Source organism: Bradyrhizobium sp. Ash2021 (assembly GCF_031202265.1).
Taxonomy (GTDB): domain Bacteria; phylum Pseudomonadota; class Alphaproteobacteria; order Rhizobiales; family Xanthobacteraceae; genus Bradyrhizobium.
Genome location: NZ_CP100604.1, coordinates 1,532,501 through 2,437,586, shown reverse-complemented (window position 1 = coordinate 2,437,586; position 905,086 = coordinate 1,532,501). Strand labels below are relative to the sequence as shown.

Genomic DNA, 905,086 nt, shown 5'->3' with positions numbered 1-905,086 from the left:
CGCCGCTCAGTGCGAGTATAAATTCTCGTCGTCGGGTGGGAATTGCCATGTGACCCTCCCACGGGGGTCAGGGGAGGATATCACGCTTGACCAAGGAACGAACAATGCTTTTGCGCTGCGAAGGTCTGGAGCCGCCCATGTCTCAGTTGGGTCAAACGCTACCAATTTCGCATGTCCGCACAGAGTCCGCTTTACCCTCAACACCGGACCTAGGCGAAACGAGTGAGCACGTCTGTTTCGTGCCACGAGCGGTCATCGGCCCGCATCCGCGCGCTTCAGCTTCCAGGGACGCGCTTGCTTGCCTCGAAACGAGCGTTGGCTTCTTCGAACATGCGTCGGGTTCGTTCACCGTCGGAGTGATGCTCAAGCAGGGTCAGAGAGTCCCACTCGCTCCGCTCGGCGCCGGGCGCCGTTTCGACCCTGTGCCGGCCACTTCTGGTTTACTCCGAACAACGGACATAATTTAACCGGCCCGGCTGGTCCGTTTCGTGCCAATAAGCGACATCGCGTTCACCTAAGGACACCTCGGAGGCGCGCCAATGCCGCGCCGCAAGCAACGCAACCGGGATCAGCAGCCCGAGCTGCGGCTTGTAGATCAGCAGGCCGAGCAATCCGCCAGGCACGGGGCCATGAGCGCCAGCGGCGTGGTGAGCAGCAGGAGCACCGGCGGACAGCTGTAGTGATAGGCGTCGAGGGACGCGCCCACCACCGCCTGCCCGAAAACGATGTTTGGTAAACACGAGGTTGATGGATAGATATGATTCGCCGTTTCGATGAACCTCGCCTTGCTCATGTCCGATGCTGAAAGGTTCCGACAGTGCCGCACTTAGGGGTTACTTCGAAATTTCAATTGCCAGTCGCATTTCAAGTTTTAGCGTGTCGATAGTCGTGCGGATTTTGGCCGAGCTCCATCAAACCGGCCATGCGTACCCCGCGATAAGGGACCGCCGCTCTACCCTAGGGCGACGGCCCCGCGTCTTTCAGAACTAGCCAACGCTCTTGGTACAGGCCTGACAACCCCCAGGGGAGAAATATGGCCGACAAATTGATGCAGCCCACGTGGGACCCGCTCGTCCTTGCGGCGCAACTACAGAAAATCGCGAAACAAAGCCAGACATTGATGCAACGTTTCCTGTCTAATCAGCCGGCCGCGATCAAGCTTGGCATTGGTGACACGGCGAGCCTCGGGTTCGATTTTTTCGAGCTCATGACGAAGATGATGATCAACCCGGCGGTGGTCGCGAGCGCTCAGATCGATCTATTTAACGACACTTTGAGAGTTTGGCAAAAAGCCGCCCAACGCATGCTCATGCTGCGTGCACACGAAGCCGATGCGCCGAAAGATAAACGCTTCAAGCATCCGGAATGGAGCGAGAATGTCATCTTCAGCTTTGTGAAAGAGAGCTATCTCGTTGCTACGAAGTCGATTCTTTCGGCAGTCCGCGAAGTCAAAGGCATGGACGACGCCACCGCTCGCAAGGTCGATTTCTACACTCGCCAATTCGTCGATGCTTTGTCGCCTTCCAATTTCGTCGCAACAAATCCGGAGGTCCTCACCGCAACCCTACAGTCTGGCGGGCAGAACCTGCTACGTGGCTTGGAGAATCTTCTCGTCGATCTGGAACGCGGCAATGGTCGGCTTTCGATTACGATGACGGACCTGAAGGCTTTCCGCCTCAGCGAAAACATCGCAACGACTCCAGGAAAAATCGTCTACCAGAACGAGCTCATGCAATTGATTCAATACAGGCCATCGACGCAAGAAGTCCGAAGGCGGCCACTGCTCATCGTGCCGCCGTGGATCAACAAGTTTTATGTTCTCGATCTACAGCCGAAGAATTCCTTCATTAAATGGGCGGTCGATCAAGGCCACACGCTATTCGTTATCTCCTGGGTAAATCCCGATCAGAAGCTCGCTGAAAAAAGCTTTGAAAATTATATGCTCGAGGGACCTTTAGCGGCGCTAGCTGCGATCGAGTCAGCGACCGGAGAGCGCAACGTCAACACGATTGGATATTGCCTCGGCGGGACTCTACTCGCCTCAACGGCTGCATATTTGGCCGCGAAGGGCGACGACCGTATCGCAAGTGCCACTTATTTCGCGACGCTCGTCGATTTTACCGACGTGGGTGACATGGCCGTCTTCATCGACGAAGAGCAATTAGTTTCTCTCGAAAGACGGATGCAGGAGCGCGGGTATCTGGAAGCTCAAGATATGGTGACGGCGTTCAATATGTTGCGCGCGAATGACCTGATTTGGTCTTTCGTCGTCGACAATTACCTGCTCGGTAAGGAACAAATGCCCTTTGACCTTTTGTTTTGGAATTCCGATTCGACACGGATGCCAGCGGCAATGCATTCGTTCTATCTGCGTAAGATGTATCAGCAGAATCTCTTGGCAAGGTCTGGTGGGATCAGCCTCGCCGGTACGCCGATCGATCTGTCGACAATTAAGACGCCGACCTTCATCCTGTCTACGCGCGAAGACCACATTGCGCCATGGAAATCGACCTATGCGGCGACCCGCTTGTATTCCGGGCCGGTCAAATTCGTCTTGTCGGCTTCGGGCCATATGGCTGGCGTGATCAGCGCGCCAGGCAGCAAGTGTGACCACTGGGCGAACGACAATTTACCGCCGAGCCCTGACGAATGGTTCGCTGGCGCTACGCCTCATCTGGGGTCGTGGTGGCCGGTCTGGGACGAATGGGTAACGCAACTCGACTCGGGCCGCGTTCCTGCGCGTGAACCTGGCGGTGGCAAGCTCACGATTATCGAAGACGCGCCGGGCTCTTACGTGCGGGTGAGATGGGCAGCGTAGAAAACAAAGTTGCGGCTTACCGATTTCTTCGGCGGGTCATGAACTGACCAGAAGCGACATCCGTGTCGAGTCCGCTTAGCCCTTATTTAATTTATCAGCAGACATGCGTTGGGCCAAGCGGTCATCTCATCGGTCGCGTAAGACCATGACCTTGTCGACGCCAAACGATGCTCGATGGTGGCAGGTCCATTTTCTCGCAGGTGGCATATGTCGCAATCGGGCAGAATTCTCGCTGAGCACTTCCGTTGATGGCACTTTTCGGTCATGCCGCCGTGGCCGCCCTATGTCCGTTGTTGGGGGCAGAGCGGAAAACATATGCTCCCGTTGAGCTTTTCAGCTTTTGGTAGAGTCGAGATGTGGCGCGGTGGCTTTAGGTAGAACATATCTGTTGCCGCCTCTTTCGTCTGGCGGTGCCTTAGTGGTTCAGCCGTGACTCCGTTTCCACATCCCGCTCATCGAACCGGACAGGCAGATCTCCCGCATCCGGCTCTCGGACAAGACTTCACGCCTTCGCTTTCGCGTGCAACGCCGTCTGCAGTTTCTGAACACTCCTCGGAGTTGATAGGTTGCCCAATCTCCAGGTCCTTCGCCACGTATTGCGTCTGTCTTGAACTGAGGTCCCTTCCCTCCACCGGAGTTACCCGGCTTTAGCGGTACTACGAACCTCTCCGCCACCCCAAGGCGCCCGGCCTGTCCCTCACGGGCTTCCGGTTGGTCCTCGCTGACCACGCTTTGGGGCTTCCCGTGTTTCGTACGCTTTCCTTGTGTACATGCTGTCGCCACTACCCCGGCGCAGCGTCTGGGCGTACTGCTTCGCTCACTTCACCCAGTCGTATCAGCCTTCCCCGAAAGGGTCGTCGGGTCGGCCTGCGCATTGTCCTTTTCGAGGCTTGCTCGGCGTTCACTCGCGTTACGGCCTGCACACTCGCGCTGTCACCAATTCGTGACACGCTAATTGAAGGCTTCAGCCACTTCGTTACCTCCATGACTGCCCCGATTGCTTCCGGCTGGAGCGGTTGCCGGGTGGGGCTTGCACCCACTGGAAAGCGCCGCCTTTTCACGGCGCACACCCACAGCGGACTTCGCCGCGAGTAACACACTCAGCCCCGCGGCAACATTTCATCAAAGGGCTCGATTGGCTCGTTGGCCTCGTTGCGTCTCTCTATTTCGTCGCGACATTCACGCCCTTGAGGCCCTTCGCGTCGATTGCCTTCTGCACCACGCCGCTCTGCTTTGCTTCGTCTAGAATTGTCGCGAGCGCGGCCTGCGCTGCGGCAGAGCGGCCTTTCGGCAGCGCGGCTGCCACGCGAACCATCGCAAAGGCGCCCGGCACGATCGTGGCGCCAGGCAACGCCTCGGCGACAGGATACCCAACGCCAGAGTCCGCCCCAAAGACGTCCGCCTTGTGGGAGCGCAGCAGGTCCGCTGCGTCAGCCGCAATGGTCGGGCTTAGCGGGATGCGGACGATCTCGGCGGCCTTGATCTCCCGCGTCAACACGCGGTCGGAGGGAGCGCCGCGGATGACGCCAATCTTCACACCTGCCTTGTCGACGGAGGCGATATCGGGAAATTCCTTTCCCGGTGCGGCGACATAGACAAGGCTGATGACCCAAAGGTCCGCAATGGAATCGGCCTTGTCCGCGGGAACAAGGACGCGTGCCGCGATGACGATGTCCCATTCGCCCTTGCCGAAGCTTTGTAGATAGGCCTCGGGGTTCGGATACATCACCGGTTCAACGGCCGCGCCGAGCTTCTGTCCGATGAACCTCGCGACGGGCTCGGCCACGCCACCGATCACCGTGATGGCAATCGTGCCAACGCGCAGCTTCCCGCCCGGCGCGATCTCCAACGCGGGCGTCGTCTGCCCGAATGCCAGGCCAGACAAGCCCACCAGCAATGTAATCGAGAGAAGAATTTGTTTCATGTGCGCGGCCGCTGTAAAAACTCAATCGCTACTCTACCCGCCCATGATTATCAGGGAAACTAGGCAGTATCCTGTTCAACGGAATTGATGGTCCGAGGCCCGTTTCTGATGCTGTGGACGGCTCCTCCACCGGTACGGAAGTGTCAGGGTCACCGCTAGGTGGGGTGTCAATGATCGCATCAAGCTGGCGAACTAACGTCGATCTATCTCGCCCTCAAAGGGCTTCCCTTTCCACTGTGCTCTCGCTTGCCCCTGATACTGCTCTTTGAGAGCTTTGCCCTCGGGCGTTGTGGTGAATCAGTTGCTGACCTTGATCGCTGATGATGATCGAAGGGCGCTCAATTGAAAACCTGCTTTTGCCATTTCATCGAATGGGACAGCAGTGCTGGCTTGAAGAGCATCGCCGCCAGTCACATGTCATAGGAATCGGGGATCGTTGGCCCGACACACTGGCAACGCACCCACCGGCCTCATTGAAGGTCGCGTGCGTCCAAATAAGAGCGAGCACGGGCTGCGTTCGAGCACCGCTCGACACAGTACCTCTACGCAAACGAAACGGCACGAGCCGTCGAGGGAGACCTTGGCGGCTTTTTGCGTGTGGCCAGAATGCGAGGCCATGGCCGCAACGGTAACCGAGCGGCTTTGGGAAATCGGTGATATCGTCGGGGTGTTGAAGGCGTGGGAGGCCGCCCAAGTGAGGCGGTCTTAGCTGGGAGGAAGGCCATGGAATGGTTTAGCCGGAAAACATCGATAGCGGGTACCCAAATTTCCAATTGGATACTCGTTCTGGCGGCTCTCGTCGTAATCTGGATTATCTATCGCTCTGCAACGTGACGGTGGCTGCTTCCCCTTACGCCGTTGCTCACGGCGCTCCAGCCATGCGAAAATCTCGCTGTTAACGCAATGGATCTTGGAGGCGAGGTGCTTGTCAGTGAGCTTCGCTCGACCGTAGTAGACGATGACATCGCAATCGGCAGCGCCGCTGACCGATGTCTGCTTTCGGGAGAAAAACAGACATCCCATTTTAAGGGCGTCAGGACCGTTTTTGACCCTATGTATGGTCCGGCCGCGCGTTGCAAGAGGTTTCGTCAACCTGGCAGATGCGGTCTTGCATCAATGTATCCGGCCTCTGGTTGGTGTCCCTGTCGCAAACCTATTGGCTGGCGGTTGACCGAGAATCGGGCGATGCTGATCTGTAATGAGAGATCTTGTCAGGCTCATTGTCTGGGCGGTTGTCGATCTGTTTCGGTCGCGGGCAGCGATCGAGGCAGAGATTTTAACGTTGCGGCAGCAGATCATTGTTCTGCGACGAACCGCCCCCAAGAAACAAACCTTTCGGTGCCATCGACCGATTGGTGTTCGTTGGTCTCTATCGTCTCTTCCCTCGCGTTCTTGATGCGCTTGCGATTGTTAGGCCCGGGACCGTAGTCAAATGGCACCGTGCGGGTTTCCGTTTGTACTGGCGCTGGAAGTCGCGACCTCGTGGTGGCCGGCCACCAGTTCCGCTGGAAATACGCAGACTGATCCGCGAGATGAGCATTGCCAATCCTCTGTGGGGAGCGCCCCGGATCCATGGAGAGCTACTCAAGCTCGACATCGCGATCGGACAGACGAGCGTGGCTAAATATATGGCCAAGCGGAGAGGTCCGCCGTCCCAAGGGTGGAGGACGTTCCTCCGCAATCATGCCGACGGTATCGCCGCGATCGATCTGTTCGTCGTGCCGACAATCTCGTTCCGTCTGCTCTATGGTTTGTTGATCATGGGGCATGGCAGACGACAGGTCATATGGTTCGGAGTAACGACGCATCCGACCGCGGAATGGATCGCAAACCAGATAACAGAAGCCTGCGGATGGGAGCAGCTTCCCCGCTATCTAATCCGCGATCGGGATGGCGCGTATGGTGAAGTTTTCATCCGACGGATTCGATCAATGGGCATTCGCGATCAGCCGACATCGCCGCGTTCCCCATGGCAAAACGGATACGCCGAACGCCTGATCGGTTCGATCCGACGGGAATGCCTTGACCACGTTGTCGTGCTCGGCGAGTGCCACCTCCGTCACCTGCTGGTGTCATACATGAAATATTACAATGGCACGCGCACGCATCTCTCCTTGGAGAAGGATGCGCCGTTCTCGCGCGCCGTCGAACGGGCTGGGCAGATTCTTTGCCGCCCAATTCTCGGCGGGCTGCACCACCAATATGTCCGGATTTGATTTCGACAGGCACAACGGTTTCCGGCTTAACAATCGCCAACGCATGGCGAACGCCAAGCCGATAGAGGCAAACAAAAATCAATCGGTCGATGGAGCTGAAGGTTTGTTTCTTAGGAGCGGTTCGCCGCAGAACGTTTATCTGCTACCGCAACGTCAGAATTTCCGCCTCGAGCGCTGCCCACGACCGAAACTGATCTACGACCATCCAAACAATGAGCCTGACAAGATCTCTCATCCGGCAACAGCATCGCCCGATTCTCGATCAACTGCTAGTCAGATTGAGTTTGCGATAGGGACAGGGGTGACTGTTGAGATTGTCGGACGCCTGAACGCACTGCTTGGCGAGCAGGCATTCCCCCACAACGTTCGAGGAGTGTGGGGAAAGATGGTAGCGAGAGAGGGAGCCGCTACCAAGAGCTAGATTTCTTCAACGAAAACAATGAATCGCATCGCGCGACGTCGTCTGTGTCTGGTGTCCGTGATACAGGATCTCAGGTGTCGTAGCTAGCCTCGCGGCGAGGGATGTGGACAGCCATCGGAACGCGACATCCTGCGCAGCAGGGAATGTATCGCAGAGCCGTCCATCAGGCTCCCCAGTCAGGCCGATTTTCCAGCGCTTTCCGGGGGTGGTCGGCCGCCTGCCTGGGGCGGGAGGGTACTGAGCCAGATCAAGGCCGCCTGCCGGTCACTGAAATAACTCAGGAATTCGGAGCGACACAGGGGATGTAGAGCACCTCAGTGCAGCACACTGCAAGCTTGCCGGGCGCGCACTGGAACATGTGCGCAAAACAACATCAGTGACAACGAAAGCGTCGACGTGGGCACAGCATGGCGCCGCATGACTTAGGACATCCGCCGTTCGGGCACAGTTTGGCAACGCTCAAGTCAAGGTCGGGCGGCGCAGCGGGAAACCGAACGACGACGGGCGCAACGTAGCCATCGCATTGAACTGCTCCTCCGGCGCTGCCGTCGCGGCCTGCCCCTGCCTTTCCTCGGCCGACGTGACCATGGCCTCCACGTCGGCGGAAAGCGCGCCCTGAGCGTCTTCTGGAGACATGCCCGAGTTGTCCTCCGCACGGACGTGCTCCGGCTTCTCCACGCGCGCGCCAAACGCGTGACGGAGCACGGCGAGTTCGGTCTCGGTGACCTTCCCCACCCACCCGCCTTCGCGCCCGTTCCAGTGGAGGCCCGCCGCCTCGAGCCTCTGACGGTTCGAGGCCGATGCGTTGCGGCCGAACCGCACGAAAGTCTGGATATTCGCTACATCCGCAAGGTTCGGACGGTCGTGGACGACGTCCTGGCTCAGCTTCGATAGCGACGACAGGAGGGCCTGGACCGGCACTTGGCTGAGGTCCCACCGTTCAACGGTGGCACCCACGAGCTCCATCATTTTCGCCTTGTTCGTTGCGACCAGATGCGAAATCTCCTGACCGATGCGCGCTTGCTCTTGGCAAAGCAGCGCGATCTTGGCCTGGGCGTGTTCGATTTCACGAGCGAGTTTGGCGGTCTTCTTCATGCGATCGTCCTCCATCCACGACAATACGAAACCATGGATGTTGAAAAACGCCAAAGGCGAATTGATCGCGGCTTGCGATTTTCAAAAAACTCTGGGACGCTCAATATACTAAATTGGGAAAAGGATACGTTGGTGGCGATTGCGTTCGCGAGAGCTAGGCCGATTCCGCTCACCGAGAATGACGGTGCGACGCGAGAGTTCGCCTATGTGGGCCGTACCATCATGACGGACCCGCGCGACGGCATACCGCCTTTTGACTATGCTCACCTGCGCCGTGATCTCGCTCACGTCGAGGTGGTGCTGCCTGCGCATGCCCCTCAGGCCTTTGCCGACCCTGCTGCTCTTGCTTTCGCGCTCGACATGGCCGAGATCCGGAAGGTTCGGACGCCATTGTGGAAACGCGAGCGCCTACCGCAGGTCGTGATGTCGGTCATTATCGCTCTGCCTCCCGAGTTCGAAACATCCCTCCACGAAGCAAGTGTGATCGCGCGGAGGATCCTTGTTTCTGCCTCTCGTTCACATCCCGTTCCGATCCACATCGCGATCCACCAGGCACCGATCAATCGTCACGGTCACGGGGATATCGGCTTCCGTTCGATAAATCCCGATGGGACCTTCGGTCTGAAGATTCCGGACCTGTTCGCCCGCTTCCGAACTCACGGTGCGGAAGCCAACGTTGTGGAAGGAACCGGCTGGCCGGATCTAGCCTGGGAAACCCAGCAGAGCTTTTTCCTCGAGCGCGGGATAGAACTCGTGGTCGACCCGTTCGCGCCGGCGCCCGAGCGGCATCTCGACATTGAAATTCCCGACGAGTTGACCACCCAGTGGGTGAACAATCATCGCCTGGAAAAACGCTACGCCAACATCCGTCTGATCAAAGGAAGCCCCACGCACCTGATCGAGATCCTGTTGAGAGGACGTTCGACCCTCCGGGTGCTCGAGCTGCACCGGCTGTGCGCGCGATTCATCGACAACGATGAGGACAGACTCGCGCAGGTGGATCGAATTCTGATCGACCAAAACGTTATTACGCTGGTCGATACGACGGGAGCGCAAAAGCCCCGTTATGTGACGACCCGGCGCATGGCGCGGCTCATCTACCGGGCGGTGGAGATCATCGATCGTGCCGGCGACAAGATGATCGCCGTCACCGGGCCCAATCACGATGCTGTAGTTGCGCAACTCTCCGACAAATTTGCGTCCGAAGGTCAGCGGCGCGATCCACCATTGATCCTGGGCCGGTCCCTTTCCGACTGCGGCGCGATCGCCGATGCGCTCGCGGAACACAACCCGGTGGTTGGCACGCTCGACATGGTCATGGGCGAGTCCGACAAGCGCGCAAGCCGCAAAAAGGACGTTCGCATGAAGGCCGGACGCGCCATCATCGTCCCACATGCCGAGCTGGTCGACGATCAAAGGTTGGCTCGACTGCTTCTTGCGGTGGATCGCGCTGGATCGAAGCTATTTCTCGGCCATGACCAAAGCCGCGAGACCGGCATCGTTTGCAGGTATCTCGCCGCTGATATCGCCGATCGGTCGGCCCGGCCGGCCTTCGAGCCTGCCATCCCTCGGCACGCGGACCAAGCGCGCGAGATCGAGCGATTGCTGCGTTCCGGCCTGATGCGTCGTGCCATCGCGACGATGGCCGACCTCGACCTTCTGAATTTCCGCTCGCGTCCGGACATCCACGTCGGCGACACCGCACCGCTCGCAGTCATCGACGATCCACGGGGGATCGAGAGCATCAGCGATGCGATCAGGATGAACAGCGTGCGCGCAGGCGCGATCGAAAAACACGAAACACTCACTGGTCCGCGGGGCGAAGTCAAACTCCCGCTCGGTGAATGGGTCGTCACCACCGGACGACGCGGTCTTCCTGCTGCGCTGGATGCGCATCAGTTGGCGCGAATCGTCGCCATCGACGCGAAGGCGAACTGGATCGACGTCTTACCGTCGGGGCGACGTAACACGGATCGATTTCAGATACGATCCGGCCATCCGCCCCGCCGCCGCTATCACGATCCGGGATGCCTGGGACGCGCCGCCCGATACGGCCATGGTCATCGAGCTGACCGATCCTCACCGGGTTTGGTCCGCCCTACTACTGGCGGCGACCCGTGTCGACTATACGCAGCTCTATATCGATCCGACGATCGCTCGAACCTCGGCCGAACTCGTCATTGCGGCGCGCCGTTCTCTTCCTTCGGCCCCTCCATCGCATCGGGTCCTCCGGCCGGACAGCGACGCGATGATTCGGAAAATACTCGACGATTTCGATCCTTTTCCAGCGGATGTCGCGATCCAGCCGGAGCTGCCGCCACCCCCGGTTGGCTTTGCCGAGGAGGTTCGTCAGCGCGTGATGAGAAATGGCCAGACAAGGTTGGCCTATGGGCTCCTCCACGAACATGTGGCGACGGATAATCCTGATAGTGGGAAGAATGTTCAACGCTTGTTTGGCCTGTGCAGCAGCGAGCTGACGAAATCGATCATCCTGTATCTTGCCGATCAGGACGAAGTCCCGGACTTCGACGAATTCGATCTTCCACTCGAACTGGTCGAGCTCGAGCCGCAGCATTGGACGCCGTGGGAGTTGTACAAATTCGAGCTGGATCTTAATCTGATGGCAGTCCGGGCCGCCGGCTGGGGATTGCTGCCGCCGATCACAACGAACCGGCGCCCCCTTCACGCTCTGCGTGACATTGATCCCGCGACCGAACTCTAAATCGAACGCGACCGCTCCTGGTGGTCGGCCGCCGCCCAAGCCAAGCCCGGATTGTCCGCTTAGCGCCAACAGCGGTCAGTCGACGACTGGTTAGTTTGCGGCAAAATCCGACAGATTCAGTGGACTGCGCGGCCGAAATTGACGTGTCTAGGGCGCGCGCCACTGCAGAAGGCTATGCGGCGGATCAGAATCTGGATAATGCTCGAACACGCCTTTAACGTCTCTTCCAATCACAACTTCCTGCATCGGATCGCCCAACAGGTTGCCTATCATCCGCACGCCGCCGGCGTGCGGCAATTCAACAAGCACGGCAATGTAAGGACCGTGGTTTTTGAGCGACGCGTGCGACGGATGCCAGACCCGCTCCCAACTGAAGATGCGGCCGCGCGGCTCGACTTCAGTCCATTCGGGATCGAACGCGTGACAGCGATGACAAACCCATTCCGGCCCGAATTGCCATGTCTGGCAATGGCTGCAACGCTGTACCAGTAGCCGATTATGGCGCAAACCGGTCCAGTAGGGGGCTGACAAGCCGTCCGGCTCAGCCACCGGAATTGGCAGGCCCAAAGGAAGATAATACGGGCCTGTCGTTTTGCTCATAGCGTCGCATCCGAGCCGAACAGAAGATTGCTAACCGGCGTGACCATCGGGCCGCCGATCACCATGGCCACATCATTCCGCGGCACCTGGTTGGTCGACGTACCTCGAACCTGGCGAATGGCTTCGAGCACCAGCTCAAACCCATGCATGTAGCATTCGGCAAGATTGCCGCCGCTGGTGTTGAGTGGGAGACGCCCGGAGGGCGCAATAAGGTTTTCGAGGGTGAGGAAATCATTGGCCTCTTCCGGCTTGAAAAAGCCATGCTCTGCCAACGCCATGACGACGCCGCCGGTGAAGTTCTCGTAGCTTTGAACCACGCCGACATCAGAAGGACCAAGGCCAGCCATGCGATAGAGGTCAGGCGCGACGGTTTCGAAACTTGCACTGGCGTAGAGCGGGGAGTTGTGAGGGATGGCTCCCGTGCGATATCCGGAACCGAAGGCCGCGCCGAGCACGTAGACCGGTTTTCGGCGAAATTCCCTTGCGCGCTCCTCGGATATCAGCACGAGGGCTGCCGCGCCGTCATTTTCCATACAGCAATCGTATAAGTGAAACGGCTCGGCGATCCAGCGCGACGCATCATATTTTGTCGCATCCAGCGGTTTGCCGTGCATCACGGCACGAGGGTTCGCTTGCGCGTGGTGATACGACGCAAGCGCGATCGCGCGCATCGCTTCCTGCTGGACGCCGTGCTCGTGCATGAAGCGCTGCACCCGCATCGCGAAACGTTGTGGCGGCGCCAGCACGCCGTACGGCATCAGATAGGCCTTATCACCCGAGATGGTATCGATCCCGGTGGTTTGCCCGAAACGGCCATATTGCCCTTGACTGAGCGATCGAAACACCACCACGCAATCGGCGAGACCGGCGACGATGGAAGCGGCGGCATTGGCAACAGCCGCGCAGCAGCCACCGCCTCCCCCGCCCCACTGCATCGTTGCGGTACGCAGCCTGTGCGTCCCCAGCGCGGCCGCCAGTCGCGAAGCTTCGCTGCGATCATCGCTGTAAGATGAGAACCCGTCGACTTCGCGCGGATCAAGCCCAGCATCCTGGCAGGCCGAAAGGATCGCCTTCAGCGCCAGTTTGAATTCAGGATCAGGCGAAGCACCATGGCGATAATACTCGGTTTCGCCAATTCCGATGACAGCCACGCGTCCCCTGAGCGTGCGCTCTGTCCCCGTTCGGCCCATTACGCTTTGACCTCCGCGGATGCACGCGGTCGCGTTTGATCGCCAAACGCACCGGCTGCCGAAAGACGCGCCAGGTGGTCTTCGTCATAGCCGAGGATCTCGCGGATGACTTCGTCGGTGTGTTGACCAACCGCAGGTGCCGCGACGGGATCCGCGACCGGCGTTCTCGAGTAGCGAATCGGCAACCTGACATTGGGTACCCAACCTGCCTGCGGATGCGGGATACGGGTTACCAGCTGGCGCTCTCTTGCTTCCGGCGAACGAATGGCCTCGCCGACGGTGCGCACCTGCCCGCACGGCACCCCGGCCGCCCGCATCCGCGGCTGCCAGTACGACCACGGCTGCCGCGCAAACGCCTCGCCGAGGATCGCGAACAATTCGTCCCGCCGGCGAATTCGATCGGATCCCGTTGCATATATTTCAGCCGACGCCAGGTCGGCGCGGTCAATCACCTGCGACATCAGGCGCTGATAAATCTTGTCGTTACCGCAGTTGATGTAAAATGATCCGTCCTGCGCCTGGAACACGCCCGACGGACAGGTGTCCGGACTGGTGTTGCCATGCCGCTGGGTATCGACGCCGCTGAAAAGGTGTTGCAGCGTCGCATAGCCGGTCATCAGCACGGCATTATCGAACAGCGAAACCTCGATCGCTTGACCTCGGCCGCTGCGTTCGCGTGCGACCAGCGCGCCGAGTATCGCGTTACAGGCCATCATCGCCGTGCTGATATCCATCACTGGAGACAGTGCGCGCACGCCTTCGCGATCGGCATAGCCGTTCATGGAAACGAAACCGCTCTCCACCTGCGCGATCGGATCAAATCCCAGCCGGTCCGCGAACGCGCCCTCGCGCCCATAGGCCGACACCGAGCAGTAGATGATCTCCGGCCTGAGCTTGCGGCAACTGTCGTAGTCGATCCCCAGCCGTTGCGTAACTCCGGTAGAGAAATTCTCGACCACCACATCCGCCGTGGCGACCAATTCACGCACGATTCGTAGTCCCTCCAGCGACTTTAGATCGATGCCGACGCTGCGCTTGTTGCGATTATTCCAGAGAAACGGCGCACCGTGCTTGAGGTCGGGATGCATGGGCGGGTAGCGGCGGAGATCGTCGCCCCGGCCGGGCGCTTCGATCTTGATCACGTCGGCGCCCATATCGGCCAATATCATGGTGGCAAACGGTCCGGCGATAAAATGCGAGAAGTCGACCACCCGGATCCCCTCCAGCGCCTTCGGCGCGTCGGCGGGACGAGGCTCGTGTTCAGGAAAATCCGCTTCAAGGTTATCCAGCATTTCTATATCCTCGTCCTTTTTCGCGGAATTTTTGAATCAATTGTTTTTTGACGACTCGACCATGGAGCATCCGCCTTCATTGAGCGGACGGAACGCTTCCGGCCCGGTCAGGACACCTACCTGCTCCAGCAGATCCCATTTGCCATGCGAAGCGGAAGGCGCTTTCACCTTCAGAATGTACATGTTGTGAATGGCGCGTCCGTCCGGACGCACAACCACCGGCCCGAACAGGTCGTCGTCAAGAGGCGTTTCCTTCAATTTACGGATCACCGCCGGCGCGTCGTTTGTTCCTGCAGCGAGGGCCGCATTCAGATAGGCGCGCACGGAAGAATATACGCCGGCGTGAAACGCGGTGGGTGACTGATCATGTTGCCGCGCGATGAACCTCGCCGACCAGGCGCGGCTCGCATCGTTCAAGTTCCAGTAGAACGGTTGCGTGATGATGAGGTCCTGCGCGACCGCGAGGCCGCTCGATTCCACGTCATTGGTCGTGGTCAGCAGCGCTGCAAACGTACGACCGTTCTGTTTGAGACCGAACTCTGACGTTTGCTTGATCAGGTTGACGGTGTCGCCACCGGCGGTCGCGAACGCAATCACATCGGCTCCGGCACTGTCCGCCTGCAATATGAAGGATGCATAGTCGGGGCTGTTGATGGGAACATTGAGCGATCCGACGACGGATCCGCCGCTGGCCTTGATCACTGAGGTTCCGTCGCGAACCATGGATTTACCAAGCGCATTATCGGTTGCGATAAAGTACCATTTCTTGCCGCCGTGGCTTACGAGATAGTTGCCGATCGTGTGAGACGCGGCCCAGGTGTCGAAAGTCCATTGGATCGTGTTGGGGGAGCAGTACTTCCCGGTCAGAACGGACGACGCCGCGCTTGAGGCGATCAACGCCGCCTTGGTCCCGCGAACGACCTCGTTGACCGCCAGGCCGACGGCCGAGTTCGGCACGTCGGCGACCGCATCGACGTGATCCTGATCGATCCATCGTCGCGCGATGGCGGCCCCGACGTCCGCCTTGTTCTGATGATCGGCAGCGATGATCTCCACGGCAAAGTCGGGGTGCTGCTTCGTGAAGTCTTCGGCAGCCATTTTTGCGGCTGTGACCGATCCCTCGCCGCCATTGTCGGAGTACGGGCCGGAAGCATCATTGAGCACACCGATCTTGATCGATCGCGTCTCCGCAAAGACAGGCGACGACAGACCTATTGCAATCAGCGTTATGGTCAGCAGCTGTGATGGGTTTTTCAAGTTTCCTCCCCGAAATCGTTGATTGGTCCGTTCAGATATCCAGGATGAGCCTGGGTGACTTTGAGCCGGAGCAGCAGATCATGATGGTCTTGTTGGCCTCTTGCTCCTCCTTGCTGAGAAACAGATCCCGATGGTCCGGCACGCCTTCGACGACCCGCGTCTCGCAGGTGCCGCAAACGCCCTCGGCACAGGCGTAGTTCACCGAAATTCCGGCTTCCAGCAGCGCGTCCAGGATCGTCTGCCCCGCCCGAACAGCGATCGCGCGTTCGCTCCTCGCCAGCTTCACCTCGAAGCCCCCCTCCGTCACCGGCTTTTCCCTGGCCTTGAAGTACTCGACATGGACGTGGCCGGGGGGCCGATCGGCGGTGGCCGCTTCGAATGCCTCGAGCATCGGCACGGGGCCGCAGCAATAAAGATGTGCATCCGGACGTGCGGCTTTGACGATCGCGGAAAGGTCGAGCATTTGAGCCGGCGGTTCCCCGTCGAAGTTCAGGTGCAGGTTCGGATGAACGTCGGGTCGAAGGTTTTCCAGATCATCGAGGAACGCCGCGGTGAGGCGGGTCCTCGCCGTGTAGAACAGCTCCCAGGAACGACCGAGCGCTTCAAGGCGACGGATCATCGACAATAACGGGGTGATACCGATACCGCCCGCGATCAGGATCGAATGGTCGGCATCTTCCTGCAGAGCAAAATTGTTGCGGGGATGCGAGATCGTGATCACATCTCCAACCCGCATGGTTTCGTGAATCAGTTTTGAGCCGCCTCGGCTGGCCGCGTCGTTGTTGACCGCGATAATGTATCGGTTCCGTTCGTTCTGCTCGTTGACCAGCGAGTAGCTGCGGATCATCCCATTCGGCAAATGGAGGTCGATGTGAGACCCGGCCGTGAACGGCGCAAGATCGCCACCGTTCGGACTTATCAACTCGTATGAATTGATGTTCTCAGCCTCAAGGCTGATCCGCTTGACTCGAACCGGCACTACGCTATCCGGCATGAAGGTCGTCCTATACCTATATAGCTATCGAAGCGACGCTTCTTGGCTTCAAAAGTTCGGTTGACGCGAGGATTGCTCGGTTGGCGGCCTGATGAACTCACACGTCGTACCCGAAATCGGCGCCGAGCTGCGGGCGCATGAACTCGGCGCCGACGTCGACCCAGGAATCCTCCGGTGGCAATCGCAGGGACACGGCGCGCACCATGAAGACGTCGGGCTCGGTCACGCCTTTCGGCTTGGTGCCATGGTCACGATAGGCTCCGAGCAACTCGAGCAGCATCCGCCTGGTCATCGCTATGCCGGTGTCGCTGGAACACAAGGTCTCCTTGGTGCGATCAAAGATCGGCGAAACACCACTTTGGCATGCGCCATCCTGCACCCACAGCCCCGGCAACCCCGAGAACCAGGTTGTCTGCTGCGCGCCGTAGTCGAACTGGAAACCGTTTTGCGGGTTGTATTTCGTCCAGTAGTTCGCGTACGGCACGGTTACGGGCTTTTGAACGAGCGAATGGCGACTGGCGTGCCCGCTCTCGCGACCATTGTGCCCCTCTTCAAAGATCTTGCGCGTCTTCGGCGCCAATGGTTGCGACGGGTGATACGAGAACATGATGCAAAGCGTGTTCTCGTCGTCGATCGGCACCCAGGCATGGCCACTCAGATCGGGGAAGGGAGATAACGGCGGAACCAACGTATAAAAGGGGAGCAGGAACTGGTTGACCCGCCAATACAGGGTGTTGGCATCGTAGTTACGCCGGGCCGCAATGCTCATGCCAAAATCCTGCTTGATGCATTCAAAGGTCGGACGCAGGTCCCGCTTCTGAATCCACGCACTGGTTGTGCCCTGCGCGTCCAGTCTTCCATGCAGCAATGGCGCATGAGCGGAATCGATTTCGCCTTCAAGGGCCTGCAACCAGTTGCATTCCTGAACCCGCACCGAGATGTGCACCTGATCCTGCGGGACCAGATTCCATTCCAGGTTCGGCAATGGCGGAGGATTGGCGGCCTCCGGGCCCATGTAGGTCCAAAGCATTCCGTTTCGCTCCTGACAGGGATAGGCCTTGATCCTGGCGCGCTCCTTGAGGCGGCTGCGCGCCGGCTCAGCCGGCATGTCGGTCACCGCGCCGGTCACATCGAATTTCCAGCCGTGGTAGACGCAGCGCAACCCGCAATCCTCGTTTCGCCCAAAGATCAGCGGCGCGCCGCGGTGCGGGCACGCCTGGTCAACGAGACCGACCCGGCCTTCGGTATCCCTGAATGCAACCAGATCCTCCCCCAGCAGCCGGACACGTTTCGGCTGCCCGTCCTTGACGAGATCGGCGGAAGGCAAAAAGGGAATCCAGTAAAGCCGGAACAGGTCTCCAAGGGGCGTCCCTTTGCCGACCCTGACCAATCTTTCATTGTCTTCGCGCGAAAGCATGACTTTCCTCCGTCAGGTCTAGCGGTGCATTCAGGGCGTCTGTTTCGCGTTGCGCAGGAGCGCGGCGATGCGGGCCGACAATCCGGGGTCGCGAACGGCCCAAAGCGGATCTGAGTTGGTGAGCGGTTTTCGGGGAATCGGCGGCTGCTTGCCTGCCTCCACGAGGTCAACGATCATTTCGACACGTCGTTGCTCGAGTTCCTTCAGTACGTCCTCGACGACAAGGCCTTCTGCGCTGCAGCCGGGCAGTTCGGGATAGTCGAGCCGCAGCCTCCATTTACCGGCGTCCGTTTCTACCGCCTCGGCTTCCAGCAGATAAGGAACCGACAAAAGCTCGCGCAGGTTCACGCAATCCTCCCGGCAGGCAGGATGTGGCCCGCCTCACATTTCATACGTATACGTATTACATCAATGATCCGAGCCACGCAAGCTCGAAACGCGCTCGGATCTACGAATTTTAGCGCGGCTCTAATCGCTCGTATCTCACCCGGGGTTGAGGGGTGACGGCCAAGCTGCTAACGGCTGTTGGCATGGTAACCACCTCAGATAGATCGAAGGTCGGGTCGAAAGGCATGTCAGCCGACAAGGAGATGAAATCCGGTTCGGCTGCGGATATCGCGCACAACTGGCAGCTCGAAGGCGGCATCGGATTTCTGCTTCGGTTGCTCGAAGCCCGTTACGACGTACTCTACCAGAATCTGACGCGGCAGAGCGAAATCACCCCCCGGCAGTTCGGCGTACTGATCGCCTTATATCAGCAGGGCCCCCTCACGCCGTCGGTTCTCGCCGAACGCATCAGTTGCGACCGCAACACGCTGAGCGAAATGCTCAAGCGTATGGCGGCACGGAAACTGATTTCAAAAAAGAAAAATACCGAAGACCGCAGGTCTATCCAGGTTCAGATCGCGGCCAAGGGAGAGGCTGCGCTTTTGGCAGTCATTCCCGCTACTGCCGAGTTGCAAAACGTCATGCTGGCGCCGTTACGCAAGGAAGATCGGGCGCATTTCCTCAAATGCCTGCTGGCGATCGCCAAGGCTTCCCCTTCGGATTTGCCTGAGCCATCGGAAGATTGATGCCCTGCGTCATCGGCGCAACCGGGATAGATTCAGACGCGCACCTTCCCGAATGCGCCCGCCTCCGCAAGGCCGACGATCGCCTCGGCGGACAGACCGAGGTCCCGAAGAAGCACCTCATCGCGGTGCGCGCCGACGCGGGGTATTTCACGCTTCATGGCAGTGTCTGCGCCTGACATCTTCCAGGGCGCATTGACTCCGACAAATTCACCCGCTCCATCCGCAATCGTCGCAAATGCGCCGCGCTGCAGCAGATGCGGGTCGGTCAGCGCCGCGCCGGGATCGCGATATACGGCGGACGGAACTCCGGCCTTATCGAGCGCGGCTATGCATTCATGTACGGTGTGGCGCTCAGTCCACTTCTCGATGACCCGCATCATCGCGGTCCAGTTCGCGCCGCGGCCGGGCACGGTATTGAACCTGATGTCTTCGACAAGCTCAGCCTGCCCGGTCAGCTCACACAAGGCGGCGAAGTTTCGAGCCGTAATCGGCGCGATCAGGATGTCGCCATCCAGGGTCCGTACCGGACCATAAGTCGGACGCGATGCGTGGACCGGAAACTGAGCCTCCTGCAACTCGTATACCAGCAAGTTCAGCATGCAATCCATTAACGCCACGTCGATCCGCTGGCCTTCGCCGGTCCGCCCGCGCTGCACCAGCGCAGTCTGGATCGCGGAGAAGCCGAAGATTCCTCCGAGTATGTCCGCGACGAAGATAGCGCCGGTCGCCGGCCGATCCCTGTCGCCCGCGTATCGCATCAGCGAGCGATCGAAGCCACTCTCGGCATGAACAATCATGGCATAGGCGGCCCGCTCCGCGGCAGGGCCGGTTTGGCCATAGCCGGAGATTGAACAATAGATCAGACGCGGATTGATCTTTCGCAACGCCTCATAGCCGAGGCCGAGTCGATCCATTACACCCGGGCGGAAATTCTCGACCAGTATGTCGGTTTCCGAGATCAGCTGATGCACCAGCTTGATCGCCTCGGCACTTTTCAGGTCGAGCGCCAGGCTGCGCTTTCCCGCATTGAGTTGGCCGAAATAGGCGCTGTTGCCATCACGCAGCGGCGTGCGCAAACGCATGTCGTCGCCCTCGGGTGGCTCGATCTTGATCACGTCCGCGCCGACGTCGGCGAGCAGCCGGGCACAATAGGGCCCGGCCAGCATGATCGAGAAATCGAGCACGCGAATGCCTTCGAGCGGCATCGTCTTGGTCCCCTCTTGCATCGTTCAACTCCTATCGTGGCAGCCCAAGGCCCCGTTGCGCGATCAGACTGCGCTGAATTTCGTTGGTCCCGATGCTGATGACCCACATCAGGGAATGGCGGAGGTTTTGCTCAAATCGGCCATTGTCGAGTGCGCCCGGCATCTGCTCGGAAAGTGTGGCGCGCATGCCGAGAATATCGAGCGCGGCTTCGCCAAAGCGCTCCATTAGTTCGCCGGAGAACACCTTGCTGATAGCGCCATATTCAGGCGGCGTAATCCCGTCGGCTGCGAGTTCCGCGCAATGCACCATCAATTGACGACCGACTTCGATTTCAGAAGCGAGCGTTGCCATTCTATCACGGACGATCGGATCATCACCAAGCGGTCGCGCGCCGCTCCCCTGCGCCAGCGCATGTTTGCGCAACTGCTCGAAGGCATGGGCGACCTTGAGCACAATGCCGCCGCCGACGAGGCCCCGCTCATAGGCCAGCGCGCCCGTCAGCACCTTCCATCCGCCGTTGACTTCGCCGACGAGGTTTTCCAGGGGAATCCGGACATTGTCGTAGAAGATATTGGCAAAGGTGCCGTCATACATGGTGGTCGCCGGCCGGATGGTGATGCCCGCCGCGTTCATCGGGACGATGAACATACTGATGCCCGCATGCGCCGGTTTTGCCTCGGGATCGGTCCGCGCCGCGAGGAACATGTATTTTCCCCACCAGGTCGTGGTCCATATTTTCTGTCCGTTGATTACCCAGGAATCGCCGTCCCGCACCGCGCGGGTGCGCAAGGCGGCCAGATCCGAACCCGCTTCGGGCTCGCTGTATCCCATCCCGTGCATAGCTTCGCCATTCAGGATCTCCGGCAGATATTTCTGTTGCTGAGCAGGACTGCCGAACATCATCAGCGCGTTGGCCTGAATGGCCGCACCAATTCGCGGCGCCTCGCCCCGCTCCATGGTTTCCATGAAGGCGATCTGCTCGAGCGGCGTGCGCGCCTGGCCGCCAAATTCCTTCGGCCAACCCAATCCGATCCAGCCGGTCTTGCCGATATCGCGCGCAAATGGCGCATCGAACTCGCGCTTGGAGAACGGCCTGGTGTCGAAATCCGCCTTGCGCTCGCCGGACCAATTTTGCCCGAGCCATTCCTGAGCCTGCGCGCGGAACGCGTTTGCCGCGGGCCCAAGATTGTATTGCGGCAGGCCGGTGCCGCCCTGGTCGAATAGAAACAAGCCCAGGCGCCGCCGCGCCTCCGTCGCGCCGCCGAGCGCAACCGTATCAAGATGCACGCGCTTGAAATGGCGGGGCGCCTGATGTTCCTCGGCATAGCCGATGGCGCCCAACGTATGCTGCGTTTCAAGCGAGACCCGCCGCAACGCATCGCACCCGAAGGCGACAGCGGCATTGGCGAAATAGCGCCAATCCCTATCTTCGCAATCGTGCAGATGCGCGGCATGATCGAGCGTCAGCCGCACACCTTCCAGGGCGATCAGGCCGTTCGCAAGCTTGTGCTGGATCGCCTGGAACTTGCCGATCGACTGCCCGAACTGCTTTCGCTCCTTGGCATAATCGACCGCGAGGTCAAACGCCGCTCGGGCAGCGCCGTACGCGCGCCCGGCGAGCACCAGCTTGGCTTCAAGCAGCCGGTCGTCGAGAACCGCGGACGCCAGGTCGATGCGACTCGCTGGCGCCTGTTTTAGGCGGATCTCGTAAAGCCCCGAGGCGCCCATCGCGCGCGTTGCCTCCAGCTCGACGCCGGGTCCGTCCAAGCCAACGATGGCGACACCGGATTCCTCGACAGGCACGACGAGGTGTGTGCAACTCGCCGCAACCTCGACAAAGCGCAGCAGCCCGCTGGCGCGGCCGTCGACAAGCTGAATGGTTCCGGCATTGGTATCGGGGTCGCGCGCGCCGAACGAGAACGCTACGCACGCCGTCCCGTCATGCAGTTCTTTGAGCAGAGCGACCGCCGCTTCCGCCTGACAGCCGGCCAGCGACAAATTGGCCAGCGCAGCCGACCACATCGGCGCAGGACACGCCGCGCGGCCAAGTTCTGCTACGACCACCAGGATCTCGCGAAGCCCCCCTTCGCTGAAATCGCAACCGAGTGAGGCGATACCCTGCCCGACAAGCCTGCTCCAGATCGCTGAAACAGAGTCCGGCGAAGACGATTGCTTCGCCGCCGCCTCGGCGTTCCAATGCTCCTCGAGAAACCCACGCAGGGAATCCCGGAGCATCTCCCTGACTTCCTGGCTCGGAAGCTGATTCTGATCCATGCGACGAGCTATTTCTGGCCGAATTTCGGCTTGCGCTTTTCCTTGAACGACACGGTCGCTTCCTTGTGATCGGCGGTTTCGAAGGTGACTTGCTCGAGCGCCATCGACGCTTCCAGCAGCATGTTCACCCGCTCCTTGACGATCTGGTTGATCGACAGCTTTGTCCAGCGGATGGCCCAGGTGGGGCCGTGGGCCAGATCCAGGGCAATCTCGCGCGCTTTCGCCAGCACTTCGGAACGGGGCACGACGTGATTGACCAGCCCGATCCGCTCGGCTTCGGGGCCCTTCAGCAGCGTGCCGCGAATGAGAAACTCCTTGGCCTTGTTGATGCCGATCAGCAGCGGCCAGATCACCGTGCCGCCGTCGCCGGCAACCAGGCCGACGCGCGAGACATGGGTATCGCCGATGCGGGCATCGTCGGCCATGATGGTAATGTCGCTCAGCAGCGCATGGGTCGCGGCAAGGCCGATGGCGTCGCCGTTGATGGCGGCAATGATCGGCTTGTCCAGTTCGAGCTGCCGGGTCACGCCGCGGCGACTGATCATGGGATCATGCACCTCGCCTTCCTCGAGAACATCGCCACCGGGCCGCTCCGACATCGCCTTTACATCGCCCCCGACGCTGAAATAGTCGCCGGCGCCGGTCAACACCACCGCACTGACGGCATGATCGTCTGCCAGATCGTCCCAGATCGTTCGCAGCTCACGGATCAGCTTCTGGTTGATGGCGTTCCGCGCTTCGGGCCGGTTGAGCGTGACGGTCGCCACCTTGTCCGAAACCTCAACCTTCAGGCATTCATACCTGGCATAGCTAAACATGTTTTCTCCCTGTATTCGTTCGATTGGACGGTGGCCTTGCGGGCCGGTTTCCGCTCACTCAGCGGCGCATTCCCGGCTGAATTTCCGCCAACGCGACGTGAAGCGACATGGAGCCCGGATCCTGCTCCAGCATCCGCTGAACGGATTCCAGATGGATCCGCATCAGTCGGGCGGCAGCCAAAACATCGCGCGAGCGAAGCGCTGACAGGAACTGGCGACGCTTATCGGCAAGCCGCGGTGTCGCCGCGCCGCTCGACGCAACCTTTGCATAGACAAAGCGCATGTGAATCTCGGTGACCGAATCCACGATCATGGCGATCACCTTGTTCCGAGTCGCCATTGCCAGCAGTTTATAAAACTCTCGTGAGCACTCGACCCGATCGAGCAGCCGGCCTTCGCTCGTCGCGAGCTCGGTGCGCTCTATATTTGCTTCCAGCGCCTCAAAATCCGCCTGCCGCGCATTGGCGCAGGCCAATCGAACGACCAGATCGATGACTTGGATTCGGGCTTCCGACAATTCCCGCACCGATATCGTGCCCAGGCTCAGCATGTCCCGCATGACGTCGTTCATCCGGCTGGTGTCGCCTTCCTGAACGAAGGCTCCTCCCTTGACGCCCTTCTGCAATCGCAGCACGCCGGCCATTTCCAGGGTGCGCAGCGCCTCCCGCAGCACGTTGCGACTGACGCCGAGCTGCTGAGCGAGATCGCGCTCCGGAGGCAACTTGTCGCCCGGCTTGAGAACGCCAAGCGCCAGTTGCTCGCGGATCCTTTCACAGATTTCCTCGAACGCGCGCCGGGTGTGAATCGGCCGGAATTGCACTGGGCTTGCCGATGCGGCCGCGCGGGGATCGGTGGATCGGTCGCGCCGGCCGAGGACGGGCAATCGGGGGGAAGCGGCTTTGCGGGGGCTTGACTTTGTCATCATGGCGGTGATTATTAAATGGTTCACCCATTCAATGGAAGCACTTTTTTCGCTTCTCGCCAAAAGACCGAGGTCTTTTCATGAGCTTCACCGAAGAGACCGCTTTCCGCGACAGCGTCAGGAAGATGGTCGCCAGGCACGTTGCGCCAATTGCCGCCGAAATCGACGAGACCGATCGCTTTCCGCTGGAGCTCGTCAAATTGTTCGGCGAAATGGGCCTCATGCAACTTTGGGTGCCGGAGAAATATGGCGGCCCGAACGGCAACTTGACCATGGTCTGCATCGCCCGTGAGGAAATATCAAAGGTCTCGCCCGCCTGCGCTTCGATCGCCGGCCTCAATTCGATGTTCATCATGCCGCTGCTGCATTTCGGCTCGGAGGAGCAGCGGCAGAAATATCTGCCCATCATTGCCGGCGGAGGCATCGTCACCGCAATCGCGATTTCCGAACCGCAGGCCGGCTCCGACGTCACTGCGATCAACACGCGCGCAAAAAAAGACGGCGATTGCTACATCCTCAACGGCCGCAAACAATGGTGCAGCTACGGCGTCGCAGCCGACTACATCGTGGTTATGGCGCGGACTGGGGACGGCCCCGGGGCGGACGGAATTAGCGCCTTCATTGTCGAACCGCAGAAGATGGCAGGCATTACCTTCGGACGCCACGAACGCAAGATGGGTTTTCGTGGCGCGCCCAATACACCGATCTTCTTTGATAATGTCCGGGTCCCCTTGGAAAACCTTGTCGGAGAGGAAGGCAAGGGTTTTCGCGCGTCGATGCGGGCGCTCGACCTCAACAGGCCGACTATCGGGGCTCAATCGGTCGGGCTGGCGCAGGGCGCGCTTGACGTCTGCATCGCCTACGCCAAGGAACGCAAGCAGTTCAAGAAGGCCATTTCTGAATTTCAGGGTATCCAGTTCATGCTGGCCGACATGGCCATCCAGATCGAGGCAGCCCGCGGCCTCGTCTACGAATGCGCACGCGCCGGCGACGCCGGCGACTGGAAGCGCCTCAATGTGCTCGCCAGCATGGCCAAGTGCTTTGGCAGTGACATGGCCATGAAGGTCACCACCGACGCCGTTCAGATCTTCGGGGGCTATGGCTACACCATGGATTACCCCGTCGAGCGCATGATGCGCGACGCTAAACTGACCCAGATCTTCGAGGGCACCAACCAGATCCAGCGGGTGGTAATTGCCCGCGAACTCCTGAAGTGAAAAGAATCTCTGCAACGAAACAATGAAGGAAACGACCTTGACGCGAGCCGCAATCCGCATCTGGGGAGCACTGGCCGTCGCCATGCTCCTCGCCGTATCCTCCGCCCAGGCGCAGAAGGCGTACGGCCCCGGCGTCAGCGATACCGAGATCAAGCTCGGCCAATCGACACCGCTCAGCGGCCCCGCCTCCGCTTTTGGGGCCGGCGCCGGACGCGCCGTTGTCGGTTATTTCGAAATGCTCAACGCGCAAGGCGGCGTGAACGGCCGGAAGATCAATTTCACTCAACTCGACAACGCCTATGCCGCCCCCAAGGCCGTCGAGCAATCACGCAGGCTCGTTGAAGACGTCGGCGTACTGGCGGAGATCGGCACGATCGGTACGGCACCGAACGTCGCTATCCAGAAATATCTGAATTCCAACCAGGTGCCGCAGTTGTTTATCACCGCTGGAGGACGTCGCTTCAATGCCCCGAAGACGTTCCCCTGGACGGTGCCGCTTTATCCTGATTTCGAAACAGAAGGCAGAATAGTCGCCAAGTATATTCTGAGGGTCCGTCCGGATGCCAAGATCGGCGTGTTCTATCAGAATGACGACTTCGGGAAGGATTACGTCAAGGGTTTGCGCGCCGGCCTCGGCGCCAGGGCCTCGCAGATCATAGCTGAAGCCTCCTACGAGCTCGCCGATCCGACGATCGATACGCAGATCGTTCAGCTCAAGGCGGCAGGTATCGACACGCTGATCGAACAATCCGCGGCCAAGGCCGCCGCGCAATCGATCCGCAAGGTTCACGAACTCGATTGGAGTCCGCTCCACATCATTGGTGCTTCCTCTGCATCGGTCGAGACCGTCTTGAAACCGGCGGGCCTCGAAGCGTCCAAAGGGTTGGTGACGACGCAGTTCCTCAAGCAGCCGGGCGATCCAGCCTGGGCCAATGACGAGGAGGTAAAGGCATACAAGGATTTTCTGAAAACCTATGCACCTGCCGCCAACCCGGACGACTATTCCGTGTTGGTGGCCTACATGAATGTTCATGCTGTCACGCTGGCCCTGAAAAAATGCGGCGACCAGCTTACGAGGGAGAACCTGATCCACCAGGCGACGTCACTCGATGGCGAAAGAATGCCGTTGATGCTGCCCGGTATCACAATCAGCACGAAGCCCGACGACTACACCCCGTTCAGGACGCTGCGAATCGCCACCTTCGACGGCACCAGCTGGACGCTGTCCGGCGATCCAATATCGGCCGAATGAGGGTGTGGAACACTCCTGATCGAGGAGATGGAGACCGGCGCGGTGATCAAGCCCGTTCTGCTGATGGACTAATCATCAATAACCTCTGGGGAGAGACGTGATGCAGGATTCCCGCGTCGACGAAGCAATCGCCAGCCACAAGACCTACGGCAACCTCGAGCAACAGCATGCGCTGTTTTCCATGCTGCGCAGCGAAGATCCGGTGCATTGGACCGAGCCGAACGGTTATCGGCCGTTCTGGACGGTTTCGAAGCACAGGGATGTGATGGAGGTCGAGAAGCAAAACGACAAGTTCATCAACGCGCCACGCACCAAGCTCCTCTCGATCGAATTCGAATCGAAGGTCAAGGAAGCCATGGGCGGACGGCCGATGCTGGTCCGCGCCATCAATCAAATGGATAACCCCGACCACGCCAAATACAAGAAGCTCACCCACGCATGGTTTCAACCAAAGCAGGTTCACTTGCTCGAGGAGAGCATCGGCAGGCTCGCCCGTGAAAGCATCGACCGCATGCTCGCATATGGCGGCGCGTGCGACTTCTACAACGATGTCGTGGTGCGGTTCCCGCTGAAGGTCATCATGCTGATCCTCGGCATCCCGGACGAGCACGGCCAGCACCTTCTTGACATCACAAGGGCCTATTTCGGAGGTGGCGACACAGAGATGCAGCGCGGCAGCGATCTGATCGGCGCGACCATGGCCTACATGGATTTCTTCCGCGGAATCGCAAGGGAGCGGCGCAGTCGTCCTACCAATGACGTGGCGACGCTGATTGCGACGGCCGAGGTCGACGGCAGCCTGATCGGCGAATTTGAGGCATCGTCCTACTTTGTCGGGGGGGGGGGGGGGGGGGGGGGCCCCCCCCCCCCCCCCCCCCCCCCCCCCCCCCCCCCCCCCCCCCCCCCCCCCCCCCCCCCCCCCCCCCCCCCCCCCCCCCCCCCCCCCCCCCCCCCCCCCCCCCCCCCCCCCCCCCGTTTTTTAATGATACGGCGACCACCGAGATCTACACTAGGCGCGAATCGTCGGCAGCGTCAGATGTGTATAAGAGACAGGCGCCACCCTGGCGGGAGGCTTGCTGGCGTTGATTCAGAACCCGGACGAAATGCAGAAGCTGAGGACGAACCCGGATTTGATTCCGGCAGCGGTCGACGAGATGGTCCGCTGGGTCTCGCCGGTCAAGCATTTCTTCAGGACGTCGACCGAAACCTACACGCTTCGTGGCAAGACAATCCGGCCAGGAGATCATCTCATGATGGTGTATCCGTCGGCAAACCGGGATGACGAAGCGTTCGATCGTCCATTCTCCTTCATTGCCGATCGCAATCCAAACCGCCATGTCGGCTTCGGCTTCGGTATCCACGCCTGCATCGGCATGTACCTCGCCAAGATCGAGATGGTGATCTTCTTCCGCGAGCTGCTGACGCGAGTCGACTCGATCGCGCTGACCGGGGAGCCTGCCTGGATCGAGACGTCGTTTTTGGGAGGCCTGAAACGATTGCCCATCAGCTTCAAGGCGTCTGAAGCAGCGGCTGCCTGAGCGGCGACAGTGCTGACCTGGAACTTCGGAGTCGGTTGCTGAGGGCGGCCACTTGGCTTGCCTCCCGTCAATCCTCGGAGCACGTTTTGTTGCCGCGAATGTCCGCTTCGCGCCAGGAGCAGCCGGTCATGCCGTCGGTATTAGAGACAAGGCCGCTCCGACCCAATTCATCCGTCTTCATCCTGCGGTGATTAGAGCATTTTCCACTTAGAGCGAAGCATACCCGGAATTGCGGAAGTAGTTGGCGCATTCGTCTGGGGGAAAGATGTCGAGCAGAATGGCAATTCTGTTCCAGAGGCTTTCGACGGATCGCTCTGCGGCTTTTCGTAGTGCGGCTTTGAGTTTGGCAAAGAGCTGTTCGATCGGGTTGAAGTCCGGCGAATAGGGCGGCAGATAGAGCAGCCTTGCGCCGGCGACCTCGATCGCCTCGCGTATCGCGGGCAGCTTGTGGGAGCTGAGATTGTTCATCACCACAATGTCGCCTGGTTTGAGGGTCGGCACCAGGATCTGCTCGACGTAGGCGAGGAAAGCATCGCCGTTCATTGGGCCGTCGATGACGCACGGGGCGGTGAGCGCGTTTGTGCGCAGCCCCGCGACAAAGGTCGTGGTTTTCCAGTGGGCATGCGGGACTTTACTGATCAACCGTTCGCCGCGCGGTGCCCGACCGCGCAGTCGTGCCATGTTGGTTGAGGTGCCGGTTTCGTCAATGAAGACCAGGCGTTCGGGATCGAGCTTGGGTCGATTTTCGGCCCATGCCGTCCGCGCCGCGGCGACGTCAGGCCGATCCTGCTCCGCCGCGCGAATGCTTTTTTTGAAGCTGATGCCGTGGCGGTCGAAGAACCGCCAGACCAAACCAAGCCCGGCCTTATGCTGACGCTCCGCCAGTAGACGGCGCTGGATTTCCTCCAGAGTCAGGTCGGGTTCCTGCTTCACCAATCCAAGTAGCCACTCCTCGTGTTTTCTCAGCGGAGACCGGCTCTGGCCTTTGTTGCTTTTGGCTTCAAAGCTTCCGGTCTCCCGCCAGCGTTTGGCCCAGCGGATCGCCGTCGAATCTCCAATAACAAATTGGCGGGCGGCGGCCCGCGCAGCCGCACCGCCCTCAACTACCTGGATCACTCGAACTCGCAGATCGTTCGAATAGCGTCCGCTCGTTCCTCGGCCCTGCGTCGGACATCGTGGGTGCGTTGCCGGAGAATACGCTGGTGCTAACCGACTCGTTCCGGCAGCGATGTCTCCGTGACGACCTCGATTGGCAGCGCGACATCCGTCCCCAGGTCGACAGCTTCCTGCGCGCGAAGGTCGTGCAGAGCCCGAAGCTGCGCCTGATCCTCGACGCTCATGCTTCAGTCGCCTTCATCTCCGGCGCGGTGCTGGACGTGAAATCCGGCGTGGCGGTCGAGCTGGTGCAGAAAGGCAGGGTGGGCTCTCGTCTGTGGCGCGCCGACGACGGGTCGGAAAGCGGGGCGCCTGCCTTCCAGATCGCGGAGCACAAGCTTGGCGACGGACCGGAACTCGCCGTCGCCATTAGCGTCGCGCAGTCCGCGGAAGCCGCTGCGCGCCTACTGCTTCGCATCCCTGCCGAATGTCGGGCGGTTGATCGAATTCGCGTTAGGTCCGAGCCAGCGCAGCGTGCTGGGCGGAGACCACGCGGCGGCGCTCGCCGAATCCGTGGCCAATCATCTGCGCTCGCTGAAGGGAAACGAGATCGACGTCGTCGCGCACGTTTTTGCGGCGGCACCGAACGCGCTGCTCTTCTATCTTGGCCAGCAGCACCAGGCGATCGCACCCTGCGTGGTCTACGAGTACGACTTCGACCGGCGCGGGAAACCCACTTATCCTACTGAGTCGAAGGACGCAGGCAGTGACGCCGAGAATCAATTAATTGAGAAGATTCAAGTTTGGCGCGGAGGTGCTGACATGGGTAGTGGAAGGAACATTGAGACACGATTTGCGGGGCATGTGGAGGACCTTTCGAGCGTGCTCGGGTACGCGGACCGGGTTGGCCCGCTGCGCGACTATTGCACCGATCCGATGGCGGGAGGGTTCGGCTGAGTGGTTATCGTCGCGCTTTGCCCGCCTACGCGCTCGCGTCGGACACAGCCAGCTCAAGCCGGAATTGCTGGCGGAGGAATGGTTGTTAATCGAGTGGCCTTTAGGCGAAGCCGAGCCGACCAAGTATTGGCCGTCGACGCCGCCATCCGATATCGGCTTCCGTGAACTCGTCGACTTCGCCAAGCTGCGCTGGCGTATCGGCCGCGACTATCTGGAACTCAAGCAGGAGGTCGGGCTTGGGCACTTTGAAGGGCGCGGTTGGCGCGGCTTCCATCATCACGCCACGATATGCATCGCAGTCTACGGATCCATTTTGGCGAGAATGGCTCGATCAGGCCCGGCAAGCGCTCTATCAGAGTTTCGCCGCTCCAGAATGATCCCGTCGTCATGGCCGATCGAGTGCGCTTTCGCGCGGCTCATGGATCTCCGCGGGGTTGCGACGCGTTACGACAAGCTCGCCAACAACTTCCCCGCTGGCGTCCTTATCGCAGCAAACACAAAAACTTAATACAACTTCGGATTGACAAACCTTGTTGCATCGCCCTAGTCTTCAGGAAAATCCTGAGAGGGATTGATGAGGTTCAGCGTTTTGAACTCATCAACTTTGGACGGGAGCGGGCGAGTGAACACGATAATCGTTGGCACGGCGGCCAATCTTCTTTTTGGCTATCAACCGGTATGGAACCCGAACGGCCAAATCGCATCGCCATTCTTCGTGCCGCCCAAGCAGCCGCTGAGACCGCAAAACCCTGTCACCACGCAGTCCGATTTCCAATACTGGTCCGCCACGCCGTTGATCACGCTGCACAACTCCGCCCAGTCTCTGGTGTCCGATATCTACAAGTACGACGTCCTGGCAGTTTCCAACGTCCCGCAGAACATCGATGTCCCTTCCGGTCCGCTCTCTCTGAATGATGCAGACAGTGCGGCGGCGCTCGCCGCAGCAGCCGCGTTTCTCGGCCTCGATTTTAGCGGGCCGGGCAACTACATGCTGGTCACTTACGAGCGTTGCGTCTCGACGACTTCCGGGGACTATACGGACGGAGATGCATCGAAAGATCGCCGGGACATCCTGACCGCCGAAGCCGCGGCCATCGTTGACGCGCTTCCCAAGGCCAGTGAGCCCGTCTCCGGCTCGCCGCTGTATGACAGCAAGCTCACTCTCGCTGACGCGAAGAAATATCTGGAGGCTGTTGGACAGCTCGGCACGCATTTTGTCACCAAGGTGTTCAATGGCGACAAGCTTGTGCAAGTGTTCGTTTATGGTGACGATGAATTCAAATACTTGCAGACGCAGTTTCAAATTGCAGCGACGAACCAGCCCGACGGTAGTCTGGCAGTGTCAGGTATTCTTGCCAACAGTTGGGCAATTTATACTTCACCTCGCAGCGGCACGGAAGGGTTCGTCAAAGCTTATGGCAAACTGACCACGATTAGTCGTGACCCGGCCCTTACCGGTGCTGTCGCAAACGGGAAGTGGGCCAATGGTTACGTCCCGGACGGCACGCCGAGCATCTTCGCCGCCTCCAACAACTACTCTCTCTTCAAGGCATTGACCGTGGAGGTACCGTTTGCCTGCCAATTGACGCCCTTGGCGGACTTGATGCCGAGTGCCTTGGTTGAGGGGCCTTGGGATCGTCTGGTTGCCGGCGGACTGATGCAAAAATACGGCAACGAGGTGGTGATCCCGCTGCGTCGTCCGCTCAATTACGATTGGGCAAAGATCTTCCCACAGACAAGCGATTCCTGGGCTTCGGGCATCGTGACCCCTGTGATCGACATCTATCAGGAACGGGTGGATCTGGCCCAGGTCAAGCTGATGGGAGCCGAAATCATCGGAGAATCCTATCCGCTGCAGAGCTTTTCCTGTTTCGCGCAGGTTTTGCAAGCCTCATCGGCCATAGGGGCTCCGCCGATCGAACTGCCGTCGGACTCGATCACTCTGGTGGCGCAAATCATCGACACCACGCAAGCACACCAGACCCCGGTTCTGGTCATGAGCAGCAACGGCCTGCAACAGCTCACCGTAGCTTGCCAGGACATGTATGGCGCGCTCATTTTCCAGAGCAACGGCGCGTCGACCGAGCGCAAGACAGCGCTGGACGGCTTCCTCATGGAAACAGGCGGGAAGCCCGATCCGGTCACGCACCGCTACACGGTCGATTTGGCTGTCGTGTTGACCGACCCGCCAAGCGAAAGCGTGTTGGAGGACCTTTCCCAGAGCGTCGAGTTTTCGGTCGTCGCCGGTGAGTCGCTGCTGCAGGCGCAAGGCACGGATGCTGACATCGTAAGAGGCCTGGAGGTCGCGTATCTGAACTGGCTGGCGCGGATCATCCCGGCGGACACCACGGACGAAGTGCTGGCCAATGCCAGGGTGCGCGCACTTTACCTCGCAAATTCGGTGGCCACTTTCGGCGCGAATACGGTCTTCGTCCCTTACGTCGCCTACGACAGCTATACCAAATATGTAAACGATCTGGTGACCCAGGCCATCACCCTGAGTGGCCAGATCGCCAGCTATCAGAACCAGCTGATTACAACCGTCTCACGCTTCCAGGTGATGACCTCCATCTCCGCAGTCAACGACAACGTCCGCGCCATCGGGGGTGTCCTGGTGCAGTATTTCCAGGCGCTGGCCGACGGCCGGAGCTCGATGGATCAGTATTATCAGAACATCATCGACCAGCTGGATACTCAGCTGCAGAATACCCTGCAGAATATCGTCCAACTGACTCAGCAGCTCAGCGAGCAGCAGGCTCTGATAAGCAATCTCGGTTCCCCTCCCGGCGTCATCCAGCAATTTGAAAAGGACTATGTCGATTATGAGAAAGATGAGGTTTTCAAGGCCGTAACGGGTATTGTCACCGGGCTATTTAGCCTCGGAGTGGCGTTTGCGGGCATTCCCGGCGCCGCGGCAAAAGGCGTTCTCGATGCCTTGAAGGCTTTGAAGGATGTCTATGACAAGCTCCAGGCCGTCATGCTGGTGGTCAGCCAGCTCAGCGTGATCGAGAAGGTCGCCAAGAACATCTCCAAAATCAATGAATTGGCGAGTTCGATCCAGACTGCGTCAGATGCAGGTGATATGCAGATGCCGAGCCTGGTCGATATGCAGATGATCCCGAACAATGTCGAGGCCGCGCTCGCGAATGTGCCCACGAACGGCAAGCTGCAGCAGGACAAGGCTAATCTGATTGCGGCTGTCAAGAACCTGGCGATCGTGGGGACCGCATTGTTGAGCGCGCAGGCTCAGGCCAGTCAGTTGTTGGTCGAGATCGCCAACAATCAGCGGTTAAAGACGATAAACGGTCAGCAGCAGGCCAAGATGTCTGCCTTGACCAACTCTCTACACCTGTCCAATCCCGGCGTGCCGCCAGATCTGGCCAAGATCGATCTGATCGGTATGACCGGGCAGTTACAGTTTCAGCTCAAGCAAGTGCTGAGCACGATGGCAAAGGTTCTGGAGAACCAGAACGGGGCGCTGCAGTTCAGCTATTTTGGCGATCCCGTCCCGATTACCTCCTTCTCGCTGAACCAGCTTCTGGCTGTGATTTCCAATCAGGATGCCAGCATCGTCAACGCCATTCAGAATCTCAACCCACAGCCGCAAAAGGTTGACGGTCCCATTACGGTCAAGGTCAGCCCGATCCCTTATAAGGAGATGATCAACGGCAGCTTCAAAAGAATTTCGGTACATCTTTCCGATCCGGGCTTCCAGAACTACGTCATGGTCCGGATTGACCGCGTCGTGCCCCGGATCATTGGCGTCAAGTCTACAGCCTCGGGGAACTATGAAATTGCGCTGGACACACAGGCCCAGCCTTTCACCGACCGGGATCTGGAACGGCAAACCCGCACCTTCGCGTCGACCCGCCGTGCGTTCGGCCCCTACGTCTACGACGTCAAGACCGGTGCTGCGAAATTTGGCACCAACATAGGAACCTTCGCCGACAAGGTGACGCATCTAACGCCCTTCACAGACTGGAACATCGGTTTTCCGGCAAAAAGCACGAACAAGGACATCGAGTTCAACGATCTGCTGATCGATATCGAACTCGATTTCCACATTACGGCGATTTACAATGATCCAGTGGCGGCATTGCGCCGGACCATGATGCGCGCCCTTGCAGCGCGCAAGGTTGTGCCGATGGCTTTTCTGGCTGGCCCGCAGGCAGACATCGAAAAGACGGTTGCGGCCGCCATTCCGGATTCATCGCCGACCCTGGCCTACCTTGAAGGCCAGATGTATCAGAACCAAGCCGTTCTGAACGGCTGGGACGCCGCATTCAGTATGCTATCGGGGCCCGTCAATGCCTTCCTGAACCAGCAGTTCCAGGCCTATTTGAAGACGCTGAACCCAAACAATGACAACGGTCTGATGACGATCCAGGCTTCCTATTTCGGGACGCCTACGCCGGTTAGGCAATTCTGGATCAGCCAGGTCACCGAACTCGAGATCGATCTGACGAACCCGCTCCTGCAATTTATCGCAAGCTCCGACCAGGCGACGGTGCAGCAGTACATCAAAGGCGGCTCGGTCAAGGCCGGGTCAGTGGACGTCAACGGCACCGCGAGCGTGGACAGCACGTTCATCCCGGGGGATGCCAGCCTGCCGTCAGGCCCGCTGACGTTTACGGTGGATCTGTCGACGAATGAACTGGTGATCTCTACGCCGGCTGTACTCGGCAATGGCCTTGGTAGCATCTATCTGAGCAGCTCCGGGACCTTGCCGTCTCCCTTGCTCCCGGGTAATCCCACTTCCTTTACTAACGAATACTTCATCGTGGGCTGGTCCTCCGCGGCAAGCAAGACCCGCATTAAGTTGTCCGCCAGTGCCGATCCGGGCGCCGCAGCGATTAAGCTCACCGACGTCGGCAGCGGCACGCAGACCCTGACCCTCGGCGTATCCTGGAGTGCGCCGGCTGTCGTCGACACCAGCAAATCGCCTTACGTCTTCGCTAACGTCCAGCTGTCCACTATCAAGGGCATTGTTGTGCCTCCAGAAGGACAAGGCGATAAGGACGATACGCTGACCGTCACGCTGGATTTTCCGACCGGCTCCTTCGTGCTGCGCAACATTCATGTGGATCCGCCCAATTGGGATCCCTCAAAGTATGCGACACAGATTTCGGACGCGATCGCCAACTATTACGCGCAGAACGAAATCAAATTCAACGTTCAAACGATCAATACCAAGGATTTGGGCAGCGACAAGGAGCTTACGCCGACCAAGTTTGTGCTGCACGCCATGAACACCAATGCGGGTAACAACGTGCTGCAGTTGCTGATGGCGACGACGGGAAAGATCCAGAACCTGCAATCGCTGGCGCTGACCGAGCCGGTTGCATACGATCCCGCCGCCCCCATTGCGGGATCGAGCAACTTCATGATTTCCCTCATGATCAGTTCGCAACTGACCTTCCAGCATATCTTTGTCGACAGTTTCAACAGAGGCTCCACGAACTTCGAGGTCGTGGCGGTTGCTCCGCCCAAGGATTACGAGGCCTGGAGCGCAAAGATGCAATCAGGGATCGTCAATGCACCGGTGCCCTTCAAGGAGAGCTATCAGGTTGACGGGCACAAAACACAGTTCCGGATTTCGGAGCAGTCGAACAATCTGGCATGGAATATTTCCGGTCTGACGTTTTTGCGGACGCAGACGGACGGGATCGCCCTGTCTTACTCCAACGGCACGGCAAACCCGCCCACAGGCGGCACTAACGTGAATTTCGAATACCGGCAATACCTGTATATGCCGGGTAACCAATATTTTCCGGGATACTGGTACTGGACGAATTGGAAGGGGGCATCGGCGACGGCGTATGTCACTATGGCCGGCGTCTATCCTCTGCAAGTCTTCAACGAGGGAACAAATCAAGTGGTCAAGTTCTCGACCACCAATCCGACGGTTACGGTCGACAAGTCCAGCGACCTCAGCCCCACCGGAGCCTGCGAATGCAACGACAATGACGTCAAGATCGCATTGATGTCGGCGTTGTCTGATGCGGTGCCGGCCCAATTGCAGGCGAATATGAACCAGATCAGCTTCAAAGCCCTGTCGATCATGGCTCTGGAAAGCCTGCTGTTCCCCGCCAATCAACTGATTGCAATGTCCACGGCCAAGGTGCCAGCGGCGGCCCTTGTGGTCGGCAGCTTCTTGGCACAGGTCCGCAAGCCCAATGCCCCCTATACGGTAACCGTTCCTGCCTCGGCTGGTGCGATGGGTTCGTTCGGCGGTGTCAGTTTTAAAAGCGGGACGACGATCAACAGCGCCACCCAGAGCAACATACCCGCTAAGTTCAACTTTACCTACGGCCCGATCAATCCGGCTATCGGTGGTCAGGTCAACTACACGATCGATATCGAGAAGGGTACTGTCAACCCGCCGTTGATCGCGGTCGTCTATCAGCCGGACACGACCACAAATCCGCAGAACGTCACGCTGCTTCTGCCGGGGTACCCCATCCCCGCGCCGGGAATCTGATGTCCGATTGGCAGGCTGTCATGGGTATCGGTTGAAGAACGTGAAGCAAACAGCACGCTGATAGAGAGCGCGATGAGCCAGCAGGCCTTACCCGGAATGGCGGCGCTTCTAGCCGCGATGGAGGAGAGCCCATCGGTGCCCGATGGCTGGGATGTGGTGCTTAACCTGTCCCAGCCGGCGGTGCAATCCTTGGTGCGGAGCAATTGGCATGGGAAATCGCCGACGGACTACTCGCTGGTTTGGGTGGCACCGGTTCCGGTGAACGGTCAGTACGATGTTGTCGAAGTGGAGACGGATCTGCCGCCTCCGGCGGTCAGCTTGAGCGTGACCGAACAGGCAGTGCATGTCGGCTTTGGAATTGGCAGCGGAACGCTGCGGTCCGGCAAGGCACCTGCTGAGCTCGTGTCGAGCTCGCGTGACGCACGCTCGGTCGTCGAGAGCGGTGAAGTTTCCTGGGCGGCTCCGGTTGAGATCACACGACAGAATCCGCTGCAGCTGGCCGGGTTGTTACCGGTGGGCGTCGAGGCGGCAACCGGTGGCCGGAATTTTTCGATAGGGCTGAGCCTGGCAGACGGCAATCTGACATTGTCCGGCTCCAACACGGCTGGCATTTCCAGCCTGGCCATGGATCAGAACCTGGGAAAATGGCTGGCCGCGGAGACGTTGGGTGGTCAGATCGGAACCCTCACGCTCCAGGATGGCGCTGGAGCGACAGTTCTGACGCCGGCCAAGGTCACGGCTCGCGTTGCGGCCTCACGCGACGGCCAACCCGTGCTTCAGATCATGACCGCCACGTCAACCGGCGCGACGGCACCGGTCGGGAGCGATCCTGTACCTCATCCTGACAGCTATGACTTCAGCCTGATCGTCTGTTCCAAGGCGACAATGACCATGATCGCCAATGGCTACAATCTTGGCACTGGCATCATCAAGCTGGCTTCCGTGCCGCCGCAGGACGGACGGCTCCACTGGTTCGCCCAGGTTCATGAGCCGATGGTCTTCGAGGGTACGTTCGGCAACCAGGATGGAAAGATCTATGTCACGGATCATTCCAAACTATACATGCGCTTTGGCGGTTCGACCGACCAGGGTTTGAAACTCTTCACCTATATCGACCCCAGCTCGACGATTCAGTTGCAGCTGGACCTTGCGGCGCATTACCCCACCCGCATCAGCGGTACGGGTGCGGATCAGGTCGTCGGCCTTCAGGAGGGGGCACAGTCGGTGACTGCCAACGGCTTCTACGAAGCGATTGTGCAGCCGCGGCTCGAGACATTCCTGAACGGCGACATCAAATCCGACATGTCCAAAGTCCGGATGACCGCCCTCAGCGATCTTGTCCTGCGCGATCTGGCCCTGTCCGGGCACCGACTGCAGTTCGAAGTCGCTGCGCTTCCGGCAGAATTGCTGATCGCTGGGAGTCTGAAACCCGACGCCTGAGCTCCCGTGCTGCGAGAGAGACCCCCCATAATGGCCGATGCTCCGACGCTCAACTACCTTCTGGGCCAAATGGCTCAGGACAAAGAGGTGCTCAATGGTTGGGATGCCGTGCTCAATGTCCTGGAAAGCTCGATCAACAAATTCTTCCAGGTGCAATTCCAGAGCATGACGTCCAACTCCCAGCAAATGACGGTTTCGCAGGTTTTCTGTGGTCCAAGACTCACCAGCTCGCATGGCGACTACTGTGTGGTCACGCAATTTTCGTTCACGCTTGGCCCGCCAAGCTTTGTCTTCACCGGCGGTTCGAATACGGTCACAGTCACCCAGGCGATCGTATCGGGCAGCACCCGCTCAGGCACCATGCCCGTCGCTTCGGGATTCCAGCCGGCGTCCTGTGGTTGCACCCCAAATGACCCCCGTGTCACCTGGGGTCCGGCTCAGAGCATCGACGTTGGTGCTCATCCAGCGGTCTCGGCCCAAGTCCAGCTGACATCCGTAACCGGATTGATCAATGCCACCACCCATACGGTTGTGCTCGATTTTGCGAATGGCGTTTTCACGGTCAACAACGTCGTACTCAAGGGCGTCACCTCTCAGGAGCTTTCGGATCAGATCAAGAGCTGGTTTGCCACTCATGGTGTCAAATATCAGCTGGCATCGCTCGATTTTTCCGCCGGCGGCTCCATCCCTTCACTCACACCAACGCAATTCCGGTTCAATGTGCTTCAAACGAACTCGGGTAATATTATCGTTCAACTCCTGATCACGACGAACGGCAGCCCGGCCGCTGGAAACCCGATCGTGCTGGAGCCGATTCCGACGGCAAGCGGTTACACCTGCACTTTGATGATCAGTTCCCGGATTGTCTTCAAGGACATCTTGTGCGCCGGGTTCAACGGTGCCGGTAAACCCTTCCAACTCTACCCCCAAAGCCCGTCGCTTGCGGAGGGGTACAGCGCCTTTATATCGCCGCAGATGCACTTTGCCGGTTCCTTCAGTTATGGCAGCTGCTGTGACCGGACGACGGTCACCTATAGTCTCTATCTTGGCGGAACCTACTCGGGAACCGCGACAAACGGCTTTTACCTGTATCAGTCGATTACTCCCGGCGGCAATGTCGGAAACACAATCACTGTATCGGCTAACAATCCAGTCAGCCTGGTGGGCACCGGGGCCTCCCAATCTATTCAGATCACCCCTCAACCCCCCTCCATCAATGTCACCGGAGGAGCTTCAGGCACCGTTAATAGTCAGCTTCAATCGATTCTGAGTAACGATTTCCAAGGGGCGATGGCCGGTATTTCCTTCGGGGCGGTAAGCTATTTTGCTCTGCGCAACATCCTGTTTCCGAGTAACCTGATCAGTATGGGCGTGGTTCAGGTTCCGACCGATCTGTTAATCGTTGGCACTTTCCAGCCCAATTGATCAGCAGCATCGACGCAAACATGGATGTGACCGTCAATCTAGGGGACCCTGTCGATCTTTGGGCTGGCTTGGAACCTCGATTTTTTTCTTCGGGACTCCCGTGGCGCCTCCCTCAAGGCAAGCCGTTGCGTACCGAGATCCCGAGCATCCCGTCAGACCGTGTTGAATGGGATTTCCCGTCATTATCCCTTCACGAAAGTGTAGCGGACCTCCTGAGTCATATTTTCGATTATTCCGTCAGCCCGATGGTTGGTCTGGAGGGGCCGCACTCCGTGACCGCGGGCGCTCTGATGGCGGGAAACTCGTTGGCCGAACTGGAGGCGCGGCTGAGAATGGACCTCACAGTCCGGCCGGCAACGGCACATTTACTTGTGCGCCTGAACGGCAGGCGCGGCACTCGATACTACACGCCGGAATGGCAAGGTCTCAATCGCAAGATCAAGATCATGCAATGGCTCACGCCGGAGGGGCGCAATGCCATGGCACGTCTCAGGCTTCGTGAAACGCGCCATGAGGGGCATGAGTTTTATGGCGATCTCACGGCCGGGCAGGCAAGACGCTACGTCGGGTATTTTCATGATCTGGGAACGCACATCGTCCGCTCGATCAGCTATGGCGAGCGTCTGTTTCAGGTCTTTGAAGTCAGTGAAGACCTTCTACCAGGACTGAGAGACTCCGTCGCCCGCGAGCCGCAGTACCAAGTTTGCGGTCCAATTGCTTTCAGCGTGGCGCAGTTCACGCGCCCGCCTTGGGTGACAAACGCCAGTCCGATCCTGTCGGCAAGCGGAAGCACTTGTGCGCAGCATGTTGCGCATCACGAGATCTGGATGAGTGACAGGCCGGAAGAGCCACGCTCCCTGCTGTCGCCGCGAGCGGTGCCGACATCCAGCCGGACAGCGGTATTGGACATGCTCCCAGCACAAAGCGTCGTCGGTGTCAGCTTTGCGTGTCAGGCACTCTACCTGGAAGATCATAGAGCAGATGCCTGGAGCCGCATCATGCGGGCAGGGCTGTGCCAGCGGTTTCCCGCAGTGCGTCTTTCCGGTTGGCGGATCCGCGAGCAATTTCCGCTCGCAACGTTTATGGCAAGTGCCGCGCTTGCTGGCGAAGAGGCGCTTTGCAAGCCGGCGCAACCAGTGCTTCCGGACATAGCTTTTGCGCTGGATCTGACTGCTCCAAGCCGGATCAGACAACCATCTTCGGATTGCCTCGCTCTCTTCGCCGCGACTGATCCTGGCACCGGCAGGGCCGCCGAATTCGAAATTGATTGCCCGGCATTCGATCCCGAAGGATTGAAAATCCCGTTTCTGGACGGAGCATTGTGCTTCGTGGATCTGAAGGGTGAGAGGTCATGCCTCGTTGAAGGTGTATGGCTCGGACGTACGGACGGCGGTAGGCCAAGCATCAAAGGAGCTCCGGCGGAGCCCAATGCGGCGGTGTTGACCCGCCATGCCTCGCAACTCGCAGCCTATCTGCGTCTGATGGGCCAGATGCAGGGGGCGGGCTTGCCGCCCGGGGCAGGTGTCTCAATGAGGCGGTGTGCCGCCTGGCTCGCTGAGGCCACATCAGGAAACACGAGCCTTGTGCAGCTTCGCTGGCAGGCCTTGGTGGTTGCTCGTGGTGCCGGTCAGAGTGAGCCAGGCGCCCTTGTGTTGAGCCGTGCGCTGAAGACCAATTTGGCTCAGTTGCTCAAATCCTGCATGGATTTGCTAGCCTTGCATCCTGATAGCCGGGAGCTCAGAGCTGCCGCGCACAGCGTAGGCCGCGGGCTTCGCGCATTTCGCAACAGCCTGCCCTACACGTTGGAGGTCGCGGAATTGGATCGGAGAAGCCTCACGGCAGGCGAGGCCCTACAGCGAAGGTTCGCCAGTCTCCGAAACGCGCCGGCTCTGCCAGCGCAGGCCGCTGCCGCGTTTTCCGCCGGCGCAACGCTCTGCCTGCCAGCTGACCTGCGCCTGATGCCGCATGCCATCGTTCCAGGTAACGAGGCTTACGCAATGCTCTGGAATGCTCTCCTGGGGCTGCGGGCACGCTACTCCGAATGCAAAGCAATCCTCTTGGCCATGCAATGCCGGACGGCGGAGGCGGTCGATCTGCTGGAGCGGGAGGTCATCGACTGCCGGGATGCTCCACCAAATCCGGTGAGGGACGTTCTGACCTCGCTTGACGCGCTTTCCGGCACCCTGCCTCACATTAACGCGGCAGACCGGGACATGCTGCTGACGGAAATGGCGGAGCTTCTGGAACTGAGCAGATCCGCCCGTCTCCTACCGATCGCAAGCACGGGCGGCCCGGAGGGATTGGAAGAGATCGGGCCGCAACTGCACAGACTCCTGCTTGTGCTCGAGGTCTTGCAGCTCTGTCGATCTGCGGGCATCTCCCTAGCCGCTTTAGACAGCCTGGCTCCCATCCTGCTCGCCGCCCGCATGGACGAGGCATTTACGGCAACGGCCGAGCATCGGCAATCCGCCTAAACGCGAGGGTCAAGTAATGACCGCCGAAGGCAAATGAATTCGACAAGGCGATGTCGGCTTGCATCGGAGACGTCCGGCCGGAGCGCTCGCCATCCGGGTCCGGATTCGATCTATTCCCGATCAAATCTATTGCACATGGAGCCTGCTGTCGCTGGAGGGCGAGAACGGTAGCTGCGGATTCAATTGCACTTGCGGCCCCCATGCAGTGTCCTATCGCGGACTTACAGGCACTGACCCTGATTTTGCCGGCATGAGTGCCGAACAATTGGTTTATCGCCTCACTCTCGATCGCATCGTTGAGTTCTGTTGCCGTCCCATGAGCATTGATGTGCCTGATATCGGCCGGAATAAGACCTGCGTCATCCATGGCAGCCTGCATTGCGCCGACCATTCCTCTGAGCGTCGGTTTGGTCAGCGTTGGGGTGTCCGAAACCGCACCAACTCCGCAAATTTCCGCCATGATCTCTGCGCCGCGCGCCCGCGCCCGATCTTCCCGTTCCAGGACGAGTACGGCGGCAGCCTCGCCGATCACAAAACCGCTGCGGTCTATTGAGAAGGGCCTCATGATGCCGACGGATGGATCGGTATCGGGGCTCATGACCGACAGAGCATTCCAAGCAGCGAACAATTCGAATGTCGGAAATGCCTCGGCGCCCCCGGCAAGGCAGATTTCCATCTCCCCCTTCCGCATAGCTTGAACCGCCTGCGCAATGGCATGGGCCGATGCCGCACAGGCGGTCACATGCGCCTGCGAGTCCCGCTGCAGGCGATAGCGGGCACAAAGCGCGGCAGTGGGGCTGCTCAGCATCATCTTGATGATCGACGTCGGCCGGATCCTCTGATTTTGAGAGATCCGCAGCACAGAGTCCTGTATCGCCGCTCCCGGGCCGAAAGCCGAGCCCATCATCACACCGGTAACCGGACCGATCTCCGCTGGGTCAAGCCCGGCTTGTTCGAGCGCCTCATCGGCTGCAGCCATCGCCATGAGGCTGACGCGATCGTAAAGTGAACGTTCTGATCTCGGGATCAGATATTGCCCGTCAAAACGAGCCAGTTCGGCCCCAAAATGGCAATTCAGAGCAGCGGTATCGAAGCTTTCGATTCTGCGAACGGCAGATCTTCCGGAAAACAATCCATCCTCAAAGACGTCTCGGCCAGACCCAAAGCCCGACAAGATCCCAATGCCGGTGACAACGATGCGGGCGATACCATTTCCAGTTTCACCCATCGGCTTTCGCCGGGTTTGATTCTCGGTATTTCACGATCAGTTCTTCGGTGAGGCGCAGGATGTCTCCCAGATTATGAATCTGATCCCGGCGACGCTGCAATTCAGAGGTGACCGGCGCGTCGAATTTTTCTTCGATCTCATAAGCAATTTCGAAGAAATCAAGGGAGTCGATGTTGAGATCTTCAATCGTTTTGTAGTCGTCCAATTGCTCGGGTGGAACCCCCAAGAAGTCCGCAATAATGGTGATGATCTCGCTTTTCATGAACTTCTACCCCGCGATGCTGAGCTACATACTGTCTTTCAACGGAGCTTGGAAGACGGGTCAGAAATGGAAGGGGCAAACTCATCTTGAAATAGCGACGTTGTCTTTGCAGCACCCCAGATAAGAACGTCATCGTATTTGATCTTATCGAGGGTATCAAACCCCTGACGAGACAGGCTTGCGGCAAGGGGGCCTAGATCCCAGTGCACATGGGCTTGAAGAGTGTGGATCGGCAGTTTCACGTTTTCTGCGGCCCATTGTGCTTTTGCAGACCCTTCCTCAAACCACAAACATAGGATCAGGCGCCCCGTCGGCACCAGAATGCGCCATGCCTCACTGAAATAGGCGTCTCTACGCTCCTGTGTGTGGGTTGGAAGCAAGACTCCGGTCGACAGTATGACCGTAGCCACACTTTGATCGTCATAAGGCAAGTGGCCGGCATCTGCACGGCTCAGCCCGAATGTTCCCTCGCGTTGAGCTTCCGCCACCATGTTAGCGGACCAATCCACGCCGGTCGCGGCGTATCCTTTCGTCCGCAGGGCTTGGAGCATCATGCCACGCCCTGCCCCAACCAGTAGAACAGGATCAGTCAACCAGGTTGCCATCCTCTCGATATGGTGGGGCCGCAATCCGTGACTTGCCCGCTCGGCATCCCAGACGACGGCCTGGTTATCCCAAAATTGCCGTTGAATTTTGCGTGCAGCAATGTCGAACCGCTGTCGGATCGAAGGGTCGTCATACAATGGAAGCGGCGGGTCACTCTTTGACATCGGCCAATTCCCGGGCAATCGTCGTTCCTATGCTGACCAGTGTCTGCCCTCCGATCAAAGCCGTAATGGGCACCGCGATCCCGAATTCACGATCGATAAGAAGTTGGAATTCCACGGCGGCCAGAGAATCCATCCCCATTCGGCCGAGCGCGGATTCTTTGGAGAGATGATCATGCGGACACTTCAGGATCTCAGCAAGCAGAACGCGCAAGTGATCCGCCAGTAGCCTTGCACGTTTGCCCGCTGGATGCCGGGACAGTTCGGCCCGAACGTCCCGTCGGGTCGCGACAACCCCCCGGACTTCGGCCAGAAGGTCGGTCATCTTGTCCGTCCTTGCACAGCGGGGATCATATCGCATCCAACGCTCGGCATTGATCGCATGGGACAGGCTGACTTGAGGCAGTCCCGATAGAAGAGCGGCCCCCAAACCCGCCAGTGCTGTCGCCGTGCTCATGGGAGGAAGGCCGGCCGCCTTGAGGTGAGCGGTCACAACAGGGCCTGCCGCCATGCCGGTGCCCGCAATCGCCCCGAAATTGACGCTGAGAGCAGGCAGACCGGCGCTGTGCCGCGACCAGGCCAGACCATCGAGATAGGCATTGGCGGCAGCATAGTTTGCCTGCCGCGGATTGCCGATGATCGAGCTCAGTGATGATGCCAAGACAAAATGATCCAGTGGCAGATCAAGGCTCGCGATATGAAGAGCGTCGGCGCCGTCCGTTTTGGGCGCCAATACCAGTCGAAGATCCTCGACCGTCATTGCTGCGACGGGTTGGTCAATGGTCATGCCGGCCCAGTGAAAGATTCCAGCCAGCGGCGCGTCCGAGGACGTGATGCGCACCAGAAGAGCCCGTACCGCCGATTTGTCGGTCAGATCCAGCCGCTCAACGGTTAGCTCGCCTCCCTGGCTGGAGAGTTCGCGCGCCAGCGGAGCCAGCATGGCCTGCGGAGGCCGCGATCGGCTTGTCAAAATGATGCGGCCAGCGCCGCGACGGACAAGCCAGAGTGCAACTTGCTGACCGAAGCCGCCCAATCCGCCCGTGATAAGATAGCTCTTGGTCCGATCAAAATTCGGCGATCGCGCCGCAGCGTCCGCAAAGGAAATCGCACTCAGCCGCGGCAGCAGCCGGCGCCCATTGCGGAAGGCGACTTCACTGCTTGGGCGGCAGGCGGAGATCTCTTGCGCAACAGCCTCGTGCCACATCTCTCCTCGGGCGACATCGATCACCGTGGTGTTGGTTTCGGGAACCTCATTGAAAAGTGTGCGCCCGAGTCCCCATGCCGCCGTCTGCTCAGGTTGAATGCTAAGGTCTTGCGGACACGCGGCCTGGGCATTTCGTGTGATGAGATATACCCGCCCGCGAGACGGATTTGTGCAGAGGGCGATAAGATCGCCCAGCCTGTCTGCAAGAGGCCGGGGGCCGTCAGGGACAAGCATCGCAGTGGCGTCAACGCCGCCGACCGTCGTCACGTCCGCCCCCGCGGCCATCAGCGCGTGCCGCAACAGGTCCTCCTCCTGCCCCTCCGGTGCGACCACCGCGATACGGCGTCCCTTAGCCGGACTACCCTCGGGCTGCGCCTCCCGCCATCGCGTAATCAGGGACATGTCAGGTGGTAAAACTGTTTCTTGGCGTGGCGTCAGGGGGTTGACAATAATCTCCTCCAGTTGCGCCAGGCATTGGCCTGCGGAGTCATAGAGGCTTGCATCGAAACAGAAACCATCAGCGTTGGTTTGTCTGAGGGTTATCCAGGCCCAGAGATGTTGCACCAGAGGTGCGTGAAGGGTGTAAAAGCGGATGAAGGTCGGGACCAACGGGTCGCGGACGAAGGTCAGCGCTAGAGCGGCCTGGAAGATTCCATCGAGCAAGCAGGGTGCCTGTTGAACGCCTCCCTCCTGTAAAACCGAGCGATTGATAGCTAGCTGCGCGAGAAGCGCCGTGCCATCAGCGGCAAGAGAGAGGCGCTGCAAGACTTGAAAAGACGGGCCGTGACCTATCCCAAGCGCTGCAAGCCGCGCATGATGTTTTTCCGAATCCAAACGATGCGGCGCCAGGTCAGTCAGCTCCGAGATGGGCCGCGCCACGGGCTGTCTTCCGGGAGAGGCGATCCTGGCTGTGAGAACGCGAACTGCTTCCTTCGGGCAGGCCGGATTGTAGGCGAGGGTTTCCAAGCCACCGTTCATATGGCGGCTATCCAGCACTTGTCCCGTTTGCCGGTTCAGCGGGTATGGATTTTCAAAGCAGATGTCCGACAGACCTACCGGCAATGCCGGGCCCGGACCTTTTTTGACGGCGAGCGCGGTCTGCAATGCAGCCTCCATGGCGGCCGCTCCGGGAAGAATTGGAACCCCTTCTATTCGATGGTCGGAAAGAAATGCGAAGACCTCCTGGTTGAGATCGGTAATCCAGCTCTGCGGCACGATGGAGGGTTCCGCCCAAGGGCTGCCACCCGCGTTGCGCAAACGATCCCGGACCTGGACATCAGCCTCATGCCAGAACTGCTGGCGTTGCCAGCCGGTTGCGGGAAGGCTGCAGATTTTTCCAGCCGGAGCCACGCGCAGCCAATTGAGCGGTCCGCCGCTCGCATAGACACGGGTCAGTGCTTTACGAATTGCCAGTTGTTCGTCGTCTTCCCCGTCCAAAGTAGGGATGATGGTAATGTCTTGCGCTTGATCGTTCGCGGTTTTTCTTATGGCCGCGCGCAGTACGGGCCCGGGACCCAACTCGATGCAATGGGTTGCGCCCAAATCGAAAGCTGTTTCGAGCGCTGCATGAAACCGCACCGGGCCACGCACGTTTTTCAACCAGTACCCCGCTCCCATCACGTCATGACCGTGGCCGGAAATATTCTTTGCCGTTACGCTGGACACAAGCGGGATAGCCGGAGGAGTGGGATCAAGCTCCTCCAGCCGTGCCTGAAGCTGGGACAGGATCGGGTCCATGTCCGCGCTATGATAGGCGATGTCGGCGGGCAGGCGGCGGAATGGTACCTTGCGGAGGCCCAGATTTTTTTCCGCTTGTGAAAGCACCCTCTCTGACCCGGCAAATGTAATAGACCGGCGGGCATTGAAGGCGGCAATTTCCAGCCTTGGAATCTCGGTGCAGAGCGTATGAGCCTCTTCGTCGCCTATCGCGGCAACCAGCAATCCCCCTCTGCCTGCCTGCTGGTCCTGCAATTCGGAACGGGCCCAGCAGACGGAAAGGGCCTGATCTAACGTCAAATGCCCGCTGCAATACGCGGCCGCGACTTCACCCGCAGAATGTCCGAGACAAATATCGGGATCCAGTCCGTATGCGGAAAGCACCCTTACCAGACCGGCCTGCAGGGCGAAATTGACCGGCTGCGCGACACGGCACCCCCGCAGGGCGCTGGGATCTTCGTCTTTGGTCATCGCGTCTATTAGCGAGAAACCGGCCAAAGGATGAAAAGCGGCGTCGAGTTCTTTCAAGGACTCGCGGAAGACGGGTTCCGAGGCCCATAGACACCGTCCCATTCCGGACCATTGCGCCCCCATGCCAGAAAAAACGAACAACGCACGCGGGACTCTATCGGTCGCAATCCTGCCCTGAAGCGCGTCCCTTGTCTCCAGAGCCGTGCGAATTTGCGCAACGATTGATGCCGGCGCCTCACTCCGGTCTATCCAGATTGCGCTGCGAAACTGTCTGTGGCCACGGCGCCTGGCGAGCGTGTATTGCAGATCGATCGGTGAGACGTCGGTTTCAATCTGCTCCGACAAGCGAGCGAGCCAGTCCGACAGAGCTTCCGCTGATTGAGCGGAAAACGGTAGCATCAAAGAGCCGCTTTGAGCCGGAGCACTCGCCAGCGGCTTGCTGGGCCCGGGCGGCGGACCGAGGATCACATGTGCATTGCTTCCGCCATAGCCAAAAGCGTTCACTGCAACATGCGGCGCTTTCAAAGGCTCAGGGCCCCCCGATAACCGCAGATTGAGCGCCTCGAATGGAATATCCGGGTTGGGGAATCCCACCAGCAAATGAGGAGGGATCCGGCCCGATTGCAGGATCAGCAATGCCTTGATCACGCCCGCAACGCCCGCGGCCGCCTCCAGATGTCCAATATTCGCCTTTACGGAGCCTATCGGTAGCGCCTCGCTTCGCGCGCCTCCGCCATAAACCGATCCGATCGACCTTGCTTCGATCCGGTCTCCCTGCACAGTACCGGTTCCATGAGCCTCCACATATCCGATATCGTTAGGCGTCAGACCCGATGCCGCCAGAACTTGGCGCATCAAGTCCTCTTGTGCCCGACCGCTCGGCAACGATATGCCAGCGGTGCGTCCGCCATGTCCGGTGCCGATCGCTTCGATGACAGCGTAAACACGGTCGTTGTCGGCGCAGGCGTCGGCAAGTGGTTTCAGCACCAGCATGCCGCAGCCTTCGCCCCGTCCATAGCCATCGGCGAGGTTCGAAAATGGCTTCGAGCAACCGTCCACGGCGAGCAGTCCGGCTGCGGACATCGCAATCTGATATTCCGGACGGAGCATAAAACTGACACCGCCGGCAAGCGCCATGCGACAGGCACCGGTTTGCAGGTCGCGGACAGCGGCAGCGAGAGCCGTGAGGCTCGACGCGCAGGCTGTGTCAACAGTGAAGCTCGGGCCACGCAAATCAAGCGCGTAGGACAGCCGGTTCGCGAGCATCGTCAAGGTCGACCCGGCGGCTGAGAACCGCCCCAGCGCACTTCGCGCCGGGGCGGAAAACTGGTTCAATAAATGATCGGTCGTGAAGCCGCCGACATAGACGCCGACGGCCTGTCCAGAGAGCGCGTTCGGGTCTATTGCTGCCTGTTCCAGCGCTTCCCACGCCACTTCCAGAACAAGCCGCTGCTGCGGATCTAGAAAGGCAATTTCGTCGGTGGAAAGGGCGAATACGTCCAGGTCAAAACCACGATAGTCATAATCAATAAAAGAGCCACGTCCGGTCGCTGTCTTGCCAGCGGCCATATCTCTGGTGACATACCGAGCATTTGACCAACGATCCGCTGGAACATCGCCGCAAAAACAATCTGCTGCCAGGAGTCGATCAAAGAATTCAAATGACGACTTCGCATCACCCGGAAATCGTCCCTGAAAGCCGATGATGGCAATTCGGGACATCGGGTCAGAGGCAAGGCGTGCAGCAATTCATCAAACAATCCTAACTTGTGTATATGTCAAAGGCAACCTGGAAATAGTCTTATTGGAGCGCCGCTTTCATGGCGCCCGCCAAGCCCGGCGATGACGACGTAAGTATGTCAGCCCACTCAAAATCGTTGCTACACCGCGCGTTTCAGCGCGTCGGCGAGGTCGGCTTTCTCCCACGAAAATTCGCCGCAAGGACGTCTTACCCTTTCGACCCCCGCGACGCGAAAACACGGCGCACGTCGAGGTCGTTGGCAAAGATGCTGAGGGCGACGTCGCCGCCCGCCGGCGGCGCGGCGAGATCGGCCGCCGCGCCATATTCCATACGCGCGAACCAGCCGGCGCCACGGACGCGATCCGCAGCAACCCCGAGCACCGCGGCGAGGTCGTCCGATGCGACTGCGGCTTCACCCACCGGCTCCTCCGCGACCGCTGCGGCGCGGCAGCCAAACGTGTACCACCGGTCGTTTTCGGAAAGCCTTATCCTATCGGTACAATTTGAATTTTCTGCGTTTCGAGTGTTTTTTGCGGAGAGGGAGCGCGAGGTGCTCGGCATGGATATTGGTCCTTCCGAAGCCGAGACATTCTGGACGGCATTCCTGCGCAAGCTCGCCCGCCGCGGCTTACGCGGTGTCAAGCTCGTCGTCTCCGACGCCCACGAGGGCATCAAGGCCGCCGTCAGTAAGGTACTCAACGCCACCTGGCAGCGTTGCCGCGTGCACTTCATTCGCGCTGGCGCATGCCGGCAAGAGCGGGCGGCGCGTCGTCTCCGCCTTCATCGCCACCGCGTTTGCCCAGGACGATGCCGAGACCGCACGAGCGCAGTGGCGGAAGGTCGCCGATCAGCTCCGCCCCAAGCTGCCCAAGCTCGCTGGCTTCCTGGATGAGGCCGAGACCGACGTGCTCGCCTATATGACGTTCCCGCCCCAGCATCGAACCAAGCTGCACTCGACCAATCCGATCGAGCGCCTCAACGGCGAGATCAAGCGGCGGACCGAGGTCGTCGGCATCTTCCCCAACGAAGATGCCATCGTCCGTCTCGTCGGCGCGATCCTGCTCGAACAGAACGATGAATGGGCCGTCCAGCGTGCCCGTTACATGACGCTGGAAACCATCGCGCCGTTGAGCGATGATCCAACCGTCAGCCTTCCGGCTATCGCCAGCTGACCTGCCCGGCTCTTGCCGGTGAACGCGGTGACCCGCCGCCAGTTACACCACGCACGGGGACACGATCCTCGATTTCCTCTTTAAGAACGACTCGATTTCGTTTTGAGAACGACTCGAATCTCCATCTAGCTGACACATCTAGCGAATTTCGCCTCGATTTTTTCAACGATTTTCGAGCGCGAAAAAACCGAGGGGGGTCTCTTGCTTCGGCAGCGGCCACCACGCTGCACCCTCTTGCATCGAGATGGGCCGAACTTGCCCAGAAGCTATCTTCAATGCTCGTGGTCTGACTTCTATGTCGGAGATCCGTCAGGTTACTGTTGGTGCGTCGTTGAGATCTCCGCCTTGTGTCGTGGGTCGACGGGGCTTCGCGCGAGCATCCGAGGTGACCGGATCGAGAACCTCGCAGAGAGGCGCGGTCGCGGCCCTGCCACACGATCTGGTTAGCGTTCACAAGAATTCGTCCCGCGGCAATTTTGCGAAGGCGAACGATGTCCAACAGCCTGATCGCGGGGCGACCATCGTCGGTGCTCCGCTACCGGACCCGTAACGGGCCATATCCACACTCAGGATCTCGGGCGATCCGCAGCGGATCGAGCTCGGGCAGCCAGCGCAAGATCGACGCTTGAGCGCTTCCGTGGCACGAGTTGCCCTTGCGCTGTCCGCTCATCTCCTGGATCAATCGGCCAAAGAAGCGATCTGCCGTTCCAAGATCCTCCGCGCAGCTGCCACTCACCACCTCGGCGAAAAGCTCTAGAACAATGTTTCCGACACGTGCGGGCTCGTAAGCGATCGCAATTCCCGTCAGCTGCCAGAGCATGACCGGCGGCATCGCATCGGTGGTCAAGAGCAGCTTCTCGATATAGGCACGATGATCGTGCCGCCACGTGCGCCACATGCTGTCGTTGTACGCAGTCGCAAAGTGCTCTGGCGGCATGGCGTCGACATTGAGCTGATCGAGTTCAATCGTGGCGGTCAACCGTTTGAGAAATTCTTGGACATCTTCCAGCGTCAAGGTCGCGGTCAACATTGCTCACTCTCCTGTTATCGCGGCAATTCAGTTCGCCTCACGCATCTTCGGCGTCCGTGCCGCCTGGATCCGACAGTATTTGCTCAGCTGGCAAGTCCCAAACGCCAGAGGGAAGCTAACCGAGTTAGCTTTTCTCTGGCGAACTTCTCCACACATCTTTGTTTCCGCGCGCAAAACGGATGGCCAGGGGTTGAGCATCAACGACCCGCTGATGTGGAAACCCTCTACCGGGATTGGCAGATACCCTAGGCACCCTAAACGGAGTGTCTGATGGGTTGGACGCGCGCAGCCGAAACACAAGCTCCTTGTGTACCCGAGGCCGCTCGCAACATTTCGCTTCAAGTTGGCTGCAGCGAAGACGTAACCCCCGGAAGCACCGTCAACGAAGTGCACGTGATTAGCTCGCGTGGGTGATGGCACGAAGCACGTAAGATTTGCGGCCAACCGTCGATGCGTTCCAAAAGAGCATGCGCCGACACGGCTGATCTGCGCGAAGCAACCCGCCTGATCCGTCTGTTTGGGATCGAAACCCTGGGCTGATGTCGATTGAGAGGTGCTATCGGCTGGGCGCGGATGCGCCCATTTGCAGTTCTTTACGACGGTAAACTCTCGTCTTGGCGCGCGATGGCCCTAACTTGCCGGTGCCACATTCAGACCGTGTAAGGATCATACGCCATGTCACGTCCGCCCATTCCGCCTTTCAATCGCGAAACCGCCATTCAGAAAGTCCGGCTCGCGGAGGATGGCTGGAACGGCCGCGATCCGGTCCAGGTTGCGCTCGCTTACACCATCGACAGTGTGTGGCGAAACCGCGCTGAATTTCTGTCCAGCCGCGCCGCCATCGAGGCATTTCTGGCACGCAAATGGGCGAAGGAATTGAACTATCGGATTGTGAAGGAGCTCTGGGCCTTCCGACAATCGCATCGCGGTTCGCTTTGCGTACGAATACCACGACGATGCGGGAACTGGTTCAGGGCTTATGGAAACGAGAATTGGGAGTTCGATCCGGACGGTCTGATGCGCAGGCGGGTTGCCAGCATCAATGATGCATCCGATTGCGGAAATGAAACGGACGTTTTACTGGCCGATTGGGCGCAGACCCGATGACCAACCCGAACTCAGCGCCTTCGATTTTTGAATCGTAGATCTTCGCGGGTGCGACCACCTCCCATACGAGAATTTACACAGCTAAACGGCGCTTACGCTCGCATCGCATGCCCCCCTAAAGGCCCCTCGGAGATGGTCGATGCGACCGGATAGAGTTCAGAGCGAGCCGGCCGGCGTAACGACGGGAAAGTCCTTCTCGGGATCGAACACGTTATTGAAAAAGTTCGTCAGAGAGTACATGGCCACCAGCGCGACGATCTCCATGAGGTTCGCATCCGTGTAGCCGGCATCGCGGACGGCTTTCAGTTCGGCGTCAGTGACGTGCCCCCGGCTCTCGATGACTTTGTGGGCGAACTGGACCGCGGCGTCCCGCTTCGGATCGCTGGCATGGCCCTTTCGGGCGAGGATGATCTCGTTACCCGGCAGCTTGGCCATATGCTCGGCCGTGAAGCTGTGAACTGTCAGGCAGTAGTTGCAGCCGTTCACCTCGGAGACTGCGAGGCCGATGCTGTCGCGCGTCTTCACGTCGAGCGCCTTGCTCAAGGCGCCGAGCAGCACGGCCCATGCGTTGAAGGCGATCGGGCTGTGCGCGAACGTCGCCATCATATTTGGGGTGAAACCGATGTTCTTGGTGAACGTCTCAAGAGTCGGCTTCGAATCGGCCGGCACATGTTCCGGCTTTAGAATCGCACATCTTGGCATCGTAGTCTCCGTAAGTTACTGGATTCGTAGAAAATTATGCGAAGTGCAGCACGTCCGCCAGGGGCAGGCGCGGCTTCTGCGGCCAGTTCCCCGGGCGCTCCGGCCCCACCGACAACAACATCACCGGCACTTCGTCATCGGCCAGGCCGAACTCGCGGTGCACCGCTTCGTCATCGAAACCGATCATCGGCGTCGAACCTAGGCCCAGCGAACGAGCCGCGTAGATCATTGCGGCCGTGCCGAAGGTGGCGGAGCGCATTGCCTCGTCGCGCTGGCGCTGCGGCTGATCGAAATACAGACCGCGCGCCGGGATTTCCCATTCCGGCACCATCTTTGCCGGCATGATGCCCGCTTCCACTACTGGCGCCAGGCGCTCCGGAATTGTGCTGGAGTCGGCCAGCTGGCCGACAATAATGAAGGTAACAGCGGCTTCCGTGATCGCGGGCTGATCCCAGGCGATCGGACGCAGCCGAGCTTTTGCTTCGGACGTGCGAACGGCGATAAACCGCCAGTTCTGCAGGTGAAAAGATGTCGGCGCGGAGGTGCCTACACGCACCAGTTCGCGGATTTGCTCGTCGCTCATCGTGGCGGTGGTGTCGTAGTATTTGGCAGAGCTGCGGCTCAAAATACATTCGATAACTTGGTTGGTCATGGCTGTCTTCCATCAGGCGGTGGTTAGGAGCCTCCTTTGCTCCGGGCCAACGCTGGTTTCGAGACGCGGTTTGCTCAATTAAATGCCCAAAGGGATCAAACCGAGGCGGATATCCCATCGGTCCATCCACGACATCGCACGCCGCAGGTTGTCTCGTTGAGGTCGAGCTTCACGTGCTGCAGGTATAGAGGGGCGTCTCGTGGGTCGCTCACGCGAAGGACTGCACTCTTCGGGCCTACGCGCCTAGTTCCTCGCCCAATTTGAACCGAACACGAGACCGCATTACGCGCCCCCGCGCGCCAGACGGCGCCATTCTCCCGGCGTCATCCCCATCTTGTCGGTGAACACGCGCCGGAATGCCGATACGGATTGATACCCGACCGCCCCGGCCACAGCCTCGGTGCTGATCGTCGGCTTCTTCAGCTCGTTGGCGGCCAGGCTCATCCGGATATCGACTAACAGGTCCGCGGCCGAGCGGCCCAACTTTTCCTGAAAGTGCCGCATGAAGGTGGCGCGTGACATGCCGCACAAGTCAGCCAAATTGAGCAGATTCCAGGGCCGGGTCGGATCGGCCAACATGGCTGAAATGGCCGGGGCCAGTCGTGGATGGCCGGCCACCGCCAACAATCCTTCCGGAGCTTGATCGGATTCGCTTGCCGCGCGCAGTGTCAGTGTGAATAGCGCCGAGGAAAGCGCATTGAGGATGGCGTTGCTGCCCGGCTTGTCGCCGGCGGACTCCATCCGCATCAGCCCGACGAGATTGGCAAGGTGGTTCGCGGCGGACCCGACGCCCTCTTCATCATCGCCGTCCATGGCCCGCACCACCAGATCGGTGGGCAGGTAATTGCGGATCAGCCGATCATGGGGCGGCCCGATGAAAAATCGCCCGCACAACATGTCCAGGCGGTCGCCCTGGCCATCATTTGCGCCGAGCATCCATCCGGCCGAACGCTGGCTACTGTACGTTGGCCCCGGCGTATGCCCGCTGCCATCGTGCAGCACGTGCGCCGATCCGTGAGGCAGCAGCACGATATCTCCGCCCACCAATTCCCTGGTCGTCCGTGTCTCCGGATCCTCGATAATGGCGCGGCCCTTGAGCACGACGTGGTAGGGAATTTCATTCGCCGCGGACCGGGGCCAAGCCACACGCCATGGTGCACCGTAGGCGCAGCGGACCTCGAGCTGGCCGGTGATGGTGATCATTTGCAGGAGATGGCTTAGCCAATCGACTTGGGACATAAGATCTCGCTACCTTGCCCGGATCGCGTAGGATAGAGACCCGCCGCACGAGTCCTGAAGACGGACCTGCACTAGCGGTTAGCCGAGTTGCTTTCGGTAAATGATAAAACCCGAGCGTTCGGCGATCCGATCGTAAAGCTGCATGGCGTTGTGGTTGGATTCGTGCGTCGACCAGTACACCCGGGACGCCCCTCGACGTCTCGCCTCGGCATAGACATGCTCGATCAGCGCGCGGCCGACTCCGCCGCCACGTGCGTCGTCCGCGACAAACAAGTCTTGAAGATAGCAGTAGTCGCCCGTCGTCCAGGTGGATCGATGGTAGATCGAATGCACCAGGCCCAATGCCTGTTCACCGACCATGGCGAGCGCTGCCCACATCGGCTCGACCGGGTCCAACAACCGTGCCCAGGTCTTGAGCGTCACCGACTCGGGGATATCCACCTCGTAAAATCGTTGATAGCCCTTCCACAGCGGAAGCCAAATATCAAAATCGTTGTTGGCAATGGCTTTAATCTCGACTGATTGCATAGGATGCTCCTGAAATACCTGTAACGTCCCTACGCCCCGGCGGTCTCCGTAGCAACCGTCATCGCTCCATCCCCTGTGCCGGTTAAGGCTCAATATTCTATCCGTGTAAGTGAGGTGCGAGGAGCGTGAGAAGATGGAGCCGGTGCTCCATAGGTTGACCCCGCTTCAACTCGTCAAACGGGGAGGGCAGAACCGCTCGCCCTCCCCGAGTCCTCACGGACGAACATCGCCAACGTCTCGACCCTCGACGACGCCGTCGCCGTCTTCAACCCGCTGTGCGCCTGTTCAACCCCGAACGCGCGATTGGCTCCTCAGGCGCGTTAAAGACTGACGTCGTTAGCAGGACAGCGACAGCGAGGACCCAGTAGTACCAGGCGTCGAGCTCAGTGAATTTGAAGGCAAACGGAGCGATCACGAACACGGCCCCGACGGCGCGATCGACCCAAAGGTGCAGCCAGTAGGGAATGATGCGGACCAGCCCGGTGGGATGGTCGGTCAGAGCGGCCAAGAGCAGCGCGGCGACACCGACAGCAACCGAAAGCCACATTGCGACCGGTCCGCTCTGGCCGAGCTTCAGCCCGAACGGAGCTGCTATCAAGACGATCGCGACGGGATAATCGATTAGGTAGGCGTGGATAGACTTGGTGATGAAGCGGAACGACATCAGTGACTCCTATGTGTTTGGTTGCTCGAGCGGATCCTTGCGACGCGGCGAATGCAGCCACCCAAGACGACGATCACGCCGCCCTATGCTGGCAAGCACTCCGTACAGCCCCACGGGCCAGCCCGGTTAGACGCCCAGAAAGGTTATGCCGACACGCCAACCATTAGAAATGCCCGGTCGTTATAGTTTCCATTCCACTCGCCCGGCGCCATAGAAGCGGGTTAGTGCGGCGTTGAGAGTCTGCCAGTCCAAGAGCGGAGTGAACCTCAGGCGCACGAGGCGACGATGCTTCAGTGTCCGGCTGTCGAGGCCAGGAAAGACTGGGGAAGATCGCTCGGACCGTACTATACGTCATCCACTTCATTCCCGGGCACCCCACACAGGTTCGCGACGGTTGCCGCGCGTTATGCCGAGAGGCAGCCTTTCGACCTTTGGTGTCGCAGCTGTCAGGCGACCTCCTCGATCACGAGCTCCCTTCCGTTGAACGAGATCGCGGCACCGGCGCGCATGCCCTCCAACTCAGCATAGATCGGTGCCTGGGTGGAGATGCCCCTGATCTCGTTGCCGTCGCACACAAACTTGCCTGTCGACACGGCGATAACGAAAAGCCGTCCGCCGAGCTTCGCGGGTGGGCGTGCGCTCAGGGTCAAGTCCTCCTGCTCGCCTCGAACAGGAACCATGTGCGACGTTCCGCCTCGTCGATCCAGTTTTCGATCAGGCTGGCCGTGGCGGTAACCTTGGATTCGAGCTCGCATTGCGGTCCCGTCAGATCGATCAGCTTCACAGCAATTTCCCCGACGGAACACGAGTTCGATCACTCGTCTGGCTGAGTTCAGAGCATGTTGACGTCAGCGCGCCTTGCCGAGCACGAAAGTGAAGGGAACAGTGAAGAGCTCATCGCCTCGGTCGTCACTGACATGCAGAACCCAGTCACGCCAATCGTCGCGGCTGCGCTCGCAGGTGAAGGATTCCACGACGCGCGTCGCATGATCCCGCGCCTCAGCGAGATCATCCACTACGGCGCCGCAATAGTCGACGAAAACTTTCCTCGTATTGGAGCAATGGAAATAGACCTGGGTCATGTTCGGCCTCTTTCAGTGGGACGACTGCTAACCAGCCGCTGCATCTTCAGCTCTTGGGACCCGCAACCTGTGAGAACGACGCACCTTCCTTCGCTTCAAGACAACATGAGTTGCGCCGGCGGCACGTTGCTCGGATTCAGTCAATGGAAAGGTAATTAGGAAAGAAGACCCTTCGGCGGCGCAAGACACATGAACGCGGCCACCCAGACTGCTGGCCAACTCGTCGACGATCTTTAGCCCGCGACCGCGCACAACGAGATCAGATGCCGAGCCATTGTCAGAGACCGCGCACCTTACGACGTTACCTGCAAGCGGCAACTTCACTTTCGCTTCCGGACGTCTATCGTCGAATCGAGCATGTCGTGCCACATTGGTGAGCAGCTCGGATACGATCAACCCAAGCTTCCAGCAGCGTTCGCCCTCAAGCCGCAAATCATCCGCCGAACACAAGAGACGTATACTCCGCCGGTCCAGTCGGTATTTCGTGATCGAGAAGCAAATATGCTGGAGATACCTTGCCGCGTCGGTCAGGTGCCCAGGATCCGGCATGCGTAGTGCCTTGTGAACATCAGCGTAACCATGCAGGAGGTCTACCACATCGAGGAGCGCGGCCTTGACTGCCACGTTATCCGACTCCACCGCTTTGGCTGAAATCGTGCAGATAGTGCTAGTGAGCTCGTTATTTACTCTGTGGTTCAACTCACGAAGAAGTAGCGATCCATCGGGATCCGGTAACGGTGCAATGTGCTTTGTCATTTCGGGCTCCGTGAGAGATTGGAACGTGGCACCGAGCAGGCGGCAGAACCTTGCTTCCTCTTGATGCTGCTTAGAATGCCTGAGGCAGCTTTCAGTATCTTGTCCATTGCTGATGCATTAGACGGTTGATTTGGGTCGGGTTGGTCGAGAGCAGTAGTCGTCGGTAACTTTGAGCTATTCGCACAGTATGACTGGACGGGCTTGCGCCAGCAGCCGTTTTCAGAGGCTCGTCAAGCGTCGGCGATCAATGAGGCGATGTCCTCGAGCGGACGCCGGCTGAAGTCCTTCGCGAACTCGCCCATGATCTTGCCTCTCAGGTCGCGGTGGAAATGCTTGCGCATCTCCCCCAGGGTTCTGGGGTCGGAGACAAGGACGAGGTGCTCAATGGTCCCGTCCAAGCTGAGCTTGTTTAGGAATGCGGCCGTAGCTGCCGCGAAGTCGTCCTCGTCGAGCCGCCTGCCATCGGGGTTGGCAGAGCCAGCGTGATGGCGCGTACCCGAGCCTGAGTGGGCGGGCGCAGGCGGAGCCGCCGTGATCTCGACCAGGTGCACCCCAGGTTTCACACCCGAATTGCGGAACAGGCGGACCGTCTCGCCGTCAGCGACTGCTACTGTCGTACCGGTAGGTAGAATCATCGAAAGACCTCCTGTTCACGATCCTGCATAAACGCCGGCGGGCTATGATACTTGCATGCCGGGTCTCTGCGGCACCTCTTCGATAAGCTCCTGACGCGAAGCTCCCCAGAGCAGGGCAGTCCCAACGACGGCTGAAACAATCGACGCGGCGAACACGGCGATCTTGGCAGCCGAGACGGCGGGAGCGCTTGGAAACGCCTGCCCGGCGATAAAGAGCGACATCGTGAAGCCGATGCCAGCGAGGGCTCCCGCCCCGGCCAACTGCCGCCACGTGTACTCTGCCGGCTTGATGGCTATGCCTGCGCGCACGGCCGCAGCAGCCGCGAGGAAGACACCGACCGGCTTTCCTATGGCGAGGCCAGCGACGATCGCGGCCATGAGCCAGCCATGCCCAACAAAGACGCCCGGATTGATCGCCACGCCCGCATTCGCCAGTGCGAAGATCGGGAGGACAGCGTAGCTCGACCGCGCGCCGGCGTGCCGCAGCAGCCGGTCGGTGGGCGATTCAAGTCTGTCGTAGATTGCGTCGAGCGCGTGCAGCGCCGGGGTGGAGGGGCCGTGCCTGAGAACCTCACCCTCGTGCCGGGCCTCGGAGGCGATGATGGTGCTGGCCTGCGTCATCAGGGCAGCCAGGTTGGCGGGCGGGCGCGTCGGAACGAACAACGCCAGTACCACGCCAGCCAGCGTCGCGTGGAGACCGCCCGCGTAGACGAACGCCCACAACGCGACGCCCAACAGGATGTAAGGCGAGAGAAGGTAGACTCTCGACCGGCTCATCAGCGCCAGCGCAACGACCACCGCCGCGGCCGCGGCCAGGTAGCCCGGATGGATATCGCCGGAGTAGAACACAGCGACGACGACGATCGCACCGATGTCGTCGACGATGGCCGTCGCGGTGAGGAAGATGCGCAACTCGACGGGAACGCGGGCACCCATCACGGCGATCAAGGCGATCGCGAACGCAGTGTCGGTCGCCATCGGAACGCCCCACCCGTGCGACCACGGCCCCGCAGGGATGACCAGCGCATACAGAAGCGGCGGCACGACCATGCCGCCGAGCGCGGCAGCGATCGGAAGCGCGGCGGAGCAGCGGCTCGCGAGATGACCAACTGTCATCTCGCGCTTCACTTCCAATCCCACGACGAGGAAGAACACCGTCAGCAGGCCGTCGTTGACCCAATGGAGGATGGACATCCGAAAGGCTGCGTCGCCCAAGCTCACGCCGAGCTCCTGGCGCCAGAGCGCTTCGAACGCCGGCCCGATCGGCGAGTTCGTCAGGACGATCGCCGCCACGGTCGCGAGGACCAGCAAAATGCCGGCGGACGGGCCCCAGCTCGCGAAGTCCAGGGCCGCCGTGCGGACACGGTGCCCGAGCGTGCCAAGCATCGCGTCGACGAGAGAGCTCTCGTCCCAGGGCCCGTCGTAGCGCCGGCGATTGATGTAGAAGGTCGGCGTGAACCTCACGCCGCTTGCGCGTGAGCTTGCGATGTCCGCCTCCACCCTCGCCCTCGCGCGCCGCACGGCGTCGCTGTCGCCGAGCGCGAAGTCGGCGTTCACGCCGAGGTCGGCGGCCACCGCGACGAGGTCGTCCTCTGTGAGCTGCATCGACCTCGTCATCAGCTTGATGTGCGCGGACCAGAACGCCTCGGGCGTCTGAGCCAGCTCAGCGAGCTCGGCGGCCCGAAACGAAAGGCTGTTGTCCGTGAGCGGCCTGTGGCGGAAGGCGTAGCCGACGCGGTCGCCAAGTTGGTCGCGTGCTTGCGCGATGCGCTCGTTGGCAGCCCTGCAGTGCGGGCAGGCGTAGCTGCCGTACTCGACGAGCGTGATCTCGGCATCGGCGGGGCCGAGCACGTGGTCCGTCTCGTGGTCGACCGGACGGTCGAGGCGGCCGGGCGGGATCATGAGCTGCATCGCTGAACCGGTCTCCAGGTGTTCGCGCCGGCTACGACGTCGGCACCAGCCGTCGCTGGGTTGATGACGTGGAATACGCCGCCGCTGGGTGACGGCGTGTACGCGATCTCCGTGCCGACGATGCTGCCGGGGAGCCCGGCTGCTTGCACGCGCGGCAAGAAGAGGCGCACCAGCGTGCCGGCACCCCGCTCGCTCTCTATACAGACCGCGCCGTCTCGTCCTTCGGCGAAGCGCTGGACCTGGTGGAGCCCGAGGCCGGTGCCGCTGCCCGCGGGTTTTGTCGTGAAGTACGGGGTGAAGGCCTGCGAGAGGACCTCCTCGGGCATGCCCTCCCCGTCGTCGGCGACGACAATCTCGACGAACCCCCGCGCCGCGCCAGAGGAAGGTTCGACGTTCCGCGCCGCGACGGTGATCACGCCGCCGTCCGGCATAGCATCGGCCGAGTTTCGGCAGAGGTCCAGCAAAGCAAAGTACAGCTCTTCCGGGTCGGCATTGAAGGCCCATAAGTCAGAGGCGATCTCGGTGCGGACTGTGATGTCCGGACGCAACGCCCAGTCAAGCGTTCCCGCTATCGCTGCGAGGCGACTGCCTGCGACAAACCCGTCGATCGACTTGGGGCGCGGTCGCGCGGCGTCGAGGAACTGCCGGCTGAGCAACGCGCCTCGCGTGATCGCCTCCTGCATTTTGCCGACGATCACCTTTCGGTATGCGGCGTCGCTCTGACACTCGAGAAGCCGCAGGCCGCTGCCGATCACAGCGAGAAGGTTGTTGATGTCGTGGACCACGAATTGCGCCACGTCCCCGATCGCCCTCGCCCCCTCCGGCCCGCGGGAGGAGAACACGCCGCGCGTGTCGGACCGTGGGGCGGTCCGGCCCAGGACCCCGGAGATCTCGCCGTCGCGCCCGACGAGCGGGATCTCGACGCACCTGGACGCGATGAGGCCGCTGCCCTCATCGCGGACGCTCCGCACCCTCGCGCTGAATGCGCGCTGTACTCCAAGCGCGACGCCGGCGCTGTCCGCGAGCACGACGACATCCTCCAGCGGAGGGCTCTCGACCACGCCGGGGAAGGAAACGTCGGGTGTCTGTTTGATCTGCATGTCGGACCTCCTGGCTTGCGATCGTTCAACGGAACGCCGACTTCGGCCCGTACACGAGGGCGGGCGACGACAGCTCGAAGAATGAGTCTATGACGGTCTAAAGGAAAATCACCTCTCGCCATGGAGTCGATAGCCGACCGTTATCGGAATGGCTGAGAGACGCTTGGGCGCTGCGGCGAATCTCCATCTGTCTTGTGCTCAACGACTGGGCTTCCCACACTCGTCGATTGAAGTGCCTCATGCCTATCCGATCCAGCGCCGTTGCCCGACGGCCCTGAGGAGGAGCGGCCGGTCCCCGGGGGAAGGACCGGCCGCGGGCGAAACACGGCGAAGGGAGGGATCGCCGCGCGCCGAGCACTTGAGAAGCTGTCCGCCTCCGTGAGGCAAATTGGTGTCCGACGAGGAACGTCGGTGCGAGTGAAGCAATCCAAATCTCAGCAAATCGTGCCGAATGCGTATGCCCTTGGATAGACCACATTCGCGATGAGAAGTTACCTGCGAGCAGCCAAAGAGAACGCGACGTCGCTGATGTCGATCGAGACCGGCACCCTTCGGCTGCGAAGCGCCAATTTGAAAAACGCCCCTGCCAATAGTCAGCCGCACGGTCTTCGAGCTTGAGTCCCACCTGCAGACGAAACTGTTCAACCGAGCCGCAAGCTCGTCCTTAACCCAAGCGACGATCTTCCAACAATCGACGCCATGATACATTGCGCTCTGAGTTGACGAGCTGGTTGACATTTCACCCTAAGCTCCCCTGCCATCCTTCTTACCGAACACGCAGCGCCATGCCGCAAGCCGCTCAGTCGGATGCTGATTCATCCAGTCGGCGAGCTGCGGTGCGCCCATTAGGCAGGACTGCATCGAGACGTCAGCGAAGTCCGAGGTGGTGACGGTCTGCTCGTGGCAATTTGCCGAAGAAGACAAACTGCAGAGCACGGCGATGATCGCGATCATGATAGGATCCCCTCGCCGCGATGGACGTCTGCGCCGATGCGCATATGGCTTGCGGATGCCTTGTCCCGCTGCTCGCGGACGGGATTAGACGACGGAAAGACGCTGTCGTAGATCGCTCGGGCTTCTCGAATAAGGCGAGCTCGCTCCCGCTCGGACTTTGGGACAAATGGAATAACCTCACCCATGTTTTCACTCCTATTATATTACAGTGATCATTCCATCTGGTCCATTTAGGTCCGTTGACGCCGACTTCGAAGCCCCGCGCAGGGAGGGGATAAAAAACTCGTGACGGGGTCGGATGTTGTAAGGCAGCGCTCATTTAGTTCGGTCGAGTCAGCACGGCGCCGCGGCGATCTGCGAAAATCTTCTTCGTGTTGGAGCGGTGGAAATAGAACTGGGTCATGTTCAACCTCGTTCGAATGACACTCCGATTGGAAATAACGAGGCGTTAGCGTCAGGGCTGTCCTCAACCAGACGGCCCGTGGTTATGAGCGGGAAGATGATCATCTGCGGACCTCGTGCTTTGTCATTGTCAGAGAATAGTGAGGGTCAGCTGCCGCATTTCGTCGCGAACAGGTCGTTAAAAGCGTTAATCACGGAATCGAGCGCAGTTAACAACCACGCGCCGTCGACGCGGTCAGCAGCGGCTTGCCGCAGCATCACGGACTTATAAAATGAGGCGGCGTAGGCGCGACAAGTCTTCTCGTTGTCGACCGCATTAGCGGGTTTGCTGTGTACAGTCGCCGAGACCGCGCGAGCGGCGTTAACATCCTTGTTTAACGTGGACTCCGCCGCAAGCCCGGGAAGTGTAGATGCATTGATCAGAGCAGAAGCGATGAGAACAGTCATTCTCCTCATGAGCGGACTCCAGAACGCGAGTTGTTGCGAGGAGATTTACATTTCTGCCGTTCTGTCTTCTATTGCACGCGAGTAGTTCAGGGTACGGCTGTAGTTGCGCCACATAAACCTTGGCTTAGAAAAGGCGAGTGACGGTTTCGGATGCCGGCGGAGCGGCCGCCGCCCTCGCCCTAAAAACTCACGAACAACGCCGGGATTGTAGCCAGCCAAATGCGGATCGCGAAGCTCCAGGAGTTGACGGGAATGTTCGCTACAGTGAACCACTGTTCTGCTATTGACGCGACCACGGTAATGCTTCACCCGAATTTCCCGGCGCTTCGCCAGTTGCGCTCAATTCTCGTGAGCCGATATAGCGACTGAGCCGACGAAACAGTAGCCGCGTCCGGGGATGTTGACGATGAAGCGATTCCCATCCTGACCGTCACGCAACGCGCGACGCAGCACTGACATATGAACCGTGAGGTTGGCGGGCTCAACGAAAACATTGGCCCAAACGCGAGCCATCAAGTCCTGCTTGCTGACCAACTCTCCGTGGCGTGGCCGCCGTCGCCGGGCTCGGGCTCATCTCGATGACCGTGGGCGCCGCCGCGAGGAAGGAGATCTCGGAGGGTCTGCTCGTGCGCGTCCTCGCTGACTGGGACATGGGCGAGGTCGAGCTGCTCGCCGTCTTTCCGGCGCGCAAAGCTGCAAAGCCATCCGCGCGTGCATTCGTCGACTTGCTTGCTTCAAGTACCGTCATGATCTTTCCTTCCGCTCCGAGTTCCCCTCGGGACCAGCGGGCATGGCGCTTATTGACCCGCGTGCGCCGCCGTAGCGAGTAAAGCCGGGCAAATCGCTCCGAATTGCTGCTAAAAAGAAGGAGGATCCGCGTCCGCCGTATCCGGCAGGACCAAGGGACGGCTGGCATTTCTCGGGCGATGGAGTACGATTTCTCCAGGCTGGAGAGAGGCTGCGCGTGTGGCACACGAAGAGCTTGATCAGCCGACTTCAAGCCGAAGCCCGACGCCGGAGTCTGACAGATGGTGCAGCAGTCGCTGAACGTCGCGTACTCGGACGGCAGCTCTCAGGTGTTGTGGGAGGACGGCGAGCGCGTGTTCAGCCGTGGCTGGCGACTGGACGACAATGGCAACCGGCTCGCCGTGCTGCTTGTTGCCCCTGCCGCCGACCAACCGTCCCGCTCAAGACTCGATCGCCTCACGCACGAATACGAGCTGAAAGATGAGCTCGACAGCGCATGGGCGGCGCGGCCGTTGGCCCTCATGCGAGACGCCGGTCGGACCGTGCTGGTGCTCGATGATCCGGGCGGCGAGCCGCTCGACCGTTTGCTCGGTGGGCCCATGGAGGTAGGACGCTTCTTGCGCCTGGCTATTGCTGTTACCTCGGCTCTGGGCAAGCTTCATCAGCGCGGGCTCATCCACAAAGACATCAAGCCAGCTAATATTGTGGTGGACTGCGCGGATGGACACGTGCGGCTCACCGGGTTTGGCATCGCATCGCGCCTGTCCCGCGAGCGGCAGGCGCCCGAGCCGCCCGAGACCATCGCCGGTACGCTTGCCTACATGGCACCCGAACAAACCGGGCGGATGAACCGCTCGATCGACGCCCGCAGCGATCTCTACGCCCTCGGCGTCACTCTGTACCAGATGCTCACGGGCGTTCTGCCCTTAACGGCGGCCGATCCCATGGAGTGGGTGCACTGCCATATTGCCAGAAAGCCGGTGCCGCCAGGGGAGCGGTTAGAGAGTGTCCCAGCGCCCGTCTCGGCGATCATCATGAAACTGCTCGCCAAGACACCCGAGGATCGTTACCAAACCGCCGGCGGTGTCGAGCGCGATCTGCGACGCTGCCTGGCGGAATGGGAAGCGCGCCGCCGCATCGATGACTTCCCGCTCGGCCTGCAGGACACGCCGAACCAGCTGCTGATCCCCGAAAAGCTGTACGGACGAGATCGTGAGATCGCGACGTTGCTTTCCTGCTTCGATCGCATCATCAAGACCGGTGTGCCAGAGTTGGTGCTGGTCTCAGGATATTCCGGCATCGGCAAGTCCTCAGTCGTCGACGAACTACACAAGGTGCTGGTGCCGTCGCGCGGCGTGTTCGCGTCCGGAAAGTTCGACCAGTACAAGCGCGATATCCCTTACGCGACACTGGTGCAGGCTTTTCAAAGTCTCGTCCGGCCTCTCCTCAGCAAGAGCGACACCGAGTTGGCAAGCTGGCGACACGCGCTTCTAGAGGCGCTGGGATCGAACGGGCGGCTCATGATCGACCTCATACCCGAACTCACGCTAATCATCGGAGACCAGCTACCGATTCCTGAGTTGCCGCCACAGCGGGCACAAAGCCGTTTTCAACTCGTATTTCGGCGCTTCATTGGCGCATTTGCCCGACCGAACCAGCCACTGGCGCTCTTCCTCGACGACCTGCAGTGGCTCGACGCGGCGACGCTTGATCTGCTGGAGGACCTGTTGCGGCCAGATCTGGAGCACCTCATGCTGATCGGTGCCTATCGCGACAACGAAGTCGCTGCGGCCCATCCGCTAATGAGAAAGCTCGACGCCATCAAGGCCGCCGGCGGAAAGGTCGCGGAGATCAGGCTGTCGCCGCTCGACCAAGAGCACCTTGGGCAATTGGTTGCGGACGCTCTTCGCTGCGAGTTAGCGCGCGCTGCGCCGCTTGTGAAGCTGGTGCACGTGAAGACCGGCGGCAATCCGTTTTTCGCAATTCAGTTCCTGTCTTCGCTCGTCGAGGAAGGATTACTCACATTCGATTATGATGGCGCGCGCTGGTCCTGGGATATCGACCGCATTCACGCCAAGGGCTACACCGACAACGTCGTTGATCTTATGGTCGGGAAGCTCACCCGCCTGCCGACCGAGGCGCAGAATGCATTGCAGCAGCTGGCTTGTCTTGGAAACATCGCCGAGAGCACAGCACTTTCGATGGTCGTCGGGATTTCGGAGGGGCAGCTCGATACGACTCTGTGGCCGGCCCGCCATCAGGGGTTAGTCGAGCGTGTGGCAGGCGCTTACCGGTTCGTCCACGATCGCGTTCAGGAGGCCGCCTATGGGCTGATCCCGGAGCAACTGCGCGGCGAGGCGCACCTTCGAATAGGGAGACTGCTCGCGGCGCATACGCCTCCCGAAAAACCGGAGAAGGCGATTTTCGATATCGTCAATCAGCTCAATCGTGGGGCGAGCTTAATGACCTCGATGCAGGAGCGCGAACAGCTCGCCGCGCTCAATCTGCTCGCGGGCGAGCGCGCCAAAGCCTCAACTGCGTACGTCTCGGCGCTGAACTATCTCACCGCCGGTGCCGCGTTGTTGGCGGAGGATTGCTGGGTGCGCCGGCGCGAGCTCCCCTTCGCGCTGGAACTGAATCGGGCCGAATGCGAGTTCCTGACCGGTGCGCTGGCGGAAGCGGAGCAGCGCCTGGAAGCGCTTTCGGCTCACGCCACAGATCCGGTCGAGCGAGCGACCGTCGCGTGTCTGCGCGTGGATCTGTACGTGACCCTCGATCAGAGCCCCCGCGCGGTCGCCGTCGGTCTCGATTTCCTCCGGCATCTCGGCATCGAGTGGTCGCCGCATCCGACGGCAGAGGAAGCGCGCCGCGAATACGAGCGGATCTGGTCAACCCTCGGAGACCGGCCGATCGAGGCGCTTGTCGAGCTGCCTTTGTTAAGCGACCCGGCATCCCTCGCAACCCTCGAGTTTCTGACCAAGCTCGCGTTGCCTGCCTTGTATACGGATGCAAACCTGCTTTCCCTAGTCAGCTGCCGGGCAGTCAACCTTAGCCTCGAGAGTGGCAACTGTGACGCATCGAGCTTGGCCTATACAGTGCTTGGCTTCGTCGCTGGGCCACGCTTCGGCGACTACCAGGCCGGATTTCGATTCGGGCAGCTCGGCTATGATTTGGTCGAAAAGCGAGGCCTAAAGCGCTTCCAGACCAGGATTTATTTCAACTTTGGGAGCTTGGCGATTCCTTGGACGAGACATATCCGGGGCGGCCGCGATCTGGTGCGTCGCGCGTTCGAAACCGCAAACCAAAGCGGTGATCTCAATTTTGAGGCGTCCTGCTACACCCACCTGAACACAAACCTTCTCGCAGCGGGCGATCCACTCGATGAGGTGCAACGCGAAGCCGAGCGCGGTCTCACGTTTGCGCTGAAGATGCGCTTCCGTCTGGCCATTGACCGCATCCGAACCCAACTCGGATTGGTTCGGACTCTCCGCGGCTTGACGCCGACATTCGGCTCATTTGACGAAGAGGGCTTCGATGAGCATCTCTTCGAACACGGTTTGGCAAATAATCCAGGTTTGGCGCTGGCCGAGGGCTGGTACTGGATCCGCAAGATGCAGGCGCGCTTCTTTGCCGGCGACAACGCGGGCGCCCTCGAGGCCTCAGGGAGGGCGCAACGGCTGCTGTGGACATCACCATCAATGTTCGAAACGGCGGAGTTTAGCTTCTATGATGCGCTTGCTCATGCGGCGTCATGCCATCGCGCCCCTCCCGAGGAGAGGCAGCAACATTTTGAGGCTCTTGTGGCCCACCACAAACAACTCGAAGTATGGGCGGAACACTGTGCGGAAAACTTCGAGAACCGCGCTGCGTTGGTTGGTGCGGAGATTGCCCGGATTGATGGCCGCGCGTTCGATGCCATGAACCTTTACGAACAAGCCATCCGTTCGGCACAGGCAAACGGCTTTGTCCACAACGAGGCGCTCGCCAACGAGTTGGCGGCGCGCTTTTACACCGCGTGCGGCTTCGAGCAAATCGCGCACCTATATCTGCGAAACGCCCGCGACTGCTACCTGCGCTGGGGCGCGGACGGCAAGGTGCGCCAACTCGATGCGATGTATCCGCGCCTCAGAATGGAAGAGCCCGCACCTGCTTCGACAAGCACGATCGCAGCGTCGATCGAGCAACTCGACCTCGCAACGGTGATCAAGGTGTCGCAGGCCATATCGGGCGAGATCGAGCTGGAGAAGCTGCTCGCAATTCTTATGCGCACGGCGCTTGAACAGGTCGGTGCTGAACGAGGCTTGTTGATTTTTTCACGCGGGGCTGAGCAGCGGATCGCCGCCGAAGCCACGACCGATGGCGATTTGGTGACCGTGCATCTGCACGACGAGGACGTGGCTGCGACAGCGCTGCCGGAGTCGGTGCTCCACTATGTCCTGCGTACCCGGGAAAGCGTTTTTCTCGACGATGCGTCATCTCACAATCTATTTTCTGCCGATCCCTACATCGTTCAGCGTCGCGCGCGTTCCGTTCTTTGTCTACCGTTGATCAACCAGCGAAAGTGCATCGGCATTCTCTACCTTGAGAACAATCTCACCCCGAACGTGTTCACGCCAGGCCGCGTCGCTCTATTGAAGGTGCTTGCGTCGCAGGCGGCGATCTCGCTCGAAAACTCGCGGCTTTATGACGACCTAGCGGATCGGGAAGGGAAGATTCGGCGTTTGGTCGACGCCAACATCATCGGGATCTTCATCGCCGACCGCGAAGGTCGGATTATTGAGGCCAATGACGCGTTTCTACGTCTCGTAGGATATGGCCGTGAAGACTTGGTTTCGGGCCGCGTGCGCTGGACCGAGCTGTCCCCGCCCGAATGGCGCGAGCGCGACGTACTCTCCCAGGCTGAACTAAACTCAACCGGCATCGTTCAGCCCTTCGAGAAGGAGTATTTTCGGAAAGACGGCAGCCGCGTTCCGGTGCTTGTGGGCGCCGCGCTGTTCAAGGAAGTAGGCGACCGCCTTGCGTTCGTCCTCGATCTGACCGAGCGCAAGCGGGCCGAGGACCGGCTGCGCCGCAGCGAAGCCTGGCTAACCCAAGCACAGAGGCTAAGCCGTAGCGGAAATTGGGTCTATAGTGCGACAACGAAGCTGTATATTTATTGGTCCGACGAGAGCTACAGAATCTGGGGGTTTGATCCGCTGCAGGGCCTTCCAAGCCGTGAGGATATGCGGCAACGCATCCACCCAGACGATCGAGACCGAGTGAGGGAAGCAGTTCAAGAAGCAGTGCGCCAGAAAACGGATTTCACAGCCGAGTTCAGAATCTTACTTCCTGATGGAACAGTCAAATACCTTGAATCAACCACCCATCACCTGTTTTCTTCCGAGGGCGCGCTGTTGGAGGGTATGACCTCAACCGTCGATGTGACGCAACGCAAGCGTACCGAGCTAGCCTTGCGTGAAAGCGAGCGAAGTTTGCGCTCGGCGATTGACGGGATACCGGGCCTCGTTGCGATCTTGGCCCCGAATGGTGACCTCGAAGCCGTAAATCGTCAGATCTTTGAGTATTGCGGCCAGTCACTGGAAGAGCTGAGGAACTGGGGCACAAATGGAACGATACATCCCGATGACCTTCCCCATCTCGCTGAAGTCTTCACAAAATCGATCGCCGCCGGCGTTCCCTATGGGACCGAAGCACGCGTGAGGCGCTTCGACGGCGAATTTCGTTGGTTTGAGATCCGCGGCATTCCGGTCCGGGATGCCTCCGACCGCATTGTTCGCTGGTATTCTCTGCTGACTGACACCGAAGATCGCACACAAGCGTTAGCGCGGTTGCAGCAGATGCAGTCAGATTTTGCCCACATCAACCGCGTGAGCATGATGGGAGAGTTAGCAGCGTCGCTGTCGCACGAAATCGCGCAACCGATCGCCAGCGCACGCAACAACGCCCGGGCGGCCCAGAATTTTCTGAAGATGCAGCCGCCGGACCTGGGCGAGGTCAGGGAAGCACTTTCCTGTATCGTCGGAGATGCTGGTCGGGCCGGAGAAATCATCGATCGCATCCGAGAGCAAATCAAGAAAAGGCCGCCGCGAAAAGAGTGTTTTGATCTCAACGTGGCAATCAAGGAAGTGATCGTATTGGCTCGAAGCGTGACCCTCAGGAATGGCGTTTCGGTCCAGACTCGGCTTACGGAGGGACTACTTTCGGTTCCGGGGGATCGCGTTCAGCTGCAACAGGTCTTGCTGAATCTGATTCTGAATGCGGCTGAAGCAATGGGTTCGATGGAGGAGGGGGCGAGAGAGCTGTTGATCAGCACAGAGGAGGATCAAGCAGGTGTCGTCGTGGCCGTGCGCGATTCCGGACCGGGCGTTGATCAGGAGCATCTCGACCGGGTCTTTGACGCCTTCTACACCACGAAGCCCAGTGGAACGGGCATGGGGCTGTCGATCTGCCGGTCTATCATCCACGCTCATGGCGGCAAGCTATGGGCGGAGGCGAACGAACCCCGCGGCGCCGTGTTCCAGTTCACCTTGCCGGGAGCGGAACGGGAGCTCAGGACCCCTCCTCAGGCGAGCCTGCCGACCTGAGAGCCGCGCAAACACATCGTGTGAGATGGTCCTCATCCACCGGCTTACGTAGGTAACACAAGACCCCATCGTTCAGGGCGCGAGCCCGGTCAGCATCATTGGGAAAGGCCGTCACGAGAATTGTCGGTATCGCGTTGCCCGTGTCGATAAGGCGCCGGTAGAGTTCGAGCCCGGTCATGGCAGGCATATGGATGTCGGCGATCAGGCAGGCTGTTTCGGCAAGCCGCGGGGAGGCGAGAAAATCGGCCGCAGACGAGAAAATGTCGACCGTATAGCCGAGCGATCTCATGAGCCTGAACATGGACTCACGAAGGAACCGATCATCTTCAACGACCGAAACCAGTACCTTTTTCATTATACCGCCCATGGCCGTTCGCTGGACGCGTCTGCGGGCATACAACTATCCAATTATAGTGACGCTCCGCATCGAATTGCTTGATATCTGAGAGAATGCCACCAGTGTGCCGCCTGTGCCCCGTAAACTTTGGTTTATCTGGACGATGATTGCGAAGCCAATCCGGCATGGCTTGTGATCGAGGCTTCCGCCGGACGAAAGCAGTCGCGGGATCGCAGCGGGCGAACTCTAAGACTCGTCCGAGCGCCCTAAGCCTTGGTATCATCGTCCCGCCCCCTTTGGATGCCCGAGCTCAACCTGCGCTCAATTGAGCCGTTGGTGGCAATCCTCTTAGTCCTAGTGCACCCGAAATGCACACAGGCCAAAAGGAGAAAACAATGCCTTACCGCTTGGAAAGTCACGGGTCTGACAAGGCCATGCGATGCGCAGTCTGTGAGGGCAAGTTTGGACTCGTCCGGCATTATTCGTGGCGAACGCCGCTTTGCTCCAGGAAGTGCGTCGATCGCTTCAAGGCGCGCCGCCAAAGTGATCACAATTGGATGAGCTGGTTCCAATTCGCTTTCGACCAGTCGCCCAAAAACCGCGCGAGGGCGTCATGACGCTTCAGATCTCACAACGAGGCAAGGAATATTTGAAGACAGCGCAGACTTTGCTTCGCACTGCCAAAACCATGACGGACCAAGCCATTGCGGCTCAGCTTAAGGCTCTTGCCGACGACTACGAGCGGCGAGCCGAAAAGGCTTCGCTCGACGATGCAGCCAACGCATTGTCTGGATCTGCCGAGCGCTGAATACGAGTGGCATACATGAGCTGATGGGCAGCTTCCCCCAGCAGCTACGGGCCGATCAGAGATCGAACTTCAGCCGGAAATCGAGCCGAGCGTCGGAGGGGAACGAGTTGTGTCAGCGCGCGAAAGCTTTGGTGTACCCGGCGCGCATCCTTCAGAAAAAAGGGGCTGTTCAGGTTCCAGGATTGGGATTAGAAATGAGCGGTGTTGCCGGACCTGCAAACCAGATGCGGGCTGATTTTCGCGATCTCTCCCGAGTGGCAGCGATGTCTGACGCAACCTCCACCGTGTTGGTCATCGACGACGATCCGGATCTCCGTGCGTCGGTCGGGCGCCTGCTGCGATCGCTCGGCATTAACGTCCAGCTATTTGCCTCCATTTCCGACTTCCTCAAGTCCGATCCACCGGATTGCCCCGCCTGCCTGGTGCTCGATATCAGATTGCCCGGCCAAAGCGGCCTCGATTTCCAGCGCGAGCTGGCTGCGGCAAACAGGGAGATCCCGATCATCTTCGTCACGGGCCACGGCGACATACCGATGTCTGTGCAGGCAATGAAGCGGGGTGCGATCGAGTTCCTGACCAAGCCGTACCGCGACCAGGATCTTCTCGATGCCATTCAGCTTGGCTTGGCCCACGATCGTGCGCGGCGGGAGAAGGACAAGGACATGGTCTCCCTTAGGCAGCGTTTCGCCTCCCTAAGCCCCCGGGAGCGCGAGATCGTAATTCAGGTGGCGCGCGGCCGCCTGAGCAAACAGATTGCCCACGATATCGGCATCGCCGAAGCCACGGTGAAGGTGCATCGCAGCAGGGCGATGCAGAAGATGCAGGCCGGTTCGCTTCCAGAACTCGGCCGGATGGCTGACAAGCTCAAGCTGGTGCCTGACACGCCGCAACGCTCTTAAGGTGTGCGTTTTTGCGCGATGTGCTATTCGCGCGGCCGGACGAGTTAAGCAGTCGCGCAATCTCCAAAGCAAACCAGGAGGAAAGGCCGGCGGGCGCTACGCCGCCGACCTTTTCTTGCAACTGCCGGCTCGCGGGTCCAGTTCATAGCACTTACAATCTGCCGCCCGATTGAAGCCGCCTCCCGGCTTGTAAATCTAGGTTTAGGCAACGCAGCCAAATCTGTCATTGCGCGCCACCCGCGTGGAATAGCTCGCAGCACTCCAAATCGTCAGATTACGGGTCACTAGCATCTTTGCGGGGATTAGCCTTGCAAAAGCAAGCGAGGTCATGATGCGATCGACTGCAGCTTTCGGACGCCTGGAGCAATTTCATCTCGAACCGGAGCTTGACGTCGGACGCGCCGGCGCAACACCAACAGAAGTTTCGTTCGGATCGTTTCGGCTGCTTCGAACGCAGTTCCTTTTGCCGGAAGGCGACAAGCCCGTGCCTCTCGGAAGCCGCGCTCTGGAAATCCTGATTGCTTTGCCAACCCGACCTCGCTGAAGGCGACGACCAGGCGGCCGTTGACAGTCACCGAGGCCGCCTTCCCCCTCTTGGTGAACGACCACGAACGCCCGAGTCCGGACGGGGCGACGCAAGGCTCGTCAGCATAGTCCGCAGCAACTTGACGGAGAACAACCCATGGAGCTTCATCAAGTTCGCTACTTCCTCGCCGTCGCGTCCACACTCAATTTCACCCGCGCAGCCGAGCAGTGCAATGTCACGCAGCCCGCCCTGACCAAGGGGGTACAGAAGCTCGAGCAGAGGCTCGGCGGCGAGTTGATCTACCGCGAGCGCCAGTTGACGCAGCTCACGGACCTTGGGAAGGAAGTCCTTCCGATGCTGGAGCGCACATTGGCCTCGGCAGAGGCGGTGCGTCGCAGAGCCCAGGAGTTCCAACGCAAGGAGGTCGCGCCACTGAAGATCGGCCTCGCCCCCTCCATCTCGGCGTCGCTCGTCCTCGATCCGATCGCGGAGATCGCAAAGTTCGTCCCTGGACTTCACGTCGAGCTGCGCGAGGGCGCAGCGGAGAAGCTCGTCGAGCTCTTGCTTGAGGGGGAAATCAACGCCGCAATGGTCGGGGACGTGCAGGACATGCCCGCCCGCATCGACGACTGGTTGCTGTTCGAGGAGCGCTACGTCGCGGTTCTCGCGCCGACACATCGGCTCGCAAACCGTCTCTCGATCGGCATCGACGACCTCCGCGAGACCGTTTTGCTGGAACGCGCCGGATGCGACGTCGTCCCGAAGATCCAACGATCGTATTTCCCCGATGATCCGCTCCAGCTCGGCTACCGCAGCGGTCACGACTTGCACCTGCAGCACATGGCCGCGGCTGGCTTCGGCGTGATACTTGCTCCTGAGCACATGCCGCGCCTTCCGACACTCAAATCCATTCCGCTCGAAGGCGATCCGGTTTCGCGGGAGGTACGGCTGCTGGCTGTGCAGGGGCGCCGCTACTCGCCGGCGCTGGACGCTTTCGTCAAGGTCGCGCGGCTTCGCGACTGGTCGGCCGTCGATCGCACGGCGTGAAATCGTGGAATGTGTCCGGCATCCGAGGAGAGCATGCGGCGCATGCGTTCACTGCGGCTACTTCACAAGACACCTAAAATGCGTCGCGCGGTTCAGCGGTATCGTTTTCGTCGTGCCAAAAGCCGTGCGCGAATGGGCCTGGGCTCTCAGGACAGCATCGCCTGGACAGCCGCCTCCAATCTGTCTGTGCAGCTACGTACAATTCAGCCGCAGAGCATGCGACGCGCCCGCCGGACGGTGGTGAGATGCCACCGATCGACTTCAGCAACCAACGCATCAAGCGGTTGACCTTCCCGGACTCAAGATTCGCCAATAGGTCGGTGAGAACGGGCGCGGCGTGGCTCGAAGCGCAGCGGCAGCACAGCGAGAACGAGCGCACCGGCGCTCGGGACCAGAGACGAGCCATCGCAGAGACCGTCGCGAAACTCCAACGCTGAACGACGCGACCAGAACGCGGCAGGGCGCTGGCCGCGTCGACCGCGCAATCAAGCGGACGGGTGCTGGCAGCGTGGAAGAGAAGGCAGAAGACCAGGACGGCATGGAACAGGCCGAGCACGACCTCCTCGCCGACCTTAGGCGAGCGCGCCGCTCACTTCGTCTTCAGGACGTGGATGACCCCCCGGCGGTTGCGCGCCTGACGCCAGGGCAAAGAATAGCGGACGCGGTCGCCACCGTCATGGGATCGTGGAGCTTCATCATCGTCCAGAGCGCGATCCTGTTGGTCTGGATAACCGCCAACCTGGTCGGTGCGATGAGGGGCTGTGACCCCTACCCGTTCATTCTTCTCAATCTCGCGCTTTCGTTCCAGGCCGCTTACGCGGCGCCCGTCATTATGATGAGCCAGAACCGGCAGCAGGATATCGATCGCAAGGCCGCGGAGAACGACTATCGGATCAATGTGAAGGCGGAGCTCGAGATAGAGTTGCTGCATGAGAAGATCGACCAATTGCGTGAGCGCGAAGTCCTGAAGCTAACGGAGGCCGTCAGGATGCTGACCGAACTGCTGGAGCAGTCGGCGTCGGATCCACGTGAGCCCGATGCGGAAGGCGGACGGCCGTCATAACGCGCGGCTATCGACTTCATGGCGTGACGTCATTTCCCATTCGCCGCGCGGAGTACCATGCTTCACGGTACGTTGTGAGCGGCAACCTTTCGCCGCCACAGCGAAGTCGAACAAGGGTCCAACAAACAGGAGTCTACAAATGTCAGTCCAGCAGCCGGTTCTCACGCCGCCCCACGGCGGCGAGACGGTGACCTCGAGCGGGGGCTCGAGCGTCGAGATGAAAGTGGAGAGCAGCCAGTCCGGAGGCGAATATGGCACAGTCATGTGGACGCTGCGGGCCGGAGAGGAGCCGCCGCTGCACACCCACTCGCGCGAGGACGAACTGCTCTATGTGGTGGAGGGGAAACTAATCGCGCGGGTCGGCGATGCCCGTATCAAGGTGGGGCCGGGCGCCTACGCGGCTCTTCCCCGCGGTGTGCCGCATACGATCGAGGTGGTCGGCGATCAGGCGACCCTGCTGCTCACCTTCGTGCCGGGTGGACTGGAGCGCTTCTTGGTCCCACGGAAAGGCGAGCAGCCCGATCCGGCCGCTTTCGGCCTGACGTTCCCCTAGGGGCAGCGACCGCGGCGTGCGGCGTTCGTGACCGCGCGCGCGGGCCCGGGCGCCGGCCGCTCGCGACCGCGCCAGACGATTGATTCCACACGCCGGCACGGAGGAAATCCGCCATGGTCACTCGCGGTTTCACAGGCCGCCAATCCGGATCCGAACCATCGGACCGGATTCCCCCGGGACAGCACCTCGTCGACAATTTCCCGGTGCTTACGGCCGGCCCCACGCCGCGGATCGAGCTTGCGGACTGGATTTTCACGCTGAAGGTCGGACCTCGTCCGGTCAAAGCGTGGAGCTGGTCGGAGTTCAACGCGCTCCCTCGAACCAGGATGACGCGAGACATCCACTGTGTGACCTCGTGGTCGAAGCTCAACACCGCCTGGGAGGGCGTGGCCGTCGACGACATCCTCGCCGACGCTGGCCTTACCGCACCCACTCCGTTTGCGCTCGCACATTGCTACGACGGATACTCCACCAACGTGCCACTCGCGGACCTCACGGGCAAGGCGATGGTCGCGCTCAGGTACGAAGGCCAGCCGCTGCCGCGCGACCACGGGGGGCCGGCGCGCCTGCTCGTGCCGCATCTCTACTTCTGGAAGTCGGCGAAGTGGGTGAACGGGCTTCAGTTCACGGAGCGTGACGAGGCCGGCTTCTGGGAGTTGCGAGGGTACCACATGTACGGCGATCCGTGGCATGAGCAGCGATACACGAATGACTGAAGCGATGGCCGCAACCGCGCGATGGCAGAGCTGCGCGATTGTCGAGATTGCGACGAGGACGCCGGCTATCAAAAGCGTCTTTCTCCGCCTCTCCGAAACGTTCGACTACACGGCAGGACAGCACGTTGACGTGCGGCTGATTGCGCCCAACGGCTACACTGCCATGCGCAGCTACTCGATCGCCTCGGACCCGAGCGATTCCAAAGTGATCGAGCTGGCCATCGAGCGCCTCGTGGACGGCGAGGTCTCACCGTTCTTCCACGACGTCGCCCAAGTAGGCGACACGATCGAGCTTCGCGGGCCGCTTGGCGGACACTTTCTCTGGCCGGGGGCTTCCAATAGACCAGTGCTCTTGATCGGCGCCGGCTCTGGCGTCGTGCCGCTCATGGCCATGATCCGGTATCGGAAGGCCAGCGCCGAACCCGTGCCTGTCGCGCTGTTGCTCTCCTCCAGGACCTGGCGTGAGGTACCGTTCAGGAACGAGCTCCTCGAGTTCGAGAGGTCGCTTCCCGATTTCGCGCTCGCCTTGGCGCTGACACGCGAGCCTGCGACGCACCGCACCGACTTCAGCAGGCGGATCGACGCCAGGATGGTAGCGGAGGTCGCGGCGCGGCTGCCTGAGTCCCCCGGCTGCGCCTTCGTGTGCGGGTCGAACGCCTTCGTCGACATCGCGGCGGACGCCGCGCTCGCTTTGGGACTGGAAGCCGGAGCGATCAAGACCGAACGCTATGGCGCTTGAGAGACGATCCCTCTCGCTTTGCGAGAGGCTAGTTTTCGCAAACGCCAAATTATCCACTCGGCCAGCGTCAGCTACGGTCATACCGGCGCAAGGAGACGTGTCGGTGAAGGAAACGGGAGCCACGCGGATGATGTCCAAAATGATCGATGTCGACGGCTTGAAGGTCTTCTGCCGTGAAGGCGCCGCGCCTGGCCGGGACACTTCGACGTCGAGATCGACTGCGTTGCAGCATTCTAGAAGCGGGATACGAACATGTTTTCAGTGATTTTTGAGGTCCTCCCCAATAAAGAGAACTGGGATGACTACCTCGACAACGCCAAGATGCTGCGCCCCGAGCTGGAGCAGGTCGAGGGCTTCGTCGACAACATCCGCTACAAGAGCCTGACCCGCGAGGGCTGGATCCTTTCGCTTTCGAACTGGCGGGACGAGAAGTCGCTCATCCGCTGGCGCACCCGCATGCGCCATCACGAGGTCCAGCAGAAGGGCCGCGACGAAATCCTCGCTGACTACCACCTTCGCGTCGGCCAGATCACTGCTGACAATCAAGTGCCGCCGGGGTGCGCCCTCACCGAGCAGAGGCTCGACGAAACCGAAGTTGGGGAGGGAACAACGGTCACACTGATCAACGCGACTCGCCCCGCGGAGTGGAAGCAGACAAACAACCCATACGATTGCGCCCAGTGGCTCGGCCTGAATCCGTGGGCCGCCGACAGCACGTCCTGGGACATCTTCGACGCCGTACTCACGCCCGGCGAGCTGATTCTCCTCATATCCTGGAAGGACGCCGCTGCAGCGCGGGCCTACGAGGACGCCTACGCGCCGAATGACAAGGCAAGGGTCCGGAGAGTGCGGATCGTGCGCGACTACGGGAAGTACGACCGTCGCGAGGCGCCTCAGTACTACGCAGATGCCAAGGGCGGCGAGACCCTCCACGCCTGACACCGCTCCGTCGGGAAGGGCCGACCTACTGCGAGTTCGACCCTGCGTTCACCCCGGGCGCGAGCTGTGGGGGAGCCAGGGTCGCTCTCGCGAGGTGACAGCGACGAATACGATCAGGGAGACCCGCCGAAATGACGAGCGCAGTGGACGAGCGAGGCGCCGGGGCATCGCGGAAATTCCGGGTTCTGCTAACGGCGTCGCTCCTCTCGTCCCTCATCGTGTTCGGCTCGAACATCGTAGCGGTCTCGCTGCCTTCTATTGAGCGGTCGCTCGAAGCGTCCTTCACTGTCGTCCAACGGGTGATCAGCGCTTACGTGCTCATCGTCTTTAGCGAGCATGAGACTGGGCCGATGCGCGCGGAGGCTCCCGCAAAGATGCCGTGTAAACTGATCGACTGCCACGACCCGCTCTGACGGGCCAACCACGAGCCCTGTCAAAATCTGAAAGGAAAGCACGATGACGAACGCGAACGACGATCGAGCTCCCCGCCCACAGGCTGAGATGGCCGGCGACCTTGACGGCGCTGGCGCGCTTGAAGGCCGAGCCGGCGCATCGGTGTTCTCGATCGGCGGCCCCGACGGCAGGGGCGGCACGGCAGCGGGGGCGAACCCCTACGAGTTGCTAAGCGCTTCGCTCGCCGCGTGCACGGCGATGACGATACGGCTGCAGGCGCGAAGGCGGAAAATCCCGCTGTCCCACGTCAAGGTAGCCGTGTCGTACCACCATGGCGGGGATGGTGGCCGCGACTCCTTCGAGCGCTCCATCAGGCTCGAGGGAAACCTAGGCGACGAGGAGCGCGCCCAACTGATGCAGGCTGCGATCATGTGCCCCGTCGGGCGGACGCTCGGCCTCAACGCCGACATCCGCACGAACGATAACGTCGGCGTCGGGCCGACGGCAAGCTATGATGACGACTTGAGCGAGCTTCCGATCCCATACATCGACCCCGACTAGTGTGCCGCGAGAAAGTCCGCGAGCGCCACGGCGTTGTTGCGCTCGGTGTCGCGCGCGCCGAAGAGCAGCGTGACTGTGCCGTCGATACAAAATCCGTCAGGTGCTCGACTACGGCGTGATTGGCGCGGAGCTCCTCGAAGTATCGCTTGTGAAACTCGCGCCAGCGGTTCGGGTCATGGCCAAACCAGGTCCTGAGGCCGGTGCTCGGGGCGATGTCCTTCAGCCACACGTCGACGCTGGCATGCTCCTTCGTGAGCCCGCGCGGGCAGATGCGGTCGACGAACACCCTTGTGCCGTCCGAGGCTTCGGGCGGCTCGTAGACGCGCTTGACACCAGGCCGCGGGGACCGTCGAGACATTGGATTCTCCAGCCCTCCCCTCTCCAAAGGAGGGCACCTCGCATTAGGCTGCCTTCGCGGGACTGACCTCGGGAAAATCGATCGGGGTCTGTACCGCATTGTTCATGAAGTTGGCCAACAAGAACTGGGCAGTCAGCGCGATCAGCTTGACGATGTTGGCGTCTGTCCGAAGGCGACCGCAGCCTGGCGCTTGGGATCGCTCGAGCGGCCCTCCCTGTTCAGCTCGATTTCGTCCGCCGGGATTTTGCCCAGGTTGCCCGCGATGAAGCTGTGCGCGGCCAGGCAGTAGTCGCCCCCGTCCGCCTCCGACACCACCAGCGCGATCCCGTCTCTCGTCTTGACGTCCAGCGTCTTCGCAAACGATCTCATCATGGTAGCCCAGCCGGAGAGCGCGTTCGGGGCGCGTCGCGCCGCGGCGGTCATATTTCTTGATCATGCAATCGATAACAGCAGGTCATCGGCTGAGCACCGACCGGCGCACTAATGTCACGTGTCCCGGACTTCGTCCTCAGCTGCGCCCGACTCGCCGCGCGGACCGGGGAAGAGCTGGCGGCGCGGAGCGCCCTTCACCCTCAGATTCTGCCGGGAAGTATCCATGCGCTTGGCGAAAGGCACGGAGAAAGCTGCTGCAGCTCCTATAACCGACCGCCCGCGCGATCTGCTCAACTGAAAATGTCCTCGCGCCGAGCATATCGGCTGCACGCTTCATCCGCATTTGCCGGAGCGCGACCATTGGCGAACATCCGATTGCGCGCACAAAGCGCGCCATGAATGCGGATCGGCTCAAGCCAGCCTTCTGCGCCAAGGCGATGACAGAGTGATCGGCCGATGGTCGCGCCACCATATCGGCGAACGCAAGGGCAATTTGACGGTCACTCAGGATAGAAAAGCGTTCGAGCCAAACGCTCGTCGAATTCAGACTCCGACGGACGAGCGTGACGAGGACCTGCTTCAGGATGGCGGTTGTCATCGCCTGCATTCCAACCTGCCGGCCGCTGATTTCTGCCAACGCAGCCTGCAACTTTGACCCCAGTTCATCGCCGGGTTCGAAGCGCTCAACGATCGGCGTGGAAAGGCCTGCAAAGAGGTCGATCGACGAGCCGTAGGTGGCGCGAAAGTACCCACAGATCAGCACGACCATCGGGTCGACGTCCCCGGCGACGAATCGCTGGACACGCTCGCCGGCGCGCGGATCCCATTGCGCTTCGACCACTTTCACTGTCTTGGCCGCTGTGCGGTCGTCGACCTCGATGTGAAACGGCTTCTTGGCCGGTGTGATGACAAGGGTGTGAGGTACGAGAGAAAATGCGGAGAAACCACCCACGACCATTCGTCCGGTTCCGGAAAGATTGTAATGGATAGCCGGCGCGTCCGCGCTCCCGAATGACAGGCGCCAACCTGGACTCACCAAACACTCGATGAGCCCAATGACGTCGACATCCAAGGTCGCCATCAGCACATCGAGAACGGATCGAGGCAATGCAAGATTTGGACGATCGGACACGTGTTTCGGACCCTCGGTTTGAGCTGGTGTTCTAGTCTTAGGCAGGACAACGCGGTCGATGCGAACCGCAGTCATTGCTCGATGGTACACTCAGACCTGCAAATCTTGGTACTGTTTTTTGGCTAGGACGGTGCGCATCTGCTCGCCATGACCAGCGGCCGGGGCCGATGCTGGGGTCTCTTTGACGAGCTTGAGCGTGCCGCGCTTGCTGCGGCCCTCATTCCGACCGTTCAGAACTGAGACCTTAGGAGATCCTAAATGAGCAAACAGCGTCGGTGAGGACACTTTCCGCAAGACGCGGGTCGACAATTCCGACCCCGCGCACAATATCCGTTTCCGCGGAAGCTCCGCAACAAACCGCTTGTCCATCGCCCCTGCCGGCAACGAACTGGAGCGGTCCGAACTAAGGCAAATCTTTCGAGTATGAGTATGCAGCTTTATCAGGTGCGATATTTCTTAGCCCTGGCGAGGACACTCAATTTTACGCGGGCTGCGGAGCAATGCAATGTGACGCAGCCGGCGCTGACAAAGGCGGTGCAAAAGCTGGAGCAAGAACTCGGTGGCGCGTTGATTCACCGTGAACGTCACCTCACCCAGCTCACCGAGTTGGGCGAGATGATTTTGCCCACGCTGGAGAAAATACTTGCCGCCGCGGAGGCGGTCCGGCTCCAGGCGCGAGGCTATCAAAAGAAGACAATCGCCCCGCTCAAGATCGGGCTGGTGCCGTCAGTCTCCGCCGCACTCATCACGGAATTGCTGTTGGAGCTCGCCAGGATCATCCCCGACCTTCGAGTCGACCTGCGCGAGGCGGATGCCAATGGGCTCGTTGCGATGCTTTTGGATGGCGAGATCAATGCCGCACTCGTCGGTGACGCCGTGGAGCTACCTGAGCGTATCGACCGCTGGCCGCTGTTCGAGGAGCGGTACGTGCTCGTCCTGTCGCGGAAACATCCGATGGCGAGGCAAACCGTTATCCCGCTCCAAGACTTGCATGAGGCGGTATTTCTCGAGAGAGTCGGATGCGACGTCGCTGGCCGATTCAAGCAGGCTTGTTTTGCCGACCATCCAGGTCCTAAAGTTGTACACAGGAGCGCTCAGGAAAGGCATCTTCAGCAAATGGCATCCGCCGGTTTTGGGGCCATCTTGGCGCCAGAGCACGCTCCGAGGCTACCGTCACTCACCGCTATTCCAATTGAGGGCGACCCCGTCCGGCGCGAGGTGCAGCTTTTGGCCGTAGCGGGGAGGCAGCATTCGCCGGCGCTTGACGCCTTTATCAAGGTTGCTCGTGTTCGCGACTGGACGAGTGCGCTGGACAAACTCCGCCGCACATCTGCCCCTGCCTCGAACAAGGACAATGTTCGCAAGGCTGACGCACAAGGTGCAGGCTCCTTGATCGAAATCACGGGCCCCGGCCCCGCCTCCTCATGCCCGAGCTTGTCACGGGCATCCAACCTTCGTTGCTGAAGTGACGCGAAGTCGTGGATGGCCGGGACAAGCCCGGCCATGATGCAGTTGCAGTCGTCGCGCGTAGCCTCTTGAATTTATTCGTCTCATTTCCGGTCAGGCTCTAAGGGCGAGGCTTGGGCCCATCCAATTCGGACAGGGCAGCAAGCACGGTTTCGGTCGTCGCTCCCGTGATGGAGTCCGGCCCGACACACGCTCGACGGATGATCCCTCGTTGGTCGAGGACATAGGTGGCCGGCATTGGCAACATCCAAAAGGAGAAGCCATGGGGAGCGGAGAGATCAAGGCCGCGCTGCAAAAGACGGCTCTTTATCTCCGCCGGCACCACGCACACCAGGCCGAACGAAAGGCTCACCCCAAGATCTAGGTCGGAGAGGATTTCCAGATCCAGTCGGTGATCGCGTTTGAAATTGCGTGGCAAGTCTCCAGTCTCGGGCGTTATGGCAATTGCTCTGGCGCCGGCAGCGCGGATACTGGGGGTGGCCCCGTGAAGAGCACGTAGTCCAGCTGCGCACAATGGGGACCAAGTCCCGTAAACGAAGGTGACGATCAACGGAGCAGTTTGTCGCAATTCCAAAGATAAAACGAGCTTTCCATTTGCGTTGGGGAGAAGGAAATCGGGGGCAGGTTCGTTTGCCTTCAGGGCGCCGTCAGGAACGCCCACCTCTCGCAGCCATGATGAAAGCAGCTGGTCGGTGCGGATGTCCAGCGTGCGAAAGGCGCTCAAGGTCTCTGCGGACGCTTCGATCGGCGTACTGACCGGGCGCCCCTTCGAAACTTCGTCGTCCATTTTGGTTCTCCCCCCGACGGTGCCCCTCGCGGCACCTGTTCGCCTATGATTCTTGCATGGTGACCGTGCGTTCCAGAAAACGAAAATTCAACTTTGGAATGGTAGTCGTTGACGAATAAACGGTAGGAATAACCGGCGGCCGTTTATCGCGATGTGCGGCGGCGCAAACGAAGCACTAAGTGCCGCTTCCGTAGAGGAGGCCGCGACCGATGTCTCTTATAGTCACCGCGCCCGCGCTCCTGCATACCGATCGACACAATGAGGAGACAAAGCCAACCATGGAGCGGGACGAACCCGTACGCCATGATTATCCTCCGAACCGAGTCCATCGGGAAGTTCACTGCGAATAACTTCGAGCGAGGACGATAGGCGTCGGAGCAAGGACGATATCGTGAAGTCGGACTGAATTCGTAGGAGCTCGAATGCGGTAAGTGCGGACGTCACCCAGTCGTTTTCCCGAGTCTGCGGCTGTCCGTTCGCGCCCTCTGTTCCAGCCGGGAACGTCGCGTGTCAGGCACGTGCCTTCTGGCGTTGCGTCACCTCTGGTCGCGAACGGAGACAGGCGCGCCTTCCTGCCGCGAGATGTATGCGGCAACGAAAGAACACTTCTCGGTCAAAAACTGAAGAAGGCGACAGATGCAAACTACGTTCGCTATCAAGAGTCGTCTATTAAAACGATAACTAGAAAGAATTTGGGCCGGGTACCCACCTCGCCTACTCTGCTGTCAGCAAGCAAAGAGCAAGTCGCTGGATTTTACCGCGCTCGCCGAGACCCGCTCGTAACACTCGTGCCCTCGTTGAGAGCGACCAACGTCGTCACGTGAATCCGCAAACCGCCGCCAAGGAGTATCGTATGCCTTATCGTTCCCTGTTTCCGAGTGCCAGCTCGATTGCGGCGCTGTCAGCGCTCGCTTTCTTCGCGAACGCTACGCCCGCATCCGCTTACGAATATTGCCGCCGTCATGTCACTGGATTCATGCTCGGATGCAGTTTTGACACCATGGAGCAATGTTATACGACGGAATCCGGCATCGGCGGCTATTGCCAGCGCGATCCGTTCCGGCCGCCGGCCAATGCATTCGCATCCGCGCCGAAGACCCTGTACATGAGTACGCGAGGGCATCGCGCGAAGATCTCGAGCAAAAGCAAATAGCGCGAGGGGTACGGCAAGTACTCAAAGCTCTTTTCAAAGCAGGAGGCCTGACGATGGCAACGATTACAGAACGCGCGATCCTGGCAGGGGGTTGCTTCTGGGGAATGCAGCAACTGGTGCGGCGCCTGTCCGGTGTCGTTTCAACGCGGGTTGGGTACTCTGGCGGCAACGTCAAGAACGCCACGTATAGCAACCACGGCACGCACGCAGAAGCGATCGAGATCACGTTCGACCCGAATCAGACGAGCTTCCGCGACCTGCTGGAGTTCTTCTTCCAGATCCACGACCCGACGACGCCCAACCAGCAGGGAAATGACTGGGGCACAAGCTACAGATCGGCGATTTTCTACACGAGCGAGGAACAACGCCGCGCCGCCGAGGACACCATTGCCGACGTCGAGGCCTCAGGGCTGTGGCCGGGCAAGGTCGTGACCGAGCTCTCGCCCGCTGGCGATTTCTGGGAGGCGGAACCCGAGCACCAGGATTACCTGGAACGCTATCCGAACGGCTACACCTGCCACTTCGTCCGCCCGCATTGGAAGTTGCCGCGAAGGAACGCCGCCTGACGGCGGCCGCGGCGTCTGTGGCCTGCGGCGGGTGCAGCCTCACGGCGTGTGCATCAGCGCAATCGGTGAAACCAAAGGAGAGACCAAATGACCACGGATAAGATCACTCAGAACATGGAAGTGATTGCCGCGGACGGCGTCCACGTCGGCACCGTCGACGGTGTCGCCAACGGGCGCATCAGGCTCGCGAAGCGCGACAGCGGCGAGGGCCAGCACAAGGGCCACACGCATTTCATCGACCTCGGGCTGGTCGCCGACGTCGAGGGGCAGAGGGTTCGCCTCTCCGCAAACGCGGCGGTGGCCGTGACGTTCGAGGAAGAGCCGTCGGGAAAGCCCGTCTGACGAAGGAAAGCCCGATGACCCTGACCACGCGCAAGGCATAGAAGGCCGCCTCGACAGGGATTGAAGCCGTTGCGCTGTGCCGCGCGAGCAAAGGAGACCCCCATGAAATTATCGAGGACCGTCGGCCTGGCTGTCGCCGTCTCGCTCCCAAGGTTCCTGCCCCCAACCCACCCGTAGGATTGCGCCATGATGGCAACAACCGAAACACTTCGCGGCGTCCTGCGCACTTCGCGTGGCCAACCCATCCTCAAGCTGCGATCCGCGGAGCAACGAGCTTCTCTTGCCCTCGATCTTCTTTCGCTGGGAAGCCGCGCGGCACTGGGGGTCTCGTTCCTGCTGTCGGTTAGCGACCGGCTCGGGCTCTCCGGCAATCCAGGCGAGCGCGGAGTTTCCTGGGGAACATTCGAGCGATTTTTGGGCTACGCGGCCAAGGTAAATGCGTTCGCACCAGCATGGATGATACCCTTTCTCGGCACGGCCGCGACGGTGCTTGAGTTCCTATTTGGCGTTACGCTGGTACTCGGACTCGCGCTGCGGTGGGCCGCTTTCGGCAGCGCGGGCCTGCTCTTCCTATTCGGTTCAGCCATGGCGATCTCGTTTGGGATCAAGTCGCCATTCGACTACTCCGTATTCGCTGCGATGTGCTGCGCCCTATTTCTGGGTCTCGCCGGCTCAAATCGATGGACCGTCGACTCTTTACTGTGATGCTCCACGAGGTTGAGAAACGTGCAATAAGGTCTACGCATTGCGGAAAGACGTCGGGTTCACTGGCGAGCAAATCTTCGTATTGTTCCGTTACACTTTTGGACACTCGATGATTGACGTACTGGCCATACGACAGACCTATCTCCTCAGCGAAATCTTCGGCAATACCTTGTCGTCGGTGCATCCGTCTATCCCTTCAATGCGGGCTACAACCCGACAGGCCCGCTAGGGGCACTCGCGCTTCGACTCGGCGACGACCTTAACGATTACGTTGCGCGGCCGCGCCACCTCTGATCCCAATAAAAAAAGGACGCTCCCAATGAAAGGTGCCGGAAAGATCGGCGCGTTTATCGCGGTGCTCGTAGTTGCGGTAGCAAGCGCGAATCGCGGCTACGCACAGGACGCCGAGCACGGAAAAACCATTTTCAAAGCTTGCGCAACATGCCATGCGACGGATCATGCCAATCGCGTCGGGCCGGGCCTGGGGGAAATCATCGGCAGGAAGGCGGGTACCGTTCCCGGCTTCAGCTATAGTAACGCGATGAAGAAGTCCGACATTGTCTGGGATACGAAGATGCTCGATGCGTATCTGGAATCGCCACAGCAGGTGGTTCCCGGAAACGGGATGCCCTGCGCAGGGCTGAAGAACCCGACGGACCGGACGGACCTCGTTGCCTATCTTGCTACGTTGAAGTAACGGAGCGAGGCGTCAGCAAGAGGCCATCCATTCGCACGCTAGACATCGATACAGCCGACCAATGTGTGCGGGCGTCCAAATTGCGTGATTCTCTGTCTGAAATCCTCACCGCCATGCGTTACGAGCGTGTTGCCTGTGCGCTTCGAGAGCAGCGGCGGTTACGCGGTGCGCTTCCCTACCTAAACCGACGGGGCGCACGCGCGCAGCGCTATTAGAGCGGGATGAATTTAGGTTGAGGCATAACCCGCGTTTTCGAAGTAATTGGCGCATTCCTTTGGTATGAAGGCTGGAAGCAACTGACCGATTGCGTCCCAGACGGCCTCGACGGTTCGTGCAGCGGCTTTGCGCAGCAGATGCTTGAGCTTGGCGAAGACCTGCTCGATAGGGTTCAGGTCGGGCGAATATTTCGGCAGAAAGAACAGCTTGGCGCCCCGTGAGCGGATGAGCGCTCGCACGGCTTTACTTTTGTGACTGCCGAGATTGTCCATGATGACGATGTCACCGAGCTGCAGGGTCGGGAGCAGAACCTTGTCGACGTAAATTGCGAAGCTCTCACCGTCGATCGGGCCATCGAGAACCCATGGTGCCTCGATCCGATCGTAGCGCAATGCGGCCAGGAAGGTTGTGGTCTTCCAGTGGCCGTGCGGGACTTTGGTTGTGAGCCTGGTGCCGCACGGCGCCCAAGGTGGCCATGTTGGTCTTGGTCCAGGTCTCGTCGATGAAGACCAGGCGCTCAGGATCGATCTGGCCCTGATACTTCTGCCATTGCGCGCGCCGGCGGGCGACGTCAGGACGGTCGCGTTCGCTGGCGACGACGCTTTTTTTGAAGCTCAGATTCTCGGCGTGGACGAACTCCCAAACTGACCGATAGTCTACCTTCAGCCCGCGCTCGGCGAGTTCGGCGACAAGCCCGCGCAGGGTGAAGTCCCTTACCCTGGTGCGCTCCAGCAACCAATCACGGTGCTTCCCCGAAATCTTCTTCGGCTTGTGCCCACCCATCTGGCCCGGCGCAACGCTGCCGGTCTCTCGGAAGCGCCGAACCCAGAGAATGGCCGTGTTGACGCCCACCCCAAATTGCGCCGCCGCCCGGTGGCAGGACAAACCACCCGCATCGACCGCCGCAACGACCCGCTCACGAAGATCCATCGAATACGGTTTGCCCATCCATGCTGACCTCCTCCAGCCAGCATGTCGAATCAGAGCCGCCCTGATTTGGGAATCCCAAATCGAATCAACCTAACCTCATACCGCTCTAGGCAACGATGCCCCGCACTTATCGAATGCATGTCCAAACAGAATTTCCAATTTCGCCGGCTGCGTCCGATCCTGAGGCCCACTGGGTCGGCCGAACTCGCGGCCGCCTCGATATCGAATGAAGCCATTGCGCCAAGCCACCGTGCCGCGCGCGGGCAACAAAGGAGACCGCCATGAAATCACCGAAGACTATTGGCCCAGCCGTTGCGGTCTTGCTGGTCGCGGCCACCGTGACGGCGCTCGCGTAGATGAGCGAAGCGGCTCCGGCCGGTCCGACCGCGAACGTGGTGGACGCTGCTGCCGCCGCCCTACACCGAGCAGCTTCTGGAAGCGAGGTCACACTGTTCTGCCTTCGCTTTCGCAAAACCATCCATGGCCCCTGGCATTCGATGTCGAACGGGCCTCATCGCCGCAGCATTTTCCGCAAAGAGAGCGAAAGCAATCTTGTACCTCAACCTACCCCTTCACCCATAGGAATCACCATGACCGACGGAATAACCATGGTCAACGCCGTCATCGAATGCATCCTGAGCCGCAGCTCCACCAAGTACTACGACCCTGCCGCCACCTTGAGCGACGACCAAATCCGCGAGTTGGTGCGAATCGGGACCACCGCGCCGACGTCCTTCCACTTGCAGAACTGGCGCTTCATCGCCGTACGCACGCCTGAAGCCAAGGCTCGGTTGCGTCCGATCGCTTGGGATCAGCCCGCGATCACCGAAGCAGCCGTTACCTTCATCGTCTGCGGCCGGTTGGCCGATTCCAGCGTAGTACCAGAGCGTCTGGCACCGCTGGTGGAAGCGGGCATCATGCCGGAAAATATGGTGCCGGAATGGGAAATCCCCGCACGCGATCTGTACATGGAGTACCCGCAGCGCCAGCGCGACGAAGCAATACGCACCGGCACGTTCGGCGCGGCGGCGATGATCTATGCGGCCCGCTCGCTGGGCCTGGGTTCGACGCCGATGATCGGTTTCGACGCCGAAGCGGTGCACCGCGAGTTCGGACTGGCCGAGGACGAAGTGCCGGTCATGCTGTTGTCCGTGGGGCCGGAGCGTCCGGGAAACTGGGCGCAGAAGCCGCGCCGTCCGGTCGCCGATGTGCTGGATCTCGTATGAGTATTGGTAAAGCCCGCAACTTACGGAAGACTACGATGCCAAGAAGTGCAGCTCTAAAGCCGGAACAAGTGCCCGCCGATTGCAAACCGGCTCTCGATGCGATCACCAAGAACATCGGGTTCACCCCAAATATGATGGCGACCTTCGCGCAGAGCCCGATCGCGTTCAACGCGTGGGCCGCCCTGCTCGGGTCCTTGAGCAAGGCGCTCGACGTGAAGACGCGTGACAGCATCGGCCTCGCTGTCTCCGAAGTGAATGGCTGCAACTATTGCCTGACGGTTCACAGCTTTACGGCCGAACATATGGCAAAGCTGCCGGCCGATGAAATCATTCTCGCTCGGAAGGGCCATGCCAGCGACCCGAAGCGGGACGCCGCCGTCCAGTTTGCGCGCAAAGTCATCGAGACCCGCGGCAAACAACGTGTTCGGTCCCGAGAAGGACTTTCCCATCGTTACGCGAGCTGGCTCGATCTGAGCTCTATCCGGTCGCATCGACCTTCTCCGAGGGTACCTGGAGGCGTCGCGTGATGCGAGCGTAACGCCAAAGCCCAGATGCACCCAGGAAAGATTCTCGGGAACGCGTCTGGGCTTTTCGTATGTACCGACAAGGCTAGGATAATTTTAGCACCACATCAGGATTCCACGATTATCTCGGCGGCCGAGCATGCAAAACCATATACAGCTCCGGAGGATCGAATGGCGAAATCAAAGAGAGTCTCTCTCCGTCGAGATTTTTTCAAACCAAGGGTGACGAGCGGTCGATCATCATTATGACGGCCGGCCCTTTGGCGAAGCAGAAGTTTGTTCCGCACCGTTGATTTTTGCACGCCGAGTAGATGGCATCGATTCCATAGCCGAAGGTCATTGGACCATCGATTTTCGCTGCTCTATTTTCGCTCATCTGCAAAGGAATTCTCAAAATGACGGCATCCCATTCGTCGGGAGGTTGATGATGATGATGATGATGAAGGCGATCGTGGTAACGGACCAGGCTGCGGGAACGGCCGGGATGAAGCTGGCGGAGCGGCCCGAGCCGAAGGCAGCGATAAACGACGTCGTCGTTCAGGTTCATGCGTCGGGATTCACCTGGGATGAGCTGACGTGGCCCCCGACCTGGACCGATCGCCTCGATCGTGACCGAACACCGTCGATCCCTGGGCACGAACTGGCCGGAGTCGTCACCTCGCTCGGCTATGGCACGACGGGGCTGTCGGTCGGACAGCGTGTGTTCGGCCTCACGGACTGGACTCGTGACGGCACCCTGGCCGAGTATGTAGCAGTCGAGGCGCGCAACCTCGCGCCGCTGCCTGGCGACGTCGACTTCACGGTCGGCGCGAGCCTGCCGATGCCAGGCCTGACCGCTTGGCAGGGACTGTTCGAACACGGCCGTCTCCGGGCCGGGCAGAGTGTACTCGCGCACGGCGCGGCCGGCGCAGTCGGTTCGATGGTAACCCAGCTCGCACGTGAGGCCCGCGCCTACGTCATCGGCACCGGACGCGCCGCCGACCGTCAGGCGGCGCTCGACTTCGGCGCGCAAGAGTTCGTTGACCTCGAGAACGACGCCCTGAAAGACGTCGGCACAGTCGATCTGGTTTTCGATGTCTTCGGCGGCGACATCGGGAAGCGGTCCGCAGCCCTGATTCGAGCCGGAGGAACGCTGGTGACCATCGCCGGCCCGGCCGAGGCACGGCCCGCCAACGGCTTGGCGGTCGATTTCGTCGTCGAGTCCGATCGTGCCCAACTGAGTGAGATCGTCCAGCGGGTGCGGGACGGACGACTGCGGACGAACATCGGCAACGTTTCGGCCCTCGACGAGGCCGTCGCCGCCTTCAACCGGACCGAGCGACGCAAGGGGAAGACGATCATCCGCGTTCGTCCATGCGACACGCGCCCATCGATGCAACATGAAGACAAATAACCAGGAGACAACTCCCATGAAAGCAATCGTTGTGACGGACCAGGCTGCGGGAACGGTCGGGATGAAGCTGGTGGAGCGGCCCGAGCCGCAGGCAGCGATAAACGACGTCGTCGTTCAGGTTCATTCATCGGGAATCGTCCCGACTGAGCTGGCGTGGCCCTCGACCTGGACCGATCGCATCGACCGTGACCGAACACCGTCGATCCCCGGGCACGAGCTGGCCGGAGTGGTCATCGCCCTCGGATATGGCACGACGGGTCTGTCGGTGGGACAGCGGGTGTTCGGCCTCGCGGACTGGTATCGCGACGGCACTCTGGCGGAGTATGTAGCCATGGAGGCCCGCAACCTCGCGCCACTGCCGGGCGACGTCGACTTCACGGTGGGCGCGAGCCTGCCAATCTCGGGCCTGACCGCGTGGCAGGGACTGTTTCAGCACGGCCGCGTTCAGGCGGGGCAAAGCGTCCTCGCGCACGGCGCGGCCGGCGCAGTCGGTTCGATGGTGACGCAACTCGCACGAGAGGCCGGCGCCTATGTCATCGGCACCGGACGCGCCGCCGACCGCCAGAAGGCGCTCGACTTCGGCGCGAAGGAGTTCGTCGACCTTGAGAACGACGCCCTGGAAGACATCGGCGGAGTCGATCTGGTGTTTGATGTCATCGGCGGCGACATCCAGAAGCGGTCCGCAGGTCTGATTCGAGCCGGAGGAACGCTGGTGACCATCGTCGGACCGGCCGAGGCGCGGCCCGCCGACGGCTTGGCGGTCGATTTCGTCGTCGCGTCCGATCGTGCCCAACTGGGTGAGATCGTCCAGCGGGTGCGGGACGGACGACTGCGGACGAACATCGGCAACGTCTCGGCCCTCGACGATGCCGTCGCCACCTTCAACGCGACCGAGCGACGCGCGGGGAAGACGGTCATCCGCGTACGTCCGTGAGCGACACGCGCCCATTGATCCGTGCAGCCGGACGATTGCAGTCCAGGTCGGCTGGCTGCGTCCTATCAGCCCCAGCTACCGAGAGGCATGCATGGCTTTCACGTTAAAGATCAACGGCACACCTCATGAGGTCGATGTCGACGGCGACACCCCGCTTTTGTGGGTGCTTCGCGATGTGCTCGGCATGACCGGGACCAAATTCGGCTGCGGCCAGGCGCTGTGCGGCGCCTGCACCGTGCATCTCGACGGCCAGGCGGTCCGCTCCTGCCAGACGTCGGTCGACAACGTCGGCGGCAGCGCGATCACCACGATCGAGGCGATCGGCCAGACGCCGCAGGGCGCGGCCTTGCAGAAGGCGTGGCTGGAGCTGGAGGTTGTGCAGTGCGGCTACTGCCAGTCCGGCCAGATCATGTCTGCAGCGGCGCTGCTGAAGGACACGCCGAAGCCGACGGATCACGACATCGACGCCGCCATGTCGGGCAATGTCTGCCGATGCGGCACCTATCAGCGCATCCGCGCTGCGATCAAGCACGCTGCGGGAGTTTGAGATCATGGATGGGCCTATCCTGAGACAGCAGATTGCCGACGAAACAGCGGTGTCGAGGCGCGCCATTCTTCAAGGCACAGGTTTGCTGCTTGGTTTTGCGCTGACCGGTGCAAGCACGGAGTCCGTCTTCGCGGCGCCTGCTTCGTGGGTGGTCCAAAACGAGGTCACGGGCACCTTCGCGCCGAACGGATTTATACGGATCAATCCAACCGGCACCGTGACCCTGGTCATGCCGATGGCCGAGATGGGTCAGGGGGTTTACACTGCGCTCTCGATGCTTCTGGCCGAAGAACTGGAAGTGGGGCTTGACCAGATTCAGGTTCAGCATGCGCCGGCAAATGATGCGCTTTACGCCAACTCGTTCCTGCACATTCAAACTACAGGTGCTTCCTCCTCTGTACGTGCCTTCTGGACGCCGCTGCGTCAGGCAGGCGCGGTGGGTCGCAATCTGCTGATTGCAGCTGCTGCCAAGCGGTGGAATGTCGATCCAACGACTTGCCATGCCAAGAACGGCGTCGTTTTCAATGCGTCCGGCTCGAGGCATCTGAGTTACGGCGAACTTGCGAAGGCTGCCGCGAAATTGCCCGTGCCGCCCGCGGCAAGTGTTACATTGAAGGACCCGAAGGATTTCACCCTGATCGGTACGCGTGCCAAGCGCGTGGATTCATCGATAAAGGTCGATGGGCGCGCACTCTACGGCATCGACGCACGATTGCCGGGTATGAAGGTTGCGGCGGTTGCTATTTCGCCTGTGCTCGGTGGCAAGGTGAAAACGGTGGACGAGAAGGCCGCGCTGGCAGTGAAGGGCGTCCGGCAGGTGGTCAATATCGATGAAGCTGTTGCCGTCGTGGCGGATCACATGGGTGCGGCGAAGAAGGGGCTCGAGGCTGCCGCCATCACGTGGGACGACGGCCCGAATGGCAAGGTTAGCAACGCCGATATCGTCAAGCAATTGGAGGAAGAATCCAAAAAGCCGGGCGCGGTTGCCCGTAACGATGGCGATGCAGGGAAGGCTCTTGCTCAAGCGGTGCACCGGCTCGAAGCCGTCTATCAGGTGCCTTTCCTGGCCCATGCGGCGATGGAGCCGATGAACTGTACTGTTCATCTTCAGAAGGATCGTTGCGACATTTGGGTCGGGACGCAGGCGATGGCGCTCACGCAGTCTCTGGTGGCCGAACTCACCGGCCTGCCAAAGGCAGCGATAAAAATTCACAATCATCTGATTGGTGGTGGCTTCGGCCGAAGGCTGGAGGCCGATGGGACGGTGCTGGCCGTCAAGATCGCCAAGCACGTCGATGGCCCGGTGAAGGTGATCTGGAGCCGCGAGGAAGACATCCAGCACGATATGTATCGGCCGTACTATCTCGATCGGCCGTCGGCCGGACTTGATGCGGCCGGCAAGCCGGTTGCTTGGATGCATCGGATCGCCGGCTCCTCAATCGCCGCTCGCTATATTCCCTTTTTGTTCAGGGACGGATTAGACCTCGATGCCGTAGAAGCGGCGGCCGAGCCGCCCTATGCGCTGCCCAATATCCACGTCGACTATGTTCGGGTCGAGCCCCCTGGTGTCCGGACGGCTTTCTGGCGCGGCGTCGGACCGACTCACAATGTTTTTGTGGTCGAAAGCTTCATGGATGAGCTCGCGCATGCCGCGAAGCAGGATCCTGTCGCTTATCGCAAGGGATTGCTTGGTCACAATCCACGAGCGCTTGCTGTTCTGTCCCTTGCCGCGGAAAAAGCAGGGTGGGAATTACCACTTCCCGCACGGCATGGCCGCGGGATTTCGGTACAATTCGCATTCGGAAGCTACATGTCGCAGGTCGCCGAGGTCGAAGTGGCAGCCGATGGCTCTGTCAAAGTCAAGCGGATCGTCTGTGCGGTTGATTGCGGTATGTACGTCAATCCCGATACGGTCGAAGCGCAGGTTCAGGGTGGAACGCTTTTCGGGCTGACCGCCGCGCTTCTTGACTCGATCACCTTCAAGGATGGACGGGTTGAGCAGAGCAATTTCGACAGCTATCTGCCGATGCGTATCGACGAGGTGCCGGTGGTGGAGATGCACTTGATTAAGAACGCAGAAGCTCCAGGTGGCATTGGTGAAGCTCCGACATCCATTGTCGGTGCTGCAGTGACCAACGCGATCTTCGCCGCCACCGGCAAGCGCCTTCGCTGCCTGCCGATCGATAGGGATTCGCTGAAGTCGTCGTCATAGTCCTTGCCCGTCATCCCGTGCGCGTCGCAGCGCGCACGGGATGACGGAGCCGACTGGCCCTAATGGGACGATCCCGCGAGATGCACCACCCGAGGGAATGGCCTCAGATAGTACGGCGCTGCGAGGATTGTAGCAAGGAGTTGCTCCGGGAGTGCTCGATGGCCGACGGTGCGATCCGAGACATCCTGGAACGGTCGATAGATGAGTTGCCCGATGAGCTGCGCACCGTGTTCGTGGCTTGCGTTGTCGATGGCATGACGCCGCAGCAATTTGCCGAGTTGTCTGCACTCACATCGGAGACGATAAATGCACGTCTGCTTATCTCATATTCTGGGAGGTTGGCTTTCTTCCCGGGCATATTACGCCCACAAACCCGAAGGTCCATTTGGCCGGCATTGGCGAGGCCGACGATTTTCGCCTTCGAGCTCTGCCTGCAGCAGGAAGGAGGAGAGTCCGACGAGTTCAGCCGCACGCGAACCGAGCCGACCACCTTGCCGCCGGCATGGGTGACGATCTCGCTGGTACAGCGCGTAGCCGAAAGCATAGTCGGCGGTGAGGAAAAACCAGATGTCACCGCCCGTCTTCACCAGCACGCCGGTACCGACCGCAAGCACGTGGGTGTCGAAAGCCCAATGGAAGCCATAGGGCGAGCAGGCGGTGCCGGTGATGGCCGAGGTCGCCGCTCCCACCACGAAGTCGATTTCTTCTTTTCCTTGGAAAGCTCCTGCGCCGCGAGCCCCACCGACGAGGTCGTGAGCTCGGTGACGATGTCGACGCCCTCGTACCAGCAGCGCGAGATCCGGCTTGTTCCGGTGGTCGGCGGTGACCAACTCGACTTTCTGGCCGAGCACCTCGCCGCCAAAATCTTCGATCGCCATCTTCGCGGCAGACCGAATATTTGCCGCCATAGTCCGCATAGACACCGGACTGATCGTCAGCACGCCGATCTTCACGCCCTGTGCCGATGCCGGCGCGGCCAGCAACAGGCTGCACGCCGTCGCGCATGGGCGTCACCGCACTCACCCTGCCGCGGCCGCCGTCGTCTGGCTCGGCTTGCCCTCGTTCTTGCCTTCCGCGAGGTTGCGCACCACCATGTAGAAGATCGGAGTGAAGATCAGGCCGAACAGCGTGACGCCCAGCATGCCGAAGAACACGGCAACGCCGACCGCCTGGCGCATCTCCGAGCCCGAGCCGGTCGACACCACGAGCGGCAGCACGCCGAGGATGAAGGCGAACGACGTCATCAAAATCGGCCGCAGACGGAGACGGCAGGCCTCGATCACGGCTTCCAGCCGTGGCTTGCCCTCGAGCTCGATGTCGCGCGCGAACTCGACGATCAGGATCGCGTTCTTCGCCGCAAGCCCGACCAGCACCACGAAACCGATTTGCGTCAGGATATTGACGTCCTGCCCCATGATGCGCACGCCGATGGTCGCAGCGAGCAGGCACATCGGCACGATCAGGAGAACGGCGAACGGCAGGCTCCAGCTGCCATATTGCGCCGCCAGCACCAGGAACACGAACAGCACGCAGATCGGGAACACATAGAGACCCTGGTTGCCGCCGGTGACCTGCTGGTAGGACAGGTCGGTCCATTCGAACGAGAAACCGCTCGGCAGCGTTTGATCGGCGAGCTGCTTGATGGTGTTGAGGGCGGTCGTCGAGCTCGTGCCGGGCGTCGGCTCGCCCTGCAGTTCGGATGCCGCGTAGAGATTGTAGCGCGCGACGCGGTCGGGTCCGGAGATGTCGCGGAAATCGACCACGCTGCCGAGCATGACCATGTCACCCGCCGCATTGCGCGTGCGCAGCCGCGCGAGGTCGGAGGTCTCTTTCCTGAACGGCAGATCGGCTTGCGCGGTGACGTGATAGGTACGACCGAACAGGTTGAAGTCGTTGACGTAAGTCGAACCGAAATAGGTCTGAATCGTATCGTTGATGCTGGCGATGGGAACGCCGAGCTTCTGTGCCTTGACCCGATCGATGTCGACGAACAGTTGCGGCGTATTCGCGGTGAAGGGCGAGAACACCGAGGTGAGGTTCGGCGACTTGCGCGCGGCGGCGACCAATTCGTCGGTTGCGGCCGCCAACAACTCAGGACCGCGACCCTGACGGTCCTGGATGCGGATGGTGAAGCCGCCTCCGGTGCCGATGCCGGGCACCGCAGGCGGCGGAATCACGATGATGAAGGCACCCTGGATGCTCAGCAGCCGCTGGCGCAGATTGTTGGTGATGACGGTCGCGGTCAGCCCCTTCTTGAGGCGCACTTCCGGCTCCTCGAACACCGGGAACAGCGCCGCGGCGTTGCCGGCCTGCGTGCGCGTCGCGCCCGAGAAGCCGGCAAAGACCGCGACGCGAACGATACCCGGCGTATCCAGCGCAATCCGCTCGATCTCGCGTACCACTTCGGTGGTGCGCGCCAGCGACGCCGCGCCCGGCAATTGCGCCGAGATGATGACGTAGCCGCGATCCTGCGCCGGAATGAAGCCCTGCGACGTTGTCGCGAGCAGCCAGCCGGCGCTGCCGATCAGTGCGACATAGATCACGAGCATCACAGCCTTATGCCGGATCACGAAGCCGGCCACGCGCGCATAGCCGTGCGAGAGGCGGTCGAAGACGCGGTTGAAGAGGCCGGTGAAACTTTCCCAGCCGCGGGCGATGATGTTCCAGCGTGCCGGCGGCCGCTTGTCCTCGTGTGGAACCAGGATCAGCGAGGCCAGCGCCGGTGACAGCGTCAGCGAGCAGAAGCAGGAGATCGCGGTCGCCACCGCGATGGTGACGGCGAATTGCTGGAAGAACTGCCCGGAGATCCCGCCAAGGAACGCGGTCGGCACGAACACCGCGCACAGCACCAGCGCGATTGAGACCAGCGCCCCGCCGACCTCCTCCATGGTCTTGAGCGCGGCATCGCGCCGGCTCATGCCATGCTCGAGATGCCGCTCGACGTTTTCCACCACCACGATGGCGTCATCGACCACGATGCCGACTGCCAGCACAAGGCCGAACAGCGTCAGATTGTTGATCGAGAAGCCGAGCGCCGCCATCACAGCGAAGGTGCCGACCAGCGACACCGGGATAGCGACGATCGGGATGATCGCGGGCCGCCAGCCCTGCAGGAACACCAGCACCACAATGACGACGAGCGCCATGGCTTCGTAGATGGTCTTGATCAGCTCATGGACGGATTGCGCGATGAACTCGGTCGGGTTGTAGCCGATATTGTAGTCGAGCCCTTTGGGGAAGCTCGCCTTGAGCGTGGTCATCGTATCGGAGATGTTCTTGGCGGTGGCCAGCGCGTTCGATCCGGGCCGCTGTGTCACCAACATGCCGACCGCCGACTTTCGCAGCAGAAAGCTGTTGGTCGAGTAGGACAGCGCGCCGAGTTCGACGCGGGCGACGTCGCGCAGGCGCACCGTGCGGCCGTCGGAGCCGGCCTTCACCACGATGTCCTCGAATTGCTTTGGATCCTTCAGGCGGCCGGTAAACACCAGATTGGGCTGGAAGGCGCGGTCCGCGATCGGCGGCTCCGCGATCTGCCCGCCGGTGATCTGCAGGTTCTGCGAGCGGATCGCGGCCGTCACCTCGGCCGAGGTCAGGCCGAGATTGGCTATGCGGTCGGGATCGAGCCACAGCCTCATCGAATAGTCGCGGGCACCGAAGATCTGGATATCGCCGACGCCGTCGAGCCGCAGTAACTGGTCACGGACCTGCAGCAGCGCGTAGTTCGAGATATAGAGCTGGTCGAAGCTGTCGTCGGGCGACAGCATGAACACGACCATCAGGATGTCAGGACTGTTCTTGCGCGTGACGACGCCGTTGCGCTGCACCTCGTCCGGCAGTTGCGGCTGCGCGATTGCGACGCGGTTCTGCACCAGCACCTGGGCCTTGTCGAGATCGGTGCCGAGCTTGAAGGTGACGGTGATCGTCAATTGCCCGTTCGAGGTCGCCTGGCTGTAGAGATACAGCATGTCCTCGACGCCGTTGATCTGTTGCTCGATCGGAGCGGCGACGGTGTCGGAAACGATTTGCGCCGACGCGCCCGGATATTGCGTGGTGATGACGACGGTCGGCGGCACCACTTGCGGATATTCGGAGACCGGCAGCGTGGTGTAGGCGAGCGCGCCGACGATCAGCAGCACGATCGACAGCACCATCGCGAGGATGGGCTGGTTGATGGAGAGCCTGCCGAGATTCATGGCTTGGCACCGGCCGGGGCTGGAGCGGGACGCGGATTCACCTTGGCCCCGACGCGGGCGCGCTGCAGGCCGTCGACAATCACTTTATCGTCCGCCTTCAGGCCATCGCGGATCACGCGCAGGCCTTCATCGAGCGGCCCCAGCACCACAGGCTTCGCTTCGACCGTGTTATCGGCCTTGACCACGAACACGATCTTGCGCGACTGATTCGGTGGCAATCGCCGTATCCGGCAACAACAGGGCCTCATAGGGCGCGCTGCCGATCAGCCGCACGCGTCCGAACTGCCCCGGCAGGATCGAGAGATCCTTGTTCGGAATCACGGCGCGGCTGCGCAACGTCCCGGTCGAGACGTCGAGCCGGTTATCGATGAAATCCATCTTGCCGTCGTGCGACGGCTTGGTTTCGCCGGTCAGCTTCACCTGCACCGGGTTCGGGGTGTCGCGCGAACTCGGCCGCTTGCCCTCGAACCAGAGCCGGTTGTTCTTCAGGTAGGTCGCCTCGTCGACGTCGAAGTAGACGTAGATCGGATCGAGCGAGACGATCGAGGTGAGCAAGGTCGCGCCGCCCTCGCTGCCCTGCACGAGATTACCGATGCTGACGAGGTGGCGACTGGCGCGGCCGGCGATCGGCGCCAGTACATGGGTGAACTCGATGTTGAGCTGCGCCGCCTTGAGCGCACCTTCGGCTACGGTCTCGGCGGCGTGCGCCGCCTGCAAGGCCTGGCGGCGCTGGTCGACGACCTGTTCGGAGACAGCGCTGGTCTGGACCAGGTTCAGGCCGCGGTCGAGGTCGCGCTTGGCAAGCTCGGCCTTGGCGCGCGCATCAGCAAGCTGGCCGTCGGCCTGCTTGGCGACGGCTTCGAACGGCCGCGGATCGATGATGTAGAGCAGGTCGCCGGTGTGCACCATGTCGCCGTCCTTGAACTCGACGCTGTTGACGAAGCCGCCGACGCGAGCGCGGACCTGGACCTCCTCGATCGCCTCGAAGCGGCCGGTGAACTCGTCCCAGTCGGTGACTGTCCGTTTAACCGGTTGCGCCACCGTCACCGGCGGCGGCGCGCTCGCCTGCGATTGCGCCTTCTCGTTGCAGCCAGCGAGCGCCAGCGCGAACAACATACCGATCGGTGCGCCGCCGTATCGTGGAAGGCGACGAAACGAACCGTGATCGCGCCGGGTCTCCGGAGCCGGATTCTCCGTTCTCTCAGTCGCACTCACTTCCGTCTCCTCGAGGACCTAGAATGTTGTAATTGAATTGGACAGGCCGACACTGCTACCGTCAGCCGGTCTCGATAAAGGCAGCATCATTGTTTCGCACCGCTGTTCCAACGCCGACCTCGGACTTGATATCAATAGCGCCGCCGCTCTCTTGGACAAATTGCTGGACGTGGCCGAGACCGAGACCCGAGCCTTGCCAAACCGGCTTCGTCGTAAAATTGGAACCTTGCCGAAGCACTTCGTCCGCCATAGCGCTTCCGTTATCCGCGACGATGATTTCTACCACCCCAGTCGACGCTCCTGGACGCAGCACTCTGTTCTTCGCAGAGATTACGACCTCGCCACCGTCTTGCAGCGCTGCGCTTGCATCGCGGCACAGATTGCGGAGCGCGAAGTAAACATCCCCTGGATCGGCCACAAAATCAGAGAGAGTTTGGGCAATCTCAGTATGAAGTGACCGACCAGGACCGACGGCGTGCCGCAAATCCTCCGCTGCCGCGACAAGGTCCCGCCGGGTCGTAATGTCAGTGTGTCCATGGCGTGACGATCTCGATTGCGTCGTTGCTTTGCATATCGACCCCTTGCCTTTTCAATCTTCCACCGTGTTCCACGTGTCGATCGCGGAACCGCAAGTTTCGGCACGACGATGCTAGGAGAATGACCTTGCAACGCCGGCTAGGGAAATCACCTCTCGCAATAGAGTCGATAAACGATCGTTATTACCGCTCGCCGCGCGGCGTGATGCCGTAGCGAAGAATGCCACGAGCCGCATGGCACTCGAAGCAGACGTTTCTATTCTGCAGAGACTTCTAAGCCGCGTTCAGTCGCTGAATCGGCAATCAATGCCGTCGCGGCCGCGGCGTCGATGGCATCGATTCCATAGCCACGGGTCATTGGACCATCAAGCTTCGCGGTCGTATTTTTGCTCGTCCGCAAAAGAATTCGGAAGATGACGACATCCCACACAAAAGGAGTGGACGATGAAGGCGATCGTCGTAACGGACCAGGCTGCGGGAACCGCCGGGATGAGGCTCGTGGAGCGGCCCGAGCCGCAGGCCGCAATCAACGACGTCGTCGTTCAGGTTCATGCGTCGGGATTCACCTCGGGTGAGCTGACGTGGCCCTCGACGTGGACCGATCGCCTCGACCGTGACCGAACACCGTCGATTCCCGGGCAGGAGCTGGCCGGAGTGGTCACCGCTCTCGGCTACGGCAAGACGGGGCTGTCGGTGGGACAGCGAGTGTTCGGCCTCTCGGACTCGTATCGCGGCGGCACCCTGGCGGAGTATGTGGCCGTCGAGGCACGCAACCTCGCGCCACTGCCGGGCGACGTCGACTTCACGGTGGGTGCGAGCGTGGCGATGCCGGGCCTGACTGCGTGGCAGGGACTGTTCGTGCACGGCCGCCTTCAGGCAGGGCAGAGCGTCCTCGTGCACGGCGCGGCCGGCGCAGTCGGGTCGATGGTGACGCAACTCGCACGATTGGCCGGCGCCTACGTCGTCGGCACCGGACGTGCCGCCGATCGTCAGAAGGCGCTCGACTTCGGCGCGCAGGAGTTCGTCAACCTTGAGAACGACGCGCTGGAAGACGTTGGCAGAGTCGACCTGGTGTTCGATGTTATCGGCGGCGACATCGCGAAGCGGTCCGCTTGCATGATCCGGCCCGGAGGAACACTGGTGACCATCGCCGGGCCGACCGAGACGCGGCCCGCCGACGGCTTGGCGATCGACTTTGTTCTCGTGTCCGATCGCGCCCAACTGGGTGAGATCGTCCAGCGAGTGCGGGACGGACGACTGCGGACGAACATCGGCGACATCGCGACCCTCGACGATGCCGTCGCCGCTTTCAATCCGACCAAGCGGATCAGCGGGAAGACGATCATCCGCGTTCGTCCGTGAGGACTTGGGGTGGGCGAGCGGCTCTGCCCTTCACCTTGCCCGCCATTTCGGAACAAAACTGGGCACGCGGATCATCGGCCAATACGACAACAACGTCGGCTTCGGCCAGAGTCGCGTACTGCAGGTTTGGACGCTATCTGAACCGACGAGCGCTCTGCTCGTAGGCAATAACTGCGGAGAAGAGAATGCTGCTGCCTCGTCGACCGGTTCCCGAACTGCGCGTGCCGACCCTTGCTCATGGCGACTTTGATCTTGCTGCCGACGCACCGAAGCTATTTACGTTGATATCATTTTATCGCGGGCTCCATTGCCCGGTCTGTCTCAAGTATCTGCGCGACCTAGAATCGCTGATCCCTGAATATGAGCGACGCGGCACCAAGGTTATCGCCGTCAGCTCTGACGTTCCCGAGCGCGCTCAGGAAATGGTGAGCAAGGTCGGCGCCAGCTTGCGATTCGGATATTCGCTGCCGCTCACGGTTGCTCGCAAATGGGGACTCTATATTTCGTCGTCGCGTGGAAAGACATCGATTAATATCGAAGAGCCGCCGCTATTTTCGGAGCCAGGCGTATTCCTCGTCCGCCCGGACGGTACTTTGTATTACGGAGCAGTTCAAACAATGCCATTCGCACGTCCGCTGTTCTCGGAATTGCTTCAGGCGATCGACTTCGCCATCGCCAAAGATTATCCGGCGCGTGGCGAGTATGACGGCCCTCTCTGAACGTCCGTCGACTTGGCGGCTAACGCCAAAGGCCGGACGCACCCACGGAAAGAGTCTTGGGAACACGTCTCGGCTCCTCGTATGTGTCGACAAGTCTAGGAGGAAGGAAGAAAGTGACGCTCGATCATCCGATTTTCACACGCTGGCCGGCGCAGCACCCCCATCGGCTGCAACTCTTTTCCGCCCCGACGCCCAATGGGGTGAAGGTCGGCATCATGCTTGAGGAAACGAGCCTCGAGTACGAGCCGCACCGGATCGACATCTTGGCGAACGAAAGCCACGACCCGACCTTTCTCGCGCTCAACCCCAACGGCAAGATTCCCGCAATCTACGACCCCGACGGACCGAGCGGCACGCCGCTCGCGCTGTTCGAATCGGGCGCGATCCTCCTCTATCTTGCCGACAAGACGGGACAATTTATCTCGGCCGATCCGAACACCCGCTACGAAACGATCCAGTGGGTGATGTGGCAGATGGGCGGAGTTGGGCCGATATTCGGCCAGGTCGGCTTCTTCAACAAATTCGCCGGCAAGGCCTATGAGGACAAGCGCCCGCGCGACCGCTACGCAACCGAATCAGCGCGGCTGCTCGGTGTCCTCGACGAACGGCTCGCGGGGCGCGACTGGATGATGGGCACTGACTACAGCATCGCCGATATTTCGCTGCTCGGCTGGGTACGCAATCTGATCGGCTTTTACGAAGCGCGCGAGATCGTCGGCTTCGACCGCTTTCTTCATGTGCAGGCGTGGCTCAACCGGGGCCTCGCGCGTCCGGCGGTGCAGCGCGGGCTGGAAGTGACGGCGGTTTAGAGAGGGGTGAATTGATGTTGCGAGGAGTGATCGGCGAACGGACACGGCGGCCCGGCTTCGGGCTGCTGGCCAATGAGCTCGCGCCGCGAATCGCGCGACCTAACCTGAGGGATTAGGTCGTGAGCAGCGTGTCCCTGATCCTGACCGACCGCGGCCTCGCGCTCTCCGAGCCTAAGGCCGTCGGCGCGCAGGGCGGCACCAAGGTGCTCGCCGCGTCGAGCCTGGGCAGCGGCCTCGTGTTCGTCAGCAGCGCCGTCGTCACGGTCGCGCTCGCGGCGATTGGCCGAGACATGCGCCTGTCGCCGCTCGACCTGCAATGGGTGATGAACGCCGAGCTCCTGCCGCTCGCGGCCCTGACCTTGGTCGCCGGCGCTCTGGGTGACCGGTTCGGACAGAAGCGGATCTTCCTCGCGGGGATCGCTCTCTATGGCCTGGGCGCGGCCGCGATTGGTTTCGCGCCGAGTTTCGTCCTGCTCATCGTCGGCCGGTTCCTGCAAGGCTTGGGCGAAGCCTTGATCCTACCCAACGGCCTTTCCATGCTCGGGCAGGCCTTTCCCGCCGACAAGAAAGCCCGTGCGGTCGGCATCTGGTCCGCCGCCGCGGCTGTCGCCAGCGGCGTCGCGCCGGCGATCGCCGGTGCGATCCTCGATCACTGGTCCTGGCGGACGACCTTTCTGATGCTCCTGCCCGTAGTCGCCGTCGCGCTGGCCGTCGGCACCGTGTGGATACCCAAGGACTCCCCGACCAGCCACGCCCGGGTCGACGTCGGTGGCGCGGTCTTTTCGACCGTCGGGCTCGGCGGGCTGAGCGCGGGGCTGACCAGCCTGACCAACGGTTCCGGTCTGAACCTTTGGGTGCTCGTCACGCTGATCGTCGGTCTGGGCGGCTTAGCCTGCCTCGTCGTGACCGAACGGCGATTAGGCGACAACGCCATGCTGCCCCCGTCCCTCCTCGCCTCGCGGTCGGTCGTCGGCGCGAACCTGTTCACCGCGCTCCTCTACGGAGCGTTCACGGTCATGCTAACTTTGATCCCGTTCGTGATTATCCGGGGCGCGCACCTGCCGACGCTGGTGGCGGGCCTGGCCTTCATTCCCCTGCAAGTGCTGATTACGGTCGTCTCGCCGCTCGCCGGCATGCTCTGCCGCCGGTTCGGCCGGCGCTTGCCATTGTTCACCGGCGCCGCCGTCGTCGCCTTGGGATGCGCTATGGCGCTCCGTGTCGGTTCGAACGCGACCTATTGGGCGGATATCTTCCCCAGCATCCTGTTGCTGGCGCTGGGCATGAGCCTGGCGATCGCGCCGTTGACGACCCTCGTCCTCACCTCGGTCAAGTCCGATCGCGCCGGAATCGCGTCTGGTGTCAACAGCGCGGTCTCACGCGCCGGGTCCCTCTTCGCCATCGCCCTGCTCGGCGGCGTCCTGCAGCAGGGCGGTCCTCAGCTGTTCTCAGGATTCCACATGGCGATGGCTGTCGCCGCGGTCGCGTGCGTTCTCGCCACGCTCGCGGTTTTCATTATCGAGCCGGGGCCCCACGTCGACTTCATCCCGCGAGACTGACCGTTCGGTGTCCGTAATCAGCAGGCCGGCGAGGCCGGGAGGAAAAATGAAGAACGAAGACCAACCTATAGGCAGAAGGAGAAAGCCCATGAAGATCCGAACCATCACCGCCGCCGCCTGCGCCGCCCTCGTCTTCTCGATGGTCGGCCCCATCTACGCCCATGATAGCGAAGCGCAAACCGTCACGAAGAACTTCGAGGCGGCCATTCCGAATATCTCTGGCAAGTCACTGATCGTCGTGGAAGTCGATTACGCGCCCGGCGCGGCCTCCGTGCCCCACACCCACGCGAAGTCGGCTTTCATCTACGCCTATGTGATTTCGGGCGCGATCGAATCGAAGGTGGATGACGGCGAGACGCGCATCTATCGGGCGGGCGAGAGCTGGTCCGAACGGCCGGGCGCTATCCATTCGATCAGCCGCAACGCGAGCAAGACAGAACCGGCAAAGCTGCTCGCTGTCTTCGTCCTCGACACCAATGACGACCCTCTGACCACGCCCATCAAATAAACCTTCAAGAACAATGCGCAGATTCGCTACTTTGGACGAACTGTGAACACGGGGTCAGAACAAGAGTTGCTCAGAATCGATGGGATGGAAGGCTCTCGCTCCGCCGGTGCTAGACCGACGATGTTCGATTCTCGGTGCTGAGACGCAAGCTACTTGCAGGCCTCGGAGGTGCCGCAATTAGCGGCGTGACGGCGAGTGCTGTCGGGCGGGCTACAGGCGAGAGCCAGATCGGCGTCTCGCCGGTGCAGTCAACGGTCGGAAATCAGCGGCGGTGCAGCGCGGTCGACGCTTATCTGCGTCCGCACCTCGCCTCGGGCCGCGTCACCCTTCTTACCGGCAAGACCGTCGTTCGCATCCTCGTCGAGAACAAGCGGGCCGTTGGCGTCGAGCTCGTCACGCCCGAAGACATGCTGGCCGAGCCGAAGGGAGATAACATGGCGCTCACCCAGCGCATGCGGCAGACCCACAACGTCTGCGACGAGCATGGCGGTGTCCCCACGGCCAGCCTGATCGAAAACTGGATCGACGAGGCGGAACGTCGCACATGGTTCCCGTTCGAGGCGACCAGGAGAGCTTAACCCCGAGCGCACGCCCACCCGCGAAGCTCGGGTGACTGCCTACGCTCCCCCTCTTGGGCTTTGACGTTGGACTCGTTCGCTTGAATTGGTATTTTGTAGGCGGCTACAGAACGTTCTCCATCGATACGCGGCCGTCCAGCACGATGCGCAGCTCGTGCGATTTGGACCTGCCATGTTTGTGGACTCTACGTCTCATCGGCTGGCCTGGGCGACCTGCGACTGGCTCATGTCGGGGCTGAATAAGTCAAAGTTGCCAATGACCGCTACTGAGAGAAGCCCTTATCGTTCAGCTGCCCTCGGCATAACGCACGGCGACCGTCGCGAACCTGTCTGGAGTGCCTAGGAGTGAGCGGACGACGTATGGCACGGCCCGGGCGATCTTCCCAAGCCTTCCCTGACCGACAGCCGGACACTGAAGCACCGTCGCGTCGTGCGCCTGAAGTTCACTCCGCCCTTGGACTGGCGGTCGACGCTCAACGCCGCACTAGCCCGCTTCCATGGCGCCGGACGAGTGGAATGGAAACCATAACGACCGGGCATTTCCAACGGTTGGCGTGCCGGCATAGCTTTTCCGTGCATCTAACCGGGCTGACCTGTGATGGTTGTGCGGAGTGCTTGCCAGCATAGGGCGACGTGATCGTCCTCTTGCCTGGATGCACTCTCCGCGTCGCAAGGACATGGTCGAGCAACCAACAACGTAGGAGTCACCGATGTCGTTCCGCTTCATCACCAAGTCTATCCACGCCTACCTGATCGATTATCCCGTCGCGATTGTCTTGATCGCAGCGCCGTTCGTACTGAAGCTCGGCCAGAGCGAACCAGTCGCGATGTGGCTTTCGGTTGTTGTCGGTGTGGCCGCGCTGCTCTTGGCCGCCCTGACCGACCATCCCACCGGGCTCGTCCGCATCATTCCCTACTGGCTGCACCTTTGGGTCGATCGCACCGTCGGGGTGGTGTTTATCATCGCACCGTTTGCCTTCAAATTCGCTGGGCTCGACGCCTGGTACTACTGGGGCCTCGCTGCCGCTGTCGTGCTCACGACGTCAGTCTTGAACGCGCCTGAGGAGCCAGTCGCGACGCGTTCGGGACTAGACAGGCGCACAGCGGGTTGAAGGCGGCGACGGCGTCGTCGAGGGTCGAGACGTTGCCGATGTTCGTCCGCGGCCGTCCGTCACGAACCCGCGCGGCCTTCGCCCTAGTCGTAGCCTACCTCAGCCGCGCGGGTATTGTGGAGGCCGACGAGTTCGGCCGCACGCTTGGAATCTTCGCCGTGACGGCCGTCGAGGGTGATATACTTGGGGCTTAGGCCGGGATCATTCTTGATAGCGCCGATGGTAGAGGGCTTGCACGGTGCAAGCCTTGGGGCGGTGCGGCCGGATCGCGCGGCTGATATTCAAGGGGTTTAAAATGGACGCGTTTGCTCAGCCGCAGGACCGAAGCGCCACGATCGGGCCGCGCTTCGACCATTTGGCGCTGGCTCCCGCAACGGCGGCCATTAGCTACCCTTTTCTACTCCGGGCCTTTCATGCCGTCGTCGGCACGCAGGCCACAACGCCTTCGCCCCTCGCAATTGTCGGTGCGACCTTGATCCTGGCCGTGGCGTTCGTCGTGCCGTTTGTCGCGCTCGCGCTCGCTTGCCGACCCGACGCCGATCCAGGGGCGCGGCGGCTCGCCTATGCCGGCGTGGCGGCCCCAACGCTCTATGTTTTTCTTGGCGTCGTTCAGGCCCTGATTCACAGCCCTATCCCCGACGAAATCGTGTGGTGCGTGCTTTGGCTCGCAATCGCGATTTGGTCACAGAACGCCCGCAATCCCGTCGCTGCAACGCGGCCGACCGTGGGGCGCTGGCGCATCGTCCACGGAATGACGGCGGTGCTCTTGTCCCTATACGTGGCGTTCCATCTAGCCAATCACCTGTTTGGGTTGATCGGCCCCGACGCACATGCGGCCGTCATGAAGATCGGCCGCGTTGTCTACCGCTCTGGCGTGGGTGAACCGCTGTTGGTCGCGGCCATGCTTTTCCAGATCTGCACCGGCCTGTTTCTGGCATGGCGTTGGAGTGCCGCCCCCCGGGGCTTCCATCGGACATTTCAGGTCGCCTCGGGGGCCTACCTCTCGCTGTACATCCTCGGGCACATGAATTCGGTTTTCATCTACGCTCGAATCTTTCTCGGTATACCGACCGATTGGAATTTCGCGATCGGAGCCCCGACCGGGCTCATTCATGACGCATGGAATATCCGTCTGTTGCCTCATTACGCGCTCGGTGTGTTTTTTGTCCTAAGCCACCTTGCCTCGGGATTGCGGGTGGTGCTGATCGCGCACGGCGTCGATCGACGCGCCGCAAATCGCCTTTGGGGCGCGGGCGTCGCTATAAGCGCCGCTATCTCAGCCGCGATCATCGCGGGTATGTGCGGTGTTCGGATCAGCTAGGCGATGGCGGCGGCCGGCGCTGGCTCGCGGCCAAGGGCGAACGCGGCCACCACCACGGCGGCAAACAGCTTAGAACGCGTTCATTGCCAGCAACTACTTTCGTCATGAAATAAACCTCACCTCTGACGGGGACCGGCGCGAAGCATCAGCGCCGCACAGGCCCAAATCATTACCGTCCATTTATCCGCACCCCGCTGCGAGCCCCTTTAGTTCATCGCGCGCCCCTCCAAAGGCGCGCGGGCATCGAAGCTCAAGCTCACGGCAGCCGATATTCGGCGTGGGCGTACCAGAAGAACCGACGAGGCAGGCCTCCGGAGCGGAACGTGAGGCGTTGGACACGGGGCCTTCGGTTGCATCCGACGCCATGCTGTCGGTGGCGACGAACACGGGCGTGCGCGACGGTGTCGTGCCCAACGCGGTCGGTACTCGCCCAGACTTCCCTTATTACCGCGACCCCTTCAACGCGAGCGGTCAAGTCGGCCTTCACAAGCGGAATTATGCCCGCAGCAAACCCGCCTACTAACCTCATCTGCGCGGGCGAGTGGAGCGTGAGGTGGTCCCAATCCGATCCGCTGTGTCGTCTTGGCATTTCGCATCTCGAAAATTTGAGCCAGTTGGTTGCCAGCTGCTGAAAGCGATACCGCGCCATGAGGAGGTGCGACCTTCCCATCATTCGCAAGGCCCTCGTGGGCAGGGCCTAAACCTTGGTGTGCTCTTCTCAGCGAAAGGTCTGGTGAGGATCAACCTCTGTGCAATGGTTTGGCCCATCTCTCGGAGGCTACGGTTGGGTATAACGGCCGATGTGTTGAGCGGTAAGAGAAATAGGAGGGGTTCATCAATGACAACAATGGGTGCAACTGCATTTTCGGGTTTTGCTCGTAGGACGGCTGAGTTTGTCTCCGACTTCGCCAGGGTCATTCACAACCTGATCATGGACGTGCGCGACAGCTACCGACCCGGGCTGCACTGCATGCGTGGCCCCGGCCCGAAATGGCGCGCCAAGCAGCAGTCCCGGCTAAGATTCGATTCTGGATCTGTACCGACGACCCGGCAGCGCCAGATGTCGCCAGTGTACGCAAGCCGTTGTGACGCGGCTCATTCCACCCGATAGCCAGCCAAGGAAAGAGATTCATGCTCGCTCGCCGAGCGACCACCCGAGCTTGGATGTTGCTCAGCGTCGCCACCTGTTGCATCGCATTGCTCGGCCTTGTGGCCATGCCGGGCCGCTCGGCGTGTGCCGGCGCCGCCCTCGAAGAACGCCAATTGCCGATGAAGTTCAGCTGGGTCGCTTGCCAGCCGAATTGCCGAGGCTGGACCAGCGCAGTCGGCATCGTGACCGCCGAGACCCCAAGCGATTTCGATGCTTTCGCGCGCGATCATCAACTCGAGGGCGAAACCGTCGTGCTGGATTCCGGCGGCGGCTCGGTCAACGACGCGATCGCGCTCGGACGGCGGTTCCGGGCGCTCGAAATGTTCACGACCGTCGGGGTGAGCGTGCTTACCCCCAGCGCACATGGCGAGCGCGCCCACGTGTCGCCGGAGGCCTACTGCGAATCCATGTGCGTTTTTCTGCTGCTGTCGGGCAAGTCGCGTTACGTGCCTGAACAAGCGCATGTCCGCGTGCATCAGATCTGGATGGACGACCGCGCTGACAATGCTCGGGCCGCGAGCTACAGCGCAGATGATCTCATGACCGTAGAGCGCGATATTGGACGTCTCGCCAAATACACCTTCGACATGGGCGGCACGGGTGACCTGTTGGCACTATCGCTGAACGTGCCGCCATGGGCAGACCTTCATGAACTGTCTCGGGAGGAATTGCGACTGACCAATCTCGCCACCACCGATAAAATTGCTCAGCTGGGCAGCCCGTACGCGGCGGTGGTCAAGCTGACGCCAAATTCGGTGCAGGCTCGCTTCGTGAGCAGCGCGGTTACAACCGAGACTAATCCAGAGCCAGCTAAATCAACCAAGTCGGTTCGAGCGTCGGGACGGGCGGGCGGCATGAGCACAGCGGGCCCGCCCGGACAAAGAGTAGCCGGTAGTCCTCCCTGACGAACTCCTAAGGCTTCCCACAGGAGCACCGCGGGGCAAAGCGGAAGTCGCATTTTCGAGCCGTGAGGTCCGTTGATGACCGACCCATTGCGAACATCGCCCCTTTTTGCGGCATATCTGGCGTTGCTCGGGTTGCCTGTACAATGGCCTTCCTCGGATATCAGGGGGAATTGATGAGGCGGCGGGACTTCATAATCGGGTCGGGATTGACCATCCTGCCCATAGCTTCGCAGGCCCAGCAGACCACGATGCCTGCAATAGGTTTTCTAAGCAGCCGGTCGTCGGGAGAGTCGGAAGCAGTAGCCGCAGCCTTCCGTCAGGGCCTCGCCGATGGCGGATATATCGTCGGGCAAAACGTTTCGATCGAATACCGCTGGGCAGAAGGCAGATATGACCGTCTACCTGCATTAGCGGCCGAACTCGTGAGCCTGCATGTTGCTGCGATTCTTTCTGCCGGGGGGCCGCCATCTGCACTCGCGGCAAAAAAAGCCACAACAACCATTCCAATCATTTTCTCAGCAGCCGATGATCCGGTCGGACTCGGTTTGGTGGAGAGCCTTAGCCATCCCGGAGGCAATATTACCGGCATGAATTTGTTCAACGCAACTCTAAGCGCCAATATCGCACTCATGCATGAAATCGTGCCAGCGTCGAGCACGATTGCTTATCTAACGAACCCGATCGGTCGATTTGGCCGGCAAGTCTCGACCAGCTAGAAGCAAGATTTTTCAGCACCCAGGCTTGTGCTTCACTCTGCGCAGACCAAAGGCTCCAGCGCGCATGCCTGCGTACTGGGGCCGCTTCTTTTGGCTATTTGCAAAATTCCAAAACAGGCCGCGCATCGCGCTCGGCATCCAACACAGCCTCAAGAGCCACGATGGCAACGCCGTCTTGATCGTTGGCGAGGCGCGTCCGGCGCGTTGGCGATTGAAAGAAGCCACCGACTGATGCGGCGGCCATATTCGCCAAATTGCGACGGAACTTTTCAGGGAGGATTAGGTTCCATTCCCTAGATTAGGTTGGCTGCATCTCGACGCGCCTGATAGTGCGCGTCAAAAACGCGGCTCGGTGATTACGACAGTTCGAAATGCCGGGTTAGGGAGCGGAAACCTCTTATTCAACGGGGCCGACAAAGTCCGCTCGACCAGACTGCCTCGTTTGCAGAAGTAGATCAGTCAGACATTTGACGGCCTCGGTCAGTCCAAGGACCTCCCGCGTTCGAAGTTCATCAATCTTTTCGTGCAAGAGCTCGATTTCTAGTTCGGCCTTGACGTTGACCCTATAATCGTTGTCCGCCGCTCTTCGATCGATATCTTGCTGCCTGTTCTGACTCATCATGAGGATCGGCGCTGCATAGCCAGCCTGAACCGAGAGGGCGAGGTTCAACAGGATGAATGGAAACGGGTCCCAACTCCTCGCCGCGGCGACGAAATTGATCGAAACCCACGCAACGAGGAGGACGGTCTGGACGATGATAAACTTCCAGGAGCCCATGACGCCTGCGACCTTGTCTGCCACACGCTGGCCGACTGAGAGCGACTCCATCGGATCGCACGTGTCAGTCGGACGAAGGCGCAATGAGCGGCGCAGCCGCCGCAATTCGCCGAGCAGTTCACGATCAGTGGGCTCGATGCTGTCGAGTTCCGGTTCTACGGATTTGATGGTCCTGCTCCTCATCCGTACGGCGGACGCGTCACGCAGTCTATCATATTTCCAATCAATCGCGTTGAGACGACGCCACATCGTCCGAGTTATTGATCCAACCAGCCTGTACGCGCGCGTCGGTCCATAGCAGCGCAAAGTAAGTTTTGGAATTCATGGGAGATCTCAGCGCCGCATCTACCCAGTCAGTGCGTTCGGTAATTAAATTCGGCGACCACTCGGGTAAAGCTATCATATCGATAACCGGTAGGAATGCTCCGTGAAGTCAGCGTCGAAGCTCCCCGATGAAGAAATCCGTGAACGCGCGCGCAGCGGGCTTAATGGTCTTTCCGCTCACGAACAACGCATTGACTTCCATCGAGCCGAAGTCCCAGTCAGACAGAATACGAGTGAGCTCACCGCTTTCCAACTCAGCCTTCGCACTGATGAGGCTTGAGGCGACGATACCCAGCCCAGCCTTCGCGCCGGCGGTGCAAGCGCTGTCGTTTGCAATCGAATGAAGCGCGCCGGCCGGTTGAGGAATCTCGGTATTGGAATTTTGAGAGTCGCCGGATTCCAAACTTGGTCGAAAGACTTTGCGCGAAGACCCTGCTTGTTGCCGATCTCGTAGTTTGTCGTTACGAGGCTAATCCAAGCATTGTCAGTCATGCACACCCCAAGAAAATGCCACTGTCGCAAAACTCCTGAGGTTTGCGACGTAGTGATTCACAGACTTTTGCACCGCCCGAAAGTCAGGATTTCCGCGACATTCAACCGCGTGACCGTGGAGGAGGGCGCTTCATACTCAAAAGCTCCGTCACATCATGCCGATCATCTGCGGATGAGATAGCAACTTTCAGCCATTTCCCGTCAGGGTATGTTCGGGCTTCATCGTAGAGCTTGACCAGTTGCGAGCGCCACCCATAACGCCGCGCCTCAAACTTCTCTCGCTCTGCTCCCCCCAAGACCACCTCGACCGAAAACAGCCTGTATTCCGGCAGGAATGTGCAGAATGCCTTGGACTTCTTATAACGCAGGGACCAACCGCGCTTCTTGCCACGATAGAGCCAATCCGGCGCGAAAACACCGGGGTAGTATGCCTCGATCCAGTTCCGCAGTTCGGCCCAATGCCCGAACGCCTTCGGCCCGATCCAGTCGCGGACAGTGTTGTCATCGGGCGGTGCTGATTTGTCGGTGATCCTGTCGCCGATCTGGGGGGACTGTTCCATGCCGCTTTCCTTTACACCGCAACTTTATCACGTAAGCATCAGAAGACTTGGTGGCCTGCACCTTGATCTTGCGCAAGGGATTTGTCGCACAATTCCTGGGTTTTGAATCGGTGTTGCGCCTGATATTTTCTTGCGTCCTCAGGTCGGTATTGATGCGTGGGCGGATTGCCCTTCAAAGCAGAAAGCCAGGCCGCGGATTCGTGGACACGGAATCTGGACTCCCGGCACTGTGCGTCTAACCGGGCTGACCCGTGACGGTTTTATGGAGTGCTTGCCAGCATCGGGCGGCGTGATCGTCCTCTTGAGCGAGCCGCCGGAAAGCGTCCCGATCAACATGCTGATCTCGATTGCCGGTACGCCGCTGGCGCAGTCGGCTCGGATCGAGGCGTTCGAATTCGTGCGCATCGTTGGGCTCGCGCGCATCATGATGCCGAAATCGTTTGTTCGGCTGTCGGCAGGCCGCTCGGCAACGACCGATGAAATGCAGGCGCTATGCTTCTTCGCCGGCGCGAACTCGATCTTCGTCGGCGATACCCTGTTGACCGCCGGCAACCCGGAAGCCGAAGTCGACCCCAAGCTGTTCGATCGGCTGGGTCTGTCCGCGATGTGAGGGCCGGGACGCTTGCCAAACCTGCGAGCTCAAAGCTCTGTGCACGACGGGCCGCGAACGGCGTATCGCGCGTTGGGAGCACGAAGCTGCGCTCAAAACGGTTCAGCAGCGGCTCGACCAAGACCCCGGCAAGATGACTTTGCACCGGCCGACTGCGGAGCATCCGTTCAGAACCATAAAGGACTGGGTGGGTGCGACGCACTTCCTGATGCGGGGACGACACAAGGCAGCGACCGAGATGGCGCTCAATGTGCTCGCCTACAACATGAAACGTGCAATAGCGATTCTGGGGTGCCGACCACTGCTGCAGGCGATACAGACGTAAGCGACATTTACAACGGCGCCGGGCGGTCAGAACTTTCGTTCGCCACCCCGATCGAACCGCTGAACGAATGCCGGGCGTTCTCGACCTTTCAACGACGGACGCGATGGCAGGCCTCGGTCGTGGAACGTCAACGTCGACGAAAGCAAGCTGGATGACCAAATCACGTTCCTCAAGACCGAGACTCCCCATCAGAAGGCGCTGGCACGCGTTAGCAGAGAAACTCTCCGACGTGCAAGGTGTATGTGCCCCCCGATCGTATAGCTGCAGGAGTCAATCTTTTGGGATTTCTCTTGTGCAGAAGCCTCCACAAGCGAAGCTAGTATTAGGGTCGCCACAAACAATACGCGCATTCCTTTCATCCGTCGCTCGAACGGCATTTCAACTAGCGCCTAACTAATAAACCAGAAGGGCCACACGTCCGCGCGTAACATACTGCTAAAACAAACCACGCATCAGACACTTTGATATCGGTCACATGCCGATTTTGATGCCCGACCTTTACCTACGTTCAATTGAGCCGCCGATTGCGATCGCCTTAGCTAGGCGTGCGATGGCGTTCTACTATCGCCGCCTTCCTTGGGCGTTTCCTCCCTCAACTCTGCCGCTTGTGGCAGCGCAGCCGGCCTTTCTTTCTAGCCCAATCCCGAGCGTCCGGAGAACGTCGATAGCTCGCATCATTTAAGAAATCGATTGTAACCCAGCGCTGCATTGCCACCGCAAGATCAACTGAGCGCCGATAGGCATTCTGTAAATCGGCGCCAGACGTTGAGCCCAACGCGCAAGTCCGCAGGTGCCCAATCCTAAACTTAAGGATCGCAGCCTCAAGCCAATTTACGGCACTGATGGACATCCGTGCAATGGTCCGGTCCATCTATCTGTGATTGGCTAGAGTTCGAAAGCGTTATGCAGTTCGAGCTGAGACAATGGAGGCGAAGTGGTGGCCCACGATTCTTTCGTTCCGTGACACCATTTAGATGACGGGACGAATACTGACGTTCAATTGAGTTGCTAATCGCGATCGTCCTAAGCTGCATGCGTTGGAAAAGCGCACGAGCTCATGAAGTGCGATTGTGAAAAAAGGATGATCGACGAACAGCTGCGATAAAGCCAAGAGGAGACTACAATGCCCAACTGCTCCGAAAGTCTTAGATCTGACAGAGCCCCGCGATGCGCAGTTTGTGATGGCAAGTTTGGTCTCGTCCGCCACTACGCGTGGCGTACCCAGCTTTGTTCTAGGAAGTGCCTTGATCGCTGTGATTCGATAACTGCAATACGAGTTCGTAGAATGTTTCAGCTATCACAGGAGCAACCTTGAATATTGTTCTAATATCTCAGTTGGCAGCGGCCGTCATCGGCGCGTTGTTTGTGGCATACAACTTGTTTCATTACGTACTTTTTCTTTTGGTGACCCGACCGAAGGACGCGAGCAAGATCGGCCACCAGCTGAATGAATTCGAGCGGCGCCAACTGATTGAGTGGACACCAAAGCCGAACGACTTTCTCAAGCATGACGACGAAAAGCGCACATACGATGACGTGTTCGGCACGTATCGCGACGAGCAATCGAACTACAGCACGTGTGAGTTTCCCCGATTGGCATTTTCGCACCCTTACGAGGCCGAATATGCTCTTTTGAAGCCGAAAGACGGGATGCGATTCCTAGATCTCGGATGCGGCTCCGGCGCGGCAGCCGAATACCTCGCCGGACGGAGCAATATCGAAATTGTGTGCGTGACCAATTCATCCGTGCAGGCGGAGATCTGCCGGCGGAAGTTTGCGAGACCTGGCGGGCGTGGACAGGTGATAGTCATCGTCTTCGACAGCCTCGATCTCCCGAACGAACACTTTGACGGCATCTATGCGCTCGAGTCGATTGGCTACACCAAAGACCTGGACGCGTGGCTAGCTAGGTGCTGGCGGATGCTCAAGCCGGGAAGACGGTTGCTGATCCATTCGCCGGGGTCCCTGGATCATTGTCGCCGTACCAAGGATTACCTGAGTGTCACCGCCTTCTTCGAGAATTGGCGCTACAATTTTGTCGGAGCCAATCTTCTCGCTACAAGATGCGCCGACTTGGCTTCAGTCCAATCCAGTATCGGCGACTACCATTCTTGGCCTGGGGAATAACCTGGAACTTCATTCAACACATGCTGTTGTGGAAGTACCGGTTAAAAATGCGCACATTCGTGGAACTGGAGCGAATCATTTGGCGCACGTCGAAGGTGTTTGTGTTTGGCAACCCGTACAACACAGTGCTGGCCACCAAACCCACAGCACTATCTTGCTCCCAAACTCATACATCGGAAGCAGTGGCTGGCGTTGCCGAGATTGATCACGAGGTCCGCGCATCAATACCGGCCTCGTGATAATCGCGGTATTCTGCGTGTATCTGCGTTCCTCCTAGCCGCCAATGACGTCGGCTTGGCCCAAGTTCGGGCCTGTGGCCAGTTGTGAAGGCGCGACTTCCGTTGTTGGCCCGTAGCTGTCGCGTCGCGGCCATTGGTTCTATGTCGGCTTATGGACCTCAAGCAGCGGTCCGAGGATGCCTACAATTCCGCCGCTGTCAGGGGATGAGCAGACATCTCGGGTACGCGGCAAAAATGACGCGAATGACCCTGGCTGTGTGAAAACGCGAAATCTCGCCAAGAGCAGAGAATCTAGTTCTCAGATTCCGCGGCACTGCAGTTCAGTTTGCTCTTCACCTACCCAGAGCGATGCTTACGAAGGAATACTTTTCTCTGCAGTTTGCTCGACGCAGCGTTTTTACACAGCCAAGACCCAGAGCGGTCATGGAGGCTCAGAGTCCGCCCTCGTGTTCCCTTTCGGCCTTCATTCGGCGAAGCGGCCCGGGACGGCAGGCTCAAAAGCCGGGGTCGCGGTCGTATCGACGGGTGCGGCAACCTCTATCAATCGGTAGCAATTCCGTATTTCAGAACTTTTTTTTGAAGGCATCCTGCCCCATCTGCAAAACGGCGATGTCTTTCCCTCTCTTACCTCGGTCCGGCATCCGGTCGGCGACGTGGCGCACGACAAATCCACCGTAGGAGCGGCGTTATGGTCAAGGACGGCGGCGCGTTGGCACGCGCAACCTCGATTGGTCCAAGGGGCGGCAACGGGAGTCTCTGCAGATGCGGCTGGTAGCATTCCTCGCTACGGCATCACGCGGCGGGGCGGCAATAACGATCGTCTATCGACTCTATGGCGAGAGGTGATTTCCCTCGCCGGCGTCGCAAGGTCATTCTCCAAAGCATCGTCGTATCGAAACTTTCAGCGCCGCCACCGATACGCGTCGCCAGATTGAGAAGCCAGGAGGCTCGATATGCAAAGCAACGACGTAAACGCAGCCGCAGTGAATGGTAAAGAGGCCGCCTATTTGGGTGTGCCGTGGGAGGATGCCTACGGATACGCACAAGCGATCAAGGTCGGTGACACGATCCATGTCGCCGGCCAACTCAGCCACGACGAGAAGGGGAACCTGATCGCGCCTGCTTCTCTCGATGAATCCGGCAAGCCGGCCGAGTTCTCGATGATGGAACAACAGATGCGGGCGACCTACGCCAATGCCGTCAAGCTTTTGGCGCGCTTCGGGGCAACGCTGGACAACGTCGTCGAAGAGACGCTCTATGTCCTCGATGTCGACGCCGCATTCGCCGCCGCGGGCAAGGTACGCAAGGAGTCCTACGGCACGGCACGACCTCAGTGCGCCAGTAACCTGATCGGTGTGACGAGACTGGCCTTTCCTGAACAGCTCATCGAAATCACCTTCAAGGCTATGCTGTCGGGAGCAGAAGCGAAGCCGCGGTGATAAATCCCCGATGTCTGGAGTTAACGAAATCATGATACAAGGACCTGGAACCGCGAGGGTGTGGAGCCTCAAGAGGTTGTTCCCGGCCAGGCCGAGTCTGCTGATGGGCGGCTTTGAGTCGAGACTGCCATGAGGACGGTGCCAATTGTAGCGGTGAAGCCATCTTGGCAGCTCGGTGGCGCGTTCTTTTGAAGTGTTGTAAGCTTGGGCATAAGCCCATTCACGCAAGCTGGTTTGGATGAAGCGTTCGGCCTTGCCGTTGGTCTTGGGCGTATACGGCTTAGTGCGGATGTGCTTGAGACCAAAGCGCTTGCAGGCTTTGCGGAAGGCAAAGGATTTATAGCAGGAGCCGTTGTCCGTCATGACACGCTCGACCGTTACCCCGAGGCTCGCATAGTAGGCGACGGCCGCCTTGAGGAAGGCGATGGCACATCCTCTTTTCTCGTTCTTCATGACCTGACTGAAGGCGATGCGGGAAGCGTCGTCGATGCAGACATGCACGTACTCCCAGCCTGGCCCCTTGCCACGGGAGCGCAGGTTGCTTTGGCCGGTTCGATCGCCGGTGATGCGATGGCCGATCCGGCTGAACTTGCCGAGCTTTTTGATGTCGATGTGAATCAGCTCACCCGGGTTCTCGCGCTGACAACGCCGGATCGGCTCGGCCGGCTCCAGCGCTGAGAGCCTGTTGAGACCCAACCGCCGCAGGATCCGGCTGACGGTCGCCGCCGACACACCAACTTCGGCGGCGATCTGCTTGCCGGTGTGGCGCTGCCGGCGCAACGCCTCGACGGCAGCGCACGTGGCAGGCGGGGTTTGGCTTGGCAATGAATGAGGTTTTGAGGAGCGATCTCGCAGTCCACCGACACCTTCCACGCGGAAGCGTTCAACCCATTTGGCGACCGTCTTCGCTGTGGTGTTGAATTGGCGGGCGGCCGCGGCCTTCGTCATGCCGCCCTCGATCACGATCCGCACCATCGCCTCTCGACCTTTCGGCGTCAGAGGCGCATTCTGATGGGTGTCCATTCGGTTCTCCCCGGAATCTGAAGCTTCAGCAACCTCAGCTTCCTCGGTCAGGGCCGAATGGACAACCTCCTGAAAGCTCGATCCCCGCCGAGCAAGCCACAGTGTTGTGATCAGGCGATGTCTCTCATTGGCACGAACCGGACCAGTCGGGCCGGTCTCGCGATGTCCGTTGATCGGGGTACACCGGAAGTGGCTGGCAGAGGGTCGAAACGGCACTTTTGATCCATAGGCGACCTCGGTCAAGCCCATGAGCCAAGGTTGGATGCCTTGCCCACTGGAGAGTGCGATGAGAATGTTCCTGCTTGGAGCGAGCGGCAGAACAGGAAACTTGGATCATTGAGCGGGGCTCTCGCGCGGTCACGAAATCACGGCAGTCGTCCGCTCCGCGCTAGTCGAGGAACCGCGCGGTCACCTACACATCGTCGTTCGGAATCCGTCGCGCCCCGATGATTTGGCACCGAACCCTTGCAGACCATGAAGACGTGATTTCCTCCCTCGGTCAACGCTCCCACGTGACTGTGATCATCATGAACGATATTCATCTGGCTTGGCCCGCTCCAGAGCCGACGAGACGCATCCAAACAAAGCATCCTCATTACGCGACTTGGTCAGGTAGCAAATGATGCCATCAGCCAACGCACGAGCCCGAACGCTCGTCGACGTAACCGCTCAGGACCGTTGGAATGGCATAGCCCGATTCCACCAACCGACGATGCAGCTCAATCCCGGTCATTCGCGGCATATGGGCGTCCACGATCAGGCAGGAGGTATTGCGAATATTCGGGCAGGATAAAAAAGCCAGCGCGGATGGGAAAGCATCGACCGTGAACCCCCGCGATTTCATCAGACGCGCTATAGCCTCGCGAAAGTCCTCATCATCATCGATGATCGAGATCACGGTCTCCGTAGGCAATTCGGCCTCCTGCATCTTTCAAGAGTAGGACCGCGCATGCTAGTGCTCCTGGTGGGCGGGCAGCGTGAATTGAAAAATGGCACCTCGGGGCAGATTGGCGGTCACCCACAACCGCCCCCCATGGGCCTCGATGATCGACCGGCAAATCGACAGCCCCATCCCCATCCCGTGCACCTTGGTCGTAAACTGCGGTTTGAATATCAGATCGATAGCGCTCGGCTCGACACCCTTCCCCACGTCTTCCACCGACACCATCAGACTGCCGGAGTCGTATACTTTAGACCTTAAGGAAAGTACCCGGTTCCCATCTTCAGTGGCCATTGAATCGATCGCGTTCGTGATCAAATTCACGAGCACCTGCTGCAGCTGAACCTGGTTGCCCTCTATCGGTGGGAGCGATTGGTTGTAGTCGGCTTGAACCGCTACCCGATGCGTCTGCAGGTCGTCGCGCAAGAGCGCCAGAGTTTCGCGGATCAGATTGTTGACGTCGAGCGAGGTCCGGGTTCGCGCATCCCTCTTGAAGAGCGTCCGAATATTCTCGATCACCGCGTCCGCACGGTGCGCGTTGTTCACGATTGCCTGTAATGCGGCTTTGGCCTCATCGATGTTGGGCGTCGCGCGATCAAGCCAGCGCAGGCTCGTACTGGCGTTCATAAGCATTGCCGACAATGGCTGCTTGATCTCGTGCGCAACGGTGGCTGCGACCGCGTCCCCCGTCAGCAGACGCACCTCGCGCTCGCGGCGTTGGGCAAGGACTGCGCGCAGCAGTTCACCGTATAGCATTGTGACTTCTTTCATCAGGATGAGCAGCACAAAGCTGCCGGAAAGCACGCCGTAAATTCGCCCGGCATACCAGCCGACGCTAAAGCGGTACGGGATAGGAAAGGCGGTGAGGGCGATCTCGATGATGTATGCGAACAAGACCAACATCAGCCAGAGATCGAGCACCGAGCGGTGCCGCAGCCATAGCAAGACAAGCGCGACGACGAATAATGCCGCCATCGGTCCGATCGTGTAGTACCAGAGATAGGAAACCTCCGCCGTGTCGAGCATGATGCGCGGGAGGAGCGCATGGCCTGCTGTAACGAAAACTGTTGCGCAACAGACGAGCGCAGTAACTGATCCGACAGTCGTAAGGACCCTCGCACGAATGGAGCGTGGCGACAGCCACTCCATCGGATCGGCATCCTTCAGCAGTATATAGACGATCGCGAACAGGGCGAAGCCCACGTGCGATAGGACATAGAGCCAAACCGTACTCTGGAGGCCGCCGCCAAGGCCGCCCTCCGGTGCCAATACGCCTGGAAATGTGAGCGTCCAAGGAATTGCGATGAGTGCCGTCAGGAAATAGCCATTCGCCAGTGCGAGGAGCGCATGCGAGCGTAGGACGGAAAACTGCGCGAAGAGCAGGGCTGCGGTGATAGAGTCGATGACGAAAATCGCGGTGCCGTAGGCGGGTATAAAGGCGTCAACCCGCCTGAGTGGCAGGCCCGAGAGCGGGCCTGCCACGATGACAAAGACAACGAGCAGCACTAGCACAACGCCAAGCGCGAACCGCCTTTGAGCGACGCTGGGCGAAAGATTCGAGAGTACAAGCTCATGCGCCTGTAATCCGGCCGCTGACCTTTCCATGAACATATTCGCCTCACGTCGAAAGCCCGCGATGGGCGGCAATTCCGAGTTCGCCGGCCTCTAATTCGAAATCAGAGTTCCAGAATGTGGTGCCTTTCCCTACCCACCATCTGCCCGACGAGATCGTCCGATCTCACTAGCCCAAAGTCGCAGGGAGCCTCGACCACAGTCTAATGCTAGCGACCACCTTCGACAATGCCGGCACGACGCGAGTGCAATTGAGCGATATGGACGTCGCTCTGACCTACCCCTGCCGAAAGATGCGCAGCCCGCTAATGAAGTTGAGTGGAAGAGGCCCCGGATGTGCACGGGGGAAGGACACGAGAGCTTCACTCGGGGCCCGCTCGCGCCGGAGGTGGGCTGACCAGGCGCGGTCGTTAGCTAGCTCAATCTCAGGACAGCGATGCCGAGGTCGAAATCGTCGCGATGATCAGATCTGCGGTAAGCGCGCTGCGAACGGAGCCAGCGTCGTAGGCCCCTGTGCGTTGACCTTTTCAGCTCGTCGTCTGCGCGTCGTCCATTCGTTGATGACTCGGGCGCGGGCCTGATCGCCCGACAAGTCGAGGCGGTCGATCTGATCTTCGATCAGGAGGGCGGTCCCTGGAATCTCGACGGGCGCGCCGACCGACCAGGGCAAATCGCGGCCATCTTCCTTCGGGTTGGCCTTTCCGAAGGGGATTTCGCAGCAGGTCTCCTGGTTCGGTAGCCGGCTCCAGTCCGTACGCCGGCGCGGCGGCCGCAAGCGTATGCCCGCGCGATGTGGTGCTGCGCCAGATCACGTCCGGCGGCACTGGCTGGGCATTCTCCCATAGGGCGACGGCGCGACCGCGTGCGTCGGCGAGCGCGGCTTCGATCCGTCCCTGGCCGGCCCTGGCGATACCGCCATCTCCCTCCAATTGCTCGATGGCATCGCGGAGCATGGCATGGACGAACGTCCCGAAGACGTTGGGGTCCAGGGTCACCGGCTCGTCTGCGTCCTCTGGAGCCTTCCATCCGAGACCGTAGCGCCAGACGAAGCGGATCGGATCCCGCAAGAGCATATTGAACGACGTCGCCGACAGCGGCCGCTCGAACAATTTGGTCAGTCGCGGATGCGCCGGCGTGATCAGGCCGTGGTGCGTCGTGATGTCATTGCGATGCCAGTCGCGCCAGCACGCCAGTCCGGAGATGGCGATCACGGTTGAGGAATTTCGCCTCGATTTTTTCGCCGATATTTGAGATCGATAAAACCGAGGGGGTTTTTTTCGTCCAAGACGTTCAATCAAAGCCAAGGGATTGACGCCACCCGCGTTGCGCAGTCAGCGATCAGGCCGGAGCCTTGAAGTCGTAAGAGATGCGTCCGGCCGGCAGGTAGAACAACGCGATGACAGCTCCACCCCTCACCTCGGGATGGTGCCGGCTGCCGGGATCGGGCGCGGTCCAACCAGGTCCCTGCCACCCCTGCAGCCCCTTCAACTCGGCGCCCTTGTCAAGGGGAACGACCAGGTTGAGTTCACCATAAGGATGGCCGTGATACTGCCCGCGCAACACATCGTGATCGTCATCGTCCCTGAAGCGGCGCGCATCGGCGCTGTTCATGTAGACAGCGGTGATGCTGAACTGGAACGTTTCCGGCGTCGGCTCCAGGATGCGGCTGCGTCGGTAATTCGGGCCTTCCACCTCATGGTTCGCCGCCCAGCCTTCCTCGACCCCGATCTTGATCAGGCGAGCCAGATCCTGATAGAGCCCGCTGTCTTCGCCGTATGTCTCGTTGAGCCAACGCTCCATCTTGGCGCCGGGCGTCATATCCTTGACCTCCCGCAAGAACGGAATGCTGCGCTGGATCAATTCTTCTCGGCTTCCCATGGCCGTCTCCTCTTTCGATTGAGTCTCACGATTCGAATCCGACGAACGTGGCGAACTCATCAACCTCCGCCCGCGGCATCAATCTTTCCGTCCCCTCAACCCTGCCGCGGCCGATGGAGATGCCGAACACCACCACCTGCTCCGCTGGGATCGAAGGCAGCGGACGGAGGATCCGGTGATACTTCGAGAACGTCTCCTGCGGACAGGACTGAAGCCCACGCCCCGCCGCCGCCAGCATCACGTTCTGCACGAACATTCCGAGGTCAAGCCAGCTCCCGACTTCCAGTCGGCGGTCGATGGTCACGATCAATCCCACCGGTGCGCCGAAGAATGTGTAGTTCTTCGCGGTTTGTCGCCTCCTAGCCCCGACATCGTCTTGAGCGATCTCGAGCGAACCGTAGAACCTTCGTCCGAATTCCCGTCGCCGCTTCAGATACAGATCGGGTAAGTCGCTGGCGTAATATTTGTATTCCGACACGTGCTCGTCGCGGGAGTTTTCGTGCGCTTCCAGCAGCGCCGCCGACACCCCATCCTTTGCCGCGCCCGCGAGTACGTAGACGTACCAGCGCTGGATGTTTGCACCACTCGGCGCGAACCGTGCCACGCGGAGAATCTGCTCGATGGTCCGTCGCGGGACCGGAGCGTCGCAGAATTCGCGACATGCGAAGCGTCCGGCGATGATCTCGTCGATCCGGCTCCGCGCAACCGTACCCGCCTCACTCACGCCAATCACGGCTGCTTCAAGAGCGGACAACTTCCCTCCTCGTCAGCCGAACCTGAACGCGTTCCTCGTCACTCCGACCATTGATGCAGCGTTCGATCGCCAACAGCGCATCGATCCGCCGCACGACCTCGACCGCGGTGCGTGAGAGCGGGATCTCCTTTCTACCGGCGGCCCTGCGACGCTCATTCTCTTCGATGTCGGCCATAGCGAAGAACGGGCGCCGCGCATGGACCCAAGATGCCGCCTTGTGACTCCCCAAAAATGCAAAATCGGCCGGATTTTGGGCTCAGCCCGCGCTTCTCGGTCGACAGCTCAGTTGTGGATTCCGCCAGTCGATCCCTTCCAGCATATAGGCCATCTATCCCGCATGAACAGGGTGAGCGCAGTATTGTGGCCCGGAGATTATTCGTTGGTGAAGCCTACCACCGGACAATTCACCAGATTCCCCGTCGTCTTCACCGGCCCCCCCGCAGGGCTCACCAGTAAGCCTGACGCACTTTTGGCTTCGAGATCGTCGCCATCAGTGATCAGTTTCCGTTGATCCTTCGAGATAGCCTCCTTGGTCCACTCGGCCAGTCGTACGTCCCACATCGGAGAGTATCCGGCGCTGATCTCCTTGAAGTGCGCGAGGATGTCGAGCGAGGGCCCCTCCCCGCTGAGGGCGCTGTCAAGCCCCTGGCGGTTCGGATCTTTCACACCCATCTTGCCGTTCACGATCGTATAGATCACCTCGGTCGCGCCGCTCTGAAGAATGTCGCTTTCCGCCGGCGCAAAGGTGGACGACTCCAGCGTGGCCGACTCCTCGGAGTTGGCGTCAAAACTAAGATAACGCAGGTGTTTACCGTTCGCGAAGCCAAACCGAAGTTTCAAGTCAACGGTGCCCTTATCAGGACAGATGCTCGCCACGGAGTCCGTCACGACAGAGTAATCAGGACGGCCGTTGCAGAACGAGAGTTTCTCGGGTCCGACATTGAACGCGATGACCGGAGCATTAAAGACAATGTCCTCACTGTTCGTCACCCGAACCAATGGGCTGTAGTGCGCATCCCCGACAGACCCGGCTCGGGCCGTTTTAGGAGGATAGACTTTGGGCGCCTCTCCGACCACTAAGCTTTGGGACGGCGAGAAATCGATCCGGCCCGATTTGAACGTGAGGTTACCAGAGCCGTCCATTTCCCCAACCCGTGTGCTCGTCAGGTCTTTGGCCTTAGCGAGACTCGGCGCCCATGTGAGCCCCATCTTTTTCGAAGTAGCAAAATCACTTACGTCGGTAAGCACGAACCAAACGGTTTCTCCCGAAGAAAGACGCCCTCGATGGAGCGGCAGCGTCACCACCTCTCGTACGAGGTCCACTTGGCCCGACATAAGGAATTGCTTTGTGATTTTTTTGTCGGCAGCTGGATTGGCCGCTAGACTCCCTTGTGGTGCCGAAAACGACACCACAAAAATCATCATCGATCCATAAATACATCTGTCGAGCTTTTTGCTAGGTTTCATGATGCCACCTTTTTTCTGCATCCAGTTTTACCCACGTCCGGTAGCATTCAAGCGAAGTTGGCTAACGATCACTAGGGACGCGCCTAGTCGTCGGGCGCGTCCCTAGCCGCAAGTCACTTCTTCAGTCCGGGATAGCCTTGCACATAGATCCAGTCAGTCGCCTTGGCAGGGATGTGGCAGCCTAGACAATCTGACCGAAAGTTCGTTGAGGTTGTTTTCACCGGGTTATTTGCGTCGAACCACGACCAAGCCCAACCGTTGCCCCATAGCTTATTATCGGGGTGGCTGTTCTTACTGTCCTTCACCATCATGAACCAGCCTTTGAGAATGTCTTGATGGCTGACCGTCCCAGTCGTCATATCCGAAGTGGCCGCGTCGTAGACTTCCTTCACTAGAATCGAGCCATCAGGGAACTTGCCGGTGGCGCGATAGGCAGCGACAGATCCGGGCGACGCGTAGACGACGTGCATCCCTTTAGCGCCCTTATCACCTGCAACAGACCAGCTCCCAAGGAATTCGTAAGTGGTTCGGTAGTTCTTCGGGATATGAATGTTGCCCGCCGCATCAACGAGTTGTTCTTGCGCAGCGGCGGGCTGGCTATCTGCGGGCTGTGAGACAAGGCACCCGACGGTCACGACGATGAACGACGCGGACGCTACGGCCGCACTTCTGAGGAATTTCATCGCGGTTTTCCTTATTTTTTCATAGGCTGGTCTGACGGCACCGGTACATGGTCGAGCAATGCATAGAACTGCGTCCATACGTCATCTCGTTTCGCACTTGCAATGTGGCAGTAGGCGCATTCCTCGATCGGGCGGACTTTGGCAGTGGCCGCCTTGGGCTCATGGTGGTTGAAGTTGTAGTAGCCCCAGCCATTGGTGGCCTTATATCTCTTGGAGTCCTTGACAGTCACATCCGCCCCGTTGAAGGGACCGGGGAAGAATCCGTGCCCCGATGGCTCGGCTCTCGAACCATCCTTATCAGTGGCGGGCAACATGAGCTGCAGCTCCTTCACGAAGATTGTTCCTTCGGGAAATGCGCCCGTTTTCGTGTAGATCTCGTAGGAACCAGGCTCGATATATACGTTATGAAATTCAGGGAAGTTTGCTTGGGGAGGGTTTAGAAAATTGGGCGTTAGTGGCGAACCAACATAAACCCATTCGTGAAAGTTCTTTGGCAGAATAAGGTCGCCATCTTTCGTGTATTCAGGAAGATAGCGACCGGTGGCATGCCAATCGTCGGGTGGTGGAAGCTGCGGTTGCTGCGCGTAGACTGCGGTTGCTAAAGCGCCAGCGCTGAGGACGGCGGACAGTGCTAGTATTGTGCGTCTCATGATCTCTCTCCTCTGACCAGCTGTACGCCGCCTAATGAGGTAATGACGGCATTCGTGCGCATGTGGTCTCATCAACTACGCACAGGTTAGATTAACGTCGGTGCCTAGATACGAAAGCAATAAAGGGGCATGAAATTAATGCCAGCCGGGAATGACGCCTCGGCGAACTATGGATGCTTGGCACGGGGAGCTTCTGGTCCCTAACGCCGAAATGACTCGGGATGCGCCGGCGTGAATGCCACTCTCCGGCCTCACTGATGAGCCGGTGCTCTTGCGATCTGCAGGTGAGGCGTTGACGTCTCTGGTTCTTGTAGTTTCAAATTGGGGCAACCGGTCCTTCGGAAGTGGCCAAACCAATTTTCCGGCCGCTGTCGGTACAGACAGGCGACACCAATGTCGAAAGCCACTCTCCGATCGAATCTGCCTCGTGCGTCGCTTCACTGGCTGCTTTCATTGCAGCCCGAAATGCTTCACTTCTGTAACGGGCCTCGATCAGTCAATCACTGTTTTGCGTTGTCCACTCGCCGGGATCTCGCTTCTGTACGGGGTCGGCGCAAGGCCGCCACCCGATGGGATTGGAAGAGGATAATGCTGGCCTCTCTAATCGGGGTGATCGTCATGTCACCGCGAAGCGCACGGCCTAACGCGATCCATTGTTCCGGCGAAGGGACTTCGCTTCGAAAAGACCTGTCGTCGAGACCTGTCCGAAAACTGCTTGCGCGCTTCTTGTTGAAGGAGGCTCCTTCGGCAAGCATGCGATGCACGATCACCGCCAGTCGGCAGGTGAGCCCACGTTGGCCTTGCTCATGCCGACGCGCCTGGCGGTCCGCATCGCCCGGCTCTTCAGTTGTGAACAGCCCTTGAGCGGCTTGGTCAGCATGATATGGGCGGCATCGCTGAGTGCCGTGTGCAACGAACCATCGCCGACTTTGCCGATCCCCGCCGGTGTAGTCGATCTCGCCGAAGTGACGCTTCTTCAGCGTCCAGGATAATCTCGCCATCGCGACGGCGTTTGCATCTGGGCGCTGTGCGCATCATGCAAGGCTTCGAAGCCGAGGCCGTGACACAAAAGCGATACGCTCGAAACGAATTTTGAAGCGACCAGCCTCGCCGCGACCGCGCGCGACGCTCGAGAACATCCGCTTTGTCCGGCCGGGCCTCGCTCGACCAGGTGCGCGGGCCGCGACCAAAGCGGTTAGCAAGCGCGGAGTGCCCCTGTCAGCCGGCCAACGCCAGCGCCCCGCTATTACGCGCGATCGTGGAGAACGCACCGGCGCTGCTGCTTGATGAGACGACTTCAGCCGCTCGACGGCCGCATCGTCGAAGAGGTTTTCTATTCGGACCTCACGCAAGGCACCGGTCTCTATGCCTGGTTCGCAGCCCTGCAACTCAGCCGTCGCTACGGACAGGACGGCAAAGCCGCCTCGGCGATAGTTGCATTAGAACGGGCGTGGGTTTCCCGAAAGGGACTCAGACGCTCGGCTATACGTGAGCTGCCTCACGCGGCGCCCGATCATAACCAGGGGGCATGCAAATTATAACCAAGACAAGTGCGAAGTGCTCCGCGTGATGCGCTATGGTCGAGCGACGGTCAGAGGAAATTGCGATGGACGATCTGGATGTATCGGCAAAGTGTCAAGCAAGCCATCCGATGCACGGAAGCGTCGGTAATAGACAGTTGTGTGCGGATTTAGTGCCGGAGCAAAGAGCGTTGACGACGCTCAACAGGACGTTCGCTACGGACGATAACAATTGTGCGGCCCAACCGTACGAGCGTCATTTCCGCGACTCTCTTGAGCGCCTACACGGGGAGCAGCGTTATCGCGTGTTCGCCGACATCGAACGTATCTCCGGCCGCTTCCCAGCCGCCAAATGGCGCCGGTCTGACGGAACGGTTACGGAGATCACGGTTTGGTGCTCGAATGACTATCTCGGCATGGGACAACATCCTGAGGTCGTGAGCGCGCTAACCGCAACGGCACACCGCTGTGGCGCTGGAGCGGGTGGAACGCGCAACATCGCCGGAAATAGTTCGCCCTTGGTTGATTTAGAGGGCGAGCTTGCTGATCTGCATGGCAAGGAAGCGAGCCTCGTCTTCACCTCCGGCTACGTATCGAACCAGGCCAGCATCTCGACGATCGGTAAGCTGATCCCAGACTGCGTGGTCTTATCTGATGCATTCAACCACAATTCGATCATCGAAGGCGTCCGTCAGTCAGGTTGCGAAAAGCGGATTTTCCGCCACAACGATCTCGGTCACCTCGAGGCGCTGCTGCGCGAGGCAGGAGACCGCCCCAAGCTTGTCGTGTTCGAGTCCGTATACTCGATGGATGGCGATGTGGCCCCGATTAGCGGCATCTGCGACCTTGCGGACCGGTATGGCGCGATGACGTACCTCGATGAGGTTCACGCGGTCGGCCTCTACGGCGCTCACGGGGGCGGGATCAGCGAGCGTGACGGCGTGATGCACCGCGTGACCGTGATCGAGGGTACCCTCGCCAAGGGATTCGGTTGCATTGGCGGCTATATTTCGGCGTCGCGATCGATATGCGACGCGGTGCGCAGCTTCGCGCCCGGATTCATCTTCACGACGGCACTCCCTCCACCAATTGCTGCCGCAGCCCGTGCGTCCGTTCGTTACCTGAAGCACTCGTCTGCCGAGCGCGAAGCACACCAACGGCAAGCCGCCGCAACGAAACGGGCGCTCCTAGCCGCCGGGCTTCCAGTCCTCCCGACCGAAACCCACATCGTGCCTGTAATTGTCGGCGATGCGGAATTGTGCAAGGCGGCAGCCGATCGCCTTCTAGAGCGCCACGCCATCTATATCCAGCCGATCAACTATCCGACCGTTCCCCGTGGGACGGAGCGTCTGCGCATCACGCCGTCGCCATATCACGGGGATGCCCACATAGCGGAACTCACAGCTGCGCTCGCTGAGACGTGGGACACCCTCTCCCTTGCCTGAGAACCGTACTTGAGAGCGCCACCTTCGCAGAAGGCCGTCTTCTTGAGTCTCCTGGTGTTCGGGCGGCGACCGGTTCCGTGTTGGGCCTATTTGGCCACTGTCATGATGGTGGCTTGAAATAGTGGGCAGCCCCGAAGAACTGAACGTCCTCATCCTCTTGGGCGATTCTCCCCAACGGCCCCGCCTTTCGCTCAATCATGCTGATCCAGACTCGTTCATTTCGACAAGCCGTCCAACCGGGCGTTCGAAAACGATCCGAACGAGACAACGGGTAACCGGAAATGAAAATGGATATCACGCAGCGGCGCCATTTCCTGATCGAGGATCTATCCGTCGCGCGCGGCGAGCGCGTGGTGTTTGGCGGGGTCTCTTTGCGACTGGGCTCGGGCGAAATCGCCGAACTGACCGGTCCCAATGGCGTGGGCAAATCCACACTTTTGCGCGCGATCGCCGGTTTCTTGCCACTAAGATCCGGCTGCATGTCATGGGCGGAATCCGAAGCCACGGATTCAGCGCCGCTGGCAGAGCGCCTCCACTACGTGGGCCATCTCGACGGGCTGAAATCGGCGTTGACCGCCCGCGAAAACCTCGAGATCGGCGTGGGAATCTTTGGGCAAGGTCGGCTAACCCCGTTAGAGGCGCTGGACCGTATGGAGTTGGCCCACGTTCTCGATCTGCCTGTCGGCTATCTCTCCGCGGGGCAACGTCGCCGTATCGCATTGGCCCGACTCCTGATTGCCGATCGCCCTCTTTGGCTGCTCGACGAGCCGCTAACCGCGCTCGACCGGCACGCACGCGCCTTGCTGAAGGCTATTGTCGCCGACCATCTCGGAAGCGGAGGATTGATGCTCGCCGCGACCCACGAACCACTCGGTCTGCCGGGGACAATCCAAGTCAGGCTCGGAGCGAAGTGAGGGGCGTCCCGTTGGGGCGCGGCCGGCATCCCCGTAGCCGTCGAGGTCGGGAGAGAAGAAGTCTCGCTCCTCTTCCGGTTTTTCAGGAGCGGTCTCGACGCGATGGCGACGCCGGACGTGGGCCATGATCCGTATTCTCCTTGTCGTTTTTTTTCGCGACCTCATGCTGGCGCGTCGCATCGGTGGAGGCGGAGTTCTCGGCCTGGTCTTCTTCCTCAGTCTCGTGACGATCGTGCCTTTCGCGATCGGACCAGACATGCGCTTGCTGTCGCGCATCGGTCCAGCCATTCTGTGGATAGCGGCGCTCCTCGCGAGTCTATTGGGCCTTGACCGTCTGTTCCAGGCGGATCACGAGGACGGGTCGCTGGACCAGCTGTCGCTATCGCCGGCGCCGCTAGAACTCATTGTTCTGGTGAAGTGCGTGGCCCACTGGTTTGTCACTGGGCTGCCGCTCGTGATGCTCTCGCCTTTGTTTGGCCTGATGTTGAACTTGGACGACTCGGAGCTCTGGGCGGTGGCAGCAACGTTGTTGGTTGGTACGCCGACTTTCACCTTTCTGGGAGCAATCGGTGCAGCCCTTACCGTCACGCTGCGGCGCGGTGGTCTTTTGCTGTCGATCCTCGTCGTGCCACTGGCCATACCGGTGCTGATCTTCGGTGTCTCTGCGGCGCAGAGTGGCACGGTGCCCTTTCTGACGCCCTTTCTGGTCCTCTGCGCGCTCGGACTCGGATCCGTCGCCCTCGCTCCGATCGCCGCGGCCGCGGCACTTCGCGGCGCGGGAGAATGACGAGCGCATGCAGCGGAAAGGGTGTGCTTCCGGAGGCGCTGGCGTGGAACGACTCCGCGCGTCTCCGAAGCTAAGACGGCTTGACCATCGGGAAATGCCTACAGCAGAGTATCGGCGTCTAACACAGCCGCGAGCCGATCCCGCTCGGCTTGGCTTAAGGGCACTGCCGGCGTGGACCGCCGGCGGCGCAATCCGTACAGGAGAGCAATCCCGCCCGCTACGAGCACCAAAGCCGGCATTCCCCAAAGGAAGGCGGTTTCCAACTCGAGTGGTGGTTTCAGCAGGATAAAGTTCCCGTAACGCTTCACCAGAAAGGCGCTGACCTGCTCGTCGCTCTCGCCGAGATTAAGGCGTTCGCGCACCAGCAGCCGGAGATCTCGCGCGAGTTCTGCTTTCGAATCGTCGATCGACTCGTTTTGGCAGACGAGGCAGCGCAGCCCGGCGGAAATAGCCCGCGCGCGTGCCTCAAGTTTCGTGTCGGGCAGGACCTCATCCGGCTGCACCGCCCTTGCCAAGCTGGGCGCGAGGCCTGCGAGTACGATCGAAAACAGAAGGATGCGACGAAGCGAGGTCATTCGGCGGGCTGCGGCGCTGTGGTGTTGGCGGCAGGGCGGACGCGAGCCGCGTGGCGCGCGAAGCCGATTCGGATGCGTCTATCGGACAACGACACGATCCCTCCGAATGCCATGATGAAGGCGCCGATCCAGATGGCTGTCACCAGCGGCTTCCAGAACATGCGCGCATCGATCGAACCATCCGGGTGCTGGTCCCCGAGCGAAATGTAGATCTGACCAAAACCTAGGGTCACGATGCCTGCCTCGGTGACGGTGGTCTGTCGTGCGGGAAAGCTGCGCTTGGCGGGCTCGACGGTGGCCACGGCCACCCCTCCCCGGCTGATGACCGTACGGGCCAGGACTTCGGAATAGTTCGGGCCCGGTCGCGACCGAAGATTCTCTATGGTGGCCTGATAGGGGCCGAGATCAATCGCCTGCCCTAGCTTGGCAGTCGCGATCCGCTCCACGCCCCAACCGGTCGCCGCCAAGCCCATAAGTGTCACGCCAAGGCCAGCGTGAACGATCGCCGCACCCCAGGCGGAGCGCGGTAGCCCGACCGCGCGGGCCAGCATCACTCGTGCGGGCTGCCCACGCGCCCAAATACGCGACGCCACATCAACGAACGAACCGGCGATGAGGTAGACGGCGAGGCCAAGACCTACCGCGGCAAGGGCGGGGCCGCCTCGGATGAAGGCAACGAGCACAAGAGCGACCAGGAGGCCCCCAAAGGCCGCGACCGTCACCCGTTGCGCCGCACCGAGCAGGTCGCCACGCTTCCAGGCGAGTGACTGACCGAGCGGCATCAGCAAAACGATCACCGCTGCTAGCGGACCGAGCGTCAAATTGAAAAACGGTGCGCCGACCGAGATCGTGTCCCCGGTCAGAGCCTGGAGCACGAGCGGATAGAGCGTGCCGGTCAGCACCGTGGCGCAGCAGGTGGTGAGCAGCAGGTTGTTGACTACGAGCGCGCTCTCACGTGACACGGGCGCGAACAGACTACGCTGGCTCAGCGAGGGCGCGCGCCAAGCATAAAGCGCAAGGGAGCCGCCGATGAACGCGGTCAGGATGGCCAGGATGAAGACGCCGCGCGCTGGGTCGCTTGCGAAGGAATGGACGGAGGTCAACACGCCTGAGCGCACCAGGAAGGTGCCTAGCAACGATAGTGAAAATGTAAGTATCGCCAGGAACAGTGTCCAGATCTTGAGGGCTTCGCGCTTCTCCATGACGGCAGCCGAATGCAGGAGCGCGGTACCCGCAAGCCAGGGCATGAGCGACGCGTTCTCGACCGGATCCCAGAACCAGAACCCGCCCCAGCCTAGGGTGTAATAGGCCCAATACGAGCCCATGGCGATACCAAGCGTCAGAAAGATCCAGGCAATCAGTACCCAAGGTCGAACGTAGCGCGCCCAAGCGGCGTCTAGTCGGCCGCTGATCAGCGCCGCCACCGCGAACGAGAACACGATCGAGGAACCGACATAACCGAGGTAAAGGAGCGGCGGGTGTATCGCAAGGCCCGGGTCTTGAAGTAGCGGATTGAGGTCCTGACCTTCGAAGGGCGCCGGAAACCGTCGCGCGAAGGGATCGGACGTGAACAGGATGAAGCAGAGGAAGGCAAGGGATATCCAGCCTTGGACCGCTAGCGTATTGGCACGCAGTTCCCTCGCCATACCGCGCCCGATAATCGCCACTGTCGCTCCGAAGGCCGCGAGGATCAGAACCCAAAGCAGCATGGATCCTTCGTGATTGCCCCAGACGCCGGCGATTTTGTATACAAGTGGTTTGGCGGTGAGCGAGTTCTCGGCGACGGTTACGAGACTGAAGTCGGACACCACATGGGCGTAAGTCAGTGCCGCGAAGGCATAGCCCAACAATAGGAACTGGGTGATTGCGGCCGGGACCGCAATGGAAGCGAGTCCAGAATCACCACTGCGGGTCCCCCAGAGCGGCAGAACTGACTGAAGCAGCGCGACGGCGAGAGCCAGAGCGAGCGCGTAATGTCCGGTTTCGACGATCATTCTTCCGATTCCATCGGTTGCGACGTTTCGCGGAAGGCCGCGCTATTGCGCTCGCGCGGATCTTTCGTTGCGCCAAGTGTCTTGTTGCTTGAGTTTGTCGGCTACGTCCTTCGGCATGTATCGCTCGTCGTGTTTGGCGAGCACAGTATCGGCATGAAAGAGGCCTGGACCCTCCACCGTGCCCTCGGCCACCACGCCCTGTCCTTCACGGAAGAGATCCGGCAGCAATCCAGTGTAGTTGACCTTGATGTCGTGCTTCAGGTCGGTCACCGCGAAGGCGACAGTCGACGATCCACCATAGGTAAGTGAGCCACGTTTCACCAGGCCGCCGATGCGCAGACGAGTTCCTCGCGGCGGCGCCTCTTCGGCCATCTCGGTCGGCCCGTAGAAGAAGACGATATTGTCGCGCAATGCAAACAGGACGAGCCCTGCCGCGATGGCCAAAGTGAAGCCTGCTGCGCTGATGATAGCGAGGCGCCTGCTCTTTTTTCTGGTCAATATCTACCCCTTCAAACCAAGCTGCCTGACAAGTTCATCGATGCGTGCCGGCGCTTGCGCATCGCCTGCTAACTGGGCACGTGCGGTTGCGACCGCCGCCTCGGCCTTCTGACGTTCATCCAATACGACGTAAGACCTAATCAGTTGCAGCCATCCCTGAAGGTCATGGCCGTTCTTCGAGAGCTTCTCGGCGAGCCCTCCCACCATCCCGCGGATCGCGTCGCTCCGCTGCTCCGGAGGAAGCGCTGCGATGTCAGCCCGGGTTTGGCCGGCGTGGCGGGGTTCTGCGTTTGATTGCGTCGCCCCAGAAAGCCCATCCAGATGTTGGCGGATGGCATCCATCCACGGGGCGTCGGCCGGCGTATCGGCCTCCAGCGCCTCCCAGAGTCGTCTCGCCTGATCTTTGTCGCCGTTTTGCTCTATTGCGACCGCATGGAAGAATCGCGCTACGGGCTGTTTGGGATCGTCCGCGAGTGCTTGGTCAATGGCAGCGCGTGCTTCTGCAGTTACGACGCCGTCGGCGGCCATCGTCAGGGCCTGCCCAAGAGCCGCGCGCTCCAGCGCATTCTCGCCGAGCAGCCGCAGCGCCGCCGTATACGCACGCGCCGCATCCTGAAACCTTCCCATGCGCAGGTAAATTGGCGCGACAACCCGGAATCCACGGCCATCATTGGGGTCGGCTGCGAGGCGCGTTTCGACTTCGGAAATCGCGGTAGCGAGGGTGAAGTTCCCACCCGTGCGCCTCGATGCGGTCGGCATGTCGGGCTGGCTGGGAGCGCCGACTTTGAGATACGACGCGAGCGCGACGAGCGGTAGCGCTACGACGATCGCCAAGACCGCAGCAGCGCGTCTCGGCTGCCAGCGTCGCAACACCCGCGGCCGGCTCTCCGACGCGGAGTCGAGTGACGCGAGCAGTCGGCGCCCGATCTCGGCACGCGTCGCCACGGCATCCTCGGGCGCTACGAGTCCGCAGCGGACGTCATCATCCGCCTCGGCTAGAAGTCCGCGGTAGAAGGCCACGTCGGAATCGTGAGCGTCAAAGCCCGCGCCCCGCTTAGAGAGCGACCGGGCCAGCACTAGCACGACCGCGGATGTCATCATTGCAAAGACGGTCCAGAGCACGTTTCAAGGCCTCCGTTCGTTTTCGCCATTACGTAACGCACCACGTTTTCGGGCATCCGCCGCTCTTGAAAATCGGACTGCTTCCGGGCGTGCCGCTTCCATGGTCCGATCGGTCACTTCTGAATAATGTAAGTGGTTGGAAAACCACGCCGCTGAGGCAAGAAAAAACTGTTTTGCATCTGTCGCGCAGGAATGGGGAGCTTGGAAGGTAGCCGTCATGGACGCTCTGCCTCGGCAATTGCGGCCATCAAAGCAGGTCGGCTTGCGTCCGAGATGCCACCAACCAGCTTGTAGGCGATTGTGCCATCGCCCTTGACCACATAGGTCTCGGGGACGCCATAGACGCCGAAATCGATCCCCGTTCGGCCGGACCGGTCAGTGCCGACCTGTGCGAAGGGATTCCCGTTGGCGGCGAGATAAGCTAGCGCGTTTCTGGGATCGTCCTTGTAGTCGATGCCGGTAAGCTTTACCCCCTGTCGCTGCAGCGTCCGATCGCTCGCCAGCGCCATCAGCGCCCCTTGTTCTTTCCGGCACTCGACACACCATGACGCGAACACGTTCACGATTGTCACGTGCCCCCTCCGCAGATCGGCGCTCGACAAGCCAAGTGGACCGAGCGTGGAAAGCCCATCGAGCGGTCCCAGCGCAAACTGCGGTGCTGGCTTGCCGATCAAAGCGGAGGGCACGAGCGACGGGTCTCCGGCGCCGAGCCGCACCAGGAGTAATGCCGCAATTCCGAAGAACACCAGAAGCGGGATAATCACCCACAGGCGGGCCAGTGCGCGTCGAGGGGCCGTGGCGTTCGCTGGGAGATGAATCGAGGCTGGGATGTTGCTCATACGCGGCCGCGCGGATCCGAGTGATCAAGTAGCAGGCGACGCAAGGTACGGAGCTGAACGCGATAGTCGATGAGGACTGCCGCGACCATCCCGGCTAGAATGGTTCCCGTCACCAGAAAAGCCACCGTGATGAATCCGCCATGCTGTACCATGATCTGCTCAGGACGCCACTTCGGCAGGCAGCATGCGAGCCATCGCAGGTTCGACCGCAGCCGCCAGCGTAATCGCAAGCCGCCGGACTCGGCGCCGCATGATCTCGTTACGGACCGCCATTACGTGGAGAGTCACGAACAAAAGCGTGTATGCGAGCGCCATAACGACTAGCGGCCATAACATGGAGCCAGTAATCGCCGAGCCCTCCATCCGAAATACCGACGCCGGCTGGTGGAGAGTGTTCCACCAATCAACTGAGAACTTCACGATCGGGATGTTGATGAACCCCACCAAGGTCATGATCGAAACTGCTCGTGCCGCCCTACTCGGGTCCTCGATAGTCTGCCAGAGCGCGATCAGGCCGAGATAGATGAGAAACAGAACCAACACGGAGGTGAGCCGGGCGTCCCAGACCCAATATGTGCCCCACATCGGTTTGCCCCAGAGGGAGCCTGTGACGAGGCAAATGAAGGTGAAAGCTGCGCCAAGCGGCGCAGCCGCCTTTTGCATTGCGTCGGCAAGTGGATGACGCCAAACTAAGGATCCGAGCGCGGACACCGCCATGAACGTATAGGCAAGCATCGCTGCCCAGGCGGCGGGGACGTGAATGTACATGATCCGCACCGTCTCGCCTTGCTGGTAGTCGGGTGGCGCGGCGAATGTTCCAAATAGGCCAAGTGCGAAGGCGAAGGCTGTCGAACCCCAAAGCCAAGGCAGCAGCTTTGCGGTGATACGCAGGAAATTACCAGGATTGCTATAGGCGGTGAAGCTCAGATTCAAATTTCCCATCTCCTCGAAGCCAACCTGCAGGCCGGGAATTCGTTCGCTTCCGGCTGCGGCTCGCGACGAAGGACCGTGCCATTAGGCCGTCTGCTGGCGGATGAGCATTGCATCACGCCGGAGACGATTTCGCAAATTACCGTCAGTTATCATTTCGATGCCCAGTAGGCGCCCGGAGAGTCGAGATCTCCATCGCGTGGTGAGGCAGATGATAAGAAAATCATCGCGGCCGGCGCTCTCGACGACAGCTCGCCTGCAATCTGCCGGAAGGTCGTTGGCTGAGACGGCGTCGCTAGTGGTCTGATTCATTCGGACGATTCCCATCTATTCCATCCTCGAGCCCCATACCGACCTGATCAAACGAGGCAAGGTGCGCACGCCGGTCGAGTTTGGCGACAAGGTCTTGCTCGCCGAAGGCGCAGCGGGCTGATCACGCAATACGAGGTGCTGAAGGGCAATCCACCCGACGAGGTCCAACTGGCATTTTCCCTCCAGCGTCACAGGCAGTCTTTTGGTCGGGCCCCGCAACTGTACGGCTCTGATCGTGGCTACTTCAGTGAGCAGAACCTCGCCTCGTGCAAGCACGCTGACGTTAAAGTGGTGTGCATTCCGTAACGTGGCGGCGAGCGCACGAACGACGGGAGGCATATGAGAAGAGTGCGGTCTTCAAGGATGGTCAACGCTTTCACGCCAGCGTCGAGGCACGCATCGCTGTTTCGAGGCCGCGGCACGAAGCACTGCCTCGCCGAAGGACGCGACCGTTTCGAACTGTGGGTAGGCGCCGCCGTGCTCGCCAGCAATCTCGTGCGGATCGCAGCACAGCTTGCGCGACGGTCGCGCACGCGAAAAGCTGCTTGATCGACACCATGGCCCGCCCCGGTCACTCAAAGTGACCGCGGCTCAGCGCATCCCAAGCTAACAAACGGCGCGCAACTCAGTACCGCACCGAAAAAATCGTCCACTACGCGCTTTCCGATTCTGGCATTCTCCGTCACTTTTTACCCGTTCTATCGGCATAATTTGAATCAAACCCCCTAGGTTCAGCCATTTCACGACAGAACTGGACTGGTGCAATGGCGGTACCTGATTAGATGGCCAGAGCCGTTGAACTTCAGCGGCTCAAATTGGCCAGAGAACAACAGCAACCGAACGGCAAGTTCGACGATTGGTCGACGACCATTCGTTCCTTGAAGGGCAGTACGACACGAGGCCGAGTGATTCTGCCGGGGCCACCTCGCCGGATTCAGAGGGAAAACGCCCCTCCGCGGTAGCTCGGACTAATCATTCATGCGCCCGGAGCCATCGACTGAAAGACTTCGTCGCGCAGACAGAAGTGGTGGAAGAGAGCCGCGGCTGCATGCACGCCGGCAACCCAGAGGATGGCGTTACCGAGGGCGGTGTGTATTTCCATGATCAGCTGCCCCAGTCCATGCGCCTTCGCGATTTGGGGGGCGATGTCGAATCCGAGAAGGGTGACGGGAATCCCCTCGAGCCAGGTACCGACCACCGCCGTTGCTGGAATCGCGATGAGGAGCGCATAAAGCGCGAACTGGACGAGCTTCGCGGCCGCAGCCATCCATCGCGGCATCGGCAGCTTCGCGGGCGTGCTGTCGATCAGCCACCATAGCAGCCGCAGCACGACGACAATGAAGACGAGCACCCCGAGCGTCTCGTGAATCCTGCGGAGCCCGTCCGCGGCTGCGGAATAGAGCGAATTGCGGTCGCCCTTGCTCAGCACATAGGCGGCGAGAACCAGCACGACGGTCAGCCAATGGAAGGCTTGGGCGCCGGCGCCGTAGCGAGAGGAAGTGCTGCGCAAACCGATAATCTAACTCCGATCTTAAGCCCGCTGCAGCGGTTGCTGAACGGTGGCGGCGCGTCGCCAGAGATTTGAGCGCTTGGTAAGCTAGCCGGTTCCCCCTCCCCGCCGCTCTACTTCACCTTATGACGAACCCATCGCCCAGGGGTCCTCAATCGGTGTCCGAGCGTCCGGCACTCTTCAACCCGGACTGCAAGGAGATGATCATTGCCGCGGCCGCGGAGATCGGGGGGCATCCGCCAAAAAGTCAATTGGCTTCCAAATTTGCAAGCCGTTGACACATATGAGACCGATCTGCAAAGATCGGACGGACAACCCCGAGCGATTCAGATACGATCCAATCCACCTCACATCGGGCTGAACAACTAGTTGCGGTGACTCGGCGTCTCCCCGTGCGCCCGGCCTGTGTCGTCGGGCCCATCGCGGTTTTCGAGCAGGATTCGTTCGGCGGCGCCCGCAAGATCGTCATATTGGCCGCTTCGCAGCGACCACATGAACGTGCCAAGCGCTATGGCACCGAGCGCGAGCGCAACGGGAATCAGGAAGAGGTAATCCGTCATCGGGCTTTCTCCATCGCTAGCGCCTGGCTGGAGATATCGCCAGGGGGGCGGCCGCGAGCAGCTCCTTGCGCGAGCGCCAGCCATGCAGCCGCAGGGCATTGGCGATCACGAGCAGTGACGAGGCCGACATCGCCACCGCCGCCACCAGCGGTGTCACATGGCCGAGGATCGCGATGGGCATTGCAACGGCATTGTAGCCGGTGGCGAAGATGAGATTCTGGCGCACGAGCTGCCGCGCATTGCGCGCAACCGCAATGGCCTGCGGCACGGCAAGAAGACTATCGTGCAGGAAGACGAGGTCGGCGGCATTGCGTCCGACATCGGCGGCGGTGGCCGGAGCCATGGAGGCATGGGCGGCGACGAGGGCGGGCGTATCGTTGAGGCCGTCACCGACCATCAGCGCGCGCTGTCCCGCTGCCCTCAGGTCGACGATGTGTTTCGTTTTGTCAGCAGGCGAGACGCCGGCGCGATAGGGAAGTCCGAGATCCGACGCGAGACGGCGCACCGATTCGTCGCGATCGCCGGACATGATCTCGACGCGGCATCCTTGATTGGAAATGGCGAGCACGGACTCGCGGACATCCGGGCGAAGATCGCTGTCGAATTGGAAGGCCGCGCACAGTCGCCCGTTCCCGGAGAGTACAACGCCGGCAGTGCTTGATTGTTCGGCTGCAACCGTCAGTGCCCAGTCGGCCCGGCCGAGCCTGTAGATCGTCGTGCCGATGGTGGCTTGCATTCCAGAACCCGGCTGCTCTGAAACATCGTTCAGCCCCACCGGCGTGATGGCGTTGTCGCGTCCCGCGGCGGCCAGCGCTCGCGAGTAGGGATGGCGTGAATGGGCCGCAATGGATGCAGCGATCGCAAGCGCCGCCGGATCGATGGCTTTGCGGTTGATGAGCTGCAAGCGATCCAGGGTTAACGTTCCGGTCTTGTCGAAAATCACGGTGTCGACTTCCGCGATGCGCTCCAGCGCGCCGCCGTCCTTGACCATCACTCCGCTGTCGAACAGACGCCGCGCGGCGACGACCTGCACCATGGGCACGGCAAGGCCGAGCGCGCAGGGGCAGGTGATGATCAGCACCGCGATGGCAATGGTGGCTGCGCGATGCAGGTCGCCGTCTACAATCATCCAGCCGATGAACGTCAGCAGCGCCGTGAGATGCACGACCGGCGCGTAGAGCCGCGAGGCGCGGTCCGCGACGCGCCGGTGGACCGAGCGCCCGGCTTGGGCTGCTTCCATCATCCGAACCATTTCGGCGAGGAATGAATCGTTCGCGGCAGCCGTCGCGACGATGGTGAGGGGGGCGGTCAGGTTCAACGTTCCCGCGGATAGCATCGTGCCCGGTGAGACCGGTTGCGGCAGGCTCTCGCCAGACACCAACGCGCAGTCGATCTCCGATTGTCCCGTTTCGATCCGGGCATCGACAGGCACGCGCTCGCCGGCCGCCAGCAGGATGTGCATATCCGGCTGGATCTCGTTCACCGGCAGATAGGCATGGGTACCGTCGTCCTGCACGACAAGCGCGCCGCGCGAGGACAGGCGGGCCAGCCCTCGGACGGCGGTTCGTGCGCGCTCGCGCATCATGTGATCGAGCGTGCGGCCGATCAGCAGGAAGAAAAGCAGTGAGATTGCCGCGTCGAAATAGGCCTGTGATCCGTGATTGAACGTCTCGCAAAGGCTCATGCCAAACGCAAGCAGCACGCCGACGGAAATGGGAACGTCCATGTTGGTACGGCCATGGCGCAGAGCGCGCCAAGCGGAAACAAAGAATACGCGGCCCGAATAGATAAGCGCGGGGAAGGCGATCAGCGCAGACATCCAGTGAAACATGTTCCGCGTCGAGACTTCCGCGCCGGACCATACCGACACCGACAGCAGCATGATGTTGCTGGCGGCGAAACCTGCGACCGCCAGCGCGCGGATCAGCTCTTTCGGCGTCTCGTCGGCCTCCTCCGCGCCTGCATCGTGAAGATGTGCGTCGTAGCCGATCTTGTTGAGCGTCTCGATGAACGGTGCGGGCGGTTTGTGCGCCTGCCAGCGGATCGCGACGCGCTTGGTCGAGAGATTGACGCGCGCGTTCTCCACACCGGGAAGCGGGCCAAGCGCCGCCTCAACCTTATGAATGCAGCCGCCGCAGTGAATGCCGGGAACGGAGAGGTCAGTCTGGCGGACGCCCTCGCCAACCGTGCGGCTTGCGAGCAGCACTTCCTCATTCACGGTGTGAGGATCAGGCATGGCAAGAGCCAGCTCAGCGCCGGGCGCACAACAACTCATCGGTCCTCCGTTTCCGCGCGCTGCCGGCAATCCGCCGGCGGCGTGTCGTTATATTGCCGCTTCGACTGCCACCGCAAAGTCTCGCGCTCTTGCGGCTCGTTGTACAGCAGGATTCGTTCGCGCCGTGATAACCCCGCGTTATGAATAGCATGCCCCTGGTGTATTCCCCGCGAGCGCGCCCAGTAGGTACACTGGGACGTCGGCTGCGGTACGCAGCTGGAGACGTTGGTGACAACGCGTACCGCGAGCCGAACCTCTTCGTCGCCACGACAGCGGGGAGTCTCGGATTGGATCCACGTCCGGGGATCCCACTTGAAACAATAGGCCATGCCCGCAAGCGGCGCCAAACGTAGGAGAATTACATGGGTTGCCCTCGATCGTCGACCTTGGTCGAGCGTCAAACGCGCTACGTGATGTTGGCCAAGGTGGCAGGCAAGGACACCCGTACGGTAGTCAACGCGCTCATCAAGCAGACGAAGAAGCTACCAAAAGAGCTGTATAAATCCCTGACCTGGGACCAGGGCAAGGAACTGACGGATCATCGGCGCTTTACGATGGCGACCAACATCGATGTCTATTTTTGCGACCCGCAAAGCCCGTGGCAGCGCGGGTCGACCGAGAATACCAATGGCCTGCTGAGACAGTACTTTCCAAAGGGCCGACTTGTCGGTGCATTCACAAGCCCATCTGAAAAAAGCGGCTCGTCAGCTAAACGAACGACCCCGTGAGACCTTGCAATTTGAAACGCCGGCAGAGAGATTCAATGCCTGTGTTGCGTCGACCGGTTTAGCCGGCACGGTGAGAAGGGTCACGCGGCCTGAGGCAGGGTGAGGACGCAGATAAGCGTCGACCGCACTGCACGGGATCGCGATCCATGTCGCCCCTTCGATCAGCGCGATCGACGCATCGATGTGTTCGGCGAGATAGCTTGCAACGACGCAGCCGGCGGCGCCCGCGCCGACACTGACAATATCGTAGACTTCCTCGGACATCAGTGTCTTGCCCATTCGTGCAATTCACGTCGTTCGATCGGCGGGAAGCGGGCCGAGCGCCGCTTCGACTTTCTGGATAAGGCCGCTATCGTGAATGCCCGGCACCGAGAGGTCCGTCTGGCGGACGCCGTCGCCGATGATGCGGCTTGCGAGCAGCGCTTCCTCATTCGTGGGGATCGGCCATCGCGAGAGCGAGTTCAGCGCCGGGCGCACAACAGCTCATCGGCACTCCGTTTCCGCACGTCGCCGGCATTCCGCCGGCGGCGTGGCGTTATATTGCGGCTTCGACCGCCACCGTGCGATAGGCGTGCCAGGTGCCGTGCCCGAGCAGGGGAAACACGATGATCAGGCCCAGCATTCCGGTGGCGAGGGAGAGCAGGAACAGTGCAAGCACAATGGCGCCCCAGGTCAGCATCACGGGCAGGTTGTTCCAGACCAGCGCCATACTCGAGCCCATGGCGGTGAGGGCGTCAACGCGCCTGTCGAGCATCATTGGAATTGAAAACGCGCTGATGGCAAACGAGAAGGCCGCGAACAGTCCGCCGACGGCACTACCGACAATGAGCATCGCCCAGCCAACCGGCGTGGTGAACAGCATCGGTGCGATATGCTCGAGACTGGGAAAAGGCACCAGGCCACAGAACAACGCATAGATGAGCACCGCCGCGCGCATCCATGTAATCATCAAAAGACACAACAGGACGCCCGCGAACAGGATCTGTCCGCCGCATCGCGGCCTGACGAAGATCATGCTCGCGAGACTGACAGGCAGGCCGGCGGCGAGGCGGCGGCTTTTTTCATACAGGCCGATTGCGAGGATCGGGCCTACCACCATAAAACCCGCAAATGCGGGAAACAGGATGTAGTCCCAGCCGAGGCGAAACAAACCACCGACGAGGGCGACAGACGCGAGTAAGATCAGCAGTCCGTAGGAGAGGCTCGTCATCGGCTGTACGGTCAGGTCCTGCCAGCCTTTCGCAAGCCATGTGAAGGCATCGGTAGGAGCAAGCAAGCGATGCCAGCGGTTTTTCGTGAGAAGCGGAGGCACGACGGTCGGGATGATGGTCATGCCGATTACTCCAACAGTGCTTTGGTTGTCATGGACGGTTTCGATGAACACGACGAGGTCGCCGCGCTGAAGCTGGTCGCGCCGTTGCCTTCGCCATGCCGGCGATGAGCGACGCAATTCGGCTGAGAGGAGACGGCCACATAAAGCAGATGCGCGTTGGCGGCGGCCAGCACGATCAGCCCGAGGGCGACCGACAGCCAGACGATGGACTTGGTCTGCCATCCGCCATGCGATGCCGCCGCGCCGCTCATGGGGTGGGCATCCTGTGATCGAAAAGGTAGAGCGCGAGGATCTTGCGATCGAGCGGAGCCAGGCGGCCTTCCCATGATGGCATGTGGCCCTGCCGGCCACGCCACAGTGTGTTCGTGATCGTCTGCGCATCGCCGCCATAGATCCAGAACTTATCGGTCAGGTTCGGTGCGCCCACGTCGCTGTTGCCCTTGGCGTCCTCGCCATGACATGCGGTGCAATTGGCAGCGAAGATCTCCTTGCCGGCGTTCACGTCGCCGGGCTTTGTGGTCTTCGTGGTGGATGGATCGGAGAGGGAGCGCACGAAGGCCACCACCTTGTCGACATCGGCAGGTTGGAGGATCTGATCATGGCCGAAAGCCGGCATCTGCGAGGTGCGGCTGTCGGGATGCGGCGAGTTGATGCCGACGCGGATGGTCTCGGCAATGACTTCCGGATTACCGCCCCACAGCCATGAAGTGGTGGTCAGATTCGGGAAGCCGTGGCCGCCCTGTGCGTTGAGCCCATGGCACACGGAACAATTGTCGCCAAACAGAGGGCGTCCGGTCTGGCGCACGATATTCATCAGCGCAGGATCGGCTTGAATCTCCTGATAGCTTTTGGCCTCGATCTGCTTGGTCCATGCGCTGCGGCCGAGGGCGGCTCGCTTCAGCGAGTCCCGCACGATGTTGCGCTGGTCGAGGCCGAGCAGTCCTTTGGTGTAGCTGACGCCGAGTGGCCACGCGGGCATCAAGACCCAGTAGCCGACCGAAAAGACAAAAGCGATCAGTAGGAAAAAGTACACCGCGCGCGGAACGGGTGTGTTCAATTCCTTGATGCCGTTCCACTCGTGTCCGGTGGTGAGATAACCGGTGTAGTTGTCGCGCTCTTCTACCGCCATGGCCTATCCTCATTGCGTAGGACCGACTTCGCGGAGTGATCGAACACCTTCTTGTTCGACGGCCAATAGACGTAGGCGACGGTGATGATCGAGAGTGCGATCAGATAGAACAATCCGAACGACTTCGAGAACCACACCAGCGTACCGTGTCCGAGATCCATGATCACCTCGTAGTATTCGCGACGGATTTGTGCGCCGCGTCGGTCAGGTGGCCGAGCACCTGGAGATAGGCGACCAGCGCGTCCATCTCGGTGAGTTCGCTGGGCTTGCTGTCGAACGCGCGGATGTTGGTGGCCTTGCCGTAGCGTCGGGTGACGCCATCGGCGTAGGGCGAATCCGGCGCAGCCTGGCCGTAGGCGTCCTTGCTTGCATTCGCGATCATTTCATCGGTGTAGGGCACGCCGACGGTGCGCTGGGCCTTTAGGTGTGCGCCGAGATCATCAGTGCGCAGCGTCGTGTTCAGCAGCCACGAATAGGCGGGCATGACGGAGACGGAAAGTACATCGCGCGGGTTGTTGAGGTGGGTGACGTGCCATTCGTCGGAATATTTGCCGCCGATGCGCGCGAGGTCCGGTCCAGTGCGCTTGGAGCCCCACAGCATGGGATGGTCGTATTTCGATTCAGCGGCGAGCGAGTAGGGTCCATAGCGTTCGACCTCGTCACGCAGGGTGCGGATCATCTGCGAGTGGCAGGCGTAACAGCCTTCGCGGATATAGATGTTACGGCCCGCCAGTTCGAGTGGCGTGTAGACGCGCATGTCAGGCGCGTCTTCCACCGTCTGGTGGATGGTGAAGAGCGGCGCGATTTCCACGAGGCCGCCTATGCTGGCTACGAAGATGATGCCGAGTGTGAGTCCGATGGCTTTACGTTCCAGCCGATAGTGCAATCCGAACATGCGGCTTACTCTCCCGATTGAAGGACGGTCGGGCCGCTGCGCACCGGCAATGGCATGTCGGTTGCGAATTCGTGCACCTTAAGGATACCGGTTCTGATCGTCATCCAGATGTTGTAGGCGCCAACGATCGCACCGATCAGGAACAGCAGGCCTCCGATGGCGCGCGCGATGTAGTAGGGATGCATCGCAATCAGCGAGTCGACGAAGGTATATGCGAGCGTACCGTTCTCATTGTAGGTCCGCCACATCAGCCCCTGGATGATGCCGGAATTCCACATAGCGAAGACATAAACGACGGAACCAGCCAGCGCGAGCCAGAAGTGCACCTCGACAAGCCGCCTGGAATACATGCGCTCACGTTTCCAGAGCCACGGCACGATAGCGTAGATCGATCCGAACGTAATCATCGCCACCCATCCGAGCGCGCCGGCATGGACGTGGCCGATGGTCCAGTCGGTGTAGTGGGAGAGCGAGTTCACGGGGCGGATGGCGAGGAATGATCCTTCGAAGGTGGTGATGCCGTAGAACACCGCAGCCACCATCATGAAGCGGAGCGTCGCATCATCACGCACCTTGTCCCATGCGCCATTCAGCGTCAGCAGCGCGTTGGCGGCGGACGCCCACGAGGGAATCAGCAACATGAGCGAGAACGTCATGCCCAGCGTCTGAACCCATTGCGGCAACGCAGTGTAGTGCAGGTGATGCGAGCCCGCCCACATGTAGAAGAAAGTGATGCCCCAGAAACTGATGATCGACATCCGGTATGAATAGATCGGTCGTCCGGCGCGCACCGGGAGGAAGTAATACATCATGCCGAGGAAGCCGGCGGTCAGGAAGAAGGCGACCGCGTTGTGGCCGTACCACCATTCGATCATCGCGTCCTGCACGCCGGAGAATAGTGAATAGCTCTTCGCGCTGCCGAAGGAGACGGGGACAGCGAGATTGTTGACGATGTGTAGGATCGCTATCACCAGGATGAAGGCCATATAATACCAGTTGGCCACATAGATGTGCGGTTCCTTGCGGCGCGCAAGCGTGCGCAGGTAGAGGACGAAATAGGCAACCCACACCACCAGCAGCCAGATGTCCGCGTACCACTCCGGCTCCGCGTATTCCTTGGACTGCGTAACACCCATCATGTAACCGGTGATGGCGATGAGGCAGAACAGATTGTAGCCGAGCAGCACGAACCACGGGCTGAGTTGATCGGGCAGGCGTGCGCGTGAGGTCCGCTGCAGCACGTAATAGGATGTGCAGATCAGCGCGTTGCCGCCGAAGCCGAAGAGCACGCTTGTGGTGTGAACGGGACGCAGCCGTCCAAAGCTCGCCCAGCCAGCATCGAACGTGAAGTCGGGCTTCACCAAAAGCCATGCCACCCAGTCGCCGATAAAGAGGCCGAACACGGCCCAGATCATTGCGAGAATAATGCCGACTTTTGTCGGATCGTCGTAATAGCGGGTGAGGCGTTCGTCGTCGGGCTCGGGATCGTAATAGATCGATATGACTTTGAAGATTCCGGCGAGCGCCGCGATCGCGATGAGTGCGCCGTGAATGCCAAGCGGATCGTCCTTGCCTGCGATGCCAAGTATCAGTCCGCACAGCGCGATCCCGCACAGGATCAGCAGCGCGTACTGACGTTCTGATTTGGTCAGCTGTCCCATCATTGTCTTGGTGCCCCCTAAAACCGGAATCGCGATGCAGTCCGCGTTGAAAAGTCAAAGGTCTGGTCAAATCGCCTCGTGGAGAACGCCGGGCGCCTGCGCCAGCCACCGATCCCGTCTAATTCGCTCCGCCGCACGGCATCGCCCGACGGGTTCAGCGTTTCGCCGATCAGGCCGAAGACTTGCTTTACGCCGACCGCCTCGAGGACGTCGACGAGGGCTTCTGCGACAGTACGCGACATGGATCATCTCCGCGGTTGATCTGCTTTCGTCGAAATGGCGGCCGGGTCCTGGCCGATGCCCCGGCGTCACTGCCAAAGCCTTGCGCTCTTGCACTAGCGGCTCGTTGTACAGCAGAATCTGCTCGCGCGGTGATAACCCCGCGTTATGAATAGCGTGCCCCTGATGTATGCCCAGCAGGTACACTCGGAGGTCGGGTGCAGCACGCCGCGAGACACGTGGTTGACAACGCGAACCGCAAGCCGAACCGCTTCGTCGCCCGCGACGGCCGCGATCGTGTGAGTTAACGCCGTGCCGCTCCACCCGTGCTCTGCGGTCGGACAGGAAGGGTATCCGCCTGTCGCGGCGCATATGCGAGGAGCTCCGATCACGTGGTGACGCGGCTGAACGCATCTACGCCAGGACTGTCGGCATGCCGATCATGGATCGCATGTACAAGGAATAAGCGCTGGGCGAAGCGCCCGCGCAGATGGAGGCATTGGCGACGAAGATCCGTCAGGCGGACGCGTTCGCATTCGTTGTCAGCGAATTCAACTGGGGAGTCCAGCCACGCCTCAAGAATCTCTGAGAAGCATATGTTTGTACTGCACCGTCTCTTTTTTGCGCGAAACGTCGATGGCATCGATTCCATAGCCACAGGTCATTGGACCGTCGAGTTTCGCCGCCTATTTTCATGCTTGTTTGCAAGGAGGTCGAAGCATGAAGACATACAACAAAGATATTGAGGCAGTGTCGCAGCTAACGCCAGAACAGTGCCGGGTCACGCAGCAAGCCGGCAGAGCGACCGTTTCGGAACGAATACCCGGACAACAAACAGGCGGGACTCTAAGTCGATGTGGTGTCGGGCGAGCCACTATTCGCGTCCGTCGATAAATTCGACAGCGGTACCGGTTATCGGTCGAGACTGCAGTCCCGCTTGCGCTCTCCTTCACCGATTTCGACGGAGGAATGTAGAGAACCTCTTTGTTGTCGCTGCATCCGCTTATCCCTTCAATGCGGGCTACAACCCGATACGCTTTTAGGGGCATGCTCGCTTCGACTGGGCGACGACCTCAACAATTACGTTGCACGGCCGCGCCACCTCTGATCCCGATCTAAAAAAGGATATTCCCAATGAAGGGTACAGGAAAGACTGGAGTGTTTATCGCGGTGCTTGCATTTACGGGAGCAACCGCGACTCCCGGCTACGCACAGGACGCCGAGCACGGAAAAACCATCTTCAAAGCTTGCGCAGCATGCCATGCGACGGATCAAGCCAATCGCGTCGGGCCGGGCCTGGAAGGAATCATCGGCAGGAAGGCGGGTATGGCTCCCGGCTTCCGCTACAGTGATGCGATGAAGCAGTCCGACATTGTCTGGGATGCGAAGACCCTCGATGCGTATCTGGAATCGCCACAGAAGGTCGTTCCCGGAAACAGGATGACCTACGGAGGGCTGAAGAACCCGACGGACCGGACGGACCTCGTTACTTATCTTGCTACGTTGAAGTAGCGACTCGTTGAGCGGGGCGTCAGCAAGACGTCATCCATTCGGACGTTACGTCGCTTCGCCGTCATTGGTTCCAGTGAGAGTTTTTGCGGGCGGTCCTACGATTGCCGCCAAAGACGTCATCGGAAACTACCGAAGAACCCGCATGACAGGTGCGGACAACACCCCTTCTTCCGTTGAGGCGGACAGTCGAATTCATGGAGTAGAGTTGTTCGACACTGCCTAAACAAGTGAGGTTCCTTCCGTTAGGTTTTCCCTTACTCCCTGGGCTTTCGCGATCCCGGTCTGGCTGACGGCAGTCCTGAATTGTATGTGAGCTTCTGGCTTCCGCTCAAAATGCCGTCGACGGCGATAATAACGGTTGCGCTCATAGCCGAGCGAACTTGCGGCCAGGCCCTGGAGAAAAAAGTCTTTCGTGTAATCGCGAGCATCATCGGCGTTGCAGTTTGGATTGCAATAACGGCGCTTTTAAACATCCGATCCCGAGGGCCCGATGGACGAGACAACCTTCCGGGGGATCATGAACGAGGACGCCATGGCGACCGAGAAGCGGGCCGAAGGCATCCGCGTGTTCGCGCACGACCTGCGGACGCTCCGCCGCAGGATCGCCGAACGCCTTCGGTGAGGTCCGCGACGACGGCAAGACAACAACCAACGGAGAGCCGCGATGATCGTGGTCCTCCACCAACGTCCTGGGCTGCGAGCTCGGCCATTGCGTAGGCCATCACTTGGTTGAGCCGGTCGTGCACGTTGAACGTCTCGAAGATCGGCGCTGTAAGGGAGGCGAACAAGTCGAGCGCCGGACCGTAGTTGGCTCGGAGGGACCCGCATGCAAGCACCAGCGCCGGCTTGCCGTCCCCGACGGTGTGCCGCTGCGACGACCCCGGTGTGAAGCTGCCGTTGTTGTGCTTGCCGGCGTTCCGCGGTGCGGTCGCGTGCTCCGTCGCGGCGACCGTCATTGCTCGCCCCGGCGCGACGATCACCAGCGTGAGCGGCGTCAGGCGTATGGGGATTTCGTCGTCCAGGAGGATGAATCCGGCGTCTCGAAGACAGTAGTCGACGATGGAGGCGCCGGTGCGGGCGACCCGCCGCAAGCGCGCACTCCGACGGCCTGACGAAGGCGACGTCCAACGTTGTCATCAACTTGTCGAGGTCTTGTCGCGATAGCGGGGCCCGGCGTTGGCCTCGGCGTGCTCGACGGTAGCGACATCCACGTGCCCACGGGCGCGACGCCAAAGGACGGACCGAGCGCCGGGGTCGCGATGATTGCCGGTGATCTTTCCGAAGCGCTGGACGTGCACCGTTACGAGATCGGCGAAGGCGAGGCATCATTTTCGCTCGTCTGCGGTTGCTTCCATGCAGTTTACGATCCGGGACTAGATCTCTTTGCTTCGCTCGCTTCGCCGGTAGTCGAAACCTTTGATGCGTATGATCAGCTCGACCGGCTCATGAGCTATGCGATGGTTGAACTTCCCGCGCGCGAGATCGGCGGGGACCCAATGGCGTCGGCGCTGTTCAAGCTCATATTGCTGGCCCTGCTTCGTCGCAATCTGACTTCTGCAAACTCTGGGTGGAGCACTTTTCGCGTTTGAATGACCCGCCGATAGCGCGCGCGTTTGCCGAAATGGCATCACGTCTCGCGACGGACGGACTTCAGTGTTCAGACCCTGTGCAGACCGGTATGGTTGATCCGCTCGACGTTGATGGCGAGATTCGCCGCCGCGTTTGGTGAATCGCCGATGCCCGTCCTGAGACGTGTCCGCATGCGGCATGCGACTGGCCTGCTGGCTGCCAATGCATTGTCCATCGAGCAAGTTGCACTTCACGCGGGGTATCAGAGCAGCAGCAGCTTCACTCGAATCTTCCGGAACCACTAGGGGACCGCCCTTCAAACTATCGGTCAGAAGCGAAATGCATCTTCGGTTGCGTATCGGATTGAAGAGGACGGCGCCCCGAGTGATTGGGGCCATGACAAGAGCAATGCGCAGATTCACGCTACTTTGGACGAACTGTGAACACGGAGTCAGAACAAGATTTGCTCAGAATCGATGGGATGGAAGGTTCGCTCGCCGCCGGTGCTGGGTCGGCGTCAATTAGGAAGGACAAACGGGGACCGTTTGAATGGAAGAGATTTCTACTCGAGCGCTATCCTGACCTCCCGCGGGGGCCGTTGGCGTCTGAAAACTCTAGACGCGGCCGCCTGAGAGAATGAAAACGATAACGATCCTGCATTTCTAACGGCGCACAGACGGGAATACCCTCCTCGTACACCTCATCGATACTCGGTGGCAGCACGGGTGGCCCATCGATCACAATGCGGTCGATCCGCCATTCGCGTGCGCAGCCCCTACTCTCGATGTCCCAAGAACTCGATCGAGCAGCCCAGCATGCAGGAGTTACGTCATGCCCTGTCGCTTCATCACAAAATCTATCCACACCTACCTAATCGACTATCCTGTTGCCATCGTCTGGATGGTCGCGCCATTCCTGCTGAAGCTAGGCAAGAGCAGTCCTGTCGCGCTGTGGCTTTCGGTGGTGACCCGCGTCACGCCACTGATGCTGCCGGCTCTCACGGACCACCCGACGGGGCTCGTCCGGGGCATCCATTACTGGCTGCATCTTTGGGTGGACCGCGCATTGGGTGTGGTCTCCATCATTGCCCCCTCCGCTTTCCATTTCACTGGGCTTGACGCCTGGCACTACTGGGTTCTCGCCGCCGCGGTCTGGCTGACGACCTCAGTTCTCAACGCGCCCGAGGCGAGCGCCGCCCATGCCCGGTTAGAACAGCCCGAAATCCGGATCGCCTTCATTCCACTGATCGCGACGACGCGGGCTCTGGCGCGCCTGATCGGACGTTCCCGTGCGATGCACTATCTATACCAGGGCGATCTGATTGTGGCTTCCGAAGCTCAGCGATGGGGATTGATCGACGAAGTCCGCGAGCCGTCGACTCTTAGAAAGCGTGTGCAGGCCTATGCTGAGGAACTGGTAGGGAATGCTCGCCGGCGTGCCTCCTTTACAGACTTCGCGCCAGTCGTGGTGATTGCGGAAGGCATAGAAGATGATTTTGCAGGATGCCCGATGATTCGGGAGCGCCTTTTGTGATCAATCGTTTCCGGATCGGCACGCGCAAAAGCGTTATGGCGCTGGCGCAGACCAACGAAATCGCACGCCGGCTCACCGCGGCGGCTCCCGACCTCGAGGTCGAGGTGGTCACACTCGACACCGCGGGCGATATCGACCAGATCAACAAGCTTCTGCCGCATGGCGGCAAGGGCGGCGCATTTGTCGCACAAATCCGCAATGCTCTCCTTGCAGGCGAGCTGCAGGCGGCAATGCATTCGCTCAAGGACATGCCAGGGAACGAGGAAACGCCTTCACTCGTAGTTGGCGCGACCCTGTCGCGCGACCCTCCGGGTGACGCGCTGGTGCTACGCGCTGGCGTTTCGCTCAATGAGATTAGGCGCACGCGCGGCAACGGTTTCAAAATCGGCACCAACGCGGTGCGACGCGCTGTTTATGCGCGGCGGCTGTTCCCCGAAGTCGAAGTAATCCACTTTCGCGGCGCCGCCGACACGCGCGTGCGCAAGCTCGATCAGGGTGAAAAGCAGCGGCTGCCCGGCGGTGCGGTCGGGCCGGCGGATGCGCTGATCATGGCGCGTACGGGGCTCGAACGCCTTGGTTTCTCCCACCGAATCGCTTACGAATTTTCGATAGCTGAGATGCTGCCTGCGGTCGGACAAGGTATCATCGCCGTGGAATGCGTGGCGGCGGATTGGCAGACAAGGCACCTGCTTTCAAATATCGATGATGTGGTCGCGCATGCGTGCGCCGACGCCGAACGCGAGGTGCTGTGGATGCTCAACGGCCATTGTAACTCGCCGATCGCCGGCTTTGCTAGGATCGACGGCAAAACGATATCGCTCAGCGCTTCGGTGCTTGACGAAACCGACGGGCTGATCATCGGAGCTTCCCGCTCCGGTCCCGCAAACAGGCCGCGCGAGCTTGGTCGCGCGGTGGCGTTCGAGCTACTGGCGAAGGGCGCGGCGGAGATCATCGAACGCAGCCGGCCAAAGTGAGTTGAGCCGGAACCTCGCGGCCAGTAAACGCGCTCCTGAGTCCGTGACCAGCTACCAGCGAGCGCGGCTGCGCTTCGCGCACAAATCCGGAATGACAAGTTGTGGGCATCGTGGGTCGCTCGAAAACGCCCTTTTGCAAACTCATCATACTTTAGGCTCGGCTGGAGGGTTTGCTGCGGCTCGCGAGTGAGGATATCCGCGCAATCGTCTCCACGCCCAGCATCCCCAACCACCTGCTTCAGTCCAAAGCAGGCAGCGCAACAGCCCAAACTATGGGGGGTCGATTTTGGGCCCTGATGTGGAACGGCCCGGGCTGCAAGGTCTTTCTCTGGTTGACGGTCTCCATCGACATCAGCGAGGTTGCTCTTTCATAACGGCTTCCGCCAGATACTTTCCGCTCTTGCTTTGAAGACTCGGTGGCTATCTTGAGCGACAACGCAGCAATTTTACTCGCCGAGGGGCGCACCAACCGTCGGCACAGTTTGCTAACCTGAGCTATTCGCTCCGATGCTGCCGTGCGCTGGCAACCTACTCCGCTGCAAGCTTGCGATATCGTAGTGACAAACCAAGGCGCTCTCACGCATCGACCAGTGCTTTAGCGAGCGCGTCGATCAGCGCGTCATCGTGATAGGGCGTCGGCGTGATACGCAGCCGCTCGGTGCCCCGCGGAACCGTCGGATAGTTGAGGCTAGATATAGATGCCGTGCTCGGCGAGCAGGAGTGCGCTCGCTTCCGCGCATTTCTCCGAATCCCCCACTATCACCAGCACAATTTGCGTGTCGGTTGTCAGCGGCAGGCCGGCGGCAGTCAGTCGCGCGGATTTTGAGACAAATCGGGTAGCCTCGCCCAAAATCGCTGTTATTGAGTTATGCTCGTCATTCCTTGTGCTGAGGTGGGATTGCTGACGCCGACTTTGAAGCCGCGAAGGTGGTCACGAAGGAATAAAAAATGCGTGACGGGTCCGAATATTGGAAGGGCAGGCCTTCGTCCGGATCGGCCGAGATCGCTTAAAGAATTCTAGCCTGCACCGCTGCCCTTCCACCTCCTGTACGCTTCCAACCGGTTTCTGCCGATCAAGGTGCGAGCTTTCATCGACCTTGCCGCCGAGGGCTGAAGAGAGTCTTCGCGGGGCTCCCGCCGTGCTTTCTAACTGGGACATGTGCGCTTTGGCCCAAAGCATGGCGACCTCAATTCGGCTCGCCGAGCACGAAAATGAAGGGCACAACGAAGAGTTCATCGCCCTGGTCGTCGCTGACATGCAGGACCCAGTCATGCCAATCCTCGAGGCTGCGCTCGCTGGTAAAGGATTGCACGAGACGGGTCGCGTGATCGCGCGCCTCAGCAAGATCGGCCACCACGGCGCCGCGGCTATCGAGGAAAACCTTCTTCGTGTTCGAGCAGTGGAAATATACCTGGGTCATGTTCGAACCTCCTTCAAAATGCGACGGTCCACCACGATACCTCAGCGTTGCTGGTGTCCTCGATGGCGGGATACGAAAGATGGAATCGGTGATGTCTTGGAAGATTTAGAACCACATCCAAGTCATTATCTGCGCACCTTGTAGATTGCCCACTGCCGAGTAGTAGTAGGGCTCAATCCTGACATTTCGTGGCTCCGAAATGCACCAGCGCACGCCGAACAGCTGGGCAATCCGGCCGCCTAGGTCCGAGAGAGTTGGAAAACCCAGCTTTAACTGCGCGTGGGCTTTTGCGTTCTCGGCGATCGTCTGCTGCGAGATGCTCACAACAGACCCCCGCGCCTCGACCGGCGGCTGGAGGGACTCGAACGCCTGCAAGTCCTCGCGGCAGGAAGAGGCGCACCAGCGTGCCGGTATCCCGCTCGCTCTTTATCCGGACCGCGCCGCCGCGTCCTGCGGCGAAGCGCTGGACCTGGGGGAGCCCGAGGCCGGTGCCGCTGCCCGCGAGTTTTGTCGTGAAGTACAGGGTGAAGGCCTGCGAGAGGACCTCCTCGGTCATGCCCTCCCCGTCGTCGGCAGGGGAATCGCATATGGAAAAGACCTTAGATGTGCTGGTACCGCTCGGCCCAACCCCGGCAAGGAGACAAACCGACCGTTCACACTTCGATTCTGTCTCGTTCTCGATCCGATTCCATGCGAGCTTCCCGGCAACTGCGACCGGTGCGAGGCCAAGCAACGGAAGAGACTCAGAAATTCCATATGCGATTGCCCTGCCGTAGTCGGCGACGATGATCTCGACGAACCCCCGGACCGCGCCGGCGGGCGGCTCGATGTTCCGCGCCGCGACGGTGATCGTGCCGCTGTTCGGCATAGCATCGGCCACGTTTCGGCAGAGGTTCAGCAAAGCGAAGTACAGCTCTTCCGGATCGGCGTTGAAGTCCCATAGGTCGGGGGCGATCTCGGTGCGGACCGTGATGTCCGGACGCAACGCCAGGTCAAGCGTGCCAGCTATCGCTGCGAGGCGACCGCCTGCGAGAAACCCGTCGATCGACTTGGGGCGCGGTCGCGTAGCCTCGAGTAGCTGCCGGCTAAGCAACGCGCTTCGCGTGATCGCCTCCTGCATTCTGTCGACGATGGCCTTTCGGTACGCAGCATCGCTCTGGCACTCGAGCAGTCGCAGGCCGCTCCCGATCACGGCGAGAAGGTTATTGATGTCGTGGACGACAAACTGCGCCACGTCCGCTATCGCGCTCACCCGCGCCCGCCCGCCAGCGGCGACCGCGCCTCGCGTGTCGGACCGCGGGCTGGCGCGGCACAAGATTCCCGAGACCTCGCCGTCGGACCCGACGAGCGGGATCTCCACGTACCTGGACGCGATGAGGCCTCCACCGCCATCGCGGACGCCCCCCACCCTTGCGCTGAACGCACGCTGCATTCCAAGCGCGACGCCGCCGCTGTCCACGAGCACGACGACATCCTCCAGCGGCGCGCTTCCGACAGAGCCGGGGAATGAAGCGCCAATTGTCTCTTTGATCTGCATGTGGGACCTCCTGGCCTGCGATCGTCCAACGGAACGCCGACTTCGGCCCGTAGACGAGGGCGGGCGATGATGGATCGAAGATTGAGTCTATGACGGTCAAAAGGAAAATCACCTCTCGCCATGAAGTCGATAGCCGACCGTTATCGGAATGGCTGAGCGACGCTTGGCGCGCTGCGGTGGGAGTGCGGTGCTTCCCTCTGCGCCGCCTCGCCGGAGCGGAACTCTCGGCGACCGCGGGGAGGTGTCCACGTGCCTATCCTCCGGGCAGGCCTATATTACACGCGGTTATCGAGATCATAGCTTTACCAGCCGATTCCGCGGCAATAACACTGGTGCCGCGAGCGCGGTCGTGAGCCGAAGCGCCGGCGTACACCCCGCCGCAATCAGAATTGCGAGTATAACCATGACCCAGAGCATCGCGGGAGAGCCCGCCCCTGAACTCGCAATCCCCTACCGGATCGATGCTGAGGGAAAGGAACGCCCGCCTCTCACTCTGAAGGAGCTCGGTGCGCGGCACAGGCTTCTCCTTTTTCTACCAGGATTGGTGCGGTGGGTACCACCCGCACGGATTTCCAACTCTCCAGGCGTTGGTTCAAGACCCCGCACCGAGTACGTCGGGATCGCCAGTCCAGACCGCTTTCGAGGGCGCCTACGTCAATACGCGCGACAAGTTACCCTTGGACCAGCGGCGCTACGGCCTCCGGAGTCCCTTCGGCGACGAAGGCCGTTCGTCGCTCGGCGTCCTTCCCACCACGATGGAAAGCCGCATCGAAGTCGCGATGCTCGCGGTTCGGTCACCCATAGCGCCGCTTCGCCGATGCGTTGTTGGTATCAATAGCAGATGCGGCAAGCTCATCGCGACTGCCCGTGACCCGTGTCGGCCCGAGCGTCATTATATGCGTGGGCCTGACCGTAAATGGGTGGCCAAGCATGGTGTCGTAGTTGACAAGCGCCCTGCACGCGAACGTCCCCGATGTTGATCGGCAACCGTACCGGTTCAGGACGAATGCCGGCCGTTACTGGACCGCTCGAACCACATGGTCTGCTTTAGCTAGTTAGGAGAACTATCATGACAAAGCGTTCGCTTCTCATCACGGCAGCGAGTTGCTTCATTTTCTTTGCACCGGCAGCATTCGGGCGCTCGGCGTACGACGGCTCCTGGGACCTCGTCTTCGTGACGCAAAGAAAAACCTGCGATGCCAGTTACCGCTTTACTGTCGATGTGACCAACGGAATTATCACGCATCCCAATCTCGTGAGATTTCGAGGTTACGTTGCAAATCCGGCGCGGTTCGCGCTTCGGTGACGGTCCAAGATAAATATGCCACGGGTGCGGGCAAATTATTCGCAACGCCGGGTCAGGGGACCTGGAGCGGCCACTCAGGAACGGCGCGATGCTCGGGTTACTGGACGGCGCGACGCAATTGAAGGACGCAACGGCGGCACGCGACTGTGGCGCGAATGCTGGCAGCGCCAAGGCATCTTACGGAGAGGAGCGATTCCTCTGTGAACTGGAGACCATAATGAAATGACAGTTGCCAGAATACTAGTCGGCGCTGCAGTCCTGCTTGGCTTGCTCTCAACTGGCCTCGGCAGGACAATGCGGTTGGAGAAGCCTCATAACCGGCCCATGAGCGCGCCCATCTGGTCGGGTGAATCCGCACCCATAGATACTAATCGGCTAGCTCTGGTGATTGGCAATTCAACCTATCCCGATGCCGGCTCTCCTCTTCCCCAAATAACACGCGATGCGGAAGGTTTGACAAATGCTCTTCGCAAGGACGGCTTTCTGGTCGACGCGGTTGACAATGCGACGCACCCCGACATGACGCGCGCAATCGATCATCTAAGGGCAAGAGTACATTTGAACTCAATTGTGTTGGTCTATTTCGGAGGTTACGGTGTCCAATCTGACGGACAAAATTATTTAATCCCAGTCGACGCGAAGATCTGGAGTGAAGAAGATGTCCGTCGACAAGGCGTAAGCATTGACCGTCTCCTTTCGCAACTCAAGACATCCGGAGCCCGCGTCAGGCTCGTCGTCATTGAGGCCTCACGCCGCAATCCTTATGAGCGACGCTTCAGGAGCTACTCACATGGACTTGCACCCATTCAAACGAGTGAGAACGCGCTCATCCTGAGCTCAGCAGCGCCTGGCCAGGTCGTCGAAGATCCGGATGAACTACATAGTCAGCTGATGACCGCTCTTCTTACGCAGATGGATTCTTCGAAGATGATCGAGGAGGTATTCAACAACACCCGAAACGCAGTGATGGCTGCTACTCAGGGCCAACAGATTCCAGCTGTGTCATCTACGCTAACCGAGAGCGTTAATCTTCGGCCGGCACGGAGCGGCGCTCCCGTGTCCTCCGTCGGCTCTGCAGCTAGCGGTCCCCGCGAGTGATCAAACAGATTTCCGCTGACTTCCAGATCAAAGGTCAAGGCTGACTTCCCGTGGCGGTTGCCACTCAATCATCTCCGCCTTTGTTTGGAACCTCCAACGCGCCCTGGCGCCGTCCCAATTCGATGACGCCGCATCACTGAAGGTCTTTTCCGCGTTTCATGATCGTCTGTTCCTGCAATGTCCTTAGCGACCACGATGTTCGTCACGCCGTAAATACGGCCGACGACGCGCTGCGAAATGCCAAGCAGATCTATGACTGCCTTGGCTGCAGCGCTGAATGTGGCCGCTGCGCGCGCACCATCAAGACGATCATCGACGAGGCGTCCAGGGAATGCGCACTAGCTTGTCAGGCTGGCTGCCCACATCGCCGGATCATGGATGACGCGCAGGATGAGCCCAATGCGCACCCTGTGTGTACCGAAAACTCAAACCCGGCCGTAGTGGAGATGAAGTCCGCCCAGGACGGCAAGTGAACTGACCACACCGGTTCGCTGAACCGGGCGAGAAACCGGCGCATCCTTATCCAAGGCCAAGTGCGTCCGCGTCTCATTATAGTAGCGAGCGTAAGATTTCAGAATCCGGCGCAGCTGTGCCTCGCCCAGGACAATGATGTGGTCCACACATTCACGCCGGATCGATCCGATCAGCCGTTCGACAAAGCCATTCTGCCAGGGTGAGGCCGGTGCGACAGGCTTGTCCCGGATGCCCATGGCACGCAGTCGACGTGTGACGACAGTGCCGTAGATCCGATCGCGGTCTCGGATCATGTAACCGGGAGCCCCGTCCCAAGGAAAGGCCTCCGTTATCTGATGCGCAACCCATTCAGCGGTCGGATTTGCTGTGACGTTGATCCAGACGATATCTCTACGGTCGAGCCGGACGATGACGAACGCATAGAGCAGGTCGAAACCGATCGTTGGAACAACGAACAGGTCCATGGCGGCAATGTCCGGCGCGTGGTTGCGCAAGAAGGTCCGCCATCCCTGGCTGGGCGGCGCCTGTCGCTTGACCATGTACTTGGCGACGCTCGACTGCGCGACCTCAAACCCGAGCTTGAGCAGTTCGCCGTGAATGCGTGGCGCACCCCAAAGCGGATTCTTGTGTGTACCGAAAACTTAAGCTCTGGCGTAGTGGTGATGAAGTCCGCCCAGGACGGCAAGTGACCTGACCACACCGGTTCGCTGAACCGAGCGAGAAGCCGGCGCATCCCTGTTCAAGGATCGATGCGTTCTGACGCGATTGTAATAGTCGGCGTAGGATTTCAGGACCCGACGCAAATGCATCTCGCCCAAGACAACGATGTGGTCCACACACTCGCGCCGGATCGATCCGATCAGCCGTTCGGCAAAGCCATTCTGCCAAGGCGAAGCTGGTGCGGTGGGCTTGTCCCGGATGCCCATGGCGCGCAATCGGCGTGTGACGACGCTGCCATAGATCCAATCCCAATCGCGGATGAGGTAGCGCGGAGCCTCATCCCAAGGAAATGCCTCCGTGATTTGACGGGCAACCCATTCTGCGGTCGGATTTGCTGTGACGTTGATCCAGACGAGGTCTCTACGGTCGAGCCGGACGATGACGAACGCATAGAGCAGGTCGAAACCGATCGTTGGAACAACGAACAGGTCCATGGCGGCAATGTCCGGCGCGTGGTTGCGCAAGAAGGTCCGCCATCCCTGGCTGGGCGGCGCCTGTCGCTTGACCATGTACTTGGCGACGCTCGACTGCGCGACCTCAAACCCGAGCTTGAGCAGTTCGCCGTGAATGCGTGGCGCACCCCAAAGCGGATTCTCCATGCTCATCCGCCGGATCAATCCGCGCAGCTCTGTGTCGATCTGCGGTCGCCCTCCCAATGGGCGCGACTTCCAACGCCAGTAGGAGCGAAAGCCGGCCCTGTGCCAACGCAGGAGCGTCTCGGGCCGGATGATGGAGAGAACCTGCAGGACTGACGGAAACCAGCGATACAGCTGGATAAAGAACCAGCGATCATGGTTCGCGAGCCGGACGCGACCATGCAGCCTTCGCCTCAAGACAATCAACTGATGGCGAAGCACCGCGTTCTCAGCCTGAAGCCGCAACTTCGACTTGAATGGCGAGGCCAGCACGGCCAGAACGAAACAGAACAGCCCAATCATTCCGCCAGCTTAGGCGATTCCATCACGGCATCAAGTCGGATAAGGTTTTCGGTACGCACAGGTCTCGAATGCCGATCGACCGAACCCGACGGAGAAAGATCTCGCCATAGGCTCGATCTCGGTCCCTGATTAGGTAACGAGGGATTTGCTCCCAGCCACAGGCTTCAGTGAGCTGATTGGCGATCCATTCGGCCGTCGGGTGCGCGGTCACCCCAAGCCAAAGGATTTGCCGCCGGTCATGGCCCATAATGAGCAGTCCGTAGAGCGGCCGGAACGAGATCGTCGGCACGACGAAGAGGTCCATTGCGGCAATGCCCTCCGCATGGTTGCGAAGAAACGTCTTCCATCCCTGCGAGGGAGGGCCCCTCCTCCGCGCCACGTACTTGGCGACGCTGGTCCGGCCGATGTCGATGCCGAGCTTCAGAAGCTCTCCATGAATTCTCGGTGCCCCCCACAACGGGTTGGCGATGCTCATCTCGCGGATCAGCCGGCGAATTTCCAACGGTACGGTCGGTCGACCGCAGCGGCGCCGCGATTTCCAGCGCCAATACAATCTGAAACCGGCACGGTGCCAACGGATCACAGTATCCGGCTTCACAATCGTCAGCGCCTTGATGGTATTCGGCGCCAAACGATACAGCCCAACAAAGATCAGGCGATCCATGGCACTGAAGGCCAGTCTCTTCGGCTGGTGCCGTCGCTGGATGTTAAGTTGATGACGAAGGATCAGGATCTCAGCTTCCAACGAGACCCGCGACCGGAACAATAATACCAGCACCGACCAGACCAGGCTGTAAGCTTCTCTCATAAGGCAGAAGCATTGCGCGATTCGGCCTCACATGCCAGCCGGATTAGGTTTCCGACAGGGACAGCTTCAACGACCACATTGATTTTGACCTGCACGACGCGATTCAGGACTTGCTCGACGAAGGAATGCCGGAAGAAGGCACGTCTGCTTACGGCATTGCGCAGCAAGTCATTCATACGGGTTACGATTCGTTGAACCCAAAGCAGCATACTTTGTACGACGCGGTCGTTATTCCTGCGCTGACAAAGCGTGGCGAAGAGCTCAAAGATATACAGATCATTAATTCCAACCCTGATTAGGCTGATCCCTCCTTCCGGCGCTGCACGGTTGTCACTTTTGAGAATTTGAGCGAGATAGTATGGCTCTAGAACGTCTCTCATTGGACCAAATTGACGAGTGCCAATTGCAACGGCTTATCGAGTCGTCCGTGAAGAACCCTGATTTCAGACTGGATTGGTCGACGGCGCGGCGAAGAGAGCGGCCAGGATTTGGCGCAACAAAATCCTGAGCCAGCGGATCAGGCGGCGGAAGTTGTAGCCGACGGCGGCGAGGACGGCGTTGTTGGCGTCGCCGCGCCGGAACCAGAGATAGTTGCGGCCCATGCGGTGCTCGGCTTTGAGATGGCCGATGACGGGCTCGACGGCGGACCTGCGGCGGAGTTCGCGCTTGATCTGCGGCGTCACCCCTCGCTTTTGCCCCGAGATGAAGACCCTGAACTTGTAATCGGGCGGCGCATTGTGGCCGCGGTAGCCCTTGTCGGCGAGGATGCGCGCGATGGTGTTGCCGACGAGCGCTTCCATGTCCGGGATCACGGTTTCCAAGGTGTGGCCATCATATGGATTGCCGGGCAGCGCCTTCACATGGGTGACGAACTGGCCGCCCTTGCAGTGCTTGAGGGTGGTGGCAACGCTGACCTTGACGCCGAACTCGTAAGGCCGATGGGCCTTGCCCTTGCCGATGCATTCGACTTCCGGCGCATGCAGGGAATAGACCTTCGGTCCGCGTTGACGTTGCTGCTGCTCGCGCACGCGCCGCGCCAGCAATAGCAGCTGTGCGAACGTCCCTTCGAGCCCGCTGTTGCCCTCGATCTTGCGGCCGATGTCGCGGATGACGCGGCCGAGATAGGTGCGCAGCTTCTTGAGCATCCGGTTGGCACGCTTGAACTGCTTGGCGTGGGCATAGCGCTGATGCTGGATCAGGGCGAACTTGCCCAGGCGCGCATAGGACTGGCGCAAATCTACCCCGTGGCGCTGCGCCAGCCGCACCAGTTTCTCGCGCGCCCGGTTCAGAAGCTTCGCGTCGGTGGGGAACGTCACGTTCTTGGGCTGCACGGTGGTATCGACGATCACCCGTGACAACTCGGACGGCTTGATCGCCTTGGTTCTGGTGGCCACCGACAGGCTCTCCTGCAGCAATGCCTGCAGCCGCTCCTCGCCCATCCGGTTGCGCCAGCGCGTCAGCGACGAGCGATCGAACACCAGCCGGTGCTGGAAGAACTCCTCGCCGCAGAAGAACTGGTAATAGGGGTTCTCGACCCAGCGCTCGCACAGCACCTCGTCGGACAGGTCGTAGGTGTGCTTGAGGATCGCCAGCCCCGCCATCAATCGCGTCGGCAGTGGCGGGCGGCCGGGATCATCCGTGTAGACCGCCCCGAACTCCCGTTCCAGGAACTCCCAATCCACCGTGCGCCCCAGCGCCACCAGCGGATGCTTCAGGTCGATGATCTGGTCGAGCCGAGAGCGGAACAGATCCTGCTCTCCTGTCTCCCGCCGTTCCGGTGGTCGCATCTGGTCCCCCGCCAAAACATCCAAAGGCGAGTGAATCACAAATCAAATTTGCAAGGAATCCCCTTCCGCACACCCGATTCCCGGCAAACTCGGTTGCCCCAGCCTGCCGTTTCCAGATTCTAAATCAACGACTTGGGAATTCTTCACGGACGACTATCGACGGGGCAGGCTGCCGAAACGCGCGATATCGAGTACAAGCGCGAGAGCTACGATGGTTTCTTCCCCCCTTTTCTGCCTACTTACGAGTATTGCTCTTTGCGCTTTGCAAGCGCCTTCTGCAGTTTGACGTCTTGCGCTCGCTGATCGTCGCGCCAGGCGTGAACTGTTTTCAGATCCCCGCATTCTGCTTTTCGCTTCGCTCGAATCAAAATCAGCGCAAGCCGCCAAATTTGCTTGCTCGACAATTTTTGGACGATCTCCGATTGCTCCTCAGAAATAAATTTCGGCCCGTACCGCGACGAGACGTCCTTTTTGGTTGAGTGCCCAAAGACAACAAGCCGCGAGCGCTCGCTGAGGCCTTCGAGGTCATCCAGAAACCCCTTGAAGGTATGCCTGCCTGAATAATTGACGAGACCTGCGCGATCCATCTCCAGCTTCTCGATGCCGTAGGTGAAGGCCTTGGTCAGGACGTGGCTCCACTTAATCTCGCCGGTGTTCTTGACGTAAACTTTCCAGTCCGGAAACAGCCATTGCTCATGGGCTTCGATTTCAATGTCCTCGAGCTGCTCGGCTGAAAGCTTGTGACGACCGCCGAGCCCGGCGACTTTGCGGTCGATGAACGCAGCCACTATGGCGTCCCGACGCTCCACGATTCCGAGCCTTACAATGAGCCAGTGGATCGTGACCCAGCGAAATGCACTCGGCGACTTGCCCCGGGTGCCACCTGTCTGCGGATCGAACCGGTCCTTTTCCTGCTGTTCGATGGACAGGGGCGCATAGCGGAAGTGCAGCTTGCCGTACAGATCGAGGATATCCCGGCAACGAAGTTGTGCGATTTCCGAGGGGCGCATGCCGCACAGAACTTCGATCAGCTCGGCCCAATAGAAATAGTCCTGAATGAAAGCCGTGCCCGGCGACCAGCGCCGCGCAACACCATGGCAGCCCGTAAACGGAGGCGAAGCGAAAAATTTGTACAATTCGTCGGGCTTGAACGCATCGCGCTCCGCGGCCGGAGGGTTGTATTTCGAGACTGATTCGAAATTTGGTGCCCGCCCGTAGGCGAACCAATGCTCGATGGCGAATTTCCAAAAGGCATTCAGGCCGCTTTCGTAGCGGCCCTTGAGCGTGGTTTCGCTGACACGCTTTAGCTTGATAGCTTTTCCATTTTTCTCCCGCGTCCAGCCGTTCTCCGCAGCCCATTGCCAACGGAAGTAGAGGCTACGCTCCGACGGCGAGAACCCCCGCGCTGTAGGGATCGCAGGTAGCGCCTTCTTCACCTTGAGCAGATGCTCGCCATTGAAGTCGAGCATCACCGGATCGCCGAGCAATTCGATCAGAAATCGTACTACCGGTTCGATATCGCTGTCGGCGCGGCGATCGCCTTCCTGCTGCTCGCGGGCATCGAGGAATTCCGTCAAAACATCGGACATCGTTCGACGGGTGTAGCGATCCACGGAAGCCGTGCTTGTCGCCGGGGGCCGCATATCGGTCGCGGCGGCAGTCGCCGGTGGCGAAGGAGCGGGCGAAGCTGCGGCCGCGTACAGGGCGCGCTTTTGCTCAAGCCGGTACAAGACGGTCGACGATTTTTCGCGCTCATTGCTCGCGCGTGAGTTTTCCCGGACCAGGGCGACGAAATGCTCGTCCCAACCCGGTACCACCTGGTCAGGTTTGCGCCCGCCAAGCCGCACCCGATACTGCGCCTCGAAGGCAACCCCTTGGAACGCGGCGCGATCCACTAGGTCCTCCTCGCCACGAACCGGCTCGACCGCCAGCGCCTGCAGCCTGGGCCACAGCGCGAGCAAAGCCGATTCCGGATCTTCCGCCACTTTCACGCTGAGCATCCACGAGGCAATTCTGGCTGCCCGCAACTTCGCGGTTTTGTAGTCCGCAGTACGCAGGCTGATCCGAAACGCTGACCCCGATTTTGGCGAGAGGCAAGCAGGCAGCCGCGCTCTAAACAGATATCTGCCGTCACGGCGAGAGATGAACGCTGAGCGTGACAACGAAAAACCCCACTGTGTCCAAACCATGAGACACAGGTCACGCCGCCTTGGCGGAATGAGCCGTTTTCGTTGAATTCGTTGAAGAATTTCGGCAGTTTGGAGCTGCCTAGCTGTTGGTAGCGAGAGAGGGACTCGAACCCCCGACCCCAGGATTATGATTCCCGTGCTCTAACCAGCTGAGCTACCTCGCCACGGTTCACCGGCGCGGCCAACTATACCGCATTCGCGAACGCGCGGCATATAAGGAGTGGCTCAATGACCTGTCAAGCAAAGCCGACCGTCCAGCCAAGTGTCTGCAAAACGGAGTTATTTCGGCCGGATCGTGGGATCGCCACCGGGGCTGCCGGGCGGCGGGATCACCGGCGTGTTGCCGATATCGGGGGCCGGCGCGCGCATATCCGGATCGATTCCCGCGGGCGGGCACAGCACCCCGTCCGACCGGGCCAGTTTATCGCCCAGCGGCTCGGTCCGCTGGCCGGTCGTTGTTCCCTCGGGGACGACGATACCGGGGTGCGGGGCCTGCCGCATCGGTGCGCAATTGGCGGCGTGCTCAGCCGACGGCGGGGCTGTTTGTGCCGGCGGTGTCGCCGGCGCAGGCGGCGCCTGGGCCGCCGCCATGCCGGAGGCCACCATCAGCACACATGAAAGAAGCAGCGCGTGTTTTGTCCTCATGGGGAGAAAACGGCCCGCGCTCGCGCTGGTTCCGCCAGAATTTCAGGATTTGCGGAAGCGGATCAGCGAAAAATGCCCCATCGGCGGCATCGGCCGACGCTCGGCCAGGCTGACGCCGCCATGTTTGGTGGCCCAGTCGGTCAATCGCGCCCAAGGAAATTCCGGCCGCCAGCCGAGCCGCCGCGCCAGCGGCGCGAACGCCAGTTCGAAGACACGGCGCGGCCCGCTTTCGGCGCCGATGTGATTGACCAGGATCAGTTCGCCGCCGGGTTTCAGCACACGGATGAAATCATCCAGCGTCGCTTCCGGATCCGGCACCGCCGTGATGACATATTGCGCCACCACCGCGTCGAAAAACGAATCCGGAAACGCCAGATTCTTGGCGTCCATTACCGCCAGCGTTTCGACATTGGTCAGGCCGAGCGCACGCACGCGCTGCTGGGCCCGGCGCAGCATCGGTTCGGAAATATCGACGCCGCATAATTTTGTGCTGCGCGAATAATCCGACAGCGACAATCCCGTGCCGACGCCGACGTCGAGGATTCTGCCGCCGATCTTGTCGGCTTCCGCAATGGTCGATTGGCGGCCGGCGTCGAACACCTTGCCGAAGACGAGGTCGTAGACCGGCGCCCAGCGCCCATAAGCCTTTTCGACCCCCTCGCGGTCGATGTCCCCAGCCATTCCCTGCCCCGAACTCTTTTATCCGCGCACGGCTTCAGCGAGCGGAGGTGGCGCGATGGCCTCCCGCGCCCCCCGCGCCGCCGCGTTTTTCGCGGTCGCGCTCTTGATGAATCCGCCGCCGAGCACGCGCGCCTGCCCCGAAGGCGCGTCGTAAAACACGCAGGCCTGACCCGGCGATACGCCCTCTTCGCCGGCGACGAGTTCGACCTCAAAGCCGCCCTCCACCGCGCGCAACCAGGCCGGCTGCGGCGCCCGCGTCGAGCGCACCCGCACGAACATCTCGATGCCGTCGCCGATCACGTGCTCCAGCGCGCCGTCGCCGATCCAGTTGATGTCGCGCAGCGCGATGCGGTCCATCCGCAGGGCCTCGCGCGGCCCCACCACGACGCGGCGGCTGGCGGCATCGAGCCGCACCACGTAAAGCGGCGCGCTGGCCGCGATGCCCAATCCCTTACGCTGGCCCACGGTGAAATGAACGATGCCCCGGTGCCGGCCGATGACGCGGCCGTCGAGGTCGACGATGTCGCCGGGCTCGATCGCGCCAGGCTTCAAGCGGCCGATGATGTCGGTGTAGCGCCCGGTCGGCACGAAGCAGATATCCTGGCTATCCTGCTTGTCGGCGACCTCGAGATCGAAACGCCGCGCCAGCTCGCGCGCCTGCGGCTTGGTCATGTCGCCGAGCGGAAAGCGCAGATAGTCGAGTTGCTCGCGCGTGGTCGCGAACAGGAAGTAGCTCTGGTCGCGATCGGAATCGGCGGCGCAAACCAGCGCGCGCGATCCATCGCTTAAGGCGCGCGATGCGACATAATGGCCGGTCGCCAGCGCCTTGGCGCCAAGCTCGCGCGCGGTCGCCAGCAGATCGCGAAACTTGATCGAGCGATTGCACTCGATGCAGGGCACCGGCGTCTCGCCAAGCGCGTAGCTGTCGGCGAAATTGTCGATCACCGATTCCTGGAAACGGCTCTCATAGTCGAGCACGTAATGCGGAATGCCGATCCGCTCGGCGACGTTGCGGGCATCGTGGATGTCGCGGCCGGCGCAGCAGGCGCCCTTGCGGTGGGTGGCCGCGCCATGGTCGTAAAGCTGCAGCGTGATCCCGACCACGTCGTAGCCCTCGGCCTTCAGCAAGGCAGCCGTCACCGAGGAGTCGACGCCGCCGGACATGGCGACCACGATCCTGGTGTCCTCTGGGCGGCCTTCAAGATCCAGACTGTTCAGCATGACAGGGGTCATCGACTTAAATCGCGAGCCAACGCCTCGCGGAAAGAGTGAAAAAGCCTTTTACACATAAGGCCTTATGGCATCTTTCGGCCTTGTTGGGCCGGATCGGAAGCCGCTCTTTAATATAGGCCGTATTCCCGGGAGGCAATCAGCCGAACCTGTTTTGGCACGCCGGAGACGGCAAATCTTGCCGCCGGGCAGAAAAGGAGGCCACGGCGACGTCTCTGAAGTCCACCCCCTTGGCTATCAAGCTATTGAAAGTACAAGGTATTTTTTGGAAACCGCCGATGGCCCGGTCCTTGCTGACTGGTAGTTGGAAGTTTCATCGCGAGGATCGCCTGTGGTCAGTGTCACGTCAGAAGCATCGTCAAACCTGTCTTTTCAGGGCACGACGCAGCGATCCACCCGGACCGACTCGGCCCAATCGCAGAATAACGACAGTTTCTCGGCGCTGGTCGACAGCAATACTTCCGCCAGCAACAGCGACAATCGCCGGCAAGACACCGGCCGCCCGCAAAACACCAGCGCGCCTGCGCCCGCCCCGCGCCGCGCCGACGATCGGGCACCGGCCACCGACAGCGCATCACGCGACAACACTGCGGCGGCCGACAGACCGGCGCGAGACAATGCGGACGACCAGAATGCCGCCGCCAGTGCGCCCGCCAATACCAATGCGGATGCCAACGCCGCCGCCAATGCCGATGCGTCCGGCCGCGCGAAAGCGAAATCCGCCTCGAATTCCGACGATACGAAGTCGACGTCAAAATCAAAATCGTTCGCCGAAACCAGCTCGGCGAAGGATCAACCCCAGGCAAAGCAGGGCGGCGCGGTCGCAGCGGCCGTCGGCGCCGTCGCCACCGCAACTCCCGTCGCCCCAGCGCCGACCACTGTCCCTGCTGCGACAACCTCGACGGCCGACAAACCCACCGCTCCGCTTGCAATCGCCACGGCCGCGATAGCCGCCACCGCGGCAATTACCGAGGCCGCTCCAGCTGCGACATCCGCGGTAACCGGCACCGACGCCAGCGCATCAACGGCTGCAACCGCAATTGCGGCCAAGGCCGCCGATTCCAAAATCGATCTGCACGCCGCATTTACCGCGGCCCTAAGCGCGCAAGGCGCGGCCGGCGACGCCGCCGCGACGACCGGGGTTGCGTTGGCAGCATCGGTTGCGACCGGCGCTCCGGCAACGTCGAAAGCCGCAGCGCCGGCGAAAGGCCCGGTCATCGCCAAGGAAGGCATCACAATTTCGGGCGATCAGAACACCGCAACCGGCACGACGGGCGCTCCCGCAACGGCCGCGCCCACCGCAATCGTTCCCGGCGTCACCCAGCCCACCGCGGTCGCCGGCAAACAGAAGGCCGAAGGCGGTGTCGTCGACGCCGTCAAGACCGACGCATCGGGCAATTCCACGCCGCCTTTGGTCGCCAACGCCGCCGCCAATGGAGCTTCCGCGGCTGCCGATGCCGGACAGAACTCGGTCAACGTATCCGACAACAGCCTGCAGGCGGCGGGCGCGCTGCAGCCGCAATTGCAATCGCCGACCGCCGCTCCGGTCGCCGCGTCACAACTGACGGTCACGGCCGCGACCAACGGGGCCGTGCCCCTGAGCGGCGTGGCCATGGAGATTGCGGCATCGGCCAAAAGCGGCAAGAGCCGCTTCGAAATCCGGCTCGATCCAGCCGACTTCGGCCGCATCGATGTCCGCATCGATGTCGATCGCAACGGCCAGGTGACGTCGCATTTGACGGTCGACAAACCGGAAACGCTGTCGCTGTTGCGGCAGGACGCGCCCCAGTTGCAGCGCGCGCTGGATGACGCCGGCTTCAAGACCGGCGGCAGCGGCCTTCAATTCAGCCTGCGCGACCAGTCGTCATCGGGTCAGAACAGCGGCAACGACAACGGTCGCAACGCGCACCGGCTGGTGATCAGCGATGACGACACCACCCGCGCCGCAGTGACGGGCCGGACCTATGGCCGCATGCTCGGATCGAGCAGCGGCGTCGACATCAGGGTTTGAGGAGACGGACATGACGACAACAGCAGCAGCAGCAGGCGCAAACGCGGCCAGCCCGGTGGTTTCGGGGACGACCCCCCAAACCTCCTCTTCCAGTTCGTCCGGAAGTTCGCTGAGTTCAACCACCGGCGCCACGCTGGCAGGAAACTTTCAAACCTTTCTGACGCTGCTGACGACGCAGCTGCAAAACCAGAATCCGCTCGATCCGCTGGACACCAACCAGTTCACGCAGCAATTGGTGCAATTCGCAGGGGTCGAGCAGCAACTCAAAACCAACGATCAGCTGACAACGCTGGTGTCGCTGCAGCAGACCGCCCAATCGACTCAGGCGCTGGGCTTCGTCGGCAAGACTGCGGTGGTCGATGGCAGCACCACGGCTGTTAAGAATGGCAGCGCGACCTGGGAGCTGAGTGTTCCGACCAATTCCAACGTCAATATCTCGATCACCAATAGCACCGGGCAAACCGTCTTCACGGGCGCCTATGGCGTCAACGCCGGCAACCATCAGCCCTTCACCTGGAATGGCAAGGGCAACGATGGCACCCAGTGGCCGGACGGCCAATACAAGCTGACCGCCACCGGGGCGGACAGTTCCGGCAATACCGTCGCGATCTCTACCCAGATTCAAGGCGTGGTCGATTCTGTGGACCTCACCCAGTCGCCACCTTTGCTGTCCATCAATAACCAGACCTATACGGTCAACCAGATCAAGAGCATCGCGCAGTAGCCTGCGCGGCCCGGACAACCATCCGTTCGTTCAGATCCTGCTCCGGCCCGGCCTCCTCCAGAGGCCGGGCCGCATGGCATTACGGTCATTTTCAAGGAGATTCGTATTGAAGCCTTGGGCTTAGGCAAATTTTAAGTCGCTCGGCGTAGGTTGTTAGCTGTGAGTTCAGTGGTTGAGAGTTTGTGAGTACGCCATGACAGAACCCCATCGCCCGAGGGTAAAATACGTCATCGGGCCTGACGGCAGTCCGTTAACAATTGCGGACTTGCCCGCGCCCGGGACCAAACGGTGGGTGATCCGCCGCAAGGCCGAAGTCGTTGCCGCGGTTCGCGGCGGCCTGCTCTCCCTTGAGGAGGCCTGCAGCCGCTACACGCTGACGGTCGACGAGTTCCTCTCCTGGCAGTTTTCCATAGACCAGCATGGTCTGGCCGGCCTGCGGACCACCCGCATCCAGCAATATCGCCAGTAAGCGCGCCCAGAACCCGAAAGATTTGATGAAAATCGGCCTTGTCTTGCAAGGCCGATTTTTTTCATGCCGAACTTTCCCGCCAGGTTTTAACCGTCGTTAACCATATCGAAACCATCCCCTAGGCAATAATTGCCCAGTCGGTCCTTGGGGCCGAATCCCTGGGGGCAGTTGGTGCAAAGTCTCGTTGCTTTCCTGAGAGGTCTGGGTGCGTCACGCTTGATGGCGATGGTGGCGGTGACGACCGCGCTGCTCGGCTTCTTCGCGTTTGTCATCATGCGCGTCACCACGCCGCAGATGACGACCCTGTTTACCGACCTTTCGACCGAGGACTCCTCCGGCATCATCAAGGAGCTGGAACGGCAGGCGATTCCCTTCGAGCTACGCAACGAAGGCGCCGTCATCATGGTACCGAAGGACAAGGTCACCCGGCTGCGCATGAAGCTGGCAGAAGGCGGCCTGCCCAAGGGCGGCGGCGTCGGCTACGAGATCTTCGACAAATCCGACGCGCTGGGCACCACGAGCTTCGTCCAGAACATCAATCATTTGCGCGCGCTGGAGGGCGAACTCGCCCGCACCATCCGCGCCATCGACCGCATCCAGGCCGCGCGCGTCCATTTGGTGCTGCCGGAACGTCCGCTGTTCTCGCGCGAAACGCCGGAGCCGTCGGCCTCGATCGTGGTGCGGGTGCGCGGCAGCCTGGAGCCACAGCAGATCCGCGCCATCCGCCACGTAGTCGCCTCCGCCGTCAACGGACTGAAGCCGCAGCGGGTATCGATCGTCGACGAAGCCGGTCAATTGCTCGCCGACGGCGCCTCGGGCGAGGGCGACAACGCGGCCGGCGACGAGCGCCGCACCGCCTTCGAGAAGCGGATGCGCAACCAGGTCGAGGCGATCGTCTCCTCGGTGGTGGGCGCAGGGCGCGCGCGCGTCCAGCTCTCGGCCGACTTCGACTACAACAAGGTCACCCAGACCTCGGACAAGTTCGATCCGGAAGGGCGGGTGCTGCGCTCCAGCCAGACCCGCGAGGAATCCTCGGCGACCGCCGAAACCAACGGCCAGGTCACCGTCAACAATGAGTTGCCGGGCAACCAGAACAACAACGGCGCGGCACAGGCGCGCGACCAGAGCAAGAAGAGCGAAGAGACCAACAATTACGAGATCTCCCGCACCACCAAGACCGAGGTCACCGAGGCCGGACGGGTCAACCGGATCTCGGTCGCGGTGCTGGTCGACGGCAGCTATTCCAAGAACGAAAGAGGCGAGATGGTCTATGCCGACCGCACCAAGGAACAGCTCGACCGGATCGCAGCCCTGGTGCGCTCGTCGATCGGCTTCGACCAGAAGCGCGGCGACCAGGTCGAAGTCGTCAATCTCCGATTTGCCGAAGCGCCGGCCGTCCCCCCGGTGGCCGAGCCGACCGGCCTGCTCGGCATGCTGCAATTCACCAAGGACGACGTCATGTACGTCATCGAGCTCGGCGTGATGATGCTGCTCGGCCTGGTGGTGCTGTTCATGGTGATCCGGCCGCTGGTCAAGCGAATCCTGGCTGCCGAAGTCGTCCCGACCCCCGCCCCGCTACCCGCGCTGACCGACGCTCAATCCGCGGAGGCGCCCGGCCAGGCCCTGATTCCCGGTGGCGCCGCCCAATTGATCGACGTCGCCCAGGTTCAGGGCCAGGTCCACGCGCAAGCCGTGCATCGGGTCGGCGAACTGGCCGAGCGAAATCCGAACGAAACCGCTTCCATTGTTCGTCAATGGCTCAGCGAACCGGTCGAGTGATCTGACATGGCCGTACCGCAAACCACCAACGCCAACGACATCACCACCGTCATCTCGGCGCTGGCGAGCCGTCAGGCCAGCCGGCCCAAGGGCAAGCCCCTGACCGGGCCGAAGCGCGCCGCCATCCTGATGCTGGCGCTGGGCGAACAATATGGCGGCAAGGTCTGGGCGCTGCTCGACGACGACGAGGTTCGCGAGCTGTCGATTCACATGTCGACGCTCGGCACCGTCGAGGCCGACATCGTCGAAGACCTGCTGCTCGAATTTGTTTCGCGGATGTCCGCGTCCGGCGCGCTGATGGGAACGTTCGACGCCACCGAACGGCTGCTGCAGCAATATCTGCCCGTCGAGCGCGTCACCGGCATCATGGACGAAATTCGCGGTCCCGCCGGCCGCAACATGTGGGAGAAGCTCTCCAACGTCCAGGAAGAGGTGCTCGCCAACTACCTCAAGAACGAATACCCGCAGACCATCGCGGTGGTGCTGTCGAAGCTGAAGCCGGAGCACGCCGCCCGCGTGCTGGCGATCCTGCCCGAGGATCTGGCGCTCGACGTGGTCGGCCGCATGCTGAAAATGGAAGCGGTGCAAAAGGAAGTCATCGAGCGCGTCGAGCAGACGCTGCGCACCGAATTCATGTCCAATCTGTCGCAGACCCGCCGCCGCGACGCCCACGAAGTGATGGCCGAAATCTTCAACAATTTCGACCGCCAGACCGAGACCCGCTTCATCACCTCGCTGGAAGAGGAAAACCGCGAATCCGCCGAACGTATCAAGGCGCTGATGTTCACCTTCGACGATCTGATCAAGCTGGACTCCGCCTCGGCGCAGACGCTGATGCGCAATATCGACAAGGACAAGCTCGGCATCGCGCTGAAGAGCGCCAACGAGGAGGTCCGCAGCTTCTTCTTCGGCAACATGTCCTCGCGCGCCGGCAAGATGCTGATGGACGACATGGCGGCGATGGGACCGGTCCGGCTGCGCGACGTCGACGAGGCGCAGGCGCTGCTGGTCAATCTCGCCAAGGACATGGCGGCCAAGGGCGAAATCACGCTGACCAAGAACCGTGCCGACGACGAACTGGTGTACTGATGGCCGCACCCGCAAAATTCCTGTTCGACATGGACTTCGGAGTGCCCGACAAGGCGCGCGAGAAGCCCGCCACGGCGTCCGAGATCGCGCAGAACATCGCGTCCGCCGAGGCCCGCGCCTATCGCGACGGCTACGACGCGGCGCAGCGCGAGGCAAAGGCGGAAAGCGACCGCCGCACCGCGCTGGCGCTCGAAGAGATCGGGATCGCGATCAAGGGCATCGCAACGCGCTTCTCCGGCGTCGAAACCCGAATGGAGACCGAAGCGGTCGACGTCGCGGTCGCGGTCGCGCGCAAGCTCTGCAACGAGCTGATTTCCGGCGAACCGCTGGCCGAAATCACCGCCCTGGTCGCCGATTGCTTCTCGCATCTGGTCTCGACGCCGCACCTCGTGGTCCGCATCAACGATTCTCTCTACGAGGCCGCCCGCGAAAAGATCGAACGGCAGGCCGCCCAGAGCGGCTTCGAGGGCCGGCTCGTGATCCTGGCCGAGCCGGAGATCGCAACCGGCGACTGCCGGATCGAATGGGCCGACGGCGGCGTGGTGCTGGAACGCGCCGCCATCGAAGCCAAGATCAACGAACTTGTCGGGCGCTATATGGCGTCCCGCGATCAGGCCGGGTAGCGGCCATGAGGATTGAGCCATGAGTGACACCGACGCACAGGTTCCGCTGCCCGATCTCAACGCCGCCAATCCGGGGCCGGTCGACGACATCTCCTATAATGAAGACGAACAGGCCTCGCGCATTGCCGCCGATCTGGAGGCCGTGTTCGACGTGCCGGTACAGGTCTCGGCCGTGCTCGGCCGCTCCAAGATGGATGTCGGCGAGCTCCTGAAGCTCGGACCCGGCACCGTGCTGGAACTGGATCGCCGGGTCGGCGAAGCCATCGATATCTACGTCAACAACCGGCTGGTGGCGCGTGGCGAGGTCGTGCTGGTGGAAGACAAGCTTGGCGTGACCATGACGGAAATCATCAAGGCGGAACGCAACTAACGTTTTTGACGACACGCGCATGAGCGGCGCGAACAGACGAACAGGAGATTATCATGCGGCTTCTCATCGTTGGCACCCTGAAGGGCCAACTTACGACCGCCACCAAGATCGCGATGGACAACGGCGCGTCCGTGACCCACGCCGAGGTGATCGAGCAGGCGATGGCCGTGCTGCGCGGCGGCAAGGGCGCCGACCTGCTGCTGGTCGATGTCGCGCTCGACATCCGTGACCTGGTGATGCGGCTGGAAGCCGAGCACATCCACGTGCCGATCGTGGCCTGCGGTATCTCCAATGACGCCCGCGCTGCGGTCGCCGCCATCCATGCCGGTGCCAAGGAATACATCCCCCTGCCGCCCGATCCCGAACTGATCGCCGCGGTACTCGCTGCCGTCGCCAACGATTCACGCGACCTCGTCTGGCGCGACGAGGCGATGGGCAAGGTGATCAAGCTGGCGCAGCAGATCGCGGGCTCCGACGCTTCGGTCATGATCACCGGCGAGTCCGGCACCGGCAAGGAAGTGCTGGCGCGCTATGTCCACACCCGCTCGGCCCGCACCAAGCGGCCGTTCATTTCGATCAACTGCGCGGCGATCCCCGAGCATCTCCTGGAATCCGAACTGTTCGGCCACGAGAAGGGCGCGTTCACGGGTGCGGTGGCGCGGCGGATCGGCAAATTCGAGGAGGCCACCGGCGGCACGCTGCTGCTCGACGAAATCTCCGAAATGGACGTGCGGCTGCAATCGAAATTGCTGCGCGCGATTCAGGAGCGCGTCATCGACCGCGTCGGCGGCACCAAGCCGGTTCCGGTCGATATCCGCATCATCGCGACCTCGAACCGCAATCTGGCGGACGCGGTGCGCGACGGTACGTTTCGCGAGGATTTGCTGTTTCGCCTCAACGTCGTCAACCTGAAGATCCCGCCCTTGCGCGATCGTCCGGCGGATATTCTCGAGCTGGCGCAGCATTTTGCCAAGAAATATGCCGATGCCAATGGCGTGCCGCTGCGCACGATTTCCGCGGACGCACGGCGGGTGCTGACGTCCAACCGCTGGCAGGGCAACGTTCGCGAGCTGGAAAACACCATGCACCGTTCGGTGCTGATGGCCCAGGGCGACGAGATCGGCGCCGACGCCATCCTGACGCCCGACGGCGACCGTCTCGATCTCGCCAAAACGCCGCCCGCGGTAGCGCATGCGACATTCGCCGCCGAACAGGTCACGCGCGCCCTCGTCGGACGTACGGTCGCCGATGTCGAGCGCGACCTGATCCTGGAGACGCTCAAGCACTGCCTGGGCAACCGGACCCACGCCGCCAACATCCTGGGGATTTCGATCCGCACGCTGCGCAACAAGCTGAACGAATATGCCGACGGCGGCCTGCCGATCACGCCGGCCGGCTCGGGCGAGTATGCGCGGTTCGTGGCGGCGGGCTAGTCGTACTTTCAGCCGTCATTGCGAGGAGCACTTGCGACGAAGCAATCCATTCTTCTTTTTGTGGATCGATGGATTGCTTCGCGGAGCCTGTCATCGGGCGCGCGTTCGCGCGACCCGTTGGCTCGCAATGACGTTGATGGAGTCGTAACGTCCCCTCACGAATAACTCGGCGCATCCGGCTTGCGGAAAATGTGAATCGGATCGCCCGGCTCAAGGTGCAGATCGCGGCCGGTAAACATCGCATAGGCGTATAGTGCCAGATAGGCGATGGCGAGCGCGCCGACGCCGTAGAATACCCAGATCGCAAGACGTTTCATCAGGTAACCGCACCGGGTTGAGCCTGCCTTGCGACCTGCCGCAGCCCGCTTGGCGGGGCGAAGGCCCGCCGCATCTGACTGGCGAAAGCAATTTGCAGGAGCTTGCGTTCCATGCCGCGATCTCTCTTCGATGCCGATGCAGCCACGAGCCTTCTAATGCGTGGAGCCTGAAAAGGCCACGGCGGCCAAACGCCTGTGACCGGCTCCGGGTCACCGAATGTTCACCTTTTTGTTCCGTGAATCCGTTTGCTTCTCAACCCTTTGTTGCTAATCTACAAAAAAACAACGGGGGAGCGATCATGGCCTATGTCCAAACCAGTGGCACACATTCGACGAACTCATCTTCATGGACGCAGATACCCGGCCTCAGCCTGGTCATTCCCGAAGGCGTCGGGACGACCGCGATCATCATCCTGAACGTTCCCTGGCCATATGCAGGCGGCGACAATTATCCAGGCGGCAGTTTCGGCATTGAGGTGAATGGTAAGCTCTCGCCGGTGATTGCCGGGTTCACCTACAATGTTGTGAACGGCAACGCCCGGGTACCGACGACGCTGGTCGTCGGCATTCCCCTGGGCAACCAACCGCAGACCATCACTGCGGTATGGCAGAACGTGCGCGGCAGCAACGTGACCATCGATACGCCGGCGTCGCTGACTTCGATCATGGACTAGCGCGCTCGGGCGACGCAGCCTTCCGGGTCTAACGCACAACACGCCGGGTCGGGACGCTGACCTCGGCGAGCCGGAGCGCATCCTCGTCCTGATCGATCGCCACATATTGCCCGTGCCAATAGGCTAGCGCCGCACTGCGCGCTGAGACCTCGACATCCAGCACGCGTCCGATGATGATCGCGTGGGAATGCCGCTCGACGATCTCTTCCACCCCGCAATCGATCGCAGCCAGGGCGCCGACCAATAGCGGCACGCCGGACGCACGCGTCGACCATTCCGCGCCGGCGCCCTTCAGGCCATCCTTGCCGGTAAACCGCCTTTCCAAACCGCTGGATGTGGGCAAGGCGGTGGATCGCAGTTTTACGGCGGCGGCCGCGGGATCCAACTAGCACGACCGCATCGGCACCAGCAAAAGGGCCGGCGTCGAATGCCGGCCCTTCCGATTCGTCCTGCGGAGACCGCCTATCCCGCCGCGACCTTCTGCGCCGGTGCGACATTGACCGCCAGCTTGCCGTAACGATCCTTGAAGGCCTCGGTATCGATCTCCTCGAGCTGGATCGCGCCGCTCATCACGCCCTTCTTCCAGGCCTCGTGCTCGGGATCGTTCTGGAATTCCGGCATCACTTCCCTGGCGAACAGTTCCAGCGAGTCGCAGATGTGCCCGTGGCTGTTCTTGCCGGCCTGGTTGAGCAGGATCACCTGATCAATGTGCGAGCTGCGGAACCGGCGCAGCTTCTTGCGGATGGTTTCAGGCGATCCGATCAGGCCGCCGCGCAACGCCGCCTCCTGGGCTTCCGGATTTTCCCGCTTCCACTTGTTGTACTCGTCCCACATGTTGACGGTGCCCGGTGCCGGACGCGCCCGGTTCTGGCCCTGGCCGTAATAGCGCAGCGCGAACTGGAAGAAGGTGGCGCCATCGGCGCGCGCCCGCGCCTCCTCGTCGGTCCTGGCGCACATGAAGAACGACACCAGCGCCATGTTCGGATTGATCTCGTAGTCGGCGAGCTTCTTCAGCCGCTTGGTGATCGCATTGTAATAGGCGTGCACCCAGGCGTGCGCCGCGTCAGCACTGACGAACTGGAAGCCGAGCGCGCCGAAACCGTGCTGGCCCGCGCGTTCGATGGTCGGCAATTGCGAGCATGCCATCCACAGCGGCGGATGCGGTTTCTGGACCGGCTTGGGCACCACGTTGCGCAGGGGAATGTCGAAATATTTGCCGTGATGCTCGGTGCCGACTTTCGTAAACATCGGGAAGATCGCCTGCACCGCTTCCTCGAACACTTCCTTCTTGGTTTCCATGTCGCGGCCGAACGGCGTCAGTTCGGTGATCGAGGCGCTCTCGCCCATCCCGAATTCGCAGCGGCCGTTGCTCAAGAGATCGAGCACCGCGACGCGCTCGGCAACGCGCGCCGGATGATTGGTGGTGAGCTGAAAAATGCCGTGGCCGAGCCGGATTTTTTTGGTGCGCTGGGAAGCGGCGGCGAGAAAGGATTCCGGCGACGGCGAATGCGAATATTCCTCGAGGAAATGATGCTCCACCACCCAGGCATGGTCGTAGCCGCAGCGGTCGGCGGTCTCGAGCTGCGTCAGCGCGTTCTGGTAGAGCTTGAGCTCGTCGCCCTCTTCCCACGGGCGCGGCAATTGCAGCTCATAGAAGATGCCGAATTTCATGACGTTCGCTCCCAAGGCCGTTTGCTGGACCGCTTGTTGTTTTCGGTCAGTCTATTCGCGGCGCGGGCCAAGTCTAGTCTTCCAAGTCTAGCCTCGGTTGTGAAACTCCAATTCCGCGCTGCGGAAGTCGGCTTGATTGGAGCGCGCGAATGGTTAGCTTGTGGCGCGTGAGTCGCGGCCGCGCTCCGCTGCCCGCCTCACCCTCTGCCGAGATCCCATGACCATTTTTACGCCGCATCAGGACTCCGCGCTCAAAGCCGTTGCCGACTGGCTCAAGGCAAAGCCTGGCAAGAACGGCACGCCGCCGGTGTTCCGGCTGTTCGGCTATGCCGGCACCGGCAAGACCACGCTGGCGCGGCACATCGCCGACGCCGTCGACGGCGAGGTGAAGTTTGCGGCCTTCACCGGCAAGGCAGCGCTGGTGATGCGCAACAAGGGTTGCGACAACGCCTCCACCATCCACTCGCTGATCTATCGCGCCCGCGAATCCGGCGTCGAGCAGCCGAGCTTTGAACTCTGGGACGACGCGCCGGCCTCGAAGGCAAAACTGATCGTGATCGACGAATGTTCGATGGTCGATGCCGAGCTTGGCCGCGATCTGATGTCGTTCGACTGTCCGCTGCTGGTGCTCGGCGACCCCGCGCAATTGCCGCCGATCCAGGGCGGCGGCTTCTTCACGGATTGCGAGCCCGACGCGATGCTGACCGAAGTGCACCGCCAGGCGCAGGACGACCCGATCGTGCGGATGTCGATGGATATCCGCGAGGGCCGCGAGCTCGAGATCGGCCGCCACGGCGAAAGCGAAGTGGTCACGCGCAACGAATTGGATCCCGATCGGGTGATGAGCGCCGACCAGGTGCTGGTCGGGCGCAACAACACCCGCCGCGCCTACAACATGCGGGTGCGGCAGAAGCAGAACATCGAGGATCCCTTGCCGGTCGCCGGCGACAAGCTCGTCTGCCTGCGCAACAACCGCAAGAAGGGCCTGTTCAACGGCGGGCTGTGGCGGGTGAAATCGCGCGCGCAGTCGAAGTCGAAGATCATCACCATGCGGCTGTCGCCGGACGAGGACTTTGGCCACAAGGTAACCAAGGTCTCCGTGCGCGGCGATTGCTTCGGCGGCGCGATCGAGACCATCCCGTGGGAACAGCGCAAGCCCTATGACGAGTTCGATTACGGCTATGTGCTCACGGTGCACAAGTCGCAGGGCTCGCAATGGGACGACGTGGTGCTGTTCGACGAAAGCTTCGCGTTCCAGGACAGCCGCGCCAGGTGGCTCTATACCGGCATCACGCGCGCGGCGAAGCGGCTCTCCGTGGTGGTGTGAGTTCGTTGCTCCGTCTCGCCCCCGCAGACGTTGCGCAGGCGCGATTTTATTCACGAAACCGTGTGCTTCGGCCCGTAACAAAACCCGCCTTTCTCCGTATCTAGGGGCATCGGAGCGAGCCGCGGCGATTGCGAAACGCGGCTCCCGGTCTAGACTGCTCCCCAACCACCACCCCACGAGGAAACCATGTTCCGTAGCCAATTCAGCCGTCTTTCGCTGTGTGCCGCCGCCATCGGGGCACTGGCCGTCGCCGCCTTCACCGTTGCGCCCTCGCTTGCCGCGGAAGATGCCGTTGTCATCCCCGCCCCCGCGACCGACGCGCAGGCGGCCGGCGGGATCCAGACCGCGGTGATCGCGGGCGGCTGCTTCTGGGGCGTGCAGGGCGTGTTCCAGCACACCGCAGGCGTGGTCAATGTCGTGTCCGGTTACGCCGGCGGCGCCAAGGCGACCGCCGACTACAGCACGGTCTCCACCGGAACCACCGGCCACGCGGAATCGGTCGAGATCAAATACGACCCGAAGAAGATCTCTTACGGCAAGATTTTGCAGATCTTCTTTTCCGTCGCGCACGATCCGACCCAGTTGAACCGCCAGGGCCCGGACTCGGGCACGCAATATCGCTCGGCGATCTTCACCACCTCCGACGAGCAGAAGAAGGTCGCGGAGGCCTATATCGCCCAGCTCAACGCCGCCAAGGTCTACAAGAAGCCGATCGTAACCAAAGTGGGCCCGCTGGAGGGGTTCTATCCGGCGGAGGCCTATCACCAGGACTACCTGACGCTGCACCCGAGTCAGCCCTATATTGCCTATAACGACATCCCGAAGGTCGAGAACTTGAAGAAGATCTTTGCGGACAACTATATCGAGAAGCCGACGCTGGTGAGCAGCGCGAAAGTCACCAACTGAGGAATTAGTTCCCGTCATTGCGAGCGAAGCGAAGCAATCCATGCCGCAGCAAGCGGAGAGATGGATTGCTTCGTCGCTTCGCTCCTCGCAATGACGATCCAATCTGGAGGAGATTCCATGTCCGACACCAGAACGACTGCCAAGGTCGAGAAGAGCGAGGCCGAGTGGCGCCGCGAACTGACGCCGATGCAGTACGCGGTGCTGCGCGAGAAGGCGACCGAACGGCCGTTCTCCGGCGAGTACGAGCATGAGCAGCGCCAGGGCACCTATACCTGCGCCGGCTGCGGGCAGACGCTGTTCGAGTCGGATGCCAAGTTCGATTCCGGCTGCGGCTGGCCGAGCTTTACCGCACCTGCGGCGGATGGCCATGTCGACGAGGAACGCGACGTCAGCCACGGCATGGTCCGCACCGAAGTGCTGTGCTCGAAATGCAATGGCCATCTCGGCCACGTCTTCGAGGACGGCCCCGGCCCGACCGGCCTGCGCTACTGCATCAATTCGGCCGCGCTGAAGCTGCAGCCGAAATAACCTGCCTTTCTGTTCGAACGTATTCGAACTTGTCCTTCGCCCCGTGCGACCAAGAGCTGGTCGCGCGGGGTTTTCTTTTGCCTGAACGCTTCTTTCGGTTTGCCCGGCGCGCAAACAGGGAAGGTATTCGATGTTGCACATATCCAAACGTCTGTTGCTCGGTCTCGGCCTTGCCGGCCTCATCATGGAGAGCGTTGTGGTCCAGCCCGCCTTTGCCGCCGATAAGGTATCGCTGTTCAAGGTCATCACCGCGAAGGATGAAGTCGTCATCGGGCTTTCGGACGACGAGCTGGCACAGGTCGACGGCAAGAATGCCGGCGGCATCGCCAAGATGCTGGTCGCCAAGGGCTCGATGAGCGTGTGGCAATACGCGGTGCACAAGTCCGCGTCCGGCGATCTCGAACAGGCGCCGCTGCACAGAATAGGCCTGATCGCCACCGACTCGCTGCGCGTCGAACCCTATGCATCGCCGCTGAAGGTGCTGCCGATCGACGATACGAGGAAGTGACGGCATAGCCGTCATTCCGGGGCACGCGAAGCGTGAACCACGATGTGCAATTGCACATCGGGGAATCTCGAGATTCCGGGTCTGGTCCTTCGGACCATCCCGGAATGACATTCTCTCACTGAATTCGGCGGATCGACCCTGAGCCCTCGCGGTCCGGAATCTGCTTGGTTCCGGCCCGCGAGGGCGTAATATCGCTCCGTGGGCCGCCGTCGCGGGAGAATGCCATGTCGCTTGGGGCGATACTCATCATCATCCTGATTATCGTCCTGCTGGGCGGCTTCAGCGGCCGGATCGGCGGCTATGGCTACGGCATGGGCCATTCGGGCATGGGTCTCGGCGGCGTGATTTTAATCGTCCTGGTCATCCTGTGGCTGCTCGGCAAGCTGTAATTCGCATAGACCATTGAAATAACAGGATTATTTACGGTCGCCGTGGAGCCATGCGCGGATTCATCATCACCCCCGATATGCGCCGTCAGGAGTCGCATTTCTGTCAAACAGGCTTATATTGGGGCCTGAAATGACGTGCACGGCGCGCCGCCGGGATGCGGCCGACCGTCATCCAATCCCCATACGCTCTAACGCAAGAGCCAAAAAGATTGAGGTCACAGACCATGCGTCCATTCAGTTACGATACCGCCGCCGAACTGTTTCCTGCCGCGATCCGCAAGAAGAAGCGGGCGGGCTTTGCATATCGGCGTTTTGGCACCGCGGCCGAAGCGGTTCGCTTCGCGATCGAGGAACTGCCGGCGGACTCGCTGAACGGCGCCTATCTGCAGGTCGAGGAGGCCCGCTTCGACCAGAGCGGCATCCGCACCCTGTATGAGAGCGAAGCCTTTCCGCTGCCGCGCCGTCCCCGTGCGCCCGCGCCTTCGGATGCCGACGCCGACGCCGCCTGATATTTAGCGTCGCTGGACGTCACTGCCCTCGGACCTGGTCCGGGGGCTTTGTTTATTGGCGCGGCTGCTTGTCCATCCAGCGCTTCAGCATCCGCACATTGCGGACATTGGCGCGGAACATGACATCGAAGGCGTCGCCCGCGAGCGGCACCATTCCGACCACGCCATCCACCGCCACATTGGCCAGCATCCTTGCGGTGATATGCCAGGGCGCGCCGAGAGCGCGCGCCTCGCGCACCAGCCACAGCGAGATCGCGGTGGTGATGAGATCGCCGATCACCGGGATCAAACCGATAATGCCGTCGATGCCGTAGCGGATATTGGTGCCGGGCAGGATGAAGGCGACGTCGAGCAATTTCGCCAGCGCATCGAGCCGCGCCAGCCGCTGCTCGCGGGTGAGATTGCCGAACGGATTGGCGCTCGACGTGCCGAAATTGAACCGGAATCCCTCGAACTGCGGATGCAGCCCACTTTCCGGGATTTCGCGCCCGTCCTGGTCGATCACCTTGCCGCGTGCCTGCGCGCCGCCGAAGGGCGGCCGCGAACGCGTGCGGTTGGGGGAATAGATTTCGTCGTTGGACATGGCCATCAGATGGTAACGCCAAACCACGGCGCAAGTTGCCTTACATTACCACCCTGTCACCTTCCCCGCGCCGCTGACGGCGTCAACCCCAAGCGACGGCTGCCAATCCCGTCATTGCGAGCGCAAGCGAAGCAATCCATGGGGCGGCAAGCCAAGTGTGGATTGCTTCTTCGCTTTCGCTCCTCGCAATGACGTTCATGGAATTTCCTGATTCAAATTTCAAACAGCTGCCGACACGCCTTCGCGTTCTCGCGGCGCGACGCGCCCGAAGTTTTGCACGAACCTTGTCCCTCGAGAAAAGAGGGAGCAGGGAATGCCGGGTGCGCGCTGCACCCGCGGTCTCGTGTGCAAGATGCACAAAGGAAAACGCACACGAGCATACAGGTTCAGCGGAAACACTCCGGCATTCCCCGCGCAATGGTTTTACGGCTTATATCGCGCTCTCCCCGGCGACGAATTCGTCTTGTCACCGTCACTGCCGGCTTAATGGCGGAATCGAATCCGGTCGGATCGAACTCACCACCGACAGCTTGGCACCAGCAACGGGTGTCGGGACCACACGGTTTTGCCGTACGCTTTGGCGTCGTTCGTCCTGCGCGCCGTTGCTCGCTCACGGAAAACCGCCCTGCGAACACACTTGCGCGCCGACGCTGCCGCGTCCACCGCATCCCCTCCCACGTTCGTGACGACGCGCGACCGCCCCTCTTGCCGGGAAAGGACGGGGCGAGCTGGTAGCGCTGATTTGCCCGACGGGGCAAGCGGAATATTTTCTCAAGATAGGCTTGACAGAAAATCACTGATTTGCCCGACGGGCGCGTTTCACCTCTCGGTTAAGATGACGTCGAAATCACCGGCTGCGGTTCGTCGACATATTTATGCACCAGCCACGACGAGATCGTCGCGGGGACAAGGCCGACGATACCGTACAGGAAGAACTGCACCACGCCGGAGTCCGACCCGCGCGAGCCATAGAGCAATTCCGCCGCGGCGAATCCGATCACGCCTACGATCAGCATCCGCAGCATTGGGCGAATCCGCGGCATGTGCAGCAAAATGTCGTCCACCGCGCCGACCATCAGCCCCGGCACGATACCGAACAGATAGCTGAAGGGCAGCGTCTTGACGAAGGTTGCGAAAAACTTTCCGACCTCTCCCCAATTGGCCTGGGTCCAGTATCCCGACGACACCGTGGTCGCGAGCAGCAGCAGGAACCCGCCGAAGAAGGGGCCTATTGCGGCGAAGATCAGATAGCGTTTCATGTCGCCCCCTCAAACTCAGGACCTGATGCGCCCTCAGTCTTACGATGCTTTTGCGAAAAGTTCGACAGGCTTCAAGCATCATCCGGGACGAAGAAGGAAGACGTGGATGCCCGGCATGACGCGGAGATCGCGGTATGAAAAATGGGAACGTCAGGCGGTCGCAGATAACGCCCCAGCCCTACTCCCCCCACGCCGCGAACGCGTCGTTGAACGCGCGTTCGCCGGGGGCGCCTTTTTCGATCGCGATGATGGCGCGGCGCTGGTTGACGTAGACCAGCGGCACGTCGAACCACGAACGCTCCTTCAGGAGCTGCAGATTGCGCTGGCGGTCGGCGTCGACATTGGACAGGCCGACCAGGAAGAAGCCGTCGGTGACTTTCACCGCGAGCCCGGCCAGCGGCGTGCCGCGCGCCTGCTCGTTGGATTTCATCAGAATCCCGGGCACGTTGCCGACGCCGCCGCCGGCGAAATCCTGCGGCAGGATGAAGGTCAGTTCGGCGGTGTGGCTGGCCGGCAGCGAGGTGTCGGTATTGCGGCGGAACGACATCGTCATCTTGAACTTGCGATCGGGAATTTCGATGTCGGCGCGCACGGCGATGTCGGCCTTCTGGTTGCCGCTCGCCTTGATCGGTTCGGTGCGCCAGATCACCGAGCCGACATATTGCTTGCCCTTCGGGTCCGACGGATCCTCGTCATACAGCACCACGCGCTGCGCCACCGGCGCTACCTGCTCCGACGAGCCGGGCTGGCCGACGCGATCGGCGATCTTCGGCTTCGACTGCGGCGCCGAAGCATCCTTCGGCGCTTCCACGGCGGGGGAAGATTTGAACAGGCCGCTAACGATCGTGACGGCCGACTTGCCCCACAGGATCCCGGCGCCGACCAGAATCAGCACGATGCCGATCGCGATCGCGCTCTTGAACGGAAACACCGTGCCGGCGCGCGCGCGCTTTCTCAGCTCGCGATCGCTGCCCTGCCCGATCCGCGAGCGCGGCTGCGGCGGCGGCGGCATCTGCTGCGGCGGCGGCGCGTAGCGATCGGCTTCCTCGATCGATTCGTCGTAGGAATAGGGCGCTTCCGGATCGGCGCCGCGGTTTTCCATATTCGGCTCGAGCCGGTCGAATTCCGGCGAGGGCGAAGGAACGTTGGCGTAGGTTTTCCGCGCGTTGCGGCTGGCTTGCGCGGCGGCGCGGCCGAGATCGTCGGCGTCGGCGGCGATGTCGCGGAAGCCGCGCACGCCCAGCGGCTGCGGCATTTGCGGCGCGGAATTGTCGGGGCCGCGGCGCGGCGCGCCGGTGCGCTCACGGGTCGGCGGCAGTTGCGGGTCCTGCATCCCGGCCGGCGGCTGCGGACGCGGCGGCGCGGGCGGCGGGGTGTCGGGGCGCAGATTGCGCGGCGGGCGCTGCGGGTCGCCCTCGCCGAGCGGCGGGCGGGCATCGCGCGGCGGCGGCGGTCCCGGCGGGCGCGGACGGGGTGCCGCCGAAGGTGGCGGTGCCGCCGATGACGGGCCAGACTCCGGGCGCGCATTGGCGCGGCGGAACGCATCGCCGCCCCGCGCAGCTCCGCCGCCACCGGGGCGCGAGGCCTCGCGGGCGCGCTGGGCGGCCTCGGATTCGACCTTGCGCACGGCCTCTTCCAGCGACAGCCGCTCGCGGGTGATTTCGGATTCGGACAGCGGCGGCTGCACGCCGCGCAGCTGCGCGATCAGCGCGGCGCGGGCCCGCTCGTAGAGCGCACGGCGGCTCTCGCCGGGGGCACTGGGGTCCAGTCCGGCAATGGCGCGGGCGATCAGCGGGTAATAATCAGCCATAACGACTCAACAATGCGGACTTATGGGTAACAACTCGTTAAGCCTCGAACGGGTTTTGAACCAGAATAGTATCTTCGCGTTCGGGGCTGGTGGAAAGCAGGGCGATGGGGCAGCCCACCAGTTCCTCGACCCGCCGGACATATTTAATGGCCTGGGCCGGCAGATCCGCCCAGGAACGGGCGTTGGCGGTCGGCTCCTTCCAGCCCTCGATGGTCTCGTAGACCGGCACCACCCGGGCCTGGGCACCCTCGCCGGCCGGCAAATGGTCGATTTCCTTGCCGTCCAGCATATAGCCGGTGCAGACCTCGATGGAGTCGAATCCGTCCAGAATGTCGAGTTTGGTCAGCGCCAGGCCGGTGATGCCGCAGGTGCGGACCGTTTGCCGCACCAGCACCGCGTCGAACCAGCCGCAGCGCCGCTTGCGCCCGGTGTTGACGCCGAATTCCTTGCCGCGGCGGCCGATCTCCTCGCCGATCTCGTTATTCAGTTCGGTCGGGAACGGGCCCTGGCCGACCCGGGTCGTATAGGCCTTGCAGATGCCGAGCACATAGCCGACCGCGCCCGGGCCCATGCCGGTGCCGGTCGCCGCCTGCGCCGCCACGGTGTTGGACGAGGTGACGTAGGGATAGGTGCCGTGGTCGACGTCGAGCAGCGCGCCCTGCGCGCCCTCGAACAGGATGCGTTTGCCCTCGCGGCGCTTGAGGTCGAGCAGCCGCCACACGGTTTCGGCATAGGGCAGAAGCTTCGGCGCCAGCGCGGTCAGCTCCTTCAGGATGCCGCCGCCGTCGATTTCTTCCAGATTGAGCCCGCGGCGCAGCGCGTTGTGATGCGCCAGCAGGCGGTCGATCTTGTGCGGCAGGGTGTCGAGATCGGCGAGGTCCATCAGGCGGATGGCGCGGCGGCCGACCTTGTCCTCATAGGCCGGCCCAATGCCGCGGCGGGTGGTGCCGATCGCGGTGGCGGCGTTGGAGGATTCCCTGAGCGCATCGAGTTCGCGATGCAGCGGCAGGATCAGCGTGACGTTTTCGGCCACCCGCAGGTTATCCGGGCTGATGGCGACGCCCTGGCCCTTCAGCTTGGTGACTTCATCGAGGAAGGCCTGCGGGTCGAACACCACGCCATTGCCGATCACGGCGAGCTTGGACGGCCGCAACACGCCGGACGGCAGCAGCGCCAGTTTATAGGTCTCGCCATTGATGACGAGCGTATGGCCGGCATTGTGGCCGCCCTGGAAGCGCACGACGATGTCGGCCTGCTCCGACAACCAGTCGACGATCTTGCCCTTCCCCTCGTCGCCCCACTGGGCGCCGACGACGACAACATTGGCCATTTCGAAAGTGTTCCCTGCAACTCAAGTTGTTTCAGACATGACCTCGCCGGAAAAGAAGTGCTCAGTCTTTCCGGATCATGCGGTAGCGTGCCCAGCCAAAACACGGCCGGGGGGCCGTTCGCATGCAAGGCAGCCCAACCGGATAAAGGAAGCGGGTGATCTAGGCAAGCAAGAAGGGGGCTTTTAGGCCGCTTTGGATGGTATCCAACCCATTGATATCCCCCGAAAATTTATGGCCGCGCCAAGGCGGTGCGGCGGCAGGGCGCGAACACGGAGCGATCCCCCGGATGTCCAAAACGACGCGTGCGACACAGGCGCTGGAAAAGCTCGGTGTCAAATTCAGGCTGCACACCTACGCTTACGATTCCGACGCTGACCGCATCGGCCTGCAGGCCGCCGAGGCGCTCGGTGTCGAGCCGTATCGGATGCTCAAGACGTTGATGGCCGAGGTCGACGGTAAACCCGTCTGCGTCGTGGTGCCGTCGGACTGCGAAGTCAGCATGAAGAAACTGGCCTTAGCGTTCGGGGCCAAGGCCGCGAAGATGATGCGCCCGGACGACGCCGAACGGCTCACCGGCTACCATGTCGGCGGCATCAGTCCGTTCGGCCAGAAGAAACGCGTACCGGTCGCGATCGAGCAGGCCGCGCTCGGCCACGCCACAGTGTTCGTCAATGGCGGCCAGCGCGGCCTGCAGATCGAACTCGACCCTAGCGACGCGGCGAAGGCGGCGGGCGCGATTGTGCAGGCGCTGACGGCGTGAGTGTCAGCGCCTGACGTCCGTTGCTCAATTCGGTTTGTCTTCGCTGGCGAGGCCAACGCTGACGAAATCGGCGAGCCCGGACAATTCCTCCTCGGAGATGTCGTTGATCGTCAGGCGAAGCTGCATGATCGCCAGATCGATCAGATGCGCGGCAAACGAAGCGCCCGTGGCAATGACGATGCCGCGCTGCTCCACCAGTACCGCAATGACTCCACGCAGACTGCGGGCACTCACTTCGTCCATGTGTCTTGCTTTCATCTTGGCCATCCCGGTTGCTGTGTTCATTGGAGCGCATCGGCGGGAACGACGCCGACCGGCGGAACGTAGGGCAGCTCCACGCCGGCCTCGAACAGCGCGCTGTTGCGCCGCCGCGCCTGCCGCAATTCGATCGCGATGTTCATCGGCGGCGGCACCAGCGTCACCGAGGCTTTCGGCCACGGCGCCGGGTTCGGCGAAACGCCGGTGAAGCCATAGGCCGCGGCCATTTCCAGCGCGAGCAATTGCAGCTCCAGCATCGCAACTCCCATACCCGCGCAGGCGCGCGGGCCGGCGCCGAACGGCACATAGGCATCGGTGGTGTAGCGCCGCGTCATCAGGAAGCGATCGGGCTGCTCCCAATGCCTGGGATCGCGCTGCAATTGCCACGGGCAGATCAGCAGCGAGGTGCCGACCTTGAGATCGCGCCCGCCGAACGAGACCGGCGCCATGACCTCGCGCGAGAACCACCAGGCGCTCGGATAAAGCCGGCACACTTCTTTCACCAGCGTGGCGCTGACGTCGGCGCGCCTGACCGCCTCGACGCGCAGCTCGCCATTGTCGCCGAGGCACTCCGCCGCCTCGTCGGCGACCTCGTCCATCAGGGCCGGCTCCGCGGCCATGTGGTACAATAGCCAGGCCGCGGTCGATCCGGTGGTGTGGTGGCCAGCCAGCAGCAGCGTCAGTATCTCGTCGTGGAGATCCCGGTCGCTCAAGCCGAGCGCCTCGAGATCCCTGAGCGCGCTGGTCGAACCGGCGCTGGCGCGCAGACGCTGGACCACGGTCGACATCGCAAGCTTGGCGCAGACCCGGTTCTTGTTGCGACGATACCAGGCCAGCGGACCAATCGGCAGCACGCGGAACATCTCGTCGGCGAGATCGTCCTCGATCGTTCCGACCGCCTGCACCAGCGCCTCTTCGTCGCCGGAGGAAATCACCTGCGCGCCGAACACGGCGATACAGATCGTCCGCAGCGCCAGCGTTGCCGTGAAGCGATGCGGATCGAACGATCCGAGACGAGCGATCCTGGCGCCGACGGCGCGGATCTCAGCGCACATCTGCGGCAGATATTTTTCGACGGCGCCCTTGGCCATGTGCTTTTGCAGCACCGACCGCCGCCGCTTGTGCTCCTCACCATGCAGCATCAGCGAACTCTCGCCGAGCACGGGCGTCAGCTTCTTGATCAGCCGGCCTTTGCCGACCTCGGTCTCCGGCGCCTTCAGGATCGGCCGGATCAGATCGGGATCGTTGACCAAAAGGACCGGGCTTGGGCCGAGATGCAGTGGCTCGAGCCCCAGCGGCGCGGCGTTGCCGCGCTCCAGCAGAAACTGCAGCGGGTCACGCCGAAATGCTCGAACGTCCGAGAACATGTGTGGCATCGGTTATCTCCAGTTGCCGTCCAAGATCGAGAAATTTGCCAAGGCCCGGATTGTCGCCTTGGTTGACCGGGATTTCGCCGGCGACCGCGGTCAGCGAGCGGCCCCGGCTGTCGGCGCCGATCACTTGCGGGGGGCCGAAGCGTCGAGTGCGGATGTTCATCCGCTGTAGGAAACGCTCGTAGCTGAGATCGGCCATCGCGACCAAAGCCTCGGCGCCGCGCAGTTCCGCAAAGCGGAACATCAGCGCGTAATTGAGCCGCGCCGACCATGCTTGGGCGGCGGCCGGCAGGACGCCGAACCGGCTGATTTCCCAGACGTTTCGCCGGTTCGGAAAGCGCCGCACCGCGAGCTGGGGAAACACCGACTGGGTCAGATAGGGGTAATCGGTCCGGATTGCGCGGAAGCCGCCGACGAGGTCCGATCCGAAAAACAGCAGGCAGTGTTCGGTGTACCAGGCATCGAACTGGTCGCGCTCGACCTCGCCGATGGTCGAGAGCATCCAGCCGCAATGGTCGACGAACAGGCGCTTGCGGAGCCGGAGCATCGCCTGCACATGGGCAGGGTCAAGCTCTTCGGTGGTGAATAAAGCATGGTACCGATCGAATGGGTGCGGCATGCCATGTCTCCAGATGACGGGATCATCTGGAACAGAAACTGGAAATTGTGATACCCCCTAAAACCGGGGGTTTTAGTAAAATGGTTCTGGAAGAAGCGATCTCCGCTATCGAGTCATCGGATACGATGGACGAACTCCGCGTGTCGCTGCATCGCATTATTCAGGACTACGGATTTTCGGGCTTCGCCTTCATCGATGCAGGCCGGCCCGAACTCGATCTGCCCTACTACACCGGCACCTATCCGCCGGCCTGGGAACGCGCCTACATCCAGAACGATTTCGTGCACACCGATCCCGCTTTGGCGCGGGTGCGCCGAACCAACACGCCGTTTCACTGGGGCAGCCTGAAACTCCCGGAACGCCAGGGAAGGAAACGGCCTCCCGAAGTGAAGATGATGGACGCAGCCCGAGACCATGGCTTCAAGGAAGGCTTCGTGGTGCCGTTTCACTATCGCGACCGGCTCGGCGCCATCCACTCCAGCTCGACCGTGTTCTTCTGGGAAGACGAGCCACGCTGGTTTCAAAAACTGTTCACCTGCCACCGCAATGAGCTGCATTTGCTGATGATCTACTGGGTGCAGCGGGCGATGGATATCGTCAACCGCGATCAGCGCAACGCGCCGACCATTTTGCGGCCGTCCGACGAGGCGGCGGCGATCCAGCTCACGGCGCGCGAGAAGGAAGTGATGGCCTGGGCCGCGCGCGGCAAGACGGTTGCCGATACCGCGCAGATCCTCGGGATTTCGCCGGAGACCGTCGAAGGCTTCATCAAGCAGGCGCTGCGCAAGCTCGATGCGTCGAACAAGACGCACGGGGTCGCCAAAAGCATCGCGCTCGGGATCATCGACCTGTGAGCCGAGCGTGCCGGTGGAACATTTACAGGTTGGGTTCCAGGCGATTTACGTCCTATGATTGCGAAATCGTGCCATTTCTGGCAACAATAGAGGGAGGTTAGACGGGTGATTGGCATGCGATCGTTTGAAACGATGCGCGGAACGCGTCGATGACGGACAACCCGACCGATGCGCAAACCGACCGGTTGATAAGAGCGCGATTGCGCGAGATCGGGCTTTCGCAAGCCGATCTTGCCGAATTGCTCGACGCGGCGTTTCAGTCGCCGGCGAAGAACGGCGACAGACCGGCCGGGCCCGACGCCGGCCGGCTGGCCGAGGTCGCCGCCGCGCTTGGCCTCCCGGCCCGCCTGGAAAAAGCCGCGCCCTCATCGGCCGAGAGTTGGGGATCGCAGCAATCGCTCCTCGAATTGCGGTTGCTGCGGGCGTTCTGCGAACTGCGCGATCCTCGTGCCCAGCGGATGCTGGTCTATCTCGCCGAGCAGCTTGCGACATGCGCGGGGCGCAGCCCCGGAGATGCGGGCTAGCGCTGCGGTTTCAGGCTGGATCGGGCTTCGCGCATAGTCGCGATGCATCTCCGCCATTGATGAATGGCGAAAATCCGTGTCTGTGACGCAGGCCGGGCGAACCTTCCGGCTTGGCGTCTGTGCCGGGCGGGCCGCGGCGTCATGAACCGGGCCTTTCGCGAATGTCTGCCATCGAACCCGCCTCGCGCAGTGCTGCCGGAAGCTGGATCGCCAACCAGCCTTATCTGCTGCTTTGCATCACCGCGATGTGCTGGGCCGGCAACGCCATCGTCGGCCGCCTTGCCGCAGGACATATTCCCCCGGTAACGCTGTCGTTCCTGCGCTGGTCGCTGGCGTTTCTGCTGATTCTTCCCTTTGCCTGGAAGCATCTGGTGCGCGACTGGGCCGCGATCCGCGGCCGTCTCGGCACCATGATCGTGCTCTCCCTCACCGGGGTCGCCGCCTTCAATACCCTGCAATATTGGGCGCTCGAGCACACCCAGGCGCTGAACACACTGCTGCTGCAGTCCGCCGCACCGCTGATCGTAGCCCTATGGTCGCTGATCCTGCTCGGCATACGGCTGACGCTGGCGCAGGCCTGCGGCGTTCTGCTGTCGCTGGCTGGCGTGCTGGTGATCCTGCTGCATGGCGACCTGACCACGCTGTCGAACATCGCGTTCAACAAGGGCGACCTGATCTTCACCGTGGCGCTGGCGATCTTCGCGCTCTATTCGGTGCTGACGCTGAAGCGCCCGCAGATCCATGGGCTGTCGTTCGTCGGCTTCACCTTCGGCTGCGGCGCGGCGTGCCTGATCCCGCTGTTCATCTGGGAACTATACGCGCGCCCGGTGATGCAGATCGATACCGCTAACCTGCTGACGCTGGCCTATGTCGCGCTGTTTCCCTCGACGCTGGCCTATCTCTGCTTCAATCGCGGCGTGCACCTGATCGGCGCCAACCGCGCCGCGCCGTTCTTTCACGTGGTGCCGGTGTTCGGAACCGTGATGTCGATCGTCTTCCTCGGCGAGCATCCGCAGGCCTTCCATTTCATCGGCTTCGCGCTGGTGCTGACGGGCGTCTTCGCGGCGTCGCGGAAGCCCAAAACCGTCTGATCGGCCGGCTGCTTCGCGGTGACTCATGGCGGCAAATCCGCTATCTCTTGACCCCGCTTCGCAAAGGTCTCGAGATGGCGCGCGCCAGCAATCTGATGATCGGAACCCTGACGCTGGCGTTGATCGCCGGCTCGCTCAGCGGCTGGCTCGGCTATCGGAAATACGCCGGCCTCAAGGGCGAAACGCCGTTTCGGGTGATCTTCGAAGGCTCGGCGTCCGGCGTTCGCAAGGGCAGCAGCGTGAATTTCGCCGGCGTCCGCGTCGGTGAAGTGGTGTCGCTCAAGCTCGATCATCACCGCGTGATCGCGATGACGCGGATCGACAGCAATACGCCGATCCACCGGGATACCCAGGTAGGCCTCGAATTCCAGGGGCTCACCGGCATCGCCGCGATTTCATTCACCGGCGGCTCGGCCGACGCGCCGCCGCCGCCGGCGGGCCCGGACGGCATCCCCGAATTGACCGCCGATCCGGAAGGCACGATGGGCATGCAGGAGAAGATCCGCGTGGTGCTGCGCAACATCGACAAGGTGATCGCCGATAACGAAGTCGCGGTGAAGGATACACTGCAGAATTTCGAGTCGTTCACCGCGCAGCTTTCGAGCAACGGTCAAACAATCACCGACATCATCGACGCCGCCCTATCCGGCGTCGATGCGGCGGACTCAGGCATGACCAAGACAGAAGCTTTCCTGAAGAATCTCGGCAGCGACAAATATGGCGGCGAACTGCTTCCGACCGTGATTTCGCTGCGCGAATTGATCGAGAGTTTTGACAAGAAGTCCGGCGCCCTGATGGCCGACACCCGCAAGATGCTCGGCGACATCAGCCAGTCCATCAACAAGGCCGACCAGAAACTTGGCGGCCGCGGCGGCAGACGCTAACGTGCGCGCTACCGACAAGCAAAAATAACGAAAGCGCCCGACGTGCTCGACAAAACCCTCGACAAAGCCAATGTGACATCCGATCCGCCGGCTATCGTGAATCGCGCCAGGAGCGCGGTTCCGCGCGCCCTGAAGCGCTACCTTTCGCTCGACGATTTCGAGGCGACGGCGCGGCGGCGACTGCCGAAATTCCTGTACGGCTACATCTCGGGCGGCGCCGAGACCGATGCTGCGATGCGCGACAATCGAAAAGCCTTCGACGAATATGGCTTCGTGCCGCGCGTGCTCAACGACGTCTCCGGCCGCGACCAGACCACGACCCTGTTCGGCAAGACCTACGCCTCGCCGTTCGGCATTCCGCCAATGGGCTCGTCGGCGCTGTGCGCCTATCGCGGCGATATCGTGCTGACGCGCGCAGCGGCCGCAACCAGTTTGCCGATGATCCTGAGCGCCTCCTCGCTGATTACGCTCGAGGATGTGCGCCGCGAAAATCCGGCCGCGTGGTATCAGGCCTATCTGGCGGGCCTGCCCGCACGCATCGAACCGCTGGTCGATCGCGTTGCCGCGGCCGGCTACGACACCTTCGTCGTCACCGCCGACGTGCCGGTGCCGCCGAACCGCGAGAACAACATCCGCAACGGCTTTCAGGTGCCGCTCGCGATCACGCCGCAGGTGGCCTGGGATACGGTCACGCACCCGCATTGGCTGTTCGGCACCTGGGCGCGCACGGTGATCAATCACGGCATGCCGCATTTCGAGAACATGGACGCCAAGCGCGGCCCGCCGGTGCTGTCGAAAAACCTGATGCGCAATATCGGCCACCGCGACCAGCTTGCCTGGAAGCATGTCGAACTGATCCGCAAGCGCTGGAACGGCAAGCTCGTGGTCAAGGGCATTGTCTCGCCCGCGGACGCGCGCATCGCGCGCGAGAGCGGCGTCGACGGCGTGATGGTCTCCAACCATGGCGGCCGCCAGCTCGACTACGCGATGTCAGCGTTGCGCACCCTGCCGGAGATCGCCGCGCTTGCCAACGGCATGACGGTGATGCTCGACGGCGGCATCCGCCGCGGCACCGACGTGATCAAGGCGCTGGCGCTCGGCGCCGATTTCGTCTGGGTCGGCCGGCCGTTCCTCTATGCGGCGATCGCCGGCGGCGAAGCAGGCGTGCAGCGCGCCATCAACCTACTCCACGCCGAGATCGACCGCGACCTGGCGCTGCTCGGCATTCGCAGCATCGGCGAGATCACGCCGGATCTGGTGCGGAAGTTTTAGACTCTTCTCCTTCTCCCCGCTTGCGGGGAGAAGGTCGGGATGAGGGGGACTCTCGACGGGCTCGCTGGTCGAGAGTCCCCCTCACCCGAAATTCAAGCTGCGCTTGAATTTCGACCTCTCCCCGCAAGCGGGGCGAGGTGATCGAGCTTCGCGCTATCGTTCAATCGAGGGTAATCCAAATCGCATCGCCCTCACGCATAGCGCGCCGCTCCCATGCAGATGGCGGTCACCGCGAGCAGCGCGGCGGCGAGGCGCTGGGCCGTCGCGATGCGTGAGCGTGCGGCGGCCTCGCCGGCGGTCCCACTGCGCAGGCTTCTGATCGCGCGACCGGCGATCAAGCCTTGCACACCGGCAGCGACCAGCGCGGCGACGGCGCCGATCGCAAGGATTTGCTCGGCCGTGCCAAACGAGCCCTCATGTACCAGATGGCCGAGATAGCCACCGGTCAGGACCGCGATCACCGCCGCCCCCATTTGTGGCCGGAACAGCTGCTCGCCGCCGACACCGCCGGTTCGCGCCAGCGTAAAGCTCGATCCCGCCCAGAACACCGATGACAACACGTGAAGGGACAAGGCTATGATGAGTACGATCTGCATGACACCGCTTTCGAAATGGTCGTTGTAATTAGATATACACAATGTATATTTAATTAGTCAAAAGGATGGCGGATGCGACGACGCGCCTATGTGAGTTCCGTTCGGACCGCGGCCGCGGCGGAAAAGCGCGACCGCGTCATCGAGGCGGCGGCCAGGACGCTGCGCGAGGATGCGAGCATTTCGAGCTTCTCGCTGGACAATGTGGCGAAGGCGGCCGGCGTGACGCGGCTGACGGTCTACAATCAGTTCGGATCGCGGCGGGGATTGCTGGAAGCCGTGTTCGACGACATCGCGCGCCAGGGCGGTCTTGAAGGGATTGCCGACGCGATGGCGATCGCTGACCCGCATGCGGCGCTCGACCGCCTGGTCGAAATCTTCTGCGCCTTCTGGAACAGGGATCCTGCCGTCGGCCGGCTCCATGAAGCCATGGCGACCGATCCCGAATTCGCCGCTGCGCTGATCGACCGCAACGAGCGGCGGCGAAGGGGCGTCCGGGTCCTTGTCGACCGCATCGCCGGAAAAGCCGCATCGCGCCGCGCGCGACAGGATGCCGTCGACACGATCTTTGCGCTGACGAGCTACGCCATGTTCGCGATGCTGAGCCCCGGCCGCTCGGTGGACGACGTCTGCCATCTCGTGCAGTCGGCCTGCCGTGCGGCACTGCAGCCGCTGGCGCGCTGACCTCCCTCGCCCCGCCCTTGCGGGGAGAGGGTTGGGGTGAGGGGCTCTCTCCGCGAATGTTGGTGCCGATTTGTGGACCTGTACCCCCTCACCCGGATCGCCAAGGCGATCCGACCTCTCCCCGCAAGCGGGGAGAGGTGAAGCGATCTGCGTATGTCATCACCCTACCCAATCTTGAACTTGCTGTACGCCTCCGCCGTCGCGATGATCACGTGTTCGGCGCAACCGTTGCGGCGATGCGGGTCGCAGCGGTTTTCGTAATCCGAAGACGTCATCATGTCGATGAAGTCAGCGACGGTCGGGTAATACACCAGCGCGACATAATCCCATTGATTGCCGTCCTGCTCGCCGAGTGCGACCGCCTTGGCGTCGCCGGTCCACAACAGCGTGCCGCCGCGCGCCTTGATCATCGGCACGGTCAGCGCGCTGTAACGCAAATAGGCGTCCCAGCCCGAGCCGTCGCCGTCGAGCGAGCGCGCGTGAAACCGCATCAGGTTCATCATCACGACCTGCCCTTGATGCTCGAGCTCCTTCAGCCCCTTGATATTCAACAGATCCACGCCCATGACGCGCTCCTGACAGCATTCGCGAATTCAGCACATTGTAGCATTGCATGTGCGGGACTTGTCTCGCGACAAAAATCCGGCACAACTCGGCGCAAGACAATGAGCAATCCCGCACCCACGCCACCCGTCCGCGATCCGATCCGGTGGCTCAACAACCAGCCCTATCTGCTGCTCAGCCTGACTTCGCTGTTCTGGGCCGGCAATATCGTACTGGCGCGCCATGTCGGCGACCATTTGCCGCCGATCACGCTGACCACGATCCGCTGGTTCGGCGTCTTCCTGATCCTGCTGCCGTTCGCCTGGCCGCACCTCAAGCGCGACTGGCCGGTTCTGCGCGCCCATCTGCCGCTGATGCTGCTCCTGTCGGCGATCGGTTTTGCCTTCAACAATGCGATTTCCTACTGGGCCATGCAATACACCCAGGCGCTGAACGCGCTTCTGATCCAGTCGTCGGGTCCGCTGTTCGTGGCGCTGTGGTCGCTGATCCTGTTCGGCGTGCGGCTGACCGGCGCCCAGCTCGCCGGCATCGCGATCTCGCTTGCCGGCGTGTTGACCATCCTCCTGCGCGGCGATTTTGGTGCGCTCGCCGGCATCGCCTTCAACAAGGGAGATGTGATGTTCGGCGCCTCGCTGGTGTCGTTCGCGCTCTATTCGGCGCTGATGCCGCGCCGGCCGGTGACGCATCAGCTATCACTGATTTCCTTCACCACCTTTTGCGGTGCGCTGATGCTGCTGCCGTTTGCGGTCTGGGAATATTCGACCTTGGCGGTGCTGAAATTCGATTTCCTGACGCTGGCGACGCTGGCCTATGTGCTGATCTTTCCCTCGACGCTGGCCTATCTGTTCTTCAACCGCGGCATAGCCCTGATCGGCCCGAACCGCGCCGCGCCGTTCTTCCATCTGGTGCCGGTGTTCGGTTCGGCGATGGCGATCCTGCTGCTCGGCGAACAGCCACGGCTGTTTCACCTGTTCGGCTATGCGCTGGTGCTGGCCGGCGTCGTGATCGCGTCAAGACAAGGTTCGGCGAAGGTGCGGATCGATTGATGGGTCTCGGACGCGCAGTTTCGTAGGATGGGTAGAGCGCAGCGAAACCCATCACCTTCAATATGGCGGGTTTCGCTGCGCTCTACCCACCCTACACAGGCACGTTACGCCGCGCGGACCTTGACCAGGAATTCGTCGACCGCGTTGCGCAGCTTGCCGGACTGGTTGTCGAGTTCGCGGGCATTCGAGAGCACTTCGGTTGCCGCCTTGCCGGTGGCGGACGCCGCCGACGTGACGCCGCCGATGTGCGCGCTGATCTCGCTGGACCCTGCCGCGACCGACTGGATATTGCGCGCGATCTCGCGGGTGGCGTCGCCCTGCTGGTCGATCGCGGTCGAGATGCTGACGGTGATCTCGCTCATCTGCGCGATGGTCTCGGTGATGCCGCCGATCGAGGCCACCGCCTCGCTGGTGGAAGCCTGCATCGCCGCCACCTGCGCCGAAATCTCCTCGGTCGCTTTCGCGGTCTGGTTGGCCAGCGCCTTCACTTCGGAGGCCACGACCGCAAAGCCGCGGCCGGATTCGCCGGCGCGCGCCGCTTCGATGGTGGCATTGAGCGCCAGCAGGTTGGTTTGGGCGGCGATCGAGTGGATCAGCTTGACCACCTCGCCGATCTTCTCGGCGCCGGTGGACAGGGCGCCAACGGTGGCATTGGTGCGTTCGGCATCGCCGACCGCCTTGCTGGCGATCTCGCTCGAGCGCGCCACCTGCCGGGAAATCTCGGTCACCGAACTCGAAAGCTCTTCGGCTGCGGCCGCGACCGTTCCGACATTGTTCGACGAACTCTCGGAGGCCGCGCCGACGGTCGCGGCGCGCGCGCTGGCGTCGCTGGCGGTCGCCGTCATCGACTGTGCGGTGGTCTGCATGCCCGCCGCCGCGGTCGACACCGAGCGGACGATGCCGTTGACGCTGCGCTCGAAATCGCCAGCGATATTCTCCATCGCGGTGCGGCGCTCGGCGGCAGCGCGCGCCTGCGTTGCCGCCTCGGTCTCCTCGAGCCCGCGGATCCGCAGCGCGTTGTCCTTGAAGATCTGAACCGTCGCCGCCATCGCGCCGACCTCGTCGCCGCGGCCGAGGCCGGGAATCTCGCCGTCCAGTTTGCCGTCGACCAGCGCCTGCATGCGGCCGCCGAGCATACCGAGCGGCCTTGAGATGCTGCGGCCGATCACCCAGGCAATGCTGCCGGAGATCAAGGCGATGCCGAGAATGGCGAGGCCGAGCAGCCACGCGATCGGCGCCAGCTTGGCATCGAGATCGTCGAGATAGGCGCCGGTGCCGAGATACATGTCCAGGCCGGGGACGGCGACGGCATAGCCGATCTTGCGGATCGGCTTTTCCTGGCCGGGTTTCACATATTCATAGGGCAGGAGGATTTCGCCCCTGGCCTTGACGCCTTCCATCAACTCGCGCGAGAGCATCCGGCCATTGATCACGACGTCCATGCGGTTGGTCCCAACCTGCTTGGGATCGGGCGCCATCATGGTGATGCCGTCATAGGACGTGCCAAAAATGTAGCCGGCACCGTTGTCGTAGGTCATCGCGTTGGCGCGCTTGCTGAATTCGGCGATCGCGGCTTCCTTGGTCATCTGGCCGGCATCGACCTGCTTCTTGTAGCTTGTGCCCAGGTTGCGGACCATTTCGACCATCGACCTGGTCTGGTCGATGCGCGCGTTCAGCATCTCCCGCTGCATCAAATAGCCTGCGAGCGCGCCTGCAATGCAGAGGCCGAGCAGCGTCACACCCACCAAAATGCCGAGTTTGGGGGTGATCTTGAGGTTGGTCAGCTTCACGGGGGGTCTCCGGGAATTGGCGCGCGCGATGCGATTGGTGGATTGATTCACCTCACGCTATCGTGAGACCCTTTAGCGCTTCCTTACGATCGATCTCAGTAGAAGTCCGGACGAGGAAAAACAATCATGGCTTCAAGCAACCGGCGATTGTAGAGAAAGCCGGTGAGGTCGCGTAATAAGATGAGGGCGGCGGCGAACTGCTGCACCAACCAACACCGAAACATCAAATCGGGAGCAGGAAATGTCGAAATTCAGGGTGGTGACGCCGAAAGGCGCGAGCTTCACGGTCGCCGGTGGCGGCTACGGCTATGAAAAGGAGGCGCTCGACCCGATCGGCGCCGAGATCGTCGAGGCGCCGGCCAACGAGGCCGAGTTCATCGCCGCGGCCAAAACCGCCGACGCGATCTACGCCAAGGGCATGCGGATCACGAAAACCGTCATCGACGCTCTGGAAAACTGCAAGGTCATCACGCTCGGCAGCGTCGGCGTCGACAGCGTCGACGTCAAGGCCGCCACCGCGCGCGGCATCCCCGTCACCAACATCCCCGATACTTTCATTGAGGAAGTCGCCGACCACGCCATGATGCTGCTGCTCTCCGGCTTCCGCCGCCTCGTTGAGCAGGACAAGATGGTCCGCACCGGCCGGTGGTCCGAGGGCCGCCCGGCGCTGCTGAAGATCCCGCGGCTGATGGGACAAACGCTCGGCTTCATCTCGTTCGGCCGGGTCGCACGCGCGGTCGCCAAACGCGCCGCACCGTTCGGGCTTCGCATGATGGCCTACGATCCCTTCATCCAGGAGACGCTGATTTCAGACCATGGCGTGATCCCGGCGACCCTGTCGGAGGTGCTGTCGCAGTCCGATTTCCTGTCGATGCATGCGCCGGCGCGGCCGGAGGTGCATCACATGCTCGGCGAAAAGCATTTTCGGCAAATGAAGAAGAGCGCCATCTTCATCAATACCGGCCGCGGCGCCACCGTGGACGAGGAGGCGCTGATCAAGGCCTTGCAGGAAGGCTGGATCGCGCACGCCGCGCTCGACGTGCTGGAGACGGAGCCGCCGTCGCACAACAATCCGATGCTTTCCATGGAAAACGTGACGCTGACCGCCCATGTCGCCTCGGCCTCGGCGCGTTTCGACGAGGCGCGCAAGCGCCGCGTGGGCTACGAATTGTCACTGGTACTGTCAGGCATGTGGCCGGTAAGCTGCGTCAACCCGTCGGTGCTGCAAAACACCTCGCTTCGACGCTGGCAGCCCGTCAGCATGGATCGCGGTCCGAACAGCTAGGGCGTGATGCGTTTCACTTGAAGCGGCGCGGTCCACTTCTCCCTCGCCCCGCTTGCGGGGAGAGGGTCGGGGTGAGGGGGACTCTCCGCAAGTTAAGTGTGTGGAGAGTCCCCCTCACCCGGATTGCACCGGACGATGCTTCGCATCGCCGAGGCAATCCGACCTCTCCCCGCAAGCGGGGCGAGGTGACCCGAACGCCATTACGCTCTAGCGGCCTGACCGCGATCCCGCACTGGCCGCTTCAGCCGGCCGGGGCCATGATCACGGCCTTGTCCTTGGGCCAGCGCACGCGCCAAGCGAATGCGATATCCCTGACCTCGCCCGGCTTGGCCTCGAACGCCCATTCGAGCACGCCGCGTTTGTCGCGCAGATTGGTCGCGGTCGGCGCCGTCGTCGCCGGCAGCATCTCGACCACGATGTCCTCGTTCTCGCTGACCGGCAACTGATCCTCGATCGCAATTTTGATCGGGAAATCATGGCCGTTGCGCACGCTGGTCTTGAACGAACGTTCGTCGGTCTTCGACGTCGTCACGATCAGGCCTGCCGAACCCTCGTTGCGCCTGACGACAGAGCGTTCGATCTTGACCTTGTCGTCGGCGCCGAAGCCGAGCCGCACGGTTTCGTCCTTGCCGGCACCCGCCATCTGGCCGCGGCCGACGAATACGCCGTCGCGATAGATCGCAATCCGGCCCGGCAGCAGCGGCGCGTCCTCGCCTTGCTTGAAACTTGCCTCGAGAAACGCGGTGGGATCCGTGACCGGCACCGCGCGGACCGCGAGTTCGGGCGCAATGGTCGCGGTCGACACAAGCAGGCTCTTGGCGCCCTCGCTGGCGCCGACGCTGACGCGGCCCGAAATTTTGAACATCACCTGGAAGCCGCCGACTTCAGCCACCGCCTGCTGCTCGTCGGCTCGTTTCCCGCCTTGCTCGGGCGCCGCCGACTCCGGCATCGGCGCCGGCATCGCGCGAAGTTTTGCATCCGAGAGCGAGCTCACCGCACCCATCGGCCGCGGCGGTTGCGGATATTGCACGATCAGCGAATTCAGCTCGGGCGCGCTGCCGCCGCGTGCGGTCCGGACGGTGGAAACGGCGAGCGCGACATTCGACCAGTCCTCGCCGGTGCTCTGGGTGATTTCGGCGCGCCGCACCAGTTCGAGCGCGGGCTTGCGGTCCTTCGCGCCGGTGTCGAGCCTTGCGTCGTACAGCGGCGCCCAGCGCGCATTGCGCACGGTGTAGGTCACCCGCAGCGTCGCCCTGGTCGCAGCAGCAGTCGCAAGATCGATCCGGACCTCGAGCTTGCGCGGCGGTTTCTGCGCGCGATCGGATTCCAGCCGCGCGATGTCGCGGTCGATGTCGCGCTGCTTGCGCTCGGCGTCGCGGATCGCGCTGTCGGCGCTTGCGACTTCGTCGGCGACCGCGGCAAAAGCCGCGCGCCATTCGGCGATCGGACGCGCCTCGCCCTTCTCGCCGAGCCCTGCCGGCGAGGTTTCAGCAAATCGCTCGGCAAACTTGCGGCGCGCGGTGGCGGCATTGATCGCACCATCGAGATTGGCGCGCTCGTCCTTCAGCGCTTCGATGCGCTTGTCGAGTTCCGGCAGATTGACCGGCGGCGCCGCGCGCGGCGGCCTGGTGTCGATGGCGCCGATCGTGAGCTTTGCACCCGCCTCGCCCTCGACGCGCAGCGAGGACGGATCCAGCGTCAGCGGAAAATCTTTTGCGACCAGCGTGTTGTCGCCGGACGGAAGATCGAGCGTGATGAGCCGTGTGACGCTGGCGCCATCGGGATAGACTGTGACGGCATCGACCGCCGAGCTGGCGTCGACATCGGCCGCCCACACCGGACCGGCGGCCAAGGCGGCCACAACGACCAGACTGGTCGTGACAAGACTGTTCGCAATCGTTCGCATCAATTCCCTCCCGCAAATCTCTGGCCGCTCCGGTGGCGCCGGACGCGTAAAAGTCGCACCACCACCTGTGATGAGACGTTGCGATCTAGGAACTGGTTCGATTGAGGTAACCGTAAGGCGCCGCCAAGGCAGCGCGGGGGCGCCGGCGGCGCGGAATGACGCGGTCGACAAAACCGTCGGCGGCGGGAAGTAATTCGCCCTCCCCTGGAGGGTGAATTCGCCGCGTCTTAAAACACCAGCGGCTCTAGAATACTAAAGCCTTGGCCTGCTTGACCTGCGGCAGTCCCTGCACCTTGGCAAGCACGTCGGCGGGTACCGCGCCGTCGATTTCGACCAACGCGATGGCGTCACCGCCCTGCTTGTGCCGGCCGAGATGGAAGGTCGCGATGTTGATCTTGGCATCGCCGAGCAGGCTCGCGAACGCGCCGATGAATCCCGGTTTGTCCTCATTGGTGACATAGATCATCGACTTGCCGAACTCGGCATCGACACGGATGCCCTTGATGTCGACCAGCCGCGGCTTGCCGTCGTGATAGACGGTGCCGGACACCGCCCGTTCCTGCCGCTCGGTCGTGACGGCGACCGTGATCAGGCTTTCATAGTCGCTCTGCGCGGCGCGGACGATCTCGTCCACCACCATGCCGCGCTCCTTGGCGACGACCGGCGCCGAGACCACGTTGACCTCGCCCAGCATCGGCCGCAGCAGGCCCGACAGTACCGCCGAGGTGATCGCCTTGATCTTCATCTCGGCGACATGGCCCTCATAGGTGATCTGGACTTTCAGGATTCCGGTTTCGGTGAGCTGGCCGGCGAACGAGCCGAGCTTTTCGGCCAGTGCAATGAACGGCTTCAGCTTCGGCGCCTCTTCGGCCGTGATCGAGGGGAAGTTCACGGCGTTGGAGATCGCGCCGGTCAGAAGATAGTCAGACATCTGCTCGGCGACCTGAAGTGCGACGTTCTCCTGCGCTTCGGTGGTGGCAGCGCCGAGATGCGGCGTGCAGATCACGTTGGGATGGCCGAACAGCACGTTCTTGGTCGCCGGCTCCTCGACGAACACGTCGAAGGCAGCGCCGGCGACATGCTTCGAGTTCAGCGCATCGACCAGCGCCTGCTCGTCGACCAGTCCGCCGCGGGCGCAGTTGACGATGCGCACGCCCGGCTTCATTTTCGCCAGCGCCGCGGCGTCGATGATGTTTTTGGTCTTCTCGGTCAGCGGCGTGTGCAGCGTGATGAAATCGGCGCGCTTGAGCAGGTCGTCGAGCTCGACCTTCTCCACGCCGATATCCTTGGCGCGCTCGGGCGACAGGAACGGATCGAACGCGATCACCTTCATGCGCAGGCCGAGCGCGCGGTCGGCGACGATCGAGCCGATATTGCCGCAGCCGACCACGCCCAGCGTCTTGGCGGTGATCTCGACGCCCATGAAGCGGTTCTTCTCCCACTTGCCGGCCTGCGTCGAGGCGTCGGCCTGCGGAATTTCGCGCGCCAGCGCCAGCATCAGGGTGATGGCATGTTCGGCGGTCGTGATCGAATTGCCGAACGGCGTGTTCATCACGATGATGCCCCTGGCGGTGGCGGCCGGAATCTCGACATTGTCGACGCCGATGCCGGCGCGACCGATCACCTTCAGCTTCTTCGCCTTCTCCAGGATTTTCGCGGTCGCCTTGGTGGCGGAGCGGATCGCAAGCCCGTCATAATCGCCGATGATCTCGGCGAGCTTGTCCTTGTCCTTGCCGAGATTGGGCTGGAAGTCGACCTCGATGCCGCGATCCTTGAAGATCTGCACGGCGGCGGGTGAAAGCGCGTCGGAAATGAGAACTTTGGGTTTGGACATGGGAGCGATCCGTTGATGGACGAATTAATTTGAGATCGTCACCCGCGGGCGAAAGTGCGAAGCACGTCTTCGCACTAGAGACCCGCGGGTCCATCTTTTTTAGATGGATGGCCGGGTCAAGCCCGGCCATGACGATGATGAGATGACGCTACTTACGCCGCTTTCGCGAGCGACGACTTCATCTCGGCAAAAGCCCAGTCGATCCACTGCGTCAGCAGCGCGACGTCCCTGGCTTCCACGGTGGCGCCGCACCAGATCCGCAAGCCCGCCGGTGCATCGCGGTAATGCGCGAAATCGTAACCGGCGCCTTCCTTCTCCACGAGCGCGACCAGCTTCTTGGAGAAATCCGCCTGCGCGTCGGCGGAGAGCGACGTGATCGCGGGATCGATCACCTTCATGCACACCGAGGTGTTGGACCGGATCGCCGGATCTTTCGCCAGGAAATCGATCCACGGCGTCTTCGCCTTCCAGTCGGCCAGCACCTTGGTGTTGGCGTCGGCGCGCGCGATCAGGGCCTTGAGGCCGCCGATCGTTTTCCCCCAGTGCAGCGCATCGAGATAGTCTTCGACGCACAGCATCGACGGCGTGTTGATGGTCTCGCCCTCGAAAATGCCTTCGTTGAGCTTGCCGCCCTTGGTCATGCGGAAGATCTTTGGCAGCGGCCAGGCCGGCTTGTAGCTCTCGAGCCGCGCGACCGCGCGGGGCGACAGCACCAGCATGCCGTGACCGGCCTCGCCGCCCAGCGCCTTCTGCCAGGAGAACGTGACGACATCGAGTTTTTGCCAGTCGAGGGCTTGCGCGAACGCGGCGGAAGTCGCGTCGCAAATGGTGAGGCCTTCGCGGGTGGCACTGATCCAGTCAGCATTGGGGACGCGGACGCCCGAGGTGGTGCCGTTCCAGGTGAAGACAACGTCGGACGCCTGATCGACCTTGCTGAGATCTGGAATCTCGCCATAGCCGGCATGCAGCTTGGTGACGTCCTTGAGCTTCAGTTCCTTGACGATATCGCTGACCCAGCCCTCGCCGAAGGATTCCCAGGCGATGGTGGTGACGGGCCGCGCGCCGAGCAGCGACCACAGCGCCATCTCGACCGCGCCGGTATCGGAGGCCGGCACGATGCCTATTCTGTAATCGGCGGGCACTTCAAGCACTTCGCGCGTCAGGTCGATCGCGAGCTTGAGCTTCGCTTTACCGATCTTCGCGCGATGCGAACGGCCAAGGGCTGCGTCTTTGAGATTTTCGGGGGTCCAGCCGGGGCGCTTGGCACAGGGGCCGGAGGAGAAATGCGGCACATTGGGCCGCGAAGCGGGCTTCGCTACAGTCATAATCTATCCTTCCAGATAGTAAGCCTCCCGTTGGGGGGAGGTGTCCCGCCGCGGTGCATAAGGGAAACGACTGGAGTCGTCAAGGAGCTTCGGAGGGATCCGGTACGCCCCGGAAATCAGTGTGATCTCTGGGGATCGGACATGACCCGGGGATCACAACGGGTTGATGCGGCGCCGCTGACCTGCGGCACCGGCCGCGCTAGAGAGCGAGAACTACCTCAAGGATTTGCCGAAGCCGCCGCGCAACTTTGTGCGCGGACCAAGCTTCAGAATCTCAAGGTCATGCCGACATGGCTTCGCCCGAATCCGAGCCGCTCGTAAAACCGTTGCGCATCGACGCGGGTCTGGTGGGTGAGCAGTTCGACCAGCTTGCAGCCTTTGGCGCGCGCCTCGGCGACGGCCCATTGCAGCAGCTGTTCGCCGATGCCGCGGCTGCGGCAATGGCTGGCGACGCGAACGTCCTCGATCAGCGCGCGCGAGGCGCCCTGCGAGCTCAGTCCCGGCAGGATGCAGAGCTGCAGGCAGCCGACCACGGCCCCCTCGCCGTCCACGGCGACCATGAGCTGGAGGTTCGGATCGCGCTCGACCGTCTCGAACGCCTCGAAATAGCAATCCGGCAGCGGATCTTCGAGCCGCTCCCGCGCGCCGCCGAGCCGATCGTCCGCCAGCATTTTGACGATGATGCCGACGTCGTCGCGGCGGGCGCGGCGGATGGTGACCTGCGAGATCGGTGTCATGAAATTTTCCGGTAAGATTCAGCGGGCGGGCGGCAGCCCGAGCGATTTCTCGGTCTCGCCGATCCAGCGGCGCACCGCGGCATAGCCGTCGAGATGAAAGCCGCCTTCATGCGCCACCCGCGTATAGGCCAGCAGCGAAATGTCGGCGAGCGAAATCGCGTTTCCGACCAGGAACGGCGTGATGGCGAGCTGGTGCTCCATCCGCGCCAGCGCCGCGTAGCCGCGCTTGACCTTGTCCGGATCGAGATCGGAGGCCGGCCGGCCGAGATAGAGCATCTGGAAACGGCAGACGGCGATATAGGGCTCATGGCTGTATTGTTCCCAGAACAGCCACTCGTCCATCCTGGCCTGCGCGAAGTCATCGGCGGGAATGAGATCGCTGCCGCGCGCGAGATATCGAATGATGGCGTTGGACTGCGCCAGCGTGCGGCCGTCCTCGAAATCGACGGTCGGCACCTGCCCCGCGCTGTTGAGCTTGAGAAACTCGGCGGTGCGCGTCTCGCGCTTCAACGTATCGACGGCAATCCAGCTATAGGGCAGCGCGAGCTTGTCGCAGACCCATTTCACTTTCAGGCAATTGCCCGAATTGGTATCGCCGTAGATTTTCATCGATCGCACGCTCCCGGGCGGGAGCGGCATCGGACCAGCCGCGTTATTCCCTGTCAAGCCGATACAGGCCGCAGGTCAGAACCTGTAGCCGAGGCCTGCACGGACCGTGTTTACGCTGGTGTCGACGCTGGAAGTGAAGCGGACGTACTCCCATTCGGCGCGCATGAAGAGGCCGCCAATCACGTTCACGTCGACGCCGAGGCCGGCGGAGTAGCCGTAGACGAGGTGATTATGCACGGCATCCGTCGCATTCAATGTCGCCAGCGCGGTGAAGGGCCCGGATATGGTGCGGCTGACCGCGTCGTGGACGGTGACCGAATGCGAGATGTCGGCATTGCCGAGCGCTACTCCGCCGAACAGATAGGGCAGGAAGCAACCCCATGCATAAGCGGCGCGAGCGCGGAGCGTCGCCATGTCAGAAACCGAGATCGACGCCGATGAGTCGACCGCAACACTGTGGAAGAAGCCGTCTGATAATGCGCTGCCGCTGACGAGAGCCTTGGTCGCGTGATTTGTACCGCCGAACGTGCCGTGCAGGTAGCTCCCCTCCAGGCCGATGACGACGTCGTCCCATTGCCAATTATAGCCGGTAAAGCCGCCGTACCCCGACGAACGCGCCGATTGCTTCGCGAGACCGAGATTCCATTGCGAGACCTGCATCTCCTGGATCACGTTGTGATCGAGCAGGGCTGCCAGCATGTTCGCGTTCGAACCGGCGAAGTTTTCGTCGGACGATCCGTAACCGCCCTGTCCGCCGATATAGAAGCCCTGCCAGTTGACCTTGCTCGAGGTCAGCCCGTCGGTGTAGCTCCCGCGCAGAATCGGAAGATCGGAGAGATCGGCGGCGCGCGCGCCGGTCACCGCCCCGAACATCATCGCCGCCAGCAGAAATCTACGCATCGCAACACTCCATCGGACTCTCTGAACTCGGCGCTGATCATCGCTCGTTAACCTTAACCAATCGTTGTCGCAGGCTTCGATTGGCGCGATGTTGTTGCAAAACCGGCGCGCCACTTCGCGCGAGCGCCTCGCGCCGGATCGCCGGCCGCGGCAAAAGCAAACGGCGCGGGAAAATCCCGCGCCGTCGGCGATCGTTAACAGATGAAAGGCTGGATTAACCTTTGCGCACCAGCGGCGGCGCGTAGACCGGCTGAGGGCTGTCGAGATTCCAGCGCACGCCGAGCTTCAGGTCATGCGAGGTGATGTTCTTGAACGTCGTCGGGTTGTTGACGTTGTTGGTGCCGTCGAAGGTACGCAGATCGCCCGTCAGACCGTCACCCATGTCGAGATAGCGATACGCGAGTTCGACGGTGAAGTTCGGTGTGACCTTGTAAGCGAGACCGGCATGGACCGCCCAGGCAAAATTCCACTTCGAGACGTTGTCGCCGAAGGCGAGGCCCGGCAGCGCACCGCCGCCGAGGTTAGTGATGCCAGCATCGGTGAAGTTGTTGATCGAGACCCGCGCGCCGCCGACGCCGGCGCCGATGAACGGGGTCACGCACCACCATGTGCCGAGATCGACATAGGCGTTGGCGAGCACGACCCACTCGTTCTTGGTAGCGTGGTAGGTGTCGGTGCCGACGCCGCCGGGGAAGGTAATGTGGTCGCTGCCTAAGAACTGGGAATTGCCGCGGTATTCACCGGTGACGTCGGCGCGGAACCAGTTGTTGACCTTGTAACCGACGCCGAGGCCGAAGATGCCGGCGGTGTTGAAGCCGAGGTTTTGCACCGACGAGGTGTTGCCGGCGTCGAGCACGTTGTTCAGGCGATCGACGCGCTGATTGCTGAAGCCGATATCGCCGCGCAGATACCAACCGCCGAAGTCTTCGACGACCGGCGGCGCATAAGGAACTGCGATCGGCATGTCGGCTGCAAACGCGACCGACGACAACAGGGATGCCGCGCCAGCGGCTATGAGGAACTTAACGCTACGCATTGGCTTTGTCCTTTTGGCCGGTGAGGCAGACAAAGCCTCACATCGAAAAATCCACGGCCGGACGATGGCACTAAATGTTTAAGCGGCACTTAACCCTAATTTTTAAGGTTGATAATCCGTGAGGATTTTTTCGCGCGATGCGTTTGCGCCGCGGAATTGATGCATTTTGCAGCACGCAAAATGCCGAAACCGCCATACATCCTAACGATGTGTTGATAAAATATAGCCCGTAACGAAGGAGAGCCCGCGCCGGCGCGCGGGCTTAACGCAGGGATTTGGGCATCTTCGGCAGGAACACCGCGAGCAGCCCGAGCGCCGGCAGGAAGGCGCAGATCTGATACACGAAGGCGATGCCGGTGTGGTCGGCGAGCTTGCCGAGCACCGCCGCCCCCAATCCGCCGATGCCGAAGGCGACGCCGAAGAACACCCCGGAGATCATGCCGAAGCGGTGCGGCATCAGTTCCTGCGCAAACACGATGATCGATGACGTCGCCGACGACAGGATCAGGCCGATGAACACGGTGAGCACCGCGCCGGTGAACAAGCCGGCATAGGGCAGCGCCAGCGTGAACGGCAGCGCGCCGAGGATCGAGAACCAGATGACGTATTTGCGGCCGAACCGGTCGCCGAGCGGGCCGCCGAAGAACGCGCCCGCCGCGTTGGCGGCGAGGAAGACGAACAGATAGAGCTGGGCGGCCTGGGTCGAGACGCCGAACTTGTCGATCAGGTAGAAGATGTAATAGCTCGACAGGCTCGACACGTAGAGCTGCTTGGAGAACAGCAGCGCGACCAGCACGATGAGCGCGGTTCTGACCCGCCGCTGGTCCGGTGCGTCCGGATGCCGCTCGACCGTCGCAAGCTTCCGGGTCGCGATCTGCGGCCGGTACCAGACGCCGATCCGCCACAGGATGACGATCGCCAGGAACGCGATCGATGAAAACCAGGCGATCGAGGGCTGGCCGAACGGCACCACGATCAATGCCGCCAGCACCGGCCCCATCGAGGTGCCGAAGCTGCCGCCGAGCTGGAACACCGATTGCGCGAAACCATAGCGCCCGCCCGAAGCAAGGCGGGCGATCCGCGCCGACTCCGGATGGAACACCGCCGACCCCAGTCCGACCAACGCCGCCGCGATCAGGATGACGCCGTAGGCGTGCGCGACGCTCAGCAGTAGCAGGCCGAAAAACGTGAAGCCCATGCCGATGGCGAGCGAAAACGGCTGCGCCTTCTTGTCGGTGAAATGCCCGACCACCGGCTGCAGCAGCGATGCCGTGAACTGGAACGCCAGCGTGATCAAGCCGATCTGCGCGAAGTCCAGCGCGTAACTGTCCTTCAGGATCGGATAGACCGACGCGATCAGCGACTGCATGGTGTCGTTGAGGAAATGCGAAAAACTGATTCCCGCCAGCACGACATAGGCCGGCCCCGCCGCGGCCGCCTTGACGGCGAAACCGGGCGTCACGTCCGGCACCTGCACGACCGGTGCTGCCTCGGAGACGACGACGGGCTTGTTCACGGCAATATTCCCGGGAAGATTCGACAGCGGGACATATTTCCTACGCCGCAGGCGCGGCTGCGACCAGCACCATTAGCCGATGGCAGCGATGCGCTCAGGCCGCCGCGGCCTGGCCGAGCGCCGAGACGATGTGGTCGACCACTTCCTCGACCAGGATGCGGTCGTCGCCCTCACCCATCACGCGGATCACGGGCTCGGTGCCGGACGAGCGGACCAGGAGCCGGCCATGGCCGTTGAGCCGATTTTCGCCGTCGACAATCGCCGACTTCACTTCGGCATCGTCGAGCGGCTTGCCGCTGCGATAGCGCACGTTCTTCAGAATCTGCGGCAATGGATCGAAGCGATGACAGACCTCCGATACCGGGCGGCGGAGTTTTTGCACCACCGCAAGCACCTGCAGCGCGGCCACGAAGCCATCGCCGGTGGTGGTATAGTCCGACAAAATAATGTGACCCGACGGTTCGCCGCCGAGATTGTAGCCGCCGCTCAACATCTGCTCGAGCACATAGCGGTCGCCGACCGGCGTGCGCACCATCTCGATGCCGTGCCCTTGCAGGAAACGCTCAAGCCCGAGATTCGACATCACGGTGGAGACAACCCCCGGCCGCGAGAGCCGGCCGTCTTCCTTCCAGCTTTGCGCGATCACCGCGAGCAACTGGTCGCCATCCACCACATGCCCGCGCTCATCGACGAGGATGACGCGATCGGCGTCGCCGTCGAGCGCGATGCCGATGTCGGCGCGCATCTCGCGCACCTTGCGGCTCAGCGCCTCCGGCGAGGTCGATCCGCATTCCTTGTTGATGTTGAATCCGTCCGGCTCAACCCCGATGGCGACGACATCCGCGCCGAGCTCCCACAGCGCTTCCGGCACCACCTTGTAGGCCGCGCCGTGCGCGCAATCGATCACCACGCGCAGGCCGTCGAGGCTGAGGTCGCGCGGCAGCGTGCGCTTGGCGAATTCGATGTAGCGGTCGTGGACGCCGTCGATGCGGCGGGCGCGCCCGAGGCTCGCGCTTTGCGACAGGCGGCGGGCGATCGGCTCGTCGAGCAGCTGCTCGATCTGCCGCTCGACGTCGTCGGACAATTTAAAGCCCTGCGGACCGAACAGCTTGATGCCGTTGTCCTCGAACAGATTGTGGGAGGCGGAAATCATCACGCCGAGATCGGCGCGCATCGACTTGGTCAGCATCGCAACCGCCGGCGTCGGCATCGGGCCGAGCAGCAGCACGTCCATGCCGACCGAGGTGAAGCCGGCAACCATCGCGTATTCGATCATGTAGCCGGAGAGGCGCGTATCCTTGCCGATCACGACACGATGGCGATGGTCGCCGCGTTGAAACACCAGCCCTGCCGCCTGCCCCACCTTGAGCGCGAGCTCCGGCGTGATCAGCCCATTGGCACGGCCCCGAATCCCGTCGGTACCGAAATATTTGCGGCTCATGTATCCCCCAAGCTTCAAGACTTCCCAAGCCGTCCCGGCAAGAAGCCTCGAATGCCCACCATCATAGCGTGCAGAGGCCTTATAGTCCCTCAGGCGCTAAAATGACTTCAAAAAATATGATGAATCATTACCGCCTGAAAATGGCAAGGTTTGCACCTAACCCATTGTAAAATAAGGAATTACTATCGGAAACCCGCGCTGCGGCGAGCCGTCGCGGGCATCTACCCCTCAAGTACTACCCCCGGCGCTTGACGTGATGGTCGCCCTTCGACGGCGGCGGCTGGGTGACATTGACAGGGTCCGAGCCCGGAAAAGTCTCCTCCAGCCCCTCCTCCAGGGCGTCGTCCAGCTGGCGCTTTTCGGCGTCCTTTTCAGTTTCCTTTCGGGCTCCCTTGGCGGCTTTGGAAACGGAAATTGGTCCGGTCATTGGATGTCCTCCCGGCTTGCAAGGCTACGCAAGGCGCGCGATTTGGCTCGTGGACCAACCATGCTAGATGACAAGCCAGTGAAGAAATACAAGAAGGGCCGGGACGTCCATGAAGCATATTACCTGCATTGAGGATCTGCGGCAGCTGCACAAGCGCCGCGTGCCGAAGGCATTCTTCGATTATGCGGATCGCGGCTCCTATACCGAAGACACGCTGCGCGCCAACCACGACGATCTCCAGCAGATCAAGTTCCGCCAGCGCATCCTGGTCGACGTCTCGAAGCGAGATCTGTCGACCACGATCCTCGGCGAACCTTCGAAAATGCCGCTGATCCTGGCGCCGGTCGGGCTACTCGGCATGCAGCATGGCGATGGCGAGATTCACGCCTGCCGCGCCGCGCAGGCCGCCGGCATTCCGTTCACCCAGAGCACGATGTCGATCTGCTCGATCGAGGATATCGCGGCCTCCGTCGACAAGCCATTCTGGTTCCAGCTTTACGTGATGAAGGACCGCGGCTTCATCAAATCCCTGATCGAGCGCGCGATCGCCGCCAAATGCAGCGCGCTGGTGTTGACCGTCGACCTGCAGGTGATCGGGCAGCGGCACCAGGACATCAAGAACGGCATGACGGTGCCGCCGGAATGGTCGCTGTCGAAGCTGCTCGACTTCGCGAGCAAACCCTCATGGGTCGCCGGCGTGCTGCGCGGCAAGCGCCGCAGCTTCGGCAACATCGTCGGTCATGTCAAAGGCACCGAGGATCTCACCAAACTGTCGGAATGGACCGCGTCGCAGTTCGACACCTCGCTGAACTGGAAGGATATCGACTGGATCCGCAGCATCTGGCCGGGCAAGCTGATCCTGAAAGGCATTCTGGACGTCGAGGACGCCGAGGAAGCCGCCAAGACCGGCGCGCAGGCGCTGGTGGTTTCCAACCATGGCGGCCGCCAGCTCGACGGCGCGCCGTCGTCGATCGAGGCGCTGCCTGAAATCGTCGACGCGGTCGGCTCCAAGATCGAGATCATGTTCGACGGCGGCATCCGCACCGGCATGGATGTGATGCGCGCGCTGGCGCTCGGCGCGAAGTCCTGCATGATCGGCCGCGCCTATGCCTACGGGCTCGGCGCCGCCGGCGAGGCCGGCGTCGCCAAGGCGATCGACCTGCTCGCCAAGGAGCTCACCACGACCATGGGCCTGTGCGGCGTCAACACCATCGCCGAGATCGACGATCGGGTGATTGCGGTTTAGTCACACATCAATGGTGGTCCCGGCCTTGAGCCGGGACCCCCCGGTGTAACAACAAACATCGGTGGTTATGGGTCCCCGCTTTTGCGGGGACGACGCGTTGAGAGAGTTTGGCAGCCTCACATCGGCGGCGTGATCCCGTCGCGGCCGACATTGACGCGGTTGGCTTCGAGCACGCCGTCGTCCTTTTTCACCGCACCGAAGATGATGATCTTGGCGCCGGGCTTCAGCTCGGACTTGTCGCCGGCGACGAAGGTGACGATCGGCGTATCCGGCGGCACCACGACCTTCTTCTCGCCGTCCTTGTATTTGACCAAAATGTTCTGGCCGTCGGTGCCCTTGACCGTCTGGGCGACGGTGGCGTTGGTCATGGTGCTGCCCGGGCGCTGATCCCAGGGCCGGAAGCCTTCGGCGGCGCCGCGCTGATTCTCGGGGAAGATATGAACAGCGACCGCCTTCTGGGTGCCGTCGGGCTCCGGCATCGCGGTGACGCCGATATAGGAACCCTCCTTGATTTCCGACAGCGCGGTCTTGGCGACGCCGAACACCGCGACATTGTCGGTCATGCGGACCTTCATGTCGGTGCCTTCGCGCGACTTGATTGACAGCATGGCGCCATCGACGGCCTCGATGGTGCCGCGAATGCGAACCGGCGGCGGTTGTTGCGCCCAGGCCGCCGTTCCCAACAGAACAGCAGATATCAGCGACGCCGCGAGCACGCGCGGCAGCAGCGAAGAAATCGTCGACATGGTGTTTTCCTCCCAAGGCGGTTTCAGCGATCCATCCCCCGCAAACACCGGGAGCGAGTACCTATTCCCGTGCGGCTCTCGTCATTCCGGGATGGTCCGAAGGACCAGACCCGGAATCCCGATCCGGGCTCGTGCTAGCGCACGCCCCGGAATGACACTTTGCGTCACATCGGCGGCGTCAGCCCGTCGCGACCGACGCTGACGCGGTTGGTCTCGAACGAGCCGTCCGGCAGCTTTTTCATGAACGCGATCACCTTGGCGCCGGCCTTGAGGTCGGATTTGTCGGCGGGGACATAGGTCACGACCGGCGTTTCGGCCGACACCAGAACTTTCTTCTCGCCGTCCTTGTATTTGATCAACAGCGTGTGACCGTCATTGCCGACCACGGACTGATCCACCGTCGCATTTGTCATGGTGCTGTTGGGACGCAGATCGTAGGGCCGCGAGCCCTCGCCGGTGCCGCGCATGGCTTCCGGGAACACATGCACCTCGACCGCGTTCTGGCTGCCGTCCGGTCCGGGCACCGTGGTGGTGCCGATGAAGGAGCCGACCTTGATATCGGACAGCGAAATTTTGGTGATCCCCACCACCTGCACGTCGCTGGTCATGTGCAGCTTGACGTCCTCGCCGCTGCGCGACTTGACCGACAGCACGGCGCCGTCGACGCCTTCGATGGTGCCTCGAACCCGCGACGGCGTCGGCGGCTGCTGGGCGATCGCATAAAGCGTCGAGGCGGCGACCATTGCGACGGCGACGAGCGGGCGAATGAGGGTGGAACGATGGGAAGGCATACGATTCTCCGGGGGCGGGGCACGGGGCATATTGACCTAACACTGGACCCCAGCATCGCAATGATATTCCCGCTCAAAAGAGCGCGATCAGCAAGAGCGGGAACCGGTTTTGGGTCGAATCGCGCGGCACTTACCAATTAAGAGAAGGCGTGATCGTTTCACCGCTTCACACACCGGCGGATCACGCGTGCGTGAGATCAGCCTCGATCAGCGCACGAAGTTCTGATGTGACCTGCGGCCGCTGCCCGAACCACAATTCGAACCCGCGCACCGCCTGGTGCAGCAGCATGCCGAGCCCGTCGGCGGTCCTCAATCCCCGCGCCCGCGATGCTGCCAGCAACGGCGTTTCCAGCGGCACATAGACGAGATCGGCGACGACGGCTTCCGCCGGCATCAGGCCGACATTCAATTCGAGCGCGGGCTGGCCGTGCATCCCGAGCGACGTCGTATTGACCAAAAGCCCCGCGCGCGGCAGCAAATCGCCGATCGCTTCCCACGCGACCGGCAACACGCGCGGGCCGAATTGCTCGGCCAGCGCGCCGGCGCGCTCCAGGGTGCGGTTAGCCAGATGCACGCGCTGGATGCCGCGCTCGATCAGCCCGAATACGACCGCGCGCGCCGCGCCGCCGGCGCCCAGCACCAGCGCATCCGTCGCCTTGTCCCAGCCGGGCGTGCCGGCATCGAGATTGTTGATAAAGCCTTCGACGTCGGTGTTGGTCGAACACAATTCGCCGTCCTGGAACCACAGCGTGTTGGCGGCGCCGACGGCGCGGGCGCGCGCGTCCGGCTTGGACAGCGCCAGCGCCCGCTCCTTGTGCGGAATGGTGACATTGGCGCCGACAAAGCCGCGGAGCGAAAGCCGAAAGACAAAATCCCCGAACTCGTCGGGCGGCACCGCTTCGATGACGTAGCCGCCCTCGATGCCGAGCGTTCGCAGCCAGTAATGATGGATCAGCGGCGAGCGCGAATGCGCCGCCGGCCAGCCGATCAGACATGCGGCGCGGGGTCTTGTTCCTGATGTCATGGCTGTCCAATCGGGCAAGCGGCGTTCGCTGTCAATGCTATCGCGCCGTCGCGGCGACGATCCCGCTCAGCGCCAGCGCGATGGCGGCGGCAAACCAGATCGCGGCGAGATTGATCCAGTGATAGGCGAGCGCGCCGCACAGAGCCCCCGTCACCAGCGCCGCCCACAGTAACAGGTTCGGCGCCCAGGCCCAGCGCGCGCCGCCGGTCAGCGCCGCCGCTACCAGCTGGCCGACCTTGACCAGCGCGCCGGTAACATAAGTGAGGCCGAGCCCGGCGCCGCCATCGATCTGGAACACCGCGTTCTCAAGCCCCATCGCCAGCACGATGGTGGCAACGGCGACATTCGGCAGACCGAACGTGTAGGCGAGCGCGGCGCCAGCAAGCAACAACGCCTCCGTCAGCAGCACCAAGGGCTGGCGATGGGCGCCGCGGCCGAGCACGATCAGGCTGCCGGCGGCAGCGCCGATCACGAACAGCGCGATCAGCCCGAGCGCCACGGCCGCGTTCAGCCAGTGCCCTTCGGCCAGGCTGACGCCCATCCGCGTCGAGTTGCCGCTCATGAAGGAAACGAACAGGCCGCCGAGATGCAGGAAGCCGATGGCATCGACATAGCCGGCCAGCGCGCTCAGCGCACAGGCGAGCGCGACGTTGCGGCGGGAATCAAGCACGGTGGTCTTGCGCACCAATCGTCGCGCGCAAGCTAGCGTTGGCTTTGGCCGTCTGTATTGCCAATGATCATGCCCCCGCTTCCAGGGTCATGATCTCTGCAACATTTACGCCGCGACCCGGTGCGCGGCGATGATCTGGTCGGCGGCGCGGCCGGTGACTTCGGCCATGCGGTCGAAAGCCCGCGTAAAGCCGCCGGCGCCGGCGGTGGCCGAGCGCAGCTCCACGATCAGATCGCCGATCTCCGCCTCCGGCATGGTGGCGCGGACGCAATCCCATCCGGGCCAGCCCTCGCGGGTATCGAAGCCGAGGATCTGGCCGCGCCGTGCCGACAGGATGGCGTTGATCTTCGCGGTGGCATCGGTCGGACAGACGATCTCAACCTGGTGGATCGGCTCCAGCAGCACTGGCTGGCACTGCGGCAGCGCCTCGCTCATGCCGATCCGCGCCGCGGTGCGGAACGCGAGATCGGAGGAGTCGACGCTGTGGTAGGAGCCGTCGGTCAAGGTGACGTGAAGGTCGATGACGGGGAAACCGAGCGGCCCGCGCGCGAGACCGTCGACCACGCCCTCTTCGACCGCGCCGATATAGTTGCGCGGCACCGCACCGCCGACCACCTTTTCGTGGAATTCGAAACCGGTGCCGCGCGGCATCGGCTTGATCTCCAGCACCACGTCGCCGAACTGGCCATGGCCGCCGGACTGCTTCTTGTGCCGGCCGCGCTGGGTGATCGCCTTGCGGATCGTCTCCTGATAGCCGATCGCGGGCGGCTGCGATTTGACGTTGACGCCGAAGCGGTCCTTGAGGCGCTCCAGCGCGACGCGCAGATGCATCTCGCCCTGCCCCCACAGCACGATGTCGTGGGTGCGCGGGTTCTGGATCATGGTCAGCGACGGATCCTCCTCGTTCAGCCGCTGCAGCGCCTGGCCGAGCTTGACGTCGTCCTTGCGATCGGTCGCCGAAAGCGAAATCGCCAGCACCGGCGGCGTCGGTTCGAGCGTCACCAGCGCCGGCGGCGCGGTCTTGCCGCTCGACAGCGTATCGCCGGTCTTGACGCCATCGAGCTTGCCGAGCGCAACGGTTTCGCCGGCCTCCGCCGCGGCGCGTTTGGTATCGTGTGCGCCGTTGACCGCCAGGATACCCGATACCCGCCCGGCTTCGCCCGACGAGGATTGCAGCGTCGCGCCGTCATCGAGATGGCCGGCCAGCAGCCGCGTCAGCGACAGCTTGCCGCCGTGCTGCAGGTGCACGGTCTTGAGCACATAGGCCAGCGCATCCTTTTGCGAGGTGGCGCCGAGACGCTTTGCGGTCTCGGCAATGCCGGGCGCTTCATGCCGCAGAGCCTTCATCAGCCGCAGCACGCCGTTCTCGCGGGAGGCGGCGCCGAGCAGCACCGGACAGATCAGCCCCTCGCGCAATTCGCGGGCGAGATCGTCGAACACCGCGTCGCGCGGCGGCTGGATGTCTTCGAGCAATTGCTCCATCAGCGCGTCGTCGTGATCGGCGAGCTTCTCCAGCATCGAGAACCGCGCTTCCTTTTCGCGGTCGAGATTGCCGCCTTCGAGGTCGACCACCTCGGAAGGCTTATGTTCGCGGTAGACAAAGGCGCGCTCCAGCGCGAGATCGACAAAGCCTTCGATCAATTCGCCGTTCCAGATCGGAATTTGGCGCAGCACCAGCGGCACGCGCGACGCCGGCTGCAAGGTCGCGAGCGTCTCGCGGATGCGCTTGTTGGCGCGATCGATCTTGTTCAGGAACAGAAAGCGGGGAATACCGAGATCCTCGAGCTCGCGCAAAATGATCTGCAGTTGCGGCAGCTTCTTTTCATCGGCTTCGCAGACCACGACCGCGGCATCGACCGCCGGGATCGCGGCGCGCATGTCATGCGCGAACTCGATCGAACCGGGACAATCGATAAAGGTATAGTTGTCGCCCATGAAACTCGTGGTGGCGGCGGTGAGGCCGGTGCCCATCTTGTGGTGGCGCGCCTCGGGGCTGGCATCGCCGACGGAGGTTCCGGCATCGACGCTGCCGGCATTACGAATGGCGCCCGTCCGCGCCAAAATTGCTTCTAACAGTGTGGTTTTACCGCTCTGGAAAGGGCCCACCAGCGCAATGCACCGTGGACCTCGGGGACTTCTGACGTCCTGTCCCATTGCCGCCTCCTCATCTGGAGCTCGGCCCTTGATTGGGTCGGCGCACTGATGCTCCGCCCGTCCCGGCGATTTGGCAAGGGAGAAAAATTCGCTGCGGTGCATCCTTAAGGGCTGGCTCCAGGCGCCCCAGCGTCATTGCGAGCGCAGCGAAGCAATCCATCTAACCATGCGAAGAAAGAATGGATTGCTTCGTCGCTTCGCTCCTCGCAATGACGGCGAGGGACAAGATTACCGTCCCGGCCTAAGTTCCAGGCTTTCCAGCCCGGCAGCGACGTTGACGCCGACCTGGCCCTGCAAGCTGAGCGGCTGCAGCGCGATCGAATTGTTGGAACCGCCGACCAGTACATTGCCGCCGACGCCGACGCCGAGCGTCGCGCTGCCCTGTGTGCCGGCATAATCGCCGGTGAGGTCGCCCGGCCCGAGCCGCGCCGCCGGCGCAAACACGCCCCAGGCCAGCGCCGATTCCTGGGTGATGCCGAGATCGAGACCCACTTTACGGATGGTCGCGATATAGCGGTCGTCAGGCACGCCATCGACCCGCAGCACACAACCGAGATTGGTCACGGAACCGACGACGAAACCGACGCTTGCGCCGCCGCGGCACTCCAGAACGCCGACCTGCACGCGTTGCATCGGCGCTTGCGCGTTGGCTCCGGCGATGGATGCGGCCAGCATGGTCAAGCCGGCACTGGCGAGGATGATGAAGCGACGCATGAAGAAATCTCCGGCTGAAAGCTGCGATGCGAGCAAGAGAACAAAAACGGCGCCGTGCCCGCGGCGCTAGCTGTTCTATGCCACAACGGAAGCCCCGGTGCCAGATTTTGGCCATTGCGCAAATAAAAAAGAGGCCCGCTTCCGCGGGCCTTTTTCGTTACCTTATATTTCTTCAGCCGCGATGGTGATGCCGGTGATGATAGTGCCGGCGGCCGCCGCCGAACTGAACCGGCTGCAGCTCAAGGCCGGCGACACCGGCGGCGACGTTCAGCCCGGTCTGCCCCTGCACGCTGATCGGCTGCAGGGCGTAGGCATTGGCCGGACCGCCGACCAGGAAATTACCACCGCCGCCGATGCCGACCGAGGCATTGGCGCCGACGCCGCCATAATTGCCGGCGAGATCGCCGCGCGCGAGCCTGGAGTTCGTCGCATTTACCGCCCAGGTGAATTGGGTCTGCTCGGTAATGCCGAGATCGAGACCGATCCGGCGCACGGTAGCGATATAGGGTTCGGGACGGCGGCCTTCGCTCTGGAACACGCATTCGAGGCTGGTGACCGAGCCGACGACGAAGCCGACATTCTGGCCGCCCTGGCATTGCAGGATGCCGGCGCGCACCGGCGGCATCGCGTTGGCGCTGGCGATCGATGCCGCGAGGGCCGCGATGGCGATACTGAGTGTCGAGAGTCGCATTGGTAGTCTCCGCTTGATGAACTGAAATAGCGGAGCGGACAGGAAGGAAGCGCCGTGTCCAAAACAAGGCGCTTCCAAAAAGATGCCTTCAAAACATCAGGGTTCGACGTGTGATGTGATTTGACACGCCTTTTTTCCGACGCGATTTCTTGGCGCGAACCGGAACCCATCCCGCTATCCAGGTGCGGGACAGGCTTCGCTTGAAAGCGCTCTATCTCAAATTGCCACAAAAGCGCTGGATGCGCTTGCAGGCGTCTTCGAGATCGGAGGTTTTCGTCGCATAGGAAATCCGGAACGCCGGTCCCAGACCGAACGCGGAACCCTGCACCACGGCGACGCCTTCGTTCTCCAGGAGCTCGGTGACGAAATCCTCGTCATTGGCGAGCACCCTGCCGGACGGCGAGGTCTTGCCGATGGTGCCGGCGCAGGACGGATAGACGTAGAACGCGCCTTCGGGCCGCGGGCACTCGATGCCCTTGGCCTGGTTGAGCATCGACACCACGAGGTCGCGGCGTTCCTTGAACACCTTGTTGTGCACCGGGATGAATTCCTGCGGACCGTTGAGCGCTTCGACCGAGGCCCATTGCGCGATCGACGACGGGTTCGAGGTCGATTGCGACTGGATCGTCGCCATCGCCTTGATCAGCTCCGCCGGGCCGCCAGCATAGCCGATGCGCCAGCCGGTCATGCAATAGGCTTTCGAGACGCCGTTCACCGTCAGGGTGCGGTCGTACAGCTTCGGCTCGATCTGCGCCGGCGTCGTGAACACGAAGTCGTCATAGACCAGATGCTCGTACATATCGTCGGTCATCACCCAGACATGCGGATATTTCACCAGCACGTCGGTGATCGCCTTCAGCTCGGCACGCGTATAGGCCGCGCCGGTCGGGTTCGACGGCGAACAGAGAATGATCCACTTGGTCTTCGGCGTGATCGCCTTTTCCAGATCCGCGGGGCTGAGCTTGAAGCCGTGCGCCGCCGTGCAGACGACCGGAACGGTTTCACCGCCGGCGAGCGCTACCATCTCCGGATAGCTCACCCAATAGGGCGCGGGAATGATGACCTCGTCGCCGGGATTGATGGTCGCCATCAGCGCATTGTAGAGCACCTGCTTGCCGCCGGTGCCGACGATGATCTGGTTCGGCTTGTAGGTCAGTCCGTTCTCGCGCTGGAATTTGCCGATGATGGCTTCCTTCAGCTCGGGGATGCCGCCGACATCGGTATACTTGGTCTTGCCGGCCTCGATCGCACGGATCGCCGCCAGCTTGATGTTGCCGGGGGTGTCGAAATCCGGCTCGCCGGCGCCAAGGCCGATGACGTTGCGTCCCGCCGCTTTCAGCGCGCGTGCTTTATCCGTGACCGCGATCGTCGCGGACGGCTTCACACGGTCGAGCGCAGCGGACAGGAAGGGCATCATCATCTCCTGGCAAACGTCGTGAACACGGAAATCCACGACTCTATTTGGATGGGATCGATGCACCCTAAGGCGCTGGACGCTGCATCGCAAGAAGCTTGGCCCGAAACCTCAAAACTTTAGAGATACATCAATGCCGGCCGCCGGATTTGCGCAACATTCGGAAAAATTCCGCGCCGAAATGACTCATTTCTGGCAATGGCTTGCGGCCTCGCCACCAGCCTGATCGACCGAGCGCATCTGCACCGATTGCTCCGAGATGTGCCGCAGGCCGGCTGGCCCGGACCGGCCGCGCGACTGCAGCCCGGGCCCCGCACGCGGCGCCCGAACCGGGCCGGGCACGATAGGAAAAGATCCAGCCGGACGTCCGCTCGGCGACGATGATCGCGTTGCGATCGTATTCGCGCGCGGGCCGGACCGGACCAAGACTTCCGCGACAAGGCTTCCGCGACAAGACTTTCGCGACAAGACTTTCGCGATTCCGAATCGGCCAGCCGGCACGGTTCGTTGCAGCGCGTCGGCGCCGAGAGTCGCGCAAGCGTGATCTGATTTGTTTTGGTGTGTTAGTGGAATCATTCTGCGCGCGTGCAGTGCGGTAGAGGTTTTCGACTTTTTCCATTGCGAACCTCTTGCGACGCACCCGCATCGGCATCATTGTTTAGCTGCGTTGCGACGCGACAAGATGAATCCTTGGCAATCCCTGCGCTGCGTGCAATGCGCTCGATCGATCGAATGAAATCCGAACAGATGTACACGCTCTATTCGATGCAGCGCTCCGGTAACAGCTACAAGGTCCGCCTTGCGCTGGCGCTGCTCAACGTGCCGTATCATGCGATCGAGATCGACATCCTGCGCGGCGAAAGCCGCACGCCGGATTTTCTGGCGAAGAACCCGAGCGGACAGGTGCCGCTATTGGAAGTCGCCGAAGGACGCTACCTCGCCGAGTCCAACGCCATCCTCTGGTACGTCTGTGGCGGCACGCCGCTGGCGCCGGAATCGCGGGTCGAACGCGCCGAAGCGCTGCAGTGGATGTTCTTCGAACAGCACGCGCTGGAGCCCAACATCGGCGCGGCCTATTTCTGGCTGTCGCTGGTCAAGGGCGGCCGCGACCTGCAGACCCACGCGCTGGAAGACTGGATGGAGCGCGGCTATGCGGCGCTGCAGGTGATGGAAAACCACCTCAAGACCCATCAATATTTTGCCGCGGACCAGCTCACCGTCGCCGATATCGCGCTGTACGGCTACACCCACGTCGCCGACCGCTGCGACTACGATCTGGCGACCTTCCCGGCGATCCGCGCCTGGCTGCGGCGGGTCGAGCAGACCCCCGGTTTCGTGTCGATGGACTGGAGCCCGGAGGCCGAGATCGACGATCCCGCCCGCCTTGCCGCCGGGGCTTGATCGTCCGGCGGCCGTTCGGCCGAAAACGCCATAGACGTTAACAATGGCGGAACCAACGTTAACCTTTGCGGCGATTTGGCCATTTTCCGGGCGGGAGCCGCCGCAATGTTGCCCGCGAGGATTGCGAGATTGCCTGACGTCGCGGGTGATTCGTCCGCGTCCTGAAGGATTCGGACCATGATAAGGTCGCCCGGCACGGCCGGCTTCGAAAGCCGCCTTGCGCCTGTCGCCTCTTCCCGATTGACCAACGCCATTGCCGCCTCGCTGGCGATCGGTGCGCTGTCGCTGTGCCTCGCGGTCGTAATGACCGTGCTCTCGATCAAGGTCAGCATGGCGATGCCGATTTCGATGTGATCCCGGCGCTTTTCCGTTTGTACCTTTGGCACGGCACTACGCGATGATCGGCATCGCGATCGGTCCATGATGAAAACACCTGTCGGACTAGTGACCGTCGGGCTGACGTTGGCGATCCTGCTGGCGGCATCGCTGCTGATCGCCACCGGCACGCATGGCGAAAGCCGCGATCCAGCGGCGCAGGTTCTGTGGCCGGCCGCGAAGTGACGCGCCAGCAACGCATCAGCGACGATCGCCGCTTCAACTCCATTTGTGGAAGATCAAAAACGCCCCGACGGCGATGAAGCCAAAGCCGAGCGCGTGGTTCCAGCCCAGCGGCTCCTTCAGATACAACACCGAAAAGCAAGCGAACACGACCAGCGTGATCACCTCCTGCATGGTCTTGAGCTGCGCTGCCGAATAGACCGCGCTGCCCCAGCGGTTGGCCGGCACCGCCAGCCAGTATTCGAACAACGCAATTCCCCAGCTCACCATGATGACGAGCGGCAGCGGGCTTTGCTTGAATTTCAGATGACCGTACCAGGCGAAGGTCATGAAGACGTTGGAAGCAAACAGCATCAGGATCGGCAGGATCGACGGTGAAATGGTGGGCATCAATATCCTCTTGGCTCGGTCACGCGCGCTAACGATCAGGCATGGAACCCTGTTCCACCGGCGCGTTCCATTATCATTTCATTTAAAAACCGCGAAAGTTTTGCCTGACCGGTCAACCACCGCTTCAGGATGCGACCTCAAAAAGCCGCAGCCCCTGGAAATATCTAGGGAAATATCCGGCAAACTGCCCGCCTCATTCCGGGAGACGACGAGGATGGGCATGCAGTTCGACTGGCGTGCAATCTCCGGTCCAATTTTGACGACGGCGACGGCGTTGACCGCCTTCTTTGTCGATCGTCATGTCGTTGCCGTGCCCAATCCGGCTCCATTGTTCGTCTGCATCGTCGCCTTCGCAAGCTCCGTCAGCGGCATCGCCTCCGGCCTGGTCAGCGCCGCGATCGCGGTGGCTTCCTCGGCGCTGTTCTTTCTCAATCACCGCGCGCTGCCCGGCTACGACATGTCGGACATGGCGCGGATGATGATGCTGGCGGCGACGGCCGCCGGCACGGCTGCGATCACCGGCCTGTTGCGGCAAAAATGGATCGAGGCGTTCGCAGCCGAACAGGCACACCACGCCACCTCGATGCGGCTGGCGGCCGCGCTCGACGAGGTCGACATCGGCATCGTGCTGCTGGATTCCGATACCCGCGCCGAATTCATCAACCGGGCCTTCCGCGACTATTTCGCGCTGTCCGACGCGCAGGCCGACTCCAAGCCGCCGTTCATCGCGCTGATGTATCACGGCCGCGACACCGGCGCCTACGAACTGCCCGAGGACGAATTGAGCGCCTTCATCGCGCGGCGGACCGAGATGATGCGATCGGGCGATTCCACCCCGATCAACATCAATCTCGCCGACGGACAGGTGCTGCGCTTCAGCTGCACGGCATTGCCGGACGGCGGGCGCATGCTGAGCTATACGCCCGTCACCGATCTCGTCCGTCATACCGACGATCCCGCGCAAGCCGACTATCTGCGGTCGCTGCGCCGCGGCAGCGCGCGCAGCCTCGCCCGGCACTTGCGCGCTGCGGAATAAGCGCGCCGCGCAAGCTGCATCCCGCACGATTGATCGGGCTCACGCCTGCCTATAGTAAAGGCCGGCGCCATATTCGCGCGCTACCTTCCTTGGAAATGCAGGAATACTCATGTCCAGCGATGTCACCGTTCGCTTCGTCACCCGGCAGGACTACGAGCAATGGCTGCCGCTGTGGGACGGCTACAACGCATTTTACAAACGATCGGGACCGACCGCGCTGGCGGGCGAAATCACCGCGATGACGTGGGCGCGCTTCTTCGACGCGTACGAGCCGGTGCACGCGCTGGTGGCCGAGAGCGGTGGTGAACTGCTCGGGCTGACGCATTACCTGTTTCACCGCTCGACCACGGCGATCGAGCCGACCTGCTATTTGCAGGATCTGTTCACCAGCGAGGCCGCGCGCGGCAAGGGCGTCGGCCGCGCCCTCATCAATGGCGTCTACGAGCAGGCGACGCGCGCCGGATCGTCCCGCGTATACTGGCAGACGCACGAAACCAATCACACCGCGCAGTTGCTCTACGACAAGGTAGCGGAAAAATCCGGCTTCATCGTCTATCGCAAGATTTTCTGACGGCGTTCCCCGGACGCTGCGCAGCGCGTGAGCGGTGCGCTGCTGATCCGGGGTCCATCTATCGTCTGGTGTGATCGGTCCCGGCTCTGCGGAGCAGCGTGAAGAACGCTGCACCGCGTCCGGGACACGGCCCACTTCGCAGCCCGCCTGTGGATAAGTCCAGTTGTCACGGCCGCGTAATAAAGCGCGGCTAGGTTGCGCCTCGCGTATGATCAGGCCCCCCGTCTCAGATCACGCGCCCCAAGCGGCCCCCGTCAGTCGCCGCGTCTGACCGGGGCCGCATCTTTTTGCGCTACACTCACAAGCAATTGACGGCTGCGGGCGACCGGCCTGAGGCCCCACGGTATGACCGCACCTTGCAGCGCCAAGGCGCGGGCGCCACACTATGATCCTGTCCCCTGCCCCTCTCTTGCCCACACCCTACTGGATCATCCATGCAAATTCGCAATCTCGGCGGCTCCGGCCTGCGTGTTTCCGCCGTCGGCCTCGGCTGCAATAATTTCGGCCAGCGCACCGATCTCGAAACCTCGCGCAAGGTGATCCACAGGGCAATCGACCTCGGCATCACGCTGTTCGACACCGCCGACATCTATGCCGGTATGGGCGGCTCCGAGACCGTGCTCGGCGCCGTGCTCGGCGATCGCCGCAAGGACATCGTGCTGGCGACCAAATATTCCAAGCCGATGAGCAAGGACGGCACCAGGCAGGGCGCCTCGCGCCGCTACATCATGTCCGCGGTCGAGGCCAGCCTGACGCGGCTGAAGACCGATTACATCGATCTCTACCAGCAGCACGATTACGATTCCTTGACGCCGATCGAGGAAAGCCTGCGCGCGCTCGACGATCTGGTCCGCCAGGGCAAGGTCCGCTACATCGGTAATTCGAATTTTCCGGCGTGGCGGATCGCCGAGGCCGAGCACGTCGCGCGCGCGATGAATGTCGGCCGCTTCGTTTCCTGCCAGGACGAATACAGCCTCGTGGTGCGCGGCATCGAGAAGGATCTGTTGCCGGCGGCACAGCAATACAATCTCGGCCTGCTGCCGTTCTTCCCGCTGGCCTCCGGCCTGTTGACCGGCAAATACCAGCGCGGCGCCGCCGCGCCGGAAGATACGCGGTTCGGCAAGGCGCCCGCGCTCAGGGATCGCTACGTGACGCCGCGCAACGAGGACATCGTCGAGAAGCTGCAGGCCTTTGCCAAGGCACGCGGCCACAGCATGCTCGAACTCGCCTTCTCCTGGCTGGCGTCGCGCCCGCCGGTCTCGAGCGTGATCGCCGGCGCCACCCGCATCGAACAGGTCGAGCAGAACGTGAAAGCGATCGACTGGGCGTTGAGCGCGGAGGAGATCGCCGAGATCGACGGGATCACGAAGTAAGTAAGTTCGTCATTCCGGGGCGTCCGAAGGGCGAACCCGGAATCTCGAGATTCCGGGTTCGCATCTTCGATGCGCCCCGGAATGACGGCCTTATGCCACCAATCCCTTCATCGGCTTCACCGGCGCGCTGTCGGGAAAAACCTGCTCGGCCAGCACGCGTTCGCCAAGGCCGAACTGGTCGTGCAGCACGCCTTTCATGACCGCGCGCAAATCGGCGGTCGGCGCGAGGTCGCGGCCCTGATAGAGATTGGCGAGCTTCAGCCCCGGCCAATCCGCGATCATCCTTCCGCCTTTCACCGCGCCGCCCGCGAGCAGCGCGATGGTGCCGGTGCCGTGATCGGTGCCTTCGGTGCCGTTGATGCGCGCGGTGCGGCCGAATTCGGTGGCGACCACGATCACGGTGTCGCGCCAGCGCTCGCCGAGCCCGCTTTCGAATTCCGCCAGCGCGCCGTCGAGCCCGGACAAGAGCTGAGCGAGCCGGCCGACCGGGCCGCCTTCATTGGCATGGGTGTCCCAGCCGTCGAAGGCGAGCGCGCCGATCCGCGGACCGTCATCGGCCGCCATCAGTTTGGCCGCGCCGCGCGCTACCAGCCGCATCGCGGCCACGCCGTTGGTGCCGGGTTTCGGCTTCATGTCGTCGCCCTGGGCTGCCTTGTCGAGCTGCAGGCCCTGGGTCAGCGCCGTGGCCAGCGCGGGATCGCGGTGTTGATAGAGTTCGGCAAGCCGCATCGCGGTGTCGTCGGCGGCCTGCGGCAGCGCGACCGGCGCCCAGCCGACGGTGGGTGCCGAGCCGCGCAGCACCAGCGGCGTGGTCGGACCGACCGCGAGCGCACGCATCACCCGGTCGCCCCTCGGCAAGTTTTCCAGCGCACGGTTGAGCCAGCCGGACTGCACCCGGCCCGGCCCGGCAAAGCCGCTTTCGAGCACATCCTGGCCGTCGAAATGCGAGCGGTCGCGATAGGAGGTCGCGACCGCATGGATCACCGCGGCCTTCTTCTCGCGGTACATCCGCGCGAACGCCGGCATCGCCGGATGCAGTGCGAAGAACGAATCCAGCATCACCGCCGCATTCAGCCCATCGGTCCGCAGCGCTATCGAACCATGCAGGCCGGCATAATCAGGGTCGCCGATCGGAGCCACGGTGGCGAGCCCGTCGAGCGCGCCGCGCAGGATCACGACGACCAGCCGCGGATCGCGGCCGTCGGCGGCGCGCGCGAATTTCGGCAAATAGGCCCAGGCCGCAAAGGAAGCGCCGCCGAGCAGCAGCGCGCGGCGTGACGTGGCCGATGCCATCGGGCTTTCGCAGCAATCCATCGTCATCTCCTCTGGAATTCCGGCGACATCAGCAGCAGCGCCAGCGCCTGCTGCCGCGACTCCGCGCGCTCGATGGTCCGCCGCGTTTCCGGCGAGGCGGCGTCCGCCGCGACCAGTTCGAGCAGATCGCGCGGATCGATCCGGTCGGCGAGGTTCGAGGCGATCTGCGCAGAAATATCGAGACGCAGCTTGATGCCTTCGGGCGCGGCCCAGGCCGCGTTGGTGTCGGGAAACCCGTTTGGCCCGGCGGGCGACCATAATGGCTGGCCCAGCACGTTGAGGCCGTTGAGATAGCGGCCGGCATCTTCCGGATTGCGCGCCAGCAGCCGGCCGCTGGCGACCAGGAATTCGTAAGGCGAGCGCAGCTTGGTCAGCGGCGCCTGCCAGGCCTCATCGGAATCCACAAGCCCCGTCGCCAACGCCTTGAGGTCGCCGTCGCTTTTGGTGAACACATCCTGCAGCCGCGCCACCAGCGAAGGCGGCGGCTCGTCGGCTGTGAAGTGACGGGCGAATTTAGTGGCGACGAACTTTGCGGTGGAGGGATGGCGCGCGATATCCGCCAGCACCGCCTCGCCCTGCGCCACGCCATTGGCCTCGTAGATTTTTCCCATCACCCGTTGCGCGCCGGGCTGGTGCGCATTGGCGTTGAACACGAAGGTGCCGGGCGTGCCGAGCTGGCCTTGCCGTCCGGCATAGGTCCAGCCGGTGATGATGCGCGCCAGCGACGTGACGTCGTCCTGCGAATAGCCGCCGCCGACGCCGAGCGTATGTAGCTCCATGATCTCGCGCGCGAGATTTTCGTTCAGGCCGCGGTTGCGGTTGACCCCGGCGCGCGAATCCGGACCGAGCGATTGCTGGTTGTCGAGGAAGAACAGCATCGCCGGATGCTGCTCGACCGCCTGCAGCATGTCGACGAAGCGCCCGAGCACATGCGGCCGGATCGCCTCGCGTTCGAACGAGCCCGCCCACATCCGCGCCAGCGGGCCCTTGTTGGCGGAGATGCAGAAATGATTGGACCAGAACACCACCAGCCGCTCGGCGAATCCGCAATCGGCGATCGTCGCGCGCTGCAGCCGCGCCAGCGCCTCGGCGCGAAACGTCTTCTGGATGATGTTGAGCGGCTGCGGCGGCGGTTTTGCCGCGGCAGGCTGCATCGTCTCGGCCGGCGCCATCGTGGCACTGGCGCTGCCGTTCTCGGCGGTCTGCATTGCCATTTCTTTGGCAGATTCTTTAGCCGGTTCTTTGGCCGTGATGTCCTTGGCGATGCTGGAGAGCGAAAGGTTTCGCCGCTGCACGCGCGCATCCGGCGATGCTTGCTGTGGCGGGCCTTCGGTCGCGGTTGCCGGCGCGCCCGACTTCGACGCCGCGTCGCGGGCCTGCTTGATCTCGAACTGATAGTCGAACACCGCCTTGCCCAGCGCTGGGGTCGACGATAGGCCGGGCACTTCGAGCAGCACGCCGTTGGGGCGGGAGAGTTCGGCCTTGACGAAGCCGCGCGGATCGGAGGCGGCGTTGACGAAATCGCCCGACGCGCCGCCGCGGGCACCGAAACCGAAGCGATTGAGCGCAACGAGCGCGGCTTGCGAATCGCGGGCCATCGGATTTCCCTTGAACCATTCCCGGGCGTATATTGACGCGCAGTATAACGCGCTTCGAAATGAACCTGAGATTAATTCCGCAGCGGGACGCGGCCCAGATTCATGACAAATCGGTTAGAAAATTCGCCCTCGCGCCGCCTCGCCTGCGCCGGCTGCGGCACCGAATTCACCTGCAACCCGTCGGGTCCGTGCTGGTGCGCGGAGGAGACCTTTCTGCTGCCGATGCCGTTCGACGGCAGCGACTGCCTGTGCGCGGATTGCCTGCGCCAGAAGGCGAAGCAGGCGGCAGAAGCGGCTTCGACGTGACCGGCCGATGGAACATCCGTGCCGTCCTGCTCGACATGGACGGCACCCTGCTCGACACCGAAAAAGTCTATTTCGAAAGCCTGATCGCGGCGCTGAATACCTGCGGCTTCACCGATGACGTCGCTCCGCTGTGCCGCGCCATGGTCGGACTTCCCGGCCCCGACTGCGAACGCCTGTTGATCGATCGTTACGGCGACGACTTTCCGCTCGCCGAAATCACCAAAGCCTTCGTCGCCAGGCGGGATGAATTCATCGGCGCCGGCCTGCCGCTCAAGCATGGCAAGATCGAGCTGCTCGATGCGCTGCAGGCGATCGAATGTCCTTTTGCGATCGTAACTTCGTCGTCGCGACGCACCGCCCACGAGCACCTGACGCTTGCCGGAATCCGGTCGCGCTTCGACACCATCCTGACCCGTGACGACGTCACGCGCGGCAAGCCAAGCCCCGATCTGTATCTGCTGGCGGCGGCACGACTTGGCGTGAAGCCGGAACTTTGCGTCGCCGTGGAAGATTCCAATCACGGCGTGACCGCCGCGCACGCCGCCGGCGCCATCACCATCATGGTGCCCGACATGGTGCCGCCGACCGAGGAGTCGCGGGCGCGATGCGTTGCAGTGCTGTCCGATCTCAACGCGGTGCGGGCGATGCTGCTTGACCGCGGCGGGCTTGCGCGGCGCGCGTAACGGCCGTCATTGCGAGGAGCGAAGCGACGAAGCAATCCATTCTTTCTTTACGCTGTGAGATGGATTGCTTCGCTTCGCTCGCAATGACGTGGAGCGCGCTGGACGGCTGTCAACTCCCGGCGCGGCGCCGTGTCCGCATGGCGGCACTGGTCAATGAAGCGGCGGCCTCGCCGGCGGTCTCGATGTAGGAGGGATCGCGATGCAGGAGAACGACGGCGAAGGAACCATCCAGCAGCAGCAATATCTGCCGCGCGAGCCTGGACGCCTGCGCGATCCCCTCCGCCTCGAAGGTGACGCGCAGCCAGCTTTCGAATTTCTTCTTGTGCGCGGCGCCGATCTTGATCGCGGGGTGGCCGGGCATGTTGGCAAGCTCGGCTGAGGTGCGCAGAAAGCCGCAGCCTTTCCATTTCGGATGCCGGGCGGAGCGGGCCAGATTCTTGAAGATGGCCTCGATCCTGGCCGGCAAGCCGCCACGGCTCTCGGCGAACCAGCGCTGGAACAGCGCCAGATTGGGCTGGTCCCGGCCACCGAGATAGGCCGCGATCAAATCGTCCTTGCTGTCGAAATGATAATACAGCGTGCGCTTGGTGACGCCGGCGGCAGCCGCCACCGCGTCGACGCTCACGCTCTTGATGCCCTCGCTGTAGAACAGCTTGCTCGCCGCCGCGATGATGCGTTGACGTGTATCGGTTTCGGATCGAGCCATGCCGGGTATGTATACCAACCAGTGAATATACACAACATCCGGCGCATCGTACGGTGGCTTCCAATCGAACCAGGGAGACCACCACCATGTCCGACGCCGTGCTGCTCGACACCAAGGACGGGATCGCGCTCGTCACGCTGAACCGGCCGGAAAAACTCAATGCGCTCAATTACGAACTGATCGACCGGCTGATGGCGCTGCTGGACATCATCGAGGTCGCGTCCGAGGTGCGCGGCATCATCCTCACCGGCGCCGGCGACCGGGCGTTTTCCGCCGGGGCCGACATATCAGAATTTTCGGCAAGCCTGCGCCGGGGGACCAATACCGCGATCCGGGACTTTGTCCGGCGCGGGCAAGCCATGACGGCGCGGCTCGAAGCCTTCAGGAAGCCGGTGATCGCGGCGGTCAACGGCATCGCATTCGGCGGCGGATGCGAGATCACCGAGGCGGTCCATCTCGCCATCGCCAGCGACAAGGCACGGTTTGCGAAGCCGGAAATCAATCTCGGCATGCCGCCGACCTTTGGCGGCACCCAGCGGCTGCCGCGTCTGGCCGGACGCAAGCGCGCGCTGGAACTGCTGCTGACCGGCGAGCCCTTCCCGCCGGCGCGGGCGCTGGAGATCGGGCTCGTCAACAGCGTCGTGCCGCACGACGAACTGCTGCCGGCGGCGCGCGAACTGGCGGGGCGTATCATGCGACATTCGCCGCTCGCGGTCGGCAGCATCATCACCGCCGTCACGCGCGGCCTGAACATGGGCATCGCCGAAGGGCTTCTGGTCGAGAGCGAACAATTCGCCGCGATGGTGCCGACGCGCGATCTCGCCGAGGGGCTTGAGACGTGGGCCGCGCGTCCGCGGTAGGAAGGTGCCGGAGGAGAGTGCTAAACCGCATACCCCGGCGATTTCCGCGCCATGCCGTCGAACGCATCGAGCAGCCGTTCACGCCATGCATAAACCGGATCGTCCTCGGCGAGCAGCTTGAACGGACTGACCACGCGCGCCCACTGGAACGGGCCGAACACGATATAGTCGGCATAATTCGGCGCCGCGCCGCCGAGATAGTTTTGCGTCCGCAGCGTCAGCCGCAATGGATCGAGCGATTTGCGAAAACCCTCAACCGTTTTGTCGCGGCCGGCTGTGACTTCTTCCAGCGGCTTGCCGAAACGGGCCTCGCGGGTCTTGCGGAAATAGGCGGCGTCGACCGGCTTCAGATGCGCGGGGATGTCGGCGACGATCAACGGAAACATGCCGCCCATCACGGTGACGTCGCCCCACCAGTTCAGCATCCGCGCCATGGCGCGGCCGCCCTCGCCGCCGAACAGCGACGGCCGGTCCGGATAAGTGTCTTCGAGATAATTGGCGATCACCCAGGAATCGACGATCGGCTTATCGCCGTCGAGCAGCACCGGCACCTTTTCGGATTGATGCGGGGCGATCGCGGCCTTGTCGGTAAAACACCACGGGATCGTTTCCGCCGACAACCCCTTATGCGCCAGCGCCATCCGCGTCCGCCAGCAAAACGGACTGAACGGACGGGCGTCGTCACTGCCGACGAGTTCGTAGAGTTTGAGGGGCATCGATTAATCCTCGCGCGGGCGTCGGACAAGAACCGTCATTGCGAGGAGCGCTTGCGACGAAGCAATCCATTCTTTCTTTGTGCCGCTCTATGGATTGCTTCGCTGCGCTCGCAATGACGTTGATAGAGTGGTGCCGATGTCCTACCGCACCACCGCTGCGGTTTGCCCGAACAAGAGCTTGCGCTCTTCCTCGGTGCGGATCGCGGGCTGGCCGAAATTCGGATTGACCTCCTTGGCGAGGGCGTAAGCGCGCATCGTGGCCGGCCGCTCGCGGATGGTCTCGAGCCAGCGCTTCAGATGCGGAAAATCGTCGATGTTCTGCTCCTGGTTCTTGTAAGGCACGATCCAGGGATAGCTTGCCATGTCTGCGATCGAATATTCGCCGGCGATGAATTCGCGATCGGAAAGCCGCTTGTTGAGCACGCCGTAGAGCCGGTTGGTCTCGTTCACATAGCGGTCGATGGCGTATTTGATCTTTTCCACGGCGTAATTTCGGAAGTGATGGTTCTGGCCGGCCATCGGCCCGAGCCCGCCCATCTGCCAGAACGTCCACTGGATCGCGTCGTAGCGGCCGTAGAAATCAGCGGGCAGGAACTTGCCGGTCTTCTCGGCGAGATACAGCAGCATCGCGCCGGATTCGAAGATCGAGATCGGCTTGGCCCCGCCCTTCGGCTCGTGATCGACCATCGCCGGGATCCGGTTGTTCGGCGCGATCGCCAGAAACTCCGGCTTGAACTGATCGCCCTTGCCGATGTTGACCGGGAAGATTTTGTAACGGAGGCCGGCCTCTTCGAGGAACATCGTTATCTTGTGACCGTTCGGCGTGGTCCAGTAATGGAGGTCGATCATGGGACGATCCTGGGCTGATGAAACCGTGCATCGCAAAAGTGGATGCCGATGCATGAATGTGGTCGGATCGTGCGCTCAAGTCAATGGTATTGGCATGACGCGCGCGAAAGTGATGGGCGGCCTCGCGCGTCCGCCATATTGAGCTGATGCACGATTGGACCTAAGCTCACCGGCCTGATTGCGGATTTCACGACTGAAATTATCGGGGTAGTCAAATGACCAGGGATCTGGCGCGCCGGGATTTTCTGAAAGCTTCAGCTGCATTCGCCGGCGCCGCCGCCGCGAACGCGTTTTCATGCGTCGAGATCGCCAGCGCCGCGCCGATCGAGGTGCCGACGGTCGACAAGCTCTCGATCCGCGTGCTGGTCGACAGCAGTTTCGATCAGTTCTTCCGCCCCAAGCAGGCCAACGGCGTGTCGATCGTGCCGATGGCGCGCGGCGCCGATTTCCGCAAGACCCTGCATAATGAATGGGGATTGTCGCTGTGGCTGGAATCGCAGGCCGCGGGCGCCCAGCGCACCCTGATGCTGGATTACGGCTATACGCCCGACGTCCTCATCAACAACATGGAGCTGGTCGGCGTCGACCCGTCGAAACTCGATGCGCTGATCGTCAGCCACGGCCATTACGATCATTTCGGCGGCTTGCTCGGCTTCCTCGACAAATTCCGCGACAAGCTGCCCGCCGACGTCAAGCTCTATGCCGGCGGCGAGGACAATTTCTGTCATCGCGTCAATCCGACGGCGACCAAGGGCCAGTTCTCTGATTTCGGCGCGCTCGATCGCCGCCAGCTCGCCGCGCAGAAAGTCACGACTGTATTGTGCGAAACGCCGACCGTGATCGCCGGCCATGCGTTCACGACAGGCAAGATCACGCGGCGCAGCATGGAGCGCATCCTGCCGCAGACCTGGGTCGAATTCGGCATCAAAGATGGGCTGGGCTGCAATGCCGGCCACTATCTGCCGGCCGAGATGGAAGGCAAGATCGTGCCCGACGAGCACATCCACGAGCACGCGACCTGCTTCAACGTCAGGGATATGGGCCTGGTCGTGATCAGTTCCTGCGGCCATGTCGGCATCGTCAATTCGGTCAAGCAGGCGCAGGAAGTCTCGGGCATTCAGAAAGTTCACGCCATCGTCGGCGGCTTCCATCTCGGACCGGCGCCGGCGGATTACCTCAAGGAGGTCGTCGCCGAGGTCAGGAAACTCGATCCCGACGTGGTGATTCCGATGCATTGCAGCGGATTGAATTTCGTCCAGGAGGCCACCGCGCAGATGGGCGACAAGGTGCTGGTCACCACCACCGGCAGCCGCCTCACCTTCGGCATATGACGTTTCGCGCCGCCTGCCGGGTCGGCGTCAGCCTGTGGCTGATGTTGGCGCCGGCTTGCGCCGGCGACGCACCGGCGCGGTCGGCTGCGGAAATCATGGACATCCTGATGTGGAATCGGGAGCTGGTCGGCGGGCCGTTCGAGCTCACCGACCAGACCGGCCATACCCGCACCGAGCGCGACTTTCGCGGCAAGCTGATGCTGGTCTATTTCGGCTTCACCTATTGTCCCGATATCTGCCCGACCGACCTGCAAGCGATCGGCCTCGCGCTGGACAAGCTGGGCAGCAACGCCGCCAGCGTGCAGCCGCTGTTCATCACCGTCGACCCCGAGCGCGACACGGCGGAGCATCTGGCGCAATATGTGCCGATGTTTCACCCGCGCCTGATCGGCTTGACCGGCAGCCCCGAGGCGATCCGCAGGGCCGCCGACGCCTACAAGGTCTATTACGCAAAAGTCCCCCTCGGCAAAGCGGCCGACGACTACACCGTCGATCACACCGCCTTCATCTATCTGATGGACCGCGACGGCAATTATCTCGGCTTCTTCCCGCCCGGCACCACCGCCGACCGCATGGCGGAAATCATCCGGCCGCGGCTTGGTGAACCGGCAAGATAGCGCGCCTGACGATGTCCTTCCCTCGTCCGCTTCAACCCCAACGGCGGACATCTCGCACCATGGCCGCCTCGCCCAAGATGAATTGGCGGCGGCGACGCCCAGGAGGTGAAACCGCGCTCGCGCGAGGCATCATCCGGTTTCGCTGATCACAACGTAAGACAAATTTTTCCGAAATGACTCTGCGAAACCTGATGCCGGAACGCAGCCGCGATCGCATCCAGCGGGAACGTTGAGTCGATGATCGGCTGGATGCCGTTAGCGTCGATCGCGGCGATCATCTCTTGCTGTTCCTGGCGAGAGCCCACGGTGATGCCCTTGATCGTCACGTTCTTGGACATGGCCAAAGCGGTAGGGACATCTCCAGCAACCCCGGTCAACACGCCGATCAAGGAGATATGACCGCCGATCCGGCAGGCGTGGATCGACTGGGACAGGGTTCCGGGGCCGCCGACTTCGACGACAGCGTCAACGCCCTGCCCGGTAGCCAAAGCCGCCGCAGACCGACCCCATTTCGGATCGCTCTTGTAGTTGATCAAGTGGTCCGCACCGAGGTCTTTCAAACGCGCCAGCTTTTCATCGGACGACGAGGTTGCGATCACCGTCGCGCCAGCGGCCTTGGCGAACTGAACTGCAAAGATTGAGACACCGCCGGTCCCTTGGGTCAACACGACATCTCCCGGCTTGATCCGCGCCTCGACCATCAGCGCGCGCCACGCGGTCAGGGCGGCGCAGGGCAAAGTGGCCGCCTGGGCAAAGCTCCACCCCTTGGGCAGCCGTGTGAACGCCGTGGCGGGCATGGCTACATACTCGGCGGCGAAGCCATCTATGTGATCCCCCGGCACTCCCCTGAGCCGGTCGCCCGTTGGACCACCTGACGTCCAATTCGGAAAGAAGGTTGAGAGAACATGATCTCCCGTTTTCACGGCGCCGACGCCATCGCCGATGCCCACGACTTCGCCGGCACCGTCGGACATCGGGATGCGGCCGTCGGCCGTCTTGATCCTCCCGGAGACGACAGCGAGGTCGTGAAAGTTCAACGAACTGGCGTGCAGTTTGACCAAAACCTGCCCTGGTCCGGCGATCGGTTCGGAGCGTCCTTCGACGACGATCTTGTCGAGCCCCCCTGGGGCCTTAACGGCGGCGACCTTCACGGGAAGTTTGTCTCCAGTCCCTGGATTTCAACGCTTCGCAGAACTCGGTCTGGAAGCCGATCGCAGCTGAGCCGCTACTTCACCGGCTGAGAGTAAAACAAACCGGCTTTTGGCAACGCCTTTTGCCCCTTGGTGGGTTCCAAAGGCGCATCCGCGCGTCTTGCCAGTTCTTCTCGCAAAGTCGGCGGCTTGTAGAAATGAAGCAGACCTTGGCCGGTTTCATCTACTCTAGTCGTTGATTTCGGCAATGTGCGCCGCTCACAGCCGGGAATGACGGTCTGTAGGCCCGCGGATGTACGTTCGACGACAGTCATGTTGATGCTCCAAGGCGATTGCCGCAAATTCAGTGTGACACACAGTTCAACACTCAATAATAGTTTTTCGCAGGCTTCCCCCAGGAAATAAGCAGGAGCAGATCGAGGCAGCGCGCCCTGGTGTGACTACGGCTTCCTCGCGACGTTAAGTGCCGCGTTCTCAATGTCCGCTTTCGCCCCGATAGCGACCAGATATCGAATACTGCAGCATGTCCGTTTTGTGCCATAAGCCGACATCGTGTATTATTCGATCACTTCGTCGGCCAACGTCAGCAGTCGAACCGGCGTCGCGTCCTAGCGGCCTGGGGTTATTGTTTCCTCTGCGTTGACGCCACGACTCCGGAACGGCTAAGCTGTATTTCCGCGTTTCGGCAATCTCCAATTTTAGGTTTCCTTTTACCATGCTCATTGCGATTCCTAACCTTCTTACGCCGCAACAGGTTGCGTACGCGCGGCAAAAGCTCGACGCGGCGAACTGGACCGACGGTGCGGCCACGGCTGGTGTTCTGGCGAAACAAGTGAAGCGGAACCGGCAGATCGACCAGAGCGCCCCCGTTGGACGCGAAATCGGGCAGATGATTGTGAAGGCGCTGGGCAGCAACGGGACCTTTTTGTCTGCCGCGCAGCCGCTGAAGGTGCTGCCGCCGAAGTTCAACCGGTACGAAGGGGGGAGCACTACGGGGCGCATATTGATAACGCCATTATGGACATCCCCGGCCCCGGGGGGCTGCGCATGCGCGCGGACCTCTCGATGACTGTGTTCTTCTCTGAACCCGGGGAATACGACGGGGGCGAGTTGCGTGTGCTGGACACGTATGGCCACAAGGCCATTAAACTCCCGGCGGGACATGCCATCCTCTACACCGCCACGAGCCTGCACGAGGTGACGCCGGTCACGCGGGGGATCCGCACGTCCTCTTTTTTCTGGATACAGAGCCTGATCGGCGATGACGCGCGGCGGTCGATGCTCTACGACCTGGGCGAAGTTATCGGTTCGCTGGCGGCAACACATCCCGACCACCCGTCCGTCTCGGGATTTCTGGGCCACTATCACAAGCTGCTGCAGCGTTGGACGGAACTGTGAACGGGCAGGGGGCGGGCTTGCGCGTGTAGGGGGTAGCGCGGGACTCCCCGCCTCGGCCCCGGCCGGCGGCGTCGCCGCATGTCCGCCCCAAACGTCAATGGGCGGCATCATATCGGCTGGGCGGACGCCTTGACTAGGGGATGGCAACCTTGCCGGTGGGTACGACCGAGTCTGCTTAGGGTCAAAAGCTGAAAAGCTCAATGCGAGCATATGTTTTCCGCTCTGCCCCCAACAACGGACATAGAGCGACCACGGCGGCATGTCCGAGTTGTGCCAATGGCGGTCAAACAACCCGAAGCCTGTCTTTCGACTATTGCTTAGTTGAAGCGGCTTGGATGCATTTTTTCGTCACTGCACCGTAAGGGGAGTCAATACTGCCGGTGGCGCCTTGCGCGGTAACTTGTTTGATGTGGCCCTTGGGACAGCTTCTATCGTCGACAAGCACGACCGTTCCTCTATTCATCATCATCGGTTCTTTTTTGAGCACCGTCTGAGCAATGCCGGAACTGCTTAGCACGAAGAGCAGGGCCACACCGGCTGATGCGATAATGGCTTTCATGACATTCTCCCAATTCAAAATTGAAGCGCGAACGTTGGGGTCTGCGGAGTTCTTGGTTGCGCTCGCAGTATCAACCTCATCTTGGAACGCATTTTGTATCGCGCTGAGGGACGCCAGGCAGCGGATTGCCGTGTGTTACGGTTACCAGTTTGATCTTGCCTTTCCCGCAAGTACCATCATCGACCATGACCGAGGTCCCATTTCTCAAGTCCATCGGTTCTTTTTTGACAACGATCTGGGCGCTGCAGGTACCACTCGCGGCAGCAAATAAAATGAATGCTACTAGTCTCGCCATGAACATTTTCATATTCATTGAAGGTACACGGTGCGCCGGTTCGCCAACTAGACTGTCACAACTTAAAAAAGTGGCTGTCCAACTCAACGAAGATCGGCCTGACGTGAAACGCAAGTTCTGGAGCGCGGAGGACGCCCGTTCATCTCATTACCTCCGGTTGCGGTTATCAGCTTAATCTTTCCCCTGCCGCATGTTCCGTCGTCCACCAAGATCGTCACCCCGGTTCTGAGTTGGCCTTCCATCGGTTCTGTTTTGACAATTACTTGGGCGCTGCAAGTGCCGCCCACAGCAAGTGCAACAGCGAACGCTATCAAGCCAGTAAAAAGCATTCTCATGTATCCCCCCATATCGACTATTGCTTCGTTGAAGCGGCTTGGATGCATTTTTTCGTCACTGCACCGTAAGGGGCCGTCACGACGCCTGTGGCAAGTACCGTAGAGATCTGTTTGAGTTGGCCCTTGGGGCAGGTTCCGTCGTCGACAAGTACGACGGCGCCTCTATTCATCATCATCGGCTCTGCTTTAAGCACGGTCTGGGCGTTGCAGGAGCCGCTTGCCAATAACAAGGCGAAGGCCGTCGAAACGAGCATCGTATGCATGACCGCCTCCGTGTTGGCTCAAATTTAGCCATGTTCGAAAAACGCTAACGCTACGCCTTGAGGTTGTAAATGGGCGGAGGCCATCAAAAAGTCGGCTGCTCTCGATGTCCGAGCTGGGTCAAATCCGGAAATACTCACCGCGAGTAGATGTTGTCAGCTTTACCCCAAGGAGCGGACATCGCCGAGCGAAAGCGCCACGTCCGAAAAGTGCCAATAACGGACTCCGGTACCGCAGCAAATGGCATCATCAATCATCTCGTCAGCACGCAGCAAGAAGGGCTCGGGAATGGTTAGACCAACTGCCTTCGCGCTCGCCGGGCGGCATTGAAGCTGGTGACAGGGAGGTCACCGGTTTTGAGCGAATTCCCCCTCACCAGTAAAAAAATGGCCAACTGCCGGCATTAGATGGCCGCCTCGGTCTGCGCGTCGAAAACGTGAAGCCTGGAACGCCGCATGGCAACGCGCAGCTTGTCGGCCACCCTCACCCTCGCGGTCGGCTCGACGCTCGCCACCATGATACTCTCCCCGACCTTCATATCGAGCAGGATTTCCGAGCCGAGTTGCTCGACCACCTCAATCACCGCATCGAAGCACGGGTAGTCGAGATCAGCGCTACCCGCCACGGTGAGGTCCTCCGGCCGCACACCGAGTATGACCTCGCGCCCGATATGGCCGCGCAGGCGCTGCGCGATCTCGTCCGGCAGCTTGATGCGCAGGCCGGAGTTCTCGGCGATCAGCGATCCGTCCGCCTCGGTCACCGTAACGGCGGCGAAATTCATGGCCGGGGAGCCGATGAAGCCGGCGACGAACTTGTTGGCGGGCTGATTATACAGCTCGAGCGGCTCCCCCACCTGCTGCACCACGCCGTCCTTCATGACGACGACCCGGTCACCCAGCGTCATAGCCTCGACTTGATCGTGGGTAACGTAGATGGCGGTGGTGCCGAGACGCAGATGCAGCTTCTTGAGCTCAACGCGCATCTGCACCCGCAGCTTGGCATCGAGGTTCGACAGCGGCTCGTCGAACAGGAACACGCGGGGGTGGCGCACGATGGCACGGCCCAAAGCCACCCGCTGGCGCTGGCCGCCGGAGAGCTGCCGCGGCTTGCGCTTTAGCAATTCGCCGATGCCGAGGATGTCGGCCGCCTCGCGCACGCGCTTCTCGATCTCGGGCCTTTCGAATTTGCGCATCTTCAGGCCGAATGCCATGTTGTCGTATACGCTCATATGCGGGTAGAGCGCGTAGTTCTGGAACACCATGGCGACGTCGCGGTCCATGGGCGCAAGTGCGTTGATCACGTTGCCGTCGATTGAGATATCGCCGGAGCTGATCGCTTCCAGCCCGGCGATCATCCTGAGCGTCGTGGTCTTGCCGCAGCCGGACGGTCCGACGAACACCACGAACTCCTTGTCGCGGATCTGCAGATTTACGTCTTTGACAGCGTGCACGCTCTCGTAGAACTTGTTGATCCCCTTGAGGACGACCTGTCCCATTCGCTCACCTGCCTCCCAAGCATGCGCGCTTTTCAATCCCCATGATCCGGGGTGCTGTCAGCCCTTCACCGATCCGGTCAATCCCGCGACGTAGTGCTCGACGAAAAACGAATAGGCGATAGCGACCGGGATCGATCCGAGCAGGGCGCCAGCCATCAGCGGCCCCCAGTAGAATACATCGCCGCGGATCAGCTCCGATGTGACGCCCACCGACACGGTCTTCTGCGCAGGCGAGGACAGGAAGACAAGTGCATAGATGAACTCGTTCCACGACAGCGTGAAAGCGAAGATGCCGGCCGAGAGGATGCCTGGAATCGCCACCGGGATGACGATGTAGAGCATGGCCTGCCAGCGCGAGGCTCCGTCAATGCGCGCGCATTCCTCGAGCTCCCTGGGCACGGCCTTGAAGTAGCCCATCATCAGCCAGGTGCAGAACGGAATAAGAAATGTTGGATAGGTCAGGATCAGCGACCAGGGCGTATCACCCAATCGATAGTTGCGGATGATCTCGGCCAGCGGAATGAACAGCAGCGTCTGGGGCACCAGATAGGTAATGAAGATGGCGGTGCCCAGGCTGCCGGCAAATGGAAAGTTCAGCCGCGACAGAGCATAGCCGGCGAACACGCCGCACACGAGCGAGATAGCGGTTGACGCGAGCGCGATGAACGTCGTGTTCCACAGCCACGATGCGAACAGCGTCTCCTCGAACAGGTACCTGACATGGTCCCAGGTCGGTTTCCAGGTCCAGAACGGATTGTAGTTGATCGAATTCCAGGGCCGGTAAAGCTCGCCGTCCGGCCGCACCGAAGTGATCACCATCCAGTAGAACGGGAACAGCAGGAAAAGCAGGAACAGCGCCATGGGGACGTAGAAGAACACCCACTTTCGCCAGATTGCACCTTCGATCATGGCTCAGCGGACCTCCACGCGGCGGATGTAGAGAAGTTGGATGATGACGACCAGAAACAAGACTGGAAACATTGCGAGCGAGATGGCGGCGCCCTCGCTCAAGAGGCCGGTGCCGATGCCGATCTGATAGGCGTAGGTGGCGAACAGGTGCGTTGCGTTGGCTGGTCCGCCGCCCGTCATCACATAGACGATCTGGAAGTCGGCGAACGTCTGAATCACCGAGAACAGCACCACGACCATGGTCACGGGCAGCAGCAGCGGCCAGGTGATGTGCCAGAATCGCTGCCACGGCTTGGCGCCGTCGACGGCGGCGGCCTCGTTGAGTTCGGGACTGATGGTCTGCAGGCCGGCGAGCAGGCTGATGGCGAAGAACGGCACCCCGCGCCAGATGTTGACGATGATGATCGAGATCATGGCGAGGTCCGGATCGCCCAGCCAGTTGATCCGACCGGTGATCAAGCCGAAATGGTAGAGGAGCCAATTGAGAACGCTGAACGTCGGGTCGAACATCCACTTCCAGGCGAAAGTCGAGAGCACGGTCGGGATAATGAAAGGCAGCAGGATGAAAGCACGGGTAAAAGCCTTGCCGCGGAAATTACGGTTGAGCAGCATGGCCAGCCACAGCCCGAGCGCCAGCTTGAAGACGGTGGTCACGCCCGTATAGACGAAGGTGTTGTAAACGGAGGTGCGAAAGATCCCGTCATTGAAGATCTTGTAGAAGTTAGCGAGGCCGACGAAGTCGCCGGGCATACCGACGCGCGAGCTGGTGACCGACAGCAATATCCCTCGAATGAAGGGATAGGCGATGAACATGCCGAGCAGCACGATGGTCGGCACCAGCAGCACGAACGCCAGCCAGCGCTCGTCCTCGAGCAACCGCTGTCGCCGCGGAGGGGGCGCCTCGCGGAGCGTGGTGGCGGAAACCGCGCTTATCGCCATGTTCGATCCTCGTCGGCCGGAAGATTCCCTTGCTCCCCACGAAAAATGGGGCGGGGGAGGCTTAACCTCAGACGTAGACCTTCGTGAGCTCAGCCTCTGCCCACTTCACGGCATCCTCGGCGGGCATGCCCTGGACGGCCTTTGCGTACATATCAATGATGATGTACTTGGTTACGACCTCGGCTGCCTTGCGCGTAGAGGGCCCTTGGTAGCCAGCAAAGCGCCCTGTGCGCGCCGCTTGCTTGTAGGGCAGCATGATCGGGTCGTCGCCCCACAGCTTGTGCTTTTCCCAATCCGTGGTCGGGCCGACCGAGAAGCCCTTCTGGGAGACGAACCACTTGTCGTAGACGTCTTTGGAGTGAATCCAGCCAAGGAATTTCTTCGCCGCATCCTGGTTCTTCGAATAACCCATCAGGAGGTTCGAGAACGGGACGTGATAGCTGAACTGCCCGCCGGGGCCCTTGGGCAGCGCGGCGTGCAGGATGTCGTCCTTCAGTTGCCCGCCTGCCTCCGTCTTGTAGGTATCCGGCTTGCGCAGAGCCTCGATGTAGATCGAGGCGCCATTGAGCGTGGCGCTGCACGTCCCCGACAGAAAAGCGCGGTTGTTGTTGGAATCGTCCCAGGCGAGCCCGCCTTCATCGTGGGCGTCCTTCCAGAAGGCCACCATGAACTTCACCGACTCGACCGTTGCTGGGCTGTTCAGCACAACCGTCTTGCCGTCTGCTTCGACCTCTTTGCCGCCCCAGGACCACAGGTAGGGGTAAGCGAAGGCGGGCGCATCGCCGAAGGTGTGACCCAGCGTTTGGCCGATGGGCCGTCCCTTTGCCTTCAGCTTCTTGCCGGCCTCGCGATACTCTTCCCACGTCTGGGGAAATTTTCCATCCGTGTAGCCGATCTCGGCAAACCAGGACTTTCGGTATGCGATCTGCAGGCCGACGATGCACCACGGCACTGCGATCCATTTCTTGCCGTCATTGGCGACAGCGCGGGATGTTTCGTAGAAGCCGCCCTGGCCCTTGCCGAGTTCCTCAGCGATGTCGCTGACGTCTATGACGCTCTCGCCGTAAAGTTGCCCCCAATTGTTGAGGACGCAGATGACGTCGGGGCCCGACCCCGACTGGATCGCCGAGGTGACGCGGGCCTGGATGTCGTTGGCGTTGATGGTCTCGATATTGAGCTTTATGCCGAGCGCCTTCTCGCCCTCTTTGGCGATTTCGTTGCGCAGAAGCTGATCTGACGCCGGAACGAAGTCGGTCCAGCGCAGCCAGTGTACCGTCGTGCCCTGTGCAAAAGCGGGCGCGCGGCCGGTGGCCAGGATGCCGGCCATGCCGCCCACGAGCGCGGTACCGCTCTTGAGGACGTGACGTCGGGTTACTGTCGTCATGCATTCCTCCCTCGGTGTGTCTGAGCTGATGCCCTTTGGCCAGTCTTACGCCGGCTTCGAGTCCCTTTCAGTCTATCGCGCCTCCGTGGTTCAACGCATGCGCACGCGACAACGTGCGCAATACGTTGGCTCGATGATCATTTGTTGGTGTTCCACTTGCAGCGCCGTGGCGGCGAGTTCGCCGCGAAACAGGGCGAATTCTTTGCAGAGCAACGGCGCGATTACATCGCTCCAAGTCGTAATGGCGATACCACGGGCGGCCTGGATCGCGTCGGCGCTGCTGCCAGCGCATGAACCCTACCCTCATAACGTTCCCTCCCGCGCAGCGACGGTCTTGCCGTGGCCAAGCGGGTTTTCCCCGTCTTATATAAAGTTCGGTACCTGAAGCTGGCGCGACGTCATTGTCGCCCGTCGCACCAGGAAATCAAGTGCTAGCTTTGACGCGCCGGCCATGGTCTCGCTTCGTGAACCGGCCGGCCACCAAAAGTACCGAACCTCTTACATAGGATACTTCATCTGAGGCGACTACAGATCGCCCATAGCTCTCAATAAGAGGCGACCGAGCTTCCGGCCAGCAACAGCCAGCTTCCATAGAGGATGTAGTAGCTCGCGACCGTCGTGATCAGCCGGTTCGCCCAGGTGCGAAACTGCGCATCGCTCATGGCTTCGAGAATCCGCCGCGCCAGGCTGGTGCCGAGCATCGAGGCCGCGATCGCGACACCGGCCAGCACCGGATCGAGGGTTGCGGCCTGGTCGATGATACCGCCGAAATAGATCAGTTTGGTGAAATGGCTCGCGACCTGGCAGGTCGCCTTGGTGGCGACGATTTCGCGGCGGCCGAAATTGCCGCCGAGAAAAAACGTATCCAGCAGCGGACCGGAGACGCCGGTCATCAGCATCAGCCCCATGCAGAGCGAGCCGTACAGCGCGCCCTGCCAAACACTGTCGGGGTTCGGCTTGATGTTGGCCGGCATCAGCCGCGCCATGAACGGCGTCACGCCGAGCAGAAGCAGCGCCACCGGCTTGTCCGGCACGTAGCGGGTGATCGACCACGCGCCGAGCGCGAGCGCGCATCCGATCAGATAGACCATCACCGGCCGCCAGCGGATATGCGCGCGCCACAGGAAGGCGCGCCAGCCGTTCGACGCCATCTGCGTGATCGCATGCAAAACCATCGCGGTCGGCAATGGCATCAGCGCCAGCAGCACGCCGATCAGGATCAGCCCGCCGGCCATGCCGAACAGGCCCGACAGGAACGCGGTCGCGACCATCAGCAAGCCGAGCGCGGCGATCAAAAACGGCGTCATCAGAATCTCCGCCGTCATTAGTGCCGCGCTTGGACTGACTGCGCAAACTGAGTTATCTTGCTCTGGCATCAGTTTTCCTGAGGGTTATGTGCGGCGGCTGCTCTTTCTCAACGGTATCAAGGCGTTCGAGGCCGCGGCGCGGAGCGGCAGCTTCGCTGCGGCCGGCGCCGAGATGAACGTATCGGCGGCGGCGATCAGCCGGATGGTGCATCTGCTCGAAGAGCGGCTCGGCGTCGCCTTGTTCGAGCGCAAGGCCAACCGGCTCGTGACCACCCCGGCCGGCCGCGCCTATCAGAGCGGGCTGACGCCAATCTTCGATGCACTGGCAAGCCTGACCGCGCAGGTCACCGCGCCGGCCAGCGTCCGGGTGCTGACTGTCGGCGTCGGACCGACCTTTGCGATGAAATGGCTGATCCCGCGGCTGGCGGATTTCCGCAAACAGGAGCCGGACATCGAGGTGCGCATCACCACCGGCGGCGCCGCGGCACCGTTCGGCGACGACTGGAGCTGCGGCATCAAGCTCGGCGACGGCGAGTGGCCGGGTCTGGTCGCCGAACCGCTGTTTGCCGGCGATCTGTTGCCGGTGTGCACGCCGCGGCTGGCCGGCCCGTTGAAACGGCAAGCCGACCTGAAGGGGCCGAGCCTGTTGCGCGTCGCCCATTCGCCGGACGATTGGCCGTTATGGCTGCGCGCCGCCGGAATCTCGCGGGTCACCGCGCGCGGACCGGAGTTTCAATTTTATGGCCAGGCGCTGCAGGCGGCGATCGACGGCCTCGGCATTGCGATGGGCATCCGCCCCTATATCGACGACGACCTCGCCGCCGGACGGCTGGTCGCGCCATTTGCGCTCAGCGTGCCCAAGGGCATGCGCTGGTATCTGGTCTATCGCGACTTCCGCACCGGGCAGCGCGATTTTACCGCGTTCCGGCGCTGGATCATCCGCGCCGCAACCGAGCCCGCCAGCCGCGCCAGGGGCCAGCGCCATGCCGGTTGAGCGGGTCGAAACGCTGGTGATCGGCGGCGGCCAGGCCGGGCTGGTCATGAGCCACCGGCTCAAGCAGCGCGGGCAGTCGCATCTGGTGCTGGAGCGGCACCGGATCGCCGAGCGCTGGCGCAGCGAACGCTGGGACGGCCTGAAGTTTCAGTTTCCGAACTGGTCGGTGCAGTTGCCGGAGTTTTCGTTTCCGCACACCGAGCCCAACGCGTTTGCGAGCACCAGCGCGATCGTGGATTTCATCGACGCCTATGCCGCGTTCGTCGCGCCGCCTATCCGCTGCGGCGTCGAGGCGACGCGGCTGCGACGCCGCGACGGCGCTTCCGGCTTCATCGTCGAGACCACGGACGGGGCCATCGAAGCGCAAAATGTCGTCGTCGCCACCGGCCCCTATCAGCGCGCCCAGATCCCGGATTTGTTGCGCGACGACGCCATCTTTCAGGTCCACGCCAGCCGATACAAAAATCCCGAACAACTGCCGCCGGGCGCGGTGCTGGTGGCCGGCGCCGGCGCGTCGGGGGCGCAGATCGCCGAAGAGCTGCATTGCGCCGGCCGCCGCGTCTTTCTCTCGGTCGGCCGCCACACCCGCCTGCCGCGCCGCTACCGCGGCCGCGACCTGATCTGGTGGCTGAGCGAACTCGGCATCGACCAGACGACGACCGAGCAGCGCGGGCCGTCGCGGTTGCTGCCGGTGATATCGGGCGCCTATGGCGGCCACACCATCGACTTCCGTCGCTTCGCCGCCTGCGGCATGACGCTGCTCGGACGGCTGAAGGCAGCACGCGATGGCGTGCTCGAGATCGCACCGGATCTCGCCGAAAGCCTCGCCAACGGCGACGTCGTCTACGCCACCTTCCTCAACATGGTGGATGCGCACGTCCAGCTCCACGGTCTGGATTTTCCGGACGAACCCACAGCCCGCGCCCAGTTGCCAAATCCGCCTTGCGTCGATGCGCCGTTGTCGCGGCTCGATCTTGGCGCCGAGAACATCCATGCGGTGATCTGGGCCACCGGCTACGGCGTCGATTTCGGCTGGATCGACGTCCCGGTGCTCGATGCGCACGGCGAACCGGTTCACCGCAACGGCATTACCGACATACCCGGCCTGTATTTCCTCGGCCTGCAATGGCTGGCGCGGATGAAATCCTCCTTCCTGTCGGGGGTCGGCGACGATGCGGCCGTGCTCGCCGATCACATTGCCGGACGCGGCTGAAGTTCCCCTTCCTCCGGCGCACACCCCGCTTGCGGCGAAAAATCGCCGGGACATGTGAACCCCTTCACAAAAGCTTCGGCCCGGTCGTGCTTCCCTTGATCCCGGACAATCACAGGAGTCGCGACATGATTTACGGCGGCTTTGAAATTCAGTCGTTCGAGGCGGGGAGCGGGCTATGGCACGCCAGGATTCAACGGGCCGATCAAGAGCCGGTCGTCATCGATGGCATGCCGTTTCCGACGCTCGAAGTCGGCTTCGCGTGGCCCGATCCGGATGCGGCGGTCGCGGATGCGAAAGCTCACATCGACCGGCTGGAGCGGCGCTATGCGACGTCCCGGACGATGCGTTCGAGCGAACCCACGACCTCGCCATAGGCGGCTGGAAAATGGTTGCCCCGTACATGGTTGCCCCCCTGCCGCAGCTTGAACCCGAGCAGCCGCCGCCCTCTTCGGCGCCCGTGATGTCGAACTGCCCGCAATGCAACGCCGACCTCGCGGTGCTGAGCATCATCCCGGGCCGCGGCGGCGCCGAATACTGGACCATGCGGTGCACGAAATGCGGCGGCATCCATCTCGATATCGTCAAATCCTCCGCGCTGCCCCGGGATTCCGGCGACCTGCGTATCTGACCAGATTGTTGCGGCTCATTGCGCGGCCGCCGGCTTTCCCTCCGGCAAAACTCCGGCGGTACTGAGGGCGATGCGGAGCATGCGGGCCAGATCCAGCTTCCGGTACGGCTTGGCGAGCAGCAGCACGCCGCGGTCCAGCCTGCCATGATGGATGATGGCATTTTCGGTATAGCCCGACGTAAACAGCACCTTCAGCGCCGGGCGTCGCCGCATCATCTCCGCGGCAAGCTGCCTTCCGTTCATCCCGCCGGGCATGATGACATCGGTGAACAGCAGGTCGAAGGGCGCGCCGCCAGCGGCGATCGCAAGCGCTTCGGCGCCGTTGCCGGCTGACAGGGTGGCGTAGCCCAGGCTCTGGAGCTGGGTGGTGACATAGGCGCGCACCAGCGGGTCGTCCTCCACGACCAAAATCGTCTCGTTGCCGCCTTCGATCTCCGATGTCGGCGGCTCCGCCGCGAGCGACTCCCGCCTTGCATCGGCCTGCGGCAGATAGAGCCTGAATGTCGTGCCGTAGCCCTCTTCGCTGTAGACCTTGATGTGTCCGCCGGATTGCTTGACGAAGCCGTACACCATACTCAGCCCGAGCCCGGTGCCCTTGCCGACTTCCTTGGTCGAAAAGAACGGGTCGAACACCCGGTCGCGGATCGCCTCGGGAATTCCGCTGCCGGTATCGCTCACCGCGATCATGACATAATCCCCCGCCTGGACGTCGTTGGCGGCGGCGTAGTCCGCGTCAAAACTCACGTTCTTGGTTTCGAGCGTCAGCTTGCCGCCGTCGGGCATGGCGTCGCGGGCGTTGATCGCAAGATTGAGCAGCGCCGAACTGAGCTGGCCCGGGTCGACCAGGGCCTCGCAGAGCGAGGGCGAAAGTTTCGATACGATTTCGACGTGCTCGCCCAGCGCCGGCCGCATCAGCCGTGAGGATTCGACGATCAGCCGGTTGATGTCGGTTTCGTGCGGTTGCAGCGGCTGCTTGCGGGCGAAGGCCAGCAGATGGCCGGTGAGTTCGGCGCCGCGATCGGCGGCCTCGCTGATCAGCCGGGTGATGGCGGCAAGATTCGGCTTGGCGGCCACGGCCTCGGCGAGGATTTCGATGGTGCCGGTGATCACGGTCAGCACATTGTTGAAGTCGTGCGCGATGCCGCCGGTCAACTGGCCGATCGCTTCCATCTTCTGGGCCTGCCGCAACTGTTCCTCCGCCGCGACCCGTTGCGTGAGATCCCTGACGAAGGCATTGAATACATAGCCGCCGCGCCGGCGCAGCGCCTTCAGGGAGACCTCGACCTTGAGCGTGTGTCCATCCTTGCGCATGGCCTCGACCTCAAAGCGCGAACCACCGGCCGCGTTCTCCGCGTTGCGGATCAGCCGCTCGGTCATGGTCTCGAATTGCGGCAGCAGCGCCTCCGGCAGCATCAGCTCGGTCGGGTGCTTTCCCATCGCCTCCTGCCGCGACCATCCGAAGATCGCCTCGGCCTGCGGATTCCATTGCAGGATGCAGCCTTGCTCGTCGGTCTGAATGAACGCCTCCAGGGCGTTTTCGATGACGTCCCGCGCCATCTGCTCGCTTTCGAGCAGCGCCTCCTGCGCGATCTTCTGCGCGGTGATATCGCGCACAACCTTGGCGGCGCCGATGACCGCTCCCGACTGCGACCTGATCGGAGCGATGCCGAGCGACACGTCGATCCACCTTCTGTTCTTGTCGACGCGAACGGTTTCGCGGTATTCGATTTTTTCTCCGGCGCGTATCTTGTCCAGGATGCCGCGGACCTCGTCCCGCAGCGGCTCCGGCACGATGATATCGATGTGGCTTCCGATCGCTTCCTGCGCGGAGAATCCGAACAGGCGTTCGGCGGCTGGATTCCAGCCGGTGATGATGCCGTCCAGCGTTTCGGTGATGATCGCATCGTTCGAGGATTCCACCGCGGCGAGGAAAAGCTGCTCGTGCTCGAAGGTACGGCGGCGCTGCTCGATCTCCTGATTGAGCGCCGCCGTCTTCGCCCGCGACTCCGCCGCCATGCCAGCGAATGCATTGGCGAGCACGCCGATCTCGTAGCCGCCCCCGGCCGGCAGCGCGACCGTCTCATCGCGGGCAAACCCCTCGACGGCCTTGGTCATCTGCACCAGCGGCCGCGTCAGCGAGCGGGCGACGATCAGCGCCACCACGAACGCGCAAAACGTCGCGATGGCGCCGCCCAACAGGCTGGAGTCGCGCACGGATGTGGCGGCGGCCATCAGCACCGAATACGGCACCGTCTGGATCACCGCGACCTGCGGACCGTCGGCGAGGTGCACGAACTGCACGGCGAACCCGAAGCGCCTGCCGGCCCGGTTCGCAATCACGCGCGGCCCCGAATCGCCGCGCGCGAGGATGCCTGCGAAATCCGGAAAATCGTCCTGGATATGAACCGGCTTGCCGGACGCAAAGCCGAATTCGCGGGCCCGGTCGGGATGCACGAGGAAGTCGCCCTGAGCGTTGACGACATAGCTCCGTCCGCCCTTGACCGCGCTGGAGCGGATCCGGTCGAAGGCCGGCCGCATGTCGACATTGATGATCATGATGCCGAACGGCCGCCCGTCCGGCGCACGCACCACGGTTGCGACCCGCAGCACCGGAATGCGCGGCGGTTCGACAGTGAGGTCGACCGGCGAGACATAGACCCCGCCCGGCGGCAACGCGATGGTTTGCCTGAAGGCGTCCCGATCGTCCTTGCGCTGCAGTTCACTGTCGGGAACGACGCGGACGGCGCCGCCGGGACCCGAGCGGTCGACCCGCACCAATTCGTGCCCGTCGTCGACCCCGATGTAGCGGAATTCGTAATAATTCGGCTTGGGGGCCAGTTCGGCGGCAAAACGCTGCCCCAGCCGCTTCCTCGACTCCGCTTCGACGGCGGCGGCGGCCGGATCGGTGCCGCGGGCAAGATGCGCCGTCATGATGTCGATGACGGCGACGGCCGAGCGAAAGCCGATCACGTCGGCATGCGCGCCGCGGACCGAGGCCGAAAGCTCGTTGGCGAGCAGCTGGGCGTGAGTATCGATCCGGTCCAGGGCCCGGGGCCGGGCAAAATCGGCGATATTGCGATAGGTCAGCAGCCCGACCGCGGTTGTCGCCAGCAGCACCAACGCCACCATCGCAACGGTCAACCTGGTCGACAACCTCATGGATTGTCCTCTGCGCGACGCCTCGATCGACGTCCGCACCAATGTGCCCCCCGATTGGTTCCAAATCAACCGACCGCATCGAACGCGACGTGGCTGAAGCTTCAAGGCGTCACCGGTCATCGCGCGGCGTGCGGCGCCGGTTCCGCGCGTCCCCCGAGCGTGCTGACAGCTGCTGACAACGGCGCGCAGCAGGCGCCGGACGCGGCAGGCCATATCAACCGGTTGAGATCAGCGTACATTCCGCTATTTCCCCGAGGGGCATTTGCCCTTTTCTCGCCGCCGGACTCGCCCCATATTCCCGGCATGGCGAAGAATCCCGACACTCCCAAAAAGCCCGGCAAAACCCCGAAATCCAAAGCACCAAGTTCCAAGGCACCAAGTTCCAAGGCGTCGAGGCCCGACGTGCAGCCGATCGGACCGGCGCTGGCGGAACTGCTCAATCCCGCGATCAATCGGGGCGATGCCGGCATGGGTTCGGGCACCGGCCTGCAGCCGCCGCCGGATAATTCCTGGGATCGCCGCGCCGGTGGCGAGGCCGCCGCGCATCGCGCGCGGGCGTCGACCAAGGGGACCAACGAGGATGTCGCGAAGCGCGATGCCTCGGCCGCAGGGCCCGGCCTCGACGAAGCTCCGCAGGCCAATTACGGCACCTCGGCGACGATCCCGACGCTCGACCCCGAGCTGGCAAGGCAACTCGGTTTCACCACCGAGGAGGAAGACGCCGCAGCGTTAGCGCGGCCGCCGCGCAACAAGATGGAGGCGCTCGGCGTCGCCGCCACCGCGGATGCGCTCGACGCGCTGATTCGCGACGGCCGTCCGGAGTTTAAGGGCGAAGACGGCCAGGTCAGGATCTGGACGCCGCACCGCCCGCCCCGCCCGGAAAAGTCCGAGGGCGGCCAGCCGTTCGTGATCAAGTCCGAATACGAGCCGAAGGGCGACCAGCCGACCGCGATCAAGGAATTGGTCGAGGGCATCCAGCGCAACGACCGCACCCAGGTGCTGCTCGGCGTCACCGGAAGCGGCAAAACCTACACCATGGCCAAGGTGATCGAGGCGACGCAGCGCCCCGCGATCATCCTGGCGCCGAACAAGACGCTGGCCGCGCAGCTCTATGGCGAGTTCAAGAGTTTCTTCCCCGACAACGCGGTGGAGTATTTCGTCAGCTATTACGACTACTACCAGCCCGAGGCCTATGTGCCGCGGACCGACACCTATATCGAGAAAGACTCCTCGATCAACGAGCAGATCGACCGCATGCGCCATTCGGCGACGCGCGCGCTTCTGGAACGCGACGACGTCATCATCGTCGCCTCGGTATCGTGCATCTACGGTATCGGCTCGGTCGAGACCTATACCGCGATGACCTTTGCGCTGAAGAAGGGCGAGCGCATCGACCAGCGGCAGCTGATCGCCGATCTCGTCGCGCTGCAGTACAAGCGGACGCAGGCCGATTTTACCCGCGGTACCTTCCGCGTCCGCGGCGACGTCATCGACATCTTTCCGGCGCATTATGAAGACCGCGCCTGGCGCGTGAACCTGTTCGGCGACACCGTCGAGAATATCGAGGAGTTCGATCCGCTCACCGGCCACAAGCAGGACGATCTCGAATTCATCAAGATCTACGCCAATTCGCACTATGTGACGCCGCGGCCGACGCTGGTGCAGGCGATCAAGTCGATCAAATCCGAATTGAAGCTGCGGCTGGACCAGCTCCACAACCAGGGCCGCCTCCTCGAGGCGCAGCGGCTGGAGCAGCGCACCACCTTCGATCTCGAAATGATGGAAGCCACCGGCAGCTGCGCCGGCATCGAAAACTATTCGCGCTATCTCACCGGCCGCCGCCCCGGCGAGCCGCCGCCGACGCTGTTCGAATATGTCCCCGACAACGCGCTGGTGTTCGCCGACGAAAGCCACGTCACGGTGCCGCAGATCGGCGGTATGTTCAAAGGCGATTTCCGCCGCAAGGCGACGCTGGCCGAATACGGTTTTCGGCTGCCCTCCTGCATGGACAACCGTCCGCTGCGCTTCGAGGAATGGGACATGATGCGCCCGCAATCGGTCGCGGTCTCCGCCACGCCAAGCGGCTGGGAGCTGAACGAAAGCGGCGGCGTGTTCGTCGAACAGGTGATCCGCCCGACCGGGCTGATCGATCCGCCCGTCAATATCCGCCCGGCGCGCACCCAGGTCGACGATCTCGTCGGCGAGGTCCGCGCCACCGCGCAGGCGGGTTACCGCAGCCTGATCACGGTTTTGACAAAGCGCATGGCGGAAGACCTCACCGAATATCTGCACGAGCAGGGCATTCGCGTCCGCTACATGCACTCGGATATCGACACCATCGAGCGCATCGAGATTATCCGCGACTTGCGGCTCGGCGCCTTCGACGCGCTGGTCGGCATCAATCTGTTGCGCGAAGGCCTCGACATTCCCGAATGCGCGCTGGTCGCGATCCTCGACGCCGACAAGGAAGGCTTTTTGCGCAGCGAGACGTCGCTGATCCAGACCATCGGCCGCGCCGCGCGCAATGTCGACGGCAAGGTGATCCTCTATGCCGACCAGATGACGGGCTCGATGGAGCGCGCCATCGCCGAGACCGACCGCCGCCGCGAAAAGCAGGTCGAATACAACACCCTCCACGGCATCACGCCGGAGAGCATCAAGAAATCCATCGGCGACATCATGAACAGCGTCTACGAGCGCGACCATGTGCTGGTGGAAATCGGCGACGGCGGCATGGCCGACGATGTCATCTCAATCGGCCACAATTTCGAAGCCGTTTTGGCCGACCTCGAAACCCGCATGCGCGAAGCCGCCGCCGACCTGAACTTCGAGGAAGCCGCCCGCCTGCGCGACGAAGTCAAGCGCCTCCGCGCCACCGAACTCGCCGTGGTCGACGACCCCACCGCCAAACAGCGCGCCGTGCAGAACAAGGCCGGCGCCTATGCCGGAGCGAAGAAATACGGCGAAGCCGCGAATTTGCCCGCCAGCGCGATGAAGAAGCGCGGCGGCGGTGCCTCTTCCCCCTCGCCCCGCCCTTCACGGGGAGAGGGTCGGGGTGAGGGGCGATCCACGGGCGGTGTCAGCGCGACTTCAAAAGTCCACAAACCCCATCTCGACGAAATGCACGGCCCCGAGTCCCTGCCCTACCGCCCGAACCGCGCCAAGCCGTCGCGTGATGACACCGACGCCGGCAGCGGCAGCAAAATCTTCCAGCCAACCGACTCGCGCCAATCTGGCCCCGAATTTGGACCGGCGCCGCGATCGAGCGGTGGTGCACCGGGACATCGGGGCGGGTGGAAGAAGCGGTAGAGACGCAAGAAATCACTTGACGCCACACATCCTAGGCTTGCAAATCTTTTAGCGTGCGCTCAATAATGGTGTAAGGCTTGGGGGAGAGCATGTCAGGAGGAAGTGGCGGCGGCGGCGGTGGAGGCGGAACGTTCGTTCCTAAGAAACAAACTCGCGGTGGAGGGGACGCGGCGGGAGGGGATCGATGCAATATCAAACTTCAGATTCCCCTTTCAGCCACCGATCCTGCCAACATAAAAAAGATATCAGTCGGTTCAGTTTTGGATGTCGCAGTTCGCCGATCACGCGGTACGGACTCAGTAATCGCAGTCATACCAACCGGCCGAGCTTACGTCGGTACGATAGCCTACGCTGACGTTGAAGAGCTGATTGATTGTATTAACGAGGGCTTTGAATACCAAGCGACAGTTCTGAACTTGTCCGCAACCAGCGTCAAAGTTTTAGTTGCTCGCAAATGATTGTCGTTGGCGGGGTGTACTCGGAGTACTGTTACCAACCAGATTGGAATCAAATATTCGGCTCTGGAGGAAGAGGTGCCGCCGCATTAACTCGATTGGGCGTCGAGGACGTAAAACTGTTTACGTGTCTTCCCGAAAAGTCGAAGAAGTCTGCGCAAGCTACTCTGGCTCCCTATGGTGTTGAAATCGAAGTTCGGCCTTCGGCCGCCTTGTACGAATTTGCATATTTGCACCCATTATCGGAGCCGACTCTCGCTCCCAATCCTGAAGTGGCAGATGCTGCAGAACCCATATCGGGCGACGTCGTCCTTGCTTACGGAATGCTGGAGGGACTACCCGCAATAAGCGCTAGACGCGCAATTTTTGATCCGCAATCAGAGACCCGCTGCAAATCCCCTCGAGATTTTATCCACGCAAAGGAAATTGCTCTCGTTCTCAATCAACGAGAGCTCGAATTGATTTTCGGTTCCGAGGCTCCTGAAAAGATAGCCGAAGCAAATGTCCACGAAGGAACTGTATGCTGTGTAGTAGTCAAGCGAGGCCCGTTTGGCTGCACCGTAATTGATAAGAACGGCGTGCATTCTATTCCAGTATTTCCAACAAAATCGGTTTTCAAGATCGGCTCGGGCGACATATTCTCAGCATCGTTCGCCAAATTTTGGGGCATCGACAATATGAACGCTCCGCAGGCGGCTGAAAACGCATCAAAATGCACTTCGCTATACTGTGACACTCGGAGTATTGACTCATTATCGCTATTAAGTGAATTCAGCGGACAATCTCTTAGTGTCTGTCCGAAAACATGTTGAATCATCGGAATCATTTGTGATTCAAGGGAGGCGGTCCGAATCTGAAGGAGCGCCGATGTGGACGAAAGAGAACCGCGGTCGTTACGACCGCAGCCGGCTACGCTATCCCAGCGATTTGACCGATGAGGAATGGGCGTTTGTGGAGCCGCTGATTGCGTCAGCCAAGCGAGGCGGCAACAAGCGCACGGTGGATGTGCGTGAAGTGGTCAATGGTCTGATGTATGTGCTGAGCAGCGGTTGCCAATGGCGAGCGATCCCGAAGGATCTGCCGCCGCGCAGCACGGTGCACGGTTATTTTGACTTGTGGACTTGGGACGGCACGCTCGATCGCATCCATCACGCGCTCTATGTACAATGTCGGGAGTTGGCCAACCGAGAACCCAGCCCGAGCGCCGCCATCATCGACAGTCAAAGCGTCAAGAGCGCGGAAAAAGGGGGGCGTGGATTGACCCGCATGGCTACGATGCGGGAAAGAAGATCAAGGGCAAGAAGCGCCACATCCTAGTCGATACCCAGGGCTTATTGCTCCACGCCCTTGTACATTCGGCGGACATCCAGGATCGAGACGGCGGGGTGTTGGTGATGGCCACTCTGTTTGGCCTGCATCCATTCCTGCTGAAGCTCTATGCCGACGGCGGCTACCAGGGGCCGATCTTTCAGTCCGCCGTTCGCAAAATCCTCCGGCAAATCGACGTGGAAATCGTCAAGCGTTCCGATACAGCAAAGGGCTTTGCGGTCTTGCCCAAGCGATGGATCGTCGAGCGCACCATCGCCTGGCTCAATCGCTGCCGCCGCTTGGCCAAGGATTGGGAGTGTCTCAACCGAAAGGCCTTGGCGTTCTTGCGCCTTGCCTCAATCCGCCTCATGCTCAGAAAGCTCTGTCAAAAAACAGCATGATCCCGGACAGACTCTTAAATTCCAACGTAGACCGCATGTGTATTTGGCCGGACCGTTTTTCTCGTTAGCCCAAAAATTTTTTATTGAACAAACGCGGACCGCTCTTTTGGGTTTGGGCGCAAAAGTATTCTCCCCCATGCATGAGGTCGGCTTTGATCTTCCCGTCGAAACGATTGCGACGCAAGACCTCCAAGGCCTCGAACAATGCTCGGTAGTTCTGGCGCTCGTTACCGACTTAGATCCGGGCACAATATTTGAAGTTGGTTATGCTCGCGCCCGCAACATTCCTGTCGTTGCGCACGGCGAAGGCGTCAAGGTAGAGCACTTGACCATGATAATTGGCAGCAGATGCATCTACAGCGAGGATTTCTGTTCTGCAGTTTATAATGCGGTTTGGGCAGGTATGTAATGGAAGTCCTTCTGTTCTCTGGTGGCATCGAGTCCACATGCTTGGCTTTTATGCGAAGACCAGACGTTTGTTTGACCGTTGACTATGGGCAAGTTATTGCGAGAAGCGAGATCGCTGCCGCAAGAAATATCGCTGATTACCTAGGTCTGCATCATGAAACATTGACGGTGGGCTTGTCGAATTTGGGAAGCGGTCAACTAGCCGATCGCCCTAAAATCCCTCAAGCTACGATCCCGGAATTCTGGCCGTATCGCAACCAAATGCTGGTGACGCTCGCAGCTATGAAGTTTGCGGATCAAGACAGCTTGGTAATCTCAATCGGAACTGCCAAAGGAGACGCATCGCACCGCGACGGCACTTCTGAGTTCGTCGAAAAGATGAGATCGGTTCTCTTGATGCAGGAAGGCAGCGCAACACTGGTAGCACCCGCGGTCACCCTCGAATCAATTGATCTGTTGCTCAAATCAAATATTGATGGGGACCTGCTAGACATGACCTTTTCCTGTTTCGCGGCAGACTATCCTTGCGGTCGTTGCAGAGGATGCATTAAGAACGAATATCTTCGAGCCACCTATTTTGACCATCGTCCGAGTTGCCACTAACACTCGCGGGTGCACCAAGAGATTGGGACGGGTGCAAGAAGCGCAAGCCGGTCCGGTGACGCTGGCAATTCAATAGAATTCGGCTACGCTGGCGCCATGAAACTCGGCTTTGAAGAATCCCAGTCGTCCTATTCCAGCGGTGCGCAGAACGCCCGCACATGGACCGAAGCCTGGGTCAGCGCGTGGGCGTATTGTCCGCACTGCGGCAACGCCAGGATTTCTTCGTTTCCAAACAACAGCCCGCTCGCTGATTTCTTCTGCACCTCCTGCCGCGAGGAGTTCGAGCTCAAAAGCCAAAAGGGCAAGTTCGGCAGCAGGGTTGTCGATGGCGCATTCAAGACGAAATGCGAGCGCCTGGCTGCCAGCAACAATCCAAACCTTTTACTGATGAACTACGATCTGAAGTCACTCGCGGTCGTCAATCTCTTCATTGTACCGAAGCATTTTTTCGTCCGCGAGATCATCGAGGAACGAAAGCCGCTAAAGGCTACTGCGCGGCGCGCGGGCTGGATCGGCTCCAATATACTGCTCAGCCGGGTACCTGAGTCCGGCAAGATTCATATCGTACAGAAGGGTATCGTCCGCGAGAAAGACCTCGTTCTCGCCGAATGGCAGAAAACGCTTTTCCTCAGAAATGAATCGCCGGAGACACGCGGCTGGCTGCTCGATGTTATGAAATGCGTGGAGTCGCTCGGGAAACGCGATTTCACGCTTGAAGAAGTCTATGCCTTCGAGCGGCATCTGGGTGACCTCTATCCCGGCAACCAGAACGTCAAACCGAAGATACGTCAGCAACTTCAATATTTGCGTGACCGCGGATTTATTGATTTCATTTCGCGAGGAAGTTATCGTTTACGAACCTAGGAGACCTGCATGGCCTGGTTTCTCAACTTCTACAAATGCGATCGATGCAAGCGCCGATGGACCGATGAATGGTCCTGTATGTGCGACGACGAGTGCCCGCATTGTGGTAGACGGGACATGACGCCGTACAATAGCGAGGAACTGACCACACTGATCGAGCAGGAAGGCAATGAGTTCATCGTGCTTTGGTCGCCCGAGACGGCGGAGCACGATCCCGACTACCGCGAACTTGGGCGTTTCCCGACCCGCGAAAAGGCGTTGGAGTTTTTGTCCGCTGACGGGATCTGAAGTGCGTCATTCCGGAAGCCGCGCAAGCGGCTGTCTGGAATCCACGCTCCCGATCGTGGTTACGGATTCTCTGATGTGCAATTGCACATCATAGCTCGCCGTTGCGCGGCGCCCCGGAATGACGGCGCAGAGAAATCACCCCACGCTCACCACCCCCACCGCCAGCAGCGACAGAATAAACACCGTCGTCAGCAGTTACAGCGACGCCGCCGGCCGGGTGCGCCATTGCGCGATCTTTTCGGCGAACGACAGGTTGGCGTCGAAGAACAGCGGCTCGTGCGCGTACTTTAACCGGTTTGGAAATTTTGCCGCGAGCCAGGGCGTGAACAGCGCGTAGAAGATCGTGGACAGCACCACGAAGATCGCGGCGCCACCTTTCTCGCCGACGATCTCGCGCCTGCCGGCAAGCTTGAGCATCAGCACGGCGATGGCGAAGGTCGGCAGGCCCTGGAAGATGGCGGTGAGCGCAAAACCTTCGAGCCGGTTCGAACGGGATCTCGATTCGGTGATGGCATTCATGGCGGCATTCCCTGTGAGCAGACCGTCCTCGGCGAGGACCGTCGTTCCTGAATGCCAGTCTGGCTGCTTGCGCTGGCGCGTGCCGTGATGCGCGTCACGCATCGTTTTTAGAGAGGCTCGTCATTCCGGGATGGTCCGAAGGACCAGACCCGGAATCTCGAGATTCCGGGTTCGCGTCTTCGACGCGCCCCGGAATGACAGGGAAAGAATCACCCCGACCGTCGGCTGCTGGTGTTCTGCACCATGTTGCCGTGCGCGGCCTGTTCGCGGATGTTTTGCTTTTCGTCGTCGCGATGGCCCCTGGTGGTGTCGAGGGGAACGGCGGGCGCGCTGCCGGGGCCCTTGTGGCTGCGGTTGTCGTCGGGAACGGGCAGGATGGTGTCGGTCAGCGGCTTTGTCATCGATGGTCTCCGTTACGCAACGAGAGAAACGCGGCACGCATCGGCGTTGTTCCCGGAAATTCCTGAGTACCCATGCCCGTCAGCACCCACAAGCGCTTGTGTTGCCCGACGGGCAAATCACGCTTTTGCTCGGTCCAGTGCCGCCAGCAAAAATATTCCACTTGGCGCGTCGGGCAAATCAGCGCTACCAGCTCGCCCCGTCCTTTCCCGGCAAGAGGGGCGTATCGCGATCGTCACGAACGCGGGAGGGGATGCGGTGGACGCAGCAGCGTCGGCGCGAAACGGTGTCGCAGGGCGAGTCTCTCGTGAGCGACCAACCGGCGCGCAGGACGAACGGCGCCAAAGCGTACGGCAAAACCGTGTGGTCCCGACACCCGTTGCTGGTGCCAAGCTGCCGGTGGCGAGATCGATCCGACCGGATTCGATTTCGCCATCAAGCCGGCAGCGACGGTGACAAGACGAATTCGTCGCCGGGGAGAGCGCGATATAAGCCGTAAAACCATTGCGCGGGGAATGCCGGAGTGTTCCGACTGTACCTGTATGCTCGTGTGCGCTTCTTTGCACAATTTTGCGCACGAGACCGCGGGTGCAGCGTGCACCCGGCATTCCCTGCTCCCTCTTTTTGAGGGAGAGCCTTCGCAAAGCTCGGACGCATCGCGCCGCGAGACGGCGGACGTGTATTCGCTCTTTGACATTTGAATCAGAAATTCGTGTGAGGGCGCACGGAGGAAAAGTGCACGGATAAGCCTCGTCATTGCGAGCCACCAGGTCGCGCGAATGCGCGCCCGATGACAGGCTCCGCGAAGCAATCCATTTCACCGCGCAAAGAAAGAATGGATTGCTTCGTCGCTTCGCTCCTCGCAATGACGGATGCAACAGCGCTACAGCTTCTCCTGACCCGCCGGCGGCCGGCCCTGGCCCTGCTGCTGCTTTTCCTGCTCCTTGGCGCGGTGGCGGCCGTAGAGGCAGCCGGCGGCGGCGCCGAGCACGCCGTGATGGCCGGCATAATGACCGGCGACGCCGCCGACCGCGGCGCCTTTCAGGCAGCCTTTTGCATCGGCCGAAGAAGTCGAAACCAGCGCCAATGCGGCGGCGGCAAAAATGGCGGCTGCGGTTTTCATGACGCGGTATCTCCTGACGGGGATGTCGCATCGTTAACGGCTATTGCGCTGGAGGGTTCCACGCTGCCACGCTTACAGCTGTCATCGCCCGGCTTGACCGGGCGCCCAGTATTCCAGAGACGCCAGCAATGGAATCGAGAGGCCGCGGCGTACTGGATCACCCGCATGCGCGGGTGATGACGATCAAGTGTGGAGCGGCCCGCCGTTCAGCGGCCGGCGCGCCCGGCCAATGGTGCATTTTCACAAATCACTCTTTTTAGTTGTGTGAACCTTTTTTGCCCTGGTGACGTCCAACGTGTGCTTCCTTTTGCCGATTGATCCCAAAACCGTTCCGGCCACAATGCAACCGTTCCAAGCGAGTCGGATCGAACGCCGACGGAGAACGAGATGTCTGCGGATCTTCACCGTCAGCGCGTGCTGAAATTTCTCGAGGTCTTTTATTCCGGCGACATCGAAGGCGCGCTGGCGCGCTGCACCGACGACATCGATTTCCTCGCCAACGCCCCGGTCGACATCCTGCCGCATATGGGCCACCGCCACGGCAAGGAAGCGATGCGGGAGATGTGGACCACGGTCAACGCCCGCTATTCCGAGATGCGCTACGAGGCGCCGATCCTGGTCGCCGAGGGCGACAAGGTCGCGACGCATATCAGGGTGTTGTTCCGCAAGCGCAGCAATGATCGGGTGATGCAGTTCGACATCGCGGCCTTCTATACGCTGCGCGACGGCCGCATCGCCGAGATCCGGGAGATCATCGACACCTTCGACCTGGTCCAGCAGGTGCTCGAACGCGACGTCACCGCGGTGCTGACCGGCGGCGAGCCGGACGGGATCTAGGTCTCCTCGTCATTCCGGGATGGTCCGAAGGACCAGACCTCAGGTGCGCAATGCGCACCGGGGAATCTCGAGATTCTCAGGTGCGCAATTGCGCACCTAGTTCGCGCTTTCAGCGCGCCCCGGAATGACAGCGAAAGTTGCGGAGAGGCCCCGGAATGACAGCACCCTTTAGAAATTTCCCGCCGCATTGAACCTCACCGCGCTCGCCGTGACTTACCACTGGGCTTGTTGCGGATATCGGGGCTGAAGACGAAGCATGAAGATCGCGTTGCTGGCTTTGCTGGGATTGGCATTGGGGGCGCTGGGTGGCGCAGCGCTCGGGATCGGGGCCGGGCTGGCCTGGGTCGAAATCTTTAAAACCACGAGTTTTGAAGGGTATAGCGGCATGCTGGTGTTCTTCACCTTCATGCCGCTGGGGACCGCGGTCGGCGGCATCGCCGGCGCCTTGTTGTTCGGCATGATCGCGATCCGGGACGCCGAAATCGCCATCGAACGCGAGCCCGCACGGCGAAGTGACCGGTAAATGCCCGTAACCGTTGCATTTGTGCAATGCAAAAATGTCAATTGTATTTTGGCCAACTCACCCTATTGTTAGTACACTAATGAATTGCAGCCCCCTGACGCCGCGTCAAAGCTGACGCCCGCAGGCAGGTCGCTGTTTTAGCAATCCAGTCTTGGGAACCACCGCAAATGACAGAGCACAGTCTCTGGCGTTTTTCGCGCGCGTTTCACCGCGCGATCAATGAGCGCCAGTCCGCAGATCTCGAAGCCCTGCTCGACGAGGAGGTCGACTGGGCGATCTATGGCCCGATCGACATGTTTCCGTTCTTCGGCTCACGCCGGGGCAAGGCGGCCGTGATCGAGGTGATCCGGCAGATCGCCGACAATGTCCGCATCCGTCGCTTCGATCGCGAGTCGATCATGCTGGGGACCGATTCGGCATCCTCGATGATGCGCTATTCGCTGACCGCGCTGGATTCGAACAAGCCGATCAGCTTGCGGATCGCGCATTTCGCGCAGTTCAAAGGCGGCCGGCTGACCAATTTCCGGGTCCTGGTCGACAGCTTCGATCTGGTCGAGCAGACCGTGGGCTATCCGATCCATTTGCCGCGGATGGCGGTGTAACGACCGTACGCCTGCCCGCCATAATTTCGCACCAGAGCCGACGCATGTTCGGCGGCATCTGGAATGCGGGCGGGTAATGACTCCCTCAACACGATTTCGCTGGGCAAGGCTGCCGCTGCTGGTGGCCGGCTTCAGCCTGGCCACGCTGCTGGCGGCGGCTGCGCAGACGCCCCCGGCGGAAGACGATGCGGAAGAACCCGCGGCGGAAGCCACAGTTCCCGACGTCAATGACGCCGATATCATGAAGGACATCGACGTCAGCAAGCTCGACTGGAGCCAGCTCAATGTCGACGCCTCCACCCTGACCGGCCCCGCCCCGAAAGGCCGTGCCGCGCCGAAGACCGCCGGCGCCGAGGCGTCGTGGTCGTCGAACGCCAGGCCGGACGGCTCATCCGCCGTCTCGGTCAAGCAGTCGGTCTCGCCGTTCCTGGACACGCGGATCGGCGCCGACATGACGGTCGCACGGCAAGGCACGCTGACGGCCTCGGAAGTGCTGTCGGAAAAACTGGCGAATGGCGGCAGCGTGCCGCAATCCTCCGGCACCGCCTGGGCGGCGATCACCGCACCCGGGGTCGGCTCGATCTGGGACAAGACCGCGGTCGAAGCCCGCGTCGATCCCGGCCAGGACCAGAGCAAGCTCGGCACCTCCTTGAGCAAATCGCTGCCGCTCAACGAGCAATATTCGGTCACCCTGCAGAACGACTATCATTTGATCCAGCAGGGCATCGTGCCGGTGCCCGGTATCGTCAGCCGCCCGGTGCGCAGCTACGAAACCGACCAGTCGGCCAGGCTCAGCATCACCGATACCGGCACCAGCTTCACGGCCGGCCAGACGCTGTCGACCAACGACGACAAATGGCTGCGCAAGGTCGGCGCCGAGCAGAAGCTGTTCGACGGCGTCACCATCTCGGGCTCGATCGGCGAAACCGCGCAGGGCACCGCCAACAAGAGCTTCAGCGCCGGGTTCAAGCGCAGCTGGTAGTTAAACCTATACCATTCCGCCATTGCCCAGGAATGATCCAGCCTTGCCGCATATTGGCCCAGATGCGGTCAAAATCGGCAGCCCTGATAGCACCGTTCACTTCGTCGTGCGGGGGACGTCCGCGCTCGCTCAAATGCGAAACAGAGGAATAGCCGATGAACGCTACCATTCGTTCCGAACAAGTTGATGCACCCGAGGATGTCGTTGACAGCAATCTCGCTGCGGTCTCCGAAGTCGAGGCCGGGATCCGCGATTTCGTCCGCAACGATATCGCCTATCTGCGCCGCCCGGCGGCTGCCAGCCCGGAAACGGCGCCGCTCGAGCCCAACACCGAGGCCACCGTCAACAACGTGAACTCGCTGATCCAGCGCGTCGCCGGCACCTCGCTCGCCGAAATCGAGAAGCTGATTTCCGAACTGGAAAGCCTGCGCGACCTGCTGCATGCCGAAGGCCAGCGCGTCCAGCGCGAAATCTCCGGTTACGCCCAGCTCAGCCAGGCTGCGATGAAGTCGACGCGCATGATCGCCGACAACGTCACGCAGTGGAAACGCGCCGCCGACGGGCTTCGCAACAGCTAGACCCTCCCGTCTAGACTTGACCTGCCGCCGCCTCCTGCTAATGGAGCGCGGCGGTTTCGTTTGGCTAAAAATTGATTTGAACTTGCCGGCGGTGAACTGCGACCAACAGCAGGCGCCCGCACCAGGGCTTCAGATTTTGGGCTTCAGATTTTGGGGATATTTTTGATGGAAAGCGTTCGGCCGGACAATACCGATCCGATCCCGTTGCGGCATTCGTCGCACAGCATGGGCACCATCCTGATCAGGTTCATCGGACTGCTGGCCGTAGCCGTGGTGGTTCTGGCGCTGATCTGGAGCCGCTGATTTTTCGCGCGCAATGATGGCGTTCCCGTCCCGGATTCCGATTCCCGGACGCGCCCTATTCAGCGTCTATGGTTAGCAAATCCTTAACCTATCGGCGGGCGAAAGACGTGCTCTCGAGCGTGTAGCCGCCGTCGGCATATCCTTTCACCACCATCGCGGTGGTCAGCATCACCCCCACGGTGACGGTTGCGAAGATAAAGCCGACAAATTTCAGGCTGCTGCGATCTGCCATGGTCGTCCCCTGGGCAAACTTTCCCCGGGATCCATATGGCAGGGACAAAGTTCAAAATGCGTTAGCAAAAAAACGGTTCCGCGGAATCATCGACTGCGCCGAAACGCGGTAGCCAGGCGGTAACCATGTTGGCTTCAGGAACCCTTGTTCCGCCGCGGCACGAAAGCCGTCGCCAGAAACGAGAACACCACTTCGCCGTGTTGGTTGGTGCCGGTGTTGCGGGCCTGCAGGATGCCCCATTGGGGACGTTTCTCCGACGTTCGCTTGGTCTCGACCTGGTTCGAAAAGCTGATGGTGTCGCCGGCCAGCACCGGCTTGATCCAGCGCAGTTCGCGAAAGCCCGGCGACGGCCCCCACACCGCGACTTCCTCGCCGCACGCGGTCGCCTCTTTCGCCTGGCGCTGGCCGTCGGCGACCAGGAGCTTCATGCACACCGCGGCAACATGCCAGCCAGACGCCGCCAGTCCGCCGAACAGCGACTTGCGTCCCTCCTCTTCGTCGAGATGGAAACGTTGCGGATCGAATTGCGTGGCAAACTTCTTGATTGAATCCGCCGTGAAGGTGAACGAGCCGAACTCGCGCAGTGCGCCGATCTCGATATCTTCAAAGAAACCCATCGCGTGCTACTCCGCCGCCCCGGTGCGCCGGCTCACGATGATCGGCGATTCCATCTCGCACAGCACCACGCCGGCGGCATTGCGGATCGTGCCCTTGAACGTCACGATGCCGGTCTCGGGACGGCTGCGCGAAATTCTGGCGTCCGCAACATCGACGTCGAGCATCAGATCGTCGCCCGGGCGAAGCGGCGCCAGCCAGCGCATCTCGTTGACCCCGGGCGAGCCCAGCGACGCGGTGCGGCCGATAAAACCGTCGACCAGCATCCGCATCATGATCGAGCCGAGATGCCAGCCCGATCCGGAGAGACCCTTGAGCATCGACTTTTGCGCTGCTTCCTCGTCCAGATGCATCGGCTGCGGATCGTACTCGGCGGCGAAGGCGAGAATTTCCTCCCGCGTGACATGGCGCGGGCCGAATGTGCCAAAACGGCCGGGCTTGAAGTCTTCGAAGGTGAGCGTGGTCATGATCGGGATATAATGGAGGGAAGCCCGATTGTGGCCGTTATTTGCAGCAATCTCAACCCGCCCACTCGCATGGCTCGTCCCTGACTTGCCCGAACCGGTATTCGGAGGTAGCCCATTGCCCTCAGGCACAGCTTGGACGCGAATCATATTCGACCTGCCGGGAGAACCACCGATGTTCGATTTTCAGGACCTGTTTCAGTGGGACCGCTTCATTACGCCCACCATTATCAAGACCTTCTACTGGCTGGTGATCGGATTGATCGTACTGTTCGGCATTTCCGGCATCTTCTCCGGCCTCGCCGCCATGGCGATCAGCCCGTTCGGCGGCTTCATCCTGCTGCTGTCGTCGATCGCCGGCGTCATCGTCGGCGTGGTGTTTTCACGCATCGCCGCGGAATTCATCCTGATCGTGTTCCGCATCAACGAGCACCTCGGCGCGATCCGCGACCAGGGGCAGATGCGTTAGGGCTCTGCCGTCATTGCGAGCCACCGGGTCGCGCGAATGCGCGCCCGATGACAGGCTCCGCGAAGCAATCCATCTGGCCGCGCGATGAAAGAATGGATTGCTTCGTCGCTTCGCTCCTCGCAATGACGCTTTAAGCTTCGACGTCTCAATTATTAAACCTGAAATGCATGACGTCGCCGTCGGCGACGACATATTCCTTGCCTTCCAGCCGCAGCTTGCCGGCGTCGCGCGCGCCGGCTTCGCCGCCCAGCGCGACATAGTCGGCATAGGCAATGGTCTCGGCGCGGATAAAGCCTTTTTCGAAATCGGTGTGGATCACGCCGGCCGCCGCCGGCGCCTTGGTGCCGCGGTTGATGGTCCAGGCGCGGGCTTCCTTCGGGCCGACGGTGAAATAGGTGATGAGGTCGAGCAGCTGATAGCCGGCGCGGATCAGGCGGTCGAGGCCGGCCTCTTCCAGACCGAGCGTGTCGAGGAACTCGGTGCGCTCCTCACGCGACAGCGTCGCGATCTCGGATTCGATCTTGGCCGAGATCACCACCGCGACCGCGCCCTCTTTCCTGGCATGCTCGAACACCTGCTTCGAAAAGCCGTTGCCGTCCTTGGCCGAGCCCTCCTCGACATTGCAGACATACAGCACCGGCTTTGACGTCAGCAGCCCGAGCATGCCAAAGGCCCGCTCTTCCTCCGGCTTGCGCTGGAGATACCGCGCCGGCTTGCCTTCGCGCAACAGCACCAGCGCGCGGTTGACGAGATCGAGTTGCTCCTTGGCGTCCTTGTCGTTGCCCTTGGCCTTCTTGGAGAGATTGTCGACGCGCTTTTCGAGACTGTCGAGATCGGCGAGCATCAGCTCGGTTTCGATGGTCTCGATATCGGCCAATGGCGCGATCTTGCCTTCGACATGGGTGATGTCGGAATCCTCAAAACATCTCACCACATGCGCGACCGCATCGACCTCGCGGATGGTGGCGAGGAACTGGTTGCCGAGACCTTCGCCCTTGGAGGCGCCGCGGACGAGGCCGGCGATATCGACGAAGGTCAGCCGCGTCGGGATGATCTGCGCGGATTTGGCGATCTCCGACAGCTTGTCGAGCCTGGGATCGGGCACCGCGACCTCGCCTACATTCGGCTCGATGGTGCAGAACGGATAATTCGCCGCCTGCGCCGCGGCCGTCTCGGTCAGCGCGTTGAACAGCGTCGATTTGCCGACATTGGGCAGCCCGACGATACCGCATTTGAATCCCATAATGTGTCCTGAAGTCCGTTGCTGACGGTCGGCGGCGCGTTACGCGGCGCCGTCATCGCCCTTGTCAAAAATTCCCTTGGCCTGCAGTGCCAGGTGCACCCTGTTCTGGAACGTCGAATCCTTGTCGGTCGTGAGCAGACCGGCATTGTCGGCGACCGCCTCGCACAGCGCCTCGACCCAGGGCCGATCGCTCTTGGCGAAATCCGAAAGCACGTGGCCGTGCACCAATTCCTTGATGCCGGGATGGCCGATCCCGAGCCGCACCCGGCGATACTCGTTGCCGATATGCGAGGAGATCGAGCGCAACCCGTTATGGCCGGCAATGCCGCCGCCGATCTTGACGCGCACCTTCGCCGGCGGCAGTTCGAGCTCGTCCTGGAACACGGTGATCTCGCCGGCCGCAAGTTTGAAGAAATTCGCCGCTTCCTGAACCGCGCGCCCCGACTCGTTCATGAACGTCGTGGGCTTCAGCAAAACGACGCGTTCGCGATCGAGCGTGCCCTCCGACGTCTCGCCCTGAAAACGGCGGCGCCATGGTGCAAAACCATGACGCCGCGCAATCTCATCGACGACCGCGAAACCGATGTTGTGCCGGTTGTTCGCGTATTTCGCACCGGGGTTACCGAGGCCAACAAAGAGTCGCATGACGCGGCATCCCGCGTCCGCTTACTTCTTCTTGTCGCCACCACCGGCAGGCGCCTTCGCACCCGCCGCCGGAGCCGCAGCACCCGCCGCAGGCGCAGCCGCAGCCGCACCCGCCGCCGGAGCAGCACCGGGCGCCGCAGCAGCGGCCGGACCGGCCGCAGCAGCAGCAGCCGCAGCCTTCTGTTCTTCAGCATAGCCGGACGGCGGCACGATGGTCACGAGCGTCGCGTCTTCACGCGACAGCGACTTCACGCCGGCAGGCAGCTTGATGTCGGACAGATGCAGCGAGTGGCTGATTTCCAGCGTGCCGGCATCGGCTTCGATGTACGGCGGAATGCTCTCGACCGAGCATTCGATGTCGATGGTGTGGGTGACGACGTTGATCGTGCCGCCGCGCTTGACGCCGGGCGAGGCGTCGCCGTTCATCACGCGCAAGGGAACGCTGACGCGGATGGTGGCGCCTTCGCCGAGCCGCATGAAATCGACATGGATCGGGAAATCACGCACCGGATCGAGGTGGAAGTCGCGCGGAATCACGCGGTGCTTCTTGCCCTCGAGATCGATATCGTAAATCGTGGTCAGGAACCGGCCGGCCAGGATGCGCTGGCGCAGTTCGGCATCGTCGACCGAGATGGTCACGGGGGGCTGGTTGTCACCATAGATCACTCCGGGAACTCTCCCGGCGCGACGCTCTGCCCGGGCGGCCCCCTTGCCGCTCTTCGGACGTGCGGTCGCCTTCAATTCCTTGACGGTCGCCATTGTGCTTAAGTCCTTGTTTTCTAAAAAGTTAAAGGCCGCATCGCGGCCCGGTAGCGTCCTACAGCAAGCCTCCAGGGGTGCGGGGGCTGCGGACGTGGCGGGCTTTTAGCCCCAAAGAGGCGAAATGACAAGGAAATGCGGGGATTTTTATGGAGGTTGGGGCCCGAAATGGCCCCGGGCTCGTCATTGCCGGGCTCGACCAGGCAATCCATCCTCCTACGCAAGGATTCTTCTGAAAATTGATGGATGCCCGGGTCAAGCCTGGTCAAGCCCGGGCATGACGAGGATAGCGAAGAAAGCCCCTAGCCGCCGGTCTTCATGCTGCCGGTATCCGGCGCCGAGGGCGCAACCCCGAGCTTGGCCTCCAGCGCCGCGATCCGCGTTTTCAGCGCCTCGTTTTCCTCGCGCGCCAGCCGGGCCATGTCCTTGACCGCGTCGAACTCCTCGCGCTTGACGAGGTCGAGATCGCGCAGGATGCGTTCGGCCTGATTGCGCATCACGGAATCGACCTCGCGCTTGACGCCCTGGGCGGCGCCGGCGGCATCGTTCATCAGGCGGCCGATCTCGTCGAAAAACCGGTTGCTGGTCTGGGTCATCTGGAACGCTCCGCTCGCTGCAAATTGCAAAATGGGTAGCCAAGGATTTGGTAGCTAAGCCGAGACAATGGCGATCCGGAGGCCACGGTTCAAGGCCGATGTGATGCCGGTTCGCCTTGTCATGCTGCGGTTTCCTTGCAATCGTATTCAGCGCCCACCACCAAATCAGAATCACAAAACACAAAGAAACGCCCATGATCGACCAGCAAATCGACATCCCCACCAAGGACGGCAAAACCACCGCGTTCATCACCCACCCCGAACGCGGGGGCCCGTTTCCCGTCATCATCTTCTACATGGACGCGCCCGCGATCCGCGAGGAACTGCGCGACATGGCCCGCCGGCTTGCTACGTCCGGCTATTACGTGATGCTGCCCAATATGTATTACCGTTCCGGCGCCATGGAGCTCGGGCCGATCAATCCGGATCCGAATTCGCCCGAGCGCAAGCGCATGTTCGAACTGATGAACTCGCTCAGCATTCCGCTGGTGATGGAAGACACCAAAGCGCTGCTCGCTTACGCCGACGGCCAGGCTGCCGCCAACACGAAGATCGTCGGCACCGTCGGCTACTGCATGAGCGGGCAATACGCCGTCAATGCCGCCACGCATTTTCCGGAACGGGTCAAAGCTGCAGCTTCGATATACGGCGTGCAACTGGCCACCGACCGGCCCGACAGCCCGCATCTGGCCGGCCAAAAGACCACGGCCGAGCTTTATTTCGGTTGCGCCGAGACCGATGTCTACGCGCCGATGGAGATCGTCGAGAAGGTCAAGCAGCAAATGAAGGCCGATGGCGCCAATGCCGAGGTCGAGCTCTATCCAGGCACCCATCACGGATTTGCGTTTCCAAAGCGGCCGGTCTACGACCGCGACGCCGCCGAGCGGCACTGGGAGAGGCTGCTGGCGCTCTATCGCCGCAATCTTTCGTAGATTTAGTACCCGATGCCCTTCCTCACCATCACCTTTCCGGTGTTCGACCCGATCGCGATCTCGATCGGGCCGTTCGCGATCCGCTGGTATGCGCTGGCCTATATTGCCGGCATCGTGCTGGGGTGGATCTACGCGCGTGCGCTGATCAAGAACGAAAGATTGTGGGGCGGGCCGGCACCGATCTCGCTGGTGCAGCTCGACGACTTCATCCTGTGGGTCACCGTGGGCATCATCCTCGGCGGCCGCACCGGCTACGTGCTGTTCTACAATTTGCCGTTCTTCATCCAGCATCCGGCCGAGATTTTCGAATTGTGGAAGGGCGGCATGTCGTTCCACGGCGGCTTCCTCGGCTGCGTCGCCGCGGTGATCCTGTTCTGCCGCGCGAATAATCTTCCGATCCTGTCGCTCGGCGACGTCACCACCGCGGTCGGGCCGATCGGGCTGTTTCTCGGGCGGCTCGCCAATTTCATCAACAGCGAGCTGTGGGGCCGGCCGGCGGATTCCAGCGTGCCGTGGGCGATGGTGTTTCCCAACGGCGGACCGCTGCCGCGGCACCCCAGCCAGCTCTATGAGGCCGGGCTCGAGGGCATCCTGCTGTTTGCGATCCTGGCCGTGATGATCCGGATGGGGGCCCTGAAGCGGCCCGGCCTGATCCTCGGCAGTTTCATTGCGATCTATGGTTTTGCGCGGATTACCGGCGAATTCTTCCGGGAGCCCGACCCGCAGCTCGGATTTCTGTGGGGCGGCTTGACTATGGGTATGCTGCTTTCCGTGCCAATGATTATTGTCGGCGCTATCATTATTGTGACGGCTTGGCGCCGCAAGGCGCCGGAGCCTACCTAGAAATCGATTTAAGGCAGGCCGTTGACCGAATATTCGCCGCTGCAGTCCGAGATCAAGAAGCTGATCAAATCGTCGGGGCCGATGCCGGTCTGGCGGTACATGGAACTGTGCCTGATGCATCCCGAGCACGGCTATTACGTGTCGCGCGATCCGCTGGGACGGGAGGGCGATTTCACCACCGCGCCAGAAGTGAGCCAGATGTTCGGCGAATTGCTCGGGCTGTGGGCGGCGTCGGTCTGGAAGGCGATCGGTTCGCCGCCGATGTTGCGGCTGGTCGAACTCGGGCCCGGCCGCGGCACCATGATGGCGGACGCGCTGCGCGCGCTTCGGGTATTGCCGCCGCTGTACCAGTCGCTCAGCGTCCATCTGGTCGAAATAAATCCGGTGCTGCGCGAAAAGCAGCGGGCGACGCTGTCGGGCGTGCGCAACATCGCCTGGCATGACAGCATCGACGAGGTGCCGGACGGCCCCGCGGTCATCTTGGCCAACGAATATTTCGACGTGCTGCCGATCCACCAGGTGGTGAAGCGCGAGACCGGCTGGCACGAACGCGTGGTTCAGCTCGACGACAGCGGCCGGCTGGAGTTCGGCGCCGCCGCCGAGCCGACGCCGCGGTTCGAGGTGCTGCTGCCGCCGCTGGTGCGCGCGGCCCCCGTCGGCGCAGTGTTCGAATGGCGGCCCGATGCCGAGATCATGAAGATCGCCAGCCGCGTGCGCGACCAGGATGGTGCTGCGCTGATCATCGATTACGGCCATTTGCGCAGCGACGCCGGCGACACCTTTCAGGCCATCGCCCGTCACAGCTTCACCGATCCCCTGAAGAATCCCGGCCAGGCCGACGTCACCGCCCATGTCGATTTCCAGGCGCTGGTGCGCGCCGCCGAGGATCTCGGCGCGCGCGTCCACGGCCCGGTGACGCAGGGCGAGTTTCTCAAGCGGCTCGGCATCGAAACCCGCGCCGTCACCCTGATGGCGAAAACCACCCACGAGGTTTCCGCCGATATTTCCGGCGCGCTGAAGCGGCTGACCGATTCTGGCCGCGGCGGCATGGGCTCGATGTTCAAGGTGCTGGCGATCACCGAGCCGAACCTCACCGAGCTTGCGGGCCTGAGCGATGCAGCGGCGGCTGGAGCCGATCGGCCATGACCTTCGGATCGTCGCTGCTCTCGGCCATTCCGGGCCTCCGTCACGCCTTTTCGACCCGCGAGGGCGGCGTGTCCGGCGGCATCTATGAAAGCCTCAATGGTGGGCTCGGTTCGAATGACGATCCGGCCCATGTCGCGGAAAATCGCCGCCGGATGGCCGCGCAGATGGGGGTCGCGCCGGAGCACTTCCTCAGCGTGCACCAGATCCATTCGCCCGACGTGGTGGTGGCGACCGGGCCATGGCAGGGCGACAAGCCGCGCGCCGACGCCCTCGTCACCCGCACCGTAGGCATCGCCATCGGCGTCACCGCGGCCGATTGCGGACCGATATTGTTGGTCGATCCGGCCGCGCGGGTGATCGGCGCGGCGCATGCGGGCTGGAAAGGCGCGCTGACCGGTGTGCTCGAATCCACCGTGGAGGCGATGGAGAAACTCGGTGCCGACCGCAGCGGCATGCTCGCCGCGATCGGCCCGCTGATCCGGCAGCACTCCTACGAAGTGGGCGGCGAATTCGTCGAGCGCTTCCTGGACGCCGACGCTGAAAATGCCGTGTTCTTCATTCCCTCGGTGCGCGACGGACACGCGATGTTCGATCTCGCCGGCTTCATCCGGATGCGGCTGGAGAATGCCGGCGTGTTGATGATCGACGACATCGGCGTCGACACCTATTCTGACGAGCGTTTTTATAGCTACCGGCGCTCGGTGCATCGCGGGGAGACGGATTACGGCCGGCACATTCATGCGATCGCGCTGGAGCCGTAACCCCGGCAGAAGTCCTTCAACTTGAACGAAAATCTTCCCGCCGCCGTCAACACCGGTCTCACGCTCAATTTACCTTTGTGTCCCCCCTGCCCTAGACCTTAATGCATTTTAACGATATCGCAGGGACCGATGAGGGACACGATCGCCACCCTGAGCCGAATTCCGTGCGCGGCCATTGCCGCGACGCTCCTGATGCTCGCCTGCGGGCTCGGCGGCTGCGCCAGCGGCGGGGCGGTCAACGACTCCTTTGCGATGGCCTCCACTGGCGGGGCCGCCACCGTGGCCTTCGAATCGATCGACGGCCCGCCGCCGCCGGTGTTCGACCGCATGGTCGGCGTGCTCGACAGTGAGTCGAAGCTGCGGAATCTCTCGATCGTGTCGCGCGAAAGCGGCGCCTCCTACCGCATACGCAGCTATCTCTCGGCGCAGGTTGTTCGCGGCAAAACCATGATCGCCTGGGTTTGGGACGTCTATGACAACAACCAGCAGCGCGCGCTGCGGCTGTCCGGCGAGGAACCCGCCGGCAAGGCCGGACGCGACGCCTGGGCCGCCGCCGACGACCTGGTTTTGCGGAAAATCGCCCAAGCGGGGCTGAGCGGCCTCTCCGGCATGATCAACGGAACGCCGGCGGATGCGCCGCCCGCGGCACCGGCGCCCGGCCGCCGCGGTCCGGCGGTCGCAAGCGCCGAGCAAACTGAGCCCGGATCGGGCAGTTTTAGCGTTAGCTCCCTCAGCTACACCGGACATTAGCCAAATCGCCGGGGTGACGGCCATTTTTGCCCGGGAAAACCGGGGCAATGGGTTGCCAGCCCGGCCACATTTGATATGACCTCGCTCGTCGAAACGCGCTGGTTTTGAGGATCCCTCGATATGCTGAACGTCGTATCCAGCAAGGCGCGAGGAGAAGCGTCGATGTCGGCCAAGAATGGCTCGATCAAGCTGGTCGCCGGCAACTCCAATCCCGCGCTGGCCCAGGAAATCGCCAACTGGCTGCATTTGCCGCTGACCAAGGCCGTGGTCCGGCGCTTCGCGGACATGGAGATTTTCGTCGAGATCCAGGAAAACGTCCGCGGCTCCGACGTCTTCATCGTCCAGTCGACGTCGTTTCCGGCCAACGACCATCTGATGGAACTGTTGATCATCACCGATGCGCTGCGCCGGGCTTCCGCGCGCCGCATCACCGCTGTGATCCCCTATTTCGGCTACGCCAGGCAGGACCGCAAGGTCGGTTCGCGCGCGCCGATTTCGGCCAAGCTGGTCGCCAACCTGATCACCCATGCCGGCGTCGACCGCGTCATGACGCTCGATCTGCACGCCGCCCAGATCCAGGGCTTCTTCGACATCCCGGTCGACAATCTCTTCGCCTCGCCGGTGATGGTGCGCGACATCAAGGAGCGCTTCGACCTCGCCAATTTGATGGTGGTGTCCCCCGACGTCGGCGGCGTGGTGCGCGCGCGCGGGCTCGCCAAGCGGATCAATACGCCGCTGGCGATCATCGACAAACGCCGCGAACGCGCCGGCGAATCCGAAGTCATGAACGTGATCGGCGACGCCGCCGGATTTACCTGCATCCTGATCGACGACATCGTGGATTCCGGCGGCACGCTGGTGAACGCCGCCGATGCGCTGCTCGCCAACGGCGCCAAGGATGTCTACGCCTACATCTCGCACGGCGTGCTGTCCGGCGGCGCCGCCGCCCGCATCGCCTCGTCGAAGCTGAAAGAGCTCGTCATCACCGACTCGATCCTGCCGACAGAGGCGGTGGTCAAGGCGCCCAACATCCGCACGCTCTCGATCGCCGCACTGATCGGCGAAGCCATCGGCCGCACGGCTGCGGAAGAGTCGGTGTCGAGTTTGTTCGACTGAGGGGTCGCGACCTCTCCACGTCAATGCGAGCCACCGGGTCGCGCGAATGCGCGCCCGATGACAGGCTCCGCGAAGCAATCCATCTCGCCGTGCAAAGACAAGCTTGGATTGCTTCGCCGCTTCGCTCCTCGCAATGACGGCCTCATGACATGCCTTCGCGATCTCGCCGCGCATTTCGCGCGAGTTTTGCTTTGAACTTCCCGCCCTCTCCAATCAGAGGGCGCAGGGAAAGCCGGGTGCGCGCTGCACCCGCGGTCTCGCGTGCAATATGTGCACAAGAACACGCACACGAGCATACAGGTTCAGCGGAGAACATCCGGCCTTCCCTGCGCAATGGTTTTACGGCTTACTTCGCGCTCTCCTTGGTGAGCCGGGCTCTTTTGCCACCATCGCCCGCAGAAGCTTTGCTCTGCGACTTGGCGCCAGCGTCGGGCGCCAGGACCACACGACTTCGCCGTCCGCATCGGCTGCGCTCGTCAGTCGCAGCTTTCGCGTCCATCGCATCCCACCGCGCGTTTCGTGACGATCGCGAGCCGCCCCTCTTGTCGGGTGAGACGCGCGGAGAGAAATCACTGATTTGCCCGACGCGACAAGCGGAAAATTTTTTGAGCGAGGTCTGGACAGGGCAAATCACGTTGAAATGGCTGAACAAATTAGGCTGTGCGCGCACGGGTCATAGAGCCGATGCGAGGCGCAATCCGTGGATGAGGCGACCCGTGGATCGTTGGATCGCAATCAAACAAGTTGGCCACTGATGCGCCGCCAGGCAGCGCGTTCAGCGTTCGGTCAAACAGTCTTATCGGTCTTCGCGCGGCTTGCGTTTACCGAGCAGACCAGCGAGCAACCTGCGCGGCCTGCTCCGCCGTGCCTTTCAAGCATTGGCGCGCAGCCTCGATCTGCGCATCGGTTGCACCGTGACTTCGCGCCCACATTTCTGCTGCCGAAGCTGAATACTTTGCCACGTAAACCCGAACCATCGCGCAAGATACTCGCTGCATGAAGCCTCTCTCTGCAAGCGCCTCGGATGAAAGAGATAAGGTCAGCGCAACAGCGCCAATTCCACGCATCAGCATGGTGCCCCCGTCGGTGCCTATGTGAATACCCCAGGGGCAGAGGACCAGACTCGTTTCTGATGCGCAAATTAAACTGAAGAGCAGAATGAACTGTCACCAGGAATCGGTGCAACTGCGAGGCAATCAAAGCAGCGCCCAAAAAGGTTCCCGCACGGAACCGATCGGCCTTACTCTAGTCTGCTCTTCCCTCAATACTGTTTGACTGTTTCCAAAAGTCTTTTTCGGCATGGGACAAAGTCCGTTTGCCGCCCACCAACGGACACCGTCAGCTCCACCGCGCCACGCCCGAAATGCCTATAGCGGATGTCATTATTTCTCCGGATCACCAGACTAGCCCGGCATGCCTGCCTCCCGCAGCGCCGCGATCATTTGATTGCGGATGTCCGAAGAGCGGGTAGGAAAAGCCTCTTCCGCATGAGCCGCGCGAAAGTCAGGCTGTGACCTCAGCAGTCGCGCAGCCGCCTGTTGGGCTTCGACAACCCGTCCGGCGCGAACGGCGTTCACGATGTAGGCGCCCAGCGTATGAGCATTCGCGACAACCTGAATTGATTTCGTCGCCGACGCGCAGCCTTCCTCGTAGCGGCCAAGGCAAAAATACGCGAATGAACTTCCGTTCCAGGCGCTTATCCTCAGCGGGTCGAGAGGACTGAGCCTGATCATCCGGTCGAAGCTCTCAATCGCGCGCTCTGCGTCACCACACATCATGCTGACCCATCCCCGGCTGTACCATGCGATCGCGAGATTCGGATTGAGCTCGACCGCCTGCTCGACCATGGATGCGCCCCGATCATATTCGCCGCCGAGATAGGTCAGCACATGCCCGGATCTCGCCAACGTAAATGCGTCGTCATCTCCCACTCTCCACGCCAAATGAGCAAGCCGAACGGCTTCGGCGCGCTTTTCGGAGGTCAAAGGCACGCCGCTGATGCCCTGTTCAAACATCAGCGTTGTCGCAGCCATCGCAAATGCGGGGCCGTATTCGGAATCCTGCTCATATGCCTTGCGGAAAAACTCGCGTGCCTCCTCAAGCGTTCTCTTGTGCGTCAGCGCCATGCCCCGCAAGAAGCAATCGTAGCTGTCGAGGCTCCCGGTGGGTTTCTGCCTCACCCGCTCGATCTCCGCCTGCTCGAGTTTTGGAGCAATCAAGCCGATGACCCTCGTGGTAACCTGGTCCTGCAGGTCGAACACGTCCTCGAGCGCGCCGTCGAATTTGTCCGCCCATAAATGCCTGTCCGTCGCCGCCTCGATCAGCTGCCCGGTAATCCGAACGCGGCTACCTGATTTCCTGACGCTTCCTTCGAGCACATAGCGCACGCCGAGTTCGCGACCGACCTGCTTGATCTCGACCGACTTGCCCTTGTAGGTGAAGCTCGAATTGCGGGCGATCACGAACAGCGACTTGAACCGCGACAGCGCGGTGATGATATCTTCCACCATGCCATCGGCGAAGTATTCCTGCTCCGGATCGCCGCTCATGTTCTGGAACGGCAGCACGGCGATCGAGGGCTTGTCGGGAAGTTGCAGCGGTTTCCTGCCTTCGATGGCGGAAGCGGTGGCGGCCGGCGTCGTTGTCGCACCGGCCGGATGCACTGCATATATGCGAACGGGCCGCGAGATGTTCTTGACCTGCTGCTCGCCGCGATCCTCGAACGTCGCCTCGACCTTGCCGTCGACTTCGCTATGGATTTTCCCGGATATCAGGATGCTCCCGGGATCACAGAGGGCTTCCAGCCGTGCGGCCACATTAACCCCTTCACCGTAGACGTCGCCGCTCGCCTCCACGATGACATCGCCAAGGTTGAGACCGACCCGCATCCGGAACGGGCCGGGATCGCGGCTCAGACCGTCCTGGATGGCAATCGCGCACCGCAGGGCCGCGATGGGGCTGGCAAACTCGGCCAAAAAGCCATCGCCAGTGGTCTTGATCAACCGTCCATTGTGCTCGGAAAGGCGCGGCTCGATCAACTCGCGCCGCAGCCGGCCAACGCGGGCATACGTGCCTTCTTCGTCGCGCTCCATCAGCGAAGAAAACCCGACGACGTCTGCGGCCAGGATGGCCGCCAGCCTGCGTTGAACCTGCTCATCAACCAACGGTTTCACCTTTCGGAAAATATCGCGCATCAAACCATGATGAGAGGCAGTCGGGCTAGGCCTAATGTCCGGGATGAGAGAGAGAGAGAGAGAGAGAGAGAGAGAGAAGCGGACGTCAACCGGCACGCTGCCCTCCTTGCCAAGGGACCCTGCTGCCCGCCCTCGCCGGTTCGTCACTCAAACCCCGGCCGCGGCACCAAATTCATCAGCATGTTGACGTAGCCGCCATCGACAATGATCTCGTCGCCATTGACATAGGACGCGCGGTCGCTGGCGAGATACAGGATGGCGTCGGCCATGTCCTGCGGCATACCGATGCGGCGTGCGGGAACGACGGCCTTGCGCCGTTCCGTGACGCCCGGCGTATCGTAGAACGACTGGCTCATCGGCGTGACGACGAGGCCGGGGCTGACGACGTTGCTGCGAATGCCATGCGGCCCCCATTCGTTCGCAAGCTGACGCGACAGCATGATGACCCCGGCCTTGCTGACGCTGTAGGCGCCGCTCGCCCCTGGGCATGGCTGCCCGCGATCGACGCGATATGGACCAGACTGCCGCGCCCGAGCTTTCGCATTGGCCGGCCGAAGGTTTGGGCGCAGAGGAAATAGCCGGTCAGGTTGACGGCGAGAACCGCGTTCCATTCGGCCAGCGACAGGGTGTCCAGCGCTCCCGGCCGCAACACCGCCGCGGTGTTGACCAGCACGCTGCACGGTCCCAGCGATTTCTCGATTGCTTCGGATGCGGCGGTCACGCTCTCGACGCTGGTGGTGTCGCATCGCGTCACGACATGCTCGCCGCCCAATTTGCGCAGCTCTGCGCCCGTCACCTCCAGGCCGCGTTCGTCGAGATCGATCGCCGCGACATGGGCGCCGGCGCGGGCGAGGCTCACAGCGGTGGCGCGGCCGATGCCGCCACCGCCGCCCGTCACCACACAAACGCGGCCCGAAAGTCCAAGCCAATCCGACGAATCCTGCCCGGTCATGCGATCACTCTTGGTTGGTGAGCTTATGCCGGACAGCTTAGCCGAAAGCGCAGGCCAACCAAGCGGGATTCGGATGCCCGATTCGAGCGCGCGTCACGCTCCCGTATTTGAACCCGGGCCAGACTGCCGATACAGTGCGGCGGCAGTATTTTGTACAGATCTGGCGTTTGGCGAATGGGTTCTAACGCGGCACCACGAACGGAGCAGGTCCGATGACCGCGCCCGGCACGCCATCCGACCTGCCCCTGCCCCAGCCGGTGGTTCAGGATTTGACCCGCGCCGCGATCTTTCTGGTCGTCACGATCAACCCCGGCACGACGAACAGAGCCGTCGTCCGGTCGTTTTGCAGCGATCTTGCGGCGCTGGTCCGTGCGGTTGGCTTCCGCGATATCGAGGGCAACCTCTCCTGCGTGATCGGGATCGGATCCGACGCCTGGGACAGGCTGTTCGGCCAACCGCGGCCGGCGGAACTGCATCCGTTTCGGGAAATCCAGTCCGGCCCGCGCCATGCGGTTGCAACACCAGGCGATCTTATTTTTCACATTCGCGCCAAACGCATGGACCTCTGTTTCGAGCTGGCGACGCATATCATGATCCGGCTCGGCGGAGCCGTTGCGCCGATCGACGAAGTGCATGGCTTCCGCTATTTCGACGACCGCGATCTGATCGGCTTTGTCGACGGAACGGAAAACCCGACCGGACAGGCCGCGATCGATGCCGCCTATGTGGGAGCCGAAGACGCCGCCTTCGCCGGCGGCAGTTACGTGATCGTGCAAAAATACCTGCACGATCTGGCTGGCTGGAATGCGCTATCCACTGAAGCGCAGGAGCGCATTATCGGCCGCACCAAGCTGTCCGACATCGAGCTCGACGACGCCACAAAGCCTAGCTACGCCCACAACGCGCTCGCCAAGGTCGTGGTCGACGGCAAGGAAATCAAGATCATCCGCGACAACATGCCGTTTGGCCGCGCCGCCGAAAAGGAATTCGGCACCTATTTCATCGGTTACGCGCGGTCGCCGCGAACCATCGAGCAGATGCTCGACAACATGTTCGTAGGCCAGCCCGCCGGCAACTACGATCGGTTGCTCGATTTCAGCGTTGCCAAAACCGGCAACCTGTTCTTCGTGCCGTCGGCGACGTTCCTGGAAAATATCGCCGACGATCAAGCTGCGGCACTTTCGCCTGCGCCTGCCGTTCCAGCACCAGAGCCGGCGCTGCGGCGCGCGGGTTCGCTCGACATCGGTTCGCTCAAAGGAGATCCTGCGTCATGAATAATCTTCACCGCGAGCTTGCCCCGATTTCCGACGCCGCGTGGTCGGAGATCGAAGAGGAAACGTCGCGCACCATCAAGCGCTATCTGGCCGGGCGGCGCGTCGTCGACGTGCTGGGACCGGGCGGCATGGCGCTTTCCGCCATCGGCACCGGGCATTTGCGTAATCTTGCCGCCCCCGGCGACGGAATTTTGGCGCGGCAGCGCGAGGTCAAGCCGCTGGTCGAACTGCGCGTGCCGTTCGAGCTCGATCGCCAGCAGATCGACGACGTCGAGCGCGGCGCCAGCGATTCGGATTGGCAGCCCGCCAAGGACGCCGCGCGGCTGCTGGCCTTTGCCGAGGACCGCGCGATCTTCGAGGGCTACACCGCCGCCGGCATCGGTGGCGTCCGCGAGGGAACCAGCAATCCGGTGCTGACCCTTCCGCCCGACGTGCGCGCCTATCCCGACGCCATTGCCCATGCCCTGAGCAAATTGCGGATCGAGGGCGTTAACGGTCCCTATTCGGTATTGCTGGGCGCCGATGCCTATACAGCCCTGAGCGAAAGCAGCGATCACGGCTATCCCGTGCTGCGGCACATCAAGGGCCTCGTGGACGGCGAAATCATCTGGGCGCCGGCGATATCAGGCGCATTCGTGCTGACGACGCGCGGCGGCGATTTCGCACTGCATATCGGAGAGGATGTGTCGATCGGCTATTCGGGCCATGACGACAAGACGGTCCGTCTCTACCTTCAGGAGACATTTACGTTCCTGCTGCTGACGACCGAGGCCTCGGTTGCGTTGACGGCCAGGGACAGCAAAGCCAAGGCCGGATGTTGATCGAGGGCGCCTCGCACGCATCCATTTCACGCTTCAAACAGCGGAGACATTCGCAGACAGCGTTTCGCGATCTCGCGGCCTATCACGCCCGAGTTTTGCTTTGAACTTCTTGGCCCTCTGCAAACAGAGGGCGCAGGGAAGACCGGGTGCGCGCTGCACCCGCGGTCTCGCGTGCAAAATGTGCACAAAAGCACGCACACGAGCATACAGGTTCAGCGGAGAACATCCGGCCTTCCCTGCGCAATGGTTTTACGGCTTACTTCGTGCTCTCCCCGGTGAACGGGCTTTCTTGCCACCGTCGCCCGCAAGAATTGCTTCTCGCGAACTTGGCGCCGGCATCGGGGCGCCAGAACCACACGACTTCGCCGTCCGCGTCAGCCGCGCTCGTCAGTCGCAGCATCCGCGTCCACCGCATCTCAACCCACGTTCGTGACGTTGCGCAACGCCCCTCTTGTCGGGTGAGACGCGCGGAGAAAAACCACTGATTTGCCCGACGGCACAAGAGGAATATTTTTATCGGAGGGGCTGGACAGTTTTTGAGTGATTTGCCCGTCGCGTTATTTTGTCGCGGCCATATTGCAAAATTGCGCTTGCGTGCGGGGCGACGCAGATGAGGTTTCGTCATGTCGGCCTGAAGGAAATTACGCTGTACATCATGTGACGGGAGGTGCGAGCCGAACCGCTGTGAGTAAAGTGCACCGTTACCGTAATTCAAAACGAGGGACAGAAGCCCCGCGCCAATGTCTCAGTTGGGTTATTTGCGTCGGTTCGTTCCGCCGTTGACTACTTCCGATCTTCCGCCAACGACGGACATCAACCGACCGGCCCGGTTCGTCCGTTTCGTGCCAATGGGCGACATCGCAGGCTTGGCCTGATATGAAAGAGGCCGCCAACTGGGGTGGTCTACGAGGCAGGTCTATGCCGACAGATAAAGAAGCTTCTCGCATCTGGCGCGGTCGGATCAGGGATATCCTGAACGGGCAATGGGATCCGATTGGTGGGTGTCCCGCCGATGAATACGATGGCTACGTTGGCACCATCGCCGCCATGGTTCGCGATAATGCGACGGACGCCGCTCTGATCAAATATTTGGAATGGGCCGAATCTGTTCACATGGGCTTCGGCCGATTTGATCCGGAGCGCGCCAGGACGGTCATCGCATCAATAAGAGCACTTGGCACGGCTCCGTAGCAAAAGGGACCACTCCTGCCGAACGTCTGCTGCCGGTCAAAATGCGAAATACTCAACCAGCGCTGCGGCGTCACCACGTCATTGCGAGCGAAGCGAAGCAATCCATCGCGCGGCATACGCGGAGAGATGGATTGCTTCGTCGCTGCGCTCCTCGCAATGACGGGGAGACGTCGGAATTCAGCCCGTAGGGCGGGTTGGCCGTAGGCGTAACCCGCCACTCTGTCGTCGGCGAAACGGCGGATTAGCTTTCGGCTCCAAACCGCCCTACGCACTATGAGGGCACGGCGGTATAGCAAACGAAAGTCTTAGCGTGCGCGCTTCGCGCGCTCGAAGATTGTCGTCGCCACTCCACCGCCCGACGAGTGCGGGTCTGTGAAGTGCAACTCATCGCCCCTGACACCAAACGAACGCTTGGTGTTCTTGCCGTCCCAGTTAGGAAACGTCGCACGCTCGACCTGAAACGTGAAACTCTTGTCCGCCGCATCGACGACGTAAGTGCCGAAATGAGCGAAGCTTCCAGCAACGACGGCCTTGCTCTCATCTGCCGTACCGCTGGAACGGTTTCCCGACGCGAACTTCGGGAGGTCACCGGAAATGAAGATGATTGAATATCGCCCGATCGCATCGAACACCAGGTGGCCCTTTGCATTTGGGCCATAAGCGTCGAATTTTTTACCGTCCCGCTCGGTTACGACCGAAACAAGCGTCCACGTGCCCACCAGGTCCTTCGGATCGTGGCTAACCGAGTGGGTGAGTTTGGAATTGACCATGGACCAACCTCCTCTTTTCCCCGGAAAATGCACTCCGGATCACGCACGATCTTCAAGTGAACGTTTTGCGGCAGCGAAGGCACCGATAATCTGAGGCGTCAGATAGATCGGAAGTTGGACCAGCGCGAAGTAGAGCCACGTCAGCTCCGGCAGGGATGATCCATATTGGGCGGCAGCCATGAGTCCGACATTGCGATGGCCGGTTGCAAAGCCCGTTATGAAGGCATCGTCCGCACCCATGGCGCGAAGCACGACCATGCCAATTCCGAGACTGGCGAGCGCGACGATGAAGGCGACGGCGGACAGGCCGAGCAGCAGGAGGGGCTCGCTGAATATCTTCAAGACGACTCCGTCGAACATGGCGAGACCGAACAGCGCAAAGACCAGCAGGTTAATGCCTGCGAGTTCGTGACGGAAACCTTGGAGGCGCGCGTGACCGAGCCACAGCCTCAAACCCGTCGCAGCCAGCGCCGAGCCGCCAATCATGACCAACAGGTTGCGGCCGAGAACGAAGCTATCGATCGGGATGGCCGTCCCGGCCACCCAGCTTACCAGGAAAGGCGCGGTGAACGGCTGGATCGACATTGTGGCCAGCAAAAGCAGAACCGGGAAGGTCACGTCCATGCCAAGCACCACCGCCACCGCCGGTGTGGCCATGATGGGCGCGGCTCCGGCCTGCAAGCTGAGCGCCAAAACAAAACCGGGGTCGAACCCGTCTCGACCGACAGTGTTCAGGATTGCCCAGAACAGGGCGGGAATGACGAGCATCGCCCAGCACGTCGCGGACAGCAGTCTGAGAGGCCGTGTGAGGTTTTGCCTCGCATGGCTCAGGTCAAGCTGAGCGAACGCATTGACGAGGAATACCGCGATCATTAACGGCAGGCCTGGCCTGAGCGCCACACCCAACCCCGGACAAATCACGGGAACGAACGCACCGACACACAACGCGATGGTCATTCCCCTCGCACCCTGGGTGCCCACAATTGACAGCAAGGTTCGCAGCCTGACCATCCAAGGTTCTCCCCAGGGACCGGCATTGACATCGACGCAACCCGTAACCTCCAGGCTTACTGCCTTACTGAGATTTACATCGATGGCTTCCTAAAGCGGAAGCTCGTTTTGCACATGGCTCCTAACGGACCTCACGTTTCCGGCGCGACAGGGTGGAGTCTATCGGCAAGCTCACAGCATCAGCTGTGCGCCGGCCAGTGCCGGTCGCGGAACCAGGGGCGGTATTCCGACATTTTTGCGCGCTGCGCGGCCGGCGCGTGACGCTTGCAGGTCGAGGCTTCCTCGCTGTTCTCGGGCGCCCCCCACCGCAGCTCCACGCAGTCGTTGGGATTGTAGGCCATCTCCAGATCCACCGCGCGATCGAGCACGTCCTTGACCGATAGCGTCCATTGCGAGCCGTCGCTGCGGGTATAGGTGATTTTTCGCGACGCCAGTTCGGATGCCAGCACGCCCTGCAATTCGTTCTTCATGTCGGCCACGCTTTTGCCGGGCGGTATCGCGTAGCGGTCCGCCCGCCGCGCAAAGCGATCGGGGAATCCGCGCACCACGTCGATCGCGATCAGCACCCGGAAATCGCGCGCCGGGGTCGAGTAATCCTCCCAGGCGCCGGAGGTCGCAAAGATCGCCGCGCCGTCCGGCATGGTGGCGTCGCCGGTGGCCTTGGCCTGATATTTCCGGCCGTTTTCCACCGCCGTGACCCGCGTCCTGATCTGCTCGGAGAGGCTTGCGATGGCGTCGGTCATCGCGCTTTGCGGATCGAGCGGCTCCGGCGACATCACGTCGTCCATGCGATCGTAAAATTCCTCGACGGCGATTTGCGACTGCTCGGGCGAGAAATCGCCGTATTGCGGATTCCTGGCGATTTCGGCGTTGCTCTGCCGCCGCAACGGACCGTTCTTCTCGCGCGTGATCGGGCGGAAGTGCTTGAACCCGGGGCTGCCGAGCGCGGGTTCGTGCGCGAACAGGAAATTGCCGCGCCAGAAACGCTTCCGCGTGATCGAGCCGTCCGGCTCGGCGTCAACCGCCAGGAAGACGCCCGGCGTGCCGTTCGCTTCCGGCACGCGACGCACCAGCATCAGCACATGGCCGTAGGGGTCGCCGTACACAGTCCCCGGACGCAGCGCCTGCTGGTTCAGCGCCACGGTGTAGAAATCGGCGTTGTCGTCGCCCGCGCGCACGGAGCCGGTATGGACGACGTCGCCGACGTCGCGCAGATATTCGCCGAAATTGGTCGGGCGCTTCGGCGCGGGCGGCACCGGCTTCGCAGGCGGCGTTGCGGACGGTTCGGCCGGCGGCGGCGACCGGCCAAATAAACCCAGCAGGCCGGGCGTTGGCGGAGGCGGCGGAGCAGCATCAGCCGCGACCGGCGCGGCGTCCTTCTCCGGCGGCGGCGGCGGCCGCGTGACCTCGGGATGCTCGACGTCGAACCACTGGTAGCACTGCGGCGGCCTGCCGCCGACGCCGCGCGAGCAATTGGTATAGCCGAACGGCAGCCCCATCTTGAAGGCAAAATAGGCGCGCAGGAAATAGACGAAGTCGGCGCAGTCGGGACGAAGACCGGACTTTGCATTGTCCTCGCCGCGGCCGAGATAATTGAACAGGAAATTGCGGGACTGGTCGCGCAGCACTTCGTGCCAGGCTTTCCAGGACAGATCCTGGTCGACCGGCGCGTCGAACAGTTTTTCGATCCATGCCGAGAACAGCGCTTCGTTGGTGCTGTTCCAGCCATTGTTCACCTGCCAGATGCTTCCCGCCGGGATGCGCACGCCTTCCGGCTTGCGCGCGCTGACGACGATGTCGCGGGTGACCGGGCTGCAATCCGCCGATGCAGGGTTGCGTTCCAGCTTCGCGTGCCAGGTACCGGCGGCAGGTGCTGCGACCTCGGCGAACCAGGAATAAGGCGGCCCGCCGCGCCGGTCGGACGGTTTGACCGCGACGCTTCCATCGGGCGCGATCAGCGACAGCACGCCCTGGACCGGCTTTTCGGCGACGACCATGACGCGCAGCGGCGCACCGGTCCAGGGCGCCCGCGGCGACGGCAAGACGGTAATCTCGGCCGGGCTGGCGCAGGCCTCGGATGCCGCTGCGGCCCGGGATGATTCCGCCATCGAGAAGAGCAGGACGAAAAATCCGCCTGCGATCAGCGAGAATGCCGTCGCAGCGGCAGCAAAGCGGCGCGCAAGAAGCATTTGACTGTAACCCCGTAAAGGACTCGAAACCTGCATTGCCCGGCGGGCTTGGGCGCAGGATAGCGAATTAGCAGGGACAAGTCAGCGGAATTGACTAGACTTCGGCATCGGTTCGCGGCCGCCAGGCGACGCTGAAATGGACTGAAAAGGACAGAGAAGAATTGCATGCCTTTGCTGGTTCCAAGCGGCGAATTGAAAATTCGGCCAGATCGGATTGCAAGTCGGATTGCAAGTCGGATTGACATCATCTTCAAAACGTTGACGGGGGCCTGCATACGGGTTGCCTGCGTTTGGTCGCTGGTTGTGGGTTCCGTGGCCAACGCTGCCTCGCCGACACCGGTGGCGGCTGAAAAGGGCATGGTGGTCAGTGCACAGCACCTGGCGACGAAGGTCGGCGTCGACATTCTCAAGCGCGGCGGCAGTGCGATAGATGCTGCTGTCGCGGTGGGATACGCCCTGGCAGTGGTCTATCCGGCCGCCGGCAATCTGGGCGGCGGCGGCTTCATGACGATCCGGTTTGGCGATGGACGAAAGACCTTCCTCGATTTTCGAGAGAAGGCCCCTCGTGCGGCGAGCCGGGACATGTATCTGGACAAGGACGGAAAAATCATCAAAGGCCTGAGTACGATCGGCTGGCTGGCAGTTGGCGTCCCCGGCACTGTGTCTGGTCTGGAGTATGCGCGGAAAAAGTACGGGACGATGACGCTTGCAGCGTTGATCGAGCCGGCGATCAAACTGGCCGAGGAAGGATTCACGCTGCAGCAAGGCGACGTCGACATGCTCGCTACGGCGACCGAGGATTTCAGTAGACTGCCAGCTACCGGCGAGATTTTTCTCGACAAGGGACTGCCTTTTGTGGCCGGCCAACGGCTGGTGCAGCGTGACCTTGCAGGCACCTTGCGTTCGATCAGAGAGCAGGGCGTTGACGGCTTCTATAGGGGCAAGACGGGGGCGGCCATCGTCAAGGCTGCCCGGGCAGGCGGCGGAATCATCGATCAGGAAGATCTGGATCGCTACGAGACCCGTGAGCTCGCGCCCGTCGAGTGCGATTACCGGTCCTATCACGTGATCTCGGCACCCCCGCCGAGCTCGGGCGGTGTTGCCATCTGCGAGATGCTGAACATTCTGGAGGGATATCAACTCCGTGAGTTGGGTTGGGGATCGGCGCAGGCGCTGCATTACGAAATAGAGGCGATGCGCCACGCCTTTGCCGATAGAAGCAGTTTGCTGGGGGATCCGGATTTTGTCAGCATTCCGATCCGGGAGCTGATCGACAAGCGGTATGCGGCAAAGATCCGGGATGCGATAAAGCCCGACAAGGCCGGAATCTCCGGCGATATCAGGCAGGGTGTTGCGCCGCACGAAGGCAGCAACACGACGCACTTCTCGATCATCGACGATGCCGGCAACGCCGTTTCGATGACATATACGCTCAATGACTGGTTCGGAGCGCGGGTCGTTGCATCAGGCACCGGCGTGTTGATGAATGACGAAATGGACGATTTCACGCCAAATCCTGGTGTCGCCAACGTCGACGGGTTTGTCCCGGGAGACGCGAATGCCATCGCGCCGGGCAAGGCCCCCCGAAGTTCGATGAGCCCAACGATTGTCACCAGGGACGACAAGCCCGTCCTCATTCTCGGCACGCCGGGCGGAGCGCGCATCATCACGACCGTCCTGCAAACCATCCTGAACGTCGTCGATTTTCAGATGAACGTTCAGGAAGCCGTCGATGCCCCCCGCATCCATCAGCAGTGGCTGCCCGATGTAACCAATACGGAGCGATACGCCCTTTCACCCGACACACGCAGAGTGCTGGAGAGCATGGGGTATCGGTTTGAGGATTCGCCGCCGGCCAACCACGTATCCGCGATCATCGTCGGTGCGCCGAGTCTTGGCGGAACGGCAATCGCTCGAAACAGGTTCTACGGTGCGAACGATCCGCGTGGCGGCACCGGACTGGCGCTGGGGTATTAGAGCACTTGAGTTGAATTGGCGCCCGCGTTCAGGTCCGCCCCGCTTGCGGGGAGAGGTCGAATTGCGAAGCAATTCGGGTGAGGGGGACTCTCCGCGCACTGAACTCGTGGAGAGTCCCCCTCACCCCAGCCCTCTCCCCGCAAGCGGGGCGAGGGAGAAGACCATTCGCGTCGACCTAATCTCACCCACTTCAGGCCGCGCCGGTCAGCTTGCCCAACCAGCCCTTGGGCGCCGCTTCCGCGGGAGCCTCTACAACCCCTCCGACAACTTCGCCGAACGACTTGAAAAACTCGCCCGCCAGCTTCTTTGCGGTGGAATCGATCAGGCGCGCGCCGAGTTGCGCCAGCTTGCCGCCGATCTGGGCAACGACCTCGTAGTGCAGGATCGTGACGTCAGGGCTTTCGGATTCAAGCCGCACCGCGGCGCCACCCTTGGCAAACCCGGCGACGCCGCCGGAGCCCTCGCCCGAGATGCGATAGGAGTTCGGCGGGTCGAGATCGGACAGCGTCACCTTGCCGCCAAAAGTCGCCTTCACCGGGCCGACCTTGAAGACGACGGTCGCGGTCATTTCGGTCGGCGAGGTCATGTCGAGCGACTGACAGCCGGGGATGCATTGCTTCAGGATTTCGGGATCGTTGAGCGCCGCCCAGACCTTTTCCTTCGAGGCCGGGATCCGCTGGCTGTCGTTCATCTGCATGTTCGGCTCCTAGCTATTTGCAACAGGGTTGGGGGCGCGCTGGCCGCGGCGGCGCTCGACGGTGATTTCAGCCAAGATCGACATCGCGATCTCCTCCGGCGTGATGGCGCCGAGGTCGAGCCCGGCCGGCGCCTTGACGCGATCGATCGCTGACGCGTCGACGCCTTCCGCGATCAGCTTTTCGCGCAGCGCCGCCATCTTGCGGCGGCTGCCGACGAAGGCGCGGTATTCGGCGTCGGTTGTAACAGCCGCGCGCAAGGCGGCTTCGTCACCCCGCCCTTGGGTCGAAACCACGATGAAGCGCCGCGCCTGGTGCAGTTTTCCGAGCGCAAAGCCGTCGACGAGTGCGTCAGCGTCCGGCACCGCGACCAGATCGGCCGCGGGCGCCGCCAATGTGACGTGATAGCCGAGCTGCCGCGTCTGCGCCGCCAGCGACATCGCCACCGGGCTGGCGCCAAAAATCAGCAGCGACGGATGCGGCAACACCGGCTCGACGAAAATATCCATGGTGCCTTTACTCGGGCATAGGTTGCTGGCGAAGCGGATGCCGCCGCGGGCCTCGCCGGGCTTGACGCCGAGCTCGGCGAGCAGATCTTCCGGCTGCACCGACACCATGCGCGGCTCGCCGTCGGCCAGCGCCTCGCGCGCCGCCTTCAACACCGCGCCGCGCGCGCAGCCGCCGCCGATCCAGCCGGCGACGATGGTGCCGTCGGGCCGGATGATCGCTTTCGCACCGGCTTTCGCCGCCGTCACCGACACGGTGCGCACCACGGTTGCCAGCACGAACGCCTGTTCGGCGGCTTTCATCTGCGCGACCAGATCCATCACTTCGACATGCGCGGTCATCGGAGCCTCCCAAAGTTCCTCCCTCTCCCCGCTTGCGGGGAGAGGGTTGGGGTGAGGGGGAGTCTCCACAGACCGTGCTCGCGGAGAGTCCCCCTCACCCGCGCCTTTGGCGCGACCTCTCCCCGCAAGCGGGGCGAGGTGAACTGAATCCGCGGACAAACTGACTCAAACAGGAACATCTCGCTCTAAAACCTCGCCAGATAGGGTTCGAGCGCGGTCAGGCTTTGCAGCGTATTGGCCGGCGCGTAGAGATCGACATGCGGCAGCGCGGCCTGGATGCCTCTGGCCTCGGGCGTGTAGCCCTGCCACGCCATCATCGGGTTGAGCCAGACGATGCGGCGGCAGCGGCGGCCGAGGGCTGCCATCTCGCGGCCGAGCAGCGCGGCATCGCCGGTCTCGTAACCGTCGGACACGATCATCACCACGGTACGCGAATGGATCACGCGGGCGGCGTGCCAGCGGTTGAAGGTCTGCAGGCTCTCGCCGATTCTGGTGCCGCCGCCGGCGCCCTGCGCCATGATCGAGAGCCGGTCGAGCGCGCGCGCGGCGTCCTTTTCCTTCATGGCGTCGGAGACATGCGCGAGCCTTGTGTGGAACAGGAACGCCTCGGCCTCGCGAAACTCGTCCAGCACGCCGTGGATGAAGCGCAGGAACACGCCGGTATACATGCTCATCGAGCCGGAGGCATCCAGCAGCATCACGAGGCGCAGCGGCTTTTCCTTGCGCTGCCGTTTCACCAGAGCGATCGGCACGCCGCCATGGCTGATATTGCCGTGAATGGTCCTTCGCAGATCGAGCCGGTAGCCGCGCCGCCGCGCCAGATCGCGCCGCGTCAGCCGCGTGCGCATACTCTTTGCCAGTTGCGCCGCGACCGCGTGCGCCTCCTCGATCTGTTCGGGATCCGCCATCTTGCGGAAATCGACCTCGGCGAGATTTTGCGCGCGTGACGCGCCTTCCATGCGGCCTTCGCCGGAGCGGTCGTTGCCCGCGCCATCGGCAGACGGAACCTGATCCGTGGCACTGTCGCCGCCGGCGCGCGGCTCGGACCGATTGTTCGCCAGATTCTTCAGCGACGGATTGTTGGCTGCCCTGGCCGATCCCATGGTGACCGATCGCGATTTGACCCGCTTGCCGAGCCAGAACGCATCAAAAATGCCATCGAATTTTTCCCAGTCGGATTTCCGCGCCGAGAACAGATGCTTGAACGCCGAGCGCAGCAGGCCCGGTTTTTTCGCATAGCCCGCGGCCATCAAGCCAGCCGCGTCCTGCCCTTCGGCGAGGCCGACCGCAAAGCCGCTGTCGCGCAGGGTTTTGAGAAACGCGGCCAGCTTCCCCGAGACGAGGCGGGAAACCTCGTCGAGCTCTTCATAACCTGGGTTGGTGCCGCAGCAGCTCATGCGACCTTCCCCAACAGGCGTTCGCTGACTTCGCGGGTCATGCGCGACTTGTCCTCATGGGTTTTCAGGAGGCACATCAGGGTTTCGTGCACGGTCTCGGGCGCGTCGTGCAAATCGTGGACATCGAGCCCGACCAATGCCGCCGCCCAATCCAGCGTCTCGGCGACGCCCGGAACCTTGCGCAGCTCTTCTTTGCGGACGCTTTCGACCATCCACGCGATCTGCAGCGACAATGATGCGCTGGCGCCGGATATCCGCGCCATGATGATGCGCGCCTCGCGGTCGGCGTCGGGATAGTCAACATAGTGGTAGAGGCAGCGGCGGCGGAGCGCGTCGGACAATTCGCGGGTGCCGTTCGAGGTCAGCACCACATGCGGGATCGTGATGGCCTTGACCGTTCCGAGTTCGGGGATCGAGACCTGGAAGTCCGACAGCAATTCGAGCAGGAACGCCTCGAACTCGTCGTCGGCGCGGTCGATCTCGTCGATCAACAGCACCGGCGGGGTGTCGCGCCGGATCGCCGCCAGCAGCGGCCGCTCCAGCAGGTATTTTTCCGAAAAGATCTGGTCCTCGACTGCATCAGGGTTGTCGCCGCGATGGGCCTGGATCGACAGCAATTGTCGCTGGTAGTTCCACTCGTACAGCGCGGCCGATTGATCGAGCCCCTCATAGCATTGCAGGCGGATCAGCTCGGTCGCGTGCGCGGACGCCAGCGCCTTCGCCACTTCGGTCTTGCCGACGCCCGCCTCGCCTTCCAGCAGCAGTGGGCGCCTGAGCAGTTGCATCAGCGAGATCGCGGTCGAAAGCTCGCCGTCGGCGATGTAGCCGGAGGCGGCCAGCGCTTGCGCGATCTCATCACGGGTTTTCATTGGCGGTGCATACCTTGTCGTCTCGCGCGCAGCGTAAATTCTGAAGCGACCCAGTTTCCGGTCATTCCGGGATGGTCCGAAGGACCAGACCCGGAATCTCGAGATTCCGGGTTCGATGCTTCGCGTCGCCCCGGAATGACTGCCCGGGGTAACGACGTTACGCGAACACTCCCAGGTTCTTCGCCGCCTTCCAGTTGCGCCAGAAATCGTGCGGCATCTGGATATGGGTGCTCCCCAGGAACGAAAACGCGTCGTTGACGGCGTTGGAAAACGCCGGCACGCCGCCGACATTCGGGCTTTCGCCGACACCCTTGGCGCCGATCGGATGATGCGGCGACGGCGTGACGGTGAAATCGGTCTCCCAATGCGGGGTCTCGACCGCGGTCGGCATGAAGAAATCCATGAACGAGCCGGTCACCACATTGCCGTCGTCATCATAGCGGATTTCCTGGCCCATCGCGATCGCGAACGCCTCGGTGAGGCCGCCATGCACCTGGCCCTCGATGATCATCGGGTTGATGCGGGTGCCGCAATCATCCAGCGCGTAGAAGCGCCTGATCTTGTAGACCCCGGTATCGACGTCGATGTTCATGACGCAGATATAGGCGCCGAACGGATACGTCATGTTGGGCGGATCGTAATAGCTCACCGCTTCCAGCCCGGGTTCCATGCCCGGCGGCACCGAATTATAGGCCGCCCAGCAGATGTCCTTCATCGACATCGTCTTCTCCGGCAGGCCCTTGACCCGGAACCCGTCGATATCCCATTCGAGGTCGTCCTCGTGGACCTCGAGCTTGTAGGCCGCGATCATCTGCGCCTTGGCCTTGATCTTTCGCGCGGCCATCGCGATCGCCGCACCCGCGACCGGCGTCGAGCGCGAACCGTAGGTACCGAGGCCGTAAGGCGCGGTGTCGGTATTGCCCTCCTCGACCATGATGTCGTCGGCCGGAATGCCGATCTCGGTGGCGATGATCTGCGCCCAGGTGGTCTCGTGGCCCTGGCCCTGGCTCTTGGTGCCCACGCGCGCAATTCCTGCTCCCGTGGGGTGAAGGCGGATTTCGCAGGAATCGAACATCGCGATTCCCAAAATGTCGCAATTCTTCGACGGACCGGCGCCAACGATCTCGGTGAAGAACGACACGCCGAGGCCCATGATCTCGCGGGTCTCGCCGCGCTTGAACGCCGCACGCTTTTCCGCCTGCTCCTTGCGCAGGCCGGCATAGTCGACCGATTCCATCATCTTGCGCATCGCGGTGGCGTAATCGCCGGAGTCGTATTCCCAGCCCAGCGCCGAGTGATACGGGAACTGCTCCGGCTTGATGAAGTTCTTCAAGCGCAATTCGACAGGGTCCATGCCGAGCTTTTGCGCCAGGATGTCCATCCCGCGCTCGATGCAGTACGCCGCCTCGGTCACCCGGAACGAGCAGCGATAGGCGACGCCGCCCGGCGCCTTGTTGGTGTAGATGCCGTCCACCGACAGATGCGCGGTCGGGAAGTCGTAGGACCCGGTGACGATATTGAAGAAGCCGGCCGGCCATTTCGACGGGTCGGCGCAGGCGTCGAACGCGCCGTGATCGGCCAGCACGTGGACGCGCAGTCCCGTGACCTTGCCCTCCCTGGTCGAGGCGATCTCGGTCGTCATGTGGTAGTCGCGCGCGAACGAGGTCGCGGTCAGGTTCTCGATGCGGTCCTCGACCCATTTTACGGGCTTGCCGGTAACGATGGACGCTACCGCGGCGCAGATATAGCCGGGGTAAGCGCCGACCTTGTTGCCAAAGCCGCCGCCGATATCCGGCGAGATCACATGGATCTTGTGCTCGGGAATCTTGGCGATCAGAGCCACCACGGTGCGGATCACATGCGGGGCCTGGAAGGTGCCCCAGATCGACAGCTCGCCCTTGATCTTGTCGAACGAGCAGACGCACTGGCAGGTCTCCAGCGGCGACGGATGGGTGCGGTGATAGGAGATCATCTCCTTGATCGTGACATCCGCCTTCCTGAAGGCGGCGTCGGTCAGATCCTTGTCGCCGACGGTCCATTCGAAGATATGGTTGTGGTGCCTGCGCGGGCCGTGTGCGCCCGATGTCTTGCCGGCGAGATCCTCGCGCAGCACCGGCGCATCCTTGTCCATCGCCTTGAACGGATCGATCAGCGGCGGCAGCGGCTCGTATTCGACCACGACCTTGTTGATGCCGTCATCGGCGGCATAGCGGTCGGTCGCGACCACAAACGCCACTTCCTGGTTCTGGAACAGCACCTTGCCGTCGGCCAAAACCATCTGCACGTCGCCCGCGAGCGTCGGCATCCAGGCGAGGTTGACGGTCTTCAGCGTCTCCGCGGTGATGACGGCGAGCACACCCGGCACCTTCAGCGCCTCGTCGCCATTGATCGACTTGACCCGCGCATGGGCATGCGGCGAGCGGACGAAATCGCCGTGCAGCATGCCCGGCAGTTTCAGATCGTCGACGTAATTGCCCTTGCCTTGCGTGAATCGGATGTCCTCGACCCGCTTGCGCTTGCAGCCCATGCCTTCGAGCTTGGCTTCACGTTGTTCCCGCGTGGGAGTCATGTCGTTCATTCCGCAGCCTCCTTGAATTCAACGCCATTGATCCTGGCGGCGGCGTACTGGATCGCCTTGACGATGTTCTGGTAGCCGGTGCAGCGGCAGATATTGCCCGATATGCCCATCCGGATTTCTTCTTCCGTGGGCGACGGGTTTTCCTTCAGCAGCCGCTGCGCGCGAACAATCATGCCGGGGGTGCAGAAGCCGCACTGCAGGCCATGCATCATGCGAAAGCCTTCCTGCAGCGCGTGCAGCGAGCCGTCGGCATTGGCCATACCCTCGATGGTGGTGATGTCGGATCCCTGGGCCTGCACCGCGAACATGGTGCAGGATTTTACCGACATGCCGTCGATATCGACGGTGCAGGCGCCGCAATGCGTGGTCTCGCAGCCGATATGGGTGCCGGTCAGCGCCAGATTTTCGCGGATGAAATGCACCAGCAGCGTGCGCGGTTCGACGAGGCCTTCGACCTCGGCGCCGTTCACCTTCATGGTGATGTGGGTTTTTGCCATTTGTCCCTCCCCTAACCAGCTTTGGCTGCAGCGCGGGTCAGCGCCCGCGTCACCATGATGCCGCCGACATGTTTGCGGTATTCGACGGGACCGCGGGCATCTGCGGCCGGCGCCATGATCGCGACCGCTGCGGCAGCGGCCTTTTTCAGCGTCGCCGCATCGAGGCTGGTGCCGATCACCGCCTTGGCGGCGTCATCGGCGAGCAGCGGCGTTTCCGACAGATTGGTGAGGCCGATTTTGCAGGTGGCGACCTTGCCGCCCGCCATCGTCAGCACCACCGCGGCCGCCGCGGTGGCGTAATCGCCGACCTTGCGCTTCAGCTTTTCGTAGGCGTAGCCGTGACCGGCCGCGGGCACCGGAATCGAGATCGCGGTCAGGAGTTCGCCGGGCTCGAGCGCGGTGAAATAGGCGCCCTGGTAGAACTCGCTTGCCGCGACATCACGCGCGCCCGACTTGCCTTCGAGCCGGTAGCTCGCGCCCAAAATCATCATCAGCGCCGGCATGTCGTTGCCGGGATCGCCGTTGGCGACATTGCCGCCGATGGTGCCGCGATAGCGCACCTGGGGATCGGCGATCACAGCAGCGGTTTCGTGCAGGATCGGCAGTGATTTGGCGATTTCGTCCGACGCCAGCAATTGGTGCTGGGTGGTCATCGCCCCGATCACGATAGTGTTGCCGTCGCGGCGGATCCCCTTGAGGCCGTCGATGCCGTGCAGATCGACCAGATGCTCGGGGGTGGCGAGCCGGAGCTTCATCATCGGGACCAGGCTGTGGCCGCCGGCCAGCGGCCTTGCCTCGTCGCCCAGGGTCGAGAGCAGTTTGACCGCGTCGGCGACCGTCGCCGGCCGGTGATAGCTGAATGGGCCAGGAATCATGGGTCTCCTCCATTCGTCCTTTGCGCTTTTGAAATTGGCGCGGACTTTGGGAGGCAGGCTGTCCCCGGTTGTTTTCGCGTGCAATCGCAGGGGCACAAGGTCAGGAAATTCGCACGAATTACGGATAAGCGCGCACGAAATGCGTCAGCCCTGGCGACCTAATGGGCTTCCGTCATCCTGAGGTGCGAGCGCAGCGAGCCTCGAAGGATGGATGAGCAGCCGGGCTGTCGCCCTTCGAGACGGCCGCTTCGCGGCCTCCTCGGGGTGACGGGGATGGAGTGGAGCGCGCTGCCCTAACTCAAGCGTGGCGCCGGGCGAGGCCCAACCGCGCCTTCACCTCGGCGATCTTGGCGCGGCTGACCGGCACGCGGTGCGGCGACGGGCCGTCGAGTTCGACGATCGCGCCGTCGCCCTCCTTGCGGACAAGGGTGACGTGGGGGATTGCGATGATGTGGCTGCGGTGCACCCGGACGAACAGGCCGGGGTCGAGCTGGGCCTCGGCCTCCGAGATCGACCACGGACACATCCGCTCGCGGGTGCCGTCATGGACCTTGGTGTAATGGGCGTCGGCGCGGACGCTCCTGATATCGGCGGTAGCGATGAAGTGGGTGCCGTCGGCGCCTTCGACCGGCAGCCGGGGCGCGGGTGCCGCGCGGGGCGGCTGGCCGATGCCGCCGAGCGGCGTTGTTGCCCGCAGCCGCGGGCTGGTGGGCGCGCTGCTGGCGTCGGCCGACGGAACATCAGCCGCCAGCATGGCCGGACCGGCGGCGACCATATCGGCCTGTGCCACAGATTTTTTGCGCGGGTCCGGCACCAGCGACAGCAGGAAACCGGCCGCGATCACGAAGCAGAGCAGCGCCACCACCAGCGACAGCATTTGCGACGACGCCGCCAGTCCCTCGATGTGGTGATGCGATCCCTCCGACGGCGCGACCAGATGCATGCCGGCCATCGCGGTATAGTGCATGCCGGACACCGCAACCCCGAAGGCGACCGCGCTCAACGCCAGTTGCACGCCGCCCTGCCGTGCCAGGAACGCACGCAAGCCGCCATAGGCCGTGACAATCGCGATTCCGACCGACAGGACGACCATGGCGGCGTCATGCGTCATTCCGAAATCGCCGGACAGCCCGTGCATGCCGACATAATGCATGCTGGCGATCCCGAGCCCGAGCAGCACCGCCGAGGACGCCACGCGCAACAGCGACGGCTCGCCGGTCGAGACAAAAAACAGGGAAATGCCGACCACCAGCGCGCAGATCAGGAACGATACGATGGTCGGCAGCACCAGATAGACCGTGCCCGACGGCAAGGGTGCGGCCAGCATGCCGACGAAATGCATGGTCCAGATACCGATGGCGAGGAAGAACGCGGCGCCGGCCAGCAGCAGCCGATGACTGGCGTCCGGCGTCCCGCGGATGCGCGCAGTGAGGCCGAAGCCGGTGTAACCACCCAGAATCGCGATCACCACCGAGAGCGCGACGAGATAGGGATCGTGTCCTTCGAACATGATCTTATCGGCCGCCCGTCTCCACGGGCATGCCTCCTCCCGTCGCCGACCTTACATGGCCGGCGGCGGGAATGACAATCAACCGATTGTGGAGGTTTTGCCTACACAATCCCCGCCGCGACCTGGCCGCGCAGCCGCTCCAGGCTGAGCAGCGTGTTGGCGCAGGCTTCGGCGACCTCGATGCCCTTGGTCGCGAAATGTTTACGGAAGAAATCGAAATGCGCGGCGCTTTCGTGGAAGTGCTGCGGCGTCAGCACCGCCGAAAACACCGGCACCTCGGTGCGCAACTGCACATCCATCAGCGCCTTGATCACGGTGTCGGCGACGAACTCGTGGCGATAGATGCCGCCATCGACCACGAGTCCGGCGGCGACGATCGCGGTGTAGCGCCGGGTCTTGGCGAGTATCTGCGCATGCAGCGGGATCTCGAACGAACCCGGCACCTCGAACACATCGATGTTGGTGATGTGGCGCGCCGCGCTCTCGGCCAGGAACGCGATGCGGCATTCCTCCACCACGTCGCGATGCCAGGACGATTGCACGAAGGCGACCCGCTGCGGTTTGGCAAAACGCGGATGCGCCGGCGGGTGCGCGGGAGGTTCGGGGGTTTGGCTTTTGGGGTTTTGGACTTCAGGCTCTTGCAACATCTGATTCATGGCTTTCCTCTTTCAGGACCAGAATCAGGGCACACGGAACGAAACAGCCACGCGCGAAAGCGCGGCTGCCGCAACCGTTCTCTTTCATCCGGACTTTAACCGTCGGCTTCGGATTCGCACCGAATCTGCTGACCCTTTTTCTCTGGTTCCCCAGAGAAGAAGGCGCTCGCGGGCTTGGGCAACGTCACCCTTACCGCCGGTGGGGATTTTCACCCCGCCCTGAGAACATCGGCTGCCCGGCTGGGCGACCTGCCCGGATTATGTCGAACCGGAGCTGTGCCAGCAAGAACCTTCACTATGGGTAATCCGCATGTGCCCATGACGCCAAAGCGAAACTGGGCGATACTCCAGACGGCCTTTGGCCGGAAAAATTAACGATTAAGGCGGGAACCAACGCGCTGAGCCGGCCTGAGCACAATCCGATTCCGGTTTGTTCTCATGACAAGAGTCAACGCACGCGATCAACTGTGGACGAGCGCCGCTTTCGTTGTGGACGGACTCGGGGTGCGGTTGCGCGGATTCCGCAAATCACATCACTTCATCCCGGCAGGCCTCGGGGGGACCCAGGGGATTGCAGCCGGCAGCAGCGCATCGTTTGGCGCGTTCCGGCGCCGTGTGCGTATCAACAGATTTAAAAGAACAAGGGTCGAGACGGCATGTCCCTCCTCGAAGGCATAATTGATTCCCGGACCAATCCGCTCGCGGTCGTCGAGGATATCGCCGCCAATAACAACTGGGCGTTCGAGCGTTCCGGCGAAGACGAAGTTACCATCGTCTCCAAGGGCGACTGGACCGATTACCAGCTCTCCTTCACCTGGATGGCCGAGATCGAAGCGCTGCATCTGGCCTGCGCCTTCGACATGAAGATTCCGGCCGCGCGGCGACCCGAAGTGCAACGGCTGATCGCCGCGATCAACGAACAATTATGGGTCGGACATTTCGACATCTGGACCCACACCGGCATGATCATGTACCGGCAGGCGCTGCTGCTGCCGGGCGGGCTCACCGCCTCGGCCGCGCAATGCGAGAGCATGCTGGTCGGCGCCATCCACGCCAGCGAGCGCTACTACCCGGCGTTCCAGTTCGTGGTCTGGGCCGGCAAGACGGCGCAGGAAGCCATGAGTGCGGCGATGTTCGACACCGAGGGCGAGGCGTAGGGCGCGTTACGCCGGCGTGCCCGCCACATATCCGGTGTCGTCCCTGCGAAAGCAGGGACCCATACGCCGTGACGCCGAAGTTTTCGCAAAATGCTTGTAGCGCCTTCAGCGCTTCACTAGAACCGCTGGTGGCTATGGGTCCCCGCTTTCGCGGGGACGACGAGAGTAATTTGTGGTGACACCTCCAAAAACTCACAACCCTTTGCAAAACGTTCACGGCACCATCGCCCTTGCCGGCGCAGGAAAAATGGGCGGCGCGATGCTGACCGGCTGGCTGGCGCAGGGGCTCGATCCCAAACGTGTCGTGGTGATCGAGCCGCATCCGTCGGCCGAGATCAACGCGCTGGCCGCCAAAGGCGTTCGCCTCAATTCGCCGGCCAAGCAAGTCGGCGAAGTCGACACGCTGGTGGTCGCGGTGAAACCGCAATCGTTCCGCGAGGCCGGCGCCGCGCTGAAAGCATTTACGGGACCGTCGACGCTGGTGGTTTCGATCATGGCGGGCACGACTATCGCGTCGCTCGAAGCGGTCTGCGGCGGCAGCGTGGTTCGCGCCATGCCGAACACGCCGGCCGCGATCGGCCGCGGCATCACGGTCGCGGTCGCGGCCAAAAAGGTCAGCGCCGCACAGCGTGCGATCGCCGACGCCTTTTTGCGCGCCACCGGGTCGGTCGAATGGGTCGCCAGGGAAAGCCTGATGGATGCGGTGACAGCGGTGTCCGGCTCGGGCCCGGCCTATGTGTTCCTGCTCGCCGAAGAACTGGCGCGCGCCGGCGTCGAGGCCGGCCTGCCGGCCGAGCTCGCCACCAAACTGGCGCGCGAAACCGTCGCTGGCTCCGGCGAATTGCTGCACCGCTCGGACCTCGCGTCGGCCACGCTGCGCCAGAACGTGACCTCCCCCGGCGGCACCACGGCGGCGGCGCTCGACGTGCTGATGGGACCGAACGGGCTGCAGCCGCTCTTGACGCGCGCGGTGGCCGCGGCGACGCAGCGTTCGAAGGATCTGGCGAAGTAGTTACTGTTCGCGATCGTCATCCTGAGGTGCTCGCCGTCTTCGGCGAGCCTCGAAGGATGACAGCCACAGTGCTTGCGGCCCATCCTTCGAGGCGCGCAAGAGCGCGCACCTCAGGATGACGATGAGTGTGCTGCTATTTCGCCCCAAACCGCTTGTTGAATGCCTCGACATTGACGAGGCCGCGGGCGTGGTGGCCGTCGCCGATCTTGCGCTCGCCCTCGAAGGCCTCGACCTCGAAGCGGATCACGCGGCGCTCCACCGCGATCACTTTTGCCGTGGTCCGCACCGTGGCGCCGACCAGCGAGGCGCCGAGATGGCGGATATTGACTTCGGTGCCGACCGTGACCCAGCCCGGCGCAAGAAACCTGCGGATGGCGTCACCGGACGCTATCTCCATTTCCAGGATCATCATCGGCGTCGCGTAGACCATCGGCATATCAGGCACGAAATGCCCGACCGTGCGCTCGACCGGCACGACCAGCGTTCGCTCGGCGCTCATGCCAATCCTGATGACGTCGCGTGCGTCCATGATGATCCCGATGCGCAAACACACTCCGCTGTCATCCCGGCCTCGAGCCGGGACCCATACCGCGCGATGCCAATGTTGCGCGATGCTGGAGCTACCGCCCACGCTAACAACAGGCATTGGTGGTTATGGGTCCCGGCTCCTGATGCGCAATTGCGCATATCGGCCGGGACGACGCGTGGTGAGAGCTGAATTACTTCTTCGCCGCCGCCGCGCGCTCAACAAAGGTCTTGCCGCCCTTCATCTTGTGGGCCAACGGGGCTTCGTTGATCTGGATCACGACCGCGTCGGCATCGACGCCGAGGTTTTTCACCAGCGCCTGGGTGATGTCGCGCATCATGCCGGCCTTCTGCTCGTCGGTACGGCCGGCGGCCATGCTCACGGTAATCTCAGGCATTATTGTCTCCTCGTTCCCGTTTCTTTTCGTCATGGCCGGGCTTATCCCGGCCATCCACGATCTCTTCTATCAAACAAGACGTGGGTGCCCGGCACAAGGCCACGGCTGTCCGGTTTAATTTTGGTGGACAGGGCGCATGGCATTGATTCTTCTGTGTTCCAAGCGTTTGGCGACGTTTTGGGACACGGAGAAGGATCAAGCCATGCAGCATCACAATAGTGTATTCCACAGCGTATTGAAGCAGGTTCCGTGGCATCGCTTTGATCAGCTTGTGGATGAGCACGGGGCCGACAGGTGTTCAGCGGCCTGTTCGCGCATTTGGTCGGGCAGCTCACGCGTGGGCTCAAGCGCAAGACCGGCGAAGCGGTGCACCTGATCGATTCGAGCAGCCTTCGTCTGAGCGCGCTGAGCAAGGACTGGGCGAGGTTCTCGGCAGGTGTCTGCGGCGCCAAGATGCACATCGTCTATGACCCCGACGCCGTTTGCCCGATCTATGCCGCTGTCACGCCGGCCAACATCAATGACATCACTGCCGCCAAGGACATGCCGATCGAGGCCGGGGCCACCTACGTGTTCGACCTCGGCTATTATGACTACTCCTGGTGGGCCAAACTCCACGCCGCGGACTGCCGGATCGTGACCCGGCTCAAGAGCAACACCAAGCTTCACGTGGTCCACAAGAATGCAGTCGCGGCAGGCTCAAATATTCTTTCTGATCGCATCGGCCATCTGCCGCAACGTATGGCACGCAACCGTCAAAACCCGTTCCAGGATCCCGTCCGCGAGATCCGCGTGCGCATCGACACCGGAAAGATCCTGCGCATCCTCACCAATGACCTCGATCTACCGGCAACCGATATCGCCGATCTCTATAAACGCCGTTGGCAGATTGAGCTGTTCTTTCGTTGGGTCAAGCAGACCCTCAAAATCAAGCAGTTCATTGGACGCTCCGAAAATGGCGTGCGCATTCAGATCGCAGTGGCTCTGATCACCTTCCTACTGCTGCGCCTGGCACACACCGCCCAGCGAGCCGTTCACAGCCTGCTCACCTTCACCCGTCTGGTGCGCGTAAACCTTATGCACAGACGACCGATCAACAGGCTGCTCCTTCCACCGCCTCCGATCATCAAAGATCAGCGACAGTTGAGCCTCAGCCTATGCTAAAATTAAACCGGACAGCCGTGGCACAAGGCCGGGCATGACGCGCTGAATGAATAGCTATCCCCACTTCACGTCATGGCGCGCCAGCACTTCGCGCACTTTTGCGACGATCTCGTCCTCTTTGCACGAAAACTGCGCCGGACGGGTCTCCCGCCATTCCTGGTTGGAGGCGATCGCGGCGGCCGCCTTGGCGCCCTCGATCAGATCCTTGATCTGGATTTCGCCGCGCGCCTTCTCATCCGAGCCCTGGATGATGACGCAAGGCGAGTTGCGGCGGTCGGCATATTTGAGCTGGTTGCCCATGTTCTTGGGGTTGCCGAGATAGAGTTCGGCACGGATGTTCGCGTTGCGCAGCTGCGCGACCATCTTCTGGTAATCCGCGACGCGGTCGCGGTCGAACACGGTCACGACCACGGGGCCAAAGTCCGGCGTGGTGTCGAGCTTGCCGAGCATCGTCAGCGCGGCCTGCAGCCGTGACACGCCGATCGAAAATCCGGTCGCCGGCACCGGCTCGCCGCGAAAGCGCGAGACGAGACCGTCATAGCGTCCGCCGCCGCCGACCGAGCCGAAGCGCACGGGGCGGCCTTTTTCGTCCCTGGTTTCGAGCGTGAGTTCTACTTCGTAGACCGGGCCGGTGTAGTATTCGAGGCCGCGCACGACGGAGGGATCGATCTTGATTTGGTCGGCACCATAGCCGGACGCCGCAACCAGTCTGCTGATTTCGTCGAGCTCTCCGCGGCCCTCCTGGCCGATCTTGCTGTCGCGCAGCCGCGCATCGATCTGCTCGGCTTTTTCATCGGTTCCGATCGCGCTGATCACCAGCGCGATATCATCGGCTTTCAATCCGGCGCCCTTCGTAACGTCGCCGGACTCATCCTTGCGACCTTCACCCAGCAACTGCTGAACTCCGGATATGCCAAGCCGATCAAGTTTGTCGATCGCGCGCATCACAGTCAGCCACTGACCGTCATCGGCAATGCCGAGCGCGTCTCGCACTCCATCGAGCACCTTGCGGTTGTTCACCTTCACCACATAGCTGCCACGCTCAATGCCCAGCGCTTCCATCGTATCCGCCGCCATCATGCACATCTCGGCATCGGCGGCCGGCGAGGCCGAACCCACCGTATCGGCGTCGAACTGCATGAACTGGCGGAAGCGGCCGGGGCCGGGCTTTTCGTTGCGGTAGACGTAGCCGGCGCGGTAGCTGCGATAGGGCTTTGGCAGCGCCTCAAAATTTTCCGCAACATAGCGCGCCAGCGGCGCGGTCAGGTCGTAGCGCAGCGAGATCCACTGCTCGTCATCGTCCTGGAACGAGAACACGCCCTCGTTCGGCCGGTCCTGGTCGGGCAGGAACTTGCCGAGCGCGTCGGTGAACTCCATCGCCGGCGTTTCCACCGGCTCGAAGCCGTAGCGCTCATAGACCTCGCGGATTTTCTCCACCATCTGCCGGGTGGCGGCGATGGCGGCGGGGCCACGGTCTTCCAGCCCGCGGGGCAGGCGGGCGCGGAGTTTTTGCGGTTTTTTGGGTTTGTCGGCCATGGGCGGGTGGTACCAGCCGAGGCGCGATGCGGCAACCGGGGCTGTCCATTAGTACGTCGTCATTCCGGGGCGCGTCGAAGACGCGAACCCGGAATCTCGAGATTCCGGGTCTGGTCCTGCGGACCATCCCGGAATGACGGTGCTTCGGTCACAGCACCTTTCTGATCCAGTCGTGCGGGTCGGCCGCGCGACCGTACTGGATGTCGACCAGCTTCTTGCGCATCCCCATGGCCACGGGGCCGGCAGCACCCCCGCTGATGAGAAAATCGCCGCTCGCCGAACACACCTTGCCGATCGGCGAGATGACGGCCGCCGTGCCGCAGGCAAAGGCCTCTTTCAGCTTTCCGCTGGCGGCATCCTTGCGCCACTGGTCGATCGTGTAGGTCTCCTCGCGCACGCGGGTGCCGGAATCCCTCGCGAGCGCGATGATCGAATCGCGGGTGATGCCCGGCAGGATCGTGCCGAGCGGCGGCGTCGAGAGCGAACCGTCTTCGAACACGAAGAAGACGTTCATGCCGCCGAGTTCCTCGATGTAGCGGCGCTCGACCGCATCGAGGAAAACCACCTGGTCGCAGCCGTGATCGATGGCCTCGGCCTGCGCGCGCAGGCTCGCGGCGTAATTGCCGCCGCATTTGACGGCGCCGGTGCCGCCGATCGCGGCGCGCGTGTAGTTCTCCGACACCCAGATCGACACCGGCGCAGGTCCGCCCTTGAAATAGGAGCCGACCGGCGAGGCGATGACGGCGAAGATGTATTCCGCTGATGGCTTCACGCCGAGGAAGACCTCGCTCGCGATCATGAAGGGCCGCAAATAGAGACTGCCCTCGCCGCCTGGAATCCAGGCGCGGTCGATGCGCACGAGCTGCTCGACCGCCTCGATGAACACTGGCTCGGGCAGCGGCGCCATCGCCATGCGCTCAGCCGAATTGTGGAAGCGCCGGGCGTTGGCGTCGGGGCGGAACAGGTTCACGCCGTTGTCGCGCTTGTAGGCCTTGAGGCCTTCGAAAATCTCCTGCGCGTAGTGCAGGACGGCTGTGGCCGGATCGAGCGGGAAATTCGCGCGGGATTCGACGCGCGCGCCATGCCAGCCCTTCGCCTGATTGTAGCGGACCACGGCCATGTGATCGGTGAAGACACGGCCGAAGCCCGGGTCCACGAGCCGTGCCGCGCGTTCCTTCTCAGGAGTCGGATTCGCCGCAGGCTGGATTTCGAAGTTCAAACTCATTTTCTTGCTTTCCGCTGTCGAAACCGGCGCGATTGCTGGCGCCGGCCTGTCTCTCCGGGCCTGCCGGCTTAATAGGTCTGGACTTCACCACCACCAGCCTTGCGGCCGGCTTCCATCGTCAACAGGTCGCAGACGACATGCTTTTGCGGAATGCCGAAGTCCAGTATGTTTGTCGAAATGCCGCTCGACAATCGCACGGTGGTCAAATTCGCGGCCCAAACCGCCATTGCTGAGTCTTTCCGGCCGCCTTAGATGTCATCACGATCGAAACGATCTAATATTTCGTCGCTGCTGGTAGTTTTGTAACATTGAACCCAAGATATGTCAACATGACTGACATAAATTTTTCAGGCCCGGCCGGAGCACCCGATTCGAAGGGTGTGGAGGGGGCTGGCGCGCATTCCCGCGACCTGCGCTGGGACATCATCGAGCTGTTGTTCTTCGCCTACCGGGATTTTGTCGGCGACGCCGACCATGAGCTGGAGGCTTTCGGCTTCGGCCGCGCCCATCACCGGGTGATGCATTTCGTCCATCGCTATCCGGGGCTGAAGGTCGCCGATCTCCTCGACGTGCTGCGCATCACCAAGCAGTCGCTCGGCCGGGTGCTCAAGCAGCTGCTCGATGAAGGCTATATCGTGCAGAAGACCGGCAATAACGACCGGCGGCAGCGCCTTCTTTACGCCACGGCGAAAGGTGAGGCGTTGGTGGGCAAGCTCGCCGGCCTGCAGACCGATCGCATCAACCGGGCCGTCGCCGATATCGATCCGGCCGGCGTGGAAACCGTGCGCCAGTTCCTGCGCGCGATGATCGATCGCGACGATCCCGACAAGGTGCTGGAAACGATCTTCGGCAGCGGCAGCAAGAAACCAAGGGAGTGATCGTGGCCCAGGGGCTGACAAACGCCGCAACAACGGCGGGGGCGCCGCTGCAGCCGGCCGACGACGCCCCGCATCTGCTGCTGGTCGACGACGACCGCCGCATCCGCGACCTGTTGTCGCGCTTTCTCTGCGGCGAAGGCTATCGCGTCACCACGGCCGCAAGCGCCAACGACGCGCGCGCCAAACTGCTCGGCCTGCATTTCGATCTGCTGATCCTCGACGTGATGATGCCCGGCGAAACCGGGTTCGATCTCGCCCGCTTCATTCGCGCCTCGTCTTCAGTGCCGATCATCATGCTGACCGCGCGTCACGAGGCCGAAGCCCGCATCGAGGGCCTGCAGATCGGCGCCGACGACTACGTCGCCAAGCCGTTCGAGCCGCGCGAGCTGGTGTTGCGGATCGGCAATATCTTGAAGCGCACCGCGCCGCCGCCGGTGGAGACGCTGGAGCAGGTCGCGTTCGGTCCCTACGTGTTTCATCTCGAACGCGGCGAACTGCGCCAGGGCGAGGAGATCATTCACCTGACCGACCGCGAGCGCGAAATGCTGCGCATTCTTGCGGCAGTCCCCGGCGACACCGTGCCGCGTGCCGCGCTGACGGGCGGCGGCACCGTCAACGAGCGCGCCGTCGACGTGCAGATCAACCGTCTGCGGCGCAAGATCGAGAAAGATCCCGCCAATCCCTTGTTCCTGCAGGCGGTGCGCGGCATCGGCTATCGCCTGGTCGCGTCCCCATAGAGGCTTTTGTTTTGACGCATTTGCTGCCGCAGATAAGTCTACGCAATCTGCGGCAACTTGATTGCTATCCGAACCGGTATCCACTTCGCTCGAAAACGCTATAGAGTCAGCCAGCATGAGCACGCTCGACACCGGCCTGACCCTGATCCGCAACGCGTCGCAGCGCGTCTCCGCGGTCAATGGCTGGATGGGCAACGCGTTCAAGGGCTGGATGCCGTCGGGGCTCTATGCCCGCGCACTGCTGATCATGATCGTGCCGATGGTGATCCTGCAGACGGTGGTGGCGTTCGTGTTCATGGAGCGGCACTGGAACACGGTGACGCGGCGGCTGTCGGCCGCGGTGGTGCACGACGTCGCCAGCCTGATCGACGTCTACAAGGGTTACCCGCAGGACAAGGACCGCGCGCAGTTGCGCCGCATCGCGCAGCGGATGCAGCTGGTGGTCGATTTTCTCCCGGTCGGCGACATGCCGCCGCCCGGCCCGAAACCGTTCTTCTCGCTGCTCGACCAGACGCTGTCGGTGCAGCTCGGCCGCCAGATCGGCAGGCCGTTCTGGATCGATACCGTCGGCAATTCGAATCTGGTTGAAATCCGCATCCAGCTCGACGATTCCGTGATGCGGGTGTTCGCGCAGCGCAGCTCCGCCTATGCCTCGAATTCGGAGATCTTCATCTTCTGGATGCTGGGCACTTCCTCGATCCTCCTGATCGTCTCGGTGCTGTTCCTGCGCAACCAGATCAAGCCGATCCTGCGGCTGGCCGATGCCGCCGAAAGTTTCGGCAAGGGCCGCGAGGCGCCGAACTTCCGGCCCCGCGGCGCGCGCGAAGTGCGCCGCGCGGCGCAAGCATTCCTGGAAATGAAAGCGCGCATCGAGCGCTCGATCGAGCAGCGCACCGCGATGCTGGCCGGCGTCAGCCACGATTTGCGCACCATCCTGACCCGCTTCAAGCTCGAACTCGTCCTGATCGGCGACAGTCCCGAGGTCGACGGCATGCGCCGGGACGTCGACGAGATGTCCGGCATGCTCGAGGATTATCTCGCATTTGCGCGCGGCGACAGCGGCGAGATCGCGCAGCCGACCGACATGACGCTGGCGCTGGAAGAATTGCGCAGCGACGCCGAGCGCAACGGCCACACCGCGACGGTGGCGTTCCGCGGCCTGCCGGTGGTGACGGTGAAGCCGGCCTCGTTCAAGCGCTGCCTTGCCAATCTCGTCTCCAATGCTGCAAGGCATGCCAACACGATTTCAATCACCGGCCTGCGCGACCACCGTTACCTGACGGTGACGATCGACGACGACGGACCGGGCATTCCGGCGGACATGCGCGAGGAAGTGTTCAAGCCGTTTCTGCGGCTCGACGATGCCCGCAACCAGGACGAGGGCGGCACCGGCTTAGGCCTTGCGATCGCCCGCGACATCGCGCGCTCGCATGGCGGCGACATCATGCTCGGCGACAGCCCGATGGGCGGCCTGCGGGCGGCGGTGCGGATACCGGTGTAAATCGATTTGCAGCTCGGTGGCCTCATCCTTCGAGACGCGCGAAGACGCGCTCCTCAGAATGACGGATAGTACGGACCTCATCCTGAGGAACTTGCCAACGGGTCCGCGCGAAGCGCGGCCCGATGATAAACTCCGCAAGCGTCTCGAAGGATGGACGCAACACACGGACTCGCGGCCATCCTTCGAGACGCGGCGAAGGCGCCGCTCCTCAGGATGAGGTCCGAGATAACTTCACAGCCTCTCAGGATGAGGACCTCAGTCCCTCATGGTGAGGAGTGCAGCAAAGCTGCGCGTCTCCGGACGATGCTTCGCATCGCCTTGAGAACCATGAGGCCCGGACACGTGAACGACGCTACTTCGGCAGCTGCGGGATCTGCTTCGGCATCATGGCCTTCAGCTTTTCCATATCCTTGACGTTCATCTTGAGGCCGCCGGGCATCACGATATCGCCGGGCTTCTGGTCGGCCTTGCAGGCGCCGAGCCACTTCGCCTCGATCGACGTCGTTGAGTCGCGCGTTCCGGCGGGACCGCCCGCGCTGTGCGAGGTCGACTTCACGGTATAGGCGGAATTGAAGTCGCCGATGATTTCGGAATGCGAGGTGATCGACATGCCAGCGATGCCGCAGACGGAATCGCTGACATAGCCGGTCGCGGTCTTCTGGATATCCTGCTTGGAGCACATCTCCTTCGCCATCGGCGAGGCCGCAGTGCTCATGTCCTTGTCGGTGGTCTCGTCGGTGCAGTGCTGCATCGTCATTTCCGGCATCGGGGATCCCGTGTGCAGCACCTTCATTTCCCACAAGCCGGCCTTGCGGACCGGCAGGTCCACCGCGCGGGCATCGCCCGCCGACAGCAGCGCCAGCAGGCCAAGGGCCGAACCAAATGAAACAAGCTGCCGCTTCATCGCCCGCACTCCCGGCTGATTTTTCCTGCGCATGGTCCTTTCGGAAGACCGGTTCTCACGTTGCGCCAACGCGGCCCTCCGGGTCCGGATCATGCTCCAGGCGAAGCGCCTCAGTAGAGCGAGCGCAGCGGCCGCGCATTGGCGCCATAGGGCACCCAGCGACAGGCGAACGAAATGTAGCCGCCGGGCTGCGGATCGACCGCGAGGAATTTCACCACCTTGCCGTAATAGGCGCAGTGATCGACCGCGAGCTGGCGGGCGTCGGCCTGGGTCGCCATCGAAAAGGCAATGATGCCGCCGGTATCGTTGCCCTTGAACGGCGGCACCCAGTCGGCCCGCGCCGGCGCGCCCGTCAATATTCCGCAGATCGCAACCAGGCTCGCCGCCGTGATGATTCGCATTGCAAACTCCATTCGCTCCGCCGCACCTTAAAGCCCCTCGGCGGCCGTGAAAAGAACGGGTGGCGGCCGGCGTGCGGAGTCTCCGCAGGTGTTGCCGCGTTGCACTTGACCTTGCCCGGGCTTCACGGCACCGTCCCCTCCGTTGGATCATCGGCGGATTCCCCATGCGCAACCTGTTCACCTCCCTGAAAACACTCGGCATTGGCGCTGCGTTCGCGCTGCTGGCCTTCGGCCATGCGGCCGAGGCCGCCAACCCGATGGAGCTGAATTTCGGGCTGTTCGGGCCGAAGTATGACGGGCGCGTTGCGGAATGCGAGAAGGCGCTGGGGACCATCACCTCGCAATTCCACGAGAAAGAAAGCACCTTCTGGAACTCCCCGCTGACCATCACCTCCTATGGTCGGATCCATGAAATCGCGTTCCGGCCCTGGCAATCCGACAATATTCCGCGCCGTTATTGCAGCGCCGACGTCATGACCAGCGACGGCAAGCTGCGCACGGTGCATTACTCGATCATCGAGGACGGCGGCTTTGCCGGTTTCGGCCAGGGCGTCGAATGGTGCGTCACCGGACTTGATCGCAACTGGGCCTATAATCCCGGGTGCAAGTCCGCCCGGCCCTGATTCCAGCCTGAATTCTGCCGACAGACGCGGCCGGCCCGATCGTTTTTCGGGCCCGCTGGTATTTTGTTCTTGAAATGTTCCGGTTCCCTGCTAGGCTCGGGGGCAGTCGAGTAGGGGGTGCTGTGATGTTCCGACCGGCCATGATTTCACGATTTCTCATTTCCCTTGTCATTTTCTCCCTTATCATCTTCGTCGGCGTCTTCGCCGGGACGGCATCCGCCCAGGACCGCCGGCAAAACGCGCCCGGCGAATTCGATTTTTACGTGCTGTCGCTGTCGTGGTCGCCGTCGTTCTGCGAGGAAGCCTCTGAACGCGGCAATAGCGGGCGCTCGCAGGCGCAGTGCGGCGGCAGGCCGTTCTCCTTCGTGGTGCACGGCCTGTGGCCGCAATATGAGCGCGGCTTTCCCGAATATTGCGAGCGGCCCTCGCCGCGGCTCGAGCGCAATATCATGACCTCGATGCTGGATTTGATGCCGGCGCCCGGGCTGATCTTCAATGAATGGGACAAGCACGGCACCTGTTCGGGACTGGGCGCGCGGGCCTATTTCGAGACCATCCGCAAGGCCCGCGCGGCGGTGAAAATCCCCGAGGAATTCCTGCAATTGTCGGAACCGAAGACGATTGCGCCCGACGATCTCGAAGCGGCCTTCATCAAGGTCAATCCGGGACTGAGCAGTTCGGCGATCTCGGTGACCTGCAACCGCCAGCGCCTCAGCGAAGTACGGATTTGCCTGAACCGGGATCTGCAATTCCGCTCCTGCGAGGAAATCGACCGCCGCGCCTGCCGGCGCGACCAGGTGCTGATGCCGCCGCTGCGGGGCGGCTGAGATCTCCCGCCACCGTCATGCCCGGGCATAGCAGTCTGCCGTGCGCAGACTGCGTGACTTGACTGCGCCCCGGGCATCCACGTCTTGCTTTGCCGTGCCTGCCAAAGACGTGGATGGCCGGGACAAGCCCGGCCATGACGCGTAGAAGACACTAACGTCTTCTCCAATTTGGTCAGCCGAACCCAGATGAACTACCGACACGCCTTCCACGCCGGCGGCTTCGCCGACGTCATCAAGCACATCGTGCTGGTGCGTATCCTGACCTATCTGCAGGAAAAGCCGGCCGCCTTTCGCGTCATCGACAGCCATGCGGGCGCCGGGATCTACGATCTCGGCGGCGATGAGGCGCGCCGCAGCAGCGAATGGCTGACCGGCATCGCCCGGGTGATGCAGGCGCGGTTCTCAGAAAAGGCCCTGCCGCTGGTTACGCCCTATCTCGATATCGTCCGGGCCTTCAATCCGAAAGCCGACTTGAAAGCCTATCCCGGATCGCCGCTGATCGCGCGCGCCATGCTGCGGCCGCAGGACCGCCTCACCGCCTGCGAGATCGAGCCGAATGCCCGCAAGCAATTGGTCGGCGCGCTGCGCCGCGACACCCAGGCGCGGGTGGTCGATCTCGATGGCTGGACCGCATTGCCGGCCTTCGTCCCCCCCAACGAGCGCCGTGGCCTGGTCCTGATCGATCCGTCGTTTGAGCAAAAGGACGAATTCGAACGGCTGGCCGACGGTTTCACCGAGGCCTACGAAAAATGGCCGACCGGCAGCTATCTGCTGTGGTACCCGGTCAAGAGCCGGCGCATCACCGACGGCCTTGCGCGCCATGTCGCCGGCGTGGCTGAAACCAGCAAGCCGGCCGGCAAATGCCTGCGGCTGGAATTCAGCGTCGCGCCGCAGGAGCCCGGCGGGCCCCTCACTTCCACAGGTCTCCTGATCGTCAATCCGCCGTGGACGCTGGCCGCCGAGTTGAAGACCATTTTGCCCGAGCTGGAAAAGCCGCTCGGCCAGGGCGGCGCCGGCCGGTTCAGGCTCGAGACCCCCAAACACTAGGTACCCCCAATGGGCTGAAAATTGCGATTGAGGCGTAGTCAATTTACGCGAAACCGTATTATGCTCAGCGCGTTGAGACTGGCTTTACGTTCCGCTTCCGCGAATGGTTGCGGCGGAGTGACAAGGCCTCAAAAAAATCCAGGCCGATCGGTGGCGTGACCGGTCGGCTCAGGTGGCCAAGCTTCGGACAGCGAATGTCCGGTCGGCCGCTACGCGATATTTGCGTAGCGGCGGAAAAGTGCGGGGGAGGAGTTCCCGATGGCCATGACTGGTACGGTCAAGTTCTTCAATGGAGAACGCGGCTACGGCTTCATCAAGCCCGATGACGGCGGCCGCGATGTATTCGTCCACATCACCGCCGTGGAGCGGGCTGGATTGAAGGATCTGACAGAAGGACAGCGCATTACGTTCGAGGTCGAACCGGACAAGAAGGGCAAAGGCCCCAAGGCGGTCAACCTGGTGATTTCATCGTGAGCCGGGGCATGATCCGGAAAAAGCCTGCCCCGCACTTGATGCGGGGTGGATTCCAGTTTTCCGACGCGACAAACGCAAAACGTTTGCGCGGAGATCATGCTCTGAACACTCGCCGATGAAAGCGGACTGAGTTATTGGCTGTTGAGATATCTGCCGCGCCTGAGCTCGCTGCTCAGATGGTGGAGGCGTGCGTGATTTGGCCGCCCCCGAGGCGCCCGCCACCACGCTGTCCACGCGACAAAAAAATCCCGGCGGCTTGATGCCGCCGGGAGGTTGGAAGCCCGATTTTCTTGTTCTCAGAAGTGGTAGTTCACGCCGGCCCTTATCAACCCGAACCGGTAACTGTTCGACGCGCCTGTAATGACGAAGTTGCTGTCGGCCAGATCGACATAGAGATATTCGACCTTGGCGCTCCAGTTCGGCGCAAAGCCCATCTCGCCGCCGATGCCTACGGTCCAGCCGGCATTGGTATGGGATTCCGACAGGCCGAAGGTGGTGGCGCGGAGTTCGCCGAAGGCGAGGCCGCCGGTGCCGTAGAACAGGACGTTGCCGAGCGCATAGCCGACCCGGCCGCGCACCGTGCCGAACCAGGGGTTGGCGAACTTCCACGGCGCAAAGGTATCGTCCGCGCCGGTCGCCTGGATGTCGCCTTCGACACCGAACACCCACGGACCTTGCTGCCAATTGTAACCCGCCTGGACGCCGCCCGCGACGCCGGACGGCTTGGTCAGGTTGTTGTCGACCGAACCCCAGGCATAGCCGAGGTTGCCGCCGAGATAGGGACCGGCCCAGCTATAGGCATTGAGCGGCTGATTGACGGTAAGGGGCGGGCGCGATCCGTAATTGAGGTCGGCCGCCTGCGCCGACATGGTCCAGCCCGCGGCGATCAGCGCCAACGCGCGCAACAGAAACCTGCTCATCACTCAACTCCACCACGCAACGGCCGTGACCGCCGGCTGGAAGCCGGCATGGTTACGGAACTCCAGCCTTTTCGCGTAAGATTTATCGAGAGTTTTAAGTTAATGGGTTGTTAAGCGGGGTTACCGGGCCGCTCATCATTCTTAAGAATGTGTTACCCGGACGCGGCCTCCCCCGCCCCGCGACCGCTGGCGATGTGGGACCCCAGCGCTTAATTGAGGCCCATGGATCACGATTCTGCCGACCACCCAAAAACGCCCGCCCCGCAGAAGGCAAGGCGCGGTTCAAAGCCGGATCTGCCGCCGCAAGACCCGGCGCTGCTGTCTGATGATTTCGACCCTGCCATTGCGGCCACGGATGAGGACGACGAGGCCCGCCTTCCGGAGGCGCCCGACGAGCCCGCGGAGGCGATCGGCGAGGGTCCGCTGGCGGTCGGCCATGCCGCGATCGAGAACGCGGTCCGGCTGGCGCCGACCTCGCCCGGCGTTTACCGCATGCTCAACGTGGCCCACGACGTGCTCTATGTCGGCAAGGCGAAAAACGTCCGCAAGCGCCTGTCCTCCTATGCCCGCGTCAACGCGCCCTTGCCGGCGCGCATCCTGCGCATGATCGCGGCGACCGTCACCGTCGAGATCATCTCCACCTCGACCGAGACCGAGGCGCTGCTGCTCGAAGCCAATCTGATCAAGCAATTGCGGCCGCGCTTCAACGTGCAGCTGCGCGACGACAAGTCGTTTCCCTATATCCTGATCACCGGCGACCACTGGGCGCCGCAGATCCTGAAACATCGCGGCGCGCAATCGCGGCCGGGACGATATTTCGGACCGTTCGCGTCCGCAGGCGCCGTGGGCCGCACCATCACGGCGCTGCAGCGCGCGTTCCTGATCCGCTCCTGCACCGACGGATTCTTCGAAAGCCGCACGCGCCCTTGCCTGCTCTATCAGATCCGCCGTTGTTCGGGCCCCTGCACCGGCGAGATCGATTTCCCCGGCTATACCGAGCTCGTGCGGGAAGCCAACGACTTCCTTTCCGGCCGCAGCCATCTGGTGAAAAAGGAGCTGGCCGGCGAGATGGAAAAGGCCTCGGCCGAACTCGAATTCGAGACCGCGGCACTCTACCGCGACCGCCTCGCCGCTCTGTCGGCGATCCAGTCGCAGCAGGGTATCAATCCACGCACCGTGGAAGAGGCCGACGTGTTCGCGATCCATCAGGAGGGCGGCTATTCCTGCGTCGAGGTGTTCTTCTTCCGCACCGGGCAGAACTGGGGCAACCGCGCCTATTTTCCGCGTGCGGAAAAATCGTTCACGCCGGAGGAAGTGCTGGCCTCGTTCCTGGCGCAATTCTACGACGACAAGCCGCCGCCGAAACTGATCCTGCTCTCGCACGAAATCGAGGAAAGCGCGCTCCTGGCCGACGCGTTGTCGGTGAAAGCCGGGCACAAGGTGGAGGTCTCCACCCCCAAGCGCGGCGAGAAGAAAGAGCTGATCGCGCACGCCCTCACCAATGCGCGCGAGGCGCTCGGCCGCAAGCTCGCCGATACCGCGACGCAAGGCCGCCTGCTGGAAGGAATGGTCACCACGCTCGCCCTGCCGCATACGCCCAAGCGCATCGAGGTCTACGACAACAGCCATATCCAGGGCACCAACGCGGTCGGCGCCATGATCGTGGCGGGGCCGGACGGTTTCATCAAGAACCAGTACCGCAAGTTCAACATCAAGTCGGAGGGCCTGACGCCGGGCGACGATTACGCGATGATGCGCGAGGTGCTGGAGCGGCGCTTCAAGCGGTTGTTGAAACCTGTGGATGGCGGCGCCGCGAAGCCCAGGCCGGACCTCAAGCCGGACCTCAAGGCGGACGACGATTCGTTTCCGCAATGGCCCGATCTCGTCATCATCGACGGCGGCCGCGGGCAACTGAACGCGGTCCGGGAAATCTTTGAAAACCTCGGGCTGACCCAGGTCTCGCTGCTGGCGGTCGCCAAGGGTCCGGACCGCGACGCCGGCCGCGAAACCCTGTTCATGCCGGACCGCGAGGCCATCAAGCTCGAGCCGCGCGACCCCGTGCTGTATTTCATTCAAAGGCTGCGCGACGAGGCACATCGGTTCGTGATCGGCTCGCACCGCAAGCTGCGCAAAAAGGACATCCGCGAGGCCGGCCTGCAGGAAATTCCGGGCATCGGCCCGTCACGCAAACGTGCCTTGCTGCACCACTTTGGAACGCTGAAGGAGATCGAGCGGGCCTCGATCGCCGACCTCGGCAAGGTTCCAGGGGTCAGCGCGGAAAGCGCCCGCAAGATTTTCGAGTTTTTCCACGCCCAGCCGGGTTAAAGGGGGCCTTGAGTCACACCGGCGTCGCCTGCGACCGATCATCGTAGGCCCGCCCAGTTGACCTTCACGCCTCAGCGGTATTGGTAAGACGGATGAACATCGCCACGACAAGGGGACAGGGCAAGACCATGTCCCTCCCGAATATCCTGACCTACGCCCGCATCGCCGCCATCCCGGTGGTGGTTGGCTGCGTTTTCTGGGAATCCATCCTGGACGGCCCGATGTGGCTGCGCTGGGTGGCGCTGGCCGTGTTCATCGCCGCCGGAGTTACCGACTATCTCGATGGCTACTATGCACGAATCTGGGATCAGCAATCGGCGTTCGGCCGGATGCTCGACCCGATCGCCGACAAGCTCCTGGTCGCGTCCTGCCTGTTGATGCTGGCCGCCGACAACTCGATCCATGGCTGGACGCTGTGGGCCGCGATCGTGATCCTGTGCCGGGAAATCCTGGTCTCGGGCCTGCGCGAATATCTCGCCGGCCTCCGGGTCAGCGTACCCGTTACCAAGCTCGCGAAGTGGAAGACCACCATTCAACTGGTTGCGATCGGCTTTCTGATCGCCGGCGAGGCCGGCGAGCAGATTATCCCCGCGACCACCCTGATCGGCATCGTGCTGCTCTGGATGTCGGCGATCTTCACGATCTACACCGGCTGGGATTATTTCCGCGCCGGCATCCATCACCTCATCAAGGAGGATGAGGGATGAAGGTCAAATATTTCGCCTGGGTACGCGAGCGGGTCGGCATGGCGGAAGAAACCGTCGAGCCGCCGGCGGATGTGCGGACGGTGGGCGACCTGATCGGCTGGCTCGCCAAGCGCGGCGAGAGCTATGCCCATGCGTTCGAGACGCCGCGGGTGATCCGCGCCGCGATCGACCACGCCCATGTCAAGCCGGATGCGGCCATCGCCGGCGCCCGCGAGATTGCCTTTTTCCCGCCGATGACCGGCGGCTGACGCATGATCAGGACCCGGAGGGCCACGTCAGTGCAAAGTGGGAACCGGTTTTCCCTCGTGACAAACGCGGAACGCGTTTGCGCGGAGATCATGCCCAATAAGAAGCTCTGATGACCGCCATCGCGACCATCCGCATCCAGGAAGCCGATTTCGACGTCGGCCAGGAGATTGCGGCGCTGACCAGGGACCGCACCGATATCGGCGCCGTCGTCAGCTTCAGCGGCATTTGCCGCGGCAGCGAAAACGGCGAACCGATCGCAGCCCTGACGCTCGAATATTACCCCGGCATGGCCGAGGCCGAAATCAAGCGCCATGCCGACGAGGCGCTGTCGCGCTGGCCGCTGACCGGGCTGACCGTCGTGCATCGGGTCGGGCGCATCACGCCCGGCGAAAATATCGTGCTGGTGCTGGCGGCATCCCAGCACCGGCAGGCGGCGTTTCAGGCTGCGGAGTTTTTGATGGATTATCTGAAAGCCAACGCCCCGTTCTGGAAGCGCGAGGAAGGCCTCAAAGGCTCGAGCTGGATCGAGGCCCGCGGCCACGATGACGCCGCAGCAGAGCGCTGGACCAAATCCTGATGGCCAAACCCAGCAAGGCGCCGGCCAAGCGCGGCCGTGCCGGTTCGACATTCCCAAAGGTCGGTTCCGGCGAATTGCTGACGCTGCTCGATTTCGTCCGCTTCGCGGTGAGCCGTTTCATCGAAGCCAAACTGGCGTTCGCGCACGGCACCACCGATCCAGTGGCCGAAGCTGCCTTCCTCGTATGCGAAACCCTGCATCTGCACCCCGACCAGTTCGAAGCCTTCGCGACCGCGCGCGTCACGGTGGCCGAAGGCAAAAAGATCCTCGATTTGATCGAGCGCCGCGTCACCACGCGAAAGCCCGCCGCCTATCTCGTCAACAAGATCTACATGCGCGGCCTGCCGTTCTATGTCGACGAGCGCACCATCGTGCCGCGTTCCTTCATCGGCGAATTGCTGGACTCCCATTTCGGCGGTGACGACGAGCAAGGCGGTTCGCTGATCGACGATCCCCTGTCGGTGGAAAGCGTGCTCGATCTCTGCACCGGCTCGGGCTGCCTTGCGATCCTGGCCAGCCGGAATTTTCCGAACGCGGCAATCGATGCGGTGGATATTTCCAGGGACGCGCTCGAGGTCGCCGCGCGCAATGTCGGCGATTACGGATTGGAGCATCGCCTGGCACTTCACCGCGGCGATCTGTTCAAGCCGCTGGGCGACAAGCGCTACGATCTCATCATCACCAATCCGCCCTATGTCGATGCGGAAGGCATGGCCGCGCTGCCCCGCGAATGCCGCGCCGAGCCGAAGCTTGCCTTCGACGGTGGCGCCGACGGGCTCGATATCGTCAGACGCATCCTCGATGAGGCCAAGGCGCACCTGACGCCGCAGGGCGGGCTGTTGTGCGAGATCGGCCGCGGCCGCCAACAGCTGGAGGACGCCTACCCGCAATTGCCGCTGCTGTGGCTCGACACCGAGGATTCCGACGGCGAAGTGTTCTGGATCGGCGCTGCGGATCTGTAATCGGTAACTTGCCCTCGAAAGCGCCCGGTCGAGCGGAAATATCGCCGCCGCCGGCGTTCCCGCCACGCGCCGAAGCTGATAGTTTGATGGGCAGCACCAACCCGTTCAAACCCGAAGAGGCCTCCATGTTGGACAAGAGCCCCCACGCCGCCGTCAATGTTCCGAACGATCTCGCCGCGCACTGGATGCCGTTCACCGCAAACCGGGCGTTCAAGAAGAGCCCGCGGCTGCTCGCCGGCGCCAAGGACATGCATTACATCACCGTTGACGGCCGCAAGATCATCGACGGCGCCGCCGGCATGTGGTGCTGCAACGCCGGCCACGGCCGCAGCCAGATTTCCGACGCGATCGGCAAGCAGGCCGCCGCCCTCGACTACGCGCCGCCGTTCCAGTTCGGCATCCCGCAGGCGTTCGAACTCGCCAGCCGCATCGCCGATCTGGCGCCCGATGGCCTCGACCACGTGTTCTTCTGCAATTCCGGCTCGGAAGCCGCCGACACCGCGCTCAAGATTGCGCTGGCCTATCACCAGATCAGCGGCCAGGGCGGCCGTGTCCGGCTGATCGGCCGCGAGCGCGGCTATCACGGCGTCGGCTTTGGCGGCACGTCCGTCGGCGGCATCGTTGCTAACCGCAAGATCTACGGCTCGCTGCTGTCAGGCGTCGACCATCTGCCCCACACCTACGACCGCGAGAAGCAGGCCTTTACCAAGGGCGAGCCGGAATATGGCGCGCATTTCGCCGACGAACTGGAGCGGCTGGTCAATCTGCACGGCGCCAACACCATCGCCGCCGTGATCGTCGAGCCGATGGCGGGGTCGACCGGCGTGCTGCCGGCGCCGAAGGGTTACCTCAAGCGGCTGCGCGAGATCACCCAAAAGCACGGCATTCTCTTGATCTTTGACGAGGTCATCACCGGTTATGGCCGGCTCGGCTTCGCGTTTGCCGCCGAACGCTACGGCGTGACGCCTGACATGCTGACCTTCGCCAAGGGCATCACCAACGGTGCGGCGCCAATGGGTGGCGTTCTGATACGCGGCACCATCCACGACGCCTTCATGAACGGCCCGGAACATATGGTCGAACTGACCCACGGCTATACCTATTCGGCGCATCCGATCGCCTGCGCGGCGGCGCTCGCGACCCTCGATATCTACCGCGACGAAAAGCTGTTCGAGCGGGCCAACAAGCTCGAGGCGAAATTCGCCGACGCGGTGATGTCGCTGCGGAGCCAGCCCGGCGTGGTCGATATCCGCACGGTTGGCCTCACCGCCGGCATCGACCTCGCGCCGCGCCCGGACCTGCCGGGCAAGCGCGGTCTCGACGCGCTGAACAGCGCCTTCCACGACAACGACCTGATGCTGCGGGTGGCCGGCGACACCTTGGCGCTGACGCCGCCTCTGATCGTCACCGAGGACCAGATCGGCGAGATCGTCGACAAGGTCGCCAAGGTGATCCGCGCGACGGCGTAAGCTACTTACCTCGCCCCGCTTGCGGGGAGAGGTCGAAATTCGCGCCAGCGAATTTCGGGTGAGGGGGTACAGGTCTATCGATAGATCTCGCTCGCGGATGGAGCCCCTCACCCCAACCCTCTCCCCGCAAGAGCGGGGCGAGGGAGTAGACCGCCGGCGGTTCCACCTCCCTCAAAACAACACTAGCCCACCGAATCAACATTAATGCTAAGGTTGCAGCGCTCTCGAGGAGTGTGGCGCGCGACATGATTCGCATTTCGACGATTTTCATCGCCATCTGCATGGTGCTGGTCGCGGCTTCGCTTGGCCTTGTGCTGTATTCGGTGGCGGGCATCAGCGGCACGGAATCCGCGATCGTGGCGCTGACCGCGCTGACCTTCCTGATCCTCTACAACGCCGTCTCGATGCGGCTGCGCGACCGCAGCGATGTCGGCGGCCAGATCGCGGACCTGTCGCGCGGCACCGCCGACCTCGCCCGCCAGGTGGCGGAATTCGGCCGCCGGCTCGCCGCCGTCGAGGGCCGGGTGGTGTCGGCGAATTCCACCAATGCCGACCGCATCCAGGCCGTGGTCGGTGAAATCAACGAACTCGGCGTGCTGGTCAAACAGCTCGCGGTCTCCGTCGCCAGCCATGACGACATGCTGTCCTCGGGCGTCCCTGCCCCCGCCCCGGTGAGCCAGCCCGATTTCGACCGTAGCGGGGCGCCGCTTGCCACCCCGGCTGGCGAGGCGGCAGCTGACATCGCAGCCGCGGTCATCAATGCCACGCCGGCGCCGGTTGCGGTTGCCGCGGAGGCCGCCGCGCCCTCGCGCAGCCAGCAAGGGCTGCTCGCCGCGGTGAAAACCGCGGTCGAGGAAAACCGGCTCGATATCTATCTGCAGCCGATGGTGACGCTGCCGCAGCGCAAGGTGCGCTACTACGAGGCGGTGACGCGGCTGCGCGACGACAAGGATCAGGTCATCGCCGCCGACGACTTCATCGGTGTGGCCGAAGCCGGCGGCCTGATCGGACGCATCGACCACATGGTGATGCTGCGCTGTATCCAGGTGCTGCGCCGGTTGATGGTGCGCAACAAGGATGTCGGTGTGTTCTGCAACGTGTCCGCCGCGACGCTGGGCAATCAAGCCAATTTCGCGCAATGCCTCGATTTCCTCGAGGCCAATCGCGCGCTGGCGCCGTCCTTCGTGCTCGAATTCAAGCAGGCGACGTTCCGCAATCTCGGCGCGACCGAGACCGAGCATCTGGCGGCGCTGTCGCAGCGCGGTTACCGTTTCTCGATCGACCATGTCAGCGATCTCAGGATCGAGCCGCGCGAACTCGCCGATCGCGGCGTCCGCTTCATCAAGGTGCCGGCGGCGCTGCTGCTCGACCCGAAGCAGAGTTCGGCATCCGATATTCACCCCTCCGACCTTTCCGACCTGCTCGGCCGCTTCGGCATCGACCTGATCGCCGAAAAGATCGAGGGCGAGCGCGCGGTGGTCGACCTGCTGGATTATGACGTGCGGTTTGGGCAGGGTTTCCTGTTTGCACCGCCCCGGCCGTTGCGGCCGGAGGGGGCATCGCCTACCGCCGGGGCCGCTCCGAACAAGGCTCAGGACCCCCAAGCATCCCAGGCATTGGCACCCAATGGCTCCAGCAATCCCGCCCCTACCGCCATCGATCCGCCACCGCGGGCGACCGGCAATGCCGCGCTGGCGCGCCGCGCCGCCGGACCGGGCTAACCGGCGCGCGATACCATGACGTCACTTCGATTCGTCGAGAAATTGCGCGACCTCGTCGGTAGCGTCGAGGTCGTGCTCTCCGACATCTGGGGCGTGGTGCATAACGGGCTCGAGGCCTTTCCCGAAGCCTGCGAAGCGCTGCACACCTACCGCCAGCAGGGCGGCACCGTCATCCTCATCACCAACGCGCCGCGGCCGGCCGATTCGGTGCAGCGGCAATTGCGCAAGCTCGGCGTCGCCGACGACACCTACGATGCGATCGTCTCTTCTGGCGACCTGACCCGCCACTTCGTCGCCGGCCATCCGGGCAAGAAAATATTCTGGCTCGGGCCGGAGCGCGACAGTTCGATCCACCGCGGGCTTGATGCCGTGATCGGTCCGCTGGAGCAGGCCGATTACATCATCTGCACCGGCCTGTTCGACGACGAAACTGAATCCGCCGAAGACTATCGCGCGATGATGCTGCAGGCGCTCGAGCGCAAGCTGCCGCTGATCTGCGCCAATCCCGACATCGTCGTCGAGCGTGGCGACCGCCTGATCTATTGCGCGGGCGCGATCGCCGAGCTTTATCGCGAACTCGGCGGCGAGGTGATCTTCTACGGCAAGCCGCACCGGCCGATCTATGAGCGCGCCATGCAATTGGCCGCCGAGCAGCGCGGCCGTCCGGCGGCGCTCAACCGCGTGCTGGCGATCGGAGATTCGGTGCGGACCGATCTTGCCGGCGCCCACGGCTTCGGCATCGATCTGCTGTTCGTGACCCGCGGCATCCACTCCGAGGACTTCGAAGGCATCGAACAGCTCGACCCGGCCTCGGTGAAGGAACTGTTCGGCCACCCGCCCAGGGCGCTGATGCGGGAGCTGCGGTGGTGAGGTAGCGGATACGTCCGCGGACGTCATCCTGAGGTGCGAGCCTCTTCGGCGAGCCTCGAAGGATGAGAGGAACGATCGGTGCTTGCAGCCCATCCTTCGAGGCGCGCAAGAGCGCGCACCTCAGGATGACGACGGAGCAGGTGGGGGCGTGGCGCCTTACGCCGTCGCCATGTCCGGGAAGACCGCTTCGATCTTGGTCTTCAGGGTCGCCGCATTGAACGGCTTGACGATGTAATTGTTCACGCCGGCCTTCTTGGCGGCGATCACGTTCTCGGTCTTGGATTCCGCCGTGATCATGATGAACGGCGTGGTGGCCAGATTGGGGTCGGCACGGACTTCCTTGAGCAGGTCATAGCCCGTCATCGGCTCCATGTTCCAGTCGGAGATCACGAGCCCGTATTTCTTGCCGCGCATCTTGTTCAGCGCCTCGGATCCGTCCGAGGCATCGTCGATGTTTTCGAAGCCGAGCTGCTTCAGAAGATTCCGGATGATGCGGATCATGGTGTTGTAGTCATCGACCACCAGAACCGACATGGACAAATCAACCGCCATCTTCTCTCCCCTACTCGACGCTACGCTACAAACAATAAAGGGCTGCGCGACCCGCATTCCTGCCCCCACCTCTAGCAGCATGCGTTAAACAGCCCGTTAACCGGCCCGTGTCGGATTGTACCCGTTTTGATGCGATTCCAGCGGCTTGACTTCACCGGCGCCGCCACGTCACGGTCCGGCCGCATCGATCCAATTCCTGAAGAATCCCGGAAATGACGACTGGCTTTACCGTTATCCGCGACACCACCCCTGCGAACGCCATCCCCCGCGGCGCCGTGGTGGCGATGGGCAATTTCGACGGCGTCCATCTCGGCCACCGTGCCGTCATCGAGGCCGCCCTGCAGATGGGCCGCGCCCATGGCAAGCCGGCCTTTGCGGTGACCTTTGAGCCGCATCCCCGCAGCTTCTTCAGCCCCAACAGCCCGCAATTCCGCCTCACCGACGAGGCCAACAAGCTGCGGCTGCTGGCCGGAACGGGCCTCGCCGGCGCCGTGGTGATGACCTTCGACAAGACCCGCGCCGGGACCTCGGCGCAGGATTTCATTCACCATGACCTGATCGGACGGCTCGGCATATCCGGCATTGCGGTCGGCTATGACTTCCATTTCGGTAAAGGTAGGGTCGGCTCGCCCAGCCTTCTGGTCAGCGAGGCGCCGCGGCTCGGCATCGAGGTCGATGTCCAGGCCCATGTCGACATCGAGGAGCGGCCGGTTTCCTCCAGTGCCATCCGCATGGCGCTGGCCGAGGGGCAGATCGCGGACGCCACCGCCATGCTGGGCGGGCCATGGTTCGTCACCGGCGAGGTGATCCATGGCGAGAAGCGCGGCCGCGATCTCGGCTTTCGCACCGCCAATATCCGCCTCGACAAGAATTGCAGCCTCAAGCACGGCATCTATGCGGTGCGGGTCGGACGCGGTGCCGAGCGCCTCAATGGCGTGGCGAGCTTCGGCCGCCGCCCGACCTTCGACAATGGCGCGCCCTTGCTCGAAGTGTTCCTGTTCGACTTCGAGGGCGATCTCTATGGCGCAGTGCTCGACGTCGCCTTCATCGGCTTCATCCGCGACGAACTGAAGTTCGACAGCATCGATGCGCTGGTCCGGCAAATGGATGACGACAGCGCCAAAGCCCGCGTGGCCTTGGCCGCCGCGCCGGACGCGTTTCCCAGGCTCGGGGTGATCTCTTAAACCGCCGGCGCCCCGGGGCCTTGCGATTCCCCGGCTGGCTGCTATGGAAAGCGCCATGTTTGCGCGGCGCACCATAAGCATTAGCGGCCCGGCTTCCGCCTGAGCTTTCGGCTCTGCGCAAGACCGGGATTTTCCTCGTTCACCCGCGAATGAATCGCGTATCCCGCGCCTTTCCGAGCCAAATCAGAGCATTCATGTCCGACAAGCCGCAAAAATCCCAAGAATCCAACCCAACCGACTATTCCAAAACCCTGTTCCTGCCGCAGACCGAATTCCCGATGCGCGCCGGCCTGCCCAAGCGTGAGCCGGAAATCCTCAAATACTGGAACGAGATCGACCTCTACGGCCAGCTGCGCAAGGGCGCGGAGGGCCGGGCCAAATTCGTGCTGCATGACGGCCCGCCCTACGCCAACGGCAACATCCATATCGGGCATGCGCTGAACAAGATCCTGAAAGATGTCGTGACCAAGAGCCAGCAGATGCTGGGCTTCGATTCCAACTACGTGCCGGGCTGGGACTGCCATGGCCTGCCGATCGAATGGAAGATCGAGGAGGAGAATTACCGTTCCAAGGGCAAGCAGAAGCCCGACTTCCGCGACTCCGCGGCGATGGTGGCGTTCCGCAAGGAGTGCCGGGCCTATGCGGCGCACTGGATCAACGTGCAGCGCGAGGAGTTCAAGCGGCTCGGCATCATCGGCGACTGGGACCATCCCTACGCCACCATGAGCTATCCGGCTGAAGCGCAGATCGCGCGCGAGCTGATGAAGTTCGTCGCCAACGGCACGCTGTATCGCGGCTCCAAGCCCGTGATGTGGAGCGTGGTGGAGAAGACCGCGCTGGCCGAGGCCGAGGTCGAATACGAGGATTACACCTCGGATATGGTGTGGGTGAAATTTCCGGTGACGTCGCCGGCCCATGGCGCGCTCGCCAATGCCAGCGTCGTGATCTGGACCACCACACCCTGGACGCTGCCCGGCAACCGCGCCATCAGCTTCTCGCCGAAAATCGCCTACGGCCTCTTTGAGGTCACCGATGCGCCCGCGGACAATTGGGCCAAAAACGGCGACCTGCTGATCCTCGCAGATGCGCTGGCGGAAAGCGTGTTCAAGCAGGCGCGCGTCACGGCCTACAAGAAAGTGCGAGATTTGCCGGCCGATACGCTCGACGCGGTGGAATGCGCCCACCCGTTGAAAGGTTTTGGCGGCGGCTACGAATTCACCGTACCCTTGCTGGCCGGCGACCACGTCACCGACGACACCGGCACCGGCTTCGTGCACATCGCGCCCAGCCACGGCCGCGAGGACTTCGACGTCTGGACCGCGAATACCCGCGAGCTGGACGCACGCGGCGTCAACACCGCGATCCCCTACACTGTCGACGAGAACGGCGCCTTCACCGACCACGCCCCCGGCTTCACCGGCAAGCGCGTGATCAACGACAAGGGCGAAAAGGGCGACGCCAACGAGGCCGTCATCAAGGCCCTGGTCGAGGCCGGCAAGCTGCTCGCGCGCGGACGCCTGAAGCATCAATACCCGCATTCCTGGCGCTCCAAGAAGCCGGTAATCTTCCGCAACACGCCGCAATGGTTCATCGCGATGGACAAGGACATCGTGGATGACGGCAAGGCCAGGCCCGGCGACACGCTACGCGCACGCGCGCTGCACGCGATCTCGGTGACGCAATGGGTGCCGCCCGCGGGTCAGAACCGCATCAACGGCATGATCGCGGGCCGGCCGGACTGGGTGATCTCGCGCCAGCGCGCCTGGGGCGTGCCGATCGCGGTGTTCGTGCGCGAAAAGGGCGACGGCTCCGCCGAAATCCTGCAGGACGAAATCGTCAACCAGCGCATCGTCGAGGCGTTCGCAGAGGAAGGCGCCGACGCCTGGTACATGGACGGCGCGCGCGAGCGTTTCCTCGGATCCCGCGCGGGCGAGGACTGGAAGAAGGTCGACGACATCTGCGACGTCTGGTTCGATTCCGGCTCGACCCACGCCTTCGTGCTGGAAGACCGCCAAAATTTTCCACAACTCGGCCATATCGTCCGCAAGGTCGACGGCGGCCAGGATACCGTGATGTATCTGGAAGGAAGCGACCAGCATCGCGGCTGGTTTCATTCCTCGCTGCTGGAAAGCAGCGGCACCCGCGGCCGCGCGCCCTATGACATCGTGCTGACCCACGGCTTCACGCTCGACGAGAACGGCCGCAAGATGTCGAAATCGCTCGGCAACACCGTCGAGCCGCAAAAGGTGATGAAGGACTCCGGCGCCGATATCCTGCGGCTGTGGGTCTGCGCCACCGACTATGCCGACGACCAGCGCATCGGCCCGGAAATCCTCAAAAACACGATCGAGACCTACCGCAAGCTGCGCAACTCGATCCGCTGGATGCTCGGCACGCTGCATCATCTGAAACCGGGCGACGAGGTCGCCGGCGCGGAAATGCCCGAACTCGAACGGCTGATGCTGCACCGGTTGTGCGAAATCGATGCCGTCGTGCGGCAGGCCTACGAAAACTTCGATTACAAGACCGTGGTCGCGTCGCTGTCGAATTTCATGAACACCGATCTGTCGGCGTTCTACTTCGATATCCGCAAGGACGCGCTGTACTGCGACCCGCCGTCGTCGACGACGCGCAAGGCCGCGCTCACGACGGTCGATATTCTGTGCGACGCGATCCTGAAATGGCTGGCACCTATCATCAGCTTTACCGCCGACGAAGCCTGGCTGATGTATCGGCCCGGCGGCTGCGCTTCGGTGCACATGCTGCCGTTCCCGCATCATCTGGCCGGTTACCGCGACGATGCGTTGGCCGCGAAATGGGAGACCATTCGCGACGTGCGCCGCGTCGTCACCGGCGCGCTGGAGCTCGAGCGCGCCGCCAAGAACATCGGCTCGTCGCTGGAAGCCTCGCCGCTGGTCTACGTTTCCGACAAGAAGATCCTCGACACGCTTTTTGATATGGATCTGGCCGAAGTCTGCATCACCTCGAATGCGATGGTGACCAATGACGATGCGCCGGCGAGCGCGTTCCGGCTCAACGACGTTCCGGGCGTCGGCGTCGTGGTCGAAAAGGCTGTCGGCACCAAATGCGCGCGATCGTGGAAGATCCTGCCGACCGTGGGCGAGGACGCCGAATACCCCGACGTCTCGCCGCGGGATGCGCAGGCCTTGCGCGAATGGAAGGCGCTGGGAGTGGCTATCTAAACGCTATCGTCGTCCCGGCGAATGCCGGGACCCATAATCCCGGACGTTCGAGATAAATACGAGATGATGATCGACGGCCTTTCAAAACTGAACCGACACGGCGACGCGATGAGCGCAATTGCGCTCACGCTGGGGGTCCCGGCGTTCGCCGGGACGACACCGGATATTATCTCGGCGGTCACACGATGACCCCTCCCCTTCGCACCGGCGTCCTCGCGGCCATCGCCACCCTGATCGTCGACCAGGCCTCCAAGCTCTGGCTGCTCCACGCGTTCGATATCGCCCATCGCGGCGCGGTGAAGGTAACGCCGTTTTTCGACCTGGTGCTGGCCTTGAACCCCGGCATCAGCTTCGGCTGGTTCCAGAGCGAGAGCCCGGCGGCCCAGATCGGGCTGATGGCGGTCAAGGCGGCGGCGGTGATCGTTCTGGCGATCTGGATGGCGCGGTCGCGCACCCTCTTGGCAACGCTGGCGCTCGGCCTGATCATCGGCGGCGCCATCGGCAACGCCATCGACCGCTTTGCCTACGGCGCGGTGGTCGATTTCGCCCTTTTCCACGTCCAGATCGGAGAGAAAATCCTTAACTGGTACGTGTTTAACCTTGCGGATGTGGCCATTGTTGCCGGGGTGGCGGCCCTATTGTATGACTCCTTCCTGGGGGTACCCGCCGCAAAAGCGCCCTGATCCCGGCCGATACGGACCCTCAAAGCGGTATGTTGCTTGCAGGAGCGGAACGACGCCGTAAGCCCGGCGCGCCTCTTGCGGAAATCTTGAATGGGAACAGCGTGATGCGCGAGACCGAAGCCAGCTTCCGGATTGTGCAGAATTCGTCGAGGACGCTGCAGCGCGCCCTGCGTCTTGCCGTCATCGCCATGGGCGTCGGCCTTGTCATGACCGCGGGCGCCGCCAAGGCCGGCGACGACGACGAAGACGACAAGACCTTCGAGGAAAAGATCATCGAAGGCATCATGAAGGGCATCGGCGGCACCAACATGGAAAACCAGGGCATCGACTACCGCGAGCGCTCGCCGCTGGTGGTGCCCCCCAAGCTCGATCTGCCGCCGCCGGCTTCGACTTCGGCCGAGGTCAAGGCGCCGAACTGGCCCAAGGACCCCGATGAGCAGCGCCGCAAGGCCGCGATCGCGGCCCGCAAGAAAGCCAACAAGGATCCGGTCGAAGCGGCCCGTATCCTGACGCCAAGCGAATTGGCCAAGGGCAAGACCAGCGAAAGATCGTCAGGCGGCGATTCCGTCGACCAGCCCGGCGGCAATCCCGGCACCAACGCGATTCTCAGCCCCTCGCAGCTCGGCTATAACGGCGGCTTCAGCGGCCTGTTCGGCGGCAGCAAAACCGAGACCGCGCCGTTCAAGGGCGAGCCGACGCGGGAGTCGCTGACGCAGCCGCCGGCCGGCTACCAGACGCCGTCCCCGAACTACGCTTACGGGACCGGGCCGAAGGAATCGCTGAACAAGGAATACAATCCGTCCCAGGGCAAGTATGGCGAATAGTTAAGCTTGTCTCGCAGCTTCGTGACATTGCCGGGTTGCCGCGCGGTGTAGCATGCCGCCGTTTTATCCCGAACGCTTGGGTTCGGGCTTCCAGATAGGTCACGATGTCCTCGCACCGGTTCGCCGTTTCACTCTTTGCATTGATCTCGACGCTCGCTTTCTCCACCGGCAGCGTTCCCGCCCAGACCACGGTGACGTCGGAACGCCCCGCCAGCTTCACGCTCGGCAATGGCCTGCAAGTGGTGGTCATTCCCGACCATCGCACCCCGGTGGTCACGCAGATGATCTGGTACAAGGTCGGCTCCGCCGACGAGACCCCCGGAAAATCCGGACTGGCGCACTTCCTCGAACATCTGATGTTCAAGGGCACCAGCAAGCATCCCGCCGGTGAGTTCTCCCAGACCGTGCTTCGGGTCGGCGGCAACGAGAACGCCTTCACCTCAACCGACTACACCGGCTATTTCCAGCGCGTGCCGCGCGAGCAGCTCGGCACCATGATGGAATTCGAGGCCGACCGCATGACCGGCCTCATCCTCAAGGATGAAAACGTGCTGCCGGAGCGCGACGTCGTGCTCGAGGAATTCAACATGCGGGTCGCCAACAACCCGGATGCGCGGCTGACCGAACAGATCATGGCGGCGCTGTATCTCAATCACCCCTATGGCCGCCCCGTGATCGGCTGGCACCAGGAAATCGAGAAACTCGACCGCGAGGATGCGCTGGCGTTCTACAAGCGCTTCTATGCGCCGAACAACGCGATCTTGGTGATCGCCGGCGACGTCGACGCCAAGGACATCCGTCCGATGGTGGAAAAGAATTTTGGCGAAATTCCCGCGCAGCCGGCCATTCCCGCGCAGCGCGTCCGTCCGCAGGAACCGGTACCGGCGGCGCCCCGCACCGTGACGCTGTCCGATCCGCGCGTCGAACAGACCGGCTTGCGGCGCTATTACCTCGTTCCCTCTTCCGCCACGGCTGCCGCCGGCGAAGGGCCGGCGCTTGACGTGCTCGCGCAATTGATGGGCGGCGGCGCCAATTCGTACCTTTACCGCGCGCTGGTGATCGACAATCCGCTCGCGATCAGCGCCGGCGCCGGCTACCAGGGCACCGCGCTCGACCCGACGCAGTTCTCGATCTCGGTTTCGCCGAAGCCCGGCGTCGAGTTTTCGCGAATCGAGCAGGTGATCGACAAGGTGATATCGGACGTGGGGCAAAACACCGCCCGCGCCGAGGACCTGGAGCGGGTCAAGACCCAGCTGATCGCCGAGGCGATCTACGCCCAGGACAATCAGGCGACGCTGGCGCGCTGGTATGGCGGCGCGCTCACCACCGGGTTGAGCATCGACGACATCAGAAGCTGGCCGGATCGGATTCGCGCCGTCACCGCCGAACAGGTGCGCGACGCCGCGAAAAAATGGCTCGAGAAAAATCGTTCGGTGACCGGCTATCTGATCAAGGATCCGACGCCGAAACGCGAGGAGAAGCGCTCGTGAATTATTTCCTCACACGGCGCGCCGCCCTGATCGGCGGCGCCTGCCTCGCATTCACGGCGCTTTCAGCCGCGCCCTCGCAGGCCGCGGCCAAGATCCAGCGCCTGGTTTCCCCCGGCGGGATCGAGGCCTGGTTCGTGCAGGACGCGACCGTGCCCTTGATCGCGATGGAATATGCCTTCGGCGGCGGCGCCACCCAGGACCCAGCCGGCAAGCCCGGCGTCGGCAACATGGTCGCCGACCTGCTCGATGAAGGGTCCGGGGATCTCGATTCCAAGACCTTCCACGAGCGCCTCGACCGCCGCGCGATCGAATTGAGCTTCTCGTCGACGCGCGACTATTTCCGCGGCTCATTGCGGATGCTGAAGGACAACAAGGACGAAGCGTTCGACCTGTTGCGGATGTCGCTGACATCGGCGCATTTCGACCCGACCGATGTCGAACGGATTCGCGCCCAGGTAACCTCGGGGCTGCGGCGCGACTCGACCAACCCGACCGCGCTCGCCAGCCGCAAATTCCTCGAAGTCGCCTTCGGCGATCATCCCTACGGCCGGCAGGCAACCGGCACGCTGGACAGCGTGCCGAAGATCGATGTCGCCGACATGAAGGATTATGTCAGCCGCGTGCTGGCCAAGGATACGCTGCGGGTCGCCGTGGTCGGCGACGTCGACGCCGACACGCTCGGCAAGCTGCTCGACAAGACCTTCGGCACGTTGCCGGCCAAGGCCAATCTTGCAGCGATTGCCGATGTCGTGGCCACCAAGCCGCCACAGCGCGCCTTCATTCCGCTCGACGTGCCGCAGACCGTGGTGACGTTCGGCGGTCCCGGCATCAACCGCCACGATCCGGATTTCATGGCCGGCTATGTCGTCAACCACATCCTCGGCGGCGGCGGCCTGTCGTCGCGGCTGTACAAGGAAGTCCGCGAGAAGCGCGGACTGGCCTATTCGGTCTATGAATCGCTGCTCTGGATGGACCACTCCGCGCTGTTCATCGGCAACACCGGCACCCGTGCCGACCGCGCCGGCGAAACCGTCGACGCCATCGAGAAGGAAATCCGCCGCATCGCCGAGGAAGGCCCGACCCAGAAAGAGCTGGATGAGGCAAAATCCTATTTGAAGGGCTCGCAGATGCTGGCGCTCGATACCTCGTCGAAGCTGGCGCAGGCCCTGCTGCAATACCAGCTCGACAAGCTGCCGATCGATTACATCGAAAAGCGCAACGCCATTGTCGATGCGGTGACGCTGGATGACGCCAGGAAGGCCGCGCAGCGGCTCTGGGGCCACGGCCTGCTCACCGTGATCGTCGGCCGCGCCCCGCAGGCGGCCGCGCAACCGGCAGCGGCGGCACCGGCCGCGAACTAGCGCCAGACTCCCCGGACGCGGTGCAGCGCCTCTTTGGCGGTGCGCCGCAGAGCCGGGACCCACGCTCCCTTTCCCACGATGGACCCCGGATCGGCCGCGCACCACGCCGCAAGCCAAAGCGCGTCGAAGACGCGCGTGAACGCGCTGATGGCGTTGCGCAGCATCCGGGGAACGTATCCCTCATCCTTCAGTGATGCAGGCAAAGCAGCTATGGTGCAGTGGACGATTCCCACTGTGCTTCCGGTGAACGCCATGCTGCGGGTTGCCCGCGACCTTACGATCGACGAGAACGACATCGAGATCGGCTTCGTCCGCGCTTCCGGACCGGGCGGGCAGAACGTCAACAAGCTCTCGACCGCAGCCCAATTGCGTTTCGACACGCGCAAGATCACGCTCCCCGAGGACGCTACGGCGCGGCTCAACCGGCTCGCCGGCCAGCGCATGACCAAGGACGGCGTGATCGTGATCCACGCCCAGCGCTTCCGTACCCAGGAACGTAACCGCGCCGACGCCGTCGACCGTCTGCTCGAGCTGCTGCGCGAGGCCATGGTGAGGCCGACACCGCGGCGGGCCACCAAGCCGACCTTCGGATCGAAGCAGCGCCGTCTCGAAGGCAAAAAACGCCGCAGCGACGTCAAGTCGAAGCGCGGTTCGGCGCGATTCGACGATTGATAGAAATCCGACGGGCGGACAGGCCTTCACCGTGGCGGAAAAACTCCGGCCGACGCGCGACCGGAGTTTCTCGTTTTCGAAAGCGAACCCGTCGAAGGGCGCGGCGCTCTAGTTGCGCTTGATTCCGGTCGCGGGATCGGTGGCTGCACCACCAGTCCCCCTGACCGCTCCGCTACCGGCGCCTACGGTACCTTTCGCACCGGTCTTTGCGTTGACGCCGGCCTTTTCTCCGGCAGCGCCCGCCTGCGCATCGAATTCCTCGTCACCGCTGCCGGACGCTCCGCCCTGCATGTTGGTCTTGCCCTGCGCGCCGCCGCGGATACGGGTGTCGGATGACGCACCTTGCGCCAGCACGGGGCCGGCGAGCATGGCCGAGATGGCAAGCGCGACTGCTGAGGCTTTCACTAACTTCATTCACTTCTCCCAGTTTGAGGGGATGAACAGTCCGGCAATTCGCTCCACCGCTCGCCTGGACCTGACCTGCTCATCGCCCCGAATAGCGTGTCGCGAGCGGCGCGTTCGCGATGCAAGCCGCGCCGTGTGGTCATCGTTTAGAGATTTCGGGGTCATTTCGCGAAACCTTGGCCACGGACCAACCCAATATGCGGCAGTCCGCCGCCCTGTCTCGACGCCGTTCACAAAAACTCCGCGAAAATGCCCTTTGACACATCCAATCCGATGGCGGCCGGCCAACTACGGAGGATCGCGCCACCAAGGCAAGCCTCGGATCGACGCTCGGATCGACGCTGGACCGCATCGTCGATATCGGCCACCCGGCAATTGCGCGCGGCATAGCGCCGGACGTCGGGCTGCGCCGCCGCAATCAGCGACAACAGGGCTTTTTCGTCCCGCACCGCGCGGCGTCGATCAGCCCTGGGGGGCAGCGTCCGGTTGGCGCCAGTGCCGTCATGACGAGGAATGCTTTCGGCCGACCATGGCGCACATCGGGCAGAACCCGACAAAATAGAGCCGCCCGGACGCCGTTTCGGTTCGCGGGTCATCAGATTTTTTGCAGAACGGCCATCCCGGCGAGTTCGGGAACCGGTTTGGCCAAAGAGGGTTGGCCGAAGTCATGACCGCTTTTGTTCTGCGGTGAAACAGCCCGCTACTACCACCGCTTGTTTGCGGCGACCTAAAGTCTGCGCACGCCAACGGTGATGCACATGACAAGGCTGCGCGCGATACGGGCGATCGGGCCGGGATTCTGCGGCGCGTTGCTCGCCGTGCAGACCGCCGGCGCGCAAATGCCGCTGCCGGCGGCCAAGCCGCCCGATGGGGCGACGCTGTTCAAGCAGCAATGCGCAACCTGCCACACCACGAACCCCTCCGACCCCATCAGGCAAGGTCCGTCGCTATTCAAGATCGTCGGCAGGCCGGCAGGCAAGATGGACGGCTTTCACTACTCCGCCGGCTTCGCAAAGGCCGACTTCATCTGGGATGAGGCCAGGCTCGACGCCTGGCTGACCAATCCGCAGCAGATGATTCCCGGTGCCGTCATGGCCTATCGCCAGGCGAAGCCCGAGACCCGCGCCGCCGTCATCGCCTATCTCAAGGAGCTGAACTGAATGGCAAAACCCGTTCACTCGATGATCCGCGTGCTCGACGAGGCGAAATCGCTGGATTTCTACGCGCGCGCCTTCGGGCTCAAAGTCGCCGACCACCTCAAGTTTCCGGATTTCGCATTGATCTATCTGCGACATCCTTCCTCGCCCTTCGAGGTCGAACTCACTGTCAATTTCGATCGCAAGGAAAGCTATTCGCTGGGCGACGGCTACGGCCACCTTGCCGTCGTCGTCGATGACATCGACGCCGAACACGCCAGATTCGAGCAGGAAAAGCTGTCGCCCGGACCGCTGCGCGACTTCAAGCATGACGGCAAGACGCTGGCGCGCTTCTTTTTCGTCGCCGACCCCGACGGTTACAAGATCGAAGTGATCCAGCGCGGCGGCCGCTTTGGTTAATTGAAATCAACAAGCATTCAACGGAGGACACCCATGAGAGAAGTCGATCGTCGAAGCAAATATAATCGCCGCGTCTTTCTCCAAGGCGCAGCCACGACAGTGCCGGCAGTTGCTATCGCAACAAGCGCGGGCCTGGGGATCACCGACGCCTGGGCGGACGATGCGACCGCGCTCACGCCGGCGACGCTGAAGACGCTGTTGAAGATGGCGCGCGATATCTATCCGCACGACTTCCTCGGCGACAGCTACTACATCACCGCGGTCAAGCCGTGGGACGGCAAGGCGGCGAAAGATCCCGCGGTGAAGTCGTTGATCAACGACGGCGTGGCGCGGCTCGATCAGGAGGCCAACGACCGTCACAAGGTTCCCTATACCGGGGTGCAATGGGAAGCCGATCGCGTGGCGCTGCTGCAGCGCATCGAGCAGACCGCCTTCTTCCAGCAGATCCGCGGCGACCTCGTCGTCTCCCTCTACAACCAGAAAGAGGTTTGGCCGAAGTTCGGTTACGAGGGCTCGTCGGCCGAACATGGCGGCTACATCAATCGCGGCTTCGCCGATATCGACTGGCTGCCGAAGGCTTGAACCCCGCGCAACTGATGGTGAGGAGGAAAAAAAATGGCAAAATTCGATCTGAATGACAGCGGCGTGGTCGTGATCGTGGGCTCGGGCGCGGGCGGCGGTACGTTGGGCAATGAGCTCGCGCAAAAGGGCGTCAAGGTCGTGATCCTTGAAGCCGGCGCGCGCATCGAGAACCAGGACTTCGTCAACGACGAATGGGAGAGTTTTAGCCAGCTCGCCTGGTCCGACATGCGCACCACATCGGGGAGCTGGCGCGTGGCCAAGGACTTCCCCAACGTTCCGGCCTGGATCGTCAAGGCGGTCGGCGGCTCGACCACCCATTGGGCTGGCGCGTCGCTGCGCTTCGACGAACACGAATTCAAGATCAAGACGACCTATGGCGGCATGCCCGGCGCCAATCTGCTGGACTGGCCGATCACGCTCGCCGAAATGGAGCCGTGGTACGCCAAGGCCGAAGACAAGATGGGCGTCACCCGCACCAACGGCATTCCCGGCCTGCCCGGCAACAATAATTTCAAGGTGATGGAAGCCGGCGCCAGGAAGCTCGGTTACAAGCAAGTCCATACCGGCCGCATGGCGATCAACAGCGAACCGCGCGACGGCCGCGGGTCCTGCCAGCAGATCGGCTTCTGCTTCCAGGGTTGCAAATCCGGTGCGAAATGGTCGACGCTCTACACCGAAATTCCCAAGGGCGAAGCCACCGGGAATCTCGAAGTGCGCCCCAACAGCATGGCGATCAAGATCGAGCATGATGCGTCCGGCAAGGTGACCGGTGTGGTTTATGCCGACGGGTCCGGCGCCATGCAGCGCCAGAAGGCGCGCGTGGTGGCGGTTGCCGGCAACTCGATCGAGAGCCCGCGCCTGTTGCTCAACAGCGCTTCGACCCTGTTCCCGGACGGCCTTGCCAATTCCTCCGGTCAGGTCGGCCGCAACTACATGCGGCACATGACCGGCAGCGTGTATGCCGTGTTCGAAAAATCGGTCCATATGTATCGCGGCACCACCATGGCCGGCATCATCAGCGATGAGGCGACGAACGACCCCAAACGCGGCTTTGTCGGCGGCTATGAGATGGAGACGCTGTCGCTCGGCCTACCCTTCATGGCCGCGTTCCTCAATCCGGGCGCGTGGGGACGATCGTTCTCGAGCGCGATGGAAGCCTATCCGCGGATGGCGGGCATGTGGCTGGTCGGCGAGGACATGCCGCAGGAAACCAACCGCATCACGCTCGACCCGAAGGCGAAGGACAAGTTCGGCATGCCGGTCGCGAGCGTGCATTTCGACGACCACCCCAACGACCTCGCGATGCGCGATCACGCCTACAAGCACGGCTCCGCCGTCTACGAGGCCGTCGGCGCCACCGTGACCTATCCGACGCCGCCCTATCCCAGCACCCACAACATGGGCACCAACCGGATGAGCGAGAAACCGAAGGACGGCGTGGTGAACAAGTTCGGCCAGACCCACGACGTCAAGAACCTGTTCGTGTCTGACGGCAGCCAGTTCACCAGCGGTGCCGCCTGCAACCCGACGCTGACGATCGTGTCACTCGCGATCCGCCAGGCGGACCACATCGCCGGCGCGATGCAGCGCAAGGAGATCTAGGTTCGCTCAAACCAAAGCGGCTCTGTCCGGAACGGGACAGGGCCGCTTCCTTTTGGACGTGAGCAAATTCTATTCGGCGGCGTCGAGAATGGCCGCTTCATTGCGGTGAAATTCCGGGACGGCGACGGCGTTTTTGGAGCGATAGATCAGGCATGAGCAGCGCAGCAGCGACGCGAAATTATTGACCTCGCCATGGTGGTCGAGGACTTCGTTGTGCAGCGTGGTGAGGAATTTTGCGAGGCTCATGCCCTCCTTCGCGGCGATTTCCTCCAGCGTGTCCCAGAACGACATTTCCAGCCGGATCGAGGTGCAATGGCCGCCGATCCGCAGCGATCGGGTCTGCGATTCATAGTCCCGCTGAGGCTGGTGCGCGAACAGATGGCACATGGCGTTCCTCCCGTCGGATTATAATTTTTCTAAACGATATACCCGTGCCCGCGACCTCACAATCCCGGGCAGGGAGCACCTTAAATCAATGTCGAACATCAGCATCTTCAAGGCGATAGTTCGCCTTCATCCCCAGCGGGGAACGAATTCCGCCTGCCGCCCATGCATTTGCCGTCATACCCGCCTAGAATACGCACCACGCCTCGAATCGTGACCGAGACCCCATGCCCGTCCGCCAGCTCCCCGAACAGGTCGTCAACCGCATCGCCGCCGGCGAGGTGGTCGAACGTCCTGCGAGCGTGGTCAAGGAACTGGTTGAAAACGCCATCGACGCCGGCGCCAGCCGGATCGACATTTTCACCGATGGCGGCGGCCGGCGGCGGATCGGCATCACCGATGACGGCGGCGGCATGACCCATGCCGATCTGGCGCTGGCGGTCGATCGCCACGCCACCTCCAAACTCGATGACGAGGATCTGTTGCGGATCCGCACGCTCGGGTTCCGCGGCGAGGCCCTGCCCTCGATCGGCGCCGTCGCCAAACTCGGCATCACCACGCGCCACGCCAGTGAACCCCATGCCTGGTCGCTGTCGGTCGAAGGCGGCGCGAAATCGCAGATCATGCCGGCAGCCCTTGGCCAGGGCACCCGCGTCGAAGTCAGCGATCTCTTTTATGCGACGCCGGCGCGGCTGAAATTCCTCAAGACCGACCGCACCGAGGCCGAAGCGATCCGCGAAGTAGTGCGGCGCCTCGCCATGGCGCGGCCCGACATCGCCTTCACGCTGGCCGGCGAGGAGCGCGCGCCGGTGACCTGGGCCGCCGCCCTGCCCGGCGCCGCGGGCCGGCTGACGCGGCTCGGCGATATCCTGGGAAGTGACTTTCGTTCCAGCGCAATCGAAGTGCGCAGCGAGCGCGAAGGCGTCGTGGTCGAAGGCTTTGCCGCCGCGCCCTCGCTCACGCGCGCCAACGCGCTCGGCCAGTATCTGTTCGTCAACGGCCGCCCGGTGCGCGACAAGCTCATTCTCGGCGCGGTGCGCGCGGCCTATTCCGATTACCTGCCGCGCGACCGCCATCCCGTGGTGGCGCTGTTCGTGACGCTGCCGCCGCAGGAAGTCGATGCCAATGTGCATCCGGCCAAGACCGAGGTCCGGTTCCGCAACGCCGGGCTGGTGCGCGCGCTGATCGTGCACGCGCTGAAGGACGGGCTTGCTCGCGAAGGCAGGCGCACCGCTGCCAATACCGATGGTGCTGCGATCTCCGCGTTCCGTCCGTCGCTGACGCCACGCCCGGCCAATTGGGACTGGCAGCGCTCGCCGGCCTATCCGGTGAGGCCGATGCCTGGTTTCGACGCCTCGGCGGCAACCGCCTTTGCCGAGCCGGGCCAGGCCGCATTCGACGTCGGCACGCCGACCGCCGATGTTCGCTTCCAGGAGCAACCCGCCGCCGACCTGCTCGACCGCCCGCTGGGTGCGGCGCGAACGCAGATCCACGAGACCTACATCGTGTCGCAGACCCGCGACGGCTTGATCGTGGTGGACCAGCACGCCGCCCATGAGCGCATCGTCTATGAGCGGCTGAAGGCATCGCTTTCGAAGAACGGCGTGCAGCGGCAGATCCTGCTGATACCGGAGATCGTCGAGCTCGACGAGGCGACGGTGGAGAAGCTGCTGGACCGGGCCGAGGAACTCTGCTCCTTCGGGCTCGCGATCGAATCCTTCGGCCCTGGTGCTGTCGCAGTGCGCGAGACGCCGTCGCTGCTCGGCAAGGCCAATGCGAGCGGCCTGCTGCGCGACCTCGCCGAGCATATGGCGGAATGGGACGAGGCGCTGCCGCTGGAGCGCCGGCTGATGCATGTCGCCGCCACCATGGCCTGCCACGGCTCGGTGCGCGCCGGCCGCCGCCTCAAGCCGGAAGAGATGAACGCGCTGCTCCGCGAAATGGAAGACACGCCGAATTCCGGCCAGTGCAACCACGGCCGTCCGACCTATGTGGAACTGAAGCTGTCGGATATCGAGAAATTGTTCGGGCGAAGGTGATGACCTCCGCTGTCATCGTCCGGCTTGACCGGACGATCCAGTACGCCGCGGCGGTCGAGATAACATCGAGCTCTCTGGAATACTGGATGCCCCGCCTTCGCGGGGCATGACGAGTTAGGGTTGGCTTTTCAAAAACACGAACTCCGTATCGTCATAGGCCCGCCGCTCCAGCTCCTCGAAACCCTGGGGCGCGGCGAATGCCGCCGCCTTCGCTTCCTCGACCACGAGCAGCGCGCCCGGCGTCAGCCAGCCGCCATCGCGCAGCGAGATCAGCGCCTTGTCTGCCAGGCCCTTGGCGTAGGGCGGGTCCAAGAACACCAGCGAGAACGGCTCGACCGGATGCGCCGGGCCGAGATCGGTGGCATCGCGGCGATAGACTTTTGTGACGCCGCCCAAGCCCAGCGCCTCGACATTGTTGCGCAACAGCGCTCTCGCCTCGGCGCCATTGTCGACGAACAACGTGAATTTGGCGCCGCGCGACACCGCCTCGATGCCGAGCGCGCCGGTGCCGGCGAACAGGTCGAGCACGCGCGCGTCCTCGATCGGGTTGTCATAGGCGTGGATCAGAATATTGAAGACCGACTCGCGCAAGCGGTCCGCGGTCGGCCGGATATCGCGCGAGGATGGCGACGCGAGATTACGGCCCTTCAATCGTCCACCGACGACGCGCATTAACGTGCACTCGACGGTTCGGGGCGGGAGGTGCGCCCCCTCTCCCATAGGGAGAGGGTTGGGGTGAGGGGGTACGGTCTATCGATAGATCGTAACCCCTCACCCGGATTGCTTCGCAATCCGACCTCTCCCGATGGGAGAGGTGAAACTGAACTCGCTGCAAGCTCCGATCGCAAGCGCATCGAAAACGGCTCTACTCGTCCCGCGGCTTCAAATCGCGCTTGCCGTGATAGCCGCGCTGGGGGCGGCGCGGCGGGCCGTAGCCATTGGCCTCTTCCTCGTTGCGGGCACGGGCTTCGTCGCTGCCGGTGCGTTGTACCAGCACGCGGCGGCCCTTGCGGTCGGCGATCAGCGCGCTCTTGCCCAAAGGCTTGAACGGTTTTTTGCCGCGCGGGGCCGCATCATCGGCGGGCTCGTCATTGGCCTGGCCGGGCATCGGCCGGTTGAAATCGGCGCCCGCAAGGGCTGCGATCTTTTCGCCGAGCTGCTCGCGCAGCACCCGGGTCTTGACCTCCTCGACCTGGCCCTCGGCAAGTTCGCCGAGTTGGAACGGGCCGTAAGACACCCGGATCAGCCGGTTCACCTCGAGGCCGAGATGCGCCATCACGTTGCGGACTTCGCGGTTCTTGCCTTCGCGGATCGCAAACACCAGCCAGACATTGGCGCCCTGGTCGCGCTCCAGGGTCGCATCGATCGAGCCATATTTGACGCCATCGACCTCGACGCCCTTCTTCAACTCGTCGAGCTGCGCCTGGGTGACCTCGCCATGAGCGCGGACGCGATAGCGCCGCAGCCAGCCGGTGTCGGGCAGTTCGAGCGCACGCGCCAGCCCGCCGTCGTTGGTCAGCAGCAGCAGGCCCTCGGTGTTGAAATCGAGCCGGCCGATCGAGATCAGCCGCGGCAGGCCTTCCGGCAGATTGTCGAACACCGTCGGCCGCCCTTCCGGATCGGCGTGCGTGGTCATCAGGCCGCGCGGCTTGTGAAACATCCACAGCCGCGTGCGCTCGCGCGGCGGCAACGGCTTGCCGTCGACGGTGATGACGTCGTTGGCGGTAACGTCGAGCGCCGGCGAATTGATGACGCGGCCGTTGACGGTGACGCGGCCCTGCGTGATCCATTCCTCGGCGTCACGGCGCGAGGCCAGGCCAGCGCGCGAGACCACTTTTGCGATGCGCTCGCCGGATTTCTTTTCCTTCGGCGGCCGCGGCCCGCGCTTTTCGAATTCAGTCGTGCGCTCGCGATAGGCGCCACGGCCGCCGAACGCCGGACGTTTTGCAAAAATCCTGCTGTCGTCCTCGTTCTCGCGGCGCGGCCGATCCTCACCGGCCTCGCTGCGCGGATGTTCCTGCCAGTCGGTGCGGCCTTCCGGGCGCTGACGCGGGCGGTCGAATTTGGGACGGTCCTCGCGGGGACGGTCCTCGCGGGGACGGTCGAATTTCGGACGCTCACGAAACGGGCGGTCTCCGGACGGGCGATCGTCGCGCGGCTTGTCGTAGCGAGGTTTGTCAAAACGCGGCTTGTCGAAATTCCGCGCACCGTCACGCGGCGGGCGGGAATCGCGTTCGCCACGATCATCGCGCTTTTGCCACGGCTTGGAATCGCCGCGATCTCCCGCGTCGCGATTCCGGCCACCGTCCGGGCGGCTGCCAAAATCCTTGCGCGGACCACGGTCCGGCGCGCCACGGGAGAATTTCTTGTCGCCGCCAAACTTGCGGTCGGGGCGATCGCCATCACGCGAGGGCCGCGGGCTGTACGGGCGATCGCCGCGCGGCCGGTCGCCGTCCTTGCGAAAACCTTCGCCGCGCGGGGTATAGGGCCGCTTTTCGCCATCGCGGTCGCGCGGCGTGTAAGGCTTTTTATCGCCGAATTTCCGGTCGGATGATCGCGCGGCCGGACGGGCATCGTCGCGATCCCGGCGCGGCGCGCGGTCGTCGCGATTGAAGTTCGGACGATCGCCGCGCGGCGTGTACGGGCGCTTGTCGCCGCCACGGTCTTCGCGCGGCCGAAATTCCTTGCGCGGCCCACGATCGGGACGATCGCCGGCGGGACGGTCGTCGCGATTGAAGCGCGGCGGCCGCGGCGCGTCGCCATAATCGCGGCGCGGCGGACGATCGTCGCGATTGCCGGCGTAAGGCTTGCCGCCGCCGGCATAAGGCTTCTTGCCGAAGGATTTGGCGCCGTCGCTTTTGCCGGCAAAGCCGCGCTTGGCGAATTTCTTCTCCGGTCCGCGCGCGGCGCCGGAACGGCCCTTGCCGCCGGACGGGCGGTCACGCCGGCCGCGGGAATCGTTGTTTTTATCATCATCGCGGGGCATGAATGGTCTCTCGTAAACGAATGAAATGGCGATCAGGCTGACGTGGATGGGCTGTCATAGCGATAACGCGCGCGCACTTGGCTCAAGGCGCATTCTCACGCAAAACCGGTATCCACTTTTGCTGAAGGCGCACCTCATAGCAGGTTTCTTCCGATGATACGAGGCATGACCGCCCCTTCTTTCATGGATTTGGCCCTGAAAACCGCCGAAAACACCGGAAAAGCGGGTGAAGTTCCGATCGGATGCGTGATTGTCAGGGGTTACGACGTCATCGCCACCGCCGGCAACCGGACCCTGACCGACCGCGATCCGACCGCCCATGCCGAGATTCTGGCAATCCGGCAGGCGGCCGAGGCCATCGGCACCGAGCGGCTGGTCGATTGCGACCTCTATGTCACGCTGGAGCCGTGCACGATGTGCGCGGCCGCGATCTCGTTCGCGCGGATCCGGCGGCTGTATTACGGGGCGGCCGATCCCAAGGGCGGCGCGGTCGATTCCGGCGTGCGGTTCTTTGCCTCCCCCACCTGTCATCATGTCCCCGAGGTCTACTCCGCGGTCGGCGAGACCGAGGCGGCGTCGCTGCTCAAGGAGTTTTTCAAGGTGAGAAGGTAGGCCGCGCTTTTCAGCCGTCATTGCGAGCCACCGGGTCGCGCGAACGCGCGCCCGATGACAGGCTCCGCGAAGCAATCCATCTCGCGGCATACCGCATAGATGGATTGCTTCGTCGCTTCGCTCCTCGCAATGACGGGAAAATTACGCCGCCGTAAAAAACTCCCTCAACAATTTCGCCGTCACCTCCGGATTCTCCTCCGTCAGAAAATGTCCGGAATCCACCGGCGCGCCCGAAACGTTGGTCGCCCAGTTCTTCCAGGTGTCGAGCGGCGTGGCGGCGGCGCTGGCGACGCCGGCGTCGCCCCACAGGGCCAGCATCGGGATCGTGATTTTTTTGCCGGCGTCGTGATCGGCCTTATCGATCTCGTAATCGGCATAGGCGCCGGCGCGATAATCCTCGCACATCGCATGCAGGCGGGAGGGATCGCGGAACGGCGCCAGATAATGTTCCAGCGCGCGCGGATCGATTGCAGCAAGCGTTTTCGACTTGGTCTGGCTCGCCATCTTCTGCTTGAGGAAGAAATCCGGATTGCCTGATATCAGGGTCTCCGGCAGCGGATAGGGCTGCGCCAGAAAGGTCCAGTGATAGATCTTCAGCGCGTAGAGCCGGTTCATGCGCTCCCAGTAATTATAGGTCGGCAGGATATCGAGCACCGCCAGCTTCGACAGACGCCCGGGGTGATCGAGCGCCAGCCGGTACGAGACGCGCCCACCGCGGTCGTGGCCGGCGAGCGCGAAATGGACGTGGCCGAGTTGCTCCATCGCCTCGACCATCGTCTTCGCCATCGCGCGCTTGGTGTAGGGCAAATGCTCCTTGTCGCTGTCGGGCATGTCCGACCAACCATAACCCGGCAGGTCCGCGATGATCAGCGTGAATTTGTCAGCGAGCTGCGGCGCGACGCGGTGCCATTGCACATGGGTTTGGGAAAATCCGTGCAGCAGCATCAGCGGCGGTCCCTTGCCGCCGACGCGCGCGAAGATGCGCCCCGCTGAGGTGTTGATCCATTCGGAGCCAAAGCCAGGAAACAAATCTGCGAGATCGGGCATTGCGTTGGTACTCCCTGGCCGGCACGCCGTTGCTTCAAACTTTGTTTGCCGTTGCCGCTGGCATGTCGCGGGTTTATGCCATTGCCAGGCCCAACCAACAACAAACCGAAACGAGGAAATGCCATGTCGATCGATTTCGAGATTCCGGCCGAAGCCAAGGCGATCCGCGAAAAGGTCCGCAAATGGGTGCATGACGAATGCATCCCCGCGGAAAAGGAACTCGATACCAAGCCGCTCGCCGAGGTACTGGGTCCGCTGCGGAAGAAGGCTCGCGCACAGGGCCTGTGGTGCCCGTGGGTGCCGAAGGAATATGGCGGCATGGGCCTCGGCCCGCTGGCCAACGCGCTGGTGCAGATGGAGCTCGGCGAGAGCATGCTCGGCGCGCTGTCGATGAACACGCAGGGCCCCGATGACGCCTCGATGATGACGATCCTGGCCCATGGCACGGAATATCAGAAGGAGAAATTCCTAAAACCCCTGCTCAACGGCGACAAACGGATCTGTTTCTCGATGACCGAGAAGGCCGCCGGCGCCGACGCCACGGGCATGCAGACCACAGCTGTGAAGGACGGCAACGAGAATTACGTTCTCAACGGCGAGAAATGGTTCTCCTCGTCCGCCAGCGTCGCCGACATGGCGCTGGTGATGGCCAAGACCGATCCGAACGCGCCGCGGCACAAGCAATATTCGACCTTCCTCGTCGAACTGCCGAACCCCGGCTACAAGATCAAGCGCAATGTCGCGAACATGGCGCTCGAGGGACCGCATGACGACGTGATCCATGGCGGCCACTCCGAGATCGAGATCAGGGATCTGAAGGTGCCGGCCGACAATCTCGTCGGCGGCGAAGGCAACGGTTTTGCCATGGGCCAGCACCGCCTCGCCTATGGCCGGTTGCGCCATGGCATGCACAACGTCGCCAAGGCCCAGCGCGCGCTCGACATGGCGGCCGCGCATGTGACCAAGCGCTCGACCTTCGGCACGCTGCTCGCCGACCGCCAGGCGGTGCAGTTCATGCTCGCCGACTGCGCCAGCGAGCTCTATATCGGCCGGCTGATGCTGCTGCATATCGCCTACAAGGCGGAAAAGGGCATGGACATAAGACAGGAGAATTCGATCGCAAAGATCTTCCATGCGCACATGGTGCACAAGGTGATCGACACCGCGATCCAGCTCCACGGCGCGCTCGGCTTCAGCCAGGATACGCCGCTCGCCAAATGGTACACCCAGGTCCGCGCGCAACGGCTGGTCGACGGTCCCGACGAAGTGCACAAATGGCGGATCGGCAAGAACGTCATCAAGGCGTTCCGCGAGCACGGCACCACGGCGAGCGCAGCCGGTGGAGATTTGCTGTAACGTCATTGCGAGCCACCGGGTCGCGCGAATGCGCGCCCGATGACAGGCTCCGCGAAGCAATCCATAGCGGTCCAAGCCGAGGAATGGATTGCTTCGTCGCTGCGCTCCTCGCAATGACGACGCTCCAAACATGCCTTCGCGATCTCGCCGCATGATTTGCGCGAGGTTTTCCTGAAACGTCCCGCCCTCGGAACTCAGAGGGCGCAGGAAATGCCGGATGCACGCTGCACCCGCGGTCTCGTGTGCAAACATGCACAAAAAAACGCACACGAGCATACAGGTTCAGCGGAGGCAATCCGGCATTCCCTGCGCAATGGCTTTACGGCTTATAACGCGCTCTCCCCGGTGAACGGGCTTTCTTGCCACCGTCGCCATGCGGATCGCTCCACACAACTTGACGCCAGCGTCGGGGCGTCAGGACCACACGACTTCGCCGTACGTTTCAGCGCCGCTCGTCAAAGGCACATCCGCGTCCACCGCATCCCACCGCACGTACGTGACGATCGCGAGCCGCCCCTCTTGTCGGGTGAGACGGGCGGAGAAACACCACTGATTTGCCCGACGGCACAAGCGGAGAATTTTCTTGGCGCGGGCTTGACAGGTTTTGGGTGATTTGCCCGTCGGGCAGTTTGGCGAACGGTGGCGAGGCCATTGCGAGCCAACGGGTCGCGCGAACGCGCGCCCGATGACAGGCTCCGCGAAGCAATCCATAGCAGTCCACGCCGAGGAATGGATTGCTTCGTCGCTACGCTCCTCGCAATGACGGCGGAGGTAGTGTCAGCCCTTCGCGCGCTCCTGCTCCACCGCCTGCCAGGCGATGTCGCGGCGGCAGAAACCGTCCGGCCATTGGATGCGGTCGACCGCCTGATAGGCGCGTTGCTGCGCCTCGCTCACCGTCCTGCCGGAGGCGCAGACGTTCAGCACGCGGCCGCCATTGGCGAGAATGGCGCCGTCCTTTGCCACCGTGCCGGCGTGGAAGATTTCGACACCCTCGATTTTAGCCGCGTCATCGAGCCCCTCGATGCGCGTGCCCTTGGCGTAGTCGCCGGGATAGCCTTTGGCCGCCATCACCACCGTCAGCGCCGGATCGGGAAACCAGCGGAGGTCAAAGTTCTTCAACTGGCCGTCGCAGGAGGCGAGGAACGCCGGCACGATGTCCGACATCATCCGCAGCATCAAGACCTGGCATTCGGGATCGCCGAAGCGGACGTTGTATTCGAACAGTTTGGGTCCCTGCGCCGTCAGCATTACGCCGGCATAGAGTATGCCGCGGAACGGCGTGCCGCGCGTCTTCATGCCGGCGACCGTCGGCAGGATGATCCGCGCCATGATCTGGTCGTGGATCTCGGGCGTCACGAACGGGGTCGGCGAGTAGGCGCCCATGCCGCCGGTATTCGGTCCCTGATCGTGATCGAACACCCGCTTGTGGTCCTGCGCTGTGGCCAGCGCGATCGCGGTCTCGCCGTCGCACAGCGCAAAGAAGCTGATCTCGCAGCCCGATAAAAATTCCTCGATCACGACCTCGGCGCCGGCCGAGCCGAATCCGCCTTCGAACATCATCGCGATGGCGGCTTCGGCCTCGGCCAGGGTTTGTGCGACGACAACGCCCTTGCCGGCGGCGAGGCCGTCGGCCTTGACCACGATCGGCGCGCCCTGCGCGCGCACATAGGCCAGCGCGTCGGCAGAGTTACCGAAACGCCGGTAGGCGCCGGTCGGAATGTTGAATTCGCTGCAGAAGTCTTTGGTGAATCCCTTGGAGCCTTCGAGCTGGGCGGCGAGTTTGCTCGGTCCGAACGCCTTGATCCCGGCGCTCGTGAGGTCGTCGACGATCCCGGCTGCGAGCGGCGTCTCCGGACCGACCACGACCAGATCCACCGCGTTGCGTTTGCAGAAATCGATCACTTCAGGATGATCGGCGACATCGAGCGCGATGCATTCGGCTTCCCGGGCGATCCCGGCATTGCCCGGCGCGCACCATAGTTTCGTCAGCAGCGGAGACGCCGCGATCTTCCACGCCAAAGCGTGTTCGCGGCCGCCGGAACCGAGCAGAAGGATGTTCATGACAAGAGCCAGATGCGGGAGGTGGAGGTTCTAGCGCGTGATGATTTCGGGTTGAATCGGTGCCAGCGCTCGGGTCACCTCGCCCCGCTTGCGGGGAGAGGTCGAAGCCGAAGGCTTCGGGTGAGGGGGACTCTCCGCGCACTGAACTCGTTGAGAGTCCCCCTCACCCCGACCCTCTCCCCGCAAGCGGGGCGAGGGAGAAAGTTGACCATTCGCGTCAACCTGAACTCATCATGTTCTAGTCGGTCGCACAAAACTCCCTCCCCCTGCAAGGGGGAGCGTCACGCTTGTGCAGAGGAGTTTCGCTCAGGCCTTCCCGCCCGAAGCCGCGATGATCTCCTGCAGCGTCGCGACGTGGCGGGCGAAGGCGCCGCGGCCGGCGGCGGTGGCTGTCACCGTGGTCTGCGGCTTCTTGCCGACAAAGGCCTTCTCGACCGAGACATAGCCGGCCTTGGCCAGCGTCTCGATATGGGCGCCGAGATTACCGTCGGTGGCGCCGGTCAGCTTTTTCAGTTTTGAGAACTCAAGCCCCGTGGTCGCCGGCAGCACGTTGAGCGCCGCCATGATCCGCAGCCGCAGCGGTTGATGGATAATATCGTCGAGCTCGGCCATGGCGCTAGCTCCGACGCATCCAGAGGCCGCCCAACATCAGCCCACCGCCATCGACGAACGCCATCCACAAGTCGAACCAGTCGCCGACCAGGAAGTATCCGACCAGCGCCAGTGCGCTGATGCATAGACCGATCACGACAAAGGCTTGTCCGAACCAGAGCCCGGCGATGATGTAGAGCAGCATGAAATAGATCGGCCAGAACGTGCCCATCTGGCGCGGCGTGAAGTGGCCGAGCACGCTCGTGCAGAGGAAACCAAAGGCGAAGAATAACAGGAACGCGATCAGCATCCTGACATCGAAGGTCCGAATGCCGGTCTTGGGATATCCGATGGTGCTGATCGTAAACGAGCCCGCGACGCCCGCGACGTTCAGCGCGGCCCAGAAATAGCCGGCCTGACGCGGCAGCAAAAACGAGCCGAGATAGCCGGCAAATACCAGTGCCCCCCACATGATCAGCATCAGGCTGGCGAGATTGTAGATCCGCGATTGCCGGACGCGGCGCGTCATCTCGTTGATTTCGGCGAGCGCCTCGGAGGCCTCGCGGCTGTCGATCATGTTGCCCTCCCCCGCAACATCGCCGCTATGACCCCGCCATGGTGCGTGTGGCGACATCTTCGGCGATGAGGGATACCGCCTTCGGCGCGGCGACGATACCCATGTGGTTGATGCCGTCGAGCACCCTGACGTCGACCGCGACCTTCGCGCCGCGCACGGCTTCGGCGTATTTGTCCGTAAACATCAATTCGTCGTCGGCGCCGGAGATGATGGTGAGCGGTTTTGTCGCGGCGGCGAGATCGTGGCGGAAATTGCCCCGCACCGCAAAGTTGCGCATCAACCGGTCGGTATAGGTCGACACCAGCGTCTTCCCGGAGTTCGGCGGCACCGCAAGCGCCAGCACCGGCAGCGCCTCACAGCAGGTGATCCCGAGCTTGCGCAGCGCCAGCAGGCCGAGGATGCGCGGGATATCGGCGCTGGCCCAGCCGCCGGAACTCGGCCGGGTGGAGGGAGCATCGTAGCCGAGATAGGGCGCGAGCAGCACGAAGCGCTCGAACAGGTTCTGAATCGGCGAGCCCGCCACGCGCAGTGTAAAGGCGCCGCCGGCCGAATGGCCGATCAAGGTCAGCGGCGCTGACGGCACGGTCTTGCGCAACACCGCGACGAAGTCGGCGAGATCGTCCTCAAGCTGGCCGACATAGCCGATATCGCCGCGCGTGCCTGACGCGCCGTGGCCGCGCATATCGACCGCAAAGGATTCCACGCCATGCGCAGCCAGCGCCTGCGACAGCGCATGGATAGTGCCGCCGCTGGAGCCGGAGGAGCCATGAATCACAATCGCCACGCGGCCGGTCGGCGTGCCACCCGCCGCGTAATGCCGGAAGCCGAGCCAGCTGCCGTCGCGGCCCTGGAACCGTTCAATCGCTGGCAGGCTGGAAAGATCGACGGTGGCTCGCGCCCGCGAGATCGATTGCAGTTCCGGCACCGGCTGCAGTGGCGTTGCCAGCAAGGCCAGCACCACCAGCGCCAGCACGCCGACGCCGCACAAGGTCCATTTCAACAGGTTCAGTGTGCCTCGTATTAGCTTGATGGCCATACCTTCCTCCCTACTTACAGAGTACTCTGTACCACAGAGACAATAATACGACAAGGTCCGGATTGGCGGGGATAACCAAAAGTCCCTACCTTGCGCCAAAGCCCGGAAAGACCGAATCGATTGCCGATGCCGCCAGCGGAAAACCTGATCAACGCGCCTGAATTCACCGTCTCGGAACTCTCCTCCGCGCTGAAGCGGACGGTGGAGGACAATTTCGGCCATGTCCGGGTGCGCGGCGAAATCTCCGGTTTTCGCGGGCCGCACTCCTCCGGGCACTGCTATTTCGCGCTGAAGGACGAGAGCGCCAAGATCGAGGCGGTGATCTGGAAGGGCGTGCATGCCCGGATGCGGTTCAAGCCGCAGGAGGGGCTTGAGGTCATCGCGACCGGCAAGCTCACGACCTATCCGGGCTCGTCAAAATACCAGATCGTGATCGAGGCGATCGAGCCGGCCGGGATCGGCGCGCTGATGGCGCTGATGGAAGAGCGCAAGAAGAAGCTCGCCGCCGAGGGCCTGTTCGACGAGGCGCGCAAGCAATTGCTGCCGTGGCTGCCGGAAGTGATCGGCGTCGTCACCTCGCCGACCGGTGCGGTCATTCGCGACATCCTGCACCGGCTGGAAGACCGCTTTCCGCGCCGGGTGCTGGTGTGGCCGGTCAAGGTGCAGGGCGAAGGCTCGGCCGAACAGGTCGCGGCCGCGATCCGCGGCTTCAACGCGCTGCCGGCAGGCGGCAAAATCCCGCGGCCGGATTTGCTGATCGTCGCGCGCGGCGGCGGCTCGCTGGAAGATTTGTGGTCGTTCAACGAGGAGATCGTGGTCCGCGCCGCCGCCGACAGCATGATCCCGCTGATCTCGGCGGTCGGGCACGAGACCGACATCACGCTGATCGATTTTGCCGCCGACAAGCGCGCGCCGACACCGACCGCGGCCGCCGAAATGGCCGTCCCCGTGCGCAGCGAATTGTTCGTCGAGGTCGAGAGCCTGGCGCGGCGCACGATGATCTGCTGGCAGCGCGGCCAGGAGAGCCGCCGCAACGAACTGCGCGCCGCGGCGCGCGCGCTGCCGGGGCTAAGCGAGTTGCTGGCGATCCCGCGGCAGCGGCTGGATCATCTGGGCTCTGCGCTGCCGCGCGGATTGAAGGCGAACACCCATGCGCATCATCGCCGCTTCGCGCAGATCAGCGCGGGGCTCACGTTGCGCGTGCTGCACGGACAGGTCTCGCAGGCGAGGCAGCGCCTGACCGTCTCCGGCGAACGGATGAGGCTTTCCGCCCGCGCGCTATTGCGCAACCGCAGGGATCGCTTTGCCGGGCTGGAGATCAGGCTGAAGGCCTCGAAGCTCTCCAATGCGCAGGCGCAACGGACCAAAATCGCGCGGGAACGCGAGCGCACGCAACGGCTGGCCGAGCGCGCCCGCCGCGCGCTGGTGACTGCCATGCAGCGGCTCGAGGCGCGCGTCGCCCATAGCGGCCAATTGCTGTCGGCGCTGTCCTATCGCGGCGTGCTGGCGCGCGGTTTTGCATTGGTTCGCGACGAACAGGGTCGCGCCGTGCACGCCGCGGCTGCGGTCGGGCCGAGCGCGCATCTGTCGATCGAATTCGCCGACGGCCGCGTCGCGGCGACCGCGGATGCGGACCGGCCGGCGGCGACGTCGGCGCCGGCGAGCGAGCCGAAGGTGGTCGTGCAGGAAGCGAAGACGCTGGCGCCCAAGCGCGTTGCAAAACCGGTCGACCAGGGAAGTTTGTTTTAGGGGGGGGTGAACCTTCACCCTCCGCTGGAGGGACCCTGGAGGGGGAGGGTAAGGAGATCTACCGAGCCAGCCACTCCGCGACGCGCTTTTGCGAGTCGGCGCGCGCATCCGTGTCGGTGCCGACATGGCCGTGCTCCGGCACCGCGGCGTCGGCGTTGCCGCCGACCGCATGCAGCGGCAGATTGGCGCGGTCGAAATCATGGGCGGCGCCGGGATAGACTTCGATCCGCGTCAGCGCGGTGCGGCCGCGCGCACCGTCGACCATCTGGCGGCAGGCCGACGGCGAACTGATGTCGTCCTTGGCCCCGATCAGGAGCAGCGTCGGCACCCGCGCGCTCCAGCCGAGCCCGGAGGAACTGCGGCAGTCCGGATAGAATGCGATCGCCGACCGGAATTCCGGCGCGGTGCCACGCGACGACTGCGGCCGCACCGCCCACAATAACGCGCTGGCGCCATTGGCCCATCCGATCAGGCTGATGCGGTCATGCGCGGCCCAGGGCTGCTGCGCCAGCCATTGCCGCGCCGCCGTGATGTCGGCGACCCGCTCGCGGCGTGCGCGCACGTGCCGCTCGTTGACCCGGCATTGCGGGCCGAGCTCGCGCGAGCCGTAGCTGTCCGGCAGCAGCACCGCATGACCGGTCTTCAACAATTGTTCCGACCAGTCGCGGTAGCGCGGCAGCACCGGCTCGGAATGTCCGCCCAATCCGCCGCAGCCATGCAGCGCGATCACGGTGGGAAACGGCCCGTCGCCGTCCGGCTTGTAGAGCTGGGCGTGCAGGGTCAGATTGGCCGCGGGGATGTCGACCTGATGCGGCGCGGGCAATGCCGCCGCATCCGCGGCGAAAGCCAGCGCAAAGGTCGAGGCAACGGCCGAGACAATGGCCAGTATAAAATGCGTCAGGAATGCGGTTGCTGACCGAGGGCGCATCGGGTCTGGCCGGATCTTGATCGCGCTGGAAACGCAGCGAACCATGGGCGCAAGGCTATCATGCGAAAGGGGCACAAAATCATCACAAGTAGGTGGGTTTCGGGGGCGGACACTACGACCTATTTATGATAGATCGAATCTCGAAAATACACTTAAGGCCTCCCGAACGGGCCGGGCCTATCGGAGAATTAAACGGTGCTGAATAAATTCGGTCCCTCGGGCAGTGGCGAAGCGCAGGTGCAATATCTGGACGGCGATTTCCGCGTGATCTCGCCGGGAACCTATGTGCGCTGCGCGATCACCGACACGCGGATCCCGCTCGACGAACTGAAATACTGGAGCGTCGATTTGCAGGAAGCCTATGCTGTTCCCTCTGCCGTGCTGCAGCGGCATTTTCCCGGCGCGTTGAAGGCGTGATTTTTGTCGTCCCGGCCCAGTGCGCAATTGCGCACAAGGAGCCGGGACCCATAGTCACAGGTCGTCGTGGTTATGCCAAGCTGATGCGCCAGCTGTTCTCAGTTATTAACAGCGGTGGTTATGGGTCCCGGCTCAAGGCCGGGACGACGACTGTGAACGTATCAATCGCGAAATTTCCTGTCGCGCGCCTGAAACAGCCGCTCCGTCACGAACTTCCGCAACAGCGCCGCGTCGTCGAACTCCAGCGTCACCGCGAACGGCACGATCGCGCGCGCCCAGCCGGGCACTTCGCCATTTGTCTGCAGCCGCGCAAAATCCTTTTGCGTCGTCACCGGCGTCAGGGTGTCGCGTTTGGCCTCCGCGATCAGCGCCTCGATCTCGCCTTGCGAAAACGAATGGTGATCGGCGAAGGCGCGCTGCCTGACCGGTTCGATCCCGCTGGCGCGCAAGGTTGCGAAGAAGCGGGCGGGATCGCCGATGCCGGCAAAGGCCAGCACGCGCTTGCCGCGAAGCGACGCGACCGACGCGTCATCGGGTTTTAGACGCGCGCGCAGCACCGGCTTTCCGCGCGCCGTGAGTTCGGACGCCACCGCCTCGGCAGCGGCGCCCTGGCCGACAATGACCAGCGCATCGGTGCGCGCCAATTGCGGCCGCAGCGGCGCGCGCAAGGGGCCGGCCGGAAGCACGCGGCCGTTGCCGAGGCCGCGGTCGCTGTCGATCACGATCAGGGAGACGTCCTTGGCCACCGACGGGTTCTGGAACCCATCATCCATCAGGATCACGGAAGCGCCTTGCGCGCGCGCCAGCGGCACGCCGTCGGCACGCTCGCGCGAGACCACCACCGGCAGGGCGGCGGCCATCATCAGCGGCTCGTCGCCGACGTCGCTGGCCGCATGCCTGACGGGATCGACCCTGACCGGGCCGCGCAATTTGCCGCCATAGCCGCGGCTGAGCACGACCGGCGTCTCGCCGAGATCGCGCAGCAGTCCGGCCAGCGCCAGCACCGTCGGCGTCTTGCCGGCGCCGCCGACATGATAATTGCCGACGCAGAGCACGGGAATGCCGGCATCGAGACCATCGCGCTGCAGGCGTTTGGCGGCGATGGCGCCATAGAGCGCGCCGAGCGGCCTCAATAGATGCGATTTCCAGGAAGGCGGGCCGTGCCAGAAGCCCGGCTCACGCATTCGCGGCTCCCATTTCGAGCCGCAGCTGCAACAGATAGGGCTCGAGCGCCGCAAGCGTGCGTTCTAGCGCGCCGCCGAGCTGTTCGACCACGCGCTCGGAGGCCGCCAGCGATGCTTCGCGCGCCTTGGGATCGGCCAGCAGCTGGCCGAGCTGTTTCACCAGCGCCTCCTGGCTATCAGCCCGTCGCGCGCCGCCGGCCGCATCGAGCGCTTCGTAGACATCGGTGAAATTGAAGACATGCGGGCCATGAACGATCGCCGCGCCGAGCTTGACCGCCTCGATCGGATTTTGCCCGCCATGTTCGATCAGCGACCCGCCCATGAACACGATCGGCGCCAGCCGGTAGAACAGGCCCAGTTCGCCCATGGTATCGGCGACATAGATATCGGTCGCCGCCGTCGGCAATTGCTCGCGCGAACGCAAGCTTGCGTGCAGGCCCAAAGCCTCGATAGTGCGGGCGACGGCCTCGCCGCGATCGGCATGGCGCGGCACGATCACGGTCAACAATCCCGGAAAGAAGCCGGCCAGCGTCTTGTGCGTCTCCGCCAGAATCTCTTCCTCGCCGGGATGCGTGGATGCGGCGACCACGATCGGGCGGCCGCGTGTCATCGCCATCAGCCGCTCGAGCTTTGCCGGATCGGCCGGCGGAGCCGGAACATCCAGCTTCAGATTTCCGGTGGTCACGACGTTGCGGCTGCCCAGCGCCGAAAAGCGATCCGCATCGAGTTGCGACTGCGCCAGGCAGACATCGAACCGGCCGAGCAGCGCCGAAATCGTGTTCGAGACCCGGCGCCAGCGCGGAAACGAGCGCTGCGACATCCGCCCGTTGATCAAGACCATCGGCAGCCGCCGCGCCGCGCTCGCCAGGATCAGGTTCGGCCACAGGTCCGATTCGATGAACAGCGCCAGCGACGGGCGCCAGTGGTCGAGAAACCGCGCGACATAGCGCGGCGCGTCGTAGGGCACATATTGATGGATGACGTCGGGGGGAAACCGCTTGGCGACGATCGCCGCCGACGTCACCGTACCGGAGGTCAGGAGGATGCGGAGATTCAGCGCCCGCAGCTTCTCGATCAGGGCGGCTGCGGCCAGCACCTCGCCGACGCTGGCGCCGTGAATCCAGACCAGCGGTCCGTGCGGCCGGACGTCGTCGCTCATGCCGCGCCGTTCGCCGACCCGCGCCGGATCTTCCTTGCCGAGCTTGAGCCGCCGCTTGATCAGCGCAGGCGCCAGCGGCACCACCGCGAACGACAGTTTCCGGTAGACGCGCAACGTCATCGGTAGCGAATTAGCCAAGCGCTGCCTCCGGACGCCCGACGGCTGCATAGGCGCGGCGGGTCGCTTCGTTCAGGTAAGTTTCCACCTGCAGCCGCAGTTTTTCCATGGTCTCGGCGTCGGCGTCAGGCGGCACGTATACGGCATCAATACCTACCACTGCGCCGCGCCCGAATGGCAAATTGATGGTAGACGAGTCCCAGTTTTTCAGCCGGAGGAACCGGCTGGTGACCATCGCAAACGGCAGGATCGGCCGTCCGGACTCCCGCGCCAGCATGATCAGGCCGAGGCCCACGACCCGCGCGCGCTTCGGCACGTCGGCGGTGGTCGCTACATTCCAGCCCTCCTCCAGCGCCAGCACCATCTCCCTGAAGGCGCCGACGCCACCCTTGCGGTGAAAGGCCCCGCCATGATCGCCGGAGCCCCGGATCGTGCGAATGCCGAGCCGTTCCGCGGCGATCGCGTTGAATTCGCCGTCGCGATGCCGCGAGATCAGCACCTTTGCCCGGTAGGACTCCTTGGTCTTGATAAACGGCGTCATGAAGTGTTGGCCATGCCAGAACGCGAGGATCGCCGGCATGAGCGGCTCGACCTGCTCATAGACATCGACCGGGTCGTAGCTGAACCGGTTGGTCAGCCAGACCAGCCGCAGATATTCGGCCGCGAGGAAACCCAGCGCGCGCTGAACCCAGCTGCTGCGCAGCAAATCGCGAACTAATCTTTTCAACGGGAGGGCTTTGCTTCTTGACCCGGATCCAGCAACCGGTGGAGGTGGACCACGAAATAGCGCATGTGGGCATTGTCCACGGTCTGCTGCGCCTTCGCCTTCCAGGCCGCATGAGCCGAAGCGTAATTGGGGTAGACGCCGACGATTTCGACCTGATCGAGATCCTTGAACGTCGTGTGTTCGAGATCGGTCAACTCGCCGCCGATGACGAGGTGAAGCAATTGCGGCTGGGCACTATCTGGCATGATGGTCTTTCCTAAACGAGATGCCCGGCAAGCAGCACTGGTCGTGAGTAAAGGATTTCAGGCGCGTGTCGGACGTGTTCAGGGCAACGGACGGTTTCGAAAATGCTCGACAATGCGTGCATGACGATCGTGTCCCGCTGCCACCAGCACCCCGTGCGCCACCTCCCGGCGATTGTACTCGATCGTGTCCCCCGAGAGCGCCGTCATCCTACCATTCGCTTCCTGCACGATCAAATTGGCCGCCGCAAGGTCCCAGTCGCGGCTCTGGCCGCCCGCAAAAGCGGCATCGAGGCTGCCCTGCGCGACCCGGCACAGCCGCAGCGCCAATGAACCGATTCGCGGAAACAGCGTGATTTCTTCCGCAGACGGGCTCAGCCGCTGCACCAGCGGTTTGGGGCCGGCCATGCGGGAAAAATCCAGCTCGGTGCCGGCGGTCGCCGACACCGCAACGTCGTTGAGCGTCGCGCCCTGCCCGCGCGCGGCAAAGAAAAACTCTTCGCCGACCGGCGCGAACACCGCCGCCAGCACCGGTGTTGCGCCCGCCACCAGCGCCACGCTGACGCACCAGTCTTCGCGGCCCGCGAGATAGCCGCGGGTGCCGTCGATGGGATCGACGATCCAGACCAGCGGCTTGCCGAGACGCTGCTCGTCGTCGACGCTTTCTTCCGACAGCCAGCCATAGTCCGGCGTCGCCGCGCGCAGCCTGCGTTCAAGCAGATCGTTGACGGCGATATCGGCCTCGGAGACCGGCGACGAGACGCCCTTGGTCCAGTTCTTCAACTCGGTGCGAAACAGCGACAGCGCCAGCGCGCCCGCCTCCCGCACGGTGTCGGTCAGCAGGGCGGCATCGCGTGCGCTGGTGTTGTCGATCGTGTCAGCGTCCGCCAAGCGTCAAACCCTCGATGCGCAGCGTCGGCGCATTGACGCCGTAGCGGAATTCCAGATCGTTGGCCGGGACCAGCGATTTGAACATCGGCAGCAGATGGCCCGCGATCGTCACTTCGCTGACGGGATAGGTGATCTCGCCGTTCTCGATCCAGAAGCCGGACGCGCCGCGGCTGTAGTCGCCGGTGACGCCATTGACGCCCGAGCCGATCAGATCGGTGACGTAAAATCCCTGTTTAATATCGGAGATCAGCTGTTTCGGCGTCAGCTCGCCCGCTTCGAGATGCAGATTATAGGAAGACGGCGACGGCGACGACGATACGCCGCGATGGGCGTGCCCGGTCGTGACCATGCCGAGCTCGCGGGCGGTTGCGGAATCCAGGAGCCAGGTGGTCAGCACGCCGTCATCGATGATCGCGAGCTTCTTGACCTTGACGCCCTCGACGTCGAAGGTCTGCGAACGCAGGCCGCGCACCCGCAGGGGATCGTCGATGATGCGGATGTTGCCGGCAAACAACTGCTCGCCCAGCCGGTCTTTCAGGAAACTGGTCTTGCGCGCGATCGATGCGCCGTTGACCGCGCCGACGAGATGGCCGACCAGCGATCCCGCGACCCTCGGATCGAACACCACGGGCACCTTGCAGGTCTCGACCTTGCGCGGATTGGACCTTGCAACCGTGCGTTCGCCCGCCCTGCGGCCGACGCTTTCAGGCGAGGCGAGATCGGAGGCATGCGGCGCCGACGTGAAATCGTAGTCGCGCTCCATGCCGGTGCCGTCGCCGGAAATCGCGGTCATCGAGATGCCCTGGCTCGAGCGCAGATAAGAGCCGTGGAAACCGGTGGAGGTCACCAGCACCATGCCACCGATACCGCTCGAGGCGGACGCGCCGCCGGATTTGCTGACGCCCTTGACCGCGAGGCCTGCGGCTTCCGCCTCCATGGCGCGGCGCTCGAGTTCCGACGTCGACGGGACCTTGCGGTCGAGCAAATCGAGATCGGGAAATTCGCGCGCCAACAGCGACGGATCGGCGAGGCCGACATATTTGTCGTCGGGCGCAACGCGCGCCATCGCCACCGCGCGCTCGGCGAGCTTGGCGACGCCATCGCCGCTGATGTCGTTGGTCGAAACCACCGCCTGGCGCTTGCCGACCAGCACGCGCAATCCGACATCGTCGCCTTCGGAACGCTCGGACTCCTCGACGCGCCCGTCGCGCACTTCGACGCCCTGCGACACGCCGCGCACCGCCACCGCGTCGGCGGCGTCAGCGCCCGCGCGCCTGGCGGCCTCGACGAGGCGCTGCGCCAGCGTCGAGAGCGCGGATTGGTCGAACAGGTCGGAGGTCGCGTCTTTCGACGAACGCGGCGAAGCCTTGGATGGTGAAGCCTTGGATGGTGAAGCCTTGGATGGTGAAGAGTTCACAAACAAAATCCCTGACATTGAAGCGGGCGGGAACGCAGATCAGCAGGCCCACCAGATGTGCCTGATTCACAGGGATTTCAAGCATTTTGCGGCCGGAAAAGCCAAACAATTTCGATAATCAAGCAAGGTCTCGTCAATCATGTGAGCCAAGGTCTTGTCAATCATGCGAGCGGATGAAGGGCAGGTCACGGCGGGTTAACCAGTCTTTTTAAGGCGAAACGGAAACAGCTCCGCTAAGGTCTCAGCTATCGACCGGGAACATAATCCTGGCGGGGAGACTAAAGCCGTGAGGCGTCAAACATCAACAAGCGGGATCAATCCCGCCGGGTCGAGCCGTGTCATGCGGCTCGACCCTCTTTCTCTTCCGCTCAGCTTCCATGCGCAGGATACCCGCGCAGACGGCGGCGTGCGGAGAATCGAACTTCACCGCGAACGCGTCGTGCTGCACCGTGCCGTCCAGGGCATGCAGATGGCCGTCAACGTTCGCGTCAGCGACTTTCTCGGTGTTGCCTTGCGCGGCCTCGACGACGCGCAGATGCTGGTGCTGGTCCATCGCGACCCGTCATTGAACATCCCACTCGGCGTGAGCTCCGACCGCGAGGAGATTACTTCCGCCTGGCAGATGTGGAGCGACATCTTCCAGCTGCCGCAATTGCCGGAAGACCAGCCGAGCGAACCGGCGGTCCGGCGCCGGCGTCACAACGCGATCCGCGCGCGGCGTCCGAAATTTCTGGTGCGGCGCCGCGGCGGCGACCTGCTCAACCCTGCGAATATCCATCAGGGCGAGCGCGAGATCATCGCGCGGGATTAGGGCGGGTAAATCAGGCTTCTGCAAGCGCGGCTCGCTGATTTCCGATTCGCACCGAAAGCGACCGAATTATTGCATCGCCGCGAAATGACGCGATGTGCCATGTGCGGACATCAACCACTGTTCGGCGCAGTCGTCACGACCGTCCGTCAACACTATCCGATACTCACCTCTTTCCATACTCCGTGAATACGTAGTCGCGGTTCTGCACCACCGTGTGGCACGCGAACCCGCACTTCGCGTCGTTTTCCTGGGGCGGATTGTCCGCCACGGTGGCGGGCTTAAACGTATCGGACGCCGCGTCATAGTCGAACGCACCCCATCCCCATCCGCCGCTGTCCGCGAACCTCTTGCTGTCCTTCACCATGAAATCAACGTCATGCTGGGTACCTGGCACCGTTGGCTGACCGGGGTACGCCTCTTGTTTTTTCGGGTTCCAATGAATTTTCGCCATCTTTGCGCCGTCTGGGAAAGGCTTGCCAATGTCGGGCACGCCCTGCCTATAGGCGTCGATCATCACCGGATTGCCAACGATCGCAGCAATTACGCCTTCGTTCTCACTGATCGCGATCACCGGCCAGTCCTCGTATCCCCTGAACTCAGAGAACGCGAGCCCATTCGGCACTTGCACAGTGTATTTGTCCTGCGCGGAAATCGCGACACCGGCCGCCAAGACGGCGATCGACACTGAAATAACCAGACTGATCGGCGTGCTTTTCTTCATTGTCGCATCTCCCTCATTCGGTTTAGCGGCGGATAACCCTTTGCTGGAAATCGCCTCGTCGCATCGCCTTCTCCGAGGCTCGGGACTGCGCCGAACTGCAGCAAATCATGTCATCGTGCAGCGTCAGAATCCCTTCATTCCGTTTGGACTTGAACGGCAGCACCGTGGTTATCGGGAGTGCCGGGAAGGATCACCAGGTAGCGACGCGGGATCTTGTCCTCGCCACGCACTAACTGGCGGATTGGTCCGATTGCATTAACAACGGCTGCGCCCGCGGGGTTGGTCATGAATCCTTGCAGTGGTTCGAGAACGCCGGTCCCCGACGGCTCACTCGCCAGCGCAAGCAGATATGGCTTTCCTGGCTCGAGCCCGGTGACCGCGGCCTCTAATACTTGCACCAAGCCCTGATCCGACAGCGAAACGCTGGTGGGCGCTTTCTCCTCTTTGTTTGCTCCCGGCAGCGCGAGCCACAGCTGCGCCGATTGGCCAGCCACGCCGAGTGGCTGCAGGTTGTTGGTTCCGAGACCTTCGGGGATGACCATCATTCTGGTCATTGCCGCGTTGAGGGTGCCGCTCACCGCAGGCACGGCATCGGGCACGTATACGAGGGCTTGCGGAGCTTGGCCGATCGGACTAGTCGCGATCACTTCGTTCTTTAGTGTATCAATTGCGGCTACCTTATCCTCGTTCTCGAGGCCGACATAGACTCGCGTGCCGTCCCCGGATGGCCAGATACCGTGCGGTAACTTACCCACCGGAATGGTCGCGACCTGCTCAAAATTGTCAGTGCGGAACACCTTAATTTCGTTGAGTCCGCCGATAGTGACATAGGCGAACATGCCGTTGGCATTGCGCACGATATTGACGTGGTTGGTGATCGGACCGGTGTCGAGGGTCTTCAAGAGCGCGAATGGCGGTTGCCCATCGAACACTTGGGTCTTGCCGGTGTCTTTCAGGGTAAACCAGACCTGCTTGCTGTCCGGCGTTGCGGCGATGTTGGGACAGAACGGGCTGGCTTGCGGAACCCTGCCGACGATTTTGTGATCGGCAACGGTGATGACTTCGGTCTCTGGTGTAAAGGATGAGCAGACATAGCCGTATTTGCCGTCGGGGGAGAAGATCGTCATGCCCGGACCGTTGGGAACGGTAATCCGTGTCTTCTCCTCGTAAGTTGTGCCGTCCAGTACGGAGACGTAGTTCTCGCCGCGGACGACGACCCAAACCTCACTGCCATCCATGGTAAAGAACGGTTCGTGCGGAGAGCGCCCAACATAAGTTATGTGCTTTACACTATTGGTCGCGGTATCGATGAAGATCACCGCATTCGAGCCGATGGCGACAACGGCAATGGTGCGATGATCGGGCGAAAACCCCATGCCGTGCACCAACAGCTGGCCCTTATAGAGCGGACTGAGATTGGCCGGCAGCGGATCGCCGAGACGGATGGTGCCAACGAGCTTGTTGTCGACGGGATCGGTGACGGAGACGGTGTTCGAGTACTGTTCAGCGGAGTAGACGCGATCTTGATGGCTGATGGGAATGTCGGGATCGGAAGCGGCGGACGGCGCCTGACCGGCGACGGCGTAGCGGGCACCGATAAGAGCTGTCGTGAGCAACAGAACGACCACAATTGAGCTGCGTCCCATATCACTGCTCCTTTACCAGATGTTGTGCATTACTCGATTTTCGAATCGCTCATTGCCGCGGGCGGGATTTGATCAGGCGACGGTACCGACGGCGGCAGTGCTTGGCCCAGCGACAACCGCATCGCAGTGATCTCTTGCAGCTGGGTGACGATGATTTCCTGAGCCATGCGCCGGAGTGGCTCATTGCGTCCGTAACGGAGTTCGGCCTGCGCCATCTCAATCGCACCCTGATGGTGGGGCACCATCATCGCCACAAAGTCGGTATCGACATCGCCCGACGGCCTGATACCCATGTCGATCATCATCTTTGTCATCGCGCTGACATTCTCGGCGAGGTACGGAGCCTCCGCGGCAGGCGCGGAACCAAAAGGCTTCGCGCAGATTGCTGAGATGTAGTCTGCAAGCGATTGCGGGTTGTTCGAATAGACAGTCAGATATGCTGCCGCGGCAACAGCGCCGACCGCGATCGCCGCGAGGTGTGAGCCTACTGACAAGCGAAGGGTTGGCGACACAGCGGTGCCTCCGGCCAGCCGCGACCGCGACAACGTCTTGTGCGGCCCGCGGAACATTACGCGGGTAGGGTCGTTCAACGCGTCACGGTTTCGAATGGTTCCATACGTCCGCGAATGGTGGCCTTTCTCGCGTGCTGCAGCGGCTTCTCCCGCGCTGCTGGTAGGCGGCCGTTGACGGTCGATGAGGCTGCTTACGTTGATCTAAATCAAAAACAGGACGGCAGCGTAGCAAGTTCCCGACGTCTCTTATGGGTCATTCGCGACCGGGGTCGAGCCAGCGGCAAATCCGGACAACAATTATCAGGGCGAGCGCGAGATCATCGCGCGAGATTGAGGCGAGCAAATCAGGTTTCTGCAAGCGCGGCTTGCGGATGTCCGATTCGCACCGAAAGCGACCGAATAATTGCGCCGCCGTGAAATGACGCGATGTGCCACGAACGGACGAACTCTAACCTGCCTGCTGTGGGAGCGAATGATCGAGGAAGAAACGCAGCATTTCCCTCGTGGCGTCCGGTCCTCGCGGATCAGTGTAAGAGCCAGCAGGGCTGCCTCCCGACCACGCGTGTCCAGCTCCATGGATGTTCCAGTGCTCAAAAATTCCGCGTCCGCTCGCATCGGTATGGATCGTGCGGGTAAAGGCGTGTCCTCCGGGTACCCGCCCGCGATGCACCTTCTTTTGCGTGTTCGTTGTTCTCATAGACTGCTCAAGAATATGATCGCCGTTGTTTGGATGCACTGTGATGTCGCGATCACCGTGAAAAACAATGGTCGGGACAGGTGGCCCGTCACCTAGAATTACCCTGTCATCGGACCCGCCACCTTGTCGCATGGCGACAAACGCAGAGGGAAGGTCAATGGCGGCCCCACAGGCGAGGCCAGAATGTACGCCGATTGCCGCGTACAGATCGTTGTACGTTGCTCCCATGATAGCAGCAGCGGCCGCTCCGGCCGACAGTCCACCAACGTAGACGCGTTTTGGGTCAACCGAATAGTCGCGCATGATTCGGCGAGTGATGCCCGCGATAAGCGAAGGTTCACCTCTGCCCCGCTGCTGGTCGGCTGTGCGAAACCAGTTCCAGCATTTCGCCTGGTTTGCCTCGCTGCGCTGTGCAGGATAGACCACAAAGCAAGTTTGTTCTTCTGCGATAAAATTCATCCTCGTACCGGCGGCGAAATCATCTGGCGACTGGGTGCAGCCGTGTAGCATGACGACCAAAGGAAGCGGTTCCCCCTGATAACGGCTGGGGATGAAGAGCCTGTAGGCACGGCTTCCCGCAGGATTGCTGTAGGTACCGTCGATGAACCTTGCGCCCTCCGGCACGATGTCCCGCGTGGACAGCGGGGCGCGCTTAATCACACTTCGCATTCCGAGCCCGGAGCGCTCCTTTGTGCGATCGAGCAACGCGCCGAGCATGCGCGGTTGAGCGGTTGTGACCCGCGCTAAGTGCGCACTATCTGTCTCCTCAATAGTATTGGCCTTCGCGTCAATGATTGGCGGCTCGCGTCCTGTAAGAGCGATGCCACCGGTGGTGCGCGATGTCGCCTCTGGTGCGCTCTCACCGCGAAGCATGCGCTGAAGGAGTGCGGTGGCCTCGACGAGTTGGCCCGCGCGCGTGAGGCGTGTGGCTTCGCGAACTATGTCCTGTTTTAGCATCGCCTTCACCGCGTCCTGTCGGCGAGAGCGGCCTTGACCGCCGGACTGGCATGCAAAGCTCCCAGCACGGAGATTGAGGCAATCGTCGCTCGAGCAAGCTCGGGTGTGACGTCTTGGGCGATAGTGGCAAGGCCTAGAACATTGATGTGCAGCTTCTCGCCGGCTCGCCGCGCCGCTTCGAGATCCTCGCGGCTGTAGTTCCGCAGACCGAGGTCCAGACTTTTTCGTGCCGTGGACTGCTTGACCACGTCTGCGTGGCGTTCGAGCTGGTTGCGGATTGCGGTCCGAATGAAGTCGGTACGGTTCGAGTAGAACCCTTCCTGCACCATTAAATCGACGTGACCAAGATCGACATAACCAAGATTGATCGTGATTTTCTCGGTGTCAGCGGGCTTTGGTCGGAGTTCGTGGACATTGTCAGCCATGATTGTTACCATCCATTCACCATCTACATGGATGGTATATGGATGTCTGCGAGCGCCTGTCAAGTGCGTACCCGCGTCAGAAGCGATCCAGCCAATGACCGTTTTGGGTTATTCGCGACCGGGTCGAGCCAGCAGCAAATCCGGTCATGTCCGCTGTGTCGCTGAAAGCGGACGTAAGGCCAGAGCTGCCGCGTGCCCCCAGTATGTGAGTGAACCTTCTGGTTAGATGGTGGACGGGGCGTATGAACGCTTTACACGCTCGCCCGCATCACCGCATCCACCAGCAATCCCGCAAACAGCAGCAGCCCCGCGTCGCGGTTGGATTTGAAGATCCGCAGGCATAGCGCGGGATCGCTGATCTCCAATCGCCTGATCTGCCAGACCAGATGCGCCGCGAACGCGGCAAGCCCGATCCATGCCGGCCATCGCGCCCCCGCCAGCACCAGCGCAATGCCGATCAGCGCGACCGCGAGCGTGTAGAACACTGCCAGCGCCCGATGGGTGCGCGCGCCGAACAGGCGCGCGGTGGATTTGATGCCGATCAGCGCGTCGTCCTCGGCGTCCTGATGCGCGTAGATGGTGTCGTAGCCGATCACCCAGGCGATCGAGCCGGCATAGAGCGCGAGCGCGGTCAGGTCGATCCGTCCGAGGATGACGGCAAATCCCATCAGCGCGCCCCAGGAGAAGGCCAGCCCAAGCACGACCTGCGGCCACCAGGTGATGCGCTTCATGAAGGGATAGACCGCGACGATGATCAGCGAGGCGATGCCGGTCATGACCGCGAAGCGGTTGAATTGCAGCAGCACGAGCAGCCCGATCAGCGCCTGCAGCACCAGGAAGGCGAGCGCCTGCGGCACGCTCACCTGGCCAGCCGGTATCGGCCGCGACCGCGTCCGCTCGACTTTTGCATCGAGATCGCGATCGGTGATGTCGTTCCAGGTGCACCCCGCCCCGCGCATCACAAAGGCGCCGATGAAGAACAGCACGACGACGAGGGGCAGTTGGCCGATTGCGCGCGAGACGTCGGCAGCCAGCGCCGCCGACCACCAGCATGGCATCAACAGCAGCCACGATCCGATCGGCCGGTCGAAACGCGAGAGCCGCAAATAGGGCCGCGACCACGACGGCGCGCGGGTGTCGACCCAGTTGCCGGTCGCATCGGCGACGCGGGCGGTGGCGTCGCTCATCTTGGACAGGTCATCGCGTGAGAACGTTGCCGTTCAGCGTATCGAACGTGCTGCCGCCCTTTTGCGTCGGCGTCGCTTCCGGAGCCGACGCCGAGGAGCCGAGCACTTCGCTCAGGCTCGGCGCGGCCGGCCCACGCGTCTGCGCCTGCTGCGCCACCGCGCAGACCTTCTTCAGCATTCCTTCGGTGTTCTTGTGGCCGGCCTTGAGCTGATCGCCGATCTGCGGCGGAATTCCGCATTTGGCCGAGTTGGCTTCGATGTATTTGATCATCTTGATTTCGGACTGGCCGAAATTTCCGATCAGCTTGCAGGCCTCATCCGGTGGCGCATGCCGCTCGCTCGCGGCCTTGATCAGCTTGCCGCGCTTCTCCGCCTCTTCGCGCAGGGGAATGAACCCTTTCATGCAAGCGTCCGCCGCACCGCCGGATGGCGGCGCCGGTCCGCGCTCGAACGCCGAGCCGGAGATCGGCGCGGCTCCGCCGGAGGGAAATGCGGACGGCGTAGCGCCGATGGAGGCCGATGGCGCTGCGCCGTTAACCGGCGGAAATGCGGGATCGTTGGGCTGGACGGATTGATTGGGCAGCGGCGCCGGGAACGCGCCCTGCGCGAAGGCCTGACCAGCATGGATGGTCACGGCTAAGGTCAGCGGCACAATCAGGCGACGGATGATCACGGGTGTTTCTCCGGCAAGGTCCAGCGGGCCCCAACGTCTTTCGATCGAAGCACGACTTGCGATAAAGCATTTTACGATTGCTGGGGCCCCTTAACAACCCGTCGAATTGGGCAACAGCGCGGCGCAGGGCCGCGCTGCGGTCAAAAATCGCCTCTGGATTCTAACGCTTTAGGCTAAAAGCGGCGCCGATCGGGCCATTAGCGCCGCCTGAACTCGACTTTCGGGCCCCGGCCTGTTGGTCGACGCCGAAGGCGGCCGAATCGGGCGCGCTGTCATTGCCGCCGCGGGCGAATCGTCCTGACCGGGCAGCGGAGCGGCAAATGCGCCCCGCGCGAAAACCTGACCCGCTTGAAGGGCGACAGCGGCAGGGGTCAGAGGCACAATCAAGTGGCGGATCATCAAAGCCCCAGCGGTCTTGCGGATCGAAGCAGGATTTCCGAATAACGGCGTTTTACACCTAGAAGGCGGCACGGATTGGACCTCGCAAATGCCTGAACTCGACTTTCGCGCCCCCCGTTTGTTCGTCGATGCCCCCTTGAGCCCGGGGCAATCGGTCACGCTCGAGCGGAACCAGAGCAACTATCTGGGCAACGTGCTGCGGCTTTCCGCCGGCGAATCGATCCTGGTTTTCAACGGACGCGACGGCGAGTGGCAGGCCGAGATTGCGGGCCGCAAACGGCCGGACAGCCTGACGATCACAGCCCAAACCCGGCCGCAGGATCGCCTGCCCGACATCGCCTATGTGTTCGCGCCGCTGAAACATGCGCGGCTCGACTACATGGTGCAGAAGGCGGTCGAAATGGGTGCGTCGTCGCTGCAGCCGGTTTTGACGCGATTCACCCAGGTCTCACGGGTCAATGGCGAGCGGATGCGCGCCAATGTCATCGAAGCCGCCGAGCAATGCGGCATCCTGAGCCTGGCCGAGGTCGCCGAGCCCGTGCCCTTCGATCGCTTCCTGAGCCAGCGCGAGAGCACGCGGCTGCTGGTGTTTTGCGACGAGGCCGCCGAGGTCGAAAATCCGTTGCAGGCGCTGCAGGGAGCCGCGGCCGCGGCCGGGATCGACGTCCTGATCGGCCCCGAGGGCGGATTTGCCGAGGAGGAGCGCGCGCTGTTGTTGCGGCAGCCGCAAACCTTGAGGCTTGCGCTGGGACCACGGATCCTGCGGGCCGACACCGCCGGCGTCGCGGCGCTGGCACTGGTACAGGCGGCGCGTGGCGACTGGGGCGGATCGGGCTAGCCAAATCCGGCTAAAATCGTTAACGCACCCGGTCATTAAGCCACTGGCATTAGGCCACTTGGCCAATCGCTGTCGAAACCCCGCTTTGGCCGTGCTAAGGGCTGCGCCAGCCGAGCCCTTGGAACCACCGCAACCCCTCTGGAACCCGATTTTCGGGACTACTTGGACGTCGAAATGACCGTGACCGCCGCCGTCAGTGGTGCCACCGGGTCCGCCGCATGGGCGGACGCACTGCTGTTGTCTTTTGCGCAGGCCGGTTACATCCGGGCCGAGCCCGCCATCCTGCAGCCGGCCGAGCCGTTCCTCGATCTCTCCGGCGAGGACATCCGCAAGAGCCTTTATCTGACGACCGACCCCAGCGGCGAGGAGCTGTGCCTTCGTCCCGATCTCACCATTCCGGTGGCGCGGGACTATCTGGCCTCCGGCCAGGCCGGGCAGCCCCAGGGTTTCAGCTATCTCGGCGCAGTGTTCCGCTATCGCGGCGGCCAGCCGAGCGAGTTCTTGCAGGCCGGCATCGAATCCTTCGGCCGGCAGGATCGCGCCGCGGCGGATGCGGAAATGCTGGCGCTGGCGCTGGAGGCGACCACCGCCTTTGGGTTGAAGGATGTCGAAATCCGCACCGGCGACGTCGCGCTGTTCAACGCACTGATCGACGCGCTCGGGCTCTATCCGGTCTGGCGGCGGCGGCTGATCAAGGATTTCAACCGCAAGGTCAGTCTCGCCGAGGATATCGAGCGGCTGACGCTGGCGACCGCACCCGGCCGCAACGAATATGAGGGCGTGCTGGCGGCCCTTGCCGGCTCCGACCGCAAGGCGGCGCTGGCGCTGGTCACCGACCTGATGTCGATCGCCGGCACCACCAATGTCGGCGGCCGCACGGTTGCCGAAATCGCCGACCGCTTCCTCGAACAATCGACCTTGAAGGGCGGCGCGCTGCCGCGCGATGCGCTCGGGATCATCAAGCGCTTCCTTGCAATCGCAGGCGATCCCGATGACTCGATCGCACAATTGCGGGCGCTGGCCGAGGACGCCAAGCTCGATATCACTGCTGCGATCGATCAGTTCGAAAGCCGCGTCGGCTTCATGGCCGCGCGCGGCATCGACACCGGCCTGACGCGTTTTTCCACCTCGTTCGGGCGCGGCCTCGATTATTACACCGGCTTCGAGTTCGAGTTGCACGCCAGGGGCAATGGCCTCGAGCCGCTGGTGGCGGGCGGCCGTTATGATGGATTGATGACCCAGCTCGGCGCCGCCTCCCCGATCCCCGCGGTCGGATTCTCGGTCTGGGTCGAAACCTTGACGCAGCTGGGCATGCCCGCGCGCGGGGAGCAGTCATGAGCGCGCCCTTTGTCCTCGCGGTTCCCTCCAAAGGCCGCCTGCAGGAAAACGCCGAGGCGTTCTTTACGCACGCCGGGCTGTCGCTGGCAAAACCGCGCGGCGCGCGCGACTATCGCGGCACCATCGCGGGCCTCGACCATGTCGAGATCGCCTATCTCTCGGCGAGCGAGATCGCTTCCCAGCTTTCGCGCGGCATGGTGCATCTCGGCGTCACCGGCGAGGATCTGGTGCGCGAAAGCATCGCCGATGCCGACGAGCGCGTTCTGCTGATCGACACCCTGGGCTTCGGCAGCGCCAATGTCGTGGTCGCGGTACCGCAGGCCTGGATCGACGTCCGCACCATGGCCGATCTCGACGACGTCACCACCGGCTTCCGCGCCCAGCATAACCGGCGGATGCGGGTGGCGACCAAATACATCAACCTGACCCGGAGCTTCTTTGCCGCCCACGGCGTGGTCGACTACCGCATCGTCGAGAGCGCCGGCGCCACCGAAGGCGCGCCCGCGGTCGGCACCGCCGAGATGATCGTCGACATCACCACGACCGGGGCGACGCTCGCCGCCAATGGTCTCAAGGTGCTCGACGACGGCGTCATCCTGCGCAGCCAGGCCAACCTCGTGGCCTCAAAGGACGCCGACTGGTCGAGCGAAGCGCGCGAAACCGCGCGCGTCATCCTCGATCACATCGCCGCCCGCGCCCGCGCCAGCAAGTACCGCGAGGTCCGCACCCGTTTTGCCGGCTGCAACGACGCGCTGCTAACCGAAGCGCATAATCGTTTCGGCGTGGTCGCGCCGTTCGGCGGACCGACCTCTTCCGGAATGCTGACGCTGCACTGCCCGCCGATGCACATTTACGCGCTCGGCAGCTTCCTTCGCCAGCATGGCGCCGACACGGTTTCGGTGGCTTCGCTCGACTATGTGCTCGACCGCGAAAACCCGCTGTTCGCAAAACTCGAGGCGTTCCTGCGGCCGTGAGGCGTTTTCGTTCATGGTTGCGACAGCAAGCGGCGAGTAGCATATGCTGCCATGGGAACTTTGGAACCTGACCGATGATGCTGGGTACGGACGTTTCTAGCCTGTCGACCACCGCGGCCAATGCTGCGGCGCAAGGGCTGTCGATCGTCGTGCCGCTGTACAACGAGGCCGCAGGGCTCGCACCGTTGCACGAGCGGCTGGTCGGCCTCGCCAAAACGCTGAGGGGCCGTTACCGCCTCGTCTGCGAAGTGGTCTATGTCGATGACGGCAGCGCCGACGCCACGCTCGCCATTGCGCGCGGCCTCGCGGCGGATGCGCTCGACGTCCAGGTGGTGTCGCTGTCGCGCAATTTCGGCAAGGAAGCGGCGCTGATGGCGGGACTCGACCATGCAAGGCGCGGCGCGGTCCTGTTCATGGACGGCGACGGCCAGCACCCGCCGAGCCTGGTCGAGAGGCTCGTCGGCCACTGGATCGATGACGGTTACGACGTCGTCTATACGGCGAAGGCACATCGCGACAATGAATCGTTCCTGCGCCGGCTTGCGGTGCACGGCTTCTACGCGCTGATCAATTGGGGCGCGCGGCAGAAAATCCCCGAGGATGCCGGCGATTTCCGCCTGCTGTCGCCGCGCGCAGCCGCCGCGCTGAAGCAGCTTCCCGAGCGCAACCGGTTCTTCAAGGGGCTCGCGACCTGGATCGGTTTCCGCCAGATCCGCGTCGACTACGAGCCGGCGCCGCGCGCGCATGGCGTCACCACATTCAGCGCGGGCCGGCTGGTCGGCCTGTCGATCGAAGGGCTGACCTCTTTCTCGGTGGCGCCGCTACGGTTTGCCAGCCTGCTCGGCGTCGTGTTGGCGGCGGGGGCTTTCCTGTTCGGCCTCTCCATCCTGTGGGAGGTCTGGACCACCGGAAAGCAGGTTCCCGGCTATCCCTCGCTGGTGATCGGCCTGATGACCATCGGCGGCGTGCAGCTCATCATGATCGGCATTGTCGGCGAATATATCGGCAAGATCCTGTCGGAGTTGAAAGCGCGTCCGATCTATTTCGTTGCCGAACACAGCGAGAAGCGCGCTGAAGCCGAACCGGCTGAACGCGATGGCGAGCGGACCGCCGCCGAATGAACGACGCCGCGCCTTCGCGCCGGATCTGGCTGTGCGCCGACGATTACGGTCTCAGCGAAGGCGTCAACCGCGGCATTCGCGACCTGATCGCGCGCGGCCGTCTCAATGCGACATCGGCGATGGTGGTCGGTGCCGCGATCGGCCGTGACGAGGTCGCCGCACTGCAGCGCGTCGCCGCCGACCGTCCGCGCTGCGCGATCGGGCTGCACGCGACCCTGACAGCCCCGTTCCGTCCGCTGACGATGCACTTCCGGCCGATCGACGGCGGCATGTTTCTGCCGTTTCCGAAGATGTTGCGCGCAGGCCTGTTGCGGCGGCTCGATCCCGAGATCATCCATGCCGAGCTGATGGTCCAGCTCACGGCGTTCAAGGATCTGTTCGGCCGCGACCCGGATTTCGTCGACGGCCACCAGCATGTGCAATTGTTTCCGCAGATCCGCGACGCATTTCTGCAAGCCGTCAGGGAAGCCGCGCCCGGCGCCTGGGTTCGTCAGGGCGGACGCCGGCAACCGCTGGCACAACGGCTCGGCGCGCCCAAGGCGCTGGTGCTCGACGTCCTGAGTGCGCAATTTCGCAAGAAGGCTTCGCGCGCGAACATCGCCTTCAACCCCGCCTTCGCCGGTGCCTACGATTTCACCGGCCAGCCGGATTTCGGCGTGCTGATGCGCCAGTTCCTCGATTGCTTGCCGGAGGGCGGCCTCGTGATGTGCCATCCCGGCTTCGTCGATGAAACCCTCGTCAGCCTCGATGCCCTGACCACCCAGCGCGAAGCCGAACACACGTATCTGGCAGGCACCGATTTCCCGGCGCTACTGGCCGCGAATAATGTTACACTGGATTAATATCGGTGAGGAAAGCCGGGCGGCCGTTTTGTCGCATACCGAAATTTAATCCACCCTCCCACTACTTGCGAACACAAAGCCCGCCTACATCTGCAGCGCGCTTCGACACCCATTCGACGCGAGGGAGAAGGCCATGACACCGCAAGAACGCCAACTGATTGACGATCTTTTCGACCGGCTCGCCAAACTGGAGAACACCCCGCGCGATCCCGAGGCCATGTCCGCGATCATGCAGGGGCTGCGCAAGGCGCCCAACTCCGTGTACGCGCTGGTGCAGACGGCGCTGGTGCAGGACGAAGCGCTGAAGCGCGCCAATGCCCACATCCAGGAATTGGAAGCGGTGCTTTCGCCTGAACAGAATCAATCCGGACAAGGTCAATCCGGCGGCTTCCTCGATTCGATGCGCGACGCAATCTTCGGGCAAGGCCAGCCGCCGCATGGTTCGGTGCCCAACGTCCGCGCGCCCGATATGGGCAGCCGCCCGGTATGGAACAGCGGCCAGGTGTTGCAGCAGTCGCAATCGCCCGGACAATATAATCAGCCGCCGTATGGTCAGTCCCAGTCCTATGGCGGCCAGCCTTATGGCGGTCAGTCCTATGGCGCGCCTCAATCTCCGATCGGCGGTGGCGGCTCGTTCCTGGGAACCGCGGCTGCGGCCGCGGCCGGCATGGTCGGCGGATCGCTGCTGCTCGGCAGCATCCGTTCGATGATGGGCGGCGGCGGCCATCAAGCCTTCGCCGATTCTACCGGACTTGGCGGCAGCCAGAAGCCGTGGAGCGATCAATCGGGCAGCGACCTGGCGCGGGATGCCGGGATCAACGACATCGGTTCCTCCGGACAGCGCGCCGACGATGGCTCCAGTTCGCGCGCCGGCCTGCTCGACCAGGGGTCGAACGACGACGACAACGACAACGACATGGATCACGATTCCGACGGGTTTGATGACGACGGCGGTTCTGACTACGCCTGAGCCGATTCATCCCTCAAAAAGAAAACGGCCGCTCGATCGAGCGGCCGTTTTTGATTGAGTTCCCCGCAATCAGATGACGACGACTTTGGTGCCGACGCCGACGCGGCCGTAGAGATCCATCACGTCTTCATTGCGCATCCGGATGCAGCCGGACGAGACGTTGGTGCCGATCGTCCAGGGCTCGTTGGAGCCGTGGATGCGATAGAGCGACGATCCCAGATACATCGCGCGCGCGCCGAGCGGATTTTGCGGACCGCCTTCCATGTGCCGCGGCAGGTCGGGACGGCGCACCAGCATTTCCGGCGGCGGCGTCCAGGCCGGCCATTCCTTCTTGGCCGAGATCGTCTTGACGCCGGACCAGGTGAAGCCGGGCCGGCCGACGCCGATGCCGTAGCGCAACGCCTTGCCGTCGCCCTGCACCAGGAACAGGAACTTGTTCGGCGTGTCGACGACGATGGTGCCGGCGCCTTCCTTGCCGTGATACTCGACCACCTGCTTTTCATATCTGGGATCGAACGGACGCTGCGCGGGATCGGCCGCTTCTTCCTGCTGCGGCATCGATTGCTGCGGGTCCATCGGCGGCAGCAGCGAACGCCGCGCGCCGTATCCAGGCTGCTGCTGATACATCGGCTGCTGCAGGTTGCCTTGCCCCGGTCCGTCGCCGAACAGGAATTCGATGAAGCCGCCGCCCATGTTGGAGCGTTCGGCGGAGGCCATCCGCACCGGCGCCGGCGGCGCGGGCTGATTGGCGTAGACTATTGCAGGTTCGGGAAGCGGCGCGACATCGATCGCCAGTGCTTGATGAGGACCCGCAACCAGGAAGGACGCGCTGGCCAGCAGCGCAAGGGACATTTTCTTCATCGACGTACTCTGTACTGTTTCGTCACTGTTCAGTTCTTGGGAGCGTCTGAACGCCGCCGTTGCACGCGATCAATTAAAATCAAAACCGCATCGGTTTGGTAAACGGAAACGGCGTTTCGATTCACCACGTCGTCAATCGCGCGCGGATTTGTCCGGTAGCGTTTATTTTGAGTGAACGCAGGCCGCGGATGGTTAATCGATGGTGTGCAGCGGCGGGCAAAGACGCGGCGGCCTGTTCCCGCGCGTGAACCTCACGTTAAATCGCATCTGCGTAAAACATTGGGAGTGAAGGGGTGGGAAAAAACTCATGTCGGTCAGTCGCAAGCGTTTTCGTATTGAAGAAGCCATTATGGGCGAAGTCCCAATGTCCGCCGACGGCGAGGACATCGGCCCGATGCATCGCGAGATCATGGCCGAGCTCCGCTCCATCCGCGCCCAGATGGCCAACGGCACCGGCCGCGCCGCGGTGACCGAAACCGCCGAAGCGTCGGTCGCGCGCGAGGTTGCCGAAGCCCACACGCTCCTGGAAACCTATCGCGCCCAGATCGAGCAGTGCGAAAAGCTCAAGGTCGAGCTCGACCTGATCCACGACGCCATCAACCGCACCAAGCGCGAAATCGCAACCCTGCACGGCAAGAGCTTCGACGGCGGCGAAATGGCCAAGGTCAATGGCGAGCTCGGCGCCGTGGTCGGCGGCACCGAACAGGCCACCCAGCAGATTCTCGAAGCCACCGAGGCGATCGATCAGGCTGCGACCGCGCTGTCCAAGAACACCTCGCCGGACCAGCAGAAGCTGCTCAGTGAGGAAATCCAGGAACGCGTGATCTCGATCTTCGAGGCCTGCAACTTCCAGGATCTCACCGGCCAGCGCATCAGCAAGGTGATGGGTGCGATGAAGTTCATCGAAAGCCACATCACCGTGATGATGGAAATCTGGGGTGGCGTCGACGCCATCAAGGCCCACGCGGCGCCGATCGTCGATCACCGCGAAGGCGACGCCAAGCTGCTCAACGGCCCGAAGCTGGACGGCGACGTCGGTCACGCTTCCCAGGACGACATCGACGCGTTGTTCGACTGAATTTTGGACGCGTCGGGGCAACTCCCGGCGGCACCGTCCTCCGAACGACGAAACGCCGGCGCGATGCCGGCGTTTTTTTATTGGAACGCTTGGTTTACGCCGTCATTCCGGGGCGCCTCGAAGAGGCGAACCCGGAATCTCGAGATTCCGGGTTCGATGCTGCGCATCGCCCCGGAATGACACGTCGGGAATCACGCCCTTGGCGCGCAGCGGACATAGACCATGTTGCCGTAGCGGGTCGCGGCATCCTTGTCGATGAAGCGGGTGATCAGGACGCGGCCGTCGAACGAGACGATCTCGCGGTCCTGCTCGCCGGGGGTCGGCCCCGCCGGACCGATGTAATTCTTGCCGCTCGGGCTGCCCTTCAGCCGCAGTTCCTGCGGCGTCGCCTGGTCGGCCAGATGCATGACCACGCCGCCGGACTGGCCGGCGCCGATCACGTAGGGTTGCCTGCACTGGTCCTTCGCCATCTTTTCGGTGCGGGCGCGATCCGTCGGATTCTGGAACGAGGCGAGGCCCCAACGGCCGACGATTTCGTCGGCCCGGATGCTCGCCGGCATTTCCGGGGCGACCCCGGGTTCCGTCGGTTCAGCCGTGGTGTTCGACGATAGCGACGGCAGGCTCATGCTGCCGCACGCCCCCAGGAATATCGACAGCGCCGAGGCGGCCGCCAGGTTGGCAACCGCGCGCGCATTCCGTAACCCGATCATCGCATTCCCCCGAGCAATTTCCCGGCCGCACCCGTCATGCAGCCAAGCGCAAAACGTCAGCCGGAGCAATGACGTCCATTAAAATACGTCGCCGCTCCGATTTGGTTTCCCAGTGAGCATCCTATATTGGCCTCACCAAGGCCTTAAACCCTCTTGCTTGACAGGATCGGCGCCAAGCCATATTCCCCGACCCACAATTAGCACTCCAATACCATGATTGCTAAAGGCGTGGGGCCTCCTGCCCCGCGGTGTCGACCAGCCGGCATTACGCGCCAGTCTCAATGAACCAGACCTGAAACCAAGCCTCCAAGAGGAAATGTCATGGCTAAATCCACATTCCGTCCGCTGCATGACCGCGTCGTGGTCAAGCGTATCGATGCCGAAGAGAAGACCAAGGGCGGCATCATTATTCCCGACAGCGCCAAGGAAAAGCCCTCGCAGGGCGAAGTCACCGCGGTCGGCCCGGGCGGCCGTGACGAAGCCGGCAAGCTGATCCCGATCGATCTCAAGGTCGGCGACCGCGTGCTGTTCGGCAAATGGTCGGGCACCGAGGTCAAGCTCGACGGCGAGGAGCTCCTGATCATGAAGGAGTCCGACATCATGGGCGTGCTGGCCTGACAACACACTGACCTCACCCTGAGGAGGCAGCGAAGCTGCCGTCTCGAATGGTGACATTCCACAAGCTCATCCTTCGAGACGCGGGCCAAGGCCCGCTCCTCAGGATGAGGTTCATTTCCCAGGAGCAATCAACCATGGCCGCCAAAGACGTTAAATTTTCCGGAGACGCCCGCGATCGCATGCTGCGCGGCGTCGATATCCTCGCCAACGCAGTGAAGGTGACGCTCGGCCCCAAGGGCCGCAACGTCGTCATCGAAAAGAGTTTTGGTGCCCCGCGCATCACCAAGGACGGCGTCACCGTCGCCAAGGAAATCGAGCTCGAGGACAAGTTCGAGAACATGGGCGCGCAGATGCTGCGCGAAGTCGCCTCCAAGACCAACGACACCGCCGGTGACGGCACCACCACGGCGACCGTGCTGGCGCAGGCGATCGTGCGCGAAGGTGGCAAGTCGGTCGCCGCCGGCATGAACCCGATGGACCTGAAGCGCGGCATCGACATCGCGGTCGCGGCCGTAGTCAAGGATATCGAAAAGCGCGCCAAGCCGGTCGCGTCCTCCGCCGAGGTCGCCCAGGTCGGCACTATCTCGGCCAATGGCGACGCCGCCATCGGCAAGATGATCGCGCAGGCGATGCAGAAGGTCGGCAACGAAGGCGTCATCACTGTCGAGGAAAACAAGTCGCTCGAGACCGAGGTCGATATCGTCGAGGGCATGAAGTTCGACCGCGGCTACCTGTCGCCCTACTTCATCACCAATGCCGAGAAGATGACGGCCGAGCTCGAGGACGTCTACGTGCTGCTGCACGAGAAGAAGCTGTCCGGCCTGCAGTCGATGCTGCCGGTGCTCGAAGCGGTGGTGCAGTCTGGCCGCCCGCTCCTGATCATCGCCGAAGACGTCGAAGGCGAGGCGCTGGCGACGCTGGTGGTCAACCGCCTGCGCGGCGGGCTCAAGGTCGCCGCCGTCAAGGCGCCCGGCTTCGGCGATCGCCGCAAGGCGATGCTGGAAGACATCGCGATCCTGACCGGCGGTCAGCTGATCTCCGATGAGCTCGGCATGAAGCTGGAAAGCGTCACCATCAACATGCTGGGACGCGCGCGCAAAGTGGTGATCGACAAGGAAAACACCACGATCGTCAGCGGCGCCGGCAAGAAAAAGGACATCGAAGCCCGCGTCGGCCAGATCAAGGCGCAGATCGAGGAGACCACCTCGGACTACGACCGCGAGAAGCTGCAGGAGCGTCTGGCAAAACTCGCCGGCGGCGTCGCGATCATTCGCGTCGGCGGTGCGACCGAGATCGAGGTGAAGGAGAAGAAGGATCGCGTCGAGGACGCCCTCAACGCGACCCGCGCCGCGGTGCAGGAAGGCATCGTGCCCGGCGGCGGCGTGGCGCTATTGCGCGCCAAGAAGGCGGTCGGCCGTCTCACCAACGACAATTCCGACGTCCAGGCCGGTATCAATATCGTGCTGAAAGCGCTGGAAGCCCCGGTCCGCCAGATCTCCGAGAACGCCGGCGTCGAAGGCTCGATCGTGGTCGGCAAGATCCTCGAGAATAAGTCGGAGACCTGGGGCTTTGACGCCCAGACCGAGGAATATGTCGACATGGTCACCAAGGGCATCATCGACCCGGCCAAGGTGGTGCGCACCGCCCTGCAGGACGCGGCTTCCGTGGCCGGCCTGCTGGTGACCACCGAAGCCATGGTCGCCGAACTGCCGAAGGAGCCGGCGGCTCCGATGCCGGGCGGTGGTGGCGGCGGCATGGGTGGAATGGGCGGCATGGGCTTCTAAAGCCCCCGTCCGTTACCTCTGATGAAATCGAAGGCCGCCTCCGGGCGGCCTTCTTTTTGGCTAATGACATCGAGGTTTGGTAACTACGACCATACCGATTCTGTCCTTTCGAGGAATTTCAGATGCGCGCGCTCCTGCTCTGCCTGTTCGGTCTGGTGACGGCCTCGCCGGACTTCGCCTTGGCCCAGATGAAACTCCCCTCCAAGGCCGCGCCCGGCGCCAACGAGGTTAGATATTTCACCTCGATCGACGGATTGATGGACGGCAATGCCGACGTGGTCCTGAAGGAAACCCGCCAGGGCAAGAACGTCACCGCGGCCGTGCTCGATGTCTGCTACCCCGCCGAGAAAGGTTCCGACCGCAAGGACCGGTTTGTCGCCAACCTCGCCGTCAACGGCCAGAACCTGACCGGCGCCACGCAAACCGTCAGCGATAAACTGCCGGTCACCATCAAGCTGACGCGCAAGCCCACCGGCGACAGTTTCGAATTCCGCGGCCAGATCACCGTCGGCCAGACCGTGACCGAGGTGACGTCTTCGGACAATTCCGATCTCAGCGAGAAGGAGTTTCTCGACAACCAGACCACCGATGACGGCATCACGCCGGCTCCTAAGGACTTTACCGAGGTCTCGCCGGAATCAGTCGGCGTGCGGGTCAAGCTCGACGCGGCGCTGGACTACCTGAAGAGCCTGAAGGGCGAGGCCGTCGAGGTCGGCCTTGGCAGCCTCACCGTGTCCTGCGATGCGATGCGCGCCGGCGAGCAGACCATCAACCTCACCGTCGATCCCGATCACGCCGCCGCCCTGATCGCCAGGGCGAAGTCGGCGCCCGGCGTGATTGCGGCCGGCTGGACCAGCGGCAGCATGGAGATGGATCGCACCATCCGCTTTGCCGCCGCGGAATGGCGCGACGGCGACAAGATCAACAAGGACAAGATCGCGTCGGCGGTTTCCAGCGTGCTGGCCAGGACGCTTGCGGCGAAAGCGGACGCCGCGGCGTGGAACGCCAATACCGGAAAACTGAAACTGACCTTCAAGCGTCCGAGCCAGGTCTATCCCGCGCTGGGCCTCACCGAGAGCGTCGAGATCACGGCGCTGGTGTCGCCGGACAAACCGGGCGCATCCGACCGGCTGATCCTGTGGATCTCGAGCCCGGTGATCACGACATCGGACGAAGCTGCGGGTCCCCGGCTGAACCTGTCCGAAGAGTCCAGCGGCGACGAGGAAGGCGGCGAGCCCAAGAACGACAACGGCTCGGTCGACGCGTTGGCCAAGGAGTTCAAAGGCCAGCGCTGGGATGCCGACAAATCGGTCTGGAAATAGGCCGTTTTCATAACTCCCGGGACAGTTTCCGAGCCTTCTCCGTTCCGATTTGGATCGGAACGGAGGCTCTATTTATTTTTGACGCGTTTTCTTCACGCGAACCGGTATCCACTTCGCTGGAAACGCTATAGAGCACTTGCGCCATGCCGTCAGCGCGTTTGACACGCTGCGCCATTGCGGCAATGAACCATCTCCGTACACGGGTTCCAGGGGTTCAGGCCGAATGGCGCGTTATGATGTAGTGGTGATCGGCGCCGGCCTTGGCGGCTTGACGGCGGCGGCGATCCTCGCACGCGCCGGACGCAAAGTGCTTGTGATCGAGCGCAGCAACTCGGTGGGCGGCGCGGCGTCGAGCTACAAGTCCGGCGATCTCTTCATCGAAGGTTCGTTGCAGGAAACCAGCAACCCTCAGGATAGCAGAGATCCCAAGCACGCCGTGCTGACGCGCGCCGGCGTGCTCGATGCCGTCAAATGGATCCCGGCCGGCGCGCTCTACGAAGTGCGCGGCGGCCCGCTCGAAAAACCGTTTGTGCTGCCGGACAATTTTGCCGCGGCGCGGACTGCGCTGACCAAGCGATTTCCGGCGGCGCGGGCCGGTATCCAGCAACTGCTCGACGAAATGGAGAGCATCGCGTCCGCGGCGGCCGCAGCCTCATCCGACGAAGCGCCGCAGTCATTGTCGCAAAAACTCGATCAATTGTTCGGCGACAATGAAGCCGTCAAATGCGCGCTGGCGGCCAATCTTTCTTATTTCCACGACGACCCGGGATCGCTGTGGTGGAGCTTCTTTGCCAGGGCGCAGGGAAGTTACCTTTTGAGCGGCGGACGCTTCGTGCAGGGCGGCTCGCAGCGGCTCTCGAGCGCGCTGGCCCGCGCCGTTCGCACAGCCGGCGGCGAGGTGATGGTGCGCCGCGTTGCCTCCCGTATCGCGCTCGACCCGCAGGGCCGGACCAGCGCCATCACCCACACCGCCAAAGACGGCAGCGACGCGCAAATAGCGGAATGCACGCGGATCATCGGCGGCGCGGCGCCGGCCGCGCTGGCACCGCTGATGCCGGAAGACGCGGCGGCGAAATTGACCAGAGGCCACGCCGGCCTGACACCGTCGATTTCACTGTTCGCGCTGACGCTCGGGCTATCGAAGCCGCCGCGCGAATACGGCGTCACGGCCTATTCCACGCAATTGCTGCCGGACGACATGCAGCGGCTGGCCGATTACGGGCGCGGCGCGACCTTGATGGCGGACGAGCCCACTGAGCGAATGCCGCCGATGTCGATCGTCGATTACGCCGCGATCGATTCCGGCGTACCCGCGCCGCCTTATGTGTTGTCGGTGTTCGGGCCGGACTGGCTGTCGAACTGGGACAGTTCGGATCTGGATGCCTATCGCGAGAAGCGCGGGCGGTGGCAGCAGGCGATGCTTCGCTATCTCGACAAATTCTATCCGGGCATCGCCTCGGGCGTGGTCGCATCGTCGTTCAATACCGCGCTGTCGGTGCGGCAATATCTCAACGCGCCCGATGGCGCCGTTTACGGATTTGCGCCGACGCTGCCGCCCCTGAACGGGCACGCCCCGGTCCGTTCGCCACGCACGGCGGTATCAGGACTTTATCTCGCGTCGGCCTTTGCCGGTTTCGGCGGCTATACCGGCGTGGTGCAATCCGGCGGCGCCTGCGCCGACATGATTTTGGGCGAGACGTGAAAAAGGTGCCGCTGAAGGCGCCCGACGCAGCACCTTCACGTCATTGCGAGCCAACGGGTCGCGCGAATGCGCGCCCGATGACAGGCTCCGCGAAGCAATCCATCTCGCCGCACAAAGGAAGAATGGATTGCTTCGTCGCTTCGCTCCTCGCAATGACGCCCCTAATTTCGACCACGGGTCTGCGGCCCCCGCGGCGCGATGCGCCCTTGTCGTCCCGATGCAGGCGCTGGACCGAACTCAGCCGGGCTGTCGCGGCCCGGCAAATGTACTAGAATTCCCTGAAGGAGATCACTGATGGCTCTCAAGGTCCCGCCGCCTCCCGCCGACCGTTTTCGCCTTCATCCAGTCGAACCGCGTCGTGCATCGATGTTCCGTTTCGCGCTGCTGACGGTTTCCTGCGCCGTTGAGATCGTCCGTCTGATCGACCGGTTTGGTCGAGGTCGCGCGGTTTCGACTTGAAAGAGGAAGCTCGCTGGCGCACCGACATCGAATCCCTGGTCTTCCCGATCAGGGATCAAGCCGCGACCTGTGCCGTTCACCGCGGCGCGTTTCGGACGTTGCTGGGTGCGGAACCGACGCCGCAAGCCTGCCTTGCCTATTTCGGGGAATTCGAAGACGCATTCAGAGCGGCCGCCAGCCTCAAGATAGCGCGCAAATGCATCCCGGCCGGCACGAATCTTCATCTAACGAGTCGCGACATCGCCCGAATATTGCTAGAGTCGAACCAAATCAACCGCGGAGAACAACCATGACTCAGTCCCAGGTCACGCATTTGCCCGTCGCGGCCGGCCAGGTTGGTCGGCTTGCCCAATCGCTGATGGCAATGATGCTCGGCCTCTTCATCGTGGGCGTCGTGGGCTTCTCCAATATCGATGTCGTTCACAACGCCGCACACGACGTGCGCCATTCGAACGCTTTCCCCTGCCATTGATCAGGTCGCATGGGCACCTTTCGTTCGATCGTGTTTGCATCGGTGATTGCCGGTTTCACCGTTGGCCTGATCGTTACCGGGCTCCAGCAATTCGGCACGGTACCGTTGATTTTGAAGGCCGAGGTCTTCGAGAAGGCGGTCGAGGCTCATCAAGGCGCGCACGCCGCGGCAAGTCCGCAGGAAACGGTCGCCAGCCACAGCCATTCGGACCATGTGCACGCCGCGGAGGCATGGGAGCCCAGGGACGGGCTGGAGCGCAACGCCTACACTGCGGCCGCGAACGTGCTGACCGCCATTGGTTTTGCGCTGCTGCTCGCCGGCTTCTTCTCGGTGCGGAGCGGCGCGACGGGCGAGAGCGTGTCGTGGCATGAAGGCTTGATGTGGGGGCTGGCAGGCTTCGTCGTCTTCACGATCGCCCCCGGAATTGGTCTGCCTCCGGAATTGCCGGGCGTGCCAACGGCACCATTGCTGTCGCGTCAGATCTGGTGGGGCGTGGCTGCGCTGGCGACGGCAGCGGGCCTCGGGCTCGTTGTTTTCCGCCGGTCCGTGCCGGCCTCGATCGCAGGACTGATGCTCATTGTGTTGCCCCATCTGATCGGGGCGCCGGAACTTGAACATGTCGACACCAACGTGCCCAGTTCACTGTCCCACCAGTTCGTGGTTGCCGTGACGCTGACGAGTCTGGTGTTCTGGTCCGTGCTGGGCGGCCTGACGAGCATCGCTTTCGCCTATTTCGACGGAGAAAGCATAAAGCGGCGTCTTCGCGCCTGAGGCGATCACCTCACGGCATCAATGCCAAAATCCGGGGGATGCGAGGTGGGGCCGTCACCGCGTCATCAGAGCGGACCGAGGATGGCCCATCGAGGATCACAAAATTCCTTCACGGCCGCCGTGACGCCGCTGCTGATGATGTCCCGGCGTTCGGGCGATTCCATCTTGAGCTCTTCGTCCCGGTTGATGATCGAGCCCGCCTCGAGCAGGACCGCAGGCATCCGGGTTTTTCTCAGCACGATGAGCTGATCGTAGCTATAGACGCCGGTTTCCCTGTTCAGCAGCGGGTGCTGGTACCGACCCATGATGGCCTGGGTATATTGCTGGGCATATTGCAGGCCCTCGGCCTTCATTTCCTTGCCGACCAGTTCGGCAAACGAGAGGCTGGTCTTGAAGTCCGGATTGTCGCGGGAGACGAAGACGGAATAACCGCTGAAGCGGTCGCTGAAATGGCTTTTCTTGCCCTCGAATTCCCAGTTCTCGAGGAATGAGTTGGGCACGGAATCATGGTGGATCGACAGGAACAGATCGGCTTGCAGTTTGTTGGCCGCGTCGACTCGCCTGACCAGGCTCGGCCTGGCCTTGCCCTCGGTCACGAGCAACCTGGTCCCGGCAAAGCCTTCGGCCTTCAATTTCTCCTCGATCCGCCGCGCAAGCCGCAGGTTGAAGAGGAACTCGGCGACGTTGCGGGCGCTGATCGCGCCTTCCGAATCGGCAGTATGTCCCACATCCAGAACGATCCGGAATTTTTGGGGATCGCACGTGGATGCGACCGGTTTCAAAGCGGAAGGGCTCAAGGCGACCGGCCCGAGGGCGGCAAGCTTTACAGTGTGGCGCTTTGGCGCCGCGGCGGACTTCGCCAAAGTGGCTGACTTTGGCGACGCGACGCGCTTTGGCGATTTGCTAGGCTTGGACGGACCTTTGAAGACATCCGACAGCCAGCCGGCTTCGCTGACCTCGATCGGCAGAAGCACCAATGCGGCCATCGCGGCGATGATGGTGCAGCGGCGGGGCGAAACGCCAATGCACGATCCGGCGAATTTTCTCCCTGACGACAGCAATGCCTGCCTTCCCCGGAGTGATTTTCCGTGCGCGCCTGACGGCGGCACAAGACGGCGCCAGCGGGGATTATGAACCATGAATTACCGGTTGCAAGCGGCCTGATCGCGAAACCCAAAGAGTAAGTTTGATTGTAACGTTGTCGTCACACGATCCGCTCGGGATCGTCACGTTGCGGAACCCGGCGAAACGCGGTCCGATCGGCGGCTGCCGACGTCACCTCTTTTGCCGCGCCTTGATTTCGTCGAATTTGGCAAGCGCCTCTTCAAACTTGGCATTGAAGAGCCACATCGCGTCAAGAATCTCGCGGTAGGTCGCAGACGTTCTTGCCCTGTCGGCTTGTCCAAAGGTGAAAATGCTGTTGTTTCGCAGATATCCCATGATCCTCGGGTCGGAAATTCTGTAGTTGACCAGGTCGCCTGACTTGAGTCCAGACCTGGTCGGAGCGGGAATAATCTGGATCAGCTCAAAGAGCTTCATTTGATCGATCGGATTTGGCAGGGTTTTCACGATCGTCGCTACCTGCGGGAAAATATCGGCGTGGGCGCTCATCAGGGCATCCCGCACGGCGGTCCAGTGGTTGAACCGGTGATCCAGATTGCCGGCCCGCGCCTCTTCCCTGTCGTCACGAAGGCTCAGCGCAGGATCAAAGGCGGCTATCGAGGTTTTGATCGCGGCCCACTTCCTTCGCCCGTTTTGATCTTCGGATGGGCCGGTTTGCAGACTTCCCTTGTAGGTATTCGAGCGCGCATTCCCGATGTTCTGATTGCCGTTTGTCTCGGCAAAGAACAGCCCCAGGCTGATGCGGCCCGCCGCTTCGGCACCGGCCGCATCGAGGCCCTTGGCCCGCGCGATAGCCGTTCCCAAATCGACCACGTCCTTGAATGGCGTATCCGATTTTTGCGCGTTGGCGGGCGGCGCCTGCATGAGGTCGAACAGTTTCCTGTACTGATCGAGCAGCGGCTCAACGCCGGCGTCGAGGTACGCCGGAGGGATTCCGTATTTGTTGGGCCCGCCGATCCTGGACGGAAGCGCGTCGGTGAGGTCTTTGTATGTGCTCAGCATGTTGTTGCGCGCAAGGTAGAGGGCTTGTCCCGGCAGGTTCGGCAGCCGTTGATTCGAATCGATCTGTGCGCGCCGCTGGCCCAGGATCGATTCGAAGTCGCTTGCGGCCTTGTTATACGCTGCGAGTGCGTCCGATTGCTTTTTCGTGAGCGTGCCCGGCTGACCCATGGCGGGGGACATCAAGCCGAGAATGCCGATGGCGGCCGGGACGAGCAACGCCGTCGTATTGATGGCCGCATCGATGGCGACGGAAACCGGCGGCGTGAAGAAAACTCCGAGAGCAAGCGCAGCCGCGGGCGCAGCAGCGGCATGACTTCTCATCCCCATGGCGGTCTCCCAAAATTTCACCGGATATTACTCATTGGATCGTAAACAATGAATGCGCCGCTTGGCGAGACGAAAGCCGCAAATCCGATGTAATCCACGCTTCCGGCACGAAGCTGAGGCAAGCACTGCCTTGGCGCAGGACCGCGCTTGAGGGAAGAGCGGACATGGTTCCTTGCCTGAGGGGTCCGCTTGTGATCCGGTAGCGAGCCCAAGACACGCCTTGGGAAGCAAACCCTGCGAAAGATCATGAGTTTCTTCGATCGACTGAAGACAGCAGCGGCAGCCGAGTGGCGGGCCTACACCGGGCACCCCTTCACGAACGCCCTGGCCGACGGTTCGCTCACTGAGGCGGCGTTTCGCCACTACCTCGTTCAGGACTATCTGTTCCTGATCGAGTTCGCCCGCGCCTACGCGCTCGCCGTCTACAAGTCGCCCAAGCTCGCCGACATGCGCGAAGCGGCGGCCGGCCTCTCGGCCATTCTCGACGTCGAGATGAACCTGCATGTAAAGCTCTGCGCCGGCTGGGGGCTGTCACCCGCCGATCTCGAACAGGCCCCTCCGGCGATCGAGATGCTGGCCTATACACGCTACGTGCTCGACGCGGGAATGCGCGGTGATCTCCTGGCGCTCAAGGTGGCGCTTGCGCCTTGCGTGATCGGCTACGCCGAGATCGCGACGCGGCTCGCCGCGCGACCCGATGCAAACGCTGCAACGAACCCCTATCGCGACTGGATCGCCGAGTATGCCGGCGCGCCATATCAGGAGGTCGCGGCGAAAGCGCAGGCGCACCTGGAAGGTCTCGCCGATCTCTACGCCACGCCGGCCCGCGAGGCCGAGCTGATCGCGATTTTCAAGGAAGCCACAAGGCTCGAAGCCGACTTCTGGGAAATGGGCTGGCGCGCTGCTGGCGGATGCTCAGGCCGGGAGGAAGCCTATTAATCCGCTCACCGGGGTCGTTGGATCATTGTCGGCGTGAGGAGGATTATCTGAGCGTCACCGTCTTCTTCGACAACTGGCGCTACAATTTTGTCGGCGCCAATCTTCTCGTCTACAAGATGCGCCGACTTGGCTTCAACCCGATCCGTTATCGGCGACTGCCATTCTGGGCCTGGGGCCTCACGTGGAACTTCATTCAACACTTGGTGTTGTGGAAGTATCGGCTAAAGATGCGCACATTCGTGGAATTGGAACGGATCATTTGGCGCACTTCGAAGGTATTTGTCTTCGGCAACCCGTACAACACGGTTCTGGCTACCAAGCCCGAGGCAGCATCTTGCTCCCGGCAGACTCTTGCATCCTCAGAAGCATTGGGTGGCGTTGCCGAGACTGATCGCTAAAGCGACCCTCCGTTCATTCCGGCCGTGGGCCGACATGCCTAAGGAGCTTCGAGGTGCGTGGTGCTTGATGGATTGGAAAACCTGCGCGACAGATGTTTTCTCCAATCGTTCAGCCATGTCGGGTTTTGCAGCATTTGGGAAAAGTGAGCGCTGATCAGAGATACTTGCCGTAGTCCACTAACGGTAGGCTGCAATATGGTCTCCATTTTCAATTTTCGATCTACGGAGACAAGCTCCTATCTCGCGCGATTAGAAAAAATGCGTGAGGAGGGCTATGCGAGGGGTGCGCACGAAGCAAGGATGTTTCTGCTCGCCGCAGGAAAGTACTATCAGCCGCCGCAAGCTCATGATTGGATAAACGAAGCAATCGAGGAGGGCCGCCGCGAACTTCAAGCCCAGAGCCCCCTCGAACGCGAAATCGCGACCTGGGATTTGGCGTGCCGGACAATGTTTTTGCAGATGACAATCCGGGACTGGTCAGTTCGAGGCACGAAAACGTCCTGAGGGGTTTCCCGGGTTCTACTGGATGCCCTTATAGTTCCGGGACGGAACTTCCTTGCGCGGCGTCATTCTAAAAAGCTTTCTCCGGTTCATTTCTCGGCTCACCATCGAAGGAGAGCGGCCCAGCAACCGGGCCATCGCATGGCCTCGATGTGTCTTCGTCGCTCCTCGCCCGCGCCAATGAGATGATTGAATGAGGCGGCGACTTCCGTTATTGGCACTTTTTCGGACCTCACGCGATGTCCGACTTGAGTCCGCAATGCGCGCCAAAGCGGACCTCCGTCGACGCCTCTCGATTTATGAGTCCACGCCCTAATTGGTATTGAGCCGAAAGCGCAGTGTCGTCGCCCCGACAAACGACACGACGTCGCCCTGCCGCTTCCAGGTCGCCGCATCGCTCAGCGCCGCGATCAGATCGTCGTCGGCCTGCGCCCGCTCCGGCGGGCAGGGACGACTTTCCATCTCGCCGATGACGAAAATCACGGTATTGCCCGCCACCGAAAACTGGCCCTTGCCGCCCTTGCACCAGAGTTCGAGGATCACCTCGCCGCTGTCGCCGATATCGAGGTCCGGGACGCGTTTCGACCCCGGCATGCGCGCGGCTTCCAGGGTCATTTCCATGCCGAACGGAAAACCGTCATCGGCGTGCGCCGGGCCGGACATCGGAGCGACCGACAAAAGTGTCAAGGCGACAGCCGTCTCTCTCCAAATGCGTGCGACTGAAATCATATAATCCCTCAAAATCGTCCAACCTGGATTCTTGTTTTGACGCGTTTTCTTCACGCGAACCGGTACCCACTTCGCTCGAAAACGCTCCAATAGTGCGCCGCCGTTCTATTGGATGTGCCTGACGTTGACCAGATTGGCGGCGGTAAAAAAATATCCAAAAAAAACAGGTCCCCGCGGGTTGCCGCCCGCGGGGATCCTTGGTTGTTCGCGCGTCGAAGGCGGTCTATTTCAGGACCATCGCCGTGAACGGATAGACATAGGCCTGCAACATCACGAGCAGGCCGACGAGACACGCCAGCGCGATCGAGTGCTTGAACACGAAGCGCAGGATGGTGCCTTCATGCCCATACCAATTGGTCGCCGTGGAGGCGACGACGATCGATTGCGCGTCGATCATCTTGCCCATCACGCCACCGGACGAGTTGGCGGCGCCCATCAGCACCGACGACAGGCCGAGTTGTTCGGAGGTGATCTTCTGCAGATTGCCGAACAGGATGTTCGACGCCGTATCCGACCCCGTCAACGCCACGCCCAGCCAGCCAAGCAGCGTGCCGAAGAAGGGATAGAGCACGCCCGTTGCGGCAAATGCCAGACCGAGCGTCGCGTCGACGCCGGACAGGCGCGTCAGCGTGCCGATCGCCAGCATCGCCGAGATCGTGATCAGCGAAATCGCGCACAGCTTGATGGTGCGGCCGTATTCCCCGATCATCCTGGCCGGCGAAAACCCCGCCAGGAAGCCGGAAATGATCGCGGCGATCAGCATGCCCGTGCCGGTGAACGACAGATAGGTGAAGGCGAAGACGGCACCTTCCGGCGTCGGCTTCGCCGCCACCGGCGGCACCTTGTTGATCATGTTGTGCAGATCGGGAACCGGATAGTTCCATGTAAAGATCGAATTTGCCCAGGTCTTGAACGCCCCATTGCCCCAGATCAGCATCACGACGCAGACGACGATCCATGGCAGCAACGCGCTCCACAGTTCGCCTTGCGTCAGCTCGGTCTTGTCCATGGGCTTCGGCGCCGTCATCGTCGCCGCCGATTCATCCCTGCCGCGCAGCGCCGGCGACAGCCAGAGTTGCTTCGGCTGCCATACCCTGAGGAACAGGATCAGGCAGCCCATCGAGATCAGCGAGGCGCCGATATCGACGATCCAGGGATTGATGTAGTTCGAGATCACGAATTGCGGGATCGCGAACGTCAGGCCGGTGACCAGGATCGCGGGCCAAACATCCTTCATACCGCGCCAGCCGGCGAACGCCCACACCACCCAGAACGGCACGATCAGCGAGAACACCGGCAATTGCCGGCCGACCATCGCGCCTAGAATATAGGGATCGAGACCGGTGACCGAGGCGAGGCCCTGGATCGGCGTGCCCAGCGCGCCATAGGCGACGGGGGCGGTATTGGCGATCAGCGACAGGCCGGAGGCGGCCAGCGGCGAGAAGCCGAGGCCGATCAGAACCGAACCGGTGATGGCGACGGGCGTGCCAAAGCCGGAAGCGCCCTCGAAGAACGCACCGAACGAAAACGCGATCAGCAGCAATTGCAGGCGCCGGTCTTCGGTGACGCCGCCGACGGTGCGCTTCAACAGCTCGAATTGGCCGGTCGCCACCGTGATCTGATAGAGAAAGATGACGTTCAGCACGATCCAGCCGATCGGGAAGAACCCGGCGACGATGCCGAGCAGGGAGGCGCGGATCGACATCCCTGCCGGCATGGTGAAGACAAAGATCGCGATCAGGTTGGTCAGGATCACGGCGATGATGGCCGCGATATGCGCCTTGACCTTGCCGCTGGCGATCAGCACCAGCAGCGTGACCACCGGAATTGCGGCGGCGATCGTCGACAACGTGGCATTGCCGAGCGGATTGTAGATTTGATTCCACATATTGCGGATCCTCCCCACGCCATCATGCAGCGCGCCGGCCAGCGTGAACGGTCTGGCGCGCCTGGCGTGATCGCGGAGGTGTCCCGGTGATGTGCGAAATCTGCCTGCGAATTTGGCAGCGCCAAAAATCGCTCACAAAGCCGCGAAATCCAAAGGTCCCCCGCCCCTCGCCGTTACCGCCATGCTAGGGTTGAGTCGAATGCCGGGACAAGCGAACGCTTGCATGCCAGAGCTACGACTTTAGTCTAGAGCACCCTGATTGTCCCGATTTCTCAGGCCTTTGCAGCCATCCCCCGGAGACGATAATCCGTGAACAACATTCGCTCGACACTCGCGACGGTGTGGCGCATCGCCATCCCGTATTTCCGTTCCGAGGATAAATGGGCCGGCCGCGGCCTGCTCGCCGCAGTGATCGTCATCGAGCTGGCGCTGGTCGGAACCGACGTGCTGGTGAACCAGTGGCGCAACCGGTTCTACAACGCCTTGCAGGCGAAGGATTGGGACGGCTTCGTCCGGGAAAACATCATCTTCTGCGTTCTGGCCGCCATCTCCGTCGTGCTTTCGGTCTACCAGCTCTATCTCAATCAGTGGCTTCAGATCCGCTGGCGCAACTGGATGACCACCCAATATCTCGGCGAATGGCTGCACGACGCCAACCACTACCGCATGCAGCTTCAGGGCGACGCGGCCGATAACCCCGATCAACGCATCACCGACGACGTCAAGCTGTTCGTCGGCCAGACCCTCAGTCTCGGCGTCGGGCTGTTGAGTTCGATCGTCTCGCTGGCGTCCTTTGTCGTGATTCTCTGGGGACTGTCGGCGGAGGCGCCGTTGCACATGTTCGGCAACACGTTCGCCATCCCCGGCTACCTGGTGTGGGGCGCGCTGATCTACGCCATCTTCGGAACGGCCCTGACGCAATGGATCGGCTCGCCGCTGGTCCACCTCGATTTCCAGCAGCAGCGCCTTGAGGCCGATTTCCGTTTCAACCTGGTGCGGGTCCGCGAGAACTCCGAGCAGATCGCGCTGCTGCAGGGCGAAGGCGCCGATCGCGCGCGGCTGTCGGAGCGGTTCGGCCGCGTCGTCGCCAACTGGTACGGCATCATGAGCCGGACCAAGCGATTGACGGCGTTTACCCAAAGCTACTCGCAGGCCGCCGTGATCTTCCCCATGATTCTCGCGGCACCGGCCTATTTCGCCAACAAGATCCAGCTCGGCGCCCTGCTGCAGGCCGCCGAAGCATTCGGCAAGGTCCAGGAGGCGCTGTCCTTCTTCGTCTCGATCTATCGCACGATGGCGGAATGGCGCGCGGTCGTCGCCCGTCTGGACGGATTTGAGAAGGCGATCTCTGGCGCTGCAGCGCTTGCGACCAGCCCCAGCTCGATCGGGAAATTGTCGTCGCCGGGCGGCGAAATCGACCTGCGCGAGCTTCTCGTACGCCTGCCCAATGGCGCACCCCTGGTCGCGGCGAAGAGTCTCAGCCTGCGGCGCGGCGAGCGCACCTTGGTCACCGGTCCGTCCGGCGCCGGCAAGTCGACCCTGTTTCGCGCCATTGCCGGCATCTGGCCGTTCGGCAGCGGTTCGATTTCAATTCCGGCGAACGCCTCGCTGATGACGCTGCCGCAAAAACCATACTTTCCGATCGGGCCACTGCATGCGGCGATCGTCTATCCGGCCGAAGCCGAAACCTTCGGCCAGGACCGGGTCCGGGATGCCCTCACCCAGGTTGGCCTGCCGCAGCTTGGCCCGCGGCTTGAGGAGGAAGCGCACTGGAACCGGATGCTCTCGCTTGGCGAGCAGCAGCGGCTTGGGCTGGCGCGCGCGCTGTTGCATGCGCCGCAATATCTGTTCCTCGACGAAGCGACCGCTTCGCTCGATGAGCCCTCGGAAGCGGCGCTCTACCGTTTGCTCGAGGAGAAATTGCCGCGGACTGCCATCGTCTCGATCGGGCATCGCTCGACGCTGCAGGCGTTCCACCAGCGCAATGCCGTGCTGGTTCGCGACGGCGATCAGTTCGCGCTGAAGGATGCCGACGAGCGTGCCACGACGCCGTGACGACGCTACAACCAGCGCCGCGGCCATGACTGGCGGCGAAGCCAGCGGTGCCAGACATAGGCGAACGCCGCCAGCAGCAGCGCGCCGGCAAGCACCGGCGCCAGCAGGAACGACCATGGCAGATTGTTGGAAACCACCAGCAGCGGGTTGATACCCGCCGGCGGGTGAAACGTTCCTGTCAAATACATCGCCAGGATCGACAGGCCGACGGCTGTGGCCGCCGCCCAGGCCTGCGGGCCGGTCAATTTCAGGACCGCAAGGCCGACCAGGGTTGTGACGAGGTGCCCGCCGATCAGGGCACGTGGCTGCGCCGGTTCCGCTTCCGGCGATCCGATCACCAGCACGATCGAGGTCGCAAACGGGATCACGAACAGCGGATAATGGGCGGCGACGGAGAACCACTCCATGGCGCCGATCGCGATCGCGCCGCCAAGGCCCGCAACCGCTCCTGCCAGGATGTTGCGGTAATCGATGCGGAAACTCGCATGGCTCGCCGCGCGCCGCCAATCCCATTTCATCTTCACGCAAACCGGTCCCCACCCCCTGATCAAGTCCGAGGGCATGCTTCGTTCGAAAACGCTATAGCAGCCCCCGCAAAAGAAAAGGGGCGGCAGATCGCTCTGCCGCCCCCATATCTTCGACTTGGAAGATCTTCGACAGGAAGATCTTACTTCAGGTTGCTCACCGCGGTCAGGTCAGCCGAGAGCTTGGCGATGCCGGTCGCGCCGCACCAGTTGGATTCGAACCCACCCGGGTTGATGAGCGAAACGCTGCCGGCCGTTGCGACGCGTGCAGTGAAGTCGCTGGTGAAGGCGTTGCAGGCACCCTTGGAGAGGTTGGTGTCGGAATAACGCAGATCCAGCGTGAACACCTTGTAGGTGAAGCCGACGCCGAGGTTCCAGGTGTTGTAGCTCGGCTCAGGAATACCGGCGGCGAAAACCGTGCCGGGGCCGGTGCCGTAGAAGCGATCAGACGTCCCGAGCCACTGACGGCCGAACTCGCCGGAGACGTACATGCCGACGCCGCTGGTGCCGAAGGTGGTGCTCGGCGCGGTCCACTTGCCGGTGATCGAAGCGTAGTTGCCCCAAGCGCCGAGGTTCAGGAAATTCGGCGAGTAGTACTCGTTGGCGCCGATCGAGAACTGGTCGTTCAGGGTCACGTTGACCTTGGCATAGCCTTCATAAAAGCTGGCGTTCTTCTTGGCGAAGTTGCCGTTGATCGGAAGACCGCCGGTGACGGGGTCGGAATTGCCGAACGGGCTGACGGCGCAGCTCGCGTCCGAACCGGGAATGCCCGAACCCGGGACCGCGGCGGCGTTGAAGCAGGTCCCACCCGGATAGATGTAGCCCCAGACACCGAAGTCGAAGGCGAACATGCCGACGGTCGGGCGGATGCCGCCGTAGATGTCGATTTCAGCTGCGGCGCGGTTCGGGAACGAGATGCTCTCGCCGGAGGCGCCGACGTAGAGCTGGAGGTCCTTGTTAATGTTGTAGCGGGGCTCGAAGTAGGCGGCGACCGACGGCTTGTGGTTCGACTGGGTGACACCGCGGAACACGTAGTCGTTCATCAGCGCGCTGCCGAAAGCGACGTCCCAGGGATCGAACGGTGCCGGCGGCGGCGCCTTGACGGCCTTGACGGCCATATCCGCAGCAAGAGCCGAGCCCGATACCATTGCCAGCGCCGTTGCTAACAAAGCCAGTTTCTTCATGACGATCCCCATCACCTTATAAAACAGTCCCGTTCCGGCGCCCCCAGAGGCATGCGATAACCGACTGCAACCAAATTCCCTAACCTGAAACCAATCTGGAACGCGCCACCCCGCTGGTGAAGCAAAAAAGACAAGCATCTGCTGACTTTTTAGGCGTTATGACCAATTCGGGGAATGTTGTTGCCGGGTGTTGCATTCCCACAACAATCTTGGCGCTCTCCGTGTCGGCTGGGCGACATCTGGAACCAGGAAAAACACCGGCATGTGCACGGGGATGCCGCACGCACCGAATCATCCGGTCCCGTGAAGGCCTCGGCCTCAGCACTCTTTTGTTTGAGCATGATCTCCGCGCAAACGCTTCGCGTTTGTCGCGAGGGAAAACCGGGACCCACTTTGCGCCGACGCGACCCTCCGGGCCGGATCATGCTCTGGGAAAGTGGATTTCATGAAAAAGGCCGCAGCGCTGAATGCTGCGGCCTTTTCATCGAGTTCTGCTCGCTGAACCGCTGCTAACCACCGCCGTCGGAACCACCGGAAGACCACGACGTGGATGTTGGCGTGGGGCTCGCTGAGGGCTCGCTTGGCGTAGCCCAACTGTGGGCGACGGCCGGCTCGGGGGCCGGTGCCGGCGCTGCGACCGGGGCGGCGGGTTTAGGAGGAGCGGGCTTGGGAGTAGCAGACTTGGGAGTAGCAGGCTTGGGAGCAGCAGGCTTGGGAGCAGCAGACTTGGGAGCAGCCGGCTTGGCGGCGGCCTTCTTCGTTTTCGCAGAGCTCTTCTTGGCGGCCATCTTCGGCGCGGCCTTCGACTTTTTGGCGGATTTCTTGACGGATTTTTTGGCGCCCTTCTTGGCCTTCGCCGATTTCCTAGCCGATTTCTTGGCGGCCTTCTTCGAAGATTTCTTCGCGGCTTTCTTCTTCGCCGTTACAGCTTTCTTGGCCTTTTTGGCCTTCTTGCTTTTCTTGCTCTTCTTCGCTTTAGCCATTGTGATCCTCCTGTTGCCGCTGATCCGTGTCCGTCGAGCGCTTCGAATAGTTCGCTTGGCCCAGTTCGGGATGACGCTTCTTCGAAGCGCCTTCCCGTTCTATTTTTTTGTCTGAGCATGATCTTTCGCAAAACCGGTAGCCATTTTGCGCTAACGCGGCCCTCCGGGTCCGGATCATGCTCGGCTGATCGATCAATTCAATCCTGGCCGCGAACCTCCTGTCGCCCAATCGAGAAGCTCAATCGTGTGCACCACAGGAACTGACGTGCCGCTGGCAATCTGAATCATGCACCCAATATTGCCCGCAGCGATCATGTCCGGTTTGACTGTCGCAATATTGGCGACCTTGCGGTCGCGCAATCTGCTCGCAATGTCGGGCTGGAGAATGTTGTAGGTCCCCGCCGAACCGCAACACAAATGGCTCTCGGGCACATCTTTCACCACGAATCCATTCTTGGAAAGCAATTCTTTCGGAAGCGCCGTGATTTTCTGTCCGTGCTGCAGCGAACAAGCCGAATGATAGGCGACGGTGAGGTTGCCGTTTTGCGCTGAAGGAAGCAGCTCGATGCCGGCGAGATATTCGGTGATATCCTTTGCCAGAAGGGATATTCGCGCAGCGGGACCAGCGAATTCGCGGTCCTCGCGCAGCATGAAACCGTAGTCCTTGATGACGGTGCCGCAGCCCGATGTCGTCACCAGGATGGCGTCGAGGCCGCCTTGTTCCAGCTCCCTTTGCCACACCGAGATGTTGGCGCGGGCGCGCCCCAGCGCGTCGCCATCGTGCCCGAGGTGATGGGTCAGCGCGCCGCAGCATTGTTCGTCCTTGACCAGCACCACCTCGACGCCGTGCCGCGTCAGGAGATTGATCGCAGCCTGGTTGATGCGCGGCGCCAGCACCTGCTGGGCGCAGCCCTGCAGCAGCGCGACCCGCCCGCGCCGCTCGCCAACCGCCGGAAAGACGCTGCCGCCAGCGGGTCCCGGCGCCGGCAGGCCGTTCGGCGCCAGCGCCAGCATCGCCTTGATCCGGCGTAGCAGGGTCGGCGAGGCCGATCCGGCTTTGGGGATCGGCAGCAGGGCCGCGAAGGGCCGGCCGAGCCGCGCCAGGATCATGCTGGCTCGAAACAGGCCTGGCCGCGGCAGCACCCAGGCCAGCACTTGGCGCAAGAGGCGTTCGGCCAGCGGCCGTGAGAAGTCACGCTCGATCCTGACCCGCGCCTGATCGACCAGATGCATGTAGTTCACGCCCGACGGACAGGTGGTCATGCAAGCAAGGCAGGAGAGGCAGCGGTCGATGTGCTTGACCACTTCCGCCGTCGGCGGCCTGTCCTTTTCCAGCATCTCCTTGATCAGATAGATCCGGCCGCGCGGGCTATCGAGCTCGTCGCCGAGCAGCACATAGGTCGGACAGGTCGCGGTGCAAAAACCGCAATGCACGCAGGCGCGCAGGATCTTGTCGGCTTCGGCGATATCGGGATCGGCCAGTTGCGCGAGTGAGAATTCGGTTTTCATGTCGCGACCGCCCGGATCAACCGGCCCCGATTGAGGATGTTTTTGGGATCGAAGCTCAAGCGAACGCGCTCGCTCAAGGCAGCGAGGCCGCCGGCTTGCGGATGGAACACATCGACATGGCGCCGGACCTGTTCGGACGCCCGTATCAGCGTCGCATGGCCGCCCGCGGCGTCGACGCGCTGACGCACCAGCGCCGCCTGCGCGTCGGCTTTGGGCGGCAGCGCAGCCCAGATCAGCCCGCCGCCCCAGTCATAGATGACGTCGCCGCCGCTGTCCCGCGCCAGCGCCTGACCGAGCGCGCCGCCGGAAGCCGGCGGGCAGACGATCCGCCACACCGGCCACGCCCCCAGCGCCCCGCCGGCGGCGAAGGGCTGTACGTCGCGGATGGAACTCCAGACCGCCGCGGAGGCGCTATCCTGCAGGATTTCCACGCCCCCAAACGGGGCAAGGGACTTGCCGAGCGAAATCGCACGATGCGCGGCGGATGCCGCAATGCCTTCCAACCGCAGCAGCGTGACCGCCTGGCCCGGCGAGCCCAGCCCGGCCAGCGCCTCTGACGCGGGCCGGAACGCCGAATTGGGCAGATGCGCCGCGCCGGAGACGTCGAATGGCGAGCCCAGCGCCGCCGTCATCGCGCGGTTGGCGGTGACGTCGTCGAGCGAGCGCAGCATCAGGGTGCGTTCGCTCTCCGGCTTCGGCATCACCTTCAGCGTCACCTCGGTCATGACCGCGAGCGTGCCCCACGACCCGCAAAGCAATTTGCAGAGATCGTAACCGGTGACGTTCTTCACCACCCGCCCGCCGGTCTTGAAGCTGTCGCCGAAGCCGGACACCGCATGCGCCCCAAGCAGATGGTCGCGCGCACCGCCGGCCTTGATGCGCCGCGGGCCGGCGAGGCCGGCGCCGATCATGCCGCCGATGGTGCCGATGCCGGGCGTGCCCAGCAATGCGGAAGTGTCGACCGGCTCGAACGCGAATTGCTGGTTTTTCGAATCAATCAGCGACTGCACGTCGGCGAGTGGCGCGCCCGCCTGCACCGTAATGATCAGCTCGTTCGGTTCGTAGGCGGTGACCGCGTTCAGCTCGGAAAGATCGAGCAGCGCATTGGTCGCCATCGGCTGGCCGATCAGGCGCTTGGAGCCATGACCGATGATTTCCAGCGGCTGGTCGCTGGCGATCGCCGCGCGCACCACCTGTTCGACGTCGGCGGCGTTACGTACTTTGGAGGTGTCCATCGGAATCTCTAGACGATTGCGCGCAGCGGCGACTTCCGCAACACGAAAGCCGACGCTGCGAAGCTGCCGACAGCTGCAACCGCCGTCAGCAACAGGGCCTTCGCAATCGCATTCAGTGCGACCGCGTGCAGCAGGATGGCGGAACCGATCAGGATCGGTGGATGGATGAGATAGACGCCGAACGCGTTGTCGGAAAGCCACCGCGCGACCGGCCCCTGTCGGTCGAAATGTCTTCGGTAGACAGCAAGCATCAGCAAACCCATTCCCACACAGACAAGCGCTTCCCACAGGCATTTTCCGGCACTGACCGGATTGAAGCCGCCGGCATATTGCGCCGTCTCGCCCTGCAAGCCACCGCCGAACAAGATGAGCGCCGCAAATAGCGGGATTGCAAGGGTCAGTGCGAGCGATGCCCATTGGATGCAAAAACGTTCGGGAAGCTCGGTGATCCAGTGGCCGCGAGAGCCGAACGCGCCGGCCGCGAACATCAGGATATATTGCGGAAAATCACCGGGATGGACATTGAGCACCGATGCCCCCTCGGACATGCCGACACGGACCAGAAACGTCGAGGCCGCCATGATGGCGATGAAGATCGCCACTGCTGCCCCATCCCGGCGATCGCCGGCAGGCTCGATCCGGCTCTCTTTCCATCCGGTCAGGCGGATCAGGCCGTAGATGATCGCAAACACGAGAAGTGCCGCGCAAAACCACATCGGCCCGGTTTCCGACAGCCACTCCCCGTCCTTGAGGTGAAGCAGCCATTGGTGTCCAAAACCCCCGCTGCCCCAGGTCCGGGACAGGAAGTATTGGGTGAGCGGTCCGATCACGAGCAAGTACAATAGCGTCGGCAATCCGAGCCGGACAAGGCGGTCGCGGAGGAACCGCGAGAACCCCTTCCGGTCATAGGCGGCGGCGGAGAAATAGCCGGCAATGAAGAACAGCGCGGCCATGAAAAACGCCTGCAGAAAGCTCTGGTAGACCCCGAAGAAAAGCGCGGTGCCGAGACCCGTCCGCTGACGATCGACGTAATACCAGTTTCCGAACGGACTGTAGGTGTCGCTCGCGTGCATGCTGAGCACCAGAATGATCATCGACCACCTGATGTTGTCGATGAACAGCAAACGGGATGCGCTTCGCGCGTCGGTCACCGCGCCGGCCGTCTCGCCCATCGGGATGTCGGTCATCGTGTGCCACCGGGGATCGTGCCCCGGGCCCTCAAAACCTTGGCAATTCAGGGAACGCCAGCTTGCCGCCGTGCACATGCACGCGGCCGAGCTCGGCGCAGCGGTGCAGGGTCGGAAACACCTTGCCGGGATTGAGCAGGCCCTGCGCGTCGAACGCGCATTTCAGCCGCTGTTGCTGGTTGAGATCGATCTCGCTGAACATTTCCGGCATCAGATCGCGCTTCTCGATCCCGACACCATGCTCCCCGGTCAGCACGCCGCCGAGTTCGACGCAGCAGCGCAGGATATCGGCGCCGAACGCCTCGGCCCGCTCCATCTCGCCGGGCTGGTTGGCATCGTACAGGATCAGCGGATGCAGATTGCCGTCGCCGGCATGGAACACGTTGGCAACGCGCAAATCGTATTTGACCGAGAGGTCGCGGATGCGCGCCAGGGCCTTCGGCAGCGCGCCGCGCGGAATGGTGCCGTCCATGCAGAGATAGTCGGGCGAAATCCGCCCCACCGCCGGAAACGCCGCCTTGCGGCCGGCCCAGAATAAATTGCGTTCAGCTTCCGAGTTGGAGATCTGGCAGGTGGTCGAGCCGCAGCTCTGCGCGATCGCCTCGACGCGCCGGATCAATTCGTCGACCTCCACGCCGGGGCCGTCGAGTTCGATGATCAAGAGCGCCTCGACATCGAGCGGGTAGCCGGCATGGACGAAGGCTTCGGCGGCGTGGATCGCAGGCTTGTCCATCATCTCCATGCCGCCCGGGATGATGCCGGCGCCGATGATTTCGGCGACGCATTGGCCGGCCGCCTCGACTTGCGCGAAGCCGACCATCAGCGCGCGTGCGGTTTCCGGCTTCTGCAGGATCCGCACCGTGATCTCGGTGATGACGCCGAGCAGGCCTTCGGAACCCGTGATGATGCCCATCACGTCGTAGCCGCTGGTTTCCGCGGACTTGCCGCCGATGCGGAGGATCTCGCCGGTGATCAGCACGATTTCGCAGCCCAGCACGTTGTTGGTGGTCATGCCGTATTTCAGGCAGTGCACGCCGCCGGAATTCTCCGCGACATTGCCGCCGATCGAGCACGCAATCTGCGACGACGGGTCGGGCGCATAATAGAATCCGGCATGCGCCACCGCCTGGCTGATGGCGAGGTTGGTGACGCCGGGTTCGGTCACCACCACGCGGTTGTCGAAATCGATCTCGCGGATGCGCTTGAATTTGCCGAGGCCCAGCAGCACGGCGTCGGCCAGCGGCAGCGCGCCGCCGGACAGCGAGGTGCCGGAACCGCGCGGCACTACCTTGATGCCCTGCTCGAAGCAGTATTTCAGGACGCGCGACACCTGTTCGGTGGTGTCCGGCAGCACCACGACCATTGGCGGCTGGCGATAGGCCATCAGACCGTCGGACTCGTAGGGGACCATTTCGGCCGCGCTGTCGATCACGCCCTCGCCCGGCACGATCGCCCGCAAGGCGGCGACGATGGCGTCGCGACGATCCAGAACCGCCTGATCCGAAGCCGGCATCATGATGGCCATGCGTGTTCCCTCCAGGCCCCGCGCTTTATCGAATTGTCACGACAAATCAAGCACGTCTGCCCCGGTTTGGGTAGGCCATCCGGAAGTCGGATTGCCTCCCTCCAGGCGGAGAGTTCTCTCTGGGGCAAGCCTGCCATGCCGAAACCTGTCAAGGTTTCGTGGCTTGTCCAATCGAAGCGGGCCATGCCACAAGCAACCGCACCTCTATCCGGGAAAAATGAAGAGCACCCCATGACAAAATTGAATTTCGGCGCGCTGATTGTCCTCACCTCAATGGCTGCCGCATCGGGCGCGCTGGCGCAGGACGCCGCCGCCGGCAAGACCTCGTTCAACAAATGCCTGGCCTGCCACGCGATCGGCGAAGGCGCCAAGAACAAGGTCGGTCCCGAGCTCAACGGCATCGACGGCCGCAAGTCCGGCACCGCGCCGGATTACAACTATTCGGATGCCAACAAGAATTCCGGCATCACCTGGAACGAGGCCCAGTTCAAGGAATACATCAAGGACCCGAAGGCGAAGATTCCCGGCACGAAGATGGCGTTCGCCGGCATCAAGAACGAGAAGGAGATCAACGATCTCTGGGCGTTCATCTCGCAATACGACAAGGACGGCAAGACGAAGTAGCTCTGCTCTCGTCGCCTATTTGGCCGCCGCCGTGCTCTGCGCCATCCGGCCGATCATCGCCTCGATCTCGGAAACGACCAGATCGGGCACCGCGTTCTGCACCATGTGGCCGACGCCGGGCAGCACGATTAGCCTGGCGTTCGGCGCGGTGGCGGCGAGCGGGCGCGAATGGATGCTGGTCGATACCGTTTTGTCGGCGTCTCCAGCCAGAATCGTGATCGGGGCCTGGATCCCGGCGTAGCGCGGCGCCTGTTCGGCGACCGCCGCCTTCAGCGTCACCAGATCCCGGGCATTGGCGAGAAACTCGCGCGGCCGCAGCAGCAATGGCGTCGCGGTGCCCTCGACAAATCCGTCCGGCATGGTCTGCGGCAGAAACACGCGGCGGGCGCCGGGTTCGGCGACGAAAGTGCCGAGCGGCAGCGTGATCGTGTAGGCGAGCAGCGGGCCGATCACGGGCAGGGTGACGACCTCATTGTAGCGTCCGACCCCGCCCGGCCAGGGATAGGCGACCGGCGCCACCATCACGAGCCCGGCAACGCGCTGCGGATAATCCAGCGCCATGCGCAGGCCGAGCGCGCCGGCCCAGGAATGCACCACGAAGATCGCCCGACCGACGCCGAGTTTCGCCAGTGCCTCCTCGATCATCCGGCCCTGGATTTCAGGGGTCGAGTCCTCGAGACTGGCGCGCGTACTCCAGCCGTGTCCCGGGCGATCGATCAGGATCACGCGATGATTTCTCGCCAGCCTGTCGCCGACCGGCTGCCGCATCACCTCCAGATTCGAGCTCGCGCCATGCAGCATCACGATCGGCGGGCCAATCGCGTCCCGCGGGCCGATATCGACGACGTGGAGCGCGGCACCCGCCACCTCGATCATCCTGCCCTGGACGGGATGGGCGCGCTCCGCGCGCAAGACGCCCGCCTGCGTGACCAGCGCGAGGAACGCCAGCGCTGCCACGACGATCACTGCCACCATTGAACATGTCCGGATGATCTTGTGCACCCATCAGCTACGGCTGCGGGTGGTGCGGGTTTCGAGGCAGCGGGCCGTCTGTTTGCGTCAAGTCAGATTGTGTCAAGTCGGAGTCCGTCAAGTCGGAGCGGACCACGCGCCGAAGAGTTTTCCACAAACCGGCCAACCCTGTGGATAGCGGGGTCATACAGGCGTCATCGGCTCTTTTATACGATCGCGTTAGCACTTTCGCCACGGGACGGCGCGCCTGATCGGGGGCGGTTGATGCCGAACCTGTACCCAAAATCCACAGGAACGCGGGCGGAGGCCAAACATTGTTCCACGGTACCATCGGAGGACTTGCAATGATCACCGACCCCAACGAAAGAGCCATCGACCAGATCGTGGCGGCCTGCAACGGCGACCTCCGCGGCGCGCTGAAGGCGCTGCTGCTGGTCAACGAGCATCTCGAGGCCGAGCTTGCGCAGATCTACGCCGCCGCCCGGGGCGAATTGACCGGCGGCAGCAAGCTTCTGCACTAGTAAGGCTCTGTCCTGGCAAGGCTCTCTCCTAGCAAGGTTCTGCCTGGATTGTGGCTTGTCGCGTGTTCTTCCCGCGGAGCGGTTCGCGCTATGACGCGCCGTCTTTCTCGGCGGCAGGATCATCCTTCGGGCAGACGCCGATGCTCGAGCGTGCGAGTCTGGCTTCCGCGGCGGATCGGTACGGACCGTCTCCGAGCCAGAAATTGCCGCCGCCATACCGATAGATGACCAGATTACGGGTGACGATATCGCATTTGCTGGTCGCGCGATTGCCGACCACCCAATAGAACCCATCCGCAAATAAGGTTGCACCGGTCGCGACGATCATCGCGCCGGCGAGCAGCAATGATTTCATGGCTTCGCTCCGGCACGCTATTCACAGCGAACACAGGCGCGATAGCGAGAAACGTTCCCGCTCACAATCGGTCGTCTTAATTCTTGGTTGACCACGCGCTTCGCGGGTCGATCCATTTGGGCACGATCTGTCACGAAAGCCGTGCGCTAGATATCGCGGCCTTCGACCTTTTCGCTGAGCGTCTTGACCAGCTCCGGCACTTTTTCGAGGTGCGGATTGACCGCCAGCGCCTTGCGGAAGGCATCGAGCGCGCGCTTGTCGTCGCCGATATCCTGCATGATCATGCCGAGCCCGGCCAGCGCCCCGAAATGACGGGGTTCGCGGCTCAGCACCTGCTCGATGTCCTCGAGCGAATGGGTGTAGTCGTTCCTCAGGTAGTAAAGCGTCGCGCGCCGGTTCCAGGCTTCGATATAATCGGGACGCAGTTTGACCACGGCATCCAGCAGTTTTAGCGCGACATCCATCTGCTGGGCGTCCATCGCGGCCTTGGCGCGCACCATCAACAGGGCCGCGGTATCGCTCGGGGTCTGCAGCCACAGCGCCCAGATCCGGGCCTCGACATGCTTGGCGCTGGTCTCATCCGGTGCTGCCTTGAGCGCGCCGAACAGGAAATCCAGACCACGGGTGCGATCGGCGCCGACCTTGGGCAGCTTGCTCGGCGCTTCCGGCAACTTCTTCTGCTGCTGGGGTGGCGGGATGACCCTTGGGTCGTCCTGGGCGGACGCCACGGCGGGCGCGGCAATCATCGCCGCAGCGAAGATCGCAATCCGGCAGCTCCATGCACGCGGGAATCGAAAAGCCATGCCCGAAGTCTAAACGTGGAAAATCGCGCTGCAAAGCAGCACGTCGTCAAAGACCTGTGAAGCGAGACGGTGGCGCGCGATTCCCGAAACGGGAACTCAGCCCTGACGGGCCTTGAAGCGGCGCTGCACCTTGTTGATCACGTAAACCCGGCCCTTGCGGCGGACCAGACGGTTGTTGCGGTGGCGGCCGCGCAGCGATTTCAGCGAGTTACGGACCTTCATGGGACAATCCTGATGCTTTGAAAGGCCGTGTTGGAGGCCGAACCGAGTTGATGCCCGAAAGTGGCAAAATGGGATTAATCCCGCCAGCGGCGATCCGCCCGGGATGAGCGGTTTCTAAGCCATCGCATGGCCGAATGTCAATCAACCACTCGCAAAGCCCCCAATCTGCCTTGTCCGGCCGTTATGAAATTGATTCTCCAGCTTTTTTCGCCGGGAAACAGCGTCAATTAGCTCAGATTTTGCACCCCGGCGCCGGCCCGACCCGTATAAGAGGAATCACGTCGGTCGAGCTGACGACCACGCCTCCCCCGATTGGAACTGACCTCCGTATGACGACCGCTCCCCGGCCGACCGTTAAAGCTGCCGTCCTTACGCCCGAAGATCTCATCACCGCTTCCGCGGCCGACGCCGGAATCCTGTTGCCCGCGGGCGTCAGGCCGTTTCGGCTGAACTGGCCCTATATAATCGGGATCGGCGCCTACCACGCCGTGGCGCTGATGGCCTTCCTGCCCGGCTATTTCAGCTGGAGCGGCCTGATCGTCGCCATCCTGGGCACGCATCTGCGCGGACTGTTCGGCATCAACCTTTGCTATCACCGGCTGCTCACCCATCGCGGCCTCAAATGTCCGAAATGGCTGGAGCACGCGATGGTGGTGATCGCGATGTCCTGCCTGCAGGAAACCCCGGCCCGCTGGGTCGCGATCCACCGCCGGCACCACCAATTCGCCGACGAGCAGCCCGACCCGCACAGCCCGCTTGCGGGTTTCTTCTGGAGCCACATCGGCTGGATTCTGGTCGATCAGCCGGAACTCGCCCGGCTCGGCATTTACGAACGCTATGCCAGGGACATCCTGCGCGATCGCTTTTACGTCGCGCTCGAACGCCACAACTGGCTGGTCTGGATCAATCTCGGACAGATGCCGCTGTTCTTCGGCGCCGGATTCGCAGTGGCCTGGCTATCGGGAGAAGCAACGACCGATGCGGTACGGACCGGACTTGGCATTCTGATGTTCGGCGTCTTCGTCCGCACCGTGCTGGTTTGGCATATTACCTGGGCGATCAATTCGGTGACGCATCTGTGGGGTTACCGGAACTACGAGACCGACGAGGACAGCCGCAACAACCTCGTCGTCGGCCTGATCTCCAACGGCGAGGGCTGGCACAATAACCATCACGCCGACCCGCGCTCGGCCCGCCACGGTCATCGCTGGTGGGAGATCGACAACACCTGGCTCACCATCCGCGTCTTGGCGCGGCTTGGCCTTGCCACCGACGTGGTGGCGCCGAATGCGCATCTTGCCGGGCGCCCCAAGGGCGGCAGGCTGACAACACGCGGATCGACCGGCGTCCCGGCCGAATGAAGGTCAGGCCGCCGTATCCAGCGGGAACTCAACCATCGCCTCGCCGGTCGCGACCTTTTCGCCGCTCTGGTTGCGCACCACGACGTCGATCAGCACCCAGCGCGAATTCTTCGTCACCTGCTTGGACTTGACGATGCCGCTCGGTTGGATGGTGTCGCCGGGCCGCACCGGTTTGACCCATCTCGTCTCCAGGCGGCGGTGGATGGCTCCACGCGGGTAGGCCCAGTCGGTCAGCATGCGCGAGATCAGCCCGAAATTGTTCATGCCGTGCATGATGATGCCGCCGAAATTGGTCTTGCCGAAACTGCCCTTCATGTAGTCGTCGTCGAGATGCAGCGGGTTGTAGTCGAGCGAGGCGTCGCAGAACAGCCGGATGGATTCGCGGGAGACCGCGAATGTCGGCCCGTCGATGGCGTCGCCGGCGTTCAGGTCTTCGAATGTGGTGGTCATGATCTTTTCCCTCACATTGGCCGGATGGTCTGGCCGCGACCGGAACAGATCACCTCGCCATGCCCGTTGAAGAAGACGTTGTCGTGCACCACGAACAGCCGCTCGCGCTTGATGAACTTGTCGAGCGCGCGGGCCTGCAAGGTGATGACGTCGCCCGGCCGCGCCGGGATGTTGTAGCTCCAGGACTGCCCGGCATTGACGGTGCCCGGACTGCGCATCCAGTCATCCGCCGGCGTGCAGGAGAACATCAGCAAGATATGGATCGAGGGCGGCGCGATCAGCCCGCCATAACGCGTGGTCTTGGCGTAAACCTCGTCGAAATAGATCGGATGGGTTTCGCCGACCGATTTGCAGTACAGCTCGATCGCCTCCCGCGTCAGCGTGTAGGGAATGGTCTTGCGCGGCTCGCCGGGAACGATGTCGTCCCAGACTTTTCGAAGATTGGCGTCTTTCCAGAAATCGGTCTCAAAGGCCTCCGCCTGCGCCATCGTGTCTCCTCCCCTGTTTCGACAGAGCGAACAACATTTTCGACTGGCCGACAATAACGTCGGGTTCGGCCCGATGTGGAGCGCCTAAGACTCGACGCGGCAAAGGTTGCCCCGGACGCCGGGCAGCAGGCTTGGTGCGGAGCACGCCCGCGCAAGGAGCCCCACGCGATTAGCAGGACGGCGGTCGGTTTGCAGGTTCTTCCGCACAAGAGCAACCGTGGCAAAAGAAATGCCCGAAGTTAGGGGCAATGTCAGCGAAAGCTGGCGCGTAAAGCGCGCTTTATGGCAGCTTGGAGCACGACCTCCTTCGGTCGTACCTTCGTGGTTCGGGTAGCCATCATGGAAATTGAAGCAATGCATCTCGCGCATTTTACGGTGCAGGACATCGACCATGCGGGATCGCTCACCCTAAACGGGCCCAAGTCGACGATCGAGATTTATTCAGATGATTTCTTTCATCTAACAGAAGAGCAAATGCGTTGTGTGCGCGGCGTCTCGAAAGACGGTGTCAGCATTTCCGCGATTAATTGTGTTGGTCCGGGTGTTCCCGGAACGCAAACGTACCACGGACGAAGAAAGCGCTTTATGTCGCTGGTACCCAATTTCGTAGTGCTGGGGCCCCGCCATCTAGAACCGCAGCAAAGCAACATCGCCTCGGTGTCATTTTCGTTCACAGCCGCGAATGAGCTATTTTACGATTGGGGTACGTTCGGCCAAATCATACGGAAGCACCGCCTTTCGTTCGGACAGTTGCGAGAGATACTGAGGGCGGTAAGCGGAGCCCCCAAGCGCCGCCGACGTGGCGGACATCTTGATTTATTTTATAGGTGGGACCGTGGTCCCATCATCGAGATCGAGACGACGATGGGAACATTGAAAGCCTGGAACGCAACCTCCGAGAGATTTCCATCGCCCTCGGGCATTGAACTACGCAATCGCGTGCGGGTGACATGCGATTTCGCCGTATCGCGAACGCTCGAAGGCACGGTTGACGCGCTATACGAAATAATGCCGTTTTTTGAGCTCGTCTCGCAGTCCCGGCAAAATATCGAAAACATTGCGCTTACGCATGTGGAAGCGCCTGAGCGGGAGTTGCCGCTGGCGCTACATCTAGTGAACCTCGAACACACATCAGTCGAGAACCTTGAGCCGACCGACGCGCTGGTTTCAGGCGGGCTACAACCTGAGGAGTTTGGCCGAACACTGACGGGCTGGATCAATACCATGGCCAGGCGCAGAACCGCGCGCTACCGATTCGTGCAGGGTTTCCGACGAGGCCACAAATATGAGATCGACCGGCTTGTCGGTGCGGCAAACGCATTCGACTTGCTGCCTAGCTCGGATTTCGACAAGAGCGCCAGCCTGCCACCGGAGGTCGAAGCACTCCTGAGCGGGTTTGAACACGAGGTCAAGGCACGGGCCAAGTCGAGCAGCCAGGTGAACAACTATCGTGATCGCATCTTAAATTTACTCGGGCTCAACCGAGGCTTGAACCTACGCAACAAAGTTTTCCAGCGTTACGCAACACTGTCTCCGGTGCTCAAAGGCAAGCTTGCCGGGATGGAAGAGATCATCGGGTGTAGCGTCAGCGCGCGTAACTTTTATGTGCACGGCACGCCAACGAAATTTTCTGCGGTCGATCTTCACGCGCTATCGATATTCTTCACGGATACGCTGGAATTTATCTTCGCAACGACGGAGCTTCAACTTTGCGGCTGGAGCGCGGAACGCTGGGCGAAAGAAAGCTACAGCCATAGCCGCCTCAAATGGTACATCAGCAACTTCCCGGTCAACAAACAGCGCGTGGAAAGCGCACTATCGGTCGCGGCATCGGGCAACGTCTGAGTTTTTGCAGTTGATTAGGCCGAAATGGCCGCGGAGGACAGCAATTCTGTCGCGCATCGAGAAGCATCCAATTGTTTTGGCTCGGCTTTTTCTGCCGCCTTGCGAAATTTATTATATAGTATAATCAATTTGCCAAACCGTAAAATCAAGCCGCTGGGAACCCCGAAATGCCCAAGCTGAAGCTGCCCAATATTGAAGACGTCGTGGCGATCGACATCCACACCCATGCCGAAGAGCCCTGCGGCATGCATGGCGACGACGGCTATGATGATTTTCAGGCGCAGATGGCCGACTACTTCAAGTCGCCCCACAAGCATCCGCCGACGGTGCCGGAAACCGCGGCCTATTACCGCTCCAAGAAGATCGCGGCGGTGATCTTCCCCGTCGATGCCGAGCGCGAGACCGGCTTCCGCCGCTACAATAATTACGAGATGCTGGAAGTAGCTTCCGAAAATCTCGACGTCCTGATCCCCTTCGTCAGTATCGATCCGCACAAGGGCAAATTGGGCGTGCGCGAGGCGCGGAAGCTGATCGAGGAGTACGGCGTCCGCGGCTTCAAATTCCATCCGACCATGCAGGGCTTCTATCCGAACGACCGCCTGGCCTATCCGCTCTATGAAGCCATCAACGACGCCGGCGCGATCGCGCTGTTCCACACCGGCCAGACCGGCGTCGGCTCAGGCATGCCCGGCGGCATGGGGATGCGCCTGAAATATTCCAACCCGATGTACATGGACGACGTCGCGGCGGATTTCCCGGATCTGAGGATCATCCTCGCCCACCCGTCATTCCCCTGGCAGGAAGAGGCGCTGTCGGTCGCGACCCACAAGCCGAACGTCTATATCGACCTCTCCGGCTGGTCGCCGAAATATTTCCCGCCGATCCTCGTGCGTTACATCAACTCGATCCTGCAGGACAAGATGCTGTTCGGCTCGGACTGGCCGGTGATCACGCCGGACCGCTGGCTGGCGGATTTTGCCAAGCTCGACATCCGCGACGAGATCCGGCCGAAGGTATTGAAGGCCAACGCGCGGCGGATTTTGGGTATATAAGCGACGCTGCATCACCGGCCGGCTGTTGAGCGGGATCGTGACCTGTGACGAACTTCGCAAAAGCCGCTGCCTTGGTCGCCGCATTCCTGACCGGAAATGCGGCCGGCGGCGTTGCGGCTGAATCCTCCCCGATCGTCGTCGAAATCGAGAACCCGCTTGCCAGCCCACATCCGCTCCAGGGTTATTTGAGGCAGGCCGGCACTGCAGGCCCCTCGCCAGCCGTCGTGCTGCTGCATAGTTGCAACGGAAATTGGGCGCGGCTCGACGAACGCTGGGGGAAGCGGATCGCGTCCTGGGGCTATGTGACGCTTACCGTGGACAGTTTCGGTCCGCGCGGCATCAAGAACTGCGACGACAGCCCTCCGCTCGATCTGGCCACGGACGCCTACCGCGCCCTGAACTTTCTGGTGCGCGCGCCATTTGTCGATCCGGATCGCATTGCCGTGCTGGGTTTTGCGCAAGGCGGTCGGGTGGCCCTGATGTCGGTCGAACATGGCGCCATCGAACAGACGTCGCCGAACAAATTCCGGGCTGCCGTCGCTTTTTATCCGCCCTGCGGCCCGTTTAGGGGCGATGTGACCGTTCCCACCCTGATCCTGATCGGTGAGCGCGATGACCTGAACCCCGCGGCAGCCTGCCGCGACATGGTCGATGGCCGCGACGATATGGGAATATCACGACGGCCGGCCAAGGGCGTTCCGATCAGGCTTATCGTCTATCCCGGCGCCTATCACGCCTTCGACGCGCCCAACCTCAAGACCTCGACAAACCTCGCGGGACACCACCACGAGTTCAACCAATCGGCGACCGATCAATCGATCGCGGCGCTCCACGAATTTCTCGACGCCACGATCGGTCCGAAAATGGCAGAAAAGTGAGGTTTGCGAGGTGAGCATCAAAGCCGTCGTGTTCGATGCCTATGGCACGCTTTACGACATCCAGTCGGTCGCCGCCGTCACCGAACAAGAATTTCCGGGCTACGGCGACATCATCACCCAGATCTGGCGCATCAAGCAGCTCGAATATACCTGGCTGCGTTCGCTGATGCGGCGTTATGAGGATTTCGCGGTCGTGACGCGGGAGTCGCTCGCCTACACTTTGCGATGCCTCGGGCTGAAATACGACGCTGACGCGTTCGAACGCATCATGGACAAATATCTGCATCTGGATCTTTATCCCGACGCGCTGGCTTCGCTCACGGCGATGAAGCCCAACAAGCTCGCCATTCTCTCCAACGGCAGCCCCGGCATGCTCAACGCGCTGGTGAAGAACAGCGGGCTTGAGAGCGTGCTCGATGCGACCATCAGCGTTGACGCGAAGAGAATCTTCAAGCCTAGTCCGGACGCTTACACGCTGATCGAATCCACCCTCGATATCCCGCCCTCGGACGTGCTGTTCATATCCTCCAACCCCTGGGATGCCTGCGGCGCCAAGGCCTTTGGCCTGAACGTCGCATGGATCGAGCGGGTGACGCCGGAAGCCATGGCGCTGGCTTGCATCGAGAGCGAGACCGTCGCCCCGCTCACGATGTTCAAGGCGATCCGCACCCAGATGGACGAGCTCGGGCTCGATCCCGATTACCGCATCCGCGCGCTGTCCGAATTGCCCGGTCTGATTGCCCTGAGGTCCTGAAGCATGAGTCTTGAGTCCGTCCGCGCCTTCTTCGCCGAGAAGGCGCCCGAAATCTCCGTGATCGAATCGGCCGTGAGTTCCGCCACCGTGGTGCTGGCGGCCGAGGCCTATGGCGTCGAGCCGGCCAGGATCGCAAAAACGCTGAGCCTGCGGATCGGCGAACGCGTCGTGCTGATTGTCGCCGCCGGCACGTCGCGGATGGACAACAAGAAGGTGAAGGCGCTGTTCGGGGGCAAGCCAAAGATGCTCGGCCTCGACGAGGTCGCCGAGATCACCGGCCACGAAGTCGGCGGCGTCTGTCCGTTCGGACTGAAGACGCCGTTGCCGGTCTATTGCGATGAGTCGCTGAGGGCGTTCGATGTCGTGGTGCCGGCTGCGGGATCGACCCACAGCGCAGTAAAAATCACGCCGGCGCGGATGGCGGAGCTGACATCGGCCGAATGGGTCGACGTCTGCGAGCACAGACCCGAACGCGAAGCGCCGGCCTACTCGTCATCGTCAGAAGGCGAAGGTTGCACCGGCTGCGGCTGAGCGGCGCGCGCGCGTGGCTGTTGTTGGGGCACACGTGGCGGTGTCGGCTGCTGCGCGCTGGCGTTCGATTCGAACACCGCGCGGCAATTATTCGATAGCTGCGGCGTATTCTGCCGCAAACAGCTCACGATGCGGTTGACGTCCGGGATCTGATCGCCGCAGAGACGCCAGACGTCGGGGGTGCAGGCCATCTGCTGTTCCCAGGTTCCGCGATACTCTTCCGAAAACGCCGGATTTTGAGCGGCCATTCCACCGCCGATTGATACCAGGAGGCTCAGGACGATCCGCTGCATCTTCATGCCGGGGTTCCCTTCTTCGAATCCAGTTGACGCGCAAGTTCCACGCGGTGGCGGTGGAGTGGTCTCAACCCTGTCAATCGAATGAGGCCGGGCAAGGTTCGCGGCGCACAAATAAATGTGAAGCCATGTCCCCTACTCCACCTTGCCGATCTTTTTCACCGCTGCGATCAGCCGCGCCGAGTCCTCGGCGACGAATTTTGAAAACTCCGGCGCGTCAAGGTAAGCGACCGGGCTGCCCGCGGTCTCAAAGGTCTTGATCACTTCCGGCGCCTTCACGGCCTGCGCCATCGCTTCGCGCAGCCGCGTCATGATCGGCGCCGGCAAGGCGCTTTGCGCGAACAGCCCGGCCCAGATGTAGAACTCGACATCCCTGTAGCCGAGTTCCCTGAACGTCGGCAGATCGGGAAAACTCTGGACCCGCTCGGCGCCCCAGTTCGCCAGCACGCGCATCTTGCCGTCATCGACCTGTTGCTTCAGCGTACCCGGCGCCGAGGCCAGCGCCTGCACCGTGCCGCTGAGCAACGCGGTCAGCGCGGGCCCGGCGCCGCGAAACGGCACGTGCAGCAATTTGATGCCGGCGCTGGCCGCGAACATTTCCATCGCGACATGCAGCGTGCCGTACGGACCGGACGAGCCGTAGGGAATTTGTCCCGGACGCTTTTTGGCGTCGTCGACCAGATCCTGCAGGGTCTTCCACGGCGCCGAGGCCGGCACCGCAAGCAGCGTCGGATCGGCCAGCACGCGCGCGACCGGTGCGAATTGCGAGACTTCGTAGGCGACCGGACGGTCGAACAGCCGGTCGGCTTCGGGCAGCACCGCCAGCGACGACAGCGTCATCAAGAGCGTGTAGCCGTCGGCATCGGCGCGCGCGGCCTGCGCATTGCCGATCGATCCGCCGGCACCGCCGGCGCGGTTGTCGACGATGCAGGGCTTGCCGAGGATGCGCTCCAGCGCCAGCGCCACCGGCCGCGCCGCGAGATCGGCCTGGCCGCCGGCCGGAAACGGCACGATCATGGTGATGTTGCGCGAGGGATAGGGAGTTTGCGCGAAAGCGCCATACGAGAGCGCGGTGTGCGCCAGCGGCAACGCCGCGGCAACTTTCAAGAGTTCGCGGCGGTTCATCGGCAGTTTCTCCCCAGGGATTTTGTTTTGGTTTGTGAAAAGAGAGCCTAGCCGAAACCGCAGCCATTGCGATAGCCGCGCGTCTCTTACCCTCCCCTGGAGGGGCCAAACAAACGGCGCGACGCGCTTACCTCTTCCTCCCCTTCGCAAAATGCTTCGCCAGAAAATCCGCCAGCACCTCGACGCGCGCGGGGCGCGGGCCGCCGGGAGGCGTCACCAGATGCACGGCGCCTTCGGGCTGCTTCCAGCCTTTCAGGATCACCTCGACCTCGCCTGAAGCGATCGCCTCGCCGACGATGAAGTCCGGCAGGTCGGCGATGCCGAGCCCGGCGAGCACCGCCGGCAACAGCGCTTCGCCGTTGTTGACACGCAATTGGCCAGCCGGCCGCACGCTGGCTTGTTCGCCAGCCGCGTTGGTGTAGTGCCAGACGCCGGCCGTCGAGAGATAGGCGTAGCCAAAGCATTTGTGCTGCGCGAGATGCATCGGATGCGTCGGCCGGCCATGGCGTTTCAGGTAAGACGGCGCCGCTACCGTGTAGCGCGGCGTCGCGCAGAGCCGCCGCGCGATCAGGGAAGAATCCGGCAGCCGCGCGATGCGCAGGCCCGCATCAAAGCCTTCGCCGATCAGATCGACCGTCGCGTCGCTCAAATGCAGATCGATCGAGACCTCGGGATAGGCGGCTAAAAACTCCGGCAACAGCGGCGCCACCGCCTTGACCCCGAAGGTCATCGGCACCGCGAGCCGCACCAGCCCGCGCGGCGCCATCGATTGCGACAACGCCTCGTTCTCCGCCGCCTCGCCATCGGCCAGCAAGCGCGTCGCGCGCTCCGACAGTTTTTGCCCGGCATCGGTCAGCGCGAGCCGCCGCGAGGTGCGGTTGAACAGCCGCGCGCCGAGCCGCTCCTCCAGCCGGCTGACCGCTTTCGAGACCGTGGCCTTGGACAGCGCAAGCTCGGCTGCGGCCGCCGCAAACGACCGTAATTCCACGACTTTTGCGAAAATCGCGAGGCCTTCAAAGTCAGGGAGTTTTGCCATCTGGGGCGGCCTTAGGTTCTATTTTGGAAACAATGAGTTTCAATAGTTTCTATTTCTATACCACAGCGGGAGGCATATCCAAGCGCTATCGGAATTCAAGTTACGGAGAAATCTCATGACCAGGAAGCTTTCAGGCAAGGTTGCCCTCGTCACCGGCGGCTCGCGCGGCATCGGCGCGGCGAGCGCCCGGGCGCTGGCCAATGAAGGCGCCAATGTCGCCATCAGCTATGTCGCCTCCCCCGACAAGGCCGAAGCGGTGGTTGCGGAATTGCAGGCCAGCGGCGTCAAGGCCCGCGCCTACAAGGCCGACCAGGCTTCGTCCGCTGAAGTCGATCAACTGGTGAAGGACGTCGCAAAGGATTTCGGACGGCTCGATATCCTCGTCAACAATGCCGGCGTTGCCGTCGGCGGACCGATCGACGATGCCAATACCGACACCGCGGCGCTGGCGCGCCAGGACGCGATCAACGTCCACGGCGTCATTACCGCGATCCGCTCGGCCTCGAAGCTGATGGGCGAAGGCGGACGCATCGTGACCATCGGTTCGGGCATCGCAACCCGCGCTTCGTTCCCCGGTCTTGCCGACTACGCCGCCACCAAGGCCGCGGTCGTCGGCTACACCAAGGGCGCATCGCGCGACCTCGGACCGCGCGGCATCACCGTCAACGTGCTGCAGCCGGGCTCGATCAACACCGACATGAACCCGGACGACGATCGCGAGTTCGCCGACGCCCAACGCAAGCAACACGCGCTGCAACGCTTCGGCACCGCGGAAGAGATCGCCGCCGGCGTCGTGTTCCTCACCAGCCCCGAAGCCTCGTTCGTGACCGGCACGGTGCTCAATGTCGATGGCGGCTTCGGCGCCTGATCCGAACGACCGTCAAGGCCGGGCGCGGTACGCCCGCCACCCCCTGTCATCATCCAAAACGATAAGGAATATCCCATGATCGAACTCAGACCTTTTGCAAAACTCGGCGGTGCCGATCACGGCTGGCTGAAGGCGAAGCATCACTTCTCGTTCGGCAGCCATTATGACCCCAGCAACGTGGGCCACGGCAGCTTGCGCGTCTGGAACGACGACGAGATCGCGCCGAACTCAGGCTTTCCCGCCCATCCCCACGCCAACATGGAAATCATCACCTATGTCCGCGAAGGCGCGATCACGCATCAGGACTCCCTTGGCAACAAGGGCCGCACAGAAGCTGGCGACGTCCAGGTGATGAGCGCCGGCAGCGGCATTCGTCATTCCGAATACAATCTGGAGCCGGCAAAGACCAAGATCTTCCAGATCTGGATCGAGCCGACGACGCAAGGCGGCCACCCGACCTGGGGCGCCAAACCGTTCCCGAAGTCGGATCGCTCCGGCAAGCTCGTCACCATCGCCAGCGGTATCGACGGCGACAAGGATGCGCTGCCGATCCGGGCCGATGCGCGGGTGCTCGCCACCACGCTGAAGGCCGGCGAGAGCGCGGAATATGCGCCGGGGAAAACCCGCAACCTCTATCTGGTCCCGGCGGCGGGCAGCGTCGAGGTCAACGGCGTCCGCGTCAACGCCCGCGACGGTGCTGCGATCCGCGGTGAAGCCAAGCTCAGGATCACCGCGCTGGAGGATTCCGAACTGGTGCTGGTCGACGCGGCGTAGGCACCCCCACCCCTCATGCGCGGGCAATAGCCCGCGCATGTCATCTCGCAAGAACAACCACTACAAACTTAACGGAGAACCATCATGGCCAAAGTACTCGTCCTCTATTATTCCGCCTACGGTCACATCGAGACGATGGCGAACGCCGTCGCCGAAGGCGCCCGCAAAGCCGGCGCCACCGTCGACGTCAAGCGCGTGCCCGAACTGGTGCCGCCGGATGTCGCGAAAGCGTCGTATTACAAGGTCGATCAGGCGGCGCCGGTCGCCAAGGTCGAGGATCTCGCCAATTACGACGCCATCATCGTCGGCACCGGCACGCGGTTCGGCCGGATGAGTTCGCAGATGGCCAATTTCCTCGATCAAGCCGGCGGCCTCTGGATGAAAGGCGCGCTGCACGGCAAGGTCGGCGGCGCCTTCACCGCGAGCGCCACCCAGCATGGCGGCCAGGAGACCACGCTTTTCTCGATCATCACCAACCTGTTGCACTTTGGCATGACGATCGTCGGCCTGAACTACGGGTTTGCCGGCCAGATGAAGCTCGACGAAGTCACCGGCGGCGCCCCCTATGGCGCGACCACGATCACCGGCGGCGACGGCAGCCGCCAGCCGAGCGAAAACGAGCTCGCCGGCGCGCGCTATCAAGGACGGGTGATCGCGGAGACCGCGAATAAACTGCATGGCTGATGCGATAGAGGCGGCATTCTCATTTGGGAATGCCGCCCCCATTTATCCGGAGCGCGATCAGCAAAAGTGGTGCCCGGTTTTGCGTCCGATCGCGCTCTCTTTAAGTAAGCGCATGATCTTGTCGCCAAACCGCGGACACTTTGGCGGATCATGCGCTGGACGATGGGTTATCGCTATGGTCGAAATTCTTTTCATGGCTCAGCTGGTGCGCAATCCGCTGCAGGCGATTGCACGGCGCTGGTGGTGCCGCAGCCTGTTCCGCGCCACGCGCGGCGCGCGCCGCTGCCCGGAATGCACCAAATCGTGAAGCTCGCGTGAGGAATTCGTGATAGGCGATATGCCTTCACGTTGACCGCGCACAGGATTCAGGCATGAGCAACATATCGCAAGCCCCGTGGCCGGAATTGCCGACCGCGGCGTGGCGTGACACCTATGCGACGGTTCAGCTGTGGACCCAGATCGTCGGCAAGATCCGGCTGACGCGGTCACCCTGGCTCAATCATTCCTGGCATGTCGCCCTCTACGTCACCCCGCGCGGGCTGACGACGTCACCGATTCCGGACGGCGCGCGAGCGTTCCAGATCGACTTCGATTTCATCGATCACGCCTTGCGCATCTCGGCCAGCGACGGCGCGGAGCGGCAGTTCGCGCTGGCGGGGCAGTCGGTCGCGAGCTTTTATGCTGCGGTGATGGCGACCCTCAAGGAGCTCGGCATCGCCGTCACCATCGACGAAATGCCGAATGAATTGCCGGATCCGGTCCGGTTCTCGCAAGACAGCGCCCATGCGTCCTACGACCCGGATGCGGTGCGGCGCTTTCTGCAAATCCTCGTGAATTGCGACCGCGTCTTCAAGCAGTTCCGCACCGGCTTCCTCGGCAAGGCAAGCCCGGTGCATTTCTTCTGGGGCAGTTTCGATCTAGCGGTAACGCGCTTTTCCGGGCGGCGCGCGCCGCGTCATCCCGGCGGCGTGCCCAACCTGCCCGACGCGGTGGCACACGAAGCCTATTCGCATGAGGTCAGCAGCGCCGGCTTCTGGCCGGGCGGCGGCGCGATCGACTATCCCGCGTTCTATTCCTATGCCTATCCCGAACCCGCAGGCTTTCGCACGACGAAGGTGAAGCCGGACGCGGCGTTCTTCAGCGAAGCGCTGGGCGAATTCATCCTGCCCTATGATGCCGTGCGTACCGCCGTCGATCCCGACAAGGCGCTGCTCGATTTCCTGCAAGGCACTTATGAAGCGGCGGCGATCTCGGCGAAATGGGATCGCGATGCGCTGGAATGCGCGCCGGGCCAGCCCGGCGTAGTGCGGCAGGTTTAGTGCTGCAGCTCCGGCTTGGTCACCGTCTGCCTGATTTCCATGCCGCAGTCGGAGCATTCATAGGTGAAGTCGATCTTCGCCATGCTCCAATGCGGTTCGACGTCCTTGACGTACATCGGAAGACCGACGCAGATCGGACAAATAATGAAGGCTGGCTCGGCGTCTTCGTGATGGTGAATATAGGCTGGCATGTCGGTTCTCCCCACGGAAGCACTCACCTATCGCCCTTGACCCGGACAGCAGCTTACGCCTCCGCGGTTGCCACAATCATGAACTCTTGCGAACACAGGAAGAACGACCGCACAATCCTGCTGAGTGTGGCAGATCTGCACGACCGTGACTCTTTTGCAACGGACGTCAGTTCTCTTCGCGCGACGCCGGTTTGCCAAGCGCGCGTTTCAAAAAGGCGGTGAGCCGCGGATATCTGCGCAGTTCGCGCGCGGTGCGATAGCGCAACGCATGAGGCAATCCGCGCCAGCTCAAGGCCGCGCTGACATCGACCAGCGGCAACCGCGTGACGCCGAAGCGGCGCTTGTACGCATAATTGCCGGTCGAGAAGTCGAATTCCCGAACGCCGTCCTGGTGCAGCGCTGCCATCGTCCGCTCGATGATCAGCCGGCCCGGCGAACAATTCGACCATTTGTCGCCGGCATTGCTGATGCGGACCATGACGTAACGCGAACCGCTGCGGATGCCGAGCAGCGTCGCCACGACTTCGTCGCCGACCGTGAGCGCCGATACCAGGGCGTAACCGCTGCCGACGCCGTCGCGGACCAGATTGCGGTAGAACGCGGCACAGGCTTCGTCGTTGAGGATGAAGTTGAGGCCGAGGCTTTGCATCCGCGTGCCCTGCTGGACTTCGGTCGTCGAGAGAATTCGCAACGCCTCATGATGATCGGTGACGAAGCTGAAGCCTGCGGCCGGGTCGCGCGTGAACACGCGCCAGCTCCGCTCCAGCTCCTTGCGCACGGTTTTCTCCAGCGTGTAGCGCCAGCCGTCGTAGTCGTCGCCGGTGGTGACGACATTGCCGTTGGCCGCACACGGACCAGCGTCCGCGAGCAGCGCCAGCGGATTGGGCCGGCCGCCGAGATCGGCCGGGACCTTGCGGAGACGGATCAGATCGGCGCCGGGCATTTTACGTAAGGCCGCCCGTAAATCCCGCCACAGCGCGCGTGCGGCGTGGGCGTCGCGCGGTGCCGCATTGCCCAGGATCGGGGCGTTGTAATCGGTGAGATCGAGATCGGCGAATTCGATGATCCGCATGCCCTTGTGCCGGCGGCGGATCAGCGGCAGCAACGCCGCCTGCTCGCCGCTCGCGGCATCGGTGACGACGGCAATCAACGGCTCGACACCATCGGCACCGGCAAAGGCGCCATACCACGCCTCGTACCATTGCGGATGCTGGAACGGCGTCGACGGGTTGATGTCGTTCCAGCGCGCCGTGGCTTGTTTCCAGTCACGGACCAGTTCGACGCGGAAGCTACCCGCGCGGGTCTTCGGCCGCGCGTCCAGCTCTACCAAATGTTCCGCCAGCACCGTCATCGTCGGGACAATCCGCTCACGCCGCCTTCGGCAGGTCGACGATCTTGCCGGGCTGGGCGGCATCGAGGCGGAAGTCGATCGGGCGGCGTACGCTGCGCTCGCGCTTGACCCATTTGCCGTCGCGCAACAGCTTCTGCATCACCGCCTTGGCGAAGAACGACGGACCGCGCAGATTGCGCGTCTTCGGCGTGTAGCCGAAGCGATGGCGCAGCATGCCGTTGGCGAGGTTGACGATCTCGTTCCGCCGGATCTCCTCGTTGGTGTAGGAGATGGTCATCGAGACGCTGAAGGTGTCGAGGTTCTCGACCCGATGCGGCGCGTTCATCTGCCAGCCCAGCATCTGGCCGGGACCGATGTCGAGCACCTTGGCATGATCGTCGTACCATTCCTTGTAGGGCAGATCGACTTCGACATTGAACAGCGCAATGTCTTCGAGATGTTGCGGTGTGATGAACGGCGCGGTGTTGGGATAGACATAGACGCGCTTGCGGCCGGCGATCTGCACCAGGCTCTGTCCCGGCAGGTCGGCATGGTAATAGACTTGCGCGTCGGGTGACGAGATCAAGATGCTTTCCTGATGGCCCTTCGGCATCTGGAAGCCAGGCACCTTGGCGACGATTTCCTCGAACATCTTGTCGACCAGCTTGCGGTAGCGGCTGTCGACCGCGCCGACATCGCGCATGTTGAGCCAGAGCCCGCCGCGGGAAATCGCATCGATGACTTCGCGCCCCGAGAGATTGCCGATATCACCCTCGCGCCACAACTTGCTGGAGCCGCGGGCGCCGGTCTGCACCAGGCTATAATGTTCGCGCGGATAGCCTTTGATCAACTTGGCGAGATCGTCCATCGAGAACGCCGGCGACTTGTGCATTTCGTGCTCGAGCCGGATCGGCTGATGGCTCCACAATTCGGAATGCGTCTGGTCCCATTTGTTGAAGATCTTGCTGGTCGTCATTGTCGCGCTCCTGTTGACTTCCTGTTCCATTGCCGCGGTGACCGCGATTCCGGTTGTCCCGAAATCCTGGGGTCGCCGCCGAACCTTTGGCCGCCCGATGTCCCGTAATGAGACGGCCGGGCAATCCCTGCGATCAGATTGGCAAGAACGGTGCCGCCGAGGGCTTGCGGCCGCTTACCGGAAGCTAATGTCTGCGCTGTATGGCTAACGGAGATGTTTTTGGGAAACTTCGCAGCGCTACGATGACCTCAGACCCCCGATATCGGGCGCTGTTTCTTGGCGCGGGACCGCAGATGCAGTGCGGCGTCGGGCATTTTACGCGCTTGCTGCAAGAGCGGACCGAAAAGCGCGATCCCGGCAGCAGCACGACGTTAACTCTGACGCGTACCGAAGGCACCTTCGGTGAGAGCTGGCGCGCCGTCGGCTCGGCACAGAGCGTGGTCTGCAACTTTCCCATCGTGGCCTGGAAGCGCGTGATCCTGGCCCCGCTGCTGGCGCTCGCGATGGCGAAGCTGCGACGGCGCAAAATTGTCCTGATTCAGCACGAATGGGGCGGCCTGCACTGGCTGCGCCGGCTCACCTACATTCCGGCGCTGTTGTTGGCCGACAGCATCATCATGTTTTCACCGCTGGTGCGGCGTGAGCTCGCCGACGATCCCCTGGTGGGCTGGACCGCCGGCAAAAGCGTGCTGGCGCCGCTGCCGCCGAACATCGAAGCGCCCAAGGAAACAGCAGATTCGGAATTGCGCCGGCGCCTCGCCGCCGCCCGGAAAGCGGGCCGGCTGGTGATCGGTCATTTCGGATCCATTTATCCGGCCAAGCAACCCAATGCGTTGCTCCATATCGGCGCGATATTGAAGGCGCGCGGGCTCGAGCCGCTGATCGTCTATATCGGCTCGTTCATCCGCGGCGTCGACAATGTCGAGGAGGACTTTCGCGCCCGCGCCGCCGAGCTCGGCATCGCCGACGACGTGATCGTCAGCGGCTTCGTCGCCTCCGACCAGGAGGTGTTCGGCCTGTTCAATGAGGTCGACGCTTTCTGCTATCCGCTCGATGAAGGCCTCACGGCCCGGCGCTCCAGCGTCCTCACCTGCGTGCCATCCGGCCGGCCGCTGATCGTGACCGGCCCTGCTTGGCCCGACGAATTCGACCATCACCGGCGTTTCAAGCAATTGATCGACCGCGGCGCCATCGTGCTGGTCCCGCGCGGCTCGGATGACGACGCCTATGCCGACCGGATCATTGCGGCGCTCAAAACACCGTCGACACAGGCGCCGTTCGATTTCGACGGATGGTGGCAGGACGCGGCGAAGGCGATAAGTGTAAAGACAACTTAAGAACTCCCTCAAACAGAGTAACTGTGCTACTCTGCTACACTACTGGTCAACGGCCGAGCGCTGGAAAATGCGAATCCTGAGCTGCACCCGGTTCTGTTGACACCTGCTTAAGCTAATCCAGCCTGCTGCTCGAACTCCATAGGGCTCAAATATCCGATCGTCGAGTGCCGGCGTTTCGGATTGTAGAAGCGCTCAATATAATCGAAGACGTCAGCCTTGGCGTCATCCCTCGTTCGGTACACTCTGCGCGTAGTCCGCTCGGTCTTCAATGACGAGAAGAAGCTCTCCATCGCCGCGTTATCCCAGACGTTGCCTGACCGGCTCATCGAGCAGACGACGCCGTGATCGGCCATCAGCCGCTGGAACTGTTCGCTGGTGTATTGGCTGCCGCGATCGGAATGATGCAAGAGCGCGTCCGGTTTGCCCCGTCGCCAGATCGCCATCACCAGGGCGTCAGTGACGAGCTGGGCCGTCATCGCTGCGTTCATCGACCAACCAACCACACGGCGGGAGAAGAGATCGACGACAGCGGCAACATAGAGCCAACCCTCCGCTGTCCACACGTACGTGAAGTCAGCGATCCATTTGCGGTTGGGAGCGGACGCATCGAAGCTGCGGTCGAGCACGTTGGGAGCGACGGCGGCGACCTGCCGCTCACCCAGATCGGGCGGCAGTCGCCGCCGTCGTGGACGGGCTTTGAGAGCCTGTAGCCGCATCAAACGCTCGATCCGATGCAGTCCACACAACCCGCCTTCCGCCAACATGTCGTGCCACACTCGCCTCGCGCCATAGGTTCGATCGCTGGCGAGGAAACTGGCGCGAACCTTCGCGCCCAACTCCTCATCGCTCCGGCTGCGTTGGCTGCGCGGCCGTGTCAGCCAGGCATAGAACCCACCCCGCGAGACACCGAGCGCCCCGCACAACCATTCCGCCGGCCAGATCCCCCGGTGCTTCGCGATGAAGGCGAACTTCATGTTGATTCCTTCGCGAAGTAGGCCGCGGCTTTTTTTAGGATGTCCCGTTCGGCTCTCAGCTTGGCGACCTCGCGCTTGAGCTGCGCGATCTCCAACTGCTCCGGCTTCATCTGGCCCTGGCCGGGGAATGCATGCTGCGGATCGTCCGCCAGCTGCTTCACCCAATTGCGCAACTGCGTTGGATGAACGCCAAGGTCTGCTGACGCCTGCGCATACGACACGCCGCGCTCCTTGATCAGGCGTACAGCCTCAAGCTTGAACTCTCGCGTAAACTGCCGTCTCTCCATGACACACCTCCTGCTCCATAAAACACCTAACTCGGTGTCCTCGGAACCGGGTGCAGCTCACGTCGTCAACCCAAAGACGGTGAAAATGGCGAACAGCAGCACGAACGATCCCGCTATGATCTTGAGCGCGATTGCTCCTGCATCCTTTAAGATTGTGCGCTCTCGATTGAGTTGCTTTTCTACTTCCGACGCTACTGCCACTTCGATTCGCCTGTCCAAATCGCTCACTGTAGCCCCCAAATATCAATTTTAGATTGTATCTCTAAGTGCTCATACTTTACACCAAGATTCAGTTGTGAAAAGGTTATCGGTGATGCCGTCGAACGAATGAACGTCACGCCCGCGCGCGAAACCGCGCCAGATAGTGCAGGCCGAACATCGCGACCAGGAACGTGAACCACAGCGGATCGGCGCGGTCGAGGAAGAAGCTCTCCATCGACGACAAATAAAGCCCGAACAGCCAGATCCGCAGAAACACCATCGCCAGCGGACCGTTGTTGCCTCCCTCGTCCGTGCCCTGAAAATCGCGCAGCGGCTTGACGACGATCGCCGCCATCAAAAGCAGCAGGCCGGGCAGACCCATGCCGAGCGTGCTGTCGAGATAGCCGTTATGGCTGTGCGAGGCGTAGGCCGCCCATTCCTTGCCTTCCGGCAGGTTCTGGATGGCGCTGCTGCCCCAGAACGACGCGAAGCCGTAACCGGTCGCCAGCCGTCCCTGCAGCGATTGCACGGCAAAGGTCCAGATGTCGAGGCGGCCGGTGAAACTCGAATCCAGCGGCAACAATTTTGCAATTTCGGCGAGGCTTTCGCTCATCACCGTTCCGACGCTGAGCAGGTTTAACAGCAGCAGCGGCGTCAACAGCATCACGGCACGCGGCCAGAATGAACGAACCACCGAGGTCAGCGATGTCAACAGCAGCACCGCAAAGCACAGGCTGAACGAGCTCTTGCCGGCGGAATAGAACAGAAACAGCGACGACAGGCCGACCACCGCAACCCCGGCAATCCACCCGCCGGCCCGGATGAGGTAGATGCCGAGGAAAAGCAGCATCGCCATCATGGCGGCCGCCATGTTCTTGTGGCCGAACGACCCGCGCCAGTTTCCCGCGAGCTGCGGCTCCTGCAGATCGGTCGCCTGATGGATCGAAAGATGCGGCGCCAGCAATATTCCGAGATAGCAGATCGCCAGCAAGGCCAGCGTGGCGGTACTGAACCAGCGCATCATTTCAGTTTGCGATTTCGCCAGCAGCGGCAGCGCCGCCGCGACCGCGACGACGCAGGCCGACAAAGTGAAGCGCCGGATCGACGTGCTCGGGTCGAACGACAGCACGACCGTCAGGCACAACCAGCCGGTAAACAGCACGAACGCCGGCGACAACAGCGTCTTGAGCCCCTGGATGTTGTCGTGCATGGCGAGTGCGACGGCCAGCACCGCGAGGCCGCCGAATGCCGCATAGGTCATCACCTCGTTGCCGGTCGTGACGTCGCCGATCTGCATGGTGGAGAGGTCTTCGAACGGCCGCAGCGTCACCCACGCCAGCAGCAAAGCGCCGACGAACACGGCGCCGCGAACGATGTCCATCACCTGCTGGCGCCGGATCTCGCCGACGACGGCGTGGACTTGCGAGGTGGTGACGAACTGGCTCACGAGACGATCTTCGAGGCTTTGTAAGGCTGCGGCTCGATGCCGATCGCGGCCAGCGCGCCGCCGACGGCCACCGTCATCGGGTGCATGGCGATGCTCGGCTTGCGTTCGGCCAGAAACGCCCGCACCGCGTAGGTCAGCGACAGCGGCAGCGCCGCGAACAATTTGAGACCAAGCCTGATCCGCGACCAGGCCGTCGGCGTCGCCTTGCGCTGGACGTGATAATTAATCGCACCGATCCGCAGGCCGCGCGTGATCAGCCAGCTCAGGCTGGTCCGGCTCTGTGGCACGGTCTCATTGATGGTGGCCTCTGACACCCAGTGAAATCCCATGCCGAGGCGCCGGCAACGGTAGAAGAAATCGGTGTCGCCGCCGCCGAGGAAATTGAAGCGCAGATCGAAGGCGGGTGCGCCCACGCGCGCGAACACCGGCCGCCGGATCAGGCAGTTGCCGCAGCCATAGATCACCGGCACCGGGCCCGAGCTGTCGTAGGCCGGCGCAAAGGCCGGATGACGGCGCAGCCCGCGCTTCAGCGCGTCATCGAAATTCGGCAATACCGGCCCGCCCACCACGTCGGCGCCCGTCGTCTCCGCTGCTGACACCATTAGCTCGAGCCAGTCCGGTGAGGCGATTTCATCATCGTCGATCATCAGAAAATCGGTCGCCGCGGGGAACGTCGCCAGCGCGGTCTCGAACGCGGCGTTGATCGCATGACAATTGCCCTGGCGCGGCTCAACGACGCAGAGCCCCGGAAATTTGCCCGACGCCAGGAATTCCGCCGCAACCGGAACGCTCTCGGTCCGCAGCGCGTCGTTCTCGACGATGACGACCGCAAAGCGGCGGCCGGTGCATTGCCCGGCAAGCGACTCCAGGGTCTGCCGCAGGTGCTGCGGCCGACGGAAACTTGGAATGCAGACCACGATCTCGATCGAAGGATCGAGCGCCGGCGAGATCGCCACCCATGCGCGCGACGCATCCGGCGTGGTGTCAACGTCTTCGGGCAATCCGGTCGAAATCTGGCTCATGGCGAATTCTCGGCGGCTGTCTGTCATCGTCCCGAAACGGGATCGCTCCGCGATATCGGGACATCGTCGTTCCGGCACGATGGTTCGTTCCGGGAAGCTCTCGGAACCCAAACGTTACAAGGGCATTGTTGCAATATCCGGTCCGGCAGCGCGCCTTGCCGCGCCGATTTCTTGCGACGGTTAACGGACGGCGTTAACCCGAGCTAAACAGCGCGGGCCGGGGCATCAGCGGCTGAACAGTTGCCTGAACAGCTGCTGCGACCTCGGAAACCGATCGTTGTCGATCTGCGTGGGCCACAATCCATCGACGTCGAAATAGGCCGCATAGCCGATAATGGCTTCGTTCTTGACGAACCAGTCATGCATCTGCTGGACGAAAAACGGATTGTCGCCGGCATTGCCGACGCCCCATTCGGGATAACTCATGCGCTTGCCGTGCCGGACCGCAAAGTCCCGGTGCCACTCCAGGCCGAACGGTGCTTTCACATAGAAGAGGTCCCATCGCTCCTCCACCGAGCCTTCGTGCTTGAAATCGTAGACATCGAGGCCGATGGTGTTGACGACGTCGTCGCCGGGATACGCCAGATCCGCGGCGCTGTCCTGGGCGCCCCACCCCGGACACCAGTCGTAGCTGAAATCGGCGGAGTGTTGCCTGAATATTCCGACCACGCGCCGGAACGCCCTGATGTAGTCGGCCTCCTGGTCCTTGGCGAACCACGGCATGGTTGAAAGATTCATTTCCCAGCCGAGGCGGATGATTGCCTTTGGCTGCGCTTCGGCGATCGTGCGCGCCGCCGCATCGAATTCGGCATCGTGAAGGCCATTGGCGACGTCGGCGAGCGGCGTCCCTTTGACCGTCAGCGGCACCGACCAAACCACGTTCCGCGCCGGGTTGAGCTTTTTCCAGATTCCCGGCACCCAGCCGAATTTGTAAAGATCGTCCCAGGTCGATTGCCCATAGAAGTCGACGCCAAGCACCGACGACGGCTCCTGCTTCAGCCACTTCTCCCAGGCCTGCAGCATGCGTTCGCGACCCACCGGCCCCCAATCGACGAACGCACCCGCAAACTTCGCCGGGTTTGAGAATCCGCGCGACGCGGCACGTGCGTCACTTCCAGCCGAGGCAAGGCTGCCCAGTACGAACACCATCAGGACAAGTGCCGGCCATTTGGACCGATGCCGATGGCGGCGCGTTCGATCAGTTCGACGCATGGTCTGCGCTCGCAAATTTCCTCAAGAAGACTGAAAGCCTTCGTCCGACTTCAACGGACCCCTTTGCCGTGAGATGGCCGGCGTCGAACTGCATGGGAACGCGGTCATCCGCGAACTCGTCGCAATGACCATTGTGGCAAACGGCGTCATAGACCGAGAGGTAGGTCGCGCCACGCGCGGTCACCATCTCTCGCATCGCCAGATCGCGCTCCCGAATGCCGGGCGTGCGTCGGGCGTTTGCCGACGCGGGGCTGTCGCGCAGGATTTCGTCGGCGAGTAGCCGCGGCAGCGCCGCGTCGTATTCGACGATCGGCCCGAGCACCGTGACGTCGACGCCTCTCGACTTCAATATCTCCAGCGTGGACGACAGGATCGGCAGGTCTTCGTCTTTCCACGATGCGGCAAGAAGAACCTTGTCGATTTTGTTATTGACGAGAAAATCGTCGAACACATACTGCATCAGGGTTCGGCACACCCGCGTATCGTATCGCGATCCCGGCAGCACGGCCGGCCGGCAAAGGCTCGCGGTGGCCTGCATGATGTTCACTTCCGGCATCGCTGAAGCCAGACCGGACCAGAGATGCGCCGCATGGCTGTCGCCAACGAGCAGATAATTCGGCCGCGTCGAATCCAACTTCATGCAGGTCTCGGCGTCGAACTGCTGGCGGTTGGTCAACAGGAAACAGTGCCCGGTGCGGAACTGGGTTGAGGAATCGTAGGCGAGATAGGCACCGATCTCCACGGCGCGATCCGGAAAACGCGACGGCGCCCCGCCGACGATCAGCGTCAATCCACACAGCGTAAACACCGCCGCTATCGCTGTCGACGCCGCACCGAAAGCCGCGGCTTTGGACGTCTCGCGCGCCAGCGCACGGAACGGGAGCTCAACCAGTTTCCACGACAGATAGGCGATACCGACCGACAAGACGATCAGCGTCAGCTTGGCTGACGCGGGCGAGTCGGCCGAGAACAGCGCGTCGGTGCGCTGGAACACCGTCAGCGGCCAATGCCACAAATAGAGCGAATAGGAGATCAGGCCGATGAATACGATCGGCGACAGCGACAGCAACCGTCCGACCTGCGAAATCCCGCGCTCGCTGGAGGCAATGACCAGGGTAGCGCCAACGCTGGCGAGCGACGTCATCAGAAGCAGCGGCGCCGATGACGATCCGAGGAAAATGACACCGAGCAGGAGCAACAATCCCGTGGCACCGCAGAGATTTCGCCAGAACCCGGTTTCCGGTGCCGGGATAAACCCGATCGCAAGCAGTGCGCCGAGCGCCAGCTCCCACGCGCGAAATGGCGTGAGGTAGAAGACAAAGGTCTGGTTTCGATAGCTGACCGCGAGCGCGGCGGCCAAGGAGAGCGTGGCGGCGACCGCAAACAGGAGTTTTGCGCGCCTTGGCGCAAACCGGTAGGCAAGCAGCATCAAGAGCGGCACGATGAAGTAGAACTGCTCCTCGACCCCCAGCGACCACGTGTGCAACAACGGCTTGGTTTCGGCCGCCGCCTCGAAATATCCAGCGGTCTGCGCGAAGTAAAAGTTCGAGACCGACGCGACCGCGCCGGCAAGGCTCCTCGAATAGTCCTGCAACTCGACCGGCAGGCAATAGACATAGGCCAGGACGCTGGTGACCAGGAACATGACGAACAGCGCGGGCAGGATGCGCAGGATCCGGCGCTTGTAGAAATCGCCGAGCGAGAACGATCTGTTGCGAATGTCGGCGTCGATCATGCCGCAGATCAGATAGCCCGAAATAACGAAAAAGATGTCGACGCCGACGAAGCCGCCCGAGAAGCCGGGAACGCCGATGTGGTAGAACAGCACGGGCAGGACGGCGAGCGCCCGCAGGCCGTCGATATCGGCACGGTACTTCATGGCGCGGACGCCGGTTCGGAGCCGCCCGCGGCGAAGGCCGTCGCCGTGCCAAAAGCGGACATCCCGGACAGTCCGGTTGTGCCGAAAAGAACTGACCTCGCGGCCCTGATGCCGCCCGCGAGTAAATTCGGCCGGAAATGCGACCCTATCGTCATGCGTCCATACCTTCGCCGAACCACCTCGGCGATACCGGCTCAGGCTCTGCAAATTCCGGGCAATGGCAGTTCAGTGCGGCTGCGGCGCGCGAATGCGGCTTGAACGATGGTTACCACGCGCGGTTAACCGTCACGCGATGGTTAAGCGCGCGCAAAGTTAACCACACCAAACCGCAGCAATCGCGCGCGGCGCGGTCCGGCATCGATCTTGCTCATTGACTGGCACACGGAAACGGCACCCAGAGAACTGCTCGTGAATGTTATCGCCAGAGAGACCTGCGAGATGAATTCCGTCGCGTTGTTAACCCCAACCTACGGGCGCGACCTCGAGCTCTGCACGCTGCTGTGCGAGAGCGTGGATCGTCACGTCATCGCGTTCTCGAAGCATTATCTGCTGGTTCCCGACTGCGACCTGCCGCTGTTCGCCCATCTCGCCAGCGAACGGCGCGTCGTGATTCCGGCGTCGGCCTACCTGCCGGGTTGGCTGCGGCCGCTGCCGCGCATCATCCAGCGCAAGCGGCGGCAGTTCTGGTGGTCATTGCGGGCAAAGCCGGTGAGCGGCTGGCACGTCCAGCAATTCCTGAAGATCGCCGCAACGATCTCGCTGCCCCACCAGCGCTATTGCATCCTGGATTCAGACGTTGTGTTTTTTCGGGATTTCGACCTGTCGCGTTTTGAGTACCCGAATCCGATCCCGCTTCTGACCATGGAGAACGCGGTCATCGCGGCCCAACCGCGCCATTCGCGCTGGGTCGATACCAGCCATCAGCTTCTGGGATACCCCGCACCGACACTCCCGGCATCCGACTTCATCGGACACATTATAATCTGGGACCAGCAGACCACGCGCGCCCTGACTTCCAGAATCGAGTCCGTGACCGGACTCGACTGGATCGACGCCCTCTGCAAGACCCGCGAGTTCTCCGAATACATGCTGTACGGATATTTCGTTGAGAACGATCCGGTTTTTTCCGCTGTCCATCGCGCCGTCCCGACCACGCCATGCGTCAGCTATTGGGAACAGCCAACGCTGAGCAAAGGTGAACTCAAGCGGTTGCTCGAGAGCGCCAACAGGCACGACGTCGCGTTCTCGATCGCATCCTTCTCCGGCACACCGGTCGAAACCATTCGCGCAGCGATCGCCGAGAGCGACGCCATTCTTGCTCCCTTAGCCCTCACCGACGAACCGGCGGGGCTAGCAGCCCTATGCTGATCGGGCAAGCCAGTATCAATCTGACCGCCAACATCCTCTCGGCGTTGCTGGGACTGTTGAGCGTTTTCATATTTACCCGGCTGCTGTCGCCGCATGATTATGGCATCTATCTGCTTGGCACAGGCTTCGCCGCCGTCGTCAGCGTTTTCCTGGTCGGCTGGTTCCGGAATCTCATTCTCAGCGGCCACGCGCGCAACGACGGTACCGACGTCCGCGGCGTGGTGATTTCGGGATATTTGATCTGCTGCCTGACCGCGCCGATCGCGTACGGATTGGGGCGGCTGCTCGGGCTGGACCCGACGGCGGCACTGGCGGCGGTGGTGCTCTCGGTCGCGATCGGCCTGTTCGAACTGACCCAGGATCTGGTTCGCGCCCGGCTGATGGCATTCTCGGTCATGAAGGCTACCCTGGTCCGCGCCGTCGCGGTGCTCGGCCTTGGCGTCGTCGTGGCGCTCGTCAGCCCGGCCGGCTTCATGCTGTTGCTGTCGTCCGCGCTGGCCTATCTGATCGCGGTGCTGGTGCAGTCGCGTACCGCCTGGCGCGGCACGACAATCACATTCGACCGTGCCCGTCTGGCGACCCTGGCGAAGACGGGCCTGCCCCTGACGCTGTCGCTGACCCTGCTCGGAATTTCCAGCGTCACCGACCGCTTCATGATCGCCAATCTGGTCGGCGCCGCCGACGCCGGAAAATATGTCGCAGCGCTCGACCTGGTCCGGCAGACCCTGATGATGCCGGCGATGAGCGCCGCCGCGGCGTTTTTCCCGCTCGCGGTGCAGATCCACACCAGGCAAGGCGACGCGGCGGTACGCTCGCATCTCGCCGAATGCGTCGAACTGCTGCTCAGCATCACCCTGCCGGCCTGCCTCGGCTTTGCGGTCATTTCCTCCCACGTCGCCAACGTCATTCTCGGCGCCGACTTCCGCGAACTGGCGGCGCAGACCATGCCGATCGTCGCCGTCGCCGTGATCTTCCAGATCCTGACGCAGCAATATCTGCATGCAAGCTTCCTGCTGTCGGGCCGCAACGCGTTCTATCTGATCAACACCGCCTCGATCATCGTCGCCAATGTGATCCTGACCTATGTTCTGGTCGACCATTACGGCACCGTCGGCGCGGCCTGGGCACGTCTCGGCGCCGACGCCTTCGGATTTGCCGGTGCGCTGCTGCTCAGCCGCTTTGCCTTCCCGGTTCCGCTTCCGCTCGGCCGGCTGGCCTTGACGGTGATCGCCGGACTGGTGATGGCGATCATCGTCGGCGCGCTCGACCGAAGCTTGCATGTTGCGGATTTGGCCGCCTGCGCCGTGCTGGCGGGCGCCGGGCTCGTCACCTACGCCGCGCTGTGCTGGCGGTTCGACATTTCCCGGATTCGCGGGCGCCTGAAGACCGGCGTTGCGATGTTCCGGACCAAATTCGCAAACATCAACATTGGATGAACCAATGACCAAGACATTAGCTCTCAATCCTGCTCATGCGTCTCCCGCCGACAAGGCAGTCAAGCCGGCGCCGACGCATCCGCAATCCCTGCTCGATCTGCCACCCGGCGAGGCGCGGCAGAGCCTGTTGACCGTTCACAGCATTCTCGAGGCGAGACTGCCCGCGGCCGGCCTTGCGATTTACGAGGCCGGCGGCGGCTCGACCAGCTTCCTGCCGCTCAACGTGCTGCGCCGCGCCCACGTCACCGTGGTCGATATCGACGAGGACCAGATCCGCAACAATGATTACGCGCAGGAGACGATCCTCGGCGACATCCAGACCTATCGCTTCGCACCCGACAGTTTCGATCTCGTCATTTGCTACAATGTGATCGAGCACGTGCCCGACGTCGAAGCCGCCCTGCTCGGCTTCTGCCAGTCGCTGAAGCGGAACGGCATGATCCTGATCGGCGCGCCGAATCCGAGATCGCTGTCCGGCGTCGTCACCAAATACTCGCCGCACTGGTTTCATGTCTGGTTCTACCGCCATGTGCGCGGCGACAAAAACGCCGGCCTGCCCGGCTGCGCGCCGTTCCCGACCCACTTCCATCCGCTGGTCACGCTGTCGAATCTCGAAGCCTTTGCCGACAGGCACGGCCTGCAGATGATCTATCGCAGGCAATACGAGAGCCCGCGCTATCCGGAAATGCGCCGGCGCAAGCCGTTGTTCGCCGCCCTGGTCGATGCCGTCGCCACAGCGATGAATTCTTTCCTGCCCGGCAAGACCGACGTGCGGCACGGCGACTACCACGTGATTTTGCGAAAGCGATGAAAATGAACGCGATGTTGTCCGAGGCACGGGTGAAGGTCAGCCACCGGCTGGCGATGCATCTGCACGTCGACCTGGTTAGGCTGCGCAATGCCACGCCGATGGTCAGCTTCACCTTCGACGATCTTCCAAGCAGCGCGGTGACCACCGGCGCCGAAATCCTCGAAGCGCATGGCGCGCGCGGCACGTTCTATGTGTCGGGCGGCCTGGTCGGCGTCAACACCCCCGACTGGGACTCCGGCGACGCCGCGGATGTCGTGTCGCTGTATCGTCGCGGCCACGAGATCGGCTGTCATACCTTCTCGCATCGGCGCGCCTGCGATCTCGACGAGCTGTCGCTGGCGGACGAGATCGCGCGCAACCGCATTTATTTTCGTTCGCTCGATCCCTCCATCGAGATCGGGACCTTCGCCTATCCGTTCGGCTACGGATCGTTCGCCCGAAAGCAGATGCTCAAGGACGCGTTCGTGTCCTGCCGCAGCATCGTCCCCGGCGTGAACTGCGGCAGCGTGGACATGCAGTTCCTTCGCGCGATGCCGCTGATCGATCGCCAGATGACCCGCGACGGGATCGAGCGCGCCTTCGACGAGGCGCAAGAGAATAATGGATGGTTAATTTTCTACGGCCACGACGTCGCCGAGAAGCCAAGCCCCTATGGCTGTTCGCCGGCACTCGTCGATCACGCCCTCGAGGCGGCGGCGCGCCGGAAAATCCCGGCCCTGACCATGGCGGAGGCGCAGCGATGTGCCCGCGTTTAAACGCTTTGTTTGCCATTTCGGTGAATAGTCCCTCAATGAGTATGGTTAATTTTCCTGTGTGCGTTGTTTCCGCGGTGGCCTGCAGCGCGCGTGGCGTAACCCGAAGAGTAACCCCTCAGCCGAAGCGTGCGGCAGTTGGAATGGAAGCTGGGGTCGATGCTTATTTATGACGAGCCGATAAACCAGGCCAAACCAGACGCAATGCCCGCGCCGGTATCGGCGTCTGCCGGTTTCAGCGTGCTGGATCTGGCCCAGTTGCTGTGGCAGCGGAAAATCGCGATCGCCTCGGCGGCGCTGATCTGCGCCTGCGTCGCGGTCGCGATCGGCAAAAGCCTGTCACCGAAATACACTGCAAGCGCCCAGCTTTACGTCGATCCTCGCGAATTGCAGCTGGTCGATCGCGAACTGACGCCGCGCGCCCAGGATATTTCCGGCCTTGCGATGGTGGTCGAGAGCCAGGCGCGCCTGATCACCTCCAACAATGTGCTGCTGCAGGTGATCCGCGACACCAGTCTCGACACCGATCCCGAATTCGGCGGCACCGGCGCCAAAGGCATATTCGCTTCGCTGCTTGGCCTGTTCGGGATCGAGTTCCGCCCGACCGCCGAGCAGCAGAAGCTGGTCCAAATGGGCGCGCTGGAAGCGCTGAACCGCCACATCAATGTGAAGAAGACCGACCGCACCTTCATCGTCGACATCGACGTCTGGTCGTATGACCCGGCAAAGGCGGCGATGCTCGCCAACGCGATCTCCAAGGCGTATCTCGCCGAATCGAAGCAGTCGCAGGCCACCGCCGCAAGGCGCGCGACCAACGACCTCTCCGGCCGGCTGAAGGAATTGCAGGAACGGCTCCGCAACGCCGAAAACACGCTGGCGGTTTACAAGGCACAGAACAATTTCGTCGGCACCCAGGACACGCTGATCAGCGACCAGCAGCTCTCCGCCAGCAACCAGCGACTCGCCGCGGCGCGGGCGCTGACGCTCGACGCCCAAGCCAAATACGACCAGATCGAAGCCAGCCGCCGCGCCGCTACCGACGCCGGCGCGATCCCCGAGGCGCTGCAATCGCCGACCATCGCCAATCTGCGTGCGCAATTTGCCGAGGCCAAGAAGCGCCAGGCCGAGTTGCAGAGCGAATTGGGACCGCGGCATCCCGCGCTGCGCCAGATGGACAAGCAGGTCGAGGACCTGCGCCGAACCGTCAATGAAGAAGTCGAGCGCTACGCCCAATCGGCCAGGAACGATCTCACCCGTGCCCGCGACTACGAGGCTTCGCTGAACAAGGCGCTCGAGACCCAAAAGCGCCAGAGCGTCCAGATGAGCCAGGCCTCGGTGCGGTTGCGCGAGCTCGAGCGCGACGTCGAGGCGAGCCGCGACGTCTATCAGTCGTTCCTCAAGCGCTCGCGCGAAACCGAGGAACAGGAAAGCCTGAACACCTCGAGCGCGCGCGTCATCGGCGATGCCACCGTGCCGCAACGACGCACCTTCCCGCCGGCGATGAGCCTGATCGCGATGATCGGCTTTGTGTTCGGCGCGCTGGCCGCGGCCGCCTGGATGATCGCCATCGACCGTCTGACGCCGGGCGCAGGCCCGCTTCAGACCAAGGCACCGCTCGCCCCGGAGAAGCAGACCGTTGCCGCGACCCCGAAGCAGCCGCCTGCCACACCAGCGCGAGCTCAGCCCGCGGTGAGCCTGATCGAGAAGCCGCTGATTGCCCAGTTGCGGGAGTCCGACGTAATGCGGACGCTGGGCGGAATCCTGGCGACGGGCAGCACGGCCGACGTCACCCGGCTCGGCTGGCCGACGCTGCGCGCGGGCTTGCCGCTGATGACATTCCCCAACACGATGCGCGAAATCCGCGCCACGCTGGACAACCGCACAGCCGCCAAAACCGCGCCCGTGATGGCCGCGATCGGTGCAGCCGCTGGCGATGACCGCAGCATCGTTGTGCTGAACATTGCGCTGTCAGCCGCGCGCGACGGCGCCAAGGTGCTGATGATCGACGCCGATCACAAAGCGCACATGCTGACGGACAAGGTAAGCCACCTCGGCAAGCGCGAACCAAGCCGCCTCGGCTGGCTCAGCATCGGCAGCAAGGCGTCGCGCGCCATCGAGACCGTAAACGGAATTTCGATCCTGCCCGCCGTCCAAAGCGCCGATGCGAGGGTGCGTGATGTCAAGGCAGGCGACGCCATCCGCAACGCGATCGAGCAGGCGCGTGCCGCCGGCGGCTACGACCTGATCATTCTCGACGGACCAGCGATGCCGTGGAGCGCGGCCGACCGCAATCTCATCGGTATCGCCGACGGCCTCGTCGCGGTGCTGGCGGTCCATCTCGATATCAACGACAGCATGGAATACATCATTGCCGCCCTCGAGGGGGCGGAGCGCAAGCTGGTCGGCGTCATCCTGAACGAACTCAACCCCGCGGTCGTCAGCCGTCAGCAAGACCAGCAATATGCGTGAGCGTCGCGTAAATCCCGTCGGGAGAGCCGCTACCGCCAGCGTGCCCCGCATCACATTGGGCGGGCTTCGGCTCGCCGTGCTCGATCTCGAGCAGACCGCGAACTTCATGATCGACATGGTGTTCCCGCAACGCCGGACCGATCGCCCGCTCTATCTGACCTCGGCCAATGGCGAAGTGCTGGCGCGCTGTTCGACCGAGCCGATGACCGATCGGTTGTTTCGCGCCGCCGACCTGATCAATGCCGACGGCCAGCCGCTCGTCACCGTATCGCGGTTCAAATCATCGACACCGCTTCCCGAACGCGTCGCGACCACCGACCTGTTTCACGTCGTCGCCCGCAAGGCCCAGGCGACGGGATTGACCTTCTACATGTTCGGCGCGGATGAGGCGGAGAATGCCGCCGCCGTCGCCAATGTTCGCAGCCGGTATCCCGCCCTGAAGATCATCGGCCGTTCGCACGGCTATCTCAAGGGCGATGCGCTGCGCGCCAAGGTCGATGAAATCAACGCGCTGGCGCCGGATTATCTGTGGGTCGCGCTCGGCGTGCCCTATGAACAGGCCTTTGTCGAGGAATACGCCGCGCGCCTGTCCAATGTCGGCGTCATCAAGACGTCGGGCGGATTGTTCAACTTCCTGTCCGGCAGCCGGGCGCGCGCGCCGCAATGGATGCAGGGCGTCGGGCTGGAATGGGCCTGGCGCATCTGGCTGGAGCCGCGCCGCCTGTTCTGGCGCTACCTGACCACCAATCCGCGCGCGCTCTATCTTCTGTTCAACAAGAGCCGGCCGTCGGTCACCGACCGGACGGGCGACTGATGAGCGACCGTCCCGCCATCCTGGTCACGGGCGGCGCGGGCTATATCGGCTCGTATTGCTGCAGGGCGCTGGATGCGGCCGGCTATCAGCCGGTTTGCTACGACAATTTTTCCACCGGCCACCGCTCGTTCGTCACGGGCGCCCTGGTCACCGGCGACATCGCGGACAAGGCCACGCTCGCGCACACCTTTGCCCAACATGACATCACCGCCGTCATGCACTTCGCTGCGTCAAGCCTGGTCGGCGAATCCGTCGTCGATCCGCAGAAATACTACCTCAACAATCTGGCCGGCACGCTGGCGCTGCTGGACGCGATGCGCGCGGCGGGCTGCAACCGCCTGGTGTTTTCGTCCACTGGCGCAGTCTACGGCAACGCCGACAGCCAGGCCCTGTCAGAAAATTACGCCTGCGCGCCGATCAACCCGTATGGCGCCTCAAAATGGATGATCGAGCGCGTGCTGGCGGATTATCGCGCGGCTTACGGGCTCGGTTCATTCGCACTGCGCTATTTCAACGCCAGCGGCGCCGATCCCTCAGGCGGTATCGGCGAGCTGCGCGAGGTCGAAACCCATCTCATTCCCCGCGCCATGATGGCATTGCAGGGGCACGTGCCCGACTTTGCGGTGTTCGGCGACGATTACGCGACACCCGACGGCACCGCGATCCGCGATTATATCCACGTCACCGATCTGGCGGCAGCCCATGTGCTGGCACTCAAGCTGCTGCTGCAGGGACATTCGGGCGGCGCCTTCAATCTCGGCACCGGCAAGGGATTTTCCGTGCGCGAGATCCTTGGCGCGATCCAGGCCGAGACCGGACGCGAGGTGCCGCATGTGGTCAAGCCACGACGCGTCGGCGACCCGACCTACCTGGTTGCCGACCCGTCCGCCGCGCGCGCGACATTGAATTTCAAGCCCGCGCATTCGGATCTTGCGACCATCATCCGCACCGCCTGGGCCTGGCATAAAAAGGCTCACCCGCTGAAGACGGGTGAGCCTGTTCGCGACTCGGCGAGCCTGTCGCCGGCCGCCTGAGTTACAGCGGCTTGATCTGGACCTTGCGGAACTTGACCACGCCCGAGCCGTATTGAAGCGCGACGTGCCCGCTGGCGTGTTTTGAATCCTGGGCGTCGACGGTCTTCTGGCCATTGAGCACAACGACAAAGTGCGGGCCCTGCGCGGTGATCTCATAGGTGTTCCATTTGCCGGCGGCCTTCGGCATCGGATCGACCTTGCCGACATCGACGATGGCGCCGGTCCCATAGCTGGGGTCTGGCCGCTTGTCGAAGATGTTCACCTCATAGCAAACCTTGGAGTCGATCTTCTTGGTCTCCTCGCAGCGGATGAAGATGCCGCTATTGGCGTCCTCGTCGGTCCAGAACTCCGCCCTGATCTGGAAATCCTTGTAGGGATTCTTGGAGACGAGATAGGACAGGTCCTTGCCGTCGAGCTTGTCGGCGACCAGCGCGCCGTCTTTCATCGCCCAATTGGCTTTTCCGACCTCATCCCAGTCGCCCATCTTGCTACTGTCGAGCAGCGTGATCCAGCCATCGCTCTGGCCGGACGCCACGCCTGAAAATTGAAAGGCGGCGACGCCGATCAAGAGACCCGCCGCAAGTGCCGACAAACGCTTCATGTAGAGTGTCCTCCCTTGTTTTGGTTGGCCGCAACGTAGCACCGCGACGCTCGGCGTAAATCCCGTTCTACATGCTGCAGTTGCGTTGTACGAGGTTACTATTGTCGCATCACGCATGCAGGTCTGCGTCTTGCCTCGCGGGAACGAGACCGGCTAGCATCGGAGACAACAGAGATGAGCGGGTTTCAGCTCACGGCATCGGCAAAACGGAGGAAACCATGAAGGCAACAAACCGGTTTTGGCGATATCTTGCGGCGCCGCTCGCTTTCGCCGGCATGCTGAGCATCGGCTCCGCCGCCGAACTCAATCCCGCCGCTGTCATCTACAAATTGCCGGACCAGATTCCATGGAGTCCGGTCGACGCGCGTGGCGGACAAAGTGCGGTCGTTGTTGGCGATCCCACCAAGCCGGGCTTCTACATGGTCTACACCAAATGGACCAAAGGCAACCATTTCAGCCGCCCGCATTTCCACCCCAACGATCGCTACATTGTCGTCCTGCAGGGCACCTGGTGGGTAGGATCCGGCCCGAAATTCGATCCCGCCAACACGACACCGATGCCTGCCGGGAGTTTTGTGACGCATTTCGGCAAGCAGGTGCACTGGGACGGCGCCAAGGATGAAGACGCCGTGTTGCTGATCATGGGCGAAGGTCCGGCGACCTCGACGGCGGCGGAAGAGAAATAACCGCGGCGCAAGTGAGCCATCGAGGCCCCGTCATCCGCTTGGACTTCATGCCGCCTGTGCCTGCCAGCGCACATTGCGCCGGCCGCGGATACGGCTATCATCGGCGCCAGGAAGGGATTTCGATGATGCATCCGGCTGCAAAACTGCAATTTGAGCGCGTTGTAGACGAGTTTGTGCGTTGGCGGGCGCTTGGCGAGGACGAGCGGCCGCCGGCCCCGGCATGGTGGTGGGGTCCGGCGATGGAGGTGCAGGATATCTCCACGAAGCTGCCGCCGGGCAGCTCCGCCCGGCTGGGATTGTCCGATGGCGCGAGCTACGCGGCGGGCGCCAAAGTCCTGTTTCAATCGCTGGCCGGCCAGACGTTCCAGCCATGGCCATACGATTTCTCGCGCAAGGTGGATTCCACCGATTCCGATGTCCGCGACCTGCATCCGCAGCCGTCAGACGACAGCGCTTTTCAGGCTTGAGCGTGGAATGGCGTGTTCCGGCGCGGCGCCGCCTTCGGGCTGAAGCGGCGGCGAGGCAAACCGCGGCGCGGCGCGCAGCAGATCGGCCATTTCCCGGGGCGGCAGCGGCTTGCTGAACAGGAACCCCTGCATTTCGTCGCAGGAATGGTCGCGCAGGAACGCCTCCTGCTCGACGGTTTCGACGCCTTCGGCGATGATCGTCATCCCGAGCGCCTTGCCCATGCTGATGATCGCTTGCGCGATGGCACGGTCCTCGGAATCATCCGGCAGGTCGCGAACGAAGGAACGGTCGATCTTGATGGTATCGATCGGAAACTGCTTCATCAGCGACATCGACGAATAGCCGGTTCCGAAATCGTCGATCGCAAGCCGGATGCCGCGGCTCGGGATCGCGTCAAGCACCTTGATCGCCCGCGATACGTTGCGCATCACCATGCTTTCGGTAACCTCGAGCTGCAGCAATACCGGCGACATGCCGCTGGCCAGCAACGCCTCGTCGATGTCGTGCAGCAGATGCGCGTTGGCGAATTGCCGCGGCGAGAGATTGACCGCCATCGTCACCGGCCGCAAGCCGCGGCGCTGCCAGGCCATATTCTGCGCGCAGGCTTCCTTCAACACCCAGCGCCCGATCGGGACGATCAGCCCGATCTCCTCGGCGAGTGGAATGAATTGCGCCGGCGACACCATGCCGAGGTCGGGATGAGTCCAGCGCAGCAACGCCTCGACGCCGGTGATCTGCCCGCTCGCCATATCGACTTTCGGCTGGTAGTGCAGCGAGAACTGGTCGCGCTCCAGCGCACGGCGCAAGGCGGTTTCCAGTGTCAGGCGCTCGATCGACTGCGCCTTGATCTCCCTGGTGAAGAAGCGGAAACCGTTTTTGCCGTCTTCCTTGGCAAGATACATCGCCATGTCGGCATTCTTGGTCAGCGTCTGCATCTCGGCACCGTCGGACGGGTACATCGCGATACCGATCGAGGCCGTGGTTTGGCATTCGTGACCGCTCAATTGCAGCGGCTGGCTGAGCGCGGACAAAAGCTCGCCGGCGACGCGTTCGACGTCATGGCGTTCGGCGGCTTCTTCCAGGATGACGACGAATTCATCGCCGCCAAGCCGTGCCACGACGTCGCTCGCGCGCAAGGCGCTGCGCAGCCGGCCCGCGATCTCCACCAGCAACATATCGCCGGCGTCGTGCCCCAGCGAGTCGTTGATGACCTTGAACCGGTCGAGATCGATGAACAGCAGGGCAAATTTCCGGCGATAACGGCCTGCGGCATCGATCGCGTGGCGAAGCAATTCGTTGAACATCTCCCGATTGGGAAGATGGGTCAGGCTGTCGTGCGACGCCAGATATTCGATCCGCTCGTCGGCGTTGCTCTTCTCGTCGGCGCGGTAGAAGCTCTCCAGCGCGAACGACACGTTATCGGCGAGCCGCTGCAGGAGTTCAGCGAATTCCGGCGTGAACGTGTCCTTTTCGGTTGCGACGAAAATCATGATGCCGGCCACCCGGCCGCGTGCGAACAACGGAAAGGACGCGCCGGACTTTGTCCCATCGCTGCGAGCTCTGGCATGGAACGCCCGGGTATGCGGATCAGCGAAATAGTCGTTGATGATACAGGCCCGCCGTGAACGGATCGCCCTGCCGCAGGCTCCGCGCCCTTCCGGATGCGCTGCATTGACCGACAGGGTGACCTGGCGTGCGCCGTCTGCGGTCGGTCCGGCAGTGGCGACGATGTCCAGATAGTCGCTGTCTGATCTCACCAGCGCTATGGTGGTGGAGGTGAACTTGCCGCCAGTTGCCGCCGCCTCGCAGACCAGCTGATACAGTTCGCTGCGAGATCCCGCCCGCATGATTGCTTCGTTGGTGGCGCTGAGCGCCGCGAACATGCGCGACAGGCGCTCTTTCTGCTGGTCGGCTTTTGCTTTTTCGTCGACGCGGTCGAAATTATCGAGCGCGAACGCGACGTTCTCCGCAATCCGCGCCAACAGCGCGATGATCTCCTCGTCAGCCGCCCATGATTTGCCGACCGAGAACATCAATACGCCGACGCTCTCGCCGGCCTTGATCAAGGGAACCGCGACGCTGGCAACGACGCGGGTCTCGCGGCCGGCCTGTTGCCAGGGCCCGCTGTCGTGGTCGACGCAAGGCCGCTGCGTCCGGAACGCCTCGCCGCAGATGCCCTTGCCGAACTCATGGTCGGGATCGATCGAGAACCGGGTCCGTGCGATCAGATCGAGGCTCTCGCCGGTGGCGGCGGCCAGCTTCAGCCAGATCGAGCCCGGCTCGGCCAGCAGGACGGCGGTGGCCACGGATTTCCCGCTGTGGACGGCGGCATCGCAAACGCGCTGGTAGAGCTCCTGCTCGGTCTTGGCGCGAAGAATGGCTTCGTTGGTCGCGCTGATGGCGCCGAACATCCGGGCGAGCCTTCGCATCGCCCGCTCGCTGTTCTTGCGCGCCGCCTCATGGTCGAAATTGTCCAGCGCAAATGAAAGGTTCGCCGACATGCGCTCGAGCAGCGTGACGATCGGGCGATTGATTGACCCCGGCTCGTGCCGGGTCACGAGCAACACGCCGACGCTGCGCCCATTGCAGGTCAGCGGCAGCGCAGCCGCCGCGCCGACATGCCCGGCGCGCGCTCCCCGACGCCAGGCCAGCGAACGCGCGTCATTCAGGAAATCGTTGCTGATGGACACTTTCTGGTCGCGAAAGGCCTGCCCGCAGACCCCGGACCTCTCAGGCGTATTGGCAGCAATCAAAATATCGATGCTGCGCAGCCTGACGATATCCTCGCCGAAGCCGGCAGCAAAGCGCAGCAGGCTGGTCTCCGGCTCCAGCAAAAAGACAGCCGTCGCCAGGAAGTCTCCGCTGGAAAAAGCGGCTTCGCAGACCTTCTCGTACAATTCCTCTGGCGATTTTGCGTACAGGATCGCTTCGTTGGTTGCGTTCAACGCCGCGAATGTACGCGCGATACTGGTCTTCAACGTCCTCAAGCTCCCCCAGCAGGCAACACGGCCGGCCCCTGGGGGATTTATGCGGAGGAGACGCCTAAATGGACGTTATTGTCGGCTCCAAACCGCGATTCAGAGTAAATGCAACGCCAACAACGAGGCCAGAAGCCCCGAAGAACTACGGTTCCGTTGAAGAATTCGTAACCCTGCCCTCGGCGACGGCTGCCCGCGCGATTTGCCAGGCAGCGCCGCGGCCGGTTTCGCCCTGTGAAATTCGCAGCGCACGAGGCCGTGCCGACGGCATGGCCACCCGGATATTCTGCCCTTGCTCCCAAGCCATCGCTTTGAGACCATGGCGCCGGCGACAACAAACAAGACCCGCCTTTCGCGCGGGCGCCAACGAGGAAATCCCATGCCGATCGTCCAGGCCGACCGTCTCGCGCGCATCGGCACCGCGCTGCTCAGGGCCGCCGGCGCGTCGGACGAGGAAGCCAGCGCCGTGGCGGTCGGCTGCGTCAATGCCAACCTCGCCGGCCACGATTCGCACGGCATCATCGCGGTCCCGACCTATATCGACCGCATCAAGGCCGGCCATATCGTGCCCGGCGCGAAATGGACCATCGTGCAGGAATCGCCGACCACCACGGTGATCGACGGCCATTGGGGTTTTGGGTTTCACGTCAACGCCAAGGCGATGGCGCTGACGATCGAGAAGGCGAAGACCGCCAACGTCGCCGCCTGCACGGTGTTCCGGCAGAGCCATGTCGGGCGGCTCGCGCATTATCCGATGATGGCGATGCGGGCCGGCATGATCGGAATTGCCACCGCCGATTCCGGCCGCTCGCCCAAGCATGTGGCCCCGTTCGGCGGCCGCGAGGCCCGGCTTGGCACCAATCCGATCTCGATCGCGGTACCGTCGGATCTCGAAGCGCCGTTTTACCTGGATATGGCGACATCGGCGGTGGCCGCCGGCAAGATCGCGCTCGCCGTCGCGCGCGGTGACGAAATCCCGACCGGCTGGATCATCGATGCCGAGGGGCGGCACACCACCGACCCCAGGGAATATCGCAAGGGCGGTGCATTGCTGCCGCTCGGCGGCAGTGAGGGCTACAAGGGCTCCGGCCTTGCCGCCATGGTCGAGGTGCTGTGCGGCTTGCTGACCGGGCTCGGCTTCGGGGTCGAACCGACCGGGCGTCACAACGACGGCTGCTTCATGGCTGTGTTCAACGTCGCCGCGTTCCGTCCGCTGCAGGATTTCAAGAAGGAAGTCGCCGAATTCGCGCACTATCTGAAATCCACGCCCCCCTCGGAAGGCTCGGGCGGCGTATTCTATCCGGGCGAGGTCGAATATCTGCGCGAGCAGAAGCGCAGGAAAGAGGGCATCGAGATCGAGGACGCGACCTGGGACAAACTGAAGGCGCTGGCCACCGACTACAAGCTCATCACTGAGCTCGATCTGAAGTGACAATTCGCTTGGCCTACCAAGGGAGAACAACATGACACGGCAAATGGCGCTGGTCGGCTTTTTGCAGGCGCAGAACTGCACCAACCTGCCGAGTTCATGGCGGCACCCGGAATCGCGCGATGATTCGATGTCGGCCGACTATTATCAGGAGATCGCCCGGATTCTCGAAGCGGGCAAATTCCACATGGCGTTCTTCGACGACCGCCTGGCGATGCCGGACCGCTACCGCAGCGATCACGCCCATACCGTGGAATACGGCATCCGCTGCGTGAAGATGGATCCGATCGTGGTGCTGACCACGATGGGCATGGTGACCGAAAAGCTTGGGCTGGCCTCGACCTGCTCGACCACCTATTACGAGCCGTTCGACGTGGCACGCCGCTTCGCCACCCTCGACCTCATGACAGGCGGCCGCGCCGCCTGGAACGTGGTCACCTCGGTCAATGACGGTGAAGCCCATAATATGGGCAAGGACGCGCACCTCGACCATGATCTCCGTTACGACCGCGCCGACGAATTCATGGAAGTCGTGCTCGGCCACTGGGACTCCTGGGAAGACGGCTCGCTGATCATCGACAAGAAGAGCGGACGGTTCGCCGATCCGACCAAGGTGAAGCGGCTCGATCACAAGGGCGCGTTCTTCAAATCGCGCGGGCCGTTCACGGTGCCGCGCTCACAGCAGGGTCATCCGGTCGTCATCCAGGCCGGCGCTTCCGGACGCGGCCAGCGCTTTGCAGGCCGATGGGGCGAGGTGATTTTCACCGCCGCGCGCAATCTGGCCAATGCCAAACAGGGCTATGACGCGATCCGCAACGAAGCCGCCAAGGCCGGCCGCGATCCCGACCAGATGTTCCTGTGCAATCTGATCACGCCGGTGTGCGCGGCGACCAAGGCCGAGGCCGAGGACAAGATGGCGCTGATCGGCAAGCTGCCGCTGGAGATCGATGCGCTGTCGCTGCTTGCGGAGGGACTGAATTTCGATTTCGGCGCCAAGGGCATCGACGAGCCGCTGACGACGGAAGAACTGCAGGGCATGCAAGGCATGCTCGGCATCCGCGACGGCGTGCTGAAGACCTCCGGCAAAACCAATCCGAGCACACGCGATTTCATCACTTTCTCCGGCCGCGGCCAGACCCAGGACGCCATTGTCGGCGGACCGAAGGAGATCGCCGACAGGCTGGAAGAAATGTTCCTCGGCCGCGGCTGCGACGGCTTTGTCATTGCCGCGACCTATGTCCCCGGCTCCTATGCCGACTTCGTCAACCATATCGTGCCGGAATTGCAGCGCCGCGGGCTGTTCCACAGGGATTACACCGGCAAGACACTGCGCGAAAATCTGGGCTTGCGGCGTCCGGCCGCCGGCGCCTGGAAAACCCGGCCGCAAGCCGCGGCCGAATAAGAACAAGAGGAAATTTCATGCGTTGGCTCAAATTCACCGCCGCCGGCAAGACATCCTGGGGCGTCGTCGAGGGCGACAAGGTGATCGCCGTCAGCGGCGAGCCCTTCGGCGAATGGCAGCGCGCGCCGCAATCGCATGCGCTGAAGGACGTCAAGATCGAACTGCCGCTGATCCCCCGCACCTTCTATTGCGTCGGCCTCAACTACCTCAAACATCTCAAGGAGGCCGCCGACAAGGCCGGCACGGTCCCGAACATCCCTGACAGACCTGAGATCGGCTATCGCGCCCAGAACGCGCTGATCTCCCATGACGAAGACGTGGTGATCCCGGCGACCGCGACCGAAAAGATCCACTACGAAGGCGAGCTCGTCGTCGTGATCGGCAAGAAGGCCAAGCATCTTACCGAGGCCGACGCGATGTCCTGTGTGTTCGGCTACACCATCGGTAACGATGTCAGCGAACGCACCTGGCAGAAGGCCGATCGCGGGCTGTGGCGGGCCAAGAACGCCGATACCTTCAAGCCGATGGGCCCGTGGATCGAGACCGATGTCGATCTCGCCGGGATGGAAACGGTCATCCGGGTCAACGGCAAGGAAACCGGCCGCTTCCACACCAACGACATGATCTTCGGCATCGTGCCGTTCATCGTCGAGTTGACGAAATATTTCACGCTGTGGCCGGGCGACGTGATCTGGATGGGCACCGACGGCGCCTCGCCGGACCTGAAGGCTGGCGACGTCGTCGAGATCGACATCACCGGCATCGGCACGCTGCGCAACAAATTCGTCGCCGAGAAGCGATAGCGCATGGGCCGCCATTCCACCGCGCATTATTTCCTTGAGGGGCTGGTCGATCTCGGCGTCGAATACATCTTCGCCAATCTCGGCACCGACCATGTGTCGCTGATCGAGGAAATGGCGCGCTGGGACAAGGAGGGCCGCAAGCACCCCGAGATGATCCTGTGCCCGCATGAAGTCGTGGCGGTGCATATGGCCGGCGGCTACGCGCTGGCGACCGGGCGCGGCCAGGCCGTGCTGGTGCATGTCGATGCCGGCACGGCGAATGCCTGCATGGCGATCCAGAACCTGTTTCGCTACCGTCTGCCGGTGATGCTGTTCGCCGGCCGCGCGCCGCATACGCTGCATGGCGAACTGACGGGATCGCGCGACAGCTATGTGCATTTCGTGCAAGACCCCTTCGATATCGCGAGCATCGTCCGCCCCTATGTCAAATGGGAATATTCGCTGCCCTCCGGCGTCGTGGTGAAGGAAGCGCTGGCCCGCGCCAGCGCCTTTGCGCAGAGCGATCCGCCCGGCCCGGTCTACATGATGCTGCCGCGCGAAACGCTCGCGGAAGAATGGGACGAGGCCGCGATGCCGGCCTATCCGCCGGCGCGTTACGGCAGCGTGCACGCCGGCGGCATCGAGCCCGCGCGGGCCGACGCAATCGCGAAAACCCTGATGGCGGCGGACAACCCGGTTGCGTTCGCAGCCTATCTCGGCCGCAAGCCGCAGGCGGTGGCGATACTCGATCGGCTGGCGCGCGCGACCGGCGTCCGCGTCGCCGAATTCAACTCGATCGACCTCAATATTCCGCAGGATTCGCCGTGCTTCGCCGGCGCCGATCCGCTGCCCTTGCTCGAGCACGCCGATCTCGGCTTGCTGCTCGATTCCGACGTGCCGTTCGTGCCGAAATATGCCGCGCGGGCGAATGCGATGAAATGGATCCAGATCGATATCGATCCGTTGAAGTCGGATTTTCCGATGTGGGGATTTCCGACCGATATGCGGATCCAGGGCGATTGCGCGGTGGTGCTGCAGCAGGTGCTCGGTGCGGTCGAAGCCCGCGCCGATGACGCCTATCGCAAGCGCATAGCCGAACGGATCGCGAGCTGGAGCAGCGCGCGCGAGGCATCCGCAGAGCGCCGCGCCACCGCCGGCGCCAATCAAGGCGTCGCAGGCGCGCTCAACCCGGCCTTCGTGTTCGCGACGCTGAGCGCAAAGCTGTCGCAGGACGACGTAGTCCTCAATGAAGCCATCCGCAACGGACCGGTCCTGCAGGAACACGTGACCCGAACCCGGCCGCAGAGTTACGTTGGCCTTGCCGGCGGCGGCCTGGGCTTTAGCGGCGGCATGGCGCTGGGGCTGAAGCTCGCGCGATCCGATCGCCGCATCGTGCAGGTGATCGGCGACGGCGGATTTCATTTCTCCTCGCCGGACAGCGTCTACGCGGTGGCGCAGCAGTACCAGATACCGATTTTCACGATCGTGCTCGACAATGGCGGCTGGCAGGCGGTGAAATCGGCGGTGCAGCGGGTTTATCCGAAGGGCATCGCCGCCGAGACCGACCAGTTCCAGTCGCGGCTGATGTCCGGCCGCCAGGGCGACCGGCGGGATTTTTCCGACGTGGCGAGAGCATTCGGCGCCTACGGCGAATGCGTCACCGAGCCGGACGAGCTTGCGGCGGCCATCGATCGCGCGTTTGCGGCGCTCGATGACGGCAAGGCCGCCGTACTGCATGTTCACGTCACACGACTTTGAATTTTCGGTCATTTTAAAGGGGCCAACGCCATGAGAACGCCGGGCCGGGATTTCCTGATGGGCGCGTGTCTTGGATTGCTGGCGATCATCGCTCCTGCCTCCGCGCAGGAAGACCCGTCGAAATATCCCTCACGCGCCATCCACATCATCGTCGGCTTCGCCGCCGGCGGCGGCAACGACATCATCGCGCGCGTCTTCGGACAGAAACTGTCCGAAAGCCTCGGCCAGCCCGTCATCGTCGAAAACAAGCCCGGCGGCGGCGCGATCGTCGCGACCGAATATGTCGCGAAATCCGCGCCCGACGGCTACACGCTGCTGATGAGCGCCAGCGGCATATCGATCAATCCGGCCGTCTACGCCAGGCTGCCCTATGACGCGGTCAACGACTTTGTCGCGGTCTCCGAACTCGCCTCGTTTCCGCTGATCATGGTCGTCAACGCTTCGTCGCCGATCAAATCGGTGGCGGAGCTGGTGACCTATGCCAAGGCCAATCCCGACAAGATGAATTATGCGAGCTCATCCGCCTCGTTCCAGCTCGTGACCGAGCTGTTCAAGCAGAAGACCGGCGCGCCGATGCAGGTCATTCCCTACAAGAGCGCCAACGAGTCGGTGCTGGCGGTCATTTCAGGCCAGGTGACCACGACCATTGCGGATGCCGGTCCGGTCCTAAGCCAGGTCAAGGCCGGAACGGTGCGCGCGCTCGCGGTCGCGGCGCCCAAACGGATGGAGGATTTGCCTGATGTGCCGACCCTGAAGGAGGCCGGCGCCGACGTCGACGCCGTGCTGTGGAGCGGGATTTTTGTGCCGAAAGCCACGCCGCCGGCGATCGTCAAAAAGCTCGAGGGTGAATTGATGCGAATTGCAAAACTGCCCGACGTGATCGCACGCCTGAAACCGCTCGGTATCGACACTGTCGGCAATTCATCGAACGAGTTCGCGAAGATCCTGGCAGCCGACCTCGCACGGTGGGGTGCGGTCGCAAAGGCCAGCAACATCAAGATCGAGCAGTAGCACCGGTTCGTTTCGGCAAGATCAGCTCGACGATGACGGTGGCGACCGCAGCGACCGCGATATTGAGGATCAGCGCGCCAAGCCCGACATAGAACACATAGCTGGCCCCGCCGAGATCGATGGTCGCGAGCGGTTTAAGCCCATTGCTCCACGCCGTCCACGACCCCCAGCCGATGCCGGTCGCCCAGCCGAGCAGCAGACCTTCGGCGCGGAACCAGCGCGTGAACAATCCGAACACCAGCGCCGGAAAGGTCTGCAGGATCCAGAGGCCGCCGAGCAGTTGCAGGTCGAGGGCGTATTGCGTCGGCAGCAACAGGATGAAAGCGAGCGCGCCGACTTTGACCACCAGCGACGCTATTTTTGCCACCGCCGCCTCCCCGGCATGGCTGATGCCGGGATTGACGTAGGACTTCCAGACGTTGCGGGTAAACAGATTGGCGGCGCCGATACTCATCACCGCCGCCGGCACCAGCGCGCCGATCGCGATCGCCGCAAACGCGAAGCCGGCGAACCATGACGGGAACAATACCTTGAACAGCATCGGCACCACGTCGTTGGGCGAGGATACCTTGATGTGGGCGGCATAGGCCATGTAGCCGAGCAACGCGATCAGGCCGAGCAGCAACGTATAGGCCGGCAGCAGGATCGCATTCTTGCGAATGGTATCGGCGGATTTCGACGCGAAGATACCGGTCAGCGTGTGCGGATACATGAAGGCGGCCAGCGCCGAACCCAGCGCCAGGGTTGCATAAGACAGCATCTGCTCCGGCTGCAAAATGAGCCCGGTCGCGCCGCCTTTTGCGGTGAAGGCATCGTTGGCCGCAGCAAACACCGCGCCATAGCCACCGAGTTTTGCCGGCACCACGACCACAGCCACCAGCACCACGATATAGATCATGATATCCTTGACGAAGGCGATCAGCGCCGGCGCGCGCAGACCGGAGCTGTAGGTGTAGAGCGCGAGAATGATGAAGGCGGCGACGAGCGGCAGTTCACCGGTCAGTCCCATCGCCTTGATCACCACGCCCATGCCGATCAGTTGCAGGGCGATATAGGGCATGGTCGCGACCATACCCGTCATCGCAACGGCCAGTTCGAGCCCGCGCGAATTGTAGGTGCCGTGGACGACATCGGCCGCAGTGACATGGCCGTTGGCATGCGCCTGCTTCCACAGCACCGGCATGACCGCGAACACGAAGGGATAGACGATGATGGTGTAAGGCAGCGCAAAGAAGCCGTAGGCGCCGACCGCATAGACCAGCGCCGGCACCGCGATCACGGTGTAGGCGGTATAGAAATCACCGCCGATCAGGAACCAGGTGATCCAGGTGCCGAACTGGCGCCCGCCCAGTCCCCATTCATCGAGGTGTTCGTTGACCGGACCGGCTTTCCAGCGCGCCGCGAAGAAACCCATCACGGTAACGAGCGCAAAGAAGAAGATGAAGACCGAGAGCGAAACCCATTCGATCTGATCGGCCATGGCCAAGCCCCCTTCCCTCAAGGCGCTTGGTCAGGCGTACGACCGCGATAGACCAGCCAGATCAGCAGCGAAGAGATCGGCACCCATGCGAGCTGGTACCAGTAGAAAAAGGGAAATCCGAACAGCGACGGCTCGGCGAAATTGTAGAAGGGCACCCATAACAGGCCGATAAACGGCGCCAGCAACAGGATCCACATGGCGGACTCCAGCCTCGCGCCGGCGTCTTCGGCCAGCGTTCCCGATACCCAAACGTTCTAAGGAACGGATCGTTGCGTCACAATCTGGATTTGCGTTGCTGCAGTGCGACGCCGGAAGATGTGATCGGCCCTCCGGGCCGGAAATTCGTCCTCAAAAATGAGGACAGGCAGAAAACCCAATGGACGATAAAGTCCAGGCAGCAATCCGCCTTCACCCAACCCTGGATGAGGAGAACGCCATGGGCCGACGCAGCAAGTGTGCATTGACGATCGAGGCAGCCGTTGCGAGCCTTGTGAGCGCTGAATGGATGCGCGTCGCTGCGTCCAACCGTCGGCCGTTATCCGCAGGAAGGGATCGCGCCGATCTCTCACACCCGCGACACCCCCGGCCCGATGGCTTCCACCATGGCCGATTTGGCGCTGCTCGACCGCGCGCTGGCCGGCGGCGGGGCGATCACGGCGGCTAGCCCGAAGCAGATACGCATCGGGATCGTCAAAACCATGCTGGCGAATCTGGACGGCGATACCGAAGCGGCATTCCGCGCGGCAGTCGATAAACTCAAATCGCAGGGCGTGACGGTCATCGATGTCGAGATGCCGAAACTGGCCGAGCTCAACGGCCAGGTCGGATTTCCCGTCGCGCTCTACGAGGCCTATGACGACATGGTGGCCTTTCTCAAGCGCAGCGGCACCGGCATCACCATCGAGCAACTGGCGAAAGGGATCGCAAGCCCCGACGTGAAGGGCACCTATGACGGGCTGGCCATTCCGCGCAAATTGCCCGGCCCCGACAACACCGTCGTCGATGCCAAGCCGGCTTACGACGCGGCCATGAAAACCGCCCGGCCCGCGCTGCAGGCGCTCTATCGGGATACATTTGCAAAGGAGAAGCTCGACGCCATCGCATTCCCGACCACACCGAAGGTCGCGATACCGGCAGAGCCCGACGCCAGCAGCCTCGCCAACTTCATCCTCTTCATCCAGAACACCGACCCCGGCAGCAATGCCGGCATTCCCGGCATCCAGATCCCGATCGCACTTGGCGCATCGTCAAAGCTGCCGGTCGGGCTCGAACTCGATGGGCCCGCGGGAAGCGATCGCCGGCTGGTGGCCATCGGCATGGCGTTTGAGAAGGTGTTTGGACGACTGCCGGCGCCATCGGCGCACTAGACGCGGCGTCAATGCTGCCTGGCGAACAGGCTGGCGACGCCGCTTCGGCGGCGTGCGCCGAGCCTGCCGAAGATGCGGTTCAGATGGGTCCGGATGGTCGAGATTTCGACTTCAAGCCGATGCGCAATCTCCTTGTCGCTGAGATCGTCGGCGATCATGCGCGCGATCTCGAACTCGCGTACTGAGAGTTTCAGGATCGGCGATTGACCGTAAGGCTCCGCCGCGGCCGACCGCCCGAAGCGCGGGCGACAGCACCCGGCTTTCTGCAGCGGCGATTTACATGACCGACAGCCAGCCTAACTGATTATGGCGGCCATGTGGAACCGGCGGAACGGATCGCGACCAAAAGCGCAACCCGCCCGACAAACCGACATCAGAATGCCGGACCCTGCCCGTTTCTGCCGTAGGTAATGCGCGGGGTTTGCAGCGTACCGTCCGGCTGCTTTTTCGCCGCGGCCACGAAGATCCTGGTGCCGGGCTGCACCTCTTCCCGCTTGCCCATTTCATAGGTGACAACGATGGTCTGGGGCGTCACCAGCAGCTTCTTCTCGCCGTCCTTGTATTTTACCGACAAAACCTGACCGTTGACGCTGTTGACGGCCTGCTCGACGTTGGCATTGGTCATCTTGCTCTTGGGCATCAGGTCCCAGTCATAATGGCCCTCACCGGTGCCGCGCATCGATTCCGGGAAGATGTGGACCTCAATGGCTTTCTGGGTGCCGTCTTCCTGCATCATGCCGGCGGAACCGACGAACATGCCCGGCTTGATGTCGGCCATTTTTGCCGGAACGATCGCGACAAACAGCGGATTGTCGGTCACCGTCAGCTTCAGCTCCGCGCCGTCGCGATTCTTGACCACATAGACCGGGCCTTCGATGCGCTCGACGGTGCCGCGGATGCGGACGGTTTCCTGCGCTGAAGCCGGCAGGACCATGCAGATGGAAATGAAGCTGGCGGCAGCCAGTACGCGTCGTGCCATGCCGGACATGGTCATCCTCCCTGGTTTTGAATGGCTCGTTGACGGCCCATTATTGAAGCGAACGCCGTCTGTGCAACCCCAGGGGGTGAACAATATTCCCTATTCCGGCTTGATGCCGGCGTCCTCGATCACCTTGCGCCAGCGCGCTTCCTCGCCGTCAAAATAGCGATCGAGCGCGTCCGGCGGCTGCGCGACCATGACGAGGCCTTCGTTGACGCCGAGTTTCTTGAACGCCTCGGATTGAACGGCCTTTGCGGCCGATTTGTTGAGACGGTCGATGATCTCGGGCGGAGTCTTGGCGGGGGCGTAGAGGCCATACCAGGCTTCCGCCGCGTAGCCGGGAACTCCGGCTTCCGAAACCGTCGGCAGTTGCGGGAAGGCCGGCGAGCGTTCCGCCGACGTCACCGCGATCGCGCGCAACTGGCCGGCCTCGACCAGCGAGGCCGCACTTGCCACCGTAGTGAACATCACCTGGATCTGCCCGCCGATCAGGTCGGTGATCGCGGGCGCCGCACCCTTATAAGGCACCGTGGTCAGATTGACTTTGGCCATGTGCTTGAACAGTTCACCCGCCAGATGCGCCGATGTCCCGGTGCCGTAGGTGCCATAGGAGAGCCTATCCGGCTCCGCCTTTGCCGCCGCGATCAGGTCCGCAATCGACTTGATCGGGGAAGCGGGATTGACCACCACGATGTTGAAGGAGCGCGCCACCAGCGCCACCGCCGCGAAATCATAGTGCGCATCATAGGGCAGTTTCGCCTGCAGGCTCGGATTGACCGCGTTCGCGAACGTGCCCATCAGCAGCGTATAGCCGTCAGACGCGCTGGTCGCGACGCTCTGGGTACCGATGATGGTGCCTGCCCCCGGCTTGTTCTCGATGATCACGGAGACGCCGAGATCCCGGGCCATCTCCTGCGCCAGCGTGCGGGCGACCACATCGGTGCCGCCGCCCGGCGCGAATGGGACCACGATCTTGATCAAGCGATAGGGATAGCCTGCCGAAGCCGGGCCATTCAGCAGCGCGCATGCTGCAAGCGCGAACAAAACCGATTTGAAAATTCGAGATGACATGCAAAGCCCGGTTGCCTGAGGAGACTCCTTCATACACTGGCGCGCTAGGCAAGGAAGGATGATGGTCATGACGCGGCGGGCACGTGCAGACGGAACAGCCATCGACTAGCATCCGCGCCAACGACAAGAGCAACAAATATCAGGGGAGGATGACATGAGGCACTGGCTGGCTGGACTGATGCTGTTGATTGCGCCCTCGGCGTTCGCACAACAGGCGGTCCCCACAATCGCTTTCGACTCCGTCCCCAACCCGCTGAAGCTGCCGCCGAACATCTATTTCGGCGAAGTGTCGGGAGTATCGGTCAATTCCAAGGGTCATGTCTTCGCGCTGTCGCGCGGCAACACCTCGGGCCCCGCCTACGCTGCCGCGGCGACGCAACTGCTGGAGTTCGACGCCAAAGGCGCGTTCGTCCGCGAGATCGGCAAGAACCTGTATGCGTGGTCGTTCGGGCACACCGTCAAGATCGATCCCCAGGACAATATCTGGGTGACCGACAAGGGCTCGGACATGGTCATCAAGTTCGATCCCGAGGGCCGCGTCGTCATGGTGTTCGGCCGCAAGCAGGAAGCCTCCGACGAGGACACCGCGCCGCTGAAACATCCAAAGCCGCCGCTGCCCGCCGAGGATGGCCGGTTTCGCCAGGTCACGGATGTGGCCTGGGACAAGGCCGGCAACACCTTCATCAGCGACGGCTACATCAATTCGCGCGTCGCCAAGGTGGACAAGGACGGCAACTGGCTGAAGTCATGGGGCGACCGCGGCAAAGAGCCCGGTCAGTTCAACACCCCGCACTCGATCGCGACCGACGCCAACGGCAATGTCTACGTCGCCGATCGCGGCAACCACCGGATCCAGGTATTCGACGGCGACGGCAAATTCCTGCGCCAGTTCACCATCGACGTGCCGGTGCCGCAGGGCGCAAAACCTGCGATCGGCAAGATACCGGATGAAGCGATGATGGCCGGCGGCACGTTTTTCCCCGGCTCGCCCTGGTCGATCTGCATTACACCGCCACCCAATCAGGTGCTGTACAGTTCCGATTCATGGCCCGGCCGCATCTACAAACTGACGCTCGATGGCAAAATGCTCGGCGTACTCGGGCAGTCCGGCAAGCAGCTAAAGCAATTCGGCTGGATCCATGCGATGGCGTGCCCGTCGGAGAATGTGCTGTATGTGGCGGAGCTGTTGAACTGGCGGGTACAGAAGTTGTTGCTGAAGCCGTGATGCCCCGGACCTATCACCGTCATTGCGAGGAGCGAAGCGACGAAGCAATCCATTCTTTCTTTATGCGGAGAGATAGATTGCTTCGCTTCGCTCGCAATGACGAAGGAGAGAGCCCTAAATCATCCGGGCTACGGCCGGAATCTTCCGCAGCATCACCGTGAGCCCCCAGCTCAGTGACAGCGCGCCGGCGAACACGACGGCGGCTTTCACTTCCGCCGGCCACGAATATTCATACACCGCGTATTGCAGCCAGATGATGAAGATGTAGTGCACGAGAAAGATGCCGTAAGCCGACGGTCGCATCGCATCGAGCAGGCTGAGTCTGGATTCCGCCGACCGCAACCAAATGGCCAGGACCGTAAACGTCATCGCCGCGCTGAACAGCGCAAAGACGAGACCGTAGCCGGCTCGCCATGACCGCGGCGGCGCGTTGAAATCCGCCACCCAATTGTGGTGCGCATAGACCAGCAACAGGATCGCGCCATAGAACAGCAGCGAAATGGCGAGCCACGCCGGCCAGCGTCTTACCAATTCGCCATTATCCGCAAGTATGCCGGCCTTGAGACTGACGGCGCCAACCCCGACTCCGGCGAGGAAATAGCCGGCGTAGAGCAGGATCCGGCTGGTCTGGATCGGAAGCGGGTAGCCGCCCGGCTCCAGCCAGCCCGTATCGCCGAATATCAGGTGCATCGGCAGATAGACCACGACCGAGAAGATCAGAAAACTTATGAAGGCCGTCACCGGCCGGTTGCGAAGAGCAAAGATGACCCAGCCCAGCGCCGCGACAACACGCGGCGCAACCGACCACACCGCGGCGGCGATGAAATCCAGCGCCAGCAGCACCCACAAAAACCACGCCGGCCCCGAGGGCCAGGGTCCGACTGTCAGCGTGTGCCACCAGAAATGCAAGAAGTTGAAGTCGGTCGTGCCGGGCAAATGATAGCGCAGGAAGGTGGGATAATAAGCGACCGGCATCAGCACGAAGATCGAGATCAGGAAGGGCACACCGAGCCGCCAGGCACGATTGCCCAGGAAATTGGCAGCGCCCCGTCGCGTCAGGCTGCCGTGAACGAACAGGCCGGAGATCAGGAACATGCAGGCCATGAAGAAACTGTCGTTGAACAGCACCACCAGATCGAAGCCGAGCCAGCGCATTTTGTCGCCGGTGCCGAAATGGGTGTAGTTGACGACGGAATGGTGGATCAGCACCAACAGAATGATGAACGTACGCGCACGATCGAGCGCGACGATGCGTGCCTTCGCCCTGGTGCCCTGATTGTTTGCGTTGGTCTTGCGCAGCATCCATTCAGCTCCAGGTGAGCTGACGTTCGATCATTTTTCGAACGCGTCGTAAACCAGCTTCTTCAGATTCACCTCAACGTGCATCCGCCCGGACGGGGCATCTTCCATCAAGACAAAAAACATGTCCAGGGCACGGTCGACCACGATATAGACGCCGGTGGCGCCGTCCCATTTGATCTCGCCAGGCGAGCCCGGCGGCGGCGGCACCGCATTACCGGGATCGGTACGGACGCCGAAACCATAGCCGAAGCCGAAACCGTCGCCGGGATAGTAGAAATAATTGCGCGCGACGCCCGAACCCGGGCCGATATGGTCGGTGGTCATCGCCGCGAACGCCGCCGGGCTGAGATAGGTCTTGCCGTCCAGGGTGCCGCCGTTCAGCAGCATCTGCCCATAACGCGCGAAATCGGCGATGGTCGAGACCATCCCGCCGCCGCCGGATTCCCACCGCGTGATGTCGAGCGAATTGCGCTCGACATGGCGGTCGCGGCGCAGCGGCTGGGCATAGCGCGCCCGCTCGACCGGATCGGTCAAAAAGAACTTTGTCGTGGTCATCCCCAAGGGATCGAGCAGCTGCGTCTTTTCGAACTGATACAGCGACTGCGCCGACGCGACCTCGATGACGCGGCCGAGCACGTCGATGGAATGCCCGTAATCCCACAGCGTGCGCGGCTGCTCGGCCAGCGGCACTTTGGCGATCCGCTCGGCGAACCCGGCATTGTCGAAATCGCCGAGATAGATGCTGCCATAGGCGGCCTTCACCAATCCCTCGCCATAGAAACCGTAGGTGATCCCTGACGTATGCAGCAGCAGATCCTCGATCGTGACCGGCCGGACCGGCGGCACGAGGTCGAGCACCGGATGACCAGTAGCGTCCTTGCGCTCGACGCCGACTTTCACACCGGCGAATGATGGAATGTACTTGGCTACGGGATCGCCCAACGCGATCTTGCCGCGATCGACCAGCATCATCGCCGCGAAGCTGGTGATGGTCTTCGTCACCGAATGAATCGGAAAGATCGCGTCCGAAGTCATCTCGATGCCGGCGTCGACATCGCGCTTGCCGAAACATCTGAAATAGACCGGCTTGCCGTGACGCTGGATCAGGACGACGGCGCCGGGAATGTTTCCTTTCGCGACCTGGTCGTTGATGAAATCATCGATGCGGGAAAGCTTGTCGAGCGACAGCACCGCGTTTGGCGGCGGGCCGAATTCGGCGGCGGATAGCGAGGTCGTCATCGAGGTGAATGCGATCGCGGTATATAGCGTCACGTAACGGCCGGGTAACGCTGATTTGCACATGAACATCCGCTGGCGTTCCCATATTTGTCGAGCGAAACTTATGGCATTGCCGCACGCTGTGGCAACGTCATTGCGAGCGAAGCGAAGCAATCCATGTCGCCACAATGAAAGAATGGATTGCTTCGTCGCTTCGCTCCTCGCAATGACGGCCAAAATCGCGTCATCACGAATACGGATTGATCAGCTTCTGCAGTTCGGCGCTGTGATGCGCGAGCATGTCGATAAAGGTCCTGACCTTCGCCGACAGATGATGGCGATGCGGATAGACCGCGTTCATCGATAATTCGACCGGCCGATACTCAGGCAACAAACGCACCAGACGGCCGGATTCGAGATCCTCATGAACCAGAAAACCCGCGGCAAGAGCTATCGCGTGGCCGTGCAGCGCCGCCACGCGTAGCGTCTCGCCGCTATTGGAGATCAGATTGCCGGATACCCGCACCGATGCCGGCATACCCTTGCGGTCGACGAACCGCCATTCGTCCTGATAGGGATAGTTGACATGGCGAACGCAATTGCGCTCCGACAAGTCGGACAATTGCTCCGGCCGGCCGTATTTCTCGACATAGGCATGCGAACAGCACAGCACCTGCCGCCAGGTGGCGAGGCTGCGCACGATCAGGCTCGAGTCCGGCGGCTGTGTCATGCGGATCACTACATCGTATCCCTCGTCGATCATGTCGACGTTTCGCTCACCCATGCTCAGATCGACCTTGGTGTCGGGATATGTCGAAAGGAATTCGGCGACCACCGGCGCGATGAATGGCACGATGTGGGTCGCGGCATAGATCCTCAGCGTGCCGCGCGGCGTCGATTGCTGGGCGCCGGCGATATCGTCGGCCTGCTCGAGATCGGCGAGGATCTGGACGCAGCGGTCGTAATAGGCCTTTCCGATTTCGGTGAGGCTGACCTTGCGCGTGGTGCGCTGAAGCAGCCGCGCGCCGAGCCGGTCTTCCAGCGACTGGACGTGGTTGCTCACCATCGTCGTCGACATGTTGAGGCGGCGCCCGGCGGCGGAAAACCCGCCGCTATCAACCACCCGGACAAAGGCCGTCAGACTGGTCAAACGATCCATCGGCAAGTCTCCGATTATCCGCTCTCACCGGATAATGCTTCCAGTTTTCCCGGGATTATCACATCGCCAATGACATTGCATCTTCAGGGCGTACCCGGCGCCCTCGTGGGAGGACGCTCCCCAGCTTCCCAGAGGATGCCATGTCGACCGCTTCTTATGTCACTGATATCAAACCGAAAATTAGCCTTCGCCCGTCCCGGAAGGCGGTCAAGCGCGGCGCTCTGGCGCTGGCCCTGGCGCTTGGAATCGCCGGCGCGGCGGATTTTGGCTACGGCTACCTCACCACGGGCCGGTATCTGGAGTCGACCGACGACGCCTATGTGAAGGCCGACTCCACGATCATCTCGCCAAAAGTCTCCGGCTATATCGCCCAGGTGCTGGTCGGCGACAACGAGAAGGTCAAAGCCGGCCAGTTGCTGGCCCGGATCGACGATCGCGATTTCAAGGCCGCGCTCGACCAGGCCCATGCCGACGTCGATGCTTCGGAAGCCGCCGTACGCAACCTCGATGCGCAGATTTCGCTGCAAGCTCCGATCATTGAGCAAGGCACCGCCGACGTCGCCGCCGCCGAAGCCAATCTGCAATTCGCCCAGGAAGAACGGGCCCGCTACGACGGGCTGATGAAGACCGGCTCCGGCACCATCCAGCGCGCCCAGCAGACCGACGCGGCGCTGCGCGAAAAGATCGCCCAGCTCCAGCACGGCAAATCGGGCCTGCTGGCCGCGCAGCGCAAGGTCGACGTCCTCACCACCGAACGCGCCAAGGCAGTCGCGCAACTCGATCGCGCCCGCGCGGTCGAAACGCAGGCGGCACTGAACCTTTCTTACACACGGATCACCGCGCCGGTTGAGGGCACGGTCGGCGCGCGGTCGCTCCGGGTTGGCCAGTATGTGCAGGCCGGAACTCAGTTGATGGCGGTCGTTCCGCTGGATGCGGTCTATGTGGTGGCGAATTTCAAGGAGACCCAGCTCACCCATGTGCGCAACGGCCAGCCGGTCGAAATCAATATCGACAGTTTTCACGGCACCAAACTACGGGGCCATGTCGACAGCCTGTCGCCGGCCAGCGGTCTCGAATTCGCGTTGCTGCCGCCCGACAACGCCACCGGCAATTTCACCAAGATTGTGCAGCGGGTGCCGGTGAAGATCGTGCTCGACGATCACAAGCTGACGGGCCTGCTGCGCCCCGGCATGTCGGCCGAGCCGACCGTCGACACCAAGGCGACCGTGCTGGCCGAGCGCGAAACCAGGGCCGGGCTCGCTTCCGACCAGCCCCGCCCACCAAACGGCGGCTAAGGGCGTCTGTCAGCTCAAGGATTATCCAATCTGACCGGACAATCCTTTCGCATTTTCCGTGATTATCGAAACCAGCCGCCTAATGCATCATGCCTCCCAAGCAAGAGGAGACCGCCATGACCACATTCCAGCCCGCCCTCAACGCCGTTCCCGCCGGCATCGGCGCGCCCAAAGCCGTAGCGACCCCGGGCAAGGCGACGCCGGCGATCTCCGCAAAGACCTGGATCGCGGTGATCGGCGCCACGCTCGGCGCCTTCATGGCGGTGCTCAACATCCAGATCGTCAACGCGTCGCTCGCGGATATTCAGGGCGCGATCGGCGCCGGCATCGATGATGGCGGCTGGATCTCGACCTCCTATCTGGTCGCCGAGATCGTGGTGATCCCCTTGAGCGGCTGGCTCGCGCAGGTGTTCTCGATCCGCATCTATCTCCTGACCAACGCGGTGCTGTTCCTGCTGCTGTCGATGGCCTGCGCCTTTGCGCAGGATCTGCCGCAGATGATCGTGCTCCGCGCGATCCAGGGTTTTACCGGTGGCGTGCTGATCCCGATGGCGTTCACGCTGATCATCACGCTGCTGCCGAAGGCAAAGCAGCCGGTCGGTCTGGCGCTGTTCGCGCTGTCAGCGACGTTCGCGCCGGCGATCGGCCCGACCATCGGCGGCTATCTCACGGAAAACTGGGGCTGGCAGTTCATTTTCTATGTCAACCTCGTGCCGGGCGCGATCATGATCGGAATGCTGTGGTTTTCGCTGCAATCGAAGCCGATGAAGCTGTCGCTGCTCCGCGCGGGCGACTGGCCCGGCATCATCACCATGGCGATCGGCCTCTCCGCGCTGCAGACCGTGCTCGAAGAGGGCAACAAGGACGACTGGTTCGGTTCGCCCTTCATCGTCAAGCTGTCGGTGATCGCAGCCATTGCGCTGACTGCGTTCCTGTGGATCGAACTGACCGCGAAAAAGCCGCTGTTGAACCTGCGCCTGCTGTTCCGCCGCAATTTCGGCTTCGGCATCCTAGCCAACTTCCTGCTCGGCGTCGCGCTCTACGGTTCCGTATTCATCCTGCCAGTCTATCTGTCGCGCATCCAGGGCTACAATTCCGAGCAGATCGGCATGGTGCTGGCCTGGACCGGCCTGCCGCAACTGTTGCTGATCCCGCTGGTGCCGCGGCTGATGAAGCGCTTCGACCCACGCCTCGTGATCGGCATTGGCTTTGCGCTGTTCGCAGTCTCCAACTTCATGAACATCTACATGACCAACGACTACGCGGCTGATCAACTGTTCTGGCCGAATGTTGTCCGTGCCGTTGGTCAGGCCCTTGTGTTTGCTCCGCTCTCGGCGGTCGCGACTGCCGGAATCGAGGCGGAGAATGCCGGGTCTGCGTCCGCGCTGTTCAACATGATGCGCAACCTCGGCGGCGCCATCGGCATCGCCGCACTGCAGACGCTGCTGACCAAGCGCGAGCAGTATCATTCCAATGTCTTGATGCAGTCAGTGTCTGTGTTCGAACAGGCGACCCGCACCCGGATCGAACAACTGACTCAGTATTTCACGAACCACGGCGTGATCGACCGCGTTGACGCCGTGCATCGCGCTTATGTCGCGCTCGGCCATATCGTGCAGAAGCAGGCCTTCATCCTGGCCTTCAGCGATACCTTCTATCTGCTCGGTGCCGCGCTCATCGTCGCGCTCATGGCAGCCCTGCTGCTGAAGAAGCCGGACCATCTTGAAAGCGGCGGCGCCCACTAGGATTATCCGCGTCAAACCCTGAAGAGGAGAACGACCATGAAACCCCGCATGAACTACTACCAGGCCGCGCCCGATACGCTCAAAGCGCTCAGCGCGCTGGAAGCTCAGATACAGGCTTCAGGTCTCGAACAGTCCCTGATCGAACTGGTCAAGACCCGGGCCTCGCAGATCAATGGTTGCGCCTACTGCATCAACATGCACACCCAGGACGCTCGCAAGCACGGCGAAACCGAACAGCGGCTGTATCTGCTGAATGCGTGGCATGAATCGCCCGTCTACACCGACCGTGAACGCGCCGCATTGGCGTGGACCGAGGCGGTGACCCTGATCTCGGAAACCCACGCGCCCGATGACCTCTATGAAGACGTCCGCGCCCAGTTCTCGGAAGCAGAGACCGTCAATCTGACCATGCTGATTGCGACCATCAACGCCTGGAACCGGCTCGCGATCAGTTTCCGCGCGGTGCCGCCGGTGAGGGCGAAGGCCGCGGTGGCGTAAAGCATCGCGAATGGCGACCTCATGGTTCGAGACGCGCGGCGCTGCCGCGCTCCTCACCATGAGGAGGTGGAGGACCTCATCCTGAGGAGCAAGCGCCAGCGTGCGTCTCGAAGGATGAAGCCACCGAACTGCAATGTACTCCCGTTACACCGCCGTCGCCTTGGCGAAATCGACATAGATCTCGCGGAGCCGGTCCGTCATCGGGCCCGGCTTGCCATTGGCGACCTTCTTGCCGTCGATCGTCACCACCGCCTGCACGAACACGGTGGCGCTGGTGATGAAGGCTTCCTTGGCGGCCAGCGCCTCCTCGACCGAGAAGGCGCGCTCCTCGACGCGGAGCTGGCGTTCTTCGGCGAGTGCGACCACCGCCTTGCGGGTGCAGCCGGGCAAAATCGCGCTGCCATTCTGGCGCGTCACCAGCACGTCGTCCTGGGTCAGAATGAAGGCCGATGACGAGCCGCCTTCGGTGACCTTGCCATCCTCGATCATCCAGGCCTCGCCGGCGCCCGCTTCCGCCGCGGCCTGCTTGGCCAGCACCTGCGCCAGCAGCGCCACGCTCTTGATATCGCGCCGGGTCCAGCGGAGGTCGGGCACGGTGATGACGCCGATGCCGGTCCTGGCCGACGGCGCGCCAATGATATCCTTGACCGAGGTGAACATGATCAGCGTCGGCTTGACGCCTTTTGGGAACGCAAAGTCGCGGCCGGTATCGGCGCCGCGCGTCACCTCCAGATAGACCATGCCGTTGACGAGGTTGTTGCGCGCGACCAGTTCCTTCTGAATTTCCTGAATCCGCGCCGTCGTCTCCGGCAATTCAAGCTGGATTTCGCCGACCGAGCGCTCCAGCCGCGCCAGATGCGAGGCATTGTCGATCAACATCCGGTCGAGCACCGCGGCGACCTCGTAGATGCCGTCGGCGAACAGGAATCCGCGGTCGAGGACGGAGACCTTGGCCTCGGACATGGGCACGAACGAGCCGTTGACGTAAGCGATCTGTTCCAAAGCGAGGTCTCCTGGGGGCGGGGAAAGGGGTTGCGGCAATTCCTATACGCAAATTGTTAACGCCGATAAACCCTCCTCACGTCATTCCGGGGCGCGCGCAGCGCGAGCCCGGAATGACAGAGTGTTAATGCGACAAAATCTTCGACAAAAACTTCTGCGCGCGGTCGCTGCGGGGGCTGCCGAAGAAATCGGTCTTCAGCGCGTCCTCGACGATTTCGCCCTGGTCCATGAAGATCACCCGGTGCGCGACCTTGCTGGCGAAACCCATCTCATGGGTGACGACCATCATGGTCATGCCCTCGCGGGCGAGATCGACCATCACGTCAAGCACCTCGCTGATCATTTCGGGATCAAGCGCCGAGGTCGGCTCATCGAACAGCATCGCGATCGGGTCCATCGCCAGTGCGCGGGCAATCGCGACGCGCTGCTGCTGACCTCCGGACAATTCGGCCGGGTATTTGCGGGCGTGGTCATTCAGCCCGACGCGGTCGAGCAGTTTTGCAGCCTTGGCCATCGCCTCGTCATGCGACCGGCCCAGCACCTTCTCCTGCGCCAGGCACAAATTCTCGATGATCTTCAAATGCGGGAACAGCTCAAAATGCTGGAACACCATGCCGACGCGGGCGCGCAGTTTCGGCAGGTCGGTCCTGGGATCGTTGACCTTGATGCCGTCGAGGATGATCTCGCCGGCCTGAAACGGCTCCAGCGCGTTGACGCATTTGATCAGCGTCGATTTTCCAGAACCGGACGGACCGCACACCACCACCACTTCGCCCTTGGCGACGCTGGTGGTGCAATCCTTCAGCGCCTGGAAACTCGGCCCGTACCATTTATCGACGTGGCTGATCTCGATCATGCGTGCTTCTCTACCGGACAATGGCGATGCGTGCCTGCAGGCGCCGGACGCCAAAGGACGCGAAACAGGAAATTGCGAAATAGACCACGGCCGCGAACAGGTACATCTCGACCAGCCGGCCGTCGCGCTGCGCCACCTTGCTGGCGGCGCCGAGGAAGTCCGGGATCGAGAGCACATAGACCAGCGACGTATCCTGGAACAGCACGATGGTCTGCGTCAGCAGCACCGGCAGCATGTTCCGGAACGCCTGCGGCAGCACGACATAGCGCATCGACTGGGCGTAGGTCAGGCCAAGCGCGCTCGCGGCGGCGGGCTGTCCTTTCGAGATCGACTGAATGCCGGCGCGCATGATCTCCGAGAAATACGCCGCCTCGAACAGGATGAAGGTGACGAGCGAGGAGGTGAACGCGCCGACGCGGATCGGCCGCGACGATCCGGTCACCCATTGCCCGATATAGGGCACCAGGAAATAGAACCAGAAGATGACCAGCACCAGCGGCAGCGAGCGCATCAGATCGACATAGAGCCCGGCGATGCGGCCGAGCAGTCTGTAGCCTGAGAGCCGCATCAGCGCGATCAGCGTGCCGAAGATCAGGCCGCCCAACGCGCCCAGCCCCGTCAGCGTCAGCGTGAACGTCATGCCGTCGAAGAACAGGTAGCCGAGCGAGCGGCGGATGACGTCGAAGTCGAAATTGGCGAACATCAGCTATTTCCCCGTGATGTAGCCGGGGATCGCTATGCTGCGCTCAAGGAAGCGCATGGCGATGACAACCACGATATTGATCAGGAGGTACAGCACGGTAGCACCGGTGAAGGCCTCGAACACCTGAAACGAAAATTCCTGCATCGCCCGGGCCTCGCCGGTCAGCTCGATCAGGCCGATGGTGATCGCCACCGAAGTATTCTTGATGGTCGAGAGAAATTCGGAGGTCAGCGGCGGCATGATGATCCGGAACGCCATCGGCAGCAGCACATAGCGATAGGTCTGCGCCGTCGTCAGCCCGAGCGCGGTCGCAGCCATCTTCTGTCCGCGCGGCAGGGAGTTGACGCCGGCGCGGGTTTGTTCGGCGACGCGCGCGGACATGAACAGGCCGATCCCTATGACCGCGGTGTAGAACGGCGCATAGGGCATCTGCTTCAGCCACAGCCCCCACTCCTGCGGCACGATTTCCGGCAACACGAAGAACCAGATGAACAGTTGCACCAGCAGCGGCATGTTGCGGAAGAACTCGACATAGGCAAAGCCGATCCGGGACGCGGCCTTCGACGGCAGCGTGCGCATGACGCCCACAACCGCGCCAAACACCAGCGCAATGATCCAGGCGCAGAGCGAGGTCTCGATCGTCAGCAGCAGCCCGGACAGCAGCATGTCGAGATAGGTGCCGGTCCCGTTCGGGGCCGGCTCAAAGAAGATGCTCCAGTTCCAGTGATAGTTCACGCGAGCTTTCCGTGCGCCAGGGCTACGCCGTCGACCGGCTCACATCGCCTTGTAGGAATCCGGATCTGGAGAATCCGACGGTTTCGAAAATTCATGCTTCAGCTCCGCGCCGATCGGCGTGTTGAGGTTCAATCCCTTGGGCGGGATTTTTTGCATGAACCACTTGTCATACAGCTTCTGGCCGTCGGCGCTCTGGTACAGCGCAGCGGTGGCGGCGTCGACGACCTTCTTGAAATCCGGATCGTCCTTGCGCAGCATGATGCCGTAGGGCTCGGGCTTGGAGAACGCGTCCGTGGAAATGACGTAGGCGCCGGGATCTTTCGACCCGGCGACGAAGCTGGCGAGCAGGATATCGTCCAGCACCGCCGCAACCGCACGATCGGTCTCGACCATCAGGAACGATTCGGCATGCTCTTTCGCCGGGATGATGTTGATGCCGAGGCTGCGGGCGGCGTTGGCTTCGGTGAGTTGCTTGATGTTGGTGGTGCCTGAGGTCGAGGCCACCGATTTGCCCTTGAGGTCCTCGATCGAGCCGAGCTTAGAGGACTTCTTCGACACGAAGCGGGTCGCGGTCAGAAAATGGGTGTTGGTGAACGCCACCTGCTTCAGCCGGTCGGCGTTGTTGGTGGTCGATCCGCATTCGAGGTCGATGGTGCCGTTGGCCAGCAACGGGATACGGGTCGACGACGTCACCGGGTTGAATTCGACCGCGAGCTTGTCGAGCTTGAGATCCTTCTTCACGGCGTCGACGATCGCAAGGCAGATGTCGATCGCAAAGCCGATCGGCTTCTGGTTGTCGTCCAGATAGGAGAACGGGATCGACGAGTCGCGGTAGCCGATGGTGATGGCGCCGGTTTCCTTGATTTTCTTCAGCGTCCCCGTCAGCTCTTCGGCGTTGGCCTGCGCGGCGCAGAAAGCGGCGCCGATCACGAGCCCAACCATACGCAGGCGTTTCATTCGTCTCTCCTCGCTTGGATGGCGGCAATAATGCACAAATCGGGCCGGAAAAGAACGCAACTTTCGGCCGCCTCACGACCCAGGACTTCAGAAGTTAGGACTCCAGAACTTAAGATTCCAGAACTTAAGGCCCATGCAATGGTCGGGCCATTGCATGGGCCAGCAAGCCCTCAGCGTGGGTCAGGACGCCGTTATTTGTAGGAATCGGGATCCGGCGAGTCCGACGGTTTGGCGAACTCGTTCTTCAGCTCCGCGCTGATCGGCGCGTTGAGGTTCAAGCCCTTGGGCGGGATCTTCTGCGTGAACCACTTGTCATAGAGCTTCTGCCCCTCGCCGCTGGTATAGAGCGCCGCGGTCGCGCCATCGACCACCTTCTTGAAAGCGGGATCGTCCTTGCGCAGCATGATGCCGTAGGGCTCGGGCTTCGAGAACGCGTCCTTGGAGATGACGTAGTCGTCCGGCGCCTTCGATCCGGCGACGAGGCTCGCCAGCAGGATGTCGTCCATCACGAAGGCGACCGCGCGGTCGGTCTCGACCATCAGGAAGGCTTCGGCGTGATCCTTGGCCGGGATGATATTGACGTTGAGGCCGCGCGCGGCGTTGGCTTCAGTCAGCTGCTTGATGTTGGTGGTGCCCGCCGTCGAGACCACCGACTTGCCCTTGAGATCGGCGATCGCGTCGATCTTGTTTGCCTTCTTGGAGACGTAGCGGCTCGCGGTCAGGAAGTGGGTGTTGGTGAAGGAAATCTGCTTCTGGCGTTCGGCATTGTTGGTGGTCGAACCACATTCGAGATCGACGGTGCCGTTGGCCAGCAACGGGATGCGGGTCGACGAGGTCACCGGATTGAGCTTGACTTCGAGCTTGTCGAGCTTGAGCTCCTTCTTCACGGCGTCGACGATCTTGTAGCAGATGTCCATCGCAAAGCCGATCGGCTTCTGGCTGTCGTCGAGATAGGAAAATGGAATCGAGGAATCGCGGAAGCCGAGCGTGATCGCGCCGGTTTCCTTGACGTTCTTCAGCGTTCCCGTCAGCTCTTCGGCGTTGGCCTGGCCGGCCGAGAGCGCGGCGGCAAGCGCGTAACCGATGATGTACTGGCGTTTCATAGGTGTACTCCTTGTCTGGTTGGTATCGATTGTGTGAGAATCTCGCCGAGAACCGGCGCGATGTAGCGGCGAAACTGTTCGGGGTTCTCGCTCATCGGGAAATGACCGAGCTGCTCCATGATCTCGACGCGGGCGCCCCCGATGGCGGCCGCGGTCCGCTTGGTGTCTTCCGGCGTACAGGAAAAATCATACTCGCCCGTGAGCAGATAGAGCGGGCATACTTTAGTATCGATTGCCTCGACCCGGCCGCGCAAATCGCCGTCGACCCGGTAGAAATAGAGATCGCCCTTGAATACGCCGGGACCGCCCTGTTTGTAGCCCCATAGCGTCTCCATCCGCGAGGCTTGCGGGCTCTGCGGCGCAATCAGGCCGGATACCAGCGCGGCGCAAATCTCGCCGCCATGGATATCGGGGCGGTTCAGCCAGGTGGTGTCGTACCAGGGGGCCTGAAAATCGGCGGCTTCGAGCCCGATCAGCGCGCGGAATTCGGCGGCATGGTCGATCGCGAGATTGAGCACGATGCGGCCGCCGATCGAACACCCCATGACCACGGGCTTGTCCAGCTTCAACGCGCCGCAGAACGCGCGGATCGTCTGCGTGTAGCGCGCGGTGGTGAGCTGATATTCCTCGCCGCTCCAGTTCGCCGGCGGATTGGACTTGCCATGCCAGGGCATGTCGAAGGCGATGATGCGGAAGTTCTTTGCGAACTCTTCATCCGCCAGCAGATGCCGCCATTGCCGTCCGTCGGAGCCCGCGGTGTGCAGGCACACCAGCGGAATGCCTGCGCCGTTCTCTTCGAAATAGATGCGATGCATCGCGCCATCGATCTCGACATGGACGTAGCGGCCGACCATCGGCTCGATGGCACCGTTCACGACGACACCGTTGCGGCATCAAGCCGCGGCAGCGCCAGCAGGTCCTTGAAATACTGCAGATGCGCCATGAAGGGGTGCAGATCGCCTTCCAGCACCGCCTCCCCGCGTTTGGTCAAAGCGAGCAGATCGTGCCACCCCGGCTTCGGCATGGCTTGCCAGTATTCGGCCCATGCGGCTGATGTCGCACGATACGAGAAACGCCAGGATCGCATCAACACCGGCGCTTGTGTCAGGTCGGTGATCCGGCCGGCCCGGATCGACACGTGGAATGGACGACCCATCGGACCGAGCAGGCAGTCGCAGTCGAGAAACCGGCCGTGCATGACCAGCGCCGGAGTTCGTTCGAGCAATGCGGGAATTTCAGCGAACGCCTTGATAACAGCGGCGTCGGAAGCATCCGAAAGTGGCGTCATGCGATTTGAGGCAGAGGTCCTGCAATGCCGGCATTGGCGGCGCATGATGGCCTGAAAGCCCGGGCTCCCGCAAGACGCTGTGGCCTTTAGCTTACCTTGATAATTGCCTTAGCCGAATTCGCCTTGGCGGGCTGCGCCATCGCCCGCGCCAGCACTTGCGCCTCCTTTTTCAACATCTCGGCCAGTTCCACCTCGCGCCGCCGGATGCGGTCGCTGGAAGCGCCGATGCTCAGCGCCGCCACCACCTCGCCGGTATCGTCGCGGATCGGTACGCCGACCCCACCCATGCCGGGATAGGCGGCATCGATCAGCACGGTGTGGCCATGCTTGCGCGCCGCCACGATCCGCTCGCGCAAATATTTCGGGGTGATACGCGGCGATTTCGCCAGCCGCGGTACGATCACTTCGATGATCGCCTCGATCTCGGCATCTGGCAACCATACCATCAAGGCGAGGCTGCCGGCGCCGACACCGAGCGGCCTGCGGCTGCCGATCTGCAGGTAATTCGGCTGCAGCGGATGGCTGCCGACCGAACGCGCCAGATACAGCGCCTCGACACCGCTGCGCACCGACAACAGCGCGGTGTCGGCGGATTTCTCGGAAAGCCGCAGCAGGCTCGGCTGCGCCAGCTCGGCGATATCGACCGAACGCCGCGCGCCGACCGCCATCACTCGCGCCTCCTGCCCGAGTTCATAGGTCTTGGCGCCGGCGACGCGGCTCACAAAACCTTCCTCGATCAGGGAGGCAAGGATACGCAATGTCGTCGCCTTGTTGAGCGATGTGGCGTCGGCGATCTCGGTCAGGCGCAGCGGCGAACGTTGCGCCAGCACCCGCAGGATCGCGCACACTTTCTGGATCGCGTTGAACTTGTCGGGCTGGCCCGGCACGAGTTGCGGCTTCTTCTTGCCCGCTCTCGCTGGCGTCTGCACGGTGGACGCGTTCATGCCGCCCTGCCCTTGCGCATCGCGCTGGAAAAGCGCGGGCAGATTTCTTCCGCAAACCGCGTCATCAGCGGACTTGGCGTCGGGTAGTAGTCGATGAAATGATGTTCCAGCAGCCAGGCGGCGTCGTAGCCGAGCCGATGGCCCAGCGCGCAATCCGCCATCAGGTCGGGATAGAGTTGCTGGTCGGGCACGCCGGCCACGTCGGCCGCGGCCGCCTGAAATCCGAACCGAACGTCCTGCATCGATCGCCTCTCCACTACTCCCCTGATCCTAGAGAGAGCGGCGCGCGCGCGACAGAGCTTTATTTCGTCCAACGAAACTCCAAACCGAAATATTTACCGATATTGCGGCGCCCCCTGTTCACTTCTGCAATAATATTCCGCTAGGCGAAACCATCATCCGCGGACGTTCGCCGGATCGTGACCAGCGCACAGAGGCTCACGACGGCGCAGAACGTGAGGTAATATCCGGGCGCGAGGTCGCCGAACAAGGCAAAGCTTCCCATCCAGGTCATGGTCGCCGGCGCCATGCCGCCGAATATCGTGACACCGATGTTGTAACTCAAGCCCAGGCCGGTGGCGCGCGTTGCCGGCGGAAACAGTTCGGACATCAGCGCCGCGAGAGGCCCGAAGTAAATGGCCTTCATGGCGCCGAGGCAAAGCACGACCAGAAGGATCACCATCGGTGTCGGCGTTCTCGTCAATATCAGAAAGGCCGGAAAGACTGAAACCAGCAACAGCAGACAGAGCGCGATCATGTGAGTGGTGCGTCCGATGCGGTCCGAGATCATTCCTGCGATCGGCGGCAACAAGGTGACGGCAACGCCGGCGGCCAGCGCCGCCAGAAACCCGACCGACGGCGGCAGCTTCAGCGTTTTGACCACATAGGTCGGCATGTAGACGATCAAATAGTTGACCGACGTCGTCACCGCGATCGCGCCGATTCCGAGCAGCACACGAAGCTTTTGCTCTGCGAACACCTTAGCCACCACGGATTCGTGTTTGGCAGCCGGCGGCGCGGTCGCGTCATCGATATTGTTTCGGATGTAGATGCCGATCGGCCCAATCAGCACACCGAACAGGAAGGGAATGCGCCAGCCCCAGGATTGCAGGTCGGCGGGGCTCATCGCCGAGGTGAGCCAGGCGCCGAATCCCGACGCCAGCAATCCGCTCAGCCCCTGGCTCGCGAATTGCCAGCTTGCGACGAAGCCACGCCGGTGCGGCATATGCTCCACCAGAAACGCGGTCGAGCTTCCGAACTCGCCGCCGGCGGAAAAGCCCTGCACCAGACGCGCGAGGATGACCGCGATCGGTGCAAGAAGGCCGATGGTCGCGTAGGTCGGCATCAACGCCAGCGACAGCGTACCGAACGTCATCATGACGATCGAGACCATCAGCGACGCCTTGCGGCCGTAACGATCGGCATAGGCGCCAAGCATGACCCCACCGATCGGACGCGCCAGGTACGACAGTCCGAACGTGCCGAAGGTCAGCAGCAGCGACGTCGTCGGATCGTCATTCGGGAAGAAGGCTTTCGACACATAAATGGCAAAATAGCCGTAAACGGCGATGTCGTACCATTCCAGCGCGTTGCCGATCGAGGTGGCGACGATGAGTTTTGTAACGTCCTGTTGTTTCGGCACCGACGATACTTCACGCCCTTCGACCGCGGAAAACGCCATCTACAATCCCTTTCAGTGATGCTGGTCTGTTTCGCTCATGTCCTCCAGGACTTGGGCCAAGACTTGGGCCAAGACTTGGGCTAAGACTTGGGCTAAGACTTGGGCTAAGACTTGGGCGGCTTCTCACCCAAATCCCAGAACAGACCGGCCATGATGGCCAGCGCTTCCTCGGTGACGGGCAGCAGAATGTGTTCGTCCGGCGCGTGTTGCGAGCAGCCGGGATAGGAGTGCGGAATCCAGATCGTCGGCAGGCCGAGCCCTTCGGCAAAGACGCCGTTGGGCAGCGAGCCGCCGATATTCGGCAGGATCGCCGGCGCCTTTCCCGTGGTCTGCCGGATCGAGTTCGCCGCCCAGGTGACCCAGGGGCTGTCGAAATCGGTGCGCGACGCGCCAAACCGCTGCTGCCCGCTGACTTCCACCATCGGAAAGCCGCCTGCGTGCAGATGTGCCCGAACCGCGTCGACCACCTTTTCATATTCGGTGCCGACCACGAAGCGAAGCTGCAGGACGGCGCGCGCCACCCCCGGGATCGCGTTCGCCGGCTGCTCGATATTGCCCGATGACATCGCCAGCACTTCCAGCGTGTTCCAGGCATAGACGCGTTCGGCGGCGGACAGGCCATCCTCGCCCCAGTTCTCGGAAACCTGCGGCTCATCCGCCGTGGGCTCGACCTCCACATCGGCAAGTGCTGCACGGATCTGGTTCGAGATGCGCGGCGGCTTCATCACATCGAGCTTCATCCGCCCCCTGTGATCGACCAGCGAGGCGATGGCGTTTGCCAGGATGGTCGCGGGATTGGCGAGCAGGCCACCCCAATTGCCGGAATGATTGCCGCCTTCGCGCAGGTTCACGTCGAGATGGATTCGCACGCCGCCACGGCAGCCGAGGAAGACGGTGGGACGATCCGCCGTAAGCCGCGGACCGTCGGAAGCGAGCAACAGATCGGCCGCCAACTCATGATGCAGTGACTGACAGACCTGCGCCAGATCCGGCGAGCCGATCTCCTCGCTGGTCTCGATGATGAACTTGGCATTGAAGCCGAGCTTGCCGCCGCGGGCCTCGCGGACGGCGCGCAGCGCCGCCATGTTGATGCTGTGCTGACCCTTGTTGTCGGCGGTGCCCCGGCCATAGACGCGATCGCCTTTGGTCGTGGTCTGCCACGGATCAAGATTGTCGCGCCATTCGCCGACCATGCCGCCGACGACATCGCCATGGCCATAGGAGAGGACCGTCAACAACGAAGGATCCTCGCGATAGTCTGCCAGCAGATACGGGCCCTTGCCGATCGGCGACTCGATCACCCGGGTCGAAAACCCGAGCTCTTCAAATGCAGGCTGCAGTCCTTCCACGAGATAGGCGCGCAAGGGATCGCCCGGCAAAGGTTGCTGGCTCTGTGTCTGAAACCCGACCCTGCGGTTGAGCTCGGCAAGAAACTCTCCGGAGTGAAGATGCTGACGTGCACTTGCGATCGCGTCGTCTCTGGTCGCCATGGTATTCCCTCGCACTCTATATGAATCTGGTTCAGTCCCTATTATCGAGATATCAAGACCACCGGAAGTGCTGCTTCAGCAAATGGGTCTTGCCAAAATGCACGGGAATGCAACAATTCGCCGTTGGAAACGCCACTTATGAAAAAACAAATCCGGCTCAACGCCTTTGCCATGAACTGCGTGGCGCATCAGTCGCCCGGGCTCTGGACCCATCCGCGCGACCGCACCATCGACTACAACCGGCTGCCCTATTGGCTCGATCTGGCCAAAACGCTGGAGCGCGGCCGGTTCGACGGCCTGTTTCTCGCCGATGTGCTCGGCGTCTATGACGTATTCGGCGGTAGCCCGGATGCCGCGCTGCGCAACGCCACGCAGACGCCGGCGAACGAGCCTCTGATGCTGATCCCGGCGATGGCGGCGGTGACGCAAAATCTCGGCTTCGGCGTCACCAGCAATCTGTCGTTCGAACCGCCCTATCCGTTCGCGCGGCGGATGTCGACGCTGGATCATCTGACCGAGGGCCGGATCGGCTGGAACGTGGTGACCGGCTATCTCGACAGCGCCGCGCGCGGCGCCGGCAAGGACAAGCAGACCGCGCATGACGACCGCTACGAGATCGCCGACGAATATATGGAGCTGGTCTACAAGCTCTGGGAAGGCAGCTGGGAGGATGGCGCGGTGCTGCGCGATCGCGCGCGCGGCATTTTTGCCGATCCAGCCAAGGTGCACCGCATCGAGCACGAAGGGAACAACTATCGGCTCAATGCCATCCATCTGAGCGAGCCGTCGCCGCAGCGGACGCCGGTGCTGTATCAGGCCGGCACCTCGCCGCGCGGCCGGCAGTTCGCGGCCCAGCACGCCGAATGCGTTTTCATGTCGGGGCCGTCGGCAAAAATCATTGCGCCGCGCGTTTCCGGCATCCGCGAACTCGCCGCGAAGGTTGGCCGTAACCCCGCCGAGATTTTGATGTTCAGCATGATGACGATCATCCTTGGCCGCACCGAAGCCGAGGCAAAGGCGAAATACGCCGACTATCGGAGCCACATCAATCCCGAGGGCGCGCTGGCGCTGATGTCGGGCTGGACCGGCGTCGACTTCTCGAGCTACGACCTCGACCAGCAGGTCCGCCACGTCCAGAACGACGCCGGCCGCACTGCGCTGGACAACGTCACCCGCGCCGATCCGGACCGGGTCTGGACCGTGCGCGAGGTTGTCGAACATGTCGGCATCGGCGGCGCCGGACCGGTCGTGGTCGGCACGCCGGAAAAGGTCGCCGACGACATCGAGACCTGGTTCGAAGCGACCGACGTCGACGGCCTCAACGTCGCGTTTGCGACCTCGCCCGGCGATTTCGAAGATATCGCCGACATGCTGGTGCCGGAACTGACGCGGCGCGGGCGCTACAAGGATGCCTACACCAGCGGCACGCTGCGCGAAAAACTGTTCGGCGCCGGGCGCGCTCGGCTGACGGCGGAGCATCCGGCAAGCCAGTATCGGCCGCATGTGGCCGCGAAGGCGGCCGAGTAGAGTGTCTCCGTCATTCCGGGATGGTCCGAAGGACCAGACCCGGAATCTCGAGATTCCGGGTTCGATGCTTCGCATCGCCCCGGAATGACTGGGATCAATTGACCGCGTTATTGACCACCACCTCGATCAGCTTCGCGCCCGGGCGGCTGAACGCCGACTTCAGCACGGACTTCAGTTGTCCGGGATCGGTGACCTTGGTCGCCTCCAGCCCGAGCGATTTTGCGATCCCAGTAAAATCCACCGGCGGATCGATGAAATCCATGCCGACGTAATGGTCGTCGCCGTGGAACGCGAGCAGCCGCTGCTTGATGATGCGATAGCCGCCATTGTTGACGATGATGAAGGTCAGCGGCAGCTTGTGGTTGGCCGCGGTCCACAGCGACTGGATCGAATACATCGAACTGCCGTCGCCGGAATAGCACACCACCGGCCGGTCGGGATTGGCGAGGCTGACGCCGACCGAGGCCGGCAATCCCCAGCCGATGCCGCCGGAGGCCAGCGCGTGATAGCCGTAGCGGTCGCGATGCGGCCGCAGCGCCAGCATCTGGCGTGACGACGTCAGGCCTTCATCGACGAGGATGGCGTTATCAGGCATCGCCTCGACCACCTGCAACGACAGCCAGTCCGCATCGATCGGCGATCTATCGCTGGCCTTCGCGATCTGGTCGACCAGCATCCTGCGCTTCGCGGTCCAGTTCTTCGACGCCAGCGCGGCCAATCCCTGCTTGGCGCGCGTCTCGAGCGCGCCGCCGCCGGCCGCTTTCAAGGTCGGAACCAGCGCGCGCAGGGTCTCCTTTACGTCGGCCTTCAGCGCGATCTCGACGCCGTAATTCTTGGCGATATCCCAGTCGTCGAGGCCGATTTGCACGATACCCAGCCCGTCCGGCAACGGATCGATCTCGCTGTAAACCGACATCCGCAACGGATCGCCGCCGAGCGCGATGATGAGATCGTACGGCTGCAGCGCATCGCGGGCGATCTTCTGGACCCGCGCCAGCGCGCCCATGAAGCAGGGACTCTCGGACAGGAAGTGTGCGCCGTAAGGCGTGGAGGATTGATAGGCCGGGCAGCCCAGTGTCTCCGCAAGCTGGGCGGCCTCCTGCAGCGCGTCGCTCTTGACGATCTCGTCGCCGACAATGATCACCGGCCGCGCGGCTTTGAGGATGCGCGCGGCCAGCGCCTGCAGCGATTCATCCGAAGGTTTTACGCGGGTATCGACCCGGGTGGAGCGGCCGAGTTCGATGCCGGCTTCCGCGTTCAAAATGTCGCCCGGCAGCGAGATGAACACCGGCCCGGTCGGTGGCGTGGTTGCTATTTTGGCGGCGCGGCGCACGATCCGCGGCAAATCCTCCAGCCGCGTCACCTCGACCGCCCATTTCACCAGCGGCTCGGCCATCTGCAGCAGCGGCCCATACAGCACCGGCTCCATCAGCCCGTGGCCCTGCTCCTGCTGGCCGGCGGTCAGGATCATCGGCGTGCCCGTAAACTTCGCATTGAACAGCGAGCCCATCGCATTGCCAAGGCCGGGCGCGACGTGGACGTTGCAGGCGACGAGCTTCCCCGAGGCGCGGCTAAAGCCGTCGGCCATCGCCACGACCAGGCTTTCCTGCATCGCCATCACATAGGTGAGGTCGGGATGGTCCTTCAGCGCGTGCATGATCGGCAATTCGGTGGTGCCGGGATTGCCGAACAAATGCGTGATGCCTTCGTCCTTCAGCAAAGCAAGGAATGCCGAACGCCCGGTGATGCGATTTTTCATGTCCCCTCCTGCCCGCGGCCCGTTGACCTGCGGGATGAGGGCACATGATCAAACCTGCGCGGCCGAGGCAATGGACGACGGTCATGGCTGCCCTGCGCTGCCGAATTCCCCGACAATCGTGTCCCGGACGCGTGCGGACCAGCTGGCGCCACTAGAACATCCCCTCTTGATTGACGCGCTTCTTCTTTTTCGAGCGTTGCCAGACTACGCCCGGAAAACCTTTCAGCGGCACCAGCGGCTCGCCGGTATAGGCCCATTCCTGCAGCTCCTCGATCGCGATGTGATAGAGCGGCTGCCGGCCGGTGCGGCCCGAAAACAGCGCGCGCGGAATGTTCACCATATGCGGCGAGCGCGCGCGTTCGTAAAACAAGGGGGTGCCGCAATGCGTGCAGAAACTACGCACGGTCTTTGTCGCCTTGTCCTCGTAGCGCGTGATTTCGGCTTTGCCCCTGGTGATCCGAAATCGCTTGCGCCAACTTCCGACATAGGTCGCATAGGCAGCGCCGTGCGCGCGGCGGCTCGAGGCCGAATGATCGTGCCAGGCCCAGCGCGCGGGGACGTCGATCTCGAAGCCAACTTTGCCGCACAGGCATTGGCCTGACGCAATCCCCGCTGCTTTTGCCATTTGCGCTTTCTGTCTCAGCCGTCATTGCGAGGAGCGATAGCGACGAAGCAATCCATTCTTTCTTCGCTGATAGATGGATTGCTTCGCGGAGCCTGTCATCGGGCGCGCATTCGCGCGACCCGTTGGCTCGCAATGACGGTGGGGCTTCAGGCCTGCTCCAATTCATCATGCGCGGGATAGTCGGTGTAGCCGGCCTCCTCCCCGCCATAGAACGTCGCGCGGTTGTAGGGCGTCAGCGGATAGCCGCGCTGCAGGCGCCGCGGCAAATCCGGATTGGAAATGAAGATGCGGCCGAACGCGATCGCGTCGGCATGGCCTGCGGCGATCGCGGCTTCAGCCGTTTCTCCGGTAAAGCCGCCGGCGGTGATCAGCACGCCCTTCCAGATTGGCCGGAACAGCACCATCGCCGACGGCACGTTCTGATGGTTGACCTCGGCACGGCCGGCGCCGCTGGAACGCGGCTCGATGAAATGCAGGTAGGCCAGCCCGAGCGGATTGAGCGATTGGACGGCATGGGTGTAGAGCGGCATCGGGTCGCGTTCGCCGCTGCCGTTGGCCACGCCGTAGGGCGACAGCCGCACGCCGACGCGGTCGGCGCCCCAGACCTCGACCACGGCTTTTGTCACTTCCATCAAGAAGCGCGCGCGGTTCTCGATCGATCCGCCGTACTGGTCGGTGCGCAAATTGGTATGCGATTGTAAAAACTGCTCGATCAGATAGCCGTTGGCGCCGTGAACCTCGACGCCGTCGAACCCGGCCTTCAACGCGTTCTTCGCGGCTTGCCGGTAGGCGTCGATCACGCCGGGGATCTCGCTGGTCTCAAGCGCGCGCGGCGTCTCGTAAGGCACCGCCTTGCCGTCGGCCGTGCCGGTCTTCAAATCAGGAATCGCTACAGCTGACGGTGCGACCGGTAGCACGCCGCCGGGCTGGAACGAGGAATGCGACACCCGCCCGACATGCCAGAGCTGGAGCAAGATCACGCCGCCCCTGGCGTGGACGGCATCGACGACTTCCCGCCATCCCGCGATCTGCTGCTCGGTGTAGATGCCGGGGACGCCGGGGCTGCCGAAACCGGTGACCATCACCGGCGATGCTTCGGCAATGATCAGCCCGCCCGGCGTCGCGCGCTGGGCGTAATATTCGACGTTCAGGGGCCGCGGCGCCAGAGACGGCTTCGCCGCCCGCATCCGCGTCAGCGGCGCCATCACGAGACGATGCTTGAGCTGGTACGGGCCGATCTTGAGCGGTGAAAACAACGACGGAAAATTCATGCCTGCCCCGGATTTTCTTCTATGATCTGGATATGTAACCGGTTCATCTTGTTCGTGAAAGCCGTCAATGGCAAAGCCGGGGAACGAAGATCTCCTATGCCGGTTCATGCATGGTAGGTATGGCGCCAGCCCGATAGCTGCACCGCATAACTGTCCGGAGGAAATTCCATGCCCCATGCCGCGATGTCGTCCAATCATGTTGCCGTAATTACCGGAGGCGCGTCCGGCATCGGGCTCGCCGCCGCGAAGCGGTTCGCGCAGCTCGGCATGAAGGTCTGCATTGCCGATCTCGGCGCCGACCGGCTCAAGGAGGCCGCGACAAAACTGGCATCGGCCGCGCCAGGCGGCGCCGACAGCATCATGACCGCGACCGTCGACGTCAGCCGTTTCGACGAGGTCGCGGGACTGGAAGCCATGGTGCAAAAACGGTTCGGCGGTACCGACATCCTGATGAACAATGCTGGCATCGGCCCGGACAGCACCAGCTTTGGCCCGCTGGAGAACTGGCAGCGCATTCTTGCGGTCAATCTCTGGGGCGTCATCCATGGCACGCAGGTCTTTGCGCCTCACATGATCGAACGTGGCCGTCCCGGCCTCATCATCAACACCGGTTCCAAGCAGGGCATCACCACCCCGCCCGGCAATCCCGCCTACAATGTCTCCAAGGCCGGCGTGAAAGCCCTCACCGAGGCGCTGCAGCATGAATTGCGTAACATTGATGGCTGCAGGATCAGCGCGCATCTGATGATTCCCGGTCATGTCTTTACGGGTCTCACCTCGCGCGGCCGCACCGAAAAGCCTGCGGGCGCCTGGACCCCGGAGCAAACCGTGGACTTCATGATCACGCGCATCGACGCCGGGGATTTTTATATTCTTTGCCCCGACAACGACGTGCCGCGGCAACTCGACGAACGGCGCATGCTGTGGGCGGCCGGCGACATCATCGAAAACCGCCCGGCATTGTCGCGATGGCATCCGGATTATGCGGAGGCGTTTGCGAAATTTGTGAAGGGTTATTAGCTCGTCATTCCGGGGCGTGCGAAGCACGAGCCCGGAATCCATACTCACGATCGTGGCTATGGATTCCGGGCCTGCGCCAAGAGGCGCATCCCGGAATGACGTCGTTATGTTGAAATGGCTTCGCACAAAAATTTGCTTTGCAAACACAGCTTCGCGATCTCGCGGCTCAATCCGCCCGAGGTTTGTTGTTCACTCCCGCCCTCGGAAATCAGAGGGCGCAGGGAACGCCGGATGCGCGCTGCACCCGCGGTCTCGTGTGCAAACATGCACAAAAAAAACGCACACGAGCATACAGGTTCAGCGGAGGCAATCCGGCATTCCCTGCGCAATGGTTTTACGGCTTATAACGTGCTCTCCCCGGTGATCGGGCTTTCTTGTCACCGTCGCCTCGCGGATACTTCCGCAAAGCTTGACGCCGGCGTCGAGGCATCAGGACCACACGACTTCGCCGTCCGCATCGGCCGCGCTCGTCAGTCGCAGCTTCCACGTCCACCGCATCCCACCGCGCGTTTCGTGACGATCGCGAGCCGCCCCTCTTGTCGGGTGAGACGGGCGGAGAAACACCACTGATTTGCCCGACGCGACAAGCGGAATATTTTTTCGGAGGGGGCTGGACAGGTTTTTTTGATTTGCCCGACGGGCGCACTCAGACCGCAGACCGCCTGCGAAGCGTTCACGTCAGCCCGAGCAGCAGCGCCGTTCCGATCGGCGTTCCCCAGCCGGATACCGCGTCGAAACCTTTGGTGGCCTTAAAGCCCTTGTTCGGTCTCGGTCTGGTCGTGTTGTTACCGACGGTGACGTCATGGCAAACCAGTTGCCCCAGCGGACCACCGTGAGATGCCTGCTGGTAGAGCAGCCGCGCCAGAAAGCGCCGCCGTTGCCTGCGCGGAAGCAATGCGTTGACGCGCGCGATAAGCGCCGCCCACAACGGCGTCGACGCGCTGGTGCCGCCGCCGTAATCGTGCTTGCCTTTAAAGATCATGTCATATCCGGGCGATCCGGCGAGTGCTGCGACATCCGGCACCACGCGGCCGTTTTTGCTGTTCTTGTTCACTGATTTTATGTCGGTCTTTTGCCAACCGGGACGGTCAAAGGTGCTGCTGACCCCACCGCCTGTCGCGCCGCCAACCCCGCGGATGCGTTTACCCTTGCCCACGCGCCATACTTTTTCGACCGTTTTGCCGGACTTGTGGCCTATCATGGTCCCGCCGACCGCAAGGACGAACGGGCTTGAACCTGGGAAATCGACATGCGCCTGCATGTCGTTTTGCATATCGCCGGAACCGTCGTCGCCCGCGGCGCCACACACCGTGATACCCAGCATCGCAGCCTTGGTCAGCGCCTCGTTGATGGCATTCATCGCGGCCTTCGACCAGCCGCCTCCCTCTTCGGAGGCGCCCCAGCTGATGGACAAGACCACCGGCTTGTCGTCAATCGCACGATTGATGAGGTCGACCCATCCTTTCTGATGATCCCTCGCGAAGTAGACGGAAATGTCAGCCTTCGGGCACAGCCCCGCGATGATCTCGACGTCCATCATCACTTCGCCGGTCGAATCGAATTCGTCACGCTGCTTCGGCGGCTTCATCCGCTCGATTTGCGCCCTGGTGGGAACCGGCGCGTCGATCGAAATGGTTTTGACCTTGGGGACGGCTCGCTTGTATTTCTTGCAATACTTCGCGAGGTCTTCGGCAAAATAACCGCCGCCGAATTCGGCGACCGCGATCCTTTGACCGGCTGCATCGCCGGGAGGAAAGTGATAATGGCGCTCGATGTCGATCGGTTCGAACTTCCTCAAACGAAGCGCGCTCCTTGCCGCGGCCCTTGCAGGCCGCCGCCTTGCGACACGTCGCTGGCCAAATCCCAGTATCGCCTTCACGATTTTCCTCAGTGAGGGAGGCACCTTGTACTCGCCCTCGCGATCACGGAATTCGCCCTGCTCGGCGCTCTTGTACATTGCCAGACCTGGACGAAACGCAGCCTCCATCTGCGCGACGGTGCCGCTGACTTTGATGCAGCGTCCGGGGAGCGACACCTCCTCGATTTTCAGGCCCCGCTCGCGCAGCACCTGCGACACCTTGTCCGCGTCTCGTTTTGAGGCGCCATATCTGGCGTTGAACTCGCGGACGGACAGCGGACGGCTGGGGAGTTCGTCGGCACCGGGCAGCTGCGGCCCGCGAAGCATGATGGTGACCTCAACCGGCGATCCCGGGTCGGCAGGGCCCATTCTCCTGGCGCCCTTTGCCGGCGGGCGATAGCTGTCCCGGACCTTGACCGGGGCCTTCGCAGCGCGCGCCTTTGCCTTTGCGGCGCGGCCGCGCTTGGCGCTTGTCGCCTCCACCTTTCGACTGGAGGCTGATTTCGGCAGGGATCTGGTCCCCGCCCCTGCTTTCTTGCGCGATGCCATCCAGAGCCCCCTGCCCTCGACTCGCCTCTGAGTTGTAAGCTATCGTTCATCCCGGCGTGCCGTCAATTGTCGGCAGGCGCGCAGCCACAAAGAAAGCCCGCGGATCATTTGCCGCGGGGCTGGACTAGCGCGACGGCTGTGGCCGTCCTTCATTGATCCAAAGGTGTTTGAAAATGCGCTCCCTTTTTGCCCGCCTCCATCGACGATACGGCCAGCGGATGACCGGCGTGAAACGTCAAAGGCTCGTCAGCGCAAAAATGAACGAACCGTTGCACCACCCAAGCGTCGATGCGGAAGCCAAATCGCTGGCCTTAAGCACTACGCTACGTCCCACGGTCGCCATCGTCGGAGGAGGATTTGCCGGCTTGATGGCGGGATATGCATTAAGGCGCCACTGCCAGGTGACAGTGTTCGAAGCCCGCAGTCGCGTCGGAGGCCGGGTCTGGAGCAAGACCAAGTCCAGCGGCATCGTCGAAGCCGGCGGCGAACTCATCGGCTACAACCATCCCCTGTGGCTGAACCTCGCGAAAGACTTCCAGCTCGGACTTTCCGTCAATACATCCGACGACAACTTCGACGCTCTGGCGCTGAAGGCGCCGCTCTATCTCGGTGGCAAGGAGCCGTCGGAGAAAGAGCTGAAGCAGGTCTACCGGCAGATGCAAACCGCCATCAACCGGATCAGCAAGAAGGCCACCAAGGTCGATCCATACCAGCCATGGCTGGCCAAAAATGCGCAAGAGCTGGATGAGATGTCATTATCTGCCTGGTTCGACGAGTTGAATTGCTCGGACCTCACCAGGCTCGCACTCGAACAGCAGTTTTCGAACGACGCCGGCGTGCCGACCAGCCGGCAGAGCTTTCTCGCCAATCTCGCAGTCGTCGCCGGTGGCAGGCTCGGCGATCAACTCGATGCCTTTTTCATACAAAGCGAAGCCATGCGTTGTTCTGAGGGTAATGGCGCGCTGGCCGATCGTCTTGCCGCGGAGATCGAGAAGGCCGCCGGCGAGGTACGCCGCTGCACCCCGGTCGATTCCATCCTGATCAACGAGGAAGATGTGACGTTGGAGGTTCGCACGGGGCGTAGCGCCAAAGATCCGGACCAGGCGTGCATCTTTACCGAACTCGACAAGAAGCAAACGATCACGGCCGACTATACCGTGCTCGCCATTCCGCCGAGCCTCTGGCCGGCTGCCAAAGGACGCAAGATCACAGTCATGCCGAAATTGCCCCGCGCGTCCTATGTGACGATGGGCACGGTGGTGAAATATCTTAGTCCACTCAGGCAGCGTTTCTGGATCAGAGAAGGCCTCGCACCGACGTCAACGTCGAACCAGTTCGGAGTTACCTGGGAATCCACGGACAATCAGATCGCTCCGCCCGGAAGGGATGTCGGGCTCAGTCTGTTTGCCGGCGGCGCGGTCGCCCAAACGGCGCTGCGCAAATGGAGACATGGCGGACAGCGCGAAATCGACGATTTTTATGCGGCGAAGATCGGCGCGATATACGATGGCTATGTTTCCAACCGTTCAGAGCATCCGATGGAGTTCATGGCATGGCCCGACGACCCATGGACCGGCGCGGGCTACTCGTGCCCCGCGCCCGGCGAGGTTTGCCGGGCCGGGCCGCTGCTGCACGAGCCTTTCCACGAGCGCTTGTTCTTTGCCGGTGAGCACACCTGCTTCGCCTATTTCGGTTACATGGAAGGCGCATTGCAGTCCGGCCGAAGGGCTGCCTGCTCGATTCTCCACGCCGTCGGCCGGCAGCAAAAGCAGGCTGGCACCTCGGCAAGGCAGGTACGTGGTTCGGCTTCAAAGCGAACGCGCGCCGCGCGACGTTAAAGCGTTTCCTGCTTGTGGCCGCATTGCTTGCAGACGAATTTGACGCGGGTCGCGCCCTTTTCCGCCTGCAGGCGGTTGGGCGCGCCGCATTTGCCGCAGGTGGTCTCGATCCTCGTATTGCCCTGTTTCACGATCAGGGCTTTCTTTTCCATGGTCTCGCGGATCAGGCGCTCGGCCTCCTCGCGCATTTCTTGTTTCGACATCGGCCGCACCTGTCATGAAGAACGCTCGCTCTGCAGTATAGCATGCACATGTCAAATTGCTATTCCGTGTGCGTTCCGCACCGGGACGCGGCCCGGTTCGGCCGCCCCGGCAGCACGACGGCGTCGGCTCACGGGCGGCGATGCCGCTGTCCGACATCGGACATCCATACTGACAGAAGTGGCGCAAGCATTTCCGCATATGAACGGGATCACACTCACCGGTCATTTAAACTTGAACAGCAGGAATGTTGTCGAACCATCGCTGTTTTGTTAGCGTGCAAGTATTGCATTCTACTATCTCTGGTTTGAACCTGGCTGAAGCGGCATTTGCGGCGGCCGACAGCGATCCGAAGATGATCCAGCCGTCGTAACCATTGTCGATTCTGCAACCTGACCTGCAACTGTCCGGCTCTCTCAAAGCCCTTTGGAATTGTTGCGATTCCGAGTCCATTTTTAAATTGACTAACATCATGGGAGACGAGCATGAGTGCCCAACCTGCCAAAATCAGCAATGCGGTCGAGCTTCCCAACAGCGTCCATCAATTGCCGACCGGATCGAAAGCGATGCGCCGCACCAGCGAGCAGCGGTGGATCGAACTCACCGTCGGCGTTCGCCGCAGCCAGCAGTTGCCGGACCTGTCCAGTCTCGACGACAAGCTTCCGGGAGCGCGCACCTACATGACCCGCGATCAGCTCGCGAGCCAATACGGCGCGGACGAAAAATCCGTCGCGGCGATCGAGGCCTTTGCGAAGGCCAACAACCTCGTCGTCACCCACAAGGAGACGGTCTCGGCCCGGATGGGCCTTGCCGGCACCGTTGCCGATGTCAGCAAGGCCTTTGGCGTCACGCTGTTCGACTACTCGCATCCGAAGCTTGGTGACTTTCACGCCCGCACCGGGCCGGTGCACGTGCCGCCGGAGGTCGCCGACGCGATCACCGGCGTCTTCGGCCTGAACAATCATCGCGTCCTGCGGCGTACGTTGCAATCGCGCACGGTGGAGGCAAGCGCCGCCCACGCCGCGAGGGCCTGGTTCATCCCGACCGAACTCGCCGACATCTATAATTTCCCCGCTGGAGGCGCCCAGCAGCAATGCATCGGCCTGCTCGAGTTCGGGGGCGGCGTCGACACCGGCGACCTCACCAGCTATTTCCAGACGATCCAGCAACCGGCCCCCGACGTGCAAATCGTCGCGGTCGACGGCGTTTCGACCGATCCGGGCTCCGACCCCAACTCGACCGGCGAAGTCATGCTCGACGTCGACGTTGCCGGGGCGCTGGCCAACGGCGCGAAGATCGTCACCTATTTCGGGACGTTCGACGAGAAGGGACTGGTCGACGTGCTGGCCAAGGTGGTCAGCGATTCCGCAAACGACCCTTCGGTGATCTCGATCAGCTGGGGTTGGGACGAGAACGAGAACTTCAACAACAGCGGCGTCATCTGGTCGCCGGCCGCGATCGCGCACTGCAACGCGAGTTTCCTGGCTGCGGCGCATCTCGGCATCACGGTGTGCGTCTCCACCGGGGACGACGGCGCGGAGGCACAGATGCAGGACGGCCGCGCGCATGTGAACTATCCGGCGACCAGTCCCTATGTCCTTGCGGTCGGAGGAACGACGCTTCATGTCCGCAAGAACGCGAGCGGCACCAAACAGATCACCGAGACGGTGTGGAACGATCGCGGAGGCGGCACCGGCGGCGGCGTCAGCGACATCACGCCGGTCCCGGCCTGGCAGAATGGCAAGGTGGTCAAATCGATCAACCCCGGACATTTCGCGGGCCGGGCAATTCCCGACGTCGCGGCCGATGCCGATCCTGCGACCGGCTATCTGACGAAGTCGAACGGCAAGCTCACGGTGGTCGGGGGCACCAGCGCTTCCGCGCCGCTCTGGGCCAGCCTGATCGCACGCATCAACGCGACCATGGGCAAGCGGGTCGGCAACTTCAACGCGCTGCTCTACAGCAAATTCGGTCCGAACAACGTGCTGCGCGACATCACCGCCGGCAACAATGACGTGGAAGGGCTGCTGAACGGCCAGTACCCGGCAGGCCAGGGATGGGATGCGTGCACCGGTTGGGGCTCGCCGGACGGCAAGAAGCTGCTGGCCGCGTTCCAGGGCAACCCGACGAGCTGAAGCGTTTTCGAACGGGGGATGTCAGGCGGTTACGAACCGGCCGTGCGCGCAAGTGCCGGCCGGTTCGGCTTTGCGGCCTGTCATCGGCCTGAGACCATCCTGATTGATGACTTCAGGTACGGCGCAAATCGTCCCCGGTTCAACCGACCGGGCGTTGCTGCGTCAGCATACCCGCAAAAATCTTCGCAAAAGTGTGAGCATCGCCCGGCCATCTGGCCGACAGGTAATTGCGATCGCGAACGACAAAGGCCGGCGTCGCGTTGTCGAGGGTGTCACGCTCAAGGCCGGACGTCTTGCGGCGAAAGTGCGGATCGGTCCGCGACACGTCGCAAAAATCTTCCGCGCGGGCCAGCGCGCGCGTTACTTCCTGCTGCACCGACATAAAGCCCTTCGGCTGCCCGGCCTGCTCCAGATAGGTGCGGTAATAATCCGGATCCCAGAACCGGGTGATCCGCGCCACCGACCAGGCGCTGTTCTCGAACGCCCAGGTCAGCGCGGTGGTCCGATATCCCCGCAGCACCGACTGCCCGGTCCGCTTCGAGCGGCTGCGCGCCGCCAGCAGCACGCCGTGGCAGATCGCCGCCACCGGCTTTGCCGCATCGAAGCAATCGGCGACGATGTTCTGCAGGATTTCGCTTTCGAGATATTCGCGCATGCCGCGCGCGCGATGCCCGCCGGGCAGCAGCAGCGCATCGTATTCAGCGGGATCGATCGCATCCCAGCGCCGTGGCGCCAGATAATTCGGGTCCGCGATCATTGCAGCGTAAGCGTTGCGCGCGTCGCGGTTGGCCCGCATCAGAAGCCCGACCAGGGGAAGATTCCGCAACAGCGGAATGGCGCCCCAGGGATCGAGGCCCCGCCCCGTCAGCATCATGTCGTCGGCGGCCGCGGGCCGTCCATCCGGCGTCGCGAAAACGACCGTATGTCCGGCGCGCGCGAGCACGAGCCAGCTCACCGCCGCCTCGCTTGGATCGAAATCCCGCGCCGGTAAGGGTACAAGGACGCGCGCCGCCATGGTTGCCTCCTTGGAAGGTGTCAGCCTCTCACACTGTCAGCACCGTCGATCCCGTGGTCTTGCGTGCGCCGAGATCGGCATGGGCCTTGGCCGCGTCCTTTAGCGGATAGGTCTGGTGCACCTCGATCTTGACCGCGCCCGACTTCACCACCTCGAACAGCTCGCCCGCCATGGCGACGAGGTTTTCACGCTTGGCGGCGTAGGTGTTGAGCGTCGGGCGAGTGACATAGAGCGATCCCTTCTGCGCCAACAGGCCGAGGTTGAGCGGATCGACGTTGCCGGAGGACGCGCCAAACAGCGCGGCGACGCCGAGCGGCGCGAGACAATCGAGCGATTTCAGAAACGTGTCCTTGCCGACGGAATCATAGACCACGGGCACCTTCTTGCCGCCGGTGATCTCGTCGACACGTTTGACGAAATCCTCGCGCGTGTAGACGATGGTGTGGGCGCAGCCATGCGCCTTGGCGAGCTTTGCTTTTTCATCGCTGCCGACGGTGCCGATCACGGTGGCGCCGAGATGTTTGGCCCACTGGCCGAGGATCAGGCCGACGCCGCCGGCGGCGGCGTGCAGCAAAATGGTGTCGCCGGCCTTCACGCGATAGGTCTGGCGGATCAGATATTGCGTGGTCAGGCCCTTCAGCATCATCGCGGCCGCGGTCTTGTCGTCGATGCCGTCGGGCAGTTTCAACAGGCGATCGGCCGGGATCAGCCGCGCTTCGGCATAGGCGCCCATCGGGGCTGCACCATAGCAAATGCGGTCGCCGGGCTTGAGATCGGTGACGCCGGGGCCTACTTCCTCGACCACGCCGGCCGCCTCGCCGCCGAGCCCGCTCGGCAGTTGCACCGGATACACGCCGGAGCGGTTGTAGATGTCGACAAAGTTCAGCCCGACCGCGGTGTGGCGGATGCGCGCCTCGCCCGGCCCGGGCTTGCCGAGGGCTACTTCCTCCCAGACCAGAACTTCGGGGCCGCCGGTCTGATGAAAACGGATGGCGTGCGTCATGGAATGGCTCCTTCAGGTGAGGTGAACGACAGGGAAAATTGTTGCGGCGGCTCTAGGTCTCGACGATGACGTAATTGTCCTCGACATGGACCGGAAAGGTCTCGGCGACATACGGGCCCTTTTCGAGCCCCTCTGCCAGCACTTCGCCGCTCTCGACCGCGACCGGATACGACCTCACCTTGACCCGCTGCGGATCGAACCAGGATTGGCCATTGCGCATGTCGAATTCCCAGCCGTGCCAGGGACAGCGCAGCAATTCACCGACGCGCGAGCGCTGGTAGACGCCGGGCTCCGGCGAGGTCAGCCGCGCCACGCACGCCGCCTTCGCCAGCGGCGCGCCTTCGTGCGGGCAGCGATTGAGCAGCGCAAAGAATTCGCCGTTGACGTGGAAGATGACGATGTCGCGTCCTTCCACGCCGAACACCTTGTTGCCGCCAAGCGGGATATCTGAGGTGCGGGCGACGATGTGCCGGGTCATGTACTCACGGTTCTTGTTTGACGCGTTCTAGAACTTGTACACCGCGCGGGCGTTGCTGCTGAAGATCTTTTGCCGCTCGATCTCCGTCAGCGGCGTCTTGAAGGCAAAGCGCGGATCGTCGAAGTCCCAATGCGGGTAATCCGACGAGAACAGCAGGCGATCGACGCCGACCCATTCGATCAGCGAGCGCAGGTGTTTTGCTTCATCCGGCTCGTCGATCGGCTGGGTCGTGAACCAGAAATGCTCCTTCACATATTCCGACGGGCGCCGCTTGAGGTGCGGCACCTCGCTGCGGAAGCGGTCGAAATGCCGATCCATCCGCCACATCGTCGACGGGATCCAGCCGAAGCCGCCCTCGATGAACACGATCTTGAGTTTCGGGAAACGCTCCGGAACGCCTTCGAGGACGAGACTGGTGAGCATCGACCCCATTGTATGCGCATTGGACTGATGCTCCTCGCAATAATAGGACGGCCAGCCGCCGCCGGTCGGCGCGTGCCCGCCATAGCCGCCGACGTGAATGCCGAGAGGCAGGCCGAGCGCCTGCGCGCGTTCGTAGATCGGCCAATAGCGCCGGCGGCCGAGCGGCTCGTTGGCGCGCGGGCAGACGTTGATCTGTACATAACGCCCGGTTTTTGCGCAGCGCTCGATCTCGGCGATCGCGAACTCCGTGTCGTCCTGCCCGGCGAGGATCGAGGCCTTCAGTCGGGGATCGCGGTCGGACCAGAATGCCAGCTGCCAGTCGTTGATGGCGCGCTGGATCGCGGCGCCGAATTCGAGGTTTTGCTGCGAGAAGATGAAGAGGTCGAGCACCTGCAAAATGCCGAATTCGACATCGAGCGGATCGAGGTGCTGCTTCTGCATGAAGGCGAGATCGGAGCCGGGCGGCCCGCCGGTCGGCGGCCAGGCGTCGCGCCGCGCAATCAGAGGCGAGGAGCGCGGATAGGGCGTGGTGCCGATATAGGGCGTGCGCAGATGGCTGCCATATTCCTTCAGATGCTCCTGCCAGCGTTTCGACATGAACTGATGCAGGTCAGTGTGCGAATGCAGGCTCGGATGCACGTCGCAATCGATGATCCGCACCCGGCTTTTGGCGGCGACTTCCTGCTCGAGAATGGGGCGGTCGATGACATCACTCATGCGATCCTCCTTTTATTCCGGATCATGATCTCTTCGGAAAACCGGTATCCACTTTTCCGGATCATGATCTATTACGAGTCAAGCTTGAGCCGCGGAAAGGTTTCCAGCGGGTTTTCTTCACACATGCGCGAGGCGATACTCTTCGGCAGATACGGCGGCATCGGGTCGTCGCCGTCGAACTGCCAGTGCGGATAATCCGACGCGAACAAGAACATCTTGTCGGAGCCGATCTGCTCGATGATGTCAGCGACGCCGGCAGCATCCGGCGGGCCGTCGAACGGCTGCATGGTGACACGGATGTGATCGCGCATGATCGAGGCCGGCTCGCGCTCGACCCAGGGCACCTCGACGCGCACGCCGCGCCAGGTCTTGTTGGCGCGCCACATGAAGGCCGGCAGCCAGCTCACGCCGGATTCCATCAGCACCACTTTCAACCCCGGGAATTTGCCGAACACGCCCTCATAGATCAGGCTCAAGACTTGCGCCTGGAACGCCTGTGCTTCCGCGAGATAATATTCGTAGCGATAGGACGGCCAGCCGATCGAGCTCGGCGCGCCCCAGTACTGGCTGCCGGCATGGATCGCGATCGGCAGTTTGTATTTCTCGGCCACCTGATACACCGGCCAAAAATGCCGCCGTCCGAGTAGCGTCTCGCCTTGCGACAGCACCAGCACGGAGACGAAGCGCTCATCGGCGGCGCGGCGCTCGATTTCCTCAACCGCGAGATCCGGCGCCTGCATCGGCACCACGATCGAGGCGCGCAATCTTGCATCCTTCGCCAGCCATTCGGCCGCGATCCAGTCGTTGATCGCCTTGCAGAAGCCGGCCGCCATATAGGGATCGAACACCGCCTGCGCGCCGTAGACCACATTGCAGATCGCGTGGCTCGAACCGAGCTGGTCGAACGCGCCGCGCTGCACCATCGCGAGATCGCTGCCGGGCTTGCCCTCGGCGGGCCGCCAGTCGGGCCGGCCGGAAAGCGGCATCGAGGGCGGATAGGAGTTGAGGTCGAGGCCGTCGATCGCGCGGCTGACCACCTGCTCTTTCCAGTGGTCGTCGAGATAGGGCAACAGCGTAGTGCGGGTGCCACCCACCGCGGGATGAATATCGCAGTCGATCCGCGTCGCCGCCATGGAGGGTTCCTCAAGACTTTGTTTTTGGCGAACGATGTGTCGCAGGCGCAAATGTGCCGCCGATGGTTGGCAAGAGCAAGGGTCTAACTGCGGAGCCGGTCTGTCCGGACGGTACACCGGCGCGGCCTTCGCCTGGTTTCGGAACCGATATTTCGGGATTGCGTGTGATATCCCTCACTATTTTGGATTGCGCCGCATGCTATCGACGGCAATCCCGCATTCCAGACGCCGAGGAGGCAAAAATGAAGCTTGGAAAATTGGCAGTCCTGACAGTTTCGCTTTCGCTGGCCGGCGGCACCGCCGCCTCCGCGGCCCCGACCACGGTATCGGGATCGACGGCACTGGCATTGGCCGGCGTGGTGGCGCCCTATTCGCTGTTGCCGTCCGCCGAGAAGAAGGCAGTGGCGGCGTTATTCGAGGGGAATTCCAAAATCAGCTACGCCAAGAAGATCACCGTCACCGCCGACAAGATCGTGTGCCGGACCTCCAATGTCGATATCACCGCGCGCTCCTGCGAACTGACCTTCAAGACGACCACGCGCAACCTGAAGGGGCGTAAGGCCAACGAGATCTACGCTACCGAAGTGATGGCAGGCGTCCCCTCCGACGGCGCCGCCGGATCGATCTTCGAGGCGCTCTCCAAGCTCTCCTGCACCCTCGATCCCAAGGTGATCAAGGAAAACGCCGGCGGCGGCGCCGACTGCACGTTCGAGCCGGGGAACTAGAGCGTTTTCGAGCGAAGTGGGCACCGGTTCGCGTGAAGAAAACGCGTCAAAACAAGAATCTAGAGGATGATCGGTTCTGATTCAATCAGAACCGATCATGCTCCAGGCTCCGGAAAAAGTGCCGAACTGGCGGGAATCGCCCGCAACTGCTATCGATGCCCGATCGATTCAGCAGGGAGCGAATATTCCGCATGCGAACGCGCCGTAACGCTGCGCTTCGAAGCTTGCGGTTGATGCTCGCAGCGAGCGTCGTCTTTCCCTTGTTGCTGTTCTGCTATGCATCCTGGGCGAACTACCGTACCGCCTTCAGCCGCGCCGATGAGCGGATCAAGCAGGGGCTGGACCTCAGCGCCGAGCAGGCGCTGCGGGTGTTCCGCTCGATCAACGTGACGTTCGACAGCGTCGAGCAGATCACGCGCGGACGCACCGAGCAGACGCTTCGCATCAACGAAGCCGAGTTGAGCGAGCGCCTCAAGCAGTTTGTCAACGCGCTGCCGGACATCGGATCGGTCTGGATCCTGAACGCGCAGGGCGACGCCATCGTATCCTCGCTGTTCTTCCCGGTTGCACCGGCCGCGAACGCGCCCGATCGCGCCTATCTGAAAAGCCAGTTGGCCCCGGATTCGAACCTTCATGTCGGCGAGGTGCAGCGCATCCGGATGACGGGCCGGCTGATCGTTCCCGTCAGCAAATGGCGCACGGACACCTCCGGAACCTTCTCCGGCATCACCGAAATCTCGGTGCTGCCCCAGGCCTTCGAACGGCTCTATGAACCGCTGGCCGAGCGCACCAGCGCGAGCTTTGCCCTGATCAGGGACGACGGCGCCGTACTCGCGCGTTACCCGGTGCCGACCACGACCGGCATCAAGCTCGACGCTTCCACCGGCTTCGGCAAATTGGTTGCGCGCAGTCCTGAAGGCGGCCAATACACGTCGGTTTCCGGTGTCGACGGGATCGAGCGGCGATTTGCGGCGCGCAAGCTCGAGGGATTCCCACTCTATGTCACTTCGAGCCTGGCAACCCGGGATATCGTGCAGGGCTGGCTGTGGCAGATGGCCGGCCATCTGGTCTACGGACTTCCCGCGACCGTCTTTTTCATCGTGCTAATCCTGCTGGCGATGAAAACAACCGGCCAGCTTTATGACGAGGCCGAACGGCGCGAAGCTGCCGAAGCCAGCCTCCGCCAGGCGCAGAAAATGGAGGCAGTCGGGCAATTGACCGGCGGCGTGGCGCACGACTTCAACAATCTCTTGACCATCATCCTCGGCAATCTGCAGCTGGCATTGCGGCAGACGCCGGAAGGCCGGCAACAGCGGTTATTGACCAACGTTTATCATGCCGCTGAACGCGCGGCAGAACTCATCAAGCGGCTGCTGGCGTTTTCGCGCAACCAGCCGCTCAATCCGCGTCCGATCGACGCCAACCGGCTGGTGGCGGATATGTCCGATCTTCTCGGCCGCACGCTGGGCGAGACCATTCTCATCGAAACCGTCCGCGGCGGTGGGCTATGGCTGACGGAAGTCGACCAGGCGGAACTGGAATCCGCGCTGCTCAACCTTGCGATCAACGCACGCGACGCGATGCAATCGGGCGGCAAGCTGACGATCGAAACCGGCAATGCATCTCTCGATGAGGCCTATTGCGAGACCGTGGACGGCGTGAAGCCGGGTCAATACGTCATGATCTCGATGACCGATACCGGCACCGGCATGTCGCAGGAAGTCATCAGCAAGGCGTTCGATCCATTCTTCACCACCAAGCCGGCCGGTACCGGGACCGGTCTCGGCCTTAGCCAGGTCCATGGCTTCGTCAGACAGAGCGGCGGCCACATCCGCATCTACAGCGAACCGGGCGAGGGAACGACAGTCAAGATTTACCTGCCCCGCAGTTTCATCCGGCGCGCCGAAGCCAAAAATGAAACCAAAACTCCCGAGAGCCAGAAAGGCAGGCTGGAAACGGTCCTCGTGGTGGAGGACGATCCGGACGTCCGTTCCTACGTGACGGAAACATTGCGCAGCCTCAATTACGGCGTCCTCGAAGCGCCCGACGGCGAAACCGCGCTTGCCCTGGTTCAACGGCCCGGCCCGATCGACCTGCTGCTGACCGACGTCGTGATGCCCGGAATCAACGGCCGCGTGCTTGGCGACGCCGCAAGACAACTTCGCCCGGGGCTGAAGATACTCTATATGACCGGTTACTCCCGCAACGCCATCGTGCATCAGGGACGGCTCGATCCCGGCGTCTCGCTGATCCAGAAGCCGTTCTCGGAGAGTGCGCTGGCTTCCCGCGTTCACGGAGTTCTTTCGACGGCCGAAAACTGAGCGGGCGCCGGTCGCACGAAATTTTCCGCTCCGCTACACCTGCGCCTGCGGCGGATAGTAGATCGGCGTCTGGGGATCGCGGTGCCAATCGTATTCGGCCGCCGAAACCGCGTTCTCCGCGACCGCGCGTCCTGCCATCCGGGAGACCAGATAAAATCCCATGTCGGTGCCGGCCGAAACGCCGGCGGAAGAGACATATTTTCCGGCATCGACCCAGCGCGAGACGCTGTCCCACAGCACTTTCGGGCCCCACAGCCTGACCGAATCGAATGCCCCGTGATTGGTCGCGGCCGGCAGCCCGTCGAGCAGCCCGGCGCGCGCCAATACTCCGGCCCCGGTGCAGACCGACGCGATGATCTTCACCTTGGCATCCATCGCGTGGACCCATTCGAGCAGGGCCGCGACGTCGGCCGGATGATCTTTTTCATCGAGCAGCGGCCAGGTTCCGCCGCCGCCCGGTATCATCAGCAAATCGAGCGGCTCCTGCAGCGCCTTCTTGAAATCCCAATCGGGCGCCACGGATGGTCCGTTGATGCTTTTGACGTTGCAGCCGTCCCGGCTGATCAGGACGATTTCGAACGGATAGGGCGGCGGGTCCGAATAGCCGGTGCCGAGGAAGCGCGCGATCGAAAACGCCTCGGCGAAACCCCAGACGTCGATCGGCTCGAAATTCGGGTAGACGAATATGCCGATTCTCTGGGTGCGCGGAAATACCGGGCTCGTCATCTCACCGTCCTCCTGATTGCCGTAGCGCAATGGGTTCCTCAATCTGTTCGTCCTGGTGCCGGCGTTGCCAGAATGGCGATCCGCTCCAGCGTTGTTCCATTCGATAGACGTCGCGTCTGTCCTGCCGGTAGCGCGCGTATTCGGCTGATATGATCTTTCGGTATTTTTCAGGTCCGCCTTCGACGCCCCGGATTGCGTCGAGCAGTGCGAAGGCGCCGAGCTTGCCGGTGCGCAGCGCCTTGAGGATTCCAGCCGAGGACAGCGGATCCCAACTCGACGCGGCATCGCCGACCGCCACCCAGCGCGGGCCGCTGACCGTATCAAGGCAATGCGAGCGCGCCGACCATGTGGTGATCCGATCGGGAACGTCCGCCTTGAGTGCCCGCGCAGCGGTCGCCGGCGCCGCGCGCAGATGCGCCAGCCAGCGCTCCCGCCGCGCGAGACCGTCGCAATGAACGATGTCCGCATCGCTCATCCAGACCAGCACCAGTTTTCCGCCGGGGACCGGGGACGAGTACCACCATCCGTTCTCGCAGGCCTCGACCAGCGTCGCGCGATCGGGCAAGACTTTTTCGCGCAGCCGCACGATCGCGGCGATGCCGACCAGCCGATCGGCAAAGTGCGGGCGATGGCCCAGCGCCGCGGCGAACCTCGCCGACCGGCCGCTCGCATCCACCACGAAATCGGCGGCCACCGCGAGCGGCTGGCCGTTGCGGCAGAGCGTCAGCCGCCACCCGCCGTCCCTGCCCTGCGCCACGCCTTCAAAGCGCGTGGCGCGCCAGATCACGACGCCTGCGGCTTCGGCGGCCGCACGCAAGGTCTCGTTGAACGCGGCGCGGTCGAGATGCCAGGCATTGCCGCGCGTCGAGAGCATGAACTCATTGGCGTGCGGACGGTCACTGCCCCAGCACGCCATGGTCTGGACGGATTCGAGCACGCCGTCGCGTGCGACCTCGTCCCAGCAGCCAAGCCCTTCCAGAAGCTGTCGGGCGCCGGGCGCCAATGTTTCTCCGACATGCCAATCGGCAAGCATTTCCGCTTCGACCAGAAGAACCCGCAAGGTCCGATCGAACTTCTTCAGCTCAATCGCGGCAGCTGCGCCGGCCGGTCCGCCTCCCAAAATGACGATGTCGTAGAATGGCGACCGCACCGGCACCTTCATGAGGTCGGCGCATCCGGTACGGCAAACTGGTATCCATTCTTGCCCTGGATGATAAAGCGCAGCGATGCCCATGCCGTGACCATCGCGAGGTCACCGGAATTGGTCACCGATGTGGGTGACCACGGCAGCGACCCGAAATAGACGGGACGGTGCACCGGCCACCAATAGGTCAGTTGCGTCATCGTCGCGACCGGATCGCCGGTGTTTTCCGGCGCGATGCTGTTCCATTCGCGATAGGTGACGTCGATCGGCTGGTTGGTGCATTCGTTGAAATCGGACTGCCAGGGAACGGCGCTGTATTTCGTCAGGTCGCCCGGCTCCAGGCCTTCCTCGAGGCTTGCGTCGGCCGGTTGGCTGAGCTCTCCCTGGGTGACCGTCCGGGACTGATGAATCCGGTAAGGTCCGGAATAGATCGCGGGGTTGCGCATGATCCAACCGGCTTCGGCACCCGGGCAGAATGCGCCGCCCAGCGCCGCCGCCAGCGCGCCGCGGTCCAGCGCTGCCCCGGCGCTGGCAACCAGCGGCGGAGGTATGATGTCTTCCTTGCTCTCGTCGATGAACAAGCCGTCCGCCCATTGCTTGAGCAGGAACAGCATGGTGTCGGTGAGGCGGAAGAATTTCGAAGGTGCGACGTTCGAGATCGGATTGTCGCCGCACAGGAGCGGCATCGCGAAAAGCTTGTATCCCGGCTTGTTTGGATTGGGCGGCGCGAACAGGTCGTTTTCCTGGCCGGCCTTGCGCAACACGCCGTAGAGAAATTGCCGCATGTCGTGGCGGCGCTTGCGATCCGCTTCCGGCTCGCCATCGAATGGCGGTACCGACAGGTCGTTGAAATCGAAATTGCCGCCGGGGTTGGAGTTGTGCGGATTACCGCCGGTCAGCGGATCCTTGTCGATGAAATTCTGCGCGTCGAGCGGACGCATCAGGATCGGCAGAATATCGCGGCCGAAATACGGGCGGAACGCGGGATTCCAGTGCGCCAGTCCCCGCCAGATCTTCAACCCGGCCGCATCCTGCGGGACCTTGGCCGCCCCGTCATTGGGCGGCACCCCGTACAGATACGGCACATAACCGAACCGCCGGACGGCGATGTCGAACAGCAGATCGTCCATGGTCACGACATCGAGCGCCTGCGGCACGTAGCGGGGATAGCCGACAATCACCCAGGCCGGATCGATCGACGCCGGCATCGGCCCGGGATCTCCGGGGGTAACCGGATTGCCGTCGATCGCCACGACCGTGCCGACAAATCGCGCGCTGACCGGCCCGTCGGACGTATCGTCAAACCAGCCGTCATTATTGGCATAGGCTTCGATCTTCGGATTGCCGAAGCCGCCCAGCATCGAGCCGGAATTCCCGAATCCGCCGAGCACCAGCAGCCGGTTGGCTTTGGCCTGTTGCGTGCAGCGGAGCTCGCCGAGACTGCTGATCGAATGCGGCGTCAGTTCCGGCGGAAAGCTGGTCGGCCCGGCGCTGCGATTGTCGAAAACGGAATGCTGTGTGCCCTTGAAGCTGACGCTGCGCGGGCCGGGATCGATGATGAGACGCTGCCGCTCCTCGTGGTTGGTGATGTCGGCGTTGCGGAGCGCGTGATCGGCGGTATAGCCGTGCTCTCCCTGCGTCTCATCGAACGTGTACCAACTCGATTTCTTGTTGGCGAGATAGGCGGTCCACTGGATGTCGTCGACCTGGACCGTGAGCAGCTGACCGTTGCGCTTGTTCACGATGTCGACCTGATCGCCGATCAAAACCTCGCGGCCGCCAGGAGATTTGTCGTCGTAGACAAAAACGCGAAACCGTGCCGCCTGACGCAGGATGCGAAGCTCGGCGTCCTTGAAATCGGTGACGCCGACTTCGTTGCCCTGGGAATCGAGGATCGGGTTGCCGCTGCCGTCACACAGGATCGGCAGTTGCCCGCCTTGGTCGGGCGCAATGTAGAAACCTTCCGGGCTGTTGCCGAGCCGGGCGATGCCGATTGCGGGATGAATACGAAATGTTGCCATGGCGGGCCTATTGTTGGTTCGATGTCGAGGGTCGATCGAAGAAGTTGAGCGAAACCGCGTCGATTTTCAGCGCGTCGGCCGCCGGCGTACCATCCGTGTTGAGAACCACGAGATTGACGGCGAACGATGTCGCGCCCTGGCTGGCGAGGCGCTTGACCGCATCGGTGGCATTGAAGCGGATGTTGCTGGGCGTCTTGTGCGGCCGCGGGCGCAGATCGAAGCGATCGGTCCGCGGCGCCGGCACGTCGCAATGTCCGGGCCCTCCGATACAGACCCCGGTGAACATGCTGGCGAGCCCGACATAATTCGGATTGCCGCGGGTCGGCGTGGCGACGCTTGCGTCAGGCGTATTGAGGAAGGCCCTGATGTGGAAGCCCGGCCGCGCCACATATTGCACGGCATGCAGCCTGATCTCGGCCCGGCCGTGCAGCGCGATCACCTTCGGATGAACCGCTGCGGCGACAGACTGGAAGCGCTGGATCGGGACGGCGCTGTTGGTGAGGAACGATTTCGAGGCCATCATGTATTCGTAGCCGAGCCGCGAAATGCTGTAGGTGCCGTCCACGGTAAAGTTCCACGGCGGCAAGGGATCGCCGGGATCGTCAGGCCCGCCGCCGGGATGGCGCCGCTGCCATTCCGACCAGAGCCTGTCGCAATTGCTGTGATGGCCCCAGAAGATCGGATCGAAGGCTGTGGTCCCCGGATCCTGCATGTCGCCGTAAAGCGCTTCGTTCGGCGCGACGTTGATGAAGGGATTCTGGCCACCGGAGAAATTGTGAATCAGATTATGGATGGTCTCCAGCGAGCCGAAGAACTGGTTGCCCCTGCTGCCGCTGCCGAAATCGAAAAAGTCGTCGATCCCCAGGATCCGCTCGACATCGTCCGGCGTCGGATAGGCCTCGAAGATCAGGCTCGCATTGCCGCCGGGCCAGCGTTTCCAGTCAAACAGCGGGTTGATGTCGCCAAGGACCGTCTTGATCGCCTCGTCGCTGGCGGGGTCGGCGCCGTACTGGATGCCGGCATCCTTGAAGAGGCGCGCGCCCGAACTGTAGCTCGTGCGCAGTTTGGCGCGCAGACCGTCCAGCACGGCCTGCGGGACCTTGCCGCCGTCGGTCAATTTGCGCAGTCCGTCGTCGTCGATCCAGCATTGATAGGCCGGCGGCACGTAACCATTGTCGTTGGTCGCGGCGCCCATGTCGTCGAGCGAGGCCTGCACGTTCTGGCTGTCCGCGGCCCAGTCCCAATAGGGCAGCGTCACGGTCGGATCGATATCCTGCAGGCGTTTCTCGAAACCGTAGAGATAGGCGCGGTGCCAGGTCAGGAACTGCTCCCAGCCGTGCTGGCACTGATTGGCGTGAATACGCGCCCAGTAGGCAAAGCTGCGCTCGTCCTGGGGATACGCATCGAGCGATTTCATTTGCGCGATCGCGGCGCGCAGCCGGCGCAATTCCTCGTCCGGGAGGTGCTCGACATTCTTGCGCGCTTTCACGCTGCCGGATTCGTCGGCCAGTTGGTTGGTCGGCCCCTCGAACAGCGGATGCGGCGCGTGTCCGGCCGCCAGCGCGGTACTCATCTCGCTGACATGCGCGGCCTGGACGCGACTGTGATCTTCATCCGCGCCGGGACACCCGTCGGCGATCCACTGCGCGATGAAGACGATGTCGGCTCCGGCGACCCGCTTGCCGCCCCAGGGAAGCGGCGGAAACTGCGTGCCGTCGAACGGGAATTGGCCACGCAAGCCGCGCACCAGTCCGGCTTCCGCCGCGCCGCCCGACGCGGGCGTCGCTGTATGGCAATGATCCTCGCCGTGACAGCACAATGGCGCGGCCGCCGGCGCCGCGGCTGCCGCACCGCCTGGGCGCATCATCGCGATACCGTAAAGCTCGAAATTTCGCAGCTCCGGCAGCGGCAGGTTCCAGAAGCGCGGATGATTCGAATAGGTGGCGGTGGACGTACCCGCCGCCGCATCCATGATCGCCCGAAAGCGCTGATGACGCGACGGCGGCTCCACAACGTTCGATTCCGGCATGATCTTCACCTCTGGCTCGGCGAAATTTTTGCGGTCACGGGCGGCGCCGCGACGCGGAAGGGCAACACGTAACGCGTTCTACAGACGCCGCTCGCGGCGGCGCGACCGGCTCCGTCCTTGCGTCGCAGACGCGACGATCAATCTCCTGGCGGCGAAACGTTCCAACCGATCAGCAATCTGCGGCGCGGATCGCGAAAATCATAAATAACGCACTAACATCAAAACTATTATGACCGAAAAAGACAATTTAAGGTAGCGTCAAGCCCGGCAACCGTCAACGTGCATTCACGCCGGCGGCGCCGAGACGAAGCGGCGAATCGGGCACGCAAAGGATTGGTCGATCCGGCTTGTTGATCGGCGTCAGCATTGACGCGCGCATGAACGAGACTTCGCCCCAACCATGCGAACGGTTTGATCGCCGCGATCAATCTGGAGCCGGTGAACGCACGTCCGCGGATTTGGTTCGTCGCGCGCGATACCGATCCCTGCCGCCGACAAACGGGCGCGCTCGATTCGCAGGCCTCGCACTGGCGACGGCCGGATCGGTCTGGGGTGTTACGCGCGGGCCGACGCCAATGGCCGACCGAGCCAAAGTCACCGCCCTCGGCCCGGGAATAGCCGGCCGAGCCAGGCGGTCACCGGGAAAACCAGGCGAAACCGACCGCCGGTCAACTGTCGGGGAATTTCCGGGATTGCGGTCGGTGAAGCATAGAATGGTGGGCGCGACAGGGATCGAACCTGTGACCCCTACCATGTCAACGTGGGGGTCGCGCGCGCATCTCGTTGATTTCTATTCGCTTTCGATCAGGCCGGTGACGGCTCGTAAAGCCCTATTTTCGCGCTTTTTCGCGGATTTGTGGAAGTCTCGTGGAAACGCCCCTGGCGCGACCGGAGCCTTGTCGTGAGCGCCGGAACGCCACCCAAGGCAGGCAAGGCCCTGATCGATCGCCTTCCGCCGGACAGGCGAAACGAACTGATCATGATCGGCCGGGAAGCGCTTGGCCGCTTCGGCTACGCCTTCCAGGAGGTTTTCGACGGCCACCTTGCCCTGTTTGATTACCTGGCCGCGCGGGGCGCCACCGCGGTCATGGTTGGCCGGATGCTGGCCGAGGTCGGCATCGCCCGGGAAGACGGCACCCCGCTGCCGGCCGGGACGGTCAGCAGCGCCCTGTCCCGCGCGCGAGAGCGTGCAGTTCCCCACCCGGACGCGCCCCTGCACGCGCCTGCACGCCCCGGCATGCACATGCAGGTCCCTGCAAAGGCCGGCAACGCCCTGCAACATCCTGGAGACCAACGCAGTGAGGTCCGATCTCCTGCGGCCCTTCCAGGACGTTCGGCTTCCCCGCCGCCGGCCGCATCCCCGCACTTTCCCGAAATTCGGCTGTCGCCGAATTCGCCGGCTGCCACGCAGGTGCCGGCGGTCACTCGCCGCTCAGCGGCCCTTCTTGAGAAGTTACGGAGCAAGCAGGATGACGACTAAGAAGAAGACCGTGCATTTTCACCCCGCCGACCTGGTGGAGGTTGTCGCCGACGGCACGAGCGTCGGCAAGTCGACCGTCGCCAACCGCCTCTGCCATCTCTTTCGCGAAGCGGGGCGGCCGGTGACGCTCGTCAGGATCGAGACGGGGCGCCGCCAGACCGCGGAGACCGGCGCCGCGAACAAGGAGGTCTATATCAAGACCGAAGACTTCGCCACGGCCGCAAGCCGTACGGGCGGCTTGTCCGGTGTCCTCACCGCTCTCTGGGACGAGATCCTGGATATCCCGCGAGCGGGCAGCGCCGTGGTGGTCGACTGGGCAGGCGGCAGCAGCGCGCACAGGCTCGACGTCCTCGCGAGCACCGGCTTCGACACGACGCTGGCGGGGCTGGGCGTGCGGGGCCTGTCGATGGTGCTGACGACGTCGTCGACGGAGTCGATGACCCAGGCCGGCGCCTACCTGTCGGGCATCGAAACGGTCGCCCCCGGTCTGCAGCGCGCGCTCGTTCTGAGCGGCCGCGCCGGCAATTTCGACTTTCCTCTCCTCAGCGAGCAGGCCGAGAGTTTGACCCGCCTCCGCGACAAGGCGGGTGAGATTCCGACCGTCACCATTCCGCGCGTCGCCGGCAGGGCTCTCGAGACGTGCGCCGATGCCGGTCTCGATGTCGCCAACGCCATGATGATGGATGGCGATGCGCTGGCGCGTCGTCTCGGCATCGATCTCTTCCGCTCGCGCGCGTGCGCTTCCGAACTGGCCTTGTGGTGGCGCCTCACCGGAAACACGCTGGCCAGGATCGCGGAGCGGGCGGATGGCCATCCCGCCGCGTAGGCTGGCCCGCCGCGTGGCCTTCCTGCTTCGCCAGCGTGAACATCTGCGCTCGCAGGCGGCCGCCTTCGTGCTTCGATACTATCGAAAGCACAGGCGGCTGCCGGCCGGCTACGTCACGACGCTTCTTCCAAGCTCCACCGTGCGACGCATCCGCCTTCGCGGCGAGATCGAGCACATGCTCCGCATTTCGCGCACCTTGATTAAATTGGAAGACATTCTCTCATGAATTTGGAAGTATGCCGCAGTGCTCTTTTGCATAGGCTTGACAAGCGCCCCGTGGACGCATATTGAACCTTCAGTCATGCCACAGTGATGTTAGGCATACGGGAGGCAAGCTTCATGCGTATCAACCTCGACGAACTCTCGCCCTACCAGCTGCTGTCGACCGCGGAGGTCGCGGAAACCTTGGGCATCAGCGCCGGATCGGTGCGCAAGGCGGAGAAGGACGGCCGGCTCAAGGCGATCAAGGGATTCCGCGTCCTGTATTTCTCGGTCAAGGCGGTGCGCGACTTCGTCAGCGTAAACGGAAGCTCCGCGCCGGTCTCTCCCGCGGCGCAGGACGCCGGCGACGATGCCCATCCGATGGACATGACGCGCTGATGGCATACGTCAAGGTCCATCAGATCGGCGCGTATACCGTGTTGCGGTACCACGACACGCTCTATGTCACCGTGTACGACGCGGAGAAGAAGCAGCCGATCTGGCGGTCGCTGCACACGAGCGATTTCGCGATCGCCGCCGTGCAATCCCTGACCGAACGCCGTGCCGACGGCCACGTGGAGATGGTGCGCTGATGGCGTACACCAAGATCCATAAGATGGGCGAGTACGCCGTGTGCAGCCACGACACGACGGATAACCTCTACGTCTACACGTACGACAAGGAACAGCAAAAGTCGTTCTACCGAACCCTGGGCACGACCGATCTCGAAGGGGCGATCGCCGCCGTTCGATCCCTGGTCGAGCGCGGCATCACCGGCGATCCGAAGGATGCGCTCGTGCAGAGGCCGCTCCGCACGGTGACCGAAGTGCTCGAATTCAACCGTCCGAAAGCCGAGGCCCAGGCGTCCGCCGAATTCAACGGCATCGCGATCGAGCGCATGAAGCGTCTGATGGGCGGTTCGATGCTGCAGCACATGGTGCCCAGCACTTTCGAGTCCTTCCGTGACGCCGCCATGGCGGAGGGCATCGTCCTGTCGACCGTCGACCGGACGCTGACGGTCTTTCGCAAGGCCTGCGCCGTGGCGGTCGGCGAGCGTCGCCTGCCGCGACATCATGTGCCGGAGGTGCCCTATTTCTGCACCAAGAATGATTTGCGCGCGGCGCGTCCCAAGGGTCGCGTGATGGAGATCGAGGAGATCGCCGCGGTCATCGACGAGGCCCAGTTCATTCACTTTTTGATCTGCCTGGTCTGGCTCGCCAATCTCGGTTGCCGCATCGGCGCCCTGCTCGACGCGATCGCGGCGCAGATCGATTACCGCCGCGGTCTCGTCGATCTCAATCCCGCCAGCCGCGTCCAGACCAGCAAATGGAGGCCGACGCTCGCCATTCCCGAGACGCTGGCGCCTTGGACGGTGGGTCTCCTGCCGGGTCATCTCGTGCAATGGCGCGGACAGCCGGTCGGCGAGATCGACACCGCCTTCGAGGCCGCCTGTCGGCGCGCCAAGCTCGCGCCCGGTGGCAACACCTACTCCATCCGCCACGCTCTCGGTCGCTACATGCGTTCGAAGGCCGTCGAGGACGAACAGATCGCTCTGTGGCTCGGTCACATCCAGCCGCCGCAGTCGAACGAGACCACGCTCATCTACTCGCCCTTTTCCCCGCTCTATCTCCGGGAAGCGAAGCTGACCGCCGAGTCTTTCGTGCGCGAAATCGCTCGCCACTGCCGCCGTCACGATCCGCTGCAGCCGCCGTGGATGAAGGCCTAGGAGATCGACATGACCCGCAAGGCGAAGACCGAAAAGAACTACCTCGACCGCGCAAGACGGATCGCCCAGGCTGAAAAGAAGGCCGCGGGACGCAAGCTCGGTCCCGTGGAGCTCGTCAAGGCCGTGATGGCCAAGGACCTGCGGCCCGCGAGCGTCCGCCAGTACCGGTCGGCGCTCATCTTCAGCATGACTGCGGCGGCCAGGCTCCAGCCCGAAGACGCAGCCGCCCTGAACGCCGCCATCGCACTGCTCCGCGACTGGCGCGCCCAAGGCAGCACCACCGCCAAGCGCACGTCGCAGTGGAAGCAGAAGGCCGACGTCGCGGACGACCTGGTGCGGATCCGCTATCGCGCGCTCTCCACCATCAGCGAGAACGCCGATAAGCTGGTCGCCGTCCTGGACTGCGGCGAACTGACCGGCGCGCGGTTCGTCGAATGGCCGACCGCCGTCTTCGGGCCGAGCACGGCGGCGGGCTACGCGTGGGAGCTCGTGCTCGTGAACGGCAAGAACAGCAACGGCAGGGCGCACGGAGAGACGCGGACGCTCCGGTGGACGGAGTTGCCGGATCATTTCGTCTCGCAAATGAATTTCTGGACCGCCGTGGCCAAGGCCGCCGCATCCGAAGGACGCTTCGATACCCTCCAGGATACCTTGGAATCCCTGATGCGCAGGGTGACGAAGGCGCTGTTTCCGCGCCGCACGGAGACGGAGCACCCGACCTTGTCGTCGGCACGTCATGCGGCGGCCGCCCGGTTCAAGGCGACGTACGTCTCGACCGCAACCGCCGAAGAGGAAAAGTTGCGCGGGCTCGCCATGGTGGCCGCCCTGCTCGGGCATGCCTCGGACGCCACGGCGACGGAGCACTACGCGCGCGCGGATGGCCGCAACGGCCGCTATCCGGTGCCGGTGCCCGACGCCCTCGAAGTCGCCCGGGTCCGCCGCCGCTATTACGAGCTCGATCTCGGCAAGGATCCGAGCCTCGACACCGCCGGCACGGATTAGTGCGTGTAGCAACATCGAAGCGAGTCGATGCCCAACGCTATCAATCGAAATGAGATCTTCGGCGTCACGTCGGGAGATGTCGCGTTTCCCATCAGATCGGCCAGGGTCATGCAGCCGGCAGGACGACAAGGAGATCAACGAGTGACGGAACACCGCGTCAGCCTTCGCATGCCCTACTTCCAGGCCTACAAGCTGTACAGGGGCCGGAATGAGCTCGGCGTGCGCCTCTCGGAGAACGTCTCCATCATCGTCCGTGAGGTCGATCCGATCGAGGCGCCGATCGCCTATCGCATTCATACCGATGATGACTACGTGTCCGATCGTCTGCACGAAGTGCGATCGTTCGAAAGCACGTGCTGGTGGCCGCTGATGGCACATGATGGTCCCGTCAGTGTTGCCCGCTTCATCGAATTTGCCGCCAAAGGCAAGCTCGGCACGTTCCTCGCGTTCGACGAGCCGCCGAAAATGGGCCAGCGCGACGGCCGGACTTTTCAGGAATTCGAATGCGCCTTTCCGATGCACCGCTACGGCGAGTGCGACAAGGAGCGTCAATTCCTGCTGACGTCGCGGGGAGCCAAACGGCTTGTGTTCTGCGAGGGCCACGTCTACGTCAATGTCGGCGCGCCTGTCTGGTACGTGGCCGAAAAGCCGACGCTTGGCCGGATCGATGTCTGGTTGGGTCACGATGCGCTCGATCGCGCCAAGACCAATGTCTGGACCGCGGGACCCGACAACTACATGCAACACTATTGTTGCGAATTTTCCCGCGCGTATGGACTGGGCGAGATCGACGCCGAAATCGAGCGGTTGGCGGAACCGCACACCGAAATCTGTTTCCGGTCGCGCATCGAGACAGTGCTGCATCTCGAGATTCCCGAGCGCACGGCGCGCCTCTGCGCTCGTACGCTGTTCGAAACCATCCGGCATTATACGGAGGACGAGGCATTGCGAGCGGCCGTGCCGCTTCTCGCCGATACGGCCGGCATGAAAACAGCGCCGACGGACAGCGATCTGTTCCGCGTGCTCGAGCAGTATTCCCACTTCAAGGACCGCTCTCTGATTCAGGGGTATCGGAGCTCGATCAGCGCGGCACGCGACATCGTCAGACGCCTGGAGAATCTCGGCTGCACGCCCCTCGCTCAGGAAGATGAGGATGCCCTCGCGGCGCTCGGATCCTGAGGCTCAACGCCCATGATGAGTGACACAAAAGGAGACCCCATGCCGACCCCGCAGTTCTTTTTCGCCCAGCCTCAATTTCGCGCGTCCGCCTCCGACCTCTCGCTTGCCTTGGCGAGCGAATACTATCGCTTCGAGATCTTCGCGACAGCCGAAGATCGTGACGCACACTGCGGGCCTACGGCACACCCCGACGTCAGGTACGTGCGGGCGACGATGGAGGACATCCCCCATCGCGCCATTGCGAGTTCGCGCCCGTCGGCTCCGTTGCGCACGATCGGCGCCGGATAGTCCGGAAACACGCCCGGCATCGGCGGCAGGTTGCCGACGTATCGGTTGATCACGCGAAAGAGGGCGATGATGGCCGCCTGGTTGGTGGTGATCGAGTAGAGATTGCACACGATAAATCAGCCTCGCGCGTTGCGGATTACCCTGTCGCGCATTTCGCTGGCCGAGATCTCTCCGGACTCGAACAAGGCAAGCTGTTCAAGGCAGTACGGGGATAGCTGCCCTCCCTCCATGAGAGTGATGGCGACGGCGTTCTTGACGCTGTTCGCTCTGGATATGCGATCCAGGTCGAGCGCAGAGGCGTCCACTGCCAAACGATTCTGCGCGCCGTCCAATGGCGGTCCGGACTTATTCATGACGGGCTCCTGGGAAGCAAAGTTTCGCACCATCCGCCGCGGGGCGCCAGACGTGACAGACGACCACCACATCGTCAGACGTCCGGTCGGGGGTGGCGCGGCTGCCACGCAAGCTGGAGCAAGGTCGCCGACGGGCGCCGCCCCGTCTTGGCGCATTTGCCGCAGCGCAGCCGGCTGGCCAGATCGTGCACGAAGGTGGTCGGCGGATGCTTCAAGGCCGCAAGATCGACGTCGTTCGGCGTCTTGCAGCGCGCGCACTGGATCTCCAACCAGGGAAAGCCGCCATTCACGGCCTGGTCGATGGTCGGGGACGGATCGATCGGCTCGCCGTCGCTCCACATCCGCTCGTTCCAGCTTTCGCAGAGCAGCTTGTCCACCTGCCGGATCATCGCTTCGCCCTTGGCCCGCATCTCCGCGGACTGCGCCGCCAGTATGTTGGCCATTGCGCGTGCCTTGCCGAGCTCCTTGCTGAGCGCCTTGCGGTCACCGCCCGACAGCGGCGTGGGATGGTATTTCGGCGCCATCCGGACATCCGAGCGTAGAGAAATCGGGCCGGCAATCCTGGGCGGACTAGAGGTCGATCAAGCCGCCGTCGACGAACAGTTCGGCGCCGGTGGTGTAGGTGGCATCGGCGGCAAGGTAGAGGGCCGCGGCGGCGACTTCGGCGGCGGTGCCGGTGCGGCCGAGCGGAATGCGGGTCTTGGCCCCCTCGATGAAGTTGTCCTTCTGGGCCGGTGTGAGGCCGCCCTTGTCGAGGATCGGGGTGACGATCGGGCCGGGGCTGATGGTGTTGACCCGGATGCCGCGCGGCGTCAGTTCCTTGGCGAACGTGCGGCCGAACGAGCGCAGCGCCGCCTTGGTCGAGCCGTAGATCGTGCTGCCGCCCAGGCCGCCGGCCGCGCCGGCCACCGAAGCGGTCAGAATGATCGCGCCGCCGTCCGGAATGACCGGAACGGCGTGCTTGAGCAGGAAGAATGCGCCCTTCACGTTCACGTTGAACTGGCTGTCGTAGAAGGCCTCGTCGACCATCTCGATCGGTGCGAACTTGGCGATACCGGCGTTGACGAACAGGACGTCGATGCGGCGGTGCCTGGCGTTGACCTGGTCGACCAGGGCCTTGGTGGCGGCCACGTCGCTGGCCTCGGAGACCAGCACCTCGATCCCTGGCAGCGCCGCCTTGGCGGCCTCTACCGAGCGCTCGCTGGAGCCGGTCACGATCACCGTCGCACCTTCGGATTGAAAGAGTTTGGCGGTCTCCGCGCCGATGCCGGAGGTGCCGCCGCTGATAAGGGCGATCTTGCCGTCGAGCTTTGCCATGAAAGGCCTCCTGACTTGAGTGGGTTGCCGTGACCGAGAGATGGGGCGGCGCGCGGCGCGGGCAATGGCGCCGCCGACCGGCTTTTTCCACGCACTACTGTGATTCAGCGTCTTCGGGGCCGATTCACAGCCAAAGGAAACGACCGCGAAGAAGTCGTCTCCAAAGGCGCAGCGCAAGTCGGCCTAGACCAAGCCGATCGGGGCGATCCTGATCGATGTCCGCTTTCCATCAACGGGGACGGAAAAGCGGACATCGTCTCTAACTTCGCTCCTGCGGGAGCGAATGCTCGAGGAAGAAACGCAGCATTTCCCTCGTTGCGTCCGGTCCGTCCGGACCGGTGTAGGAGCCGGCGGGGCTGCCTCCCGACCATGCGTGTCCGGCTCCGTGGATTTCCCAGTGCTCGAGGATTCCGCGTCCGCCGGCATCGGTATGGAGCGTGCGGGTGTAGGCATGCCCTCCCGGTACCCGCCCGCGATGCACCTTCTCCTTCGTGCTGGTCGCACCGATGGACTGTCGGAGAATTCGATCGCCGTTGTTCGGATGCACCGTGGTGTCGCGATCGCCGTGGAAGACGATCGTCGCAATGGGCGGGCCGTCCCCCGGCAATGCATCGGACCCGCCGCCTTGCCGCATGGCGATCAGCGCGGAGGGAAGGTCGGTGGCGGCCCCGCAGGCGAGTCCAGAATGTATGCCGATCGCTGCGTACAGATCGCCGTATCTCGCTCCCATGACGGCGGCGGCCGCGGCCCCGGCCGACAGTCCGCCGACGTACACGCGTTCAGGATCGACCGAATGGTCGCGCATGATCTGGCGGGTGATGCCCGCGATGAGCGAGGGTTCGCCGCCGCCGCGTTGCTGGTCGGCCGTGCGAAACCAGTTCCAGCATTTCGCATGGTTCGCCTCGGCGCGCTGCGCGGGATAGGCCACGAAACAGGTTCGTTCTTCCGCGATGAAGTTCATCCGCGTGCCGGCGGCGAAATCCTCCGGCGACTGCGTGCAGCCGTGGAGCATGATCACCAACGGAATGGGCTGTCCGTGATAGCCGCTGGGGATGAAGAGCCGGTAGGCGCGGCTTCCCGCGGCATTGCCGTAGACGCCTTCGACGAACCTGGCGCCGTCCGGCACCATGTCGGCCGTGGACGGTGGGGCGCGCCTTAGCGATCCTCCCAGCCCGAACCCGGGGAGGTTCTTGGCGAGATCTCTCGGCGTGCGAAGCGTGCGCGGCGGATATCTCTTCTCGGCGGCATTTGCCTTGGCGTCGATGGTCGGCGGCTCTCTCCCTGCAGGGGCGAGGCGGGCGGTCGTACGCGATGTCGCGTCTGGCGCACTTTCACCGCGAAGCATGCGCTGGAGGAGCGCGGAGGCCTCGACGAGTTGGCCGGAGCGCGTGAGGCGTGTGGCTTCGCGAACAATGTCCTGTTTCAGCATCGCATTCACCTCGTTCTGTCGGCGAGAGCGGCCTTGACCGCCGGACTGGCATGCAAAGCTCCCAGCACGGAGACAGAGGCAATCGTGGCGCGAGCAAGCTCGGGCGTGACGTCCTGGGCGATACTGGCGAGGCCCAGAACATTGATGTGCAGCATCTCACCGGCCCGCCGCGCCGTCTCAAGATCCTCGCGGCTGTAGTTCCGCAGCCCGAGGTCCAGGCTCTTTCGGGCCGTGGACTGCTTGACCACGTCCGCGTGACGTTCAAGCTGGTTGCGGATTGCGGTTCGAATGAAATCTGTACGGTTCGAGTAGAACCCTTCCTGCACCATCAGATCGACCTGACCAAGATCGACATAACCAAGGTTGATCGTGATTTTTTCGGTGTCAGCGGGCTTTGGTCGGATTTCGTGGACGTTGTTGGCCATAGCTTCACCATCCTTCTATCATCTGCCTGGATGGCATATGGATGGTTTCCGGCGCCCTTCAAGTGCACCGCCCGTGGCTGCCCCTCCTGAGATCACGCTAACCGGTCTCAGGCAGGCATTCCGGGCAGGTGTCGCCGATAGAGCCGGGCACGTGGTCGATCGCCGCCACCGCCAGCCCCGGCGAGACACCGGGCGGCGGGTCCTCGCGGGCGACGAGAAGGGCGCGGTCCCTCGCGTGCGGATCGGCACGGTCCTTCAATCCAGCCGTGCTCCTCGCACTCGCAGATGGCGCCGGCCTCGAGCAGGACGGAGTTAGCCCATCCTTCGATCGTCCGGATGGCGGGCCGTTTCTCCTTGAGCATCGGCATCCTGATTTCTCCTTGCGTCACGCAATCCTCGAGGGGCTCCGTCTTTGTGGACTACCGAGGTGGCTGGACGCATTATCTGCCGCCCGATCCTTGGCCGACTGCTCCAGGCGCGCAACGAGACGCTCTACTACGCGGTCCTGATGTCCGACCCGGCCACCTACATGCCGCTGGTCTATACGCCGACCGTCGGCGAGGCCTGTCAAAAATTCGGCCATATCTTCCGCAAGCCGCGCGGCGTGTATCTGCCGATCAGCGCACGCGGCCGGGTGAAGGAGCTGCTTTCCAACTGGCCGGAAAAGGACGTGCGCTTCATCGTCGTCACCGACGGCGAGCGCATCCTCGGTCTCGGCGATCAGGGTGCCGGCGGCATGGGCATTCCGATCGGCAAGCCGACAGTTACCTAACTTTCCAGACAGCTCCAACGTCGAAGGCGCATGCCGGATATTGATCTGAATCAAGAGAGTGGGTTTTGACCCAGAATGCGCAACCGTCAGTGATGCATAAGCCAGCGTAGCCCAGATGAGCGAAGCGACATCCGGGACAACTCCAACCCCCGGCCCCGGATATCGCTGCGCTCATCCGGGCTGCGCTTGCTGAGCTAATTGCTGCCATCGGTCGCAAGCCGCAGGAACTGCCGCTTCATCGCGTTGACCTTGGAGATATAGGCCGCAACGAGGTGGTCGCCGCAGTGCTCGCCGGCCATCATCTGAAAGTGACGGCGTGCGTAAGCTGTGGCGGGACCCGCGCCGCAGAGATGGATAAAGGCAGCAAGATTCTGCTTCTGCCGTGGGCTTGCCGTGTCATGGCCGACGCTGGCGAGAACCGCCGCCACATTGCGGTCCAGATACACGGACGCGAGCTCAATGGCATGGCCCGGGATCGCGCGAACATAGAGGCTGGTGAACCCGCAGCCGGTATCCGTGACCGCGTTCTCTCGGATACAGGACCGCGCCGCCTCGGCGTAGGCGGCATCGGTCATCTGGTAGAGGCCGACGGCGCTGGAGGCGGGCTGGTAAATCGCGAAAGGATTCAGGCTCAATTGCCGGCGCCAATAGGTGCGCGCCACCGGATTGCCGGTGCTCTCGACTTGCGCCAGCGCGGCCAGCAATTCAGGCGTGATCGTGTGGGTGGAATAGGCGCGGAAGAGCGGCCCATATTGCCGCCACGTCTCGGCCGGCTCCTTGTCGAGCCCGTTACCGACAAAGAAGAACAGCTCGGTCGGCTTGCGGATCACGTGATAGACGAGGTTCATCAGCACGACGACCGCAAGCAGAATTGCGACGACGCCTGCGATCCGAGCCGCCCGCGGTGCTTTCGCGAGCTTCCGTCGCGCCCACCGTACGCCCCGCCGCCAGCGGCGAAGGCGAGGGAGGAAGCTCTTGCTTTTTCTTGACATGCGTTGTGTGGAAGTGCGCAATCATGCCCCAGATATTGCCGCCATGGACTTGTTCGTTGTTCCAACGATCGGTTTTGACCTGCTCTATGCCTTCGTCATCGTGCGCCTGGACCGCAGAGACCTGGTCTGGATCAACGTCACAACGAACCCGACGGCAGAATGGGTTGCCCGCCAAATCACCGAGGCATTTCCCTGGGACGGGGCGCCGGACTACATGATCCGAGACCGCGATCGCATTTATGGCACCATTGTCACCCGTCGATTGCGCGCCATGGGCATTCGGGACAAGCCTACCGCACCGGCTTCACCTTGGCAGAATGGCGTTGCCGAACGGCTGATCGGGTCGATCCGCCGCGAGTGCTTGGATCATATCGTTGTTTTTGGCGAGGCCCATCTACGCCGAATCCTGCGTTCCTACACGCGCTATTACAATCCTGCATCACAACACCATCTGTCTATGTGATTGAAGAGAAGAGGTTTTGCTGATCGGGATGCGATCCCGTGGGGTAATTTGGGTTCTGCCTCGCGCGATGAACGACGCGCTGAGCCGCCGGTTCGCCGAGCGTTGATCGGCTGAAGATCCACGGACCATCCGGCAGAGGATGACCCCCTTCGATTTCGCCCGCTTCGGCGGCGAGCCTAAGCGTCTTCGGTGCAATGCCGAGCAAACCCGCCGCCTTGTTCAGATTAAGCCATGGCTCGTTGCCATCCGGCGCGGGCCGAAAGACCGGGATCTCATGATGCGACCTGAGCGCGGTGACCCGTTCCCGTGTCCAGCGATTGCCGTGGCCGGTCACCAGGCCGTTCCGGTTGAGGATGCCGGCAATCAGATCATCATTGGCGATGCGCACCAGCAGCCGGACGGCGGCGATGATGATGTCGGGCGAGGTGCTATTGCGCTGGCCGCGTCGTCGTCGCGGCACTCGAATCTCAGTGTGGATGCCGCCCATCCAATGAACGACGAGAATGACCTCGGCCGCGTTGTCGTCGATATCGGCGACGACCTCCTGGATAACAGTCCGCACGATGCGCTTTTTGAGCCGCGCGTCGGCCGTCGGGGCGGACCAGATGGCCTCCAGATTGCCTGCCAGGGTGGCGAAGGAGGATGGCGTTTTCTGCGCGCGCGGGTGTCGCCGCGTCGTGGGTGGCGATCTTCGACTCGACGTCGGCAACGCGACCGAGCGCCGTGTTCCAGCGCGCCTCCAGTTCGCCCGCCACGAGGCGGTTGGCCGGGTCGGCGGCGTCGTATTGGCGGAAGGCGCGCTCAGCCGCATAGCGCGCCGCCTCCAGGTCGCGCAGCAGCGCCGCCCGAACCTGGTCTTGTCGGTCGGCGGCCTCAGCCTCGGCGGCCACCGCCGCCGCGATCGCTCCAGGTTCGACGACCTGAAGCAGGGCCGCTGCGATGGCATCGTCGACCCGCAGCCCGCCGAAGGCGATGCAGCTCGGCTCGCCGGTATCAAGCCGGCCACGATGGCAGGCATAGCGGGGAATGTTGTGCTTCGTGCCCGTGTAGCAGGCGACCAATTTGCGGCCGCAGCGACGGCAGCGGAGGAGGCCGGCGAGCAATGCATCGCCGTGCTTGGCCGCGCCGTGGTGCCGACCCGTGGGGACGTTGTCGCTGATCATCCGGCGGATCGCCTCCGCACGCTCCCAGTCCACATAACCCTCATGCGCGCCGGGCTTTAGCGACAGCCATTCAGTGCGCGGTCGCGTGCGGCTTGTAACCCGCACGCGCGTGCCATCATAGCCCGTCACCGCACGGGTCTTACCATAGGCATAGGCGCCGCCGTAGGCCGGATTGCTGATGACGCTGTAGATCGTGGCGTAACAGGGCCGGCGCCAGACGATGTCGCCGTTGGTTCTCCGGCTCGGCAGATCGAGCCCGTGCTCATGGAACCACAGCAGAGCCTGGCGCGCGCTGCCGAGTTCGACCACCTTGTCGAACACCAGCGTGATCGCCTCCTGAACACGCCGGTCGGGATCCTTCTCCAGCCGGTCGCCGGCCTTCACGAAGCCGATCGGCGCACCGACGACGAGTTCGCCGCGTCTGGCCTTCTCGTAGCGGGCGGACAGCGAGCGTTGCCGCAGGAGATCGAGTTCGTATTCGTTGAGGCTCCCCTTGAGGCCAAGCAACAGCCGGTCGTTGCCCTGGCGTGGCGCGTACACCGTCTCCTGATCAATCAGCACGGTGTCGACGACGCGGCACATCTCGATCAGTTGCTGCCAGTCGCGGCTGTTGCGGGCAAAGCGGGAGACCTCGCGCGCGCAGACGGCGCCAACCTTGCCGAGGCAAACTTCCGCGACCATCCGCTCGAAGCCCGCGCGCTGAACGGAGTCCGCCGCCGAGCGGCCGAGATCGTCGTCGATCACCTCGATCTGCGACCAGCCAAGCGCCATCAGCCGATCCCGCATGGCGTATTGCAAGGCGCTGCTCTCCCGGTTGTGCAGCACCTGATGGGCCGATGATTGCCGCACATAGAGCAGCGCTTTGCGCTCCAGATGATGGGGGTGGATCTTGTCAGAGATCATGACCGGCCTCCATCATTACGGCCGTCCTGCTCTTGTCCGCATGCTCCAGGATCAGCTGCGCCATCAGGCTGGTCAGCGTGTCTTGCACCTCTGCCAGTAGCTCCGGCCAGTCCGGCGGTCCGATGAGACCGCCGGACTGGCCGCTTGCGAACAGGTCCATTTGCGGCGCCTTGCGCCGCCGATCCTGCATGTTCCGGCTCCGCTGTACTGGCAGCCGGCGCGCCTTTGTCTTGGCTGACATGGTCCTCTCCCCGATTCTGATCGCGAGAGGTCTTGATTGCGCCGGAAAGCGGGGCATTCGATGATGCGGTGCGCGCCTTCAACACATCCGTCAGAAGGCCCGATAACGTCAGCAGCGCTGATGAACTGACATGAGGTGCGGCGGCTAAGACCGGTGCATCCACGCAAGCCGCGCGATCGAACATCCAGGCCGGAATCTCAAACCACCGAGCGGCATCGGAGCCGCTCAGCGTGCAGCGGAATACAAGGTCACCCGCCTTGTCCAGCTTCTGATGGACAAAAACCGGCAAACCGAACCATGGATGCCACCGATACAAAACCTCGCGAAAGCCGGTCCTGTGGGTGTTATCAAGCTGCGTTGTACAACGGCACGCGCCCCCATTTGTCATTGAACAAAGACGCGCCGATATCACGCGCCGCCGAGACAGCCGGACGCATTCTCTGTCGCCCGATTCTGGGCGGACTGCACCATCAATATGGCCGGATTAAATTTACGACAGGCACAGGTTATCGAGGCCTATTTGGGCAGGCGGCACCGGCATGCTTAAGGTCGAAAACCTCAGGGTTTCCTATGGCCATATCGAAGTGCTGAAGGGCATTTCCTTTGATGTCGATCCGGGCGAAATCGTGGCCCTGATCGGCAGCAACGGTGCCGGCAAGACCACGACGCTGAGTACGATTTCCGGTCTGCTCCGACCGACCTCGGGCAAAATTACCTGGAAAGGCGAGACGATAAATGGCGCGGCCGTGGAGAACATCGTCAGCGCCGGCGTCGCCCATTGCCCTGAAGGCCGTCGTATCTTTCCCGGCCTCACGGTGCGCGAGAATCTGATCACAGGCACGGCATCGCGCTCTTACAGAAAATCTGAAATCGAGGCCGATCTGGCGCTGGTGCTCGACCTGTTTCCGCGCCTGAAAGAGCGTTTGACGCAGGGAGGTTGGTCGCTTTCCGGCGGCGAACAGCAGATGCTGGCCATCGGCCGCGCGCTGATGAGCCGCCCCAACCTGCTGATGCTGGACGAACCATCGCTCGGATTAGCACCCATTGTGATTGAGCAGGTATTTGACAAGATCCTGGAACTCAACAGGCGTACCGGCCTCAGCGTCCTTCTGGTAGAGCAAAATTCGGCGATGGCGCTCGATATTTCCGCGCGCGCCTTCGTGATGGAGACCGGCACGATCACACTGTCCGGGCCATCAGCGACCCTTGCCGACGATCCGCGGATTCGCGAGGCATACCTTGGAGGCTAGGGCCGAGCATCCGTCTCGATGTCCAATTTTTGTCTAATCAGCAGACCATTCGGAACCTTGAACGATAGCTGTACGCTAATAGCGTCGGTTGGCTTCGTTGAAAACGTTCGCTTTGAGCGCACCTCAATCATGACCTTGCGATGTGGCTCGACATAATCGACGCACTGTCTATTCGCCACTTGAACCAAATAGCCATCGCTAGGCTTCACTTTGCCGTGGCCCGGTTGCCGCCGCGGAAAAAGTGGCACGCCAATTGCTTCATTGCGAGCAACATAGAGGAGCTCGCATTTTGGTCGACGATCTGAACTTGAATAAAATATCACGCCGTACCGCCCTGGCTTTACCCCTCGGGTTAGCCGCATCATCCAGCACCATCTTCAACAGTTTGGCCAAGGCCGATCAGCCGGTACGAGGTGGCACGATGGTGATGATCGTGCAGCCCGAGCCCTCGACGCTCGCTCACTATGCCGTGACCGCCGGCAACATCCCGCCCATCGCCACGCAGATTTACGAAGGTCTTGTGACATACGACTGGGATCAGAATCCTCAGCCCAATCTCGCGACATCTTGGGAGACCGCGCCCGACGGCAAATCCATCATCTTCAAGCTGCGCGAAGGCGTTGTATTTCACAACGGCAAGCCTTTCACGAGCGCCGACGTCCAGTTCTCCTTCATGGAGATTTTGAAGAAATACCACCCCTTCGCGCCGCTCCTGCTCGCCGAGCTGACGGGCGTCGACACCCCTGACGAAAAGACTGCGGTTCTGCTTCTCGCCAATCCCGCGCCCTATCTCATGAAGGCACTCGCTGGGCGCGATCTCCCGATCATGTGCAAATCGGTTTTCGAGGGAACGCAGATCCTGCAGAATCCGTCGGCCAACAAGCCGATCGGCACCGGGCCGTTCAAATTCGGGCAATGGGACCGCGGACAGTTCGTGCGGCTTGACCGCAACGAAAAATACTGGAAGCCGGGGCTGCCCTATCTCAACCATATCATCGCGCGTTTCATCCCCGATGCCGCGACGCGCTCTGCCGCGCTTGAGACCGGCGAGGCGCATTTCGCCGGGTACAGCGCCGTCAATTACGCCGATCTCGCGCGGATGAAGACCAACCCGATGCTCGATACGACGATGAAAGGCTATGAGATGACGCCCGCCTTGAGCGTGCTCGAACTCAATGCCAAACACCCGCCGCTCGACAAGAAAGAAGTGCGCCAGGCCATCGCCTATGCGATCGATCGCAAGGTGATCCTGCGCGATGTCATGTATGGTTACGGCAAGCCGGCCACAGGCCCGCTCAGCAGTCTGTTCAAGACCGTCGGGTTCTATACCGACGATGTGCGCAAATACGACGTGCCCGACCGTCTCGACATTGCCAACAAGCTGCTCGACGGCGCGGGCCTGCTGCGCGGCGCAAACGGCATGCGCTTCGGCATGCATCTCGAAGTCAATTCATTCGGCGAGCAATGGCTGCGGCAGGCCGAATATCTGAAACAGGCGCTCGCGATCGTCGGGATCGATCTGACGCTGCGTTCGGAAGACACCGCCACCTGGTTGCGGCGCGTCTATACCGATTACGATTACGACATTAACGAGCCCTTCCTGAGCCAGGGCGTCGATCCGGTCTACGGTCTAAACAAGCAATATCTCACGTCGCAGATCCGCAAGGGTGTGACCTTCGTCAACGACAGCTTTTACGCCAATCCCGAATTCGACGGCATTCTCAACGAGGCCATGCGCGAGCCAGATCACGACAAGCGCGCCGTGCTGTACAAAAAGGCGCAGCAAATCCTTGCCGAGGATTGCCCGCTGGTCTGGCTCATCGACGTGCAATATGTCTCGGTCTTCAATCGAAAGCTTCACGATCACACAACCGGGCCGCTCGGCACGCAGCAAGCTTTCGAACGGGCCTGGCTGGAAACGTAGACCATGCGATTCGCCCTCTATATGGGATACCGGCTCGCCACCGCGCTGCCGGTGATCTTCGGCATCATGGTGCTCAACTTCCTGTTAATCCATCTCGCGCCGGGCGACGCGGCTTCCGTGCTCGCCGGCGAGAGTGGCGCTGCGACGCCCGAATATATGGACGCGCTGCGCCATAAATTCGGCCTCGACCAATCGATCGGCATGCAGTTCGTGACCTATGTCTCGAACATGGCGCATTTCAACCTCGGCTATTCCTACCGCAACGATGCCGATGTCAGCAGCCTGATTCTCGAACGGCTCGGGCCAACGAGCCTGCTGATGTTGACGGCTTTCGGCACCGCTGTGGCGCTCGGCATCATCCTCGGTCTGATTGCCGCGACCGGACGCAATTCCTGGCGCGACAACATCATTTCACTGATCAGCCTCGTCGCCTATGCGACGCCCGGATTCTGGCTCGGGCTGATGATGATCGTGATTTTTTCGATCGGCCTCGGCTGGCTGCCGACAAGCGGATTCGACACGGTCGGTGCCGGTCACGAGGGCTGGGCCGAGGTTTGGGACGTCGGTCGCCATCTCGTGATGCCCGCCGTCTCGCTCGCGCTGTTTTACCTCGCGCTTTATGCGCGCCTCATGCGATCGTCCGTCCTGGAGCAGACCGGCATGGACTACGTCACGACGGCGCGCGCCAAGGGCCAGACCGAGCGTCGCATCATGACGGGTCACGTCCTACGCAATGCGCTTTTGCCTATCGTGACGATCGCCGGCGTTCAGGCCGGCAATCTGATCGGCGGCTCCATCGTCGTGGAAACCGTCTTCGGCTGGCCAGGCATCGGCGCGCTTGCCTTCAACGCGCTGCAATCGCGCGACCTCAATTTGCTTCTCGCAATCTTCTTCATGTCAGCCTGCCTGATCGTGATCATCAACCTCGCCGTCGACGTGATCTACGTCATGCTCGACCCGCGCATGGAGATTTGACATGTGGGCGGGCTTCGCGCGGTTCGCGCGCAATCGGATGGCACTGTTCGGCGCAGCCGTGCTGCTGTGCCTGCTCCTGCTCGTCGTGTTCACGCCGGTGATCTACCCCGATGATCCGTTCAAGCTCGTTGGACCCGCCTTGCAGCCGCCGGGCGGGCGCTTTCTGCTCGGCACCGACACGCTCGGCCGCGACGTCGCGTCGGAAATCGCTTACGGCGCGCGCACTTCGCTCATCATCGGTGTCGGCGCGACCCTCGCCGCAATTGTCTTCGGCGCGGTGGCCGGAGGGGTCGCCGGCTATTATCGCGGGCGCACCGAGACCGTGCTGATGCGCATCACGGAATTCTTCCAAACCATCCCGGCCTTCATCTTCGCTCTGTTGATCGTCGCTATCCTCTCACCCTCGGTCTGTAGCGAGATCATCGCAATCGCCGCAGTCTCCTGGCCAAGCATCGCGCGACTCGTGCGAGGGGAATTCGTGTCGCTCGGCGGCCGCGAATTCGTGCAGGCCTGCGCGGGCCTCGGAGCGAGCGATGCGCGCATCATCTTCAATCACATGCTGCCGAACTGCGCCTCCTCCATCATCGCGGTCGGTTCGCTGCTGATCGGCACTGCTATACTGCTCGAAGCCGGATTGGCGTTTCTGGGCCTCGGCGATCCCAATGTCATGAGCTGGGGGTTAATCATCAGCGCGGGGCGCGCGGTGCTGCGCTCGGCCTGGTGGATCTGCACCTTTCCGGGCATCGCGATCCTGCTCACGGTGCTCGGTATCAATCTCATTGGCGACGGGCTCAACGAAGCCCTCAATCCGAGGCTGCGTGAGCGATGAACGAGACTGTTCTCGAACTTGAAAAGCTCACGATCGCTCTGCCGCCCGGCGCCGACCGCGCCAACGCCGTGAGCGATATCGATCTCGTTTTGCGCGCCGGCAAAGTGACATGCCTGATCGGCGAGAGCGGATCGGGCAAATCGCTCGTCGCGCGTTCGATCCTTGGCCTGCTGCCCCGCCCGCATGTGCGCGTCGGGAGCGGCCGTATCCTGTTCGAAGGCCAGGATCTCGCCATCGCGCCGCAAGACAAGATGCGCGCCATTCGTGGCGCAAAAATCGGCATGATCTTCCAGGAACCGATGACGGCGCTGAACCCGCTGCACACGATCGGCCGCCAACTCGATGAAGTGCTGCGCATCCATACGCCACTCGGGAAAGCCGCACGCCACGCCCGCGTGCTCGAATTGATCGACGGCGTCCATCTGCCGGAACCCGGCCGCATCATCCGTTCGTTTCCCCACCAATTGAGCGGCGGTCAGCGCCAGCGCGCGATGATTGCCATGGCTTTGCTGCTCAATCCGCGGCTGTTGATCGCCGACGAGCCGACGACCGCGCTCGACGTCACGACCCAGGCGCAAATCCTCTATCTGATCCGCGAGCTGCAGCGCGAGCACGGCACATCTGTTCTCTTCATCACGCATGATTTCGGCGTCGTCGCCGACATTGCCGATGAGGTCGCGGTGCTGCAGCGTGGCACCTTGGTCGAACGCGGCACGGCCGCCGCCGTGCTCGGCGCGCCGGGCCATCCCTATACCAAGGCCTTGATTGCCGCTGTGCCAAAGCTCATGCCGCCGACCGCGCGGCCGGCGAATACGCAACCGTTCATCATCGAGGCGCGCGATGTCGCCAAGACCTATGGCACGCGAGGCCTGTTTGGCGGGCGTGTCACGCATGCTCTGGCCGGCGTGGCGATGGAACTGCGTCGCGGTGAGACACTCGGCCTCGTTGGGGAAAGCGGCTCAGGCAAGAGCACTTTGGCGCGCGCCATCACGCGGCTCATGCCGATTGACGGCGGCGAAATTCTGCTTGGCGGCGCGGATATCGCCCAGCTCTCGCGCCGCCAGCTCCGCCCGGTCCGCAAACGCGTGCAAATGGTGTTTCAGGATCCCTACGCTTCGCTCGATCCGCGCCAGTGCATCATCGACATCATTGCGGAAGGCCCCATCATCCACGGCACCCTGCCCGCCAAAGCCCGCGAGGAGGCGCAAGCGCTGCTCGGCCTCGTCGGGCTCGACCCGTCGGCCGCACGGCGTTTTCCGCATGAGTTCAGCGGCGGCCAGCGCCAACGGATCGGCATTGCCCGCGCGCTCGCGCTTCATCCGGAAGTGTTGGTTGCGGACGAGCCGGTCTCGGGGCTCGACGTGTCGGTGCAAGCGCAGGTGCTCGCTCTGCTCGCCGATATCAAGGCGCGGCTGCATCTCAGCATGCTGTTCGTGACGCATGATTTGCGCGTCGCGCTGCAAGTCTGCGACCGCATCGCCGTGATGAAACAAGGCCAGGTGGTCGAAGTGGCGCCGACCGCCGAGATCTTTTTCAATCCGCAGCATTCCTATACCAAGGCCTTGTTCGCCGCCGTGCCTGGGGGCACCTGGCAAGACCGGAAAGCGTCATGACCTCGACCGAAGCCTTTGTGCCGGGCCCGCGCACGCATGTGCCGGGTGCAACGACGGGGCCGCTCGCCCGCCTCAGTTTCGCGGTCAAGGATCTGATCGATGTCGCCGACGTGCCGACCGGCGGCGGCAATCCCGACTGGCCCCGCTTCGCCGCAACGCCGTCCCGTCACGCATGGGTCGTGCAGACCCTGCTCGATGCCGGCGCGTCAGTCGTGGGCAAGACGATCACCGACGAAGTGTCGCTCGGCATTCTCGGTGAAAACGCGCATGACGGCACGCCGTTGAATTCGGCGGCGCCCGGCCGCGTGCCGGGTGGCTCGTCGAGCGGATCGGCATCGGCCGTCGCCGCCAAGGCCTGCGATTTCGCGCTTGGCACCGATACGGGCGGTTCAGTGCGCGTGCCGTCGAGCTTTTGCGGCCTTTACGGCATCCGGCCGACGCATGGGCGGATCGATTTCACCGGCATTGCCGTGCAGGCACCGGGCAGCGATACCTGTGGTTGGTTCGCGCGCGATGCCGCGACGTTCGCGCGGGTTGGCGAGGTTTTGTTCGGAAGCGCCCTGCCCGCCACGCTACCCACGACGCTGTTGGTGGCCGCGGATGCCTTTGGCTTCGCGGATGAAAATGTGCAGCAGGCGCTCGCGCCTTCCGTCGGCCGTCTCGCGGCGCTGATCGGCAAACGACGCGATGTCACCTTGGCGCCGCAAGGCCTTTCGGTCTGGCAGCGCGCACAACGCGTGCTGCAAGCAAGCGAGGCCTGGCGCACGTTCCAGCCCTGGCTCGACGGCCAGAATCCGCGGCTTGCTTTCAGCGTGGCGCGGGGCTTGTTGCAGGGCTCTGTCATGACCGACGCGGAGCGCAACGCCGCGAGCCTGATGCGGATGGAAGCCCGCGCCCGGCTCCGCATGCTGCTGCCATCAGACACGATCCTCTGCCTGCCGACGACGCCGTTTCCGGCGCCGCAGAAAGGTCTGCCGCTTCACCAACTGGACCCCATGCGCGAACGCATCAGCTGCCTGACCAGCCAGGGCGGCCTCACCGGCGTGCCGCAGGTCAATCTTCCGGGCGCCACGGCCGATGGCGCGCCGGTGGGGCTTTCGATCATCGGCGCTCGCGGGTCGGACCTCGACCTTCTGCGTGTTGCTGTTGCTTTCGAAGCGCAGGCCGCCGAGAACGCGTAGACGGATCCCCTGGAGAAGAGCGATGAATTTGGAGAATGAGACGGGCAGCTTTGCACTCGGCGATTTTGCCGTGGAAAAAGGCGGTGTGATCCGCGAGGCCCTGCTCGCCTGGCAACGCTTTGGCACGCTCAACGACAAGCGCGACAATCTCATTCTCTACCCCAGCAGCTATTCCGCGCGTCTTGCGGATATGTCCTGGCTGATCGGACCGGAAGGCGTTCTGGATCCCACGCGCTGGTGCATCATCGCCGTGGGCATGTTCTCGAACGGGGAATCGTCCGGCGCGGCGGAGACGCCGGATTATCCCGCGCTTGTCACCGTCGCCGACAATGTGCGGGCGCAACACCGTCTCGTCACGGAAATGGTCGGCGTGGACAAACTCGCCGCCGTCTATGGATTTTCGATGGGCGGTATGCAGGCCTATCATTGGGCGGCGCTCTACCCCGAAATGGTGGAACGCGCCTTCGTCGTCTGCGGCAGCGCCCGCACGGCCGATCACAACAAGGTTTTTCTGTCCGGCCTGTTGCGCACGCTCGAAGCCGCGCCCGAGCATACCGGCAATGGTCGCTTTTCGAGCGAGCCGGTGCTGGCGCTTAGGGCTTTTGGCCACATTTACGCCGGCTGGGTGTGAATAGGCGTGGGGGTCCGGTGCCGATCGGCAAGCTAAGTCCTTGACATCACTAATCTGGGTGGGGTCATTCCGTCGCGCCGGTTCACACTCCAGGTTAACCTTTGCCTGATCGCGGTTGGCGACCGCCTGCTGATATTGCGCCTGGGCCGCGACGGCGTTCGCGTCGAAGACCTGTTTCTGCTCCACCGAGACCGACAGGTCGTCGAGTTTGCGGCGGCGTTCTGCCTCGCTGCATTCTGGGCTGTGGCCTGAGCCTGATCGACCGCCGCATCGGCCAACTGGAGGGCGATCTTGTAGTTGGTCGGGTCGATCACCAGCAGCAAATCCCCCTTGTGCACGAACTGATTGTCGGCCGCCGATAGCTCGACGATGCGTCCCGTGATCTCCGGCGCCATGGTGACGACATAGGTGCGCACCGTGCCGTCGCGTGTCCAGGGCGCGCCCATATACGCGTCCGCCAACAGCAGCAGGTCTCCTTACGCATTGAGGTTGGCATTCAAGCTGTCGTTTACGTTCGCGGTGCTCCTGTTTCAACCCAATTCCACCTGTCAGCCGCGCGATAAAGAGATATCGTCAGGACGCACGTGAGCGAGATAGCCGTCTGGGCGCACCAGCACCGAAGCGAAGTTAGCGAGCAGCCCATCATTGCCTTCGGGCGCCAAGTTAACGTTTGTGATCCATTCCGCATTCGAAAGGGTTTCTCTATCCGGCGCACGTTGCAACCGAACCCAGCGGCCAGCCTCGAGAAAACGGTAGAGTGCCGTCCGCGAACCCTCCTCCAGCACGAGATCCATGTCGGGAAGACGCTGTCCGCTTACTCCGTTCCGATGCTCCCAGCCCGGATCCGGCCGGAAAAGCGGCTCGGGATAGGCCACTCCGAAGCCCGAACCTTCACCAGCGAGTTGACGGTTGACCTCGTGTACACGCAGCAAATCCTCGAACGCGCCCCGCAGAGCAAGCGCGGAAGGATCGAATTTGCAGAAGAGAGCAACCTGGGCAAGCGTGTTGCGGCGGAGTACCTCGCCGACCGGCCGGCGCTCTCGTTCATAGGTGTCTAGCAACGCCTCGGACGCGGTGCCGCGTAGAACGCTCGCCAGCTTCCAGCCAAGGTTCATTGCGTCCTGGATGCCGACGTTCAGGCCCTGGCCGCCCATTGGGGCATGGATATGGGCAGCATCGCCAGCGAGGAAAATGCGGCCGTTCCGGTAGTGCTCCGCGAGCCGCGTTTCGTCGGTGAAGCGTGTGAGCCAGACCGCATCGCGCGGGCGAAGATCCGTCCCTCCGATGCGGGCCGCGGCGGCCGCAAGTTCAGCGAGCGGTATAGGCTCCGTGACGGAAACGGGTGCACCCACCACGACCCTGTGATGTACAGCGTTGCCGCAGGACACCACAAACAAGACGCCGGCTTCGTTCACCACCGTGAGCAACGGTTGTGGCGGTGGCGCGTCGAGCACGGCCTCTGCCAACATGAAAGCATGCTGTGCTGGATGGCCGCCGAAATCGATGCCGGCCGCACGCCGCATGAAGCTACGAGCGCCATCAGCTCCGACGACGTAGCGTGCAGAAAAACGGAAGGACGCCTTGTCGTTTCGGCCTTCAAGGACAACGCCGTCTGCAGATGGCTCTGCTGTTTCGACGACATGGCCACGCCTGATATCCACACCAAGTTCCAGCGCCCGCTCTTCGAGCAGCGCCTCGGTCGTCGCCTGAGGCAGGAACAGCATAAAGGGAAAGCGCGTGTCGAACACCGAGAAGTCCAATGGCGTGCTAAGTCCAGCGTAATGGCCCTTCGGGATCGGGCGGCCGCGCGCGAGGAAACGATCGGCGAGCCCGCGTAGGGCGAACACCTCTAGGGTCCGGCCTTGCATCGCCAGTGCACGGGACTGAGTGACAACATCGGCGCGTCGCTCCAGCACCGCGACTTTCACTTTCGCTAGAGCGAGTTCGCAGGCAACCCACAGCCCGACGGGACCAGCGCCCACCACCAGGACATCGAATTCGTTGCTCAAGAATTGGTACTCCATCTATCTGCCCAAAAGAGCCAGTGCACAACGATGTCCGGCCAACCTCCAGACACGGCCTGTTGATAGGTGTAGGTCTGGACTGGAAACAAGATTGCTACTAGCTAGGCGATCGAGAACGCGCCGTTTCCCAAACGAGGACAGTAGAGGCTCACAAATGCGCGACCTCAACGATCTGTTTGCCTTTGCCAAGGTCGTTCAGCACGGTGGGTTTAGCGCCGCAGCGCGAGCGCTGCACGTGACCAAGTCGTCGCTCAGCAAGCGGGTCGCGAGGTTGGAGGAGTGCTACGGAGTACGCCTGATAGAGCGGTCAACGCGCAGCCTTCGGATCACGCCCGTCGGGCGTGCCGTGCACGAGCAGTGCGAGACAATGGTAGCCGCTGCGGAGGCCGCCGCCGTCGTCGCGGCCGAGGCCAGCGCGCTTCCTAGAGGTACAGTGCGGGTCGCATGTCCACCCGGTCTGCTATCAAACATTATGACACCGATGCTATCGGGCTTCATGGCGGCTTATCCGGAGGTACGGCTGGCACTCGCTGTCTCAAACCGGAGAGTCGATCTGGTGGAAGAAGGCTTTGACGTCGCGATTCGCGTACGCGAACGGTTGGACACAGATCAAGATCTCGTGGTCCAGCAGCTCGGCGTAAGCAGGCGGATTCTCGTCGCGCAACCGGCGCATCTATTGCGACGTGCGCCGGTCTGCGCGGTGACTGATCTTCCAAACGGGCCGCTGCTCGCTGGCCGGGATGAAGTGATCGATGAGCGTTGGACTCTGTGGCGCGAGGACGGCGAAGAGGCCTTTGTAGACTTCATACCGAGGCTTGCCTTTAGCGACCTACAAGTTCTTCTGGAGGCGACCTTGGGTGGAGCGGGGATCGCGCTGCTACCGAAGATCCATGCCCGTGAAGCTCTCGCCACCGGGCGCTTGGTGCACATCTTGCCGGCGTGGCGTGCGCCGGACAGCATCGTCCATATGGTATTCACGAGCCGACGCCGGATGGCGCCGGCAACCCGGGCTTTTGTCGAGTATGCGGCGAAGGAGCTTAGGCCGAAATTGTCAGCCGACGAAGGTCAGGTTTGCTTCTGATAGCTGAACGATAGCTATTTGGCGCAAAGCGGACCCAAGCGTAATCGCTTTAATCTGGTTCGCCGGCGGGTGTGAAGGTCCGCACTACCTCGTAGACGCCGGGTTCAAACTTGGCGATCGTTAGCGCTTCCTGAAGGAAAGGAAGAGGGACAGGGTCCTGACGCATTGCCTGATAATCGTTGATGCTCCGCCATTGTGCATACATCGTGACCTTCGTCCCGTCAGTGCTGCGATGGAGGCTGGCAGAAACAAAGCCTGGTGCCCGACGCACAACCTCCGTGGCTTCGATTAGAAGTTCAACGAGCCGTCGCTGGTTTTCCACGTCAACCGTGAACACATTGATCAGGGTCATTACATCGCTTCTCGCAGAAATCGTGGTCATAGTGTCGCTTCCTTCAGAGATTAGGTCGGAGCTACGCCGCCACTAGCCGACATGGTGCGCTCCAAGCTCGAGGCTTATCGCAGTCGGTTAGAAGGCGTCGCCAAATCCTTCGGAAGTCAAGAACTTCAACTCAGAGCGAAGTTTCGCCGCGCGCGCGGAACCGAACGCCTTTTCAAAACGGCCTTGCGCCTTTTGCCAAAGCTGCATCGCCTCTTCGAATTTCGCCACCCCGGCGGGCGTGAGAACTACCCGCTTGACCCGGCGGTCTTCTGGCTCGACCCGAAGCCTCACCAAGCCATCGCGCATCAGCGGACCCAAGGAATGGCGCATAGCCGACAGATCCATCAGCAGACTCTTGGCGAGCCCCGCCATGGTCGGACTGCCGAGATCATAAATTTGGGTGAGCAAGCTGAACTGGGTTGCCTTCAGGCCGCTCGGCTCGAACACGGCGTCGTAGAGCCTTCCCAGACGTCGAGCGGCTTTGCGAAGCGAAGCGTTGTTGCAGTAGCTCAGCATTTCCGCCCCTGCAGTGGTCTTGGTCGCACGGGGCTTAATGTCGTTTTTCACGGCCGATCTCCGTAGTCACGACATGAATTATAGCGCTCGGGGAGCGCCGAGGAAGTGGTGGCATATGCCAACACGCATACCTGCAGGTGGCGCCGTGCGGCGTGATCACGACTTTTCACCTTCCCATGATGTCCCCTGTAGCCGGCTTGCATAAGTAGCCTATGCCACTAATAATAGGTGGCATATGCTACTATTCCAAATCGGCAAATAGGAGACTTCGAGTGTCTGATCGAAAAAGAACGGCGGTGGTGACCGGAGCTACGGGCGGCATCGGCGCCCTGTACGCTGCCGGCTTGGCCGAACGGGGGCACGACCTGCTCCTCGTCGGCCGTCAACAGAAGACGCTCGACGTGGTCGCCAAAGCGGTCAAGCAAAGAACAGATGTCAAAGTGGACACCCTCGTCGCCAACCTTGCCGAGGCGGAGGATCTGGCGCGCGTCGAGGCGCGGATCTCGAGCGATCCGACAATCACCGCCCTGATTAACAACGCTGGCACCGCAAGCTTCGGTCCATTCGCCGCGCTGAGTTCTGACGCATTGGATGAGACGACCGCGGTTAACATTACCGCGTTGACTCGTCTCACCCGCGCAGTGCTGCCAGGCTTCCTGGCGCGCGGCACCGGTTCCATCGTCAATGTCGCATCCGTGCTGGCCTTCCATCCGTGGCCCGAGTTCGGCGTCTACAATGCTTCCAAGGCCTACGTCGTGAGCTTTTCGCAAGCCTTGCAAGGCGAGGTTGCAGGCAAAGGCGTCCTTGTGCAGGTAGTCATTCCGCCGGCGGTCGACACCGACTTCTGGAACAAGGCCGGACTGCCTGTCAGCAATCTTCCCGTCGGCGCGGTGATGAAGCCGCAACAGCTGGTGGACGCGGCGCTGAAGGGGCTGGATCGGGGCGAGAACTGGGTTTTCCCTTCGTTGCCTGACCAGGCCGTCTGGGATGATCACCAGAAGACGCGCCAAGTGCTGGTCGGCGGCCTGATGAATGGCGCGCTGGCGGCGCGATACGCGGCTTAACCGAAAGCCGGCACCCGGCGGGGTCACTTCGGCGAATGCAGATTCCGGCCGCGCCGCGGCCGCTACCTGGGTCAACCGGCAACGATGATGCGCGGACGCGCTCGCCGAAGCCGGCGCTGAAACGAAGCGAGGTTAAACGTGAACAATTAATCGCTGCGATGCTACGGCGATTTGCGCGCCCCATGCGCTATCCTCCGGTCGGGCAGCCCCTCTCGTTGTCCTCATGACAGTTGCATCGGGCTGCCGTGGACGAAGCCGCGGCACGGGCCTTCTTTTCAAAATTCGTTGCTGCGCAGAATGCGCATAACGCGGACGATGTGAAATCCATGCTCTGGAATTCGCCGAGCATGCTCTGGTTTTCGCGCGGCGGCGAAACCAGAGGACGCGATGCGGTCGCCGCTCGGTTCAAGGAGTATTACGAGGGCACGTGGCATCTCGAACCCGATATGTCGCAGTTTCACGTAGCGGCGATCTCGGACGATGTTATGCAGATTCTTGTCCCGATCGTTTTCACGCGCGGCCTTCCAGCAAACCGCCTCAAGACAACACCTTTCTCATCAGCCAAACGTTCGTTCGCGATGCAGATGGTTGGCACGTCGCTTCCATCCTGCCGATTGCAAACACCCAGCTCAAATAGCCGCGGAGCGTTGCATCGCGACAGGCCGGGCGCACCGCAGCGGCGCCTAACATTCGCAATGCGGCGACGAGCACGACGCTCACACGGAAATCCAACTACGGAGTTTAAAGGATGACGATGGCGGCAACAACGAAAGCGGTAAACGTCGATGGTGCGCGCGTCGCATATCGAGTGCACGGGCAAGGTCCCGCTGTCGTACTCGTAAACGGTACGGCCGCGCTGGATGCGCATTGGGGTCCGGTGATCGCAGAGCTCGGCAAACACCGGACCGTGATCAGTTTGGACTACTCGGGCTCCGGAGACACGACGGATGATGGCAGCGCACTTAGCCTGCAAAAACTTGCGCGCCAGGTAAGGGAGGTGGCCGGCGCGGCCGGCGTGAGCCGGTTCGATCTAATCGGTCATTCCCTCGGAGCGGCGATCGCAATTCAGCTTGCAGCCAGTTCCGCGGATCTGGTCCGATCACTCATTGTGGTCGCCGGCTTTTCGCGGGGCGCAGAGCCGCGGCTCAAGCTTCAATTCGAGCTCTGGCTTGACTTGCTCCGGACCAACCGCGACGCATTTCTCAGGCTACTCTTGCTCTCCGGACTCACGCCGGCGTTTGTTTCGAACGCGGGCGCCTCGACGATCGAGGACATGATCAAAGGCTACGTGCCTCTCGCCAATTGGGAGGGGATCGCACGTCAAATCGAGCTCGATCTGGCTGTCGATGTGAGCCGACAAGCCGAGAACGTTACAAGTCCCACGCTTGTAATCAACTGTGCTTACGATCAGATCGTCACGCAGACGCCCGAGTTGGCTGCGATCATTCCCGGTTCAATGTGCCGACAGATCAGTGCCGGGCATCTGGCATACTTCGAGGCGGCCGACGAATTTCTGTCCTTGGCTACCGAGTTTTTACGCCAGCACGACTCCTAGCTATTGAGGAGATCGTTATGACAGCGGCTTCAAAGCCGCTTTTCATCCCATCATGTCAGCGAGAAGACGATGAGCGGCGAAAAGATTCCGCCTAACGCGAGCGACTGCGATGACCAGCAGAAACACGTTCTGGCCAACCTTGTGAAGCGAGGCGCCGCTGGCCAGATCGAGCGGCGTGGATTCCTCCAGCTCGCATCGGCAATCGGCATTGGATCGGCATTCGCGGCCGCAATGGCCGATCGCGCGATGGCGTCTCCCCAAGTTAGGGCCAGGGCGGACGCAACATCGAGGCTTCCTATGACTATATCGTAATGGGGGCCGGTTCCGCAGGCTGCGTGATCGCGGCCCGACTTTCCGAAGATCCTGCCTGCCGCGTCCTGCTGATTGAGGCGGGGGGCGCCGATATCAGCCGGCCCGCTCTGCAAACCCTCGGCGCTCTGGCCAGCCAATTTCGGAACCGATGCCGATTGGGCCAATCGCACAGTACCGCAGGCCCAAGCCGCAGGGCGCGTCATCGACTGGCCCCGGAGGAAAGTCATCGGGGATCCAGCAGCATCAATGCGATGATCTGGGTGTGGGGACACGCCGCCGATTTCGATCAATGGGCCTATGCGGGCGATCAGGGCTGGGACTATGCGAGCCTGCGGCCGGTCTCAAAGAGCATCGAGACCTGCGCGCGGCAAACCTCCAGCGGCGAGCGCGGGTCTCACGGCCCCATGCATGTCGGGCCAGTCGCTGAGACTAGCCCGCTGACGGTAAGTTTCCTCAAGGCTGGTGAGGAAATGGGGCACGAGGTCTTGGAGGGTGTCAATGCGCCCTTACGCGATGGTGCCGGTTTCATGGATTTCAATATCAAGGATGGCCGGCGCTTCAGTGTTGTCCGCGGCTACCTGCTCCCTGCGCTTGAACGGCAGAACCTGACTTTGCTGACCCGTGCGCGCGTTGATGCACTTTCCTTCCAGCGGAGCCGTTGCACAGGGATCCGGTTTAGGATTGGGACGGAGCAATTTGAGGTTAATACCGATAGGGAAACCGTCCTGTGCGCCGGAGCGATCGAGTTACCCCGGCTGCTCATGCTTTCGGGCGTCGGCAATGCCGAAGAACTTCGCCGCTATGGGGTCTTCAAGATCATCCATTCATCACGGCCTTCGTCGCCGAAACGAAGGCACCGATGGCAGCCGCATCCCGCGCCGAGAGCCAGCTTTTCTTTCGAAGCACAAAGGAAGCCTCGACACCGGATGTACATGCTCTGCTTGGCGCTGCTGTGGTGGGTGTTCCCCAAATCAAGCCGAATGAGGCTTTTTCGATAGGGCTTGGGCTTCTCAGGACGCAGAGCCGCGGGCGCATCAAGATCACCTGCGCCGATATAAACGCGCCGCTTCTGATCGATCCGAACTATCTTTCCGCGGGAGCCGATCTTACCGCACTGTGCGCAGCAGTTGAACATTGCCGTGCGATCGGGTTAACGGCCGGACTGTCTGAATGGCGCAAGCGAGAGACCGGAGAGATTCCCTCTGGGAAGGCCGGAGTGAGTGAATATGTTGCGCGCAATATCTTGCGCCATGGGCGTCCATGAGGGGGCCGTCGTGGACCCGTGTTCATGACGTGGAAAATCTGCGCGTCGCGGACGCGTCGATCATGCCGACCATAACGAGCGGTAAAACAAATGCCCCGACGATTATGATCGCGGAGCGGGCGGCGCAAAAATGCTGACGGGGAACACACGCACGACTACGCTTCCAAGGAGCGCTTCTGGTCTCCGCGTTACATCCAGCACAGCGCTCATATTCCGCCCGGCCGCGACGGGTTCTTTGGCTTGGTCAAGAGCTTGCCCGCGACGCTGCGCTACGAGAACTACATTGCGGCGGCGACCGGCGATTTCGTCATACTTCATGGGCGGTTCAGCGGTCATGGCATGCCGGCCGCGTGAATCGTCGCCGACATCGTTCGCATAGAGGACGGAGTGCTGGCGGAGCATTGGGACGTCATCCAGGACGAGGCCACGCGTGAACAACCGCGCAGCGGCCTCCCGATGTTCGGCGATAAATTCCCGGCCTAAGCGAGACTCATGGCAAACACAAAATTCATACCCGAGTCCTACGACATGTCCCTGGTCTCCTCGAAGTTGATATCCCCCACAGAGCGGTCGGCTGGCTTTTCATTGCACGAGAGGAAGAGAAGCCCGCGTCTCGCTCAGGATTTCTTTCGACAGCTTCTCATCGTCGACGATACGGGCGAGTACCATTGCGCCGACCATGGCCGACCAGGCCGCAATCGCCGCGCGCCGCTTTTCGCGAGGCGTGTCACCCTCTGCCTCGGAACCGAGATGACCGATCCGGCGACGGATGGCCTCGGTCATGCTGTGTCGGAGTTCGGCTGAGCCGCGCGCGGCTTCCGTTCCCAGGCTCGAGAACAGACAAGAGGTTGCCCGGTCATCGCGGTGCTTAACGTTGAGATAGCCGTCGGCATATTGCGCCGCCGGACGGCGCGGACTGGCCCTGTCCGGAGCCGGGGGCAGCGCGTGGCCGACAGCCTCTGCGATCAACGCGTCCTTCGAAGAAAAGTACCCGTAAAAGGCGCCATGCGTCAGACCGGCGTCTTTCATGACCTCCGCTACCGTGACGTCGTCGAAGCCGCGCAGCCGGAACAGGCGCGCCGCGGCGGCCAAGATCCGTGCCCGATGTTCAACGACCTGCTCTCTGCTCACTTTCATGTGTGCGTCTCCGAACCCCTTGACTCTATACATTACAGCTATCATGAATATAATCATGATGACTATCATTAATAGGAGTCGATAGATGCGCTATCGTTTGGCCGGAGTCGCGTTTCTTCTTGTCGCAATGATAGCGCCAGGTGGACATGCGTCCGCTGATGAGGCCGAGGCACGCACGTTCTTTGGCAAATTCGTCGCCGCGCAAAATGCCCATAACGTGAGCGACGTGAAAGCCATGCTCTGGAATTCGCCCCACATGCTTTGGTTCGGGCGAGGCGTCGAGACCAGAGGGCCCGACGCCGTCGCCGAACGTTTCAAGGAATACTACCAGGGCACATGGCATCTCGAACCCGACATGTCACAATTTCGCGCGACCGCGATCTCAGACGACGTGATGCAAATTCTTGTCCCGATCGTTTTCACGCGAGGCCTTCCAGGCCAGCCATCGCAGGACAACAAGTTTCTGATCAGCCAGACGCTCGTTCGCGATGCAAAGGGCTGGCATGTCGCCTCCATCATGCCGATCGCAAATACGCAACTGAAATAATCGCGGCGGCCGGTCGCCGTTTTCGCGGAATCACGACCCCGTGACGTAGCGTAACAATCCGCCTCTTGCTTCAGAATATAGATGCAGGAAAAGGCACGTCGAAAGCTATCACAGAGGTATCCAGATGAACCGACGCACATTCGTGAGCATGGCGGCTGCGGGGGCAGCGAGCACTTTTTTCCTGGGAACCGCCGCGGCGCAACCCGCGCCGAAAGCCCGAAACGTCGTCCTTGTGCACGGCCTGTTCGCCGACGGGTCATGCTGGTCCGAGGTGATCACACGATTGCAGTCAGCGGGGCTCAATGCCACAGCCGTGCAAAATCCCCTGACAACGCTGCCTGAAGCGGTGGCCTCGGCAGAGCGCGTGCTGGCGCGGCAGGATGGTCCGACGGTCCTGGTTGGGCATTCCTTCTCCGGAATGATCGTGACCGAGGCCGGGATGCATCCGAACGTGTCGGCTCTTGTCTATGTGGCGGCGCGGGCGCCGGATGCGGGCGAGGACTACACGGCGTTGGCCAAGACATATCCGACGCCACCGGCGTCCGCCGGAATTGTCTTCGACGGCGACGAAGGACGTCTCAGCGAGGCTGCGTTCTTGCGCGATTTCGCGGGCGACCTGCCGGAAGCAAAGGCGAAGATCCTCTATGCGGTCCAGCAGCCGTTTCAGAAAGCTCTGCTCACCGGCAAGACGACGCATGCGGCCTGGCGGTCGAAGCCGAGTTTCTATGCCGTTTCCACGGAAGACAGGACGATCAATCCCGATCTCGAACGCTTCATGGCCAAGCGGATGGGCGCCAAGACGATCGAAGTGAAGGCGAGCCATCTCTCGTTGATCTCTCATCCCGACGAAATTGCCCAACTCATCTTGGAAGCCGCAGGATAGCGGCACTCAACACGGAGGCGTTCCTTTGATTCCGAAGCTCGTATCAGCGCGTGCTGCACAGTTTTGCGAACTTCGGAATCGGGAGACATTCACACCAGCACGGTTCCGCCGTCCACGACGATGACCTGACCGGTGCCGAAGCCTTCGCGCATTAAGTAGACATAGGTTTGTGCGATGTCGGATGCTTCACCGACGCGGCCGACCGGAAGGGTCGCGCCGATGTCGCGATACATCGCGTCGCGATCGGCCTCGGACATATTGCTCCACAGTGCGGTCCTGACCACCCCGGGCGAGACTGCATTGACCCGAACCGGCGCAAGCTCGATCGCGAGTGCGCGTGTGAGCGCTTCCATCGCGCCGCAGATGCTCGCCGCCACCGTCCATCCCTTGCGTGGGCGCAGGCTCGCGATTCCCGTGGTGAGAACGATAGAGCCTCCCGGCCGGATCAACTTGCCGGCATATTTTGCCGCCGCGAACGCACCCCAGAAGCGCAGATTGAACGCCTGCTGCGCCTGGTCGAGCGAGGTGTCCGCAAATTCGCCGAGTTGCAGCGTTTCGCCGGCGGTGAAGACCAGATGGTCGAATGCGCCGATCCGGTCGAACACGCCGCGTACCGCCTCCTCGTTCGAAAGATCGAGAGCGTGGCCTTCGGTGCCGGCGGGCAGGGTTGCGAGCGCGTTGTCGACACTGCGTTGCCGGCTCGAGGCTACCACGATCGTGGCACCATCCTGCGCGGCGGCCTGTGCGGTCGCCAAGCCGATGCCGGATGTGCCGCCGAGAATCACGATGCGCTTGTCCTTCAAGGTCATATCCATCTCCTGTTATCTCTGAAAACCTTCCGCGTAAGCGCAAGATAGGGCTGGACTTTCATTGCGGCGAGCGCATCTTTGTCATCCTGAGCATGACAAGGAGTCATCTTTGGATCCGCCATTCGATAGCCGCCTGCTGAGCGGGCTCGGCGTGCTGGCCGCCGTGATCGAGGCCGGCAATTTCGTGCGCGCGGCCGGCGTGCTCGGCCTCACACAGTCCGGCGTCAGCCGCGCCGTGGCGCGACTCGAACAGCGTGTCGGCGTGCGCCTGCTTGATCGCACCTCGCGTGCTGTGACGCTCACCGACGAGGGCCGTCGCTTCTACGCGCGCGTTGGTCCCCTGCTTACCGAACTGGAGGAGGCCGCGAGCGATGCTGCGCGTGCGTCTGTCACTGTGCGCGGGCGGCTGCGTATCATGGTCGATCCGATGTTTGCGCGGCTCGATCTTGGCGCCAGCCTTGTCGCCTTCCTTGACGCCCACACCGAACTGTCGGTGGACCTCACGGTGCGCGACCGGCTCGGCGACCTGGTCGCCGAGGGGTTCGACGTCGCGGTCCGTTTCGGCGAGCCCGAGCCGTCCGCTCTTGTGGCGCGGCGGCTGACCGACACCCGCGTCGTGACATGCGCGGCGCCTAGCTATCTCGCGCGCCACGGCCGGCCGGCGCGCCCGCAGGATCTGATAAAGCACGAATGCATCATGTTTCGCGATCCGGCGACCGACCGGCCGTTTGCCTGGGAATTCTGGCGCAAAGGAAAAATTCTGGCGGTGCAGGCCGCCGGCCGTCTGACATTGAATGACGCGGGCGCGTTGTTGGCGGCGTGCCATGCCGGCCTAGGCGTTGCACAGATGCTCGAACTCGGTGCCGAAGGGTTGCGCGACGGCAGACTGATGGAGCTATTTCCCGACTGGAGCGGTGAGCGCTTTCCGCTTTACGTTTTCTATCCATCGCGACGGTTGCCGCCGGCGAAAGTGCGCGCCTTTGTGGATTTCGTCGTCGCGTTGACCAAGGGTGCATGAGTCCCTTCAAGACGACCGCGGACGCTATGCAAGATCCGCCAGGCTTCGTGCTGGCGGTCATCGTTTTCTGTAAAATGACGTGGTCACACAAACCCCAGCGGAGGAAACGCATCAGCGGCGCTAGAACAATTCGGCTTTTACCCGAGGAAGACTTTTTCAAAACTATCTGCCAAAAGCCGACATCAGGGGTAAAGGGCGAGTAGCAGCATAAACTATATTGCACTCAGTTTGTCGCGGCACACTCATCCACCCTGCTCGCGCCCGTAAGGCTTGTGAAGAAAACGGCCGCCTTCCGGCAAGTCCGTCGCCGTCGACTGAGGCGGCCTTACTCGTCCGGAAGCGAATGCTGGAGGAAAAAACGAAGCATTTCCCTTGTTGCGTCCGGTCCTCGCGGATCAGTGTAGGAGCCCGCAGGGCTGCCTCCGGACCATGCGTGTCCGGCTCCGTGGATATTCCAGTGCTCCAACATTCCGCGTCCACTCGCGTCGCTCAGGATCGTTCGGGTATAGGCATGCCCTCCGGGTACTTGCCCGCTATACACCGTCTTTTGTGTGCTCACTGCTCTCACGGACTGCTCAAGAATCTGACCGCCGTTGCCTGGATGCACGGTAGTGTCGCGATCGCCGTGAAAGACAATGGTCGGGACAGATGGTCGGTCATCAAAAATTACCTTGTGATTGGGCCCGCCTTGTCGCATCGCGACAAGCGCAGAGGGAAGGTCCGTGGCAACCCCACACGCAAGGCCAGAATGTATGCCGATTGCCGCGTACAGATCGTTGTATGTTGCTCCCATAACAGCCGCCGCAGCCGCTCCGGCCGACAGTCCCCCAACGTAGACGCGCTTACGATCAACCAAGTAGTCATCCATGATTTGGCGAGTAATGCCCGCGATAAGCGAGGGTTCACCTCTGCCTCGCTGCTGGTCAGCTGTGCGAAACCAGTTCCAGCATTTAGCTTGGTTTGCCTGGCTGGGCTGAGCAGGATAGACCACGAAGCAATCTTGTTCCTCAGCGATGAAATTCATCCTCGTGCCAGCGGCGAAATCATCCGGCGACTGGTTACAGCCGTGAAGCATGACGACCAAAGGAAGCGGTCGCTCCTGATAGCGGCTCGGGATGAAGAGCCTGTAGGCACGACTTCCCGCGGGACTGCTGTACATGCTTTCAATAAACCGGGCGCCCTCCGGCACGATGTCCGGTGTGGACAGCGGGGCGCGCTTAATCACACCAGGCAGTCCGATCCCAGAGCGCCCCTTTTTGCGATCCAGTAACGCCCAGAGCCTGCGCGGTTGAGAGGTTGCTGGCTCTAATTGCGGATGATTATCCGTCTCCTCTATGCGATTGGCCTTTGCGTCAATGATTAACGGTTCGCGTCCTGTAAGAGCGATGCCGCTGCCGCTGCGCGATGGCGTGTCTGGCGCACTATCCCCGCCAAGCATGCGCTGAAGGAGCGCGGTCGCTTCAACGAGTTGGCCCGCTCGCGTAAGGCGTGTCGCCTCCCGAATGATGTCCTGGTTCAGCATCGCCTTCACCGTATCTTGTCGGCGAGAGCGGCCTTGACTGCCGGACTGGCATGGAATGCTCCCAGCACGGAGACTGAGGCAATGGTGGAGCGCGCAAGCTCGGGCGTGACGTCTTGAGAGATGCTGGCAAGGCCCAGAACATTGATGTGCAGCATCTTGCCGGCTCGCTGCACCGCTTCGAGATCCTCGCGGCCGTAGTTCCGCAGACCGAGATCCAGGCTTTTTCGGGCCCTTGACTGCTTTACGACGTCGGCGTGACGTTCGAGCTGGTTCCGGATCGCCGTCCTGATGAAATCGGTACGGTTCGAGTAGAACCCTTCCTGAACCATCAGATCGACGTGACCAAGGTCGACGTAGCCAAGATTAATCGTGATTTTTTCGTTTTCGGGCGGCTTGGGCCGAAGTTCCTGGACATTATTCGCCATCGTGTCAACATCCGTATGCCATCTGCATGGATGGTATATGGATGTCCGGACATCATTTCAAGTGCTTGGCCACCTTTCTATTTAGATTTTTAGACCCTTACGCCCTGCGTCTCCCAATAGGGACTACGCACCTCTCGTCTTAGTATTTTCCCGAAGGACGACATCGGCAGTTGCTCGACGAAATCGACTCTCTTCGGCACTTTGAAACTCGATAATGATCCCTTGCAGTGCGCGATGAGATCGGTCTCGCTGACAGAGTAGCCGGGCTTCTTCGTCACGACAGCCACGACGATTTCGCCCCAGGTTGGATCCGGGGCCCCCACGACCGCCGCCATATGCACGGCGGGATGCTTGTAAAGAACATCCTCGATGTCGTTCGGGAAGATATTTTCGCCACCGCTGATGATCATGTCTTTCTTGCGGTCGACGATGTAGAGAAAACCCTCTTCGTCAAAGCGGCCCATGTCGCCGAGCGTAAAGAAGCTGCCGCTTCGTGCGCCCGCCGTCGCTTGCGGATTATTGAAGTACTCCCGGATCAGCGTCGCGCCGCCGATATTGATTTCCCCGATGCCGCCTTGCGCGACGGACTTTCCGTCCTCATCGCGCAGTTCGACGAACATGCCGATCACCGGCTTGCCAACGGAGCGAACCTTGCGCCCCTGGTCAGAAGGGTCAAGGTTGGTCACCAGACCGACCTCCGTTCCGCCGTAGAATTCGTTGAGCCCCGCCTTGGGGAGCCTTTTGATCAAGGCGTCCTTGGTATGGGTGAGAAGCGGAGAACCTCCACTGATGACCGAATGCAGCGACCCGAGGTCGAACCGGTCAATCTCTTCACTCGTAACCATGAGCGCCCACATGGTGGGGACCATAAAGGTCCATGTGGCCTGATGCCTGTCGATGAGCCCGAACACATTCGCCGGCGTGCTGTCGCCGGTGACGATGACCGTTCCGCCCCGGAACAACTGGAGCAGAGCGAACAACGCCGGCGCCTCGTGAAACAAGGGAGCCGCCACGAATTCTCTGTCGTCCGGGGTGATGCCATAGATCGTGGCCATCCGCCGCAGACAATCGGCAAATTCGCGGTGCGGATTGACACACCCTTTCGGGAAACCGGTCGTACCCGAGGTGTAGCCCTGAAAATAGCATGCGTCGAGATCGGCAGGTACGGCGGGATCGACTTCAAGGCCGGCCTCGACAAGGCGCTCATACGAATGAACCCGCGGCACGCCGTCTCCATCGGTCACGATGTAGTTGCTGCCGATCGAAGGTAGCTTGTCCCGCAGCGCGTCAACGGTCGGCATGAATGCCGAATCGAACACCAATGCCTTTGCGCCGGAGTGATTGACGACATATTCGACTTCACTGGCAACGAAGCGAAAATTGAGAGGCACCACGGCGACGCCGAGCACGGCGGCCGCCTGATAGAGTTCGAGATAGCGACCGCTGTTTTGCAGCAGCAGCGCGATCCGGTCGCCGGGATTAATGCCTCTTTTCGAAAGAGAATTGGCCAGGCGGCACACGCGCGACCATAGCTGCGCGTAGGACTGCTCACCTTCGGCGGAGATGATCGCTGTCTTTTGCGGCGTATACGTCGCGTACCAACGTAGCGCATCGCCAATCCGGCTCGGCATGCTCACTCCCTCGATGTTCTCTGTTATTATTTCGAACGGCCGTTCAGTCTCCCGTCGACGAAACCCGTCGCGGTGAAGGGGGCCCGACCGACCTCGGACCCCACCACGGCTTAATCGGGCAAGTTGTAACCAACTTCGGCAAGGCCGATCAGATCTCCGGTCGAGTCCTTTGCCTCGATGGCGATCTGAACCCAGTTCTTGCCTGGTCCGTAGTGGTGCTTGCGCCTGACCTTTCCGGTCGCCGTCACGGTTTCGCCGACCTTCACGGGCTTGGTGAATTTTGCATCCACGAAGCGAACGCTACCGCCCTGCTTGTTGACGACGCCCCACACGCGCGTGACGACCGAGGTCAAGGTCGACATCGTCATCATGCCGTGCCCGACCGTCTCGGGAATGCCGAACACCTTGGCGCGAGAGGCCCATTCCTCGTTGGTGTGGACCGGATTCATGTCGAGCGAAGCCAGCGCATATTGGTCGATCGCCGACTGAACGTAGGATTGCTTCACAACCGCGAACTCATATCCAGACTCAATCTGGCTGAAGGTCGGAACTGTCATCTGAAAATCCTCAATCAAGCGTTGGCGAAGCGGGCAACATCGGCCTGCGTCTGGGGAAGGATCAGCGAGCACCACCAGCGCGCCTTGAGCACGCCCTTTTCGTTGCGGAAGTCGAGAAGCATCTGGAGATACGGCTTGTTTCTCTGGACGAACTTGTCCGCCGTGGTGACGGTCGTCGTGATCACCTCGCCGTAACGGAACGCCTCGACGATTTCGATGCGCTGCTGCGGGTTGCGGGCGCCGGGCGTGCGAATCCAGGTTCCGATGCCCTTCTCGCCGAGACTGTAGAAGGCAATCGTGGTCACGAAGACTGGATGCTGCAAGACCTCACCCGTCGGGGAGTTTTGCCGGGCATAGGCCGGATCGATCATCAGCGGATCGGTTTCGCCGCAGGCGCGGTTGTACGACACAATGTCTTCTTCGATGATCTCAAACGTGCGCAGCGCGGGACCGGACTCGCCGACGGTCGCCTGCTCCCACGTCTCGTAGTTTGCCCAACCGATCATGAAATCGCGGGAAAAGTGCCGCTGTTTGTCGGTCTCAATGTACTTATCCAGCCGAACCGGTACGGGCATCGCTTCCTCATTCAAAGTTCAGTTGCTATTGTTTTTGAACAGTCGTTAGGTTTTTAACTTACCGAACGTTCGTTAGAAAATAAATGCCGCAAGAGAGCGAAAAGTATCATGGCCTCTAAATTGACGACGAAGCCGAAAAAACAGCGCGCCAACAAGGAGGTAGCCCCGCCCCGGGACGGCCTTACGAAAGGCATGCAGGCGCGGGAGCGGATTATTTCCGTCGCGGAGACCCTCTTCAACAAACAGGGATTCGATGGCGCATCCATGCGCGACATCGCCGCCGCCGCCAAAATGCAGCCGGCCTCGATGTACTATCACTTCGGATCCAAGGAAGAATTGCTGTGGGCGGTCTGGGAGAAAGGCGGCATCGAGCTCCTGAACCGGGTCAACGAGGCGATCGCGCCCGTAACCGATCCCTGGCAACGCCTTGAGACAGCCTGCGTGGCTCACGTCTCCGGCCTATTGGACTGGCGGCGGGCGAACCAGGCGTTGTTCGTGATGCCGCCCTGGCACTACCCCGAAAGCATCAAGGATCGCGTCATCGCGCTGCGCGACGAGTACGAAAGCATATTCATCCGTCTCATCGACGATCTGCCGCTGAGCCGCGATATCAACAGACAGTATCTTCGCCTGACCATGATTGGCGCGCTTTCGTGGACGCTTTTCTGGTTCAAGAAGGAAAGAGACGACGCGCCGGCAGTGATCGCAAAGCAAATTCTATCGCTGTTGCGCTCTGGATTCGGTCAAAACCAAAAAGTGCGATGAGGTCGATTATTCCGCAGTACGACCACGAAATTTCATGTGACTCGGTCCGCCGTCCATGGACGCGCGCTCAAGATGGCGTCCCGCCAAGCTTGCCGACGCTGGAGATAAGCAGTTTCACGATCGGTGATTTGTTCGCCTTGTGGTGCGCGATGACCAAGTCAACGGTCGGCGCCTCCCCCCTCACCGGACGTGTGGCTATTGATTCAGGCAGATACCGTTTCGTGTACGCCGGCAGCAGCATGACCGCACGTGTCGATGTGATCATAGATATTGCATGAACGACATTGTGGACTTCATGTTCCGGCTTGAGATCGACACCGGCTCGGTCGAAATATTCCAAAACGGCACGGCGGACCGCAGGGGCTGCTTTGGACGGAAGACAGAACACTTCATCCCCGATATCTTCCGGCGCAACAGTCGCTTGCGTGGAGAAGCGGTGGTCACTCGGAAACACGAACACCAGAGGATCAGTACGCACGCGCGTGCAAGCCAGGTCTTCCATGTGCTCCTCCCGTCGGATGAAAGCCGCATCGAGCTTGCGCCGGATCAAGGCTTTCGCGAGCACAGGAGAATAGTCGCTCGACAGACGGAGATCGATACCGGGAAACTCCTCGCGAAGAACGCCGGTCACTTCAGGCAGCAAGCCGATTTCGGCACCTGACATGAATCCGAGGGCAAAGGTAGGTTTCGGAGGTTGAGCCGCGCGAAGGGCCGCTTCCTTGGCTGCATCTGCCTGAAGCAGCGCCATTCGAGCGTGATCCAGAAAAGCCTTGCCCGCCGACGTAAGCTCAATGCCTTGAGCGCTGCGGGTCATTAATTGAGTGCCGACTTCCTGTTCGAGATCTCGTATCTGCCGGCTGAGAGAAGGCTGGGACGTATTGAGGGTTTTTTCGGCGGCAACAGTCAGGCTGCCCGCATCAGCGACGGCGATGAAATAACGCAGATGTCGTAACTCCATCGTAGCCTCCCATGTCTCGCAAGCATGGGGCCAGCTTACAAAGTCTTTTTCACGGCTACCAGCGCTCTCTATAGCAAGCGACTCTGTACGCATGGTCTGCCTGGCAGGCAGAGAGCGTGCTGCGGCCCTGATCCGTGGGGCCCGGCGCGAAGTCCAAGGCGTTGCCCTATTGGAGCGTGAACATGTGTAAAGCCATTCGGGCGTCGCTGTTATTTCTGCTGGTCACGGCGGGATTTGGCGAGGCCGCGGCGCAGTCCCCCACAAACCAGACGAGAGCAAGCGGCATGGACGCAGACATCGCGAAGATCAAGGAAACGCTGCTTGGAGACTGGGAGAGCATCGCACCGGAGGTCCGGCCGAGCAAAAATCCGGACGGCCCGCTCAAGCCGTTCTACCTCAAGCGCACCTTCAAGTATCTCCCCTCCGACCGGTTTGAACTGGAGGTCGTCAATTCGGCCGACCCTTACGGTGCGGTGCCGCTCGCACGGATCAAGATCGGCGGGCACATGCTGTGGCAGGGTTCTCACCCGATCGTCGCAGGCGCGCAGAAGGTCGATTTCATCGCCGACGAGAGCTACGAAGTCACCCCCCTCGTGCAGGGATTTGCCGACGTGCTCAACAAGGTCGCGTCGGCAGGTTACGCTCCTTGGGCGGTCAACTCGTCTCAAAGCATATTCGGCAAGACCTTCGTCCCCTTCGGCCTCAAGGAGGGGACCAATTTCATGGAGTATGATCTCGTCTATGTCAGAGGCGATCTCCTGTTCTGGGGGGCGCGCAACATCGATGGCCGCGGCTTTGACACCGAGCAGAACCGTCCCACCAACCTGCAGATCCCGCTAATCAGAAAATAAGCGGAGCCTGCAAGAGATTTGATTCCTTGAGCAGGTTCTTTCATGGCTGGTTCGACACAGGTCGAAATCCCTTCGTTACTGGGCAGAGTGGCCGTCGTAACGGGCGCGACGGGCGGTCTCGGTCATGAGACGGCTATAGCCCTGGCCAAGGCCGGTGCGCAGGTCATTCTGACCGGTCGAGACGATCGAAAGGGGCAGTCGTCCCTCGATAGGATCCGCCGCGAAGCGACCAGCGCCAATGTGAGCTACGAACCTCTCGATCTAGCCAGCCTGGCGTCGATCGCCGACTTCGCACGGCGAATGCACACCTTGCAGTCCCTTGACCTCCTGATTTGCAATGCGGGGGTCATGGCCCTGCCCCGCCGGCAAATTACGGCCGACGGCTTTGAGATGCAGTTCGGAACGAACTATCTCGGCCACTTCGCGCTTACTGCCCGGTTGCAGCCGCTATTGCGCCAGGCTGACGCACCAAGGGTTGTCAGCGTCAGCAGTTTGGCGCACCGGACCGGATTCATCGATTTCAGTGATCTGCAGGGCGCCCGCCTTTACTCGCCATGGAAGGCATACGGGCAATCGAAGCTCGCGATGTTGATGTTCGCGCTCGACCTGCAGCGGCGGAGCGACGCGGCCGGCTGGAAGCTGACACGCATTGCCGCCCATCCAGGGTTTGCACGAACCGGTCTGTTCGCGAGCGGTCCGGGCGGTCTTCTCTCGCTTGCCACGGATTTCGCGGCACCATTCTTCGGTCAGTCCGCTCCGGATGGGGCTCGCCCGATCCTGTTCGCGGCGACAAGCCCGGAAGCCCAGCCCGGCGCTTACTACGGACCCGGAGGAATGGTGAACTGAAAGGCGCCCCGGCCAGAGCCCTGATCATGCCCCAAGCGCGCGACACGGCAACCGCTGCTAGGCTCTGGGACGTTTCCGAAACTCTGACAGGCACATCGTTCGAATAGCGAATGGTCTACTAACGCCGCAATCGCTGGCAAGGGAGCGTAGTCATGGTCAACATTAGCGCTGACCGTCACGTCCAAACCGCCCTGACCGCGTTCGATACCCTTTTTAACAAGCGCGACTACGCCGCCGCCGAGCACTTCTGGTCTCCGCGTTACATTCAGCACAGCGCACATATTCCGCCTGGCCGTAACGGGCTCTTTGGCCTGGTCAAGGACCTGCCCGCAACACTGCGCTATGAGAACCACCTTGCAGCTGCAACCGGCGATTTCGTCATCCTCCACGGACGATTCAGCGGTCACGGCCTGCCCGCGGCGTGGGTCGTTGCCGACATCGTCCGCATGGAGGGAGACGTACTCGCTGAGCATTGGGATGTCATCCAGGACGAGGCTACGCGGGAGCAGTCGCGCAGCGGCCTTCCGATGTTCGGCGACCGTTTCCCGGAGCAACCATGAAAATCAATACCGACCGGTGGAAAACGGATGCCGAACAGGGCGGCAGCAATCGGTTGCTGCGAGAAATAGCGTCCCACATTTCCGAGCGTTCGGATGTGCTCAATTTAAAAGGATCGCCGCAATTCCTTCACGGCCTTTTCAAAGGCACCGACGTCATCGAGCAAGACGGCCTGCAGCATCGCACCTTGAAAGAGCGCCGTCGTTTCGATCGCCCGGCGCTTCGGCTCCGTAACACCGGCTCGCTCGAAAGCGCGGGCCAACCAGTCGTTGGCGGCAGTGAAATAGCCTCGCGCAGCATTCGCGACGGACGGCGGGAGGCTCCTCGCTTCGGTTCCCAGAATCCCACACAGACACATTCCTTCGCCGCGCTTCAGGGCCGCGAGAAAGATCGCCCGCATCGCATCGATCTTGGCCGCGAGGCTCCGCTCGTCGTCCGGCGGGCCGAGCATGGCAAGAAACCGCTTTTGATAACGCGCGACCACCGCACTACCCAACTTTGTCTTGGTCGGAAAGTGATAATGGACGCTTGCGCTCTTGATCCCGACATCGCCGGCGATCTGACGAAAGCTGCAGGCGTGAAAACCGCCCGCGCGCATGCGCTTTTCGGCCGAATCCAGAATTGCTTCGCTGATGTCCATCTCTACCTATCAAGTGATAGATAGAGATTGACGCGCTGTCAAATCATCGGTTAGCCTATCTATCGATAGATTGGAGAGGAAAACTATGGAAAACGTGAAGCAGATAGCCCTTCGTGCGTTGACGGGTGCATTCATCGACCGGGATCCAAGCGTCGTGGACCGCTATTTTGCGCCGGATTATATCCAGCATAATCCCTCGATTCCAAACGGGGCAGCCGCCATTCCCGGACTCATCGCCAGCCTAAGCAAGGATTTTTCCTATGAGCCGGGCATGATCGTGGCAGAGGGCGATTTGGTGATGGTGCACGGCCGCTACGTCGGTTGGGGACCGAAACCAATGATCGCAGTCGATATTTTCCGCGTAGCGAACGGCAAGTTGGCCGAGCACTGGGACGTGATGCAGGAAGAAGTACCGGCGTCCGCGACGGCGAGCGGCAACCCCATGTTCAGTCCGATTGCCAGCGGTTCGTGAAGGACCAAAAGCAAGCAAGCTTACTTCGATGATGGCTGGCAACGCGCGCTTCTGAAGAGTCCCCGCCACTGCGTGGGGTCCGCCAATTGCTAAGAATAAGGACCCCACTTCGGCGGCGACGTTGGTGATCGTGATGGCAAAACGGCACATCTTCAGCAGCCGAATGCAGCACATATTGCGGCTGACCGATGAGCACACTCCCGTTATCAAGACCATTCAAAAGAATCCGCTGGCGGCGACGCGGTGCAGGCTTGATGCGCCATCTGAGGAAATGACCAACCCGCCGCCCCGCGAAGACGCCTATATGATCGTCATGCAAATAAACGGGACGAATTCCCGGGAACTTTGGCTGGACGGAAAGTCGACGCGGACCGAACCGCTCAGTGCAGGCGGCGTCGTGTTCCACGATATGCGTCAAGTCCCCCGATTCTATTTCCACGACCCTCTCGACTCCGTGAATTATTTCTTGTCACGCAAGACCCTGGATTCGATCGCGGACGATGCTGACGCTCCGAGGATTTCCGATCTGAAGTTTACTCCGGGGGTCGGCGTCATGGATCCTGTCGTTGGCGAGCTCACACGCCTGCTTTTGCCGGCGTTCGACAGCCCCGACCAGGTGTCGCGGCTCTTCGCGGATCATATCAGCCTGGCCTTGGGCACTCACGTTGCACAGGTCTACGGAGGCATGAGAAGCGTCGTCGCGCCCCCGCTAGGCGGTCTCGCCACATGGCAGGAACGACGCGCGAAAGACATCATGAGTGCAAACCTCCGAGGAGACATTTCTACTGCGGATGTCGCGAGCGAATGCGCGTTGTCGGCCGGCCATTTTGCCCGCGCGTTTCGGCGTTCGACAGGTCTGTCGCCTCACCAGTGGCTACTCCGGCGCCGAATTGATGAGGCCCATGGATTGTTGCTCGACCGCAGGCGTTCGCTTGCCGAGATCGCGCGTGCTTGCGGCTTCGCCGATCAAAGCCACTTCACGAAAGCCTATGCGCGTCTGCGTGGCATCAGCCCGGGTGCATGGCGGCGACAGCAGGAAATTAGTCCGAAGTCCTGATGCGAATCGAACTGACCAAACACGTTTCCTTTTTACAAGAGCCCGCACGCAGCAACCCTTAGCCTGAAAAAAGTTCCGGGAGTGCCAGTTGGGTACTGCCATATGGCACACGGAAGCCTTTGTACCCATCCAGACGCTGGAGCGCGGCGCTCGTCCCGTCGGTTCATGTCGTCTGTCGTCGAGCGCGAGCCCGCTGCGGACGACTCTTTGGCAACTGAATAAGGGAGAGCAATCATGCAAAGTGCTTCGACCTACCGTGCGGTGCAGGCCGTAAGCCCAGGCAAGCTGGAGTTGACCGAGAAGCCCCTTCTCGATCCGCCCGCGGGCCATGTCCGCATCCGTGTCGAGGCCTGCGGGGTGTGCCATTCGGATACCATAACAGTGGCCGGCCTATTGCCGATCGAGTGGCCTAGGGTGCCCGGCCACGAAGCTGTTGGAAAAATCGACGCCATCGGCGACGGCGTTGAAGGCTGGAGAGTGGGCCAACGCGTCGGCGTCGGCTTTCTTGGCGGTAGCTGCGGCTATTGCGAGTATTGCCGCGATGGCGACCTTGTGAATTGCGTCAACCAAGCTTTCACCGGCGTGCAGCACGACGGCGGCTACGCAGAGGTGATGATCGCCAAGGCCAGTGGGCTGATGGCTGTTCCGGACGAACTGTCGTCGGTCGATGCCGCGCCGCTGCTGTGCGCCGGCATAACGACCTTCAGCGCGCTGCGGAACTCTCCCGCGCGCGCCGGAGATCTGGTCGCCGTGTTCGGCGTCGGCGGGCTGGGTCACCTCGCCGTGCAATACGCCCGCCACATGGGATTTGAGGTGGTAGCCATCGACCAAGGCGCCGACAGGGCCGAGCTTTCGAAGAAACTGGGCGCGCACCACTATATCGACGGCTCCACCACCGATGTCGCCAAAGCGCTCGAGGCGCTTGGGGGCGCGGTGATCGTGTTGGCTACGGCTTCCGGAGGCAAGGCGGTCGCGGCTGCTCTCGGTGGCTTGCGCCGCGGTGGCGTCGTGATTTCGCTTGGCGCTACCGACGAGCCTATCGAGCTGTCAGCTTTTGAACTGCTGTTCAAGAGCCTGGGCGTCGAGGGCGCGCTGACGGGGACCCCGGCGGCCGGCGATGCAACACTCAAGTTCAGCGCGCTCAGCGACGTCGCCGCCATGGTCGAAACCATGCCGCTGGAACGCGCCGCGGAAGCCTACGCAAAGATGATGGCGGGCAAAGCGCGGTTCAGATTGGTTCTCACCATGTCTTAGGCGGGGCAAATGCAACCAGTGTCCCTTGCGGAGGTAGTATGAAAAACGACCTGGACGTGAAAGCTATCACCAAGAAGTTTTTTGCCGCCTACGACGCCCATGATGTCGATGGCATGCTGGCTCTTTGCGCAGACGGCGCGCAAGGACGGTACCTTCCATATGGCAAGAAAAGCGTCATGCCGATCCGAGGCGGCCTTGAACAAATCTGGCGCGGCTTGCTGGGGGCGGTGCCGGATTTCGGAGTCGAAGTAGACGAGATGATCGAGGCCGAAGGAAACATCGTCGTGGTACAGGCGCTGCTCGGCGGAGCGATGCCTGCGGATGTCCCCGACCTTGTAACCAAAGGCAAGTCCGACCGCATCGCTCATGCGTACATCATTCGCTACAACGCGGACGGCAAGATAACACGCCTGGATTGCTATTGGGACAACACCGCCATCAACGCCATCATGGCGAGCAAATTGTAGGGGAGTTCCGTCGAAAGACGGGATTTGGTCGATCCTATCGAGTAGCGAGACGCACGGCATTTCGACCTCGAGAGGCAGAAATCTGACGGCAATCCTGACATTCAGGTGAGGACGTGATGAACCAATTCCAGAAAATATTCGACGCGCAGAAGGCGCTTTTCGGCACGGGCGTTACCCGCACCTACGAATGGCGCGTCGATCAGCTCGACCGCATGGCCCGCATGATCAGGGAGAACGAGGGGCGCTTCCAGAAGGCGATGGCGAAGGACTTCAAGACCGCTTCGCAGGAATACATATTCGAGACCGCGGCATCGGCCGGCGAGTCGGAAGTCCAGAAGAGTCAACTGAAGGAATGGATGAAGCCGGTCGAGGCGCCGGTGCCGCGCTTCCTGGCCAAGACCGGTCACAAGGGGATGATCTACCGAGAACCGTACGGTGTGGCGCTGATCATCGGCCCGTTCAACGGACCGTTGCTGCTGCTGATCCGTCCGGCGCTCACCGCGCTTGCGGCCGGCAACACTTGCATTCTCACCCTGAGCGAAGCGCTCCCGGCAACGACCGAAGTGCTGCTTGAGCTTGTCCCGAAATATTTCGATCCCCGCGCCGTGACTGCAGTCCCGGGCGGTAAGGAGACGAATACCGACCTGCTGAAGCTGCCCAACGACTTCATCTTCTTCACCGGCAGCAGCTTCGTCGGAAAGATCGTCGCACGGGCGGCGGCGGAAACCCTCACGCCGGTTCTGCTCGAACTCGGGGGTATGAACCCGGCGGTCGTGGACGAGACCGCAAACATCCCCGACGCGGCCAAGAAGATCGTTTGGGGGGCGATGGCCTGGGGCGGGCAATGGTGCACGTCGCCCGGCTACGCTTATGTCCACGAATCCGTCGCGGACGCCTTCGTCGCCGAGGCCAAGAAGGCGTTGGTCGAGCTCTTCGGTAACGACCCGAAATCAAACTCCGACTACTCGCGCGTCATCAACGCGCGCGCGGTTGATCGACTGGCCTCGCTCATCGACCCCGCCAAGGTGATCGCCGGCGGCAAGTCGGATCCGAAAGCGCACTATCTCGATCCGACGCTTCTCTATCCCATCACCTGGGAAGACAAGATCATGGAGGACGAGGTCTTCGGCCCGATCTTGCCGATCCTGACCTACAAGTCCTTCGACGAGGCGATGGCGCGAATGGCGGCGACACCACGAGCGCTCGCCGGCTACATCTTCAGCCGCGATCAGAAAACCATCGACCGGTTTATCGGTCAGCTTTCCTTCGGTGGCGGCGGGGTGAACCTGGTGAATGTTCACTTGTTCGTCGAGACCATGCCGTTCGGCGGCACAGGATCGGCCGGGATGGGTCACTATTATGGAAAATACGGCTTCGACGCGCTCACCCATGCCAAGTCGATGCTGATCTCTCCGCCCGACGTTGCGATCGAACACCTGTACTCGCCCTTCACTGACGAAAAGAATCAGGCGCTGGCAGGGTGGTTTGAGTATTGAGACGATCATGGCCTTGGCACGTTTGAAATCGGTGGCTGGTGTTGCAATTCCGGATACGGCGCTGTGCAATGCCGCCGTCGACCTGCTGGAGTCGAGTTCGCCCGAGTTTCTCTGCACTCATTGTCTGCGAACATACATTTTCGGCAGCCTCGCTGTCCGCGGCCTCGGCCGTTCTGTGGTCGATGAGGAAGCCGCTTTTTGCGGGGCGGTTTTGCACGACCTTGGACTGGTTCCTGCTTACCGCCGCGACAATCGGTTTGAGGTGGATGGCGCGGATGCTGCTCGCCAGTTCTGCTCGAAGCATCAGGTGCCGCCAGAGCGCGCCGATCTGGTTTGGGAAGCGATCGCGTTGCACACCTCTCCGGGAATCCCCACTCGGTTGGCAAGCGAGATAGCCTTGGTCCACCTCGGCGCCGGGCTCGATTTCCTGGGTCTAGGCCTCGATCAAGTGCCGCCGCAGTTGGTCGAGGAAGTGCTCGAAAGATATCCGCGGATGAACTTCAAAGCCGAGTTTCGAAATCTGTTAGTGGAGCACTGTCGGCAAAATCCGGCTGCCCAGGTCTTGACCTGGACCGACGATGTCGCGCGCACCGCCGGCTGCACACTGCAAGGTCAGCCAATTCCGACGGCATCACAATTGATGTCGGCCGCGCTGTATGACGAGTGACCCGGGTCGTTGGCCAGCTTTCTTGGATCGCGTTAATGGGAAGCAGCGCACCGGTGGGTCCCACATCGCCGATTGCACTGATGGTTTGAAGGTGTGGTTTCTTGCCCGCGATCACCGCCCTCGCGGCGGGTGATACCTGTATTCTCAAGCTTTTCGAACAACTCAGCGTGACGCCCGCGCTACTTGTGGAGCTGGTGCCACATTATTTCGATCGGCGCGCGGTGGCTGCCGTGACGGGAGACCGGGAAGAAGTCACTAAGCTTCTGAAGCTTCCTTTTAACTTCATCTTTTTTACCGGCAGCACGAAAGTCAGCAAGATCGTGATGAGGGCTGCGACTGAAAACATCACGCCGGTCCAGCTAGAACTCGGCGGCCGGAATGCGGCGCTGGTGAACGAGACCGCCAACATTGCGGACGCGGCCAAGAAGATCGTCTGGGGTGCAATGGCCTGGGGCGGGCACCCGCGACGACGCGAGTCGCGATTCCTTCGGCTGCGACGCGGTTGATTTCGCCAACGATCACGGCCCAGACTTCAGCGGGAAGACTGCCAGCGCTTACGAAGTCCAACAGGGTGCGGGCGAAGACCTGATCCGCGACCACCGCCTCCACCAGCGTTCGCACGTCCACTCGTTGCACGATCTCGGCCATCAACGGCAGCAACTGGGGCGTAGCGGAGACTGAACTCACGAGCGTCCGCAATGATGCGTCGGCCGCTATCCCGACTACCGCGGCATATAGCTGCCTGTCGCCGCGGGCCGACTCCGCGACGGCCTTGATGGTGTCCTTAACCGCCTTATCGTTCTTCGGGACCTTGACGTTGAACTCAGCAACTCCTTCCTGCTCTTCTCGTCCGCGTTGCTTGCGCTTCCGCTCCGCATCAGTCTCGGGCGGCGCCTCGCCTTCTCCGGCTTCCTCCGGTTCGCCGGACAGCAAGGCGGCGCAGACGAACGCCTCGACGGGCTTGAGACCCAAGCGCGCGAGCTGACGGTCGGACGGTATCTTCCGACGCGCGCCGCGCCCCTTCGGGGACGGCTCATCTTGCTCGCCGGCGGTCGACCGATCAGAGGTGCGTGATTTCATGGTGCTGTTCGTGACTAGTCACGTGACCAGTCACACTCCTTCCTCATCGGCAATCAAAGGTTTGGACATCACCTGCCTTCCCGGCACGTCGGTCCACCGCTGTCCGTCGGGCCGGCAACGCGATGGTGATGACGATCACGGCCTGCATCATCCATCGCGTCAGTTGGCGCGTTGCGGATTGTCACGGGCATCCAGGATCACCTCGACGATGCGTGCCAGCCGGCGCATCGACCCGCCCGGCCAGAGGCCGGCGATAATGTCGAGCTCGGTCGCGTCGAACGGCGCGATCCATTCGGGCGACAGCCCGCGCCTTTCGACGATGGCCGACGTCACGCCGGGAAGCACAGCGGTCAGGTCGTCCGCGCGCGGATCGGGCATCTCAAGGATACGGAGGCGGTCCAGCAGGGCGGGATGGAGCGCCCCTGCATCGTTCGCGGTCGCCAGCCACAACACCCGGTGGAGGTCCACTTCTCCCTCCAGATACGGGTCGAAGATGCCGGAGGAGTTGAGCGGCTCGAGCATCGAGAGAAGACCGTCGACGAGGTTGCCGTTCTGACGGCCCTCGCCGACCTTGTCGATCTCGTCGAGGACGATGGCAGGGTTGGCGACGCGGTGCTGCCGGATCATCTGCAACGGAACGCTGGCGCGGCCGGTCGACCACTGGCGCGAGGTGCCGTTGAACGAGGAGTCGCTGACGCCACCGCACGCGAAGACCCGGTGCGGCAGGTGCAGTTCCTGGCAGATGCGCAGGCACAGCCAGGTCTTGCCCGAGCCCGGTTTGCCGACGAGGATTGTCGGTCGCCACGCGGCGGTCCGCGAGCCGGCGGTGTCGCGCAGCACGACATCGATGATCGCGCGCGCGTGCGGGGCCTCCGCGACAAGCTTTCGGTAGGCCTCTCGGACATCCCTGGTGCAGACAAGCGGTATCGGTTCGCCCAACATCCCTTGAAACTCTGCCTGCATCTCCCGCGCGGCGTTGGTCTTGCCCTCCGCGATCGAGCGCACGACGACAACGGCTTCCTTGCCCACGTTGCGGCCCCTGGCCAAAGCGTCGGCGCGCGCCACTACGGCGCGTCGCGTTTCCGCCGGCGTCGCAACCGACCGGCGCCAGAGGCCGCCAAAGCTGCGTTCCTCGCTTTCTGCGCCGTCGTCGCGCACCACGGTGACCGTAGCGAGCGCGTGGGCAAGCCCAGCGGCCACGTGATCCAAACGGGATGCAACGGGTTCGTTCATCACGTCGTCGACGTCGGGGATCCGCGGCGAGACGTTGGGCAACAGCGCGAAAGGATGTGCGATGGCAGAACGCTCCGCCCAAGCAAGAGATGCGACCATCATCGGCCAGAACGTATTGCGGCCGATCCTGGCGACGGCGAAGCCGGCGGACCAGGATGCGATCCTGGCGGCGGCCGTCGGATCGCCCTGATGGGCCGCATACAAGTTTAGCCGCAGCCTGACGGCGCGAACGATGTCCGACAGGCATGCGGCGACCGGGTCCTCGGGGTCGTCCGGCAGCGACAGCATTTCCACCTCGTCGAGCAAATCGATCACGCCGGGCACTGAGAAGCGCCGTCCCGCCATCATGTCTGCGACCAATCGCATAAACCCTTCGACGAACGGGAGCGCGGCCGCGTGCGTCAGCATGAGGTGGGTAGCCCAGGCTGCGTAGTCCCGTCTCAGATCCTCCCGTCGCGTCGCTTCCGGCGAAAATTCCGCGACTCGGCCGGGGCACAGCAGAGATGCGAACGTCTCGCAGCTGTCGGTGCCGGAATCGACGAAGGGCAGCCGGACGGGCATCGCGCGCAGTAGATCGGCTGTCTCATGCGCGACGACGACGGCATTGTCGGAAGGGTTTTTCTCCGAGATTTTGGTCGCCGAGGTATGGCCGCTCATGCGTCGCTCCGCAAAGGCGCGCAGAATCGCTTCGGTGGTCTCAACGAGGGCTACGATCCCTTCGCCCTTGGTCGCGCCGGCGGCCGACCCCCATCGCCCATAAGCCGGAAATCCGGGGAGTTGCACGTCGGCGGCGTACGCCAGCGCCGCCGCGGCGGCGAGCAGCCGCTCGTCAGCATCGGGACTGCGCCGCGAGTGGCAGGCCGAAAGACCGGCAAGCTGTACGGCTCCGGCTGCGCCCGATGTCCAGGCCATGACCATGTCGAGCTCGACAATGGTGTTTCCGATCAGTACGCGGGACTCACGCGGTGCAATCGTGAAATCTCGCGCAAGCACCTCCCGAAGCCGAATTAGGTCATCTTCATCAACGGAGATACCATCGAGCGCTTCTCGCGCATCGTAGGAGTTCGCCAACGGCTGCGTCAGCCAGTTTTGCGACATCCGTCCGACAGCGCCGAAACCATCGCCGAACGGCGGGCCGAGCATGCACAGCGCATCGGCAATCGACGGCAACGAGCCGTCGAACAGGACAGCGCGACCGCGCTCAAGGAGCGCGTCGGACAACGCGACCGTATAGGTCGGCACTTGCTCCGGGCCAGTATTGAGGCTCGCCGCGTTGCGGGAGCCGTACGGGCGCACAGCCTTACTCACGGCGGCCTCCACGATCTTCCGTCGCATCGGTATCGTCGAACGCAGCATGGTCGAAGGAGATTCCAAGCCTGTAGTAACGTGTGAGCGTCCGTACCCAGCGTCCGCTGGCGTCGGCGGCCCAAAGCTGCGACGTCCGCGCCGGGCGATTTCCGAGCAGGGGATGGCCTGCGACGAAACCGGATAGACTCAGACCGACGGGTGTCAGTACGCAGCGCCAGTCGACGATCAGCGGCGCGCTCGCGAACTCCTCCGCGGTGGGCCCGGTGCCGGCGCGGATGCGGTCCAAGTCGTCCGCCAGGCGCCGCAGTGTCGCCGGAATCGTAATTCCGGTGTTGCACGGAAGAAGGAAAGGGAAATTCTTGGTCAACATGACGGTTCTCGGTTGTGATCATAACGACGGCGACGGTGCCGAGGGGGACGGCGGCGACGGTGGTGGCGGCCGAGCCCGCTCGTGCAGCGGCGGCTTACGTGCGCTCCGCGGACGGTGTTTCCCGATCGGTTTCATGAGCCCACCTCAATGACCAAAGTCGGGTCGAAATCCGCATTCTCTCGGCCGTACCCGTGCGGATTCGCGATCACCCTCGTCGGGCCGACGCGGTAGTCCGCGCTGTCGTGGACGTGCCCGTGGATCCAGAAGTCCGGCGCCTTCGGCGTCGCCGCGACGAGCGGCCCGACGCCGGCCTGTCGCCCGGAATTCAGCTCGTCGAGGAACGTACTGGCGAATGCCGCGCTGAGGATGTCATTCTCGAACCGTGCGGCGACGGATCCGACGTGGGGCGCGTGGTGGCTGACCGCGATCGTGGCGAGCCCGTCGAACGGGGTGCTGAAGGTCTCGACGAAAAAGGCCCGCGAGGCCGCGTGCAGCAGCGCCGCCTCCTGCGGCCGGAAGCGCTCCCACGGTTTGCGTTTCCAGCCAATCAGGCGGTGGTCGTTCATTCCGACGCGCGCGGCATGCATCGCTGCGGGCGCGTTGCTGTCGCCAAACATGCGATAGTCGGTCCACAGCGAAGCGCCTGCGACCCTGACGGTGCCGTCGCCGACGACGATGCAGTCGTTCTCCAGCAGATGGATATTGAAGTTAGGCGCGAGTGCCCTGGCGAGCGCGAGCTCCTCGCCTAGGAACCGCCGGTAGTATTCGTGGTTGCCCATGGTGAAGACGACGGGCACCGCCTCCGGCACGATGCGGCGCAGCGTCACGAATGCGTTTTGCGCGCCTTCGGCGACGTCGCCGGCGACGATGACGAGGGCGACGTCCTTGGCGACCGTGATCCGCTTGAGGGGAGCGACGCCCGCGTGAAGGTCGGAGAAGATCTGAACTCTCACGGCTTGCCCTCCCCTTGTGCGTTGCCCGCAGCGCTCCGGTCGCGACGGCGACGGATGCCTCCGCGGCCGCGCTCGGAAAAGGCACGGCGGATGTTTTGGGCCAGCCACGAGGTCGCGAGACGGCGCCGGTTGACGGCGTCGAGCGGCATCTGCCGGAGCATGTGCGACAGCACGAGCGCGGCGCCGGCGCTGCCGGCGAGCGCGGCGTTGAGCAGCACCGTCATGGTGACATCGCTCGCCGGCGTGATCGCGAGCGGCCGCTCCATCCGAAGGGCCAGGCGGATTGCGCTCGGCGCGTCGCCGCCGATCGCCGCCTGCCAGACCTCGATGGTAGAGGACATGCGCCGCATGCATTCGGCGACGACGGCGCGCTCGGTGGGACCGAAGCGATCCGCAGGCACCGTGCGCCACAGTCGGAGCCCCTCGGCCCAGGGGCCGCAATGGGCGTACGCCCCGGCGGCGTCGCCGGCCCTTTCATCGATGTTCTTCATACGCTTCACGCAAAGTTCTCCCGTTCGCGCCCTTGGGGCACGTCGACCGTCGCCGCGGACGGCGTCGTTTCTGTTTCTGAAAAATCTGGAGCAGCTCGGTTAGGAGCTCTCCCCTCGCCACGCCGGAGCGTGCCATGGCTCGCCGGGCCACACCCCGCCACGCCGCACCTTGCCGCGCCGTGCCGGGCCTTGAACCTAGTCGATGAGCACCTCGAACCGGCCGTACTTGGGCCGCCAGTCGCCGATGCCACGCATCGCTCCCGCGATCTTCATGAAATCCACCACCTCGGACCGATTCAGTTCGGTGGTCAGGAACGTGGCCGAGATCACGGCGCTCCATTCGGGGAAGCGCGGACGGGTCCGCATGGGGCGCGCCCTGAGGACGCGGACACCCTTGCGCAGCCGGAACCGTTCGTCCTTCCACAGCTCGCCGAGGTCGGTCGGTCCGTCGTAGACCAGCATCGCCGGTTCGTTGACGACGAAGCCGGCCTTCGCGGCGTCGCCCTTCCTGGTCCGCGTGATGGCGCCCTTGACGAAGGCCGCCTCGATCGCCTCCTGCGGCAGGCACGGCAGCTTGTCGGTGAGCCACAGACCTCCGTACCATTCGCGGCGGGCGATCTCCTCGTGGTCGGCCCTCGTCTTGAGCTTCTTGCCGGTGATGGCGGCGAGGCTGATGGCGCGTTCGTCGAGCGGATCGGCCAAGGCGCCGTTGTGCATGAGCAGCGGGCACACGCCCCTGATCGGGATCTGGATCGTCTCGATGGTCATGACGCGTCTCCCTTGCGCATCGGGTCGAACAGCGGAGCGCGTTCGACGAAAGCGACGTCGGCCAAGACCGGCACGAAGTCCGTGTAACCGCGGCGACGCAACGCGTCGGTGTTGACGAGGTGGCAGTCCGAGCACAACGTCGTCAGGTCGGCGGCCAGCTCGTGGCCGAAGTTCTCGTAGGTCCGGTGATGGACCTCCAGCCTGGCTTCGTCCGCGCCCTGGTTGCAGATGCGGCAGCGGAAGCCCGATGCTGCGAGTTCGGTCAGACGCGCGGCGCCGCTCTTCCAGGCGTCGCTGTTGATATGAGCCGCGTAGTCCGGGCGACGGGCGACTTGAGCTCCGCGCGGATTGGCCGGATCATCGCCGGCGCGCGGCGATTCGTCGGTCTCGCCCGGGAGCGTCGAGGTGAAGAGCACCCCCATGCCGATCAGGACGGACATGACGATTGCGACGTTCGCGGACGACAGCGGCGAGGCCATCGTGGCCGGGCGCTCGGCGGTCGGCGGCACGGAAGCCGCGGCGCCGACGATGCGATCGCGGACGGATTGGTCGGCCGGGCCGGTCGTCGGAGAAGGGCTGAAGTTGGGAAGGCACGTCATTCGGTGGGTCCTCGTTGGTTGGTCGTTGTCGATGGCCCACCATTGCACATCAGATCGAACATTGCACTAAATAGGCACAGTTGTGGTTAACGGAATGCAAATAGCGGCAGCACGGGCATGGCTGGGCCTGTCGCAGGCCAAGCTCGCGGAGCGGACCAAGGTCGGTCTCCGGACCCTCAAGCATTTTGAGGCCGGCGAGCGGCTGCCCTACGACCGGACGATTGAAGCGCTCGTCTCCTATCTGGAGAAACGCGGCGTCGAATTTCTGATGCGAGGCGAGGTCGGGGTCGGAATCAAGGTCGTCAAGATCATCGAGGATGCCGGCGACGCGGACCCGTGAATTCTTCGTGACCCTACGGTTCGAGGGTCGGCCGAGCACGGCCGCACCAGCAAGCGGCGTGGGCGCAAGATGAGACCAAGGTCTCGAACCCGGCTGGGCTATGCATGGCACGCACGACCCTGACAGGAAACCGGCTGTAGATCGGACTGCTCAGCGCGAACTTCGCATCCTCGTTTTCATCGGCGGTCGGCATCAGACAGGCATCGAGTGCCGCGCAAGACTCGAATCATCTCGGCATAGCTGTCCCTGTCGTAAACCTTATCCGGCTGGCGGGTAGCAGCGAATCGGGCGATGCTGTTGCGGGATGAGAGATCTTTGCAGGCTCATTGGATGGATGATCGTCGATCTAATCCGGTCGCGGGCAACGCTTGAGGCAGAGATTTGGACCTTGCGCCAGCAGATAAACGTTCTGCGACGAGCTGCTCCAAAGAAACTCTCCTTCAGCGCGATCGACCGATTGGTATTCGTTGGTCTCTACCGGTTATTCCCTAAAGTTTGCGATGCGTTGGCGATCGTGAAGCCAGACACCATTGTCCGCTGGCACCGCGCTGGGTTCAGATCGTACTGGCGCTGGAAGTCGCGACCTTGTAGCGGTCGGCCGACTGTGCCACTGGAGATACGCCGGCTGATCCGCGAGATGAGCATAGCCAATCCGCTGTGGGGAGCGCCGCGGATTCATGGCGAGTTGCTCAAGCTTGGCATCGACATCGGCCAGACCAGCGTCGCCAAGTATATGGCCAGGCGAAGGGGCCCGCCGTCCCAAGGCTGGAAGACATTCCTGCGCAATCATGCCGACGGCATCGCGGCGATGGATCTGTTCGTCGTACCGACGATTTCGTTTCGCCTGCTCTACGGTTTGTTGATTGTGGCGCATGGCCGACGGCAGATTTTGTGGTTTGGCGTCACAGCACATCCGACCGCAGAATGGATCGCAAATCAAATCACGGAAGCTTTCGGCCGGGAACAAGCCCCCCAATATCTGATCCGCGATAGGGATGGGGCCTATGGCGAGGTCTTCATCCGACGGCTTCGATCAATGGGCATTCGCGATCGGCCAACGTCGCCGCGCTCCCCGTGGCAAAACGGATATGCTGAAAGGCTGATCGGTTCGATCCGCAGGGAATGCGTTGATCACATCGTGGTGTTTGGCGAACGCCATCTGCGTCAAGTGCTTCTATTGTACATGAATTATTACAACGAAACGCGCACTCACTTGTCATTGAACAAGGATGCACCGAGCTCGCGCGCCGCCGAGACAGTTGGACGCATTATCTGCCGTCCGATCCTGGGCGGATTGCACCACCAATATGCCCGGATTTGATTTGCGATAAGGACAATGGACCACGGCAAACATACCTGTATGTACCGACAACTTAAACGCGGGCGTAGCGGTGATGAAGTCCGCCCAGGATGGCGAGTGAGCTGATCACACCGGTTCGCTGAACCGGGCGGGAAACCGGCGCATCCTTGTTCAAGGATCCATGCGTTCTGACGCAATTGTAATAGTCGGCGTAGGATTTCAGGACCCGACGCAAATGCATCTCACCCAAGACAATGATGTGGTCCACACATTCACGCCGGATCGACCCGATTAGCCGTTCGACAAAGCCATTCTGCCAAGGCGAGGCTGGTGCGGTAGGCTTGTCCCGGATGCCCATGGCGCGCAGTCGGCGCGTGACGACGCTGCCATAAATGCGATCCCGGTCCCGGATCATGTAGCCCGGAGCCTCGTCCCAAGGAAATGCCTCGGTGATTTGGCGGGCAACCCATTCTGCCGTTGGGTTCCTTGTGACGTTGATCCAGACCAGGTCTCTGCGGTCCAGTCGGACGATGACGAAGGCATAGAGCAGGTCAAAACCGATGGTTGGAACAACGAAGAAGTCCATGGCTGCGATATCCGGCGCGTGGTTACGCAGGAAGGTCCGCCATCCCTGGCTTGGTGGCCCTCGCCGCTTGACCATGTACTTGGCGACGCTTGATTGAGCGACCTCAAACCCAAGTTTGAGAAGTTCGCCGTGGATGCGCGGAGCGCCCCAAAGAGGGTTCTCCATGCTCAGCTGCCGGATCAACGCGCGCAGCCCCGCCTCGATCTGCGGCCGGCCTCCCAAAGATCGTGACTTCCAGCGCCAATAGCAGCGAAAGCCAGAGCGGTGCCAGTGGAGGAGCGTCTCGGGACGGACAACCGTGACGGCCCGAAGGATCGACGGGAACCAGCGGTAAAGCAGGATAAAGAACCAGCGATCATTGTTGGTAAGCCGGACGCGGCCATGCAGCCTGCGCCGCAAAACAACCAACTGATGCCGAAGCACCGCGTTCTCAGCCTCAAGTCTTATCCTCGACTTGAATGGCGAGGCCAAGACGGCCAGGACGAAACTCAGAAGCCCGATCATTCCGCCAGCTTAGGTGATTCCGTCACGTCATCAACTCGGATAAGGTTTTCGGTACACACAACCGAGGCGCTTGCCTGAAACGCTGAAGTGGACCGAGCTTCGTCGAGCCATTTGCCTCGAATGATAGCCTAGAAGCACAATCCAACCTCATTCCCATTTGGAATAACTCACATTACGAGTCCCGACCGTTCGGTCATTTTCGGGCCAATAAGCGCGTTCGGCGCCTGTCCGCCTCCTTGCAATCGTATTGAGCACTTATTCCTCGCTGCTTAGGGCGAGCGCGAAGCTCTGGATGAGCGGCGCCGCAAAAAAACACGACCGGAAGCATGACCAACCAGGCCAGCCGCCGATCGCACTTCGAACGGCATAGCCGTCGGTGAAACCTGGGAGGGTCGCGACGAGATCGATGTCCTTGATCGGATCGGTCGATGAGAGGGGATTCATGCGTTTCCCTGTCGAATGTAATGGTCTAATCGGATTAAGCAATTACTGAGGCGCCACACCGCGTGGAAAGTCGGAAGCGGTAAGAGAATTTTCGTCGATTCCGTCAGATCTGTTCACATCGCCCTCTTCTCGATACAGTAGATCTCAGCAACGTTGCAGCGACGCACAGCCGAGTCAGCCAGACCTCAGGTCATCGCTAAATTGGAATATGGATTCGCCTGGCTCACATTGAGCGCATCGCTCGGCCAGCTTGATTATTTCCGAGCGCGCTTTCTCGTCCTTCACCTTCATGAAGGCCGCAACAAGGCGAAGCGACTCATCGATTCTCCTTTCGCGCTCCTTGCTTCTCATAAATCCTCGGTGCCTAGGGGCAGATCAGTTGTTGTATTGGTTTGTAGTTCCGCACGCTGGAAGTAAGTTCTGTTTGAGAGAAATCGCACCCAATCACCTCTGGTCATGAGTGGACAACCGTCGCATCCCGCCTGCTGATTATCTTGATGCAAGCGTGCTTTGCATCTGCAGCAAGTTCGACATTGGAAAATGAAAGCGTGCGGTCATTGATCGATGGCAGTTGTCCCAGACTCTCGGTGTTTCCTCGACCGAAAAGCCTCCGGCGGGCATGCCGGAGGCTTCCTTGGAGGTTAACGTTGGTCGAGAGACTCCTTTGCTGCTGGTGGCCCGCCACGATGAATTTGCCGGCGGAAAATTCCAGATCCTTCGCATCGGATTCCATCAGGTGTGCGGCGATACGCTTGCCCTTTTCGACGATTTTCTCCGCGGCGAAATGTATTGCTGAACCGCCCACCACTGTGGAGCGCGAGCCGTTGGTGCCCATTCCAAAGGCCACCTGATCGGTGTCGCCGTCGACAAAATGGACGTCGCGTGGGTCCAGCCCCAAACGCTCATGCAGTATCTGTTTAAAGGTCGTCTCGTGTCCCTGCCCTTGATTCTTGGTGCCCATCAGCAATTGCGCGCTACCGCTCGTGTCGAAGCGGATCTCCGCAAACTCCGATTGGGTCGGGGTCGCGGCTTGCTCAATCGCGTTTGCTACACCAATGCCGCGCAAGAGGCCGCGCTCCAGCGACACTCGACGACGGCATTCGAAGTTGGCGTAGTCACCCACTTCGAGCGCGAGATCGAGGTTTCCTGGAAAGTCGCCACAATCGTAGTAGCACCCCAGCGGGTTCTGATACGGCATAGCGGCCGTTGGGATAATATTGAGACGCCGCAATTCGAGGCGATCGATCTTCAGCTCGCGCGCCGCGTCGTCGATCAGGCGCTCAATCAGGTAGATCGCCTCCGGCCGGCCGGCACCGCGGTAAGGCGCCGTATTGCTTGTGTTGGTCAGAACGCCGATGACCGCGACGTATGCGGCTGGAATGTCGTAGACGCCCGTCACGGTCCCGATCATCATCGAGGGCACCAGCAGACTGCGGTCGGACGCAACGTACGCGCCGATATTTCCGACGAGCTTCAGCCGCAAGCCCACGAAGCGATAAGCCTCGTCGAGCGCGAGCTCGATTTCACCCACGCTGTCGCGGCCGTGTTCATCGGCGAGAACGGCCTCGGAGCGATCGCAAGTCCATTTGACGGGCCGGCCAAGTTTCTTGGCTGCCCACAACACCAGGCGATGTTCGACATATTGCCACCCCTTGCTGCCGAACCCGCCGCCGACATCACCGCTAACGACGCGAATCCTGCTTTCCGGCACACGGAAGACTGCACTCGCCAGCATGTTGCGGACTCGATGCGGATACTGGCAGTCGGTATAGAGGGTGTAGCGTTCATCCCCCGCATCATAAGCGCCCAGCGCGCCACGGGTTTCCATATACTGCGCATGCACCCGCGTGATGACATAGCGTCTCTTAATTACATGCGCCGCCCGCGCGAAGGCTGCCGAGGCCGCGTCCTTGTTGCCTTTCTCGGAGATGTTGGAAATGTTGTCTGGACACTTGTCCCAGACCCGCGCGGCGCCAGGCTGGTCGGCCTCTGCCGTTGAGGTGACAGCCGGCAGCGGTTCATAATCTACGCCGATGAGCTCTGCAGCATCCTTCGCTTGCGCCAGGGTCTCAGCGACAATCAGGGCAACCGGATCGCCGACATAACGGACACGATCAACCACCAGAGCGGGACGTTGCGGCGCGAACATTGGCGAGCCATCGGGCCGTTTGCGCGGCATGGTGGCCTTTGGCATTCCAAGCCCGTCCGCCTCATAATCAGACCCGCTATAGACCGCGAGGACACCCGGCGCTGCTTTGGCCGCGGCGGTGTCGAGCCCAAGGACACGGGCGTGCGCGTGCGGCGACCGGAGCACCACCGCGTAAGCTTGACCTGACAGATTGCGGTCATCCTGGAATCGACCGCGCCCGCGCAGCAGCCGGGCATCCTCGAACCGCGGGGTTGCTTGTCCGATACCGTATTTTTCCATGCGAAGGCCCGCTTCCGCGTTGTTTCAGCCGAAGGCTTTGGCTGAGAGGCTTTTGTCCGCCCTCTCCAGGGCAGCACACAATGACAGCGAAATCAAGAAAAAACGATTTTTTATAAGAGAATAAAAATGCATCGATTTTTCATTGACCCAAAAATGCTTTCGCTAGTCGCTCGTCTTGCATGAAGCTGCGCCATTCATTTCCCTGCACGTCGTGGACGATGCGCCCCAACGACATGACATAAGCCCGGTCGGTGATTTCGATTGAGATCCCGACGTTCTGTTCGACGAGAAGGATGCCCATGCCCCGCGCGCGCAGATTATGCAGCACTTGCAAGATCTCTTTCACCACCTTGGGCGCCAAACCAGTGGATGGTTCGTCAAGTATCAATAGGTCCGGTTGCAGCAGGAGGCCGCGGGCGATCGCAACCATCTGTTGCTGACCGCCGCTCAGCAATTCGACGCGGGTACGCTCGCGTTCGCCGATCATGGGAAACAGATCGCATATGTCATCCCACGTGAAACGAAGATCGCGCCCGCGATGCTTCCGTCCGGCCTCCTCGGCCAAGCGCAGATTGTCACGAACGGTGAACTCGCCGAATAAGCGACGGTTTTCCAATAACGCGGCCATCCCGTGCCGTGGTCTGGCGTGAGCCGGGAAGCCGGTGATATCGATGCCATTTTTGACGATGCGGCCCCCGTGTGCCCTATTCAGCCCGCAAAGCGCGCGGACCAGCGTGGTCTTTCCGGCACCATTGGCACCGACAATGGCAACCGCCTCGCCCTTTAGCATCTTGAGGGAGATATCGCGCAGTATGACCAGCGGACCATATCCTGCAGTGAGTCCCTCGACAGTCAGCATGCTTCATGTTCCCAAATAGACTTCGCGGACTTTCGCGTTACGCTGAATTTCCCCCATGTCACCGCTGGCGATGATCTCGCCGAAGTACAGGACTCCGGTTCGTTTGATCCCGAGCGATCGAGCATGGTCCAGCATGGCGCGCGCATTCAGTGACTGGGTCGGAGCGATATGGAATACACATTTCCGCTTCAGCTCCGCGGCGGGCCCCAATCCGGATAATGCGATATGCGGCAATTTGACAGCATTCGTGAGGCCGCCCACCGCCAGCGTATTGGCGGTTTGTCCGGGCCCTATGATGGCGATAACCTTTTTCTCCATAGATCAAGCCGTTGGCTTTGCTACCGGCAGTATCAGGATTTGTGGCATCGTCTTCCACGATCAGCTTGATCGGTCGGCCTTTGAATCCGCCCGAGCCGTTGATGGCCTTCTCGGCCAACACCGCACCGTTGCGTTGATTTATGCCGGTCCAGGCTCCGGCGCCGGTAAGGGGCAGGATAACACCGATCTTTATCGGATCGCCGGCGGCTTTTTGCGCGTTTACCGGATTCGCGATGAGCACCGAGCACATGCAATGGTGAGAGCGCTCAATTCCCGAACTAGTTTCGACTTCATGCTGACCTTAAGCCTCTCTGCCGATGTCTATGCACGGCGTTCCGATTGACGCCGCGGAGATTTCAGCGGCAGCCGCAAACACGTCACATCTCGGCGAGTTGAAGACTTTGACGATCCGGTATTTTCCGCGGCATCGGTTTTGATGGTGCGGGATACAGCCCGCGACAGTAACCACCTTGGGCGCGGCACAAACCGAAGTGCGCTCCATCGTCGATACCAAGATGGATACGCTCCGCGACCAGCCGGGCAATCTGCTCATTGAGATGGCTGCCGAGCGGAACGCTGATCCTCTCATCCAAACGATCGCTCCGCAGCGAAAACGGTACGGCATTCCACCTCCCGATGGCAGTCCGTGTTGAGAAAACGGGATCAACTGCTCTCGGACTTAAAAACACATAAAATCACAAAAATAAACGTAAAATCGATTTTAATCGTACTTTTGATAAAATGAAGAAATGGATGGCGAAATGCAGCCGCATGCGGTATGGAGCTTAAAGTGTGTTGGGTGTCGCTTTACACGCCATATGCTGTGAGCCGACCACGCGAGGTTCGAGCCGTCTTTCGCGGGATGTGAGGTTTGAGCGTTACGCAGGAACGCACCTACTCATTACAGATTTTCTGCCTAGAATTTGCCCTGCTCGATTTGGTTCACTGAGTCGAGTATCGTTGGACAAAGCAAACACCATGCCAAAGGTCAATAAAACCAAAACAAAAAACAAGGGCGGCGAAACACTGGCCTCGTCCGCCTACGAGCGATTGCGCTTCGACATCGTCAGCGGCACTTACGAACCTGGTACGAAGCTGCTCATACGCGAGTTATGCTCGCGCTACGAGATCGGCCTCAGTCCGGTTCGCGAAGCATTGAATCGCGTCTCACGCGACGGGCTGGTTCAGCAAAATGATCAGCGTGGGTTTACGGTCGCACCGCTCTCGGAAGATGATCTCGAAGACATCAACAAGACCCGCTGCTGGAGCAACGAGGCCACTTTGCGAGCATCGATCGCCAACGGCGATCAGGCCTGGGAAGAGCGTGTTCTTATCGCGTTCCATCGTATGTCGCGCCTGCCCGGTCCAGCCGAGCGCGACAGCGGCCCGATTGATCCCGCCTGGGAACAAGCACACCGCGCGTTTCACACCGCGCTGATAGACGCTTGCGGTTCCAAGTGGCTAATCGATTTCTGCGAGCAGCTGTTTGACGCCGCGGACCGCTACAGGTTTTTGTCTCGGAAACATTATCAAGGCAGCCCTCAGCGGCGAGACGACCATCGTCTGATCATGGAAGCTACGCTGCAGCGGAATGCAGACGAGGCGACGCGACTTCTAAAAGAGCACTTTACGGCAATGCTAGAGTATGGACGAATTGAAGTTCGGCGGCTCAACGCTTCTCAAGCAAAACTAACCAAGGCCACAAAAATCCGAACGAAGTCTGCCAAGGCTGATAGGGCATCGGTTTCCAAACCTGCCTGAACACGAAATTGTTCGGCTCGTCCTATTCCATACGCTCGGCTAGGTTCGCATCGGGCGTTTCATGATGCCCGGGTCACGATGATCGCACGCATTCGACGAACCGGGATAGCCAAAAGCTATCCATTATGGCGGCTACGATTTCTTTTGATTGCTGGCGGATTAAGGAGAATGACGGTCACGATCAAAACGATGCCGCTTGCCTGCAGGATGGTCGGAATCTTTTGAGAGATCGCGACGTCCCAGACAAACGCCTTTATGGCGATGAGCAATGTAAACGGCGCAATCGCGACCGCGCCTAACTGGGAAGTGGCATGGAACCAGAAGAAGAAAGGGACGGACGTGATGACAACGGCCAGGACAACCAACCCCAGAACATTGGTGTCCGAGACTGCTGCAGGAATGTCATGGAATACAAGGGCCAGAATCGCCAGTTCGATTCCGCCTATCGCCAGCTGCCATCCTGTGAAACCAGTCATCGAGATCGGGCACCCCCATTTGTTGATCAGGATGACGCCCAGCGCCAGTGAAAATGTTCCACCGACGGCCGCCGCGATCCCAATCGGATCAAGCGATCCGCTTCCTTCGCCGATAATCAAGGCAAGGCCGAAGGTGCTGAGCGCGACACCCGTGATTTTAGCAGTCGTCAGTCGCTCGCCCAGAACGAACCAGGCCAGCAGCATTATGAAAAGCGGGAAAAGCGCCTGCACGCTTCCTGCAGCTCCTCCTGAAAGTCTGGATACCGCAATAAACAACAGCCCGAAGAACAACCCCGCATTCAGCGTCCCCAGGAGAACCAACTTGCCGTAGAACGCGACGGCAGGAATCTCCCGTGAAATAAGCAACAGTGGAATTGCTCCACCCAACGCGCGAACGGCTCCGACGAACAGCGGATTTGGCGGAAGCATCGTCGTCCCCACAACGACGCTGCGATGGCGGCTGCGAGCCTCGGGTTCATGACGGATGCTTCGAAGGCTTCCGCGGTATCTTTACACGGTGCATCACCATTGCGGACGACATTGGCAATGTGGCCCGGCGCGGTTCATCGCGGACACACGCGGATGCAGCTTGATTCCTCCCACCTGATGCTCACCGCAATCACTCGAATCCCTTCAGGATTTCGGGATAATCGGAAGCAGAAGGTGCGACGGATAACAACTGTGCCTTGAGCGATGGTTCAATCACCAAGGTCGGTTACTACTCCTCCTGGGTTTTCCGTCAAAGCGAAAGTCGTAAAGTATTCGATCGCCGGATAGTTCGAGTAGCGAGAAAGGATGCCCGCAAGCCACGGGCCTTGATAAAATCGACGGGCGTCGTCGATGGTCTCCCATTGATAGACACCTCCAGCTGTTCCGCTCTCGTTCCATATGAATTGCTTTCGGATCAGTCCCTTTACCTCACCGAAGTTGATTGCGATCCTCAGGAAGTGCGCACGGCATTCTTCCTTTCCGATGGACGCGGGTAATTGGTATCTAACTATCGCAGTGATCATCGGGTCATCCTTTCGCCGGCTTATCATCCGATGACTTTGTCATCGGATGATTCGATGGTGATGGTAGCCGCCAAGCGGAACGGCTAGAGCGTCTTCGTTCGATCCCTCTCGCGCGGCCCGCGCCGTCTAATCGAACATCTCGAACCTAATCGTCGAAACTATTCGGCTTTTCGCATATGGCGCGATCGGGCAATTCTCCGTGCATCGGACGCGCCATTCGGGAGCGTCCAACAAGGAAGGAATTATCGTCATGTCGTCCTCCGTCTCCGTTTCACATCGTGCCTAACGTTTCTTCATTCCGGGCACTTCTCTCTCGCGTAAGCAGGACGTAAGCAGGCGGGAGAAAATCGGCGCGTGTTTTCGGATGGGAACGTCGCTTGTGTTGCTGAGATTTCCAGCTGCTTCAGCGGGATAGCGTAGAATAGCGTGCCCTATCGCATTTTTCGGATGGGCACGTTATCTTGCTCCGAAGGCAAAGGTCACACGCTCGAATCGTGTCGGGTGCGTGCTGCCCTCTACCTGCGAGTCTCAACCCGATGTCTCCAGACTCTACGCGAAAGGAATCCGCCCGACTATACTGGGCGCACTGGCGTTCCTGTTTATCGCGATCTTCAGCTTCATAATTCGACGGCGGAGGCCACTGTCCGCATCTTTCCGCCCGAATACCTCCGTTGGCGCGGGGCGGAGCGGAATGGATGTTCGATGGACAGGGTGCGCGCGGCAGACGGCAGGTTTCGGTCGCTACCGCCGCGCGACGCAGCGTATCGAAGCCATGTCCCGGTCATCCCCTATTCCGCCGCCTGCCTGACGTGCCGCGCCGTCGGCGTGCGCATGGTCACGAGTTCTTCCGCAGCGGTCGGGTGAAGCGCGATGGTGGCGTCGAAATCGGCCTTCGTCGCTTTCATCTTCACGGCGATGGCGACCGCCTGGATGATCTCGGCGGCTGCGTCGCCAACGATGTGGCAGCCGAGCACGCGGTCGCTCGCGCCGTCGACTACGAGCTTTATCAGCACGCGAGTGTCGCGGCCGGACATCGTTGCCTTTATCGGGCGGAAGGTGGCCTCGTAGATGTCGACGAAGCCGAACTGGGCGCGCGCTTCGGTTTCGGTCAATCCAACGGTGCCGACCTCGGGCTGCGAGAACACTGCCGTCGGGATCGTCGCGTGATCGACCCGCGCCGGACGCTTGCCGAACACGGTATCGGCAAACGCGTGACCCTCGCGGATCGCGACCGGCGTCAGGTTGTGGCGGTGGGTGACGTCGCCGATCGCGTAGATGTGCGGCACCGACGTTTTCGACCAGCCGTCAACGGCGATGCCGCCGTTCTTCGGATTGATGGCGACGCCGGCCTTCTCAAGACCGAGATTAGCGACGTTCGGATGGCGGCCGATCGCAAACATCACCTGCTCGGAGGCGATGCTCGAACCGTTCGACAGATGCGTGGTGAACTCCTTGCCGTGACGATCGACTTTCGTCACCGTGCAGCGGGTCAGGATGGTGATGCCGCGCTTCTCCATCTCGGCGCGCACATGAGCTCGAACGTCCTCGTCAAAGCCGCGCAAGATATTGTCGCCGCGATAGATCACGGTGACGTCGGAGCCAAAACCGGAGAAGATGCCGGCGAACTCCAGCGCGATATAACCGCCGCCCTGGATCACGACGCGCCGAGGCAGCTCTGGCAGATGGAACGCCTCGTTCGAGGAGATCACGTGCTCGATGCCGGGGATCTCGGCGCCATGGTTAGGCGCGCCGCCCGTCGCGATCAGCACGTGATTGGCCTTTACCGTCTCACCGGTCGCCAAGCGCAAGGTGTGCGCATCCTCGAACACCGCACGCGCCTTGACGACACGCGCGCCGGACTTCTCGACATTGACGGTATAGGCCGCCTCAAGCCGCGCGATCTCCTTGTCCTTGTTGGCGATCAGCGTCGACCAGTCGAAGCTCGCTTGCGGAATGGTCCAGCCGAAGCCTACGGCATCCTCGAGCTCCTGCTGGACATGCGAGCCGATCACAAACAGCTTTTTCGGCACGCAGCCGCGGATCACGCAGGTACCGCCCATCCGATACTCTTCGGCGATCATCACCTTAGCGCCATAGCTGGCAGCGATGCGAGCGGCGCGAACCCCGCCCGAACCACCTCCAATTACGAAGAGATCAATGTCGTGTTCAGCCATAGCTCACCCGCGTACCTTCAGCTCTTGCTATCGAATCTTACGTTTCCATTCAGGTACATTCGATAAATGTCTCTCGGAAATCGATTCCAACCAATCGGTGGAATACCGACCGTTGCTCAATCGGCGTAGAGGGTCAGACTGGAAGACCTAGCACTTTCAGCGTCTCAGCCCGCGATGCCCGAGGGCGCCGATTGGCATAAAGCGCCTTTCTCAAGTCGACGATGCGCTCAGCGTTGCATTTCGCCATCGAACCGTCTGCGTTCAGGAAGCTGTTCTCGAATCCTATTCGGCAATGCCCCCCAAAGCGGCGGCAGTTACCAAGGATTCGGTCTCCGATGCACCGAATGCACATACAGACCAGTCGAAGCGGCTCGAGCCTCCGTTGTCCCGGACCATGTCCACGAACGGAACGAGCTCGGTGGGATCGCTTTCTTGGTTTTTCTCGTACCTGCCGAGCGGAAAAATGACCGAATGACGTACGCCGGGCACTATCTTCCGTTCGATGAGGTCAAGCAGATGACCGAACTCCGTAACGCTGTAGATGATGTGCTGGACTGCAATCCCGTTCATGAACGCCCACAGATAAAGCCCAGCCGCGGACGTTTCGCTGGCATAGTCGGGTACCAACTCCTTCACTGCGATGCTGACAGCTTCCGGACACACCGCCCGAACCGCCTCGATCTGCTCGGAGGGCGCAAATCGTCCCACCGATTCCGTCGTTATCTGCAAGATCAGTTCTGCCCCGGCAGCTTTCCGTACAGCAGCTATGGCCGTGAGATAGCGTGTTGGATCCAGCGAGTGCTCCCCAAGATCGTCCCTAACATGCAGATGCAACGCCTGTGCGCCGGCTACGGTGCAGGCGGCCGCCTCCCGCGCAATATCCTCTGCCAAAATCGGGATGCGCGGATGATCCCGCTTCGTCTTCCGCGCTCCGTTGGGCGCAACCATGATCGAGAGGCTGTTCATTCTCACTTCTTTCGGTACGGCACCACCACCCGACTTGCGTCGCCTTCTTGTCCAGGCCTTCGACCGCGACCATGTGCCGCTCGGCGGTGCCGACGTACTTGCGGGCCTCGGTGTACTCAGGCGAGTGGTAACATTTCTCCGCGGCTTCCAGGTTCGGGAGCCTGACCACGACGCTCCGCTCGAAAGCTGCCCTTTGTACAAGATCTGGCCGGTGGAAGGCCTCAGGAACTTGGTCAGCAGATTGAAGCACGTCGTCTTGCCGGCCCCGTTCGGCCCGATCAACGCATGAATACTGCCGCGTCGCACCTTGAGGGCGACGTCGCGCACAGCGAAAAAGCCAGCAAATTCCTTGGTCAATCCGCGTGTTTCAAGGATGAAATCGTGGGCCAAGGAAGACGTCTCCTGCTTTGAGGTTTTCGCTGGCCGAACTGGTACAGCATTTTGCATTTGACTCAAGGGCAAAATGATTGTCCTATAGGTAAAAGTGAGGTTGCAGATAATGACTGGCATTGACAGCGCGAAGGCCATTCCCGGCTACTACGACAGTCCTTGGCCGACCGAATGTGGGGGTCCGCGTCGACAGAAAGCCCCGCGTTCGGCGGGTCTGAATCTGTCCTCATCCTCAAAATTGAAGCAGACGTCGCGCGACAATGGCGAATGGAACGTGATGACCGTCCAACGGGCGCCGGGCGAAATCTTTCTTATGTATAACAATCACATTGACTCGCAGGAGAAGTACGGCGGTGTCGAGCGCATCGATAGCGTGTCGCTGGAAACCATCCGAAAATCCCCGCGACTACCCTCTGGAGGGCATACCTGGTGCGGCGGGATCGTCGCGCACGCAAACGGGTTCATCTACATCAACAACGGGGATCGATGCTTCAAATTAGATCCCGACTGCCACGTGGTGGCTGAGCGGAAGCTTCCGCAGGATTCGGCTTATAATAGTTTCCTAGTTATGGCTGATGGCCGTCTCGTTATGAAGAATATCGAGCGCGACGTTGGTAGGAAGTCAAAGTTCGTCGTTCTCGAGCCCGATCGTCTGGAGCAGGTCGGTCCCGAAGTGGACATTCCCGAGAACTCGATGGGCCGCATCGCGATGGACTCCACCGAGAATGGACAGATTGTCTACGTTCCAGGACGTCATCACTTCTACCGATACCTCTACAAGAAGGACGAGTTGTCTTTGGATGCCGATTGGCAGCCGCGCTACAGAACGCTTCCTGACGATCAGCAATCGTTTTCTTGGGATAGCTGCCTCTCAGACGGGGGGTGCTGGTTTCTGGACAATGGCGACAACGAGGCCAATGTCACGATTTTCAGCACGCGTCCGTTCGGAACCGAGCGACCGAAGAGAGGGTCCGTATTCAACGGCCTCGCTTCGAGCCCTCAGAAGCTGATGCGAATCGATATTCGCGATCCGAGCCGAATGGTTACCCTTGAACCCTTCGGCCTGCCGCGCGGATCAATATTCAGCCCACCCGCGTTCGATCCTGTCCGCAAGATTGCAATAGCGTTCGACACCGGAAATGGGCGCCTAGGAGCGTTTCGCTACAGTGACGGGAGGTTCGAGCAATTGTGGGCCAGGCCATGTCGGATTTCCATGCAGCTCGTCCTGTTCTTGGACACTGGCGAGGTTGCGGTCAACGATTTCCGGAATGGCTTCGACGAGATCGTCGTTTTCGACGTCGAGACCGGAGAAGAGAAGGGCAGAGTCGCAACGGAAAGCCGAACCGCGAACGGGATGTTCCTCTCCTCGGGCTGGAATCGCGATGTCCTGTATTGCTCGATCGGGTCGATTGCGCGGGCATACGTCGAATAGATCGTCAAGAACAGGGACCAGAATCACCGTGTCATTCGATTGGAAAAAGCTGCTTACGTCCAACTGGCCGGAAAAGGTATATAGCTATACGGAACGCGACACCATTCTCTATGCGTTGGGTGTAGGGTTCGGCCAAGACCCTCTGGATACGAACGAACTCGATTTCGTGTTCGAGAAGACAGGAAAACTGAAGGCCGTACCTACGCAAGCTACCGTAATCGCCTGGGATGACGCGCCGATCATGGATATAGGCATCAATACATTGATGGCCGTGCATGGGGAGCAAAGCGTAACCCTCCATAAGCCCCTTCCAACGGCCGGGACTGTGGCGGCGTCGATTCGCTTCCCGGCGATTTTCGACAAGGGGGCGGGCAAGGGCGCGGTCATACTTATCGAGACCACAATCCGTGATCACAATACCAAAGAGCTGCTTTGCACGAACAGGATGACGGTGTTTGCCCGTGGCGACGGCGGCTTCGATGGCCCGGAAGGATCTGCGCCATCTGCTCATCCAATTCCCGAACGGCAGCCGGATGCGGTCATCGACTTTAAGACACGTCCGGACCAGGCATTCTTGTATGCTCTTAGCGGCGATCGAAATGCGCTGCATCGCGATCCGGTCTTTGCGGCGAATGCCGGCTTTCCGCGTCCGGTCCTGCAGGGGCTCTGCACTTACGGGGCTGCTTGTCACGCTATCCTGAAGAGCCAGGTTGGGTACGACGCTGCCCAAATCGCGGAGATCGGTGGACGGTTCTCTGCACCTGTCTTTCCGGGAGAGATGATACGCACTGAAATCTGGCGCGACGGATCCGTGGTTTCCTTTCGCTGCAAGTTGCCCGAACGGAAAGATGCTGTCGCATTTAATAACGGCAAAGCAGTCCTACGCGAGCAATGACTTAGTTTTCCTCGGAGCGCGTCTGCTTGGGAGCCGAACCAAGCCGGCGCGGATCCGCACCCCGACGTGCCTCGTAAGTACAGTAATCGATGAATATCCATGAATACCAGGCCAAGGCCCTGCTGCATGAATTCGGGGTGCCGATTTCGCGCGGCGTGCCTGTCTTGAAGGCCTCGGATTCGGAAGCGGCGGCCAAGGCGCTTCCCGGCCCGATCTGGGTGGTCAAGAGCCAGATTCATGCTGGCGGCCGCGGCAAGGGCAAGTTCAAGGAAGCCTCCGCCGGCGACAAGAGCGGTGTGCGCATCGCCAAGTCGGTCGCCGAGGTCAATGAATTTGCCAAGCAGATGCTGGGCGCAACGCTCGTCACGGTGCAGACCGGACCGCACGGCAAGCAGGTCAACCGCCTCTACATCGAGGAAGGCTCCGAGATCGACAAGGAGTTCTACCTCTCGATCCTGGTCAACCGCGAAACCTCGGAAGTGTCGTTCGTGGTCTCGACCGAAGGCGGCGTCAATATCGAGGACGTCGCGCACAATACGCCTGAAAAGATCATCACCTTCTCGGTCGATCCGGCGACCGGCATCATGGGCCATCACGGCCGCACGGTGGCGAAGGCGCTCAATCTTTCCGGCGATCTCGCCAAGCAGGCCGAGAAGCTGGTGTCGCAGCTCTACAACGCCTTCACCGCCAAGGACATGGCGATGCTGGAAATCAATCCGCTTGTCGTCACCAAGCAGGGCCAGTTGCGCGTGCTCGACGCCAAAGTGTCGTTCGACGACAACGCGATGTATCGCCATCCCGAAGTCGCGGCGCTGCGCGACGAGACCGAGGAGGACGCCAAGGAAATCGAGGCGTCGAAATATGATCTCAACTACGTCACGCTCGACGGCACCATCGGCTGCATGGTCAACGGCGCCGGCCTCGCGATGGCGACCATGGACATCATCAAGCTCTACGGCATGGCGCCGGCGAACTTCCTCGACGTCGGCGGCGGCGCCGACAAGGCCAAGGTCACCGCGGCGTTCAAGATCATCACCGCCGATCCGAACGTGAAGGGCATCCTGGTCAACATCTTCGGCGGCATCATGAAATGCGACATCATCGCCGAAGGCGTGGTGGCCGCGGTCAAGGAAGCCGGCCTGAAAGTGCCGCTGGTGGTGCGGCTGGAAGGCACCAATGTCGACGCCGGCAAGAAGATCATCCGCGAGTCCGGCCTCAATGTCGTGCCCGCCGACAACCTCGACGATGCCGCGCAGAAAATCGTGAAGGCGGTCAGGAGCACCGCGTAAAATGTCCGTTCTGATCGATAAAAACACCAAAGTCATCTGCCAGGGTTTTACCGGCAAGAACGGCACGTTCCATTCCGAAGCCGCGATCGCTTACGGCACCAAGATGGTCGGCGGCACCTCGCCGGGCAAAGGCGGCTCAAAGCATCTCAATCTGCCGGTGTTCGATACCGTTGCCGAGGCGCGCGACAAGACCGGCGCCGATGCATCCGTTATCTATGTGCCGCCGCCCGGCGCTGCGGATGCGATCTGCGAGGCGATCAATGCGGAAATTCCGCTGATCGTCTGCATCACCGAGGGCATTCCGGTGCTCGACATGGTTAGGGTGAAGCGCTCGCTGTCGGGATCGAAGTCGCGCCTGATCGGGCCGAACTGCCCGGGCGTGATGACCGCCGGCGAATGCAAGATCGGCATCATGCCGGCCAACATCTTCAAGCCCGGCAATGTCGGCATCGTCTCGCGGTCGGGCACGCTGACCTATGAGGCGGTGTTCCAGACCACCCAGGAAGGCCTCGGCCAGACCACCGCGGTCGGCATCGGCGGCGATCCGGTCAAGGGCACCGAATTCATCGACATGCTGGAGATGTTTTTGGCCGATCCCAAAACCACCTCGATCGTGATGATCGGCGAAATCGGCGGTTCAGCCGAGGAAGATGCCGCCCAGTTCCTCAAGGACGAGGCCAAGCGCGGCCGCAAGAAGCCGATGGTCGGTTTTATCGCCGGCGTCACCGCGCCTCCCGGCCGCCGCATGGGCCATGCCGGTGCGATCATCTCCGGCGGCAAGGGCGACGCCGGATCCAAGACCGCGGCGATGGAATCGGCGGGAATCACGGTCTCGCCGTCGCCGGCGCGGCTCGGAAAGACGTTGGTCGGAGTACTCAAGAGTTGAAGGAAGCGGCCAATACGGCCAGATGGCTATTTTGCCATTGGGAAACGACGCATTGCCGCCGGGCCGAAAGGTCTTATGTTGAGTAAAATCCCGAACTCGTGAAGTATCGGCGACGTCGTCCTACGGAAAGGTCCCCCTTATGAAATGGAGCAATCGGCTCCCGAGCCAGAGCGAGGTCTACAATCTCAAAAAAATTGAGATCGTTCGTGCCGCGGCGCGGTTCTTCAGCCGCTTCGGATATCACGGGACCACTCTGGCGGACGTCGCAGTTGACCTTGGAGTGACTAAGCAAGCCCTGTACTACTACTACAGCGACAAGCAAAGCCTACTCTTCGCTTGCGCCATAGCGGCGCATCGCGGCGCCTTGGATATACTTGAGGAGGCGAGTGCGCAGAAGCTTAGCGGAAGCGAAAAATTGGCTAATCTTCTGCGGCACTATGCGATCCATGTCGCTGACGGAAACCTTCAGTCAATTATGTTTCTGGACAGCTCGGCGCTGAAGCCCAAGCAATTGGCCGAAGTCATGGATCTTCGAGACAAGTTCGACATCGGCATACGGAAGATCGTGGAGGAAGGCGTTGCCGACCAGTCCCTGCGCAACGGAGACCCCAAGATGATGTCGTTTTCGGCGCTGGGCGCCGTGAACTGGATCTCGCGTTGGTATAAGCCAGAAGGATCTCTCCCCATCGGAGAAGCGGCAGCGACTATCGTGGATTTCGTCATGGGTGGCATAGCTGCTCCTTTATCGGGCAAGCGTTCCGAACGTTTGATCAAGGGGCACGCCGATAGCAAAAGGCCCAACTCGTCGAAAGGTCCCTAAGGGGTAGGCGAGCTACTCCGAGCCCGCCAAGTGGATCGTCCTGGGGTTTTGCCCGGTAACAGTTGCGCACGTTCTGCAATCATATGCCAAAAGTCAGCTTTGGGCATTGACCGTCGCGCCTCGATGAATTTCTTCGCCTTCTCTCCAACCGTGATCCGCAGAGCAGGTTCCTCGCCTTCGATCGCGCGTTCCACTTCTTCCGCTAATATGGTTGGATCGCTGCCGGATTCCCGTGTGCTGGCTTCGAGGGCGGCTGGGTAATGCTTACTGCATATCGATGCCGACCAGGAATTTCATTCGGGCCTCGAGATCAACATCCAGGGCTTGGGCTCCTAGGACCACAATAGCCACTTCTGCCGGAAGACAGGTCAGAAAAGCCTATTACCGGGCGCAAATCGTCCTTTCCGAGGACCCTTCCCTCATCCGCAAGTTTGACCTTTTCACGATTTTACCCTACGGTAAAATAACTGTCGACACGTCAAATTCCTCATGACGCCTGCGGACACGCTGGTGCGTCCCGCTTAGATCGGCAAAGCGCGAAAAGAGGCTAATTAACAGGGCAGAGAAGGGCGGCGCAGATGCTAGATACATTTTGGAACCATTTCGAAAGGCGGGTGCACGAGTCGCCTGACGCTGTCGCAGTGGCCTTTCCAGGGAAGCCCGACTGTTCCTATGTTAAATTGCGGACACGCGCGATCGGCTTGGCTCGGAGCCTGATGTGTGGCGGCCTCGAGAAGGGCGACCGTATCGCTTTCGTGGCGGCAAATGGTCCCTGGTTCCTGGAATGGCTGCTCGCGTCGGCATATGCGGGTTTCACCCTCGTCCCGATCAATGTGCGGTTGTCGCAGGAGGAACTCGATTTCGTTGTTCACGATGCATGTCCGAAGCTTGTCGTTTGCGACGCGAAGAGGCGGGAGACCCTTGAGGGCATCGAAGGAATCTCGACCATGCTTCGCGACGTCGAGCGGAGCGACGAGAACGTACCATCGACAGACTTGAGCCTGCTAAGCGAGGCGCTTCCGCAGGATCCAATCCTGCAGATCTATACCTCCGGCACCACAGGTCGACCCAAGGGAGCCGTCATCACGAACGGCAACATCTCGGCCGGAATCTCCCATTGCATTCCTTGCCTAGGACAAATCGCCCCCGAAGACGTGGTTCTGGTTTGTCTTCCGCTCTTCCATATCGCCGGCATTGCCTTCACGATCTACGGACTGGCTGCAGGCGCGAAGATCGTCGTACTACCGGATATTGTCGCCGAGAACGTGGTCGACGTGATCGTCAATTATAAAGTAACCGCCTCGTTGCTTGTTCCGGCCGTCATTCGAATGATCGTACAGGTCCTCGAAGAGCGGCCGCGAGACGTCTCGTCATTTAAGACGTTGGTGTTCGGTGCCTCGCCGATGCCTGAAGAACTCATCGCTCGCACCCAACGCGTAATGAGGGCCGACCTCTACCATGTGTATGGACTCAGCGAGACCAGCGGAATCGTCACGTGGCTGGAGCCGGAGCAGATTCGAGCCGGACGCCGCCTACTGTCCTGCGGGCGCGCATTTCCCGCAGGTGAAATCGGGATATTCGATGTAAGCGGTCAACGGCTACCATCTGGGCATATCGGAGAAGTCGCCTATCGCGGGCCGCAAGCGATGGCCGGTTATTGGCGCCTCTCCGAAGCCACAGCATCGACGATCCGTGATGGCTGGTTGTTCACCGGTGACGCGGGGTATCTGGACGAAGAAGGCTATCTCTTCCTCGGCGATCGATTGAAAGATATGATCAAGAGTGGTGGCGAGAACGTCTATCCGGCCGAAGTCGAGAATGTGATTTTGCAGCATCCCGCGGTCATGGATTGCGCAGTCGTGGGATTAGAAGACGAAAAGTGGGGAGAGGCGGTAGTCTCCGTCATTGTTGAACAACCCGGGTGTTCGCTTACGCTCGAAGAATTGCGGGAGTTTGGTCGCAAGTCGCTCGCCGGCTACAAGTTGCCCCGGCGGTTGATAAAACTAGAGGCATTGCCGCGAAACAGTTCGGGGAAGGTTCTTAAGCATGTCTTGCGAGATCAACTGAAGTCGTTGGTTCCTGACAAGGTGTAGGGGAACCGTCGGTTCCCCCATCCCGGATCCAGTCAGTTGCCGTCGCGTGCTCCCCGACGGGACTCAGCGATGTTGGTGGAGAGCGTTCCGATTTCGATCCTATCGAACATCCGCGCGCGGAAAATATCTACGGCGCGAACGCTCAGCGAGTAGTCGCGCGCTATCTCCGCGACCGTCGATCCCTTGCTCAATTCTCGCAAAATGTTCCGTTCTCGAGGGCTCAACACATAAGAACCTGGCGGTTCCGTTGGAGCGTCCGTTAGCTCTGACAGCGGAATAAGGGAAATCAAGTTCTCGGATGCGTCGTGGACTTCGATCACGTAACCGCCCCACTCGGTATCTCCGAGCAGTTCGTTGCGGATGGCCTCTGCCCGTTGCAACGCTTGCGCTGCACCGGCGAATTCGTCTCCATGGCTATCAGCATAGACGATGTCGCCTCTGACCACGTCGAAAAAAAATCGCAAGACCGCTCTCCTGATTGAGCGGGACCCAACAGCGGGTCCCGCTACAGCTTCTACAGTATCATTGCGGGCCAACGTACGGACATCCGCCTTCCTTCAAAGGTCGAAATGCTTCTTCCCCCGGAATCGTGCGGACCAACCTGTAGTAATCGAACGGTTCCTTGGACTCGGATGGCGCTTTTACCTGAAACACGTACATATCGCGCATGACCCGTCCGTCCTCTCGTATCCGTGCTCCTTTGGTGTAGAAGTCGTCGATCGGCATCCGCTTCATTTCCGCTACGACGGCCTTCGCCTCGTCTGTGCCTGCATTCTTTACCGCCTTGAGATAGTGCAGTACCGAGCCGTAGACGCCTGCTTGGATCATGTTAGGCACCATGCCCTGGCGGAGCTTCATGAAGCGTTCGCTCCAAGCTCGCGTTTCTGCGTTCAAATTCCAATAGAAGGCTTCCGTCGTGACAAGACCTTGGGCGAGTGTGAGACCCAGGGAATTGACATCGTTTATATTAACGAGAATGCTCGCCAACTTCTGACCAGATTGCGTAATTCCGAACTCGGATGCCTGCTTGATCGCATTGATAGTATCGGCGCCGGCATTCCCAAGGCCGATCACTTTCGCATTAGAAGATTTGGCTTGGAGCAGGAAGGACGCGAAATCGCTGGTTCCCAATGGATGGCGGGCGACGCCGACGACCTTTCCGCCACTGGCTTCAACAAAGGAACGCAAATCTCGTTCGATCGAATGGCCGAATGCGTAGTCGGCTATGAGCAAAAACCAACTGTCTGCTCCCTCTTTAACCAGTGCCGATGCGCCTTTCGCCAACGCGTAGGTATCGAACGTCCACGCGATTGCATTCGGGGAACATGCCTTTCCGGTTAGATCGGAAGAGCCGGAACCTGAATTCAAGAATACCCGGTTTTTTGTTCGAGTCAGTTCTTGGATCGCGAACCCCACGGATGAGGTGGGCACGTCTGCAATCGCGTCAACGCCTTGGCGATCGATCCATTTTCGCGCGATCGACGAGCCGACGTCCGCTTTGTTTTGATGATCGGCAAATATAATCTCGATAGGTTTGCCGAGGACGGTCCCCCCAAAGTCTTCGACGGCCATCTGCGCAGCAATGACTGATCCCCGGCCTGTAATGTCAGAATAAACGCCGGATTGGTCGTTCAGCACGCCGATGCGGACCACGTTGTCTGAGATCTGGGCCAGAGCCGACGCGCATCCGCCCAATACTCCACTTAGCACTGTCAAAATTCCGATGAATCTGTCGATCCTCATTCGTCTCTCCCCCTGCATGCATGATAGCCGTGGATCCGGCCGCCGCTGACGCCGGTTGGGCAGCGCGGCGGCCAGAAACCGCTCGGCGTCAGGCCGCGTCGAAGTAGGCGGGTTTGCCTGCGATCCAGAATTCACCCCATAGCCGGCCACCGCCGTCGACGTTCAACGTTTCGCCTGTAATGAATTTGCCGGAAGGTGCCGCCAGGTAGACCATTGCTTCGGCGACGTCCCAACCCTCGCCGCGTCTCAACATCGGGTTCGAGCGGTTGAGCATGTCGAGGGCCGCAGGCGGATAATTGTTGAGACCTTCCGTCTCGATGCCGCCCGGCGCGACGCAATTGACCCGGATGTGGAACGGCGCCCATTCGACAGCGACGGTGCGCGTGAGCGCAGCAACGCCCGCTCTAGCGGCACACGTGTGCGCAACACCCGGCTGTCCCCGATCGACGACGGTTATTATGTTGACGATCGAACCCGGCCGGGAACTGTCTCGCCAGTGGCGGCCAGCCGCCTGCATCATGTTCCAGGTGCCGGTGAGATTGGTTTCGATGACGGCATTCCAGCCTTTGGCGGCGAAGTCGATCGCGGGCTGCGGAAACTGTCCGCCGGCGTTGTTCACCAACACGTCGATGCCGCCGTGTTCGCTGAAGAGCTTGTCCATGAGCGCCGCAGGCTCGTCCGGATTTCTGATATTGCAAGCGAACGTTTCGACCTTAAGTCCCGACGAGCGCATCGGCGCGGCGGTGAGTTCAAGGCGCTCGGGCTTCCGGCCGCAAATCACAACTGTCGCGCCGAGGCGGCCACACAGCCACGCCATGGTTCTTCCGATACCGGACCCACCACCCGAAATCAGGATCGTTTTACCGGCCAGCAGATCGTTGCGGTAAACGCTCTCGCGCTTCGCGAGCTGTTCATCGGTCATTCCATAGACTTGCTTTGAATCCGGCGTGTCGGTGGCTTTGTTCATCTAAGTTGCTCCTTCAAGGGTGGGACGGATGAAGAGAGCTTCGCTCAAACTAAGATTTGACTCAAGGGTAAAAATACTGTCTTGTCGTCAAAGACGCGCGGGTACTACGCTCGAGCGACATTTACGAAATGACGGCATTGCCCGCGCGCCTAGCGCGGTTGCCGAGTGGCTGATTTTTGCGTCGGCCGGAGCGAAGAGGAGCGACTATGAGACTGGGCAGCGTGAATTACGAAATCCGGGGTAAGGTCGCGATTCTAACCATGGATGAACCCAAGAAGCTGAACGCGTTGAGCGCGGGAATAAGAGCAGGACTTCTCGAGGGTCTTGCGAAGGTCGATGCCGACGATGCAGTTCGGGTGGCAATCATCACCGGTAGTGGAGAAAAGGCGTTCTGCGCGGGCGCAGATATTGGAGCGTTCGATTTCGATCCGGAAAAGGCACGTAACTTCATGGCAGAGACCTTCGAACTGCTGTCGGCGCCAGAGAAGTGCAAGAAGCCGGTGATTGCCGCCGTCAATGGCGTCGCTTTCGGCGGGGGCTTCGAGTTGGCGATAGCATCGGACTTCGTCATAGCGTCGGACCGAGCCAAGCTTGCCGTTCCCGAAATTAAGCTCGGATTGCTTCCGGCGTTTGCGATTGTTCGCCTAGCGGACATCGTTGGTCGCGCGAAAGCGAAGGAACTGAGTATCCTCGGCGAGCCGATCGGAGCGGAAGAAGCCCGTGCACTTGGTATCGTTCTCCGCGTCGCGCCGCATGAAAAGGTTCTCGATACGGCAGTCGAGTTTGCCAACCAAATCGCCGAAAGGCCAAGGCTATCCGTGCAAATGGCCAAGTCCTTCTATAATCGTGGCCTAGGTGGCGACGAAATGCGCCACACCCTCGACGGATTTCCATACCTGTTCATGCATCACGACGCTCGAGAAGGGATCGCCTCCTTCAAGGAAGGTCGTCAGCCCAAATTCAAGGAATAAGCGCCCCACGGTGGGCCGCGCGCTCGGTGGCAAACCCAGCAAGAGGAACTCGACACCGATGGCGCCCCCTAGGATTCCTGAGCGATACGGTCATTTCGTGTTCGCCGTTCTCCAGGCCGGCGTAACGACTTGCATAACGGCGGCCGTTTCCTCCAGGTCGAGCTTGGGCGATCCGTCGTTCGGAAAGGTATGGGTCGGTTCTTGGTTACTGTCTTGGGCTCTAATGGTTCCGATCGTCTTGATGGCTGCTGATCCCATCAAGAAATTGGTCCGCTCTATCATGGGCGGCTGAGATAGCTCCGGCCACGAACTCGAGCGCATGGCGTTTCGAGAATGGTCAGGGGCGTGTCGTTCGAGCGGGAGCTCGAACGCAATGCTGTCTCATGGCCGCAGTTGTGCCGCGTAAGCCGCGTTTCCTCCCTAGACTTCCCGGTGGTCGATCGACCACCGGGCTTTTTTCTAGGTAGCACCGCCGTCGGACTTCGGTGGGAGAGACGGGCCTCAGACCTCGCGGGCGGACGTCATTTAATTCTAGCAGTTTGCTGAAAAACTCAGAATAGATGTGACGTTGAGCAACAATCGAATCGAAAAACGGCCGTTTCTTGAATCTATCGTGCGTTTCGCGCTCGGTTCTTGAATCAAAGTTGCTCATGGCCTCCATGAAAACTCTTTTTCCGCAAACTGCTAGGACGCAATGCCGGTGCCGGTTCTGGCTCCGGAGACCAGAGCTTAAAGCTAAGGCTGGTGAAGATATTGTAACCTCGCGTTACCGTCGCCTTGTCCACCGGCATGCCGCCAGCCGCGTCGGCGTGCACATCCGCTACGGCCCAGACGTTCGCCACGCAAGGCCCGAAATCATAACTGAAACGCGCTCCCGCACCCCAGACGTTGTAGCGGTTCACGTTGATCGCATAATTATAATAGGCGCTGGAGGTGTCGTCGGAAACCTGGCCGTAATAGTAACCGACAGGCCCAACACCCAGGCCATCGAACTCGTCCTAAGACGACGCGGAGACGACCTTACGCGCGAGAACGTCATGAAGCAGGCGGCAAGTTTCGATCATGTCTCGTTGGATCTGTTCCTGCCGGGCATCGAAATCAACACGACCCCGACGGACTACGACGCGATCAAAGACATGCAACTCATGCGTTTTGAGGGGGCCTCTTGGAAGCTGATCGGAAAGTTAATTCGGGAGGCTCCAAAAGGGTGATGACCATGCGGCGCGTGCGGAAGGGGCGCTGTTCCGCCGCTCCCAGCCGTCCGACCCTCGACAGGGGCTGGGCTGCCATCATTCAGGAACCGAATATATCAAAGTCGATTCCTGCTGCTACCCGATCGTAAGGGAGCACCGCATGTTCGGCGCTCACGGCGTTCGTAGCAGGCCCGCCCCAAAAAAGCGTCTCCCGGCGACGCACTTGCGTCGAATTGACCCGATCGGGGATTCCCGCACAACCCTAAGGACTTTGAGATGGAAGGTATGCGTTTTCTACCCCTACTGGGACGCATAATGATCGGGCTGCCGTTCCTGTTCAGCGGCTTGGGCAAGGTCGCCAGCTACTCGGGCGTGGTCGCCATGATAGATGCCGCCGGCCTGCCGTTCGCTCCTCCTGGGTGGGTTATTGCGGTCCTGGTCGAAATCGGCGGTGGGCTGCTGCTTCTGCTTGGATTCCGCGTAGGTCCCGTGGCGATCGTCGTCGCGCTTTTCACGCTGGCAACGGCGATCGTCTTCCATCGCAACTTCGCCGACCAGAACCAGATGATCCATTTTCTGAAGAACGTCATGCTGGCCGGCGGTCTGCTGCAAATCGCCCATTTCGGCGCCGGCGCGTTCAGCCTGGATGCCCGCGGGAGCTAGGCCGCCGGCTCGGAGTTCACAAAGGTTGCGTTTCCGAGGGTGACGGTCTTCGCATATACCTTCGTTGTCAGCATTAGGGGACGTGACATGTCGAAATTCGTTCTCATCCACGGTTCGTGGCACCCCGGAGAGAACTGGGGTCCGGTTGCCAAGCGGCTCGAACAGCAGAGCCACTCGGTAGTGGCACCGACGGTGCTTGGACACGGCTTGAACGTCGACAAGCGCGTCGATCACGCCCAGCAGGTCGACGACCTCGTCGCGCAGATCGTGAAGGCCGGCCTGCGGGACTTCGTCCTGGTCGGGCACTCCTACGGCGGCACGATCATCGCCCGGCTTGCGGAGGAAATTCCCGATCGGATTCGCCGGTTGGTGTTCTGGAACGCCTTCGTCCCGGAAAAAGGGCATTCGTTGAACGACGAGGTGCCTCCTCACTATCGCGCGCTGTTCGAACTATGAGCCTCACATGCAACCACTAGGAAAGATTGCACACCTGAACCAACGTCCCTCCAGCTAATTCCAGCGCCTGACGTCGTCGCGCAACAAGTTGAACGAGGTCAGGTGGCAGAGCCAGTTCGTCCTTGAACGCGGGATGTTGGGACAACCTGGACGCCCACGCAGCGAGGCGCGGATGAAGCGCGGCCAAAGGATAACCTGCCAGATCCAGCCTGTTGACGTAGACCAGCCAAGCAATATCGAGGACGGAAAGAGTCTTACCCATGAAATACGGTTGCCCGCTCAGTCGGCGATCAAGCTCGGTGAACGCCTCTTGGAACTTCAGCGCCGCGCTCTGTGCAGCACCGTTCGAGATGCCGGTCTCAGCAACGTCGCGCCAAAACTCGATTTCCACGTCAAGTCGTTTATCGGGTACGCCTCCCACCGTGCCGGTCCCGAGCCGCCCGTAGCGGTCGAGGTCGTCGGAAGATTTGGGAGGGCGCACCGGCGCGATAAGAAAGCGGAAACTGATCGTTCGCAGGTCGAGATGAAGGTCGTTCTCATGCCGGAGTAGCCTGCTGATTTCGTCTCTGGCGGCCGTCGGGATAAGCGCAGGCTCGGGAAACAGGTCCTCTAGATAAACGAGGATATCGTTGCTCTCGATGTGGACTGATCCGTCGTGCACCAGAACGGGCACGAGTCCGCGAGGATTTATTCCAAGAAAATACTCGCTGATGTTCGCGTTCTCGGAGATATTGATATGGTGCGGGACGTATTGAATGCCCTTGTAATTTAGGAACATGCGCACTTTCTGGGAGCAGGATGACGTATGAGCATGGAATAGATGTAGTCCGCGCAGGCTGAGGACTTCCCGCGTCTTTATGTCGGCGTCGTGTAATCGCATGTTCTCCACCCTTACCGGCCGAAGCCGAACAACGCTACTACGCCATGCTGGAACAACCGGCCATGGCGGCGTAACTTAAACCAAATTGCCTCCGGCAAACCCGGCGCGGTTCACTGATCCGCTCGATGCGTCGCCCACCAAACGGTTGAAGCTTGAGAAAAACCCGTCGGCCATCTTTGCAGCAACAGGCTCGATCAAGCGAGCCCCCAGTTGCGCAAGTTTGCCGCCGATCTGGGCATCGGCGCTGTATCGGAGGAGGGTTCCGCCATCCCCATCTTCCAACGTGACACGGGCTATCCCCTTACCGAAGCCCGCGGCCAAACCGCCTTGGGCTTCACCACTGATGACATAGCCGTTGGGCGGATCGATTTCCGATAAGGTAACCCTTCCCTTGAAACGTGCCTTTACCGGCCCGATCTTCGCAGTAACGGTGGCTTCGAAGCTGTCCTCACCGGTTCGCTGCAAATCTTCGCAACCGGGAATGCACGCGCGCAGAACTTTCTCGTCGTTCAACGCCTCCCATACTGTTGAGCGAGAAGCCGGAATTAGTTGCTCACCTTGTAACTGCATCGTTTCACCTCAGATGACGCTGCACGCTTCTGCAAAAGCCAGACGCGGGCTCCGCGGAAATAGTTTCGAAGGATCGCCATAGCCGATACCGCAGAGGAAATTGACGCGGACTCGCTGGCCGGAGAAAAACGCCTGCTTTATCTTTTGCGGATCAAAGCCGGACATCGGCCCGCAATCGAGGCCCAGCGCACGAGACGCCATAATCGAGTAAGCTCCCTGCAAACTGCTATTGCGGAACGCGGTGTCCTGGATCAATTCCGGCTTGTCATGGAACAACTTCGTAGCTTCCGGCTTGTGCGGGAAGAGCGCGGGTAATTTTGCCGCGAAGTCGAGGTCGTAGCCGACAATCGCAATCACCGGCGCGGTACGGGTCTTCTCCACATTACCTGGGCTCACCGCCTCGACGACTCGTTGCTTTGCGGAATCGCTGAGTGCAAAAACAATGCGGGCCGGCGAGCTGTTCAGGCTTGTGGGACCAAATTTCATCAGATCATAGAGCTGGCGCAATTGCGCTTCGGTCACTGGCTTGTCCTGCCACCCGTTATGGCTGCGCGCCGAGTTGAACAACAGGTCGAGCCCTGCTTGGCACAAGGACATGACGATCAAGCCTCTTGGGCAATAGGGTTGCGCAATACGCCAAGGCGCTCGATGGAGACTTCGCAGATGTCGCCCGGCTTCATCCAAAGGGGCGGCTTCCGTACTGCGCCGATCCCGGAAGGCGTTCCCATCACCAGAAGGTCGCCGACTTCCAGTGTCATGCATTCCGAAAGCAGAGCCACAGTCTCCGCCACGTCGAACACCATGTCGTCGGTCTTGGCGTCCTGCACCAAATGGCCGTTCAAGCGGGTTTGGATCGTGAGGCCCTTCGCTCCGGGCGGCAGTTCGTCCGCGGAAACGAATTCGGGTCCAAAGCCGCCGGTGCCGTCGAAGTTCTTGCCCACGGTCCACTGCGGCGTGCGGGTTTGATAGTCGCGAATCGAGCCGTCGTTGAACACGCTGTAGCCCGCGATGTGCGACAACGCCTCGTCGCGCGTGATATGGCGACCGGTTTTGCCGATGAATGCAACCAACTCGCCTTCGTAATCCAGCTTATCGGAGCAACGCGGCCGCATCATAGGATGCCCGTGGCCAACGAGCGACGTTGCCGCACGAAGGAACACCACCGGATAGTCCGGCTTCTGAAGTCCCGCTTCGGCGGCATGATCGATGTAGTTCAATCCGAGGCAGATGATCTTTCCGACACGCATTGTGGGTGGCAACAGCGCGACGTCTCCGGCCGGCCGCCAGGCATTCTTCGGCGCACCGCCAGCCAATCCTGCCAGTCGATCCAGCTCGTTGGGCCCCTGTCGCAATACGTCTGCGACGTCTGCTGGCTGGTTCGGCTCGAGTTGCGTCAGATCCAGGAGCCGGTCACCCACGCGCAACCCGAGACTTTTTTTCCCTGCATTGTCGAAGACCATGAGCCGCATTTAGTCGTTCCTCCAAAAACTCATGCCGAAATGGCCGCGGCCACCGCTCGCCGGGCCAACACCGAAACCAAATTGGCCCGATAATCTGCCGACGCATGGAGATCGCTGTTAAGACCATCTGAGTCCACCGTGATACCGACGAGCGAAGCCGGCGAGAATTCGCGTGCCAGTGCTGCTTCGAACGCCTTTTGCCGAAACACTTTCGGACCGGCACCCGTCACCGCCACAGCTATGCCGGCTGGCCCCTCGGAAACGAACACGCCGACCACCGCGTAGCGCGAAGCCGGATTGCGAAACTTGATGTAGGCGGCACGACGAGGCATCGGAAAATCTATTCGTGTCAGAATCTCGCCGGGCAATAGCGCCGTCGTGAACAGATCGACAAAGAAATCGTGAGCGTCGATCGACCGCCGATCGGTGATCATCCGGGCATCCAACGCAAGAGCCGCCGCCGGCAGATCGGCCGTCGGATCGTTGTTCGCGAGCGAACCGCCGATAGTGCCGCGATTGCGGACGAGCGGATCGCCGATCATTGCAACCATGCGCGCGATCGACGGCAGTACGGTCCGTACGAGCGGCGATTCCACGATTGCCGCGTAGCGTGTCATGGCTCCGATCGAAATAACCTGCCCAGTTCTCTCAATTCCAGTCAGTTCCGGAAGGCCGGCGAGATCGATCAGCGCCGACGGTGACGCCAGCCGTTGTCGCAGGGTCGGGATCAGAGTCTGGCCGCCAGCCAGCAGCTTGCCGTCCGCCTCCTGCTGCAGGAGCGCGGAAGCCTCGGCCAGGGTCTTCGGACGATGGTATTCAAACTCGTGCATCGAGTGTTCCTCAGCCGCGCATAGCGACAGCGCCGGCCTGAATTGCCGTGACGATATTTTGATAACCGGTGCAACGGCAGATGTTGCCGTCCAACTGATGGCGCACGGTTTCTTCATCAAGATCGGGGAAATGCCGGACCATGTCGATGGCGTGCATCACCATACCCGCGGTGCAGAAACCGCATTGCAGACCATGGTGATCGCGAAACGCCTCCTGCATCGGATGGAGCTTTTCTTCGGTACCGATCGCCTCGATGGTCAAGACCGTGGCACCATCGGCTTGCACCGCAAGGACAGCGCAGGATTTCACACTGCGGCCGTCGAGATGCACCACGCATGCGCCGCACTGGCTGGTGTCGCAGCCCACATGTGTTCCGGTCAGTTTCAGATGGTCGCGCAGGAAGTGCACCAACAGAGTTCGGTTTTCGATTTCGCGTGTTTCGCTCGTCCCATTCACGTTGATCGTTACGTTCCGCATGATAACACTCCTCAGATGAGACCGCTGTAGGAACCGCCGTCGAGTTGCAGATTCTGGCCGGAGATAAAGCCGGCCTGAGCCGAACAAATGAAAGCGCAGGCATCGGCGAATTCACTCGGCAATCCGAAACGCTTGGCAGAGATGGTTTCGGCAATTTGACTGCGTGCCTCCTCCATCGAGATGCCTTGCTCCTTCATCATCCGTTCAGCCATGAAACGCTGGCGTCCAGTATCGATCCGCTCCGGCAACAGATTGTTGATGGTGACGTTGTCGCGAGCTGCCTCGTGCGAGATCGACTTGCACAATGCAGTCAGGCCGGCGCGGGCCGCCGTCGAAAGACCCATGCCGGGGGCAGGCGACTTGACCATAGCCGACGTAATGTTGACGATGCGGCCGAAGCGCCGCGCCCGCATGCCCGGCAATAGCGCCTTGATCAGCAGGATGGGCGCCAGCATGTTGCTTTCCAGTGCAGCGATCCAGGCGGCCCGATCCCAGTCCTCGAGCTTTCCGGGCGGTGGACCAGCATTGTTATTGACCAGTATGCCGGCTTCGGGACACGCATCGATCAGGCGCTGGCGCCCCTCTTCCGTGGCGATATCGGCGACCACCGCATGGGGCCGGCGACCGCTCGCAGTTTCGATCCGCGCCGCGGCTTCCTCTAACGGCGTTTTGTTGCGTCCATTGATGTAGACGCGCACGCCTTCACGCGACAACGCCGTGGCGCAGGCTTCGCCAAGACCCCGCGAGGAGGCGCAAACGATGGCCGACTGGTCTTTTAGTCCGAGGTCCATGATTTTTCTCTACCGTGTGAGCGCGCCGCGGCGGAGCTGTGCTGGCAGACGCTCGTCGTTGCCAAGCGCAACGCTGCGGATTGCGGGATTGTCTTGCGGCTGATGACCGATTTGCATCCTGGGCGCGGGCACGGGCTGGACGGTGTTGCGCAACCGGCCGACTCCGGTGATCTCCACCTCGACGACGTCCCCAGCGGTCATTGGACGCGAGTTGGCCGGAGTTCCGGTCAGAATCACGTCGCCGGCTTCAAGTGTGATATGCCGCGCCAAATCGGCAATCAGGTAATCGATGCCGAAGATCATCTCGGCGATCGGAGACTCCTGCACCAGACCACCGTTGAGGTAGGTGCGCAGTGTGGACTGGCGAACATCCAGACCCCGGACAATGCCCGGACCGAGCGGGCAGAATCCATCGGCGCCCTTGACGCGGACCATGCCTCCCATATCGGCATCACGCATATCGTGCAGGCTGACGTCGTTTGCGACCGTGAAACCGGCAAGGCAGTCCCACACCTGCTCCGGCGCGACGTTGCGCATCGGTCGACCGACAATCGCGGCCAGCTCCCCTTCATAATTGAGGAATTTGTAACCGTCGGGAAGGCCGATCTCACCATCATGATTGTTGATCGCCGAAAGCGGCTTCTGAAAGAAGGTGGGTGCCTGCAGCCCGTCGGTCTTGCCGAGCACCTCGAAATACCGCGACATGTAGTTGGTGTGCACGCACAGGATTTTGGTCGGCCGACACGGCGGCAGATGCTTCACCTCGTTCAGCGCAACCACACGGCCGTCGTCGAGCCGTAAGCCGTCCGAAGCCGGAACGGCCCATTGGGGGCTGCCACCATGCAGCACCCGCCGCCGTTCGATGCGGTTGCCTTCGAGAACGTTCATGCCGCTGCCTCCGATGCGGAGCGGATGGCATGCCACACGCGATCGCTGGTCGCCGGCATGTCGAACCGCAGCACGCCCGCGGCTTCAAGCGCATGCATGATGGCGTTCATCACTGCCGGGAGTGAGCCGACGCAGCCGGCCTCGCCGGCGCCCTTTGCACCAAGGGGGTTCAGGCTGGTCGGAACGGGATTGCTTTTCACCGTGATGTGACTGAACAGATCGGCCCGCGGCATCGCGTAGTCCATGAAGCTCGCGGTCAGAAGCTGACCGGACTCTTTATCGTAGACGACACGTTCCATGAGAATCTGACCGACGCCTTGGGCAATGCCTCCGTGTATCTGCCCCTTCAGGGTCATCGGATTGATCACAGTTCCAACATCGTCGACGATCACGTAGTTGAGCAATTTGACTTCGCCGGTTTCCGGATCGATCTCGACTTCGCTGATATGGCAGCCATTCGGGAACGTATCTTTGGCCGGCGCATAGGTTGCCGATTCATACAGCCCGCCATCAAAACCAGGCGGCAGCTTCAGGGGCAAGTATGAGGCGACCGCGACGTCCTTCAACGTCATCGAGCGATCGGTCCCCGTCACGAAGAATCTACCGTCGGAAAACTCCAGATCCTTCGCATCGGACTCCATCAAGTGTGCGGCGATACGCTTGCCCTTTTCGACGATTTTCTCCGCGGCGAAATGTATTGCTGAACCGCCCACCACTGTGGAGCGCGAGCCGTTGGTGCCCATTCCAAAGGCCACCTGATCGGTGTCGCCGTCGACAAAATGGACGTCGCGTGGGTCCAGCCCCAAACGCTCATGCAGTATCTGTTTAAAGGTCGTCTCGTGTCCCTGCCCTTGATTCTTGGTGCCCATCAGCAATTGCGCGCTACCGCTCGTGTCGAAGCGGATCTCCGCAAACTCCGATTGGGTCGGGGTCGCGGCTTGCTCAATCGCGTTTGCTACACCAATGCCGCGCAAGAGGCCGCGCTCCAGCGACACTCGACGACGGCATTCGAAGTTGGCGTAGTCACCCACTTCGAGCGCGAGATCGAGGTTTCCTGGAAAGTCGCCACAATCGTAGTAGCACCCCAGCGGGTTCTGATACGGCATAGCGGCCGTTGGGATAATATTGAGACGCCGCAATTCGAGGCGATCGATCTTCAGCTCGCGCGCCGCGTCGTCGATCAGGCGCTCAATCAGGTAGATCGCCTCCGGCCGGCCGGCACCGCGGTAAGGCGCCGTATTGCTTGTGTTGGTCAGAACGCCGATGACCGCGACGTATGCGGCTGGAATGTCGTAGACGCCCGTCACGGTCCCGATCATCATCGAGGGCACCAGCAGACTGCGGTCGGACGCAACGTACGCGCCGATATTTCCGACGAGCTTCAGCCGCAAGCCCACGAAGCGATAAGCCTCGTCGAGCGCGAGCTCGATTTCACCCACGCTGTCGCGGCCGTGTTCATCGGCGAGAACGGCCTCGGAGCGATCGCAAGTCCATTTGACGGGCCGGCCAAGTTTCTTGGCTGCCCACAACACCAGGCGATGTTCGACATATTGCCACCCCTTGCTGCCGAACCCGCCGCCGACATCACCGCTAACGACGCGAATCCTGCTTTCCGGCACACGGAAGACTGCACTCGCCAGCATGTTGCGGACTCGATGCGGATACTGGCAGTCGGTATAGAGGGTGTAGCGTTCATCCCCCGCATCATAAGCGCCCAGCGCGCCACGGGTTTCCATATACTGCGCATGCACCCGCGTGATGACATAGCGTCTCTTAATTACATGCGCCGCCCGCGCGAAGGCTGCCGAGGCCGCGTCCTTGTTGCCTTTCTCGGAGATGTTGGAAATGTTGTCTGGACACTTGTCCCAGACCCGCGCGGCGCCAGGCTGGTCGGCCTCTGCCGTTGAGGTGACAGCCGGCAGCGGTTCATAATCTACGCCGATGAGCTCTGCAGCATCCTTCGCTTGCGCCAGGGTCTCAGCGACAATCAGGGCAACCGGATCGCCGACATAACGGACACGATCAACCACCAGAGCGGGACGCTGCGGCGCGAACATCGGCGAGCCATCGGGCCGTTTACGCGGGATCGTCGCCTTTGGCATTCCAAGTCCGTCCGCCGCGTAATCCGCCCCGCCATAGACCGCGAGCACACCCGGCGCCGCTTTGGCCGCGGCGGTATCGAGCTCAAGGATACGGGCATGCGCATGCGGCGATCGGAGCACCACTGCGTAAGCTTGACCTGGTAGATTGCGATCATCCTGGAACCGGCCGCGTCCGCGCAGCAGGCGCGAATCTTCGAAGCGTCGAGTTGGTTGTCCGATACCGTATTTTTCCATGCGAACGCCGCTTCCGCGTTGGGCAGCCGGAGGAGGCTCCCGCTGATAGACTTCTGATCCCAATTCACCACACGAGCGCGAATCAGTCAACTAAATAATCGATTGTATGGATGAACTAGATATTAAATCGATTTTTCTAGCCTAAGAAAGCCTTTGCGAGCCGCTCATCGGACATGAAGCCGCGCCATTCATTTCCGTCCACGGCGTGGATGATACGGCCCAACGACATGACATAGGCGCGATCTGTGATTTCGATCGCGATCCCGACGTTTTGTTCGATGAGAAGAATTCCCATGCCCCGCGCACGCAGATTGTGCAGCACCTGCAAGATCTCCTTCACCACCTTGGGCGCCAAACCGGTCGATGGTTCGTCAAGTACTAGTAAATCCGGCTGGAGCAGGAGGCCGCGGGCGATCGCCACCATCTGCTGTTGACCGCCGCTCAGCAATTCGACGCGGGTACGCTCGCGTTCGCCGATCATGGGAAACAGATCGCATATGTCATCCCACGTGAAACGAAGATCGCGCCCGCGATGCTTCCGTCCGGCCTCCTCGGCCAAGCGCAGATTGTCACGAACGGTGAACTCGCCGAATAAGCGACGGTTTTCCAATAACGCGGCCATCCCGTGCCGTGGTCTGGCGTGAGCCGGGAAGCCGGTGATATCGATGCCATTTTTGACGATGCGGCCCCCGTGTGCCCTATTCAGCCCGCAAAGCGCGCGGACCAGCGTGGTCTTTCCGGCACCATTGGCACCGACAATGGCAACCGCCTCGCCCTTTAGCATCTTGAGGGAGATATCGCGCAGTATGACCAGCGGACCATATCCTGCGGTGAGTCCCTCAACAACCAGCATGCCTTAGGTTCCCAAATAGACTTCGCGGACTTTCGCGTTGCGCTGAATTTCCCCCATGTCACCGCTGGCGATGATCTCGCCGAAGTACAGGACATGAACCCGATCCGCGACCCCCATCAGTTCCATATCGTGCGACACAAGCAGGATGCTGGTCCCTTCGGCGTTGAGTAGCTCAATCCAGCGCCGAAGATTGGCGATCTCGTCCGCATTCAGCCCGGACGAGGGTTCGTCCAGCATGAGGAGCTTAGGTTGGCCGATGACAGCCCTGGCAATTTCGAGAATGCGCCGCTGTCCGGCCGGCAGGGTGCGCGACAATTGATTGCGCACGTCGGCGAGGTCGAATTTGACGCATATCTCCTCAGCCCGTTCGCGAAGGTGGCGCAGGTCGCTCCTTGACCGCGGCAGCCGGAGCAAATCTTCGATCATGCCGCTGCGGGTGATCTTGCAGGCTCCCACCATGATGTTCTCAATCACGGTCATCTGTTCGAACACCTTCGGTGTCTGGAAGGTTCGTACCATGCCGGCTTTAGAGCGTTCCTGGATCGAGGTTCCCGACAAGTCGCGCTTGCCATAGAGCACACTGCCATGGCGGTGAGCGATGTATCCGCTGACGATGTTAAAAAGTGTCGTCTTGCCTGATCCGTTAGGGCCGATCAGCCCGACAATATCGCCCACCGGAACTGAGAACGTGACGCTCCTGAGGACCGCGAAGCCACCGAAGCTGTGGCCCAACCGATCGAGCGCAAGGAGATCCGCCATGTCGCTCATGGTTTGGCCGCGCGTTGGCTGACACGTTGCCAAAGCCAAGCCAGAGCGCCCATCAAGCCGGTTGGCATCAGTACGACCACGCCGACCAAAGCGAGCCCGAACAGGATTTGATGTACATTCCCGAAGCGGCTGAGCAGTTCCGGCAGCAACGTGATGAACAAAGCTCCAACCACCACTCCTGGCAACGAGGTGGCTCCGCCGAGAACCGGGATCAAGAGAAAGCTGATCGACGTATCGATACCGAAGCTCTGTACGCTGACGTACCCACCATAATGGGCGAACAGGCTACCTGCGACGCTCCCCATCACTGCGCTCAGGATGAATATCCGTGTGCGCAACCATTGCAGGTCGATCGCCAGGCTGGTGGCGGCTTCGGGTGCGTCCCGCATCGCCCGCAGCATCAAGCCATTCCTGCTGCGGGTCAGATTATGCGCGAGAAGCAGGCAGAGCGACATCACCGTCACCACGAGATAGTAGAAGCGCAGCGGCGTATCGAGAACGAAGCTGAAGAGTTGCAACTTCGGGACGCCCCCGATACCGAGCGTCCCCCCTGTCAACCAGCTCCATTCGTAAAACAGCGCATTTGCAATGATACCGAGAGCCAAGGTCGCCAACGCGAGGAAGTAACCGGTCAGGCGCAAGATCGGCCATCCGACCGCCAGCGCCAGCAGAGCCGATAGCACGATGGCGATTGCGCAGCCGCCGAGAGGCGAGCCACCAACCTGTACCGTGACGTACGCAGTCGAATAGGCGCCAATGCCATAGAAAACGGTCTGCCCCAGGTTAACGATCCCGCATTGGCCGAGCAGGAGCCCGACGCCCAGTCCGGCGATGGAGTAAATGCCGGTGAAAACCAGCAGGTCGACAAGATGGCGAGGTAAGAATGGGGGCAATGCCAGGCTCAGTGCAATAACCGCCGTAAGAAGAAGCGCGCGCGACATGACTGGTCACCCCCCTGCCCTTCCGGCACGGCCCAAAAGCCCGTTCGGCATTACGATCATGATGAGGATGAGCAGGCTGAAAGTGATCACGTCTTTATAGCTGGACGAAACGCCCATGATTACCAGGGCTTCGACAACCCCCAGCATGAGACCACCAAGTGCCGCTCCGAGCGGGTTAGTGAGACCGCCCAGGATCGCAGCCGCAAATCCCTTGAGCGTCAATTGCAGGCCGACCATGTAGTCGACCGGGATGATCGGCGTGATCAGGATGCCGGCGATAGCGCCCAGCAGTCCACCAAGCATGAAAGTGAGTGTGCGCATCAGCGCGACGTTGATGCCGATGCTCGCGGCACCATCCGCATCGATCGACGCCGCCATCATCTTGAGGCCAATCGAGGTGCGGCTGTAAAACTGTCTCAGGCCCAATGTCAGCAACGCGCTGATCACAATCAGCCAGATCGCGTGTTCCTGCACGACGGCATCCATGACGATGTAAACCTTGCCGCTGCCAAAACCCGGCAGAAGATGGCTCTCTCGACCGAAAAAGAACAGAACCGAGGCGGCGATCGTCAGGCTGATGCCGATTGTCAATTGCAGATAGCTGTCTTCCGGCGCATTGTTGCGCATCAGGTGTCGGATAAACGTGATCTCAATCAGGGCGCCAATCACAACGCCGCTTAAGCATCCGGCAACGATAGCCAGCCAGTAGGGCCATTGATGTCCTGTCATCAACAGCACAACGACGATTGCGCCGACGACGCTGAATTCACCCTGCATCGCGTTTGCCACGCGACTGCCTTTGAAGATGGCAGCAATTCCTATCCCGATCAAGGCGTAGACCAGGCCATTGGTGATGCCTGCTAATAGCGATTGCGCAACGAGGCCAACATTCATTTCATTTCCCCGGATTGCGCCGAAGCCAACATGTCCTTGCGAAACTACGCCTACTCTTTCGCCTTGAACGGAAGACGTGTGAATTGACCCGCCACCAGCTTTGAAAAGATGAAATCGGACAGCTTGATGCCGTTGAGATCAGCCGCCGAAAAATCATACGCGCTCATGACGCCTGAATAGGGGCCCCGCAGCGCCTCGCACAGCTTCTCATTGCCCGCATCTGGCCCGACCTTGTCGAACGCCGCGAGGAGTATGTGAACGGCATCCCAACCCATCGCCTCGCTGATCTTCGGCAATTTGTTGTATTGCGCTTGGTACAGCGCGACGAACTCTTTTTGGTTCGGCAATGGGTCCTCGCCCACCAGGAATTCGGGGAACGCAACATTATCTGCAGCGTCCCCCATGCTCTTCGCGATTTCGTAGTTTGCCTGGCCGGCAGCGGCAATGATCGGAAGCTTGACTTGCAGCTGGCGGATGCTGCGGATCGGGACACCGGTGATGCCTATGACGAAGATCCCCGCCGGGCTGCTGGCGCGGATCTTGGCCGCTTGCGTCGTGGTGTCGGTTGCCGAGATTTCGAATTTCTCGGTGGCCACGAGTTCGATTCCGTAGCTCTCGGCATATTTGCGAAGTTCGGTATACACCACGCTACCGTAGCCGGAGTCGTACAGCACTCCGGCTCGTTTGATCCCGAGCGATCGAGCATAGTCCAGCATGGCGCGGGCGTTCAGGGACAGGGGCGGAGAGACATGGAACACGCATTTCCGCTCCAGCTCCGCCGCGGGCCCAAGTCCGGACAATGCAACCTGCGGCATCTTGATAGCACTCGTGACGCCGCCTACCGCCAGGGTATTGGCTGCTTGTCCCGGTCCTATGATGGCGATGACCTTTTCTCCGTAGATCAGGCCATTCGCTTTGCTGCTGGCAGTATCAGGATTTGTGGCGTCGTCTTCCACGATCAGCTTGATCGGCCGGCCTTTGAATCCGCCCGAGCCGTTGATGGCCTTCTCGGCCAATACCGCACCGTTGCGTTGATTTATGCCTAACGAGGCTCCGGCGCCGGTAAGGGGCAGGATAACGCCGATCTTGATCGGGTCGCCGGAGACTTTTTGCGCGCTTGCCGGGTCCAAGATGAGCGCCGACCACATCGCAATGGGGAGAGCGATCAATTTTCGAAAGAGTTTCGACATCGTGTTGACCTTAAGCCTCTCTGCCCATCTCCGGGCACGGCATTCCGATTGAAGCCGATACAAGGATGAATCCGCTTCGCGACGGGCGGGGCAGTTTGCGTATTGAAACGGCTGCCAAGCGGGATGTTGACCTCGCATCCAATCATCGCGACGCAGCGAACCCGTCCGGCAATGCCCTCCCAATGGGAGACCGCATTATTCAACGGCGGCTCCCATATACTGAAAAACACATAAATTCGACTAAGTAAAGAACAAATCGATTTTTTCATGTTTTCAGCCAAGAATGAAGAAACGGGTGGTGAAATGAAGTCGCATGCGGTATGGCAGTAAGCGCCGTAGTTGGGAGCGGACCGGCAAGGTTCAAGCAGGATACGAGGTCTTGGGGGTAGCCGGAACGCGTCGATTTTCTTCTTACAATTTGCCTCGTTCGATTTTGGATCACGGCGATCGAGGATCGTTGGACAGCAACTGCAATGCTGAAGACCAAAAAACACAAAACAAAAAGCAAAGGTGGCGAAACGCTGGCCTCATCGGCTTACGAGCGGTTACGCTTCGACATCATCAGTGGCATTTACGAACCGGGCACGAAGCTGCTCATTCGCGAATTGTGCTCGCGCTACGAGATCGGCCTTAGTCCCGTTCGCGAAGCATTGAACCGCGTTTCACGAGACGGCCTGGTTCAGCAAAATGATCAGCGTGGGTTTACGGTCGCACCGCTCTCGGAAGAGGATCTCGAAGACATCAACAAGACCCGCTGCTGGAGCAACGAGGCCGCTTTGCGAGCATCGATCGCCAACGGCGATCAGGCCTGGGAAGAGCGTGTTCTTATCGCGTTCCATCGTATGTCGCGCCTGCCCGGTCCAGCCGAGCGCGACAGCGGCCCGATTGATCCCGCCTGGGAACAAGCACACCGCGCGTTTCACACCGCGCTGATAGACGCTTGCGGTTCCAAGTGGCTAATCGATTTCTGCGAGCAGCTGTTTGACGCCGCGGACCGCTACAGGTTTTTGTCCCGGAAACATTATCAGGGCAGCCCGCTGCGGCGGGACGACCATCGACTGATCATGGAAGCTACGCTGCAGCGGAATGTAGATGTAGCGGTGCGACTCCTAAAGGAGCACTTTACGGTAACACTTGAGTACGGACGAATTGAAGTTCGACGACTCAACGCTGCACAAGCAAAGCTGACCAAAGCCGCAAAGATCCGGACGAGATCTTCAAAAGCTGGCGGGACATCGGTTTCCAAGCCTGCCTGAAAATGGCTGGGGTGTGCCATTTCAGCTGTTTTGCCTCCCTCGCATGGCACTCCTATGATGGTTCTCGCTCGCCTTCGATAAGCTGGGATACCGGAGCTTCGGGAAAGGCGGGACGAGCTGCAAAATCTCTTGCACTCAATTTATCGGTCCGCGCCGCATACCGATGGTAAGGCTTATGGCCAGGCACAGGATGCTCTCCAGAATAGAGAAGACCTAACGTTTACGGATTCCGAGATTGATGCATTCCTTCCTGGACCGCTGAAGCGGAAAAGCAGTTAAGCGGGGTCCCGGTATATAAGCCCCAACATACACGCAACAGGTCGTCGATTGGGATTTGGCCGTGCCCCACTACTTGCGTTTCGTCCGGCAACTGGAGCAGCTGGAGATGCAGGTGTTGCGAGCGTCAATGGCGCGTGCGGCAAACGCCGCACCGGGCTCTCGTGTTGGGGTGGACGGCCCCCTACGGCATCAGCTGTGCCAGAATGAGGTCGTCGAAGATCTCAAACAGAGGAGCCGCCCGTGGAGAAGCTTAAGCTTCCGAGTCAAAGGTTCCCACTTCGTTCTTTCTTGAGCGACACAGCGGCCGATATCGGATGAAAATGGATGGACAAATGGAGGCAGACATGCCAATTTAATCGGATGGAAATGGATGACAGAATGGCAGCGGCCTTCAATCTCGATACATTGCGGATCACGCCCGAGACTCTCTCGCGAACCGCCGAGATCGATGAGTTCAAGGGCGCCTGGCGTGCGATCGGCCGCATCGCGCCAGAGCGGCTATCGGGACTCCGTCGGGTCGCGACAATCGAGAGCATCGGCTCATCAACGCGCATCGAGGGCGCAAAGCTCAGTAATCGTGACGTCGAACGGCTGCTGTCCCACCTCCAAATCGGCTCATTCACCACTCGCGACGAGCAGGAGGTCGCAGGTTACGCGGAGGTCATGGACACGGTCTTCGATCGTTGGGACGCTATTTCGCTGACCGAAAATCACTTCAAGCAGCTTCACCGTGATCTGCTGGCTCATTCAAGCAAGGACGAGCGCCACCGTGGCGCGTACAAGACACTGGCAAATCACGTCGAAGCCTTCGACCAGGATGGCAAAAGTTTGGGCGTTGTGTTCGCGACAGCATCGCCCTTCGACACGCCGCGGCTGATGGCTGAGCTCGTGTCGTGGGTGCACGATAGGGAGAACGACAAGACGCTACATCCACTGCTGATCATCAGCATCTTCATTGTCGTCTTCCTCGAGATTCATCCCTTTCAGGATGGCAATGGGCGCCTGTCACGCATCCTGACGACATTGATGCTGCTCAGAGCCGGTTATGCCTATGTGCCCTACAGCTCGCTTGAGAGCGTAATCGAGCAGAGCAAGGAAGCCTACTATCTGGCCCTTCGGAGAACGCAGGGTACAATCCGCACGCCGGAGCCGAACTGGGATCCGTGGATAGAATTCTTTTTGCGCGTTTTGCAACAACAGAAGCGGCGCCTGGAAACGAAGATCGAACGCGAACGGCTCATTCTTGGCGATCTGCCCGATCTGTCAGTCCAGATTCTAGAAATAGCGCGCGGACGTGGGCGGGTGACGGTTGCTGAAGCCGTGAAAGTGACCGGAAACAGCCGCAATACTGTGAAAGACCATCTCAAGGCACTCTCGGACCAGGGCCACTTGACCCGTCACGGGGCAGGTAGAGGAGTTTGGTATGCGCCCGCTTGAACGAGGATCAAGTACCGAAATGCGCAAGTTAATGTGCGACGCCGGTCTGCGATACGCTACGCCAGCCTTGGACATCGTTCGCCGGGACTCATCGGCTCTATCCGAATATTCACCGCTGATTCCGATTGCTCGCGCGTGGCATGGCACTAATGCTAGTTGCGATCGTGCACCCGGCCATGAGCGGCATTACGATGGAAGAAGCTGTTCGTCAGAAAAGCAAGAGCATCACCCGGCACAGCGAGCCGGAATTGACGCTCGCGCCACAGGGCGGCAGCGGCCCCGATCCGCGCCTCATCGAATTCGTGCGCCTGCTGGCTCGCCGCGCAGCGCGGGAATGGTACGAACAAATCGCCGAGGAGCGCCGCCCGAAACGCTCCTGACCTTGCAGGAGATCGTTTCATGAAGGTCGCACTCTATGCCCGCTACTCCAGCGACAACCAACGCGACGCCTCGATCACCGACCAGTTTCGCGTCTGCCGCGCCTACGCGGAGAAGCAAGGTTGGCAAATCGTTGAGGAATATTCCGACCACGCGATTTCGGGTGCATCGCTTCTGCGTGCCGGTGTTCAAGCGCTGATTACCGACGCTTTGCGCGGGCGGTTCCAAGTAGTGCTGGCCGAGGCGATGGATCGCCTCTCCCGTGACCAGGAAGACATCGCCGGCGTATTCAAGCGAATGGCTTACGCCAACGTAAAGATCATTACGCTATCCGAGGGCGAGGTCACGCACCTGCATGTTGGCCTCAAGGGCACGATGAACGCGCTCTTTCTCAAGGACCTCGCCGACAAAACGCGCCGAGGGCTGCGCGGCCGCGTCGAACTCGGCAAGTCGGGTGGTGGCAACTCCTACGGCTATGACGTCGTCAAGCAATTCCAGACAAACGGCGAGCCGATACGCGGCGACCGCGTTATCAATACGGCAGAAGCCGACGTGGTACGCCGGATCTTTCGTGACTATGTCGTTGGCAAGTCGGCGAAGCGGATCGCTGTTGAGCTAAATAAGGCTGGCATCGCGGCACCCGGACGTAGCGATTGGGGCTTCAGCACTATCAATGGCAACGTCAAGCGCGGTAACGGCATCCTCAACAATGAGATGTATATCGGCCGTATCGTCTGGAATCGTCAGCGGTTCATCAAGGACCCCGAAACCGGCAAGCGCCAGGCGCGTCCAAACCCAGCAGCCGAATGGATCATTCAGGAAGTACCAGAGTTGCGCATCGTCGATGATGGGCTCTGGAACGCCGCAAAGGCGCGACAGGCTGCCGTCAAGACAAAGCGCGAGGACAATGGCTCCGAGGTGCAAAACAGCTTCCGTGACCGCCGCCGCCCAAAATACATATTCTCGGGGTTGATAAAATGCGCTTGCTGCGGTGGCGGATACGCCATGATCTCGGCTGACCTCATCGGCTGCTCGACGGCGAGAAACAAGGGAACCTGTGATAACCGGAGGAGTATCCAGCGAGAGCAACTGGAGGCGCGCGTGCTGAATGCGCTGCGATATCACCTGATGGACCCCGCTCTGTTCAACGCAAAGATGGTTCAGCTTAGGAGCCGGAAGGCCGAACTCGAACGGCTGCTGGTTGACGCGGAAGAGCCACCGCCCCTGCTGCACCCCGAGATGGCAACCTTCTATCGCGCACAAGTCAGCGCTCTGCACGAGGCGTTGCAGGCTGATACCGAGGCAACTCGGCTGAAGGCTGGCGAGGTCCTGCGTTCCCTCGTGAAGGAGATCGTCCTCACGCCCGAGGCCGGGGAACTGAAGATCGACGTCCGGGGCGATTTGGCCGGAATCCTCGCGGTTTCTCTGAAAACGAAAACCCCAGCCACTGGGGCTGAGGTTTCGCAATTTGAGATGGTTGCGGGGATAGGATTTGAACCTATGACCTTCAGGTTATGAGTTTCATACACACGGTTTTCGCTGCTCTGCGAACGCGCCGCACGCCTTACGCTATCCTACCACAACTTATTGAGCAGGCTTGATTTATTCTCGTGCGCCCTCGTACCTTGTTTGCGAAGCGCTACGCCATGACTTTCGTCGCACCGCTTCCACGACGCTTCCACGAAGCATCGTCTGATCGGAAAACTGAAGGTCGGAACGTTTCACGAACGAGTACAGGCATGGCAAAAATTAGGATCACCAAACGGACAGTCGAGGCTCTCAAGGCCGCACCGAAAGACTTCATCGCCTTCGATACCGATCTTCCGGGATTCGATGTGCGCGTCATGCCGAGCGGTAAGCGATTCTTTCTGGTGCAATACCGACGTCATGGCCGGACGCGCCGGGTCATGATTGGGCAATTCGGCATCGTGACAGCGGAGTTGGCGCGCCGCGAAGCAACAATCAAGCGTGGCAGCGTTGAGCTGGTGGACTGATCGGCGAAAGCATAGTCCCCATTCCTCCGTCAGATCAGTTGAGAGACGAAGGCCGCGCGGCGCCGGCATATCGCCGAAGTTCAGGCTCTAACACCGAAAATTCTTTCGAATCGAGCCTCTCGCAATAGAGCCGTCCCCGATTGATTCGACTCAGCGAGTTCTTGGATCGGCTCCCACAGAGAAGATAAAGCAATATGGCGGGCGCGCTGTCGCCCGCCATATTCGTTTAATATATCAGAAGGTGAATCTTAAACCCACGGTCGGGTCGAACGTAGACGTGGTCAGATAAGAGAATGCAAAACCACCGTTGACCTTGGAGTAGGCAATGCCGGCGTAAAGCATCAGATTCTTTGTCCACTGATAATCGGCTCGGAACGAGACCACCTGCTCATTGCCAGAACAGTTGAAGAAGGCGCTGCTCGAGCAGCTCTTGCTTGAATACGACGGCGCCACGATACCGGGAATAGCGTTCACGCCCAATCCGAAACTGTTTTGATCATAGCGATAATAGGCAAGCGCGAGCGATAGATGTGAATCATATTGATATTTACCCGCGATGAAGCTAATATCAACCAAACGATCTCCGCCGGTGAAGCCATAGTTTACGACCCCAGTCGCGATTGAAGCGCTGGTTGAGAAAACCGGGCCAATTTGGTAGTCTCCAATCGTTGTATGTCCCGGCGCGAAACCTCCGTCGGCTGGATTGGAGAAATCGAGACGTTGGTATCCACCACTCAGCGTAAACTTCGACTCGGACGTAGCCAGCACGCCGCCTCCACTGAGATCGAACACATACTTCGCAAGGAACCCGTACATATTGGTGTCGAAGACGCGTGCGCCGAGAAACTGCGAACCCAAATTAGCTGGGCCGGCCAGCGCATTGACCAACAGCATATCGCTGACGTGACCGGCGATTAAGTCGATAGAGAAGTTCGGACGTACAAATCCGATAGTTCCCTGAAAGAAGTCTTTTGCGTTCGTGTTTGGATGCCCATACATAAGTTCGGTACGGATCGGGCCCCAGCTGTTGAGATATTTTATTGAATCATCGATACGAGGGGTTTCCGCGCTGCCCTGCCCCGCCAAGAGACCGACGTAACCGAAGAGCGAGAATCCGTACGAGGCGAGGGGATCGTACGCGCCCAACATATCGAGCGCAACAGCATTGTTGCGACCGATATGTATTGTGCCCCACGGCTTGCTGTCGAAACCCGCCCAAGCTTCGCCGTTCAGAATTTGCCCAGCACGAGAGCCGTCACCATTCATCGACTGCAGGTTCAACGGAATGCCGTTCATTCGTTGGGTGCTCTTGAGCGCATCTGAAATGTCGCCGGTGGTTGGATTGAAGCCCATTTCCGCCCTGGCGATAAATTTTACATCAGAGGTTATGGGTTCTTCAACTTTGACACCCAAGAAGGATTGAAGTGATTGGCTGGGAGCGAAAAGCCATTGGGGGCTTCTATTCCACGGGGTAATCAGCGACGAGGACGTAGTGGCACCACCTGCATACGGCGCTCCGTGTTGTTCATATTGCCCCGAGACATCGATAGCGCCGATCAGCGTAATGCCATGCCAAGTGAGATCCGGCATTACTGGCGGCGCCTTCAAAACCAGCCCATCCAGATCCGCGGCGCTGGCGCTGGCGACAAAGCCAGCCGACGCAACAGCACACGCGAAGCTCTTCCCGGTGCCGCGTATGATACTTTTAACAAATCTCGACTTTGAACCCATTGCAGTTAACCCCCCTATTGGCCGCTTCCTTGTGAAAGTTCTAGATCGTACCGCTGATTGTGGAGATGTCCGCGACCACCGCATGGGGCCGGCGACCGCTCGCAGTTTCGATCCGCGCCGCGGCTTCCTCCAACGTCGCTTGGTTGCGGCCATTGATGTAGACGCGCACGCCTTCACGCGACAACGCCGTGGCGCAGGCTTCGCCAAGACCCCGGGAGGATGCACAAACGATGGCCGACTGGTCTTTTAGTCCGAGGTCCATGATTTTTCTCTACCGTGTGAGCGCGCCGCGGCGGAGCTGTGCTGGCAGACGCTCGTCGTTGCCAAGCGCAACGCTGCGGATTGCGGGATTGTCTTGCGGCTGATGACCGATTTGCATCCTGGGCGCGGGCACGGGCTGGACGGTGTTGCGCAACCGGCCGACTCCGGTGATCTCCACCTCGACGACGTCCCCAGCGGTCATTGGACGCGAGTTGGCCGGAGTTCCGGTCAGAATCACGTCGCCGGCTTCAAGTGTGATATGCCGCGCCAAATCGGCAATCAGGTAATCGATGCCGAAGATCATCTCGGCGATCGGAGACTCCTGCACCAGACCACCGTTGAGGTAGGTGCGCAGTGTGGACTGGCGAACATCCAGACCCCGGACAATGCCCGGACCGAGCGGGCAGAATCCATCGGCGCCCTTGACGCGGACCATGCCTCCCATATCGGCATCACGCATATCGTGCAGGCTGACGTCGTTTGCGACCGTGAAACCGGCAAGGCAGTCCCACACCTGCTCCGGCGCGACGTTGCGCATCGGTCGACCGACAATCGCGGCCAGCTCCCCTTCATAATTGAGGAATTTGTAACCGTCGGGAAGGCCGATCTCACCATCATGATTGTTGATCGCCGAAAGCGGCTTCTGAAAGAAGGTGGGTGCCTGCAGCCCGTCGGTCTTGCCGAGCACCTCGAAATACCGCGACATGTAGTTGGTGTGCACGCACAGGATTTTGGTCGGCCGACACGGCGGCAGATGCTTCACCTCGTTCAGCGCAACCACACGGCCGTCGTCGAGCCGTAAGCCGTCCGAAGCCGGAACGGCCCATTGGGGGCTGCCACCATGCAGCACCCGCCGCCGTTCGATGCGGTTGCCTTCGAGAACGTTCATGCCGCTGCCTCCGATGCGGAGCGGATGGCATGCCACACGCGATCGCTGGTCGCCGGCATGTCGAACCGCAGCACGCCCGCGGCTTCAAGCGCATGCATGATGGCGTTCATCACTGCCGGGAGTGAGCCGACGCAGCCGGCCTCGCCGGCGCCCTTTGCACCAAGGGGGTTCAGGCTGGTCGGAACGGGATTGCTTTTCACCGTGATGTGACTGAACAGATCGGCCCGCGGCATCGCGTAGTCCATGAAGCTCGCGGTCAGAAGCTGACCGGACTCTTTATCGTAGACGACACGTTCCATGAGAATCTGACCGACGCCTTGGGCAATGCCTCCGTGTATCTGCCCCTTCAGGGTCATCGGATTGATCACAGTTCCAACATCGTCGACGATCACGTAGTTGAGCAATTTGACTTCGCCGGTTTCCGGATCGATCTCGACTTCGCTGATATGGCAGCCATTCGGGAACGTATCTTTGGCCGGCGCATAGGTTGCCGATTCATACAGCCCGCCATCAAAACCAGGCGGCAGCTTCAGGGGCAAGTATGAGGCGACCGCGACGTCCTTCAACGTCATCGAGCGATCGGTCCCCGTCACGAAGAATCTACCGTCGGAAAACTCCAGATCCTTCGCATCGGACTCCATCAAGTGTGCGGCGATACGCTTGCCCTTTTCGACGATTTTCTCCGCGGCGAAATGTATTGCTGAACCGCCCACCACTGTGGAGCGCGAGCCGTTGGTGCCCATTCCAAAGGCCACCTGATCGGTGTCGCCGTCGACAAAATGGACGTCGCGTGGGTCCAGCCCCAAACGCTCATGCAGTATCTGTTTAAAGGTCGTCTCGTGTCCCTGCCCTTGATTCTTGGTGCCCATCAGCAATTGCGCGCTACCGCTCGTGTCGAAGCGGATCTCCGCAAACTCCGATTGGGTCGGGGTCGCGGCTTGCTCAATCGCGTTTGCTACACCAATGCCGCGCAAGAGGCCGCGCTCCAGCGACACTCGACGACGGCATTCGAAGTTGGCGTAGTCACCCACTTCGAGCGCGAGATCGAGGTTTCCTGGAAAGTCGCCACAATCGTAGTAGCACCCCAGCGGGTTCTGATACGGCATAGCGGCCGTTGGGATAATATTGAGACGCCGCAATTCGAGGCGATCGATCTTCAGCTCGCGCGCCGCGTCGTCGATCAGGCGCTCAATCAGGTAGATCGCCTCCGGCCGGCCGGCACCGCGGTAAGGCGCCGTATTGCTTGTGTTGGTCAGAACGCCGATGACCGCGACGTATGCGGCTGGAATGTCGTAGACGCCCGTCACGGTCCCGATCATCATCGAGGGCACCAGCAGACTGCGGTCGGACGCAACGTACGCGCCGATATTTCCGACGAGCTTCAGCCGCAAGCCCACGAAGCGATAAGCCTCGTCGAGCGCGAGCTCGATTTCACCCACGCTGTCGCGGCCGTGTTCATCGGCGAGAACGGCCTCGGAGCGATCGCAAGTCCATTTGACGGGCCGGCCAAGTTTCTTGGCTGCCCACAACACCAGGCGATGTTCGACATATTGCCACCCCTTGCTGCCGAACCCGCCGCCGACATCACCGCTAACGACGCGAATCCTGCTTTCCGGCACACGGAAGACTGCACTCGCCAGCATGTTGCGGACTCGATGCGGATACTGGCAGTCGGTATAGAGGGTGTAGCGTTCATCCCCCGCATCATAAGCGCCCAGCGCGCCACGGGTTTCCATATACTGCGCATGCACCCGCGTGATGACATAGCGTCTCTTAATTACATGCGCCGCCCGCGCGAAGGCTGCCGAGGCCGCGTCCTTGTTGCCTTTCTCGGAGATGTTGGAAATGTTGTCTGGACACTTGTCCCAGACCCGCGCGGCGCCAGGCTGGTCGGCCTCTGCCGTTGAGGTGACAGCCGGCAGCGGTTCATAATCTACGCCGATGAGCTCTGCAGCATCCTTCGCTTGCGCCAGGGTCTCAGCGACAATCAGGGCAACCGGATCGCCGACATAACGGACACGATCAACCACCAGAGCGGGACGCTGCGGCGCGAACATCGGCGAGCCATCGGGCCGTTTACGCGGGATCGTCGCCTTTGGCATTCCAAGTCCGTCCGCCGCGTAATCCGCCCCGCCATAGACCGCGAGCACACCCGGCGCCGCTTTGGCCGCGGCGGTATCGAGCTCAAGGATACGGGCATGCGCATGCGGCGATCGGAGCACCACTGCGTAAGCTTGACCTGGTAGATTGCGATCATCCTGGAACCGGCCGCGTCCGCGCAGCAGGCGCGAATCTTCGAAGCGTCGAGTTGGTTGTCCGATACCGTATTTTTCCATGCGAACGCCGCTTCCGCGTTGGGCAGCCGGAGGAGGCTCCCGCTGATAGACTTCTGATCCCAATTCACCACACGAGCGCGAATCAGTCAACTAAATAATCGATTGTATGGATGAACTAGATATTAAATCGATTTTTCTAGCCTAAGAAAGCCTTTGCGAGCCGCTCATCGGACATGAAGCCGCGCCATTCATTTCCGTCCACGGCGTGGATGATACGGCCCAACGACATGACATAGGCGCGATCTGTGATTTCGATCGCGATCCCGACGTTTTGTTCGATGAGAAGAATTCCCATGCCCCGCGCACGCAGATTGTGCAGCACCTGCAAGATCTCCTTCACCACCTTGGGCGCCAAACCGGTCGATGGTTCGTCAAGTACTAGTAAATCCGGCTGGAGCAGGAGGCCGCGGGCGATCGCCACCATCTGCTGTTGACCGCCGCTCAGCAATTCGACGCGGGTACGCTCGCGTTCGCCGATCATGGGAAACAGATCGCATATGTCATCCCACGTGAAACGAAGATCGCGCCCGCGATGCTTCCGTCCGGCCTCCTCGGCCAAGCGCAGATTGTCACGAACGGTGAACTCGCCGAATAAGCGACGGTTTTCCAATAACGCGGCCATCCCGTGCCGTGGTCTGGCGTGAGCCGGGAAGCCGGTGATATCGATGCCATTTTTGACGATGCGGCCCCCGTGTGCCCTATTCAGCCCGCAAAGCGCGCGGACCAGCGTGGTCTTTCCGGCACCATTGGCACCGACAATGGCAACCGCCTCGCCCTTTAGCATCTTGAGGGAGATATCGCGCAGTATGACCAGCGGACCATATCCTGCGGTGAGTCCCTCAACAACCAGCATGCCTTAGGTTCCCAAATAGACTTCGCGGACTTTCGCGTTGCGCTGAATTTCCCCCATGTCACCGCTGGCGATGATCTCGCCGAAGTACAGGACATGAACCCGATCCGCGACCCCCATCAGTTCCATATCGTGCGACACAAGCAGGATGCTGGTCCCTTCGGCGTTGAGTAGCTCAATCCAGCGCCGAAGATTGGCGATCTCGTCCGCATTCAGCCCGGACGAGGGTTCGTCCAGCATGAGGAGCTTAGGTTGGCCGATGACAGCCCTGGCAATTTCGAGAATGCGCCGCTGTCCGGCCGGCAGGGTGCGCGACAATTGATTGCGCACGTCGGCGAGGTCGAATTTGACGCATATCTCCTCAGCCCGTTCGCGAAGGTGGCGCAGGTCGCTCCTTGACCGCGGCAGCCGGAGCAAATCTTCGATCATGCCGCTGCGGGTGATCTTGCAGGCTCCCACCATGATGTTCTCAATCACGGTCATCTGTTCGAACACCTTCGGTGTCTGGAAGGTTCGTACCATGCCGGCTTTAGAGCGTTCCTGGATCGAGGTTCCCGACAAGTCGCGCTTGCCATAGAGCACACTGCCATGGCGGTGAGCGATGTATCCGCTGACGATGTTAAAAAGTGTCGTCTTGCCTGATCCGTTAGGGCCGATCAGCCCGACAATATCGCCCACCGGAACTGAGAACGTGACGCTCCTGAGGACCGCGAAGCCACCGAAGCTGTGGCCCAACCGATCGAGCGCAAGGAGATCCGCCATGTCGCTCATGGTTTGGCCGCGCGTTGGCTGACACGTTGCCAAAGCCAAGCCAGAGCGCCCATCAAGCCGGTTGGCATCAGTACGACCACGCCGACCAAAGCGAGCCCGAACAGGATTTGATGTACATTCCCGAAGCGGCTGAGCAGTTCCGGCAGCAACGTGATGAACAAAGCTCCAACCACCACTCCTGGCAACGAGGTGGCTCCGCCGAGAACCGGGATCAAGAGAAAGCTGATCGACGTATCGATACCGAAGCTCTGTACGCTGACGTACCCACCATAATGGGCGAACAGGCTACCTGCGACGCTCCCCATCACTGCGCTCAGGATGAATATCCGTGTGCGCAACCATTGCAGGTCGATCGCCAGGCTGGTGGCGGCTTCGGGTGCGTCCCGCATCGCCCGCAGCATCAAGCCATTCCTGCTGCGGGTCAGATTATGCGCGAGAAGCAGGCAGAGCGACATCACCGTCACCACGAGATAGTAGAAGCGCAGCGGCGTATCGAGAACGAAGCTGAAGAGTTGCAACTTCGGGACGCCCCCGATACCGAGCGTCCCCCCTGTCAACCAGCTCCATTCGTAAAACAGCGCATTTGCAATGATACCGAGAGCCAAGGTCGCCAACGCGAGGAAGTAACCGGTCAGGCGCAAGATCGGCCATCCGACCGCCAGCGCCAGCAGAGCCGATAGCACGATGGCGATTGCGCAGCCGCCGAGAGGCGAGCCACCAACCTGTACCGTGACGTACGCAGTCGAATAGGCGCCAATGCCATAGAAAACGGTCTGCCCCAGGTTAACGATCCCGCATTGGCCGAGCAGGAGCCCGACGCCCAGTCCGGCGATGGAGTAAATGCCGGTGAAAACCAGCAGGTCGACAAGATGGCGAGGTAAGAATGGGGGCAATGCCAGGCTCAGTGCAATAACCGCCGTAAGAAGAAGCGCGCGCGACATGACTGGTCACCCCCCTGCCCTTCCGGCACGGCCCAAAAGCCCGTTCGGCATTACGATCATGATGAGGATGAGCAGGCTGAAAGTGATCACGTCTTTATAGCTGGACGAAACGCCCATGATTACCAGGGCTTCGACAACCCCCAGCATGAGACCACCAAGTGCCGCTCCGAGCGGGTTAGTGAGACCGCCCAGGATCGCAGCCGCAAATCCCTTGAGCGTCAATTGCAGGCCGACCATGTAGTCGACCGGGATGATCGGCGTGATCAGGATGCCGGCGATAGCGCCCAGCAGTCCACCAAGCATGAAAGTGAGTGTGCGCATCAGCGCGACGTTGATGCCGATGCTCGCGGCACCATCCGCATCGATCGACGCCGCCATCATCTTGAGGCCAATCGAGGTGCGGCTGTAAAACTGTCTCAGGCCCAATGTCAGCAACGCGCTGATCACAATCAGCCAGATCGCGTGTTCCTGCACGACGGCATCCATGACGATGTAAACCTTGCCGCTGCCAAAACCCGGCAGAAGATGGCTCTCTCGACCGAAAAAGAACAGAACCGAGGCGGCGATCGTCAGGCTGATGCCGATTGTCAATTGCAGATAGCTGTCTTCCGGCGCATTGTTGCGCATCAGGTGTCGGATAAACGTGATCTCAATCAGGGCGCCAATCACAACGCCGCTTAAGCATCCGGCAACGATAGCCAGCCAGTAGGGCCATTGATGTCCTGTCATCAACAGCACAACGACGATTGCGCCGACGACGCTGAATTCACCCTGCATCGCGTTTGCCACGCGACTGCCTTTGAAGATGGCAGCAATTCCTATCCCGATCAAGGCGTAGACCAGGCCATTGGTGATGCCTGCTAATAGCGATTGCGCAACGAGGCCAACATTCATTTCATTTCCCCGGATTGCGCCGAAGCCAACATGTCCTTGCGAAACTACGCCTACTCTTTCGCCTTGAACGGAAGACGTGTGAATTGACCCGCCACCAGCTTTGAAAAGATGAAATCGGACAGCTTGATGCCGTTGAGATCAGCCGCCGAAAAATCATACGCGCTCATGACGCCTGAATAGGGGCCCCGCAGCGCCTCGCACAGCTTCTCATTGCCCGTTTCCAGAGCTCCTCTTGCTCCGGGGAAAGCGAGCCCGGCACCCCGCGCGGCTCATGGATCGTAGTGAATACGTCGAGCAGATACGGAAACGTATGGATGACGCCGCCCGGATAGAAATCCCGGAATCCGAAAAGGCCTCCATACGCGCCGCAGGCGTCGTAAGGGAATATTGCCTTCAAGGCCGGATGCTGCTGGGCAGCCGCGCGCCATTGCTCGCCGGCATATGCGGAGATACCGACCATCCCGACTTTGCCATCGCACCAGGGTTGTTTGGTGATCCACTCGATGACATCGTAGTGATCCCATTGTTCGTCTTGAAGGCGCCCTTCCGATTTCGCAGCACCGCGTGACTGCGCAATGACGTGGACGTACCCTTCCGCGACGAACCGCCGCGTATCGCCGCTTCAATCGGACCGAACCATAACGGAGAGTATGCCGGCTGGGGAGGAAGCGCGTCCGACATATCAGGCCCCTGCATGTCCTCGTTATGGAGTGCGCAGGCGTAGAGCACGGGGAATTTTCCCGGAGCGTCGGGGCGATAGACGTCGATGGCCAGTTTGACGCCATCGCGCATCGCGACCATGTTGTCTCGCCCCTCGATGAGGCGCGTCGTGTTCGAGCCCTTGCTCATGCTCCCATTCTCCTCGTCGCACTTCGCGCATGCTTTGATCCGGTGTAGCCACAAAGGGGCCGAAGGCCGTACTCGACAATCGCGGCCTCGGCAACTGGGCATCTCTGATGATTGCTCGCGTGAATCCGACGAGCTGGACGCGGCTTTAGGTACCTACGACTTCGCTGTCGTAGACCACCACTTCAGAGCCCTCCGGAATTGAATCCAGGTCGGCCGGACCGCCCCATGGACGGAATCCCTCGTAGGCGATCTCGCGTCGAATCTTTCCATCCCGCATGAAGAAAACGTGAGTGATCCGACAGCTGCATCTACTTCCGATGGGGAATAGCAGGTTCGGCATCTGGTCTCCCACGATCTGGACGTCTGCGATCTGATCGTCGAACACGTACTCCTCGGTAGCGAACCGTCGGAGTGCCGTGGTCTTGTTGTATTTCACTGTCTTGAAGATCCCAATGTAGTTTTTCTTGATCTCGACCGGATCGGTCATGATGATGCCGCGCAGCGGGGCTTCCCAGATGATGTCGTCGGCATAGAGAGCAATGGCCTTGTCGACACTTTCCGGGGTTTCATTGTGAAAGTGCGCTTCCACCACATTCAGGTTCCGCTCGATCACCTGCTCCCGAGTGAGATCCTTGTCCTTAACACCCTCGAACATCTGCACTTTCTCCTGAACCTCTGTTGGGCCTGTCTCTGTCAATAAGCCACCGTATCATCGGATCGCACTTGAGTCCACACAAAATCGTTCATTCCTACATTATTGTAATATAATCGATCTTTTATAGGCAATATAGCGACCTAAAGGCGCCGCTAGCCCGAAAAATCCGCGTAGGTATAGGGGCTGTGTCGCGGCACGAAGCGGATCCACGTTGCGTGAGGAGCGTTTGCCGCTCGACTGCGCTTTCGATGGCGATCCCGCTTCCGCGGACACAACGACCTAAATAGGCTTAATGCCGCTCAGGTAGCTCCACCGCGCCAGGTCGGAAGCGGAAGCCAGGGGTGCGCGCCCGACTCGCATTCCTTCGCAAGCGTCCGATTTATATTCGCGAACTTGTGCCCGAGCTGGACGTCAATCGCTCCATCATCACCTTCTCTATGGCCCATCACTGGCACACCGCGCTCCGACAGAAACGCGATGGTCTCCGCGACCCGCCTCGAGCTTCACCGCACCGCAGTGAGTCTCCTTGAGGATCCGCGCCGCGGAATCAAACGCCTGCTCCTTCGACGCCTCGTAGGAGCCGAACAGCGTGTCCACCAGCACAAGCACGTGCCGCGCGCTCTGAGCGCGTCTCATTCAAACCAGCGCATCGGCCGCGTCTTTGATTGCGGCGTAGATTTCATTGAGGTCCGCCGCCGTGACGCAATAAGGCGGCATGACATAGATGGTGTCGCCAAGCGGGCGCAGTAGCAGATTGCGGCTGTTGAAAAAGGCCTGAAGCCTCGGGCCGCTGCTGGCAAGATAACCTTTGTCGCACCCTATCAGATCGAGCGCCGTGACGGTACCGGTCCTACGGACGTTTCCGAAGCGCGCGTCAGCGCGGAATGGTTCAATTCCTTTTTCCTGCATCGCAGCTACGGAACCGACGCGTTCGCGGGATTCCCGATTTTGCCAAAGATCCAGGTTTGCTTTTGCGGCGGCGCACGCCACCGGATTCGCCGTATAAGAGCTCGAGTGAAAGAACGTTCGTGTCCGATCTTTCGAATAGTGCGCGTCGAAAATGTCTGCGCGGCAGAGCGTCACCGCGAGCGGAAGCGATCCACCCGACAGACCCTTTGAATAGCAGGCAATATCCGGCGACACGTCCGCCTGCTCGCAAGCAAACAATGTGCCCGTGCGACCCCAACCGGTCATGACCTCGTCAGCAATGAAGAGAACCTTTGCTACCTCACAGATCCGCTTCATTTCCCGCAGCACCCAGGCCGGATACATCAGCATCCCGCCCGCGCCCAGCATCAAAGGCTCTACGATAAAAGCAGCTGGATTTTCATCCCGGCACGCAGCTTCGAGCGCATCAAGCGTCGCCTGTTCATGGCCCAAAGCCGGGAACGGGACCGAGGTGACGTCGAACAGAAGCGGTCCGTACGCCGCGTTGAAGACGCCTCGGGCACCGACCGACATCGTCCCCACCGTGTCGCCGTGATACGAGTGCTGCATCACAACAATGCGTGAGCGCGGCTCGCCAATGTTATGCCAGTAGCCGAGCGCCATTTTCAGCGCCACTTCCACGCTGGTCGATCCGCTGTCGGAAAAGAAGACGTAGTCGAGGCTGCGGGGGACAAGTTTCAAAAGCAGCGCAGCAACCTCTTCGGCCGGTTCGTGGGTGTGGCCGGCGAAGATAATCTGGTTGAGCTTTTCTGCCTGCTTCTGAATGGCGCTGACGATGCTTGGATGGCAATGGCCGTGCGTCACCACCCACCAGGATGCGATTGCATCGATGATGCGTCGCCCGTCCTCCGTGTAGAGATAAGCGCCCTGCCCGCGCACAACCTTTGTCATCTCGTGCTGAAGTGCGTGTTGCGTGAACGGATGCCAGATAGGCGACTTCTTGACAGTCATAGCTTGAAATCAGCGCGGCGGAATGAGGCTTTGAACGCGGCCTGCAGTGTGTCTGCCGTGAGAGGAGAAAGGCTGGGCAACTGGCCGAGCCTCCGTACCCGTCCGATCTCACAAATAGCGCTCTCACTGTCGGAATTTCTTTCGCCAATGAATGCGATTCCGAGAATTTCGATCTTGCGATTTCGCAGCGCTTCGACCGACAACAGCGAGTGATTGATGGTGCCCAACACAGTGCGTGCGCACAGCACGACCGGCAGGCGCCATCGCGCTAAGACGTCGATGTAAAGTGTGTCGCGATTGAGCGGCACCATCAGCCCACCCGCGCCCTCGATCACCAGCGGGCGCACCCCGGTATCCGGCACGTCGAGCGACTCCGCGTCGATGCGAACTCCGTCAATTTCCGCGGCAAGATGAGGCGAAGCGGGCGTTTCAAGGCGGTAACGCTCCGGCACGATGCGATCGTCAGAGAGTCGACCCAGCCGCGCGACGAGCCGGGAATCGGTCTCTCCTTCGAGCCCGGCCTGAATCGGCTTCCAATAATTCGCGCCGAGAAGATCGGCGAGCCCTGCGGAGAAGATCGTCTTGCCGATCTCGGTGTCCGTGCCCGCCACCACGATCCGCTGGCTCATCGTGCCTCGCCCCCCGTCTCCTCGGTCAGGGCATCGAGCATCGCACGCACGTCATTCTCTACGATGTTAAGCGTCAGGGAAATTCGTAACCGTGCCGTGCCCGCCGGCACGGTTGGTGGCCGTATTCCACGAATATCGAACCCGCGAGCCTGAAGGGCGGATGCCAGCGTCATCGCACGCGCGTTGTCGCCAACGATGTACGGCAGGATCTGCGAGCCCGAGAGACGCCAACCGCTCCGTGCGCCGATTTCGCGATGTGTGAACGCGATCAAGTTGGTCAGACGTTGCTGCCGTTCCGGTTCGTCCTGCAGAATCGATAGCGCCTCCCGCACTGCCACGGCCGTCAAAGGGGACGGCGCGGTGGCGAAAATAAACGGACGGCAGCGGTTGACCATGAAGTCGCGCAGCACGCGTGGCGCGGTGACGAGCGCACCGGCCGCGCCCAGCGCCTTGCCGCAAGTATGTACGACCACCAGATTTTCGCGCCCCTCATAGGGCGCGGTCAGTCCTCGTCCCTGCTCGCCGTAGACGCCGGTGGCATGGGCCTCGTCCACCAGGAGGAACGCATCGTGCTTGTCCGCGATCTCGACAAGCTCTGCGAGCGGCGCGAAATTGCCATCCATGCTGTAGAGACTTTCGACCACGATCCAGACGCGGCCCACTCCGCCTTCCCTTCGCCAGTCGCGGATCGTGTCTTCGACCGACTGCGAGTCGTTATGGGTGCTCACGCGAAAATCGGCGCGGCCGGCCCGTGCGCCTTCGTGAATACTGGCGTGCACGAGAGAATCGAGAACGAGCAGATCGCCCCGCTGCGGCAGCGTTGTCAGGACAGCAAAATTTGCGACATACCCACCGCCGAAAAACAGCGCTGCCTCCGCTCCGAAAACCCGGGCGGCTTCTGCTTCGAGGCTTTCGTGCTCCTCGCAGTTTCCGCGCAGAAGCCGCGATCCGCCGGCCCCGATCGGCGTGCCGGCCTCAAGAGCCGCCCAGACTGCTTTTTTCATACGCGGCGCGCTCGCCAGCGCGAGATAATCGTTCGAGGCAAAATCGATGCCAGCGCGGGGCTTGAGGCCGCGCAGCCGGTCATCGTCTTTCAAGGCATGCAAGGCTGTGACATAGCTGGCAACCTTGTCCGCATGGATTGGGATCATTGTTCACTTCCAGGAAAGTCATCGCTCGCGCTAAGCCTTTGACGACCAATAAAAACGAAAGCTCCCGCACCGGCCTCGCGGCTTTCAACCTGGCAATATGTGATTTTCTTTGTCGACCAACACAACGCGCGGTTTGAACGCTTTTGCTTCGGCCTCCTCAAAGGAGGCGTATGCAACAATGATGACCTTATCTCCAATCATCGCAAGTCTCGCGGCCGCACCATTCAACCCTATCATGCCCGATCCTTGGGGCGCCTCTATCACATAGGTGGCAAAGCGCGCGCCAGTTTCGATGTTGTAGATTTCGACACGTTCATTGATCAAAAATCCCGCAGCGTCCAAAAGCGCACGATCAATCGATATCGAGCCCTCATAATGCAGATCGGCTTGGGTCACCGAGGCGCGATGAATTTTGCCTTTCATCAAAGTAATTTGCATTTGTTACCTACACTCGAGCTTGGCGCTGGCTGCGCGTTGACTTGCTTTGGTTAAGACGGGATTTGATTCCGAGTCGATCCAGCAGACCCGCATCGCGTTCACGCTGCGGGTTTTTTGTGGTCAGCAGCACATCGCCAATGAAGATCGAGTTCGCGCCGGCCAGGAAACACAGCGCCTGCAGTTCATCGGTCATGTATTGCCGCCCGGCAGACAACCGTACGACGCTCTGCGGCATCATGATGCGGGCGACCGCAATCAACCGCGCCAGCGCGATCGGGTCGGGACGTTCCGCCGTGTCGTTGACCAGCACGCCCTTGACCTCGTTCCAGAGGTTGATCGGCACGCTCTCCGGATGGCTCGGGAGATTGGCGAGCAACACAAGCATGCCGAGCCGGTCCTCGACGCGCTCGCCCATACCGACAATCCCGCCGCAGCAGACTTTGATGCCGGCGTCACGCACCTGCGCAAGCGTCTCGATGCGATCCTGCAGCGTGCGCGTAGAGATGATCTTGTCGTAGAATTCAGGGGACGTGTCGACATTGTGGTTGTAGAAATCGAGTCCGGCGTCACCCAATCGCGCTGCCTGCGCCGGCGTCAGCATGCCGAGCGTGACGCAGGTTTCCATGCCGAGAGCTTTGACCGCGCTGACCATCTCGCAGACCTGGTCGAGATCGCGGTTTTTCGGATTGCGCCATGCCGCCGCCATACAGAAGCGAGTGGCGCCGGCGTCCCTGGCGCGCTGCGCGGTGGCGACCACATCTGCCTGATCCAATAGCCGCGTAGCTTTCAGACCAGTGTCATAATGCGCGCTCTGCGAACAGTAGCCGCAATCCTCGGGGCAGCCGCCGGTCTTGATGCTGAGCAGACTCGCTGTCTCGACGTGGTTGGGATCGAAGTTGCGGCGATGGATGCTCTGGGCCTGAAAGGTCAGGTCGGCAAACGGTAATTCATAAAATGCTTCAGCTTCGGAACGGGTCCAGTCGTGGCGGACGTGCTCTTTCGGGTTGCCTTCGGTCTGGTCGGCTCTGTGGACAGGGGTCATGAGATATGCCTCGATGATCATAGATAATTGAAGTAATTATCTATGATTTTTGCCATAATCTCAGCTTATCAGGAGAGAAGCGAAGTGCACGTGTTTTTATGATAGATAATCTATGATGGTCGACGGGGAGAACATGACGACAGCGGATCGTATCGCGCGAGCGATTGGCGAACGCATTGTCAATGGCACCCTGCAGCCGGACGCTCCGCTGCGGCAGGACCATATCGCGCGGGAATTCAACTCAAGCCACGTGCCGGTGCGTGAATCATTCCGGCAACTGGAGGCTCAACATCTTGCCGTCAGCGTGCCTCGTCGGGGTGTGCGGGTCGCGCCGCTTGATCCGAACTCGGTTAAAGAAATCGCCGAGATGCGCGCGGCGCTGGAAGTGGTCGCGCTGCGGCATGCCGCGCCGAAGCTGACGCCGGCCCATTTGGCACGCATCGAATTGGCCTTGATCGAGGGCGACAACGCCGAAACGATTCAGGATTTTGAGGCCGCCAACCGCGCCTTTCACCATGCGCTGGTGGTGTCCTGCGCCATGCCGCGACTTCTCGCCAGCCTCGACGGCTTGCAGCTTGCAAATTCCCGGCTGGTGTTCGCGACGGCGCGCAGCGCCGGCTGGCAGCCGCGCTCCAATCAGGATCACCGTTTGATTCTGGAAGCACTGCGAAAGCGCAATGTCGAGCAGGCCTGCAGCCTGCTCGCACGTCACATTCAAACCATCGAACGTCTCACCATTGCCGCGTCGTAACGCGGGAACGATCGGTCTGGCGTGTCCGCGTTGCGGCGCGATGAGTCTTTTCGGCATGTTCATCTTCGACGCCGAAATCCGAGGAGTCCCGAGCGATTGAGCCTCGTCAATCCTGGAAAGTACCAGTGAAATTGGCGTTGCTTCAGGCTCGATGGCAAGATACTCATGCGGCCGCATTGCACCTCACCCTATGGCAAGCCATGATCCGCCACATTGTCCTGTTCACCGCTAAGAACAAGGCCGACATCGACCAAATGCTCGACGGTCTATCGGTTCTCACCACGATCCCACATGCGCGCCGGCTTGAGGTCGCTCGCAACCGAAAGGCGGATCAACTCGGCAACGACATCGACGTCGTCGTTTATGGTGAATTCGACAATGAGACGGAACTCGCGGCTTACAAAGCGCATGATCTATACCAGGAATCGATCAAGCGGGTGCGACCACTCCGGGAATTACGGTTCGCGGCCGACTACGACATCACGGCAGATGCGCGTTTCGGCCCAACGGTGAAGACGAGCTAAGTTACCCCAGCGCAGCGCACTCAATTGGCAGGGGGTTAATCTGACGATCGAGCTCAAAAGTGCGCAGGCCCCAAAAGAGGGCTGCCCTCGTTGGGATGGGGAGCACAAGTCGGAAAATATCTCCCCGCACGCCCCTCGCTTATGGTGACGGTGGTCTGATGCACGCCCGCGAACTGCATTGGATCGAGCCTATCACTGCGATGCGATGTCTCGCACATCGGCCGCACCTCACGTTTCTCGACAGCGCTGCTAGACACGAGTTGCTTGGGCGCTATTCATATCTGGCCTGCGACCCGTTCGGCACCTACGTGATCGCCGACGGACAGCCGAGTTGCAACGGAGCGGTGCTCGAGGGCGATCCATGGGAGGCCCTTCGCAACCTTCTCGCCACATACCCGCAAGAGCATCGCCCAAACCTCCCTCCGTTCCAGGGAGGTGCGGCCGGCTTCTTTGCCTACGATCTGAACAGGACACTGGAGCGATTGCCGCCCCCAGCAATTTCCGGACAGGGAATCCCGCAAGCGATTCTTCATTTCTATGATGTAGTGATCGCTTACGACCATCGTGACGACAAATGCTGGATCATCTCTACCGGATGGCCGGAGCAGGATCCCGCACGTCGCAGCGAGCGCGCACGCCGTCGAGCCGATGAGTTTGCGGCGCTACTTGCCAACCCAAGGTCGCCGCAGAATGATTCTTGCAACACAGCAAGCGAATGGCGTTCGAACTTCAGCCGCGAGCGCTACGTCGCGGCCGTGCAGCGCGTCATCGACTTAATTCTGGCGGGAGACGTCTTCCAAACCAACATCGCGCAGCGCTTCAGCGCCAAGCTGCCGACCTCGTTCGACCCGCTCGCCTTCTACTGCCAGCTGCGATCATTGAACCCTGCGCCCTTTGCAGCCTTGCTGCGCTATGGCAAGCTGACTATCGCATCCAGCTCTCCAGAAAGGTTCCTCAAGCTCGACGGGCGGCAGGTTGAAACCCGACCTGTCAAGGGCACAATCGCGCGTTCCGCCGACCCGAAGGAAGACCAGCGCCGCGCTGAATTCCTGTTTGCGTCCGAAAAGGACCGTGCCGAGAACATTATGATCGTCGACCTTCTCCGTAATGATCTGTCACGCGTTTGCACTGCGCATTCTGTCGAGGTCCCCGCGCTGTGTGACCTCGAATCTTATGCCTCGGTGCATCACCTCGTGTCGGTCATTACAGGGAAACTCGCAGGAGACCACGACGCCGTTACCTTGCTAAGAGCTTGCTTTCCCGGCGGCTCCATCACCGGGGCGCCGAAGGTACGATCGATGGAAATCATCGCCGAAATCGAACGCATAGCACGAGAGGCTTATTGCGGGGCGATCGGCTTCATCGGATTTAACGGGTGCATGGACACAAACGTTGCGATCCGAACCGTAACGATCGACGGTGGCTTGGCTGTCTTTCACGCGGGCGGCGGGATCACGGCGATGTCGGAGCCAGAGGCCGAATACGAGGAGACGCTCGCCAAGGCGCAGCGCATCTTTGACGCATTTCGCGCCGGGAATTCCGGTGCGTCATGATTGCGATCATCGACAACTACGATTCCTTCGTCTTCAACATAGCCCGCTATTTCCGCGAGCTCGGGGAAGCAACAGAGGTGATACGAAACGACGTGATCAGCGTCAGCGATCTTGTTCGGCTCAGGCCACGCGCAGTGGTCATCTCGCCGGGCCCCTGCACTCCAACCGAAGCCGGGATCTCCACAGCCGTCGTCCGTGAGCTCTCTGGCCGCGTCCCGATTCTCGGCATCTGCCTCGGACACCAGTGTATTGGGAGCGTTTTCGGTGGACGCATCGTACGCGCACGTCGTCCCATGCACGGACAAGCCTCGCATGTAACTCATGACGGCCGAGCACTGTTCGAGGAGCTCCCATCCCCACTTTGCGTTGGGCGCTACCACTCTCTCATAGTCGAGCTCGACGAGTTGTCCCCTTCGCCTCTCATAGTGACGGCGCGTTCGGACGAAGGCGAGATCATGGCTCTCGCACATCGCCAACAGCCGACCTATGGTGTACAGTTTCACCCGGAATCGATACTTACCCAATATGGGCACATGCTGCTTAGAAACTTCCTGCGACTCGCAGGGACGTAATGCACGTGGGTCGAAGACACAGTTCTGCGCGCAAAATGAGGTTAATTGTGCGTCCAGGGCTCAGCGCCGTGCAGTTTTCACAAGCTGGAACGAGCGGATGTGGAGCGACGGCGAGCCTATCGATCCGTCCCCCACTATCGACCAGGCCATGAACGGCGGTTTTCGCCGGTTGGAAATCCAGTGCGCGCGGAGGCCGAGTGGACCCGGGGATTTTCACCCCGAGTCCCTCACAGATTCCGGACTTGATACTCTCGCATCATCCGGCTCGTGCCACCGCTTGAAGGCTGCCGCCTTCCGTTGAATATCGGGCTCCTCCCGTTGCCGGTTGACCCAATCTCAACGGCGATGACCTGCTCGCTTCGCTCCGCGGGCATTACCCCGTTTCATCACTACTACCAAGCAGTCCGCCCCTGGTCGGCGCATCGGTACTTTCGGCCTCGCGGTTTTGGCCGCTTGTGCCTTTTCCCTTGCCATCGCCGTCCAGGTTCTCAAAGCCCGAATGAGAGTCACGCCTCCTCAACACCGGACACCGCATGGCCAATACGTAGGTGTCAATCGGCGTTGGATTGGGGCTCTGACTCACATTTGATGAAGTTTGAGTGCGGGCTCGCGTTGGTTTCACAAGGGAATCAACATGATGCAGCGAGCCCTACGTCCGTCGGCCCTGGTCCCTCCTGGGTTTGTCGTGGAAAGCGCGGTCTGGGACGGAATGACAACGGTGATCACCGTGCGTCCGACAGGTGACGCGGGTCTCTGTCCCGGATGCAAAGCAATTTCTGGGCGCATCCACAGCCGATATCAGCGACGTCTCACCGATCTGCCGCTGGCTGGGCGACCGGTTCGGCTCATGGTCGTGGCGCGCCGCTTCCGATGCGATACTACTCTGTGCGCCCGACGTATTTTCACCGAGCGCTTCGATGATGGCATTCTGGCGCCGTGGGCGCGGCGAACGACACGGCTCGATTTTGTCTTTCACCACCTTGGTCTTGCTTTGGGTGGTCGGCCAGCGGCAAGTTTTGCACGCCGGCTGATGATGCCTGTGAGCAACGATACCTTGCTTCGCGTCGTTCGAAGGCACGGATGTCCGCCCTTTGCCGCGCCGAACGTTATCGGCATCGACGACTGGGCATGGCGGCGCAATCAACGCTACGGAACAATCATCTGTGACCTTGAGCGGCGACGACCGATCACACTTCTACCCGACAGAGAGCCCGCTACTGCGCAGGCCTGGCTGGCAGAGCAGCCGCAAATTGCTGTGATCGCGCGCGACCGCGGTGGCGGGTACGCCCTTGCCGCGACCAAGGCACTCCCGCATACCACACAGGTAGCTGATCGGTGGCATCTCATGGAGAATGCCAGTCACGCTTTCCTCGATGCGGTCCGCAAATCCATGCGTCAAGTCCGCGCCGCGGTCGGCTCCGCCACGATAAACCCCGACCTGCTTACCGCTGCCGAGCGTATCCAATATGACGGCTATCTACGGCGTGAGGACACCAACTCGGCAATCCTCAAGCAAGCCGAGACTGGCGTCTCCATCAAGGAGATCGTACGGCTCACAGGACGTAGCCGGGGCCTCGTACGCCGGGTGCTCCGCGGTCAGCGATCCGATGTGTTCAGGGTCCGCGAGAGTTCGCTTGAATCCCATCTGCCTTGGCTCGACGCGCAGTGGGCTGCGAGTCATCGTAACGGTGCCGACTTGTGGCGTTGCCTCAAGGCGCGGGGATTTAGGGGCTCATTACGGGTTGTTGCAGAATGGGCGACACGTCGTCGACGCGCCGAAGCAGCTGATGATAAAAGTCTACAACGCGTACCGTCCGCCAGAACCATCGCCCGGCTGATGACTACGGGCCGCGATACCCTGTCAAAGTCGGAGACCGTCACCATTGCGGCGATCGAGCATGGTGTTCCTCTGCTCGTGGAGGCTCGAGAGGTCATTACCGCCTTCCATACGATGATCCGCAAGAAGTCTCACGCAGACCTTGACCCCTGGCTGGAACGAGCATGCGTAAGCCTCGTGGCGTCTTTTGCCAACGGCCTCACCAAGGACAAGGCCGCCGTCAACGCCGCGATCACGACGTCATGGTCTAACGGCCAGACAGAGGGCCAAATCACCAAGCTCAAGCTCGTTAAGCGTCAAATGTACGGACGCGCCAAGCTTGATCTGCTTCAGGCCCGTCTCATCGGCGCTACGTGACCACGACCGCACCAAAATTGCGTCAGAGCCCCATTCCAATGCCGATTGACACGCTGACATCGATGAACTTAGCCTCATTCGTAGTTTGCTTTACTGCCGCCATTCTGGCTCTCCCTACACTTGCTTCCTATGAAGATACACTTCGCCGATTTGCTGCTCGCTCTCGCGATTGCTGACAGCGAAGCCCGCAACCCCGCCAGCGATTGCGGTTCGCGCCGCGGCAAGGCCACGTTCCCGGCTTTCGGCGCCGATGCCGAGGCCCTCCGCCAGAACTGTCGAAACTTCGGTGATCCCAACGAATCCCAGCAGCGTGCGTAAATGCGGCTCTTGATAATCGCGCGCGCGCGCCGGACCGGTACTGTGAACGCCGCCGCGCGTCAGGATCAACACCGCGCGCTTGTCGCGCAACAGCCCGATTGGCCCTTCCGGCGTGTAGCGAAATGTGCGCCCGGCACGCACCACATAATCGAACCACGCCTTGAGTTGGCTGGTGATGCCGAAGTTGTACATCGGCGAGCCGATCACGATTAGTTCGGCTGCTTCAAGCTCCTCGATCAGGGCATCCGATAGCGCTTTTGCCGCTTTCTGTGCTGGCGTGGATGCCTCCGGCGTGCGGATCGGAACTACGGCGTCGTGCGAAAGGTGCGCCAGCGGTTCGCTGCCGAGATCACGATGCACCACTTGGCAGGACGGATCGAGCCGCTTCAGCTCGGCAACCAGTTCGCCGCTCAGTTGATGTGACACCGACGGCCTCTGCGGACTGGAATCGATGCGAAGGATCTGCATGGTGTACCTGCTCTCTCGTGGAAGAGGACGATTGGATTGACGGGTGGGTTGCCCTGCCCCTTCACGGAGCAAAATGGCCCCTTCCCATCCTGATGGGAATTGCGCAAACTGTGCGACTAGTTCACACCGCGGGTACGAGATTCAATGGACCGGCTTACCAGCATGAAGGCCTTCGTCACCACCGCCGATGCTGGCAGCTTCAGTGAAGCTGCGCGCCGGCTCGCAATGTCGCCCAGCATGGTCACCAAGCATGTTGAAGCGCTCGAACACCGGCTGGGCGTGCAACTGCTGCATCGCTCAACGCGCCGCCTGGTGCTAACCGAGGCGGGCGCCGAATACCGGGATCGCTGCCGGAACGTTTTGGCCGAGGTCGACGAGATCGAGGCCAGTGCATCGGCCGATCGGCTGGAGCCGCGCGGCCTGTTACGGATCAATGTACCGGTGTCCTTTGGCGTACGGCATATCGCACCACTGCTGCCCAACTACGCCCGGCTCTATCCAGCCATCACCGTCGAACTCGGGTTGAACAACCGGCTTGTTGATCTGGTTGAGGAAGGCTGGGATATCGCCGTACGCTTCGGGTCCCCGGCGAGTTCCGCACTGATTGCGCGCCGGCTCGGCGTCTCACGCATGGTAGTCTGCGCCGCACCGGAATATCTAGCCGCACATGGCAGTCCCCGTACGGTCGCCGATCTGGCGCAGCACAATTGCCTGCGTCACGCCCCCGCCGGCATCGCCACGGCCCTGCCCTGGCAATTTCAGGGCCCCTATGGATCCGTCGCACAGCATGTCTGCGGCAACCTGCTCGTCAGTGACCCGACCGTGCTACACACAGCGGCATTGGCCGGCCAGGGCATCCTATTCGAACCAACCTTCCTGGTCGGCGAGGATCTCGCCAAGGGTCGGCTGGTCGAAATCGTCCTGGATCAGACACCGCTGAGCATACCGATTCATGCCCTCTGGAGTCCCGGACGCCGACTCTCGTCCAAGGTGCGCAGTTTTGTGGATCTCCTTGCTGAGCACATGCGACCAGTACCGCCCTGGGACCGAGAGCTGCCACGATTGATCGGCCAAGATGACGCATCGTCCTGATAGGCCTTCTTGCAACCGCACTCGATGAACGACACCAGTGCACCCGCTCGGTTCGAATCGCTAAGATCTCGGCGCCCAATTCACGTCAGGCGCCAAGCCGTCCAAAGCCGGCATCAGGGGACACGAATCAGCGGCGATAGCGACGGTTCAATGTTGGCGCGTTGCCCGACGGGGTCGAGCGAGGGAGCGGCTGAGACGAAGAAACTCTTAATCAGCATTGCCATCCCCGCGACCAAGGCCGGGATGGCGGCCACGGTGAAGACCGTCCCAAGCTCCCATCCAAAGGAGAGCAGTATACCGCCCGCCATCGAACCCAGAACAGAGCCAAACCGTCCGACTCCGTGGGCCCAGCTCACGCCGGTAGCTCGATTAGCCGTTTGATAATACCCCGCGGCCAGGGCGTTCATTCCTATCAGAGCTCCCGCCGCGCCGAATACCGCGGCGACGAGAAGCGGCGGGTAAGCCGTAGATACTCCGAGAAGGGCAGTGAAGACCGCCGCCAGACCATAGAAGCCGGCCAGAACCCAATGCGGATTGAACCTGTCCATCAACCGGCCGATGACGATGGCGCCTATCGTTCCTCCAACGGCGAGAGTCGTCGACATGAGGGAAGCGTTCTTCGACGAAAAGCCGGCGGAAGTGATCAGGATCGGGAGCCAACTCGACAGTAGGTAGAATACCAGAAGGCCGATGAAGTAGGCGACCCAGATCATCACCGTTCCGATCGCCAGGTCCCTTGTGAAGAGCTGGGCAACGGGAGAACCTTTCGGCCGCAGCACAGCCGCGAAGCGCGCGCCGGCGAAGTTCGTCTCCGGCGAAATGCGCCGCAGCTTGGATGCTATCTCGTCGGGTGCAACGTTCTTCAAGGTGAGGAAACGGACGGACTCCGGAAGCCAAGCCCATAGCGCCGCAGCCAGCACCAGGGGCATCGAGCCAGTCAAAATCAAGAAGGGCTGCCAACCGTAAGCATCGACCATCAGAAATGCGACCAAGCCAGCCGTCGCGGATCCTACCACGAAGCCACAGAACATGAGCGTAACGAGTGAGGACCGACGGCATTCAGGGGAAAACTCGGCGGTCAACGCGACCGCAATCGGCATCGCGCCACCAAGACCTATTCCCGTGAGGAAGCGCGCTCCAATCAGCATTTCGATCGACGTGGCGAAAGCCGACGCAATCGTCGCTATGGCAAAGAAAAGAGCGTCACGGCGATCGCGAAAAGGCAGCGTCCAGCCGTTTGGGACCGACCCTGATTACCTAACGCTGAGCAAATCATTCGACCTATCGTTCAGGATGCATGTTGTGTCCATCGGTGACTGTAAGCCCCTTGTCCTGGCTTCAGGGCGCCGCCCACCCGGCACCCGGACCTTGCAATCAAGCACGTGCACCCAACGAAGATCGCTTCGGTGTTTGGCGGATCGACCAAGGCGACCGGCCTTTGCACATCCCCGCCCCCGCTCAACAAATCTGTGTCCCCCAGAGTGCATCACCTATTGATCAACCAATCCCGCGTAACGAAGCGAGGTTCTGATTTGTTCGTAGTAGCTTCCGCTCATCTGGAAAGTATCGAACTTCACCGACATCCGCTGTATCTTATTCTCAAAGAGGTCCAACGCCGTGCAGCCGTGTAATCCGGTGCGGTCGAGACCGGTGTAGCTGTGAATACCGCCAGCTTTCCATTCAAAGCCGCCGCCGGATGCACCGCCCACCACGTGAATAATTGTCGATCCGCGGCAATCAGGAAGCCATTGCAGCGTCTCCTTCAGCAATCTCGCTATCAGGTCCCGCCCCCTCAACTGAAGGGTTTGGTTGAAATTCGGATAAAGCACCGGACCTTGATGGATAAGAGGATTCACGTAAGTCGCATCGTGGGTAAAGAACGCGGAGATGTCGTCAGCGGAGCCGTGCGCTAGGGCGTCGTGAAATTTGGTCGCAAATTGTAGCATCTCAGGCGAAGCCGAAGGGCGCCCCGTTACACCAGTAGCTAGAGCAACTGCGCCAGGAGGTGCCGGCGGCGGGCTGTGCCGGGGTTGGCCGCCCGGATGGATGGCTCCGAGCGGAAACGCGACGCCAGTGGTAACAGCCGGACCGACGATATCACTCTCACCGAACTCTCTCGAATCCCAGTAATCGGTATCGCGCGCGATAAGCCCGCCGTCGATGTCGAACATCGTCAGAATAGTGAATCCGTTTGTTCCCCAAAGAGTGTCTTTGAGATTGACGTATTCCGCTATGGCGCCGTAACGCATGTCACCGGTGACGTGAAATACTCTCGAAAATCGCCCAGCACCCAGTTGGGCCGCCACTTTGTTGATGATCCCCGTCGCAAAGCTGGCGCTGTTGATCGCCGAATAACCGACAACGTTGAAACCCACTATAGCATCTTGATAGACTGTCTGATCCGAATTCAAGAAATGCGATGCGAAGCCTGCCGCATCACCGAGGTCTTTCGCCTGGTAGAACGATCTGAAAAACGCCCAAGCCTTCTCGCGTTGTACCTCAGCCTGAATTCCGTTGTCTAATTCTGCCTGAATCCCTGCGGCAGCCATTGCGGGAGATCCAGCGCCACTCGCTACCAGTATCGCGGTGGGCACCCCCATTGCAGCCGCCGATTGCAAAAATGTCCGCCTTCCAATTTTCATCATGGTCGTTCCCCCATCAGTTGGCCTCGATCTGCATGCGCTGCCGGGCCCGTTGCGGAGTAAAATAACTCCTTCCCATGTTATAGCTCCTTCCCATGTTCAGGATAATCGTTCGAAGTGTGCGATCAGCTCACACCAGAGGCACGAGATGAATGGACCGGCTTGCCAGCATGAAGGCCTTCGTCACCACCGCCCATGCTGGCGGCTTCAGTGAGGCTGCGCGCCGGCTCGCGATGTCGCCCAGCATGGTCACCAAGCATGTTGACGCGCTCAAACACCGGCTGGGCGTGCAATTGCTACATCGCTCAACGCGCCGCCAGGTGCTAACCGAGGCCGGCGCCGATTACCCGGATCGCTGCCGGTACGTTTTGGCCGAGGTCGACGAGATCGAGGCCAGTGTATCGGTCGAGTGGCTCGCCTCATCGCGATATCAGGGCGAAACCTGCTCTCGCGCTGCTCGGTTGAGCCGAGCATGCCGGTCTCAAGCGGCGATCCTCGGCGTCCGGTCTTCATCGACGAGACCTGGATCAAGACCAAGATGATTCGGCTGCGCGGATGAGAACCAAGTGCGAGCGCGTGCTGGGCTTTGCGTCGCTTCCGTTAAATCTTTCTCGACACGGATCGGGAGACCACCAAGGCTTGATATTGCGAAGGGGAGACGCCTGTCTCCCTGCGAAACAAATGCCGAAAGGAACTCACATCTTCGTAGCCGACGCGCAAGCATATCTTGTCGACACTCATTTGCCCCGCCTCCAGCAGCCGTTTCGCGAATTCGATTTTCATCTCCTGCATGTATCTACCCGGGGTCCGTCCGGTGGCCTTTTGTGTTTCGGCATGGAATAAGGGCTCTGACTCACATTTGATGAAGTTTGAGTGCGGGCTCGCGTTGGTTTCACAAGGGAATCAACATGATGCAGCGAGCCCTACGTCCGTCGGCCCTGGTCCCTCCTGGGTTTGTCGTGGAAAGCGCGGTCTGGGACGGAATGACAACGGTGATCACCGTGCGTCCGACAGGTGACGCGGGTCTCTGTCCCGGATGCAAAGCAATTTCTGGGCGCATCCACAGCCGATATCAGCGACGTCTCACCGATCTGCCGCTGGCTGGGCGACCGGTTCGGCTCATGGTCGTGGCGCGCCGCTTCCGATGCGATACTACTCTGTGCGCCCGACGTATTTTCACCGAGCGCTTCGATGATGGCATTCTGGCGCCGTGGGCGCGGCGAACGACACGGCTCGATTTTGTCTTTCACCACCTTGGTCTTGCTTTGGGTGGTCGGCCAGCGGCAAGTTTTGCACGCCGGCTGATGATGCCTGTGAGCAACGATACCTTGCTTCGCGTCGTTCGAAGGCACGGATGTCCGCCCTTTGCCGCGCCGAACGTTATCGGCATCGACGACTGGGCATGGCGGCGCAATCAACGCTACGGAACAATCATCTGTGACCTTGAGCGGCGACGACCGATCACACTTCTACCCGACAGAGAGCCCGCTACTGCGCAGGCCTGGCTGGCAGAGCAGCCGCAAATTGCTGTGATCGCGCGCGACCGCGGTGGCGGGTACGCCCTTGCCGCGACCAAGGCACTCCCGCATACCACACAGGTAGCTGATCGGTGGCATCTCATGGAGAATGCCAGTCACGCTTTCCTCGATGCGGTCCGCAAATCCATGCGTCAAGTCCGCGCCGCGGTCGGCTCCGCCACGATAAACCCCGACCTGCTTACCGCTGCCGAGCGTATCCAATATGACGGCTATCTACGGCGTGAGGACACCAACTCGGCAATCCTCAAGCAAGCCGAGACTGGCGTCTCCATCAAGGAGATCGTACGGCTCACAGGACGTAGCCGGGGCCTCGTACGCCGGGTGCTCCGCGGTCAGCGATCCGATGTGTTCAGGGTCCGCGAGAGTTCGCTTGAATCCCATCTGCCTTGGCTCGACGCGCAGTGGGCTGCGAGTCATCGTAACGGTGCCGACTTGTGGCGTTGCCTCAAGGCGCGGGGATTTAGGGGCTCATTACGGGTTGTTGCAGAATGGGCGACACGTCGTCGACGCGCCGAAGCAGCTGATGATAAAAGTCTACAACGCGTATCGAAGCCGTCTGTGGTCTGAACCAGCTCGCTGCAAAGCAGGCTGATATCGGACAGCACGCTCAACAGGCGCTCTCGTGCCGCTCCGTCGATATCTTGACCCGTGCCGATATCGGAGGCTATGCGATCAACGAAATTGACGATCTTGTCGCGGCCGTTCAGGATTTCGGCCACGAATCGGGCGATCGTGGTATCCGAAGCGGTAAGCTCGGAGTTCAATCGACCCAGCAATCCGGACGGCTGGGTCAGCGAGTGCTTGATCTTTTCGCCGAGCGTGAAGCGGAAGCGCGATTGCCTGAAGGCCTCGATGGTCTCCTTGATCTTGGAAATGGCATCCGAGACGAACGAGTCGTCGCGGGAGTGCGCTTCGATCGCCAGGACGTTGGCCGGCGTCAGGGGAAAGCCCCGCTTTCTGTTCTCTTCGACGACCTGGACCAGCTTGAAGTAACTTGCGAAAGGACCTCTGCCGCCGATGCTCTCGACCAGGCTCACGGCCGCGACATCCTCTGCTCTGAAAAGGGCGGCAGGCAGCGCGCCGGCGAGCAGAAGATTGCGCCGCGCCAGCGATCGATCGTCGTCTTGCTCGGAGAGCGATTGGGCGATGGATATTGCTTCACCGCGCTGCTCCGCCAAGGAGAAAACATCCTGGCCGGTCAACGAAATCGTTCGCCCGGCGGCCGACGCAAGACGAAACTCGGCCGCAGCGTAATGGAGGTCGGACGATTTGAGGACTTCAGAAGCCGCCATGTGTAGGTGGAACGCGAGTCCATGCTCTCCCAGGGCGAAGAGTTCATCCAGCCGTCTCATGACGTCGTCACGCAGCGGATCCGCGACCGGAGACACCGCCGGCTTGGCCGGTTCGGCCGGGGACGGTGGCGGCGAGAAAGTCGTTTCGGGATCGTAGGGCTCGGAAATTTCGCCGATCGGCACGTCGATGACGCTTTCGAGCGGGCCGTCGGCCTCGACGGAACGGTCGATCGGCTCTGCCGGTGGATCGGCGACGACTACGTCGATTTCGGCAATGACTGGCGAAACGGCCGAGATGCTTTCAGTAGAAGTTCGTGGGAGCAGATTGATTGCCGACTCCGCCAAACCCAACGTCTGACGCAAGAGAGCGTCGCGCCGGTCAATCAAAGGGTCTGTTTGATCGCGAGCCTTCTTGGTGGGAAGCGTGGCCATGAGATTAGCGATTTCGGCGGCCAGCGACGTCGCTTCCGCCAGACGCGCGTTTGCTTCTTCGCACAGCGATGCCACCTGCTCGAGGAGTGGTCCATCGACAAGCTCGGCTACACCGAAAAGCGCTGATAGGAGCGCTGGAGCGTTCAGGCCTTCACCATGGAGTTCGTTGAGCTCATCGGACGCACTTGAAACCAAACTTCTCAGCGCCGCGCGAACCTCTTCCGTCGATAGCAGCGTGGGCTTGAGACGGATGAATGTGGTATGCACGTCTTCCAGTCGGATCAGTTGGTGGCGCAGCGAGATCAGCAAATCATCCCTCGGACCGCGGCTACCCGCATCGGCAGATAGCGCCGCGATTTCCGACCAGATCGTCCGCCATCGGTCCTCGGACCCTTCCAGCGTGTCGCCCGGCGGCGAGATCGAATCGTCGCTTTCAAGGCCGTGGCCGTCGGGCGCCTCGTCCGCTGCAGCATCTTCGCTTGATGACGACGCCTCGGGCGGCGATACGTCGAGGGTCTCTGCGCTCGGCTGCGGTTCGAGGACGACCGGTCGCCGGAGGGATTGGGGAATGACGGTCGACTCGAAAAGCTCGCCGATCGTGACGTCTTCGAATTCCTTGAACGGGCCGAGAACGGCCTGCAGGTATCTGGCGACTGGCGCCAGATCTTCATTCTTTTCCAGTCTAATCAGACCGTCCGCAGCTTGCGAACATTTCGCGTGCCATGCCAAGTGGCCGGGTGCACCGAGCAATTCGCCGACCACGACCGTCAGATCGCCACCAATCTCCCGGACTTGCAGCGCCTCGAGGACGTGCAGGTGCTTCTCGTGCCTTGGAAGGGGCTTTTCTTTACGGACCCGCTTGACCAGGTCGCCGTACTGCCGCCGCACCTGGTTCTTGGGCAGTCCTCGGAATGTGTCTTCCGGGAAGAACTGGCGCTGCACGACGATGGCGAACGACGGATACTTGAGGGCCTCGGTGTAGAGCGCCGGCAGGTCTTCCGCAGCGGGCTTCTCCTCCGGCCAGGGAAATCCGGTGACGGACCTTATCCAGACCCTGTCTTCGTGCATCCTGCGCACGTCCGCGTTCACGAAGTGCATCACGCTTGCGAGAAACGCTTCATCCACCCAATCCGGAAGCGGAGCCGATGGGCTTCTTAGCTTCGCCAGCAGGGCATCCACCGGGTCCACATCCGGATCGGAGTTTGAGCTCTTCAGTAAAGTCTCTGCGAACAGCTTTGGCATCGTTTGCGACGCTGGGGCCATGACTGGAGGTTGAGTATTGGGGAGGCAAGCGGATCGATTGGCTTCTTCAACGAGCTTGTCATTCATCCCGTTTCCCCCAAGCCACCGAATTCATTAGCATCAACTTCAGCGAGTATTCCAACATATTTTTTCTGGCCAAGCGCAACGTCTACGTCCGCTTTTCCCACACGGCGGAGGTACGGGCAGTTGCGTGCAACGCAGCTATAGATCATTGAGTAGGCCGAACCGCTTTGAACAGTTCGCATCGAAGATGCGACCTCTTTCTTTGCTTGGGATGCGCGCCGATTAGCATTCGACCGCCTATGCTTTCGGAGCTGCGCGCCCCAATTCTATGTTCCTTTTCGATAAGGATTCTCCAATCCACCCACGCCAGGAACAAGAGACCAGCGGAACAATGTCAGCCGACCTGATCTGGTCTGTGCAGAAAGGTTCGCCCGTGGTTGCAAATACCACGTGATACGCTTGTTAAATGGCGCCCGAGCGTCCTGCGGTTTTACTCTCATGTCACTTTCAACCGCTCCCAGAATAAATTTCGCACGTCCAGTCATAAAATGCTCATTAAGCTCTCCGAAGATTTCATCTGGGAGAATGCAGGACAAGAACCACTCGCTTGTCAGCCCCAGATCTGAGACCGCGTTGTTATGACCGATGTGAGCGCCCCATTCCGTCCGCCCTTTCCTGCTGGATGCGGCTTCTGCCGAAAACAAAAATTTACGAGAGTTGCCGCTGCCTTCAGGAAGAAGGGCGACTCTGTCGTCGTGCAAAGTCGCCGATCCGAGAAGAACGGTCCGGCTCCCACTGACGCTCTCCGCTGGATCGAAACGTCTTTCGCTACGATGAATGCAAGCATCAAAATACAACCATCTTGCAATTCGCACCAATGAGTCGCCCCGAAGTCGGGGTCCGGCTCTGCTGCCGCTTTGGCAAGAGCGTTTCCCGTTTGAACGATTGCGACTAGCCAGCAAGATCGGAGATCGGAACCCACTCGTCGTTCTTGCCACCGAACCGTTCCTTCCATCGCCGCTGAAGCTCTGCACGATCTAACGTCCAGCCTGTCGCCTCGAGATAACGGAGTCGAACCAGCCCGGAGATCGCATTTCCGGAATCAAGCGGCTCGCCCCCGGAAGCGAGCGTGTCGAACGCTTCGATTTCGGCAGTCGACAATCCCGCGCACGGGTGTTTCACAAAGCAAGACCGGAGACCGAGGCGAATTGCGCGCGGGATCGACCGCAAGAAAGCGGTGCTGCCGCCTTCTTCCGAATCGTCCCTTTTGGACCTCCGCAGTTCTTCGGCGGCGGCCTTGTACTTCTCCCAGTCGATAACGGAATCAGCGAAGAAACAGTCGCTCCCCTCGGCCATAGCGCAGAAGACCTCGTCTTCGACACGGTCAACGTCCTCGATCAACGAGGCAAGCAGCGCCCCAAGCTCGTGGGCAGACCATTGCGAGACTGGTTTTCGAACAAGTGCGCGCAACTGTTCCTTCGTGATAGAAAGTTCGGACTGAAGGCCGCGATGACGTTCTTGCGAGCTCTTCTTCAGAAGCTCACGGGCGGTCCGTTGAGATATCGTTGCGTATATTAGGTCGCAGTCCACGAAGTAGTCTTCCGACCCCGCATATTCATGCAGAGCAAGACCGAGCGGCAATTTCAGCATCGAGCTCACGAGATCATCGAAAAACGACACGTAGTCAGCCGCCATCAGTTTGTAGGCCTCGCCGTAACCGCCTGTCGCATCATCCAGGAGAGACTCGATCTCGTCCGCATCCAGCCGCTCCCCGGAAGGTAGAATTTCTTCCTCTGCCGCGAGGCGCTCGATTTCGATCTGCCGGAAAATATCGATTTGATGCGACCAATCCCCATCGCCCCGATTGGAATAGGTCAACTCGATGATAAGCCTGTTTTCCGCCATCGCCCGTGTTCCCGTCGACTGAACTTCCGGGACCGTCGCTCGTGTTCTGAAGAACCACAATCCCGACCGCTGCTAAAACGGTGGAAACTCGGGGAACGTCGCGCGTCCATCTCTCGTCAGCACTTTGGGAGTCGCGCACTCTTGCCCCATCGCCCTCGCTGGCGGAAATCTCTGAGACAATGGGGCCGCGAGCGAACCTTTTTGGCTCGCAAGTCTAACGGAGAGATGGCATGATGGGCTTGCCGCGGTGCTCCACCGTGGTGCTCCACCGCCAAAATCCGGCGGTTCGGGAAACGCCTGATTTTGAAGGACTTTTTCGCTGCCGAAAATCGGTGGCGGAGAGGGAGGGATTCTCTGCCAGGGTCCCAAGGACCTCGAAAAGTGCAGGAAAAACAGCGTTTCCGGACAACCGCGGCGGGTTGTGTGTACCGCCAGTATGTACCGGGGCCGGCAGCTCAGTTCAAGCGAATTCGCGCGAATGGTAAACGCTTCCCCAACGTCGTTCGCGCCAGAAGCGGGCGCTCGATTTCGGTCATTACGAGGCGGCGGGTCGTTCAAAGCTGAAGTCCAGTTAGGTTCTCCCAGACCGTCTCACCTTCCTGGTGCTGGCCTGCGGTTTCGGCACTTTGCCCGTGTCGACCGGAATTTGCTTCAGCCGATCGACAAACCATCGGCCGGCGGGACCTGGCGGCGACTTGGTCTGCCACACCACCGACATCGTGAGAATCAAACCATCCGGCGGCACGTCCTCGATGGGCAGCACGGAAAGGCGCCCCTCTTCCAGATCCTTGCGCACGACATGCAAGGGCATGCCGCCCCAGCCGAGACCGTTGAGCAAGAAATGATGCTTGGCGAAGAGGTCGGCAAGCCGCCAGGTCGAGGACGACATCACGCCGAATTCGCGCCCCAGAGACAGTTCCGACCTATCGGTGAGCACGATCTGAGTATGTTTTCCGAGAGCTTCCTTGGAAATTTTGCCGCGATGGGAAGCCAGTGCATGATCGCGGGCCGCCACCATCAGAAACGCGATGCCCGGCAGCCGCTCATAGGTCAGCGTATCCGGGATCGCCGGGAGTGATCCGATCACGCCGATGCTGCAACGGCCATCAAGCACGGGCGTGATGGCACCGCCGAGGGCCTCGACATAGATGCGCAGCGGCACCGCCGGGTATTTCTGCCGAAACTCCTTGGCCACTTGGGTAATCGCGTCGATCGGATAGAAGACGTCGATCACCACGGACAATTCCGGCTCAAGACCCGCGGACATGCCCTTGGCCCGGGCCTTCAGCAGATCGACCCCTGTGATGATGCTGCGCGCATCGCCCAGCATGGCCAGTCCGGCCGGGGTGAGTTTGGGATAACGGCCGGAGCGGTCGAACAACTGCACGCCGATCTGTTCCTCGAGCTTGCCGATCGTCTCGCTCACAACAGACTGTGCGCGCAACAACTTGCGGGAGGCAGCAGAAAAGCTTCCTTCGTCGACCGCGGCGATGAACGTTCGCAATTGGTCGAGAGAGACAGCGTCGAGCATGGGACCACCCTATCGGCCAAACCGATACTTGGCCGCATGATATACCGCCTGACGGCAGTCATATCAATCATGGAGGTCCTGCTCTGCTCAAAGCGCCCACTGATCTTCCTGGTCGCTCAGATCGCCGCCATTCAGGCGCCGGGCGATCTCTTCGCTCATCACGGCATCGGTTGCGGTCGCGATCACGATGCCGTGCGCGGTGACGATCTCGCGGCCCCTTGCCTCAAGCGGGAAGTGTTCCGGTCGGAGCGGCGAGCTTTTGTCGGACCCGACCCGGGACTGCGGCGCCACGGTGATATGTCGAAATAACCGAACTTCACACGATCCGAACATTGGCTTTCTCCATCTTAAGTGATCAACCAGATTATCTCTCCACCGCTCAACGCCTGGCGCGTACCGGAGCATCCTGCAAGACACCCTGGTTATGCAGCCGGCGGCCGATAGCGGCGATATTGCTCTCGCCGACGCGCAAGGCTTCTGCGTTGGTATGCACGGAGTAGTATCCGGCCACGAGATCGTAGGGGTGCTTGACCGCGGCGCCGAGGATGAAGCCGGCATCGGAGCGCGCTTCAAACGTGATCGCTTGATCGCTTTCCTCAAACACGGCGACTTCGCCCGCCGATACCTGCTCCGGCGTCGCCACGATCCCCTGATGCGATGCGATCCAGGCGACGTCGTGCCCCTTGGGCGGCTGGAAGGTCCAGCGTTCTCCGGCCTTGAGGCGTACGTCGAGATACGTGATGCCTTGAGGCGAGGCGACAATGCTTTTCACACCGTCATATTCGCCTGCGATAACCCTGGCGGGACCGACAAAATGGAAGTCGAAAACGCCAAGGTATTGGCTTTGCGGTTCGGCAAGTTCGAGCTCGGGCGGCATCGCGACCCAGAGCTGAAAGCCCTTGATCCGCTCGGTGCCGAACATTTCGCCGCTATGCCAAACGCCACTGCTGGCGCGCATCCATTCAACACCGCCGGTCTCGATGACGCCTTCGCGGCCGGTGGTCTCCTTGTAGGAGGCCTGTCCGGCCAGAATGACGGTCAGCGTCGCAATTCCCGAATGGGGATGAAAGCCGAATTTAGGTGCGGTCGCCGGATCGGCGTCGAAGTAGTCAAGAAACACGAACGGCTTGATCAGCTCACCAACGTCGCCCGGACTGACCAGCCGGGTAACGCGCCCATGCGAGTGTCCACGCGTACGCAGAGCAATCTGCCGGGACGTCTTCTCAGCGCGATTCTGACGCGTGAACACTGCATCGGTCTTCATTTTCATTCTCCAGAAGATTTGGTTGTCTCTAGGCTTCAAAGCTCAACCCTTGACCCGGTGAAGCAAGGCAACGAGTTCGTCGCGGCGCAGATAGACAACCAGCGCGTTGAGGACTCCCAGGACGATCGCCGGGACCGGACTGGTGTGCAGGACGAGCACGTGGGTTGCCACGGCGCCGATCATGGTGCCGCCGAGCCATAGGGCGCCGAGCGAAGCCAGGCCGGGAATTAGCAGCGCGACGGCGCCGACCACTTCCACGACGCCGGTCACGACACGAAACCACTGACCGAGTCCGATTTGCGCGAACAAGTCGACCATGAAGGGAACGCCGGCCAGTTTGGCAACGCCGGCCGCAAGGAAAGCCACCGCGATGATGCCCTGCAACGTCCAGGTGCCGATACGACGGGAAGGACGGGCTGATTGGATAGAAACTGCGCTCATATTGGTCTCCATTGGGTGTGAGGTTGAAAGGTGAGGAGAACCTAAGAGGCGGACTGTCCTGGCAACACTCGATTTATTTAGATAATATCCATCGGTTTATCCGATATATCGCCGGGTCGCGCGCGATCGATGTCCGGCGTCGGTAAATTCCTGCGGGATGGCGATGGCGGCAATCCCCGGAATCTCCTCCAGTGCGAGCGCGCGCGGCATCGAGAACGGGACTTCACCTTGGCTCGTATACGCATATCTGGTGATCAACTAAGAGCACCGCTGTGCGTACCGAGAACTCAAACACGGGTGTAGTGGTGATGAAGTCCGCCGAGGACGGGGCGTGAACTGATGATGCCGGTTCGCTGAACCGGGCGAGAAATCGGCGGATCCTTGTTCAAGGATCGATGCGTTCGGACGCTATTGTAATAGTTGGCGTAGGATTTTACGATCCGGCGCAACTGCATCTCGCCCAGGACAATGATGTGGTCCGCACATTCACGCCGGATCGATCCGATCAGCCGTTCGACAAAGCCGTTCTGCCAAGGGGAGCCTGGTGCGGTGGGCTTGTCCCGGATGCCCATGGCACGCAGTCGGCGTGTGACGATGCGGCCATAGATCCGATCCCGATCGCGGATCAGGTAGCGCGGAGTCTCCTCCCAAGGAAATGCTTCCGTTATTTGACGTGCAATCCATTCTGCCGTTGGCGTTGCTGTGACGTTGATCCAGACGAGCTTTCTGCGGTCCAGCCGAACGATGACGAAGGCATAGAGCAGGTCGAAACCGATTGTTGGAACGACGAACAGGTCCATGGCGGCGATGTCTGGCGCGTGGTTATGCAGGAAGGTCCGCCATCCCTGGCTGGGCGGTCCTCGCCGCTTGACCATGTACTTGGCAACGCTCGATTGCCCGACCTCGAACCCGAGCTTGAGCAGTTCGCCGTGGATGCGTGGCGCTCCCCAAAGCGAATTATCGATGCTCATTTGCCGGATCAGTGCGCGCAATTCAGTATCGATCCGCGGTCGTCCTCCCCGTGGGCACGACTTCCAACGCCAATAGCAGTGAAAGCCGGCCCTATGCCACCGAACGAGCGTCTCGGGGCGGATGATGGTTAGAACCTGAAGGATCGACGGAAACCAGCGGTAAAGCAGGACAAAGAACCAGCGATCATTGTTCGTAAGCCGGACGCGACCATGGAGCCTGCGCCGCAAAACGATCAACTGATGCCGAAGCACCGCGTTCTCAGCCTCAAGCCGTACCTTTTGACTTGAATGGAGTCGCCAAGATGGCCAGGACGAAGCACAGAAGCCCGATCATTCCACCAGCTTAGGTGATTCCGTCACGTCATCAACTCGGATAAGGTTTTCGGTACACACAGGCGTTTGTGGCGTCGGCGCCCGGGCGCTGGAAGCCGATTGGGGGTCAAATGGCGCGCCGATTTACAGCCTTGCGGCCGGCATGGCTCATTTGGACAACGATCGGCATGCTGGAATATTTCCTCGCGACTTCGATGACGCGGCCGAGCGCCGTTTCGTTACGGTCCGAATAAAGCCCGAGATCGCCGGGCGAGACCCTGCCCTGGCGATTCGATTTTCCAGGGTTAGATTTCCGATGGATAGCGGCTCGAATAAACGGCTCATTGTTCGCTCCTAAAACCGGGTTGACGTTCTGGTAATGGAGAGGGTGTGACCGATCCGTGCTCGACAGCGATCAAATGAGTCACCTTCGGTACGTAATCCCTATGAAAGCGATGGACCTCGTCCTGTAATACGCGGTCAGCGTTGGTAACTCGCTCATGCTGCCGCATATGCTCCGTCCAGGAGTCCACCAAAAACGTCTCGACGAAACGTCCCTCTACCGCCGCGTCTTCGAACACGCCCCATTCGAATGCGCCGTCTCTACGCCGCTCACGCTCCAACTTTGCGATGGCACGCAGGAAAGCTTCGCGATCAATCGGCATAACGTCGTATTCCACGGTCACCATCACAGGTCCGCGATCGGGCTCTATGGATTGCGACAATACGGGGGTCGGCCAGTGCATGGATGGCGTAAGGTCGACGCCCGCGGCTGTCTGAAGCTTCCAGCGCCACAACAGCGGAATCGCGAGAATGCCGGCAGTAGCGGCAATGAAATGGGTCATGGGCAGACCAGCGATATGGGCCAACCAGCCCCAAATGATGCTACCGAGAGTAAAACCGCCGAACTGGAACGTGACGAATATCGCAAGGCCCCGACCACGCACCCACTCCGGCAACGAAATCTGGGCGGACACGTTGATCATCGCGAGAACCGCGATCCACGACAGGCCTGCAATGAGGCACGCGGTCAGCGCTATTGCCGGCTGCCGAGCGACCCCAAACAGGACTAGCGCAACGGTGGTGCCGATCGCTCCCCCCACTGCTAGAAGATCCGCGCCGAGCCAAGTCTTCAGCAGAGGCAGAACGAAGGCGCCGCCGACCGCCCCGACGCCGATTGCACCAAGCAAAATGCCGTAAAGCTGTGGTCCTCCAGCGAGTTGGTCGCGCGCGACAAGCGGCAGGAGCGCCCAATAGGCAGATGCAAAGGGAAAGAAGCCAACGGAGCGGACTATGGTCGCGCGCAGGTGTGGGTTGTAACGCGCATGACGAAGGCCGGCCCGCATCGCTCCGCCGAAGCGTTCGGGCGGTAGATCACGCGCCTTGTCGCTGGACCGCCACCAGAGCAGGGCTGCAATGACGCCGATGTTGCTAACTGCGTTCAGCCAAAAGGGCGCGACCAGCCCCCACGCGGCGATCGCAAGCCCCGCAAGAGCGGGACCGATCGCGCGACTGATATTGAACCCAATGCTGTTAAGCGCGACCGCTTGCGCTAATTCTCGCAGTGGCACCAATTGCGGAACGATCGATTGCCAAGCAGGCGTCGCAAGAATCGCCGTAGTACTGACAAGGAAGGTAAATCCGAGCAAGATCGCCGGGGTAACCCATTCGAGCCAGATCATGTATCCCAGAATCGCAATCAAGGCCGTCGCCAACATCTGTACGACGAGCAGCAACTTGCGGCGATCGACAATATCGGCCAACGTCCCGGCCGGGAGCGCGAAAATCATCATCGGGAGCGATGAGGCAACCTGGACCAGGGCCACCACTGCCGGATTCGGATCGAGGCTGGTCATCAGCCAGCCCGCGGCTGCATTCTGCATCCATGTCCCGATATTGGAGGCGACGGTCGAGGTCCAAAGGACGGAGAACGCCGCATATCGGAACGGACTCAGCAAAGACCCTCGATTCGACGGCGCGGACGAGGTTTCAATTTGCTTCTCATGCTGGGCATCAGACATGGCGACTTTCCGAAGGTCGTGCGAAATATTAGTGGCGATACTTCGGTTGTGTGTACCGAAAAGCTTAAACGCGGACGTAGTGGTGGTGAAGTCCACCGAGGATCGGACGTGCCGCGATGATTCCGGTTCGCTGAACAGGACGTGAGATTGGCGCATCCTTGTTGAGCGACCGATGCGTTCTGACGTCGTTATGGTAGCTTGCGTAAGATCGCAAAATTCGACGCAAATGCGACTCGCCCCAGACGATGATATGATCGAGACACTCGCGGCGGATCGATCCGATCAGCCGCTCGGCATAGCCATTCTGCCAGGGTGAGGCTGGCGCAGTGGGTCTGTCCCGGATGCCCATGGCCCGTAGACGGCGTGTGACAACAGCACCGTAAATGTGGTCCCGATCGCGGATCATGTAGCGCGGAGCCTCATTCCACGGGAATGCTTCCGTGATCTGACGCGCAACCCATTCCGCTGTTGGATTTGTTGTGGTGTTGATCCAGACAAGGTCTCTGCGCTCCAGCCGAACGATGACGAAGCCATAGAGCAGTCTGAAGCCCATGGTCGGGACAACGAACAGATCCATCGCGGCGATGTCGGGCGCGTGATTACGCAGAAAGGTGGACCATCCCTGGCTTGGTGGCCCGCGCCGCTTGACCATGTACTTGGCGACGCTCGACTGCGCGACCTCAAATCCCAGCTTCAGCAGTTCGCCATGGATGCGCGGAGCGCCCCAAAGCGGGTTCTCAATGCTCATCGACCGGATCAGCATCCGCAACTTTGCCTCGATTTGAGGCCGCCCTCCCAGCGAGCGCGACTTCCACCGCCAGTAGTGGCGAAAGCCCGCCCGATGCCAACGCAAGAGCGTCTCGGGACGGATGATCGTGAGAACCTGCAGGATCGAAGGAAACCAGCAATACATCCGGATCAAGAACCAGCGATCGCTGCTCGTCAGCCGGACCCGGCCCCCCAGTTTACGCCTCAAAACAATCAACTGATGTCGAAGTACCGCATTCTCCGCCTCAAGCCGGCCCTTCGACTTGAACGGCAAGACCAAAATGGCCATTACGAAATGTAGAAGCCCGAGCATCTCGCCAGCCTACGCGATTCCGTCACCTCATCAACTCAGATAAGGTTTCGGTACACACCGCCGGGCGCTGCAGCGCGCCATCCCGGATCACCACTTCGATACCGCTGCGATGCCAGACGCCGTCGATGAGCTCACCCATGGGATTCACTCCTGCGCTCGGTATTGACCAGCGGAGCCACCCCGGTCCCGATCAGTTCGATGGAACGCTGCATCGCGTCGGTCTCCAGCATTGCCGAACTCATTTGGAACGTGACGCGGGAAACATCGCCTAGCGCCTTGCTTGCCGCGAGAATCTTTTCGGCGACGGTCTCCGGGTCGCCGATCAGGAACGCGCCTTCAGGCGAGCACATGGCTTCGAACTGACCACGGGTCGCGGGTGGCCAACCGCGCTCCCGCCCAAGCTCGGTGAACCAATGCGCCCAACCTGGAAAGAAGGCGTCCTTCGCCGCTCGCACGGTGCCTCCGACAAACCCGACGGCATGTACGCCAACTTTGAGCGCATCGGACGAGTGGCCGGCTTTGTGGCCGGCTTGTCTGTAGAGGTCGACGAGGGGACGGAAACGCTCGAAGCTTCCCCCGATGATGGCGATCATCAGGGGCAGACCGAGCGCGCCCGCCCGCATGAACGATTGCGGCGTACCGCCGACACCAAGCCAGATCGGCAATTTCTCTTGCTGCGGTCGAGGAAAAACGCCCTGGCCGCTGAGCGGTGCGCGGAAACGGCCGCGCCATGTCACATGAGTCTCCTCGCGCAACCTAAGCAGCAGGTCGAGCTTCTCCGCAAACAGCGCGTCATAATCGTTCATCGAGAAACCGAAGAGCGGATAAGCTTCGACGGACGATCCTCGCCCAACGACGATTTCGGCACGCCCTTTGGAGATAAGGTCGAGGGTCGCAAAGTCCTGGAACACGCGTACCGGATCGTCCGCGCTTAATACTGTAACGGCACTCGTCAAGCGGATGCGCTTTGTGCGAGCGGCCGCGGCAGCTAGGATTACCGCCGGCGCCGAATCGAGGAATTCCTTTCGGTGATGTTCGCCGATACCGAATACATCGAGTCCGACCTGATCCGCCGTCTCGATCTCGGCCAGCAGATCTTCCATCCGCCGCTCGGGCGGCATTGTTCTGCCGGTCAGCGGGTCAGCTATGGTTGCGACAAAGCTGTCGATGCCGATTTCCATCGCGCTGCGTCAGCCTTTCGCGTGTCGGGCGTCGATGCTGAAAGATCCCCCGCCGAACGCCGTGATCTGCAACAAGCCGCCGATCATCGCGATGTTCTTGAGGAAATGGATCATTTGGTTCTGATCCGCGAAGTTGTTGTGGAAGAACAATGCCGTGGCCAGGGTAAACGCCGCGACTGCCAAGCTGACGATGCGGGCTTGATAGCCGACGAGCAGCAGGACACCGCCGCCCACTTCGACAACAATCGCGATCACGCAGCCGAGCAATGGTGCGGGAAGACCCACGGACGCGATATAGCCCTGTGTCACGGTAGGGGCCGCGATCTTGCTTAGCCCACTGAGAATAAATACGGCTGCGATCAGCAACCGGCCGATGGCGGAAAAGGCTGTCGTTTGGGTCACGTCTGTAGGTCTCCGTTGCTCCAGCGATATTTCATTGATGTCTTATGCAGCGAGCGTTTCGATCTGCGCTTTTGCCTGCGCGACCGAGGCGGCTTTCGCTTCTTCGCCTAGATTGAGGCCCTCAGCGCGAATGATCGTGACGTCCGTAAGGCCGATAAAGCCGAGAACGCCGAGCAAGTAGCTCTCCTGATGCTCGAGAACGGCGGCCGGGCTTTCGCCGGTATAGATGCCGCCCCGCGTGGACGCGACGAAGACCTTCTTTCCCTTTAGCAGGCCCTCGGGCCCGTTTGCGCCGTACTGAAACGTGCGGCCGGCGACGCACACTCGGTCGATCCAGCCTTTCAGTTGGGAGGGGACGGAAAAGTTGTACATGGGAGAGCCGATCACGATGATATCGGCGGCGAAAAGATCGTCGACGTACGCGCCTCCAACTGCCAAGTCCTGGCCGAGGGCCGGATTGCTGACCTCACCACCTTGAAACACTGCCAGATGCGCATCCGAGAGGTGCAGGCTCGCGTCGACTACCAGGTCGCGACGGATAATGCGTGCGTCAGGGTGAAGCGCCTGTTGCTTCGCCACGATGGCGGCAGTGAGAGCGCGGCTGACCGAATAACCGCCGAGAATGCTGGAATCTATGTGAAGGATTGTCGACATGAGAAAATTCTCCAAGTTGTGCGGCGTGTGAAAGCCCTTTGAGGCGCAGGCATGCCTGGCTAACTGACACGATTGCCTAATCGGTAAAACTGGGTATATTCCGATGCAATCCATCGCCGTGACCGATGGAAGGTGGCTTCTATGCTCGATGGGGTATCGCTCGATCAACTACGAATCTTCATTGCGGCCACCGATGAACGCAGCTTTTCTGCCGCGGGGCGGCGGCTGCGGCGGGCTCAATCTGTCATTAGCGAAACGGTGAGCGGACTGGAGACGCAGCTCGGAGTCACCCTGTTCGATCGCTCAGGTCGGTATCCTCGGCTTGACGACAAACATCTCCGCAACAGCGCGAAGCGGTCGAAAGACTCGGCAAACTCCTTGTCCTGATGGGGGACCAATGCGGCTCATTTGCGTTGTCGAAAAACTCGACCGGCTTGCACCATTGGTGCAGACGGCCGTGATGTTCGCCGCATCACCAGCGCCGGTCGGGATATTCTTGACCAACGCGCCCGCCGTGGGGCCAGGACAGCGTAGCCGGCGATTTGGTCTAAAATGCTGTGGCTAGGTATAGGTAGTCAATTCACCTGGGCGGAACGCCGCGTGGCCGTATGGTCTCAACTGGTCTGTGGGTTCGTGGAGCCGCACTTTTCGTGATGATCGATGGAGTTTGTCGATTTGCGCGATATGCCGAGCGCCTTCACGTTGTTGATGAACTCCGCCGGGCTCTGGGTCTGCACACCATTCGCGACTCCGGCCTGGTGATCAACGAAGAGCACCATCGCTTCGCTTGCAGTGAGTCGGCCGTATGTTCATGTAGTCCTGTCTACTCATGGTAGCACTGTGAAATAGCACTCTGTTAGTCAAGAACTCTCGCCCAGCGGGGCGGCTCAGCCGTGTAAATCTTCGCCTCCACCGACATGCCGGGAGATATCCAGCGGAGCGCTTCCCCCGGATCGTCAAAGGTGATTTTAACCGGTACGCGCTGAACGACCTTGACGAAATTCCCGGTCGCGTTCTCGGGTGGGAGCAGTGCAAACTGCGATCCCGTGCCGCGCTGAAGGCTGTCGACGCGTCCCTCGAGTCGAAGGCCGGGGAAGGCGTCAACCCGGATCGTTGCGCGCTGGCCCGGACGAACGTCGGCCAGCTGCGTTTCCTTGAAATTCGCGGTGATATAGAGCGTATCCGGAACGATTGAGAACAACGTCTGCCCAGGCTGCACGTAGTTGCCCGCTTCCACCGTCTTGTTCGCAACACTGCCACCCTCCGTGGCACGGATTTGGGTGTAGGACAGGCTGAGCCGAGCCTGCGCCAAAGCTGCCTGCTGGCGTTCGATTGTGGCCTTTGCCTGAACCAGCTGGGTCTGAAGCACAGCCTGATGGGCGCGTGCGGCATCGAGCGCCGCGAGGTCGTGTTGCCAGGTGGCCCGGCGTTGGCCTACGTCCGATTCCGCCTGCTGCAGGCGTTCGACCGTTCCGGAGCCCGTCGTCGCGAGCGACTTGTAGCGGTCCAGCTGCTGCTGCGCGAAATCGAGCACGGCCTGGTCACCGTCGACAGCCGATTGGCTTTCCGCGACGATGGCTTGCTGCTCCTTGATCTGTGCTTCGATATTCGACGCATTTGCCTCGGCGCTCTTCAAGTCCGCATTGGCCATATCCACGGCAACCGCGAAGTCCCTTTGATCTAGTTCGATAAGCAAATCATCGTGGGCGACTTTCGAATTGTCGTTGACGTGCAATCTGGAAACATAGGCGGCAACCTTGGGCACGATCGAAACCACATGCGCGTTCACGTACGCGTCGTTAGTGCTGACCTGCCAGAAGCCTGGCACATAGAAGTAAAGTCCGACAGCGGCGACCAGGAAGAGAATGGCACCGGTCACGAGTGATCTCCGGCTCGGCCGGATGCCATGCGATGACGGCGCTTTGCCGGCTGTTGCGGGCGGTACTGGTGGGCTGGATGTTTCCCTGAGGACGGTCTGATCGCTCATAGCGGTTTATCTCTACTCTTGAATTGAGAGTCTCATTTCTTCGTCGCCCCAGGCGTCGGCGGTATGATCGGCACCAAACAGAGCGTGATGAAGCCGATCAGGGCCATGAACAGAAAGGCGTCCGCATAGGCCAATGTCGCGGCCTCGCGGCCACCGACCTCGGCAAGCAATTTGGTCGCGACATCATGGCTCTTCAGAGCCGAATAGCCGCCGCGCGCGGCGACCATGTTCGACGCCGTCGTCATCCAGTGCTGCACGACCTGGCTCGATGCTCGCAAATGATCGAACAGGCGCGCGGAATGCAGGGTTTCGCGCCGTTCGACCAGAATCGTGATCACGGCGACGCCAAGGGCGGCGCCGAATTGGCGGAACGTCATATAGAGCGAAACACCGTCGAGAAGCTTTTGCTGTTCAATCCGGGCAACGGTCCCGCTGCCGACGGACGGCAGCAGCGATGAAAGGCACAAGGCATAGAGAACCAGCGGCAGATAGAAATAATTGGCCGGCGTGTCCGTGGTCAGGAATCGATTGATCAGCAGCATCGACGCGATCAAGCAAACCAGCGCGCCGCAAATCGTCTTGCGCTGACCGTAGCGCGCCACGACGCCGACGACCAAAGGACGGACCGCTGCTGCCGTCAAAGCATAGACTGCCATGACCTGGCCGGTTTCCGTCGCGCTCAGCGGGTGCGAGGCGACGTTGCGCAGGAACTCGGGAAGCATATAGAGGCTGCCGGAGAGGATCATGCCGGTGAAAATGCCGATCAGGGCGGACGACAGCACATAGCGATCGAACAGGAGCTCAAGGCCAAGCAGTGGCGCGGGGTTGCGCGGGCTGGTCTGCCAGATCGCAAACAGGATCAAGGCGGTCGCGCCTAACCAGGCGAGCATGCGGATCCGCGGCGATCCAAACCAGTCGTCGATCTGGCCGCGGCTGAGGATGATTTGCAGCGAGACCAGCGTCACGACGATCAGGATGATGCCCAGCCAGTCGGTCGGCCGTTCCGAGCTTGTCACGGGCAGATCTGGAAAATAGCGCAGCAGCAGCCAAATGGCGACGGCCGCGTAGGCTAGGTTTGGAACACAGATTAGCCGCCAGCTCACATGATCGGTGATATAGCCGCTGAACAGCATCCCGAAGGCACTGGACAGATAAAGCATGGTGGAGACGCGCATCAGCGATTCGCTGCGCATCGGCTTCGGCAAAAGCATGTAGACGGTGCCACGCCACCAGACAACCAGGCCCGCCCCCGCCAACCCCTGGAAGGCACGCGCAACCAGCATGGTCTCGAAGCTGTCTGCCGTCGCACTGACGACCGAAGACGCGGCAAACAGCACGACTGAGCCGATCAAATAGCTCTTGTGGCCAATGTAGCCGGCGAGCCAGACGCAGACCGGCACGCCCAGGAACAGCGCTGAGCTGTAGACGGTGAGACTCCAGCTCGCTTCGTCGCCCGAGACGCCGAAGCTGCCGGTGATATCGGTCAGACAAAGGTTGATGCTGTCGGCAGTGTAGAATTCCATGCCGGTCGTAAAGCCCAGCCCCAGCAAAAGCATGTTGAGGTGCCGCGGGGAAAAGGCCGGCATCGCCGGGGTTTGGGGCGAGGCCTCAATTGCTGTTGATGGGGTCAGCTCGGTCATCGCACAACGTCATCCCTGCAAATCGTACCAGGCCACTAAAATGAATGCGCCAACAAGGCCAAGATGCTCGAAGAACGAATTCTCGGTCGCATATCGTTTCGGCAGTGGCGCATCCCAGAAGCGGTTCGCCACAAGCGTCGCGGCCAAGGTGAAGGCTCCGAGCATCAGCGCGCCTGCCCAACGGAAGAGGCCGCTCAGCACCAGCAGCGATGCTCCAATCTCCATCGCGATCACCATGATGGCAAGCGGGGTCAGCGGCCTCAAGCCGAATTGCTTCATTTCGTCGAGCGCAGCGCGGAAGTCGAGGCCCTTGGTGAAACCACCTTGCAGATAGGCGCTACACAGGCAGAGCAAGGCTATCCAGTGCAGCGCAGGCGTGCAGAACAAGGGCGCCAGCTTGGCGACGATCGCTGCGTTGAGCGTATAGAGCCAGCTCATCCCAACCTCGCTAAAGGCTATTCGCGAGCAAAAATGATCTCCTATTGCAGCAGCAGATCGACTTTCGAGTCATGCCCTTCGTCAATCAGCCGATCAGAACGATGAGCGTCATTTCGTACCTTCCGTTTGACGCCGCGCCCAATTGGTCAGGCGGTGGCGGTGTTTCACCGTGAAGCGATTTGAAGAATTGATCGAATTGATATGGATACACCCGAAAAGATAGCGATCGATGCCAGATAGAGACCCACGAACCAAAACAAATCTTTTCGCCACCCGCTCATGATTCCCAGCCCTCCTCGGGAGTCTTCCCGCGGAACACGTGATATGCGAATGCCGAATACGCCAGTACGATTGGCGTGACGACGACCGCTCCCGCCAGCATGAATACGTGACTCAGCGTCGCCGAAGCGGCCTCCCACAGCGATAGCTGGAAGGGCACGATGTATGGGAAAATCACAATTGCGAGTCCCGCGACGCCGCAAGCGAACAGGATCAAGCCCTGCAGGAACGGGCGAATTGCGGGCTCTCGTCCGACCGAGCGAAGGAGGACCGCCACCACCACGAAAAACACACTGGTGATCATCCCAAGAACAACTGGATACGCGGCCCAAGCTGCTTGAACCCGGGGCTGCACCAGGATCCCGGCGATACAGGTGACGACGGCAAGCCCGGCAAATATCGGCGTACCGACCGACAGGCTGCTTTCAGCAAAGTGCTGCAATTTGGCGCTTGCTTTTAAATGAAGCCAACCCGCTCCCAACACCACGTAACCTGAAAGCACCGCGACGGCGGTGAGCGCACAAAACGGGCGGAACACATCGAAGACGCTTCCCGAGAAATGTTCGCCGGTGACGGCGACACCTTGTATCAACGCGCCGACGATCAAGCCCTGGAAGAGCGCGGCCAATATAGAGCCGATGCCGAACGCGACATCCCAGATCCGGCGCCCACGGTCGACCTGATAGCGGAACTCGAATGACACGCCGCGAAGTCCCAAACTCAACAACATCGCGATGAGGGGAATATAGAAGGCGGGCAGCAAGATGCCGTAAGCGATCGGGAAACCCGCCAGAAGGCCGACACCCGCCATAATCAACCAGGTTTCGTTGCCGTCCCAGGTCGGCGTGATCGAATCGACCATGCGATCACGCAGTGCCTCGTCGGGTTGGAAGAGTAGCAACGCACCGACACCGAGATCGAATCCGTCTAGTAGCACGTACAGCGTCATGGCGAAGGCAATGAAAAGCGCTGAAAGGAGAGGTAAGTCCATAGCAGCTACTCCGCCGGCACGATGTTAATAACCGCGGGACTCAGTGCCGGCTTCAGCGAGCCGGTCGGTTCTGCATATTCAGGTGCATGCTTCGGACCGCGTCGGATGAACCGCACCGTGAAAACGAGAAATGCGGCCATGAACAGCGTGTAGATGCAGACAAATGCAATCAATGTCGAAAGCAGGACGTTCGCAGGCACCGGCGAGACCGCGTCTGCCGTTCTCAGAATACCCCAGATGACCCAGGGTTGCCGACCGGTTTCGGCAACGTACCAGCCGCCCAAGGTTGCGAAGATGCCTGATGGCGTCATCGCTACCAGCGCCCCCAGGAACCATCGGGTGGTGTAGAGCCGTCCCAAATAGCGCAGCCACAGAGAGGCAACGGCGATCCCGAACATGAGAATGGCCGTCCCATACATGACTCGGAAGCCATAGAAAACCAGACCCATGGAGGGCTGCCGCTCGACCGGCGTGTTGGAGAGACCGTCGACCTCCCCGTTCAGGCTATGAGTAAGCCAGATACTTCCCAGGTACGGTATGCCCAGCGCAAATCGGTTGCGCTGCTTCTCCTGGTCTGGAACGATAATCCAATAATACGGAGCGGGAGACTCCGACTTTTTCTCCCAAAATCCTTCAGCTGCCTGCATCTTCGAAGGCTGCAGCTCCAGCATTTTCCCGTAAAGAATGTCGCCGAGAAAGACCTGACAGGCGATCAAAACAGTCGCGAAGGCGGTTCCCAAGGAAACAGTGCGTCGCCCAAAATCAAGATGTTCGCCGCGGAGGAGATACCAGGCGCCTATACCCGCAACCAGGAACGATCCGGTGATATAGGCCGCCGCCAGCATATGCGGCAGACGGTACAGCCACGAAGGGTTGACGATAACGCGGAGCCAATCGGTAACCACCACCCTTCCGTTCTCGACGCTGACCCCATCGGGTGACTGTATCCAGCTATTCGCCGACAAGATCCATGATGCCGACAGCAAGGTGCCCAGGGCGACCATGCATGTCGCGAAGAAGTGCAGCCTCGGGCCGACGCGGTTGAGGCCGAATAGCATGATGCCCAAAAAACCGGCCTCGAGAAAAAACGAAGTTAGAACTTCCAAGGCTATCATGGGGCCGATGGCTGGACCCGCCATCTGGCCGAATTTGGCAAAGCCCAGACCGAATTCGAACGACAACACGATCCCCGTCACGACGCCGACGCCAAAGCTCATGGCAAAAATGCCGAGCCAGAACCGGTAGATCTGCAGATAGAGCGGATCTTTGGTCTTGAGCCATAGCCCCTCGACAATAGCCAGGAATGCCGCAAGCCCGATCGACATCGTCGGAAAAATGATGTGGAAGCTCACGGTGAACGCGAATTGAACACGCGCCAAAAGTTCGGAATCGATCGTCATCGTCCTGCATCCGGAAGTTGCTTCGAGTTGAAAATCCAAATAGCCACAGCGATGAATGCCGCCAACGAGGCTAGGGACACGGACAGGCCGAATACGCCGATGATCCCGAAGAAGAACCCGACGCCCGCGAGAGCGACGACACAATTCTTGATCAAACCCGTGTAACCCATCGTTTCCTTCCGTTGCTCCTCAGCGAAGCGCTCGTCGGCAAGCTCCAAGGTCTACCAACGCTGTCATACGGCCCAGCAGGCGCAGCCCAGCGCGCCCCAGAAGCTCTTCAGGTCGGAGATCGGCAGACGTTTAGACCATGCTCGCGCGTGATCGTGACCGTGAATATCGCAGAGGTTTCCGCACCCGCATGCCTGCATGGTACGTGCGCTTACGGCTTGCGCCTTACCATCATCGGCTCCGACCCAGTTTCCGTAGCCGCCAAAGTTGCGCACAGGCGACCAATCTGGCATGGCTGGCGGCGGCGCCGATGTATCGAGCGATTTGAAGATTCCAGCTCCATAGACTATCCGCCCGCCGACGATCGTCAGTTCGCTCGTCGTGTCGGCGATCGCGCTCTCCGCGCACGAGAAGAAATCCCGATCCGGAATGATCAGATCGGCGAACTGTCCGACTTCGATACGTCCCTTCTTTCCTTCTTCTTTGGAAAACCAAGTGACGTTCTCCGTCCACATCCGCAAAGCCGTGTCGCGGTCCAGACAATTGCGCCGCGGATAGATCCCGAGGCCGCCGACGGTTCTACCGGTGACGAGCCAAGCCAGACAGACCCAAGGATTGTAGGAAGCCACGCGCGTGGCGTCGGTGCCGGCCGAGATCTTCACGCCCCTGTCGATGATCTTCTTGATTGGTGGAGTCGCCTCCGCGGCTCCGAAGCCATAACGCTCGACGAAATATTCGCCCTGATACGCCATGCGGTGTTGAACGGCGATACCACCGCCAAGCGCCGCGATTCGATCTATGGATTGGTCCGAGATCGTCTCTGCGTGGTCGAAAAACCAGTGTAGCCCGCTCAGCGGTGTATCCTGATTGACCTTCTCGAAGACGTCGAGCGCTCGCGAGATCGTCTCGTCGTACGTCGCGTGCAGCCGCCAAGGCCATTGATTCTGGACGAGGATGCGGACGACTTCCTCGAGTTCACGCTCCATCTCCGCAGGCATGTCAGGGCGCGCCACGCGAAAATCCTCAAAGTCGGCTGCCGAGAACACCAGCATCTCGCCGGCTCCGTTATGGCGAAAGTAGTCGGTGCCCTGCTTATAGCGCGATGTGCTGGTCCAATTCAGGAAGTCGGTCTTCTCGCCCTTCGGCTTTTGGGTGAATAAATTGTAGGCGAGGCGGATCGTCAACTGACCTTCGTCGCTGAGCTTCTGGATGACCGCGTAGTCCTCGGGATAGATTTGGGAGCCGCCACCAGCGTCGATCGCCCCCGTTACGCCGAGCCGGTTCAATTCGCGCATGAAATGTCGGGTCGAATTGATCTGATACTCGAAGGGGAGCTTCGGTCCCTTGGCGAGCGCGGTATAGAGGATATTTGCGTTGGGCTTGGCCAGCAAAAGACCGGTCGGATTGCCGTTCGCGTCGCGCGCTATCTCCCCGCCTGGCGGCTCCGGCGTATCCTTTGTGTACCCGACTGCGCGAAGAGCGGCGCCGTTCAACATGGCACGATCGTAAAGATGCAGGATGAAGACCGGCGTGTCGGGCGCGGCTGCGTTCAATTCTTCGATTGTGGGCAGACGTTTCTCGACGAACTGATGTTCGGTGAACCCACCGACCACTCGGACCCACTGCGGAGGTGGGGTGATCGCTACCTGCTTCTTCAGCATAGCCATCGCGTCGGCCAACGACCACACTCCGTCCCACCGCAGCTCCATATTGAAATTCAGGCCGCCGCGGATGATGTGCAGATGGTTGTCGATCAGGCCCGGCAGAACCCGGCGGCCTTTAAGGTCGATGACCCTGGCGCCGGTGCCGGCAAAAGCGAAGACTTCGCGGTCGGAGCCGACAGCGACGAACTTGCCGTCCTTGATCGCCACCGCGCTGGCCGAGGGATTAGAACGGTTCAGCGTTTCGATAAGTCCGTTATGTAACACCAGGTCTGACGGCTCGGCAGTCATGAGAGCTTCCTTTCGTTCGCGTCGGCGACGGTAACGCGCCTTGCCCCGTACCGCCCCGAAAGTACGCCGAAGAGGTGATTGATGGTCTGGATTACTGCGCGGCGCTGCGAGACCACCTTCCCGAAAGCAGCTGCCGTCCGATCGGAATCACCGGCTCGCCCGCCAAGATGCCCAACAATCCGACTAGAGCGACCACCGGCGGAGCCGGTGAGCGGACCGCAAAAGGCTACAGATGATTCCGACCAGAACACTTTTCATGACATGCGCTTCGGTGCCGCCATGGAACGAGAGCGGAGCTGCGGATCGGCCGATGAATCGAAGCTTTCATTCGCCGGGTTTGGTCCGATACGCTGGCCATGCTTGACGCGCTCTGGCGCCTTGTGCACGTGCGTATAGGCATAGTCCACGCCCATGCCGTATGCTCCTGAATGCTCCCTCACGATGCCCATCACCGCATCGTAGGTCTCTCGGCGCGCCCAATCGCGCTGCCACTCGAGAAGTACCTGCTGCCACGTCATCGGTACCATGCCGGCTTGAACCATCCGATCCATCGCGAACTTTTGCGCGTCTGCCGACGTGGCGCCTGACGCGTCCGCGACTATGTACATTTCGTAATCAGTGTCATGCAGGCAACTAAGGGCAAAGGTGTCAACGCAGACCTCCGTCCAGAGGCCCGCGACGACGATCTTCTTGCGGCCCTCCGCTGCATGCTTGTCCAACGCATCGCGGACGTTTTGATCGTCCCAGGAATTCATAGAACTTCGTTCGAGGATCTGGTTCTCGGGAAACACCGCAAGCAATTCGGGATAGGTGTTGCCGGAGAAGGCGTCGGATTCGACCGTCGTAATGGTCGTAGGGACCGCAAAGACTTTCGCAGCCTTAGCCAGACCGACGACATTGTTCTTCAGCGTCTGTCGATCGATGGATTGCACGCCAAATGCCATCTGCGGCTGTTGGTCGATGAAAATGACCTGACAGTTTTTGGGGGTCAGAAGTTCGAGATATTTCGACATCGTGTTCTCCTTCGGGATCTTGAAGCCAATGAATTGAACTTTCGGCGAGAATTTCATCCACCTGCGCCGGAGGGCTTTGCAGCCTGCCTGCGCGCTACATCGGCGGCGGTTATCCCTTCAAGCATCAGTCCGTAGCCGGTCCCTTCGTCGATAAGCCGTCGGAGCCTCTGTGTGAGAGCGATGCGAGTATAGCTGCTTGTGAGCGGCGGCATCTTCGCAATACCTTCGGCTATCTCGCGCGCGCGAGCAAGCAAGCCGGTTGCCGGCACGATCTCGTTGACCACGCCCCACTCTTTCGCGGTCTTGGCGTCGAGCTTCTGTCCAGTCAGAAGGAAGTAGCGGCCCCGGATCGAGCCAATCACTTCTGGCCAGAGAAGGTGCAAGCCGTCACCCGGGGTGATGCCGAACTCCGGATGAGGAAAGTCCTGAAATACGGTTTCAGGTGTCGCAATTACGATGTCGGTGAGCAGGGCATATTCACTGTGAAGCAGGACTGGCCCGTTGATGGCTGTGATCATTGGGACCTCGATGTCCAGTATATTCATGAGGACCTTTTTGCCCTCGCGATAGATCTTGTCGTAGCCGATGGGGGTGAAGAAATCGAAGCCGTCTTGCGTAATTGAATCCATGAACGCGCCGCCAGTTCCCGTCAGGATCACGACCCGGTTTTCTCTGTCCTCTCCGATCGTATGGAACAGGCCGACAAACTGTTCGTGCGTGAAACCGTTGAAGACGAGCTTGTCCCCGTTCGTATGCAGTACGACCTCCAGTACGCCGGTGCGCGAACGCGTGAGGCGCGCGTTCGGGAAAGAGTTGCGGTAATCTTCGAAGCGTGACATTTGAGTTCTCCAGTATGGTTCGAACCAACTCCGTTGTAGTGGTGTACCGGCCGGAAGCGTTCGCCAAATGCAGCGAACCTCGAAAGAACTATCGACCGGTGTGACGCGACTTGATATGCGTTTTTTGCTCTGGTCTTCAGAGCGACGCACTGTCAAGGTGGATCGGAATTTCGTCCACCGCGCGCGTCGGCTGTTTTCCTCGAGGCAGTTCGATGAGCCTTCGCGACGGGGACGTCATAGGGTCCGGATTGAATTTCCTTGTGGCTTGGAAGCCCAATTCGAGTTCTGCAAGTGTTGCAACTCGGAACTCATTCGGATGCCAAGTCCAGGATGTTCGTGCGCGCCGTGAATGACTTGGAGTGGCTGGTGAAGGTCGTGACCTGCTATGGCTGGCAGAACCGCCTTAATATTCGCGCCACTCTGGTGCCTGACAGTGGCCGTCAGACTCCACGATAAAGGCACACCAGCGGACGTCCGAAAACTCGCGTTACGTTCTTCCGTCTCGATATGGTCGCTCGCGTTGTGCATGCGCGTTTCTCCTGAGATAGGTAATCTCGAAAGATTGCAAGGCGCAAGGTGGAGCGGTCGGCGCGAGAAAGCGAGTTAAACGTTCTAAAACGTTGTTAATCGTGTTGGGCAGTGCACGCACGACCGTGCGTAGCTTCAGAGAGAGGGAACCTGACGAGCCAAGCCAGAAACGATCGTCAGGACGAGGCCGCGCTGATGGAGGTTGCCCAGCGCCGCAGCAATGCTGATCGCAAGCTGCAAAAAGCGTCTGACCTCCATCGGTCTGGTTAAGTGCAGCTCGAGCGGCTCACCGCCGGGATCCTCGATCACCAACGTGATCTGACCGCCTTCGCGGATGAACTCGAGCGGTCGTGCTGCCCATTCCTCGTCCAGCCCGTCCTTCATTCCGCATTCGTGAGCGAGGCGATTGAGAGTGTCAGGCCTCGGGTGCCCGGCGGCAGACAACTCCGCCAGCGCGGCACTGCGGTTTCCGTCCGTACCTAGGCCCCATCTTCGGCAGAAGACGCGGTCCCCGCTCTCCCATACGACCTGGAAATTGTCGTCCCCGCCCCCGTTGAGTCAACTAAATTGGGCGGATTCAACTGCCGACTTCACTACTGCGGCGATCGACGCAGTGCGGGATTGGAGGATTCTGCGATCCTACCCGCCGGTTGGCTAGACCCAGCTTAACATGGCAAGTGTGCCACCTACGGTGCGGTTTGTTGAGCGCGATTGGCCTCGAGCCATTTTACGATGCTGGCCGCAGCATCGCCGTAGAAGGTCCGATAGAGATCTTCGCTGACGTAGCCGATGTGTGGCGTTGCGAGGATGTTCTCCAGCTTCCGGAAGGGATGATCGGGAGGCAGCGGCTCTACGTCGAATACGTCGATGGCCGCGCCGGCGATCCTTCGCGCCTGCAGCGCTTCGACCAGGGCCGCCTCATCGACGATCGGACCGCGTGACGTGTTCACGAATCTCGCCGTAGGCTTCATCAGAGCGAACTCGGGTGCACCGATCAGGCCCCTGGTGCGGCCGCTCAGGACAAGATGCACCGTGACGAGATCAGCTTCGCGGAACAAGGTCTGCTTGTCGACGAGAATTGCACCCATGGCGCTGGCCTTCTCCTCGGTCAGGTTCTGGCTCCAGGCGATCACCTTCATGCCGAAGGCGAGACCGATGCGCGCGATTTCCTGTCCGATGTTGCCTAGCCCGACGACCGCGAGGCTCTTTCCCCGCAGGTTCGAGCCGAGGCCGGTCTGCCACCCACCGGCCCTGAGCGAAGCAGCCTCCCGGTCGATGCGTCGCATGCAAGACAGGATCAGCGACCAGGTGAACTCGATGGTCGGGGTGGCATCGTAGCCCGTTGCGGTAACGGCGATGCCGAGATCGGCGGCGGCCTTCGTGTCGATGGAGGCGTTTCGCGGTCCGGTTGACGCTATCAGCTTGAGCTTCGGCAGCTGTCGCAGGGTCTCCTTCGCAAGCGGCGTGCGTTCGCGCATGACGCACACCACCTCGAACGGCCGCAGGCGTGCGACGACGGCGGCCGGATCAGCCAGATGATCGTTGAAGACCGTGATCTCCGCGCGCTGCCGCACAGCGGACCAGTCGGCGAGTTGCAGCGCGACGTTCTGATAGTCGTCGAGGATTGCCACCTTCATGGAAGTCCTCCGTCAACTGCGATCGGCGGTAAAGAACTCAGTCAACGCTCGGGCCACTGTCCTGGGGTCGTTCTCCATCGGAATGTGTCCGGCCGACTTGATCCGAACGAGCTTCGTGTCCGGAATCTCGCGGGCATAACGTTCGGCATAGTCGATCGTCTGGAATGGGTCATCCTCGCCCCACACCAGAAGCTTCGGCGTCTTGGACTGCAGAAGGGCCGGCAGCATCTCCATGGTGTGGCGGTGGTCGGCGGCGCCCGCGAGCGCCAGCCACGAGCGGGCAACCCGCGGATCCCGCCAGGGATCAAGATATTCGTTGAGCTCGGCTTCGCTTGCGGGACGACCAATCGCTTTCACAACGGACACACGGCGCGCGGCGAGAACGTCGTCCCGCGTTGTTGCGGCAGCCACTGCCGGATCCCGGAAGCGGGCAACGCCAGGCACCGGCCACGAGTCGTACATGATGCCGTTCACAACGGCTACCCGCGGCACCTCCACGGTTCCTGCGAGCGCGAGATGCTGTGCGACGCCTCCTCCGATGTCATGGCCAGCGACCATCACCGCCCCTTTATGCCCGAGCGCTGCGAGGAATCGCACTAGCCAGGCGGAGAGGTGCGGAACTGAAGCCTTGCTTACGGTGAGTTCGCCTCCGGAACAGCCGAAGCCGGGAAAATCGACCGCCACCGGCCGGAGACCAGCAGCGGCGATGCCTTCGAGGACGGGCTGCCAGACACGGCTCCAATAGGTGCCATGAAGCAGCAGCACCAAGGGGCCGCCCTCGCCAGCGGTGAGATAGCTGATCGGAACGCCGCTGACATCGACGGTCTCGCGCTTCGTCATCGGATGATCCTCTTCGCATGGTCCTTGCCGAGCCCGACGACTTCGTAGTGCTGCATGGCGTGTTCGAGCTTGGTGAAGACATCCTCGTATCCGAGCGCCTCGCCGTAAGGATCGACGTAGGTGTACCCGCCCGTCACGTGGAAGAGCGTGGCCATCTCCTTGACGTCGTCCGGAACGACGAGCGTGTGCGTCTCGCCGGGCGGCTCGAACGCATAGTCCCCAGGGGACGCTACCCAGTCGTGCTCGAGGTACCGCCAGCTTCCGCGCAACGTGAAGGCATGCACGGGTCCGGAATGTCTGTGGCGCGACAACACACCCGAGGACCGGACCCGAAGGATGTTGATGTAGTAGCCTTGGCTCACATTGAGCACGAGCGGCCTGAAGGCGACGGTCGGCGATTGCGGGACCCATTCCCGTTCATCCCCGTCAAGCTCCAGCGCAGAGCCAATGAATACATCCCCCACCATGCCGATGGGCTGCGGTTTCTGGTAAGCGATCTTGCTTTGATCGATGGGCCTGCTTCCAGACGCCTGCATGTTTTCCGACGAGGACTTCATCGCTGTTCTCCTTCCATCGCGTGAAACGACGTTCTATCCCTCCGTCAGGCCACCGACGCCGTGCTCGCTGTTTGCCCGAAAAGGATCTTCTTTCCCTCTTCCGTAACCGCAGGGCGGCTCGAGTATGGTTCGCCTTTTGCGTAGGCTCGTTGCGTGCCGGGGCGCTGGCGCACCGCATCGAACCAGCGCCGCAGGTTCGGGAAGTCGTCCAGATTCTGCTGCTGGCGCTTCCACGGAACGACCCATGGATAGGATGCCATGTCGGCGATGCTGTAGGTTTCGCCGACGATGAATGCGCGGTTTTCGAGGTGGCGATCGAGGATTCCGTAGAGACGGTTCGTCTCCTTGACGTAACGGTCGATCGCGTACGGGATCTTGGTCGGCGCGTAGACCCCGAAATGGTGGTTCTGTCCGGCCATCGGCCCTAAGCCACCGACCTGCCAGAACAGCCACTCCATCGCGGTCTTGCGGCCACGGGTATCCTTTGGAAGGAAGCGGCCGATCTTCTCGGCCAGATACAGCAGGATGGCGCCCGACTCGAACACGCTGATCGCCTTGCCTCCGTCGGCCGGCGCAGTGTCGATGATCGCCGGCATGCGATTATTCGGCGAGATGGCGAGAAAGTCGGGCCTGAACTGATCTCCGGCGCTGATGTCGACAGGATGGATCGCGTACTCCAGCCCAGCTTCTTCCAGGAACATCGTGATCTTGTGGCCGTTCGGCGTAGGCCAGTAGTAGAGCTCGATCATCTTCCGTCTCCTTGTATGCCAAGTTCGAAGGCCGCCCCGCGCAGCAGCGAGGGCGGCCTCGGTCGCGCATCAGGCGGCAGGCTTCAACTTACCTGGGGCAGTCCACTCAGCGCCCTTCATGAACGAGTCGTTCGGAGTCTCGGCGAGGTGGTTGGTATAGTTCGAGATCAGCTTGGTTGCGGCGAGAACGAGCACGTCGAGCACTGCACGATTGTCATAACCCGCGGCCTTGAAGGCAGCGACGTCGGTCTGGCTCACCACGCCACGCTGGCGAGTGACTTTTGCGGCGAACTGGCGCAGCGCCTCAAGTTTTGCGTCGGCGATGGGACGGCCTTCGCGGACAGCCGCGATGGCCGCGTTGTCGACCTTCGCCATACGCGAGAGATTTGTGTGACCCGCCATGCAATAGGTGCATTCGTTCTCGTAGATGATCGCAAGGTAAACAATGTTGCGCTCCTGCGGCGTGAAACTCGTCTTCTCAGCGATGCCCCAAAGTGTGCTGTAGGCCTCAAGCGCCGCCGGGCTCTGGGCGAGAACGCGGTGCAGATTGGGCACGAAGCCCCAGGCCTTCTGGACGTTGTTGAGAATCTCGGCAGATGGCGCCGGCGCCGTGTTCGCGTCGTAAAGTGTAAAGCCGTTTATCATTTCTCTTCTCCTTTTTTGAACATGGAACAACGTGGCCTCACAGTGAGCCTTTGCCCTACGCAACGGCAGACATGATGCGGAGATATGCTTCATTCCGGTTGGGAATAGACTTCCCCGCTTCGAGCAACGCCTGATTCCGTTGAACGAGAAAACTCTGCTATAGGAGCTTTTCTATCGTGATTGGCAGATCCCGTATGCGTTTGCCGATGGCGTGGTAAACAGCATTCGCTATCGCCGGTGCAACTGATACGGCTGTAAGCTCGCCGAGGCCTTTTGCGCCCAACGGACTTGCCTCCTCATCAAATTCGCCGACAAATAGGGTTTCTAGCTCTGGGATGTCGGCGTTCGTCGGCACGAGATAACCGGAATAGTTGCGATTGAGGAAACGCCCAAGCACCTGATCCATCTCAGACTGTTCCATAAGAGCCTGGCCTACTCCCCAGATGATTCCACCGATCGCTTGGCTGCGGGCTGTCTTTGGGTTGACAATGCGGCCGGCGTCGTATGCTCCGACAAGCCGATTCAGGCGCACCACGCCGAGCTCTGGATCGACCCGAACCTCTGCAAAAACCGCGGCAAAGCTGAAGATCGCCTTCGGCCCATTTGCCTCCTCGACCGGATCGTACTTGCCCTCCCCGACCAGTTCGGAGAGACCGCTGCGCGCTAGGAGTTCGGCGTAGCTTACTTTTACGTTTCTTGCCGCGGCTGAAATGAACCCATCTGCCAGCGTGACCTCCTTGGCGACTGCGCCCGCCAACGGAGCATCGCGACCACTCAGCGCCAGTTCGATCGCTTTATTGCGCGCAGCCTGCGCCGCCAGCATGACGGATGCCCCTGCATTCGCCATCGTGGCGGAGCCGATGGACGCGTGTGAGGCGGGCAATCTGGTATCCCCGAGTCGCACGGATACTTTGTCAAGCGATATGCCTAATCCATCGGCCGCGATCTGTCTCATTACCGTGTAAGTCCCCGTTCCCAGATCGTGGGATCCGGTTTCGACCAAAGCCGTGCCGTCGGCGAGGATGATCACTCGCGCCTCTGCCGGCCAGCGCCAGTGCGTGTAGATAGCACCGGCCATCCCCTGGCCGATCAGATGACGACCATCTCGCATCGAACGCGGCTTGGGCGAGCGCTTGTCCCAACCGAACCGCGCAGCACCCTCCATCAAGCACTCCCGCATCGCGCGACTGGAGTACGGACGGCCGCTATGAGGGTCAAGCTCCGCATCGTTGACTAATCTCAACGCGACAGGATCCACACCGCTCGCGTAGGCAAGCTCGTCCATGGCGCTTTCCAGCGCAAAATGGCCCAATGCCTCGTGCGGAGAGCGCATCGCAGTCGGCGTGTTGCGGTTTGCGTGGACAATCTTGTGGTTGGTTGAAATGCCACCACTCACTGCCCATAGCGACCTTGTCGACAGGGCCGCGTATTCTATGTAGTCATCGAAGACGGAAGTAGCGGAGACGCTCTCGTGGCGAATGCCAGTAAGTTTTCCGTTCTCGCGAGCGCCGACTGCTATGGTCTGCACCGTCGCCGACTGATGGCCGACCATCGAATACATTTGCGCCCGGGTCAACTGTAGGCGCACTGGTCGGTCTACCGCTTTCGCGGCAAGTGCAGTCAGCAGCGTGTGGGGCCAGACGTATGCCTTGCCGCCGAAACCGCCTCCGATAAACTGGCTTACGACAATGATCTTCTCGAGCGGCATCCCGAGCACGATCGATATGAGCTCGCGAGCCCCGAAAATATGTTGGGTCGTTTCATACAATGTGAGTGTACCGTCGCTTGCCCACACCGCAGTCGTGGCGTGCGGCTCCATCTGGTTGTGATGTCGGTCGGACGTGGTGTAGGTCTGCTCGAGTCGAATAGAGCCGTCGGCGATTCCTTTCTCAGCGTTTCCGACGGACGATGAGACCGGCCAAAGGAATTGTGGCGGGTCCACGGCCTCCTTGACCATCTTGGGGCCGAAGAGAACTGGGTCGCGTGTCTCGTAGCTCACCTCAATGAGTGTTCCAGCGTGCGCGGCTTGGTCAAGCGTTTCGGCAATGATCAATGCGATTGGCTGGCCGGCGTAGTGGATATTGTCATCCTGGAGGGGAAGATAGGACTGGCCATGGGGATGGAGGTGGCTCCACGGTCGCGGCGTCGATTTCATGCGCGGCATGTTGCGGTAAGTGAAGACTGCTACCACACCCGGAGCCCTTTCGGCTGCTGCGGTATCGATGGACACGGCGCGCCCGTTTGCGATCGTGCTCTGGACGATTGCGCCATGCGTGGCGCCGGGGAGGAAGATATCGGCGGTGTAGGCGGCCGCTCCGGTGACCTTGAGGCGTCCGTCATAACGCGAGACTGGCTGTCCGATGGTGGTCATGCGCGCGCTCCTGCGGTTTGCAGCGCGCGCAGAGCGACGCGCTGCGCAAGTTCGATCTTGAAAGCGTTGTGGGCATGGGGACGGACGTCGGCAAAGGACGTGGCGATGGCAGCTCTCAGCTTATCGGTTTCATCCAACGCAATCCCGCCCAATGCTTCTTCCGCTGCAGCGAGCCGCCACGGCCTGGGAGCAACTCCACCCATCGCCAACCGAACAGAGCGAATGCGTTTGTCATCCGTGGCTACCGCAGCCGCCGCAGATACGAGCGCGAACTCATACGACTGACGGTCGCGAAGTTTCAGGTAATGCGAGGCTCGACCCTCGGGCCTGCCTGGCACCTCGATCGCAAGAATCAAATCGCCGCGCTCGAGCACGTTATCCCGCTCTGGCGTGTTGCCCGGCAGGCAATGGAAGTCTGTAAACGGAATAGATCGCTCCCCCGACCGCCCACGAATCAGGACGATCGCGTCCATGGCCGCGAATGCGACGGCCACGTCAGAGGGGTGGGTGGCGATGCAGGCATCGGACCATCCGAAAATTGCATGATTGCGATTGACACCGTGGAGAGCCGAACAACCTGAGTTCGGCTGCCTCTTGTTGCAGGGGGGACGATCCTCATCACGAAAGTAAGCGCAACGAGTCCGCTGCATGATGTTGCCGCCAATCGACGCCATGTTCCGGAGCTGACCCGAGGCCGCGAACAGGAGCCCTTCGGCAACCACCGGAAATCGCCTCCGTACCTCCATGTTCGCCGCGACGTCGCTCATGCGAGCCAATGCGCCGATACGGATGCCCCCTCCCGGCAGCGGCTCGATCAGCGAGAGGTCCGACAAGCCATTGATGTCCATCACGCAGTCGGGGAGCGTCAGGCGATCTTTCATCAGGCCAATCAGGTCCGTACCTCCGGCAATGAACGCCAGCCCAGGATGGCCAGCATGCGCGGCAATTGCGGTCGCCGCATCGGGTGCATACGAAAGGCTGAAGGGGTGCATGGCTCAATTCCTTGCCGCCGCTTCCACGGCAACCACAATATGCGGGTAGCACGCACAACGGCACAGATTTCCGCTCATTCGCTCGCGGATCTCCTGGAGCGAAAAATTGCTCATAGTAAACGGCTTGGCGACATCTTGTGTAGCGGCACTTGGCCATCCCGCTTTTGCTTCTTCAATCATGGCCACGGCCGACATGATCTGCCCCGCGGTACAGAAGCCACATTGGAACGCATCATGTTCTATGAAGGCCGCCTGCGCCGGGTGAAGCTCTCCGTTTAGCTCCAATCCCTCGACCGTGGTGATACGTTTGCCTTCTTGCATTGCGGCCAAACACATACAAGAGAGCACGCGGCGGCCATCCACGTGCACCGTACATGCTCCACATTCTCCGCGGTCACAGCCCTTCTTCGTCCCGGTTAACGACAACGCTCCGCGCAGGGCGTCGAGAAGTGTCGTCCTCGGCTCGACAAGTGCGGTGCAGTCCCGGCCGTTGACCGTTAAACGCACCGGTCTCACGGCAAACGCTTCGTTTCCTGCTGGCGACGAATCTTTGGCGACGTGTTGACCGGCAGGAGTGATCGTGTCGGACTTGCTCATGCTACATTCCTCTCAATTGCACGCCCGTTCCTATCATCGCGCGGCGTCCGAGCTCGTTCGAACTCCATATCCGAGGCGTTCGCGAGCGTTCTGCATGACCTGCAGTGGCTGACGAAGATCGTGACTGATTACGGCAAGCAGCACCGCTTCGAAATTCGTGACCTTCTGCGGCCTCGGGGCCGCCGCCGTCATGCTACGAGTTGCGGCCCGCGTTCCGATGCGGAATCCTTGTTTACCTTCCGCAGCCCCGACCTGGCTTCTCGTCTTTCACATGTGCGTTCTCCTCTAGGGCAGGTCCGAAGAACACGCCGCAGGGACTAACGTCGCGCGACTTCACCTCCGTGGCGAGTTAAACGTTCTAAGATTTTGTAAATCCTGACGCGTACGCTGAAGCCATGTACTTGGAACCCGGCCGGCGGAGGTCGGGTCAATCAAACGTCAAATGTCGCGACGATTGCGCAAGATGATCAGCTGGACGATGAGATCATCGTGAGGCATAAAATAGAAGGCCAGGACAAGCGGCTCCGGCAAACCACGCTTATCAAAATTTCCATCAATTTCGCCAGTAACAACGAAGCTATCGTAATGCTCCACCACTCTTGTGACCGCGATCGTCAGTCTTTCGCCGATAATGTCCCGCTCTGCCCAGCGTCTGATGGCCGCTTTGCCCCAGTAATCAAGTAGTTGATCGTTGACAAGCGCATCGTCAGCAAAGGTGACCATAAGTCGATCCAAATCGAAGTTGTTTGTCGCCTCGACGAAGGCAGCAACCAATGGAGGGAGCTCGATTGGAGGCTCGCTGGACGATGAAGGATGGCTCGGCATGTTTTTCACAATCATCAGGATAGGGCACTTTCAGGCCGTACGATGCGACGGGCCGGCCGTGCGGCGCCCCACCGCTTCAGTGCAGAACTAGAGCTCTGACGGCGATATCTCGGCGTGCCTCGGATAGTCGATATAGCCTCGCCTGTCGCCGCCGTAGAACGTCGACCGGTCATAGTGGTTTAAAGGCAACTTATGCCGCAGCCGTTCGGGAAGATCCGGATTTGCGATAAAGTGGCGGCCGAACGCGACGAGGTCCGCGTCGCCGGCCGCGATAATGGCCGCGGCGCTCTCACCGTTAAATCCGCCGGCAGCGATCAAGGTGCGGCTGAATTTCCCCCGCAGTTGTTGCGCGGCAACCGGGGCCTGCCCCTTGGCAATCTCCTCGATGCCCTTGATGCGCGGCTCGATCACGTGAAGATAGGCGACGCCCAAGTGATCAAGCTGGCCTGCCACATAGCCGAAAGTCGCGGCCGGATCGCTGTCCGACATCGAGCCATAGGTGCTGCTCGGCGAGAGCCGCACGCCCACGCGATCGGCTCCCCAGACCGAAATCGCGACCCGGCTGATCTCCAGAAGGAAGCGCGCGCGGTTTTCGATGCGACCACCGTATTCATCCGTGCGCTTGTTGGTGCCGTCCTCGAGGAACTGATCGGGCAGATAGCCGTTCGCGCCGTGAATCTCGACACCATCGAAACCTGCGCTCAATGCGCGCTCGGCACCAGCACGAAACTCCTCGACAATCCCCGGAATCTCCTCCAAAGCAAGCGCGCGCGGCATCGAAAACGGCACTTCTCCTTCTTTGGTGTAGGCATAACCTTCCGCCGCGATCGCGGACGGCGCAACCGGCGCCTCGCCATTGGGCTGTAGGTCGGTATGCGATTGGCGGCCGACATGCCATAGCTGCAGGAACATCCGGCCGCCCTTGGCATGAACCGCATCGGTGACGCGGCGCCATCCCTCGATCTGACTATCCGAGTAAATACCTGGCGCGCCGGCATAGCCATAGCCACGGATCGAGATCGGCGTCGCCTCCGATATGATGAGCCCACCTTCTGATACGCGCTGGGAATAATATTCGACCATCAGGTCGCTCGGAATGTCGCCTGGATCGGAGCGCATCCGCGTCAGCGGCGCCATCACGACGCGATGGGAAAGTTGATAGGGGCCAATCCTGGCCGCCGAGAACAGCATGCTCATAGTTTGCTCCCTGTCGGTTTGAGCGACACGGCGGATGGTCGCCATTTCACGGCATCAGCCGCGTCCGGGAGTAGCGCGACGGGATCGAGCCGTGCTTTTTCGTGAATACGGTCCGCGTCGTGCTGGCGATGGCTTGGCAGTCCTCATTACGTCTCTCCGTCCCGACACGGCCGCTGGCGTCCCGCATGGGTATTCTTCTCGCAGATGAGGAGCCGGTAATAACCCGATTGCTCGCTTAAACGTCGCGCAATTCTCCTGCGAAGGCGAGTTAAACGTTCTAAGAAACTGTTAAACGTGGAGACGCCGAGATGACCTTGGACGGGAAACGTCGCCCGCAGGATATCGCGGCGGCTGCGCAGAATGATCAATTGGACGATGAGTTCATCGTCCAGCACGAAATAAAAGGTCAAGGCAAGGGAGTTCGACAGACCATGCTACTCATCGTTGGCGGTAACGATGAAACTGCTGTGGCGCCTCACGACGTGCGCGACAGCGATCGTCGGTTGCTCACCAATGAGGGGGTCCGTCCCTGATAACCGATCTTGCCTCGGTAATCACGAAGCTCATTGCTGACGAGCACGGCACAGGCGAAGTGGCCATCGTCCGGTCGAAGGCGTTCGTGGTGTCTTGAAATTCGGCAAAAAGCCGAAGATCCAGCAGATCCCTAAGCGGCTCCGCTGTATGGACAAGGACGTTATCGAGACTCTCCGCCCGTCTAAAATTATGGGTGCGGCTCTTCAAGGAGCCCAAGCGCCGCCCTGAGATCCGCGGTCTCGAAACCTTCCGTGAAACGTTCGAATACACTTGCCAGGCATCGACGAGCTTCGGCCAGCTTGCCTTCACGCTGCAGCAGGCTGGCAAGTGTCATCGCCGACCTGAGTTCAAGGCTGAGCGCATGTTGTGCCTGCGCCTTTGCTATCGAGTCCTTCAAACAACTCCTAGCGGCCTTATGGTCCTTGCGCGCTGCGAGGATTTGCGCCTTGATTCGCAGCAGTTCTGGTACGTCAAATTCGGCACCTGTATCCGTCGACCGGGCAATTGCGTCATTAACCGTTGCGAGCGCTTCTGTTAACCGCCCGACCTTTCGAAGCCCGTCTGCGAGCGCGCCCATGAGGGTGGTACGAATCACATTATACTGTTCAATCTGCATAAGCTCCAAAGCTTCCCTCAACGACTCTATTCCTGCCGGCACCTCATTTCTCGCGATCTGCAGTTCTCCCTTGAATCCGATGCCCGCGGCCCGATAGGGTGCTAAAGAGTGTCGTCCAGCGAAAGCTATCAACTGTTCCACCAACTCCCAAGCCGTCGTGAGATTCCCGGTCCAAAAAACAACCGAACCGCCATAGAGAAGGGACGTACAAACGGATACGGGATGGCTTCCGCCGCGGCTCATCTCATCGATTGCATCTTGCGCCATTGTCATGGCCCGATCAGGAAACCCGCGCAGCCACAAGACTCGGGCGAGAGCCACCTTGGCCCCTATGCGATTGACGCTCCCGAAGTAGTTGGCATGGTGTGAACCGCTTTCGGCAGCAAAAGACATTCCATTTTCGAGGTGAAACTGAGCAGCGACTTGATCTCCACTCAAGTAATAGGAGACACCCGTCATCCAATCGGCCCAGATAAGGCCAGCGGGGTCCGAAATTGCTTGTGCTACGCTCTTTCCTTTGTCGACAGCCGCTCTGGCGCCGCGAAGATCACCTTGTCGGACGAGAAGCAAATTCAAGCTCGCCAAGAGCTGCAATTGGCGCGACCTGTCCTCGAGCGCTTCGGCAAGCGCGAGCCCACGCTCGATTGCCGTGCGAACGTTGGGGTCATTTCCGCGCGTGTGCATCGACGCGAGTGCCAGCGATTCCTGGAGGATCATCTCCGTTCTGGTAGAGTTGCCGGCATCGTCGAGAGCCGCCAGAGCGCTTTCGCAAAAGCGCCTGCACTCTTCCAGCAGAGACAGGCCCAGCAGCAGCGGCGCCGATTGCGCGACGAGAGCCACTCCAAAGGTGGGATCGTCACGATCGGACAATGCCCACTCCAGCGCCGCACGCACGTTTCCTATATGCGGAGCGTATTTTGAAAGATTGTTTTTGCCGATCCTTGAGCGCGTGATGTCATCGCTTTGGAGAAAGGCGGAATAGAACTCTGCATGCCGCCGGGCGACGCGAGCTTCCTCCCCTCGATCGGCAAGCTTTCCTCTCGCGTAGGCGCGCGTCGTGTCGAGCAAGCGATAGTATGTCGAGCCGGATATCCAGCTTGTGGAGATCAGCGACTTCGCGAGCAGGCTGTCGAGAGCATCTGTAGTGCTCGCCTCTTCGCCCAGCGTTTCGGACGCGACAGAGCGGGCCGCCTCGATCGTGAAATCGCCCACGAATACCGAGAGCCTGCTAAGAACGGTCCTCTCCAGCTCGGGCAGTAGATTGTAACTCCAATCGAGCATAGCGTTCAGGGTCTGGTGTCTGGGCAGCGCGGTCCTGCGTCCATGCCAGAGCAGGCTGAAGCGATTATCAAGCAGCTCCGCGATTCCGCGAATCCCAATAGAACCGGCACGACTGGCGGCGAGTTCGATCGCGAGCGCGATACCATCAAGTCGACGACAGATCGTAGCGACAATCGGCGCTTCAATGTCGCTCAGACCTGCTCCGTGGCCACCAGCTGCGGCCCGTTCCATGAATATCTGAGCAGCCGGATAGCTCAGCACTTCCGTGGCGGTAAGATCGGCATGCCCGGGCGGACAAGCAAGGGAATACAAAAGGTGGACGTGTTCACCTTCGACACGCAGCGACTCGCGGCTGGTCGCGAGGATATGCGCTTGCGGTGCCTCGCTGACGACCCGTTCGGCCAACTCAGCTGCCGAATCGATCACGTGCTCACAGTTGTCGAGGATCAGGAGGACCTTCTTGTCACCTATAAAGGCCACAAGGCTCCCGAATGGATCATGAGCTTGGATCATGAAGCCAAGCGCTGAAGCGACTGCCGTGGGAACGAGCCGGGGATTCGTCAATAAACTCAGATCGACGAAGGAGACGGCGCCGCCGAAGCCGTTCAGCAATGCATGCGCGACCGAAATCGCGACCGTGGTCTTGCCTATGCCGCCCGGACCGACGATGCTCACGAAGCGCTCTGCAGCGAGCTGCTCCGATACGGCTCGAACAGCTTCTTCTCGACCGACCATCCGCGCCAATCGCGGCGGCAGCTTTCTGAGCTGCTCACCGTCCGAACTTCCTTCCGCGACCGTCAGCCGCCCGGTCGAACGCGAAACGGGCGCGACGAAGCAATAGCCGCGACCTGTAACATTCGAAATGTAACGAGCGCCGTGCTCTCCATCGCTCAGCGCTTTCCGGAGGGTGGCAATCTGAACACGGAGATTGGACTCGTCCACAGTAACATTCGGCCACGCTAAGGAAATTAGCTCGCTGTAGCTGACGACCTCGCCAGCCCGCTCCGTCAAGACGATCAGGACGTCGAGCGCGCGCCCTCCCAGCGGTATCGTTTCAGCTGCCCTCTTCAGCATCCTGCCGGCCAGTAACAGACTGAACGGGCCAAAGGAAAGCACGTCCCCGGGCTGAACATTGCGAAGACCGTTCATACAAGCATTCCCGCTGTTGGCTCGGCATCGTGGATCGACATGGGAAGCCGCCCGCGCAGAACCCGCTTCATTCTACTGCCCGATGCCCACTCTGGGCCAGCCGGGTTGGCTGCATCTTCATGGAATCCGAGCACACTCCACGAAAGGCCAAAAGCGCAATCGAAACAAAGACATAGCATGGATGGTATCCCCTCCTTCCCTAACCGCATATTCCGCGCAGGAATAAGCTTTATTACGATGACCGCTCTGCCCGAATCCTTCCATGCACGACAGCTAGGTTCTCACTTGCTGTGCGTCTTTTCGGCGGAGGTCTTTCCATGACATCGAAGCACTCGGTAGTGATCGTTGAGCCTGTTCGAACGGCCGTCGGAACATTCGGCGGTACGTTGAAGGATATTCCTGCCGTCGAACTGGGCGCGGCGGCCATCAATGCCGCTCTTCATCGATCCAACCTGCGGCCTGACGAGCTCGGCACGGTCGTCATGGGAAACACGGTGCAGGCCGGCAACAAGATGAATCCCGCGCGCCAGGCAGCGATCCACGGGGGACTTCCGGTCCAGGTACCTGCCATGACGGTGAATCGCGTCTGCGGCTCCGGCGCACAGGCAATCGTTTCCGCAGCACACGAAATCCTGATGGGTTCGGTGGATGCAGCCGTCGCCGGCGGCATGGAGAACATGGACACAGCTCCCTACCTGGTCGCGCGCGGCCGATGGGGCCACCGCTTGGGCGACGGCAGCCTCTACGACAGCGTGTTGCGCGACGGCCTCAACGATGCCTTCTCTGACGCGCACTCGGGCTGGCATACGGAAGACCTGGTCACAAAGTTTCAGATCAGCCGCGCAAAGCAAGACGAATGGGCCCAGCGTTCGCATACGCGCTTTTCCGCCGCGCAGAGCGCCGGCAAATTCGAGGGCGAGATCGTGCCCGTCGACGTTCGCGCCCGAAAGGGACCGAGCACGTTCCAGGTCGATGAGCATAACCGCCCGGACGCGACGATCGAGGCGCTGGCCAAGCTGAAGCCGGCTTTCCGCGATGGCGGCACGATCACCGCGGGCAATGCCCCCGGCTTGAACACCGCCGCAGCGGCGATGGTGCTGGCGGGAGAGGATTGGGCCGCCAAACGCGGTCTGGCGCCGATTGCCAAGCTCGTGTCCTACGGCATCGCGGCGGTCGAGCCGGGCATGTTCGGCCTCGGCCCGATCCCCGCTGTCAGACAGGCGCTGGCGCGCGCCGGCTGGAGTAATGTTGACGTCGATCGCATCGAGATCAACGAAGCGTTTGCCGCCATAGCCCTTGCGGTCATGCAGGAACTCAAGCTGCCGCCCGAGATCGTGAATGTCGAGGGCGGCGCCATCGCACACGGCCATCCAATCGGCGCGACCGGCGCCGTGCTGACCACCCGTCTCCTCCATTCGATGCGCCGGGACGGTCTCAAGAGGGGTATTGTCACGATGTGCATTGGCGGCGGCCAGGGGATCGCCCTGGCCCTCGAGATGATCGGTTGAGGATAACCATAGGAGCCTCCCATGGCCCTCCTTGTAACAAGTGCCTCGGGCGCGAATGGCTCGGGTTACGGCAAGTTGTTAGCGTTCGATGCGAACGGCGAGTTGCTAGGCCCTTTCAGTGAGGACCACCGGATCATCGACCCGCGCGGGGTCGGCGTCGACGGTTCATTGCTCTTCCTCAACAGTGGCTCGGACCGCATTCTGGGGCTCGATGGCAAGGCGCGTGTGGTGCGCGACACCGGCGTTATACCCGGGCTTAACCCAGGCGGCGGTAATTTCGGACCAGATGGGCGGTACTATGTCGGATTGCGCGCTGCGCGGACGATCATGGCGTTTGCGCCGACGCTCGACGGATCTGGCGAAGCTGTGCTTCCGACTGCAGTGGTCCCGTTCCCCCGCGGTTTCGCCTTCGGACAGGACGGCACTCTCTTTCTCGCATCCGGCATCGGCCCGGGCGGCGAAGGCGACAATACCATTCTGGCGTTCGATCAGGAGTGGAGGATCAATCCTTCTTGGAAGGTCGAAGATCCGGATCTCAGTCCGCTCGATCTCACGATCGCGCCAAGCGGAAACGTGGTCGTCAGCAGTGAACAACCCTTTGGAGATCCGAACGCAGTGACGACCCTCCGCGAATATGATCGATCCAACGGCCGTCTTGTTCGCGTCCTTGCTGCAGATCGCGGGCTCGGGTTCAGGAAGCCGCGCGGCCTACGTTTCGGGTCGGGCGAACATCTGTATTGCGTGGCCCAGGACGAAGTCGTCGCGTTCGATTTCGCGACGGGTAAATCTCTAGGCGCCGTGGTCAGGCTGCCGGGCCTCAACGGCCAAGCCGTCATCTTCTTTGGATAGGGAGGAAAAGGATGGACGCGTCGGAAACAGGGCAGCGGTTCGCGCATGAGCAATGGCCGTACGAGCCGAAATTCAAGCGCGTCAATGGCTGGCGCATGCACTACGTCGACGAGGGCGCCGGCGACCCAGTGGTTCTCCTGCACGGCAACCCGGCTTGGGGATTTCTGTACCGGAAATTCATCAAACCGCTGACCGCGGCGGGCAGGCGCGTGATCATTCCGGACATGATCGGCTTCGGGCTGTCCGAGAAGCCTGTCCGGGAGCAAGCCCACACGCTCGACGGACACATCGCCAATCTGACCAGCCTCCTGCGACAGCTCGATGTGCGCAACGCCACCATCGTCTGTCATGATTGGGGCGGCCCCACCGGTCTCGGTTTTGCCCTATCGAATTCGGACCGCGTCCGCGCCCTAGTCATCATGAGCACGTGGGCATGGCCACTACCTCCGGCCGAATTTCACAAGCGCATTTTTCCTTGGCGCATGATGCATGCGCCCCTTGTCGGGCCCTACCTCCTCGGACGGCACAACGCGCTTGCCGGTCGGGGGATGTACCTTTCCGTCGTCGACCGCAAGAAGTTCCGGGCAGAAGCCCAGAGCGTCTATGAGGACATCCTGCCCGATCCGGGATCGCGTCTGCTCACGTGGACTTGGCCGCGCTGGATCCCGCTCGACGAAAGCGCTCGCGGCCTGGCTCGCTTCGAATGGCTGGAACGCGAGCTGAGGAAGTCGAAACTCCCGACGCTGCTGGTCTGGGGGCGCGAAGACGAGGTCTTCGACTACAAGACGTTCGCGACGCGCTTCAAAGAACTCTTGCCGCATGCCGAGGGGCCCGAGTTGGTGACGGGCCGGCACTTCCTGCAGGAGGATTCCGGCGAGGAGATCGCTGGCAAGATCAACCGTTTCCTGGACCGCATCGAGAGAAGGCAGCCATGACAGCAATTCAAGTCGTCGAAAATCCGGCGCTCGAAGGCAAAAGAAGAGCGCTGGTGCTCGCGGAAGACCGCGTCGGACACTACGCGGAATTCCGAGAATTCTTCGTCAAGCAGTTCTCTCTCGACACGAACGCCCTGTCGCGTTCCGGTTACGTGCGGGCACCCTCGGGAATGATCTACGCGCTTGCCTTCATAGGTCGCAGCGGAGAACCGTTTCCCGACGGGATCGAGATCTACGCCCTGCCCGACGCGCTGGAACCGTTGAACGACCCGGAGGTCGACGCCGATCTTTGGGCGATGCTTAGGTGGATGATCGCGGGCGTCGGCGGCGAATGGCGCATTGAGGACCTGGATGCGACTGGCCGGCTGTACCAGTTGAGCACGGCTGCGAGCGCGTGATGGCCTGCGGCCGCTATCCACGTCCATGGAAAATGCACCGCAGTAGCACCTCAAGATGGGGCGCGGCGACGACGGCGATGCTCGCCACGGCGCTGCCCGTCATCGCATAGGCCAGCAGAGCGTCCCTGGCCGTTCCGGACAGCGCCTGGGCCGCTTCGAGCGCGATGGCTTCCGCGCGGGCCATCCCACCGGAATTGGCTGTGGCGGTTCGGACCGGCATCGCGGTCTGGTCTTCGTAAGTGTTCATAGCTTCTCTCCTCGGCGGGCTCGGACACGTACAGAGATGGCCAATTCCCGCCCGGCATGGCAGATAGAGCGGAGCTATATCGCTCATTCCTGCGGAGAATAGGATGGATCGTTTGGCTTCGATGGAAACGTTCGTGCGGGTCGTTGAGACGGGCTCCTTCTCAGGAGCGGCCCGACAGCTTCGAGTAGGACAACCAGCTGTCTCGAAATCGGTCGCGCAACTGGAGGAATATCTTGGAGTCAAGCTGCTGACTCGCTCGACGCGAGGACTAACGCCCACCGAAGCCGGGCTTAGTTATCTTGAGCGCGCCAGGCGGGCGCTCGAAGAAGCGGCCGAGGCCGAGCTCGCCGCGCGCGGAGCGGGAGCGGGTCTCAAAGGGCGATTGCGCGTCTGCGCCGCCGTCACGTTCGCGCGGATCCATCTCATTCCGATGTTGCCGCAGTTCATGGCGCAGCATCCAGAACTGGATCTCGAGGTGGTTTTGGACGATCGTCAGATCGACCTCGTCCAAGAGGGTATCGACGTGGCTCTTCGGATGGGGAAGATGATGGATTCGACTCTGACAGCTCGCCGCATCGCAAGGTGCAAGCGGCTCGTGCTGGGTACACCCACCTACTTCGATCGGGCGGGCACGCCGTCGACACCGAGTGAACTGAGCAAACACCAGGCCGTCGTTTATCTTCAGGGAGAAGGCAGCGTATGGTCGTTCCGACGCGAAAGTACGGAATTGGCCGTTAGCGTTCAAAGCCGATTGCGGGTAACCGCTGCGGAGGGCGTGAGAGCCGCCGTGCTCGCCCATGCAGGACTGACCATAGCGTCGGAGTGGATGTTCAGCCCTGAGCTGCGATCTGGGGCAGTCCGTGCGATCCTGTCGGAATGGAGTCTCCCGCCACTCGACCTGTGGGCGGTGCTTCCGACAGGCCGCGCGGCGACCGCCAAGGCGCGCGCCTTCGTCGACTTCTTCGAACGTTCATTCAACGCTTAAGTCCGGGGAATTCGGACCTTACTGTCAAAGGTCGGCTGGACGCGGATCGCGATGCAGCGGTTGCCCGGAATGTTTCTCGTCGGAGCAGACGGGGCATGAGGCGGAGATCCCGGTCAACCGCGTGCTCTCATGTCGCCGGGGCCGCGGCCGCCGCCTAAGCGGTAGCGCGGCTTCATTGCTCGGCGCGCGCGGCTTAGCCACGCCTATCACGCCAGAGCATCGCACTCTGCTGATAGCCATGCGTCGCCATCGACACCCAGTCGCCCCGCACCCAACACGCGCCCAGCGGCGCGTTGTGGGAGCTGGCCGCGCTCCACTCTATCGGCCTGCACGCGGTACCAGAATGGAGAAGCGAGACCCGCGACCCGGAACCGATGCCACCTCGATGCGATGACCTAGAATCAGGATGGCTTGGCGTACTATGAAAAGGCCAATGCCTGAGCCCTCGCATCGTCCGGGATCGAGGCGGGTGAATGCGTCGAAGATCTTCGGAATCTGCTCGCCGGGAATTCCGACACCAGTGTCGTACACATCGATACGAATACTCGCTTCGAAACCCCTGCAGCCAATAAGGATGCGCCCACCTGGTCGGGTATATCTGATCGCATTACTGACCAAGTTCCGCAGGGCGGCGCCAAGAAGGAGGTCATCACTCTTGATCGAGTCGTCGATCGGCACCACTCGCATGCAAATGCCCTTGCTCAGAGCTGCATGTTCGTGCTCGCGACGGACCTGGCGCAGCAACTCATGAACGCTGACCGGCCTGAGCTGCGGCCGCGCCGCGTGAGCTCGAACCTGCAGCACAGTCTGGATCTGCTCCAATTGCTCCTTGAACCGGTCGACCGCCTTTCTGCTGCAATGCAACCACCTCTGCTCGGAGCTCGTTCGGACTCCGAGATCAAAGTAATCGTAGGCGGTCTGAATAGCCTCAACCGATCGAAGGAGATCCTCGCCGGCTATCTTCAGCAACATCGTCTCAAGCTTCGAAGCATAATGCTCTCCCGACGTAGCGGCCGTGCTCCGGTCTGCTCGGCGCACGACGATACTGTCTGCGAGGGGTCTCTTTTCCCGCTCTGCCGTCCCAAGACGACTTCCTGTCCTGTGCATGCGCGTTCTCCCGCGGAAGGGTGCCCCCAAGAACCGGTTGCAGTGGCAAGAGTCGCTCGATCGTCCTCCAATGGCTAGTTAAACGTTCTAATAACCTGTGAAATCGGATACGGCGTGCCTCACCTTAGCTCCTCCCGCGGGCGGCCCTCTTTGGGACGCGGTAGTGACGCGGAGCAGATTCGACCACAGCCCCGTCGGAGAGAACGGTCGCCTGAGCGCTTCCGAGGTTGAGTCCGACGGGCCGTCGCAATCGACACGGATCGTCGCTCCAAGCTCCGTTTGCACCTACGGGAACCGGTCACAAGCGACCTGAAGGCATGACGTTCTTTGATTCGCCTTGCATGGGTCGATAATCGGGACCACCAGCAAATGCTTCCTTACAGGTAAGGCGGAGGATCTCTAGGAATGCCTTGGCCTAGAGCGCGCTCAGGCCGCCATCGACCACAAGATCGGCACCCGCGACGTCGCTGCTTTCATCCGAAGCAAGGAACAGAACCGCAGCGGCTAACCAACGTGGTGAACCACTATGGCAACTGCATCGTCACGACGGACGTCGACGGCAATTTCGACAAGCGCGGCCTACCCGATTCGTTCGTGCTCGCCTTCTGTTTTACGACCCACGGCAACCTGCTCGTGCAAGTGATTATCGTCCGTAACCGATACGACATCTGAACGTGCGAAGCCTTGCCGCTGTCCCTGCGACAAAGTCATCGAGCGCTTGAGGCGTGGCTTGCGGCAGCCATTCAACTACCAAGATTAACATCTTCTCACAAAGCTAAACGCCCCTCCGCAAGGGAACTGTGCAATGCTGCGGTGCCTGCTCCCGGAATACTCCTATGGATTCCCACGCGAGGACCGTCCCATGCGCAAGATACCCAGCGGCATACTTGATGGCGTTACGGTTCGGATGGAAGGCCGGCTCGATCGCACCGTAGATGACGGCCAAGGCGCCTCACATCAGGTTTCGGAGTTCGAATCCGTGTTGCTCGCGATAGCCGGACACGATCTTCGCCAGCCGCTCCAGGCGATCCAAAGCGTCCACGATTTGCTGGGAGAGGGCGAACGAACCGAATCAGAGCTGCGCGCATTGAGCAACAGCCAAACCGCCATCGATCGATTGAGAGATCAGCTCGATCAACTGCTCGGCGCATTGCGCCCTTGCCCCACAAGCTCCGGGAGGTCCGAGAGCTAAGCATCCCGACGCGGACGCATGTCCAACCCCGAATGCGATTACGTCGGCCCGCAGGCGGCACCGGCGCCCCCACCCGGTCCGCCTGCCCCCACGCCTTCACATCTTCGGTGGTAGACGGGTTGCGGGCAGGCAGACCGACACGCGCTCGCGGTACGACCAGAGATCGTTACCCCAGAGCGCCAACACGTAACCGCAGCAGCGGCCTAGACGGCGGCTGCGGAAGCTGCCGCCTAATCATCAGGCAAATTGTTAAAAAAACAACGATTTAAGACTAGAGCGACCAAACCCTTGACGCTTTCCCGACGCGCTGCGGGCTCGAATTAAATGGGATTTTTGTCCGGACCCTTTCGCGTAGGGCAAGTCACCACTCATTCCTCAAAGGAATAGTTTCCGCCTCCCAAATTCACCGGCGCTTTTTGGCTCGAACACTGCTATAATTCTATAACGAGCCGCGAGTGCGATCCGCGTCGGATTGGAGGCTGCATGGATAAATCCGGCTTGCACACCCCCTCCCTCCATTACGGGCCAAGACTCGGAGAAGCGCTCGGTCTCGAGGATGCGCCCGCCATCGTGACGCGAACGCTGGGTCAATCCGAGATTGCCGTTACCGACCTCCAAATCAAGAAGCCGTCAGGCATGCTGTCGGCCGCTCTGCCGCGTATCGACGCCTTTATGGTCACCTTGGTCATGACCGACGCCGCCAAGAATTGCTATTGGGAGGACGGTCGCCACGTTTCATCGGCGCCGCTTCAGGCGGGGCAAATCCTTATCAGCGATGTGAGGCGGGAGCCGCGCGTGCTGATGGACAGAGTTGCCCACTCCGTCCTCTTCTATCTGCCCAGAGCGGCAATGGACGCTCTCGCAGATCAGGCCGGCGCACCCCGCGTCGACGAACTTCAGTATGAACCTGGTGCAGGGATCTCGGACGAGACAGTCAAGCATCTGGGCCTATCGCTGATGCCAGCGTTTCGCGCGCCCGATCAATCCAATCGTCTGTTCATGGATCATGTTATGCTCGCTTTCGCGAGCCATACCTTGCAAAAATACGGCGGAATCCGAATGCTTTCGAAGCCTATCAAGGGTGGGCTCGCGCCATGGCAGGAGCGATTGTCGAAGGAATTGATTGCGAACAATCTGTCTGGTGCGATTTCACTCGAAGAAATTGCCATTGCGTGCGGCCTTTCGGTTGGCCACTTCTCGCGGGCATTCCGCAAAGCGAGCGGCCTCGCTCCGCACGCCTGGCTGCTTCGTGCGCGCGTCGAATCGGCAAAGGTCATGCTTCGAGATCGCGATGCATCGCTTTCCGCGGTCGCTCTCAGGTGCGGTTTCGCCGATCGAAGCCACTTCACGCGCGTATTCACCAAGCTCGTGGGCATAAGCCCTCGCGCCTGGGGCAACTTGACGAATGAGTGAGACGCCGAGTACTTCGCGCACTCGATCCCGGAGCGAGCTGACCGAGTTCGGCGCACGTCTCCCAAAATCGGACAACCAAGCGAGCGCGGAGCGACCAGCTTGTGGGTCGCGAGCCCGCGGTAACACTCGTTAGCCGGCTGTGTACGATTGATGCGTTTTGTGAACGATTGGCACACAAATGGCTTTTGCGGGCAAGCGACTAGCTTATTTTCCGCGCTAAACCTTTACCTCATACGGCAAGCGGCTTATCGGCAAACTTGGTATTGCGAACCTGCACCCATGCTCGCTCTTAGGAATTCCCATAAAGGCGAGGTCGTCGCCTTCGGTCCTTTCAGGCTGCTCGTGGCCGAGAGGTTGTTGATGAGAGGCGAAGAGCCGCTTTCGATAGGCGATCGAGCGCTCGATCTTCTGATCGCGCTCGCGAAGCGGCCTGGCCAAGTTCTCACTCTTAAGGAGCTAAGCGCGGCGGCTTGGCCTGGCATTGCGGCGGAGGACGCCAACCTTCGCGTACATATCGCCACTGTCCGCAGAGTGCTGGGCGATGGTCGGGATGGGGCGCGTTACATCACGAACGTGGCCGGCAGGGGCTATTGCTTTGTCGCGACGGCTCACCAATCGGAGCAATGGGCGGCAGCATCGACCCGGGCAATCCAGAGCCTGCCTCCGCGCCTACAACGGATGATCGGTCGTGACGAGAACATCGACTCCGTGAGATCGGGGGTTATTTCCCAGAGATTCGTGAACATTGTTGGCGCTGGCGGCATGGGCAAGACGACGGTGGCCATCGCCGTCGCTCACGCGATGACGAAGGTTTTCGACGGCCGGATCTGTTTCGTGGACTGTTCCGCTCTGGAGGACGGCGCGCTCGTCGTTCCGGCCGTTGCATCGGCTGTCGGTTACCACGCTCAGACGGAAGGCTCTCTCCCTGCGCTGGTGGCTTTTCTCGCCGACCAAACACTTCTTCTCATTCTTGATAGCTGCGAGCATGTCGTGGACACCGTCGCAGCTCTGACTGAATCCCTCTTACGCGATGCCCCTTTCGTTCACATTGTCGCTACAAGTCGCGAGCCACTGCAAGTTCTCGGTGAAACTCTCTACTGGCTTCCGCCGCTTGAATTTCCACCGGACGAAGCGACCATTGCCGATGTTCTTTCTTTTCCGGCGGTCCAGCTTTTTTTGGAGCGAGCGGCGGCCGGTGGTTACACTGAAGCCGTTGGACAGGCAGACGCGAGCATCGTCGCGAGTATTTGCCGCCAACTCGATGGTATTCCGTTGGCGATCGAGTTGATAGCCGGTCAAGTAAGCAGATACGGAATTCGGGGCGTTTCCGGACTGATCAGCGACCGGCTGGCGCTGTCTTGGCAAGGTCGTCGTAGCGCGTCGCGACATCAGACTTTGCGGGCGACACTCGATTGGAGCTACGATCTCCTATCGGAGGACGAGAAAACAGTTCTCTGCAGATTGTCGCTTTTCGTCGGGCCCTTCACCCTACAAGCCGCACAATCGGTGGCAGCCGAGCCGGAGGAAGCCGCACCGCACTTCATCGGCACGGTTACCAAGCTAGTCGACAAGTCGCTCCTTTTGGCGTGCTCTGGCGACGACGCGGGCTCATATCGCCTTCTGGACACGTCGCGGGCCTATGCCGCTCTGAAACTGGGCGGACGAGAGGCGCAACGCACGATCGCAAGACGCCATGCGATCTTTTTCGCCGAGAGCCTAGAGGCGACCCGTCCTGATTTATTCGAAAACCGGCGCAGCCAAACGCACGCCGGTAAGATCGGAGACGTAAGAGCGGCGTTGCAGTGGAGCTTTTCGCCGTCAGGTGAAGCGGCGGTGGGAGTCGCCCTCGCACTCCGCGCCGCCGTCCTCTTCCTGAACTCGTCGATGTTGAGCGACTGCCAGCATTGGTGCCGAAAGGCCATCTTAGCACTGGACGACACAAGTCGGGGAACCCGAAGTGAGCTGACGCTACAAGTCTCGCTCGCAATGTCGTCGATGTTCGCTCAAGGCGACAGCGGAGAGGTCGATCAGGCCTTGGAGCGCGGAATCGCACTCGCCGAGTCGCTGCGGGAAACCGATCAGCTATTGCATCTGCTCGCCGGTCGGAATCTCTTTCAAATGCGAGCCGGAGATTTCGCGGGCGCGCGCGCTGCCGCGGAGCGCTACTCAGCCGTGGCCGCCGAGTTGGGCGGTGCGCGGGAGAAGGTGGTAGGCGATTGGATGCTAGGGGGAAGCGACCATCTCCTCGGGAACCAAGCGGAGGCGCAGCGCCATTACGAAAGGGGTTTCGAGCGCGCCGCGGCAACCGGATTGAGCCGAAGTCACTACTTCGGCTTTGATCACGAATTGTGGGCTCGCATTGGACTTTCCAGAACCCTGTGGTTAAGGGGCTTCCCAACCAGCGCAGCGCATTTTGCTCAGCGCGGCATCGATTTCGCGCGACGAGACGGGCATCCGGTCACGTTGTGCATATGCTTGATCTATGGCTCCGAGGTCTTTCTTTGGCGTGGCGATGAGGAGGTTGCGCAAGAGCTCATCGACGAACTGATTTCCGTTGCCGAGAACTATTCGCTGGTCCCTTATCATGCGTGTGGGCTCGTTAGATTGGGTGAGCTTCTTGTCGCGCAGCACAAAGCGGCTGCAGGCATCGAGCATCTCCGCCGTGCACGCACGATTCTGTCCACCGAGCGGAATTATATTCTGTTTCCGACGATTTCCCGCACTCTGACGGACGGATTGCTCCAAGAGGGCAGGCCACAGGAGGCGCTCGATGTCATCAACGCAACCGTTGCGAATGCAGAGCGCGGCAACGGGACCTTCGAACTCCCCGATCTGCTTCGCATTAAAGCCACAGCGCTCCTGGCGCTGTCCCCCCGAAACTTGGCAACCGCGGAGACACTGCTGACGGCGTCACTGGACCTTGGCAGACAGCAATCGTCTTTGGCTTGGGAATTGCGTTCCGCGATTTCGCTATACCACTTGTGGACCGAGCAGGGGCGCGCGGAAGCGGCGCGCGACGTGCTGTCGAACATGTATAGCCGATATACGGAGGGGTTCGAGACGGCAGATCTGCGCGCCGCCCGCACGCTCTTGTACGGCTAAGCATGGTTTCAGTGCTTTTCAATTCAAACTTGAGGCTCACCGAGCGGGACCTCGAATTTTCCCGGCAGCACCTAGCACCGAGCCTAACTGAGGACGCTCTGTACGGTCGTTGAGAGGCCGCCAATAGCGCTCAAGGATCGCGGAGATAACGTTTGCCATGCGGAACGATCACCCCGGGACCAAAATTGAACCAAGCGACGATCACGTGCGGCGTGGGGATGATTTGCGGACGGATGACGTTCTCTGGTTTGGCCCGTTCAGCCTCTTCCTCGCTGCACGACAGCTCAAGCGAGACGATGAATCTGTCCCCGTTGGCGGTCGTGCACTTGACGTACTGATCACTCTGTTGGCGCGCGCAGGCGAAATCATCTCAAACAAGGAACTGGTGGCGCGCGTCTGGCCCAATGTAATCATCGAGGAAGCCAATCTCCGCGTGCATATTGCTGCGCTCCGCAAGGCACTCGACGACGGCATCGGCGGTGCTCGGTACATATCCAACGTCGCCGGGCGGGGCTATTGCTTCGTGGCGTCGGTTACGCGTACCGAAGCAACGCAACGTCTCCCGACACTTGCCTCTGCCGCCTTGGGGCGAATTCAAAGGTTACCTGGTCTTCCGACAAGGATGGTCGGTCGGGAAGAGTCAGTCCGGACGCTGCTGGGCAAGTTGATGACCTGTCGCCTCGTGACCATCGTCGGCCCGGGGGGCGTCGGGAAAACCACGGTCGCGGCCGCCGTCGCCCACGCGCTCGTGGAGAGCTTCCAGGGTGCCGTTTTCTTCGTCGACCTGGGTGCCCTGGCCGATCCGTATCTGGTACCCACTGCCGTAGCAACCGCGCTTGGCTTGATGATGACACTGCAAGATCCACTGCTCACCCTGATCGGTGGCCTACGGGACAAGAGAATTCTTCTCGTACTCGACAATTGCGAACATCTCATCGATGCCACGGCCCAACTCGGCGAGCGCATTTTGAATGAGGCGCCGCAAACCCACATCCTCGCAACGAGCCGCGAGGCCTTGCGGGCAGAAGGCGAGCATATCCACTTGTTGTATTCACTCGATACTCCGCCGGATCATCCCGACTTACGGGCCTCGGAAGCCCTTAAATTCCCGGCCGTTCAACTCTTCATGCAGCGTGCCGTCGCAAGCGGCCATCGCCCGGAGTTGTCCGACTCCGACGCCCCGGTCGTAGCGAACATCTGCCGTCGGCTCGATGGCATCGCGCTCGCGATTGAGCTTGCCGCAAGCCGCGTGGGCTCGCTTGGGATTGGCGGGACGGCGGAATTGCTGGATAACCGGTTCAGAGGCGTCTGGAATGCGCGGCGGACCGCCCTGCCGAGACATCAGACTCTCCAGTCGATGCTCGATTGGAGCTATAACCTGCTTACCGAACCGGAGAAGCGAGTCTTTTGCAGGCTCTCTATCTTCGTCGGTGAATTCACGATCGCCGCGGCCTGCGATGTCGTGGGCGATGACGAGCTCGACGATGAGAGCATCACGGAATCCGTCACCGCTCTAGTGGCGAAGTCTCTTGTTTCGACGACGCAAGTCGGACGATCGATATACCACCGGCTCCTCGACACGACGCGGGCTTATGCCCTTCTGAAACTAGCGGATCGGAGAGAGACGGACCGACTGGCCCAGCGGCATGCGGCCACGTTTCGCAGATATCTTGGGCACGGCAACATTTTCCAATCGGCGAACGATGAACACCTCGTGGCGCAGATCGGCAACATCCGAGCGGCGATCGACTGGGCGCTGTCCGCCGAGGGCGACCGAGTGATGGCGGTCGAAGTGGTTGCTTGCGCGGCTCCATTGCTGAACAGGCTGTCCTTGCTCAACGAATGCCGCGTTTATAGCGAGCGAGCTCTTGTCCTAGTCGACGAGACCTTCCGAGGCACGCAATGGGAAATGATTCTGCAAAAGGAAGTAGCCCTATCTTCGATGTTCACCAAAGGTAACAGCAGCCGAGTCAGATCTGCCATCGCACGAGGGCTCGAGCTGGCCGAACACTGGGACGACCGCCCTCATCAATTCGAGCTTCTGGCTGGCCTTAACATATTCCTTACAAGAATCGGGGATTTCCAAGGAGCCCTCGACGTAGCGCTGCGGGCGATGCCTATCGCACAAGCGGATAAGACCCCCATCAGTCTCGTCACGGCCGAGTGGATGCTCGGGGTCTCGCATCACCTTGTCGGGAATCAGGAAGCCGCTCAGCATCACTGTGAGAGCGGCATGGTCCAAGCCGCCGCGCTCGGCGGACCGGCGTCGAGGTTTTTCGGGTACGATCATCGCGTTCGCGCACTAGTCGCGCTGGCGCGTGCCTTGTGGCTCCAAGGAAACTCTCGTCAGGCACTCAAAACCGCACAGCAAGCTATCGATGAGGCGGCTGATAAAGACGAACCGGTTTCAGTCTGCATATCGTTGATCTACGGCTCGCCCGTCTTCCGCTGGATGGGCGATTTGGACCGTTCCGAATATCTCGTCGATCGGCTCGTTGAAAACGCGGAGCGGTATTCGCTGGCGCCTTATCAAGCCGTAGGCATCGCACTGAAAGGTGAGCTTGCCTTAGCTAGGGGCGAAACGGAAGAGGGACTTCGGCTACTGCGGGAAGCGCTCGAGGTGTTGTACGCGGAACAGCACAACGTTCTGCTAACCGTTTTCACCGCCTCCCTTGCCGAAGGTTTACTCAAGGCCGGTCAGTTCGAGGAAGCGCTCCTGACCATCAACGGAGCGATGAGCCGACCCGCGGGCTTCGGCTCAACGTTCGACATGGCCGAACTGTTACGCTTAAAAGCCGAAGTGCTCGCGAAGATGCCGCAAGGAGACCGCGACGCCGCCGCGAAACTCCTGAAAGAGGCCATGAGGTCTGCGCACGAGCAGTTCGCTTTAGTCTACGAGTTGCGTTCGGCCACGAGCCTGGCGCGATTGTTCTTCGATGATGGCCAACGAGACGACGCGAGAGGCGTCTTGAAGCCTATTTACGATCGTCTCAAAGAGGACATCGAAACGCCGGATCTCAAATCGGCCAGCGACCTGCTCGCGACTTTAGGATAGTCATTTCGCTATCGCGCATAGGCCTTCCGGTATTCGAGCCTTGATCTCCGTTTTCTCATTCCTGGCCGGATATTTCTGCTCGGCAGAGGCCTACGCGCTTGGTGATCGCCACCTGCTGGGCGGCTCGTGCTCAGCGTAGCAGCATTTAACACAATCTTACGACGTTAAGCTCGCTCAGATCGCGGTATCGCGCAACGTTCGCTTCACGCCATCTGACTTACCCGCTGGCCTTCGTCTAGACTCGGGCCAAGTCCAAGACGGCTACGAAGAGTGAGTTTGGACCGGCAAGCCGTCCACACACGCTCGCGCGACGAGTTGCCGTGCGCGTTTGTGGAGCGATCGCCGATGCGAAACAAGGAGTATTACATGTCTCGTCTTTCCGTTCCCGACAGAGACTGCGCAACCGGCCGAGCGGCCGAATTGTACAGTCAGATCAAGGCCGCCGTCGGCAACGTACCGAACGCCTCCGCCGCCATCGGGGCTCGCGGTCGGCGCAAACCGTGCTCAAGGCGACGATCCCGGTCAGCCGCGCCCCGCGGGTCGCGATCGTCTTCGTAAGCGTCCAGGCTATCGTTCTCTCCGACGGGACGATGGTCGACCTGCCCGCGGGCCACCCAATCGACCACAGATCGCTCGCGACCAAGCAGCGGGTGGGCGGCCACACAGGCTCGGGCAACCGCGCGGAGGCCAAGCCAAAGTGGCCAGGTTGTGGATCCCTGATACAACCGCCGCAGGAGATGCAGCGCACAAGATGGCCCGCGGATCAACGCGAGTACCGACCGGCAGCAGGACGCCGGCGGGAGTGGAAGCTCACCCCTCGGATTAGACGTGCAAGCAGCCCTGACCATTCCGCCATGGAATAAGCGCTAGTCTGGCGAACTGGCTACCTCGCATGACGGTCTCCTTTACCTTCCTTCGCGTGAGTTCAACGAAACGGCGGCCCCGCCGTCCTTCGCGCAAAGCAACGGAGACCGTCATGTCACTTCAAGCCAAACTCGACGCTTTCAAAGCCAACTTCGAGGCCGGAAGGCCGCCCTACAATGTTCCTCCCGCGGTCATCGAGACCATGCGCCGCGCGACCGCCGAACTGATCGAATCGGAGGCCGCCCAGCGCGCCAAAAGGGCCGGTGACGTCGCTCCGTCTTTCTCGTTGACGGATCCCGAAGGAAACGTCGTCAACTCGGTGGACCTGCTCAAGCGCGGTCCATTGGTCCTGAGCTTCTACCGCGGCGTCTGGTGCCCCTACTGCAACATGGAGCTGCAAGCGCTCGAAGCCGCGAAGCCGGCGTTCGACAAGTATGGTGCTTCGCTGGTCGCAATCTCGCCGCAGACCGCTCCGAACAGCCGCAAATCGGCGCGTCAGAACAAGCTCTCGTTCCCGATCCTTTCGGACGTGAAGGGCAAGGTCGGCGCAGCGTTCGGTCTGCGCTTCCATCTGCCCGATTACCTGGTCGAACTCTACAAACAACTCAAGAACGACCTGCCGACCTTCAACGACGATCCGAGCTGGACGCTGCCAATGCCAGCCCGTTACGTCATCGGTCAGGACGGCATCATCCTCTATTCCGAAGTCAACCCCGACTACACCCGTCGGCCCGAGCCGGAAGACATGATTCCGGTCCTCCAGCGCCTGACCTCCGTCAAGGCGTAACGACGTACGAGGCGGCCGATGGCACGCACACTTCCAGCGTCCATCGGCCGCGCTTTTTCAATCGAATTTTCAAAGGAAAACTCCGATGTCCAAACTATTCACTTCGACCAAGGTCGGGCCCTACGAATTGACGCATCGCGTCGCGATGGCGCCGCTCACGCGGATGCGCTCCGATCCCGGTGATATTCCGAACGGACTGATGGTCAAATATTACACCCAACGTGCGTCGCAAGGCGGCCTGATCGTCTCCGAAGCGACGCCGGTCTCGACCCGCGGCAACGGTTATGCCGGGGCACCTGGCATCTACTCGGACGCCCAGATCGCAGGATGGCAGCGGGTCACCGACGCGGTCCATTCCAAGGGCGGTCGCATCTTTCAGCAATTATGGCACGTCGGCCGGCAATCGCATGTCGACCTGCAGCCGAACGGCGACGCACCGGTTGCCCCCTCCGCGATTGCCGCCGAGGGCTATGCCTACACCAAAGCAGGTGAAGTGCCGTTCTCGATTCCGCGCGCCCTCGAGCTGCACGAAATCCCCGCGATCGTCGAAGAATTTCGCGCCGGCGCCGAGCGGTCGCTGCGTGCCGGTTTCGATGGTGTCGAAATTCACGGCGCGAACGGCTATCTGCCCGACCAGTTCCTGCAGGACGGAACGAACAAGCGCACTGACGAATACGGCGGCCCCATCGGAAACCGGGCGCGCTTCCTGCTGGAGGTGACACAGGCCACCATTTCGGTCTGGGGAGCCGACCGAGTGGGCATGCGCATCTCTCCGAGCGGCACGTACGGATCGATGTCGGACAGCAATCCACGGGCGACCTTCGGATACGTGGCGACCGCGCTCGATCGCTTGGGCATCGCGTACCTCCATGTCGTCGAGCCCCGCATCAAGGGTACCGAGGAGATCGCTTTCGGCCAGGCTCCCGTCGCGGTCCAGCATTTGCGGCCGAAGTTCTCGAGAACCTTGATCGCTGCCGGCGGCTTCAATCCGGCCTCCGCGGAAGCCATCGTCGCGTCGGGCGACGCCGACCTCGTCGCCTTCGGGCGGCACTTCATCTCGAACCCGGACCTGCCCGAGCGTCTGCGGCAGGGACTGCCGCTCAACGCTTACGACCGATCGACGTTCTACGGCGGCGACTCGCAAGGCTACACCGATTACCCGACGGCCAAGGCCGCCGCCTGACCAGCCGCTGACCTCTCTGCGCGTGAGGGTGGATGACGCCGCCCGCAATCGAGCGATGTTGGTCCTTAGCCGGCGAGCCTACCATTCGCCGGCGATTGCGTGTCGCTGCACTTCCACGGACGACCGACGGCCCACTCGACTACGACGGGCTGCGAGGTGGGACGATTGCGGTGCCAAACGCTAGATCGGCGAACGAGGCAGGATCTCGGCGATCGGCACGGTCCGCCCGTCCAAAATCGATCGCGATACGGCGACCATCACGGCAATGTTGCCCAAGATCTGCTCCTCGGTGAACGGATAGGACGCTTCGCCTCCGAGCGATAGCGCGAACCGCTCGAGATTGGCCCGCACGGCATCCTTGCCGGGCAGCGTCGTGACTATGGGCCCGAACGCGCGACGCTGTGCGGTCAGCGTGCTAGGACCGGATTGGTCTGGATGGGACGCGTCACGGACTTCAGCCCACCCTTCGCTGCCGAAGACCGCGAGCCGCGAATAGAACGGCGTGGCGAGCACGGTGGAGAAGTAGCCAGTAGCCTTGGACGCAAAGCCGACGTGTACGGATACAGTGTCTGCGTAGCCCGTGTTTTCAATGCGCGTCGCAGGAAATGCCGTCACTGTCTCGACAGGGCCGAACAGATCCAAGAACAGGTCCGTCAGGTGGATACCCGTCGCCGTCATCGCGAGCGGCACCTCACCCTGCGCGCTGACCCGCCAATTCCCGCCGGCGATGCCACGGAGTTTGTCGTGATGGAAACACGCCTCGACGTGCATGATCGTTCCGAAGAAGCCATCGGCCAGCAACTTACGCAGTTCGTCGATCGCCGGCTCGAACCGGCGTTCATGTCCGACGCCGAGGCGAACTCCTGTGGCGCGACACGCATCGAGCGCTCGTCTGACCTCCGTCACGTCGAGCCCGATCGGCTTCTCGCAGAAGACGTGTTTGCCCGCATGAGCCACCGTTACGATCTGTCGCGCATGCAGCGAATGGGGCGTGGCCAGAATGACGAGATCGATGGAAGGATCGGCGAGAACCCGAGCGAGATCCGTCGTGAAGTCCGCGCCATATTTTCCTGCAAGTGCCCGTTGCTCATCACGGCTTCCGACCGCCTGCACTATATGAATGACGTCGGATCCGATCGTCTGCCGCAGGATGTGCTGACCCCACCATCCCAGGCCGACGATCGCTGCCTTTGTCGCACGAGTTCGGGCGGTCGACGGACTCACGCTTTGAACTCCATCACGTAGAGCCCGCCATTGTAGTCGGTGCTGTAAATGAGGCCCGACGCTTCGACGAAAACGTCCGCGGATTGAATGACCCTCGGTCGACCAGGTCGGGTATCGACGAGACCGTTAGGAGCCGGGGGGACCAACGCGCCAACCTCACGAGGTGCGTAGCGGTCGCGGATGTCGAACACCCGCACGCCGGCGTTTTGGTACGTCGCGAAGATCAGTTCGGAGCTTATGAAGCTGCCCGGTCGGTTTTCATGCAGATTATGAGGGCCGAAATGCCCCGGCTTCGCCTTGTAATCGATGTCCGACGGCGACTTGAAGGTCGAAATGCTCACCGGGTTGGACGGCTCGCGGACGTCGAACAACCATATCAGCTTCTCGCCGTCCTCCTGATGATCCAGCACGGCCTCGTCAAGCACCACCAGCAAATCGCGATCGGGCAGCGGCAGGCAGTTATGGGTACCTCCACCGAACGGCGGAGACCAATTCTTGTGAGCGATAAGCCTCGGTTCGGTTCGATCCTTGACATCCAGGATCACCATCCCGGCATCGCGCCAGGCGAGATAGGCCGTGTCGCCGTGGACGATGGGGTGATGCAAGCCCTGCCTGCGCGAGGGATCCGCCACGGTGGCCTCGCCCGCGGCGGCATTCATTCCCGGCAACCAGTACCGTCCGACCTCCTTGGGACGGGCAGGATCGCTCATGTCGATCGTGATGAAGATGTAGTCGGTGAAGCCGTCGATCAGGGCCGACGCATAGGCCCAACGCCCGCCGGTATACCATAGACGGTGGATGCCGCCGCCCTCGATCGGCATGAACCCTATCTCACGCGGCGCTTCGCCTCGCGAGATGTCGTAGACGGCGAGACCTGCCCGCCAGTCGGGAGGCCGCCGGCCGATGTCCGCCGTGCCGACCTTCCTCCCGAGTTCTCCCTTGTAGTAGGCCTTCTCGTCTTGAAACTCCGGGGCGGCAAACATGTCCTTGGCATTGATGACGAGGAGCAGATCGTCCTGCGTCTGGAGGTGAATGTTCCAGGTGTTCTGAGCAGCAGCGACGTAATGCACTGTCTTTGGCCGCGTGGGATCCCTGACATCCACGACGCTGAAACCCTTAGAGAACATGTGGCCGATATACGCGAATCCGCGGTGCACCATGAGTTGCACACCGTCCGGACGGCCGCCTTGATCGCAATGCCCGATAAGCCGCATGTTGCGTGCCAGTTCGGGGGCCGGAAGATCCTGACTTCCCATGTGACGTACCAAGCTCCTAGGCTGAATGAAGAAATGCGGACGACGCAGTGTGCTTGAGAATGCCCCGAATGCTGTGGAACTCACACCAATGCGCGTCGTCGGCCCCATTTCCGGGCGACGCATGAGCGAGCATGTATTCTCCGAGGCTGCGCCCTTGGGCCACGGCCCTCCCGGCGATCGGCAGACGCTCACGCTCGAAGCGAGACAGACCTTCGAGCAAATTCGGATGGCTTGCGAGCGAGTCTGTCAGCACCTCCGCGTCCGTGCCGCCCTTGGCGATACCCATGCCGATGTGAGGCCGAGCGACCGCAGCGGCGTCGCCGATCAGCGCGACGCGGCCGTACACCATCCTCTCGACCAGCAGATCGTAGATCGGCGTAAAGAAGGGTTTGGCGACGCAAAACAAAATATCGCGCATCGGAGGAGGCAGGAACTCCCGCGCGTCTTCCTTGAGACGTGCGATGACATCGGCTCGGACCTTCGGCGGGGGGATCGAAACGGCGTGGTACACCCCGTCTTCGTCGACCAGTATATTGTCCAAAGCGGCTCGGTCGACCGCCCGATACCAGACCCAATTCCACCGACGATGGCCAGGCCGCAGATCGTTGTCCGGTCCGGCGATCGGATAGCCGATATTCTTGTTATGAGGCGGCAAGAAGAACGCGAACTTGTCGAAGACCGCAGCGTGCGCCTCTTTCGGAATGGCGTCCTCGTCAGCAAGACCACGCCATACCACATAACCCGCGTAGATCGGCTGAATCTCCGGGGCGAACATGTTGCGCACGACCGAGCGAAACCCGTCAGCGCCGACGAGCAGATCACCGGTCACTCGTTCGCCGCTCTCGAAGATCGCCGTCACGGAGTCCGCGTCCTGCTCGATGGCCTTCAGATTGTAACCGAGATGATGCGTGCCTTGAGGAATCGTGGCTCGCATAATTTGATGCAGTCGATCCCAGGACGTGACGATCTGTTCGTAGGGTAGTCGCTCGATCACATTCCCCTGGGAATCCAACGCGACGCGTTCGTGGACAGTGACGCCCAAGTCATTCAATTGTGCGCTGCTTCGCTCCAGCGACTGTATGAGATCGGGATGGGTGACGATTCCCGCTCCACGCCCACGAAGTTCGACATCGCTACGCTCGTATACGTCGGTCTCCCAGCCGGCCTTCCGCAGAAGTGAAGCTGCGAAGAGACCCGACATCGAGCCGCCGATCACGATCGCGCGGCGTGAAGATGAAGACCCGTTTTTGCTTGTCATCGTGAAGCTCCTCTCAGTCTTTCCGCATGTTGGAGAAATCGTACAAGCTCATCAGAACGACCCCGAGCAATGGTGGGCCCACGACCAAAATGAGCGAGGCAACCGACCAACCGCCGATCTCGACCATCTTGCCGAAGAGGTAGCCGGCGAAGGGCCCCGGGAGATAGAACGCCGCAAGAGCGACGGCTCCGGCGTGTCCGATCTGGCTCGGATCCACGCTTCGCTGCACGACCGCCATGAACCGCGTGAACAGGAACCCGCTCATCGTCAGGCCGAAGATCAGCGACAGCAACAAGTGAAGCTTGAATTGAGGGAGACCGTCGAACAGAACGTAGCCCGCTGTCGCCATCAGCAGAAGGCCGCCGATGATGCACTTATCGCTGACCTTATCGCCCAGCCAGCCGCCGACGACTCCGAGCATGGCCCCGATGCCGTACATGCCGAGCGCGGCGCCAGCATCCACGACCGAGAAGCCCAGCTCGGTGTGAGCGTAGCTCGCGTAGAGCGCCGAGTACGAAAAGAACGAGAACCCGACGAGCCCGAAGGACACGGCGCTCAGTAGCAGGTTGCGGGTCCAGATCGACTCGGTCGTCCTCCCTGCTTCCCTTACCATCGAGGGGCTCGGGCCGGCGTCGGTGAATTCCAAGGGAATGACGATCGCGGCGATGACGGCAACGACGATCCCGGCTACTCCGTAAACGTAAAACGAGGCCGACCACGAGTTGGCCCAACTTTCGAGCCGCGTGCCGAGAACCGGCCCCAGGAACGCACCCAAGCCGAAAAACGTTTGCATCGCGCCCATGGCGGCGCCGCGTCGCGCGCCGAAGTACGCTCCCATGCACGCGAAGACGGCGCCCACCTGGAGCGCCTCCCCGACGCCCGTGAGGGCCCGCAACACCGTCAGGCTGACGAACCCGGTGGCGAACGGTGTTAGCAACGTGAACAGCGAGTAACAGACAAGCCCGCCCAACAGAACGTAGCGGCGCCCGAACTTGGCCATGAACCAACCGCTCAGGGCAGCGAAGATCGCCACGTTGACCGTGAAGACAGTGCTTGCAAAACCGGCTTGTGGAAGTGTGAGAGCATAGTCGGAGCGAATGCTCCCCAACAACGCTGGAAAGACTTGTCGGTCCATCGCGTTGAACATGTACGAGACGCCTAGCAGCAACACCAGGCCGACCGCTTGCCGCGTACTGGCTGGCCGTAAGTCCGAGTCCGCGATCGGCCGAGACATAGCTTCGTTCGTCATCATCGTTTCGTTCCTCCAGCGTTTCTTATGTTTTCAGATTATTTCTATTGCGCGACCGGCATTTCGAATTTCAGCGAAGCCAGCTTCTTCAGAAGGTCGGCGTGCGCCGATTGGCTCAAGGGAGTGAGCGGCGGCCGCACGATCTTCCAGGTCGTTTTACCGGTGTAGTGCGCTAGTGCGCTCTTCATGGCCGGTATCAGCTCGAACGACTGAAAGGTCCGCCGCACCTCGTCCACCTGCGCTTGCAACGGCCGCGTCTGGTGGCTGGGCTGATCGCCGCTGAGCGCTCGGAACAGGCTACTGATCGCGGCCGGGTTGATGTTGACCGTCGCGCTGATGCAGCCGGCGCCACCGATCGAGAGCGCGTCCGACAGGAAGATTTCGCTTGCGGGAAAGACGTCGAAACCTTCCTCGGCGAAATTCTCGATCATCGCCCGCGAGTTGGCCCAGTCTCCGGAGGAGTCCTTCGCGCCCGCTATCGCGCGCGGATAGCGCTTGAGGAGCCGCTCGATGAGCGACAGCGTGATCGGCACCTGGGTTAGTTGCGGAATGTGATAGAGATAGATCGCCAAGTTCGGCTCGGCGACGGCATCGATGACTTCCGCGTAGTACGATAAGATGCCCTCTTCGGAGACGTTTTTGAAATAGAAGGGCGGCAACATCAGGACCCCTGCCGCGCCACTCTGGACCGCGTGCCTCGTCAGACGGATGGCATCCTTGACGGAGCATGCGCCCGTCCCCGGCATCAGCCTGTCCGCCGGAATGCCGGCCTCGATCAAGCCGTCGGTCAGGGCGATCCGTTCATCGGTACTGAGCGAGGCGGCCTCAGAGTTCGTGCCGAAGATTGCCAATCCAGCGCCGTTGTCGAGGAGCCACCGGCAGTGAGCTAGGAAAGCGGGAAAGTCCGGCTCGCTCTCCTGATCGAACGGCGTCAGCACAGGCGCGAGGACACCACTGAGCCGATTTCTTTCAACGTTGGCTTGTCTTGACATGTGTTTCCCTCTTCGATTCACAAAGCGCTCTCGATGCCGTTGGGCGCGACGCTTTCGCTTTCCTGCCGATGCTTGATCACCGCATTCGTTCGGGGGAGGCCCATAGCCAGAACCTGAGCCAGGTGCATGGCGGTCCGACCGGTCATGTGCTTGACCTGCTCGCGGCAGCTAAAGCCGTTCGTCATGATCACGGTCCCGGCAAGCTGCTTGCGGACGTTGGGCGCGAGGACCAACTCGGCTACGTTGCGTGAAAGCTCGGCATGATCCGGATTGAAACCGAACGAACCGGCCATTCCGCAGCAACCGCTATCGAGCCACATCGTGCGCGTGCCGGCTCTCTCGAGCATCGCGACGTCGCCTCGATTGCCGAACAGCGATTTCTGGTGACAGTGCGTGTGGACGAGCACGTCGACTTCAACAGATGGCGGCTTGTAATCGTGCTCGAGCAGGAAGTCGCCCAACAGGAAGACACTGCGCGAGATCCTCTGGGCTCGAGGATCGTTGGGAAACAATTTGGGCAACTCGTCCTTGAACACGGACAAGCATCCCGGCTCGAGACCGACGATGCCGAGAGGCCGCTCGCGCTCCGCGTCCAGCATGGGAGAGAGGACGTCGACGACATCCTGCAGCCGGCGCTTCGCGAGCTCCAGATAGCCAAAATCATACAGCGGGCGACCGCAGCATAGGCGCCGCGTCGGCAGGATCGGTTCGAAGCCCGCGTCCCGAAGAACCGCCACGGCTGCCTTCGCGACCTCCGGCTGGAAGTTGTCGCAGAACGTGTCCAGCCACAGAATTACTGGCATCTTGTCGCCGGGAGCGGCCACCTGATCCGAGAGAAATAAGCGACGAAAGCCGATTTCGGCGAATTTCGGAGGGGTGCGGTCGGACGCGACGCCCGCGACCCATTTCGATACGGACGCAAGCAACGGCGCATTCGTCATGAAGTTCGTGAATCGCGGTGCTGCCGCGGCCAAGGGAGCCCAGTCGCCGATGCGTCCCATCGACCAAGCCTGACGCGGGCGTGACTTCTGCTCGTAATAGTGAGATAGAAATTCGGCCTTGTACGTCGCCATGTCGGTGTGCGTCGGGCAGTCGCTGCGGCAGCCCTTGCAGCTCAGGCAGGTGTCCAGGGCTTCCTTGACGGCTTCGCTCTTCCAACCGTCCCGTACGACTTTCCCCTGAAGCATCTCCCACAACAGCCTGGCCCTGCCGCGCGTCGAGTAGCGCTCTTCGCCGGTGGCCCGGAAACTCGGGCACATCGTCCCGCCCTTCGCTGCGCGGCACTTCCCCATGCCCACGCACCTCTCGACCGCGCGCTGGAAGCCGTCTCCTTCCTGGCTCCGGAACGTCATGTGCGTGGATATAGGAACGACCTTGTAGTCAGGGCCGGCGCGCAGATTCTCGTCGACCCGATAGGCGTCAACCACCTTTCCGGGATTAAGGAGACCGTCAGGATCCCAAATGCGCTTGAACTGGCGCATCGCATCCGTCAGTTCGTCGCCGAACATGATCGGCAGGAACTCGCCCTTGGCCTGTCCGTCGCCGTGCTCGCCGGACAGGGACCCGCCGAACGCGACAACGAGCTCCGAGGCCTCCCGAACGAAACTTCTGTATCGCTCGACCCCTTGCTTCGTCCGAAGATCGAACGTGATGCGCGCGTGTACGCAGCCGTCGCCGAAATGCCCGAACAGAGAGGTCCGGTATCCGTACCGCGCCACGAGCGCATTGAAGGCGCGGAGGTAGTCCCCCAGCCGATGCGGATCTACGGCCGCGTCCTCCCAGCCAACCTGCGGGTCGGGGACATCAGGATCGATTGACAACTGCGTGGCCGAAGCGCCGTTTTCGCGGATCGACCAGATCCGCTGTTGCATGGCACGATCCGTCACGATCCGCGTGGTCGGTCTCGGACCGCCCGGTCTGGCCCGGAAATAGGCGGCCGCCCTCTCGGCCTGTTCGCTTGCCTGGATTTCCACGTCCGCCCCGAATTCGAGCACGACCCAGGCATCGCCGGGCGGCAAAAGGTCGATTTCCGCCTGAGCGAGATTGCGCGCCTGAAGACCCCGAATGATCATCCGATCGAGCCCTTCGACCGCGATCGGCCGAAAGCGCTCGTACTCAGGAACGGCGTCGGCGGCGAGGTAGATGTCGTCGAAGCCGAGAACCAACAGAACCCTGTGGGGAGGGCTGCTGACCAAATCCAGAGATGCCTTGAGGATAAGCGCACATGTACCTTCGGTCCCGACCAGCGCGCGAGCCAGGTTGAACCCGTTTTCCGGGAGAAGCTGATCGAGATTGAAGCCGGACACGCGCCGCTTGATCGATGGAAACCTCTTCCGGATTTGGTCGGCATAGCGATCTCTCAGATCCCTGAGATCGCGGTAGATCTGCCCTTTGCGTCCTCCAGCGTGGACGATTCGGTCGATTTCCTGCTCGGTCGTAGGTCCTACCCAGAACCGCTCTCCATCATAAGTCATGATCTCGAGGGCGCGGACATTCTCCAGCGTCTTACCGGCCATCACCGAATGAGCGCCGCACGAATTGTTGCCGATCATTCCTCCCAGCGTGCAACGGCTGTGGGTGGAAGGGTCCGGCGCGAACGTCAGGCCATGATGTTCCGCCGCAGAGCGCAACGTGTCGCAGACCACGCCAGGCTCGACGAGCGCGGTCTTAGACGCGGGATCAACTTCCAGAATACGACTGCAGGCCACCGACAGATCAAAAACCACGGCTTCGTTGACCGTCTGGCCGCTCATCGACGTGCCAGCACCGCGAACCAATAACGGCGCCCGATTTTCGTGACAGATGGCGACGCCTCTCACGAACTCATCTACGGAACGCGGCACGACGACGCCGATCGGCACTTGCCGGTAGTTGGATGCGTCAGACGCGTAGACGGCCTTGTGCGCGGTATCGAAGCGAACCGCCGAACCAAGCGCGCTGCGGAGCGCATCGTGAAGGTGGCGCCAGTTCCTGCTCATGCGCCGCCTCGAATCCGTTTCAGGAATTCGACGAGCGCTTCCCCGATCTCGTGCGGAGCATCTTCCGGCACGTAGTGCTTGGCTTCGACCCCGACCACCGTTTGGTTCGGCCATTTGAGACAGTGCTCGCGTGCGGCTCCAGCCGTTCCGTGTCCCTGCGAGGCGTCGATGAAGAGTTTGGGAAGGTGCGAGCTCGCCCCCATCCAGGCGCTGTAGCGCTCGACCGCGGCGTTCATGTCGGCCGGTTCGCCGTCGAATGGAATGTCGCGAGGAAACATCAATGTCGGCAGGCGCGATTCCGGCACGCTGAAAGGTGCGCCATAGACCGCTTTCTCTTCGACGTTCAGCTCTCGGATGACGCCGTATTCGAACAGCATCTTCTCGACGAAGAAGTTGTCGCGCAACACGAGGTCCTCTCCTTCGGGGCCACGCAGACGCCGAAAGATCTGCTGCCGCTCAGGAGGCATATCGGTCCATCGGCGGGGGCGGACCATCGCCTCCATGTAGGCGATGCCGGAAACGCTACCGGGATAACGACAGACTCGATTGAACCCGAGCGCGGCGCCCCAATCCTGCACTACGAGCACGATATTTCCGGCCAACGCCAACTCGTCGAACCACGCGTCGAGATAAGCGACATGATCGAAGAAGCGATAAGCGCTCCGCGGCGATTTGCCGGATTGGCCGAAGCCGATCAGATCCGGTGCAAGCACTCGCCCGAAGGGCACCGCATACGGAATGACGTTCCGCCACATGTAGGACGAGGTAGGGTTTCCGTGAAGAAACACGATCGGATCGCCCTGCCCGACATCGACATAGGCCATCTCGGCGTCGAGCACGGACAGTCGTTTCATGTCGTACGGGAATGCGGGGCTTATCGGTCGATGCTGCACTGCACTGTTTCGATCGAGCATCCAATTCCTCCCTGAGATCGTGACCGCGCTTCCTTGTTTCGATCGTCCTCAAACGAACGGAGCGTCTCTTAGCGCAACGTCGACTTGACTCGCTGCGGACTCAAACGCAAAGTTTTCAGGTTGAGCATGAGCTTTATGAATGCATCCGCGCCGCCTCACTCCTTCAATGTCGTTGCTGGTGGCGTTCGAAGCGGCCGCCCGGCATCTCAGCTTCACGCGCGCGGCGAACGAATTGTCGCTCACTCAAAGCGCGATAAGCAGGCAGGTTGCTGCGCTCGAAGCCCTCTTGGAAGTCACCCTCTTCCATCGCGAAGGGCGGCAGATCGCGCTCACAGAAGTCGGCGCCATGTATCAGCGCGAACTCTCGGGCGCGTTGCAACGCGTGCGGAGCGCTTCGCTGCAAGCGATGGCATATCGGAACGGACGCGGCTCGTTGCACCTTGCCGCCCTTCCTACCTTTGCAAGCAAATGGCTTATGCCGCGCCTGAAGGATTTTTATCAAAGGCACCCGGACGTATTGATACACATCCACTCTCGAATCGGTCAGTTCGATCTTGAGCTCGCCGGGATGGACGCTGCGATCAGCGTCGGGGATGGATATTGGCGCGGCTTGGCTTCCTATCAACTGATGGATGAGCAACTTCTTCCGGTCATCAGCCCAGCTTTGGCCGCAGGCAAGCCGATCAACACACCGGCTGATCTTGCGCGCCACCTCCTGCTCGTGGTGACGGGCAGACCGTTGGTCTGGCGGCAATGGTTTCATCGCCATGAACTTCCTGATGCTGCCATGCGACTGGGACCTCAGTTCGAGCTGACATCGCATCTCGTTCAAGCCGTTGCGGCGGGACTTGGTGTGGGGCTTGTGCCGAGTTGCCTGGTGGAAGACGAATTACGGGATGGCTCATTGAAGCTGGCGATCGACTCTCCGTTGCAAACCGGCCTGGGTTATTACCTTTTCGTACCGCCTTCAAAGGCGAACCTGCCGCACGTCTCCGCGTTCAAATCATGGCTCTTGGAAATGAGATCTCATGCGAGCTCTCACATTTGAAAGCTCGAATTCGCCTCAGTCTGATGAACGATCGCGCACGAGACTAGTCCCTTTTGGAGGACAGGTCTCCATTCCGATAAGGAATAACACTTTATCGCTCCTCAAATCCGCATCGGTCGTGAGGCGGCGTGAGGTTCTCTGGAGCGGTACAACAACAGGCCGCTGATCATCCCGTTCCGCTAGGAGCCTGTCCGAATAGTGGCTGTTCAATTCTGAGCGAGTCTGATTCAACCTTGGGCGATGAGCAAGTATTTTCGCCCCTGGAATATCGATCAGACGCTGCTTCTGCCGCCGAATGTGCAGGACTTCGTGCCGAAAGGCCATGTCTCGCGGTTTATCGTTGAACTGGTGCGGGAGAGCCTCGATCTCAAGGAGATCACGGGCAGCTATGTGAGCGGGCTCGGGCAGCCGCCGTTCGACCCGCGCATGATGGTGGCGCTTGTGCTGCACGGCTATGCGAGTGGGCTGTATTCATCGCGGCGGATCGCGAAGGCCTGCCGCGAACGGAATGATTTTGTAATGATTGTCGCGCTCGATCCGCCGGATTTTCGCACGATCAGCGACTTCCGCAAGCGGCATTTGAAGGCGCTCGGCGCACTGTTCCTGCAGGTTCTGAAGTTGTGCGAGACGGCAGGGCTGGTCAAACTCGGCCATGTCGCGCTTGATGGCACGAAGATCAAAGCGAACGCGTCGAAACATAAAGCGATGAGTTATGAGCGCATGAAGAAACGCGAGGCGGAATTGAAAGCCGAGGTCGCTCGCATGCTGGCGGCCGCTGAGGCGGCGGATGCTCAGGAGGACGAGACTTTCGGCAAAGACAAACGCGGCGACGAGCTGCCGGATTGGGCTGGCGACAAGGAGAAGCGGCTGGCGAAGATCCAGCAGGCGATGGCGGCGCTGGAGGCCGACGCCAGGCTGGCCGCGGAGGAAGAGCGTCGCATCGAGGCCGAAAAGGAACAGCAGCGCCAAGCCGAAGGCCGCAAGAAGCCGGGCAAACCGGCGGCGCCGGCATCGGACCAGCCTGATCCCAAGTCGCAACGCAACTTCACCGATCCGGAAAGCCGCATCATGAAGTCGAAGGATGGCTTCGTTCAGGCCTATAATGCACAGGCCGCCGTCGATGCGGGCGCCCAGATCATTGTCGCGCACGAACTGACGCAGTGCGGCAACGATCAGGGCCAGCTGGTGCCCCTGATCGAGGCCATCGAGAACAATCTCGGCCGCACGCCGGAGCAGGCCTCAGCGGACTCCGGCTACTGCAGCGAATCCAATCTCGAAGCGCTCGAAGCACATCGCGTCGACGGCTATGTCGCGCCTGGACGCGCCAAGCACCCGACAGCCGCGAACGGAAAAATCGGCGGACCGCTGACCCAACGGATGCGAAAGAAGATCGACGATGGCGGCTTCGAAACGCCCTACCGATTGAGAAAGCAAGTGGTCGAACCGGTGTTCGGACAGATCAAACAGGCGCGCGGCTTCCGCCAGTTCCTGTTGCGGGGTGTCGAAAAAGTGCGTGCCGAGTGGGCCATGATCTGCACCGCCCACAACCTCCTGAAGCTGTTCACCCTCGCAAAGGCTGCCTGAGCCGGCTAACATGCCAATAAATGCCCGTCGCAGCACCTATCTGGACGGACTCCTAGGGCTTGATACGCGACCGGCGCGGCGCGCCATACTCTGGCGCGCCACGGTTTTCGTCCAGAATTAGAGCGCCGCCGGCACCACATCGGCGTGCCTCGGATAGTCGATGTAACCTCGCCCGTCGCCGCCGTAGAACGTCGAACGTTCGTAGCGGGTCAAAGGCAAATTGCGCCGGAGACGTTCGGGCAGATCGGGGTTGGCGATGAAGTGGCGACCGAACGCGACGAGATCGGCGTCGCCGGCCGCGACGATGGCGGCGGCACTCTCACCAGTGAAACCGCCAGCTGCGATCAGGGTGTGGCTGAATTTTTGCCGCAGATGCTGGGCTGCGATCGGAGCCTGGCCCTTGGCGATCTCCTCGATGCCCTTGATACGCGGTTCAACCACGTGAAGGTAGGCGATGCCCAATCGATCGAGCTCGGTCACGACATAACCAAAGGTCGCGGCCGGGTCGCTGTCCGACATCGAACCGTAGGTGCCGCTCGGCGCAATGCGGACACCCACGCGATCGGCGCCCCAAACGGAGATCGCAGCTTGCGTTATTTCCAGCAGGAAACGAGCGCGATTCTGGATCGAGCCACCATATTCGTCAGTGCGTTTGTTGGTGCCATCTTGCAGAAACTGGTCAGGCAAATAGCCGTTCGCACCATGGATCTCTACGCCATCAAAACCGGCGCGCAGTGCGCGCTCGGCGCCGGCACGAAACTCCTGGATAATCCCTGGAATCTCTTCCAGCGCGAGCGCACGCGGCATCGAGAACGGGACCTCGCCTTCTTTGGTATAGGCATAGCCTTCTGCCGCGATCGCGGACGGCGCGACCGGCGGCTCGCCGTTGGGCTGCAGATCGGTATGTGACTGTCGGCCGACATGCCACAGTTGCAGGAAGATCCGGCCGCCCCTGGCATGGACAGCATCGGTGACGCGACGCCATCCATCGATCTGATGATCCGAATAGATGCCCGGCGCGCCGGCATAGCCGTAGCCACGGACCGAGACCGGAGCAGCCTCAGAAATGATCAGGCCACCTTTCGATGCACGTTGCGTGTAATACTCGATCATCAGGTCGCTCGGAGTATCGCCTGGATCAGACCGCATTCGCGTCAGCGGCGCCATCACGATACGGTGGGAGAGTTGGTAGGGACCAATCTTGGTCGACGCGAATAGCTTGCTCATGGTTATCTCCTTCAGGTTGATGACGACAGCCGATGGTCGCTGGACGCAGCGCCCCATCAGCCGCCTCTCGGGAAGTGCGATGGGATCGCAATCGCGCTTCCTGTTTTCCGCTATCAGACCTTGACGGCGGCAGCCCGCTGCAGCACCGGGATCATGTCTTCCGGCTCGGGCCGATGCGTGTAATCAGGGTTCACTTCGGAGTAGAGGATCGTGCCGTCCTGGCCGATCACGTAGCGGGCCGGCATCGGCAGGGTCCAGCTCGGATCGTCGTTGAACGTGGGCAGATCGTTCTTGAGGTGCTTGTAGAGCTCAGTCAGATAGTCGGGCAGATCGAACCGCAGGCCAAACGCGGCACTGACCTTGCCCTTCGTATCCGACAGAATCGGGAAGGAGAGCTTGTTCTGACGCACCGACTTGCGGCTGTTCGGCGCGGTCTGCGGCGAGATCGCGAGCAGCGAGGCGCCGTACTCGTCGAACGCTGGCTTGACAGCCTCCAGCGCCTGCAATTCCATGTTGCAGTAGGGGCACCAGACGCCGCGATAGAAGCTGACGACGAGCGGGCCGTTCTTCAAAAGTTCATCCGAACTGACGATGTTGCCTTCGGGATCCTTCAGCGAGAAGGACGGAGCCACGTCGCCGGCTTTCTTGGCGCGCTTCGCGGCGCCGGAGGCGATCAGCTCGGCGGTGGCGCGATGCATGGTCTCGATCACGGAGCGAGGAACGTTGTATGGGGGCTTGCCGGCTTCGAAATCGGCTTTGAAAGCATCGAGTTTGGCTTGCAGTGACATGGTCGGTTCTCCTTTGGGTTTCGCGTGGGCCTATGGATCGAACTCACACGAAAGAACCTAAAGGAGACCGGCATGGAGGGTGGCGGGGCCCTTGGACTAGACCCTATTCCGCCTGGGAATAAGGACTTCAACAGCCACGGCAAATGACCAGCTTTTGATCGAGTTCGACATCGAGATCCTGTTGCTGGCGCTCCCAGGCCGACAGAACCTCGCTCTGGGGAACGTCCGCCCGTCCAGGTTGCCGATGACCGATCGGCGCGGGCCAGGGCGAATGCGAGGAAAGAACGGCTGGGTTGTTTTGATCGGACGCTGCAGCAGGCGAAAGTAGACCGGACAGGACAACGCCGGCAACAAGGGCTGCGGCAACGCTCGTCGAGCGATTCTTGTTCGAGGTGGACATGCTGTGACACTCCTTCTCGCGGGCTCAGCATGAGCAACTCCGCTTACGGGGTCACTTTACTCAGCGCTCCGAAACAATGAATGCTAGGTAGGATCGAAGAGATGCTCGTTTGTCTCGCCGATTCGGCGGACGGGCATTCATCGCGATTTAATCCCGGTTTTCGATTATGGGTTAAAGCTGCGTTCGAAGAAATCGACAAAAGCCCGTGCTTTCGCGGTCGCCGCTCGCCCGGTCGGAAATACCGCCCAGAGATCGAGAGGCGGAAGACTCCATTCCGACAGTACCGCATGCACGGCGCCAGAGCGCAGTTCCGGGCTGAACATCCATTCGGATGCAATGGTAAGCCCGGCATGGGCAAGCACTGCGGCTCTAACGCCTTCGGCTGCGGTCACCTTCAACCGGCTTTGAACCTTGATCGCCGCTTCAGAACTATCGCGCCGAAACGACCACACGCTGCCTTCGCCTTGCAGATACACGACAGCCTGATGCTTGCTGAGATCGGCCGGCGTCGCGGGGGTGCCGGCGCGCTCGAAGTAGCCAGGCGCACCCAATACCATTCGCTTGCATCGACCGATGCGGCGGACTGTCAGCGCCGAGTCCGGCATTTTTCCCATCCGCAACCCCAGATCGATACCCTCCTGCACGAGGTCGATCTGGCGGTCGTCGAGCACGACTTCCAGGCTGAGGTCCGGGTGTTGAGCGAGGAATTGCGGCAACAGCGGAATGAGGTGAATGCGAGCAAATGTGACGGCGGCGCAAACGCGCAGCCGTCCCTTCAGCCCGGTGCCGGCGCCGCGCGCGGCGAGCTCCGCCTCGTCGGCCTCCTCGATCGCGCGCTTGGCGCGTTCGAAATAGCCGAGTCCAGCCTCGGTCGGTGTCAACCCGCGTGTCGAACGAGTGAGCAGCTTGACGCCCAAATAGTTTTCAAGCTGGGCAACCGTCTTCGAGACCGCAGGTTGCCCGACGCGAAGCTGCCGCGCGGCGCCGGAGAAAGACCCCGTCTCGACCACGCGGATGAAGGTCTCCATCGAAGCCAGGCGATCCATCGTTATTCTCCCCTATTCTTCCTGGGAATGAGCGATATTGCCCAGTCCTGTCTGCCACGGCAGCGGAAAATTGGCCATGTCTTAGCACGACCCGAGCGGGCGCTTGGGCGAGGACGGAGACGACCGATGATCCCCTATGGAGAATTTGACGCCAACCACTCCGAGGCTGCGTCAGCCGCTTTCCGCTCCCGGCGGCACACGAAAAGCATCGTCGCCGGGGCGGTACGGACGCTCAACCTGACCGTTGCCGATGCGCTCTATACCTACGCTGTGACAGGTAGCGCCTTTGCAACGCTGATGCTGCTCGCCGCGCCGCATCTGGGGGTATTTGTGCTCTGCATCTTCCACGGGAAGGGATGAGCCAGCGCCCTGGGATGAGTTAGCTCTGTTGGGACAAAAATGGGAGCTGGTACAAGCGGCCGGTTGCGTCGAGATCCTCCACCCTCCAATCACCGCCAATGCCATCGATCATCCACCTCAGGAGCGCCCAGAGGTCGGTATCGATGTCTTTCTCGTTCAAGGGCTCCAATGCGTCGGCGAGCGCGTAGATTTCGATTCCGTCGGGAAAATGCTCACCGCTGCGACCAACGAACACGAGCGAGTAGATCATCCCGGAAGGCGCGCGAACATAACCCGGCCGCGACAGGCTACCAGTATCGAGCGAGAAGCGCCGAATGAAAAACTCCCGAAATTCCGGGTAGTGGCCGACGCGATCTTCCACGAGTACGAGCGCTGTTCTCTTGCCGTCGTGGCTGGGCTTTTCGACAACTGCGCGATCTCGGCTCCCGAATCGCCGCGCCGATTTCAACCGCCCGCATGATGAGCATGCCTATGCCGGAGCGCGCCTTCGCGATACGGCTTGCCGTCCGCCGTGCACCAACCACAAGAGGTGCGATAGCGGCCACGGTAACTGCCGTTCCCAATCCCATGGCCAGCGTTGAGCCGGCCCCGGTCCAGAACAGATCCTGCGCCAACGCGAAGATCAATACGATGATCGCGCCGGAGCAAGGGCGTAATCCGACCGCGACCACCGCCGACAGACCGCGCTGCCAACCGCCCACGCCGGCGAACTCCGTAGGCTCCGGTCCATGTGCGTGCGGCCAAGCCGACCCAGGGCGCGGGAGCGCGAGTCAGTTATGATTTCGGGCCTTGCGTGGCGAACGTCTGGGCAGTAGCGGCTGTGCACGCTGACGCATCTGGCGGCATGCCGGCGGACAAGGCAACGGTAGCGCGAGGATACAGTATCTTCACCAGCCTTAGCGTCCGCCCGCGAGGTCTGAGGCCCGTCTCTCCCACCGAAGTCCGACGGCGGTGCTACCTAGAAAAAAGCCCGGTGGTCGATCGACCACCGGGAAGTCTAGGGAGGAAACGCGGCTTACGCGGCACAACTGCGGCCATGAGACAGCATTGCGTTCGAGCTCCCGCTCGAACGACACGCCCCTGACCATTCTCGAAACGCCATGCGCTCGAGTTCGTGGCCGGAGCTATCTCAGCCGCCCATGATAGAGCGGACCAATTTCTTGATGGGATCAGCAGCCATCAAGACGATCGGAACCATTAGAGCCCAAGACAGTAACCAAGAACCGACCCATACCTTTCCGAACGACGGATCGCCCAAGCTCGACCTGGAGGAAACGGCCGCCGTTATGCAAGTCGTTACGCCGGCCTGGAGAACGGCGAACACGAAATGACCGTATCGCTCAGGAATCCTAGGGGGCGCCATCGGTGTCGAGTTCCTCTTGCTGGGTTTGCCACCGAGCGCGCGGCCCACCGTGGGGCGCTTATTCCTTGAATTTGGGCTGACGACCTTCCTTGAAGGAGGCGATCCCTTCTCGAGCGTCGTGATGCATGAACAGGTATGGAAATCCGTCGAGGGTGTGGCGCATTTCGTCGCCACCTAGGCCACGATTATAGAAGGACTTGGCCATTTGCACGGATAGCCTTGGCCTTTCGGCGATTTGGTTGGCAAACTCGACTGCCGTATCGAGAACCTTTTCATGCGGCGCGACGCGGAGAACGATACCAAGTGCACGGGCTTCTTCCGCTCCGATCGGCTCGCCGAGGATACTCAGTTCCTTCGCTTTCGCGCGACCAACGATGTCCGCTAGGCGAACAATCGCAAACGCCGGAAGCAATCCGAGCTTAATTTCGGGAACGGCAAGCTTGGCTCGGTCCGACGCTATGACGAAGTCCGATGCTATCGCCAACTCGAAGCCCCCGCCGAAAGCGACGCCATTGACGGCGGCAATCACCGGCTTCTTGCACTTCTCTGGCGCCGACAGCAGTTCGAAGGTCTCTGCCATGAAGTTACGTGCCTTTTCCGGATCGAAATCGAACGCTCCAATATCTGCGCCCGCGCAGAACGCCTTTTCTCCACTACCGGTGATGATTGCCACCCGAACTGCATCGTCGGCATCGACCTTCGCAAGACCCTCGAGAAGTCCTGCTCTTATTCCCGCGCTCAACGCGTTCAGCTTCTTGGGTTCATCCATGGTTAGAATCGCGACCTTACCCCGGATTTCGTAATTCACGCTGCCCAGTCTCATAGTCGCTCCTCTTCGCTCCGGCCGACGCAAAAATCAGCCACTCGGCAACCGCGCTAGGCGCGCGGGCAATGCCGTCATTTCGTAAATGTCGCTCGAGCGTAGTACCCGCGCGTCTTTGACGACAAGACAGTATTTTTACCCTTGAGTCAAATCTTAGTTTGAGCGAAGCTCTCTTCATCCGTCCCACCCTTGAAGGAGCAACTTAGATGAACAAAGCCACCGACACGCCGGATTCAAAGCAAGTCTATGGAATGACCGATGAACAGCTCGCGAAGCGCGAGAGCGTTTACCGCAACGATCTGCTGGCCGGTAAAACGATCCTGATTTCGGGTGGTGGGTCCGGTATCGGAAGAACCATGGCGTGGCTGTGTGGCCGCCTCGGCGCGACAGTTGTGATTTGCGGCCGGAAGCCCGAGCGCCTTGAACTCACCGCCGCGCCGATGCGCTCGTCGGGACTTAAGGTCGAAACGTTCGCTTGCAATATCAGAAATCCGGACGAGCCTGCGGCGCTCATGGACAAGCTCTTCAGCGAACACGGCGGCATCGACGTGTTGGTGAACAACGCCGGCGGACAGTTTCCGCAGCCCGCGATCGACTTCGCCGCCAAAGGCTGGAATGCCGTCATCGAAACCAATCTCACCGGCACCTGGAACATGATGCAGGCGGCTGGCCGCCACTGGCGAGACAGTTCCCGGCCGGGTTCGATCGTCAACATAATAACCGTCGTCGATCGGGGACAGCCGGGTGTTGCGCACACGTGTGCCGCTAGAGCGGGCGTTGCTGCGCTCACGCGCACCGTCGCTGTCGAATGGGCGCCGTTCCACATCCGGGTCAATTGCGTCGCGCCGGGCGGCATCGAGACGGAAGGTCTCAACAATTATCCGCCTGCGGCCCTCGACATGCTCAACCGCTCGAACCCGATGTTGAGACGCGGCGAGGGTTGGGACGTCGCCGAAGCAATGGTCTACCTGGCGGCACCTTCCGGCAAATTCATTACAGGCGAAACGTTGAACGTCGACGGCGGTGGCCGGCTATGGGGTGAATTCTGGATCGCAGGCAAACCCGCCTACTTCGACGCGGCCTGACGCCGAGCGGTTTCTGGCCGCCGCGCTGCCCAACCGGCGTCAGCGGCGGCCGGATCCACGGCTATCATGCATGCAGGGGGAGAGACGAATGAGGATCGACAGATTCATCGGAATTTTGACAGTGCTAAGTGGAGTATTGGGCGGATGCGCGTCGGCTCTGGCCCAGATCTCAGACAACGTGGTCCGCATCGGCGTGCTGAACGACCAATCCGGCGTTTATTCTGACATTACAGGCCGGGGATCAGTCATTGCTGCGCAGATGGCCGTCGAAGACTTTGGGGGGACCGTCCTCGGCAAACCTATCGAGATTATATTTGCCGATCATCAAAACAAAGCGGACGTCGGCTCGTCGATCGCGCGAAAATGGATCGATCGCCAAGGCGTTGACGCGATTGCAGACGTGCCCACCTCATCCGTGGGGTTCGCGATCCAAGAACTGACTCGAACAAAAAACCGGGTATTCTTGAATTCAGGTTCCGGCTCTTCCGATCTAACCGGAAAGGCATGTTCCCCGAATGCAATCGCGTGGACGTTCGATACCTACGCGTTGGCGAAAGGCGCATCGGCACTGGTTAAAGAGGGAGCAGACAGTTGGTTTTTGCTCATAGCCGACTACGCATTCGGCCATTCGATCGAACGAGATTTGCGTTCCTTTGTTGAAGCCAGTGGCGGAAAGGTCGTCGGCGTCGCCCGCCATCCATTGGGAACCAGCGATTTCGCGTCCTTCCTGCTCCAAGCCAAATCTTCTAATGCGAAAGTGATCGGCCTTGGGAATGCCGGCGCCGATACTATCAATGCGATCAAGCAGGCATCCGAGTTCGGAATTACGCAATCTGGTCAGAAGTTGGCGAGCATTCTCGTTAATATAAACGATGTCAATTCCCTGGGTCTCACACTCGCCCAAGGTCTTGTCACGACGGAAGCCTTCTATTGGAATTTGAACGCAGAAACGCGAGCTTGGAGCGAACGCTTCATGAAGCTCCGCCAGGGCATGGTGCCTAACATGATCCAAGCAGGCGTCTACGGCTCGGTACTGCACTATCTCAAGGCGGTAAAGAATGCAGGCACAGACGAGGCGAAGGCCGTCGTAGCGGAAATGAAGCGGATGCCGATCGACGACTTCTACACCAAAGGAGCACGGATACGAGAGGACGGACGGGTCATGCGCGATATGTACGTGTTTCAGGTAAAAGCGCCATCCGAGTCCAAGGAACCGTTCGATTACTACAGGTTGGTCCGCACGATTCCGGGGGAAGAAGCATTTCGACCTTTGAAGGAAGGCGGATGTCCGTACGTTGGCCCGCAATGATACTGTAGAAGCTGTAGCGGGACCCGCTGTTGGGTCCCGCTCAATCAGGAGAGCGGTCTTGCGATTTTTTTTCGACGTGGTCAGAGGCGACATCGTCTATGCTGATAGCCATGGAGACGAATTCGCCGGTGCAGCGCAAGCGTTGCAACGGGCAGAGGCCATCCGCAACGAACTGCTCGGAGATACCGAGTGGGGCGGTTACGTGATCGAAGTCCACGACGCATCCGAGAACTTGATTTCCCTTATTCCGCTGTCAGAGCTAACGGACGCTCCAACGGAACCGCCAGGTTCTTATGTGTTGAGCCCTCGAGAACGGAACATTTTGCGAGAATTGAGCAAGGGATCGACGGTCGCGGAGATAGCGCGCGACTACTCGCTGAGCGTTCGCGCCGTAGATATTTTCCGCGCGCGGATGTTCGATAGGATCGAAATCGGAACGCTCTCCACCAACATCGCTGAGTCCCGTCGGGGAGCACGCGACGGCAACTGACTGGATCCGGGATGGGGGAACCGACGGTTCCCCTACACCTTGTCAGGAACCAACGACTTCAGTTGATCTCGCAAGACATGCTTAAGAACCTTCCCCGAACTGTTTCGCGGCAATGCCTCTAGTTTTATCAACCGCCGGGGCAACTTGTAGCCGGCGAGCGACTTGCGACCAAACTCCCGCAATTCTTCGAGCGTAAGCGAACACCCGGGTTGTTCAACAATGACGGAGACTACCGCCTCTCCCCACTTTTCGTCTTCTAATCCCACGACTGCGCAATCCATGACCGCGGGATGCTGCAAAATCACATTCTCGACTTCGGCCGGATAGACGTTCTCGCCACCACTCTTGATCATATCTTTCAATCGATCGCCGAGGAAGAGATAGCCTTCTTCGTCCAGATACCCCGCGTCACCGGTGAACAACCAGCCATCACGGATCGTCGATGCTGTGGCTTCGGAGAGGCGCCAATAACCGGCCATCGCTTGCGGCCCGCGATAGGCGACTTCTCCGATATGCCCAGATGGTAGCCGTTGACCGCTTACATCGAATATCCCGATTTCACCTGCGGGAAATGCGCGCCCGCAGGACAGTAGGCGGCGTCCGGCTCGAATCTGCTCCGGCTCCAGCCACGTGACGATTCCGCTGGTCTCGCTGAGTCCATACACATGGTAGAGGTCGGCCCTCATTACGCGTTGGGTGCGAGCGATGAGTTCTTCAGGCATCGGCGAGGCACCGAACACCAACGTCTTAAATGACGAGACGTCTCGCGGCCGCTCTTCGAGGACCTGTACGATCATTCGAATGACGGCCGGAACAAGCAACGAGGCGGTTACTTTATAATTGACGATCACGTCGACCACGTTCTCGGCGACAATATCCGGTAGTACGACGATCTTCGCGCCTGCAGCCAGTCCGTAGATCGTGAAGGCAATGCCGGCGATATGGAAGAGCGGAAGACAAACCAGAACCACGTCTTCGGGGGCGATTTGTCCTAGGCAAGGAATGCAATGGGAGATTCCGGCCGAGATGTTGCCGTTCGTGATGACGGCTCCCTTGGGTCGACCTGTGGTGCCGGAGGTATAGATCTGCAGGATTGGATCCTGCGGAAGCGCCTCGCTTAGCAGGCTCAAGTCTGTCGATGGTACGTTCTCGTCGCTCCGCTCGACGTCGCGAAGCATGGTCGAGATTCCTTCGATGCCCTCAAGGGTCTCCCGCCTCTTCGCGTCGCAAACGACAAGCTTCGGACATGCATCGTGAACAACGAAATCGAGTTCCTCCTGCGACAACCGCACATTGATCGGGACGAGGGTGAAACCCGCATATGCCGACGCGAGCAGCCATTCCAGGAACCAGGGACCATTTGCCGCCACGAAAGCGATACGGTCGCCCTTCTCGAGGCCGCCACACATCAGGCTCCGAGCCAAGCCGATCGCGCGTGTCCGCAATTTAACATAGGAACAGTCGGGCTTCCCTGGAAAGGCCACTGCGACAGCGTCAGGCGACTCGTGCACCCGCCTTTCGAAATGGTTCCAAAATGTATCTAGCATCTGCGCCGCCCTTCTCTGCCCTGTTAATTAGCCTCTTTTCGCGCTTTGCCGATCTAAGCGGGACGCACCAGCGTGTCCGCAGGCGTCATGAGGAATTTGACGTGTCGACAGTTATTTTACCGTAGGGTAAAATCGTGAAAAGGTCAAACTTGCGGATGAGGGAAGGGTCCTCGGAAAGGACGATTTGCGCCCGGTAATAGGCTTTTCTGACCTGTCTTCCGGCAGAAGTGGCTATTGTGGTCCTAGGAGCCCAAGCCCTGGATGTTGATCTCGAGGCCCGAATGAAATTCCTGGTCGGCATCGATATGCAGTAAGCATTACCCAGCCGCCCTCGAAGCCAGCACACGGGAATCCGGCAGCGATCCAACCATATTAGCGGAAGAAGTGGAACGCGCGATCGAAGGCGAGGAACCTGCTCTGCGGATCACGGTTGGAGAGAAGGCGAAGAAATTCATCGAGGCGCGACGGTCAATGCCCAAAGCTGACTTTTGGCATATGATTGCAGAACGTGCGCAACTGTTACCGGGCAAAACCCCAGGACGATCCACTTGGCGGGCTCGGAGTAGCTCGCCTACCCCTTAGGGACCTTTCGACGAGTTGGGCCTTTTGCTATCGGCGTGCCCCTTGATCAAACGTTCGGAACGCTTGCCCGATAAAGGAGCAGCTATGCCACCCATGACGAAATCCACGATAGTCGCTGCCGCTTCTCCGATGGGGAGAGATCCTTCTGGCTTATACCAACGCGAGATCCAGTTCACGGCGCCCAGCGCCGAAAACGACATCATCTTGGGGTCTCCGTTGCGCAGGGACTGGTCGGCAACGCCTTCCTCCACGATCTTCCGTATGCCGATGTCGAACTTGTCTCGAAGATCCATGACTTCGGCCAATTGCTTGGGCTTCAGCGCCGAGCTGTCCAGAAACATAATTGACTGAAGGTTTCCGTCAGCGACATGGATCGCATAGTGCCGCAGAAGATTAGCCAATTTTTCGCTTCCGCTAAGCTTCTGCGCACTCGCCTCCTCAAGTATATCCAAGGCGCCGCGATGCGCCGCTATGGCGCAAGCGAAGAGTAGGCTTTGCTTGTCGCTGTAGTAGTAGTACAGGGCTTGCTTAGTCACTCCAAGGTCAACTGCGACGTCCGCCAGAGTGGTCCCGTGATATCCGAAGCGGCTGAAGAACCGCGCCGCGGCACGAACGATCTCAATTTTTTTGAGATTGTAGACCTCGCTCTGGCTCGGGAGCCGATTGCTCCATTTCATAAGGGGGACCTTTCCGTAGGACGACGTCGCCGATACTTCACGAGTTCGGGATTTTACTCAACATAAGACCTTTCGGCCCGGCGGCAATGCGTCGTTTCCCAATGGCAAAATAGCCATCTGGCCGTATTGGCCGCTTCCTTCAACTCTTGAGTACTCCGACCAACGTCTTTCCGAGCCGCGCCGGCGACGGCGAGACCGTGATTCCCGCCGATTCCATCGCCGCGGTCTTGGATCCGGCGTCGCCCTTGCCGCCGGAGATGATCGCACCGGCATGGCCCATGCGGCGGCCGGGAGGCGCGGTGACGCCGGCGATAAAACCGACCATCGGCTTCTTGCGGCCGCGCTTGGCCTCGTCCTTGAGGAACTGGGCGGCATCTTCCTCGGCTGAACCGCCGATTTCGCCGATCATCACGATCGAGGTGGTTTTGGGATCGGCCAAAAACATCTCCAGCATGTCGATGAATTCGGTGCCCTTGACCGGATCGCCGCCGATGCCGACCGCGGTGGTCTGGCCGAGGCCTTCCTGGGTGGTCTGGAACACCGCCTCATAGGTCAGCGTGCCCGACCGCGAGACGATGCCGACATTGCCGGGCTTGAAGATGTTGGCCGGCATGATGCCGATCTTGCATTCGCCGGCGGTCATCACGCCCGGGCAGTTCGGCCCGATCAGGCGCGACTTCGATCCCGACAGCGAGCGCTTCACCCTAACCATGTCGAGCACCGGAATGCCCTCGGTGATGCAGACGATCAGCGGAATTTCCGCATTGATCGCCTCGCAGATCGCATCCGCAGCGCCGGGCGGCGGCACATAGATAACGGATGCATCGGCGCCGGTCTTGTCGCGCGCCTCGGCAACGGTATCGAACACCGGCAGATTGAGATGCTTTGAGCCGCCTTTGCCCGGCGAGGTGCCGCCGACCATCTTGGTGCCGTAAGCGATCGCGGCTTCGGAATGGAACGTGCCGTTCTTGCCGGTAAAACCCTGGCAGATGACTTTGGTGTTTTTATCGATCAGAACGGACATTTTACGCGGTGCTCCTGACCGCCTTCACGATTTTCTGCGCGGCATCGTCGAGGTTGTCGGCGGGCACGACATTGAGGCCGGACTCGCGGATGATCTTCTTGCCGGCGTCGACATTGGTGCCTTCCAGCCGCACCACCAGCGGCACTTTCAGGCCGGCTTCCTTGACCGCGGCCACCACGCCTTCGGCGATGATGTCGCATTTCATGATGCCGCCGAAGATGTTGACCAGGATGCCCTTCACGTTCGGATCGGCGGTGATGATCTTGAACGCCGCGGTGACCTTGGCCTTGTCGGCGCCGCCGCCGACGTCGAGGAAGTTCGCCGGCGCCATGCCGTAGAGCTTGATGATGTCCATGGTCGCCATCGCGAGGCCGGCGCCGTTGACCATGCAGCCGATGGTGCCGTCGAGCGTGACGTAGTTGAGATCATATTTCGACGCCTCGATTTCCTTGGCGTCCTCCTCGGTCTCGTCGCGCAGCGCCGCGACTTCGGGATGGCGATACATCGCGTTGTCGTCGAACGACACTTTGGCGTCGAGCACGCGCAACTGGCCCTGCTTGGTGACGACAAGCGGATTGATTTCCAGCATCGCCATGTCCTTGGCGGTGAAGGCGTTGTAGAGCTGCGACACCAGCTTCTCGGCCTGCTTGGCGAGATCGCCGGAAAGATTGAGCGCCTTCGCCACCGTGCGGCCGTGATGGCCCATGATGCCGGTCGCCGGATCGACCGAGAAGGTGATGATCTTTTCAGGCGTATTGTGCGCGACGTCCTCGATATTGACGCCGCCTTCGGTCGAGACCACGAACGACACTTCCGAGGTTTCGCGGTTGACCAGGATCGAGAGGTAGAACTCCTTGTCGATCTCGGAGCCTTCCTCGATGTAGAGGCGGTTGACCTGCTTGCCGTGCGGTCCGGTCTGCACCGTGACGAGCGTTGCGCCCAGCATCTGCTTGGCAAATTCATTGACCTCGGCGACCGACTTGGCGATGCGCACACCGCTCTTGTCGCCGGCGGAGGCTTCCTTGAACTTGCCCTTGCCGCGGCCGCCAGCATGAATCTGGCTCTTGACCACCCAGATCGGGCCGGGAAGCGCCTTGGCCGCCGCTTCCGAATCCGAGGCCTTCAAGACAGGCACGCCGCGCGAAATCGGCACCCCGAATTCATGCAGCAGGGCCTTGGCCTGGTATTCATGGATATTCATCGATTACTGTACTTACGAGGCACGTCGGGGTGCGGATCCGCGCCGGCTTGGTTCGGCTCCCAAGCAGACGCGCTCCGAGGAAAACTAAGTCATTGCTCGCGTAGGACTGCTTTGCCGTTATTAAATGCGACAGCATCTTTCCGTTCGGGCAACTTGCAGCGAAAGGAAACCACGGATCCGTCGCGCCAGATTTCAGTGCGTATCATCTCTCCCGGAAAGACAGGTGCAGAGAACCGTCCACCGATCTCCGCGATTTGGGCAGCGTCGTACCCAACCTGGCTCTTCAGGATAGCGTGACAAGCAGCCCCGTAAGTGCAGAGCCCCTGCAGGACCGGACGCGGAAAGCCGGCATTCGCCGCAAAGACCGGATCGCGATGCAGCGCATTTCGATCGCCGCTAAGAGCATACAAGAATGCCTGGTCCGGACGTGTCTTAAAGTCGATGACCGCATCCGGCTGCCGTTCGGGAATTGGATGAGCAGATGGCGCAGATCCTTCCGGGCCATCGAAGCCGCCGTCGCCACGGGCAAACACCGTCATCCTGTTCGTGCAAAGCAGCTCTTTGGTATTGTGATCACGGATTGTGGTCTCGATAAGTATGACCGCGCCCTTGCCCGCCCCCTTGTCGAAAATCGCCGGGAAGCGAATCGACGCCGCCACAGTCCCGGCCGTTGGAAGGGGCTTATGGAGGGTTACGCTTTGCTCCCCATGCACGGCCATCAATGTATTGATGCCTATATCCATGATCGGCGCGTCATCCCAGGCGATTACGGTAGCTTGCGTAGGTACGGCCTTCAGTTTTCCTGTCTTCTCGAACACGAAATCGAGTTCGTTCGTATCCAGAGGGTCTTGGCCGAACCCTACACCCAACGCATAGAGAATGGTGTCGCGTTCCGTATAGCTATATACCTTTTCCGGCCAGTTGGACGTAAGCAGCTTTTTCCAATCGAATGACACGGTGATTCTGGTCCCTGTTCTTGACGATCTATTCGACGTATGCCCGCGCAATCGACCCGATCGAGCAATACAGGACATCGCGATTCCAGCCCGAGGAGAGGAACATCCCGTTCGCGGTTCGGCTTTCCGTTGCGACTCTGCCCTTCTCTTCTCCGGTCTCGACGTCGAAAACGACGATCTCGTCGAAGCCATTCCGGAAATCGTTGACCGCAACCTCGCCAGTGTCCAAGAACAGGACGAGCTGCATGGAAATCCGACATGGCCTGGCCCACAATTGCTCGAACCTCCCGTCACTGTAGCGAAACGCTCCTAGGCGCCCATTTCCGGTGTCGAACGCTATTGCAATCTTGCGGACAGGATCGAACGCGGGTGGGCTGAATATTGATCCGCGCGGCAGGCCGAAGGGTTCAAGGGTAACCATTCGGCTCGGATCGCGAATATCGATTCGCATCAGCTTCTGAGGGCTCGAAGCGAGGCCGTTGAATACGGACCCTCTCTTCGGTCGCTCGGTTCCGAACGGACGCGTGCTGAAAATCGTGACATTGGCCTCGTTGTCGCCATTGTCCAGAAACCAGCACCCCCCGTCTGAGAGGCAGCTATCCCAAGAAAACGATTGCTGATCGTCAGGAAGCGTTCTGTAGCGCGGCTGCCAATCGGCATCCAAAGACAACTCGTCCTTCTTGTAGAGGTATCGGTAGAAGTGATGACGTCCTGGAACGTAGACAATCTGTCCATTCTCGGTGGAGTCCATCGCGATGCGGCCCATCGAGTTCTCGGGAATGTCCACTTCGGGACCGACCTGCTCCAGACGATCGGGCTCGAGAACGACGAACTTTGACTTCCTACCAACGTCGCGCTCGATATTCTTCATAACGAGACGGCCATCAGCCATAACTAGGAAACTATTATAAGCCGAATCCTGCGGAAGCTTCCGCTCAGCCACCACGTGGCAGTCGGGATCTAATTTGAAGCATCGATCCCCGTTGTTGATGTAGATGAACCCGTTTGCGTGCGCGACGATCCCGCCGCACCAGGTATGCCCTCCAGAGGGTAGTCGCGGGGATTTTCGGATGGTTTCCAGCGACACGCTATCGATGCGCTCGACACCGCCGTACTTCTCCTGCGAGTCAATGTGATTGTTATACATAAGAAAGATTTCGCCCGGCGCCCGTTGGACGGTCATCACGTTCCATTCGCCATTGTCGCGCGACGTCTGCTTCAATTTTGAGGATGAGGACAGATTCAGACCCGCCGAACGCGGGGCTTTCTGTCGACGCGGACCCCCACATTCGGTCGGCCAAGGACTGTCGTAGTAGCCGGGAATGGCCTTCGCGCTGTCAATGCCAGTCATTATCTGCAACCTCACTTTTACCTATAGGACAATCATTTTGCCCTTGAGTCAAATGCAAAATGCTGTACCAGTTCGGCCAGCGAAAACCTCAAAGCAGGAGACGTCTTCCTTGGCCCACGATTTCATCCTTGAAACACGCGGATTGACCAAGGAATTTGCTGGCTTTTTCGCCGTGCGCGACGTCGCACTCAGGGTGCGCCGCGGCAGCATCCATGCGTTGATCGGGCCTAACGGCGCCGGCAAGACGACATGTTTCAATCTCCTGACCAAGTTTCTGAAGCCCTCCGCGGGCCAGATTCTGTACAAGGGACAGGACATCACCGCGATGGCGCCGGCCGACGTGGCTCGCCTCGGGCTCGTGCGCTCGTTCCAGATATCGGCAGTGTTTCCGCATTTGACGGCGCTGGAGAACGTCCGCGTCGCTCTGCAGCGGCAGCACGGAAGCTCGTTCGATTTCTGGCGCTCCAAGACGGTGCTCGACCGTTTTAACGGCCGCGCCCAAGAACTGCTCAACGATGTGGGCCTGAGCGAATTCGCTAACACGCCGGCGGTCGAAATGCCCTACGGACGCAAGCGTGCACTCGAAATTGCGACGACACTGGCGCTCGATCCGGAGATGATGCTGCTCGACGAACCGATGGCGGGTATGGGCCATGAGGACATTGACAAGATCGCCGCGCTCATCAAGCGCATCTCGGCCAAGTACACCATCCTAATGGTCGAACATAATCTCTCCGTCGTCGCGAATCTCTCCGACATCATCACGGTGCTGACGCGAGGCCAGGTGCTGGCGGAGGGCAATTACGCCGAACTATCCAAGGACGAACGCGTCAAGGAAGCCTATCTGGGGGCGGGTCATGGCTGAGGCAGAATTGACAGACGCCCCCGCACAGGCTGCCTGCACCGAGGTGCTGTCGGTCAAGGATCTGCAGGCCTGGTACGGCGAATCCCATATCCTTCACGGCATTGAATTCAACGTGAAAGCTGGCGAGGTGGTGACGTTGCTAGGCCGCAACGGCGCCGGCAAGACCACCACGCTGAAGTCGATCATGGGAATCATGGGCAAGCGTACGGGTTCAATCCGTTTCGACAACCACGAGATCATCCGCACCTCATCTGACAGGATCGCGCGGATGGGAATCGCGTTTTGCCCCGAAGAGCGCGGCATTTTCGCCAGCCTCGACGTGCGCGAAAACCTGCTGCTGCCGCCGATCGTGCGCCCCGGCGGCTTGTCGCTCGATCAGATTTTTGATCTGTTTCCGAACCTCAAGGAACGGCTGAACAGCCAAGGTACAAAACTTTCCGGCGGCGAGCAGCAGATGCTGGCGATCGCCAGAATCCTGCGCACCGGCGCCCGCTTCCTGATGCTGGATGAGCCGACCGAGGGGCTCGCGCCCGTCATCATCCAGCAGATCGGCCACACCATTTCGCGGCTGAAGTCGGAAGGGTTCACGATCCTTCTGGTCGAACAGAATTTCCGCTTCGCTTCCACCGTCGCGGATCGCTACTACATCGTCGAGCACGGCAAGGTGATCGACGGTTTTGCCAATTCCGAGCTGTCGTCCAACATGGACAAGCTCCACACCTATCTCGGCGTCTGAACCGAGCTAACCGAGGTTGAATTCGAGGCAAACCAATGCATGCTCTCTACGCACAGCTTCTGGTGGGACTAATCAACGGTTCGTTCTATGCGCTGCTAAGCTTAGGGCTCGCGATCATCTTTGGCATGCTCAATATCATCAATTTTGCGCACGGTGCGCTCTACATGATGGGAGCCTTCTGCGCCTATTTCCTACTGAGCTTGTGCGGATTCGGGTATTGGTGGGCGCTGTTGATCGCGCCGATAGCAGTCGGCATTTTCGGCATGTTCCTCGAACGCACCATGCTCAAGTGGCTCGCCGGGCTCGATCATCTTTATGGGCTGCTCTTGACTTTCGGCATTGCGCTGATGGTGCAAGGCATATTCCAGAACTATTTCGGCTCGTCTGGCTTGCCCTATGCGATCCCGGATGAACTTAAGGGCGGCATGAATCTTGGCTTCATGTTCTTGCCGATCTACCGTGGTTGGGTTGTCGTCTTCTCGCTGCTGGTGTGCTTGGCGACATGGTTCTTGATTGAAAAGACGCGTCTTGGCGCCTATCTGCGCGCTGCCACCGAAAACCCCGCGCTCGTACGCGCTTTTGGCATCAACGTTCCGCGAATGATCACACTGACCTACGGGCTCGGCGTAGGCTTGGCCGCGCTTGCCGGCGTGCTATCGGCGCCGATAAACCAAGTACGCCCGCTTATGGGCGCCGATCTTATCATCGTCGTCTTCGCGGTGGTCGTCATCGGCGGCATGGGTTCGATCATGGGTTCAATAATCACCGGCTTTGCTCTCGGAGTGATCGAGGGAGTGACCAAGTATTTCTATCCCGAAGCCTCCAACACCGTGGTGTTTGTCCTGATGGTGCTGGTGTTGCTAGTGAAGCCAACGGGACTAACCGGGCGAGCGACCTGACATGACAGTAACGACCGACGATGCCCTGCCGATGAAGCCACGGGCGATTCACGACCAGACGGTCATATTTGTGGTGATGGCGGTCTCGCTTTCGTGCGTTCCCTTCACGGACATCTATCCAATCTTCGTCATGCAAGCACTTTGCTTTGCGCTGCTTGCCTGCGCCTTTAACCTACTAATCGGCTTCGGTGGTCTGCTGTCGTTCGGACACGCGATGTTCCTCGGCACGGCCGGTTATGTGTCAGCGCACGTCTTGAAGGTTTGGGGCCTTTCGCCGGAGCTCGGCGTTCTTGTCGGCGTAACCGCATCCGCTGCGCTTGCCATCGTTACTGGCGCAGTCGCGATCCGTCGCCAGGGAATCTATTTCGCCATGATCACACTTGCTCTGTCCCAACTGGTCTATTTCCTGTACCTGCAGGCGCCGTTCACCCATGGTGAGGACGGTATCCAAGGCGTCCCTCAAGGCCGTTTGTTCGGGATGTTTGACCTCTCCGACCCGACAATCCTCTATTATTTTGTTCTGGTCAGCTTCTTGAGCGGGTATCTTTTTGTATTTCGCACGATTAACTCTCCATTTGGCGAAGTGCTAAAATCGATCCGGGAGAACGAGCCGCGAGCAATTTCCCTCGGTTACAAGACCGATCGGTACAAGCTCCTCGCCTTTATCCTTTCCGGAGCGCTGGCTGGCTTCGCGGGGTCTCTCAAGGTGTTCGTCGCGCAGAACGTGTCGCTGACCGACGTTCACTGGTCTATGTCCGGCGAAATCGTGCTTATGACGCTGGTCGGAGGGCTCGGCACCATCTTCGGTCCAGTGATTGGCGCCTTCGTGATAGTTGCCATGCAGCAGTATTTGGCCGGCTTCGGGCAGTGGGTTACGGTTATCCAGGGCGTGATATTCGTGGCTTGCGTACTGATGTTCAGACGGGGTATCGCCGGCGAAATAGCCAACGCCTTCGTGGGTGCCCGGCGCAAGATATAGCGTATCGACGAAGGGGGCTGCCGTCCGCGTTCGAGATCTTCTAGTTCCTGCACTTTACGAGCAGATGCGCGGTGTCGCTTGCGCCGGCCCAGCATGCCAATCGCTTTCTGATAATGTCTCCCACCGTCCTGACGATGAGGGATTGCGTTCTGTTCTCTTGCACGGCAATCGACCAAGTGATCGACAATCGACTTACGGGTGAGTTCCATAGCTTGTCGATCGCGTGTTCCGCCAACGCACAGGACGGAACGATTGTGTACCCGTCGCCGTTCCGAACCAGATCCAGCATCGCCGGGTGGCTGTCGATCTCGAGCACCTGCGGTTTTATCTTGAGGCGCCGGAAGGCTGCCTCGATCTTGCGTCGAAGGCCGTTGCTCCTGCTCGGAAGAATAAGTCGGCATTTCGCAAGATCGGACAGCCTGACGGGCCGAACTTCAAGCGGGCCGGGATGCGAGCGTGGCTCCGTTACTTCGAGGAGGTGCCCACCGTTGCCGTGCGCCTCCCTTAGTTCAACCAGGTCTTTCTCGATCACTACGGCAAATTGCCCCCGGACCAATTCGCGGAGCCAACGCGCTCGTAACTCAACCGGGAAAGCGACGGTAGCGGAGCCGACGCTTACCAACCGTTCAGCAAAGAGCCTCTGCCCTCCTTGCGACCTCTCTCCCGATTGGAATCGCTGATGTCGCAGCCGGCGAAGGGGCGTTGCAGACGTGGATCGTTCGCTTGGTACGGCGAATGAGAAAATCGTGCACCAGAGTGCCGTCATTCATGACAGCTTGCGCACGAACACCGGGAGGGTGATCGTGCAGGTCGCTCGCCCGCAATTCGGGGCAGTACTTCCTGCATTGAGCAAGATATCGGGTCTTGAACAGCGAATTCATGAGTTCGTCCGAACCCGAACGAATGTTCTGACGCATGACGCGCCAGAAGCCGGGATACGTGAGGGTTTGGAGGCTGTCGGCAGCACTGAACGCAAAACGACTGTAGCCTTCGCGTTTCAGACTCAGAACAGCATTCGGACCGACCGTCACGCCGCCATCTATCATGCGCGTCAAATGGACGCCAAGAAACGGCAGCGCCGGATCCGGTACTGGATAGATCAGATGGTTGACGATCCGGTTCTTATCCGACCCCAACCGATAATACTCGCCCCGAAACGGAACAATCCTGAAATCGTCTTCGATACCGCACCACTTGGCGACCCGATCCGCGAACAGCCCCGCGCAAGCGATCAGCTTCCGTGCACGAGTCTCCGTGTCATCGGTTGCAATGACCACTTCGTCGATCTCTTCTCTCACCGAGATGACCTTTTCACCCAGTCGAATTTCACCACCGCTTGATGTGAACTCGACTGCCATTGCGCGCACGATGTCGGTGTAGCTCACTATCGCCGTCGAGGGGATATAAAGGGCTCCAAGGCCGACGATACGCGGCTCGCGCCTGCAGAGTTCTGCCTGGTCGATACGCTCGAAGCCAATAGAGTTCGCTGCAGCTCTTTCCTCCAACCCCCGCAGACGTTCGAGCTCGACTTGATTGGTCGCCACGATCAACTTACCGCAGCGTTCGACCGCGATGCCGTGTTCGTCACAAAACCTGAGGGTCGCTTCGGCCCCTTCCTTGCAGAGGGTCGCCTTCAGGCTGCCAGGCTGGTAGTAGACACCGGCGTGAATGACACCGCTGTTCCTGCCGGTCTGATGCCTCGCAAGATCGCCTTCCTTTTCGAACACGACGATCTTGCTTCCCGGTTGACTCAGCAACAGCGAACGAGCCGTCGAGATGCCTACAATCCCGCCTCCGATGACGGCATAGTCATACGCCATCAGAACGCTCGATGGTCGCGCGTGGCTTCCTCTAGGGCGGCCTTCATGCTCATGAAGCGCTCGTCCAGCGCCAATGGATTTTCCCGATTGAGCACGATGGCCTTTGCCCGCGCCTCGCCTCCACGGATGACTTCGATGGCGTTAGCCTCGATGCCTTCAACTACCGCCTTGCCGACGGCCTCCGCGGGCTCGCGCCCGAAACCCAGATCGGCCCCTGCCTTCGAACTGGCCATCATCGGGGTGTCGGTTGCTACAGGGTAGACCGTCATGACGTGGACACCCTCACCCTTCAGCTCTCGACGGAGAGCTTCGCCGAACCGTGAGAGCCCCGCCTTGGCCGCGGCGTAGGTCCCGTAAAACGGCACACCGGTCAGGGCCGCAGCGGAAGCGATGTTGACGACCAGCGATTCGCCGCTCTTGCGCAGGTGCGGCAACGCCTCCCTGACGAACAGAATCGGGGCGACCAGATCCACCTCTATCATCGCGCGGATGTCGGCTTCTGATATTAGCTCAAGACGCCCCGCGCGTACGGCGCCCGCGTTATTTACGAGGATGTCCAGCCCCCCAAGCCGGGCGACCGCTTCCGACAAGATGCAACGACGATCGATATCCACCGTCACGTCGCCGGCCACGAAGTCCACTTTATTTCCGCCGGCAGAGAGCTTTGCCGCCGCTTCCGACAATCTTGTCTCTCCACGGCCAACTATGACGATGCGGGCGCCGCTCGCGGCCATCGCTTCTGCGATGGCAAACCCGATGCCGCTGGAGCCGCCGGTTACGAGCACTCGCTTGTGTTTCAGTTCCATCGGTAAGAATCCTTTGTCTTGTGAAGTCGGGTACAATGTCCGAGCATCAGGATTGGTTGGCGCCGGCCAGGGGAAGTTGATGCCAAGTCGATGTTGCGGCCGCAATCAGCACGCCCGCGGCGTCGAACATCTTCGCCTCGAGGTAGTTGATCGTCCGGCCCTGCTTGTTGAATCTAGCTTCGCAGGTAACCGCACCGGCGCGCACCGGCCGCAGGTACTGCACTTTCATCTCCAGGGTGACTCCGGCTCCGCCCAAGGCATGATTGAGGAGATGCCCCATTGAGATGTCGAAGATGGTCGCGATGATACCGCCGTGCAGCGTACCTTGCGGATTTTTGAGGAAATCGCGCACCCGAACGGTGACGACGCAGGTGTCGGCACTGAACGATATATCCGCACCAAGCAGCTTTGCGAGAAAGAACGTCTGGAAATCCTGATCATACGAACGTAGGGCTTCGGCTGCGACAGACGAAAACTCCGTTTCGTCTATCGTCTTCTTGATACCGGCCGAAGTCGATGAGGGTTCAGCGTGCATGTTCGACGGCCAATCTGCCTAGGGCGAACTGCGCTATCAAAGCAGCCACCTCCTTGGGTTTCTGATGCACAATCCAGTGGTCGTTTTCAGCAAACCGGCGCACCGTCAGGTCGGGCACCACCTCTTGCAAGAGGTCCGCATTGTCAGGGGTGAAGTAGACGTCTTTCTCGCCCCATATGACCAATGTGGGTACCGAGATGACGGTGTCTGGCAGGGATCTAGGTTCGTTATCGTCACCGCTAGGTGGACCGCTCTTGTTCGCGCGATAGTAATTGAGACCGGCGGTAAGGCTTCCGGCGTTATTCCAAAGAGCTATGTACTCGGCGGCCTCCTCTTCGGTCATCGTTCCTGATGCACGGTGAGGGTCGATGATCTCGCGACGAAATCCCGCGAAATCTTTCCGCGAAACCAATTCCTCGCCGCGCGGGGAGCGGAATGCGAGCATATATTTGCTCGCCGCCGCCTGCGCTTCGCCTTTTCGGAGTTCTCTATCGAATATGCCGGTGTGTGCAGTGTTGATAATTACGAGCCGGTCCAGCATCTCAGGATGCCGTATCGCCATCTCCCATGCGATGAATCCACCCCAATCGTGACCGACCAAGGTTACCTTTTTGCAGCCCAGCGCAGCAATTGTCTGCACGACGTCCTCGACAAGTTCTTTCACGGCATAGCCGTCGAGGCCCTCGGGTTCTCCTGAAAGATTGATACCTCTCGTATCAATCGCGATGGACCGGAATTGATCGCCGAGTTCCTTCATGATCGTGCGCCACGCGCCCCAATATTCGGGAAAGCCGTGAAGAAAGAGAATTGGCGCGCCAGCCCCTTGCTCTACGTAGTGCAGGCGGACGCCGTTTACGGCCAACGTTCCGTGTTTTAGGGAATACACTTGTCAGAGTCCCTTGAGCTTGCTGTAGGTTTCACGGGTCGCCACGATAACGTGCTCGACGACACCGTCGACGCGATGGGGATTGGCGGATTGCACGTACTCATCGGATGTCATCATGTCGATGAACGCGGCGCGAGAGGGATATCGGACTAGCGCGACGAAATCCCAGACGTTGTTCTGGGCGACGCCCAACGCGACGGCTTCCGCTTTTCCAGCCCAGACAATGGTGCCGCCGCGAGCCTTGATCATTGGGGCGGTCGCCGCGCTGTATCTTAGATACGCGTCCCAGCCTGACCCTTCGCCGCTCGAAGCCTTCTCCTTCAGACGCACAAGGTTGAGCATCAACACAGGCGCGTCGTCCGGCAACGCTTCGAGGTCTTTTACATTGAGGTCTTCGATCGCCATTCCGGTCTCCAATCGTTATGCTTCCGCGCTCTTCTGCAATCTCTTGAGCACGAATTGCCGGCACGCCCTGAGCACTCTCAGTGAGACTTCTTCGCTTGCGACGGAACGGGCCATAGTTAGCCCTCCGATGCAGATCGCATGGATTGCGATGGCGTGGTCGACGTCCGCTTGGTCCCCTAGCGAGTCGGCAACTTTGGCAGCTACAGCGAGCATCCCCTCCTCATAGGCCTTACGAATCTCGTTGTGGCTTCTCCAGATCTCCGAACCAGCAGCCACGAAGGGACAACCTGTTTCGGGGTGCTTCAGATGAGCATTTCCGAGAGCCCGCGCGAGAAGAAGGCCGATACCTTGGTTCGTCGACAGGTCCGAAACTCCCACGATCCACCGTTCGGAGGTCTCGGCTGCGGCGGTCAAGAAAGCTTCGGCGAGCAAGGTTTCCTTCGACTGGAAGTGGGCATAGAAGGTCCCGTGCGTCAGTCCCGCGTCCCCCAAGACCTTCGAGATCGTCGCCCCCTCTATTCCATCGATAAGGAAGCGTTTCGCCGCCGCGTCGACGATGCGGGTTCGCGTTTCGACTTTCTGCTCTGCGCGCTTGGTCATTTTGATTTCTCCCGGTTCGTCTTCTCAGGCAGAGATGTTCATCCAAGTCGTCTTCATCTGGGAGAATTTTCGGAGCGCATGCATCGATCGGTCGTGCCCGATGCCGGACTGCTTAAAGCCTCCGAAAGGCACGGTGTCATCGCTTGCGTCGTAGCAATTGACCCAAACCGTCCCGGACTGCAGCTTGCGAGAAACTTGGTGTGCCGTGGCGAAATCCTTCGTCCACACGCCGGCGCCGAGACCGTAGATCGTATCGTTTGCGATCCGAAGCGCGTCGTTGGCGTCATCGAAGGCCAGGACGGACAATACCGGTCCAAAGATTTCGTCGCGCGCGATCGTCATTTCCGATGCCACGTCATCGAATATAGTCGGCTCGACGTAGAAGCCGCCTGTCTCCGACCTGACTTGATTGCCTCCCAGGGCGAGGCGCGCGCCCGCGTTCACGCCGCTCCTGATGTAGCCGAGAACGCGATGCATCTGCCGCTCGTCGACTATCGCGCCCATTTTAACCTTCGGATCGAGCGGATCGCCGGCTTGCATCGTCTTGCCGATCGTTATCACCTTCTCGAGGAATTCGTCTTTGATGCTCTTTTGGACGAGCAGCCTCGACGCCGCCGTACACATCTCTCCTTGGTTGAAGAAGATGCCGAAAGCTGCGGCTTTGGCTGCTACGTCCAAGTTAGGAGCGTCAGCGAATACGATGTTCGGAGACTTGCCCCCGCACTCCAAGCTCAGACCCTTCATATTCGATTGACCCGAATAGCTGAGAAACAGCTTCCCTACCTCGGTCGAACCCGTGAAGCCCACGAAATCGATGTCCGAATGTAGACCAATCGCCTTCCCAGCCGTCTGTCCGAAGCCGGGCACGACGTTCAATACGCCGGCGGGAATTCCGGCTTGAACCGCCAACTCGGCGAGAAAGATCGTCGACAGTGGCGATTGCTCAGCAGGCTTCAACACCACGCTATTGCCGGCAGCCAGCGCAGGTCCCACTTTCCAGGCGGCCATGATCAGGGGGAAGTTCCACGGCACGACGACGCCGACGACGCCGATCGCCTCCCAATTGACCAAAGCGAGCACCTGCGGCCCTGTCGGAGCAATTTCGCCGTAAAGCTTGTCAATCGCTTCGGCCGACCATCGGATGGAGTTGGCAGCCGTCCGGATGTCGACCGCAGCGGAAAAGCGGATCGGCTTGCCCATATCGAGCGTTTCGAGCAGCGCGAGCTCTTCGCTGTTATCAACGAGGAGATCGGCGAGCCGAAACAGCACCTTCTTTCTTTCCTTCGGCGGCATGTCACGCCAGACGCCCGCATCAAAGGCCCGACGGGCCGCCGCGACAGCGAGATCGACATCCCTTTCCGCGCAGGCCGCGACCGTGGTCAGGACGCCTCCATCTATGGGACTTCGGCATTCGAATGTCTCGCCCGACACCGCCTTCACGTATTTTCCGTCGATGAAAGCGTCGCTTCTAAAGACGAGCGTTTTCGCCAGGCGGTGCCAATCTTGGGTGTCGGGCTTCATTGTTTCGAGCTTTCTTATCTGTTCGTTGATCGGCCTTCAGGCCTTGACGTTCGGCTGTTCCGCTAGGAGTCGCTCACGCAATGCGGCCTTCAAGACCTTTCCCGAGGCGTTTCTGGGAAGATCTTCGCCGTCGATTACCGTGAACGCATCCGGTATCTTGTAGTCTGAGAGTTGTGTGGCGCAGTAATCCCGTATCGTTTCCAGCTCGGAGCCGATGCTGCCGACCACGAATGCGTGCGACTTTTCGCCAAGGACTGGGTCTGGGCGGCCGACCACGGCCGCGAAGTCAACGAGCGGATGGTTCATGAGTACGGCCTCGACCTCGGTCGAGTAGATCTTGAACCCGGCCCTGTTGATCATGTCTTTCTTGCGGTCGCCGATGAAGACGTAGCCGTCGTCGTCTACCCAGCCGACGTCTCCCGAACGCCAGAAGCCGCCACGCAGACTATCCTCGGAGCCTTGCGGGTTACCCCAGTACGACGCAATGACGCTCGGTCCGCCGATCCATAATTCGCCGGACCGTCCGGCGAGGACTTCGCGGCCGATTTCGTCCATGATCCTGATTTCTGCGCACGGCAGTGCCCGGCCGATGCTTTGCTGCCGAAGCCGACTGGAATCGGAAGGTACCATCGTCGCCGTTACGGCGGCCGTCGTTTCGGTCGCACCGTAGGCGTGGAGCAACTTCAGTCGCGGAAGCGTCGCGGCAATTGCATCTATCGTTGCGGGTGGCATAGGCGCACCGCCGAAGGCGACCAGCCTCCAGGCGGTCAGGTCTCGGCCCGAGAGATCGACCTTCATCAGGACGAGATTGACCATAGCCGGCACCAGGAATGCATATGTGCATTTCTCTGCGACCGCTAGGTCCACGAAATCGGCCGCCCGAAACTCGGGCATCAGAACAAGGCAGCCCCCGACATGCAGGACCGGATAGATGACGGCAGCCATACCAGTGATGTGGCTCGCAGGAACGGCGACAACGCTGCGGTCCCCCTGCTTCAACTCAGCAACTCTTTCGAAGGACATCGCCGAATGAATGAAGCCGATCTGCGTGATCGAAGCTCCCTTTGGCTTGCCGGTGGTGCCGGACGTGTAGACGATCGCCGACACCGCCTCTTCCGCCGCGGGCGTGGCGACGAAATTCGACAACTCACGATCGGAGAACGCCGCTTGATAGGCAAGCGACTCGCCGTTTCCATCCCCCACGACGATACGGATGCGACACGCGGGCGTCTCCGACACTGGCGGGATCTGATCCGTCAACGCCGTTTCGAACACGATTGCAGTCGCCCCCGAATCGCGCAGCGCATGCAGTATCTCTCTATGGCGCATGCGGATATTCAGGGGGACGGCGACGACCCCGATCCTCGCGCAGGCCAAAAGCATCTCCACGAACTCGATGCGGTTTCCGAGAGCGAAGGCGACACGTTGGCCGTCCTTCAGTCCCAGAGATCGAATTCCTGACGCGACCAGGCTCACCCGCACGTCGAGATCTCGGTAGGAGAGACGATCGGACCCCGCTACGAGGGCTTCGCCGTCAGGAAACCGTCGGGCGGCCGAAGTGAATAGATCGTCCAGCGTCGCGGGACGGTCCGCGAAACACTTCACGACCCTCTCCGCCTGCCCCTCGAAATGGAACTCCCGCCGGACCGAGGAAGGTCCATTCGAGGCGATTTGAGAGGTTGGATTTTCGAACATCTGCATCATCAAGCACTGTCAAAGTGATATTGGCATGTTGCCTATCATGCGAAATTACAGGAAGCAAGGCCGGCACGAATAAGTTTACGCATTGATTCAACTACATTTTCTCAATTTCGTCAGAATTCATATTTTATATATCATGCGAAATTTGACAGAACTTCGCCTCCATGGCACGAGTCCGGCCTTCATCAGGGAGGAAACAAATGATCGGATCGCGCACGCTTTTTTCTGCCGCCACCGTTCTCGGCGGGCCGATTTTTTCGTCAGGACAGGCTTTCAGCCAGATTTCCGACGATGCGGTGAAGATTGGAGTGCTCAATGATCAGTCCGGCCTTTATTCAGACATCACCGGGCAAGGGTCCGTCATCGCAGCGCAGATGGCGGTAGAAGACTTCGGCGGAACTGTGCTGGGCAGGCCGATCAAGGTGATCTTTGCCGACCACCAGAACAAGCCTGATGTGGGTTCGGCCATCGTCAGGAAGTGGATCGACCAAGACGGCGTGGATGCCATCGCCGACGTGCCGACTTCTTCCGTCGGATTGGCCGTCCAGGAGATCACTCGCGAAAAGAAACGCGTGTTCCTGATGTCCGGGCCGGGCACGTCCGATCTGACCGGCAAGTCTTGTTCTCCGACCGGGATAGCGTGGACGTATGATACCTACTCGCTGTCCAAGGGACTGGTCTCCGGCCTCTCGTCAAAGGGATACAAGAGTTGGTTCATTCTGGCGGCCGACTACGCTTTCGGTCAGGCCATGCAGCGCGACATCACAACATTCGTCGAGAGTTCGGGAGGCAAGATCGTAGGCGGTGTCCGTCATCCGCTGAACACGCCGGACTTCAGCTCTTTCCTGCTCACCGCCCAATCCTCGAAAGCGAACGTTGTAGCGCTGGCAAACGCCGGCGGCGATACTGTCAATGCCATCAAACAGGCGTCCGAGTTCGGGCTTACTCAGGCGGGCCAGACACTCGCCGGACTCTTGGTGACCATCACGGACATCAATAGCCTCAGCCTGAAGACGGCAGAAGGCCTGGTCGTAACGACTTCCTTCTATTGGGATATGGACGACGAAACGCGCGCCTGAAGCAAGCGGTTCATGGCGCGAAACGGCGGCAAAGTTCCCAATATGATGCAGGCCGGTGTCTACGGGGCCGTTCTGCACTATCTGAAGGCGATCAAGGCCGCAGGTTCTGACGAAGCGCTAACCGTGGTCGATCAAATGAAGAAGATTCCGATCGACGACTTCTACACGCACGGCGGCATGGTCCGTGAGGACGGCAGGGTGCTGCGCGATATGTATGTGATGCAGGTCAAGAGCCCCGCGGAATCCAAATATGCGTTCGACTTCTATAAGCTCCTATCCGTCATTCCAGGCAACGAAGCATTCCGACCTCTCAGCGAAGGCGGTTGCCCTTACGTGAAGAACGCTCGGGCGAACCAATAGGTTGGCGGACGAGAACCCGCGCCCGATAGCCGGGCGCGCGACGTTCCGAGTGACGGATCCGCGGAACGTCGTTTGAGCTTACACCTCGGAGATCGACAACATGATCGACATCTACACGTTGTATGGCGCTCAGATTTCCAACTATAGCGCCAAGGTCCGATCTTATCTGATCTATAGGAACATCCCCTTTCAGGAAGTGGTCGCGTCGAATTACGTCTACGACAAGCTCTTGGTGCCGACGATCGGGTTCAGGATGATGCCTGTGGTCAGAACTCCCGACGGCAGGCTGCTGCAGGACTCCACCGAAATCATCGATTCATTGGAAATGCACTTTCCCAACGCGCCGGTCTACCCGTCGGGCGCTCGCCAGCGCCTTGCCGCTCTACTGCTCGAGGCCTATGCCCACGACTGGGTGCGTATTCCCGCGATGTACTACAGATGGGGATTTCCCGAATACAACCACGAATATCTCATCCGGGAATTCGGTCGGATGTACGAGCCGACGCTCAGCCTGGAGAGTCAGGCGGCTCTGGGCGATAGCAGCTCGGCGTGGACGCGGGATCGTCTGCCGGCGCTCGGTGTGACCAAAAGAACCATCCCTCAGTTCGAGGCCTGGACCGAAAAACTATTGGGCTGGCTGAATGCGCACTTTGACCGCTACCCTTATCTTCTCGGTACGAAGCCGTGTACTGCCGACTTCACTTTCATGGGGCCGCTCTACGGGCATCTGTATCGCGATCCGTATTCGCATGCGCTGATCAAGCGCTCGGCGCCAAGCGTCGTTCGCTGGGTCGAGAGGATGAATTCCGTGCCCGCGAGCGAAGGGGCGTTCCTACCCGACGATGAGGTGCCGGCATCGTTGCTCCCGATGCTTCTCCACGCTTTCGAGGAATACGTTCCGGTGGCCTACGACACTGTCGAACGTGTGGCCGCTTGGATCGAGGGCCACCCTGGAGAGCCCGTTCCCCGCTTCCTGGGCACGCACAAGTTCACCATCGGCGGCGTCACTGAGGACAGGAATGTCTGGACTTGCATACAGTTCATGATCCAGAGGCCGTTGGCAGCGTATCAGTCGGCCAAAGATGCTGACAGAGCCGAAATGGATTCGCTCCTTTCGTCGATAGGACCAAACTGCGGCCTGGACTTCAGGGTGGCTCGACCAGTGAAACGGGAGCACTACAAGTTGGTGGCAGCGTCATGAGTGAAATGTACAAGCTCTACGGAACCCCTACATCGTACTATACGGCGAAGGTTCGCGCGTATCTGCGGTATAAGGCAATTCCCTACGAAGAAATCTTGACCACCGAAGAGGTATACCGGAACGTTATCGTCGCTCGCACCGGCGTCTGGATGATTCCGACCCTCGTCACGCCAGACGGAAAGGTGGTACAGGATAGCACTGAAATTATAGACCTCTTAGAGGATCGCTACCCACAAGCGCCCGTCCATCCCGTCGAGCCCTGGCAGAGGCTCTCCGCCCTCCTGATGGAGCTCTACGGGGACGAATGGTTGATAATGACCGCGATCCACTACAGGTGGACCAAACCTGAAAACCGCGAATTCGCGATCGAAGAATTCGGAAAGCAAGCGCGCCCTACCGGCTCTCCGCAAGAGCAGCGGGAAGCCGGGCTCGAGAAGGCCCGCATCTTCGGAGGCTGGGTCGGACTCTTCGGAATCGACGCCAATACGGGGCCGGCGATCGAGGAGGCCTACGAGGAATTCCTCGGAGCCTTGAATGAACATTTTCGAGATTATGAGTTTCTCTTCGGATCGCGGCCTTCGATCGCTGATTTCAGCTTCTTCGGCGGATTGTACGCTGTCCTAAATCGCGATCCATTGTCGGGTCGGCTCATGAAGAGCATTGCTCCGAGAGTAGTTCAGTGGGTCGAGCGTATGCTTGAGCCGAAACCGAGGAGCGGAGACTTCTTGCCCAACGATCAAGTCTCGACTGCATTGAATCCGATTCTGCGAGCAATCTTCCATGACCAATTTCCCGTTCTGCGCGAGATCGTGGATCGTGTGGATTCATGGTCCCGGGACAATGCGGGGGTCCCCTTTCCAAAGACCATCGGCCTGCAAGATTTCGAGCTGAGAGGCAGGAGGGGATCTCGATGCGTGTATCCCTATCCGCAATGGATGCTCCAACGAGTATTGCAGCACTATCGATCGATCGACCCTTCGCAAAGGAAAGCTGTCGACGCCCAACTACGCGACCTCGGAGGCTTTAATCACATGCAAATTGAGATACCGCAACCGATCGTGCGGTCCGAATTCAGGTTGCGCCCGGCAGCGACAAACGAAGCATGAGGTCGTTCGGCCTTGATCTCCTCCTTACTCAGGAAAGTCGGCTAAAGCGCAAGGGCGCGCGGATCCAGAACCTGCGGCGAGCCGGAAGCGCGGTTCGCCTAACTGTTTGCATGGATCCACCGAAACGTTGATGCTCTGTTCCGAGCGTGAGGCGCTTCCATTGGTGAAGGAGAGGTCGATCGTCCAATCCCGTCAGTGAACAGGCTCGAAACAGAATGGCGGAAAGGGAGGGACTCTCCTCCGATCGGAGGCGCCAACCCCTTCAATTAAAGTTTATCCTTCATTTCAGGAGTTCCCGGACGGCCGGTGCTACACCGAGGTGCTCCACCATGCCGACGATCAAGATGCCGACTCCGCGAAAACGCCCGACCTCGCAATTTTACTGGTTACGCAAGAAGGTGCCGTCGGGGTTGCGCGCCCTGGTCGGCAAGACCGAGGTATGGGCGAGCCTCAAAACCAAGGACGAGCGGAAGGCCAATATTCGGATTGGGGCTGTCAACGCCGCGATCGAGGCCGAATGGGGCCGCCTCCGAGCCGGCCGGCCGTCCACCCGGGACCACGACCTGGAACTCGAACCCGCTCCCTTCAAGCTCACCCACCAGGATCTGCACGCGCTGCGCGCCGCCGCGCACCTCAATATCCGCGACGCCTGGATCAAGGAGCCGCCGACCGGCTTCCGCAAGCTCAGGCTGTCCTGCCGGGATGATCAGTCCCTGCAGGAGGACGCCGAGCAATGGCTTGAGAGCGGCGGATACGAGGCCTCGATGGAGAACATCGAGCGTCTCAAGCCACTGCTAGTCAGAGCCAGGAACGAGGCCACCAAAGATGTCGAGCGCGCCCTCGCCGGCGACTATCGGCCGAGTCCGGAACTCGAGGGCGCACCGCGGCGCACGACGCCCGCGCTCGACTTCATCAGGGCGTTCGAGGAATTCGCGGTCAAGGGCGGCCTTAAGGGCGGCAAGTTCGGGCCCACGGCGAAGCGCTGGCGGCCGAAGATCAAGGCGTTCTGCAATTTCCTGGGCCACCGCGACCTGAAGCACATTACGACCGGCGACGGTTACGATTGGATAGACCGCCTGATCGAGAACAAATATGCGCACAAGTCGATCAAGGACGTCTGGGTGGCCGCCCTGTCGGCTACCGCCGGCTTCATGGTGGAGCGGCGCAAGCTCGACCAGAACCCGTTTCTGCGGCTGAAGGTCCGCGAGGACAAGTCGGATGCGACCGCGACCGAAGCGCAGCAACAGCAGCCGCCGCGAAAGGGCTTCACGCCGGAGGAAGCCAAGCTCATCCTGACCGGCACCCTCGCCGCTCCGAGCCCTCTAATTTCCGTCGAAATGAGGGCGGCGCGGCGCTGGCTGGCGTGGCTGTGCGCCTACAGCGGCGCACGCGTCAATGAGCTCACCAGCCTGCATCCCGACGACATCTCTTCCGTCACCAACAGCATCTGGTGTATGACCATCAAGCCGTCGCTCGAAAAGACGGCGCAATGGCGCGTCGTACCGATCCATTCGCACGTGATCGAGCAGGGCTTCCTCGCCTACGTCGAGGAACGCCGCAAACGGGGCAAGCCGCTCTTCTACGATCCGGATCGCGGCCGCGGCGGCAAGTCCGGCAATCCGCAGTTCAAGAAGGTCGCAGAACGGATCGGCGAATGGGTGCACGGCCTTGGCATCCCGGTCGGCGTGAAGCCGAGCCACGCCTGGCGCCATCTGTTCAAGAGCGTGGCGCGGCACGTCGGGATGGATCGCGAGGTCGAAGGCTTCATCACGGGTCACCGTCCGAAGGATTCGAACGCGGGCAACGACTACGGCGACCGTTGGATCAGGACGATGTCCGCGGAAATTGAGAAGTATCCGCGCTTCAGGATCGCCGCCTTAGACAAGTCGCCTGCGCCTCACAAGAGACATCGTCGGACCAATGCCGAAGTCGTCGCCTCCAAGGCTGTGAGGGAAAAGCGCAAGGTAGCGCGCTCGGTCGGAGCGAAATAAGCGGGTCAGCCGAGAGAGTGGGACTCCCTTCCCCCATGCCGCGATCGAGCTAAAATCGCCGAAAAACAAGGATTCCAAGAAAGACCGGTCAAGTTTTGTGACCACCGCTGTGTACCACTGTATAGGCCGCTCGAACGGTCAATCTCGATCCATTTCGAGGCGTCTGAAGGGACGGGCAGTGCTCGAGAACCACTCTTGAACAAGATGACTTGCCGATCCGTACTCGACAACTCCAGCCATGCTGGGGCAGTCCAGGGGCACAAACAGCTGGAATTCTGCGCCGCAGGAGAGCGGCCGCGCAAGCCTTCACGCCGTCGCTGCGGGACTGAACGCGCAGGGCATCCCGACGGTGCGCGGCAAGGGCAAGTGGCGGCCCGCACAGGTGGCGCGCGTCCTCGCCAGAGGCCTCGCCAGAAAAGAAGGTAGTAAGAAAAGCAAACGCCCAAGGATGTTGGGGCGAGTGGCCGCCGCTGTTCTCTTCCGCTGATGGGGTAATCCACCGGTAGATGAAGCCGCCTTTGGTCGCGTTCACCTATTTTGATCCGGATGACGGCCGCGGAAAAATCTGCCGTGACGCCACATCCGACATCATTTGCCGACTTAATTCGTCCGCTGGACTGATGTACTCTGAAATGTTCCTCAAATCCTCGGCCAGTTCGCTCTCGCGCTCCATATCTTCCGGCTGCAGGTCCTCGCCCAGATCGAATGTGGTGAACTCGAGAAAGAGGTCGATGTCGCCAACCTCTGCTTCGCCTCGCTCCAGGCTGCCGAAAAGACGGATGGCTTTCAATTTCACGCGCTCTGCCGGGTCTGCGTTAATGTGATCAGCCCAGTCGAGCACTCGATCAAGAATTGCGAGAGCAATCTCGCGTGGGAGTGGTGGCCGGTCAACGTGCTGTGCGAGCGCCATACCTTTCCGGCTAGGAACGAGTTTGTCAGGAAATATCCATTCTTCCACCACGAGCGTCTTGTGGATACTTTTCGCCTCCGAAGCGGATACGTTCAATGAAGCCTCGATCAGCTCAGCAGTGATCTTCCGTTCTGCGATTACGGGCAGACCATTTTCCCAACGGGGCACGTTTTCATGTTCAATAAAGGCCTTAAAGAGATCGCGGAACTTTGAAATATCGATCCCCGCGATCTTTTCTGGAAATTTCATGCGCATTCCACTTACGTTTCGAAACTGTCCTTGCGCTTGCCCCATCCCCGAAACCCGAACCAGGCCATGACGCCGACTATAGCCGCGACCATCGTGAAGATGAATGTCCGGATCGGTTCAATCTGCTCGATCTGATACCTCGCCCACTCGATCCCGCTCGCATCCACAGTCCAAGTGTCTTGGAGCACCCTGATTGGAACGGGGCGGATCCGGGTGGGCTCGAATTTGATGTACGACGTCACCTCTAGAGTGACTTGGGCCTTCCCCGGCTTCAGAGGCTTGACGTCCCAAATCCAAGTAATCGGGTCTGGTGACAAAATCGTCCTCATCTTGTCGCCCCGAAGCGTAATCTGCAGTCGGTCCGGCGGCCCGGTCAATTCCGCAGATACGTCGCGCGCTACACGTACGGTGGCGTCGCGCACCTCACCTTCAAAGCCGGTAAAGTATGATGCGGTCTGCTGGTGTTCGTTGGTTTTGATCACGACTTGGACTGCGGTCGAATCTCCGAGCGACAACTTCTCTGGCCTGTTGTATTCCACTGGAAAGCTCTTCATCTTGCTGGCAATGGTCCCCGCGAGATTCTTGGAGTCGTTATTAAACCGCAACGCTTCAGCAAGACTTTCTTCTAGATCTGGAGGAGCAAAATCGTGGTGTGTTGGACGTGGTGGGACATCCTTCGATAGTCGCAAGGGTAGGATGGTCAAGAGCGAGCCTATTAATGCGACGACTGCAATCACGGAGAAAATCAGCGAGTTTCGTTTTGGTGGTTGAACAGACTGCAAATTGACGTCGTTCGGGCTCACACTCGTCTTTGCGTGCTCTGAGAGAGCCTCACCAGAAATCCAGTACCCTCTTTGAAAATGCAATGAGCTATTAGAACTCAGGCCCTTAAAGACTACCTGTTGGTCGGGTGCAATTGCCCCCCCTTCGCATGTCAATACGAAGCCTTTTTCCTCCATGTCTCGAACTACATCAATTTGTCCCGCCAGTTCGTCCCTCAACGGACTGACGGCCAATTCTCCGGAAGACGGCTGAAACATCACGCAAAGCCCCGTAGCTGGCTTTCCGCTCCGGTTGGTCACGCCAACTAGCCATTCGTACTTCACGCTAACCTCCCTACAAGGTCTCTGAAGCCGCTCGCGCGCGATGTGGCTACAAAACCTATGCGTGTGCATGCCGGTAATCAAGCGTCAAGCTGTATTGCACCCGATCCTGAGCCGCCCGCTGCACAAATCGTTATTGAGCACGCTGGTAAGGGATCGGATGACGGACGCTATCACCGCTGCACGCCACGACGACATCCAGATGATCGACAGCACTTCGGTTCGTGCCCACCGACAGGCTGCGACGGCAAAAAGGGCGCGCAGACGCAGATCATTGCCTGGGTCGCTCCCGAGGCCGGCTTCCTCCGAAACAATCAGCGTCCCGCGCAGCCGATGGATGCGCGGACCGAGACGCGATAGGCCGGCGATCACCCTCCGCCAACTCGGTTCAGTGCGCACATGCCATTTCAAGCTACATGCTCCCGTGCCCTCCAGCGTTCGGCGACTGAAGTCGGACGGGAACTACGAGAAGTTGCATTAGGACGATGATCATGCTGAAATGGATCTCATAATTTGGGGCTTTGAGATGAAATGCTTCTCGAAGGTAGCGCCGCTGATGGCTTTAGTTTGCCTTGCGGCGAATTGCCTTGCGGATGAGCCCTCGAAGTACATGTTTGAGCGGCCCGTACCAAGAAAGGCTTACGTACTTTCCATCAGCGACTACGACCATGAAGACAAACTTCCTAGCTCGATCAAAGACGAGACGACCGTCAAGGCAAAGTTAGCCGATCTCGGCTTCGTTGTTACCATCGCTACCGACGAGGCAAAGCGGAATGCAGACGGATTGCGGACGGATCTGAAGTTCTTTTTCAGCTCGGTCAAGCGAGGAGATATCGTCCTGTTTTACTATTCAGGACATGGGTTCTGGTTCAGGGGACGAAACTTCATCGTCCCATCGACAGCCGACAACGCCGATCCGCCAAAGCAACCGGGGAGTGACAGTCCGGTCGATCCAGAGGACCTCAACGTTTCCGTCGCAGAAGTCGTAACGATCATTGACCACGTGGGAGCTGGCCAAGCAACGATCGTGATAGATGCATGTCGCGACGCCCCCAAGTTTCCAATGTCGAAAGCCGACGCCCTTCAGAAGAAGGTAGATCTCTTGCAAGGTGCGTCATCTCTTCTTTTCTTTGCCGCGCAGGAGGGTTATTCCGCTGAAGGAAGCGGCAGCGAGACTCAAAACAGCAAATATACCGGCTACTGGTTGAAGTATCTTGATCAATCTGGACAGCCCATTATCGAAGCCCATCGACTGGCAACCATTGCAGTCCAACTTGCGACACAAGGTAACCAGATTCCCGAAGTTGGCGGTGTGTATACTGGTGCTCTGTATCCCGCCCCCTCACTCCAAGTGCTTGAGGAGGAAAAAGCGAGCTGGCAGGCTATCCTGACAGCCGGGACGGAGCAGGATGCCAACTTCTATGTTCGCCGCCTGCCCGGGTCCCGATACGTGGCGGCCGCTCGACAGTGGCTTGTAGATCGAGAGAAGGAACCCAAGAAAACATCTACTAGCCAGATCAATCCTCTCGCCGTCGAGAATGTCGGTAAGTTCTCTACCGTCATTAGTTCGCGCGTGTTTCCAGTGGATGCAAACAAGTCAGGCGCGACCCTAGCTACAGTGGTTCCTGGACTTACCGGGAATCTCGAGTTTGCTGGAGCTCAATCGTCCAACGTTACCGAGGCAGGAACTTTTTCGAAGCCTTTCGTCACGGCGCGGGCGACGATCAGCACGTTCGATAGGCCGAGCCTCTCAGGAACGAAGAATTTGACCCTGAACAAAGGCGACAGCTTTACCGTTAGCAACTTCCTGAGAGTCGGACAGACGAATTGGATCGAAGCATCCAGTCTTGACGGAAAGACACTATACATTCCCGACGCAGCCGTTCCCGACCTACGCAACCTGGCAGCGGCTAAAACGCGCACCGCGGATGTTACTTTTGGCAGCGGCGATATTCTATCTCCTCCAAACTTCGCCGCCCTTTCGAGTACTGTCAGCGAACTGGGCGCGAAGAACATAGTGGGTGTCAGCATCCGTATTCGACCACCCTCCGCTGCGGATCAGTCTTACGCGGCTGAGTCCTCACGATTGCGCCTGACAAGAATCCGATCGCAATTGATGGGTCTCGGCATTCAGAATACTCTCATCGGTGGGATCATCGAACAGGGCAAAGGTGACACACCTGAAAATGCGGCCCGCGTAACCATGGCCATAAATCGGGAGTCAAAATGAAGAGGCGACCGAGACACGCGTTCGACGTCGCTCAAATACTTATTGCGACTGTGTCAGTTAGCCTAGCGATGCTTTGCTCGCTTTCTCACGCCGACGAACTAACGGCGGACCAGCTCAAGGGCTCGTCCCCCTATCTCGAGGCAGCCCGTCGTTACCTGCAGAGCACCGACCGGAAGATCATCGGTGGGCGCGCGGCACCTCAGGGGACTTTCAAATGGCAGACCTCCCTCCAGGTCTCATGGATACCCGGCGGGGTGGATGCTCACTTCTGCGGAGGATCGATTGTCGCCCCGGACTGGATATTGACGGCCGGTCATTGCATGGAGGATTTGAAATCGACCGACGTTCGGATCGTAGCGGGGACGACTGACTTGAGGAAGACCGGTCAGACGCGAAGCGTTAGGCGGATCATCATCCACGACAAATATGCAACCGACGACTCGCACCTGGTGGCCGGTCCGCATCCTATCAACGATGTTGCCTTGGTCCAGGTCTTCAAACCCTTCGAGATGAACTCGCAGATTCAGCCGCTACCCCTAATCGACGCTGCGACCGAGGCGTCGGTTGCGCTTCCCAATGCCGAAGTTACTGCTTCGGGTTTTGGTTTGACGAAGGCCAGCGGAAAGCCAGTTCCCGGCTTGCTCTTCGTCGATGTTCCATTTCGCAGCCGAGAGGAATGCAATCGTTCGCAGAGCTATGACAACGCCATCACGGACGGAATGCTCTGCGCCGGCGCGAAGAATAAGGACTCCTGCCAAGACGACAGCGGCGGGCCTTTAACCTATCATCCGTTCAAGGACGATGCGGTGCAATTAGGAATCGTCGGCTGGGGCGACAAGTGCGGCGTTCAGAACAAATTCGGCGTTTACACTCGCGTGACCGCATATAGGGATTGGATTTCTGCGTGCATGGCCGATCCTAACGACACGGCGAAGTGCCCACGCAAATGACGACCGACCACGATCGGATGTCAAGCGCGCTTAATGCGGCCTGATGTTCTCGCACTGCCCGAGCACGCGAGTCGTCACTCCCGAGCCGGGGACAAAGGAATAACAGGAGCCAAACTCTTTCTTTTTGGCTGGGTCTTGAGCAAATTGTTTTATCAGTAACCTTCGATCACTTCGCGACGTCCCATCGGGATTGAACACTTCGTTGCGAGCCTTTCCTTTGAACGCTTTAGGTACGCACCATCCGACCAAGGCAACGGTATCTGTTGTTTGCATCGCTGGGATTAGCTGGTGTTCGATGACGTCATTGCACGCGTCCCATGAAGTAAACTCCGAGGATTGCGTCGACTGGAGTGTCCACGGCCTATTCTCGCTGAGAGCCGGCGGCGTCACGAAGAACATCACGATCATCAGAAAAGCATCGGCATCCATGAGGTTCATCTTCTGCGATTGATGGCCGTTTCGAGATTCACGATCGATTGCTGCAGCCCAAGAATGTCCAACCGATTTTGAGTGGCGGCCGAGACGCCCGGTCCAGCGTTGACGCTGGAGTACGGCGTTCCGCCCGGAAGGGTACGAATCGGCCTTCTAGGAGGATTATCTTCGGCAGTGAAAAGTATCGCGACGGACTCATCGATTTTGTACGATCCCATCGCTCCGAGAAAGTCGGTTCCGAATGGCTGGTTATAGGTGAATGAGCCGCTACCATCCCATGTGGCAACGATCTGAGAATTGTAACTCGGCTTGTCGATTTTCGTCAGCTTGCTTATGTCGCCCTCGGCAGCTGCGGCTGTGCGCGATAACCAGTCGTAGATTCCCAGGTTACTGGCCAATGCATGATAGCTTGCGCTATCGCGCCGACATGGTAACGGATATTTAGAGTCGTCCAGTAGTTGACCGCTTTTCACGATGTAGCTGACGCCACCATCGGTGTGACCCTTCATATCGTATTCGGCACCAGGCCCCGCACCCGCCACCCATGTATTGAAGAATGGCACTGACACGCTGCTGCTTTTGCCGGTTAGGCCTGCGCGAAGACTGACCTCCGAGTCGACCTTCGGGGTAACGGTTATACTGATCGCCCAGGGATGGGCTAGGAAGGAGGGATGATAGATCTTGGCATCCTGCAAAGCGAACCGCAATTCGCATACGGCGTGAGCTACGATTTCCCGGACCGGCAACATAAAATTGCCCGGCATCCCCGGCACTTGAGCACAGCCGCCCATTGCGGCCGCAGCACACAACGATGCCGCTCCGTAAGCGATGCGTACGCTCGCCATTTCATAAGCCCCCACTATCAGAAATTGTATGGGGCTTTTATCGGTCTGTAAACTAGAATTGCACCTTTCTCGATGCAAACCGCCAGCCAGTCATTACTCGTGTGCTTCTGAATCCTCCCCAACGCGGCACACTTGCAGCGGCGACCCGCTACGTCACGGCCTGACTTCCGCCAACACGAGTGCTCACGTCTCGCGTTTGCCGCGGCGGGCAGCCTGATCGAGTTCTACCGTTCCTTCGCCGACGGGCTGAACCAGCATGCGAAGGCGGCGACGCCCGAGCACTAGAAAGGTCCTGGCGCTAGACCCTCGCCGAGAACCGCGTGAAGGCGGTCAGAGCCTGCTGCCGGGGCTCCACGTCACGAAGGTAGATCTCAGTCCGCAGGAAAGCTATCTCGTCCTGCAGCACGGTCTCGCAGACGTCGACGTACCAACTCTTCGGTCTGCCGTCGCTGCCATCGGACCACTTGTAGCCGCGGCGCTTCAACGAGTCCTTCAGTTCGAACGGCGATTGCTCGGCCCAGACGCGCACCGTCGGCCTGCGGGCGGTCTCCAACAGCAGCGCGAGCGCCGGCGCGCCGGTCGCCGGCAGTTCGAACGCGAGGACCTCCAGCAGCGCGTGGCAATCGTCGACGGCGCGGTGGGCGGCATGGAAATAGCCCGCGCCGTTCAGCAGATAGCCGAGTTGCGCGCCCGCGAAACCGTGCTTTCTCCACTCGATCTCGGTGGCGCTACAGGCCCAAGGCTTCTGTTCGAACCCCGGCCAATAACGTTCGGCGAATTTCCGATCAAACCCACTATTGTGTGCGATCGCGATCACGGCGTCGTCGACGAACGCCGCCACCGCCGCCTCGTCTATCCGATGTCCGGCAACCATCTCGTCGGTGATTCCGGTTAGCGCGGTGATCTCGGATGGAATCGGGACCGACGGCTCGTTAAAGGCGGAGAACGTGTCTCTTAGGCCGGCGATACGACCGTCCGGAAAGTAGTCGAACTTGACCATCCCGAGCTCGATGATCTCGTTTTTCTGAGTGTCGAGGCCCGTGGTTTCGGTGTCGAGCAGCACGGCGGTCCGCGTGTCGTGACCGATGAGTGGCACAGACGGAATCCTTGGAGTCAGCCGTCGCAGGACGCGATAGTCGGCCGACCGACTTAGAGCGTCGGCCATGGCGGCCAGGCTGATGGTGTCTTGAAACATCGCGTTCCGAACGAGCGGCGAACGAGTGGATCCTGCAAAGGCGTAACCTACCCGCTGCGTCGGCCGCAAGGTATCGAAAAGACAAGCAATCCGCGGGCTTTTCGTGGATATCGGCCCGATCTGCTCGCGTTGCGGGCAACGGGTGGGCCGCTCGGGATCACATCCTGTGCCGCATGCCGATCGTGCTCGACGCCGTCCATTCGACAGTATTCAATGCGCAACGAGGTCCATAGGCCTCGGGGAGACGACCGAATCATGCATCGTCGCGCGGAGAGGCTTGCCGAACGGTTCAACCAAGCCAGTACGCAACGGATGGCGAAGGGCAACGAGCGGGGCGCTCCGACCGAACCTCTCTTCCACTACACGTCAGTAGCCGCGCTGGCGGCCATCATCGCTTCGGAGACTTTCTGGTTCACCAGCGTCTATCACATGGACGACGATCAGGAATTGTTGTTCGGGTTCGGGATCTCGCACGCTTTGCTGGCGGCCGCGCTGGAGCGCGAGGACGCCAACGTGAAGGTCTTTCTCAAGCCTCTCGTCGAAGACGTCGGATTCACAAGGATCAGGAACCGGTTCGAATTCTACTCCGCCAGCTTCGGCCAGAAGGACGACGCCAGGCAGTGGACCGACTACGCCGACGGCGGCAAAGGCGTCGCGATCGGCCTGGCACCGAAGTTCTTCGGCTTCGTCAAGAAGGAGGACTACGAGCCTTGGGAAAAGACCTTCCTCGGGAAGGTCGAATACGGCGAGCCCGCGGCGAAGGTCCGCCACGCCGCCATCGTCGACAGCGCCGTGCAGACGATCAAACAGGCCCACAAGCAGGGACTACTGCTGAAGGCGGAGGACGAGGAGGCGTTCCTGCATCTGATGGCGGCCTACATGTTCGTCGAGATTCTTTGGAATTCAGTCACGACCAAGTCCGACAAATGGTCCCATCAGATCGAGACGAGGCTTCTGGCCGTCAACGATCTCAAGGACCCGCACATCGAGATCAAGAACGCGCCGGCGCGTCCGCGCGTCGAGATTCCGCAGCCGCTCCTGAAGGCCAACATCACCGAAATCATGATGGGGCCGAAGGCGGACGACGACGCGAGAGCAAGAGTTCGGCAGTTGTTGGACGACAGCGGACTTGCAAGCGTCTCGATAACGTCGGCATCAGCGACCTAGATCAATCAAATCGGCAAACCAAGTTGCGGTTCGTCCCGATCGTCGTCCTGCAGCGAGGAGAGCGAGACGCCGAGAAGCCGGACCGGCTTTAGGACGGGGATTTCGTGCTGCAGCAAGGCTGTCGCGAGGTCTTCGAGATCGCTGCGGCTCGCGACAGCGATATCCCCGATGGAATCCAGCACCTCCCGGAGCTCCGCCACTGCGGCGTCCGGAGAGAGGCCCGGCGGCGGATCCTGCCGAGCGATGTCGACGGCGTGATCGCGAGCGTGCGGATCGGTCCGGTCCCGAGCCCATGCTCGACCTGGCCCGGCACATCGTCGACCAGAAATCCGGATCGTTCGAACCCGAAAAGTTCGAGGACCAGTACGAAACCGCACTCGTCGAACTCATCAACCAGAAGCGGGCCGGCAAACCGATCGTGGCGAAGGAACGACCCAGTGGCGAGAACGTCGTCGACCTGATGGAAGCCTTGCGCAAGAGCGTCGGCGGCGCAGCGGCGGAGATCAAGGCTCCGAAGAAGCCGGCCAAGAAAGCGAAGAAGGCGACGGCCGGCCAGAAGGAGATGCTGATGCCGATCGCCGGCAAGAAGGCGCCCGCAAAGGAGACGTCGGCGAAGAAGCCGGCCGCGGGGGCCAAGCGTAAATCGGCATAGCGCCTGTTATTTTTTCGAGTAGATCAATTCGTCGAGACGGCATGCGGCCCGATAGATCGTTCCGCGACGATTGCTGCTGCGCGGGTCCGTCCCCTGTGCCCGATCCAGGCAGTCGAGAAGGATCGTCCGGATGCTCTCGAGGTCCTTCGCCTTCACCGTCGTCGGTAGAGCTTGCGCTGCGGCGGCGAAAACGACGTCCTCGTCGACGTCCGTCGGTGCCTTGATCTCGCCCCGCGCTAGTTTCCCGCGTAGGGCTTCGGCCTTCCCGGTGGATTGGCGGAAGGCCGCATCCTTTCCGGAGAGCCGGTCGACCAACGCGTCGCGCGAGGACGGATAGGTGGCGACCTGTTTACGCAGATCCTCTGCGACGTCGCCGGCGGTCGACTGCGTCTGGTCGACGTAGAACCACACGGGAAACCACTTGCGCTGGGCGTGGGCCTGAAAGTGGATGTACTGCATCGGCTCGGCGACCTTTTCGTTCCGCAGGAAGTTGCGGACGACAGCGTCGGGCGTGACGTTCTCGCGGATGACCTTCGTTCGCTCCCTTTCGACCTCCGAAACCGGCTCGACGTCTCCGATCAGCCTGAGCGCTGGCGCGCCCTTCTTCTCGTCGAATTCGCCTTCGCGCACGAACTGGATGCTCGGAAGCAGGGATTTGTCGATGAGGAATTTGCCGCTGGTGCCGGCGACCTCGCCGGAGTCGAGATCGATCGTCGCTTCCTTGCCTATCGCGACCCGGTTCATGCGGGCGCTGAACTCGGCGATCGCCCGCTGCTCCCGCGCGGCGATGATCTGCCTGAGTTCGCCCGGCTTGATCAGGCGGGTCTCCCCGACGTAGCGGAAGTAGATGCCGCCTTCCTTGACGTCCTGACCTACGTTCTTGATGGCGACGACGGGGCGGTGATCGTGCTTCTCCACATACAGAACGCCGACCTGCTTGCCGCCGAGCTCGATGAGCCCCTTCGTGACGTGGGGGACGGGATCGAGGGCACCTACCAGGATCCTGTTGATGAGCGAGATATCGGATCTCGTGAAGACGTCGTCCGCGAGCCCGTCGGCTTGGAAGGTCGCGTCCGTGACCCCGAACAACAGGTAGCCTCCCTTATTGTTGGCCAGGCCCGCGATTGCGCGAAGCGCTTTCGAGAAGCGTTCCTCCGGCTGGAGCCGGAAGCCGGCTTTGCATTCGGTACGATCGGTCTCGCCGCCGGTCAGTCGCCACGTCCCGGTCTCGCGGACGAACATGGAGCGGAGGATTCGTATATCGACGGGGGAAGGCGCGGGAGGCTGCTTGGTGTCCGAATCTTCCCAGGCGGATATGAACGCCTCCAGTTCTTCCGGAGGGGCTTCCTCGACGGACGCCCCGTACTTGCCCTTCTTGATCTGGGTGATGCGTCCGGAGCTGATCAACCGGTCTGGCTTGTTAAAGTAGAAGTGGATGACGTCGTTCCGCCAACCCTTCCGCAGCATCGCCTTTACGATGCCGATCTCGCCGTCGGACAGATTGCGCTTTTTGGCCATCGTCGCCCCTCCCCCGCGCGGCCTCCATGTCGCACTCTACGCGACCGTCGAGGCGGAGCGGCAAGCGGGAGCAGGCGATTCGCGCAAATTATAATTGACCGCCGTTGCTACCGGAGGATGTCGGGGCTGCGCAAGAGCACGGAGCTATAGCCGGGGACGTCGCCGACGCTAACCCGGGACGTCCGGCGGACACTCTGGGCAGGTATTGCCGATCGAATCCAGCACTTCGCGAACCTCGGCGACCGCCTGATCTGGAGACCAGCCGTCCGGTGGCTCCTGCCTGGCGATATCCAACGCATGCTCGCGCGCATGCGGGTCGGCACGCTCGCCCAGCCGTGCTCCTCACATTCGTGGATGGCGCTGGCTTCCTGCAGCACGTGGAGGGCCCAGCCGCGCAGCGTCCGGATCGCCGGCCGTCGTTCTTTCGTCATCAGCATCGAGATCACTCCTGCCCGGGACGAATCGTTCCGCCCACCTGCGCGTTCCCAGCGGTTAGCACGGGTCAGGGATTCGCCATCGGCAGAGCTTCCGCTTGCCCCCGTGTTCCGTGACCTGTGCAAAACGCGACACCGCCGATTGGCCGCGCGCTCCTTGCCGGCCGCGGCGCAGCGGCGTTAGGCGCCGCGGGCGAATCATCGTCCCAAGTGCTGGCGCAGCTGATCGCGGAGGTGCGGGTAGGCAAGGCCGAGCAGCTCTGCGACGACCCGCCAGTCGACAGCACGGAAATACCGCGTCGGATGGAAACTCACTTCGACGCCGATGACGCGCGGAGGTACCCAGAGAGATGGCGACGGAGTCTGGAGTTCCCATACCGAAGCTCCGCTGACGGCCTTCAGATTCGGAGCCTCCCGCTCGCCTCCATCGAGCTCGTCGACGATGGCGCCGTATTCGAAGAACAGATCGAGGTCGCCTGGAAGCCTGTCCGGCGCGCCCTCCGGAGCGACCGCCAGCCGCGACGCGTAGGCGGATAACGGCTGATAGGATTTGATGCGAGGGTTTTTGTCGCGGATCGCCGATCTAACGTGCCGCCTGTGCCCAGATTGATGGGATCTTGCGCCATATATCCATATTGCGAGGCCCGCACCAGCGGTGAGGGGTGGGCTGAAACGAAAATCCGGAAGCCTAGGGGCTCAACAAGCGGCTTGGCCCGCTGTGCCTTTTTTCCAACGAGTATGACGGTGCGCAGCTTCGGCAGCATCGGTAGCAAGCCTCTCAGAGCATCTACGCCTGCCGAAAGCTCTGCCTTGGTTATCTTGCGCGTGCCGTTCCATCCGGGGACCACGTTCCAGATAATCGTGCGGCCGCGGCACAGGTTCGCCTCTCTCATAAAGTCAAAGGTTGCTTTCGCCGTCGGATCGTCATTGTTGCGAGAGATGAATCCGGACCCCTTTCCGCCCGCAGATGTCATTCGCCCAGGTTTCTCGAACAGAAAAAGCATATCGGCGTTTGCGCCGCCATCGAGCGGATCGAAATTTGGAAACTCCCAATCCGGATGCGCCTTTTCAAGCTTCGCAACAAAGCACGTAAATCGCACAATGTGCGGATCGCGCAACATCGCCTTACGCAGCGCGACGGCTTCGCGCGAGCGAAGAGAACGAGCACAATCGGAAGCTTCACCGATCACAATTCATGTCCATCCCAGGCTTTAGCTGACGGAACGCTAACCGTGAAATAGTGCATGGTCAAAGAGGTATGACGTGTCGTTTCCTCGGAGCGGCCTAGGTCTGGATTGGTTAAAAAGCGGAAACTGCGGCGTTGCGGCGGGACACTTTGCGCCAATCAACGGACATCGCCAAGGTGCCTCGGCATGTCCGAAAAGTGACCAGAACCGGACCTTGCATTTTATTGACTTTGCACTGACGGGTTTAGTTGCTCGCCGACCATCGAGAGCAGCGACGCCTGCGCCTCGGCATAGGCCTTGTCGCCTGGATGGCGTGGCCTAGCCGGCGGCGGATTGAACGTCACATCCGGCAGCGGCAGCGGGTTGCGGCCGTTAAGGTAAAGTTCGATCAGGGCTTCGTGGAGCGCGTGGAGGAATCCGAACATGCGCTTCATCTCGTCGATGTTGGTCTTCGCGAGGAACGGATCGATCTCGGAGACACCCTGCTTGTTGTGCGCGAGATGGTCTCGGACTTCGCCGTAGACGGGCTCATAGACCTTGCGCCACGCTTTGACCTGCTTCCGTAGCTCGCGCACGTCGTCGATGACGGTGTGGTGCCGGTCCTTGACGTAGTCGCCGGCCTGCTGAGGCGTGATGACTTCTTCTTTACGCTTGCGGAGGGCGTCTCGGCCAAACTCCGGCAGGTTCTGCTCGACGGCCTTCAGCAGGAGGTCGATGTTGTGTGCGGACTTCTGATCGAAGATGCGGCCGAGCCAGATGAAGGTCGACACGAACAGGGCGTGGTTCGTAGTCAGCCAGAACATAGAATTGCGGTTCACGGCCGCGAGGACGTCGGTGCGCTTGGCGAGCAGATCGCGGATCCCGAGGTAGGCGAAGAAGGTCTGCTGGGCGGCCTCTTCCTCCTTCCGGAAGATCTCGATCTCCTCTTGGACGTCGGCCGGCGTCGGTGGAAGGTAAGGCTTCTTTTCGGGCATCTTCTGTGCGCACCATCTCAATCCGGCGAACCTGCAGATTTTCGCGAGCTTCGGGTGCATGACGATCTCAATACTGGCTGATCGGCGGCAACGGCTGGCCGAGGAATACCATCCAGGCGTCGAAGACATTCTGCAGGATCGACGACAGCGCGCGGCGGTCGCCGTCGTTGGTCGCGACCACGATCTGCTCGACGCCGCCATACTTGCCTTCGCCCCAGCGGCATTGACCGAATCCGAAGCCGCCCGGAGCAATGTCGTTCGACACATCGATTCGGCCTGTCCGCGGGCGGTGGTGCTTGAAGGCGACGGAAACGTCCCGCAGCAGATACACGTCGGCGACGTGCTTGCCGTTCCGCAGGAATTCGCACTTCGCGTCAATCGCAATGCGGACGGGACCGACGTCGGGGAACGGCGGTGTCCATTCGTGCTGCACGAATTCGGCCAGATGATGCAGCATGTCGACGGCTTGGCGGGCAGCCAGTTCGACGTTCTGGCGCGACGTATCGAGAGTGTCCGGACTGCCGGCCTCCAGCGCGGCCGTCAGGGCCCGCTCGGCCTCCAGATAGCTCCTGAGAGAGGGCCGGACTCGCCGTTCGATATGGTCGAGAACCTGCTGCATGGGACCGCATTCTTATCCGATCTTGAAGACTTTGCCGAGAAATGAAAAATCCATCCTGTTGGGAAGCCGGGGATGTCGGAACCAAGCCGGGCCATTCGCACGCGATGCGGCGGGCGGCTCAGCGCAGTTCGTCCTGGAGTTTGCCAGCCGGGGGAAGCGGCAACGACGGTTTCGCGTCGCGTTCGCTCCGCCATTCCACAGGCCGGAGATCCTGCAGGTTGATCTTCTTCAGAGACGATGCCGGGCTGTCGGAGATGACGACCGGCAGCCAGCCGCGCTCGGCCAGGCCCAAAAGCCGCTGGTACCAGCCTGCATAAGTGTAGCTCCATCCTTCTCCCTCGCCGGCGAGCCTCGCGAAGCGCGTCACGAACTTAGCAGCCAGGGATCTCGCATCGTCGTTCTCAGCATCCCGCCAACCGAAGAAACGGTTCTCGTCTCCGGACGTGTAGCGCGCGCTCAGGCTTTCCGACTGCGTTTCGCTGAAATCCGAATCCCGGAGGTAGCCGCCGTGATTACGGTAGAAGAGCGAGTCGGGTCCGATCCAGCAGCGCCAGTGGTTTCCGCTCGGCGACATGAACGGCATTACCCGGATCTTCTGATACCCGCGTCGGTGCAGTTCGCCGACCATCACAAGGACTCGCACGGCGCGGCGGACGTGAGCGTCGGGATGTTGCGGCATGACTAATCCTCCCGATGCTCAACCGTGCCGCTTGGGCCATCGATCGACGAAGGCGGAGCTTAGACTTGCCATCTTCGCAGGCAGTTCCGGACCGCCCGTCGTGAGTCCGAGGTAGAAGGCTGCGCGCGTCGCGCCGACATACAGGTATTTGTCGAAGAGATCGGGCATGCGCTCGGCGAGCCCGTCGACTCCCACGAAGAATACGCCTTCGAACTCAAGTCCCTTGATGTGCTGCACGTCGAAGACGCGGACATCGTTTTCCTGCCCCACCGACTGGCCATGGACGCAGGCGACGGCGTGCAGATTCTTGTCCGCGAGCGTTGCGTCGAGAGCTTTTGCGAGCGGCTCGACCTCCGCTTCTTCGTTCACCAGAATCGCAATGGAAGGCAGCGAGCCCGTCAGATCCTCGATTTCGCCGATGCGCTGAGCCAGCCACGCGCAGATGGCATGACGTTCGTTCAGTCCCACCGCGAGGACCGGCGGGACGCCGTCGTTGATCACGTGCGCGGGCAGTTGGGTCTCGGGCGCAGGTCCCGACAGCAGGGCGATTTTGCGCGCGAAGTCGTTCAGTTCTCGGCTGTGACGGTACGTTATGTTTATGGCGCGCACATCGATATCCGCGAAAACCCACTTCAGCTCGTCGACGGAGCGGCTGCCCCAATTCGTGACGCGTTGATTGAAGTCGCCGCATGCCAGAAAGGACCGTGTCTGCGGATCGCACAGGTTCGCCATGCAGGCCAATTGCAACGGCGAGAAGTCGGTCGCTTCGTCGACGACGATCTGGTTGCGGAGGACATCCCGGACGGATTGGAGGATCGCGTGTTGCCCGCCCGATACTTCGGCGGCGACCGCCCGGTTGGAAAGCATCGCGTTCGCCGTCCGCAAGGTCGCGAGCAGGACGACATCGGCCTCCAGCGGGGACAGGTCCGTCGCCGCGAAACCGTCGGAGCGGTACCATCGTTGTTCGCCCTGTCTCTCGCGTCGGAACCTGCGGTAGCGGGCCGAAATGCCGACGATCAGTCTCCGCATGGGATTTGCGAACCGGCGTGCGGACGATTGGACCTGTAGCCTCGCACCGAGGGCGCGCAAGTCTTCCGCAGTCGGCATTCGGCCGTCGAGCCAGTCGACGATCTTGCGGTTGCGGCTTTGGCCGGCGAGCGAGCGACCGGCGGCGGCGACGCGCGACTGTGCACGGATCGTTCGCATGTACGCCTCGAACGCGGCGTTTCTGGCGTCGGCCGGCGGCGGCGCATCCTCGTCTTCGTCGATGTCGGCGTCGTCGGGTTCTTCCGGCGCATCCGTCAACGTCGCCAAGAATGCGATGAGTTGGGAAAGCAAGGTCGGATCGCGCCTTAGCTCGACGGAGAATGCGGTTCTGATCTGAAGATCGGTCTCGGTCTTGATCCTGGTTGTCAGCGTACGAACGTCTTCGGCCACCTCGCCGATCGTGATGACCGCCGCGGGCGACATGTCGTCCGTCTCCTCGATCGTTCGCACCAGGCGCCTGCCTATGCGCGATACTTCCTGATCCCTGTCACCGGAGAGTATCTTGGCGTGTTGCGCGAGTTCCGTCCTGAATGCCTGCGTTTGCCAGCGTTCGAAGTCCTCGAACCAATCGATCTGACGGCCGATCGTCTCGGACTGCAACGGATCGAAGCCAGCCTTGAGGACGAAGGCGCCGGACCCCGTCCCGGCGCGCAGGATGCCGAATCTGTTTCGGGCAAGTTCGCGCCGGTAGTCGTCCCATGTCTGCAATCGTGCGTCGGGCGCTGCGATACCTTCTCGCGCGAAGGCTTCCTTCAGGTAGAGCTTCAGCAGCTCCGTCGGTGTGAACATCAGCCAACTGCCGGCATGTCCGTTGGCGCCGGCGTGCGACCTCGCGACAAGCGCCGTTTCGCTCTCCTCAAGAAATTCCCTATCGAGCTTCAGACCAAGTCTCTTGATCAGCGTGGTGGTCTTGCCGGTTCCCGGCGGACCTAGGATCACCAGCCGGGTGTCCAGCGGAAGGCGGAAGATCTCGTCCTGGTACTGATCGAGCAGAGGTTGGTCCCGCAATCCCATCTTGAGGATGGCGTTGCGGCGCAATCCTTCCAGGACGTTGTCGGCTTCCCGTCCTTCGGCCAGAAGGGCTTCTAGGATGTCGGCGGTCTCCGCCGCGCCGGCGGATTGGAGCAACTCCCTAAGTGACGTGACCGTGACGGGACCGTAGCCGCCTCCCTGCAGCACCGTGTCTCGCGAATCCCATCGATTGTCCCTGAGCGCCGGTTGCAGGACGGCGCGCTCGGCGACTTCGAAGTTGCGCGTACCTTTGGGAGTCCGAACATCCTGATCGCCGCCGACCGGCAGCGATGCCATTCGTCCGATGGGCGAACGGTAGCTCGCCATGGCATGACGTTCGTTCGAAAGCGTTCCAGCGCGCGCGATGAAGTAGACCGTTTCCTGGCCGTCCTCGTCCCGCAGGACGAGACGGGCGATCGCCGGTTCGCGGGCAAGATCGACGAGCTGCTTTCTCTGTTCTGCCGAGATGTCGCTGATGTTCTGGACGGCGTTGGCACCGGTCAACGTGTTGACGACGGCAAATGATTCCGCACCTCCGGCGCGGGCCTCGCCGAGCTTCGTATTGGCCATGTCGGCGATGTCCGTCAGGAAGCCCAACGTGTCGTCGGCGATGTTGGAGAGCCACTCTCTCTGGTTCGGCCCGCCGGCATCGGACTCGGCAGCGTTCGGTTTTTTCGCGGATATCTGCGCCATTTTCCCCCCGGCATGGACGATACGGCGGGAATGTCGCCGTCTTCTCTGGTTTTCGGGCCAAAGATACCGGCCTTTCGCTCGAAAACCGAACAAAAAGTGCAGTTTCCCGTCGATGCTCGCACTGATAGAGGGCTGTTTTGCCCGCGGCTGGCCGGCCAGTCCCCTACTGGCGCTTGCGACCGCTACTCCGACCACTGCTGACGGAAGATCCGGCGCCGGCCGCGGGCCCCGCCGGCCGCGCTAAATTCCAGGGGGCCGCGCTTTTTTCAAAGAATTCGATTTTTCAAGGATTCAATCTTCAAGGATTCGTTCTTCAAGGATTCGAAATTTGGCGCGTTTTCAAGGATTCATTTTTCAAGGACTCGATTTCAAGGATTCGAATTCCCGAAATTTTTCTCAGGAAACTCGTTCTCCCGGACGGCGCGGCGGACGTTCAGCGACATGGTCAGGCTCCGGGCCTGGGCGGCCATGATCGCCATGCCGTTCACGCGCTTTTTTCAAAAAAATTCGATTTTTCAAGGATTCAATCTTCAAGGATTCGTTCTTCAAGGATTCGAAATTTGGCGCGTTTTCAAGGATTCATTTTTCAAGGACTCGATTTCAAGGATTCGAATTCCCGAAATTTTTCTCAGTGTCTGTCCGAAAACATGTTGAATCATCGGAATCATTTGTGATTCAAGGGAGGCGGTCCGAATCTGAAGGAGCGCCGATGTGGACGAAAGAGAACCGCGGTCGTTACGACCGCAGCCGGCTACGCTATCCCAGCGATTTGACCGATGAGGAATGGGCGTTTGTGGAGCCGCTGATTGCGTCAGCCAAGCGAGGCGGCAACAAGCGCACGGTGGATGTGCGTGAAGTGGTCAATGGTCTGATGTATGTGCTGAGCAGCGGTTGCCAATGGCGAGCGATCCCGAAGGATCTGCCGCCGCGCAGCACGGTGCACGGTTATTTTGACTTGTGGACTTGGGACGGCACGCTCGATCGCATCCATCACGCGCTCTATGTACAATGTCGGGAGTTGGCCAACCGAGAACCCAGCCCGAGCGCCGCCATCATCGACAGTCAAAGCGTCAAGAGCGCGGAAAAAGGGGGGCGTGGATTGACCCGCATGGCTACGATGCGGGAAAGAAGATCAAGGGCAAGAAGCGCCACATCCTAGTCGATACCCAGGGCTTATTGCTCCACGCCCTTGTACATTCGGCGGACATCCAGGATCGAGACGGCGGGGTGTTGGTGATGGCCACTCTGTTTGGCCTGCATCCATTCCTGCTGAAGCTCTATGCCGACGGCGGCTACCAGGGGCCGATCTTTCAGTCCGCCGTTCGCAAAATCCTCCGGCAAATCGACGTGGAAATCGTCAAGCGTTCCGATACAGCAAAGGGCTTTGCGGTCTTGCCCAAGCGATGGATCGTCGAGCGCACCATCGCCTGGCTCAATCGCTGCCGCCGCTTGGCCAAGGATTGGGAGTGCCTCAACGGAAAGGCCTTGGCGTTCTTGCGCCTTGCCTCAATCCGCCTCATGCTCAGAAAGCTCTGTCAAAAAACAGCATGATCCCGGACAGACTCTCAGGAAACTCGTTCTCCCGGACGGCGCGGCGGACGTGAGGTTCGGGGTGTCGGGGCCATCAGCGCACTGCAAGAGTTGAACTGGCTACGTTCGAACCGGCGCGGCGCTGCTGCGGGGTCACCTGGCGCGAAGCCCGGAAGGCCTCGGCGCGGAGCCGCTTTGCTTTCTGCGCTTTACGCCAAGCTTTCGTGACCGGCGGCCCCGCATCCCCCTTTTCGCGATAACCCCGGTAGTGGCCGTAGCTGCGAGCGCCAAACGTATGTTTGCTGAACATGTATCCTCCGCTGAAGCCGTGACTTGGGCGAGGCCGAAAGAGCGACCTTTCGCACTTCCAGTTATATCAAGCCTCCGATAATATCGGAAACACTTAACTCCAGAGGAATTTTGCGTGAGCAGGGGGCCGGGCTACGTCGAGCGCAAGATCGTCGAGCTTTTCAGGCGTACGAAGCGTATGGAGCTTCTGTCCACGTACGATGTCTGCTGCGAGGTGTTCGAGACGCACGAGATCGAGAAGAAGCATCGGGTTTCGGTTCTCAGGGCCATGAAACGCATCTCCGGGAGCGGCGACGTGGACATCTGGCGGATCGTGCTCAAGGGGCAACCGGACGACGTTTGGTTCAATCATGGCGAGCAGCCGGCGCCGGCGCCGCAGTATCGAAGCATCGTCGGTCCCGCGACCAGCGGTCGCCCGCGGAAGCTGCCGAAGAAAAAAACATAGCGCCTTGGAGGAAGCCGTGAAAGCCGACGATCCGCGCCTGGAACGGGCGCACAAGGAGATGAGTGGCGGAGGCCGTCAAGCCAGGCGAAGCTGTCGGGATTTAGTTCGCCGGTGAGGAGTAGGTTGGGGCCGTTAATGGCATCAGATCGGAAGATCTAGTTGAGGTTCGGCCAGATCTTCGGTCGCGAGCGATGACAGGGAGACGCCTAGCAGCCGGACCGGTTTGGGGGCGGGCATCTCGGCCTGCAGCAGGGCGACCGATAGGCGTTCGAGCTCACCGCGGCTAGATACGACGACGGGCACGGACCTGCTGCGGGTGATGATCTCGAAGTCGTTGAACTTCACCTTCAGGGTTACAGTCCGGCCCCGGGAGCCCTTCTCCTCGCAGTGCCGCCAGACCTTGTCGATCAGCGGGTGCAATTCGGCGATCATGGCGTCGAATTCGGTGAGGTCGCTCGAGAAGGTGTTCTCGGCGCCGACCGACTTCCGGATCCGGTTCGCGCGAACCTCCCGATTGTCGACGCCTCGCGATATCCAATAGTAGTAGGCGCCGGCCTTGCCGAAGTTGGCCTGCATGAACTCCAGCGTCTGATTCCGCATGTCGAGGCCGGTGTGAAGGCCGAGCGAATTCATCTTCGCGCTGGTCGCCGGTCCGATGCCGTGGAATTTGCCGACGGGCAGGGCCTCGACGAACGCTGGTCCCATCTCGGGCGTGATGACGTACTGGCCGTTCGGCTTGCGGTGGTCGGAGGCGAGCTTCGCCAGGAACTTGTTGTAGGAGATGCCGGCCGACGCGTTGAGGCCGGTCACCACTTTGATCTTCGCGCGGATTGCGAGCGCGACGTCGCGCGCCAGCGGAATTCCCTGCAGGTTCTCCGTGACGTCGAGATAGGCCTCGTCTAGCGACAGCGGTTCGATGATCGGCGTGTGCTCGGCAAAGATCTCGCGGATCTGCTGCGAGACCGCCTTGTAGACCTCGAAGCGCGGTTTCACGAAGACCAGGTCTGGGCATTGTCGCTTGGCCGTCACCGACGGCATGGCCGATCTGACGCCGAACTTGCGGGCTTCGTAGCTCGCGGCCGCCACGACGCCGCGCTCGCGGGATCCGCCGACGGCGACCGGCTTGCCGCGAAGATCCGGATTGTCCCGCTGCTCCACCGATGCGTAGAAGGCGTCCATGTCGACGTGGATAATCTTCCGCTGGCGTGGCTGCGGCTCGGCCTGGCCATCATCATCTTCGTCGGTCACGTCGCGGACCCGGCCGGATCTTCCTTGACGCCGCGGGCCACAATCCTGAGCGAGCCGTCCGACAGCGGGCGCTGCAGCTTAAGGGCCTCGTCCGGAGGCGCCGTCATCCAGGTCTCGATCTCCTCCGGCGTAGTCAGGATCACGGGCATCGCTTTTGGGTGGATGGCGCCGACCTCGGCGTTCGGCCCCGTCGTCAAGAACGCGTAGAGGTCGTTGGTGGTCTCGCCCTCCTTGACCTTCCGCACCGACGTCCAGTTCGTCCAGACGCCGGCGAAGCAGGCGAGCGGACGGCTCTCTTCGAGAGCGAACCAGACGTCGCCACCTTCGGCCTTGTTGAACTCGCTGAAACTATTGAACGGCACCACGCAGCGGTGCTCCGGACCCAGCCACCGCGTCCAGTGCTTGCTCTGCACGTTGCGGATGTTGGTGGTGCCACCGTCCGGCTCCATCCGGAGCAATTCCTTGAAATCGACCTTCTTGCCCTTGGCCTGCAGCTTTTCAGCTCGCTTCTTGGTGGCATCCATCAAGGCCTTTGATGACGATGGCATACCCCACCGCGCGGTGGCGAGCTCGCGGCCGTCGGCGCCGGCGCGCACGATCGGCGCCGCATAGTCCGGGAAGACGCCGGGCATCGGCGCTAGGTTGCCGACGTACCGATTGACGACCCGGAACAGCGCGCTGATGGCCGCCTGATTGGTGGTGATCGAATAGAGATTGCAGATGTGGACGGCCCCCCACTTGTCAGGATTGTAGCAGACTTTTGGCCAGATCGCTTGCTATCAGATGTCCGGCCTGTTTGCGCGGACAATGCCCGCTGGCCGAGATGGTGTTCGCTACGCACGCTCCAAGCACATGGGCGACATTCTTGGTGCCAGTGTAATCTTCGGAAGCTCGCGCGTATCGACCGATCGGTCCTTCCATCTACTGCGTCCTGCAAGTTCGTGGGCAATCCGCCGAGCAACCTTGCTCGCGGGCCGATTTCAGATCAAGTCGGCATGGTGGCTACCGGCTGGTTGTACACGCCGCCCGATATCATCAAGCGCCAAGCGATGCGGGCAAACTTGTTGGCCAAGGCCACCGCGACCAACTTTGGCGGCTTTCGCTCCAGCAGCGAAGCGAGCCATGGTGTGGGCTTATGACGGCCCTTTCGGACATGCCTCAGCAGTGCGGTCGCACCGACGATCAACGTCGATCGCAGTATAGAATCTCCGGCCTTTGTGATGCCGCCGAGCCTTTGCCGGCCGCCAGTTGAATGATCCTTAGGTGTCAGCCCGAGCCATGCCGCAAAGTCGCGACCCGATCTGAACGTCTCGGGCGGCGGCGCCTTCATGCTGAGCATCGACGACCCAATCGGACCGACGCCAGGAATTGTCGCAATACGCCTGCTAATGTCATCCTCGCGATGCCACTTCATCAGCTTGGCCTCGATCTTCGCCAAGCGAGCTTGGACCGCGGCATACTCGTCCGCCTGAAGGCGGAAGAGATCCCGCGCCATTTCCGGCAGGCTATCGTCTTCGAGCACACGTTTGATGAGTGCCGCGACGTTCTGCCGGCCAGCGGGGCCGACGATACCAAACTCAGCGGCATAGCTCCTGAAAGCATTGGAGAGCTGCGACTTCACGCTGACCAGGCGTTCCCGCACGGTCATCAACATGCAAGCCGCTTGCCGTTCCTTCGACTTCACCGGTACGAACCGCATGCTGGGCCGGGTGACCGCCTCGCACAGCGCCTCGGCGTCGGCCGCGTCGTTCTTGCCACGCTTCACGTAGGCCTTCACGTATTGAGGAGGAATTAGCTTAACCTCGTGCCCGAACGATTGGAGCAGGCGCCCCCAATGGTGCGAGCTGCCGCACGACTCTATGGCGACGAGAACCGGCGGAAGCCGCTCGAAGTAGCGGATCATCTCGGCTCGCCGAAATTGGCGCCGGACAACCACTACCTCATTGTCATCAACACCGTGAAGCTGGAACACCGACTTCGAGGTATCCATGCCGATACGAACGGGAATATTCATTAAACTTTCCTCTCATCTTTCTGTGACGCCTAGAGCGCCATAAAACCGTGGGGATGAGAGGCCGTCCACACCAGCACATGTTCAGACGTCCGGACGGGGATGGCGCGGCTGCCAGGCCAATTGTAGCAGGGTCGCTGCGGGGCGTCGGCCCGCCTTGGCGCATTTTCGGCAGCGCAGACGGCTTGCGAGGTCGTGCACGAAGGTAGTGGGTGGATGTTTCATGGCAGCCAAGTCCACGTCGCTCGGCGTCTTGCAGCGGGAGCACCGGATCTCCAGCCACGAGAAACCTCCGTTCACGGCCTGGTCGATGGTCGGCGACGGATCGATCGGCTCGCCATCGGACCAGATTCGCTCGTTCCAGCTTTCGCAAAGCAGCCGGTCGGCCTGCTGCAGCATGCTTTCGGCTTTGGCTCGCATTTCGGCCGACTGCGCCGCGAGGATGTTCGTCATCGCCCGCGCCCTCCCAAGCTCCTTCTGCAGAGCCTTGCGGTCTCCTCCGGACAACGGCGTCGGGTGGTGCTTCGGGGCCATCCGGGCGCCCTCGTACTCAGGTGCGAATAGGCAGAGCGTCCAGGCGCACTAGGCCGCCCTAGTAGTAACTCGGACGCGTGTGCCCGACTGAAGGTCGTGGACGATCGCCGTCGGCTCGACGGCCATCGCGATTTCGCAGAGATGGCGGTGATGGGTGAAGTAGACCACCTGTCCCGTGGCGGCCATGCCGGCGAGCAGACGAAAGGCTTCTTCAGCTCGAAAATCGTCGAACGTCTCCATGATGTCGTCTGCGAGAAATGGTGGGGGAACCTGAGCTCTTGCGAATTCGTGATACCCGGCTACGCGCAGCGCCAAATACAGCTGGAACCGCGTGCCTTTCGACAGCTCGGAAGCGATCTTCGAACTGCCGTCGGATCCCTTGGCGATCAGAAGCTCGCTTCCGTTCGAAGGTTGGGTGACGAGCTCCGAGTAGGCACCTCGACTGATCAGCGCGAAGGATTCCGACGCGCGCGTCATCATCGAGCTCCGATGACGGTCGCGATAGGCGCGCAAGGCCCTGTCGGCCGCGGCCGTCCCGAGCTTCAGCCTGAGATACGCCAATGCCTTGTCTTCGATCGTGAGTAGGACCGTCCGCCGTTTCCCTTCCAAGATCGCGACTGCGGCATCGCCGCCGACGGCGCTTATCTTGTCGTCCGCCCTGTTCCGCGCAGAGAAAAGGTCGCGGCTCCGGGCGTCCTCGTCTTCGAAGCGGCTTTTCAGAACGATCATCTCGGCCTCTAACGAGCCCCGATCGACTTTCTCGAGGATGGTCTCGGCCTGCTCGATGGTTTCCGCCTGCGTCCCCTCGAGCAGTTCGTTGCGGACCTCGATCGATCGCGCCTCGAGATCGGACCTGCGCGCGAGCGCGCGCAGGCAAGCATCGACCTCCATCAAGGATCCGACTCCGAAGTGACCCATCATCAGGCTCGCTTGCGCCTGCATTTCCGCGGTTTCGTCCGCGAGCGCGCCAGCCCTGCCCAGCTCGACCGCGAGCCGCGATTCCACCTCGCGCCGTCTGTCGGTCGTCTTCGCGGCGGTCGCGATGCAGTCCATCACGGCCTGGCAGAGTCCGAGGGTGTCCGAACTAGGTGACAGCTCCGTCGAAGCGGCGAGCGCATCGACTTCGGTCCGGAACTGGATTTGGTCCCGCTGCATCTTCGCGATCCGGTCGGTCAATTCCGTCCGCTTCTCCAGGGTCGACTCCAATTCCGAGAGCGCTTCCAGCGTTTCGCGCACGACCGCCGTCGCAGGCCGGATTTCGCGCTGGCCGAGCCAGCAGGTCGCGCAGACTTCTTGCCAGTCCCTGCTCCACGCTTCCTCCGCCAACCGGGCGTCGCCAAGTCTCTTCTCGCGAAAGCTCAAGTCGCGCCGTCGATCCCCGATCGTCGCCCGCAGGTTCTTGGCGTCGACCGCGCGGTCGAGCGCCGCCTGGCCGGCCGCCAGCATCGCGGCGATGTCGTCCGCCTCGGAGATATCGACACCCGCCGAACGCATCGCCTTGGCAATCCGCTCCCGCGTACCGTCCGTTTCGATCTTCGCTTCACGACATTCGCGTTCGGCAGCCAGCAGTTTTCCGTTGGCCTCTATTGCCCGGTCACGCTTTCGTATCCACAGACTTAACCCGGCAAGGCCGATGCTCATTTCGAGACCGTGTCCGATCGCGCGAAGGGCGTTCTCGATCTCTTCGGCCAATTCCGCGCGTTTCCGTAGGCTCGCCTGCAATTCTCGTCCGGTCTGCTCCAGAGCCGCCCGCGCCTCTGCTCGTTCCAGCAGGGCACTGTTCAATTCAGCGACGCGAGCGGTATGACTGAAGCGCTGCTCCGTGATCAGATCGAGCCTCCGCATCGCGGCTTCGAACGTGACGGCCGTTTCTGCATGCAACTCCGCTTTGTGAATGGCCCAGGCGGCTTCGCGGGCGGTCCGAGCTTCGCCGGCGTCGTTGTCGCTGACGACGCCCACTACGGAACGGAGCGCATCGATTTTCGTATCCAGGCGTCTAGCCTCGGCGGCGAGGCGATCCTCCTCGCCTTGCCGCGAGGCGATTTCGAGAGAAAGGTCCGCTTCGACCGATGCCCAACGCTGAAGTTGGTCTTGCGCCGGCACGGATGTCGCGCAAAGCGTATTCCTGTCGCCGGTCCAGGGAAGCAGTTCGATGAGGCGGTCGCCGAGTTCGTCCGCGCGCTCTCGGCATATGCGATCGGCCGCGCGCGATCGTGCTACATCGTCTGCCTGACGGGCCATCGCGATGGCTGCCGTCAATGCGCCGGTCGTCGTTTCGTCGAACCCACCGTCACGGTCGTCGATCCTTGCTTCGGCCTCCGACAACGCCTCGAGCGCCTTGTCGACTTCCGTTTCGGCCGTAGCGAGAGCTGCTTCGACGCCCGATCTCCGCTCCATCAAATCGCGAAGCGGCCCGGTAACCGCCGCCGGCAGAACAAGTCGTGCGGGATCCTGCTCCGAAGCATGATCGATGCGGGCCAGCACCCGCGCGACCGTCTGTTCGGCGGAGCCCAGGCGGAGACGACGGTCGGGTAGATCCTTTTCCGCCGTGACGTACCGCGCCCGCAACTCCGTCAGCAATTCGATGCGGTTCTGCAGCCCGCACGCGGAAGCGTTCACGACGAGGCGTTCGAGTTCGTGGCGCAGATTGCCGATGGTCTCGGTGACCGTCTGTGTCTGCGTCGCGAGCTTCGTCTGCCGGAACATCAACGCCGGAAGGTCGTCGGTCCAAGTCGATGGCACGTCGGGCAACGAGGCGAGCGGTAGCAACTCCGCCCGAAGCGATCGGAGGGTCTGCAGCCTCGGCAGCGCATTGATGAAGCGTTGCACCTCATCGACGCGGGCCTGCGTGCGGCCGCGCTGGACGAGAGCCTCGGTGTAGGCCGAGGACGCTTCGTCGCGCTCGATGACGAGCCGCGAGTATTCGGACGCGAGCGTGTCGATCCGATCCCGCTCTTCCTTCAGGGCCGCGAGTTCCTTCTTGAGCTCGACAAGGATCCCCGATCGCTTTCCCGACCGGAAGAACCCTTCCGCCTCCGCTCTCGCGGAGCCGAGCCGCTCGCTCAGATCGGCGAGCCCCGCCGTCGCCGAGAACAGCAGATGGCCCAGATCACCCTTGCTTGCGAGAATACTTTCGCCGCCGGCCTCAAGCGTCGCGTCGTCGAGACAGAACATCGTCTGGTACGCGTTGCGGTCGAGACCTCCGAGTTCTCCGAGCAGCACGGCGTCGGCGGCGGGATTGCCGGCATCGTCCAGCAGGCTGTTGTGCGGCAGCTTGAGCCGGGAAAAGCTACGGACGGTTCCGAGGATCTCGAGGTCGGCTTCGATCCGCATTGTCGGATAAGGGTGCAGAAAGTTGAACCGGCTCTGAGGGTGGATGCCGTAAAACAGGTCCATGCACGCTGACAGAGCGGTGGATTTACCAGCCTCGTTGGGTCCGTAGACGATGTGCAGGTCGGGCGCGCCGACCGGGCGTTCTCCGAAATCGATGACCGCATCAGTGAACTTGCCGTAGCGTCGAAGCCCGAGCTTTCGAAAGCGCATCAGCGTACCTCCTGCGAGCTGCCTGCTGCGAGACGCGCCAGCACCTCCTCCGATCCCTCGCTGGCGAGTCGGCCGACGAGCAGGTCCAGGCCGGTGTCGTCCGGAGCCAGGCTGCGTCGACATTCCGGAGGCAACTGCGCGAGAAGGTCGCTGACGATACCGTCCGCTTCGGATCGGAAGGCCTCGGAGCCGACGATTTCGTCGCTCATCGTCCTTCGCAGCGTTTCGACGGGGTCAGCGCTCTCCGCCGAACCGACCGCCAGCCGTCGGCAGTCGGTATCGATCTTCTCGATCCACACGTTGCCTATCGCTTCCGCCCGGGCCTCGGCTTCGGCGCGCAGGAGATCGGCATCGCGCCGGATGGTCCAAGCCAGGGACGTCGTTCCGGAAACGGCAAGTCGCGCGACGAGGTGATCGGATGCCGATCTGTCGGCCGCGTCTCCGAGCGCCTTCTCGAGCCGAGCGGCCAGGTCGGACCACGACGCCGCCCCCGAGGCGTCGACGGCGACGCGTTCGAATTGCGCCAGCCCAACGATGCGCTCCTCGAGGGTGACGGACCCGTCGTCCAGTACGCTGGCTAACGTCACCGATTTGGGACCCTGCTCGCCGACGTCGCGCCCTTGCGGAATCCCCGGCATCACGACGGTGCAGGGGCCCTCGGTCGTCGAGCGCTTGTGGATGTGCCCCAGCGCCCAGTACCGGAAGCCCGAGGCGAGGAGGTCCGCCGTGCTGCACGGCGCGTAGACGTCGTGAGGCGGCGAACCGTCCAGACTGGTGTGCATGAGTCCGATGTTGATGGCACCGGCGACGGGCGGCCGGTACTTGGCGAGAAGGCTTTCCGGGGCCTGCGGCCTGGCGAAGCTGAGTCCATGGATCGCGATCGGTCTCTCTCCGCGATCCCGCGGGATCTCGACGGTGTCGGCCCGACCGCCGAACAAATGGACGTTTTCGGGAAGGACGAGTTCCTTCGTTATCTTAGACAGAGCGTCGTGGTTGCCCCGGATGATGAAGACCTTGATGCCTGCCGCATCTAGGCGGCGGAGTTGCTCGGCGAGAAAGCGCGCAGTCTTCATCGAAGTCTGCTCGCCGTCATAGAGGTCGCCGGCCAGCAGGAGTGCGTTCACCTGCTCGTCGAGGCACAAGTCGACGATACGCGAGAAAACCTGCCGACTGGCGTTGCCGACGAGTTCCGCCAGTCGCGGATCGCGCAGCGCGAGCGAACGCAACGGCGAATCGAGATGGACGTCGGCTGAATGCACGAAACGGTAGGCGGCCATAGTTACAACTCACTCCGGTCGAATCAGCGAACTCTACCGCCTCGCGGAAATTGTCATTGGGTTATCGGAGACAAGCAGAGGTCGCCGACCTCGATATCCCCAGCGCTTTGTCGCGACTGCATTCATTCGAACACCGGCCAGCAGCCGTCCTCTTCATGGCGCGCCGTGCGCTGCGTGCAGGTATTGTCCAGGAGCCGCTGGCCGACGTCCCTCCAGATCGCGTCCGGACCGTACAGGCGGGCCGCATCGCCTTTCTGGATTTCGACGGTGCGCCCGCAGCGCCGGCATGACACCCGCAGCACGTGCTGCGGGATATCGACGAGCGGTCGCATCCGGACGCCGGGTTTTGACCGCATGTCGTCCGCAGGAACGTCCCGTAGGATGGACTCCCAGTATTCCGGTGGCAGATCGTCGTCCGGAGCCAGCCCGCCCACGGGTGGGGCCTTCCTGCCGACGACAGCAGCCAACTTCTCGATCTGCTTGGGGGTCGGCATTCGCCAGCTCGCGGGACGGTTGGTCATGCCACATTAGAACATATGGAGAACGAAAGAGTCGAGTCCCGCTGCGGGGCGGCGGCAGTTGGGGAAAACCCGGTTTATTTGACGGCGGCCCTTGCGGAGTGATGGCAGCCTGGCTATCTCACATCACACACGTGAGGATAAAAATGATTCTGAACATGGCCCAGATGGGCGGCGATGATGTCCTGTCCGGAGCGACGACCGGGCGAATGGTTTTAGCGGATCTGCTCAAGGCAACGGCCAGCGAGCCGCCGGTGGTCACGCCCGTGCTGTTGAACTTCGAGTGGGTGAAGGTCGCGACGTCCAGCTTCCTTCGCGAGAGCGTCTTGGCGTTCCGGGACGCGATCCGGAGCCGCCGCTCCAACTTCTACCCGGTGGTCGCCAACGTGAACGCCGACGTGCGCGAAGAACTCGAAGACCTGCTGAGCCGGCGGGGCGGCGTCCTGATGTCATGCGTTGCACGCAACGACGAGGTCGTCGAAGCGGAGCCAATCGGAGACCTGGACCCGAAGCAGCGACTGACGTTCGACCTGGTGCAGCAGCGCCGCGAGACCGACGCCGGCGAATTGATGCGCGATTTCGCCGCCACCGACCCCGTCAAGAGTCCGACGGCTTGGAACAACAGGTTGGCGAGCTTAGCTATGCTCGGTTTGGTTGCAGAGATCAGCCAAGGCCGATCGAAACGCTATAAGCCTATTTTCGAAGGGGTTTGATTTAGAAGGGGTTTAAGTTATGGGAGCGGATTTCCTGGAAAAGGCGGCTCCGCAATTCGAGAAGTGCTGGGACAAGGGGCGCCTCGACCTCGTCACCCAGGATCTTTTCACGCGTCTGCCGACGACGAAATCGCGGGCGTTCGAAGCCACCCTGTTGGGATTTGCCCCGGTGAAGAAGGGCGAGAAGATCACGATCGACAAGGTCGGTAGCGGGCTCTTGGTGTCGCGCGGGCACACCGAGCTCGCTCTCAGCGAGGACGCTCCCGTCGCGGTGGTCGAGGCGATCGAGGCGAACTGCGGCGTTGCGCAAGGCATCGTAGACGAAGTCCATGAGATGGCCGGTGTCGTGGAGATCTCCGTATGCATCGCCCGGCCGCAGTAGGCGTGCGCAAGAATACAGGAATGCACATCGCCGAGCGCAAGCTCAGGCACGATAGCTTACTCCATCAGCCGTCCCTCGGATGCACAGGATGTGCCGAAAGGAAACTGTGCGGCGGCCTGGCTATCGAGGCCGACGTTTGGAGCTGCCTCAACTTCTGTTGCAACGATCCGGGCAAATGCGACCGCGTCTGCCGGAACAATCCCGACTATGCCTTTCGCGTGCAGGAGATCGGCGGCTTCGAATTGAAGCTGCCGCAGGCGCCGCTTCTGCAGGCTCCGGTTCTGCCTCTCGTCGTTCCGGAAATCTTCCATGGCTCGAAGCGCAACCGACACTTTTCGCCGGCTCTGGCGAGCGTCTCGCTCTACGGCATGTTCGATCGCAAGGAAGGCTTGCCGAAATACCGCACGCGGGCCGAGCTCAGCGAAAAATTCAAGATCTCGGCCGATACGCCGCTTCTGCTCACCGCAATCCAACGCGATCGGCCTTTGGAAAGATGGTGGGAGCTCGGACAGGCCCGGCGGACGGTGATCATTCAGGCCGCCCGGGATTGCGGTGCGGTGTTGGCGACCACGCCGAACTACAGCCTGTTCGTGGACCGGCCGCGCTGGGACGACTTGCACGCGATGAAGCGCATCGCGCTGGCGCACGGTGAATTCCTGCAGGCCGGAATGCCGGCCGCGCTGCACGTCAATGGGCGGACCGAATGGGATTTCGAGCGGTGGGCGGAGTTCATCATCGCGCACCCGGAGGTCACACACGTCAGTTTCGAATTCACGACGGGGACGGGGCGCCCCACCCGTCGCAGGCACCATGCGGCTTGGCTGTGCGGAGTGGCAAAAACGGTGGGACGGCCGCTGCACCTTCTCGTCCGCGGCGGCAGCGAGCTGCTGCCGGAATTGTGCGCAGCGTTCGCCGGCGTCACGTTCCTGGAAACCACGGCGTTCCTCAAGACCATGATGAGGTTTCACGCGATCCGGGCTGACACGGTGAGTTGGTGGCCCTACCCCACCGCGGCAAAGCAGCAGTTGGATGACCTGTTCGAAACCAATTGGGAGATCTGCCGTGATGCCATCGCCAAGGTGATGCGCCGCGATCTCTCCTCCGCGCCGGCGGCCGCAGTTGCCTGAGGTCGCAAGCCTGACGTACGCCGCGCTCGATGGGATCGCCTTCGCGGCGTCCCGCGGACGTCTCGCCGATACGCCTGAATACTCCGCGACCGACCTTGGTCCGCTGATCGAAATGTTTCAGTTGGCTCGCACGGGCCTCCTGCCTCCACCAGGCTCGGCGCCGTGGCTGCGCTTGAACGGGAGCGAGGCGATCCTGCGCGCGATCGCAGGCAACGCTGACGGATGGGCGTCGACGCACGGAAGCGGCACTGGGTTCCTCGGATGCGCTGTGGTGCAGACGGCACCGAAACGGTGGACCTCCTTTAAGCTGGAAGCGCACAAGGCGGCGCTCACGGCAGGTTTTCCTCCGCAAGCCGTCAGCCGTCTGATGGGCGCCATGGGAGAGATCGTAGACAACGTCTTGGAGCACTCCGAGGCCGCTGGGACCGGCTTCGTCGTCTTCGGCAGTCGGACCGGATCCTTCGAATTCGCGGTCGCCGACGACGGCATCGGAGTGCTCGCCAGTCTTCGATCGAACGCGGAGTACGCCTATCTGACCGACGAGGGCGACGCTTTGCAATGCGCCCTGACCGACGGCGAATCGCGGTTCGGTAAGGCGGCAAAGCGGGGTACCGGATTCAGCACGCTCTTCAGAAGCCTGGTGAACATGAACGCCTCGCTTCGATTCCGGTCGGGCGATCATGCGCTGAGCATGCACGGCACGTCGCCGACGCTGGTCAATGCTCACGTCGCTAGGAAGCCGCGTGCATCCGGATTTATGGTCTCGGTGCGCTGCGCGATCTGAGCCCCACTTCATTCGCGGCATCTATTGGCTCGACTGGGACCCGTTTTGCATACTCCTTAGGCGGCACTATTCATCACCCTGCTTGTCGAGGCTACCGAGTCGTCGGTCGGTCGTTCGCATCACGTTACGTACGCTCGACGGTCTCGACACCCTCTGCGATTTGAGCGGAACAGTTTCTGCTAGAGAGGCATCTCTCCCCAGACAAGCCTATGTGCGCCTCCATTTTCACCTATTCATCCACAGAGATCAGCCTTAGTTCCTTACGACACGTTGCCGCAACTGCCGACGGGTCAGACAACCTAACCTTCAGAACGTTCTCGATGATTTTGGCCGGAAGACAAAGCCCAAACTTGAGCGCTGCCCCGAGGTCGTCCGGCAGTCTTGGATGAACTGAGTCAGTATCGATGCTGCGCAAAACCTTCGCAACGCCAGTCAGATCATTGCTCCGGAGGGTTATGCTGAGATCGTCGAAACTGCTGACAGCCAGACCTTGTGCGGTGAGACCTGCCGCGATCGATGCCGTCGCTGCGCCGCCGGCAAACGTCCAGATCAGGATGCGACTGTTGCCAGATGTCACGATCGGAAGAGTTTCCGCGTCAACAAAGTGAAGACGGTTCCGGATTTGAGCCAGTGCCGCTTCTGCGCGCCGCGATAGACGGCAAGTGGGTTTAGCACCCGCCACAATGCGTTCCATCGTTCTACAAATAGCCTCGGACATGACCCGGCTCGAGCCAAGCCAGCGTGAACGGCCACCGCTTTCATAGGATGCGACCGTTACCACACGGGCTCGCCAATCAACATTGGTGACCTTCCAGCTCCTGCCCGCCAGCGACAGGACAGTCGGCTCGCCGGTGGTGGTCCGAACGAGGCTGGCGGGATGCACTGTGCCAAGGTCCGCCAATCCATGCCGAACCAGGAGCAGTAGAGGTTCGCTGAATACGGCAACCAGATCACTAAAATGCCGTCTTCCGAATTCCTTTTCTCCTTTGACTCCGAGTCCAAGGATCCCTGCATCCTCCGCCAGGATTCCACTTTCGAGCATATGCGCCACGATAGCAGTACGGTCAGCCGCCGGAACGGCGTGAACGGCATCCCCGAGCCAGCCAACGATGTCCAGGCGCGGAATACCGTGAAGCTGAAGCGTGAGGGCCATGATCTGCTGCGCGAACAGGTGAGCTGGATGCGCGGGCGGCACGACCGGATCAACTTTCCCCTCTCGCCACATGGTGGTCAAGGCAAGTGAGACGAGCAGCTCCTCATCGTCGGTCGCAAGAAAGAGACAGTTCCTCTTTGCGCCACTTCTGCGACCAGTCCGACCCATGCGTTGCAGGAACGATGCGACGCCCCGCGGTGCCCCAACTTGTATTACACGGTCCAGATCGCCGACATCGAGGCCAAGCTCGAGAGTCGAGGTCGCCACAATGACACAGTCCGGCTCCTCGGCGAAGGCGCTCTCGGCTTGACGCCGTTCGTCGAGCGATAGCGAGGCATGCGAAACAAATGTTCTCACTCCGGCCGACCGGAGGCCTGCCGCGATTTCTTCGACGCGTGCCCGGCTCTCCGCAAAGACGAGGCGGCGCTCGCCACGATGTAGACGCGCAATGACGGTAACCGCATTGCTGAGTGAGCCGACATAGTCGGCAGTTACATCGCCGTCGGTGGTCGGGCTTGATTGACCTACAAGGTGGCCCTCGCGTTGCATCGAAAACCAATTCAAGAGATCCTTGGGGTTCCCCACGGTGGCCGTCAGTCCGATCCGCTGCAGACGACGCCCTGTCAAGCACTCGAGCCGCGCGAGCAGGAACATCAAATGCCAACCGCGGTCATCGCCGGCGAAAGCGTGGAGCTCATCGACTACCACAGCACGGAGACCTTGAAGGAAAGGCGCATGCTCGATCCGCACCGAGATCATCATGGCCTCGATCGACTCTGGCGTGGTGAGGAGGATCTGGGGTGGGTCGTGAAGCATGCGCCGGCGCGCGGGCTCCCCGACATCACCGTGCCAAAGACCGACGCGCATCCCGAGGAAGCTCGCGTAACGTTCGAGCCGCGGCGCGATGTTGTTCAGGAGCGCCTTGAGGGGACAGATGTAGAGCACCGAAAGGCCGCGCCATTCTTGCGCGGCGATGCGCGAGAGTAGTGGAAAAACTGCGGCTTCGGTTTTACCCCCCGCTGTTGGAGCAAGAAGGAGCACGTTGTCACCAGCCATCACGGGCGTGACCGCCTCGGCCTGGGTTGGCCGTAAGTTCGTCCACCCAAGTGTGCTGACGATGTGATAGCGCAACGCGGGGTGTAGGTCGTCGAAGGCCTCTGTCACAACTAGAGCTCAACGTCGTCGATGTCGGCGGCTCCTGCGGCGGCGCGCTCGGCGCTTGTCATCTCTCGCTCGTCGAGAGTAGGTGCGTAATGCCGACGGGGATCAAAATCCACGAACTGATCGACGCGATCAAGTACTTCGGCAACCAACTTGCGAAGATAGAGGCGCGGCGCGACACCGGCGCGGCCACCGAGCTGTCCGGCGACGCCGTGCGCCAAATCGACGAGGTACTGGTCGTTGACAGTTGCATTGATCCTGTCCGAGTCTCGTGCCTGCTCAGCAAATAAATCACGGACGCGACGACCGACTGTGGCGAGAGCATCAAGATCGAAGCCAGGCAGGCGAACCTGGACGGCCCGCGGGTTGTCGAAGCGAGCTTCGGTGGCAAAGTCCGTATGGAGCCTTTGTGCAAGCGGTGGAAGGCGCTGCACGCCCTGGGGACCTTCGAAGAAGGCGGTGGTACCTGTCACAACGAGGTACAGCCCTGAATAGTGACCGCCGTCGAGTTCGTCGAGGAGCTGACGGAGCGCATTAAGGCCTTTCTCGCGTGTGTCGGCCCGCATACGCTGCAGCGTCTCGGCCTCGTCAAGGACGAGGACAAGACCGGCCCTCCCGCTGTCGCGAAGGATAGTCAGCAAGCCGGCAAGGAAATGCATCGCTCCGAATGCGTCGAGGTCGCCCTTGACACCTGCTGCGCGCTTTACCGCGGCCGCGACGTTGGGTTGACCACCAAGCCAAGCGATGAGCCCCTCCGAGAGCGCAGAATCGTCTGCAAACATTGCGCGGCGGTAGGCGCGGAGGACCGCCGAGAAAGCAGGCGCTGTCCGTGCTATGGCAGCGAGGCGGCGCTCCATCAAGACCTCGGTGGCCCCCGCCAGCCCTTCGGCGTCCTTGCGATCGACGCGGCCCTCAGCAAGGACGTCCTCCTCAAGGGTGTAGAACCAAGCATCAACAGTCGGACGCAGAGCTCCTTCCGACGTGTCGGACGTAGCGAGGCGCTCGACAAGGCGGCGGTAGACGGTCTCCCACCTGTGCAGCGGAGTTTCGGTCTCGTTTACCTGAACCTCCGCGGTCGCAAAGCCCGCAGCGCGCGCACGCTCCTGCAGCCAGCGCGCCATGAACGTCTTGCCCGACCCATATTCGCCGCGCACGGCCTTAAAGGTTCCCCGCCCGCCGGCGACGGCGGCGAGGTCAGCGTCGACAGCGGCTTCGAAGCGCTCCATGCCAACGGCAAAGGCCGCAAGACCCTCGTGCGGCACCGTCCCACGGCGCAACGCGTCCAGAATCGCCGCCCGCCTCTGCGCACCAATCACAGATCACCTCCGAGCATAAACTGCGTTTTCAGGAGCGCCTCGTCGAAGACGATGTCCTCGCCATCGTCCTTTAGGACTTGAGCCTGGTCGACATTCAGGACACGCCGCGCCGCGCTAACGAGTCCGCTGAGACGGAAGATCGGCATTTCCACTGCTTGGGACAAGCCAGCACGCGTGATGCGCCCGCCTCGCAGCGCAAGACTGGTCAGAAGCCGATGAACCATATCGTCGGCCGGCGCAGCGCGGCCTGCGAGGCGACGCTGTGCCGCATAAGTCTCCGAGGCAAACAGGGCATCAAGCCAGGCCAACGTCGGTGTAACTTGGACCGGCGTTCCCTGAATGGCGCTCGACCGGCTGCCCTCAGTGAACAAATCCTCTTGGCGGGACTCTCGCGGCCGACGACTCGGCGGCGGAGGTAGCACCTCGGAGGTCGATGACATCAAATGAGCCACATCCTCTCCACGCCACCACGACGGTTCCGCCGGTGGAGCTTCCGTCCAGCCAGTGGGTATGTTGCCCGGTGAAAGCACGGCGACTGGAACGAGCACCTCCTGCGGGCTTACGCCGCCGTGATAGCCACTCCGCTTTGCTGCGAAGCGGACCCGCTCGCTCCAGGGAGCGACGATCGATTGGCCGCCGTCGGGTGAGCGGACTCGGCCACCTGACAATTCGATTTCGTTTTCTCGCGGCGGCGTGCCGGCCGAGCGCCAACGATCGCCAGAGCCGCCGTCGAATTGCATCGTTCCCTCATCCAGCACGTGGCCGTGGTCGCCCGTCACGATAACCACACGTCCGGCGACGCGGGCTGCGTGAAGAAGCGCATTCACCTGCCGGAGCCCTTCCGCGGTCCATGTCAAGTCCAATTGATCGCTTCCGGAGAGCTGAGCGTCTACGGCGTTGTGGACGACACCGACGACGCGTTGTTGCGGGTCAGCAACGGCCATCCTGAGGTCGTCACCTAGCTCCGGGCCAGCGCCGATATCTGCTTTGTGGAAAAGCCGGGGCGGCCGCCCCGCTTGAGATACGCCAACAAGTGATGCATTGGATGCGAATCCGGCCCGCTCTGCGGCCTGATTGCCGGTCGTTAGCATCCCGCACAGCAGGCTTGCCCGCGACACCGCGGTTACCGACGGCAGGGCAGCTACGGCGACAAGTGTGCCGCGTCGTGACGTCTGCACCAATTCCGACCAGCCGAACCCTATCGTCTCGGCAAGCCCGCGCCAAACAGCGAAACTCAATCCATCCAAGACCAGCAATAGAACCGGAGCGTCACTAGCCAGGGGCGCAACCACCGTGGTGAGCACGCGCTCGATGGGCAAGGGCACTTCGCCCTGAGCGCCGGCAGCATTCCACTCTCGAAGCATCGTCGCGAAGATACGATTCTGTTCCTCCCGCCTCGCCATTATGGTCTCGGCGAGCCGGGCATAGGCCGCAGCGACATCAGGAAGCCTGTCGCCGGAGCGGATCGCGTGACGCGCTCGGTCAACAAACCCTCCGTCGCCCGCATAAGCCGCGGCGGCTTCCGACACGTTGCGCCAAGCGCTTGCTGGCCGACCCGCGAGCCATCTGACTAAGCGGGCCGCCATCACCAGCCGGTCAATGCGGCTACGGTTCTCTCGGGCTCGATCGTGAGCGCTCGCACGACGCGCAAGGTCCCACGCCGCCGCCGCATCGTCGATGCGCCCCGTTTCGCAGGCCTTATTGATTGCTGCAGCCGCCTCCTGTATCCGTCCATCCAGGCCCAGCTGGAGCGCCGGACTCAGCGCAGCGTCGGTATCCGCACGAATTTCTGCCAAGATTGTTGCGGTGCGGCCTTCGACTGCGACAACGGCGGCGTCCGCGTCCCGAGCCATGCGGTCCAGCACCCGACGGCCTGCCTCGGCTAAACCGCGTGCTGCGTTAGGGTCTATCCGCACGCCGCCGAACAGAGGCTCAAGCCGCACGGCTGCGTCGCGCAGCGCTTGCCGTGGTTCACGCTCACCGAACACGACGCCGCAAGCCAGCGCGACCGCAAGCGCATCTGCACCGTGACCGGCGGCGGCTGCCGAGAACACCAGCCCCGCGGCGGCGCCACCCTCTGCGGCAATACGCGTCGCGACCGCATTACGGGCTTCGTCCGGCAGGCGCGCAAAGCGGTCGAGAGCAGCCGGGTCCAGGCTCCAGTCCAGCAGCGCGGCGGCGTCCGCCCGGCCATCGGGTAGACCGAGCACGCTTTTAAGCGCCGCTTGCCACGCGCTTTCGAGATCGAGCACACCACCGGCCACTGGTGGATAGCCGCCGATTGGAGGCCGATCGAGAAGCAAGTCGGCAAGCCACCGATGCAGACGCAGCCTCGGGTCAACGTCTCGGGCCCGGAAGGCGCCGCGGAGCGCGGACCATCGGTCGGACTGCTCAAGGCGGGCACGCGGAAATCGGGCCATGACATCATCGGCTAATGTCGCCGTATCGAGTGGCGTTACGACGACCACCCCGTCGTTGTCAGCACCCTCAGTCGCGTCCAGTCGGTCCCGCAACTCAAGTTCGGACGGACACCACGCAATTCGGAATCGTCGTCCGCCTCGCTCCACGATCTCAGGCCACAGGAGTCGGACAGGTGACCGCATAGCGAGAATTCGCGCCCCGGCGTCCCTTTGCAGGAGATTGTCGATGGCGCGCTCGATCTCAGTGACGTTCGGAGCCAGGAGATGACTCAACCTTGCCCTCCTTGTCGGGGACGTGTCAGCCGCCAGGCGATCGCCAGTTTGCTCGCAGGCTCAGCGGCTAAGCGTTCTCGCAACACATCCAGCGCTGCCATGGCTTCCACGGCGCCGAACACCGTTGTCTGCTGTTCGGTTACGACTTCTTCGCCTTGAGCTGGTGGCGGGGGAGACGTGGGCATCGGCGTAGATGATGGGGTTGGCGTTGGCGAAACTTCCCGTCGGCCCGAATCCGCGAGAAGGCGCGTTGCACGCTCTTGTATGTCGCGAAGCACGACCCTCAAGTCTACTACATGTTCGTCTGCCTCCAGAGCCTCGGCGAGCTTCTCGCGCAGTCCCTCCGCTGCAACCCGGCGATGATCAGCCAAACCAATCGCGGTTTCGATAATGTGCCATGACGCGGTCGAGACGGCGCCGCGCAGATCGCCGACGGCGGCGAGAAGCCGCGACACCGCGGCCTCGCTTGTTTCCAATGTTGCGGTCGCGAGCATTTCGACGGTCTTGAGGGGAGTGGCGGCGCTCACGACGTCACTCACGAGCGCCTGGGAAGAACGGATCGTCGTCAACCGAGACGACGTCGCAGGAATGTCGAGAGAGTCTGCCCGCGGCCGAAGATCTCGTAGCAAGTCCGCGAGCTGTCCACGCTTCTCGCCCGCTCTCTCCTTCACGTCGGCGGCCAGTCTTGCCATGGTCGCTCCCTTGCGCACTTCGCCGGCGACCAGCCCGAACAGTGCTGACGCTCGTTCGCGCGCTTTCGACCATGTGGCTTCGTCGGGAAGTGGCTCCTCGCGCAATTCAACAGAGTCGTCGATACGGTCGAGTGACGTCTGCGCCGGAGCTCCGTTTCGCGCCAGGCTCCGGTCAGCCTGAGCAGCGAAAGCGAGGATCACGAGGTTCTGCACCTTCGGCTCGAGCCCCATTGGCCGGGGCTCGTTCATCCATTCCCGAAGTCTACCGACTGTGAACGGGCCACCGCCCGCACGCGAATGTTGCCGAGCGAAATGCTCAGCCCAATGTGTGGAGAGTTGCAGATGGGTTTGACTCATGACGCCGATCTTCAGCGGCACGGCGACGGCGCCGAGGTGTCTGCGATCGGCATGATCCTCGATCAAAACTCGCTGGTTGGGTTCTCCCGCTGCTCGCTGTACCTGCTCCAAAACCCGTCGGAGGACTGCATCGCGAACTTCGCCCTCAAATTCGGGGTGGGCCGGGTAGCGGTGTTCAAAAAGCCGGTCGAGCAGGGCTGATGCCGCCGATTTCATGTCGGCGCCCACCGGCATCTGCGGGCGGAAGGTACCTTCCAGCGAAACGAGCCGCTCGTCAGCCTCTACGACCGTTCCGACACAGCCATCATTGTCGGGCCGAATTCCGTAAGCCGCTTCCAAACAGGCCCGGATACGCTGGTGGAGGGCGCTCTGCTGGCTGCGAAGAATGGCGCGCGCCTGCTCCCGATCACTCGCGGATAGATGGCGTGCGGCTTCAACCAGCCTGTCGCCGGCGCCGGCGAGAAGAAAGTCGATACGAACCAGCGTGCCGAGATCCTTCATCGCGCGGTCGCTCAGGTGCGAGGGCTGCCAGACTACGCCACCTGATGCGTTTTCGTCGTTGAAATTTCGTGCATGTGCCAAGTGATCCGCGGGCGGCCGACCCCTCGGGTCGAAAGGCATCCCCAGAACCAGCACCGGTGCCCCGCCACGTCCGCGAAGCCGGTCATAGCTGAGTTCCCGGACTACCTCAAAATAGAGGTCCACTTCGCGCCGCGTCCCGCGCCATAGGTGCTCGTAGGCTCGAAACGCCTGCGCGCTAAGCAGCGTGTTGTCAGTGGCAACCCCAAGCGTATCAAATAGGATTCGTTGCAGCTTGCTTCGCCGCGTTCCATCGTTGTCTGCCTGAGCAGCGTTTGCGAGAATCGGTTCAATGTCGACGCCGCTGATCTGAAGCGACACCGTCGGTACTTGGTCGTCGCTGACCCTGATCTCGCCGACCCGTGTCGCCCAGCTCCGGAGCTTCTGCAGAACGATACCGCCCTCGCCCCCCGCCACGGGCGACACCACCGACCCATGGTTCAGCGCTGCCAACCGCGGTGCCGTGAGCGCCCGAAGTGCAGGCACCTCGGGAACGAGCGCCGCGAGCAGAAGCGTCTTCAAGAGCCGTGCGTCATTGTCGAAGCGACGATTCACCTGAGGATCGGCCTGGCCGTCCTGCAGCTCCTGCCACGTGACGTGATGCTCCTGCTCCAGCAACGGCTGCAGCTTCTGGTTCCAGAGCTTTTTGGCATTGTCGAACTGGATGCGCATCCCTTCCGAGAAGGGCTGGTCGCCCGTCGCTAGTTCGTCCCAAAGGTCGCCGACTGGGATTAAGTTGCCGAGCCGCAATTCTCCGCGCTTCTTTACAAGTAGGGTCAGCATCAGCTTTAGGGCTGTTCGCTCGCGCTGCAGGACAGATGACGCCGCAATCAGCGCCTGTACCAGTGCCGGACTGAAGGGGTAGACTTGCCTGAACAGGTCGCGCTCGCCATCCGAGCCCAACAACGTGTCCAGTACCTGCTGCCGTTGGCGCATCACACGATCGAATTCGGTGTCGATCTGCTGTTTTGCTGTTTCATCGATCGGGACCAGAAGGCGCCTCTGGACAATCATGGGAAGATTCCGATCCTCCAGCTTCACCTTGTCGAAGCGAGCTTCCCAGTGCTTCAAGGTGTCCAGGAATCGAACCTCGAGCGCGCCGGCATGGTGATCACCGATCAACTCACGCAGATCGCGCTGGCGAGCCACGAAGGAGATGATGGGGATTGGCCGCTCCGACCGCTGCGCCTCGACGAGCTTCGACAGTTTCGAACCTTCGTTGGAAACGAAATCGACGTCTCCGGCGCGCGTTGCCAGCCAAAGGATCAGCTCATCAAGGAACAGTACGACCGCGTCGTAGCCGAGCCGCTGGGCGTGTTGGCTCATAACCACGAGGCCGCGGTCAATGTCGAGGAAAGCCTCGCCGCGCGTAGCGGCGACATCGGTATAGCTGTGGAAGAAAGAGGCGATTAGGTCACCGACGAGACGCTGGCGCTCCTCACCCTCGGGCGCTTCGGCTGCGGCGGACTCAAAAGATGCGGAACTCCATTCCGAACCGAAGTCGCCCCAGCCGTCGGCGCCGTTCTCCTGGCCCTCGTTCAGACTCCGGAAGAATGCCTCATCTCCAATTGTCGTCCGCAAGTGTCGCGCATCGTCGAAGAGCTTTTCGCCGAGATAGAAGCCAGGCACTGGCGCATTGGGATGAAGTCGCCGGACAAGGTCGGCATAGCCACCGAGAATAGCCGTTTCGACGTCCCGCGCCCCGATCATATGATACGGCACCATCAGGAAGCGCTTCCCGTTCAGGATCGACTCGTGCCGGTTGACGACATCGGCAAGTTCCGGAATGCCGCGTGCCTTCACGTTCCCGGCAAGAAGCAGGTCCAGCACGGCCATGAAATGCGATTTGCCTGATCCGAAGGAGCCGTCGAGATAGCAGGCGGCACTGCGGCCGCTGTCGATGCTGCCGCGGATGAAGCCGAAAGCCTCGTTGAATGCGCGCGCGAGCTGGGGCGTAACAACGTAGTTTTTGATCGTCTCTGCAGCTGCCGCCTCGGTGACACCCTCCGACAGCTTGAGTACGAAGTCGTTGGTCTGGACCCGCTCGGGGATGTGGATCAGGTCGCGAAACAGCGGGCTCATGCAGCAGTCCTCCGTCCGCGACCACGCCGAGCCGGAGCCGGCGGCGTCCAGGCGCGAAGATCGTCAAGGGTTAAGCCGAGCTCGCGCGCCTGCTCTTCCACGTAGCCGAGGAAGTAGTCACCCATGCGCAGCCCCGTTTCCGGATCGATATCATTGTGCCACTGGCGAAGCCAAGGGACGAGTTCCAAAAGGCCGGCGAGCAGCGGCATCAGACGCTCCGCCGGCCAACCGTCGGTCTCCCGGCGTTCCACGTACCAGCCAGCGATCGCGCGGGCGTGGGCGAGATGGTTGTGGCCGGCCCAGAGGACGGGCAGGCTAGGGTCGGCGTCGCGGGCGCAGTGGGGGAAGGAGAAGAAGCGCTCTTGCGGCAGGTCATGACCGCCGCGCAATCGCCAAAAAACTTGAGACTGGAAGTCGGCGGTCTTGTACTTGGGCGGCACCGGAATGTCGCCGACTTCGGTCTGCTTGCGCCGCTTCGCCTCAGCAGCAATGAGAGCGTCGGCTGCCTTCTGCGCGTCCTCCGCGCCGAGTCCGGCAGCCATGCGAGCCGCATAGACCTCTGCCACCTCGCCCTCGTCGCGAGGATTCATGCGGGCCCATGCGGAGCGGACGAACTCGTCGCGGTGCGCGACCACCTCGGCATCAATCGCGTCTTCGGCCCGCTGCTTGTCCCAGGTCGCCTCCCAGTCTGCGCGCTTCCGCAAACCGCTGTCGGTGTAGCGGAGCGCAGCGAGGAACGGCACTGACTCAGCTGTCACTAGTTCCGCTACGAGCGCCTCAAGATCAAATCCAGCGCGGCCGACGTAAATCTCAGCGACGGACAGGAAGTCGGGATCGGGCCGAGCGGCGTCGGCCAGGGCCCGAGCGGAGAGGACGTGCGGGTCGTGGGCAGGCCAAAATCGGACCTCCTCCAATCGGTCGAGCAACCAAGCGCGCAGGGCGTCGCGCTCCATGTCCTCCCAGGTTGGCGCCGACCAGCGGCGCTTGTATTCGGGCTGCTCGATAAGACCGATGGCGGGATCGGACTCAATCAAACCGATGCGGCGCTGGACCACTGCGCGGTAATCCGCCGGCCAATGAGCGGGCAGCTCTGTGATGGGCATCGAGCGGTGGCGCTCGAACCACACGGTCTCCAATTCGCCGGCCGCCATGCGCCGGGCCATAACGATCTCGAACGCGCGTTCGCCGAGGCGCAGTGGCGGCGGATTCGGGTATTCCAGCATGTCGCTAAGAAAGCCGTAGAGGCTGTAGCAGCGCCAGTCGAGCTCCTCTTGGAGCGCAATCATTCGATTGTGTATCACCTCAGCCTCAGAGCGGGCAATGTCTAGTGCTTTACGGGTCGGAATTTCGCGCAGGCTCAAGATTGCCGGTAAGTGTTGCTTTAGTTGCTGAGCCTCGAAATCGAGGGCACGGGCGAAATCAAGGGGACGTTCAGCGGGGAGAGGAAATTTGTGCAGAATCGCCCCAGTAATTTCGCGGAATTTCTCCCAAGGTTCGGCTGCAATACCACCCCGAATTCCGCCATTTCCCTTATCGTGGCAGACTTGCTTTAGCCAGAAACAAGCAGTCGAAGAGTTCAATATGCCGACCAACTCAATATGCTGGTCTTTACTGTTGCCGCTGGGAAGATTGATGACAGGCGCCGATCGGTTAAAGACGACCCCGCCATTGTGCACGATGAAGTGGTTATGCGTTCCAAAAAAAGCGAAAGTTATATAGATGTCGTGTTGCGCCCTTTCTCTCGGAAACTGGTGATAATCATACCAAGGCCGTCCCGTCTCGTAATAGGTTTCACCGGTAAAAGTTCGCCTGTTGCGCAGGTTCGTTCGAAGAGACCAAAACCAGGCGAGTGAAGGATCCCATGGCGCCTGAACCCAGCTTCGAAATCCTTCATCAAATGGAAAGAGAATGTGCTCGTCGGGTAATGCCGCCCAGTCTCTTATATTTTCACTGCGAATGTGCAGCTTCGAATACTTCGAAGAACTATTTCGCTCAAAAAATCGAGTCGGGTGAACAAAAGCTTCATCGGCATGAGTGTCTTGGTAGAAGCCGACTGAGGTAATCTGCTCGCCCAACACAGTGTGAGCAGCCTCTTCGATGGCTGCCTGCACTTCAGAGGCGCCGCCACCTGCCAGGCTCCAAGGGTGTCGCGCCAGGACATCACGTGGTGTGTCCTCGGTACTGATAAACTCGCTTTCGCTCTGCACTGCATCGGTCTGCATCAGGATGGCTGACCAAACCAGCCCTTGGGCCGGGTGCTCAGGGGCCACGGGCTCGCCCCGAATTCCGCGCACCGTCCTCACCACAGAGGCAACGGGAGCGCAATTGCGTCCGAATAGTATCGCCGTCGGTGTCCCGTGACCGGGAATATAAGCTCCGGAGCAGTCCACTACATGCGTCAAGTCGAGCTTGGGCAACACATCTTCGATCAGTTTCTTCCCAAACTCACGCTTCATGAAGCTATTTGCGACGATCAGGCCCACGAATCCCGCGGCTCTATCCCGCGTCCCCTCCTGCGCTAGGTCGAAGAAACGCTCGGTGAACGGGGCACCGAGGCCGTAGGTCCTATGGCAGCTGTGGTAGATCTCACGGTATGCCTCCCGCATGGCCGCGTCCTTCGGTGTGATGTAGGGCGGGTTACCGACGACTGCGTGGTACTGCCTGCTTAGAATGGTGTGGAGTTCAGCAATGTCCTCGGCTGCGTAGTGGTGACGTGGAACGCGTCTAAAGCCGTCTTCCCTACCGCCGAGCTCATTTCGGAAGAAGTGCCGCCCGTGTAGGAGACTGTCGCCTGTAGCTAGTTGGAAACGAAAATCCGGAGCAGCAGCAAGGCGCGTTTCACCTGACGCTTTCAACGCAGCGACGAGCAGGCGGAAGCGGGCAATCTCGACTGCGAAAGGATTAAGGTCGACGCCAGCTACCGCGTCGAGCGCACGTTGGGCCTGCGCTGCTGGCGGCATGTCCGGCGCGTGTCGCTGCCATTCCTCCAGCAGTCGCGCAAAGGCGCCGAGCAGAAAGTGTCCAGAGCCGCAGGTCGGGTCGATCATCCGGACCTGCGCGTACCCGAATTCCCGGATCGCAGGCTCCAGCGTGCGCGAAAGAATCCATTCTTCCACGAATTCCGGCGTCTGCAGCAGCGCGTACCGCTTGCGCGCCTCCTCGGACAGGTCCTGGTAGAGATCACCTAGGAAACGTGTGTTCCAGTCGGGTTCGGTGAACTCGTGCACGAGTTCGCCGGTCTCTGCTGAGCGGTTCCGAAAAAAGTCGAAAAGGGCGATTGCCCCGTCGCCCGAGACCGGAAGCCGGAACAGCGGATTGTGCGTTGGGTCGAACAAACCGGCTAAGCCGGGATAGTTCGCGACCTCTGCGAAATTGGCCAAGAGATACTCGGCATCACTGTCTTCCGGCCGAGTGCGGAACCACTCGCGCTGGCGGAGCTGCGCTATCTCCAGCCGCTCGCCCGGGCCCGCGATGACGGGACGGTCGAGCAGGCAGTTGTCCTCCAGAAAACGAAGAAACACGAGCGCTAAGATCCAATGCACGGCCGCCTGGTCCAGCGCGGCACCAAAGAAGGTCTCGAACGTGTCGGCGGTACGCTTGGTGTCTCGCGCCTGCTGCCACTCGGCTTCAAGCAACGCGCGGCCGACAGAAGCGCTGTGATAGCTGCGCAGGTCCGCTTCCAGTTTCTTTCGAAGCTTCTTGAGGTCTTCAAGTAGCCGCTTTGCATCTATCATTGCCGAGTCCATCTCCCGCGATTCTTGTTTGCCTTTTACGAAGCCGGAAATTCGCGAATCGCCGCACGCCGTTGTTATGTCAGGAAAGCATTTGATACACACGTTCCTGCTACGCGGCGCTGCGGCCACCGGCCCGGTGTGCGTTTTTGAGCCAAGACTCTGTCAGTCTGGTCCAGTTAGCGGCGGAGATAACGGGCAGCACGTTTCCATCGATCTGCGGAGGTCCGTGCTCGGCCTGTGGAATCAAAAGCCAGATGCTCGGGGGCCCGCCAGCGGCGCCCGAAGCCTGGGAGAAGGCCACGAGCATATCCATCAGGTCATAGCGCGCGATAAGGCCAGGCCGGGTCAGGAGGGCTGGCCCGCGCAGGCCGAGAACCTGATCTTTGACGCGCGGCGCAGCCCGAGAGGCGAGGCGAAGAAGATTCTTGAAGTCCGCGCTGTCGCGCAAGGCAGCATCGGCGGCGAGCGCCTTGGGCCACTGAACGCGTCTCGCCTCCGCCTCCTCCCGCATGGCCCGGAGCATCAGGCGCTCGAGACTGACCTGCTCCCGCGGGAAGCGACGAATAATCTCGGCTTCGGCATCACGCGCGTGGGGCGGCTCGACCGTGAGGGCGAGGAAGATCCCACGGTCGGCGGCGTATGCGATCTTGTCCTCTATGGCTCTCGCATCGAGGACTTCGAGCGTGGCCTCCGGTGCCGGGGCGAGGGTCGGATGACGGTTGATTGAGATCGTGCCGGTGCTGGTGTCGGACACCGTAGGGCTATAGTAACCCGCCTCTCCGCCGGGCGGTTCGCGCCAGATGCGGTCGGCATTCGCTTCCTGCAGAAGCGCGTCCAGGTCCGGTCGCGGCGGAAGCGGGGAGGCCTCGGGGAAGCGGCCGCGCACGCGGGCCCTGATGTCCTCTTCCCGCAAGATATCCGCGCCGGCGAGCGTCCCGAGAGCCAAGCGAAGAGCTGTAACCGACGGCATGCCGCGCGGATAGAGTTCGCCTCGCGCCGAAAGGGCGGCGCCTTTCGATGCTGCCACGGCGAGGCGGAGACGACGGTCAGCGCCAAGCGGGCCCGCCCCGTCGGGAACGGGCACAACACCAAGCTCGTCTTCGACACGGCCGGGGCTCGGAAGGGGGTCTTCGGCGGCGAGAGCATCCGCACAGCGGGCAAGACGGCGCGCATATTCCACGGATTCTGCAGACAGTGCGATTAAGGTCGGGCAACCGTCGGCATCGGTGTATGCGCAGAACCGGATGGATGACACGTTTGCTTCAAGTTCGATGACTGCCCGGATCGTGCCCCGCGCGCAGCGGTATCGTTGCCTTTCGTGGTCTTCGACCGATCCGCGCGAGGCGAGCAGCTGAGCTGCCAGTTCATCGATGGTCGCGATGCCCTCAGCGGCTGTCAGGAGCGTGGCGATCTCGTCGCGAACGGCATTCAACTCGGGATTTCTGCGCCAACGCTCACGCGCCACTTCTATCGCATCGGCGACCGCGCTTCGGGCAGTTCCCACCGCGGCGGCCACCTCGCCTGCGCTGGGCCATAGCGGAGCGTCGTCGTCGATGCCGAGATAGTAGGCCAAAATCCGATCTTCAGGCCGTTCGTCCCCCGCCGGCCGGCGCGGCAGAAGCTGCTCTGCAAGGCGGTCCACGCTCGCACGTCCGCGATCATCGTCGGTAATTCCGCCAGGCACGAGATCGGGTCGAAGCTGGGCTAGGCGCTTTGCGCGCTCACGGATTTCGCGCCGGATGCGGTCGCCGACACCGGTGAGGTAACGGAACTGAAGACGGGGAACCCCGAGCAGTTGATGAACGGTGTGGATTCCCATTTGATCGAGAACGGCGCGCGCCTCGACGCCGTAGCCGATCTCCGCGATGCTGCTTGTGCGGTCGAGCCGGCGAGCGACCACCTCGATGCTATCGGCGGACGACGCAACACGATCTAGAGGTGAAAAAGCGTTCCGCCAAGCACGTAGCATCTCTTCGGCGTTGCCAAAACGCTCGGCGGGATCACGACGCAGCGCACGCGAGAAAAAGACCGTGAGTCCATCGCGGAGCGCGGGATCAAAACGATCGACCGCAATCGTCGCCTCGTCCTCGGTGAGGCGCGGATCTGTCAGGCCGTCACCGAAACTTGGGGGCGTAGTTGTCAACATCTCGTGCAGGGTCACGGCGACGGCGTATCGCTCAGCATGAAGATCCCAGCGAGGAGGGCGTCGATCCCGCAGGAACGGGTCGAGATAGGGTCGGGTCCCAGCGGTGATGGTCTCAGCCGGTGCGCGCGAGAGCGAAAAATCGAAGAGTACCAGGCGATAGGGGCCGCTTCCGCCCACCTTCGCGAGTCCAATATTGTCCGGTTTCACGTCGCGATGAGCAATACCTTCATGCTCAAGATACTCAACCGCCGACAGAAGATGTTCGCCGAAGCGAAGCATGAGATCGAGAGAGAGCGTGTCGTCTCCACGTATCCATTGAGAAAGAGTTTTCTCGCCAGCCCGCTCCATGAGGATCGCTGGGCGACCTGCGGTCGTGACCTCTCCGATGAAGCGGATAATGTTCTGATGGTGGAGACGACGCAGAATATCTGCCTCAGCGCGGATTCGGTCGGCATGAGCGTCGTCAAGAGCAACCTTCAGTATCAGCTCTTCGTCGTCTTCGCCTTCGCGCACCACGAGGAGCACGTCAGCACTGCTGCCGCGCGCGAGCCGGCGCTTGACGATCAGGCCGCCATCGAGGCGGTCACCGGGACCGGCTGTTGCTGGATCGACCGTGGCCGCTGGAGTGGGCTCTTGCGGGAGGGCCTCCCTCTCTGCCTCGGCGAGGTAATCCAGAAACTCCCGTCCATCTCGCGGCCGGTCTCGAACGATGGGCGCCGTTGACGCGCGCACCATTTCCTCAAGCCAACGTCCCGCACCATTCATGGCACCGGAGAGAAGCAGCCCGTTGCCCTCGCGCAGCCGACCTGGCAGGTCAAGCGGATTGGCTACGGGAGCGCGGCCGGTGAGGATATGGTAGGCAATAGCACCTAGGGAAAAAACGTCGGAGCGACCCGCTCCTTCATCCCCGCCCGAGGCTGCCTCGGGCGCGAAATAAATCTTGGAGCGGTCAGCGAGGTGGTCCTCAACGTGCATCGTACCGAGGGTCATCGCTGCGCCGACGCTCGTTCCTTCGCCACGACTGGCCACCTGCCAATTCATGATCTGGAGGCGCGGCAGGTCGCTCTCGGGGTCCCGTACAATGATGCTTTGAGGCGCGAGGCCACGGTGAAAGAGGCGCTTGCCATGCGCGTAAGCCATCGCCTCGCCGAGCTGACGGATAAGACCCAAGCGCTGACTGAGGGCGAGGCCGACGAGCTTCTGGCTCAAGTAACGATCGAGGCGGACGGCGTTGGGATCGTGCTCGAAGACTAGAGCCGGGCCTAGCTCCGCCTCGCGATAGTCGAGGACACGTTGGATGCCAGCGTGCTCTACGCCTTCCAGGACTCGGAACTCCCGCTGCGCTGTGCGCGCCAAGCGATCCCGCGCCTCGGGAGTGGCGGCGCGTGCATAGGGGTAAATCCGCACGCGCCTGTTTACGCCCGTGGCCGCGTGGCGCGCGGCGAAGTCCTGCCAGTTCTGGCCCTCGCCCAGGAGCTGCCCGAGCTCATAGTCGCCAACGCGGCGGCCACGCCCTGGGGGCCGAATGCCGGCCTGCTCGATTGCCTGTACCCAAACTCGGATTGCTGACGGGTTGGGAGGATTGCCTCGCCCCAATCCGAGTTCGTCCGCACGAAGGAGAGTTCCAATAACCCCAGCATCGCCAGGCGAACCAGGCGCGCCTCGAAGTACGACCCGCTTCTCGGTGCCGGGATCGAGCGCCGGACGCTGATGAACAGCAGACAAGAAAATGAGTGGTTCGATCCAGGGCGCAGTTCGCGATCCACCTCGGCTTACAATTGCCGGCTGCCGCCGCAGGACCGAAGCGAGCCGCTTCGCTTTTCGGTTGGCGAGAGGCAATGGATTGTCGGTCGTGACTTGACGCCCCTCGGTCGTCCAGGTCCAGCTGTAGGCATCACCACGCAGGCTACCCGGCCGCGATTTCACCTCGATCAGGACTAGGCCGACGGGTGTCAGAACAAGGGCATCGACCTCGTTCACGCGTCCCTCGTCGTCGATGAACTCGAAATTGGACCACGCCCGCCACGGCTCGTGATCGGGCAGCCGGTCGCGCAGGAAGTCCAGCGCTTCCCGCTCCCACTCGAATGTAGACTGGCTGACTGCCGTCCAACGACCTGATTTCATGGATGCAACCGACGTTCTGCCCAATCCTTGTAATGCAATCTGGCTATTCCAAAACCAAGCCCACTGCAATCAATCCGGTAGCGCGCGGAGCCTGCTCACGACGGTGAAGCGCCGAGGCGAGTGAAGCTGTTGATCGACCTAAGGGCGCAGGGTCGGCCCATCTGCAGAACGTGCGGGGTACGGCTGCACATCACACGGTGATTGAGTGGAACATAGCATGGCCCTGATTGCGGACTGGATTACCTGGGGCCGCCAAAGTGCGATACGGCCCGGATCGGCATTTGTGGCACGGCAAATCCGCCCGTTACGGCGAAAGCCTTTGCGGAAGAGTAAAGTGTTGGCCCTGGCCCTGATGCTGCTGTGCGGCAGCGCCGCTCTCGTATCAAGCTGGCTCGGCCCCACCCGGACGGCGTACCCGTCGCCCTGTTCTTCGGCCTCTAGCCATCACGGCTTCTTCCACTTCAACGCCCGCGCCACGGCGTTCTCTATAACCTGCCAGGCCTTCAGATCGTTGGCGGCGGCGGCGTCTTTGACGAGCTGGATGAGATCGGGGTGCATGTAGGTCAGCATGGCCTTGCGACCGTCGCGCCTAGTCGATTCCTTCAACTTCATCGCTTTCTTGGCCATGTCCGTCGGCATCCTTCTGGATGATCTCGAACGGATACTATCAGGCGGCGGCGGCGGCGCTAAGCCTCGGCCGGAGCAAAGTTGTTGATGACCGGACCGATACGAATATCGACTAGATATCTAGTAGATATCTGTTAGATATCTTTTTGCTTGACGCGGCTGGGTTTTTGTGATCTAAGTTCGACCATCCAGACGCCTTTTTCCGCATCTGATCACCCGTCCAGTCGGCGGGCGGCGGCGCGTGCTCGTACCGTCGATCCACGAAAGCGAGGATAGATGAAGACGAAAAATCTGTTCATTGGGTTCAAGTCCAGCAGGGCGATCCCGGTCCGCAACGGCCTGACCCGCGACTTCCTCGTTCAGTCGACGCTCGACGGCGGCGTATGCCGGATCGACTACCAGCCGGTCCCGCGCGCCGAAAGCAGCATCGTTCCCCGCGGCACCATCATTTTGGAGCGCTCGGACGGCCGCTTCGCCATCGACATCGTCCTCGACGGCGGCCCCGCGTGCGGCCAGGCCGCAGAGCTTCTGGAGGTCGCGTTCGCGCGCCAGTGCTCGGGCATCATGGTGGTCGACGCGAACGACATCATGGCGGAGCCGCGCCTGTCCTCCGCGCGCGAGGTTTGGAACTACCGCAACATGCGCATCCACGCCGATGACCGGGCGGAGATCGTGGGCGCGTTGGAGAACGAAGGCCCCACGACGCTCGCCCGTCTTGGGGAGATTGCCATGACGCGAAGCGACACACGGGCGGCGATCTACGCGATGGCCTGCGACGGCACGATCGAGCTGGATCTGCGCTGTGGACTCGGTCCCGACGGCTTGGTGCTCCCCGGCCGTTTCGGCGGCTCGACGACGCTGTTGACCGCCTTCGGCGCCTGAGACTTCTCGGAATTCCGGCCTGTAACGGCCCGCGCGGCCGAACGTCCGCGCGGGCCGGTCCGTCATTGCCGCGACGTTCGCCCGTCGTCCGGCACCGCCGGTCGGAAGGCGGCATGCCGTCGCGCGCGACCCATTCCCTGCCACAGGAGCACACATGCCGACGAACAATACGAATCCTTCGGACGACTGCCCAAGCACCATCGTCATCCACCGCCCGTTCGGCGGCGTTAACGGCTACCGCCGCATCAGCGACCGCGCCACGCGCGTCGTCGTCCATGCGTTTCCGATGGCCGAGCTATCCAGGGTCGCAGCGGCCGGCTATCTGAATGCGGCGGGCGCCTATGCCCTGACGGACGGCAAGGTAGCGTACCTCGGCGAGACCCGGCGGCCGTCCCGGCGCCTGTCCGAGCACGCTGCCGACCCGGCGAAAAATTTCGCGCGCGAGGTCTTCGTCGTGGGCGGCTGCCCGGGCGCGGCCTTCGAAAAGATTCTCGTCGTCGATCTCCAGTTCCGTCTGACCCGGCGGGCTCTCGCCGCGGGGGTGGTCACCGTCTGGAAGCAGGCGAACCCCGCGGAGCCCGATTTGAGCGATGCGGAGCGTGCCACGCACGACCGAATCGCCGCCGACGCGCTACGCCTGCTCCACGACGCCGGCTGCCGCATCTTCGACCCTGTCGTCGGCGCGCCGGCGCCGATCCGCGAGCCCGCGCCGACTGAAGAGGCGGTTCCGGAAGAGGCCGTGGACGCCGTGGATTCCGAACCGATTTCGATCGGGGTCTCTACCGTGCCCTTGGGCAGCTCGGAGTTCGAGCTGCGTTATTCGGACCTGTGGGCCCGCGGCTACTGGGCAGCCGGACGGTTCGTGGTATCCGCCGGATCCGAGGTCAGGCAGGCGATCAACGGCAGCGTTCAACCGCTCACGCGCTCGCGCCGCGAAGATCTGACGGCGGCCGGTGTGCTGGCGCCGATTCCAGGCGTCGCCGACCGCCGCCGGCTCACCGTCGCGGTCGCGTTCCCCTCCTTGTCGATCGCCGCGAAGGTTTTGGCCGGCGCGCACAGCGCGGGGCGTTGGGTGCCCCGCGATTCTTCGACGGCCGTGCTGCTTACGTAGCGATTACGGCTTCGTCCGCCCGGGACGACTGGGCAGGAGATTGCTTCGGGAAGAAATCGTCGAAAAGTCCGAAAGGATCCGAACTGTTCCTTGATCTGCTGCGGAGTTTCGCCGGCGCGCGCTACCCCGCGGCGGCGATCTCGCCGCGCTGTGACGACCAACTCGAATTTGACCTTGAATCCGGGCCGATCGGCCCATCGACGATGACGAGGGCGCGCACGTGAAGAAGTCCCAAGGAACCGAACAGCATCGGATCGGCTTCTCGAAAAAGCTTTCGGGATGGCGCGCTGCTTATCTGGACGACGAGAGCGGCGTTCCGGATTCCGAGGAGGAAGGCGACGACGATCAGGATTCCAAGGTATCACCGCGGCCGGCGGCGATATCCGCCGTTGTCGGCGCCGCGTTCGACGCTTCAGTGTCCAAGGACCTGCGCCGGCGCCTGAAGCACAATCAGGCTCTCGCCGTCGTCGTGGTCGTTCCCACACTGGCTTGGGTCGTTCCCGCGGCGGCGTACGCGAAGTCCGTCTTCGGCACGCGCTGGTGCATGCACACGCGCGAGGGGTCGGACCGCAAGCGCAACTCTTCCGTCGGCTCGGACGAAGTCGCGCGCGATCTGAGCCGCGGCCGGTGCGTGATGGGCATCGCCGTCGACGCGAGCCTGCTTCCGGCGGCGCTGAAGACCGCCGCCGACGTCACGATCCGCATCGCCGCGCCCGACGGCGCCGTGCTGCGACGCGCGATCACCCGCTTCGCGCGCCGCTCGCCGGGCGAGCTTCCCAAAGGACTGGCCGCCGGTCTCGACCTGTTCGAGATCGTCGCCGCGTTCCGGCCGGCCACCGGCCCGCGCGACATCGTCCGCCGGCTCGAAGCCGCGACCGGCGCCGGCCGCGGAAACTCCGCTCGCGTGCCGGACCTCGGGAACGCGGTCGAATATGGCGCGGCGCGTCTCTGGGGCCTGGATCTGGCGCGCGACATCGCGACCTTCCGCGAAGGCGGAATCTCGTGGCGGGATGTCGATCGCGGCGTCTGCCTTCATTCGGCGGCCGGCATGGGCAAGACGTTGTTCGCGCGGGTGCTTGCGAAGGCGTGCGGGGTCCCGCTCGTTGCGACCAGCGTCGGCGAGTGGTTCGCCGACGGCCCCGGATATCTGGATTCGGTCATCAAGCAGATGCGGGGCGCGTTCGCCCGCGCCGCCGCGCTGGCATCGCCCTGCTGCATCCTCTTTCTCGACGAGATCGACGCGCTGCCGGACCGCGAGACGTTGTCCGCGAGAGGTCGCGACTGGTGGATGCCCGTGATCACCGACGCACTCCTGCTCCTCGATTCGGCGATCGACGGCCGGGCCGGGATCGTGGTCGTTGGCGCCACCAACGCCATCGAGCGGGTCGACCGCTCGCTGCTGCGGCCTGGCCGCCTCGAGAAGATCGTCGAAGTTCCTCGACCGGATGCGGCGGGCGCGGCCAACATTTTGCGCTTCCACCTCGACCAGGATCTCCGCGGCGAAGATCTCCGCGGGATCGGCGCGCTGCTCGACGGATCCACCGGCGCGGAGATCATGCATACGGTCCGCTCCGCGCGTCGGGCCGCGAGAAACGCCGGGCGAACGCTCGCGATGGAGGACCTGCGGCGCGCGGTGCTTCCGGCCGACGCGATTCCGTCCGCGCGTCTATTCCGGATGGCCATCCACGAGTCCGCGCACGCCGTCGCGGCGCTCGCGATCGGCGCCGGCACCGTCCGGCACGTCGTGCTTCGGACCAACGGCGAATCGGCCGGACGCACCGTCATCGATTTCGGCGACGACGCGCTCGAGACGCGCGGCGGAATCGAGGACCGCGTCGTGATCGGGCTCGCCGCGCGCGCCGCCGAGCGGATCTTCACCGGCGCGGTGTCGATCGGGAGCGGCGGAGCTCCGAATTCCGACATCGGCAACGCCACGACGATGGTCGCATCGATCCACGCCTCCTACGGCATGGGCGAGGATCTCGTCTATCGCGGCGCCGGCGACGATCTGCTGCGCGAACTGGCGCTCGATTCCGACCTGCGCGAGCGCGTCGCGCGGCACCTGCGCGAGCTCGAGCAACGCGCGGAACGGCTCGTCGAGGCCAACCGCGACGCGGTCCGCGCGGTGGCTGAGCGGCTGGCCGCGGAGCGCTTTCTGACCGGCGCGGAGGTGGCGGACATCGTGCGCGGCCTGCTCGTCGCCGAAACGGGAATCCTTTGAGGCGAGGACTTGGCGACGGAAGGAGACTGAAATGGCGACGAGACCGAGGCGCATCGTCGCTCGGCCCGACCCCAAGGATTGGGGCGACGACGAGCTCATGACCCTGGCGGAAGCGGCGAACCTGATGTGGCCGCTCGGCCCGCTCTCCGCGTCCTCGTTGCGGACCGCGTACCGGAGCGGCCTGCTGGAGACGGTCCTGCTCGCGCGGAAGTTGATGACGACGAAGGCGGCGCTGCGCGGGATGACGGAAGCCGCGCGGCGCCCGGCGCGGGAGCGGCCGTGAGTCTCCGCCGCGCGCCGGAATTCCGCGGCGCTCGCGCCGAAGGGGGCGGCGGCGCCGGCGCTCCCGTGCCCTCTGGACGGAAGCCGCGGCATGGTGTTGGAAAAAGAGGTCGCCGCAAGACGCCGAAGCGCGTCGCGCGTCGACCCGACCCGGACCAGTGGTCCGAAAACGAACTGCTGGCGCTGCACGAAGCGGTCGCGCTGCTGTGGCCGCGCGGTCCGCTGACGGTGTCGAGCCTGCGGACCGCGATCGCGAAGGGCCATCTCGGCCACGCGCGGATCGCCGGGCGGCTCTACACGACGCGCGCCGCGCTCGGGGCGATGTCGGAATGCCGACGGATCCCCGAAGGCGGTCGTCCGTCGGAAGCGGACTGGGAGGCGCATCTCGCCTCGCTGCTGCCCGGAAAGGGCGGCCGCGGCGGGTAGGCCGACCGGAACATCGAAGATCGGAACGCAACGTTGGCGGAGGCGCGATCGCGCCGGTCCGTCGCCCCGGGGACGCATGTCCCGCGACGAGAGAGGAGAAGAGCCGATGCCGACCACGGACGACGCCCGCCTCCTGCGCATCGCACGGTCGACCCGTCCGGACGGACTGGACCTGACGGTCGCCGAGGCCCGGGCGATGACGGGCGAACTGTTCAGGCGGACGTTCGGCGTCGCGGGGCTGAACGAGGTGCCGCTCGTCCATACGGGCCGCTTTCTCGATCGCGCGCCGCGCGGATTGCCCTGGTACGTCCGGTTCGAGGCGGCACCGGAGGAGCCCGGCGAGAAGGACAGGAAGCAAGACCGCTATGTACTCAAGGTCAAGGCGCCGCAGTTGGCCGAACCCGAGGCGGGAGGCGGCCTCGCGGTCGCGCCGCGGGTCTACGTGCTGGAAGCCAAGGAGCCGGACGCCGCGCGGCTCGAGGCCCTCGTCTTCCTCGCGCGCAGGTCGAGCCGTCGCATCCGCATGTCGAGCTGGCCGATCGAACGCATCGAATCGCTGTCCTGCCGCGACCTGCTGGAGAGCTACCGGACGACGAATCTCTGTCCCCGGCCCGACGGCAAGGAGGACGCCAACAGGAAGAAGAAGACGCGCGAGACCTACGACCAGGCCGTGCGCGTCTTCCAGCGGGTCTTTCCCGAACTGGAGATCGGCGATCTCAAGGGCGACTGGCTCCCCCGGGAATACGAACTGCGATCCGGCCGGCCGGCGACGTCGCGCTATGCCGACCTCAAGACGGTCCAGTTGTGCCTGAACGGGCAGCTCGGGGCGGACGGGGCGGACTACCGGGTGAAGTTGCACAATCCCGATCCCGGCAGGCTGGCCAAGGGCGCCTGGACGGTCGACGAGTACGACCGCCTGCTGAAGGCGGCCGAAGGCTGGGTGTTCGAACCCGGCGGCGCGCCCAAGATGGTCGACGGGCCGGACGGTCCGGTGCAAGCGCGCCGGCCCGCCCATAACCGGGGCGCCTGGCGGCGCGCCATCGAATTCCTGCCCTACACCGCCTCGAGGCACGGCAGGCTGCCGCCAACGCGCTGGCTGCCGCCGGAGGTGGAGCCCTCGGACGGCCTGCCGCTGCCGAAGGACGACCGTCCCTGGATCGAGGTGACCGACGATCTGATCTATTATCACCGCGACGGCGACGTCGCCTACCACGGCAACAAGGGTCGGGCCGGCAACGTCGTACCCGTGGCCTTCGCGCCGACGGTGCGCCGCTGGTACGAGGAGGACATGGCGAAGAACTACGAATTCGTCTTCCACAAGTTCGACGGCCGGCGCTACCGCGGACCGAAGCTCGGCTGGCAGACCTTCAAGTGGATCGTGAGGGACGCCGGGATCGTCGGCCGGCGCATCCCGCACCATCTGAAGGATCTCGCCAAGGAGTGGGCCGAGGCCGCGCGTCTGCGGCTCGAGGCCTTCGCGGAGCACGCCGACACCTCGGCCGAGAAACTGTCGGGGACGTACGGCGACGCGCTGCGCACCGCGCTGCTGCAGGAGGCGGCCGAGGGGATGACGCAGGCCGGCTGGCGCGCGAACGGCGCCCGCCGGGCGGCCATCGCCGGCCGCTTCCGCGACCGGGCCGAGGCGCCCCGTCCCGAGCACGAGCCGGCCGGCAAGCGCGGCCGTCCCGCGGGCAAGCGCGCCTGAGCCGCCGGGCCCCGCGCCCTCGCGCGACCGCTCCCTGTTTCGCATCCCCTCTTCATCCCTGTTTGCATCGCGCCGGGCGGCCCCCTGTCCCGGCGCGCCTGGCTTTTCAAGGCGGCTCGGGGCGCGGGATCGGGCGGCGTTCGTCGCCGCGCCGTCACCGCGATCCCGCTTCGTTCTCGAAAGTGCGCGGAATCCCCCGGAATTCGTGCGCGTTGGGCCTTTTCTACGGCAAGCCGCAAACCTCTATGCAGTATTGAAATCGCACATTTTTCGCGGCGGTCGCCGCCGTTCCGGGGCGTTTCGGGGCGCCGAATCGGCCCCGCCAACTCCGGATCGTAGCCGCTCCGTCGCCGCTCCGACGTCTTCGCATCGGGGCGAAGAATCAAAAAATCTCGATCGACGTGATATCCCTTCATTGTGGTGGGCCCGCGCGCCTGGCGGTCAGCTACCTCCCCAACCGCGGCCGCCGAGACCACGCTCGTTTCGGTAAAGCTTCCGTGATCGTCAATTCCCCCGTCCTCACTGAATTGCCTCGATTTTTCCGGATCGCGCGCCTGGGCTGCGCGGAGTCGAGATCACGCTGACAACGCGGCTCTTTTCGCCTTCGGCGTGCATCATCCGCGCGTTCGAGTCCGGAGCGCGCCGGGAGGTCTCCGGCGCCGAAGGACCCGTGCCTCGGTCCCCTAAGGAGACGCATTTCGCCGAAAACCGGCTGGGCGACATCCTCTTTCTTCGCGCGTGGTGTGCCGATCCGCGCTCGTGACCGTTTCTGCCCGCCCGACGAGTCCTAAGTCTGATCGAAGCCGCAAGGGCCGGCGACGCCCGGCGTTCCGCTCCCTCGGAGCCTCGCCAAGAGCATCCCCCGATTAAGGACTCGCGATCTTGCGCTCCAGGGGCGCACGTGACCGCTTGGCTCGCAGCGAGCCTGTCCGGAAACATCCGTTCTCACGCAACGATGAAGGCGACTTCGAAGGCCCACATCCCGACAGGGGGAGGCTTGGCTGGACGCTTCTTCGCGGGTTCGACTACGTTGCCCAGATGAACACGCGCCTCCCACCGTTGCCAGGCACGGCGGCCGCCGGATCTTGGCGCATGCAAAACGCCGACAAGGTGATTGCGGACGGGCGTCTCGCGACCTTCGCCATCCTGGGAAGACCCACGCTCGACAGCTTCGCTCTCATCGGCACCGGCTTCTACCTTCAAGGCATGGGAGGGTTCGCCACGGCGGCCCATGTAGCGCTCGAAGCGGAGCGGCATCTCGCCGAGATGCCGGACTCGGTCGGTATCGCGCGCACCCTGCCGAACGGCCGGACCCACTTTCTTCCGATCTGGAAATTCTTCGTCCACCCGACCGCCGACGTCGCATTCGGCATTCCTCGTTACGAATTCGTCGACGACGCGTCCGGGAACGTCATTCGGCCTAAGGTCCATTCGTTGAGCTCGCAGCCGCCCCCGATCGGCACGCCCATCAGTACCTGGGCCTATCCTCTTCACGCGGTCGTCGACGCGGATGAAGGCAGGGTGTTCAGGCTGCAGCCCGATTTCTACGACGGCCTTTTGGAAGAGCGGTTCGAGGATCGCGGGCCATCGGTCAAACTGACACCGCCTTATTTCCGTACCAGCATCAATCTCCATGGCGGGTCGAGCGGCGGACCCGTGTTCGATGCCGACGGGAAGGTCTTCGGGATAGCCTCGTGCGGCTACGACGGAGCGACCGACATCGCGTTCGTGACGCCCGCGGGTTCGCTTCTGGATCTGGAGATAGCAGCATATCTCAGACTCCTTCGCGGGCGGACCAACGATAACCCTGCGGCTTCTCGCCGAGCGCGGTCTGATCGCGACGGATGCGCTCTCGGCTTGCTCTTCGAAGGAGAGCGAAGGCGATGTCTGAAGAGGACGTCGAGATCTTAACGACCGCGCTGCAGGCGACGGGCACGATTGCTCCTCAACGCATAAAATGCGAACCTGACCGAGCCTCGATCTTTTGGAAGATCCGCGCATGACCCCGGCCGAATTCGTGGCTCGCGAGAAGGACAGGCGCGAAGTCTCCGCGTGGTTGCTGCGTCTCGTTCCGCCGAACGGTCGCGGCTCACCGCTCACCGATCTACCGCCCGAGCTGATAGGGATGTTGAAGCCGGTTTTCCCGTTCACACTTGGTAGCGCGCCGGACATGTATCGAGCGCTTATGGAAGATACCGATTGGGCGAGAGACGCCTACGCCCGGTTGGCGAAGAACTTTCCCGCCGACGTGAGCACGAAGCTGCAGCTCTCCGACCTGCTCGCGGTCGGTGCGGTTCACGACGCTGAGTTCAATGGGTTCGTCGAAGACTGCAGACCCGGTCATGCGATCTGCGTTCCGAATGGCGCCCTGATGCTCATGTCGTTCGCCGCGGAACTCTATTCCTTGAACCTGCCCCCGCTCATTCAGCAGACCGTCATTCTGGGGGACTATTGCTCCTGCGGCTTTGAGGACCGGCCGCAATTTCGGACGATGCGGGCCCTCCGGCGTCACGAGACAAAAGACCCCCTGGCGTCGCTCTATCCGGACAGAATAGCTGGCGAGCTCGACTTCCTCTTCAAGAACTATTCCGAGATGGGGGTGGCGGGCCCACCTTCGTTCTTCTCCGAGTTCGGCATCATGCCGTTGTTTCCTAACCAAGCGCGTTTCGGCCATCCGCTCGAGACAGGCAATCATCTTCGCGAGCACGCGATAAGATTTCTATTGTTGCACGAGTGCGGGCACGTCCTGAACGAAGATTTCGGCGAAGGGCATTCGCACGACGACGAATTCGCGGCCGACGAACGCGCCTTCGAACTCGGCATCCGCTCGGCCAAATGCAGACAGGCGGTCGTTGCGAGCCTGCTCGGTGCCTTGCTCGTACTCGCGATCGGACGGCGGCTCGAAGCCTTCGAGCGGAACGCGACTTCGTCGCATCCGCCGGCACGGCAACGATTGGACCGGCTGCTGGCTTTCGTCCGAAACACCGCTCTTCTGGGCTTTTTTCAGCGTCGGTTCGCGCTCCACTGCCTGCGAGAGTTGGAGCGGCGCGATGCATTGCTCGCGGAAACCTCGAAGGATTACAGAGAATGGGCCAGGAGCACCAACACGATCACGACCGTCATCGAGGGGTGTCTGCGAAATAAGAGCGATGCGGATTTCATGGACCAACTACCGAGGTGGTTGGTGCAGGCCCCTCCCAGCCGCATTTTTTCGGTCATCGCGGCGTCCCGGATAGAATTCGAAAGACGATTGCAGAAGAATCCCGACGACGAAGATGCCGCCGCGGCCATCCGCATGTTGATGAAGATCTACGACGCGGCCGGCGACAATACGACGTCCACGCTTTCGATGAAGCTCCAGAACGCCTATTCGGGGGAGATCCGCCGCTCGGCGCGCTCGCGCCGCTAACGGGAGATCTTAAGCCAGTTCGCGGCTATATCCTCGAACTCGTCCGATCCGCTCAGCCAGGCCGGCACGCAAACCCCCTCCCGTTCGCCGAGGCTCCGCCTGACGGCCTCGCCGTAGGCGTCGGCATAGAGCAACGAGCATATGACCGCGTCGTTCGCGTACCTACGCATGTCTTCGCTGATGAAGGTCCGGCCCCGCACCACGACATTGAACCAGATCTTCACCGCTTCCGCGAAGCCATACTCCCTTCCCAAGCGGGTCATCGCACGAATGCAGAGGCGCCACCTCTGCCGATCGTCGGAGACGTATCGCGGTCGCCGGAATCTCAACACATGAGCTCCCTGCGAGTAGTCGAAAAGGCTCGTCACCCGTACCGATCCCTGCGTCATCGAATCGGTGGTCGCCTCGATGACGCTCGCGCCGTCGCCTAGATACATCGCGGCATGGGACCATTTCGCGTCTTCGGAGTGATAGCCGCCCCACTCCTGCGTCTTGACGATCATTTCGCTCATCTTATCCGGCGCGCACTCCCTCGCGAGCATCAGGTCGCCTGGAAGAAGCGCCGAAGTGTCGACGATCTTGCCGAACTGCCGGGTTTTCAGCGGTAACGCGCTCAGGACGACGGCCTTACCCTTCGGATCGGCTCCCGGCTCGAGCTCGATCACTGGAACATCGAGCGGCTCTTCGGCATCGGAGGCCTTTCTCTCCCGAGCGCCATCGCCACCACGGCCGAATGCATGCCGGCGCGTTTCGGCTTCCCGGAGAGCGTCGGATCCCAAGGCGACGCGAACCACCGTTCCGGCATCGACGTCCCATTCGACGGCCACCGCGGCTCCGGGCAAAATGCCATACTCGGCGAACGATTGACCTCGATAGCCGTCCAAAACGCCGGGTACGAAGCAGAGCGTGTCCTCGACGTCGGTCAACGTCAAATATGCAAGCGAGTCGTCCACTACGCGTCCGACCGTTCCGACTGAAGTCGCAAGCGTCATCCGGCTCCCTCCCGACCCAAAAAATTGCGCAACCCAAATAGAGCCACGGGTGTTCGACAAACAAGGGGGCAACCGGCCGGCCCGACGCATTAAACCGGGAGCCGTCGCTCGGATCGAGCGCGGCCGAGCGGCGGCCGGGAAGAAATACGAAGTCCCCCATCGATTTCGAACGATGCGGGCACGGATTCAGATCGACCCGAAACGCCTTCGATCGCCTCGACATTCGAGTCGAGAATCGCACCGCAACGTGGCACAAAGCTGGTGGAGAGTGCTCCACCGTGGTGCTCCACCGCAAAAATCCGGCGGTTCGAGAAATGCCTGTTTCTGAAGGACTTCTGCGCTGTCCGAAATGGCTGGCGGAGAGGGAGGGACTCTCACCCCCGTTACATATCGCTCCCGGAGCGCTGGCCTTCTGAATATATGCGTCCATGGGAGCCTAGCCTGCTGAGTCGCCCGAAGACTCCCGCTTTCCGATGAGCTTGATTCTGTCCCCCACCGGGTGCGCACGATGAATGAGCCGGTCAACATCCTCCTGCCAATGCGGCGCATAGACAAGCACCGTTTCGTATAATCCGGCTGCAACCAGAATATTGCGCAGGAATTCCTTGCGCTGTCTCATGAAAGATGCGGCTGTGCCCCCAGTTTGTCGACCATCCATCACCACGTATGGCTTGCCCTCTGGAATTCGAATCACGAGCGCCGGCTTGGTCTGCGAATCGAAGTACTGGAGGTCGCCGTCTTCGTCGAAGCTAATAAACGACATCCCTTTCAGATGGGGTTCTTTCGCTAGGACCTCCTGAGTTGCCAAAGATTTCAAATAATCATCTGTCGACCCCGGCGACACGGATTGCACATTCGCGCGCCGCTTTGCGGCTTTCCTCGTCTTCTCCAACTCTTCCGCAAGTTCATCGATCGTGATTCGGCCGGCCCACACCTCGTCGAGTAGTTCCCGCCGGCGTGATGGTTCGTGCGCAGCGATGCGTGCGATGTTCTCGACCGAACCCAACGGCAGCCGCCCGCCTGGAGGAAGGTCGGTGATGCCTTCGGCTTCCAGGAACTGCGACGCGGCAATCATCCGCCGCAAGCTGTTGTCAGACAGCTTAGTCTGCTTCGACACCTTCTTAATATACTTTTGGCGCTCCCCCCTTCCCAACTCCAGGTAGGGTTTTACGTGGGGCCGGATGTAGGCGAGCCAGTTCGGAAGCTTGGGTTTGCCGACCATTATCAGTTCTTAAGGAAGAGCGAATCGAATGAGGCACGATGCCTAACATCTGTTTCGCTTGCAATGGGTTGGAGGCCGCGTATAGTAAGTCAGGCAGATAGGGCGCTGCCGTACTCTTGGAGATCATAGATCCTAGGACCGCAAGAGAGAAGACAGGCTACGGTATGCACCGCGGTGATTACGAAAGGGCTGGCGTTACCGGCGTTACCATCGGAGTAACGAGGGGCTCGATGGGCTTTGCTTCGGAAACCTGTTCGGCTCGCTCGACAACCTACGCGCAGCCGATGGGCGCAATGGCGCAGCTCATCGATGGCGAAGAGGCCCACGACGGGGTTCGTGGAAAGTTCGTGGAAATCATCTTTTCGCAGACCGGGCGCCAGACGGCTAAGTCATTGAAGAAGATGGTGGGCGCGACAGGGATCGAACCTGTGACCCCTACCATGTCAAGGTAGTGCTCTCCCGCTGAGCTACGCGCCCTAAGTCGTATTGGGTGGGGTCCGTATATCGGCTCCAAAGCGGGCAGGCAAGGACACCTGAGAGCTATTTGGAGCCTTTAATTGATGCTTTTGGGGACCGAATCAGGCCGCCAGCATCTTGTTCACTTCGTTGACCAATTCGCGCAGGTGGACCGGCTTTGACAGCACCTTGGCATTTTTCGGCGCCTCCGAATCGGAATTGAGCGCCACTGCGGCAAATCCGGTGATGAACATGATCTTGATGTCGGGATCGAGTTCCGAGGCGCGGCGCGCCAGCTCGATGCCGTCCATCTCGGGCATCACGATATCGGTGAGCAGCATCTCGAACGGTTCCTCGCGCAGCCGCTGATAGGCCGACATGCCATTGTCGTGGGGCGAGACCTGAAATCCGGCGTTTTCCAGCGCCTTGACCAGGAAGCGGCGCATGTCGTTGTCGTCTTCGGCGAGGAGGATTTTGTGCATGGGGTTTGTTCGTCGAATCCGGCTCATGAAATTGGGTCCGCACACTAAGCCCGATAGAGGGTAAATTTCGGGTGAAAGGCGATGGCGTTATGTCGGTGGCCTGCTCAGCTATTTCTGTACCGGAATCCGCCCCAAAGCAATCAAGACGGGCGTTTCGGCGCATTAAGACATGTTCCAGCACGTTTGCGACGTTTTTCACTTGGCAGATTGGTTGTGATTACCGACAATGTCTCTCATAAAACCTCCGATTTTCTGGCAGAATCGCCTGACTCAGGAAGCGCGGATCAAGGGACGGCGCCCGACGATGACCGAGTTTGATGGCGAATTGTCGCCTCCGTTCGAGATCGTGGAGCCGGCCGACTGGCGGGCGCCGATCATCTTCAATTCCCCCCATTCCGGTTCGGTCTATCCGAGCGAATTCCTCGACGCGTCGCGGATCGATCTGCCGTCGCTGCGCCGCTCCGAGGATTCGTTCATGGACGAATTGATCGCCGATTTGAGCGATCGCGGATTCCCGACTGTCCGGGTCAATTTCCCCCGCTCCTATGTCGACGTGAACCGCGAGCCCTATGAGCTCGATCCGCGCATGTTCACCGGGAGACTGCCGAGCTTTGCCAATACGCGCTCGATGCGGGTCGCCGGCGGGCTCGGCACCATCCCGCGCGTGGTCGGCGACGGCCAGGAGATCTATCGCGAGCGGCTCAGCGTCGATGAGGCGCTGGGACGGATCGAGGGGCTCTACAAGCCGTATCACCGCGCGCTGCGGCGGCTGATCAACAAGGCGCACCAGGCCTTCGGCACCGTGATCGTGGTGGATTGCCATTCGATGCCGTCGGTCGGCGTGTCGCGGGATGAGCCGCGGCGGCCCGATATCGTGATCGGCGACCGCTACGGCACCAGTTGCGCGGGCCTGCTTCCCGATATCGTCGAGGAAATCATGAGCGGGCTCGGTTATTCGATCGGACGCAACAAGCCCTATGCCGGCGGCTTCATCACCGAGCACTACGGTAACCCCGCAAGTGGATTGCATACCGTGCAACTCGAACTCAACCGCGCGATCTATATGGACGAGCGGCGGCGCGAACGCGGGCCGCGGTTCGCGCAAGTCGTCGCCGATTTCGCCACGCTGGCCGATGCGCTGGCGCAGGTCCCGCTCGGCGATCTCGGCCCGTTCCAGGCCGCGGCGGAGTAGAGGCTGCGTCGCTCTCTCTGCATTCGTCATTCCGGGATGCGCCTCTTGGCGCAGGCCCGGAATCCATAACCACGATCGGGAGTATGGATTCCGGGCTCGCGCTTCGCGCGCCCCGGAATGACGAGACAAGAAAAAAGGGCCGCTTGAATGAACAAGCGGCCCAAGTCTAGGGAGGAAACGCCCAAGGAGGGCAGCGATAGCGCGAGGCGCTACCGCACCGCAACAATATGCGGCCGCGCTGCACAAAACGCAAGTGATTTCGAAACAACTCCTGTGCAATCTCGGCCGGGCTGGCAGTTGTGCAACAGGTCGGCTGAGTTCCATTTTCATAAGCAAAATCAAGGTATTGTGCGAATGGATCCGTGAAAACCCGTGTGACGGCGGGGCCACAATCGATAAAATCTCGACTTCGTGAATGGCCGTGACATCGAAAATGCATGGCTAAAACGAACCTGATTCGAAAGCCGGAAGTGGCCGATGACGGTAGGATAACGCTCCGTTAACCGTGCGCGGATCGCAGGATTGAGATAGGCAATAGCGCTCCGGATTCTCGCTCCGCATCGTACGCCCTAAGGAACTGCCGTGACGGTCATCGATTTTACAGCCTTCATCGGCCGCCTTGCGACCGCTTCCGGCGAAACCATCCTGCCGTTTTTTCGGACATCGCTGTCGATCGACAATAAAAGCGCCAGCGATTTCGATCCGGTCACCGAAGCCGACCGCGCCGCGGAAGCGGTGATGCGGCGGCTGATCAAGGCCTACTTTCCCCTGCACGGCATCGTCGGCGAGGAATTCGGCAATGAGCGCGAAGACGCCGAATATGTCTGGGTGCTGGATCCGATCGACGGTACCAAATCCTTCATCGGAGGTTTTCCGATCTGGGGCACGCTGATCGCGCTGCTGCACAAGGGCACGCCGGTGTTCGGCATGATGCACCAGCCCTTCATCGGCGAGCGCTTTTCCGGCGATAGCGGCTCGGCGCATTACTCCGGACCCTCGGGCGAACGCAAACTGACGGTGCGGCGCTGCGCGGCGCTGAACGAGGCAACCGCCTACACGACAAGCCCGCTGTTGATGAATGCCGCCGACCGCCTGGCCTTCGGCCGGGTTGAGGATGCGGTGCGGCTGACGCGCTATGGCGGCGATTGCTATTCCTACTGCATGCTCGCCGCCGGCCATCTCGATCTCGTGGTCGAGACCGAGTTGAAGCCTTACGACATCGCCGCCCTGATCCCGATCATCACCGGGGCCGGCGGCGTCGTCACCACCTGGGACGGCAAGCCCGCGCAAAACGGCGGCCGCATCATCGCCGCGGGCGACCCGCGCGTGCATGAAGCGGCGATGAAGCTGCTCAACAGTTAGGGTTCAACGACAGCCTACCAGGCCAACTGCTTGCGCAGCATCGCGCCCAGAATATTGGAATAGTCGTCCGTCCAAATCGCGCTGGACAGGTCGGGCTGCAACGCTGTCCAGCTTTCGGCGACGGCGCCGACATCGCGCGGGCCGCGCCCCAGCACGATCACCCGGGCGTTGGCGTGCAGGTCGGTGAAAATTCCGCCGGCCGCCCGGTCCTCCCTGAGAAAGGCCACCAGCCCCAGCGACTGCGCGACGTTCGCAACCACGGGCGCGAGATCGAGATGGCGATTGGAGATGTGGGCGAGGATGACGCCGTGCGGCGATAGTTTTGCAAGGTAGCCGCGGAAAGCCTCGCGCGTCAAAAGGTGAACCGGGATGGCATCCGACGAGAATGCATCCAGCACGATCAGATCATATTGGCCGGAAGCAGCCGGCAGGGTCAGCCGCGCATCGCCAAGCATGATCGAGGCGGCGGGCTCGCAAGCCGACACGAATTTGAAGAAATGCGGATCGCTGGCGATCCGAACCACCTCCGGGTCGATCTCGAAGAAGTCCCACCGCTCCGAACTCTTGCGAAGACAGGCAAGGGTCCCCGTGCCGAGTCCGATCACCGCCACACGATCGAACCCGCCCAGCGCGGTGCGCGCGGACCCGATGCTTTCCGCGAACGGACCGCCTGCATAATAATAGGAGGCCGGCGCCGGCGGGCCGTCGATGGACGTACCGTCGTCGCTGCGCAGGAGCTGCGCGCCATGAATCGTGGTGCCGTGATAGAGCAGGCGCGCCTTGCCGTCGGCGGTTTCCACGACCTTGTGAACACCAAAGAAACTTCGCGCGGTTTCGATCGGGGCCAGCCCTGGACGCCAGAACGCCGTGATCGTGAACCCCAGCATCACGAGCGCGAAGAAGCGCATCGGCCGGTTCCGCTGCAGCAGCATGGCGGCGGCCAGCACGGCGGAAGCGACCTGAAACGGCAGTTCAAGTGTCGCCGGCAGCTTGAGGCGGGTGAACCACCAGACCAGCACCAGCACCGCGCTCAGCGCCAGCCACGGCAATGCTTCCGCCGCTCCCTTGCGCGCGCCGGTGAAGAAACCCGGCATGCACAACAGCGCGGCGGCGATCAGGATCGGATATTCGTAGTTGCCGTTGAATATCTGCGGGGCCAGCAGGCCGGCGAATGCGCCGCCGATCACCCCGCCCAGCGAGGTGAACAGATAGAATTCCGTCAATCGCTGCGCGCCCGGACGGCGTGCATAGACTTCGCCATGGCACATCAAGGTCAGCAGCGCGAATGCTGCGAGATTGAGCAGGATCGTCGCTACCCAGTAGACCTTGTCGCCGCCGATCAGGCTGACGGCGAGCGGCGCCACCGCAAACGGGACCAGCCAGACCACGGTCGTATGCGCAATCCATGGCCGCTCGCGAAAGATGGCGACAAAGGTCAGCAAGTAGATCGCCAGCGGGACCACCCACAGGAACGGGGCTGCCGCGATATCGGTGGTGATATGCGCTGTCACCGCGACCACGAGGCCTGACGGAATCCCGGCAAGCACCACCCATCGCGCCCGTTCGCCGATACCGGGTGCGGAATCATCCAGCGGCTTTTGCCGTGTCGCGGTGCTGGAGCCGGTATCCCCGGCGAATAGTGCGGCGGCTGCGACCAGAACCGCCAGGATCGCGAATCCAGCCGACCAGATCCGCGTTTGGACGCCGAGCGTCAGCCAGGGTTCGATGACGACGGGATAGGCGAACAGCGCGGCGAATGAGCCCAGATTGGACGCCGCATAGAGCACATAGGGGTTTTCGGCCTGCGGATGCCCGCTCGCCGCGAACCAGCTTTGCAGCAGCGGCGCGCTGGCCGACAGCGTGAAGAACGGCAGGCCGATCGAAACCGCGAACAGACCGAACAGCCACAGCGCGATCCTGCTGGACGGCGGCGCGCCCCATCCGGCAGCAATGCCGATCGGCAGCGTCACCGCGGTCGCGCCGATCAACAACAAATGCAACAGCGCGGCGCGGCGCGGCGACAACAATCGTCCGAGAACATGCGCGTAGCAGTAGCCCGCCAGTAACGCCGTCTGGAAAAACACCATCGCCACCGACCACACCGCCGGCGCGCCGCCGAGCCGCGGCAGCACCATCTTTGCGAACATCGGCTGGATCGAGAACAGCAGCAGCGCGGAAACGAACAGGGTAGCCGCATAAAAATAGGGAACAAGGCGGCCCGCCGCCGCGCGCGGATTGACCGACGCCAGAGTCTCGGAAGAGGCGCTCTCAAAGCTCGACATCGTCGCCACCGTTGCAATGTATGCGTGCACGGTAGCCGTCGGCCCCTAAGCAAGATTTAATACATGGCCCCGAAATGCCCGGATTGGGGCATGCGCGTCAGACGCTGACCCGAACGCCCGCCACGGCGACAGGGACAGCAACCTCTGGAATGCGACCGCGGCAAACGGCATACTGATTCCCGCCACGGACGACAACGCCGGTTTTAAGGGCCTGCGCCGCAAAAGATCCGTGCCTGGGGGCTCGCATGAGAATCGCACGCACGCTGGTGGCTGGATTATTGCTGCCGCTGTTGACCGCAGCAGCCTTCGCCCAGGATTTCCCTGCAAAACCGATCCGGCTGATCGTGCCGTTTCCCGCCGGCGGCCCCAACGACATCATTGCGCGCATCGTCGGCCAGCGCATGTCGGAACTGATCAAGCAGCCGGTGCTGATCGACAATCGCGGCGGCCAGGCCGGCGTGCTCGGAACCGATGCGATCGCGAAATCCGCGCCTGACGGCTACACCATCGGCATTGTCAGCGCGAGCGCCTTGGCCATCAGCCCGGCGATGGAGAAAGTCGCCTACGACCCGCAGAAAGATCTGGTGCCGGTCACGCTGGTGGTGACCGTGCCGGAGATGCTGGTGGTCGCGACCAACGTTCCCGCCAACAACATGAAAGAACTGGTCGCACTGGTGAAGGCGCAGCCCGGCAAGCTCAGTTTTGCTTCCTCCGGTCAAGGCAGCCTGCCGCATCTGGCGGGCGAACTGTTCAAGCTGACCGCCAAGCTCGACGTCGTTCACGTGCCCTATCGAGGTGCTGCACCCGCCATCAACGATCTGCTCGGGCAGCAGGTGCAGATGACGTTCCTCGATCTGCCGGTGATCCTGCCGCACATCAAGGCCGGCGCGTTGCGCGGAATTGCACTTGGCGCGCGCGAGCGCGCGCCGACGGCGCCGGATGTACCGACCACCGCCGAAGTCGGCATGCCAGATCTGTTGATCGAAAACTGGTACGGCATGATCGCGCCGGCGGGAACGCCCGAAAAGTTCGTGGCCGCCTTGAACCGGATCGCCAACGAGGCGATGGCCGATCCGGGCGTCAAGTCGAAACTCGCCGATCAAGGCCTCACCACCGCCGGCGACACGCCGGAACATTTCCGCGGATTTATCGACTCTGAAATCAAGAAATGGGCTGATGTCATCAAGAAAGCCGGCGTCGAGACGACGAAGTGACCGGTTGTCATTGTCGGGCGCGACGGGTTGATCGAGCGGCACGAGCCAAACACCTCACGTCACCGCTTCGCGCAAAAATTCCGCCAACAGCTTGGCCGGGCGCGGCAGCGCCTTGAAGCTGCGGGCGCAGATCGTGAGCTTCCGGTTGGCCCAGGAATCGCGGATTCGGATCATCATGATCGGCATCGATCGCGCGCAGCGCCTGGCCGCGGTTTCCGGCATCACGGCGACGCCGACATCGGCGGCGACCATCTGGCAGATCGCGTCGAAATCGCGCATCCGGGCCCGGAATCGCAGGCGCGCCCCCAACCGCGCGGCGTGCTTGGAGATGTGGACCTGCAACGCGGTCGACGCCGTCAGCCCGACGAAGTCGCGGCCGGTCACCTCCACAAAATCGATCTGGCGGCGGTTGGCGAGATCGCTGCGCTTTGATGCCACCAGCATCAGCCGGTCCTCGCTGAATAAAAAGCGTTCGACGCTGTCCGGCAGCGCGTGTTCGGCCGCAAAGCCGAGATCGGCCGCGCCGGTCGCAATCGCGGCCGCGATATCCGCGCTTTCGCGTTCCTCGACATCGACATTGATATCCGGATGTTCGCGCAGGAACGCGGCGAGCGCCCGCGGCAGATGCTCCGAGAGGCCCGAGGTGTTGGCGAGCAGCAGCACGCTCGCCCTGACGCCGCTGGCGAAGGCTGAAAGATCGCCGCGCATCGCCTCCACATTGTGCATCACGATCCTGGCATGATCGAGCAGGCTTTCACCGGCCGTGGTCAGTTCGACGCCGCGGCGACCGCGCTTGAGCAGCGAAACGCCAAGCGCCGCCTCCAGGCCCTTGATCCGTTCGCTCGCGGACGCCAGCGCCAGATGAGCGCGCACAGCACCCTGCGTGATGCTGCGCGCGTCGGCCACCGCGATGAACAGTTGCAGATCGACCAGGTCGAAACGCATGGTGCACCTATTTGCCTTCGGCATGGACGAAGGCTATGTCCGTAATCTCCAGATTGTGCCGGTAACGCCGATCGGTCAATGTGCCCGGATGGTCGATTCCCTGTTGCTTCTCATCACCGCCGCCTTCCTCCTGGCTGGCTTCATCAAGGGCGTGCTCGGGCTCGGCCTGCCGACGGTCGCGATGGGCCTGCTGGCGGTGACGATGCCGCCGGCGCAGGCGCTGGCCATCGTCATCGTGCCGGCGATCATCACCAACGTCTGGCAGACCTTTTTCGGCCCCTATCTGCGCGACATCGTCCTCAGGCTATGGCCGCTGATGGTCGGCACCGCCGTCGGCATCTGGCTGAACAGGGGAATGTTGACCGGCCCCTACGCGCCCTATGCCGCAGTCGTGCTCGGCGCGCTGCTGGTGATCTATGCAATCATCGGCCTGAGCAAGTTCCGCTTCAAGGTCGCCCGCAGCGACGAGAAATGGATCGGCGGCATCGTCGGCCTGATGACGGGCGCGATCTCTGCGACGACCGGGGTCCAGGTGATCCCGTCGATGCCGTTCATGCAGGCGATCGGCATGGAAAAGGACGAACTGGTGCAGGCGCTCGGGGTGTTCTTCACGGTGGCGACCGTGGCGCTCGCCTTCAACCTCACCACGGCCGGCCTGCTGACGGCCGCGACCGCGCTGCCCGGCGCGGTGGCGATGGTGGCGTCCTTCACCGGGATGTTCATCGGGCAGGCGGTACGAAACCGGATGCGGCCGGACGTATTCCGCCGCTGGTTCCTGATCGCGATGATCTTCCTGGGAATCTATCTTGCCGCCAGCGCGCTGCTGAAAATCCACGGCTGAAGAATAAAATCAGCCGTCACCGCCCCTGAAGCATCGCGACGCGGACGCCGAGATAGACGAACATCCCGCCGAGGGCGCGATTGATCCAGGCGATGACGCCCTGCGACTGCCGGATGCGGCCGGCGGCCCTGGCCGCGAACGCCGCCAGGCCGAAGCACCAGAGCGTGCCGGTGGAGATGAAGATCAGGCCGAGCAGCAGGAAGGCGAGCGTCTTGTGCGGCGAATCCGCCGCGACAAATTGCGGCAGGAACGCCAGAAAAAACAGCGCCACCTTCGGATTGAGGGCGTCGGTGAGTACGCCCTGCCAGAACACGCGGCGCAGCGATATTCCATCACCCGGAACTGCGACCTCCGCAACCGGGCGCGGACGCGACAGCAGCATCTGCAGGCCGCTGAAGAGCAAATAGGCCGCGCCGACCAGTTTCAACGCCGCAAACGCCGCCGATGACGCGATCAGCAGCGCCGACAGGCCGATCGCGGCGCCAAAAACGTGGACCAGACAGCCGCAGCTGATGCCGATTGCGGCGGCCGCCCCGCCGCGCCACCCCAACTGAATGCTGCGGCCGACGATATAGGCGGTGTCCGGACCCGGCACGACGTTGAGCATCAACCCGGACAGGACGAAGAGCCAGAGTTCGTGAATGCCGAGCATGATACGGACTTCCTCGCCTCACCCCGCCAGCCAAAGGGGTGCATTGCTTAAATTTAATATGACGGCCGGACCGGACTTCCGCCACATAAGCAGCTTTATAATGATTGGATTCCGGCGACCAACGACGTATTACGGCGGTCATCTGAACATTCTGGGGCACAGGAGAGATGGAGAGACGTCTGGCTGCGATCGTGTGCGCTGACGTTGCCGGCTACTCCCGCATGATGGGCGCCGACGAGGAAGGCACGCATGCCACCTTCAAGGCGCATCGGACCGCGATTTACCCGATCATTCTCAATCATGGCGGCCGGGTCGTGAAGAACACCGGCGACGGCTTCCTGCTGGAGTTTCCCAGCATCGTCGGCGCCATCGAGGCTTCGATCGCCATGCAGTCCCTGATGGCGGAGCGTAACAACCACCTCCCCTCCGACCGGGTCATGCAGTTCCGCCTGGGCATCCACATGGGCGATGTCATGGCCGATGAGGAAGAGGTGTTCGGGGACGACGTGAACATCGCCGTCCGGCTTGAATCGGTGGCCACGCCCGGCGGCATCGCGGTTTCGGCCAAGGCCTATCATGAGGCGGGAAGGCATCTCGGCACCGCGTTGGTCGACGCCGGCAGCTACCGTTTCAAGAACATTGCCGAGGCGGTCGCGGTCTGGACCTGGGAACCGACGGGGATCGACAGCAGCCGCAGCCTGGCGCCGAAGGACACGACGAACCTCGCGGCCCAATACCGGACGGCGATCGTCGGCGTGCTGCCATTCGCCAATCTCAGCGACTCGACCGACGAATATTTTTCCGACGGACTGACCGAGGACCTGATTCACGCGCTTTCGCTGCAATCCTTCTACCGGGTGCTGAGCCGGAATTCGACCTTCTCGTTCAAAGGCAAGAACCAGAGCACGCGCCTGATCGCGCGGGAAATCGACGCCAGCTACCTGATCCAGGGCTCGGTGCGGCGCGCCGCATCCAAAATTCGCGTCACCGCCGAACTGATCGCGCCGGAAAGCGGCGAGCAGTTGTGGAACGGCCGGTATGACCGGGACATCGGCGATCTCTTCGCGATGCAGGACGAGATCACCACCAGCCTGTCGGCGGCGGTCGCGGCCGAAATCTATCGCGCGGAAGCTGCCGCGCCGCCCCGGGCGTCGTCGAACGATCTGACCGCCTGGGACCGGTTCCTGAAGGGGCTGTCCCACTATTATCAGGGCACCAAGGCGGATTTCGAAACCTCGATCGCCCTGTTCAAGGAAGCTATCGCGCTCGATCCGACGCTTTCGATCGCCCGCGCCTATCTGGCCACCATCATGATCCAGGGCACCCAGTTCGGCTGGATCAAGAGCACGCGCGAATTGTGGACCACGGCGATGAGCCTCGCCGAAAGCAGCGTCAGGCTCGATCCACGCTCGTCCTTCGCATTCCAGATCCTGGCCTACCTGCACGCGACGGAAGGCCATTACGAGGCCGCCATGGACGCCTCGCGGCGCGCCGTCGAGTTGAACCCGTACGATATGGGCGCCCGCGGCGTTCAGGGGATGTGTCACTTCGTGATCGGCGAGCATCGCCAGGCGATTGCGCTGTTTTCGATGGCGGCCCAGCGCGGCAACAGCGATCCCAGATATCAGTTCGCGGCGACCAACGCGTTCAGCCACTATCTGCTGGGGCAATATGACGCTTCGCTGTCCTGGGCGCGCGAGGCGCTCTATGTGAATCCAAACCATCTGCAGGTGCTGGCCGTCAGGGCGGCGGCGCTGGCGCAATTGGGACGAACCGAGGAGGCGGTGAAAGCCGCGGGCGATCTGCAAACCAACTATCCCGGCATCACCGTCGAGCGGCATTTGAGGAATTTCCGCTGGAAGCTTGCCGACGACGTCGCGCATTATCGCGACGGACTTGTGAAGGCCGGCGTGCCGCTCGGCAAATTGACCCTCGTCAAGCCGACGCCGAAGCTTGCAGCGGATTCCTGAGGGCACAGGTTTGGCGGCGGGCCCGTCCGATCCTCAAGCCTTCGGTTGACACGGCTTCGAATTCCGCCAAAACTCATGTGCATCCTGAAGTAGTGCGTCGCCGGAAAATTCGCCCTTCGGGAGCTTCATTCACTTCAAATCGAGGCGCGTTCCCTTTTCATCATTCGCTGCTTTCTAGGATTTGGATCCATGCAAGACCAGCCCATCATTCCAGGCCAGCCGCCCGCCGCGCAGATCACCGTTTCGCCCGATAATCCCTGCCCGTTCCTGCGCGGGCTGGTCGCGGGCGGCTATGTCGACGGCCACACCGTCCCGCTGCAAAAGCTCTGCAACACCATCGAGGCCGCCAGCGGCGAACGGGGCGCGAAGGAAAAAGTGGTGGGCATGGAGACCTACATGGTCGCCGTCGGTGCCAATGGCCTGAGCCCGCTGCGCCTGCTGAAGAGCGCGACCTCCGGCGCGGATCTCGACGAGCTGCGCAATGGTCCGCTGGACAAGCACGGCGCCGGTTCACGCATCCTGGATGCGACCGCGCATGTGCATGAGGACGAAATCGACCGTCTCGCCACCTTCGGGAAAGATTGCAAGGATCCGTCCGGCGGCACCGAGCGCGGGCTGACGAGCCAGGAGATCACCACCTTTATGGCGGCCAATATCAAGCGCGCAGGCGACCAGGCGCGATGGTATTACCCGATGCTGATGAAGGGCGAATGGCCGGTGTTGCTGAACATCATGGGCAAGGGCGAAGGCGACGAACGCTATCTCAGCGTCGCCGAGGTGAGGACGCTGTTCGTCGAGCGGCGCTTCCCGGATCGCATTGTCGCACGGCTGCAGCACGGCCCTTAGGGTTCTCGGTTTTTGTTCTGACGCGTTTTCTGCCGCAGATAAGTCTACGCAATCTGCTCAAGCTTGATTGCTATGCGAACCGGCATCCACCCCGGATCAAGTCCGGGGCAGGCTTTCGCTCGAAAACGCTATGGATCCTCACTTGAACAGCGGCGTGCCCGGCACGAAGGCGTCGAACGCGGCCCAGAATTGCGCGCGGTAGCGGTCCTGTTCCTGCAGGATCTCGTGCTTGGAGCCGGCGATCACCAGATGCGAGCCGGCGCGCAAGTGATAGGCGAACTCCTCGATCGCCGCGGTCGAGACGATGGTGTCGCTGCTGGCGGCCAGCATCAGGATCGGCTGGCGGATTTCCAACGGGTAGTTGGCCGCGCGAAAACCGTGCATTGCCCGGAAGGCGGTATCGGCCCAGGCCACCGTCGGCGAGCCGATGCCGAGGGTCGGATCCTCCTCCAGGATCGCGGTGTTGCGGGCGAAACGCACGGGATCGCTGGTGAAGGGATTGTTGATGAAGGATTCCGAGCCGGTCAGCGCGTCGCTGCCGCCGGGAACGTAGCGGCCGCCCTGCCCGGCGAGCCGCATGACCCGCAGCAGCGCACGCGCCGGAAACGAGGTCGCGCGGCCGGGAAGATCGATCATCGGCGCCGACAGCACCATGCGGTCGAACCAGCGCTTGCCTGAATGGGCGACCCGCAGCATCACCGCGCCGCCCATCGAATGCGCCAGCGCGAAAAAGGGCGGCGGGCAATCCGGCAGCACCACCTGCTGCACGAAGGTTTCGACATCGACTTCGAAATCGGAGAAATCGCGGACATAGCCCTTGCGCGGATCGCGCAGGCGCCGCGACGAATGGCCCTGGCCGCGCCAGTCGATCATCGCCACCGCAAAACCGCGGTCGCGCAGATCGCGCACCGTCTCGAAATATTTCTCGATCTGCTCGCCACGCCCGGTGAAGACGCAGACCGTGCCCTTGCGGCCGGCCGGCGGCGCCCAGCGCGCGAAGCGCAATTCGGCGCCGTCGGGCGTCTTGATGGTGCCTGAGACGACATCCTCCGGAACCGGATTGGCAGGGATCGAGACGAGCGTCATGGACGGGGAACCGGCTAGGTGAGAGGGGCGGGGAATCAAGGTGTGTGCGCCAAAAAAGACCTGGTTTCGGCCCTCTTGAACGCCGTTTCACCCCTCCCATATCATTTCCGTGCAGGCCGCTACCAGCGTTTCGGAACCGGAACGAATGGCTGCACACAGACTAGGCCCGGCCCGATGGCGGGCGGGTAATTGCAACAGTCGCTCAATGGAGGACTACCCTATGCGTACCTACGATCTCACCCCGTTCTATCGTTCCACCGTCGGCTTCGACCGCTTCTTCAACCTGCTCGATCAGGCCACCGCCGACGGCAGCCCCGGCTATCCCCCCTACAACATCGAGCGCACCGGTGAGAACGCCTACCGCATCAGCGTTGCGGTCTCCGGCTTCTCGCAGAGCGAGCTTTCGATCGTCGCCAAGGAAAACACCCTGACGATCAAGGGCGAGAAAACCGCCAGCGAGAACAGCAACGACAATTCCAAGGTGCTGTACCGCGGCATCGCCGCGCGTGCCTTCGAGCGCGCCTTCCAGCTTGCCGATTTCGTGCAGGTCAAGAACGCCTCGCTCGAGAACGGCCTGCTTCATGTCGATCTCGTCCGCGAGATCCCCGAGGCCAAGAAGCCCCGCAGCATTCCGATCTCTTCGGGCGCCGAGGCGCCGCAGGTGGTCGACGGCTCGGCCGCCAAGGTCGCCGCGTAACAGCGGTTCGAGCGTCAGCAGATATTGGCTGAACGTGAAAACGCCCCGGGAAACCGGGGCGTTTTTTGATGCCCCGTCATTGCGAGGAGCCAACGGGTCCCGCCTTCGGCGGGCCCGATGATAAACTCCGCGACGAAGCAATCCATTCTTTCTTTGTGGCGCTATGGATTGCTTCGCTTCGCTCGCAATGACGTCGCTACAGCCGAATTCACGACGCCGTGTGCCTCGTAACATCGCAGGCGATCGGATCGAAACATCTGTGTGGAGCATCCGCATCACGCGGAAGACTTAGGTCGCGGAGTTCGTTCGATGAAGATAGTTCGATTTGTAACGGCATTAGCGATCGGCGTGCTGGCGGGCACGCTCGGCGGATTCCAGGCGCAGGCGCAAACGGCCGCGCCGGTCGTGGCAAAAAATGTCGTGCTGGTGCATGGGGCGTGGGCGGATGGCTCGAGCTGGGCGGAAGTCATTCCCTATCTGCAAGCCGCCGGGTTGAAGGTCACCGCCGTACAAAATCCGCTGACGTCGCTGGAAGATTCCGTCGCGGCGACGCGCCGCGCCCTGGCGCTGCAGGACGGCCCGACCGTGCTGGTCGCCCATTCCTGGGCTGGCACCGTCATCAGCGAGATCGGGGTGGACCCGAAAGTGTCCGCGCTGGTCTACGTCGCCGCGCGCGGCCCCGACGCCGACGAGGATTTTGTCGCGCTGTCCGGAAAATTTCCGACCGGCGCGGTCCGTGCCGGCATCAGGGAACATGACGGTTTCACCAAACTGTCCGAGGAGTCTTTTCTGAAATATTTCGCAAATGGCGTGGAACCGAAAAAGGCCGAGGTGCTTTACGCGGTGCAGGAGCCGACGGCCGCGTCCCTGTTCGGCGGCCGGACCACCGTGGCCGCCTGGCGCTCAAAACCCTCGTGGTATGCGGTCTCGAAGCTCGATCAGACCATCAACCCCGATCTGGAGCGATTTCTGGCCAAGCGCATGAACGCGACCACCGTGGAACTGGACGCCGGTCACCTGTCGCTGGTGTCGCATCCCCGGGAGATCGCCGACCTGATCCTGGCCGCCGCCGGACACAAGGAATAGGCCTCGATCGGCTTCTCGTCATCGCCGGGCATCGCCGTCCGACGGGGGGCTGCCCCTTTTACTCCAACCCCTGCGCGGCAGGCATTTCCTGCGTCGGCAGGATCGACGGCGCGGGAGGCTTGGCCTGGCCGACGGTGGGAGCCGGCGGCGTTTCAGCGGATTTTGCCACGGCCGCCGCTTGCTGGGCCGGCTCCGGCGCGGGCCTGGCGGCGAGCGGGCTCGCCTTCGGCACCGGTACCGTGCGGCTGGCGACATGCGGGATCGGTCTCGGCGGACGCGGCACGCCCCGGACAGTGGCGATCGGCGGCAGCGGTCCCGGCGCGCCATAGGTGATGTTCAGATCTTCGTTGAAATTGTCGCCCATCCGGTCGGCCGGCATGAAGCGGATGATCCGCCCGGTGCGTGCGTCGATGACGAGCTTGCCATCGTCGCCGCCGCGGTCGATCACGGAAATCGTGTAGACGACGCCGCGCTGCTGCGGAATGCCGAGCGGCGAAAACCCGGCCTCGCGAACCACGGTGTAGACCTCCATCGGCGGCAGCAGCGTCGGCCCGTGACCGTAGCGCGCAACCGGCGCCTCCGGCGGCATCGCCGCATAGGGCCCGCTGACATCGGATACCGCCGTGTAACCCACATGGGGCGCCGGCAACTGTGCCTGCGCTCCGGTCGCGGCCAGAGCCAGTCCGGCCGCCACGACCCATCCTGTGAACAACTTCATCGCCGATTGCTCCTGTAAGCCCCTGGTAGGCCCCTTGGCGTCTTCGCGCCCTTGTCCCGGCGCGAATCTGGTGGCCGAATCCGGCGGACCTTGGGCCGGATCGCGGCGCGTTTGCTTCAAATCCGGGGCGGGCTGTTCGTACCCGCAACAGCCAAGGATCAGCCATGCGGGCGGGGACTTTCACGCGCTTGTGTGATACAGAAAAATTTGGCATGGTCGGAGTTAGGACAGTATCACTGTCTCAATTACGGGGCTTTCCCGGCACAGGGATTGCAACGAAAACTTGGCGCTTCGAGCACCAAGGAAAGTGCAGGCAAGGCCGTTCCTCAGGGACGTTGAACGCCCAGGCCTGAATTTATGAAATTGCGGCTCGCGGAGGACGAGCGGTGGCCCGGTGGGTGCCGCAAGCGCCCAAGGTGCGCCGACGATGACGGTGAGGCCCTTAGCCTGATTGAGAGGATTGAGATGAGCGGGTCGGAAATCGAGCGCGAAAACATCGTGACAGAATCGCTGTCGTCGACCGCGGCCTCGAAACCGGCGGAAGTGGCGCGCGAGCACACCTGGCGTCCGCCGGCCGAGGGCCTGTACGACCTCAGCCTGGAAAAGGATTCCTGCGGCGTCGGCTTCATCGCCAACATCAAGGGCAAGAAGTCGCATCAGATCGTCTCTGACGCGATCAGCATTCTCTGCAACCTCGAGCATCGCGGCGCGGTCGGCGCCGATCCGCGCGCCGGCGACGGCGCCGGCATCCTGGTGCAGATCCCGCATAATTTCTTCGTGCGCAAGGCGGCCGAGATCGGCTTCCAGCTGCCGAACCCCGGCGAATATGCAGTCGGCGCGCTGTTCATGCCGCGCGAGACGGCATGGCGAAATATCATCAAGAGCATCGTCGCCGAACAGATCAAGCAGGAAGGGCTGACGCTGCTCGGCTGGCGCGACGTGCCGACCGAAAACTCTTCGCTCGGCGAAACCGTCAAGCCGACCGAGCCTGCGAACATGCAGGTGTTCATCGGCCGCAACGGCACGGCGAAGACCGAGGACGATTTCGAGCGCCGGCTCTACATACTGCGAAAGTCGATCTCGCAGGCGATCTATCAGCGCCGCGACCGCGGTCTTGCCGGCTACTACCCGGTCTCGATGTCGTGCCGCACCGTGATCTACAAGGGCATGTTCCTGGCCGACCAGCTCGCCAAGTATTATCCCGATCTGCACGAGCCCGATTTCGAGAGCGCGCTGGCGCTGGTGCATCAGCGCTTCTCGACCAACACCTTCCCGACCTGGTCGCTGGCGCATCCGTACCGCATGATCGCGCACAACGGCGAGATCAACACGCTGCGCGGCAACGTCAACTGGATGGCCGCGCGACAGGCTTCCGTGCATTCGGAACTGTACGGCAAGGACATCAACCGGCTGTGGCCGATTTCCTATGAGGGCCAGTCCGACACCGCCTGCTTCGACAACGCGCTCGAATTCCTGGTGCAGGGCGGCTATTCGCTGCCGCATGCGGTCATGATGATGATTCCGGAAGCCTGGGCCGGCAATCCGCTGATGGATGAGACGCGCCGCGCCTTCTACGAATATCACGCCGCGCTGATGGAGCCGTGGGACGGCCCCGCCGCGATCGCGTTCACTGACGGCCGCCAGATCGGCGCGACGCTGGACCGCAACGGCCTGCGCCCGGCGCGCTATCTCGTGACCAGGGACGACCGCATCGTGATGGCGTCCGAAATGGGCGTGCTGAAAATCCCCGAGGAAGACATCGTCACCAAGTGGCGGCTGCAGCCCGGCAAGATGCTGCTGGTCGACCTCGAACAGGGCCGGCTCATTCCCGACGACGAGATCAAGGCGCAGCTCGCCAGGAGCCATCCCTATCGCGACTGGCTCGGCCGCACCCAGATCCAGCTCGAGGAATTGCCGGATGCGGCCTCCAAGGGCATGCGCTCCAACCTGCCGCTGCTCGACCGCCAGCAAGCGTTCGGCTACAGCCAGGAAGACGTCACGATCCTGATGACGCCGATGGCGGCCACCGGCGAGGAAGCCGCGGGCTCGATGGGCAACGACACGCCGATCTCGGCGCTGTCGGACCGGCCGAAGCCGCTGTTCACCTATTTCAAGCAGAATTTTGCGCAGGTGACGAACCCGCCGATCGATCCGATCCGCGAGGAGCTCGTCATGAGCCTCGTGTCGATCATCGGGCCGCGGCCGAACCTGTTCGATCTGCAGGGCATGGCGTCCACCAAGCGCCTCGAAGTGCGCCAGCCGATCCTGACCGACGCGGATCTGGAAAAGATCCGCTCGATCTCGGACGTCGCCGAAGCCCATTTCAAGTCGCGCACGCTCGACACCACCTTCCACGCCGGGTTTGGTGCTGCGGGTCTGGAACAGGTGCTCGACGAATTGTGCGCGCGTGCCGAAGGCGCGGTGCGCGAAGGTATCAACATCATCATCCTGTCCGACCGCATGGCGGGCTCTGACCGGATTCCGATTCCCTCGCTGCTGGCCTGCGCCGCCGTGCATCATCATCTGATCCGCACCGGCTTGCGTACCTCGGTCGGGCTCGTGATCGAATCCGGCGAACCGCGCGAAGTACATCATTTCGCCTGTCTGGCCGGTTACGGCGCCGAAGCGATCAATCCGTATCTGGCGTTCGAAACCATCATCGCGATGAAGGACCGGCTGCCGGGCGCGCTCGGCGACTACGAAATCGTCAAGCGCTACATCAAGTCGATCGGCAAGGGCCTGCTCAAGGTGATGTCCAAGATGGGCATCTCGACCTACCAGTCCTATTGCGGCGCGCAGATTTTCGACGCCGTCGGATTGAAGGCGGACTTCGTCGCCAAGTATTTTGTCGGCACCCATACCCGCATCGAGGGCGTGGGCCTGGCCGAAATCGCCGAGGAAACCGCGCGCCGCCATGCGGACGCGTTCGGCGACGCGCAGGTCTACAAGACCGCGCTCGACGTCGGCGGCGAATATGCCTACCGCACCCGCGGTGAGGATCACGCCTGGACGGCTGAATCGGTCTCGATGCTGCAGCATGCCGCGCGCGGCAATTCGCTGGAGCGTTACAGGTCGTTCGCAAAGATCCTCAACGAGCAGTCCGAGCGGCTGTTGACGCTGCGCGGCCTGTTCCGGATCAAGACCGCCGAGGACGAGAAGCGCAAGCCGATCAAGCTCGATCAGGTCGAACCGGCCAAGGACATCGTCAAGCGGTTCGCGACGGGAGCGATGAGTTTTGGCTCGATCTCGCGCGAGGCGCACACGACATTGGCGATCGCGATGAACCGGATCGGCGGCAAGTCCAACACCGGCGAAGGCGGCGAAGAGTCCGATCGCTTCAAGCCGCTGCCGAATGGCGACAGCATGCGATCTGCGATCAAGCAGGTCGCTTCGGGACGCTTCGGCGTGACGACGGAATATCTCGTCAACTCCGACATGATGCAGATCAAGATGGCGCAGGGCGCCAAGCCCGGCGAAGGCGGACAATTGCCCGGCCACAAAGTCGACGCCATCATCGCCCGCGTCCGGCATTCGACGCCCGGCGTCGGCCTGATCTCGCCGCCGCCGCACCACGACATCTATTCGATCGAGGATCTGGCGCAGCTGATCTACGACCTCAAGAACGTCAATCCGGACGGTCAGGTCTCGGTCAAGCTGGTCTCCGAAATCGGCGTCGGCACGGTTGCGGCCGGTGTGGCCAAGGCGCGCGCTGACCACGTCACCATCGCAGGTTTTGAGGGCGGCACCGGTGCCTCCCCCCTCACCTCGATCAAGCACGCGGGCTCGCCGTGGGAAATCGGGCTCGCCGAAACCCACCAGACGCTGGTGCGCGAGCGGCTGCGCAGCCGCATCGTGGTCCAGGTCGACGGCGGCTTCCGCACCGGACGCGACGTCGTGATCGGCGCGCTGCTCGGCGCCGACGAGTTCGGTTTTGCCACAGCACCCCTGATCGCGGCCGGCTGCATCATGATGCGCAAGTGCCATCTCAACACCTGCCCGGTCGGCGTCGCGACGCAGGACCCGGTGCTGCGCAAGCGCTTCACCGGCCAGCCCGAGCACGTCATCAACTACTTCTTCTTCGTCGCCGAGGAAGTCCGCGAGATCATGGCGCAGCTCGGCTACCGCACCTTCGACGAGATGGTCGGCCAGACCCAGATGCTCGACCAGTCCAAGCTGGTGGCGCACTGGAAAGCCAAGGGACTGGACTTCTCAAAGCTGTTCGTTCGCCAGAAGGAACTGCCGGGCCAGAAGATCTATCACTCGGAAAAGCAGAACCATCACCTGGAGGCCGTGCTCGACCGCCGGCTGATCGAGAAGGCGCAGGCGGCGCTGGACCGCGGCGCGCCGGTCAAGATCGAAGAGGAGATCAACAATACCGACCGCTCGGCCGGCGCAATGCTGTCGGGCATGGTAGCGAAGATCTACGGCCATGCCGGCCTGCCGCACGACACCATCCAGGTCAGCCTCAAGGGCACCGCGGGTCAGGCGTTCGGCGCCTGGCTCGCGCGCGGCGTCACCTTCGATCTCGAAGGCGAAGGCAACGACTATGTCGGCAAGGGCCTGTCCGGCGGCCGCATCATCGTCAAGCCGCCGCACAATTCCGGCATCGTGCCGGAGGAATCCATCATCGTCGGCAACACCGTGATGTATGGCGCGATCGAGGGTGAATGCTATTTCCGCGGCATCGCCGGCGAGCGCTTCGCGGTGCGTAACTCCGGCGCGATCGCCGTGGTCGAAGGCGCCGGCGACCATTGCTGCGAATACATGACCGGCGGCATCGTGGTGGTGCTGGGCAAGACCGGACGCAATTTTGCGGCCGGCATGTCGGGCGGCATCGCCTATGTGCTGGACGAGGCCGGCGACTTCGCCAAACTCTGCAACATGGCGATGGTCGAACTCGAACCGGTGCTGTCGGAGGAGAATATCAACGCCAACACCTATCACCACTCCGGCGATCTCGAGGCGCATGGCCGGGTCGACGTGTTCCAGAACCTGCTCGATTCCGACGTCGAGCGGCTGCACGTCCTGATCACGCGCCACGCCAAGCTGACCGGCTCGAAGAAGGCCGCCGAGATTCTGGCGGACTGGAAGATCTGGCTGCCGAAATTCCGCAAGGTGATGCCGGTGGAATACCGCCGCGCGCTGAAGGAAATGAAGGCACACGCCGACGCCGAGCCGAAAATCGCGATCGGGGCGTAGGCACAACAGAACTCAAAGCCGTCATTGCGAGCGCAGCGAAGCAATCCATCAGGCCACAGGCGAAACATGGATTGCTTCGTCGCTCCGCTCCTCGCAATGACGGGGGAATGACGGGAAGCAAAGAAGACGAAGTAGGTATGCAGGGGCGTCAGGTTTAATGGGCAAGATCACAGGTTTTCTCGAGATCGACCGGAACGAGCGCAAGTACTCGCCGGTCACAGAGCGCGTAAAGCACTATCGCGAATTCGTCATTCCCTTGAGCGAGAAAGACACCCGCGACCAGGCCGCGCGCTGCATGAATTGCGGCATTCCCTATTGCCACGGCACCGGCTCGGTGCAGCCGGGCACGCCCGGCTGTCCGGTCAACAACCAGATCCCCGACTTCAACGACCTCGTCTATCAGGGCAACTGGGAAGAAGCCTCGCGCAATCTGCACTCGACCAACAATTTCCCGGAATTCACCGGCCGCATCTGTCCGGCGCCGTGCGAGGCTTCCTGCACGCTGAACATCGACGACAACCCGGTGACCATCAAGACCATCGAATGCGCCATTGTCGACCGCGCCTGGGACAATGGCTGGCTGAAGCCGGAAATCGCCCCCGCCAGGACCGGCAAGAAGGTCGCGATCATCGGCTCGGGCCCGGCGGGGCTTGCCGCCGCCCAACAGCTCGCGCGCGCCGGCCACGACGTCCATGTCTACGAGAAATTCGCCAAGGCCGGCGGCCTGCTCCGTTACGGCATTCCCGACTTCAAGATGGAAAAGCACATCATCGACCGCCGCGTGGCGCAGATGGAAGCCGAGGGCGTCACGTTCCATTACGGCGCCCATGTCGGCGGCAGCACACCAGGCGCGATCGATCCGCGCGATCTGCTCAATCAATATGACGCGGTGGCGCTGACCGGCGGCGCCGAAGCCGGCCGCGATCTGCCGATCCCCGGCCGCGATCTTGACGGCATCCATTTTGCGATGGATTTCCTGCCGCAGCAGAACCGCCGCGTCAGCAATGAGCCGCTCGGCGACGTTTCGGAAATTCTCGCCGACGGCAAGCACGTGGTCGTGATCGGCGGTGGCGACACCGGCTCGGACTGCATCGGCACCTCATTTCGGCAGGGCGCGAAATCCGTCACGCAACTCGAGATCATGCCGGCGCCGCCCGAGCATGAGAACAAGGGCCTGACCTGGCCGAACTGGCCGTTGAAGATGCGGACCTCGTCGAGCCAGGCCGAAGGCGCCAAGCGCGAATACGCGGTGCTGACGCAGAAATTCTCGGGCGTCGACGGCAAGGTGCAGAAGCTGCATTGCGTCCAGGTCGACGACAAGTTCAAGCCGATCGCCGGCACCGAATTCGAACTCGACGCGCAGCTGGTGCTGTTGGCGATGGGTTTCGTGCATCCGGTGCACGAGGGCCTGCTGAAGATGCTCGGCGTCGATCTCGACCAGCGCGGCAACGTCCGCGCCAACCTGACCGACTACAAGACCTCACGTCCCAACGTGTTCTCCGCCGGCGACATGCGCCGCGGCCAGTCGCTGGTGGTGTGGGCGATCCGCGAAGGCCGGCTGTGCGCACGCGCGATCGATCAGTATCTGATGGGAAGCACGACGCTGCCGAGGTGAGACGGCGTTCGCGTCGCAGCGCCGCGCTCACAGCGGTTAGACTCACTGTCATCACCCGCGGAAGCGGGTGATCCAGTATTCCAGAGACGTTAGCGATATTCGAAAGGGCCGCGGCGTACTGGATGCCCCGCCTTCGCGGGGCATGACGAGTAGGGACTGCGCGCGTTAGCCGGCTAGCCTTCAGTGCTGCAGCCGCACGCCGAGCATCACGACCGTCGACGCGGTGCTGTTGCCGGGGATGTTCGAATTCAACCAGTCGCGGCGCAAGGTGCCCGTGACCCAAAAACTGCGGTTCATCTTGTAAACCAGTTCGCCGGAGATCGAATAGATGCGGTCGAAGCGCAGATCGCCCTGATAGGCCTGCGTGCCCCAGGTGAATCTGCCAATGCCCGTGAGCCAGCGGCGGAAATCGTGATCGACTTCCGCGGTGTAGAGATGCGTCAGCACGCCGGAGACGCCGGGCACCGTGGTCTCGTCGATCGACGTGGTGGCGATGAATTTGGCTGTCGTCAACGGCGTCGCGGACCATATCAGCGAGGCCGACGTCAGCAGGCCCTGCAACGGCAGCAGCCGCGGATCCTCGTAGGTGCGCGCCGCCCAGCCGATCGAAGCTTCGCCGATCAAAATCCGGGAGAATTCGAAGGTGGTGCCGGCCCTGACGCTTCCGCCGCTCGAATTGCGCTGATAGCCGTTGCGATCGACCAGCAGGTCGTGCGAGCGGACGTTGCCATCGATCTCGCCGAACGGCTTGAGGCCGGGTATCAAATCGTAGCTGACACGGCCGAGGCCGCCGAACTGATTGTAGTTGCGATCGTCGTTGCTGGTGACGGAGCCATCGGTCAATACCGAGTTCTGATAGACGGTGCGGTCGACAGTGGCGCCCGCGGAGACCTGAAGCCGGTTGAAATTCTGATCGAGCCCGAAGGTGCCGCCGAACGTCGCATAGACCGGATATCTGGCGAGGCCGACCTGCACGTTCGGGCTGCCAGGATTGTCGGTGGCGACGCGCAGCCGCGTTTGTGCCAACAACCGGGTGTCATGGGTGACATCGAGACGGCCATCGACATGGCCGGTGAAATCCGGGCGATCGAGATTGGTCGGCGCCGACGACGCCACGCCGTCCACCGGCGGAAAGGTGTTGGTGTAACCCGTGAACGATCCCCGCAAGTCAGCCACCAGCACGTGGCGTTCCCAGTCGGAGACAGCCAGGAATTCCGGCGCGACGACGTAGACCGGCGAGCCCTTCGGGACAAAGGTGCGCCCGGGATTGGTATCGTAGCCGCCTCTTAATTCAAGCGCCGACTTGATCAGGAAACCGCCGGCGTAATCGCCGACCGGGCCGAACGGATCGTCATCGATCCTGAGCCGCTTGCGCAGCGGCTGGCCTGCGACCGTGCCGGCCATCGCCGGGGGTATCGGCGCCTTGTTGGCGGATTCCGACGGCGGGATCGAAAGCCGCAGCGGCGTGTTCGTTGCAATCGGCGGCGGCGGGCTGCCGGGACCGGTCGGCGGCTTCGGCTTCACCTGGCCCGGATAATATTTCGGCTTCTTGCGCCTGCGATTGAGCGAGTCATAGCCGATGTCGGCGGCACCGCTGGCGGCGGGCAGGCCGTAACTCGGGATCTGCCCGATCCGCGATGGCGCCGGGGTATCGGTGTCGCGTTCGCGGAGCCTTGCGTCATCGGCGGCATTGCCGGTTCTGTCGACGGCGCCGATGCCGGTGCGGCGCAACGGCGAATCCGGCGTGGTGATCTGGCTCGAGCGAGTCGGGCTGAACAGGTCGGGCGTGACGGTTTGGGCCAGCGCCGGCGCTTCACCAGACGCGATCAGCGCAAGGCATGGCAAAACCGCGCGGAAAAGGGTCGCGCGCCTGCTTCGGCCCCTTGCTGGACCCGCCATCACGATGAAAATACCCCAGCAAATTCACTTACTTAAGCGACGAGTTCCGAGCGCGCGCGGAAACGTCGTTAATGGAGTTAAAACAATTATGGTTAATGAGCCGTTGAGAGCCTGAAGGGCGCGTCGCCTCACGCGGCGGGCCGTGTTAAGGAGGGCTCCGGGGCCGAAGCGACTGAGGCTCCCCTCCCTGGAACCAGACATGGCCAATCCGAAACCGCTGATGGCAAAATCATCCGGCACCGATTCCGCGAATGCCGCTGTCAAGTCGGCCCTGCGTACGCTCGAGGCGGAAGCCGGCGGCATCGCGGCCGTGACCGCGGCACTGCAATCCGATCTCGGCGCGCTCTTCAATGCGGCGGCCGAACTGATCCGCAACGCCAAGGGACGGCTGATCGTCACGGGATTGGGCAAATCAGGCCATATCGGCCGCAAGGTCGCGGCGACGTTTGCCTCCACCGGCACGCCGGCGTTTTTCGTCCATGCCGCCGAGGCGAGCCACGGCGATCTCGGCATGATCACCGCCGACGATGTCATCCTGGCGCTGTCATGGTCCGGCGAGCAGCCGGAAATGCGGAACCTGATCAACTATGCCGCGCGCTTCCGGATTCCGCTGATCGCGATCACGGCAGAGCGGGAATCGACGCTTGCCAAGGCGGCCGACTTCGCGCTGACGCTGCCGAAGGCGCGCGAAGCCTGCCCGCACAATCTCGCGCCCACCACCTCTTCGCTGATGATGCTCGCGCTCGGCGACGCACTGGCGATCGCGCTGTTGGAGGGCCGCGGCTTCACCTCGGTCGATTTCAGCGTGCTGCATCCCGGCGGCAAGCTCGGCGCCATGTTGAAATATACCCGCGACCTCATGCATTCCGGCAACGCCGTGCCGCTCAAGCCGCTCGGCACCAAAATGTCCGACGCGCTGGTCGAGATGACCTCGAAGGGCTTTGGCTGCGTCGGCATCGTCGACAACAGAGGCCAGATCGCCGGCATCGTCACCGACGGCGATCTAAGGCGCCAGATGCGGCCGGACCTGATGACCGCACTGGTCGACGAGGTCATGACCAGGAATCCCAAGACGATCGATCGCGACACGCTGGCCGGCGAGGCGCTGGAGATGCTCAATTCGTCCAAGATCACCGCGCTGATCGTGACCGACGCGAACAAGCCGGTCGGCATCGTGCATCTGCACGATCTGTTGCGCGCCGGGGTGGCGTAGCACCGTCAACTCGTCATTGCGAGGAGCGAAGCGACGAAGCAATCCATTCTTTCTTCGTCGCCGCATGGATTGCTTCGCGGAGCCTGTCATCGGGCGCGCATTCGCGCGACCCGTTGGCTCGCAATGACGGATCAGTTCGGAAACCGCGCCGCCGTTTTCTCGAGCGGCAAGGCCAGCGTGTTCGCCAGATACGACACCGTGCGATAGAAGCCGCAGAGCATGATGATCTCCAGGATCTTTGCATCGTCGTAATGCGCCGACAGCCCCTTGAATTCGGCATCGCTGAGCGTCGCGCGTTGATGCAGCGCGTCGACGGCGGCAATCAGCGCCTGTTCGGCCGCCGACCAACACGCTGCATCGGCGTCGCCGAGCACGGTGGCGCGGACCTGCTCGTCGGTGAGATGGGCTGCTTCCGCAAACGCCGCGACATGCACGCCCCATTCATATTCGCAACCGTTCCGCGCGGTGGTACGGTCGATGACGATCTCGCGCTCCCGCAACGACAACGGCCCCCGGTCCAGCAGGCTGCCGCCGCGAAACTTCTCCCAGGCGCGGGGCTGGCCGGCCATGACGCGGAACAGCACCAGCGGCGGCGCGCCGCGCATGATGCGGTCGAACTGCTGCTGAATATCCGGCGCGTAAGGCGGATCGAGCGGCGCGATGCGTGACATGGCTCCCTCCTGTGCTACACTAATTGTAGCAGCACGCTACAATATCTGTAGCAGTCCGCAAGAGGGTTTTCGATGCCGAAACCGGCTTCCGTCACGAAGAAGCGCGCCGTCCGTGGCTCCCGCACGGGCCGGCCGATCATGGCGCTGCTCGATCTGCTGGGCCGCCGCTGGAGCCTGCGCATCATCTGGGAGCTGCGCGAGGCGTCGCTGACCTCGCGCGCCTTGCGTACCGCGTGCGATGAAGCTTCCCCCACCATCCTGCAGACGCGGCTGACGGAGCTGCGCGAGGCGGGCTTCGTCGAACTCGTTGCCGGGGACGGCTATCGCCTCACCGAGCTGGGCAAGGAGCTGCAGGAGAATTTTCTGGCCGTGCATCACTTGGCCGAGCGCTGGAGTAAACGCGGGACGGGCTAAGCCGCCGCCACCGTCAGGCTGGCGCCGTCGGCCTGCACGATCCTGACCCGGCTGCCGGCCGGCGTATCGGGACCGGCGACGCGCCAGACCGTGTCGTCGATCCGCACCGTGCCTGCGCCATCGACGATCGGCTTTTCCAGCGTGAATACCCGGCCGATCAGCGCTTCGGTCCGCTTGTTGAGGAACGGGTTGCTCTGGCTGACGCTGCCCTCGCTCTTCGCAAGGCGCCGCCATACCGGTACCGCCGCGGCCGCGAACACCGCGAACATCAACAATTGCGTCTGCCAGGATGGATCGATCGCGAACGACAGCAATCCGACCAGCAGCGCGGCGAGCCCGAGCCAGAACAGGAACACACCGGGTGCCGCCAGCTCCAGCGCCATCAGGATGAAGCCGAAGATCAGCCAGTTCCAGGTACCTAACGTCGAAAACATCTCGGCCATGACACGACCTCAGTTATTTGCTCAGTTACTTGCCGGTCTCGAAGCGCCGGCGGTGCGCCCCCTCTCCCACCCAACTCGGGTTTACCCGAGTTGGGCCATCTTAAATTGTCGAAGTCGGATATATCCGACTTCGATGGGAAAGGGTTGGGGTGAGGGGTTAAGGTCTATCGATAGTCCGAGACCCCTCACCCGGATCGCATCTGGCGATGCGATCCGACCTCTCCCAATGGGAGAGGTGAACGAGATCGCATGCGCCGATGCACTCATTACCAAACAACTTTTAGCGCTGCGGCGCCACCGGTGGCGGCGTGGGGCCGGCTGACGGCACCGAGGAGCGGCGCGCGGCGGCCGCGGCGGATGCGGCGCTTTCGCCGAAAGTGGCTTTCGCAATCTCGCCGATGCCGGCGAGCGAGCCGAGCACGCTGGTCGCCTCGATCGGCAGCATCAGAAGCTTCTGGTTCGGCGAGTCCGCGAACTGCCCGAACGCCTTGATGTACTTGTCGGCGATAAAATAGTTCAGCGCGGCGACGTCGCCCCTGGCGATAGCGTCGGAGACCATCTGCGTCGCCTTGGCCTCGGCTTCCGCGGAACGCTCGCGCGCCTCGGCGTCGCGGAACGCGGCCTCCTTGCGGCCTTCGGCCTGCAGGATCTGGCCCTGTTTTGCACCCTCCGCGCGCAAGATTTCCGATTGGCGCTGGCCCTCGGCCTGCAGAATGTCGGCACGCTTGACGCGCTCGGCCTTCATCTGCCGGCCCATGGCTTCCACAAGGTCCGCGGGCGGCACGATGTCCTTGATCTCGATGCGGTTGACCTTCAGGCCCCACGGCGAGACGGCGGCGTCGACCACGCGCAACAGGCGCTCGTTGATCTCGTCGCGATGCGACAGCACCTGGTCGAGATCCATCGCACCCATCACCGAGCGGATGTTGGTCATGGTCAGCACAATGATCGCCTGATTGAGGTTGGAGACCTCGTAGCTGGCCTTGGCGGCGTCGAACACCTGGAAAAACGCGACGCCGTCGACGGTGACGGTGGCGTTGTCCTTGGTGATCACTTCCTGCTCGGGAATGTTGATCACCTGCTCCATCATGTTCATCTTGCGGCCGACGCGGTCGAAATAGGGAATGATGAGATTGAGCCCCGGCGCCAGCGTGCGGGTGTATTTGCCGAACCGTTCGATGGTCCAGTCATAGCCTTGCGGCACGGTCTTGACGCCGGCGAACAATGTAACAATGACAAGCAGAACGAGTGCAATCGCGAAAATATCAAAGCCAGTCATAAATTCCTCCAATGCCGGCAAGAACCGTCGCCGGGCGCGGTCTCAATATTTGTCGGCAAAGCCGCAGCGCCGGTTCAGCCGGCCGTTCTCAAGTATCAGATATAACGTAGGGAGCCGTTTTACGGCCGCCAGATGTATGGTGGCTGAACATTGCGGGACCGTGTTCGGAATCACTTAGCAATCAAATCCAGCCTTTTAATAATCAAATCCAGTAATAATCAAATCCAGCCTTGCAATTCGCGCAAGACCAGCTGGCGGATGACGTCCATGCCGGGTTCGCTGTCGTTCAGGCAGGGGATGAAGGCAAATTGCTCGCCGCCGTTGTGCTTGAAAATCTCGGCGTTCTCCTGCGCGATCTCTTCCAGCGTCTCCAGGCAATCGGCGGAGAAGCCGGGGGTCACCACCGCAATGCGCCGCACACCATCTTTCGCTGATTTTTCGATGGTCTTGTCGGTATAGGGCTGCAGCCATTGATCGAAGCCGAAGCGTGATTGAAACGTAAGGATCAGTTTTGTCGCATCAAGGCCCATGCGCTTGCGCAAGGCGTCCGTTGTTGCGACGCACTGCGCATAATAGGGATCGCCCTTGTCGACATATTCTTGCGGCATGCCGTGGTATGACGCGACGATCAGCTCGGGCTGGAACGGCAGCGTCGAAAGATGCGCATTGATCGAGACCGCGAGCGCCTCGATATAATCGGGGTCTTCGTAATAGGGCGGCGTCACCCGCAGGATCGGCTGCGCGCGCATCCCGGCCAGCACGCGAAACACTTCGTCGCACACCGTAGCCGAGGTCGCCGCGGAATATTGCGGATAGAGCGGCACCACCAGCAGCCGGTCGCAGCCTTGCGCGGCCAGGGCCTCGATGCGCGACTTGATCGACGGATTGCCGTAACGCATCGCCCAGTCGACCACGACATGGTCATGGTCCGAGATCGCCGCGGCGAGCGTTTCGGCCTGTGCGCGTGTGATCGTCTTGAGCGGGGATTCGTTTTTCTCGGTGTTCCAGATCTTCTGGTAATCGCGCGCCTTGCGGCCGGGCCGGATGCGCAGGATCACCCCGTTCAGAATCAGCTTCCACCACAGCCCCTGATCTTCGATCACGCGCGGATCGGACAGGAACTCCTTCAGATAGGCGCGAACGCCTTTGGCGTCTGATGTGTCGGGGGTGCCGAGATTGACCAGCAGCACGCCGACGCGTTCCGGCTGCGACTCCGGCGCCGGCTTTGCACTTTCAAAGGGAGCGACCACGGTCATGATTTCAGTGGCTTCGCGCGTTGCACCATCCTTGTCAAGATAATGGCTGGTTCGATATTGTCCATGGAGAGCATGATCCGGAAAAGTGGGCACCGGTTTTTCCGAAAAGATCATGCTCCAAATATAAGGTCTGGAGGAACCATGACGGTTGCCGAATGGTGCGTTTTCGGAACGCTGATGCTCTATCTGTTGACGATCGCCTCCGTCAAATGGATCGGGCATCAACGCTTCGACAATGCGAAGCCGCGCGATCCCGACTTCTACGAGGACCCGATCCGGGCGCGGGCGCTCGGCGCCCATCAGAACGGCATCGAGGCGTTTCCGTTCTTTGCGGTCGCCGTGCTGCTGGCGGAGTTTCGGCTGGGGCCGCAGCGGCTGATCGACGAGCTGGCGGTGCTGTTCCTGATCGTGCGGATTGCCTATGTCTTCACCTATCTCGGCAACCGCCCGACGCTGCGTTCGATCCTGTGGAGCCTCGGCTTTGCAATCAACATCGCGATCTTCTTCCTGCCGGCGCTGCGCGGTTATTTGCCTGTTTGAACCCTCATGGTGAGGAGCGCGTCTTCGCGCGTCTCGAACCATGAGGCCCGTGGCCATCCTTCGAGACGCCGCTTCGCGGCGCCTCAGGATAAACAACGGCGCGCTTGCGCCGCGCGCAAACCGGACGACCGGCACCTCCGAGATTGCCCCCTCACCGGACATGCCGCAGAGATGTTAAACTCGGCGCGATTGGCTCATTTGCGACATGGGCGATTCTGGCTGCGTCATCGGCTCGCGTGAAGCATCTGCAGCTCGGCAATGCGATTGTCGGCGCGGCGGAGCCGCCGACAAAGCTCGCGGTTGATATTCTGCATCACCATCACATACGCATGGATGTCGGCCTTGTAGCACGCGTAGAGTTTTTGGGCCGTGAGCTCGTACAGCACGGTTGGGCTCTCCGCGACGACGGTGGCTGATCGGTTCTGCATTTCGATGAGCGTCATTTCGCCGAAAAAATCGCCGGGCTCAAGGCCCGCCATGCGAATGACGCGCCCCGAATCCCCCAGCTTGCTCACCACGAGCTCGCCGGAGTGAACAATGAACATCGAGCGCCCCGGTTCTCCTTCCGCTACGACAGTGGCGCCGACGTCGAAGCGGCGCTCGACCAGCATTGAGATCAAGAGATCGAGGCTTGCGTCTGAGAGGCCACCGAAGAAAGGTGTGGCGAGCAAGAACGCTTTCAGATCGGGGGAGCTGACAGCCATGGACGAAATATACTCCCGCTCCCAGCGGCGGCAAGCGGGCCAAGCCCGACGGGACGTATCTATAAATACTTGCGCGGGGGTGTCGGCTGCCGATCGAGCAGACAGCCCCGCCTGATCATTGCGCCAAGAGGCTCCGTGGGGCTGGCGGCCTCTTTCTGACCCCATAACGTGCTTTCGGCTGGCACCTTTGGGACATGCCGACTGCGTCGAGCGATGTCCGCTATCGGGCGTAACCGGAAGACATTTGCTCAGACTGGGTTCTTCCGAGTTTGACCCAACTGAGACATTCCACGTGATCAACATGCTTTAATAGAGATCGATCACACTACGAAAATTCCGACCAGCAAAAGCGTCGACAAAATACTGAACGCGGTGACGTTGGCATCCCATAACCACGGTCCTACCGACGATCGAAAGGGCGGGTAGCCGTTTTGATCATAGAGGGCGCCGCCAAACAGCTTTCGCGCAACTAGCGTGGCGAAAAAAGCCCCATAAACCGCAGCGCCAAGCGCCCCCGCAAGCAACAACCTTTCTCGCGGAAGCGGTCCTTTCAGCCAAATCAGGCAGAGAGCGATGACAGCGATTCCAGTATAGCTCAGTACCTGCCACACGACGTGGAAGCGGGCGTGCGGCGTCCATAATGGATTAGTTGCATGGGTGCGATTGAAATCGGCTTTGATCGTCACGAAGCCATATCCGGTGGCCGCAAGCGTCAAAAGAATTCTTGATAGCAAATGTCCGTCGCTGATGCTTTCCATTGCCCGCCCTCAATCGAGAATTGTGATCTTGATGCCCGTAGATCATTCCGGCTGTATCCAATCACAATCAAGACCCGGATGGCCACTTCCGCTGTTGCGAAGATTTTCGATCAACGCCAGGCATGGATGCCTGCCTGATCCACGATCGTTCGGCTTGGAATCGAGAGGCCGCCTTCGGGCGGCTTTTCGTTGGCACGCATCGTCCGCCGATGTCCGAGTCTGGCGCCAGAAGCGGACCTTCCTCAAATCCAGCTTTTGACAACCCACAGCCGGCTCTCGACGATTGAAGTGCCGGTTCTTCTCAGATCGCCGGGCGAGATGGCCCCTGCGCAAGCGTCGGCAGAACCGCAGCCAGTGCCGCGGCGGCCTTGTCGGGCTGCGCCTTCTCGTAGATCGCGAACTCAAGGTCAGGAAGCCGCGGCAGCCCTTCTTGCACACCGAGAATGCGCAAGCCCGCAATCAGCGCGCTGGCAGGAAGCGGGGTGATGGCGAGGCCCGCGAGCGCCGCCGCGCGCACGCCTGTCAAACTGGGGCTGGTATAGACGATCTCCCAGGTCAGTTCCTTGTCATTGAGCGCGGCGAGTGCAGCCTCGCGGGAAACGGATCGCTCGCGATACAGGGCCAGCGGCAGCGCCGCACCCGTAACAAGATCGAACGTGTCGGCCGCGGCCCAGACCAGCGGCTCACGCCACACCAGACGCCCTTTCGAAGTTCCGAGCGGGCGCTTTGCGAACACGACGTCAAGCCGCCCCGCATTAAGTTGCTCGATCAATTCCGCGCTGACGCCGATCTGCACCTCGAGCTTCACGCCGGGATGGAGCTTGGCGAAGCGGCCGAGCGCCGAAGGCAGCGAGCCGCCGGCGACCTCCTCGACCACGCCGAGACGCACCGTGCCAGACAGCCGCGGCCCCGCCAGGCGATGACGGGCCGCTTCCTCAAGTTGCAACAGGCGACGCGCGTCGCCGAGCAGCATCTCGCCATCGTCGGTCAGTGCGACACTGCGCGTTGTCCGCCGGAACAAGGGCCGTTTGGTCTCGAGCTCAAGCCGCTTGATCTGCTGGCTCACCGTCGACTGCGTCAGGTTGAGCCGCTTCGCGGCGCGGTGGAAACCGCCGCAATCGGCCACGGCAACAAAGGCACGCAACAACTCGAATTCCATCATGGGCGATTAATCCGATTCAACGATCAATCATATTATGAAATATCGCTTCTGTGATCAATACCGACGCTTATTCTCGAATGACCAGACGTCAAACGATGGAGAACAGACATGCTTATGCTCGATCGCCGGACGCTCCTGCGTGCCGGCTCTGCCGCGGCCGCCGCACTCGCCCCCACCGCCCCCGCCCTCGCCCGTGCGCCCCAGGCGGGCAAACAGGCGCAGCCTGGCTTCTACCGCTTCAAGCTCGGCACTATCGAGATCACCGTCATCAGCGACGGCATGCTCGAGTTCCCGGCCGAAACGCTGTGGGGCGATCGGGCTGAGGACGCAAGAGGCCTGCTGACATCCGCGTTCCAGCCGCCTAGCCCGGTGGGGCTGCAACTCAACACCATCCTCGTCAACACCGGCGGCAAGCTGGTGTTGGTCGACGCGGGCGGCGGCATCGACGGCAAGTTCCAGAAAACCGCCGGCGCCTTGCCTGCTAACCTCGCCGCCGCGGGCTACGCGCCGGGTGATATCGATCTGATCCTGCTCACCCACGGTCACTCGGATCATCTGTGGGGTATCAGCGATCGTGAGAACGCTTCGCTGCTATTCCCCTCGGCCGAATTCGTCGCAAGCGAGACCGAGGTCAAATTCTGGAACTCCCCTGAACTGACCGCCAAAGTATCTCCTGCGCTGAAGCCGGAGGTTACCCGGGCGAATCTGAAATTGGCCGGCCCACGGCTGCGTCTGATCAAGGCCGGGGCGGAGGTGGCGCCGGGCGTGACCACCATCGACACTGCCGGTCACACACCAGGCCACATGTCGGTGCATCTGAGTTCCGGCAGCGAAGAATTGCTCCTTACCGCCGACGCCGTGGTCAACTCCACGGTCAGCTTCCAGCATCCGGAGTGGCCGTTCGGATTCGATCAGGACGTGCCGCTGGCAGCAAAGGCGCGCATTGCCTTCCTCGACCGCGCAGCCACCAACAAGACGCTGGTCGGCGGTTACCATTTCCCCTTCCCCGGCTTTGGGCATGTAGTACGCGAGGGGAGCGGCTACCGCTGGCTGCCGGCAGATTGGCGCTGGACGACCTGAAGGCCGCACCGGCGGGGGCGGTGTGCTCCCCCGCCGGCCTCATAAGCGCTACGCAGAATTCTGCGTGAGAAGGGCAGCGAAAATGAATCTCTTGAACATAGTGACCTCGCCGCGAAAGGAAAAATCTGCGTCCACCGCTATCGTCAATGCATTCCTCTCGGAGTTTGGGGAGCACGTTCGTGACGTTACAGTTGACAGGCTGGATATTTGGCAAGAGCGACTTCCCGAGTTCGACGCGGAGGCAATCAATGCCAAATACAAGGGCGTCTCCGGCGAATCGATGACGCCGGTCGAGACGGCAACATGGGAAAAGATTAGAGAGTTGGCGTCACGCTTCCAACGGGCAGATCGCATCGTTCTGGGCGTGCCCATGTGGAATTTCTCTGTCCCTTACAAACTTAAGCAGCTGATTGATCTGTCTTGTCAAAGAAACATGCTGTTTACGTTCGACGGAGAGTTCTATGGACCGTCGTTGAGCATTGATAAGGCTTTCGTTGTGTATGTCAGGGGACAAAGCGACGAGGCCGGCTTTAAAACTGTCTCTCAGCCAGGCTTCGAATATCTCAGCGGTTACGTCGAATTTTGGCTGCGGTTCATAGGCGTCCGCAGTGTCGTTACTCTCACCGTCGAACACACTTGGGACGGCCGCGCGGTCGACATGATCGACGCCGGAAAGAGACAAGCGATAGAGCTGGCGAGGCAATTTTGATTGTTGCCCAATACCTCAATGCAAAGGCTCCGGGAGACGCATGGAAGGCAAAGCAAGATTTGTCTTTCCAGTCGTGATCACCGCCATTATCGCTTTTGTCGTGAGCGAGCGTTGACGTTCTTCAATATCGGCTGACGGAATGATTTTGTGGTGCGATGGTGGTCCGCCTTCGCCATCGGCTGGCCGATCGCGGCCAGCACCGCTTATCTCGCGATCCCCCCCTTCGCCCGCAGCCTCATCCAGCGCATCGTCGCCGCCATCGAAAGGACCTGAGCAGCTCCTTGCGGGACGGCTTGACGTCGTGTTCGCCAGGCGTCTGCTCGGCACCTCGCACGGACGCTCGAAATCCAGCATGCAATTGATCCTATTCTTCGATCAATCATATTCTAAAATATTGTTTCTTTAATCAATGAGGGCCTCCTACCTTTCGCATCAAGACAGCATTGAGCGAAGGAGGTCCATCATGTCAGGCACGTCACGACGCGGAGCAGATCGCGCCTCCCGTCTCGCGCGGGCTGCCGCGCTCAGCGGGACGAGCGGAAAAGTCTGCCCCGCCGACCGCGCGACGCGGTTGCTCGAAGCAATCATCGAGCCTGGCGACCGCGTGACGATCGAAGGCGACAATCAGAAGCAGGCGGATTTTCTCGCCGCAGCCCTGGCGAAGGTGGATCCTGCGCGGGTGCACGATCTGCACATGGTGCAATCTGTGTTGGCGCTGCCCGACCATCTCGCCGTGTTCGAGCGCGGTGTCGCGAACCGCCTGGATTTCTCCTATGCGGGGCCGCAAAGCCGCAAGCTTGCCGAACTCGTCGCTGCGAACGCGGTCAGGATCGGCGCGATCCACACCTATCTCGAACTCTACGCGCGCATGCTGGTGGACTTGACGCCGCAGGTCGCACTTGTCGTCGCCGACAAGGCCGACCGCGACGGCAATCTCTATACCGGCCCGAACACAGAGGATACGCCGACCATCATAGAGGCGGCGGCGTTCCGCGGCGGCATCGTAGTCGCGCAGGTCAATGAGATCGTGGACCGCCTGCCGCGGGTCGACGTGCCCGGCGACTGGGTCGATGTCTTGGTGCCGAGCCCGAAGCCCTATCTGATCGATCCGCTGTTCACGCGCGATCCCGCCAAGATCAGGAATGAGAACGTGCTGATGGCGATGATGGCAATCGCCGCGGTCTACGAGCCCTATCAGGTGCAGCGGCTCAATCACGGCATCGGCTATGCGACCGCGGCGATCGAACTGATCCTTCCGACCTTTGCCGCCCAGCGCGGACTGAAGGGCAACATCGCCAGGCATTTCGTGCTGAACCCGCACCCGACCCTGATCCCCGCGATCGAAGCCGGCGTCGTCGACAGCGTCTATTGCTTCGGCTCCGAGTTGGGCATGGAACGCTACGTCTCGAGCCGCGCCGATATTTTCCCGGTCGGCGCCGACGGTAATCTGCGGTCCAACCGCGCGCTCGCGCAGGTCGCCGGACAATACGCCTGCGACCTCTTCATCGGCGGCACGTTGCAGATCGACCCGCAGGGCAACAGCTCCACGGCAACGAAGGGCCGGATCACGGGCTTCGGCGGTGCGCCGAATATGGGCGCCGACCCGCGTGGCCGCCGCCACGACAGTCCGACCTGGCTGCGCGCCGGTCAGGAAGCCGGCGAAAGCCTGCGCGGACGCAAGCTTGTGGTGCAGATGGTCCAGACCCATCAGCCGAATGGCACACCGAGCTTTGTCGAACGGCTGGACGCGTTCGACCTCGCAGCCTCGGCCGGTTTTGCGCTACCGCCGGTGATGATCCATGGCGACGACGTCACCCATGTCGTCACCGAACGTGGCGTGGCCAACCTTTTGCGCTGCCGGTCGCCGCTGCAGCGCGAGGCCGCATTGCGCGCCGTCGCCGGCGATACTGAGTTCGGCAGGCGACAGCCGTCCGAAACAAGCGACAGCCTGCGCCGCCGCGGCATCGTGATGCTCCCCTCCGATCTCGGCATCGATGTCAACAGCGCAACCCGCGACTGGCTCGCGGCGCAAACCATCGACGACCTCGTGACGGCGTCAGGCGGACTCTACGTGCCGCCGGCAAAATTTCGCCGTCCCATCGTCACTCACACTTGAGAAGGAGATAGCGATGACCACGATCAGCCTGAGTTCCAGCGTCCTGTCCAACCCGAAACTGACGCCTCTCGACCGCGCGAAGCAGCTCACAGCAACGCTGCTGTCCGAACGCAGTGAGGCGTCGGGAGCGCTGTTCGCGCGGCAATTGCACGAGGTGCTGCGCGCTCTCGACGCCAGCGATCGACACGGCTTCCAGCGCTATCTCGCCACGGAGTTCCAGCCCGACAGAGCGGCGCTGCGCGTGGCGGCGGAGCGCTATCTCGCCGACGGCACGGCGGAAGCCGCGGCCGCTCTCGCACGGGCCGCCGATCCGCCCCGCCAGGAATTGCTGCGGCGAATCAACATGGCACCCGGGGGCACCGGCGCGCTGATGGCGATGCGCAGTGAAATTGCTTCATGGCTGCGGGGCGAACCGGAACTGAAGCTGCTCGACGCCGACCTCAAGCATCTGTTCACGTCGTGGTTCAACCGCGGCTTCATCGAGTTGAAGCGCCTCGACTGGCAGACGCCGGCCGCGGTGCTGGAGAAGCTGATCGCCTATGAGGCCGTGCATGAGATCAAGGGCTGGGACGATCTGCGGCGGCGTCTTGCGCCCGACCGCCGCTGCTTCGCATTCTTCCATCCCGCGCTTCCCGGCGAGCCGCTGATCTTCGTCGAAGTCGCATTGGTGCAGGGGTTGGCCACAGCCATGCCGCCGCTGCTCGCACGGGAGACGGATGAGGAGGCCGCACGGGCGCAAGCAGCGCGCGCCGACACCGCGATTTTCTATTCGATCTCCAACTGTCAGGACGGCCTGCGCGGCGTAGCGTTCGGCAATCTCCTGATCAAACAGGTGGTCGAGGAGCTCAAGGCAGAGTTTCCGCAGCTGAAGCGTTTTTCCACCCTGTCGCCGGTGCCGGGGTTTCGGCGCTGGCTCGGTCCACGGCTTGCGAATGGAAGCGACCCCGACGCCGCGCTGTTGCCACAACTCGAGAGCGGCGATTGGTGGAATGACCCGACGCAGAGCGAGAAGCTGCGCGCCCCCTTGCTGCGGCTTTGCGCCCGCTATCTGACGCGGCCGCCATCGATACGCGTCGACCCCGTGGCGCGTTTTCACCTCGGCAATGGCGCGCGGCTCGAACGGATCAATTGGCTCGGCAACAGCGCGCCACGCGGCATCCAGGAATCGTTCGGCATCATGGTGAACTACCTCTACGACCGCGACGCCATCAACGACAACCACGAAGCCTTCGTGCGTGACGGCACCGTCGTGCGTTCGCCGGAGGTCGACGCGCTGCTCCAATCGTGAACGAGCGGGGGCGCTCGCATCAGCGGCGGCAGAAAGGTGGTGAATGACGACAACAGATCAACATCCCGGCGTGCGGCACCATACCTCGGCGCCCGCGCCACGCAGCGAGACACTCCCAACTTAACCCTGACGATGAAGGAAGAGAATCGTGATGATGAATAGACGCAGTTTCTCGACGGCCCTGCTTGCTGGTGCGGCAGCTTCGTTGATCTCCACACGTGGCATGGCCGCAAATTCAACTCCGGTGAAGGCGCGCAACGTCGTGCTTGTGCACGGGCTGTTCGCCGACGGCTCGTGCTGGTCGGAGGTGATCGCGCGATTGCAGGCAGCGGGGCTCAACGCCACGGCCGTGCAAAATCCGCTGACGACGCTGCCAGAGGCGGTGGCCTCGGCCGAGCGTGTGCTGGCGCGGCAGGATGGCCCGACGGTGCTGGTGGGTCATTCATTCTCCGGGATGATCGTCACGGAGGCCGGGGTGCATCCGAACGTCTCCGCGCTGGTCTATGTGGCGGCACGCGCGCCAGATGCGGGCGAGGACTACACCGCGCTGGCGAAGACCTATTCGACGCCGCCGGCGACGGCCGGGATCGTGTTCGACGGCGATGAAGGACGCCTTTCCGAGAAGGCTTTCCTTCGCGATTTTGCCGGCGACCTGCCGGAAGCCAAGGCCAGGGTGCTCTACGCCGTGCAGGAGCCGTTCCAAAAGGCTCTGCTCACCGGCAAGACCACGCACGCGGCCTGGCGATCGAAGCCGAGCTACTATGCGGTATCAACGGAAGACCGCACGATCAATCCGGACCTTGAGCGCTTCATGGCCAAGCGGATGGGCGCCAAGACCATCGAGGTGAAGGCCAGCCATCTCTCGCTGATCTCCCATCCCGACGAAATCACGCGGCTGATCCTCGAAGCCGCGGGACAGCAAGCCTGACGACCCCAGCACATGCACAACACGAAAGGAAGCAAGGAGCCATGAAACGTTTTGGATCTGCCGCCTGGAACGGCGGCCTGCGTGAAGGCAAGGGCTCGGTCTCGACCGAGAGCCGCGCGCTGGAAACCTATCCCTACACGTTCTTCAGCCGCTACGGTGAAAAGCCGGGCACCAATCCGGAGGAGCTGCTTGGGGCGGCTCACGCCGCCTGTTTCACCATGTCGTTCGTCAGACTACTCGGCATGGCGAACTTCGTGCCGGAGCAGATCGACAGCAAATCAGAAGTCGCCATCGACAAGGACGGCGATGGCTTTTCCATCACCTCGGTCCATCTCACCGTCACCGCGAAGATACCGGGCATCGACCAGGCCGCGTTCCAGTCAATCGCCGCAAAAGCAAAGGCCGGTTGCCCTGTCTCCAAATTGATGAAGGTCGAGATTGGCTTCGGAGCCACTCTCCTCTCGTGAGTCTGCGCGGAAGGGGTGCGCAGGGTGGATCGCCGCGCTGCGCGCCTCTTATTGGAGCGGGATGAGATCAGGCTTGGTCATGTCCGGCATTGGTGAAGTAGTTTGCGCACTCAGCGGGTGTGACTGTGTCGAGGATCGACAGGATGGCGGCCAAGGCGTGCGCGCACTCAGCGCATCAACGCAATTGGTACATCCTAAACCGTGGAGACTGGAGATGCCGTTTGTAACCTTCACCGTGCGGCGCGGCCTCAGCGCCGCCGACAAGTTCCGCTTGTCGGAGGCAATGTTAGAAGCCCAGGTAGCCGCCGGCTATCACCAAGCCGACCGCTTTCACCACTTTCTCGAGGTCGACCAGGATGATCTTCTGGTAGATCCCCGCTTCCCCGACTACGCAACGGACAGAACGGATCGGTTCATGGTCGTTGAGGTAGTCATATCCAGCGGGCGGCCGACAGGAACCGCCGCCACCATTGCGGACGAAGCCGTCAGACTGTTCGGCGAGCGCCTACACCTCGCGCCTCAGGACATTCTATTCGTCTTCCACGAGGTGGAACCGAACCTCCCGCGCTTTCCTGCTGCGTTGATCAGGCGAGAGGCGACCGCGGATGCCGGGCGCCAAGGCCGTCCTTGATCCCCGACATACCGCGCTTGGGATTGCTATACTGCGGCGCGTATTGTGGTGATCCCAGCAAGGTGGTGACCCTATGGCGAGAGGATTGGAAGGCAAGGTTGCCGCCGTGACCGGGGCCGCGTCGGGCATCGGATTGGCCAGTACCGAGGCGATGTTGGCTGCAGGCGCGCGCGTGGTGATGGTCGACCGCGACGCGGCAGCGCTGAAGACGCTCTGCAACAAGCACGGCGAGGCGGTGATCCCGCTGGTCATCGACCTGCTCGATCCAAAGGACTGCGCCACGCTGTTGCCGAGAGTCCTGGAGAAGGCAGGCCAACTCGACATCTTGCATGCGAATGCGGGTACCTATGTCGGCGGCGACCTGGTCGATACCGATACCGGGGCTATCGACCGGATGCTGAACTTGAATGTCAACGTCGTGATGAAGAATGTGCACGACGTGCTGCCTCACATGATCGAGCGTCGGACCGGCGACATCATCGTCACGAGTTCCCTGGCGGCCCATTTTCCGACGCCATGGGAGCCGGTCTACGCGTCGTCCAAATGGGCGATCAACTGCTTTGTCCAGACGGTGCGGCGCCAAGTCTTCAAGCATGGCATTCGCGTGGGCTCAATCTCACCCGGCCCTGTCATCAGCGCCCTGCTCGCGGACTGGCCGCCTGAGAAGCTGAAGGAAGCCAGGGCGTCGGGGAGTCTGCTGGAGGCCAGCGAAGTGGCTGATGTGGTGATGTTCATGTTGACGCGGCCACGCGGCATGACCATTCGCGACGTGGTGATGCTGCCGACCAATTTCGATCTGTAGGCGGCGTCCTGATGTCCGTTTCCGGGGGAGGACCGGAAGTAGCCGGCCGACGCTCCAAATGACGCGAATGGACCCGGAACGGACATTCGGACGCTTGGAACGAGGTCTAAAATTGCATACGCTTAGGTCGACCGCTTGGGGTGCGATTCGCAATGCAACGGCGCGATTTTGTAAAGCTGGTAGTTGGCTGTGTAAGTGCATGGCCTCTTTCGGTTAGCGCGCAACAGGCAAAGAGTTGGCGGATCGGCTTTCTCCATCCGGGACAATCGGCCCTGGTCAGCAATCGGATCGTTGCCTTTCGGGAGGGCCTCAGTGGGTCAGCTCCCAAAGATGCAGCCGATGCCGAAATCATTGTGCGGCTTGCCAACGAGCAGTTTGCTAAATTGCCAGCTATGGCGATGGAGCTAGTCCAGCAGAACGTACAAGCGATCTGTGCAGTCAGCCCACCAGCCGTTCGGGCCGCGCGACAGGCCACCAAATTAATCCCAATCGTAGCGATGGATTTGGAATCGGACCCAGTCGCAAACGGTTGGGCCGCTAGCCTTGCGCACCCGGGAGGCAATGTAACGGGCATCTTCCTCGACATACCCGGGTTTAACGCGAAATCCTTGCAGTTACTCCGGGAAGCCGTACCAGCGCTCACTAAGGTAGCTGTGATCTGGCACCCCGTAAGCGGAAACCTGCAGTTAGAGGCTGTGCGCAAAGCTGCGGTCGCGCTCGGTGTTACTATGGAAATGCTCGAAGTTAGTAGTCCCTCGGACTTCGAACCTGCCTTCCTGGCAGCAGCAAGATCACAGTCTGGCGGTGTCCTGATGCTTTCTTCCCCGCTGTTCGGAGGTAACCCGCAGTTGCTTGCTGATCTGGCGCTTAAGAACCGTCTTCCCGCGATAAACATCTACCCCGACTTCGCGCAGAAAGGTGGTCTCATCGGCTACGGACCCGAACTGCAAAACTTATTCATGCAATCGGGCGTACTGGTACGAAAGGCACTGCTGGGCAGCCCTATCGCAGATCTGCCCGTTGAGCGTCCTACCCGCTTTCGGCTTGTGGCCAATGCTGTAACGGCACGGGCGCTCGGCCTGACCCTGCCGACGTCAATTCTGCTTAGCGCAGACGAAATCATCGAATAAGTGGCGCGACTTCCGCTGATGGCACGAAACGAACCAGACGGCGCGGTCTGGCGATGTCCGTTCCTCGGGGTAGATCGGAAGTGGTGTTTCGGGGCCATCAGGTCCGTTGATGACCCTTAGCGGAATTGGCAGGGACCCACTTGCAGCTACTCGGCGCTAAGTTGAAGGCTGACTCAGGATAGCTCGTTCCGGGTAACTCGTTTATGCTGGTCGTATATAGCTGGAAATAGCCACGGAGTAGGAAACATGAGCGAAGAAGGTGCTCGCGCGCCGCCTGCCGTCCCTCTCGCAGCTTCCCTTGCCCAGTTTACTGAAAAGCTGATCACACGACGAGGCGTCGAGCAATCCAATGTCCTGTTCGGAGGCCAGATAGGCCCCGCAACGAAGGCCTTGAGCGCGAGGACCAACGCCATCGGTGTCGGCGACAAGGCACCGCATTTTTCGCTGCCAATGGCAGAGGGCGGAATGTGGGGTCTGGGGGAGCATCTTGCCCTGGGCGAGTGCGCCTCACTGGTCGTGGTGTTCTATCGCGGCACCTGGTGCACCTATTGCAATCTCTATCTCCGCGGATTGCTCGAAGTTCGATCGCAGCTATCCGACGCTAACGCCGCCTTGATTGCGGTGTCACCGGAGGCCGCACCAGCTTCCGGTGACGATGCAAGCGCCGAGGACGCGAGATTTCCGGTTCTAATCGATCATGGTGGCAAAGTCGCTGAACAATTCGGCCTTACCTTTGAAATGGATGATGCTGCGAAAAACGTGCTGAAGAGCTCCGGTCTTGATCTCGAGAAACGAAATGCTGATGGGCGATGGATACTTCCTGTGCCCGGAACATTCGTGATCGATCGCTCCGGCAGTGTTGCCTACGCCCATGTCGATGCAGATTATCGCACCCGGCCTGAACCGCAGGAGATCGTTGCAGTGTGCCGGTCACTACGGAGCTAACCGGTATCGTATCGACGTGGGCGACAGATTAATCGAATGGAGGCACAGACCACTTCCGCTGTTGGCACTGAACTGACCTCCAGCGATGTTCGACGTGAGTCCGCTATCGGGGGCATCCCGACGGCAAACGTCGGCTTAGGTGTCCATTCCAGCCTCGGTCATCGCGTAAAGTGCGGGAGCGGCCCACCGGAAGGAAGTCTCCAAACAGCAAACCGGTGACGTAGCCGCTTCAGACCCGGGCGTGCATCAGTTCGAAAAACTCTGATGGCTTTGGAATGGTTTCATACTGCGGGACGCCGGAAGAAATCGTGTCCCACGAAGCCTTGGAGCCAACATACAAATGTACGCCAACCTCCAGGCTCATGTCGTCATCCAGCAGACCCGCGGGCACCCAATAATAGGCCGTTGTCCTCAGCGGGTTCGGGACCGGAGAGCCGCATTGCGAGCAAAAGTCGGAACGAAAGCCCGTTGGCTTCACGTAGGAAGAAATTTGCTGTTGTCCGGAAATCCAGCGAAAATTCCTCACCTCTGCGATGATTGATGAATTTGAAGAGGAGCCCCCTTGTTTGCGGCAAAGTGAACAGTGGCATTGATAAATTTTGGAAAGATCGCCGCCAATTTCAAATTCTACCTTTCCGCAAAGACAACGGCCTCGCATGGCATCCCCCAAAAATCTCCGGATAGCGCGGAATAATCTTTAGCATGAATTTCAAGCACTTCATCCGCGTTACGTCGGAAATGCCCGGTTGAACGCATCGGTTTGAACGCGACCATGTTTGCTTTTGCCTCGGGGTTGTCGCCGACGGTCAACAATTTTTTCCGTATTGCGTGATCCAGCTCACAATCGGTTCTCCGTCAACGTGATGCTCTGATGTGCGTTGCGCGGAGAGGTGAACATTCTTCCGGAGAAGACCCATGAGGCGAGTGGTTCGTCTGACCCAGCTTCTGCTCTTGTCGGGCGCGTTCCTTGGTCCGTCGGTCGCCGATGCCACTTTATCGGCCCACCTTCAGCGCGGCGAGAAGATCGTGGATCTGCCGGTGGCAGGCCGGAATGCCGAGGTCTGCGTCATCCCCAGGCATTTCGCAGGCGGCGAATATTCCGACAAGGACACCGAGGTCGAGACCAGGCTTTGCAATATCGACGGGAATTCGAACGCCGCAGTCTGTCCGAAACTCAACAGCACGAACCCGGGCCTCGATTTTTATTCGCTTCCTCAAGGTGTCGCCCGTGACGACGTCGCGGCGCGTTGCGAGGCATCGGGCGCCAAGAAGATCGCCAAATACAAGCTCAGCACGAGCTGCAGCTATACGCCGTCCATCCTGGGCTATTATCACATCTCGCGCATGCTTGGCGGCATCGGCGACGTTCCGCCGACGGTTCTGCGCACGTTCGACCTGAAAAATCACATTGCGCTCGGTCACAAAGCCCTGGACCAGACCAAATCGGGCACGCTCATCCATCAAACCTGGGCAGGCCTGATGGCGCAGTTGACGGCCGGCGCCGCAGCCGGCAGACGGGACTTCCTGCTCACCGACGATTTTGCCCAATCCTATGGCGCGCTCAGCGAGAACCCGACGAAAGAAGAGTTCTACAAGGAGTTCTTCAACGGTGGCGCAAACAATGTTGCGCGCGCGCAGAACTTTCGCAACGCGAACCCGATCGTCGGAATGCTGGCCCGCAACCCGGACATCAGTACGCTGGTGGGACGGGACTTCACGACCGAAAATGTTCAGAAGATGGTGCAGCTCAAGGATGCTGCGGACCTGATCGTGATCGACACCCTCATGAACCAGCAAGACCGCTTCGGCAATATTCACGATCTCCAGACCTATTATTATCGCGATGCCAACGATCTGAACCCGGACGGCAGCGCCAAACTGAAGTCGAGCAAGAGCCTGGCTCCCGACGAGGCTGCGCGGCTTGGCGCCGTTCAGGTCAAGAAAATGCTCCTGAAGGATAATGACTGCGGCGTCGCCAAGGATAATATCGCAAAGCAAGCGGGCCTCGCCGATCGTATTGCACACATCGATCCGGCGACCTATCGCCTCATTCTGCGTTTGGACGCTATTGCCGATGCTGCAGAGACTAGAGAGTTCTTCGTTCAGGAACTGGTTTTCACCGCCAATGATTATGCGGCCGTGCGCAAGAACCTGAAGGATCTTGCGACCAAGCTGCATCAAACCTGCCTGCAAGGCCGGCTGAAGCTCGATCTGGATCTTCAGACACACTTTTCGACTCAACCCTTGAAAGCGCAGAGTTGCGACCTCTGACGCTTCGGCAGCGGTCACTTGAAGCAAGATGTGCTTGCGAGACCGCCGGCGAGAAAACGTGGGAACCAGGCCATGGGCACGAACGCCACCAGCGCTCAATTCGATCAGGTCGAAGTGTCCAAAAACCTTTCGCAACTGATCCGCAGCAATACGCCGCACTATTGGACCTACATGAAACATCGGGCGGATCTGAGCAGCCTGAAGCCATATCTTCCGTTCGAAGGGATCGTCAGCGGCGACCCGCACATGGGCAATTTCTCGGTGCTGCCTCTGAAGCAGGTGGGCGGATCACGGCAGATGAGATATGCCGACATCGACTTTGACGATGCCGGCCGCGGACCGTTCGTACTGGACATCATTCGCTACCTGATCGCTGCAAAATCCATCGGCGGGCAAATCAAGAAGCGTCCGCTGGAAGCAAGCTATCTTGCGGGCATCGCGGGCAAAGCGCTGGATCCGCCAAAGGCGGTGCGATCGCTGCTGGCCATGCCGGTCTCCGACTATGACGACATGGCGAGGCGGTACGTCGAGAAAAACTCTTCCAAACACGGCTTTGTATTCAGAAAGGGTAAGATTGAGCAGTACAACGCGAAGATTGCCCGCGCCACGATCGAACGGCTGTTTCCCACCGAGAAAGTCATCGATCTGGCAATCCGGCCCGAAGAACGTGGCGGGAGTGTCGATCAGCTGCGCATCTGGGTCCTGGTCGAACAGCAGAAATCCCGGCGCATCGTCGAGTTGAAGCAGTACAGCAAGCCTGCGATTGCCAACTACCGGGCTCAGCCCCCGGTTCATGAATGGCTGAACGAGGTTCGCCGGACATTCTGGCCAGGCCTGGATGGCTCTGCCTATGACCTTGTCGAGCTTCCCGGTGCCGGCCTGTACTGGATTCGTGAAAAGCACGTGTCACTCATCGACCTGCCCTATTCGAGCGAAAAAAGCAGCGATATCGCCTGGCTGGATGATATCGCGCGTTACGACGCCAATGTGCTGGGTCTGGCGCATGGACGCCAGGCCGAAGCGGCTCCCTACCGCGCCGTCGTCGAAAAGGACGCCGACGCGTTCCACAATGCAACGGCACCGGTCGCCAAGGCCTATCTCGAACTTGCTCGCGGAAACTTTGAGGTCGGTTGACGATGATCTCCACGGTCACAACAGCGTGCAATTGCCTGCCCAATTAACATTCGGAGGACGCAATGTGCAAAATCGCCGGATTTTTTTCAGTGCTGTTTTTGGGTTTGTTATTTGGAGTTGGCGCCCTTGCGCAACCCGCAGTCGGAGTTGGCGCCCTTGCGCCGCCCGCGGGAACGGAAGACGCCGACATGACGAAGGAAAAACTCTTCCCGGTTGGGGGCGGCGTCGGACTCACGCACTTCCGGGTCGTCATGCCCGGAGTCCTTTATCGCGGTGGCACGGAAGGCCCGCGCGCGAGCGTCGATGGACCCCGGCGGCCGCTTCAAAATCAATCTCTCCAGGCGCTATGCAAAGCCGGCTTTTCGCAAGCGGTGTACGCGTATCGAACCGGATGGAATGGCACCGAGAATGTCAGTTGCGGCGCCAATTCGCTGCAATATGACTATCACCAGTGGGACAACCGTGTGGCCTTGAAACAGGTCTTCGTCAAATTGCATGACATCATCACTCAGGATAAGGGGGCGATGTACGTCCATTGCTGGTATGGCCTGCACGCTTCGGGTTTTATCTCGGCGACCGCGCTCGCTCAATTTTGCGGCACAGCGGGATGGGATTCCCGCAAAGCAGCAGCCTATTGGGACAGCGTGATCCCGCCCTCAATTCGTTATCCAAAAGAGCATGATGAAGTCGCAAATTTCGTGCGATTCACGGATCCTGAGCTGCAGATCTCCGATCAAGACGCGACGCGCGTTTGCCCGCCGCACAATTGAGCGCGGGCGCCCCGGTCTACAAACACGTTACCCGCTCGGCGGCGAGATAGCCGAACAGCAGGCCGAGCCCGAATAGCAGCACGAGGCCAGCGGCGCCGAATTCGATCCCGCGCATAACCAAGGTGCCGCCGCCGTCGCGGCCGGCGCTGAGGCGCTGGGCCAGGCCGCGCGCGGACACCGCTAGAATCGCGATGGTCGCGACCGTGATCGCGGTGCCGAGCCCCATGACAAAGGTCGCGGCGATGCCGGCCCAGAACAGGCCCTGCGCCAGCGCGAACACCAAAACCAGGATCGCGCCCGAACAGGGCCGCAAGCCCACGGCGAAGATCGCGCCGAGGCCGCGGCGCCAGCCGCCGGGGCCGGCGAGCTGGTCCGGCACAGGTCCATGGGAATGGCCGCAATGCTCGTCATGGACGTGATCTTCGTGGCCGTGATCGTGATGATCGTGGTCATGGTGATCATGATCATGATGATGGTGATGGTGATGCCCATGATGATGATGCGCTGCCGCCATCGCTGGTTCCGGCTTCGCCTGCAGCGCGCGCATAAAGCCGCCGCCCTTGGTCCAGACCAGCCGGGCGCCGAACGCGGCGATCAGGGCGTAGCTTGCGATTTCGATTGCCTTCTCCGCGCCGCACATGGTTTTGGCGGTGGCGTTGAGCAGCCACGCGCAGATTCCGACCACGACCACCGCGACCAGCGATTGCAGCAGCGCGGAAGCAAACGACAGCACGATGCCGCGCCGCGCGGTCTCCTGATTGGCGACCAGATAGGACGAGATCACCGCCTTGCCGTGACCGGGGCCGGCGGCGTGGAAAATGCCGTACGCAAACGAGATCGCAAGCAGCGTCCAGACCGCCGAGCCGTCGGATTTCGCGGCGCGGATGGTCGCCGATATCTCGCGATAGAATTCCGACTGCTTTGCCAGCAACCATCCGACGAAGCCGCCGACCTGCGGCTCGGCGGCCGGGCCCGGTCGCGGGCCGCCGAACGGATTCTGCGCCATCAGAGCATGCACGGCACTGTCGGCCATGACGACGGCGGCAAGTACCGCCACGCCAAGCCAGAGATGGCGCGCGGCCTTCGATCGGGGATTTGACGTCACGGGCAATCCACGGTGATCTTGTTGGCGAACATCATGCCGAAGTTCGAGCCGCCGCCCGCAAAATTCTGCTCGCCGAGCTTTTGCGCGCCGGCGGTGCCGTCATTGGGCCGCTGGAACTGCATCTTGCAGTCGGCGGGCGCGCCGACCAGTTTGATCGGGTCCTGGTCGGCATATTTGAAGTCGATGAAGAACTCGGGATCGAACACTTCGAGCGCGAGCTGCCTCGCCTTGAACGGCGTCTTCGCCGGCAAAGTGAAATGCAGCGTCAGCAATGAGTCCTTGAATTCGAGGAAGTAGTCGACCGGCTCGAGAAAATTCTCTTTTTTGCCGTCGGCCTTGGCGAAGGTGAAGAAGCGGAATTCCTTCAGCGACTCGACATTGGTCTGCGCCAGCGACGCCAGTTCCTCGCGGCTGTAGGCGCCTTTGACCTTGGCCTCGATGCCCTGCAGGGCATAGGTCGAGAACATGTCGTCAAAGGTCCAGGCGTGGCGCACGCCGGTGATGGTGCCGTCGGGCGCATAGATCAGTTCGCTCTTGGCCGTGATCCAGACGTGCGGATGCGCCTCCGCCGTCGCGGCGCCCAGCGCGACGCCGCCGGCAACCAGCAGCGCGTGCACCCAGCGTAAGGCGGCCCTCACCTCAGGCCGCCTCGGGCGTTTCCAGCAGCCCCCGCCGCCGCAGCAGCGCGTCGGGCTCCGGCTCGCGGCCGCGGAACGCGACATAGGCGTCCTCGGGGTCGCGCGAGCCGCCGGAGGAATAGATATCGTCGTGCAGGCGTTTTGCGACAGCGGGATCGAAGATGTCGCCGGCGTCCTCGAAGGCGCCGAAGGCGTCGGCGTCCATCACTTCCGACCACATGTAGCTGTAATAGCCGGAAGCATAATGGTCGCCGGAGAAGATGTGGCCGAACTGGGTCGGCCGGTGCCGCATCGCGATTTCCGTGGGCATGCCGATTTTTTCCAGCTCGGCCTTTTCGAACGTCCGCACGTCGCGGCTGGCGGCGGCCGGCTGGGTGTGGAATTCGAGATCGATCAGCGCCGAGGACACGAATTCCACGGTGGCAAAGCCCTGGTTGAATTTGCGCGCGGCGAGAAAGCGCTTCAGGAGATCGTCCGGCAGCGGCTCGCCGGTCTGGTAATGCCGGGCAAACTGCCGCAGCACCTGCGGCTGCTCCTGCCAGTGCTCGTAAAGCTGCGAGGGCAGCTCGACGAAATCGGTGAAGACGGAGGTGCCCGATAGCGAGGGATAGGTCACATCAGACAGCATGCCGTGCAGGCCGTGGCCGAACTCGTGGAACAGGGTGCGGGCGTCGTCCGGCGACAAAAGCGACGGCACGCCGTCGGCGCCCTTGGCGAAATTGCAGACATTGATGATCAAGGGCGCGATCGCGCCGTCGAGCTTCTGCTGGTCGCGCAGCGAGGTCATCCAGGCGCCCGAGCGTTTTGAGGACCGGGCGAAGTAGTCGCCATAGAACAGCGCCTTGTGCTGGCCGTTAGTGTCCTTAACCTCCCAGACCCGGACGTCCGGATGCCAGGTCGGAACGTCCTTGCGCTCGGCGAAGGTGATACCGAACAGCCGGGTGGCGCAGTCGAAGGCGGCCTCGATCATGTGGTCGAGCACCAGATAGGGTTTTATGGCGGCATCGTCGAAATTGGCGCGTGCCTGCCGCAGTTTTTCGGCGTAGTAGCGCCAGTCCCACGGCGCCAGCGCGAAATTGCCGCCCTCCTCCGTGACCAGCGCCTGCAGCGCGTCCCGGTCGGCCAGCGCTCGGGCGCGGGCCGGCTTCCAGACCCGCTCCAGCAGGCCCCGCACCGCCTCCGGCGTCTTGGCCATGGAATCCTCCAGCCGATAGGCAGCGTAGGTCGCAAAGCCGAGGATTTTGGCGCTCTCCTCGCGGAGGCTGAGGATCTCCACGATGGCGTCGTTGTTGTCGTTGGCATTGCCGTTGTCGCCGCGCGCCGTAAACGCCTTGAAGACCCTTTCACGCAGGTCGCGGCGGGTCGAGCTCTTCAGGAACGGCTCCACGAACGACCGCGACAGCGTCATGATCGCCTTGCCGGCCATGCCGCGCTCTTCGGCCGCGGCCTTGGCCGCCGCCACAAAACTGTCGGACAGCCCGGCGCGGTCGTCCTCGCCGAGCTCCATGAACCAGTCCTGCTCGTCGCCGAGCAGATGGTGGCTGAACGCGGTGCCGAGATGCGCCAGTCGCTCGTTGATCTCGGCCATCCGGGTCTTTGCGGCCTCGTCGAGGCCGGCGCCGGCGCGATGGAAGCGGGTATAGGTCCGCTCCAGAAGCCGCATCTCCTCACCTGACAGCCCGAGGCTGGCGCGGTTCTCGTGCAGCATCGCGATGCGGCCGAACAGCACCGCATTCATCATGATCGGATTCCAGTGCCGCGCCATCCGCAGGGAGACCTCCTTGTCGATCTCCAGGATCGCCGGATTGGAGTTCGCCGAGACCAGGTCGTAGAACACCGCCGAGACCTTGGAGAGCAGCTTTCCCGAGCGCTCCAGCCCGGTGATGGTGTTGGCGAAGTCGGGCGTGGAGGGATCGTGGGTGATCGCCGCGATCTCGGCGGCGTGATCGGCAAAGGCCTGCTCGAAGGCGGGCATGAAATGTTCGGGGACGATCTCGGCAAAGGGCGGCGCCTCGAACGGCGTCTGCCAAGCTTTCAGAAGCGGATTGGTGACTGCCGTTTGCTGGGTTTCTGACATCGCAATTCCCGTTTTTCGCCACTGGAGCCCGTTCGGGCTCCAGGCTTGTTTTTGACGCATTTTCTTCACGCGAACCGGTACCCACTTCGCTCGAAAACGCTTTGAAAGATGGCCCAATCTATATCACGCGATACGGCATTTTTAGGCCTTTTGTGCTTGATACACGGGCACTTTTCGGAGAGATTGCGGCCCCTGAACAGGACCTGATCCATGAGCCCACAGTCTTCATCCACCGGCAAGAACGAGATCGTCTGGCCGAGCGTCGTCACCGTCATCTCGGCGGCGATCCTGATCGGTGCGGAGGTGTTCGGCGCGGCGTTTGCCGGCGGCTGGGCGCTCGCGATTCTGTTCGGGCTCAACGACACCGGCGCGCACATCCTGCAGGCGGCGCTGTTTGCGATCGGCGTCCTCATCATGGTGGCGTTCATCCGCGCCGCCCAGCGCGTCGAGCCGTTCACAAAGCGCGCCTGACGCGCCCGCACAAAACGTGCCTGACGCGCGCCCGCACGAAGCGCGCTTGCAGCGAGCGAGCGAGAAACCGCTGCGGCACAGGCGCCAAAGCACTTACGCTTTGTTCAGAAGTCTTAACGCCTGTTCATGTTCAGCACGGCCCGAGCGCGGCATTGCAAGCTCGCGTTAGGGAAATTTACGCACAGCCTAAAAAAAATGTTGCGAAGCGGACTCAAAAGAACTATTTCCCGTTTTGCCCAATTTCGCACGTGCCTGTGGTCGTGTGTCAGTCGGTAGGTATCCGGACAAGAGGCCGGACAGCCGCCAAGGGATGAAGAACCGAGGGTCGCTCAGGTCCGAGACCGCAGAGGTCGAAGATTTGAGAGGCCAGCATCTCTCTCAAGAGATGCCGTTGAAGGTCTCTGCATCCTTTGCAACCGTGACTGGCAGCCGGAGGCGAACCGGCGCACCCCGCTCTCAACGGGGGACGCGACTTAAAGCAACGACGGATCGGGCTTTTTTGGTCTCTACCGGCATTCCAACGCCGGCGCGGGCTACTGAAAAGGCTTGTCCTTCATTGCCAGGTGTGCGGGCGGGATCATTCCCAACCAATCCACGGCAGCACAGTCTGGTTTGAGTCTTTTGGCTTCGTTGCGCCTCCAAAGCGCGATGTGGCCGGGGCGCTCATACCCGACATCATTTTTTGAACGGAACCCCGTCGCTGGGCCGTTTGGGAGAGTGCTATGACCGAACGTATTCAGGAATTCCTGCGCAACCGCCGCAGCGAGGGCCAGGACACCGAGCCTTGCCTCGTGGTCGACCTCGAAGTCGTGCGTGACAACTACCAGACCTTCGCCAAGGCCTTGCCGGACAGCCGCGTGTTCTACGCGGTGAAGGCAAACCCGGCGCCGGAGGTGCTGTCGCTGCTGGCCTCGATGGGCTCGTGCTTCGACACCGCGACCGTTGCCGAAATCGAAATGGCGCTGGCTGCGGGGGCGACGCCCGACCGCGTCTCCTATGGCAATACGATCAAGAAGGAGCGCGACATCGCGCGCGCCTTCGCGCTCGGCATTCGCCTGTTCGCGGTCGACTGCGCCGCCGAGGTCGAGAAGGTCGCCCGTGCCGCCCCCGGCGCAAAAGTGTTCTGCCGCATTCTCTATGACTGCGCCGGCGCCGAATGGCCGCTGTCGCGCAAGTTCGGCTGCGATCCGGAGATGGCGGTCGAGGTGCTCGACCTCGCCAAGCGTCTGGGCCTGGAGCCGTGCGGCATCTCGTTCCATGTCGGCTCGCAGCAGCGCAAGGTGAAGGCGTGGGATCGTGCGCTGTCGATGGCCTCGACGGTGTTCCGTGACTGTGCCGAGCGCGGGATCAACCTCACCATGGTCAACATGGGCGGCGGATTCCCGACCAAATACCTCAAGGACGTTCCTCCGGTCGTGCAGTACGGCCGGTCGATCTTCCGTGCGCTGCGCAAGCATTTCGGCAACCAGATCCCGGAGACCATCATCGAGCCGGGACGCGGCATGGTCGGAAATGCCGGCATCATCGAGACCGAAGTCGTCCTGATCTCCAGGAAGAGCGACGAGGACGAGGTGCGCTGGGTGTATCTGGACATCGGCAAATTCGGCGGTCTCGCCGAGACGATGGACGAGTCGATCCGCTACGCCATCCGTACCCCGCATGACGGGGCGGACATGACGCCGTGCGTGCTCGCAGGACCGACCTGCGATTCCGCCGACGTATTGTACGAGAAGATGCCGTATCCGCTCCCGGTGACGCTCGAGATCGGCGACAAGCTGCTGATCGAAGGCACCGGGGCCTATACGTCGACTTACTCGGCGGTGGCGTTCAACGGCATCCCGCCGCTGCGGACCTACCACATCTAAGCTGCCTCCTCTGAGGCCTGACTAACCGGGAGCCGGCTTGCCGGCTCCCTCCCCTCATTTGCCGATTTTCTGACAACGCTCCGCGGCGTGCCCCGCCGTTGGAGTGAGGACTGACGTGCCATGACTGCTTTGCGGAACACCCCGGTTACCTTCATCCCTGACGCCGCTCCGTTCGCGATCCGTGCGGAACGGGCTTCAGACGTCGTTGCGCGCGAAGCGCTGCTGGATGCCTGCTTTGGCGACAACCGCCATACGCGCACCTGCCAGCGCCTGCGCGACGGACGCGCGCCCGCCGAAGGCCTTAGCCTGTCGGCCGTGCGCCAGGGACGGTTGGTCGGAACCGTGCGGTTGTGGCACGTCAGCGCGGGGGGCAAGCCGGCGCTGATGCTGGGGCCGCTGGCGGTCGACGCGACCTGCCGCGGCCTCGGCGTCGGCGCTGCGCTGATGGACCACGCGCTGGCTGTCGCCAAGGCGCGCGGCCATGGCGCCGTGATCCTGCTTGGTGACGCGCCCTACTACGCCCGCTTCGGCTTCTCTGGTCTCAAGACCGGCGAGCTGTCGCTGCCCGGCCCGTTCGAGCGCGACCGCCTGCTCGGCCTCGAGCTCTGCGAGGGCGCGCTCGATGGTGCCTGGGGCATGATCGCCCCGACCGGCGCGTTGTTGCTCAGGCCCAGGGCAGTCCGGGCGAGGAAGGCACTCCACGTCGTGCCGCACGCGGCATAAAGCGCGCGCCATGCCGGAGAGCCTCCCCACACAAAGCGATGCTGCGCGCCCGCGCCTGCGCCGCGCTGTCACCACCATCCTCTTCATCATGATCTCGGTCATGATCGTCAGGGACATTTTTGTGCGCCGCTGGGGCGCTGCCACGCCTGCGGCCTCCGACGTGACAGAGCGCTCCCGCTGATACAGCGAACGCTTGCGTGTAGCCGGGAAATGCCCCTAAACACCGCGGAAAGCTTTTGTATTTGACGCGTTTTCTTCACGCGAACCGGTACCCACTTCGCTCGAAAACGTTATGAAACCGAGGTCCTGATGCCCCGCCGCCTGATTTCCACTGGCTCGCCGTTCGAGAAGACCGCGGGCTACAGCCGCGCCGTCATCGACGGCGATTTCGCCTTTGTGGCCGGCACCACCGGCTACGACTACACCACCATGACGATGCCGGATGATGTCACGAGCCAGTCACGCAACTGCTTCAAGACCATCGAGGCCGCCCTGAAAGAAGGCGGTTTCGCGATGGCCGATATCGTCCGCGCGACTTATTACATCACCCGGCCTGAGGACGCAGACGCCCATTTCGCGGTCTGCGGCGAAGTTCTCGGCAACATCCGGCCGGCGGCAACGCTTTTGGTCGTCGCAGGTCTCTACAAGCCCGAGATGAAGGTCGAGATCGAAGTGACCGCCAAGCGACGTACCGCCTGATCCCCCCGTCTTTTGCTTGACGCGTTTTCTTCACGCGAACCGGTATCCACTTGGCTTGAAGACCCCATAACGCCGCAGCCCGCCTTAATCTTCTGGAGATATTCATGAGCCCGTCCGCGCCAATCCACGCGAAAATTTCCGGCCCCATTGTCATGATCGGCTTCGGCTCGATCGGCAAAGGCACGCTGCCTTTGATCGAGCGGCATTTCGACTACGACAAATCGCGCTTGGTGATCATCGATCCGCATGAGGACGGCGAGATCGCCAGGCAGCATGGCGTGCGCTTCATCAAGCAGGGCATCACCCGCGACAATTACCGCGAGGTGCTGGTGCCGCTGTTGACCGCCGGCGGCGGCCAGGGCTTTTGCGTCAACCTCTCGGTCGACACCTCCTCGGTCGATATCATGACCATGTGCCGGGAGATCGGCGCGCTCTATATCGACACCGTGGTCGAGCCATGGCTCGGCTTCTATTTCGACAAGAACATCGGCCCCGAGAAGCGCTCGAACTACGCGCTGCGCGAGACGCTGCTGGCCGCCAAGCGCAAGAACCCGGGCGGGCCGACCGCCGTCTCCACCTGCGGCGCCAATCCCGGCATGGTGTCCTGGTTCGTCAAGCAGGCGCTGCTCGACATCGCCCGCGACACCAAGATCGAATTCAACGAGCCGAAGAGCCGCGAAGGCTGGGGCCAGCTTGCCCACAAGCTCGGCGTTAAGGGCATCCATATCGCCGAGCGCGATACCCAACGCTCGAAGAAGCCTAAGCCGATGGACGTGTTCGTCAACACCTGGTCGGTGGAGGGCTTTGTCTCCGAAGGCATGCAGCCGGCCGAACTCGGCTGGGGCACGCATGAAAAATGGATGCCGGACAACGGCCGCCAGCACACCGAAGGCTGCGGCGCCGCGATCTATCTTCTGCAGCCCGGCGCCAACACCCGCGTGCGCTCCTGGTGCCCGACGCCGGGCGCACAATACGGCTTCCTCGTCACCCACAACGAGTCGATCTCGATCGCGGATTATTTCACGGTGCGCGACGGCGCCAAGGTGATCTATCGCCCGACCTGCCATTACGCCTATCACCCCGCCAACGACGCCGTGCTCTCGTTGCACGAAATCTTCGGGGCGACCGGCCAGATGCAGCAGAAGTGGCACATCCTGGACGAGAACGAGATCGAGGACGGCATCGACGAGCTCGGCGTGCTGCTCTACGGCCACGCCAGGAACGCCTATTGGTATGGTTCGCAGCTCTCGATCGAGGAGACCCGTGAGATTGCCCCCTACCAGAATGCCACCGGCATGCAGGTGACTTCAGCCGTGCTCGCCGGCATGGTTTGGGCGCTGGAAAATCCGACCGCCGGCATCGTCGAAGCCGATGAGATGGATTTCCACCGCTGCCTCGAAATCCAGCGGCCGTATCTCGGCCCGGTGAAGGGTTTCTACACCGACTGGACCCCGCTGTCGGACCGGCCCGGCCTGTTCCCGGAAGACATCGACACCTCGGATCCCTGGCAGTTCCGCAACGTGCTGGTGCGGTGAACCAGCGAGGCTTCTGTGCAGAAGCCGGCCGGTTCCTGGCGACCTATCCACAGCCATGAGAAGAGCGATGATGACGCGCTTGCCATCGCCGCGTTATCTTCACGCCGGGGTAGTGACCGACTCACCGGCGGGCACGACATGAACCATGCATCACTTCTCAATCCGTTCCACCTGAACCAGGAGCCGGCCAGGCCGGTCCGGATCGTCAATCGAGCGATAGCGCGATCGAGGCCGGTCTGCTCAAACTGCCAGTCCGATGACATTATCGCCCACGCCACCGTTCAGTGGAGCAACGAATCGCAGGAATGGGAACTGGCCTCGACCTTCGGTCGGCCGACCCACTGCAATCACTGCGACGGCGCATGCGAGATCACCTGGTTGCCTTTGAAATAGCTTCACTGAGGGCAGACCGAGAGGATGCGCGAAGCTGACAAACGACCCAACTCATGATGCGGATCATGGTAACCGGGGATTAATCACATCGCGCCATTCTGAGCGGTACCGAGGACTTGGAACCGTCGCCGCAGCCTCATTCCAGCGACGGCTCCCCAGTGGAGCGACGAACATGCGCGCCATGATCGCCATCATGCTGTCGGCAGCGACGCTTGCCGCCTGTACGCCCGAGAATAATGACGTGACCGGGTCGATCGGAACCTGCGTCAGGAAGCTTTATAGCGCCTACAATCCCAAGGACATGAAGCAGTGTGTCGGTGCCTGCATCGCCTGCGAAAGCGGCGTCGTCACGACCTGCTCGACCTCCTGCACGCTCAAGGGCGCGCAGTAACCCGCCCGCGGCGTTACTTCGCCATATAATCGAACGCCACCGTTCCCAGCCCCAGCGTCAGATCCGCCTTGAAGTGCAGCGCCGAGATCACCTCGCGCACCGGCAGCCGCGCCACGTCGCAGAGTGCATGGGGAAACAGGCCGAGCGCGGCCGGGCCGGTCCAGGCTTCCTTCAGCGTGATGTCCTCGAGATTGAAGCGCACCAGTTCGCAGATCCGCGGACTGCCGTCGACATGCGGAATGATTTTCAAAATGAAGTTCGGCGCCTTCAGGCTCTTGAGCACGGTGTCGTGGTCGACTGGCCGGTGCTTGTAGCCCATGGTGGCAGAGGCGCAGAGCACCGAGCCGTAATGCAGCGCGCCGACCAGCACGTCGCTCTCGACGGCGATCTTCGGCGACGCCAGCTTTTTCGGAAATCCCCAAAGTTCGCGGCCGCCGGCGATCGGGCCTTCGTCGTCCAGGTACATCGCATGGGTATAGCCGCCCTCGACGCCGTCGAGGCGGACCGGGATCACCTGCCCGGTTTCGGTGTAATCGCCGAAGCCGGTTGAATCCGGCATGCGGATGAATTCGTATTTGACGATCGAATCAACAATCTCGAGCGGCTCCGGCACCACGGCGGCCAGCGCTTCCGGATCGGTCCGGTAGGTGATGATGAAATATTCGCGATTGTAGAAACGATAGGGCCCCGGCGGAAACGAGGGATTGGTCAGCGGCATCGAATAGGCGGTTCGCCTGACATCGTCGATCTTCATCATCTGCCTCCATCTTGTCGCCGGCGCTCTCGCGCGATGAGCGATTATGGGGCAGCCAGGTGACACAGGCGAGACTGTAAAATCGGCAGGCCAGTCAAAACGGCGTCAGGCCATTCGACCATTGCGCGTCATTCCGGGATGGCCCGAAGGGCCAGGCCCGGAATCCATACTCCCGATCGTGGTTATGGATTCTCTGATGTGCAATTGCACATCAAAGCTCGTGCTTCGCACGCCCCGGAATGACGAGGTGGGGGAAACCTACTTTTCCCTGATCGGCGGCGCTGTCTTTTCCGCGGGCGCCGGCGGCAGCGCGGGCTCGGCGCCCGCCTTCTGTGCTTCGGCATCCGGACGGGCCGGCTGCGGCGGAACGCTGGACGGCCTTGTATCCGTACCCGTCGTGACCGGCTCGGCCGGCGCCTGCGGTTTCGTCTCCGCGCCCGGCGTCGACTGCAACGGCGGTGTCGCCTGCGCCAGTTGCTGCGGATCGTGGGTTTTGAGTTGGGTCAGCGAAAGGCCAGAAATCACCAGCCCGGTCGTGACCAGCGCGGTCGCGAGCAGAAAATCCTTCGTGTAGCCGCGTTTCCTGTCCTCGGGAGACATATCGTTCACCGCGAAATTGTTCGCGATATCAACGATTCCGGCGGCGCATGGTTCCGGCCGCGCAGCGCCCGGAAAGCTGGCGAAAACGCCTCAAAAGCCGCGATTAGTCCTTGGTATTCAGTTCCCAAGTGGCGTGCCGAATGCCGGGCTGCCGCTCCAGATCGGCGGCCACCGCGTCCAGCTCTTTGGGATCGATGGCGGTGGAGACCAGCGTCGCCACGATCTCCAGCAGATCGTCGCCATGTTCGGCGACTTCGACATCGGCGACCGGATATTTGGCGCTTTCCAGCCTCTCCACCAGATGGTCGCGCATGCCGGGCAATGCTGCCGGGGTGACCGCGAGCTTGAAATAATAGGTCGCTTCCGACGACCGCTCGTCGAGCGGAATGCGGTTGATGGCGTTCACCAGCGGGCGCAGCAAGGTGTTGCCGGCGAGCACGAACACGGTGAGCGCCACCGCCTGCGCGATCATGTCGGCGCCGGCGCAGGAACCGACCGCGGCCGACGCCCACAACGTCGCCGCGGTATTGAGGCCGCGCACGTCCATGCCCTGCTTCATGATGACGCCGGCGCCGAGGAAGCCGATCCCCGAAACGACGTAGGCAATCACCCGCACCGCGCCATCGGCGCCGGAAAGATGCATCGCGAGGTCGACGAAGGCCGCGGCGCCGACGGCGACCAGCACGTTGGTGCGCAGCCCCGCGGTCCGCTGCCGGTACTGCCGTTCGGCGCCGATCAGGGTGCCCAGAATGAACGCCGCCGCCAGGCTGACCAGCGTGTCGAGAAAATCGGCGGTCTGGAAGGTGGTCAGGAATCGCATGCGGCCCGCCCTGAGCGTTTTCGAGCGAAGTGGACACCGGTTCGCGTGAAGAAAACGCGTTAAAACAAGAATCTAGAGCTTCGGTTCTGATTCAATCAGAACCGAAGCTCTAGGCGAGAGACATCACGGTCCTATCACAATTCCAGCAAGCCCGCGTCGCCATCCTCGGCGGCGTAAGCCAGTAGTGTGCCCTTGGCGTTCCAGCCTAGCCCTGCGACCGCGGCGCCGCCGTTCCGGCGCACCAGAATCTCCGCGCCGTCTTCGAGCCGCACCATCAGCACGGTGCCGTCGCTGTAGCCCGCCGCCAGGATGTCCTGCTTCGGATGGCAGGCGACCGCGGAAACCCGCGCCTGCAGCGGCGCCAGCATCGCCGGCTCCTTGCCCATCGGGCCATCCTTGCTGCCGAACGGCCAGACGATCACGGTATCGGCGCCGGAGGTGGCGAGGCCCTTGCCGCCCGCGCTCCACGACATCGAACGGACGCGGCCGGGATAACCGCTCATGCGCATGTGGCGGTTGTCGGCCAGCCGCCAGCCATGCATCGCCGGCTCGTGCATCGCGGTGACCAGGAATTTGTTGTCCGGACTGAACGTCACCGCAAGATGCGAGCCGGCCCATTCCAGAAATTCCGGCTGCGCGGCCATGTTGGGAAACCACAGCGTCACGCCGTTGTAGTGCGCCACCGCCAGCCGCAGGCCCTTTGGCGCGAACGCCAGCCCGCCGACCGTCGAGGGCAGATCGAAGGATTTCTCCTCGCCCTTGCCGCTGCGCACATAGGCGGTCTTGCCGGCCGACCACGCCACCGCGCCGTCGGGGTGAACAGCGACATTGTCGATCCAGCGGCGTTTGGCGTCGGTCGCAAGCTGCGTAACCTCGCCCTTGGCATTGAACGCAACGACCTTGCCGTCATCGCCACCCATGACGATGCGCGCGCCGTCGGACACCGCGCAGAGGATGCCGCCGCCATGAACGGGGGTTTGCGCAATCTCGCCCCTGGCGTCGACCACGGACACGTTCTCCTCGGCGCCGACAAAGCAGGCGCTGTCGCCGAGGAAATGCACTGACGTGACGGACTGGCCGAGCGGCAGCGGCCGCACTTTGTCGGTCACCGACACGATGGAGGCGGATTCGCCCGGATCGAACTCTTTCATCACGTGGTGATACAGCCTTCGAAACCGTCACGGATCATCTGTTCCGGCAATTCGCGGCCGATGAAGACGAGGCGGCTTTCGCGCGGCTCCCCGTCCTTCCACTTCCGCTGGTGATCGCCCTCGAGCATCATGTGGACGCCCTGGAACACGTAGCGGTCGTCATCGTCGCTGAAGGCCAGAATGCCCTTCGAGCGCAAAATCTTCTGGCCTTCGCTGGCGACCAGGTTTTGCAGCCACGGCATGAATTTGGTCGCGTCGAGCGGCTTGTCTGATCGCAGCGACAGCGATTGCATGTCCTCGTCATGGTAGTGCTTCAGGCCGCCGTGACTATGGGTATGGCCGTGATCGTGGTCATGGCCGTGGTGATGACCGTGATCGTGGTCATGATCGTGCCCATCGCCGGCGTCCAGAAATTCGGGTTCGATTTCGAGGATACGGTCGAGATCGAACGCGCCGCGCTCCAGCACGTCCGAAAGCTTGACCTTGCAGCGCTCGGTGCGATGCAGTTTGGCATAGGGGTTGATGGCGCGGATCCGGGCCTCGACTTCGGCGAGTTCCGCCTTGGAGACGAGGTCGGTCTTGTTCAGCACGATGACGTCGGCGAACGCGATCTGGTTCTTGGCTTCGGGGGCATCCTTGAGCCGGTCGCTCAGCCATTTGGCGTCGGCGACGGTCACGACCGCATCGAGCCGGGCGTGCTTTTGAACGTCCTCGTCGACAAAGAAGGTCTGCGCCACCGGCGCCGGATCGGCAAGCCCCGTTGTCTCGACGATGATGGCGTCGAACTTGCCCTTGCGCTTCATCAACCCGTCGAGGATGCGCACGAGGTCGCCGCGCACGGTGCAGCAGACGCAGCCATTGTTCATTTCGAACACTTCTTCGTCGGCGCCGATGATCAGGTCGTTGTCGATGCCGATCTCGCCGAATTCGTTGACGATGACGGCGTATTTCTTGCCGTGGTTTTCCGACAGGATGCGGTTGAGCAGCGTGGTCTTGCCGGCGCCGAGATAGCCCGTCAGCACGGTCACGGGGATTTTAGGGGAGGACGGTTCAGACATAACAACTCCGAAAGCGGGGACTTCTGGCGCGCCCCGGCCGGCAGGGAGGCCCCTGCCCTAGTTGGCGAGCGCGCTGGCCAGGGCCTTTATATTGTGCCTGACCATATCAATGTAAGTGGGGGCGGCGCCCTTTTCGGGCGTCAGACTGTCCGAATAAAGGGTGCCGCCGACTTTGGCGCCGGTTTCGGCCGCGATTTGGCGGATCAGCCTGGGATCGCTGATATTTTCAAGAAAAACTGCCGGAATTTTCGCGGTTTTGACCTGGGTGATGATGCCAGCGATATCGCGGGCGCTGGCCTCCGATTCCGTCGACACGCCCAGCGGCGCGATGAACTCGACGCCGTAGGCGGCGGCGAAATAGCCGAAGGCGCGGTGGGTCGAGATCACCTTGCGGCGGGCGTCCGGAATCTGCGCCACAGCTTCGCGGACCTCGCGGTCCAGCGTATCGAGCTTTGTCAGATAGGCGCCGGCATTGGCCCGGAATGCCTCGGCGTCCGCGGGCTCGGCGGCGACCAGCGCGTCGCGGATGTTGGCCACATAGAGTTTCGCGTTGATCACGGATTGCCAGGCATGCGGATCGGCGTCGGAACCGAGCCTGAGCGGCGCGATGCCGGAGGTCGCGGTCACGATGACGGCCTTGCCGCCGGCGGACTGCACCAGCCGCGGCAACCAGCCCTCGAGCCCAAAACCGTTGACGACGACGAGCTTCGCATCCGCGATCTTTTTCGCATCCGCCGGCGTCGGCGCGTAGACATGCGCGTCGCCATCGGGACCGACCAGTTCCGCGACGCTGACGCGGTCGCCGCCGACATTGCGGACGAAGTCGCCGAGGATCGAGAAGCTCGCGACCACGTTGAGGCGATCCTGCGCGCAGGCGGGAAGGATGGCCGTCGCGAGCATGAGAGAAATGAGCCAGAAACGCCGCATCGCCGTTACGCTTCCAGATGGCGGCCGGGGAACAGCTGCCGGACCAGCCCGCTGACGCTGCCGAACAGCACCGACACCACGTAGAGCCCTGCCGCCACCAGAATGATCGCCGGGCCTGAGGGAATCTTTGTCTGGAACGACAGCACCAGCCCGACATAGCCGGAGATCATTGCGCTCGCGACCGCGATGCAGATCATGCCGGTGATATCGCGCGACCAGAACCGCGCGATGCCGGCGGGCAGGATCATCAGGCCGACGCCCAGCAAGGTGCCGAGCGCATGAAAGCCGTTGACGAGGTTGATCACGACCAGCGCCAGGAATGCCAGATGCGCGGGCGCGCCGGCCCTCGAGACCGTGCGCAGGAACACCGGGTCGACGCATTCGATCACCAGCGGGCGGTAGATCACCGCCAGCACGAGCATCGTGATGGTGGCGTTGAATGCGATCACCAGCAGCGTCTGGTCGTCCATCGCGAGGATGTTGCCGAACAGCACGTGCAGCAGATCGATATTGGTGCCCTTGATGGAGACAATGGTGACGCCGAGCGCCAGCGACACCAGATAGAAGGTCGCCAGCGACGCGTCCTCCTTCAGCTCAGTGGTGCGCGCGACCACGCCGGCGAGGATCGCGACCGTGAAGCCCGCGATCAGGCCGCCCGTCGTCATCGCGAACAGACTGAGCCCGGAGATCAGGAAACCGATCGCCGCCCCCGGCAGGATCGCATGCGCCATGGCGTCGCCGACCAGGCTCATCCGCCGCAGCATCAAAAACACCCCGATCGGCGCGCCGCCGAGCGAGAGCGCGATGACGGCCGCGAGCGCGCGGCGCATGAACTCGAATTCGGTGAAAGGCGCGATCAGCGCATCGTAAATCATCGGAGGTCAGGCCGCCCGTGATGGCGCGTGCACGGCACAGGCGGCGGCGCCATCGTCGAACGCCTCGCACATCCGCCGCGCCTCGATGAGATTTTCCGCAGTCAGCACCTGCGCGGTCGGGCCCCACGCCACCTCGCCACGGGCCAGCAGCAGGGTTTCGGGGAAATTGTTACGCACCAGATCCATGTCATGCAGCGCCGCCAGCACCGTGCGTTTTTCGCCGTGCCAGCGCTTCACCAGCACCAGAAGATCGGCCGAGGTTTTGGCGTCGATGGCATTGAACGGCTCGTCGAGCACGATCAGCCGCGCGTCCTGCAGCAGCACGCGGGCGAACAGCATGCGCTGCATCTGACCGCCCGACAGCGTGCCGATCGTGCGGTTCTCAAAACCGTTGAGGCCGACGGCGGCCAGTGCCTGCGCAATCCTGTCCTGCGCCGCCTTGCCCATGCCGCCGAAAAATCCGGTCGAACGCCACAACCCGGTGCCGACGAAATCGAACACCGAAATTGGAAAGCTGCGATCGATATCCACGGTCTGCGGCAGATAGGCGATATCCCTGTGGTCGAGACCGCCGCGCGCGATCGAGCCGGCGAGCGGTTTGAGGATGCCGGCGATGCCGCGAAACAGCGTCGACTTGCCGGCGCCGTTGGGGCCGATCACCGCCAGCAGCGCGCCTTCGGCGACCTCGCCATCAAGGTGATGCACCGCCGGATGCCGGTCATAGCCCAGCGTGACGTCGCGGAATTGCAATTGCGCGGCCATGCTCACCTCATCGCCAGCCATACGGCCGCCCACAGGGCGGCGCTGACCGCGACCGCAGCACTTAGCCTGGAAAGCACGGTCATGCGCAGGATCGACCAGGGTGCCGCCTGCGCCGGATGCGGCGTCGCCGGCCCATGGCTGTGGGAACCGCCATGGGCGCGGCCGTGGTGATGTCCATGGTCATCGGAATGGGAGTGAGGCATCCCAAAATGTTATATTATAACATTACCTGAGTCCACTTTTTGGGGGTCTCACGGCTTCCCGATCGCCATCGCGATCGCCGCCGCCAGGAACGGAAACGGCACCGACACCGCCGCGCGGAACCAGCCGAAGCGCGCCGGCATGAACGGGATTTCCCACAGGATCAGGCGCTGAAAGGCGAACAGCGCCCAGGCGACCACATAGGCTATGACCTGCGGCGTCCCGCCGCCGGACTTCAAGGCGACCGCGCCGATCGAAAACCCGACCACCGGGCCCCCCGGGGTCGCGCCGCCGGCGATCACGGCGGTCAGCACGCCGAGCCAGCCGCTGTTCGGCCCCAGCCAGCCGGTGATGATCTCCTGCGGAATGACCGCGGCGATGTAGCCCGAGCCGATCACACCGAGCGCGATGCGCGGCACGATGTTGATGAATTCGAGCGATCCTTCGCGGAGCGACGACACCAGCACCAATTTCCCGCGCTGCCAGGCGATCAAGCCAAGGGCTACGACCGAGCCCCACAGCATGATGTCGATGATCAGGGCGGCGCTCATTCCGGCTCGCCCTTCGGATACATCCGCACGAACACGAACCGCCCGAGCGCGCCGGCCAGGACCGGGATCGGCAGCGAGATCACGATCCGCCACAGCGTAAAGTCGACGCCCATGATCGGCAGCTCCCAAGCGACGGCCCGGCCGTAACCGATCAGCGTCCAGCTCACCACCATCGCAATGGTCGCGCCGAAATCGGCGCCGACCGTGAGCAATGCCGCCGCCACCGGATAGGCGGTGAACGGCCCGCCCGGCAGGATCGCGCCGAACGCGGTGCCGATCAGAAGCCCCTTCAATCCGGATTTCGGCCCCAGCGAGCGCGACACTTTTTCGTGCGGCAGGATTTCGGCGATGAAGGCGCCGAGCAGGCAGCCAGCCAGCACGCGCGGCAGGATGCCGCCGAACAGCGTCAGATCGTGGGTCAGAATTTCCAGCACCCCGGCCATGCCGTCGCGCCGGTAGACCAGCGTCGCGCTGACCACGACAAGCACGGCAATGAACAGCATCGACCAACTGATCGGCTTGCGGACCCGCAACGGCAGCGGCTCGGCATCCGCGTCATCGGCAGGCGCCGGGTCTTTCAAGGAAGATTCTGACAAGGCAATGAGTCGGACGGGTGATGGATTCCACCCTGCTTAGTCCCGGCGCCCCACTGAAGCAAACGGAAGCTGGACCATACCCATGCGCATCTCAGGGATGGCCATGCGGGAGTGACACGCGGGCCGGAGGTGAGGTGACCTGAGCATCCGGCGCGGCGCAGGCAAAACAAAGGGCGGCAGCGAAACGCTGCCGCCCCCAAAATTAGTTCGACAGGAATGACGGAGCGAAGATCAAACCTTGCCGAACAGCTCGTCGACATAGTCCCAGTTGACGAGATGATCGACGAACGCCTTCAAATAATCCGGACGGCGGTTGCGATAGTCGATGTAGTAGGAATGCTCCCAGACGTCGCAGCCGAGGATCGGCGTTGCGCCATAGCACAGCGGGCTCTCGCCGTTCGCGGTCTTGGAGATTTCGAGCTTGCCGTTCTTGACCTGCAGCCAGCACCAGCCGGAGCCGAACTGGCCGACGCCGGCGGCGGCGAAATCGGTCTTGAACTTCTCGAGGCCGCCGAGGTCTTCGTTGATCTTCTTTTCCAGCCGGCCGGGCAATTTGCTGCCGCCGCCATTCGGCTTCATCCAGCTCCAGAAATGCAGATGGTTGTAGTGCTGGCCGGCATTATTGAACACGGCCGGGTTCTTCCCGAACGATCCCTTGACGATGTCCTCAAGGGATTTGCCCTCGAATTCGGTCCCCTTGATCGCGTTGTTGCCGTTGGTGACGTAGGCCTGGTGATGCTTGTCGTGGTGGTATTCCAGCGTTTCCTTGGACATATGGGGCGCAAGGGCGTCATGGGCGTAGGGCAGATTGGGCAGCGTAAAGGTCATGAGGTGATGTCCGAACTGGTGGGAGACGTGATCTAACGGGAACCCTTATAGAAGGTTCCATCGCGCTTAAACACCGCAATTTGGCAAAACCGGCCGCCGGTGGCGGCGCACCGGTTTGCAAAACCTCATTTCATGGAATTAAATCCAAAATATTGTTGGGAATGAATTGCTTATTGGGGGAGGGAAATCATGCAAGCCAGAATGCCCTGCGTCATTGCGGTGCTGGCGGCCTCGATGCTGGCGACGGCTGTTCCCGGCGAAGCCGCCGGGACTTCGGTTCGCGCGCGCTTCAGCTTCGATGCGGTCGCCAATTGCGAGAAGCCGGCCGTACAGAACTATCCGGTCCACGCCGAGGGGACAGGCGTGCTCTCCACCGATCGCACCGCAACCCTCGACATGAACTCCAATGTCGAGGGACGGGTTCGGTATAACGCCAAGCTCGGCGCCAAGCCGACCGAGGCGATCGGCGGTTCGGCTTCGCTGCGCGTCGCGGGCAGGCACACGCTGCAGGCGGTACGCGATTATCCGAACAATTCAATCGTCGTCTACATGACCGTGATCGGCAATTCCTGTTCGTTGCGGATCGAAAACCGGCTGAAGCCGGGCAAGCGGCAGTATACGTTCACTGGCAATCTCGGCGTCGCCTATTGCTCGAAGCCGCGCATTATCCATACCGAATGCACGCCCTATTGAGCTATCGGCTGGACCGGGAAGCGCCCGACGCGCGGTGCTTTTCATTCGCAGAATGACGTGCCGTTATAGACGAAGCATTTGCCTCCGCCCCGCTTCGGCCCGGCCGGTGCGTGGTGCGCGCGTTCTGTCACCCGCGGCGCTCGCTCGGGCCGTTTTTGACAGCTGCCGTTCGCGCCCGGCACAAAACCTTCGTCACAGGTGATCTTGACGCATCGATCGCCGCTGGCGCGATATCCGCGCTCGCAATCGAGCGGGCAGACGCGCCCGGTCCTGGCACGCACCGCGTCGAGCGCATCGATGCTGGCGAGCTTGACGTCGAATTTGGTCCCGGCGTTGTCGTTGAACGCGGAAAGCGCGCGGCGGGCCGATCCGTTCCATTCCCCGTCGATGTCGCCGGTCTTGCACCCGACCCGCTTCAGTTCGGCCTGCAGCAGGCGAGGAATATCCTGCGCGACCGGCTGGTCCGGCTTGGCCTCGGATGGCGAGCGCGAGGCCACCACCGGGTTCGCAGGCTTGGCCGCGGCGGGCTGATCTTCTTTCGGCGGTTCGGCCGGAGCGGTATTGATTTCCTCGGGCCTTTTTGCGCTCTCGGTCGCGGTGCTTCGCTCGGCCTCTGCGGCAAGCTTGTTGCGCTGCGCCTTGGCCAGATCGGTGTAGAAGCCGGACGGGTGGGCTGCGACAAACGAATCCCAGGCTTCCCTTGTGCCGACGCGTTCAGCCAATTCGTAATCGCGGCGGACATCGGTATTGGCGTTGCCGGCTGCAGCAGGCGCGGGCACCAGCGCCACGTCGTTGCCGCCCAGCGAATTCGTCGTGTAGGGCTCCTGCTGGTTGCCGGTCGCGTTCATGACGTCGTCGCGGACAAATCCGAAGGCCTTGCGGATATCGAGGCCGGGCCTGGTAAGGTGTTTCACCAGCGCCGCCGAAAACGGGCTGTTCGTGCCGTCACCATCGGCGGCGGTCGAGCCCTCCTTGGCGGCAAAGGCGATAAACGTGTTCGGCCTGTTGGCCTCGACGCCGACCAGGCCCCGGCCCAGCGACCGCGAGGCGATGGTTCGCTTCATCTTCTTCGCAAACGGATTGTCGCGGCAGGCATCGAGGATGATCAGACGCAGCTTCGTCGCGGGCTCGGCCGCGAAAAGAATCCGGTTCAGCGCGATGGCTTCGTCATCGACATCCGCATCACGCTCGAGGGTTGCGTCGACCGGCACGACGTAATTGACGCCATCGACCTCGAGCCCGTGACCGGCAAAATAGATCACCGCGATATCCGCACCGCGCGCCTTGTCGGTGAAATCGCGCAATGCCCGGCGCATTTCCATGTATTTCAGGTCGCGGCGCGATTCGACCACGTCAAACGAGGCCTTCCTGAACATCTCGGCGATGGCGGTGGCATCGTTGGCGGGATTGGTAAGCGCTGCGACATTCTGGTAGTTCGAGTTGCCGATGACCAGCGCGACGCGCTTTTCCGCCAACGCGGATTGGCTGGCAAAACACAGTGCCAGCACGGCAACGACCAATGCGGTAAGCCGGCGCATCGATATTCCCGGGGTTCGATCGCGGAATCATACCATTTGCCGGTATCTCAGCAAGGTAACGGCCGATGATCTGTGATTTCGATCACCAAATCCGCTCGATTTGAGAATTTTGTTCGAGGCCGCGCCGGAATCGGTAACTTTCCAGCCGCGCAACGGCTATGACGGGAGCGCGAAAGGTCTGCAATGAGCATCGAAATCGACGTCCTGAACGGGGACGCCTCCTGGAAATTGGCCGAACCGCTGCTGAAGGCGGTCTGGCCGCCCCATGTGCTGGAAAAGCTGCCCTGGGGCGATGTCGTCTTTGCCCATGCCGACCTCAGGGTGCTGATCGACGCGCCCTCGGGCGGCCTCGCCTGCCATGTCGGCATCTATTTCCGCACCGTCACCTGGAACGGCCGCAAGGTTAGTGTCGGCGGCATCGGCGGCGTTGCGACCCGCGAAGACTGCCGCAGCCACGGTTATGCGAGCGTGGCGCTCAACGCCGCAATCCAGACCCTGCGCCACCACGAAGCCATCAGGTTCGGACTGCTGTTCTGCGAGCCGCACAATTTCGCATTTTACCAGGCGCGCGGCTGGCATCCCTTTTCCGGCGAAATCTACGCCGAACAACCCGGCGGGCGAATTCGCTTCGAGGCATTGGCCCCGTTCGTTCACGACATCGGGCGGGCGCCGCGCGACGGCACCATCGACCTATGCGGCCTGCCGTGGTGACCCCTGCATAGCCGTGGGTGGCCTGCGCATCAGCCCGCCAATAATATGTTAATCGTAATCTTTTGAATTAAAGGCCGACCGATCGGTGACGCATGACCATTGACGCCCCGATCGATGCGCGCCCGGCGGCCGTCCCGATCAACAGCCTGTTGACCGCGCCGATTCTGCCGACGCTGTTGAAGCTCGCCATTCCCAACACGATCGCGATGTTCGGCAGCACATTGGTTGCGGTGGCCGAAACCTCCTATATCGGCCGGCTCGGCACCGAGCCGCTGGCCGGAATCGCGCTGGTGTTTCCCTTCATCATGCTGACGCAGATGATGTCGGCAGGCGCGATGGGCGGCGGCGTTTCGTCGGCGATCAGCCGCGCGATCGGCGCCGGCAATCGCGACCGCGCCGCGGCGCTGGCGCTGCACGCCGCCATGATCGGCGTCTGCGCCGGACTGTTCTTTACATTGATGATGCTCGGCTTCGGCCGCGAATTCTATTTCTCGCTGGGCGGACGCGGCGGCGTGCTCGAACAGTCCATGCAATATTCGCAGGTGCTGTTCTCCGGCGCGATCTCGATCTGGCTGGTGAATACGCTGGCCTCGGTGCTGCGCGGCACCGGCGATATGCACTTGCCGTCGGCAACCCTGATCGCAACCGCGATCGTCCAGATCGCGGTCGGCGGCGGCTTCGGCCTCGGGCTGTTCGGCCTGCCCAAGCTCGGCATGCGCGGCGTCGCCGCCGGTCAACTCACCGCCTTCACGCTCGGTGCGATGTTCCTGGCGTGGTATCTCTTGAGCGGCCGCAGCCGGCTGACGCTGAATTTTGCAACCTTCAAGTTCCAGCGCGACATGTTCGTCGATATTCTCAAGGTCGGCGCGGTCTCCTGCCTGTCGCCGCTGCAGACCGTGCTGACCATCCTGATCTTCACCAAGATCCTGGCGAGTTTCGGCACCGAGACGCTGGCCGCTTACGGCATGGGCTCGCGGCTGGAATTTTTGCTGACCCCGATCGCATTCGCATTCGGCGTCGCCTCGGTGCCGATGGTCGGCATGGCTGTCGGCGCCGGTCTGGTGACGCGGGCGCGGCGTGTGGCCTGGACCGCCGGCATAGCTGCCGGGTTGACCGTAGGTCTCATCGGCCTTGTGGTTGCGATCAGGCCTTCGTTGTGGGTGTCGCTGTTCACCAGCGATCCCGGCGTGAACGCGGCGGCCTATTCCTATTTCGCTCTCGCCAGTCCCGCCTTCGGCTTCTTCGGCGTCGGCGCCTGCCTCTATTTCGCGGCGCAGGGTGCAGCGAGAGTTGGCGGGCCGGTGCTGGCCGGCACCGGACGCCTGCTGCTGGTGGGCGTGGGCGGCTGGGGGCTGGTGGCGTCGGGTGCGCCGGCCTGGACCTTGTTTGCGCTCGTCGGCGCCGCGATGGTGGTGTACGGGCTCGGCACAGTGCTGGCAATCAAGGTCACAGACTGGGGCAAATAGCCCCAGTTTGTTTGGCATTGCACAAATTCCATTTGTTGCTATTCAGGCCTGCTTCTCGAGGATGACTGATGGCCTGCAGATTCGCATTTTTCGTTGCAATGTTACTGGCGTTGCCGGGCGCATTGCCCGCGCGCGCGCAGACTGCCGGCGATCCGTCCGGCCTCTGGCTGACGCAAGCCGGCGATGCCAAAGTGCGCGTCAACAAATGCGGCGCCGGGATTTGCGGCGTCGTGGTCTGGCTGCGCGAGCCGACCGATCCCGCCACCGGCAAACCTCAGGTCGATGACAAGAACCCCAATCCGGCCCTGAGGCAGCGCCCGATGATCGGGCTTCCGCTGTTCGGCGGCATGCGCGCCACCGCGCCCGGCAAATGGTCCGGCCAGATCTACAACGCCGACGACGGCAGCACTTATGCCAGCAACGTCTCGGTGACGGGTCAGGACACGCTCAGGGTCGAAGGCTGCGTCGGCGCACTGTGCGGCGGCGAAAACTGGACGCGGGCGGGACGCTAAGACCGGATTCTCAAGCAGGCGTCGCCTTCAGCGCGGTCGCCGCCGAGGCATAGCCGCCGCGCGCGCCGTCGATGAAGTGGATGTGGTCGCTGCGCATCACCGACGGCGTGAAGCAGGTCATCATCGCGGCGTCCTGCCGGTGCAGGCCATAGCGCACGATCCCGCTTGAGGCTGCCGCCACCAGAATCTGCGTCAGCGCACGCTCGAGTTCCGGCGTGCAGTCGAGGATCATCCGCAACCCGTCGTCATATTTGCGGAAGTCGGAATTCTCCACCACCTGCTGCACGTAGGTTTTCGGCACGAAGTTGCCGACCTTGATGCCGAAGCGCATGACGACATAGGCCCACAGGGTAACGGCAAGCACCACGCCGCGGCGCTTCAATAGCGAGCCGCCTCGCGCAGCACGCGCCTCGTATTCCACACCCTGCGGCGGCCATCGCAGCGGCGGACCGCCCGGCGGCACCGGACGTCCCGCGTCGGGGCTGCGCTCGGAGAGCGCGATGACGTCCTCGATCACCTTGCGGAAGGCGCGCGGATCGGCGCCTTGCGCCGGCACCACCAGCACCGAGAGGATGAGACCACGCGCGGAAGGAATTTCCTCGAACCGGCACGAAAGCCCGCTGAGATCGGGCTGCGTGCCCGGAGACGCGGGCTGAACCGCGAACTCGCCGCGCTTCATCGCCGCATCTGCCCAGCCAAGACCGCCGCCGGAAAACATCGCATAGGACAGATTGGGCGATGGTCCGAACCGGGCGACGCGGACATCCAACCCGTTTGCCCGGACCGCCGCGACCGGCACCAGCGCCACCCGCATCACGAGGTCGAGACTTTCTTCGACCCAGGTCGCGGTCGCCGCCAGCGCCTCGCGCGCGCGTTCGAGATCGCCGGGCGACACCGCAAAGCTCGCGCCATCGCCGCCGAACACGAAGGGAAATTCGCGGCCGTCAAGCGCATTGGTGACGGCGGCGATGACGGAGGCGCCGGCCATGTTGACCGCCTTGTAGCGCTGCGCCGCGATCGCCTTGGTCGATTCCACGATGTCGGCGACGCCGATGCTCCAGTCGTCCGGCAACGGCGAATACAGCGCCGGGTCCATCAGGCTGCCAAAGCCGCGAAAGACCGGAATGCCGCCGTAGAAGGTGTCGCTGCCGTCGGTCATCGTGATCCAGACTTATCCCGTGCTCGAAGCCGTGTAGCAGATACGGCCGGATTTGGCATTCGGTTCGCACGGCGGCCGGATGAAATCCGAACTCCCGCGCCGCAACTGTGTCCTACTTCACCAACCCGTCACATCCTGGGTTGTATTTATATTCCCGACAATCAGGCAATCGGAAGGAGTGCCGCCATGACCCTTGCCTATGGATACGTCAAGACCAAGGTGACTTCGGAGCCAATCATGCAGCCGTCGCGTCACGGGCACGAAACCCAGTATCACCTGCACTGCAATCTGCAGGTCGATGGCGCCACCTGGGACGTCGCCGTCAATGTCGGCACCAACGACGCCGACGATCTGCTCAAATACAAGCTCGCGTTCGATTTCCGCCACCCGCTGATCCAGACGCTGGAGGCCGCCGCTGCCGGCTCGCACGATCTGACCGGCCAGGCCGCACTTCCCGCGCTCGACTTCCTGCGCAGCGACCTGCTTGCCAATACCGGCAAATGGCGCGACAGCGACGTGATGGACGGTTCCGACACCGCCGAACCCGCGGGCTCGCTGAAGCGCCTGCTGTCGAAAGCGCATCAGGAAAATCTCGACGTCTATATCTTCGGCCGCTTTTACAGCGAAGGCGACGGCCTGCACGACGTCCACCTCAATCAGGGATCGACCCAGAGCTTCATCCATCGCCCGGGCAATGATTCCAACGACCACAACGACGTCTGGCAGGACGGCGCGGTGCTGGTCAATGTCGGCAATCCGGAGTGGGCGGCGTACTTCTCCGCGTTCAACCAGCAGCTGGTGCCGACCGACGACCTCGGCAATCCCCTGCCGGGTGGTGCTACGATTTGAAGTCGCTCGCCTGCCCTATCCCTTCGCCAGCCCGCGCAGCACCAGCTGATTGAGCCGGCCCGCGAACGCCGCCGGGTCGTCCGGCAAATCGCCGTCGAGGATTTGCGCCTGCTCCAGCAGCAGCAACGACAGATCCGCGGCCGCGTCCTTTGCGCCGGAAATCGCCGCGACCAGCGGATGGCGCATGTTGATCTCGAGGATTGGCTTTGTGACCGAGCCTTTGTTCTGCTGCGCCAGCAGCCGCTCCAGCATGCGATCGCGCCCGTCACCGCCGGCGACCAGACATGACGCGCTCGACGTCAACCGCTGCGATGCCCGCACGTCGGAGACGCGATCGCCGAGCGTATCCTTGATGACGGCGATGGTCGCGGCCTCGTCGGCGGCGGAGTCCTCCTTCTTGTCGTCGGCCTTCTCCTCGAGCAGCGGGATCAGGCCGAAATCGACATCGCCCTGGCTCAGCGACTTCAGCGGCTTGCCGCCGAAATCCAGCGGCGCCGAGGTCCAGAACGCGTCGACCGGATCAGTCAGCAGCAGCACCTCGATGCCGCGCGCTCTGGCGGATTCCAGCTTCGGGTTCGACTTCAGCCGCTCGATGCTGTCGCCGGTAAGATAATAGATCTCGGTCTGGTTCGGCTTCAGGTCCTCGACATATTGCTTGATCGAACGCTTTTCGCCCGAGGTCGTGGTGAAGCGCGACAGCGCCAGCAATTTCTCGCGCCGCTCGTAATCCTCCCAGAGGCCTTCCTTGATGACGGCGCCGAACGCGTCCCAGATTTTTGCGAACGTCTCCGGCTCCTTGTCGCCGAGGCTTTCGAGTTCGCCTATGACGCGGCTGGTCACGGCCTTGCGGATTTGCGTCAGCTGCGGATTGTTCTGCAGCATTTCGCGGGAAATATTGAGCGGCAGATCCTCGCTGTCGATGACGCCGCGGATGAAGCGCAGATAGGCCGGCAGCAGGTCGGCGTCGTCGGCGATGAAGACGCGGCGGACATAGAGTTTTACCTTGCCCTTGCGCGCCTGGTCGAACAGGTCGAAGGGTTTTGTCGAGGGCGCAAACAGCAGCACCGCATAGGACTGCCGTCCCTCGGCGCGGTAATGCAGCGTCATCGCCGGCTCGTCGAAGGCGCCGGCGATCGACTGGTAAGCCTGCTTGTAGTCCTCCGCCGTTAGCTCCGATTTCGGCCGCTGCCACAGCGCGCTGGCGGAATTGATCTGGCGCGGCTCGCCTTCTTCGGGAACCAGCTCGATCGGAAACTGGATGTTGTCGGAATAGGCGCGGACGATGCGCTCGATCTCGTAGGTCTCGAGATATTTTGCCGCGTCCTTTTTCAGGTGCAGCACAATCTCGGTGCCGCGCGCGACCCGCTTGCCGTCTTCCTCGCTGGCCGGCGCGATCTCAAAACCGCTGCCGCCCGATGAGGACCAGGTCCACGCCTCATCGGCGCCGGCGCGGCGGCTGGTGACCATGATGCGGTCGGCGACCATGAAGGCGGAATAAAAGCCGACGCCGAACTGGCCGATCAAATTGGCGCCGTCCTTGGCCTCGGTGAGGCGGGACAGGAAGGATTTGGTGCCGGAGCGCGCAATGGTGCCGAGATTGTCGATCAGCTCCTGCCGGTCCATGCCGATGCCGCTGTCGACCACCGAGAGTGTGTCCGCCTTTTTGTCGGGCTGGATGCGGATTTTGGGCGGCGCGCCGTCGGAAATCAGATCGGGCGCGGCGATCGCCTCATAGCGCAGCTTGTCGCAGGCATCCGACGCATTCGAGATCAACTCGCGCAGGAAAATATCGGTCTCCGAATAAACCGAATGCACCATCAGGTGCAGGAGTTCGGCGACCTCGGCCTGGAACGGCTGGGATTCGGGGGCGGTGGTAGTGGTCATGACGGGGCTCGATGGTCAAACGGAGTGACGGGAAAGGCCTGATATAGCGATACTATCTCGGGTGGCAAGATTGTAACGGCCGAAATCACTGCCCGCGGTCCAGCCTAATCCGAAATCGCCGCGAGATATCGCCGGACCGAGGCATCGAACGCCGCCTTCGCGCCCGCCGCGATATTGCGCCCCCACCACGCCCCGTAGATGCGATCGAACGCCAGCGGCTCGACCGCGCCGGCTATCCTACGCACGGACGCCGCATTCATGGGAATGTAGTTCGGATAGCTGTACATGAAGCTCAGGGATCGCCGGTCCATCGCCACCATGGCGACATCGCCGGTGAGCAGCGCCCCCCGGCCATCGGCGCCGGCGCGCCAATGCATGATCGTGCCGCCGGCGAAATGCCCGCCGGTGCGGACCAGAACAATGTCGTCGGAAATCCGATGGCTTTCCCCCGACCACGGCACGATCGCGGGATGCGGCCGCGTGATCCACTGGCGATCGTCGCCGTGCAGATAGACCGGCACGCCGCCGAATGCCTCGCTCCAGTCGGCGACCGCGCCGTAGTAATGCGGATGAGAAATCGCGATCGCTTTCAGGCCGCGGAGCGACCTGACGTGGTCGACCGCCTCGCTGCTGACGAGGGGAATGCAATCCCACATTACGACGCCATCCGGGTCCGGAACCAGCAGCGCGCGCTGCCCGATCGCAAAACTCGGCTCGACACCGATCCCAAGAATTCCGAGATCGTCGCGCCAGACAAGTTTATGGCGTTTCGCCAGTTCCTCCCGGGTGAGCCACGCCTGCCCTTTCCAGTTCACAAACTGCCGCTCGTCCTCGCAGATCAGGCATGACGGGGGCGGCGCGGCGTTTTCGGGAAACTGGGCACCGCATTGTTCGCACGTCCAGAACGGCATCAATGGCCCTCCAATCCGGAGAGAAAGGTAACGCAAAATGAAGTGGGCGGAAGCACAAATTAAAGCGCCTCAACCGGGCATGGCTGAGGCGCTTTTTGTGGAGGCTCGGCCGAAGTTGGGGCGACTTCGTCCGGGCAACCACGTGCAGGCCGGCCATCCGCACATAGACAAAGACCGGGAGAAGCCCGCGCTTATTCGGCGCCATGCGATATTTTCGAATCGACGGATCTGCCGACCGCAATCCGAACGGCGCGCAGGCTAGAGACATGCCAGCGCATACGACCTCAACGCGTCGCGGCGGTAAACGCATGCTCAAAGCTCGCGAGCTTCTCCATCGGCAGATCCGACACGGCAACATAGGTAAATTCGTGATCGCTCCAGCTTCGCATGTTGTAACCGGCGACGACACCGTCGGGTACCGATTGTCCCTGCTGCAGACTGATCAGGCTGATGGTATGCGCGGCATGAACCCCGAATGCCGCGAAAGGCGCGCAACGCGGCGTCCTGAACGACATCTTCCGCGTCCGAGGCGCTGCCGGTAAACCAGCGCGCCAAACGATAGGCCTCCGCCGTATGTGGCAGAAACGTTTCATCAAACAGAGTGCGCTCGTCTTTATCCTGCACGATCGAACCGGCCGCCGACCTACCGACCCGAGACCGCGTTCAAGACTTGACGATCACTGTTCCGACCGTCCTTCATCGGAAACAGCGACTGGTAATGTTAACTCGGCTGGCCGGCGATTTATTCCCGGGAGCCGTTCGACGTTGCCTTCATGCGGCGCTGCAGGCGAAGACCTCGCCGCACGGCCATTCGGGCGCCCGAAGCATTCGCTCAAGCCGCGGATACAACTCTTGCAGTTCTTCGGCATCGATGCGCTGGACTTGGTGCCCACAAAATAGAAAGGGCGGTCTGGACGAACCGCCCTTTCCCCTGGCTACCCCGGCTGCCATGCTCAATCACAGCCGGAGCAACCCGAGCGAAAAATATCTATCGCGTGACGCCGGCCGCACCGCCGCGTTGTGTCCGCGGCGTTGTCACCGGTGCCGGCGACACGTTGCGCGTGGACGCCATGGCGTTGGACGCGCCGCCTTTCGGCCACGCCGTGCCGATGCCGAGACTGGAATTGGGATAATAGAACGACTGCGCACCTGGCTCCTGCACGACCGGTTGCGCCGACAAGGGCGTCACCATCGACGCCGCTACAATCGCAGAAACCCCAAGTGCCATCAGACCTTTGATCATCGAACTTCTCCAACAGTTGACCCGGCGTTAGTGCAATGGGCCACTGCGACATTGACTCGAACAGGCGCCGGAATATTCCGTCCCTCTCAACCGGCTGGATTCACGTGGCCGTAACCAGCAAGTGAAGAGAGCGCGAGCGCTTCAGCGATGATGCGAAACCGCCGGGGGCACATGCGCGCGCCCGGCGGGTAGAGCCGGTCAGAACGGATAGTAGCGAAGCTGCGTCATGACGATGTGATCGTCGGTCTTCGGAGCGCCGCCGACGCCCGCAAACGCGAAGCGCTGGTTGTAGGAATACTGGGTACCGACCTTCACCGCGCCATACGCGCCCTTCAACACGGTGTCGTAGAAGCCGATCGTGTATTGCCGAACTTCCGACGTGTTGCCGTTGCAGGTCGCAGCCGGCGAATTTTCGATGTTGCGGCCGCTGTTGTTGTAAAGCGGGTTGCCGTAGCCGAACGGTACGGTTCCGACATTGGAGAACGTGGGGCGCGTTTTCTCCAGCCCGACATAGGCGTAGAGATCGAGCGCCGGCGTCGTATGCCACACCCCGCCCGCCTGCCGTTCGTCGGACTGAATCGCTACGGAAACACGCCTCAGCCTCGTGCGAGGCCGAGGCGTGTCCGGGAGTAGTCGTCGAGATGTTTCAACACGATCTGAGTTCGGCTTGCTTCTGACCGGGAGAACTCACTCGCTCTCTCGGACAGACACGCGCCTCCCTCAGAAGAGATATCGACAGCCGAAGCGAAACATTCCCGGCTGGATAAAAACTTTTTTGATGGTCCGCGTCGGCGCGACAAAACGTCCGCCCAAAAAAAGCGCCTCAGCCCGGGGAAGCTGAGGCAAGTTTACGCCATGAGACTTTCGAAGCGCGATCGGATTGGCCGCCCCTTGATCCCGATTCAGAACCGGTAACGAAACCCGACAGTCGGGTCGATCGAGGACCGCTGCAGGAAGCCGTTGGCAAGGCCATTCGACACCTGCGACCACATCATGCCGGCGTAGGCATTGGCGTGCGGAGAGAACTTGTAGTCCGCAACGAAGGAGACCGCATCGATCTGGCCGCTGCATTGCGCAAGGCTCGCGTCCTTGCAGCGACCGAGATTCAATGTAGCCGGCGTCCCGCCCTGAAAACTGTTCTGCTCTTCGCGGTAGTAGGCGACAGTGAGCTCGATATCGGATCTGACGGCATATTTTACGCCGGTCCAGAATACCTGCAGGATCTTGTCGGTGCCGAAGGCGGTGTTGTTGACGGTGCCGAGCGTGTAGCCCGCGAGGAAGTCGTTGCCCGCCGCCAGCGGCGTTTTCGGATTGGCGAAATCGATGTGCTCATAGCCGCCGAAAAGCTTGAGCGGGCCGTAGGCGTATTTGGCCAGCAGCATGACGCTGGTGTTGTCGGAAACCGTACCGGAGACGAAACCGTTGCCTGCATTGCTCAGCGTCGCAGGCAGGACGGTTCCCACGGGCAGCGGCGCCGAGGTAACGGCGTCGGTCATTTTCCCGACAACGGCATCGACCGACAACCCGAGATAATCCCCGCCGACTTGACCTTGAATGAACGTCCGCGGACCCGCGCCATCCTGTGCACCGATCGAGGTCTCGACGACAGCACGGAATCCCCCGTAGCTGACGGCATATTTGAGCGCCCTGTCCAGAATGCGATCCTCGGTAGCGCCACCGCCACCGGTGGCGCCCTGGAAACCGATCAGCGAAAAGGCTGCCGAACTGCCCAACGGGTCGTAGGCGACCACCCCGTCCGACGTCAGCGCTCCCTGTCGTCCGAACGTCAAGGTGCCGTAGACCGGCGAACTGAGGCCCCCCCACGCCGCGATGTTGAACGGCTGGCCGTCTCTCGCGGAATCGGCGAACGAATTCTGGGCGCCGACCGCCAGACCGTTGTTTTGCACGATCGAGCCAAGTCCGTCGGAAAGCTTGCCGGACTGGGGATTAAACGCGGTCTGCAGATTGAATACCCCATACACATTGTCGATCAGCTCCTGCTTGCCCTTCAGCCCGATGAACGAGCCGCCGAACGGATTGGGCGCCACACCAAACTGCGAGCCGTTGCTGTTCTTTGCGATGAGATAATTCCAACCGGCGCCGGCCGAATTGTTCAGCGGCGCGCCGTGGTTCTGATAAACCGCGCCGACGTCGACCTGGCCGTAGAGCGTGATGCCGTGCCAGGTCAGGCTATCATCCTGGTCGAGCTTCTTGACCACGGCCTTGTAGGACGCGGCCATGGCGTCAGCAGGATTTTCGGATTTTTGCGTGAGGGCCTTGGGCGCGACAGCCGGGCTGGACTCGAGCTTGCGTTGTCGTCTTTCAAGATCGGCTATCTTTTTGGTGAGGACTTCATTTTGCTGACGGAGCTGCTCCGACTGGCTCTTGAGATCCAATAACTCTCCGGCGTTCGCAGCCGTCGCCATGCCGAGACTCGCGGCAGCAATTATCAATGCCCTTTTCAAGACCTGCTCTCCCCCTGTCGGGGCCGATGGAACGAGACCCCACAGAGAGATGACTGGAATTCAAAGCAGGAAATTCTCGAGCTGCATTTTTATTTTCTCGCGTCGCGTCGCACCGCTGTGCGCATCGCGCGGGCGCATCTCAATGGAACAGATGAACCAGTCCGATGCTGATCGCGAGCAACGCGAGCAAGGACAGCGTGACGGCTGCCGTCACCTTGCCGCCAATGCCGGCGAGAAGACGAATATCGACGCCGAGGCCAAGTGCGGCCATCGAGACCACCGTCAGGAACGCCGCGATCCTGGTGACGGGCGCGACAACGCCATCCGGGACCAGCTGGAAGGAACGAAACGCGGCAAGGACGAGAAAGCCGATGATGAACCAGGGCACCAGCGTGAACGGGCTCATCGCCTTCATCGACAATCCGCCCGCCCGCTTGCGCGACATCAGGATGGAAAGACCGACCACGACCGGGCCCAGCATCAGCACGCGTGTCAGTTTCACCAGCGTTCCGATCTGGGTGCTGACCAGACCGGCGGGCAATGTGGCCGCGAGCACCTGAGGGACGGCGTAGACCGTAAGGCCGGCAAGAATTCCGTACTGCGTCGCCGATAGACGTAAGAGCGGAATCAAGAGCGGCAGACCCAATACCATCAAGACGCCGAGAACGGCGGTAAAGGAGATCGAGGACGCGATGTCATCGCCGTCGGCGCCGATGACGGGCGCCACCGCCGCGATCGCGGAGTTTCCGCAGATGGAATTGCCGCAGGCAATCAGGATCGCGAGCCTGGTCGACAGGCCGAACATTCGACTGAGGCTGTAACTGACGGCGAGCGCAACGACGACGGTCGCAACGATCGCAGCCATCAGGAGGGAGCCGGCGGCGGCGATCGCAGCAAAGCTGATCGACGCGCCCAACAGCATCACGGCGAGTTCGAGCAGTTGCTTGGCGCTGAATGCGATGCCGACCGACCAGCGCTCGAGCGGATTCCAGACGGTGCGGATGGCGACTCCCAGCAGGATCGCGATGACCAGCGCCTCGACATAGGGATGCGCGAAGGCGCGCTCTTCCAGGCTCTGGGCACCCATTGCGACCAGTGAAATCAGCGCACAGAGCGCGACGCCGGGCAACAGCGAGATCAGCCGGCTGACCGTGCGTCCCAGCCGGCTTCGGGAATTGGAAGGCTCCCCGTCTTCAGGCACAAAAACTCTCCGCTGTTAGGAGAATTTATGCGCCGAACCCGCAATTAAAGATAATATCTTTTCGGCCTGCCCCCATAGAGAGAAGTTATGTCCCTAAATCTCCATCTGCTCCGCTTATTCGCGACCGTGGTCCAGACCGGGAGCTTCTCACGCGCGGCCGAAATCCTGAGCATCAGCCAGCCGGCGATATCCAAGGGGGTAAGGGACTTCGAGCTGCAGGTCGGCTGTCGCCTGCTGGACCGCACCCGGAAAGGCGTGCGGCCGACGCGGGAAGGACAGGCGCTTGCCCGGCACGCGGAAACCCTGTTCGCAGCCGAACGCGCCGCCGAAGACGAGCTTCGCTCGCTGCGCAGTCTCGACAGCGGATCGCTCCGCGTCGGCGCGAGCACCACGATCGCGACCTACATGATCCCCGAATATCTCGGCATCTTCCACCGGACCTATCCGGGTATCGATCTCCACATCGCTACCGCCAACACCCGCGACATCGCGGACCTCATGGCACGACACGAGATAGAGATCGCGCTGGTCGAAGGTCCGGTGGAAGACGACAGTCTGGTCAGCGAGCCCTGGCGGACCGACGTCATGAGCCTGATCGTCGGGCCACTGCACCGGTTTGCGTCATCGAAAGGCCCGGTCGACTGCGCCGAGCTCGAACAGGAAATTCTGATCGTGCGGGAGCCCGGCTCCGGTTCGCGTGAAGTCGTAACACAAGCGCTTGCTGCGCAACGGGTGGAGCCGCTGAGAACACTGGAGATCGGAAGCACCGAAGCGATCAAGCAGGCGGTCGCCGCCGGCGTCGGCGTATCGATCGTGTCGACGGTTGCCGTCTCCGATCAGGTCAGGCTCGGACGCCTCAAGGTGATACCGCTCAAGGATCTGCGCATCGAACGCATGCTGTGGCAGCTGAAGACCCCGGGCCGGCTCGACATTCCGGCGGCCACGGCCTTTGAGCGCATGATCCGTGAGCCCGTTGGCGAGCAGGCGGAACGCAAGCGCGCGCAGGTCAGGCTCAGGCGGGATTAATGAACGCGAAGATGCCGCCGCTGCCCGGTTCGAAGTAGATCGCGCGTGCAACGACGATGGTAAAAACCAGCAACCAGAACGCGGATGCGCCGAGCCACATCAAGCGCTTCGAAGCCCGCCCGCGCGAACCTGCCGTGTCAGCAAGCGCGTTCGACATCGTGACTGGATCAAATTCAGGCTTGCTCACAATCGCTTCCACTGATCGCAATGACTGGGGTAGATGTCGCGAATTTCGGCCGGGAAGCAATGGAAGCAAAATGCCTTTTGATGCGCCGGGCTGGAAACTTGTTCTCGATCCCAATGCCGGACGACGGTTTCCTTCTCGATGCCTGAATTCGACATCGGAGACGCGACGGTCCAGCTGCGGCGGTCAACGCAAGCATCAAAACGAAACCCCAGTAATCCATTAAGATTACTGGGGTTTTCATCAACTTGGTTGCGGGGATAGGATTTGAACCTATGACCTTCAGGTTATGAGCCTGACGAGCTACCGGGCTGCTCCACCCCGCGTTAAACCGTTACGCGCCTTGTTCCGAAAAACCGGTGCCGAAACGACCCCGGCGAACGCCAGATGGCGCCGATCGATCCCGTTCGGAGGCTTCCTGAGAAGGCGACCCGGGCCGAAGCCATCGGGTGCCAGCGCTATGTATCAACGTGGCTCTGGTTTGGAAAGGCCCAAAGACCGGTTTTTGAGCTTTTTGTGACGTCCAAACCGGTGGTTTTGCGCCCGAAATCGATGAGTGGAACCGCACTTGCCAGAAACACCGCAAAAGCGGAGCTTTGCGCCAAGAGACGACCGGGAGAGCGTCATGGACCAGCCACTGAAAAGCCCGGGGCGGCACGCCCTGGAGGAGGCCTTTCATCGTCAGTTCGAGCTGTCGCGCAGCGAGCCCGCACCGGCGCTTGCGCTCAGGCTCGACCGGCTGAAGCGGCTGCGGGCGGTGATCTCGGAGAATGAGGCGCGGTTCGAAGCGGCGATCTCGGCGGATTTCGGCCATCGCAGCCCGATCGAGACCGCGATCGCCGAGGCCATGCTGGTGCTCGGCGAAATCAAGCACGCCGCCAAACACCTCAAAAAATGGATGGCGCCGCAGCGCATCGCCACCACGCTGCAATTTGCGCCCGCCAAGAACCGCCTGATCCCGCAGCCGCTCGGCGTGGTCGGCATCATCGCGCCCTGGAATTATCCGCTGCAGCTGACACTGGCGCCGGCGGTGGCCGCCCTTGCCGCCGGCAACCGCGTGATGATCAAGCCGAGCGAGCTGGTGCCGCGATTCTCCGCGCTGCTCCAGGAGGTGATCGCGCAAAAGTTCGACGCCATTGAAATGATCGTGACCGGGATCGACGACGAGATCGCAAAAGCCTTTGCCGCGTTGCCGTTCGACCATCTTGTCTTCACGGGCTCGACCCGCGTCGGCCGTCTGGTGGCGGAAGCCGCGGGACGCAATCTGACGCCGGTCACGCTCGAGCTCGGCGGCAAATCGCCCGCGATCGTCGACCGCTCCGCCGATCTCAACGAGGCAGCCGAGCGCATCGCCTACGGAAAGCTGCTCAACGCCGGCCAGACCTGCATCGCGCCTGATTACGCGCTGGTGCCGGAAGCATCCATGCTGGATTTCGTCGTCCGGCTCGAGGGCCACATGCTGCGGATGTTCGGCACCGATCCCCACAACAAGGATTACACCTCGATCGTCTCGGACCGGCACTATGCGCGGCTCGAGGCCCTGGTGGCGGACGCCGCGGCCAAGGGCGCCAGCATCCTGCAGGCGGCAAAACCCGGCGATCCCGCCTGGAAATCGAAGCGTAAGTTTCCACCGACGATCATTGTCGGCGCGACATCCGGGATGACCATGATGCAGGAGGAGATTTTCGGGCCGCTGCTGCCCGTGCTCGGCTACAAAAATGCGGACGAGCCGATCGCCTTTATCAACGGACGCGATCGCCCGCTGGCGCTGTACTGGTTCGGCAAGGACGATGCCGCGCGCGACGAAGTGCTGGCGCGCACCGTCTCCGGCGGCGTCACCGTCAACGATTGCCTGTTTCACTTTGCGCAGATCAATCAGCCGATGGGCGGGGTCGGTGCGTCCGGCTCCGGCGCCTATCACGGCGAATGGGGTTTTCGGACGTTGACCAAGCTGAAGCCGGTATTCTATCGCTCGCCCTTCAACCGGCTCGCCGATCTCTATCCGCCCTATGGCGCGAAGATCGCGCGGCTGCAAAAATTGCTGAGGTTCTTGTCGTAGGGATGAGGCTGTCATTCCGGGATGGTGCGTTAGCATCAGACCCGGAATCTCGAGATTCCGGGTCTGGTCCTGCGGACCATCCCGGAATGACGAACGAAAAAACTGGGGGAAACACGCGTGACGGATACATTTGATTTCGTGGTCGTGGGCGGCGGCTCCGGCGGCTGCGCGGTGGCGGGACGGCTTTCCGAGGACGCCGGGACGTCGGTGGCGGTGCTGGATGCCGGCGGCAAGAACGACAATTGGGTGGTCACGACGCCCTTCGCGCTGGCCTTGATGGTCCCGAGCAAACTCAACAACTGGGCGTTCGACACCGTGCCGCAGAAAGGCCTCAACGGGCGCATCGGCTATCAGCCGCGCGGCAAGGGTCTCGGCGGCTCGTCCGCGATCAATGCGATGGTCTATATCCGCGGCCACCGCTCCGATTACGATCAATGGGCCTCGCTCGGCAATCCCGGCTGGTCGTTTTCCGACGTGCTGCCCTACTTCAAGCGCGCGGAAGACAATGCCGATTTCGGCGGCGAGTATCACGGCAAGGGCGGCCCGCTGGCCGTCAATAAATTGCGCTCCGACAATCCGGTCCAGCAGACTTTTCTGCAGGCCGCAGAGGAGGCGCAGTTTCGCCTTCGGGAAGATTTCAACGCCGATGAGCACGAAGGGCTCGGCGTCTACCAGGTGACCCAGAGGAACGGCGAGCGCTGGAGTGCGGCGCGCGCCTACATTCATCCGCATATGGGATTGCGCGCCAATCTGCGCGTCGAAACCCAGGCGCAGGCGACCCGGATCCTGTTCGAGGGCAAACGCGCCGTCGGCGTCGAATACCGGCAGGGCAAGGCGTTGAAGCAGATCCGCGCGCGGCGCGAGGTGATCCTTTCCTCCGGCGCGTTCCAGACGCCGCAATTGTTGATGCTGTCGGGTGTCGGCGACAGCACCGCACTCGGCAAGCACGGCATCGCAAGCGCGCATCATCTGCCCGGCGTCGGACAGAATTTGCAGGATCACGTGGACTTCGTGTTCGGCTACATGTCGGACGATCCGAATTTCAACGGCATCTCGTTCAAGGGCCTGCCGCGGCTGTTGCGGGCGATCGGCCAGTACCGGCGCGAACGCCGCGGACCGATGACCTCGAACTTCGCCGAATGCGGCGGCTTCCTGAAGACCCGACCCGACCTCGACATCCCCGACATCCAGTTGCATTTCGGCATGGCGCTGGCCGACGATCACGGCCGCAAGCGCCACATGGGCACCGGTTTCACCTGCCACGTCTGCCTGTTGCGGCCGAAGAGCCGCGGCAACGTCGCGCTCGGCAGCGCCGATCCGCTGGCGGCTCCGGTGATCGATCCGAATTTCTTCGGCGATTCGTCCGATCTGGAAACGATGGTCGCGGGCTACAAGACGACGCGGCGACTCCTGGAAACGCCGGCGCTGCGGGCCCTGCAGAAAAAGGACATGTTCACCGAAGGCGTGCGCACCGACGACGACATCCGCGCCGTGCTGCGCGCCCGCGCCGACACCGTCTATCACCCGGTCGGCACCTGCAAGATGGGCGTCAACGACCCCCTCGCCGTGGTCGATCCGAAACTGAAAGTCCACGGCCTCGAAGGCCTGCGCGTGGTCGACGCCTCCGTGATGCCGACCCTGATCGGCGGCAACACCAACGCACCGACCATCATGATCGGCGAGAAGGCCGCGGACATGATCAAGGCGGAGCTGCGGGCGAATTGATTTCTTGCGCGAACGATCAATCCTCGCCGTCATTGCGAGGAGCAAAGCGACGAAGCAATCCACTCTTTCTTTGCGTGTCAGCATGGATTGCTTCGCGGAGTTTATCATCGGGCGCGCATTCGCGCGACCCGGTGGCTCGCAATGACGTGGATAGGCCGCCGCACAGCGATCGTCGTCCCGGCGAAGGCCCATAGGCGTTAAAATAGTCTTGCGGCGCGGAATCGTCTGTGATTCCAAAGTGTCATGAGACACGAATCGCTTGTAAACGAAGACTGGAAGAATGTTGTCGCCCGGCTTGGCGGGGTGGAAACGCTCAAGGTGACGGCGCGCGAGACGAAAGCGTTTTTGCGTCCGCGAGAGATCACCAACGCGGTGGATTTGCTGCGCGTGATCCTGGCCTATTGTCTGGGCGAGCGGGGGTTGCGGTCGACTGCGGCCTGGGCGACATCGGTGGGCCTTGTCGATATTTCGAGCGTGGCGCTGCTGTATCGCTTGCGTCAGTGCGGAGACTGGCTCGCGTTGCTGGTGGGTCAGATGCTTGCGGCCGCCGCCCCGCAAGCGAGCCGCGGTCGGATCATCCGCATCGTTGATGCCACTACAGTGCCGAAGAACGGAGCTGACGCCAGAAAGAAGAACGAGTTGTGGCGGATTCACAGCGCCTTCGATCTTCCGCAGGAGCGCTTTGGCCACTTCGAACTGACCGATCAGCAGGCGGGCGAGACGCTCGACCGGATACCGGTGGTGGCGGGCGAGATTCGCCTTGGCGACCGTGCCTATTTGCAACCGGATCGCATGGCGAGCGTGATCGAAGCCGGCGGAGATTTCGTGATCCGGGCTGGTTGGAAGAGCGCGTGCTGGCTCGATGGTAAAGGCAATGTGCTCGATCTCGTCGCCGAGTTGCGCAAGGCGGCGGCCCGTGGGCTGATCGATCGGCCGATTTGGATAAAACGCAAAAGCGGCGAGCCTCTCGCCTTGCGTCTGGTCGCGGTCAAGAAGCCGGCGCATGCTGCTGCCGAGGCGCGACGCAAGGCGCGTCGGGCCGCCCAGCGCGGAGGCCATCAGATATCCAAGCAAACGCTCGACGCGGCAGATTGGGTGATCCTGGTGACCTCACTGAAGCCGACAGAGTTCGCGACCGCGGATGTTCTCGCACTCTATCGCCTGCGATGGCGGATTGAACTCGGCTTCAAACGGCTAAAGAGCCTGATCGGTCTCAAGGGACCACCAGGAATCGACGAACGCTCCGCCAGACCTCATGTGCTGGCTCATCTATTGACTATTCTACTGCTCGAGCCGCTCATCGACGAACTTGAGGACTCTCCCCGCTTGGTCGAAGCCGCCTGACACCGCCTGGTGCCTGGCGTCTGCTCCAGCATCTCATCGCCTCGCTACTCCAAGCGGTGATTCCACAGCCCACGATCGACCGCCTGCGCCGAGCAAAATCGGTCCTCCAACGCCATCTCCGCGAGCCGCCAAGAAAACGTCAGTATCAAACAATGTTCCCACTATCTTAACGCATATGGGCGAAGGCCGGGACCCATCAACCACCGATGTGGCTCGTGAAACGAACTGGAGCTCCATCCTGACATAATCTGAGCATCGGCGATGGGTCCCGGATCGCTTATCCGGACGACAAAAATTATCTCGCGGCGCGATGCGTCAAGCGCTCCCCAAAATCATCCCCCGTCTCGCAGGCTGGCGCTTCTCGGCTCGCTCAAGCGCCAACAGCGGATCGGGTTCGTATCGCGACAGACAAGCCGCGGCATCCGCGCCAGTTACAGCGACAGTGCACTTAATCCGTTTGGCAGCGTAGCAAGATTATGAAGGAATTGCCCCGTGCTCTGTTGAACTTTATGAAGCGGTCGTTGCCGTGAATGACGTTAAGCGGCCTTCGCAGTTTGGACAAGAGCGCGATTGTTGGTCTCCTTTTCGTAGTGAGCGGCCAGCGCGACCCGCAGGGCAGGAAGTTGCTTGTAGGCTTTGAGCCTACGAAAGCCTTTCTTTGCTTCGTTCATGGCCGCAGCGGTCCAGCGCAAAGCCATCGAGGACGAACTCCAGCGCTTCACATTGCGGGTGACGCGACGCACGGTCCCCATCATATTTTCGATGATGTTGGTGCAGGCCAGCGAGCGCCGCAATTCCGCCGGAAGACCGAGCCTGCTCACTGTGAGGATTTCATCCAATCCCTCGAGGAGGCTTTTTGAGACGCCAGGCGCGTCGCGCTCGAGGCGCTGGGCGAGATTGCGGATCAGCTTCTCCGCCTTCGCCGCATCGTTGAGTTCCCAAGCTTGGCGCAACGCACGCCGGACCGATGCATGCAGAGCGGGAGATAGACGCTCCATGATGTTCCGGGCCTTGTGGATCTGGCAGCGCTGGATTGGCGTGTGGCTCCCGAAGCTATGCCGGATCGCCTTGGCGAGCGCCTTCGAGCCGTCGATGATAAACAAGCGCGGCACCGCTGGATCGAGGCCCCGCTCGATCAGGTCGTCGATCAATGCCTGCACCACAGCACTGTGCTCAGTTGCCCCCTCCATCAGTCCAAGCGGGTGCTTGAAGCCCTCGCTATCGATCCCGAGCGCAGCCACCAGCACGAGATGCTCACTGATGTGGATGCCGTCGATCTGCACCACCATGATGTCGAGGCCGGACAGATCCGCACCCATCCATTCCTTCATGCGCGCAGCCGACAACGCCACGAAGTGCCGCGAAGCTGCCGACTTCGATACTCCGGCCCCCGCTGGCGCGGGAACATCGCCCTCGGGAAGCCGCACCGCTCGGCGGAATTTCCGCGTCGATACGTTGATCAGCATCAGGTTCATCGCCCACTTGCCAAGCCAGTCCTCCGCGACCGCACGCTCCCAACTCGGCAGTGCCAGTTCATGGCCCTCGACGTCGCGCACGCGGGGCCGCTCAACCGCCACCTTACCGGCGTGGAAGCCGATCTTGCCCTGGGTTCGGCCCCAGCGATAACCGCGCCGGCCATCGCTGCGGGCATGGCGAGCCCCGCAAGCCTGCTCGGCGTCCTGTTCCATCATGGTTCCGAGCGCCTCGATCCCGGCCGTCAGACAGAATCGATCAAAGCTGACCGAAACCGCGTCCCAAGCTTTGTCCACAGCCCCCATTCCTGTCGGAGGCAAAGCGGTTAATGGTGTGATAGCTTTCATCATGGCGTTGCTTTCCTTTCGTGGAATCAGCACCCCGAGCCTACCGGCTCAAGGCGAGCAACGCCGCTCCTCCTATTTCAACATTCCCCGGGGCAATTCCGATTATGAACGCACGTGAGGTCAGAGCTAGCCGGTCAAATTAAGTGCATGGCAATTCCTGCCGTAATTCCTGTGGTCGCCAGATAGCTCGAAAGGAACTTGATCGGCGCGGCAGGCCGGCGAAGGAGCCGGGAAAATCTCGGCAATCCAAGGGAGGAATTGACTCAATTACGTATTATACGTATAACGCGAACTTGATCAACTGCTCTGGGAGATACCCCATCATGGTCCAGACGACCGCCTTGGAGTTCCAGCGCAAATTCGGAGAATTTCAACACCAGGCCCAGCGCGAGCCGGTGGAAATTACGCGTCACGGCCGGCGGGAGTTCGTGCTGATGTCGGCTGAGCATTATGACTGGCTAACGGCGGCTGCCAAGCGCACCACCCGAACGGTCGATGCGCACGAGGTGGTGATCGACGCTGTTGAACGGGCCGAGATGGACCCTGAACATACCGCGCTTGACGAACTGCTCAAGTGAGCAGGTGAAGTGGCCTTTCCCGAGCCCAAGCCGGGCTTCGTCGTCCGCTATGATTATCTTTGGACCCATGAAGCGGCCGCAGGGGGTGATCAGGGAAAGGACCGTCCGGCATGTCTTGTCGCGGCAAGCGACAGCCAGACCAAGCCACGTTTTGTAGTCCTGTTGCCGATCACCCATACGCCACCCGATGGGGATACGATCGGAATTGAGATTCCGGCGAAGGTCAAACAGGCAATCGGTCTCGACGATGCGCGGAGCTGGGTCATCGTATCCGAGCACAACATCGACGAATGGCCGAACGCCGGCCTTTCACCGCTTCCCGGGAAGCCGGGCGTATTTGGTTATGGCTTCATTCCACCCGGCCTGTTCACCCAGATCAAAGCCAGGTTCCTCGAACTCGCTCGACAGAACAAGAGCGGCGCGGTGCGCCGCTGATTGCGAACGGATTCAAGGGAAGTCTCCATGTGAAGGATGGGTGGAGTGCAGCAACCAAGAGTTGCTGCCGAAGCCGATTAAGTGCACTGTCGCCGTAATCCCTAGACCCCTACGCTGGAATCCGACGCCCTACTTTGATAGGATGACGCCATGCGCCGAGACGATGTCATCGCCAGACTGAAGGACGCCGAGCCCGCCTTGCGGGCGCGCGGCATCCGCCGCGCGGCCGTGTTCGGCTCTGTCGCGCGCGGCGACGACCGCCCGGACAGCGACATCGATATCCTGGTGGAATTCGAGCCCGGCGCCGAAGGGACGATCTACGAATATGTCCGCCTGAAAGAATTTGTCGCCAGCCTGTTCGACGGCCCGGTCGACGTGATCGACCGGGACGCGCTCAAGCCCCATCTGCGCGCGCCTGCCGCGCGCGATACGTTGTATGTCTTCTGAAAAAGAAGAGCGGCGCAGTGCGCCGCTGATTGCGGAGTCTTCGATGCGGCGGACTATTTCACGCGCGCTCGTCAATCCACCATTTGCGGCCGTTGACGGACACTTCCACGTAGCCGTCGCCGTTTTCGTCACTGGCAGCCATCTCGACCTTGGTGCCGACGGACAAGCCTATGGGGCAGCTCTTGTTGGCTTTCGCACCCTGCCTGGTCAGCGATGCCCGGGTGTACGCATATGCCCCGCCCAACTTGTGCAGGCGAAGGCTTCGCGGGTAATGACCCCTTGTCTTGCAATCGTCGCGCCCATCGACGCGGCGAGCGCGAGCGCGACAAATGTGGTCTTAATGGCTGTCGTTTGCATGATGCATAGAACCATCGAAGCGCGCGAAATGCCAGCCGTCGTTGCTCTCATGATCGGCGAGAAAGCCGCCGACATGATCAGGGCCGAGTTGCGGGCGAATTGATTTGCCACTTCACGCCAATTCCGCCGTCATTGCGAGGAGCGAAGCGACGAAGCAATCCATTCTTTTGTGGGCTGGCAAGATGGATTGATTCGCTTCGCTCGCAATGACGTGGATAGACTGCGCCGCCGAGATTGGATTCGGCGCCGACCCGGCGTTGCGGAATCCCCGGTAATGAGGATGGTTTCTTTACTGACGTCGAATAGGTCAGACATGACGAAGTCCTTCGCAACAAAGCGGGCTCATTGATACCTACGATTTTAGCGATCGCAAACCCGATTCATTGACCAAGCACCGAGGCGCCGGCAACAGGCGGAGACTCTGATCCATGAACAGTTTCGATGTTGTCGTCTATGTCGGATTGCTCATTGCCGTGGTCACCGGCTTCAACACCGGCCTGCTGCGCAGCGCGATCACGATCCTCGCCTATCTGTTCGCGATGCCGATCGCGGTGTGGGCAACGTCGGCCCTCGCTCCGCAGATCGACGGCAAGCTCGGCTCGCCGCTGACACAGAATTCGCTGCTGTTCTTCGGAACTTTTCTGATCGCCGGCATGGTGCTCGGAAAATGCGCGCGCATGGCGCTCGATGATACGATCGGGTCGGAAGCCGGCATCGGCGACCGGCTTGGCGGCGCGGCGCTTGGCGCGGCGCGGGTCGGCCTGGTCGCGATTACGCTGGTGCTGATCTTCGACCAGCTCGTTCCGGTCGATCGCCAGCCGACATTTTTGACCGGCTCGCAGCTGAGGCCGCTGTTTTCAGCCGCCGGGCAAATGGGATTCCGGTCCCTGCCGCCCGACGTCGCCGCCACCGTCGATCGCCTGAAGCGCGAACAGCGGATCTAGCCCGGGCGGCCGGCGCGATAGCCGCTTGCTGATATGCATTTTGACCGGACCCGCTCCCTTATCAGAGCCGGGAATGTTGGCTACAGTGATACGGTCGAACTTCAAAAAATCACCTGACATAACGGGAGTGAAACTGTGGATCTTGGGATCAAAGGCCGTCGCGCCATCGTTTGCGCATCGAGCAAGGGCCTGGGGCGCGCCTGCGCGATGGCGCTGGCCAATGAGGGCGTGCATGTCACCTTGACGGCGCGCGGCGCCGAGGTGCTGAAAAAGACCGCCGATGAAATCCGGAAAGCGCATCCCGGCGTCACCGTGACCGAAGTCGCCGGCGACATCACCACGCCGGCAGGACGCGAGGCCGCGCTGAAGGCCTGTCCGGACCCGGACATTCTGATCAACAATGCCGGCGGCCCGCCGCCCGGCGATTTCCGCAACTGGACCCGCGACGACTGGATCAAGGCGATCGATGCCAACATGCTGACCCCGATCGAGCTGATCAAGGCGACCGTCGACGGCATGATGGCGCGCAAATTCGGCCGCATCGTCAATATCACCTCGGCCGCGGTAAAGGCGCCGATCGAGATATTGGGCCTGTCCAACGGCGCCCGCGCCGGCCTCACCGGCTTTGTCGCCGGCATCGCGCGCAAGACCGTGATCAACAACGTCACCATCAACGGCCTGCTGCCGGGCCCGTTCAATACCGATCGGCTGCGCGGCACCGCCAAGGGCGACGCCGACAAGCGCGGCCTCACCGTGGACCAGATTTTGGCGGAGCGCGCCAAGCTGAACCCCGCCGGGCGTTTTGGTGATCCGGAAGAATTCGGTGAGGCCTGCGCATTCCTGTGCAGCGCCAAGTCGGGCTTCATCACCGGGCAAAACATCCTGCTCGACGGCGGCGCGTTCCCGGGCACGCTGTGAAGGCTGTCTGGTACGAGCGAACCGGTGCTGCGCCGACGGTGCTGACCGTCGGTGAGATGGAGACGCCGGCCGCGGGTCCGGGCGAAGTCCGCGTCCGGCTGGCGGCCTCCGGCGTCAACCCGGCCGATGTCGGCCGCCGCGGCGGCAGCTATCGCGCGTTGGAATTTCCGCGCGTGATCCCCAACAGCGACGGCGCCGGCATCATCGATCAGATCGGCGATGGCGTCACGCGGTTTGCCGTCGGCGACCGGGTCTGGCTGTTCAACGGCCAGCGCAACGGCCGCGCCTTCGGCACCGCGGCGGAATATATCGCGCTGGCCGATTATCTGGTGACGCCGTTGCCCGAGGATGTTTCCTTTGCCGCCGGTGCAACGCTCGGCATTCCCTGCATGACCGCGTGGTGCAGCCTGTTCTGCGACGGGCCGATCACCGGACAAACCGTGCTGGTCACCGGCGGCGCCGGTGCGGTCGGCCATTATGCGGTGCAGCTCGCGAAATGGGGCGGCGCCACCGTGATCGCGACCGTCAGCTCGCAGCCCAAGGACATGGAGGCACGGCTGGCCGGCGCCGATCTCGTCATCAATTACCGGACCGAGGATGTCGTCTCAAAAGTGATGGCGTTCACCGACAAGCGCGGCGTCGACCGCGTGGTCGATGTCGATTTCGGCGGCAACATCGCGACCACGCTGAAGATCATGGCGCTCAATTCGACCATTGCGGTCTACGCCACCAACGGCAATCGCACGCCGACTATCCCGATGCGCGACCTGATGGAAAAATGCATCGCGCTGCGCACGCTGGTGCTGTTCGCACTGCCGCCGCCGCTGCTGGCCGCAGCCCAGCAAGACATTTCGAGATGGCTGGCCGCGGGAACGCGCGTCCACAACATCGCCGCACAGTTTGCGCTTTCGGAAACCGCGCAGGCCCATCTCGCCGTGGAAAAGGGCGATAAGTTGGGCACGGTGATTGTCGACTGCGCGCGCTAGAGCATGATCCGGAAAAGTGGGTACCGGTTTTCCGAAAAAGATTATGCTCAAACAAAAAAATCGCGATCAATTTGCTCGGAAGGAAAGTGCCGGATGCACTGGAATGTAGGCAAGGTCAGGATCACGAAAATCGTCGAACTGGAGACGGTCGGCAGCACGCGATTCATCCTGCCGCTCGCGACCAACGAGGAAATCCAAAAACTGCCCTGGCTGATTCCGCATTTCGCCAATGACGAGGGCCGCCTGAAAATGTCGATCCACTCGCTCGTGGTGGAGACGCCACAGCGCCGGATCGTGGTCGACACCGGACTCGGCAACGACAAGCAGGGCCGCAATGTGCCGACCTGGAATAACCGGAACGATCCCTTCCTCGACACCCTGACCAAGGCGGGTTTTCCGCCCGATAGCATCGACACCGTGCTGTGCACGCATCTGCATGTCGACCACGTCGGCTGGAACACCACGCTCGTCGGCGGCAAATGGGTGCCGACATTTTCGAATGCGCGATACGTCTTCGGCAGGACCGAATACGAATACTGGCGCGACCACAGCATCGAGCCGGACAAGATTGCCGTGTTCGCGGATTCCGTGAAGCCGATCGCCGACGCCGGCAAGGCCGATCTCGTCGCCAGCGACCACAAGCTTGCGGATGAAATCACCTTGATCCCGACGCCCGGCCACAGCCCCGGCCATATGAGCGTCCACATCCAATCGGACGGCGAGGCTGGCCTGCTCACCGGCGACGTCGCCCATCATCCCTGCCAGATGGCCCATCTCGACTGGTCGTCGACCGCGGATTCCGACCCCAAACAGTCGGCCGTGACGCGGCGCGACCTGTTCTCGCGCTTTGCCGATACGCCAACCCTGGTGATCGGCGGGCACTTCAACGCCGGCCATATCCGGCGGGAGGGGGACGCCTTCAAGTTTATCGCGCTGGGATGACGGTGTCCCTCATGGTGTGGAGCGCGTCTTCGCGCGTCTCCGGACGATGCTTGGCATCGCCGGGCAAACCATGCTGCCCATCCTTCGAGACGCGGCCTGCGGCCGCTCCTCAGGATGAGGGTAGCTGCAATGCAGCGCGCAGTCTGCCATTGAATTTCCCGCCGCGCTGTTCCATGAAGCATCCCGGTAAGAGCCCAAGAAACCCTAAGAAATCCTCAAAAAACCCGTAGGGAGTGATCAAAAATGAAGCTTGTTCGGTATGGCGCGAAGGGTGCGGAAAAGCCCGGCCTGATCGATAAATCCGGCCAATTGCGCGATCTTTCCGCGCATGTGAAAGACCTCGACGGCGAGGCCTATTCACCCGCCTCGCTGGCCAAGCTCGCCGGGCTCGATCCGTCAAAACTCCCCGCCGTCGACGGCAAGCCGCGCTTTGGCGCGCCGGTCACCGGCATCTCGAAATTCGTCGCCATCGGCCTGAACTATGTCGACCATGCCAAGGAGACCGGCAACCCGATTCCGCCGGAGCCGATCTTCTTCCTGAAGGCCAACACCGCGCTCTCCGGCCCGAACGACGCGGTGGAGAAGCCGCGCGGCTCGACCAAGCTCGACTGGGAAGTCGAGATCGCCGCGATCATCGGCACCCGCGCCAAATATGTCAGCGAGGCCGATGCGCTCAACCACGTCGCCGGCTACTGCATCTGCAACGACGTCTCCGAGCGCAATTTCCAGATCGAGCGCGGCGGCCAATGGACCAAGGGCAAGTCGCACGACACCTTCGGCCCGGTCGGCCCGTGGCTGGCGACCAAGGACGAAATCCCCGACGTGCAGAAGCTGTCGATGTGGCTCGACGTCAACGGCCAGCGCCGCCAGACCGGCTCGACCTCGACCATGATCTTCACCATGGCGAAGTGCATTTCCTACGTCTCGCAGTTCATGACGCTACTGCCCGGCGACATCATCACGACCGGCACGCCTCCGGGCGTCGGCACCGGCATGAAGCCGCCGCAGTTCCTCAACGCCGGCGACGTCGTCACGCTCGGCATCGAAGGCCTCGGCGAGCAGCGGCAGGAAATCGTCGCGGCGTGAGACTCCTGGCGTCAAGGTTCGGCGCCAGCCGCGTCATTGCGAGCGAAGCGAAGCAATCCATCTCGCCACAAGGCAAGTATGGATTGCTTCGTCCGCGGAGTTTACCATCGGGCGCGCATTCGCGCGACCCGTTGGCTCCTCGCAATGACGGTTGAACTTCATTTCGAGGACATTCCATGAAACTCACCTTCTCCCCCGCCTCGCCCTTCGCCCGAAAGGTTCGCATTGCCGCGATCGAAACCGGGCTGATCGACAGAATCGAATTCGTTCCATCAGCGGTGGTGCCAGGCCAGGCCAACGAGGAATATTCGCGCATCACGCCGCTGAAGAAGCTGCCGGTCCTCATCCTCGACAATGGCGACGTCATTCTCGATTCCTACGTCATAACAGAATATCTCGACGAACTCGCCGGCGGCGGCAAGCTGATCCCGGCCTCCGGCCCGACCCGCTGGCAGGTGAAGACCGATCATTCGCTGCTGCAGGGCATGCTCGATTCCATGCTGCTGTGCCGCTACGAAAAGATGGTGCGGCCGCAGGGACTGCAATGGCAGGCCTGGTCCGACGATCACTGGAACCGGGCCTGGACCGGCATGGCGCGGTTCGAGAACAAGCCGGACGTGCTGTCCCGGCCGCTCGACATCGTGCAGATCGGTCTCGTTTGCGTGCTCGGCTATGCCGATTTCCGCTTTGCCGATTGCGGCTGGCGCAAGGCCTATCCGAAGCTCGATGCGTTCCACCAGAAAATGCTGGAGCGGCCGTCGGTGAAAATCTCGGTGCCGCCGGCGGCGTAAGCGGGAGAACCCATGAGCCTCAAATTCAGCGTCGGCGATCTCACCATCCATCGCATCATCGAGCAGGAAACCACTTTCCTGCCGGCGCTGGAGATGCTGCCCGGCCTGACGCCGGAGCTGTTGGCCGAGAACCGGCCGTGGATGCAGAAGGCCGGCGCGCTCGACGCCAGCGACGTGCTGATCCTGTGCTTCCAGTCCTACGTGGTGAAGACGCCGCACCACACCATTCTGGTCGACAGCTGCATCGGCAACGACAAGCCGCGGCCGGCTCGCCCGAAATGGAACATGAAGACCGACGACACCTACGCGCGCGCTGGCGGCGGCGGGATTTTCGGTTGGCGATATCGACTACGTGATGTGCACGCATCTGCATGTCGATCATGTCGGTTGGAACACGCGGCTGGAGAACGGCCGCTGGGTGCCGACATTTCCGAACGCGCGCTATGTGTTCGGCAAGACCGAGTTCGACTACTGGACCGAGCAGAATGCGAAAGCGCCGGTGCCGCCGTTTGGAGACAGCGTGCTGCCGATCGTCGAAGCCAGCAAGGCCGAGATCGTACGCAACGATTATCAGATCGGCGATCACGCGCGCATCCTGCCGACACCGGGCCATACGCCCGGCCATGTCGCCTTCACCTTCGGCCGAGCCAAGGACGACGCCGTGTTCGCCGGCGATCTGATGCATTCGCCGCTGCAGACGCGTTACCCCGAGATATCGGCGAAGTTCGATGTCGATCAGGCGCAGGCCGCGACGACGCGGCGCAGTTTTCTGGAACGCTATTGCGACACCGACACACTGTGCTGCACCGCGCATTTCCCCTCGCCTTCGACGGGGAAAATACGGCGGCTGGGGAACGGATTTTCCTGCGAAGCGGTGCCGTAAGAACCGTAGAGTGGGCAAAGCCAACGGGTCGCGCGAATGCGCGCCCGATGACAGGCTCCGCGTGCCCACCTTCTCGATCGCGACTTTGTCCGGGATGGTGGGCACGGCGCGAAGTGCGCCTTTGCCCAAACCTCAATCAAACAAACTCGGCGTGTGGTTCACCACGGCGCCTTCGATTGCCAGCATCTTCAGCTTGGTGACCACGCCGCCGTTGGCGGAGAAGCCGCCGGGCTTGCCGCCGGCCGCCAGCACGCGGTGACAGGGCACCACGATCGGGCACGGGTTGCGCCCAAGCGCCTGGCCGACATCGCGCGACAGTTCGACGCCGCCGAGTTTCCTGGCGATATCGCCATAGGTCATGGTCTTGCCCGGCGGAATTTTTCGCGCAATGTCGTAGACGCCGCGGTTGAATTCGGGAACGCCGTCGAGGTCGAGCACGACTTCCGCAAGATCGTTCGGCTTGCCCGCGAGCAGCTCGAGAATCCCGTCGATCGCGCCTTGCACTTCCGCCGTCGGCGGGGCTTCCGTGACATCGGCATTGCGCTGAAGAATGCGCTTGCGGGTCTTGTCCTCGCTGCCCATCGGCAGTTGCACGCCGGTGATGCCGCGCGCGCCCCACACGATGCCGCAAGGTCCGATCGCGGTGTCGAAGATCGCAAAATGCTGGCCGGTCATGGCTGGCTCCAAATCCTGTAATCCCTGTTGTGAGCTTGCTGTCTCGCTGCAATATGGGCTTGGAAATTGTTGCTATCCACCCGAATCCTGAGGGAACTTGACGGCACAAACAAGTTCCGATGATCTGGGGTCCTCGCAGCGTCATTCAATGGCGACAAGCCCCACTCGCCTCACCCCACGAGCCCCCGATGCAAACGCTTCACGTCAACGGATACGACATGGCCTATCTCGAGGTCGGCGAGGGGCCGCCGCTGGTGTGCGTGCATGGCTCGCTGTGCGATTTCCGAATCTGGTCGGCGGTGCTGGGACCGCTATCGAAACAGCATCGCGTGATCGCGGTCAGCTTGAGGCACTTCTTTCCCGAGCAATGGGACGGCCTCGGTGACACCTATTCGATCGCCCAACATGTCGACGACGTCATCGCCTTCATCGAGAAGCTGGACACAAGGCCGGTCGATCTGATGGGCCATTCCCGCGGCGGGCACATCGCGTTTCGCGTCGCGCAGCGCCGGCCTGATTTATTGCGAAAACTGATCCTGGCCGAACCCGGCGGCGAGCTCGACGCCACGCTCGATCCGTCCTTCAGGCCCGGCCCCTCGCCGCTGGCGGCACGGATCGCCGCTTCCGCCGAGGTCATCGCCAAGGGCGATATCGACGGCGGCTTGCAGATCTTTATGGACGCGCTGGAAGGCCCCGGCGCCTGGAAGCGGCTGCCGGCGACGCCAAAGCAATTGCTGCGTGACAACGCCACCACCCTGATCGGCCAGACCCGCGACAAGCGCCCGCCGTTTTCCAAAACCGATACGGAGGCGATCAAGACGCCGACGCTGTTCATCGGCGGCGCCAACACCAAGGGCGCACTGCCGCAGGTGCTGCATACGCTGGCGGCGCATGTGAAGGGCGCGCGAACCGAGATGATCCCGGGCACCACGCATCCGATGTTCGAACAGGCGCCGCAGAAATATTGCGAGATCGTGCTCGATTTCCTGGCCGGGGCTTGAACCGATGCAAACGCTGCACGTCAACGGTTACGACATGGCCTATCTCGAAGTCGGAAAGGGCCCGCCGCTGGTCTGTGTGCACGGCACGCTCGGCGATTTCCGCACCTGGTATGCGGTCCTGGGGCCGTTGTCGAAAAACCATCGCGTGATCTCGGTCAGCCTGCGTCACTTCTTTCCCGAGCACTGGGACGGCGCCGGCAGCGATTATCTGATGTCGCAGCATGTTGCCGATGTCATCGCGTTCATCGAGCAGATCGCGCCCAAACCGGTCGACCTGATGGGCCATTCGCGCGGCGGCCACATCGCCTTCCGCGTCGCGCAAGCGCGGCCTGATCTGCTGCGACGAGTCGTGCTGGCCGAACCCGGCGGCGACCTCGACGCGTCGCTCGCCCCCGCGACCCCCGCTTCAGGGGCGCCCTCGCTCGCGGTTCGGGTCGCGGCCTCGGTCAAGAAGGTCGCTTCCGGCGATATTGAAGGCGCGTTGATGAACTTCGTTGACGCGATCGACGGCGACGGCGCGTGGGCCCGCCTGCCCACTGCCGCCAAGCAACAGCTGCGCGACAATATCTTCACGCTGCTCGGCCAGGTCGGCGAGAAACGCAGGCCGTTCGCCAAGAGCGAGGCGGAATCGATCACGACGCCGATGCTGTTGATCGGCGGTGGCGACACTGAAGGCACGCTGTCCCTGATATGGCGCGTGCTGGCCGAACATATTCCGGGCGCAAAGACCGCGGTCATCCCCGGCGCCCGCCACTGGATGTTCGAACAGGCGCCGCAGGAGTTTTCGAAGGCCGTGCTGGCGTTTCTGGCGGGCTGAATTCGCTCTCATTGATTTGGTTAGCTCGCCCCGCTTGCGGGGCGAGGGAGGATCGGGCAGTGGCGATTTCGCACTGCGACGTTGAGCCGGTTCCAGACATTGATGTCGGCGATGGCGAGGATCAAAGCTGCGAGTTCCTGCTCATCAAAATTCGGCTCTCCCCCTTGACCCAGCCATCTCGGATCAGCTATTTAGTGAATACGGAATTCCGTATTCTATATTGGGCACCGGCATGATCCCGTTAGACCCGCTCCCCAATTTGATCGACCAGGTCTATGCGCGAATCCTGGAGGCGATCATCGATCGTACGCTGCCGCCGGGGCAGCGCATCCGGCAGAACGAGCTGGCCGAGAAACTCGGGGTGTCGCGTCAGCCGGTTTCCCATGCACTGCATCTGCTGCACCGGCAGGGCCTCGTTGCCGAAAGCGGCCGGCGCGGCTTTGAGGTCACCCAGCTCGATCCGCAGCGCATCCGGCAGCTCTACGAGGTGCGCGGCGCGATCGATGCGCTCGCGGCGCGATTGGCCGCCGGGCGGATCAAGACCGATGCCTCCGGCCGCGCGCGGCTGGAAGCGGCGCTGCAAGCCGGACGCGCCATCGACAAGACGACACCACTGGCGAAGCTGATCGCGCTCGACGTCGATTTTCACAGCGCGATCCATCGGCTGTCCGGTAATCCCGCGATCGAGGAGATGATCGCGCCGCAATGGCCGCATATGCGCCGCTCGATGGCGACGGTGCTGGCCGAACTCGATTATCGCGAGAGCGCCTGGGCCGAGCACGAGGCGATTGTGGCGCAGATCGTTGCGGGCAACGCCAAAGCGGCCGAAGCCGCAGCGCTGGCACATGCGCAGACCGCAGGACGACTGACGGAAGAGAGACTGAGGGCCACCGACGAGGCGGCCTGAATGAAACGCCGTCATTCCGGGATGGTGCGCCAGCACCAGACCCGGAATCTCGAGATTCCGGGTTCGCGCTTTGCGCGCCCCGGAATGACAAAAAATGAACAACAGGAGGAAAGCCATGAAACTGACCCAGCAGCAGATCGACACTTTTAACCGCGAAGGCTGGCTGTTTCTGCCCGAGCTGTTCAGCCAGGAGGAGGTCGATTATCTCGCGCGCGAGGCCGTCGGCATCTATGACGCCGATCGCCCCGAGGTGTGGCGCGAAAAGAGCGGTGCGCCGCGCACCGCCTTTGCAGCCCATCTCTACAACGAGGCGTTCGGCGCGCTCGGCGCGCATCCGCGCATGATCGATCCGGTGGAGCAGATCTTTGGCGAGAAGGTCTACATGCACCAGTACAAGATCAACGCCAAATCCGCCTTCACCGGCGACGTCTGGCAATGGCATCAGGATTACGGCACCTGGAAGCGCGACGACGGCATGCCGGAGCCGCGCGCGATGAACATCGCGATCTTCCTTGACGAGGTGATGCCGATCAACGGCCCCTTGATGCTGGTGCCGAAGAGCCAGCACGCCGGCGACTTGCAGGCCGCGCATGATCTGGAAACCACATCCTATCCGCTATGGACCCTGGATGAGGCGACGGTGACCAAGCTCGTAAAGGAAGGCGGCATCGTCGCACCCACCGGCAAGGCCGGCGGCATGCTGATGTTCCACGGCAATCTGGTGCATGGCTCGGCCGGCAACATCACGCCCTATCCGCGCAAGATCGTCTATCTGACGCTGAATGCGGTCTCGAACTACATCCGCACCCCGACGCGGCCGGAATACATCGCCCATCGGGATTTCACGCCGATCCAGACCGTGGCTGACGACGCGCTGCTGCGGTTGGCGCGTGCGCATCGCCAGGCGGCGGAGTAATGTCGTCGTTCCGGGGCGACGCGTAGCGTCGAGCTTTGATGTGCAATTGCACATCAGAGAATCCATACTCACGATGGTGGTTATGGATTCCGGGCCTGCGCCCTTCGGCGCATCCCGGAATGACGAGTCCTGATAGTTCACACTTGCCCTTAGGTCCCGGCTCTGCGGAGCCATAGTGCGTCGAAGACGCGCGTAAACGCGCTGATGTCACGCTGCACCGCGTCCGGGACACCCAATTGCATCGGATCATTCCCCATGAACCTTTCCCACCTCCTCAACGCCCGCAGAGCATCCGGCAAACCGGTCCGCGTTGCCCTGATCGGGGCCGGCAAATTCGGCTCGATGTTTCTGTCGCAGGTGCCGCATACGCCGGGGCTCGAGGTGCCTGTCATCATCGACCTCGACCGTGACCGCGCCCGCGAGGCGTGCCGCACGGTCGGCTGGGACGAGGCGCGGATCGCCGCCACCGCCTTCACCGACGACGGCGCGCGCGCGATCGCGGGCGGCGCGATGGATGTGGTGGTCGAAGCCACCGGCAATCCCGCGGTCGGCATCCGGCATGCACGGGCGGCGATTGCGGCGGGCAAGCATGTCGTGATGGTCAATGTCGAGGCCGACGTGCTGGCGGGGCCACTGCTGGCGGAGGAAGCGCGTAAAGCGGGGGTGGTCTATTCGCTGGCCTATGGCGATCAGCCGGCGCTGACCGCGGAGATGGTGGACTGGGCGCGCGCGACGGGCTTTCGCGTCGTCGCCGCCGGAAAAGGAACAAAGTATCTGCCGGCCTATCACGACGTGACGCCGGAAGGCGTCTGGGGCCATTACGGGCTCACAGCAGGCGAAGCGCAATCGGCCGGCATGAACCCGCAGATGTTCAACTCGTTTCTCGATGGCACCAAATCCGCGATCGAAATGGCGGCGATCGCCAACGCTTGCCTGCTCGACGTCCCGACCGACGGCTTGCTGTTTCCGCCCTGCGGCGTCGACGATCTGCCGCATGTGATGCGGCCGCGCGACAAAGGCGGCGTGCTGGAAAAATCCGGCGTGGTCGAGGTGGTGTCGTCGCTGGAGCGCGACGGCCGGCCGGTGTTCCGCGACCTGCGCTGGGGCGTCTATGTCGTGCTGGAGGCGCCGAACGATTATGCCGCCGATTGCTTCAGGCAATACGGCCTGAAAACCGACGCGTCGGGGCGATATGCCGCGATGTACAAGCCGTATCATCTGATCGGACTGGAGCTGAACATCTCGATTTTGTCGGCAGCATTGCGCAACGAGCCGACCGGCCAGCCGCATGGTTTTCGTGGCGACGTCGCGGCGGTCGCCAAACGCGACCTGCGTGCCGGCGAAATGCTCGACGGCGAAGGCGGCTACACGGTGTGGGGCAGACTGATGCCGGCGGCCGCCAGCCTTGCCGCCGGCGCGCTGCCGATCGGGCTGGCGCATCGCGTCAAGCTGAAGAACGATGTCGCCCATGGCGCCGTGGTGCGCTGGAGCGATGTCGAGGTCGACGCCAACAACTACACCATCAAGACCCGCAAGGCGATGGAAGCGGCGTTCGGCGGCGCCGATAGCGTTTTCGAGCGAAGTGGACGCCGGTTCGCATAGCAATCAAGCTTGCGCAGATTGCGTAGACTTATCTGCGGTAGAAAACGCGTCAGAACAAAAATTTAGAGTCCGGTTCTGATTTTTCAGAACCGGACTCTAAGGCAGCAACCGCAGCGTCCGTGCCTGCCTGAACCATTTCTGGAACATCGCTTCGGTATCCATCATTTCGGTGAAGCCGGCCTGATTGATTTTCACCGTGGAGACGATCGAGGGCGGGCCCGATTGGGTCTGGCCATGACGCATGCTATAGTCGGCATATTGAAACGACAGGCCGACGAACGTCTCAAGATCCGGTGAGATCAGATTGTGCTGGCGCCGCAGCTGATCCCACGGCGCGATCCATGCGGGATATTGCTGCGCCAGAGACAGCGGCACGGCATCGCCCGGCTTCATCTCCAGCGCATCGGCAATGGCCGGCCAGACATTCTCCCAGGTGAAGACGTCGCCATTGGTGACGTTGAAGGCCTGGTTGCGCGCAGCGTCGGCTTCCCCGGACCAGGCGATCGCGCGCGCCAGCAGATCGACGTCGACCGCCTGCGACACCCGCGCGGCGCCGCCGGGATAATCGAGCGCCCTGCCCTGCTCGCGCAGCATCGCGGCATAGACGCCGAGCGGCGGGATCAGGTCCATGGCGCCGCCCATCGCGAGGCCTATGATCAGGACCGGGCGCAGAATGCTCCAGTGCCAGGCCTTGCCCCGCTGCAATTCGCGCAGAAAATTCTCTTGCGCCCAGTAGAAGTTCGGCTGCTCGTACATTTCCGAGCGGCCTTCGCGCGCCGGCACAATGAGCGGGCGGACGTGAACGCCGTAGGCCTTGGTGCCCTGCAGCAGCGCGATGTGCCTGAGCTGCGGCGCGGCCGGCTCGAGCGCGGCCATCAGGTTGCGCAGCATCAGGTCGTTGGTGCGTATCTGGTTCGGATCGCGCCAGCCGTCGATCAGGTTCGGCGCTTCGTACAGCGCGGCATAGATCAGATGCGTCGTGCCCTGCAATTCCGCCGCGGCGCCAGCGCATTGCGCGGATTTGGTGAGGTCGATCGGCACATGGCGCGCGCCATGGAGCTCGCGCGGCTTGCGCCGCGACAGCGCGACGACTTCGCATCCGCCCAATGCACCGAAGTGCCGCAAGGCGGCATTTCCCACCAGCCCCGTCGCGCCCGCGATCACGACTTTCTTGCCCGCCATTTCCAACTCCGCTGCGATGACCTGCTCTAACTAGCAAATGGCGGTCGACGCCGCAGCGTGCCGTCTTAGACTTTCGTCAGACGGACCAGGCCCGGCGCCCCTCTTCGCAACTGCGGTGGAAGCACAACGCTTGATTATCGGCCGTCGATTGTTCATCCTGCCCGCGGAACCGCAAATCTCTGATTTGATTGCGTCCAAAACCAAGAGCCTTTGAAGGCCCACGAGCCTTTGAAGGCGGGGCTTCATCAACAACTTAACGTCGTCCGTCGGCGAACAAAAAACGGCATCAAGATCGTTGTCCCTCGTCGAGGTATCGGCACACAGGGGAAGCGCATGAAACGTCGTGATTTCTTGAAGGTGGGGGGCGTCGGTCTCGCCGCGAGTGCAGTTGCTGCACCCGCGATCGCGCAATCGATGCCGGAAGTGAAGTGGCGGCTGGCCGCGAGCTGGCCGAAGGCGCTCGATACGCTCTACGGCGGCTGCGAATTCTTTTGCAGGCGAGTTGCCGAGATCACTGACAACAAATTCCAGATCCAGTCGTTCGCCGCCGGTGAAATCGTGCCGGGCTTGCAGGTGCTTGACGCCGTCTCCAACGGCACCGTCGAGATGGGCAACACCGCGCTCTATTACTATTGGGGCAAGAACCCCGCGTTTACGTTCGGCACGGCGCTGCCGTTCGGCCTCAACACGCGCCAGCATATTTCGTGGCTGGTATGGGGCGGCGGCACCGATATGCTCAACGATCTTCTGAAGGAATATAACTGCCTGGGTATTCCGACCGGCTCTACGGGCGCGCAGATGGGCGGCTGGTTCCGGAAGGAAATCAAATCCATGGAGGATTTCAAAGGTCTCAAATTCCGTGTCGGCGGGTTCGCCGGAAACATCATCGCCAAGGTCGGCGGCGTACCGCAGCAGATTGCGGGGGGCGATATCTATCCGGCGCTCGAGAAGGGAACCATCGATGCGGCGGAATGGGTCGGTCCCTATGACGACGAGAAACTCGGCTTCGTCAAGGTCGCGAAGTTCTACTATTATCCCGGCTGGTGGGAGGGCACCGGCCAGGGCCACAATTTGATCAACCTGGCCAAGTGGAACGCGCTGCCCAAGCACTACCAGGCGGTGGTTCAGGCGGCCTCGGAAGACACCTATACCTGGGTCACCGGGAAGTATGACTATGTCAACCCGCCGGCGCTGAAGCGATTGCTGGTCGCAGGCGCGCAGCTGCGGCCATTCCCGCAGGAAGTGCTGGAGACCTGCTATAGCGCCGCGAACGAGATCTATGCCGATCTCTCGAAGAGCAACCCGCACTTCAACAAGCTGTACGCGAGCCTGTCAGCCTACCGCAATGAGTCGCTGGCATGGATGCAGGTCGCCGAGCTGAGCTACGACAGCTTCATGATGCGGATGCGTACCCGCACCTGATCGGACGACCGGGCTGGAAATGTAGAAAGCCCCGGAGAATTCCCCGGGGCTTTTTGCAATAGATTCGATCGGGTCTACTGCTCGCTGTCGCCGCCGAACGCCTCGGCGAGCTTGTCGTAATACTTCGTCACGAGATCGATATTGCCCTTGTTCTCGATCGCCGGCGCCGGGTACTTCAGCGCCTCGTTGAGGTCGGCCAGCGCCTCCTTCTTGTCCTTGGCCGACATTTTCTTGTCGGCCTGGACCTGGGCGATCTGCGCCTTGATGACGGCGTCGCTGCCGACATATTTCTTGGTCGAGGGATCGAAGCCGCCAAGCACCAGGCTGATGTTGTCGACCACGTTGGTGTATTCGTCATAGCTGGCGAAACCGCTCTTCTTGGCGATGCCTTCGAGTTGTGCGGTGATCTTCGCATCCGGCTTGGCGTTCTCCGGAATCTTCTCGGTGATCGGATCCATCTCCTTGGTCGCCGCGAGCGCGGCCTCGACCTGCTTGTCGGTCAATGCAATCTGCTTGATCTGAGGCGCTTGCGCCGGCGCCGCCTGCGCGGGCGCCATCTGGTTCGCGGGCGCCTGCTTGGCCTGTGCCAGCGCGCTGTTGTGGGATAGTGCGGTCAGAGCGACCGCAAGGCCGGCAACGCTCAAGGCAACGCAGACAGGGCGGACGATCTCACGCATGGGGTTCTCCTCGGGTCAGGGGCGGATGCAGATTTCTTGGCTGAAGGGGTACGGAAATTGAAATGAACAGCGAATGAACTTTTGGGGAATGGTGACGGCCGATCATGGCCGAAAAATCACGAAATGTTCGGCGTTAAGTGGCCGCCCTCGTGCAAATCGCAAGAGCGCCGCCTCCCGTCGTGGCGACGGCGCCAGCGGGCGCATCGGCCAACGATTGCGCGAATAAAAATGCCGCCTGCCCGGAGGGAGGCGGCGAAATGCGCAGTCATGTCGAAAGCCGTACTCGGCAGCGGCCAAGGGGCCGCGTCAGCGCTGCAACCTCGGAACGCCGGCGACGGCCTGCCAGAGCTCATCGGCCTCGTTCATTCCGGTCATGATTTGCGGGCACCGCACGCAGGCGGCGCGGCCCTCCTGCCGGAACCAGCGGCAGTCGGGCCGAATGTTGCAGGCCGGAAGGTGATCGACCACTTCGGGAAGCATTCGCGCA

The 905,086-nt window shown here is 61.7% G+C and carries 860 protein-coding genes, 3 tRNA genes, 47 pseudogenes and 1 riboswitch (2 of these 911 cut by a window edge); of the genes and pseudogenes, 407 read left to right on the top strand and 503 right to left on the bottom strand.

Annotated features, from left to right (window positions below):
- Both NL528_RS11830 and NL528_RS11825 read right to left on the bottom strand, forming a co-directional pair.
- Nucleotides 1-49, bottom strand: the start of a protein-coding gene (locus tag NL528_RS11830) for an ABC transporter substrate-binding protein (RefSeq protein WP_309182837.1). It extends 947 nt beyond the left edge of the window; 49 of the gene's 996 nt are visible here — the first part of the coding sequence; its start codon is at nucleotides 47-49; its stop codon lies off the left edge, out of view.
- Nucleotides 50-595: 546 nt separating this feature from the next.
- Nucleotides 596-793, bottom strand: coding sequence for a hypothetical protein (locus NL528_RS11825; protein ID WP_309182836.1), 198 nt, complete (start codon nucleotides 791-793; stop codon nucleotides 596-598).
- A gap of 240 nt (nucleotides 794-1,033) precedes the next feature.
- Here NL528_RS11825 and NL528_RS11820 point away from each other — a divergent pair, with 240 nt between their 5' ends.
- Nucleotides 1,034-2,818 (top strand): class I poly(R)-hydroxyalkanoic acid synthase, encoded by a 1,785-nt coding sequence (locus tag NL528_RS11820; RefSeq protein WP_309182835.1) that lies wholly within the window; start codon nucleotides 1,034-1,036, stop codon nucleotides 2,816-2,818.
- Between the two features lie 1,162 nt (nucleotides 2,819-3,980).
- Here NL528_RS11820 and NL528_RS11815 read toward each other — a convergent pair.
- Nucleotides 3,981-4,742 (bottom strand): transporter substrate-binding domain-containing protein, encoded by a 762-nt coding sequence (locus tag NL528_RS11815; protein ID WP_309182834.1) that lies wholly within the window; start codon nucleotides 4,740-4,742, stop codon nucleotides 3,981-3,983.
- Between the two features lie 1,298 nt (nucleotides 4,743-6,040).
- Between NL528_RS11815 and NL528_RS11810 the strand changes: the two genes are divergently transcribed.
- Both NL528_RS11810 and NL528_RS11805 read left to right on the top strand, forming a co-directional pair.
- Nucleotides 6,041-6,958: an integrase core domain-containing protein gene (locus tag NL528_RS11810; protein WP_309182833.1), complete on the top strand. Its 918-nt coding sequence runs from the start codon at nucleotides 6,041-6,043 to the stop codon at nucleotides 6,956-6,958.
- A complete protein-coding gene (locus tag NL528_RS11805) occupies nucleotides 6,945-7,379 on the top strand; it encodes a hypothetical protein (protein WP_309182832.1) in 435 nt (144 codons plus the stop codon). The genes NL528_RS11810 and NL528_RS11805 overlap by 14 nt, the downstream gene beginning before the upstream one ends.
- 459 nt (nucleotides 7,380-7,838) lie before the next feature.
- On the opposite strand, the gene NL528_RS11800 is transcribed toward NL528_RS11805, so the two are convergent.
- Complete coding sequence (locus NL528_RS11800; RefSeq protein ID WP_309182831.1) at nucleotides 7,839-8,474, bottom strand: hypothetical protein; 636 nt, start codon at nucleotides 8,472-8,474, stop codon at nucleotides 7,839-7,841.
- Between the two features lie 33 nt (nucleotides 8,475-8,507).
- Between NL528_RS11800 and NL528_RS11795 the strand changes: the two genes are divergently transcribed.
- Nucleotides 8,508-10,895, top strand: coding sequence for a MobA/MobL family protein (locus tag NL528_RS11795; protein WP_309182830.1), 2,388 nt, complete (start codon nucleotides 8,508-8,510; stop codon nucleotides 10,893-10,895).
- On the top strand, nucleotides 10,882-11,196 hold the full coding sequence (locus tag NL528_RS11790) for a hypothetical protein (protein WP_309182829.1): 315 nt from the start codon (nucleotides 10,882-10,884) through the stop codon (nucleotides 11,194-11,196). Before NL528_RS11795 ends, NL528_RS11790 begins: the two co-directional genes overlap by 14 nt.
- A gap of 147 nt (nucleotides 11,197-11,343) precedes the next feature.
- Here NL528_RS11790 and NL528_RS11785 read toward each other — a convergent pair whose 3' ends face one another.
- The 8 genes and pseudogenes from NL528_RS11785 to NL528_RS11750 form a co-directional block, all read right to left on the bottom strand.
- Nucleotides 11,344-11,796 (bottom strand): OB-fold domain-containing protein, encoded by a 453-nt coding sequence (locus tag NL528_RS11785; RefSeq protein WP_309182828.1) that lies wholly within the window; start codon nucleotides 11,794-11,796, stop codon nucleotides 11,344-11,346.
- Nucleotides 11,793-12,947, bottom strand: a complete 1,155-nt coding sequence (locus NL528_RS11780; protein WP_309182827.1) for an acetyl-CoA acetyltransferase — start codon at nucleotides 12,945-12,947, stop codon at nucleotides 11,793-11,795. Before NL528_RS11780 ends, NL528_RS11785 begins: the two co-directional genes overlap by 4 nt.
- 38 nt (nucleotides 12,948-12,985) lie before the next feature.
- Complete coding sequence (locus NL528_RS11775) at nucleotides 12,986-14,278, bottom strand: CoA transferase (RefSeq protein ID WP_309182826.1); 1,293 nt, start codon at nucleotides 14,276-14,278, stop codon at nucleotides 12,986-12,988.
- Nucleotides 14,279-14,314: 36 nt separating this feature from the next.
- Nucleotides 14,315-15,535 (bottom strand): ABC transporter substrate-binding protein, encoded by a 1,221-nt coding sequence (locus NL528_RS11770; RefSeq protein ID WP_309182825.1) that lies wholly within the window; start codon nucleotides 15,533-15,535, stop codon nucleotides 14,315-14,317.
- 31 nt (nucleotides 15,536-15,566) lie between these two features.
- On the bottom strand, nucleotides 15,567-16,529 hold the full coding sequence (locus tag NL528_RS11765; RefSeq protein WP_309182824.1) for a PDR/VanB family oxidoreductase: 963 nt from the start codon (nucleotides 16,527-16,529) through the stop codon (nucleotides 15,567-15,569).
- Between the two features lie 97 nt (nucleotides 16,530-16,626).
- Nucleotides 16,627-17,658: a ring-hydroxylating oxygenase subunit alpha gene (locus tag NL528_RS11760; protein WP_309184870.1), complete on the bottom strand. Its 1,032-nt coding sequence runs from the start codon at nucleotides 17,656-17,658 to the stop codon at nucleotides 16,627-16,629.
- A gap of 21 nt (nucleotides 17,659-17,679) precedes the next feature.
- Nucleotides 17,680-17,946 (bottom strand): annotated as a pseudogene (locus NL528_RS11755) (Rieske 2Fe-2S domain-containing protein); the annotation flags it as partial.
- 30 nt (nucleotides 17,947-17,976) lie between these two features.
- Nucleotides 17,977-18,294, bottom strand: a complete 318-nt coding sequence (locus NL528_RS11750; RefSeq protein WP_309182823.1) for a hypothetical protein — start codon at nucleotides 18,292-18,294, stop codon at nucleotides 17,977-17,979.
- 224 nt (nucleotides 18,295-18,518) lie between these two features.
- On the opposite strand from NL528_RS11750, the gene NL528_RS11745 reads away from it, so the two are divergent.
- Nucleotides 18,519-19,019: a MarR family winged helix-turn-helix transcriptional regulator gene (locus NL528_RS11745; protein WP_309182822.1), complete on the top strand. Its 501-nt coding sequence runs from the start codon at nucleotides 18,519-18,521 to the stop codon at nucleotides 19,017-19,019.
- A 32-nt stretch (nucleotides 19,020-19,051) separates the two neighbouring features.
- On the opposite strand, the gene NL528_RS11740 is transcribed toward NL528_RS11745, so the two are convergent.
- Genes NL528_RS11740 through NL528_RS11725 form a run of 4 tightly spaced genes read right to left on the bottom strand, consistent with a single transcriptional unit; the run spans nucleotide 19,052 to nucleotide 24,137 of the window.
- The gene (locus NL528_RS11740; RefSeq protein WP_309182821.1) at nucleotides 19,052-20,245 is read right to left on the bottom strand and encodes a CoA transferase; all 1,194 of its coding nucleotides are present in this window, start codon (nucleotides 20,243-20,245) and stop codon (nucleotides 19,052-19,054) included.
- Between the two features lie 10 nt (nucleotides 20,246-20,255).
- Complete coding sequence (locus NL528_RS11735; RefSeq protein ID WP_309182820.1) at nucleotides 20,256-22,460, bottom strand: acyl-CoA dehydrogenase; 2,205 nt, start codon at nucleotides 22,458-22,460, stop codon at nucleotides 20,256-20,258.
- 47 nt (nucleotides 22,461-22,507) lie between these two features.
- On the bottom strand, nucleotides 22,508-23,317 hold the full coding sequence (locus NL528_RS11730; RefSeq protein WP_309182819.1) for an enoyl-CoA hydratase-related protein: 810 nt from the start codon (nucleotides 23,315-23,317) through the stop codon (nucleotides 22,508-22,510).
- Between the two features lie 58 nt (nucleotides 23,318-23,375).
- Nucleotides 23,376-24,137 (bottom strand): GntR family transcriptional regulator, encoded by a 762-nt coding sequence (locus NL528_RS11725; protein WP_309182818.1) that lies wholly within the window; start codon nucleotides 24,135-24,137, stop codon nucleotides 23,376-23,378.
- 182 nt (nucleotides 24,138-24,319) lie between these two features.
- Between NL528_RS11725 and NL528_RS11720 the strand changes: the two genes are divergently transcribed.
- Nucleotides 24,320-25,456 (top strand): acyl-CoA dehydrogenase family protein, encoded by a 1,137-nt coding sequence (locus NL528_RS11720; protein ID WP_309182817.1) that lies wholly within the window; start codon nucleotides 24,320-24,322, stop codon nucleotides 25,454-25,456.
- A gap of 22 nt (nucleotides 25,457-25,478) precedes the next feature.
- Nucleotides 25,479-26,708 (top strand): ABC transporter substrate-binding protein, encoded by a 1,230-nt coding sequence (locus NL528_RS11715; RefSeq protein ID WP_375144005.1) that lies wholly within the window; start codon nucleotides 25,479-25,481, stop codon nucleotides 26,706-26,708.
- Between the two features lie 46 nt (nucleotides 26,709-26,754).
- On the opposite strand, the gene NL528_RS11710 is transcribed toward NL528_RS11715, so the two are convergent.
- Nucleotides 26,755-27,327 carry a hypothetical protein gene (locus NL528_RS11710; protein WP_309182815.1) on the bottom strand — a complete coding sequence of 191 codons (573 nt, stop codon included), beginning with the start codon at nucleotides 27,325-27,327 and terminating at the stop codon, nucleotides 26,755-26,757.
- Nucleotides 27,328-27,781: 454 nt separating this feature from the next.
- Between NL528_RS11710 and NL528_RS11705 the strand changes: the two genes are divergently transcribed.
- Nucleotides 27,782-28,246, top strand: coding sequence for a cytochrome P450 (locus NL528_RS11705; protein ID WP_309182814.1), 465 nt, complete (start codon nucleotides 27,782-27,784; stop codon nucleotides 28,244-28,246).
- Nucleotides 28,247-28,453: 207 nt separating this feature from the next.
- Here the strand turns inward: NL528_RS11705 and NL528_RS11700 are convergent, their stop codons facing one another.
- On the bottom strand, nucleotides 28,454-29,374 hold the full coding sequence (locus tag NL528_RS11700) for an IS630 family transposase (RefSeq protein WP_309184868.1): 921 nt from the start codon (nucleotides 29,372-29,374) through the stop codon (nucleotides 28,454-28,456).
- 47 nt (nucleotides 29,375-29,421) lie between these two features.
- On the opposite strand from NL528_RS11700, the pseudogene NL528_RS47060 reads away from it, so the two are divergent.
- The 6 genes and pseudogenes from NL528_RS47060 (at nucleotide 29,422) to NL528_RS11655 (ending at nucleotide 42,118) form a co-directional block, all read left to right on the top strand.
- A pseudogene (locus tag NL528_RS47060) lies at nucleotides 29,422-30,298 on the top strand (SAVED domain-containing protein).
- Nucleotides 30,273-30,806: pseudogene (locus NL528_RS47055) on the top strand (hypothetical protein); the annotation flags it as partial. The pseudogenes NL528_RS47060 and NL528_RS47055, both read left to right, overlap by 26 nt.
- A 114-nt stretch (nucleotides 30,807-30,920) precedes the next feature.
- Nucleotides 30,921-36,779: a hypothetical protein gene (locus NL528_RS11670; RefSeq protein ID WP_309182812.1), complete on the top strand. Its 5,859-nt coding sequence runs from the start codon at nucleotides 30,921-30,923 to the stop codon at nucleotides 36,777-36,779.
- Between the two features lie 72 nt (nucleotides 36,780-36,851).
- Nucleotides 36,852-38,219 (top strand): hypothetical protein, encoded by a 1,368-nt coding sequence (locus NL528_RS11665; RefSeq protein WP_309182811.1) that lies wholly within the window; start codon nucleotides 36,852-36,854, stop codon nucleotides 38,217-38,219.
- Nucleotides 38,220-38,249: 30 nt separating this feature from the next.
- The gene (locus NL528_RS11660; RefSeq protein ID WP_309182810.1) at nucleotides 38,250-39,644 is read left to right on the top strand and encodes a hypothetical protein; all 1,395 of its coding nucleotides are present in this window, start codon (nucleotides 38,250-38,252) and stop codon (nucleotides 39,642-39,644) included.
- A gap of 20 nt (nucleotides 39,645-39,664) precedes the next feature.
- Nucleotides 39,665-42,118 (top strand): hypothetical protein, encoded by a 2,454-nt coding sequence (locus NL528_RS11655; RefSeq protein ID WP_309182809.1) that lies wholly within the window; start codon nucleotides 39,665-39,667, stop codon nucleotides 42,116-42,118.
- On the opposite strand, the gene NL528_RS11650 is transcribed toward NL528_RS11655, so the two are convergent.
- From NL528_RS11650 to NL528_RS11630, 5 genes are all read right to left on the bottom strand, one after another.
- Complete coding sequence (locus NL528_RS11650; RefSeq protein WP_309182808.1) at nucleotides 42,084-43,346, bottom strand: beta-ketoacyl-[acyl-carrier-protein] synthase family protein; 1,263 nt, start codon at nucleotides 43,344-43,346, stop codon at nucleotides 42,084-42,086. The genes NL528_RS11655 and NL528_RS11650 overlap by 35 nt on opposite strands.
- Nucleotides 43,339-43,608: a phosphopantetheine-binding protein gene (locus NL528_RS11645; RefSeq protein WP_309182807.1), complete on the bottom strand. Its 270-nt coding sequence runs from the start codon at nucleotides 43,606-43,608 to the stop codon at nucleotides 43,339-43,341. Before NL528_RS11645 ends, NL528_RS11650 begins: the two co-directional genes overlap by 8 nt.
- Before the next feature lie 38 nt (nucleotides 43,609-43,646).
- Nucleotides 43,647-44,378, bottom strand: a complete 732-nt coding sequence (locus NL528_RS11640) for a class I SAM-dependent methyltransferase (protein WP_309182806.1) — start codon at nucleotides 44,376-44,378, stop codon at nucleotides 43,647-43,649.
- Nucleotides 44,365-49,488: an SDR family NAD(P)-dependent oxidoreductase gene (locus NL528_RS11635; protein WP_309182805.1), complete on the bottom strand. Its 5,124-nt coding sequence runs from the start codon at nucleotides 49,486-49,488 to the stop codon at nucleotides 44,365-44,367. The genes NL528_RS11640 and NL528_RS11635 overlap by 14 nt, the downstream gene beginning before the upstream one ends.
- 226 nt (nucleotides 49,489-49,714) lie before the next feature.
- The gene (locus NL528_RS11630) at nucleotides 49,715-49,927 is read right to left on the bottom strand and encodes a hypothetical protein (RefSeq protein ID WP_309182804.1); all 213 of its coding nucleotides are present in this window, start codon (nucleotides 49,925-49,927) and stop codon (nucleotides 49,715-49,717) included.
- Nucleotides 49,928-50,051: 124 nt separating this feature from the next.
- Between NL528_RS11630 and NL528_RS11625 the strand changes: the two are divergent.
- Nucleotides 50,052-50,679: pseudogene (locus tag NL528_RS11625) on the top strand (IS256 family transposase); the annotation flags it as partial.
- Between the two features lie 535 nt (nucleotides 50,680-51,214).
- On the opposite strand, the gene NL528_RS11620 reads toward NL528_RS11625, so the two are convergent.
- Both NL528_RS11620 and NL528_RS11615 read right to left on the bottom strand, forming a co-directional pair.
- A complete protein-coding gene (locus NL528_RS11620) occupies nucleotides 51,215-51,709 on the bottom strand; it encodes a hypothetical protein (RefSeq protein WP_309182803.1) in 495 nt (164 codons plus the stop codon).
- A 27-nt stretch (nucleotides 51,710-51,736) separates the two neighbouring features.
- Nucleotides 51,737-52,153 carry a DUF3095 family protein gene (locus tag NL528_RS11615; protein ID WP_309182802.1) on the bottom strand — a complete coding sequence of 139 codons (417 nt, stop codon included), beginning with the start codon at nucleotides 52,151-52,153 and terminating at the stop codon, nucleotides 51,737-51,739.
- Nucleotides 52,154-52,384: 231 nt separating this feature from the next.
- Here NL528_RS11615 and NL528_RS11610 point away from each other — a divergent pair, with 231 nt between their 5' ends.
- The gene (locus NL528_RS11610; protein ID WP_375144004.1) at nucleotides 52,385-52,816 is read left to right on the top strand and encodes a DUF1348 family protein; all 432 of its coding nucleotides are present in this window, start codon (nucleotides 52,385-52,387) and stop codon (nucleotides 52,814-52,816) included.
- 156 nt (nucleotides 52,817-52,972) lie between these two features.
- Here NL528_RS11610 and NL528_RS11605 read toward each other — a convergent pair whose 3' ends face one another.
- The 16 genes and pseudogenes from NL528_RS11605 to NL528_RS11530 all read right to left on the bottom strand — a co-directional run bounded on the left by NL528_RS11605 (nucleotide 52,973) and on the right by NL528_RS11530 (nucleotide 64,401).
- A complete protein-coding gene (locus tag NL528_RS11605; protein WP_309182801.1) occupies nucleotides 52,973-53,518 on the bottom strand; it encodes a carboxymuconolactone decarboxylase family protein in 546 nt (181 codons plus the stop codon).
- Between the two features lie 34 nt (nucleotides 53,519-53,552).
- Entirely contained in the window at nucleotides 53,553-54,170 is a 618-nt protein-coding gene (locus NL528_RS11600) for a nitroreductase family protein (protein ID WP_309182800.1), read from the bottom strand.
- A 282-nt stretch (nucleotides 54,171-54,452) separates the two neighbouring features.
- Nucleotides 54,453-55,409: an AraC family transcriptional regulator gene (locus NL528_RS11595; RefSeq protein ID WP_309182799.1), complete on the bottom strand. Its 957-nt coding sequence runs from the start codon at nucleotides 55,407-55,409 to the stop codon at nucleotides 54,453-54,455.
- Nucleotides 55,410-55,487: 78 nt separating this feature from the next.
- Nucleotides 55,488-55,937, bottom strand: a complete 450-nt coding sequence (locus tag NL528_RS11590) for a GNAT family N-acetyltransferase (protein WP_309182798.1) — start codon at nucleotides 55,935-55,937, stop codon at nucleotides 55,488-55,490.
- A 265-nt stretch (nucleotides 55,938-56,202) separates the two neighbouring features.
- A complete protein-coding gene (locus NL528_RS11585; RefSeq protein ID WP_309182797.1) occupies nucleotides 56,203-56,601 on the bottom strand; it encodes a hypothetical protein in 399 nt (132 codons plus the stop codon).
- A 446-nt stretch (nucleotides 56,602-57,047) separates the two neighbouring features.
- A complete protein-coding gene (locus tag NL528_RS11580; RefSeq protein ID WP_309182796.1) occupies nucleotides 57,048-57,251 on the bottom strand; it encodes a hypothetical protein in 204 nt (67 codons plus the stop codon).
- Nucleotides 57,248-57,346, bottom strand: a pseudogene (locus tag NL528_RS11575) (DNA starvation/stationary phase protection protein); the annotation flags it as partial. The gene NL528_RS11580 and the pseudogene NL528_RS11575, both read right to left, overlap by 4 nt.
- Nucleotides 57,347-57,449: 103 nt before the next feature.
- Complete coding sequence (locus NL528_RS11570; RefSeq protein WP_309182795.1) at nucleotides 57,450-57,683, bottom strand: DUF6894 family protein; 234 nt, start codon at nucleotides 57,681-57,683, stop codon at nucleotides 57,450-57,452.
- Between the two features lie 27 nt (nucleotides 57,684-57,710).
- The gene (locus NL528_RS11565; protein WP_309182794.1) at nucleotides 57,711-58,439 is read right to left on the bottom strand and encodes a sensor histidine kinase; all 729 of its coding nucleotides are present in this window, start codon (nucleotides 58,437-58,439) and stop codon (nucleotides 57,711-57,713) included.
- Nucleotides 58,440-58,669: 230 nt separating this feature from the next.
- Nucleotides 58,670-59,074: a host attachment protein gene (locus NL528_RS11560; RefSeq protein ID WP_309182793.1), complete on the bottom strand. Its 405-nt coding sequence runs from the start codon at nucleotides 59,072-59,074 to the stop codon at nucleotides 58,670-58,672.
- A gap of 42 nt (nucleotides 59,075-59,116) precedes the next feature.
- Nucleotides 59,117-60,985, bottom strand: coding sequence for a Na+/H+ antiporter NhaA (gene nhaA, locus NL528_RS11555; protein ID WP_309182792.1), 1,869 nt, complete (start codon nucleotides 60,983-60,985; stop codon nucleotides 59,117-59,119).
- Nucleotides 60,973-62,085 carry an ATP-binding protein gene (locus tag NL528_RS11550; RefSeq protein ID WP_309182791.1) on the bottom strand — a complete coding sequence of 371 codons (1,113 nt, stop codon included), beginning with the start codon at nucleotides 62,083-62,085 and terminating at the stop codon, nucleotides 60,973-60,975. The genes nhaA and NL528_RS11550 overlap by 13 nt, the downstream gene beginning before the upstream one ends.
- Nucleotides 62,086-62,829: 744 nt before the next feature.
- Nucleotides 62,830-63,039, bottom strand: coding sequence for a hypothetical protein (locus NL528_RS11545; protein WP_309182790.1), 210 nt, complete (start codon nucleotides 63,037-63,039; stop codon nucleotides 62,830-62,832).
- Nucleotides 63,036-63,224, bottom strand: coding sequence for a hypothetical protein (locus tag NL528_RS11540; protein ID WP_309182789.1), 189 nt, complete (start codon nucleotides 63,222-63,224; stop codon nucleotides 63,036-63,038). Before NL528_RS11540 ends, NL528_RS11545 begins: the two co-directional genes overlap by 4 nt.
- Nucleotides 63,225-63,588: 364 nt before the next feature.
- Nucleotides 63,589-63,897 (bottom strand): hypothetical protein, encoded by a 309-nt coding sequence (locus NL528_RS11535; protein WP_309182788.1) that lies wholly within the window; start codon nucleotides 63,895-63,897, stop codon nucleotides 63,589-63,591.
- A 330-nt stretch (nucleotides 63,898-64,227) separates the two neighbouring features.
- Nucleotides 64,228-64,401, bottom strand: a complete 174-nt coding sequence (locus NL528_RS11530; RefSeq protein ID WP_309184867.1) for a winged helix-turn-helix domain-containing protein — start codon at nucleotides 64,399-64,401, stop codon at nucleotides 64,228-64,230.
- Between the two features lie 32 nt (nucleotides 64,402-64,433).
- On the opposite strand from NL528_RS11530, the gene NL528_RS11525 reads away from it, so the two are divergent.
- On the top strand, nucleotides 64,434-64,718 hold the full coding sequence (locus NL528_RS11525; RefSeq protein ID WP_309182787.1) for a hypothetical protein: 285 nt from the start codon (nucleotides 64,434-64,436) through the stop codon (nucleotides 64,716-64,718).
- Nucleotides 64,719-64,916: 198 nt separating this feature from the next.
- Nucleotides 64,917-71,219: an AAA family ATPase gene (locus NL528_RS11520; RefSeq protein WP_309182786.1), complete on the top strand. Its 6,303-nt coding sequence runs from the start codon at nucleotides 64,917-64,919 to the stop codon at nucleotides 71,217-71,219.
- Here NL528_RS11520 and NL528_RS11515 read toward each other — a convergent pair.
- Complete coding sequence (locus NL528_RS11515; protein ID WP_309182785.1) at nucleotides 71,185-71,574, bottom strand: response regulator; 390 nt, start codon at nucleotides 71,572-71,574, stop codon at nucleotides 71,185-71,187. The genes NL528_RS11520 and NL528_RS11515 overlap by 35 nt on opposite strands.
- A gap of 595 nt (nucleotides 71,575-72,169) precedes the next feature.
- Here NL528_RS11515 and NL528_RS11510 point away from each other — a divergent pair.
- The 10 genes from NL528_RS11510 (at nucleotide 72,170) to NL528_RS11465 (ending at nucleotide 79,800) form a co-directional block, all read left to right on the top strand.
- Complete coding sequence (locus tag NL528_RS11510) at nucleotides 72,170-72,364, top strand: hypothetical protein (RefSeq protein ID WP_309182784.1); 195 nt, start codon at nucleotides 72,170-72,172, stop codon at nucleotides 72,362-72,364.
- A 263-nt stretch (nucleotides 72,365-72,627) separates the two neighbouring features.
- A complete protein-coding gene (locus tag NL528_RS11505) occupies nucleotides 72,628-73,263 on the top strand; it encodes a response regulator (protein WP_309184866.1) in 636 nt (211 codons plus the stop codon).
- Between the two features lie 682 nt (nucleotides 73,264-73,945).
- Nucleotides 73,946-74,836, top strand: coding sequence for a LysR family transcriptional regulator (locus NL528_RS11500; RefSeq protein ID WP_309182783.1), 891 nt, complete (start codon nucleotides 73,946-73,948; stop codon nucleotides 74,834-74,836).
- A 538-nt stretch (nucleotides 74,837-75,374) separates the two neighbouring features.
- Complete coding sequence (locus tag NL528_RS11495; RefSeq protein WP_309182782.1) at nucleotides 75,375-75,899, top strand: DUF1003 domain-containing protein; 525 nt, start codon at nucleotides 75,375-75,377, stop codon at nucleotides 75,897-75,899.
- A gap of 139 nt (nucleotides 75,900-76,038) precedes the next feature.
- Nucleotides 76,039-76,452, top strand: a complete 414-nt coding sequence (locus NL528_RS11490; RefSeq protein ID WP_309182781.1) for a cupin domain-containing protein — start codon at nucleotides 76,039-76,041, stop codon at nucleotides 76,450-76,452.
- 113 nt (nucleotides 76,453-76,565) lie between these two features.
- A complete protein-coding gene (locus NL528_RS11485; RefSeq protein ID WP_309182780.1) occupies nucleotides 76,566-77,168 on the top strand; it encodes a sulfite oxidase-like oxidoreductase in 603 nt (200 codons plus the stop codon).
- Nucleotides 77,161-77,907, top strand: coding sequence for a ferredoxin reductase (locus tag NL528_RS11480; RefSeq protein ID WP_375144003.1), 747 nt, complete (start codon nucleotides 77,161-77,163; stop codon nucleotides 77,905-77,907). The genes NL528_RS11485 and NL528_RS11480 overlap by 8 nt, the downstream gene beginning before the upstream one ends.
- Nucleotides 77,908-78,159: 252 nt before the next feature.
- On the top strand, nucleotides 78,160-78,846 hold the full coding sequence (locus tag NL528_RS11475; protein WP_309182778.1) for an antibiotic biosynthesis monooxygenase: 687 nt from the start codon (nucleotides 78,160-78,162) through the stop codon (nucleotides 78,844-78,846).
- Nucleotides 78,847-78,977: 131 nt separating this feature from the next.
- The gene (locus NL528_RS11470) at nucleotides 78,978-79,259 is read left to right on the top strand and encodes a hypothetical protein (protein ID WP_309182777.1); all 282 of its coding nucleotides are present in this window, start codon (nucleotides 78,978-78,980) and stop codon (nucleotides 79,257-79,259) included.
- 43 nt (nucleotides 79,260-79,302) lie between these two features.
- Complete coding sequence (locus tag NL528_RS11465; RefSeq protein ID WP_309182776.1) at nucleotides 79,303-79,800, top strand: OsmC family protein; 498 nt, start codon at nucleotides 79,303-79,305, stop codon at nucleotides 79,798-79,800.
- Here the strand turns inward: NL528_RS11465 and NL528_RS11460 are convergent.
- From NL528_RS11460 to NL528_RS11450, 3 genes are all read right to left on the bottom strand, one after another.
- The gene (locus NL528_RS11460; RefSeq protein WP_375144002.1) at nucleotides 79,697-80,158 is read right to left on the bottom strand and encodes a DUF488 domain-containing protein; all 462 of its coding nucleotides are present in this window, start codon (nucleotides 80,156-80,158) and stop codon (nucleotides 79,697-79,699) included. The genes NL528_RS11465 and NL528_RS11460 overlap by 104 nt on opposite strands.
- Nucleotides 80,159-80,299: 141 nt before the next feature.
- Nucleotides 80,300-80,581 (bottom strand): hypothetical protein, encoded by a 282-nt coding sequence (locus NL528_RS11455; protein WP_309182775.1) that lies wholly within the window; start codon nucleotides 80,579-80,581, stop codon nucleotides 80,300-80,302.
- An 85-nt stretch (nucleotides 80,582-80,666) separates the two neighbouring features.
- A complete protein-coding gene (locus NL528_RS11450) occupies nucleotides 80,667-81,611 on the bottom strand; it encodes a helix-turn-helix domain-containing protein (protein ID WP_309182774.1) in 945 nt (314 codons plus the stop codon).
- A gap of 480 nt (nucleotides 81,612-82,091) precedes the next feature.
- On the opposite strand from NL528_RS11450, the gene NL528_RS11445 reads away from it, so the two are divergent.
- Complete coding sequence (locus tag NL528_RS11445) at nucleotides 82,092-83,126, top strand: LysR family transcriptional regulator (RefSeq protein WP_309182773.1); 1,035 nt, start codon at nucleotides 82,092-82,094, stop codon at nucleotides 83,124-83,126.
- A gap of 103 nt (nucleotides 83,127-83,229) precedes the next feature.
- On the opposite strand, the gene NL528_RS11440 is transcribed toward NL528_RS11445, so the two are convergent.
- Complete coding sequence (locus NL528_RS11440) at nucleotides 83,230-83,916, bottom strand: redoxin domain-containing protein (protein WP_309182772.1); 687 nt, start codon at nucleotides 83,914-83,916, stop codon at nucleotides 83,230-83,232.
- Between the two features lie 853 nt (nucleotides 83,917-84,769).
- Here NL528_RS11440 and NL528_RS11435 point away from each other — a divergent pair.
- From NL528_RS11435 to NL528_RS11415, 5 genes are all read left to right on the top strand, one after another.
- Nucleotides 84,770-85,069 carry a DUF3551 domain-containing protein gene (locus NL528_RS11435; protein ID WP_309182771.1) on the top strand — a complete coding sequence of 100 codons (300 nt, stop codon included), beginning with the start codon at nucleotides 84,770-84,772 and terminating at the stop codon, nucleotides 85,067-85,069.
- Nucleotides 85,070-85,122: 53 nt separating this feature from the next.
- On the top strand, nucleotides 85,123-85,635 hold the full coding sequence (gene msrA, locus NL528_RS11430) for a peptide-methionine (S)-S-oxide reductase MsrA (protein WP_309182770.1): 513 nt from the start codon (nucleotides 85,123-85,125) through the stop codon (nucleotides 85,633-85,635).
- Nucleotides 85,636-85,722: 87 nt separating this feature from the next.
- Nucleotides 85,723-85,977, top strand: coding sequence for a DUF2171 domain-containing protein (locus NL528_RS11425; RefSeq protein ID WP_309182769.1), 255 nt, complete (start codon nucleotides 85,723-85,725; stop codon nucleotides 85,975-85,977).
- A gap of 186 nt (nucleotides 85,978-86,163) precedes the next feature.
- Nucleotides 86,164-86,682 (top strand): hypothetical protein, encoded by a 519-nt coding sequence (locus NL528_RS11420; protein WP_309182768.1) that lies wholly within the window; start codon nucleotides 86,164-86,166, stop codon nucleotides 86,680-86,682.
- Nucleotides 86,683-87,001: 319 nt separating this feature from the next.
- Nucleotides 87,002-87,379 carry a cytochrome c family protein gene (locus NL528_RS11415; protein ID WP_309182767.1) on the top strand — a complete coding sequence of 126 codons (378 nt, stop codon included), beginning with the start codon at nucleotides 87,002-87,004 and terminating at the stop codon, nucleotides 87,377-87,379.
- A gap of 227 nt (nucleotides 87,380-87,606) precedes the next feature.
- Here NL528_RS11415 and NL528_RS11410 read toward each other — a convergent pair.
- Nucleotides 87,607-88,543, bottom strand: a pseudogene (locus NL528_RS11410) (IS630 family transposase).
- 572 nt (nucleotides 88,544-89,115) lie between these two features.
- On the opposite strand from NL528_RS11410, the gene NL528_RS11405 reads away from it, so the two are divergent.
- From NL528_RS11405 to NL528_RS11380, 6 genes and pseudogenes are all read left to right on the top strand, one after another.
- Nucleotides 89,116-89,751, top strand: a complete 636-nt coding sequence (locus NL528_RS11405) for a nitroreductase family protein (RefSeq protein ID WP_309182766.1) — start codon at nucleotides 89,116-89,118, stop codon at nucleotides 89,749-89,751.
- A gap of 35 nt (nucleotides 89,752-89,786) precedes the next feature.
- Nucleotides 89,787-90,225 (top strand): annotated as a pseudogene (locus NL528_RS11400) (carboxymuconolactone decarboxylase family protein).
- 489 nt (nucleotides 90,226-90,714) lie between these two features.
- Nucleotides 90,715-91,668, top strand: coding sequence for an NADP-dependent oxidoreductase (locus NL528_RS11395; protein ID WP_309184865.1), 954 nt, complete (start codon nucleotides 90,715-90,717; stop codon nucleotides 91,666-91,668).
- Nucleotides 91,669-91,684: 16 nt separating this feature from the next.
- Entirely contained in the window at nucleotides 91,685-92,602 is a 918-nt protein-coding gene (locus tag NL528_RS11390) for an NADP-dependent oxidoreductase (protein WP_309182765.1), read from the top strand.
- A gap of 91 nt (nucleotides 92,603-92,693) precedes the next feature.
- Nucleotides 92,694-93,149 (top strand): 2Fe-2S iron-sulfur cluster-binding protein, encoded by a 456-nt coding sequence (locus NL528_RS11385; RefSeq protein ID WP_309182764.1) that lies wholly within the window; start codon nucleotides 92,694-92,696, stop codon nucleotides 93,147-93,149.
- Nucleotides 93,150-93,153: 4 nt separating this feature from the next.
- Nucleotides 93,154-95,361, top strand: coding sequence for a xanthine dehydrogenase family protein molybdopterin-binding subunit (locus tag NL528_RS11380; protein WP_309182763.1), 2,208 nt, complete (start codon nucleotides 93,154-93,156; stop codon nucleotides 95,359-95,361).
- 359 nt (nucleotides 95,362-95,720) lie between these two features.
- Here NL528_RS11380 and NL528_RS11375 read toward each other — a convergent pair whose 3' ends face one another.
- The 4 genes and pseudogenes from NL528_RS11375 to NL528_RS11360 form a co-directional block, all read right to left on the bottom strand.
- Nucleotides 95,721-96,344 (bottom strand): ABC transporter substrate-binding protein, encoded by a 624-nt coding sequence (locus NL528_RS11375; protein WP_309182762.1) that lies wholly within the window; start codon nucleotides 96,342-96,344, stop codon nucleotides 95,721-95,723.
- Between the two features lie 36 nt (nucleotides 96,345-96,380).
- Nucleotides 96,381-99,554 (bottom strand): multidrug efflux RND transporter permease subunit, encoded by a 3,174-nt coding sequence (locus NL528_RS11370; protein ID WP_309182761.1) that lies wholly within the window; start codon nucleotides 99,552-99,554, stop codon nucleotides 96,381-96,383.
- Nucleotides 99,551-100,769, bottom strand: a pseudogene (locus NL528_RS11365) (efflux RND transporter periplasmic adaptor subunit). Before NL528_RS11365 ends, NL528_RS11370 begins: the two are co-directional and overlap by 4 nt.
- A gap of 61 nt (nucleotides 100,770-100,830) precedes the next feature.
- Complete coding sequence (locus NL528_RS11360) at nucleotides 100,831-101,187, bottom strand: ATP-binding protein (RefSeq protein ID WP_309184862.1); 357 nt, start codon at nucleotides 101,185-101,187, stop codon at nucleotides 100,831-100,833.
- A gap of 562 nt (nucleotides 101,188-101,749) precedes the next feature.
- On the opposite strand from NL528_RS11360, the gene NL528_RS11355 reads away from it, so the two are divergent.
- The 7 genes from NL528_RS11355 to NL528_RS11325 all read left to right on the top strand — a co-directional run bounded on the left by NL528_RS11355 (nucleotide 101,750) and on the right by NL528_RS11325 (nucleotide 107,949).
- The gene (locus tag NL528_RS11355; protein ID WP_309182760.1) at nucleotides 101,750-102,667 is read left to right on the top strand and encodes an NADP-dependent oxidoreductase; all 918 of its coding nucleotides are present in this window, start codon (nucleotides 101,750-101,752) and stop codon (nucleotides 102,665-102,667) included.
- Nucleotides 102,668-102,852: 185 nt separating this feature from the next.
- The gene (locus NL528_RS11350; RefSeq protein ID WP_309182759.1) at nucleotides 102,853-103,386 is read left to right on the top strand and encodes a peroxiredoxin-like family protein; all 534 of its coding nucleotides are present in this window, start codon (nucleotides 102,853-102,855) and stop codon (nucleotides 103,384-103,386) included.
- A 113-nt stretch (nucleotides 103,387-103,499) separates the two neighbouring features.
- Entirely contained in the window at nucleotides 103,500-104,195 is a 696-nt protein-coding gene (locus tag NL528_RS11345) for a glutathione S-transferase N-terminal domain-containing protein (protein ID WP_309182758.1), read from the top strand.
- 119 nt (nucleotides 104,196-104,314) lie between these two features.
- Nucleotides 104,315-105,751: an MFS transporter gene (locus NL528_RS11340; RefSeq protein WP_309182757.1), complete on the top strand. Its 1,437-nt coding sequence runs from the start codon at nucleotides 104,315-104,317 to the stop codon at nucleotides 105,749-105,751.
- Between the two features lie 88 nt (nucleotides 105,752-105,839).
- Nucleotides 105,840-106,259 carry a cupin domain-containing protein gene (locus NL528_RS11335; protein ID WP_309182756.1) on the top strand — a complete coding sequence of 140 codons (420 nt, stop codon included), beginning with the start codon at nucleotides 105,840-105,842 and terminating at the stop codon, nucleotides 106,257-106,259.
- 134 nt (nucleotides 106,260-106,393) lie between these two features.
- Nucleotides 106,394-106,837: a GMC family oxidoreductase N-terminal domain-containing protein gene (locus NL528_RS11330; RefSeq protein ID WP_309182755.1), complete on the top strand. Its 444-nt coding sequence runs from the start codon at nucleotides 106,394-106,396 to the stop codon at nucleotides 106,835-106,837.
- Between the two features lie 710 nt (nucleotides 106,838-107,547).
- Entirely contained in the window at nucleotides 107,548-107,949 is a 402-nt protein-coding gene (locus NL528_RS11325; protein ID WP_309182754.1) for a hypothetical protein, read from the top strand.
- Here NL528_RS11325 and NL528_RS11320 read toward each other — a convergent pair.
- Nucleotides 107,942-108,019: pseudogene (locus tag NL528_RS11320) on the bottom strand (NADP-dependent oxidoreductase); the annotation flags it as partial. The gene NL528_RS11325 and the pseudogene NL528_RS11320 overlap by 8 nt on opposite strands.
- A gap of 225 nt (nucleotides 108,020-108,244) precedes the next feature.
- Between NL528_RS11320 and NL528_RS11315 the strand changes: the two are divergent.
- The 3 genes from NL528_RS11315 to NL528_RS11305 all read left to right on the top strand — a co-directional run bounded on the left by NL528_RS11315 (nucleotide 108,245) and on the right by NL528_RS11305 (nucleotide 112,041).
- Nucleotides 108,245-109,270, top strand: a complete 1,026-nt coding sequence (locus NL528_RS11315; protein ID WP_309182753.1) for a hypothetical protein — start codon at nucleotides 108,245-108,247, stop codon at nucleotides 109,268-109,270.
- Between the two features lie 1,164 nt (nucleotides 109,271-110,434).
- The gene (locus tag NL528_RS11310; protein WP_309182752.1) at nucleotides 110,435-111,325 is read left to right on the top strand and encodes a hypothetical protein; all 891 of its coding nucleotides are present in this window, start codon (nucleotides 110,435-110,437) and stop codon (nucleotides 111,323-111,325) included.
- 206 nt (nucleotides 111,326-111,531) lie between these two features.
- Nucleotides 111,532-112,041: an ABC transporter substrate-binding protein gene (locus NL528_RS11305; protein WP_309182751.1), complete on the top strand. Its 510-nt coding sequence runs from the start codon at nucleotides 111,532-111,534 to the stop codon at nucleotides 112,039-112,041.
- A gap of 397 nt (nucleotides 112,042-112,438) precedes the next feature.
- Here the strand turns inward: NL528_RS11305 and NL528_RS11300 are convergent, their stop codons facing one another.
- The 3 genes from NL528_RS11300 to NL528_RS11290 all read right to left on the bottom strand — a co-directional run bounded on the left by NL528_RS11300 (nucleotide 112,439) and on the right by NL528_RS11290 (nucleotide 114,195).
- A complete protein-coding gene (locus NL528_RS11300) occupies nucleotides 112,439-113,068 on the bottom strand; it encodes a DUF1003 domain-containing protein (RefSeq protein WP_309182750.1) in 630 nt (209 codons plus the stop codon).
- A gap of 184 nt (nucleotides 113,069-113,252) precedes the next feature.
- Nucleotides 113,253-113,546 (bottom strand): LysR substrate-binding domain-containing protein, encoded by a 294-nt coding sequence (locus NL528_RS11295; protein ID WP_309182749.1) that lies wholly within the window; start codon nucleotides 113,544-113,546, stop codon nucleotides 113,253-113,255.
- A gap of 190 nt (nucleotides 113,547-113,736) precedes the next feature.
- Nucleotides 113,737-114,195: a DUF3788 domain-containing protein gene (locus NL528_RS11290; protein ID WP_309182748.1), complete on the bottom strand. Its 459-nt coding sequence runs from the start codon at nucleotides 114,193-114,195 to the stop codon at nucleotides 113,737-113,739.
- A gap of 301 nt (nucleotides 114,196-114,496) precedes the next feature.
- Here NL528_RS11290 and NL528_RS11285 point away from each other — a divergent pair.
- The 4 genes and pseudogenes from NL528_RS11285 to NL528_RS11270 all read left to right on the top strand — a co-directional run.
- Nucleotides 114,497-114,805: pseudogene (locus tag NL528_RS11285) on the top strand (biotin synthase); the annotation flags it as partial.
- On the top strand, nucleotides 114,780-115,130 hold the full coding sequence (locus NL528_RS11280) for a transposase (protein WP_309184861.1): 351 nt from the start codon (nucleotides 114,780-114,782) through the stop codon (nucleotides 115,128-115,130). The pseudogene NL528_RS11285 and the gene NL528_RS11280, both read left to right, overlap by 26 nt.
- A 1,311-nt stretch (nucleotides 115,131-116,441) precedes the next feature.
- Nucleotides 116,442-117,257: a class I SAM-dependent methyltransferase gene (locus tag NL528_RS11275; RefSeq protein WP_309182747.1), complete on the top strand. Its 816-nt coding sequence runs from the start codon at nucleotides 116,442-116,444 to the stop codon at nucleotides 117,255-117,257.
- 1,192 nt (nucleotides 117,258-118,449) lie between these two features.
- On the top strand, nucleotides 118,450-118,935 hold the full coding sequence (locus tag NL528_RS11270) for a Rid family hydrolase (RefSeq protein ID WP_309184860.1): 486 nt from the start codon (nucleotides 118,450-118,452) through the stop codon (nucleotides 118,933-118,935).
- 60 nt (nucleotides 118,936-118,995) lie between these two features.
- Here NL528_RS11270 and NL528_RS11265 read toward each other — a convergent pair.
- The 11 genes and pseudogenes from NL528_RS11265 to NL528_RS11215 all read right to left on the bottom strand — a co-directional run.
- A pseudogene (locus NL528_RS11265) lies at nucleotides 118,996-119,958 on the bottom strand (IS481 family transposase); the annotation flags it as partial.
- 628 nt (nucleotides 119,959-120,586) lie between these two features.
- Nucleotides 120,587-120,871 (bottom strand): response regulator, encoded by a 285-nt coding sequence (locus NL528_RS11260; RefSeq protein WP_309182746.1) that lies wholly within the window; start codon nucleotides 120,869-120,871, stop codon nucleotides 120,587-120,589.
- Nucleotides 120,872-120,910: 39 nt separating this feature from the next.
- On the bottom strand, nucleotides 120,911-122,509 hold the full coding sequence (locus NL528_RS11255; protein WP_309182745.1) for an MASE4 domain-containing protein: 1,599 nt from the start codon (nucleotides 122,507-122,509) through the stop codon (nucleotides 120,911-120,913).
- A 488-nt stretch (nucleotides 122,510-122,997) separates the two neighbouring features.
- Entirely contained in the window at nucleotides 122,998-123,681 is a 684-nt protein-coding gene (locus NL528_RS11250) for a PD-(D/E)XK nuclease family protein (protein ID WP_309182744.1), read from the bottom strand.
- A gap of 127 nt (nucleotides 123,682-123,808) precedes the next feature.
- A complete protein-coding gene (locus NL528_RS11245; RefSeq protein WP_309182743.1) occupies nucleotides 123,809-124,348 on the bottom strand; it encodes a DUF4863 family protein in 540 nt (179 codons plus the stop codon).
- 25 nt (nucleotides 124,349-124,373) lie between these two features.
- Nucleotides 124,374-125,102, bottom strand: coding sequence for a nitroreductase (locus NL528_RS11240; RefSeq protein ID WP_309182742.1), 729 nt, complete (start codon nucleotides 125,100-125,102; stop codon nucleotides 124,374-124,376).
- A gap of 16 nt (nucleotides 125,103-125,118) precedes the next feature.
- A pseudogene (locus NL528_RS11235) lies at nucleotides 125,119-125,319 on the bottom strand (IS66 family transposase); the annotation flags it as partial.
- 155 nt (nucleotides 125,320-125,474) lie between these two features.
- Entirely contained in the window at nucleotides 125,475-126,590 is a 1,116-nt protein-coding gene (locus NL528_RS11230; RefSeq protein ID WP_309182741.1) for a hypothetical protein, read from the bottom strand.
- A gap of 92 nt (nucleotides 126,591-126,682) precedes the next feature.
- Nucleotides 126,683-127,252 carry a cytochrome P460 family protein gene (locus NL528_RS11225; RefSeq protein ID WP_309182740.1) on the bottom strand — a complete coding sequence of 190 codons (570 nt, stop codon included), beginning with the start codon at nucleotides 127,250-127,252 and terminating at the stop codon, nucleotides 126,683-126,685.
- 11 nt (nucleotides 127,253-127,263) lie between these two features.
- Nucleotides 127,264-127,902, bottom strand: coding sequence for a cytochrome P460 family protein (locus NL528_RS11220; protein WP_309182739.1), 639 nt, complete (start codon nucleotides 127,900-127,902; stop codon nucleotides 127,264-127,266).
- A gap of 766 nt (nucleotides 127,903-128,668) precedes the next feature.
- The gene (locus NL528_RS11215) at nucleotides 128,669-128,815 is read right to left on the bottom strand and encodes a hypothetical protein (RefSeq protein ID WP_309182738.1); all 147 of its coding nucleotides are present in this window, start codon (nucleotides 128,813-128,815) and stop codon (nucleotides 128,669-128,671) included.
- Nucleotides 128,816-129,508: 693 nt separating this feature from the next.
- Here NL528_RS11215 and hemA point away from each other — a divergent pair.
- The 3 genes from hemA (at nucleotide 129,509) to ccmB (ending at nucleotide 132,568) form a co-directional block, all read left to right on the top strand.
- Nucleotides 129,509-130,867, top strand: coding sequence for a 5-aminolevulinate synthase (gene hemA / locus NL528_RS11210; protein WP_309182737.1), 1,359 nt, complete (start codon nucleotides 129,509-129,511; stop codon nucleotides 130,865-130,867).
- Nucleotides 130,868-131,154: 287 nt separating this feature from the next.
- Nucleotides 131,155-131,781, top strand: coding sequence for a heme ABC exporter ATP-binding protein CcmA (gene ccmA, locus NL528_RS11205; protein WP_309182736.1), 627 nt, complete (start codon nucleotides 131,155-131,157; stop codon nucleotides 131,779-131,781).
- Between the two features lie 124 nt (nucleotides 131,782-131,905).
- On the top strand, nucleotides 131,906-132,568 hold the full coding sequence (ccmB, locus tag NL528_RS11200) for a heme exporter protein CcmB (protein ID WP_309182735.1): 663 nt from the start codon (nucleotides 131,906-131,908) through the stop codon (nucleotides 132,566-132,568).
- Between the two features lie 98 nt (nucleotides 132,569-132,666).
- On the opposite strand, the gene NL528_RS11195 is transcribed toward ccmB, so the two are convergent.
- The 10 genes from NL528_RS11195 to NL528_RS11150 all read right to left on the bottom strand — a co-directional run bounded on the left by NL528_RS11195 (nucleotide 132,667) and on the right by NL528_RS11150 (nucleotide 143,183).
- The gene (locus tag NL528_RS11195; protein WP_309182734.1) at nucleotides 132,667-133,143 is read right to left on the bottom strand and encodes a cytochrome c-type biogenesis protein CcmH; all 477 of its coding nucleotides are present in this window, start codon (nucleotides 133,141-133,143) and stop codon (nucleotides 132,667-132,669) included.
- Nucleotides 133,140-135,137 (bottom strand): heme lyase CcmF/NrfE family subunit, encoded by a 1,998-nt coding sequence (locus NL528_RS11190; protein ID WP_309182733.1) that lies wholly within the window; start codon nucleotides 135,135-135,137, stop codon nucleotides 133,140-133,142. The genes NL528_RS11195 and NL528_RS11190 overlap by 4 nt, the downstream gene beginning before the upstream one ends.
- A gap of 42 nt (nucleotides 135,138-135,179) precedes the next feature.
- Nucleotides 135,180-135,635 carry a cytochrome c maturation protein CcmE gene (gene ccmE / locus NL528_RS11185; RefSeq protein WP_309182732.1) on the bottom strand — a complete coding sequence of 152 codons (456 nt, stop codon included), beginning with the start codon at nucleotides 135,633-135,635 and terminating at the stop codon, nucleotides 135,180-135,182.
- 3 nt (nucleotides 135,636-135,638) lie between these two features.
- A complete protein-coding gene (gene ccmI, locus NL528_RS11180; RefSeq protein ID WP_309182731.1) occupies nucleotides 135,639-136,757 on the bottom strand; it encodes a c-type cytochrome biogenesis protein CcmI in 1,119 nt (372 codons plus the stop codon).
- Between the two features lie 215 nt (nucleotides 136,758-136,972).
- Nucleotides 136,973-137,596 carry a DsbE family thiol:disulfide interchange protein gene (locus NL528_RS11175; protein WP_309182730.1) on the bottom strand — a complete coding sequence of 208 codons (624 nt, stop codon included), beginning with the start codon at nucleotides 137,594-137,596 and terminating at the stop codon, nucleotides 136,973-136,975.
- A complete protein-coding gene (ccmD, locus tag NL528_RS11170; protein WP_309182729.1) occupies nucleotides 137,593-137,748 on the bottom strand; it encodes a heme exporter protein CcmD in 156 nt (51 codons plus the stop codon). The genes NL528_RS11175 and ccmD overlap by 4 nt, the downstream gene beginning before the upstream one ends.
- Before the next feature lie 7 nt (nucleotides 137,749-137,755).
- A complete protein-coding gene (locus NL528_RS11165; protein ID WP_309182728.1) occupies nucleotides 137,756-138,538 on the bottom strand; it encodes a heme ABC transporter permease in 783 nt (260 codons plus the stop codon).
- A 1,276-nt stretch (nucleotides 138,539-139,814) separates the two neighbouring features.
- Complete coding sequence (locus NL528_RS11160; protein ID WP_309182727.1) at nucleotides 139,815-140,288, bottom strand: cytochrome b/b6 domain-containing protein; 474 nt, start codon at nucleotides 140,286-140,288, stop codon at nucleotides 139,815-139,817.
- A gap of 425 nt (nucleotides 140,289-140,713) precedes the next feature.
- Entirely contained in the window at nucleotides 140,714-140,908 is a 195-nt protein-coding gene (ccoS, locus tag NL528_RS11155; RefSeq protein ID WP_309182726.1) for a cbb3-type cytochrome oxidase assembly protein CcoS, read from the bottom strand.
- Nucleotides 140,909-140,924: 16 nt separating this feature from the next.
- Nucleotides 140,925-143,183: a heavy metal translocating P-type ATPase gene (locus tag NL528_RS11150; RefSeq protein WP_309182725.1), complete on the bottom strand. Its 2,259-nt coding sequence runs from the start codon at nucleotides 143,181-143,183 to the stop codon at nucleotides 140,925-140,927.
- Between the two features lie 380 nt (nucleotides 143,184-143,563).
- Here NL528_RS11150 and NL528_RS11145 point away from each other — a divergent pair.
- Nucleotides 143,564-144,014: pseudogene (locus tag NL528_RS11145) on the top strand (IS30 family transposase); the annotation flags it as partial.
- A 185-nt stretch (nucleotides 144,015-144,199) separates the two neighbouring features.
- Here NL528_RS11145 and NL528_RS11140 read toward each other — a convergent pair.
- Genes NL528_RS11140 through NL528_RS11105 form a run of 8 tightly spaced genes read right to left on the bottom strand, consistent with a single transcriptional unit; the run spans nucleotide 144,200 to nucleotide 149,171 of the window.
- Nucleotides 144,200-144,388, bottom strand: coding sequence for a hypothetical protein (locus NL528_RS11140; protein ID WP_309182724.1), 189 nt, complete (start codon nucleotides 144,386-144,388; stop codon nucleotides 144,200-144,202).
- 58 nt (nucleotides 144,389-144,446) lie between these two features.
- Nucleotides 144,447-145,244, bottom strand: a complete 798-nt coding sequence (locus tag NL528_RS11135) for a DUF2189 domain-containing protein (RefSeq protein WP_309182723.1) — start codon at nucleotides 145,242-145,244, stop codon at nucleotides 144,447-144,449.
- 5 nt (nucleotides 145,245-145,249) lie between these two features.
- On the bottom strand, nucleotides 145,250-145,495 hold the full coding sequence (locus NL528_RS11130) for a hypothetical protein (RefSeq protein ID WP_309182722.1): 246 nt from the start codon (nucleotides 145,493-145,495) through the stop codon (nucleotides 145,250-145,252).
- Nucleotides 145,492-146,373, bottom strand: coding sequence for a cytochrome-c oxidase, cbb3-type subunit III (gene ccoP, locus NL528_RS11125; RefSeq protein ID WP_309182721.1), 882 nt, complete (start codon nucleotides 146,371-146,373; stop codon nucleotides 145,492-145,494). The genes NL528_RS11130 and ccoP overlap by 4 nt, the downstream gene beginning before the upstream one ends.
- Nucleotides 146,364-146,534: a cbb3-type cytochrome c oxidase subunit 3 gene (locus NL528_RS11120; RefSeq protein WP_309182720.1), complete on the bottom strand. Its 171-nt coding sequence runs from the start codon at nucleotides 146,532-146,534 to the stop codon at nucleotides 146,364-146,366. Before NL528_RS11120 ends, ccoP begins: the two co-directional genes overlap by 10 nt.
- Before the next feature lie 2 nt (nucleotides 146,535-146,536).
- Nucleotides 146,537-147,268, bottom strand: coding sequence for a cytochrome-c oxidase, cbb3-type subunit II (gene ccoO, locus NL528_RS11115; RefSeq protein ID WP_309182719.1), 732 nt, complete (start codon nucleotides 147,266-147,268; stop codon nucleotides 146,537-146,539).
- Between the two features lie 5 nt (nucleotides 147,269-147,273).
- Entirely contained in the window at nucleotides 147,274-148,932 is a 1,659-nt protein-coding gene (gene ccoN, locus NL528_RS11110) for a cytochrome-c oxidase, cbb3-type subunit I (RefSeq protein WP_309182718.1), read from the bottom strand.
- 14 nt (nucleotides 148,933-148,946) lie between these two features.
- Complete coding sequence (locus tag NL528_RS11105; RefSeq protein ID WP_309182717.1) at nucleotides 148,947-149,171, bottom strand: thiamine pyrophosphate-binding protein; 225 nt, start codon at nucleotides 149,169-149,171, stop codon at nucleotides 148,947-148,949.
- 697 nt (nucleotides 149,172-149,868) lie between these two features.
- On the opposite strand from NL528_RS11105, the pseudogene NL528_RS11100 reads away from it, so the two are divergent.
- The 4 genes and pseudogenes from NL528_RS11100 to NL528_RS11090 all read left to right on the top strand — a co-directional run.
- Nucleotides 149,869-150,070, top strand: a pseudogene (locus NL528_RS11100) (peptide-methionine (R)-S-oxide reductase); the annotation flags it as partial.
- Nucleotides 150,071-150,282: 212 nt separating this feature from the next.
- A complete protein-coding gene (locus NL528_RS11095) occupies nucleotides 150,283-150,660 on the top strand; it encodes a cytochrome c family protein (RefSeq protein WP_309182716.1) in 378 nt (125 codons plus the stop codon).
- Between the two features lie 333 nt (nucleotides 150,661-150,993).
- A pseudogene (locus NL528_RS47050) lies at nucleotides 150,994-151,068 on the top strand (hypothetical protein); the annotation flags it as partial.
- A gap of 82 nt (nucleotides 151,069-151,150) precedes the next feature.
- Nucleotides 151,151-151,282 (top strand): annotated as a pseudogene (locus NL528_RS11090) (transaldolase); the annotation flags it as partial.
- 94 nt (nucleotides 151,283-151,376) lie between these two features.
- Here the strand turns inward: NL528_RS11090 and NL528_RS47045 are convergent.
- Nucleotides 151,377-151,640 (bottom strand): annotated as a pseudogene (locus NL528_RS47045) (hypothetical protein); the annotation flags it as partial.
- A 213-nt stretch (nucleotides 151,641-151,853) separates the two neighbouring features.
- Between NL528_RS47045 and NL528_RS11085 the strand changes: the two are divergent.
- The 4 genes and pseudogenes from NL528_RS11085 to hemC form a co-directional block, all read left to right on the top strand.
- A pseudogene (locus tag NL528_RS11085) lies at nucleotides 151,854-151,926 on the top strand (S16 family serine protease); the annotation flags it as partial.
- Between the two features lie 434 nt (nucleotides 151,927-152,360).
- Entirely contained in the window at nucleotides 152,361-152,534 is a 174-nt protein-coding gene (locus NL528_RS47040) for a helix-turn-helix domain-containing protein (protein WP_375144051.1), read from the top strand.
- 526 nt (nucleotides 152,535-153,060) lie between these two features.
- Complete coding sequence (locus tag NL528_RS11080; RefSeq protein WP_309182715.1) at nucleotides 153,061-153,762, top strand: enoyl-CoA hydratase/isomerase family protein; 702 nt, start codon at nucleotides 153,061-153,063, stop codon at nucleotides 153,760-153,762.
- A gap of 35 nt (nucleotides 153,763-153,797) precedes the next feature.
- Complete coding sequence (gene hemC / locus NL528_RS11075) at nucleotides 153,798-154,736, top strand: hydroxymethylbilane synthase (RefSeq protein ID WP_375144050.1); 939 nt, start codon at nucleotides 153,798-153,800, stop codon at nucleotides 154,734-154,736.
- A gap of 576 nt (nucleotides 154,737-155,312) precedes the next feature.
- On the opposite strand, the pseudogene NL528_RS11070 reads toward hemC, so the two are convergent.
- The 4 genes and pseudogenes from NL528_RS11070 to NL528_RS47035 all read right to left on the bottom strand — a co-directional run.
- Nucleotides 155,313-155,580 (bottom strand): annotated as a pseudogene (locus NL528_RS11070) (aminotransferase class I/II-fold pyridoxal phosphate-dependent enzyme); the annotation flags it as partial.
- A gap of 343 nt (nucleotides 155,581-155,923) precedes the next feature.
- Nucleotides 155,924-156,157 (bottom strand): DUF6894 family protein, encoded by a 234-nt coding sequence (locus NL528_RS11065; RefSeq protein ID WP_309182713.1) that lies wholly within the window; start codon nucleotides 156,155-156,157, stop codon nucleotides 155,924-155,926.
- A 105-nt stretch (nucleotides 156,158-156,262) separates the two neighbouring features.
- Entirely contained in the window at nucleotides 156,263-156,532 is a 270-nt protein-coding gene (locus NL528_RS11060) for a hypothetical protein (RefSeq protein ID WP_309182712.1), read from the bottom strand.
- A gap of 64 nt (nucleotides 156,533-156,596) precedes the next feature.
- A pseudogene (locus NL528_RS47035) lies at nucleotides 156,597-156,713 on the bottom strand (ATP-binding protein); the annotation flags it as partial.
- Between the two features lie 2,050 nt (nucleotides 156,714-158,763).
- On the opposite strand from NL528_RS47035, the gene NL528_RS11050 reads away from it, so the two are divergent.
- From NL528_RS11050 to NL528_RS11040, 3 genes are all read left to right on the top strand, one after another.
- Nucleotides 158,764-159,000, top strand: coding sequence for a hypothetical protein (locus tag NL528_RS11050; protein ID WP_309182711.1), 237 nt, complete (start codon nucleotides 158,764-158,766; stop codon nucleotides 158,998-159,000).
- Nucleotides 159,001-159,222: 222 nt separating this feature from the next.
- On the top strand, nucleotides 159,223-160,098 hold the full coding sequence (locus NL528_RS11045; RefSeq protein ID WP_309182710.1) for a caspase family protein: 876 nt from the start codon (nucleotides 159,223-159,225) through the stop codon (nucleotides 160,096-160,098).
- Nucleotides 160,099-160,256: 158 nt separating this feature from the next.
- Nucleotides 160,257-160,571, top strand: a complete 315-nt coding sequence (locus NL528_RS11040) for a (2Fe-2S)-binding protein (protein WP_309182709.1) — start codon at nucleotides 160,257-160,259, stop codon at nucleotides 160,569-160,571.
- On the opposite strand, the gene NL528_RS11035 is transcribed toward NL528_RS11040, so the two are convergent.
- The 3 genes from NL528_RS11035 to NL528_RS11025 form a co-directional block, all read right to left on the bottom strand.
- Nucleotides 160,524-161,066, bottom strand: coding sequence for an integrase core domain-containing protein (locus NL528_RS11035; RefSeq protein ID WP_309182708.1), 543 nt, complete (start codon nucleotides 161,064-161,066; stop codon nucleotides 160,524-160,526). The two genes, NL528_RS11040 and NL528_RS11035, sit on opposite strands and share 48 nt — an antisense overlap.
- A 147-nt stretch (nucleotides 161,067-161,213) precedes the next feature.
- Nucleotides 161,214-162,230, bottom strand: coding sequence for an integrase core domain-containing protein (locus NL528_RS11030; RefSeq protein ID WP_309182707.1), 1,017 nt, complete (start codon nucleotides 162,228-162,230; stop codon nucleotides 161,214-161,216).
- Nucleotides 162,231-162,252: 22 nt separating this feature from the next.
- Entirely contained in the window at nucleotides 162,253-162,975 is a 723-nt protein-coding gene (locus NL528_RS11025; RefSeq protein WP_309182706.1) for a hypothetical protein, read from the bottom strand.
- Nucleotides 162,976-163,148: 173 nt separating this feature from the next.
- Here NL528_RS11025 and NL528_RS11020 point away from each other — a divergent pair, with 173 nt between their 5' ends.
- On the top strand, nucleotides 163,149-163,337 hold the full coding sequence (locus NL528_RS11020) for a hypothetical protein (protein WP_309182705.1): 189 nt from the start codon (nucleotides 163,149-163,151) through the stop codon (nucleotides 163,335-163,337).
- Between the two features lie 144 nt (nucleotides 163,338-163,481).
- On the opposite strand, the gene NL528_RS11015 is transcribed toward NL528_RS11020, so the two are convergent.
- The 7 genes and pseudogenes from NL528_RS11015 to mnmA all read right to left on the bottom strand — a co-directional run bounded on the left by NL528_RS11015 (nucleotide 163,482) and on the right by mnmA (nucleotide 169,561).
- Nucleotides 163,482-164,825, bottom strand: coding sequence for an IS5 family transposase (locus NL528_RS11015; protein WP_309176729.1), 1,344 nt, complete (start codon nucleotides 164,823-164,825; stop codon nucleotides 163,482-163,484).
- 239 nt (nucleotides 164,826-165,064) lie between these two features.
- Nucleotides 165,065-166,810 (bottom strand): hypothetical protein, encoded by a 1,746-nt coding sequence (locus NL528_RS11010; protein WP_309182704.1) that lies wholly within the window; start codon nucleotides 166,808-166,810, stop codon nucleotides 165,065-165,067.
- Nucleotides 166,811-166,891: 81 nt separating this feature from the next.
- Nucleotides 166,892-167,014, bottom strand: a pseudogene (locus tag NL528_RS47030) (hypothetical protein); the annotation flags it as partial.
- A gap of 87 nt (nucleotides 167,015-167,101) precedes the next feature.
- Nucleotides 167,102-167,178, bottom strand: a tRNA-Met gene (locus tag NL528_RS11005).
- Nucleotides 167,179-167,293: 115 nt separating this feature from the next.
- Nucleotides 167,294-167,659 carry a hypothetical protein gene (locus NL528_RS11000; protein WP_309182703.1) on the bottom strand — a complete coding sequence of 122 codons (366 nt, stop codon included), beginning with the start codon at nucleotides 167,657-167,659 and terminating at the stop codon, nucleotides 167,294-167,296.
- A 42-nt stretch (nucleotides 167,660-167,701) separates the two neighbouring features.
- On the bottom strand, nucleotides 167,702-168,340 hold the full coding sequence (locus tag NL528_RS10995) for a methyltransferase domain-containing protein (RefSeq protein WP_309182702.1): 639 nt from the start codon (nucleotides 168,338-168,340) through the stop codon (nucleotides 167,702-167,704).
- 18 nt (nucleotides 168,341-168,358) lie between these two features.
- Nucleotides 168,359-169,561, bottom strand: coding sequence for a tRNA 2-thiouridine(34) synthase MnmA (mnmA, locus tag NL528_RS10990; protein WP_309182701.1), 1,203 nt, complete (start codon nucleotides 169,559-169,561; stop codon nucleotides 168,359-168,361).
- 340 nt (nucleotides 169,562-169,901) lie between these two features.
- Here mnmA and NL528_RS10985 point away from each other — a divergent pair, with 340 nt between their 5' ends.
- From NL528_RS10985 to NL528_RS10950, 8 genes are all read left to right on the top strand, one after another.
- Nucleotides 169,902-171,581 carry a flagellar hook-length control protein FliK gene (locus tag NL528_RS10985; RefSeq protein WP_309182700.1) on the top strand — a complete coding sequence of 560 codons (1,680 nt, stop codon included), beginning with the start codon at nucleotides 169,902-169,904 and terminating at the stop codon, nucleotides 171,579-171,581.
- 10 nt (nucleotides 171,582-171,591) lie between these two features.
- Nucleotides 171,592-172,305, top strand: coding sequence for a flagellar hook capping FlgD N-terminal domain-containing protein (locus tag NL528_RS10980; RefSeq protein ID WP_309182699.1), 714 nt, complete (start codon nucleotides 171,592-171,594; stop codon nucleotides 172,303-172,305).
- A 193-nt stretch (nucleotides 172,306-172,498) separates the two neighbouring features.
- A complete protein-coding gene (locus NL528_RS10975; RefSeq protein ID WP_002714638.1) occupies nucleotides 172,499-172,774 on the top strand; it encodes a DUF1153 domain-containing protein in 276 nt (91 codons plus the stop codon).
- Nucleotides 172,775-172,945: 171 nt separating this feature from the next.
- The gene (fliF, locus tag NL528_RS10970; RefSeq protein WP_309182698.1) at nucleotides 172,946-174,553 is read left to right on the top strand and encodes a flagellar basal-body MS-ring/collar protein FliF; all 1,608 of its coding nucleotides are present in this window, start codon (nucleotides 172,946-172,948) and stop codon (nucleotides 174,551-174,553) included.
- Between the two features lie 6 nt (nucleotides 174,554-174,559).
- Nucleotides 174,560-175,642: a flagellar motor switch protein FliG gene (fliG, locus tag NL528_RS10965; RefSeq protein WP_309182697.1), complete on the top strand. Its 1,083-nt coding sequence runs from the start codon at nucleotides 174,560-174,562 to the stop codon at nucleotides 175,640-175,642.
- Nucleotides 175,642-176,265 carry a FliH/SctL family protein gene (locus NL528_RS10960; protein ID WP_309182696.1) on the top strand — a complete coding sequence of 208 codons (624 nt, stop codon included), beginning with the start codon at nucleotides 175,642-175,644 and terminating at the stop codon, nucleotides 176,263-176,265. The genes fliG and NL528_RS10960 overlap by 1 nt, the downstream gene beginning before the upstream one ends.
- A 19-nt stretch (nucleotides 176,266-176,284) precedes the next feature.
- Nucleotides 176,285-176,635 (top strand): flagellar motor switch protein FliN, encoded by a 351-nt coding sequence (gene fliN, locus NL528_RS10955; RefSeq protein ID WP_309182695.1) that lies wholly within the window; start codon nucleotides 176,285-176,287, stop codon nucleotides 176,633-176,635.
- Nucleotides 176,636-176,688: 53 nt separating this feature from the next.
- Nucleotides 176,689-178,068, top strand: a complete 1,380-nt coding sequence (locus NL528_RS10950; protein WP_309182694.1) for a sigma-54 dependent transcriptional regulator — start codon at nucleotides 176,689-176,691, stop codon at nucleotides 178,066-178,068.
- Between the two features lie 155 nt (nucleotides 178,069-178,223).
- Here NL528_RS10950 and NL528_RS10945 read toward each other — a convergent pair whose 3' ends face one another.
- Nucleotides 178,224-178,385 carry a hypothetical protein gene (locus NL528_RS10945; RefSeq protein WP_171986016.1) on the bottom strand — a complete coding sequence of 54 codons (162 nt, stop codon included), beginning with the start codon at nucleotides 178,383-178,385 and terminating at the stop codon, nucleotides 178,224-178,226.
- A 299-nt stretch (nucleotides 178,386-178,684) separates the two neighbouring features.
- Here NL528_RS10945 and NL528_RS10940 point away from each other — a divergent pair, with 299 nt between their 5' ends.
- Entirely contained in the window at nucleotides 178,685-179,059 is a 375-nt protein-coding gene (locus tag NL528_RS10940) for a hypothetical protein (protein WP_074279138.1), read from the top strand.
- Nucleotides 179,060-179,087: 28 nt separating this feature from the next.
- Here NL528_RS10940 and NL528_RS10935 read toward each other — a convergent pair.
- Together NL528_RS10935 and NL528_RS10930 are read right to left on the bottom strand one after the other, a co-directional pair.
- Nucleotides 179,088-179,384, bottom strand: a pseudogene (locus NL528_RS10935) (flavin reductase family protein); the annotation flags it as partial.
- Between the two features lie 137 nt (nucleotides 179,385-179,521).
- Nucleotides 179,522-180,730: an LLM class flavin-dependent oxidoreductase gene (locus NL528_RS10930; RefSeq protein WP_309182693.1), complete on the bottom strand. Its 1,209-nt coding sequence runs from the start codon at nucleotides 180,728-180,730 to the stop codon at nucleotides 179,522-179,524.
- 217 nt (nucleotides 180,731-180,947) lie between these two features.
- On the opposite strand from NL528_RS10930, the gene NL528_RS10925 reads away from it, so the two are divergent.
- From NL528_RS10925 to NL528_RS10900, 6 genes are all read left to right on the top strand, one after another.
- Nucleotides 180,948-182,057 carry an ATP-dependent RecD-like DNA helicase gene (locus NL528_RS10925; protein ID WP_309182692.1) on the top strand — a complete coding sequence of 370 codons (1,110 nt, stop codon included), beginning with the start codon at nucleotides 180,948-180,950 and terminating at the stop codon, nucleotides 182,055-182,057.
- Nucleotides 182,058-182,243: 186 nt separating this feature from the next.
- The gene (msrA, locus tag NL528_RS10920) at nucleotides 182,244-182,963 is read left to right on the top strand and encodes a peptide-methionine (S)-S-oxide reductase MsrA (protein WP_309182691.1); all 720 of its coding nucleotides are present in this window, start codon (nucleotides 182,244-182,246) and stop codon (nucleotides 182,961-182,963) included.
- Between the two features lie 117 nt (nucleotides 182,964-183,080).
- Complete coding sequence (msrB, locus tag NL528_RS10915; RefSeq protein ID WP_309182690.1) at nucleotides 183,081-183,491, top strand: peptide-methionine (R)-S-oxide reductase MsrB; 411 nt, start codon at nucleotides 183,081-183,083, stop codon at nucleotides 183,489-183,491.
- 130 nt (nucleotides 183,492-183,621) lie between these two features.
- Nucleotides 183,622-183,999 carry a hypothetical protein gene (locus NL528_RS10910; protein WP_309182689.1) on the top strand — a complete coding sequence of 126 codons (378 nt, stop codon included), beginning with the start codon at nucleotides 183,622-183,624 and terminating at the stop codon, nucleotides 183,997-183,999.
- 224 nt (nucleotides 184,000-184,223) lie between these two features.
- Nucleotides 184,224-184,388 (top strand): DUF3309 family protein, encoded by a 165-nt coding sequence (locus NL528_RS10905; RefSeq protein ID WP_074279130.1) that lies wholly within the window; start codon nucleotides 184,224-184,226, stop codon nucleotides 184,386-184,388.
- Nucleotides 184,389-184,612: 224 nt separating this feature from the next.
- Nucleotides 184,613-184,897: a hypothetical protein gene (locus NL528_RS10900; RefSeq protein WP_074279128.1), complete on the top strand. Its 285-nt coding sequence runs from the start codon at nucleotides 184,613-184,615 to the stop codon at nucleotides 184,895-184,897.
- A gap of 52 nt (nucleotides 184,898-184,949) precedes the next feature.
- Here the strand turns inward: NL528_RS10900 and NL528_RS10895 are convergent, their stop codons facing one another.
- From NL528_RS10895 to NL528_RS10880, 4 genes are all read right to left on the bottom strand, one after another.
- Nucleotides 184,950-185,486, bottom strand: coding sequence for a DUF4112 domain-containing protein (locus NL528_RS10895; RefSeq protein ID WP_309182688.1), 537 nt, complete (start codon nucleotides 185,484-185,486; stop codon nucleotides 184,950-184,952).
- 824 nt (nucleotides 185,487-186,310) lie between these two features.
- Entirely contained in the window at nucleotides 186,311-186,739 is a 429-nt protein-coding gene (locus NL528_RS10890) for a DUF5413 family protein (protein ID WP_309182687.1), read from the bottom strand.
- A 178-nt stretch (nucleotides 186,740-186,917) separates the two neighbouring features.
- Entirely contained in the window at nucleotides 186,918-188,549 is a 1,632-nt protein-coding gene (locus NL528_RS10885) for a hypothetical protein (RefSeq protein ID WP_309182686.1), read from the bottom strand.
- Between the two features lie 37 nt (nucleotides 188,550-188,586).
- On the bottom strand, nucleotides 188,587-189,879 hold the full coding sequence (locus NL528_RS10880) for an adenylosuccinate synthase (RefSeq protein WP_309182685.1): 1,293 nt from the start codon (nucleotides 189,877-189,879) through the stop codon (nucleotides 188,587-188,589).
- Between the two features lie 287 nt (nucleotides 189,880-190,166).
- Here NL528_RS10880 and ybaK point away from each other — a divergent pair, with 287 nt between their 5' ends.
- Nucleotides 190,167-190,640 (top strand): Cys-tRNA(Pro) deacylase, encoded by a 474-nt coding sequence (ybaK, locus tag NL528_RS10875; protein ID WP_309182684.1) that lies wholly within the window; start codon nucleotides 190,167-190,169, stop codon nucleotides 190,638-190,640.
- 24 nt (nucleotides 190,641-190,664) lie between these two features.
- Here the strand turns inward: ybaK and NL528_RS10870 are convergent, their stop codons facing one another.
- From NL528_RS10870 to NL528_RS10860, 3 genes are read right to left on the bottom strand one after another with little or no spacing between them, the layout of a single operon-like run.
- Complete coding sequence (locus NL528_RS10870; protein ID WP_309182683.1) at nucleotides 190,665-190,898, bottom strand: hypothetical protein; 234 nt, start codon at nucleotides 190,896-190,898, stop codon at nucleotides 190,665-190,667.
- Between the two features lie 23 nt (nucleotides 190,899-190,921).
- Nucleotides 190,922-192,274, bottom strand: a complete 1,353-nt coding sequence (locus NL528_RS10865) for a cytochrome P450 (protein ID WP_309182682.1) — start codon at nucleotides 192,272-192,274, stop codon at nucleotides 190,922-190,924.
- On the bottom strand, nucleotides 192,234-192,890 hold the full coding sequence (locus NL528_RS10860; RefSeq protein WP_309182681.1) for an acyl-homoserine-lactone synthase: 657 nt from the start codon (nucleotides 192,888-192,890) through the stop codon (nucleotides 192,234-192,236). Before NL528_RS10860 ends, NL528_RS10865 begins: the two co-directional genes overlap by 41 nt.
- Before the next feature lie 80 nt (nucleotides 192,891-192,970).
- Between NL528_RS10860 and NL528_RS10855 the strand changes: the two genes are divergently transcribed.
- The 5 genes from NL528_RS10855 to NL528_RS10835 all read left to right on the top strand — a co-directional run bounded on the left by NL528_RS10855 (nucleotide 192,971) and on the right by NL528_RS10835 (nucleotide 197,515).
- Complete coding sequence (locus NL528_RS10855) at nucleotides 192,971-193,744, top strand: LuxR family transcriptional regulator (protein WP_309182680.1); 774 nt, start codon at nucleotides 192,971-192,973, stop codon at nucleotides 193,742-193,744.
- A gap of 149 nt (nucleotides 193,745-193,893) precedes the next feature.
- Nucleotides 193,894-194,268 carry a hypothetical protein gene (locus NL528_RS10850; RefSeq protein ID WP_309182679.1) on the top strand — a complete coding sequence of 125 codons (375 nt, stop codon included), beginning with the start codon at nucleotides 193,894-193,896 and terminating at the stop codon, nucleotides 194,266-194,268.
- A gap of 161 nt (nucleotides 194,269-194,429) precedes the next feature.
- Complete coding sequence (locus NL528_RS10845) at nucleotides 194,430-195,359, top strand: DMT family transporter (RefSeq protein ID WP_309182678.1); 930 nt, start codon at nucleotides 194,430-194,432, stop codon at nucleotides 195,357-195,359.
- 47 nt (nucleotides 195,360-195,406) lie between these two features.
- Nucleotides 195,407-196,243 (top strand): MlaD family protein, encoded by an 837-nt coding sequence (locus NL528_RS10840; RefSeq protein WP_309182677.1) that lies wholly within the window; start codon nucleotides 195,407-195,409, stop codon nucleotides 196,241-196,243.
- A gap of 93 nt (nucleotides 196,244-196,336) precedes the next feature.
- Nucleotides 196,337-197,515, top strand: a complete 1,179-nt coding sequence (locus tag NL528_RS10835) for an alpha-hydroxy-acid oxidizing protein (RefSeq protein ID WP_375144049.1) — start codon at nucleotides 196,337-196,339, stop codon at nucleotides 197,513-197,515.
- Between the two features lie 191 nt (nucleotides 197,516-197,706).
- On the opposite strand, the gene NL528_RS10830 is transcribed toward NL528_RS10835, so the two are convergent.
- Entirely contained in the window at nucleotides 197,707-198,111 is a 405-nt protein-coding gene (locus tag NL528_RS10830) for a hypothetical protein (RefSeq protein ID WP_309182675.1), read from the bottom strand.
- Nucleotides 198,112-198,183: 72 nt separating this feature from the next.
- Between NL528_RS10830 and NL528_RS10825 the strand changes: the two genes are divergently transcribed.
- Nucleotides 198,184-198,792, top strand: a complete 609-nt coding sequence (locus NL528_RS10825; RefSeq protein ID WP_309182674.1) for a TetR/AcrR family transcriptional regulator — start codon at nucleotides 198,184-198,186, stop codon at nucleotides 198,790-198,792.
- A 164-nt stretch (nucleotides 198,793-198,956) separates the two neighbouring features.
- On the opposite strand, the gene NL528_RS10820 is transcribed toward NL528_RS10825, so the two are convergent.
- On the bottom strand, nucleotides 198,957-199,358 hold the full coding sequence (locus NL528_RS10820) for a DUF1330 domain-containing protein (RefSeq protein WP_309182673.1): 402 nt from the start codon (nucleotides 199,356-199,358) through the stop codon (nucleotides 198,957-198,959).
- Between the two features lie 99 nt (nucleotides 199,359-199,457).
- Here NL528_RS10820 and NL528_RS10815 point away from each other — a divergent pair, with 99 nt between their 5' ends.
- On the top strand, nucleotides 199,458-200,402 hold the full coding sequence (locus tag NL528_RS10815; protein ID WP_309182672.1) for a DMT family transporter: 945 nt from the start codon (nucleotides 199,458-199,460) through the stop codon (nucleotides 200,400-200,402).
- 104 nt (nucleotides 200,403-200,506) lie between these two features.
- Here NL528_RS10815 and NL528_RS10810 read toward each other — a convergent pair whose 3' ends face one another.
- Entirely contained in the window at nucleotides 200,507-202,192 is a 1,686-nt protein-coding gene (locus NL528_RS10810) for a methyl-accepting chemotaxis protein (protein WP_309182671.1), read from the bottom strand.
- 241 nt (nucleotides 202,193-202,433) lie between these two features.
- Here NL528_RS10810 and NL528_RS10805 point away from each other — a divergent pair, with 241 nt between their 5' ends.
- Nucleotides 202,434-203,477 (top strand): C-terminal binding protein, encoded by a 1,044-nt coding sequence (locus NL528_RS10805; protein ID WP_309182670.1) that lies wholly within the window; start codon nucleotides 202,434-202,436, stop codon nucleotides 203,475-203,477.
- A 241-nt stretch (nucleotides 203,478-203,718) separates the two neighbouring features.
- Here NL528_RS10805 and NL528_RS10800 read toward each other — a convergent pair whose 3' ends face one another.
- The 10 genes from NL528_RS10800 to NL528_RS10755 all read right to left on the bottom strand — a co-directional run bounded on the left by NL528_RS10800 (nucleotide 203,719) and on the right by NL528_RS10755 (nucleotide 215,208).
- Complete coding sequence (locus NL528_RS10800; RefSeq protein ID WP_309182669.1) at nucleotides 203,719-205,383, bottom strand: mucoidy inhibitor MuiA family protein; 1,665 nt, start codon at nucleotides 205,381-205,383, stop codon at nucleotides 203,719-203,721.
- Nucleotides 205,384-205,627: 244 nt separating this feature from the next.
- Entirely contained in the window at nucleotides 205,628-207,217 is a 1,590-nt protein-coding gene (gene serA, locus NL528_RS10795; RefSeq protein WP_309182668.1) for a phosphoglycerate dehydrogenase, read from the bottom strand.
- 152 nt (nucleotides 207,218-207,369) lie between these two features.
- A complete protein-coding gene (locus tag NL528_RS10790) occupies nucleotides 207,370-208,542 on the bottom strand; it encodes a phosphoserine transaminase (RefSeq protein WP_309182667.1) in 1,173 nt (390 codons plus the stop codon).
- 266 nt (nucleotides 208,543-208,808) lie between these two features.
- Complete coding sequence (locus NL528_RS10785) at nucleotides 208,809-209,279, bottom strand: GNAT family N-acetyltransferase (protein WP_309182666.1); 471 nt, start codon at nucleotides 209,277-209,279, stop codon at nucleotides 208,809-208,811.
- An 18-nt stretch (nucleotides 209,280-209,297) separates the two neighbouring features.
- Nucleotides 209,298-209,888, bottom strand: coding sequence for a glutathione S-transferase family protein (locus NL528_RS10780; protein WP_074280181.1), 591 nt, complete (start codon nucleotides 209,886-209,888; stop codon nucleotides 209,298-209,300).
- A 75-nt stretch (nucleotides 209,889-209,963) separates the two neighbouring features.
- A complete protein-coding gene (locus tag NL528_RS10775; RefSeq protein ID WP_309182665.1) occupies nucleotides 209,964-210,788 on the bottom strand; it encodes an outer membrane beta-barrel protein in 825 nt (274 codons plus the stop codon).
- Between the two features lie 214 nt (nucleotides 210,789-211,002).
- Nucleotides 211,003-211,824 carry a porin family protein gene (locus NL528_RS10770; protein WP_309182664.1) on the bottom strand — a complete coding sequence of 274 codons (822 nt, stop codon included), beginning with the start codon at nucleotides 211,822-211,824 and terminating at the stop codon, nucleotides 211,003-211,005.
- A gap of 262 nt (nucleotides 211,825-212,086) precedes the next feature.
- Nucleotides 212,087-213,340, bottom strand: coding sequence for an MFS transporter (locus NL528_RS10765; protein WP_309182663.1), 1,254 nt, complete (start codon nucleotides 213,338-213,340; stop codon nucleotides 212,087-212,089).
- 94 nt (nucleotides 213,341-213,434) lie between these two features.
- Nucleotides 213,435-214,781, bottom strand: a complete 1,347-nt coding sequence (gene glmM, locus NL528_RS10760) for a phosphoglucosamine mutase (protein ID WP_309182662.1) — start codon at nucleotides 214,779-214,781, stop codon at nucleotides 213,435-213,437.
- A 235-nt stretch (nucleotides 214,782-215,016) separates the two neighbouring features.
- Nucleotides 215,017-215,208, bottom strand: coding sequence for a hypothetical protein (locus NL528_RS10755; RefSeq protein ID WP_309182661.1), 192 nt, complete (start codon nucleotides 215,206-215,208; stop codon nucleotides 215,017-215,019).
- A 109-nt stretch (nucleotides 215,209-215,317) separates the two neighbouring features.
- On the opposite strand from NL528_RS10755, the gene NL528_RS10750 reads away from it, so the two are divergent.
- Nucleotides 215,318-216,454, top strand: coding sequence for an alpha-hydroxy acid oxidase (locus NL528_RS10750; RefSeq protein WP_309182660.1), 1,137 nt, complete (start codon nucleotides 215,318-215,320; stop codon nucleotides 216,452-216,454).
- Between the two features lie 116 nt (nucleotides 216,455-216,570).
- Here the strand turns inward: NL528_RS10750 and NL528_RS10745 are convergent, their stop codons facing one another.
- From NL528_RS10745 to NL528_RS10705, 9 genes are all read right to left on the bottom strand, one after another.
- A complete protein-coding gene (locus NL528_RS10745) occupies nucleotides 216,571-217,200 on the bottom strand; it encodes a hypothetical protein (protein ID WP_309182659.1) in 630 nt (209 codons plus the stop codon).
- 164 nt (nucleotides 217,201-217,364) lie between these two features.
- Nucleotides 217,365-217,991: a hypothetical protein gene (locus NL528_RS10740; RefSeq protein ID WP_309182658.1), complete on the bottom strand. Its 627-nt coding sequence runs from the start codon at nucleotides 217,989-217,991 to the stop codon at nucleotides 217,365-217,367.
- A 181-nt stretch (nucleotides 217,992-218,172) separates the two neighbouring features.
- A complete protein-coding gene (locus NL528_RS10735; protein WP_309182657.1) occupies nucleotides 218,173-219,015 on the bottom strand; it encodes a shikimate dehydrogenase in 843 nt (280 codons plus the stop codon).
- A 37-nt stretch (nucleotides 219,016-219,052) separates the two neighbouring features.
- The gene (locus tag NL528_RS10730) at nucleotides 219,053-219,685 is read right to left on the bottom strand and encodes a YoaK family protein (protein ID WP_309184858.1); all 633 of its coding nucleotides are present in this window, start codon (nucleotides 219,683-219,685) and stop codon (nucleotides 219,053-219,055) included.
- Nucleotides 219,686-219,790: 105 nt separating this feature from the next.
- Complete coding sequence (locus tag NL528_RS10725; protein ID WP_309182656.1) at nucleotides 219,791-221,839, bottom strand: elongation factor G; 2,049 nt, start codon at nucleotides 221,837-221,839, stop codon at nucleotides 219,791-219,793.
- A 228-nt stretch (nucleotides 221,840-222,067) separates the two neighbouring features.
- Nucleotides 222,068-222,553, bottom strand: a complete 486-nt coding sequence (locus NL528_RS10720) for a DUF992 domain-containing protein (protein WP_309182655.1) — start codon at nucleotides 222,551-222,553, stop codon at nucleotides 222,068-222,070.
- Nucleotides 222,554-222,725: 172 nt separating this feature from the next.
- Complete coding sequence (locus NL528_RS10715) at nucleotides 222,726-223,244, bottom strand: DUF992 domain-containing protein (protein WP_309182654.1); 519 nt, start codon at nucleotides 223,242-223,244, stop codon at nucleotides 222,726-222,728.
- Nucleotides 223,245-223,455: 211 nt separating this feature from the next.
- The gene (locus tag NL528_RS10710) at nucleotides 223,456-224,658 is read right to left on the bottom strand and encodes a pyridoxal phosphate-dependent aminotransferase (protein WP_309182653.1); all 1,203 of its coding nucleotides are present in this window, start codon (nucleotides 224,656-224,658) and stop codon (nucleotides 223,456-223,458) included.
- A 130-nt stretch (nucleotides 224,659-224,788) separates the two neighbouring features.
- Nucleotides 224,789-225,277 carry a hypothetical protein gene (locus NL528_RS10705; RefSeq protein WP_309182652.1) on the bottom strand — a complete coding sequence of 163 codons (489 nt, stop codon included), beginning with the start codon at nucleotides 225,275-225,277 and terminating at the stop codon, nucleotides 224,789-224,791.
- A 128-nt stretch (nucleotides 225,278-225,405) separates the two neighbouring features.
- Here NL528_RS10705 and NL528_RS10700 point away from each other — a divergent pair, with 128 nt between their 5' ends.
- The 3 genes from NL528_RS10700 (at nucleotide 225,406) to NL528_RS10690 (ending at nucleotide 226,620) form a co-directional block, all read left to right on the top strand.
- Nucleotides 225,406-226,059, top strand: a complete 654-nt coding sequence (locus NL528_RS10700) for a glutathione S-transferase family protein (protein ID WP_309184857.1) — start codon at nucleotides 225,406-225,408, stop codon at nucleotides 226,057-226,059.
- Nucleotides 226,060-226,236: 177 nt separating this feature from the next.
- Entirely contained in the window at nucleotides 226,237-226,413 is a 177-nt protein-coding gene (locus NL528_RS10695; protein WP_309182651.1) for a hypothetical protein, read from the top strand.
- Between the two features lie 66 nt (nucleotides 226,414-226,479).
- The gene (locus NL528_RS10690) at nucleotides 226,480-226,620 is read left to right on the top strand and encodes a hypothetical protein (protein WP_309182650.1); all 141 of its coding nucleotides are present in this window, start codon (nucleotides 226,480-226,482) and stop codon (nucleotides 226,618-226,620) included.
- Between the two features lie 33 nt (nucleotides 226,621-226,653).
- On the opposite strand, the gene NL528_RS10685 is transcribed toward NL528_RS10690, so the two are convergent.
- Nucleotides 226,654-227,007 carry a DMT family protein gene (locus NL528_RS10685; RefSeq protein ID WP_309182649.1) on the bottom strand — a complete coding sequence of 118 codons (354 nt, stop codon included), beginning with the start codon at nucleotides 227,005-227,007 and terminating at the stop codon, nucleotides 226,654-226,656.
- Nucleotides 227,008-227,227: 220 nt separating this feature from the next.
- Here NL528_RS10685 and NL528_RS10680 point away from each other — a divergent pair, with 220 nt between their 5' ends.
- The 3 genes from NL528_RS10680 to NL528_RS10670 all read left to right on the top strand — a co-directional run bounded on the left by NL528_RS10680 (nucleotide 227,228) and on the right by NL528_RS10670 (nucleotide 229,987).
- Nucleotides 227,228-228,043 (top strand): PAS-domain containing protein, encoded by an 816-nt coding sequence (locus NL528_RS10680; RefSeq protein WP_309184856.1) that lies wholly within the window; start codon nucleotides 227,228-227,230, stop codon nucleotides 228,041-228,043.
- A 109-nt stretch (nucleotides 228,044-228,152) separates the two neighbouring features.
- Nucleotides 228,153-228,614, top strand: a complete 462-nt coding sequence (locus NL528_RS10675) for a GNAT family N-acetyltransferase (protein ID WP_309182648.1) — start codon at nucleotides 228,153-228,155, stop codon at nucleotides 228,612-228,614.
- 434 nt (nucleotides 228,615-229,048) lie between these two features.
- Entirely contained in the window at nucleotides 229,049-229,987 is a 939-nt protein-coding gene (locus NL528_RS10670; RefSeq protein WP_309182647.1) for an aldo/keto reductase, read from the top strand.
- A gap of 90 nt (nucleotides 229,988-230,077) precedes the next feature.
- Here NL528_RS10670 and NL528_RS10665 read toward each other — a convergent pair whose 3' ends face one another.
- Nucleotides 230,078-231,307 (bottom strand): DUF1501 domain-containing protein, encoded by a 1,230-nt coding sequence (locus tag NL528_RS10665; RefSeq protein WP_309182646.1) that lies wholly within the window; start codon nucleotides 231,305-231,307, stop codon nucleotides 230,078-230,080.
- Complete coding sequence (locus NL528_RS10660; protein ID WP_309182645.1) at nucleotides 231,304-232,899, bottom strand: DUF1800 family protein; 1,596 nt, start codon at nucleotides 232,897-232,899, stop codon at nucleotides 231,304-231,306. Before NL528_RS10660 ends, NL528_RS10665 begins: the two co-directional genes overlap by 4 nt.
- Nucleotides 232,900-233,001: 102 nt before the next feature.
- On the opposite strand from NL528_RS10660, the gene NL528_RS10655 reads away from it, so the two are divergent.
- Complete coding sequence (locus tag NL528_RS10655; protein WP_309182644.1) at nucleotides 233,002-233,205, top strand: hypothetical protein; 204 nt, start codon at nucleotides 233,002-233,004, stop codon at nucleotides 233,203-233,205.
- On the top strand, nucleotides 233,202-233,888 hold the full coding sequence (locus NL528_RS10650; RefSeq protein ID WP_309182643.1) for an HAD family phosphatase: 687 nt from the start codon (nucleotides 233,202-233,204) through the stop codon (nucleotides 233,886-233,888). The genes NL528_RS10655 and NL528_RS10650 overlap by 4 nt, the downstream gene beginning before the upstream one ends.
- A gap of 109 nt (nucleotides 233,889-233,997) precedes the next feature.
- Here the strand turns inward: NL528_RS10650 and NL528_RS10645 are convergent, their stop codons facing one another.
- Nucleotides 233,998-234,594: a TetR/AcrR family transcriptional regulator gene (locus tag NL528_RS10645; protein ID WP_309182642.1), complete on the bottom strand. Its 597-nt coding sequence runs from the start codon at nucleotides 234,592-234,594 to the stop codon at nucleotides 233,998-234,000.
- 86 nt (nucleotides 234,595-234,680) lie between these two features.
- Between NL528_RS10645 and NL528_RS10640 the strand changes: the two genes are divergently transcribed.
- Nucleotides 234,681-235,454 (top strand): crotonase/enoyl-CoA hydratase family protein, encoded by a 774-nt coding sequence (locus NL528_RS10640; protein ID WP_309182641.1) that lies wholly within the window; start codon nucleotides 234,681-234,683, stop codon nucleotides 235,452-235,454.
- A gap of 20 nt (nucleotides 235,455-235,474) precedes the next feature.
- Here NL528_RS10640 and NL528_RS10635 read toward each other — a convergent pair whose 3' ends face one another.
- A complete protein-coding gene (locus NL528_RS10635; RefSeq protein ID WP_309182640.1) occupies nucleotides 235,475-236,170 on the bottom strand; it encodes a glutathione S-transferase family protein in 696 nt (231 codons plus the stop codon).
- 141 nt (nucleotides 236,171-236,311) lie between these two features.
- Nucleotides 236,312-237,019 (bottom strand): glutathione binding-like protein, encoded by a 708-nt coding sequence (locus NL528_RS10630; protein WP_309182639.1) that lies wholly within the window; start codon nucleotides 237,017-237,019, stop codon nucleotides 236,312-236,314.
- Between the two features lie 215 nt (nucleotides 237,020-237,234).
- Between NL528_RS10630 and NL528_RS10625 the strand changes: the two genes are divergently transcribed.
- Complete coding sequence (locus tag NL528_RS10625; RefSeq protein WP_309182638.1) at nucleotides 237,235-238,350, top strand: MBL fold metallo-hydrolase; 1,116 nt, start codon at nucleotides 237,235-237,237, stop codon at nucleotides 238,348-238,350.
- Nucleotides 238,347-238,967, top strand: a complete 621-nt coding sequence (locus NL528_RS10620) for an SCO family protein (protein ID WP_375144001.1) — start codon at nucleotides 238,347-238,349, stop codon at nucleotides 238,965-238,967. The genes NL528_RS10625 and NL528_RS10620 overlap by 4 nt, the downstream gene beginning before the upstream one ends.
- Nucleotides 238,968-239,113: 146 nt before the next feature.
- Here the strand turns inward: NL528_RS10620 and NL528_RS10615 are convergent, their stop codons facing one another.
- Both NL528_RS10615 and NL528_RS10610 read right to left on the bottom strand, forming a co-directional pair.
- Complete coding sequence (locus NL528_RS10615) at nucleotides 239,114-240,118, bottom strand: NAD(P)-dependent alcohol dehydrogenase (RefSeq protein ID WP_309182637.1); 1,005 nt, start codon at nucleotides 240,116-240,118, stop codon at nucleotides 239,114-239,116.
- Nucleotides 240,119-240,192: 74 nt separating this feature from the next.
- Nucleotides 240,193-240,432 (bottom strand): hypothetical protein, encoded by a 240-nt coding sequence (locus NL528_RS10610; protein ID WP_309182636.1) that lies wholly within the window; start codon nucleotides 240,430-240,432, stop codon nucleotides 240,193-240,195.
- Between the two features lie 401 nt (nucleotides 240,433-240,833).
- Between NL528_RS10610 and NL528_RS47025 the strand changes: the two are divergent.
- A pseudogene (locus NL528_RS47025) lies at nucleotides 240,834-241,516 on the top strand (Fe2+-dependent dioxygenase).
- 310 nt (nucleotides 241,517-241,826) lie between these two features.
- Here NL528_RS47025 and NL528_RS10595 read toward each other — a convergent pair.
- The 8 genes from NL528_RS10595 to NL528_RS10570 form a co-directional block, all read right to left on the bottom strand.
- Nucleotides 241,827-242,075 (bottom strand): DUF6719 family protein, encoded by a 249-nt coding sequence (locus NL528_RS10595; RefSeq protein WP_309182634.1) that lies wholly within the window; start codon nucleotides 242,073-242,075, stop codon nucleotides 241,827-241,829.
- Nucleotides 242,076-242,151: 76 nt separating this feature from the next.
- Nucleotides 242,152-242,370 carry a DUF6719 family protein gene (locus tag NL528_RS47020; RefSeq protein ID WP_375144048.1) on the bottom strand — a complete coding sequence of 73 codons (219 nt, stop codon included), beginning with the start codon at nucleotides 242,368-242,370 and terminating at the stop codon, nucleotides 242,152-242,154.
- An 83-nt stretch (nucleotides 242,371-242,453) separates the two neighbouring features.
- Complete coding sequence (locus NL528_RS47015) at nucleotides 242,454-242,699, bottom strand: DUF6719 family protein (protein ID WP_375144000.1); 246 nt, start codon at nucleotides 242,697-242,699, stop codon at nucleotides 242,454-242,456.
- A 23-nt stretch (nucleotides 242,700-242,722) separates the two neighbouring features.
- Nucleotides 242,723-242,968 (bottom strand): DUF6719 family protein, encoded by a 246-nt coding sequence (locus NL528_RS10590; protein ID WP_309182633.1) that lies wholly within the window; start codon nucleotides 242,966-242,968, stop codon nucleotides 242,723-242,725.
- Nucleotides 242,969-243,369: 401 nt separating this feature from the next.
- Nucleotides 243,370-244,461: a sn-glycerol-3-phosphate ABC transporter ATP-binding protein UgpC gene (locus NL528_RS10585; RefSeq protein ID WP_309182632.1), complete on the bottom strand. Its 1,092-nt coding sequence runs from the start codon at nucleotides 244,459-244,461 to the stop codon at nucleotides 243,370-243,372.
- Between the two features lie 57 nt (nucleotides 244,462-244,518).
- Nucleotides 244,519-245,370 (bottom strand): carbohydrate ABC transporter permease, encoded by an 852-nt coding sequence (locus NL528_RS10580; RefSeq protein WP_309182631.1) that lies wholly within the window; start codon nucleotides 245,368-245,370, stop codon nucleotides 244,519-244,521.
- Between the two features lie 3 nt (nucleotides 245,371-245,373).
- A complete protein-coding gene (locus NL528_RS10575) occupies nucleotides 245,374-246,309 on the bottom strand; it encodes a sugar ABC transporter permease (protein WP_309182630.1) in 936 nt (311 codons plus the stop codon).
- A gap of 67 nt (nucleotides 246,310-246,376) precedes the next feature.
- Entirely contained in the window at nucleotides 246,377-247,693 is a 1,317-nt protein-coding gene (locus NL528_RS10570; protein WP_309182629.1) for an extracellular solute-binding protein, read from the bottom strand.
- A gap of 144 nt (nucleotides 247,694-247,837) precedes the next feature.
- Here NL528_RS10570 and NL528_RS10565 point away from each other — a divergent pair, with 144 nt between their 5' ends.
- Nucleotides 247,838-247,987 (top strand): hypothetical protein, encoded by a 150-nt coding sequence (locus tag NL528_RS10565; RefSeq protein ID WP_187436057.1) that lies wholly within the window; start codon nucleotides 247,838-247,840, stop codon nucleotides 247,985-247,987.
- A 251-nt stretch (nucleotides 247,988-248,238) separates the two neighbouring features.
- On the opposite strand, the gene NL528_RS10560 is transcribed toward NL528_RS10565, so the two are convergent.
- Nucleotides 248,239-249,000 (bottom strand): sulfite exporter TauE/SafE family protein, encoded by a 762-nt coding sequence (locus tag NL528_RS10560; RefSeq protein WP_309182628.1) that lies wholly within the window; start codon nucleotides 248,998-249,000, stop codon nucleotides 248,239-248,241.
- A gap of 88 nt (nucleotides 249,001-249,088) precedes the next feature.
- On the opposite strand from NL528_RS10560, the gene NL528_RS10555 reads away from it, so the two are divergent.
- The 4 genes from NL528_RS10555 to NL528_RS10540 all read left to right on the top strand — a co-directional run bounded on the left by NL528_RS10555 (nucleotide 249,089) and on the right by NL528_RS10540 (nucleotide 251,835).
- Nucleotides 249,089-249,994: a LysR substrate-binding domain-containing protein gene (locus tag NL528_RS10555; RefSeq protein ID WP_309182627.1), complete on the top strand. Its 906-nt coding sequence runs from the start codon at nucleotides 249,089-249,091 to the stop codon at nucleotides 249,992-249,994.
- Complete coding sequence (locus NL528_RS10550; protein WP_309182626.1) at nucleotides 249,984-251,207, top strand: NAD(P)-binding domain-containing protein; 1,224 nt, start codon at nucleotides 249,984-249,986, stop codon at nucleotides 251,205-251,207. Before NL528_RS10555 ends, NL528_RS10550 begins: the two co-directional genes overlap by 11 nt.
- A 125-nt stretch (nucleotides 251,208-251,332) precedes the next feature.
- Nucleotides 251,333-251,581, top strand: a complete 249-nt coding sequence (locus tag NL528_RS10545; protein WP_309182625.1) for a hypothetical protein — start codon at nucleotides 251,333-251,335, stop codon at nucleotides 251,579-251,581.
- Nucleotides 251,582-251,607: 26 nt separating this feature from the next.
- Nucleotides 251,608-251,835, top strand: a complete 228-nt coding sequence (locus tag NL528_RS10540) for a hypothetical protein (protein WP_309184853.1) — start codon at nucleotides 251,608-251,610, stop codon at nucleotides 251,833-251,835.
- 15 nt (nucleotides 251,836-251,850) lie between these two features.
- On the opposite strand, the gene NL528_RS10535 is transcribed toward NL528_RS10540, so the two are convergent.
- Nucleotides 251,851-254,994 carry a PAS domain S-box protein gene (locus NL528_RS10535; RefSeq protein WP_309182624.1) on the bottom strand — a complete coding sequence of 1,048 codons (3,144 nt, stop codon included), beginning with the start codon at nucleotides 254,992-254,994 and terminating at the stop codon, nucleotides 251,851-251,853.
- A 303-nt stretch (nucleotides 254,995-255,297) separates the two neighbouring features.
- Here NL528_RS10535 and uvrB point away from each other — a divergent pair, with 303 nt between their 5' ends.
- From uvrB to NL528_RS10500, 7 genes and pseudogenes are all read left to right on the top strand, one after another.
- Nucleotides 255,298-258,303: an excinuclease ABC subunit UvrB gene (uvrB, locus tag NL528_RS10530; protein ID WP_309184850.1), complete on the top strand. Its 3,006-nt coding sequence runs from the start codon at nucleotides 255,298-255,300 to the stop codon at nucleotides 258,301-258,303.
- 454 nt (nucleotides 258,304-258,757) lie between these two features.
- Complete coding sequence (locus tag NL528_RS10525; RefSeq protein ID WP_309182623.1) at nucleotides 258,758-259,570, top strand: carbohydrate kinase family protein; 813 nt, start codon at nucleotides 258,758-258,760, stop codon at nucleotides 259,568-259,570.
- Nucleotides 259,571-259,625: 55 nt separating this feature from the next.
- A pseudogene (locus NL528_RS10520) lies at nucleotides 259,626-260,467 on the top strand (IS5 family transposase).
- A 43-nt stretch (nucleotides 260,468-260,510) separates the two neighbouring features.
- Entirely contained in the window at nucleotides 260,511-260,876 is a 366-nt protein-coding gene (locus NL528_RS10515) for a nucleoside 2-deoxyribosyltransferase (protein ID WP_309182621.1), read from the top strand.
- Nucleotides 260,876-261,478: a 7-cyano-7-deazaguanine synthase gene (locus NL528_RS10510; protein WP_309182620.1), complete on the top strand. Its 603-nt coding sequence runs from the start codon at nucleotides 260,876-260,878 to the stop codon at nucleotides 261,476-261,478. The genes NL528_RS10515 and NL528_RS10510 overlap by 1 nt, the downstream gene beginning before the upstream one ends.
- Before the next feature lie 96 nt (nucleotides 261,479-261,574).
- Nucleotides 261,575-262,342 (top strand): DpnI domain-containing protein, encoded by a 768-nt coding sequence (locus NL528_RS10505; protein WP_309182619.1) that lies wholly within the window; start codon nucleotides 261,575-261,577, stop codon nucleotides 262,340-262,342.
- Between the two features lie 9 nt (nucleotides 262,343-262,351).
- Nucleotides 262,352-262,630, top strand: coding sequence for a hypothetical protein (locus tag NL528_RS10500; protein ID WP_309182618.1), 279 nt, complete (start codon nucleotides 262,352-262,354; stop codon nucleotides 262,628-262,630).
- Between the two features lie 195 nt (nucleotides 262,631-262,825).
- Here NL528_RS10500 and NL528_RS10495 read toward each other — a convergent pair whose 3' ends face one another.
- The 3 genes from NL528_RS10495 to NL528_RS10485 form a co-directional block, all read right to left on the bottom strand.
- Entirely contained in the window at nucleotides 262,826-263,149 is a 324-nt protein-coding gene (locus NL528_RS10495; protein WP_309182617.1) for a hypothetical protein, read from the bottom strand.
- A gap of 209 nt (nucleotides 263,150-263,358) precedes the next feature.
- Nucleotides 263,359-263,550 (bottom strand): hypothetical protein, encoded by a 192-nt coding sequence (locus NL528_RS10490; protein ID WP_074279048.1) that lies wholly within the window; start codon nucleotides 263,548-263,550, stop codon nucleotides 263,359-263,361.
- 881 nt (nucleotides 263,551-264,431) lie between these two features.
- A complete protein-coding gene (locus tag NL528_RS10485; protein WP_309182616.1) occupies nucleotides 264,432-264,671 on the bottom strand; it encodes a hypothetical protein in 240 nt (79 codons plus the stop codon).
- Between the two features lie 387 nt (nucleotides 264,672-265,058).
- On the opposite strand from NL528_RS10485, the gene NL528_RS10480 reads away from it, so the two are divergent.
- From NL528_RS10480 to NL528_RS10455, 6 genes are all read left to right on the top strand, one after another.
- The gene (locus NL528_RS10480; protein WP_309182615.1) at nucleotides 265,059-265,508 is read left to right on the top strand and encodes a nuclear transport factor 2 family protein; all 450 of its coding nucleotides are present in this window, start codon (nucleotides 265,059-265,061) and stop codon (nucleotides 265,506-265,508) included.
- Nucleotides 265,509-265,764: 256 nt separating this feature from the next.
- Nucleotides 265,765-266,031 carry a hypothetical protein gene (locus tag NL528_RS10475; protein WP_309182614.1) on the top strand — a complete coding sequence of 89 codons (267 nt, stop codon included), beginning with the start codon at nucleotides 265,765-265,767 and terminating at the stop codon, nucleotides 266,029-266,031.
- Between the two features lie 167 nt (nucleotides 266,032-266,198).
- Nucleotides 266,199-266,633, top strand: a complete 435-nt coding sequence (locus tag NL528_RS10470) for a nuclear transport factor 2 family protein (protein WP_309182613.1) — start codon at nucleotides 266,199-266,201, stop codon at nucleotides 266,631-266,633.
- Nucleotides 266,634-266,709: 76 nt separating this feature from the next.
- Nucleotides 266,710-267,615 (top strand): hypothetical protein, encoded by a 906-nt coding sequence (locus tag NL528_RS10465; protein WP_309182612.1) that lies wholly within the window; start codon nucleotides 266,710-266,712, stop codon nucleotides 267,613-267,615.
- Between the two features lie 155 nt (nucleotides 267,616-267,770).
- A complete protein-coding gene (locus tag NL528_RS10460) occupies nucleotides 267,771-268,193 on the top strand; it encodes a hypothetical protein (RefSeq protein ID WP_309182611.1) in 423 nt (140 codons plus the stop codon).
- Between the two features lie 165 nt (nucleotides 268,194-268,358).
- On the top strand, nucleotides 268,359-268,496 hold the full coding sequence (locus NL528_RS10455; RefSeq protein WP_171986011.1) for a hypothetical protein: 138 nt from the start codon (nucleotides 268,359-268,361) through the stop codon (nucleotides 268,494-268,496).
- A gap of 88 nt (nucleotides 268,497-268,584) precedes the next feature.
- On the opposite strand, the gene NL528_RS10450 is transcribed toward NL528_RS10455, so the two are convergent.
- From NL528_RS10450 to NL528_RS10440, 3 genes are all read right to left on the bottom strand, one after another.
- Nucleotides 268,585-268,728, bottom strand: a complete 144-nt coding sequence (locus NL528_RS10450) for a hypothetical protein (RefSeq protein ID WP_309182610.1) — start codon at nucleotides 268,726-268,728, stop codon at nucleotides 268,585-268,587.
- 134 nt (nucleotides 268,729-268,862) lie between these two features.
- The gene (locus NL528_RS10445) at nucleotides 268,863-269,345 is read right to left on the bottom strand and encodes a MaoC family dehydratase (protein WP_309182609.1); all 483 of its coding nucleotides are present in this window, start codon (nucleotides 269,343-269,345) and stop codon (nucleotides 268,863-268,865) included.
- 6 nt (nucleotides 269,346-269,351) lie between these two features.
- Nucleotides 269,352-269,810: a MaoC family dehydratase gene (locus NL528_RS10440; protein WP_309182608.1), complete on the bottom strand. Its 459-nt coding sequence runs from the start codon at nucleotides 269,808-269,810 to the stop codon at nucleotides 269,352-269,354.
- 172 nt (nucleotides 269,811-269,982) lie between these two features.
- On the opposite strand from NL528_RS10440, the gene NL528_RS10435 reads away from it, so the two are divergent.
- Complete coding sequence (locus NL528_RS10435; RefSeq protein WP_309182607.1) at nucleotides 269,983-270,276, top strand: DUF4282 domain-containing protein; 294 nt, start codon at nucleotides 269,983-269,985, stop codon at nucleotides 270,274-270,276.
- A 145-nt stretch (nucleotides 270,277-270,421) separates the two neighbouring features.
- Here the strand turns inward: NL528_RS10435 and ychF are convergent, their stop codons facing one another.
- The 4 genes from ychF to NL528_RS10415 form a co-directional block, all read right to left on the bottom strand.
- A complete protein-coding gene (gene ychF, locus NL528_RS10430; protein ID WP_309182606.1) occupies nucleotides 270,422-271,519 on the bottom strand; it encodes a redox-regulated ATPase YchF in 1,098 nt (365 codons plus the stop codon).
- A 39-nt stretch (nucleotides 271,520-271,558) separates the two neighbouring features.
- Complete coding sequence (gene pth / locus NL528_RS10425; protein ID WP_309182605.1) at nucleotides 271,559-272,164, bottom strand: aminoacyl-tRNA hydrolase; 606 nt, start codon at nucleotides 272,162-272,164, stop codon at nucleotides 271,559-271,561.
- A gap of 21 nt (nucleotides 272,165-272,185) precedes the next feature.
- A complete protein-coding gene (locus NL528_RS10420; protein ID WP_309182604.1) occupies nucleotides 272,186-272,923 on the bottom strand; it encodes a 50S ribosomal protein L25/general stress protein Ctc in 738 nt (245 codons plus the stop codon).
- A 302-nt stretch (nucleotides 272,924-273,225) separates the two neighbouring features.
- A complete protein-coding gene (locus tag NL528_RS10415) occupies nucleotides 273,226-273,519 on the bottom strand; it encodes an accessory factor UbiK family protein (RefSeq protein ID WP_309182603.1) in 294 nt (97 codons plus the stop codon).
- 194 nt (nucleotides 273,520-273,713) lie between these two features.
- Between NL528_RS10415 and NL528_RS10410 the strand changes: the two genes are divergently transcribed.
- The 6 genes from NL528_RS10410 to NL528_RS10385 all read left to right on the top strand — a co-directional run bounded on the left by NL528_RS10410 (nucleotide 273,714) and on the right by NL528_RS10385 (nucleotide 279,067).
- Nucleotides 273,714-274,451, top strand: coding sequence for a dienelactone hydrolase family protein (locus tag NL528_RS10410; protein WP_309182602.1), 738 nt, complete (start codon nucleotides 273,714-273,716; stop codon nucleotides 274,449-274,451).
- Nucleotides 274,452-274,463: 12 nt separating this feature from the next.
- Complete coding sequence (lgt, locus tag NL528_RS10405; RefSeq protein ID WP_309182601.1) at nucleotides 274,464-275,294, top strand: prolipoprotein diacylglyceryl transferase; 831 nt, start codon at nucleotides 274,464-274,466, stop codon at nucleotides 275,292-275,294.
- Between the two features lie 21 nt (nucleotides 275,295-275,315).
- Nucleotides 275,316-276,440: a class I SAM-dependent methyltransferase gene (locus tag NL528_RS10400; protein ID WP_309182600.1), complete on the top strand. Its 1,125-nt coding sequence runs from the start codon at nucleotides 275,316-275,318 to the stop codon at nucleotides 276,438-276,440.
- Nucleotides 276,437-277,201: a peptidoglycan editing factor PgeF gene (gene pgeF / locus NL528_RS10395; protein WP_309182599.1), complete on the top strand. Its 765-nt coding sequence runs from the start codon at nucleotides 276,437-276,439 to the stop codon at nucleotides 277,199-277,201. The genes NL528_RS10400 and pgeF overlap by 4 nt, the downstream gene beginning before the upstream one ends.
- 129 nt (nucleotides 277,202-277,330) lie before the next feature.
- Nucleotides 277,331-277,951: a hypothetical protein gene (locus tag NL528_RS10390; RefSeq protein WP_309182598.1), complete on the top strand. Its 621-nt coding sequence runs from the start codon at nucleotides 277,331-277,333 to the stop codon at nucleotides 277,949-277,951.
- 162 nt (nucleotides 277,952-278,113) lie between these two features.
- The gene (locus NL528_RS10385) at nucleotides 278,114-279,067 is read left to right on the top strand and encodes a ribose-phosphate pyrophosphokinase (protein ID WP_309182597.1); all 954 of its coding nucleotides are present in this window, start codon (nucleotides 278,114-278,116) and stop codon (nucleotides 279,065-279,067) included.
- 821 nt (nucleotides 279,068-279,888) lie between these two features.
- Here NL528_RS10385 and NL528_RS10380 read toward each other — a convergent pair.
- The 3 genes and pseudogenes from NL528_RS10380 to NL528_RS10370 all read right to left on the bottom strand — a co-directional run bounded on the left by NL528_RS10380 (nucleotide 279,889) and on the right by NL528_RS10370 (nucleotide 283,213).
- Nucleotides 279,889-280,140 carry a hypothetical protein gene (locus NL528_RS10380; RefSeq protein ID WP_309182596.1) on the bottom strand — a complete coding sequence of 84 codons (252 nt, stop codon included), beginning with the start codon at nucleotides 280,138-280,140 and terminating at the stop codon, nucleotides 279,889-279,891.
- 330 nt (nucleotides 280,141-280,470) lie between these two features.
- On the bottom strand, nucleotides 280,471-282,240 hold the full coding sequence (locus tag NL528_RS10375; RefSeq protein ID WP_375143999.1) for an adenylate/guanylate cyclase domain-containing protein: 1,770 nt from the start codon (nucleotides 282,238-282,240) through the stop codon (nucleotides 280,471-280,473).
- Between the two features lie 164 nt (nucleotides 282,241-282,404).
- Nucleotides 282,405-283,213, bottom strand: a pseudogene (locus tag NL528_RS10370) (SDR family NAD(P)-dependent oxidoreductase).
- Between the two features lie 212 nt (nucleotides 283,214-283,425).
- Between NL528_RS10370 and NL528_RS10365 the strand changes: the two are divergent.
- From NL528_RS10365 to NL528_RS10355, 3 genes are all read left to right on the top strand, one after another.
- Complete coding sequence (locus NL528_RS10365; RefSeq protein WP_309182594.1) at nucleotides 283,426-284,487, top strand: Dyp-type peroxidase; 1,062 nt, start codon at nucleotides 283,426-283,428, stop codon at nucleotides 284,485-284,487.
- On the top strand, nucleotides 284,484-285,308 hold the full coding sequence (locus tag NL528_RS10360) for a family 1 encapsulin nanocompartment shell protein (RefSeq protein WP_309182592.1): 825 nt from the start codon (nucleotides 284,484-284,486) through the stop codon (nucleotides 285,306-285,308). Before NL528_RS10365 ends, NL528_RS10360 begins: the two co-directional genes overlap by 4 nt.
- A gap of 918 nt (nucleotides 285,309-286,226) precedes the next feature.
- A complete protein-coding gene (locus NL528_RS10355) occupies nucleotides 286,227-286,499 on the top strand; it encodes a hypothetical protein (protein WP_309182591.1) in 273 nt (90 codons plus the stop codon).
- A gap of 305 nt (nucleotides 286,500-286,804) precedes the next feature.
- Here NL528_RS10355 and NL528_RS10350 read toward each other — a convergent pair whose 3' ends face one another.
- The 3 genes from NL528_RS10350 to NL528_RS10340 form a co-directional block, all read right to left on the bottom strand.
- Entirely contained in the window at nucleotides 286,805-287,269 is a 465-nt protein-coding gene (locus NL528_RS10350) for a lipocalin-like domain-containing protein (protein WP_309182590.1), read from the bottom strand.
- A 39-nt stretch (nucleotides 287,270-287,308) separates the two neighbouring features.
- Nucleotides 287,309-288,226: a hypothetical protein gene (locus NL528_RS10345; protein WP_309182589.1), complete on the bottom strand. Its 918-nt coding sequence runs from the start codon at nucleotides 288,224-288,226 to the stop codon at nucleotides 287,309-287,311.
- 233 nt (nucleotides 288,227-288,459) lie between these two features.
- Nucleotides 288,460-290,469, bottom strand: a complete 2,010-nt coding sequence (locus NL528_RS10340; RefSeq protein WP_309182588.1) for a hypothetical protein — start codon at nucleotides 290,467-290,469, stop codon at nucleotides 288,460-288,462.
- Nucleotides 290,470-290,634: 165 nt separating this feature from the next.
- Between NL528_RS10340 and ggt the strand changes: the two genes are divergently transcribed.
- Nucleotides 290,635-292,446, top strand: a complete 1,812-nt coding sequence (ggt, locus tag NL528_RS10335) for a gamma-glutamyltransferase (protein WP_309182587.1) — start codon at nucleotides 290,635-290,637, stop codon at nucleotides 292,444-292,446.
- 190 nt (nucleotides 292,447-292,636) lie between these two features.
- Here the strand turns inward: ggt and NL528_RS10330 are convergent, their stop codons facing one another.
- From NL528_RS10330 to NL528_RS10290, 9 genes are all read right to left on the bottom strand, one after another.
- Nucleotides 292,637-293,143, bottom strand: a complete 507-nt coding sequence (locus NL528_RS10330; protein WP_309182586.1) for a carbon monoxide dehydrogenase subunit G — start codon at nucleotides 293,141-293,143, stop codon at nucleotides 292,637-292,639.
- Between the two features lie 9 nt (nucleotides 293,144-293,152).
- A complete protein-coding gene (locus NL528_RS10325; protein ID WP_309182585.1) occupies nucleotides 293,153-293,989 on the bottom strand; it encodes an XdhC/CoxI family protein in 837 nt (278 codons plus the stop codon).
- A 185-nt stretch (nucleotides 293,990-294,174) separates the two neighbouring features.
- The gene (locus tag NL528_RS10320) at nucleotides 294,175-295,386 is read right to left on the bottom strand and encodes a VWA domain-containing protein (RefSeq protein WP_309182584.1); all 1,212 of its coding nucleotides are present in this window, start codon (nucleotides 295,384-295,386) and stop codon (nucleotides 294,175-294,177) included.
- Nucleotides 295,383-296,255: a MoxR family ATPase gene (locus NL528_RS10315; RefSeq protein WP_309182583.1), complete on the bottom strand. Its 873-nt coding sequence runs from the start codon at nucleotides 296,253-296,255 to the stop codon at nucleotides 295,383-295,385. The genes NL528_RS10320 and NL528_RS10315 overlap by 4 nt, the downstream gene beginning before the upstream one ends.
- Before the next feature lie 157 nt (nucleotides 296,256-296,412).
- Nucleotides 296,413-298,833: an aerobic carbon-monoxide dehydrogenase large subunit gene (locus NL528_RS10310; RefSeq protein WP_309182582.1), complete on the bottom strand. Its 2,421-nt coding sequence runs from the start codon at nucleotides 298,831-298,833 to the stop codon at nucleotides 296,413-296,415.
- Complete coding sequence (locus NL528_RS10305; protein ID WP_309182581.1) at nucleotides 298,830-299,330, bottom strand: 2Fe-2S iron-sulfur cluster-binding protein; 501 nt, start codon at nucleotides 299,328-299,330, stop codon at nucleotides 298,830-298,832. The genes NL528_RS10310 and NL528_RS10305 overlap by 4 nt, the downstream gene beginning before the upstream one ends.
- An 11-nt stretch (nucleotides 299,331-299,341) precedes the next feature.
- A complete protein-coding gene (locus tag NL528_RS10300; protein ID WP_309182580.1) occupies nucleotides 299,342-300,205 on the bottom strand; it encodes a xanthine dehydrogenase family protein subunit M in 864 nt (287 codons plus the stop codon).
- A 298-nt stretch (nucleotides 300,206-300,503) separates the two neighbouring features.
- Nucleotides 300,504-301,715, bottom strand: a complete 1,212-nt coding sequence (locus NL528_RS10295; RefSeq protein ID WP_309182579.1) for an MHYT domain-containing protein — start codon at nucleotides 301,713-301,715, stop codon at nucleotides 300,504-300,506.
- Between the two features lie 101 nt (nucleotides 301,716-301,816).
- The gene (locus NL528_RS10290) at nucleotides 301,817-302,371 is read right to left on the bottom strand and encodes a 6,7-dimethyl-8-ribityllumazine synthase (protein ID WP_309182578.1); all 555 of its coding nucleotides are present in this window, start codon (nucleotides 302,369-302,371) and stop codon (nucleotides 301,817-301,819) included.
- A 72-nt stretch (nucleotides 302,372-302,443) separates the two neighbouring features.
- Nucleotides 302,444-302,602: riboswitch (FMN riboswitch) on the bottom strand.
- A 425-nt stretch (nucleotides 302,603-303,027) separates the two neighbouring features.
- Here NL528_RS10290 and NL528_RS10285 point away from each other — a divergent pair.
- Nucleotides 303,028-303,528, top strand: coding sequence for a YbjN domain-containing protein (locus tag NL528_RS10285; RefSeq protein WP_074279000.1), 501 nt, complete (start codon nucleotides 303,028-303,030; stop codon nucleotides 303,526-303,528).
- Between the two features lie 247 nt (nucleotides 303,529-303,775).
- The gene (proC, locus tag NL528_RS10280; RefSeq protein WP_309184849.1) at nucleotides 303,776-304,540 is read left to right on the top strand and encodes a pyrroline-5-carboxylate reductase; all 765 of its coding nucleotides are present in this window, start codon (nucleotides 303,776-303,778) and stop codon (nucleotides 304,538-304,540) included.
- A gap of 133 nt (nucleotides 304,541-304,673) precedes the next feature.
- Here proC and NL528_RS10275 read toward each other — a convergent pair whose 3' ends face one another.
- Nucleotides 304,674-305,069: a hotdog domain-containing protein gene (locus NL528_RS10275; protein WP_309182577.1), complete on the bottom strand. Its 396-nt coding sequence runs from the start codon at nucleotides 305,067-305,069 to the stop codon at nucleotides 304,674-304,676.
- 190 nt (nucleotides 305,070-305,259) lie between these two features.
- On the bottom strand, nucleotides 305,260-305,463 hold the full coding sequence (locus NL528_RS10270) for a tautomerase family protein (protein ID WP_025590867.1): 204 nt from the start codon (nucleotides 305,461-305,463) through the stop codon (nucleotides 305,260-305,262).
- Between the two features lie 202 nt (nucleotides 305,464-305,665).
- Between NL528_RS10270 and NL528_RS10265 the strand changes: the two are divergent.
- Nucleotides 305,666-306,627, top strand: a pseudogene (locus NL528_RS10265) (IS4 family transposase).
- A gap of 54 nt (nucleotides 306,628-306,681) precedes the next feature.
- Here NL528_RS10265 and hisS read toward each other — a convergent pair.
- The 3 genes from hisS to NL528_RS10250 form a co-directional block, all read right to left on the bottom strand.
- Nucleotides 306,682-308,163 carry a histidine--tRNA ligase gene (gene hisS, locus NL528_RS10260; protein WP_309182576.1) on the bottom strand — a complete coding sequence of 494 codons (1,482 nt, stop codon included), beginning with the start codon at nucleotides 308,161-308,163 and terminating at the stop codon, nucleotides 306,682-306,684.
- A gap of 148 nt (nucleotides 308,164-308,311) precedes the next feature.
- A complete protein-coding gene (locus tag NL528_RS10255) occupies nucleotides 308,312-309,388 on the bottom strand; it encodes a branched-chain amino acid aminotransferase (protein ID WP_309182575.1) in 1,077 nt (358 codons plus the stop codon).
- Nucleotides 309,389-309,456: 68 nt separating this feature from the next.
- A complete protein-coding gene (locus tag NL528_RS10250; protein ID WP_309182574.1) occupies nucleotides 309,457-309,615 on the bottom strand; it encodes a hypothetical protein in 159 nt (52 codons plus the stop codon).
- Between the two features lie 102 nt (nucleotides 309,616-309,717).
- On the opposite strand from NL528_RS10250, the gene NL528_RS10245 reads away from it, so the two are divergent.
- From NL528_RS10245 to NL528_RS10235, 3 genes are all read left to right on the top strand, one after another.
- Nucleotides 309,718-310,266 (top strand): MarR family winged helix-turn-helix transcriptional regulator, encoded by a 549-nt coding sequence (locus NL528_RS10245; RefSeq protein WP_074278995.1) that lies wholly within the window; start codon nucleotides 309,718-309,720, stop codon nucleotides 310,264-310,266.
- 14 nt (nucleotides 310,267-310,280) lie between these two features.
- Nucleotides 310,281-311,003, top strand: a complete 723-nt coding sequence (locus NL528_RS10240; protein ID WP_309184848.1) for a response regulator transcription factor — start codon at nucleotides 310,281-310,283, stop codon at nucleotides 311,001-311,003.
- Between the two features lie 115 nt (nucleotides 311,004-311,118).
- A complete protein-coding gene (locus tag NL528_RS10235) occupies nucleotides 311,119-312,504 on the top strand; it encodes an ATP-binding protein (protein ID WP_309182573.1) in 1,386 nt (461 codons plus the stop codon).
- A 352-nt stretch (nucleotides 312,505-312,856) separates the two neighbouring features.
- Here the strand turns inward: NL528_RS10235 and NL528_RS10230 are convergent, their stop codons facing one another.
- On the bottom strand, nucleotides 312,857-313,408 hold the full coding sequence (locus NL528_RS10230) for a DUF3617 family protein (protein WP_309182572.1): 552 nt from the start codon (nucleotides 313,406-313,408) through the stop codon (nucleotides 312,857-312,859).
- Nucleotides 313,409-313,518: 110 nt separating this feature from the next.
- Nucleotides 313,519-313,809 (bottom strand): hypothetical protein, encoded by a 291-nt coding sequence (locus tag NL528_RS10225; RefSeq protein ID WP_309182571.1) that lies wholly within the window; start codon nucleotides 313,807-313,809, stop codon nucleotides 313,519-313,521.
- Nucleotides 313,810-313,973: 164 nt separating this feature from the next.
- On the opposite strand from NL528_RS10225, the gene NL528_RS10220 reads away from it, so the two are divergent.
- The 4 genes from NL528_RS10220 to NL528_RS10205 all read left to right on the top strand — a co-directional run bounded on the left by NL528_RS10220 (nucleotide 313,974) and on the right by NL528_RS10205 (nucleotide 316,780).
- A complete protein-coding gene (locus NL528_RS10220; RefSeq protein ID WP_309182570.1) occupies nucleotides 313,974-314,432 on the top strand; it encodes a hypothetical protein in 459 nt (152 codons plus the stop codon).
- 125 nt (nucleotides 314,433-314,557) lie between these two features.
- Nucleotides 314,558-315,259, top strand: a complete 702-nt coding sequence (locus tag NL528_RS10215) for a ribonuclease T2 (protein ID WP_309182569.1) — start codon at nucleotides 314,558-314,560, stop codon at nucleotides 315,257-315,259.
- 186 nt (nucleotides 315,260-315,445) lie between these two features.
- On the top strand, nucleotides 315,446-316,306 hold the full coding sequence (locus NL528_RS10210; RefSeq protein WP_309182568.1) for a 23S rRNA (adenine(2030)-N(6))-methyltransferase RlmJ: 861 nt from the start codon (nucleotides 315,446-315,448) through the stop codon (nucleotides 316,304-316,306).
- Nucleotides 316,307-316,564: 258 nt separating this feature from the next.
- Nucleotides 316,565-316,780, top strand: coding sequence for a cold-shock protein (locus NL528_RS10205; protein WP_028350729.1), 216 nt, complete (start codon nucleotides 316,565-316,567; stop codon nucleotides 316,778-316,780).
- Nucleotides 316,781-317,076: 296 nt separating this feature from the next.
- Here the strand turns inward: NL528_RS10205 and NL528_RS10200 are convergent, their stop codons facing one another.
- Nucleotides 317,077-317,700, bottom strand: coding sequence for a porin family protein (locus NL528_RS10200; RefSeq protein WP_309182567.1), 624 nt, complete (start codon nucleotides 317,698-317,700; stop codon nucleotides 317,077-317,079).
- 222 nt (nucleotides 317,701-317,922) lie between these two features.
- On the opposite strand from NL528_RS10200, the gene uvrC reads away from it, so the two are divergent.
- From uvrC to NL528_RS10160, 8 genes are all read left to right on the top strand, one after another.
- Nucleotides 317,923-320,025: an excinuclease ABC subunit UvrC gene (uvrC, locus tag NL528_RS10195; RefSeq protein ID WP_309182566.1), complete on the top strand. Its 2,103-nt coding sequence runs from the start codon at nucleotides 317,923-317,925 to the stop codon at nucleotides 320,023-320,025.
- A 92-nt stretch (nucleotides 320,026-320,117) separates the two neighbouring features.
- Nucleotides 320,118-320,732, top strand: a complete 615-nt coding sequence (gene pgsA, locus NL528_RS10190) for a CDP-diacylglycerol--glycerol-3-phosphate 3-phosphatidyltransferase (protein WP_309182565.1) — start codon at nucleotides 320,118-320,120, stop codon at nucleotides 320,730-320,732.
- A complete protein-coding gene (gene moaD / locus NL528_RS10185) occupies nucleotides 320,729-320,980 on the top strand; it encodes a molybdopterin converting factor subunit 1 (RefSeq protein WP_074278985.1) in 252 nt (83 codons plus the stop codon). Before pgsA ends, moaD begins: the two co-directional genes overlap by 4 nt.
- 110 nt (nucleotides 320,981-321,090) lie before the next feature.
- Entirely contained in the window at nucleotides 321,091-321,558 is a 468-nt protein-coding gene (locus NL528_RS10180; RefSeq protein WP_309182564.1) for a molybdenum cofactor biosynthesis protein MoaE, read from the top strand.
- Entirely contained in the window at nucleotides 321,558-322,520 is a 963-nt protein-coding gene (gene prmB / locus NL528_RS10175) for a 50S ribosomal protein L3 N(5)-glutamine methyltransferase (protein ID WP_309182563.1), read from the top strand. Before NL528_RS10180 ends, prmB begins: the two co-directional genes overlap by 1 nt.
- 125 nt (nucleotides 322,521-322,645) lie before the next feature.
- Nucleotides 322,646-323,989, top strand: a complete 1,344-nt coding sequence (locus NL528_RS10170; protein WP_309182562.1) for an aspartate aminotransferase family protein — start codon at nucleotides 322,646-322,648, stop codon at nucleotides 323,987-323,989.
- 245 nt (nucleotides 323,990-324,234) lie between these two features.
- On the top strand, nucleotides 324,235-325,710 hold the full coding sequence (locus NL528_RS10165; protein ID WP_309182561.1) for an EAL domain-containing protein: 1,476 nt from the start codon (nucleotides 324,235-324,237) through the stop codon (nucleotides 325,708-325,710).
- A 15-nt stretch (nucleotides 325,711-325,725) separates the two neighbouring features.
- A complete protein-coding gene (locus NL528_RS10160) occupies nucleotides 325,726-326,580 on the top strand; it encodes a TIGR01459 family HAD-type hydrolase (RefSeq protein ID WP_309182560.1) in 855 nt (284 codons plus the stop codon).
- A 156-nt stretch (nucleotides 326,581-326,736) separates the two neighbouring features.
- Here NL528_RS10160 and NL528_RS10155 read toward each other — a convergent pair whose 3' ends face one another.
- Nucleotides 326,737-327,132 carry a response regulator gene (locus NL528_RS10155; protein WP_192738834.1) on the bottom strand — a complete coding sequence of 132 codons (396 nt, stop codon included), beginning with the start codon at nucleotides 327,130-327,132 and terminating at the stop codon, nucleotides 326,737-326,739.
- A gap of 212 nt (nucleotides 327,133-327,344) precedes the next feature.
- Between NL528_RS10155 and NL528_RS10150 the strand changes: the two genes are divergently transcribed.
- The 8 genes from NL528_RS10150 (at nucleotide 327,345) to arfB (ending at nucleotide 336,549) form a co-directional block, all read left to right on the top strand.
- A complete protein-coding gene (locus NL528_RS10150) occupies nucleotides 327,345-328,316 on the top strand; it encodes a bifunctional riboflavin kinase/FAD synthetase (protein ID WP_309182559.1) in 972 nt (323 codons plus the stop codon).
- 194 nt (nucleotides 328,317-328,510) lie between these two features.
- Complete coding sequence (ileS, locus tag NL528_RS10145) at nucleotides 328,511-331,519, top strand: isoleucine--tRNA ligase (protein WP_309182558.1); 3,009 nt, start codon at nucleotides 328,511-328,513, stop codon at nucleotides 331,517-331,519.
- A 63-nt stretch (nucleotides 331,520-331,582) separates the two neighbouring features.
- The gene (locus tag NL528_RS10140; RefSeq protein ID WP_309182557.1) at nucleotides 331,583-331,708 is read left to right on the top strand and encodes a hypothetical protein; all 126 of its coding nucleotides are present in this window, start codon (nucleotides 331,583-331,585) and stop codon (nucleotides 331,706-331,708) included.
- Nucleotides 331,705-332,202 carry a signal peptidase II gene (gene lspA / locus NL528_RS10135; RefSeq protein ID WP_309182556.1) on the top strand — a complete coding sequence of 166 codons (498 nt, stop codon included), beginning with the start codon at nucleotides 331,705-331,707 and terminating at the stop codon, nucleotides 332,200-332,202. The genes NL528_RS10140 and lspA overlap by 4 nt, the downstream gene beginning before the upstream one ends.
- Before the next feature lie 104 nt (nucleotides 332,203-332,306).
- Nucleotides 332,307-333,026, top strand: coding sequence for a hypothetical protein (locus NL528_RS10130; protein WP_309182555.1), 720 nt, complete (start codon nucleotides 332,307-332,309; stop codon nucleotides 333,024-333,026).
- A gap of 104 nt (nucleotides 333,027-333,130) precedes the next feature.
- A complete protein-coding gene (locus NL528_RS10125) occupies nucleotides 333,131-334,516 on the top strand; it encodes a pitrilysin family protein (RefSeq protein WP_309182554.1) in 1,386 nt (461 codons plus the stop codon).
- Nucleotides 334,513-335,877 (top strand): pitrilysin family protein, encoded by a 1,365-nt coding sequence (locus NL528_RS10120; protein ID WP_309182553.1) that lies wholly within the window; start codon nucleotides 334,513-334,515, stop codon nucleotides 335,875-335,877. The genes NL528_RS10125 and NL528_RS10120 overlap by 4 nt, the downstream gene beginning before the upstream one ends.
- A 252-nt stretch (nucleotides 335,878-336,129) precedes the next feature.
- Complete coding sequence (arfB, locus tag NL528_RS10115; protein ID WP_309184847.1) at nucleotides 336,130-336,549, top strand: alternative ribosome rescue aminoacyl-tRNA hydrolase ArfB; 420 nt, start codon at nucleotides 336,130-336,132, stop codon at nucleotides 336,547-336,549.
- 108 nt (nucleotides 336,550-336,657) lie between these two features.
- Here arfB and NL528_RS10110 read toward each other — a convergent pair whose 3' ends face one another.
- Both NL528_RS10110 and NL528_RS10105 read right to left on the bottom strand, forming a co-directional pair.
- Nucleotides 336,658-336,963 (bottom strand): hypothetical protein, encoded by a 306-nt coding sequence (locus NL528_RS10110; RefSeq protein WP_309182552.1) that lies wholly within the window; start codon nucleotides 336,961-336,963, stop codon nucleotides 336,658-336,660.
- Nucleotides 336,964-337,184: 221 nt separating this feature from the next.
- Entirely contained in the window at nucleotides 337,185-337,550 is a 366-nt protein-coding gene (locus tag NL528_RS10105) for a hypothetical protein (protein ID WP_309182551.1), read from the bottom strand.
- A gap of 243 nt (nucleotides 337,551-337,793) precedes the next feature.
- Between NL528_RS10105 and NL528_RS10100 the strand changes: the two genes are divergently transcribed.
- From NL528_RS10100 to NL528_RS10085, 4 genes are read left to right on the top strand one after another with little or no spacing between them, the layout of a single operon-like run.
- A complete protein-coding gene (locus NL528_RS10100) occupies nucleotides 337,794-338,114 on the top strand; it encodes a c-type cytochrome (protein ID WP_309184846.1) in 321 nt (106 codons plus the stop codon).
- Nucleotides 338,115-338,510, top strand: a complete 396-nt coding sequence (locus tag NL528_RS10095; RefSeq protein WP_309182550.1) for a VOC family protein — start codon at nucleotides 338,115-338,117, stop codon at nucleotides 338,508-338,510. It abuts the gene before it with no gap.
- Nucleotides 338,511-338,543: 33 nt separating this feature from the next.
- Nucleotides 338,544-339,092: a gluconate 2-dehydrogenase subunit 3 family protein gene (locus tag NL528_RS10090; protein WP_309182549.1), complete on the top strand. Its 549-nt coding sequence runs from the start codon at nucleotides 338,544-338,546 to the stop codon at nucleotides 339,090-339,092.
- Nucleotides 339,093-339,125: 33 nt separating this feature from the next.
- A complete protein-coding gene (locus NL528_RS10085; RefSeq protein ID WP_309182548.1) occupies nucleotides 339,126-340,694 on the top strand; it encodes a GMC family oxidoreductase in 1,569 nt (522 codons plus the stop codon).
- A gap of 69 nt (nucleotides 340,695-340,763) precedes the next feature.
- Here NL528_RS10085 and NL528_RS10080 read toward each other — a convergent pair whose 3' ends face one another.
- Nucleotides 340,764-341,081 carry a ribbon-helix-helix domain-containing protein gene (locus NL528_RS10080; RefSeq protein ID WP_309182547.1) on the bottom strand — a complete coding sequence of 106 codons (318 nt, stop codon included), beginning with the start codon at nucleotides 341,079-341,081 and terminating at the stop codon, nucleotides 340,764-340,766.
- Between the two features lie 224 nt (nucleotides 341,082-341,305).
- On the opposite strand from NL528_RS10080, the gene mutL reads away from it, so the two are divergent.
- The gene (gene mutL / locus NL528_RS10075) at nucleotides 341,306-343,117 is read left to right on the top strand and encodes a DNA mismatch repair endonuclease MutL (RefSeq protein WP_309182546.1); all 1,812 of its coding nucleotides are present in this window, start codon (nucleotides 341,306-341,308) and stop codon (nucleotides 343,115-343,117) included.
- Between the two features lie 114 nt (nucleotides 343,118-343,231).
- On the opposite strand, the gene rsmD is transcribed toward mutL, so the two are convergent.
- Both rsmD and NL528_RS10065 read right to left on the bottom strand, forming a co-directional pair.
- Nucleotides 343,232-343,789 carry a 16S rRNA (guanine(966)-N(2))-methyltransferase RsmD gene (gene rsmD / locus NL528_RS10070; protein WP_309182545.1) on the bottom strand — a complete coding sequence of 186 codons (558 nt, stop codon included), beginning with the start codon at nucleotides 343,787-343,789 and terminating at the stop codon, nucleotides 343,232-343,234.
- A 193-nt stretch (nucleotides 343,790-343,982) separates the two neighbouring features.
- Entirely contained in the window at nucleotides 343,983-346,103 is a 2,121-nt protein-coding gene (locus NL528_RS10065) for a pseudouridine synthase (RefSeq protein WP_309182544.1), read from the bottom strand.
- A gap of 153 nt (nucleotides 346,104-346,256) precedes the next feature.
- Here NL528_RS10065 and NL528_RS10060 point away from each other — a divergent pair, with 153 nt between their 5' ends.
- Nucleotides 346,257-346,715: a nucleoside deaminase gene (locus NL528_RS10060; RefSeq protein WP_309182543.1), complete on the top strand. Its 459-nt coding sequence runs from the start codon at nucleotides 346,257-346,259 to the stop codon at nucleotides 346,713-346,715.
- A 141-nt stretch (nucleotides 346,716-346,856) separates the two neighbouring features.
- Here NL528_RS10060 and NL528_RS10055 read toward each other — a convergent pair whose 3' ends face one another.
- Entirely contained in the window at nucleotides 346,857-347,762 is a 906-nt protein-coding gene (locus NL528_RS10055; protein WP_309182542.1) for an alpha/beta hydrolase, read from the bottom strand.
- Between the two features lie 123 nt (nucleotides 347,763-347,885).
- Between NL528_RS10055 and NL528_RS10050 the strand changes: the two genes are divergently transcribed.
- Complete coding sequence (locus NL528_RS10050) at nucleotides 347,886-349,118, top strand: acyl-CoA dehydrogenase family protein (protein WP_309182541.1); 1,233 nt, start codon at nucleotides 347,886-347,888, stop codon at nucleotides 349,116-349,118.
- Nucleotides 349,119-349,895: 777 nt separating this feature from the next.
- Here NL528_RS10050 and purD read toward each other — a convergent pair.
- From purD to NL528_RS10030, 4 genes are all read right to left on the bottom strand, one after another.
- Nucleotides 349,896-351,179 (bottom strand): phosphoribosylamine--glycine ligase, encoded by a 1,284-nt coding sequence (purD, locus tag NL528_RS10045; protein ID WP_309182540.1) that lies wholly within the window; start codon nucleotides 351,177-351,179, stop codon nucleotides 349,896-349,898.
- 306 nt (nucleotides 351,180-351,485) lie between these two features.
- Nucleotides 351,486-351,791, bottom strand: coding sequence for a transcriptional regulator (locus NL528_RS10040; protein ID WP_309182539.1), 306 nt, complete (start codon nucleotides 351,789-351,791; stop codon nucleotides 351,486-351,488).
- 4 nt (nucleotides 351,792-351,795) lie between these two features.
- A complete protein-coding gene (locus tag NL528_RS10035) occupies nucleotides 351,796-352,347 on the bottom strand; it encodes a hypothetical protein (protein WP_309182537.1) in 552 nt (183 codons plus the stop codon).
- 25 nt (nucleotides 352,348-352,372) lie between these two features.
- Nucleotides 352,373-353,383, bottom strand: a complete 1,011-nt coding sequence (locus tag NL528_RS10030; RefSeq protein WP_309182536.1) for an alpha/beta fold hydrolase — start codon at nucleotides 353,381-353,383, stop codon at nucleotides 352,373-352,375.
- Between the two features lie 126 nt (nucleotides 353,384-353,509).
- Between NL528_RS10030 and xseA the strand changes: the two genes are divergently transcribed.
- A complete protein-coding gene (gene xseA, locus NL528_RS10025; protein ID WP_309182535.1) occupies nucleotides 353,510-355,132 on the top strand; it encodes an exodeoxyribonuclease VII large subunit in 1,623 nt (540 codons plus the stop codon).
- A gap of 58 nt (nucleotides 355,133-355,190) precedes the next feature.
- Here the strand turns inward: xseA and NL528_RS10020 are convergent, their stop codons facing one another.
- A complete protein-coding gene (locus NL528_RS10020; protein WP_309182534.1) occupies nucleotides 355,191-356,060 on the bottom strand; it encodes a dienelactone hydrolase family protein in 870 nt (289 codons plus the stop codon).
- 195 nt (nucleotides 356,061-356,255) lie between these two features.
- Between NL528_RS10020 and NL528_RS10015 the strand changes: the two genes are divergently transcribed.
- Complete coding sequence (locus NL528_RS10015; protein ID WP_309182533.1) at nucleotides 356,256-356,477, top strand: DUF2093 domain-containing protein; 222 nt, start codon at nucleotides 356,256-356,258, stop codon at nucleotides 356,475-356,477.
- A 161-nt stretch (nucleotides 356,478-356,638) separates the two neighbouring features.
- Here NL528_RS10015 and lpxK read toward each other — a convergent pair whose 3' ends face one another.
- The 6 genes from lpxK to NL528_RS09985 all read right to left on the bottom strand — a co-directional run bounded on the left by lpxK (nucleotide 356,639) and on the right by NL528_RS09985 (nucleotide 362,232).
- Nucleotides 356,639-357,661, bottom strand: coding sequence for a tetraacyldisaccharide 4'-kinase (lpxK, locus tag NL528_RS10010; RefSeq protein WP_309182532.1), 1,023 nt, complete (start codon nucleotides 357,659-357,661; stop codon nucleotides 356,639-356,641).
- Nucleotides 357,654-358,988, bottom strand: a complete 1,335-nt coding sequence (locus tag NL528_RS10005; protein WP_309182531.1) for a 3-deoxy-D-manno-octulosonic acid transferase — start codon at nucleotides 358,986-358,988, stop codon at nucleotides 357,654-357,656. Before NL528_RS10005 ends, lpxK begins: the two co-directional genes overlap by 8 nt.
- Nucleotides 358,951-359,664, bottom strand: a complete 714-nt coding sequence (locus NL528_RS10000) for a lysophospholipid acyltransferase family protein (protein ID WP_309182530.1) — start codon at nucleotides 359,662-359,664, stop codon at nucleotides 358,951-358,953. The genes NL528_RS10005 and NL528_RS10000 overlap by 38 nt, the downstream gene beginning before the upstream one ends.
- Nucleotides 359,661-359,909, bottom strand: a complete 249-nt coding sequence (locus NL528_RS09995) for a DUF4170 domain-containing protein (RefSeq protein WP_309182529.1) — start codon at nucleotides 359,907-359,909, stop codon at nucleotides 359,661-359,663. Before NL528_RS09995 ends, NL528_RS10000 begins: the two co-directional genes overlap by 4 nt.
- A 78-nt stretch (nucleotides 359,910-359,987) precedes the next feature.
- A complete protein-coding gene (locus NL528_RS09990; RefSeq protein ID WP_309182528.1) occupies nucleotides 359,988-360,797 on the bottom strand; it encodes a 3'(2'),5'-bisphosphate nucleotidase CysQ in 810 nt (269 codons plus the stop codon).
- Nucleotides 360,784-362,232, bottom strand: a complete 1,449-nt coding sequence (locus NL528_RS09985) for a TldD/PmbA family protein (protein WP_375143998.1) — start codon at nucleotides 362,230-362,232, stop codon at nucleotides 360,784-360,786. Before NL528_RS09985 ends, NL528_RS09990 begins: the two co-directional genes overlap by 14 nt.
- Before the next feature lie 268 nt (nucleotides 362,233-362,500).
- Here NL528_RS09985 and NL528_RS09980 point away from each other — a divergent pair, with 268 nt between their 5' ends.
- Nucleotides 362,501-363,025 (top strand): DUF6101 family protein, encoded by a 525-nt coding sequence (locus NL528_RS09980; RefSeq protein ID WP_074278950.1) that lies wholly within the window; start codon nucleotides 362,501-362,503, stop codon nucleotides 363,023-363,025.
- Nucleotides 363,026-363,188: 163 nt separating this feature from the next.
- On the opposite strand, the gene NL528_RS09975 is transcribed toward NL528_RS09980, so the two are convergent.
- From NL528_RS09975 to NL528_RS09945, 7 genes are all read right to left on the bottom strand, one after another.
- Entirely contained in the window at nucleotides 363,189-363,746 is a 558-nt protein-coding gene (locus tag NL528_RS09975) for a cytochrome P460 family protein (protein ID WP_309182526.1), read from the bottom strand.
- Nucleotides 363,747-363,880: 134 nt separating this feature from the next.
- The gene (locus NL528_RS09970) at nucleotides 363,881-365,392 is read right to left on the bottom strand and encodes a YncE family protein (protein WP_309182525.1); all 1,512 of its coding nucleotides are present in this window, start codon (nucleotides 365,390-365,392) and stop codon (nucleotides 363,881-363,883) included.
- A gap of 29 nt (nucleotides 365,393-365,421) precedes the next feature.
- Nucleotides 365,422-365,961, bottom strand: coding sequence for a DUF305 domain-containing protein (locus NL528_RS09965; RefSeq protein WP_309182524.1), 540 nt, complete (start codon nucleotides 365,959-365,961; stop codon nucleotides 365,422-365,424).
- Nucleotides 365,962-366,352: 391 nt separating this feature from the next.
- Complete coding sequence (locus tag NL528_RS09960; protein WP_309182523.1) at nucleotides 366,353-367,558, bottom strand: PHB depolymerase family esterase; 1,206 nt, start codon at nucleotides 367,556-367,558, stop codon at nucleotides 366,353-366,355.
- 5 nt (nucleotides 367,559-367,563) lie between these two features.
- A complete protein-coding gene (locus NL528_RS09955) occupies nucleotides 367,564-367,983 on the bottom strand; it encodes a CopG family transcriptional regulator (protein WP_309182522.1) in 420 nt (139 codons plus the stop codon).
- A gap of 251 nt (nucleotides 367,984-368,234) precedes the next feature.
- Complete coding sequence (gene ubiA / locus NL528_RS09950; RefSeq protein ID WP_309182521.1) at nucleotides 368,235-369,170, bottom strand: 4-hydroxybenzoate octaprenyltransferase; 936 nt, start codon at nucleotides 369,168-369,170, stop codon at nucleotides 368,235-368,237.
- A 10-nt stretch (nucleotides 369,171-369,180) separates the two neighbouring features.
- Nucleotides 369,181-369,840, bottom strand: a complete 660-nt coding sequence (locus NL528_RS09945) for a hypothetical protein (protein WP_309184845.1) — start codon at nucleotides 369,838-369,840, stop codon at nucleotides 369,181-369,183.
- Between the two features lie 490 nt (nucleotides 369,841-370,330).
- Between NL528_RS09945 and NL528_RS09940 the strand changes: the two genes are divergently transcribed.
- The 6 genes from NL528_RS09940 to NL528_RS09915 all read left to right on the top strand — a co-directional run bounded on the left by NL528_RS09940 (nucleotide 370,331) and on the right by NL528_RS09915 (nucleotide 376,325).
- Entirely contained in the window at nucleotides 370,331-371,080 is a 750-nt protein-coding gene (locus NL528_RS09940; RefSeq protein WP_309182520.1) for a 16S rRNA (uracil(1498)-N(3))-methyltransferase, read from the top strand.
- 174 nt (nucleotides 371,081-371,254) lie between these two features.
- Nucleotides 371,255-372,418, top strand: coding sequence for an ATP phosphoribosyltransferase regulatory subunit (locus tag NL528_RS09935; protein ID WP_309182519.1), 1,164 nt, complete (start codon nucleotides 371,255-371,257; stop codon nucleotides 372,416-372,418).
- A complete protein-coding gene (hisG, locus tag NL528_RS09930) occupies nucleotides 372,415-373,392 on the top strand; it encodes an ATP phosphoribosyltransferase (RefSeq protein WP_309182518.1) in 978 nt (325 codons plus the stop codon). The genes NL528_RS09935 and hisG overlap by 4 nt, the downstream gene beginning before the upstream one ends.
- 74 nt (nucleotides 373,393-373,466) lie before the next feature.
- Nucleotides 373,467-374,513 carry a glycosyltransferase family 2 protein gene (locus tag NL528_RS09925; RefSeq protein WP_309182517.1) on the top strand — a complete coding sequence of 349 codons (1,047 nt, stop codon included), beginning with the start codon at nucleotides 373,467-373,469 and terminating at the stop codon, nucleotides 374,511-374,513.
- Nucleotides 374,510-375,355: a ChbG/HpnK family deacetylase gene (locus NL528_RS09920; protein WP_309182516.1), complete on the top strand. Its 846-nt coding sequence runs from the start codon at nucleotides 374,510-374,512 to the stop codon at nucleotides 375,353-375,355. Before NL528_RS09925 ends, NL528_RS09920 begins: the two co-directional genes overlap by 4 nt.
- 133 nt (nucleotides 375,356-375,488) lie before the next feature.
- A complete protein-coding gene (locus NL528_RS09915) occupies nucleotides 375,489-376,325 on the top strand; it encodes a DUF2076 domain-containing protein (protein ID WP_309182515.1) in 837 nt (278 codons plus the stop codon).
- Nucleotides 376,326-376,394: 69 nt separating this feature from the next.
- Here NL528_RS09915 and NL528_RS09910 read toward each other — a convergent pair whose 3' ends face one another.
- The gene (locus tag NL528_RS09910; protein ID WP_309182514.1) at nucleotides 376,395-377,186 is read right to left on the bottom strand and encodes a L,D-transpeptidase; all 792 of its coding nucleotides are present in this window, start codon (nucleotides 377,184-377,186) and stop codon (nucleotides 376,395-376,397) included.
- A 307-nt stretch (nucleotides 377,187-377,493) separates the two neighbouring features.
- On the opposite strand from NL528_RS09910, the gene NL528_RS09905 reads away from it, so the two are divergent.
- On the top strand, nucleotides 377,494-378,264 hold the full coding sequence (locus NL528_RS09905; protein WP_309182513.1) for a protein phosphatase CheZ: 771 nt from the start codon (nucleotides 377,494-377,496) through the stop codon (nucleotides 378,262-378,264).
- Between the two features lie 191 nt (nucleotides 378,265-378,455).
- Here NL528_RS09905 and NL528_RS09900 read toward each other — a convergent pair whose 3' ends face one another.
- Complete coding sequence (locus tag NL528_RS09900; RefSeq protein ID WP_309182512.1) at nucleotides 378,456-378,974, bottom strand: hypothetical protein; 519 nt, start codon at nucleotides 378,972-378,974, stop codon at nucleotides 378,456-378,458.
- A gap of 321 nt (nucleotides 378,975-379,295) precedes the next feature.
- Here NL528_RS09900 and groES point away from each other — a divergent pair, with 321 nt between their 5' ends.
- The 6 genes from groES (at nucleotide 379,296) to NL528_RS09870 (ending at nucleotide 386,102) form a co-directional block, all read left to right on the top strand.
- Nucleotides 379,296-379,592, top strand: coding sequence for a co-chaperone GroES (gene groES / locus NL528_RS09895; RefSeq protein ID WP_074278937.1), 297 nt, complete (start codon nucleotides 379,296-379,298; stop codon nucleotides 379,590-379,592).
- Between the two features lie 134 nt (nucleotides 379,593-379,726).
- Nucleotides 379,727-381,376 (top strand): chaperonin GroEL, encoded by a 1,650-nt coding sequence (gene groL, locus NL528_RS09890; protein WP_309182511.1) that lies wholly within the window; start codon nucleotides 379,727-379,729, stop codon nucleotides 381,374-381,376.
- A gap of 122 nt (nucleotides 381,377-381,498) precedes the next feature.
- Nucleotides 381,499-382,698 carry a hypothetical protein gene (locus NL528_RS09885; protein WP_309182510.1) on the top strand — a complete coding sequence of 400 codons (1,200 nt, stop codon included), beginning with the start codon at nucleotides 381,499-381,501 and terminating at the stop codon, nucleotides 382,696-382,698.
- 223 nt (nucleotides 382,699-382,921) lie between these two features.
- The gene (locus NL528_RS09880) at nucleotides 382,922-384,400 is read left to right on the top strand and encodes an FAD-dependent oxidoreductase (RefSeq protein ID WP_309182509.1); all 1,479 of its coding nucleotides are present in this window, start codon (nucleotides 382,922-382,924) and stop codon (nucleotides 384,398-384,400) included.
- Between the two features lie 748 nt (nucleotides 384,401-385,148).
- Nucleotides 385,149-385,331, top strand: coding sequence for a CbtB-domain containing protein (locus NL528_RS09875; RefSeq protein ID WP_074278932.1), 183 nt, complete (start codon nucleotides 385,149-385,151; stop codon nucleotides 385,329-385,331).
- A gap of 42 nt (nucleotides 385,332-385,373) precedes the next feature.
- On the top strand, nucleotides 385,374-386,102 hold the full coding sequence (locus NL528_RS09870) for a CbtA family protein (RefSeq protein WP_309182508.1): 729 nt from the start codon (nucleotides 385,374-385,376) through the stop codon (nucleotides 386,100-386,102).
- Nucleotides 386,103-386,167: 65 nt separating this feature from the next.
- On the opposite strand, the gene NL528_RS09865 is transcribed toward NL528_RS09870, so the two are convergent.
- Entirely contained in the window at nucleotides 386,168-386,830 is a 663-nt protein-coding gene (locus NL528_RS09865) for an N-acetylmuramoyl-L-alanine amidase (RefSeq protein WP_309182507.1), read from the bottom strand.
- A gap of 100 nt (nucleotides 386,831-386,930) precedes the next feature.
- Between NL528_RS09865 and NL528_RS09860 the strand changes: the two genes are divergently transcribed.
- Nucleotides 386,931-387,236: a hypothetical protein gene (locus tag NL528_RS09860; protein WP_309182506.1), complete on the top strand. Its 306-nt coding sequence runs from the start codon at nucleotides 386,931-386,933 to the stop codon at nucleotides 387,234-387,236.
- A 141-nt stretch (nucleotides 387,237-387,377) separates the two neighbouring features.
- Here NL528_RS09860 and NL528_RS09855 read toward each other — a convergent pair whose 3' ends face one another.
- Nucleotides 387,378-388,406 (bottom strand): hypothetical protein, encoded by a 1,029-nt coding sequence (locus tag NL528_RS09855; protein ID WP_309184844.1) that lies wholly within the window; start codon nucleotides 388,404-388,406, stop codon nucleotides 387,378-387,380.
- 393 nt (nucleotides 388,407-388,799) lie between these two features.
- On the opposite strand from NL528_RS09855, the gene tenA reads away from it, so the two are divergent.
- The 3 genes from tenA (at nucleotide 388,800) to NL528_RS09840 (ending at nucleotide 390,394) form a co-directional block, all read left to right on the top strand.
- A complete protein-coding gene (gene tenA / locus NL528_RS09850) occupies nucleotides 388,800-389,492 on the top strand; it encodes a thiaminase II (protein WP_309182505.1) in 693 nt (230 codons plus the stop codon).
- 17 nt (nucleotides 389,493-389,509) lie between these two features.
- Nucleotides 389,510-389,890: a hypothetical protein gene (locus NL528_RS09845; RefSeq protein ID WP_309182504.1), complete on the top strand. Its 381-nt coding sequence runs from the start codon at nucleotides 389,510-389,512 to the stop codon at nucleotides 389,888-389,890.
- 300 nt (nucleotides 389,891-390,190) lie between these two features.
- Nucleotides 390,191-390,394, top strand: a complete 204-nt coding sequence (locus tag NL528_RS09840) for a hypothetical protein (protein ID WP_309182503.1) — start codon at nucleotides 390,191-390,193, stop codon at nucleotides 390,392-390,394.
- A gap of 309 nt (nucleotides 390,395-390,703) precedes the next feature.
- On the opposite strand, the gene NL528_RS09835 is transcribed toward NL528_RS09840, so the two are convergent.
- Nucleotides 390,704-391,054 (bottom strand): META domain-containing protein, encoded by a 351-nt coding sequence (locus tag NL528_RS09835; protein WP_375144047.1) that lies wholly within the window; start codon nucleotides 391,052-391,054, stop codon nucleotides 390,704-390,706.
- A 289-nt stretch (nucleotides 391,055-391,343) separates the two neighbouring features.
- A complete protein-coding gene (locus NL528_RS09830) occupies nucleotides 391,344-393,008 on the bottom strand; it encodes an L-lactate permease (protein ID WP_309182501.1) in 1,665 nt (554 codons plus the stop codon).
- A 309-nt stretch (nucleotides 393,009-393,317) separates the two neighbouring features.
- Here NL528_RS09830 and NL528_RS09825 point away from each other — a divergent pair, with 309 nt between their 5' ends.
- Nucleotides 393,318-395,063 (top strand): ABC transporter ATP-binding protein/permease, encoded by a 1,746-nt coding sequence (locus NL528_RS09825; protein ID WP_309182500.1) that lies wholly within the window; start codon nucleotides 393,318-393,320, stop codon nucleotides 395,061-395,063.
- A 5-nt stretch (nucleotides 395,064-395,068) separates the two neighbouring features.
- On the opposite strand, the gene NL528_RS09820 is transcribed toward NL528_RS09825, so the two are convergent.
- Both NL528_RS09820 and NL528_RS09815 read right to left on the bottom strand, forming a co-directional pair.
- Nucleotides 395,069-395,581: an HPP family protein gene (locus NL528_RS09820; RefSeq protein ID WP_309184842.1), complete on the bottom strand. Its 513-nt coding sequence runs from the start codon at nucleotides 395,579-395,581 to the stop codon at nucleotides 395,069-395,071.
- Nucleotides 395,582-395,730: 149 nt separating this feature from the next.
- On the bottom strand, nucleotides 395,731-396,771 hold the full coding sequence (locus tag NL528_RS09815) for a TorF family putative porin (protein WP_074280153.1): 1,041 nt from the start codon (nucleotides 396,769-396,771) through the stop codon (nucleotides 395,731-395,733).
- Between the two features lie 666 nt (nucleotides 396,772-397,437).
- On the opposite strand from NL528_RS09815, the gene NL528_RS09810 reads away from it, so the two are divergent.
- The gene (locus NL528_RS09810) at nucleotides 397,438-397,869 is read left to right on the top strand and encodes a hypothetical protein (protein WP_309182498.1); all 432 of its coding nucleotides are present in this window, start codon (nucleotides 397,438-397,440) and stop codon (nucleotides 397,867-397,869) included.
- A gap of 77 nt (nucleotides 397,870-397,946) precedes the next feature.
- Here the strand turns inward: NL528_RS09810 and glcF are convergent, their stop codons facing one another.
- The 4 genes from glcF to NL528_RS09790 are packed head-to-tail and all read right to left on the bottom strand — an operon-like array spanning nucleotide 397,947 to nucleotide 403,210.
- Entirely contained in the window at nucleotides 397,947-399,263 is a 1,317-nt protein-coding gene (gene glcF, locus NL528_RS09805) for a glycolate oxidase subunit GlcF (RefSeq protein ID WP_309182496.1), read from the bottom strand.
- A complete protein-coding gene (locus NL528_RS09800) occupies nucleotides 399,260-400,498 on the bottom strand; it encodes an FAD-binding protein (protein ID WP_309182495.1) in 1,239 nt (412 codons plus the stop codon). The genes glcF and NL528_RS09800 overlap by 4 nt, the downstream gene beginning before the upstream one ends.
- A gap of 8 nt (nucleotides 400,499-400,506) precedes the next feature.
- Nucleotides 400,507-401,685: an acyltransferase family protein gene (locus NL528_RS09795; protein ID WP_309182494.1), complete on the bottom strand. Its 1,179-nt coding sequence runs from the start codon at nucleotides 401,683-401,685 to the stop codon at nucleotides 400,507-400,509.
- Nucleotides 401,686-401,716: 31 nt separating this feature from the next.
- A complete protein-coding gene (locus NL528_RS09790) occupies nucleotides 401,717-403,210 on the bottom strand; it encodes an FAD-linked oxidase C-terminal domain-containing protein (RefSeq protein ID WP_309182493.1) in 1,494 nt (497 codons plus the stop codon).
- 231 nt (nucleotides 403,211-403,441) lie between these two features.
- Here NL528_RS09790 and cycA point away from each other — a divergent pair, with 231 nt between their 5' ends.
- Nucleotides 403,442-403,834, top strand: coding sequence for a cytochrome c-550 CycA (gene cycA, locus NL528_RS09785; protein WP_309182492.1), 393 nt, complete (start codon nucleotides 403,442-403,444; stop codon nucleotides 403,832-403,834).
- Nucleotides 403,835-403,849: 15 nt separating this feature from the next.
- Here the strand turns inward: cycA and NL528_RS09780 are convergent, their stop codons facing one another.
- Complete coding sequence (locus tag NL528_RS09780; RefSeq protein WP_309182491.1) at nucleotides 403,850-404,809, bottom strand: alpha/beta hydrolase; 960 nt, start codon at nucleotides 404,807-404,809, stop codon at nucleotides 403,850-403,852.
- Nucleotides 404,810-405,150: 341 nt separating this feature from the next.
- On the opposite strand from NL528_RS09780, the gene NL528_RS09775 reads away from it, so the two are divergent.
- Nucleotides 405,151-405,327 (top strand): hypothetical protein, encoded by a 177-nt coding sequence (locus NL528_RS09775; RefSeq protein WP_309182490.1) that lies wholly within the window; start codon nucleotides 405,151-405,153, stop codon nucleotides 405,325-405,327.
- A gap of 88 nt (nucleotides 405,328-405,415) precedes the next feature.
- On the opposite strand, the gene NL528_RS09770 is transcribed toward NL528_RS09775, so the two are convergent.
- From NL528_RS09770 to ykgO, 3 genes are all read right to left on the bottom strand, one after another.
- A complete protein-coding gene (locus tag NL528_RS09770) occupies nucleotides 405,416-405,682 on the bottom strand; it encodes a hypothetical protein (protein ID WP_309182489.1) in 267 nt (88 codons plus the stop codon).
- Between the two features lie 146 nt (nucleotides 405,683-405,828).
- Entirely contained in the window at nucleotides 405,829-406,485 is a 657-nt protein-coding gene (locus tag NL528_RS09765; protein ID WP_309182488.1) for a tetratricopeptide repeat protein, read from the bottom strand.
- Between the two features lie 96 nt (nucleotides 406,486-406,581).
- The gene (gene ykgO / locus NL528_RS09760) at nucleotides 406,582-406,707 is read right to left on the bottom strand and encodes a type B 50S ribosomal protein L36 (RefSeq protein WP_002718645.1); all 126 of its coding nucleotides are present in this window, start codon (nucleotides 406,705-406,707) and stop codon (nucleotides 406,582-406,584) included.
- A gap of 329 nt (nucleotides 406,708-407,036) precedes the next feature.
- On the opposite strand from ykgO, the gene NL528_RS09755 reads away from it, so the two are divergent.
- Nucleotides 407,037-408,068 carry a fatty acid desaturase gene (locus tag NL528_RS09755; protein ID WP_309182487.1) on the top strand — a complete coding sequence of 344 codons (1,032 nt, stop codon included), beginning with the start codon at nucleotides 407,037-407,039 and terminating at the stop codon, nucleotides 408,066-408,068.
- A gap of 3 nt (nucleotides 408,069-408,071) precedes the next feature.
- Here the strand turns inward: NL528_RS09755 and NL528_RS09750 are convergent, their stop codons facing one another.
- The gene (locus NL528_RS09750) at nucleotides 408,072-408,518 is read right to left on the bottom strand and encodes a MaoC family dehydratase (protein WP_309182485.1); all 447 of its coding nucleotides are present in this window, start codon (nucleotides 408,516-408,518) and stop codon (nucleotides 408,072-408,074) included.
- Nucleotides 408,519-408,529: 11 nt separating this feature from the next.
- A complete protein-coding gene (locus NL528_RS09745; RefSeq protein WP_309182484.1) occupies nucleotides 408,530-409,006 on the bottom strand; it encodes a MaoC family dehydratase N-terminal domain-containing protein in 477 nt (158 codons plus the stop codon).
- Nucleotides 409,007-409,345: 339 nt separating this feature from the next.
- Here NL528_RS09745 and NL528_RS09740 point away from each other — a divergent pair, with 339 nt between their 5' ends.
- The 5 genes from NL528_RS09740 (at nucleotide 409,346) to NL528_RS09720 (ending at nucleotide 414,066) form a co-directional block, all read left to right on the top strand.
- The gene (locus NL528_RS09740) at nucleotides 409,346-410,851 is read left to right on the top strand and encodes a hypothetical protein (RefSeq protein WP_309182483.1); all 1,506 of its coding nucleotides are present in this window, start codon (nucleotides 409,346-409,348) and stop codon (nucleotides 410,849-410,851) included.
- Between the two features lie 167 nt (nucleotides 410,852-411,018).
- Nucleotides 411,019-411,903, top strand: a complete 885-nt coding sequence (locus NL528_RS09735) for an amidohydrolase family protein (protein ID WP_309182482.1) — start codon at nucleotides 411,019-411,021, stop codon at nucleotides 411,901-411,903.
- Nucleotides 411,904-411,947: 44 nt separating this feature from the next.
- Nucleotides 411,948-412,781, top strand: coding sequence for a dienelactone hydrolase family protein (locus tag NL528_RS09730; protein WP_309182481.1), 834 nt, complete (start codon nucleotides 411,948-411,950; stop codon nucleotides 412,779-412,781).
- A 10-nt stretch (nucleotides 412,782-412,791) separates the two neighbouring features.
- The gene (locus tag NL528_RS09725) at nucleotides 412,792-413,535 is read left to right on the top strand and encodes a haloacid dehalogenase type II (protein ID WP_309182480.1); all 744 of its coding nucleotides are present in this window, start codon (nucleotides 412,792-412,794) and stop codon (nucleotides 413,533-413,535) included.
- Nucleotides 413,536-413,538: 3 nt separating this feature from the next.
- Nucleotides 413,539-414,066 (top strand): YbaK/EbsC family protein, encoded by a 528-nt coding sequence (locus NL528_RS09720; RefSeq protein WP_309182479.1) that lies wholly within the window; start codon nucleotides 413,539-413,541, stop codon nucleotides 414,064-414,066.
- On the opposite strand, the gene NL528_RS09715 is transcribed toward NL528_RS09720, so the two are convergent.
- The 3 genes from NL528_RS09715 to NL528_RS09705 form a co-directional block, all read right to left on the bottom strand.
- Nucleotides 414,021-414,365, bottom strand: a complete 345-nt coding sequence (locus tag NL528_RS09715) for a hypothetical protein (protein WP_309182478.1) — start codon at nucleotides 414,363-414,365, stop codon at nucleotides 414,021-414,023. The genes NL528_RS09720 and NL528_RS09715 overlap by 46 nt on opposite strands.
- A 132-nt stretch (nucleotides 414,366-414,497) precedes the next feature.
- Nucleotides 414,498-415,487 carry a tripartite tricarboxylate transporter substrate binding protein gene (locus NL528_RS09710; RefSeq protein WP_309182477.1) on the bottom strand — a complete coding sequence of 330 codons (990 nt, stop codon included), beginning with the start codon at nucleotides 415,485-415,487 and terminating at the stop codon, nucleotides 414,498-414,500.
- A 127-nt stretch (nucleotides 415,488-415,614) separates the two neighbouring features.
- Nucleotides 415,615-416,523 (bottom strand): LysR substrate-binding domain-containing protein, encoded by a 909-nt coding sequence (locus tag NL528_RS09705; protein ID WP_309182476.1) that lies wholly within the window; start codon nucleotides 416,521-416,523, stop codon nucleotides 415,615-415,617.
- A 115-nt stretch (nucleotides 416,524-416,638) separates the two neighbouring features.
- On the opposite strand from NL528_RS09705, the gene NL528_RS09700 reads away from it, so the two are divergent.
- The 5 genes from NL528_RS09700 to NL528_RS09680 all read left to right on the top strand — a co-directional run bounded on the left by NL528_RS09700 (nucleotide 416,639) and on the right by NL528_RS09680 (nucleotide 420,168).
- Nucleotides 416,639-417,391: an SDR family oxidoreductase gene (locus tag NL528_RS09700; protein WP_309182475.1), complete on the top strand. Its 753-nt coding sequence runs from the start codon at nucleotides 416,639-416,641 to the stop codon at nucleotides 417,389-417,391.
- Between the two features lie 75 nt (nucleotides 417,392-417,466).
- On the top strand, nucleotides 417,467-418,165 hold the full coding sequence (locus NL528_RS09695) for a pirin family protein (RefSeq protein WP_309182474.1): 699 nt from the start codon (nucleotides 417,467-417,469) through the stop codon (nucleotides 418,163-418,165).
- Nucleotides 418,166-418,249: 84 nt separating this feature from the next.
- Complete coding sequence (gene wrbA / locus NL528_RS09690) at nucleotides 418,250-418,849, top strand: NAD(P)H:quinone oxidoreductase (RefSeq protein WP_309182473.1); 600 nt, start codon at nucleotides 418,250-418,252, stop codon at nucleotides 418,847-418,849.
- Nucleotides 418,842-419,156 carry a hypothetical protein gene (locus NL528_RS09685; RefSeq protein WP_309182472.1) on the top strand — a complete coding sequence of 105 codons (315 nt, stop codon included), beginning with the start codon at nucleotides 418,842-418,844 and terminating at the stop codon, nucleotides 419,154-419,156. Before wrbA ends, NL528_RS09685 begins: the two co-directional genes overlap by 8 nt.
- 64 nt (nucleotides 419,157-419,220) lie before the next feature.
- On the top strand, nucleotides 419,221-420,168 hold the full coding sequence (locus tag NL528_RS09680; RefSeq protein ID WP_309182471.1) for a DUF5996 family protein: 948 nt from the start codon (nucleotides 419,221-419,223) through the stop codon (nucleotides 420,166-420,168).
- Here the strand turns inward: NL528_RS09680 and NL528_RS09675 are convergent.
- From NL528_RS09675 to NL528_RS09665, 3 genes are all read right to left on the bottom strand, one after another.
- Nucleotides 420,165-420,359: a hypothetical protein gene (locus NL528_RS09675; RefSeq protein WP_309182470.1), complete on the bottom strand. Its 195-nt coding sequence runs from the start codon at nucleotides 420,357-420,359 to the stop codon at nucleotides 420,165-420,167. The two genes, NL528_RS09680 and NL528_RS09675, sit on opposite strands and share 4 nt — an antisense overlap.
- A gap of 166 nt (nucleotides 420,360-420,525) precedes the next feature.
- Entirely contained in the window at nucleotides 420,526-421,710 is a 1,185-nt protein-coding gene (locus NL528_RS09670) for a GNAT family N-acetyltransferase (RefSeq protein ID WP_309182469.1), read from the bottom strand.
- A 16-nt stretch (nucleotides 421,711-421,726) separates the two neighbouring features.
- Complete coding sequence (locus NL528_RS09665) at nucleotides 421,727-422,665, bottom strand: hypothetical protein (RefSeq protein WP_309182468.1); 939 nt, start codon at nucleotides 422,663-422,665, stop codon at nucleotides 421,727-421,729.
- A 242-nt stretch (nucleotides 422,666-422,907) separates the two neighbouring features.
- Between NL528_RS09665 and NL528_RS09660 the strand changes: the two genes are divergently transcribed.
- On the top strand, nucleotides 422,908-424,002 hold the full coding sequence (locus NL528_RS09660) for a glycosyltransferase (RefSeq protein WP_309182467.1): 1,095 nt from the start codon (nucleotides 422,908-422,910) through the stop codon (nucleotides 424,000-424,002).
- Between the two features lie 107 nt (nucleotides 424,003-424,109).
- Here NL528_RS09660 and NL528_RS09655 read toward each other — a convergent pair.
- The 6 genes from NL528_RS09655 to NL528_RS09630 all read right to left on the bottom strand — a co-directional run bounded on the left by NL528_RS09655 (nucleotide 424,110) and on the right by NL528_RS09630 (nucleotide 431,024).
- A protein-coding gene (locus tag NL528_RS09655) for an IS3 family transposase (RefSeq protein WP_309177055.1) occupies nucleotides 424,110-425,263 on the bottom strand; the annotation gives its coding sequence in 2 pieces (ribosomal slippage) (nucleotides 424,110-425,005 and nucleotides 425,005-425,263; 1,155 coding nt in all).
- A gap of 57 nt (nucleotides 425,264-425,320) precedes the next feature.
- A complete protein-coding gene (locus NL528_RS09650; protein WP_309182466.1) occupies nucleotides 425,321-425,491 on the bottom strand; it encodes a hypothetical protein in 171 nt (56 codons plus the stop codon).
- 106 nt (nucleotides 425,492-425,597) lie between these two features.
- Nucleotides 425,598-426,911 (bottom strand): O-antigen ligase family protein, encoded by a 1,314-nt coding sequence (locus NL528_RS09645; protein WP_309182465.1) that lies wholly within the window; start codon nucleotides 426,909-426,911, stop codon nucleotides 425,598-425,600.
- Nucleotides 426,908-427,933 carry a glycosyltransferase gene (locus NL528_RS09640; protein ID WP_309182464.1) on the bottom strand — a complete coding sequence of 342 codons (1,026 nt, stop codon included), beginning with the start codon at nucleotides 427,931-427,933 and terminating at the stop codon, nucleotides 426,908-426,910. The genes NL528_RS09645 and NL528_RS09640 overlap by 4 nt, the downstream gene beginning before the upstream one ends.
- Nucleotides 427,934-428,158: 225 nt before the next feature.
- On the bottom strand, nucleotides 428,159-429,145 hold the full coding sequence (locus NL528_RS09635) for a hypothetical protein (RefSeq protein ID WP_309182463.1): 987 nt from the start codon (nucleotides 429,143-429,145) through the stop codon (nucleotides 428,159-428,161).
- Nucleotides 429,132-431,024, bottom strand: coding sequence for an acyltransferase family protein (locus tag NL528_RS09630; RefSeq protein WP_309182462.1), 1,893 nt, complete (start codon nucleotides 431,022-431,024; stop codon nucleotides 429,132-429,134). The genes NL528_RS09635 and NL528_RS09630 overlap by 14 nt, the downstream gene beginning before the upstream one ends.
- A gap of 438 nt (nucleotides 431,025-431,462) precedes the next feature.
- On the opposite strand from NL528_RS09630, the gene NL528_RS09625 reads away from it, so the two are divergent.
- The 7 genes from NL528_RS09625 to galE all read left to right on the top strand — a co-directional run bounded on the left by NL528_RS09625 (nucleotide 431,463) and on the right by galE (nucleotide 439,708).
- Nucleotides 431,463-432,392: a DUF6492 family protein gene (locus tag NL528_RS09625; RefSeq protein ID WP_309182461.1), complete on the top strand. Its 930-nt coding sequence runs from the start codon at nucleotides 431,463-431,465 to the stop codon at nucleotides 432,390-432,392.
- A complete protein-coding gene (locus tag NL528_RS09620) occupies nucleotides 432,386-433,828 on the top strand; it encodes an oligosaccharide flippase family protein (protein ID WP_309182460.1) in 1,443 nt (480 codons plus the stop codon). The genes NL528_RS09625 and NL528_RS09620 overlap by 7 nt, the downstream gene beginning before the upstream one ends.
- A 4-nt stretch (nucleotides 433,829-433,832) precedes the next feature.
- On the top strand, nucleotides 433,833-434,639 hold the full coding sequence (locus NL528_RS09615; protein WP_309182459.1) for a class I SAM-dependent methyltransferase: 807 nt from the start codon (nucleotides 433,833-433,835) through the stop codon (nucleotides 434,637-434,639).
- A 2-nt stretch (nucleotides 434,640-434,641) separates the two neighbouring features.
- Nucleotides 434,642-435,394, top strand: a complete 753-nt coding sequence (locus tag NL528_RS09610) for a polysaccharide deacetylase family protein (protein ID WP_309182458.1) — start codon at nucleotides 434,642-434,644, stop codon at nucleotides 435,392-435,394.
- 156 nt (nucleotides 435,395-435,550) lie between these two features.
- Nucleotides 435,551-437,860: an exopolysaccharide transport family protein gene (locus NL528_RS09605; RefSeq protein WP_309182457.1), complete on the top strand. Its 2,310-nt coding sequence runs from the start codon at nucleotides 435,551-435,553 to the stop codon at nucleotides 437,858-437,860.
- Nucleotides 437,853-438,674: a WecB/TagA/CpsF family glycosyltransferase gene (locus tag NL528_RS09600; protein ID WP_309182456.1), complete on the top strand. Its 822-nt coding sequence runs from the start codon at nucleotides 437,853-437,855 to the stop codon at nucleotides 438,672-438,674. Before NL528_RS09605 ends, NL528_RS09600 begins: the two co-directional genes overlap by 8 nt.
- Nucleotides 438,674-439,708: a UDP-glucose 4-epimerase GalE gene (gene galE / locus NL528_RS09595; protein WP_309182455.1), complete on the top strand. Its 1,035-nt coding sequence runs from the start codon at nucleotides 438,674-438,676 to the stop codon at nucleotides 439,706-439,708. The genes NL528_RS09600 and galE overlap by 1 nt, the downstream gene beginning before the upstream one ends.
- A 1-nt stretch (nucleotide 439,709) precedes the next feature.
- Here the strand turns inward: galE and NL528_RS09590 are convergent, their stop codons facing one another.
- Nucleotides 439,710-440,309: a DUF1080 domain-containing protein gene (locus tag NL528_RS09590; protein ID WP_309182454.1), complete on the bottom strand. Its 600-nt coding sequence runs from the start codon at nucleotides 440,307-440,309 to the stop codon at nucleotides 439,710-439,712.
- 218 nt (nucleotides 440,310-440,527) lie between these two features.
- Here NL528_RS09590 and NL528_RS09585 point away from each other — a divergent pair, with 218 nt between their 5' ends.
- Nucleotides 440,528-440,995: a cupin domain-containing protein gene (locus tag NL528_RS09585; RefSeq protein WP_309182453.1), complete on the top strand. Its 468-nt coding sequence runs from the start codon at nucleotides 440,528-440,530 to the stop codon at nucleotides 440,993-440,995.
- A gap of 122 nt (nucleotides 440,996-441,117) precedes the next feature.
- Complete coding sequence (locus tag NL528_RS09580; protein ID WP_309182452.1) at nucleotides 441,118-441,462, top strand: hypothetical protein; 345 nt, start codon at nucleotides 441,118-441,120, stop codon at nucleotides 441,460-441,462.
- On the opposite strand, the gene NL528_RS09575 is transcribed toward NL528_RS09580, so the two are convergent.
- Nucleotides 441,436-444,441, bottom strand: a complete 3,006-nt coding sequence (locus NL528_RS09575) for an EAL domain-containing protein (RefSeq protein ID WP_309182451.1) — start codon at nucleotides 444,439-444,441, stop codon at nucleotides 441,436-441,438. The genes NL528_RS09580 and NL528_RS09575 overlap by 27 nt on opposite strands.
- Nucleotides 444,442-444,820: 379 nt before the next feature.
- On the opposite strand from NL528_RS09575, the gene NL528_RS09570 reads away from it, so the two are divergent.
- The 5 genes from NL528_RS09570 to NL528_RS09550 are packed head-to-tail and all read left to right on the top strand — an operon-like array spanning nucleotide 444,821 to nucleotide 450,823.
- Nucleotides 444,821-445,873, top strand: coding sequence for an Ldh family oxidoreductase (locus tag NL528_RS09570; protein ID WP_309182450.1), 1,053 nt, complete (start codon nucleotides 444,821-444,823; stop codon nucleotides 445,871-445,873).
- A 31-nt stretch (nucleotides 445,874-445,904) separates the two neighbouring features.
- Complete coding sequence (locus NL528_RS09565; protein WP_309182449.1) at nucleotides 445,905-447,272, top strand: LLM class flavin-dependent oxidoreductase; 1,368 nt, start codon at nucleotides 445,905-445,907, stop codon at nucleotides 447,270-447,272.
- Nucleotides 447,273-447,289: 17 nt separating this feature from the next.
- Complete coding sequence (locus tag NL528_RS09560) at nucleotides 447,290-448,075, top strand: fumarylacetoacetate hydrolase family protein (protein ID WP_309182448.1); 786 nt, start codon at nucleotides 447,290-447,292, stop codon at nucleotides 448,073-448,075.
- Nucleotides 448,076-448,078: 3 nt separating this feature from the next.
- Nucleotides 448,079-449,812, top strand: a complete 1,734-nt coding sequence (locus NL528_RS09555; RefSeq protein WP_309182447.1) for a thiamine pyrophosphate-requiring protein — start codon at nucleotides 448,079-448,081, stop codon at nucleotides 449,810-449,812.
- A 30-nt stretch (nucleotides 449,813-449,842) separates the two neighbouring features.
- Nucleotides 449,843-450,823, top strand: coding sequence for a tripartite tricarboxylate transporter substrate binding protein (locus NL528_RS09550; RefSeq protein ID WP_309182445.1), 981 nt, complete (start codon nucleotides 449,843-449,845; stop codon nucleotides 450,821-450,823).
- Here the strand turns inward: NL528_RS09550 and mctP are convergent.
- Nucleotides 450,807-452,303, bottom strand: a complete 1,497-nt coding sequence (gene mctP, locus NL528_RS09545; RefSeq protein ID WP_309182443.1) for a monocarboxylate uptake permease MctP — start codon at nucleotides 452,301-452,303, stop codon at nucleotides 450,807-450,809. The genes NL528_RS09550 and mctP overlap by 17 nt on opposite strands.
- Nucleotides 452,304-452,320: 17 nt before the next feature.
- The gene (locus tag NL528_RS09540; protein ID WP_309182442.1) at nucleotides 452,321-452,500 is read right to left on the bottom strand and encodes a DUF3311 domain-containing protein; all 180 of its coding nucleotides are present in this window, start codon (nucleotides 452,498-452,500) and stop codon (nucleotides 452,321-452,323) included.
- A gap of 300 nt (nucleotides 452,501-452,800) precedes the next feature.
- On the opposite strand from NL528_RS09540, the gene NL528_RS09535 reads away from it, so the two are divergent.
- Complete coding sequence (locus NL528_RS09535; protein WP_309184841.1) at nucleotides 452,801-453,670, top strand: amidase family protein; 870 nt, start codon at nucleotides 452,801-452,803, stop codon at nucleotides 453,668-453,670.
- A gap of 8 nt (nucleotides 453,671-453,678) precedes the next feature.
- Here NL528_RS09535 and NL528_RS09530 read toward each other — a convergent pair whose 3' ends face one another.
- The 3 genes from NL528_RS09530 to NL528_RS09520 form a co-directional block, all read right to left on the bottom strand.
- Nucleotides 453,679-453,828, bottom strand: a complete 150-nt coding sequence (locus tag NL528_RS09530) for a LuxR C-terminal-related transcriptional regulator (RefSeq protein ID WP_309182441.1) — start codon at nucleotides 453,826-453,828, stop codon at nucleotides 453,679-453,681.
- 215 nt (nucleotides 453,829-454,043) lie between these two features.
- A complete protein-coding gene (locus NL528_RS09525; protein WP_309182440.1) occupies nucleotides 454,044-454,658 on the bottom strand; it encodes a hypothetical protein in 615 nt (204 codons plus the stop codon).
- 90 nt (nucleotides 454,659-454,748) lie between these two features.
- On the bottom strand, nucleotides 454,749-455,720 hold the full coding sequence (locus tag NL528_RS09520; RefSeq protein ID WP_309182439.1) for a tripartite tricarboxylate transporter substrate binding protein: 972 nt from the start codon (nucleotides 455,718-455,720) through the stop codon (nucleotides 454,749-454,751).
- 154 nt (nucleotides 455,721-455,874) lie between these two features.
- Between NL528_RS09520 and NL528_RS09515 the strand changes: the two genes are divergently transcribed.
- Nucleotides 455,875-456,945 carry a peptidyl-alpha-hydroxyglycine alpha-amidating lyase family protein gene (locus NL528_RS09515; RefSeq protein WP_309182438.1) on the top strand — a complete coding sequence of 357 codons (1,071 nt, stop codon included), beginning with the start codon at nucleotides 455,875-455,877 and terminating at the stop codon, nucleotides 456,943-456,945.
- 114 nt (nucleotides 456,946-457,059) lie between these two features.
- On the opposite strand, the gene NL528_RS09510 is transcribed toward NL528_RS09515, so the two are convergent.
- The 3 genes from NL528_RS09510 to NL528_RS09500 all read right to left on the bottom strand — a co-directional run bounded on the left by NL528_RS09510 (nucleotide 457,060) and on the right by NL528_RS09500 (nucleotide 460,624).
- A complete protein-coding gene (locus NL528_RS09510; RefSeq protein ID WP_309182437.1) occupies nucleotides 457,060-458,247 on the bottom strand; it encodes an acyltransferase in 1,188 nt (395 codons plus the stop codon).
- A gap of 30 nt (nucleotides 458,248-458,277) precedes the next feature.
- The gene (locus NL528_RS09505; protein WP_309182436.1) at nucleotides 458,278-459,549 is read right to left on the bottom strand and encodes a serine hydrolase domain-containing protein; all 1,272 of its coding nucleotides are present in this window, start codon (nucleotides 459,547-459,549) and stop codon (nucleotides 458,278-458,280) included.
- A 163-nt stretch (nucleotides 459,550-459,712) separates the two neighbouring features.
- The gene (locus NL528_RS09500; RefSeq protein WP_309182435.1) at nucleotides 459,713-460,624 is read right to left on the bottom strand and encodes a LysR family transcriptional regulator; all 912 of its coding nucleotides are present in this window, start codon (nucleotides 460,622-460,624) and stop codon (nucleotides 459,713-459,715) included.
- Between the two features lie 140 nt (nucleotides 460,625-460,764).
- On the opposite strand from NL528_RS09500, the gene NL528_RS09495 reads away from it, so the two are divergent.
- From NL528_RS09495 to NL528_RS09485, 3 genes are all read left to right on the top strand, one after another.
- Complete coding sequence (locus NL528_RS09495; RefSeq protein WP_309182434.1) at nucleotides 460,765-461,919, top strand: HlyD family secretion protein; 1,155 nt, start codon at nucleotides 460,765-460,767, stop codon at nucleotides 461,917-461,919.
- Nucleotides 461,920-462,035: 116 nt separating this feature from the next.
- Nucleotides 462,036-463,664 carry an MDR family MFS transporter gene (locus NL528_RS09490; protein ID WP_375143997.1) on the top strand — a complete coding sequence of 543 codons (1,629 nt, stop codon included), beginning with the start codon at nucleotides 462,036-462,038 and terminating at the stop codon, nucleotides 463,662-463,664.
- Nucleotides 463,665-463,700: 36 nt separating this feature from the next.
- Nucleotides 463,701-464,162 (top strand): carboxymuconolactone decarboxylase family protein, encoded by a 462-nt coding sequence (locus tag NL528_RS09485; protein WP_309182433.1) that lies wholly within the window; start codon nucleotides 463,701-463,703, stop codon nucleotides 464,160-464,162.
- Nucleotides 464,163-464,306: 144 nt separating this feature from the next.
- Here the strand turns inward: NL528_RS09485 and NL528_RS09480 are convergent, their stop codons facing one another.
- The 12 genes from NL528_RS09480 to NL528_RS09425 form a co-directional block, all read right to left on the bottom strand.
- The gene (locus NL528_RS09480; RefSeq protein ID WP_309182432.1) at nucleotides 464,307-465,164 is read right to left on the bottom strand and encodes a D-amino-acid transaminase; all 858 of its coding nucleotides are present in this window, start codon (nucleotides 465,162-465,164) and stop codon (nucleotides 464,307-464,309) included.
- Nucleotides 465,165-465,288: 124 nt separating this feature from the next.
- Entirely contained in the window at nucleotides 465,289-466,020 is a 732-nt protein-coding gene (locus NL528_RS09475; RefSeq protein ID WP_309182431.1) for an amino acid ABC transporter ATP-binding protein, read from the bottom strand.
- Between the two features lie 10 nt (nucleotides 466,021-466,030).
- Complete coding sequence (locus NL528_RS09470) at nucleotides 466,031-466,723, bottom strand: amino acid ABC transporter permease (protein ID WP_074278881.1); 693 nt, start codon at nucleotides 466,721-466,723, stop codon at nucleotides 466,031-466,033.
- Nucleotides 466,724-466,726: 3 nt separating this feature from the next.
- On the bottom strand, nucleotides 466,727-467,458 hold the full coding sequence (locus tag NL528_RS09465) for an amino acid ABC transporter permease (RefSeq protein WP_309182430.1): 732 nt from the start codon (nucleotides 467,456-467,458) through the stop codon (nucleotides 466,727-466,729).
- Between the two features lie 39 nt (nucleotides 467,459-467,497).
- Entirely contained in the window at nucleotides 467,498-468,415 is a 918-nt protein-coding gene (locus NL528_RS09460) for an amino acid ABC transporter substrate-binding protein (RefSeq protein ID WP_309182429.1), read from the bottom strand.
- Nucleotides 468,416-468,606: 191 nt separating this feature from the next.
- On the bottom strand, nucleotides 468,607-469,518 hold the full coding sequence (locus tag NL528_RS09455; protein ID WP_309182428.1) for an amino acid ABC transporter substrate-binding protein: 912 nt from the start codon (nucleotides 469,516-469,518) through the stop codon (nucleotides 468,607-468,609).
- On the bottom strand, nucleotides 469,515-470,393 hold the full coding sequence (locus NL528_RS09450) for an alpha/beta hydrolase (protein WP_309182427.1): 879 nt from the start codon (nucleotides 470,391-470,393) through the stop codon (nucleotides 469,515-469,517). Before NL528_RS09450 ends, NL528_RS09455 begins: the two co-directional genes overlap by 4 nt.
- Entirely contained in the window at nucleotides 470,390-470,806 is a 417-nt protein-coding gene (locus NL528_RS09445) for a hypothetical protein (protein ID WP_309182426.1), read from the bottom strand. Before NL528_RS09445 ends, NL528_RS09450 begins: the two co-directional genes overlap by 4 nt.
- A gap of 86 nt (nucleotides 470,807-470,892) precedes the next feature.
- Nucleotides 470,893-471,750: an IclR family transcriptional regulator gene (locus tag NL528_RS09440; protein WP_309182425.1), complete on the bottom strand. Its 858-nt coding sequence runs from the start codon at nucleotides 471,748-471,750 to the stop codon at nucleotides 470,893-470,895.
- Nucleotides 471,747-471,992: a hypothetical protein gene (locus NL528_RS09435; RefSeq protein WP_309182424.1), complete on the bottom strand. Its 246-nt coding sequence runs from the start codon at nucleotides 471,990-471,992 to the stop codon at nucleotides 471,747-471,749. Before NL528_RS09435 ends, NL528_RS09440 begins: the two co-directional genes overlap by 4 nt.
- 140 nt (nucleotides 471,993-472,132) lie before the next feature.
- Nucleotides 472,133-473,431, bottom strand: coding sequence for an MFS transporter (locus tag NL528_RS09430; RefSeq protein ID WP_309182423.1), 1,299 nt, complete (start codon nucleotides 473,429-473,431; stop codon nucleotides 472,133-472,135).
- 104 nt (nucleotides 473,432-473,535) lie between these two features.
- Nucleotides 473,536-474,921 carry a M20 family metallopeptidase gene (locus NL528_RS09425; protein ID WP_309182422.1) on the bottom strand — a complete coding sequence of 462 codons (1,386 nt, stop codon included), beginning with the start codon at nucleotides 474,919-474,921 and terminating at the stop codon, nucleotides 473,536-473,538.
- A gap of 138 nt (nucleotides 474,922-475,059) precedes the next feature.
- On the opposite strand from NL528_RS09425, the gene NL528_RS09420 reads away from it, so the two are divergent.
- The gene (locus tag NL528_RS09420; protein ID WP_309182421.1) at nucleotides 475,060-476,448 is read left to right on the top strand and encodes an LLM class flavin-dependent oxidoreductase; all 1,389 of its coding nucleotides are present in this window, start codon (nucleotides 475,060-475,062) and stop codon (nucleotides 476,446-476,448) included.
- Nucleotides 476,449-476,542: 94 nt separating this feature from the next.
- On the opposite strand, the gene NL528_RS09415 is transcribed toward NL528_RS09420, so the two are convergent.
- The 3 genes from NL528_RS09415 to NL528_RS09405 all read right to left on the bottom strand — a co-directional run bounded on the left by NL528_RS09415 (nucleotide 476,543) and on the right by NL528_RS09405 (nucleotide 480,103).
- Nucleotides 476,543-478,207 carry a thiamine pyrophosphate-binding protein gene (locus NL528_RS09415; protein WP_309182420.1) on the bottom strand — a complete coding sequence of 555 codons (1,665 nt, stop codon included), beginning with the start codon at nucleotides 478,205-478,207 and terminating at the stop codon, nucleotides 476,543-476,545.
- A 151-nt stretch (nucleotides 478,208-478,358) separates the two neighbouring features.
- Nucleotides 478,359-478,832 (bottom strand): GFA family protein, encoded by a 474-nt coding sequence (locus NL528_RS09410; protein ID WP_309182419.1) that lies wholly within the window; start codon nucleotides 478,830-478,832, stop codon nucleotides 478,359-478,361.
- Nucleotides 478,833-478,978: 146 nt separating this feature from the next.
- Nucleotides 478,979-480,103 (bottom strand): alkene reductase, encoded by a 1,125-nt coding sequence (locus tag NL528_RS09405; RefSeq protein WP_309182418.1) that lies wholly within the window; start codon nucleotides 480,101-480,103, stop codon nucleotides 478,979-478,981.
- Nucleotides 480,104-480,271: 168 nt separating this feature from the next.
- Between NL528_RS09405 and NL528_RS09400 the strand changes: the two genes are divergently transcribed.
- Entirely contained in the window at nucleotides 480,272-481,123 is an 852-nt protein-coding gene (locus tag NL528_RS09400; RefSeq protein ID WP_309182417.1) for an SDR family NAD(P)-dependent oxidoreductase, read from the top strand.
- Nucleotides 481,124-481,796: 673 nt separating this feature from the next.
- Here the strand turns inward: NL528_RS09400 and NL528_RS09395 are convergent.
- On the bottom strand, nucleotides 481,797-483,530 hold the full coding sequence (locus tag NL528_RS09395; RefSeq protein WP_309182415.1) for a S53 family peptidase: 1,734 nt from the start codon (nucleotides 483,528-483,530) through the stop codon (nucleotides 481,797-481,799).
- Between the two features lie 227 nt (nucleotides 483,531-483,757).
- On the opposite strand from NL528_RS09395, the gene NL528_RS09390 reads away from it, so the two are divergent.
- Complete coding sequence (locus NL528_RS09390; RefSeq protein ID WP_309182414.1) at nucleotides 483,758-485,368, top strand: NAD(P)/FAD-dependent oxidoreductase; 1,611 nt, start codon at nucleotides 483,758-483,760, stop codon at nucleotides 485,366-485,368.
- On the opposite strand, the gene NL528_RS09385 is transcribed toward NL528_RS09390, so the two are convergent.
- The gene (locus tag NL528_RS09385) at nucleotides 485,365-485,571 is read right to left on the bottom strand and encodes a zinc ribbon domain-containing protein (RefSeq protein ID WP_309182413.1); all 207 of its coding nucleotides are present in this window, start codon (nucleotides 485,569-485,571) and stop codon (nucleotides 485,365-485,367) included. The two genes, NL528_RS09390 and NL528_RS09385, sit on opposite strands and share 4 nt — an antisense overlap.
- Nucleotides 485,572-486,054: 483 nt before the next feature.
- Between NL528_RS09385 and NL528_RS09380 the strand changes: the two genes are divergently transcribed.
- Complete coding sequence (locus NL528_RS09380; protein ID WP_309182412.1) at nucleotides 486,055-487,704, top strand: S53 family peptidase; 1,650 nt, start codon at nucleotides 486,055-486,057, stop codon at nucleotides 487,702-487,704.
- Between the two features lie 139 nt (nucleotides 487,705-487,843).
- Here the strand turns inward: NL528_RS09380 and NL528_RS09375 are convergent, their stop codons facing one another.
- The 5 genes from NL528_RS09375 to NL528_RS09355 form a co-directional block, all read right to left on the bottom strand.
- Nucleotides 487,844-488,719 carry a type 1 glutamine amidotransferase domain-containing protein gene (locus NL528_RS09375; RefSeq protein ID WP_309182410.1) on the bottom strand — a complete coding sequence of 292 codons (876 nt, stop codon included), beginning with the start codon at nucleotides 488,717-488,719 and terminating at the stop codon, nucleotides 487,844-487,846.
- 28 nt (nucleotides 488,720-488,747) lie between these two features.
- The gene (locus NL528_RS09370) at nucleotides 488,748-489,722 is read right to left on the bottom strand and encodes a quinone oxidoreductase (protein WP_309182409.1); all 975 of its coding nucleotides are present in this window, start codon (nucleotides 489,720-489,722) and stop codon (nucleotides 488,748-488,750) included.
- 52 nt (nucleotides 489,723-489,774) lie between these two features.
- Nucleotides 489,775-490,200: a Rieske (2Fe-2S) protein gene (locus tag NL528_RS09365; RefSeq protein WP_309182408.1), complete on the bottom strand. Its 426-nt coding sequence runs from the start codon at nucleotides 490,198-490,200 to the stop codon at nucleotides 489,775-489,777.
- Nucleotides 490,201-490,227: 27 nt separating this feature from the next.
- Nucleotides 490,228-491,340 carry an amidohydrolase family protein gene (locus NL528_RS09360; RefSeq protein ID WP_309182407.1) on the bottom strand — a complete coding sequence of 371 codons (1,113 nt, stop codon included), beginning with the start codon at nucleotides 491,338-491,340 and terminating at the stop codon, nucleotides 490,228-490,230.
- Between the two features lie 71 nt (nucleotides 491,341-491,411).
- Nucleotides 491,412-492,473 (bottom strand): amidohydrolase family protein, encoded by a 1,062-nt coding sequence (locus NL528_RS09355; protein ID WP_309182406.1) that lies wholly within the window; start codon nucleotides 492,471-492,473, stop codon nucleotides 491,412-491,414.
- Between the two features lie 242 nt (nucleotides 492,474-492,715).
- Here NL528_RS09355 and NL528_RS09350 point away from each other — a divergent pair, with 242 nt between their 5' ends.
- Both NL528_RS09350 and NL528_RS09345 read left to right on the top strand, forming a co-directional pair.
- Nucleotides 492,716-493,198 carry a hypothetical protein gene (locus tag NL528_RS09350; protein ID WP_309182405.1) on the top strand — a complete coding sequence of 161 codons (483 nt, stop codon included), beginning with the start codon at nucleotides 492,716-492,718 and terminating at the stop codon, nucleotides 493,196-493,198.
- 233 nt (nucleotides 493,199-493,431) lie between these two features.
- Nucleotides 493,432-495,519, top strand: coding sequence for an ATP-binding protein (locus NL528_RS09345; RefSeq protein ID WP_309182404.1), 2,088 nt, complete (start codon nucleotides 493,432-493,434; stop codon nucleotides 495,517-495,519).
- Nucleotides 495,520-495,552: 33 nt separating this feature from the next.
- On the opposite strand, the gene NL528_RS09340 is transcribed toward NL528_RS09345, so the two are convergent.
- From NL528_RS09340 to NL528_RS09325, 4 genes are read right to left on the bottom strand one after another with little or no spacing between them, the layout of a single operon-like run.
- Nucleotides 495,553-496,245, bottom strand: coding sequence for a DJ-1/PfpI family protein (locus tag NL528_RS09340; RefSeq protein WP_309182403.1), 693 nt, complete (start codon nucleotides 496,243-496,245; stop codon nucleotides 495,553-495,555).
- A gap of 1 nt (nucleotide 496,246) precedes the next feature.
- Nucleotides 496,247-497,407, bottom strand: a complete 1,161-nt coding sequence (locus tag NL528_RS09335) for a tryptophan 7-halogenase (protein WP_309182401.1) — start codon at nucleotides 497,405-497,407, stop codon at nucleotides 496,247-496,249.
- Nucleotides 497,404-499,410: a LodA/GoxA family CTQ-dependent oxidase gene (locus tag NL528_RS09330; protein ID WP_309182400.1), complete on the bottom strand. Its 2,007-nt coding sequence runs from the start codon at nucleotides 499,408-499,410 to the stop codon at nucleotides 497,404-497,406. The genes NL528_RS09335 and NL528_RS09330 overlap by 4 nt, the downstream gene beginning before the upstream one ends.
- Before the next feature lie 7 nt (nucleotides 499,411-499,417).
- Nucleotides 499,418-501,439 (bottom strand): tyrosinase family protein, encoded by a 2,022-nt coding sequence (locus tag NL528_RS09325; protein ID WP_309182399.1) that lies wholly within the window; start codon nucleotides 501,437-501,439, stop codon nucleotides 499,418-499,420.
- A 901-nt stretch (nucleotides 501,440-502,340) separates the two neighbouring features.
- Here NL528_RS09325 and NL528_RS09320 point away from each other — a divergent pair.
- The 8 genes from NL528_RS09320 (at nucleotide 502,341) to NL528_RS09285 (ending at nucleotide 507,853) form a co-directional block, all read left to right on the top strand.
- Complete coding sequence (locus NL528_RS09320) at nucleotides 502,341-502,919, top strand: hypothetical protein (RefSeq protein ID WP_309182398.1); 579 nt, start codon at nucleotides 502,341-502,343, stop codon at nucleotides 502,917-502,919.
- Nucleotides 502,909-503,745 carry a hypothetical protein gene (locus NL528_RS09315; RefSeq protein ID WP_309182397.1) on the top strand — a complete coding sequence of 279 codons (837 nt, stop codon included), beginning with the start codon at nucleotides 502,909-502,911 and terminating at the stop codon, nucleotides 503,743-503,745. The genes NL528_RS09320 and NL528_RS09315 overlap by 11 nt, the downstream gene beginning before the upstream one ends.
- Nucleotides 503,726-503,971, top strand: coding sequence for a hypothetical protein (locus tag NL528_RS09310; protein ID WP_309182396.1), 246 nt, complete (start codon nucleotides 503,726-503,728; stop codon nucleotides 503,969-503,971). Before NL528_RS09315 ends, NL528_RS09310 begins: the two co-directional genes overlap by 20 nt.
- Before the next feature lie 113 nt (nucleotides 503,972-504,084).
- Complete coding sequence (locus tag NL528_RS09305; protein ID WP_309182395.1) at nucleotides 504,085-504,345, top strand: helix-turn-helix domain-containing protein; 261 nt, start codon at nucleotides 504,085-504,087, stop codon at nucleotides 504,343-504,345.
- Nucleotides 504,345-504,539 carry a hypothetical protein gene (locus NL528_RS09300; RefSeq protein WP_309182393.1) on the top strand — a complete coding sequence of 65 codons (195 nt, stop codon included), beginning with the start codon at nucleotides 504,345-504,347 and terminating at the stop codon, nucleotides 504,537-504,539. The genes NL528_RS09305 and NL528_RS09300 overlap by 1 nt, the downstream gene beginning before the upstream one ends.
- Nucleotides 504,539-505,672, top strand: coding sequence for a hypothetical protein (locus tag NL528_RS09295; protein ID WP_309182391.1), 1,134 nt, complete (start codon nucleotides 504,539-504,541; stop codon nucleotides 505,670-505,672). The genes NL528_RS09300 and NL528_RS09295 overlap by 1 nt, the downstream gene beginning before the upstream one ends.
- 9 nt (nucleotides 505,673-505,681) lie before the next feature.
- Entirely contained in the window at nucleotides 505,682-506,674 is a 993-nt protein-coding gene (locus NL528_RS09290) for a hypothetical protein (RefSeq protein ID WP_309182390.1), read from the top strand.
- 141 nt (nucleotides 506,675-506,815) lie between these two features.
- A complete protein-coding gene (locus NL528_RS09285; RefSeq protein ID WP_309182389.1) occupies nucleotides 506,816-507,853 on the top strand; it encodes a hypothetical protein in 1,038 nt (345 codons plus the stop codon).
- Nucleotides 507,854-508,068: 215 nt separating this feature from the next.
- Here NL528_RS09285 and NL528_RS09280 read toward each other — a convergent pair.
- The 7 genes and pseudogenes from NL528_RS09280 to NL528_RS09250 form a co-directional block, all read right to left on the bottom strand.
- Nucleotides 508,069-508,251 (bottom strand): annotated as a pseudogene (locus NL528_RS09280) (SOS response-associated peptidase); the annotation flags it as partial.
- Between the two features lie 6 nt (nucleotides 508,252-508,257).
- A complete protein-coding gene (locus tag NL528_RS09275; RefSeq protein WP_309182388.1) occupies nucleotides 508,258-508,494 on the bottom strand; it encodes a hypothetical protein in 237 nt (78 codons plus the stop codon).
- A gap of 74 nt (nucleotides 508,495-508,568) precedes the next feature.
- Nucleotides 508,569-509,018: a hypothetical protein gene (locus NL528_RS09270; protein WP_309182387.1), complete on the bottom strand. Its 450-nt coding sequence runs from the start codon at nucleotides 509,016-509,018 to the stop codon at nucleotides 508,569-508,571.
- Between the two features lie 46 nt (nucleotides 509,019-509,064).
- On the bottom strand, nucleotides 509,065-509,811 hold the full coding sequence (locus NL528_RS09265) for an SDR family oxidoreductase (RefSeq protein WP_309182386.1): 747 nt from the start codon (nucleotides 509,809-509,811) through the stop codon (nucleotides 509,065-509,067).
- A gap of 259 nt (nucleotides 509,812-510,070) precedes the next feature.
- Nucleotides 510,071-511,240 (bottom strand): PHB depolymerase family esterase, encoded by a 1,170-nt coding sequence (locus tag NL528_RS09260; RefSeq protein WP_309184839.1) that lies wholly within the window; start codon nucleotides 511,238-511,240, stop codon nucleotides 510,071-510,073.
- 5 nt (nucleotides 511,241-511,245) lie between these two features.
- On the bottom strand, nucleotides 511,246-511,665 hold the full coding sequence (locus NL528_RS09255; RefSeq protein WP_309182385.1) for a CopG family transcriptional regulator: 420 nt from the start codon (nucleotides 511,663-511,665) through the stop codon (nucleotides 511,246-511,248).
- Nucleotides 511,666-511,762: 97 nt separating this feature from the next.
- Nucleotides 511,763-512,033 (bottom strand): annotated as a pseudogene (locus NL528_RS09250) (hypothetical protein).
- Nucleotides 512,034-512,092: 59 nt separating this feature from the next.
- Here NL528_RS09250 and NL528_RS09245 point away from each other — a divergent pair.
- Nucleotides 512,093-512,437 carry a hypothetical protein gene (locus NL528_RS09245; RefSeq protein ID WP_309182384.1) on the top strand — a complete coding sequence of 115 codons (345 nt, stop codon included), beginning with the start codon at nucleotides 512,093-512,095 and terminating at the stop codon, nucleotides 512,435-512,437.
- Between the two features lie 194 nt (nucleotides 512,438-512,631).
- Here the strand turns inward: NL528_RS09245 and NL528_RS09240 are convergent, their stop codons facing one another.
- Nucleotides 512,632-513,429, bottom strand: a complete 798-nt coding sequence (locus NL528_RS09240) for a transglycosylase SLT domain-containing protein (RefSeq protein WP_309182383.1) — start codon at nucleotides 513,427-513,429, stop codon at nucleotides 512,632-512,634.
- Here NL528_RS09240 and NL528_RS09235 point away from each other — a divergent pair.
- Nucleotides 513,413-513,892, top strand: coding sequence for an integrase core domain-containing protein (locus NL528_RS09235; RefSeq protein ID WP_309182382.1), 480 nt, complete (start codon nucleotides 513,413-513,415; stop codon nucleotides 513,890-513,892). The two genes, NL528_RS09240 and NL528_RS09235, sit on opposite strands and share 17 nt — an antisense overlap.
- On the opposite strand, the gene NL528_RS09230 is transcribed toward NL528_RS09235, so the two are convergent.
- From NL528_RS09230 to NL528_RS09220, 3 genes are read right to left on the bottom strand one after another with little or no spacing between them, the layout of a single operon-like run.
- Nucleotides 513,885-514,379: a hypothetical protein gene (locus NL528_RS09230; RefSeq protein ID WP_309182380.1), complete on the bottom strand. Its 495-nt coding sequence runs from the start codon at nucleotides 514,377-514,379 to the stop codon at nucleotides 513,885-513,887. The two genes, NL528_RS09235 and NL528_RS09230, sit on opposite strands and share 8 nt — an antisense overlap.
- The gene (locus tag NL528_RS09225) at nucleotides 514,360-515,958 is read right to left on the bottom strand and encodes a recombinase family protein (RefSeq protein WP_309182379.1); all 1,599 of its coding nucleotides are present in this window, start codon (nucleotides 515,956-515,958) and stop codon (nucleotides 514,360-514,362) included. The genes NL528_RS09230 and NL528_RS09225 overlap by 20 nt, the downstream gene beginning before the upstream one ends.
- Nucleotides 515,948-516,199: a hypothetical protein gene (locus tag NL528_RS09220; RefSeq protein WP_309182378.1), complete on the bottom strand. Its 252-nt coding sequence runs from the start codon at nucleotides 516,197-516,199 to the stop codon at nucleotides 515,948-515,950. Before NL528_RS09220 ends, NL528_RS09225 begins: the two co-directional genes overlap by 11 nt.
- Nucleotides 516,200-516,738: 539 nt before the next feature.
- Between NL528_RS09220 and NL528_RS09215 the strand changes: the two genes are divergently transcribed.
- From NL528_RS09215 to NL528_RS09185, 7 genes are all read left to right on the top strand, one after another.
- A complete protein-coding gene (locus NL528_RS09215; RefSeq protein ID WP_375143996.1) occupies nucleotides 516,739-517,449 on the top strand; it encodes an ABC transporter ATP-binding protein in 711 nt (236 codons plus the stop codon).
- 307 nt (nucleotides 517,450-517,756) lie between these two features.
- Complete coding sequence (locus NL528_RS09210) at nucleotides 517,757-519,373, top strand: ABC transporter substrate-binding protein (RefSeq protein WP_309182376.1); 1,617 nt, start codon at nucleotides 517,757-517,759, stop codon at nucleotides 519,371-519,373.
- 3 nt (nucleotides 519,374-519,376) lie between these two features.
- Complete coding sequence (locus tag NL528_RS09205; protein WP_309182375.1) at nucleotides 519,377-520,348, top strand: ABC transporter permease; 972 nt, start codon at nucleotides 519,377-519,379, stop codon at nucleotides 520,346-520,348.
- Between the two features lies 1 nt (nucleotide 520,349).
- Nucleotides 520,350-521,177, top strand: coding sequence for an ABC transporter permease (locus tag NL528_RS09200; protein ID WP_309182374.1), 828 nt, complete (start codon nucleotides 520,350-520,352; stop codon nucleotides 521,175-521,177).
- The gene (locus tag NL528_RS09195; protein ID WP_309182373.1) at nucleotides 521,174-522,790 is read left to right on the top strand and encodes an ABC transporter ATP-binding protein; all 1,617 of its coding nucleotides are present in this window, start codon (nucleotides 521,174-521,176) and stop codon (nucleotides 522,788-522,790) included. The genes NL528_RS09200 and NL528_RS09195 overlap by 4 nt, the downstream gene beginning before the upstream one ends.
- Nucleotides 522,791-522,807: 17 nt before the next feature.
- Nucleotides 522,808-523,971, top strand: a complete 1,164-nt coding sequence (locus tag NL528_RS09190) for an amidase (protein ID WP_309182372.1) — start codon at nucleotides 522,808-522,810, stop codon at nucleotides 523,969-523,971.
- A gap of 22 nt (nucleotides 523,972-523,993) precedes the next feature.
- A complete protein-coding gene (locus NL528_RS09185) occupies nucleotides 523,994-524,602 on the top strand; it encodes an alpha/beta fold hydrolase (protein WP_309182371.1) in 609 nt (202 codons plus the stop codon).
- A 32-nt stretch (nucleotides 524,603-524,634) separates the two neighbouring features.
- On the opposite strand, the gene NL528_RS09180 is transcribed toward NL528_RS09185, so the two are convergent.
- Together NL528_RS09180 and NL528_RS09175 are read right to left on the bottom strand one after the other, a co-directional pair.
- Nucleotides 524,635-525,063 carry a biotin/lipoyl-binding protein gene (locus tag NL528_RS09180; protein WP_309182370.1) on the bottom strand — a complete coding sequence of 143 codons (429 nt, stop codon included), beginning with the start codon at nucleotides 525,061-525,063 and terminating at the stop codon, nucleotides 524,635-524,637.
- 87 nt (nucleotides 525,064-525,150) lie between these two features.
- Nucleotides 525,151-526,626 (bottom strand): FAD-dependent oxidoreductase, encoded by a 1,476-nt coding sequence (locus NL528_RS09175; protein ID WP_309182369.1) that lies wholly within the window; start codon nucleotides 526,624-526,626, stop codon nucleotides 525,151-525,153.
- A gap of 154 nt (nucleotides 526,627-526,780) precedes the next feature.
- Here NL528_RS09175 and NL528_RS09170 point away from each other — a divergent pair, with 154 nt between their 5' ends.
- Complete coding sequence (locus NL528_RS09170) at nucleotides 526,781-527,707, top strand: LysR family transcriptional regulator (RefSeq protein WP_309182368.1); 927 nt, start codon at nucleotides 526,781-526,783, stop codon at nucleotides 527,705-527,707.
- A 49-nt stretch (nucleotides 527,708-527,756) separates the two neighbouring features.
- Here NL528_RS09170 and NL528_RS09165 read toward each other — a convergent pair whose 3' ends face one another.
- Nucleotides 527,757-528,059, bottom strand: coding sequence for an antibiotic biosynthesis monooxygenase family protein (locus tag NL528_RS09165; RefSeq protein ID WP_309182367.1), 303 nt, complete (start codon nucleotides 528,057-528,059; stop codon nucleotides 527,757-527,759).
- A gap of 117 nt (nucleotides 528,060-528,176) precedes the next feature.
- Entirely contained in the window at nucleotides 528,177-528,536 is a 360-nt protein-coding gene (locus tag NL528_RS09160; RefSeq protein ID WP_309182366.1) for a MarR family transcriptional regulator, read from the bottom strand.
- 341 nt (nucleotides 528,537-528,877) lie between these two features.
- On the opposite strand from NL528_RS09160, the gene NL528_RS09155 reads away from it, so the two are divergent.
- The 7 genes from NL528_RS09155 (at nucleotide 528,878) to NL528_RS47000 (ending at nucleotide 532,937) form a co-directional block, all read left to right on the top strand.
- Complete coding sequence (locus NL528_RS09155; protein ID WP_309182365.1) at nucleotides 528,878-529,669, top strand: SDR family oxidoreductase; 792 nt, start codon at nucleotides 528,878-528,880, stop codon at nucleotides 529,667-529,669.
- A 245-nt stretch (nucleotides 529,670-529,914) separates the two neighbouring features.
- A complete protein-coding gene (locus tag NL528_RS09150) occupies nucleotides 529,915-530,421 on the top strand; it encodes a nuclear transport factor 2 family protein (protein WP_309182364.1) in 507 nt (168 codons plus the stop codon).
- On the top strand, nucleotides 530,418-531,224 hold the full coding sequence (locus NL528_RS09145) for an alpha/beta hydrolase (protein WP_309182363.1): 807 nt from the start codon (nucleotides 530,418-530,420) through the stop codon (nucleotides 531,222-531,224). The genes NL528_RS09150 and NL528_RS09145 overlap by 4 nt, the downstream gene beginning before the upstream one ends.
- 69 nt (nucleotides 531,225-531,293) lie before the next feature.
- The gene (locus NL528_RS47010) at nucleotides 531,294-531,536 is read left to right on the top strand and encodes a twin-arginine translocation signal domain-containing protein (RefSeq protein ID WP_375143995.1); all 243 of its coding nucleotides are present in this window, start codon (nucleotides 531,294-531,296) and stop codon (nucleotides 531,534-531,536) included.
- A complete protein-coding gene (locus NL528_RS09140) occupies nucleotides 531,536-532,534 on the top strand; it encodes a GMC family oxidoreductase N-terminal domain-containing protein (RefSeq protein WP_309182362.1) in 999 nt (332 codons plus the stop codon). Before NL528_RS47010 ends, NL528_RS09140 begins: the two co-directional genes overlap by 1 nt.
- Nucleotides 532,489-532,800, top strand: a complete 312-nt coding sequence (locus tag NL528_RS47005; protein ID WP_375143994.1) for a GMC oxidoreductase — start codon at nucleotides 532,489-532,491, stop codon at nucleotides 532,798-532,800. Before NL528_RS09140 ends, NL528_RS47005 begins: the two co-directional genes overlap by 46 nt.
- Nucleotides 532,797-532,937: a GMC oxidoreductase gene (locus NL528_RS47000; protein ID WP_375143993.1), complete on the top strand. Its 141-nt coding sequence runs from the start codon at nucleotides 532,797-532,799 to the stop codon at nucleotides 532,935-532,937. Before NL528_RS47005 ends, NL528_RS47000 begins: the two co-directional genes overlap by 4 nt.
- A gap of 445 nt (nucleotides 532,938-533,382) precedes the next feature.
- Here the strand turns inward: NL528_RS47000 and NL528_RS09135 are convergent, their stop codons facing one another.
- Nucleotides 533,383-533,892 (bottom strand): helix-turn-helix domain-containing protein, encoded by a 510-nt coding sequence (locus NL528_RS09135; RefSeq protein ID WP_309182361.1) that lies wholly within the window; start codon nucleotides 533,890-533,892, stop codon nucleotides 533,383-533,385.
- A gap of 130 nt (nucleotides 533,893-534,022) precedes the next feature.
- On the opposite strand from NL528_RS09135, the gene NL528_RS09130 reads away from it, so the two are divergent.
- Both NL528_RS09130 and NL528_RS09125 read left to right on the top strand, forming a co-directional pair.
- Nucleotides 534,023-534,484: a DUF4440 domain-containing protein gene (locus NL528_RS09130; protein WP_309182360.1), complete on the top strand. Its 462-nt coding sequence runs from the start codon at nucleotides 534,023-534,025 to the stop codon at nucleotides 534,482-534,484.
- Between the two features lie 118 nt (nucleotides 534,485-534,602).
- Nucleotides 534,603-535,367, top strand: coding sequence for an alpha/beta hydrolase (locus NL528_RS09125; protein WP_309184838.1), 765 nt, complete (start codon nucleotides 534,603-534,605; stop codon nucleotides 535,365-535,367).
- A gap of 89 nt (nucleotides 535,368-535,456) precedes the next feature.
- Here NL528_RS09125 and NL528_RS09120 read toward each other — a convergent pair whose 3' ends face one another.
- Complete coding sequence (locus NL528_RS09120; protein WP_309182359.1) at nucleotides 535,457-536,176, bottom strand: SDR family oxidoreductase; 720 nt, start codon at nucleotides 536,174-536,176, stop codon at nucleotides 535,457-535,459.
- 109 nt (nucleotides 536,177-536,285) lie between these two features.
- Between NL528_RS09120 and NL528_RS09115 the strand changes: the two genes are divergently transcribed.
- On the top strand, nucleotides 536,286-537,194 hold the full coding sequence (locus NL528_RS09115) for a LysR family transcriptional regulator (protein ID WP_309182358.1): 909 nt from the start codon (nucleotides 536,286-536,288) through the stop codon (nucleotides 537,192-537,194).
- A gap of 325 nt (nucleotides 537,195-537,519) precedes the next feature.
- Here the strand turns inward: NL528_RS09115 and NL528_RS09110 are convergent, their stop codons facing one another.
- The 5 genes from NL528_RS09110 to NL528_RS09090 form a co-directional block, all read right to left on the bottom strand.
- Nucleotides 537,520-538,716 (bottom strand): PHB depolymerase family esterase, encoded by a 1,197-nt coding sequence (locus tag NL528_RS09110; RefSeq protein ID WP_309182356.1) that lies wholly within the window; start codon nucleotides 538,714-538,716, stop codon nucleotides 537,520-537,522.
- Between the two features lie 5 nt (nucleotides 538,717-538,721).
- Nucleotides 538,722-539,141, bottom strand: a complete 420-nt coding sequence (locus tag NL528_RS09105) for a CopG family transcriptional regulator (protein WP_309182354.1) — start codon at nucleotides 539,139-539,141, stop codon at nucleotides 538,722-538,724.
- A gap of 89 nt (nucleotides 539,142-539,230) precedes the next feature.
- Nucleotides 539,231-540,772, bottom strand: coding sequence for an AMP-binding protein (locus NL528_RS09100; RefSeq protein ID WP_309182352.1), 1,542 nt, complete (start codon nucleotides 540,770-540,772; stop codon nucleotides 539,231-539,233).
- Between the two features lie 110 nt (nucleotides 540,773-540,882).
- Nucleotides 540,883-541,329 carry a MaoC family dehydratase gene (locus NL528_RS09095; RefSeq protein ID WP_309182351.1) on the bottom strand — a complete coding sequence of 149 codons (447 nt, stop codon included), beginning with the start codon at nucleotides 541,327-541,329 and terminating at the stop codon, nucleotides 540,883-540,885.
- A gap of 14 nt (nucleotides 541,330-541,343) precedes the next feature.
- Nucleotides 541,344-541,919 (bottom strand): hypothetical protein, encoded by a 576-nt coding sequence (locus NL528_RS09090; RefSeq protein WP_309182350.1) that lies wholly within the window; start codon nucleotides 541,917-541,919, stop codon nucleotides 541,344-541,346.
- Between the two features lie 93 nt (nucleotides 541,920-542,012).
- Here NL528_RS09090 and NL528_RS09085 point away from each other — a divergent pair, with 93 nt between their 5' ends.
- Nucleotides 542,013-542,669, top strand: coding sequence for a TetR/AcrR family transcriptional regulator (locus NL528_RS09085; RefSeq protein WP_309182349.1), 657 nt, complete (start codon nucleotides 542,013-542,015; stop codon nucleotides 542,667-542,669).
- A gap of 67 nt (nucleotides 542,670-542,736) precedes the next feature.
- Here the strand turns inward: NL528_RS09085 and NL528_RS09080 are convergent, their stop codons facing one another.
- On the bottom strand, nucleotides 542,737-543,627 hold the full coding sequence (locus NL528_RS09080; RefSeq protein ID WP_309182348.1) for a LysR substrate-binding domain-containing protein: 891 nt from the start codon (nucleotides 543,625-543,627) through the stop codon (nucleotides 542,737-542,739).
- A 182-nt stretch (nucleotides 543,628-543,809) separates the two neighbouring features.
- On the opposite strand from NL528_RS09080, the gene NL528_RS09075 reads away from it, so the two are divergent.
- The 3 genes and pseudogenes from NL528_RS09075 to NL528_RS09065 all read left to right on the top strand — a co-directional run bounded on the left by NL528_RS09075 (nucleotide 543,810) and on the right by NL528_RS09065 (nucleotide 545,884).
- Nucleotides 543,810-544,478, top strand: a complete 669-nt coding sequence (locus NL528_RS09075) for a hypothetical protein (RefSeq protein ID WP_309182347.1) — start codon at nucleotides 543,810-543,812, stop codon at nucleotides 544,476-544,478.
- A 42-nt stretch (nucleotides 544,479-544,520) separates the two neighbouring features.
- A pseudogene (locus NL528_RS09070) lies at nucleotides 544,521-545,431 on the top strand (SDR family oxidoreductase).
- 45 nt (nucleotides 545,432-545,476) lie between these two features.
- Nucleotides 545,477-545,884, top strand: coding sequence for a nuclear transport factor 2 family protein (locus NL528_RS09065; protein WP_309182346.1), 408 nt, complete (start codon nucleotides 545,477-545,479; stop codon nucleotides 545,882-545,884).
- A gap of 104 nt (nucleotides 545,885-545,988) precedes the next feature.
- On the opposite strand, the gene NL528_RS46995 is transcribed toward NL528_RS09065, so the two are convergent.
- Entirely contained in the window at nucleotides 545,989-546,480 is a 492-nt protein-coding gene (locus NL528_RS46995) for a TetR/AcrR family transcriptional regulator (protein WP_375144046.1), read from the bottom strand.
- Between the two features lie 127 nt (nucleotides 546,481-546,607).
- Between NL528_RS46995 and NL528_RS09055 the strand changes: the two genes are divergently transcribed.
- The 7 genes from NL528_RS09055 to NL528_RS09025 all read left to right on the top strand — a co-directional run bounded on the left by NL528_RS09055 (nucleotide 546,608) and on the right by NL528_RS09025 (nucleotide 552,441).
- Nucleotides 546,608-546,994, top strand: a complete 387-nt coding sequence (locus tag NL528_RS09055; RefSeq protein ID WP_309182343.1) for a nuclear transport factor 2 family protein — start codon at nucleotides 546,608-546,610, stop codon at nucleotides 546,992-546,994.
- A 133-nt stretch (nucleotides 546,995-547,127) separates the two neighbouring features.
- Entirely contained in the window at nucleotides 547,128-548,051 is a 924-nt protein-coding gene (locus tag NL528_RS09050; protein WP_309184837.1) for an AraC family transcriptional regulator, read from the top strand.
- 234 nt (nucleotides 548,052-548,285) lie between these two features.
- Nucleotides 548,286-549,305, top strand: coding sequence for an alcohol dehydrogenase catalytic domain-containing protein (locus NL528_RS09045; protein WP_309182342.1), 1,020 nt, complete (start codon nucleotides 548,286-548,288; stop codon nucleotides 549,303-549,305).
- Between the two features lie 38 nt (nucleotides 549,306-549,343).
- A complete protein-coding gene (locus NL528_RS09040) occupies nucleotides 549,344-549,772 on the top strand; it encodes a nuclear transport factor 2 family protein (protein ID WP_309182341.1) in 429 nt (142 codons plus the stop codon).
- 116 nt (nucleotides 549,773-549,888) lie between these two features.
- A complete protein-coding gene (locus NL528_RS09035; RefSeq protein ID WP_309182340.1) occupies nucleotides 549,889-551,268 on the top strand; it encodes an aldehyde dehydrogenase family protein in 1,380 nt (459 codons plus the stop codon).
- Between the two features lie 7 nt (nucleotides 551,269-551,275).
- Nucleotides 551,276-551,935: an HD domain-containing protein gene (locus NL528_RS09030; protein WP_309182339.1), complete on the top strand. Its 660-nt coding sequence runs from the start codon at nucleotides 551,276-551,278 to the stop codon at nucleotides 551,933-551,935.
- Nucleotides 551,936-552,036: 101 nt separating this feature from the next.
- Entirely contained in the window at nucleotides 552,037-552,441 is a 405-nt protein-coding gene (locus NL528_RS09025) for an aldehyde dehydrogenase family protein (protein ID WP_309182338.1), read from the top strand.
- Between the two features lie 733 nt (nucleotides 552,442-553,174).
- On the opposite strand, the gene NL528_RS09020 is transcribed toward NL528_RS09025, so the two are convergent.
- The 6 genes from NL528_RS09020 to NL528_RS08995 all read right to left on the bottom strand — a co-directional run bounded on the left by NL528_RS09020 (nucleotide 553,175) and on the right by NL528_RS08995 (nucleotide 558,737).
- Complete coding sequence (locus NL528_RS09020) at nucleotides 553,175-555,556, bottom strand: AAA family ATPase (RefSeq protein ID WP_309182337.1); 2,382 nt, start codon at nucleotides 555,554-555,556, stop codon at nucleotides 553,175-553,177.
- Nucleotides 555,549-555,926, bottom strand: a complete 378-nt coding sequence (locus NL528_RS09015) for a DUF6634 family protein (RefSeq protein ID WP_309182336.1) — start codon at nucleotides 555,924-555,926, stop codon at nucleotides 555,549-555,551. Before NL528_RS09015 ends, NL528_RS09020 begins: the two co-directional genes overlap by 8 nt.
- A 131-nt stretch (nucleotides 555,927-556,057) precedes the next feature.
- Nucleotides 556,058-556,879 carry a metallophosphoesterase gene (locus NL528_RS09010; RefSeq protein ID WP_309182335.1) on the bottom strand — a complete coding sequence of 274 codons (822 nt, stop codon included), beginning with the start codon at nucleotides 556,877-556,879 and terminating at the stop codon, nucleotides 556,058-556,060.
- Entirely contained in the window at nucleotides 556,876-557,379 is a 504-nt protein-coding gene (locus NL528_RS09005) for a hypothetical protein (protein ID WP_309182334.1), read from the bottom strand. The genes NL528_RS09010 and NL528_RS09005 overlap by 4 nt, the downstream gene beginning before the upstream one ends.
- A 186-nt stretch (nucleotides 557,380-557,565) precedes the next feature.
- Nucleotides 557,566-558,138, bottom strand: coding sequence for a hypothetical protein (locus NL528_RS09000; RefSeq protein WP_309182333.1), 573 nt, complete (start codon nucleotides 558,136-558,138; stop codon nucleotides 557,566-557,568).
- The gene (locus NL528_RS08995; protein ID WP_309182332.1) at nucleotides 558,135-558,737 is read right to left on the bottom strand and encodes an HNH endonuclease signature motif containing protein; all 603 of its coding nucleotides are present in this window, start codon (nucleotides 558,735-558,737) and stop codon (nucleotides 558,135-558,137) included. The genes NL528_RS09000 and NL528_RS08995 overlap by 4 nt, the downstream gene beginning before the upstream one ends.
- Nucleotides 558,738-558,831: 94 nt before the next feature.
- On the opposite strand from NL528_RS08995, the gene NL528_RS08990 reads away from it, so the two are divergent.
- Nucleotides 558,832-559,077, top strand: a complete 246-nt coding sequence (locus tag NL528_RS08990; protein WP_309182331.1) for a helix-turn-helix transcriptional regulator — start codon at nucleotides 558,832-558,834, stop codon at nucleotides 559,075-559,077.
- Between the two features lie 334 nt (nucleotides 559,078-559,411).
- Nucleotides 559,412-560,398: an integrase core domain-containing protein gene (locus NL528_RS08985; RefSeq protein WP_309182330.1), complete on the top strand. Its 987-nt coding sequence runs from the start codon at nucleotides 559,412-559,414 to the stop codon at nucleotides 560,396-560,398.
- A 52-nt stretch (nucleotides 560,399-560,450) separates the two neighbouring features.
- On the opposite strand, the gene NL528_RS08980 is transcribed toward NL528_RS08985, so the two are convergent.
- The 7 genes and pseudogenes from NL528_RS08980 to NL528_RS08950 all read right to left on the bottom strand — a co-directional run bounded on the left by NL528_RS08980 (nucleotide 560,451) and on the right by NL528_RS08950 (nucleotide 566,109).
- The gene (locus NL528_RS08980; RefSeq protein WP_309182329.1) at nucleotides 560,451-561,467 is read right to left on the bottom strand and encodes an integrase core domain-containing protein; all 1,017 of its coding nucleotides are present in this window, start codon (nucleotides 561,465-561,467) and stop codon (nucleotides 560,451-560,453) included.
- A 255-nt stretch (nucleotides 561,468-561,722) separates the two neighbouring features.
- Complete coding sequence (locus tag NL528_RS08975; protein ID WP_309182328.1) at nucleotides 561,723-561,911, bottom strand: hypothetical protein; 189 nt, start codon at nucleotides 561,909-561,911, stop codon at nucleotides 561,723-561,725.
- 454 nt (nucleotides 561,912-562,365) lie between these two features.
- Nucleotides 562,366-564,339 (bottom strand): xanthine dehydrogenase family protein molybdopterin-binding subunit, encoded by a 1,974-nt coding sequence (locus NL528_RS08970; protein WP_309182327.1) that lies wholly within the window; start codon nucleotides 564,337-564,339, stop codon nucleotides 562,366-562,368.
- Between the two features lie 139 nt (nucleotides 564,340-564,478).
- Nucleotides 564,479-565,198, bottom strand: a complete 720-nt coding sequence (locus NL528_RS08965; RefSeq protein ID WP_309182326.1) for an ABC transporter ATP-binding protein — start codon at nucleotides 565,196-565,198, stop codon at nucleotides 564,479-564,481.
- A gap of 3 nt (nucleotides 565,199-565,201) precedes the next feature.
- Entirely contained in the window at nucleotides 565,202-565,516 is a 315-nt protein-coding gene (locus NL528_RS08960; protein WP_309182325.1) for a hypothetical protein, read from the bottom strand.
- 49 nt (nucleotides 565,517-565,565) lie between these two features.
- A pseudogene (locus NL528_RS46990) lies at nucleotides 565,566-565,766 on the bottom strand (ABC transporter substrate-binding protein); the annotation flags it as partial.
- A 127-nt stretch (nucleotides 565,767-565,893) separates the two neighbouring features.
- The gene (locus NL528_RS08950; protein WP_309182323.1) at nucleotides 565,894-566,109 is read right to left on the bottom strand and encodes a hypothetical protein; all 216 of its coding nucleotides are present in this window, start codon (nucleotides 566,107-566,109) and stop codon (nucleotides 565,894-565,896) included.
- Nucleotides 566,110-566,476: 367 nt separating this feature from the next.
- On the opposite strand from NL528_RS08950, the gene NL528_RS08945 reads away from it, so the two are divergent.
- Nucleotides 566,477-567,277 (top strand): GntR family transcriptional regulator, encoded by an 801-nt coding sequence (locus NL528_RS08945; RefSeq protein WP_309182322.1) that lies wholly within the window; start codon nucleotides 566,477-566,479, stop codon nucleotides 567,275-567,277.
- Nucleotides 567,278-567,393: 116 nt separating this feature from the next.
- Here NL528_RS08945 and NL528_RS08940 read toward each other — a convergent pair whose 3' ends face one another.
- From NL528_RS08940 to NL528_RS08920, 6 genes and pseudogenes are all read right to left on the bottom strand, one after another.
- Nucleotides 567,394-568,182 (bottom strand): EamA family transporter, encoded by a 789-nt coding sequence (locus NL528_RS08940; protein ID WP_309182321.1) that lies wholly within the window; start codon nucleotides 568,180-568,182, stop codon nucleotides 567,394-567,396.
- 269 nt (nucleotides 568,183-568,451) lie between these two features.
- Nucleotides 568,452-568,766 carry a hypothetical protein gene (locus NL528_RS08935; RefSeq protein ID WP_309182320.1) on the bottom strand — a complete coding sequence of 105 codons (315 nt, stop codon included), beginning with the start codon at nucleotides 568,764-568,766 and terminating at the stop codon, nucleotides 568,452-568,454.
- Nucleotides 568,767-569,554: 788 nt separating this feature from the next.
- Nucleotides 569,555-570,940: a glutathione-disulfide reductase gene (gene gor, locus NL528_RS08930; protein WP_309182319.1), complete on the bottom strand. Its 1,386-nt coding sequence runs from the start codon at nucleotides 570,938-570,940 to the stop codon at nucleotides 569,555-569,557.
- 133 nt (nucleotides 570,941-571,073) lie between these two features.
- Nucleotides 571,074-571,834: pseudogene (locus NL528_RS08925) on the bottom strand (3-keto-5-aminohexanoate cleavage protein).
- On the bottom strand, nucleotides 571,758-572,075 hold the full coding sequence (locus NL528_RS46985) for a DUF1330 domain-containing protein (RefSeq protein ID WP_375144045.1): 318 nt from the start codon (nucleotides 572,073-572,075) through the stop codon (nucleotides 571,758-571,760). The pseudogene NL528_RS08925 and the gene NL528_RS46985 overlap by 77 nt, the downstream one beginning before the upstream one ends.
- 20 nt (nucleotides 572,076-572,095) lie before the next feature.
- Nucleotides 572,096-572,296 (bottom strand): annotated as a pseudogene (locus NL528_RS08920) (ATP-binding cassette domain-containing protein); the annotation flags it as partial.
- A 109-nt stretch (nucleotides 572,297-572,405) separates the two neighbouring features.
- Between NL528_RS08920 and NL528_RS08915 the strand changes: the two are divergent.
- From NL528_RS08915 to NL528_RS08890, 6 genes are all read left to right on the top strand, one after another.
- The gene (locus tag NL528_RS08915; protein ID WP_309182203.1) at nucleotides 572,406-573,728 is read left to right on the top strand and encodes a hypothetical protein; all 1,323 of its coding nucleotides are present in this window, start codon (nucleotides 572,406-572,408) and stop codon (nucleotides 573,726-573,728) included.
- A 28-nt stretch (nucleotides 573,729-573,756) separates the two neighbouring features.
- Nucleotides 573,757-574,623: a MaoC/PaaZ C-terminal domain-containing protein gene (locus NL528_RS08910; protein ID WP_309182204.1), complete on the top strand. Its 867-nt coding sequence runs from the start codon at nucleotides 573,757-573,759 to the stop codon at nucleotides 574,621-574,623.
- Nucleotides 574,624-574,712: 89 nt separating this feature from the next.
- Complete coding sequence (gene sucC, locus NL528_RS08905) at nucleotides 574,713-575,912, top strand: ADP-forming succinate--CoA ligase subunit beta (RefSeq protein WP_309182205.1); 1,200 nt, start codon at nucleotides 574,713-574,715, stop codon at nucleotides 575,910-575,912.
- 1 nt (nucleotide 575,913) lies between these two features.
- Nucleotides 575,914-576,798, top strand: coding sequence for a succinate--CoA ligase subunit alpha (sucD, locus tag NL528_RS08900; protein ID WP_309182206.1), 885 nt, complete (start codon nucleotides 575,914-575,916; stop codon nucleotides 576,796-576,798).
- Between the two features lie 139 nt (nucleotides 576,799-576,937).
- A complete protein-coding gene (locus NL528_RS08895; RefSeq protein ID WP_309182207.1) occupies nucleotides 576,938-577,618 on the top strand; it encodes a TetR/AcrR family transcriptional regulator in 681 nt (226 codons plus the stop codon).
- 578 nt (nucleotides 577,619-578,196) lie between these two features.
- Nucleotides 578,197-579,711 (top strand): AMP-binding protein, encoded by a 1,515-nt coding sequence (locus tag NL528_RS08890; protein ID WP_309182208.1) that lies wholly within the window; start codon nucleotides 578,197-578,199, stop codon nucleotides 579,709-579,711.
- Between the two features lie 32 nt (nucleotides 579,712-579,743).
- Here the strand turns inward: NL528_RS08890 and NL528_RS08885 are convergent, their stop codons facing one another.
- The 3 genes from NL528_RS08885 to NL528_RS08875 all read right to left on the bottom strand — a co-directional run bounded on the left by NL528_RS08885 (nucleotide 579,744) and on the right by NL528_RS08875 (nucleotide 582,421).
- Nucleotides 579,744-580,175 carry a DUF6894 family protein gene (locus NL528_RS08885; protein WP_309182209.1) on the bottom strand — a complete coding sequence of 144 codons (432 nt, stop codon included), beginning with the start codon at nucleotides 580,173-580,175 and terminating at the stop codon, nucleotides 579,744-579,746.
- Nucleotides 580,176-580,233: 58 nt separating this feature from the next.
- On the bottom strand, nucleotides 580,234-581,454 hold the full coding sequence (locus NL528_RS08880; RefSeq protein ID WP_309182210.1) for an ABC transporter substrate-binding protein: 1,221 nt from the start codon (nucleotides 581,452-581,454) through the stop codon (nucleotides 580,234-580,236).
- An 88-nt stretch (nucleotides 581,455-581,542) separates the two neighbouring features.
- Nucleotides 581,543-582,421, bottom strand: coding sequence for an SDR family oxidoreductase (locus NL528_RS08875; protein ID WP_309182211.1), 879 nt, complete (start codon nucleotides 582,419-582,421; stop codon nucleotides 581,543-581,545).
- Nucleotides 582,422-582,627: 206 nt separating this feature from the next.
- Here NL528_RS08875 and NL528_RS08870 point away from each other — a divergent pair, with 206 nt between their 5' ends.
- Together NL528_RS08870 and NL528_RS08865 are read left to right on the top strand one after the other, a co-directional pair.
- On the top strand, nucleotides 582,628-583,392 hold the full coding sequence (locus tag NL528_RS08870; protein ID WP_309182212.1) for an enoyl-CoA hydratase/isomerase family protein: 765 nt from the start codon (nucleotides 582,628-582,630) through the stop codon (nucleotides 583,390-583,392).
- Nucleotides 583,393-583,450: 58 nt separating this feature from the next.
- Nucleotides 583,451-583,684 (top strand): DUF2798 domain-containing protein, encoded by a 234-nt coding sequence (locus tag NL528_RS08865; protein WP_309182213.1) that lies wholly within the window; start codon nucleotides 583,451-583,453, stop codon nucleotides 583,682-583,684.
- 346 nt (nucleotides 583,685-584,030) lie between these two features.
- Here the strand turns inward: NL528_RS08865 and NL528_RS08860 are convergent, their stop codons facing one another.
- Both NL528_RS08860 and NL528_RS46980 read right to left on the bottom strand, forming a co-directional pair.
- The gene (locus NL528_RS08860; protein WP_309182318.1) at nucleotides 584,031-584,294 is read right to left on the bottom strand and encodes a hypothetical protein; all 264 of its coding nucleotides are present in this window, start codon (nucleotides 584,292-584,294) and stop codon (nucleotides 584,031-584,033) included.
- 3 nt (nucleotides 584,295-584,297) lie between these two features.
- Nucleotides 584,298-584,375, bottom strand: a pseudogene (locus NL528_RS46980) (hypothetical protein); the annotation flags it as partial.
- Nucleotides 584,376-584,429: 54 nt separating this feature from the next.
- On the opposite strand from NL528_RS46980, the gene NL528_RS08855 reads away from it, so the two are divergent.
- The 3 genes from NL528_RS08855 to NL528_RS08845 all read left to right on the top strand — a co-directional run bounded on the left by NL528_RS08855 (nucleotide 584,430) and on the right by NL528_RS08845 (nucleotide 585,704).
- Entirely contained in the window at nucleotides 584,430-584,603 is a 174-nt protein-coding gene (locus NL528_RS08855; RefSeq protein ID WP_309182317.1) for a hypothetical protein, read from the top strand.
- A 297-nt stretch (nucleotides 584,604-584,900) separates the two neighbouring features.
- Nucleotides 584,901-585,248 (top strand): DoxX family protein, encoded by a 348-nt coding sequence (locus NL528_RS08850; RefSeq protein ID WP_309182316.1) that lies wholly within the window; start codon nucleotides 584,901-584,903, stop codon nucleotides 585,246-585,248.
- An 87-nt stretch (nucleotides 585,249-585,335) separates the two neighbouring features.
- Nucleotides 585,336-585,704: an alpha/beta hydrolase gene (locus tag NL528_RS08845; RefSeq protein ID WP_309182315.1), complete on the top strand. Its 369-nt coding sequence runs from the start codon at nucleotides 585,336-585,338 to the stop codon at nucleotides 585,702-585,704.
- 16 nt (nucleotides 585,705-585,720) lie between these two features.
- On the opposite strand, the gene NL528_RS08840 is transcribed toward NL528_RS08845, so the two are convergent.
- The 14 genes from NL528_RS08840 to NL528_RS08775 all read right to left on the bottom strand — a co-directional run bounded on the left by NL528_RS08840 (nucleotide 585,721) and on the right by NL528_RS08775 (nucleotide 598,583).
- Entirely contained in the window at nucleotides 585,721-586,482 is a 762-nt protein-coding gene (locus NL528_RS08840) for a glutathione S-transferase family protein (protein WP_309182314.1), read from the bottom strand.
- 177 nt (nucleotides 586,483-586,659) lie between these two features.
- Nucleotides 586,660-587,154 (bottom strand): carbon monoxide dehydrogenase subunit G, encoded by a 495-nt coding sequence (locus NL528_RS08835; protein WP_309182313.1) that lies wholly within the window; start codon nucleotides 587,152-587,154, stop codon nucleotides 586,660-586,662.
- A 9-nt stretch (nucleotides 587,155-587,163) separates the two neighbouring features.
- The gene (locus NL528_RS08830; RefSeq protein WP_309184835.1) at nucleotides 587,164-587,751 is read right to left on the bottom strand and encodes a malonic semialdehyde reductase; all 588 of its coding nucleotides are present in this window, start codon (nucleotides 587,749-587,751) and stop codon (nucleotides 587,164-587,166) included.
- Nucleotides 587,752-587,756: 5 nt separating this feature from the next.
- Nucleotides 587,757-588,614 (bottom strand): fumarylacetoacetate hydrolase family protein, encoded by an 858-nt coding sequence (locus NL528_RS08825; RefSeq protein WP_309182312.1) that lies wholly within the window; start codon nucleotides 588,612-588,614, stop codon nucleotides 587,757-587,759.
- A 29-nt stretch (nucleotides 588,615-588,643) separates the two neighbouring features.
- Nucleotides 588,644-589,444, bottom strand: coding sequence for an FAD binding domain-containing protein (locus tag NL528_RS08820; RefSeq protein ID WP_309182311.1), 801 nt, complete (start codon nucleotides 589,442-589,444; stop codon nucleotides 588,644-588,646).
- Between the two features lie 10 nt (nucleotides 589,445-589,454).
- Complete coding sequence (locus NL528_RS08815; protein WP_309182310.1) at nucleotides 589,455-589,922, bottom strand: 2Fe-2S iron-sulfur cluster-binding protein; 468 nt, start codon at nucleotides 589,920-589,922, stop codon at nucleotides 589,455-589,457.
- 11 nt (nucleotides 589,923-589,933) lie between these two features.
- Nucleotides 589,934-590,713: an SDR family oxidoreductase gene (locus NL528_RS08810; RefSeq protein WP_309182308.1), complete on the bottom strand. Its 780-nt coding sequence runs from the start codon at nucleotides 590,711-590,713 to the stop codon at nucleotides 589,934-589,936.
- A gap of 9 nt (nucleotides 590,714-590,722) precedes the next feature.
- Entirely contained in the window at nucleotides 590,723-591,601 is an 879-nt protein-coding gene (locus tag NL528_RS08805; protein WP_309182297.1) for a fumarylacetoacetate hydrolase family protein, read from the bottom strand.
- The gene (locus NL528_RS08800) at nucleotides 591,598-593,937 is read right to left on the bottom strand and encodes a xanthine dehydrogenase family protein molybdopterin-binding subunit (protein ID WP_309182296.1); all 2,340 of its coding nucleotides are present in this window, start codon (nucleotides 593,935-593,937) and stop codon (nucleotides 591,598-591,600) included. The genes NL528_RS08805 and NL528_RS08800 overlap by 4 nt, the downstream gene beginning before the upstream one ends.
- A 136-nt stretch (nucleotides 593,938-594,073) precedes the next feature.
- On the bottom strand, nucleotides 594,074-594,790 hold the full coding sequence (locus NL528_RS08795) for an ABC transporter ATP-binding protein (RefSeq protein WP_309182295.1): 717 nt from the start codon (nucleotides 594,788-594,790) through the stop codon (nucleotides 594,074-594,076).
- Between the two features lie 3 nt (nucleotides 594,791-594,793).
- Nucleotides 594,794-595,558, bottom strand: a complete 765-nt coding sequence (locus NL528_RS08790; RefSeq protein ID WP_309182294.1) for an ABC transporter ATP-binding protein — start codon at nucleotides 595,556-595,558, stop codon at nucleotides 594,794-594,796.
- Nucleotides 595,555-596,499 (bottom strand): branched-chain amino acid ABC transporter permease, encoded by a 945-nt coding sequence (locus NL528_RS08785; RefSeq protein ID WP_309182293.1) that lies wholly within the window; start codon nucleotides 596,497-596,499, stop codon nucleotides 595,555-595,557. The genes NL528_RS08790 and NL528_RS08785 overlap by 4 nt, the downstream gene beginning before the upstream one ends.
- A 6-nt stretch (nucleotides 596,500-596,505) precedes the next feature.
- Complete coding sequence (locus NL528_RS08780; RefSeq protein ID WP_309182292.1) at nucleotides 596,506-597,393, bottom strand: branched-chain amino acid ABC transporter permease; 888 nt, start codon at nucleotides 597,391-597,393, stop codon at nucleotides 596,506-596,508.
- Between the two features lie 50 nt (nucleotides 597,394-597,443).
- Nucleotides 597,444-598,583, bottom strand: a complete 1,140-nt coding sequence (locus NL528_RS08775; RefSeq protein WP_309182307.1) for an ABC transporter substrate-binding protein — start codon at nucleotides 598,581-598,583, stop codon at nucleotides 597,444-597,446.
- Nucleotides 598,584-599,056: 473 nt separating this feature from the next.
- On the opposite strand from NL528_RS08775, the gene NL528_RS08770 reads away from it, so the two are divergent.
- From NL528_RS08770 to NL528_RS08750, 6 genes are all read left to right on the top strand, one after another.
- On the top strand, nucleotides 599,057-599,839 hold the full coding sequence (locus tag NL528_RS08770) for a GntR family transcriptional regulator (RefSeq protein WP_309182304.1): 783 nt from the start codon (nucleotides 599,057-599,059) through the stop codon (nucleotides 599,837-599,839).
- Between the two features lie 129 nt (nucleotides 599,840-599,968).
- Nucleotides 599,969-600,118, top strand: coding sequence for a hypothetical protein (locus NL528_RS46975; protein ID WP_375143992.1), 150 nt, complete (start codon nucleotides 599,969-599,971; stop codon nucleotides 600,116-600,118).
- Between the two features lie 378 nt (nucleotides 600,119-600,496).
- On the top strand, nucleotides 600,497-601,555 hold the full coding sequence (locus NL528_RS08765) for a Fic family protein (RefSeq protein WP_309182303.1): 1,059 nt from the start codon (nucleotides 600,497-600,499) through the stop codon (nucleotides 601,553-601,555).
- A gap of 149 nt (nucleotides 601,556-601,704) precedes the next feature.
- Nucleotides 601,705-601,935 carry a hypothetical protein gene (locus NL528_RS08760; RefSeq protein WP_309182302.1) on the top strand — a complete coding sequence of 77 codons (231 nt, stop codon included), beginning with the start codon at nucleotides 601,705-601,707 and terminating at the stop codon, nucleotides 601,933-601,935.
- Nucleotides 601,936-601,954: 19 nt separating this feature from the next.
- Nucleotides 601,955-603,451 carry a recombinase family protein gene (locus NL528_RS08755; protein ID WP_309182301.1) on the top strand — a complete coding sequence of 499 codons (1,497 nt, stop codon included), beginning with the start codon at nucleotides 601,955-601,957 and terminating at the stop codon, nucleotides 603,449-603,451.
- A gap of 128 nt (nucleotides 603,452-603,579) precedes the next feature.
- Nucleotides 603,580-603,927, top strand: coding sequence for an Arm DNA-binding domain-containing protein (locus tag NL528_RS08750; RefSeq protein WP_309182300.1), 348 nt, complete (start codon nucleotides 603,580-603,582; stop codon nucleotides 603,925-603,927).
- Between the two features lie 234 nt (nucleotides 603,928-604,161).
- Here the strand turns inward: NL528_RS08750 and NL528_RS08745 are convergent, their stop codons facing one another.
- The 16 genes and pseudogenes from NL528_RS08745 to bioB form a co-directional block, all read right to left on the bottom strand.
- A complete protein-coding gene (locus NL528_RS08745; RefSeq protein ID WP_309182299.1) occupies nucleotides 604,162-605,658 on the bottom strand; it encodes a porin in 1,497 nt (498 codons plus the stop codon).
- Between the two features lie 40 nt (nucleotides 605,659-605,698).
- Nucleotides 605,699-605,920 (bottom strand): SDR family NAD(P)-dependent oxidoreductase, encoded by a 222-nt coding sequence (locus tag NL528_RS08740; protein ID WP_309182298.1) that lies wholly within the window; start codon nucleotides 605,918-605,920, stop codon nucleotides 605,699-605,701.
- Between the two features lie 9 nt (nucleotides 605,921-605,929).
- Nucleotides 605,930-606,808 carry a fumarylacetoacetate hydrolase family protein gene (locus tag NL528_RS08735; RefSeq protein WP_309182297.1) on the bottom strand — a complete coding sequence of 293 codons (879 nt, stop codon included), beginning with the start codon at nucleotides 606,806-606,808 and terminating at the stop codon, nucleotides 605,930-605,932.
- Nucleotides 606,805-609,144, bottom strand: a complete 2,340-nt coding sequence (locus NL528_RS08730; RefSeq protein WP_309182296.1) for a xanthine dehydrogenase family protein molybdopterin-binding subunit — start codon at nucleotides 609,142-609,144, stop codon at nucleotides 606,805-606,807. Before NL528_RS08730 ends, NL528_RS08735 begins: the two co-directional genes overlap by 4 nt.
- Nucleotides 609,145-609,280: 136 nt before the next feature.
- Entirely contained in the window at nucleotides 609,281-609,997 is a 717-nt protein-coding gene (locus tag NL528_RS08725; RefSeq protein WP_309182295.1) for an ABC transporter ATP-binding protein, read from the bottom strand.
- Nucleotides 609,998-610,000: 3 nt separating this feature from the next.
- A complete protein-coding gene (locus NL528_RS08720; protein ID WP_309182294.1) occupies nucleotides 610,001-610,765 on the bottom strand; it encodes an ABC transporter ATP-binding protein in 765 nt (254 codons plus the stop codon).
- The gene (locus NL528_RS08715; RefSeq protein WP_309182293.1) at nucleotides 610,762-611,706 is read right to left on the bottom strand and encodes a branched-chain amino acid ABC transporter permease; all 945 of its coding nucleotides are present in this window, start codon (nucleotides 611,704-611,706) and stop codon (nucleotides 610,762-610,764) included. The genes NL528_RS08720 and NL528_RS08715 overlap by 4 nt, the downstream gene beginning before the upstream one ends.
- Before the next feature lie 6 nt (nucleotides 611,707-611,712).
- Nucleotides 611,713-612,600: a branched-chain amino acid ABC transporter permease gene (locus tag NL528_RS08710; RefSeq protein WP_309182292.1), complete on the bottom strand. Its 888-nt coding sequence runs from the start codon at nucleotides 612,598-612,600 to the stop codon at nucleotides 611,713-611,715.
- Nucleotides 612,601-612,763: 163 nt separating this feature from the next.
- Nucleotides 612,764-613,177: a CocE/NonD family hydrolase gene (locus NL528_RS08705; protein ID WP_309184834.1), complete on the bottom strand. Its 414-nt coding sequence runs from the start codon at nucleotides 613,175-613,177 to the stop codon at nucleotides 612,764-612,766.
- A 417-nt stretch (nucleotides 613,178-613,594) separates the two neighbouring features.
- A complete protein-coding gene (locus NL528_RS08700; RefSeq protein ID WP_309182291.1) occupies nucleotides 613,595-614,104 on the bottom strand; it encodes a hypothetical protein in 510 nt (169 codons plus the stop codon).
- A gap of 437 nt (nucleotides 614,105-614,541) precedes the next feature.
- Nucleotides 614,542-614,710 (bottom strand): annotated as a pseudogene (locus NL528_RS08695) (3-methyl-2-oxobutanoate hydroxymethyltransferase); the annotation flags it as partial.
- A 30-nt stretch (nucleotides 614,711-614,740) separates the two neighbouring features.
- A complete protein-coding gene (locus NL528_RS08690) occupies nucleotides 614,741-616,003 on the bottom strand; it encodes an adenosylmethionine--8-amino-7-oxononanoate transaminase (RefSeq protein ID WP_309182290.1) in 1,263 nt (420 codons plus the stop codon).
- Nucleotides 616,000-616,632, bottom strand: coding sequence for a dethiobiotin synthase (gene bioD / locus NL528_RS08685; protein WP_309182289.1), 633 nt, complete (start codon nucleotides 616,630-616,632; stop codon nucleotides 616,000-616,002). The genes NL528_RS08690 and bioD overlap by 4 nt, the downstream gene beginning before the upstream one ends.
- Nucleotides 616,629-617,783: an 8-amino-7-oxononanoate synthase gene (locus NL528_RS08680; protein ID WP_309182288.1), complete on the bottom strand. Its 1,155-nt coding sequence runs from the start codon at nucleotides 617,781-617,783 to the stop codon at nucleotides 616,629-616,631. Before NL528_RS08680 ends, bioD begins: the two co-directional genes overlap by 4 nt.
- A gap of 84 nt (nucleotides 617,784-617,867) precedes the next feature.
- On the bottom strand, nucleotides 617,868-618,221 hold the full coding sequence (panD, locus tag NL528_RS08675) for an aspartate 1-decarboxylase (protein ID WP_309182287.1): 354 nt from the start codon (nucleotides 618,219-618,221) through the stop codon (nucleotides 617,868-617,870).
- Nucleotides 618,222-618,228: 7 nt separating this feature from the next.
- A complete protein-coding gene (gene bioB, locus NL528_RS08670) occupies nucleotides 618,229-619,263 on the bottom strand; it encodes a biotin synthase BioB (protein ID WP_309182286.1) in 1,035 nt (344 codons plus the stop codon).
- Nucleotides 619,264-619,375: 112 nt separating this feature from the next.
- On the opposite strand from bioB, the gene NL528_RS08665 reads away from it, so the two are divergent.
- The 5 genes from NL528_RS08665 (at nucleotide 619,376) to NL528_RS08645 (ending at nucleotide 624,857) form a co-directional block, all read left to right on the top strand.
- The gene (locus NL528_RS08665; RefSeq protein ID WP_309182285.1) at nucleotides 619,376-620,014 is read left to right on the top strand and encodes a GntR family transcriptional regulator; all 639 of its coding nucleotides are present in this window, start codon (nucleotides 619,376-619,378) and stop codon (nucleotides 620,012-620,014) included.
- 200 nt (nucleotides 620,015-620,214) lie between these two features.
- A complete protein-coding gene (locus tag NL528_RS08660) occupies nucleotides 620,215-620,538 on the top strand; it encodes a Dabb family protein (protein WP_309184833.1) in 324 nt (107 codons plus the stop codon).
- Nucleotides 620,539-620,696: 158 nt separating this feature from the next.
- Nucleotides 620,697-622,091, top strand: a complete 1,395-nt coding sequence (gene pabB, locus NL528_RS08655) for an aminodeoxychorismate synthase component I (RefSeq protein ID WP_309182284.1) — start codon at nucleotides 620,697-620,699, stop codon at nucleotides 622,089-622,091.
- Nucleotides 622,088-622,663, top strand: coding sequence for an aminodeoxychorismate/anthranilate synthase component II (locus NL528_RS08650; protein ID WP_309182283.1), 576 nt, complete (start codon nucleotides 622,088-622,090; stop codon nucleotides 622,661-622,663). The genes pabB and NL528_RS08650 overlap by 4 nt, the downstream gene beginning before the upstream one ends.
- A gap of 637 nt (nucleotides 622,664-623,300) precedes the next feature.
- Complete coding sequence (locus NL528_RS08645; RefSeq protein WP_309184832.1) at nucleotides 623,301-624,857, top strand: ISL3 family transposase; 1,557 nt, start codon at nucleotides 623,301-623,303, stop codon at nucleotides 624,855-624,857.
- Nucleotides 624,858-624,971: 114 nt separating this feature from the next.
- Here NL528_RS08645 and NL528_RS08640 read toward each other — a convergent pair whose 3' ends face one another.
- Nucleotides 624,972-625,643, bottom strand: coding sequence for an FMN-dependent NADH-azoreductase (locus NL528_RS08640; protein ID WP_309182282.1), 672 nt, complete (start codon nucleotides 625,641-625,643; stop codon nucleotides 624,972-624,974).
- 144 nt (nucleotides 625,644-625,787) lie between these two features.
- On the opposite strand from NL528_RS08640, the gene NL528_RS08635 reads away from it, so the two are divergent.
- The gene (locus tag NL528_RS08635) at nucleotides 625,788-626,735 is read left to right on the top strand and encodes a LysR family transcriptional regulator (protein WP_309182281.1); all 948 of its coding nucleotides are present in this window, start codon (nucleotides 625,788-625,790) and stop codon (nucleotides 626,733-626,735) included.
- A gap of 113 nt (nucleotides 626,736-626,848) precedes the next feature.
- Here the strand turns inward: NL528_RS08635 and NL528_RS08630 are convergent, their stop codons facing one another.
- Entirely contained in the window at nucleotides 626,849-627,883 is a 1,035-nt protein-coding gene (locus NL528_RS08630) for an MFS transporter (protein WP_309182280.1), read from the bottom strand.
- Between the two features lie 342 nt (nucleotides 627,884-628,225).
- Entirely contained in the window at nucleotides 628,226-629,380 is a 1,155-nt protein-coding gene (locus NL528_RS08625; RefSeq protein WP_309182279.1) for a nuclear transport factor 2 family protein, read from the bottom strand.
- A gap of 149 nt (nucleotides 629,381-629,529) precedes the next feature.
- Here NL528_RS08625 and NL528_RS08620 point away from each other — a divergent pair, with 149 nt between their 5' ends.
- The gene (locus NL528_RS08620; protein WP_309182278.1) at nucleotides 629,530-629,919 is read left to right on the top strand and encodes a LysR family transcriptional regulator; all 390 of its coding nucleotides are present in this window, start codon (nucleotides 629,530-629,532) and stop codon (nucleotides 629,917-629,919) included.
- Between the two features lie 58 nt (nucleotides 629,920-629,977).
- Here the strand turns inward: NL528_RS08620 and NL528_RS46970 are convergent, their stop codons facing one another.
- Nucleotides 629,978-630,160 (bottom strand): helix-turn-helix domain-containing protein, encoded by a 183-nt coding sequence (locus NL528_RS46970; RefSeq protein ID WP_375144044.1) that lies wholly within the window; start codon nucleotides 630,158-630,160, stop codon nucleotides 629,978-629,980.
- 128 nt (nucleotides 630,161-630,288) lie between these two features.
- Here NL528_RS46970 and NL528_RS08615 point away from each other — a divergent pair.
- A pseudogene (locus tag NL528_RS08615) lies at nucleotides 630,289-631,431 on the top strand (ISL3 family transposase); the annotation flags it as partial.
- On the opposite strand, the gene NL528_RS08610 reads toward NL528_RS08615, so the two are convergent.
- The 13 genes from NL528_RS08610 to NL528_RS08550 form a co-directional block, all read right to left on the bottom strand.
- Nucleotides 631,329-633,968 (bottom strand): hypothetical protein, encoded by a 2,640-nt coding sequence (locus tag NL528_RS08610; RefSeq protein ID WP_309182277.1) that lies wholly within the window; start codon nucleotides 633,966-633,968, stop codon nucleotides 631,329-631,331. The pseudogene NL528_RS08615 and the gene NL528_RS08610 overlap by 103 nt on opposite strands.
- A 263-nt stretch (nucleotides 633,969-634,231) precedes the next feature.
- On the bottom strand, nucleotides 634,232-634,666 hold the full coding sequence (locus tag NL528_RS08605) for a hypothetical protein (protein ID WP_309182276.1): 435 nt from the start codon (nucleotides 634,664-634,666) through the stop codon (nucleotides 634,232-634,234).
- A gap of 190 nt (nucleotides 634,667-634,856) precedes the next feature.
- Nucleotides 634,857-635,810 carry a hypothetical protein gene (locus NL528_RS08600; RefSeq protein ID WP_309182275.1) on the bottom strand — a complete coding sequence of 318 codons (954 nt, stop codon included), beginning with the start codon at nucleotides 635,808-635,810 and terminating at the stop codon, nucleotides 634,857-634,859.
- Nucleotides 635,811-636,381: 571 nt separating this feature from the next.
- Complete coding sequence (locus NL528_RS08595) at nucleotides 636,382-637,341, bottom strand: LysR family transcriptional regulator (protein ID WP_309182274.1); 960 nt, start codon at nucleotides 637,339-637,341, stop codon at nucleotides 636,382-636,384.
- 87 nt (nucleotides 637,342-637,428) lie between these two features.
- On the bottom strand, nucleotides 637,429-637,632 hold the full coding sequence (locus NL528_RS08590) for a hypothetical protein (RefSeq protein WP_309182273.1): 204 nt from the start codon (nucleotides 637,630-637,632) through the stop codon (nucleotides 637,429-637,431).
- Nucleotides 637,633-637,720: 88 nt separating this feature from the next.
- On the bottom strand, nucleotides 637,721-638,605 hold the full coding sequence (locus NL528_RS08585; RefSeq protein ID WP_309182272.1) for a pirin family protein: 885 nt from the start codon (nucleotides 638,603-638,605) through the stop codon (nucleotides 637,721-637,723).
- 42 nt (nucleotides 638,606-638,647) lie between these two features.
- A complete protein-coding gene (locus NL528_RS08580; protein WP_309182271.1) occupies nucleotides 638,648-639,046 on the bottom strand; it encodes a DoxX family protein in 399 nt (132 codons plus the stop codon).
- A gap of 287 nt (nucleotides 639,047-639,333) precedes the next feature.
- Nucleotides 639,334-640,038, bottom strand: coding sequence for an integrase core domain-containing protein (locus tag NL528_RS08575; RefSeq protein WP_309182270.1), 705 nt, complete (start codon nucleotides 640,036-640,038; stop codon nucleotides 639,334-639,336).
- Between the two features lie 632 nt (nucleotides 640,039-640,670).
- Entirely contained in the window at nucleotides 640,671-642,350 is a 1,680-nt protein-coding gene (locus tag NL528_RS08570) for an MFS transporter (protein WP_309182269.1), read from the bottom strand.
- Nucleotides 642,351-642,414: 64 nt separating this feature from the next.
- Nucleotides 642,415-643,431, bottom strand: coding sequence for an integrase core domain-containing protein (locus tag NL528_RS08565; protein WP_309182268.1), 1,017 nt, complete (start codon nucleotides 643,429-643,431; stop codon nucleotides 642,415-642,417).
- A 131-nt stretch (nucleotides 643,432-643,562) separates the two neighbouring features.
- Nucleotides 643,563-644,612: an LLM class flavin-dependent oxidoreductase gene (locus NL528_RS08560; RefSeq protein ID WP_309182267.1), complete on the bottom strand. Its 1,050-nt coding sequence runs from the start codon at nucleotides 644,610-644,612 to the stop codon at nucleotides 643,563-643,565.
- Between the two features lie 9 nt (nucleotides 644,613-644,621).
- Nucleotides 644,622-645,014, bottom strand: coding sequence for a DoxX family protein (locus tag NL528_RS08555; protein WP_309182266.1), 393 nt, complete (start codon nucleotides 645,012-645,014; stop codon nucleotides 644,622-644,624).
- A gap of 42 nt (nucleotides 645,015-645,056) precedes the next feature.
- Entirely contained in the window at nucleotides 645,057-645,668 is a 612-nt protein-coding gene (locus tag NL528_RS08550; RefSeq protein ID WP_309182265.1) for an FMN-dependent NADH-azoreductase, read from the bottom strand.
- A 141-nt stretch (nucleotides 645,669-645,809) separates the two neighbouring features.
- Here NL528_RS08550 and NL528_RS08545 point away from each other — a divergent pair.
- Nucleotides 645,810-645,992 (top strand): annotated as a pseudogene (locus NL528_RS08545) (LysR family transcriptional regulator); the annotation flags it as partial.
- Nucleotides 645,993-646,282: 290 nt separating this feature from the next.
- On the opposite strand, the gene NL528_RS08540 reads toward NL528_RS08545, so the two are convergent.
- From NL528_RS08540 to NL528_RS08435, 22 genes and pseudogenes are all read right to left on the bottom strand, one after another.
- On the bottom strand, nucleotides 646,283-646,447 hold the full coding sequence (locus tag NL528_RS08540) for a hypothetical protein (protein ID WP_309182264.1): 165 nt from the start codon (nucleotides 646,445-646,447) through the stop codon (nucleotides 646,283-646,285).
- A gap of 77 nt (nucleotides 646,448-646,524) precedes the next feature.
- Nucleotides 646,525-647,547 carry an HlyD family secretion protein gene (locus tag NL528_RS08535; protein WP_309182263.1) on the bottom strand — a complete coding sequence of 341 codons (1,023 nt, stop codon included), beginning with the start codon at nucleotides 647,545-647,547 and terminating at the stop codon, nucleotides 646,525-646,527.
- 140 nt (nucleotides 647,548-647,687) lie between these two features.
- Entirely contained in the window at nucleotides 647,688-649,295 is a 1,608-nt protein-coding gene (locus NL528_RS08530; RefSeq protein WP_309182262.1) for an MFS transporter, read from the bottom strand.
- A 9-nt stretch (nucleotides 649,296-649,304) separates the two neighbouring features.
- Nucleotides 649,305-649,733 carry a DoxX family protein gene (locus NL528_RS08525; RefSeq protein WP_309182261.1) on the bottom strand — a complete coding sequence of 143 codons (429 nt, stop codon included), beginning with the start codon at nucleotides 649,731-649,733 and terminating at the stop codon, nucleotides 649,305-649,307.
- Nucleotides 649,734-650,010: 277 nt separating this feature from the next.
- Entirely contained in the window at nucleotides 650,011-651,003 is a 993-nt protein-coding gene (cydB, locus tag NL528_RS08520) for a cytochrome d ubiquinol oxidase subunit II (RefSeq protein WP_309182260.1), read from the bottom strand.
- Nucleotides 651,004-651,008: 5 nt separating this feature from the next.
- Nucleotides 651,009-652,403, bottom strand: coding sequence for a cytochrome ubiquinol oxidase subunit I (locus tag NL528_RS08515; protein ID WP_309182259.1), 1,395 nt, complete (start codon nucleotides 652,401-652,403; stop codon nucleotides 651,009-651,011).
- Entirely contained in the window at nucleotides 652,400-652,621 is a 222-nt protein-coding gene (locus NL528_RS08510) for a hypothetical protein (protein WP_309182258.1), read from the bottom strand. Before NL528_RS08510 ends, NL528_RS08515 begins: the two co-directional genes overlap by 4 nt.
- 15 nt (nucleotides 652,622-652,636) lie before the next feature.
- Nucleotides 652,637-654,523 carry an amidohydrolase gene (locus NL528_RS08505; protein WP_309182257.1) on the bottom strand — a complete coding sequence of 629 codons (1,887 nt, stop codon included), beginning with the start codon at nucleotides 654,521-654,523 and terminating at the stop codon, nucleotides 652,637-652,639.
- Nucleotides 654,520-654,781, bottom strand: a pseudogene (locus tag NL528_RS46965) (DUF1427 family protein). Before NL528_RS46965 ends, NL528_RS08505 begins: the two are co-directional and overlap by 4 nt.
- A 71-nt stretch (nucleotides 654,782-654,852) precedes the next feature.
- Nucleotides 654,853-655,536: pseudogene (locus NL528_RS08495) on the bottom strand (hydrolase); the annotation flags it as partial.
- Nucleotides 655,537-655,589: 53 nt separating this feature from the next.
- Nucleotides 655,590-656,375: an enoyl-CoA hydratase/isomerase family protein gene (locus NL528_RS08490; RefSeq protein ID WP_309182256.1), complete on the bottom strand. Its 786-nt coding sequence runs from the start codon at nucleotides 656,373-656,375 to the stop codon at nucleotides 655,590-655,592.
- A 663-nt stretch (nucleotides 656,376-657,038) separates the two neighbouring features.
- Entirely contained in the window at nucleotides 657,039-657,287 is a 249-nt protein-coding gene (locus tag NL528_RS08485) for a hypothetical protein (RefSeq protein ID WP_309182255.1), read from the bottom strand.
- 302 nt (nucleotides 657,288-657,589) lie between these two features.
- Nucleotides 657,590-658,540 (bottom strand): D-2-hydroxyacid dehydrogenase family protein, encoded by a 951-nt coding sequence (locus NL528_RS08480; protein ID WP_309182254.1) that lies wholly within the window; start codon nucleotides 658,538-658,540, stop codon nucleotides 657,590-657,592.
- Nucleotides 658,541-658,552: 12 nt separating this feature from the next.
- Entirely contained in the window at nucleotides 658,553-659,380 is an 828-nt protein-coding gene (locus tag NL528_RS08475; protein ID WP_309182253.1) for an alpha/beta hydrolase, read from the bottom strand.
- A complete protein-coding gene (locus NL528_RS08470; RefSeq protein ID WP_375143991.1) occupies nucleotides 659,377-659,937 on the bottom strand; it encodes a 2,4'-dihydroxyacetophenone dioxygenase family protein in 561 nt (186 codons plus the stop codon). The genes NL528_RS08475 and NL528_RS08470 overlap by 4 nt, the downstream gene beginning before the upstream one ends.
- Nucleotides 659,938-659,981: 44 nt before the next feature.
- The gene (locus tag NL528_RS08465) at nucleotides 659,982-660,686 is read right to left on the bottom strand and encodes a glutathione binding-like protein (RefSeq protein ID WP_309182252.1); all 705 of its coding nucleotides are present in this window, start codon (nucleotides 660,684-660,686) and stop codon (nucleotides 659,982-659,984) included.
- 69 nt (nucleotides 660,687-660,755) lie between these two features.
- Complete coding sequence (locus NL528_RS08460; protein ID WP_309182251.1) at nucleotides 660,756-661,331, bottom strand: carboxymuconolactone decarboxylase family protein; 576 nt, start codon at nucleotides 661,329-661,331, stop codon at nucleotides 660,756-660,758.
- A gap of 157 nt (nucleotides 661,332-661,488) precedes the next feature.
- A complete protein-coding gene (locus tag NL528_RS08455; RefSeq protein WP_309182250.1) occupies nucleotides 661,489-663,702 on the bottom strand; it encodes a xanthine dehydrogenase family protein molybdopterin-binding subunit in 2,214 nt (737 codons plus the stop codon).
- Nucleotides 663,699-664,694: a xanthine dehydrogenase family protein subunit M gene (locus NL528_RS08450; protein ID WP_309182249.1), complete on the bottom strand. Its 996-nt coding sequence runs from the start codon at nucleotides 664,692-664,694 to the stop codon at nucleotides 663,699-663,701. Before NL528_RS08450 ends, NL528_RS08455 begins: the two co-directional genes overlap by 4 nt.
- Before the next feature lie 3 nt (nucleotides 664,695-664,697).
- Nucleotides 664,698-665,291: a 2Fe-2S iron-sulfur cluster-binding protein gene (locus tag NL528_RS08445; RefSeq protein ID WP_309182248.1), complete on the bottom strand. Its 594-nt coding sequence runs from the start codon at nucleotides 665,289-665,291 to the stop codon at nucleotides 664,698-664,700.
- A gap of 438 nt (nucleotides 665,292-665,729) precedes the next feature.
- Nucleotides 665,730-666,131 carry a nuclear transport factor 2 family protein gene (locus NL528_RS08440; protein ID WP_309182247.1) on the bottom strand — a complete coding sequence of 134 codons (402 nt, stop codon included), beginning with the start codon at nucleotides 666,129-666,131 and terminating at the stop codon, nucleotides 665,730-665,732.
- A 72-nt stretch (nucleotides 666,132-666,203) separates the two neighbouring features.
- Nucleotides 666,204-667,313, bottom strand: a complete 1,110-nt coding sequence (locus NL528_RS08435; RefSeq protein ID WP_309182246.1) for an alkene reductase — start codon at nucleotides 667,311-667,313, stop codon at nucleotides 666,204-666,206.
- Between the two features lie 308 nt (nucleotides 667,314-667,621).
- On the opposite strand from NL528_RS08435, the gene NL528_RS08430 reads away from it, so the two are divergent.
- Nucleotides 667,622-667,846 carry a hypothetical protein gene (locus NL528_RS08430; protein ID WP_309182245.1) on the top strand — a complete coding sequence of 75 codons (225 nt, stop codon included), beginning with the start codon at nucleotides 667,622-667,624 and terminating at the stop codon, nucleotides 667,844-667,846.
- A 188-nt stretch (nucleotides 667,847-668,034) separates the two neighbouring features.
- Here the strand turns inward: NL528_RS08430 and NL528_RS08425 are convergent, their stop codons facing one another.
- Nucleotides 668,035-670,893 (bottom strand): winged helix-turn-helix domain-containing protein, encoded by a 2,859-nt coding sequence (locus NL528_RS08425; protein ID WP_309182244.1) that lies wholly within the window; start codon nucleotides 670,891-670,893, stop codon nucleotides 668,035-668,037.
- A gap of 317 nt (nucleotides 670,894-671,210) precedes the next feature.
- On the opposite strand from NL528_RS08425, the gene NL528_RS08420 reads away from it, so the two are divergent.
- The 4 genes from NL528_RS08420 to NL528_RS08405 are packed head-to-tail and all read left to right on the top strand — an operon-like array spanning nucleotide 671,211 to nucleotide 674,583.
- Complete coding sequence (locus NL528_RS08420; RefSeq protein WP_309182243.1) at nucleotides 671,211-672,401, top strand: thiolase family protein; 1,191 nt, start codon at nucleotides 671,211-671,213, stop codon at nucleotides 672,399-672,401.
- A 21-nt stretch (nucleotides 672,402-672,422) separates the two neighbouring features.
- Nucleotides 672,423-673,250, top strand: coding sequence for a hypothetical protein (locus NL528_RS08415; RefSeq protein WP_309182242.1), 828 nt, complete (start codon nucleotides 672,423-672,425; stop codon nucleotides 673,248-673,250).
- Nucleotides 673,251-673,261: 11 nt separating this feature from the next.
- Nucleotides 673,262-674,185, top strand: a complete 924-nt coding sequence (locus NL528_RS08410; protein WP_309182241.1) for an alpha/beta fold hydrolase — start codon at nucleotides 673,262-673,264, stop codon at nucleotides 674,183-674,185.
- Nucleotides 674,182-674,583, top strand: coding sequence for a hypothetical protein (locus NL528_RS08405; protein WP_309182240.1), 402 nt, complete (start codon nucleotides 674,182-674,184; stop codon nucleotides 674,581-674,583). Before NL528_RS08410 ends, NL528_RS08405 begins: the two co-directional genes overlap by 4 nt.
- A gap of 13 nt (nucleotides 674,584-674,596) precedes the next feature.
- Here the strand turns inward: NL528_RS08405 and NL528_RS08400 are convergent, their stop codons facing one another.
- Nucleotides 674,597-674,830, bottom strand: coding sequence for a hypothetical protein (locus tag NL528_RS08400; RefSeq protein WP_309182239.1), 234 nt, complete (start codon nucleotides 674,828-674,830; stop codon nucleotides 674,597-674,599).
- A 103-nt stretch (nucleotides 674,831-674,933) separates the two neighbouring features.
- Between NL528_RS08400 and NL528_RS08395 the strand changes: the two genes are divergently transcribed.
- Nucleotides 674,934-675,815 carry a LysR family transcriptional regulator gene (locus NL528_RS08395; protein ID WP_309182238.1) on the top strand — a complete coding sequence of 294 codons (882 nt, stop codon included), beginning with the start codon at nucleotides 674,934-674,936 and terminating at the stop codon, nucleotides 675,813-675,815.
- A gap of 318 nt (nucleotides 675,816-676,133) precedes the next feature.
- On the opposite strand, the gene NL528_RS08390 is transcribed toward NL528_RS08395, so the two are convergent.
- Both NL528_RS08390 and NL528_RS08385 read right to left on the bottom strand, forming a co-directional pair.
- Nucleotides 676,134-676,787 (bottom strand): HAMP domain-containing sensor histidine kinase, encoded by a 654-nt coding sequence (locus NL528_RS08390; RefSeq protein WP_309182237.1) that lies wholly within the window; start codon nucleotides 676,785-676,787, stop codon nucleotides 676,134-676,136.
- 550 nt (nucleotides 676,788-677,337) lie between these two features.
- Nucleotides 677,338-677,445 (bottom strand): annotated as a pseudogene (locus NL528_RS08385) (SDR family oxidoreductase); the annotation flags it as partial.
- On the opposite strand from NL528_RS08385, the gene NL528_RS08380 reads away from it, so the two are divergent.
- From NL528_RS08380 to NL528_RS08350, 7 genes are all read left to right on the top strand, one after another.
- Nucleotides 677,436-677,594, top strand: coding sequence for a hypothetical protein (locus tag NL528_RS08380; protein ID WP_309182236.1), 159 nt, complete (start codon nucleotides 677,436-677,438; stop codon nucleotides 677,592-677,594). The pseudogene NL528_RS08385 and the gene NL528_RS08380 overlap by 10 nt on opposite strands.
- Nucleotides 677,595-677,784: 190 nt before the next feature.
- Nucleotides 677,785-678,114 (top strand): histidine kinase dimerization/phospho-acceptor domain-containing protein, encoded by a 330-nt coding sequence (locus NL528_RS08375; RefSeq protein WP_309182235.1) that lies wholly within the window; start codon nucleotides 677,785-677,787, stop codon nucleotides 678,112-678,114.
- A gap of 483 nt (nucleotides 678,115-678,597) precedes the next feature.
- Nucleotides 678,598-679,527 carry an AraC family transcriptional regulator gene (locus NL528_RS08370; protein ID WP_309182234.1) on the top strand — a complete coding sequence of 310 codons (930 nt, stop codon included), beginning with the start codon at nucleotides 678,598-678,600 and terminating at the stop codon, nucleotides 679,525-679,527.
- Between the two features lie 279 nt (nucleotides 679,528-679,806).
- Nucleotides 679,807-682,629 carry a winged helix-turn-helix domain-containing protein gene (locus NL528_RS08365; RefSeq protein ID WP_309182233.1) on the top strand — a complete coding sequence of 941 codons (2,823 nt, stop codon included), beginning with the start codon at nucleotides 679,807-679,809 and terminating at the stop codon, nucleotides 682,627-682,629.
- Between the two features lie 157 nt (nucleotides 682,630-682,786).
- A complete protein-coding gene (locus tag NL528_RS08360; protein WP_309182232.1) occupies nucleotides 682,787-685,684 on the top strand; it encodes a winged helix-turn-helix domain-containing protein in 2,898 nt (965 codons plus the stop codon).
- A 976-nt stretch (nucleotides 685,685-686,660) separates the two neighbouring features.
- On the top strand, nucleotides 686,661-687,335 hold the full coding sequence (locus NL528_RS08355; protein ID WP_309182231.1) for a peroxiredoxin-like family protein: 675 nt from the start codon (nucleotides 686,661-686,663) through the stop codon (nucleotides 687,333-687,335).
- Nucleotides 687,336-687,420: 85 nt separating this feature from the next.
- Nucleotides 687,421-688,518 carry an alkene reductase gene (locus tag NL528_RS08350; RefSeq protein ID WP_309182230.1) on the top strand — a complete coding sequence of 366 codons (1,098 nt, stop codon included), beginning with the start codon at nucleotides 687,421-687,423 and terminating at the stop codon, nucleotides 688,516-688,518.
- Between the two features lie 180 nt (nucleotides 688,519-688,698).
- Here the strand turns inward: NL528_RS08350 and NL528_RS08345 are convergent, their stop codons facing one another.
- From NL528_RS08345 to NL528_RS08315, 7 genes are all read right to left on the bottom strand, one after another.
- Complete coding sequence (locus tag NL528_RS08345) at nucleotides 688,699-689,742, bottom strand: Gfo/Idh/MocA family oxidoreductase (protein ID WP_309182228.1); 1,044 nt, start codon at nucleotides 689,740-689,742, stop codon at nucleotides 688,699-688,701.
- Complete coding sequence (locus NL528_RS08340) at nucleotides 689,739-690,998, bottom strand: hypothetical protein (protein ID WP_309184830.1); 1,260 nt, start codon at nucleotides 690,996-690,998, stop codon at nucleotides 689,739-689,741. The genes NL528_RS08345 and NL528_RS08340 overlap by 4 nt, the downstream gene beginning before the upstream one ends.
- 16 nt (nucleotides 690,999-691,014) lie before the next feature.
- Nucleotides 691,015-692,214 (bottom strand): FAD binding domain-containing protein, encoded by a 1,200-nt coding sequence (locus NL528_RS08335; RefSeq protein ID WP_309182227.1) that lies wholly within the window; start codon nucleotides 692,212-692,214, stop codon nucleotides 691,015-691,017.
- A 55-nt stretch (nucleotides 692,215-692,269) separates the two neighbouring features.
- Nucleotides 692,270-693,403: an MFS transporter gene (locus NL528_RS08330; RefSeq protein ID WP_309182225.1), complete on the bottom strand. Its 1,134-nt coding sequence runs from the start codon at nucleotides 693,401-693,403 to the stop codon at nucleotides 692,270-692,272.
- Between the two features lie 146 nt (nucleotides 693,404-693,549).
- A complete protein-coding gene (locus NL528_RS08325; protein WP_309182224.1) occupies nucleotides 693,550-694,497 on the bottom strand; it encodes a dihydrodipicolinate synthase family protein in 948 nt (315 codons plus the stop codon).
- Nucleotides 694,498-694,514: 17 nt separating this feature from the next.
- Complete coding sequence (locus NL528_RS08320; RefSeq protein ID WP_309182223.1) at nucleotides 694,515-697,475, bottom strand: FAD-binding and (Fe-S)-binding domain-containing protein; 2,961 nt, start codon at nucleotides 697,473-697,475, stop codon at nucleotides 694,515-694,517.
- On the bottom strand, nucleotides 697,472-698,329 hold the full coding sequence (locus NL528_RS08315; RefSeq protein ID WP_309182222.1) for a haloalkane dehalogenase: 858 nt from the start codon (nucleotides 698,327-698,329) through the stop codon (nucleotides 697,472-697,474). The genes NL528_RS08320 and NL528_RS08315 overlap by 4 nt, the downstream gene beginning before the upstream one ends.
- A 199-nt stretch (nucleotides 698,330-698,528) precedes the next feature.
- Here NL528_RS08315 and NL528_RS08310 point away from each other — a divergent pair, with 199 nt between their 5' ends.
- Complete coding sequence (locus NL528_RS08310) at nucleotides 698,529-699,437, top strand: LysR substrate-binding domain-containing protein (RefSeq protein WP_309182221.1); 909 nt, start codon at nucleotides 698,529-698,531, stop codon at nucleotides 699,435-699,437.
- Between the two features lie 240 nt (nucleotides 699,438-699,677).
- Entirely contained in the window at nucleotides 699,678-701,021 is a 1,344-nt protein-coding gene (locus NL528_RS08305) for an IS1182 family transposase (protein ID WP_074272158.1), read from the top strand.
- 117 nt (nucleotides 701,022-701,138) lie between these two features.
- Here the strand turns inward: NL528_RS08305 and NL528_RS08300 are convergent, their stop codons facing one another.
- The 4 genes from NL528_RS08300 to NL528_RS08285 all read right to left on the bottom strand — a co-directional run bounded on the left by NL528_RS08300 (nucleotide 701,139) and on the right by NL528_RS08285 (nucleotide 704,482).
- Nucleotides 701,139-702,248, bottom strand: a complete 1,110-nt coding sequence (locus NL528_RS08300; protein WP_309182220.1) for an alkene reductase — start codon at nucleotides 702,246-702,248, stop codon at nucleotides 701,139-701,141.
- Between the two features lie 113 nt (nucleotides 702,249-702,361).
- Nucleotides 702,362-703,036: a peroxiredoxin-like family protein gene (locus NL528_RS08295; protein WP_309182219.1), complete on the bottom strand. Its 675-nt coding sequence runs from the start codon at nucleotides 703,034-703,036 to the stop codon at nucleotides 702,362-702,364.
- Nucleotides 703,037-703,163: 127 nt separating this feature from the next.
- The gene (locus NL528_RS08290; RefSeq protein WP_309182218.1) at nucleotides 703,164-703,436 is read right to left on the bottom strand and encodes a hypothetical protein; all 273 of its coding nucleotides are present in this window, start codon (nucleotides 703,434-703,436) and stop codon (nucleotides 703,164-703,166) included.
- A gap of 164 nt (nucleotides 703,437-703,600) precedes the next feature.
- On the bottom strand, nucleotides 703,601-704,482 hold the full coding sequence (locus tag NL528_RS08285) for a LysR family transcriptional regulator (protein ID WP_309182217.1): 882 nt from the start codon (nucleotides 704,480-704,482) through the stop codon (nucleotides 703,601-703,603).
- Nucleotides 704,483-704,608: 126 nt separating this feature from the next.
- On the opposite strand from NL528_RS08285, the gene NL528_RS08280 reads away from it, so the two are divergent.
- A complete protein-coding gene (locus tag NL528_RS08280) occupies nucleotides 704,609-704,842 on the top strand; it encodes a hypothetical protein (protein ID WP_309182216.1) in 234 nt (77 codons plus the stop codon).
- Between the two features lie 19 nt (nucleotides 704,843-704,861).
- Here the strand turns inward: NL528_RS08280 and NL528_RS08275 are convergent, their stop codons facing one another.
- From NL528_RS08275 to NL528_RS08260, 4 genes are all read right to left on the bottom strand, one after another.
- Nucleotides 704,862-705,203 (bottom strand): hypothetical protein, encoded by a 342-nt coding sequence (locus tag NL528_RS08275; RefSeq protein WP_309185372.1) that lies wholly within the window; start codon nucleotides 705,201-705,203, stop codon nucleotides 704,862-704,864.
- The gene (locus NL528_RS08270; RefSeq protein ID WP_309182214.1) at nucleotides 705,130-705,543 is read right to left on the bottom strand and encodes a hypothetical protein; all 414 of its coding nucleotides are present in this window, start codon (nucleotides 705,541-705,543) and stop codon (nucleotides 705,130-705,132) included. Before NL528_RS08270 ends, NL528_RS08275 begins: the two co-directional genes overlap by 74 nt.
- 428 nt (nucleotides 705,544-705,971) lie before the next feature.
- Nucleotides 705,972-706,205 carry a DUF2798 domain-containing protein gene (locus NL528_RS08265; protein WP_309182213.1) on the bottom strand — a complete coding sequence of 78 codons (234 nt, stop codon included), beginning with the start codon at nucleotides 706,203-706,205 and terminating at the stop codon, nucleotides 705,972-705,974.
- A gap of 58 nt (nucleotides 706,206-706,263) precedes the next feature.
- On the bottom strand, nucleotides 706,264-707,028 hold the full coding sequence (locus NL528_RS08260) for an enoyl-CoA hydratase/isomerase family protein (protein ID WP_309182212.1): 765 nt from the start codon (nucleotides 707,026-707,028) through the stop codon (nucleotides 706,264-706,266).
- Nucleotides 707,029-707,234: 206 nt separating this feature from the next.
- Between NL528_RS08260 and NL528_RS08255 the strand changes: the two genes are divergently transcribed.
- From NL528_RS08255 to NL528_RS08245, 3 genes are all read left to right on the top strand, one after another.
- Nucleotides 707,235-708,113 (top strand): SDR family oxidoreductase, encoded by an 879-nt coding sequence (locus NL528_RS08255; protein WP_309182211.1) that lies wholly within the window; start codon nucleotides 707,235-707,237, stop codon nucleotides 708,111-708,113.
- An 88-nt stretch (nucleotides 708,114-708,201) separates the two neighbouring features.
- The gene (locus NL528_RS08250; protein ID WP_309182210.1) at nucleotides 708,202-709,422 is read left to right on the top strand and encodes an ABC transporter substrate-binding protein; all 1,221 of its coding nucleotides are present in this window, start codon (nucleotides 708,202-708,204) and stop codon (nucleotides 709,420-709,422) included.
- A 58-nt stretch (nucleotides 709,423-709,480) separates the two neighbouring features.
- Nucleotides 709,481-709,912 (top strand): DUF6894 family protein, encoded by a 432-nt coding sequence (locus NL528_RS08245; protein WP_309182209.1) that lies wholly within the window; start codon nucleotides 709,481-709,483, stop codon nucleotides 709,910-709,912.
- Nucleotides 709,913-709,944: 32 nt separating this feature from the next.
- Here the strand turns inward: NL528_RS08245 and NL528_RS08240 are convergent, their stop codons facing one another.
- The 6 genes from NL528_RS08240 to NL528_RS08215 form a co-directional block, all read right to left on the bottom strand.
- Complete coding sequence (locus NL528_RS08240) at nucleotides 709,945-711,459, bottom strand: AMP-binding protein (RefSeq protein WP_309182208.1); 1,515 nt, start codon at nucleotides 711,457-711,459, stop codon at nucleotides 709,945-709,947.
- Nucleotides 711,460-712,037: 578 nt separating this feature from the next.
- The gene (locus NL528_RS08235; protein WP_309182207.1) at nucleotides 712,038-712,718 is read right to left on the bottom strand and encodes a TetR/AcrR family transcriptional regulator; all 681 of its coding nucleotides are present in this window, start codon (nucleotides 712,716-712,718) and stop codon (nucleotides 712,038-712,040) included.
- 139 nt (nucleotides 712,719-712,857) lie between these two features.
- Nucleotides 712,858-713,742: a succinate--CoA ligase subunit alpha gene (gene sucD, locus NL528_RS08230; protein ID WP_309182206.1), complete on the bottom strand. Its 885-nt coding sequence runs from the start codon at nucleotides 713,740-713,742 to the stop codon at nucleotides 712,858-712,860.
- Between the two features lies 1 nt (nucleotide 713,743).
- On the bottom strand, nucleotides 713,744-714,943 hold the full coding sequence (gene sucC / locus NL528_RS08225) for an ADP-forming succinate--CoA ligase subunit beta (protein WP_309182205.1): 1,200 nt from the start codon (nucleotides 714,941-714,943) through the stop codon (nucleotides 713,744-713,746).
- Between the two features lie 89 nt (nucleotides 714,944-715,032).
- Entirely contained in the window at nucleotides 715,033-715,899 is an 867-nt protein-coding gene (locus NL528_RS08220; protein WP_309182204.1) for a MaoC/PaaZ C-terminal domain-containing protein, read from the bottom strand.
- A gap of 28 nt (nucleotides 715,900-715,927) precedes the next feature.
- Complete coding sequence (locus tag NL528_RS08215; protein ID WP_309182203.1) at nucleotides 715,928-717,250, bottom strand: hypothetical protein; 1,323 nt, start codon at nucleotides 717,248-717,250, stop codon at nucleotides 715,928-715,930.
- Between the two features lie 109 nt (nucleotides 717,251-717,359).
- Between NL528_RS08215 and NL528_RS08210 the strand changes: the two genes are divergently transcribed.
- The 4 genes from NL528_RS08210 to NL528_RS08195 are packed head-to-tail and all read left to right on the top strand — an operon-like array spanning nucleotide 717,360 to nucleotide 720,729.
- Nucleotides 717,360-718,115: an ABC transporter ATP-binding protein gene (locus NL528_RS08210; RefSeq protein ID WP_309182202.1), complete on the top strand. Its 756-nt coding sequence runs from the start codon at nucleotides 717,360-717,362 to the stop codon at nucleotides 718,113-718,115.
- Nucleotides 718,108-718,851 (top strand): ABC transporter ATP-binding protein, encoded by a 744-nt coding sequence (locus NL528_RS08205; protein ID WP_309182201.1) that lies wholly within the window; start codon nucleotides 718,108-718,110, stop codon nucleotides 718,849-718,851. Before NL528_RS08210 ends, NL528_RS08205 begins: the two co-directional genes overlap by 8 nt.
- A gap of 35 nt (nucleotides 718,852-718,886) precedes the next feature.
- Nucleotides 718,887-719,750, top strand: coding sequence for a branched-chain amino acid ABC transporter permease (locus tag NL528_RS08200; RefSeq protein ID WP_309182200.1), 864 nt, complete (start codon nucleotides 718,887-718,889; stop codon nucleotides 719,748-719,750).
- A 1-nt stretch (nucleotide 719,751) separates the two neighbouring features.
- Nucleotides 719,752-720,729: a branched-chain amino acid ABC transporter permease gene (locus tag NL528_RS08195; protein ID WP_309182199.1), complete on the top strand. Its 978-nt coding sequence runs from the start codon at nucleotides 719,752-719,754 to the stop codon at nucleotides 720,727-720,729.
- A 40-nt stretch (nucleotides 720,730-720,769) separates the two neighbouring features.
- Here the strand turns inward: NL528_RS08195 and NL528_RS08190 are convergent, their stop codons facing one another.
- From NL528_RS08190 to NL528_RS08150, 9 genes are all read right to left on the bottom strand, one after another.
- Nucleotides 720,770-721,261, bottom strand: coding sequence for a LysR substrate-binding domain-containing protein (locus tag NL528_RS08190; RefSeq protein WP_309182198.1), 492 nt, complete (start codon nucleotides 721,259-721,261; stop codon nucleotides 720,770-720,772).
- Between the two features lie 94 nt (nucleotides 721,262-721,355).
- Complete coding sequence (gene lhgO / locus NL528_RS08185) at nucleotides 721,356-722,552, bottom strand: L-2-hydroxyglutarate oxidase (RefSeq protein ID WP_309184829.1); 1,197 nt, start codon at nucleotides 722,550-722,552, stop codon at nucleotides 721,356-721,358.
- Nucleotides 722,549-723,355 (bottom strand): SDR family oxidoreductase, encoded by an 807-nt coding sequence (locus NL528_RS08180; RefSeq protein ID WP_309182197.1) that lies wholly within the window; start codon nucleotides 723,353-723,355, stop codon nucleotides 722,549-722,551. Before NL528_RS08180 ends, lhgO begins: the two co-directional genes overlap by 4 nt.
- A 46-nt stretch (nucleotides 723,356-723,401) precedes the next feature.
- A complete protein-coding gene (locus NL528_RS08175) occupies nucleotides 723,402-723,890 on the bottom strand; it encodes a PaaI family thioesterase (protein WP_309182196.1) in 489 nt (162 codons plus the stop codon).
- Nucleotides 723,880-724,776 (bottom strand): alpha/beta hydrolase, encoded by an 897-nt coding sequence (locus NL528_RS08170; protein WP_309182195.1) that lies wholly within the window; start codon nucleotides 724,774-724,776, stop codon nucleotides 723,880-723,882. The genes NL528_RS08175 and NL528_RS08170 overlap by 11 nt, the downstream gene beginning before the upstream one ends.
- Nucleotides 724,777-724,779: 3 nt before the next feature.
- Nucleotides 724,780-725,181: a DUF1330 domain-containing protein gene (locus NL528_RS08165; RefSeq protein ID WP_309182194.1), complete on the bottom strand. Its 402-nt coding sequence runs from the start codon at nucleotides 725,179-725,181 to the stop codon at nucleotides 724,780-724,782.
- A 15-nt stretch (nucleotides 725,182-725,196) separates the two neighbouring features.
- On the bottom strand, nucleotides 725,197-725,781 hold the full coding sequence (locus NL528_RS08160; protein ID WP_309182193.1) for a TetR/AcrR family transcriptional regulator: 585 nt from the start codon (nucleotides 725,779-725,781) through the stop codon (nucleotides 725,197-725,199).
- Between the two features lie 24 nt (nucleotides 725,782-725,805).
- Nucleotides 725,806-727,302, bottom strand: a complete 1,497-nt coding sequence (locus NL528_RS08155; RefSeq protein WP_309182192.1) for an aldehyde dehydrogenase — start codon at nucleotides 727,300-727,302, stop codon at nucleotides 725,806-725,808.
- A 36-nt stretch (nucleotides 727,303-727,338) separates the two neighbouring features.
- Nucleotides 727,339-728,907, bottom strand: coding sequence for a class I adenylate-forming enzyme family protein (locus tag NL528_RS08150; protein ID WP_309182191.1), 1,569 nt, complete (start codon nucleotides 728,905-728,907; stop codon nucleotides 727,339-727,341).
- A gap of 296 nt (nucleotides 728,908-729,203) precedes the next feature.
- Here NL528_RS08150 and NL528_RS08145 point away from each other — a divergent pair.
- The 4 genes and pseudogenes from NL528_RS08145 to NL528_RS08130 all read left to right on the top strand — a co-directional run bounded on the left by NL528_RS08145 (nucleotide 729,204) and on the right by NL528_RS08130 (nucleotide 734,740).
- Nucleotides 729,204-730,442, top strand: a pseudogene (locus NL528_RS08145) (ABC transporter substrate-binding protein).
- A gap of 100 nt (nucleotides 730,443-730,542) precedes the next feature.
- Complete coding sequence (locus NL528_RS08140) at nucleotides 730,543-731,643, top strand: glutathione S-transferase family protein (RefSeq protein WP_309182190.1); 1,101 nt, start codon at nucleotides 730,543-730,545, stop codon at nucleotides 731,641-731,643.
- Nucleotides 731,640-732,749, top strand: a complete 1,110-nt coding sequence (locus NL528_RS08135; protein WP_309182188.1) for a glutathione S-transferase family protein — start codon at nucleotides 731,640-731,642, stop codon at nucleotides 732,747-732,749. The genes NL528_RS08140 and NL528_RS08135 overlap by 4 nt, the downstream gene beginning before the upstream one ends.
- A 329-nt stretch (nucleotides 732,750-733,078) precedes the next feature.
- A complete protein-coding gene (locus NL528_RS08130; RefSeq protein ID WP_309182187.1) occupies nucleotides 733,079-734,740 on the top strand; it encodes a DUF6538 domain-containing protein in 1,662 nt (553 codons plus the stop codon).
- 532 nt (nucleotides 734,741-735,272) lie between these two features.
- On the opposite strand, the gene NL528_RS08125 is transcribed toward NL528_RS08130, so the two are convergent.
- Together NL528_RS08125 and NL528_RS08120 are read right to left on the bottom strand one after the other, a co-directional pair.
- The gene (locus NL528_RS08125; protein WP_309182185.1) at nucleotides 735,273-735,899 is read right to left on the bottom strand and encodes a hypothetical protein; all 627 of its coding nucleotides are present in this window, start codon (nucleotides 735,897-735,899) and stop codon (nucleotides 735,273-735,275) included.
- Nucleotides 735,900-735,910: 11 nt separating this feature from the next.
- Nucleotides 735,911-737,005, bottom strand: coding sequence for a hypothetical protein (locus NL528_RS08120; RefSeq protein WP_309182184.1), 1,095 nt, complete (start codon nucleotides 737,003-737,005; stop codon nucleotides 735,911-735,913).
- Between the two features lie 145 nt (nucleotides 737,006-737,150).
- Here NL528_RS08120 and NL528_RS08115 point away from each other — a divergent pair.
- From NL528_RS08115 to NL528_RS08105, 3 genes and pseudogenes are all read left to right on the top strand, one after another.
- Nucleotides 737,151-737,313: pseudogene (locus tag NL528_RS08115) on the top strand (IS5/IS1182 family transposase); the annotation flags it as partial.
- Between the two features lie 188 nt (nucleotides 737,314-737,501).
- Nucleotides 737,502-739,232 (top strand): caspase family protein, encoded by a 1,731-nt coding sequence (locus tag NL528_RS08110; protein WP_309182183.1) that lies wholly within the window; start codon nucleotides 737,502-737,504, stop codon nucleotides 739,230-739,232.
- Nucleotides 739,229-740,182 carry a serine protease gene (locus NL528_RS08105; RefSeq protein WP_309182182.1) on the top strand — a complete coding sequence of 318 codons (954 nt, stop codon included), beginning with the start codon at nucleotides 739,229-739,231 and terminating at the stop codon, nucleotides 740,180-740,182. The genes NL528_RS08110 and NL528_RS08105 overlap by 4 nt, the downstream gene beginning before the upstream one ends.
- Nucleotides 740,183-740,212: 30 nt before the next feature.
- Here NL528_RS08105 and NL528_RS08100 read toward each other — a convergent pair whose 3' ends face one another.
- The 3 genes from NL528_RS08100 to NL528_RS08090 form a co-directional block, all read right to left on the bottom strand.
- Nucleotides 740,213-740,611, bottom strand: a complete 399-nt coding sequence (locus tag NL528_RS08100; RefSeq protein ID WP_309182181.1) for a hypothetical protein — start codon at nucleotides 740,609-740,611, stop codon at nucleotides 740,213-740,215.
- A gap of 5 nt (nucleotides 740,612-740,616) precedes the next feature.
- Complete coding sequence (locus NL528_RS08095) at nucleotides 740,617-741,459, bottom strand: hypothetical protein (RefSeq protein WP_309182180.1); 843 nt, start codon at nucleotides 741,457-741,459, stop codon at nucleotides 740,617-740,619.
- Between the two features lie 298 nt (nucleotides 741,460-741,757).
- Nucleotides 741,758-742,654 carry a 3'-5' exonuclease gene (locus NL528_RS08090; protein WP_309182179.1) on the bottom strand — a complete coding sequence of 299 codons (897 nt, stop codon included), beginning with the start codon at nucleotides 742,652-742,654 and terminating at the stop codon, nucleotides 741,758-741,760.
- A 255-nt stretch (nucleotides 742,655-742,909) separates the two neighbouring features.
- Between NL528_RS08090 and NL528_RS08085 the strand changes: the two genes are divergently transcribed.
- Nucleotides 742,910-743,821, top strand: coding sequence for a DUF2971 domain-containing protein (locus tag NL528_RS08085; protein ID WP_309182178.1), 912 nt, complete (start codon nucleotides 742,910-742,912; stop codon nucleotides 743,819-743,821).
- 5 nt (nucleotides 743,822-743,826) lie between these two features.
- Here NL528_RS08085 and NL528_RS08080 read toward each other — a convergent pair.
- A pseudogene (locus tag NL528_RS08080) lies at nucleotides 743,827-743,976 on the bottom strand (DNA polymerase IV); the annotation flags it as partial.
- 137 nt (nucleotides 743,977-744,113) lie between these two features.
- Between NL528_RS08080 and NL528_RS08075 the strand changes: the two are divergent.
- Nucleotides 744,114-744,473: pseudogene (locus NL528_RS08075) on the top strand (Ku protein); the annotation flags it as partial.
- A 6-nt stretch (nucleotides 744,474-744,479) separates the two neighbouring features.
- Here the strand turns inward: NL528_RS08075 and NL528_RS08070 are convergent.
- From NL528_RS08070 to NL528_RS08040, 7 genes and pseudogenes are all read right to left on the bottom strand, one after another.
- On the bottom strand, nucleotides 744,480-745,991 hold the full coding sequence (locus NL528_RS08070) for an ATP-binding protein (RefSeq protein ID WP_309182177.1): 1,512 nt from the start codon (nucleotides 745,989-745,991) through the stop codon (nucleotides 744,480-744,482).
- Nucleotides 745,992-746,159: 168 nt separating this feature from the next.
- Nucleotides 746,160-746,428, bottom strand: a pseudogene (locus NL528_RS08065) (hypothetical protein).
- A 395-nt stretch (nucleotides 746,429-746,823) separates the two neighbouring features.
- Nucleotides 746,824-747,615 (bottom strand): uracil-DNA glycosylase, encoded by a 792-nt coding sequence (locus tag NL528_RS08060; RefSeq protein WP_309182176.1) that lies wholly within the window; start codon nucleotides 747,613-747,615, stop codon nucleotides 746,824-746,826.
- Nucleotides 747,616-747,833: 218 nt separating this feature from the next.
- Nucleotides 747,834-748,586: a hypothetical protein gene (locus NL528_RS08055; protein WP_309182174.1), complete on the bottom strand. Its 753-nt coding sequence runs from the start codon at nucleotides 748,584-748,586 to the stop codon at nucleotides 747,834-747,836.
- A 67-nt stretch (nucleotides 748,587-748,653) separates the two neighbouring features.
- Complete coding sequence (locus NL528_RS08050) at nucleotides 748,654-749,205, bottom strand: hypothetical protein (RefSeq protein WP_309182172.1); 552 nt, start codon at nucleotides 749,203-749,205, stop codon at nucleotides 748,654-748,656.
- 118 nt (nucleotides 749,206-749,323) lie between these two features.
- The gene (locus tag NL528_RS08045; protein ID WP_309182171.1) at nucleotides 749,324-749,884 is read right to left on the bottom strand and encodes a hypothetical protein; all 561 of its coding nucleotides are present in this window, start codon (nucleotides 749,882-749,884) and stop codon (nucleotides 749,324-749,326) included.
- Between the two features lie 18 nt (nucleotides 749,885-749,902).
- A complete protein-coding gene (locus NL528_RS08040) occupies nucleotides 749,903-752,635 on the bottom strand; it encodes an ATP-binding domain-containing protein (RefSeq protein WP_309182169.1) in 2,733 nt (910 codons plus the stop codon).
- Nucleotides 752,636-752,772: 137 nt separating this feature from the next.
- On the opposite strand from NL528_RS08040, the gene NL528_RS08035 reads away from it, so the two are divergent.
- Both NL528_RS08035 and NL528_RS08030 read left to right on the top strand, forming a co-directional pair.
- Nucleotides 752,773-753,309 carry a hypothetical protein gene (locus NL528_RS08035; protein WP_309182168.1) on the top strand — a complete coding sequence of 179 codons (537 nt, stop codon included), beginning with the start codon at nucleotides 752,773-752,775 and terminating at the stop codon, nucleotides 753,307-753,309.
- A gap of 35 nt (nucleotides 753,310-753,344) precedes the next feature.
- A pseudogene (locus tag NL528_RS08030) lies at nucleotides 753,345-754,186 on the top strand (IS5 family transposase).
- 73 nt (nucleotides 754,187-754,259) lie between these two features.
- On the opposite strand, the gene NL528_RS08025 reads toward NL528_RS08030, so the two are convergent.
- Entirely contained in the window at nucleotides 754,260-754,475 is a 216-nt protein-coding gene (locus NL528_RS08025) for a hypothetical protein (RefSeq protein WP_309182167.1), read from the bottom strand.
- A 114-nt stretch (nucleotides 754,476-754,589) separates the two neighbouring features.
- Here NL528_RS08025 and NL528_RS08020 point away from each other — a divergent pair, with 114 nt between their 5' ends.
- Nucleotides 754,590-754,919: a hypothetical protein gene (locus NL528_RS08020; RefSeq protein ID WP_309182166.1), complete on the top strand. Its 330-nt coding sequence runs from the start codon at nucleotides 754,590-754,592 to the stop codon at nucleotides 754,917-754,919.
- 141 nt (nucleotides 754,920-755,060) lie between these two features.
- Here NL528_RS08020 and dinB read toward each other — a convergent pair whose 3' ends face one another.
- From dinB to NL528_RS07985, 7 genes are all read right to left on the bottom strand, one after another.
- A complete protein-coding gene (dinB, locus tag NL528_RS08015; protein ID WP_309184828.1) occupies nucleotides 755,061-756,098 on the bottom strand; it encodes a DNA polymerase IV in 1,038 nt (345 codons plus the stop codon).
- A 65-nt stretch (nucleotides 756,099-756,163) separates the two neighbouring features.
- On the bottom strand, nucleotides 756,164-756,889 hold the full coding sequence (locus NL528_RS08010) for an SOS response-associated peptidase family protein (protein ID WP_309184827.1): 726 nt from the start codon (nucleotides 756,887-756,889) through the stop codon (nucleotides 756,164-756,166).
- A gap of 263 nt (nucleotides 756,890-757,152) precedes the next feature.
- On the bottom strand, nucleotides 757,153-758,181 hold the full coding sequence (locus NL528_RS08005; protein ID WP_309182165.1) for an IS110 family transposase: 1,029 nt from the start codon (nucleotides 758,179-758,181) through the stop codon (nucleotides 757,153-757,155).
- 81 nt (nucleotides 758,182-758,262) lie between these two features.
- Nucleotides 758,263-758,712 carry a hypothetical protein gene (locus tag NL528_RS08000; protein WP_309182164.1) on the bottom strand — a complete coding sequence of 150 codons (450 nt, stop codon included), beginning with the start codon at nucleotides 758,710-758,712 and terminating at the stop codon, nucleotides 758,263-758,265.
- A 48-nt stretch (nucleotides 758,713-758,760) separates the two neighbouring features.
- On the bottom strand, nucleotides 758,761-762,255 hold the full coding sequence (locus NL528_RS07995) for an AAA family ATPase (protein WP_309182163.1): 3,495 nt from the start codon (nucleotides 762,253-762,255) through the stop codon (nucleotides 758,761-758,763).
- Complete coding sequence (locus NL528_RS07990) at nucleotides 762,255-763,532, bottom strand: DNA repair exonuclease (RefSeq protein WP_309182162.1); 1,278 nt, start codon at nucleotides 763,530-763,532, stop codon at nucleotides 762,255-762,257. The genes NL528_RS07995 and NL528_RS07990 overlap by 1 nt, the downstream gene beginning before the upstream one ends.
- A gap of 122 nt (nucleotides 763,533-763,654) precedes the next feature.
- Entirely contained in the window at nucleotides 763,655-764,026 is a 372-nt protein-coding gene (locus tag NL528_RS07985) for a hypothetical protein (RefSeq protein WP_309182161.1), read from the bottom strand.
- 170 nt (nucleotides 764,027-764,196) lie between these two features.
- Between NL528_RS07985 and NL528_RS07980 the strand changes: the two genes are divergently transcribed.
- From NL528_RS07980 to NL528_RS07965, 4 genes are read left to right on the top strand one after another with little or no spacing between them, the layout of a single operon-like run.
- Nucleotides 764,197-764,763, top strand: a complete 567-nt coding sequence (locus tag NL528_RS07980) for a hypothetical protein (protein WP_309182160.1) — start codon at nucleotides 764,197-764,199, stop codon at nucleotides 764,761-764,763.
- A gap of 19 nt (nucleotides 764,764-764,782) precedes the next feature.
- Complete coding sequence (locus NL528_RS07975; protein ID WP_309182159.1) at nucleotides 764,783-765,145, top strand: hypothetical protein; 363 nt, start codon at nucleotides 764,783-764,785, stop codon at nucleotides 765,143-765,145.
- Nucleotides 765,124-766,272 (top strand): DUF4417 domain-containing protein, encoded by a 1,149-nt coding sequence (locus tag NL528_RS07970; RefSeq protein ID WP_309182157.1) that lies wholly within the window; start codon nucleotides 765,124-765,126, stop codon nucleotides 766,270-766,272. Before NL528_RS07975 ends, NL528_RS07970 begins: the two co-directional genes overlap by 22 nt.
- Entirely contained in the window at nucleotides 766,265-767,056 is a 792-nt protein-coding gene (locus NL528_RS07965; protein ID WP_309182156.1) for an ATP-binding protein, read from the top strand. The genes NL528_RS07970 and NL528_RS07965 overlap by 8 nt, the downstream gene beginning before the upstream one ends.
- A gap of 229 nt (nucleotides 767,057-767,285) precedes the next feature.
- Here NL528_RS07965 and NL528_RS07960 read toward each other — a convergent pair whose 3' ends face one another.
- The 7 genes from NL528_RS07960 to NL528_RS07930 all read right to left on the bottom strand — a co-directional run bounded on the left by NL528_RS07960 (nucleotide 767,286) and on the right by NL528_RS07930 (nucleotide 785,720).
- Nucleotides 767,286-769,373: a DEAD/DEAH box helicase gene (locus NL528_RS07960; RefSeq protein WP_309182155.1), complete on the bottom strand. Its 2,088-nt coding sequence runs from the start codon at nucleotides 769,371-769,373 to the stop codon at nucleotides 767,286-767,288.
- Nucleotides 769,374-769,375: 2 nt separating this feature from the next.
- Nucleotides 769,376-770,686: a BREX system ATP-binding protein BrxD gene (gene brxD, locus NL528_RS07955; protein ID WP_309182154.1), complete on the bottom strand. Its 1,311-nt coding sequence runs from the start codon at nucleotides 770,684-770,686 to the stop codon at nucleotides 769,376-769,378.
- On the bottom strand, nucleotides 770,683-773,289 hold the full coding sequence (pglZ, locus tag NL528_RS07950; RefSeq protein ID WP_309184826.1) for a BREX-2 system phosphatase PglZ: 2,607 nt from the start codon (nucleotides 773,287-773,289) through the stop codon (nucleotides 770,683-770,685). Before pglZ ends, brxD begins: the two co-directional genes overlap by 4 nt.
- An 86-nt stretch (nucleotides 773,290-773,375) precedes the next feature.
- Nucleotides 773,376-777,089, bottom strand: coding sequence for a hypothetical protein (locus NL528_RS07945; protein ID WP_309182153.1), 3,714 nt, complete (start codon nucleotides 777,087-777,089; stop codon nucleotides 773,376-773,378).
- Nucleotides 777,086-780,823, bottom strand: coding sequence for a BREX-2 system adenine-specific DNA-methyltransferase PglX (pglX, locus tag NL528_RS07940; protein WP_309182152.1), 3,738 nt, complete (start codon nucleotides 780,821-780,823; stop codon nucleotides 777,086-777,088). The genes NL528_RS07945 and pglX overlap by 4 nt, the downstream gene beginning before the upstream one ends.
- A gap of 109 nt (nucleotides 780,824-780,932) precedes the next feature.
- A complete protein-coding gene (pglW, locus tag NL528_RS07935) occupies nucleotides 780,933-785,093 on the bottom strand; it encodes a BREX system serine/threonine kinase PglW (protein ID WP_309182151.1) in 4,161 nt (1,386 codons plus the stop codon).
- Nucleotides 785,094-785,537: 444 nt separating this feature from the next.
- Nucleotides 785,538-785,720, bottom strand: a complete 183-nt coding sequence (locus NL528_RS07930; RefSeq protein ID WP_309182149.1) for a hypothetical protein — start codon at nucleotides 785,718-785,720, stop codon at nucleotides 785,538-785,540.
- Between the two features lie 276 nt (nucleotides 785,721-785,996).
- Here NL528_RS07930 and NL528_RS07925 point away from each other — a divergent pair, with 276 nt between their 5' ends.
- The 8 genes from NL528_RS07925 (at nucleotide 785,997) to NL528_RS07890 (ending at nucleotide 795,756) form a co-directional block, all read left to right on the top strand.
- Nucleotides 785,997-786,602 carry a hypothetical protein gene (locus NL528_RS07925; protein ID WP_309182148.1) on the top strand — a complete coding sequence of 202 codons (606 nt, stop codon included), beginning with the start codon at nucleotides 785,997-785,999 and terminating at the stop codon, nucleotides 786,600-786,602.
- Nucleotides 786,603-786,756: 154 nt separating this feature from the next.
- Nucleotides 786,757-787,713, top strand: coding sequence for a hypothetical protein (locus NL528_RS07920; protein ID WP_309182147.1), 957 nt, complete (start codon nucleotides 786,757-786,759; stop codon nucleotides 787,711-787,713).
- A gap of 220 nt (nucleotides 787,714-787,933) precedes the next feature.
- Nucleotides 787,934-789,934 (top strand): AAA family ATPase, encoded by a 2,001-nt coding sequence (locus NL528_RS07915; RefSeq protein ID WP_309182146.1) that lies wholly within the window; start codon nucleotides 787,934-787,936, stop codon nucleotides 789,932-789,934.
- A gap of 31 nt (nucleotides 789,935-789,965) precedes the next feature.
- A complete protein-coding gene (locus NL528_RS07910) occupies nucleotides 789,966-790,217 on the top strand; it encodes a hypothetical protein (RefSeq protein WP_309182145.1) in 252 nt (83 codons plus the stop codon).
- On the top strand, nucleotides 790,214-790,642 hold the full coding sequence (locus NL528_RS07905) for a hypothetical protein (RefSeq protein ID WP_309182144.1): 429 nt from the start codon (nucleotides 790,214-790,216) through the stop codon (nucleotides 790,640-790,642). Before NL528_RS07910 ends, NL528_RS07905 begins: the two co-directional genes overlap by 4 nt.
- Nucleotides 790,643-790,748: 106 nt before the next feature.
- The gene (locus NL528_RS07900; RefSeq protein ID WP_309182143.1) at nucleotides 790,749-792,347 is read left to right on the top strand and encodes a hypothetical protein; all 1,599 of its coding nucleotides are present in this window, start codon (nucleotides 790,749-790,751) and stop codon (nucleotides 792,345-792,347) included.
- Nucleotides 792,348-793,439: 1,092 nt separating this feature from the next.
- Entirely contained in the window at nucleotides 793,440-794,258 is an 819-nt protein-coding gene (locus NL528_RS07895) for a serine protease (protein ID WP_309182142.1), read from the top strand.
- A gap of 88 nt (nucleotides 794,259-794,346) precedes the next feature.
- Nucleotides 794,347-795,756, top strand: a complete 1,410-nt coding sequence (locus tag NL528_RS07890) for a hypothetical protein (protein WP_309182141.1) — start codon at nucleotides 794,347-794,349, stop codon at nucleotides 795,754-795,756.
- Here the strand turns inward: NL528_RS07890 and NL528_RS07885 are convergent.
- From NL528_RS07885 to cpdR, 4 genes are all read right to left on the bottom strand, one after another.
- A complete protein-coding gene (locus NL528_RS07885; RefSeq protein WP_309182140.1) occupies nucleotides 795,753-796,748 on the bottom strand; it encodes a hypothetical protein in 996 nt (331 codons plus the stop codon). The two genes, NL528_RS07890 and NL528_RS07885, sit on opposite strands and share 4 nt — an antisense overlap.
- Before the next feature lie 436 nt (nucleotides 796,749-797,184).
- Nucleotides 797,185-797,970, bottom strand: a complete 786-nt coding sequence (locus NL528_RS07880; RefSeq protein ID WP_309182139.1) for a hypothetical protein — start codon at nucleotides 797,968-797,970, stop codon at nucleotides 797,185-797,187.
- Nucleotides 797,971-798,372: 402 nt separating this feature from the next.
- Nucleotides 798,373-798,447, bottom strand: a tRNA-Val gene (locus NL528_RS07875).
- Between the two features lie 101 nt (nucleotides 798,448-798,548).
- On the bottom strand, nucleotides 798,549-798,908 hold the full coding sequence (cpdR, locus tag NL528_RS07870; RefSeq protein ID WP_309182138.1) for a cell cycle two-component system response regulator CpdR: 360 nt from the start codon (nucleotides 798,906-798,908) through the stop codon (nucleotides 798,549-798,551).
- Between the two features lie 304 nt (nucleotides 798,909-799,212).
- Here cpdR and NL528_RS07865 point away from each other — a divergent pair, with 304 nt between their 5' ends.
- Together NL528_RS07865 and hisN are read left to right on the top strand one after the other, a co-directional pair.
- Nucleotides 799,213-800,100: an N-formylglutamate amidohydrolase gene (locus NL528_RS07865; RefSeq protein ID WP_309182137.1), complete on the top strand. Its 888-nt coding sequence runs from the start codon at nucleotides 799,213-799,215 to the stop codon at nucleotides 800,098-800,100.
- A 582-nt stretch (nucleotides 800,101-800,682) separates the two neighbouring features.
- Nucleotides 800,683-801,462 (top strand): histidinol-phosphatase, encoded by a 780-nt coding sequence (gene hisN / locus NL528_RS07860; protein WP_309182135.1) that lies wholly within the window; start codon nucleotides 800,683-800,685, stop codon nucleotides 801,460-801,462.
- A 14-nt stretch (nucleotides 801,463-801,476) separates the two neighbouring features.
- Here the strand turns inward: hisN and NL528_RS07855 are convergent, their stop codons facing one another.
- On the bottom strand, nucleotides 801,477-803,774 hold the full coding sequence (locus NL528_RS07855; RefSeq protein ID WP_309182134.1) for a fused MFS/spermidine synthase: 2,298 nt from the start codon (nucleotides 803,772-803,774) through the stop codon (nucleotides 801,477-801,479).
- A gap of 215 nt (nucleotides 803,775-803,989) precedes the next feature.
- Between NL528_RS07855 and NL528_RS07850 the strand changes: the two genes are divergently transcribed.
- A complete protein-coding gene (locus tag NL528_RS07850) occupies nucleotides 803,990-804,958 on the top strand; it encodes a tripartite tricarboxylate transporter substrate binding protein (RefSeq protein ID WP_309182133.1) in 969 nt (322 codons plus the stop codon).
- Nucleotides 804,959-805,012: 54 nt separating this feature from the next.
- Here NL528_RS07850 and NL528_RS07845 read toward each other — a convergent pair whose 3' ends face one another.
- Nucleotides 805,013-805,903, bottom strand: a complete 891-nt coding sequence (locus NL528_RS07845) for a LysR family transcriptional regulator (protein WP_309182132.1) — start codon at nucleotides 805,901-805,903, stop codon at nucleotides 805,013-805,015.
- Nucleotides 805,904-805,991: 88 nt separating this feature from the next.
- Between NL528_RS07845 and NL528_RS07840 the strand changes: the two genes are divergently transcribed.
- Complete coding sequence (locus NL528_RS07840) at nucleotides 805,992-806,744, top strand: sulfite exporter TauE/SafE family protein (RefSeq protein WP_309184825.1); 753 nt, start codon at nucleotides 805,992-805,994, stop codon at nucleotides 806,742-806,744.
- 16 nt (nucleotides 806,745-806,760) lie between these two features.
- Here NL528_RS07840 and NL528_RS07835 read toward each other — a convergent pair whose 3' ends face one another.
- Nucleotides 806,761-807,396, bottom strand: a complete 636-nt coding sequence (locus NL528_RS07835; RefSeq protein WP_309182131.1) for a LysE family translocator — start codon at nucleotides 807,394-807,396, stop codon at nucleotides 806,761-806,763.
- A 167-nt stretch (nucleotides 807,397-807,563) separates the two neighbouring features.
- Here NL528_RS07835 and NL528_RS07830 point away from each other — a divergent pair, with 167 nt between their 5' ends.
- Nucleotides 807,564-809,366 (top strand): adenylate/guanylate cyclase domain-containing protein, encoded by a 1,803-nt coding sequence (locus tag NL528_RS07830; RefSeq protein ID WP_309182130.1) that lies wholly within the window; start codon nucleotides 807,564-807,566, stop codon nucleotides 809,364-809,366.
- A gap of 189 nt (nucleotides 809,367-809,555) precedes the next feature.
- Complete coding sequence (locus NL528_RS07825) at nucleotides 809,556-810,212, top strand: hypothetical protein (RefSeq protein ID WP_375143990.1); 657 nt, start codon at nucleotides 809,556-809,558, stop codon at nucleotides 810,210-810,212.
- Between the two features lie 138 nt (nucleotides 810,213-810,350).
- Here NL528_RS07825 and NL528_RS07820 read toward each other — a convergent pair whose 3' ends face one another.
- On the bottom strand, nucleotides 810,351-811,298 hold the full coding sequence (locus NL528_RS07820; RefSeq protein WP_309182128.1) for an alpha/beta hydrolase: 948 nt from the start codon (nucleotides 811,296-811,298) through the stop codon (nucleotides 810,351-810,353).
- Nucleotides 811,299-811,518: 220 nt separating this feature from the next.
- Between NL528_RS07820 and NL528_RS07815 the strand changes: the two genes are divergently transcribed.
- Nucleotides 811,519-811,995: an Hsp20 family protein gene (locus NL528_RS07815; protein ID WP_309182127.1), complete on the top strand. Its 477-nt coding sequence runs from the start codon at nucleotides 811,519-811,521 to the stop codon at nucleotides 811,993-811,995.
- 309 nt (nucleotides 811,996-812,304) lie between these two features.
- On the top strand, nucleotides 812,305-813,081 hold the full coding sequence (locus tag NL528_RS07810) for an alpha/beta hydrolase (protein WP_309182126.1): 777 nt from the start codon (nucleotides 812,305-812,307) through the stop codon (nucleotides 813,079-813,081).
- A 58-nt stretch (nucleotides 813,082-813,139) separates the two neighbouring features.
- On the opposite strand, the gene NL528_RS07805 is transcribed toward NL528_RS07810, so the two are convergent.
- Nucleotides 813,140-813,799, bottom strand: a complete 660-nt coding sequence (locus tag NL528_RS07805; protein WP_309182125.1) for a hypothetical protein — start codon at nucleotides 813,797-813,799, stop codon at nucleotides 813,140-813,142.
- A gap of 465 nt (nucleotides 813,800-814,264) precedes the next feature.
- Here NL528_RS07805 and gltB point away from each other — a divergent pair, with 465 nt between their 5' ends.
- Both gltB and NL528_RS07795 read left to right on the top strand, forming a co-directional pair.
- On the top strand, nucleotides 814,265-818,998 hold the full coding sequence (gltB, locus tag NL528_RS07800; protein ID WP_309182124.1) for a glutamate synthase large subunit: 4,734 nt from the start codon (nucleotides 814,265-814,267) through the stop codon (nucleotides 818,996-818,998).
- A 157-nt stretch (nucleotides 818,999-819,155) separates the two neighbouring features.
- Entirely contained in the window at nucleotides 819,156-820,613 is a 1,458-nt protein-coding gene (locus NL528_RS07795) for a glutamate synthase subunit beta (RefSeq protein WP_309182123.1), read from the top strand.
- A gap of 180 nt (nucleotides 820,614-820,793) precedes the next feature.
- Here the strand turns inward: NL528_RS07795 and NL528_RS07790 are convergent, their stop codons facing one another.
- Nucleotides 820,794-822,512 (bottom strand): outer membrane beta-barrel protein, encoded by a 1,719-nt coding sequence (locus tag NL528_RS07790; RefSeq protein WP_309182122.1) that lies wholly within the window; start codon nucleotides 822,510-822,512, stop codon nucleotides 820,794-820,796.
- Nucleotides 822,513-822,711: 199 nt separating this feature from the next.
- On the opposite strand from NL528_RS07790, the gene NL528_RS07785 reads away from it, so the two are divergent.
- Nucleotides 822,712-823,725: a KpsF/GutQ family sugar-phosphate isomerase gene (locus NL528_RS07785; RefSeq protein WP_309182121.1), complete on the top strand. Its 1,014-nt coding sequence runs from the start codon at nucleotides 822,712-822,714 to the stop codon at nucleotides 823,723-823,725.
- Between the two features lie 131 nt (nucleotides 823,726-823,856).
- Here NL528_RS07785 and NL528_RS07780 read toward each other — a convergent pair whose 3' ends face one another.
- The gene (locus NL528_RS07780; protein ID WP_309182119.1) at nucleotides 823,857-824,396 is read right to left on the bottom strand and encodes a carboxymuconolactone decarboxylase family protein; all 540 of its coding nucleotides are present in this window, start codon (nucleotides 824,394-824,396) and stop codon (nucleotides 823,857-823,859) included.
- A 72-nt stretch (nucleotides 824,397-824,468) separates the two neighbouring features.
- Here NL528_RS07780 and NL528_RS07775 point away from each other — a divergent pair, with 72 nt between their 5' ends.
- Nucleotides 824,469-824,810 (top strand): helix-turn-helix domain-containing protein, encoded by a 342-nt coding sequence (locus NL528_RS07775; RefSeq protein ID WP_309182117.1) that lies wholly within the window; start codon nucleotides 824,469-824,471, stop codon nucleotides 824,808-824,810.
- On the opposite strand, the gene NL528_RS07770 is transcribed toward NL528_RS07775, so the two are convergent.
- The 3 genes from NL528_RS07770 to hemH all read right to left on the bottom strand — a co-directional run bounded on the left by NL528_RS07770 (nucleotide 824,807) and on the right by hemH (nucleotide 827,788).
- Nucleotides 824,807-825,253 carry an NfeD family protein gene (locus NL528_RS07770; protein ID WP_309182115.1) on the bottom strand — a complete coding sequence of 149 codons (447 nt, stop codon included), beginning with the start codon at nucleotides 825,251-825,253 and terminating at the stop codon, nucleotides 824,807-824,809. The genes NL528_RS07775 and NL528_RS07770 overlap by 4 nt on opposite strands.
- A 280-nt stretch (nucleotides 825,254-825,533) precedes the next feature.
- Nucleotides 825,534-826,532, bottom strand: a complete 999-nt coding sequence (locus NL528_RS07765; protein WP_309182114.1) for an SPFH domain-containing protein — start codon at nucleotides 826,530-826,532, stop codon at nucleotides 825,534-825,536.
- A 218-nt stretch (nucleotides 826,533-826,750) separates the two neighbouring features.
- Nucleotides 826,751-827,788, bottom strand: coding sequence for a ferrochelatase (gene hemH / locus NL528_RS07760; protein WP_309184824.1), 1,038 nt, complete (start codon nucleotides 827,786-827,788; stop codon nucleotides 826,751-826,753).
- Nucleotides 827,789-827,929: 141 nt separating this feature from the next.
- Here hemH and NL528_RS07755 point away from each other — a divergent pair, with 141 nt between their 5' ends.
- On the top strand, nucleotides 827,930-828,328 hold the full coding sequence (locus NL528_RS07755) for an MAPEG family protein (protein ID WP_309182112.1): 399 nt from the start codon (nucleotides 827,930-827,932) through the stop codon (nucleotides 828,326-828,328).
- Between the two features lie 224 nt (nucleotides 828,329-828,552).
- On the opposite strand, the gene NL528_RS07750 is transcribed toward NL528_RS07755, so the two are convergent.
- From NL528_RS07750 to NL528_RS07740, 3 genes are all read right to left on the bottom strand, one after another.
- Complete coding sequence (locus tag NL528_RS07750; RefSeq protein WP_309182111.1) at nucleotides 828,553-829,032, bottom strand: cyclic nucleotide-binding domain-containing protein; 480 nt, start codon at nucleotides 829,030-829,032, stop codon at nucleotides 828,553-828,555.
- Nucleotides 829,033-829,352: 320 nt separating this feature from the next.
- Nucleotides 829,353-829,790: a hypothetical protein gene (locus tag NL528_RS07745; protein ID WP_309182110.1), complete on the bottom strand. Its 438-nt coding sequence runs from the start codon at nucleotides 829,788-829,790 to the stop codon at nucleotides 829,353-829,355.
- A 301-nt stretch (nucleotides 829,791-830,091) separates the two neighbouring features.
- Nucleotides 830,092-830,952, bottom strand: coding sequence for a LysR substrate-binding domain-containing protein (locus tag NL528_RS07740; protein ID WP_309182109.1), 861 nt, complete (start codon nucleotides 830,950-830,952; stop codon nucleotides 830,092-830,094).
- Nucleotides 830,953-831,060: 108 nt separating this feature from the next.
- Between NL528_RS07740 and NL528_RS07735 the strand changes: the two genes are divergently transcribed.
- From NL528_RS07735 to NL528_RS07685, 11 genes are all read left to right on the top strand, one after another.
- On the top strand, nucleotides 831,061-832,032 hold the full coding sequence (locus NL528_RS07735; protein WP_309182108.1) for an MBL fold metallo-hydrolase: 972 nt from the start codon (nucleotides 831,061-831,063) through the stop codon (nucleotides 832,030-832,032).
- Nucleotides 832,033-832,114: 82 nt separating this feature from the next.
- Nucleotides 832,115-832,741, top strand: coding sequence for an NAD(P)H-dependent oxidoreductase (locus tag NL528_RS07730; protein WP_309182107.1), 627 nt, complete (start codon nucleotides 832,115-832,117; stop codon nucleotides 832,739-832,741).
- A 147-nt stretch (nucleotides 832,742-832,888) separates the two neighbouring features.
- Nucleotides 832,889-833,014, top strand: coding sequence for a hypothetical protein (locus NL528_RS46960; RefSeq protein ID WP_375143989.1), 126 nt, complete (start codon nucleotides 832,889-832,891; stop codon nucleotides 833,012-833,014).
- 190 nt (nucleotides 833,015-833,204) lie between these two features.
- A complete protein-coding gene (gene mdcA / locus NL528_RS07720; protein ID WP_309182105.1) occupies nucleotides 833,205-834,857 on the top strand; it encodes a malonate decarboxylase subunit alpha in 1,653 nt (550 codons plus the stop codon).
- Nucleotides 834,858-834,870: 13 nt separating this feature from the next.
- Nucleotides 834,871-836,145 (top strand): malonyl-CoA decarboxylase, encoded by a 1,275-nt coding sequence (locus tag NL528_RS07715; RefSeq protein ID WP_309182104.1) that lies wholly within the window; start codon nucleotides 834,871-834,873, stop codon nucleotides 836,143-836,145.
- A 148-nt stretch (nucleotides 836,146-836,293) separates the two neighbouring features.
- Nucleotides 836,294-837,073, top strand: coding sequence for an alpha/beta hydrolase (locus NL528_RS07710; RefSeq protein WP_309182103.1), 780 nt, complete (start codon nucleotides 836,294-836,296; stop codon nucleotides 837,071-837,073).
- 41 nt (nucleotides 837,074-837,114) lie between these two features.
- Nucleotides 837,115-837,540 (top strand): OsmC family protein, encoded by a 426-nt coding sequence (locus NL528_RS07705; RefSeq protein WP_309182102.1) that lies wholly within the window; start codon nucleotides 837,115-837,117, stop codon nucleotides 837,538-837,540.
- Nucleotides 837,541-837,754: 214 nt separating this feature from the next.
- Nucleotides 837,755-838,171 (top strand): tautomerase family protein, encoded by a 417-nt coding sequence (locus NL528_RS07700; protein WP_309182099.1) that lies wholly within the window; start codon nucleotides 837,755-837,757, stop codon nucleotides 838,169-838,171.
- A 73-nt stretch (nucleotides 838,172-838,244) separates the two neighbouring features.
- The gene (locus NL528_RS07695; RefSeq protein WP_309182098.1) at nucleotides 838,245-838,973 is read left to right on the top strand and encodes an SDR family oxidoreductase; all 729 of its coding nucleotides are present in this window, start codon (nucleotides 838,245-838,247) and stop codon (nucleotides 838,971-838,973) included.
- A 152-nt stretch (nucleotides 838,974-839,125) separates the two neighbouring features.
- On the top strand, nucleotides 839,126-840,103 hold the full coding sequence (locus NL528_RS07690) for an ABC transporter substrate-binding protein (RefSeq protein WP_309182097.1): 978 nt from the start codon (nucleotides 839,126-839,128) through the stop codon (nucleotides 840,101-840,103).
- Between the two features lie 246 nt (nucleotides 840,104-840,349).
- Nucleotides 840,350-841,048, top strand: coding sequence for a peroxiredoxin-like family protein (locus NL528_RS07685; RefSeq protein ID WP_309182096.1), 699 nt, complete (start codon nucleotides 840,350-840,352; stop codon nucleotides 841,046-841,048).
- A gap of 229 nt (nucleotides 841,049-841,277) precedes the next feature.
- Here the strand turns inward: NL528_RS07685 and NL528_RS07680 are convergent, their stop codons facing one another.
- Together NL528_RS07680 and NL528_RS07675 are read right to left on the bottom strand one after the other, a co-directional pair.
- Nucleotides 841,278-841,706, bottom strand: coding sequence for a GFA family protein (locus tag NL528_RS07680; RefSeq protein WP_309182095.1), 429 nt, complete (start codon nucleotides 841,704-841,706; stop codon nucleotides 841,278-841,280).
- Nucleotides 841,676-841,858, bottom strand: coding sequence for a hypothetical protein (locus NL528_RS07675; RefSeq protein ID WP_309182094.1), 183 nt, complete (start codon nucleotides 841,856-841,858; stop codon nucleotides 841,676-841,678). The genes NL528_RS07680 and NL528_RS07675 overlap by 31 nt, the downstream gene beginning before the upstream one ends.
- Nucleotides 841,859-841,963: 105 nt before the next feature.
- On the opposite strand from NL528_RS07675, the gene NL528_RS07670 reads away from it, so the two are divergent.
- From NL528_RS07670 to NL528_RS07660, 3 genes are all read left to right on the top strand, one after another.
- Nucleotides 841,964-843,319, top strand: coding sequence for a hypothetical protein (locus NL528_RS07670; protein WP_309182093.1), 1,356 nt, complete (start codon nucleotides 841,964-841,966; stop codon nucleotides 843,317-843,319).
- A 72-nt stretch (nucleotides 843,320-843,391) separates the two neighbouring features.
- Nucleotides 843,392-844,453 (top strand): hypothetical protein, encoded by a 1,062-nt coding sequence (locus NL528_RS07665; RefSeq protein WP_309182092.1) that lies wholly within the window; start codon nucleotides 843,392-843,394, stop codon nucleotides 844,451-844,453.
- A gap of 62 nt (nucleotides 844,454-844,515) precedes the next feature.
- On the top strand, nucleotides 844,516-845,223 hold the full coding sequence (locus NL528_RS07660; RefSeq protein ID WP_309182091.1) for a hypothetical protein: 708 nt from the start codon (nucleotides 844,516-844,518) through the stop codon (nucleotides 845,221-845,223).
- A gap of 16 nt (nucleotides 845,224-845,239) precedes the next feature.
- Here NL528_RS07660 and NL528_RS07655 read toward each other — a convergent pair whose 3' ends face one another.
- The 3 genes from NL528_RS07655 to NL528_RS07645 all read right to left on the bottom strand — a co-directional run bounded on the left by NL528_RS07655 (nucleotide 845,240) and on the right by NL528_RS07645 (nucleotide 849,043).
- Entirely contained in the window at nucleotides 845,240-846,256 is a 1,017-nt protein-coding gene (locus tag NL528_RS07655; RefSeq protein ID WP_309184823.1) for a nickel/cobalt transporter, read from the bottom strand.
- 68 nt (nucleotides 846,257-846,324) lie between these two features.
- Nucleotides 846,325-846,966 (bottom strand): DUF1007 family protein, encoded by a 642-nt coding sequence (locus NL528_RS07650; RefSeq protein ID WP_309182090.1) that lies wholly within the window; start codon nucleotides 846,964-846,966, stop codon nucleotides 846,325-846,327.
- Nucleotide 846,967: 1 nt separating this feature from the next.
- Nucleotides 846,968-849,043, bottom strand: coding sequence for a M3 family metallopeptidase (locus tag NL528_RS07645; RefSeq protein WP_309182089.1), 2,076 nt, complete (start codon nucleotides 849,041-849,043; stop codon nucleotides 846,968-846,970).
- Nucleotides 849,044-849,253: 210 nt separating this feature from the next.
- Between NL528_RS07645 and NL528_RS07640 the strand changes: the two genes are divergently transcribed.
- The 8 genes from NL528_RS07640 (at nucleotide 849,254) to NL528_RS07605 (ending at nucleotide 855,120) form a co-directional block, all read left to right on the top strand.
- Nucleotides 849,254-849,514 (top strand): hypothetical protein, encoded by a 261-nt coding sequence (locus NL528_RS07640; RefSeq protein WP_074270880.1) that lies wholly within the window; start codon nucleotides 849,254-849,256, stop codon nucleotides 849,512-849,514.
- A 722-nt stretch (nucleotides 849,515-850,236) separates the two neighbouring features.
- Nucleotides 850,237-851,379 (top strand): type III PLP-dependent enzyme, encoded by a 1,143-nt coding sequence (locus NL528_RS07635; RefSeq protein WP_309182088.1) that lies wholly within the window; start codon nucleotides 850,237-850,239, stop codon nucleotides 851,377-851,379.
- 120 nt (nucleotides 851,380-851,499) lie between these two features.
- The gene (locus NL528_RS07630; RefSeq protein ID WP_309182087.1) at nucleotides 851,500-852,102 is read left to right on the top strand and encodes an N-acetyltransferase; all 603 of its coding nucleotides are present in this window, start codon (nucleotides 851,500-851,502) and stop codon (nucleotides 852,100-852,102) included.
- 10 nt (nucleotides 852,103-852,112) lie between these two features.
- Nucleotides 852,113-852,283, top strand: coding sequence for a hypothetical protein (locus NL528_RS07625; RefSeq protein ID WP_309182086.1), 171 nt, complete (start codon nucleotides 852,113-852,115; stop codon nucleotides 852,281-852,283).
- Between the two features lie 128 nt (nucleotides 852,284-852,411).
- Nucleotides 852,412-852,801, top strand: coding sequence for a RidA family protein (locus NL528_RS07620; protein WP_309182084.1), 390 nt, complete (start codon nucleotides 852,412-852,414; stop codon nucleotides 852,799-852,801).
- Nucleotides 852,802-852,905: 104 nt separating this feature from the next.
- The gene (locus NL528_RS07615) at nucleotides 852,906-854,336 is read left to right on the top strand and encodes a homospermidine synthase (RefSeq protein WP_309182083.1); all 1,431 of its coding nucleotides are present in this window, start codon (nucleotides 852,906-852,908) and stop codon (nucleotides 854,334-854,336) included.
- A gap of 15 nt (nucleotides 854,337-854,351) precedes the next feature.
- On the top strand, nucleotides 854,352-854,729 hold the full coding sequence (locus NL528_RS07610) for a hypothetical protein (protein WP_309182082.1): 378 nt from the start codon (nucleotides 854,352-854,354) through the stop codon (nucleotides 854,727-854,729).
- Nucleotides 854,730-854,901: 172 nt separating this feature from the next.
- A complete protein-coding gene (locus NL528_RS07605; protein WP_074277651.1) occupies nucleotides 854,902-855,120 on the top strand; it encodes a hypothetical protein in 219 nt (72 codons plus the stop codon).
- A 13-nt stretch (nucleotides 855,121-855,133) separates the two neighbouring features.
- On the opposite strand, the gene NL528_RS07600 is transcribed toward NL528_RS07605, so the two are convergent.
- From NL528_RS07600 to NL528_RS07545, 12 genes are all read right to left on the bottom strand, one after another.
- Nucleotides 855,134-855,874, bottom strand: coding sequence for an acetoacetate decarboxylase (locus NL528_RS07600; protein ID WP_309182081.1), 741 nt, complete (start codon nucleotides 855,872-855,874; stop codon nucleotides 855,134-855,136).
- A gap of 258 nt (nucleotides 855,875-856,132) precedes the next feature.
- Complete coding sequence (locus NL528_RS07595; protein WP_309184822.1) at nucleotides 856,133-856,474, bottom strand: hypothetical protein; 342 nt, start codon at nucleotides 856,472-856,474, stop codon at nucleotides 856,133-856,135.
- A gap of 103 nt (nucleotides 856,475-856,577) precedes the next feature.
- Nucleotides 856,578-857,294, bottom strand: coding sequence for an MgtC/SapB family protein (locus NL528_RS07590; protein WP_309182080.1), 717 nt, complete (start codon nucleotides 857,292-857,294; stop codon nucleotides 856,578-856,580).
- Between the two features lie 134 nt (nucleotides 857,295-857,428).
- Nucleotides 857,429-858,445, bottom strand: coding sequence for a WD40 repeat domain-containing protein (locus NL528_RS07585; RefSeq protein ID WP_309182079.1), 1,017 nt, complete (start codon nucleotides 858,443-858,445; stop codon nucleotides 857,429-857,431).
- Nucleotides 858,445-859,503: a GTP-binding protein gene (locus tag NL528_RS07580; protein WP_309182078.1), complete on the bottom strand. Its 1,059-nt coding sequence runs from the start codon at nucleotides 859,501-859,503 to the stop codon at nucleotides 858,445-858,447. Before NL528_RS07580 ends, NL528_RS07585 begins: the two co-directional genes overlap by 1 nt.
- A gap of 57 nt (nucleotides 859,504-859,560) precedes the next feature.
- Nucleotides 859,561-860,430 carry a metal ABC transporter substrate-binding protein gene (locus NL528_RS07575; protein WP_309182077.1) on the bottom strand — a complete coding sequence of 290 codons (870 nt, stop codon included), beginning with the start codon at nucleotides 860,428-860,430 and terminating at the stop codon, nucleotides 859,561-859,563.
- A 5-nt stretch (nucleotides 860,431-860,435) separates the two neighbouring features.
- Nucleotides 860,436-861,305 (bottom strand): metal ABC transporter permease, encoded by an 870-nt coding sequence (locus NL528_RS07570; RefSeq protein ID WP_309182076.1) that lies wholly within the window; start codon nucleotides 861,303-861,305, stop codon nucleotides 860,436-860,438.
- A 6-nt stretch (nucleotides 861,306-861,311) separates the two neighbouring features.
- Entirely contained in the window at nucleotides 861,312-862,067 is a 756-nt protein-coding gene (locus tag NL528_RS07565) for an ABC transporter ATP-binding protein (RefSeq protein WP_309182075.1), read from the bottom strand.
- Nucleotides 862,068-862,069: 2 nt separating this feature from the next.
- The gene (locus NL528_RS07560) at nucleotides 862,070-862,270 is read right to left on the bottom strand and encodes a hypothetical protein (RefSeq protein ID WP_309182074.1); all 201 of its coding nucleotides are present in this window, start codon (nucleotides 862,268-862,270) and stop codon (nucleotides 862,070-862,072) included.
- Nucleotides 862,271-862,318: 48 nt separating this feature from the next.
- On the bottom strand, nucleotides 862,319-862,819 hold the full coding sequence (locus NL528_RS07555; RefSeq protein ID WP_309182073.1) for a hypothetical protein: 501 nt from the start codon (nucleotides 862,817-862,819) through the stop codon (nucleotides 862,319-862,321).
- Nucleotides 862,816-863,415, bottom strand: coding sequence for a permease (locus NL528_RS07550; RefSeq protein ID WP_309182072.1), 600 nt, complete (start codon nucleotides 863,413-863,415; stop codon nucleotides 862,816-862,818). The genes NL528_RS07555 and NL528_RS07550 overlap by 4 nt, the downstream gene beginning before the upstream one ends.
- Nucleotides 863,416-863,646: 231 nt before the next feature.
- Nucleotides 863,647-864,243 (bottom strand): superoxide dismutase, encoded by a 597-nt coding sequence (locus NL528_RS07545; protein ID WP_309182071.1) that lies wholly within the window; start codon nucleotides 864,241-864,243, stop codon nucleotides 863,647-863,649.
- A gap of 189 nt (nucleotides 864,244-864,432) precedes the next feature.
- Between NL528_RS07545 and NL528_RS07540 the strand changes: the two genes are divergently transcribed.
- On the top strand, nucleotides 864,433-864,936 hold the full coding sequence (locus NL528_RS07540; protein ID WP_309182070.1) for a hypothetical protein: 504 nt from the start codon (nucleotides 864,433-864,435) through the stop codon (nucleotides 864,934-864,936).
- Nucleotides 864,937-864,977: 41 nt separating this feature from the next.
- On the opposite strand, the gene NL528_RS07535 is transcribed toward NL528_RS07540, so the two are convergent.
- Nucleotides 864,978-866,474 carry a caspase family protein gene (locus NL528_RS07535; RefSeq protein ID WP_309182069.1) on the bottom strand — a complete coding sequence of 499 codons (1,497 nt, stop codon included), beginning with the start codon at nucleotides 866,472-866,474 and terminating at the stop codon, nucleotides 864,978-864,980.
- A 183-nt stretch (nucleotides 866,475-866,657) separates the two neighbouring features.
- Between NL528_RS07535 and NL528_RS07530 the strand changes: the two genes are divergently transcribed.
- The 3 genes from NL528_RS07530 (at nucleotide 866,658) to NL528_RS07520 (ending at nucleotide 869,163) form a co-directional block, all read left to right on the top strand.
- Nucleotides 866,658-867,185: a GNAT family N-acetyltransferase gene (locus NL528_RS07530; RefSeq protein WP_309182068.1), complete on the top strand. Its 528-nt coding sequence runs from the start codon at nucleotides 866,658-866,660 to the stop codon at nucleotides 867,183-867,185.
- Between the two features lie 92 nt (nucleotides 867,186-867,277).
- Entirely contained in the window at nucleotides 867,278-868,651 is a 1,374-nt protein-coding gene (locus tag NL528_RS07525; RefSeq protein ID WP_309182067.1) for an MATE family efflux transporter, read from the top strand.
- Nucleotides 868,652-868,719: 68 nt separating this feature from the next.
- On the top strand, nucleotides 868,720-869,163 hold the full coding sequence (locus tag NL528_RS07520; RefSeq protein WP_309182066.1) for a DUF2147 domain-containing protein: 444 nt from the start codon (nucleotides 868,720-868,722) through the stop codon (nucleotides 869,161-869,163).
- Between the two features lie 10 nt (nucleotides 869,164-869,173).
- On the opposite strand, the gene NL528_RS07515 is transcribed toward NL528_RS07520, so the two are convergent.
- Nucleotides 869,174-870,322, bottom strand: a complete 1,149-nt coding sequence (locus tag NL528_RS07515; protein WP_309182065.1) for a DUF3095 domain-containing protein — start codon at nucleotides 870,320-870,322, stop codon at nucleotides 869,174-869,176.
- Nucleotides 870,323-870,508: 186 nt separating this feature from the next.
- Here NL528_RS07515 and NL528_RS07510 point away from each other — a divergent pair, with 186 nt between their 5' ends.
- Nucleotides 870,509-871,171: a DUF2278 family protein gene (locus NL528_RS07510; protein WP_309182063.1), complete on the top strand. Its 663-nt coding sequence runs from the start codon at nucleotides 870,509-870,511 to the stop codon at nucleotides 871,169-871,171.
- Nucleotides 871,172-871,186: 15 nt separating this feature from the next.
- On the opposite strand, the gene htpG is transcribed toward NL528_RS07510, so the two are convergent.
- The 8 genes and pseudogenes from htpG to NL528_RS07470 form a co-directional block, all read right to left on the bottom strand.
- Nucleotides 871,187-873,055, bottom strand: a complete 1,869-nt coding sequence (gene htpG, locus NL528_RS07505; protein ID WP_309182062.1) for a molecular chaperone HtpG — start codon at nucleotides 873,053-873,055, stop codon at nucleotides 871,187-871,189.
- A 104-nt stretch (nucleotides 873,056-873,159) separates the two neighbouring features.
- The gene (locus NL528_RS07500) at nucleotides 873,160-873,966 is read right to left on the bottom strand and encodes an MBL fold metallo-hydrolase (RefSeq protein ID WP_309182061.1); all 807 of its coding nucleotides are present in this window, start codon (nucleotides 873,964-873,966) and stop codon (nucleotides 873,160-873,162) included.
- Nucleotides 873,967-874,250: 284 nt separating this feature from the next.
- Nucleotides 874,251-874,481 carry a hypothetical protein gene (locus NL528_RS07495; protein WP_309185371.1) on the bottom strand — a complete coding sequence of 77 codons (231 nt, stop codon included), beginning with the start codon at nucleotides 874,479-874,481 and terminating at the stop codon, nucleotides 874,251-874,253.
- A 1-nt stretch (nucleotide 874,482) separates the two neighbouring features.
- Nucleotides 874,483-874,590: pseudogene (locus NL528_RS07490) on the bottom strand (RNA polymerase subunit sigma); the annotation flags it as partial.
- A 364-nt stretch (nucleotides 874,591-874,954) separates the two neighbouring features.
- The gene (locus NL528_RS07485; protein ID WP_309182060.1) at nucleotides 874,955-875,209 is read right to left on the bottom strand and encodes a hypothetical protein; all 255 of its coding nucleotides are present in this window, start codon (nucleotides 875,207-875,209) and stop codon (nucleotides 874,955-874,957) included.
- 198 nt (nucleotides 875,210-875,407) lie between these two features.
- Nucleotides 875,408-875,758 carry a hypothetical protein gene (locus NL528_RS07480; RefSeq protein ID WP_309182059.1) on the bottom strand — a complete coding sequence of 117 codons (351 nt, stop codon included), beginning with the start codon at nucleotides 875,756-875,758 and terminating at the stop codon, nucleotides 875,408-875,410.
- A 353-nt stretch (nucleotides 875,759-876,111) separates the two neighbouring features.
- Nucleotides 876,112-877,635 carry a hypothetical protein gene (locus NL528_RS07475; protein ID WP_309182058.1) on the bottom strand — a complete coding sequence of 508 codons (1,524 nt, stop codon included), beginning with the start codon at nucleotides 877,633-877,635 and terminating at the stop codon, nucleotides 876,112-876,114.
- Nucleotides 877,636-877,813: 178 nt separating this feature from the next.
- The gene (locus NL528_RS07470) at nucleotides 877,814-878,875 is read right to left on the bottom strand and encodes a putative sulfate exporter family transporter (RefSeq protein ID WP_309182057.1); all 1,062 of its coding nucleotides are present in this window, start codon (nucleotides 878,873-878,875) and stop codon (nucleotides 877,814-877,816) included.
- An 87-nt stretch (nucleotides 878,876-878,962) separates the two neighbouring features.
- Between NL528_RS07470 and NL528_RS07465 the strand changes: the two genes are divergently transcribed.
- Nucleotides 878,963-879,901 (top strand): LysR family transcriptional regulator, encoded by a 939-nt coding sequence (locus tag NL528_RS07465; protein ID WP_309182056.1) that lies wholly within the window; start codon nucleotides 878,963-878,965, stop codon nucleotides 879,899-879,901.
- Here the strand turns inward: NL528_RS07465 and NL528_RS07460 are convergent.
- Together NL528_RS07460 and NL528_RS07455 are read right to left on the bottom strand one after the other, a co-directional pair.
- Nucleotides 879,888-880,088 (bottom strand): hypothetical protein, encoded by a 201-nt coding sequence (locus NL528_RS07460; RefSeq protein ID WP_309182054.1) that lies wholly within the window; start codon nucleotides 880,086-880,088, stop codon nucleotides 879,888-879,890. The two genes, NL528_RS07465 and NL528_RS07460, sit on opposite strands and share 14 nt — an antisense overlap.
- A 246-nt stretch (nucleotides 880,089-880,334) precedes the next feature.
- A tRNA-Met gene (locus tag NL528_RS07455) sits at nucleotides 880,335-880,411 on the bottom strand.
- A gap of 299 nt (nucleotides 880,412-880,710) precedes the next feature.
- Here NL528_RS07455 and NL528_RS07450 point away from each other — a divergent pair.
- The 3 genes from NL528_RS07450 (at nucleotide 880,711) to NL528_RS07440 (ending at nucleotide 885,213) form a co-directional block, all read left to right on the top strand.
- Entirely contained in the window at nucleotides 880,711-882,144 is a 1,434-nt protein-coding gene (locus NL528_RS07450) for an aldehyde dehydrogenase family protein (RefSeq protein WP_309182052.1), read from the top strand.
- A 117-nt stretch (nucleotides 882,145-882,261) separates the two neighbouring features.
- A complete protein-coding gene (locus tag NL528_RS07445) occupies nucleotides 882,262-883,869 on the top strand; it encodes a GMC family oxidoreductase N-terminal domain-containing protein (RefSeq protein WP_309182050.1) in 1,608 nt (535 codons plus the stop codon).
- Nucleotides 883,870-884,112: 243 nt separating this feature from the next.
- Complete coding sequence (locus NL528_RS07440) at nucleotides 884,113-885,213, top strand: transposase (protein ID WP_309180912.1); 1,101 nt, start codon at nucleotides 884,113-884,115, stop codon at nucleotides 885,211-885,213.
- A gap of 536 nt (nucleotides 885,214-885,749) precedes the next feature.
- On the opposite strand, the gene NL528_RS07435 is transcribed toward NL528_RS07440, so the two are convergent.
- Nucleotides 885,750-887,036 (bottom strand): IS256 family transposase, encoded by a 1,287-nt coding sequence (locus NL528_RS07435; protein WP_309177801.1) that lies wholly within the window; start codon nucleotides 887,034-887,036, stop codon nucleotides 885,750-885,752.
- A 320-nt stretch (nucleotides 887,037-887,356) separates the two neighbouring features.
- Between NL528_RS07435 and NL528_RS07430 the strand changes: the two genes are divergently transcribed.
- The 11 genes and pseudogenes from NL528_RS07430 (at nucleotide 887,357) to NL528_RS07380 (ending at nucleotide 895,400) form a co-directional block, all read left to right on the top strand.
- The gene (locus NL528_RS07430) at nucleotides 887,357-887,611 is read left to right on the top strand and encodes a type II toxin-antitoxin system prevent-host-death family antitoxin (RefSeq protein WP_309182049.1); all 255 of its coding nucleotides are present in this window, start codon (nucleotides 887,357-887,359) and stop codon (nucleotides 887,609-887,611) included.
- 9 nt (nucleotides 887,612-887,620) lie between these two features.
- The gene (locus NL528_RS07425) at nucleotides 887,621-888,046 is read left to right on the top strand and encodes a hypothetical protein (protein ID WP_309182047.1); all 426 of its coding nucleotides are present in this window, start codon (nucleotides 887,621-887,623) and stop codon (nucleotides 888,044-888,046) included.
- Nucleotides 888,047-888,196: 150 nt separating this feature from the next.
- Nucleotides 888,197-888,493, top strand: coding sequence for a nucleotidyltransferase family protein (locus tag NL528_RS07420; RefSeq protein ID WP_309182045.1), 297 nt, complete (start codon nucleotides 888,197-888,199; stop codon nucleotides 888,491-888,493).
- A complete protein-coding gene (locus NL528_RS07415; RefSeq protein ID WP_309182044.1) occupies nucleotides 888,483-888,953 on the top strand; it encodes a hypothetical protein in 471 nt (156 codons plus the stop codon). Before NL528_RS07420 ends, NL528_RS07415 begins: the two co-directional genes overlap by 11 nt.
- Before the next feature lie 325 nt (nucleotides 888,954-889,278).
- The gene (locus NL528_RS07410) at nucleotides 889,279-889,794 is read left to right on the top strand and encodes a CvpA family protein (protein WP_309182043.1); all 516 of its coding nucleotides are present in this window, start codon (nucleotides 889,279-889,281) and stop codon (nucleotides 889,792-889,794) included.
- Between the two features lie 135 nt (nucleotides 889,795-889,929).
- Entirely contained in the window at nucleotides 889,930-890,712 is a 783-nt protein-coding gene (locus NL528_RS07405; RefSeq protein ID WP_309182042.1) for an SDR family oxidoreductase, read from the top strand.
- The gene (locus NL528_RS07400) at nucleotides 890,709-891,698 is read left to right on the top strand and encodes an NADPH:quinone reductase (protein WP_309182041.1); all 990 of its coding nucleotides are present in this window, start codon (nucleotides 890,709-890,711) and stop codon (nucleotides 891,696-891,698) included. The genes NL528_RS07405 and NL528_RS07400 overlap by 4 nt, the downstream gene beginning before the upstream one ends.
- Nucleotides 891,699-891,791: 93 nt before the next feature.
- Nucleotides 891,792-892,640: an MBL fold metallo-hydrolase gene (locus tag NL528_RS07395; protein ID WP_309182040.1), complete on the top strand. Its 849-nt coding sequence runs from the start codon at nucleotides 891,792-891,794 to the stop codon at nucleotides 892,638-892,640.
- Nucleotides 892,641-892,883: 243 nt separating this feature from the next.
- On the top strand, nucleotides 892,884-893,726 hold the full coding sequence (locus tag NL528_RS07390) for a fumarylacetoacetate hydrolase family protein (protein WP_309182039.1): 843 nt from the start codon (nucleotides 892,884-892,886) through the stop codon (nucleotides 893,724-893,726).
- Nucleotides 893,727-893,902: 176 nt separating this feature from the next.
- Nucleotides 893,903-894,517 (top strand): glutathione S-transferase family protein, encoded by a 615-nt coding sequence (locus NL528_RS07385; protein WP_309182038.1) that lies wholly within the window; start codon nucleotides 893,903-893,905, stop codon nucleotides 894,515-894,517.
- A gap of 12 nt (nucleotides 894,518-894,529) precedes the next feature.
- Nucleotides 894,530-895,400: pseudogene (locus tag NL528_RS07380) on the top strand (MBL fold metallo-hydrolase).
- Between the two features lie 132 nt (nucleotides 895,401-895,532).
- Here the strand turns inward: NL528_RS07380 and NL528_RS07375 are convergent.
- Nucleotides 895,533-896,075, bottom strand: a complete 543-nt coding sequence (locus NL528_RS07375; RefSeq protein ID WP_309182037.1) for a methylated-DNA--[protein]-cysteine S-methyltransferase — start codon at nucleotides 896,073-896,075, stop codon at nucleotides 895,533-895,535.
- 188 nt (nucleotides 896,076-896,263) lie between these two features.
- Here NL528_RS07375 and NL528_RS07370 point away from each other — a divergent pair, with 188 nt between their 5' ends.
- The 5 genes from NL528_RS07370 (at nucleotide 896,264) to NL528_RS07350 (ending at nucleotide 901,318) form a co-directional block, all read left to right on the top strand.
- Entirely contained in the window at nucleotides 896,264-897,076 is an 813-nt protein-coding gene (locus tag NL528_RS07370; protein ID WP_309182036.1) for an alpha/beta hydrolase, read from the top strand.
- A gap of 4 nt (nucleotides 897,077-897,080) precedes the next feature.
- On the top strand, nucleotides 897,081-897,893 hold the full coding sequence (locus NL528_RS07365) for an alpha/beta hydrolase (protein ID WP_309182035.1): 813 nt from the start codon (nucleotides 897,081-897,083) through the stop codon (nucleotides 897,891-897,893).
- A 232-nt stretch (nucleotides 897,894-898,125) separates the two neighbouring features.
- Entirely contained in the window at nucleotides 898,126-898,800 is a 675-nt protein-coding gene (locus NL528_RS07360) for a GntR family transcriptional regulator (RefSeq protein ID WP_309182034.1), read from the top strand.
- 115 nt (nucleotides 898,801-898,915) lie between these two features.
- A complete protein-coding gene (locus NL528_RS07355; protein ID WP_309182033.1) occupies nucleotides 898,916-899,716 on the top strand; it encodes a phytanoyl-CoA dioxygenase family protein in 801 nt (266 codons plus the stop codon).
- Between the two features lie 255 nt (nucleotides 899,717-899,971).
- Nucleotides 899,972-901,318 (top strand): Gfo/Idh/MocA family oxidoreductase, encoded by a 1,347-nt coding sequence (locus NL528_RS07350; RefSeq protein ID WP_309182032.1) that lies wholly within the window; start codon nucleotides 899,972-899,974, stop codon nucleotides 901,316-901,318.
- Nucleotides 901,319-901,414: 96 nt separating this feature from the next.
- Here NL528_RS07350 and NL528_RS07345 read toward each other — a convergent pair whose 3' ends face one another.
- Nucleotides 901,415-902,500, bottom strand: coding sequence for an NAD-dependent epimerase/dehydratase family protein (locus NL528_RS07345; RefSeq protein ID WP_309182031.1), 1,086 nt, complete (start codon nucleotides 902,498-902,500; stop codon nucleotides 901,415-901,417).
- 333 nt (nucleotides 902,501-902,833) lie between these two features.
- On the opposite strand from NL528_RS07345, the gene NL528_RS07340 reads away from it, so the two are divergent.
- Entirely contained in the window at nucleotides 902,834-903,922 is a 1,089-nt protein-coding gene (locus NL528_RS07340; RefSeq protein WP_309182030.1) for a twin-arginine translocation signal domain-containing protein, read from the top strand.
- Between the two features lie 74 nt (nucleotides 903,923-903,996).
- Here NL528_RS07340 and NL528_RS07335 read toward each other — a convergent pair whose 3' ends face one another.
- Both NL528_RS07335 and NL528_RS07330 read right to left on the bottom strand, forming a co-directional pair.
- On the bottom strand, nucleotides 903,997-904,599 hold the full coding sequence (locus NL528_RS07335) for a hypothetical protein (protein WP_309182029.1): 603 nt from the start codon (nucleotides 904,597-904,599) through the stop codon (nucleotides 903,997-903,999).
- Between the two features lie 306 nt (nucleotides 904,600-904,905).
- Nucleotides 904,906-905,086, bottom strand: partial view of a hypothetical protein gene (locus NL528_RS07330; protein ID WP_309182028.1) — the end only. The gene runs 236 nt beyond the window's last position; 181 of the gene's 417 nt are visible here — the last part of the coding sequence; its start codon lies off the right edge, out of view — the gene reads right to left on this strand; the stop codon is at nucleotides 904,906-904,908.

What these genes read in the sequence shown, in the direction of transcription:
- NL528_RS11825 (WP_309182836.1), bottom strand. Translation starts at nt 793, where the DNA reads ATGAGCAAGGCGAGGTTCATCGAAACGGCGAATCATATCTATCCATCA.
- NL528_RS11820 (WP_309182835.1), top strand. Translation starts at nt 1,034, where the DNA reads ATGGCCGACAAATTGATGCAGCCCACGTGGGACCCGCTCGTCCTTGCG.
- NL528_RS11815 (WP_309182834.1), bottom strand. Translation starts at nt 4,742, where the DNA reads ATGAAACAAATTCTTCTCTCGATTACATTGCTGGTGGGCTTGTCTGGC.
- NL528_RS11805 (WP_309182832.1), top strand. Translation starts at nt 6,945, where the DNA reads ATGTCCGGATTTGATTTCGACAGGCACAACGGTTTCCGGCTTAACAAT.
- NL528_RS11800 (WP_309182831.1), bottom strand. Translation starts at nt 8,474, where the DNA reads ATGAAGAAGACCGCCAAACTCGCTCGTGAAATCGAACACGCCCAGGCC.
- NL528_RS11795 (WP_309182830.1), top strand. Translation starts at nt 8,508, where the DNA reads ATGGATGTTGAAAAACGCCAAAGGCGAATTGATCGCGGCTTGCGATTT.
- NL528_RS11785 (WP_309182828.1), bottom strand. Translation starts at nt 11,796, where the DNA reads ATGAGCAAAACGACAGGCCCGTATTATCTTCCTTTGGGCCTGCCAATT.
- NL528_RS11775 (WP_309182826.1), bottom strand. Translation starts at nt 14,278, where the DNA reads ATGCTGGATAACCTTGAAGCGGATTTTCCTGAACACGAGCCTCGTCCC.
- NL528_RS11765 (WP_309182824.1), bottom strand. Translation starts at nt 16,529, where the DNA reads ATGCCGGATAGCGTAGTGCCGGTTCGAGTCAAGCGGATCAGCCTTGAG.
- NL528_RS11745 (WP_309182822.1), top strand. Translation starts at nt 18,519, where the DNA reads ATGTCAGCCGACAAGGAGATGAAATCCGGTTCGGCTGCGGATATCGCG.
- NL528_RS11740 (WP_309182821.1), bottom strand. Translation starts at nt 20,245, where the DNA reads ATGCAAGAGGGGACCAAGACGATGCCGCTCGAAGGCATTCGCGTGCTC.
- NL528_RS11735 (WP_309182820.1), bottom strand. Translation starts at nt 22,460, where the DNA reads ATGCTCCGGGATTCCCTGCGTGGGTTTCTCGAGGAGCATTGGAACGCC.
- NL528_RS11730 (WP_309182819.1), bottom strand. Translation starts at nt 23,317, where the DNA reads ATGTTTAGCTATGCCAGGTATGAATGCCTGAAGGTTGAGGTTTCGGAC.
- NL528_RS11720 (WP_309182817.1), top strand. Translation starts at nt 24,320, where the DNA reads ATGAGCTTCACCGAAGAGACCGCTTTCCGCGACAGCGTCAGGAAGATG.
- NL528_RS11715 (WP_375144005.1), top strand. Translation starts at nt 25,479, where the DNA reads ATGAAGGAAACGACCTTGACGCGAGCCGCAATCCGCATCTGGGGAGCA.
- NL528_RS11665 (WP_309182811.1), top strand. Translation starts at nt 36,852, where the DNA reads ATGAGCCAGCAGGCCTTACCCGGAATGGCGGCGCTTCTAGCCGCGATG.
- NL528_RS11660 (WP_309182810.1), top strand. Translation starts at nt 38,250, where the DNA reads ATGGCCGATGCTCCGACGCTCAACTACCTTCTGGGCCAAATGGCTCAG.
- NL528_RS11655 (WP_309182809.1), top strand. Translation starts at nt 39,665, where the DNA reads ATGGATGTGACCGTCAATCTAGGGGACCCTGTCGATCTTTGGGCTGGC.
- NL528_RS11650 (WP_309182808.1), bottom strand. Translation starts at nt 43,346, where the DNA reads ATGGGTGAAACTGGAAATGGTATCGCCCGCATCGTTGTCACCGGCATT.
- NL528_RS11645 (WP_309182807.1), bottom strand. Translation starts at nt 43,608, where the DNA reads ATGAAAAGCGAGATCATCACCATTATTGCGGACTTCTTGGGGGTTCCA.
- NL528_RS11640 (WP_309182806.1), bottom strand. Translation starts at nt 44,378, where the DNA reads ATGTCAAAGAGTGACCCGCCGCTTCCATTGTATGACGACCCTTCGATC.
- NL528_RS11635 (WP_309182805.1), bottom strand. Translation starts at nt 49,488, where the DNA reads ATGTCCCGAATTGCCATCATCGGCTTTCAGGGACGATTTCCGGGTGAT.
- NL528_RS11620 (WP_309182803.1), bottom strand. Translation starts at nt 51,709, where the DNA reads ATGTTGACCGCGACCTTGACGCTGGAAGATGTCCAAGAATTTCTCAAA.
- NL528_RS11610 (WP_375144004.1), top strand. Translation starts at nt 52,385, where the DNA reads ATGTCACGTCCGCCCATTCCGCCTTTCAATCGCGAAACCGCCATTCAG.
- NL528_RS11605 (WP_309182801.1), bottom strand. Translation starts at nt 53,518, where the DNA reads ATGCCAAGATGTGCGATTCTAAAGCCGGAACATGTGCCGGCCGATTCG.
- NL528_RS11600 (WP_309182800.1), bottom strand. Translation starts at nt 54,170, where the DNA reads ATGACCAACCAAGTTATCGAATGTATTTTGAGCCGCAGCTCTGCCAAA.
- NL528_RS11595 (WP_309182799.1), bottom strand. Translation starts at nt 55,409, where the DNA reads ATGTCCCAAGTCGATTGGCTAAGCCATCTCCTGCAAATGATCACCATC.
- NL528_RS11590 (WP_309182798.1), bottom strand. Translation starts at nt 55,937, where the DNA reads ATGCAATCAGTCGAGATTAAAGCCATTGCCAACAACGATTTTGATATT.
- NL528_RS11585 (WP_309182797.1), bottom strand. Translation starts at nt 56,601, where the DNA reads ATGTCGTTCCGCTTCATCACCAAGTCTATCCACGCCTACCTAATCGAT.
- NL528_RS11570 (WP_309182795.1), bottom strand. Translation starts at nt 57,683, where the DNA reads ATGACCCAGGTCTATTTCCATTGCTCCAATACGAGGAAAGTTTTCGTC.
- NL528_RS11565 (WP_309182794.1), bottom strand. Translation starts at nt 58,439, where the DNA reads ATGACAAAGCACATTGCACCGTTACCGGATCCCGATGGATCGCTACTT.
- NL528_RS11560 (WP_309182793.1), bottom strand. Translation starts at nt 59,074, where the DNA reads ATGATTCTACCTACCGGTACGACAGTAGCAGTCGCTGACGGCGAGACG.
- nhaA (WP_309182792.1), bottom strand. Translation starts at nt 60,985, where the DNA reads ATGCAGCTCATGATCCCGCCCGGCCGCCTCGACCGTCCGGTCGACCAC.
- NL528_RS11550 (WP_309182791.1), bottom strand. Translation starts at nt 62,085, where the DNA reads ATGCAGATCAAACAGACACCCGACGTTTCCTTCCCCGGCGTGGTCGAG.
- NL528_RS11545 (WP_309182790.1), bottom strand. Translation starts at nt 63,039, where the DNA reads ATGATCGCGATCATCGCCGTGCTCTGCAGTTTGTCTTCTTCGGCAAAT.
- NL528_RS11540 (WP_309182789.1), bottom strand. Translation starts at nt 63,224, where the DNA reads ATGGGTGAGGTTATTCCATTTGTCCCAAAGTCCGAGCGGGAGCGAGCT.
- NL528_RS11535 (WP_309182788.1), bottom strand. Translation starts at nt 63,897, where the DNA reads ATGAGGAGAATGACTGTTCTCATCGCTTCTGCTCTGATCAATGCATCT.
- NL528_RS11530 (WP_309184867.1), bottom strand. Translation starts at nt 64,401, where the DNA reads ATGGCTCGCGTTTGGGCCAATGTTTTCGTTGAGCCCGCCAACCTCACG.
- NL528_RS11520 (WP_309182786.1), top strand. Translation starts at nt 64,917, where the DNA reads ATGGTGCAGCAGTCGCTGAACGTCGCGTACTCGGACGGCAGCTCTCAG.
- NL528_RS11515 (WP_309182785.1), bottom strand. Translation starts at nt 71,574, where the DNA reads ATGAAAAAGGTACTGGTTTCGGTCGTTGAAGATGATCGGTTCCTTCGT.
- NL528_RS11510 (WP_309182784.1), top strand. Translation starts at nt 72,170, where the DNA reads ATGACGCTTCAGATCTCACAACGAGGCAAGGAATATTTGAAGACAGCG.
- NL528_RS11505 (WP_309184866.1), top strand. Translation starts at nt 72,628, where the DNA reads ATGTCTGACGCAACCTCCACCGTGTTGGTCATCGACGACGATCCGGAT.
- NL528_RS11500 (WP_309182783.1), top strand. Translation starts at nt 73,946, where the DNA reads ATGGAGCTTCATCAAGTTCGCTACTTCCTCGCCGTCGCGTCCACACTC.
- NL528_RS11495 (WP_309182782.1), top strand. Translation starts at nt 75,375, where the DNA reads ATGGAACAGGCCGAGCACGACCTCCTCGCCGACCTTAGGCGAGCGCGC.
- NL528_RS11490 (WP_309182781.1), top strand. Translation starts at nt 76,039, where the DNA reads ATGTCAGTCCAGCAGCCGGTTCTCACGCCGCCCCACGGCGGCGAGACG.
- NL528_RS11485 (WP_309182780.1), top strand. Translation starts at nt 76,566, where the DNA reads ATGGTCACTCGCGGTTTCACAGGCCGCCAATCCGGATCCGAACCATCG.
- NL528_RS11480 (WP_375144003.1), top strand. Translation starts at nt 77,161, where the DNA reads ATGACTGAAGCGATGGCCGCAACCGCGCGATGGCAGAGCTGCGCGATT.
- NL528_RS11475 (WP_309182778.1), top strand. Translation starts at nt 78,160, where the DNA reads ATGTTTTCAGTGATTTTTGAGGTCCTCCCCAATAAAGAGAACTGGGAT.
- NL528_RS11470 (WP_309182777.1), top strand. Translation starts at nt 78,978, where the DNA reads ATGACGAGCGCAGTGGACGAGCGAGGCGCCGGGGCATCGCGGAAATTC.
- NL528_RS11465 (WP_309182776.1), top strand. Translation starts at nt 79,303, where the DNA reads ATGACGAACGCGAACGACGATCGAGCTCCCCGCCCACAGGCTGAGATG.
- NL528_RS11460 (WP_375144002.1), bottom strand. Translation starts at nt 80,158, where the DNA reads ATGTCTCGACGGTCCCCGCGGCCTGGTGTCAAGCGCGTCTACGAGCCG.
- NL528_RS11455 (WP_309182775.1), bottom strand. Translation starts at nt 80,581, where the DNA reads ATGACCGCCGCGGCGCGACGCGCCCCGAACGCGCTCTCCGGCTGGGCT.
- NL528_RS11450 (WP_309182774.1), bottom strand. Translation starts at nt 81,611, where the DNA reads ATGGCGACCTTGGATGTCGACGTCATTGGGCTCATCGAGTGTTTGGTG.
- NL528_RS11445 (WP_309182773.1), top strand. Translation starts at nt 82,092, where the DNA reads ATGCAGCTTTATCAGGTGCGATATTTCTTAGCCCTGGCGAGGACACTC.
- NL528_RS11440 (WP_309182772.1), bottom strand. Translation starts at nt 83,916, where the DNA reads ATGGACGACGAAGTTTCGAAGGGGCGCCCGGTCAGTACGCCGATCGAA.
- NL528_RS11435 (WP_309182771.1), top strand. Translation starts at nt 84,770, where the DNA reads ATGCCTTATCGTTCCCTGTTTCCGAGTGCCAGCTCGATTGCGGCGCTG.
- msrA (WP_309182770.1), top strand. Translation starts at nt 85,123, where the DNA reads ATGGCAACGATTACAGAACGCGCGATCCTGGCAGGGGGTTGCTTCTGG.
- NL528_RS11425 (WP_309182769.1), top strand. Translation starts at nt 85,723, where the DNA reads ATGACCACGGATAAGATCACTCAGAACATGGAAGTGATTGCCGCGGAC.
- NL528_RS11420 (WP_309182768.1), top strand. Translation starts at nt 86,164, where the DNA reads ATGATGGCAACAACCGAAACACTTCGCGGCGTCCTGCGCACTTCGCGT.
- NL528_RS11415 (WP_309182767.1), top strand. Translation starts at nt 87,002, where the DNA reads ATGAAAGGTGCCGGAAAGATCGGCGCGTTTATCGCGGTGCTCGTAGTT.
- NL528_RS11405 (WP_309182766.1), top strand. Translation starts at nt 89,116, where the DNA reads ATGACCGACGGAATAACCATGGTCAACGCCGTCATCGAATGCATCCTG.
- NL528_RS11395 (WP_309184865.1), top strand. Translation starts at nt 90,715, where the DNA reads ATGAAGGCGATCGTGGTAACGGACCAGGCTGCGGGAACGGCCGGGATG.
- NL528_RS11390 (WP_309182765.1), top strand. Translation starts at nt 91,685, where the DNA reads ATGAAAGCAATCGTTGTGACGGACCAGGCTGCGGGAACGGTCGGGATG.
- NL528_RS11385 (WP_309182764.1), top strand. Translation starts at nt 92,694, where the DNA reads ATGGCTTTCACGTTAAAGATCAACGGCACACCTCATGAGGTCGATGTC.
- NL528_RS11380 (WP_309182763.1), top strand. Translation starts at nt 93,154, where the DNA reads ATGGATGGGCCTATCCTGAGACAGCAGATTGCCGACGAAACAGCGGTG.
- NL528_RS11370 (WP_309182761.1), bottom strand. Translation starts at nt 99,554, where the DNA reads ATGAATCTCGGCAGGCTCTCCATCAACCAGCCCATCCTCGCGATGGTG.
- NL528_RS11355 (WP_309182760.1), top strand. Translation starts at nt 101,750, where the DNA reads ATGAAGGCGATCGTCGTAACGGACCAGGCTGCGGGAACCGCCGGGATG.
- NL528_RS11350 (WP_309182759.1), top strand. Translation starts at nt 102,853, where the DNA reads ATGCTGCTGCCTCGTCGACCGGTTCCCGAACTGCGCGTGCCGACCCTT.
- NL528_RS11335 (WP_309182756.1), top strand. Translation starts at nt 105,840, where the DNA reads ATGAAGATCCGAACCATCACCGCCGCCGCCTGCGCCGCCCTCGTCTTC.
- NL528_RS11325 (WP_309182754.1), top strand. Translation starts at nt 107,548, where the DNA reads ATGTCGTTCCGCTTCATCACCAAGTCTATCCACGCCTACCTGATCGAT.
- NL528_RS11315 (WP_309182753.1), top strand. Translation starts at nt 108,245, where the DNA reads ATGGACGCGTTTGCTCAGCCGCAGGACCGAAGCGCCACGATCGGGCCG.
- NL528_RS11310 (WP_309182752.1), top strand. Translation starts at nt 110,435, where the DNA reads ATGTTGCTCAGCGTCGCCACCTGTTGCATCGCATTGCTCGGCCTTGTG.
- NL528_RS11300 (WP_309182750.1), bottom strand. Translation starts at nt 113,068, where the DNA reads ATGTGGCGTCGTCTCAACGCGATTGATTGGAAATATGATAGACTGCGT.
- NL528_RS11290 (WP_309182748.1), bottom strand. Translation starts at nt 114,195, where the DNA reads ATGGAACAGTCCCCCCAGATCGGCGACAGGATCACCGACAAATCAGCA.
- NL528_RS11270 (WP_309184860.1), top strand. Translation starts at nt 118,450, where the DNA reads ATGCAAAGCAACGACGTAAACGCAGCCGCAGTGAATGGTAAAGAGGCC.
- NL528_RS11255 (WP_309182745.1), bottom strand. Translation starts at nt 122,509, where the DNA reads ATGTTCATGGAAAGGTCAGCGGCCGGATTACAGGCGCATGAGCTTGTA.
- NL528_RS11245 (WP_309182743.1), bottom strand. Translation starts at nt 124,348, where the DNA reads ATGGGAAGCCGAGAAGAATTGATCCAGCGCAGCATTCCGTTCTTGCGG.
- NL528_RS11230 (WP_309182741.1), bottom strand. Translation starts at nt 126,590, where the DNA reads ATGCAGAAAAAAGGTGGCATCATGAAACCTAGCAAAAAGCTCGACAGA.
- NL528_RS11225 (WP_309182740.1), bottom strand. Translation starts at nt 127,252, where the DNA reads ATGAAATTCCTCAGAAGTGCGGCCGTAGCGTCCGCGTCGTTCATCGTC.
- NL528_RS11220 (WP_309182739.1), bottom strand. Translation starts at nt 127,902, where the DNA reads ATGAGACGCACAATACTAGCACTGTCCGCCGTCCTCAGCGCTGGCGCT.
- hemA (WP_309182737.1), top strand. Translation starts at nt 129,509, where the DNA reads ATGGACGATCTGGATGTATCGGCAAAGTGTCAAGCAAGCCATCCGATG.
- ccmA (WP_309182736.1), top strand. Translation starts at nt 131,155, where the DNA reads ATGGATATCACGCAGCGGCGCCATTTCCTGATCGAGGATCTATCCGTC.
- ccmB (WP_309182735.1), top strand. Translation starts at nt 131,906, where the DNA reads ATGATCCGTATTCTCCTTGTCGTTTTTTTTCGCGACCTCATGCTGGCG.
- NL528_RS11195 (WP_309182734.1), bottom strand. Translation starts at nt 133,143, where the DNA reads ATGACCTCGCTTCGTCGCATCCTTCTGTTTTCGATCGTACTCGCAGGC.
- NL528_RS11190 (WP_309182733.1), bottom strand. Translation starts at nt 135,137, where the DNA reads ATGATCGTCGAAACCGGACATTACGCGCTCGCTCTGGCTCTCGCCGTC.
- NL528_RS11175 (WP_309182730.1), bottom strand. Translation starts at nt 137,596, where the DNA reads ATGAGCAACATCCCAGCCTCGATTCATCTCCCAGCGAACGCCACGGCC.
- ccmD (WP_309182729.1), bottom strand. Translation starts at nt 137,748, where the DNA reads ATGGTACAGCATGGCGGATTCATCACGGTGGCTTTTCTGGTGACGGGA.
- NL528_RS11165 (WP_309182728.1), bottom strand. Translation starts at nt 138,538, where the DNA reads ATGGGAAATTTGAATCTGAGCTTCACCGCCTATAGCAATCCTGGTAAT.
- ccoS (WP_309182726.1), bottom strand. Translation starts at nt 140,908, where the DNA reads ATGACGGATTACCTCTTCCTGATTCCCGTTGCGCTCGCGCTCGGTGCC.
- NL528_RS11150 (WP_309182725.1), bottom strand. Translation starts at nt 143,183, where the DNA reads ATGAGTTGTTGTGCGCCCGGCGCTGAGCTGGCTCTTGCCATGCCTGAT.
- NL528_RS11135 (WP_309182723.1), bottom strand. Translation starts at nt 145,244, where the DNA reads ATGACCATCATCCCGACCGTCGTGCCTCCGCTTCTCACGAAAAACCGC.
- NL528_RS11130 (WP_309182722.1), bottom strand. Translation starts at nt 145,495, where the DNA reads ATGAGCGGCGCGGCGGCATCGCATGGCGGATGGCAGACCAAGTCCATC.
- ccoP (WP_309182721.1), bottom strand. Translation starts at nt 146,373, where the DNA reads ATGGCGGTAGAAGAGCGCGACAACTACACCGGTTATCTCACCACCGGA.
- NL528_RS11120 (WP_309182720.1), bottom strand. Translation starts at nt 146,534, where the DNA reads ATGGATCTCGGACACGGTACGCTGGTGTGGTTCTCGAAGTCGTTCGGA.
- ccoO (WP_309182719.1), bottom strand. Translation starts at nt 147,268, where the DNA reads ATGTTCGGATTGCACTATCGGCTGGAACGTAAAGCCATCGGACTCACA.
- ccoN (WP_309182718.1), bottom strand. Translation starts at nt 148,932, where the DNA reads ATGATGGGACAGCTGACCAAATCAGAACGTCAGTACGCGCTGCTGATC.
- NL528_RS11105 (WP_309182717.1), bottom strand. Translation starts at nt 149,171, where the DNA reads ATGTCGCGTACTGTCGCAGAAGCCCTCGTCGACGTCCTCGAGGCGGTC.
- NL528_RS11095 (WP_309182716.1), top strand. Translation starts at nt 150,283, where the DNA reads ATGAAGGGTACAGGAAAGACTGGAGTGTTTATCGCGGTGCTTGCATTT.
- NL528_RS47040 (WP_375144051.1), top strand. Translation starts at nt 152,361, where the DNA reads ATGGCGAGATTCGCCGCCGCGTTTGGTGAATCGCCGATGCCCGTCCTG.
- NL528_RS11080 (WP_309182715.1), top strand. Translation starts at nt 153,061, where the DNA reads ATGCCCTGTCGCTTCATCACAAAATCTATCCACACCTACCTAATCGAC.
- hemC (WP_375144050.1), top strand. Translation starts at nt 153,798, where the DNA reads ATGGCGCTGGCGCAGACCAACGAAATCGCACGCCGGCTCACCGCGGCG.
- NL528_RS11065 (WP_309182713.1), bottom strand. Translation starts at nt 156,157, where the DNA reads ATGACCCAGGTATATTTCCACTGCTCGAACACGAAGAAGGTTTTCCTC.
- NL528_RS11050 (WP_309182711.1), top strand. Translation starts at nt 158,764, where the DNA reads ATGACAAAGCGTTCGCTTCTCATCACGGCAGCGAGTTGCTTCATTTTC.
- NL528_RS11045 (WP_309182710.1), top strand. Translation starts at nt 159,223, where the DNA reads ATGACAGTTGCCAGAATACTAGTCGGCGCTGCAGTCCTGCTTGGCTTG.
- NL528_RS11040 (WP_309182709.1), top strand. Translation starts at nt 160,257, where the DNA reads ATGATCGTCTGTTCCTGCAATGTCCTTAGCGACCACGATGTTCGTCAC.
- NL528_RS11030 (WP_309182707.1), bottom strand. Translation starts at nt 162,230, where the DNA reads ATGATTGGGCTGTTCTGTTTCGTTCTGGCCGTGCTGGCCTCGCCATTC.
- NL528_RS11015 (WP_309176729.1), bottom strand. Translation starts at nt 164,825, where the DNA reads ATGCGACCACCGGAACGGCGGGAGACAGGAGAGCAGGATCTGTTCCGC.
- NL528_RS11000 (WP_309182703.1), bottom strand. Translation starts at nt 167,659, where the DNA reads ATGAGGACAAAACACGCGCTGCTTCTTTCATGTGTGCTGATGGTGGCC.
- NL528_RS10995 (WP_309182702.1), bottom strand. Translation starts at nt 168,340, where the DNA reads ATGGCTGGGGACATCGACCGCGAGGGGGTCGAAAAGGCTTATGGGCGC.
- mnmA (WP_309182701.1), bottom strand. Translation starts at nt 169,561, where the DNA reads ATGCTGAACAGTCTGGATCTTGAAGGCCGCCCAGAGGACACCAGGATC.
- NL528_RS10980 (WP_309182699.1), top strand. Translation starts at nt 171,592, where the DNA reads ATGACGACAACAGCAGCAGCAGCAGGCGCAAACGCGGCCAGCCCGGTG.
- NL528_RS10975 (WP_002714638.1), top strand. Translation starts at nt 172,499, where the DNA reads ATGACAGAACCCCATCGCCCGAGGGTAAAATACGTCATCGGGCCTGAC.
- fliG (WP_309182697.1), top strand. Translation starts at nt 174,560, where the DNA reads ATGGCCGTACCGCAAACCACCAACGCCAACGACATCACCACCGTCATC.
- NL528_RS10960 (WP_309182696.1), top strand. Translation starts at nt 175,642, where the DNA reads ATGGCCGCACCCGCAAAATTCCTGTTCGACATGGACTTCGGAGTGCCC.
- fliN (WP_309182695.1), top strand. Translation starts at nt 176,285, where the DNA reads ATGAGTGACACCGACGCACAGGTTCCGCTGCCCGATCTCAACGCCGCC.
- NL528_RS10950 (WP_309182694.1), top strand. Translation starts at nt 176,689, where the DNA reads ATGCGGCTTCTCATCGTTGGCACCCTGAAGGGCCAACTTACGACCGCC.
- NL528_RS10945 (WP_171986016.1), bottom strand. Translation starts at nt 178,385, where the DNA reads ATGAAACGTCTTGCGATCTGGGTATTCTACGGCGTCGGCGCGCTCGCC.
- NL528_RS10940 (WP_074279138.1), top strand. Translation starts at nt 178,685, where the DNA reads ATGGCCTATGTCCAAACCAGTGGCACACATTCGACGAACTCATCTTCA.
- NL528_RS10930 (WP_309182693.1), bottom strand. Translation starts at nt 180,730, where the DNA reads ATGAAATTCGGCATCTTCTATGAGCTGCAATTGCCGCGCCCGTGGGAA.
- NL528_RS10925 (WP_309182692.1), top strand. Translation starts at nt 180,948, where the DNA reads ATGACCATTTTTACGCCGCATCAGGACTCCGCGCTCAAAGCCGTTGCC.
- msrA (WP_309182691.1), top strand. Translation starts at nt 182,244, where the DNA reads ATGTTCCGTAGCCAATTCAGCCGTCTTTCGCTGTGTGCCGCCGCCATC.
- msrB (WP_309182690.1), top strand. Translation starts at nt 183,081, where the DNA reads ATGTCCGACACCAGAACGACTGCCAAGGTCGAGAAGAGCGAGGCCGAG.
- NL528_RS10910 (WP_309182689.1), top strand. Translation starts at nt 183,622, where the DNA reads ATGTTGCACATATCCAAACGTCTGTTGCTCGGTCTCGGCCTTGCCGGC.
- NL528_RS10905 (WP_074279130.1), top strand. Translation starts at nt 184,224, where the DNA reads ATGTCGCTTGGGGCGATACTCATCATCATCCTGATTATCGTCCTGCTG.
- NL528_RS10900 (WP_074279128.1), top strand. Translation starts at nt 184,613, where the DNA reads ATGCGTCCATTCAGTTACGATACCGCCGCCGAACTGTTTCCTGCCGCG.
- NL528_RS10895 (WP_309182688.1), bottom strand. Translation starts at nt 185,486, where the DNA reads ATGGCCATGTCCAACGACGAAATCTATTCCCCCAACCGCACGCGTTCG.
- NL528_RS10890 (WP_309182687.1), bottom strand. Translation starts at nt 186,739, where the DNA reads ATGAAACGCTATCTGATCTTCGCCGCAATAGGCCCCTTCTTCGGCGGG.
- NL528_RS10885 (WP_309182686.1), bottom strand. Translation starts at nt 188,549, where the DNA reads ATGGCTGATTATTACCCGCTGATCGCCCGCGCCATTGCCGGACTGGAC.
- NL528_RS10880 (WP_309182685.1), bottom strand. Translation starts at nt 189,879, where the DNA reads ATGGCCAATGTTGTCGTCGTCGGCGCCCAGTGGGGCGACGAGGGGAAG.
- ybaK (WP_309182684.1), top strand. Translation starts at nt 190,167, where the DNA reads ATGTCCAAAACGACGCGTGCGACACAGGCGCTGGAAAAGCTCGGTGTC.
- NL528_RS10870 (WP_309182683.1), bottom strand. Translation starts at nt 190,898, where the DNA reads ATGAAAGCAAGACACATGGACGAAGTGAGTGCCCGCAGTCTGCGTGGA.
- NL528_RS10865 (WP_309182682.1), bottom strand. Translation starts at nt 192,274, where the DNA reads ATGCCACACATGTTCTCGGACGTTCGAGCATTTCGGCGTGACCCGCTG.
- NL528_RS10860 (WP_309182681.1), bottom strand. Translation starts at nt 192,890, where the DNA reads ATGCCGCACCCATTCGATCGGTACCATGCTTTATTCACCACCGAAGAG.
- NL528_RS10855 (WP_309182680.1), top strand. Translation starts at nt 192,971, where the DNA reads ATGGTTCTGGAAGAAGCGATCTCCGCTATCGAGTCATCGGATACGATG.
- NL528_RS10850 (WP_309182679.1), top strand. Translation starts at nt 193,894, where the DNA reads ATGACGGACAACCCGACCGATGCGCAAACCGACCGGTTGATAAGAGCG.
- NL528_RS10845 (WP_309182678.1), top strand. Translation starts at nt 194,430, where the DNA reads ATGTCTGCCATCGAACCCGCCTCGCGCAGTGCTGCCGGAAGCTGGATC.
- NL528_RS10830 (WP_309182675.1), bottom strand. Translation starts at nt 198,111, where the DNA reads ATGCAGATCGTACTCATCATAGCCTTGTCCCTTCACGTGTTGTCATCG.
- NL528_RS10825 (WP_309182674.1), top strand. Translation starts at nt 198,184, where the DNA reads ATGCGACGACGCGCCTATGTGAGTTCCGTTCGGACCGCGGCCGCGGCG.
- NL528_RS10820 (WP_309182673.1), bottom strand. Translation starts at nt 199,358, where the DNA reads ATGGGCGTGGATCTGTTGAATATCAAGGGGCTGAAGGAGCTCGAGCAT.
- NL528_RS10815 (WP_309182672.1), top strand. Translation starts at nt 199,458, where the DNA reads ATGAGCAATCCCGCACCCACGCCACCCGTCCGCGATCCGATCCGGTGG.
- NL528_RS10805 (WP_309182670.1), top strand. Translation starts at nt 202,434, where the DNA reads ATGTCGAAATTCAGGGTGGTGACGCCGAAAGGCGCGAGCTTCACGGTC.
- NL528_RS10800 (WP_309182669.1), bottom strand. Translation starts at nt 205,383, where the DNA reads ATGCGAACGATTGCGAACAGTCTTGTCACGACCAGTCTGGTCGTTGTG.
- serA (WP_309182668.1), bottom strand. Translation starts at nt 207,217, where the DNA reads ATGTCCAAACCCAAAGTTCTCATTTCCGACGCGCTTTCACCCGCCGCC.
- NL528_RS10790 (WP_309182667.1), bottom strand. Translation starts at nt 208,542, where the DNA reads ATGACTGTAGCGAAGCCCGCTTCGCGGCCCAATGTGCCGCATTTCTCC.
- NL528_RS10785 (WP_309182666.1), bottom strand. Translation starts at nt 209,279, where the DNA reads ATGACACCGATCTCGCAGGTCACCATCCGCCGCGCCCGCCGCGACGAC.
- NL528_RS10780 (WP_074280181.1), bottom strand. Translation starts at nt 209,888, where the DNA reads ATGAAAATCTACGGCGATACCAATTCGGGCAATTGCCTGAAAGTGAAA.
- NL528_RS10775 (WP_309182665.1), bottom strand. Translation starts at nt 210,788, where the DNA reads ATGCGTAGATTTCTGCTGGCGGCGATGATGTTCGGGGCGGTGACCGGC.
- NL528_RS10770 (WP_309182664.1), bottom strand. Translation starts at nt 211,824, where the DNA reads ATGCGTAGCGTTAAGTTCCTCATAGCCGCTGGCGCGGCATCCCTGTTG.
- glmM (WP_309182662.1), bottom strand. Translation starts at nt 214,781, where the DNA reads ATGAGCCGCAAATATTTCGGTACCGACGGGATTCGGGGCCGTGCCAAT.
- NL528_RS10755 (WP_309182661.1), bottom strand. Translation starts at nt 215,208, where the DNA reads ATGACCGGACCAATTTCCGTTTCCAAAGCCGCCAAGGGAGCCCGAAAG.
- NL528_RS10750 (WP_309182660.1), top strand. Translation starts at nt 215,318, where the DNA reads ATGAAGCATATTACCTGCATTGAGGATCTGCGGCAGCTGCACAAGCGC.
- NL528_RS10745 (WP_309182659.1), bottom strand. Translation starts at nt 217,200, where the DNA reads ATGTCGACGATTTCTTCGCTGCTGCCGCGCGTGCTCGCGGCGTCGCTG.
- NL528_RS10740 (WP_309182658.1), bottom strand. Translation starts at nt 217,991, where the DNA reads ATGCCTTCCCATCGTTCCACCCTCATTCGCCCGCTCGTCGCCGTCGCA.
- NL528_RS10735 (WP_309182657.1), bottom strand. Translation starts at nt 219,015, where the DNA reads ATGACATCAGGAACAAGACCCCGCGCCGCATGTCTGATCGGCTGGCCG.
- NL528_RS10725 (WP_309182656.1), bottom strand. Translation starts at nt 221,839, where the DNA reads ATGGGACAGGACGTCAGAAGTCCCCGAGGTCCACGGTGCATTGCGCTG.
- NL528_RS10720 (WP_309182655.1), bottom strand. Translation starts at nt 222,553, where the DNA reads ATGCGTCGCTTCATCATCCTCGCCAGTGCCGGCTTGACCATGCTGGCC.
- NL528_RS10715 (WP_309182654.1), bottom strand. Translation starts at nt 223,244, where the DNA reads ATGCGACTCTCGACACTCAGTATCGCCATCGCGGCCCTCGCGGCATCG.
- NL528_RS10710 (WP_309182653.1), bottom strand. Translation starts at nt 224,658, where the DNA reads ATGCCCTTCCTGTCCGCTGCGCTCGACCGTGTGAAGCCGTCCGCGACG.
- NL528_RS10705 (WP_309182652.1), bottom strand. Translation starts at nt 225,277, where the DNA reads ATGGAAAAAGTCGAAAACCTCTACCGCACTGCACGCGCGCAGAATGAT.
- NL528_RS10700 (WP_309184857.1), top strand. Translation starts at nt 225,406, where the DNA reads ATGTACACGCTCTATTCGATGCAGCGCTCCGGTAACAGCTACAAGGTC.
- NL528_RS10695 (WP_309182651.1), top strand. Translation starts at nt 226,237, where the DNA reads ATGATAAGGTCGCCCGGCACGGCCGGCTTCGAAAGCCGCCTTGCGCCT.
- NL528_RS10690 (WP_309182650.1), top strand. Translation starts at nt 226,480, where the DNA reads ATGATGAAAACACCTGTCGGACTAGTGACCGTCGGGCTGACGTTGGCG.
- NL528_RS10685 (WP_309182649.1), bottom strand. Translation starts at nt 227,007, where the DNA reads ATGCCCACCATTTCACCGTCGATCCTGCCGATCCTGATGCTGTTTGCT.
- NL528_RS10680 (WP_309184856.1), top strand. Translation starts at nt 227,228, where the DNA reads ATGCAGTTCGACTGGCGTGCAATCTCCGGTCCAATTTTGACGACGGCG.
- NL528_RS10675 (WP_309182648.1), top strand. Translation starts at nt 228,153, where the DNA reads ATGTCCAGCGATGTCACCGTTCGCTTCGTCACCCGGCAGGACTACGAG.
- NL528_RS10670 (WP_309182647.1), top strand. Translation starts at nt 229,049, where the DNA reads ATGCAAATTCGCAATCTCGGCGGCTCCGGCCTGCGTGTTTCCGCCGTC.
- NL528_RS10665 (WP_309182646.1), bottom strand. Translation starts at nt 231,307, where the DNA reads ATGACGATGGATTGCTGCGAAAGCCCGATGGCATCGGCCACGTCACGC.
- NL528_RS10660 (WP_309182645.1), bottom strand. Translation starts at nt 232,899, where the DNA reads ATGGCCCGCGATTCGCAAGCCGCGCTCGTTGCGCTCAATCGCTTCGGT.
- NL528_RS10655 (WP_309182644.1), top strand. Translation starts at nt 233,002, where the DNA reads ATGACAAATCGGTTAGAAAATTCGCCCTCGCGCCGCCTCGCCTGCGCC.
- NL528_RS10645 (WP_309182642.1), bottom strand. Translation starts at nt 234,594, where the DNA reads ATGGCTCGATCCGAAACCGATACACGTCAACGCATCATCGCGGCGGCG.
- NL528_RS10640 (WP_309182641.1), top strand. Translation starts at nt 234,681, where the DNA reads ATGTCCGACGCCGTGCTGCTCGACACCAAGGACGGGATCGCGCTCGTC.
- NL528_RS10635 (WP_309182640.1), bottom strand. Translation starts at nt 236,170, where the DNA reads ATGCCCCTCAAACTCTACGAACTCGTCGGCAGTGACGACGCCCGTCCG.
- NL528_RS10630 (WP_309182639.1), bottom strand. Translation starts at nt 237,019, where the DNA reads ATGATCGACCTCCATTACTGGACCACGCCGAACGGTCACAAGATAACG.
- NL528_RS10625 (WP_309182638.1), top strand. Translation starts at nt 237,235, where the DNA reads ATGACCAGGGATCTGGCGCGCCGGGATTTTCTGAAAGCTTCAGCTGCA.
- NL528_RS10620 (WP_375144001.1), top strand. Translation starts at nt 238,347, where the DNA reads ATGACGTTTCGCGCCGCCTGCCGGGTCGGCGTCAGCCTGTGGCTGATG.
- NL528_RS10610 (WP_309182636.1), bottom strand. Translation starts at nt 240,432, where the DNA reads ATGACTGTCGTCGAACGTACATCCGCGGGCCTACAGACCGTCATTCCC.
- NL528_RS10595 (WP_309182634.1), bottom strand. Translation starts at nt 242,075, where the DNA reads ATGAAAGCCATTATCGCATCAGCCGGTGTGGCCCTGCTCTTCGTGCTA.
- NL528_RS47020 (WP_375144048.1), bottom strand. Translation starts at nt 242,370, where the DNA reads ATGGCGAGACTAGTAGCATTCATTTTATTTGCTGCCGCGAGTGGTACC.
- NL528_RS47015 (WP_375144000.1), bottom strand. Translation starts at nt 242,699, where the DNA reads ATGCTTTTTACTGGCTTGATAGCGTTCGCTGTTGCACTTGCTGTGGGC.
- NL528_RS10590 (WP_309182633.1), bottom strand. Translation starts at nt 242,968, where the DNA reads ATGCATACGATGCTCGTTTCGACGGCCTTCGCCTTGTTATTGGCAAGC.
- NL528_RS10585 (WP_309182632.1), bottom strand. Translation starts at nt 244,461, where the DNA reads ATGGGACAGGTCGTCCTCAAGGGGATCAACAAGTTCTACGAGAGCGTG.
- NL528_RS10580 (WP_309182631.1), bottom strand. Translation starts at nt 245,370, where the DNA reads ATGATCGAAGGTGCAATCTGGCGAAAGTGGGTGTTCTTCTACGTCCCC.
- NL528_RS10575 (WP_309182630.1), bottom strand. Translation starts at nt 246,309, where the DNA reads ATGGCGATAAGCGCGGTTTCCGCCACCACGCTCCGCGAGGCGCCCCCT.
- NL528_RS10570 (WP_309182629.1), bottom strand. Translation starts at nt 247,693, where the DNA reads ATGACGACAGTAACCCGACGTCACGTCCTCAAGAGCGGTACCGCGCTC.
- NL528_RS10560 (WP_309182628.1), bottom strand. Translation starts at nt 249,000, where the DNA reads ATGACGCCGTTTTTGATCGCCGCGCTCGGCTTGCTGATGGTCGCGACC.
- NL528_RS10550 (WP_309182626.1), top strand. Translation starts at nt 249,984, where the DNA reads ATGCCGGTTGAGCGGGTCGAAACGCTGGTGATCGGCGGCGGCCAGGCC.
- NL528_RS10545 (WP_309182625.1), top strand. Translation starts at nt 251,333, where the DNA reads ATGATTTACGGCGGCTTTGAAATTCAGTCGTTCGAGGCGGGGAGCGGG.
- NL528_RS10540 (WP_309184853.1), top strand. Translation starts at nt 251,608, where the DNA reads ATGGTTGCCCCCCTGCCGCAGCTTGAACCCGAGCAGCCGCCGCCCTCT.
- NL528_RS10535 (WP_309182624.1), bottom strand. Translation starts at nt 254,994, where the DNA reads ATGAGGTTGTCGACCAGGTTGACCGTTGCGATGGTGGCGTTGGTGCTG.
- uvrB (WP_309184850.1), top strand. Translation starts at nt 255,298, where the DNA reads ATGGCGAAGAATCCCGACACTCCCAAAAAGCCCGGCAAAACCCCGAAA.
- NL528_RS10525 (WP_309182623.1), top strand. Translation starts at nt 258,758, where the DNA reads ATGATTGTCGTTGGCGGGGTGTACTCGGAGTACTGTTACCAACCAGAT.
- NL528_RS10510 (WP_309182620.1), top strand. Translation starts at nt 260,876, where the DNA reads ATGGAAGTCCTTCTGTTCTCTGGTGGCATCGAGTCCACATGCTTGGCT.
- NL528_RS10505 (WP_309182619.1), top strand. Translation starts at nt 261,575, where the DNA reads ATGAAACTCGGCTTTGAAGAATCCCAGTCGTCCTATTCCAGCGGTGCG.
- NL528_RS10500 (WP_309182618.1), top strand. Translation starts at nt 262,352, where the DNA reads ATGGCCTGGTTTCTCAACTTCTACAAATGCGATCGATGCAAGCGCCGA.
- NL528_RS10495 (WP_309182617.1), bottom strand. Translation starts at nt 263,149, where the DNA reads ATGAATGCCATCACCGAATCGAGATCCCGTTCGAACCGGCTCGAAGGT.
- NL528_RS10490 (WP_074279048.1), bottom strand. Translation starts at nt 263,550, where the DNA reads ATGACAAAGCCGCTGACCGACACCATCCTGCCCGTTCCCGACGACAAC.
- NL528_RS10485 (WP_309182616.1), bottom strand. Translation starts at nt 264,671, where the DNA reads ATGAAAACCGCAGCCGCCATTTTTGCCGCCGCCGCATTGGCGCTGGTT.
- NL528_RS10480 (WP_309182615.1), top strand. Translation starts at nt 265,059, where the DNA reads ATGTCTGCGGATCTTCACCGTCAGCGCGTGCTGAAATTTCTCGAGGTC.
- NL528_RS10475 (WP_309182614.1), top strand. Translation starts at nt 265,765, where the DNA reads ATGAAGATCGCGTTGCTGGCTTTGCTGGGATTGGCATTGGGGGCGCTG.
- NL528_RS10470 (WP_309182613.1), top strand. Translation starts at nt 266,199, where the DNA reads ATGACAGAGCACAGTCTCTGGCGTTTTTCGCGCGCGTTTCACCGCGCG.
- NL528_RS10465 (WP_309182612.1), top strand. Translation starts at nt 266,710, where the DNA reads ATGACTCCCTCAACACGATTTCGCTGGGCAAGGCTGCCGCTGCTGGTG.
- NL528_RS10460 (WP_309182611.1), top strand. Translation starts at nt 267,771, where the DNA reads ATGAACGCTACCATTCGTTCCGAACAAGTTGATGCACCCGAGGATGTC.
- NL528_RS10455 (WP_171986011.1), top strand. Translation starts at nt 268,359, where the DNA reads ATGGAAAGCGTTCGGCCGGACAATACCGATCCGATCCCGTTGCGGCAT.
- NL528_RS10450 (WP_309182610.1), bottom strand. Translation starts at nt 268,728, where the DNA reads ATGGCAGATCGCAGCAGCCTGAAATTTGTCGGCTTTATCTTCGCAACC.
- NL528_RS10445 (WP_309182609.1), bottom strand. Translation starts at nt 269,345, where the DNA reads ATGGGTTTCTTTGAAGATATCGAGATCGGCGCACTGCGCGAGTTCGGC.
- NL528_RS10440 (WP_309182608.1), bottom strand. Translation starts at nt 269,810, where the DNA reads ATGACCACGCTCACCTTCGAAGACTTCAAGCCCGGCCGTTTTGGCACA.
- NL528_RS10435 (WP_309182607.1), top strand. Translation starts at nt 269,983, where the DNA reads ATGTTCGATTTTCAGGACCTGTTTCAGTGGGACCGCTTCATTACGCCC.
- ychF (WP_309182606.1), bottom strand. Translation starts at nt 271,519, where the DNA reads ATGGGATTCAAATGCGGTATCGTCGGGCTGCCCAATGTCGGCAAATCG.
- pth (WP_309182605.1), bottom strand. Translation starts at nt 272,164, where the DNA reads ATGCGACTCTTTGTTGGCCTCGGTAACCCCGGTGCGAAATACGCGAAC.
- NL528_RS10420 (WP_309182604.1), bottom strand. Translation starts at nt 272,923, where the DNA reads ATGGCGACCGTCAAGGAATTGAAGGCGACCGCACGTCCGAAGAGCGGC.
- NL528_RS10415 (WP_309182603.1), bottom strand. Translation starts at nt 273,519, where the DNA reads ATGACCCAGACCAGCAACCGGTTTTTCGACGAGATCGGCCGCCTGATG.
- NL528_RS10410 (WP_309182602.1), top strand. Translation starts at nt 273,714, where the DNA reads ATGATCGACCAGCAAATCGACATCCCCACCAAGGACGGCAAAACCACC.
- lgt (WP_309182601.1), top strand. Translation starts at nt 274,464, where the DNA reads ATGCCCTTCCTCACCATCACCTTTCCGGTGTTCGACCCGATCGCGATC.
- pgeF (WP_309182599.1), top strand. Translation starts at nt 276,437, where the DNA reads ATGACCTTCGGATCGTCGCTGCTCTCGGCCATTCCGGGCCTCCGTCAC.
- NL528_RS10390 (WP_309182598.1), top strand. Translation starts at nt 277,331, where the DNA reads ATGAGGGACACGATCGCCACCCTGAGCCGAATTCCGTGCGCGGCCATT.
- NL528_RS10385 (WP_309182597.1), top strand. Translation starts at nt 278,114, where the DNA reads ATGTCGGCCAAGAATGGCTCGATCAAGCTGGTCGCCGGCAACTCCAAT.
- NL528_RS10380 (WP_309182596.1), bottom strand. Translation starts at nt 280,140, where the DNA reads ATGCTGATGCGTGGAATTGGCGCTGTTGCGCTGACCTTATCTCTTTCA.
- NL528_RS10365 (WP_309182594.1), top strand. Translation starts at nt 283,426, where the DNA reads ATGACCGCGCCCGGCACGCCATCCGACCTGCCCCTGCCCCAGCCGGTG.
- NL528_RS10360 (WP_309182592.1), top strand. Translation starts at nt 284,484, where the DNA reads ATGAATAATCTTCACCGCGAGCTTGCCCCGATTTCCGACGCCGCGTGG.
- NL528_RS10355 (WP_309182591.1), top strand. Translation starts at nt 286,227, where the DNA reads ATGCCGACAGATAAAGAAGCTTCTCGCATCTGGCGCGGTCGGATCAGG.
- NL528_RS10350 (WP_309182590.1), bottom strand. Translation starts at nt 287,269, where the DNA reads ATGGTCAATTCCAAACTCACCCACTCGGTTAGCCACGATCCGAAGGAC.
- NL528_RS10345 (WP_309182589.1), bottom strand. Translation starts at nt 288,226, where the DNA reads ATGACCATCGCGTTGTGTGTCGGTGCGTTCGTTCCCGTGATTTGTCCG.
- NL528_RS10340 (WP_309182588.1), bottom strand. Translation starts at nt 290,469, where the DNA reads ATGCTTCTTGCGCGCCGCTTTGCTGCCGCTGCGACGGCATTCTCGCTG.
- ggt (WP_309182587.1), top strand. Translation starts at nt 290,635, where the DNA reads ATGCCTTTGCTGGTTCCAAGCGGCGAATTGAAAATTCGGCCAGATCGG.
- NL528_RS10330 (WP_309182586.1), bottom strand. Translation starts at nt 293,143, where the DNA reads ATGCAGATGAACGACAGCCAGCGGATCCCGGCCTCGAAGGAAAAGGTC.
- NL528_RS10325 (WP_309182585.1), bottom strand. Translation starts at nt 293,989, where the DNA reads ATGACCGCGCATGTCGAAGTGATGGATCTGGTCGCGCAGATGAAAGCC.
- NL528_RS10320 (WP_309182584.1), bottom strand. Translation starts at nt 295,386, where the DNA reads ATGAGCTGCTGCGGCACCAACCCAGGTTATGAAGAGCTCGACGAGGTT.
- NL528_RS10315 (WP_309182583.1), bottom strand. Translation starts at nt 296,255, where the DNA reads ATGAAAACCCGTGATGAGATCGCGCAAGCGCTGGCCGCCTCCGGCTAC.
- NL528_RS10310 (WP_309182582.1), bottom strand. Translation starts at nt 298,833, where the DNA reads ATGAACGACATGACTCCCACGCGGGAACAACGTGAAGCCAAGCTCGAA.
- NL528_RS10305 (WP_309182581.1), bottom strand. Translation starts at nt 299,330, where the DNA reads ATGGCAAAAACCCACATCACCATGAAGGTGAACGGCGCCGAGGTCGAA.
- NL528_RS10300 (WP_309182580.1), bottom strand. Translation starts at nt 300,205, where the DNA reads ATGATTCCTGGCCCATTCAGCTATCACCGGCCGGCGACGGTCGCCGAC.
- NL528_RS10295 (WP_309182579.1), bottom strand. Translation starts at nt 301,715, where the DNA reads ATGTTCGAAGGACACGATCCCTATCTCGTCGCGCTCTCGGTGGTGATC.
- NL528_RS10290 (WP_309182578.1), bottom strand. Translation starts at nt 302,371, where the DNA reads ATGAATCAGATGTTGCAAGAGCCTGAAGTCCAAAACCCCAAAAGCCAA.
- NL528_RS10285 (WP_074279000.1), top strand. Translation starts at nt 303,028, where the DNA reads ATGTCCCTCCTCGAAGGCATAATTGATTCCCGGACCAATCCGCTCGCG.
- proC (WP_309184849.1), top strand. Translation starts at nt 303,776, where the DNA reads ATGGGCGGCGCGATGCTGACCGGCTGGCTGGCGCAGGGGCTCGATCCC.
- NL528_RS10275 (WP_309182577.1), bottom strand. Translation starts at nt 305,069, where the DNA reads ATGGACGCACGCGACGTCATCAGGATTGGCATGAGCGCCGAGCGAACG.
- NL528_RS10270 (WP_025590867.1), bottom strand. Translation starts at nt 305,463, where the DNA reads ATGCCTGAGATTACCGTGAGCATGGCCGCCGGCCGTACCGACGAGCAG.
- hisS (WP_309182576.1), bottom strand. Translation starts at nt 308,163, where the DNA reads ATGGCCGACAAACCCAAAAAACCGCAAAAACTCCGCGCCCGCCTGCCC.
- NL528_RS10255 (WP_309182575.1), bottom strand. Translation starts at nt 309,388, where the DNA reads ATGAGTTTGAACTTCGAAATCCAGCCTGCGGCGAATCCGACTCCTGAG.
- NL528_RS10250 (WP_309182574.1), bottom strand. Translation starts at nt 309,615, where the DNA reads ATGGCGGTTTGGGCCGCGAATTTGACCACCGTGCGATTGTCGAGCGGC.
- NL528_RS10245 (WP_074278995.1), top strand. Translation starts at nt 309,718, where the DNA reads ATGACTGACATAAATTTTTCAGGCCCGGCCGGAGCACCCGATTCGAAG.
- NL528_RS10235 (WP_309182573.1), top strand. Translation starts at nt 311,119, where the DNA reads ATGAGCACGCTCGACACCGGCCTGACCCTGATCCGCAACGCGTCGCAG.
- NL528_RS10230 (WP_309182572.1), bottom strand. Translation starts at nt 313,408, where the DNA reads ATGAAGCGGCAGCTTGTTTCATTTGGTTCGGCCCTTGGCCTGCTGGCG.
- NL528_RS10225 (WP_309182571.1), bottom strand. Translation starts at nt 313,809, where the DNA reads ATGCGAATCATCACGGCGGCGAGCCTGGTTGCGATCTGCGGAATATTG.
- NL528_RS10220 (WP_309182570.1), top strand. Translation starts at nt 313,974, where the DNA reads ATGCGCAACCTGTTCACCTCCCTGAAAACACTCGGCATTGGCGCTGCG.
- NL528_RS10215 (WP_309182569.1), top strand. Translation starts at nt 314,558, where the DNA reads ATGTTCCGACCGGCCATGATTTCACGATTTCTCATTTCCCTTGTCATT.
- NL528_RS10210 (WP_309182568.1), top strand. Translation starts at nt 315,446, where the DNA reads ATGAACTACCGACACGCCTTCCACGCCGGCGGCTTCGCCGACGTCATC.
- NL528_RS10205 (WP_028350729.1), top strand. Translation starts at nt 316,565, where the DNA reads ATGGCCATGACTGGTACGGTCAAGTTCTTCAATGGAGAACGCGGCTAC.
- NL528_RS10200 (WP_309182567.1), bottom strand. Translation starts at nt 317,700, where the DNA reads ATGAGCAGGTTTCTGTTGCGCGCGTTGGCGCTGATCGCCGCGGGCTGG.
- uvrC (WP_309182566.1), top strand. Translation starts at nt 317,923, where the DNA reads ATGGATCACGATTCTGCCGACCACCCAAAAACGCCCGCCCCGCAGAAG.
- pgsA (WP_309182565.1), top strand. Translation starts at nt 320,118, where the DNA reads ATGAACATCGCCACGACAAGGGGACAGGGCAAGACCATGTCCCTCCCG.
- moaD (WP_074278985.1), top strand. Translation starts at nt 320,729, where the DNA reads ATGAAGGTCAAATATTTCGCCTGGGTACGCGAGCGGGTCGGCATGGCG.
- NL528_RS10180 (WP_309182564.1), top strand. Translation starts at nt 321,091, where the DNA reads ATGACCGCCATCGCGACCATCCGCATCCAGGAAGCCGATTTCGACGTC.
- prmB (WP_309182563.1), top strand. Translation starts at nt 321,558, where the DNA reads ATGGCCAAACCCAGCAAGGCGCCGGCCAAGCGCGGCCGTGCCGGTTCG.
- NL528_RS10170 (WP_309182562.1), top strand. Translation starts at nt 322,646, where the DNA reads ATGTTGGACAAGAGCCCCCACGCCGCCGTCAATGTTCCGAACGATCTC.
- NL528_RS10165 (WP_309182561.1), top strand. Translation starts at nt 324,235, where the DNA reads ATGATTCGCATTTCGACGATTTTCATCGCCATCTGCATGGTGCTGGTC.
- NL528_RS10160 (WP_309182560.1), top strand. Translation starts at nt 325,726, where the DNA reads ATGACGTCACTTCGATTCGTCGAGAAATTGCGCGACCTCGTCGGTAGC.
- NL528_RS10155 (WP_192738834.1), bottom strand. Translation starts at nt 327,132, where the DNA reads ATGGCGGTTGATTTGTCCATGTCGGTTCTGGTGGTCGATGACTACAAC.
- NL528_RS10150 (WP_309182559.1), top strand. Translation starts at nt 327,345, where the DNA reads ATGACGACTGGCTTTACCGTTATCCGCGACACCACCCCTGCGAACGCC.
- ileS (WP_309182558.1), top strand. Translation starts at nt 328,511, where the DNA reads ATGTCCGACAAGCCGCAAAAATCCCAAGAATCCAACCCAACCGACTAT.
- NL528_RS10140 (WP_309182557.1), top strand. Translation starts at nt 331,583, where the DNA reads ATGATGATCGACGGCCTTTCAAAACTGAACCGACACGGCGACGCGATG.
- lspA (WP_309182556.1), top strand. Translation starts at nt 331,705, where the DNA reads ATGACCCCTCCCCTTCGCACCGGCGTCCTCGCGGCCATCGCCACCCTG.
- NL528_RS10130 (WP_309182555.1), top strand. Translation starts at nt 332,307, where the DNA reads ATGCGCGAGACCGAAGCCAGCTTCCGGATTGTGCAGAATTCGTCGAGG.
- NL528_RS10125 (WP_309182554.1), top strand. Translation starts at nt 333,131, where the DNA reads ATGTCCTCGCACCGGTTCGCCGTTTCACTCTTTGCATTGATCTCGACG.
- arfB (WP_309184847.1), top strand. Translation starts at nt 336,130, where the DNA reads ATGCTGCGGGTTGCCCGCGACCTTACGATCGACGAGAACGACATCGAG.
- NL528_RS10110 (WP_309182552.1), bottom strand. Translation starts at nt 336,963, where the DNA reads ATGAAGTTAGTGAAAGCCTCAGCAGTCGCGCTTGCCATCTCGGCCATG.
- NL528_RS10105 (WP_309182551.1), bottom strand. Translation starts at nt 337,550, where the DNA reads ATGACCCGCGAACCGAAACGGCGTCCGGGCGGCTCTATTTTGTCGGGT.
- NL528_RS10100 (WP_309184846.1), top strand. Translation starts at nt 337,794, where the DNA reads ATGCCGCTGCCGGCGGCCAAGCCGCCCGATGGGGCGACGCTGTTCAAG.
- NL528_RS10095 (WP_309182550.1), top strand. Translation starts at nt 338,115, where the DNA reads ATGGCAAAACCCGTTCACTCGATGATCCGCGTGCTCGACGAGGCGAAA.
- NL528_RS10090 (WP_309182549.1), top strand. Translation starts at nt 338,544, where the DNA reads ATGAGAGAAGTCGATCGTCGAAGCAAATATAATCGCCGCGTCTTTCTC.
- NL528_RS10085 (WP_309182548.1), top strand. Translation starts at nt 339,126, where the DNA reads ATGGCAAAATTCGATCTGAATGACAGCGGCGTGGTCGTGATCGTGGGC.
- NL528_RS10080 (WP_309182547.1), bottom strand. Translation starts at nt 341,081, where the DNA reads ATGTGCCATCTGTTCGCGCACCAGCCTCAGCGGGACTATGAATCGCAG.
- mutL (WP_309182546.1), top strand. Translation starts at nt 341,306, where the DNA reads ATGCCCGTCCGCCAGCTCCCCGAACAGGTCGTCAACCGCATCGCCGCC.
- rsmD (WP_309182545.1), bottom strand. Translation starts at nt 343,789, where the DNA reads ATGCGCGTCGTCGGTGGACGATTGAAGGGCCGTAATCTCGCGTCGCCA.
- NL528_RS10065 (WP_309182544.1), bottom strand. Translation starts at nt 346,103, where the DNA reads ATGCCCCGCGATGATGATAAAAACAACGATTCCCGCGGCCGGCGTGAC.
- NL528_RS10060 (WP_309182543.1), top strand. Translation starts at nt 346,257, where the DNA reads ATGATACGAGGCATGACCGCCCCTTCTTTCATGGATTTGGCCCTGAAA.
- NL528_RS10055 (WP_309182542.1), bottom strand. Translation starts at nt 347,762, where the DNA reads ATGCCCGATCTCGCAGATTTGTTTCCTGGCTTTGGCTCCGAATGGATC.
- NL528_RS10050 (WP_309182541.1), top strand. Translation starts at nt 347,886, where the DNA reads ATGTCGATCGATTTCGAGATTCCGGCCGAAGCCAAGGCGATCCGCGAA.
- purD (WP_309182540.1), bottom strand. Translation starts at nt 351,179, where the DNA reads ATGAACATCCTTCTGCTCGGTTCCGGCGGCCGCGAACACGCTTTGGCG.
- NL528_RS10040 (WP_309182539.1), bottom strand. Translation starts at nt 351,791, where the DNA reads ATGGCCGAGCTCGACGATATTATCCATCAACCGCTGCGGCTGCGGATC.
- NL528_RS10035 (WP_309182537.1), bottom strand. Translation starts at nt 352,347, where the DNA reads ATGATCGACAGCCGCGAGGCCTCCGAGGCGCTCGCCGAAATCAACGAG.
- NL528_RS10030 (WP_309182536.1), bottom strand. Translation starts at nt 353,383, where the DNA reads ATGGCCATCAAGCTAATACGAGGCACACTGAACCTGTTGAAATGGACC.
- xseA (WP_309182535.1), top strand. Translation starts at nt 353,510, where the DNA reads ATGCCGCCAGCGGAAAACCTGATCAACGCGCCTGAATTCACCGTCTCG.
- NL528_RS10020 (WP_309182534.1), bottom strand. Translation starts at nt 356,060, where the DNA reads ATGCGCCCTCGGTCAGCAACCGCATTCCTGACGCATTTTATACTGGCC.
- lpxK (WP_309182532.1), bottom strand. Translation starts at nt 357,661, where the DNA reads ATGCGTGAGCCGGGCTTCTGGCACGGCCCGCCTTCCTGGAAATCGCAT.
- NL528_RS10005 (WP_309182531.1), bottom strand. Translation starts at nt 358,988, where the DNA reads ATGCAGCCGTCGGGCGTCCGGAGGCAGCGCTTGGCTAATTCGCTACCG.
- NL528_RS09995 (WP_309182529.1), bottom strand. Translation starts at nt 359,909, where the DNA reads ATGCCAGATAGTGCCCAGCCGCAATTGCTTCACCTCGTCATCGGCGGC.
- NL528_RS09985 (WP_375143998.1), bottom strand. Translation starts at nt 362,232, where the DNA reads ATGTCAGGGATTTTGTTTGTGAACTCTTCACCATCCAAGGCTTCACCA.
- NL528_RS09975 (WP_309182526.1), bottom strand. Translation starts at nt 363,746, where the DNA reads ATGAAGAAAAGCACGCCGATCAGTCTGGTTATTTCAGTGTCGATCGCC.
- NL528_RS09970 (WP_309182525.1), bottom strand. Translation starts at nt 365,392, where the DNA reads ATGGGACGCAGCTCAATTGTGGTCGTTCTGTTGCTCACGACAGCTCTT.
- NL528_RS09965 (WP_309182524.1), bottom strand. Translation starts at nt 365,961, where the DNA reads ATGTTCCGCGGGCCGCACAAGACGTTGTCGCGGTCGCGGCTGGCCGGA.
- NL528_RS09960 (WP_309182523.1), bottom strand. Translation starts at nt 367,558, where the DNA reads ATGCTAAAACAGGACATAGTTCGCGAAGCCACACGCCTCACGCGCGCG.
- NL528_RS09955 (WP_309182522.1), bottom strand. Translation starts at nt 367,983, where the DNA reads ATGGCTGACAATGTCCACGAACTCCGACCAAAGCCCGCTGACACCGAG.
- ubiA (WP_309182521.1), bottom strand. Translation starts at nt 369,170, where the DNA reads ATGAGCGACGCCACCGCCCGCGTCGCCGATGCGACCGGCAACTGGGTC.
- NL528_RS09940 (WP_309182520.1), top strand. Translation starts at nt 370,331, where the DNA reads ATGCCTGAACTCGACTTTCGCGCCCCCCGTTTGTTCGTCGATGCCCCC.
- NL528_RS09935 (WP_309182519.1), top strand. Translation starts at nt 371,255, where the DNA reads ATGACCGTGACCGCCGCCGTCAGTGGTGCCACCGGGTCCGCCGCATGG.
- hisG (WP_309182518.1), top strand. Translation starts at nt 372,415, where the DNA reads ATGAGCGCGCCCTTTGTCCTCGCGGTTCCCTCCAAAGGCCGCCTGCAG.
- NL528_RS09925 (WP_309182517.1), top strand. Translation starts at nt 373,467, where the DNA reads ATGATGCTGGGTACGGACGTTTCTAGCCTGTCGACCACCGCGGCCAAT.
- NL528_RS09920 (WP_309182516.1), top strand. Translation starts at nt 374,510, where the DNA reads ATGAACGACGCCGCGCCTTCGCGCCGGATCTGGCTGTGCGCCGACGAT.
- NL528_RS09915 (WP_309182515.1), top strand. Translation starts at nt 375,489, where the DNA reads ATGACACCGCAAGAACGCCAACTGATTGACGATCTTTTCGACCGGCTC.
- NL528_RS09910 (WP_309182514.1), bottom strand. Translation starts at nt 377,186, where the DNA reads ATGAAGAAAATGTCCCTTGCGCTGCTGGCCAGCGCGTCCTTCCTGGTT.
- NL528_RS09905 (WP_309182513.1), top strand. Translation starts at nt 377,494, where the DNA reads ATGTCGGTCAGTCGCAAGCGTTTTCGTATTGAAGAAGCCATTATGGGC.
- NL528_RS09900 (WP_309182512.1), bottom strand. Translation starts at nt 378,974, where the DNA reads ATGATCGGGTTACGGAATGCGCGCGCGGTTGCCAACCTGGCGGCCGCC.
- groES (WP_074278937.1), top strand. Translation starts at nt 379,296, where the DNA reads ATGGCTAAATCCACATTCCGTCCGCTGCATGACCGCGTCGTGGTCAAG.
- groL (WP_309182511.1), top strand. Translation starts at nt 379,727, where the DNA reads ATGGCCGCCAAAGACGTTAAATTTTCCGGAGACGCCCGCGATCGCATG.
- NL528_RS09885 (WP_309182510.1), top strand. Translation starts at nt 381,499, where the DNA reads ATGCGCGCGCTCCTGCTCTGCCTGTTCGGTCTGGTGACGGCCTCGCCG.
- NL528_RS09880 (WP_309182509.1), top strand. Translation starts at nt 382,922, where the DNA reads ATGGCGCGTTATGATGTAGTGGTGATCGGCGCCGGCCTTGGCGGCTTG.
- NL528_RS09875 (WP_074278932.1), top strand. Translation starts at nt 385,149, where the DNA reads ATGACTCAGTCCCAGGTCACGCATTTGCCCGTCGCGGCCGGCCAGGTT.
- NL528_RS09855 (WP_309184844.1), bottom strand. Translation starts at nt 388,406, where the DNA reads ATGTCCCCCGCCATGGGTCAGCCGGGCACGCTCACGAAAAAGCAATCG.
- tenA (WP_309182505.1), top strand. Translation starts at nt 388,800, where the DNA reads ATGAGTTTCTTCGATCGACTGAAGACAGCAGCGGCAGCCGAGTGGCGG.
- NL528_RS09840 (WP_309182503.1), top strand. Translation starts at nt 390,191, where the DNA reads ATGTTTCTGCTCGCCGCAGGAAAGTACTATCAGCCGCCGCAAGCTCAT.
- NL528_RS09835 (WP_375144047.1), bottom strand. Translation starts at nt 391,054, where the DNA reads ATGTCCGGCCCGGCGCACGCCGATGACGGTTTTCCGTTCGGCATGGAA.
- NL528_RS09830 (WP_309182501.1), bottom strand. Translation starts at nt 393,008, where the DNA reads ATGTGGAATCAAATCTACAATCCGCTCGGCAATGCCACGTTGTCGACG.
- NL528_RS09820 (WP_309184842.1), bottom strand. Translation starts at nt 395,581, where the DNA reads ATGAAATGGGATTGGCGGCGCGCGGCGAGCCATGCGAGTTTCCGCATC.
- NL528_RS09815 (WP_074280153.1), bottom strand. Translation starts at nt 396,771, where the DNA reads ATGAAGAAACTGGCTTTGTTAGCAACGGCGCTGGCAATGGTATCGGGC.
- glcF (WP_309182496.1), bottom strand. Translation starts at nt 399,263, where the DNA reads ATGAAAACCGAATTCTCACTCGCGCAACTGGCCGATCCCGATATCGCC.
- NL528_RS09800 (WP_309182495.1), bottom strand. Translation starts at nt 400,498, where the DNA reads ATGGACACCTCCAAAGTACGTAACGCCGCCGACGTCGAACAGGTGGTG.
- NL528_RS09795 (WP_309182494.1), bottom strand. Translation starts at nt 401,685, where the DNA reads ATGACCGACATCCCGATGGGCGAGACGGCCGGCGCGGTGACCGACGCG.
- NL528_RS09790 (WP_309182493.1), bottom strand. Translation starts at nt 403,210, where the DNA reads ATGGCCATCATGATGCCGGCTTCGGATCAGGCGGTTCTGGATCGTCGC.
- cycA (WP_309182492.1), top strand. Translation starts at nt 403,442, where the DNA reads ATGACAAAATTGAATTTCGGCGCGCTGATTGTCCTCACCTCAATGGCT.
- NL528_RS09780 (WP_309182491.1), bottom strand. Translation starts at nt 404,809, where the DNA reads ATGGTGGCAGTGATCGTCGTGGCAGCGCTGGCGTTCCTCGCGCTGGTC.
- NL528_RS09775 (WP_309182490.1), top strand. Translation starts at nt 405,151, where the DNA reads ATGATCACCGACCCCAACGAAAGAGCCATCGACCAGATCGTGGCGGCC.
- NL528_RS09770 (WP_309182489.1), bottom strand. Translation starts at nt 405,682, where the DNA reads ATGAAATCATTGCTGCTCGCCGGCGCGATGATCGTCGCGACCGGTGCA.
- NL528_RS09765 (WP_309182488.1), bottom strand. Translation starts at nt 406,485, where the DNA reads ATGGCTTTTCGATTCCCGCGTGCATGGAGCTGCCGGATTGCGATCTTC.
- ykgO (WP_002718645.1), bottom strand. Translation starts at nt 406,707, where the DNA reads ATGAAGGTCCGTAACTCGCTGAAATCGCTGCGCGGCCGCCACCGCAAC.
- NL528_RS09755 (WP_309182487.1), top strand. Translation starts at nt 407,037, where the DNA reads ATGACGACCGCTCCCCGGCCGACCGTTAAAGCTGCCGTCCTTACGCCC.
- NL528_RS09750 (WP_309182485.1), bottom strand. Translation starts at nt 408,518, where the DNA reads ATGACCACCACATTCGAAGACCTGAACGCCGGCGACGCCATCGACGGG.
- NL528_RS09745 (WP_309182484.1), bottom strand. Translation starts at nt 409,006, where the DNA reads ATGGCGCAGGCGGAGGCCTTTGAGACCGATTTCTGGAAAGACGCCAAT.
- NL528_RS09740 (WP_309182483.1), top strand. Translation starts at nt 409,346, where the DNA reads ATGGAAATTGAAGCAATGCATCTCGCGCATTTTACGGTGCAGGACATC.
- NL528_RS09735 (WP_309182482.1), top strand. Translation starts at nt 411,019, where the DNA reads ATGCCCAAGCTGAAGCTGCCCAATATTGAAGACGTCGTGGCGATCGAC.
- NL528_RS09720 (WP_309182479.1), top strand. Translation starts at nt 413,539, where the DNA reads ATGAGTCTTGAGTCCGTCCGCGCCTTCTTCGCCGAGAAGGCGCCCGAA.
- NL528_RS09715 (WP_309182478.1), bottom strand. Translation starts at nt 414,365, where the DNA reads ATGAAGATGCAGCGGATCGTCCTGAGCCTCCTGGTATCAATCGGCGGT.
- NL528_RS09710 (WP_309182477.1), bottom strand. Translation starts at nt 415,487, where the DNA reads ATGAACCGCCGCGAACTCTTGAAAGTTGCCGCGGCGTTGCCGCTGGCG.
- NL528_RS09705 (WP_309182476.1), bottom strand. Translation starts at nt 416,523, where the DNA reads ATGGCAAAACTCCCTGACTTTGAAGGCCTCGCGATTTTCGCAAAAGTC.
- NL528_RS09700 (WP_309182475.1), top strand. Translation starts at nt 416,639, where the DNA reads ATGACCAGGAAGCTTTCAGGCAAGGTTGCCCTCGTCACCGGCGGCTCG.
- NL528_RS09695 (WP_309182474.1), top strand. Translation starts at nt 417,467, where the DNA reads ATGATCGAACTCAGACCTTTTGCAAAACTCGGCGGTGCCGATCACGGC.
- wrbA (WP_309182473.1), top strand. Translation starts at nt 418,250, where the DNA reads ATGGCCAAAGTACTCGTCCTCTATTATTCCGCCTACGGTCACATCGAG.
- NL528_RS09685 (WP_309182472.1), top strand. Translation starts at nt 418,842, where the DNA reads ATGGCTGATGCGATAGAGGCGGCATTCTCATTTGGGAATGCCGCCCCC.
- NL528_RS09680 (WP_309182471.1), top strand. Translation starts at nt 419,221, where the DNA reads ATGAGCAACATATCGCAAGCCCCGTGGCCGGAATTGCCGACCGCGGCG.
- NL528_RS09675 (WP_309182470.1), bottom strand. Translation starts at nt 420,359, where the DNA reads ATGCCAGCCTATATTCACCATCACGAAGACGCCGAGCCAGCCTTCATT.
- NL528_RS09670 (WP_309182469.1), bottom strand. Translation starts at nt 421,710, where the DNA reads ATGACGGTGCTGGCGGAACATTTGGTAGAGCTGGACGCGCGGCCGAAG.
- NL528_RS09665 (WP_309182468.1), bottom strand. Translation starts at nt 422,665, where the DNA reads ATGACGACCAGCAAGATCTTCAACAAATGGGACCAGACGCATTCCGAA.
- NL528_RS09660 (WP_309182467.1), top strand. Translation starts at nt 422,908, where the DNA reads ATGACCTCAGACCCCCGATATCGGGCGCTGTTTCTTGGCGCGGGACCG.
- NL528_RS09640 (WP_309182464.1), bottom strand. Translation starts at nt 427,933, where the DNA reads ATGAGCCAGATTTCGACCGGATTGCCCGAAGACGTTGACACCACGCCG.
- NL528_RS09635 (WP_309182463.1), bottom strand. Translation starts at nt 429,145, where the DNA reads ATGCGTCGAACTGATCGAACGCGCCGCCATCGGCATCGGTCCAAATGG.
- NL528_RS09630 (WP_309182462.1), bottom strand. Translation starts at nt 431,024, where the DNA reads ATGAAGTACCGTGCCGATATCGACGGCCTGCGGGCGCTCGCCGTCCTG.
- NL528_RS09625 (WP_309182461.1), top strand. Translation starts at nt 431,463, where the DNA reads ATGAATTCCGTCGCGTTGTTAACCCCAACCTACGGGCGCGACCTCGAG.
- NL528_RS09620 (WP_309182460.1), top strand. Translation starts at nt 432,386, where the DNA reads ATGCTGATCGGGCAAGCCAGTATCAATCTGACCGCCAACATCCTCTCG.
- NL528_RS09615 (WP_309182459.1), top strand. Translation starts at nt 433,833, where the DNA reads ATGACCAAGACATTAGCTCTCAATCCTGCTCATGCGTCTCCCGCCGAC.
- NL528_RS09610 (WP_309182458.1), top strand. Translation starts at nt 434,642, where the DNA reads ATGAACGCGATGTTGTCCGAGGCACGGGTGAAGGTCAGCCACCGGCTG.
- NL528_RS09605 (WP_309182457.1), top strand. Translation starts at nt 435,551, where the DNA reads ATGCTTATTTATGACGAGCCGATAAACCAGGCCAAACCAGACGCAATG.
- NL528_RS09600 (WP_309182456.1), top strand. Translation starts at nt 437,853, where the DNA reads ATGCGTGAGCGTCGCGTAAATCCCGTCGGGAGAGCCGCTACCGCCAGC.
- galE (WP_309182455.1), top strand. Translation starts at nt 438,674, where the DNA reads ATGAGCGACCGTCCCGCCATCCTGGTCACGGGCGGCGCGGGCTATATC.
- NL528_RS09590 (WP_309182454.1), bottom strand. Translation starts at nt 440,309, where the DNA reads ATGAAGCGTTTGTCGGCACTTGCGGCGGGTCTCTTGATCGGCGTCGCC.
- NL528_RS09585 (WP_309182453.1), top strand. Translation starts at nt 440,528, where the DNA reads ATGAAGGCAACAAACCGGTTTTGGCGATATCTTGCGGCGCCGCTCGCT.
- NL528_RS09580 (WP_309182452.1), top strand. Translation starts at nt 441,118, where the DNA reads ATGATGCATCCGGCTGCAAAACTGCAATTTGAGCGCGTTGTAGACGAG.
- NL528_RS09570 (WP_309182450.1), top strand. Translation starts at nt 444,821, where the DNA reads ATGCCGATCGTCCAGGCCGACCGTCTCGCGCGCATCGGCACCGCGCTG.
- NL528_RS09565 (WP_309182449.1), top strand. Translation starts at nt 445,905, where the DNA reads ATGACACGGCAAATGGCGCTGGTCGGCTTTTTGCAGGCGCAGAACTGC.
- NL528_RS09560 (WP_309182448.1), top strand. Translation starts at nt 447,290, where the DNA reads ATGCGTTGGCTCAAATTCACCGCCGCCGGCAAGACATCCTGGGGCGTC.
- NL528_RS09555 (WP_309182447.1), top strand. Translation starts at nt 448,079, where the DNA reads ATGGGCCGCCATTCCACCGCGCATTATTTCCTTGAGGGGCTGGTCGAT.
- NL528_RS09550 (WP_309182445.1), top strand. Translation starts at nt 449,843, where the DNA reads ATGAGAACGCCGGGCCGGGATTTCCTGATGGGCGCGTGTCTTGGATTG.
- mctP (WP_309182443.1), bottom strand. Translation starts at nt 452,303, where the DNA reads ATGGCCGATCAGATCGAATGGGTTTCGCTCTCGGTCTTCATCTTCTTC.
- NL528_RS09540 (WP_309182442.1), bottom strand. Translation starts at nt 452,500, where the DNA reads ATGTGGATCCTGTTGCTGGCGCCGTTTATCGGCCTGTTATGGGTGCCC.
- NL528_RS09530 (WP_309182441.1), bottom strand. Translation starts at nt 453,828, where the DNA reads ATGATCGCCGACGATCTCAGCGACAAGGAGATTGCGCATCGGCTTGAA.
- NL528_RS09525 (WP_309182440.1), bottom strand. Translation starts at nt 454,658, where the DNA reads ATGTCCGGCATGGCACGACGCGTACTGGCTGCCGCCAGCTTCATTTCC.
- NL528_RS09520 (WP_309182439.1), bottom strand. Translation starts at nt 455,720, where the DNA reads ATGTCATCTCGAATTTTCAAATCGGTTTTGTTCGCGCTTGCAGCATGC.
- NL528_RS09515 (WP_309182438.1), top strand. Translation starts at nt 455,875, where the DNA reads ATGAGGCACTGGCTGGCTGGACTGATGCTGTTGATTGCGCCCTCGGCG.
- NL528_RS09510 (WP_309182437.1), bottom strand. Translation starts at nt 458,247, where the DNA reads ATGCTGCGCAAGACCAACGCAAACAATCAGGGCACCAGGGCGAAGGCA.
- NL528_RS09505 (WP_309182436.1), bottom strand. Translation starts at nt 459,549, where the DNA reads ATGTGCAAATCAGCGTTACCCGGCCGTTACGTGACGCTATATACCGCG.
- NL528_RS09500 (WP_309182435.1), bottom strand. Translation starts at nt 460,624, where the DNA reads ATGGATCGTTTGACCAGTCTGACGGCCTTTGTCCGGGTGGTTGATAGC.
- NL528_RS09495 (WP_309182434.1), top strand. Translation starts at nt 460,765, where the DNA reads ATGTCGACCGCTTCTTATGTCACTGATATCAAACCGAAAATTAGCCTT.
- NL528_RS09490 (WP_375143997.1), top strand. Translation starts at nt 462,036, where the DNA reads ATGACCACATTCCAGCCCGCCCTCAACGCCGTTCCCGCCGGCATCGGC.
- NL528_RS09485 (WP_309182433.1), top strand. Translation starts at nt 463,701, where the DNA reads ATGAAACCCCGCATGAACTACTACCAGGCCGCGCCCGATACGCTCAAA.
- NL528_RS09475 (WP_309182431.1), bottom strand. Translation starts at nt 466,020, where the DNA reads ATGATCGAGATCAGCCACGTCGATAAATGGTACGGGCCGAGTTTCCAG.
- NL528_RS09470 (WP_074278881.1), bottom strand. Translation starts at nt 466,723, where the DNA reads ATGTTCGCCAATTTCGACTTCGACGTCATCCGCCGCTCGCTCGGCTAC.
- NL528_RS09460 (WP_309182429.1), bottom strand. Translation starts at nt 468,415, where the DNA reads ATGAAACGCCTGCGTATGGTTGGGCTCGTGATCGGCGCCGCTTTCTGC.
- NL528_RS09455 (WP_309182428.1), bottom strand. Translation starts at nt 469,518, where the DNA reads ATGAAACGCCAGTACATCATCGGTTACGCGCTTGCCGCCGCGCTCTCG.
- NL528_RS09445 (WP_309182426.1), bottom strand. Translation starts at nt 470,806, where the DNA reads ATGACGCCACTTTCGGATGCTTCCGACGCCGCTGTTATCAAGGCGTTC.
- NL528_RS09440 (WP_309182425.1), bottom strand. Translation starts at nt 471,750, where the DNA reads ATGAACGCGTCCACCGTGCAGACGCCAGCGAGAGCGGGCAAGAAGAAG.
- NL528_RS09435 (WP_309182424.1), bottom strand. Translation starts at nt 471,992, where the DNA reads ATGCAGGACGTTCGGTTCGGATTTCAGGCGGCCGCGGCCGACGTGGCC.
- NL528_RS09430 (WP_309182423.1), bottom strand. Translation starts at nt 473,431, where the DNA reads ATGGCGTTTTCCGCGGTCGAAGGGCGTGAAGTATCGTCGGTGCCGAAA.
- NL528_RS09425 (WP_309182422.1), bottom strand. Translation starts at nt 474,921, where the DNA reads ATGGCGACCAGAGACGACGCGATCGCAAGTGCACGTCAGCATCTTCAC.
- NL528_RS09420 (WP_309182421.1), top strand. Translation starts at nt 475,060, where the DNA reads ATGAAAAAACAAATCCGGCTCAACGCCTTTGCCATGAACTGCGTGGCG.
- NL528_RS09415 (WP_309182420.1), bottom strand. Translation starts at nt 478,207, where the DNA reads ATGAAAAATCGCATCACCGGGCGTTCGGCATTCCTTGCTTTGCTGAAG.
- NL528_RS09410 (WP_309182419.1), bottom strand. Translation starts at nt 478,832, where the DNA reads ATGGCAAAAGCAGCGGGGATTGCGTCAGGCCAATGCCTGTGCGGCAAA.
- NL528_RS09405 (WP_309182418.1), bottom strand. Translation starts at nt 480,103, where the DNA reads ATGAATTTTCCGTCGTTGTTTTCACCGCTCAAGATCGGCCCGTACCAG.
- NL528_RS09400 (WP_309182417.1), top strand. Translation starts at nt 480,272, where the DNA reads ATGCCCCATGCCGCGATGTCGTCCAATCATGTTGCCGTAATTACCGGA.
- NL528_RS09395 (WP_309182415.1), bottom strand. Translation starts at nt 483,530, where the DNA reads ATGGCATCGCGCAAGAAAGCAGGGGCGGGGACCAGATCCCTGCCGAAA.
- NL528_RS09385 (WP_309182413.1), bottom strand. Translation starts at nt 485,571, where the DNA reads ATGTCGAAACAAGAAATGCGCGAGGAGGCCGAGCGCCTGATCCGCGAG.
- NL528_RS09380 (WP_309182412.1), top strand. Translation starts at nt 486,055, where the DNA reads ATGAGTGCCCAACCTGCCAAAATCAGCAATGCGGTCGAGCTTCCCAAC.
- NL528_RS09375 (WP_309182410.1), bottom strand. Translation starts at nt 488,719, where the DNA reads ATGGCGGCGCGCGTCCTTGTACCCTTACCGGCGCGGGATTTCGATCCA.
- NL528_RS09370 (WP_309182409.1), bottom strand. Translation starts at nt 489,722, where the DNA reads ATGACGCACGCCATCCGTTTTCATCAGACCGGCGGCCCCGAAGTTCTG.
- NL528_RS09365 (WP_309182408.1), bottom strand. Translation starts at nt 490,200, where the DNA reads ATGACCCGGCACATCGTCGCCCGCACCTCAGATATCCCGCTTGGCGGC.
- NL528_RS09360 (WP_309182407.1), bottom strand. Translation starts at nt 491,340, where the DNA reads ATGAGTGATGTCATCGACCGCCCCATTCTCGAGCAGGAAGTCGCCGCC.
- NL528_RS09355 (WP_309182406.1), bottom strand. Translation starts at nt 492,473, where the DNA reads ATGGCGGCGACGCGGATCGACTGCGATATTCATCCCGCGGTGGGTGGC.
- NL528_RS09350 (WP_309182405.1), top strand. Translation starts at nt 492,716, where the DNA reads ATGAAGCTTGGAAAATTGGCAGTCCTGACAGTTTCGCTTTCGCTGGCC.
- NL528_RS09345 (WP_309182404.1), top strand. Translation starts at nt 493,432, where the DNA reads ATGCTCGCAGCGAGCGTCGTCTTTCCCTTGTTGCTGTTCTGCTATGCA.
- NL528_RS09340 (WP_309182403.1), bottom strand. Translation starts at nt 496,245, where the DNA reads ATGACGAGCCCGGTATTTCCGCGCACCCAGAGAATCGGCATATTCGTC.
- NL528_RS09335 (WP_309182401.1), bottom strand. Translation starts at nt 497,407, where the DNA reads ATGAAGGTGCCGGTGCGGTCGCCATTCTACGACATCGTCATTTTGGGA.
- NL528_RS09330 (WP_309182400.1), bottom strand. Translation starts at nt 499,410, where the DNA reads ATGGCAACATTTCGTATTCATCCCGCAATCGGCATCGCCCGGCTCGGC.
- NL528_RS09325 (WP_309182399.1), bottom strand. Translation starts at nt 501,439, where the DNA reads ATGCCGGAATCGAACGTTGTGGAGCCGCCGTCGCGTCATCAGCGCTTT.
- NL528_RS09315 (WP_309182397.1), top strand. Translation starts at nt 502,909, where the DNA reads ATGACGACTAAGAAGAAGACCGTGCATTTTCACCCCGCCGACCTGGTG.
- NL528_RS09310 (WP_309182396.1), top strand. Translation starts at nt 503,726, where the DNA reads ATGGCCATCCCGCCGCGTAGGCTGGCCCGCCGCGTGGCCTTCCTGCTT.
- NL528_RS09305 (WP_309182395.1), top strand. Translation starts at nt 504,085, where the DNA reads ATGCGTATCAACCTCGACGAACTCTCGCCCTACCAGCTGCTGTCGACC.
- NL528_RS09300 (WP_309182393.1), top strand. Translation starts at nt 504,345, where the DNA reads ATGGCATACGTCAAGGTCCATCAGATCGGCGCGTATACCGTGTTGCGG.
- NL528_RS09295 (WP_309182391.1), top strand. Translation starts at nt 504,539, where the DNA reads ATGGCGTACACCAAGATCCATAAGATGGGCGAGTACGCCGTGTGCAGC.
- NL528_RS09290 (WP_309182390.1), top strand. Translation starts at nt 505,682, where the DNA reads ATGACCCGCAAGGCGAAGACCGAAAAGAACTACCTCGACCGCGCAAGA.
- NL528_RS09275 (WP_309182388.1), bottom strand. Translation starts at nt 508,494, where the DNA reads ATGAATAAGTCCGGACCGCCATTGGACGGCGCGCAGAATCGTTTGGCA.
- NL528_RS09270 (WP_309182387.1), bottom strand. Translation starts at nt 509,018, where the DNA reads ATGGCGCCGAAATACCATCCCACGCCGCTGTCGGGCGGTGACCGCAAG.
- NL528_RS09265 (WP_309182386.1), bottom strand. Translation starts at nt 509,811, where the DNA reads ATGGCAAAGCTCGACGGCAAGATCGCCCTTATCAGCGGCGGCACCTCC.
- NL528_RS09260 (WP_309184839.1), bottom strand. Translation starts at nt 511,240, where the DNA reads ATGCTGAAACAGGACATTGTTCGCGAAGCCACACGCCTCACGCGCTCC.
- NL528_RS09255 (WP_309182385.1), bottom strand. Translation starts at nt 511,665, where the DNA reads ATGGCCAACAACGTCCACGAAATCCGACCAAAGCCCGCTGACACCGAA.
- NL528_RS09240 (WP_309182383.1), bottom strand. Translation starts at nt 513,429, where the DNA reads ATGTCAAGAAAAAGCAAGAGCTTCCTCCCTCGCCTTCGCCGCTGGCGG.
- NL528_RS09230 (WP_309182380.1), bottom strand. Translation starts at nt 514,379, where the DNA reads ATGGGCGGCATCCACACTGAGATTCGAGTGCCGCGACGACGACGCGGC.
- NL528_RS09225 (WP_309182379.1), bottom strand. Translation starts at nt 515,958, where the DNA reads ATGATCTCTGACAAGATCCACCCCCATCATCTGGAGCGCAAAGCGCTG.
- NL528_RS09220 (WP_309182378.1), bottom strand. Translation starts at nt 516,199, where the DNA reads ATGTCAGCCAAGACAAAGGCGCGCCGGCTGCCAGTACAGCGGAGCCGG.
- NL528_RS09215 (WP_375143996.1), top strand. Translation starts at nt 516,739, where the DNA reads ATGCTTAAGGTCGAAAACCTCAGGGTTTCCTATGGCCATATCGAAGTG.
- NL528_RS09205 (WP_309182375.1), top strand. Translation starts at nt 519,377, where the DNA reads ATGCGATTCGCCCTCTATATGGGATACCGGCTCGCCACCGCGCTGCCG.
- NL528_RS09200 (WP_309182374.1), top strand. Translation starts at nt 520,350, where the DNA reads ATGTGGGCGGGCTTCGCGCGGTTCGCGCGCAATCGGATGGCACTGTTC.
- NL528_RS09195 (WP_309182373.1), top strand. Translation starts at nt 521,174, where the DNA reads ATGAACGAGACTGTTCTCGAACTTGAAAAGCTCACGATCGCTCTGCCG.
- NL528_RS09185 (WP_309182371.1), top strand. Translation starts at nt 523,994, where the DNA reads ATGAATTTGGAGAATGAGACGGGCAGCTTTGCACTCGGCGATTTTGCC.
- NL528_RS09175 (WP_309182369.1), bottom strand. Translation starts at nt 526,626, where the DNA reads ATGGAGTACCAATTCTTGAGCAACGAATTCGATGTCCTGGTGGTGGGC.
- NL528_RS09170 (WP_309182368.1), top strand. Translation starts at nt 526,781, where the DNA reads ATGCGCGACCTCAACGATCTGTTTGCCTTTGCCAAGGTCGTTCAGCAC.
- NL528_RS09165 (WP_309182367.1), bottom strand. Translation starts at nt 528,059, where the DNA reads ATGACCCTGATCAATGTGTTCACGGTTGACGTGGAAAACCAGCGACGG.
- NL528_RS09145 (WP_309182363.1), top strand. Translation starts at nt 530,418, where the DNA reads ATGACGATGGCGGCAACAACGAAAGCGGTAAACGTCGATGGTGCGCGC.
- NL528_RS47010 (WP_375143995.1), top strand. Translation starts at nt 531,294, where the DNA reads ATGAGCGGCGAAAAGATTCCGCCTAACGCGAGCGACTGCGATGACCAG.
- NL528_RS09140 (WP_309182362.1), top strand. Translation starts at nt 531,536, where the DNA reads ATGGGGGCCGGTTCCGCAGGCTGCGTGATCGCGGCCCGACTTTCCGAA.
- NL528_RS47000 (WP_375143993.1), top strand. Translation starts at nt 532,797, where the DNA reads ATGAGGGGGCCGTCGTGGACCCGTGTTCATGACGTGGAAAATCTGCGC.
- NL528_RS09130 (WP_309182360.1), top strand. Translation starts at nt 534,023, where the DNA reads ATGCGCTATCGTTTGGCCGGAGTCGCGTTTCTTCTTGTCGCAATGATA.
- NL528_RS09120 (WP_309182359.1), bottom strand. Translation starts at nt 536,176, where the DNA reads ATGACCTTGAAGGACAAGCGCATCGTGATTCTCGGCGGCACATCCGGC.
- NL528_RS09110 (WP_309182356.1), bottom strand. Translation starts at nt 538,716, where the DNA reads ATGCTGAACCAGGACATCATTCGGGAGGCGACACGCCTTACGCGAGCG.
- NL528_RS09105 (WP_309182354.1), bottom strand. Translation starts at nt 539,141, where the DNA reads ATGGCGAATAATGTCCAGGAACTTCGGCCCAAGCCGCCCGAAAACGAA.
- NL528_RS09100 (WP_309182352.1), bottom strand. Translation starts at nt 540,772, where the DNA reads ATGCCGAGCCGGATTGGCGATGCGCTACGTTGGTACGCGACGTATACG.
- NL528_RS09095 (WP_309182351.1), bottom strand. Translation starts at nt 541,329, where the DNA reads ATGACAGTTCCGACCTTCAGCCAGATTGAGTCTGGATATGAGTTCGCG.
- NL528_RS09085 (WP_309182349.1), top strand. Translation starts at nt 542,013, where the DNA reads ATGGCCTCTAAATTGACGACGAAGCCGAAAAAACAGCGCGCCAACAAG.
- NL528_RS09080 (WP_309182348.1), bottom strand. Translation starts at nt 543,627, where the DNA reads ATGGAGTTACGACATCTGCGTTATTTCATCGCCGTCGCTGATGCGGGC.
- NL528_RS09075 (WP_309182347.1), top strand. Translation starts at nt 543,810, where the DNA reads ATGTGTAAAGCCATTCGGGCGTCGCTGTTATTTCTGCTGGTCACGGCG.
- NL528_RS09065 (WP_309182346.1), top strand. Translation starts at nt 545,477, where the DNA reads ATGGTCAACATTAGCGCTGACCGTCACGTCCAAACCGCCCTGACCGCG.
- NL528_RS46995 (WP_375144046.1), bottom strand. Translation starts at nt 546,480, where the DNA reads ATGCGCGCGGGCGGTTTTCACGCCTGCAGCTTTCGTCAGATCGCCGGC.
- NL528_RS09055 (WP_309182343.1), top strand. Translation starts at nt 546,608, where the DNA reads ATGGAAAACGTGAAGCAGATAGCCCTTCGTGCGTTGACGGGTGCATTC.
- NL528_RS09050 (WP_309184837.1), top strand. Translation starts at nt 547,128, where the DNA reads ATGGCAAAACGGCACATCTTCAGCAGCCGAATGCAGCACATATTGCGG.
- NL528_RS09045 (WP_309182342.1), top strand. Translation starts at nt 548,286, where the DNA reads ATGCAAAGTGCTTCGACCTACCGTGCGGTGCAGGCCGTAAGCCCAGGC.
- NL528_RS09040 (WP_309182341.1), top strand. Translation starts at nt 549,344, where the DNA reads ATGAAAAACGACCTGGACGTGAAAGCTATCACCAAGAAGTTTTTTGCC.
- NL528_RS09035 (WP_309182340.1), top strand. Translation starts at nt 549,889, where the DNA reads ATGAACCAATTCCAGAAAATATTCGACGCGCAGAAGGCGCTTTTCGGC.
- NL528_RS09030 (WP_309182339.1), top strand. Translation starts at nt 551,276, where the DNA reads ATGGCCTTGGCACGTTTGAAATCGGTGGCTGGTGTTGCAATTCCGGAT.
- NL528_RS09015 (WP_309182336.1), bottom strand. Translation starts at nt 555,926, where the DNA reads ATGTTGACCAAGAATTTCCCTTTCCTTCTTCCGTGCAACACCGGAATT.
- NL528_RS09000 (WP_309182333.1), bottom strand. Translation starts at nt 558,138, where the DNA reads ATGACCATCGAGACGATCCAGATCCCGATCAGGGGCGTGTGCCCGCTG.
- NL528_RS08995 (WP_309182332.1), bottom strand. Translation starts at nt 558,737, where the DNA reads ATGACGTGCCTTCCCAACTTCAGCCCTTCTCCGACGACCGGCCCGGCC.
- NL528_RS08990 (WP_309182331.1), top strand. Translation starts at nt 558,832, where the DNA reads ATGCAAATAGCGGCAGCACGGGCATGGCTGGGCCTGTCGCAGGCCAAG.
- NL528_RS08985 (WP_309182330.1), top strand. Translation starts at nt 559,412, where the DNA reads ATGATCGTCGATCTAATCCGGTCGCGGGCAACGCTTGAGGCAGAGATT.
- NL528_RS08980 (WP_309182329.1), bottom strand. Translation starts at nt 561,467, where the DNA reads ATGATCGGGCTTCTGAGTTTCGTCCTGGCCGTCTTGGCCTCGCCATTC.
- NL528_RS08975 (WP_309182328.1), bottom strand. Translation starts at nt 561,911, where the DNA reads ATGAATCCCCTCTCATCGACCGATCCGATCAAGGACATCGATCTCGTC.
- NL528_RS08970 (WP_309182327.1), bottom strand. Translation starts at nt 564,339, where the DNA reads ATGGAAAAATACGGTATCGGACAAGCAACCCCGCGGTTCGAGGATGCC.
- NL528_RS08965 (WP_309182326.1), bottom strand. Translation starts at nt 565,198, where the DNA reads ATGCTGACTGTCGAGGGACTCACTGCAGGATATGGTCCGCTGGTCATA.
- NL528_RS08960 (WP_309182325.1), bottom strand. Translation starts at nt 565,516, where the DNA reads ATGGAGAAAAAGGTTATCGCCATCATAGGGCCCGGACAAACCGCCAAT.
- NL528_RS08940 (WP_309182321.1), bottom strand. Translation starts at nt 568,182, where the DNA reads ATGCTTCCGCCAAATCCGCTGTTCGTCGGAGCCGTTCGCGCGTTGGGT.
- NL528_RS08935 (WP_309182320.1), bottom strand. Translation starts at nt 568,766, where the DNA reads ATGATCACTGCGATAGTTAGATACCAATTACCCGCGTCCATCGGAAAG.
- gor (WP_309182319.1), bottom strand. Translation starts at nt 570,940, where the DNA reads ATGGCTGAACACGACATTGATCTCTTCGTAATTGGAGGTGGTTCGGGC.
- NL528_RS08915 (WP_309182203.1), top strand. Translation starts at nt 572,406, where the DNA reads ATGACTGGCATTGACAGCGCGAAGGCCATTCCCGGCTACTACGACAGT.
- sucC (WP_309182205.1), top strand. Translation starts at nt 574,713, where the DNA reads ATGAATATCCATGAATACCAGGCCAAGGCCCTGCTGCATGAATTCGGG.
- sucD (WP_309182206.1), top strand. Translation starts at nt 575,914, where the DNA reads ATGTCCGTTCTGATCGATAAAAACACCAAAGTCATCTGCCAGGGTTTT.
- NL528_RS08895 (WP_309182207.1), top strand. Translation starts at nt 576,938, where the DNA reads ATGAAATGGAGCAATCGGCTCCCGAGCCAGAGCGAGGTCTACAATCTC.
- NL528_RS08890 (WP_309182208.1), top strand. Translation starts at nt 578,197, where the DNA reads ATGCTAGATACATTTTGGAACCATTTCGAAAGGCGGGTGCACGAGTCG.
- NL528_RS08880 (WP_309182210.1), bottom strand. Translation starts at nt 581,454, where the DNA reads ATGAGGATCGACAGATTCATCGGAATTTTGACAGTGCTAAGTGGAGTA.
- NL528_RS08875 (WP_309182211.1), bottom strand. Translation starts at nt 582,421, where the DNA reads ATGAACAAAGCCACCGACACGCCGGATTCAAAGCAAGTCTATGGAATG.
- NL528_RS08870 (WP_309182212.1), top strand. Translation starts at nt 582,628, where the DNA reads ATGAGACTGGGCAGCGTGAATTACGAAATCCGGGGTAAGGTCGCGATT.
- NL528_RS08865 (WP_309182213.1), top strand. Translation starts at nt 583,451, where the DNA reads ATGGCGCCCCCTAGGATTCCTGAGCGATACGGTCATTTCGTGTTCGCC.
- NL528_RS08855 (WP_309182317.1), top strand. Translation starts at nt 584,430, where the DNA reads ATGAAGCAGGCGGCAAGTTTCGATCATGTCTCGTTGGATCTGTTCCTG.
- NL528_RS08850 (WP_309182316.1), top strand. Translation starts at nt 584,901, where the DNA reads ATGATCGGGCTGCCGTTCCTGTTCAGCGGCTTGGGCAAGGTCGCCAGC.
- NL528_RS08845 (WP_309182315.1), top strand. Translation starts at nt 585,336, where the DNA reads ATGTCGAAATTCGTTCTCATCCACGGTTCGTGGCACCCCGGAGAGAAC.
- NL528_RS08840 (WP_309182314.1), bottom strand. Translation starts at nt 586,482, where the DNA reads ATGTTCCTAAATTACAAGGGCATTCAATACGTCCCGCACCATATCAAT.
- NL528_RS08835 (WP_309182313.1), bottom strand. Translation starts at nt 587,154, where the DNA reads ATGCAGTTACAAGGTGAGCAACTAATTCCGGCTTCTCGCTCAACAGTA.
- NL528_RS08830 (WP_309184835.1), bottom strand. Translation starts at nt 587,751, where the DNA reads ATGTCCTTGTGCCAAGCAGGGCTCGACCTGTTGTTCAACTCGGCGCGC.
- NL528_RS08825 (WP_309182312.1), bottom strand. Translation starts at nt 588,614, where the DNA reads ATGGTCTTCGACAATGCAGGGAAAAAAAGTCTCGGGTTGCGCGTGGGT.
- NL528_RS08820 (WP_309182311.1), bottom strand. Translation starts at nt 589,444, where the DNA reads ATGCACGAGTTTGAATACCATCGTCCGAAGACCCTGGCCGAGGCTTCC.
- NL528_RS08815 (WP_309182310.1), bottom strand. Translation starts at nt 589,922, where the DNA reads ATGCGGAACGTAACGATCAACGTGAATGGGACGAGCGAAACACGCGAA.
- NL528_RS08810 (WP_309182308.1), bottom strand. Translation starts at nt 590,713, where the DNA reads ATGGACCTCGGACTAAAAGACCAGTCGGCCATCGTTTGCGCCTCCTCG.
- NL528_RS08805 (WP_309182297.1), bottom strand. Translation starts at nt 591,601, where the DNA reads ATGAACGTTCTCGAAGGCAACCGCATCGAACGGCGGCGGGTGCTGCAT.
- NL528_RS08800 (WP_309182296.1), bottom strand. Translation starts at nt 593,937, where the DNA reads ATGGAAAAATACGGTATCGGACAACCAACTCGACGCTTCGAAGATTCG.
- NL528_RS08795 (WP_309182295.1), bottom strand. Translation starts at nt 594,790, where the DNA reads ATGCTGGTTGTTGAGGGACTCACCGCAGGATATGGTCCGCTGGTCATA.
- NL528_RS08790 (WP_309182294.1), bottom strand. Translation starts at nt 595,558, where the DNA reads ATGAGCGACATGGCGGATCTCCTTGCGCTCGATCGGTTGGGCCACAGC.
- NL528_RS08785 (WP_309182293.1), bottom strand. Translation starts at nt 596,499, where the DNA reads ATGTCGCGCGCGCTTCTTCTTACGGCGGTTATTGCACTGAGCCTGGCA.
- NL528_RS08780 (WP_309182292.1), bottom strand. Translation starts at nt 597,393, where the DNA reads ATGAATGTTGGCCTCGTTGCGCAATCGCTATTAGCAGGCATCACCAAT.
- NL528_RS08775 (WP_309182307.1), bottom strand. Translation starts at nt 598,583, where the DNA reads ATGTCGAAACTCTTTCGAAAATTGATCGCTCTCCCCATTGCGATGTGG.
- NL528_RS08770 (WP_309182304.1), top strand. Translation starts at nt 599,057, where the DNA reads ATGCTGAAGACCAAAAAACACAAAACAAAAAGCAAAGGTGGCGAAACG.
- NL528_RS08765 (WP_309182303.1), top strand. Translation starts at nt 600,497, where the DNA reads ATGGCAGCGGCCTTCAATCTCGATACATTGCGGATCACGCCCGAGACT.
- NL528_RS08760 (WP_309182302.1), top strand. Translation starts at nt 601,705, where the DNA reads ATGCTAGTTGCGATCGTGCACCCGGCCATGAGCGGCATTACGATGGAA.
- NL528_RS08755 (WP_309182301.1), top strand. Translation starts at nt 601,955, where the DNA reads ATGAAGGTCGCACTCTATGCCCGCTACTCCAGCGACAACCAACGCGAC.
- NL528_RS08750 (WP_309182300.1), top strand. Translation starts at nt 603,580, where the DNA reads ATGACTTTCGTCGCACCGCTTCCACGACGCTTCCACGAAGCATCGTCT.
- NL528_RS08745 (WP_309182299.1), bottom strand. Translation starts at nt 605,658, where the DNA reads ATGGGTTCAAAGTCGAGATTTGTTAAAAGTATCATACGCGGCACCGGG.
- NL528_RS08740 (WP_309182298.1), bottom strand. Translation starts at nt 605,920, where the DNA reads ATGGACCTCGGACTAAAAGACCAGTCGGCCATCGTTTGTGCATCCTCC.
- NL528_RS08735 (WP_309182297.1), bottom strand. Translation starts at nt 606,808, where the DNA reads ATGAACGTTCTCGAAGGCAACCGCATCGAACGGCGGCGGGTGCTGCAT.
- NL528_RS08730 (WP_309182296.1), bottom strand. Translation starts at nt 609,144, where the DNA reads ATGGAAAAATACGGTATCGGACAACCAACTCGACGCTTCGAAGATTCG.
- NL528_RS08725 (WP_309182295.1), bottom strand. Translation starts at nt 609,997, where the DNA reads ATGCTGGTTGTTGAGGGACTCACCGCAGGATATGGTCCGCTGGTCATA.
- NL528_RS08720 (WP_309182294.1), bottom strand. Translation starts at nt 610,765, where the DNA reads ATGAGCGACATGGCGGATCTCCTTGCGCTCGATCGGTTGGGCCACAGC.
- NL528_RS08715 (WP_309182293.1), bottom strand. Translation starts at nt 611,706, where the DNA reads ATGTCGCGCGCGCTTCTTCTTACGGCGGTTATTGCACTGAGCCTGGCA.
- NL528_RS08710 (WP_309182292.1), bottom strand. Translation starts at nt 612,600, where the DNA reads ATGAATGTTGGCCTCGTTGCGCAATCGCTATTAGCAGGCATCACCAAT.
- NL528_RS08700 (WP_309182291.1), bottom strand. Translation starts at nt 614,104, where the DNA reads ATGTTCGAGGGTGTTAAGGACAAGGATCTCACTCGGGAGCAGGTGATC.
- NL528_RS08690 (WP_309182290.1), bottom strand. Translation starts at nt 616,003, where the DNA reads ATGACTGTCAAGAAGTCGCCTATCTGGCATCCGTTCACGCAACACGCA.
- bioD (WP_309182289.1), bottom strand. Translation starts at nt 616,632, where the DNA reads ATGAGCCAGCGGATCGTGGTGGCGGGCACGGACACCGAGATCGGCAAG.
- NL528_RS08680 (WP_309182288.1), bottom strand. Translation starts at nt 617,783, where the DNA reads ATGATCCCAATCCATGCGGACAAGGTTGCCAGCTATGTCACAGCCTTG.
- panD (WP_309182287.1), bottom strand. Translation starts at nt 618,221, where the DNA reads ATGCAAATTACTTTGATGAAAGGCAAAATTCATCGCGCCTCGGTGACC.
- bioB (WP_309182286.1), bottom strand. Translation starts at nt 619,263, where the DNA reads ATGACCCCTGTCCACAGAGCCGACCAGACCGAAGGCAACCCGAAAGAG.
- NL528_RS08665 (WP_309182285.1), top strand. Translation starts at nt 619,376, where the DNA reads ATGATGGTCGACGGGGAGAACATGACGACAGCGGATCGTATCGCGCGA.
- NL528_RS08660 (WP_309184833.1), top strand. Translation starts at nt 620,215, where the DNA reads ATGATCCGCCACATTGTCCTGTTCACCGCTAAGAACAAGGCCGACATC.
- pabB (WP_309182284.1), top strand. Translation starts at nt 620,697, where the DNA reads ATGCACGCCCGCGAACTGCATTGGATCGAGCCTATCACTGCGATGCGA.
- NL528_RS08650 (WP_309182283.1), top strand. Translation starts at nt 622,088, where the DNA reads ATGATTGCGATCATCGACAACTACGATTCCTTCGTCTTCAACATAGCC.
- NL528_RS08645 (WP_309184832.1), top strand. Translation starts at nt 623,301, where the DNA reads ATGCAGCGAGCCCTACGTCCGTCGGCCCTGGTCCCTCCTGGGTTTGTC.
- NL528_RS08640 (WP_309182282.1), bottom strand. Translation starts at nt 625,643, where the DNA reads ATGCAGATCCTTCGCATCGATTCCAGTCCGCAGAGGCCGTCGGTGTCA.
- NL528_RS08635 (WP_309182281.1), top strand. Translation starts at nt 625,788, where the DNA reads ATGGACCGGCTTACCAGCATGAAGGCCTTCGTCACCACCGCCGATGCT.
- NL528_RS08630 (WP_309182280.1), bottom strand. Translation starts at nt 627,883, where the DNA reads ATGCTGATTGGAGCGCGCTTCCTCACGGGAATAGGTCTTGGTGGCGCG.
- NL528_RS08625 (WP_309182279.1), bottom strand. Translation starts at nt 629,380, where the DNA reads ATGATGAAAATTGGAAGGCGGACATTTTTGCAATCGGCGGCTGCAATG.
- NL528_RS08620 (WP_309182278.1), top strand. Translation starts at nt 629,530, where the DNA reads ATGGACCGGCTTGCCAGCATGAAGGCCTTCGTCACCACCGCCCATGCT.
- NL528_RS46970 (WP_375144044.1), bottom strand. Translation starts at nt 630,160, where the DNA reads ATGAAAATCGAATTCGCGAAACGGCTGCTGGAGGCGGGGCAAATGAGT.
- NL528_RS08610 (WP_309182277.1), bottom strand. Translation starts at nt 633,968, where the DNA reads ATGAATGACAAGCTCGTTGAAGAAGCCAATCGATCCGCTTGCCTCCCC.
- NL528_RS08600 (WP_309182275.1), bottom strand. Translation starts at nt 635,810, where the DNA reads ATGGCGGAAAACAGGCTTATCATCGAGTTGACCTATTCCAATCGGGGC.
- NL528_RS08595 (WP_309182274.1), bottom strand. Translation starts at nt 637,341, where the DNA reads ATGCTCGACGCTGTCTCTCTCGACCAATTGCGAACGTTCATCGCCGCG.
- NL528_RS08585 (WP_309182272.1), bottom strand. Translation starts at nt 638,605, where the DNA reads ATGAAGACCGATGCAGTGTTCACGCGTCAGAATCGCGCTGAGAAGACG.
- NL528_RS08580 (WP_309182271.1), bottom strand. Translation starts at nt 639,046, where the DNA reads ATGAGCGCAGTTTCTATCCAATCAGCCCGTCCTTCCCGTCGTATCGGC.
- NL528_RS08570 (WP_309182269.1), bottom strand. Translation starts at nt 642,350, where the DNA reads ATGTCTGATGCCCAGCATGAGAAGCAAATTGAAACCTCGTCCGCGCCG.
- NL528_RS08565 (WP_309182268.1), bottom strand. Translation starts at nt 643,431, where the DNA reads ATGCTCGGGCTTCTACATTTCGTAATGGCCATTTTGGTCTTGCCGTTC.
- NL528_RS08560 (WP_309182267.1), bottom strand. Translation starts at nt 644,612, where the DNA reads ATGGAAATCGGCATCGACAGCTTTGTCGCAACCATAGCTGACCCGCTG.
- NL528_RS08550 (WP_309182265.1), bottom strand. Translation starts at nt 645,668, where the DNA reads ATGTCGACAATCCTTCACATAGATTCCAGCATTCTCGGCGGTTATTCG.
- NL528_RS08540 (WP_309182264.1), bottom strand. Translation starts at nt 646,447, where the DNA reads ATGGTGCTCTTCGTTGATCACCAGGCCGGAGTCGCGAATGGTGTGCAG.
- NL528_RS08530 (WP_309182262.1), bottom strand. Translation starts at nt 649,295, where the DNA reads ATGACCGAGCTGACCCCATCAACAGCAATTGAGGCCTCGCCCCAAACC.
- NL528_RS08525 (WP_309182261.1), bottom strand. Translation starts at nt 649,733, where the DNA reads ATGAGCTGGCTCTATACGCTCAACGCAGCGATCGTCGCCAAGCTGGCG.
- cydB (WP_309182260.1), bottom strand. Translation starts at nt 651,003, where the DNA reads ATGGACTTACCTCTCCTTTCAGCGCTTTTCATTGCCTTCGCCATGACG.
- NL528_RS08515 (WP_309182259.1), bottom strand. Translation starts at nt 652,403, where the DNA reads ATGACGATCGATTCCGAACTTTTGGCGCGTGTTCAATTCGCGTTCACC.
- NL528_RS08505 (WP_309182257.1), bottom strand. Translation starts at nt 654,523, where the DNA reads ATGACTGCCGAGCCGTCAGACCTGGTGTTACATAACGGACTTATCGAA.
- NL528_RS08490 (WP_309182256.1), bottom strand. Translation starts at nt 656,375, where the DNA reads ATGTCACGCTTCGAAGATTACCGCAACTCTTTCCCGAACGCGCGCCTC.
- NL528_RS08485 (WP_309182255.1), bottom strand. Translation starts at nt 657,287, where the DNA reads ATGAAGGACGGGCTGGACGAGGAATGGGCAGCACGACCGCTCGAGTTC.
- NL528_RS08480 (WP_309182254.1), bottom strand. Translation starts at nt 658,540, where the DNA reads ATGAAGGTGGCAATCCTCGACGACTATCAGAACGTCGCGCTGCAACTC.
- NL528_RS08475 (WP_309182253.1), bottom strand. Translation starts at nt 659,380, where the DNA reads ATGACGAAGCGCGAGACCGTCGATGTCAGCGGCGTTCCGATCAGCTAT.
- NL528_RS08470 (WP_375143991.1), bottom strand. Translation starts at nt 659,937, where the DNA reads ATGAAGTCCTCGTCGGAAAACATGCAGGCGTCTGGAAGCAGGCCCATC.
- NL528_RS08465 (WP_309182252.1), bottom strand. Translation starts at nt 660,686, where the DNA reads ATGATCGAGCTCTACTACTGGCCTACGCCGAACGGCCACAAGATCACG.
- NL528_RS08460 (WP_309182251.1), bottom strand. Translation starts at nt 661,331, where the DNA reads ATGATAAACGGCTTTACACTTTACGACGCGAACACGGCGCCGGCGCCA.
- NL528_RS08455 (WP_309182250.1), bottom strand. Translation starts at nt 663,702, where the DNA reads ATGACCACCATCGGACAGCCAGTCTCGCGTTATGACGGACGCCTCAAG.
- NL528_RS08450 (WP_309182249.1), bottom strand. Translation starts at nt 664,694, where the DNA reads ATGCACCCCTTCAGCCTTTCGTATGCACCCGATGCGGCGACCGCAATT.
- NL528_RS08445 (WP_309182248.1), bottom strand. Translation starts at nt 665,291, where the DNA reads ATGAGCAAGTCCGACACGATCACTCCTGCCGGTCAACACGTCGCCAAA.
- NL528_RS08440 (WP_309182247.1), bottom strand. Translation starts at nt 666,131, where the DNA reads ATGATTGTGAAAAACATGCCGAGCCATCCTTCATCGTCCAGCGAGCCT.
- NL528_RS08435 (WP_309182246.1), bottom strand. Translation starts at nt 667,313, where the DNA reads ATGAGCATGCTGTTCTCGGCGGCCAGGATTGGCCCCTATCAACTTTCC.
- NL528_RS08430 (WP_309182245.1), top strand. Translation starts at nt 667,622, where the DNA reads ATGACCTTGGACGGGAAACGTCGCCCGCAGGATATCGCGGCGGCTGCG.
- NL528_RS08425 (WP_309182244.1), bottom strand. Translation starts at nt 670,893, where the DNA reads ATGAACGGTCTTCGCAATGTTCAGCCCGGGGACGTGCTTTCCTTTGGC.
- NL528_RS08420 (WP_309182243.1), top strand. Translation starts at nt 671,211, where the DNA reads ATGACATCGAAGCACTCGGTAGTGATCGTTGAGCCTGTTCGAACGGCC.
- NL528_RS08415 (WP_309182242.1), top strand. Translation starts at nt 672,423, where the DNA reads ATGGCCCTCCTTGTAACAAGTGCCTCGGGCGCGAATGGCTCGGGTTAC.
- NL528_RS08410 (WP_309182241.1), top strand. Translation starts at nt 673,262, where the DNA reads ATGGACGCGTCGGAAACAGGGCAGCGGTTCGCGCATGAGCAATGGCCG.
- NL528_RS08405 (WP_309182240.1), top strand. Translation starts at nt 674,182, where the DNA reads ATGACAGCAATTCAAGTCGTCGAAAATCCGGCGCTCGAAGGCAAAAGA.
- NL528_RS08400 (WP_309182239.1), bottom strand. Translation starts at nt 674,830, where the DNA reads ATGAACACTTACGAAGACCAGACCGCGATGCCGGTCCGAACCGCCACA.
- NL528_RS08395 (WP_309182238.1), top strand. Translation starts at nt 674,934, where the DNA reads ATGGATCGTTTGGCTTCGATGGAAACGTTCGTGCGGGTCGTTGAGACG.
- NL528_RS08390 (WP_309182237.1), bottom strand. Translation starts at nt 676,787, where the DNA reads ATGTTGCTGAAGATAGCCGGCGAGGATCTCCTTCGATCGGTTGAGGCT.
- NL528_RS08375 (WP_309182235.1), top strand. Translation starts at nt 677,785, where the DNA reads ATGCGCAAGATACCCAGCGGCATACTTGATGGCGTTACGGTTCGGATG.
- NL528_RS08370 (WP_309182234.1), top strand. Translation starts at nt 678,598, where the DNA reads ATGGATAAATCCGGCTTGCACACCCCCTCCCTCCATTACGGGCCAAGA.
- NL528_RS08365 (WP_309182233.1), top strand. Translation starts at nt 679,807, where the DNA reads ATGCTCGCTCTTAGGAATTCCCATAAAGGCGAGGTCGTCGCCTTCGGT.
- NL528_RS08360 (WP_309182232.1), top strand. Translation starts at nt 682,787, where the DNA reads ATGCGGAACGATCACCCCGGGACCAAAATTGAACCAAGCGACGATCAC.
- NL528_RS08355 (WP_309182231.1), top strand. Translation starts at nt 686,661, where the DNA reads ATGTCACTTCAAGCCAAACTCGACGCTTTCAAAGCCAACTTCGAGGCC.
- NL528_RS08350 (WP_309182230.1), top strand. Translation starts at nt 687,421, where the DNA reads ATGTCCAAACTATTCACTTCGACCAAGGTCGGGCCCTACGAATTGACG.
- NL528_RS08340 (WP_309184830.1), bottom strand. Translation starts at nt 690,998, where the DNA reads ATGGGAAGTCAGGATCTTCCGGCCCCCGAACTGGCACGCAACATGCGG.
- NL528_RS08330 (WP_309182225.1), bottom strand. Translation starts at nt 693,403, where the DNA reads ATGTTCAACGCGATGGACCGACAAGTCTTTCCAGCGTTGTTGGGGAGC.
- NL528_RS08325 (WP_309182224.1), bottom strand. Translation starts at nt 694,497, where the DNA reads ATGTCAAGACAAGCCAACGTTGAAAGAAATCGGCTCAGTGGTGTCCTC.
- NL528_RS08320 (WP_309182223.1), bottom strand. Translation starts at nt 697,475, where the DNA reads ATGAGCAGGAACTGGCGCCACCTTCACGATGCGCTCCGCAGCGCGCTT.
- NL528_RS08315 (WP_309182222.1), bottom strand. Translation starts at nt 698,329, where the DNA reads ATGAAACGACTGTCCGTGCTCGACGCCGAGATGGCCTATGTCGATGTC.
- NL528_RS08310 (WP_309182221.1), top strand. Translation starts at nt 698,529, where the DNA reads ATGCATCCGCGCCGCCTCACTCCTTCAATGTCGTTGCTGGTGGCGTTC.
- NL528_RS08305 (WP_074272158.1), top strand. Translation starts at nt 699,678, where the DNA reads ATGAGCAAGTATTTTCGCCCCTGGAATATCGATCAGACGCTGCTTCTG.
- NL528_RS08300 (WP_309182220.1), bottom strand. Translation starts at nt 702,248, where the DNA reads ATGAGCAAGCTATTCGCGTCGACCAAGATTGGTCCCTACCAACTCTCC.
- NL528_RS08295 (WP_309182219.1), bottom strand. Translation starts at nt 703,036, where the DNA reads ATGTCACTGCAAGCCAAACTCGATGCTTTCAAAGCCGATTTCGAAGCC.
- NL528_RS08290 (WP_309182218.1), bottom strand. Translation starts at nt 703,436, where the DNA reads ATGTCCACCTCGAACAAGAATCGCTCGACGAGCGTTGCCGCAGCCCTT.
- NL528_RS08285 (WP_309182217.1), bottom strand. Translation starts at nt 704,482, where the DNA reads ATGGATCGCCTGGCTTCGATGGAGACCTTCATCCGCGTGGTCGAGACG.
- NL528_RS08280 (WP_309182216.1), top strand. Translation starts at nt 704,609, where the DNA reads ATGATCCCCTATGGAGAATTTGACGCCAACCACTCCGAGGCTGCGTCA.
- NL528_RS08265 (WP_309182213.1), bottom strand. Translation starts at nt 706,205, where the DNA reads ATGGCGCCCCCTAGGATTCCTGAGCGATACGGTCATTTCGTGTTCGCC.
- NL528_RS08260 (WP_309182212.1), bottom strand. Translation starts at nt 707,028, where the DNA reads ATGAGACTGGGCAGCGTGAATTACGAAATCCGGGGTAAGGTCGCGATT.
- NL528_RS08255 (WP_309182211.1), top strand. Translation starts at nt 707,235, where the DNA reads ATGAACAAAGCCACCGACACGCCGGATTCAAAGCAAGTCTATGGAATG.
- NL528_RS08250 (WP_309182210.1), top strand. Translation starts at nt 708,202, where the DNA reads ATGAGGATCGACAGATTCATCGGAATTTTGACAGTGCTAAGTGGAGTA.
- NL528_RS08240 (WP_309182208.1), bottom strand. Translation starts at nt 711,459, where the DNA reads ATGCTAGATACATTTTGGAACCATTTCGAAAGGCGGGTGCACGAGTCG.
- NL528_RS08235 (WP_309182207.1), bottom strand. Translation starts at nt 712,718, where the DNA reads ATGAAATGGAGCAATCGGCTCCCGAGCCAGAGCGAGGTCTACAATCTC.
- sucD (WP_309182206.1), bottom strand. Translation starts at nt 713,742, where the DNA reads ATGTCCGTTCTGATCGATAAAAACACCAAAGTCATCTGCCAGGGTTTT.
- sucC (WP_309182205.1), bottom strand. Translation starts at nt 714,943, where the DNA reads ATGAATATCCATGAATACCAGGCCAAGGCCCTGCTGCATGAATTCGGG.
- NL528_RS08215 (WP_309182203.1), bottom strand. Translation starts at nt 717,250, where the DNA reads ATGACTGGCATTGACAGCGCGAAGGCCATTCCCGGCTACTACGACAGT.
- NL528_RS08205 (WP_309182201.1), top strand. Translation starts at nt 718,108, where the DNA reads ATGGCTGAGGCAGAATTGACAGACGCCCCCGCACAGGCTGCCTGCACC.
- NL528_RS08200 (WP_309182200.1), top strand. Translation starts at nt 718,887, where the DNA reads ATGCATGCTCTCTACGCACAGCTTCTGGTGGGACTAATCAACGGTTCG.
- NL528_RS08195 (WP_309182199.1), top strand. Translation starts at nt 719,752, where the DNA reads ATGACAGTAACGACCGACGATGCCCTGCCGATGAAGCCACGGGCGATT.
- NL528_RS08180 (WP_309182197.1), bottom strand. Translation starts at nt 723,355, where the DNA reads ATGGAACTGAAACACAAGCGAGTGCTCGTAACCGGCGGCTCCAGCGGC.
- NL528_RS08175 (WP_309182196.1), bottom strand. Translation starts at nt 723,890, where the DNA reads ATGCACGCTGAACCCTCATCGACTTCGGCCGGTATCAAGAAGACGATA.
- NL528_RS08165 (WP_309182194.1), bottom strand. Translation starts at nt 725,181, where the DNA reads ATGGCGATCGAAGACCTCAATGTAAAAGACCTCGAAGCGTTGCCGGAC.
- NL528_RS08160 (WP_309182193.1), bottom strand. Translation starts at nt 725,781, where the DNA reads ATGACCAAGCGCGCAGAGCAGAAAGTCGAAACGCGAACCCGCATCGTC.
- NL528_RS08155 (WP_309182192.1), bottom strand. Translation starts at nt 727,302, where the DNA reads ATGAAGCCCGACACCCAAGATTGGCACCGCCTGGCGAAAACGCTCGTC.
- NL528_RS08140 (WP_309182190.1), top strand. Translation starts at nt 730,543, where the DNA reads ATGATCGACATCTACACGTTGTATGGCGCTCAGATTTCCAACTATAGC.
- NL528_RS08135 (WP_309182188.1), top strand. Translation starts at nt 731,640, where the DNA reads ATGAGTGAAATGTACAAGCTCTACGGAACCCCTACATCGTACTATACG.
- NL528_RS08130 (WP_309182187.1), top strand. Translation starts at nt 733,079, where the DNA reads ATGCCGACGATCAAGATGCCGACTCCGCGAAAACGCCCGACCTCGCAA.
- NL528_RS08125 (WP_309182185.1), bottom strand. Translation starts at nt 735,899, where the DNA reads ATGAAATTTCCAGAAAAGATCGCGGGGATCGATATTTCAAAGTTCCGC.
- NL528_RS08110 (WP_309182183.1), top strand. Translation starts at nt 737,502, where the DNA reads ATGGATCTCATAATTTGGGGCTTTGAGATGAAATGCTTCTCGAAGGTA.
- NL528_RS08105 (WP_309182182.1), top strand. Translation starts at nt 739,229, where the DNA reads ATGAAGAGGCGACCGAGACACGCGTTCGACGTCGCTCAAATACTTATT.
- NL528_RS08100 (WP_309182181.1), bottom strand. Translation starts at nt 740,611, where the DNA reads ATGGATGCCGATGCTTTTCTGATGATCGTGATGTTCTTCGTGACGCCG.
- NL528_RS08095 (WP_309182180.1), bottom strand. Translation starts at nt 741,459, where the DNA reads ATGGCGAGCGTACGCATCGCTTACGGAGCGGCATCGTTGTGTGCTGCG.
- NL528_RS08090 (WP_309182179.1), bottom strand. Translation starts at nt 742,654, where the DNA reads ATGTTTCAAGACACCATCAGCCTGGCCGCCATGGCCGACGCTCTAAGT.
- NL528_RS08085 (WP_309182178.1), top strand. Translation starts at nt 742,910, where the DNA reads ATGCATCGTCGCGCGGAGAGGCTTGCCGAACGGTTCAACCAAGCCAGT.
- NL528_RS08070 (WP_309182177.1), bottom strand. Translation starts at nt 745,991, where the DNA reads ATGGCCAAAAAGCGCAATCTGTCCGACGGCGAGATCGGCATCGTAAAG.
- NL528_RS08055 (WP_309182174.1), bottom strand. Translation starts at nt 748,586, where the DNA reads ATGCCCGAAAAGAAGCCTTACCTTCCACCGACGCCGGCCGACGTCCAA.
- NL528_RS08050 (WP_309182172.1), bottom strand. Translation starts at nt 749,205, where the DNA reads ATGCAGCAGGTTCTCGACCATATCGAACGGCGAGTCCGGCCCTCTCTC.
- NL528_RS08045 (WP_309182171.1), bottom strand. Translation starts at nt 749,884, where the DNA reads ATGCCGCAACATCCCGACGCTCACGTCCGCCGCGCCGTGCGAGTCCTT.
- NL528_RS08040 (WP_309182169.1), bottom strand. Translation starts at nt 752,635, where the DNA reads ATGGCGCAGATATCCGCGAAAAAACCGAACGCTGCCGAGTCCGATGCC.
- NL528_RS08025 (WP_309182167.1), bottom strand. Translation starts at nt 754,475, where the DNA reads ATGTTCAGCAAACATACGTTTGGCGCTCGCAGCTACGGCCACTACCGG.
- dinB (WP_309184828.1), bottom strand. Translation starts at nt 756,098, where the DNA reads ATGGACGCCTTCTACGCATCGGTGGAGCAGCGGGACAATCCGGATCTT.
- NL528_RS08005 (WP_309182165.1), bottom strand. Translation starts at nt 758,181, where the DNA reads ATGAATATTCCCGTTCGTATCGGCATGGATACCTCGAAGTCGGTGTTC.
- NL528_RS08000 (WP_309182164.1), bottom strand. Translation starts at nt 758,712, where the DNA reads ATGGCCCCGAAGCACCACCCGACGCCGTTGTCCGGAGGAGACCGCAAG.
- NL528_RS07995 (WP_309182163.1), bottom strand. Translation starts at nt 762,255, where the DNA reads ATGCGCTTTCGAAAGCTCGGGCTTCGACGCTACGGCAAGTTCACTGAT.
- NL528_RS07990 (WP_309182162.1), bottom strand. Translation starts at nt 763,532, where the DNA reads ATGGCCGCCTACCGTTTCGTGCATTCAGCCGACGTCCATCTCGATTCG.
- NL528_RS07985 (WP_309182161.1), bottom strand. Translation starts at nt 764,026, where the DNA reads ATGCCGACCCCCAAGCAGATCGAGAAGTTGGCTGCTGTCGTCGGCAGG.
- NL528_RS07980 (WP_309182160.1), top strand. Translation starts at nt 764,197, where the DNA reads ATGATTCTGAACATGGCCCAGATGGGCGGCGATGATGTCCTGTCCGGA.
- NL528_RS07975 (WP_309182159.1), top strand. Translation starts at nt 764,783, where the DNA reads ATGGGAGCGGATTTCCTGGAAAAGGCGGCTCCGCAATTCGAGAAGTGC.
- NL528_RS07970 (WP_309182157.1), top strand. Translation starts at nt 765,124, where the DNA reads ATGCATCGCCCGGCCGCAGTAGGCGTGCGCAAGAATACAGGAATGCAC.
- pglZ (WP_309184826.1), bottom strand. Translation starts at nt 773,289, where the DNA reads ATGCGGTCACCTGTCCGACTCCTGTGGCCTGAGATCGTGGAGCGAGGC.
- NL528_RS07945 (WP_309182153.1), bottom strand. Translation starts at nt 777,089, where the DNA reads ATGAGCCCGCTGTTTCGCGACCTGATCCACATCCCCGAGCGGGTCCAG.
- pglX (WP_309182152.1), bottom strand. Translation starts at nt 780,823, where the DNA reads ATGATAGATGCAAAGCGGCTACTTGAAGACCTCAAGAAGCTTCGAAAG.
- pglW (WP_309182151.1), bottom strand. Translation starts at nt 785,093, where the DNA reads ATGAAATCAGGTCGTTGGACGGCAGTCAGCCAGTCTACATTCGAGTGG.
- NL528_RS07930 (WP_309182149.1), bottom strand. Translation starts at nt 785,720, where the DNA reads ATGGCCAAGAAAGCGATGAAGTTGAAGGAATCGACTAGGCGCGACGGT.
- NL528_RS07925 (WP_309182148.1), top strand. Translation starts at nt 785,997, where the DNA reads ATGAAGACGAAAAATCTGTTCATTGGGTTCAAGTCCAGCAGGGCGATC.
- NL528_RS07920 (WP_309182147.1), top strand. Translation starts at nt 786,757, where the DNA reads ATGCCGACGAACAATACGAATCCTTCGGACGACTGCCCAAGCACCATC.
- NL528_RS07910 (WP_309182145.1), top strand. Translation starts at nt 789,966, where the DNA reads ATGGCGACGAGACCGAGGCGCATCGTCGCTCGGCCCGACCCCAAGGAT.
- NL528_RS07900 (WP_309182143.1), top strand. Translation starts at nt 790,749, where the DNA reads ATGCCGACCACGGACGACGCCCGCCTCCTGCGCATCGCACGGTCGACC.
- NL528_RS07895 (WP_309182142.1), top strand. Translation starts at nt 793,440, where the DNA reads ATGCAAAACGCCGACAAGGTGATTGCGGACGGGCGTCTCGCGACCTTC.
- NL528_RS07890 (WP_309182141.1), top strand. Translation starts at nt 794,347, where the DNA reads ATGACCCCGGCCGAATTCGTGGCTCGCGAGAAGGACAGGCGCGAAGTC.
- NL528_RS07885 (WP_309182140.1), bottom strand. Translation starts at nt 796,748, where the DNA reads ATGACGCTTGCGACTTCAGTCGGAACGGTCGGACGCGTAGTGGACGAC.
- NL528_RS07880 (WP_309182139.1), bottom strand. Translation starts at nt 797,970, where the DNA reads ATGGTCGGCAAACCCAAGCTTCCGAACTGGCTCGCCTACATCCGGCCC.
- cpdR (WP_309182138.1), bottom strand. Translation starts at nt 798,908, where the DNA reads ATGCACAAAATCCTCCTCGCCGAAGACGACAACGACATGCGCCGCTTC.
- NL528_RS07865 (WP_309182137.1), top strand. Translation starts at nt 799,213, where the DNA reads ATGACCGAGTTTGATGGCGAATTGTCGCCTCCGTTCGAGATCGTGGAG.
- NL528_RS07850 (WP_309182133.1), top strand. Translation starts at nt 803,990, where the DNA reads ATGAGAATCGCACGCACGCTGGTGGCTGGATTATTGCTGCCGCTGTTG.
- NL528_RS07845 (WP_309182132.1), bottom strand. Translation starts at nt 805,903, where the DNA reads ATGCGTTTCGACCTGGTCGATCTGCAACTGTTCATCGCGGTGGCCGAC.
- NL528_RS07840 (WP_309184825.1), top strand. Translation starts at nt 805,992, where the DNA reads ATGGTCGATTCCCTGTTGCTTCTCATCACCGCCGCCTTCCTCCTGGCT.
- NL528_RS07835 (WP_309182131.1), bottom strand. Translation starts at nt 807,396, where the DNA reads ATGCTCGGCATTCACGAACTCTGGCTCTTCGTCCTGTCCGGGTTGATG.
- NL528_RS07830 (WP_309182130.1), top strand. Translation starts at nt 807,564, where the DNA reads ATGGAGAGACGTCTGGCTGCGATCGTGTGCGCTGACGTTGCCGGCTAC.
- NL528_RS07825 (WP_375143990.1), top strand. Translation starts at nt 809,556, where the DNA reads ATGCAAGACCAGCCCATCATTCCAGGCCAGCCGCCCGCCGCGCAGATC.
- NL528_RS07820 (WP_309182128.1), bottom strand. Translation starts at nt 811,298, where the DNA reads ATGACGCTCGTCTCGATCCCTGCCAATCCGGTTCCGGAGGATGTCGTC.
- NL528_RS07815 (WP_309182127.1), top strand. Translation starts at nt 811,519, where the DNA reads ATGCGTACCTACGATCTCACCCCGTTCTATCGTTCCACCGTCGGCTTC.
- NL528_RS07810 (WP_309182126.1), top strand. Translation starts at nt 812,305, where the DNA reads ATGAAGATAGTTCGATTTGTAACGGCATTAGCGATCGGCGTGCTGGCG.
- NL528_RS07805 (WP_309182125.1), bottom strand. Translation starts at nt 813,799, where the DNA reads ATGAAGTTGTTCACAGGATGGGTCGTGGCGGCCGGACTGGCTCTGGCC.
- gltB (WP_309182124.1), top strand. Translation starts at nt 814,265, where the DNA reads ATGAGCGGGTCGGAAATCGAGCGCGAAAACATCGTGACAGAATCGCTG.
- NL528_RS07795 (WP_309182123.1), top strand. Translation starts at nt 819,156, where the DNA reads ATGGGCAAGATCACAGGTTTTCTCGAGATCGACCGGAACGAGCGCAAG.
- NL528_RS07790 (WP_309182122.1), bottom strand. Translation starts at nt 822,512, where the DNA reads ATGGCGGGTCCAGCAAGGGGCCGAAGCAGGCGCGCGACCCTTTTCCGC.
- NL528_RS07785 (WP_309182121.1), top strand. Translation starts at nt 822,712, where the DNA reads ATGGCCAATCCGAAACCGCTGATGGCAAAATCATCCGGCACCGATTCC.
- NL528_RS07780 (WP_309182119.1), bottom strand. Translation starts at nt 824,396, where the DNA reads ATGTCACGCATCGCGCCGCTCGATCCGCCTTACGCGCCGGATATTCAG.
- NL528_RS07775 (WP_309182117.1), top strand. Translation starts at nt 824,469, where the DNA reads ATGCCGAAACCGGCTTCCGTCACGAAGAAGCGCGCCGTCCGTGGCTCC.
- NL528_RS07770 (WP_309182115.1), bottom strand. Translation starts at nt 825,253, where the DNA reads ATGGCCGAGATGTTTTCGACGTTAGGTACCTGGAACTGGCTGATCTTC.
- NL528_RS07765 (WP_309182114.1), bottom strand. Translation starts at nt 826,532, where the DNA reads ATGACTGGCTTTGATATTTTCGCGATTGCACTCGTTCTGCTTGTCATT.
- hemH (WP_309184824.1), bottom strand. Translation starts at nt 827,788, where the DNA reads ATGACCGTGGTCGCTCCCTTTGAAAGTGCAAAGCCGGCGCCGGAGTCG.
- NL528_RS07755 (WP_309182112.1), top strand. Translation starts at nt 827,930, where the DNA reads ATGACGGTTGCCGAATGGTGCGTTTTCGGAACGCTGATGCTCTATCTG.
- NL528_RS07750 (WP_309182111.1), bottom strand. Translation starts at nt 829,032, where the DNA reads ATGGCTGTCAGCTCCCCCGATCTGAAAGCGTTCTTGCTCGCCACACCT.
- NL528_RS07745 (WP_309182110.1), bottom strand. Translation starts at nt 829,790, where the DNA reads ATGGAAAGCATCAGCGACGGACATTTGCTATCAAGAATTCTTTTGACG.
- NL528_RS07740 (WP_309182109.1), bottom strand. Translation starts at nt 830,952, where the DNA reads ATGATGGAATTCGAGTTGTTGCGTGCCTTTGTTGCCGTGGCCGATTGC.
- NL528_RS07735 (WP_309182108.1), top strand. Translation starts at nt 831,061, where the DNA reads ATGCTTATGCTCGATCGCCGGACGCTCCTGCGTGCCGGCTCTGCCGCG.
- NL528_RS07730 (WP_309182107.1), top strand. Translation starts at nt 832,115, where the DNA reads ATGAATCTCTTGAACATAGTGACCTCGCCGCGAAAGGAAAAATCTGCG.
- mdcA (WP_309182105.1), top strand. Translation starts at nt 833,205, where the DNA reads ATGTCAGGCACGTCACGACGCGGAGCAGATCGCGCCTCCCGTCTCGCG.
- NL528_RS07715 (WP_309182104.1), top strand. Translation starts at nt 834,871, where the DNA reads ATGACCACGATCAGCCTGAGTTCCAGCGTCCTGTCCAACCCGAAACTG.
- NL528_RS07705 (WP_309182102.1), top strand. Translation starts at nt 837,115, where the DNA reads ATGAAACGTTTTGGATCTGCCGCCTGGAACGGCGGCCTGCGTGAAGGC.
- NL528_RS07700 (WP_309182099.1), top strand. Translation starts at nt 837,755, where the DNA reads ATGCCGTTTGTAACCTTCACCGTGCGGCGCGGCCTCAGCGCCGCCGAC.
- NL528_RS07695 (WP_309182098.1), top strand. Translation starts at nt 838,245, where the DNA reads ATGGCGAGAGGATTGGAAGGCAAGGTTGCCGCCGTGACCGGGGCCGCG.
- NL528_RS07690 (WP_309182097.1), top strand. Translation starts at nt 839,126, where the DNA reads ATGCAACGGCGCGATTTTGTAAAGCTGGTAGTTGGCTGTGTAAGTGCA.
- NL528_RS07685 (WP_309182096.1), top strand. Translation starts at nt 840,350, where the DNA reads ATGAGCGAAGAAGGTGCTCGCGCGCCGCCTGCCGTCCCTCTCGCAGCT.
- NL528_RS07680 (WP_309182095.1), bottom strand. Translation starts at nt 841,706, where the DNA reads ATGCGAGGCCGTTGTCTTTGCGGAAAGGTAGAATTTGAAATTGGCGGC.
- NL528_RS07670 (WP_309182093.1), top strand. Translation starts at nt 841,964, where the DNA reads ATGAGGCGAGTGGTTCGTCTGACCCAGCTTCTGCTCTTGTCGGGCGCG.
- NL528_RS07665 (WP_309182092.1), top strand. Translation starts at nt 843,392, where the DNA reads ATGGGCACGAACGCCACCAGCGCTCAATTCGATCAGGTCGAAGTGTCC.
- NL528_RS07660 (WP_309182091.1), top strand. Translation starts at nt 844,516, where the DNA reads ATGTGCAAAATCGCCGGATTTTTTTCAGTGCTGTTTTTGGGTTTGTTA.
- NL528_RS07655 (WP_309184823.1), bottom strand. Translation starts at nt 846,256, where the DNA reads ATGGCCGACAGTGCCGTGCATGCTCTGATGGCGCAGAATCCGTTCGGC.
- NL528_RS07645 (WP_309182089.1), bottom strand. Translation starts at nt 849,043, where the DNA reads ATGTCAGAAACCCAGCAAACGGCAGTCACCAATCCGCTTCTGAAAGCT.
- NL528_RS07640 (WP_074270880.1), top strand. Translation starts at nt 849,254, where the DNA reads ATGAGCCCACAGTCTTCATCCACCGGCAAGAACGAGATCGTCTGGCCG.
- NL528_RS07635 (WP_309182088.1), top strand. Translation starts at nt 850,237, where the DNA reads ATGACCGAACGTATTCAGGAATTCCTGCGCAACCGCCGCAGCGAGGGC.
- NL528_RS07630 (WP_309182087.1), top strand. Translation starts at nt 851,500, where the DNA reads ATGACTGCTTTGCGGAACACCCCGGTTACCTTCATCCCTGACGCCGCT.
- NL528_RS07625 (WP_309182086.1), top strand. Translation starts at nt 852,113, where the DNA reads ATGCCGGAGAGCCTCCCCACACAAAGCGATGCTGCGCGCCCGCGCCTG.
- NL528_RS07620 (WP_309182084.1), top strand. Translation starts at nt 852,412, where the DNA reads ATGCCCCGCCGCCTGATTTCCACTGGCTCGCCGTTCGAGAAGACCGCG.
- NL528_RS07615 (WP_309182083.1), top strand. Translation starts at nt 852,906, where the DNA reads ATGAGCCCGTCCGCGCCAATCCACGCGAAAATTTCCGGCCCCATTGTC.
- NL528_RS07605 (WP_074277651.1), top strand. Translation starts at nt 854,902, where the DNA reads ATGCGCGCCATGATCGCCATCATGCTGTCGGCAGCGACGCTTGCCGCC.
- NL528_RS07600 (WP_309182081.1), bottom strand. Translation starts at nt 855,874, where the DNA reads ATGAAGATCGACGATGTCAGGCGAACCGCCTATTCGATGCCGCTGACC.
- NL528_RS07595 (WP_309184822.1), bottom strand. Translation starts at nt 856,474, where the DNA reads ATGTCTCCCGAGGACAGGAAACGCGGCTACACGAAGGATTTTCTGCTC.
- NL528_RS07590 (WP_309182080.1), bottom strand. Translation starts at nt 857,294, where the DNA reads ATGCGATTCCTGACCACCTTCCAGACCGCCGATTTTCTCGACACGCTG.
- NL528_RS07585 (WP_309182079.1), bottom strand. Translation starts at nt 858,445, where the DNA reads ATGAAAGAGTTCGATCCGGGCGAATCCGCCTCCATCGTGTCGGTGACC.
- NL528_RS07580 (WP_309182078.1), bottom strand. Translation starts at nt 859,503, where the DNA reads ATGTCTGAACCGTCCTCCCCTAAAATCCCCGTGACCGTGCTGACGGGC.
- NL528_RS07575 (WP_309182077.1), bottom strand. Translation starts at nt 860,430, where the DNA reads ATGCGGCGTTTCTGGCTCATTTCTCTCATGCTCGCGACGGCCATCCTT.
- NL528_RS07570 (WP_309182076.1), bottom strand. Translation starts at nt 861,305, where the DNA reads ATGATTTACGATGCGCTGATCGCGCCTTTCACCGAATTCGAGTTCATG.
- NL528_RS07565 (WP_309182075.1), bottom strand. Translation starts at nt 862,067, where the DNA reads ATGGCCGCGCAATTGCAATTCCGCGACGTCACGCTGGGCTATGACCGG.
- NL528_RS07560 (WP_309182074.1), bottom strand. Translation starts at nt 862,270, where the DNA reads ATGCCTCACTCCCATTCCGATGACCATGGACATCACCACGGCCGCGCC.
- NL528_RS07555 (WP_309182073.1), bottom strand. Translation starts at nt 862,819, where the DNA reads ATGAGCGCCGCCCTGATCATCGACATCATGCTGTGGGGCTCGGTCGTA.
- NL528_RS07545 (WP_309182071.1), bottom strand. Translation starts at nt 864,243, where the DNA reads ATGACCTTTACGCTGCCCAATCTGCCCTACGCCCATGACGCCCTTGCG.
- NL528_RS07540 (WP_309182070.1), top strand. Translation starts at nt 864,433, where the DNA reads ATGCAAGCCAGAATGCCCTGCGTCATTGCGGTGCTGGCGGCCTCGATG.
- NL528_RS07535 (WP_309182069.1), bottom strand. Translation starts at nt 866,474, where the DNA reads ATGCGCCGGCTTACCGCATTGGTCGTTGCCGTGCTGGCACTGTGTTTT.
- NL528_RS07530 (WP_309182068.1), top strand. Translation starts at nt 866,658, where the DNA reads ATGAGCATCGAAATCGACGTCCTGAACGGGGACGCCTCCTGGAAATTG.
- NL528_RS07525 (WP_309182067.1), top strand. Translation starts at nt 867,278, where the DNA reads ATGACCATTGACGCCCCGATCGATGCGCGCCCGGCGGCCGTCCCGATC.
- NL528_RS07520 (WP_309182066.1), top strand. Translation starts at nt 868,720, where the DNA reads ATGGCCTGCAGATTCGCATTTTTCGTTGCAATGTTACTGGCGTTGCCG.
- NL528_RS07515 (WP_309182065.1), bottom strand. Translation starts at nt 870,322, where the DNA reads ATGACCGACGGCAGCGACACCTTCTACGGCGGCATTCCGGTCTTTCGC.
- NL528_RS07510 (WP_309182063.1), top strand. Translation starts at nt 870,509, where the DNA reads ATGACCCTTGCCTATGGATACGTCAAGACCAAGGTGACTTCGGAGCCA.
- htpG (WP_309182062.1), bottom strand. Translation starts at nt 873,055, where the DNA reads ATGACCACTACCACCGCCCCCGAATCCCAGCCGTTCCAGGCCGAGGTC.
- NL528_RS07500 (WP_309182061.1), bottom strand. Translation starts at nt 873,966, where the DNA reads ATGCCGTTCTGGACGTGCGAACAATGCGGTGCCCAGTTTCCCGAAAAC.
- NL528_RS07495 (WP_309185371.1), bottom strand. Translation starts at nt 874,481, where the DNA reads ATGTCGTTCAGGACGCCGCGTTGCGCGCCTTTCGCGGCATTCGGGGTT.
- NL528_RS07485 (WP_309182060.1), bottom strand. Translation starts at nt 875,209, where the DNA reads ATGATCAAAGGTCTGATGGCACTTGGGGTTTCTGCGATTGTAGCGGCG.
- NL528_RS07475 (WP_309182058.1), bottom strand. Translation starts at nt 877,635, where the DNA reads ATGGCGACGGCTGCGAACGCCGGAGAGTTATTGGATCTCAAGAGCCAG.
- NL528_RS07465 (WP_309182056.1), top strand. Translation starts at nt 878,963, where the DNA reads ATGTCCCTAAATCTCCATCTGCTCCGCTTATTCGCGACCGTGGTCCAG.
- NL528_RS07450 (WP_309182052.1), top strand. Translation starts at nt 880,711, where the DNA reads ATGGACCAGCCACTGAAAAGCCCGGGGCGGCACGCCCTGGAGGAGGCC.
- NL528_RS07440 (WP_309180912.1), top strand. Translation starts at nt 884,113, where the DNA reads ATGAGACACGAATCGCTTGTAAACGAAGACTGGAAGAATGTTGTCGCC.
- NL528_RS07435 (WP_309177801.1), bottom strand. Translation starts at nt 887,036, where the DNA reads ATGATGAAAGCTATCACACCATTAACCGCTTTGCCTCCGACAGGAATG.
- NL528_RS07430 (WP_309182049.1), top strand. Translation starts at nt 887,357, where the DNA reads ATGGTCCAGACGACCGCCTTGGAGTTCCAGCGCAAATTCGGAGAATTT.
- NL528_RS07420 (WP_309182045.1), top strand. Translation starts at nt 888,197, where the DNA reads ATGCGCCGAGACGATGTCATCGCCAGACTGAAGGACGCCGAGCCCGCC.
- NL528_RS07415 (WP_309182044.1), top strand. Translation starts at nt 888,483, where the DNA reads ATGTCTTCTGAAAAAGAAGAGCGGCGCAGTGCGCCGCTGATTGCGGAG.
- NL528_RS07410 (WP_309182043.1), top strand. Translation starts at nt 889,279, where the DNA reads ATGAACAGTTTCGATGTTGTCGTCTATGTCGGATTGCTCATTGCCGTG.
- NL528_RS07395 (WP_309182040.1), top strand. Translation starts at nt 891,792, where the DNA reads ATGCACTGGAATGTAGGCAAGGTCAGGATCACGAAAATCGTCGAACTG.
- NL528_RS07390 (WP_309182039.1), top strand. Translation starts at nt 892,884, where the DNA reads ATGAAGCTTGTTCGGTATGGCGCGAAGGGTGCGGAAAAGCCCGGCCTG.
- NL528_RS07385 (WP_309182038.1), top strand. Translation starts at nt 893,903, where the DNA reads ATGAAACTCACCTTCTCCCCCGCCTCGCCCTTCGCCCGAAAGGTTCGC.
- NL528_RS07375 (WP_309182037.1), bottom strand. Translation starts at nt 896,075, where the DNA reads ATGACCGGCCAGCATTTTGCGATCTTCGACACCGCGATCGGACCTTGC.
- NL528_RS07370 (WP_309182036.1), top strand. Translation starts at nt 896,264, where the DNA reads ATGCAAACGCTTCACGTCAACGGATACGACATGGCCTATCTCGAGGTC.
- NL528_RS07365 (WP_309182035.1), top strand. Translation starts at nt 897,081, where the DNA reads ATGCAAACGCTGCACGTCAACGGTTACGACATGGCCTATCTCGAAGTC.
- NL528_RS07360 (WP_309182034.1), top strand. Translation starts at nt 898,126, where the DNA reads ATGATCCCGTTAGACCCGCTCCCCAATTTGATCGACCAGGTCTATGCG.
- NL528_RS07355 (WP_309182033.1), top strand. Translation starts at nt 898,916, where the DNA reads ATGAAACTGACCCAGCAGCAGATCGACACTTTTAACCGCGAAGGCTGG.
- NL528_RS07350 (WP_309182032.1), top strand. Translation starts at nt 899,972, where the DNA reads ATGAACCTTTCCCACCTCCTCAACGCCCGCAGAGCATCCGGCAAACCG.
- NL528_RS07345 (WP_309182031.1), bottom strand. Translation starts at nt 902,500, where the DNA reads ATGGCGGGCAAGAAAGTCGTGATCGCGGGCGCGACGGGGCTGGTGGGA.
- NL528_RS07340 (WP_309182030.1), top strand. Translation starts at nt 902,834, where the DNA reads ATGAAACGTCGTGATTTCTTGAAGGTGGGGGGCGTCGGTCTCGCCGCG.
- NL528_RS07335 (WP_309182029.1), bottom strand. Translation starts at nt 904,599, where the DNA reads ATGCGTGAGATCGTCCGCCCTGTCTGCGTTGCCTTGAGCGTTGCCGGC.